Annotated in this window: 886 protein-coding genes, 13 tRNA genes, 1 other RNA gene and 11 pseudogenes (2 of these 911 running past the window's edge); 444 read left to right on the top strand and 467 right to left on the bottom strand. The window is 72.5% G+C overall.

Annotated elements, in window-relative coordinates; translation table 11 throughout:
• From L3X23_RS27090 to L3X23_RS27075, 3 genes are all read right to left on the bottom strand, one after another.
• A protein-coding gene (locus tag L3X23_RS27090) for a cytochrome P450 (protein ID WP_237198133.1) crosses the window boundary here: on the bottom strand, positions 1-872 show its 5' portion. Its footprint begins 310 nt before the window's first position; only the first 872 of its 1,182 coding nucleotides appear in the window; the start codon lies at positions 870-872; the stop codon falls past the left edge of the window.
• Between the two features lie 241 nt (positions 873-1,113).
• Complete coding sequence (locus L3X23_RS36340) at positions 1,114-2,625, bottom strand: 5-oxoprolinase/urea amidolyase family protein (RefSeq protein WP_308116945.1); 1,512 nt, start codon at positions 2,623-2,625, stop codon at positions 1,114-1,116.
• A complete protein-coding gene (locus tag L3X23_RS27075; protein ID WP_237195589.1) occupies positions 2,622-3,377 on the bottom strand; it encodes a LamB/YcsF family protein in 756 nt (251 codons plus the stop codon). The genes L3X23_RS36340 and L3X23_RS27075 overlap by 4 nt, the downstream gene beginning before the upstream one ends.
• Positions 3,378-3,530: 153 nt before the next feature.
• On the opposite strand from L3X23_RS27075, the gene L3X23_RS27070 reads away from it, so the two are divergent.
• Entirely contained in the window at positions 3,531-4,295 is a 765-nt protein-coding gene (locus L3X23_RS27070) for a sulfite exporter TauE/SafE family protein (protein WP_237195588.1), read from the top strand.
• 47 nt (positions 4,296-4,342) lie between these two features.
• Positions 4,343-5,122 carry an SDR family NAD(P)-dependent oxidoreductase gene (locus tag L3X23_RS27065; protein ID WP_237195587.1) on the top strand — a complete coding sequence of 260 codons (780 nt, stop codon included), beginning with the start codon at positions 4,343-4,345 and terminating at the stop codon, positions 5,120-5,122.
• A 14-nt stretch (positions 5,123-5,136) separates the two neighbouring features.
• Here the strand turns inward: L3X23_RS27065 and L3X23_RS27060 are convergent, their stop codons facing one another.
• Positions 5,137-7,050 (bottom strand): AarF/ABC1/UbiB kinase family protein, encoded by a 1,914-nt coding sequence (locus L3X23_RS27060; protein WP_237195586.1) that lies wholly within the window; start codon positions 7,048-7,050, stop codon positions 5,137-5,139.
• 101 nt (positions 7,051-7,151) lie between these two features.
• Positions 7,152-7,697: a TetR/AcrR family transcriptional regulator gene (locus L3X23_RS27055; protein WP_237195585.1), complete on the bottom strand. Its 546-nt coding sequence runs from the start codon at positions 7,695-7,697 to the stop codon at positions 7,152-7,154.
• Between the two features lie 128 nt (positions 7,698-7,825).
• Between L3X23_RS27055 and L3X23_RS27050 the strand changes: the two genes are divergently transcribed.
• Together L3X23_RS27050 and L3X23_RS27045 are read left to right on the top strand one after the other, a co-directional pair.
• The gene (locus tag L3X23_RS27050; protein ID WP_237195584.1) at positions 7,826-8,695 is read left to right on the top strand and encodes an LLM class flavin-dependent oxidoreductase; all 870 of its coding nucleotides are present in this window, start codon (positions 7,826-7,828) and stop codon (positions 8,693-8,695) included.
• A 153-nt stretch (positions 8,696-8,848) separates the two neighbouring features.
• Positions 8,849-9,382, top strand: coding sequence for a hypothetical protein (locus L3X23_RS27045; RefSeq protein WP_237195583.1), 534 nt, complete (start codon positions 8,849-8,851; stop codon positions 9,380-9,382).
• On the opposite strand, the gene L3X23_RS27040 is transcribed toward L3X23_RS27045, so the two are convergent.
• Positions 9,369-9,869: a MarR family winged helix-turn-helix transcriptional regulator gene (locus L3X23_RS27040; protein ID WP_237195582.1), complete on the bottom strand. Its 501-nt coding sequence runs from the start codon at positions 9,867-9,869 to the stop codon at positions 9,369-9,371. The genes L3X23_RS27045 and L3X23_RS27040 overlap by 14 nt on opposite strands.
• An 88-nt stretch (positions 9,870-9,957) precedes the next feature.
• Here L3X23_RS27040 and L3X23_RS27035 point away from each other — a divergent pair, with 88 nt between their 5' ends.
• Positions 9,958-10,605, top strand: a complete 648-nt coding sequence (locus L3X23_RS27035; protein WP_237195581.1) for an FMN-dependent NADH-azoreductase — start codon at positions 9,958-9,960, stop codon at positions 10,603-10,605.
• A gap of 19 nt (positions 10,606-10,624) precedes the next feature.
• Here L3X23_RS27035 and L3X23_RS27030 read toward each other — a convergent pair whose 3' ends face one another.
• Positions 10,625-11,680, bottom strand: a complete 1,056-nt coding sequence (locus L3X23_RS27030) for a PIN domain-containing protein (RefSeq protein ID WP_237195580.1) — start codon at positions 11,678-11,680, stop codon at positions 10,625-10,627.
• 148 nt (positions 11,681-11,828) lie between these two features.
• Here L3X23_RS27030 and L3X23_RS27025 point away from each other — a divergent pair, with 148 nt between their 5' ends.
• Positions 11,829-12,839 carry a phosphotransferase gene (locus L3X23_RS27025; RefSeq protein ID WP_237195579.1) on the top strand — a complete coding sequence of 337 codons (1,011 nt, stop codon included), beginning with the start codon at positions 11,829-11,831 and terminating at the stop codon, positions 12,837-12,839.
• Between the two features lie 26 nt (positions 12,840-12,865).
• Positions 12,866-13,594 (top strand): HAD family hydrolase, encoded by a 729-nt coding sequence (locus L3X23_RS27020; RefSeq protein ID WP_093083377.1) that lies wholly within the window; start codon positions 12,866-12,868, stop codon positions 13,592-13,594.
• Here the strand turns inward: L3X23_RS27020 and L3X23_RS27015 are convergent.
• The 3 genes from L3X23_RS27015 to L3X23_RS27005 all read right to left on the bottom strand — a co-directional run bounded on the left by L3X23_RS27015 (position 13,578) and on the right by L3X23_RS27005 (position 14,774).
• Positions 13,578-13,832 carry a hypothetical protein gene (locus L3X23_RS27015; protein ID WP_237195578.1) on the bottom strand — a complete coding sequence of 85 codons (255 nt, stop codon included), beginning with the start codon at positions 13,830-13,832 and terminating at the stop codon, positions 13,578-13,580. The two genes, L3X23_RS27020 and L3X23_RS27015, sit on opposite strands and share 17 nt — an antisense overlap.
• Positions 13,833-13,955: 123 nt before the next feature.
• Complete coding sequence (locus L3X23_RS27010; protein WP_374204927.1) at positions 13,956-14,363, bottom strand: very short patch repair endonuclease; 408 nt, start codon at positions 14,361-14,363, stop codon at positions 13,956-13,958.
• A gap of 21 nt (positions 14,364-14,384) precedes the next feature.
• Positions 14,385-14,774, bottom strand: coding sequence for a hypothetical protein (locus tag L3X23_RS27005; RefSeq protein WP_237195577.1), 390 nt, complete (start codon positions 14,772-14,774; stop codon positions 14,385-14,387).
• Positions 14,775-14,839: 65 nt separating this feature from the next.
• Here L3X23_RS27005 and L3X23_RS27000 point away from each other — a divergent pair, with 65 nt between their 5' ends.
• Positions 14,840-16,054 (top strand): cation:proton antiporter, encoded by a 1,215-nt coding sequence (locus L3X23_RS27000; protein ID WP_237195576.1) that lies wholly within the window; start codon positions 14,840-14,842, stop codon positions 16,052-16,054.
• Here the strand turns inward: L3X23_RS27000 and L3X23_RS26995 are convergent.
• Both L3X23_RS26995 and L3X23_RS26990 read right to left on the bottom strand, forming a co-directional pair.
• A complete protein-coding gene (locus L3X23_RS26995; RefSeq protein ID WP_237195575.1) occupies positions 16,020-16,448 on the bottom strand; it encodes a GNAT family N-acetyltransferase in 429 nt (142 codons plus the stop codon). The two genes, L3X23_RS27000 and L3X23_RS26995, sit on opposite strands and share 35 nt — an antisense overlap.
• Positions 16,441-17,463 carry an epoxide hydrolase family protein gene (locus L3X23_RS26990; RefSeq protein WP_237195574.1) on the bottom strand — a complete coding sequence of 341 codons (1,023 nt, stop codon included), beginning with the start codon at positions 17,461-17,463 and terminating at the stop codon, positions 16,441-16,443. Before L3X23_RS26990 ends, L3X23_RS26995 begins: the two co-directional genes overlap by 8 nt.
• 80 nt (positions 17,464-17,543) lie before the next feature.
• On the opposite strand from L3X23_RS26990, the gene ppk2 reads away from it, so the two are divergent.
• Positions 17,544-18,353 carry a polyphosphate kinase 2 gene (gene ppk2, locus L3X23_RS26985; protein ID WP_237195573.1) on the top strand — a complete coding sequence of 270 codons (810 nt, stop codon included), beginning with the start codon at positions 17,544-17,546 and terminating at the stop codon, positions 18,351-18,353.
• Between the two features lie 12 nt (positions 18,354-18,365).
• The gene (locus L3X23_RS26980) at positions 18,366-19,253 is read left to right on the top strand and encodes an LLM class flavin-dependent oxidoreductase (protein ID WP_237195572.1); all 888 of its coding nucleotides are present in this window, start codon (positions 18,366-18,368) and stop codon (positions 19,251-19,253) included.
• Here the strand turns inward: L3X23_RS26980 and L3X23_RS26975 are convergent.
• From L3X23_RS26975 to L3X23_RS26955, 5 genes are read right to left on the bottom strand one after another with little or no spacing between them, the layout of a single operon-like run.
• On the bottom strand, positions 19,234-19,770 hold the full coding sequence (locus L3X23_RS26975) for a hypothetical protein (RefSeq protein ID WP_237195571.1): 537 nt from the start codon (positions 19,768-19,770) through the stop codon (positions 19,234-19,236). The two genes, L3X23_RS26980 and L3X23_RS26975, sit on opposite strands and share 20 nt — an antisense overlap.
• Positions 19,767-20,036: a hypothetical protein gene (locus L3X23_RS26970; RefSeq protein WP_093083409.1), complete on the bottom strand. Its 270-nt coding sequence runs from the start codon at positions 20,034-20,036 to the stop codon at positions 19,767-19,769. Before L3X23_RS26970 ends, L3X23_RS26975 begins: the two co-directional genes overlap by 4 nt.
• Positions 20,037-20,066: 30 nt before the next feature.
• Positions 20,067-22,775 carry a LuxR family transcriptional regulator gene (locus L3X23_RS26965; protein ID WP_237195570.1) on the bottom strand — a complete coding sequence of 903 codons (2,709 nt, stop codon included), beginning with the start codon at positions 22,773-22,775 and terminating at the stop codon, positions 20,067-20,069.
• Positions 22,776-22,827: 52 nt separating this feature from the next.
• Positions 22,828-23,709, bottom strand: a complete 882-nt coding sequence (locus L3X23_RS26960; RefSeq protein WP_237195569.1) for an RNA polymerase sigma-70 factor — start codon at positions 23,707-23,709, stop codon at positions 22,828-22,830.
• The gene (locus tag L3X23_RS26955) at positions 23,706-24,788 is read right to left on the bottom strand and encodes an NAD(P)/FAD-dependent oxidoreductase (RefSeq protein ID WP_237195568.1); all 1,083 of its coding nucleotides are present in this window, start codon (positions 24,786-24,788) and stop codon (positions 23,706-23,708) included. Before L3X23_RS26955 ends, L3X23_RS26960 begins: the two co-directional genes overlap by 4 nt.
• Before the next feature lie 143 nt (positions 24,789-24,931).
• Here L3X23_RS26955 and L3X23_RS26950 point away from each other — a divergent pair, with 143 nt between their 5' ends.
• From L3X23_RS26950 to L3X23_RS26935, 4 genes are read left to right on the top strand one after another with little or no spacing between them, the layout of a single operon-like run.
• Positions 24,932-26,692 carry a TIGR03767 family metallophosphoesterase gene (locus L3X23_RS26950; RefSeq protein ID WP_237195567.1) on the top strand — a complete coding sequence of 587 codons (1,761 nt, stop codon included), beginning with the start codon at positions 24,932-24,934 and terminating at the stop codon, positions 26,690-26,692.
• A complete protein-coding gene (locus L3X23_RS26945) occupies positions 26,689-27,078 on the top strand; it encodes a hypothetical protein (protein ID WP_237195566.1) in 390 nt (129 codons plus the stop codon). Before L3X23_RS26950 ends, L3X23_RS26945 begins: the two co-directional genes overlap by 4 nt.
• On the top strand, positions 27,075-27,686 hold the full coding sequence (locus L3X23_RS26940) for a hypothetical protein (protein WP_237195565.1): 612 nt from the start codon (positions 27,075-27,077) through the stop codon (positions 27,684-27,686). The genes L3X23_RS26945 and L3X23_RS26940 overlap by 4 nt, the downstream gene beginning before the upstream one ends.
• Positions 27,687-27,702: 16 nt before the next feature.
• Entirely contained in the window at positions 27,703-28,281 is a 579-nt protein-coding gene (locus L3X23_RS26935; protein ID WP_093083430.1) for a dihydrofolate reductase family protein, read from the top strand.
• Here L3X23_RS26935 and L3X23_RS26930 read toward each other — a convergent pair.
• The 6 genes from L3X23_RS26930 to L3X23_RS26905 form a co-directional block, all read right to left on the bottom strand.
• Positions 28,278-29,045: a class I SAM-dependent methyltransferase gene (locus tag L3X23_RS26930; RefSeq protein WP_237195564.1), complete on the bottom strand. Its 768-nt coding sequence runs from the start codon at positions 29,043-29,045 to the stop codon at positions 28,278-28,280. The genes L3X23_RS26935 and L3X23_RS26930 overlap by 4 nt on opposite strands.
• A gap of 116 nt (positions 29,046-29,161) precedes the next feature.
• Positions 29,162-29,815: an LLM class flavin-dependent oxidoreductase gene (locus tag L3X23_RS26925; protein ID WP_237195563.1), complete on the bottom strand. Its 654-nt coding sequence runs from the start codon at positions 29,813-29,815 to the stop codon at positions 29,162-29,164.
• On the bottom strand, positions 29,812-31,734 hold the full coding sequence (locus L3X23_RS26920) for an acetoacetate--CoA ligase (protein ID WP_237195562.1): 1,923 nt from the start codon (positions 31,732-31,734) through the stop codon (positions 29,812-29,814). Before L3X23_RS26920 ends, L3X23_RS26925 begins: the two co-directional genes overlap by 4 nt.
• A 77-nt stretch (positions 31,735-31,811) precedes the next feature.
• The gene (locus L3X23_RS26915) at positions 31,812-32,567 is read right to left on the bottom strand and encodes an SDR family NAD(P)-dependent oxidoreductase (RefSeq protein WP_093083450.1); all 756 of its coding nucleotides are present in this window, start codon (positions 32,565-32,567) and stop codon (positions 31,812-31,814) included.
• Between the two features lies 1 nt (position 32,568).
• Positions 32,569-33,558, bottom strand: a complete 990-nt coding sequence (locus L3X23_RS26910) for an LLM class flavin-dependent oxidoreductase (protein WP_237195561.1) — start codon at positions 33,556-33,558, stop codon at positions 32,569-32,571.
• Complete coding sequence (locus L3X23_RS26905) at positions 33,555-35,078, bottom strand: long-chain fatty acid--CoA ligase (protein WP_237195560.1); 1,524 nt, start codon at positions 35,076-35,078, stop codon at positions 33,555-33,557. The genes L3X23_RS26910 and L3X23_RS26905 overlap by 4 nt, the downstream gene beginning before the upstream one ends.
• Positions 35,079-35,192: 114 nt before the next feature.
• Between L3X23_RS26905 and L3X23_RS26900 the strand changes: the two genes are divergently transcribed.
• Together L3X23_RS26900 and L3X23_RS26895 are read left to right on the top strand one after the other, a co-directional pair.
• Positions 35,193-35,810, top strand: a complete 618-nt coding sequence (locus L3X23_RS26900; RefSeq protein WP_237195559.1) for a TetR/AcrR family transcriptional regulator — start codon at positions 35,193-35,195, stop codon at positions 35,808-35,810.
• A gap of 40 nt (positions 35,811-35,850) precedes the next feature.
• Complete coding sequence (locus L3X23_RS26895; protein ID WP_237195558.1) at positions 35,851-36,291, top strand: hypothetical protein; 441 nt, start codon at positions 35,851-35,853, stop codon at positions 36,289-36,291.
• Here the strand turns inward: L3X23_RS26895 and L3X23_RS26890 are convergent.
• Positions 36,288-37,166: an SDR family NAD(P)-dependent oxidoreductase gene (locus L3X23_RS26890; protein ID WP_237195557.1), complete on the bottom strand. Its 879-nt coding sequence runs from the start codon at positions 37,164-37,166 to the stop codon at positions 36,288-36,290. The two genes, L3X23_RS26895 and L3X23_RS26890, sit on opposite strands and share 4 nt — an antisense overlap.
• 101 nt (positions 37,167-37,267) lie before the next feature.
• On the opposite strand from L3X23_RS26890, the gene L3X23_RS26885 reads away from it, so the two are divergent.
• Positions 37,268-38,113, top strand: coding sequence for a helix-turn-helix transcriptional regulator (locus tag L3X23_RS26885; RefSeq protein WP_237195556.1), 846 nt, complete (start codon positions 37,268-37,270; stop codon positions 38,111-38,113).
• Positions 38,114-38,121: 8 nt separating this feature from the next.
• On the opposite strand, the gene L3X23_RS26880 is transcribed toward L3X23_RS26885, so the two are convergent.
• A complete protein-coding gene (locus L3X23_RS26880) occupies positions 38,122-39,306 on the bottom strand; it encodes an FAD-dependent monooxygenase (protein WP_237195555.1) in 1,185 nt (394 codons plus the stop codon).
• A 162-nt stretch (positions 39,307-39,468) separates the two neighbouring features.
• Here L3X23_RS26880 and L3X23_RS26875 point away from each other — a divergent pair, with 162 nt between their 5' ends.
• The 3 genes from L3X23_RS26875 to L3X23_RS26865 all read left to right on the top strand — a co-directional run bounded on the left by L3X23_RS26875 (position 39,469) and on the right by L3X23_RS26865 (position 43,438).
• Entirely contained in the window at positions 39,469-39,630 is a 162-nt protein-coding gene (locus L3X23_RS26875; protein ID WP_237195554.1) for a hypothetical protein, read from the top strand.
• A gap of 13 nt (positions 39,631-39,643) precedes the next feature.
• Positions 39,644-42,769, top strand: coding sequence for a BTAD domain-containing putative transcriptional regulator (locus L3X23_RS26870; RefSeq protein ID WP_237195553.1), 3,126 nt, complete (start codon positions 39,644-39,646; stop codon positions 42,767-42,769).
• A 75-nt stretch (positions 42,770-42,844) separates the two neighbouring features.
• On the top strand, positions 42,845-43,438 hold the full coding sequence (locus L3X23_RS26865; RefSeq protein ID WP_237195552.1) for a DinB family protein: 594 nt from the start codon (positions 42,845-42,847) through the stop codon (positions 43,436-43,438).
• A gap of 13 nt (positions 43,439-43,451) precedes the next feature.
• Here L3X23_RS26865 and L3X23_RS26860 read toward each other — a convergent pair whose 3' ends face one another.
• Complete coding sequence (locus tag L3X23_RS26860; protein ID WP_237195551.1) at positions 43,452-43,667, bottom strand: RGCVC family protein; 216 nt, start codon at positions 43,665-43,667, stop codon at positions 43,452-43,454.
• The gene (locus tag L3X23_RS26855) at positions 43,664-43,822 is read right to left on the bottom strand and encodes a DUF6307 family protein (protein ID WP_176921309.1); all 159 of its coding nucleotides are present in this window, start codon (positions 43,820-43,822) and stop codon (positions 43,664-43,666) included. Before L3X23_RS26855 ends, L3X23_RS26860 begins: the two co-directional genes overlap by 4 nt.
• A 185-nt stretch (positions 43,823-44,007) precedes the next feature.
• Between L3X23_RS26855 and L3X23_RS26850 the strand changes: the two genes are divergently transcribed.
• The 8 genes from L3X23_RS26850 to L3X23_RS26815 all read left to right on the top strand — a co-directional run bounded on the left by L3X23_RS26850 (position 44,008) and on the right by L3X23_RS26815 (position 49,907).
• Positions 44,008-44,883 carry a CHASE3 domain-containing protein gene (locus tag L3X23_RS26850; RefSeq protein WP_237195550.1) on the top strand — a complete coding sequence of 292 codons (876 nt, stop codon included), beginning with the start codon at positions 44,008-44,010 and terminating at the stop codon, positions 44,881-44,883.
• Between the two features lie 285 nt (positions 44,884-45,168).
• On the top strand, positions 45,169-45,801 hold the full coding sequence (locus tag L3X23_RS26845) for an RNA polymerase sigma factor (RefSeq protein ID WP_237195549.1): 633 nt from the start codon (positions 45,169-45,171) through the stop codon (positions 45,799-45,801).
• On the top strand, positions 45,798-46,409 hold the full coding sequence (locus L3X23_RS26840; RefSeq protein WP_237195548.1) for an Asp23/Gls24 family envelope stress response protein: 612 nt from the start codon (positions 45,798-45,800) through the stop codon (positions 46,407-46,409). The genes L3X23_RS26845 and L3X23_RS26840 overlap by 4 nt, the downstream gene beginning before the upstream one ends.
• A 28-nt stretch (positions 46,410-46,437) precedes the next feature.
• On the top strand, positions 46,438-46,797 hold the full coding sequence (locus L3X23_RS26835; RefSeq protein ID WP_237195547.1) for a hypothetical protein: 360 nt from the start codon (positions 46,438-46,440) through the stop codon (positions 46,795-46,797).
• A gap of 83 nt (positions 46,798-46,880) precedes the next feature.
• Positions 46,881-47,087: a CsbD family protein gene (locus L3X23_RS26830; protein ID WP_093083485.1), complete on the top strand. Its 207-nt coding sequence runs from the start codon at positions 46,881-46,883 to the stop codon at positions 47,085-47,087.
• 254 nt (positions 47,088-47,341) lie between these two features.
• Positions 47,342-47,635: a WhiB family transcriptional regulator gene (locus L3X23_RS26825; protein ID WP_308116944.1), complete on the top strand. Its 294-nt coding sequence runs from the start codon at positions 47,342-47,344 to the stop codon at positions 47,633-47,635.
• Between the two features lie 222 nt (positions 47,636-47,857).
• Positions 47,858-48,631, top strand: coding sequence for a GAF and ANTAR domain-containing protein (locus L3X23_RS26820; protein WP_237195546.1), 774 nt, complete (start codon positions 47,858-47,860; stop codon positions 48,629-48,631).
• A gap of 88 nt (positions 48,632-48,719) precedes the next feature.
• Entirely contained in the window at positions 48,720-49,907 is a 1,188-nt protein-coding gene (locus L3X23_RS26815) for a PP2C family protein-serine/threonine phosphatase (RefSeq protein WP_237195545.1), read from the top strand.
• 19 nt (positions 49,908-49,926) lie between these two features.
• On the opposite strand, the gene L3X23_RS26810 is transcribed toward L3X23_RS26815, so the two are convergent.
• The 5 genes from L3X23_RS26810 to L3X23_RS26790 form a co-directional block, all read right to left on the bottom strand.
• Positions 49,927-50,343, bottom strand: a complete 417-nt coding sequence (locus L3X23_RS26810; RefSeq protein WP_237195544.1) for a BLUF domain-containing protein — start codon at positions 50,341-50,343, stop codon at positions 49,927-49,929.
• A gap of 155 nt (positions 50,344-50,498) precedes the next feature.
• Positions 50,499-51,383, bottom strand: a complete 885-nt coding sequence (locus L3X23_RS36335) for a helix-turn-helix domain-containing protein (RefSeq protein WP_237195543.1) — start codon at positions 51,381-51,383, stop codon at positions 50,499-50,501.
• Entirely contained in the window at positions 51,380-52,519 is a 1,140-nt protein-coding gene (locus L3X23_RS26800; RefSeq protein ID WP_237195542.1) for a hypothetical protein, read from the bottom strand. The genes L3X23_RS36335 and L3X23_RS26800 overlap by 4 nt, the downstream gene beginning before the upstream one ends.
• A 70-nt stretch (positions 52,520-52,589) precedes the next feature.
• A complete protein-coding gene (locus L3X23_RS26795) occupies positions 52,590-53,159 on the bottom strand; it encodes a type 1 glutamine amidotransferase domain-containing protein (protein ID WP_237195540.1) in 570 nt (189 codons plus the stop codon).
• Position 53,160: 1 nt separating this feature from the next.
• On the bottom strand, positions 53,161-54,309 hold the full coding sequence (locus tag L3X23_RS26790; RefSeq protein WP_237195538.1) for a glutathione-independent formaldehyde dehydrogenase: 1,149 nt from the start codon (positions 54,307-54,309) through the stop codon (positions 53,161-53,163).
• Positions 54,310-54,578: 269 nt separating this feature from the next.
• Here L3X23_RS26790 and L3X23_RS26785 point away from each other — a divergent pair, with 269 nt between their 5' ends.
• A complete protein-coding gene (locus tag L3X23_RS26785) occupies positions 54,579-55,490 on the top strand; it encodes a LuxR C-terminal-related transcriptional regulator (RefSeq protein WP_237195536.1) in 912 nt (303 codons plus the stop codon).
• Positions 55,491-55,609: 119 nt separating this feature from the next.
• Here L3X23_RS26785 and L3X23_RS26780 read toward each other — a convergent pair whose 3' ends face one another.
• The 10 genes from L3X23_RS26780 to L3X23_RS26735 all read right to left on the bottom strand — a co-directional run bounded on the left by L3X23_RS26780 (position 55,610) and on the right by L3X23_RS26735 (position 64,798).
• Positions 55,610-55,951 (bottom strand): cupin domain-containing protein, encoded by a 342-nt coding sequence (locus tag L3X23_RS26780; protein WP_237195534.1) that lies wholly within the window; start codon positions 55,949-55,951, stop codon positions 55,610-55,612.
• An 8-nt stretch (positions 55,952-55,959) separates the two neighbouring features.
• Positions 55,960-57,030, bottom strand: coding sequence for a phosphotriesterase (locus L3X23_RS26775; RefSeq protein WP_237195533.1), 1,071 nt, complete (start codon positions 57,028-57,030; stop codon positions 55,960-55,962).
• A 68-nt stretch (positions 57,031-57,098) separates the two neighbouring features.
• Complete coding sequence (locus tag L3X23_RS26770) at positions 57,099-58,553, bottom strand: nicotinate phosphoribosyltransferase (protein ID WP_237191049.1); 1,455 nt, start codon at positions 58,551-58,553, stop codon at positions 57,099-57,101.
• 206 nt (positions 58,554-58,759) lie between these two features.
• A complete protein-coding gene (locus L3X23_RS26765; RefSeq protein WP_237195532.1) occupies positions 58,760-59,083 on the bottom strand; it encodes an NIPSNAP family protein in 324 nt (107 codons plus the stop codon).
• A complete protein-coding gene (locus L3X23_RS26760) occupies positions 59,080-60,186 on the bottom strand; it encodes an LLM class flavin-dependent oxidoreductase (protein ID WP_237195531.1) in 1,107 nt (368 codons plus the stop codon). The genes L3X23_RS26765 and L3X23_RS26760 overlap by 4 nt, the downstream gene beginning before the upstream one ends.
• A 100-nt stretch (positions 60,187-60,286) precedes the next feature.
• The gene (locus tag L3X23_RS26755) at positions 60,287-61,303 is read right to left on the bottom strand and encodes a ribose-phosphate pyrophosphokinase (protein ID WP_237195530.1); all 1,017 of its coding nucleotides are present in this window, start codon (positions 61,301-61,303) and stop codon (positions 60,287-60,289) included.
• Positions 61,300-62,259, bottom strand: a complete 960-nt coding sequence (locus L3X23_RS26750) for a PfkB family carbohydrate kinase (RefSeq protein ID WP_237195529.1) — start codon at positions 62,257-62,259, stop codon at positions 61,300-61,302. The genes L3X23_RS26755 and L3X23_RS26750 overlap by 4 nt, the downstream gene beginning before the upstream one ends.
• The gene (locus tag L3X23_RS26745) at positions 62,256-63,290 is read right to left on the bottom strand and encodes a LacI family DNA-binding transcriptional regulator (protein ID WP_237195528.1); all 1,035 of its coding nucleotides are present in this window, start codon (positions 63,288-63,290) and stop codon (positions 62,256-62,258) included. Before L3X23_RS26745 ends, L3X23_RS26750 begins: the two co-directional genes overlap by 4 nt.
• Positions 63,291-63,310: 20 nt before the next feature.
• A complete protein-coding gene (locus L3X23_RS26740; RefSeq protein WP_237195527.1) occupies positions 63,311-64,102 on the bottom strand; it encodes a glutamine amidotransferase in 792 nt (263 codons plus the stop codon).
• A gap of 24 nt (positions 64,103-64,126) precedes the next feature.
• Positions 64,127-64,798 (bottom strand): HAD family phosphatase, encoded by a 672-nt coding sequence (locus tag L3X23_RS26735; RefSeq protein ID WP_237195526.1) that lies wholly within the window; start codon positions 64,796-64,798, stop codon positions 64,127-64,129.
• A gap of 294 nt (positions 64,799-65,092) precedes the next feature.
• On the opposite strand from L3X23_RS26735, the gene L3X23_RS26730 reads away from it, so the two are divergent.
• Positions 65,093-66,613, top strand: coding sequence for an alpha/beta fold hydrolase (locus L3X23_RS26730; RefSeq protein WP_237195525.1), 1,521 nt, complete (start codon positions 65,093-65,095; stop codon positions 66,611-66,613).
• Positions 66,614-66,701: 88 nt separating this feature from the next.
• The gene (locus tag L3X23_RS26725; protein ID WP_237198129.1) at positions 66,702-68,867 is read left to right on the top strand and encodes a glycogen debranching N-terminal domain-containing protein; all 2,166 of its coding nucleotides are present in this window, start codon (positions 66,702-66,704) and stop codon (positions 68,865-68,867) included.
• 12 nt (positions 68,868-68,879) lie between these two features.
• Here L3X23_RS26725 and L3X23_RS26720 read toward each other — a convergent pair whose 3' ends face one another.
• Positions 68,880-69,206, bottom strand: coding sequence for an ANTAR domain-containing protein (locus L3X23_RS26720; RefSeq protein WP_237195524.1), 327 nt, complete (start codon positions 69,204-69,206; stop codon positions 68,880-68,882).
• Between the two features lie 207 nt (positions 69,207-69,413).
• On the opposite strand from L3X23_RS26720, the gene L3X23_RS26715 reads away from it, so the two are divergent.
• The 10 genes from L3X23_RS26715 (at position 69,414) to L3X23_RS26670 (ending at position 79,599) form a co-directional block, all read left to right on the top strand.
• A complete protein-coding gene (locus L3X23_RS26715) occupies positions 69,414-70,052 on the top strand; it encodes a DUF1345 domain-containing protein (protein WP_237195523.1) in 639 nt (212 codons plus the stop codon).
• Between the two features lie 141 nt (positions 70,053-70,193).
• Positions 70,194-70,724 (top strand): general stress protein, encoded by a 531-nt coding sequence (locus L3X23_RS26710; RefSeq protein WP_237195522.1) that lies wholly within the window; start codon positions 70,194-70,196, stop codon positions 70,722-70,724.
• Between the two features lies 1 nt (position 70,725).
• Positions 70,726-72,612: a molecular chaperone DnaK gene (gene dnaK, locus L3X23_RS26705; RefSeq protein WP_237195521.1), complete on the top strand. Its 1,887-nt coding sequence runs from the start codon at positions 70,726-70,728 to the stop codon at positions 72,610-72,612.
• 9 nt (positions 72,613-72,621) lie between these two features.
• A complete protein-coding gene (locus tag L3X23_RS26700; protein ID WP_237195520.1) occupies positions 72,622-73,188 on the top strand; it encodes a nucleotide exchange factor GrpE in 567 nt (188 codons plus the stop codon).
• 3 nt (positions 73,189-73,191) lie between these two features.
• The gene (locus L3X23_RS26695; RefSeq protein ID WP_237195519.1) at positions 73,192-74,181 is read left to right on the top strand and encodes a DnaJ C-terminal domain-containing protein; all 990 of its coding nucleotides are present in this window, start codon (positions 73,192-73,194) and stop codon (positions 74,179-74,181) included.
• Positions 74,178-74,558: a chaperone modulator CbpM gene (locus L3X23_RS26690; protein ID WP_237195517.1), complete on the top strand. Its 381-nt coding sequence runs from the start codon at positions 74,178-74,180 to the stop codon at positions 74,556-74,558. Before L3X23_RS26695 ends, L3X23_RS26690 begins: the two co-directional genes overlap by 4 nt.
• A 4-nt stretch (positions 74,559-74,562) precedes the next feature.
• A complete protein-coding gene (gene clpB / locus L3X23_RS26685) occupies positions 74,563-77,190 on the top strand; it encodes an ATP-dependent chaperone ClpB (RefSeq protein ID WP_237195515.1) in 2,628 nt (875 codons plus the stop codon).
• The gene (gene trxA, locus L3X23_RS26680; RefSeq protein WP_237195513.1) at positions 77,187-77,651 is read left to right on the top strand and encodes a thioredoxin; all 465 of its coding nucleotides are present in this window, start codon (positions 77,187-77,189) and stop codon (positions 77,649-77,651) included. The genes clpB (L3X23_RS26685) and trxA (L3X23_RS26680) overlap by 4 nt, the downstream gene beginning before the upstream one ends.
• Positions 77,648-77,920, top strand: coding sequence for a UBP-type zinc finger domain-containing protein (locus L3X23_RS26675; RefSeq protein ID WP_237195511.1), 273 nt, complete (start codon positions 77,648-77,650; stop codon positions 77,918-77,920). The genes trxA (L3X23_RS26680) and L3X23_RS26675 overlap by 4 nt, the downstream gene beginning before the upstream one ends.
• Positions 77,917-79,599 carry an FAD-dependent oxidoreductase gene (locus L3X23_RS26670; protein ID WP_237195509.1) on the top strand — a complete coding sequence of 561 codons (1,683 nt, stop codon included), beginning with the start codon at positions 77,917-77,919 and terminating at the stop codon, positions 79,597-79,599. The genes L3X23_RS26675 and L3X23_RS26670 overlap by 4 nt, the downstream gene beginning before the upstream one ends.
• A gap of 10 nt (positions 79,600-79,609) precedes the next feature.
• Here the strand turns inward: L3X23_RS26670 and L3X23_RS26665 are convergent, their stop codons facing one another.
• From L3X23_RS26665 to L3X23_RS26615, 11 genes are all read right to left on the bottom strand, one after another.
• Complete coding sequence (locus L3X23_RS26665) at positions 79,610-80,677, bottom strand: glycosyltransferase family 4 protein (protein ID WP_237195507.1); 1,068 nt, start codon at positions 80,675-80,677, stop codon at positions 79,610-79,612.
• A gap of 133 nt (positions 80,678-80,810) precedes the next feature.
• Entirely contained in the window at positions 80,811-82,331 is a 1,521-nt protein-coding gene (locus L3X23_RS26660; RefSeq protein WP_237195505.1) for an FAD-dependent oxidoreductase, read from the bottom strand.
• Positions 82,328-83,278 (bottom strand): alcohol dehydrogenase catalytic domain-containing protein, encoded by a 951-nt coding sequence (locus L3X23_RS26655; RefSeq protein WP_093085124.1) that lies wholly within the window; start codon positions 83,276-83,278, stop codon positions 82,328-82,330. Before L3X23_RS26655 ends, L3X23_RS26660 begins: the two co-directional genes overlap by 4 nt.
• Positions 83,275-83,556 (bottom strand): YciI family protein, encoded by a 282-nt coding sequence (locus L3X23_RS26650; protein ID WP_093085638.1) that lies wholly within the window; start codon positions 83,554-83,556, stop codon positions 83,275-83,277. Before L3X23_RS26650 ends, L3X23_RS26655 begins: the two co-directional genes overlap by 4 nt.
• A gap of 46 nt (positions 83,557-83,602) precedes the next feature.
• Entirely contained in the window at positions 83,603-84,508 is a 906-nt protein-coding gene (locus tag L3X23_RS26645; RefSeq protein WP_237195503.1) for a LysR family transcriptional regulator, read from the bottom strand.
• A complete protein-coding gene (locus L3X23_RS26640) occupies positions 84,508-86,214 on the bottom strand; it encodes an FAD-binding protein (protein ID WP_237195502.1) in 1,707 nt (568 codons plus the stop codon). The genes L3X23_RS26645 and L3X23_RS26640 overlap by 1 nt, the downstream gene beginning before the upstream one ends.
• Positions 86,207-87,031: a shikimate dehydrogenase gene (locus L3X23_RS26635; protein WP_237195501.1), complete on the bottom strand. Its 825-nt coding sequence runs from the start codon at positions 87,029-87,031 to the stop codon at positions 86,207-86,209. The genes L3X23_RS26640 and L3X23_RS26635 overlap by 8 nt, the downstream gene beginning before the upstream one ends.
• On the bottom strand, positions 87,028-87,849 hold the full coding sequence (locus L3X23_RS26630; protein ID WP_237195500.1) for a sugar phosphate isomerase/epimerase: 822 nt from the start codon (positions 87,847-87,849) through the stop codon (positions 87,028-87,030). The genes L3X23_RS26635 and L3X23_RS26630 overlap by 4 nt, the downstream gene beginning before the upstream one ends.
• Positions 87,846-88,916 carry a Gfo/Idh/MocA family protein gene (locus L3X23_RS26625; RefSeq protein ID WP_237195499.1) on the bottom strand — a complete coding sequence of 357 codons (1,071 nt, stop codon included), beginning with the start codon at positions 88,914-88,916 and terminating at the stop codon, positions 87,846-87,848. Before L3X23_RS26625 ends, L3X23_RS26630 begins: the two co-directional genes overlap by 4 nt.
• The gene (locus tag L3X23_RS26620; protein ID WP_237195498.1) at positions 88,916-90,253 is read right to left on the bottom strand and encodes an MFS transporter; all 1,338 of its coding nucleotides are present in this window, start codon (positions 90,251-90,253) and stop codon (positions 88,916-88,918) included. The genes L3X23_RS26625 and L3X23_RS26620 overlap by 1 nt, the downstream gene beginning before the upstream one ends.
• Positions 90,254-90,389: 136 nt before the next feature.
• Positions 90,390-91,286, bottom strand: a complete 897-nt coding sequence (locus L3X23_RS26615; protein ID WP_237195497.1) for a LysR family transcriptional regulator — start codon at positions 91,284-91,286, stop codon at positions 90,390-90,392.
• Positions 91,287-91,409: 123 nt separating this feature from the next.
• On the opposite strand from L3X23_RS26615, the gene L3X23_RS26610 reads away from it, so the two are divergent.
• Genes L3X23_RS26610 through L3X23_RS26600 form a run of 3 tightly spaced genes read left to right on the top strand, consistent with a single transcriptional unit; the run spans position 91,410 to position 94,189 of the window.
• The gene (locus L3X23_RS26610; RefSeq protein ID WP_237195496.1) at positions 91,410-93,071 is read left to right on the top strand and encodes an FAD-dependent oxidoreductase; all 1,662 of its coding nucleotides are present in this window, start codon (positions 91,410-91,412) and stop codon (positions 93,069-93,071) included.
• A gap of 60 nt (positions 93,072-93,131) precedes the next feature.
• Positions 93,132-93,503 (top strand): VOC family protein, encoded by a 372-nt coding sequence (locus tag L3X23_RS26605; RefSeq protein WP_237195494.1) that lies wholly within the window; start codon positions 93,132-93,134, stop codon positions 93,501-93,503.
• Positions 93,500-94,189, top strand: coding sequence for an SDR family NAD(P)-dependent oxidoreductase (locus L3X23_RS26600; RefSeq protein ID WP_237195493.1), 690 nt, complete (start codon positions 93,500-93,502; stop codon positions 94,187-94,189). The genes L3X23_RS26605 and L3X23_RS26600 overlap by 4 nt, the downstream gene beginning before the upstream one ends.
• A gap of 51 nt (positions 94,190-94,240) precedes the next feature.
• Here the strand turns inward: L3X23_RS26600 and L3X23_RS26595 are convergent, their stop codons facing one another.
• Together L3X23_RS26595 and L3X23_RS26590 are read right to left on the bottom strand one after the other, a co-directional pair.
• The gene (locus L3X23_RS26595) at positions 94,241-95,578 is read right to left on the bottom strand and encodes an MFS transporter (RefSeq protein ID WP_093085157.1); all 1,338 of its coding nucleotides are present in this window, start codon (positions 95,576-95,578) and stop codon (positions 94,241-94,243) included.
• A 155-nt stretch (positions 95,579-95,733) separates the two neighbouring features.
• The gene (locus L3X23_RS26590; protein ID WP_093085160.1) at positions 95,734-96,516 is read right to left on the bottom strand and encodes an IclR family transcriptional regulator; all 783 of its coding nucleotides are present in this window, start codon (positions 96,514-96,516) and stop codon (positions 95,734-95,736) included.
• A gap of 168 nt (positions 96,517-96,684) precedes the next feature.
• On the opposite strand from L3X23_RS26590, the gene L3X23_RS26585 reads away from it, so the two are divergent.
• The 3 genes from L3X23_RS26585 to L3X23_RS26575 are packed head-to-tail and all read left to right on the top strand — an operon-like array spanning position 96,685 to position 99,221.
• A complete protein-coding gene (locus L3X23_RS26585; RefSeq protein WP_237195491.1) occupies positions 96,685-97,590 on the top strand; it encodes a hypothetical protein in 906 nt (301 codons plus the stop codon).
• Entirely contained in the window at positions 97,587-98,318 is a 732-nt protein-coding gene (locus L3X23_RS26580; protein WP_237195489.1) for an HpcH/HpaI aldolase/citrate lyase family protein, read from the top strand. Before L3X23_RS26585 ends, L3X23_RS26580 begins: the two co-directional genes overlap by 4 nt.
• A 12-nt stretch (positions 98,319-98,330) precedes the next feature.
• Positions 98,331-99,221, top strand: coding sequence for a DUF6282 family protein (locus L3X23_RS26575; RefSeq protein ID WP_237195488.1), 891 nt, complete (start codon positions 98,331-98,333; stop codon positions 99,219-99,221).
• 28 nt (positions 99,222-99,249) lie between these two features.
• Here the strand turns inward: L3X23_RS26575 and L3X23_RS26570 are convergent, their stop codons facing one another.
• From L3X23_RS26570 to L3X23_RS26545, 6 genes are read right to left on the bottom strand one after another with little or no spacing between them, the layout of a single operon-like run.
• Positions 99,250-100,407 (bottom strand): acyl-CoA dehydrogenase family protein, encoded by a 1,158-nt coding sequence (locus L3X23_RS26570; RefSeq protein WP_237195486.1) that lies wholly within the window; start codon positions 100,405-100,407, stop codon positions 99,250-99,252.
• The gene (locus L3X23_RS26565) at positions 100,404-101,198 is read right to left on the bottom strand and encodes an NAD(P)H-dependent oxidoreductase (RefSeq protein WP_237195484.1); all 795 of its coding nucleotides are present in this window, start codon (positions 101,196-101,198) and stop codon (positions 100,404-100,406) included. The genes L3X23_RS26570 and L3X23_RS26565 overlap by 4 nt, the downstream gene beginning before the upstream one ends.
• A complete protein-coding gene (locus L3X23_RS26560; RefSeq protein WP_237195481.1) occupies positions 101,195-102,415 on the bottom strand; it encodes an acetyl-CoA C-acetyltransferase in 1,221 nt (406 codons plus the stop codon). Before L3X23_RS26560 ends, L3X23_RS26565 begins: the two co-directional genes overlap by 4 nt.
• The gene (locus L3X23_RS26555; RefSeq protein WP_237195479.1) at positions 102,412-104,055 is read right to left on the bottom strand and encodes an AMP-binding protein; all 1,644 of its coding nucleotides are present in this window, start codon (positions 104,053-104,055) and stop codon (positions 102,412-102,414) included. The genes L3X23_RS26560 and L3X23_RS26555 overlap by 4 nt, the downstream gene beginning before the upstream one ends.
• On the bottom strand, positions 104,052-104,873 hold the full coding sequence (locus L3X23_RS26550) for an alpha/beta fold hydrolase (RefSeq protein WP_093085186.1): 822 nt from the start codon (positions 104,871-104,873) through the stop codon (positions 104,052-104,054). Before L3X23_RS26550 ends, L3X23_RS26555 begins: the two co-directional genes overlap by 4 nt.
• Positions 104,870-105,763: a MaoC/PaaZ C-terminal domain-containing protein gene (locus L3X23_RS26545; protein ID WP_237195478.1), complete on the bottom strand. Its 894-nt coding sequence runs from the start codon at positions 105,761-105,763 to the stop codon at positions 104,870-104,872. Before L3X23_RS26545 ends, L3X23_RS26550 begins: the two co-directional genes overlap by 4 nt.
• Before the next feature lie 135 nt (positions 105,764-105,898).
• On the opposite strand from L3X23_RS26545, the gene L3X23_RS26540 reads away from it, so the two are divergent.
• Positions 105,899-106,516, top strand: a complete 618-nt coding sequence (locus L3X23_RS26540) for a TetR/AcrR family transcriptional regulator (protein ID WP_237195477.1) — start codon at positions 105,899-105,901, stop codon at positions 106,514-106,516.
• Between the two features lie 162 nt (positions 106,517-106,678).
• Entirely contained in the window at positions 106,679-108,031 is a 1,353-nt protein-coding gene (locus L3X23_RS26535) for an MFS transporter (RefSeq protein WP_237195476.1), read from the top strand.
• 3 nt (positions 108,032-108,034) lie between these two features.
• On the opposite strand, the gene L3X23_RS26530 is transcribed toward L3X23_RS26535, so the two are convergent.
• Positions 108,035-108,889 carry a LysR family transcriptional regulator gene (locus tag L3X23_RS26530; protein ID WP_237195475.1) on the bottom strand — a complete coding sequence of 285 codons (855 nt, stop codon included), beginning with the start codon at positions 108,887-108,889 and terminating at the stop codon, positions 108,035-108,037.
• A 152-nt stretch (positions 108,890-109,041) separates the two neighbouring features.
• Here L3X23_RS26530 and L3X23_RS26525 point away from each other — a divergent pair, with 152 nt between their 5' ends.
• From L3X23_RS26525 to L3X23_RS26515, 3 genes are read left to right on the top strand one after another with little or no spacing between them, the layout of a single operon-like run.
• Positions 109,042-109,776, top strand: coding sequence for an alpha/beta fold hydrolase (locus tag L3X23_RS26525; protein ID WP_237195474.1), 735 nt, complete (start codon positions 109,042-109,044; stop codon positions 109,774-109,776).
• 25 nt (positions 109,777-109,801) lie between these two features.
• Positions 109,802-110,830: a hypothetical protein gene (locus L3X23_RS26520; protein WP_237195473.1), complete on the top strand. Its 1,029-nt coding sequence runs from the start codon at positions 109,802-109,804 to the stop codon at positions 110,828-110,830.
• Positions 110,827-112,191, top strand: coding sequence for a mycothione reductase (locus L3X23_RS26515; protein ID WP_237195472.1), 1,365 nt, complete (start codon positions 110,827-110,829; stop codon positions 112,189-112,191). The genes L3X23_RS26520 and L3X23_RS26515 overlap by 4 nt, the downstream gene beginning before the upstream one ends.
• 80 nt (positions 112,192-112,271) lie before the next feature.
• On the opposite strand, the gene L3X23_RS26510 is transcribed toward L3X23_RS26515, so the two are convergent.
• Both L3X23_RS26510 and L3X23_RS26505 read right to left on the bottom strand, forming a co-directional pair.
• Entirely contained in the window at positions 112,272-113,948 is a 1,677-nt protein-coding gene (locus L3X23_RS26510) for a CdaR family transcriptional regulator (protein WP_237195470.1), read from the bottom strand.
• Positions 113,949-114,481: 533 nt separating this feature from the next.
• A complete protein-coding gene (locus L3X23_RS26505; protein WP_237195468.1) occupies positions 114,482-115,315 on the bottom strand; it encodes a class II glutamine amidotransferase in 834 nt (277 codons plus the stop codon).
• A 134-nt stretch (positions 115,316-115,449) separates the two neighbouring features.
• Here L3X23_RS26505 and L3X23_RS26500 point away from each other — a divergent pair, with 134 nt between their 5' ends.
• Complete coding sequence (locus tag L3X23_RS26500) at positions 115,450-116,280, top strand: LLM class F420-dependent oxidoreductase (RefSeq protein ID WP_237195467.1); 831 nt, start codon at positions 115,450-115,452, stop codon at positions 116,278-116,280.
• Here the strand turns inward: L3X23_RS26500 and L3X23_RS26495 are convergent, their stop codons facing one another.
• Positions 116,281-117,234 carry a ketopantoate reductase family protein gene (locus L3X23_RS26495; RefSeq protein ID WP_237195466.1) on the bottom strand — a complete coding sequence of 318 codons (954 nt, stop codon included), beginning with the start codon at positions 117,232-117,234 and terminating at the stop codon, positions 116,281-116,283.
• 86 nt (positions 117,235-117,320) lie between these two features.
• Between L3X23_RS26495 and L3X23_RS26490 the strand changes: the two genes are divergently transcribed.
• The gene (locus tag L3X23_RS26490) at positions 117,321-117,890 is read left to right on the top strand and encodes a TetR/AcrR family transcriptional regulator (protein WP_237195465.1); all 570 of its coding nucleotides are present in this window, start codon (positions 117,321-117,323) and stop codon (positions 117,888-117,890) included.
• 27 nt (positions 117,891-117,917) lie between these two features.
• Here the strand turns inward: L3X23_RS26490 and L3X23_RS26485 are convergent, their stop codons facing one another.
• Both L3X23_RS26485 and L3X23_RS26480 read right to left on the bottom strand, forming a co-directional pair.
• Complete coding sequence (locus L3X23_RS26485; RefSeq protein WP_237195464.1) at positions 117,918-119,618, bottom strand: AMP-binding protein; 1,701 nt, start codon at positions 119,616-119,618, stop codon at positions 117,918-117,920.
• Between the two features lie 27 nt (positions 119,619-119,645).
• On the bottom strand, positions 119,646-120,983 hold the full coding sequence (locus L3X23_RS26480) for an MFS transporter (RefSeq protein WP_237195463.1): 1,338 nt from the start codon (positions 120,981-120,983) through the stop codon (positions 119,646-119,648).
• Between the two features lie 203 nt (positions 120,984-121,186).
• On the opposite strand from L3X23_RS26480, the gene L3X23_RS36330 reads away from it, so the two are divergent.
• Complete coding sequence (locus L3X23_RS36330) at positions 121,187-122,041, top strand: LuxR C-terminal-related transcriptional regulator (protein WP_237195462.1); 855 nt, start codon at positions 121,187-121,189, stop codon at positions 122,039-122,041.
• Between the two features lie 220 nt (positions 122,042-122,261).
• Here the strand turns inward: L3X23_RS36330 and L3X23_RS26470 are convergent, their stop codons facing one another.
• Positions 122,262-123,170 carry an AraC family transcriptional regulator gene (locus L3X23_RS26470; RefSeq protein ID WP_237195461.1) on the bottom strand — a complete coding sequence of 303 codons (909 nt, stop codon included), beginning with the start codon at positions 123,168-123,170 and terminating at the stop codon, positions 122,262-122,264.
• A gap of 152 nt (positions 123,171-123,322) precedes the next feature.
• On the opposite strand from L3X23_RS26470, the gene L3X23_RS26465 reads away from it, so the two are divergent.
• A complete protein-coding gene (locus L3X23_RS26465) occupies positions 123,323-124,405 on the top strand; it encodes an aldo/keto reductase (RefSeq protein ID WP_237195459.1) in 1,083 nt (360 codons plus the stop codon).
• Here the strand turns inward: L3X23_RS26465 and L3X23_RS26460 are convergent.
• Positions 124,402-125,037, bottom strand: coding sequence for a response regulator transcription factor (locus L3X23_RS26460; RefSeq protein WP_237195457.1), 636 nt, complete (start codon positions 125,035-125,037; stop codon positions 124,402-124,404). The genes L3X23_RS26465 and L3X23_RS26460 overlap by 4 nt on opposite strands.
• Positions 125,025-126,683 carry an ATP-binding protein gene (locus tag L3X23_RS26455; RefSeq protein WP_237195455.1) on the bottom strand — a complete coding sequence of 553 codons (1,659 nt, stop codon included), beginning with the start codon at positions 126,681-126,683 and terminating at the stop codon, positions 125,025-125,027. Before L3X23_RS26455 ends, L3X23_RS26460 begins: the two co-directional genes overlap by 13 nt.
• 168 nt (positions 126,684-126,851) lie before the next feature.
• On the opposite strand from L3X23_RS26455, the gene L3X23_RS26450 reads away from it, so the two are divergent.
• Positions 126,852-128,324, top strand: coding sequence for an alpha/beta fold hydrolase (locus tag L3X23_RS26450; RefSeq protein WP_237195453.1), 1,473 nt, complete (start codon positions 126,852-126,854; stop codon positions 128,322-128,324).
• Here the strand turns inward: L3X23_RS26450 and L3X23_RS26445 are convergent.
• The 7 genes from L3X23_RS26445 to L3X23_RS26415 all read right to left on the bottom strand — a co-directional run bounded on the left by L3X23_RS26445 (position 128,321) and on the right by L3X23_RS26415 (position 134,506).
• Positions 128,321-129,253: an AraC family transcriptional regulator gene (locus L3X23_RS26445; protein WP_237195452.1), complete on the bottom strand. Its 933-nt coding sequence runs from the start codon at positions 129,251-129,253 to the stop codon at positions 128,321-128,323. The two genes, L3X23_RS26450 and L3X23_RS26445, sit on opposite strands and share 4 nt — an antisense overlap.
• A gap of 86 nt (positions 129,254-129,339) precedes the next feature.
• Positions 129,340-130,254 carry an alpha/beta hydrolase gene (locus L3X23_RS26440; protein ID WP_237195450.1) on the bottom strand — a complete coding sequence of 305 codons (915 nt, stop codon included), beginning with the start codon at positions 130,252-130,254 and terminating at the stop codon, positions 129,340-129,342.
• Between the two features lie 197 nt (positions 130,255-130,451).
• Positions 130,452-131,468, bottom strand: coding sequence for an amidohydrolase family protein (locus L3X23_RS26435; RefSeq protein WP_237195448.1), 1,017 nt, complete (start codon positions 131,466-131,468; stop codon positions 130,452-130,454).
• Positions 131,469-131,510: 42 nt separating this feature from the next.
• Positions 131,511-132,449: an MBL fold metallo-hydrolase gene (locus L3X23_RS26430; protein ID WP_237195446.1), complete on the bottom strand. Its 939-nt coding sequence runs from the start codon at positions 132,447-132,449 to the stop codon at positions 131,511-131,513.
• A 108-nt stretch (positions 132,450-132,557) separates the two neighbouring features.
• Positions 132,558-133,313: an SDR family NAD(P)-dependent oxidoreductase gene (locus tag L3X23_RS26425; protein ID WP_237195445.1), complete on the bottom strand. Its 756-nt coding sequence runs from the start codon at positions 133,311-133,313 to the stop codon at positions 132,558-132,560.
• A 38-nt stretch (positions 133,314-133,351) separates the two neighbouring features.
• On the bottom strand, positions 133,352-133,792 hold the full coding sequence (locus L3X23_RS26420; protein WP_237195444.1) for an HIT family protein: 441 nt from the start codon (positions 133,790-133,792) through the stop codon (positions 133,352-133,354).
• Positions 133,793-133,855: 63 nt separating this feature from the next.
• Positions 133,856-134,506 (bottom strand): TetR/AcrR family transcriptional regulator, encoded by a 651-nt coding sequence (locus L3X23_RS26415; protein WP_237195443.1) that lies wholly within the window; start codon positions 134,504-134,506, stop codon positions 133,856-133,858.
• Between the two features lie 103 nt (positions 134,507-134,609).
• On the opposite strand from L3X23_RS26415, the gene L3X23_RS26410 reads away from it, so the two are divergent.
• Together L3X23_RS26410 and L3X23_RS26405 are read left to right on the top strand one after the other, a co-directional pair.
• Positions 134,610-135,428: an MBL fold metallo-hydrolase gene (locus L3X23_RS26410; RefSeq protein WP_237195442.1), complete on the top strand. Its 819-nt coding sequence runs from the start codon at positions 134,610-134,612 to the stop codon at positions 135,426-135,428.
• A 27-nt stretch (positions 135,429-135,455) separates the two neighbouring features.
• Positions 135,456-136,568 carry an NAD(P)-dependent alcohol dehydrogenase gene (locus L3X23_RS26405; protein ID WP_237195441.1) on the top strand — a complete coding sequence of 371 codons (1,113 nt, stop codon included), beginning with the start codon at positions 135,456-135,458 and terminating at the stop codon, positions 136,566-136,568.
• Positions 136,569-136,603: 35 nt separating this feature from the next.
• Here the strand turns inward: L3X23_RS26405 and L3X23_RS26400 are convergent, their stop codons facing one another.
• Positions 136,604-138,007, bottom strand: a complete 1,404-nt coding sequence (locus L3X23_RS26400; protein ID WP_237190097.1) for an IS30 family transposase — start codon at positions 138,005-138,007, stop codon at positions 136,604-136,606.
• Between the two features lie 175 nt (positions 138,008-138,182).
• Here L3X23_RS26400 and L3X23_RS26395 point away from each other — a divergent pair, with 175 nt between their 5' ends.
• From L3X23_RS26395 to L3X23_RS26380, 4 genes are read left to right on the top strand one after another with little or no spacing between them, the layout of a single operon-like run.
• On the top strand, positions 138,183-139,352 hold the full coding sequence (locus L3X23_RS26395; protein ID WP_237195440.1) for an oxygenase MpaB family protein: 1,170 nt from the start codon (positions 138,183-138,185) through the stop codon (positions 139,350-139,352).
• 33 nt (positions 139,353-139,385) lie between these two features.
• Positions 139,386-139,952, top strand: coding sequence for a VOC family protein (locus L3X23_RS26390; RefSeq protein ID WP_237195439.1), 567 nt, complete (start codon positions 139,386-139,388; stop codon positions 139,950-139,952).
• The gene (locus tag L3X23_RS26385; RefSeq protein ID WP_237195438.1) at positions 139,949-141,598 is read left to right on the top strand and encodes an FAD-dependent monooxygenase; all 1,650 of its coding nucleotides are present in this window, start codon (positions 139,949-139,951) and stop codon (positions 141,596-141,598) included. The genes L3X23_RS26390 and L3X23_RS26385 overlap by 4 nt, the downstream gene beginning before the upstream one ends.
• A 26-nt stretch (positions 141,599-141,624) precedes the next feature.
• On the top strand, positions 141,625-142,455 hold the full coding sequence (locus L3X23_RS26380) for a fumarylacetoacetate hydrolase family protein (protein WP_237195437.1): 831 nt from the start codon (positions 141,625-141,627) through the stop codon (positions 142,453-142,455).
• A 33-nt stretch (positions 142,456-142,488) separates the two neighbouring features.
• Here the strand turns inward: L3X23_RS26380 and L3X23_RS26375 are convergent, their stop codons facing one another.
• A complete protein-coding gene (locus tag L3X23_RS26375; RefSeq protein WP_237195436.1) occupies positions 142,489-143,445 on the bottom strand; it encodes a D-glycerate dehydrogenase in 957 nt (318 codons plus the stop codon).
• Entirely contained in the window at positions 143,442-144,104 is a 663-nt protein-coding gene (locus L3X23_RS26370) for a GntR family transcriptional regulator (protein ID WP_237195435.1), read from the bottom strand. The genes L3X23_RS26375 and L3X23_RS26370 overlap by 4 nt, the downstream gene beginning before the upstream one ends.
• A gap of 50 nt (positions 144,105-144,154) precedes the next feature.
• Here L3X23_RS26370 and L3X23_RS26365 point away from each other — a divergent pair, with 50 nt between their 5' ends.
• The 3 genes from L3X23_RS26365 to L3X23_RS26355 all read left to right on the top strand — a co-directional run bounded on the left by L3X23_RS26365 (position 144,155) and on the right by L3X23_RS26355 (position 147,061).
• Positions 144,155-145,300 carry a glycerate kinase gene (locus L3X23_RS26365; RefSeq protein ID WP_237195434.1) on the top strand — a complete coding sequence of 382 codons (1,146 nt, stop codon included), beginning with the start codon at positions 144,155-144,157 and terminating at the stop codon, positions 145,298-145,300.
• 477 nt (positions 145,301-145,777) lie between these two features.
• Positions 145,778-146,782, top strand: a complete 1,005-nt coding sequence (locus L3X23_RS26360; protein WP_237195433.1) for an RNA polymerase subunit sigma-70 — start codon at positions 145,778-145,780, stop codon at positions 146,780-146,782.
• Positions 146,783-146,851: 69 nt separating this feature from the next.
• The gene (locus tag L3X23_RS26355; protein WP_237195432.1) at positions 146,852-147,061 is read left to right on the top strand and encodes a response regulator transcription factor; all 210 of its coding nucleotides are present in this window, start codon (positions 146,852-146,854) and stop codon (positions 147,059-147,061) included.
• Between the two features lie 63 nt (positions 147,062-147,124).
• On the opposite strand, the gene L3X23_RS26350 is transcribed toward L3X23_RS26355, so the two are convergent.
• The 8 genes from L3X23_RS26350 to L3X23_RS26315 form a co-directional block, all read right to left on the bottom strand.
• Positions 147,125-147,931 carry an SDR family NAD(P)-dependent oxidoreductase gene (locus L3X23_RS26350; protein WP_237195431.1) on the bottom strand — a complete coding sequence of 269 codons (807 nt, stop codon included), beginning with the start codon at positions 147,929-147,931 and terminating at the stop codon, positions 147,125-147,127.
• Between the two features lie 4 nt (positions 147,932-147,935).
• Entirely contained in the window at positions 147,936-149,492 is a 1,557-nt protein-coding gene (locus L3X23_RS26345) for an AMP-binding protein (RefSeq protein WP_237195429.1), read from the bottom strand.
• 2 nt (positions 149,493-149,494) lie between these two features.
• Positions 149,495-150,727, bottom strand: a complete 1,233-nt coding sequence (locus L3X23_RS26340) for a thiolase family protein (RefSeq protein WP_237195428.1) — start codon at positions 150,725-150,727, stop codon at positions 149,495-149,497.
• Positions 150,728-150,744: 17 nt separating this feature from the next.
• Entirely contained in the window at positions 150,745-152,028 is a 1,284-nt protein-coding gene (locus L3X23_RS26335; protein WP_237195426.1) for an MFS transporter, read from the bottom strand.
• Positions 152,029-152,173: 145 nt separating this feature from the next.
• Positions 152,174-153,295 carry a CdaR family transcriptional regulator gene (locus L3X23_RS26330; RefSeq protein ID WP_237195424.1) on the bottom strand — a complete coding sequence of 374 codons (1,122 nt, stop codon included), beginning with the start codon at positions 153,293-153,295 and terminating at the stop codon, positions 152,174-152,176.
• 625 nt (positions 153,296-153,920) lie between these two features.
• Positions 153,921-154,847 carry a nucleotidyl transferase AbiEii/AbiGii toxin family protein gene (locus L3X23_RS26325; protein WP_237195422.1) on the bottom strand — a complete coding sequence of 309 codons (927 nt, stop codon included), beginning with the start codon at positions 154,845-154,847 and terminating at the stop codon, positions 153,921-153,923.
• Complete coding sequence (locus L3X23_RS26320) at positions 154,847-156,004, bottom strand: type IV toxin-antitoxin system AbiEi family antitoxin domain-containing protein (protein WP_237195421.1); 1,158 nt, start codon at positions 156,002-156,004, stop codon at positions 154,847-154,849. The genes L3X23_RS26325 and L3X23_RS26320 overlap by 1 nt, the downstream gene beginning before the upstream one ends.
• A 200-nt stretch (positions 156,005-156,204) precedes the next feature.
• Entirely contained in the window at positions 156,205-156,477 is a 273-nt protein-coding gene (locus L3X23_RS26315) for a hypothetical protein (protein WP_237195420.1), read from the bottom strand.
• A 283-nt stretch (positions 156,478-156,760) separates the two neighbouring features.
• On the opposite strand from L3X23_RS26315, the gene L3X23_RS26310 reads away from it, so the two are divergent.
• Positions 156,761-158,395: an ABC-F family ATP-binding cassette domain-containing protein gene (locus L3X23_RS26310; protein WP_237195419.1), complete on the top strand. Its 1,635-nt coding sequence runs from the start codon at positions 156,761-156,763 to the stop codon at positions 158,393-158,395.
• Positions 158,392-159,636, top strand: a complete 1,245-nt coding sequence (locus L3X23_RS26305; protein ID WP_237195418.1) for an MFS transporter — start codon at positions 158,392-158,394, stop codon at positions 159,634-159,636. The genes L3X23_RS26310 and L3X23_RS26305 overlap by 4 nt, the downstream gene beginning before the upstream one ends.
• Before the next feature lie 301 nt (positions 159,637-159,937).
• Here L3X23_RS26305 and L3X23_RS26300 read toward each other — a convergent pair whose 3' ends face one another.
• Complete coding sequence (locus tag L3X23_RS26300; protein WP_237195417.1) at positions 159,938-160,543, bottom strand: Fic family protein; 606 nt, start codon at positions 160,541-160,543, stop codon at positions 159,938-159,940.
• Positions 160,540-160,863, bottom strand: coding sequence for an antitoxin VbhA family protein (locus tag L3X23_RS36325; RefSeq protein WP_237195416.1), 324 nt, complete (start codon positions 160,861-160,863; stop codon positions 160,540-160,542). Before L3X23_RS36325 ends, L3X23_RS26300 begins: the two co-directional genes overlap by 4 nt.
• Positions 160,864-161,361: 498 nt before the next feature.
• On the opposite strand from L3X23_RS36325, the gene L3X23_RS26290 reads away from it, so the two are divergent.
• The 4 genes from L3X23_RS26290 (at position 161,362) to L3X23_RS26275 (ending at position 169,390) form a co-directional block, all read left to right on the top strand.
• On the top strand, positions 161,362-163,086 hold the full coding sequence (locus L3X23_RS26290; RefSeq protein WP_237195415.1) for a hypothetical protein: 1,725 nt from the start codon (positions 161,362-161,364) through the stop codon (positions 163,084-163,086).
• 459 nt (positions 163,087-163,545) lie between these two features.
• On the top strand, positions 163,546-165,165 hold the full coding sequence (locus tag L3X23_RS26285; RefSeq protein ID WP_237195413.1) for an ATP-dependent endonuclease: 1,620 nt from the start codon (positions 163,546-163,548) through the stop codon (positions 165,163-165,165).
• Positions 165,095-166,702, top strand: a complete 1,608-nt coding sequence (locus tag L3X23_RS26280; protein WP_308116943.1) for a UvrD-helicase domain-containing protein — start codon at positions 165,095-165,097, stop codon at positions 166,700-166,702. Before L3X23_RS26285 ends, L3X23_RS26280 begins: the two co-directional genes overlap by 71 nt.
• Before the next feature lie 258 nt (positions 166,703-166,960).
• A complete protein-coding gene (locus tag L3X23_RS26275; RefSeq protein ID WP_237195408.1) occupies positions 166,961-169,390 on the top strand; it encodes a hypothetical protein in 2,430 nt (809 codons plus the stop codon).
• Positions 169,391-169,592: 202 nt separating this feature from the next.
• On the opposite strand, the gene L3X23_RS26270 is transcribed toward L3X23_RS26275, so the two are convergent.
• Complete coding sequence (locus tag L3X23_RS26270) at positions 169,593-170,000, bottom strand: NUDIX hydrolase (RefSeq protein ID WP_237195407.1); 408 nt, start codon at positions 169,998-170,000, stop codon at positions 169,593-169,595.
• 154 nt (positions 170,001-170,154) lie between these two features.
• Between L3X23_RS26270 and L3X23_RS26265 the strand changes: the two genes are divergently transcribed.
• The 9 genes from L3X23_RS26265 to L3X23_RS26225 all read left to right on the top strand — a co-directional run bounded on the left by L3X23_RS26265 (position 170,155) and on the right by L3X23_RS26225 (position 175,149).
• On the top strand, positions 170,155-170,931 hold the full coding sequence (locus L3X23_RS26265) for a GntR family transcriptional regulator (protein WP_237195406.1): 777 nt from the start codon (positions 170,155-170,157) through the stop codon (positions 170,929-170,931).
• Between the two features lie 127 nt (positions 170,932-171,058).
• Positions 171,059-171,457: a hypothetical protein gene (locus tag L3X23_RS26260; protein ID WP_237195405.1), complete on the top strand. Its 399-nt coding sequence runs from the start codon at positions 171,059-171,061 to the stop codon at positions 171,455-171,457.
• A 1-nt stretch (position 171,458) separates the two neighbouring features.
• Positions 171,459-171,863 (top strand): hypothetical protein, encoded by a 405-nt coding sequence (locus L3X23_RS26255; protein ID WP_237195404.1) that lies wholly within the window; start codon positions 171,459-171,461, stop codon positions 171,861-171,863.
• Complete coding sequence (locus L3X23_RS26250) at positions 171,856-172,023, top strand: hypothetical protein (protein ID WP_237195403.1); 168 nt, start codon at positions 171,856-171,858, stop codon at positions 172,021-172,023. Before L3X23_RS26255 ends, L3X23_RS26250 begins: the two co-directional genes overlap by 8 nt.
• On the top strand, positions 172,020-173,279 hold the full coding sequence (locus L3X23_RS26245) for an FtsK/SpoIIIE domain-containing protein (RefSeq protein ID WP_237195402.1): 1,260 nt from the start codon (positions 172,020-172,022) through the stop codon (positions 173,277-173,279). Before L3X23_RS26250 ends, L3X23_RS26245 begins: the two co-directional genes overlap by 4 nt.
• Positions 173,276-173,440 (top strand): hypothetical protein, encoded by a 165-nt coding sequence (locus L3X23_RS26240; RefSeq protein ID WP_237195401.1) that lies wholly within the window; start codon positions 173,276-173,278, stop codon positions 173,438-173,440. The genes L3X23_RS26245 and L3X23_RS26240 overlap by 4 nt, the downstream gene beginning before the upstream one ends.
• On the top strand, positions 173,437-173,625 hold the full coding sequence (locus L3X23_RS26235) for a helix-turn-helix domain-containing protein (protein WP_237195399.1): 189 nt from the start codon (positions 173,437-173,439) through the stop codon (positions 173,623-173,625). Before L3X23_RS26240 ends, L3X23_RS26235 begins: the two co-directional genes overlap by 4 nt.
• Positions 173,622-174,884 (top strand): tyrosine-type recombinase/integrase, encoded by a 1,263-nt coding sequence (locus L3X23_RS26230; protein ID WP_237195398.1) that lies wholly within the window; start codon positions 173,622-173,624, stop codon positions 174,882-174,884. Before L3X23_RS26235 ends, L3X23_RS26230 begins: the two co-directional genes overlap by 4 nt.
• Complete coding sequence (locus tag L3X23_RS26225; RefSeq protein ID WP_237195396.1) at positions 174,877-175,149, top strand: hypothetical protein; 273 nt, start codon at positions 174,877-174,879, stop codon at positions 175,147-175,149. Before L3X23_RS26230 ends, L3X23_RS26225 begins: the two co-directional genes overlap by 8 nt.
• A gap of 69 nt (positions 175,150-175,218) precedes the next feature.
• Here the strand turns inward: L3X23_RS26225 and L3X23_RS26220 are convergent.
• Positions 175,219-175,356, bottom strand: a pseudogene (locus L3X23_RS26220).
• 454 nt (positions 175,357-175,810) lie between these two features.
• Here L3X23_RS26220 and L3X23_RS26215 point away from each other — a divergent pair.
• From L3X23_RS26215 to mobF (L3X23_RS26200), 4 genes are all read left to right on the top strand, one after another.
• A complete protein-coding gene (locus L3X23_RS26215; RefSeq protein WP_237195393.1) occupies positions 175,811-176,506 on the top strand; it encodes a DUF2637 domain-containing protein in 696 nt (231 codons plus the stop codon).
• Positions 176,506-178,374 carry a type IV secretory system conjugative DNA transfer family protein gene (locus tag L3X23_RS26210; RefSeq protein WP_237195391.1) on the top strand — a complete coding sequence of 623 codons (1,869 nt, stop codon included), beginning with the start codon at positions 176,506-176,508 and terminating at the stop codon, positions 178,372-178,374. The genes L3X23_RS26215 and L3X23_RS26210 overlap by 1 nt, the downstream gene beginning before the upstream one ends.
• On the top strand, positions 178,364-179,023 hold the full coding sequence (locus L3X23_RS26205) for a hypothetical protein (protein ID WP_237195388.1): 660 nt from the start codon (positions 178,364-178,366) through the stop codon (positions 179,021-179,023). Before L3X23_RS26210 ends, L3X23_RS26205 begins: the two co-directional genes overlap by 11 nt.
• 124 nt (positions 179,024-179,147) lie before the next feature.
• Positions 179,148-183,341, top strand: a complete 4,194-nt coding sequence (mobF, locus tag L3X23_RS26200) for a MobF family relaxase (RefSeq protein ID WP_237195386.1) — start codon at positions 179,148-179,150, stop codon at positions 183,339-183,341.
• A gap of 1,222 nt (positions 183,342-184,563) precedes the next feature.
• Here the strand turns inward: mobF (L3X23_RS26200) and L3X23_RS26195 are convergent.
• The 3 genes from L3X23_RS26195 to L3X23_RS26185 form a co-directional block, all read right to left on the bottom strand.
• Positions 184,564-184,785 carry a hypothetical protein gene (locus tag L3X23_RS26195; RefSeq protein WP_237195383.1) on the bottom strand — a complete coding sequence of 74 codons (222 nt, stop codon included), beginning with the start codon at positions 184,783-184,785 and terminating at the stop codon, positions 184,564-184,566.
• A 215-nt stretch (positions 184,786-185,000) separates the two neighbouring features.
• A complete protein-coding gene (locus L3X23_RS26190) occupies positions 185,001-185,255 on the bottom strand; it encodes an IclR family transcriptional regulator C-terminal domain-containing protein (RefSeq protein WP_237198128.1) in 255 nt (84 codons plus the stop codon).
• Complete coding sequence (locus L3X23_RS26185) at positions 185,227-185,511, bottom strand: hypothetical protein (protein ID WP_237195382.1); 285 nt, start codon at positions 185,509-185,511, stop codon at positions 185,227-185,229. Before L3X23_RS26185 ends, L3X23_RS26190 begins: the two co-directional genes overlap by 29 nt.
• A 493-nt stretch (positions 185,512-186,004) precedes the next feature.
• Here L3X23_RS26185 and L3X23_RS26180 point away from each other — a divergent pair, with 493 nt between their 5' ends.
• From L3X23_RS26180 to L3X23_RS26170, 3 genes are all read left to right on the top strand, one after another.
• Positions 186,005-187,357 carry a Rieske 2Fe-2S domain-containing protein gene (locus L3X23_RS26180; RefSeq protein ID WP_237195380.1) on the top strand — a complete coding sequence of 451 codons (1,353 nt, stop codon included), beginning with the start codon at positions 186,005-186,007 and terminating at the stop codon, positions 187,355-187,357.
• A 2-nt stretch (positions 187,358-187,359) separates the two neighbouring features.
• Positions 187,360-187,851: an aromatic-ring-hydroxylating dioxygenase subunit beta gene (locus L3X23_RS26175; RefSeq protein ID WP_237195378.1), complete on the top strand. Its 492-nt coding sequence runs from the start codon at positions 187,360-187,362 to the stop codon at positions 187,849-187,851.
• A 78-nt stretch (positions 187,852-187,929) separates the two neighbouring features.
• The gene (locus L3X23_RS26170; protein ID WP_237195377.1) at positions 187,930-189,003 is read left to right on the top strand and encodes an SDR family NAD(P)-dependent oxidoreductase; all 1,074 of its coding nucleotides are present in this window, start codon (positions 187,930-187,932) and stop codon (positions 189,001-189,003) included.
• Between the two features lie 103 nt (positions 189,004-189,106).
• Here L3X23_RS26170 and L3X23_RS26165 read toward each other — a convergent pair whose 3' ends face one another.
• Complete coding sequence (locus L3X23_RS26165) at positions 189,107-190,375, bottom strand: transposase (protein WP_237190731.1); 1,269 nt, start codon at positions 190,373-190,375, stop codon at positions 189,107-189,109.
• A 199-nt stretch (positions 190,376-190,574) separates the two neighbouring features.
• On the opposite strand from L3X23_RS26165, the gene L3X23_RS26160 reads away from it, so the two are divergent.
• The 6 genes from L3X23_RS26160 (at position 190,575) to L3X23_RS26135 (ending at position 194,684) form a co-directional block, all read left to right on the top strand.
• A complete protein-coding gene (locus L3X23_RS26160) occupies positions 190,575-191,243 on the top strand; it encodes a 3-phenylpropionate/cinnamic acid dioxygenase subunit beta (protein ID WP_237195376.1) in 669 nt (222 codons plus the stop codon).
• Positions 191,243-191,554 carry a hypothetical protein gene (locus L3X23_RS26155; protein WP_237195373.1) on the top strand — a complete coding sequence of 104 codons (312 nt, stop codon included), beginning with the start codon at positions 191,243-191,245 and terminating at the stop codon, positions 191,552-191,554. Before L3X23_RS26160 ends, L3X23_RS26155 begins: the two co-directional genes overlap by 1 nt.
• Entirely contained in the window at positions 191,551-192,336 is a 786-nt protein-coding gene (gene hcaB / locus L3X23_RS26150) for a 3-(cis-5,6-dihydroxycyclohexa-1,3-dien-1-yl)propanoate dehydrogenase (RefSeq protein WP_237195371.1), read from the top strand. Before L3X23_RS26155 ends, hcaB begins: the two co-directional genes overlap by 4 nt.
• 26 nt (positions 192,337-192,362) lie before the next feature.
• Positions 192,363-192,560 (top strand): ferredoxin, encoded by a 198-nt coding sequence (locus L3X23_RS26145; protein ID WP_237195369.1) that lies wholly within the window; start codon positions 192,363-192,365, stop codon positions 192,558-192,560.
• Positions 192,560-193,771 (top strand): NAD(P)/FAD-dependent oxidoreductase, encoded by a 1,212-nt coding sequence (locus L3X23_RS26140; protein WP_237195368.1) that lies wholly within the window; start codon positions 192,560-192,562, stop codon positions 193,769-193,771. The genes L3X23_RS26145 and L3X23_RS26140 overlap by 1 nt, the downstream gene beginning before the upstream one ends.
• Positions 193,772-193,943: 172 nt before the next feature.
• Complete coding sequence (locus tag L3X23_RS26135; RefSeq protein WP_374205008.1) at positions 193,944-194,684, top strand: class II aldolase/adducin family protein; 741 nt, start codon at positions 193,944-193,946, stop codon at positions 194,682-194,684.
• Here the strand turns inward: L3X23_RS26135 and L3X23_RS26130 are convergent.
• Together L3X23_RS26130 and L3X23_RS26125 are read right to left on the bottom strand one after the other, a co-directional pair.
• On the bottom strand, positions 194,628-194,843 hold the full coding sequence (locus L3X23_RS26130; protein WP_237195366.1) for a hypothetical protein: 216 nt from the start codon (positions 194,841-194,843) through the stop codon (positions 194,628-194,630). The two genes, L3X23_RS26135 and L3X23_RS26130, sit on opposite strands and share 57 nt — an antisense overlap.
• Before the next feature lie 7 nt (positions 194,844-194,850).
• Positions 194,851-196,254, bottom strand: coding sequence for an IS30 family transposase (locus L3X23_RS26125; protein WP_237190097.1), 1,404 nt, complete (start codon positions 196,252-196,254; stop codon positions 194,851-194,853).
• A gap of 183 nt (positions 196,255-196,437) precedes the next feature.
• Between L3X23_RS26125 and L3X23_RS26120 the strand changes: the two genes are divergently transcribed.
• The gene (locus L3X23_RS26120) at positions 196,438-197,031 is read left to right on the top strand and encodes a plasmid pRiA4b ORF-3 family protein (protein WP_237190201.1); all 594 of its coding nucleotides are present in this window, start codon (positions 196,438-196,440) and stop codon (positions 197,029-197,031) included.
• A 31-nt stretch (positions 197,032-197,062) separates the two neighbouring features.
• On the opposite strand, the gene L3X23_RS26115 is transcribed toward L3X23_RS26120, so the two are convergent.
• Positions 197,063-197,911, bottom strand: a complete 849-nt coding sequence (locus L3X23_RS26115; RefSeq protein WP_237190202.1) for an IS5 family transposase — start codon at positions 197,909-197,911, stop codon at positions 197,063-197,065.
• 287 nt (positions 197,912-198,198) lie between these two features.
• Here L3X23_RS26115 and L3X23_RS26110 point away from each other — a divergent pair, with 287 nt between their 5' ends.
• The 3 genes from L3X23_RS26110 (at position 198,199) to L3X23_RS26095 (ending at position 200,836) form a co-directional block, all read left to right on the top strand.
• The gene (locus L3X23_RS26110) at positions 198,199-198,489 is read left to right on the top strand and encodes a transposase (RefSeq protein WP_237190473.1); all 291 of its coding nucleotides are present in this window, start codon (positions 198,199-198,201) and stop codon (positions 198,487-198,489) included.
• The gene (locus L3X23_RS26105; protein WP_237190472.1) at positions 198,486-199,394 is read left to right on the top strand and encodes an IS3 family transposase; all 909 of its coding nucleotides are present in this window, start codon (positions 198,486-198,488) and stop codon (positions 199,392-199,394) included. The genes L3X23_RS26110 and L3X23_RS26105 overlap by 4 nt, the downstream gene beginning before the upstream one ends.
• Before the next feature lie 197 nt (positions 199,395-199,591).
• Positions 199,592-200,836, top strand: coding sequence for an IS701 family transposase (locus tag L3X23_RS26095; protein ID WP_374205007.1), 1,245 nt, complete (start codon positions 199,592-199,594; stop codon positions 200,834-200,836).
• Positions 200,837-201,233: 397 nt separating this feature from the next.
• Here L3X23_RS26095 and L3X23_RS26090 read toward each other — a convergent pair whose 3' ends face one another.
• From L3X23_RS26090 to L3X23_RS26080, 4 genes are all read right to left on the bottom strand, one after another.
• Positions 201,234-202,514 carry an IS256 family transposase gene (locus L3X23_RS26090; RefSeq protein WP_308116851.1) on the bottom strand — a complete coding sequence of 427 codons (1,281 nt, stop codon included), beginning with the start codon at positions 202,512-202,514 and terminating at the stop codon, positions 201,234-201,236.
• Positions 202,495-202,824, bottom strand: coding sequence for a recombinase family protein (locus L3X23_RS36705; protein WP_305080982.1), 330 nt, complete (start codon positions 202,822-202,824; stop codon positions 202,495-202,497). Before L3X23_RS36705 ends, L3X23_RS26090 begins: the two co-directional genes overlap by 20 nt.
• Before the next feature lie 46 nt (positions 202,825-202,870).
• Positions 202,871-204,418 carry an AAA family ATPase gene (locus L3X23_RS26085; RefSeq protein WP_237195364.1) on the bottom strand — a complete coding sequence of 516 codons (1,548 nt, stop codon included), beginning with the start codon at positions 204,416-204,418 and terminating at the stop codon, positions 202,871-202,873.
• A 63-nt stretch (positions 204,419-204,481) separates the two neighbouring features.
• Positions 204,482-204,679 carry an AlpA family transcriptional regulator gene (locus L3X23_RS26080; RefSeq protein ID WP_237195362.1) on the bottom strand — a complete coding sequence of 66 codons (198 nt, stop codon included), beginning with the start codon at positions 204,677-204,679 and terminating at the stop codon, positions 204,482-204,484.
• A 92-nt stretch (positions 204,680-204,771) separates the two neighbouring features.
• Here L3X23_RS26080 and L3X23_RS26075 point away from each other — a divergent pair, with 92 nt between their 5' ends.
• Together L3X23_RS26075 and L3X23_RS26070 are read left to right on the top strand one after the other, a co-directional pair.
• Positions 204,772-205,338: a helix-turn-helix transcriptional regulator gene (locus L3X23_RS26075; protein WP_237195360.1), complete on the top strand. Its 567-nt coding sequence runs from the start codon at positions 204,772-204,774 to the stop codon at positions 205,336-205,338.
• Positions 205,292-206,449, top strand: coding sequence for a site-specific integrase (locus tag L3X23_RS26070; protein ID WP_237195359.1), 1,158 nt, complete (start codon positions 205,292-205,294; stop codon positions 206,447-206,449). The genes L3X23_RS26075 and L3X23_RS26070 overlap by 47 nt, the downstream gene beginning before the upstream one ends.
• Before the next feature lie 14 nt (positions 206,450-206,463).
• On the opposite strand, the gene L3X23_RS26065 is transcribed toward L3X23_RS26070, so the two are convergent.
• Positions 206,464-206,567: transfer RNA gene (locus L3X23_RS26065), tRNA-OTHER, on the bottom strand.
• Between the two features lie 462 nt (positions 206,568-207,029).
• Here L3X23_RS26065 and L3X23_RS26060 point away from each other — a divergent pair.
• Positions 207,030-207,245, top strand: coding sequence for a hypothetical protein (locus L3X23_RS26060; RefSeq protein ID WP_237195356.1), 216 nt, complete (start codon positions 207,030-207,032; stop codon positions 207,243-207,245).
• Between the two features lie 11 nt (positions 207,246-207,256).
• Complete coding sequence (locus L3X23_RS26055; RefSeq protein ID WP_237195353.1) at positions 207,257-207,604, top strand: hypothetical protein; 348 nt, start codon at positions 207,257-207,259, stop codon at positions 207,602-207,604.
• A gap of 92 nt (positions 207,605-207,696) precedes the next feature.
• Here L3X23_RS26055 and L3X23_RS26050 read toward each other — a convergent pair whose 3' ends face one another.
• The 14 genes from L3X23_RS26050 to L3X23_RS25985 form a co-directional block, all read right to left on the bottom strand.
• Complete coding sequence (locus tag L3X23_RS26050) at positions 207,697-208,413, bottom strand: DUF4145 domain-containing protein (protein ID WP_237195351.1); 717 nt, start codon at positions 208,411-208,413, stop codon at positions 207,697-207,699.
• 40 nt (positions 208,414-208,453) lie between these two features.
• Positions 208,454-208,618: a hypothetical protein gene (locus L3X23_RS26045; RefSeq protein ID WP_237195349.1), complete on the bottom strand. Its 165-nt coding sequence runs from the start codon at positions 208,616-208,618 to the stop codon at positions 208,454-208,456.
• A gap of 37 nt (positions 208,619-208,655) precedes the next feature.
• Positions 208,656-209,228, bottom strand: coding sequence for a hypothetical protein (locus tag L3X23_RS26040; protein ID WP_237195347.1), 573 nt, complete (start codon positions 209,226-209,228; stop codon positions 208,656-208,658).
• Complete coding sequence (locus L3X23_RS36315) at positions 209,221-210,054, bottom strand: HNH endonuclease (protein WP_237195345.1); 834 nt, start codon at positions 210,052-210,054, stop codon at positions 209,221-209,223. The genes L3X23_RS26040 and L3X23_RS36315 overlap by 8 nt, the downstream gene beginning before the upstream one ends.
• Positions 210,055-210,254: 200 nt before the next feature.
• Entirely contained in the window at positions 210,255-210,596 is a 342-nt protein-coding gene (locus L3X23_RS26030; RefSeq protein ID WP_237195344.1) for a hypothetical protein, read from the bottom strand.
• Complete coding sequence (locus L3X23_RS26025; protein WP_237195343.1) at positions 210,593-210,778, bottom strand: hypothetical protein; 186 nt, start codon at positions 210,776-210,778, stop codon at positions 210,593-210,595. Before L3X23_RS26025 ends, L3X23_RS26030 begins: the two co-directional genes overlap by 4 nt.
• The gene (locus L3X23_RS26020; protein ID WP_237195339.1) at positions 210,778-210,993 is read right to left on the bottom strand and encodes a hypothetical protein; all 216 of its coding nucleotides are present in this window, start codon (positions 210,991-210,993) and stop codon (positions 210,778-210,780) included. Before L3X23_RS26020 ends, L3X23_RS26025 begins: the two co-directional genes overlap by 1 nt.
• Complete coding sequence (locus L3X23_RS26015; protein WP_237195335.1) at positions 210,993-211,226, bottom strand: hypothetical protein; 234 nt, start codon at positions 211,224-211,226, stop codon at positions 210,993-210,995. Before L3X23_RS26015 ends, L3X23_RS26020 begins: the two co-directional genes overlap by 1 nt.
• A 478-nt stretch (positions 211,227-211,704) precedes the next feature.
• The gene (locus L3X23_RS26010) at positions 211,705-211,974 is read right to left on the bottom strand and encodes a hypothetical protein (protein ID WP_237195333.1); all 270 of its coding nucleotides are present in this window, start codon (positions 211,972-211,974) and stop codon (positions 211,705-211,707) included.
• Between the two features lie 69 nt (positions 211,975-212,043).
• Positions 212,044-212,433, bottom strand: coding sequence for a hypothetical protein (locus L3X23_RS26005; RefSeq protein ID WP_237195331.1), 390 nt, complete (start codon positions 212,431-212,433; stop codon positions 212,044-212,046).
• The gene (locus L3X23_RS26000; RefSeq protein ID WP_237195329.1) at positions 212,433-212,684 is read right to left on the bottom strand and encodes a hypothetical protein; all 252 of its coding nucleotides are present in this window, start codon (positions 212,682-212,684) and stop codon (positions 212,433-212,435) included. The genes L3X23_RS26005 and L3X23_RS26000 overlap by 1 nt, the downstream gene beginning before the upstream one ends.
• Before the next feature lie 153 nt (positions 212,685-212,837).
• The gene (locus tag L3X23_RS25995; RefSeq protein ID WP_237195328.1) at positions 212,838-213,122 is read right to left on the bottom strand and encodes a hypothetical protein; all 285 of its coding nucleotides are present in this window, start codon (positions 213,120-213,122) and stop codon (positions 212,838-212,840) included.
• A 410-nt stretch (positions 213,123-213,532) separates the two neighbouring features.
• Complete coding sequence (locus tag L3X23_RS25990) at positions 213,533-215,794, bottom strand: hypothetical protein (protein ID WP_237195327.1); 2,262 nt, start codon at positions 215,792-215,794, stop codon at positions 213,533-213,535.
• Positions 215,791-216,147: a hypothetical protein gene (locus L3X23_RS25985; RefSeq protein WP_237195325.1), complete on the bottom strand. Its 357-nt coding sequence runs from the start codon at positions 216,145-216,147 to the stop codon at positions 215,791-215,793. The genes L3X23_RS25990 and L3X23_RS25985 overlap by 4 nt, the downstream gene beginning before the upstream one ends.
• Before the next feature lie 131 nt (positions 216,148-216,278).
• On the opposite strand from L3X23_RS25985, the gene L3X23_RS25980 reads away from it, so the two are divergent.
• A complete protein-coding gene (locus L3X23_RS25980; protein ID WP_237195323.1) occupies positions 216,279-216,851 on the top strand; it encodes a helix-turn-helix domain-containing protein in 573 nt (190 codons plus the stop codon).
• Positions 216,848-218,194 carry a tyrosine-type recombinase/integrase gene (locus L3X23_RS25975; RefSeq protein WP_237195322.1) on the top strand — a complete coding sequence of 449 codons (1,347 nt, stop codon included), beginning with the start codon at positions 216,848-216,850 and terminating at the stop codon, positions 218,192-218,194. The genes L3X23_RS25980 and L3X23_RS25975 overlap by 4 nt, the downstream gene beginning before the upstream one ends.
• 91 nt (positions 218,195-218,285) lie before the next feature.
• Here L3X23_RS25975 and L3X23_RS25970 read toward each other — a convergent pair whose 3' ends face one another.
• Together L3X23_RS25970 and L3X23_RS25965 are read right to left on the bottom strand one after the other, a co-directional pair.
• On the bottom strand, positions 218,286-218,471 hold the full coding sequence (locus L3X23_RS25970) for a hypothetical protein (RefSeq protein ID WP_237195321.1): 186 nt from the start codon (positions 218,469-218,471) through the stop codon (positions 218,286-218,288).
• Positions 218,472-218,549: 78 nt separating this feature from the next.
• Positions 218,550-218,957: a hypothetical protein gene (locus L3X23_RS25965; protein WP_237195320.1), complete on the bottom strand. Its 408-nt coding sequence runs from the start codon at positions 218,955-218,957 to the stop codon at positions 218,550-218,552.
• Positions 218,958-219,536: 579 nt separating this feature from the next.
• Here L3X23_RS25965 and L3X23_RS25960 point away from each other — a divergent pair.
• The 3 genes from L3X23_RS25960 to L3X23_RS25950 all read left to right on the top strand — a co-directional run bounded on the left by L3X23_RS25960 (position 219,537) and on the right by L3X23_RS25950 (position 223,553).
• Positions 219,537-219,740, top strand: coding sequence for a hypothetical protein (locus L3X23_RS25960; RefSeq protein ID WP_237195319.1), 204 nt, complete (start codon positions 219,537-219,539; stop codon positions 219,738-219,740).
• A gap of 86 nt (positions 219,741-219,826) precedes the next feature.
• On the top strand, positions 219,827-221,809 hold the full coding sequence (locus L3X23_RS25955) for a triacylglycerol lipase (RefSeq protein WP_237195318.1): 1,983 nt from the start codon (positions 219,827-219,829) through the stop codon (positions 221,807-221,809).
• Between the two features lie 715 nt (positions 221,810-222,524).
• A complete protein-coding gene (locus L3X23_RS25950; protein ID WP_237195317.1) occupies positions 222,525-223,553 on the top strand; it encodes a DUF4916 domain-containing protein in 1,029 nt (342 codons plus the stop codon).
• A 104-nt stretch (positions 223,554-223,657) separates the two neighbouring features.
• Here L3X23_RS25950 and L3X23_RS25945 read toward each other — a convergent pair whose 3' ends face one another.
• Positions 223,658-224,140, bottom strand: coding sequence for a DUF3883 domain-containing protein (locus L3X23_RS25945; protein ID WP_237195309.1), 483 nt, complete (start codon positions 224,138-224,140; stop codon positions 223,658-223,660).
• Between the two features lie 333 nt (positions 224,141-224,473).
• Between L3X23_RS25945 and L3X23_RS25940 the strand changes: the two genes are divergently transcribed.
• Complete coding sequence (locus L3X23_RS25940; RefSeq protein ID WP_237195305.1) at positions 224,474-225,253, top strand: hypothetical protein; 780 nt, start codon at positions 224,474-224,476, stop codon at positions 225,251-225,253.
• Between the two features lie 279 nt (positions 225,254-225,532).
• Here the strand turns inward: L3X23_RS25940 and istB are convergent, their stop codons facing one another.
• Both istB and istA read right to left on the bottom strand, forming a co-directional pair.
• A complete protein-coding gene (istB, locus tag L3X23_RS25935) occupies positions 225,533-226,336 on the bottom strand; it encodes an IS21-like element helper ATPase IstB (protein ID WP_237190164.1) in 804 nt (267 codons plus the stop codon).
• Positions 226,333-227,913: an IS21 family transposase gene (gene istA / locus L3X23_RS25930; protein WP_237197903.1), complete on the bottom strand. Its 1,581-nt coding sequence runs from the start codon at positions 227,911-227,913 to the stop codon at positions 226,333-226,335. Before istA ends, istB begins: the two co-directional genes overlap by 4 nt.
• A gap of 387 nt (positions 227,914-228,300) precedes the next feature.
• Between istA and L3X23_RS25925 the strand changes: the two genes are divergently transcribed.
• From L3X23_RS25925 to L3X23_RS25915, 3 genes are all read left to right on the top strand, one after another.
• Entirely contained in the window at positions 228,301-228,873 is a 573-nt protein-coding gene (locus L3X23_RS25925) for an HNH endonuclease signature motif containing protein (RefSeq protein ID WP_237195303.1), read from the top strand.
• Between the two features lie 191 nt (positions 228,874-229,064).
• Positions 229,065-229,430 (top strand): hypothetical protein, encoded by a 366-nt coding sequence (locus L3X23_RS25920; RefSeq protein ID WP_237195301.1) that lies wholly within the window; start codon positions 229,065-229,067, stop codon positions 229,428-229,430.
• A 38-nt stretch (positions 229,431-229,468) separates the two neighbouring features.
• Positions 229,469-230,095 carry a hypothetical protein gene (locus L3X23_RS25915; RefSeq protein WP_237195300.1) on the top strand — a complete coding sequence of 209 codons (627 nt, stop codon included), beginning with the start codon at positions 229,469-229,471 and terminating at the stop codon, positions 230,093-230,095.
• A gap of 95 nt (positions 230,096-230,190) precedes the next feature.
• Here L3X23_RS25915 and L3X23_RS36310 read toward each other — a convergent pair whose 3' ends face one another.
• Together L3X23_RS36310 and L3X23_RS25905 are read right to left on the bottom strand one after the other, a co-directional pair.
• Positions 230,191-231,387 carry a DUF3883 domain-containing protein gene (locus L3X23_RS36310; RefSeq protein WP_237195298.1) on the bottom strand — a complete coding sequence of 399 codons (1,197 nt, stop codon included), beginning with the start codon at positions 231,385-231,387 and terminating at the stop codon, positions 230,191-230,193.
• Positions 231,388-231,470: 83 nt separating this feature from the next.
• Positions 231,471-232,268: a serine protease gene (locus L3X23_RS25905; protein WP_237195296.1), complete on the bottom strand. Its 798-nt coding sequence runs from the start codon at positions 232,266-232,268 to the stop codon at positions 231,471-231,473.
• A 398-nt stretch (positions 232,269-232,666) separates the two neighbouring features.
• Here L3X23_RS25905 and L3X23_RS25900 point away from each other — a divergent pair, with 398 nt between their 5' ends.
• Positions 232,667-233,299: a hypothetical protein gene (locus tag L3X23_RS25900; RefSeq protein ID WP_237195295.1), complete on the top strand. Its 633-nt coding sequence runs from the start codon at positions 232,667-232,669 to the stop codon at positions 233,297-233,299.
• A gap of 19 nt (positions 233,300-233,318) precedes the next feature.
• Here L3X23_RS25900 and L3X23_RS25895 read toward each other — a convergent pair whose 3' ends face one another.
• Together L3X23_RS25895 and L3X23_RS25890 are read right to left on the bottom strand one after the other, a co-directional pair.
• On the bottom strand, positions 233,319-233,576 hold the full coding sequence (locus L3X23_RS25895) for a hypothetical protein (RefSeq protein WP_237195293.1): 258 nt from the start codon (positions 233,574-233,576) through the stop codon (positions 233,319-233,321).
• 66 nt (positions 233,577-233,642) lie between these two features.
• A complete protein-coding gene (locus L3X23_RS25890; RefSeq protein WP_237195291.1) occupies positions 233,643-234,188 on the bottom strand; it encodes a hypothetical protein in 546 nt (181 codons plus the stop codon).
• 429 nt (positions 234,189-234,617) lie between these two features.
• On the opposite strand from L3X23_RS25890, the gene L3X23_RS25885 reads away from it, so the two are divergent.
• Both L3X23_RS25885 and L3X23_RS25880 read left to right on the top strand, forming a co-directional pair.
• Positions 234,618-234,947, top strand: coding sequence for a hypothetical protein (locus tag L3X23_RS25885; protein ID WP_237195289.1), 330 nt, complete (start codon positions 234,618-234,620; stop codon positions 234,945-234,947).
• Between the two features lie 90 nt (positions 234,948-235,037).
• The gene (locus tag L3X23_RS25880; protein WP_237195287.1) at positions 235,038-235,589 is read left to right on the top strand and encodes a hypothetical protein; all 552 of its coding nucleotides are present in this window, start codon (positions 235,038-235,040) and stop codon (positions 235,587-235,589) included.
• Positions 235,590-235,734: 145 nt separating this feature from the next.
• On the opposite strand, the gene L3X23_RS25875 is transcribed toward L3X23_RS25880, so the two are convergent.
• The 5 genes from L3X23_RS25875 to L3X23_RS25855 form a co-directional block, all read right to left on the bottom strand.
• Positions 235,735-238,200: a hypothetical protein gene (locus L3X23_RS25875; protein WP_237195285.1), complete on the bottom strand. Its 2,466-nt coding sequence runs from the start codon at positions 238,198-238,200 to the stop codon at positions 235,735-235,737.
• Between the two features lie 183 nt (positions 238,201-238,383).
• A complete protein-coding gene (locus tag L3X23_RS25870; protein ID WP_237195282.1) occupies positions 238,384-240,450 on the bottom strand; it encodes an AIPR family protein in 2,067 nt (688 codons plus the stop codon).
• The gene (locus L3X23_RS25865) at positions 240,447-241,466 is read right to left on the bottom strand and encodes a PD-(D/E)XK motif protein (RefSeq protein WP_237195281.1); all 1,020 of its coding nucleotides are present in this window, start codon (positions 241,464-241,466) and stop codon (positions 240,447-240,449) included. The genes L3X23_RS25870 and L3X23_RS25865 overlap by 4 nt, the downstream gene beginning before the upstream one ends.
• The gene (locus tag L3X23_RS36305; protein ID WP_237195280.1) at positions 241,456-244,278 is read right to left on the bottom strand and encodes a Z1 domain-containing protein; all 2,823 of its coding nucleotides are present in this window, start codon (positions 244,276-244,278) and stop codon (positions 241,456-241,458) included. Before L3X23_RS36305 ends, L3X23_RS25865 begins: the two co-directional genes overlap by 11 nt.
• Positions 244,279-244,312: 34 nt before the next feature.
• Positions 244,313-245,863, bottom strand: a complete 1,551-nt coding sequence (locus L3X23_RS25855) for an ATP-binding protein (RefSeq protein WP_237195279.1) — start codon at positions 245,861-245,863, stop codon at positions 244,313-244,315.
• A 409-nt stretch (positions 245,864-246,272) separates the two neighbouring features.
• Here L3X23_RS25855 and dcm point away from each other — a divergent pair, with 409 nt between their 5' ends.
• On the top strand, positions 246,273-248,264 hold the full coding sequence (dcm, locus tag L3X23_RS25850; RefSeq protein ID WP_237195278.1) for a DNA cytosine methyltransferase: 1,992 nt from the start codon (positions 246,273-246,275) through the stop codon (positions 248,262-248,264).
• Between the two features lie 4 nt (positions 248,265-248,268).
• Here dcm and L3X23_RS25845 read toward each other — a convergent pair whose 3' ends face one another.
• Both L3X23_RS25845 and L3X23_RS25840 read right to left on the bottom strand, forming a co-directional pair.
• Positions 248,269-249,624, bottom strand: a complete 1,356-nt coding sequence (locus L3X23_RS25845; protein WP_237195277.1) for an ATP-binding protein — start codon at positions 249,622-249,624, stop codon at positions 248,269-248,271.
• A 45-nt stretch (positions 249,625-249,669) separates the two neighbouring features.
• A complete protein-coding gene (locus tag L3X23_RS25840) occupies positions 249,670-250,071 on the bottom strand; it encodes a very short patch repair endonuclease (protein ID WP_255735518.1) in 402 nt (133 codons plus the stop codon).
• Positions 250,072-250,953: 882 nt separating this feature from the next.
• Here L3X23_RS25840 and L3X23_RS25835 point away from each other — a divergent pair.
• Positions 250,954-251,224, top strand: a pseudogene (locus L3X23_RS25835) (transposase); the annotation flags it as partial.
• A 199-nt stretch (positions 251,225-251,423) separates the two neighbouring features.
• On the opposite strand, the gene L3X23_RS25830 reads toward L3X23_RS25835, so the two are convergent.
• The 5 genes from L3X23_RS25830 to L3X23_RS25810 form a co-directional block, all read right to left on the bottom strand.
• Positions 251,424-252,548 carry a glycosyltransferase gene (locus tag L3X23_RS25830; RefSeq protein ID WP_237195272.1) on the bottom strand — a complete coding sequence of 375 codons (1,125 nt, stop codon included), beginning with the start codon at positions 252,546-252,548 and terminating at the stop codon, positions 251,424-251,426.
• Positions 252,545-253,345, bottom strand: a complete 801-nt coding sequence (locus tag L3X23_RS25825) for a hypothetical protein (RefSeq protein ID WP_237195271.1) — start codon at positions 253,343-253,345, stop codon at positions 252,545-252,547. Before L3X23_RS25825 ends, L3X23_RS25830 begins: the two co-directional genes overlap by 4 nt.
• 43 nt (positions 253,346-253,388) lie before the next feature.
• Complete coding sequence (locus L3X23_RS25820; protein ID WP_237195269.1) at positions 253,389-254,798, bottom strand: IS1380 family transposase; 1,410 nt, start codon at positions 254,796-254,798, stop codon at positions 253,389-253,391.
• Between the two features lie 338 nt (positions 254,799-255,136).
• On the bottom strand, positions 255,137-256,726 hold the full coding sequence (locus L3X23_RS25815) for a YfjI family protein (RefSeq protein ID WP_237195265.1): 1,590 nt from the start codon (positions 256,724-256,726) through the stop codon (positions 255,137-255,139).
• Positions 256,723-257,595, bottom strand: coding sequence for a bifunctional DNA primase/polymerase (locus L3X23_RS25810; protein ID WP_237195264.1), 873 nt, complete (start codon positions 257,593-257,595; stop codon positions 256,723-256,725). The genes L3X23_RS25815 and L3X23_RS25810 overlap by 4 nt, the downstream gene beginning before the upstream one ends.
• A 70-nt stretch (positions 257,596-257,665) precedes the next feature.
• Here L3X23_RS25810 and L3X23_RS25805 point away from each other — a divergent pair, with 70 nt between their 5' ends.
• Entirely contained in the window at positions 257,666-258,091 is a 426-nt protein-coding gene (locus tag L3X23_RS25805) for a hypothetical protein (protein ID WP_237195263.1), read from the top strand.
• 2 nt (positions 258,092-258,093) lie between these two features.
• Here the strand turns inward: L3X23_RS25805 and mobF (L3X23_RS25800) are convergent, their stop codons facing one another.
• The 9 genes and pseudogenes from mobF (L3X23_RS25800) to L3X23_RS25760 all read right to left on the bottom strand — a co-directional run bounded on the left by mobF (L3X23_RS25800) (position 258,094) and on the right by L3X23_RS25760 (position 267,849).
• Positions 258,094-262,404 carry a MobF family relaxase gene (gene mobF / locus L3X23_RS25800; RefSeq protein ID WP_237195262.1) on the bottom strand — a complete coding sequence of 1,437 codons (4,311 nt, stop codon included), beginning with the start codon at positions 262,402-262,404 and terminating at the stop codon, positions 258,094-258,096.
• 202 nt (positions 262,405-262,606) lie between these two features.
• Positions 262,607-263,485 carry a hypothetical protein gene (locus L3X23_RS25795; protein ID WP_237195260.1) on the bottom strand — a complete coding sequence of 293 codons (879 nt, stop codon included), beginning with the start codon at positions 263,483-263,485 and terminating at the stop codon, positions 262,607-262,609.
• A complete protein-coding gene (locus L3X23_RS25790) occupies positions 263,482-264,135 on the bottom strand; it encodes a hypothetical protein (protein WP_237195259.1) in 654 nt (217 codons plus the stop codon). Before L3X23_RS25790 ends, L3X23_RS25795 begins: the two co-directional genes overlap by 4 nt.
• The gene (locus tag L3X23_RS25785; RefSeq protein WP_237195257.1) at positions 264,132-264,548 is read right to left on the bottom strand and encodes a hypothetical protein; all 417 of its coding nucleotides are present in this window, start codon (positions 264,546-264,548) and stop codon (positions 264,132-264,134) included. Before L3X23_RS25785 ends, L3X23_RS25790 begins: the two co-directional genes overlap by 4 nt.
• A 2-nt stretch (positions 264,549-264,550) precedes the next feature.
• Positions 264,551-266,242, bottom strand: a complete 1,692-nt coding sequence (locus L3X23_RS25780; protein WP_237195256.1) for a type IV secretory system conjugative DNA transfer family protein — start codon at positions 266,240-266,242, stop codon at positions 264,551-264,553.
• 147 nt (positions 266,243-266,389) lie between these two features.
• A complete protein-coding gene (locus L3X23_RS25775; protein ID WP_237195253.1) occupies positions 266,390-266,908 on the bottom strand; it encodes a hypothetical protein in 519 nt (172 codons plus the stop codon).
• Positions 266,909-267,153: 245 nt separating this feature from the next.
• Positions 267,154-267,375, bottom strand: a pseudogene (locus L3X23_RS25770) (WhiB family transcriptional regulator); the annotation flags it as partial.
• Complete coding sequence (locus L3X23_RS25765; protein ID WP_176921368.1) at positions 267,372-267,596, bottom strand: hypothetical protein; 225 nt, start codon at positions 267,594-267,596, stop codon at positions 267,372-267,374. The gene L3X23_RS25765 and the pseudogene L3X23_RS25770, both read right to left, overlap by 4 nt.
• On the bottom strand, positions 267,589-267,849 hold the full coding sequence (locus L3X23_RS25760; RefSeq protein WP_237195252.1) for an excisionase family DNA-binding protein: 261 nt from the start codon (positions 267,847-267,849) through the stop codon (positions 267,589-267,591). The genes L3X23_RS25765 and L3X23_RS25760 overlap by 8 nt, the downstream gene beginning before the upstream one ends.
• Positions 267,850-268,105: 256 nt before the next feature.
• Here L3X23_RS25760 and L3X23_RS25755 point away from each other — a divergent pair, with 256 nt between their 5' ends.
• Positions 268,106-269,116 carry a helix-turn-helix domain-containing protein gene (locus L3X23_RS25755; RefSeq protein ID WP_237195251.1) on the top strand — a complete coding sequence of 337 codons (1,011 nt, stop codon included), beginning with the start codon at positions 268,106-268,108 and terminating at the stop codon, positions 269,114-269,116.
• Positions 269,117-269,136: 20 nt separating this feature from the next.
• Here L3X23_RS25755 and L3X23_RS25750 read toward each other — a convergent pair whose 3' ends face one another.
• The 3 genes from L3X23_RS25750 to L3X23_RS25740 all read right to left on the bottom strand — a co-directional run bounded on the left by L3X23_RS25750 (position 269,137) and on the right by L3X23_RS25740 (position 271,708).
• A complete protein-coding gene (locus L3X23_RS25750; RefSeq protein ID WP_237195250.1) occupies positions 269,137-270,036 on the bottom strand; it encodes a 1-aminocyclopropane-1-carboxylate deaminase/D-cysteine desulfhydrase in 900 nt (299 codons plus the stop codon).
• Positions 270,033-271,523, bottom strand: coding sequence for a tyrosine-type recombinase/integrase (locus L3X23_RS25745; RefSeq protein WP_237195249.1), 1,491 nt, complete (start codon positions 271,521-271,523; stop codon positions 270,033-270,035). The genes L3X23_RS25750 and L3X23_RS25745 overlap by 4 nt, the downstream gene beginning before the upstream one ends.
• A 108-nt stretch (positions 271,524-271,631) precedes the next feature.
• Positions 271,632-271,708 (bottom strand) — tRNA-Thr (locus L3X23_RS25740).
• A 123-nt stretch (positions 271,709-271,831) separates the two neighbouring features.
• Here L3X23_RS25740 and L3X23_RS25735 point away from each other — a divergent pair.
• Both L3X23_RS25735 and L3X23_RS25730 read left to right on the top strand, forming a co-directional pair.
• Positions 271,832-273,697: a glycosyltransferase family 2 protein gene (locus L3X23_RS25735; protein WP_237195247.1), complete on the top strand. Its 1,866-nt coding sequence runs from the start codon at positions 271,832-271,834 to the stop codon at positions 273,695-273,697.
• 52 nt (positions 273,698-273,749) lie between these two features.
• Positions 273,750-274,679: a hypothetical protein gene (locus L3X23_RS25730; protein ID WP_237195244.1), complete on the top strand. Its 930-nt coding sequence runs from the start codon at positions 273,750-273,752 to the stop codon at positions 274,677-274,679.
• A gap of 9 nt (positions 274,680-274,688) precedes the next feature.
• On the opposite strand, the gene L3X23_RS25725 is transcribed toward L3X23_RS25730, so the two are convergent.
• The 4 genes from L3X23_RS25725 to L3X23_RS25710 form a co-directional block, all read right to left on the bottom strand.
• Positions 274,689-275,834: a DNA polymerase III subunit delta' gene (locus L3X23_RS25725; RefSeq protein ID WP_237195242.1), complete on the bottom strand. Its 1,146-nt coding sequence runs from the start codon at positions 275,832-275,834 to the stop codon at positions 274,689-274,691.
• Positions 275,831-277,858, bottom strand: coding sequence for an MFS transporter (locus tag L3X23_RS25720; protein ID WP_237195240.1), 2,028 nt, complete (start codon positions 277,856-277,858; stop codon positions 275,831-275,833). Before L3X23_RS25720 ends, L3X23_RS25725 begins: the two co-directional genes overlap by 4 nt.
• A gap of 107 nt (positions 277,859-277,965) precedes the next feature.
• Entirely contained in the window at positions 277,966-278,430 is a 465-nt protein-coding gene (locus tag L3X23_RS25715) for a hypothetical protein (protein ID WP_237195238.1), read from the bottom strand.
• Between the two features lie 87 nt (positions 278,431-278,517).
• Entirely contained in the window at positions 278,518-280,890 is a 2,373-nt protein-coding gene (locus L3X23_RS25710) for a transglycosylase domain-containing protein (protein WP_237195235.1), read from the bottom strand.
• 163 nt (positions 280,891-281,053) lie between these two features.
• Here L3X23_RS25710 and L3X23_RS25705 point away from each other — a divergent pair, with 163 nt between their 5' ends.
• Positions 281,054-281,362, top strand: coding sequence for a WhiB family transcriptional regulator (locus L3X23_RS25705; RefSeq protein WP_281245842.1), 309 nt, complete (start codon positions 281,054-281,056; stop codon positions 281,360-281,362).
• Between the two features lie 295 nt (positions 281,363-281,657).
• Here L3X23_RS25705 and L3X23_RS25700 read toward each other — a convergent pair whose 3' ends face one another.
• Together L3X23_RS25700 and L3X23_RS25695 are read right to left on the bottom strand one after the other, a co-directional pair.
• Entirely contained in the window at positions 281,658-282,767 is a 1,110-nt protein-coding gene (locus tag L3X23_RS25700) for an ArsA family ATPase (RefSeq protein WP_237198125.1), read from the bottom strand.
• 4 nt (positions 282,768-282,771) lie between these two features.
• The gene (locus tag L3X23_RS25695) at positions 282,772-283,752 is read right to left on the bottom strand and encodes an ArsA-related P-loop ATPase (protein WP_237195233.1); all 981 of its coding nucleotides are present in this window, start codon (positions 283,750-283,752) and stop codon (positions 282,772-282,774) included.
• Positions 283,753-283,871: 119 nt separating this feature from the next.
• Between L3X23_RS25695 and L3X23_RS25690 the strand changes: the two genes are divergently transcribed.
• The 4 genes from L3X23_RS25690 to L3X23_RS25675 are packed head-to-tail and all read left to right on the top strand — an operon-like array spanning position 283,872 to position 288,015.
• Complete coding sequence (locus L3X23_RS25690; protein ID WP_218129868.1) at positions 283,872-284,030, top strand: DUF4177 domain-containing protein; 159 nt, start codon at positions 283,872-283,874, stop codon at positions 284,028-284,030.
• Complete coding sequence (locus L3X23_RS25685; protein ID WP_237195225.1) at positions 284,027-284,488, top strand: RidA family protein; 462 nt, start codon at positions 284,027-284,029, stop codon at positions 284,486-284,488. The genes L3X23_RS25690 and L3X23_RS25685 overlap by 4 nt, the downstream gene beginning before the upstream one ends.
• A complete protein-coding gene (locus L3X23_RS25680) occupies positions 284,488-285,045 on the top strand; it encodes a hypothetical protein (RefSeq protein WP_237195223.1) in 558 nt (185 codons plus the stop codon). Before L3X23_RS25685 ends, L3X23_RS25680 begins: the two co-directional genes overlap by 1 nt.
• 12 nt (positions 285,046-285,057) lie before the next feature.
• Entirely contained in the window at positions 285,058-288,015 is a 2,958-nt protein-coding gene (locus L3X23_RS25675; RefSeq protein WP_237195221.1) for a hypothetical protein, read from the top strand.
• Positions 288,016-288,031: 16 nt separating this feature from the next.
• On the opposite strand, the gene L3X23_RS25670 is transcribed toward L3X23_RS25675, so the two are convergent.
• A complete protein-coding gene (locus tag L3X23_RS25670; RefSeq protein WP_237195218.1) occupies positions 288,032-288,580 on the bottom strand; it encodes a TetR/AcrR family transcriptional regulator in 549 nt (182 codons plus the stop codon).
• A gap of 70 nt (positions 288,581-288,650) precedes the next feature.
• Between L3X23_RS25670 and L3X23_RS25665 the strand changes: the two genes are divergently transcribed.
• On the top strand, positions 288,651-289,040 hold the full coding sequence (locus L3X23_RS25665) for a hypothetical protein (RefSeq protein WP_237195216.1): 390 nt from the start codon (positions 288,651-288,653) through the stop codon (positions 289,038-289,040).
• A 22-nt stretch (positions 289,041-289,062) separates the two neighbouring features.
• On the opposite strand, the gene L3X23_RS25660 is transcribed toward L3X23_RS25665, so the two are convergent.
• Positions 289,063-289,965 (bottom strand): Gfo/Idh/MocA family protein, encoded by a 903-nt coding sequence (locus tag L3X23_RS25660; RefSeq protein ID WP_237195215.1) that lies wholly within the window; start codon positions 289,963-289,965, stop codon positions 289,063-289,065.
• A gap of 66 nt (positions 289,966-290,031) precedes the next feature.
• Between L3X23_RS25660 and L3X23_RS25655 the strand changes: the two genes are divergently transcribed.
• Entirely contained in the window at positions 290,032-290,847 is an 816-nt protein-coding gene (locus L3X23_RS25655; RefSeq protein ID WP_237195214.1) for an NUDIX domain-containing protein, read from the top strand.
• The gene (locus L3X23_RS25650) at positions 290,847-291,623 is read left to right on the top strand and encodes an MBL fold metallo-hydrolase (protein ID WP_237195212.1); all 777 of its coding nucleotides are present in this window, start codon (positions 290,847-290,849) and stop codon (positions 291,621-291,623) included. Before L3X23_RS25655 ends, L3X23_RS25650 begins: the two co-directional genes overlap by 1 nt.
• Here L3X23_RS25650 and L3X23_RS25645 read toward each other — a convergent pair.
• The 3 genes from L3X23_RS25645 to L3X23_RS25635 all read right to left on the bottom strand — a co-directional run bounded on the left by L3X23_RS25645 (position 291,588) and on the right by L3X23_RS25635 (position 293,998).
• Entirely contained in the window at positions 291,588-292,811 is a 1,224-nt protein-coding gene (locus L3X23_RS25645) for an MFS transporter (RefSeq protein WP_237195210.1), read from the bottom strand. The two genes, L3X23_RS25650 and L3X23_RS25645, sit on opposite strands and share 36 nt — an antisense overlap.
• An 80-nt stretch (positions 292,812-292,891) precedes the next feature.
• Complete coding sequence (locus L3X23_RS25640; protein WP_093085529.1) at positions 292,892-293,566, bottom strand: Crp/Fnr family transcriptional regulator; 675 nt, start codon at positions 293,564-293,566, stop codon at positions 292,892-292,894.
• Between the two features lie 183 nt (positions 293,567-293,749).
• A complete protein-coding gene (locus L3X23_RS25635) occupies positions 293,750-293,998 on the bottom strand; it encodes a hypothetical protein (protein WP_093085532.1) in 249 nt (82 codons plus the stop codon).
• 147 nt (positions 293,999-294,145) lie between these two features.
• Here L3X23_RS25635 and nth point away from each other — a divergent pair, with 147 nt between their 5' ends.
• The 5 genes from nth (at position 294,146) to L3X23_RS25610 (ending at position 298,051) form a co-directional block, all read left to right on the top strand.
• Complete coding sequence (gene nth, locus L3X23_RS25630) at positions 294,146-294,940, top strand: endonuclease III (RefSeq protein WP_176921372.1); 795 nt, start codon at positions 294,146-294,148, stop codon at positions 294,938-294,940.
• Entirely contained in the window at positions 294,937-295,557 is a 621-nt protein-coding gene (locus L3X23_RS25625; protein WP_237195209.1) for a TlpA disulfide reductase family protein, read from the top strand. Before nth ends, L3X23_RS25625 begins: the two co-directional genes overlap by 4 nt.
• 109 nt (positions 295,558-295,666) lie before the next feature.
• Positions 295,667-296,365, top strand: coding sequence for a CoA pyrophosphatase (locus tag L3X23_RS25620; protein ID WP_237195208.1), 699 nt, complete (start codon positions 295,667-295,669; stop codon positions 296,363-296,365).
• Positions 296,366-296,375: 10 nt separating this feature from the next.
• On the top strand, positions 296,376-297,569 hold the full coding sequence (locus tag L3X23_RS25615) for a MarP family serine protease (RefSeq protein WP_237195202.1): 1,194 nt from the start codon (positions 296,376-296,378) through the stop codon (positions 297,567-297,569).
• 74 nt (positions 297,570-297,643) lie between these two features.
• Entirely contained in the window at positions 297,644-298,051 is a 408-nt protein-coding gene (locus tag L3X23_RS25610; protein WP_237195190.1) for a PaaI family thioesterase, read from the top strand.
• Between the two features lie 66 nt (positions 298,052-298,117).
• On the opposite strand, the gene L3X23_RS25605 is transcribed toward L3X23_RS25610, so the two are convergent.
• Positions 298,118-299,398, bottom strand: a complete 1,281-nt coding sequence (locus L3X23_RS25605; protein WP_237195188.1) for an adenylosuccinate synthase — start codon at positions 299,396-299,398, stop codon at positions 298,118-298,120.
• 44 nt (positions 299,399-299,442) lie between these two features.
• On the opposite strand from L3X23_RS25605, the gene L3X23_RS25600 reads away from it, so the two are divergent.
• The 9 genes from L3X23_RS25600 (at position 299,443) to alc (ending at position 307,449) form a co-directional block, all read left to right on the top strand.
• Positions 299,443-300,120, top strand: coding sequence for a hypothetical protein (locus L3X23_RS25600; RefSeq protein ID WP_237195186.1), 678 nt, complete (start codon positions 299,443-299,445; stop codon positions 300,118-300,120).
• A 51-nt stretch (positions 300,121-300,171) separates the two neighbouring features.
• Positions 300,172-300,474, top strand: coding sequence for an urease subunit gamma (locus tag L3X23_RS25595; RefSeq protein ID WP_093085547.1), 303 nt, complete (start codon positions 300,172-300,174; stop codon positions 300,472-300,474).
• A gap of 76 nt (positions 300,475-300,550) precedes the next feature.
• Entirely contained in the window at positions 300,551-300,895 is a 345-nt protein-coding gene (locus L3X23_RS25590; RefSeq protein ID WP_237195184.1) for an urease subunit beta, read from the top strand.
• On the top strand, positions 300,892-302,592 hold the full coding sequence (locus tag L3X23_RS25585; protein ID WP_237195175.1) for an urease subunit alpha: 1,701 nt from the start codon (positions 300,892-300,894) through the stop codon (positions 302,590-302,592). Before L3X23_RS25590 ends, L3X23_RS25585 begins: the two co-directional genes overlap by 4 nt.
• Complete coding sequence (locus tag L3X23_RS25580) at positions 302,592-303,359, top strand: urease accessory protein UreF (RefSeq protein WP_237195174.1); 768 nt, start codon at positions 302,592-302,594, stop codon at positions 303,357-303,359. Before L3X23_RS25585 ends, L3X23_RS25580 begins: the two co-directional genes overlap by 1 nt.
• Before the next feature lie 11 nt (positions 303,360-303,370).
• Entirely contained in the window at positions 303,371-304,078 is a 708-nt protein-coding gene (ureG, locus tag L3X23_RS25575) for an urease accessory protein UreG (protein WP_093085558.1), read from the top strand.
• Positions 304,057-304,869 (top strand): urease accessory protein UreD, encoded by an 813-nt coding sequence (locus tag L3X23_RS25570; RefSeq protein ID WP_237195171.1) that lies wholly within the window; start codon positions 304,057-304,059, stop codon positions 304,867-304,869. The genes ureG and L3X23_RS25570 overlap by 22 nt, the downstream gene beginning before the upstream one ends.
• Positions 304,870-304,882: 13 nt before the next feature.
• Positions 304,883-306,223, top strand: a complete 1,341-nt coding sequence (gene allB, locus L3X23_RS25565) for an allantoinase AllB (RefSeq protein WP_237195170.1) — start codon at positions 304,883-304,885, stop codon at positions 306,221-306,223.
• A complete protein-coding gene (alc, locus tag L3X23_RS25560; protein WP_237195168.1) occupies positions 306,220-307,449 on the top strand; it encodes an allantoicase in 1,230 nt (409 codons plus the stop codon). The genes allB and alc overlap by 4 nt, the downstream gene beginning before the upstream one ends.
• Before the next feature lie 45 nt (positions 307,450-307,494).
• Here alc and L3X23_RS25555 read toward each other — a convergent pair whose 3' ends face one another.
• Together L3X23_RS25555 and L3X23_RS25550 are read right to left on the bottom strand one after the other, a co-directional pair.
• On the bottom strand, positions 307,495-310,173 hold the full coding sequence (locus tag L3X23_RS25555) for a molybdopterin-dependent oxidoreductase (protein WP_237195166.1): 2,679 nt from the start codon (positions 310,171-310,173) through the stop codon (positions 307,495-307,497).
• Entirely contained in the window at positions 310,170-310,964 is a 795-nt protein-coding gene (locus L3X23_RS25550) for a xanthine dehydrogenase family protein subunit M (RefSeq protein WP_237195163.1), read from the bottom strand. The genes L3X23_RS25555 and L3X23_RS25550 overlap by 4 nt, the downstream gene beginning before the upstream one ends.
• 141 nt (positions 310,965-311,105) lie before the next feature.
• Between L3X23_RS25550 and L3X23_RS25545 the strand changes: the two genes are divergently transcribed.
• Entirely contained in the window at positions 311,106-311,960 is an 855-nt protein-coding gene (locus L3X23_RS25545; protein ID WP_237195161.1) for a phytanoyl-CoA dioxygenase family protein, read from the top strand.
• An 81-nt stretch (positions 311,961-312,041) separates the two neighbouring features.
• On the opposite strand, the gene uraH is transcribed toward L3X23_RS25545, so the two are convergent.
• On the bottom strand, positions 312,042-312,341 hold the full coding sequence (gene uraH / locus L3X23_RS25540; RefSeq protein WP_237195159.1) for a hydroxyisourate hydrolase: 300 nt from the start codon (positions 312,339-312,341) through the stop codon (positions 312,042-312,044).
• A 64-nt stretch (positions 312,342-312,405) separates the two neighbouring features.
• Here uraH and L3X23_RS25535 point away from each other — a divergent pair, with 64 nt between their 5' ends.
• The 4 genes from L3X23_RS25535 to L3X23_RS25520 all read left to right on the top strand — a co-directional run bounded on the left by L3X23_RS25535 (position 312,406) and on the right by L3X23_RS25520 (position 317,128).
• Positions 312,406-313,146, top strand: a complete 741-nt coding sequence (locus L3X23_RS25535) for an aspartate/glutamate racemase family protein (protein ID WP_237195157.1) — start codon at positions 312,406-312,408, stop codon at positions 313,144-313,146.
• Between the two features lie 125 nt (positions 313,147-313,271).
• Positions 313,272-314,750: an NCS1 family nucleobase:cation symporter-1 gene (locus L3X23_RS25530; protein WP_237195155.1), complete on the top strand. Its 1,479-nt coding sequence runs from the start codon at positions 313,272-313,274 to the stop codon at positions 314,748-314,750.
• Positions 314,751-314,870: 120 nt separating this feature from the next.
• Positions 314,871-315,764 carry a factor-independent urate hydroxylase gene (pucL, locus tag L3X23_RS25525; protein ID WP_237195154.1) on the top strand — a complete coding sequence of 298 codons (894 nt, stop codon included), beginning with the start codon at positions 314,871-314,873 and terminating at the stop codon, positions 315,762-315,764.
• Entirely contained in the window at positions 315,764-317,128 is a 1,365-nt protein-coding gene (locus tag L3X23_RS25520) for a nucleobase:cation symporter-2 family protein (RefSeq protein ID WP_237195146.1), read from the top strand. The genes pucL and L3X23_RS25520 overlap by 1 nt, the downstream gene beginning before the upstream one ends.
• A 13-nt stretch (positions 317,129-317,141) precedes the next feature.
• Here the strand turns inward: L3X23_RS25520 and L3X23_RS25515 are convergent, their stop codons facing one another.
• Together L3X23_RS25515 and L3X23_RS25510 are read right to left on the bottom strand one after the other, a co-directional pair.
• Positions 317,142-318,389, bottom strand: a complete 1,248-nt coding sequence (locus L3X23_RS25515) for an aldolase/citrate lyase family protein (protein ID WP_237195144.1) — start codon at positions 318,387-318,389, stop codon at positions 317,142-317,144.
• A gap of 7 nt (positions 318,390-318,396) precedes the next feature.
• Entirely contained in the window at positions 318,397-319,071 is a 675-nt protein-coding gene (locus L3X23_RS25510; RefSeq protein WP_237198123.1) for a 1-acyl-sn-glycerol-3-phosphate acyltransferase, read from the bottom strand.
• Between the two features lie 399 nt (positions 319,072-319,470).
• Here L3X23_RS25510 and L3X23_RS25505 point away from each other — a divergent pair, with 399 nt between their 5' ends.
• Together L3X23_RS25505 and L3X23_RS25500 are read left to right on the top strand one after the other, a co-directional pair.
• On the top strand, positions 319,471-321,057 hold the full coding sequence (locus tag L3X23_RS25505) for an ABC-F family ATP-binding cassette domain-containing protein (protein ID WP_237195139.1): 1,587 nt from the start codon (positions 319,471-319,473) through the stop codon (positions 321,055-321,057).
• A 398-nt stretch (positions 321,058-321,455) separates the two neighbouring features.
• Positions 321,456-322,658, top strand: coding sequence for a reverse transcriptase family protein (locus L3X23_RS25500; RefSeq protein WP_237195138.1), 1,203 nt, complete (start codon positions 321,456-321,458; stop codon positions 322,656-322,658).
• Between the two features lie 69 nt (positions 322,659-322,727).
• Here the strand turns inward: L3X23_RS25500 and L3X23_RS25495 are convergent, their stop codons facing one another.
• Genes L3X23_RS25495 through fbaA form a run of 3 tightly spaced genes read right to left on the bottom strand, consistent with a single transcriptional unit; the run spans position 322,728 to position 325,296 of the window.
• On the bottom strand, positions 322,728-323,813 hold the full coding sequence (locus L3X23_RS25495; protein ID WP_237195137.1) for an aromatic acid exporter family protein: 1,086 nt from the start codon (positions 323,811-323,813) through the stop codon (positions 322,728-322,730).
• 1 nt (position 323,814) lies between these two features.
• Complete coding sequence (locus L3X23_RS25490) at positions 323,815-324,228, bottom strand: DUF3151 domain-containing protein (protein ID WP_093085725.1); 414 nt, start codon at positions 324,226-324,228, stop codon at positions 323,815-323,817.
• Between the two features lie 33 nt (positions 324,229-324,261).
• Positions 324,262-325,296, bottom strand: a complete 1,035-nt coding sequence (gene fbaA / locus L3X23_RS25485) for a class II fructose-bisphosphate aldolase (RefSeq protein WP_237195135.1) — start codon at positions 325,294-325,296, stop codon at positions 324,262-324,264.
• Positions 325,297-325,396: 100 nt separating this feature from the next.
• On the opposite strand from fbaA, the gene L3X23_RS25480 reads away from it, so the two are divergent.
• Genes L3X23_RS25480 through L3X23_RS25470 form a run of 3 tightly spaced genes read left to right on the top strand, consistent with a single transcriptional unit; the run spans position 325,397 to position 326,990 of the window.
• The gene (locus tag L3X23_RS25480; RefSeq protein WP_093085599.1) at positions 325,397-326,020 is read left to right on the top strand and encodes an RNA polymerase sigma factor; all 624 of its coding nucleotides are present in this window, start codon (positions 325,397-325,399) and stop codon (positions 326,018-326,020) included.
• Positions 326,021-326,033: 13 nt separating this feature from the next.
• Complete coding sequence (locus L3X23_RS25475; protein ID WP_176921377.1) at positions 326,034-326,252, top strand: hypothetical protein; 219 nt, start codon at positions 326,034-326,036, stop codon at positions 326,250-326,252.
• Positions 326,253-326,288: 36 nt separating this feature from the next.
• Positions 326,289-326,990: a DedA family protein gene (locus L3X23_RS25470; RefSeq protein ID WP_237195129.1), complete on the top strand. Its 702-nt coding sequence runs from the start codon at positions 326,289-326,291 to the stop codon at positions 326,988-326,990.
• On the opposite strand, the gene L3X23_RS25465 is transcribed toward L3X23_RS25470, so the two are convergent.
• On the bottom strand, positions 326,962-328,008 hold the full coding sequence (locus L3X23_RS25465; RefSeq protein WP_237195127.1) for a glycoside hydrolase family 76 protein: 1,047 nt from the start codon (positions 328,006-328,008) through the stop codon (positions 326,962-326,964). The two genes, L3X23_RS25470 and L3X23_RS25465, sit on opposite strands and share 29 nt — an antisense overlap.
• A 55-nt stretch (positions 328,009-328,063) precedes the next feature.
• Between L3X23_RS25465 and L3X23_RS25460 the strand changes: the two genes are divergently transcribed.
• The 3 genes from L3X23_RS25460 to L3X23_RS25450 all read left to right on the top strand — a co-directional run bounded on the left by L3X23_RS25460 (position 328,064) and on the right by L3X23_RS25450 (position 330,472).
• Positions 328,064-328,510 carry a DUF4262 domain-containing protein gene (locus L3X23_RS25460; protein ID WP_237195126.1) on the top strand — a complete coding sequence of 149 codons (447 nt, stop codon included), beginning with the start codon at positions 328,064-328,066 and terminating at the stop codon, positions 328,508-328,510.
• Positions 328,511-328,580: 70 nt separating this feature from the next.
• Positions 328,581-329,789, top strand: coding sequence for a thiolase family protein (locus tag L3X23_RS25455; protein ID WP_237195125.1), 1,209 nt, complete (start codon positions 328,581-328,583; stop codon positions 329,787-329,789).
• A complete protein-coding gene (locus tag L3X23_RS25450) occupies positions 329,789-330,472 on the top strand; it encodes an SDR family oxidoreductase (RefSeq protein WP_237195124.1) in 684 nt (227 codons plus the stop codon). The genes L3X23_RS25455 and L3X23_RS25450 overlap by 1 nt, the downstream gene beginning before the upstream one ends.
• A 115-nt stretch (positions 330,473-330,587) precedes the next feature.
• On the opposite strand, the gene L3X23_RS25445 is transcribed toward L3X23_RS25450, so the two are convergent.
• Complete coding sequence (locus tag L3X23_RS25445) at positions 330,588-331,241, bottom strand: TrmH family RNA methyltransferase (RefSeq protein ID WP_237195123.1); 654 nt, start codon at positions 331,239-331,241, stop codon at positions 330,588-330,590.
• 130 nt (positions 331,242-331,371) lie between these two features.
• On the bottom strand, positions 331,372-332,796 hold the full coding sequence (locus tag L3X23_RS25440) for a helix-turn-helix domain-containing protein (protein ID WP_237195122.1): 1,425 nt from the start codon (positions 332,794-332,796) through the stop codon (positions 331,372-331,374).
• A 153-nt stretch (positions 332,797-332,949) separates the two neighbouring features.
• Between L3X23_RS25440 and L3X23_RS25435 the strand changes: the two genes are divergently transcribed.
• From L3X23_RS25435 to L3X23_RS25425, 3 genes are read left to right on the top strand one after another with little or no spacing between them, the layout of a single operon-like run.
• Positions 332,950-333,963 (top strand): amidohydrolase family protein, encoded by a 1,014-nt coding sequence (locus L3X23_RS25435; protein WP_237195121.1) that lies wholly within the window; start codon positions 332,950-332,952, stop codon positions 333,961-333,963.
• Complete coding sequence (locus L3X23_RS25430; RefSeq protein WP_237195119.1) at positions 333,963-334,655, top strand: iron-sulfur cluster assembly protein; 693 nt, start codon at positions 333,963-333,965, stop codon at positions 334,653-334,655. The genes L3X23_RS25435 and L3X23_RS25430 overlap by 1 nt, the downstream gene beginning before the upstream one ends.
• Complete coding sequence (locus tag L3X23_RS25425; protein WP_237195117.1) at positions 334,652-335,668, top strand: NAD(P)-dependent alcohol dehydrogenase; 1,017 nt, start codon at positions 334,652-334,654, stop codon at positions 335,666-335,668. Before L3X23_RS25430 ends, L3X23_RS25425 begins: the two co-directional genes overlap by 4 nt.
• A gap of 75 nt (positions 335,669-335,743) precedes the next feature.
• Here L3X23_RS25425 and L3X23_RS25420 read toward each other — a convergent pair whose 3' ends face one another.
• Positions 335,744-338,134: an AAA family ATPase gene (locus tag L3X23_RS25420; RefSeq protein ID WP_237195114.1), complete on the bottom strand. Its 2,391-nt coding sequence runs from the start codon at positions 338,132-338,134 to the stop codon at positions 335,744-335,746.
• Positions 338,131-338,802: a hypothetical protein gene (locus tag L3X23_RS25415; protein WP_237195113.1), complete on the bottom strand. Its 672-nt coding sequence runs from the start codon at positions 338,800-338,802 to the stop codon at positions 338,131-338,133. The genes L3X23_RS25420 and L3X23_RS25415 overlap by 4 nt, the downstream gene beginning before the upstream one ends.
• Positions 338,803-339,194: 392 nt before the next feature.
• On the opposite strand from L3X23_RS25415, the gene L3X23_RS25410 reads away from it, so the two are divergent.
• From L3X23_RS25410 to L3X23_RS25400, 3 genes are all read left to right on the top strand, one after another.
• A complete protein-coding gene (locus L3X23_RS25410; protein WP_237195112.1) occupies positions 339,195-340,514 on the top strand; it encodes a ferric reductase-like transmembrane domain-containing protein in 1,320 nt (439 codons plus the stop codon).
• 162 nt (positions 340,515-340,676) lie between these two features.
• Positions 340,677-341,948, top strand: coding sequence for a DUF4142 domain-containing protein (locus L3X23_RS25405; protein ID WP_237195111.1), 1,272 nt, complete (start codon positions 340,677-340,679; stop codon positions 341,946-341,948).
• Positions 341,948-342,889: a hypothetical protein gene (locus tag L3X23_RS25400; protein ID WP_237195109.1), complete on the top strand. Its 942-nt coding sequence runs from the start codon at positions 341,948-341,950 to the stop codon at positions 342,887-342,889. Before L3X23_RS25405 ends, L3X23_RS25400 begins: the two co-directional genes overlap by 1 nt.
• A gap of 87 nt (positions 342,890-342,976) precedes the next feature.
• On the opposite strand, the gene pyrE is transcribed toward L3X23_RS25400, so the two are convergent.
• From pyrE to L3X23_RS25385, 3 genes are read right to left on the bottom strand one after another with little or no spacing between them, the layout of a single operon-like run.
• Positions 342,977-343,549, bottom strand: a complete 573-nt coding sequence (gene pyrE / locus L3X23_RS25395; protein ID WP_093080130.1) for an orotate phosphoribosyltransferase — start codon at positions 343,547-343,549, stop codon at positions 342,977-342,979.
• A 5-nt stretch (positions 343,550-343,554) separates the two neighbouring features.
• The gene (locus L3X23_RS25390) at positions 343,555-344,325 is read right to left on the bottom strand and encodes an SDR family oxidoreductase (protein WP_237195106.1); all 771 of its coding nucleotides are present in this window, start codon (positions 344,323-344,325) and stop codon (positions 343,555-343,557) included.
• A gap of 37 nt (positions 344,326-344,362) precedes the next feature.
• On the bottom strand, positions 344,363-344,857 hold the full coding sequence (locus L3X23_RS25385; protein WP_237195105.1) for a glyoxalase/bleomycin resistance/extradiol dioxygenase family protein: 495 nt from the start codon (positions 344,855-344,857) through the stop codon (positions 344,363-344,365).
• Between the two features lie 60 nt (positions 344,858-344,917).
• Between L3X23_RS25385 and L3X23_RS36300 the strand changes: the two genes are divergently transcribed.
• On the top strand, positions 344,918-345,682 hold the full coding sequence (locus L3X23_RS36300) for a helix-turn-helix domain-containing protein (protein WP_237195103.1): 765 nt from the start codon (positions 344,918-344,920) through the stop codon (positions 345,680-345,682).
• On the opposite strand, the gene L3X23_RS25375 is transcribed toward L3X23_RS36300, so the two are convergent.
• The 5 genes from L3X23_RS25375 to clpB (L3X23_RS25355) form a co-directional block, all read right to left on the bottom strand.
• Positions 345,679-346,347, bottom strand: a complete 669-nt coding sequence (locus tag L3X23_RS25375; RefSeq protein ID WP_237195100.1) for a hypothetical protein — start codon at positions 346,345-346,347, stop codon at positions 345,679-345,681. The genes L3X23_RS36300 and L3X23_RS25375 overlap by 4 nt on opposite strands.
• 48 nt (positions 346,348-346,395) lie before the next feature.
• Complete coding sequence (locus tag L3X23_RS25370; RefSeq protein WP_237195098.1) at positions 346,396-347,154, bottom strand: hypothetical protein; 759 nt, start codon at positions 347,152-347,154, stop codon at positions 346,396-346,398.
• Positions 347,155-347,156: 2 nt separating this feature from the next.
• On the bottom strand, positions 347,157-347,471 hold the full coding sequence (locus L3X23_RS25365) for a type VII secretion target (protein ID WP_237195096.1): 315 nt from the start codon (positions 347,469-347,471) through the stop codon (positions 347,157-347,159).
• A complete protein-coding gene (locus L3X23_RS25360; protein ID WP_237195095.1) occupies positions 347,468-347,770 on the bottom strand; it encodes a YbaB/EbfC family nucleoid-associated protein in 303 nt (100 codons plus the stop codon). Before L3X23_RS25360 ends, L3X23_RS25365 begins: the two co-directional genes overlap by 4 nt.
• Positions 347,771-347,902: 132 nt before the next feature.
• A complete protein-coding gene (gene clpB / locus L3X23_RS25355; RefSeq protein WP_237195094.1) occupies positions 347,903-350,515 on the bottom strand; it encodes an ATP-dependent chaperone ClpB in 2,613 nt (870 codons plus the stop codon).
• 128 nt (positions 350,516-350,643) lie between these two features.
• On the opposite strand from clpB (L3X23_RS25355), the gene L3X23_RS25350 reads away from it, so the two are divergent.
• On the top strand, positions 350,644-351,906 hold the full coding sequence (locus L3X23_RS25350; RefSeq protein WP_237195092.1) for a 26S protease regulatory subunit: 1,263 nt from the start codon (positions 350,644-350,646) through the stop codon (positions 351,904-351,906).
• Positions 351,903-352,922, top strand: a complete 1,020-nt coding sequence (locus tag L3X23_RS25345) for a tetratricopeptide repeat protein (protein WP_237195091.1) — start codon at positions 351,903-351,905, stop codon at positions 352,920-352,922. Before L3X23_RS25350 ends, L3X23_RS25345 begins: the two co-directional genes overlap by 4 nt.
• Positions 352,923-353,004: 82 nt before the next feature.
• Here the strand turns inward: L3X23_RS25345 and L3X23_RS25340 are convergent, their stop codons facing one another.
• From L3X23_RS25340 to L3X23_RS25310, 7 genes are read right to left on the bottom strand one after another with little or no spacing between them, the layout of a single operon-like run.
• A complete protein-coding gene (locus tag L3X23_RS25340) occupies positions 353,005-353,559 on the bottom strand; it encodes a DsbA family protein (protein ID WP_237195090.1) in 555 nt (184 codons plus the stop codon).
• Positions 353,540-354,742 (bottom strand): hypothetical protein, encoded by a 1,203-nt coding sequence (locus L3X23_RS25335; protein WP_237195089.1) that lies wholly within the window; start codon positions 354,740-354,742, stop codon positions 353,540-353,542. The genes L3X23_RS25340 and L3X23_RS25335 overlap by 20 nt, the downstream gene beginning before the upstream one ends.
• Before the next feature lie 58 nt (positions 354,743-354,800).
• Entirely contained in the window at positions 354,801-356,471 is a 1,671-nt protein-coding gene (locus L3X23_RS25330; RefSeq protein ID WP_237195088.1) for a sodium:proton antiporter, read from the bottom strand.
• Positions 356,472-356,531: 60 nt separating this feature from the next.
• Complete coding sequence (locus tag L3X23_RS25325; RefSeq protein ID WP_237195087.1) at positions 356,532-357,362, bottom strand: TauD/TfdA family dioxygenase; 831 nt, start codon at positions 357,360-357,362, stop codon at positions 356,532-356,534.
• Positions 357,363-357,404: 42 nt separating this feature from the next.
• Positions 357,405-358,190: an ABC transporter permease gene (locus L3X23_RS25320; protein WP_237195086.1), complete on the bottom strand. Its 786-nt coding sequence runs from the start codon at positions 358,188-358,190 to the stop codon at positions 357,405-357,407.
• Complete coding sequence (locus L3X23_RS25315; protein ID WP_237195085.1) at positions 358,187-359,131, bottom strand: ABC transporter permease; 945 nt, start codon at positions 359,129-359,131, stop codon at positions 358,187-358,189. The genes L3X23_RS25320 and L3X23_RS25315 overlap by 4 nt, the downstream gene beginning before the upstream one ends.
• Positions 359,128-360,612 carry an ABC transporter substrate-binding protein gene (locus L3X23_RS25310; protein ID WP_237195084.1) on the bottom strand — a complete coding sequence of 495 codons (1,485 nt, stop codon included), beginning with the start codon at positions 360,610-360,612 and terminating at the stop codon, positions 359,128-359,130. Before L3X23_RS25310 ends, L3X23_RS25315 begins: the two co-directional genes overlap by 4 nt.
• Before the next feature lie 175 nt (positions 360,613-360,787).
• Here L3X23_RS25310 and L3X23_RS25305 point away from each other — a divergent pair, with 175 nt between their 5' ends.
• On the top strand, positions 360,788-362,035 hold the full coding sequence (locus tag L3X23_RS25305; RefSeq protein ID WP_237195083.1) for an MFS transporter: 1,248 nt from the start codon (positions 360,788-360,790) through the stop codon (positions 362,033-362,035).
• Positions 362,036-362,044: 9 nt separating this feature from the next.
• Positions 362,045-362,509 (top strand): hypothetical protein, encoded by a 465-nt coding sequence (locus L3X23_RS25300; RefSeq protein ID WP_237195081.1) that lies wholly within the window; start codon positions 362,045-362,047, stop codon positions 362,507-362,509.
• A gap of 45 nt (positions 362,510-362,554) precedes the next feature.
• Here the strand turns inward: L3X23_RS25300 and L3X23_RS25295 are convergent, their stop codons facing one another.
• From L3X23_RS25295 to L3X23_RS25245, 11 genes are all read right to left on the bottom strand, one after another.
• Entirely contained in the window at positions 362,555-362,968 is a 414-nt protein-coding gene (locus L3X23_RS25295) for a heat shock protein transcriptional repressor HspR (protein WP_237195079.1), read from the bottom strand.
• Positions 362,969-362,978: 10 nt separating this feature from the next.
• Complete coding sequence (gene dnaJ, locus L3X23_RS25290) at positions 362,979-364,172, bottom strand: molecular chaperone DnaJ (protein WP_237195077.1); 1,194 nt, start codon at positions 364,170-364,172, stop codon at positions 362,979-362,981.
• A gap of 11 nt (positions 364,173-364,183) precedes the next feature.
• Entirely contained in the window at positions 364,184-364,873 is a 690-nt protein-coding gene (gene grpE / locus L3X23_RS25285; protein ID WP_237195076.1) for a nucleotide exchange factor GrpE, read from the bottom strand.
• On the bottom strand, positions 364,870-366,732 hold the full coding sequence (gene dnaK / locus L3X23_RS25280; RefSeq protein WP_237195074.1) for a molecular chaperone DnaK: 1,863 nt from the start codon (positions 366,730-366,732) through the stop codon (positions 364,870-364,872). Before dnaK (L3X23_RS25280) ends, grpE begins: the two co-directional genes overlap by 4 nt.
• 212 nt (positions 366,733-366,944) lie before the next feature.
• Complete coding sequence (locus L3X23_RS25275; protein ID WP_093080225.1) at positions 366,945-367,403, bottom strand: hypothetical protein; 459 nt, start codon at positions 367,401-367,403, stop codon at positions 366,945-366,947.
• A gap of 11 nt (positions 367,404-367,414) precedes the next feature.
• Positions 367,415-368,428, bottom strand: a complete 1,014-nt coding sequence (locus L3X23_RS25270) for a C40 family peptidase (RefSeq protein WP_093080230.1) — start codon at positions 368,426-368,428, stop codon at positions 367,415-367,417.
• Positions 368,429-368,431: 3 nt separating this feature from the next.
• Positions 368,432-369,007 carry a hypothetical protein gene (locus tag L3X23_RS25265; protein WP_237195073.1) on the bottom strand — a complete coding sequence of 192 codons (576 nt, stop codon included), beginning with the start codon at positions 369,005-369,007 and terminating at the stop codon, positions 368,432-368,434.
• Complete coding sequence (locus tag L3X23_RS25260; protein ID WP_237195072.1) at positions 368,997-370,919, bottom strand: hypothetical protein; 1,923 nt, start codon at positions 370,917-370,919, stop codon at positions 368,997-368,999. Before L3X23_RS25260 ends, L3X23_RS25265 begins: the two co-directional genes overlap by 11 nt.
• A complete protein-coding gene (locus L3X23_RS25255; RefSeq protein WP_237195070.1) occupies positions 370,916-373,888 on the bottom strand; it encodes an ATP-binding protein in 2,973 nt (990 codons plus the stop codon). The genes L3X23_RS25260 and L3X23_RS25255 overlap by 4 nt, the downstream gene beginning before the upstream one ends.
• Positions 373,878-374,444: a hypothetical protein gene (locus L3X23_RS25250; protein ID WP_237195067.1), complete on the bottom strand. Its 567-nt coding sequence runs from the start codon at positions 374,442-374,444 to the stop codon at positions 373,878-373,880. The genes L3X23_RS25255 and L3X23_RS25250 overlap by 11 nt, the downstream gene beginning before the upstream one ends.
• Positions 374,445-374,450: 6 nt before the next feature.
• Entirely contained in the window at positions 374,451-374,696 is a 246-nt protein-coding gene (locus tag L3X23_RS25245) for a hypothetical protein (RefSeq protein WP_093080239.1), read from the bottom strand.
• 399 nt (positions 374,697-375,095) lie between these two features.
• Here L3X23_RS25245 and L3X23_RS25240 point away from each other — a divergent pair, with 399 nt between their 5' ends.
• Positions 375,096-377,639 (top strand): (Fe-S)-binding protein, encoded by a 2,544-nt coding sequence (locus L3X23_RS25240; RefSeq protein WP_237195065.1) that lies wholly within the window; start codon positions 375,096-375,098, stop codon positions 377,637-377,639.
• A 108-nt stretch (positions 377,640-377,747) separates the two neighbouring features.
• Here L3X23_RS25240 and L3X23_RS25235 read toward each other — a convergent pair whose 3' ends face one another.
• The 3 genes from L3X23_RS25235 to L3X23_RS25225 form a co-directional block, all read right to left on the bottom strand.
• Entirely contained in the window at positions 377,748-378,719 is a 972-nt protein-coding gene (locus tag L3X23_RS25235) for a hypothetical protein (RefSeq protein WP_237195063.1), read from the bottom strand.
• Positions 378,720-378,806: 87 nt separating this feature from the next.
• Complete coding sequence (locus L3X23_RS25230; protein WP_093080251.1) at positions 378,807-379,421, bottom strand: response regulator; 615 nt, start codon at positions 379,419-379,421, stop codon at positions 378,807-378,809.
• The gene (locus tag L3X23_RS25225) at positions 379,418-380,569 is read right to left on the bottom strand and encodes a sensor histidine kinase (RefSeq protein ID WP_237195061.1); all 1,152 of its coding nucleotides are present in this window, start codon (positions 380,567-380,569) and stop codon (positions 379,418-379,420) included. Before L3X23_RS25225 ends, L3X23_RS25230 begins: the two co-directional genes overlap by 4 nt.
• Positions 380,570-380,682: 113 nt before the next feature.
• Between L3X23_RS25225 and L3X23_RS25220 the strand changes: the two genes are divergently transcribed.
• Both L3X23_RS25220 and L3X23_RS25215 read left to right on the top strand, forming a co-directional pair.
• Positions 380,683-381,576 (top strand): ABC transporter ATP-binding protein, encoded by an 894-nt coding sequence (locus L3X23_RS25220; protein ID WP_237195059.1) that lies wholly within the window; start codon positions 380,683-380,685, stop codon positions 381,574-381,576.
• Position 381,577: 1 nt separating this feature from the next.
• On the top strand, positions 381,578-382,291 hold the full coding sequence (locus L3X23_RS25215) for an ABC transporter permease (RefSeq protein WP_093080266.1): 714 nt from the start codon (positions 381,578-381,580) through the stop codon (positions 382,289-382,291).
• 88 nt (positions 382,292-382,379) lie between these two features.
• Here the strand turns inward: L3X23_RS25215 and dcd are convergent, their stop codons facing one another.
• The gene (gene dcd / locus L3X23_RS25210; RefSeq protein ID WP_093080271.1) at positions 382,380-382,949 is read right to left on the bottom strand and encodes a dCTP deaminase; all 570 of its coding nucleotides are present in this window, start codon (positions 382,947-382,949) and stop codon (positions 382,380-382,382) included.
• An 81-nt stretch (positions 382,950-383,030) separates the two neighbouring features.
• Between dcd and L3X23_RS25205 the strand changes: the two genes are divergently transcribed.
• The 3 genes from L3X23_RS25205 to L3X23_RS25195 all read left to right on the top strand — a co-directional run bounded on the left by L3X23_RS25205 (position 383,031) and on the right by L3X23_RS25195 (position 384,216).
• Positions 383,031-383,101 (top strand) — tRNA-Gly (locus L3X23_RS25205).
• Positions 383,102-383,253: 152 nt separating this feature from the next.
• Complete coding sequence (locus tag L3X23_RS25200; RefSeq protein ID WP_237195057.1) at positions 383,254-383,544, top strand: hypothetical protein; 291 nt, start codon at positions 383,254-383,256, stop codon at positions 383,542-383,544.
• A gap of 81 nt (positions 383,545-383,625) precedes the next feature.
• The gene (locus tag L3X23_RS25195; RefSeq protein WP_237195056.1) at positions 383,626-384,216 is read left to right on the top strand and encodes a hypothetical protein; all 591 of its coding nucleotides are present in this window, start codon (positions 383,626-383,628) and stop codon (positions 384,214-384,216) included.
• Here the strand turns inward: L3X23_RS25195 and L3X23_RS25190 are convergent.
• A complete protein-coding gene (locus tag L3X23_RS25190) occupies positions 384,203-384,751 on the bottom strand; it encodes a hypothetical protein (RefSeq protein ID WP_237195055.1) in 549 nt (182 codons plus the stop codon). The genes L3X23_RS25195 and L3X23_RS25190 overlap by 14 nt on opposite strands.
• Positions 384,752-385,025: 274 nt before the next feature.
• Between L3X23_RS25190 and L3X23_RS25185 the strand changes: the two genes are divergently transcribed.
• A complete protein-coding gene (locus tag L3X23_RS25185) occupies positions 385,026-385,415 on the top strand; it encodes a hypothetical protein (protein WP_237195054.1) in 390 nt (129 codons plus the stop codon).
• A gap of 10 nt (positions 385,416-385,425) precedes the next feature.
• The gene (locus tag L3X23_RS25180; protein WP_237195053.1) at positions 385,426-386,037 is read left to right on the top strand and encodes a TetR/AcrR family transcriptional regulator; all 612 of its coding nucleotides are present in this window, start codon (positions 385,426-385,428) and stop codon (positions 386,035-386,037) included.
• Positions 386,038-386,065: 28 nt separating this feature from the next.
• On the opposite strand, the gene L3X23_RS25175 is transcribed toward L3X23_RS25180, so the two are convergent.
• Together L3X23_RS25175 and L3X23_RS25170 are read right to left on the bottom strand one after the other, a co-directional pair.
• Positions 386,066-386,953, bottom strand: a complete 888-nt coding sequence (locus L3X23_RS25175; protein WP_237195052.1) for an N-acetyltransferase — start codon at positions 386,951-386,953, stop codon at positions 386,066-386,068.
• A gap of 252 nt (positions 386,954-387,205) precedes the next feature.
• Positions 387,206-388,479 (bottom strand): annotated as a pseudogene (locus tag L3X23_RS25170) (integrase core domain-containing protein).
• Between the two features lie 216 nt (positions 388,480-388,695).
• Between L3X23_RS25170 and L3X23_RS36700 the strand changes: the two are divergent.
• A pseudogene (locus L3X23_RS36700) lies at positions 388,696-389,373 on the top strand (DUF222 domain-containing protein); the annotation flags it as partial.
• A 505-nt stretch (positions 389,374-389,878) separates the two neighbouring features.
• Here L3X23_RS36700 and L3X23_RS25160 read toward each other — a convergent pair.
• The 3 genes from L3X23_RS25160 to L3X23_RS25150 are packed head-to-tail and all read right to left on the bottom strand — an operon-like array spanning position 389,879 to position 391,873.
• Positions 389,879-390,370: a putative immunity protein gene (locus L3X23_RS25160; protein ID WP_237195050.1), complete on the bottom strand. Its 492-nt coding sequence runs from the start codon at positions 390,368-390,370 to the stop codon at positions 389,879-389,881.
• A complete protein-coding gene (locus L3X23_RS25155; protein WP_237195049.1) occupies positions 390,363-391,016 on the bottom strand; it encodes a methyltransferase domain-containing protein in 654 nt (217 codons plus the stop codon). Before L3X23_RS25155 ends, L3X23_RS25160 begins: the two co-directional genes overlap by 8 nt.
• Complete coding sequence (locus tag L3X23_RS25150; protein ID WP_237195043.1) at positions 391,013-391,873, bottom strand: alpha/beta fold hydrolase; 861 nt, start codon at positions 391,871-391,873, stop codon at positions 391,013-391,015. Before L3X23_RS25150 ends, L3X23_RS25155 begins: the two co-directional genes overlap by 4 nt.
• 44 nt (positions 391,874-391,917) lie before the next feature.
• Between L3X23_RS25150 and L3X23_RS25145 the strand changes: the two genes are divergently transcribed.
• The gene (locus tag L3X23_RS25145; protein ID WP_237195042.1) at positions 391,918-392,529 is read left to right on the top strand and encodes a TetR/AcrR family transcriptional regulator; all 612 of its coding nucleotides are present in this window, start codon (positions 391,918-391,920) and stop codon (positions 392,527-392,529) included.
• Here the strand turns inward: L3X23_RS25145 and L3X23_RS25140 are convergent.
• The 4 genes from L3X23_RS25140 to L3X23_RS25125 are packed head-to-tail and all read right to left on the bottom strand — an operon-like array spanning position 392,523 to position 398,296.
• Positions 392,523-396,482: a bifunctional nitrate reductase/sulfite reductase flavoprotein subunit alpha gene (locus L3X23_RS25140; protein WP_237195041.1), complete on the bottom strand. Its 3,960-nt coding sequence runs from the start codon at positions 396,480-396,482 to the stop codon at positions 392,523-392,525. The two genes, L3X23_RS25145 and L3X23_RS25140, sit on opposite strands and share 7 nt — an antisense overlap.
• A gap of 46 nt (positions 396,483-396,528) precedes the next feature.
• Positions 396,529-397,326, bottom strand: coding sequence for an SRPBCC family protein (locus tag L3X23_RS25135; protein ID WP_237195040.1), 798 nt, complete (start codon positions 397,324-397,326; stop codon positions 396,529-396,531).
• Positions 397,323-397,634, bottom strand: a complete 312-nt coding sequence (locus tag L3X23_RS25130; RefSeq protein ID WP_093080319.1) for a helix-turn-helix transcriptional regulator — start codon at positions 397,632-397,634, stop codon at positions 397,323-397,325. Before L3X23_RS25130 ends, L3X23_RS25135 begins: the two co-directional genes overlap by 4 nt.
• A 41-nt stretch (positions 397,635-397,675) precedes the next feature.
• Positions 397,676-398,296 carry a TetR/AcrR family transcriptional regulator C-terminal domain-containing protein gene (locus tag L3X23_RS25125; RefSeq protein WP_237195039.1) on the bottom strand — a complete coding sequence of 207 codons (621 nt, stop codon included), beginning with the start codon at positions 398,294-398,296 and terminating at the stop codon, positions 397,676-397,678.
• 36 nt (positions 398,297-398,332) lie between these two features.
• Between L3X23_RS25125 and L3X23_RS25120 the strand changes: the two genes are divergently transcribed.
• The gene (locus L3X23_RS25120; RefSeq protein ID WP_308116942.1) at positions 398,333-399,295 is read left to right on the top strand and encodes an NAD(P)-dependent alcohol dehydrogenase; all 963 of its coding nucleotides are present in this window, start codon (positions 398,333-398,335) and stop codon (positions 399,293-399,295) included.
• 15 nt (positions 399,296-399,310) lie between these two features.
• Here the strand turns inward: L3X23_RS25120 and L3X23_RS25115 are convergent, their stop codons facing one another.
• From L3X23_RS25115 to L3X23_RS25100, 4 genes are all read right to left on the bottom strand, one after another.
• Positions 399,311-399,604 carry a hypothetical protein gene (locus L3X23_RS25115; protein WP_093080332.1) on the bottom strand — a complete coding sequence of 98 codons (294 nt, stop codon included), beginning with the start codon at positions 399,602-399,604 and terminating at the stop codon, positions 399,311-399,313.
• 90 nt (positions 399,605-399,694) lie between these two features.
• A complete protein-coding gene (locus tag L3X23_RS25110; RefSeq protein ID WP_237195038.1) occupies positions 399,695-400,531 on the bottom strand; it encodes a hypothetical protein in 837 nt (278 codons plus the stop codon).
• Positions 400,532-400,578: 47 nt separating this feature from the next.
• The gene (locus L3X23_RS25105; protein WP_237195037.1) at positions 400,579-400,857 is read right to left on the bottom strand and encodes a hypothetical protein; all 279 of its coding nucleotides are present in this window, start codon (positions 400,855-400,857) and stop codon (positions 400,579-400,581) included.
• Positions 400,858-400,989: 132 nt separating this feature from the next.
• Entirely contained in the window at positions 400,990-402,843 is a 1,854-nt protein-coding gene (locus L3X23_RS25100) for an Hsp70 family protein (RefSeq protein ID WP_237195036.1), read from the bottom strand.
• 275 nt (positions 402,844-403,118) lie between these two features.
• Between L3X23_RS25100 and L3X23_RS25095 the strand changes: the two genes are divergently transcribed.
• From L3X23_RS25095 to L3X23_RS25080, 4 genes are all read left to right on the top strand, one after another.
• A complete protein-coding gene (locus L3X23_RS25095) occupies positions 403,119-403,931 on the top strand; it encodes a hypothetical protein (RefSeq protein WP_237195031.1) in 813 nt (270 codons plus the stop codon).
• Between the two features lie 37 nt (positions 403,932-403,968).
• Positions 403,969-404,757, top strand: coding sequence for an IniB N-terminal domain-containing protein (locus tag L3X23_RS25090; RefSeq protein WP_237195029.1), 789 nt, complete (start codon positions 403,969-403,971; stop codon positions 404,755-404,757).
• A gap of 115 nt (positions 404,758-404,872) precedes the next feature.
• Positions 404,873-406,630 carry a dynamin family protein gene (locus L3X23_RS25085; protein ID WP_237195027.1) on the top strand — a complete coding sequence of 586 codons (1,758 nt, stop codon included), beginning with the start codon at positions 404,873-404,875 and terminating at the stop codon, positions 406,628-406,630.
• 52 nt (positions 406,631-406,682) lie between these two features.
• A complete protein-coding gene (locus tag L3X23_RS25080) occupies positions 406,683-408,140 on the top strand; it encodes a dynamin family protein (protein WP_237195025.1) in 1,458 nt (485 codons plus the stop codon).
• A 39-nt stretch (positions 408,141-408,179) separates the two neighbouring features.
• Here L3X23_RS25080 and L3X23_RS25075 read toward each other — a convergent pair whose 3' ends face one another.
• Complete coding sequence (locus tag L3X23_RS25075; RefSeq protein WP_237195023.1) at positions 408,180-410,720, bottom strand: helix-turn-helix transcriptional regulator; 2,541 nt, start codon at positions 410,718-410,720, stop codon at positions 408,180-408,182.
• A gap of 118 nt (positions 410,721-410,838) precedes the next feature.
• A complete protein-coding gene (locus L3X23_RS25070) occupies positions 410,839-411,966 on the bottom strand; it encodes an N-acetylmuramoyl-L-alanine amidase (RefSeq protein ID WP_237195019.1) in 1,128 nt (375 codons plus the stop codon).
• Positions 411,967-412,147: 181 nt separating this feature from the next.
• Here L3X23_RS25070 and L3X23_RS25065 point away from each other — a divergent pair, with 181 nt between their 5' ends.
• Complete coding sequence (locus L3X23_RS25065) at positions 412,148-413,959, top strand: acyl-CoA dehydrogenase (protein WP_237195017.1); 1,812 nt, start codon at positions 412,148-412,150, stop codon at positions 413,957-413,959.
• Positions 413,960-414,109: 150 nt separating this feature from the next.
• Positions 414,110-415,534, top strand: coding sequence for an MFS transporter (locus L3X23_RS25060; RefSeq protein WP_237195011.1), 1,425 nt, complete (start codon positions 414,110-414,112; stop codon positions 415,532-415,534).
• Between the two features lie 34 nt (positions 415,535-415,568).
• Here the strand turns inward: L3X23_RS25060 and L3X23_RS25055 are convergent, their stop codons facing one another.
• Complete coding sequence (locus L3X23_RS25055) at positions 415,569-415,994, bottom strand: CBS domain-containing protein (protein ID WP_093080372.1); 426 nt, start codon at positions 415,992-415,994, stop codon at positions 415,569-415,571.
• 75 nt (positions 415,995-416,069) lie between these two features.
• A complete protein-coding gene (locus L3X23_RS25050; protein ID WP_237195009.1) occupies positions 416,070-417,983 on the bottom strand; it encodes a VanW family protein in 1,914 nt (637 codons plus the stop codon).
• On the opposite strand from L3X23_RS25050, the gene L3X23_RS25045 reads away from it, so the two are divergent.
• Positions 417,958-418,794, top strand: a complete 837-nt coding sequence (locus L3X23_RS25045) for a hypothetical protein (RefSeq protein ID WP_237195007.1) — start codon at positions 417,958-417,960, stop codon at positions 418,792-418,794. The two genes, L3X23_RS25050 and L3X23_RS25045, sit on opposite strands and share 26 nt — an antisense overlap.
• A 106-nt stretch (positions 418,795-418,900) precedes the next feature.
• Here the strand turns inward: L3X23_RS25045 and L3X23_RS25040 are convergent, their stop codons facing one another.
• Both L3X23_RS25040 and L3X23_RS25035 read right to left on the bottom strand, forming a co-directional pair.
• Complete coding sequence (locus tag L3X23_RS25040; RefSeq protein ID WP_093080381.1) at positions 418,901-419,221, bottom strand: co-chaperone GroES; 321 nt, start codon at positions 419,219-419,221, stop codon at positions 418,901-418,903.
• A gap of 265 nt (positions 419,222-419,486) precedes the next feature.
• Positions 419,487-420,677: an ATP-binding protein gene (locus L3X23_RS25035; RefSeq protein ID WP_093080385.1), complete on the bottom strand. Its 1,191-nt coding sequence runs from the start codon at positions 420,675-420,677 to the stop codon at positions 419,487-419,489.
• A 208-nt stretch (positions 420,678-420,885) separates the two neighbouring features.
• Between L3X23_RS25035 and L3X23_RS25030 the strand changes: the two genes are divergently transcribed.
• Complete coding sequence (locus L3X23_RS25030; RefSeq protein ID WP_237195005.1) at positions 420,886-421,500, top strand: SIMPL domain-containing protein; 615 nt, start codon at positions 420,886-420,888, stop codon at positions 421,498-421,500.
• A gap of 114 nt (positions 421,501-421,614) precedes the next feature.
• Positions 421,615-421,827 carry a hypothetical protein gene (locus tag L3X23_RS25025; RefSeq protein WP_143029992.1) on the top strand — a complete coding sequence of 71 codons (213 nt, stop codon included), beginning with the start codon at positions 421,615-421,617 and terminating at the stop codon, positions 421,825-421,827.
• Positions 421,828-421,869: 42 nt separating this feature from the next.
• On the opposite strand, the gene L3X23_RS25020 is transcribed toward L3X23_RS25025, so the two are convergent.
• From L3X23_RS25020 to L3X23_RS25000, 5 genes are all read right to left on the bottom strand, one after another.
• Positions 421,870-422,358, bottom strand: a complete 489-nt coding sequence (locus L3X23_RS25020; RefSeq protein WP_237195003.1) for an FxsA family protein — start codon at positions 422,356-422,358, stop codon at positions 421,870-421,872.
• A gap of 38 nt (positions 422,359-422,396) precedes the next feature.
• Complete coding sequence (locus tag L3X23_RS25015; protein WP_237195001.1) at positions 422,397-423,872, bottom strand: dihydrolipoamide acetyltransferase family protein; 1,476 nt, start codon at positions 423,870-423,872, stop codon at positions 422,397-422,399.
• On the bottom strand, positions 423,872-424,843 hold the full coding sequence (locus tag L3X23_RS25010) for an alpha-ketoacid dehydrogenase subunit beta (RefSeq protein WP_237194999.1): 972 nt from the start codon (positions 424,841-424,843) through the stop codon (positions 423,872-423,874). Before L3X23_RS25010 ends, L3X23_RS25015 begins: the two co-directional genes overlap by 1 nt.
• Positions 424,840-426,027: a thiamine pyrophosphate-dependent dehydrogenase E1 component subunit alpha gene (locus tag L3X23_RS25005; RefSeq protein WP_237194997.1), complete on the bottom strand. Its 1,188-nt coding sequence runs from the start codon at positions 426,025-426,027 to the stop codon at positions 424,840-424,842. The genes L3X23_RS25010 and L3X23_RS25005 overlap by 4 nt, the downstream gene beginning before the upstream one ends.
• Positions 426,028-426,263: 236 nt before the next feature.
• The gene (locus L3X23_RS25000; RefSeq protein ID WP_308116941.1) at positions 426,264-426,503 is read right to left on the bottom strand and encodes an antitoxin; all 240 of its coding nucleotides are present in this window, start codon (positions 426,501-426,503) and stop codon (positions 426,264-426,266) included.
• A gap of 154 nt (positions 426,504-426,657) precedes the next feature.
• Here L3X23_RS25000 and L3X23_RS24995 point away from each other — a divergent pair, with 154 nt between their 5' ends.
• The 5 genes from L3X23_RS24995 to L3X23_RS24975 all read left to right on the top strand — a co-directional run bounded on the left by L3X23_RS24995 (position 426,658) and on the right by L3X23_RS24975 (position 430,512).
• Positions 426,658-427,455 (top strand): basic amino acid ABC transporter substrate-binding protein, encoded by a 798-nt coding sequence (locus L3X23_RS24995; RefSeq protein ID WP_237194995.1) that lies wholly within the window; start codon positions 426,658-426,660, stop codon positions 427,453-427,455.
• Positions 427,456-427,457: 2 nt separating this feature from the next.
• A complete protein-coding gene (locus L3X23_RS24990; protein WP_093080410.1) occupies positions 427,458-428,258 on the top strand; it encodes an amino acid ABC transporter permease in 801 nt (266 codons plus the stop codon).
• Positions 428,255-429,040 carry an amino acid ABC transporter ATP-binding protein gene (locus tag L3X23_RS24985; RefSeq protein ID WP_237194992.1) on the top strand — a complete coding sequence of 262 codons (786 nt, stop codon included), beginning with the start codon at positions 428,255-428,257 and terminating at the stop codon, positions 429,038-429,040. The genes L3X23_RS24990 and L3X23_RS24985 overlap by 4 nt, the downstream gene beginning before the upstream one ends.
• Positions 429,041-429,053: 13 nt before the next feature.
• Positions 429,054-429,881: a transporter substrate-binding domain-containing protein gene (locus tag L3X23_RS24980; protein ID WP_237194990.1), complete on the top strand. Its 828-nt coding sequence runs from the start codon at positions 429,054-429,056 to the stop codon at positions 429,879-429,881.
• 85 nt (positions 429,882-429,966) lie between these two features.
• Entirely contained in the window at positions 429,967-430,512 is a 546-nt protein-coding gene (locus tag L3X23_RS24975) for a hypothetical protein (RefSeq protein WP_237194987.1), read from the top strand.
• A 43-nt stretch (positions 430,513-430,555) separates the two neighbouring features.
• Here L3X23_RS24975 and L3X23_RS24970 read toward each other — a convergent pair whose 3' ends face one another.
• The gene (locus L3X23_RS24970) at positions 430,556-431,137 is read right to left on the bottom strand and encodes a peroxidase-related enzyme (protein ID WP_237194985.1); all 582 of its coding nucleotides are present in this window, start codon (positions 431,135-431,137) and stop codon (positions 430,556-430,558) included.
• A 68-nt stretch (positions 431,138-431,205) separates the two neighbouring features.
• Between L3X23_RS24970 and L3X23_RS24965 the strand changes: the two genes are divergently transcribed.
• A complete protein-coding gene (locus L3X23_RS24965; RefSeq protein WP_093080424.1) occupies positions 431,206-431,529 on the top strand; it encodes a hypothetical protein in 324 nt (107 codons plus the stop codon).
• 18 nt (positions 431,530-431,547) lie between these two features.
• Here the strand turns inward: L3X23_RS24965 and L3X23_RS24960 are convergent, their stop codons facing one another.
• From L3X23_RS24960 to L3X23_RS24935, 6 genes are all read right to left on the bottom strand, one after another.
• Positions 431,548-433,389: a hypothetical protein gene (locus L3X23_RS24960; RefSeq protein ID WP_237194983.1), complete on the bottom strand. Its 1,842-nt coding sequence runs from the start codon at positions 433,387-433,389 to the stop codon at positions 431,548-431,550.
• A 219-nt stretch (positions 433,390-433,608) separates the two neighbouring features.
• On the bottom strand, positions 433,609-435,270 hold the full coding sequence (mctP, locus tag L3X23_RS24955) for a monocarboxylate uptake permease MctP (RefSeq protein ID WP_237194981.1): 1,662 nt from the start codon (positions 435,268-435,270) through the stop codon (positions 433,609-433,611).
• Positions 435,267-435,527, bottom strand: coding sequence for a DUF3311 domain-containing protein (locus L3X23_RS24950; RefSeq protein WP_237194976.1), 261 nt, complete (start codon positions 435,525-435,527; stop codon positions 435,267-435,269). The genes mctP and L3X23_RS24950 overlap by 4 nt, the downstream gene beginning before the upstream one ends.
• Positions 435,528-435,638: 111 nt before the next feature.
• Entirely contained in the window at positions 435,639-437,456 is a 1,818-nt protein-coding gene (locus L3X23_RS24945) for a phosphoenolpyruvate carboxykinase (GTP) (RefSeq protein ID WP_237194974.1), read from the bottom strand.
• Between the two features lie 377 nt (positions 437,457-437,833).
• Positions 437,834-438,148, bottom strand: coding sequence for a hypothetical protein (locus L3X23_RS24940; RefSeq protein ID WP_093080440.1), 315 nt, complete (start codon positions 438,146-438,148; stop codon positions 437,834-437,836).
• Positions 438,149-438,449: 301 nt separating this feature from the next.
• Positions 438,450-439,988: an MFS transporter gene (locus tag L3X23_RS24935; RefSeq protein WP_237194971.1), complete on the bottom strand. Its 1,539-nt coding sequence runs from the start codon at positions 439,986-439,988 to the stop codon at positions 438,450-438,452.
• Positions 439,989-440,177: 189 nt separating this feature from the next.
• Between L3X23_RS24935 and L3X23_RS24930 the strand changes: the two genes are divergently transcribed.
• Both L3X23_RS24930 and L3X23_RS24925 read left to right on the top strand, forming a co-directional pair.
• The gene (locus L3X23_RS24930; RefSeq protein ID WP_237194968.1) at positions 440,178-440,711 is read left to right on the top strand and encodes a TetR/AcrR family transcriptional regulator; all 534 of its coding nucleotides are present in this window, start codon (positions 440,178-440,180) and stop codon (positions 440,709-440,711) included.
• Positions 440,712-440,810: 99 nt separating this feature from the next.
• On the top strand, positions 440,811-441,620 hold the full coding sequence (locus L3X23_RS24925; protein ID WP_237194964.1) for an alpha/beta fold hydrolase: 810 nt from the start codon (positions 440,811-440,813) through the stop codon (positions 441,618-441,620).
• Positions 441,621-441,639: 19 nt separating this feature from the next.
• Here L3X23_RS24925 and L3X23_RS24920 read toward each other — a convergent pair whose 3' ends face one another.
• The 4 genes from L3X23_RS24920 to L3X23_RS24905 form a co-directional block, all read right to left on the bottom strand.
• A complete protein-coding gene (locus L3X23_RS24920) occupies positions 441,640-443,022 on the bottom strand; it encodes a metallopeptidase TldD-related protein (protein ID WP_237194961.1) in 1,383 nt (460 codons plus the stop codon).
• Complete coding sequence (locus tag L3X23_RS24915; RefSeq protein WP_237194959.1) at positions 443,019-444,524, bottom strand: TldD/PmbA family protein; 1,506 nt, start codon at positions 444,522-444,524, stop codon at positions 443,019-443,021. The genes L3X23_RS24920 and L3X23_RS24915 overlap by 4 nt, the downstream gene beginning before the upstream one ends.
• Before the next feature lie 82 nt (positions 444,525-444,606).
• Positions 444,607-444,828 (bottom strand): hypothetical protein, encoded by a 222-nt coding sequence (locus L3X23_RS24910; protein ID WP_237194957.1) that lies wholly within the window; start codon positions 444,826-444,828, stop codon positions 444,607-444,609.
• On the bottom strand, positions 444,821-445,627 hold the full coding sequence (locus tag L3X23_RS24905) for a hypothetical protein (RefSeq protein ID WP_237194955.1): 807 nt from the start codon (positions 445,625-445,627) through the stop codon (positions 444,821-444,823). The genes L3X23_RS24910 and L3X23_RS24905 overlap by 8 nt, the downstream gene beginning before the upstream one ends.
• Positions 445,628-445,786: 159 nt before the next feature.
• Here L3X23_RS24905 and L3X23_RS24900 point away from each other — a divergent pair, with 159 nt between their 5' ends.
• Positions 445,787-447,373 carry a PH domain-containing protein gene (locus L3X23_RS24900; RefSeq protein ID WP_374204916.1) on the top strand — a complete coding sequence of 529 codons (1,587 nt, stop codon included), beginning with the start codon at positions 445,787-445,789 and terminating at the stop codon, positions 447,371-447,373.
• A 135-nt stretch (positions 447,374-447,508) separates the two neighbouring features.
• On the opposite strand, the pseudogene L3X23_RS24895 reads toward L3X23_RS24900, so the two are convergent.
• Positions 447,509-449,080, bottom strand: a pseudogene (locus tag L3X23_RS24895) (DUF2339 domain-containing protein); the annotation flags it as partial.
• A gap of 350 nt (positions 449,081-449,430) precedes the next feature.
• On the opposite strand from L3X23_RS24895, the gene L3X23_RS24885 reads away from it, so the two are divergent.
• The 3 genes from L3X23_RS24885 to trmB are packed head-to-tail and all read left to right on the top strand — an operon-like array spanning position 449,431 to position 452,002.
• Positions 449,431-450,258, top strand: coding sequence for a glycosyltransferase family 2 protein (locus L3X23_RS24885; RefSeq protein ID WP_218129773.1), 828 nt, complete (start codon positions 449,431-449,433; stop codon positions 450,256-450,258).
• Positions 450,259-450,285: 27 nt separating this feature from the next.
• Complete coding sequence (locus L3X23_RS24880) at positions 450,286-451,359, top strand: glycosyltransferase family 2 protein (protein ID WP_218129768.1); 1,074 nt, start codon at positions 450,286-450,288, stop codon at positions 451,357-451,359.
• A complete protein-coding gene (gene trmB / locus L3X23_RS24875) occupies positions 451,349-452,002 on the top strand; it encodes a tRNA (guanosine(46)-N7)-methyltransferase TrmB (protein ID WP_237194948.1) in 654 nt (217 codons plus the stop codon). Before L3X23_RS24880 ends, trmB begins: the two co-directional genes overlap by 11 nt.
• Here the strand turns inward: trmB and paaI are convergent.
• Positions 451,993-452,418, bottom strand: coding sequence for a hydroxyphenylacetyl-CoA thioesterase PaaI (gene paaI, locus L3X23_RS24870; RefSeq protein WP_237194946.1), 426 nt, complete (start codon positions 452,416-452,418; stop codon positions 451,993-451,995). The genes trmB and paaI overlap by 10 nt on opposite strands.
• Positions 452,419-452,447: 29 nt before the next feature.
• Between paaI and L3X23_RS24865 the strand changes: the two genes are divergently transcribed.
• The 3 genes from L3X23_RS24865 to L3X23_RS24855 all read left to right on the top strand — a co-directional run bounded on the left by L3X23_RS24865 (position 452,448) and on the right by L3X23_RS24855 (position 455,707).
• On the top strand, positions 452,448-453,065 hold the full coding sequence (locus L3X23_RS24865; protein WP_093080487.1) for an NYN domain-containing protein: 618 nt from the start codon (positions 452,448-452,450) through the stop codon (positions 453,063-453,065).
• Positions 453,062-454,369: an amidohydrolase family protein gene (locus L3X23_RS24860; protein WP_237194943.1), complete on the top strand. Its 1,308-nt coding sequence runs from the start codon at positions 453,062-453,064 to the stop codon at positions 454,367-454,369. Before L3X23_RS24865 ends, L3X23_RS24860 begins: the two co-directional genes overlap by 4 nt.
• 81 nt (positions 454,370-454,450) lie before the next feature.
• Complete coding sequence (locus tag L3X23_RS24855) at positions 454,451-455,707, top strand: D-arabinono-1,4-lactone oxidase (protein ID WP_237194923.1); 1,257 nt, start codon at positions 454,451-454,453, stop codon at positions 455,705-455,707.
• A 288-nt stretch (positions 455,708-455,995) separates the two neighbouring features.
• On the opposite strand, the gene L3X23_RS24850 is transcribed toward L3X23_RS24855, so the two are convergent.
• Positions 455,996-456,547: a hypothetical protein gene (locus L3X23_RS24850; protein WP_237194916.1), complete on the bottom strand. Its 552-nt coding sequence runs from the start codon at positions 456,545-456,547 to the stop codon at positions 455,996-455,998.
• A 749-nt stretch (positions 456,548-457,296) separates the two neighbouring features.
• Here L3X23_RS24850 and L3X23_RS24845 point away from each other — a divergent pair.
• Both L3X23_RS24845 and L3X23_RS24840 read left to right on the top strand, forming a co-directional pair.
• Complete coding sequence (locus L3X23_RS24845) at positions 457,297-458,583, top strand: AI-2E family transporter (RefSeq protein ID WP_237194914.1); 1,287 nt, start codon at positions 457,297-457,299, stop codon at positions 458,581-458,583.
• A gap of 16 nt (positions 458,584-458,599) precedes the next feature.
• On the top strand, positions 458,600-460,084 hold the full coding sequence (locus L3X23_RS24840) for an SDR family oxidoreductase (RefSeq protein WP_237194910.1): 1,485 nt from the start codon (positions 458,600-458,602) through the stop codon (positions 460,082-460,084).
• Here L3X23_RS24840 and L3X23_RS24835 read toward each other — a convergent pair.
• Complete coding sequence (locus L3X23_RS24835) at positions 460,050-460,955, bottom strand: aldo/keto reductase (protein ID WP_237194908.1); 906 nt, start codon at positions 460,953-460,955, stop codon at positions 460,050-460,052. The genes L3X23_RS24840 and L3X23_RS24835 overlap by 35 nt on opposite strands.
• A 91-nt stretch (positions 460,956-461,046) precedes the next feature.
• Between L3X23_RS24835 and L3X23_RS24830 the strand changes: the two genes are divergently transcribed.
• Genes L3X23_RS24830 through pcaD form a run of 5 tightly spaced genes read left to right on the top strand, consistent with a single transcriptional unit; the run spans position 461,047 to position 464,059 of the window.
• Positions 461,047-461,391 (top strand): MmcQ/YjbR family DNA-binding protein, encoded by a 345-nt coding sequence (locus L3X23_RS24830; protein WP_093080518.1) that lies wholly within the window; start codon positions 461,047-461,049, stop codon positions 461,389-461,391.
• A gap of 60 nt (positions 461,392-461,451) precedes the next feature.
• Positions 461,452-461,994 (top strand): DUF1707 domain-containing protein, encoded by a 543-nt coding sequence (locus L3X23_RS24825; RefSeq protein ID WP_237194906.1) that lies wholly within the window; start codon positions 461,452-461,454, stop codon positions 461,992-461,994.
• Positions 461,995-462,027: 33 nt separating this feature from the next.
• The gene (locus tag L3X23_RS24820; RefSeq protein ID WP_237194904.1) at positions 462,028-462,660 is read left to right on the top strand and encodes a CoA-transferase; all 633 of its coding nucleotides are present in this window, start codon (positions 462,028-462,030) and stop codon (positions 462,658-462,660) included.
• A complete protein-coding gene (locus tag L3X23_RS24815) occupies positions 462,657-463,292 on the top strand; it encodes a CoA-transferase (protein WP_237194901.1) in 636 nt (211 codons plus the stop codon). The genes L3X23_RS24820 and L3X23_RS24815 overlap by 4 nt, the downstream gene beginning before the upstream one ends.
• Positions 463,289-464,059, top strand: coding sequence for a 3-oxoadipate enol-lactonase (gene pcaD, locus L3X23_RS24810; protein ID WP_237194896.1), 771 nt, complete (start codon positions 463,289-463,291; stop codon positions 464,057-464,059). Before L3X23_RS24815 ends, pcaD begins: the two co-directional genes overlap by 4 nt.
• Before the next feature lie 62 nt (positions 464,060-464,121).
• Here the strand turns inward: pcaD and L3X23_RS24805 are convergent, their stop codons facing one another.
• Positions 464,122-464,430, bottom strand: a complete 309-nt coding sequence (locus tag L3X23_RS24805) for a DUF3040 domain-containing protein (RefSeq protein ID WP_093080535.1) — start codon at positions 464,428-464,430, stop codon at positions 464,122-464,124.
• A gap of 176 nt (positions 464,431-464,606) precedes the next feature.
• On the opposite strand from L3X23_RS24805, the gene L3X23_RS24800 reads away from it, so the two are divergent.
• A complete protein-coding gene (locus L3X23_RS24800) occupies positions 464,607-465,518 on the top strand; it encodes a cation diffusion facilitator family transporter (RefSeq protein WP_237194895.1) in 912 nt (303 codons plus the stop codon).
• Positions 465,519-465,733: 215 nt separating this feature from the next.
• Here L3X23_RS24800 and L3X23_RS24795 read toward each other — a convergent pair whose 3' ends face one another.
• The 6 genes from L3X23_RS24795 to rpsF form a co-directional block, all read right to left on the bottom strand.
• On the bottom strand, positions 465,734-466,249 hold the full coding sequence (locus L3X23_RS24795) for a DUF1097 domain-containing protein (protein ID WP_237194894.1): 516 nt from the start codon (positions 466,247-466,249) through the stop codon (positions 465,734-465,736).
• 225 nt (positions 466,250-466,474) lie between these two features.
• On the bottom strand, positions 466,475-467,911 hold the full coding sequence (gene dnaB / locus L3X23_RS24790; protein ID WP_237198120.1) for a replicative DNA helicase: 1,437 nt from the start codon (positions 467,909-467,911) through the stop codon (positions 466,475-466,477).
• A 649-nt stretch (positions 467,912-468,560) separates the two neighbouring features.
• Positions 468,561-469,010: a 50S ribosomal protein L9 gene (gene rplI / locus L3X23_RS24785; protein ID WP_093080552.1), complete on the bottom strand. Its 450-nt coding sequence runs from the start codon at positions 469,008-469,010 to the stop codon at positions 468,561-468,563.
• Positions 469,011-469,024: 14 nt separating this feature from the next.
• Entirely contained in the window at positions 469,025-469,261 is a 237-nt protein-coding gene (gene rpsR, locus L3X23_RS24780) for a 30S ribosomal protein S18 (protein ID WP_093080558.1), read from the bottom strand.
• Positions 469,262-469,312: 51 nt separating this feature from the next.
• The gene (locus L3X23_RS24775; protein ID WP_237194893.1) at positions 469,313-469,846 is read right to left on the bottom strand and encodes a single-stranded DNA-binding protein; all 534 of its coding nucleotides are present in this window, start codon (positions 469,844-469,846) and stop codon (positions 469,313-469,315) included.
• Positions 469,847-469,884: 38 nt separating this feature from the next.
• Positions 469,885-470,202 (bottom strand): 30S ribosomal protein S6, encoded by a 318-nt coding sequence (gene rpsF, locus L3X23_RS24770; protein ID WP_093080564.1) that lies wholly within the window; start codon positions 470,200-470,202, stop codon positions 469,885-469,887.
• Positions 470,203-470,452: 250 nt separating this feature from the next.
• On the opposite strand from rpsF, the gene L3X23_RS24765 reads away from it, so the two are divergent.
• Together L3X23_RS24765 and L3X23_RS24760 are read left to right on the top strand one after the other, a co-directional pair.
• On the top strand, positions 470,453-471,217 hold the full coding sequence (locus L3X23_RS24765) for a deoxyribonuclease IV (RefSeq protein WP_093080569.1): 765 nt from the start codon (positions 470,453-470,455) through the stop codon (positions 471,215-471,217).
• Positions 471,214-472,200: pseudogene (locus tag L3X23_RS24760) on the top strand (glycosyltransferase 87 family protein); the annotation flags it as partial. The gene L3X23_RS24765 and the pseudogene L3X23_RS24760, both read left to right, overlap by 4 nt.
• Before the next feature lie 271 nt (positions 472,201-472,471).
• On the opposite strand, the gene L3X23_RS24755 reads toward L3X23_RS24760, so the two are convergent.
• The 4 genes from L3X23_RS24755 to L3X23_RS24740 form a co-directional block, all read right to left on the bottom strand.
• Positions 472,472-473,092 (bottom strand): CoA pyrophosphatase, encoded by a 621-nt coding sequence (locus L3X23_RS24755; RefSeq protein WP_237194892.1) that lies wholly within the window; start codon positions 473,090-473,092, stop codon positions 472,472-472,474.
• The gene (locus tag L3X23_RS24750; RefSeq protein ID WP_237194891.1) at positions 473,079-474,641 is read right to left on the bottom strand and encodes a glycosyltransferase family 87 protein; all 1,563 of its coding nucleotides are present in this window, start codon (positions 474,639-474,641) and stop codon (positions 473,079-473,081) included. The genes L3X23_RS24755 and L3X23_RS24750 overlap by 14 nt, the downstream gene beginning before the upstream one ends.
• Positions 474,631-477,189, bottom strand: a complete 2,559-nt coding sequence (locus tag L3X23_RS24745; RefSeq protein ID WP_237194890.1) for a transglycosylase domain-containing protein — start codon at positions 477,187-477,189, stop codon at positions 474,631-474,633. Before L3X23_RS24745 ends, L3X23_RS24750 begins: the two co-directional genes overlap by 11 nt.
• A gap of 104 nt (positions 477,190-477,293) precedes the next feature.
• Positions 477,294-477,698, bottom strand: a complete 405-nt coding sequence (locus L3X23_RS24740) for a DUF5318 family protein (protein ID WP_093081281.1) — start codon at positions 477,696-477,698, stop codon at positions 477,294-477,296.
• 156 nt (positions 477,699-477,854) lie between these two features.
• Between L3X23_RS24740 and L3X23_RS24735 the strand changes: the two genes are divergently transcribed.
• The 6 genes from L3X23_RS24735 (at position 477,855) to L3X23_RS24710 (ending at position 483,009) form a co-directional block, all read left to right on the top strand.
• Positions 477,855-478,415: a PadR family transcriptional regulator gene (locus tag L3X23_RS24735; protein ID WP_093080589.1), complete on the top strand. Its 561-nt coding sequence runs from the start codon at positions 477,855-477,857 to the stop codon at positions 478,413-478,415.
• Complete coding sequence (locus tag L3X23_RS24730) at positions 478,412-479,485, top strand: inositol-3-phosphate synthase (protein WP_237194889.1); 1,074 nt, start codon at positions 478,412-478,414, stop codon at positions 479,483-479,485. The genes L3X23_RS24735 and L3X23_RS24730 overlap by 4 nt, the downstream gene beginning before the upstream one ends.
• A gap of 503 nt (positions 479,486-479,988) precedes the next feature.
• Entirely contained in the window at positions 479,989-480,546 is a 558-nt protein-coding gene (locus L3X23_RS36695) for a C40 family peptidase (protein WP_374204914.1), read from the top strand.
• A 147-nt stretch (positions 480,547-480,693) separates the two neighbouring features.
• Positions 480,694-481,377 carry an SDR family oxidoreductase gene (locus L3X23_RS24720; protein WP_237194888.1) on the top strand — a complete coding sequence of 228 codons (684 nt, stop codon included), beginning with the start codon at positions 480,694-480,696 and terminating at the stop codon, positions 481,375-481,377.
• A gap of 44 nt (positions 481,378-481,421) precedes the next feature.
• Positions 481,422-482,186, top strand: a complete 765-nt coding sequence (locus L3X23_RS24715) for a UPF0158 family protein (RefSeq protein WP_237194887.1) — start codon at positions 481,422-481,424, stop codon at positions 482,184-482,186.
• A gap of 358 nt (positions 482,187-482,544) precedes the next feature.
• A complete protein-coding gene (locus L3X23_RS24710) occupies positions 482,545-483,009 on the top strand; it encodes a hypothetical protein (RefSeq protein ID WP_237194886.1) in 465 nt (154 codons plus the stop codon).
• A gap of 94 nt (positions 483,010-483,103) precedes the next feature.
• Here L3X23_RS24710 and leuS read toward each other — a convergent pair whose 3' ends face one another.
• On the bottom strand, positions 483,104-485,953 hold the full coding sequence (leuS, locus tag L3X23_RS24705) for a leucine--tRNA ligase (RefSeq protein ID WP_237194885.1): 2,850 nt from the start codon (positions 485,951-485,953) through the stop codon (positions 483,104-483,106).
• Positions 485,954-486,140: 187 nt separating this feature from the next.
• On the opposite strand from leuS, the gene L3X23_RS24700 reads away from it, so the two are divergent.
• Positions 486,141-486,581: an SdpI family protein gene (locus L3X23_RS24700; RefSeq protein ID WP_237194884.1), complete on the top strand. Its 441-nt coding sequence runs from the start codon at positions 486,141-486,143 to the stop codon at positions 486,579-486,581.
• Positions 486,582-486,609: 28 nt separating this feature from the next.
• Here the strand turns inward: L3X23_RS24700 and L3X23_RS24695 are convergent, their stop codons facing one another.
• Together L3X23_RS24695 and L3X23_RS24690 are read right to left on the bottom strand one after the other, a co-directional pair.
• A complete protein-coding gene (locus L3X23_RS24695) occupies positions 486,610-486,927 on the bottom strand; it encodes a DUF4333 domain-containing protein (RefSeq protein WP_237194882.1) in 318 nt (105 codons plus the stop codon).
• Between the two features lie 61 nt (positions 486,928-486,988).
• Entirely contained in the window at positions 486,989-487,582 is a 594-nt protein-coding gene (locus tag L3X23_RS24690) for a YqgE/AlgH family protein (protein ID WP_093080628.1), read from the bottom strand.
• A 44-nt stretch (positions 487,583-487,626) separates the two neighbouring features.
• On the opposite strand from L3X23_RS24690, the gene L3X23_RS24685 reads away from it, so the two are divergent.
• Positions 487,627-488,940 (top strand): MFS transporter, encoded by a 1,314-nt coding sequence (locus L3X23_RS24685; protein ID WP_093080632.1) that lies wholly within the window; start codon positions 487,627-487,629, stop codon positions 488,938-488,940.
• A gap of 43 nt (positions 488,941-488,983) precedes the next feature.
• Here the strand turns inward: L3X23_RS24685 and L3X23_RS24680 are convergent, their stop codons facing one another.
• The gene (locus L3X23_RS24680; protein ID WP_237194880.1) at positions 488,984-490,447 is read right to left on the bottom strand and encodes a CCA tRNA nucleotidyltransferase; all 1,464 of its coding nucleotides are present in this window, start codon (positions 490,445-490,447) and stop codon (positions 488,984-488,986) included.
• Positions 490,448-490,528: 81 nt separating this feature from the next.
• On the opposite strand from L3X23_RS24680, the gene L3X23_RS24675 reads away from it, so the two are divergent.
• The 8 genes from L3X23_RS24675 to L3X23_RS24640 all read left to right on the top strand — a co-directional run bounded on the left by L3X23_RS24675 (position 490,529) and on the right by L3X23_RS24640 (position 499,159).
• Positions 490,529-491,023, top strand: coding sequence for an NUDIX hydrolase (locus tag L3X23_RS24675; protein ID WP_093080636.1), 495 nt, complete (start codon positions 490,529-490,531; stop codon positions 491,021-491,023).
• Complete coding sequence (locus L3X23_RS24670) at positions 491,020-493,386, top strand: DUF6049 family protein (RefSeq protein ID WP_237194878.1); 2,367 nt, start codon at positions 491,020-491,022, stop codon at positions 493,384-493,386. Before L3X23_RS24675 ends, L3X23_RS24670 begins: the two co-directional genes overlap by 4 nt.
• Before the next feature lie 59 nt (positions 493,387-493,445).
• Positions 493,446-495,065, top strand: coding sequence for a protein kinase family protein (locus tag L3X23_RS24665; RefSeq protein ID WP_237194875.1), 1,620 nt, complete (start codon positions 493,446-493,448; stop codon positions 495,063-495,065).
• An 84-nt stretch (positions 495,066-495,149) separates the two neighbouring features.
• A complete protein-coding gene (gene sigM / locus L3X23_RS24660) occupies positions 495,150-495,701 on the top strand; it encodes an RNA polymerase sigma factor SigM (RefSeq protein ID WP_237194873.1) in 552 nt (183 codons plus the stop codon).
• A complete protein-coding gene (locus L3X23_RS24655; RefSeq protein ID WP_237194870.1) occupies positions 495,698-496,330 on the top strand; it encodes a hypothetical protein in 633 nt (210 codons plus the stop codon). Before sigM ends, L3X23_RS24655 begins: the two co-directional genes overlap by 4 nt.
• Positions 496,331-496,432: 102 nt before the next feature.
• Positions 496,433-497,434, top strand: coding sequence for a thioredoxin-disulfide reductase (gene trxB, locus L3X23_RS24650; protein WP_237194868.1), 1,002 nt, complete (start codon positions 496,433-496,435; stop codon positions 497,432-497,434).
• A 29-nt stretch (positions 497,435-497,463) separates the two neighbouring features.
• Positions 497,464-497,790 (top strand): thioredoxin, encoded by a 327-nt coding sequence (gene trxA / locus L3X23_RS24645; RefSeq protein ID WP_093080659.1) that lies wholly within the window; start codon positions 497,464-497,466, stop codon positions 497,788-497,790.
• A gap of 214 nt (positions 497,791-498,004) precedes the next feature.
• Positions 498,005-499,159, top strand: a complete 1,155-nt coding sequence (locus tag L3X23_RS24640; RefSeq protein ID WP_093080664.1) for an N-acetylmuramoyl-L-alanine amidase — start codon at positions 498,005-498,007, stop codon at positions 499,157-499,159.
• 94 nt (positions 499,160-499,253) lie between these two features.
• Here the strand turns inward: L3X23_RS24640 and L3X23_RS24635 are convergent, their stop codons facing one another.
• Positions 499,254-499,910, bottom strand: a complete 657-nt coding sequence (locus L3X23_RS24635) for a GNAT family N-acetyltransferase (RefSeq protein ID WP_237194862.1) — start codon at positions 499,908-499,910, stop codon at positions 499,254-499,256.
• A gap of 226 nt (positions 499,911-500,136) precedes the next feature.
• Here L3X23_RS24635 and L3X23_RS24630 point away from each other — a divergent pair, with 226 nt between their 5' ends.
• A complete protein-coding gene (locus L3X23_RS24630; protein WP_237194861.1) occupies positions 500,137-501,474 on the top strand; it encodes a PLP-dependent aminotransferase family protein in 1,338 nt (445 codons plus the stop codon).
• Positions 501,475-502,111: 637 nt separating this feature from the next.
• Positions 502,112-503,059 carry a D-alanine--D-alanine ligase gene (locus L3X23_RS24625; RefSeq protein WP_237194860.1) on the top strand — a complete coding sequence of 316 codons (948 nt, stop codon included), beginning with the start codon at positions 502,112-502,114 and terminating at the stop codon, positions 503,057-503,059.
• A 142-nt stretch (positions 503,060-503,201) separates the two neighbouring features.
• Here L3X23_RS24625 and L3X23_RS24620 read toward each other — a convergent pair whose 3' ends face one another.
• The 8 genes from L3X23_RS24620 to rpmH form a co-directional block, all read right to left on the bottom strand.
• On the bottom strand, positions 503,202-504,152 hold the full coding sequence (locus tag L3X23_RS24620) for a ParB/RepB/Spo0J family partition protein (RefSeq protein ID WP_237194859.1): 951 nt from the start codon (positions 504,150-504,152) through the stop codon (positions 503,202-503,204).
• Positions 504,153-505,046 carry a ParA family protein gene (locus L3X23_RS24615; RefSeq protein ID WP_093080679.1) on the bottom strand — a complete coding sequence of 298 codons (894 nt, stop codon included), beginning with the start codon at positions 505,044-505,046 and terminating at the stop codon, positions 504,153-504,155.
• A gap of 25 nt (positions 505,047-505,071) precedes the next feature.
• Positions 505,072-505,740, bottom strand: coding sequence for a 16S rRNA (guanine(527)-N(7))-methyltransferase RsmG (gene rsmG / locus L3X23_RS24610; RefSeq protein WP_237194858.1), 669 nt, complete (start codon positions 505,738-505,740; stop codon positions 505,072-505,074).
• A gap of 74 nt (positions 505,741-505,814) precedes the next feature.
• On the bottom strand, positions 505,815-506,306 hold the full coding sequence (locus L3X23_RS24605) for a R3H domain-containing nucleic acid-binding protein (protein ID WP_093080690.1): 492 nt from the start codon (positions 506,304-506,306) through the stop codon (positions 505,815-505,817).
• An 82-nt stretch (positions 506,307-506,388) separates the two neighbouring features.
• Complete coding sequence (gene yidC, locus L3X23_RS24600) at positions 506,389-507,453, bottom strand: membrane protein insertase YidC (protein WP_093080694.1); 1,065 nt, start codon at positions 507,451-507,453, stop codon at positions 506,389-506,391.
• Positions 507,447-507,704, bottom strand: coding sequence for a membrane protein insertion efficiency factor YidD (gene yidD / locus L3X23_RS24595; RefSeq protein WP_237194857.1), 258 nt, complete (start codon positions 507,702-507,704; stop codon positions 507,447-507,449). Before yidD ends, yidC begins: the two co-directional genes overlap by 7 nt.
• Positions 507,701-508,039, bottom strand: a complete 339-nt coding sequence (gene rnpA / locus L3X23_RS24590; RefSeq protein WP_093080703.1) for a ribonuclease P protein component — start codon at positions 508,037-508,039, stop codon at positions 507,701-507,703. Before rnpA ends, yidD begins: the two co-directional genes overlap by 4 nt.
• A gap of 16 nt (positions 508,040-508,055) precedes the next feature.
• Complete coding sequence (gene rpmH, locus L3X23_RS24585; protein ID WP_093080708.1) at positions 508,056-508,193, bottom strand: 50S ribosomal protein L34; 138 nt, start codon at positions 508,191-508,193, stop codon at positions 508,056-508,058.
• Positions 508,194-508,705: 512 nt separating this feature from the next.
• On the opposite strand from rpmH, the gene dnaA reads away from it, so the two are divergent.
• The 10 genes from dnaA (at position 508,706) to L3X23_RS24535 (ending at position 521,524) form a co-directional block, all read left to right on the top strand.
• Positions 508,706-510,277 (top strand): chromosomal replication initiator protein DnaA, encoded by a 1,572-nt coding sequence (dnaA, locus tag L3X23_RS24580; protein ID WP_374205006.1) that lies wholly within the window; start codon positions 508,706-508,708, stop codon positions 510,275-510,277.
• A 1,119-nt stretch (positions 510,278-511,396) separates the two neighbouring features.
• Positions 511,397-512,539, top strand: coding sequence for a DNA polymerase III subunit beta (gene dnaN / locus L3X23_RS24575; RefSeq protein ID WP_093080718.1), 1,143 nt, complete (start codon positions 511,397-511,399; stop codon positions 512,537-512,539).
• Between the two features lie 63 nt (positions 512,540-512,602).
• A complete protein-coding gene (gene gnd / locus L3X23_RS24570; RefSeq protein WP_308116940.1) occupies positions 512,603-513,547 on the top strand; it encodes a phosphogluconate dehydrogenase (NAD(+)-dependent, decarboxylating) in 945 nt (314 codons plus the stop codon).
• Positions 513,547-514,686, top strand: a complete 1,140-nt coding sequence (recF, locus tag L3X23_RS24565; RefSeq protein ID WP_237194854.1) for a DNA replication/repair protein RecF — start codon at positions 513,547-513,549, stop codon at positions 514,684-514,686. Before gnd ends, recF begins: the two co-directional genes overlap by 1 nt.
• 42 nt (positions 514,687-514,728) lie before the next feature.
• On the top strand, positions 514,729-515,376 hold the full coding sequence (locus tag L3X23_RS24560; RefSeq protein ID WP_374204912.1) for a DUF721 domain-containing protein: 648 nt from the start codon (positions 514,729-514,731) through the stop codon (positions 515,374-515,376).
• A 266-nt stretch (positions 515,377-515,642) separates the two neighbouring features.
• Positions 515,643-517,622, top strand: coding sequence for a DNA topoisomerase (ATP-hydrolyzing) subunit B (gene gyrB, locus L3X23_RS24555; RefSeq protein ID WP_093080733.1), 1,980 nt, complete (start codon positions 515,643-515,645; stop codon positions 517,620-517,622).
• 19 nt (positions 517,623-517,641) lie between these two features.
• Positions 517,642-520,143, top strand: a complete 2,502-nt coding sequence (gene gyrA / locus L3X23_RS24550) for a DNA gyrase subunit A (protein WP_176921253.1) — start codon at positions 517,642-517,644, stop codon at positions 520,141-520,143.
• A gap of 48 nt (positions 520,144-520,191) precedes the next feature.
• The gene (locus L3X23_RS36690; RefSeq protein WP_374204910.1) at positions 520,192-521,175 is read left to right on the top strand and encodes a DUF3566 domain-containing protein; all 984 of its coding nucleotides are present in this window, start codon (positions 520,192-520,194) and stop codon (positions 521,173-521,175) included.
• 50 nt (positions 521,176-521,225) lie between these two features.
• Positions 521,226-521,299: transfer RNA gene (locus L3X23_RS24540), tRNA-Ile, on the top strand.
• Positions 521,300-521,448: 149 nt separating this feature from the next.
• A tRNA-Ala gene (locus L3X23_RS24535) sits at positions 521,449-521,524 on the top strand.
• Positions 521,525-521,561: 37 nt separating this feature from the next.
• On the opposite strand, the gene L3X23_RS24530 is transcribed toward L3X23_RS24535, so the two are convergent.
• Complete coding sequence (locus tag L3X23_RS24530; RefSeq protein ID WP_237194853.1) at positions 521,562-522,506, bottom strand: NADP-dependent oxidoreductase; 945 nt, start codon at positions 522,504-522,506, stop codon at positions 521,562-521,564.
• A gap of 118 nt (positions 522,507-522,624) precedes the next feature.
• Here L3X23_RS24530 and L3X23_RS24525 point away from each other — a divergent pair, with 118 nt between their 5' ends.
• The 5 genes from L3X23_RS24525 to L3X23_RS24505 all read left to right on the top strand — a co-directional run bounded on the left by L3X23_RS24525 (position 522,625) and on the right by L3X23_RS24505 (position 527,056).
• Entirely contained in the window at positions 522,625-523,122 is a 498-nt protein-coding gene (locus L3X23_RS24525; RefSeq protein ID WP_237194852.1) for a MarR family winged helix-turn-helix transcriptional regulator, read from the top strand.
• 33 nt (positions 523,123-523,155) lie between these two features.
• Complete coding sequence (locus L3X23_RS36295) at positions 523,156-523,947, top strand: methylenetetrahydrofolate reductase (protein ID WP_237194849.1); 792 nt, start codon at positions 523,156-523,158, stop codon at positions 523,945-523,947.
• 150 nt (positions 523,948-524,097) lie between these two features.
• Positions 524,098-524,679 carry a HEAT repeat domain-containing protein gene (locus tag L3X23_RS24515; RefSeq protein ID WP_237194847.1) on the top strand — a complete coding sequence of 194 codons (582 nt, stop codon included), beginning with the start codon at positions 524,098-524,100 and terminating at the stop codon, positions 524,677-524,679.
• On the top strand, positions 524,666-525,640 hold the full coding sequence (locus L3X23_RS24510) for a MerR family transcriptional regulator (RefSeq protein WP_237194846.1): 975 nt from the start codon (positions 524,666-524,668) through the stop codon (positions 525,638-525,640). The genes L3X23_RS24515 and L3X23_RS24510 overlap by 14 nt, the downstream gene beginning before the upstream one ends.
• 63 nt (positions 525,641-525,703) lie before the next feature.
• On the top strand, positions 525,704-527,056 hold the full coding sequence (locus L3X23_RS24505; RefSeq protein WP_237194844.1) for an APC family permease: 1,353 nt from the start codon (positions 525,704-525,706) through the stop codon (positions 527,054-527,056).
• On the opposite strand, the gene L3X23_RS24500 is transcribed toward L3X23_RS24505, so the two are convergent.
• Entirely contained in the window at positions 527,024-527,827 is an 804-nt protein-coding gene (locus L3X23_RS24500) for a class I SAM-dependent methyltransferase (protein WP_237194842.1), read from the bottom strand. The two genes, L3X23_RS24505 and L3X23_RS24500, sit on opposite strands and share 33 nt — an antisense overlap.
• A 23-nt stretch (positions 527,828-527,850) precedes the next feature.
• Between L3X23_RS24500 and L3X23_RS24495 the strand changes: the two genes are divergently transcribed.
• The 5 genes from L3X23_RS24495 (at position 527,851) to L3X23_RS24475 (ending at position 530,858) form a co-directional block, all read left to right on the top strand.
• Positions 527,851-528,081 carry a hypothetical protein gene (locus L3X23_RS24495; RefSeq protein WP_237194840.1) on the top strand — a complete coding sequence of 77 codons (231 nt, stop codon included), beginning with the start codon at positions 527,851-527,853 and terminating at the stop codon, positions 528,079-528,081.
• Positions 528,082-528,140: 59 nt separating this feature from the next.
• The gene (locus L3X23_RS24490; RefSeq protein WP_237194838.1) at positions 528,141-528,887 is read left to right on the top strand and encodes a maleylpyruvate isomerase family mycothiol-dependent enzyme; all 747 of its coding nucleotides are present in this window, start codon (positions 528,141-528,143) and stop codon (positions 528,885-528,887) included.
• Positions 528,888-529,044: 157 nt separating this feature from the next.
• Positions 529,045-529,617, top strand: a complete 573-nt coding sequence (locus L3X23_RS24485; protein WP_237194837.1) for a L,D-transpeptidase — start codon at positions 529,045-529,047, stop codon at positions 529,615-529,617.
• A gap of 71 nt (positions 529,618-529,688) precedes the next feature.
• Positions 529,689-530,162 (top strand): DUF4188 domain-containing protein, encoded by a 474-nt coding sequence (locus L3X23_RS24480; protein ID WP_237194835.1) that lies wholly within the window; start codon positions 529,689-529,691, stop codon positions 530,160-530,162.
• Positions 530,163-530,201: 39 nt separating this feature from the next.
• On the top strand, positions 530,202-530,858 hold the full coding sequence (locus L3X23_RS24475; RefSeq protein WP_374204909.1) for a metal-dependent transcriptional regulator: 657 nt from the start codon (positions 530,202-530,204) through the stop codon (positions 530,856-530,858).
• 117 nt (positions 530,859-530,975) lie between these two features.
• Here L3X23_RS24475 and L3X23_RS24470 read toward each other — a convergent pair whose 3' ends face one another.
• Positions 530,976-531,776 (bottom strand): hypothetical protein, encoded by an 801-nt coding sequence (locus tag L3X23_RS24470; RefSeq protein WP_237194832.1) that lies wholly within the window; start codon positions 531,774-531,776, stop codon positions 530,976-530,978.
• 276 nt (positions 531,777-532,052) lie between these two features.
• Between L3X23_RS24470 and L3X23_RS24465 the strand changes: the two genes are divergently transcribed.
• Positions 532,053-533,180 carry an alpha/beta hydrolase gene (locus L3X23_RS24465; protein ID WP_237194831.1) on the top strand — a complete coding sequence of 376 codons (1,128 nt, stop codon included), beginning with the start codon at positions 532,053-532,055 and terminating at the stop codon, positions 533,178-533,180.
• A 4-nt stretch (positions 533,181-533,184) separates the two neighbouring features.
• On the opposite strand, the gene L3X23_RS24460 is transcribed toward L3X23_RS24465, so the two are convergent.
• On the bottom strand, positions 533,185-533,634 hold the full coding sequence (locus L3X23_RS24460) for a hypothetical protein (protein ID WP_237194830.1): 450 nt from the start codon (positions 533,632-533,634) through the stop codon (positions 533,185-533,187).
• A gap of 53 nt (positions 533,635-533,687) precedes the next feature.
• On the opposite strand from L3X23_RS24460, the gene L3X23_RS24455 reads away from it, so the two are divergent.
• Both L3X23_RS24455 and L3X23_RS24450 read left to right on the top strand, forming a co-directional pair.
• Entirely contained in the window at positions 533,688-534,227 is a 540-nt protein-coding gene (locus L3X23_RS24455) for a peptidylprolyl isomerase (RefSeq protein ID WP_093081325.1), read from the top strand.
• A gap of 4 nt (positions 534,228-534,231) precedes the next feature.
• Positions 534,232-535,074 (top strand): rhomboid family intramembrane serine protease, encoded by an 843-nt coding sequence (locus L3X23_RS24450; protein ID WP_093080794.1) that lies wholly within the window; start codon positions 534,232-534,234, stop codon positions 535,072-535,074.
• Positions 535,075-535,298: 224 nt separating this feature from the next.
• Here the strand turns inward: L3X23_RS24450 and L3X23_RS24445 are convergent, their stop codons facing one another.
• From L3X23_RS24445 to L3X23_RS24400, 10 genes are all read right to left on the bottom strand, one after another.
• Positions 535,299-535,736 carry a PH domain-containing protein gene (locus L3X23_RS24445; protein ID WP_237194829.1) on the bottom strand — a complete coding sequence of 146 codons (438 nt, stop codon included), beginning with the start codon at positions 535,734-535,736 and terminating at the stop codon, positions 535,299-535,301.
• Between the two features lie 113 nt (positions 535,737-535,849).
• Positions 535,850-536,110: a cell division protein CrgA gene (gene crgA, locus L3X23_RS24440; RefSeq protein ID WP_093080809.1), complete on the bottom strand. Its 261-nt coding sequence runs from the start codon at positions 536,108-536,110 to the stop codon at positions 535,850-535,852.
• Between the two features lie 129 nt (positions 536,111-536,239).
• Entirely contained in the window at positions 536,240-536,881 is a 642-nt protein-coding gene (locus L3X23_RS24435; protein WP_093080814.1) for an aminodeoxychorismate/anthranilate synthase component II, read from the bottom strand.
• The gene (gene pknB, locus L3X23_RS24430; RefSeq protein ID WP_237194828.1) at positions 536,881-538,800 is read right to left on the bottom strand and encodes a Stk1 family PASTA domain-containing Ser/Thr kinase; all 1,920 of its coding nucleotides are present in this window, start codon (positions 538,798-538,800) and stop codon (positions 536,881-536,883) included. The genes L3X23_RS24435 and pknB overlap by 1 nt, the downstream gene beginning before the upstream one ends.
• Positions 538,801-538,909: 109 nt before the next feature.
• Positions 538,910-540,652, bottom strand: a complete 1,743-nt coding sequence (locus L3X23_RS36685; RefSeq protein WP_374204908.1) for a serine/threonine-protein kinase — start codon at positions 540,650-540,652, stop codon at positions 538,910-538,912.
• Positions 540,649-542,118 (bottom strand): penicillin-binding protein 2, encoded by a 1,470-nt coding sequence (locus tag L3X23_RS24420; RefSeq protein WP_237194827.1) that lies wholly within the window; start codon positions 542,116-542,118, stop codon positions 540,649-540,651. The genes L3X23_RS36685 and L3X23_RS24420 overlap by 4 nt, the downstream gene beginning before the upstream one ends.
• On the bottom strand, positions 542,115-543,578 hold the full coding sequence (locus tag L3X23_RS24415; protein WP_237194826.1) for an FtsW/RodA/SpoVE family cell cycle protein: 1,464 nt from the start codon (positions 543,576-543,578) through the stop codon (positions 542,115-542,117). Before L3X23_RS24415 ends, L3X23_RS24420 begins: the two co-directional genes overlap by 4 nt.
• Entirely contained in the window at positions 543,578-544,921 is a 1,344-nt protein-coding gene (locus L3X23_RS24410; protein WP_237194825.1) for a PP2C family serine/threonine-protein phosphatase, read from the bottom strand. The genes L3X23_RS24415 and L3X23_RS24410 overlap by 1 nt, the downstream gene beginning before the upstream one ends.
• Positions 544,918-545,376 (bottom strand): FHA domain-containing protein, encoded by a 459-nt coding sequence (locus L3X23_RS24405; protein ID WP_093080839.1) that lies wholly within the window; start codon positions 545,374-545,376, stop codon positions 544,918-544,920. Before L3X23_RS24405 ends, L3X23_RS24410 begins: the two co-directional genes overlap by 4 nt.
• An 83-nt stretch (positions 545,377-545,459) precedes the next feature.
• Positions 545,460-546,740, bottom strand: a complete 1,281-nt coding sequence (locus L3X23_RS24400; protein ID WP_308116939.1) for a DUF3662 and FHA domain-containing protein — start codon at positions 546,738-546,740, stop codon at positions 545,460-545,462.
• A 198-nt stretch (positions 546,741-546,938) separates the two neighbouring features.
• Here L3X23_RS24400 and L3X23_RS24395 point away from each other — a divergent pair.
• Positions 546,939-547,024 (top strand) — tRNA-Leu (locus L3X23_RS24395).
• 108 nt (positions 547,025-547,132) lie between these two features.
• Here L3X23_RS24395 and L3X23_RS24390 read toward each other — a convergent pair.
• Both L3X23_RS24390 and L3X23_RS24385 read right to left on the bottom strand, forming a co-directional pair.
• Positions 547,133-547,732 carry a uridine kinase gene (locus L3X23_RS24390; protein ID WP_237194824.1) on the bottom strand — a complete coding sequence of 200 codons (600 nt, stop codon included), beginning with the start codon at positions 547,730-547,732 and terminating at the stop codon, positions 547,133-547,135.
• 16 nt (positions 547,733-547,748) lie between these two features.
• Positions 547,749-547,991 carry a DUF2630 family protein gene (locus L3X23_RS24385; protein ID WP_237194823.1) on the bottom strand — a complete coding sequence of 81 codons (243 nt, stop codon included), beginning with the start codon at positions 547,989-547,991 and terminating at the stop codon, positions 547,749-547,751.
• Between the two features lie 58 nt (positions 547,992-548,049).
• Here L3X23_RS24385 and L3X23_RS24380 point away from each other — a divergent pair, with 58 nt between their 5' ends.
• From L3X23_RS24380 to L3X23_RS24365, 4 genes are read left to right on the top strand one after another with little or no spacing between them, the layout of a single operon-like run.
• The gene (locus L3X23_RS24380; protein ID WP_093080853.1) at positions 548,050-548,796 is read left to right on the top strand and encodes an IclR family transcriptional regulator; all 747 of its coding nucleotides are present in this window, start codon (positions 548,050-548,052) and stop codon (positions 548,794-548,796) included.
• Between the two features lie 34 nt (positions 548,797-548,830).
• Positions 548,831-549,919 carry a 5-methyltetrahydropteroyltriglutamate--homocysteine S-methyltransferase gene (locus tag L3X23_RS24375; RefSeq protein WP_237194821.1) on the top strand — a complete coding sequence of 363 codons (1,089 nt, stop codon included), beginning with the start codon at positions 548,831-548,833 and terminating at the stop codon, positions 549,917-549,919.
• Positions 549,909-550,235 (top strand): TfoX/Sxy family protein, encoded by a 327-nt coding sequence (locus tag L3X23_RS24370; RefSeq protein ID WP_093080863.1) that lies wholly within the window; start codon positions 549,909-549,911, stop codon positions 550,233-550,235. The genes L3X23_RS24375 and L3X23_RS24370 overlap by 11 nt, the downstream gene beginning before the upstream one ends.
• Positions 550,232-550,951 carry a bifunctional 2-polyprenyl-6-hydroxyphenol methylase/3-demethylubiquinol 3-O-methyltransferase UbiG gene (locus tag L3X23_RS24365; RefSeq protein WP_093080868.1) on the top strand — a complete coding sequence of 240 codons (720 nt, stop codon included), beginning with the start codon at positions 550,232-550,234 and terminating at the stop codon, positions 550,949-550,951. Before L3X23_RS24370 ends, L3X23_RS24365 begins: the two co-directional genes overlap by 4 nt.
• Before the next feature lie 152 nt (positions 550,952-551,103).
• Here L3X23_RS24365 and L3X23_RS24360 read toward each other — a convergent pair whose 3' ends face one another.
• Genes L3X23_RS24360 through L3X23_RS24350 form a run of 3 tightly spaced genes read right to left on the bottom strand, consistent with a single transcriptional unit; the run spans position 551,104 to position 553,916 of the window.
• Positions 551,104-551,802: an iron-sulfur cluster assembly protein gene (locus L3X23_RS24360; RefSeq protein WP_093080873.1), complete on the bottom strand. Its 699-nt coding sequence runs from the start codon at positions 551,800-551,802 to the stop codon at positions 551,104-551,106.
• Positions 551,799-552,863 carry an amidohydrolase family protein gene (locus L3X23_RS24355; protein ID WP_237194819.1) on the bottom strand — a complete coding sequence of 355 codons (1,065 nt, stop codon included), beginning with the start codon at positions 552,861-552,863 and terminating at the stop codon, positions 551,799-551,801. Before L3X23_RS24355 ends, L3X23_RS24360 begins: the two co-directional genes overlap by 4 nt.
• Before the next feature lie 24 nt (positions 552,864-552,887).
• Complete coding sequence (locus tag L3X23_RS24350) at positions 552,888-553,916, bottom strand: NAD(P)-dependent alcohol dehydrogenase (protein ID WP_093080882.1); 1,029 nt, start codon at positions 553,914-553,916, stop codon at positions 552,888-552,890.
• A 310-nt stretch (positions 553,917-554,226) separates the two neighbouring features.
• On the opposite strand from L3X23_RS24350, the gene L3X23_RS24345 reads away from it, so the two are divergent.
• From L3X23_RS24345 to L3X23_RS24335, 3 genes are all read left to right on the top strand, one after another.
• Complete coding sequence (locus L3X23_RS24345) at positions 554,227-554,889, top strand: NAD(P)H-binding protein (RefSeq protein WP_237194817.1); 663 nt, start codon at positions 554,227-554,229, stop codon at positions 554,887-554,889.
• Positions 554,890-555,029: 140 nt separating this feature from the next.
• Complete coding sequence (locus L3X23_RS24340; RefSeq protein WP_237198114.1) at positions 555,030-556,352, top strand: NAD(P)/FAD-dependent oxidoreductase; 1,323 nt, start codon at positions 555,030-555,032, stop codon at positions 556,350-556,352.
• Between the two features lie 16 nt (positions 556,353-556,368).
• The gene (locus tag L3X23_RS24335; RefSeq protein ID WP_237194815.1) at positions 556,369-557,199 is read left to right on the top strand and encodes a pentapeptide repeat-containing protein; all 831 of its coding nucleotides are present in this window, start codon (positions 556,369-556,371) and stop codon (positions 557,197-557,199) included.
• On the opposite strand, the gene L3X23_RS24330 is transcribed toward L3X23_RS24335, so the two are convergent.
• The 5 genes from L3X23_RS24330 to L3X23_RS24310 form a co-directional block, all read right to left on the bottom strand.
• A complete protein-coding gene (locus L3X23_RS24330) occupies positions 557,141-558,103 on the bottom strand; it encodes a copper resistance D family protein (protein WP_237194813.1) in 963 nt (320 codons plus the stop codon). The two genes, L3X23_RS24335 and L3X23_RS24330, sit on opposite strands and share 59 nt — an antisense overlap.
• A 16-nt stretch (positions 558,104-558,119) precedes the next feature.
• Positions 558,120-558,683, bottom strand: a complete 564-nt coding sequence (locus L3X23_RS24325) for a copper resistance CopC family protein (RefSeq protein WP_237194811.1) — start codon at positions 558,681-558,683, stop codon at positions 558,120-558,122.
• Complete coding sequence (locus L3X23_RS24320) at positions 558,680-559,417, bottom strand: YcnI family protein (protein ID WP_237194809.1); 738 nt, start codon at positions 559,415-559,417, stop codon at positions 558,680-558,682. Before L3X23_RS24320 ends, L3X23_RS24325 begins: the two co-directional genes overlap by 4 nt.
• 32 nt (positions 559,418-559,449) lie before the next feature.
• Positions 559,450-560,010, bottom strand: a complete 561-nt coding sequence (locus L3X23_RS24315; protein ID WP_237194807.1) for a hypothetical protein — start codon at positions 560,008-560,010, stop codon at positions 559,450-559,452.
• Positions 560,011-560,089: 79 nt separating this feature from the next.
• Positions 560,090-560,776 carry a DUF6474 family protein gene (locus tag L3X23_RS24310; protein ID WP_237194805.1) on the bottom strand — a complete coding sequence of 229 codons (687 nt, stop codon included), beginning with the start codon at positions 560,774-560,776 and terminating at the stop codon, positions 560,090-560,092.
• Between the two features lie 218 nt (positions 560,777-560,994).
• Between L3X23_RS24310 and L3X23_RS24305 the strand changes: the two genes are divergently transcribed.
• Both L3X23_RS24305 and L3X23_RS24300 read left to right on the top strand, forming a co-directional pair.
• Positions 560,995-562,680, top strand: coding sequence for a TM0106 family RecB-like putative nuclease (locus L3X23_RS24305; RefSeq protein WP_237198113.1), 1,686 nt, complete (start codon positions 560,995-560,997; stop codon positions 562,678-562,680).
• Positions 562,677-563,201 carry a methylated-DNA--[protein]-cysteine S-methyltransferase gene (locus L3X23_RS24300; protein ID WP_237194804.1) on the top strand — a complete coding sequence of 175 codons (525 nt, stop codon included), beginning with the start codon at positions 562,677-562,679 and terminating at the stop codon, positions 563,199-563,201. The genes L3X23_RS24305 and L3X23_RS24300 overlap by 4 nt, the downstream gene beginning before the upstream one ends.
• Before the next feature lie 72 nt (positions 563,202-563,273).
• On the opposite strand, the gene L3X23_RS24295 is transcribed toward L3X23_RS24300, so the two are convergent.
• Both L3X23_RS24295 and L3X23_RS24290 read right to left on the bottom strand, forming a co-directional pair.
• Positions 563,274-564,071 carry a YceI family protein gene (locus L3X23_RS24295; RefSeq protein ID WP_237194802.1) on the bottom strand — a complete coding sequence of 266 codons (798 nt, stop codon included), beginning with the start codon at positions 564,069-564,071 and terminating at the stop codon, positions 563,274-563,276.
• A 34-nt stretch (positions 564,072-564,105) separates the two neighbouring features.
• Positions 564,106-566,790: an MFS transporter gene (locus L3X23_RS24290; RefSeq protein WP_237194801.1), complete on the bottom strand. Its 2,685-nt coding sequence runs from the start codon at positions 566,788-566,790 to the stop codon at positions 564,106-564,108.
• A 159-nt stretch (positions 566,791-566,949) separates the two neighbouring features.
• On the opposite strand from L3X23_RS24290, the gene L3X23_RS24285 reads away from it, so the two are divergent.
• The 13 genes from L3X23_RS24285 to L3X23_RS24225 all read left to right on the top strand — a co-directional run bounded on the left by L3X23_RS24285 (position 566,950) and on the right by L3X23_RS24225 (position 581,020).
• Complete coding sequence (locus L3X23_RS24285; RefSeq protein ID WP_237194800.1) at positions 566,950-567,408, top strand: hypothetical protein; 459 nt, start codon at positions 566,950-566,952, stop codon at positions 567,406-567,408.
• A gap of 10 nt (positions 567,409-567,418) precedes the next feature.
• Positions 567,419-568,300, top strand: coding sequence for an Fpg/Nei family DNA glycosylase (locus tag L3X23_RS24280; protein WP_237194799.1), 882 nt, complete (start codon positions 567,419-567,421; stop codon positions 568,298-568,300).
• A gap of 6 nt (positions 568,301-568,306) precedes the next feature.
• Complete coding sequence (locus L3X23_RS24275; protein ID WP_093080927.1) at positions 568,307-569,512, top strand: histidine kinase; 1,206 nt, start codon at positions 568,307-568,309, stop codon at positions 569,510-569,512.
• 101 nt (positions 569,513-569,613) lie between these two features.
• On the top strand, positions 569,614-570,507 hold the full coding sequence (locus L3X23_RS24270; RefSeq protein ID WP_237198112.1) for a S49 family peptidase: 894 nt from the start codon (positions 569,614-569,616) through the stop codon (positions 570,505-570,507).
• Positions 570,508-570,699: 192 nt separating this feature from the next.
• On the top strand, positions 570,700-571,590 hold the full coding sequence (locus L3X23_RS24265; protein ID WP_218129770.1) for a LytTR family DNA-binding domain-containing protein: 891 nt from the start codon (positions 570,700-570,702) through the stop codon (positions 571,588-571,590).
• A 19-nt stretch (positions 571,591-571,609) separates the two neighbouring features.
• The gene (locus L3X23_RS24260; protein WP_237194798.1) at positions 571,610-573,214 is read left to right on the top strand and encodes a hypothetical protein; all 1,605 of its coding nucleotides are present in this window, start codon (positions 571,610-571,612) and stop codon (positions 573,212-573,214) included.
• Positions 573,215-573,226: 12 nt separating this feature from the next.
• Positions 573,227-574,960 (top strand): cation acetate symporter, encoded by a 1,734-nt coding sequence (locus L3X23_RS24255; protein WP_237194797.1) that lies wholly within the window; start codon positions 573,227-573,229, stop codon positions 574,958-574,960.
• Positions 574,957-576,738, top strand: coding sequence for a cation acetate symporter (locus L3X23_RS24250; RefSeq protein WP_237194796.1), 1,782 nt, complete (start codon positions 574,957-574,959; stop codon positions 576,736-576,738). Before L3X23_RS24255 ends, L3X23_RS24250 begins: the two co-directional genes overlap by 4 nt.
• Positions 576,739-576,835: 97 nt before the next feature.
• Positions 576,836-577,159, top strand: coding sequence for a DUF485 domain-containing protein (locus L3X23_RS24245; protein WP_237194795.1), 324 nt, complete (start codon positions 576,836-576,838; stop codon positions 577,157-577,159).
• Positions 577,156-578,742, top strand: coding sequence for a cation acetate symporter (locus L3X23_RS24240; protein WP_237194794.1), 1,587 nt, complete (start codon positions 577,156-577,158; stop codon positions 578,740-578,742). Before L3X23_RS24245 ends, L3X23_RS24240 begins: the two co-directional genes overlap by 4 nt.
• Positions 578,743-578,860: 118 nt before the next feature.
• The gene (locus L3X23_RS24235) at positions 578,861-579,181 is read left to right on the top strand and encodes a rhodanese-like domain-containing protein (protein ID WP_093080954.1); all 321 of its coding nucleotides are present in this window, start codon (positions 578,861-578,863) and stop codon (positions 579,179-579,181) included.
• Between the two features lie 7 nt (positions 579,182-579,188).
• Complete coding sequence (locus tag L3X23_RS24230) at positions 579,189-580,088, top strand: DUF4328 domain-containing protein (RefSeq protein ID WP_093080959.1); 900 nt, start codon at positions 579,189-579,191, stop codon at positions 580,086-580,088.
• Positions 580,088-581,020 (top strand): DUF5926 family protein, encoded by a 933-nt coding sequence (locus L3X23_RS24225; RefSeq protein WP_237194792.1) that lies wholly within the window; start codon positions 580,088-580,090, stop codon positions 581,018-581,020. Before L3X23_RS24230 ends, L3X23_RS24225 begins: the two co-directional genes overlap by 1 nt.
• A gap of 74 nt (positions 581,021-581,094) precedes the next feature.
• On the opposite strand, the gene L3X23_RS24220 is transcribed toward L3X23_RS24225, so the two are convergent.
• Together L3X23_RS24220 and L3X23_RS24215 are read right to left on the bottom strand one after the other, a co-directional pair.
• On the bottom strand, positions 581,095-581,628 hold the full coding sequence (locus tag L3X23_RS24220) for a ferritin (protein ID WP_374204904.1): 534 nt from the start codon (positions 581,626-581,628) through the stop codon (positions 581,095-581,097).
• Positions 581,629-581,638: 10 nt separating this feature from the next.
• Positions 581,639-582,436: a CPBP family intramembrane glutamic endopeptidase gene (locus L3X23_RS24215; RefSeq protein WP_176921255.1), complete on the bottom strand. Its 798-nt coding sequence runs from the start codon at positions 582,434-582,436 to the stop codon at positions 581,639-581,641.
• Positions 582,437-582,461: 25 nt separating this feature from the next.
• Here L3X23_RS24215 and L3X23_RS24210 point away from each other — a divergent pair, with 25 nt between their 5' ends.
• Entirely contained in the window at positions 582,462-582,881 is a 420-nt protein-coding gene (locus L3X23_RS24210) for a hypothetical protein (protein WP_237194788.1), read from the top strand.
• A 10-nt stretch (positions 582,882-582,891) separates the two neighbouring features.
• Entirely contained in the window at positions 582,892-583,251 is a 360-nt protein-coding gene (locus L3X23_RS24205) for a DUF3817 domain-containing protein (RefSeq protein WP_093080978.1), read from the top strand.
• On the opposite strand, the gene L3X23_RS24200 is transcribed toward L3X23_RS24205, so the two are convergent.
• Positions 583,230-584,015, bottom strand: coding sequence for a DUF2470 domain-containing protein (locus L3X23_RS24200; protein WP_237194786.1), 786 nt, complete (start codon positions 584,013-584,015; stop codon positions 583,230-583,232). The genes L3X23_RS24205 and L3X23_RS24200 overlap by 22 nt on opposite strands.
• Positions 584,016-584,117: 102 nt before the next feature.
• On the opposite strand from L3X23_RS24200, the gene L3X23_RS24195 reads away from it, so the two are divergent.
• The 3 genes from L3X23_RS24195 to L3X23_RS24185 are packed head-to-tail and all read left to right on the top strand — an operon-like array spanning position 584,118 to position 586,641.
• Complete coding sequence (locus L3X23_RS24195; protein WP_093080988.1) at positions 584,118-585,014, top strand: hypothetical protein; 897 nt, start codon at positions 584,118-584,120, stop codon at positions 585,012-585,014.
• Positions 585,011-585,958 (top strand): prephenate dehydratase, encoded by a 948-nt coding sequence (pheA, locus tag L3X23_RS24190; protein ID WP_237194784.1) that lies wholly within the window; start codon positions 585,011-585,013, stop codon positions 585,956-585,958. Before L3X23_RS24195 ends, pheA begins: the two co-directional genes overlap by 4 nt.
• On the top strand, positions 585,955-586,641 hold the full coding sequence (locus tag L3X23_RS24185; protein WP_237194782.1) for a histidine phosphatase family protein: 687 nt from the start codon (positions 585,955-585,957) through the stop codon (positions 586,639-586,641). Before pheA ends, L3X23_RS24185 begins: the two co-directional genes overlap by 4 nt.
• A 195-nt stretch (positions 586,642-586,836) precedes the next feature.
• Here the strand turns inward: L3X23_RS24185 and L3X23_RS24180 are convergent, their stop codons facing one another.
• Together L3X23_RS24180 and L3X23_RS24175 are read right to left on the bottom strand one after the other, a co-directional pair.
• Entirely contained in the window at positions 586,837-587,175 is a 339-nt protein-coding gene (locus tag L3X23_RS24180; protein WP_237198111.1) for a metallopeptidase family protein, read from the bottom strand.
• On the bottom strand, positions 587,175-588,254 hold the full coding sequence (locus L3X23_RS24175; RefSeq protein WP_176921256.1) for a septum formation family protein: 1,080 nt from the start codon (positions 588,252-588,254) through the stop codon (positions 587,175-587,177). The genes L3X23_RS24180 and L3X23_RS24175 overlap by 1 nt, the downstream gene beginning before the upstream one ends.
• Positions 588,255-588,539: 285 nt before the next feature.
• Here L3X23_RS24175 and L3X23_RS24170 point away from each other — a divergent pair, with 285 nt between their 5' ends.
• From L3X23_RS24170 to L3X23_RS24160, 3 genes are read left to right on the top strand one after another with little or no spacing between them, the layout of a single operon-like run.
• Positions 588,540-589,205, top strand: coding sequence for a hypothetical protein (locus L3X23_RS24170; RefSeq protein WP_237194781.1), 666 nt, complete (start codon positions 588,540-588,542; stop codon positions 589,203-589,205).
• A 3-nt stretch (positions 589,206-589,208) separates the two neighbouring features.
• The gene (locus tag L3X23_RS24165) at positions 589,209-590,372 is read left to right on the top strand and encodes a glutathionylspermidine synthase family protein (RefSeq protein ID WP_237194779.1); all 1,164 of its coding nucleotides are present in this window, start codon (positions 589,209-589,211) and stop codon (positions 590,370-590,372) included.
• Positions 590,373-590,395: 23 nt separating this feature from the next.
• Positions 590,396-590,842: a DUF350 domain-containing protein gene (locus L3X23_RS24160; RefSeq protein WP_093081015.1), complete on the top strand. Its 447-nt coding sequence runs from the start codon at positions 590,396-590,398 to the stop codon at positions 590,840-590,842.
• Positions 590,843-590,896: 54 nt separating this feature from the next.
• Here L3X23_RS24160 and L3X23_RS24155 read toward each other — a convergent pair whose 3' ends face one another.
• Positions 590,897-591,892, bottom strand: a complete 996-nt coding sequence (locus tag L3X23_RS24155; RefSeq protein WP_237194776.1) for an FUSC family protein — start codon at positions 591,890-591,892, stop codon at positions 590,897-590,899.
• A gap of 56 nt (positions 591,893-591,948) precedes the next feature.
• Here L3X23_RS24155 and L3X23_RS24150 point away from each other — a divergent pair, with 56 nt between their 5' ends.
• Both L3X23_RS24150 and L3X23_RS24145 read left to right on the top strand, forming a co-directional pair.
• Entirely contained in the window at positions 591,949-592,431 is a 483-nt protein-coding gene (locus tag L3X23_RS24150; RefSeq protein ID WP_237194774.1) for a MarR family winged helix-turn-helix transcriptional regulator, read from the top strand.
• 28 nt (positions 592,432-592,459) lie between these two features.
• On the top strand, positions 592,460-593,293 hold the full coding sequence (locus L3X23_RS24145) for an alpha/beta fold hydrolase (protein WP_237194771.1): 834 nt from the start codon (positions 592,460-592,462) through the stop codon (positions 593,291-593,293).
• 1 nt (position 593,294) lies between these two features.
• Here the strand turns inward: L3X23_RS24145 and L3X23_RS24140 are convergent, their stop codons facing one another.
• Positions 593,295-594,407 (bottom strand): glycosyltransferase, encoded by a 1,113-nt coding sequence (locus L3X23_RS24140; protein ID WP_237194769.1) that lies wholly within the window; start codon positions 594,405-594,407, stop codon positions 593,295-593,297.
• 18 nt (positions 594,408-594,425) lie between these two features.
• Here L3X23_RS24140 and L3X23_RS24135 point away from each other — a divergent pair, with 18 nt between their 5' ends.
• From L3X23_RS24135 to L3X23_RS24125, 3 genes are read left to right on the top strand one after another with little or no spacing between them, the layout of a single operon-like run.
• Positions 594,426-595,229, top strand: a complete 804-nt coding sequence (locus L3X23_RS24135) for an HAD family hydrolase (RefSeq protein WP_237194767.1) — start codon at positions 594,426-594,428, stop codon at positions 595,227-595,229.
• Positions 595,230-595,289: 60 nt separating this feature from the next.
• Complete coding sequence (locus L3X23_RS24130) at positions 595,290-595,931, top strand: phosphatase PAP2 family protein (RefSeq protein WP_237194764.1); 642 nt, start codon at positions 595,290-595,292, stop codon at positions 595,929-595,931.
• Positions 595,931-596,854, top strand: a complete 924-nt coding sequence (locus L3X23_RS24125) for a decaprenyl-phosphate phosphoribosyltransferase (protein ID WP_237194763.1) — start codon at positions 595,931-595,933, stop codon at positions 596,852-596,854. Before L3X23_RS24130 ends, L3X23_RS24125 begins: the two co-directional genes overlap by 1 nt.
• A gap of 4 nt (positions 596,855-596,858) precedes the next feature.
• On the opposite strand, the gene L3X23_RS24120 is transcribed toward L3X23_RS24125, so the two are convergent.
• The gene (locus L3X23_RS24120; RefSeq protein ID WP_237194761.1) at positions 596,859-598,145 is read right to left on the bottom strand and encodes a hypothetical protein; all 1,287 of its coding nucleotides are present in this window, start codon (positions 598,143-598,145) and stop codon (positions 596,859-596,861) included.
• Between the two features lie 55 nt (positions 598,146-598,200).
• Between L3X23_RS24120 and L3X23_RS24115 the strand changes: the two genes are divergently transcribed.
• Both L3X23_RS24115 and L3X23_RS24110 read left to right on the top strand, forming a co-directional pair.
• Positions 598,201-599,130: a glycosyltransferase gene (locus L3X23_RS24115; protein WP_237194758.1), complete on the top strand. Its 930-nt coding sequence runs from the start codon at positions 598,201-598,203 to the stop codon at positions 599,128-599,130.
• A complete protein-coding gene (locus L3X23_RS24110; RefSeq protein ID WP_093081053.1) occupies positions 599,127-600,329 on the top strand; it encodes a glycosyltransferase family 2 protein in 1,203 nt (400 codons plus the stop codon). Before L3X23_RS24115 ends, L3X23_RS24110 begins: the two co-directional genes overlap by 4 nt.
• Positions 600,330-600,398: 69 nt before the next feature.
• Here L3X23_RS24110 and L3X23_RS24105 read toward each other — a convergent pair whose 3' ends face one another.
• Positions 600,399-601,013: a trans-aconitate 2-methyltransferase gene (locus L3X23_RS24105; protein WP_237194756.1), complete on the bottom strand. Its 615-nt coding sequence runs from the start codon at positions 601,011-601,013 to the stop codon at positions 600,399-600,401.
• A 23-nt stretch (positions 601,014-601,036) separates the two neighbouring features.
• On the bottom strand, positions 601,037-601,636 hold the full coding sequence (locus tag L3X23_RS24100; protein ID WP_237194755.1) for a bifunctional 2-polyprenyl-6-hydroxyphenol methylase/3-demethylubiquinol 3-O-methyltransferase UbiG: 600 nt from the start codon (positions 601,634-601,636) through the stop codon (positions 601,037-601,039).
• Between the two features lie 70 nt (positions 601,637-601,706).
• Here L3X23_RS24100 and L3X23_RS24095 point away from each other — a divergent pair, with 70 nt between their 5' ends.
• Positions 601,707-603,752: a DUF6541 family protein gene (locus tag L3X23_RS24095; protein ID WP_237194754.1), complete on the top strand. Its 2,046-nt coding sequence runs from the start codon at positions 601,707-601,709 to the stop codon at positions 603,750-603,752.
• A gap of 25 nt (positions 603,753-603,777) precedes the next feature.
• Positions 603,778-604,968 carry a UDP-galactopyranose mutase gene (glf, locus tag L3X23_RS24090; protein WP_237194753.1) on the top strand — a complete coding sequence of 397 codons (1,191 nt, stop codon included), beginning with the start codon at positions 603,778-603,780 and terminating at the stop codon, positions 604,966-604,968.
• Here the strand turns inward: glf and L3X23_RS24085 are convergent.
• On the bottom strand, positions 604,925-606,565 hold the full coding sequence (locus L3X23_RS24085; RefSeq protein WP_237194752.1) for a hypothetical protein: 1,641 nt from the start codon (positions 606,563-606,565) through the stop codon (positions 604,925-604,927). The two genes, glf and L3X23_RS24085, sit on opposite strands and share 44 nt — an antisense overlap.
• Before the next feature lie 177 nt (positions 606,566-606,742).
• Here L3X23_RS24085 and L3X23_RS24080 point away from each other — a divergent pair, with 177 nt between their 5' ends.
• The gene (locus L3X23_RS24080) at positions 606,743-608,716 is read left to right on the top strand and encodes a glycosyltransferase (RefSeq protein ID WP_237194751.1); all 1,974 of its coding nucleotides are present in this window, start codon (positions 606,743-606,745) and stop codon (positions 608,714-608,716) included.
• Between the two features lie 75 nt (positions 608,717-608,791).
• Here the strand turns inward: L3X23_RS24080 and L3X23_RS24075 are convergent, their stop codons facing one another.
• Entirely contained in the window at positions 608,792-610,708 is a 1,917-nt protein-coding gene (locus L3X23_RS24075) for a glycosyltransferase (RefSeq protein ID WP_237194743.1), read from the bottom strand.
• A gap of 88 nt (positions 610,709-610,796) precedes the next feature.
• A complete protein-coding gene (locus L3X23_RS24070) occupies positions 610,797-613,799 on the bottom strand; it encodes an arabinosyltransferase domain-containing protein (RefSeq protein ID WP_237194737.1) in 3,003 nt (1,000 codons plus the stop codon).
• 174 nt (positions 613,800-613,973) lie between these two features.
• On the opposite strand from L3X23_RS24070, the gene L3X23_RS24065 reads away from it, so the two are divergent.
• On the top strand, positions 613,974-615,653 hold the full coding sequence (locus L3X23_RS24065) for a hypothetical protein (protein WP_237194735.1): 1,680 nt from the start codon (positions 613,974-613,976) through the stop codon (positions 615,651-615,653).
• 67 nt (positions 615,654-615,720) lie between these two features.
• Here L3X23_RS24065 and L3X23_RS24060 read toward each other — a convergent pair whose 3' ends face one another.
• Positions 615,721-618,888, bottom strand: a complete 3,168-nt coding sequence (locus tag L3X23_RS24060; protein WP_237194732.1) for an arabinosyltransferase domain-containing protein — start codon at positions 618,886-618,888, stop codon at positions 615,721-615,723.
• A gap of 194 nt (positions 618,889-619,082) precedes the next feature.
• Between L3X23_RS24060 and L3X23_RS24055 the strand changes: the two genes are divergently transcribed.
• Together L3X23_RS24055 and L3X23_RS24050 are read left to right on the top strand one after the other, a co-directional pair.
• Entirely contained in the window at positions 619,083-621,020 is a 1,938-nt protein-coding gene (locus L3X23_RS24055) for an acyltransferase family protein (protein ID WP_237194730.1), read from the top strand.
• A 63-nt stretch (positions 621,021-621,083) separates the two neighbouring features.
• Positions 621,084-621,722 (top strand): hypothetical protein, encoded by a 639-nt coding sequence (locus L3X23_RS24050; RefSeq protein WP_237194728.1) that lies wholly within the window; start codon positions 621,084-621,086, stop codon positions 621,720-621,722.
• 49 nt (positions 621,723-621,771) lie between these two features.
• On the opposite strand, the gene L3X23_RS24045 is transcribed toward L3X23_RS24050, so the two are convergent.
• The 3 genes from L3X23_RS24045 to L3X23_RS24035 are packed head-to-tail and all read right to left on the bottom strand — an operon-like array spanning position 621,772 to position 624,589.
• Positions 621,772-622,413: a nitroreductase family protein gene (locus L3X23_RS24045; protein ID WP_237194726.1), complete on the bottom strand. Its 642-nt coding sequence runs from the start codon at positions 622,411-622,413 to the stop codon at positions 621,772-621,774.
• Between the two features lie 24 nt (positions 622,414-622,437).
• Positions 622,438-623,193 (bottom strand): decaprenylphospho-beta-D-erythro-pentofuranosid-2-ulose 2-reductase, encoded by a 756-nt coding sequence (locus L3X23_RS24040; protein WP_237194724.1) that lies wholly within the window; start codon positions 623,191-623,193, stop codon positions 622,438-622,440.
• A gap of 1 nt (position 623,194) precedes the next feature.
• A complete protein-coding gene (locus L3X23_RS24035) occupies positions 623,195-624,589 on the bottom strand; it encodes an FAD-binding oxidoreductase (RefSeq protein WP_305080939.1) in 1,395 nt (464 codons plus the stop codon).
• Between the two features lie 59 nt (positions 624,590-624,648).
• Between L3X23_RS24035 and L3X23_RS24030 the strand changes: the two genes are divergently transcribed.
• The 3 genes from L3X23_RS24030 (at position 624,649) to L3X23_RS24020 (ending at position 627,821) form a co-directional block, all read left to right on the top strand.
• Complete coding sequence (locus L3X23_RS24030; RefSeq protein WP_237194723.1) at positions 624,649-625,512, top strand: alpha/beta fold hydrolase; 864 nt, start codon at positions 624,649-624,651, stop codon at positions 625,510-625,512.
• Between the two features lie 84 nt (positions 625,513-625,596).
• Positions 625,597-627,234 (top strand): hypothetical protein, encoded by a 1,638-nt coding sequence (locus tag L3X23_RS24025; RefSeq protein WP_237194722.1) that lies wholly within the window; start codon positions 625,597-625,599, stop codon positions 627,232-627,234.
• Entirely contained in the window at positions 627,231-627,821 is a 591-nt protein-coding gene (locus L3X23_RS24020) for a DUF1707 domain-containing protein (protein ID WP_237194716.1), read from the top strand. Before L3X23_RS24025 ends, L3X23_RS24020 begins: the two co-directional genes overlap by 4 nt.
• A gap of 60 nt (positions 627,822-627,881) precedes the next feature.
• Here L3X23_RS24020 and L3X23_RS24015 read toward each other — a convergent pair whose 3' ends face one another.
• The 10 genes from L3X23_RS24015 to L3X23_RS23970 all read right to left on the bottom strand — a co-directional run bounded on the left by L3X23_RS24015 (position 627,882) and on the right by L3X23_RS23970 (position 634,985).
• Entirely contained in the window at positions 627,882-628,625 is a 744-nt protein-coding gene (locus L3X23_RS24015; RefSeq protein WP_237194715.1) for an ABC transporter permease, read from the bottom strand.
• Positions 628,622-629,476 (bottom strand): ABC transporter ATP-binding protein, encoded by an 855-nt coding sequence (locus L3X23_RS24010; protein ID WP_237194710.1) that lies wholly within the window; start codon positions 629,474-629,476, stop codon positions 628,622-628,624. Before L3X23_RS24010 ends, L3X23_RS24015 begins: the two co-directional genes overlap by 4 nt.
• Positions 629,473-629,778 (bottom strand): transcriptional regulator, encoded by a 306-nt coding sequence (locus L3X23_RS24005; protein ID WP_093081148.1) that lies wholly within the window; start codon positions 629,776-629,778, stop codon positions 629,473-629,475. The genes L3X23_RS24010 and L3X23_RS24005 overlap by 4 nt, the downstream gene beginning before the upstream one ends.
• Positions 629,775-630,353, bottom strand: a complete 579-nt coding sequence (locus tag L3X23_RS24000; protein WP_237194709.1) for a hypothetical protein — start codon at positions 630,351-630,353, stop codon at positions 629,775-629,777. Before L3X23_RS24000 ends, L3X23_RS24005 begins: the two co-directional genes overlap by 4 nt.
• An 84-nt stretch (positions 630,354-630,437) precedes the next feature.
• Positions 630,438-630,854 carry a GtrA family protein gene (locus L3X23_RS23995; protein WP_237194708.1) on the bottom strand — a complete coding sequence of 139 codons (417 nt, stop codon included), beginning with the start codon at positions 630,852-630,854 and terminating at the stop codon, positions 630,438-630,440.
• Between the two features lie 4 nt (positions 630,855-630,858).
• The gene (locus tag L3X23_RS23990; RefSeq protein ID WP_093081387.1) at positions 630,859-631,770 is read right to left on the bottom strand and encodes a glycosyltransferase; all 912 of its coding nucleotides are present in this window, start codon (positions 631,768-631,770) and stop codon (positions 630,859-630,861) included.
• 2 nt (positions 631,771-631,772) lie between these two features.
• The gene (locus L3X23_RS23985; RefSeq protein WP_093081392.1) at positions 631,773-632,531 is read right to left on the bottom strand and encodes an ABC transporter ATP-binding protein; all 759 of its coding nucleotides are present in this window, start codon (positions 632,529-632,531) and stop codon (positions 631,773-631,775) included.
• Positions 632,532-632,536: 5 nt separating this feature from the next.
• Positions 632,537-633,403: an ABC transporter permease gene (locus tag L3X23_RS23980; protein WP_237198109.1), complete on the bottom strand. Its 867-nt coding sequence runs from the start codon at positions 633,401-633,403 to the stop codon at positions 632,537-632,539.
• 30 nt (positions 633,404-633,433) lie between these two features.
• Positions 633,434-633,994, bottom strand: coding sequence for a bacterial proteasome activator family protein (locus L3X23_RS23975; RefSeq protein WP_093081164.1), 561 nt, complete (start codon positions 633,992-633,994; stop codon positions 633,434-633,436).
• 7 nt (positions 633,995-634,001) lie between these two features.
• Entirely contained in the window at positions 634,002-634,985 is a 984-nt protein-coding gene (locus tag L3X23_RS23970) for an NAD(P)H-quinone oxidoreductase (RefSeq protein ID WP_237194707.1), read from the bottom strand.
• A 43-nt stretch (positions 634,986-635,028) separates the two neighbouring features.
• Here L3X23_RS23970 and L3X23_RS23965 point away from each other — a divergent pair, with 43 nt between their 5' ends.
• Together L3X23_RS23965 and L3X23_RS23960 are read left to right on the top strand one after the other, a co-directional pair.
• Complete coding sequence (locus tag L3X23_RS23965; protein WP_093081402.1) at positions 635,029-635,664, top strand: GNAT family N-acetyltransferase; 636 nt, start codon at positions 635,029-635,031, stop codon at positions 635,662-635,664.
• Between the two features lie 201 nt (positions 635,665-635,865).
• Entirely contained in the window at positions 635,866-636,129 is a 264-nt protein-coding gene (locus L3X23_RS23960; RefSeq protein WP_237194706.1) for a DUF2695 domain-containing protein, read from the top strand.
• Here the strand turns inward: L3X23_RS23960 and L3X23_RS23955 are convergent.
• A complete protein-coding gene (locus tag L3X23_RS23955) occupies positions 636,107-637,051 on the bottom strand; it encodes a neutral zinc metallopeptidase (RefSeq protein ID WP_237194705.1) in 945 nt (314 codons plus the stop codon). The genes L3X23_RS23960 and L3X23_RS23955 overlap by 23 nt on opposite strands.
• Before the next feature lie 104 nt (positions 637,052-637,155).
• On the opposite strand from L3X23_RS23955, the gene L3X23_RS23950 reads away from it, so the two are divergent.
• Positions 637,156-637,632 carry a MarR family winged helix-turn-helix transcriptional regulator gene (locus tag L3X23_RS23950; protein ID WP_237194704.1) on the top strand — a complete coding sequence of 159 codons (477 nt, stop codon included), beginning with the start codon at positions 637,156-637,158 and terminating at the stop codon, positions 637,630-637,632.
• A gap of 17 nt (positions 637,633-637,649) precedes the next feature.
• A tRNA-Ser gene (locus tag L3X23_RS23945) sits at positions 637,650-637,737 on the top strand.
• Positions 637,738-637,951: 214 nt separating this feature from the next.
• On the opposite strand, the gene L3X23_RS23940 is transcribed toward L3X23_RS23945, so the two are convergent.
• From L3X23_RS23940 to L3X23_RS23900, 9 genes are all read right to left on the bottom strand, one after another.
• The gene (locus tag L3X23_RS23940; protein WP_237194703.1) at positions 637,952-639,001 is read right to left on the bottom strand and encodes a hypothetical protein; all 1,050 of its coding nucleotides are present in this window, start codon (positions 638,999-639,001) and stop codon (positions 637,952-637,954) included.
• A gap of 1,478 nt (positions 639,002-640,479) precedes the next feature.
• Positions 640,480-641,703 (bottom strand): site-specific integrase, encoded by a 1,224-nt coding sequence (locus tag L3X23_RS23935; RefSeq protein ID WP_237194702.1) that lies wholly within the window; start codon positions 641,701-641,703, stop codon positions 640,480-640,482.
• Positions 641,703-641,915 (bottom strand): excisionase family DNA-binding protein, encoded by a 213-nt coding sequence (locus L3X23_RS23930; RefSeq protein WP_220186841.1) that lies wholly within the window; start codon positions 641,913-641,915, stop codon positions 641,703-641,705. Before L3X23_RS23930 ends, L3X23_RS23935 begins: the two co-directional genes overlap by 1 nt.
• Complete coding sequence (locus L3X23_RS23925) at positions 641,912-643,240, bottom strand: replication initiator (protein ID WP_237194700.1); 1,329 nt, start codon at positions 643,238-643,240, stop codon at positions 641,912-641,914. Before L3X23_RS23925 ends, L3X23_RS23930 begins: the two co-directional genes overlap by 4 nt.
• Positions 643,237-643,806 (bottom strand): hypothetical protein, encoded by a 570-nt coding sequence (locus L3X23_RS23920; protein ID WP_237194698.1) that lies wholly within the window; start codon positions 643,804-643,806, stop codon positions 643,237-643,239. The genes L3X23_RS23925 and L3X23_RS23920 overlap by 4 nt, the downstream gene beginning before the upstream one ends.
• Positions 643,803-644,018, bottom strand: a complete 216-nt coding sequence (locus tag L3X23_RS23915) for a hypothetical protein (protein ID WP_237194696.1) — start codon at positions 644,016-644,018, stop codon at positions 643,803-643,805. Before L3X23_RS23915 ends, L3X23_RS23920 begins: the two co-directional genes overlap by 4 nt.
• Complete coding sequence (locus L3X23_RS23910; RefSeq protein WP_237194694.1) at positions 644,019-645,437, bottom strand: FtsK/SpoIIIE domain-containing protein; 1,419 nt, start codon at positions 645,435-645,437, stop codon at positions 644,019-644,021.
• Between the two features lie 2 nt (positions 645,438-645,439).
• Positions 645,440-645,643 carry a hypothetical protein gene (locus L3X23_RS23905; protein WP_237194687.1) on the bottom strand — a complete coding sequence of 68 codons (204 nt, stop codon included), beginning with the start codon at positions 645,641-645,643 and terminating at the stop codon, positions 645,440-645,442.
• A gap of 350 nt (positions 645,644-645,993) precedes the next feature.
• On the bottom strand, positions 645,994-646,374 hold the full coding sequence (locus L3X23_RS23900) for a hypothetical protein (RefSeq protein ID WP_237194686.1): 381 nt from the start codon (positions 646,372-646,374) through the stop codon (positions 645,994-645,996).
• A gap of 188 nt (positions 646,375-646,562) precedes the next feature.
• On the opposite strand from L3X23_RS23900, the gene L3X23_RS23895 reads away from it, so the two are divergent.
• From L3X23_RS23895 to L3X23_RS23870, 7 genes are all read left to right on the top strand, one after another.
• Entirely contained in the window at positions 646,563-647,327 is a 765-nt protein-coding gene (locus tag L3X23_RS23895; protein ID WP_237194683.1) for a GntR family transcriptional regulator, read from the top strand.
• A gap of 3 nt (positions 647,328-647,330) precedes the next feature.
• Positions 647,331-647,999, top strand: coding sequence for a YdcF family protein (locus L3X23_RS23890; RefSeq protein WP_237194681.1), 669 nt, complete (start codon positions 647,331-647,333; stop codon positions 647,997-647,999).
• Between the two features lie 160 nt (positions 648,000-648,159).
• Positions 648,160-649,818: a DUF262 domain-containing protein gene (locus L3X23_RS23885; RefSeq protein ID WP_237194679.1), complete on the top strand. Its 1,659-nt coding sequence runs from the start codon at positions 648,160-648,162 to the stop codon at positions 649,816-649,818.
• A gap of 450 nt (positions 649,819-650,268) precedes the next feature.
• Positions 650,269-651,159: a nucleotidyltransferase gene (locus L3X23_RS23880; protein WP_237194677.1), complete on the top strand. Its 891-nt coding sequence runs from the start codon at positions 650,269-650,271 to the stop codon at positions 651,157-651,159.
• Between the two features lie 36 nt (positions 651,160-651,195).
• Positions 651,196-651,753 (top strand): hypothetical protein, encoded by a 558-nt coding sequence (locus tag L3X23_RS36680; protein WP_374205005.1) that lies wholly within the window; start codon positions 651,196-651,198, stop codon positions 651,751-651,753.
• A 591-nt stretch (positions 651,754-652,344) separates the two neighbouring features.
• Complete coding sequence (locus L3X23_RS36290; RefSeq protein ID WP_237194675.1) at positions 652,345-653,070, top strand: DUF433 domain-containing protein; 726 nt, start codon at positions 652,345-652,347, stop codon at positions 653,068-653,070.
• The gene (locus tag L3X23_RS23870) at positions 653,045-653,368 is read left to right on the top strand and encodes a hypothetical protein (RefSeq protein ID WP_237194673.1); all 324 of its coding nucleotides are present in this window, start codon (positions 653,045-653,047) and stop codon (positions 653,366-653,368) included. The genes L3X23_RS36290 and L3X23_RS23870 overlap by 26 nt, the downstream gene beginning before the upstream one ends.
• Before the next feature lie 65 nt (positions 653,369-653,433).
• Here the strand turns inward: L3X23_RS23870 and L3X23_RS23865 are convergent, their stop codons facing one another.
• From L3X23_RS23865 to L3X23_RS23855, 3 genes are all read right to left on the bottom strand, one after another.
• Entirely contained in the window at positions 653,434-653,658 is a 225-nt protein-coding gene (locus L3X23_RS23865; protein WP_237194671.1) for a helix-turn-helix transcriptional regulator, read from the bottom strand.
• Positions 653,658-654,122 (bottom strand): DUF2975 domain-containing protein, encoded by a 465-nt coding sequence (locus L3X23_RS23860; protein ID WP_237194668.1) that lies wholly within the window; start codon positions 654,120-654,122, stop codon positions 653,658-653,660. The genes L3X23_RS23865 and L3X23_RS23860 overlap by 1 nt, the downstream gene beginning before the upstream one ends.
• A gap of 89 nt (positions 654,123-654,211) precedes the next feature.
• A complete protein-coding gene (locus L3X23_RS23855; RefSeq protein WP_093081206.1) occupies positions 654,212-654,817 on the bottom strand; it encodes a F0F1 ATP synthase subunit B in 606 nt (201 codons plus the stop codon).
• Between the two features lie 77 nt (positions 654,818-654,894).
• Between L3X23_RS23855 and L3X23_RS23850 the strand changes: the two genes are divergently transcribed.
• Positions 654,895-656,004 carry a pyridoxal-phosphate dependent enzyme gene (locus tag L3X23_RS23850; protein WP_237194666.1) on the top strand — a complete coding sequence of 370 codons (1,110 nt, stop codon included), beginning with the start codon at positions 654,895-654,897 and terminating at the stop codon, positions 656,002-656,004.
• Between the two features lie 136 nt (positions 656,005-656,140).
• On the opposite strand, the gene L3X23_RS23845 is transcribed toward L3X23_RS23850, so the two are convergent.
• From L3X23_RS23845 to L3X23_RS23830, 4 genes are all read right to left on the bottom strand, one after another.
• Complete coding sequence (locus L3X23_RS23845) at positions 656,141-656,584, bottom strand: YdeI/OmpD-associated family protein (RefSeq protein WP_237194663.1); 444 nt, start codon at positions 656,582-656,584, stop codon at positions 656,141-656,143.
• Positions 656,581-657,996 carry an amidase gene (locus L3X23_RS23840; protein ID WP_237194662.1) on the bottom strand — a complete coding sequence of 472 codons (1,416 nt, stop codon included), beginning with the start codon at positions 657,994-657,996 and terminating at the stop codon, positions 656,581-656,583. Before L3X23_RS23840 ends, L3X23_RS23845 begins: the two co-directional genes overlap by 4 nt.
• A 40-nt stretch (positions 657,997-658,036) precedes the next feature.
• The gene (locus L3X23_RS23835; protein ID WP_237194661.1) at positions 658,037-659,281 is read right to left on the bottom strand and encodes a M18 family aminopeptidase; all 1,245 of its coding nucleotides are present in this window, start codon (positions 659,279-659,281) and stop codon (positions 658,037-658,039) included.
• 195 nt (positions 659,282-659,476) lie between these two features.
• Positions 659,477-660,970, bottom strand: a complete 1,494-nt coding sequence (locus L3X23_RS23830; protein ID WP_237194660.1) for a class I adenylate-forming enzyme family protein — start codon at positions 660,968-660,970, stop codon at positions 659,477-659,479.
• Positions 660,971-661,216: 246 nt separating this feature from the next.
• Here L3X23_RS23830 and L3X23_RS23825 point away from each other — a divergent pair, with 246 nt between their 5' ends.
• Complete coding sequence (locus L3X23_RS23825; protein ID WP_237194659.1) at positions 661,217-662,068, top strand: aldo/keto reductase; 852 nt, start codon at positions 661,217-661,219, stop codon at positions 662,066-662,068.
• Positions 662,069-662,101: 33 nt separating this feature from the next.
• Positions 662,102-663,523, top strand: coding sequence for a mycofactocin system GMC family oxidoreductase MftG (mftG, locus tag L3X23_RS23820; RefSeq protein ID WP_237194658.1), 1,422 nt, complete (start codon positions 662,102-662,104; stop codon positions 663,521-663,523).
• Positions 663,524-663,565: 42 nt separating this feature from the next.
• Here mftG and L3X23_RS23815 read toward each other — a convergent pair whose 3' ends face one another.
• Together L3X23_RS23815 and L3X23_RS23810 are read right to left on the bottom strand one after the other, a co-directional pair.
• The gene (locus L3X23_RS23815) at positions 663,566-666,736 is read right to left on the bottom strand and encodes a carboxyl transferase domain-containing protein (protein ID WP_237194657.1); all 3,171 of its coding nucleotides are present in this window, start codon (positions 666,734-666,736) and stop codon (positions 663,566-663,568) included.
• Between the two features lie 129 nt (positions 666,737-666,865).
• Positions 666,866-668,911, bottom strand: coding sequence for a serine/threonine-protein kinase (locus L3X23_RS23810; RefSeq protein ID WP_237194656.1), 2,046 nt, complete (start codon positions 668,909-668,911; stop codon positions 666,866-666,868).
• A gap of 77 nt (positions 668,912-668,988) precedes the next feature.
• Between L3X23_RS23810 and L3X23_RS23805 the strand changes: the two genes are divergently transcribed.
• Complete coding sequence (locus L3X23_RS23805; RefSeq protein ID WP_237194654.1) at positions 668,989-670,977, top strand: M3 family metallopeptidase; 1,989 nt, start codon at positions 668,989-668,991, stop codon at positions 670,975-670,977.
• A 54-nt stretch (positions 670,978-671,031) separates the two neighbouring features.
• Here L3X23_RS23805 and L3X23_RS23800 read toward each other — a convergent pair whose 3' ends face one another.
• From L3X23_RS23800 to L3X23_RS23790, 3 genes are read right to left on the bottom strand one after another with little or no spacing between them, the layout of a single operon-like run.
• Positions 671,032-671,805: an LLM class flavin-dependent oxidoreductase gene (locus L3X23_RS23800; RefSeq protein WP_237194652.1), complete on the bottom strand. Its 774-nt coding sequence runs from the start codon at positions 671,803-671,805 to the stop codon at positions 671,032-671,034.
• Positions 671,806-671,842: 37 nt separating this feature from the next.
• Positions 671,843-672,619, bottom strand: coding sequence for an LLM class F420-dependent oxidoreductase (locus L3X23_RS23795; protein WP_237194650.1), 777 nt, complete (start codon positions 672,617-672,619; stop codon positions 671,843-671,845).
• A 2-nt stretch (positions 672,620-672,621) separates the two neighbouring features.
• Positions 672,622-673,161 (bottom strand): TetR/AcrR family transcriptional regulator, encoded by a 540-nt coding sequence (locus L3X23_RS23790; protein ID WP_176921612.1) that lies wholly within the window; start codon positions 673,159-673,161, stop codon positions 672,622-672,624.
• A 64-nt stretch (positions 673,162-673,225) separates the two neighbouring features.
• Here L3X23_RS23790 and L3X23_RS23785 point away from each other — a divergent pair, with 64 nt between their 5' ends.
• Together L3X23_RS23785 and L3X23_RS23780 are read left to right on the top strand one after the other, a co-directional pair.
• Positions 673,226-673,969, top strand: a complete 744-nt coding sequence (locus L3X23_RS23785; RefSeq protein WP_237194648.1) for an alpha/beta hydrolase — start codon at positions 673,226-673,228, stop codon at positions 673,967-673,969.
• Between the two features lie 39 nt (positions 673,970-674,008).
• A complete protein-coding gene (locus tag L3X23_RS23780; RefSeq protein ID WP_237194646.1) occupies positions 674,009-674,917 on the top strand; it encodes an MsnO8 family LLM class oxidoreductase in 909 nt (302 codons plus the stop codon).
• A 21-nt stretch (positions 674,918-674,938) separates the two neighbouring features.
• Here the strand turns inward: L3X23_RS23780 and L3X23_RS23775 are convergent, their stop codons facing one another.
• A complete protein-coding gene (locus L3X23_RS23775) occupies positions 674,939-676,096 on the bottom strand; it encodes a benzoate/H(+) symporter BenE family transporter (RefSeq protein WP_237194645.1) in 1,158 nt (385 codons plus the stop codon).
• A gap of 60 nt (positions 676,097-676,156) precedes the next feature.
• On the opposite strand from L3X23_RS23775, the gene L3X23_RS23770 reads away from it, so the two are divergent.
• Positions 676,157-676,678 carry an XRE family transcriptional regulator gene (locus L3X23_RS23770; RefSeq protein ID WP_237194644.1) on the top strand — a complete coding sequence of 174 codons (522 nt, stop codon included), beginning with the start codon at positions 676,157-676,159 and terminating at the stop codon, positions 676,676-676,678.
• A gap of 134 nt (positions 676,679-676,812) precedes the next feature.
• Positions 676,813-677,136 (top strand): hypothetical protein, encoded by a 324-nt coding sequence (locus L3X23_RS23765; RefSeq protein WP_237194643.1) that lies wholly within the window; start codon positions 676,813-676,815, stop codon positions 677,134-677,136.
• A gap of 42 nt (positions 677,137-677,178) precedes the next feature.
• On the opposite strand, the gene L3X23_RS23760 is transcribed toward L3X23_RS23765, so the two are convergent.
• Complete coding sequence (locus tag L3X23_RS23760) at positions 677,179-678,603, bottom strand: glycoside hydrolase family 16 protein (RefSeq protein ID WP_237194642.1); 1,425 nt, start codon at positions 678,601-678,603, stop codon at positions 677,179-677,181.
• Between the two features lie 331 nt (positions 678,604-678,934).
• Between L3X23_RS23760 and L3X23_RS23755 the strand changes: the two genes are divergently transcribed.
• Complete coding sequence (locus tag L3X23_RS23755) at positions 678,935-679,573, top strand: response regulator transcription factor (protein ID WP_237194641.1); 639 nt, start codon at positions 678,935-678,937, stop codon at positions 679,571-679,573.
• 51 nt (positions 679,574-679,624) lie between these two features.
• Here L3X23_RS23755 and L3X23_RS23750 read toward each other — a convergent pair whose 3' ends face one another.
• A complete protein-coding gene (locus L3X23_RS23750) occupies positions 679,625-679,897 on the bottom strand; it encodes a GlsB/YeaQ/YmgE family stress response membrane protein (RefSeq protein WP_093089713.1) in 273 nt (90 codons plus the stop codon).
• Positions 679,898-680,201: 304 nt separating this feature from the next.
• Between L3X23_RS23750 and L3X23_RS23745 the strand changes: the two genes are divergently transcribed.
• Positions 680,202-680,483, top strand: a complete 282-nt coding sequence (locus L3X23_RS23745) for a GlsB/YeaQ/YmgE family stress response membrane protein (RefSeq protein ID WP_237194639.1) — start codon at positions 680,202-680,204, stop codon at positions 680,481-680,483.
• A gap of 69 nt (positions 680,484-680,552) precedes the next feature.
• Here L3X23_RS23745 and L3X23_RS23740 read toward each other — a convergent pair whose 3' ends face one another.
• Together L3X23_RS23740 and hisC are read right to left on the bottom strand one after the other, a co-directional pair.
• The gene (locus L3X23_RS23740) at positions 680,553-680,930 is read right to left on the bottom strand and encodes a DUF4870 domain-containing protein (protein WP_237194633.1); all 378 of its coding nucleotides are present in this window, start codon (positions 680,928-680,930) and stop codon (positions 680,553-680,555) included.
• Positions 680,931-680,970: 40 nt separating this feature from the next.
• Complete coding sequence (gene hisC / locus L3X23_RS23735; protein WP_237194631.1) at positions 680,971-682,026, bottom strand: histidinol-phosphate transaminase; 1,056 nt, start codon at positions 682,024-682,026, stop codon at positions 680,971-680,973.
• Positions 682,027-682,082: 56 nt separating this feature from the next.
• Here hisC and L3X23_RS23730 point away from each other — a divergent pair, with 56 nt between their 5' ends.
• The 6 genes from L3X23_RS23730 to L3X23_RS23705 all read left to right on the top strand — a co-directional run bounded on the left by L3X23_RS23730 (position 682,083) and on the right by L3X23_RS23705 (position 687,918).
• Entirely contained in the window at positions 682,083-682,754 is a 672-nt protein-coding gene (locus L3X23_RS23730) for a dienelactone hydrolase family protein (protein WP_237194629.1), read from the top strand.
• Positions 682,755-682,806: 52 nt separating this feature from the next.
• Entirely contained in the window at positions 682,807-684,765 is a 1,959-nt protein-coding gene (locus tag L3X23_RS23725) for an acetoacetate--CoA ligase (protein ID WP_237194627.1), read from the top strand.
• 53 nt (positions 684,766-684,818) lie between these two features.
• Positions 684,819-684,908, top strand: a tRNA-Ser gene (locus tag L3X23_RS23720).
• Positions 684,909-684,964: 56 nt separating this feature from the next.
• A tRNA-Arg gene (locus tag L3X23_RS23715) sits at positions 684,965-685,037 on the top strand.
• 221 nt (positions 685,038-685,258) lie between these two features.
• On the top strand, positions 685,259-686,230 hold the full coding sequence (locus L3X23_RS23710) for a hypothetical protein (protein WP_237194626.1): 972 nt from the start codon (positions 685,259-685,261) through the stop codon (positions 686,228-686,230).
• A gap of 113 nt (positions 686,231-686,343) precedes the next feature.
• Complete coding sequence (locus L3X23_RS23705; RefSeq protein WP_237194624.1) at positions 686,344-687,918, top strand: Na+/H+ antiporter; 1,575 nt, start codon at positions 686,344-686,346, stop codon at positions 687,916-687,918.
• Between the two features lie 27 nt (positions 687,919-687,945).
• Here L3X23_RS23705 and L3X23_RS23700 read toward each other — a convergent pair whose 3' ends face one another.
• The 4 genes and pseudogenes from L3X23_RS23700 to L3X23_RS23675 form a co-directional block, all read right to left on the bottom strand.
• Positions 687,946-688,089, bottom strand: a complete 144-nt coding sequence (locus L3X23_RS23700; protein WP_237194623.1) for a DUF899 domain-containing protein — start codon at positions 688,087-688,089, stop codon at positions 687,946-687,948.
• 80 nt (positions 688,090-688,169) lie between these two features.
• Positions 688,170-688,877, bottom strand: a complete 708-nt coding sequence (locus L3X23_RS36675; RefSeq protein ID WP_374205004.1) for a cold-shock protein — start codon at positions 688,875-688,877, stop codon at positions 688,170-688,172.
• Positions 688,878-688,907: 30 nt separating this feature from the next.
• Positions 688,908-689,105, bottom strand: a pseudogene (locus L3X23_RS23680) (cold-shock protein); the annotation flags it as partial.
• A 96-nt stretch (positions 689,106-689,201) separates the two neighbouring features.
• On the bottom strand, positions 689,202-689,813 hold the full coding sequence (locus L3X23_RS23675) for a stage II sporulation protein M (protein WP_237194622.1): 612 nt from the start codon (positions 689,811-689,813) through the stop codon (positions 689,202-689,204).
• 138 nt (positions 689,814-689,951) lie between these two features.
• On the opposite strand from L3X23_RS23675, the gene L3X23_RS23670 reads away from it, so the two are divergent.
• Both L3X23_RS23670 and L3X23_RS23665 read left to right on the top strand, forming a co-directional pair.
• Positions 689,952-691,124, top strand: coding sequence for a sensor histidine kinase (locus L3X23_RS23670; RefSeq protein WP_237194621.1), 1,173 nt, complete (start codon positions 689,952-689,954; stop codon positions 691,122-691,124).
• The gene (locus L3X23_RS23665) at positions 691,111-691,728 is read left to right on the top strand and encodes a response regulator transcription factor (protein ID WP_237194620.1); all 618 of its coding nucleotides are present in this window, start codon (positions 691,111-691,113) and stop codon (positions 691,726-691,728) included. Before L3X23_RS23670 ends, L3X23_RS23665 begins: the two co-directional genes overlap by 14 nt.
• 6 nt (positions 691,729-691,734) lie before the next feature.
• Here the strand turns inward: L3X23_RS23665 and L3X23_RS23660 are convergent, their stop codons facing one another.
• Entirely contained in the window at positions 691,735-692,391 is a 657-nt protein-coding gene (locus L3X23_RS23660; RefSeq protein WP_237194619.1) for a TetR/AcrR family transcriptional regulator, read from the bottom strand.
• 56 nt (positions 692,392-692,447) lie between these two features.
• Between L3X23_RS23660 and L3X23_RS23655 the strand changes: the two genes are divergently transcribed.
• Positions 692,448-693,596, top strand: coding sequence for an SDR family NAD(P)-dependent oxidoreductase (locus L3X23_RS23655; RefSeq protein WP_237194618.1), 1,149 nt, complete (start codon positions 692,448-692,450; stop codon positions 693,594-693,596).
• 6 nt (positions 693,597-693,602) lie between these two features.
• Here the strand turns inward: L3X23_RS23655 and L3X23_RS23650 are convergent, their stop codons facing one another.
• From L3X23_RS23650 to L3X23_RS23610, 9 genes are all read right to left on the bottom strand, one after another.
• Complete coding sequence (locus tag L3X23_RS23650) at positions 693,603-694,820, bottom strand: ATP-grasp domain-containing protein (RefSeq protein WP_237194617.1); 1,218 nt, start codon at positions 694,818-694,820, stop codon at positions 693,603-693,605.
• A gap of 14 nt (positions 694,821-694,834) precedes the next feature.
• Complete coding sequence (locus L3X23_RS23645) at positions 694,835-696,061, bottom strand: ATP-grasp domain-containing protein (RefSeq protein ID WP_237194615.1); 1,227 nt, start codon at positions 696,059-696,061, stop codon at positions 694,835-694,837.
• Positions 696,055-696,843 carry a proline dehydrogenase gene (locus tag L3X23_RS23640; RefSeq protein WP_237194613.1) on the bottom strand — a complete coding sequence of 263 codons (789 nt, stop codon included), beginning with the start codon at positions 696,841-696,843 and terminating at the stop codon, positions 696,055-696,057. The genes L3X23_RS23645 and L3X23_RS23640 overlap by 7 nt, the downstream gene beginning before the upstream one ends.
• Positions 696,844-696,848: 5 nt before the next feature.
• Positions 696,849-698,351, bottom strand: coding sequence for a radical SAM protein (locus L3X23_RS23635; RefSeq protein ID WP_237194610.1), 1,503 nt, complete (start codon positions 698,349-698,351; stop codon positions 696,849-696,851).
• A gap of 20 nt (positions 698,352-698,371) precedes the next feature.
• Positions 698,372-698,764 carry an adenosylmethionine decarboxylase gene (gene speD, locus L3X23_RS23630; RefSeq protein ID WP_237194608.1) on the bottom strand — a complete coding sequence of 131 codons (393 nt, stop codon included), beginning with the start codon at positions 698,762-698,764 and terminating at the stop codon, positions 698,372-698,374.
• A complete protein-coding gene (locus L3X23_RS23625) occupies positions 698,761-699,975 on the bottom strand; it encodes an acetyl-CoA carboxylase biotin carboxylase subunit family protein (protein WP_237194606.1) in 1,215 nt (404 codons plus the stop codon). The genes speD and L3X23_RS23625 overlap by 4 nt, the downstream gene beginning before the upstream one ends.
• Positions 699,972-701,177, bottom strand: a complete 1,206-nt coding sequence (locus tag L3X23_RS23620; RefSeq protein ID WP_237194604.1) for an MFS transporter — start codon at positions 701,175-701,177, stop codon at positions 699,972-699,974. Before L3X23_RS23620 ends, L3X23_RS23625 begins: the two co-directional genes overlap by 4 nt.
• Before the next feature lie 56 nt (positions 701,178-701,233).
• A complete protein-coding gene (locus tag L3X23_RS23615; RefSeq protein ID WP_237194602.1) occupies positions 701,234-701,416 on the bottom strand; it encodes a hypothetical protein in 183 nt (60 codons plus the stop codon).
• Between the two features lie 132 nt (positions 701,417-701,548).
• Positions 701,549-702,574 (bottom strand): LuxR C-terminal-related transcriptional regulator, encoded by a 1,026-nt coding sequence (locus L3X23_RS23610; protein WP_237194599.1) that lies wholly within the window; start codon positions 702,572-702,574, stop codon positions 701,549-701,551.
• Positions 702,575-702,669: 95 nt separating this feature from the next.
• Here L3X23_RS23610 and L3X23_RS23605 point away from each other — a divergent pair, with 95 nt between their 5' ends.
• A complete protein-coding gene (locus tag L3X23_RS23605; protein ID WP_237194597.1) occupies positions 702,670-703,020 on the top strand; it encodes a hypothetical protein in 351 nt (116 codons plus the stop codon).
• A 38-nt stretch (positions 703,021-703,058) separates the two neighbouring features.
• On the opposite strand, the gene L3X23_RS23600 is transcribed toward L3X23_RS23605, so the two are convergent.
• The gene (locus L3X23_RS23600) at positions 703,059-703,982 is read right to left on the bottom strand and encodes a zinc-binding alcohol dehydrogenase family protein (protein ID WP_237194596.1); all 924 of its coding nucleotides are present in this window, start codon (positions 703,980-703,982) and stop codon (positions 703,059-703,061) included.
• Between the two features lie 72 nt (positions 703,983-704,054).
• Between L3X23_RS23600 and L3X23_RS23595 the strand changes: the two genes are divergently transcribed.
• Complete coding sequence (locus tag L3X23_RS23595) at positions 704,055-704,471, top strand: MarR family winged helix-turn-helix transcriptional regulator (RefSeq protein ID WP_237194595.1); 417 nt, start codon at positions 704,055-704,057, stop codon at positions 704,469-704,471.
• Positions 704,472-704,475: 4 nt separating this feature from the next.
• Here L3X23_RS23595 and L3X23_RS23590 read toward each other — a convergent pair whose 3' ends face one another.
• From L3X23_RS23590 to glnT, 5 genes are read right to left on the bottom strand one after another with little or no spacing between them, the layout of a single operon-like run.
• A complete protein-coding gene (locus L3X23_RS23590; RefSeq protein WP_237194594.1) occupies positions 704,476-705,642 on the bottom strand; it encodes an FAD-binding oxidoreductase in 1,167 nt (388 codons plus the stop codon).
• Positions 705,635-706,996 (bottom strand): FMN-binding glutamate synthase family protein, encoded by a 1,362-nt coding sequence (locus L3X23_RS23585; protein WP_237194593.1) that lies wholly within the window; start codon positions 706,994-706,996, stop codon positions 705,635-705,637. The genes L3X23_RS23590 and L3X23_RS23585 overlap by 8 nt, the downstream gene beginning before the upstream one ends.
• On the bottom strand, positions 706,996-707,670 hold the full coding sequence (locus tag L3X23_RS23580; protein WP_237194592.1) for a glutamate synthase: 675 nt from the start codon (positions 707,668-707,670) through the stop codon (positions 706,996-706,998). Before L3X23_RS23580 ends, L3X23_RS23585 begins: the two co-directional genes overlap by 1 nt.
• Entirely contained in the window at positions 707,667-708,554 is an 888-nt protein-coding gene (locus L3X23_RS23575) for a glutamine amidotransferase (RefSeq protein WP_237194591.1), read from the bottom strand. The genes L3X23_RS23580 and L3X23_RS23575 overlap by 4 nt, the downstream gene beginning before the upstream one ends.
• A gap of 14 nt (positions 708,555-708,568) precedes the next feature.
• On the bottom strand, positions 708,569-709,927 hold the full coding sequence (gene glnT, locus L3X23_RS23570; protein ID WP_237194590.1) for a type III glutamate--ammonia ligase: 1,359 nt from the start codon (positions 709,925-709,927) through the stop codon (positions 708,569-708,571).
• A gap of 155 nt (positions 709,928-710,082) precedes the next feature.
• Between glnT and L3X23_RS23565 the strand changes: the two genes are divergently transcribed.
• Positions 710,083-710,730 (top strand): XRE family transcriptional regulator, encoded by a 648-nt coding sequence (locus L3X23_RS23565; protein ID WP_237194588.1) that lies wholly within the window; start codon positions 710,083-710,085, stop codon positions 710,728-710,730.
• 47 nt (positions 710,731-710,777) lie between these two features.
• Positions 710,778-711,875, top strand: a complete 1,098-nt coding sequence (locus L3X23_RS23560) for a winged helix DNA-binding domain-containing protein (protein ID WP_237194586.1) — start codon at positions 710,778-710,780, stop codon at positions 711,873-711,875.
• Between the two features lie 16 nt (positions 711,876-711,891).
• Here the strand turns inward: L3X23_RS23560 and L3X23_RS23555 are convergent, their stop codons facing one another.
• Positions 711,892-712,311, bottom strand: a complete 420-nt coding sequence (locus L3X23_RS23555) for a VOC family protein (RefSeq protein WP_237194584.1) — start codon at positions 712,309-712,311, stop codon at positions 711,892-711,894.
• A 95-nt stretch (positions 712,312-712,406) separates the two neighbouring features.
• On the opposite strand from L3X23_RS23555, the gene L3X23_RS23550 reads away from it, so the two are divergent.
• Positions 712,407-712,844: an ATP-binding protein gene (locus tag L3X23_RS23550; protein WP_237194582.1), complete on the top strand. Its 438-nt coding sequence runs from the start codon at positions 712,407-712,409 to the stop codon at positions 712,842-712,844.
• Between the two features lie 3 nt (positions 712,845-712,847).
• Here L3X23_RS23550 and L3X23_RS23545 read toward each other — a convergent pair whose 3' ends face one another.
• Positions 712,848-714,398 (bottom strand): glycosyltransferase family 39 protein, encoded by a 1,551-nt coding sequence (locus L3X23_RS23545; RefSeq protein ID WP_237194581.1) that lies wholly within the window; start codon positions 714,396-714,398, stop codon positions 712,848-712,850.
• A gap of 167 nt (positions 714,399-714,565) precedes the next feature.
• Here L3X23_RS23545 and L3X23_RS23540 point away from each other — a divergent pair, with 167 nt between their 5' ends.
• Both L3X23_RS23540 and L3X23_RS23535 read left to right on the top strand, forming a co-directional pair.
• The gene (locus L3X23_RS23540; RefSeq protein WP_237194580.1) at positions 714,566-715,597 is read left to right on the top strand and encodes a leucyl aminopeptidase; all 1,032 of its coding nucleotides are present in this window, start codon (positions 714,566-714,568) and stop codon (positions 715,595-715,597) included.
• A complete protein-coding gene (locus L3X23_RS23535) occupies positions 715,594-716,340 on the top strand; it encodes an aspartate/glutamate racemase family protein (RefSeq protein WP_255733992.1) in 747 nt (248 codons plus the stop codon). Before L3X23_RS23540 ends, L3X23_RS23535 begins: the two co-directional genes overlap by 4 nt.
• Here the strand turns inward: L3X23_RS23535 and L3X23_RS23530 are convergent.
• Positions 716,296-717,240, bottom strand: a complete 945-nt coding sequence (locus L3X23_RS23530; protein ID WP_237194579.1) for a LysR family transcriptional regulator — start codon at positions 717,238-717,240, stop codon at positions 716,296-716,298. The genes L3X23_RS23535 and L3X23_RS23530 overlap by 45 nt on opposite strands.
• Before the next feature lie 128 nt (positions 717,241-717,368).
• Here L3X23_RS23530 and L3X23_RS23525 point away from each other — a divergent pair, with 128 nt between their 5' ends.
• Both L3X23_RS23525 and L3X23_RS23520 read left to right on the top strand, forming a co-directional pair.
• Positions 717,369-717,959 carry a hypothetical protein gene (locus L3X23_RS23525; RefSeq protein WP_237194578.1) on the top strand — a complete coding sequence of 197 codons (591 nt, stop codon included), beginning with the start codon at positions 717,369-717,371 and terminating at the stop codon, positions 717,957-717,959.
• Positions 717,956-718,726, top strand: coding sequence for an SDR family NAD(P)-dependent oxidoreductase (locus L3X23_RS23520; protein ID WP_237194577.1), 771 nt, complete (start codon positions 717,956-717,958; stop codon positions 718,724-718,726). Before L3X23_RS23525 ends, L3X23_RS23520 begins: the two co-directional genes overlap by 4 nt.
• Here L3X23_RS23520 and L3X23_RS23515 read toward each other — a convergent pair whose 3' ends face one another.
• Complete coding sequence (locus L3X23_RS23515; RefSeq protein ID WP_237194576.1) at positions 718,727-719,878, bottom strand: cytochrome P450; 1,152 nt, start codon at positions 719,876-719,878, stop codon at positions 718,727-718,729. It lies immediately after the preceding gene.
• Positions 719,879-719,934: 56 nt separating this feature from the next.
• On the bottom strand, positions 719,935-721,107 hold the full coding sequence (locus tag L3X23_RS23510) for a DUF222 domain-containing protein (protein WP_237194563.1): 1,173 nt from the start codon (positions 721,105-721,107) through the stop codon (positions 719,935-719,937).
• Between the two features lie 353 nt (positions 721,108-721,460).
• Between L3X23_RS23510 and L3X23_RS23505 the strand changes: the two genes are divergently transcribed.
• The 5 genes from L3X23_RS23505 to L3X23_RS23485 are packed head-to-tail and all read left to right on the top strand — an operon-like array spanning position 721,461 to position 726,051.
• The gene (locus L3X23_RS23505; RefSeq protein WP_237194560.1) at positions 721,461-722,153 is read left to right on the top strand and encodes a GntR family transcriptional regulator; all 693 of its coding nucleotides are present in this window, start codon (positions 721,461-721,463) and stop codon (positions 722,151-722,153) included.
• The gene (locus L3X23_RS23500) at positions 722,150-723,115 is read left to right on the top strand and encodes an ADP-ribosylglycohydrolase family protein (protein WP_237194558.1); all 966 of its coding nucleotides are present in this window, start codon (positions 722,150-722,152) and stop codon (positions 723,113-723,115) included. The genes L3X23_RS23505 and L3X23_RS23500 overlap by 4 nt, the downstream gene beginning before the upstream one ends.
• 13 nt (positions 723,116-723,128) lie before the next feature.
• Positions 723,129-724,637, top strand: coding sequence for a cytosine permease (locus L3X23_RS23495; protein ID WP_237194556.1), 1,509 nt, complete (start codon positions 723,129-723,131; stop codon positions 724,635-724,637).
• A complete protein-coding gene (locus L3X23_RS23490; RefSeq protein WP_237194554.1) occupies positions 724,634-725,527 on the top strand; it encodes a PfkB family carbohydrate kinase in 894 nt (297 codons plus the stop codon). The genes L3X23_RS23495 and L3X23_RS23490 overlap by 4 nt, the downstream gene beginning before the upstream one ends.
• Positions 725,528-725,553: 26 nt before the next feature.
• Positions 725,554-726,051 carry a 2'-5' RNA ligase family protein gene (locus L3X23_RS23485; RefSeq protein ID WP_237194552.1) on the top strand — a complete coding sequence of 166 codons (498 nt, stop codon included), beginning with the start codon at positions 725,554-725,556 and terminating at the stop codon, positions 726,049-726,051.
• On the opposite strand, the gene L3X23_RS23480 is transcribed toward L3X23_RS23485, so the two are convergent.
• The 11 genes from L3X23_RS23480 to L3X23_RS23430 all read right to left on the bottom strand — a co-directional run bounded on the left by L3X23_RS23480 (position 726,052) and on the right by L3X23_RS23430 (position 736,491).
• Positions 726,052-726,390 carry a hypothetical protein gene (locus tag L3X23_RS23480; protein ID WP_237194550.1) on the bottom strand — a complete coding sequence of 113 codons (339 nt, stop codon included), beginning with the start codon at positions 726,388-726,390 and terminating at the stop codon, positions 726,052-726,054.
• Between the two features lie 93 nt (positions 726,391-726,483).
• Positions 726,484-727,308, bottom strand: coding sequence for an alpha/beta fold hydrolase (locus L3X23_RS23475; RefSeq protein WP_237194548.1), 825 nt, complete (start codon positions 727,306-727,308; stop codon positions 726,484-726,486).
• Entirely contained in the window at positions 727,305-727,937 is a 633-nt protein-coding gene (locus tag L3X23_RS23470; protein ID WP_237194546.1) for an isochorismatase family protein, read from the bottom strand. The genes L3X23_RS23475 and L3X23_RS23470 overlap by 4 nt, the downstream gene beginning before the upstream one ends.
• Positions 727,934-728,437, bottom strand: a complete 504-nt coding sequence (locus L3X23_RS23465; RefSeq protein WP_237194544.1) for a (2Fe-2S)-binding protein — start codon at positions 728,435-728,437, stop codon at positions 727,934-727,936. The genes L3X23_RS23470 and L3X23_RS23465 overlap by 4 nt, the downstream gene beginning before the upstream one ends.
• The gene (locus L3X23_RS23460; protein WP_237194542.1) at positions 728,434-730,752 is read right to left on the bottom strand and encodes a xanthine dehydrogenase family protein molybdopterin-binding subunit; all 2,319 of its coding nucleotides are present in this window, start codon (positions 730,750-730,752) and stop codon (positions 728,434-728,436) included. The genes L3X23_RS23465 and L3X23_RS23460 overlap by 4 nt, the downstream gene beginning before the upstream one ends.
• Positions 730,745-731,539 (bottom strand): xanthine dehydrogenase family protein subunit M, encoded by a 795-nt coding sequence (locus L3X23_RS23455; protein WP_237194540.1) that lies wholly within the window; start codon positions 731,537-731,539, stop codon positions 730,745-730,747. The genes L3X23_RS23460 and L3X23_RS23455 overlap by 8 nt, the downstream gene beginning before the upstream one ends.
• Positions 731,536-732,927 carry an MFS transporter gene (locus L3X23_RS23450; protein WP_093086774.1) on the bottom strand — a complete coding sequence of 464 codons (1,392 nt, stop codon included), beginning with the start codon at positions 732,925-732,927 and terminating at the stop codon, positions 731,536-731,538. The genes L3X23_RS23455 and L3X23_RS23450 overlap by 4 nt, the downstream gene beginning before the upstream one ends.
• A 10-nt stretch (positions 732,928-732,937) precedes the next feature.
• Positions 732,938-734,200: an FAD-dependent monooxygenase gene (locus L3X23_RS23445; RefSeq protein WP_237194538.1), complete on the bottom strand. Its 1,263-nt coding sequence runs from the start codon at positions 734,198-734,200 to the stop codon at positions 732,938-732,940.
• 107 nt (positions 734,201-734,307) lie between these two features.
• Positions 734,308-734,769, bottom strand: a complete 462-nt coding sequence (locus tag L3X23_RS23440) for a MarR family winged helix-turn-helix transcriptional regulator (protein WP_237194537.1) — start codon at positions 734,767-734,769, stop codon at positions 734,308-734,310.
• A 34-nt stretch (positions 734,770-734,803) separates the two neighbouring features.
• Positions 734,804-735,142 (bottom strand): P-II family nitrogen regulator, encoded by a 339-nt coding sequence (locus L3X23_RS23435; protein WP_093086766.1) that lies wholly within the window; start codon positions 735,140-735,142, stop codon positions 734,804-734,806.
• Positions 735,139-736,491, bottom strand: coding sequence for an ammonium transporter (locus L3X23_RS23430; protein ID WP_176921420.1), 1,353 nt, complete (start codon positions 736,489-736,491; stop codon positions 735,139-735,141). The genes L3X23_RS23435 and L3X23_RS23430 overlap by 4 nt, the downstream gene beginning before the upstream one ends.
• Positions 736,492-736,771: 280 nt before the next feature.
• Between L3X23_RS23430 and boxC the strand changes: the two genes are divergently transcribed.
• The 3 genes from boxC to L3X23_RS23415 are packed head-to-tail and all read left to right on the top strand — an operon-like array spanning position 736,772 to position 740,609.
• The gene (boxC, locus tag L3X23_RS23425) at positions 736,772-738,415 is read left to right on the top strand and encodes a 2,3-epoxybenzoyl-CoA dihydrolase (protein WP_237194535.1); all 1,644 of its coding nucleotides are present in this window, start codon (positions 736,772-736,774) and stop codon (positions 738,413-738,415) included.
• Position 738,416: 1 nt separating this feature from the next.
• The gene (gene boxB / locus L3X23_RS23420) at positions 738,417-739,829 is read left to right on the top strand and encodes a benzoyl-CoA 2,3-epoxidase subunit BoxB (protein WP_093086760.1); all 1,413 of its coding nucleotides are present in this window, start codon (positions 738,417-738,419) and stop codon (positions 739,827-739,829) included.
• A 15-nt stretch (positions 739,830-739,844) separates the two neighbouring features.
• Positions 739,845-740,609: an LLM class F420-dependent oxidoreductase gene (locus L3X23_RS23415; RefSeq protein WP_237194534.1), complete on the top strand. Its 765-nt coding sequence runs from the start codon at positions 739,845-739,847 to the stop codon at positions 740,607-740,609.
• Between the two features lie 76 nt (positions 740,610-740,685).
• On the opposite strand, the gene L3X23_RS23410 is transcribed toward L3X23_RS23415, so the two are convergent.
• A complete protein-coding gene (locus L3X23_RS23410; protein WP_237194533.1) occupies positions 740,686-741,492 on the bottom strand; it encodes a crotonase/enoyl-CoA hydratase family protein in 807 nt (268 codons plus the stop codon).
• 10 nt (positions 741,493-741,502) lie between these two features.
• A complete protein-coding gene (locus L3X23_RS23405) occupies positions 741,503-742,123 on the bottom strand; it encodes a TetR/AcrR family transcriptional regulator (protein ID WP_237194532.1) in 621 nt (206 codons plus the stop codon).
• A 60-nt stretch (positions 742,124-742,183) separates the two neighbouring features.
• Between L3X23_RS23405 and L3X23_RS23400 the strand changes: the two genes are divergently transcribed.
• The gene (locus L3X23_RS23400) at positions 742,184-745,351 is read left to right on the top strand and encodes an AfsR/SARP family transcriptional regulator (protein ID WP_237194531.1); all 3,168 of its coding nucleotides are present in this window, start codon (positions 742,184-742,186) and stop codon (positions 745,349-745,351) included.
• Here L3X23_RS23400 and L3X23_RS23395 read toward each other — a convergent pair.
• From L3X23_RS23395 to L3X23_RS23385, 3 genes are all read right to left on the bottom strand, one after another.
• The gene (locus L3X23_RS23395; RefSeq protein WP_093086751.1) at positions 745,317-745,973 is read right to left on the bottom strand and encodes a hemerythrin domain-containing protein; all 657 of its coding nucleotides are present in this window, start codon (positions 745,971-745,973) and stop codon (positions 745,317-745,319) included. The genes L3X23_RS23400 and L3X23_RS23395 overlap by 35 nt on opposite strands.
• A 109-nt stretch (positions 745,974-746,082) precedes the next feature.
• The gene (locus L3X23_RS23390; protein ID WP_093086748.1) at positions 746,083-746,268 is read right to left on the bottom strand and encodes a hypothetical protein; all 186 of its coding nucleotides are present in this window, start codon (positions 746,266-746,268) and stop codon (positions 746,083-746,085) included.
• Between the two features lie 83 nt (positions 746,269-746,351).
• The gene (locus L3X23_RS23385; RefSeq protein ID WP_237194530.1) at positions 746,352-748,385 is read right to left on the bottom strand and encodes an NAD(+) synthase; all 2,034 of its coding nucleotides are present in this window, start codon (positions 748,383-748,385) and stop codon (positions 746,352-746,354) included.
• A 97-nt stretch (positions 748,386-748,482) separates the two neighbouring features.
• Between L3X23_RS23385 and L3X23_RS23380 the strand changes: the two genes are divergently transcribed.
• On the top strand, positions 748,483-749,274 hold the full coding sequence (locus L3X23_RS23380) for an alpha/beta hydrolase (protein ID WP_237194529.1): 792 nt from the start codon (positions 748,483-748,485) through the stop codon (positions 749,272-749,274).
• A 23-nt stretch (positions 749,275-749,297) separates the two neighbouring features.
• Here L3X23_RS23380 and L3X23_RS23375 read toward each other — a convergent pair whose 3' ends face one another.
• The gene (locus L3X23_RS23375; protein WP_237194528.1) at positions 749,298-750,263 is read right to left on the bottom strand and encodes an SDR family NAD(P)-dependent oxidoreductase; all 966 of its coding nucleotides are present in this window, start codon (positions 750,261-750,263) and stop codon (positions 749,298-749,300) included.
• 133 nt (positions 750,264-750,396) lie between these two features.
• Here L3X23_RS23375 and L3X23_RS23370 point away from each other — a divergent pair, with 133 nt between their 5' ends.
• The gene (locus L3X23_RS23370) at positions 750,397-750,954 is read left to right on the top strand and encodes a TetR/AcrR family transcriptional regulator (protein WP_237194527.1); all 558 of its coding nucleotides are present in this window, start codon (positions 750,397-750,399) and stop codon (positions 750,952-750,954) included.
• Here the strand turns inward: L3X23_RS23370 and L3X23_RS23365 are convergent.
• Positions 750,932-751,885, bottom strand: coding sequence for an LLM class F420-dependent oxidoreductase (locus L3X23_RS23365; protein ID WP_237194526.1), 954 nt, complete (start codon positions 751,883-751,885; stop codon positions 750,932-750,934). The two genes, L3X23_RS23370 and L3X23_RS23365, sit on opposite strands and share 23 nt — an antisense overlap.
• 4 nt (positions 751,886-751,889) lie before the next feature.
• Entirely contained in the window at positions 751,890-752,285 is a 396-nt protein-coding gene (locus tag L3X23_RS23360; protein ID WP_237194525.1) for a DUF1992 domain-containing protein, read from the bottom strand.
• 53 nt (positions 752,286-752,338) lie between these two features.
• On the opposite strand from L3X23_RS23360, the gene L3X23_RS23355 reads away from it, so the two are divergent.
• On the top strand, positions 752,339-752,965 hold the full coding sequence (locus L3X23_RS23355; RefSeq protein ID WP_093086734.1) for a DUF937 domain-containing protein: 627 nt from the start codon (positions 752,339-752,341) through the stop codon (positions 752,963-752,965).
• Positions 752,966-752,983: 18 nt separating this feature from the next.
• Here the strand turns inward: L3X23_RS23355 and L3X23_RS23350 are convergent, their stop codons facing one another.
• A complete protein-coding gene (locus L3X23_RS23350) occupies positions 752,984-753,727 on the bottom strand; it encodes a nucleoside phosphorylase (protein ID WP_237194524.1) in 744 nt (247 codons plus the stop codon).
• A 135-nt stretch (positions 753,728-753,862) separates the two neighbouring features.
• Between L3X23_RS23350 and L3X23_RS23345 the strand changes: the two genes are divergently transcribed.
• The gene (locus tag L3X23_RS23345) at positions 753,863-754,381 is read left to right on the top strand and encodes a VOC family protein (protein WP_237194523.1); all 519 of its coding nucleotides are present in this window, start codon (positions 753,863-753,865) and stop codon (positions 754,379-754,381) included.
• A gap of 140 nt (positions 754,382-754,521) precedes the next feature.
• Positions 754,522-755,691, top strand: coding sequence for an LCP family protein (locus L3X23_RS23340; protein WP_237194522.1), 1,170 nt, complete (start codon positions 754,522-754,524; stop codon positions 755,689-755,691).
• Between the two features lie 40 nt (positions 755,692-755,731).
• On the opposite strand, the gene L3X23_RS23335 is transcribed toward L3X23_RS23340, so the two are convergent.
• Positions 755,732-756,649 carry a Ku protein gene (locus tag L3X23_RS23335; protein ID WP_237194521.1) on the bottom strand — a complete coding sequence of 306 codons (918 nt, stop codon included), beginning with the start codon at positions 756,647-756,649 and terminating at the stop codon, positions 755,732-755,734.
• A gap of 26 nt (positions 756,650-756,675) precedes the next feature.
• On the opposite strand from L3X23_RS23335, the gene L3X23_RS23330 reads away from it, so the two are divergent.
• The 3 genes from L3X23_RS23330 to L3X23_RS23320 all read left to right on the top strand — a co-directional run bounded on the left by L3X23_RS23330 (position 756,676) and on the right by L3X23_RS23320 (position 758,458).
• On the top strand, positions 756,676-757,542 hold the full coding sequence (locus tag L3X23_RS23330; protein ID WP_237194520.1) for a DNA ligase: 867 nt from the start codon (positions 756,676-756,678) through the stop codon (positions 757,540-757,542).
• A 65-nt stretch (positions 757,543-757,607) separates the two neighbouring features.
• Positions 757,608-757,790, top strand: coding sequence for an Rv0909 family putative TA system antitoxin (locus L3X23_RS23325; RefSeq protein ID WP_237194518.1), 183 nt, complete (start codon positions 757,608-757,610; stop codon positions 757,788-757,790).
• Between the two features lie 59 nt (positions 757,791-757,849).
• On the top strand, positions 757,850-758,458 hold the full coding sequence (locus L3X23_RS23320) for a putative glycolipid-binding domain-containing protein (protein WP_237194517.1): 609 nt from the start codon (positions 757,850-757,852) through the stop codon (positions 758,456-758,458).
• An 18-nt stretch (positions 758,459-758,476) separates the two neighbouring features.
• On the opposite strand, the gene L3X23_RS23315 is transcribed toward L3X23_RS23320, so the two are convergent.
• Entirely contained in the window at positions 758,477-759,043 is a 567-nt protein-coding gene (locus tag L3X23_RS23315; RefSeq protein ID WP_237194516.1) for a TetR/AcrR family transcriptional regulator, read from the bottom strand.
• A gap of 63 nt (positions 759,044-759,106) precedes the next feature.
• Between L3X23_RS23315 and L3X23_RS23310 the strand changes: the two genes are divergently transcribed.
• Positions 759,107-759,901: an SDR family oxidoreductase gene (locus L3X23_RS23310; RefSeq protein ID WP_237194515.1), complete on the top strand. Its 795-nt coding sequence runs from the start codon at positions 759,107-759,109 to the stop codon at positions 759,899-759,901.
• Here the strand turns inward: L3X23_RS23310 and L3X23_RS23305 are convergent.
• The 4 genes from L3X23_RS23305 to L3X23_RS23290 all read right to left on the bottom strand — a co-directional run bounded on the left by L3X23_RS23305 (position 759,885) and on the right by L3X23_RS23290 (position 765,403).
• Positions 759,885-760,826, bottom strand: coding sequence for a prephenate dehydrogenase (locus tag L3X23_RS23305; protein WP_093086712.1), 942 nt, complete (start codon positions 760,824-760,826; stop codon positions 759,885-759,887). The two genes, L3X23_RS23310 and L3X23_RS23305, sit on opposite strands and share 17 nt — an antisense overlap.
• 121 nt (positions 760,827-760,947) lie before the next feature.
• On the bottom strand, positions 760,948-762,777 hold the full coding sequence (gene asnB / locus L3X23_RS23300; RefSeq protein ID WP_237194514.1) for an asparagine synthase (glutamine-hydrolyzing): 1,830 nt from the start codon (positions 762,775-762,777) through the stop codon (positions 760,948-760,950).
• A 111-nt stretch (positions 762,778-762,888) separates the two neighbouring features.
• Positions 762,889-764,175: an amidase gene (locus L3X23_RS23295; protein WP_237194513.1), complete on the bottom strand. Its 1,287-nt coding sequence runs from the start codon at positions 764,173-764,175 to the stop codon at positions 762,889-762,891.
• 10 nt (positions 764,176-764,185) lie between these two features.
• Positions 764,186-765,403, bottom strand: coding sequence for a M20 family metallopeptidase (locus L3X23_RS23290; RefSeq protein WP_237194512.1), 1,218 nt, complete (start codon positions 765,401-765,403; stop codon positions 764,186-764,188).
• Positions 765,404-765,481: 78 nt separating this feature from the next.
• On the opposite strand from L3X23_RS23290, the gene L3X23_RS23285 reads away from it, so the two are divergent.
• The 3 genes from L3X23_RS23285 (at position 765,482) to L3X23_RS23275 (ending at position 766,671) form a co-directional block, all read left to right on the top strand.
• Positions 765,482-766,000, top strand: coding sequence for a tRNA adenosine deaminase-associated protein (locus L3X23_RS23285; RefSeq protein WP_093086702.1), 519 nt, complete (start codon positions 765,482-765,484; stop codon positions 765,998-766,000).
• A gap of 89 nt (positions 766,001-766,089) precedes the next feature.
• Positions 766,090-766,557 (top strand): nucleoside deaminase, encoded by a 468-nt coding sequence (locus L3X23_RS23280; RefSeq protein WP_237194510.1) that lies wholly within the window; start codon positions 766,090-766,092, stop codon positions 766,555-766,557.
• Between the two features lie 26 nt (positions 766,558-766,583).
• Positions 766,584-766,671 (top strand) — tRNA-Ser (locus L3X23_RS23275).
• 112 nt (positions 766,672-766,783) lie between these two features.
• Here L3X23_RS23275 and L3X23_RS23270 read toward each other — a convergent pair.
• A complete protein-coding gene (locus tag L3X23_RS23270) occupies positions 766,784-767,182 on the bottom strand; it encodes a muconolactone Delta-isomerase (RefSeq protein WP_237194508.1) in 399 nt (132 codons plus the stop codon).
• Positions 767,183-767,201: 19 nt separating this feature from the next.
• Here L3X23_RS23270 and L3X23_RS23265 point away from each other — a divergent pair, with 19 nt between their 5' ends.
• Positions 767,202-767,771, top strand: a complete 570-nt coding sequence (locus tag L3X23_RS23265) for a TetR family transcriptional regulator (RefSeq protein ID WP_237194507.1) — start codon at positions 767,202-767,204, stop codon at positions 767,769-767,771.
• A 34-nt stretch (positions 767,772-767,805) separates the two neighbouring features.
• Entirely contained in the window at positions 767,806-768,564 is a 759-nt protein-coding gene (locus L3X23_RS23260; protein WP_237194506.1) for a DedA family protein, read from the top strand.
• Between the two features lie 42 nt (positions 768,565-768,606).
• Here L3X23_RS23260 and L3X23_RS23255 read toward each other — a convergent pair whose 3' ends face one another.
• Genes L3X23_RS23255 through L3X23_RS23245 form a run of 3 tightly spaced genes read right to left on the bottom strand, consistent with a single transcriptional unit; the run spans position 768,607 to position 771,232 of the window.
• Positions 768,607-769,602 (bottom strand): pyridoxal-phosphate dependent enzyme, encoded by a 996-nt coding sequence (locus L3X23_RS23255; RefSeq protein ID WP_237194505.1) that lies wholly within the window; start codon positions 769,600-769,602, stop codon positions 768,607-768,609.
• Positions 769,599-770,441, bottom strand: a complete 843-nt coding sequence (locus L3X23_RS23250; RefSeq protein ID WP_237194504.1) for a GHMP kinase — start codon at positions 770,439-770,441, stop codon at positions 769,599-769,601. Before L3X23_RS23250 ends, L3X23_RS23255 begins: the two co-directional genes overlap by 4 nt.
• The gene (locus tag L3X23_RS23245) at positions 770,438-771,232 is read right to left on the bottom strand and encodes a Rossmann-like domain-containing protein (RefSeq protein WP_237194503.1); all 795 of its coding nucleotides are present in this window, start codon (positions 771,230-771,232) and stop codon (positions 770,438-770,440) included. The genes L3X23_RS23250 and L3X23_RS23245 overlap by 4 nt, the downstream gene beginning before the upstream one ends.
• 87 nt (positions 771,233-771,319) lie before the next feature.
• On the opposite strand from L3X23_RS23245, the gene L3X23_RS23240 reads away from it, so the two are divergent.
• The 5 genes from L3X23_RS23240 to L3X23_RS23220 are packed head-to-tail and all read left to right on the top strand — an operon-like array spanning position 771,320 to position 775,698.
• Positions 771,320-772,342: an iron ABC transporter permease gene (locus tag L3X23_RS23240; protein ID WP_237194502.1), complete on the top strand. Its 1,023-nt coding sequence runs from the start codon at positions 771,320-771,322 to the stop codon at positions 772,340-772,342.
• Entirely contained in the window at positions 772,339-773,079 is a 741-nt protein-coding gene (locus tag L3X23_RS23235) for an ABC transporter ATP-binding protein (protein WP_237194501.1), read from the top strand. Before L3X23_RS23240 ends, L3X23_RS23235 begins: the two co-directional genes overlap by 4 nt.
• Positions 773,080-773,088: 9 nt before the next feature.
• Positions 773,089-774,048, top strand: coding sequence for an ABC transporter substrate-binding protein (locus L3X23_RS23230; RefSeq protein ID WP_237194500.1), 960 nt, complete (start codon positions 773,089-773,091; stop codon positions 774,046-774,048).
• Entirely contained in the window at positions 774,045-775,265 is a 1,221-nt protein-coding gene (locus tag L3X23_RS23225; RefSeq protein WP_237194499.1) for an MFS transporter, read from the top strand. The genes L3X23_RS23230 and L3X23_RS23225 overlap by 4 nt, the downstream gene beginning before the upstream one ends.
• A 58-nt stretch (positions 775,266-775,323) precedes the next feature.
• Positions 775,324-775,698: an antibiotic biosynthesis monooxygenase gene (locus L3X23_RS23220; RefSeq protein ID WP_237194497.1), complete on the top strand. Its 375-nt coding sequence runs from the start codon at positions 775,324-775,326 to the stop codon at positions 775,696-775,698.
• A gap of 115 nt (positions 775,699-775,813) precedes the next feature.
• Here the strand turns inward: L3X23_RS23220 and L3X23_RS23215 are convergent.
• A tRNA-Ser gene (locus L3X23_RS23215) sits at positions 775,814-775,898 on the bottom strand.
• 73 nt (positions 775,899-775,971) lie between these two features.
• Between L3X23_RS23215 and ffs the strand changes: the two genes are divergently transcribed.
• Positions 775,972-776,066, top strand: an RNA gene (gene ffs, locus L3X23_RS23210) — signal recognition particle sRNA small type.
• A 47-nt stretch (positions 776,067-776,113) separates the two neighbouring features.
• Positions 776,114-777,718, top strand: a pseudogene (locus tag L3X23_RS23205) (DNA polymerase III subunit gamma and tau); the annotation flags it as partial.
• 1,059 nt (positions 777,719-778,777) lie between these two features.
• On the opposite strand, the gene L3X23_RS23200 reads toward L3X23_RS23205, so the two are convergent.
• Entirely contained in the window at positions 778,778-779,584 is an 807-nt protein-coding gene (locus L3X23_RS23200) for an N-acetylmuramoyl-L-alanine amidase (RefSeq protein WP_237194495.1), read from the bottom strand.
• Positions 779,585-779,669: 85 nt separating this feature from the next.
• Here L3X23_RS23200 and L3X23_RS23195 point away from each other — a divergent pair, with 85 nt between their 5' ends.
• Both L3X23_RS23195 and recR read left to right on the top strand, forming a co-directional pair.
• Positions 779,670-779,990: a YbaB/EbfC family nucleoid-associated protein gene (locus L3X23_RS23195; protein WP_237194493.1), complete on the top strand. Its 321-nt coding sequence runs from the start codon at positions 779,670-779,672 to the stop codon at positions 779,988-779,990.
• Between the two features lies 1 nt (position 779,991).
• A complete protein-coding gene (gene recR, locus L3X23_RS23190) occupies positions 779,992-780,612 on the top strand; it encodes a recombination mediator RecR (protein ID WP_237194491.1) in 621 nt (206 codons plus the stop codon).
• A gap of 34 nt (positions 780,613-780,646) precedes the next feature.
• Here recR and L3X23_RS23185 read toward each other — a convergent pair whose 3' ends face one another.
• The 3 genes from L3X23_RS23185 to L3X23_RS23175 form a co-directional block, all read right to left on the bottom strand.
• Entirely contained in the window at positions 780,647-780,880 is a 234-nt protein-coding gene (locus L3X23_RS23185) for a hypothetical protein (RefSeq protein WP_093086674.1), read from the bottom strand.
• Between the two features lie 59 nt (positions 780,881-780,939).
• On the bottom strand, positions 780,940-781,128 hold the full coding sequence (locus tag L3X23_RS23180) for a hypothetical protein (RefSeq protein WP_143030122.1): 189 nt from the start codon (positions 781,126-781,128) through the stop codon (positions 780,940-780,942).
• A 337-nt stretch (positions 781,129-781,465) separates the two neighbouring features.
• Positions 781,466-781,690, bottom strand: coding sequence for a hypothetical protein (locus L3X23_RS23175; RefSeq protein WP_237194489.1), 225 nt, complete (start codon positions 781,688-781,690; stop codon positions 781,466-781,468).
• A gap of 226 nt (positions 781,691-781,916) precedes the next feature.
• Between L3X23_RS23175 and L3X23_RS23170 the strand changes: the two genes are divergently transcribed.
• The 8 genes from L3X23_RS23170 to L3X23_RS23135 all read left to right on the top strand — a co-directional run bounded on the left by L3X23_RS23170 (position 781,917) and on the right by L3X23_RS23135 (position 789,432).
• Positions 781,917-782,804 carry a helix-turn-helix transcriptional regulator gene (locus tag L3X23_RS23170; protein WP_308116986.1) on the top strand — a complete coding sequence of 296 codons (888 nt, stop codon included), beginning with the start codon at positions 781,917-781,919 and terminating at the stop codon, positions 782,802-782,804.
• Positions 782,805-783,006: 202 nt separating this feature from the next.
• Complete coding sequence (locus L3X23_RS23165; RefSeq protein ID WP_308116937.1) at positions 783,007-783,219, top strand: DUF397 domain-containing protein; 213 nt, start codon at positions 783,007-783,009, stop codon at positions 783,217-783,219.
• A 73-nt stretch (positions 783,220-783,292) separates the two neighbouring features.
• Positions 783,293-783,508: a DUF397 domain-containing protein gene (locus L3X23_RS23160; RefSeq protein ID WP_308116936.1), complete on the top strand. Its 216-nt coding sequence runs from the start codon at positions 783,293-783,295 to the stop codon at positions 783,506-783,508.
• Between the two features lie 153 nt (positions 783,509-783,661).
• The gene (locus L3X23_RS23155; protein ID WP_237194478.1) at positions 783,662-785,314 is read left to right on the top strand and encodes an ABC transporter substrate-binding protein; all 1,653 of its coding nucleotides are present in this window, start codon (positions 783,662-783,664) and stop codon (positions 785,312-785,314) included.
• Positions 785,315-785,375: 61 nt separating this feature from the next.
• On the top strand, positions 785,376-786,380 hold the full coding sequence (locus L3X23_RS23150) for an ABC transporter permease (RefSeq protein WP_093086653.1): 1,005 nt from the start codon (positions 785,376-785,378) through the stop codon (positions 786,378-786,380).
• Positions 786,377-787,294: an ABC transporter permease gene (locus L3X23_RS23145; protein WP_093086650.1), complete on the top strand. Its 918-nt coding sequence runs from the start codon at positions 786,377-786,379 to the stop codon at positions 787,292-787,294. Before L3X23_RS23150 ends, L3X23_RS23145 begins: the two co-directional genes overlap by 4 nt.
• A gap of 1 nt (position 787,295) precedes the next feature.
• A complete protein-coding gene (locus L3X23_RS23140) occupies positions 787,296-788,267 on the top strand; it encodes an ABC transporter ATP-binding protein (RefSeq protein WP_237194476.1) in 972 nt (323 codons plus the stop codon).
• Between the two features lie 70 nt (positions 788,268-788,337).
• Positions 788,338-789,432 (top strand): ABC transporter ATP-binding protein, encoded by a 1,095-nt coding sequence (locus L3X23_RS23135; RefSeq protein ID WP_237194475.1) that lies wholly within the window; start codon positions 788,338-788,340, stop codon positions 789,430-789,432.
• Positions 789,433-789,523: 91 nt separating this feature from the next.
• Here L3X23_RS23135 and L3X23_RS23130 read toward each other — a convergent pair whose 3' ends face one another.
• Positions 789,524-790,120 (bottom strand): DedA family protein, encoded by a 597-nt coding sequence (locus L3X23_RS23130; protein ID WP_237194472.1) that lies wholly within the window; start codon positions 790,118-790,120, stop codon positions 789,524-789,526.
• A 192-nt stretch (positions 790,121-790,312) separates the two neighbouring features.
• Here L3X23_RS23130 and L3X23_RS23125 point away from each other — a divergent pair, with 192 nt between their 5' ends.
• Entirely contained in the window at positions 790,313-790,864 is a 552-nt protein-coding gene (locus tag L3X23_RS23125; protein ID WP_237194471.1) for an RNA polymerase sigma factor, read from the top strand.
• Positions 790,857-791,303: a hypothetical protein gene (locus L3X23_RS23120; RefSeq protein WP_237194469.1), complete on the top strand. Its 447-nt coding sequence runs from the start codon at positions 790,857-790,859 to the stop codon at positions 791,301-791,303. Before L3X23_RS23125 ends, L3X23_RS23120 begins: the two co-directional genes overlap by 8 nt.
• Before the next feature lie 10 nt (positions 791,304-791,313).
• Here the strand turns inward: L3X23_RS23120 and L3X23_RS23115 are convergent, their stop codons facing one another.
• Positions 791,314-792,615: a S8/S53 family peptidase gene (locus L3X23_RS23115; RefSeq protein ID WP_237194467.1), complete on the bottom strand. Its 1,302-nt coding sequence runs from the start codon at positions 792,613-792,615 to the stop codon at positions 791,314-791,316.
• A 100-nt stretch (positions 792,616-792,715) separates the two neighbouring features.
• Here L3X23_RS23115 and L3X23_RS23110 point away from each other — a divergent pair, with 100 nt between their 5' ends.
• Together L3X23_RS23110 and L3X23_RS23105 are read left to right on the top strand one after the other, a co-directional pair.
• A complete protein-coding gene (locus tag L3X23_RS23110) occupies positions 792,716-795,277 on the top strand; it encodes a CHAT domain-containing protein (RefSeq protein ID WP_237194465.1) in 2,562 nt (853 codons plus the stop codon).
• Complete coding sequence (locus L3X23_RS23105) at positions 795,274-795,870, top strand: hypothetical protein (protein ID WP_237194463.1); 597 nt, start codon at positions 795,274-795,276, stop codon at positions 795,868-795,870. The genes L3X23_RS23110 and L3X23_RS23105 overlap by 4 nt, the downstream gene beginning before the upstream one ends.
• A gap of 36 nt (positions 795,871-795,906) precedes the next feature.
• Here L3X23_RS23105 and leuA read toward each other — a convergent pair whose 3' ends face one another.
• On the bottom strand, positions 795,907-797,703 hold the full coding sequence (gene leuA / locus L3X23_RS23100; RefSeq protein ID WP_093086627.1) for a 2-isopropylmalate synthase: 1,797 nt from the start codon (positions 797,701-797,703) through the stop codon (positions 795,907-795,909).
• Positions 797,704-797,941: 238 nt separating this feature from the next.
• On the opposite strand from leuA, the gene L3X23_RS23095 reads away from it, so the two are divergent.
• Complete coding sequence (locus L3X23_RS23095; RefSeq protein ID WP_093086879.1) at positions 797,942-798,244, top strand: hypothetical protein; 303 nt, start codon at positions 797,942-797,944, stop codon at positions 798,242-798,244.
• 17 nt (positions 798,245-798,261) lie between these two features.
• Here the strand turns inward: L3X23_RS23095 and L3X23_RS36285 are convergent, their stop codons facing one another.
• Positions 798,262-799,281, bottom strand: a complete 1,020-nt coding sequence (locus L3X23_RS36285; RefSeq protein WP_237194461.1) for a helix-turn-helix domain-containing protein — start codon at positions 799,279-799,281, stop codon at positions 798,262-798,264.
• 206 nt (positions 799,282-799,487) lie between these two features.
• On the bottom strand, positions 799,488-800,924 hold the full coding sequence (locus tag L3X23_RS23085) for an NtaA/DmoA family FMN-dependent monooxygenase (protein WP_237194459.1): 1,437 nt from the start codon (positions 800,922-800,924) through the stop codon (positions 799,488-799,490).
• A gap of 305 nt (positions 800,925-801,229) precedes the next feature.
• Between L3X23_RS23085 and L3X23_RS23080 the strand changes: the two genes are divergently transcribed.
• The 3 genes from L3X23_RS23080 (at position 801,230) to L3X23_RS23070 (ending at position 804,221) form a co-directional block, all read left to right on the top strand.
• On the top strand, positions 801,230-802,498 hold the full coding sequence (locus L3X23_RS23080) for an aspartate kinase (protein ID WP_237194456.1): 1,269 nt from the start codon (positions 801,230-801,232) through the stop codon (positions 802,496-802,498).
• Positions 802,499-802,501: 3 nt separating this feature from the next.
• Entirely contained in the window at positions 802,502-803,554 is a 1,053-nt protein-coding gene (locus L3X23_RS23075; protein WP_237194455.1) for an aspartate-semialdehyde dehydrogenase, read from the top strand.
• Positions 803,555-803,729: 175 nt separating this feature from the next.
• Positions 803,730-804,221 (top strand): carbonic anhydrase, encoded by a 492-nt coding sequence (locus L3X23_RS23070; RefSeq protein ID WP_245707581.1) that lies wholly within the window; start codon positions 803,730-803,732, stop codon positions 804,219-804,221.
• A 52-nt stretch (positions 804,222-804,273) separates the two neighbouring features.
• Here the strand turns inward: L3X23_RS23070 and L3X23_RS23065 are convergent, their stop codons facing one another.
• On the bottom strand, positions 804,274-805,308 hold the full coding sequence (locus tag L3X23_RS23065) for an endonuclease/exonuclease/phosphatase family protein (protein WP_237194452.1): 1,035 nt from the start codon (positions 805,306-805,308) through the stop codon (positions 804,274-804,276).
• Between the two features lie 56 nt (positions 805,309-805,364).
• Entirely contained in the window at positions 805,365-805,769 is a 405-nt protein-coding gene (locus tag L3X23_RS23060) for a thiol-disulfide oxidoreductase DCC family protein (RefSeq protein ID WP_237194450.1), read from the bottom strand.
• A 111-nt stretch (positions 805,770-805,880) separates the two neighbouring features.
• Between L3X23_RS23060 and L3X23_RS23055 the strand changes: the two genes are divergently transcribed.
• Both L3X23_RS23055 and arsC read left to right on the top strand, forming a co-directional pair.
• Positions 805,881-806,288 (top strand): pyridoxamine 5'-phosphate oxidase family protein, encoded by a 408-nt coding sequence (locus L3X23_RS23055; RefSeq protein ID WP_237194449.1) that lies wholly within the window; start codon positions 805,881-805,883, stop codon positions 806,286-806,288.
• Positions 806,289-806,298: 10 nt separating this feature from the next.
• Complete coding sequence (gene arsC / locus L3X23_RS23050; protein WP_237194448.1) at positions 806,299-806,649, top strand: arsenate reductase (glutaredoxin); 351 nt, start codon at positions 806,299-806,301, stop codon at positions 806,647-806,649.
• A 7-nt stretch (positions 806,650-806,656) separates the two neighbouring features.
• Here the strand turns inward: arsC and L3X23_RS23045 are convergent, their stop codons facing one another.
• Genes L3X23_RS23045 through uraD form a run of 3 tightly spaced genes read right to left on the bottom strand, consistent with a single transcriptional unit; the run spans position 806,657 to position 810,018 of the window.
• Entirely contained in the window at positions 806,657-807,700 is a 1,044-nt protein-coding gene (locus tag L3X23_RS23045; RefSeq protein WP_237194447.1) for a GNAT family N-acetyltransferase, read from the bottom strand.
• Positions 807,701-807,743: 43 nt separating this feature from the next.
• Positions 807,744-809,546, bottom strand: coding sequence for a prolyl oligopeptidase family serine peptidase (locus tag L3X23_RS23040; protein ID WP_237194446.1), 1,803 nt, complete (start codon positions 809,544-809,546; stop codon positions 807,744-807,746).
• Position 809,547: 1 nt separating this feature from the next.
• On the bottom strand, positions 809,548-810,018 hold the full coding sequence (uraD, locus tag L3X23_RS23035; RefSeq protein WP_237194444.1) for a 2-oxo-4-hydroxy-4-carboxy-5-ureidoimidazoline decarboxylase: 471 nt from the start codon (positions 810,016-810,018) through the stop codon (positions 809,548-809,550).
• On the opposite strand from uraD, the gene L3X23_RS23030 reads away from it, so the two are divergent.
• Positions 810,017-810,511, top strand: a complete 495-nt coding sequence (locus L3X23_RS23030; RefSeq protein ID WP_237194442.1) for a DUF1707 domain-containing protein — start codon at positions 810,017-810,019, stop codon at positions 810,509-810,511. The genes uraD and L3X23_RS23030 overlap by 2 nt on opposite strands.
• Here the strand turns inward: L3X23_RS23030 and L3X23_RS23025 are convergent, their stop codons facing one another.
• Together L3X23_RS23025 and L3X23_RS23020 are read right to left on the bottom strand one after the other, a co-directional pair.
• Positions 810,512-811,096 carry a TetR/AcrR family transcriptional regulator gene (locus L3X23_RS23025; RefSeq protein ID WP_093086591.1) on the bottom strand — a complete coding sequence of 195 codons (585 nt, stop codon included), beginning with the start codon at positions 811,094-811,096 and terminating at the stop codon, positions 810,512-810,514. It lies immediately after the preceding gene.
• 27 nt (positions 811,097-811,123) lie between these two features.
• Entirely contained in the window at positions 811,124-811,603 is a 480-nt protein-coding gene (locus tag L3X23_RS23020; protein ID WP_237194440.1) for an Lrp/AsnC family transcriptional regulator, read from the bottom strand.
• A gap of 70 nt (positions 811,604-811,673) precedes the next feature.
• Here L3X23_RS23020 and L3X23_RS23015 point away from each other — a divergent pair, with 70 nt between their 5' ends.
• Positions 811,674-812,135, top strand: a complete 462-nt coding sequence (locus L3X23_RS23015) for a DUF2000 domain-containing protein (protein ID WP_237194431.1) — start codon at positions 811,674-811,676, stop codon at positions 812,133-812,135.
• 13 nt (positions 812,136-812,148) lie between these two features.
• On the opposite strand, the gene L3X23_RS23010 is transcribed toward L3X23_RS23015, so the two are convergent.
• A complete protein-coding gene (locus L3X23_RS23010) occupies positions 812,149-812,571 on the bottom strand; it encodes a MarR family winged helix-turn-helix transcriptional regulator (RefSeq protein WP_237194430.1) in 423 nt (140 codons plus the stop codon).
• Between the two features lie 65 nt (positions 812,572-812,636).
• On the opposite strand from L3X23_RS23010, the gene L3X23_RS23005 reads away from it, so the two are divergent.
• On the top strand, positions 812,637-813,215 hold the full coding sequence (locus L3X23_RS23005; protein WP_237194428.1) for a maleylpyruvate isomerase family mycothiol-dependent enzyme: 579 nt from the start codon (positions 812,637-812,639) through the stop codon (positions 813,213-813,215).
• Between the two features lie 72 nt (positions 813,216-813,287).
• Positions 813,288-814,148, top strand: a complete 861-nt coding sequence (locus tag L3X23_RS23000) for an excalibur calcium-binding domain-containing protein (protein ID WP_237194426.1) — start codon at positions 813,288-813,290, stop codon at positions 814,146-814,148.
• Positions 814,149-815,316: 1,168 nt separating this feature from the next.
• Here L3X23_RS23000 and L3X23_RS22995 read toward each other — a convergent pair.
• Both L3X23_RS22995 and L3X23_RS22990 read right to left on the bottom strand, forming a co-directional pair.
• Positions 815,317-815,393 (bottom strand) — tRNA-Pro (locus L3X23_RS22995).
• Between the two features lie 17 nt (positions 815,394-815,410).
• Entirely contained in the window at positions 815,411-816,346 is a 936-nt protein-coding gene (locus L3X23_RS22990; protein ID WP_237194424.1) for a metallophosphoesterase, read from the bottom strand.
• A 25-nt stretch (positions 816,347-816,371) separates the two neighbouring features.
• Between L3X23_RS22990 and L3X23_RS22985 the strand changes: the two genes are divergently transcribed.
• Positions 816,372-816,836 (top strand): GatB/YqeY domain-containing protein, encoded by a 465-nt coding sequence (locus L3X23_RS22985; RefSeq protein ID WP_237194422.1) that lies wholly within the window; start codon positions 816,372-816,374, stop codon positions 816,834-816,836.
• A 47-nt stretch (positions 816,837-816,883) separates the two neighbouring features.
• On the opposite strand, the gene topA is transcribed toward L3X23_RS22985, so the two are convergent.
• The 5 genes from topA to L3X23_RS22960 all read right to left on the bottom strand — a co-directional run bounded on the left by topA (position 816,884) and on the right by L3X23_RS22960 (position 824,532).
• On the bottom strand, positions 816,884-819,607 hold the full coding sequence (topA, locus tag L3X23_RS22980; protein ID WP_374205003.1) for a type I DNA topoisomerase: 2,724 nt from the start codon (positions 819,605-819,607) through the stop codon (positions 816,884-816,886).
• Between the two features lie 372 nt (positions 819,608-819,979).
• The gene (locus L3X23_RS22975; protein WP_237194420.1) at positions 819,980-820,834 is read right to left on the bottom strand and encodes a hypothetical protein; all 855 of its coding nucleotides are present in this window, start codon (positions 820,832-820,834) and stop codon (positions 819,980-819,982) included.
• Between the two features lie 57 nt (positions 820,835-820,891).
• The gene (locus L3X23_RS22970; RefSeq protein WP_237194419.1) at positions 820,892-821,482 is read right to left on the bottom strand and encodes a hypothetical protein; all 591 of its coding nucleotides are present in this window, start codon (positions 821,480-821,482) and stop codon (positions 820,892-820,894) included.
• Positions 821,483-821,554: 72 nt separating this feature from the next.
• The gene (locus L3X23_RS22965; RefSeq protein WP_237198204.1) at positions 821,555-822,094 is read right to left on the bottom strand and encodes a hypothetical protein; all 540 of its coding nucleotides are present in this window, start codon (positions 822,092-822,094) and stop codon (positions 821,555-821,557) included.
• Positions 822,095-822,225: 131 nt separating this feature from the next.
• Positions 822,226-824,532 (bottom strand): sodium-translocating pyrophosphatase, encoded by a 2,307-nt coding sequence (locus L3X23_RS22960; protein ID WP_093086858.1) that lies wholly within the window; start codon positions 824,530-824,532, stop codon positions 822,226-822,228.
• Between the two features lie 288 nt (positions 824,533-824,820).
• On the opposite strand from L3X23_RS22960, the gene L3X23_RS22955 reads away from it, so the two are divergent.
• On the top strand, positions 824,821-825,777 hold the full coding sequence (locus L3X23_RS22955; protein WP_237194414.1) for a serine hydrolase: 957 nt from the start codon (positions 824,821-824,823) through the stop codon (positions 825,775-825,777).
• Between the two features lie 45 nt (positions 825,778-825,822).
• The gene (locus tag L3X23_RS22950) at positions 825,823-828,264 is read left to right on the top strand and encodes a DEAD/DEAH box helicase (protein WP_374204900.1); all 2,442 of its coding nucleotides are present in this window, start codon (positions 825,823-825,825) and stop codon (positions 828,262-828,264) included.
• 360 nt (positions 828,265-828,624) lie between these two features.
• Here L3X23_RS22950 and L3X23_RS22940 read toward each other — a convergent pair.
• From L3X23_RS22940 to ssd, 7 genes and pseudogenes are all read right to left on the bottom strand, one after another.
• Positions 828,625-828,957: pseudogene (locus tag L3X23_RS22940) on the bottom strand (Rv3654c family TadE-like protein); the annotation flags it as partial.
• Positions 828,954-829,394, bottom strand: coding sequence for a TadE family type IV pilus minor pilin (locus L3X23_RS22935; RefSeq protein ID WP_308116935.1), 441 nt, complete (start codon positions 829,392-829,394; stop codon positions 828,954-828,956). The gene L3X23_RS22935 and the pseudogene L3X23_RS22940, both read right to left, overlap by 4 nt.
• Positions 829,394-829,834: a DUF4244 domain-containing protein gene (locus tag L3X23_RS36280; RefSeq protein ID WP_308116934.1), complete on the bottom strand. Its 441-nt coding sequence runs from the start codon at positions 829,832-829,834 to the stop codon at positions 829,394-829,396. The genes L3X23_RS22935 and L3X23_RS36280 overlap by 1 nt, the downstream gene beginning before the upstream one ends.
• A 73-nt stretch (positions 829,835-829,907) precedes the next feature.
• A complete protein-coding gene (locus L3X23_RS22925) occupies positions 829,908-830,678 on the bottom strand; it encodes a type II secretion system F family protein (protein ID WP_237194413.1) in 771 nt (256 codons plus the stop codon).
• 52 nt (positions 830,679-830,730) lie between these two features.
• Complete coding sequence (locus L3X23_RS22920; RefSeq protein WP_237194412.1) at positions 830,731-831,546, bottom strand: type II secretion system F family protein; 816 nt, start codon at positions 831,544-831,546, stop codon at positions 830,731-830,733.
• A complete protein-coding gene (locus L3X23_RS22915) occupies positions 831,543-832,880 on the bottom strand; it encodes a TadA family conjugal transfer-associated ATPase (RefSeq protein ID WP_237194411.1) in 1,338 nt (445 codons plus the stop codon). Before L3X23_RS22915 ends, L3X23_RS22920 begins: the two co-directional genes overlap by 4 nt.
• Positions 832,877-833,959 (bottom strand): septum site-determining protein Ssd, encoded by a 1,083-nt coding sequence (gene ssd / locus L3X23_RS22910; RefSeq protein WP_237194409.1) that lies wholly within the window; start codon positions 833,957-833,959, stop codon positions 832,877-832,879. The genes L3X23_RS22915 and ssd overlap by 4 nt, the downstream gene beginning before the upstream one ends.
• 621 nt (positions 833,960-834,580) lie before the next feature.
• On the opposite strand from ssd, the gene L3X23_RS22905 reads away from it, so the two are divergent.
• Positions 834,581-835,408, top strand: a complete 828-nt coding sequence (locus L3X23_RS22905; RefSeq protein WP_308116933.1) for an HAD-IB family hydrolase — start codon at positions 834,581-834,583, stop codon at positions 835,406-835,408.
• A gap of 381 nt (positions 835,409-835,789) precedes the next feature.
• On the opposite strand, the gene L3X23_RS22900 is transcribed toward L3X23_RS22905, so the two are convergent.
• Entirely contained in the window at positions 835,790-836,515 is a 726-nt protein-coding gene (locus L3X23_RS22900; protein WP_237194406.1) for an oxidoreductase, read from the bottom strand.
• 113 nt (positions 836,516-836,628) lie between these two features.
• On the opposite strand from L3X23_RS22900, the gene acs reads away from it, so the two are divergent.
• From acs to L3X23_RS22880, 4 genes are all read left to right on the top strand, one after another.
• On the top strand, positions 836,629-838,599 hold the full coding sequence (acs, locus tag L3X23_RS22895; RefSeq protein WP_093086562.1) for an acetate--CoA ligase: 1,971 nt from the start codon (positions 836,629-836,631) through the stop codon (positions 838,597-838,599).
• Positions 838,600-838,603: 4 nt separating this feature from the next.
• Complete coding sequence (gene arfB / locus L3X23_RS22890) at positions 838,604-839,044, top strand: alternative ribosome rescue aminoacyl-tRNA hydrolase ArfB (RefSeq protein ID WP_237194404.1); 441 nt, start codon at positions 838,604-838,606, stop codon at positions 839,042-839,044.
• A gap of 79 nt (positions 839,045-839,123) precedes the next feature.
• Positions 839,124-839,627 (top strand): phage holin family protein, encoded by a 504-nt coding sequence (locus L3X23_RS22885; RefSeq protein ID WP_237194403.1) that lies wholly within the window; start codon positions 839,124-839,126, stop codon positions 839,625-839,627.
• Positions 839,628-839,677: 50 nt separating this feature from the next.
• The gene (locus L3X23_RS22880) at positions 839,678-840,550 is read left to right on the top strand and encodes an alpha/beta fold hydrolase (protein ID WP_237194401.1); all 873 of its coding nucleotides are present in this window, start codon (positions 839,678-839,680) and stop codon (positions 840,548-840,550) included.
• 40 nt (positions 840,551-840,590) lie between these two features.
• Here L3X23_RS22880 and L3X23_RS22875 read toward each other — a convergent pair whose 3' ends face one another.
• Complete coding sequence (locus L3X23_RS22875) at positions 840,591-841,550, bottom strand: glycerophosphodiester phosphodiesterase (protein WP_237194399.1); 960 nt, start codon at positions 841,548-841,550, stop codon at positions 840,591-840,593.
• A 134-nt stretch (positions 841,551-841,684) separates the two neighbouring features.
• Between L3X23_RS22875 and purD the strand changes: the two genes are divergently transcribed.
• The 4 genes from purD to L3X23_RS22855 all read left to right on the top strand — a co-directional run bounded on the left by purD (position 841,685) and on the right by L3X23_RS22855 (position 845,628).
• Complete coding sequence (gene purD / locus L3X23_RS22870; RefSeq protein ID WP_237194397.1) at positions 841,685-842,947, top strand: phosphoribosylamine--glycine ligase; 1,263 nt, start codon at positions 841,685-841,687, stop codon at positions 842,945-842,947.
• Between the two features lie 303 nt (positions 842,948-843,250).
• On the top strand, positions 843,251-843,511 hold the full coding sequence (locus tag L3X23_RS22865) for a hypothetical protein (protein WP_093086547.1): 261 nt from the start codon (positions 843,251-843,253) through the stop codon (positions 843,509-843,511).
• Positions 843,512-843,755: 244 nt separating this feature from the next.
• Positions 843,756-844,850: a pyridoxal phosphate-dependent aminotransferase gene (locus L3X23_RS22860; protein ID WP_237198100.1), complete on the top strand. Its 1,095-nt coding sequence runs from the start codon at positions 843,756-843,758 to the stop codon at positions 844,848-844,850.
• 7 nt (positions 844,851-844,857) lie between these two features.
• Positions 844,858-845,628, top strand: a complete 771-nt coding sequence (locus L3X23_RS22855) for a potassium channel family protein (protein ID WP_237194394.1) — start codon at positions 844,858-844,860, stop codon at positions 845,626-845,628.
• On the opposite strand, the gene L3X23_RS22850 is transcribed toward L3X23_RS22855, so the two are convergent.
• A complete protein-coding gene (locus L3X23_RS22850) occupies positions 845,552-846,655 on the bottom strand; it encodes a GntG family PLP-dependent aldolase (protein ID WP_237194393.1) in 1,104 nt (367 codons plus the stop codon). The two genes, L3X23_RS22855 and L3X23_RS22850, sit on opposite strands and share 77 nt — an antisense overlap.
• Before the next feature lie 152 nt (positions 846,656-846,807).
• Between L3X23_RS22850 and L3X23_RS22845 the strand changes: the two genes are divergently transcribed.
• From L3X23_RS22845 to L3X23_RS22820, 6 genes are all read left to right on the top strand, one after another.
• Positions 846,808-847,314 carry a SigE family RNA polymerase sigma factor gene (locus tag L3X23_RS22845; protein ID WP_093086539.1) on the top strand — a complete coding sequence of 169 codons (507 nt, stop codon included), beginning with the start codon at positions 846,808-846,810 and terminating at the stop codon, positions 847,312-847,314.
• A complete protein-coding gene (locus L3X23_RS22840) occupies positions 847,311-848,009 on the top strand; it encodes a hypothetical protein (RefSeq protein ID WP_237194391.1) in 699 nt (232 codons plus the stop codon). Before L3X23_RS22845 ends, L3X23_RS22840 begins: the two co-directional genes overlap by 4 nt.
• 70 nt (positions 848,010-848,079) lie before the next feature.
• The gene (locus L3X23_RS22835; protein ID WP_093086534.1) at positions 848,080-848,631 is read left to right on the top strand and encodes a TetR/AcrR family transcriptional regulator; all 552 of its coding nucleotides are present in this window, start codon (positions 848,080-848,082) and stop codon (positions 848,629-848,631) included.
• A 64-nt stretch (positions 848,632-848,695) separates the two neighbouring features.
• Entirely contained in the window at positions 848,696-850,114 is a 1,419-nt protein-coding gene (purB, locus tag L3X23_RS22830; RefSeq protein ID WP_237194389.1) for an adenylosuccinate lyase, read from the top strand.
• A complete protein-coding gene (locus L3X23_RS22825) occupies positions 850,111-850,944 on the top strand; it encodes a phosphoribosylaminoimidazolesuccinocarboxamide synthase (RefSeq protein ID WP_237194387.1) in 834 nt (277 codons plus the stop codon). The genes purB and L3X23_RS22825 overlap by 4 nt, the downstream gene beginning before the upstream one ends.
• A 71-nt stretch (positions 850,945-851,015) precedes the next feature.
• Positions 851,016-851,756 carry a DUF2334 domain-containing protein gene (locus L3X23_RS22820; protein ID WP_237194386.1) on the top strand — a complete coding sequence of 247 codons (741 nt, stop codon included), beginning with the start codon at positions 851,016-851,018 and terminating at the stop codon, positions 851,754-851,756.
• 24 nt (positions 851,757-851,780) lie between these two features.
• Here L3X23_RS22820 and L3X23_RS22815 read toward each other — a convergent pair whose 3' ends face one another.
• Positions 851,781-852,719 carry a zinc-binding dehydrogenase gene (locus L3X23_RS22815; protein ID WP_237194385.1) on the bottom strand — a complete coding sequence of 313 codons (939 nt, stop codon included), beginning with the start codon at positions 852,717-852,719 and terminating at the stop codon, positions 851,781-851,783.
• A 17-nt stretch (positions 852,720-852,736) separates the two neighbouring features.
• Complete coding sequence (locus L3X23_RS22810) at positions 852,737-853,369, bottom strand: MBL fold metallo-hydrolase (RefSeq protein WP_237194384.1); 633 nt, start codon at positions 853,367-853,369, stop codon at positions 852,737-852,739.
• Between the two features lie 23 nt (positions 853,370-853,392).
• Between L3X23_RS22810 and purS the strand changes: the two genes are divergently transcribed.
• The 5 genes from purS (at position 853,393) to L3X23_RS22785 (ending at position 857,578) form a co-directional block, all read left to right on the top strand.
• Positions 853,393-853,623 carry a phosphoribosylformylglycinamidine synthase subunit PurS gene (gene purS / locus L3X23_RS22805; protein WP_093086491.1) on the top strand — a complete coding sequence of 77 codons (231 nt, stop codon included), beginning with the start codon at positions 853,393-853,395 and terminating at the stop codon, positions 853,621-853,623.
• On the top strand, positions 853,620-854,282 hold the full coding sequence (gene purQ, locus L3X23_RS22800) for a phosphoribosylformylglycinamidine synthase subunit PurQ (protein ID WP_237194383.1): 663 nt from the start codon (positions 853,620-853,622) through the stop codon (positions 854,280-854,282). The genes purS and purQ overlap by 4 nt, the downstream gene beginning before the upstream one ends.
• Before the next feature lie 94 nt (positions 854,283-854,376).
• Entirely contained in the window at positions 854,377-855,528 is a 1,152-nt protein-coding gene (locus L3X23_RS22795) for a PP2C family protein-serine/threonine phosphatase (protein ID WP_237194381.1), read from the top strand.
• Complete coding sequence (locus L3X23_RS22790) at positions 855,525-857,132, top strand: ATP-binding protein (RefSeq protein WP_237194379.1); 1,608 nt, start codon at positions 855,525-855,527, stop codon at positions 857,130-857,132. Before L3X23_RS22795 ends, L3X23_RS22790 begins: the two co-directional genes overlap by 4 nt.
• Positions 857,129-857,578, top strand: a complete 450-nt coding sequence (locus tag L3X23_RS22785; protein ID WP_237194377.1) for a response regulator — start codon at positions 857,129-857,131, stop codon at positions 857,576-857,578. Before L3X23_RS22790 ends, L3X23_RS22785 begins: the two co-directional genes overlap by 4 nt.
• An 88-nt stretch (positions 857,579-857,666) precedes the next feature.
• Here the strand turns inward: L3X23_RS22785 and L3X23_RS22780 are convergent.
• A pseudogene (locus L3X23_RS22780) lies at positions 857,667-858,940 on the bottom strand (integrase core domain-containing protein).
• Positions 858,941-859,155: 215 nt separating this feature from the next.
• On the opposite strand from L3X23_RS22780, the gene L3X23_RS22775 reads away from it, so the two are divergent.
• Positions 859,156-860,328, top strand: a complete 1,173-nt coding sequence (locus tag L3X23_RS22775; RefSeq protein WP_237194375.1) for a DUF222 domain-containing protein — start codon at positions 859,156-859,158, stop codon at positions 860,326-860,328.
• Positions 860,329-860,348: 20 nt separating this feature from the next.
• On the opposite strand, the gene L3X23_RS22770 is transcribed toward L3X23_RS22775, so the two are convergent.
• The 4 genes from L3X23_RS22770 to L3X23_RS22755 all read right to left on the bottom strand — a co-directional run bounded on the left by L3X23_RS22770 (position 860,349) and on the right by L3X23_RS22755 (position 862,429).
• Positions 860,349-860,723: a hypothetical protein gene (locus tag L3X23_RS22770; RefSeq protein ID WP_237194373.1), complete on the bottom strand. Its 375-nt coding sequence runs from the start codon at positions 860,721-860,723 to the stop codon at positions 860,349-860,351.
• A 66-nt stretch (positions 860,724-860,789) separates the two neighbouring features.
• Positions 860,790-861,134, bottom strand: a complete 345-nt coding sequence (locus tag L3X23_RS22765) for a hypothetical protein (RefSeq protein WP_237194371.1) — start codon at positions 861,132-861,134, stop codon at positions 860,790-860,792.
• Position 861,135: 1 nt separating this feature from the next.
• Positions 861,136-861,831 carry a thermonuclease family protein gene (locus L3X23_RS22760; protein WP_237194369.1) on the bottom strand — a complete coding sequence of 232 codons (696 nt, stop codon included), beginning with the start codon at positions 861,829-861,831 and terminating at the stop codon, positions 861,136-861,138.
• A gap of 58 nt (positions 861,832-861,889) precedes the next feature.
• On the bottom strand, positions 861,890-862,429 hold the full coding sequence (locus L3X23_RS22755; protein ID WP_237194367.1) for a dihydrofolate reductase family protein: 540 nt from the start codon (positions 862,427-862,429) through the stop codon (positions 861,890-861,892).
• A gap of 91 nt (positions 862,430-862,520) precedes the next feature.
• On the opposite strand from L3X23_RS22755, the gene purL reads away from it, so the two are divergent.
• The 5 genes from purL to purM all read left to right on the top strand — a co-directional run bounded on the left by purL (position 862,521) and on the right by purM (position 870,165).
• Positions 862,521-864,788, top strand: a complete 2,268-nt coding sequence (gene purL / locus L3X23_RS22750; RefSeq protein ID WP_237194366.1) for a phosphoribosylformylglycinamidine synthase subunit PurL — start codon at positions 862,521-862,523, stop codon at positions 864,786-864,788.
• Positions 864,789-864,795: 7 nt separating this feature from the next.
• A complete protein-coding gene (locus L3X23_RS22745; RefSeq protein ID WP_237194365.1) occupies positions 864,796-865,128 on the top strand; it encodes a sterol carrier family protein in 333 nt (110 codons plus the stop codon).
• Positions 865,129-865,250: 122 nt separating this feature from the next.
• Positions 865,251-867,410: a bifunctional diguanylate cyclase/phosphodiesterase gene (locus tag L3X23_RS22740; RefSeq protein WP_237194360.1), complete on the top strand. Its 2,160-nt coding sequence runs from the start codon at positions 865,251-865,253 to the stop codon at positions 867,408-867,410.
• Between the two features lie 35 nt (positions 867,411-867,445).
• Positions 867,446-868,999, top strand: coding sequence for an amidophosphoribosyltransferase (gene purF, locus L3X23_RS22735; protein WP_237194358.1), 1,554 nt, complete (start codon positions 867,446-867,448; stop codon positions 868,997-868,999).
• Positions 869,000-869,070: 71 nt separating this feature from the next.
• Positions 869,071-870,165 (top strand): phosphoribosylformylglycinamidine cyclo-ligase, encoded by a 1,095-nt coding sequence (purM, locus tag L3X23_RS22730; protein ID WP_237194356.1) that lies wholly within the window; start codon positions 869,071-869,073, stop codon positions 870,163-870,165.
• A gap of 19 nt (positions 870,166-870,184) precedes the next feature.
• On the opposite strand, the gene L3X23_RS22725 is transcribed toward purM, so the two are convergent.
• Both L3X23_RS22725 and L3X23_RS22720 read right to left on the bottom strand, forming a co-directional pair.
• Entirely contained in the window at positions 870,185-870,898 is a 714-nt protein-coding gene (locus L3X23_RS22725) for an NUDIX domain-containing protein (RefSeq protein WP_237194355.1), read from the bottom strand.
• A gap of 491 nt (positions 870,899-871,389) precedes the next feature.
• A complete protein-coding gene (locus tag L3X23_RS22720; RefSeq protein WP_093086451.1) occupies positions 871,390-871,587 on the bottom strand; it encodes a DUF3073 domain-containing protein in 198 nt (65 codons plus the stop codon).
• Positions 871,588-871,821: 234 nt separating this feature from the next.
• Between L3X23_RS22720 and L3X23_RS22715 the strand changes: the two genes are divergently transcribed.
• Complete coding sequence (locus tag L3X23_RS22715) at positions 871,822-872,655, top strand: hypothetical protein (protein WP_237194354.1); 834 nt, start codon at positions 871,822-871,824, stop codon at positions 872,653-872,655.
• Between the two features lie 6 nt (positions 872,656-872,661).
• Here L3X23_RS22715 and L3X23_RS22710 read toward each other — a convergent pair whose 3' ends face one another.
• Together L3X23_RS22710 and L3X23_RS22705 are read right to left on the bottom strand one after the other, a co-directional pair.
• The gene (locus tag L3X23_RS22710; RefSeq protein WP_237194353.1) at positions 872,662-873,738 is read right to left on the bottom strand and encodes a folate-binding protein YgfZ; all 1,077 of its coding nucleotides are present in this window, start codon (positions 873,736-873,738) and stop codon (positions 872,662-872,664) included.
• The gene (locus L3X23_RS22705) at positions 873,735-874,115 is read right to left on the bottom strand and encodes a transcriptional repressor (RefSeq protein ID WP_237198099.1); all 381 of its coding nucleotides are present in this window, start codon (positions 874,113-874,115) and stop codon (positions 873,735-873,737) included. Before L3X23_RS22705 ends, L3X23_RS22710 begins: the two co-directional genes overlap by 4 nt.
• Before the next feature lie 243 nt (positions 874,116-874,358).
• Here L3X23_RS22705 and L3X23_RS22700 point away from each other — a divergent pair, with 243 nt between their 5' ends.
• Both L3X23_RS22700 and L3X23_RS22695 read left to right on the top strand, forming a co-directional pair.
• On the top strand, positions 874,359-875,477 hold the full coding sequence (locus L3X23_RS22700) for a hypothetical protein (RefSeq protein ID WP_237194352.1): 1,119 nt from the start codon (positions 874,359-874,361) through the stop codon (positions 875,475-875,477).
• A 45-nt stretch (positions 875,478-875,522) separates the two neighbouring features.
• Positions 875,523-877,031: a hypothetical protein gene (locus L3X23_RS22695; protein WP_237194351.1), complete on the top strand. Its 1,509-nt coding sequence runs from the start codon at positions 875,523-875,525 to the stop codon at positions 877,029-877,031.
• A gap of 4 nt (positions 877,032-877,035) precedes the next feature.
• Here the strand turns inward: L3X23_RS22695 and L3X23_RS22690 are convergent, their stop codons facing one another.
• From L3X23_RS22690 to L3X23_RS22660, 8 genes are all read right to left on the bottom strand, one after another.
• Entirely contained in the window at positions 877,036-877,656 is a 621-nt protein-coding gene (locus L3X23_RS22690) for an FABP family protein (RefSeq protein ID WP_093086437.1), read from the bottom strand.
• A complete protein-coding gene (locus tag L3X23_RS22685; protein WP_176921404.1) occupies positions 877,653-877,811 on the bottom strand; it encodes a hypothetical protein in 159 nt (52 codons plus the stop codon). Before L3X23_RS22685 ends, L3X23_RS22690 begins: the two co-directional genes overlap by 4 nt.
• A gap of 62 nt (positions 877,812-877,873) precedes the next feature.
• Positions 877,874-878,173 (bottom strand): DUF1416 domain-containing protein, encoded by a 300-nt coding sequence (locus L3X23_RS22680; RefSeq protein ID WP_093086435.1) that lies wholly within the window; start codon positions 878,171-878,173, stop codon positions 877,874-877,876.
• Positions 878,173-879,009 (bottom strand): sulfurtransferase, encoded by an 837-nt coding sequence (locus tag L3X23_RS22675; RefSeq protein ID WP_237194350.1) that lies wholly within the window; start codon positions 879,007-879,009, stop codon positions 878,173-878,175. Before L3X23_RS22675 ends, L3X23_RS22680 begins: the two co-directional genes overlap by 1 nt.
• Positions 879,010-879,060: 51 nt before the next feature.
• Positions 879,061-879,483 (bottom strand): DUF4395 domain-containing protein, encoded by a 423-nt coding sequence (locus tag L3X23_RS22670; protein ID WP_237194349.1) that lies wholly within the window; start codon positions 879,481-879,483, stop codon positions 879,061-879,063.
• Between the two features lie 37 nt (positions 879,484-879,520).
• A complete protein-coding gene (locus L3X23_RS36670) occupies positions 879,521-879,592 on the bottom strand; it encodes an Ms5788A family Cys-rich leader peptide (protein WP_374205002.1) in 72 nt (23 codons plus the stop codon).
• Between the two features lie 63 nt (positions 879,593-879,655).
• Complete coding sequence (locus L3X23_RS22665; protein ID WP_237194348.1) at positions 879,656-880,063, bottom strand: thioredoxin family protein; 408 nt, start codon at positions 880,061-880,063, stop codon at positions 879,656-879,658.
• Positions 880,064-880,067: 4 nt separating this feature from the next.
• Positions 880,068-880,859, bottom strand: coding sequence for a DUF2993 domain-containing protein (locus tag L3X23_RS22660; protein ID WP_176921403.1), 792 nt, complete (start codon positions 880,857-880,859; stop codon positions 880,068-880,070).
• Between the two features lie 345 nt (positions 880,860-881,204).
• Here L3X23_RS22660 and L3X23_RS22655 point away from each other — a divergent pair, with 345 nt between their 5' ends.
• The 6 genes from L3X23_RS22655 (at position 881,205) to pstB (ending at position 887,208) form a co-directional block, all read left to right on the top strand.
• The gene (locus L3X23_RS22655; protein ID WP_093086424.1) at positions 881,205-881,993 is read left to right on the top strand and encodes a response regulator transcription factor; all 789 of its coding nucleotides are present in this window, start codon (positions 881,205-881,207) and stop codon (positions 881,991-881,993) included.
• 61 nt (positions 881,994-882,054) lie between these two features.
• Entirely contained in the window at positions 882,055-882,927 is an 873-nt protein-coding gene (gene mshD / locus L3X23_RS22650) for a mycothiol synthase (protein WP_237194346.1), read from the top strand.
• A 234-nt stretch (positions 882,928-883,161) separates the two neighbouring features.
• Positions 883,162-884,265, top strand: coding sequence for a phosphate ABC transporter substrate-binding protein PstS (gene pstS, locus L3X23_RS22645; RefSeq protein WP_237194344.1), 1,104 nt, complete (start codon positions 883,162-883,164; stop codon positions 884,263-884,265).
• A gap of 99 nt (positions 884,266-884,364) precedes the next feature.
• The gene (pstC, locus tag L3X23_RS22640; protein ID WP_237194342.1) at positions 884,365-885,315 is read left to right on the top strand and encodes a phosphate ABC transporter permease subunit PstC; all 951 of its coding nucleotides are present in this window, start codon (positions 884,365-884,367) and stop codon (positions 885,313-885,315) included.
• 1 nt (position 885,316) lies between these two features.
• Positions 885,317-886,417 carry a phosphate ABC transporter permease PstA gene (gene pstA, locus L3X23_RS22635; RefSeq protein ID WP_237194340.1) on the top strand — a complete coding sequence of 367 codons (1,101 nt, stop codon included), beginning with the start codon at positions 885,317-885,319 and terminating at the stop codon, positions 886,415-886,417.
• Between the two features lie 11 nt (positions 886,418-886,428).
• On the top strand, positions 886,429-887,208 hold the full coding sequence (gene pstB / locus L3X23_RS22630) for a phosphate ABC transporter ATP-binding protein PstB (RefSeq protein ID WP_093086413.1): 780 nt from the start codon (positions 886,429-886,431) through the stop codon (positions 887,206-887,208).
• Between the two features lie 54 nt (positions 887,209-887,262).
• On the opposite strand, the gene phoU (L3X23_RS22625) is transcribed toward pstB, so the two are convergent.
• The 6 genes from phoU (L3X23_RS22625) to dusB all read right to left on the bottom strand — a co-directional run bounded on the left by phoU (L3X23_RS22625) (position 887,263) and on the right by dusB (position 893,479).
• Entirely contained in the window at positions 887,263-887,922 is a 660-nt protein-coding gene (phoU, locus tag L3X23_RS22625) for a phosphate signaling complex protein PhoU (protein WP_237194338.1), read from the bottom strand.
• Positions 887,923-887,996: 74 nt separating this feature from the next.
• Complete coding sequence (locus tag L3X23_RS22620) at positions 887,997-888,206, bottom strand: dodecin (RefSeq protein WP_093086407.1); 210 nt, start codon at positions 888,204-888,206, stop codon at positions 887,997-887,999.
• Positions 888,207-888,235: 29 nt separating this feature from the next.
• A complete protein-coding gene (gene phoU, locus L3X23_RS22615) occupies positions 888,236-888,892 on the bottom strand; it encodes a phosphate signaling complex protein PhoU (protein ID WP_093086404.1) in 657 nt (218 codons plus the stop codon).
• Between the two features lie 80 nt (positions 888,893-888,972).
• On the bottom strand, positions 888,973-890,331 hold the full coding sequence (locus L3X23_RS22610) for an LCP family protein (RefSeq protein WP_237194336.1): 1,359 nt from the start codon (positions 890,329-890,331) through the stop codon (positions 888,973-888,975).
• A 1,061-nt stretch (positions 890,332-891,392) separates the two neighbouring features.
• Entirely contained in the window at positions 891,393-892,205 is an 813-nt protein-coding gene (locus tag L3X23_RS22605; protein WP_237194334.1) for a GGDEF domain-containing protein, read from the bottom strand.
• Between the two features lie 116 nt (positions 892,206-892,321).
• A complete protein-coding gene (gene dusB, locus L3X23_RS22600) occupies positions 892,322-893,479 on the bottom strand; it encodes a tRNA dihydrouridine synthase DusB (RefSeq protein WP_237194332.1) in 1,158 nt (385 codons plus the stop codon).
• Between the two features lie 162 nt (positions 893,480-893,641).
• Between dusB and L3X23_RS22595 the strand changes: the two genes are divergently transcribed.
• The 7 genes from L3X23_RS22595 (at position 893,642) to L3X23_RS22565 (ending at position 899,898) form a co-directional block, all read left to right on the top strand.
• Positions 893,642-893,714 (top strand) — tRNA-Lys (locus L3X23_RS22595).
• Between the two features lie 158 nt (positions 893,715-893,872).
• A complete protein-coding gene (locus L3X23_RS36275) occupies positions 893,873-894,865 on the top strand; it encodes an AraC family transcriptional regulator (RefSeq protein ID WP_237194331.1) in 993 nt (330 codons plus the stop codon).
• A gap of 128 nt (positions 894,866-894,993) precedes the next feature.
• The gene (locus L3X23_RS22585; protein WP_237194330.1) at positions 894,994-895,965 is read left to right on the top strand and encodes a PDR/VanB family oxidoreductase; all 972 of its coding nucleotides are present in this window, start codon (positions 894,994-894,996) and stop codon (positions 895,963-895,965) included.
• A gap of 108 nt (positions 895,966-896,073) precedes the next feature.
• Positions 896,074-897,390: a cytochrome P450 gene (locus L3X23_RS22580; protein ID WP_237194329.1), complete on the top strand. Its 1,317-nt coding sequence runs from the start codon at positions 896,074-896,076 to the stop codon at positions 897,388-897,390.
• Between the two features lie 30 nt (positions 897,391-897,420).
• Entirely contained in the window at positions 897,421-897,717 is a 297-nt protein-coding gene (locus tag L3X23_RS22575) for an EthD family reductase (protein WP_237194328.1), read from the top strand.
• 29 nt (positions 897,718-897,746) lie between these two features.
• Entirely contained in the window at positions 897,747-898,310 is a 564-nt protein-coding gene (locus L3X23_RS22570; protein WP_237194327.1) for a flavin reductase family protein, read from the top strand.
• Between the two features lie 22 nt (positions 898,311-898,332).
• The gene (locus L3X23_RS22565; protein ID WP_237194326.1) at positions 898,333-899,898 is read left to right on the top strand and encodes a 4-hydroxyphenylacetate 3-hydroxylase family protein; all 1,566 of its coding nucleotides are present in this window, start codon (positions 898,333-898,335) and stop codon (positions 899,896-899,898) included.
• 15 nt (positions 899,899-899,913) lie between these two features.
• On the opposite strand, the gene L3X23_RS36270 is transcribed toward L3X23_RS22565, so the two are convergent.
• Positions 899,914-901,416 (bottom strand): CdaR family transcriptional regulator, encoded by a 1,503-nt coding sequence (locus tag L3X23_RS36270; protein ID WP_237194325.1) that lies wholly within the window; start codon positions 901,414-901,416, stop codon positions 899,914-899,916.
• 150 nt (positions 901,417-901,566) lie between these two features.
• Here L3X23_RS36270 and L3X23_RS22555 point away from each other — a divergent pair, with 150 nt between their 5' ends.
• The 7 genes in view from L3X23_RS22555 to L3X23_RS22525 are tightly spaced (at most 38 nt apart) and all read left to right on the top strand, a layout consistent with a single transcriptional unit that may run on beyond the window.
• Positions 901,567-902,658 carry a DUF917 domain-containing protein gene (locus tag L3X23_RS22555; RefSeq protein WP_237194324.1) on the top strand — a complete coding sequence of 364 codons (1,092 nt, stop codon included), beginning with the start codon at positions 901,567-901,569 and terminating at the stop codon, positions 902,656-902,658.
• Entirely contained in the window at positions 902,642-904,207 is a 1,566-nt protein-coding gene (locus L3X23_RS22550) for a hydantoinase/oxoprolinase family protein (RefSeq protein WP_237194322.1), read from the top strand. The genes L3X23_RS22555 and L3X23_RS22550 overlap by 17 nt, the downstream gene beginning before the upstream one ends.
• 38 nt (positions 904,208-904,245) lie before the next feature.
• On the top strand, positions 904,246-905,445 hold the full coding sequence (locus L3X23_RS22545) for an ABC transporter substrate-binding protein (RefSeq protein WP_237194320.1): 1,200 nt from the start codon (positions 904,246-904,248) through the stop codon (positions 905,443-905,445).
• Positions 905,445-906,164 (top strand): ABC transporter ATP-binding protein, encoded by a 720-nt coding sequence (locus L3X23_RS22540; RefSeq protein ID WP_237194319.1) that lies wholly within the window; start codon positions 905,445-905,447, stop codon positions 906,162-906,164. Before L3X23_RS22545 ends, L3X23_RS22540 begins: the two co-directional genes overlap by 1 nt.
• The gene (locus L3X23_RS22535) at positions 906,157-906,873 is read left to right on the top strand and encodes an ABC transporter ATP-binding protein (RefSeq protein WP_237194318.1); all 717 of its coding nucleotides are present in this window, start codon (positions 906,157-906,159) and stop codon (positions 906,871-906,873) included. Before L3X23_RS22540 ends, L3X23_RS22535 begins: the two co-directional genes overlap by 8 nt.
• Positions 906,870-907,751, top strand: coding sequence for a branched-chain amino acid ABC transporter permease (locus L3X23_RS22530; protein ID WP_237194317.1), 882 nt, complete (start codon positions 906,870-906,872; stop codon positions 907,749-907,751). Before L3X23_RS22535 ends, L3X23_RS22530 begins: the two co-directional genes overlap by 4 nt.
• Positions 907,748-908,121, top strand: the start of a protein-coding gene (locus L3X23_RS22525; protein ID WP_237194316.1) for a branched-chain amino acid ABC transporter permease. 712 nt of this gene lie beyond the right edge of the window; only the first 374 of its 1,086 coding nucleotides appear in the window; the start codon lies at positions 907,748-907,750; the stop codon falls past the right edge of the window. Before L3X23_RS22530 ends, L3X23_RS22525 begins: the two co-directional genes overlap by 4 nt.

The raw sequence follows: 908,121 nt of genomic DNA, 5'->3' as shown, positions 1-908,121 counted from the left end.
GTCGCGAACCGGGGGAAGGCCACCTGCACCACCGTCAGGTAGCGCAGCAGCTCCTCGACGACCGGGCCCGCGTCCTCCTCCCGGACGATCCGGGCCGCCTCGGGGTCCTCCATCAGCGCGATCGCCCCGAGCGCCAGCATCGACGCGGTGGTCTCGAACCCGCCGGTCAGGACGCCGTCGGCGAGGCCGGCGAGCTCCTCGTCGTCCACCCGGTCGCCGTGGTCACGGATGATCATGCCGAGCAGGCCGTCGGTCGGGTGGTCGCGCTGTCTGCGGACCTGCTCGCGCAGGAAGACCAGCGAGTCCGAGATCGCCCCGAGTGAGGCGCTGGCGCCGCCGAGCAGGTCGAACCGCGCGGTCGCGACCTCCTGGAAGGCCTCGCGCTCCGAGTACGGCACCCCCAGCAGCTCGCAGATGACCAGCGAGGGGATCGGCAGCGCGAAGTGCTCGACCAGGTCGACGGGTCCGTCCGCGGCGTCCATCGTGTCGAGGCACTCCGCGACGATCTCCTCGATCCGCGGGGTGAGGCGGGCGAGGCGGCGCATCGTGAACTCGGGGGTGAGCACCTTGCGCAGCCGGCTGTGGACGGGCGGATCGGAGAAGCCCAGGCCACCGGGGTTCTCGGTCTCCGCCATGCCGAGGGTGCGGGCGAGATGGTTGAAGTCCGACGAGTAGTCCTCCACCGAGGACAGGACCGACCGGACCTCGTCGCGGCCGGTGACCAGCCAGACGTCCAGTTTCAGGGGCAGGTCGAGCTTCGAGACCGGGGCCGCCGCGGCGAGCTCCGGCACCGGGTCGAGGCCCTCACGGCGCAGTGGCATGAGGGCGGAGTCGGGGAGCAGGGAGCCGAGGTCGAGGCCCTTGGCGTTCATGCGGGCCAGTTGGCGGCGGACGAACCAGGACGCGATGCGCGCGCGCAACGTGGGCACGGCCCGAGCCTACCGACGCCCACCGACACGGTTCCGGGAGCGGCCCCGGCACGGGTGCCGGGGCCGCACGACCGTGCGATGGCGTCGTACCGACCCCCCGGCGGATGCGCCCACCGGTACGGCGCCTCACCAGCACGGCTGGTGCCCAACCTACCCGCCCTTGTTTGTGGGTCAAACCCATACATCAGGGGATCAAGCGCACGCTCTGCCCGGGCCGGATCTGGGCGGCGCGATCGACGTCGGCGTCGGCCACGACGGCGACCACCGGGTAGCCGCCGGTCACGGGATGGTCGGCCAGGAAGATCACCGGCTCGCCGCCGGGCGGCAGCTGCACCGCGCCGCGGGTGAGGCCCTGGCTCGGCAGCGAGCCGACGCCGTCGGCCATCTCCAGCGTGCCGCCGACCAGCCGCATCCCCACCCGGTCGGTCTCCCCCGACGCCTCCCACCACGTGTCCGCCAGGTCGCCGCGCGCCAGGTCGGCGTGCGGACCGGGCCGGATCCGCAGGGTGACCGGACCGGCGGGCGGGACCGGGACCGGGGCGACGTCGACCAGCGGGAAGGCCCGCGGCTCGGGTCCGACGGGCAGCGATGCGCCCGGCTCGAGCGGCGCCGGGCCGATCCCCGACAGGGTGTCGGTCGACCGCGAGCCCAGCACCGGCTCGGCGGCGATCCCGCCGCGGACGCACACGTAGGTCCGCAGGCCCGACGGCGGCGGACCGAGCCGGAGCTCCTGCCCCGCCCGGACGCCGACCAGCGCGTGGTGGCCCACCGGACGTCCGTCGACGGTCGCGGGGGCCGGGGCGCCGGTGAGCGCGACCGTCAGGTCCCGCCGGGCGAGGATCGCGAGCCCGCCGAGCAGCACCTCGATCGCTGCGGCGCCCTCGTCGTCGTTGGCCACGAGCCGGTTGCCGAGCCGCAGGGCGGCGCGGTCCGCGGCCCCCGACCGCCCGACGCCCAGGGCGGCGTACCCGGGGCGGCCGAGGTCCTGGACCAGCGCCAGCGGGCCGGTCTCGCGGATGTCCAGGGCCGGGTCCCGGGTGTCCGGGCGCGCCCGGGGGCGGAGCTCGCCGACGCGGTCGGCCCGGCCGGCCACGAACCGCACCTCCGCTCCGGGATGCAACAGGGCGGGCGGGTCCCGGTCGAGGTCCCACAGCACGGCGTCCGTGCGGCCGATCAGCTGCCAGCCGCCGGGGGAGGACCGCGGGTACACCCCGCTGTACTCCCCCGCCAGCCCCACCGACCCGGCGGGCACCGTGGTCCGGGACTTCTCGCGGCGCGGCACGGTCAGCCGCGCGTCCCCGCCGGTCAGGTACGCGAAGCCGGGGGCGAACCCGCCGAACGCGACCCGCCACGGCGTGCCGGTGTGCGCCGCGACCACCTCGTCGGCGGTCAGCCCGGTGGCCTCGGCGACGTCGGCGAGGTCCGGCCCGTCGTAGACGACGGGGATCTCCACGGCGTCGACGTCGAGCGCGTCGACCGGCTGCGGGTCCAGCGCGGAGACCGCCGCCCGCAGGCCGCCGAGGTCGGTTCCGGGTTCGGTGACGAGCAGGACCGTCCGGGCGGCGGGCACGACGTCCCGCACGCCGGGCAGCTCGGCCGCCCGGCACGCCTGCGCCAGGGCGATCACCCGGTCCCCGTCCTCGTCCGCGTCGACCTCGACCAGGAGCGCCGCGTCGCCGTACGGCGTCGCCCTCACACGAACCCCCGCAGGTCGACGCCCGCCCGCTCCAGCCCGGCGCGCACGGCGGTCGCCATCGCCACCGCGCCCGGGGAGTCCCCGTGCACGCAGGCCGACTCGGCCCGCACGGTCACGTCGGAGCCGTCGACCGCCCGGACCACCCCGTCGGCGACCATCCGCAGGAGCCGCTCGGTCGCCTCGTCGGGGTCGTGGAGCAGGGCGCCGGCCTCGGCGCGCGGGACGAGCGCGCCCTCGGGGGTGTACCCGCGGTCGACGAAGAACTCCGGCACCGCCCGCAGCCCCCGCGCCTCGGCGACGCGCAGCAGCGCGGAGCCCGGGAGCCCGAGGACGGGGAGCGCGGCGTCGTACTCGGCGACCGCGTCGACCACCGCCGCGGCCTGCTCCTCGTGGTGCACGGTCGCGTTGTAGAGCGCGCCGTGCGGCTTGACGTACCGCACCGCAGTGCCGGACACCCGACACATCGCCTCGAGCCCGCCGAGCTGGAACAGCACGTCCGCGGTGAGGTCCGCGCGCGGCACGTCGATGAACCGGCGCCCGAACCCGGCGAGGTCGCGGTAGGCGACCTGGGCCCCGACGACGACGCCGTTCCCGGCGGCCGCCGCCACGGTGCGGCGCAGGGTCGACGGATCCCCGGCGTGGAACCCGCACGCGACGTTCGCGCTGGTCACCAGGCCGAGCATCGCGTCGTCGTCGCCGAGGGTCCAGCGGCCGAAGGACTCCCCGAGATCGGAGTTCAGGTCGAGCCTCATGCGCACAGGGTCCCCACCGCGGAGACCGGGGACCACTCGGGGCACCCGCCGCGACGGATCTCACGCCTGCCTCGCGGCCGGCGTGCGCGAGGCTGGAGGCATGCCTCGTGCACTCCTCCCGGGCCCGGACCGGCCGTCCGATCCCCCGCTCCCGTGACCGGCTGGCAGCTGGCGTTCCTGTTCGTCGCCGGGATCGGCGGCGGCTTGACGGGCTCGATCGCGGGGCTCGCGTCCCTGGTGTCCTATCCGGCGCTGCTCGCCGTCGGGCTGCCGCCCGTCGTGGCGAACGTGACGAACACCGTCGCGATGATCGGGACCACGGCCGGGTCGGTGGCCGGCTCGCGCCCCGAGCTGCGCGGTCAGGGCCCGGTGCTGCTGCGGCTGTGCGCCCTGACGGCCGTCGGCGGGGCGGCGGGCGGGGCGTTGCTGCTGGTCACCCCGTCGGACGCGTTCGAGGCGATCGTCCCGTGGCTCATCGCGCTGGCCTCGGTGCTGCTCGTGGTCGCGCCGCGGCTGCGGGCGTGGGCCACCCGGCACGCGGCCGAGACCGCACCCGCGACGAGGCTCGGCCCGCTCACCCTGGTGGCGGCGTTCGGCGTCGCCCTCTACGGCGGCTACTTCGGCGCGGCGGCGGGGGTGATGATGCTGGCGCTGTTGTCGGTGTCCTGGTCGCAGAGCCTGGCCCGGTCGAACGCGGCGAAGAACGTGGCGTCCGGCGCGGCGAACATCGTGGCCGCCGTCGTGTTCGCGATCGTGGCGCCGGTGCACTGGGCGGCGGTGGGCGCGCTCGCCGCAGGCCTGCTGATCGGCTCCCGGATCGGCCCCGCCCTCGTCCGCCGGGTCCCCGCGACGCCGCTGCGCCTCGCGATCGGGCTGGCCGGACTGGGCCTGGCGGCGAGCCTGTGGTTCGGCCGCTGAGGGCTCGCCCCTCGGAAACCGAGCGATCGTTTGGTAAGTACACGGGTATGACCCGTCTCACGAAGCTCAGCCGCTCGCTCGTCGACCGCGTCGTCCTCGTCACCGGGGCCGCGAGCGGGATGGGCCGGGCGACGGCGCACCTGCTCGCCGACGAGGGCGCGAAGGTGGGGATCGTCGACAGGTCGGGGGACGCGCTCAAGGCCGTCGCCGAGGAGATCCGCGGGGTCGGGGGGACCGTGCACGCGGTCGTCGCGGACATCACCGACCCCGAGGCGCCCGCCGCCGCGGTCGCCGAGGTCCGGGCGGCGCTCGGCCCGCTCGACGGCCTGGTCAACAACGCGGGCGTCAGCATCCACGTCCCGCTCGAGGACCCCGGGTTCGCCGAGGCGTGGGCGACGACGCTCGCCGTCAACCTCACCGCGCAGGCCCTGTTCGCCCGGGCCGCCATCCCCGACCTGGTGCGCCACGGCGACGGCCGGATGGTCAACATCGCCTCGACCGAGGGCCTGGGTGCGACGGCCGGGATCGCCCCGTACACCAGCTCCAAGCACGGCGTCATCGGTCTGACCAGGTCGCTCGCCGTCGAGTACGGCAGGACGGGGCTCACGGTCAACGCCGTCTGCCCCGGCCCGATCCGCACCGCCATGACGGCCGGCATCCCGGACGACGCCAAGGAGGTCTTCGCCCGCCGCCGCACCGCCCTGCGCCGCTACGCCGAGCCGGAGGAGGTCGCCCAGATCACCGTCTCGCTCCTGCTGCCCGCGGCCTCCTACATCACCGGCGCCGTGATCCCGGTCGACGGCGGTCTCACCATCCGCAACGCCTGACCCGGTCGGTCCGGTCAGTCGGGGTCGGCCTCGCGGCGCAGGATCTGCGCGACCACGCGCAGGAGCATCACCGACGAGACGACCAGGCCGATGTAGCCGACCGCGGTCAGGGTGTTCGCGGGGGCGCCCGCCGGGGCCAGGGCCGCGCCCACCAGCATCACCGCCGAGGCGACGAGGCCGACCGCGCCGACGAGGGCGAACGTGGCGCGGTCGAGCCAGCGGCTCACGACCCGGCTGCCGGGGTTGGAGAAGGCGTCCACCTGCAGCCGCGCGCTGCCGGCCCGCAGCTGCAGCGCGACGTCCTCGACCAGGCCCGGCAGCGCCCGCAAGGTCGGCAGGTTGCGCACCAGCTCCCGTTGCACCACGTCCTGGGTGCCCTCCGGGGACAGGTCGACGGTCGAGCCGAGCCGCCCGGCGGCGGCCGCGGCCAGGTCGACGTGCGGGTCGATCGCCCGCAACGTGCCCTCCAGGGTGACGAGTGCGCGGCCGAGCAGGGTGAGCGTGGGCGGGACCGGGATCCGGTGGTGCTGCATGATCGCGATGACGTCCTGCATGCTGCGCGGGTCGAACCCGCCCGCGTGCAGCTGGGCGCTCAGCACCCGGCTGATCTCGGCCTCGAGCGCCTGGGTGGGCGGGGCGTCCGGCGCGAACGCCCGCATCGCCCGGCTGATCAGCGCGGGCTGCCGGGTCGCGAGGCCTGCGGCCATCAGCTGCAGCACGTCCATGGTGACCGGGTCGATGATCCCGACGGCACCGAAGTCGATCAGCCAGAGGACGCCCTCGGGGTCGATCAGGACGTTGCCGGGGTGCGGGTCGGCGTGGAACACCCCGGCCGCCATGACCTGGGCGAGGAAGGCGCCGAGCAGCCGCTCCGCCAGCGCGGCGCGGGGGACCCCGGTGGCCTCGACGGCGCCGGCGTCGGAGACCGGACGCCCGTCGACCCGTTCCAGGACCAGGACGCCGTCGGTGCTGAGCTCGGTGTGCACGGCCGGGATGCGGATGCCCGGCTCGGTGGTCGCCTCCGCCAGCGCGCGGGCGCTCGCCGCCTCGGCGAGGTAGCTGAGCTCGCCGTCGATGGAGCGGATGAGCTCGTCGGCGAGCGGGACGAGCCCGAGCTGGCGTGCCGCGGCGGACCGCCGGGCCGCGGCGCGGGCGGCCCAGCGCAGGACCGCGGAGTCGCGGGCGACCGACACCTCGATGCCCGGGCGCCGGATCTTGACCACGACGGGCTCGCCGGAGGGCAGCACGGCCAGGTGGGTCTGGCCGATCGACGCGGCGGCGAGGGGCTCCGCGGAGAACTCGGCGAACACCTCGTCCGGCCCGAGCTCCTCGACGAGCCGCTCCCGGATCTGCGCGGGCGGCACCCGGCGGACGTCCGCCTGCAGGTCCCCGAGCGCGGCGATGACCGGCGCGGGCACCAGGTCGGAGCGGGTGGACGCGATCTGGCCGAACTTCACGAACATGCCGCCGCAGTCCTCGAGGAAGCGGCGGATCCGCTGCGCCCCCTCCGGACTGGACAGCGCGGCCCGGGAGGCCAGCCGCGGCCCGGCGAGCCCGTGTCGACGGGCGGTCCGGGCGACCTCCCACAGCCGCCCGCCGACCGTCAGGAAGGTCCGCACCCGGGTCCGCAGCGAGCCCCGCCGCGGGCCGCGCGGGCGCAGGACCGCCTCCAGCGAGACGCTGAGGATCATGGCGGCCAGCAGGGCGAACCCGAACGCGGTGGGCAGCACCTCCGACGCCGTCGGGGCAGGCGGGAGCAGCGCCGCGGCCACGGCGAGCCCCACCAGGGTGCCGAGCAGACCGGTGACGGCCGCCCGCAGGAGCCCGCGGCGCACCCCGAGGATCCGCCCCGCCCCGAGACTGACCACGATCACGAAGACCGCCAGCAGCAGCGTGTCCCAGAACGACAGGTCGAGGACCAGCGTCATCGCGTCAGCACCCACTCGGACGGATCACGGGCCGCACGGCCGCCGGGTGGGCCCGCCTCCCCGCCCGGTCCCCCATGGACTCGTCCCGGGCCCGGCCGGTGTCACGCCCGCAGGCCGGCGACCAGCGTCGAGACCAGCGTCCGGGCGTCGTAGTCCGGTACGCCCGCACCGGCGCACAGGTTGCCCACCCCGAACATCAGGGCGAAGGGGCCGATCTCGGTGCGGACCTCGCCGGACTCCCGCGCGGCCGCCAGGAGCCGCGTGCACACCGGGAGCAGGCGTTCGAGGAACAGGCTGTGCAGGCTCTCGAACTGCGGGTCGTCCCCCCGCAGGGCGGCCGCCAGCCCGTGCTTGGTGACGAGGAAGTCGACGAACAGGTCGATCCAGCGGGCGAGCGCCGCGAACGGCGTCGGCCCCTCGGTGAGCAGCCGCTCCCCCGCCTCCGCGCACGCCTCGATCTGGTGCAGGTACACGGCGACGACGAGGTCGGCCCGGGTCGGGAAGTGCCGGTAGACGGTCCCCACCCCGACGCCCGCCCGTGCCGCGATGTCGCGGACCGGGGCCTCGACCCCGGCGGCGACGAACGCGGCCGCGGCCGCCTCGAGCACCGCGTCGGAGTTCCGGCGCGCGTCGGCTCGCTTGGCCATGCCCCTCCCTCGACAAATGGAACCATGTTCCGTATCGTAAGCGGAACAACGTTCCACCATATTACGGGAGACACCGTGCACGACCGCACACCCGATCCTGACCGACCCGACACCGCGGAGGCGCCGGCATGACGAGCTTCGGGATCGCGACCGCACCCCAACAGGTCGAGTACGCGGACGTCCTGCGGGTCTGGCGCGAGGCGGACGAGGTGCCGGAGATCGAGCACGCCTGGCTCTTCGACCACCTGCTGCCGATCTTCGGCGTCCAGGACGGGCCGATCTTCGAGGGCTGGACGCTGCTGTCCGCCCTCGCCGCGCAGACCCGGCGGCTGCGGCTCGGCATCCTGGTGACCAGCAACCGGTTCCGCCCGCCCGCGATGCTCGCCAAGATCGCCACCACCGTGGACGCCGTCTCCGGCGGGCGGCTGGACTTCGGGATCGGCGTCGGGTCGCGGCCGAGCCATCCGCTGGCCCGCCGCGAGTACGCGGCCCACGGCCTGCCGTTCCACGACACCGGTCGCGCCACCGACAGCCTCGACGAGGCGCTGACCGTCATCGAGCGACTCTGGACCGAGGACGCACCGTTCGACTTCCACGGCGAGTACGTGCACCTCGACGGGGCCTACGGCAACCCCAAGCCCGCGCGCAGGCCGCCGATCATGATCGGCGGCCGGGCCCGGGCGACGCTGCGGGTGGTCGCGAAGCACGCGGACCTGTGGAACATCCCCGGCGGGGACCTCGCCGACTGCGTGGCGCGCAGCCGGATGCTCGACGACTACTGCGCCGAGATCGGCCGGGACCCCGCCGCGATCACCCGCTCCCTCCACCTGGGCGTCTCCTACGACACCCCGGAGGCCACGCGGGAGGCGATCGACGAGGCCGTCGCGGCAGGCTTCTCCCACATCGTCCTCGGACTGCCCGCCCCGTGGCCCGTCGGCGTGGCCCGGTGGGTCGCGGACGAGCTGGTGGACCGCTCACCCGCCCACCGCGGAACCTGAGAACCGACCTGAGAACGAGCGGCGGTCCGGACTGCTCCGACCGGAGCAACCAGGGGCCGCTCGCCTCCCGCCCGGCGCGGATCGGCGGCACCCGGGCAACCTCCCCTCAGACTCGGACGTCTCGATCTCGACGGGGTTCTACCGTCCTGCCCCGTGAGCCGACTGAAGATGCTGGTCCTCGCCGGCCTGGCCGCCCTCGCCCTGTCCGCCTGCGGGTCCGGCGCGCCGGCGCAGCCGCAGGCCGCCCCAGCCGCCGACCAGGGCATGCAGGGGATGGACCACTCGTCGATGGGCGGCATGCACCACGGCTCGGACGGGGTGCAGCTGTGGGCGGTGCAGAGCGGCCCGCTCGGTGTCGTCGTCACCAACGCGGACGGGCACGTCCTGCACCGTTTCGACGGCGACTCGGCCACCCCGTCCGCCACCGCCTGCACCGACGCGTGCGCCACGCAGTGGCCGCCGCTGCTGGTCGAGGCGGGCGAGCAGCCCGAGCTCCTCGGCGTCGACGCGGACAAGGTCGGTGTGCTGCAGCGCCCGGACGGCACCCGGCAGATCACCCTGGCGGGCTGGCCGCTCTACATGTACGCCCAGGACGACGGCAGCCTCACGACCACGGCGGGCCAGGGCACCGACGGCAAGTGGTTCGCCGTGGCCCCGGACGGCTCGAAGGCCGTCACCCCCGCGTGATCTCCGTGATCCCCATGCGCGCCTTGATGTCCTCGGCCACCTGACACGGGTTGCCCTCCGCAGGCACGGCGGTGGCGAGCCGGGCGAGCAGCGCGCGCAGCTGGTCCTGCTCCGCGGGCGCCAGCGGGGCGAGCAGGTGTTCCTCGACCTCGGCCAGCCGCCGCGCGTACTCGCAGAGCTGCCCCCAGCCCGCCGGGGTGAGGTGGATCTGGCGGGCCCGGCGGTCGGCCGGGTCCGGCCTGCGCTCGACCAGCCCGGCCGCGACGAGCTCGTCGAGCAGGTAGGTCATCACGGTCCGGTCGACGCCGAGCTTGCGCGCGAGCGCGAGCTGGGTCGGCGTGCCCTCGCGCGCGGCCGTCAGCACCAGATAGCCGCGCGGGCCTCCTGGGAGCCCCGCGAGGACGTGCTCGGAGTGCTTGATGTGCGTGCGGGTGACCTGGCCCAGCGCCCAGCCCAGGTCGGACTCGACGCGCTCCGGAGTGGTCACCGTCTCAGAGTACGCGGTTGCGACAACCGTCTGCGGTGGAGATAGTCTGCCTCACAGAACATATTTCCCGCAGCACAAGGAGCCCCTCATGAGCCTGTTCCGCCTCGACACCAGCATCCGCACCGAGGGCTCGGTGAGCCGCGAGGTCACCGACACCCTCGAGAAGGCCTACCTCGAGCAGCATCCGGGCGGCACCGTGATCCGCCGCGACCTGGGCACCCAGCCGCTGCCCGCCGACCTGTGGGCGACCGCCACGTTCGCCGGCTACACCCCGGAGGACCAGCGTTCGGAGGCGCAGAAGACCGCCGTCGCCACGGCGAAGGAGCTCGTCGACGAGCTGCTCCGGGCCGACTCGATCGTGGTCGGCGCCCCGCTCTACAACTTCGGCGTCTCCCAGCACCTCAAGACCTGGATCGACGTCGTGATCACCGACCCGCGCTTCGCCGCGGGCGTGGAGAACCCGCTGGCCGGTCGCCCGGTCGCGATCGTCGTCGCGCGTGGTGGCGGCTACGGGGCGGGCACCCCGCGCGAGGGCTGGGACCACGGCATCGGGTGGCTCTCCCGCATCTTCGCGGACGTCTGGGGCGGCGCCGTCACGGTCGTCGAGGCGGAGCTGACCCTGGCCGACACCGTCGAGGCCATGGCCGCGCTGCGCCCGCTCGCCGCCGAGGTGCGCGAGAAGGCCCACCAGCAGGCCGCGGCCACCGGCAAGGAGTTCGCCCAGAGCGCGGCCTGAACGCCACCCGACCCCCGCATCAGGGGAGGGAGAGGACCCAGTCGCCCAGGTCCTCGGAGAACTCCATCTGCACCAGGCCGCGGGCGCTCGCGGCGCGGACGAAGGCGGAGAAGCTGCCGAACCCGTAGCGCTTCTCGCTGAAGTCCGGGCTCCGCTTGCGCAACCGGTCCTTCAGCCCGGACAGCTGCGGCCGCCCCATCTCCCGCACGACGTCGGTGAGCAGCGCGAACGCCTCGGCGTCCGGCCCGTGCTCGGGGAAGTCGACGGCGGGATCACCTGCCGCCGACCCCTGGGTCAGCACCACCACGCCCTGCTGTTCGAGGGTGCGCAGCAGCTCACCGAACCCGCGTGAGCCGTAGTCGCCCTCGTCGAACGTCGGGTCCTTGCGCAGGATCGCCCGCTTGAGCCGGGAGCCCAGGATCGGCCCGTCGGCGTGGCGCTGCAGCCCGGCGAGGGTGCTCGCCACCAGCTTGGCGACGTCGACCTCCCGGGTCTCCTCCGTCTCCTCGGGCTCCTGCGCGGGCTCGGGCTCCGGTTCGGGCTGCGGGGCGGGCTTGGTCTGCGGCTTCGCGCGGCCCCGGCGCGGTCTGGGCTCGGCGTCGACCCCCGGCAGGCGGTCGTAGAACAGGAACTCGTCGCAGGCGGGAGGGAGCAGCGCGGACGTCGAGGACTGCACCCCGATCCCGATCACCCGCTTGTCCATCTCGCGCAGCTTGTGCACCAGCGGGGTGAAGTCCGAGTCCCCGGTGCCGATCGCGAACGTGGTGATGAAGCCCCGCTCGTAGGCCAGCTCGATCGCGTCGACGGCCATCTTGATGTCCGCGGCGTTCTTGCGGCCCACGCCCATCCGCTGCGGCAGCTCGATGAGCTCCACCTGCTGGCGGACGAGCAGCCTGCGGTCCTCGTCGAAGAACGACCAGTCCGCGTAGGCGCGCCGGGTGACGACCCGCCCGCGCTCGGCCAGCGCGTCCGCCACCGGGCCGAGGTCGAAGGGCGAGACCCCGAGTCCGTCCCGCGCCCCGATCGCCAGGTTCTCGTAGTCGAGGAACAGGGCGATGCGTTCGTCGTCACTCACCGGGCGGAGCGTAGTGGTTCCGGCGCGGGGGCCTGCGCCACCTCGCCCGCCGACCGCGTCACCCTCGCTCGTTAAATCTCCGTTCCGCTGATGGACCATCCCACGACACCGGTGATTCACTGGAATCTCTCCCCTCGGAGGATCTTCAGTGGACGGACGGTTCGTCGGCTTCGTGTCCGCGCAGGACCCGCTGCACGGGTTCCTGGACCGGGTCCTGCGAGAGCGGCTGGGCGTGCGCACGCCGTACCCGGTCTTCCGCGTGCACCGGCTCAGCGGCTCCAACGAGGTCTACGCCTACGAGGAGACCGCCACCGGCACCCGGCTGGTCTGCAAGTTCTTCGGTCCGCGCTTCGGCTGGGACCGGGACAAGGCGGCGTGGACGGCCGGGTGCGAGTACGAGGGCTATCGCACGCTGCGCGGGTACTCGCTGGTCGGCTCGCCGCACCACGTCGTCCGGCCGCTGGCCTGGGAGCGGGACATCAACTGCGTCCTGGCGCTGGAGTACTACCGGGGTGACCTGCTGATCCGGGCGATCGACCGGGCGGTGGGCGGAGACGGCAGGCTGCTGCGACGGCGGCTGACCGCGCTGGCCTGGTACCTCGCCACCCAGCACAACCGCACGGCGGGCGGGGCCGTGGACTTCGCCGCGGACGTGTCCTATCTGGACGACCAGCTGCGGGTGCTCAGCGACCGCGGCCGGATCGGCGGCTGGGAGACCGACGAGCTGCGCTGGCTCGGCGGGCTGTGGGCCGAGCGCGGGCACATGTGGGCGGACCAGGCGGTCTGGCTGCACGGCGACGCGACCCCGGCCAACTTCCTGTTCGGCGGCGGGCAGAACGTCGGCGTGATCGACCTGGAGCGGATGAAGCGCGGGGACCGGATGTTCGACGTCGGCCGGTTGGCGGGCGAGCTGCAGCACGCCTTCCTGCGCGGCACCGGCGACCCGTACCGCGCCGAGCCGTTCATCGGGCACTTCCTGTGGGAGTACAGCTGCCACTTCCCGGACCGCCACGCGGCGTTCTCCTCGATCACCCGGCGGCTGCCCTTCTACATGGCACAGAACATGCTTCGGATCGCGCGCAACGACTACCTCCCGCACTCCTACGCGGGGAGGCTGGTGGGGCGGGCCCGCGAGCTCCTCCAGGCGGTGTCGTGCTGATGGTCGACCCCGTAGGCTCCGTCCCCGTGAACGTCCAGGCGGTCGCCTTCGACGTCAACGGCACCCTCGTCGACATCCTCACCGACGAGCACGACGAGCAGATCTACCGCGCGCTCGGCCACACCCTGACCTACGCCGGGGTGGACCTGCGCCGCGGCGAGGTCCGCGACCTGTACTTCCGCTACCTGGACGAGCAGCGCTCGGCCAGCGCCGAGGAGTACCCGGAGTTCGACGTCGTCGCGATCTTCGAGCGCATGCTCGTCGAGCACGGCACCGCCTTCACCGCCGCCCTGCCCGCGACCCGGCGGGCGGAGCTGCCGCTCTTCCTCGCCGAGCAGTACCGCGGGATCTCGCGGCGCCGCCTGCAGCTCTACCCGTGCGTCGACGAGGTGCTCGAGGCGCTCTCGGCCCGGTTCCCGCTCGCCATCGTCACGGACGGACAGCACGCGTGGGCCCGCGCCGAGCTGCACCAGGTGGGTCTGCTGGAGCGGTTCTCACCCGTCGTCGTCTCGGGGGACCACGGGTACCGCAAGCCCGATCCGCGGCTGTTCACGCTGGTGTGCGCCGAGCTGGGGCTGGCCCCCGAGCACGTCCTCTACGTGGGCAACGACATGCACCGAGACGTCTTCGGCGCCCGTCGGGCGGGCATGCCGACGGTCATGTTCGTGTCCGGCCAGGGCGAACAGACCTACCACGACACGGTGCCGGACCACATGATCTCCGACCACCGCGAGCTGCTCAGGATTCTGACCTAGCGACGACCCAGACCGCGGCGACCACACCGACGCCCACCGCCGCCACCCCGCCCGCGACCTTCGCGGCGTGCGTGGCCTTCGCAACCAGCCTGGCCCGCAGCGCCTGCAGGCCCCGGTCCAGGTTCGCCAGGCTCTCGGCCAGCTCGGAGCGGGCCTCGTCGACCTGCTCCTCCCGCCCGTCCTGCAGGGCCTTGACCTGGGCTCGGAGCTCGTCGGAGGAGAGCACGGTGCCGTCCACGACCGGACGCTGTGCCACGACACGCAACGGATGGACCTCGCCCACGGTGACCTCCTGACCCGGCTCCTCCCACCATTCTGCGTGCGGGATCGCGCTTCGGCCACGGTCGAACGGCCAGGTCCGTTAGCGCACCGCGGCCCGGACCCGCTCGGCGGCCACCACGGGGTCCTCGTGCTCCCAGACCCGCACGCTGCGCCAGCCCGCCGCGGCCAGCTTCGCGTCGGTGTCGCGGTCCCGGCGCCGGTTCTCGGAGACCTTCCGCGCCCAGAACTCACCGTTCGTCTTGGCGACGGTGTGGTGCTCGGGGCAGCCGTGCCAGAAGCACCCGTCCAGGAACACCGCGACCCGAGCGCGGGAGAACACCAGGTCGGCGGTGCGGCGGACCCCCTTCAACGGCCGCGCGTTGACCCGGTACCGCAGGCCGAGCGCGTGCACCGCGGAGCGCAGGGCGAGCTCGGGCCCGGTATCGCGCCCCTTGTTCGACCGCATGCTCCGCCGCACCCCCGGCGAGCTGGCCCACGACTGCGCCACCCACCGAACCCTAGTGCGGTGCTAAGCCCTTCCAGGCCGCAGCACCGTCGCGGTGGTGACCAGCAGGATCACCACGCCGACGGACTCCACGACCAGGGTCTCCAGGGCGAGGTCGTACCCCAGCGACGACCGGATCCCGAACAGGCCCACGGTGAGTGCCAGGACCAGCGCCAACAGGGTGCCGGCGAGGAACAGCAGGCCGAGCACGGTGGCGACCTGCAGCAGCCTGCCCCGGGTCAGGAGCACCGCGAGGGCGAGGACCAGCCCGCCGATCGCGTTGAGCACGAACAGGATCCCGAGGATGCCGCCGGTGCCGTGGAACACCAGCCACAGGTGCAGGCCCCCCATCGCGAGCAGCGCCACCGCGCTCAGCACCTGCCAGACCATCGTGGACCGCCGTGTGTGGACCATGGCTCCACCCTCCCGATGACGCGCCGCCTGGTAACGACACGGACGGGGCGCCCGAGCGGTTCAGCGTGCTCGCCCTCGTCGTCATCATGGTGATCCTGCTGGCCTGGGCGCTGGTGGCGGGCAGGCTCGCCCGGTTCAGCGTCACCATGCCGCTGGCCATGCTGGTGGCGGGGGTGCTGCTCACCGCGGGCCCGGCCCCGGTGTTCGTCTTCGATCTCGGGTTCGGCGCGCCGGACGGCGTGGTCGGCCAGGCCGAGCACATCGTCGAGGTCGTCCTGGCGATCCTGCTCTTCCTCGACGCCACCGAGGTCCCCGGCGGGGTGTTGGGCCGCGAGCCGCGGCTCACCCTGCGGCTGCTGCTGATCGCGCTGCCGCTGTCCCTCGCGCTCGCCTGGGTCGCGGGGGTGCTGCTGTTCGACGGCACCGGGCTCTGGCTCCTGCTCGTCCTCGCGACGGTCGTGATGCCCGTCGACCTCGCCCCCGCGGCCGCCTTCGTCCGGGACCGGCGGGTCCCGGAACGGCTGCGCGCGCTGGTCAACACCGAGAGCGGGCTCAACGACGGCCTGGTCGCCCCCGTCTTCCTCATCGCCCTCGCCGTGGCCACGTCCGCCGAGGCGGAGGACGTGACCCACGCGGTGCGCGACGCGGTCCCGTCCCTGGTCATCGCCGTCGCCGTCGGCGCGGTGATCGGGTGGGTGGCGGCGCGCCTGTTGCGCCGGGTGCTGGACGCGGGCTGGACGTCGCCGTCCGCCCTGCGGATCGGGGTGCTCGCCCTGCCGCTGCTCGCCTACGGCACCGCGGTGGTGCTGGGCGGCAACGGCTTCGTGGCCGCGTTCGTCGCCGGGGTGCTGTTCGAGCCCGCGGCGCGCACCCTGCCCGCGGGGACCCTGCACCTGACCGAGGACGTCGGGGAGCTGCTGTCGCTGGCCCTGTGGTTCGTGTTCGGCGCCATCGTGAACCGGACCCTCGCGATCGGCTCGATCACCTGGCAGGTCGTGGTGTTCGCGCTGGTGGCGCTCACGGTCGCCCGGATCGCCCCGGTGGTGCTCTCGCTGGCGGGCACCACGATCGCGCCCCGGGACCGGCTGGTCCTGGGCTGGCTGGGCCCGCGCGGCATCGCGACGCTGGTCTTCGGGCTGCTCGCCGTCGTGGACCTGCAGGGCCCCGAGACCGAGCTGGTCCTCGCCGTGACCGTGGTGACGGTCGTGGCGAGCATCGTCCTGCACGGCCTGTCGACCGGGCTGGTCATCCGCTCGTACGCGCGGCGCGCTCCATCCTGATGTGCGGGATGCCGTCCTCGTCGAACTCCGCGCCGACCGCCGCGAAGCCGAACCGCTCGTAGAAGCCGCGGGCGTAGGTCTGGGCGTCGAGGACGGAGGGGGCGTCGCCGATCTCGACCAGCGCGGCGCGCATGAGCTCGGCGGCCAGGCCGCTCCCACGGGCCTTCTCGGCCGTGCACACCCGGCCGATCCGCCGGGTGCCGTCCGGTTCGGTGAGCACGCGCAGGCAGGCGTCGACGTCCCCGGTCCACACGTGCCACGTCGTCCGCAGGGTGTCCCGCCCGTCGACCTCCTGGTACGGACAGTCCTGCTCGACGACGAACACCGCCACCCGCAACGCCAGGATCGCCTCCAGCTGCCGGGCCGTCAGCTCGTCACCGCGCGCGCTACGCACCGACGCTCCCGAAGAACTCGCGCAGCTCCTGGGCGTAGAGCTCGGGCTGCTCGACGGGTGCGAAGTGGCCCCCGCGCGGCGGGTGGGTCAGGCGGACCAGGTTCGTGGTGCGCTCCAGCCAGGAGCGGGGCGGCGGCAGGACGTCCCCGCCGAACAGCGAGAACCCGGACGGCACCTCGACGCGCCGGGCAAGCTGCGCGTGCGGGATCGCGCCGTTGGCCGCGTACATCCGCATCGAGGAGCCGATCGTGCCGGTCTCCCAGTAGATCGTGAGATCGGCGAGCATGTCGTCCCGGCTCATGGCCCCGTCGCCCCAGGACACCAGCTTCTCGACGATCCACGCCGCCAGCCCGGCGGGTGAGTCGGTGAGCCCGACGGCGGCCGTCTGGGGCTTGGTCCGGTGCATCAGCCCGTACCCGCCCTCGACGGCGCTCCAGGCCGCGACCTCCCGCTGCCACGCCTGCTCCGCCTCCGTCAGCGGGGCCGGGTCGGCGGTCGCGGACGAGAGCCCGGCGTCCATCCGGTGGACCGCGACCACCCGGTCCGGGAAGTCGAGCGCGAGGAAGCGGGCCACGGCGCTGCCGACGTCACCGCCCGCCACGGCGAACCGCTCGTAGCCCAGCGTGGTCATCAGCTCCGCCCACAGCGCGGCGACGTCGACCGAGCTCAGCGGGGTCGCGGGGATGTCCGAGTAGCCGAACCCCGGCATGTCGGGCACGACGACGTCGAACTCCTCGGCGAGCAGCGGCACGACCTTCGCGTACCGCCAGAACGAGTCCGGCCAGCCGTGCGCGAGCAGCAGCGGGAAGCGGCCGCTGCGCGCGTGCACGAGGTGGATGCCCAGGCCCCCGACCTCGACGCGGGTACGCGGCAGGTCCTCGAGCGCGGGCACCGGCCACACGAACCCGTCCGCCCAGTAGCCGCACAGCTCACGCAGCAGGCCGACGTCCACGCCGGGCCCGTCGCCCTCCGGCCAACGCGTGGCCCGCAGCCGCGCCCGCAGATCCTCGAACACCCACCCACCCTAGGACCCGTGAGCGGCGATCGTCTCTATGGCGACTATTGCCGCTCACGGGGTGGGTGGGAGAGTGCGCCATGGCCAAGAAGACGCCCAAGCGGTTCCCCAAGGAGATCTACGAGGCGGAGCTGCTGCGCCTGCAGGGCGAGCTGGTGCAGCTGCAGGAATGGGTGAAGGCCACCGGGACCCGGGTCGTCGTGATCTTCGAGGGGCGGGACGCCGCGGGCAAGGGCGGGGCGATCAAGCGGGTCACGGAGAACCTCAACCCCCGCGTCGCGCGCATCGTGGCGCTGCCCGCGCCGACGGAGCGGCAGAAGACCCAGTGGTACTTCCAGCGCTACGTGGAGCACCTGCCGGCTGCCGGGGAGATCGTGCTGATGGACCGGTCCTGGTACAACCGCGCGGGTGTCGAGCGGGTGATGGGGTTCTGCACCCCCGAGGAGTACAAGCGGTTCCTGCGCCAGTGCCCGGTGTTCGAGGAGATGCTGGTCGAGGACGGGATCCTGCTGCGCAAGTACTGGTTCTCGGTGAGCCCGCAGGAGCAGGAGAAGCGCTTCCGCGAGCGGCTGACCAACCCGCTCAAGCAGTGGAAGCTCTCCCCGATGGACCTGGAGTCGATCTCCCGCTGGGACGACTACTCCCAGGCGAAGGACGACATGCTGGTGCACACGGACACCGAGGTCTCCCCCTGGACGATCGTGGAGTCCGAGGACAAGCGCCGCTCCCGGCTGAACATGATCGCCCACCTGCTGGACAGCATCCCGTGGCAGCCGGTGCCCCAGCAGGTGCTCACCATCCCCGAGCGGCCGAAGGGCCGCGGCTACGTCCGGCCGCCGCGCGAGCTCGCCCGTGAGGTTCCCGACCACGCGTCGACGCTCCTGGCGTGATCTGCTGAGGGCATGACTCTCGCTGTCAGTGCCTGGTTGGGGACCACCTGGTCGGCGTCGGACGTCGTGGCTGTCGGCCGCGAGGCCGAGGCCCTCGGCTACGACGGGCTGTGGGTGGCCGACCACTTCATGGCGAACACGGGGACCGAGGAGCGGTCGGACCGTGCGATGCGGGAGTGCTTCTCGCTGCTCGCCGGGCTGGCCACGGCCGTCCCCCGGGTGCGGCTGGGCAGCATGGTCGCCGGGATCACCTATCGGCACCCGGCCGTGCTGGCGAACATCGCGGCGACGACGTCGGACCTGTCGGGTGGGCGCCTCGTCCTCGGCGTCGGTGCGGGCTGGCAGCTCAACGAACACGCCGCCTACGGCATCGAGCTCGGCCCGATCCGCACCCGGATCGACCGCTTCGAGGAGAGCCTCGCCGTGCTCGACGGCCTCCTCCGCACCGACCGCACCACGCTGGACGGCACCCACTACACGATCTCCGACGCCCCGCGCGTGCCCGCGGAGCACCGGATCCCCGTGATGATCGGCGCCTCCGGCGAGCAGCGGATGCTCGGCGTGGTGGCCCGTTGGGCGGACGAGTGGAACTGCTGGTCCACCCCCGAGGTCTTCGCCCACAAGTCCGCCGTGCTCGACGAGCACTGCGCGCGGATCGGCCGGAACCCGAAGGAGATCCGCCGCTCCACCCAGGCCGTCTTCGTGATCGACGGCAAGGCCGAGGACGTCCAGGGACCCGTCGTGGTGGCCGGGTCCGTCGCGGAGATCGTCGACACCATCGGACGGTGGCAGGAGGCCGGGATGGACGAGCTGCTCGTCCCGGCCATCCGCGGCAGCGCGGCGGAGGCCCGGGAGCTGTTCGGCCGGTTCCAGACCGAGATCAGGCCGCAGCTGGGGTAGGCGCGCGGGTGAGCGCCGCGACCCCGCAGGCCACCCACAGCACCTCCCACACGAGCAGCCCGACGACGGCGGCGGGCGCAGGCGGCCCACCGGACACGATGATCAGCGGGGTCAGCACCCCGAACACCGCGATCCCCAGCGCCAGCGGCACGACACGGGCCCACCCCGTCCACCGCCGTTCGAGCACGACCGCGACGCCGAGCAGGATCATTCCCAGCCCCACGAGGTTCGGGGAGATCATGAACAACAGGTCCGCGGTCGCGGGCGCGGCCAGGGTGGTCGCCTCGCCGACCGCCAGCCCCACCAGCCCGAGGCCCGCGAGCGCGGCCCCGGCGCGACCGAGCCCCCTCCGTCCGGCCGCGCCGGAGCCGACGATCGCGAGCAGCACAGCCAGCTCCCCGAGGTGGACCAGGACACGGGCCAGGTAGGCCCAGTCCGGGTCGGGCATACCCACCAGCAACGCGACCGTGTAGAGCGTCGCCAGCCCGGTGACCGCGACGCCGATCCGCGCGGTCACCGCGCCACCGCCTCGAACGCGGTGACGTCCGTGGCCGCCTGCGGCAGGACCCCGGCCCGTTCGAAGGCGGGGAAGAGTCGCTCGGCCGCGAACCGGTCCGCGTGGGCGCGCGACTCCCACTCGTCGACGATCACCAGGACGCCGTCGACGACGCCGACCCGGTGGCTCAGGTTCCCCGCCCCGTTCTCGGGGCCGAGTTCGCGCCGGACCCGCTCGTAGCCGTCCAGGCCCATCCCGGGCGTCCGCGCGATGTGGATGTAGGTCATGGTGTCCCCCTCGTTCGACCAGGGAGGACGCTAGGGAGACGCGGGCCGCCGGGCGTCGGGCGAACTACTCATCCCGCTACTCATCCAGGCCGCGATCCGGCCCCGGTTCGACACCCCGAGCTTGGTCAGGATGTGCTGGACGTGGTTGCCGACGGTCCGCTCGGAGAGCACCAGCGCAGCGGCGATCTCCCGGTTCGACCAGCCCTGCGCGACCAGCTCGGCGACCTCGCGCTCGCGCGCGGTGAGCGGGCCGCCGTCCCGGCCGAGCAGCTCGTCGATCCGCGCCGTCCACGGCGCCATCCCCAGCTCGACGGCGGTGGGGCGCGCCCGGGTGAGCAGCAGGCGACCCGCCGGGTCCCCACGCCGCAGGTGGACGGCGCCGAGCTCGCAGGCCGCCTCGACGGCGAACCCGGGCGCGCCGATGCGCTCGCTCGTGGCCAGCGCGGCCGTCAGGTGCCGGACCGCGCCGTCGAGATCGCCCAGGGCGGCGGCGCAGCTGCCCAGGATCAGGGCGACCGGACCGAGGTAGTTCGCGGCCCCCGCCCCGCCGACCACGTGCCCGTCCGCATACGGCGCGAGCGCCTCGACGAACCAGGCGACGTCCGCCGGGAGGCCCAGGCCCACCGCGATCTGTGCCCCCACGGCGAGGGCCTGCACGCGGAAGTACGGCGGGATCTCCCACTCCCGCGGCGGGCCGGTCAGCCGGTACAGCCGCGCCGCCTCCGCGGTCCGTCCACTCTCGACGAGCGCGACCGCGGGCCCCAGCCGCGCGAACAGCTGGGCCCGCACCTCGCCGACGTCGTCGAGCACCGGCGCAGCGAGGTCCGGGGAGTGCCCGGCGTGGCGGCCCAGCCCGCCCAGCAGGCTGAGGAACGCACCGGTCGCGGCCGGGTGCCCCAGCGCGTCGAGCAGGGCGAACGCCTCCTCGCCGAGCTCGCGCGCGGTCGCGAGGTCACCCCGGGCCTGGGCGAGGGCCGCGGTCGCGACGAGCAGGTGCCAGCGCGGGAGCGGCCCGGGGCGCCGCTCCACACACGAGCGCAGCCGGGTCAGCTCGACCTCGATGCCGCCGAGGTCGCCCCGCTCGAACAGCACGTCGACCGTCCACAGCCTGCCCCACAGCTCGACGTCCGGGCGCCCGCAGTCCTCGCCCAACGCGGTCATCTGTGCGGCGAGCCCGGCCCGTTCGCCCGAGAACTCGGGCCCGCTGCAGGTGAGCTGCCGAGCCCGCAGGGCCGCGACGCGCGCCTCCACCGACTGCCGCGAGTCCTCCGCGGCCGCGGCCACTGCCTCGGCGGCGGGGGCACGGGCGCCCTCGACGTCGCCGCCGTAGTACCGCGCCTCCGCGAGGCGGGCGAGGAGGCGGACCCGCACCGCGCCCGTGGCGGTCGCGAGCGCCCGCACGCACCACGTCTCCACCGTGCGGTCGCGGTCCCGCTCGCCGATGGCCTCGAGGAGCAGGGCGGCGCGGGCGACGAGCTCCGGCGCGAGATCGACGGCCTCCCGGCAGGCGGCGAGCGTCTCCGGATGCCGTCCGGCCGCGGCCTCGGCGGCGGCCAGCCCGAGGAGCGACTCCGCCCGCTCGGCCGGGGGGAGAGCGGGTCCACCGCAGTCCAGGGCGGAGCGGTAGAGGCGCGCCGCCTCCTCGTGGGCCAGCGCCCGGGTGGCGTCCTCGGCGGCGCGGCGGGCCCACGCGACGGCAGGCGCCCGGTCCCCCACGACCGCGACGGCGGCCCGGTGCCGCGCGATGTCCGCGGACACCGCGGACAGCCCGTGCCGGTGCAGGTCCTCGAGGGCCTCGGCCGCGCGCAGGTGCAGGACCACGGCCTCCTGCAGCGGGGTCTGCGCGGCGAGCACCGTGCGGACCAGTCCGTGGGCGAAGCGGAACCGGCCGCCGCCGGAGTCGACCAGCAGCCCGGCCGCCAACGCCGCGCTCACCGCGGGCAGGCAGGCCACGGTGGGCTCGTCGAGCAGCCGCGCCACCACCGTGAGCTCGACGTCCTCGGCCAGCAACGACGCCGCCCGCAGCAGCCGCTGCACCGACGCGTCGAGCCTGCGGACCCGCGCGGTGATCACGTCCCCGACCCCGCCCATGCTGCGCCCGACCGCCGCGGGGGACGACCGCGCCAGCTCACGCAGGAACAACGGGTTGCCCCCGCCGACCCGCACGGCCCACGCCACGTCGGTCGTGTCCGCGGCGGGCTCCGCCACCGACCCCGCGCCCGCGTCGCCGGTCGCCGCGACCGCGCGGACCAGGTCGGCCGCGGCCTCGTCCGGGAGCCCACCCACCGCGAGCCGTGCGACGTCGGGGCCGCTGAGCAGGTCGGGGCCCACCCGATCCCACCCGGCCCCCGACTCGCCGGTCCGCCGGGTGGCGCACACGACGACCGGGGCGCCGGCCCGCAGCAGCCGGTGCAGCACGAGGAGCGAGGGCTCGTCGGCCCACTGGACGTCGTCCACGACCAGCAGGCCCCCACCGGCCAACGCCGCCCGCAGCTCGCCGACCAGGGCGAACCGGTCACCCGCCGCGTCCGGCCGGACGTCGGGCACGAGCTGGCGCCACAGCCACAGCGGGGGCGCGCCCTCGTCCACGCCGTACGCCCACCGAGCGGCGCCGAGCTCGCGGACCAGGCTGGTCTTGCCGATCCCCGCCTCGCCCTCGACCAGGACCAGCCGTGGCCCGGGTGCCGCGACCATCCGGCGCAGCGCGGCCAGCTCGGACGCGCGGCCGACCAGCTGCATGGAGCGCACCGTAGCCGCTCGGCCCACCCGCGGGAACGCGTCGCCGATCGGGTCAGCGGCTCAGCCGGCGCGGCGACCCGAAGTCGGCGAGCTTGTCCGGGTTGCGGACGGCGTAGACGTGCGTGATCAGGCCGTCGGCGACCTCGAAGAGGAACACCCCCTCCAGCCGCGCGGCGGAGTGCACCACGACCGCGGGCGCACCGTTGCTCCGCACCGACTCGAACCGCAGGCCCGCCACGCTCTCGCTCATCCGGAGCATGCCGCCCAGCAGCGCCAGCACCCGCTGCGCGCCGACGACCGGGCGGCGCGCGGCGCTGAGCTTGCCGCCGCCGTCCGCCGTCCAGACGACGTCGGGCGCCAGCAACGCCATCAGCGACTCGACGTCCCCGCCGGCCGCCGCCGCCAGGAACCGCTCGGTGACCCGCGCGGCCTCCACCGGCTCGTACCGCTTGCGCCGCGCGTGCACGTGCTCGCGGGCGCGGTGGGCGATCTGGCGGACGGTCGCCACCGGCCTGCCCACGGCCTCGGCGATCTCGGCGTGGTCGAACCCGAACACCTCGCGCAGCACGAACACCGCGCGTTCGTCCGGGCCGAGGGTCTCCAAGACCACGAGCATGGCCATCGAGACCGACTCGGCCAGCACGACGTCGGTGTCCGCACCCTCGACCCCGACCGTCTGGACGGGTTCCGGCAGCCACGGCCCCACGTACTCCTCGCGCCGCCGCGCCGAGGTCCGCAGCGCGTTCAACGCCTGCCGGGTGACGACCCGCGCGAGGTAGGACTTGTCGTCCCGGACCACCTCCAGGTCGACGTCCGCCCAGCGCAGGTAGCTCTCCTGCAGGACGTCGTCCGCCTCGGCGGCCGAGCCGAGGATCTCGTAGGCGATGGTGAACAGCAGGGGCCGCAGCGCGGTGAAGCGCTCCGCGTGGGTCACGGGACGAGCGTCTTCCGGTACCCGCCCTTCAGCGTCGGGCTCGCCCCTCTGCGCACCGCCCACACCGTGCTGCGACACACCGCCTCCTTGATCCACGCGGCCGGCCGCCCGCCGATCACGGTGTCGGTCGGGGTGTCGTCCCGGCGTGCCACCTGGATCGCGCCCGCGTGCCTGCCGAGGCTGACACACTGCCCCACGAACGCCGGGTCGATCACGCCGGGTTCGGTGCCGGCGATCCGGGCCAGCACGGTGTCGGCGGCGTGCTGGGCCAGCGGCAGCGCGGCCTGGCAGCTCATCCGCAGCGGCTGTCCCGACGGCGCGGCCGAGTCCCCGGCGGCGACGATCCGGTCGTCGTCGAGGCTGGTCAGGGTCTCGTCGGTGAGCAGCCGGCCCTGCTCGTCGGTGCGCAGGCCGCTGCGGGCGGCGAGCTGGGGCACTCCGAACCCGGCCGTCCAGATCGTGACCGCGCTCGGCCGCGGCGCCCCGTCCACCACGACCTCCCCGGGCCGCACGTCGTCCACGTGTCCGGCGAGCAGCGTCACGCCGAGGTCCCGGAGCTTGGCCGCGACCCGCACCCTGCCGTTCTCCGACAGGCTGGGGGCGAGCGCGCCGACCAGGGTGACCGGGTGCCCCTGTTCGGCCAGCTCGGCGGCCGTCTCGACGCCGGTCAGCCCACCCCCGACGACCGTCACCGGCCCGGCCCCGAGCGCGGCGCGCAGCTTCTGCGCGTCCTCCAGCTCGGCGACCGAGTAGGCGTGCTCGGGCACCGTGACCCCGCTGCCCACCGCGTAGACGAGGTGGTCGTAGTCGAGCGTCTGCCCGCCGAGCTCGACCCGGCGGGCGGCGGCGTCGATCCGCACCGCCTCGTCGACCACGAGCCGGACGCCGTCGGCCAGCATCCGCCCCAGGTCGACCGTCGCGTCGTGGGTGCCGGCGACCAGCTGGTGCAGTCGGATCCGCTGCACGAACTCGGGCCGCGGGTTCACGACCGTGACGGCGGCGTGGGGGGCCAGGCGGTTGGCGGCGAGGGTGCCCGCGTAGCCCCCGCCGAGGACGATGACCTGCTGCTGTGCGCTCATACCCCCGAGACACCGGCGCCCCCCGGGACCGTGACGCGATGTGCTGCCCGTCACACCAGCGAGGGCGGCGCTCGCCGAGGTAACGAGACGGGCCCGACCGCGAGTCCTTCCCCGAACGATCACGTCCACAAGGGAGCGCGCCGGTGGCAGGACTCTCACGCCGGGGCTTCCTCGCCTCCGTCGCCGCGCTCTCCGCGGCCTGGCAGCTCGACCCCCTCGAGCTCGGGCAGGCCCTCGCCCAGCAGGCCACCCCGTCCACCGCACTGTCCACACTGCACCAGACGATCCTGCAGGGCCCGGTGGCGCAGGGGCGGTACCGCACCCTCGTCGCGGGGCCCGGCGAGCCCTACCTCCCCCGGCTCGACGTCCTGCGCCGGGCGCCGGACGCGGACCGGGCCCGGGCCCGCCGGTCGCTGCTCTACCTCGGCCACCTCTCCGACATGCACGTCATCGACGCCCAGTCGCCCGGCCGGATCGAACCGATGATCGTGCAGGACCACTCGGCCTGGGCCTCGGCCTTCCATCCCCAGGACCCGCTGACGGTGCACGTGCTGGCCGCGATGACCCAGGCCCTGACCGACCTGCGGTTCAGCCCGCTGACCGGCGCGCCGATGGGGGCCGCGATGGTCACCGGGGACAGCGCGGACATGCACTCCCACCACGAGCTGCGCTGGTACATCGACGTGCTCGACGGTCGCCCGGTCACCCCGGACAGCGGCAGGCCCGGGGTGTACGAGGGCCTGCAGGCCTGGTCGGACGCGGTGTGGGCGTACCGCCCCGAGGACCCGGCGGGCGGCGGGTTCGGCGACTACGGCTTCCCGCGGATGCCCGGCCTGCTCGACCGCGCGATCGCGGGCCCGGTCCAGCCCGTCGGGCTGCCCGCGCCCTGGTACGCGGTCTACGGCAACCACGACACCCTGCTGCTGGGCACGTTCGGGATCAGTCCGCAGTTCCGCACGATGGCGACCGGGGACCGCAAGGCGCTGGCGTGGGAGGCGCTCGCGGCGGACGTCCTCGGCGGGTACGCGGCCACCGCGAGCCCGCTCCAACGCCTGGTCGGCGCCCTCGACCAGCGGTTCGGTCTCACCCCGGGCTTCCGCACGGTCACGGCCGATTCCCGACGGCGGATCTTCGAGCAGCAGGAGTTCATGGCGGCCCACTTCGACACGGCATCGAACCCCGGCCCGGTCGGGCACGGGTTCACCCGCGCCAACCTGGACTCGGGCGAGACGTGGTGGAGCGCGGACGTCACCCCGCAGGTCCGGGTGTTCGGGCTGGACACCTGCAACCAGGTCGCCGGGCCGGACGGCGCGGTCCCGGACACCCAGTTCCGCTGGCTGCGCGCGCAGCTGGAGCAGACGACGGACCGGCTGGTCCTCGTCCTCAGCCACCACAACTCGCTGACCCTGGAGAACCGGGCGCTGCGGCCGGGTGCGACCGAGGTGCTGCACGGCGCCGAGGAGTTCGTGGACCTGCTGCTCGACTTCCCGAACGTCGTCGCCTGGCTGAACGGGCACACCCACCTCAACCAGATCCTCGCCCACACCCGTGGCGACCGGGGCTTCTGGGAGATCACCACGGCGTCCTGCATCGACTTCCCGCAGCAACAGCAGGTCGTGGAGCTGGTGGACAACCGGGACGGCACGATGTCGATCTTCACGACGGTCGTCGACCACGCCTCCCCGCTGGCCGCGGGCCCCGGTGGCAGCCTCGCCGACCTCGCGGGCACCAGCCGCGAACTCGCCGCCAACGACTGGATCGAGGACCCGTTCATGCGCCGCGGCTCCCCACTCGACCGCAACACCGAGCTCCTCCTGCCCGCCCCCTTCGACCTCGCCACCATCACCGACGCGGCGCTGGAGGCCCAGGCCAACACCGACCTCGCCCGGATGGTGGCCCGGTGACCCCGAGCAGCGGCCTGCGGCCGCCCGTGCGTGGAAAGTGGTGCCAGAGCACCACTTTCCACGCACGACCCCTGGTGGTCCTGGTCGCGCTGGTCACGGCCGGGTGCTCGCAGGTGGCCGCGGTCGCGCCCGTCGGCGGGACGCGGGAGGCACTGGTCCGGTTCGCGGGCAACGACGTGCTGGTCGCGCAGGGCGTGAGCATCCTTGCGGCGCCGGTCTGCACGGCCGACGCCGGCGCCGTGACCTGCGCCGGGACGGCCACGGACGGCACCGCGATCACCGTGTCCGCTCCGGCGGACGGTCCGATGACGGTGCGCGTCGGAGACCGCGTCCTCTACGACGGGCCGGTGCAGACGGTGATCGACGAGGCGGGGCGGCCGTCGTGAGGGTGCTGTTGGTGATCGTGGTGCACGCCGCGGTGCAGGCGCTGTTGGTCCTGGACGACCCCACGCCCGGCCAGACGACGGACTTCCTGCTCGCCGCCGTGGTGTCGGGGGCGGTGCTGGTCGCGGCGGTGTGGCTCGTCGCGGTGCTCGTGAGCGGGCCGGTGCCGCAGCGCAACGGCGGCGCGCCCGGCCGGATCGTGCTCGCCCCCGAGCGTCCCGGCGACGCGCCCGTGGTGGTGCAGCCGGAGCCCGGCGCGGTCCGGCCCTGGCGTCCGGTCGTCCTGCTGCGGGTGATCGTGCTCGGCGTGCTGGCGGTGGCCGCGAGCCTGCTGAGCCCGGTCCTCGTGCCGGTCGTCCTGGTGCTGGGTGCGCCGCTGCTCGTCGCGCGTCCGTCGGTGTACCGGCGTCCGATCGCGCTCCTGTGGACGGCGTTCGGTCTGGTCCTGGCCGCCGTGAGCTGGGTGGGAGCGCTGCTGCTCGGCTTCTTCGTCACCGGTCCGGTCGCGGCCTTCGCGACGTGGCTGTGGTTCGGGGCGGCGGCCGCGTTCCTGTTGTGGCGATGGGCGATGAGTTCTCGCGCTCCCCTCGGTCAGTATGGGCAACACTGACCCGAGAGGATCTCCCATGACCCGCATGCTGATCTCCACCGCATTCGTCTCGCTCGACGGCGTCGTCGAGGCCCCCGGCGGGGAGCCCGGCTACCGCAACTCCGGCTGGACCGCCGACGGCATCGAGTTCGATCCGGCCGCCTACGAGCTCAAGGGCACCGAGCAGGCCGAGGCGTCCGCGATGCTGATCGGCCGCCTCAGCTACGAGGCCTTCGCCCCGGTGTGGCCGGGCATGACCGAGGTGTTCCCGCAGTACAACGCCATGCCGAAGTACGTCGTGTCGACCACGCTCAAGGAGGAGGACCTCGTCGACAACTGGGGCGAGATCACCATCCTGCGCTCCCTCGACGAGGTGGCCGCGCTGAAGGAGACCGACGGCGGCCCGATCAGCATGCACGGCAGCGCCACCCTCAACCGCGCCCTCTCCGACGCGGGCCTGATCGACCGCTACCACCTGCTCGTCTTCCCGGTCCTGCTCGGCGCGGGCAAGCGCCTGTTCAGCCAGACCGACAAGGACAAGCAGCCGCTGCGGCTGGTGGAGAGCCAGGCCTACGGCAACGGCATCCAGAAGCAGGTGTTCGACGTCGTCCGCTAGCGGGCGTCCACGACGTAGGCGGCCATCGCGCCGCTGACCTCGCCCTCGCCGAGCTCGGCGGTCATCACCCCGGCGACGACGTCCACGGCCTCCTCCAGCTCCCCGCGCTCGAGGATCTGTCGGCGCAGCGGGGTCCCGAGGCAGAAGCCGCGGGCGACGGTCGCGGCGGACGGGGCGGTGCCGGTGAGCACCACCCGTTCCACCGCGACGTCCGCGAAGCCCGCCTCGGCCAGGTCCTTGCGGACCTGGTCGGGGTCGGTGTAGCCGTGCGGGACGGCGCTCACGAACCGCGGCGGGTCGGCCGGGAAGGCTGCGTCCAGCCCGTGGACCAGCGCGGCGGCGAAGGCGTGGCTGTCGACGGCGTCCCAGGTGGTGAACAGGAATCGGCCGCCCGCCCGGCGGGCCGCGGCGTAGGCCGCCGGACGCCGGGGGAAGAACATCACCCCGAAACTGCAGACGACCAGGTCGAACTCCTCGTCGGGCAGCGCCGTGGCGTCCGCCTGCGCCCAGCGCGCCCGCGGCTCGCGCTGCGCCCCGAGCGCGACCATGGCGGGGTTGAGGTCGGTCGCGACCACCTCGCACCCGGCGTCGAGCAGCGCGCGGGTGACCACCCCGGTGCCCGCCGCCACCTCCAGCACGCGCCGCGCCCCACCCGTCCGGCCGGCGAGCTCCGCGGCGAACGGGGCGAAGACCGCCGCCTCCAGACCGGCGGCGTAGGCCGCGGGCATGGTGTCCGCCCAGCGGCGGTCGCGCTCGTCCGGCATGGCGGCGGAAGGTACTCCGCCGGGCGACATGATCGCCATGGGTTCGATCCCCCCGCAGGAGGGCCGATGCGAGGGCGTGTCTCCCGATCCGCCACCACCGGATCGGGAGACACATGCTAGTCCGGCCGCACCGGAACCCGCCCCGGCTCGAACACCATGATCGCGTCGTCGAAGCCCGCGTCGGCGTAGACCTCGAGATCGGCGGCATCGGACACGGCGGTCACGACGGCGCGCCCGCCGCCCGCGGCGCGGAAGCGGGCCAGGGCTTCGACGATCTGGGCCGGGGAGGTGCGGTGGGCGGAGGCGATCCAGCCGTCGTAGCGCCGCGCGGCCTTCTCCACGTTCCTGCCCCACGAGCCGAGCAGCAGCGGCACGCCGAGCGCCCGCAGGTCGTCCACCTGCGCGTCGAGGGTGCGGAACCGCGCGGCGAAGTCCTTGCCCAGCAAGGCGTGGTCGGCCTCCGTCGAACCCGGGCTGACCCCCAGGGTCAGCCGCTCCCCCGCCACCGCCTGCAACGAGCGGATCTTGTGGGCGAGCTCGGCGGGATGGTGCAGGGGGACCTGGAGGGTCGCCGTACCGACCTCGACCCCCGGCACCGCGACCGCTGCGGCGGCCAGGGCGACGAAGGGGTCGGGCACGAAGCCGGCCCGCCCGATGATCTGCGGGATCCACAGGCTCTCGAAGCCGGCGTCGACCAGCAGGCGTGCCCGGTCGACCACGGGGAAGGGCGCGCCGGGGCCCAGGTGGGCCAGGTAGGCGCCGACCCTCATCGGCGGGACGCGGCGAAGTCCGCGTACCAGCGCAACGCGTCCGGATCGTCGACCGAGGCGATGTTGGCGGCCTTCTCCAGCGCCCGCCCGGCGAGCAGCTTCTTGACGGGGACCTCCATCTTCTTGCCGCTCAACGTGTGCGGCACGGCCGGGGCCTCGACGATCTCGTCCGGGACGTGGCGCGCGGTGAGCCGGGCGCGCAGCGTCGAGACGATCGTGTCCTTCAGCGCGGAGTCCAGGGTCACCCCCGGGGCCGGGACGACGAACAGACCCAGCCAGTAGCCGTCGTCCGGCTGGTCGACGCCGACCACCAGCGACTCGCTGATCTCGGGCAGCGTCTCGAGGACGTCGTAGAAGTCCGCGGTGCCCAGCCGCACGCCCTGCCGGTTCAGCGTGGAGTCCGACCGGCCGTGGATGGTCAGGCTGCCGTCCGCGTGCAGCGTGACGAAGTCACCGTGGCGCCACACTCCGGGCCAGGTGTCGAAGTACGTCTCGGTGTACCGCGCGAAGTCCGGGTCGTTCCACAGCGAGACCGGCATCGACGGCATCGGCTGGGTGACGACGAGGTCCCCCACCTCGTCCACGACGGGCTCGCCCTCCTCGGACCAGGCCGCGCAGTCCACACCGGCCAGTCGGCCGCCGATCCGGCCCACCTGCACCGGCGCGTACTCGTTCGCTCCGACGAACGAGCCGGAGACGTCCGTGCCGCCGCTGGTGGAGTCGATCCGCACGTCCGCGCCGATGTTGTCCCTGATCCAGTGGTAGCCCGCCGCGGGCAGGGCCGAGCCGCTGACCATCACGTGGCGCAACCGGCCGAAGTCCAGGCCGGGCTCGGTGGTGGAGGCCGTCACCACCGCCGCGCCCAGCAGCATCACGTCCGTGCCGGTGCGGGCGGCCGTCTCCCAGACGGCGCTGCCCCGCGGGCTGCCCTCGTACAGCACGATGCTCGCGCCGTGCAGCAGCGCGCCGAGCTGCATGTTCCACAGCGCCCAGCCGGTCGAGGTGAACGCGAACATCCGCTCACCCTCGCGGAGCCCCGCGTAGAGACCCGCCCACAGGTGACCTTGGAGCGCGATCCCGCCGTGGCCGTGCACGAGGCCCTTGGGGAGGCCGGTGGTGCCGGAGGTGAAGAGCACCCAGAGCGGGTGCGAGAACTCGACCTGGGCGAACTCCGGCGCCGCGTCCCCGGAGACGACATCCGCCCACGCCACGGAGTCGGGCGGGGCAGGGCGCACGAACGCGTACGGGACGTGCACGAACGCCCGCACCGTCGGCAGCCGGTCCCGCAGCGTCGCGACGACGTCCGCCCGGTCGACCACGCGGCCGTTCCAGTGGTAGCCGTCCGCCGCGATGAGCACGGTCGGCTCCAGCTGCGCGAGCCGGCCGATGGTGCCCTCGGCGCCGAAGTCCGGGGGGCAGCAGGACCACACCGCCCCGACGGCCGCGGTCGCGAGCAGGCCGATCACCGCGTGTTCGGTGTTCGGCAGGTAGGCGCAGACCCGGTCCCCCGGCCGCACCCCCACTGCGCGCAGCCAGGCCGCGAGGGCCGCGACCGACCGCCGCAGCGCGGCCCAGGTGACGTCTCGCGGCGGCGCGCCGCCCTCCCGCACGCACAGCAGCGCGACGTCGGTGTCCGCACCCCGGCGCAGGGCCTGCTCGGCCCAGTTCAGCCGCGCCCCGGTGAACCACCGGGTGCGCGGCATCGGGTCCGGGGTGCGGACCTCCGACCAGGGAGCGGAGAACCCGACGCCGTAGTAGTCCACGATGGACGTCCAGAAGCGGTCGAGGTCGGCGACCGACCAGGCCCACAGCGCGTCGTGGTCTGCGAACGGCCGCCCTTCGCGCTCCGCGAGCCAGTCCAGGTACTCGCGCAGTGCGGACCCCTCGATCCGGGCCGCCGTCGGGCGCCAGAGCGTCATCCCACTCCTGTTCGTGGTCGTGAGTGGTAAGTGGTGCCAGAGCACCACTTACCACGCACGGGCGGCGGAGCCGCAGGTCAGACGAGCGAGGCCGTGAGCCCGCCGTCGAGCACGTAGGCGCTGCCCGTGACCCAGGAGGCGCGGTCGGAGGCCAGGAACGCCGCCACCTCGGCGATGTCCTGCGGCGTGCCCAGCCTGCCCTGCTTCTGCGCGACCAGGTCGCCGAAGGGCACCTGGGTGGCCGCCTCGAAGTCCGGGACGAGCCGCTCGACCATCGCCGTGTCCGCGAAGCCGGGGCACACGGCGTTGAACCGCACGCCCGTCGGCCGCATCTCGACGGCCGCGACCCGGGTCATCTGGATCAGCGCGGCCTTCGAGGCGCAGTACGAGCCCAGCAGCGGGCTGCCGCCGATACCCGCGATCGACGCGATGTTGACGACGTTGCCCTTCGACTCGATCAGGTGACCGATCGCGGCCTTCATCGCGACGAACGGCCCGCGCACGTTGACGGCGTGGATCCGCTCGAAGCTCTCCGTGGACTGCTGCAGCAGCGGCGAGGAGATCTCGATGCCCGCGTTGTTGACGAGCACGTCCAGCCCGCCGAGCAGCCCCACCGCCTCGGCCACCGCGTTCTGAACCTGCGCCTCGTCCGTCACGTCGCAGTTCGCGACGCCCACGGCGCCGATCTCGTCCGCCGTCGCCTTGGCCGTGTCCGCGTTGATGTCGCTGACCACGACGCGCGCACCGCGCTCGGTGAACAGCGTCGCGATGGCCTTGCCGATCCCCGCCCCGGAACCGGTGACGAAGACCCTCTTACCGTCGAGCTCTGCCATGTCAGGAGGCCTCCACCTTCGGCATGATGTCGTTCTTGATCCGCTTGAGGTCGTCCAGCGTCTTGGAGACGGGGACGTCGGCGAACGGCGGCCAGAACATGGGCATCGTCGTGCCGGCCTCCTTGTACGCCTTGAGCTTGTCGGTGATCTGGCGCTCGCTGCCCGCCAGCAGGTTGGTGACCTTGCCCGCGGGCGAGTCGTCCAGGTCGACGTCCGTGATGACCGTCCAGATCATGCTGCTGATCTCGAGGTCGCCGATCTTGCGCTGGCTGCCGATCGCCTCGAGCTCACGCTCGATCCCGCCGCGCCAGGTGGCGATGTCCTCCGGGGAGTCCTGGATCCCGATCCAGCCCTTGAGGTCGTACTTGCTGACCCGCTTGGCGGCCCGGGCCGGGTCCTTGAGCCCCGAGAAGAAGATCGGCAGCGGGTCCTGCAGCGGCTTGATGCCGAAGCCGCAGCTCTCGAAGTCCGCGAACTCCCCGTGGTAGGAGAAGACCTCGTTGTTCCAGATGCCCTGCATCACCTCGATCGTCTCGCGCACGTGCTTGTGCCGCTTCGGGAAGATGTGCGCGGCGCTCGCGGCGGCGAACTCCTCGGGCATCCAGCCGGACCCGACGCCGACGTTCAGCCGCCCCTGCGAGAGGTGGTCGATCGTGGCGAGCTCGGTGGCCAGCACGCCCGGCGCGCGGTAGGGCGTGTCGATGATGCTCATGCCGATCCGCACCTTGCTGGTCTTCGCGGCGAGCCACGGGATCAGCGGGTAGCCCTGGAACCACTCGCCGCGCGAGGACACGGGGAGCGCCTTGGGCAGCCCCTCCATCATCCCGAAGGAGTACTCCATCTCCATCCGGTCCGACGACTCCGGGACGACGATCCGGTCGAGCGTCCAGACGGAGTCGAACTCGAGCTCCTCGGCGAGGGCGGTGAGCTCCTCGAGCTCTTGCAACGTCACCTTGTCGCGGAAGTTCGGCAGGTAGAGGGCGAGTTTCATGCGGTGGCCTCCTTGGCCAGCTCGGAGCGGATCTCTGTCTTGAGGACCTTGCCGATGGTGGAACGGGGGAGATCGGCCCAGATCTCGATCTGTTTGGGCGCCTTGACGCTTCCGATGCGGTCCTTGACGAACGCGGTCAGCTCCGCCACGTCGATGTCGGTGCCCGGCTGGGGCTGGACCACCGCGACGACCCGTTCGCCCCACTTCTCGTCGGGCAGGCCGATCACCGCGCAGTCCCGGACACCCGGGTGCGCCATCAGGGCCTGCTCGACCTCGGCGGAGTACACGTTGAACCCGCCGGTGATCACCATGTCCTTGGCCCGGTCCACGATGTAGAGGAACCCGTCGGCGTCCAGGAACCCGATGTCGCCGGTGTGGTGCCAGCCGTGTGCCGACGCCTCCGCGGTGGCCTCCGGGTTGCGGTAGTAGCCCGCCATGACCAGCGAGCCGCGCACGCAGATCTCCCCCCGCTCCCCCCGCGGCACCGGCCGGCCCTCGGGGTCGAGGATCGCGACCGTGACCAGCGGTGACGGCCGACCGGCCGACGAGAGCCGCGCCTGCGCGATCGACCCGTCGGCCAGGCGGTGCTCGGCGGGCGACATCGTGGAGATCATCATGGGCGCCTCGGACTGCCCGAAGAGCTGCGCCATGGGCCCGATGCGCTCGAGCGCCTCGGCCAGCCGGGCCGCCGACATCGGCGCCGCGCCGTACCAGAAGCACTGCAGGGACGTCAGGTCCGTGCCGTCCAACGCGGGGTGGCCGAGGATCATGTAGATCAGCGTGGGCGGCAGGAAGGTGTGGGTGACCCGGTGCCGCTCGATCAGCTCCAGGAACCGCCCGACGTCCGGCTTCGCCATGATCACGACCGCGCCGCCGCGCGCCATGATCGGGAAGCAGAGCACCCCGGCGGCGTGCGTCAACGGGGCCTGGGCGAGGTAGACCGGGCGCCCCTCGAAGGGGTAGCTCATCAGCGTGATCGCCGACATCGCCTCGAGGTTGCGGTCGGTGAGCATGACGCCCTTCGGCCGACCGGTGGTCCCCCCGGTGCCGACCAGGGCCACGACGCCGTCCGGCTGGTCCGCCTCCGCCGCCGGGTCGTCCGCGGCCGCGGCCAGCCACGCGTCGAACTCCGCACCGAGGCGGACCCGGGTCGTGAGCTTCGGGAGCGTCGGGGCGATCTCGTCGACCAGCCCGTCGAACGCCGGTTGGTGGATCAGGGCGACACAGTCGAACAGGTCCAGCAGCTCGGCGTTCTCCGCCGCCGCGTTGCGCGGGTTGATCGGGCACCACACCGCGCCCGACCGGGCGATGCCGAACACGCACGAGAACGCCGTCGGATCGTTCGCGGACAGGATCCCGACCTTGTCGCCCGGGCGTACGCCCGACCGCCGCAAAGCGCGCGCCACGGCGTGGGACAGCGCGACGACCTCGCCGTAGGACAGCGAGTCCCCGTCGAGGGTCAGACACGGCGCGCCGGGATCCAGCGAGGCGCCCTTGTCCAGATAGAAGGTCAGCGACATCGTCGTCTCTCGATCTTCGCCAGCGTGGTGATGACGGTCACGACCGTGGCCCGTTCTTGGACGATTGTCAAGATTCTCTTGGACGAATGGTCAGAAAGTGCCTATCGTCGGGGCATGCCAAGCTCCGCCGCCGCGCGGTTGCGGTCTCGTGCCGACAAGTTCGAGGACCGCCGCCGAGAGCTCGCCGACGCCGCGCTGCTGACCCTGGCCGACCTCGGCTACGCCCGCACCAGCCTGCGCACGATCGCGGACAACACCGCGTTCTCGCACGGCTTGCTGCACTACTACTTCGCCGACAAGAACGAGCTGATCACCTACTGCGTCCGGCAGTACAAGGCGGACTGCGTGCAGCGCTACGACGGGCTCGTGTCGGCGGCGGCGACGGTCGAGGAGCTGGCGGAGGCCTGCGGCCGCGGGCTCGCCGCGACCCTCGCCGAGGCACCGCTGATGCACCGGCTCTGGTACGACCTGCGCACCCAGTCGATGTTCGAGGAGTCCTTCCGGGCGGACGTCGAGGACATCGACGGCGGCCTGCAGGAGATGATCTGGCGGCTGGTCGTCGCCTACGCCGAGCTCGGCGGCCGCCGTCCCACCTGCACCCCCTCCGCCGCCTACGCGCTGTTCGACGGGCTGTTCCAGCAGGCCCTGCTCCGCCACCTCGCGGGCTCGGCCACCGCGCTCGACGAGCTGCGCGTCGGCTGCCAGGAGCTGCTCCCGAAACTCGTCGACTGAGGCTCGTCCGCCGGACCGTGGGCCGGCATGCTCGGCGACCATGCAGACCTCGGCGACCATGAAGACCTCGTCGACCGGCCCGGGCCTGGCAGTGGCCGGCAGCACCGGGGTGACCGACAGCGTGGCCGTGGCAGGCAGCGTGGGCGTCGGCGGGAGCGTCGCGGTGGCGGGCAGCGTGGCCACCGCGGGCAGCGCCGCGGTCTCCGGCAGCGTCGCGACGGCAGGCAGCGCCGGGGTCGCGGGCAGCGTCGCGACGGCGGGCGGCGTCCTCGTCCTGGCCAGCGTGCTGACCGTGCTCAGCGTGGGTCTGCTGAACTGCGTCGCCTGCGTCGGCAGCGTGTTCTGCAGGCGCTGCGTGGCGTGCGTCGGGTGCGTGGGCTGCGTCGACTGTGTGGGCTGCGTCGGTTGTGTGGGCTGCGTCGGTTGTGTGGGCTGCGTCGGCCTGCGCGGGGCGGTCGGCGTGGTCCGGGAAGCGGCCTAACCGGCGATCAGCTCGGCCGTCGCCTCCCACAGCCTGCGCTCGCGGGCGCGGTCGTGGGCGAACGGCTGCACCGGCCGCACCTCGTCCCGCAGCACGAAGGCACCGTCGCGCAGACCGGCCCACCGGTCGTCGAGAGCCACGTCGGCGAGCAGGGGCCCCGAGCGCTCCGGCGTGGAGACCCCGGGGATCCGCGCGATCGCCCGCATGACCGTGCGGAGGCCTGCGGGTGCGTCCCGGCCGAGCGCGGTGCCGGGCATCCAGCCCGGTTCGAACACCGCCACCCCGATCCCGTCGGGAAGGTGTCGCTGCAGCTCGTGGGCGTAGTAGAGGATCGCCAGCTTGGCGTTCGAGTAGGCGACCCCGGAGCTGGTCAGACCCGGGCGGGCGAGCTCGACCGGGTCCGCCCACTCGGCGGCGGGCACGTGGAGCAGCCGCCGCCAGCCGTTCTCGTAGTAGGTGTTCGAGCCGAGCAGCACGATCCGGGCGGGGGTGGCGAAGACGTCGGTCAGCCCGCCGATCAGCTGCGCGTGCGCGAGGAAGTTGACGGCGAAGGTGAGCTCGTAGCCCTCGGCGGAGGCCCGACGGGTGTCGGCCGACATCACGCCCGCGTTCCCGACGAGCGCGCGCAGCGGCCCGACCGCCCCGGACCCGATCAGGTCGCGGACGGTCGCGGCCGCCGCCCGGACGTCCGACAGGCGAGCGAGGTCGCAGCCGATCTCGTGGACGCGCGCGCCGAGCGCCCGGACCTCGCGGGCGACGGCGGTGAGGTCGGCGCCCGCGCGGCCGACCAGCAGCAGGTCGGTTCCGCGGCGGGCCAGCGCGAGCGCGGCGTGGCGGCCGAGGTTGCGGGTGGGGCCGGTCAGCAGGACGGTCATGACCCCACCCTGCGCGGATCGTCGGAGGTCAGGCAGTCGTCCGGTCGTCGTAGGACCGACAGGACCAGGACGGGCCGGACGGGCGGGCGCACACTGGACCCGTGACGACGTGGGAGTTCGGGAGCGCGGTGCGCCGTTGGCGCGACCGGGTGTCGCCCGAGGCCGTCGGGCTGCCCGCCGGCGTGCGGCGGCGGGCCACCGGGCTGCGTCGCGAGGAGCTGGCCGGGCTCGCCGGGATCTCGACCGACTACCTGACCCGGCTCGAGCAGGGCCGGGCGACGGCTCCGTCGGCGCAGGTCGTGGAGGCGCTGGCCCGCGCGCTGCGCCTCGCCGACGCCGAACGCGGCCTGCTCTACCGGCTGGCCGGGCACGCCGCGCCCGGCCCGGACGTCGTGCCGACGCGGCTGGCCCCCAGCGTCCACCGCCTCGTCGACCGGCTGTCCCACACCCCGGTCGTGGTGTACGACGCGAGCTGGACCCTGGTGCTCGCCAACGCCCCCTACGACGCGCTCATGGGTGACACCACGACCTGGCGGGGCCTGGAACGCAACGCCGTGTGGCGCAACGTGACCCGCCGACCGACGCGCGTGCGCCACGAACCCCGGGAACAGGCGGAGCACGAGGTGCGGCTGGTCGCCGACCTGCGCCTGACCGCCTCGCGCTACCCCGCGGACCGGGCCCTGCGCGCGCTCGTCGCCGAGCTCGTCGCGGGCAGCCCGCGCTTCGCCGAGCTCTGGGCGGCCGACACGCCACCGGCCGTACCCGAGCCCACGCGCCGCAAGACGATCGACCATCCCTCCGTGGGGCCGCTCACGCTGGACTGCGACACCCTGCTCGTCGCGGGCGACGACCTACGGATCTCCGTCTACACCGCGGAACCCGGGACGGCGGACGCCGACCGGTTGGCCCTCGCGCTCGTCCTCGGCACCCAGTCCCTCGCGCCCTGAGGGCGCGCTCAGGCGGGGCGCGGCCCGCGGTCCGGTACCCCGCCGTAGTCGGGCAGGTCGATGCCGTTGATCGCGCGGTCGGCCAGGGCCATGAGCGCCTCCATGTCGGGCTCCTCCTCCGGCGCCGCGCCCAGGATCTGCTGGACGTGCAGCCGACCGATCTCCTGGTTGGCCTCGACGAACGCGCGCATCCGGGCCTCGAAGGCCGCGAACCCCTTCTCCGGGTCCCACTCGGCCGCGGCCAGCTCCCCGGCCAGCAGGTACGCGCCGACCAGGGCCAGGCCGGTGCCCTGCCCGGACATCGGCGAGGAGCAGAACGCCGCGTCGCCCACGAGGCCCACCCGGCCGCTCGACCAGCGGTCCATCACCACCTGGGCGACCTGGTCGAGGTAGAAGTCGGGGGCCGCGTCCAGGTGGGACAGGATGCGCGGGGTCTCCCAGCCGAAGCCCGCCATGCGGTCGCGCAGCAACCGCTTCTGGGCCTCGACGTCCCGATGGTCCACCGTGAAGTCCGCCGCCGGGAAGGAGAGCATCGCGATGGCCCTCGCGGTGTCGCCGACGGGCCGCAGCCCCGCCGAGCGGCCCGCGTCCTGGTAGTCGATCAGCCACCGGTCCAGGCCGAACTCGTTCGGCACGGTGTAGAAGGCGAGCACCATCCCCAGGTGGCGGACGAACCGCTCGCGCGGCCCGAACACCGCCGCGCGCAGCCCCGAGTGCAGGCCGTCCGCGCCGATCACGAGGTCGACGCGCCGCCGGTCCCCGCCCTCGAACAGGACGTCCACGCCGTCCGCGTCCTGGGTGAGCTCGGCGATCCGGTCCCCGAAGACGTACTCGACGGTGTCCCGGGTGTCCTCGTAGAGCACCCGCGACAGGTCCCCGCGCAGGATCTCGATCTCGGAGACGTACCCGTCGCCCCCGTCGTCGTCCGCGCGGAAGGTCTCGAGCACGGTGCCGTCCGCGTCCACCGTGTACGCACCCGCGGTGTCGGTGCAGGCCGCCCGCACCTGCGCGTCCAACCCCATCCGGCGGATGACCTCCTTGGCCACCCCGCGCGCGTCGACCGCCTGCCCGCCGGGCCGCAGCCGCGGCGCCCGCTCGACCACCGTCACCTCGGCTCCCCGCCGGGACAGCCAGTGCGCGAGCGCGGGCCCCGCGATGCTCGCCCCCGCCACCACGATCTCGATCCCGCTCACTGGCCCTCCTCATCGGCTCGACGAGAGTAGGACCCCGTTGCGCCCCGCAACTCATCGGTGGGCCGCGCAAGCGCCCGACAAGCCGGGCACAAGGGGGTCCGGACAGCCTGGTCGACAGTGGGCGCGGTGCAGTGCCGCCCCCGAGCCCTCGAGGAGCGACCGGTGGACGACCCGCGGACCGAGCCGACGGCGCCGACCGGGCCTGCGGCACTGACCGCCGCCCAGCGCATCGCCATCGCGCTGGGCACGGCGGACCCGGATAACGTCCCGGACGCCGAACCCGACGCAGAGCAGGAGGCGGACCCGCCGGGGTCCCCCGGATGAGCAGGGAGCGCGCGTGAGGTTCGCGGTCCTCGGCCCGCTGCAGGCGAGCCGCGACGGCCGGGCGGTCGAGCTCGGCCCGGCCCGGCGGCGGGTGGTCCTGGCCGCCCTGCTCGTCGACGTCGGTCGGATCGTCTCCGTGGACACCCTCGTGGACCGGGTCTGGGACGGCCGCGCCCCCGGCAACCCGCTCCCGACGGTGCACGCCTACCTGTCCCGCCTGCGGGCCGCCCTGCGCCCCGACGACGTCCTGGCGACGGCCGCGCCGGGCTACCGGCTCGACGTCGACCCGGGTTCGGTCGACGCCGTGGCCTTCGAGCGCGCCGTCATCGCCGCCGACCAGGCGTTCCTCGCCGGCGACCTGGCGGCCGCCCAGCGGTCGGCGCAGGCGGCGACGCAGCTGTGGAAGGGCGAGCCGTACGCCGACGTGGTCTCCGAGTTCGCCCGGGTCGAGGCGACCCGCCTGCACGGGCTCCGGTCGCGCGTCGAGGAGGTGGGGATCCAGGTCGACCTCGCCCAGGGCAGGCACGCGCTGCTGGTCGAGCGGCTGCGCGCGAGGGTCGCGGCCGAGCCGCTGCGCGAGTCCCTGCAGGGCGCGCTGATGCTCGCGCTGTACCGGTCGGACCGCCACGCCGACGCCCTGGCCGTGTACCGCAGGCTCCGTGCCGCGCTGGCCGAGGAGCTCGGCACCGATCCCTCCCGCGCCCTGCAGACGCTGCACGAACAGATGCTGCGCCAGGATCCGGCGCTCGACCACACCGCGGCACCCGTCGCGGCGCCCGCGCAGGCTCCGGCGCCGATCCGCGCCGCGGGCCCCTCGGCCCCGCGCATGGTCGGCCGCGCGGCCGAGCTCGGCCGCGTCCGGGAGGTGGTCGAGCGGGCCTGGAGCTCCCCGCAGACGACCGTCGCCGCGCTGGTGGGCGAGCCGGGGATCGGCAAGACCCGGCTGCTCGACGAGCTCGCGAGCACCGCGGAACCGGACGTCGTCGTGGCGTGGGGGCGCAGCTGGGAGCACGAGGGATCGCCGCCGCTCTGGCCGTGGGTGCAGGTCCTGCGAGACGTCGTGGCCGCGGTGGGGGCGGAGACCGCGGCCGCGGCGGCGCGGGGCCGGGGCGCGGCGGTGCTGGCCCTCGATCCCGACCTGGTCGCCGGACCCGAGCCGCCCCGCGTCCCCCAGGGCTCGCTCGAGGTGCACCTGTTCGACGGGATCCTCGCGTTCCTCGCCGAGCTCGCGGGAACGCACCGCCTGCTGGTGCTGCTGGAGGACCTGCACTGGGCGGACGCCGCGAGCAGGCGGTTCGTGGAGTACCTGGTCACGCACGGCGCGCAGCCGGGGCTCGCCGTGGTGCTGACGCTGCGCTCGGTCGCGGACGACGGCGGCCCGAAGGGGTCCGAGCTGCTCGCGGCCCTCGCCCGCGGCGGCCGGACCACCCGCGTCGACCTGCCCGGCCTGGGACCGGAAGCGGTGCGGGACTACGTCGCGGACCGCACCGGCACCACGCTCGACGACGCCACCGCCGACGCGCTCGTCGAACGCACCGGCGGGAACCCCTTCTTCGTCGGGGAGATCGTGAGCCTGCTGGACACCGACGGCGAGCCGAGCACGGACGTCCCGGAGAGCGTCCGCGGGGTGATCCTGCGGCGGGTGCAGCGGCTGTCCACCGACGACCAGACGGTGCTGCGCACGGCCGCCGTCGTCGGCCGCACGTTCGACCTGGACCTGCTGCGGGAGGCGAGCGGGCTCGACGAGGCGGTCGTCGACGAGGCGGTGGACCGCGCCACCGCGACCGGGATGCTCGCCTCCGAGCCGGGGGCACCCGGCAGGCACCGGTTCTTCCACGCGCTGATGCAGCAGACCCTGCTCGAGGACATCGGGCCCGCCCGGCGGCGCAGGCTGCACGGGCGCATCGCGGCGGCACTGTCGGCCCGGTCGGGCACCGACGCCGACCATCTCGTGCACCATCTCGCGTCCGCGGGCGGCGAGGAGGACATCGTCCGCGCCGGGGAGGTCTGCGTCGCGGCCTCGGACGCCGCCCACCGGCGCGGCAGCTACTCGGCCTCGGAGGCGCTGCTCCTGAAGGCGATCGAGCTCGCGTCCCGGCTCCCGCCCGAGCGGGGCGACCGGGTCGAGATGGTGGCCCGCACCCGGCTGGCCGCGTTGTACACGCTGTCCTACCACGCGAACTTCCCCGGCTACTCCGCGATGCGGCAGCGGATGACCGAGCTGGTGCGCAGGCTCGGGTCCAACCTGGACCTGCTCGCGGGCCTGCAGGGCGAGTACTCGGCGGGCCTGTTCAACTGCGACTTCGTGAGCGCGGCGGCCGCGGGCGAGGAGATGGTGGCGCGGGGCGCGGCCGACGACGACCCGCTCATGTCGCTGGGCGGCCACTACGCGCGCGGCATGATCGCGCTGTTCACCGGCCGCCCGGACGACGCCGTCGACTCCCTCGGGGTCGCCGACGGGTTCGTCGAGCACGTCGGGTCCATGCCGGTGAACCTGCTGACCGTGCCGGTGGAGGGCATCCGCCCCTGGCGGCTGGTGGCGTTCGCGCTGGCAGGCCGGTGGGACGAGGCGGGCGAGCTGCGCGCCGCCGTGGCGCCGCTGCGCGCGTCGAGCGACCCGGCCGTGCTGGCCAACGTGGAGGGCGAGCTGGCCACGGCCTACAGCGTGCTCGACGACGTCGAGGCGGCCGTCCTGCACGGCGAGGCGGCGGTCGCGGTGGCCGAGGACGCCGGGCTCGGCCCCGTGCTGATGTACCTGCGCATCACCCTGGCCTGGGCCCACGCCCGCCGCGGCACGGGGCCCATCGACGCGGTGCGCGAGGCGATCGCGGCCCTGCCCGACCAGCCGACGATGCTGATGCGCCCCTACCACCTCGGGCTCCTGGCCGACGTGCTGCTCCACGCACACGCGCCCGAGGCCGCCACCGAGGCCGAGGAGCTGCTCACCCGCGCCCTGTCCGAGTCCGCGGCCTCCGGCGACGTCTTCTGGGACTCCGCGCTGCACCGCCTGCGGGCCGCGGCCCGGGAGCGGCTCGGGCGCCCGGCGTCCGAGGTGGCCGCCGAGCGCGCCCGAGCGGTGGAGGTCGCCCGCGCGCAGAACGCCCGCGCGCTGCTCCAGCGCGCGCTGCGGCCCGCGTGAGGAAAGCGGACAGGAACTGACCGCTGGGTCCGGCAGGGTCGTCTCCGTCAGCACGGCACAGCCCAGGAGGCACCCATGTACGCACCCGCCCGGCACGACGAGGTCACCGGTCTCGTGAACTACGTCGACGAGCAGCTCACGGCCCTGCGGGCCGCCGCGTTCGGTCTCACCGAGGAGCAGGCGCGCGCGACGCCCTGCCGCAGCACGCTGTCCGTCGGGGGGCTCGTCAAGCACGCGGCCTGGTGCATCCGGGGCGCGTTGACCCGGCTGGAGACCGAGGTCACCGAGCAGCCCTTCGACGCCGCGGCGTTCGCCGAGTTCAACGACAGCTTCGTCGTCCGCGACGACGAGACGGTCGCGGACACGCTCGAAGAGTTCGACCGGCTCCGGGCCGAGCTGCTGGCCGCGATCGCGAAGAGCGACCCGTCGGCGGTGACGGTCGCCCCGCCCGCCCCGTGGCACGGGATCTTCGACGCCCGCCCCATCCACACCCGCTACTACCTGGTGCACCTCGTGGAGGAGTGGGCGCGCCACGCCGGTCACGCGGACATCCTCCGCGAGCAGATCGACGGGGTCTCGGTCCCGACGCTGGCCCTCACCCTGGCCGGGATGCCCGCGAGCGACTTCTTCACCCCCTACGAGCCCACCCCCGGCACGCTGCTGGCGTGAGGACTCGCGCCGCTCAGGCGCGCCGCGCGACCGGGCGACAGATGCAGCCGCGGTCGTGCGAGTGGGCGAACGTGGCGTCGCAGAAGCGGGCGTCCAGCGCGCCGTGCTCGGCCCACGGGTGCGGGCACGCGCGACACCGTCCCTCGTCCGCCTGGCCGGTCGGCTCGGCGGACGTCGACGGCACCGGGTCCACCGCGGCGGGGGCCGCGGAGCCGTTCACCCCGCTCATCGGATGATCTCGGGAATGTGGTCGAGCGCGGCGAGCACGCGGACGGCCAGGACGCGCGCGGCGTCCTCGGACAGGTCCGAGCCCGCCCGGATCGCGCTGACGACCATGGCGAGCCTGCGGTCGTAGCCGGTGATGACGAGCGGGGCCGACGTCATGTCGGTACATCCGTCCCCCGAGCGCGGCGGCTCGGACTGGGCGATCTCCGGAGACGACGCGGGCCGAACGCCCACATGCTGCAATGCTCCCGGTGTCGCGGACCCTACTCGCCGCACCGGGCACCCGCGCACTTCGGCGACGCGTTGCGGGTGCCGCCGCGACCCGACCTCCGTACGCTGCCGACGTGCCCGGGACCTTTCGCAGTGCAACGACCCGTGCGGTGCAGGCGGGCCTCGGGCTCTGGAACCGGATCCCGGTGCGCACCCAGGGTCGGATCACCGTCGGGTTGCCCCTGGTCGCGGTCGTCGTCTCGGCGTGCCTGGCGCTCACCGGCAACCTCCAGCGCGTCGACATCGAGACCGACATCCAGCGCAAGTTCGAGATGACCGCGGCGCTCAGCGAGCTGACCACCGTGATGGTGGACGCCGAGACCGGGGTGCGCGGCTACCAGCTCACCCGCCAGGTCGAGTTCCTGCAGCCGTTCGACCAGGCGACCGCGGAGCTGCCGGGTGTGCTGACCCGGCTGACCGAGCTCGCCTCGGCGGAGCCGGGCGAGAAGCCCCGCGTGGACAAGCTCCGCAGGCTCGACGGGCTGCGGGAGCTGGCCGAGCGGCAGCTGGCCGATCTCGACCGGCAACGGTCCGTCGTCGCCGCGGGCGGGGACACCGACGCCGAGATCCGCCCGGACCTCACCCACGGCAAGGGTCTGATGGACGACATCCGGGCCGCCGTCGGCGGGATGCAGGACGACGAGCGCCGCCTGCTCGACGACCGGATCGCCGAGATCAACGCCATCCGCGTCCGCGACTACGTGTCGGTCGCCGTCGCCCTCGTCGCCGCGCTGCTGATGCGCTTCCTGGCCTGGTACCTGCACCGCAACGGGATCCTGCGGCGGGTGGACCGACTGACCGACACCGTGCGCGTGCTGCGTGCGGGCGGTCCGGTCCCCGCGCCGCCGCCCGCGAAGCGGGACACGCTGGGCGAGCTCGAACGGGAGATCCACCTCCTCGACGTCGGCGAGCCCGCCTCGGGCGAGGATCGTCGACGGAATGTGTCATGAGTCACATCGCTGTGAGGAACGTCGTCCCGCCCCGTCCCTCGGGGTGTGTGCGAAGGGCCGAGGTCCTCGGGGGTGAACCATGATCGACGAGCGGGAATCCGACGGTCGCGTCAGAGTGTCGACGGCCCGGCCACCGATGTGGACGGTCGGGTGGGACAGCGCCGCGGGCGGCGCGGGAGGCGGTGACCGTGCGAACTCGTCGAGGCAGGTTCCGGGACGTGACGCAGAGACCCACACCCGACCGGGCCAGGGCCCGTTGGGCACGTGCTCGCTAGGTCCGCGGCGATGCCGAACGGCGAGGCCGAGGTCGTGCTGGCGACGCCGCCCACGGACCGGGTGGTCGAGCCCTCCGCAGGACGGACCCCCCGGCCGTCCCGGGACGGGCTGGACGCGCAGGCGGACGCCTGGCTCATCGCCAAGGTCACGAGCGGAGACGTCGACGCCTACGAGGTGCTGGTCCGCCGACACCGGGACCGGATCTACCGCATCGCCCTGCGGATGCTCGGCGATCCGCACGACGCCGAGGACGTCGCGCAGGACGTGGTCATCCAGCTGTGGACGGCGCTGGCCGGGTTCGCCGGCACCAGCGCCTTCACGACGTGGCTGTACCGGGTCGTCGTCAACCGCTGCATCACCGTGGCCCGGGCCCGCAAGCCGGTGCGGCCGGTCCTCGACGACGACCCGCCACCGAGCCACGGCGCCGACGACGTGGCGGTCGCCCGACAGCGGGCGCGGGCCGCGATGAACGCCGTCGCCGCGCTGCCGCCGGACCTGCGGACGGTGTTCGTGCTCCACCAGATCGAGGAGCTCGGCTACCAGGAGGTGGTGTCCATCCTGGAGGTCCCCGAACCCACCGTCCGCGGACGGTTGCACCGCGCCCGCCGCACCCTGCTCCGCGAGTTACGGAGCTGGGAATGACCGAGGACGATCTGGAGCCCGACGAGCGACTGCCCTGCGGGCGCAGCGTGGACGCGCTGCTCGACCAGGTCGCGGACGGCGCGGCGCAGGACGCCCACCAGCAACGGTGTCCGCACTGTCGGGCGGCCCTGGCCGAGTACGAGCGGCTCTGGGCTCCGGTCCAGGCGCTCACCGAGGAGCGGCCCACCGCGCCCGCGACGCTGGTGGAGCAGGCCCTGCGCCGGTTGCGGCGGGCCCTCGCCCACACCGACTACGGGATGCTGATCTCGGCGGAGGGCACCACGCTGGTCTCCGCGCGAGTGGTCGTCGTCGCGGCGCGCGAGGCGGCGGAGCACGTCCCCGGAGTCCGGGTGGCGCTCTCCCGGCCGGACCCCGCCGACGCTCCGGGCGAGGCGGACCCGGCCGCGCCGCCGTGGGCCCCCGCCAAGATCGAGGCCGGTGTCGTGGGTCGGACCGCGGCGCTGACCATCACCCTGGCGGCGGACTTCGGCACCGACCTCGTCGCGCTCGGCGACCGGGTGCGCCGCGCCGTGATCGAGGACGTCCGCGAGCTGACCGGGCTGACTCCCGCCCAGGTCACCGTCGTGATCGACGACGTCCTGACCTGATCCCCCACACCTCGTGAACGACACCGACGTGAACGACACCGACATGAACGACACCGACATCCCCGGCCCGCCCGAGGGCGGTTCCTGCGCCGACACGACCCACCGGACCGCCGCGGCGGTCGCCGACGCCGTGCGCGCCTGTCCGCTCGTGGCCGGGCTGCACCCCGGCGACCGTGACCACACCCGCACCGACCACCCGGACCGGGACCCGGTCCTCGGCGTCCGTCTCGACGCCGGGACCGTCGTGGTCGGCGTGGTCGGCTACCACCGCACCCGGGTCGACGACCTCGCCCGCGCGGTCCGGCGCGCCGTCCACGGCCTGCACCCGGACGCCGACGTGACCGTGTGCGTCGAGGACATGCTCCCGGCCGGACCCGAGCCCCAGTGAGTCACCTCACAGAATCACGGCGTGAGGACCGCCCGGATCGGCGCGTCAGACAGAAGACCGCACGATCGAGGAAGGAGCTCATCATGGGACTCGGGGACAAGATCCAGAACAAGGGCCAGGAGCTGGCGGGCAAGGCCAAGGAGAAGGTCGGCGAGGCCACCGGCAACGAGGACCTCGTGGCCGAGGGCAAGGCCGACCAGGCCAAGGCCGGCGTGAAGCAGGCGGGCGAGAAGGTCAAGGACGCGGGCGCCGAGGTCCGTGACACGGTGCGCGACACCCTTGGCAAGTAGCTCCTCCGAGCGGCGCGCGGACCACCGCACCGTCCACACCGGACGGGGCGCCGCGCGCCGCCGGTCGGGCCCACCTGCGCCCCTGATGTAGCAACAGGCGAACCGCTCCCGGTACGCCGCTCGAACGTGTCCTCAGACCCGCACGGCGGCTACTGTCGGAAGCGCCCCGCTACCGGCTTCCCAGGCTGGTGGAGACATGACACATCTGAATCGACGATCGACCACCGCGACGCTCGACAGGGTCGGGGGTCGACGTGGCTGACACCCGAAGGCTGCCCCCCGCGCTGCTCGAGCAGTGGGAGTGGCAGAAACACGCCGCCTGCCGCGGCATGGACAGCACGCTGTTCTTCCATCCCGAGGCCGAGCGCGGGCCCTCGCGCACGGCCCGCGAGCAGCGGGCGAAGCAGATCTGTGCGGCCTGTCCGGTGCTGGAGACCTGCCGCAGGCACGCCCTCTCGGCCGAGGAGCCGTACGGGGTGTGGGGCGGGCTGTCCGAGCACGAGCGCCTGTCCCTGACCCGTCCCCACCGGCGGGTCGGCCGGACCTGACGCGCCCGGGGAGGGTTCGGCTGCAGCGGCTGGTGGTCCAACCGCTGCAGCCTTGGCCCGTACCCCGCCCGGGTCGGGGGTCGGGCCCACCGCCAAGTCAACCGGACGGGCCGTGAGGTCCGCGACTCGGCTCGTGCGGGGTAGGCTTGGAACCGGTTGTTCTGCCTCGTCGCTTCGGCATCCGTGATCTGGCCCCAGCCCGCGTCCGACAGTGCGGCGCCCATGACGCGTTCTCGCAACGCGGTGACCGGTGTCGGGCGTGGAGGACGTGCGGTGGTCGAGGGCAGGCTCGGTCCTGGAGCCCGCGACGTGGCGGACCAGCTGCAGCGGCTGCTGATCGGAGCGGACGGCGTCGAGGCCTTCCTCACCCAGGTGGCGCGACAGGCGTCGGGAACAGTGGAGAACGCCCTGTCCTGCGGGCTGACGGTGAGCGCCACCCGGTCGTCGGAGCTGATCGGCGCGACCAGCGACGAACTCGCGACCGCTCTCGACGCGATCCAGTACGACATCGACGACGGCCCCTGCCTGACGTCCATGCGCACCGGGACGGCCGTCGCGGTGGATGACATCGCCCACGACACGCGGTGGCCCGCCTACTCCCGTCGTGGACGACAGGCAGGCGCCGGATCCTCGTTGTCCATCCCTCTGACCATCGAGGACACGTCGGTCGGCGCGCTCAACCTCTACAGCCGTTCTCCGAACGCCCTCACCCCGGACGATCGACGACGCGCCACGAAGTTCGCCGACCAGGCCACCGGCGCGATCGCCCTGGCGCGCCGACTGGCCGAGCGCGAAGCCCGGGCCCGCCACCTCGAGATCGCCCTGAGCTCGCGTTCGATGATCGATCAGGCGATCGGGATCATCATGGGCCAGACCGGCCGCGATTCCGGCGGGGCCTTCGAACTGTTGCGCACCCAGTCGCAGCACACGAACCGGAAGCTCCGGGACGTCGCCGCCGAGATCGTGGCGCACACCTCCCGTCGCACCGGGCCGTGAGGCCCTCCTGAATCGGCCCCGGGTTCCACGGCCGGAACAGGCACGTCCCCGCCGGGTGTCGCGACCCGGTCCGCACTAGTCTCGCCCCATGCCGTCGCCTCGGGTCCCGCCGCTGGACCTGCGGGAACTCCTCGACCGGGCGGAGGCCGCCTCACCGGTCGAGGCGGTGGACGTCGTGGCCGACGCGATGGCCGCGATGCTCTCCGCCACGGACGTCTGGTTCTGGATCACCGACCTCAGCGGGCGCGCGGTGGCCCGGTTCGGCGGCACGGGGGCCAACGCTGCCCGGGTCCAGCAGCGCGGTGTCGAGGACGTGCCCGTCGTGCCGCTGGCGGGCACCGTGTACGAGACGGTCCTGCGGTCCCAGCGGCCCGATCTGCGGTCCGACCGGGACGGCAGCACGCTCGTGGTGCCGGTGACCGACCGCGGGGACACGATGGGGGTCGTCGAGGTGCGCACGGCGAACCCGCCCGACGCGACCGTCGTCGCGAGCGTCGCGGCCGCTGCCCGGGCGCTCGCCTACGTCGTCGTCGGCGCCCGCAGGCACACCGACCTGTTCGAGTGGGCCCAGCGCAGCGCCCCGTTCTCCCTCGCCGCGGAGATCCAGCGCCGGTTGCTGCCCAGCGCGTACACCTGCGAGGCGGGGCAGTTCACCGTCTCGGGGTGGTTGGAGCCCGCCAACGCGGTCGGCGGCGACACCTTCGACTACGCCCTCGACCGGGACAGCCTGCACCTGTCGATCACCGACGCCGTCGGGCACGACGTCACCGCCGCCCTGCTCGCCACGGTGCTGGTCGGGAGCCTGCGCAACGGCAGGCGCCACCAGCTCGACCTGCGCGCGCAGGCCGCCTCGGCGAACGACGCCCTCGTCGCCTCCTCGGGGCCGGGCGAGTTCGTGACCGGGCAGCTCGTCCGCGTGGACCGGGTCCACGCCCGCCTCGCCATCGTCAACGCCGGGCACCCGCTGCCCTACCGGGTCCGCGGCGGCGCCGTCACCACCGTCGACCTGGCGGTCGACCTCCCCTTCGGCCTCTACCCCCACCACGAGTTCGCCGCCCAGCCCGTCGACCTGCGCCCGGGGGACCGGATCGTCCTGGTCACGGACGGGATCCTGGAGCGCAACGCCGAACGCCTGGACGTCCGGGCGCTGCTGGCGCGCACGGCCGACCGGCACCCCCGCGAGGTCGTCTACACCCTCGGCGAGGAGGTGCTCGCCGCGACCGGCGGGGACCTGCGGGACGACGCCACCGTCGTCTGCCTCGACTGGCACGGCTAGGGCCCGCCCGCCCGCGACCTCACTCCGACCCCAGGGCGGCGAGGACGCGCTCCATCGCCGCACCGTCCCGGAGCAGCCGGAACGGGTCCGCGTCGCCCTGGCCGGACGCGTCGAGCAGGTCGTCGCCCGGCAGCGCGGCGAACCGCATCGACCAGCCCGCGAAGCGGCGCTGCGCCACCGGGCCGCGGCTGAGCACGGTCAGGTCCGTGTGCAGCTCGTCGCCCGCGATCCGGGCGTAGGTCTGCTCGACGGACGCCTCCGACCCCTCCAACACCTGCAGGAACGCGCACCGCTCCTCGTCGACCCGGATGTAGACCAGCATCCCGGTGACGCCGTTCTCGGCGTTGCGGCGACGGCTGTCGGCCAGCAGCGCCGCGACCTCGCGGTCGTCCAACGCGAACGCGGCGGCGCTGGAGTACATCAAGCTGTGCGTCATACCGGGCTCCATCCGCGTCACGCCGTCCCTGTCCGGCCGGGACCACTCTGCCGCAGGCCACCGGTGCACTCGGCTGCCCGGGTCCGTGACACGCTCGCCGCCTGCACCAACCCTCCGAACGGCCCGGGCCCGGTCGGCCTGCTCAGCAGACCTCTTCAGCGGGGCCGCAGGTCGGAGGGCGCGCAGCCGCGGTGGGCGCGGAAGGCCCGGTTCAGGTGGGAGAGGTCGAAGAACCCCCACCTCGCCGCCAGGGTGGTCAGCGACTCCCGGCACTGCGGGTCGGCGAGGTCGCGGGCGCAGGCGTCCACCCGCAGCCTCATCACCGTGCGGGCGTAGGTGTGCTCGGAGTCCCGGAAGGCGTTGTGCAAGGTCCGGACCGACACCCCGAAGTGCGCCGCGACCCGGGTCGCGGCGAGGTCCCCACCCTGCAGGTTGTCCGCCAGGTGGGTGCACACCGCCGTGTAGAGGGAGGCGGCCAGGGAGCGGCCGCCGGTCTCGCGCGCCTCGTCCCCGGCACCGCAGGCCGTGGCGAGCAGGGTCAGGAAGCCGGCGCTGACGGCGCGGGCCTCGTGGTCGCCCAGCTCCTCGACGACCCCCCAGATCGACCGCATCGTCCCCGCCACCACGGCACCCAGCGCGCGGGTGCCGTCGTGGGTCCGGGCCGTGACGTCGTCCGGCCTGCGGACCAGACCCATCAGCCGCTCGCGCGGGACCCGGAAGGACAGCGACCGCCAGTCCTCGGCGTAGTCGAGACGGAACGGGCGCGTGGCGTCGAACAGGGCGAACGAGCCCGCGGGCACGTGGCAGGTCCGCCCGCCCTGGCTGCCCACGCACGAACCGCTCAGCTGCAGGTTGACGAAGACCGTCTCCTCGGACGTGCGGCCGACCTCCCGCGGCCCGTGGATGTTCAGCTGCCCGACCGTCCCGATCTCGGCGCAGTCGACGTCGAAGACCCGCCGGGAGCGGACCCACCCCGCGACCCCCTCCCGGGACCAGTCCGCCGCGCGTCGCCCCGGGGGCCACGGTGAGGCTCTGGTCACGACGAGTTCTCCTCGCGGCCGCGCCGCCGCCGCTCGATCTCCCGTCGGCCGTAGGTCGCGTTCCGGACGGCCTCCTCGCTCTCCAGGCTGGACCCGAGCGCTCCGGCGACGATGCCGACGGAGCTTGCCAGCCACACCAGCTTCAGGTAAGCGCCGAACGTCGCGGGTCGCTGCAGCTGCGAGGAGAAGTAGCCGGGATCGATCAACGCGAGCGCCGCGAGCAGGCCGGCGAGGTAGAGGAGCAGGTACATGCAGGTCACCCCGATGACCAGGGTGATCACGGTGGCCGCGTTGTAGAGGACCGCCTTCGCCCGCCCGTCCTCGTCCGGTGGCCGGTCCCACAGGTGGTTGTAGGTGATCAGCCAGGTCGCCATGGCCGCGATCGCCACCACGGAGATGAGCAGCAGCCGCAGCGGGGACAACGAGCTCGCCATCATCCAGAAGCTGGTGGTGATGATGGCGTAGGCGCCGGTCGCGGCGGCCGCCGCGGTGGCGCTGGACAGGTGGGGGACCAGCCGCCAGGGGCGGTTGTCCCGCACCATCCCGGCGAGCAGCCGCAACCTGCCGCGCAGCCCGACCAGGGCGAGGTGGGCGTCGGTGTGCTCGTCCGCGCCGACATGGCGCAGTGGGCTCAACCGGGGCACGTCCGACGGGCGTCCCCCGTCGGCATGGTGGTCGTGCCCGGTGAGGGCCCGCACGAGGTGCACGACGGCCTGGCGCCCACGCCGGCGCACCGCCAGCGCCCCCAGCCCGGGCAGCGAGACCAGGCCGGTGCCGGCGCGCTCGTTGAGGACAGTCGCGACGGGCCGCGTCCCGATCCGGCGGGGCAGGTCGGTGACCACGACGACGACGTCCCAGTCCCGGCGCTCGCGGTGCTCCCGGGCGAGCGACTCCAGCGGGACCAGGCCATGCTCGTCCAGCGGTACCTCGCGGGTCTCGGTGTCCACGACCCACGCGGTCGTGTCGTCGATCTCGACGGCGAGCACCTCGGACAGCTCCGGCACCAGCGCGGCGGCGAGATCGCTGGGCGCGCCGGGATCGGCCAACAGCCCGACCCGGACCCGGTTGTCACGGTGCCGCCCCGGCCGGATGGAGTCCACCCGGCCGGACGGACCGTCCTGCGTTCGGTCGTCCATGTGCCCCCTTGCACGTCGTCGCCGTGCGGCGCCTCCTCGAGGACCTACTCGGTCCGCACCTCGTCCCGGCTCATGTGCCGCCACCCGCCCGGGCCGCCTGCCCGGCGAACTCGGCCACGATGCGCGCGCAGAAGGCGGGCAGGTCGTCGGGCGAGCGGCTCGTGGTGACGTTGCCGTCGGTGACGACCTGCTCGTCGACCACGTCCGCGCCCGCGTTGCGCAGGTCCGTGCGGATGCTCGGGAAGGAGGTCAGGCGCCTGCCCCTGGCGACGTCCGCCTCGACGAAGTTCCACGGGCCGTGGCAGATCGAGGCCACGGGCTTGCCGGACTGCACGAAGTCCCGGACGAACGCGACCGCGGTCGGCTCCATCCGCAGCTTGTCCGGGTTCACGGTGCCGCCGGGCAGCAGCAGCGCGTCGTAGTCCCCGACCGAGACGTCCCCGACCAGCCGGTCCACGCCGAAGGTCCCGGCGTCCTCCAGATCGTTGTTGCGGGCCGCGATCTCGCCGCTCTTGATCGAGACGACCTCGGTGCGGGCACCCGCGTCGTCCAGCGCCCGACGCGGCTGCTCGAGCTCCACCCGCTCGACGCCGTCGGCGGCCAGGATGGCCACCCGGCGTCCGTCCAGTTCCCCTGCCATGTCAGCTCCCCGCCGGGCGCAGGACGACCTTCGTCCAGCCGTCGTCCCGCTTGTCGAAGTGGTCGTAGGCCTCCGGTGCCCGGTCGAGGGGCAGCTCGTGGCTCACGATGAAGGAGGGCTCGGCCTTGCCCGCGGCGATCAGGTCCCGCAGCTGCCGGTTGTACCGCTTGACCGGCGCCTGGCCGCTGCCGACCTGCTGGCCCTTGAACCAGAACGTGCCGAAGTCGAAGGCGATCCTGCCCTGCTTGGCCAGGTCGTCCGAGGCACCCGGGTCCTGTGGGATGAAGACGCCGACGGTGCCGATCCGCCCGGTGAAGCGCACCGAGGCGACCAGGCGGTTCATCGTCAGGTTGGGCTGTTCCTTCCCGGAGGGGTCGTGCGCCTGATAGCCGACGCACTCACACCCGTTGTCCGCGCCGAGCCCCCTCGTCTGGTCGAGGACGGCCTGTACCGGATCCACCTTCGAGTCGTCGATGGGGATCGCGCCGATCGACTCCGCGAGCCGCAGCCGGTCGGGGTGCCGGTCCACCACCATCACCCTGCTCGCACCCCGGATGGTCGCCGAGAGCGCGGCCATCAGGCCCACCGGGCCGGCGCCGTAGATCACGGTCTGGTCGCCGGGCGTCACGCCCGCCATCTCGGTGGCGTGATAGCCCGTCGGGAAGATGTCGGAGAGCATCACGTAGTCGGCCTGGCGCTCCTGGGCGTCCTCCCCCAGCCGCAGGCAGTTGAAGTCGCCCCAGGGCACCCGCAGCAGCTCGGCCTGTCCGCCCGCCCACGGGCCCATGTCGGCGAAGCCGTAGGCGGCGCCCGCCCAGCCGGGCTCGGGCTGCGCGGTCAGGCAGTAGTTCGTGAGCCCCCGCTCGCAGTTCTTGCAGTGTCCGCAGGCGATGTTGAACGGCAGGACGACGTACTCCCCCACCTGGACCTTGTCGACACCGCTGCCGACCTCGATCACCTGACCCATGTTCTCGTGCCCGAACCAGCGGCCGGGCTCGAAGTCGGTGCGGCCCTCGTACATGTGGAGGTCGGAGCCGCAGATGTTCGTCGTCGTGACCCGGACCAGGACGTCGGTGGGACGCTCGATCCGCGCGTCCGGCACCTCCTTGACGCTGACCTGTCGCGGGCCGTCGTAGACCACTGCTCGCACGCTGTCACTCCTCGTCGTCGATGAACCCGACTCGTCCGGCCGGCGCGGCTCCATTGCAACGGCGGGGCGTGGGACCCGGTAGTGGCAGACCTGCCGATACCGCCACACACGGCGCAGAACGTGTGGGCCGTCACCGGTTTCCGCCTCCGCCGCCCGGGTAGTGAGGGTCGCTTCAGCGGGACGACCGGGGAGCTGACCAGTGCCCCGCCGATCCAGCGAGCAGCCCTTCGGTGCGCGGCCACGGTCACGGCGCGAACTGTGGAGGGCACATGCGCTCGCACCAGTCCGGAGAGCTGCTCCTGGCCGAGACCGCCGCCTCGCCGGGGACCGGCTCCGAGCGCGCGCGGGCCCTCCTCGAGGTCCTGCGCGGGCTCGTCCCGTTCGACGCCGCCTGGCTGGCGCTCGCCGATCCCGTGGGACCCGGCTACCGCTCGCTGGCGAGCCTCGACCTCGATCGACCGGAGCTGTCCACGTGGGCCGACTGCCTGATTCCGTTCGGGATCCACGAGGCGATGGCGCTCAACCTGTTCACCCCGACGGGGCGACACGTCGGCTTCCTCGCGTTGCTCTCCGGTGACCGGCGCCCACCGTCGCCGCTCGTCCGCCGCAGGCTCGGCAGGCTCGCACCCGTGCTCGCGCACGGCATCGACCCGATGCGCTCGCTGCTGACCGCCGCCCACCTGGTGCGGGGGGCCACGGCCGCCGCGGTGCTGTGCGAGGACGGGGGCTGCCGACCACTGCCGGGCCTACCGGACAGCGCGCTGCTGGTCCCGGACTCGCCGGTGCTGGCCGCCGCCCGCGAGCGCGTCGACGAGGGGCACGTCTACTGCTCGTTCCTCTGGCCGATGGGCGGTCGACACGCCCCGAGTGGCCACCTGCGGGTGACCGCCATCGCGGCACCCGAGGACGCTCCACCCGCGGTCACCGGCCTCGTCCTGCTGGCGCCGGGCACCGACCTCCGGAGCCTGACGCCGCGGGAGCTCGAGGTGCTGGGCCTGCTGGTCGAGGGGTGCTCGAACCAGGAGATCGCGCACGCACTCGTGGTGGCCCCGCGCACCGTGGCCGCCCACCTGGAGCACATCCTCCACAAGCTCGAGGCCCCGACGCGCACCCTCGCCGCGGTCCGCGCCGAGCGAGACGGCCTCTACGTCCCGACGCTCCCGCGCGCCTGGACCCTGTGAGGACATCGGCAGCCCGACCGCGCCGTCGCACACCACTGCGACGGTCGTCCCGGGCCCGAACCGGGCGGCCCGGGCGGCGAACCACCCGGTGCCCAGGACGTCCGACGCGGCATCGGCGATCAGGATCCCGTCGCGACGGGCGGCACGTAGAACGACACCTTGCGGAGGGTCTCGATGGTCCGCCAGGTGCAGGTGTCCCGGGCGAAGAGCCGGACGACGTCCCCCGGTCCGATCGCGATGGTCTCGCCGGTGCGGTGGAAGGTGACCTCGGCCTTGCCCTCGAGGACCACGAAGATCTCGTCGGCGGTGACCCCGTCGTACTCGCCGACCTCAGCGCCCCAGACGTCCACCGCGGTGTCCGCGGTGATCCCGTCCAGGTAGCGGGCACCCGTGCGGAACTCGGGGGTCTTCGGTGCCCAGTCGAGCTCCGCCGCGAAGGCGTTCCCCAGAAGCTGGCTCACAACACTCCTCATCGATGGCCCGCCGCGGTGAACAGGCGGCGGGGATTGGCGGTCAACAGGCCCGCGGCCACCTCGCCCGGCACGCCGAGGCGCTGCAGCCGGGGCAGGAAGAACCGGGGGACGTAGCCGTAGCCGTTGCCGCCGTTGCGGGTCCACATGGCCTTGGTGGCCATGTCGTGGCTGAGCAGCAGCTGGTCGGTGTGGCCCGCGGCGACCAGCGCGGCGACCGCGGCCGCGGTCTGGTGCGGGGCCGGGCACTGGCCCTCGCCCGCGTAGAGGAACGGCATGCCGATCATGTCGAACTCCAGCCAGACGCCGCGTGCGGCGACGGCCCGCTGGTAGTCCGGGTCCTCCCCGGAGGGGTCCATGTGACACAGCACGACCGCCTCGGGCCGGACCCCCTCCTCGTCGAGCACGATGTCGAGCACCTCGTGGGCGCGCCGCTGCCAGCCCGGCAGGTGCACGAACAGCGGCACCCCGAGCTCGCGCTGCGCCTGCGCCGCGGCGCGCAGGTGGGTCCGTTCGGCGTCGGTGAACTGCGGGGAGACCCCGATCTCCCCGATGATCCCGGGCCGGATCCCGGTGTCCCCGACGCCGTCCGCGAACTCGGCGACGATCTCCGCCACCAGGTCCTCGACGGTGGTCCGGGCCCGGCGGGCGGCGTGGAACAGGTGCACGTACCAGCCCGAACCCATGATCACGTTGAGCCCGGTCCGCTCCGCGACGGCCCGCAGCGCGAGCGGGTCGCGGCCGATGTCGCCGTTGGTGCAGTCCACGACGGTCCGCCCACCCGCCGCGACGAAGTTCTCCAGCTCCGCGACCGTGGCGTCCGGGTCGTCCTGCCTGGCGTTGTCCCGACAGCAGCGCGGGTCCTCGCGGAGCACCCACTGCAGCTCCGGGCTCACCTGCGCGTGGAACAACGCGCGCTCGGCCGGGTCCTCGGGCTCGGGCCGCGGCCTGGCCGACCAGTCGCAGAGCAGGTGCTCGTGGGTGAGGGTCATCCCGAGGGAGGCGGCGGGAACCGGGCCGCGCACGGTACTCACCTGCACCGTCGTGACCTGCACGGTCGAGTCGTCCATCGGTGGTGCCTCTCAGGTCGTGCGGGCCGGCCGGCGCCCCGTGGGGGGGACGGGGCGCCGGGCCGGGGTCAGGCGGAGACGGCCATCTCCGAGGAGACGGTGCGCAGCGGCCCGACATGGTCGATGTAGTAGGACTCCGGCACCTCCTTCTCGCTGTTCGCGATCAGCTCGGTGAAGTCCCACTTGCGCAGCAGCTTGCCGTCCCGGAACACCGGCTGCAGCACGTTCTCCGACTCCGGGATCGACCCCTTCGGCACCGTGGTGTACACGCCGTCCTCGTGCTTGAGCGCCAACCTGCCCCGCTTCGACGCCTTGAACGCCGCACCCGTCGGCGACTTGGCGATCTCACGCCACTGCCCGTCCACACACACCGCCGACGCCTTCTGACCGAAGTTCATGGTGTCCCGGTTCCAGTGCTGCAACAGACCACCACCCATACCGAACACCGCGTTCTCCGCGGAGAACCCACGCCGCTCCAACTCCATGTACACCTGCGGCAGCGAGTGGAAGTTCACCCCGTCGCCCTGCACCACCCGGATGAACGGAGGCAACACCTTGAACCCCTTCGAGTTCACCGTGTACCCGAAGATGTCCATCAACCAGCCGGTGGTGTCCGCGGTGACCTGCACGATGTCCCCCGAGTCGGGGCGCACACCGACCAGACCCGGGAAGTTCTGCACCATCTCCTTGAGCTCGCCACCGATGATGTTCTTGACACAGTTCTCGTGGTCGTAGGTGTCGGTGAGCACGAGCGCGCAGCCCTCGGGGGCGTAGGTCTCGAGCATGTTCCGGATCGCACCCACCTCGTCGTCCCGCCCCCACGCACAGAAACCCGCGTGCTCGGCGTTCGGCCCGGAGTTCGACACCTTCCCCGCGTTGTAGTACCGCTTCGCGGCGAGGATGCCCGGCACGGTGTCGGACTGGTCGAAGTTCACCAGGTGCGCGAGGCCGCCGAGCGCCGCGGACTGCTGCGAGCTCACCCCACGGGCGCCGTAGTCGTGCAACATGAACCGCAACCCCGCCGACGAGTCCGCGGTACGGTCCAACGCCTCCTTGATCACCATCTTCGACAGCCAGCTGACCGTGCCGATCGTGCTCGGATACCACACCGCCCGCAGCAGCGCGGTCTCGAAGAAGCTGGTCGCCCAGAAGTACTTCGGGTCGGTGTTGATCACCTGCACCAACACGTTGCGGGCAGGCAACACCGTCCCCTCCGGCACCGCCTCGATCTCCACCGGCAGATACCCGCCGTGATCGTTCAAGATCCCCAACCAGTTCTCCCGGTTGAAGTGCATACCCTGCTCACGGACCACGAACTCGGCCTCGTCGATGTCCTCCAGCGTGATCGGCTTCATCAGCTTCTCCCGCAGATACACCTGCAGCCCCACGAACATGGTGACCGGGAACAGACCACCACGAGACTCGATGTAGCTCGACACGTACTCCGTACCCTTCGGGTACAGCGGATAGTGACAGTGCTTGTAGTTGTCCGTGTCGATGATCAGGTTGTCGAGATACCCCATCGGTCCACCTTCACTTGAGTCGTTTCTAGTCTGCATGCACTGCGAGCGATCGTGCGAGCTCGACCCTCCGGGTCCGCTCGAGCGAGACCGGTTCTCCGTCGCTGTTCACCCTGGACCGATGCGGAGCATCAGACCAGGCCCCACGGCAGGCTTACACACGGTTTTAACGTTTCTACATCGTCGAGAAACGCAGGCAGGCACCGTCGTCAGGCCGTGACCGGCGCGGCGTCGAGGACCCGTCGCCGCATGGTCTGGAAGAGCGGGCCGTCCGCCTCGGCGGCGGCGAGCGCCGCGCCCCACTCGGGATCGGCCAGCAGCGCGCCCCACCTGCGTTCGAGGTCGGCCAGGTCGGCGAAGCGCAAGGTGTAGACGAGCTCGCCCCAGGAGTGTTCGCCGATCAGCGTGCGCCCCGCGCTGACCAGCTCCATGCCGTGCTTGGCCAGCAGCGGCACGGTGGCCGAGGTGAACAGCTCCACGACCGCGCCGAGCCGCCCGGGGACGGCCACGTACTCCCGGACCTCGAAGATCACGCCCGACCCCCCTCGGTGAAGGCGGGCAGCACCTGCTCGGCCATCAGCTCCATCTGCGCGACGACGGCCTCGACGGGCTGGCCCCAGGCGATCAGGCAGGCGAGATGGTCCACGCCCATCGCCTCCATGGCGGTGAAGCGCTCGATCATCTTGTCCGCGGTGCTGAGGACCGGGTCGGAGTACTTCTCCCACAGGTTGTCCGACGAGGGCGACTCGGTCGCGGCCACGACCCGGCCCGCCTCCACGAACTCGACCTGCTCACCCACGTCCCGCGCCTTGAGCCGGGCCTCCCGGGTGCCCGCACCGGGCCCGGTCTGGGTGAGGGCGAGGTAGTGGTTGTACTCGTTCACCATGTCGTCGAAGTACTCCAACGCGTCCGCCTCGGTGCGCCCCAGCCAGGTGTGCCGGTAGACCATGACCTCACCGCGCGGCGCGCCGCTCTCGGCCGCCGCGGTGTTGAAGGCCTCGAGGAGCGCCTCGAGGTCCCCGTGCGGCTCGAAGTTGCCCCAGTTCGGCGCGGTGAGCAGGTTGAGGCCCTGCGCCGCCACCTTCCGCACACCGTCGACGCTCTGCGAGCCGACCCACAGGTCGGGGCCGGGCTGCGAGGCCGGTTTCGGCACGATCGTGGTCCGCGGGAACGAGAAGTAGCGCCCGTCGTAGGTCACGTCGTCCTCGACCCACACCCGACGGATGATCTCCAGGGCCTCCTCGTAGACCTCCCGCGCCGCGGCCGGGTCCACCCCGATCCGGTCCAGCTGGTACCGGCCCCCGCCGCGGGCCACCCCGATGCCCACCCGGCCCGGCGCCAGATGGTCCAGCATCGCCATCTCCGACGCGATCAACAGCGGGTTGTAGCTCGGCAGCACCACCACGCCGGGCAGGATCCGCAGCCGCTCCGTCCGGGCCGCCGCGAGCGCGGCGAAGGCCAACGCACTGGGGTTCGCCACGTAGTTCTGGAACACGTTCTCGTTGATCGCGACGCCCTCGAAGCCCAGCCGCTCGGCCGTGTCGACGATCGTCAGCATGTCCTGGAGGAGCTCACCCCAGGGCCGCTCCATGTCCGGATGGAAGAAGGGCGTGGTCACCCAGAACTTCAGCGCCATGTCGTCTCTCCTCGCCGGCAGGGTGCATATAAACGTTTCTAGAGACACTAGCGATCCGAGCCCGGAGCGCCAAGGGGCTCCGTGTTTCCATCAGGTGACCTCAGAAGAGGTGGTTCTGGCCACCGAAGACCTCGCTGACCGAGTCGTCGGTGAAGATCCGCCGGATGGAGTCGGCGAGCAACGGCGCACAGGACACGACGTCGATCATGTCCGGGGCACCCGGCCGCAGCGGGATCGTGTCGGTCACCACGATCCGCTCGAAGGGCGACGCGGCCAGGTTCTCGTACGCCCGGCCGCTGAACACCGGATGGGTGGCGGCGGCGAACACCCGTCGCGCACCCGCCCGGGCCACCGCCTCGCCCGCCGCACGCAGCGTGCCCGCCGTGTCGATGATGTCGTCGACGATGATCGCCGTCCTCCCGCGCACATCCCCGATCACCTGGTTGATCTCCGCGACCTGCTGGGCCGGACGCTCCTTGTCCAGGATCGCGAGCCCCGCACCCATCCGGGTGGCGAACTGCTTGTTCAGCTTCACCCGCCCCGCGTCCGGAGCGACGACCACCAGATCGTCGTCCAGACTCGCGAAATGGTCGGCGAGCATCATCAACGCGGTCATGTGATCCACCGGGATGCCGAAGAACCCCTGCAACTGACCCGCGTGCAGGTCCATGGTCAACACCCGGTCCACCCCGACCGCCTCCAGCGTCCGGGCGACCATCCGCGCCGAGATCGGCTCACGCGGAGCGGACTTCTTGTCCTGCCGCGAATAGCCGTACCAGGGCGTCACCGCGATCACCCGGTGAGCACTCGCCCCCACGGCGGCATCGACCATCACCAGCAGCTCGAGCAGAGCGTCGTTGGCGTTGACCCCGGCAGCGGGGTTGGCACACATCGGCTGGACGAGGAACACGTCCGCGCCGCGGATCGACTCCTCGAACCGGCAGTACATCTCGTCGTTCGAGAAGGTCTTGAGGGTGATCGGGCCGAGATCCACCCCCAGCTGCCGCGCGATGGCGGCCGCCAGCTCGGGGTTCGCCCGGCCCGAGAACAACATCAGCCGCTTGTCGTAGCCCCGCCGCAACGACACCGCCATCGGTACGCCCTTCGTAGAGGTCATGAGGTGGAGCGAGCGGCACCGACAGCGCCACCGACGGCACCGACAGCTCTGTCGATGGCGGCGCCGCTCGGCATGCCCGAGCGCGCCCCCACCGTGCCGACGGACAGCGAGGCGGCCGCGACACCGCGGGCGGCGGCCTCGCCCACCGGGGCGCCCGCCGCCAGGGCGACCGCGAGCACCCCGTTGAACGTGTCGCCTGCGCCGGTGGTGTCCCGGACCTCCGCGGACGGGGCGGGTAGCGCCGTCGGCCCCCGCTCGGGATCGACGACGAGCACTCCGTCCCCGCCGAGCGTCACCACGACCGGCGCGCCGGTCCGCGCGGCCACCGCGGCCGCCATCTCGGCCGTCTCCCCGGCGCCCTCCCCGACCAACGCGTAGAGGTCCCGCAGCTCGGACCGGTTCGGCGTGGCGACCGGGCCGAGACCGAGCAGGTCCACCAGCCCGGCGGCGACCGGCGCCGGATTGAGCACACACGACAGCCCGTGCGCGGCCGCGGTCTCCACCGCGGCGGCGACCGCCTCCGGCGGGATCTCGGTGCTGACCAGCACGCAGCCCGCCCAGTCCGCCGAGCGGGCCACCGCGGCACGCACCGCCGCCGGGTCGACGGCCGCGTTCGCCCCGGCACCCACCGCGATCTGGTTCTCGCCCCCACCGTCCACGACGATCAGGGCCACCCCGGTGGCCACGTCGGAGAGCACCGCCACGTCCTCGACGTCGATCCCCTCGGCACGCAGCTCGGCCAGCGCACCGGACCCGGTGTCGTCCGCACCGACCGCGCCGCAGTAGCGCACCTCCGCACCCGCCCGGGCCGCCGCGACGGCCGCGTTGGCGCCCTTGCCGCCGCCGTACCGCTCCACCCCGGGCCCGACCACGGTCTCCCCCGGACCCGGCAGCCGATCGGCACGCACCACCAGGTCGACGTTCACCGCGCCGACGACCACCACCCTCGGCGTCACGCGTCCGCCCTCGGCGGGCACACGGAGTCCCGCACCTGGACCACGGCGGGGAGCTCGCCGATGGCGCCGGACTCGTCGTTCTCCAGCAGGTCGAACAGGGCCGACGCGGCCCGGAAGCCCATGTCGTGGGCGGGCTGGCGGACCGTGGTCAGCCGCGGCGTGAGCAGCGCGGAGACGGGGAGGTCGTCGAACCCGACGATGCTGACGTCCTCCGGGATCCGCAGCCCCGCCGCGCGGCAGTACTCCATCGCCCCGATGGCCATCAGGTCGTTCATGCAGACCAGCGCGGTGGGCCGCGGATCCGCGGCGAGGGCTCGCGCCGCGAGCTCGCGCCCGGACGCCTGCCGGTAGTCCCCCGCGAACACCGGTACGGAGTCCGGGTCCAGCCCCGCCCACGCGAACGCCTCGCGGTACCCGGCCAGCCGCTGCTGGGCGGTCCAGAGGCTGGGCGGGCCCCCGATGACGGCGACGCGGCGGTGTCCGTGCTGCATCACGTGGGCCGCGACCTCCCGGGCGCCCTTGCGGGCCTCGCACACCACCGCGGGGAGGTCCAGGCCGGGGATCTGCTCGTCGACCAGGACGACCGGCCCCACGCGGGCCAGCTCGTAGATCGACGCCGGCATGGACCCGGTGCCGGACAGGTAGATCACGCCGTCGATGCGCTGGCTGCGCAGCAGCTTGGCCTGCTTCTCCTCCGGCTGCTCGGTCGCGTCCGGCACGACCAGCACCACGAGCACGTCTCGGGCGGAGGCGGCCCGCTGCACGCCCTCGGTCACCATCGCGAAGAACTGGTTGGTCAGCTCCGGGACGATCATGCCGATGGTGGCGGCGCCGCGGCGCTTGAGGTTGCGGGCGGACTCATTGGGCGAGTACTCCAGCACGCGGACGGCGTCGAGCACCCGGTCCCGCCGTTCGGGCGCGACCGGCCCGGAGTCGTTGAGCACGTAGCTCACCGTGCTCAACGAGACCCGGGCGTGCTCGGCCACGTCCTTCATCGTCGGCCGCCTGCGCCTGCGGTCGGACTGCGTCACGTCAGGTCACCTTCGCGGTGTCAGGGGCTCTCGCCTGCGTCGGGACCGCCTGCGGCCCAGGACAGTATCGACGTCCACAGCCCCGCGTAGTGCTCCCACTCCACGAATTCCGGCGGCGCCCAGTGCGGCGCGAGGTCGGAGGTGAAGGCCACGGAGCGGCCACGGCCGTAGCCACCCACCACGAGCAGCGGGTCGTCACCGGTGCGCGCGACCACCGTGGAGCCCTCCTTGGGGAAGGTCCGGTTGTAGCCCAGCAGCATCGGCCACTCGGCGGGAGTGTCCCCCAGCACGGGGTGCGTCGGCTCGCAGACGTCGACCTTCAGCCCGTCGGACATCTCCACCCGGTCGTCGGTGGGCATCAGGTCCACCGGCAGGACGCCCGCGAGCGGGCTCATCCCGTAGCGGGCCTTGCCGTCGATGCCGGTGAACGACAGGTACCCGCCGATCATCACGAGCCCGCCGCCGCGACCCACGTAGTCCGCGACCAGGGAGAGCTTGTTGGGGGACTTCTGCGACCGCAGGAACGTCTCGTCCGGCAGCAGGAAGGAGTTGGAGCCGATGTCGGAGATGACGACGACGTCGAACGCCGCCAGCTCCTCCGCCGTCTTCGGGAAGCACGCCGAGATCTCGTGTCCCCGCACGTAGGTCAGCTCGTGGCCCGCCGCCCGCAGGCAGTCCAGGAAGACTCCGGCCCCCTCCTCGTACTCGGTGGAGTGGAACTGGTCGAAGCCCTTCATGTGGATCGTGTGCTTGATCCAGGACTCACCTGCGACCAGGACGCGCAGGGATGGGGAGCTCAGGTTGTCGGGCACGTGCCCTCCTCTCGTCTGCGCCGACTATAAACGATTCTTGTTACCGCCCGATGACGTCTGCGGCCGGTCACCCGCCAGCAGCTCGCGACCGAGCGCGTACGCCTCGCGGATGTCCGTGCCCTCGTAGGTGGCCGCCGCCAGCTCGACGACGGCCGGGGTCGCGTTCACCGCGACGGTGTGGCGCAGCCGGGCGAACAGCGCGAGGTCCGACCGGGAGTCGCCGTAGGCGACGCAGTCGGCCTCGGCGATCCCGTGCCGGGCCCGCACGGCGTCGGTGATCTCGACCTTGGCCGCGGCCGACAGCGTGACACCGGGTCGCAGCGGCCGACCGAGCTCCAGGTCCGTGCCGTAGGTCTCGTGCGCGCCCCAGTCCTCGAGCCTGCGCACGAAGAAGTGGGGGGACTGCGACACCACGATCGCGATCTCGCCCCGGGCGCGGATGTCGGCGAAGGTCTCCGGGACGCCGGTCATCCACGCCGCCCCCCGGAAGGCGGCGTCCACCTCCTCGGCGGGGGCGTCTCCGCAGACGTCCAGCAGGGTCTGCCAGAACTCGTCGTCGCTGATGTCGCCCGCGATCCAGCGGGCCTCGATCGCGTGCCCGGTCTCGGGGTCGCCGAAGTGGCGGGTCAGCTCGAGCGCGGCGGCGCCGCGGAGCAGCGTGCCGTCCATGTCGAAGACGTGTAGGCGGGGCGCCACAGAGCGTCCTTTCGGCAGTAATCGTTTCTAGTCTGAACTCTGACGACCGGCGGCGCTGCGCGAGCATGCCACCGCTGTGCTCGACACTAGCCACGGACGGGAGCGCAGAACAACATCACGAACGTTTCCATCTGGTTAGCCGGCCCGATCGAGTCCGCGCTCCGGCCCGCCGGGTGGGCGACCCCGGACGGCGCAGGACCCAGGTCCGCACCCGGACCCGACGCAGGTCGATTGTCGTGCGCCCCCCGGCTGGAGACGATCACCCCGACCCACGGCGACCGGGAGGCGACCGCGATGAGTGCCCGACGACGGGGAGCGGCGGCGGTGATCGGCGTGCTCGCGCTCGCCGGGTGCGCAGGCAGTCCCCCGCCCGCCGCCCCCGCGACCACGTCCGCGACCGCCGCACCCGCCGCCTTCAGCCCCGCGGCCTGCCCCAACCCGATCTACCCGGGGGTGACCCAGCTCGACCTCGGGCCCGGCGTCGAGTGCGGTTACCTGACGGTCCCGCAGGATCGCACGCGGCCGGACGGCCGGACCCTCCGCCTCGCCGTCGCCCGCGCCGCGGCCACCGCCCCGAACCCGAAGGCCGACCCGCTCGTCTACCTCGCGGGCGGGCCGGGCGGCAGCGGGCTGATCAGCGCGGCGCCCCGGATCGCCGCGGGCTGGAACCGCGACCGGGACGTCATCTTCCTCGACCAGCGGGGAACCTGGAAGTCCGATCCGCTGCTCTCCTGCCCGGAGATCGACGCCTTCCAGGCCGAGCTCGTCGGCCTGGTCACCACCGATCCCGCGACGGCCGCGCGCAGCGCCGCGGCGACCGCGGCCTGCCGGGAGCGCCTGACGACCGCCGGCTGGGACCTCGCCGCCTACGACACGGCCGAGAACGCCGCGGACCTCGCCGACCTGCGGACCGCGCTCGGCATCGACGAGTGGGACCTCTACGGCGTCTCCTACGGCACCGACCTGGCCCTGCAGACCGTGCGCGACCATCCCGACGGGATCCGCGCCGTCGTCCTCGACTCGGTCGTGCCGCCGCAGCTCAACACCCCGGAGAGCTTCTGGCCGTCCGCTCGCAGCGGGCTCGACGCCCTGTTCGCCGCCTGCGCCGCCCAACCGGCGTGCCGGACGGCGTACCCGACCCTGCGCGAGGACTTCTTCCGGCTGGCCACCGACCTGACCACCACCCCGCGCACGGTGACCGTGGAGGGAACCACCGTCGTCGTCGACGGGTACAAGCTGGTCAACCTCGCAGTCACCGCCTCCCTCGTCCCCGGCACGATCAGCGGGATACCCGCGCTGGTCGAGAACCTGGCCCGCGGCGACGGTCGACTCGCCGCGACCGCCCTGCTCGCCGGGCTGCCGCCCTCCGGCGTCACCGCCTACGGCCTGGCGCTCGGGGTGTTCTGCGCCGAGTCCCCGACCACCCCGGACGCCCTGCTGGCGAGCGGCCGGGCGGCGCTGCCCGAACTGCCGGACGCCCTGCTCACGCACCCTCCGCAGATCCCCTTCCTGACCGGCGACTGTGCCGCGTGGGACGTGCCCGCGGCACCCGGCGCCCTCCGCGAACCGGTGCGGAGCGACCGGCCGGTCCTCGTCCTCGACGGCGCGCTCGACGCGATCACCGCTCCGGCCAACGGCGACGTGGTCGCCGCGACCCTCCCGCACAGCACCCGGGCCCGGTTCGCCGACGCGGCCCACGACGTCCTGCTCTGGTCGCCGGAGTGCTCGCTGCGGATCATGCAGGACTTCCTCGACGATCCGGCCGCGGTGGACACGAGCTGTGCCGCCGCCACCGCGCCCGCCCCGTTCACCTGAGCCCCATCGGCAGAACGACCGATTGCCGCCGCCCGCCCGCCGGAAGGACCGTGGACCCTCGGCGTAGGGACGACGGAGAGCGGTGACGATGGGCGCCTCGCTGCCCGAGAAGTGGAACCCGGAGAACGAACCGGCACGCGTCGGGGCGAACGCGGTGACCCTCGTGGAGGGGGCGTCGTTCTGCATCTGCACGTCCGGCGGGGACATCGGCGGCAGCGGGCCGTGCGGCGTCTTCTTCCGGGACACCCGCATCCTGTCCCGCTGGGAGCTGCGGGTGGACGGCGAGGTCCCCGACCCGCTGGCGGCGCTGAACCCCGATCCCTACCGCGCCACCTTCCTCGGCAGGCTGTCCCGCCGGTTCGGGCGGACCGACACCAACGTCCTGGTGCAGCGGGAGCGGCGGATCGGCAACGGGCTCCGGGAGGACCTGGTGCTGCGCAACCCGGGGGCCGAACCGACGACGTGCAGCGTGACGCTCTCCGTCGAGGCGGACTTCGCGGACCTCTTCGAGGTCAAGGAGGGGCGCGTGCACCCGCGCGGCGAGCCGGGCGCGCAGGCCCAGGACGACCGCCTCTACCTGGGCCTGCACTGGCGGGGGACCCACCGCGGCACGGTGGTGGAGGCGCCCGCGGGCACGGTCGCCGTGTCCTCGGGCGGCGCGGGGGCGGCGACCATCTCCTACGACGCCTATGTCCCCGCGGGCGGTCGGTGGTCGATCTCGCTGCTGGTGCGTCCCGTGCTGGACGGTGAGGCCGTCGAGGCGGCCTTCCCCCTGAACCAGCCGGAACGGGAGTCCCTGCCCGCCCGGCGCCTGCAGCACTGGCGGGAGACCACCCCGCTCGCCACGACCGGGCACGACAGCCTGCAGCGGACGTTGCGCCGCAGCCAGGAGGACGTCGGGGCGTTGCGCATCTTCGACCCGGAGGACCCCACGCTCGCCGCGGTCGCCGCGGGCGCCCCCTGGTTCATGGCGCTGTTCGGCCGGGACTCGCTGCTCACCGCCTACATGGCGCTGCCGGTCGACCGGAGCCTGGCGCTGGGCACGATGCGGACCCTCGCCCGCCACCAGGGTCGCGCGACCGACCCGGTGACCGAGGAGGAGCCCGGCCGGATCCTGCACGAGGTGCGGCTGGGGGTGCACTCGGGCCTGTCCCTGGGCGGCGGGCGCATCTACTACGGCACGGTGGACGCCACGCCGCTGTTCGTGGTGCTGCTCGCGGAGTTCGCCCGCTGGGGCGGCGAGCGGAGGTCCGTGGAGGAGCTGCTGCCGCACGCGGACCGGGCGCTGGCGTGGATGGCCGACCACGGCGACCGCGACGGGGACGGCTTCCTCGAGTACCGCCGGGCGACCGACCGCGGGCTGCAGAACCAGGGCTGGAAGGACTCCTGGGACGGGATCACCTTCGCCGACGGCCGCCCGGCCGAGGCACCGATCGCGTTGTGCGAGGTCCAGGGCTACGCCTACGACGCCTTCCGCGCCCGCGCCGAGCTCGCCCGCCAGCTCGACGACGACGCGGGTGCCCGACACTGGTCCACGCGGGCGGCGGCCCTCAAGGCGGCCTTCAACGAACGGTTCTGGCTCCCCGAGCGGGGCTGGTACGCCCTGGCCCTGGACCGGGACAAGAACGCGGTCGACGCCTGCGCGTCGAACATGGGCCACTGCCTGTGGAGCGGCATCGTGGACGACGACAAGGCACCCCTGGTCGCCGAGCACCTGCTCTCCCCCGAGATGTTCACGGGCTGGGGGGTGCGCACGCTCAGCAGCACCATGGGTGCCTACGACCCGGTCAGCTACCACAACGGCTCGGTCTGGCCCCACGACAACGCCCTCGTCGTCGCCGGGCTGATGCGCTACGGCTTCGTGGCGCAGGCGCAGCGGGTCGCGGAGGGGATCCTCGACGCGGCGGAGCACTTCGGGGGCAGGCTCCCGGAGCTGTTCTGCGGCTTCGACCGCGACGAGTTCCCCGAGCCGGTGCCCTACCCCACCTCCTGCTCACCGCAGGCCTGGGCGTCGGCCACCCCGGTCCAGCTCATCCGGACGCTGCTGCGCTTCGACCCGGAGCTCCCCCGGGAGCGGCTGTGGGTCGCCCCCGTGCTGCCCGGGGCCTTCGCCCCGCTGCGGGTCGAGGGGGTCGGCGTCGGAGAGGGCCGGCTCAGTGTGGAGGTGACCGACGGCCAGACGCGGGTGGAGGGCGTGCCCTCGGGCGTCGAGCTGCGCTGCGCGCCCCGCCCGGTGGAGGACCCATCCGACTGACGGGCGTCGCGCTCAGCGTCGCCCGCGCGGCCCGGGGTTCGGCGGGTCGTCGAGCGTTCCCGTGAGGATCAGCGTCTCGGCCAGCTCCCGCACCTTCACGTTGCGCCGCTGGCTCTCGGCGACGAGCGCGGCGATGGCCTGCTCGTCGGTGAGCCGGCGGCTGCACATCAGGATGCCGATCGCGACACCGATCCGTCGGCTGCTGAGCAGCGCGCGCTCCAGGTTGGCCACCCGCTCCTCCGCCGCCCGGAGCCGGGCCTGCAGCTCGTCGAGCTCGGGGTGGGCGTCGGAGCGCGGTGCCGGGACGACGGACGCCTGCGCGGACGAGCTGGTGATCATCGAAGTCCTGGTCCTCCCCCGCACGCCGCCGCGTGCGCACCGTGTGGCGCCGACCTCCAGCGTGGCGGCCCGTTCCGGCGCCCGAAATCGGCAGTGCGACCGATCCGCGGCACGACGCCGGCCGGGATGGGCAACTCTGCCGATACTGCTGCGCCGGCGGGCGGAGTCGGATGGAGCGGCGGGACGGGGTGCGGACGAGGAGGCGGCGTGGACGCTGGCGACCAGGACGCCCGGATCATCTCCTGGCGTCGCGTGGCGGTGTCGTTCGCCGCGGGCATCGCCGCCGCGGTCGCCGTGGTCCTGCTCGGCGCGGCCGAGCTGATGGTGCTCGTCGGCTGGGCCGTCGCGGTGACGATCCTGCTGGCGTGGGTCTGGCGCATCAGCTGGCCGCAGGACGAGCGGGGCACCAAACGCCTGGCGGAGGAGGAGGGTCGGTCTCACGTCATGGACACGGTGGTGCTCGTCGCGGCCGTGGCCAGCCTGGCCGCGGTGCTCGCGGGCGTGGTCACCGCAGGCCGGCAGGACGCGGCGGCGGTCGCCGGCGTCGTCCTCGCCATCGTCGACGCGATCCTGTCCTGGGCCCTGGTGAACACGGTCTTCGCCCTCAAGTACGCGCGGCTCTACTTCGAGGGGAACGACGGCGGCATCGAGTTCCCCGGGAACGACCACCCGGTGTACGCGGACTTCGCCTACCTCGCGTTCACGGTCGGCATGTCCTTCGCCGTGTCCGACACCGGTCTGGAGACCACCCGGATCCGCACGGTGGGACTGGGGCACGCGCTGCTGTCCTACCTGTTCGGGAGCGTCCTGATCGCCGTGGCCGTCAGCCTGCTGACCACCGTCTGAGAGCAACCCGGGCACCGACATCGGCAGGACGACCGATTGCCGACGCCGGCCCCCACGGGCCAGCGTGGACGGCGTGAACGGCCGCAGTCCGACGTGGTCGCCGCAGCAGCTCTCTCGTCGACCCGTCAGGAGGAACACTCCATGTCCCTGAAGGACCCGACCGGCGCGCGCGGAGGCGCCGCCGTGGATCCGTGGTCGCCCGGCAGCCCCGGTGCCTCGACCCGTTCGGCCAGGCGGACCGTCGCCTCGTACGCCGACTACGCCGACGCCGAACGTGCGGTCGACCGGCTCGCCGACCGCGACTTCCCGGTCGAGCGGGTCGCCATCGTCGGCCAGGACCTGCAGGCCGTCGAGCAGGTGACCGGGAGGATGAACTACCCCACCGCGGCCTGGCGGGGCGCGGTGAGCGGGGCCGTCCCGGGCGCGCTGCTCGGCTGGCTCTTCGGGATCTTCGGTTGGGCCGATCCGTTGGTCGCGGCGATCCTGCTCGCCGTCTACGGACTGCTCCTCGGCGCGGTGATCGGCGCGGTCATCGGGATGATCGTCTACGCGTTCCAGCGGGGTCGCCGGGACTTCGCGTCCGTGGCCTACACCCGCCCCCAGCGGTTCGAGCTGGTCGTCGACGACGAGGTGGCCGACCGGGCCGCCCGGCTGCTCGCAGAGGAGGACTGAGATGGCACGCGCGGTGGGTATCGACCTCGGGACGACGAACTCGGTCATCGCCGCCTGGGAGGGCGGCGAGGCCTCGGTCGTCCCCAACGCCGAGGGGGCTCGGACGACGCCGTCGGTGGTGGCGTTCACCGAGGGCGGCGAACGCCTGGTCGGCCAGCTGGCCCGCAGGCAGGCGATCCTCAACTCCACGGGGACGATCTACTCGGTCAAGCGGTTCATCGGCCGCCGGTTCGAGGAGGTCGAGGAGGAGGCCGGTCAGGTCACCTACGACGTCGTCCCGGACGAGAACGGGAACGCCCGGGTCAAGGTGCGGGACAAGCTGTACGCGCCGGAGGAGATCTCCGCGCAGATCCTGCGCAAGCTCGCCGACGACGCCGGGCGGCACCTCGGCGAGCGGGTCACCGAGGCGGTGATCACCGTCCCCGCCTACTTCAACGACGCGCAGCGCACCGCCACCCGGGACGCGGGGCGGATCGCGGGCCTCGAGGTCCTGCGGATCATCAACGAGCCGACCGCCGCGGCGCTCGCCTACGGGATGGACAAGGGCGGGCACGAGACGGTGCTGGTGTTCGACCTCGGCGGCGGGACGTTCGACGTCAGCGTCCTCGACGTCGGCGACGGTGTGGTCGAGGTGCGGGCCACCGCCGGTGACACCCACCTCGGCGGTGACGACTTCGACCGCCGGATCGTCGACCACCTCGCCGACGGCTTCCAGCAGGAGAACGGCATCGACCTGCGGAAGGACCCGCAGGCGCTGCAGCGGCTCTACGAGGCCGCCGAGAAGGCGAAGGTCGAGCTCAGCTCGGTCAGCCAGACCCAGGTCAGCCTGCCGTTCGTCACCGCGGACGCCACCGGGCCGAAGCACCTGACCACGACGCTGATGCGCTCGACGTTCGAGCAGCTCACGGAGGACCTCGTCGAGCGCACGATGGGGCCGGTGCGCCAGGCCATGGCGGACGCCAAGGTCGGGGCGGACGACGTCGACGAGGTCATCCTGGTCGGCGGGTCGACCCGGATCCCGGCGGTGCAGGCGCTGGTGCGCAGGCTGACCGGCGGCAAGGACCCGAACATGACCGTGAACCCCGACGAGGTCGTGGCGGTCGGCGCCGCGATCCAGGCCGGGGTGCTCAAGGGCGAGGTGTCCGACGTCCTGCTGCTCGACGTCACCCCGCTGTCCCTGGGGGTGGAGACCCAGGGCGGGCTGATGACCACGATCGTCGAGCGGAACTCGACGATCCCGGTCCGGCGCAGCGAGGTGTTCTCGACCGCGGTGGACGATCAGCCCGCGGTGGACGTCGTGGTGCTCCAGGGCGAGCGGGAGCGCGCGGCGGACAACCGGGTGCTGGGCCGGTTCCAGCTCACCGGCATCCGGCCCGCGCCGCGCGGGGAGCCGCAGGTCGAGGTCGTCTTCGACATCGACGCCAACGGCATCCTCAACGTGACGGCGCGCGACAAGGACACCGGCGCCGAGCAGGGCATCACGATCTCCGAGAGCGCCAACCTCGACACCGCCGAGGTGGAGCGGATGGTCACCGAGGCCGAGCGGAACCGGGCGTCGGACCAGCAGCTGCGGCAGGAGGTGGACGCGCGCAACCAGCTCGACAGCGCCGCCTACCAGGTGCAGCGCCGGCTGGACGAGCTGGGCGACGCGGCCCCGCCGCACGAGCGCGCCCGGGCCGAGCTGCTGGTCACCGACGCCCGGCAGGCCGTCGCCGACCAGGTGCCGCTCGACCGCGCCCGCGAGCTGGCCGGCGAGCTGCAGCAGGTGCTGGCCGGGCTCCAGGCGGCCTCGGGCGGCTCGAACGGCTCGGTCGGGGGCGGGGCGACCGGTGACGGGGCGACCGTGGACGACGACGACGTCGTCGACGCCGAGTTCGACCGGAGGTGACCTGCGGCGATGCGTGAGCCCGGACCGAACCCGCCGTCCGCCCCGCCGGAGGACGCACCGGACGCGGAGGCCACCGAGACCCGATCGCCGCCGGAGGGACGTGCGGAGGGAGCGCCGCAGCCGGACGGAGCCACCCGGCGGGCGCTCGAGGCCGCCGAGGACCGCTGGCGGCGGGCCGCGGCGGACCTGGACAACCTGCGCAAGCGCTACGCTCGAGAGGTCGCCCGCGAGCGCGAGAACGAGCGCGGCCTGGTCACCTCGGCCTTCCTCCCGGTGCTCGACACCCTCGACCGGGCGCTCGAGCATGCCTCGGCGAACCCCGACGCCCTGGTCGAAGGCATCCGCACCCTGCGTGAGCAGGCCCTCGCCGTCGTCGCGGGGCTCGGGTACGGACGGGAGGACGAGCCCGGGGTGCCGTTCGACCCGGCGCGGCACGAGGTGGTCGGGGTGGTCGACGCCGACGGGTCCGGGGCCCCGCCCGGTGCGGTGGCCGCCGTGGTCCGCCCCGGCTACGGCGCCCCCGGGCGCCAGCTCCGACCGGCCGCCGTCACCGTGGCGCAGCGGTCGGAGGGCTGAGCGGTGGCCCGCGACTTCTACGACGTCCTGGGGGTGTCCCGGGACGCCGGTGCCGACGAGCTGCAGCAGGCGTTCCGGCGGCTGGCCCGGCAGAACCACCCGGACGTCAACAAGGACCCGGGGGCGGAGGAGCGGTTCAAGGAGATCAACGAGGCGTACTCCGCGCTGTCGGACCCGGAGCTGCGCAAGCGCTACGACCGGTTCGGGGAGGACTTCCGGCGGGTCCCCGACGACTGGGAGGAGCGCGTCGGCGCCGGGGTGGGCGGCCGGGCCGGGGGCGGGCGCCGGGCGACCTGGACCTCGGGGGGTACCGACGGCGACGGGGGGTTCGGCGGGGGTTTCGAGGGCTTCGAGGGCTTCGACGGGATCGACCTGGAGGACCTCCTCGGCGGCATGTTCGGCGGCCGAGGTCGCGGGACGCGCGCGGGCCGCACCGCGGGCGCGGACCAGGAGGCCCAGCTCCCACTGACCGTGGAGGAGGCCTACCGCGGCGGGCGCAAGGAGATCACCCTCAACGGACCGGAGGGACCGCGCACCTACACGGTCACCATCCCGCCCGGCGTCACCGACGGCAGGCGGATCAGGCTGGCCGGGGAGGGCGGGCAGGGACTCGGCGAGGGCCCGGCGGGGGACCTCTACCTGGTGGTGCGGCTGCGACCGCACCCGCGCTTCCGCGTGGAGGGCCGCACCATCCGCGTCGAGCTGCGGCTCGCGCCGTGGGAGGCGGCCCTCGGCGCGACCGTCCCGGTCGCCACCCCCTGGGGCGAGACCACGGTGACCGTGCCGCCCGGCTCGTCGTCGGGCCGCCGGCTGCGCCTGCGCGGACAGGGCATGCCGAACCCGCGCGGGCAGCCGGGCGACCTGTTCGCCGAGATCAGGATCATGGTGCCGACCCGGCTCGACGACCGCGAACGCGAGCTGTACGCCCAGCTCGCGGCCTCGTCGTCGTTCGATCCGCGCCGCACGACCGACGACGCGAAGGGCCGCCGATGAACCCGCAGAGTCGCTACGTGCTGGTCCGTGCCCGGGGATCGGCGCAGGGGCCGGCCCTGCTCGACGAGGCGGAGCTCGCCCGGCGGTGCGGCCTGCATCCCGAGTTGGTGCGCCGGTTCTGGGCGTTGGGGCTGATCCCGGCCGCGCGGCACGTCGACGGCTCCCCGTGGTTCAGCCCGACCCAGGTGCCGGCCGTCGCCCGGTTGCAGCGGCTGCGGGCAGCCCTGCCGCTGAACTACGCCGCCCTCGGACTCGTGTGCGACCTCCTCGACCGGATCGCCGACCTCGAGACCGCGCTGCGCGTCCGCGGGCGCACCGAACCGGTGCGCCGACCCCCCACCCCCCAGCCGACGGACGACCGATCGGAGCGGAACTGAAGCGATGGACCCGAACCGACTGACCCAGAAGTCCCAGCAGGCCCTGTCCGAGGCACAGGACCTGGCCACCCGCGCAGGCCACACCGAGGTCGACGGCGAGCACCTGCTGGCCGCGCTGGTCGACCAGCCGGACGGGTTGGTGCCCCGGCTGCTCGGCGAGATGGACGTCGACGTGGCGGCGGTGCGCGCCGACCTGGAGACCGAGCTCGGCCGCAAGCCCCGCACGACCGGGCCGGGTGCCCAGCCGGGCCAGGTCGCGGTCACCCGCCGGCTGGCGGCGCTGCTCGACGCCGCCGACCGGGAGGCGCGGCGGATGAAGGACGAGTACGTGTCGGTCGAGCACCTGCTCGTGGCGCTCGCGGACGAGGGGTCCGCAGGCGGTGCGGGCCGGGTGCTGGCCCGCCACGGCGTCACCCGCGAGGCCTTCCTCGCCGCACTGACCCGGGTGCGGGGCAACCAGCGCGTCACCTCCGCCACCCCGGAGGGGGCGTACGAGGCGCTGACGAAGTACGGGTCGGACCTGGTGGAGGCGGCCCGCGCCGGTCGGCTCGACCCGGTGATCGGCCGCGACGCCGAGATCCGCCGGGTCGTGCAGATCCTGTCCCGCAAGTCGAAGAACAACCCGGTGCTGCTCGGCGAGCCCGGGGTCGGCAAGACCGCCATCGTCGAGGGCCTGGCCCAGCGCATCGTGGACGGGGACGTCCCCGAGGGCCTGCGCGACCGCACGATCTTCGCCCTGGACATGGGGCTGCTCGTGGCCGGGGCGAAGTACCGCGGCGAGTTCGAGGAACGGCTGCAGGCGGTGTTGTCCGAGGTCAAGGCCGCGGAGGGGCGCATCCTGCTGTTCGTCGACGAGCTGCACACCGTCGTCGGTGCGGGGGCGTCCGAGGGCTCGATGGACGCGGGCAACATGCTCAAGCCGATGCTCGCCCGCGGTGAGCTGCACATGATCGGCGCGACGACGCTGGCCGAGTACCGGCAGAACGTCGAGAAGGACGCCGCGCTGGAGCGGCGGTTCCAGCCCGTCTTCGTCGACGAGCCCACCGTCGAGGACTCGGTGTCCATCCTGCGTGGGCTGCGCGAGCGGTTCGAGGTCTTCCACGGCGTCCGGATCCTCGACGGGTCACTGATCGCCGCGGCGACGTTGAGCCACCGCTACCTCACCGGCCGGTTCCTGCCCGACAAGGCCATCGACCTGGTCGACGAGGCCTGCGCCCGGCTGCGCACGGAGATCGACTCCATGCCCGCCGAGCTGGACGAGATCACCCGCAAGGTGATGCGGCTGGAGATCGAGGAGGCGGCGCTCGCCCAGGAGGAGGAGGACCCGCCGTCCCGGGTGCGGCTCGACCAGCTCCGCCGCGAGCTGGCCGACCTGCGCGGCGAGGCCGACGCGATGCGTGCCCAGTGGAACGCCGAACGGCAGGCGATCAAGCGGGTCCAGGACCTCCGGGCGGAGCTGGAGCAGGTCCGCCACGACATCGCCGAGGCCGAGCGCTCCTACGACCTCAACCGCGCGGCGGAGCTGCGCTTCACGCGCCAGGCCGACCTCGAGCGCAGGCTCGAGGCCGAGCAGCACCGGCTCACCGAGAAGCAGGGCGAGCACCGCCTGCTGCGCGAGGTGGTGACGGCGGAGGAGATCGCCGAGATCGTCTCGGTGTGGACCGGGATCCCGGTCTCCCGGCTGACCGAGGGCGAGCGGGAGAAGCTGCTGCGCCTGGACGAGGTGCTGCACCGGCGCGTGGTGGGCCAGGACGAGGCGGTGCAGGCGGTCGCGGACGCGATCATCCGGGCCCGGTCCGGGGTGAAGGACCCGCGCAGGCCCACGGGCTCGTTCCTCTTCCTCGGCCCGACCGGGGTCGGGAAGACCGAGCTGGCGAAGGCGCTGGCCCAGGCGTTGTTCGACTCCGAGGACAACATCGTCCGGCTCGACATGAGCGAGTACCAGGAGCGGCACACCGTGTCCCGGCTGGTCGGCGCCCCGCCCGGCTACGTCGGCTACGAGGAGGGCGGCCAGCTCACCGAGGCGGTCCGGCGGCGTCCGTACGCCGTCGTGCTGTTCGACGAGACGGAGAAGGCGCACCCGGACGTCTTCAACACCCTGCTGCAGGTCCTCGACGACGGCAGGCTCACCGACGCGCAGGGTCGCACCGTCGACTTCCGCAACACGGTCATCATCATGACGTCCAACATCGGGTCGCAGTACCTGCTCGACGGGGTCACCGAGGACGGCAGGCTGGAGCCGAAGGCCCGTGACCTCGTGCTGGCCGAGCTGCGGGCCCACTTCCGGCCCGAGTTCCTCAACCGGGTGGACGACACCGTGCTGTTCACGCCGCTGAACGAGGGCGAGATCGAGAACATCGTGGAGCTCATGCTGTCCGACCTGCGGGTGCGGCTCGCCGAGCGCGACATCACCGTGGAGATCGACGACGCCGCCCGCCGCTTCATCGCCCGCGAGGGCTACGACCCGGTGTACGGGGCCCGTCCGCTGCGCCGGTTCATCGCCCGGGAGGTCGAGACCCAGGTCGCCCGCGCGCTGCTGCGCGACGGGGCCATCGAGGGCTCCACCGTCCGGATCGACGTGGGCGACGACCGGCTCGTCGTCACCCACCAGCCCGTCGGGGCGCCGGCATGAGCGCCGCGGCGGCGGAGAGCACGCGCACGATCACCTGCCCGCACTGCGGGACGCGGAACCGGGTGCCCGCCGCCGCGGCGTCGGTGCCGAAGTGCGGCCACTGCCACGAGCCCCTGCCCTGGATCGCCGACGCGGGGGACGACGACTTCGCGGTCGTCGCGGAGCAGGCCCCGGTCCCGGTGCTCGTGGACCTGTGGGCGACCTGGTGCGCCCCCTGCCGGATGGTGAGCCCGGTCCTCGAACGGCTGGCCACCGACCGCGCGGGCGCGCTCAAGCTGGTCAAGGTCGACATCGACCGGGCGCCGCGACTCGCGCAGCGGTTCGAGGTGCAGGCCGTCCCCACCCTGATGGTCCTGCGGGACGGCCGGGTGCTGGCCCGCCGGCCCGGAGCCGCGCCCGAGCCCGCGCTGCGGAGCTGGCTGGACGAGGCGCTGCAGTCGAGAGGAACCGAGAACCCGTGACCCTTCCGCTGGGCATCGACCCCCACCTGGCCTACGTCCGCGAGGACGTCGAGCCCCGCACGCCGCAGGGCTGCGAGGAGTGCCTACGCACCGGATCCCCCTGGGTCCACCTGCGGCTGTGCCTGACCTGCGGGCACGTCGGCTGCTGCGACCAGTCCCCGGGCCGACACGCCCGCAGGCACGCGGGCCTGGTCGGCCACCCGATCATCCGGTCGTTCGAGCCGGGTGAGGACTGGCGCTGGTGCTTCGTCGACGGGGTACCGGTGTGATCACCCGGGAGCCCGCCGACGTGCCGTCCGGGGAGACGCCGGACGTCTCCGGGGCCTTCCCCCGCCTCGAGGAGACGCGCCTGCGCGAGCTCGAGGAGTGGGGGGAGCGTCGGCCCACGACGCGCGGGGAGGTGCTCATCACCGAGGGCGACCCCGAGGACACGTTCTTCGTGCTGCTCTCCGGCCGGGTCGCCGTCGTCGAGGCGCTGGGGACGCCCGACGAGCGGGTGGTGCGGGTGCACGGGCCCGGCCGCTTCCTCGGCGAGCTCGGGGTCCTCACCGGGCAGCCCGCCTTCCTGAGCGACGTCGTCGTCGACCCGGGTGAGGTCCTGGCGCTGCCCGCCGCCAGGCTGCGCAGCCTGGCGGCCCGCGACTCCGCCTTCGGCGACCTCGTGCTGCGGGCCTACCTCGTCCGCCGCTGGCTGACCCTCGGCGAGGGCGTCGGGTTCCGGATCATCGGCTCCCGCTACTCGGCCGCCACCCGGAAGCTGCGCGAGTTCGCCGCCCGCAACCGGCTGCCCCACCGGTTCCTGGACCTGGAGACCGACCCCACCGCCGAGCGGCTGCTGCGGTCGCTGGGGCTCGGTCCCGCCGACACCCCGATCGTGCTCTACCGGGGCACGTTGCTGCGCAACCCGTCGACCGCCGAGCTCGCGCCGACGTTCGGGCTGCGTGACCTCGGCCATGGCGCAGAGATCTGTGATCTCGTGGTGGTGGGCGCCGGTCCGGCCGGGCTCGCGGCGGCCGTCTACGGCGCCTCGGAGGGCCTGGACACCACCCTGCTCGACGGCGTCGCGGCGGGCGGGCAGGCGGCGCGGACGTCCTGCATCGAGAACTACCTCGGCTTCCCCTCCGGGATCTCCGGGGGCGAGCTGGCCGAACGCGCCCTGCTGCAGGCGGAGAAGTTCGGGGTGCGGCGTTCCGTGCCGTCGGAGGTGGTGGGGTTGGCGGAGCGCGACGGGCACCACGTCCTGCGCTTCGCCGACGGCGACGAGCTGGTCACCCGCACGGTGATCGTCGCGTCCGGCGTGCGCGTCCGCAGGCTGCCGGTCCCCGGCCTGGACCGGTTCGAGGACACCTGCGTCTACTACGCGGCCACCCCGCTGGAGGCCCAGCAGTGCGTCGGGGATCCCGTGGTGGTCGTCGGTGGGGGCAACTCGGCCGGTCAGGCCGCGATCTTCCTGTCCGGCCACGCCGCCGAGGTGCACCTGGTGGTCCTCGAACACACGCTCGACGAGAACATGTCGCGCTACCTCGCCGACCGCATCGCCCAGGACCCGCGGGTCGAGGTGCACCTGCACACCGCCGTGGAGGAGCTGGCGGGTGCGGACGGCCGCCTCGAGGCCGTCGGGGTGCGGGACACGGTGACGGGGGCGCAGCAGCGGCTGCCCGCGCGCGACCTGATGGTGTTCATCGGGGGCGAGCCCAGCACGTCCTGGCTGCCGGACTCGGTGGCGCTGGACTCCGGCGGCTACGTGCTGACCGGGCCCGGTGCGCGGCGGCCCGGGCGAACGGGAGCACCCGGGGACGCCGAGCCGCTGCTGCTCGAGACCAGCCTGCCCGGCGTCTTCGCGGCGGGCGACGTGCGCAGCGGCTCGGTGAAGCGGGTCGCGTCCGCCGCGGGCGAGGGCGCGATGGCGGTCCGGATGGTGCACGAGCACCTCGCCGCCCTCCGCTGAGCCCGGGGGATCAGGGCGCGGGGACCGGCGGCGCGCCGGCCCTGCGGGGGTCCGGGGTCGGACCGGGCAGGAGGTCCTCGTAGAGCCGGACGTGCTGGGCGACCATCCGCTCGGTGCTGAACCGGTGGGCGGCGGCCGCCCGGCAGGCGGTGCGGTCGAGCAGCGCGGCGTCCAGGAGCGCCGCGGCCAGCGGGAGGGCGCCCGAGCGCAGGAACCCGGTGACCCCGTCGTCCACGATCTCGGGGGCGGACCCGGCCGGGGTGGCGACGACGGGGGTGCCGGTGGCCAGCGCCTCGATCATCACCAGACCGAACGGCTCCGCCCACTGCATGGGGTTGACGAGGGCGAACGAGTCCCCGACGAGCTCGAGCTTCTCGCTGTGGCCGAGCTCGCCGACGTACTCGACGTCCGCGCACAGCAGCGGCTTGACCTGCGCGTCGAAGTACTCGCGCTCCTCCGGTTCCCGCAGCTTGGCGGCCATGCGCAGCGGGACCCCCGCGGCCCGGGCCGCCAGCGCGGCCTCGCGCGGCCCCTTCTCCGGGGACATCCGTCCCAGGAAGCTCGCGTAACCGCCCTGCCCATCGCCCACCGGGACCGACTCGACGTCCAGGCCGTGGTGGATCACCCCGGCGAGCGGCACCCCGTCGGCGGTGTCCGCCTGGTGCTGCGAGATCGCCACCACCGCGACCCCGCGCATCGCGCGGTAGAGCGGGCCCAGGGTCGCGTCGAACGGGCCGTGCGCGGTGGTCACGACGGGTTGGCCCATCGGGGGACGCCGGTAGAGCGGACCGGCCATCGTGTGGTCGTGCACGAGGTCCACGTCGGTCATGGCGGCGTAGCTCGTGATGGCGTGGCGCAGCTCGGTCACCATGTCGGCACGCACCGGCCCCGCCCTGCCGACCGTCGCGGTCCCGCCCACCCGGGGCACCGGGCACTCGCTCTCGGCCGCGGCGGCGAGCAGCACCTCGTGACCGGCCCGGACCAGTCCGCGGGCCAGGCGGTCGATGACCGACTCGGTGCCGCCGTAGGCGAGCGGGGGAACGGGGACCCCCGGAGGGGCGATGAGACCGACGCGCATGGATGTGGTCCTCGGGAGCGGGCGCGAGTCCTGGCTCGCGACGGGACGGATGCCTGGTCCATGACACCGCCCGGCCGACCTCGTCGACCATCGGCAGAGCGACCCATTCCCGAGACGCCGCCCGCTCGGGCGCTCACCGTCCTCCCTCCGCCCCCGAGACCCCGCGCGCGAGGTGTCGGACCACCCGATAGGCGCGGACGACCGCGGAGGCCAGGGTCGCACCACCGCCCGGATAGCCGTCCCGGAACAGGGTGGCCGCGCAGTTCCCCGCCGCGTACAGCCCGGGGATCGGGTCGCCTGCCGGATCGACGACGCGGCCGTCGAGGTCCGTCGCGAGCCCACCCGCCGTGCCGAGCGCGCCGGCGTGGACCGGGACGGCGAAGAACGGCCCCTGTGCGACGGGGGCGAGGCAGGGGTTGGGCGTGATCGCCGGGTCACCGAGGTGGCGGTCCTGCGGGTTCGCGCCCCGCCCGAAGTCCGGGTCCGCGCCGCGGCGGGCGGCGGCGTTGAACCGGCCCAGGGTCGCGACCAGGCCCGCCGGGTCGATCCCCACCCGCCGCGCCAGCTCGGCCGGGGTGTCCGCGGTGACCATCCAGGGCTCGACGGCGCCGGGTGGCGACCCGGCCACCGGGTACCGCTCGCGGTAGGCCCGGTCGAACACCAGGAACGCGGTGCGACCGGCGAAGGCCCGGTTGAGGTCGTGGTAGTTCAGGGCCTCGTTCACGAACCGCCTGCCGCTGGTGTCGACGGTGACCGAGCCCGGCAGGGTCATCTCGACGTTGCCCATCCGGCCGCTCGGCATGCCGTCGTAGCGGTCGCCGGGCGGCGTGATCACGGGGACGCCCCACACCGCGGTCATCTCGTCGAGGGCCGCCCCGCGGGCGAGGCCGAGCGCGTCGCCGGTGTTCGAGGGTGCGCTGATCGGCGTGATCTCGGCCGCGAGGTGGCGTCGCCGCAGGTCGGCGTTCCACTCGAAGCCGCCCGACGCGAGCAGGACCGCGCCCGCCGCGACCGTCTCCTCCCCGAGCCGGACGGTCCCGTGGCCGAGCGCGGTCACGGGCGTCCCGGCGAGGATCTCGACGCCCCGGTCCAGCGCGGCGACCAACAGCCGCCCGACGAGCGCGCCACCCATGGTGCGGACGCCGTCGGCCTCGCGCTGTTTGACCACCTCCGGGCCGGCCGAGCGGTCGTCCCGTTCGGACATGGTGAGCAGCGGGAAGTAGGTCGGCGGGCGGATCCGCTCGGCCAGCCCCGGCCACGGGCGCGGGTCGAACGGCTCCTGGTCGAGGCCCCGTCCGTGCGCCGCGCCGGGCCGGTCGGGGTGGTAGTCGGGCCGGGGCAGTGGCCGCATCCGGACGCCGACCCGGGTCAGCATCGCGATCGCGCGCGGCACGTCCTCGACGAACGCCGCGATCTCGGACGCCGACATCCGGCCGGTGCCGAGGTACGCCCGCGCCGCCCCGGGGCTGTCCGGCGTGGACATCAGCGCGTTGTTCGGGGCCCAGATCACACCCCCGCCCACGGCGGTGGTGCCGCCCAGCTGCGCCGCCTTCTCCACCACGAGCACCGACAGCCCGGCCTCCGCGGCCCCGACGGCGGCGGTCAGCCCGGCCGCCCCCGATCCGACCACCACGAGGTCGTGGCCGCCGTTCACAGGAGCACCGCGATCTTGCCGAGCTCGGTGCGCAGGAGCCCGAAGGCGTCGCCGACCTCGGCGAACGGCACCCGGCGGGTGACCAGCGCGGCGGCGGGTTCGGGATGGGCGGCCAGCAGCTCGAGCGCCTCCCCGATCCGCCGCAGGCTGTTGCGGCTGCCGAGCAGGTCGAGGTCCTTGACCGGCAGCGTGCGCATCGAGAGCGTGACGGGCCGGTCGGAGATGCCGACGAGCACGACCCGGCCCGCGGTGGCCACGCTCTCGACCGCGGTGGTGAACGCGCTCGGCGCGCCGGTCGCCTCGAGGACGAGCGACGGCTGCCGCCCGTCCGGCTCGATCGCCCCGAACCCGCGCGCGAAGGCGGCACGGTCGGGGTTCACGTCCGTGGCGACCACCTCCACGCCCAGCGCGGTGAGGTGCAGGGTGGCCAGCAGCCCGATCGGCCCGCAGCCCAGGACGAGGGCCCGCTCGTCCTTCTCCGGCCGCCCGCGCAGCACCGCCTGCATGGCGATGCTGGTGGGTTCGGCGAGCGCCGCGACCTCCGTGGGCATCCCGTCCGGCACGCGGAACAGGTCGGTCACCGGCACGGCGACCAGCTCGGCGAGGCCGCCGTCGGTGTAGCAGCCGAGCACCGACGAGCGGGCGCAGGCGTTGATCCGCCCGATCCCGCACGCGTGGCACTCCCCGCACCAGCGGATCGGCGAGACCGCCACCCGGTCGCCGGGGAGGAAGCCGGATCCGGCGGGCGCGGTCTCCACGGTCCCGGCCAGCTCGTGACCCTGGACGATCGGCAGCTCGGTGGCGTAGTCGTCCTCCCAGATGTGCAGGTCGGTGCCGCACAGGGTGACGGCGCGGATCCGGACGAGCGCCTCCCCCGGTCCGGGCACGGGCGCGGGCACCTCGTCGATCACGACGTGCTCGCGGGAGAGGGTCCGCGCGACCCTCACCGCAGACCGCCGAAGACGATGGACCAGCCGCGCACGGTGCGCTCGCCGATCAGCCCCTCCTGCCGGAACGGATCGCCGTCCAGGAGGTGCTCGACCTGCGCGTCGGACTCCGCTTCGAGGAGCAGCAGCGCGCCGGTGCCGTCGGCCAGCGGGCCGGAGGCGCGCAGGGTGCCCGCCTCGTGGAGATCGGCCAGGAAGTCCTTGTGGCGGGGCCGGTGCGCGTCGCGGGCGACGTCGGTGTCCGGGCCGTAGGTGTAGGTGACCGCGTAGATGCCCATGTCCTTCACGGTGCGCCCCGCGGACTGCGCCGGTCCAACACTCGATTCAGGACGGTTCATGTGCGGATCGCACAGGATCGGGCAGCACGCGGGCGGCGACCGCGAGCAGGGCCCGGACCGCCTCCGTCATCCGACCCTCGTCCCACAGCAGCGCGCTGTGCAGCTCCGGGGCGGGGGCCGCGAGGGGGATCCAGACCGCGCCCGACGGCATGATCGGCCGCACGCACGTCGGCGCCAGCGAGACCCCGAGACCGGCCGCGACCAGCGACAACACCACGTACGGATCCTTCACCTGCTGGGCGATCCGCGGCCGGAAGCCCGCCGCCTGGCAGGCCGTGAGCAGGACCGCCCGCAGCGCGGACTGGCCCGGCATCAGCACCCAGTCCTCGCCCGCGAGCTCGGGCAGGGCGATCTCGCCGCGGTCGGCGAACCGGTGATCCGGCGGCACGACGGCGCCGAGCCGCTCGATGCTGATCGTGCGGGTGGACGGGGTGCCGGGCACCGGGAGCCCGACGAAGGACACGTCCAGCGCGCCGCGCTCGACCATCCCCAGCGCGTCCTCGGTGGTGACCCGGTCCACCAGCTCCAGCTCGACGTGCGGGTGCCGGGTCCGCAGCGCGCGGGTCAGCGGCGGGAGCGTGAGGCGGTTGAGCGCCCCGGACAGGCCGAGCCGGACCCGGCCGTAGACCTCCCCGGGGCCGGCGCGCGTGGCGCGGAGCGCGAGATCCAGGTCCTCGACGATCCGTCGGGCGTGCGGCACCAGCGCGTGCCCCGCCGAGGTCAGCGTGACGGCCCGGGTGGTGCGGTCGAACAGCGGCGCGCCCACCTGGCGTTCGAGCTTCTTGATGGTCTGGCTCAGCGGGGACTGGGCCATGTGGAGGCGCTCCGCCGCGCGCCCGAAGTGCAGCTCCTCGGCCACGGCGAGGAACGCCTCCACCCAGCGGACGTCCATCAGCTCTGCGCGGCGTGCCTTGCCGCGAGGTAGCCGAAGGTCAGGCCCGCGCCGACCTGGCAGCCCGCACCGGGATACTCCGACGCCATGATCGAGTTCGCGTCGTTGCCCACGGCGTAGAGGCCCGGGACCGGTCGGTCGCGGTCGTCGAGCACCCGGGCGTCGACGTCCGTGCGCAGACCCAGCGCGCTGGCCAGCGGCGTCGGGACCACGGCGATCGCGTAGAACGGCGCCGTCTCGACGGGCCCGAGGTTGGGGTTCGGACCGTGGGCCGGATCGCCCGCCGCCAGGCCGAACGGGCTCTGCCCCTTGCCGAACTCCTCGTCGATCCCGGTGCGCGCGAAGCGGTTGGCGTCCGCGACGGTGCGCTCCAGGCCGTCCGGGTCCACGCCGATCTCGGCCGCCAGCGCGCGCACGGTGGCGCCGGTGCGCAGGTAGCCGCTCCTCAGGAAGGGCCGCAGGCGCAGCGCGGGCAGGTGCGGGTGCACCATTCCGAGCCCGTAGCGCGCCAGTGTCCGGGAGTCGACGACGAGCCAGGCCGGGACCGTCGGGACGTCCTTGTGCGAGTCGTACATCGCCCGGGTGAAGCGGTGGTAGGACACCGACTCGTCGACGAACCGACGCCCGGCGGAGTTGACCGCGAGGATGCCCGGCTTCGCCCGGTCCCAGATGTGCGGGAACACCGCCGTCGACCCGTCCCGGCGGCGCCCGATCGAGCTGGGGAACCACAGGGCGTTGTCGTCCCGGGGCTCGCCGAGGGCACCGCCCACCGCCTCCGCGAGCGCGATCGAGTCACCGGTCGCGCCCTCGCCGACCCGGGTGAACTGCGGCGTCGGGCTCGGCATGTGGCGCTCGCGCAGCTCCGGGCTGGCCGCGAACCCGCCCGCCGCGAGGACCACGCCCTTGCGCGCCCGGACCCGGACCGTCTCGCCGCGCCGGGACACCACCGCTCCCACGACCCGGCCGTCCTCGCACACCAGCTCGAGGCTCCGGGCGGTGAACCAGACCTCGCCGCCGCGCCGCTCCAGCTGGTGGTACAGGTTCGCGACCAGCGCGTTCCCCATCGCCAGCCGGGTGCCGCGCGGGTAGCCGCGGAGCAGGTCGAGCACCCAGCGCACGCCGAGCCGCAACGCGGTGGCCAGGCCCCGCGGCGACCCGCTGAAGAGCGTGAGCAGCTCGTTGACCTCGGGCCGCCGGACCATCAGCGTGCCGCGGAACAGCGCGAACTCCGGCACCGGGCGGCGGACCCGGCCGAAGCGGCCCCGGCCGAGCACCCGGCCGTCGAAGGTCTTCGGTTCCAGCGCCCGCCCGAGCCCGTAACCGCTCACCTCGGGGTGGTAGTCCACGACGGCCTTGCTGTGCCAGAAGTCGACCCCGAGCTCCCGCAGCCGGGCGAGCATGGCGGGGCCGTGGTCGAGGTAGGCCTCGCGCAGCGCGCGCGGCGCCCGGTCACCGACCAGGGTGTCCAGGTAGCGGCTCGCCTCGGCGCGGTCGTGCGCCGGATCCGCCTGCATCGGGTGGCCGGGCACCCAGCAGGTGCCCGCGGAGTACGCGGTGGTGCCGCCGAGCCACTCGGTCTTCTCGAGCACCAGCGTGCGCAGCCCCTCCCCCGCCCCGACGACGGCGGCGCCGAGCCCGCCGGCGCCGGACCCGAGGACCAGCAGGTCGACGTCGTGGTCCCAGTGGTCGGACACGTGCTCAGACATCGGTGAGTTCTCCCAGGTGGCGGCGCATCCGAGCGAGGTCGGGGGTGGCGCCGGTGAGCAGGGCGAGGGTGTCCGCGGCCTGCGCGACGAGCATCGCGCCGCCGTCGAGGACGCGGTGGCCACGGGCGCGGGCCACCGCGAGCAGCTCCGTCTCCAGCGGACGGTAGACGCACTCGGCGACCCACTGCCCCGGCCGGAGCAGCGTGGGATCGAACGGGAGGCCGGGATGGCCGGTCATCCCGATCGGGGTGGCGTTCACGATCCCGTCGAGGTCGCCCTCCCAGCCGACGCCGATCTCGGCGCCCGGGAACGCGGCCCGCAGCCGGCCCGCGAGCGCGCTGGCGCGCGCCGGATCGGCGTCGACGATCCGCACCGCCGCGCCGACCCCGACCAGCGCGTACGCCACCGCCGATCCGGCTCCCCCGGCGCCGATCACGGCGACCCGGCCGAGTGCCGCGTCCGGCAGCCCGTGCCGCAACCCCGCCAGGAACCCGCTGTGGTCGGTGTTGTGCCCGGTCAGGACTCCGTCCCGCACGACGACGGTGTTGACCGCGCCGAGGGCGGCGGCCGCGGGCGACAGCGCGTCGAGCTGGGCCAGCACGCCCTGTTTCACGGGGTGGGTCACGTTGAACCCCGTGATCCCGTCCGCCACGGCGGCGCGCAGGGTGAGGTCGGGCTCGACGTCCAGGTCGCGCACCGAGTACGTGTAGTCCAGGCCCAGGGCGGCGGCCTCGCGCTCGTGCAGCGCGGGCGAGAGCGAACCGCCGATCCCGGCGCCGACCAGCGCGACCCGGTGCGCCGTCAGGAAGGTGGTCACGCGACCAGCTCCCGGACGGCGTCGAGGTTGCGCCGGGCGAGATCGAGGTCGGCCAGGCCCAGGTGCGGCACCTCGACGCTCAGCGGGGTCCCCGCGGGCGCCGCGGCCACCAGCTCGGCCAGCGGGAGCTCCCCGGAACCGATGATCCCGCGCTGCACCCGCGCCTCGACCTGCAGCACCGATCCGTCCGCCTTCATGCCGAGCGGCAGCTCGGCGGGCAGGTCGAGGTGGGTCGGCGCCTCCAGGGGGCCGTCGCAGAGCTGCAGGCAGGGGACGAGCGCGGGGTCCAAGACGCGGACGTCCTCCAGCGAGCTGCCGCCACGTCGGAGGTGGAGGGCGTCGAGCAGGACCGCGGCGCCCGCCGCCGCGGCCAGCTCCCCTGCCTCCCGGACGGTGCTCACCGGCTGGTAGCTGATGGGCTCGAGGGTGGGCAGGATGCCGACCGCCCGGGCGTCCGCGGTCAGGGCGGCGAGGGTGTCCGTCAGCCGCGAGCGGTCCGGGTCCACCCCGACGACGCTGAGCGTGCGGGCGCCGAGCGCGGCGCCCGCGTCCAGCGCGGGCTTCCAGTCCGCGGGCCCGGTCTCCGGGCCGAGGGTCAGGAACTCGACGTCTCGCACCTCGAGACCGGTGTCGGCGAGTCGCCGCAGCGTCTCCTTCGACATCGGCGAGCCCGGTTCCATGGGGTACTGGTGCTCGCCCGCGGTCACGGCCTTCACCCGGACGCCGACGAAGTCGTAGCCCGCCGCGGCGGCGGTCGCGACGAGCTCGGGCGGGCTGAGCCGCAGGAGCGTGAGGTGCGCGATCCCGATCGGGGTCATGCGGGGATCTCCTCCCTGGTGGTGGGGACCGGTTCGGGGTGGCCGGACGCGGCCGAGCGGTAGAGCGCGGTGAGGATCGCCAGCGACTTCGCCGCCTCGCGGCCGGTCACGGCGGGCGCACGCCCCTCCCGGACGGCGGCGACGAAATCGGCGATCTGCAGGGCGTGGAACGGGGCGAGCGACCCGTTGATCGCGGCCAGGTCGAGGTCCGGGACGAGCCCGCCGCCGAACGGGGACGAGACGGCGGCGGCGCCGGGCACGGCCCACACGTCGAGCCGCGCCTCGCTCCCCTCCGGGTACTCCGCGAGCCCGACCGTGGCCCCGGTCGAGCCGCTGACCTGCACCCGCGTCCCGAGACCCGGGGTCATCGCCGTCGACGCGGCGAGCGTGGCCAGGCCGCCGCCCGCGAACCGGATCGTCGCGACGGCGGTGTCCTCGACCTCGACGGGGTGCGTCACGGTGGTGTGCGCGGCCGAGACCTCGACGGCCTCGCCCGCGCCGTTCATGAACCACTGCAGCAGGTCGATGTTGTGCACGGCCTGGGTCATCAGGACCCCGCCGCCGTCGGTCGCCCAGGTGCCGCGCCAGGCCGCGGCCGTGTAGTACTCCGGCTCGCGGTGCAGCAGCACCGAGGCGTGCCCGAGGACCGGGCGGCCGAGCGTCCCGTCGTCGAGCGCGGCCCGGATGCGGCGCGCGGCGGGCCAGAACCGGCGTTGGAACAGCACGCCCAGCTGCACGCCCGCCGCCTCCGCGGCGGCGATCATGCGGCCCGCCGCGCCGAGGTCGACGGCGATCGGCTTCTCGCACAGCACGTGCACCCCGTGTGCCGCGGCCCGGACGACGACGGCCTCGTGGGTGGGGTGCGGCGTGCACACGCTCACCAGGTCGAGACCCAGCCCGAACAGCTCCTGCGGGTCGACGGCCCGGGTACCGAACCGCGCGGCGAGGGCGGCGGCACGAGCCGGGTCGACGTCCGCGACGGCGACCAGCTCGACGTCCGTGAGCGCGCGGTAGGCGGCGGCGTGGTTGCCGGCCACGTTGCCGCAGCCGATCACTGCGACCCGCATCAGGAGGCGACGCGTGCCGGGACGGGTGCGCTGGACCGCGACCGGCCGAGCTCGGCGGTGGGGACCCTGAAGGTCTCCGGCCCGGTCAGCGCCGCGATCGCCGAGGCGGCCACGAAGCCCGCGCACAACCAGGCCACCGGGAGCCAGTTCGCCTGGTCGCCCGCCGTCAGCGCGGTGGCCCAGAGCGGGGTGAACCCGGCCGCCAGCAGCCCGACCATCAGGCCGATCGCCATGCCGGAGTAGCGGACCCGGGCCGGGAACTGCTCCGGGAAGTAGGCCGGGTAGATGCCGTTCGGCGCGGCGTAGCAGAAGCCGATCAGCAGCACGGCGCTCAGGTAGATCCACGGGACGTTCTGGGTGCCGATGGCGTGGAAGAACACGAAGACCATCGCCCCCACGCCGACCAGCCCGGTCACGAACACGGGCTTGCGGCCGACGCGGTCGGCGAGCATGCCGTAGAGCGGCTGGGTCAGCACGGCGACCGCGTTGGCCACCGATATCACCGCGAGCATCGTCGGCCGCGAGATCCCCTCGACCTGGGTGGCGTAGGCGAGGGCGAAGACGTTGACGATGGTGTTGACCATGGCGAAGCTGGCGCAGACGGCGATCCGGAGCACGGTGAGCCAGTGGTCGCGGAACAGCTCGACGATCGGGGCCTTGGCCGTCTCCGCGGTCTCCTGCAGCTCGTGGAAGACCTCGGGCTCCTGCAGCGAGCGGCGCAGGAAGTAGGCGACCCCGGTCACCGCGATGGACAGCCAGAACGGGATCCGCCAGCCCCACGACAGCAGCTGGTCCTCGGGCAGGGCCGCGACCGGGATGAACACGAGGCTCGACACCACGATGCCGAACATGATGCCGCTCATGGTGAAGCTGGCGAAGAACGCGCGCCTGCGGTCGGGGGCGTGCTCCATGGACAGCGAGCTGGCGCCGGGCGACTCACCTCCCGCCGACAGGCCCTGGAGCAGGCGCAACAGCACGAGGATGATCGGCGCGGCCACGCCGATCGACTGGTAGGAGGGCAGGCAGCCGATCAGGAAGGTCGACAGGCCCATCAGCAGCAGGGTGGCCATCAGCGCGTTGCGCCTGCCGAACCGGTCGCCGAAGTGGCCGAACAGGATCGCGCCGAGGGGACGGGCGACGTAGGCCACGCCGAGGGTGGCGATGGACAGCAGCGCCCCGGTGGCGCCCGCGTCGGGGAAGAAGACCTTCCCGAACACGAGCGCCGCGGCGGAGCCGTAGATGAAGAAGTCGTAGTACTCGAGGGTGCTGCCCAGGAAGCCGGAGACCGCGGCCTTCCTCGGGTTGTTGCGGGTCGGGGCCGATGCCGTACTGGACATGGCGTTCCTTTCGAACCGGCGACGTCGACGGGGGCGCCTGACGAGGAGCCCTGCGGAGATGACGACGAGGGTTGCACCGGAAACCAAGTCCGTCCAACACTCAGTTTCACTGACTCCATGCTTCCAGCGCACACAATCAGTCCGTGGGCGTCGGGAGTACCTCCTCCGCGATCTCCAGGACCGCCTTCAGCACCGGGGAAGGGTTGTCCGGCAGCCAGGCCAGCGCGTGCCGCATGTAGGTGGGCTCGCCACGGAGCGGGACGAACACCGACGACGCGGGCATGATGTGCTGCACCCCCTCCGCCATCAGCGCCACGCCGACGCCCGCCGACACCAGCGTCAGGATCATGTACGGGTCGGTGATCTCCTGGACGATCCGCGGCCGGAAGCCGGCGTTCGCGCAGGCCTGAGCCGTGAGCTGGGCCAGCGAAGACCCGACGTCCAGGGGCAGGGTGATGAACCCGTCCTCGGCGAGGTCGCCGAGGTCCACCTCGGCCTCGCCCGCGAGCGGATGGTCGATCGGCAGCGCCACGCCGAGCCGCTCCTTCCCGATCAACCGCGTGCACACCGGCGAGGGCTCGAGGGGCAGACCCACGAACACGATGTCCAGGGCGCCGCGTTCGACCTGCTCCACGCCGTCTCGGGTCATGACGCGCCCGGTCAGCGAGAGCGTGACGTCCGGGTAGCGCTGGCGGACCGCCCTGGTCAGCGGCGGGAGCGTGAGGTGGTTGAGCGCGCCGGAGAAGCCGATCGAGACGGTGCCGTAGACGACCCCGTCGGTCGCTCGGCTGGCCTGCCTGCCCAGCTCCAGCTCCTCGAACACGCGCCGGGCGTGGGGCAGCAGCGCGTGCCCGGCGGGAGTGAGCGACACGCTGCGGGTGCTCCGGTCGAACAGGCTGGTCCCGAGCTCGCGCTCCAGCCTGCGGATGGTCTGGCTGAGCGGGGACTGCGCGAGGTTCAACCGCGCCGCCGCACGCCCGAAGTGCAGCTCCTCGGCGACCGCGATGAACGCCTCCAGCCAACGGATCTCCACGACGACTCCTCCCTTGCGCAGGACGGAATCCCACATATAGTCGGCTGCCGACACAGTAAGTGTGAGATTCAGCATCGAATGCTACACAGTCTCAGACCGTTTCACACAGAGGGGACCAACGCCGTGACCCGGTACGACGTCGTCGTGGTCGGCTCGGGAGCCGGTGGGCTCGCCGCGGCCGTCGCCGCGGCCCATGGGGGACGACGCGTCCTCGTCCTGGAGCGGGACACCGTCTGCGGCGGTGCGACCGCGTGGTCCGGCGGCTGGATGTGGGCGCCGGGCAACCCGCTCGCCCGCGCCGACGGCGTCGACGAGGACCCCGCCGAGTTCCGCAGCTACCTGCACGCCGCGCTCGGCAAGGACTACGACGCCGAACGCGTCGACGCGTTCCTGGACGCCGCACCCGAGATGGTCCGGTTCTTCCACACCGAGACCGCCCTGCGGTTCGTGCCGGGCGCGCGGATCTGCGACGTCTACGGCGACCTGCCCGGCGCGGGCACCGGCCATCGGTCCGTCGCACCGCAGCCCGTGGACCTGCGAGAGCTCGGTCCGGAGGTCGCGCGGCTGCTGCGCCGCCAGCTCTACGAGACCTCGTTCCTCGGCATGGGGATCATGGCGGGCGACGACCTCGGGCTCTTCCTGTCCGCCTCCCGGGGCGACCCGCGCGGGCTGCTGCACGCGACCCGCCGGGTCGGGCGGCACCTGCTCGACCTGGTGCGGTTCCGGCGCGGGATGCAGCTGGTCAACGGCACCGCGCTCGTCGGACGGCTGCTGCGCGCCGCGCTCGACGCCGGCGTCGAGATCCAGACGTCCTCCCCCGTACTGGAGCTCGTTCGCGAGGGCGACCGGGTCACCGGTGTGGTCGCGTCCACACCGGACGGACCCCGGACGATCGCCGCGGGCCGCGCCGTGGTGCTCGCCACCGGCGGGTTCCCGCAGGACGTGCGGCGGCGCCGGGCGGTCTTCCCCCGCGGGGAGGAGCACCACACGCTCGCGCCCCCCACCGCGGACGGCGCGGGGATCACGCTCGGCGAGTCCGTGGGCGGCCGGTTGCGCACCGACCTGGCCTCGCCCGCCGCCTGGTGCCCCGTCTCGCTGGTGCCGTTCCGGGTCGGCCGCCGCACGGGCGTGTTCCCGCACATCATGGACCGGGCGAAACCGGGCAGCATCGGGGTGCTGCGCACCGGGCGCCGGTTCGTCAACGAGGCGAACGGTTACCACGACTACGTCACCGCGATGCTCGCCGCGACGCCTGCGGACGAGCCGGTGCAGTCCTGGCAGATCGCCGACGCGCGGTTCGTGCGCCGGTACCCGCTCGGCATGGCCAAGCCGCTGCCCGTGCCGCTGACCCCGTACCTGCGCAGCGGGTACCTCACCCGCGGCCGCACGCTGGAGGAGCTGGCGCGAAGGTGCGGCATCGACGAGGCCGGGCTGGTGTCGACGGTCGCCGAGTTCAACCGCGCCGCCCGCCGCGGCGAGGATCCCGAGTTCGGTCGCGGCTCGACCCCGTTCAACCGCTACGGCGGCGCGCTCGCCCCCCTGGAGAAGGGGCCCTTCTACGCGGTCCGGGTGGTGCCGGGCAGCTTCGGGACGTTCGCCGGGCTCGCCACCGACGCCCGCGCCCGCGTCCTCGACGCCGCGGACGCCCCGATCCCCGGCCTCTACGCCGTGGGGTGCGACCAGGCCAGCGTGATGGGCGGGCACTACCCCGCCGGGGGGATCAACATCGGGCCCGCGATGACCTTCGGGTTCGTCGCCGCCCACGACATCGGAGGTCGGTCGTGAGAATGGACCAGGTCGGCGTGGTCGTGCGGAGCCTCGACGCGGCCGCCGACGGGATGCGCGGTGTTCGGGCTCGAGCCGCACACGCGCGTGGAGAACACCTACCGCCGCACCGAGTACCGCGGTACCGAGATCGACGCGACGGTCGGCGTGCTGCTCTACGACCTCGGCGGCGTCGAGCTCGAGTTCCTCGCCCCGCGCACCGAGGGGAACATCTGGGCGGACCACCTGGCGGAGAAGGGCGAGGGCATGCACCACCTCCGATTCGCCGTGGACTCGCACGCCGCGACCGCCGCGGACCTGCGCGAACGCGGTGTGGAGACCTACCAGCAGGGCGAGTCGATGCGCGGCGGAGGCGTCCGCTACGCCTACTACGACACCGTGTCGCAGCTCGGTTTCCTGATCGAGACGCTCAACCCCGGAGGCACGCCGTGAGGTATCCCGAGGGCGTGCTCGCGCTGGTCACCGGTGGGGCGAGCGGCATCGGCGCCGCCACCGCGGCGCGACTGCGGGAGGCGGGGGTCCGGGTCGTCACCGCGGACCTCGCCCCCGGCGCGGACGAGAAGCTCGACGTGACCGACCCCGATGCCGTCGCCGCGATGGTCGCCGGCATCGGGCCGGTCGGGATCCTGGTCAACAGTGCCGGGATCGTCGGCCCGTCCGGGCCGCTGGTCGATCTCGACCTGGACGCGTGGCGGACCACGTTCCGGGTCAACGTCGAGGGCACGTTCCTGCTCTGCCGCGCCGTCGCTCCGCAGATGGTGGCGGCGGGCTGGGGCCGGATCGTGACGCTGGCCAGCGTCGCCGCCAAGGACGGCAACCCCGGCCAGAGCGCCTACTCGGCGTCGAAGGCCGCGGTGATCGGGCTGACCAAGTCCCTCGGCAAGGAGCTGGCGCGGACCGGCGTGCTGGTCAACGCGGTCGCCCCCGCCGCCGTCTCGACGCCGATGAACGCCCACACCGACCCGGCCGTCCTCGCCCGCTCCCAGTCCCTGACCCCCATGGGTCGGTTCGGCACGGCCGCGGAGATCGCCGAGCTGATCGCCTGGTTGTGCTCCGCGCAGGTCAGCTTCTCGACCGGCGCCGTCTACGACGCCAGCGGCGGCCGGGCGACGTACTGAGTCGGCGTTGAGTCGGCGCCGCGGTTCCGCGGCGGGGCACCGGGGCGGCGCTCACGCCATGTCGACGTCGCGGGTCTCGGGGCCGAGCCAGGCGCCGACGCTGACGAGGAGGCCGCCGATCGCCATCAGGATCGCCGAGGCGTAGGTGGTGCCGAACAGCGCGCCGAGACCGACGAGGTAGTAGGCGTAGAAGGCCGGGACGACGAGGGCGAGGCTGTACCCGATGCCGTAGCCGGTGGAGCGCAGCGCGGCCGGGAAGCGCTCGGTCATGTAGGCGGCGATCGGGCCGAAGGTCAGGATGCCGACGACGAACGCGACGGTCAGCAGCAGGGTCGCGAGCCCGAAGCCGGGATCGGTCGCCCCGGCCAGCAGCGCGGTGGCCCCGCCACCCACCACGGCGACCAGCAGACCGACGCCGATGTAGAAGGGCCGCCGTCCGATGCGCTGGCTCAGCACCCCGGCGATCGGGTAGGTCACGGCGCTCACGGCGGAGGCGATGATCAGGGCGACGGTGAGCTGGGTCGGGGTGAGCCCGGCGACCTTCGAGGTGAGGCCCGGCAGGACCGATGCCGAGATGTTCAGCGCGATCCAGACCCCCGTCATCAGCACGAACACCTGGCCGAGGCTGCGGCGGTTGGCGCCGGTGAAGAGCTGGCGCAAGGGCGAGACCCGCTTGGCGGCGGGCTCGGCGTTCGCCCAGGCCTCGGACTCGGGGACTCGCCGGACGAAGTACACCAGGAACCCGGCCGCCAGCAGGGCGCCGATCACGAACGGGATCCGCCAGCCCCACACGGCGTAGGCCGAGTCCGGGGACCCGGCGGGGAAGATCTGCAGCAGGAGCAGGGTCATCGCCGAGATCAGGCACAGCGCGCCGGGCGAGGTCATGGTGATCAGGCCGCTGGCCAGGCCCCGACGCCGCTTCGGCGTCCACTCCATCGCGAGCGGGATCGCCGCGGTGTACTCCCCGCCGAGGAACACGCCGTCGACCAGGCGCAGCAGGATCACCAGCGCGATCCCCCACAGCCCCACCGACGCGTACCCCGGCAGCAGCCCGATGAGCAGCGTCGTGACCGCGATGCCGGCGATCGCGATGATGGTCGCCTTGCGCCTGCCGGTCCGGTCCGCGATGACGCCGAAGATCGCCGCACCCACCGGGCGGCCGAGGAGTGTGGCGGTGAAGACGAACGCGGCGATGATCGCGGTCGTGCCCGCGTCGAGGCCCGGGGGCACGAAGTACCCCATCGCCGGCGCGAGCACGATCACCGGCAGGTAGATGTCGAACTGGTCGACGAAGTAGCCGACGATCCCGCCGGTCAGGGCGCGTCTGCGATTGGCCCGGTCGAGGGCGACGGGCTGGTCCTGGTCGGGACTGTGGGCGGTCTCGGTCATGGTCTCTCCGATAGGGACCGAGCGTTCCCGCGGGGCGGCAACGCTGCGCGCGAAAGGGGTGGGGTGGTACCGAGCAGACGGAACAGGGCAGACGGAACAGGGCGGTCGGCGCCGAGCGGTCGGCGCCGGTGGGTCAGAGCAGAGTCAGAGCAGAGTCAGAGCAGGGCGGTGAAGTCCTGCGGGAAGTGGTGCTCGCCGCCGAGCTCCTTGCTGAGCTCGTAGGCGGCGCCCGCGAGATCCCGCCACGCCGCACCGGTGGTGTCGACGGGCAGGGTCCGTGCGGTGCCGATGACGGCCATGGAGGCGCAGATCCCCGACTCGTCGAAGACGGGGGCGCCGACCGCGGTGATGTCGGAGTCGAGCAGGTGGGTGCTGGCGAGCCCGGTGTCGCGGGCTCGGGCGACCCCCTCGGCGAGCCGGCGGCGCTCGGCCCCGGCGACGGAGGACACGAGCCGCTCGGCCCGCAGCTGATCCGCCATGAACGCGAGGAACACCTGGCACTGCGCGGAGTCGACCGGGAGCTGGTGGCCGATCCGCACCGTCACGACGACGGGGTTGCTGTTGTCCTCCTCCACCCGCGTGACGACGGGCCCGCTCGCGCCCCACAGGCTGAGCGCCGCCGACAGGCGGGTGCGGCGGGCCAGCGCCACGAGGTGCGGCGGGGCGAGATCGACGACCGCCCGGCGCCCGAGCGAGAAGGCGCCGAGCTGGACGAGCAGCCCGCCGGGGACGAAGGCCGAACCGTCCCGGCTACGCTCGAGCAGGCCCGCCGAGACCAGTGACCCGAAGTAGCGGTGGGTCGTGCTGCGGTTGAGACCCAGCTCGGTCGCGGCGTCCGCCACCGTGAGCAGGGGGCGGTCCGGTCGGAACAGCCCGAGGATCTGGCTGGCGCGGGTCACCGCCTGGATGTCGCCCTGCGAGGCGCCTGGCTCGGTCATCGTGGAACTTCACCATCCGAACGTCGTGTTCGCAATACGGTAACCATGTGCCCCGAGTTCGACAAGAGCCGCCCTTGTGCGCGGGCGCACCGCCATGTCAGGCTCAGTTGTGTTCGCAATGTGAATCTGACACGCACGATGCGAACACGATCCCGCAAAGGAGCTCTCATGGCCTACGGACCCGACGACCCGCGCAGCGGGCTCGCCACCGCCCCGGCGCGCTCGGCGGAGCCGAACGCCCCCGCGCAGTACGTGGACTTCTCCGCCGAGGAGCCGGACGAGGTCAGCGCGCACGGCAGCCGCACCTGGTGGGTGCGCGGACAGAACTTCGCCCTCGCCTACACCCACGCCCGGGCGGGCGAGATCCTCGACCGAGCAGACCAGCCGGACGAGTACGTCGTGCTGTTCCCGCAGGACACGGCCGCCGCCAAGCTCACCGCCGGCACGCAGGAGACCGCGGTCGAGGGCGCGGCGATGGTCGTCGTCCCGGCGGGCGGGAGCCGGGTGGAGATCGGCGCGGACACCGCCGTCGTGCGGTTGTTCTCGGCGGCCTCGCCGGACCTGCTCGCCCGCTGCCGCAACCACGCCGCCTACGCCGAGCCGCATGCGAACGTCGCCCCCTTCGCCCCCTGGCCGGAGCCGGTGGACGGGCAGGCGCTGCGCGTGTACCCGGTGGCCGAGCATCCGTACGCACCGGGCCGCTTCGGGCGGCTGTTCCGCTGCAGCACCTTCATGGTCAACCTGTTCGACCCCGACCTCGGTCCCCGCGACCCCGCCAAGCTCTCCCCCCACCACCACGACGACTTCGAGCAGTGTTCGCTCGCGGTCGACGGGCGCTACGTCCACCACATCCGCAACCCCTGGACCCCGGACATGGCGGACTGGCGGGAGGACGAGCACGTCCACGTCGGCAGCCCGTCCGTGGCGATCATCCCGCCGCCGTCCGTGCACACCAGCCAGTCGGTGAGCCAGGTCCGCAACCAGCTGATCGACATCTTCTGTCCGCCACGCCACGACTTCTCGGCGAAGGACGGCTGGGTGATCAACGCCGCCGAGTACCCGGTGCCGTCGTGACCGCCTTCCGCACCCCCGGCCGCACCGCGATCGGGACCTGGGTCAAGCTCCCGACGAGCGACTCCGTCGAGCTGCTCGCCCGAGCCGGATTCGACTTCCTCGTCGTCGACATGGAGCACGCCCCGCTCGACGTGCTCACCGTCCACCAGCTGCTCGGCACCGCCCGCGGCTGCGGTGTCCCCGCCCTGGTCCGGGTCCCCGACCGCTCCCCGTCGACGATCTCCCGGGTCCTCGACTCCGGAGCGAGCGGGGTGCTCGTCCCGCACGTCGACACCGTGGCGGACGCCCGGTCCGTCGTCTCCGCAGGCCGATTCCCGCCGCACGGTTCCCGCGGCTACGGCCCGACCGTGCGCGCGGGCGCCTGGGGCGCGGACGTCCCGGGCTACCGCGCGGCCGGCGAGCAGGTCGCGGTGGTGCCCCAGCTCGAGAGCCGCGAGGCGGTGGCCGCGGCGCGCGAGATCGGCGCGGTCGAGGGGGTCGGTGCCCTGTTCGTCGGGCCCGCCGACCTCGCCGTCGCCACCGGGCTCGACGCCTCGTCGGCCGAGTTCGCCGCCCTGCTCGACGACGTGGCGAGCGCGGCGAAGGAGCTCGAGCTGCCCCTCGGGACGGCGGTCGGCACGGCCGCCGCCGCCCGCGCCCTGCCCCGCCATCACGACTTCGTCCTCATCGGCAACGACGCGTCGCTGCTCGGCTCGGCCGCCCGCGCGGTCGTGGCCGACGCACGCTGACAGGAGATCACCATGAGCACCACCACCGCGATCGACCAGGTCCTCGACGGGCTCGTCGACATGCACTGCCACTCCGGACCCTCCCCCATGCCGCGCGAGTTCGACCACGCGGGCGGCGCCCGGGACGGCTGGGACCGGCTGCACATGCGCGCCCTGGTGGCTAAGTGCCATCACCACAACACGCAGATGGACGTGCTGTCGCAGAAGGCACTGCTGGCGGACATCCCGACCGAGGTGATCGGCGCGGTCGCCCTGAACTCGACCGTCGGCGGGCTCAACCTCGCCCAGGTGCAGCTCTGCCTCGGGCTCGGTGGCCGGGTCGTCTACCTGCCCACCGTGTCGTCGGGCAGGCACATCGACTGCCACGCCGAGAACCTCGGCTTCCCCACCCCGACCGTGAAGCTGACCGCCGAGCGCATCGAGGTCGTCCGGGACGGCGAGGTCGTGCCCGAGCTGCTGCCGATCTTCGACCTGATCGCGGAGCACGACGCCGTCCTCAACGGCGGGCACCTGCACCCCGAGGACATCACCGCCTGCTTCGCCGCGGCCCGCGAGCGCGGGGTCCGCCGGTTCGTGGTGTCCCACCCGGACTTCGTGATCGGCGCGGACCCGAAGCAGTGCCTGAGCTACATCGAGCAGGGCGCGCTGATCGAGCACGAGCTGCACATGTACGACCCCGCCGCGACCATGCGCTGGCCGATCGAACAGCTGCTGGAGTGGATCTCCGTGCTGGGGCCGGAGAACACGCTGATCGGCTCGGACCTGGGCCAGGCCGGGTTCCCGCGCCCCGTCGACGCGTTCCGCAGGGTCGGCGCGGCCCTGCTCGACCTGGGTCTGGCCGAGAAGGACCTGCGCCGGATCGTGCACGACAACCCCCGCGAGCTGCTGTCGCTCACCGACTGAGCGCCACCGCGGCACGGGCCGGCCGGCCTCAGGCGCGGTCGGCCCGGCCCAGCAGGGCGTCGGAGATGATGCGCAGCTGGATCTCGGAGGTCCCTTCGAAGATCTTGGTGAGCCGGGCGTCCCGCCAGTAGCGTTCGGCCGGGAAGTCGGTGGTGTAGCCGGCGCCGCCGTGGATCTGCAGGCCCTCGCTGGTCACCCGCTCGGCCATCTCGGAGGCCACGAGCTTGACCATCGAGGCCTGCGTCGGGCTGGGCTGCCCGGCGTCGACCGCGGTGCACACCTGGTACATCAGGGCCCGCGCGGCCTCGACCTGCGCCGCCATGTCCGCGATCTTGAACCGCAGCCCCTGGTTGACGCCGATCGGACGGCCGAACTGGACCCGCTCGCCGACGTAGGCGATCGAGTCCTCCAGCGCCCCGCGGGCCAGCCCGATCGCGCGGGCCGCGGTGTGGATGCGGGCGGTGTCCAGGTCGCCCATGGCGATCCGGAAGCCCTTGCCCGGCTCGCCGACGATCTCGCTCGCGTAGGCGCCGTCGAAGGCGAGCTCCCAGGTCTTCCAGCCGTGGTAGCCGATCTTGCGGACCGGGGTGCCGGTGACGCCCTCGGGCAGGGTGCCCCGCTGCTTCGGCATCAGGAAACAGGTCACCCCGCGGGAGCGGTGGGCCGGGTCCGCGGGCTCGGTCCGCGCGAAGACCTGCAGGTAGTCCGAGCCGTCGGCGAAGGTGCACCACATCTTCTGGCCGGTGATCCGCCAGCCCTCGCCGTCCGGGACGGCGCGACAGCTCAGGTTCGCGACGTCCGACCCCGCCTCGGCCTCGGACAGCGCGAACGCGCTGAGGAACTCGCCGCGCGCCATCGCGGGCAGGTAGCGGGCGCGCTGGTCGGCGTCGAAGCCGGCGGTGAACTGCTGCCCGCGGGCGATCAGGCTGGCCACACTCATCCAGGCGCGGGCCAGCTCCTCGACGATGATCGCGTACTCGGACAGGCCCAGGCCGAGCCCGCCGTACTCCTCCGGGATGAGGATGCCGAAGAAGCCCAGCTCGGCCATCTTCTCCCGCAGGGCCATCGGGATCTCGCCATGCCGGGGGTCGAGCTCGTTGGCGACGGGCAGGACCTCCTTCATCGCGAAGTCGCGGGCCATCGCCTGGATCGCCAGGCGGTCCTCGGTGAGGAACGGTTCGGTCATCTCTCCGTCTCCGTGGGTCGATCGCGCAGGTGGATGCCGAGCCCGGCCCGGCCGGGGGCGAGGTGGTCGCGCAGGACGAGGTCGTCGTCGTAGTCCCCGCCGTTCTGCCTGCGGAACGGGAGCGGGGCCGTGTGCGGGATGGCGAGCACCCGCTCGCAGACCTCCTTCGCGGCCGTGGCGAACTCCTCGTCGGACACCCGGTTCGCGCCCGTGACGACGACGGGCGGCAGGACCTCGTAGCCCACGTAGAACAGGGTGCCGTGCTGGAGGGGGAAGAGCAGCTCGTCGAGGTGTCCGTGGACGCCGCGGGGTCCGAGGTCCGGTCCGCGCCCGCCGACGGTGGTCAGGACGAGGGCCCGCTTGCCGGCGAGCGGGCCCTCGCCGTAGCGCAGCGTGCGGCCGGGATGGTCGGGATCGGTGACGCCGTAGGCGAAGCCCTTGAGGAACACGCGGTCGAACCAGCCCTTGAGGATCGCGGGCATGCCGTACCACCACAGCGGGAACTGGACGACGAGCGTGTCGGCGGCCGCGACCTTGTCCTGCTCGACGCGCACGTCCGCGCTCAGCGCCCCGGCGGCGTAGGCCTGCGCCGACACCGGCCCGACCCGGAACCGCTCGTCCGGGTCGTGGCCGTAGTCCGCCGCCGTGACCACCGGGTTCCAGGCCATGGCGTGCAGGTCGGAGACGACGACCTCGTGCCCGGCCTGCTCGAGCGCGGCGACGCCCGCGTCCTTCAGCGCACCGTTCAGCGAGCGGGGCTCGGGATGGGCGAGGACCCAGAGGACCCTCACGCGACGAGCTCGACGATCGCGGCGAGGCCCTGGCCGCCGCCCATGCACATCGTCTCCAGGCCGTAGCGGCTCCCGCGGCGGCGCATCTCGTACGCCAGGGTGGTGAGGATCCGGCAGCCGGTGGCGCCCGCGGGGTGACCGAGGGAGATCCCCGAGCCGTTCACGTTGAGCCGCGGCTCGTCCGAGGGCAGGCCCCATTCCCGCAGGCAGGCGATGACCTGGGCCGCGAACGCCTCGTTGACCTCGATCAGGTCGATGTCCGCCCATCCCAGCTCGGCGCGCTGGAGCGCCTTGGCGACCGCGGGGACCGGGCCGATCCCCATCGTCCGCGGCGGCACCCCGGCCAGCGCGGAGGTCACGATGCGGAGGAACGGGGTGAGGCCCAGCTCGGCCGCCCGCGCGGCGGTGGTCACCACACAGACCGACGCGCCGTCGCTCTGCCCGCAGGCGTTGCCCGCGGTCACCGTGGCGTCCGGGTCCTCGTGGCGGCGGACCGGCCGCAGCCGCGCCAGGTCGTCCAGGGTGAGACCGGCGCGCGGGTGCTCGTCGAGGGTCACCACGGTCTCCGGCGTGCGGCGGGTCCCGGGCACCGTGACCGGCACGATCTCCTCGGCGAACCGGCCCTCCTTCGTCGCCGCGACGGCCTTCTCCTGCGACCGGAGCGCGAACTCGTCCTGCTCGGTGCGGCTGATCGCGTACTCGGCGCGCAGGTTCTCGGCGGTCTCGAGCATGCCGCCGGGGACCGGGAAGTTCACCCCGCCCGCGGTGGTGCGGCCCCGGGTGATCCGGTTGACCATCCGCAGCTCGTCGCCGCGGACGCCCTTCTGCAGGCCCAGCGCGTAGTACTCGGCCTGGCTCATCGCCTCGACGCCGCCTGCGACGACCAGGTCCGCCCAGCCCTGCCCGACGGTGAGCGCCGCCTGCAGGACGGCCTGCAGCCCGGAGCCGCAGCGGCGGTCGAGCTGCATGCCGGCCACGCCGACGCCGAGCCCCGCGTTCAGCGCGGCGACCCGGCCGATGGCGGGCGCCTCGCTCGTCGGGTAGCAGTAGCCGAGCACGACGTCGTCGACGTCGCCCTCCCCCAGCCCGGTCCGGGCGATCAGCCCCTGCAGGGCCTGGGTGGCCAGGTCCGCGGCGGTCAGGGTGGCGAACACCCCGCCGTCGACGCCGACCGGCGTGCGCACCGGGTCGCAGACGACCACGTCGGACGGGCTCACTTCGGGACCTCCGTGCTGTACAGGCGCGCCGCGAGCTCGCGCAGCGCGGCGGCCTTGATCTTGGAACCGTTGGTGCCGACGGTGGTCGGCATCTGCTCGACGAGGTGCACGGAATCGGGCACCTTGAACTTCGCGAGGGCCTCGGCACACCAGGCCCGCAGCGCGGCCGGGTCCGGGGTGGTGCCGGGCACGGCCTCGACGAACGCGACGGCCTTGGTGTCCCCGTCCACCGTGACGCCGACGACCTTGCTCCGGGCCACGTCCGGGTGCTCGGCCAGGCGGATCTCGATCTCGGCGGGCTCCACGAGGAAGCCGCGCAGCCGGAACGAGTCGCCCATCCGGCCCGCGTAGTCGAACGCGCCGTCCGGGTGGACCGTGCCCAGGTCGCCGGAGCGGAACCAGCCGTCCTCGGTGAACGAGCGCGCGCGGATCGCACCGTCGGTGTCACCGAGGTAGCCGTCGACCACGGCGTAGCCGCGGAACTGCAGCTCACCGGGCTCGCCCTCGGGCGGCGGCCCGCCCGTGACGGGGTCGACGGCGCGCACCTCGATGTCCGGGGACACGGGTCGACCACCCGCCCGCCAGCGCGCGGGCGCCGGGTCGTGCTCCTGCCAGAACGACAGCAGCGAGAACAGCTCGCTGGAGCCGAAGATCCCCATGGTCGGGGTGTCGGTCTCCTTCTCGGCCCACTCCGCGACCTGGAGGGACTTGCCGTAGAAGTCCCCGATGAGCAGGCGGCGCCACGCGGACAGGTCGCCGCCGTGGGCGCGGTGGCTCTCCATCAGCCGCCCGGCCACGTCGTCCGCGCTGGCCAGGTGCGTCACCCCGAACTCGCCCATGTGGGCCACGACCAGGTCGTCGTCGAACGTCGGCTCCAGCAGCGCCGCGCCGCCGGCGGCGATCGCCGCGAGCGCCGGGACGTAGCCGAAGACCCCGGACAGCGGCAGCACGACCAGGCTGACCGACTCCGCGTCCCAGCCGCCCGCGGCGGCGACGTTCCGGGCGTGGGTGGCCACGCCGCTGCCGAGGTGGGCGGCGAGCTTCGGCATCCCGGTCGAGCCGGAGGTCGTGAACGCCACAGCGAGGGCGTCCCGGGTGCCGCGCAGCGCCTGCGGGTCGGCCGCGCCCGACGGCGGGCTCGGCACCCAGGCCCCGGCGCCGACGTCGTAGGTCGCGGCGGCGGCCTCGTCCGCGGGTGGACGGCCGGGTCCGGTCACGACGGCGATGCCGGGCGCGGGCACGTCCGCCTCGGCGACCGCCTCGCGCAGCCGCGCGCGCAGGTCCAGGCCGAGGAAGTCGTGGGCGATCAGCACCACCCGCGGCCGGGCCCGGTCCAGGACGTGCGCGACGTCCGCCACGCCGTAGCGGGTGTTGATGCCGATGACGTGGGCGCCGAGCGCGGCCGCGGCGAACTGCGCCGCCAGCGACTCGGACCAGTTCGGCAGCCACACGCCCACGCAGTCGCCCTCGCCCACGCCGTGGGCCCGCAGGTCCTCGCGCAACGTGAGGACGCGCGCGACCAGCTCCGCCCGGGTGACGCGGCGCGGCGCGGGCCCGCCGTCGATGACCACGGTGCTCTCCGGGGCGGCCGCGGCGGTGTCGGCCAGCAGGTCGGCCAGGGTGGTCGTGCGGCCGGTCATGCGGCACCCCGGCTCTCGCGGGCGCCCAGCTCACCGAGCCAGCCGTGCAGGACGTCCGCGAAGCCCTCGACCTCCTCCATCGGGTAGTGCCCGATGCCCTCCAGCAGGGTGTAGCGGGAGTCCGGGATGAGATCGGCGGCGCGGCGGACGTCCGCGGGGTCGAGCCACAGGTCGTCGTCCCCGACGACGAGGTGGGTCGGGCAGGCCACGCCGTCGAGCGTCGCCAGCACGTCGTGGGTGGCCCAGCCGATGAGGTCGCTGGTGGAGATCTCGGGGTCCTCGCGGCGGTGCATGCGCGCGATCAGCTCCGCCCGCTCGGCCGCCACCCGCCGCCCGACGACGGCGAGCGTGCCGAAGTAGGTCCGGTCCGAGCGGCTGGGCGCGGCCGAGTCGACCAGCTCCCGCTCCAGCCCGCGCACGCTCAGCATGGCGGAGTCGGTGCCGCCGTGCGCCGCCATCGCGACGGCGCCTGCCAGGCGCGCACCGCGGCGCACCGCCAGCTGCAGGGTGATCGCCCCGCCGATGGAGCAGCCGACCACGAAGGGCCGGTCCATCCCGAGCCGGTCCATCAGCTCCTCGCACCACTGCGCGTAGACGCCCAGGTCCCGCACCGGGCCGCCGGCGGCGGGCTCCGAGCGACCGTGCCCGGGCAGGTCCGGGACCACCACGCGGTAGCCCAGCTCGGCGAGCCGCGGCTGGACCTCCCGCCACTGCACACCGTTCTGGCCCGCGGTGTGCAGGCACAGCACCGGCTGGCCCTCGCCCTCCTCGAGCACGAAAGCGCGGGTCCCGCCCACCTCGACGTAGTCGGCCCTCATCGTGTCCCCTCCGTCCGGGCGAACGCCCGGGCCTCGTCGACCAGCGCGACGATCGCCGCGGTCAGCCGCAGGTACTCGTAGGCACTGCCCTCGACCTCGAACTCGTCCCGCAGGGTCCGCCGGGTGAAGTCGTTCCGCGGGCCGGTCAGCAGTCCGGCCCACACCACGTCCGGCGCGGAGAGCACGAACGTCGGCCCGTCCGGGGTCCGGGTCCCCGCCTCCAGCACCCGTCCACGGTAGACGCGCAGCAGCACCGGGTCACCGCCGAAGCGCAGGCCGATCGTGCCGTCCCAGGTGCTCGTCGCCCGGGTGAACGCGGCCGAGTCGCCGAGCCGGGTCGCCAGCGCCCGCACCCACTCCACCGACGGGAAGGCCCGGCCGAGCCGGGCGGCCCGGTCGTCCACGGCGTCCCGCGCCGTCACCAGCGCGGCGGTGCGGCCCACCTGCACGGTCTCGCCGTGCTGGTTGCGGACCACCACGTGCCTGCCGACGACGCCGTTGCGCAGCGCCGACGTGCGACGGGTGCGGGTCACCGTCATCTCGTAGGTGACGGAGTCGCCCACGTGGACCGGGGCCACGAAGTCCCAGTGCGTGTCGAACGCGGCCTCGACGTGCGCCGACAGGCCGCGGTCGTGGTGCCAGCCGAAGAAGCCGGCCAGGCCCAGCGGGCCGTGCACCACCGGGCGGCCGTCCCCGGACGGGCCGCCATCGGTGTGCAACGCGGCCTGGTCCCCGCTGACCTCGGCGAACGCGGCCACCACGGCGGCGGAGAAGGTCCGCGCGGGACCGGTGTACACCCACCCCACCTCGAAGTCCTCGAAATAGGGCGCCTCCGGCCGTGGTGCGGAGCTCGACGCCTCCCGGGGGGCCTCGGTGGTGCTGCTGACCATTGACCGTCCTCTCCGACGGGCTCGCCGGTGGCACCGGCCACACGAACGAACGTTCTTACACGCCTCACGGAATCATCCGCCCACCCGTCTGTCAAGGTCGGCTCATTCGAGAGACGGTGCGCTACCCTGCCCGACATGAACAACCGTTCTGGCGCTCTCGTCACCGACACGGGGCGGCGGAACGAAGCCGCGATCCTCAACGCCGCGATCCAGGCGTTCGGCTCGCAGGGCTTCAACGGCGCCTCGATGCGAGACGTCGCACGGGGCGCCGACACCAGCCTGTCGAACCTCTACAACTACTTCCCGTCGAAGTCGAAGCTCCTGGCCGAGGCCCTGCGCCACGCCAACGCCGAGCTGCGCGGTCGCGTCCTGGCCGCCGTCGAGCTCGCCGGGGACGACGCCCCGTCCCGGCTGCGCGAGGCGGTCCGCGCGCACGTCGGGTTCGTCGTCGACCACCGGACGGCGACCCTGCTGGCGACCAACGAACTCCGCTACCTGGACCCGCAGGACCGGGCCGCCCTGGTGGCGGACCGGGACGCCACCCAGGAGGCGTTCGAGCGCATCGTCGCCCAGGGCGTGGCCGACGGCGCGTTCCGCACGCCGTACGCCACCGACGCGGCCCGCGCGATCCTCGGCGCCGTCGCGGCGATCGCGCACTGGCACCGCCCGGACGGGCCGCTGAGCCGCGGACAGCTCGCCGAGCAATACGCGCGCTACGCCCTCGCCCTGCTCGAGACGCCGCTCGCGCGATGAGTGCGCGCCCCGACGGGTCGCCGCCGGGAAGTGTGCGGAACCCCCTTGCCCTCCGTGAGCCAGGGAGCTAACTTTTGCGAACGATCGTTCGTACCCAGTGTCGGGCACCTCCCCGTCCGACACCAGCGCGGCCGCACCGCTGCGGCCTGGAGGTGGACTCCGATGGACCAGCACGCACCCCCCGAGAACATGGGCAGGCTCGCCGCCGCGGCGGTCTTCGCCACCGCGCTCGAGTGGTTCGACTTCCTCATCTACGCCACGGCCGCGGCCCTGGTGTTCGGACACCAGTTCTTCCCGTCGGTCAGCCCGGTGGCAGGCACCCTGGCCTCGTTCGCCACGTTCGCCGTCGGCTTCGTCGCGCGGCCGCTCGGCGGCATCATCGCCGGACACGTCGGCGACCGCTTCGGGCGCAAGCCGCCGCTGGTCGCCGCCATGCTGCTGATGGGCGTCGCCACCTTCGCCATCGGCATCCTGCCCGGGTACGGGACCATCGGCGTCTGGGCCCCGATCCTGCTGGTCGTCGCCCGCCTGGTCCAGGGTCTGGGCGTCGGCGCCCAGTGGGGCGGGGCCGCACTCCTGCTCACCGAGCACGCTCCGATCGAGCGGCGCGGGTTCTACGGCTCGCTCGTGCAGACCGGGGCCATCGCGGGGGCGGTCGCGGGCAACCTCTTCTTCCTGCTGCTGACCACCACGCTGTCCGAGGAGCAGTTCGCCTCCTGGGGATGGCGCGTCCCCTTCCTCTCCGGACTGGTCCTGGTCCTGATCGGCACCTACGTGCAGCTGAAGATCGAGGACACCCCGGTCTTCCGCGAGCTGCAGCAGCGCTCGGCGGAGTCCAAGCGCGAGGCCGGGCTGCGCAAGGCCCCGCTGGTCCAGGCCGTCCGGCACTACTGGCGCCAGATCCTGCAGGCCGCGGGCGCGTTCTTCGTCGTCAACGCGACCTTCTACATCCTGATCAGCGGCATGCTCAACTACGCCACCACCCAGGTCGGGATGTCCCGCTCCGCGATCCTGTGGTGCGTCATGGGCGCCGGCCTGACCCAGGTCGTCTCGATGCCCTTCTTCGGCGCGCTGACCGACCGCATGGGGAGCCGCAAGAAGCTCTACCTCACCGGGACCGTGCTGATGGCGGTGTGGGCCTTCCCGATGTTCTGGCTGGTCGACACCGGTTCGGTGGTGCTGGTGTTCCTCGCCCTGCTGATCGGGTTCACGATCCACGCGACGATGTACGGCCCGCAGGCCACCCTGTACGCCGAGATGTTCCCGGCGGACGTCCGCTACTCCGGCGCCTCACTGGGCTACCAGTTCGCCTCGGTCTTCGCGGGCGGCCTGGCCCCGTTCATCATGACCGCGCTGCTCGCGGGCACCGGCGCGTCCTGGTCGGTCGCGCTGTACATCGTCGCCACGGCCGTCGTCACCTTCGTCGCGGTGGTGACGATCAAGGAGCGCTTCCGCCGCGACCTCTACGAGACCTCCGACGCCGACGTCGCGCGGCCCGTGGCCGCCGCGGAGTAGTCGTCAGGACCCCGCACCGAGGTGCTGGCGGGCCAGGCGGGCGAAGGAGTCGATCGCGGGCATGGTGCGGTGGGACGAGTACCCGAGCGCGACGGTGACGGGCGGGACGTCGGTGAGCACGACGACCGCGATGTCGGTCCGGTGGTGGTAGCGGGCGATCCCCTCGGGAAGGACGCAGAAGCCTGCGCCCGCGGCGACCGCCTCGACACGCTCCTCCACGTGGAGGAGCGGCCTGCGGCGGAGGACCCGCTCCCCTCGCCAGCCCGGCAGTGAGGTGGGCTCGTCGAGGAGGGCGAGCGGCCGCAGCTCCTCGAGGCGGAGCGCCGGGGCGACCACCTGGTGCAGCCCGGCAGGCACCAGCGCCACCCTCGGCTCCGGGAAGAGCGGGATCGCCTCGAGCCCCGCGGAACGCAGGGGGAGCCGGACGAAGCTGACGTCCACGCGGCCGTCGAGCAGGTAGGGCTCCTGGTCGTCCATCGGCACGTACACGACGTCGATCGACAGCTCGGGCTCCTCGGCGACGAACTTCGCGACGATCTCGGTGGAGGGAACCCCGGGCATGAAACCGATCGTGAACATGGTCGGGGACTTCGCCGCGGCCCGCACCCGCCGCTCCAGCGCCGCCCCGGCGGACAGGAGCGCCTGGGCGTCCTCCAGGAGCTGGCGTCCGGGACCGGTGAGGGCGGCGATGCCGCGCCGGTCGCGGACGAGCAAAGGGGTGCCGAGCTCCCGCTCGAGCGCCTGGATCTGACGGCTGAGCGCGGGCTGGGTGATGTGGAGCTCGGCCGCGGCGCGGGCGAAGCTCAGCTGTTCGGCGACCGCGACGAAGTACCTGATCCTCTTGAGGTCGAGGTCCACCAGCGGACCCTACGCCTCGACGCGCGGGACGGTGATGCCGTTTCGGCATCAGACTGTCGGAGATCGGCATTGGCGGCCGGGCCGTCGCACCGGCGAGGGTGAGGGCACCGGGATACGAGCTGCTCGTGCCCCCCGACGACAGGAGCCATCACATGGGTGCGTCCGACGAGTCCGCGGCCGGCCTGCCCGGCCCGACGGTGGTGCTGGTCCACGGTGCCTTCGCCGACTCGACGAGCTGGGCCGCGGTCGGCAGCGCGCTGACCGCGCGGGGCCTGTCCGTGCTCGCGGTGGCGAACCCGCTGCGCGACCTCGAGGCGGACGGGACGTACGTGGCGAGTGTGCTGGCCACGATCGAGGGCCCGGTCGTGCTGGTCGGGCACTCCTACGCGGGGTCGGTCATCACCCGGGCGGCGGCGGAGAGCGACGGCGTCGCAGCGCTGGTGTACGTGGCCGCGTTCATCCCGACGGTGGGTGAGAGCTCGGGTGAGCTGAACGGGAAGTTCCCCGGATCCCAGCTCACACCGGACAACCTCGTCGCCCGGCCGACCGCGGACGGGCACACCGACCTCTACCTCCGGGCGGACCGGTTCGGCGAGGTCTACGCGGGCGGGCTCGACGCCGAGGCGGTCGCCGTAGCGGCCCTGGCGCAGCGCCCGATCACGAACGAGGCACTCGGGGGGATCCTGACGAAGGCCCCGCGGCGCGCCCTCCCGGCGTGGCAGGTCGTCGCGACGGCCGACAACGCGGTGCCGACCGAGTTGCAGCGCTTCCTCGCGGAGCGGGCGGGTGCGCACGTCGTCGAGGCCGACTCCGGTCACGACGTGCCCGCCGCGCGCCCGGGGGCCGTCGTCGAGGCCGTGCTCGCCGCGGTGTCGGCGATCGCCTGAGCCGGACGCGATCGCGGGAGTGGGGATGGTCGGGCACCGTGTCCTCGTCTACTACGCCTGGAACCGCCCGGCCGAGGCCGGAGCCCCGCACGCGGTGATCGAAGACCGGTTCCCGGCCCTGTTCGAGAGCAGGCGGATGCTGTTTCCGCAGTGGCAGGAGCTCGCCGACCCCGAGCGGGTCGACCAGGGCATCGGTGGCTTCCTCGACCACGTGCTCACGCCGAACTTCGCGGCGTTCGTCGCGGAGGCGGCGCAGTCGACCGGCGTCCCGGTGCCCGAGGTCGAGCGCGTCGACGGCGGCGGCGTCTCGACCGCGCTCGACCAGGACCTGCTGGGGGCGGCCGACACGGTCGTCGTCGTCAGCTTCGACTCGCTGCGCACCCGGCAGTCGGCCACGCGCGCCGAGCTGCTCGCGGTCCGGTCGTTCCTGGCGACTCCCGGGAACCTGCTCGTGGTGTCGCCGCACCACGACATCGGCGACGGTGGGGACAGCGCGCCCGTCGACGGGGCGGGCGACCCGCTGCGCCGGGACCGGGAGGCCGAGTTCCGCCACCACGGCGACGCGACGATCCCGCCGCGGCAGGGGTTCGGCGGGTTCGCGCGCTCCCTGCTCGCCGGGCTCGGGGTGCCGGTGCGGAACCGCTTCGGGCTCCGCCCGGCCGCGGCGCCCGACGGCACGCCCGCGCCGATCCTGCCGGTGCCGGAGGTCGACCGGGCCGGTCTGCTGCGCGGTGTGTCGACGTTCAACCTGCACCGGCACCTGCCGCACCTGGAGCGGTCCGGGGAGGCGGTCGCCAGACTCGACGTGCTGGCCCGCCAGCGCATCGACGCCTCGGCGGCCCCGCACGAGTTCTGCCGTGGCGGACGCACGACCTTCGACGCGATGCTGCAGTCACGACCCGGGGTCTTCGCGGGCGACCTGCTCGTCACCGACGCGACCCTGTGGAGCTCGACGGCGGGGGGCGTCGACAGTCTGCGGCGGCTGTGGCGCAACGTCCTCGACCGTCAGCTCCGGCACCCACTCGGTGCCGACAGTGGAGAGGGAGCACCGTGAAGCACTACGACCTCGTCGTGATCGGCGCGGGAAGCGGCAACGTCCTGGTGGGCCCGGAGTTCGCCGAGTGGCGGACGGCGGTCGTCGAGCAGGACCGGTTCGGTGGCACCTGCCTCAATCGCGGCTGCATCCCGTCGAAGATGTTCGTCGTCGCGGCGGACGCGGCGACGGGCGTCGGGGCGGCGGCGCGGCTGGGCGTCCACGCCCGGCTCGACCACGTCGACTGGCCCGCGATCCGGGACCGGGTGTTCGGCCGGATCGACCCCCTCCACGAGAGCGCCGTGCGCTATCGACGCGACACGGGGACCGACGTCTACACCGAACCGGCGAGGTTCGTCGCGCCACGGGTCCTCGAGGTCGGCGGTGAGACGATCACCGCCGACACGATGGTGGTGGCCACGGGCAGCCGTCCGGTCGTCCCGCCGATCCCGGGGCTCTCCGACGTCGCCTTCCACACCTCCGACACGATCATGCGCATCGACGGGGTGCCCGAGTCCCTCGTCGTCATCGGCGGCGGATTCATCGCGGCGGAACTCGGCCACGTGTTCGGCGCGTTCGGGTCCCGTGTGACGATCGTCCAGCAGGGTCCGCGCCTGCTGATGGCGGAGGACGAGCAGGTCTCCCAGCGGTTCACCGAGATCGTCGCGCAGCGGCACCGGCTCCTGCTCGGCCACCGGGCGCAGGCGGTCGAGGCCCGGCCGGGCGGCGTCGCCGTGCAGGTGGCCGCCGACGGCGGGACCGGGCCGACCGAGACCGTCGAGGCCGCCGCGCTGCTCGTGGCCACGGGACGCCGCTCGAACGCCGACCTGCTCGACGCCACTGCGGGCGGCCTCGACCTCGACGAGCACGGCCACATCGCCGCCGACGCCTCGTTCCGCACCTCGGTCCCCGGGGTGTGGACCCTCGGCGACGCGACCAACCACTTCCAGCTCAAGCACCGCGCCAACGCGGAGGTCCGCGTCGTGCGGCACAACATCCTCCACCCCGACGACCTGATCACCGCCTCCGCGGCGCCCGTTCCGCACGCGGTCTTCGCCGATCCCCAGATCGCGAGTGTCGGGCTCACCGAGCAGGAGGCCCGCGCACGCGGGATCCGCCACGTCGTCAGCGTTCGCGACTACGCCGACACCGCCTACGGATGGGCCCTGGAGGACACGACGAGCTTCGTGAAGCTGCTCGCGGACCCCCGGGAGCGGCTGCTGCTCGGGGCGCACGTCATCGGACCGATGGCCGCGACCCTGATCCAGCCCCTCCTCCAGGCTCTCGCCTGCGGACAGACCGTCGACCGGATCGCCCGGGACGTCGTCTACATCCACCCGGCGCTCACGGAGGTCGTCGAACAGGCGCTGCTCGCGCTCTGAGCCGGACGTGCCGCACCGGCCCACCCGGACTACCTCGGTCTGCGCAGGACCTGACCCACCACGTGCCCGGTTCGGGCAGGTCAGGACGGGGGCCGCAGGATCTGCCAGGCCCGCGCGGCGACGTGCAGGTTCAGCCTGCTCTCGACGTCCCGCAGGTCGTGGCCGCTCAGCTCGCGGATCCGCTGCAGGCGGTAGCGCAGGGTGCTGCGGTGGATCGTCAGGGCGCGCGCGGTCGCGTCGTAGTTGCCGCCGCACTCGTAGTACTGCCAGAGCGTGGTGACGAGTGCGGAGCGGTTCGCGGCGTCGTAGTCGATGAGCGGGCCGAGCCACTCCCGGACGAAGCCGCCCACCTCGTCCCCCGCGCCCGCCGCGAGGAGCCGGTAGATGCCCAGCTCCTCGAACGTGGTGACGCCACCGGTCGTCGCCGACGCCAACCGGACCTCCAGCGCACGCTCGCCCTCGACGAGGGACTGCGGCAGCTCCGAGGGCAGCGCGCGCGGCCTGCCCACCCCGATCGACCCGTTCGGCGACCGCAGCAGGGACGCGGCGGCGCGGTGCAGCTCGCCCCAGGGCATCCGTGCGGCCGGGTCCGGCTGGGGGACGACCAGCACCACGGCACCCCCGCGCCGGGCCGTGAGCGGCTCCGCCCCCAGGACCCGCGTCGCCGCCGTGCCCAGGGCCGCGACGATCTCCTCGTCCTGCGCCACGTCCGCCCACCGGGCGACGAGCACCTGATGGGGCGGGTGCAGGTCGTGCCCGAGCGCCAGGGACCGCGCCCGCGCGCTGACGTCGTCGGTCCCGGTGATGAGGTCCTCGCCGAGATCTCGGCGCAGGCGCAGTTCGGTCTCGGCGAGCCCGCGCTGGTGGGCCAGCTCGGTCGCGAGCACGAGGGCCCCGTGCTCCAGGGCGAACAGCTCGCGGTCGCCCGCACGGCGGCCCGGGTCCACGAGGCTGAGCACGCCGAGCACCTCGTCACGGGGTTGGGCGACGGCCAGCACCCGGTCGCGGCTGCGCACGGCCCGCCCGCTCCGCCGGATCGCGGACAACAGCTCCGCCCGCGCACCCCGGCGCGGGCGGGGGTAGGGGTGCGGGCGGTCCGGTCCGGCCCAGGCCACGAGGTTGCCGAACGGGTCCTCCACCGCGACCGCCATGCCGGTCAGCTGGTGGACCCCGGCGGCGATCCCCGCCGGACCGGTCCCGGAGGCCGCGACCCGCATGAGCGACTGGTGGATCCGGTCGCGCCACTCCAGGTCGGTCACCGCCGCGGTGAGCTGCTCGTTGGTGCCTTCGAGGCGGGTGTTGAGTGCGCTCAGCGCGGTGGACGCGTCCCGCTCCCGGCGGTGCAGACCCGCGCTGACCAGCGCCGCACCCGTCAGCTGGGCCAACGTGGACAGCAGGGACCGCTTGTCGGCGGGCGGTTCGGCACCCGCCGACACCACGAGGTACCCGGCGTGGCTGCCGACCGCCCGCATCGGGAAGGCCCACGACCACGGCCGGTCGTCCACGGCCACGGACCCGCCCGCGCCGGCGAGCGTCCGCAGTCGGGCGCTCAGCTCGTCGTCGCCGTCGGGGGTCTCGCGACGCGCGAGGTGGGCGCCCTCCGCCCGGAACGGGCCCAGCGTGGCCACCGAGCTGAGCGCCAGCCGCAGGATCTCCGCCTCGTCGGCGCTGTCGAACATGATCATCACGAGGGCGAACATGTCGGAGATGCTCGACAGCTGAGCCCGCAGCGCGCCCAGCTCCTGCCGATCGCCCATTGCGGAGCCCCCCGCCCGTCCCTCGGATGGAGGCTACTGCGTTCCCGGCGCGCCGCAGCCGGGAAGACCGCGGCGCCCACCCGGCCCGGCAGGCCCAATCCCGCCCTCGAGATCCGACCCGGCAGGCGGAGGCGACGACCGCCCGTGCCCCCGACGCTGACGGGCACAGAGATCGCGAACCACAGGTCGGACGAACCCGAGGAGAGAACCATGTCGGTCGCAAAGGGACTGTGGGTGACGCTGGAGGCGCAGCCGGGCAAGGAGGCGGCCGTCGAGGAGTTCCTCAACGTCGGTCGCTCGCTGGTCGACGAGGAGCCGGCCACCATGCCCTGGTTCGCCGTCAAGCTCGGACCGACGACGTACGCGATCGTCGACTTCTTCCCCGACGACGCGGGCCGCACCGCCCACCTGCAGGGCAGGGTCGGCCAGGCGCTCGGGGAGCGGGCCGACGAGCTGTTCGCGAAGGCCCCGGACATCGTGCAGCTGGACGTCCTGGCGGCGAAGCTGCCGTGCCCCGCACCCCGCCGCCCGGGTCAGTCGGGCGGCAGGGGGACGAACGGGGCGTGGGTGACCCGGCCCTTCTCGACGGTCAACGCCGATCCCGCAGGCACCTCGTGCCACAGCCCGGGCAACGCGACGAGCGGCTCGGAGACGACGGCTCGCGCCTCCGGGCCGAAGTGGGCGAACCGCTCCTCCACGGGGTACAGCTGCCGCAGCGACTCCATGTCCGCGCTGTAGTAGAGCGAGTTGACCACCGGGCCGGTGGCGTAGCGCGCGGCGTACAGGCGCTTTCCGTCGGTGACCCCCACCGTCATCTGCAGCGGCTCGGCCACACCCGCCGCGGCACCCAGCGCCTCCACGAACCCCGCCATCCGTGCGAGCCCGCCGAGCGGGTCCTCCTCCAACCCGAACGTGAGAGCCAGGTGGAACATCAGCTCCGAGTCCGTGGTGCCGCGGATCTCCGGGAACAGGTCCGGCCGGACCGCCAGCATCATGTCCCGGCGCAGCCGGTCGTACTCCGCGACGTAGCCGTTGTGCACGAACAGCCAGCGCCCGTGGGCGAAGGGATGACAGTTGGTCTCCTGCACCGGCGTCCCGGTCGCCGCGCGGACGTGGGCGAGGAACAGCGGCGACGAGATCTCCGACGCCAGTGTGTGCAGATTGCGGTCCCCCCAGGCCGGCGTGGCGCTGTGGAACACCGCCGGGACCTCACGACGGCCGTACCAGCCCAACCCGAACCCGTCCCCGTTCGGGACCGACATCGCCGGCGCGTGCCGCCTGCTCTGCTCGATCAGCGAGCGCTCCGGGTCGTAGAGCAGCTCACGCGGTTCGATCGGGCTTCCGACGTACCCCAACCAGCGACACATACCCGCTCCTCACCGCAGAGTCCCCACCCGGATCGAGCATGGTCATCGGGCCGGGACGGCGATAGGACCAGGGGCACCAACATTCACCCGGGCCTCGGGTCTCGCCGTCGGGGCGCAGGAGGTAAGACGGAGGGATGAAGTTCGGGATCGCCACATTCATCACCGACGAGGGCATCAGGCCGGACACGCTGGGGCGCGCGCTCGAGGAGCGCGGGTTCAGCTCGCTGTTCATCGCCGAGCACTCGCACATCCCGGCCGGTCGCGAGTCCCCCTACCCCGGCGGTGGGGAGCTCCCGCGGAAGTACTACCGCACCCTGGACCCCTTCGTCGCCCTGACCGCGGCCGCCGCGGTGACCTCGCGCCTGGTCCTCGGCACCGGCATCGCCCTGCTCCCCCAGCGGGACGTCATCCACACGGCCAAGCAGGTCGCCAGCCTCGATCTCGTGTCCCGGGGCCGGACGGCCTTCGGGGTGGGCGTCGGCTGGAACCGCGAGGAGATGCGCAACCACGGCACGGACCCCTCCACGCGAGGCGCGCTGATGGACGAGCAGCTCCGGGCGCTCAAGGAGATCTGGACGACCGAGCGGGCCGAGTTCCACGGCGAGCACGTCGACTTCGACCCGCTCTACTCGTGGCCCAAGCCCGTGCAGCAGCCGCACCCGCCGATCTACCTCGGCGGGGAGAGCCCGGCCGCGCTGCGCCGGCTCGCCGCCCTCGGGGACGCCTGGCTGCCCCGCTCCCACACCTCACCCGAACGCATCGTGGAGGTGCGGGAGTGGCTGAAGGAGCAGGGCCGCCACGACGTGCCCTTCACGGTGTTCGCCGCCGGGACCAAGCCTGACTCGCTGCGCGGTTACGCCGAGGCGGGGGTCGACGAGGTCACCCTCATGCTCGAGACCCTCCCCGAGGACGAGACCCTCCGGGTCCTCGACGACCTCGCCGCGGTGGCCGCCGCACATCACTGATCATCCGGTGCCGGCGTAGAGCGGTTCGGAGGCCTCCAGGCGAGGCACCGGGATCCCCCGCCGACGTGCGTCGGCCAGGACGTCGCGGCAGATCTCGCGCGGCTCCCGGGCATCGGGATCGGAATGGGCCGCGAAGCTGGCGCGCGCGAGCGGGACGTGCGCGATCAGCAGGGACAGCACCCGGGCCACGAGCCGGCTGGGCGCGCGGAACGGGAGGAGGCCTGCGCGGTGTCGACGCAGGTCGACACCGCGCGCCTCGAGCAGCGGCAGGAGCTCGCGGACCGTCAGCAGTGCCTCGCGCAGGTCGGCGGAGGACCCGACCATGTCGGCCAGGGATCCCCGCCGGAGGCCCTGGGAGAGCAGGCCGGCGTCCGACACGAAGTGGACCAGCAGCCACCCGCGGAGGTCGGGCTGCTCGCGGACCCCGAACCCGGCCTCGCGGAACAGGCGGCGGACCGCCTGCTCCCGTTCGGTCGGCGGCGTCCCGAAGGTGCCGAGGACGACCGACGGCAGCAGTGCGCCGTGCAGCACTCCGTCCTCCCCGAAGCCGCCGCCCGCCTGCGGGAAGCCCCACGCCAGCTGCTCGGGCGGGAGGGCGCCGAGCGCCTCCGCCGGCTCCACCCAGACGTTGCCGAACACCAGCACCGTCGCGTTCCCGATCCGCGGGGCCAGGAAGGACACCGCCTCCTCGAGCCGATGGTGCGGAACGCTCAGCACGATCAGGTCGAACCCGTGGTCGGCCGACAGCTCCTCCCGGAGGCGCACCGGCCACTGCTCGACGACGCGCCGCCCCCAGGGCCGCCGTCGCGCGTCGAGCAGGTCGAGGCCCGTCGTGGCGCCGTACTCCGCCGCGCGACCGGGCCGGACGTAGAACTCGACGTCATGGCCCGCGCGTTCCAGGGCCCAGCCGTAGAGGGTGGCGATCACGCCTCGCCCGACCATCAGAACCTTCACGCAGCACCTCGGAACCGGGCATGATCTGGAGACCATCTCCGATTCGAGAATATGGAGACGATCTCCACTTGTCAAAGGAGTGCCCCGTGGCCGCCAAACCGCTCCGCGCCGACGCCCGGCGCAACCGCGACGCCCTGGTCGCCACCGCGCGGGAGGTCTTCGACACCGGACGCTTCTTCGACCTGCGCTTCGACGACTTCGCCGCCCTCGCGGGCGTGGGCACCGGCACCCTCTACCGGCACTTCCCCACCCGAGAGGCACTCGCCGAGGCCGTGTACCGGGAGGAGGTCGCCGCGTTGTGCGACCGCGCCCGTCGGCTCGGGGACACCCTTCCCCCCGCGGACGCGCTGGCGACCTTCCTCCGCGGCATGGTCGACTACCTGGACTCCCACCAGGGCCTGGCCCGCACGCTCGCCACCCTGATGACGAACGCCGCGGGGGCGCAGGCCGAGGGCGGCCGCGCGCTGGAGCAGGCCGTGACCGACCTGGTCGCCGCCGCGGTGCAGGCCGGCGAGGTCCGCGACGACGTGGGCGCGGGGGCGATCATGATGGCCTTGCACGGCATCGGAGCCGCCCACGACCGCCCCCACTGGCGGACCGAGGCGGACGACGTCGTCACCCTGCTGCTCGCCGGGCTGCGACCCCGCGGGCACTAGGGCGTCCGCTGTTCCGGGCGGGGTCGCTCACGGCGCCGCTCGCCGGGTGAGCTCGGGGAACTGGTCGTCCCGCCACTCGGTCCCGGTGGTCTCGCCTGCCTCCTCGCGGGCCCGCAGCTCGACCCGGCGGATCTTGCCCGAGACCGTCTTGGGCAGGTCGAAGAACTCCAGCCTGCGCACCCGCAGGTACGGGGCCAGGTTCTCGCGGGCGTGCCGGAGGATCTCCAACGCCGTCTCCCGGGTCGGCTCCCAGCCCGGCGCCAGCGCGACGTAGGCCTTCGGCACGGCCAGCCGCACCGGGTCCGGGGCCGGGACCACCGCGGCCTCGGTCACCGCCGGGTGCTCGATGAGCACGCTCTCCAGCTCGAACGGGGAGACCTTGTAGTCCGACGCCTTGAACACGTCGTCGGTGCGCCCGACGTAGAACAGGTACCCGTCGCCGTCCCGGGTCGCGACGTCACCGGTGTGGTAGTAGCCGCCCTCGGTCGCCTCGGCCTGCTTCTCCGGATCGCCGAGGTACCCGGTCATCAGGGAGAGCGGGGCCCGGGCGAGGTCGAGGCAGATCTCGCCTTCGAGGTCGCTCGGCCGCCCGGTCACCGGGTCGACGAGCACCACCGGCACGCCCGGCAGCGGCCTGCCCATCGAGCCCGGCTTCACCACCGAGCCCGGGGTGTTCCCGACCGACGCCGTGGTCTCGGTCTGCCCGAACCCGTCGCGCAGGGTGAGCCCCCACGCCCGCCGCACCTGCGCGATCACCTCCGGGTTGAGCGGCTCGCCCGCCGCGATCACCTCGCGCAGCGCGCCCGGACCGCCGGACAGGTCGGCCTTGATCAGCATCCGCCACACGGTGGGCGGGGCGCAGAAGGTCGTGACGCCGTGCTCGCGGATGCTCCGCAGCAGGGTCGCCGCGTCGAAGCGCGCGTAGTTGTGCACGAAGATCGACGCCTCGGCGATCCACGGCGCGAAGAAGCAGCTCCACGCGTGCTTGGCCCACCCCGGCGAGCTGATGTTCAGGTGCGTGTCGCCCGGCCGGATCCCGAGCCAGTACAGCGTGGACAGGTGCCCCACCGGGTAGGACTGCTGGGTGTGCTCCACCAGCTTCGGCCTGCTCGTGGTGCCGGAGGTGAAGTAGAGCAGCAGCCGGTCCTCGGCCGCCGTCCCCGGGTGCGGGAGGGGGGCGTCGGACCGGGCCGCCGCGTCGGCGTAGGGCGACCAGCCCGGCGCCTCCCCGCCGACGACGATCCCGGTCAGGCCGTCGATCCCGGCGAACTTCGGCGCGTCCGCGGCGCCGGCGATCACGTAGCGGGCCCCGCCGCGCGTGACCCGGTCCGGCAGGTCCGCGGCCCCGAGGGCGGTGGTCGTCGGCATGATCACCGCGCCCAGCTTCATCACCGCCAGCATCGACTCCCAGAGCTCGACCTGGTTGCCGAGCATCAGCAGCACGCTGTCCCCGGTCCGCACACCCTGGTCGGCGAGCAGGCGCGCCACCTGGTTCGAACGCCTGCGCAGCGTGTCGAAGCCGTAGGAGGCGACCGTGCCGTCCTCCTCCGCGATGGTCAGGGCGGTCCGGTCGACGCCGTCCGCGACGACGTCGAACCAGTCGTGCGCCCAGTTGAACGGAGCGTCGAACGTCGGCCACGCGAACTCGGCGACGGCCTTGTCGTGGTCGTCTCGCAGGGTCAGCAGGTGATCGCGGGCCGCCCGGTAGCGGTCGTGGCTGCTCGTCATCTCTCTCCTCGGGGACTCGGGGGCGGATCAGGTGGTGGCGGGCGCGGCGCTCTCGGCGAGCGTCCCCCGCGGCGCTTCACGGAGCGCGAGCGTGCACACGAGGGCGATCACCCCGGTCACGCTGAGCATGACGCCGATCGCGATGCTGCCGAACGACGCGGCGAGCCCGGGTGCGAGCAGCGGCGGGATCGCGCCGCCGAGCACCCCGGCGAGGTTGTAGCCCAGGCCGGCGCCGGTGTAGCGGTGCCGGGTCTCGAACAGCTCCGGCAGCAGGGCGCCCGCCGGCCCGTACGCCACCGCGAAGATCACGAGCGTCACGGTGAGGCCGATGGCGAAGGCGAGCGGGGAGCCGGTGTCCAGCAGCGGGAAGAGCACCAGGGCCCACACGATGCCCGCCGCCGACGAGCCGATGATCAGCCGTCGGCGACCGATCCGGTCGGACAGCGCTCCGGAGACCACGATGGCCGCGCCGAACACGACCGCCGCCACGATGCCCAGCGCGAGGACCACCGGCCGGTCGAGCCCCGGCCCGTTCGCCGAGGTGCCGTAGCTGGTCAGGTACGCGGTGCCCAGGTAGAAGAACGCGAACACCATCGTCAGCGAGCCGCCCGCGAGCAGGACCTCGCGCGGCTGGGCGCGGAGCACCTCGACCAGCGGCAGGCGGCGCGGTCGGTCGAGGACACCGGCGTTCTGGGCGGCCCGGAAGGCCGGGGTCTCGTCGATGGACAGGCGCACGTAGAGCCCCACCGCGACGAGGAGGAAGCTCGCCAGGAACGGGATCCGCCAGCCGTAGTCGAGGAAGGCCTGGTCGGTGTCGCCGAGGACCAGCCCGGTCACCAGGAAGGTGCCGCTGGACAGCGCGAAGGCGATCGCGGGGCCCAGCTGGGGGAACGTCGCGTACAGCCCGCGCCGTGCGGGCGGGGCGTACTCCGCCGTGAGCAGTGTCGCGCCCGCCCACTCGCCACCGACCGCGAAGCCCTGGGCGAACCGCAGCACCACCAGGATGACGGGGGCCGCCACGCCGATGGTCTCGGCGCCGGGGAGCAGACCGATCAGCACCGTCGCGACGCCCATCAGCAGCAGCGTGGAGACCAGGGTCCGCTTGCGGCCGATCCGGTCCCCGTAGTGCCCGAACAGGATGGCGCCGACGGGCCGGGCGATGAAGGCGACGGCGAACGTCGCGAAGGACGCGACGGTGCCCGCGGTCGCCCCGAGCGCCGGGAAGAAGACGGTGGGGAACACGAGCGCGGCCGCGGTCCCGTAGATGAAGAAGTCGTAGAACTCGATCGTCGTACCTGCGCAGCTGGCGATCGCGACGCGCCGCAGCGACGCCTTCGGCGCGGCGGACTGGTCGTCGGTGGACATCGACGTCCTCCTGGTCTCGGGCCTGCACGGCAAGGGGTCGCGGAAGCCTGGCCCAGGCGGGGCGGGCCCCACTACGCACGGACGGGGGTAGACCGGTCGACTGCCCCCGAACGGGGGTGTCCCGCGCCTCGGCCTGGCCGGATGGACCGGAGATCGTTGTCAGGACGACGGCGGGTCGGTCACCATGAAAGTCCGAGAGCGGAGTGGACGAGGAGGTCGCCGTGGTCGACGACCCGCAGACGCAGGTCATCCAACGGGTGCTCGCGCAGCGGCTGCGGCAGATGCAGCACGTCACCGGGCTGCCCGTGGTGTTCGGCGGGGCGGTGCAGCGGCGCGCCGACCGCACCGAGCTGCTCATCACGGAGCTGCGCGGCACGATGAGCGACACGCTCAGCGGCCTGCAGGTGCGCTCCGGGCGCGGTCTCGGCGGCACGGCGCTGCTGAGGGGCACGGCGTGCCGGGTCAACGACTACGCCACGACCACCGCGATCACCCACGACTTCGACCGCCACGTCGTGCACCACGAGAAGATCAAGTCCGTCGTCGCGCTGCCGATCCGCGTGCACGGGCACATCGGCGGGATCGTCTACGGGGCGGTGCGGGCGGACCGGCCGATCGGCGACGTCGCGGTGCAGCGGGCGAGTGCCTTCGCGGGCACCATGGAGCGCGAGATCCAGTCGTTGACGGCCCGCCCGCGGCCGCTCCCGCCGGGCGCCGCGCGGATCGACGCGGCCGTGGACGAGCTCGCCGAGATCGCGCGCACCACCGCGGACCCCGTGGTCCGGGCCCGCCTGCGGCGGATCGCCGCCGAGCTGGCCGGGACGGCGGGCGCCCCGGCGGCGGACCCGGGAACGGCCGGCACCGCGGTCCACCTCGCTCCGCGGGAGATCGAGCTGCTGCGCCTCATCGCCGTCGGCAAGAGCAACCGGGAGGCCGCCGAGGCCCTGAACCTGAGCCCGGAGACCGTCAAGGCGTACCTGCGCAGCGCGATGCGCAGGCTCGAGGTCGGCAACCGCACGGCCGCGGTCCACGCCGCGCGGGCGCAGGGCCTGCTCTGAGGCGACAGGATTGACCGCCCCCGGCCTCGGGTAGTGGTGTCCCGCCGGGTCGGTCGAGCACACAGCCGCCGGGGTCGAACAGTGGCCCCTCCGGTGCACGGGCGCCGCACGACCGGGCGCGAGTGGTCCGTCCGGCCGAGGCGGCCTCGGGCGGGCGGGCCGCGCCGTGGCGTCCCTCCCCGGCCCGAGCCTGCTCCGGCCGGGGTCAGGGCAGCGGCCGCTAGGTCGCGCGCGGGGTCGTCGCTCGCAGCCGCGCGGCGTCCTGGCCCGGGGGCATCCCGAACAGGCGGCGGTACTCCCGGCTGAACTGGGAGGGGCTGTCGTAGCCGACGAGGTGTCCGACCCCGGCGACGTCGTCCGGCCGCGCCACCAGCAGGGACCGGGCCTCCTGCAGCCGGATGCGCTTCTGGAACTGGATCGGGCTCAGCGCGGTGATCGCGCGGAAGTGTCGGTGGAAGGTCGACGGGCTCATCCCGGCCCGGGCGGCGAGGTCCTCGATCCGCACGGGCTCGGCGTAGTTCTCCCGCAGCCAGGCGATCGCGCGGCCGACGTACCAGAGGCTGCTGCGGGTCTGCCCGATCTCGCGGAGCACCCCGCCGTGCGGGCCGGTCAGCACCCGCCAGAGGATCTCCCGTTCGATCAGCGGGGCGAGCACCGGCGCGTCGGCGGGGTGGTCGAGCAGGCGCAGCATCCGGACCGCGGCGTCGAGCAGGTCGGTGTCGACGGGCCCGGTCGAGACGGCGGGGCTCGGGACGTCCCGCCGAGCCCGGGGCGGAGCGGGTGCCTCCAGCGACAGGGACGCGATCAGCGACGGGCGCAGCACGAGTGCGAGGGCCAGCGCCGGTGCCTCGGGTGTGGCGTCGAAGAAGTGGCCCGTCACGGGCAGGGTGGCGGTGACCAGCAACAGCTCGCCCGCCCGGTACTCGTGCACGCGATCGCCGAGCAGCAGGCGCTTGCCGCCCCGCGCCATGATCACCAGCAGCGGCGCGGTGAGGCTGTGCTCCGGCTCCACGCCGCTGCTCGTCCGGCCGAGCAGCAGGCCGTCGACGGCGGTCGCGACACCCGCCCCGGCATGCGCGTCGATGAGCGCGCACATCTCGGTGAGGAGCTCGGACGCCGTGTTCTGCACAGGTGCAACGCAAGCACCCCGGGGCAGGCGGTGACAACCCGATCCTGCGGAGGATGAGCGGATCGTGCACGAGGTGGGCGGGATCGGTCTACTCCGCGAGGGCCCGCGGGGGCTTTGCTGGACACCTCGTCCCGACGACCTGCGGAGGCCCCGTGCCACTCGACCACTACGTCACCCTCGGCCGCTCCGGGCTGCGGGTCAGCCCGTTCGCACTCGGCGCCATGACCTTCGGCGAGGACGCGGGCGGCGCGGGCTGCAGCGTCGAGGAGTCGGAGAAGATCCTCGATCTCTACCTCGCCCACGGGGGGAACTTCGTGGACACCGCGAACTTCTACACGAACGGTCACTCCGAGAAGATCCTCGGCGACTGGCTGGCCGCGGCCCCGGGGCGGCGGGACCGCGTCGTCGTCGCCTCCAAGTTCTTCGCCAACCTCTTCCCCGGCAACCCCAACGGCGGCGGCGCGGGCCGGTCCGCGATCCTCGCCCAGCTCGACGAGTCCCTGCGGCGGCTGCGCACCGACCATCTCGACCTGTACTGGCTGCACAACTGGGACCGGCACACCCCGATCGAGGAGACGATGCGGACCCTCGAGGACGTCGTGCGGGCCGGGAAGGTCCGCTACCTCGGCTTCTCCAACGTGCCGGCCTGGGTCACCGCCCAGGCCCAGACGCGGGCGCTGCTCGCGGGCTGGACGCCGCTGATCGCGCTGCAGGTCGAGTACTCGCTGCTGGCGCGGACCGTCGAGGGCGAGCTCGCACCGCTCGCACAGGACCAGGGCCTGGGGCTGGTGCCGTGGAGCCCGCTGCGCAATGGCTTCCTGTCCGGCAAGTACCGCCGGGGGGCCGCGGTCGGGGACTCCGCGCGCACCGCCTTCGTCGGGCAGCCGGACGAGCGGGAGTACGCGGTGATCGAGGCGGTCGCGGCCGTCGCCGAGGAGCTCCACACCACCTCCGCCGCCGTCGCCCTCGCCTGGCTGCGCACCCGGCCGGGCACCGTCGTGCCGATCCTCGGGGCCCGCCGGATCGGGCACCTCGAGCAGAACCTCGAGGGACTCGACGTCGAGCTCACGGGCGCGCAGCGCACCCTGCTCGACGACCTGTCGGCACCGACCCTGGACTACCCCGCGCCGATGCACGGGTCGGTGCGGGCGATGCTGCAGTTCGCAGGCACCACGGTCGACGGCGAGGCGTCCGAGGTCTACCCACCGCTCCTGCAGAGCGACGTGCGGTACTAACGCCCGAGGAAGCGCACCACGGCGAGGACGCGGCGATGGTCGTCGAGGCTCGGGGGGAGGTCGAGGGCGTCGTAGATCTGGGCCGCGTGCCGGGCGACGGCCTTCTCGGTGATCCCGAGCCGCTGCGCGATGGCCAGGTTGCTGCGGCCCTCGGCGATCAGGCCGAGCACCTGCAGCTGCCGCGGGGTCAGGCGGTCGACGCGGCCGTCCTCGCGGGCGGAACGCCCGACCATCACCGACACCACCTCCGGGTCGAGGACGACCCCGCCGCGGGCCACCCGGGCCAGGTCGTCGCAGAAGCCCGCGACTTCGGTGACGCGGTGCTTGAGCAGGTACCCGACGCCGGCGGACCGGTCGCTCAGCAGGGCCGTGACGTAGCGCCGCGAGACGTGCTGGGAGAGCACCAGCACGGGAGTGGAGCGGATGCCCAGGGCCGCGCGCAGGCCGTCGTCGGTGTTGCCCGGCGGCATCCGGATGTCGGTGACGACCACGTCCGGCTGCTCGACGGCCACCGCGGCGCGCACCGCGTCGGCGTCCCCCACCGCGGCGACGACCTCGAACCCGTTGCGGGACAGGACGAGCGCGAGACCCTCGCGCAGCAGCGGCTCGTCCTCGCCGATCACGACCCGCACGGCAACCCGACCTGCAGCCGGGTGCCGCCGCCCGGGAGGTCGGCGACGTGGAACCGCCCGCCCAGCGCCTCGACCCTGTCCCGTGCCCCGCGCAGCCCGCCGTGTCCGCCGACGTGGGCGCCGCCGCGGCCGTCGTCCCGCACCTCGAGGTGCAGGTCGGAGCCGTCGCGGTGGATCCGCACCCCGATCCGGGACGCGTCCGCGTGCTTGACCGCGTTGCTCAGGGCCTCGGCGACGACGAAGTAGGCCGTGGTCTGGACGGCAGGCGAGAGGTCGTCGTCCGGGGGCACCTCGACGGCGGTGGGGACCGGCAGCCGGTCGGCGAGGTCCTCGACGGCGGCGCCCAGCCCGTTCTCGACGAGCATCGCGGGCATCACGCCGTGCACGAGCTGCCGCAGCTCGTCGATGGCCCGGTCGAGGCCCGCGACCACCGCGCCCGGGTCCGCGTCGACGCTGCCCGCGGCCTGCAGGCGCAGCAGCACGAGCCGCGCCTGGATGCCGTCGTGCAGGTCGCGGGCGATGCGGCGGCGCTCGGCGTCCGCCGCCTCGGTGACCCGGGCCCGCGAGGCCAGCAGCTCGGCGACCAGCCGCTGCCGGTCCAGCGCGATCGCGACGACACCGCCGACCGCCTCGACGTGCGCGGCGTCCGCCACCGCGGCGTGGACGATCGCGGCGACCGGCCCCCCGTCGAGCCGGACCGGGGTGACGGCGCGGCCGCGGCCGGGCGCAACCGGGCCGCCCGCCGCGTCGACGTAGCCGTCGTCGACCGGGAAGACGACCTGGGCGGACGGGTCGCCGAGGGTGTCGGCCACCGCCGCCCGCACCGCCGCGGGGTCGCGGTCGCCGCGGGCGAGCCAGGACCCCAGGTCCTCCAGCGCGGCGGCCCTGGCGAAGCCGCCGCGCAGCACGCCGGCGGCGAAGGCGAACGGGATCAGCCCGATCGCGAGGACCTGGGTGGCCGACACCGTCGCCAGGTCCACGCCGAACAGCGGCGGGAGCAGGTTCGCGGCGACGACGATGTAGACGATCGTGAGCACGCCGAACACGTAGAGCGGCGCGAGGGTGCGCCGCTGGGCCGGGGCGGCGCGCCGGAACCGGTGCCCGAGCAGCACCGCGGTGGCGAGGAGGACGGCGATCGCCCCGTAGGTCTTCGTCGTCGCGGCCGCGGCCAGGGCGCCGGGGGGCAGCCCCCAGAAGACGGGGTCGCCCCCCACCAGCAGGACGTACCCCGCCGTGGCGAGCAGCCGGGCCGGGCGCGTGGTGAGCCGCCCGGTGGGGAAGGCGAGCACCAGGTGCAGGATCGCCGCGATCGGCAGGAGCGAGCAGAAGAACCCGACCTCCCGCAGCCCGGGGACCCCGGTGAGCTCGAACCCGGCGACGTGCCCGACCAGCCCCGCGGCGACGAGCAGCGGACCGGTGCGGTTGGCCGGGCGCCGGTACCAGGCCAGCAGCCCGGACCCGACGTAGGCGGTGCCCACCATCGGGAACAGCAGGCCGAACCACGCGGGCTCCACCGGTCCGCCGAGCGCGGCGGCCCCCACCGCGACGGCGAGCGCCAGGGACAGCGCGGCCAGAAGGACCAGGGCAGGCCGGACGGCCGAGCCGGCGGGCCGGCGTCGGATCGATGGTGCGGTCGCCCCCTCCACTGGGCGGGAGTCTAGGACCGAACGCCACGAACCGGACCACCCGCGACAGGGGGCCCAGGCCCCCTGTCGACGGGGTGCCAGGGCCATCGACCGGCCCCGGCTCCTCGGAGATCGTGAAGGACGTCCGGTTCGGCGACGAGCGCCGCTCCGGTGGGAGGGGGACCGGAGATGTCTCGATGCCGACTGTCCGCGGTCGCGTCGCTGCTCGTCGCCGCGCTGACCGTCGCGGCCTGCTCGTCGGGCGCCGCTGTGGAGGCGCCGCCCGCCGCGCAGGCCGCGACACCCACGCTCAGCTGGACCGACTGCGGGGACGGCTTCCAGTGCACGACGATCGAGGTGCCCCGGGACTGGGACGACCCGGACGGCCCCACGATCAGCCTCGGCATGACGAAGCTGCCGGCGCCGGGAGCCCGGGCGGGCGCGGTGTTCGTCAACTGGGGCGGGCCCGGCGACCCCGGGACCAGCTCGATCCGCACCCGCGCCCAGACGATCGTCGACGCCACCGGCGGCACGATGGACATCGTCAGCTGGGACCCGCGCGGTCTCGCGACCAGCACGCCGATCCGCTGCCCCGAGGGCAACATGCGGTACTTCGAGGCGGACCCGGGCACCACCGAGGGACTGCGCTCGGCCGTGGGGGCGGTGCAGGAACGGGCCGCGGCCTGCACGGCCCGCTACGGCGACTACCTCGACCTGCTCGGCACGGTGCAGGGGGTGAAGGACCTGGAGGCCATGCGGATCGCCACCGGCGAGCCGGTGCTGAACTTCCTCGGGCTGTCCTACGGCACCCGCGTGGGGGCCACCTACGCGGCGCTGTTCCCCGGCACCGTCGGCAACATGGTGCTCGACGGCTCGATGTCGCAGAAGGGCACCGTGCGCGACACCGCCTTCGGCATGGCGCGGGCGGGCCAGGACTCCCTCGACCGGTGGTTCGCGCGGTGCGCGGCGAAGCCGGACTGCGCCTTCGGCCCCGACCCCGGAGCCGGGTACGACGAGATGTTCGCCAAGGTCCGGGCGGAGCAGCCCGTGGTTCCGGGCACGGACGGGGCGCACCTCACCGCGGGGCTGCTCTACCAGGTCGTCCTGGCCGGGCTGGTCGACTACGGCGGCAGCCAGGAGGTGGCCGAGCAGGCGATCGCGCAGTACCGCACGACGGGCGACCCGTCGACGCTCTACGCCGTGGGGGTCGGGATCGCGGGGCAGCGGCCGGACGGGACGTTCTCCAACGGGCCGGAGATCTTCCAGTACGTGGGGTGCGCGGACTGGCCCACCCGCCTCACGTTCGACGAGCTGACCGCCGACGCGGCGCAGGCCGCGCTGATCTCCCCGCGGATCGGCGCGTTCGCCGCCACGTTCGCGCTGATCCCCGCCACCGCGTGCCCGCAGGCCAAGGAGGGCCCGCTCCCCCTGCCCACCGCGCCGGTGGCGGGCACCGTCTTGATCATGGGCAACATCTCCGACGCCGAGACGCCGCTGGAGAACGGCGAGGAGCTGCGCTCGCTGATCCCCGGCTCCCGACTGATGGTGCTGGAGACCATGGGGCACACCGGCTTCTACCGCTCGCCGTGCCTCGCCGCCGCAGGCGGCGCGGCCCTGACCCGCGGTGAGCTGCCACCGGACGGCACCCGCTGCGCGGCCTAACCGACGGCCGTGCGCTTCACCTCGCTGGGGGTGCGCCCGTACTGGCGGCGGAACGCCTTGGCGAACGTCGACTGGTCGGCGAACCCCCAGCGCCGCGCGGTCGTGGCGACCGAGTCGTCCCGGCGGGGGTCGAGCAGCTCCTCGCGGGCCCGGGCGAGGCGGCGCTGCCGGATGTAGCCGCGCACCGTGGTCCCGTTGTCGGCGAAGGCCTGGTAGACGGTGCGGACCGACACCGACAGGTCCGCCGCCAGTTCCTCGGCGGTCGGCGCGGCCGGGAGCCGGTCCTCGACGGCGCGGGTCAGCGCGTGCCAGGAGCGCCCCCCGCCCCGGGCCGGTTCGGGCACCAGGCCGCTGACGGTGAGGAAGGCCGTCTCCTTCACCGCCGAGGCCAGCACGCCGGCGCTCTGGAGCTCCAGCGTGCCCGCCGGCGTCTCGGCCACGCCCCGGAGGAGTCCCCGCAGCGCCGTGGTCGACGCCGCGGGGACCGGGCCCCGGTTGACGAGCCGCTCCAGGTCCGGGACCCAGGACCGGACCACGGCGCGCGGCAGGAAGACCGTACTCTTGTCCACGAACTCGTCCACCGCGAACCGACCGCTGGTCCGCGTGTCCCACAGGACGGCCTCGCCCGCGGACAGCAGCACCTCGCGTCCGCCGCACTCGACCGTCTCGCGTCCGGAGTGCAGGACGAGCATGCCGACGTCCCCGCTGCCCCGGTCGGTGCCGTCGCGGTCGGCGACCCGGACACCGGCACAGCGCCCGGCGCGGCAGTCGACGACGGTGACCTCGCCCAGCAGGTAGGAACCGAGGTAGGCCGACGGCCACGTGCCCGCGGGCTCGACCCGCCAGCCGTCGTGCCACCGGCTCACGGTGGCGGCCCACTCCTCGGCGGACGAGTCGGACGTGGGGACTTCCTCGATCCGCTGGGTCATCGCGCTCCGTCCGGGCGTCCGGGGCAGGCCGCGCCGCCCGCCCGAAACCTGTAACCTATGTCACTCCCGGGAGGAGGACGAGGGGCTCAGACGGGCCGGGCCGCCATCAGGTGGTCGGTGAACCACTGCCGCTGCGCCGCGCCGCTGATCTCGAACGCCTCGTCGACGTAGGCGTCGAAGTGACCGCCGTCGAGGAGGAGCAGCCGCTTGGGCTCGAGCGCCTGCTCGTAGGCGCTGACGGCGAGGTCGCAGGGGGTCAGCACGTCGCCGGTCGCCACGACCATGAGCAGCGGCGTCGGGCTGATCCGCGCGAGGTAGGCGTGCGGCTCGTACTCGGTGAACAGCTCCACCGAGCGCAGGGTGACCTCGTTGCGCCAGGTCTTCGCGCGGTCCCGGATGGGGCCGAAGAAGAAGTCGTGCGTGTCCTGGGTGGGCAGCGCGGCGGGTTCGTCGGGAGCGTGCTCGAAGGCGACCGGGATCATCGCGGGCGCCTCCCCGGCCAGGCGGGCGCGCCGGTCGGCGTCGAAACCCGCGCGCAGGCCCTCCCAGAAGTCGGACCGGACGAGGCGGCGGGCGTTCTGCAGGCCGGTGACCAGCGGGACCTGGGAGACCACGCACCGCACCCGGCGGTCGATCGCGGCGACGACGAGGACGTGGGCGCCGGAGTAGCTGGAGCCCCAGATGCCGATGCGCCCGGCGTCGACGCCCTCCTGCCCGGAGAACCAGGTGATCGCGTCGCGGTAGTCGCGCACCTGCTGCCACGGGTCGATCTCGCCGGGGACCGGGCCGTCGGACTCGCCGAGGTTGCGGTTGTCGTAGACCAGGACGTCGAACCCGGCCTCGTGGAACAGCTCGGCGAAGTCGTCCAGATACATCTCCTTGGTCGCGGAGAACCCGTGGGCCATGACGATCCCCGGCCGGGGTCCCGGCCCTTCGCCCGCGTACCACCAGCCCCGCAGCACGGTTCCGTCCTCGGTGCGGAACTCCACGTTCTGTCGCACGATCGCTCCCTGTTCGCCGGTGAAGGGGCAGCCGGGCCCGGGAGGGCCAGGCGATCGACCCCACCCTCTCGACGGGCGGGGCCGCCGGCTACGGCGTCGAGTGCAGGGATGTGGTCCGTGGGTGCAGGGGCCTAGTGCCAGGCGTCCTCACGGCCGCCGAACGGCAGCGGGTTCGTGCTGCCACGGGTCGACGGAGATCAGGACTCCCCGCTCCCGTAGCCGCCCGGCGACGCGGCCACCCCCGGCGACTGGGCCAAGCGTGGGAACAGCGCCGTGGCGGTGGTCGCCATCGCCGACAGCTCGCGGTCGTCGAGGATGTCCGTCGAGCTCAGGAGCCGCATGTTGGTCTCGATGACGCTGTCGCCCGCGGGCGGGTAATCGGTTCCGAACACGATGTGCGACGCGGTCGTCGTCTCCAGTAGCGGCAGTAGTGAGTTGGGGTGCGCCGACAACGCCGTGTCGTAGTACAGGGCGGCCAGTTGAGCCCTGACCTCGTCGGAGGTGACGGTGTTCGGATTCGGCACCCACCCGAGCATCCCGGTGGTCGCGACGCGAGTGGCCAGCACCGGCAGCACACCACCGGCGTGGGCGATGATGACCTTGATTCGCGGGTAGCGCAGGAAGACCTTCGCGTAGATCGCGTCGACCACGGTCCGTGCGGTGTCCATGGGAAACTCGATGACCGGCCCCGGCCGTCCACAGGACAGGTGCGAGAAGCCTGCAGGCTCGACCGGATGGAGGAACACCGTCGCGGCGCGCTCGTTCAACGCCGCGAAGACGTCGTCGAAGGCCGGATCGCCGAGATAGCGCCCGTCGTAGTTCGTGACCAGGACGAAGCCGTCCGCGTTCAGGTCCTCAGCGGCTCTGTCGATCTCCGACAACGCCGCCACGGGTTCCTGAAGGGGAAGGTTCGCCAGGAGTCCGAACCTGTCGGGGTCGCTCGCCACGACCTCGGCGCCGAAGTCGTTGTAGCGGCGCGCCGCTGTGACGGTCAGCCGATTGGGATTGGACAGCACCTGGGCGCGGATCCCGTGAGCCTCCATGAACTCTACGGCGAGCGCCGGGGTCCATTTCTCCGCAGGCGGCGACAGGAAATTGCCTCTCCGGTACTCGGCGAGGATCGCGGGACGCTTGTCATCCGGGATCGGTGGCGCGTAGTGCGCGTGGACGTCGATGAGGTCGCCGCCGGTCCGGTCCCTCAGATTCGTGGTCATGCTCGGCCTCGTCCTCTCCGGGTCTTCGGGGTCGTCTTCGGGTTACTGGCGTGTGTCTGACGATGGCGGGCGAGGTGGCGCTGCGAGGACGTCGGTGGCGACCGGCTGCCAGCGGACCTCTCCCGAGCTGTCCCGGATCACGCGGCCGAAGGGCTGATCTCCGAAATGTATGGCGAAGGCCCACGTCTCGGGTCGGCACAGCTCGTCGAGAAGGCGAGCGCGCGCCGCGGGGACCAACTCGGGTGCGACATCCGGCGCGGATCCCCATTCCGGATGGTTCAGCTGCGCCGGCACGTGGAAGGCGTCTCCGAACGCGATCAAGCGCTGACCGGTCGACGACGTCATGATGTAGGACGTGTGGCCCGCGCTGTGGCCGGGAGTGACGAGCGCTGTGACGCCGGGCGAGATCTGCTCGCCGTCCGCGATGCGCTGCAGTGTCGGCAGCCCTTCCATCGGTTCGACGACCGAATCATGGTCGCACGCTCCGAGCGGACGTTCGCCCCGGCGGAAAGGCCGGAGTTCCGACTCGGCGACCACGTATCGCGCAGCGGGGAACGCCGGGACCCGCCTGCCGTCGTCGCCGTCCAGGAAGGCCCACCCCGCATGATCGACGTGCAGGTGGGTGAGGGCGAAGACGTCGATGTCGCCTCGCTGCACGCCCAGAGCGGCCAGCGTGGTGAGGAACTCCCCCGAGTCGTTCCTCCCGACCGCGCTCTCATCTCGCACGTCACCCAGTCCGGCGTCGATGAGGAGCGTCTCATCCGGGGTCTCGACCAGGAGGCCTCCGGCGGACATCGCCACGAAGCCGTCGGCGCCGATCTGCTCTGGATGCTCCTCCCAGTACGCAGTCGGGATGGAGTGCAGGAACAGCCGGGCGGCCAACCACATGGAGCCGTCCACCACATAGGTGAAGGTGAACTCGCCCATCCGCGACCGGCGGACCGAGGCCTGATCTGCCAGTTCTCCGACGTCAGTCGCCACGGTGCACCTTCGGTTGCCGGGGAGGGACGCGACACACGTCGCGAAGAGGAGCAGAAGCTGCATCCACGCTAGCCATCACCTTGCTTGCTGGCAAGTCTACCCTTCTTCCTACATCTGGGCCCCGCCGCTGACCAGCAGATGCTGGCCACTCACCCACCCCGCCAGGTCACTCGCGAAGTACTCCGCGGCGTCCGCGACGTCGCTCGGACGTCCCATTCGTCCGCCGATCGGCCGCATCGCGGCGTTCATCGCGTGATAGCGATCGTCCGCCGCGATGTCCGTGAACACCCCGGCCCCCTCGATGACCGTCGGCAGGATGGTGTTCACCGTGACCCCGCGCTTGCCGAGTTCCAGAGCGAGAACGCCCACGAGGTACCGGGGCGCCATCTTGCTGGATCCGTACAAGCCCACGCCTGCGAAGGGGCTACACGTGGTGCTCGAACCGATGTAGAGGAGCCGACCCCCGTCGACCACCTGGCGCGCAGCCTTCTGGAGCGTGAAGAAGGCACCTTTGGTGTTGAGCGCGAACAAGCGATCGAACTGCTCCTCGGTGACTTCGAGGACCGGCTGGTCGATGATCTCGACACCGGCGTTGGCGACGACGATGTGCAGGTCGCCGAAGGCGGCGCGCGTGTCCTCGAAAAGGCGGTCCAGGTCGGCCGTCTTGGATACGTCGGCCCGGACGGCAACGGCCCTGCCACCGACGGCTTCGGCGTCCTTCACCGTCTGCGCAGCGTTCGCGTCGTCGTCCCGATGATTGATGACGACGGACGCGCCACACGAGGCGTACCGCAGCGCGATGGCGCGGCCGATGCCGCGCGTCGACCCGGTGATCAACGCGACCTTGCCGCTCAGATCGGTCATCCGTCCTACTCCTTCGATTGCCTTCCCCGACCCGGGGGCTACAGGTTCCCGACGCCTCGGGCGATCGCCGCGCACACGTCATCGCGGCGTTGCGGTTGCTCCAGGGTCGAGTCGCGAGCGAGGATGCGCGTCAGCAACCGGGAGCCCCGGTCGGTCGAGTCCGTCTGCGACAGCGGCACTCCCAGGAGTGCGTGGAAGTGGCGCACACCCTCGCCGAGTGCGTACATGTAGGTGCGGTCCGCACCCGTCGCCGCTTCGAGCACTGTGGACATCTCGCGCAGGAGGGGTCCGAGCGAGGCGACCTCGCCGTCGTTCAGCTCAGCCAGTGTCGCCACGTGCCGAGTCGTCTGCACCGCGAGCCATCCCGGCACGGCGATGCCGGGGTGAGCGGAGACCGCCCAGATGTCGTCGCGATGGATCCACCCACCTGGAGGCGGCGTCGGCGACGACAGGCGATCACACAGCGGGCACTCGCTCACGTCCCGGACCGTACGGCGCAGCTTGCTGGCGCGCAAGTAGCTTGGCAGGCGAGCCCGGATCCGCTATCCGCTGCGCCGGGCGTGAGACCTCGTGACACCCGACAGGGCGACGAGGGTGGCGTGGTCCGCGATCTCGTCGACGGAACCACTCGAGCGGGCCGACTCGAACCACTGGGTGGTGCCGTTGCACATTCCCACCAGGAGTAGAGCCAGGGTCATCGGACGCTCGGTGACGAACACGCCGGCCCGCTGGCCGGCCTCGATCACCTCGGCGATGCGGCGGACGTAGTCGGACATGCCCTTCCGGAGGACGTCCGCGCGGTCGCCGCTGAGCTTGTTCAGCTCGCCGAACTGCACGCGGAAGGTGTCGGGCTGCGCCAGCACGACCCTGACGTGGTTGCGCACGATCTCGGCCAGCATCTCGGCCGGCTCGAGGTCGGAGTCGAAGATGGGTTGGGACGACGAGATCATCGCCTCCCCCGCCTGGGCGATCAGCTCGTAGAGGATCTCGTCCTTCGCGGGGAAGTAGTGGTAGACCGCCTGCCGGCGGAACCCCAGCTCCACGGCGATCTGATTGAGGTTCGTCTCGCGATACCCCTGTTCGGCGAACAGCGTCGTGGCCGCACGCAGGATGGCCTGCCGACGCCCGTCGTCCTTGTGCTCCACGGGGCGGGATCCACCGGACGCCTGCTCGGCCCGCACTCGTTCGACCACGCATGTCCTTTCGTCGAGAGGTCAGGCTACTGCTCCGCCGACGCGGCGGGTCAAGCGCGGGACACGACGTTGACATTTGCTTGCGCGCAAGTAGCATCGCGGTATGCAACGTCGCGAACCCGCCACGGCGGAGGGGCCCTTCCCGATGGTCGTCGGGGACGTCCGCGTGCACCCGCTGCTCGACGGCGTGATGCCGATGCCGCTGTCGGTGCTCTACCCGGACGTTCCCGAGGCCCTGTGGCGGTCGGTCTCCCCGGATCTGACCGCCGACGGACGACTCGACGTGCCCTTCGGGGGATTCCTCGCCGTCGACTCGTCGGGCGCCACCGTGGTGATCGACACCGGCGGCGGTCCGACACCGTCACCACTGCCGGATGGTTCGTCGCCGACGCGGTTCGGCGAGCTGCCCGGTGCCTTGAGTTCGCTCGGGGTGGGCGCCGACCGAGTCGATCTCGTGGTCCTCACGCACTTCCATCCCGACCACATCGGTTGGGCGACGGTCGACGGGGCGCCCTTCTTCCCGAACGCCTCGTACTACGTGCACGAGCTGGAATGGGCGAGCCTCGACGGCGACCACGAGGCGCGCGAGGCACTGCAGCCGATCGCACCGCAGGTGCGAACGTGGTCTGGTGCGCAGGCCGCGCCGCTCCCGTGGCTCTCCCTGCATCACGCGCCGGGACACTCTCCGGGCAACACCGTCGTGATGGTGTCGGACGTCGAGGGCGGTGGCGAGCTGGCGGTCGTCGGCGACCTCTTCCATCACCCGGCGGGCATGGCACACCCGAACTGGCGGTGCGGCTTCGACGCGGACGCCGACGCCGCCGCGCAACGACGGACCCAGTGGGTGGACCGCCTGCGAGCCGCCGGAACGCCTGCCGTCAGCGCGCACTTCCCGGGCATGACGCCACTGGCCACGTTCTGAGTCGACGACGGTGAGGGGTACGGAAGAATGATCTCGACCACCGCTGCGGTCAGCCGAGGCGGATCCTCCGGGTTCGGAGTCGAACGGCTGCACCTGGAACGTCCGCGTGCGGACGAGGTGATCGTCCGCTTCGACGCGGCCGGCCTGTGTCGGACCGATCTCGAGGTCGCCGCGGGCCGCCTCCCGACGCCGCTGCCGGTGGTCGCGGGCCACGAGGGTGCCGGCGTGGTCGACTACGTCGGCCCCCAGGTCGAGGGACTCGCGGTGGGCGACACCGTGATCGCCGGCTTCGACTTCTGTGGACGGTGCCCGAACTGTCGGGGCGGCATGCCGGCGTACTGCCCCGATCACTTCGCGTTGAACTTCGGCGCACGACGTGCCGACGGCACCGTCGGTCTCAGCGACCACGAGGGACGCCCCGTCCACGACCACTTCTTCGGTCAGTCCTCGTTCGCCGGGCTGAGCCTCTGTCGTCCCACCGGCTTGGTCAAGGTGCGCGGCGACGTCCCCGCGTCGGTGCTCGCACCCTTGGGATGTGGGGTCAGCACCGGCGCCGGCGCGGTGTGGAACGTCCTCCGGGTCGAACCGGGTGCCTCACTGCTGATCATCGGCGCGGGCGCGGTCGGACTGAGCGCGGTCATGGCGGCGGTCGTCGCGGGTGCGAGCCGCATCATTGTCGCCGACAGACACGCCGCCCGGCTGCACCTCGCCGCGGAGCTCGGCGCGACCGACGTGGTCGACGTCAGCGCGATCCCGGTGGTCGACGCGGCCATGGAGCTCACCGGAGGCACGGGAGTCGGCCTGGCGCTCGAGTCCACCGGCTCACCCGAGTCGATGACGGCCGCGGTACGCGCGCTGGCTCCGCTGGGCAGGGCGGCGATTCTCGGCATAGCGCCGCCGCACGCAGAGTTCCGCACCGACGCGTTCGAGCTGTTGTCGGGACGCAGCGTCATGGGCTCGGTGATCGGCCACCAGGCGCCCGCCGTGTTGATACCGCGGATCCTCGGCCTGCATCGTCAGGGCCGCTTTCCGATCGAACGACTCACCACGGTGTACCCGCTGGAGTCCATCAACGACGCCGTCGCCGACGTCGAAGCCGGGGTGACCGTCAAGGCGATTCTCGACCATCATCACGATTGAGGAGGAAGTGCTCCAGTGAGCGAGACAGGGCGGGTTCAACCGGTCGATGCAACACCGGGCTGCGGGAGCGAGCGTAGTTGCTCTTCGAAGACCTCGGCAGGGGTCTTCCATCCGAGGACCTTGCGGGGTCGGTTGTTCAGTGCGTGAGCGACGGCCTCGAGTTCCTCGGCGGACCAGCGCGATAGGTCGGTTCCTTTGGGGAAGTATTGGCGCAGTAGGCCGTTGGTGTTCTCGTTCGTCGGGCGTTGCCATGGTGAGTGGGGGTCGGCGAAGAAGACCCGCGTCCCGGTCTCGACTGCGAACAGCGCGTGCCCCGAGAGCTCCTTGCCGCGATCCCAGGTCAGCGTCTTGCGTAGCTGTTCGGGCAGCTTCGTCATCGACGCGGTCAGCGCGGCGTTCATCGCGACGGCCCCGTAGCCGCCCAGCGACGGCCCGTTCTTGACATACGGCTTCTCGCCCCAGCCTTGCTCCCGCGGCAGGTGCACCAACAGCGTCGAGCGGCTACTGCGCTCGACGAGCGTGCCGATCGCCGACCTCCCGGTGCCGATGATCAGGTCGCCCTCCCAGTGCCCGGGAACGGCGCGATCCTCGGCTTCAGCGGGACGCTCGCGCAGGACGACATCGGCGGTCACGTGACCCTGCGCCTTGTTCCGGGATCGCGCCCGCGGCTCCCGCAGCGCACGCCCTGTCCGCAGGCACGCGACCAGCTCACGCTTGAGCGCACCGCGGCCCTCGATGAACAGCGATTGGTAGATCGCCTCGTGGCTGATGCGCATGGACTCATCATCGGGGAAGTCCACCTTCAGGCGCTGCGCGATCTGTTCGGGGCTCCACGCCAGCGACCATCTACGGTCTGCCCGGTGCGGCTTGTTGAGCCCCTTCCAGACCGGCGGTGTCGGACCCGCGACGATCGTGCCGTCAGGTCTACGGACGTTGCCCGCGAGCCGGTCTTGGACGTACTCGCGCAGCCGCGGGTTCTCGACCAGCTTCGCGGTCTTCGGGCGTTTCGCAGCCTGCTGGGCCTTCCACTGCGCCACCCCGGCGCGGTACTCCACCTTCCCGCTACGGGTGGCGGCGTTGCGGCGTAGTTCGCGTGAGACCGTCCCGGGGTCCCGCCCGATCGCCCTGCCGATCTCACGGACTCCCTTGCCCTTGGCGCGCAAGATCGCGATCTCCTCGCGTTCGTCGAAACTCAGGCAGCGACCCGACGGCTCGGTCAGCAAGATCGGCGGCATGCCGCCAGCGTGGCGAAACCAGCGGGCACCGACCGGCCACGACACGCCGACAGCCAACGACGCCTCCACCGTCGTGACACCCGTGGCGATCAGCCGCCAGAACTGTCGCTGCACCACCCGCGACGGCTCTGGCCGCCCAGGGGAACGCATCGGCGGCCGCAGCGCCCGATCAGCACGCCACTGCCGGCGAAGCCCCTCGGGCATATCGCCGGTCCTCCTGCTCCAGTCCTTCGTCGCCATCCCTGGACTCCTCCGTGATCAGGGTGTTGCGACGACCGTTTGAATCCGCCCAGCGATCGACCCCGTCAACCGGGAGAATCCCGAGCTCCCCAGTGCGTTCGTGTTCTTCGAGAGCGAGGAGGGACCCGGCGGTATCGGCTTGACCACGCGACTCGAGAAGGTCGCCAAGGCCGATCTCCGGTTACCCGCGGACGTGGTCACCAGCATGGGACGGGCGCTCGACCAGGGCGACCGCCTGGGCGACGCCTGGTACGCCGACGCGAGGGCCCGCGGATCGGTTCGGCAGGCGCGGGAGGAGTTCCACGCCGCCGTGCACGGTGGCATCGAGGCCGTGGACGATCCCTCGCCCGCCCTCGTCGAGCTCTTCACGCAGATACACACGGAGCCGGACTGGCTCGACTGGGACCTGTTCGATCGAGGCGCGACGGTGTTCCGGCGCTACGGGAAGGAGCTCTACCCGTACTTCGGCATGGCGACCTTCGCCGGTTATCGCACGCCGTCGGTCACCAAGCCGCTGATCCTCACCGGCGCCTACACCGGGAACTCGGCGCTCAACCGCTTCTGGGAGACCTGCAAACACTGGACCGACATCAGCGAGCCGGGCGGAATGCGCGCGGGCAATCCCGGCTGGGAGACCTCACTGCACGTGCGGTTGTTGCACTGCATGATTCGCGCCCGCATCATCAACCACAAGGAATGGGACCGCCCGCGGCTCGGCGTTCCCATCAGCCAGTTCAACATGTTCACCACGTTGATGGCGGGTTCGATCATCTCCGGGGCGCAGCTGCGGACGATCGGCTACCGGACCACCGACGACGACATCGTCGCCATGCTCCACATGTGGCGCTACATCGGCTACGTGATGGGCGTGGACACCCCGTGGTACCCAGAGACGATCGAGGACGCCTACCGGGCCATGCGGCTGGTCGCGCTGGCGCAGCGGTCCGAGGACAACGACGACAGCCGCAGACTGTGTCACTCCTTCATGGACGCCTACAAGCCCGATCCCGAGACCGGCGGATGGACGCGGGCCAGAGCCGAGCTGAACTACCGCTTCCAGTTGGGCCACGCCTACTTCTACACACCGGAGTCCTACGTGAAGGCCGACCTCCCGGACGTCGGCCCCTGGCGCTTCGCCCCGCTGCTGCGCTTCGCCCCGAACTTCCTGAGGGACACCGCCTGCCAGAAGGTCCCGGTCGTCGCGCGGCTCGTCGACCGGCGACACCGTGCATGGCGACGCAAGGAACTCGATCGCACCCTCGGCGCCGGCAAGGGCAGCTACAGCCCGGTCGAGACGCTGTCCCGCTGACGCGGACCGCGATCCTCGAGGAGTGGAGAGAGCATGAGTGAGTCGTTTCGCATCGGCCTGTCCGAGGTCGTCCTGCGCACCCCCCGCTACGAGCGGCTCTGCCGCTTCTACACCGAGATCCTGCGGCAGCCTCCGACGCTGGACATGACCCCCGCGAGCGGGGTGGGCACGACCGACCCGGACACACCCACCCGGATCGCGTTCTTCCAGCTGCCCGGCGGGTTTCCCTACACCCAACGCATCGCGGTGTTCGAGTGTGCCGACGTCGGTGGGGCGGGACGACGTTCTGTCGGACTGCATCACCTGCAGGTCCGGTACCCCGACCTGGAACGCCTGCACGGTCAGTACCTGCACCTCAAGGCGCTGGGCGTGCAGCCGGTCGAAGCGGCCGACCACGGTGTGGCGAGCAGCCTCTACTACCGCGATCCCGACGGCAACACGGTGGAGCTGTCGGGGATGAACTTCGCGACGGAGGAGGAGATGCGGGCGTTCATGCGGTCCCAGGAGTTCCAGCGGAACCCCGACGGGCACGAGATCGATCCCGAGGAGTACTTCGCCCCGGGGGGTCGGGCCGAGGGATACAGCGGAGTCCGTCGATGACCGGAGCCGTCGCCGGTCGGCCCGTCAGGGGGATCGACGCCGACGAGTACGACGTCGTCGTGGTCGGAGCGGGACCTGTCGGGCTCGCCGCGGCGATCGGGCTCGGCACGCGGGGCGCACGTGTTCTCGTGGTCGACCGCAGAGACGGGTCGATCACCTACCCGACGGCGGAGTCCGTCGATGTCCGCACGATGGAATGGCTTCGCCAGCACCGACTCTCGGGTGAGGTGGACAGGAGTGGCTTCCCGGCCGGCTATCCCCGGGACATCGCCTTCGTGACGCGCTTGGCGGCCCACGAGGTCGCTCGCTTCCCTCGACCGTCCAATGCGGATCGCCGCTCGACGGCATCGAGCGCGAGCCCCGAGGGTGGCGTGTGGTGGCCGAAGTTCTGGTTCGACACCGCCCTGCGCAACCGGGCGGACTCGCTTCCCACCGTCGCCGTTCGCTACGGATGGCGATGCTCGCAGACCGCCGAGGAGGGCGACCGGGTCATCGCGTTCCTCGAGCAGCCGCACGGCCCCGGCAAGCGGGTGACGGCCTCCTACATCGTCGCGTGCGACGGAGCCGACTCCACCATTCGTCGCCGGCTCGGTGTGTCGTTGGAGGGCCGGGCGGACGAGGCGACGTGGCAGGGCGTCTTCGTCGACATCCCCGACCTTCTCGAGGTCACCCACTCGCCGCCCGCCGTGCAGTACTACGCCCTTCGGCCGCGACGCGCGATCTTCGGTTCGCTCAACGGCGACAATCTGTGGCGCGTCACGTATCCGCTGCGGCCCGGCGAGCGACACGCTGCCGACGAGGTGGTGGCGACGATTCGGGACTGTATCGGGAGCGCCGACATCGAGGTGAACGTCATCGACTCCAGAACGTGGTCCGGGCGGACCGTCGTCGCGTCGACCTATCGCGTCGGGCGTGTCCTGCTGGCCGGTGACGCCGCTCATCAGATGTGGCCGTCCGGAGGTCATGGCATGAACACGGGGATGGGCGACGTACACAACCTCTGTTGGAAGCTGGACATGGTCCTTCGCGGACAGGCGGGGCCCGAGTTGCTCGACAGTTACGACCTCGAACGCAGGCCCGTGGCGGTGCGCAACACGCGACGCGCCCGGGCGAACTACCTGGCGGACAGCGCCTTGCCGACGGGGGCGGACCTCGATGACGAAGGCGCGGAGGGCGAGGCGGCCCGCGCCCGCGCCGCCGATGCCGTGGTCCGCACGCGCGCTGTGGAGTGGTCCTCGCTCGGCACGCAACTCGGCTACCGGTACCTGAACTCCCCCATCGTGATCGGTGCCGACGCGCCGGACACGCCGGACGACCACAGCACCTACGTTCCCGCAGGCCTTCCAGGCTGCCGCGCCCCCCACGTCGAACTCAGGGACGGCAGTTCCGTCCTGGACCTGTTCGGCCGCTCGTTCGTACTGCTCGTGTCACCGGGCGGGGGCGACGCGGATGACTGGATGTCGGCGTTCGCCGACTCGGGAGCACCGTTGGACGTCGTCCGGTTGTCGGGCACCGACGTATCCGCCTCCTACCCCATGCCCTTGACGTTGGTCAGACCCGACGGGGTCGTCGCCTGGGCCGGCTCCCGCTCCGAAGACGCCGAGGCCCCCACCGCGGCCGTGCTGTGCAGAGCGGCGACGCGATGACACGCGTCGCGCAGACCGCCCGAGGCGTGGCCCGAATCGAGGGCGAGGAGGTCCACCTCCTGGATCTGGCGCCGTCGCTCGACGAGCTCCTCCGCGCAGGCCTTCTGGACCGGGCGTCGACCGCGCCGGTTCGAGAAGTCGCCGCGCTCGGGACCGTGCCGTTGCTCGCACCCGTTCGCAGGCCGGGCAAGATCTGCGTCGTCGGGCTCAACTACGCCGCTCACGCACGTGAGATCGGGGCGGACGTGCCCTCGCACCCACGTTTCCATTTTGCGGCGGGTTCGGCGGTCGGCAATCCCGGGGACGCCATCGTGCTGCCGGAGATCGCGGCCGAGGAGGTGGACTACGAAGGGGAGGTGGCCCTCGTCATCGGCGCGACCGCCCGTCGTGTGGACGTCGATCGAGCATGGCGCCACGTGGCAGGACTGACCGCAGCCAACGACGTCTCCGCGCGCGACGTCCAACTCGGACGTCGCGCCCACGTCGGACGTCCGAACGTCCCCGTCGCCAAGTCGTTCGACAGCTTCAAGCCGCTGGGGCCCTGCATGCTGAGCGCCGACGACGTCGACGCCGGACAGCCCTTCGTGGTGCGGACCTACGTCGACGAGGAGGTGCGGCAACAGGCGTCCACCGCCGACATGATCTTCGGATTCGCCGAGCTGGTGGCGGAGATCAGCCAGTACGTCACGCTCGAGCCGGGGGACGTGATCCTGACGGGCACCCCCGCGGGCGTCGCCGAGAACACCGGACGGTTCCTGCGGGCCGGTCAGACCGTCCGCGTGGAGGTCGACGGCGTCGGCACGCTCTCGAACCCCGTGTGCCACACGGCATCGGAGGACTCTGCACGGTCCGGGTGACGCAGGTCGTGCCGGCGGGCCGGCCCGGGCCGGTCAGACCGGGATCGGGGTTCGCGGATCGTGGCCGCTGAGCACGGCCACGACGTTCTCCACCGCGAGCTCGGCCATCCGGGTCCGGGTCTCGGTGGTGGCCGAGCCGAGGTGCGGGGCGAGGACGACGCGATCGAGGTCGAGCAGCCCGGGGTGCACCCGCGGCTCGTCCTCGTAGACGTCGAGCGCCGCGCCGGCGATCTCGCCGGACCGCAGCGCCTCGACCAGCGCGGCCTCGTCGACGACGGGCCCCCGTGCGGTGTTGACCAGGAACGCGCCGGGCTTCATCGCCCGCAGCGCCGCGGCGTCGATCAGGTGGCGCGTCTGCGGGGTGAGCGGGCAGTGCAGGCTCACCACGTCGGAGGTGGCCAGCAGCTCGTCGAGTTCCAGGCGGGTGCTCGGGCCGACCACCGCGGGACCGCGCCGGGAGTGGTGCACGACCTCCATCCCGAACGCGACGGCGCGCGCGGCCACGGCCTGCCCGATCGCCCCCATCCCGACCACGCCGAGCCGCCTGCCCTGCAGCCCGGCGCCGAGCATGAACCCGATGTCCCACGCCCAGGACGTGCCGGAGCGGATCAGCCGGTCCCCCTCGGACACCCGGCGGGTGACGTCGAGCAGCAGCGCCATCGCGAGGTCCGCGGTGGCGTCCACGAGGACACCGGGGGTGTTGGTCGCGACGGCGCCGTGTGCGGCGATGGCCGGGACGTCCAGGTTGTCGTAGCCCGTCGCGGTGTTCGCGACGATCCGCAGGCCGGGGCCCGCCGCGGCGAGCGCGGCCTCGTCGATCCGGTCGTTGAGCGTCGCGATCACCGCGTCCGCCCCGGCGAGGGCGGCGTGCAGTTCGTCCGGCGTCATCGGCCGGTCGTGCGGGGACACGGTCACCTCGCCGAGGCCCGTGAGCGGGTCGAGGACCCGCCCGGGCAGCGCGCGGGTCACCAGGATGTGCGCCTTCGTCATGGGGTCGCCTTCTCGGTCGGGAACATCGAGGCCAGCAGTTCGTCGCGGGCCCGCAGCAGGTGGCGCTCGGTGGCCGCCGCGGCACCGTCGGGGTCCCCCGCGGCGAGGCGGTCGAGGATCGCCTCGTGCTCGTCGGCGATCGCGCCCGCCCCGATCAGCTGCTTCGCCTGCACGCGCGCCATGCAGACGTGCGCCTCGGCGAGCAGCCCGCTGTGCATCCGGCGCAGCCGCGGGCTGCCGTCGACCGCCACGAGCACCCGGTGGAACTCGACGTCCGCGGCGACGACCCGCAGTGCGTCCCCGACCTCGGAGGCCTGCCGCAGTGCGGTGTTGGCCAGCGTGGCGTCGAGCGGAACCGTGGCGGCGCGCGCCAACCGCACGTGGGCGTGCCGCTCGAGCAACAACCGGGCGTCGTACAGGTCGGTGATGTCCTCGGGGCCGACCACCGGGACCACCGAGCCGCGGCGTCCGTCCCGGACCAGCAGCCCGTCGCCGACGAGCCGGTCGACGGCGGCCTTCGCCGTCGGGCGGCCCACCGCGAAGCGCGCCGCGACCCCGACCTCGGTCACCGTGGCGCCCGCGGGCTCCGCACCGGTCAGGATGCGATGGCGCAGGGCCTCCTCGACGGCGTCGACGACCGACCGGGTGCGCAGGTCCACTCCGCTAATGTAATACATGAACTCACTACACACACGAGCGGAGCAGACGCATGACCGTGACCGGGTCGACCCCTCGGGTGCTCGTGGCGCCGGACAAGTTCAAGGGCACGCTCACCGCCGTCGAGGCGGCAGCGGCGATCGCCGACGGCGTCCGGGACGCGCTGCCCGACGCCCGGGTGCGGGAGCTGCCGATCGCCGACGGCGGCGAGGGCACCGTCGACGCCGTCGTCGCCGCGGGCGGCACCCGGCACACCACCCTCCTGGCCGGCCCGCAGGGTGACCCGATGCCGACCCGGTGGGCCTCGCTGGGCGACCAGGCCGTGATCGAACTCGCCGCCGCGGACGGGCTGCAGCTGCTGACCCCGAGCCGCACCTCGGCCCTGACGGCCGGGTCCGGGCGGACCGGCGAGCTGGTCCGCGCGGCGCTCGACGCGGGGTTCCGCCGGATCGTCGTCGGGCTCGGGGGCTCGGCGGGCACCGACGGCGGCAGCGGGCTGCTGGCTGCGCTCGGCGCGCGCTTCCTCACCGCGGACGACCGGCCCGTCGGGCCGGGCGGTGGGGGGCTTTCCCACCTCGCACGGGTGGACCTCACCGGCCTGGACCCCCGGCTGGCCGACTGCGAGCTCGTCCTGTGCTGCGACGTCGCCTCACCCCTGCTGGGCCCCACGGGCGCGGCCGCGGTGTTCGGCCCGCAGAAGGGCGCGGGCCCGGACGAGGTGGTCGCGTTGGAGGCCGGGCTCGCCCGGCTCGCCGCCGCGCTCCGCACCGCGACCGGCCGGGACGCGACCGCGATCGACTGGGGCGGCGCCGCGGGTGGCGTCTCGGGTGGGCTGTACGCCGCACTGGACGCCCGCTTCGCCCCCGGCGTCGACTACGTCTGCGACCTCCTCGGGCTCGACGCGCACCTGGCCGACAGCGATCTCGTCGTGGTCGGCGAGGGCCGCATGGACTCCTCGTCGCTGGCGGGCAAGGCTCCCGTCGGCGTCGCCCGGCGCGCGGCGGCCCTCGGCGTACCCGCCGTGGCGGTGGTCGGCGCGCTGCGGCTCACCGAGGGTGCCGCGGCGGACGCCGGGATCCGCGCCGTACACAGCGCCGTGGCGGAGGCGGGCTCGGCCGACCGGGCACTGGCCGAACCGCCCCGGTGGCTGCGGGCCGCCGCCCGCCGGGCGGTCTCCGCCGCCTTCACCGGATCCTGAACGCCCGAGCCGACTCCCGGGGCGGAGGCACGGCCGGTCACCCGGCCACCATCCCGAAGGGAGGCCCGAGGCCCCTCCGCCCGCGTTTCGTCAAGCGCGACGGCGTGCTCACCGGCGTCGACCTGCCCGGGCTCGCAGCCGAGGCGGACACCGCCGCCGAGGGGATCCTGGGCCGGGTCCGCACCGCAGGCCACACCCTCCCCGGCACCACCGCTGGCGCCTTCGAGGCGATCGAGCCCCTCGCCCGAGGGTGGCATGCCGAGGCCGTCCGCGCCGTCGAGGACCGCGCCTCCTCCTGGGCTCCACCCCTGTGGTCGGCGCTTGCGCCACACCTCACCCCGCGGCCGCCTCCCGCGTTGCCGCGCACGGCATCGGTCGGGCGGCGCCCACCGCTCCTCGGGGCCGTCACCGATCAGAAACCCTCCGCCGGGTCGTCAGTCCTCGTGACCCCTCGACCCGGTGGAAGGATCGACGACCATGACCGACGCCAGGCTGCACGGCGCCGACGAGGCCGCGTTCATCGCGGCCGCCCGCGCGGACGACACCGCGCGGTTCGCGCTCCAGACCGAGCCGCACCGGCGTGCGTTGCAGGTGCACTGCTACCGGATGCTGGCGAACTACGAGGACGCCCAGGACCTCACCCAGGAGACATTCCTGCGCGCCTGGAACAAGCGGGAGACCTTCGACGGCCGCGCCACCCTGCGGACCTGGCTGTACCGGATCGCGACGAACGCCTGCCTGGACTTCCTCGACAAGCGCACCCATCGCACCCCGCTCCCGGTGGATCTCCCGGGCGCCGGCTCGGAGGTGCGGTACCTGCAGCCCTACCCGGACCGACTGCTGCCCGACGATCCCCACGAGACGGCGGTGGCACGCGAGACGATCGAGCTGGCGTTCGTCGTCGCCGTGCAGCACCTGCCGCCGCGCCAACGGGCGGCGCTGATCCTGCGTGACGTCCTCGGCTGGCCCGCGGCGGCGACCGCCGACGCGCTCGGACTCAGCGTCGCCTCCGTGACCAGTGCCCTGCAGCGGGCGCGGGAGACCATGCGCGCGCAGCTGCCCGATCGCCGACTCGACTGGCGCACCGCCGCCACGCGCGGACTGTCCGCCGACGAACGGGCCACGGTGAAGGCGTGGGTGGACGCCCACGAACGCAACGACCTCGACGGGCTGCTGTCCCTCATGCGCGAGGACCTGCGCTTCACGATGCCGCCGGACCCCGGCGTCCTGGTCACCGCACGCTCCGCCCTGGACTCCTGGGTGACGGGCGGGTTCGGCGGCCCCGGATACGACGACTGGCGCTGCGTGGTCACGACGGTCAACCGGATGCCCGCGGTCGTGGAGTACCTGCGCACGCCCGAGGACCCCGTGTACCGGCTCTTCGCCATCGACGTCCTGCACATCGTCGACGGGAGGATCGCCGAGCTCACCGGCTTCCCCGCCGCCGACAAGCCGTGGCTGGGGCTGCCCGCGACACTGTGAGGCCGACACACCCCGGAACGCCGGTCGCCGTGGCTGGACGACCGGATGTGCGCTCTGCTCCCGAAACGAGTGACGGACGACGGGGCGGTGCAGCCGGCCCCGCGGGAGACGGAGGTCCTCCGCCTCGTCGCCGTCGGCATGAGCAACCGCGACGTGGCTCAGGCGACCGGTCTGGCAACCGAGACCGTCAAGGCCTACCTGCGCAACGCCATGCGCCGGCTCGGGGTCTCGAACAGAACGGCCGCGGTCCACGCGGCGCGAGAGCAGGGCCACCTCTGAGCGGGCGGATCGGCATGCCACCGGGCGGGCTCGACGGCCCGGCGGACGTGGGACTCGTGTGGGTCACTGGGCGAAGCCGAGGGTGATCCCCCCGTCGACCACGAGTTCCACGCCGGTGACGTACGCGGCCCGGTCGCTGGCCAGGTAGAGGGCCGCGTTCGCAACGTCCCACGCGGTCCCCATGTGCCCCATGGGGACCTGGGCGTCGCGCTTGGCGAACATCGACTCGACGTCCGCGGTGGAGTAGGCGTCCGCCAGACCGGCGGCGTTCGCGACCATCGGGGTCTTGATCAGTCCGGGCAGCACGGCGTTGACCCGCACCCCGCGCCCGGCGAACTCGACGGCCGTGGTGCGGGTGAGGTGGTTCAGCGCCGCCTTGCTCGCGTAGTAGGTCGCGTAGGGGACCCCGCTCCAGCGGATGCCGGCGATCGAGGAGATGTTGACGATCGACCCGCCCCCCTGCGCCACCATGTGCGGGATGGTGTGTTTCATCGCGAGGTAGGCGCCCTTGAGGTTCACCGCGAAGACGCGGTCCCAGTCCTCCTCGTCGAGGTCGGTCACGCCGCCGACCTGGGCGATGCCCACGTTGTTGTCGAGGACGTCGAGGCGCCCGTGCTCCGCGACGACGGCTCCGACGAGTCGTGCCACCGCGGGCTCGTCGGTGACGTCGACGCGGGCGTGGCCTGCCCGGCCGCCCTCCCCACGGATCATCTCCGCGGTCTCGGCCGCGGCCGCCTCGTCGCGGTCCGCGCAGACGACGAGCGCGCCCTCCCGCGCGAAGGTGATCGCGGTGGCGCGGCCGTTGCCCATTCCGGAGCCGGTGCACCCGGCGCCCATCACCACGGCGATCTTGTCCTGCAGCTCGTTCATCGCGTCAGATCCTGCTCTCGCGGCCGGCCCAGAAGCCCGCGCGGACGTCCTTCTTCAGCACCTTGCCGTTGGCGCTGCGCGGCAGTCGGTCGACGAAGAACACCTGCTTCGGCGTCCGGACCGGTCCGAGCCGCGTGCGGCAGAGCGCGACGAGCTCGGCCTCGTCGACCTCGGCGCCGTCGTTCAGCTCGACCACCGCGGTGACCGCCTCGCCCCAGTCCTCGTGCGGCGCACCGACCACGGCGCAGTCCCGGACCGCGGGGTGGCTCCACAGCACCTGTTCCACCTCGCCCGGGTACACGTTGAACCCGCCCGAGATGATCAGGTCGCGGCTGCGGTCGGTCAGGTGGAGGTAGCCGTGCTCGTCCATGGTCCCCAGGTCGCCGGTGTGCAGCCAACCGTCCACGATGGTCTCGGCGGTCCGCACCGGGTCCTTGTAGTAGCCCTTCATCAGCAGGTCGCCCCGGACGCAGATCTCGCCGGTCACCCCGGGGGCGACCTCGGCCCCGGTCGCGGGATCCAGGATCGCGGCGGTGATCAGTGGGTAGGGCCGTCCGCAGGAGGACAGCCGGGCGGCGGGGGCGATCTCACCGCCGACGAGGTGCTCGTCGGGGCGCAGGAAGCTGATGGCCGCAGGCGCTTCCATCTGGCCGTAGCACTCGACGAACACCGGACCGAGACGCTCGATGCCTCGGCGGAGCTTCTCCACCGACATCGGGGCCGCCGCGTACATCAGGTAGCGGAGCGAGGAGGTGTCGGTCGGCCGGGTGTCGAGGCGTTCCAGAAGCCGGTAGACGACGGTCGGCGGAAGGAACAGCTCGGTGACCCCGTGTTCCTCGATCGCGCCGAGGACGTTGTCCGCGGTCGCCCCCGGCACGATCACGACGGTGCCGCCGCGGGCACTGGCCTGGAGGCTGAACAGCCCGGCGGTGTGGGTCATGGGCGCGGCCGCGAGGTTCACCACCGGTGCCTCCGCCGGGTAGGTCAGGGCGAGCATCTGGTGGGCGACCATGACCGAGAAGCTGCGGTTGGTGTTCATGACCCCCTTCGGCATCCCCGTCGTCCCGCCGGTCGGCGCGATGGCGACGACGTCGTCCGGATCGTGGACGACGGCGGGGGCGGTGTCCGGGTGACCGGTGAGCCACTCGGAGAGCCGGGGGTCGTCGGTCCCCGGGCCCAGCGCCACCCACATCCGGACCCCCGGCAGCCGGGACCGCATCTGCTCGACCTGGTCGGCCAGGGAGGGCGCGTAGAAGAGGATCTCGACGTCGAAGCGCTCGATGAACACGACGTTGTCGTCGAGGGGATGGCTGGGGTTGAGCGGCACCCAGGTGCTTCCCGATCGCCAGATCCCCAGGACGCAGATCCAGGCCAGGGCCTCGTTGGGGGCCAGGACGGCGGCCTTGGTCCCGGTGCGCGCACCTGCGGCGAGCAGGGCGTGGGCGATCCGGCACGAGTACCGGCCCGCCTCGTCGAACGTCCAGGTCGACGTCGCGTCCCGGTAGGCGACACCCTGCGGGTTGAGCCGCCTGCCCCGGTCGAAGAAGTCGATGAGAGCCATGCTCAGCTCGTTCCCTTCCGAAGAATGACCACCGAGGTCACCGCTTCCTCGCCGCGGTGGAACCCACCGCCGTTCTCCGCGAGGGCGACCCGGGCGCCCTCGACCTGGCGGCCGGTCGCCGTGCCGCGCAGCTGCTCGGTGAGCTCGAAGAGCTGGCCGAGCCCGCTGGCCCCGATCGGATGCCCCTTGGACTCCAGGCCCCCCGAGGGGTTCACCGGAATGCGCCCGCCGAGAGCGGTCTCGCCGCGCTCGGCGGCCGGGCCGCCCTCCCCCGGTTCGACCAGCCCGAGCATTTCGGTCTGCAGCACCTCCGCGAAGGCGGTGGCGTCGTGCACCTCGGCCACGTCGACCTCGCTCGGCTCGATCCCGGCCTGTGCGTAGGCCCGGGCACTGACCCGGGTGCTGAGGTGACCGTCGAACGTGGAGATGTCCCGGTCGGTGCCGGTGCCGAGGACGGCGGCCAGCACCTCGACCGCGCCGGCGGCCCTCAGCCGCCGCAGCCCGTCGTCGTTGCACACGAGAACGGCGGCGGCGCCGTCGGTCACCGGCGCACACATCGGGACGGTGAGCGGGAACGACAGCGTGCGCGCGGCCAGCACCTCCTCGACGGTCATGGCCTTGCGGTAGTGCGCCCGCGGGTTGTCGACGGCGTGGGCGTGGTTCTTGGCGGCGACGGCGGCGATCTGCTCCCGGGTGGTGCCGAACTGGCGGATGTGGCTGCGCGCCATCGCGGCGTAGATGTCCATGAAGATCGACCTCCTGCCGAGGTCGGGCTCGTCGAGCACCCCGCCGAGCTCCTCCAGGGTCTTGCCGAGGGCCCGGGGATCGGAGACGTCGTAGCCGGTGTCGAAGACCGCCATCGACCGTGCCGGATCGTCCACGTGCATCTTCTCGACGCCCACGGCGAGGACGACGTCGCCCGCTCCGGCCTTGACGTGGTTGACCGCGAGCCCGAAGGCGCTCACCCCGGTCGCGCAGGCGTTCTCCACGTTGTAGACCGGGATGGACTGCACGCCCATCTCCCGCAGGGCGATCTGTCCACCGATCATGACCTGGCCCTGGAGGAGACCCTGAGTGGCCGAGCCGAAGAAGGCCGCGTCGATCTGCTCGGTGGCTGCACCCGCATCCGCCAACGCATCGCCGACGGCCCACTGGGTGAGCTGGTTGACGGTCTTGTCCCGATGGATTCCGAAGGGCGTCATGCCGACGCCCACGATCCACACTCTCACACTCACGAGATCGTTCCTCTCCGTCAGCGCAGCGGCCCGTGCGCGGTCTCCGGGAGCCGCAGGTACACGAGGAAGCTGAGCAACGCCAACACCGCGATGTACCAGCCGAACGCACCGGGGGCGCCCATGCTCACCAACCAGGTCGCCACGTAGGGGCCGGTACCCCCGAACAACGCGACCGACAGCGCGTAGGGGAATCCGATGCCCGCGCTGCGCAGGCTCGCGGGGAACAGCTCCGCCGACACCGCAGCCGACACCGAGGACCAGCAGGCGAGGAAGGTCAACCCGACCAGCTGCACCACCAGCATCCTGGTGAAGGTGTCGTCGAGGAGGCTCAGCATCGGGACGGCACCGACCGCGAAGGCCCCGCCGAAGACCAGCAGCAGGGGCTTGCGACCGATCCGGTCGGAGAGCAGCCCGAACACCGGCTGCAGCAGCAGGAACCAGGAGAGCGCGATGACGCCGGACAGCAGGCCCGTCTTCGGGTCGAAGCCGACCGTGATGCCGGCGAAGGTCGGCAGGTATGACGTCCAGACGTAGAAGGCCAACGCCGGGGCCGCGGTGATGCCGAAGACCATGAACGCCTCCCGGGGATGCTCCCGCAGGAAGGTGAAGAAGCCGGGCCGCCGGGCAGTGGCCTTCTCAGCGGGGACGGTCTCGAGCGTCTCCTCCGCGTGCCGCCGGATCCACAGCCCGACGAGCGCCCCGACGGCTCCGAGGAGGAACGGAACACGCCAGCCCCACGAGTTCATGTCCTCCGCACTCAGCAGGTTGGCCAGCAGCGCGCTCAACCCGATGGCGAGCAGGTTGGCAGCGGTCGCACTCGCGTAGAAGAAGCTCGAGAACAGCCCGCGCCTGCCCTCGGGAGCGGCTTCCACCAGAAAGGCCGAACCGGCCGCGTACTCACCGCCCGCGGAGGCGCCCTGCACCAGTCGGGCCACGAGCAGCAGCGCCGGCGCGAGGACGCCGACCTGTTCGTAGGTCGGGGCGGCCCCGATCAGCAGGCTGCCCACACCCATCCCGCCGACGGTCGCACTGAGCGCCGCTTTGCGACCGAAGCGGTCGGCGAGCGCCCCGATGACGAGCCCGCCCAGGGGTCGGGCGAAGAACCCGACCGCGAACACCGCGAGCGTGGACAACAGCGGGACGAGGGAGTTCTCGGCGTCCTTGGGGAAGAACTGCGTCGCGAAATAGACCGCGAGCATCGAGTAGACGTACCAGTCGAACCATTCCACCGCGTTGCCCACCGACGCGGCGGTGAGCTGACGGAGGCGTGAGGTGGACCGACCTGAGGTGAGCTCTGTCAAAGCGGACTCCTGAGGCGACTGCGCTGTCGAGGACCGGCCCGGCGGTGTGACGGGATGCCGCTGCCGTGGGTCTCGAATGTAGGAATCCACGGCCCCCGAGGCCACGGTCCGCGCTCCAAACCTCGGCGGTCCGTTTCGTCTCCAGCTACGAAACGCTCGGCGCGGCCAGCAGCGCCCACGACAGCTCGACGATCGTGTCGGTGTCCTCGAGCGAGCGACCGGTCAGCTCCTCGAAACGAGCCAGGCGGTACCGCAAGGTGTTCACATGGGTCGGAACACTCGCGGCGGCGCGCGGAATGCTGCGCTGGTGCGCGAGCCAGGCCTGGAGCGCCTCGATGACGAGCCCCCCGAACGCGCCCTGCTCCCGCAGCGGCGAGATGTAGCGGGCGACGAGAACCTCCCCGACCTCCGGGGTGAGGGGCACCCCGAGCCGCCAGGTCTCCGACCCGACGGTGTGGGTCCCGTCGTCGGCGTGCAGGCGGGCCGCGGCGAGTACGCGCTGCGCCACGGTGAACGAGCTCGGCAACTCGCCCACCTGGTCCACCGGGCCGACGGCGACGACGACGCCGGCGTGCCTCGGCGGATGGGTCGCCACACCGACGAGCCGCCCCTCGGAAGGCACCAGCACGGCGTGTCCGCCCGGCTCCCGGGTCACCGATTCGGTCAGCCGAGTCCGCAGCCGCCCCAGCTCGTGATCGGCGATCTCCGCAGTGCAGACGGCCAGGTAGAGCCGGCGGCGGTCCACGCCGTAGCGCGCCCACCCCTCGTTCAGCACCGCGTCGTCCGTCGTCCCCGTCAGCAGGGCGACCACCCACTCCGCCCGCCGCTGCTCGTCCGCCAGGGCACCCGTGATCCCCTCTTGCCGAAAGGTCATCGCGGCCCGCGCCGAGACCGCATCGCCCAGCCGCCACAACAGCTGGGAGAGCAGCAACGTCTCCCGCACGTCCAGGCCGTGCGCCGGAGCCTGGTCGACGACCCACCTCTGGATGGTGGCGATCACGACCCGGAAACCACCCAGGATGTCCTGGATCTCCACACCCTGATGCAGCCGCTCGGCGGTCATCGAGTCCGCCTCCCAGATCTCGGGGCTCGGCGGCACCACCCCCTCGGACAGCACGCGCGCGGCGAGCGAGCGGTTGCGCTTCATACTCGCCACGAGCGATTCCGTCGGCACCCCGGAGTACGCGGGCACATTCGCACGGACGTCCCGGATCGTCTGTTCCACCAGGCTCGACTCCGTGCGCAGGCTCTCCACGAGGGCAGCCAACCGCCCATCGCTCCTCGCCGTCATCACGGCATCCTCCCCTCCCTCACCCCGATCGCGGGCGAGCCCCGGCGACGGTCCGTGGCCTCCCTGCAGCGTTCTCCACGTGCCCTTCCCGAGCAGGCCGGACGATCTGCGAGCGATACCCCGCGCCGCCGGAGATCCTCGGCCACCCCGCCGGGGGGCCGAGCGGGAGGGCTCCGCGGGTGCATCACCTTCTCCGCCGAAGGTCACCTCTGCCGAGTTCGCCAGCACCGCCACGCGGTGGGAGATCACCACAGACGGAGAACGAACAGTTCGCCTCTCACGACGGCCGGTACAACACCGCACGCATCCAGGCCCGCCTCGGCCGACACGCACCCAACGAGTACAACGCCATCTGGCGCACCCAAGAGCGTCCCGGACGATCGACATGCCACGGACCGATCAGATGTGGATCTTCTACCGAGAGAAACGGACCCCAGACCTACGCATTACGAGAATTGCCGTCCGCGGGCTCGCGACAGGCACCGGGGGCAACAACGCAGCTCAGCGGCCCGGGAGGACGCGCGACCGGAATCGCGGGCAGCAGTTGGAGGCCACGAAGGAGGCCACGACACGGGCCGCCCGTTCGAGATCGACTCCGACGCTAGGCCTCCCAGCGCAGGTTCGAGGGACTCCACGTGGCGTCGTTGTCGACTTCGTTCGTCAGGATCGGATCAAGGAACGCGCTCGCCAGCGCCGAGGCGGTGCGGAAGGAGCGATGGTCACGGCACTCCACAACGTCGTGAGCGACCTTGGCATAGTTGGTTGTCCACCCATCTGGACAGTCCCACTGCACGATCTCAGGCAGCCCGCGGTGCACGCGCTCGGCGTCGATGGCGACGCGAAGTGCGCCTGCGTCAACATGTTGGGTTCGAGCGATGACCACCAGGTCCACGAGATCACGAACGCGGCTGGATGGCAGCCGCGCGGGCCCGTAGAGCTCGAATGTCGCGCAGAGCTTGTCGGCGACATGGTCAGCGACCGGATAGATCAAGTAGGCGGGGCTCTCGATTCCGGCGAGCTCGATCGTCGGCTCGGGCTGCCGTGACTCGGGATCACCCGTGATCACTGCGTTGAGCACGATGTCCACGACGAACTCACTCACCAGCCTGACACCCGCATACGCGTCGATCTTCACCTTTGCCAGCTCGGTCCCCGGCTCGCCAGGGCGCTCTTCGGTACGGCTGGAAGCGCCCAGCACGAAGCGTAGGTGATCTCGAAGATCGACGGCCGCGGCTCGTTCCAGCTCGTCGAGAGCGGAGTCGAGCGTTCCCTGCTCCCTGAGCAGGTCGATGTCGCGGCTGTGCCGGGCCGTGCGGACCCGCGCGAGCAGAGCGGTCCCTCCCTTGAGAACCCATTCTCCGCCGCCCGCGTAGGTGAACACGCGCGCGAGGAAGCGGTCGTAGACGAACTGGCGGGCGAGGTTCTGAGCTGTAGATCCGGTCTTTCTCGCCGCGTTCTTGCTTCGAGCTACGACGGCGCCCCACATCGCGTCGGGAGTGGCGTATCCGGTCGGGTGGTCGCCACTCATCACTCGTCGCCCTCGTGGTCGTCGTCCTGCCGATCGTCATCCTGGGTCTCGATACCTGGTGACTGACGGATCCCGGCGAGTGCTCGGCGGACGGCAGAACTGATCCCTGCGGTACGAGAGGCCAGCGCCTGCTCCACGATCGCGCTTATGCCGCTCACCTCCGAAGCGCTGAGCTTGGCACCCGTCGCGGCCAGGGCGCCCTGCGCAACAGCGGATATGCCGACCGCCTTCTGCAGTTCAGGACTTGACAGTGCCGCCGCCAGTGATTCGTATGCAGCGGGGCCGAGGAGAGTCGTCAGGTCGATCTTGGGGACGGCGGCCGCGGCAGACTTCTCGATCGCCGATGAGACCCCCGCGGCCTCCAGGAGGTTCGCGGTTGCCTGGAAGTCGATCGCCTGCTGCGCAAGTCGAGCGTGGCCGGCTCGCGTCTCGCTCAGGGCATCAAGTATCGCGGAAACGGGCAGTCGAGCAGCTCGGGCGATCTCGGCGACCTTGTCGGCGTCAACCTGCTCACTGACACCCCCCAGCTCCTCGAGGTGTCGCATCAGAGCGCTTCCGTCACCCCGAGGTAGTCCGAACCGGGTGGCGAAGTGCCCGATCCGGTCGGCCAGTTCGTCAGGGTTGAGCATTCGCAGCCTGAGCGCGTCGGCAACCACGCCGGCGACATGTCCACCGTCGTGGCCGTCGGCGAGGAGATCCACAACGGTTCTGAGCGGTGTCGTGACCGGAAGCCCCCGGTACACAGTGACCTCGTCCCCCGCGAGAACTCCCCGGTGCAGTCTCAGGTCATCACGTCGAGTCTGCTTTCGCGACGGCGCGGTGAACTCGTGGCGATCCGCGTCGAGGTCACCCAGACCTCGGAGCGCTGCAGCCGAGGCGTGGGACACGACGGGGCCGTGGGGACCATCGCCGAGACGGTCGGCAGCAAGCCGGCGCGGGTCGAGCGCCAGCCAGGCAGCTCGCAGTTCGATGTTCTCGGTGCCCATCGCGCCCCGGAGCGCGTACACGCCATGGAGAAGCCGGATGAGCGCCCCGGCCTTGCAGAGCCGCGACAGCTGCACCCTGCTCAGACCAACCGCAACGGCCTGCGGAGTGGTCACCAGCCCCCACTGACCGGCGGCGATGTCCGCGAGCGCTAGCTCTAGGTCGCCAGGCATGCTTCGATAGTATCACCCAGTAAGTAGCTATCGCAGTGCTCGACTTCCATCACCGAGGGATGGCTACTGAGATAACTCCCGCTAGATTGCAACTATCGCAGCAGTAGCGAGCCGCCGCATGCCCTGTCGATCGCTGACGCAGGCCGACAGAAGGCAAGATGAAGATGGTTCAGGGTGCAGCCCCCGCCCACCGCAGACCCTTAGCCAGAAACGGGCCCACCGGCGGAACGACGCTCGGCCCGGTCGTCATCAAGCGCCTGCGACCACGCCTCGACCACTTCATCCGGGACCAGGCCGGCGAGCTTGCCCGCCGAACGGCCGCCCTGACGGCCCGCAACCCGAGGCTTGACCAGCCGTAGGCGGGTCCCAGGACGCACGCCATGGCGTGCCAGCTCTGCGGCCGGGACCGTCAGGCTCCCGTCACCGCTGACGACGACCTCGAAGGAGTCGGCGATCTCGGGTGTGGTGCCCATGATCGCCTCATCCTACTGCCGAACCGTCGCCTATCAGGCCCGCTCGTCCCGAGGGCGATCGGACTCGGCCGCCGACGCGGTTGTCCGTTTCCTCATCTTCTGCGATCTCCGTGATGTTCGACTGCTACCATCCGTCTCGTGCATCTGTACTTCCTCTGAGCGTTGAGCTCGGTCCGTCCCTTCCTTGCGTCGTCGATCCTCATCCGGCGCCGGGCCGACCGCTCACCCTCACCTGCACATCCGCGGGCCCTCCGGCGCGCGCTGTGCCGTCGCGAAGGACAGCATGCCCACCCTTGCTCATCGCGCGCGCCATCGTGCGCAGCTCATCGCCTCGAACATCTCGCTGGCGCGTGGGACGACCCCCGTCCTCCAGAACGTCGATCTCACCGTCACGCCGGCCTCCCGCATCGCGGTGGTGGGCGAGAACGGCCGCGGCAAGTCGACGCTGCTGCACGTGCTTGCCGGCACCCTGCTCCCGGACAGCGGAACGGTGCAGCGCCTCGGCACGACCGGCGTCGCCGAACAGGAGATGGCCTCGGCCGACGGCCGGACCGTCGGCCAGACCGTGGCCGAGGCGATCGCCGAGCCGCTCGCCGCCCTGGCCGCCCTCGACGCCGCTGGGCGCGTGCTCGCCGACGGCGGACCGGACGAGCCGTACGCCGCAGCCCTAGCGGCCGCCGAGACCCTCGACGCCTGGGACGCCGAACGCCGCGTCCGGATCGCCCTGGAGTCGCTCGACGCCGAGACCGACATGACGCGCCCGCTCGCCGACCTCTCCGTCGGACAGCGCTGCCGCGTGCGCCTGGCCTGCCTGCTCGGCGCCGACGACGACTTCCTGCTCCTCGACGAACCCACCAACCACCTCGACCGCAGTGGCCTCGACTTCCTGACCGCGCGGCTACGCGGGCGTGACGGCGGCGTGGTCGTCGTCAGCCACGACCGCGCCCTGCTCGCCGACGTCGCGGAGACCGTCGTCGATCTCGACCCGACGGCGGACGGTCGGCCCCGCGTCTACGGCGGCGGCTACGCCGGCTACCGGGCGGGCCGGGTGGCGGAGCGGGAACGCTGGGAGGAGGAGTACGCCCAGCAGCAGGCTGAACACGCCCGCCTGCAGGACAGCCTCAGCGCGGCGCAGAACCGGCTCGTCTCCGCCTGGCGCCCCGAGAAGGGGCACAACAAACACGGCCGAGCCACCCGCGCCGGCGGGCTGGTTCAGAGCGTGCACCGCCGACAGGAGGCGCTCGACGCCCACGCGGTCACCGTCGCCGAACCGCCGCTGCTCTTCCGGTTCCCCGATCTCCCCACGCGCACCGGCACGCTCCTGCTCGGGGTCGACGGCGTCGCCGTCTCCAGACGGTTGGCAGGGCCAGTGTCGTTCACGCTCTCCCACGGCGACCGACTCGTCGTCACCGGCCCGAACGGAGCGGGAAAGTCGACGCTGCTGCAGGTGGCCCACGGCGACCTGGCACCGGACACGGGGTCGCTCCGGAGCTCTCGTGGTACGCGGCTGGGCTTCCTCCGGCAGGAGACTGATCTGCCCCTCGACCGACGGGCGAGCGAGGTGTTCTCGACGCGTCTCGGTGCGCTCGTGTCGAAGGGCGGGCTGTCGTCGGCGGAGGCGATCGGGCTGTCGCAGCTCGGGCTGCTGCGGCCTCGGGAGTCGGCCAAGCGTGTCGGGGAGCTGTCGATGGGGCAGCAGCGTCGACTCGACCTGGCCCTGGTGCTGGCGGCCCGTCCGCACGTCGTACTCCTGGACGAACCCACCAACCACCTCGCCATCACCCTGGTCGACGAGCTGACCGAGGCGTTGGGGGCGACCCGGGCGGCCGTCGTCCTGTCCACACACGACAGACAACTGCTCCGGGACGTCGGCGACTGGCCGCAGCTGCACCTCACGGCGGAGCGGGTGGCGGCATGAGCAAGAAGCTGCGCGCGTTGCGCCCCTTGGCATCGCGGGACTACCGGCTGCTCTTCTTCGCCGTCGGCATCGAGGTCTTCGGCACCGGCATGTGGACGATCGTCATGGTCTTCCAGGTGCTGGCGCTCGACGACAGCCCGCTCGCCCTCTCCGCGGTCGCGACGGGGATGAGCCTCGGCCTGTTCGCCTTCTCCATCGTGGGCGGTGTCGTGGCCGACCGGTTCTCGAAGCGCCTCATCCTCGTCGCCGTGCAGGGCACGACCGCCGCGGTGATGACCGTGGTGGCGACCCTCGCGTCGACGGGAGCGATCGCGTTGTGGCACGTCGCCGCGGCGTCGTTCGTGCTGGGCGCGGGCAGTGCGTTCTTCTACCCGGCCTACAGCGCCTACCTGCCGCAGGTGCTCCCGGCCGAGCAGCTCCTCGCGGCCAACGGGCTCGAAGGCGCGCTGCGACCCGCGCTGGGTGCCGGGCTCGGGCCCGCCCTCGGTGGCCTCGTCGTGGGAATGTGGTCACCGGCCGTCGGAGCCGCGGTGGTCGCGGCGTCCTACCTGGCCGCGTTCGTCGCCGTCCTGTTCCTCAGCCGCCGCGACGAGCCCGCCCGCACCGGGGAGCCGACGAGTGCGTGGAGTGACCTGCGCGCCGGCGTGCGCTACGTCGTAGGCACCCGATGGCTACTGTGGACACTGATCTTCGGCTCGTCGCTGGCCCTGATCATCCAGGGGCCCATCGAGGTGCTGCTGCCGTTCCTCACCCGCGAGCGGTTCGCCGACGGCGAGGCGGCCTTCGGCTTCCTCCTGGCCGCCTACGGGATCGGCGGAGCGATCGGATCGCTGGTCGTGTCCTCGCTGCGGCTGCCGCGGCGGTACCTGACCTTCATGATCCTCTGCTGGGGTGGCGGTACCCTTCCGCTCGCCGTCCTCGGCCTCGTCCCCGACCTCGTCGCGATGCTCGCGGCCCTGTTCGTGGTCGGCGCCGCCACCGGGGCGTGCGTCGTGATCTGGGGGACGCTGCTCCAACGCCTGGTCCCGCCGGAGATGATCGGACGCGTCGCGAGCCTCGACTTCTTCGTCTCCATCGCGTTCATGCCCGTCTCGATCGCCGTGGCCGGACCTCTCTCGCTGATCGTCCCGATTGAGGTGATCTTCGTGGCCGCCGGGGTCCTACCGCCTGCGCTCGCCGTCCTGGCACTGCTCGCAGGCCGGATGAGCACCCTCGAACGACGGCGCCCCTTGGACGCCTGACAGCGGTGGGGCCGACGCTTGCCCGGCCCCACCGCTCATGCCGGAGATGCACCCGCTGAGCTACGCACACAAGAGGCCACGAAACTTCTCGAGAAGCGCGCAGCGCAGGCCTCTGACCTGCAATGATGGAGCCGCCTTGGGGAGTCGAACCCCAGACCTACGCATTACGAGGGAATCGACGTGCGTCGCTCAGGGCCCCACCAGCACCGATCGCGCGGCTCACGGCGCACATGATGCTGAGGTTGCAGGCAGAACTCGGACCTCATGCCCCGAGCCATGCCCAGCCCGGCAGGCCGACTCTTCAGGACGACCGCGGTCGAGGAACGTCACCTTCAGCGTCAACCAGGCCATCGAGCATCGCCCGGAGGGGCGCGACATCGCCACGGTGGGCGAGCTGTGACACCCGTACGTTCTCCCCCGGGTTCATCGGCTCCCACCGCATCCGCCACCCCGCGTCTGCGGCGAGTTGCGCGAGGAAGGCCCGCTGCGTGCGTCCGTTGCCCTCCCGGAACGGATGCAGCGCGTTGACGTCAGCGAACAACTCCGTCAGACCGTCGACGAACGGTGCCCGACCCAACCCACACAGGAACCCGTCGCGCGCCAACCGTCCGAAGACGTCGTCGGCGAAGGGCTCAATGAACTGCGGCAGGCAGAACACCTCGCCCTTGCCGATCACCACCGACCGGAGCTCTCCCGCCCAGTCGTAGACATCGCCGAAGATGAACCGGTGGAACGCCTGCAGGTGCGCGAGGTCGTAGCCACCCGGAATCGGCTGCTCCTGCAACTCCACCAGACGCAAGGCGGTGAGCTCGGCCTCTACCTGCTCCAACTCGCCGCGGTCCACGATCCCCAGACGGTTCCGCAGGACGCCGTGCGCGGCGTCGAAGTACGGATCAGCGGGACTCACCGGCGATAGCGCGCCAGCACCTGCTCACGAGCCTCCGCAGGCGACAACCGCCCCTCGGCCACCGACTCCAGCCGGGCCAGTCCCTCCGCGCTCGGCTCCAGTCCCTCAGCGCGAACAGACGCAAGGGCCTCGCCCACCGCCTCGCGGCGACCCGCCGCCGCAATCAGCTGCTCGTAGCGCTCGACCGACATCACCACCGCCTCGGCGCGACGATGGGCACCCACGAACACCGGCTGCGCACCCGGTTCCTGCACCCGTCGAAGAGCCGCCGCCAAGCCCGCACGGAACTCCCGGAACGACATAACCTCAGGAAGCTGCACGACCACCAGTGTACGCAGATGCGTACGCACTCTCACGAACTCAGGGCGCACCCTCAGTCTGTCCAAGCAACGCACTCGCCGGGGCATGAGTCCGCCATGCCCTGGACATGCTGCCCCAAGATCCCTGGCAGCAGACCCCTGAACAGGGCGGATAGCACGAACGATCCCATGCCAAGAAGGAGTCGGCTGGTGCGCCGGTCTAACGATCCAAGCGCCCTGACAGAACAGCCATAGGGATCTGACCTGCGAAAACTGTGGAGCCGCCTTGGGGAGTCGAACCCCAGACCTACGCATTACGAGCCGGCGCTCCACCTCTAGCCCGCTGTCCGGGCCCGTCTCCGCGGGTCCGGACACGCAGGTCCGCACCGTGGCGACATCCGTGCAGACCGGCTAAGACGGCCGGCAACTGCAACCACGTCTGCAACCACGCTGGTCATGATCTGAGCGCGTCCGGACGAGGCGCGTTCCTCGGTCGAGCCTTCTCCAGGAAGGCTCCCCATGACCGACCGTACCCCCGCGCGCCGTGCCGACGACGACGCCGCGAGCGCCCTCGATCCTGCTCGGTTCACGGCCACACCGGTCCCCTCGACGGTGCAGTCGACGTATTCCAGCGACAGATCGCACGGGACCGTTCTGCCGGGCCGCCTCGCCGGACTGGCGCCGGCCACCCCTGGCGGCGCCAGCCGCACGGTGCGCGCCGGAGGCTGGCGCACCGGGCAGGCTGAGCGACGGCATCGGGGTGGCCATGCCCAGGCCGAGCCCGGCGGCCCGGCTGGGCTTGTCCTATGTGCCATATCTGTCCGCGAGGAAGAACGACTGGACCGCACAGCCGAGCCGGAGCCACCGTGGAAGCCGTCGTTCCCGAGCCCGGAGCTCGTGCAGCACGCGGCCGACCTCATCCCGCACATCAAGCCCGAGACGGGAGACCTCGGCGAGGGCCCTCGCTGGGAGATCGTCGTCAGCCCCGGTGCCTTCAAGGTCCGCACCCGGAACTACTCCCGGGCGGAACGGACGCACGAGCGAGCCGTTGAGCGCCATCGGAAGCAGATCGACGTGGCCGCGTCCTGGGACGGCGAGATCCCGGAACCGCTGCCGACCCGAGGCACGATCACGGGCTGGACCCGACGCTCCCGCGCCCGGCTCGTCGAGCGACTCTCCGACCTCGATTACACGAAGCTCTACGGCCGGTTCAACATCTGCTCCGACTGCCGCGAGGAGTTCGACGCCGACCTCGACCGCTGCCCGCGCTGCCGCTCAGATCACTTCAAGGTCGAGGACCGCACCGGTCGGCTTCCCGCGATGCTGACACTGACCTACCCTGGGGACTGGCTCGCGGTCGCCCCTTCCGCCGACGTGGCAATGGGCCACTTCCATTCTCTTTGCAAGCGCTACGCCCGTGCGTGGGGCGAGCCGCTCCGCGGGCCGTGGAAGAAGGAGTTCCAGCGCCGCGGCGCCGTCCACTTCCACATCTCAACCACGCCGCCGATGTGCATGATTACAGTTCCAGACCCCGAGACCGGCCAGCCGACCCACGTCGACTTCAAGCGCTGGCTCTCGATCGTCTGGGCCGAGATCGTCGCCCATCCGGACCTCGAAGAGCGCCGGAAGCACCTGCTCGCCGGAACGGGAGTCGACTATGCGCAGGGTCTGAAGCTCACCGACCCGCGGCGGATGGCGATCTACTTCGCCAAGTACGGTGCCGCCGCTACTGGCAAGGAGTATCAGCACCACGTGCCACCGGAGTGGATGGACGTCCACCTGGCATGCAGGAACTGCGGCAATGAGTACGGGAAGAGCATCGAAAGATGTCCCGCTTGCAGGTGCCCGGATGCCGAAGCGCTTCAACGAAAAAGCGCAGGCAGGTTCTGGGGCTACCGAAATCTGCAACGCGAGCTGGCCGTTCGAGAGGTAACTCCCGCAGTCGCCATCGCGGCGGGTCGGGTTGCTAGGCGCTGGTATCGAGCCAAGGGGCTGACGAAGACCAACCACCGACTGCGGGTCGACCGACACACGGGTCGCGCACTCTATCGCCCGAGCCGAGCGCGAAAGATCCTCTTTGGAACAGGACGCGGGTTTGTTTGCGTCAACAACGGAGCAGACTTCGCCTCACAGCTTGCGTCCTACCTGCGACTCACCCATGACCAATCACATGCGCGGCACCGCCCACAAGCCTCCGGCAGCAGCGAAGTGGACGTTCACCGGGCCAGCGAGCGGCACCCTTAGGCCAAATGGCCCAACTTGCGCAAACGGTCGAGTCGCTCCGCAGTGGCGGCGCTCCGCAATCGTACGATGATCACGCGCACCAAGCGTCACGCCCGATCGCTGACCTCGCCGTACGGAGGCCCCCGCACTGTGTATTTGAGCAAGCTTCTAGTTCGTGGTCTCCGAGCAAGCTCCGATAGCGAGATATCGGTACAATTGCCAGGTCGATTTAGCGTTGTTGTTGGCACAAATGGTATAGGCAAGACGACAGTATCCGATGCCGCCTACCTCGTACACACCCGAACATTTCCACGCCTACCCCGTTTTTCAGCTGCCGGACTGGGAGACGGCGAGCGACTAATTGAAGTTGAGTACAGGTACGAACTCCCGGGAGTACCTGAAGGACCGCTAGGCATACAGATCCAAACCCAGACGGGCCGGAACGCGCCAGGAACCATAGCCGCCAACTGGAGCAAGACTTTGAGCCGCGACCTCGGCTCAATACGGTCAGAGCTTCAGGTTCGGAATGACTACTCCGACGCAATCCGCTTCGTCTACCTCCCTGCATGGCGCAACCCTTTAGACGAGCTTGCTCGCCGAGAGGCTCGAATCCTTATCGAGCTACTTCGGGCACAGCAGCAGGACACGACCGGAAGCCGCAATCTCACCAATATTCGATCACGCGCATCTCGCCTTTTGGAGGACCTAGCGCAGCACGGCTCTCTTGCATCCGTCGAGGAGCGGATCAGACAACATCTTTCCTCTCTGACGGCGGGTGTCAGCAAGAACTGGCCGTATATCCGGGGACAGGTAGTTGACGACGCCTACCTTGCTCGTGTTCTGGAGCTGATGCTTGCAGCCCTTGAAGGTCGGCAGCACGCCCGCCCCCTTGAAGTCTCCGGCTTGGGATACGTAAACCTCCTGCACATTGCGGTCACCCTCGCCGCTATTCCAGACTCGGCAAATCCGCTTCCGGCAGGCAGCTCGTCTCCGTCTGAACCGGAGCGCTCGCCCGACGACGTCAGTCCCTCTGGAGATGATGCCGCGGACGCTGCCCTTCGGCTCGCGCAGGCCCAAGCCGAGCGTGACTCGCAAGAGGATTCGTTCTATCCGACGGCTCCGTTCCATGCGACGGTACTCATCGAAGAACCCGAGGCGCATTTACACCCCCAGCTGCAACATTCACTTGTACGATACTTGCGGCGAGTTGTCGACCAGCGCCCCGAGATTCAAGTGATTCTCTCTAGTCACGCAACTGACATCATCACTTCCTGCCCTCCCGAGAACCTAGTTGTACTGCGCAAAAAAGAGGATGGCCGTAGAACGGCGCTAGCAATTCAAGATTTACCAATGCCGGACCGAGCGAACGTCCTCCGAAAGACTCGCCTTCATCTGGACGCAAGTCGATCGGCCGCACTCTTCGCAGAACGACTAGTTCTTGTAGAAGGGGTAACGGAGGTCGCAATGTTGCGAGAGTTCGGATGGTCCTGGGCAGGACAGGACCTTGACAAACAGTCCTTCATCGATGCGCTCAGCATCGTTCCGATTGGCACGAAGGTTGGCCAATGGTCAGTACACCTCCTGGCGACCCGAGGCCACGAGCTGTGCAGCCGGCTCGCCATCCTGCGTGATAGCGATCTGCCATTCGAGGGAACGCCTACGAAACCCAAATGGCTTCAGGATCACGACCCGTCGATTGTCGACATGTTCCTAAGTCATCCCACCCTTGAACCCGCCATCACTAAGGGGAACGAGGACGTAGTCTCAGGCGCGCTGAAGCTTCTGGACCTTGAATTGCCTGCGGGCGACATCACTCCGGAGTCTGTCCATGCGATTTTCCGGAGCGCGAAGAAGGCCACTGAATCCACGCCGGCTATCCCCGCTGGGGTAGGTGCAGCACGGAAAGCCGAGTTCGCTCTCGCCGTTGCCGAAGTTTTAGCAGATTCACTCAAGCGCGGAGTAGAGATCACCCTTCCGGACCACATCAAGGAAATGTTCGATTTCATCTACCGAGGCTTTGCGCCTCTGGATGTCCCCACGACAACCATGTCTGATGTGCCAACGGCGATACCCCCAGCCGGTGCCGCAGATGGCATCTGAGGCACCAACAACACAAACTACGGATTCCGTGGCAGATTCCACTCACAGCAGTAAGTATCGAAGCCTGACCGAATCTCAGACGCGGGCCGCTGGAAGCACTACGGCGAAGCTATTCATTGAGGCAGGCCCAGGCTCTGGCAAGACGACAGTCGCCGCCCATCGATTCGGTGCACTCCGATACGCTCCTGCATCAGCTTACGAACATCGCGCAGTTGCAGCAGTGAGTTTCACGCGCGCTGCAACGTATGAGTTGCGGCGACGGGTGCGGAGTCTTTGGGGGCCCACTGCGCTTCAATGGCCGCATCGAATCGTGACACTCGACACGGTCATCTATGAACTCGTTCACTTCCTCCTGCAGGAGCGAATTCTTCACTGGCCGAACGGGCACGTCGCCTTGAAGGTCGAAGACAGCTGGAAAGTGCTGACGTCGACTTTCTACCAGCGCGGGATCTACGGCATGGAAATCAGCGGGGGATCAGTTCTAGTAAAGACTGGCTTCGCCAGAAAAGCCGCGCAGCGAGTTGAGCCGAGGTTCGTGAAAAGGATGATTGAGGCGGGCACCTGCACGCATGAAGATGTGCGAGACGTCCTCGAACTAGCCCTATCCTCGCCAGCAGTACGTGAAGCAGTAAGAGCGCGTTTTAATAGCTCCATGCGCGGGCTGATTGTGGACGAGATCTTCGATGCCAACAATCTAGATATCGATGTGATTGAGCTAGCGATTGAGGCCGGAGTATCAGTCAGCGTGGTAGGGGATCCTTGGCAGGCACTATATGTCTTCCGCGGTGCTCGGCCAGAAGACATTCCCGCGTTGGCGGCCAGGACTAGCATGTCGCGAGTCGTGCTAGAGGATTCATTTCGTTGGCTAAGCGCCAGTCAGCGGGACCTAGCAGACGGCCTACGCTCTGGGCGCGGGGTAAGCCTTGAGCGATCTGATGACGGTGGCATATCCGCTAAGATTGACGTTGCGCTCGGCGTACTCTGGAAGGATATCTGGGATGTTGGCGCCCACGTCCTTCCGCTGGCCTTTCATGCACCTAAAGGCAGTAGTGAAGAAGCCGCAGCGACGATACTTCTGAACCACGTCGTACGTGGCGTTATGGGGGAGGATGCCACCTACCTCGGAGATGCGCTGACCACGCTGGCGATCTCTGATCCGGACATCCCTCGTCAGCTGGAGCCTAGCCTCCAGGAGATTCTCGACACATTACGACAGCCTGGCGCAAAGTCGGCAAATCACGCTTACAACCAGTTGAAAGCGACTATCCAGGCGGTCTCGCCGCGCGAGATGCGGCCTGTTCATGGGGCATACACTAAACGTTTGAAACAGATCCGGTCGCGGATACTGCACGAGCAAAGGCCAGTGCTAGGCTTAACGATCCACCAAGCAAAGGGCCGTGAATGGGGTGTTGTTGGGCTTCGGATATCTCAGGCAGCGCGCGATGCGCTCCGAAGCGGCTTGGATGTGCACGAGGATCTCCACCGAAAGCTGTATGTGGCGTGTACGCGGGCGCGGGAGCGGACCGTCGAAGTGTGAGAAGAAAGCCCGTCTCAACTTCCACGCTTAGATCTCCCCAACGGGGCCTCTGGTAGCTCCTGGGTATGTCGTGAGGTGGCGCACCTCCTGAGGAGTGCTGCGCCCGCAGTGGCGCCCGGTTCGCCGGACGCTACGCGGGTGGTAGCGAAACCATCACGCCGATGCCGCGAACCAAGTTCTTCTAAACCCACTTAGACCTCGACCTCGCCACCTGTTTCCTGCAACACCCGGCTCACGGAACGGGGATACACTCCGCTCATGGGCATCCTCGACGACTCGCCGCTCGAAGGCACCTACGGGATCGAGCGAGTTCTCTATCCTGCCCCGTTGGGCCACATAGTGGACGAGACGGACTACTCCGCTGCGATCAAGCAGGTCCAGGAAAACTGCCACACTTGGGGCGGAGCATTCAATGTGATGGCTCCCGCGGCGCGGGGTGGATCTGAGCCTGATCCGTGCTGGACAGAACTTCTGAGGTCCTCGCGCCTCCACGCTGTAGCCGGAAATGGTGTGATCCAGCCCCCAGGGGAGCCAACAGCCCTCTCGCGCGACGTGTTCGGCACGATGTTCTTAGATGATGTTCGTAACGATCCAACTCTGCTGACAGTCTTAGCCTGGTCGAATAAGTCGACACGTGACGAACGTCGACCTGTACTAGACGCGAGCAGGGTCGCCGTAGATAATCCCTGGCATCTCGCGTATCTCGGTATATGGGGCTCACTTCCAACGACGTTCGACACGTTCGAGCTCGAGGTTGGCAGGCTCGCACCCGACGCAACGTACGAGTCTGTCCTACGTTTCTCAGACGACCCTTTCGAACCCGACGCTGACCATCTTCTGAAAAGCCTCCGCTCCGCGGAGATGCCTGCCGCTAGGTATAGCAGCTGCTTTCTATCCTATACAAGTGGATCACTCGGCAGTCAGTTCAACAGCACTCCGACACTTCCAATCCGGGGGTACACGGCTGCCGATTTCGGGCCTAACGTTATCGTAGTTTACGAGCCAGGGAACGTTTCCGATCTCTGCCTTCTTTGGCAACTGCGCGCGGTCTCCGGCCTCGCCAGCGGCTTTCCGTTGGCCATCCCGGCGAGTGAAGATGTGTCGTCCATCGCACTGAGGTGGGTTCGGGATTACGCACCACATCTGTGGGGAATGCGTGACCTCAAGTGCGCTTTCGTCAGCACATCTGTCCCACTTCAGGAGCTTGAGCAACTTGCCGAAGCAACGCCACACTTTCATGCCATCAATTGGTGGGAGGTCGTTCGACCTGCACCTGGCTGTGGCATCTGGTCGTCGGCTGTTGCGAACTTTTCAAACGGGGTCGCAAAGCTTCCTTCCATCACAGAGGTCGACGAATCGACCCTAACTCGTAGTGTACTTGAGCAGATAGGGTTTCGCCTAAGCCTACGAGTTTCAGTGCACGGTAAACGTCTACCTCGAAGCAATACAATGAATACCGAGAGTTACTTCGGTCCTCGGTACAATGATGGAGCAATAGTTCAGGCCTCCACTAGGCGCGACTTCGTTGACGTACGCTACCCAACCGGCATCGACGTAATGCATGCCGTAGTAATGGACCGCGGTCTCACTTGTCGCCTCAGCACCCCCGGACGCATCGCAAGCCAGCTAGTTGCACAGATCGGCTCCGTCGACGAACTAACGTGGCTATGCTCACCGTTAGTTACAAAACTGATTGATGAGCTCACAACCCGGCGCGGCCAATCCTACATCAAGCGGCGACTCGCTGCCTTTCTCCAGGAGCCTGACAACGGCTCAATCGAATCGAGCGCGCGAGCCGAGCTTGTTCTCGACAGAATCAATAGGGCGCTGGGCGGGCCAGAGGACGACGAAGACCGTTCCGACGTTGCGTACAGCGTAATACAACGTCACCTCGGTTCTCGCGATGCGGCTCTCGCATGGCTTGATTGGGCCGAGCGCCGACGGTTGCTATTACGAGGCACCCTCATTGAGTGCCCTGAGTGCAGCTATAAGGGCTGGCGGCCAATGTCTGACATTGCCCCACCGGTCATCTGCAGAGGTTGCACTAAAGAGATTGAGAAGCCTTACAAGAACGAGAGTTTGAACTATCGGTATCGAGCAGGTGAGGTTCTAGTCCGCGCCCATAGCGCTGACGTCCTCTCCCACCTATTTGCCCAGCGGTATTTCGACCACCTATACAGTTCCGGCGATGGAGACTCCTTCATATATGGCTCATACCCAGGCGTTGAGTTTCTAGACGATGCAGGCTCCGTTATTGGTGAAGCTGATGTCCTTCTCGTCACCATGGATGGAGGCTTAGTCGTTGGTGAGTGCAAAACGCGCGCGGGAGGACTTACCGAAGATGAGCTAGCCAAGCTGTGGAGGGTCTGCGATGCCCTCGATGCTTCTGCCAGTTTTGTGGCCACATTGGACTCTTCTGCAAAGTGCAATGAAATCTGGCGGACGAGGAGCGTGACGGGACGGCCACATTTCGCTCTGACAGCGGAGCATCTCTACGAGTTCACCCCCGTCAACGCAGTCGGCGATAAACCACTCGAATGGCGTGAGCATTACCGCCCGTATGGCGCTAAGAGCCGTGAGGCTAACGAGGCTGAGATCGTAGAAGAGTTCGCTAAGCACCTTGGGAACATGTCGAGTTGGCAAGATACATTCAGGCTGCCTGGATGGCGTCTCCCCAAGCGGGATTAGCACCTCCCTCGCGGCGCAGGTACAACCCGACCAGGAGCGCTGGCGGGGGCCTCGGTGGAGCGCCCGGCGGACGAACGACCGAGGCCCCCGCCGGCGCTTCTGGTAGCCCTTGGGTGCGTCGTGAGAGAGGCCGACCTCCTGAGCGGTGCCGGGTCCAGGGCGGCGCCCTGGTCGCCGAAGGCTTCGCCGGAGGCGGCCAGGCTCAGGTGCGGACGAGGTTGGTGCCGTCGTGGGCGCGAGTGACGACACCGTCAGGGAGAAGGGCATCGGTGACGCGGATCGCGTAGGCGGGGTTCATCTGCTCGGTTATCTCATCGACGGTCAGCCAGTCGACGGCGCGGGCCTCGTCGGTGCTCGGGACGGCCGCGCTCTGCGGGTGGCAGCGGAAGACCATTGCCACGATGCCGCGGGGAAGGTTCTTGTAGATCCCGGTGAGACGCTCGACCTCGACCTCGACGCCGGTCTCCTCCAGGACCTCGCGGCGGACGCCGGCCTCGAAAGTCTCGTCCAGTTCCAGCACGCCGCCGGGGGGCTCCCAGTGGTGATTGTCCCGGCGCTGGATCACGAGGATGCGGCCGTCGTCGCGGACGACGATCCCGGCAACGCTCACCGAGTGCTTCGGTGTCCCCACGGCCCCGCTCCAGTCACCGCTCGTCACCGCAGACTGTCGCAGTTGGCCGCGATCGGCCGCGGTTGCTGTCGTTCACTCACGTCCTACCCGTAGGCTACTGCTACCTACAGTTGCCTACTCGTCTGGAGAAGCTGTGTCGCTCGGGTCCCTCGACCGCAGCGACGATCGCGCGCCCTACAAGCAGATCGCCGACCAGCTGCGGGGCGCGATCGAGCGGGGTGAGCTGAAGCCGGGCGACCGCTTGCCCTCTGAGGCAGACCTGATGCGGCACTACGACATCGCGCGTATGACGGCACGTCAGGCGATCCAGGAGCTGCGCACCGAGGGGCGAGTCGTGGCCGAGCAGGGGCGCGGAGTCTTCGTGCGGTTGCCCGCTCCTGTGCGGCGGCTCGCCTCCGACCGATTCGCACGTCGACACCGTGACGCCGGCAAGGCGGCCTTCATCGCTGAGGCCGAGAAGGCGGTCGTGGCGCCGAGCGTCGACGACATCCAGGTGAGTCGGGGGCCGGCTCCGCAGCCCGTCCGCGAGCGGCTGGGGCTCGACGAGCCCGGTGAGGTCGTCATCCGCTCGCGGCGGTACCTGGCCGAGGGGCTGCCCGTCGAGACCGCAGTCTCGTACATCCCCGCGGATCTGGCAGACGGGACGGCGATCGCCGAGCAGGACACCGGGCCGGGCGGCATCTACGCCCGCCTGGAAGAGGCGGGGCACGAGTTGGCGCACTTCACCGAGGAGGTGTCCGCACGGATGCCGACGGTCGAGGAGCGGCGCCGGCTCCAGATCCCGTCAGGCACGCCGGTCCTCCTCGTTGTGCGGACCGCATACGACACGGCGGGGCGGGCGGTCGAGGTCTGCGACACCGTCAAGGCCGCTCCCGCCTACGTCCTGGAGTACGACTTTCCCGCTCGCTGACCTGCCGATCCGGCTACGGCAGTATCTCGTCGTCTTAACTCCTCTAGTTGTCTGTGTGATTCGTGCTACCGTCAAACGGCGAGGTCCTCTAGAGGACCTTCCCGCACACATCGACTCGGGAGACCCGGTGATCCAGAACTTCACGGTGGACCAGAGCAAGACCTTCAACTCACTGCTGCTGCTCGCGGTCGAACCGAAGACCGCCTTCGGCGACCAGTACCGCCAGGAGGTGACCAAGGAGGGCACGCCGAAGTGGACCGCACAGATCGCGGCCGAGTTCACGGCGTTCGGGCGGTCGCAGCGCGAGCTGATCAACGTCGGGCTGGTGAGCGACAAGAACCCGGGCGAGAACCTCGCGCCCGGCACGCAGGTGGAGATGAGCGACTTCGAGATCGGGGTGATGGAGAAGCGGAACCGCGAAGGGCAGGTCACCGGCGTGCAGGTCTGGTACCGGGCCGGCGGCCTCCGTCCGATCACCAACGGACACGGCAGCAAGCCGCGGCCCGCGGCCGAGGTAGGGGCCTGACATGGACCAGCGGACCGAACGACATGCGGCGGCGATGGCTAAGGCCGGGGTGGGGCTCCTCGCGCTCCCCCTCGCCGAGCTGCCGCCAATCACGCACGTCGGCGTGCTGAACGACCGCGGCGGGGTGCTCGTGGAGCTTCAGCTCGCGCATCCCGTCGAGGCGGCGGGTGCCCTGTGCGCCTGGGCGGACGTGCTCCCGGATGCCATCGCTAGCGCGAGAGTGCACGAGACCTATACGCGCCTTGAAGTGGCCGGGGTGGTCGATGGCGTCCCCGTCGTCGTGTGGGGGCACCTGCGCGATGACCATCGCATCGACGCGGGACCCGTCGTCGACCTCGACGGGACGCTGACGGTGGCTGCATTGCGTCGCCTCGCCGAACGCTGGGCGGTGACGGTCAATGCCTAACACCACCACGGCGGTCCTGGTGTGCACCGCCTGCCCATACGTCTGGGAGCCGGCGGCGGTCAGGTCGGACGAGTTCGCGATCCTCGTCCGCCGTGGATGCCCCGACTGCGGCAACTGGATCTGGCTCGGTGAGCTGGTCGAGGCGGGTGAGCAGCGATGAACGCAGAGACCGTGCGTGCGCTCCTCGTCCGGCTCGGTGCCTGGATCACCCGCCGCTCGGTCGACGGTTGGCGGACCCTACGGACGCTGCTCGCGCTCGTCCGGCTCGGGCTGCTGTGGCGCTCGTTCTGCGGCAACACCGGGCTGGCGCTCCAGCGCATCCACACCACCGAGCATGGCCGGCTGCGCGTCGAGGTCTACGCCGTGCCGCGTCTCGACCGCTACACGATCAGCCCGCACGGCTGGTCGATGCGCGTCCGGCTGCGACCCGGCCAGCACCTCGACGACTACGCGACCGTCTGCACCCCGCTCCGCCACACCGCGCGGGTCCAGTCGGTCAAGGCGCTCGAACTCCGGGACCAGCCCGGATTCCTCGAGCTGCGCATCCTGCGCCGCGACCCACTCACCCGTGTGACCGAACGGCCCCGCGAGCAGGCGCCGGGGAGGCTCGTCTGCGGGAGCACCGACAACGGCGATCCGCTCATCCTGGACTTCGCCGAGCACCCGCACTACCTGATCTCGGGCGCCACCGGATCGGGGAAGTCGATGCTCCTCAGCGGACTTCAGGCGGCAATCGCCCCGACCGACGCCGCGATGGTCTGTTGGGACCTGAAGTTCGGGATCGAGGCCGAGGCCTGGCGAGCGCGCTACACCGAGGTCTGCACGCGCCAGGACGACGTGCTGGCCTCCTGCGGGCGAGTCCTGGCCCTCGCCGAGGAGCGCGCGGCGATCCTGCGCGATCTCGGGGTGCGGAACGTGGCCGAGGCCGATGCGCTCGGCGTGCATCTGCGGCGGGTCTACGTGCTCGTCGACGAGGTCGCGGAGATCGCGCTCGACCACGACGGAGAGCGCACCGCTGATCGCGTCCTGCGTGAGCTGCTCCGGATCGTGCAACTCGTCCGGGCGATGGGCATCCACGTGATCCTCTGCGGCCAACGCTTCGGCTCGGATCTCGGCAAGAGCGTGACCAGCATCCGCGCCCAGGTCTCGGGGCGGATCTGCTTGCAGGTCAACGACGTCCAGACCGCGGAGATGGTGCTGGGCGGCCTCGATCCCGAGGTCCAGAAGCGGGCGCTGAGCCTGCACCGACCCGGGATGGGCATCGTCCACGCCGGACAGGACTGGCACTACGCGCGCTGCTCCTACCTGACCACCTCCGAGGTGCGTGCGCTCGCGACCGCGCACGCCGACCGCCGCGTGAGCTGGGACGAGCTGACCACCGCCGACACCGCGGCCGTGAAGGAGCCCGCGCGATGAGCACCCTGTCGATCATCGCCGTCACGGTCCTGATCAGCTCGCTCGGCCTGATCTACGTCATGGCTCGGGCTCGGACGTTCGGTCCTCTGGTCCTCGTCGGCGTCGTGCTCGGCGCCTCGGCCGGGATCACCGCCACCGCGCTCGTCGGAGGGATGACATGAGCGAGCCCGTGAAGATTCTGCTCCGCGTCGAGGAGGTGGCCCGGATGCTCGACATCGGCCGCTGCCGCGTCTTCGACCTGATCAACTCCGGTGACCTGGTCTCGGTGAAGATCGGGGCCAGTCGGCGCATCCCCGAACAGGCCGTCCGTGACTACGTGTCCCGGCTCGTGGAGGGCGCCGCGTGACCGAGGGGAAGCGCACCCGGCGACCCAACGGCCGGTCATCGATCTACCCCGGCAAGGACGGTTGGTGGCACGGCTACGTCACCGTCGGGATCAAGGCGGACGGCAAGCCGGACCGCCGGCACGTCCGCGGCCGCGAAGAGCACGAGGTCACCAAGAAGGTCCGGACCCTGGAGAAGGAGCGGGACTCCGGACTCGTCCGCAAGGCGGGCCGCGCACCGACCGTGGCGCAGTGGATGGAGACGTACCTCGACACCATCGCGGCGCGGCGGCTCGCGCCGAAGACGCTCTACGACTACCGCTCCAAGACGGAGAACTGGATTGTCCCGCACATCGGCCGCCATCGGCTCGATCGGCTGCTCCCCGAGCACCTGGACGGCCTCTACGCGGCGATGTTGAAGGCGGGCAAGGCGCCGTCGACCGTGCTGAAGGTGCACCGGGTGATCTCACGGGCCCTGAAGATCGCGGTGCGGCGTGGCAAGGTCGCCCGGAACGTCGCGACGCTCGTCGACCCGCCGTCCCTCGGCTACACCGAGCAGGCCCAGTTCTCGCGCGAGGAGGCGCGGAAGGTCCTCGCAGCCGCGCAGGGCCGGCGCAACGCCGCCCGATGGTCGGTCGCCCTCGCCTGCGGGCTCCGGCAGGGCGAGGCGCTCGGACTCCGCTGGGAGTACGTCGACCTGGAGACCGGCGATGTGAAGGTCTGGTGGCAGCTCCAACGCAACGTCTGGCAGCACGGGTGCGACGACCCGCACGCCTGCGGCGAACGACTCCACCGCGCCACCTGCCCACCGAGGTGCACGCGCCACGCGAGCCGATGCCCGCAGCGGTTCGGCGGCGGACTCGTGTTCCGGCGGCCGAAGGGCAAGAGCCGCCGCCAGATCACGATGCCCGCGAGCCTCGTCGAGGCGCTGCGCGAGCAGCGGAAGACCCAGCTGGTGGAGCGCCATCTCGCCGGCGACGCCTGGCGGGACCTCGATCTCGTCTTCGCCGAGTCCGACGGGTCTCCGATCGACCAGAAGTCCGACTGGAAGGAGTGGGCCGCTTTGCTCGCCGACGCGGGCGTCCGGCAGATCCGCATCCACGACATGCGGCACACCGCCGGAACGCTGCTGGTGGCGCAGGGCGTCCACATCCGGGCGGTGCAAGAGATCCTCGGGCACTCGGACGTCAGGACCACCGAGGGCTATACGCACGTCGCGAGCGAGATCGCCCGCGACGCCGCGGCCCGGATGGACTCGGCGCTGTGGGGCGGCGATGACTGACCGCGCCGACTTGGTCCACAGCGCTCCGTGGGCGCTGACCCCGCCGTACAACACCTACGACCCACGACTCCACCGGCAGAGCGGGGAGCCGGCCGATCATGCCCGGCATCGCATCCTCGCGCTGAAGGTGGCGACGCTGCCCGAACCGCTCGACGGACTCGAGCTGACCGACTACGAGCGCCAGGTCCTCAGCTGGATCGGCTGCTGGGAGACGCACACCGTGGCCGTCCTGGCCGCACTGCTTCGACGCGCCCGCCGGGCGTAACTGCAACCAGAAACGCAACCAGCTCGACCGAGAATGATCATGTAGTCCAGCGTTGTCGCTGGTAGGTGATGGAGCCGCCTTGGGGAGTCGAACCCCAGACCTACGCATTACGAGTAGTTTCCAGTCCTTGGTGGACGCTGGTAGAGATCGGCGGAAACCGACTCTCACCAGCAGCTTTACTAGTTGAGACCGACTGCTCTTGGCGGCAGTTGGCGGACCTGGTGCGGACTAGACGCGGACCGCCCACATCGGACTTAACCTCGACCCCGATGTAGGCGCCCCCGGGACGCGGTGCGGCAACACCGGCCCGGGGACTTGATCAGCCCAGGAGCTGACCCGTGCACATCTTGTCCGACGCCAGCGCACACGCCGAGCGCAACCTTGACCCTGATCGCCAATCGTGTAGGCCGTATCCGGCCGACGCCTACGAAACTGCCTTTCGCCCCCGAGTGGCCCGATGTGAGAGCTGCGGCCGAAGGGGCGGGCTCTCCGTCGACACCATTCAAACACCTGGTGGCGTCAGCTGCGTGACGCTTTGCACGATGTGTGGGCTGCGGGCAGCCTTCGCTACCGATAAGCGAACTATCGAGCACGCGCAGCATGTCGCTCCCCCAATCGACCGAGAACAGCGAGGCCAGGCCGGCGTCGGCGGTGATCGGCGATGAGCAGGCCCACCCCGCGCTGGGTCCGCGTGGTCACCGTCGCCTCGGTCTCGGTCGTGGCCGCAGTCGCTGCAGTCGCCTCCTACGTCCACATGCACGAGCTCGCGACCGAAGCGGGAGAAGGTTGGCGCGCGCACCTGATTCCTCTCTCGGTCGACGGGCTACTTGTGGCTGCCTCGATGGTGATGCTCGTGCGCCGGCGTGCGGGGCTGCACGCCGGCCTGCTGCCGTGGACCGGGCTCGTCCTGGGCCTGGCCGCGTCGCTGGGTGCCAACGTCGCCGCCGCAGCCCCGACACCGTTGTCGTGGATCGTGTCGGGGTGGCCGCCTTTGGCGCTGGCCCTGTCCTTCGAGCTGCTGATCCTGGTAACCCGCCAAAGCGAGGGGACGGATGCGTCCGCCGGGGTCGAGTCGCAACTCAACGCAGCTTTCGAGCCCGAGACGGACGCGACTCAACCGCTGCACGTCGTCGACCCCAGCGGCTGGTGGGGCACCGCACCCGATGCCGGTGCCGACGGGTCCGCCGCCCTGGAGCAGTCCGGGCGCGACACCGAGACCGAGCGACGGGCGATCGAGCTGATCGCCAGCGGCGCTGGCCGGGTGCGGCTGGAGCGCGAGCTGGGAGTCACCGAGCACGTGGCCAAACAGCTCATCCGCGCTCACCGCGGATCGGCCGCCCACGAGCGGAGGACCTAATGAGCGTCCTTCTGTGCCTCGCCGGGGCGACTCTGTCCGCCCTGGTCGGGGTGGGCGCTTGGCGGCGACGCCGTCGGATGGTCGCATCGGTGCTGGCGGTGCTGTCGGGCCTTCTCGTGCTCGAGGCACTGGCCACGCTGCCAGAGAGCGGCCTCGCTGCGCTCGCGGTGATCGTCGGGGTAGCGGTGCTCAGGGCCGCGGTGCTGCTGCAGCGTCGGGCCCGGTCGGCCTCGACGGTGAGCCGCTGGGGAGAGCGGGCACGCCGGAAGGCCGGCGTCGCCTCGACCCTCGACGTCCTCCACACCGCCAGCGCACCGGCCGTCCGCCGTCGAGGCACGGTGGTGCGCCCGTCCCTGCAGGTCCGCTCCAGGCTCGAGCAGGCCAGCACTCCCACGACCGAAGTCGCGTTGCCGCTGTGTCGGGTCGGGCTGCTTCGGGTGTGGTCGCTGCTCGAGGACGTCGTGTGCGTGTTCGGCGGCCCGCGCACGGGCAAGACCGGCTGGCTGGCCGGTCGCGTTCTCGACGCTCCCGGGGCCGCGGTGGTGACCTCGACCCGCACCGACCTCTACGAGCTCACCCGCGGACTTCGCGCCCGGCGGGGTCCGGTACACGTGTTCAACGCCGTCGGGCTGGGCGGCATCGCCTCCACCGTCTGCTTCGACCCCCTGCAGGGCTGCGAGGACCCGGTCACCGCCGCGGAGCGGGCCACCGACCTGCTCGCCGCCGGCTCAGTCGCGCGGGCCGGGGATCGGGAGTACTGGGAGGCCCAGGCTCGCCGGGTCCTGGCCGCGTTCTTGCACGCCGCGGCGCTCGGCGGGCGGGGCATGCAGGCGGTGCTGGCGTGGGTGGCCGATCCGGATGAACACGAGCACGAGGTGACCTCGCTGCTCCGGATGTCGCCGGTGCCGTCGTTCGTGCAGGGCGCCACGCAGTTCCTCACGACCAATGAGCGCACCCGTTCCTCGATCACGTCCACCGTCATGCCCGCTCTCGGGTGGCTCACCTCCCCCGCCGCATCCGCCGCCGCGTCCGGCCGGGGCGGGCGGCCCGCCCTCGACGTTGCGGAACTGCTGCGCACCCGAGCGACGATCTATCTGCTCGGGGCCGAGGAGACCCAGGCCGCTCCGCTGGTGTGCGCCTTGACCGGGCACATCGCCCGCGAGGCGCGCCGCCTTGCCGCCCGCAAGCCCGGAGGCCGGTTGGATCCGCCGCTGCTGCTCGCGCTCGACGAGGCGGCGCTGATCTCCCCGGTGCCGCTGGAGTCGTGGACTGCAGACATGGGTGGGCGCGGGGTGGCGATCGTCGCGGCGTTCCAGTCCCGGGCCCAGCTCATCTCCCGATGGGGCGAGACCGGCGCGGCGATCATCCTGAACAACACCGCCTCGGTCATGGTCTTCGGCGGAACCCGCGACCGCGACGATCTGGACTACTGGTCGGCGCTAGCCGGCGAACGCGACGAGCCGGTCGCTACCACCGACGAGCACGGCGCAGTGCTGTCCCGGACGGTGCGGCGGGTCCCGGTGATCGCCCCCGCACAGTTGGCGAACCTCCCGTTCGGGCGGGTGCTACTCATCCGCCGCGGGATGCCACCGGTCATCGGGCGGGTGCGCATGGCCTGGAAGCGCCGCGACGTCCGCACCCACACCCGCGCCAGCCGAGCAGCGGCGTGGGATGGATGGGAGGCCCAGACTGAGCCGTCTCCCGCCCGGCGGGAGGTCTCCCACCCGGTTCTCCCGTCGCCCACGCCGCCTCCCATCGGCCCTCCCAGGCCGGCACATGCAGCCGCCGAGGAGCCAGCGGCTCGATCTGCCGAGGCCGCGAACCGGGTGCGCAACGGGCGGGTGTGGGAGGTGCGTGGTGTCGGCTGATGCCGAGGGGCGGGTGGTGGCCCTCTCCCGGGAACTGGAGCGCACCTCCCGCCGCCTCGGCGAACTCGACGCCCTGGTGCGCGAGCTGGCGGGCACCCTCGCCGAGCTCGCCGCGGCCCCCGCCGGTGCCCAGCCGCAGCAGCCAGCCAGCCCGGTCCGGCCCTGGCTCGGAACGCCCGATGTCGACACTGCGGTGGCGGATCTGGAGGACCTCGCCGACTGGCTCGCCGCGGTGTACCTGCGCTACGCGGACGCGCTCCTGCCGTCCTGCTGGGCCTGGCACGCCGACATCGTCGAGGAGCTGCACTGGCTGCGCGGGGCCTACCACGACGCCTACGGCCTCAACCCGCCCGGCGCCGGCGCAGCGGCGCGTCAAACGCCCTCGTGGCAGAAGGTCGGGGACTGGCACGACCGCCTCCGCCCCGGCGTGGTGCGACGGATCAAGACCACCGCGGGCTCCTGCGAGCTGTCCCGCCACGCCCCCGGCCAGTACCTGCCGCAGCGCCAAAACGCTGCCCCGCTGGCCTCTCAGCTGCGTGCCATCGCCGCTTCCTGGGCCAGCACAGGCGCGCCCCCGACCGTCACCGACGACCTGCTCGCCCAAGCCCGCCACGAACAACAGCTCCACCTCCGGAACCACCAGCCATGACCCTCCAGCCGCCTCCACAACCCCTCTTCCAACATCAACTACTCAAGATCACAAACCGACGCACACCGATGCATCACGATCCCGAGGTGTCCGCGGCCTGTGGCCGCGGCGAAGGAGCGCCGCTGTGCTGAGCATCGCCACCGGGCACGACCCCGGCTACCTGACCAAGGCCGTCGCCGGTGGCCGGGAGGGCTACTACACCGGCGCCGAAGCCACCGGCGAACCTCCCGGGCTCTGGTACGGCGCCGGCGCCGAGCTCCTCGGCCTGCACGGCCAGGTGGACGCCGAGTTGATGGAAGCCGCCTACAGCCATCTACTCGATCCCCGAGACGCCGCAGCACACGCTCGTGCCACGTGGGGCGAGGCCACGGCGCTGGCGGCGGGGCATCGCAAATACCGCACCGCGGAGCAGATCTACGCGGACCTGCTTGCCGTGCATCCTGAGGCCGGGCCGGAGGAGCAGGCGCAACTGAAGGCTAGCGCGGAGCGGTCGGCGCGGCAGGCGGTCGCGTTCTACGACGTCACGTTCTCCGCCCCGAAGTCCGTGACCGTGTTGGGGGTGGCGTTCGAGCGCGCCGAGAACGACGCCCGCAAGAGCGGCGACCATGAAGTCGCGGCAGCCTGGGCGGCACACAAAGAGGCGGTGGAGGATGCGGTGCTGGCCGGGGCGCGGGCGAGCATCGACTATCTCGCCGACGTCGCCGGCTACGCGCGGGTTGGGCATCACGGTGGGGGTGCCGGGAGGTGGACCGATGCCCACGAGTGGGTGGTCGCCCAGTTCCTGCAGCACGACTCCCGCGATCGCGACCCGCAGCTGCACGTGCACCAGGCCGTGCTCAACCGGGTGCCGTGTGCGGACGGGAGCTGGCGGGCGATCGACGGGAGAGCCATCCACGACCACCGCGGCGCCGCGGGCGCCATCGGCGAGCGAGTCATGGAGGCCCACCTGACCCGTGCCCTCGGGGTCCGGTTCGCCACCCGCCCGGACGGGAGGGCCCGGGAGATCGTGGGAGTCCGCCGGGAGGTCCTCGAGCTGTTCTCCACCCGCCGCCGCGCCGTCACCGCGAAAACGAGCGAGCTGGTTCGCGCGTTCACCGACCGGTTCGATCGCGAGCCGTCGAACCTCGAGCGCACCCGCCTCGCCCAGCAGGCCACACTGATCACCCGGGCCGGCAAGTCGCACAACGGCGAGACCTTCGAGCAGCGCCTCGACCGGTGGGAGGCCGAGACCCGCACCCTGGTCACCGGAGGGCTCGCCCAGGTGGCCCACGACGTCCTGGACCTCGGCCAGCAGGCCAGCCCGGCAGAGCACTGGTCGGTCGACGACGTGGTGGAGCGGGCCCTGGCCGCCGTGGCCGAGCGGCGCCAGTCCTGGTCCCGCTCAGACCTGACCCGAGCGATTTCCGACGCCCTCCCCGGGCACCTCCACCTCGATCCCGCCCGAGTGCTGGGGTTTCTCGACGGGCTCACCGACATCGCCATCGAGCGTGCGGTCCGACTCAACGTCGAGGAGGAGACCGCCGGGCTGCCGACCGAGCTGGTCCGAGCCGACGGCCGCTCCGTCTACGCCAAGCCCGGCGCCGCCCGCTACACCACCCACGGTCAGATCGCCGCCGAACGCGAACTCCGCAAGGCCGCGGTCGTCCGCGGCGCCCCCGCCCTCGCCGTCGATCAGGCACGAGCGGTGGTGGCGCGCTTCGCCGAATCCGGGCGCGAACTCGGCGCCGACCAGGCCGCGGCCGTGGTCGGGGTGCTGTCCTCCGGGGCCCGGGTCGAGGTGCTCTCCGCCGCGGCCGGCACCGGGAAGAGCTTCACCGTCGCCGCCCTCGCCGACGCCTGGACCGCCACCGGCCACCGCGTGATCGGCCTCGCGCCCTCGCAGATCGCCGCGCAGGTTCTGGCCGAGGAAGGCCTGCCCGCCCACAACATCGCCCGCTGGCTCACCTCGACACCTATCGTCAAGAAAGGTGACCTGGTGGTCGTCGACGAGGCCGGCATGGCCACCACCGCCGATCTCGCCCGGATCCACCAGCACGTCGCCGCTGCCGGCGGCAAACTCCTGCTGGTCGGGGACCCGCGCCAGCTCGCCGCCGTCGGGCCCGGCGGCGCACTGGCCGACCTCGGCGAACGCGGCCTGCGCTACGAGCTGGCCGAGGTCCGCCGCTTCACCCACCCCTGGGAAGCCACCGCCTCACTGCACCTGCGCGACGGCCACCCCGCCACCCTGGACGCCTACCAGCGACACGGGCGCATCCGCGACGGCGGCGCCACCGAGCAGACCGAGACCGCTGCCCGGCGGGCCTGGCTCGCCGACACCCTCGCCGGCCGCGAATCCCTGCTGCTCGTCGGCTCCAACGAAGCCGCCGCCCGCCTCTCCGCCGAGCTACGCACCGAACTCGTCGCCCTCGGCAAGGTCGCCGAGCACGGGGTCGAGCTCACCGCCCAAGGCACCGTCGCCGGCGTCGGGGACCTCGTGCAGGCCCGCCGCAACGCCTGGCATCTCCTCGGACACGACGGCAACACCCGCGCCCCGATCAACCGCCAGACCTACCGGGTCACCGCCACCCTCGACGACGGCGGCCTGCAGGTCACCGACCCCACCGGCATCACCCTGTCCCTGCCCCGCGGCTACGTGGCCGAGCACCTGACCCTCGCCTACGCCGCCACCGTGCACGCCGCCCAAGGCCGCACCGTCGACACCGCCCACGCCGTCCTCGGCCCCGGCGCCGACCCCGCCGCGCTCTACGTCGCGCTGACCCGCGGCCGCCACCACAACACCGCCCACGTCATCACCCGCCCCACCCCCGAGGACTCCCCCGCCGGACAGACCACCACCGTCGCACCCCGCACCGGACGCGCCGTGCTCGCCGACATCCTCGACCGCGACCACACCGACCGCACCGCCCTCGCCGAACACGAACACGCGCATCACGAGTCAAGGTCGACGGCGCGGCACGTCGACCGGCTCGCCGCCGAGATCGCCGACGCCACCGCCGGCCGCATCCATACCCTGCTCGACCGGCTCACCGACGACGGGCACCTCACCCCCACCCAGCGCCTCGACCTGGCCGCCGACCCCGCCCTGTCCGGCCTCGACCGGCTGCTGCGCAGCTGCGAGCTCGCCGGCCACAGCCCGGACGCACTCCTGGGCGCCGCGGTCACCGCGCGCAGCCTCGACGGCGCCGACCATCCGGCCCAGGTGCTCCATGCCCGCATCACCAAGACCTTGGACGGTATGCCGTCGCCCCAGATCGGCAGCTACGCCGAGCTCATCCCCACCGACCTCGCCGAGCGCCGACACGAACGGCTCCAGCTGCTCGCCGACGCCGCCGACGATCGGCGCCGCGAACTCGGTGCCCAGACCGCCGAGCAGGCTCCGCAGTGGGCCGTCGAAGCGCTTGGCCCCGTCCCCGACGACCCCGTGGCCCGCGCCGAGTGGGAGCACCGCGCAGGCTGGGGTGCCGCGTACCGCGAGCTCGCCGACCACACCGACAACCAGGACCCCCTCGGCCCGCCACCCCCGGCCGGCGTCGCCGAACACCACGCCGCCTGGCACGCCGCCCACACCGCCCTCGACCTGCCCGACCGCGGCGCCGACGAACAACAAATGACCGACGGCCAACTCCGCATCCGCGTCGCCGCCTACGACCGCGAGAAAACCTGGGCCCCCGACTGGGTCGCCGACGACCTCGCGACCGCCCATGAACAAGCCCAACGCCACCACACCGACGCCGAACTGTGGACCGCACGGGCAGCAACTCTCGGCGATCCGATCGAACGCGCGCAGCTACTGGCCGCAGCCGCCGAAGCCCGTGACGAGGCCGGACGCGCCGCCGCTCGCGCCGCCGAGCTGGAGATCATCGACGACGCTCGCGCCACCTGGTACGCCCACACCGCCGTCACCCGAGTCAACGCCGACCGAGCCCGCAACGAGCTCGCCGCACGCGGCGTCGACCTCGACAGCCCGGCCGACCAGGTCACCGCGCAAGAGTGGCTCGACGCCCACCGCGCCGACCAGCTCGTCGAGGAGCACTACCGACAGATCACCGACCTCGACGTCGCGGAGGACGAACGGCAGCTCGCGCCGCACACTCGGACCGAGCGGGCCGCGCACCGCACGACCGACGACAGCACCGTCGATGCGATCCGTCGCGCGCAGAACGCCCTCGCCGAGATCCATGCGCGGGAAGATCTCGACCGCGCTCACGGCACAGAGGAGTCCGCCGAGCAGGCCCGCGCCCAACAGCTCGCGCTCTGGGCGGAGCAGGACCGGGTCCAGGAGATTGCGCTGGATCAGGCAGCCGCTTACGAGCGCTGACCAGATGCGAGCGAGGCCTTTGTTCGTGCAATGAGGTCCACGAGTTGCCGGCAGCGCCGGGCCTCGCTTTCGACCCTGCGACGCAGCTCCAGCCGCCGCTCGGGCTCCTCGAACGCCCACGGTTGGGCGGCGATCTCCCGCTCCGTCAGCTGCTCCGGCGACGGCAACGATCCGTCAGCAAGTCGCTCCGGAATCGGCAACGGCGGCCGGTCCTGCCGCCCGAGCAGCCACCGCAAGCACACCTCGCCGCCCTCAGCCCAGCCCACCCCCGCAGGCAACACAGGCCAGTTCCGCACCCCGAGCTCGGCGCAGATCTCCTCCAACGGCGGCGGAGGAACTCCGGGAGTCGCGGCCGCCGCGCACGCCCACATCTCCGCCGTAGCCAGCTCACGCGTCACCGGCGACTCATCCCGCTCCGTGACAGGAGCAACCCGCCCGTCACGAACCCAACCCAGGCAGCCGCCACACCCGCCGCGAAGGCAGACTGCTCCTCCCGGTCCACGGCGTAGGCGATCCAATGCAGGTCATCGAACTCACGTCGCCCGCGAACAGACCACTCTGGATGCACGGGCTGCCACGCCATGAGATCCAGTATCGCGCCGCGCGGCGCATTCGCGCCGGCCTGTCTGATATCGCGGTCCGCGGAGGCACCGTCCGAATGTCCGTGGCACCGAAACCGCGTTTGATTCCGGCGGGGACGGGAGGCTGGCCGTCGTGGCGAACTGAACTGTCATACGAGGCGTACTCGGCTCGCCATTCCTCGACGCCTCGTAAAGTCGAGCCTCAGACCTACGCAGTATGAAAATTTTCGGCCTCCCGGGCCACCCCCGGCGTCAGTTGCATCAGCAGATCACGATGGGCACGCGCCCAGAGCACACGACGTGCTGCCCGCCGCCTTGGCGGCGGTCCGGAACAGCGCCGCGCAGCTCCTCCTGGTCTGTCGGATCGACGATGGCAACCGGGAGCTGCCCGGCGGCCGGATCGAGGTTGGCGAATCCGTCATCGAGACCTCGCCCGAGCCCGCATCAGCGCGGTCCTCGACACCGGTCCGACCGCCGACTCCGGCAATGAGGAGGTGACCTCCACCGACACCATCCCAGCGCTCAGCGCCTGACAGAACCAAGAGATCACGCGGCAGCCGTCACACCACGCCAACGGGCTTGACCGCTGTTGAGCAGGACGCGCGCTTGCCCGGCCTCGTCGCGGACGGAGATGAAGGGGCCTAATCGATCCCGCGGACATGGTAGTCGCCAGGGTTCGGGATCTCCGTCTGGTGTCTGATATAGACACAGCAACGACCGAGGACCTGCCGGAGCTTGATTTGGTGGATCGACGGATCGTTGAACACCTCGGCGGGCACCAGGCCGTTCTCGATGTCCGCCCGCATGTGCTCGAGCAGCTCGTCCGCCCGCGACCTGCGGGCCACGGAGAACCTCGCGTCCATCGACAACTGTTCCCTCCTCGAGGCAGACGACCTGCCGATCTGGAGGCCGAAGAATGTCTTTCTTCGGCCGGCAAGGTCCCGGGGCCACGGCTGGACGCGGCGTGCCCGCTACGGCATCAGGTCCCGGCTGACCTCCTCGATGGTCAGCTTGGCTCGAGAGGCCAGCTCGTCGAGGAACCTGTGGCCGGACAGTCGGGACACCGGTGCGGCGACGCTCACTGCGGCCACGACGTCGCCGTGCCGGTTCTGATCGCCACCCCGATGGACCCGGCGCCGACCTCGCTCTCCTCGGAGTTGTGCGCGAATCCGTGCCGGCGAACGCTCTCCAGCTCTGCGAACAGGGCGGATCGGGTACCGATCGACTGCGACGTCAGGGTCGACAGCTCCGTGTCGGGGTAGAGCGCGAGGAGCGCGTCGTCGTTCAACTCGGCGAGCAGCGCCTTACCGGCCGACGTGCAGTGAGCCCACATGGAGGCACCGGTACGAGACACGACCCGGACCACCTTCTGCTCTCGACCCGTCCAGGAAGAGCACCTGCTGCCCTTCGCGGACGACGAGATGCACCGTCTCGTCGGCGTCGCGGCTGAGCTGCTCGAGGAACGGCCGTACCTGTTTACGCAGGTCCATGCCCTGCAGGCTCGCGACACCGATCCGGATCAGCACTGGGCCGGGGACGTAGGCCTTGGACTCCGGGTTCTGCCGGACGAACCCGTAGTACTGCAGCAATCGCGAGCAGCCGGTGCGCGGTGGAGACCGCGACGCCGAGGGCCGCGCTGACCTCAGACACCCTGGACGCCTGCGAGCCGCCATCTCGATCACCTTCCTCCCGTCCGGGTCACCCGGCGGGACTCGACGGTCCTGCGGACTCACCGAGACCGCTCTCCCCGAGCGGCCCCGTCCGTGGTTGTCACCGGATGGATGCGGACGACTGCTCGCGGCCAGCAACGAGGAGGGGTGCGCTTCGGAGAGGTGCTCGAACCTTTTGACATTGCTGATCGTTATAGACACGCTTTCTGGCACGCAGATACGTGCTGTTTCGTGATGAGGAAGGGCCGCGGCGCCGTCGACGCCTGGCCCGAACCTCATATCTCTGCGGATCCCGGTGGCGAGAGGCGTCTGATGTGGAACGTCGGCAGGTCCAACCACACCCGGCGGCAGAGGTCCCACAACTGAATTCGGGGAGGGGCACACCCGCATCCGCAACAGGAGGGCAAGCGTCATGACGAGCGTAAGCGAGCTCAGGAAGATCGTTGACTGGCAGAACGGCCTCGTCGCGCCCGCAGTTCACTTCGATGAGGACCTGTACCGCATCGAAGCAGACCGCGTCTTCAACCACTCCTGGCTCGTCGTGGGTCACGAGGACATGGTCCGCAAGCCTGGGGACTACGTCACGAACTACATGGGCGAGGTGCCTGTCATCGTCGTCCGCGACGCTGGCGGACAGATCCGTGTCTTGGTCAACCGCTGTGCGCACCGCGGCAACCAGGTCTGCCTCTTCGACCGCGGCAACGTGAAGGGCTTCACGTGCTCGTACCACGGGTGGAGCTACGGCCTGGACGGGACGCTGACCGGCGCGCCGATGGAGCAGATGCTCTACCGGGGAGAGCTGGACAAGGCGGCGTGGGGACTGGAGGAGGTCGCGAACGTCGCGAACTTCAAGGGTCTCCTCCTCGCCTCGTTGGACCCGGCGGCTCCCGCGCTGGAGGAGTGGCTCGGCGAGGACGTGCGCTGGTGGCTGGAGAACTTCGTCCTCGCCGGGCCCCTCGGTGGCCTGGAGACATTGCCCGGATGGCACCGGTACCGGTCGCCGGGGAACTGGAAGCTCGTCTCGGAGAACTTCATCGGCGACGACTACCACGTCTACTCCGCGACGCACGTGTCGTGGCTGGGGATCCAGCAGGAGCTCATGGCGGAGGGGGTGACGATCCCGATCATCACCTACCCCGGTTACGCGGAACCGCCGATGTACGAGGGCAGCGGCGGCTACGGCCAGGGCTGCCCGTTCGGCATGGGCATGGTCCTCGCCGACAACGATTCGATGTACAACCGCGACCTCGCCGAGGCCAAGGAACTCGGCCCGGAGGCGGTCGAGTGGGTGGAGCACCGGCAGCGGAAGCTGCTCGAGCTGGTCAAGGACCGGGACGTCAAGCCCTACAGCTTCATGAACGGGCTGCTCTTCCCCAATCTCGGGCTCATGGGGTTCTTCTCGCCGATGCTGGGCCGTCACTTCCAGCTGTTCCACCCGCGCGGGGCCCTGGAGCACGAGTGCTGGCAGTGGACCATGGTGGAGCGGGACGCCCCTCAGGTGATCAAGGACCTGGCGGTCCAGCGGGTGTACCAGGGCCAGCACATGGCGGGCCTCATCGCCCCGGACGACGTCGAGAACTTCGAACGAATGGTCGAGGCCGGCCGGCCCGAGCGGAACTGGGAGCGCCCGTTCCACTACGGCCTGCAGTTCGGCCACGAGCACGAAGGCCCGCAGGGGCTGCCGGGGAACCTCGGCCCCAACCCGAGCGAGGCCAACCAGCGCCAGTTCTACCGGTTCTGGCTCGAGCTGATGGAGCGGAGCTGACGATGGCGATCGACTGGGAGCGCAAGCGCGAGCTCGAGGACTTCCTGTACCGCGAGGCGCACATCCTCGACGAACACCGCCTGGACGACTGGCTGGACCTCTTCACCGACGACGTCGAGTACCTGGTCCCTCTGCGGGAGTACACACAGGGCGAGGTGGAGCCCGCCGGACATCCTGTCATCAGGGACGACAAAGCGATGCTGACGGCGCGGGTCCGCAAGGACGCCACCGGCTTCTCGCACGTCGAGACCCCGGTGTCGATGACCTGCCACCTCATCAGCAACGTCGTGGTGGAGGAGACACCCACCCCCGACGAGGTCGACGTGCTGAGCGCGTTCACCGTGCGCCAGGCCAGGAAACTGCGCGACGAGGCCTGGTGGGCGGGCCGCCGGCGCGATCGGATGCGCCGCGTGGACGGCGGCTGGAAGATCGCGCGGCGCGAGGTGCACCTCGACGCGACGGTGCTGCCGCGGGGCATCGCCATCTTCTTCTGACCTTCGGCCGCGCGCGGTCGCGGCCACCCTCCGGGCGGCCGCGGGTTCGCGTGGTCTCTCCTCGAGAAGGGAACACGCATGACCCAGCAGGTGTCGGGAGACGAGGCCAAGACCCGGCAGGACGAGCTGATCCGCCGCGCCGTCGAGCAGTGGCGCGACCAGGTCGCCGACCGGGTGGTCGTGGTCACCGGCGGTGCTCGGGGCATCGGCCGGGCGATGATCGAGGGCCTGGCGAGCGCGGGCGCGAAGGTGGTCGCCGCGGACAAGACCTGGAACGGCGCGGAGCAGTTCCGCGAGCAGCTGGAGTCCTCGGGCCGGGGGATGGCGGTCGAGATGGACGTGGCCGACGACGCTCAGATCGACGCGGCCTGCTCGGCGGTCGTCGACCGGTTCGGCACCGTCGACGTCCTCGTCAACAACGCCGCGCTCGTCTCCGAGACGCTGTTCCGCCCGTTCGGCCGGGTCCCGACGCTGGAGACCAAGGACAGCGACTGGGAGGCGATGTTCAGGGTCAACGTCTTCGGCGTGGTCAAGACGATCCGGCGGTTCATCCGTCCGATGATCGACCAGGGGCGCGGCAGCATCGTCAACGTCGTCAGCAGCGGGGTGGTGACCAGCACCACCGGGGGCGCGTACTTCGGGCTCCGGCCGTGGACGGTCGAGATGCCCTACCAGGCCACCAAGGCGGCGGTGACGGCCCTGACGTTCTACTTGGCCGAGGAGGTCAGGACGCAGGGCGTCGCGGTGAACGCGTTCATGCCCGGCCACACGCGGGCGTCGTGGTTCGACGACACCGCGCGCGCCGTGTCCGAGCAGGGGGGCGTCTACTTCATGCGCCCGGCCGTGCCGGACCACGTCCTGCCGATCTCGCTGTTCCTCTCCGCGCAGGACGGGCGCGGAGCCACCGGCCGGCTGTACTACATCCCGGACTGGAACTACGACCACGGCTTCGGCGACTACGCGACGTGGCTGGACCACGCGCTGCCGGCCGACATGGAGGAGACGTACCGCAAGCTCGAGGCGGCGTCGCCGCCGTACGAGCGCTCCGGTGTGCCGCACCTGCCGTTCGACGCGCAGGGAGCCCTCTTCATGGCCGCGATGACCAACATGGCGGCCGGCCAGGGCGACGGCGGCCCGGAGCAGAGCACGTGAGCGAGCGCAGCGAGCGAACCATCAGACACAGCAGCAGCAGCGCGAAGGCCGCCGACGAGCGCAGCGAGGAGTCGGCATGAGACACCCTCTGTCAACCTTCGGGTCAGGCGGCTCGGCCGAGGGCTCGGTTGCGGTTGGCGACGTGGACGGCCTCGTCGTAGAGGACACCTCGGGTCAGGCAGTGCCAGAGGATCTCCAGCCAGCGGTTCCCCAGGGCCCGCAGCGCGTTGTGGTGACTCTTTCCGGCAGCGATCTTCCCGTCGTAGAACTCCCGCGCCCAGCCGCTTCGAGTAAGGCTGCAGAACGCCCATTGGTGCACGGCGTCACCGAGGTATCTGTTGTGCGCCAGGCGTCTCGCGACGACGAAGTCGCTTTTTCCCGAGCGTCGGGTGACCGGGGCTCGACCGGCATAGCACTGCAGACCGTTCGGAGAGTCGAACTGCCCGAGGTGCTCACCGATCTCACCGGCGACCCGAGCTGCGAGTCTGTCTCCCAGGCCGGGGAAGCTCAGGTAGATGTCCCCGCCCGGGAAGGCCTTCCCCGGGTCGGGCTCCTCCACGGTGTGATCACGCCGGGTTCGCCGCCCTCCCAGGAGCAGCTCACCCATGCGCTGTTCCCAGCCGCGGCGGGCCTCGTGCAGGGCGAGGAGCTGGACCGCGGCCAGCCGGATCCCGGCGGCCTTGGCGCGCACGAGGTAGTCCCGCGTGGGCAGCGACGGCACGGTCAGAGCGGCGGTGACCCGGTCGGCGAAGCGGCCGGGCCAACCGTGCCGGCCGGCGCGGGCGAACGCCTCGAGCTCGTCGCGGGTCGCAGCGGCGAGCTCGTCCTGGGTCGGCCAGCGCTCCAGCAGTCGCAGCACCGTCGGAGCACCGAGGTCCTTCCCGGCAATGATCAGCGCGGCGGGGTAGGTGGTCTGCAGGTCGGCTCGGAGCCGGTTGAGCAGGCGGCGTTGGTCACGGGCGGCGCGTTCGTCGTCGCGGCCGATTGCGCGCAGCTCGCCTGCGATCGGCCCGTGCGGGACCAGCGTCTTGAGCACGGCGTGGCGGTCGAGCGCCAGCAGACAGCAGATCCTCGCGTCCTCGGCGTCGTCCTTCTTCCGCGCCGGGCCGCGGCGGCGGGCCACCAGGTCCGGGTTGACCGGCAACACGGTGAACCCGGCGTCGAGCAGGGCTTCGACGAGCAGCCCGTGGCGGGTCTCGATGACCACCCGGACCTCGGCCGGGTCGGGCTCCAGGCGCAACGCACGCTCGACCAGAGCAGCGACACCGTCCGGTCCGTGCGCGATCCGGAACTGCTCGACCACGCCTTTCTCCACCGTGCCGAGGGCGACGTCATGAAACTCCTCAGCCCAGTCGATGCCGATTCCCAGCACCCGCTTCTCTCCTTCCGCCGATCACATTCTGCTCGCTGTGCTCGGCGGACCGGGAAGGCGCTGCGTCGTGCTGATGAACCAGTCCTCGCGGGACCACACCCTCCTGGACATCAGACCTTCGCCGGGGCCCGGCAGGGGCGCCGTCTCATGCCAGTCCTCAAGGGACAAGCGCCGAAAGCGCTCCCTGCCGGGAACCACCGTGCGAAAGGAAGGTAGAGCCATCAGCCTCGACACCGCACCCGCCGGCCCGAAGGCCGCCGAGGAGAAGGTCGGCGCCAAGCCCACCGGCAACGGCGGTCGGTACTCGGCGCAATCCCGCCTCGGGGGGCACGCGCCGCGCACCGAGCGAACCGGCAGGGCCCTGCCGTTCGACGACCCGCGCCACCTGCAGGCACACCAGTGGATGGTGGAGGAGGCCTACATCCTCGACGCGCAGAACTACGAGGACTGGCTGGACATCCTCACCGAGGACATCCACTACATCATGCCGGTACGGGTCACCACGGCTCTGACCGCGGGCTTCGACTCGGCACCGCACATGGCGCACTTCGACGAGAACAAGTACTCGCTGTCCCGGCGCGTCGCCCGGTTCCTCACCGAGCACGCGTGGACCGAGGACCCGCCCTCGCGGCTTCGCCACCACGTCACCAACGTCCGTACCTTCGCCACCCCGAATCCGGACGAGCTGATCGTGGACACCGCGATCCTGCTCTACCGCAGCCGCGGTGACGTGCGCGAGGCGTCGGTGATCTCCGCAGGGCGCGAGGACCTGCTCCGCAAGGTCGGGGACGGCTGGCAGCTCGCCCGTCGCACCATCCTGGTCGACGACTCGGTGCTGCGGACGCAGAACCTGGCGGTTTTCCTGTGATGCGCCCCGGCCTGCAGTGGGAGGGCGAGGCCGAGGATGCCGCCGCCGCGGCCGCTGCTGCGGCCGAGCTCCGCGAGCTGAAGGCCCACCAGACCGGGGAAGCCATCACCGTCGGCAATGAGTTCTCCGAGATCCGGGTGTCGCGGGTGGAGACGCGCAACGGCGCCCGCCTGCTGGTCGAGTCCCCGAAGTCCGGCCAGTGGGTGGCCCTGTGTCCGCTCGAGGTGGAGTCCCTGACCTGGCAGACCGCGGACACCTTCTCGGCCATGATCGGCCACCCGTTCGGCCCGTTGTTCGAGGAGGAGACATGAGCGGTTGGCTTGAGGGCAAGCGCGCTCTGGTCGTCGGAGCCGGCTCCGGGATCGGCCGCGCCGTGGTCGACGCGTTCCGCGCCGAGGGCGCTCAGGTTGCGGTCCTGGAGCGGGACGAGGCCAAGTGCGAGAAGCTCGCCGCCGAGATCCCCGGTCTGCCGGTGGTCGTCGGCGACGCGACCACGCGGGGGGCGAACGAGGAGGCCGTCGCGGCGGCCGTAGAGGCCTTCGGTGGTCTCGACGTCCTGGTCAACTGCGTCGGTGTGTTCGACTTCTACCGCGGCGTCGGCGAGCTCGACGCGGATCGGATCGACGACGCGTTCGACGAGATCTTCCGGGTCAACGTCAAGAGTCACCTGCACTCGGTGAAGGCGGCACTGCCGGCGCTTCGCGAGAGCCGTGGCTCGATCCTGCTCACCGAGTCGACCTCGGCGTACTACCCGGGCCGGGGCGGAGTCCTCTACGTGTCCACCAAGTTCGCGGTGCGCGGGCTGGTCACAGCGATGGCGCACGAGCTGGCGCCGGAGATCCGGGTCAACGGCGTGGCGCCCGGCGGCACATTGAACACCGACCTGCGCGGCATCGGCAGCCTCGGGTTGGACGAGCGCAGGCTGAACGACACCCCCGGCCGCGCGGAGGAACTCGCCGGGCGTGTGCCGCTGCAGGTGGCCCTGTCCGGTGAGGACCACGCGTGGAGCTACGTGTTCCTGGCATCGGACCGCGCACGAGGCGTCACCGGCGGAGTTGTGCACCCCGACGGTGGCATCGGCGCCAAGGCCTGAATTTCTCTCGGAGAGGAAGAGACGACATGGCGGTCGTGAAGGCCGATCTCGAGGCGTGCCAGGGGTACGCCAACTGCATGGTCGGCGCGGAGGACGTGTTCGACATCGACGACGACGGGGTCGTGGTCCTGCTCAAGACGACGATCGCGGACGCGGACCGGATGAGGGTCGAGGAGGCGGCGCGCAGCTGCCCGGTGTCGGCGCTGGTCGTCGAGGACGAGTGATGACTCGCACCGTGATCGTCGGGGCGTCCGTCGGCGGGGTGCGGACGGCTCAAGCACTGCGGGCCGCCGGATACGATGGCGGGATCGTCCTGGTCGGGGACGAGGCGGAGCCGCCCTACGACAAGCCGCCCCTGTCCAAGGGGCTGCTCGCGGGCAAGGCCACCGTGGCCAGCGTCGGCCTCCTGACCCGCGAGGCGGCGGCCGAGGCGAACATCGAGCTGGTGCTCGGCAGCCCCGCGGCCGGTGTCGCGGACGGGCAGGTCGTCCTCGCCGACGGCACGAAGCTCCCGTACGACGAGCTGGTGATCGCCACCGGCGCGCGAGCACGGCCGTCGCTGTGGGGCAGCCCGCCCGGCGTGCACGTCGTGCGCACGCTGGAGGATGCCCAGCGGCTCGGTGCCGCACTGCGCGAGGGCGGTCGCCTGGTCGTGATCGGGGCCGGGTTCATCGGCGCCGAGGTCGCCGCAACCGCGCTCGGCATGGGGCTCACGGAGGTCACGGTCGTCGACCCGGCGCCGGTGCCGTTGTCCCGTGTGCTCAGCCAGGAGGTCGCCGCCGGGTTCGGCAAGCTGCACGCTGGCCGCGGGGTCACGACCCGGTTCGGTGTCGGCGTGGCCGACATCCGCAAGACAGGCGACGGTCTGGAGGTCGTGCTCGACGACGGCACCGCCCTTCCCGCCTCCACCGTGGTGGTGGGCATCGGGGCGGTCCCTAACGACGACTGGCTGGCCGGCAGCGGCATCCCCACCGACGACGGCGTGCTCTGCGACAGCCACTGCCGGTCCATCGGGGCTCCGCACGTCTGGGCGGTTGGTGACGTGGCCCGCTGGTGGCACCCTGGCTACGAGCGGACCGTCCGGCTCGAGCACTGGACCAACGCCGTTGAGCAGGCGGTGTGCGTGGCCCACAACATCGTGCACCCGGACGATCTGCGCAGTCACGCGCCCGTCGAGTACGTGTGGAGCGACCAGTACGACTGGAAGATCCAGCTCGTCGGGCGGACCGGTGGGGACACCCACGTGCGCGTAGAGGGCGCCGACCCGGAGAGGTTCGCGGTGCTCTATGCCGAGGGCGACGACTTCGTCGGTGCGCTGACGGTGAACTGGCCCAAGGCGCTGATCGCCTGCCGCCGGGCCCTGGCCGGCGGCGGAGCACCCTTCGCCGAGGTGCAGGCGAAGGTGCAGAACGCCCGTCCGGTGGCGGCGCCATGAGCGAGCTCAAGCACCAGCGGGAGCTCATCGCCGAGGCCTGCCGGGTCTTCGCCGGCCACGGCCTCGCCGACGGCATCCTGGGGCACATCAGCCTGCGGATTGACGAGAACCGCCTCCTGGTGCGCTGGGGCGGTCCGCATGAGCGCGGGTTCGGCTACACGGTGCCCGGGATATCCGGCTCGTTCACCTCGACGGCAACGAGGGCGTCTCCGGCGAGCTCGACGGGTACTCCCCGCCTAATGAGATGCCCCTGCACACCGAGGTCCTGCGCCGTCGGCCCGACGTCGACGCGGTTCTGCACGCCCACCCACCCGAGCTTGTGGCGGCAGACCTGGCAGGGATTCACATTCGGCCGATCGTTGGGGCGTTCGACATCCCCGGCACCCGGCTCGCGGCCGGGGGGTCCCGGTGCACCCGCGCGGGTGCTGGTGCGCACCCGCGCGCTCGCCGAGGAGATGGTCGACTCCATGGCCGGACGGCCGGTGGTCGTCCTCCGGGGACACGGGCTGACCAACGCGGCGGCAACCGTCGAGCAGGCGGTGCCGCAGTCGGTCTCGGTCGGTGGGCTGGCCCGGCTCTCGCTGAAGGTTCTCACCGCCGGCGGCACCCTCGCCGACCTTCCCGACGAGGACATGGCCGAGTTCCCGGAGCTTGGCGCGGCCTTCAACACCACCACCGCCCGGCGGCACGAGCTCGCCCGACTGCGCGGGGTCGTCGATCCCGAACCCTTCTGACACCTCTTCCACCACCAGAGGAACGATCAATATCGATCCGCCGAAGAGTCTCCCACCGATCACGGATCGGCGCGGTTGCGGCGCTCGCCCCCATCCTGGGGGCTGGCGTCCGGCGGCGCGCTTCAGCCCGGCGCACGGCCTGCTCCGGGTGTCGCCGTCGCGGCCCCGGTGGCGGGTGATCGGGGCCAACGCGGGTGGGTCATCGAGCCGTGGGAGAGCCGGCGATCGTCGTCGCCGGTGAGCAGCAGCGCCCGCAGCGGGAGAGTGAAGTTGTGTCCCAGGGCGTGGTGTAGGTCCTCGGCCCGGACGGCGTGGGTGACCTCGAGGGAGGAAGCCATGGCGGGTTCAACCGGTCGATGCAACACCGGGCTGCGGGAGCGAGCGTAGTTGCTCTTCGAAGACCTCGGCAGGGGTCTTCCATCCGAGGACCTTGCGGGGTCGGTTGTTCAGTGCGTGAGCGACGGCCTCGAGTTCCTCGGCGGACCAGCGCGATAGGTCGGTTCCTTTGGGGAAGTATTGGCGCAGTAGGCCGTTGGTGTTCTCGTTCGTCGGGCGTTGCCATGGTGAGTGGGGGTCGGCGAAGAAGACCCGCGTCCCGGTCTCGACTGCGAACAGCGCGTGCCCCGAGAGCTCCTTGCCGCGATCCCAGGTCAGCGTCTTGCGTAGCTGTTCGGGCAGCTTCGTCATCGACGCGGTCAGCGCGGCGTTCATCGCGACGGCCCCGTAGCCGCCCAGCGACGGCCCGTTCTTGACATACGGCTTCTCGCCCCAGCCTTGCTCCCGCGGCAGGTGCACCAACAGCGTCGAGCGGCTACTGCGCTCGACGAGCGTGCCGATCGCCGACCTCCCGGTGCCGATGATCAGGTCGCCCTCCCAGTGCCCGGGAACGGCGCGATCCTCGGCTTCAGCGGGACGCTCGCGCAGGACGACATCGGCGGTCACGTGACCCTGCGCCTTGTTCCGGGATCGCGCCCGCGGCTCCCGCAGCGCACGCCCTGTCCGCAGGCACGCGACCAGCTCACGCTTGAGCGCACCGCGGCCCTCGATGAACAGCGATTGGTAGATCGCCTCGTGGCTGATGCGCATGGACTCATCATCGGGGAAGTCCACCTTCAGGCGCTGCGCGATCTGTTCGGGGCTCCACGCCAGCGACCATCTACGGTCTGCCCGGTGCGGCTTGTTGAGCCCCTTCCAGACCGGCGGTGTCGGACCCGCGACGATCGTGCCGTCAGGTCTACGGACGTTGCCCGCGAGCCGGTCTTGGACGTACTCGCGCAGCCGCGGGTTCTCGACCAGCTTCGCGGTCTTCGGGCGTTTCGCAGCCTGCTGGGCCTTCCACTGCGCCACCCCGGCGCGGTACTCCACCTTCCCGCTACGGGTGGCGGCGTTGCGGCGTAGTTCGCGTGAGACCGTCCCGGGGTCCCGCCCGATCGCCCTGCCGATCTCACGGACTCCCTTGCCCTTGGCGCGCAAGATCGCGATCTCCTCGCGTTCGTCGAAACTCAGGCAGCGACCCGACGGCTCGGTCAGCAAGATCGGCGGCATGCCGCCAGCGTGGCGAAACCAGCGGGCACCGACCGGCCACGACACGCCGACAGCCAACGACGCCTCCACCGTCGTGACACCCGTGGCGATCAGCCGCCAGAACTGTCGCTGCACCACCCGCGACGGCTCTGGCCGCCCAGGGGAACGCATCGGCGGCCGCAGCGCCCGATCAGCACGCCACTGCCGGCGAAGCCCCTCGGGCATATCGCCGGTCCTCCTGCTCCAGTCCTTCGTCGCCATCCCTGGACTCCTCCGTGATCAGGGTGTTGCGACGACCGTTTGAATCCGCCCATCGTGCGACGGTCATTGAGACCCGCTCTAAGACGTCGTTTCAGAAGTGGTGGGCCCGATCCTGTCCGTGTCGGCGACGGCTGAGAGCATCGGCTGATGGCCGTGCCTCGTGTGTCTGGGAAGACGAAGATCCTCGAGTTGGAGATCGTCCTGGCCGGGGTGACGCCGCTGGTCCGGCGTCGGGTGCAGGTGCCCGGCGAGATCGATCTGGCGGTGTTGCACGAGGTGGTGCAGTCGGTGATGGGGTGGACGAACTCGCATCTGCACGAGTTCGAGGTCGCCGGGCGCCGCTACGGGATCCCGGACCCCGACTGGCCCTCCCAGGATGTCGCCGACGAGACCAAGGCCAGGCTGTTTCGGCTGGTCAAGGCCGGTGACCGGTTCGGCTACATCTACGACTTCGGCGACAACTGGACCCACGAGATCGCCGTGGAGAACGTCCTCGCCGCGCAGCCGGGGGTGCGCTACCCGCGCTGCATCGCAGGCCAAGGGGCGTGTCCACCGGAGGACGTCGGCGGGAGCTGGGGGTACGAGGACTTCCAGACCGTGATCGCCGACCCTGCCCATCCCGACCACGCCGAGCGCCTGGAGTGGGCGGGAGGGCCGTTCGACGCGCACCGCTTCGACCCCGACGAGGCCGACCGGGCCCTGGAGTGGCTGGCCTGGCGACCACTGGCCCCGACCTCGTAGACAACAGCGCAGCGAGCACCGGGGCCGACCGTCATACCGGCTTCGGCCGCGCCCTGGTGAGGTGGCGGTGGCAGATCAGGGCACAGGCCAGCGACAACAGGGCGGTGATCGTGGACTCGGCGCGGTCGTAGCGCAGCGCGAGACGGCGGAAGTCCAGCAGCCAGGACATGGTGCGCTCGACGACCCAGCGGACCCGCCCGAGCCGGGTGGAGTCCTCGATCCCGCGCCGCGCGATCCGCACCCCGATCCCACGGCGGGTCAGGTAGCGGCGACAGCGCGGATAGTCGTAGCCCTTGTCGGCGTGGAGCTTGTCCGGGCGCCGACGCGGCCGCCCCGGCCGTCTGGCGTGCTCGCGAACGCCGGGGTTGGTGTCCAACAGCGGGGCGAGCATGCGGCTGTCGTGGGTGTTCGCCCCGGTCACCAGGGCGTGCAGCGGCAGCCCGCTACGGTCGCAGAGCACGTGGTATTTGCTGCCCGCCTTGCCGCGGTCGGTCGGCGAGGGCCCCGTTAGCTCGCCGCGGCGTTTGGCCCGCACGCTCACGCTGTCCACCGCCGCGCGCGACCAGTCCAGCAGGTCCTGCTGGGCGAGGCGGTCGAGCATCACCCGGTGCAGCTCCGCCCAGACCCCGGCCTCCTGCCACTCGCGTAGCCGCCGCCAGCAGGTCACCCCGGACCCGCAGCCGAGCTCGGCGGGCAGAGCGTTCCAGCTGATCCCGGTCTTGAGCACGAACACGATCCCGGCCAGGGCAGCCCGGTCCGGCACCCGCGGCCGCCCCGTCCGTCCCCGCTTGGGCTTGCGCTGTTGCTTGGGCAGCAGTGGCTCCACCAGTGCCCACAGCTCGTCGCCGACCAATCGCTCGACACAAGATCGTCTCACCATTGCCGGACATGATCAGCTACCCGCGGCGATCCACACAGGACCGACACTCCGACTTCTGAAACGAGGTCTAAGACGTCGTTTCAGAAGTGGTGGGCCCGATCCTGTCCGTGTCGGCGACGGCTGAGAGCATCGGCTGATGGCCGTGCCTCGTGTGTCTGGGAAGACGAAGATCCTCGAGTTGGAGATCGTCCTGGCCGGGGTGACGCCGCTGGTCCGGCGTCGGGTGCAGGTGCCCGGCGAGTGCGGTTCCCCCATGATCGGGGAGGCATCAGCTATAAGGGGTAGCGATGCCAGAGGTACGGAAGCGATACGACCGGGAGTTCCGTGACGGGGCGGTCCGGATCGTCGAGGAGACGGGCAAGCCGATCGCCCAGGTCGCCCGCGACCTGGGGGTCAACGAGGGCACATTGGGCAACTGGGTGGCCCGCGCCCGCGAGGCCCGCGAGGACACCGAGGGCCTGTCCCGCGGCGACATCGAGGAGCTCAAGCGGCTGCGCGCGGAGAACGCCGAGCTGCGGATGGAGCGTGATGTCCTCAAGCGATCCGTGGTCCTGTGGGTCAAGGAGGCGACGAAGTGAGCGTGGCACGTTTCATCGCCGACCAGAGGACCTCCTACCGGGTGCCGCACACGGTCTGTTGCGCTCTGCTCGGGGTGTCGATCTCCTGGCTGTACAAGTGGCTCGGCCGGGCCAACGGCTCGAACGGTGGCACGACCGCGACCGAGCGGCGCCGGACCCAACTGGACGCCGCTGTCGCGGCGGCGTTCGACGATGCCCAGCGGTTGCACGGCTCGCCCCGGTTGCACGCCGATCTGCGCGAGGCCGGGTGGCGGGTGTCGGAGAAGACCGTGGCGGACTCGATGCGCCGCCAGGGCCTGGTCGCCCGCCGCATCCGTCGCCGTAACGGGCTGACCCGCCAGGACAAGGCGGCGCCGAAGTTCCCCGACCTGCTGCGCCGGGACTTCACCGCGGCCGAGCCGAACCGCAGATGGGTCGGGGACATGACCGAGATCCCCACCGCGGCCGGGAAGTTGTATCTGGCCACCGTGATCGACCTGTACTCGCGGCGGCTGCTCGGCGCGGCCACCGGACTGCACCCGAACGCCGAGCTGGCCTGTGAGGCGATCCGGATGGCGGTGGCGGCCCGGGGCGGCGCGGAGCAGATCCGAGGGGTGATCTTTCACACCGACCGCGGGTCGACCTACACCGCGGCCGCGTTCACGACGCTGTGCCGGCGGCTGGAGATCCGCCAGTCCATGGGCCGGGTCGGGTCGTGCTTCGACAACGCCGCAGCGGAGGCGTTCTTCTCCAGTCTGGAGTGGGAAGTACTGTCCCGCAACATCTTCGACACCACCAGCAGGGCGCGTGCAGTGGTCATCGACTGGTGCTACGGCTTCTACAACCACCGGCGACGACACAGCGCCGCAGCCGGGCTCTCACCGATCAACTACGAGAACACCGCCATCACCCGAGACGCGGCATAGGGAACCCTCCACGATTTCGGGGGAACCACAAGCGCGGGTTCGCAACGGTCAAGCAATGGCGCGGTCTGGCCACCCGCTACGACAAGCTCGCGCTCACCTTCCGCGGGGGCGCCGTCCTCAAGGCCATCGTCACCTGGCTACAGGCTTTGGGAGACATGCCCTAGTACTCCAGCCGCAGTTCGTTATGTGATCTTCCGATAGGCTTCGATCTTGTGGAGTCGTCGGAGGATCTCGAGGCGTGGGCCGGTGGCCTGGACGGGTTGTTCGGGCTGGTCGCGGGCCGGTTCTTCCGCGCCGAGCCACGGCGGCGGGCGCGGGCATATGTGCGTGGGTTGCTGGCCCCGCTGGCCGGGAAGAACGGGTGGACGCTGGCCGAGGTCGCCGGGGATACGACGCCGGACGGGATGCAGCGGCTGCTCAACGCCGCCACGTGGGATGCCGATGGAGTCCGTGACGACGTGCGGGACTACGTCGTGGAGCATCTCGGCGAGCCGGGTGGGGTGCTGATCGTCGATGAGACCGGGTTTTTGAAGAAGGGCAGCAAGTCCGCCGGTGTGCAGCGCCAGTACTCCGGCACCGCGGGGCGGGTGGAGAACTGCCAGCTCGGGGTGTTTTTGGCCTACGCCACCGGGAAGGGCCGCACCCTGATCGACCGGGAGCTCTACCTACCGAAGTCGTGGACCTCGGATCGGGAACGCTGCCGGGAGGCGGCGGTCCCGGACGAGGTCGAGTTCGCCACGAAGACGACCCTGGCCAAACAGATGCTCGGGCGTGCTCTCGATGCCGGGGTGCCCGCAGCGTTCGTGGCCGCCGATGAGGCCTACGGGCAGGACTACAAGTTCCGCTCCTGGTGCGAGCAGCGCCGGATCGGCTACGTCGTCGCCGTGCCTCGCAGCCAGACCATCCCGCTGTCGATCGACGGCGACCTCGCACAGATGGCCGGCGCACGCCGCGCCGACGATCTCGTCGCCCGCGCCCCGGAGCAGGCGTGGAAGCGGCGCTCCGCCGGCCCGGGCGTGAAGGGGGAGCGGTTCTACGACTGGGCCGTGGCCTCGCTGTACCCGCCCGAGAACGCCCCTGCCGGGTGGGGCCGCTGGTTGTTGGTCCGCCGCCAGATCCTCGACCCCGACCAGCTCCAGGCCGGGGTCGAACCCGAGCTGGCCTACTACCTGTGCGCCGGACCTCCCGGCACCACCGACGAGGACCTCATCCGGGTCGCCGGCACCCGCTGGGCGATCGAGGAATGCTTCCAGACCGCGAAGAACGAGGTCGGACTCGACCAGTACCAAGTCCGCCGCTACGACGCCTGGTACCGGCACATCACCCTCGCCCTCCTCGCCCACGCCTACCTCTCGGTCACCGCCGCCATCGCCCCAAAAGACCTGGCAGCGGCCTCATCCCGCTCACCCTCGCCGAGATCCGACGTCTCCTGGCACCTCTGATCCACATCCCCACCCACACCCTGCAATGGGCCTGGTCCACCTGGCGACGACGACACCAACACCGAGCCCGCGAAGCCCACTACCGCCGCCGCGAACGACATACTTAACGAACTGCGGCTGGAGTACTAGGTCGCTCCGCTGCAGTCACGCCTCCCAGTGTGTCCTAGAGCCCGCCGCGCAGCCATGTTGAGGTGATCACGGCACCCGCTCGCTGCTACGATGTCGCCCAACTGGGCCAGTCCGTTACGCGAGCTTGGAGCTGAGAGCCCGATACAGCGTCGAGCGCGCGCACCCGAGCGTGGCCCGGATGTCAGCCATGCTCGCGCAGCCGGCGCGCTTGCCGCACCTGGTCAGCGGTCAGGGGTCTGTCTCGTGATCGGTGTTTCCGGCGTCGTGTTCAGTAGGTCTCGGCTCCCGGCCAGCGGTCACCGAACGTGATGGCGAAGGCGTTGATCACAGGCTTCCAGCGCATCGTCCATCGGGCACGGCCTGTCCCGGTCGGGTCCAGGCTGCGGGTCACAAGATACAGGCACTTCATCGCGGCCTGCTCTGTCGGAAAGTGGCCTCGTGCTCGGACGGCCCGCCGGTAGCGGGCGTTGAGCGATTCGATCGCGTTCGTCGAGCAGATCACCTTCCGGATCTCGACGTCGTAGTCCAGGAACGGAATGAACTCCTCCCAGGCGTTGCGCCAGAGCCGGATCATCGCCCCGTACTTCCGACCCCATTTCTTCTCGAGTTCATCCAGGGCGACGAGCGCGGCGTTCGGGCCGGGTGCCGCATAGATCAGTTTGATGTCCCGTTTGACCGCATCCCAGTCCTGGCGGCCGACCAGACGGAAAGTGTTCCGGACCAGGTGCACGACACATGTCTGGACGATGGTCTGCGGCCACACGTTCGCCACGACCTCCGGGAGGCCTTTGAGGCCGTCGCAGACCAGGAACAGCACGTCGCGCACACCGCGGTTCTTCAGGTCCACGAGCACACTCATCCAGAACTTCGCGCCCTCGCCGCCCACGCCCATCCACAGACCCAGCACGTCTTTGCAGCCGTCCACGGTGACCCCGATGGCGGCGTAGACCGGCCGGTTGGCGACCTGCCCGTCCCGGACCTTCACGTGGATGGCGTCGATGAACACTGCCGCGTACACCGCGTCGAGCGGGCGGCCGGCCCAGTCGTTCATCTCGGCGACGACTTTGTCGGTGATCCGTGAGATCGTCTCTTTCGACACCGACGCCCCGTAGATGTCGGCGAAATGCGCGGAGATCTCCCCGGTGGTCATCCCCTTCGCGTACAGCGAGAGCACGATCTCATCCACATCAGTGAGGCGCCGTTGGCGCTTCTTCACGATCTGGGGCTCGAAGGTGCTCTCCCGATCCCGCGGCACGTCGATCTCGACTTCGCCGGCCGCGTCCGAGAGCACCGTCTTCGACCGTGACCCGTTCCGCACGTTCGTGGAATCCCGTTCCGGGACCGCTTGATTCTTGGCGTGCCCGAGGTGCTCGGTCATCTCCTCGTTCAACGCGGTTTCCAGCACATTCTTCGTGAACAGCTTCAGCAAGCCATCCGGGCCGGTCAACGCCAGCCCGCGGGCCTTCGCCTCGGCCACCATCGCCGCCGCAGCGGCCTGCTCCGGGGAGAGCTCCCTCGGCGGCTTGGACTCAACCTTGCGTGGACTCACAAGATCCGATGTCATCACTCACAGTGCCCATCCCGCCGGAACCCAGCCCGGCGTGTCGGGCCGAAAACACCGATCTTGAAACAGTCCCGCGGTCAGCGCCTCCGGCCGGCCGGCCCGTCTGCTTACCCCGAGCTCGGGCCGCCTCGCGCTCAGCCTCGGCCCGCTCTGCGATCCGCGTGCGCTCGTACTGAGCGAGCGAGGCGAGGATGCCGGCCAGGATCTGCCCTGTCGGGGGCGAGTAGTAGACAGGCCCCTCAGCATTGGGCGGGGTGCTGGCCAGCGCATGGCGATAGAGGCGACAACACGACATGACGACGTGCGCGCACGAGCTCATGTCGACTTGACGTCTTCCCTGCTTACGTTCGCGTCGGGTTGTCGCCTTGTCGCCTCGGCGGGTCGAGCGTCCAGGTCCACCCGGTCGCGGTTCTGTGGGTGGAGACCTGCGCGCGCTTGCGGGCGCGCTGCAGCAGCCGCTCATTGAACCCGTCTGCCTTTGCTGCACGGAGGATCTCCCCGGCGCCGGCTGAGCCGGCGCGCTTCTCGTCAGCGAGGTAGCCGAGCAGCCACGTCACCGCCTCGGCGATGAGGGACCGGTCCTCTCCCTCGGGGCTGACCGCGAGCAGTTCCTCGGCTCGCTGCGTGGTCTCGCCGTGCCACTCGACACGCGCAACCTGCGTGATCCCGTCCGGAGTCTCCACCGCCGCGGGAACGAGGCCGACCGCCAGCGACGGCGCGTCACCCGGCGCGAGGTTCGCCTTCGTCGAGGAAATAACGAGCTGGTGAGTGTCCTCATCCCGGGCCACCGCCAAGACCGAGCGCGCCACCTGCGACCAGGCGATCGAGCCCAGGATCAACTTGCCGGTATCGGCCGACTCGCGCTTTCCGAAGTGCACGATGCCCACGACCGCAACGCCGGTGTCCGCCGCGAGCTTCGAGATCGGCTCGAGGCCCCGCCGCATCTGGCGGTCACGGTCCCCGTCCAGTGCGCTGTCGATGACCGACGTCGCCGCGTCGAGCACCACCAGCGCAACACCCAGCTCCTCGATCTCCTCCGCCAGGAGCCGGGTGTCGTGCGGCAGGACCAGCGGCGACTCGTCGTCCGTCGGGGAGATGGCGTCGAGAAAGACGACCCGGTCGAGGTCTGCACCGGCCGCGACGAGCCGCGGGACAATCGTGCTATCGCGGGCGTCCTCCGAATTGACATAGATGACGTGCCGCGGCTCACCCAGGAACTCGCCGGCCAGCTCGCCACGGGTCACCTGGGCGGCCAGGTCGACCGCCACCGTCGACTTCCCGAGCCCTTCCCGCCCGGCGAGGAGCGTCAGCCCGCCCAGCACGATCCGGTTCGACCACAGCCACCGCAGGCGCCGCATCGTCACCGCTGAGGCAGGGGTGCGACGAAGGCGGCGCTGCCGACTGGATCGCCCACCACCGGCGACCCCGTCGAGAATCTCGCGCGCCCGTTCCGCCAGGTCGTCGTCCGAGTCCCCGGGCAGGGCGTACGCCAGCTGTGAAATACGGACCGTCGCCTCGATCAGACGGCGACGGGCTGCCTTGTCCGCGACGATCTCGGCGTAGTAGGCAACGTTGGCCGGTGTGGGCACGCTGCTCATGCAGTCGATGAGGTACGAGGCTCCACCAAGCCTGTGCAGCCGTTCTCCGAGCCGGTTCGCGAGGGCGATGGCGTCGACCGGCCGTCCCTGGTCCCGCATCGCGAGCATCTCGTCGAAGAGTTCGGCGTGCGCCGGCTTGTAGAAGTCCTGAGCACTGACGACCGTCACGGCCTGCTCGAGGACGGCTGGGTGATGCAGGACCGACCCGATCACAGCACGTTCTGCCCGGAGATCCGCAGGCGGCAGGCGCTCGGGTGCTGCGCCGCCACTCACTGCCGCTTCAGCGGCCACCTCCACCTCCAATGACCGCGATCAGACGAGCGCGAGTCGAACGTCGGGAACGTCCGCTGCTGGTCATGCCGCGCCCGGCGGAAGGCTCTCCCGCCGCTGCTGCTCAACCCACGTGAGCAGCTCGTCCTCGAAGTAGACGACCCGTCGGCCGATCTTGAACGAGGGCGGACCCTCGTTGCGCTTCCGCCACCACCGAAGGGTGTCCGGGGACCGGCTCAATAAGCTTGCGGCCTCCGGGATGCCGAGGATCTTGCGCGCCATGGCCAACCTCCCACGTCATCAACAACCAACCTCCACGAGAATTACCTGGTTGTAGCTCGCTGTCAAGCTGCTATGGTCTGTAGAGTCAGTGCGTGACGGGTTACGACGCCAACTTGGTTGCGATAGCGGATGCCCGCTTCGGGGGGCGTCTCCGAGGCCTCCGGGAGTGGCAGGGGATGTCGCAGCAAACGCTCGTGGAGAAGCTTGCTGAGCTCGGCATCACCACCTGGCACCAGACCACCGTCGGGAAGGTCGAAGCAGGAAAGCGACCAGTGAGACTGGCCGAGGCCATCGCCGTGGCGACGATCTTCGGCACGAGCATCGACGTCCTCCTCATGCACAACGACGACGACGAGTACCGGGCGCAACGTGTGCAGGTCTTGGAGTCGCGACGTCAGGAGGTCGTGCTCATGCAAACCCTCCTCGAACAGCGCGAGGAAGAACTTGGGCAATGGATCGAGCTCGTCGAATCGGGTCGAGAGCTGCCAGGCGACATGCCCGCGGAGTGGCCCTCATACCTGATGGACGAGGACGGCCGGGTCATCGCGGAGTTCGGCGCGGCCGTGGTGGAGACACCAAGAGAGGGGGGCGAGGCTGGTGACCAGGACGCAGATGCTGATCCTGACGCTCCTCCTCGGGAGCATCGCGAGGAGACCTGACGGCACCTGGCGCGCCCGCTATCGCGGCCCCGACAGGCGCGAGCGCTCCAGGCACTTCACCCGGAAGAGCGACGCGGAGCGCTGGCTGGCCGGTGTCGAGGTGTCGAAGTCCCGCGGCGAGTGGATCGACCCCAACCTCTCCCGAATCACAGTTGGCGAGTGGGCCCGACTCTGGCTGGCCGCCCAGTCCCAGCTGAAGCCAACCACGATCACGCGGTACGGCGGCATCATCGACAAGCACATCGCCGCAGCGTGGGGGCAGGTCGCCATCGCGGACGTCACGCCCGCCGACGTGGCGGCATGGCTCCAACGCCTCGTCTCCTCAGGTCTGGCAGCCGGCTCAGTGCGGTACATCCACCGCATCCTGTCCCTCGCCTTGGCCTATGCGGTTCTCGACGGACGTCTCACTCGCAACCCGGCCGCCGGGGTGCCGCTGCCTCGGGCGAAGGCCAAGCCGAAGCGCTTCCTCTCCCACGGCGAGCTCGCCCGACTCGCCGACGAGTGCGGCGAATACAGCCCTTTGATCAATTCGCTCGGCTACACAGGCCTGCGTTGGGGTGAGGCGGTCGCGCTCCGGGTCGAGGACCTCGACCTCCTCCGCCGACGGATCCGAGTCACGCGCGCCATGGCTGAGGTCCGCGGCAAAGCAGTGATCGGCACCCCAAAGGATCACGAGCGTCGCGACGTTCCGATTCCCGCGTTCCTCGTCGACGAACTGGCCGAGCTGGTGGCCGGGCGCTCCCCAGGAGATCTCGTCTTTCCGTCGCCGAAAGGCAGCATCCTCCGCAACGGAAACTTCCGGCGCAACGTCTTCGACGCCGCTGCGGAAAGAGCCGGGCTCGAAGGAATCACCCCACACGGTCTGCGACACACGGCGGCGTCACTGGCGATCCAGGCCGGCGCAACCGTCGTCGTGGTCTCGCGGATGCTCGGACACAGCTCGGCGAAGGTCACCCTCGACGTCTACGCCCACCTGTTCGCCGACGACCTCGACACCGTCGCGGACCGCCTCCACGAGGCCCGCGCTCAAGCAAGTGCGGACCAAATGCGGACTAGCCGGCCGATGATCTTCGTCGCAGATCGCTTCGATGGAGGTCAACATGCCGTCTGACCTGCGGACTTACGTGGAGCCGCCTTGGGGAGTCGAACCCCAGACCTACGCATTACGAGTCAATTATCGTGCGTTCTTCACCATGATTCCCCGTGATTACCGCTGACGCCAAGAAGGCTGTTTCTCCAGGTGAGACGGCAACTCAGTCGTCGGGCGTATCAGCGTGTGTCGGAACGTTCAGCATCACATCGGTGACACACACTGAACACACGCTCAGGCTCCACACCAACGGACCAGGACGACAGCCTTAGATCGAGGGCGCCCGCGTCCTACGTTCACCTCATGACGACGAACACCGCACACGCCGCTTGCAGCCACCCGACGACGAAGTCCGCCCGCGCGAAGTGCCGGCGCACGAACGGCAAGGCCTACGCCGCGTCCATTGTTGCCCGCGCCATCGCGTCGAAGCCCTCGGCCATCATCGAGCCCTGCTCGTGCCGGGGCCCCGTCGAGGACAACATGTGCGTCCTGTGCGATCGACCGACTCCCGCGCTAATCGCGGCTTGATGGTCGAACTCTACACAATCGTACTAGGCGGGAATGGTAGGGACTGGCAGCTCAGGTTTCCTACGTTCGACTTATGACTCTGATTGAACGCCTCGTCTCCATCGGCGACACGTACGGGCTTTCCGCGCTTTCGCTCGTGCACGCGGTCAACGACGAAGTCCCCGCCCCGTCCGACGCAATCACCCGCGCACGTGAAGCAATCATCGCCGACCGCGGATACGTATCCGAGTCCGTGCTCGACGAGCTGATCGACGACATGCACGACACCGCAGATAACGCGAACGACTGAAGGAGAACACCATGAGCGCCAACACCGAGTCCGTCTCGACCAAGGCCGCAGCCGAGGCGTGTGGCACCACACCCCGCTTGCTGCGTCAGTTCCTGCGGGCCTCCAAGGACTACGTCGCCGTCGGTTCCGGTGGCCGCTACGCGTTCGAGGCTGACGACCTGCCCGAGATGAAGACCCGCTTCCGCACGTGGCTGGCCGACCGTGAAGCCGCAGCCAAGGCCCGCGCGGAGAAGGCCGCCCAGGACGCTAAGGCCGACGCCACACCCCAGCCCGAGAACGACGGCGCAGACGAGGACATCGTCGAGGTGAAGGACGAGCCCGCGAAGCCCGTGCGCGGCCGCAAGGCTGCAGCCGCCTGACACGCGACACACGATCGCCCCTCGAATCGTCGGGGGGCGTTCGTATGGACGTCTCAGTTCGTCCCTGAGCGACTTTCAGACGTGCAGGGCTGTCACGACCAGGGCGACGACGACTGGACGAATCCGGACGATCTGGGCCTGCCCGTTCGACCAACGACTTCGGAACCTGCTCGCGCGCCGGGTGTGGGCTGGTCGGCGCCACCCTCCGACAGCTTCGCCTTGCGCTCCCGAGCCTTCTTGACACGGGCCGGACCCTGATACACCTCGGCAAGGACCTCGTCCATCAGCTCAAGCGCGAGCTGAACCTCTCGGTAGCCGACTTCCTGCACGAAGTCGCCGTGCGCCATGTCATTTCCGAACACTCGAACCTCGTCCGCACCCTCGCGAACGTACGGACGGATCAGGTCTTCCTTTTCCATTCGCTCGATCTTCGAGGCGATGTTGCCGCCCGTGATGCCCTTGTCCTTAGCTGTGGACTCGATGACCGCACGAGCCAGGATGACCGCCCCGCGATAGCACTCGGCGTCCATCGACTTATGGGCCTCGGACGCGGCCTCGGCAATGTGCTTCGGTACGTCCTCGAAGCGCTTACCGCGCAGGGTGCGGTTGTTCTCGATGACGTGGAACGCGCCGTCCTGAGTTGCGCGCCCCGTCAGAAGTAGACGGCACACGACGCACTCGGCGGCGATGTACCAGGCGATGTCTCCATAGCCGCCCGACTGGTCAGCGCCGTCGTATACCCGAACGAACTGGGTTCGTCCTTCGCACTGGAAGCAGCGCGCCATGTAGAACTGGGGATCGTCGCTCACCCGACTGAGGGTAGCGGTGACCACCGACAGAAACGGTGGACTACCTGGCACGCCACTCGGCTTCGGCGAACTCGTGTCCGCACGTGGTGCAGACCTTGTCGCCAGTCTGCGAGCCGAGGTAGTACTCCTTGGTGAGCTGGGGGTGCTCGCACGGGGGCGAGCCCTTCGCGGCCCAGTCCTCGCGCAACCGCTTAGCGTCTTCCATCAGCACAAGCAGAGAGTCGTTGATCGACCCCGTGCCGTTACGACTCGATGCGTCGGGGCATGTGGTCGGGCTGGTCGTCGCCCTCGGAGGGGTCCGCGACCACCTCGCCCTCGATGATCTGGTGGCTGGGCTCGCCGTCGGGATTGACGAGGATGCCGCTCAGCAGCTCGCCGAGCTGACTGCCTGCGTGTACGTCGACCGTCGCAGTGGCCTTGCCCATGAACTGGTCCACGAGGTACTTGCCCGCGTCCACACGCACCGACGCCGGTACACGGGGCTTGCCCTCGTCGTCGCGGCTGTCGTCCATCATCACGGAGTGGATCGTGCGCAGGGCGTCCGCAGCGAACGTGCCGAGATCATCGGCCATGAGTTGGCGAAGACGTCGCTGACGCTCAGCCTGAAGTGCAGGGGTAAGCCAGGCGGGGCGACGACCGAGGAACCTGCCGCTCCTGTCGCGCGGACGGCCACGGACAAGTTCCTCGTCGTCCCAATCCTCGATGGGCTTGCCGTACAAGACCTCGATCTCATCGGAGATATCGGCCCTGGCTGCCTTGGTCTTGGCACGGCGTCGCGCGTTGTGCCGGTCCATCTCCTCGCGACTCTTAGACATGCGAGTTCCTTACTGATTGCGAATGCGTTGGACGACTCATTCCTGCAGGTGAGTCAAGGTGTGTGGCGGTTGTGTGGATTAGCCCCAACATCTCATTGGTGCAGGCGAACTCTCCGAACAGTTCGAGGGCCTGCTCGTCGTACCAACGGGCGGCTTCGTCGGCCGTGTCGAAGGTCCGACTGCGCCGCACCTGAGGCTCCCGACTTCTAATTCTCGAGGTGTAGAGCCACGTGACGGGATCCCAGTAGACGCCTTTGTAGGGGGTCCACGAGGCCGAGTCGACGAGCATCTTGCCGCTGTTCGCCTTGTTCTGAGAGCGAGTGGCCCAACGCAGATTGGACCGCCGATTGTTCAGCTTGTCACGGTCCTTGTGGTCGATGACCAGGCCCTCACGCGGGGGATCACCCATGATGAGCTGGTGCAGGAACTTGCGGGGCCATCCCAAGGCACGGATCGTGTATACGGTTCCGTAGGTCCGTTCAAGGGCTGTAATGGTCCACCTGCGGGAACGGATCAGGTCGGCATCCTCGTCGTCTACTACGAATACCTGCCGAGTTCCATCGTTCGCAGTCATTCCGAATCTGGTTGCCATGAAGTTCTCGTAGTATGTAGCAGTTTGACCTGGCAGCACCTCCGGTTCACAAGCGAGGCCTCCGGTGTCTTGGACAAAAGTCGAGAAGCCGCCCACACCCCGCCACCGCGCGGGGATCGGGTCGTCGTGCAGCTTGAGCCACAAGAGGTAAGCCGGGCCGTACGCATTGGTCCGCACCACGGGGCGACGCTGGGGCTTCCATCGCTTGCGTGTGGACATCTTGCGTGCGGCCACGGCTTACCCCTTGGGCCCGGCAGAGCTGGCGAAGGGTGAACTCGGACCCTGCCGGGAGCGCAGGCGACAGTTGGCGAGTCCGTCGCAAGTAGTTCGTGTGGCTGCTGGCTCGCCCCTGAGCGTCTGTGCGCGAGCGAGGGGGTCATCACCACACCAGGCCATGTCGAGCGCGTCAGGGACGAAGCCAGAAGCCATCTCGGTCAGCCCTGCCCGTCGCTGGTGCGAGCGAGGGCCGTGCGCATTGCGGGGAAACGGCCCAGCGTGGCGTCTCGCCGGTCGTCGGGGCTCATGGCCTCTATCTCTTCGAGACGGGCCTCGGATGCCTCGATCCCGCGGTGGCTGTCGAGCAGCCGGAGCCGCGCGGCTTCGATGTCCCGCAGCTGAGCCCGAGCCTCGGCCGGGGTGACACGACCGTCTCGCAGCGAGGCGGTCAGCTCGGCGACCTTGGCCGTGTGGGCCTCGGCATCGCGGACGATGTCGGCGTGCAGCTCGTCGCGGGTCTCGATGGCGCGGCCGTAGGCAGGGTTGGCGCTCGTGCTCACCTGCGCCCCCTCATCGCCGGGAACCGCGTGGCCAGGTCCCGCTTGCTGGCCGGCTCGACCCCGGCGTTGCGCTTGGCCCGGTCGTCGGCCTCGGTGAGCTGGCCCTCGAGCACGACGATGTCCGTGTTGAGCTTGTCGAGGGCGGACAGCCGGGCCTTGCCGTCGCTTCGCTTGTGCGCCATCAACTGCCCCTGATCTTCTGGATCGGGTAGCCGATCACGGCCGGTCCGTCGTACCCCGGGCCTGCCCCGGGACGGCGCCCCTCGCTGACGTCGTCGGCGACCTGGTCGGCCTTCTCCTGTCGAGCGGTCTCCTCCTCGACTGTGCGGTCACGATCGGCGAGGTACTTCGCGTCCTCGGGAGACAGCGGCTCGGTGGTGTCGATCTCGCGGCTCATCAGATCTGCCCCGGGTTGATGCCCTGCCGGGCGGTCCGCTCGCGGTAGGCCATGTCCTCGGGCGTCATGGTCCGCTGGTAGGTCTCGACCTGCTCCGCGATGCGCTGGGCCTTCAGTTCGACCAGGTGCTGGCGGTCGGCCTCCTGCTCAGGGGTGCGGCCACGGCTGGCGAGGTACGCACGGTCCTTCTCGGACAGGTTCTCGGGGTCGGTGACGTCGATCTTGCGGCTCATCTGGGCGATCCATCCTTGTCGAGCTTCCGTTGCCGTAGCGCCTCGTCAACGAGGATGCGGACGACGTGGGGAACCGAGGTCGACCACATCGCGGCCAGGATCCGAAGCTCAGCCTCAGCGTCGCCGTAGAACCGGACCTGGAATCGTTCGCCGAGCTGTTTCACCGGCCCTCGTGTTCCCATTGCATCTCACCTCCTTTGCCGAAACTGCTACGTGGCAATAATCGCAAGGGCGCCCTCAAGAGAGCAAGGTTTCGATTACCGCCCCATGTGAAACCGGCAAACGGCTATCGCGACCACACCCCGCCGATCGGGCGCACAGCATCGACACAGCCCGCAGCCAGTACCCGGGCGATTATCACCGGCTGTCATTTCGCCTGAGCGAGCCGCGAACAGGGCAGGGGTGGCGACGCCTGCGCGAGCGTCATTGGACGCGTCAGCGTTGATCTGAGGCAGGGCAACATCGACCGTGGGCGCGCTCATCGGGCGTCGCCCGTCGGATGCTGGCGGTCGATGGCACGAGCTCGGCGCCTGGCCTCTGCCTCCTCTTCCTCGCGGATCTCACGGTAAAAGGTCCGCAACGGGTGCTCGCCCATGTCGATCGGCAGGCCGTACTCGCTCGGGCGGTTGTCCCTGGGGTGTGGCCGGTGCTCACGGGGCATGGGCGTCAGCTGCGCCCACTTGCCCTTGCCGGGCTGCTGGCTGCCGGAGTCGCCGGGGCTGGATTCAGGAGTGGTGGAGTCATTCACGATAAGAGTTCCTTACTGATTCGATGTGCGTAGGGCGACTCTCCGCCCCTGGCAGTTAGCTGTGTGAGTTCAATGTGTGGCGTGCGTATTCGCCGGCAACGGGCCCGAGCAGGCGACGCATAGCCTCACGCGGACGAGCGCCGGTCCGATTGGGCATACCGTCAGCGAAGCCAAACCCGCAGGCACCACGATTCCGCATCCGTCGCACGCCTTGCGATTCCGTGCAGCCGCGAGCCAGCACGTCTTGCACATGAGATGCCCCGGAAGGTCGGGCAGGCCGTAGCAGACCTGGGGCATGGGTAGGTCGTCGCAGGCGGTCCAGCCCTCGACCGATGCAGGCATCCAGCGGGTCAGGATCGAGTGGATCACCGCGTTCCAGGGCGCCACACGGGCTGTCGTAGCGATCCGCTCGGCCTCATCCATCGCAGCGAGGGCCTGGTCGTGCATGGCGGTACTCATCAGTCTTCGACCTCGGCCCCGTGGATGAAGTCGCCACCCGACACGAGCTTGCCAGGCTCCGGAGCCTCACCACGTTCGCGTTCCCACCGCTGCCGGACACCACCCTCGTAGGCGTTGCTCATCCACGTGGCGTCGTCGTAGAAGGTCCACTCCATCATGTCGTCGATCCGGACGAGGCCCTGGTGGTCCGAGGTGCCGAACCAGTCGAAGAACTCGCACAGGTAGATCCCCGGCGACGGCTCCGCGACCACTGCGCCATGGTGTCCGCGCCACTTGTCGCCTTGACCGAAGAAGTACGACCCCACGAGCGAGGCAGGGTCGGCCCGACGCCTCCTCTCGATGGCGAGTCGGTTACGGCTCTCAAGTTCGTATCCCATCAGTTCTCCTGCTGTAAGAAGTCGCAGTTAGACACGACTCAGCTGCGTGCGGTCCACACCGGGCCGCTCGTGGTCGATCTGCGGGCATGCGGCTTCGTGATACTCGGTCCGCTGAACCCACTTCTTGTAGCTGGCCTCTCGATAGACCTTGCCCTCCCAGACGATGTCTTCGAGCGGAGCATTCTTGTCGAACTCCCATTCGACGGTCACGTCAGTCGACCCACAGTCCGCACAAAACCAGCGCTGAGCATCGAGCACGAGGTACTGCGCAACTGCCGTGTTCATCGCCTTCTCATAAGCAGATCTCTTCATGACGTCGCCTCCGTAATCGGGCCTGTCGTAAACGCTACGTCTTGCCGCCAGTGCGTCCCTAATGCGAGGGCCTGCCACAGCTCGAATTCGAGTGAAGTCGCGACCCTGATCGAGGTCTTTCGCCAGCAGACGTCGCCTGGTGTGACGAGTGTGACGAGCAGCGTGACGCTCATTCCTGCACGTCAAGCGCGCTGTGACGGGTGTGACGCTGTGACGACGCGTCGCGCGTCGCGTCGCATACGTAATACACACGAAAAGCATTTTCTTGATAATCATTTTCATTAACGTTGAATCGACTGGTCCGCTGTGGGGTCGATTGTGCGAATGCGCGTCACACTCGTCACACCGTCACACCGCCCCTGACCAGGCAGAATGAGCGTCACAGCGCCGCGTCACATCGTCACACTGCCCTACTCAGCAAGACGGCAACGAGCGATCTTCTTGTCGCTCGTCGGATGCTTCGTCGTCCGGACCCGGACCGTGCCGCTGTGGACCAGCTCGTCGAGCGCGGCCTCGGCCACCGGCCTCAGCGAGGCTGTCATGCCGCGCGACACGACATGGCTGCGAGTGCGCTCGACGCCGTCAGCCAGCAGTTGCAAGATCCGGGCCTTGGCCTTCTTGACGAGCACGGCCTCCTTGGCGCCCTCGGTCAGCGCTGCCCGACGCCCCGCCCGTGTGGCCGATTCGTCGGCCTTCTTAGCCAGCTCGGCCAGGCGGTACTGCTGCGCTCGGTCTCGGGTCGCGTCGGACAGGGCCATGATCTGCCCCGACAGGTGCCAGTCCTCGGCGTTGATCCCCTCGCTGCGGCTGTCCATCCACATCAGCACGGCAGCGATCTTGAGACGGCTCAGCATGCGGTGCGAGTCGATCCGATCGCCGAGGCCCTGTCCGCGACTGATGTAGTCGGCCCACACGACGTCCTCGACGAATTCGGGCAAGGTCAGCACGCGGAAGTTGTCGCGCTCTTTGGAGAAGTCGGGGCCGAGGTCGTGCAGGCTGACATCCGGCGGGGTCCACTTCCACACTCCCGTCGTCCGCTCGCGCGGGCGCTGCGTATCCGCGGGCAACTCGGCCTCGAACCACACGAACCGCTGCGGAAAGCCGCTCACCTCGTAATCGAGAAGGGCGTCGGCCAGGCCCGGCTGGACACCGACGTGCAGCCCAAGACGGTACGTATGGCTCGGCAAGATCGCCGTGTTCATCACGTCCGCATTGGCCGCACCAAGGGTCGATCCCGCCCACGCGGTGTTGAGCTCGCCGAGAAGAATCGAGTCCGGCCTACTCAACGTCGCGCGCAGTTTGGCCACCTCGTCAACGCCGAAGATCACGCTGTCGGTGTGGTAGATCGGCTCCTCGCGACTCGGGGACATGTACCGCCGCGTCATCCCCTGGCCGGTGCCCAGCGGCGCCTGGGTCGGCTCCTCGTACGGAATGTGGATCACCCGACGGCTCGCTGCACCAGAGGTCGTCTTGCCCCCACCGGGCGGGCCGACCAATGCCACGTACAGATTGAGGCTGCCGTAGGCGCCGATCACGTCCGGCAGCACGAAGCAGGGCGGAATCGTGGCCGAGAACCTCAGCAGCGTGTGGCCCAGCAGAGCCCAACGCGGCAACGCGCGCTCAAGCGCGAAGTCCCGAATGTGCGCGAGCATCGGGCGGCTGTCCCAGAACTCGTCGGACGGGATCTGCGGTATGCCCTCGCTCTCGGCTCCCCGGTAGATGCGCTCGACGTCCGCGGTCACCCAGGTCTCGTCGCCCTTGCACCACGGCTGGTCGAGAATCAACGCGACGGCCGCTTCCTGCGGGGCGTTCGCCTTGTAGCACTCGCGAGCCACTGCGTTGTGCGCTTCGTTGCGCTTGCCCTGCTGGGTGCCGCCCCACAGCACCAACGCGCGTTGCACGCCGGGGAGGCCGCGTAGCTGGTCCTCAGTCATCGCCTGCGCGCTCTGCGTGCGCGTGCCCTGACGTCGCCTGGGCACGGGCGCGGCTGTCGCGAGGGACGCAACGAGCGCTTCAAGTTCGTCGAGCGACCAGCGCTTGCCCTGGGCCTTGACCACACGCACCCGCCGAGGCCCTGCGTCATCGTCCCGACGACGGGCGGGCAGGTCCGGCGCCCAGTACGACTTCCAGTTCCAGGTGTCGGGCACGCGCAGCAGGGCGTTCGCCTCAAACTTGAGAGCCACCCCGGAACCGGGCCGCCAGTCGGCAACGGCCTTGGCGAGGGCCTCGGTCAGGCGATCAGCAGTCGCGCTGTCAACAGGCTCTGCGAGCAGAACGTGAACGTGGGTGTGGTCTTCGGTGCCACTCAGCACGATCACCGCGTCGAGCTTGTCCAGCAGCTCTTGGTTGGCCGCGGGCTCGTCCAGCTCGAACGACAGCGTCCAGATGTCGGCTGCGTTGTGGCGGCTTCGCTTCGGCTCCGCTCGCAGCGCGGTGCACAGGTACACGTCCCATCGCTGGCGCTGCATCTTGTCGATCGCCGTGCGGGCCTGCTCGCGCTCATCGGGCCACGAGTACGACCGTGCATCCCACAGCTTGCGCTTCGGGCCGCGACCGAACTCGACTGAGAGGTAGCCGGGGCCAGGCCCGAGCACCGCGTCGAGAAAGTCGTCGAGCGGGTCGCGCACGTTGGAGAAGTCGAGGATGTGCTTGCCGGGCAGCAGTTCGCTCACGCCTCGGCCCGCCTGCGCAGCAGCTCGGCCCCGGTGACGATCTCGCCCGACGGCTTGAGTCGGTACCGCTTGTTCGGGTCGATCTGCCTACGCATTGCTGATGTGTTGGACGACCGTCCTTCCGAGGTAGACGGCTGTGTGTTCCCGTTGTGTGGCTCCACGCCCAGGTACTTGAGCAGCGCAGCCGTGGGAATCTTGAACCGCTTGCCAAGCTTCAAGATCGGGATGTCCTCGAACGGCCACTCGCCGTTCTTCGCCATCTGATAGGCCCGGCCACGGGAGACCCCGAGAGCCTGCCCTGCTGTCGGGATGTCGATGGCCGGCGGAAGCGCCAGCAGCTCGTCCATCGTCATGGGTCGTTCCTTCGGCATGTCTGCCCCTCATGTGTGTTGTTGCGACACTCATGTGTATCAGGGCGTCATTGAGCGTGGCAACCCGTGGTGTGTGGTACGGAAACACGCATGAGAGTGATACGGTCACACACATGACCGAGGTGAAATCCGTAGGACAGCTGGTCGGCGAGGTGCTAGCCCGTCGCCGCATCGAGAGGGGCCACACGCAGGGCGATGCTGCTCAACACGCGCGCTGGGCCGGACTGACGTGGTCGAGGGACCATGTCGCCTCGCTGGAGACAGGTCGTCGAGAGTCTCTGTCCGTCGAGGAACTGCTTCTCTTGTCGTCCGCGTACGACATGAAGTTGGCCGACTGGTTCGAGGGCGACGGGCAGGTGGCGCTCACGCCTGAGATTGCCGTCAGCCGCGCAGATCTTCGCGCGACGCTCGGCCGCGGGCGCTCGCTCAAGATCGACGGGATCATCGTAGACATGAGCAACGTGCCCGATGTCGACCGCACGGAGCAGCTCGTCGCGCATCGTCTCGACGCCGAGGCCCCGGTCGTTCAGCAAGCTGCACAACAACTTTGGGGCCGCTCCTTCGCTGAGGAACGGGACCGGCGCCTCGGTGATGTCGGGGACCCGCAACGTGCCCGCACACTCCGCGCAGGCATGACCAAGCGCATGACGCGCGAGATCGAGCCGACCGTGCGGGAGCTGTCGTGAGCAGCCGGGGGTCGACCTACAAGCGATGCGGCTGCACGGTCGTAGTCGACGGCAAGCGCAAGCAACTCGGGCGCAGCTGCCCGAAGCTCAAGCGGCCCGGTGGTGGCTGGAACCCGAAGCACGGCACTTGGACGTTCAAGATCTACGTCGAGGGCGAGCTCGGAAAGAAGGAGCGAGTCGTCCAAGGCGGCTTCGAGACACAGGGCGACGCTCAGGCTGCGATGGACGACCTCAAGAGCAAGGCCGCCCGGGGTGTGGTCGTCACTCGTCGCCTCACGGTCGGGCAGTTCCTCGCTGAGTGGATCGATGCCAAGACCGACGTCAAGGAGGGCACGGCTCACTCGTACCGACGGCACATCGAGCTGTACTTCGACCCGCTGATCGGCCACATCCTGCTGGCGGATCTGCGGGTGCAGCACGTCGCCACGATGCTTGCCCAGGTTGGCAAGGTTCCGGGCTCACGAGGGGGCGGGCCTGCCACACGCCAACGCGTACGAGCGTCGCTGAGAACGGCCCTGGGCGACGCTGTGCGACAGGGGCTCATCACGGTCAACCCTGCTGCGCTGGTCAAGCTCGAAAGCGGTAAGCGACCGAAGGCGCTCATCTGGACCGAACAGCGGGTCGAGCGGTGGCAGGCCGAGGTCGACAAGCTCATGAGGAACGGCAAGATCACGAAGCGGGCCCGTCAGCAGGTCCCCACTCCGAGCCCGGTCATGGTGTGGACGGCCGATCAGCTCGGGCAGTTCCTCGACCATGCGGCGTCCGATCGCCTCTACGCCCTCTGGCACCTGATCGCCTTTCGCGGATTGCGACGGGGCGAAGCCTGCGGGTTGGAATGGCCCGAGGTCGATCTCAAGCGCGGGACCATCGCCGTCGTTCGAGAGCGCATCGTCGTCGGCGGTCGAGTTGTCGAGGACACGCCGAAGTCTGACGCTGGTGACCGCTCGATTGCCCTGGACGAGGGCACGGTGGAGGCCCTGCGCAGCCATCGGAAGAAGCAGCTCGTCGACCGCATGATGTGGGGCGAAGCCTGGGTCGAGTCCGGCAAGGTCTTCACTCGCGAGGACGGTTCGCCCCTGCACCCGAACGACGTCACAGACCAGTTCCAGGACGAACTCATCATCGGTGCAGGCCTGCCCCCGATCAGGCTGCACGACCTCCGTCATGGCGCTGCATCACTGATGATGGCCGCAGGGGTCGACCTTAAGATCATTCAAGAGACCCTGGGCCATTCGACCATCGCGCTCACGGCGAACACGTACACCAGCGTCTACCCGCAACTCTCGGCTGCTGCGGCCGAGAAGACGGCAGCAATGGTGCCCCGCGCTCGACGCGACGCGTAGCCACACCCCCGCACGTCGGCCCAGAGCAGCCCAGGGATCGACTGCACATATCGACGAGGGTGACGACATGGGCGCGAACGCGTAGACGCCCTCAGGACGAGCCACCGGGGAGGTCCCGCCGAAGCCGAGAAAGACCGGGCCGCAGAACCTTGATGATGGTCAGCGCGGCTTCTCTACGCTGCTTGTTGTTGGTCTTGAGCGCGACGCCCACGACGACCGCAAGGAGCAGGAACCGAAGGACAGCGAGAACGACCAGAACGTCGACCGCAAGAGACACGTCTCCCCCAGAGGGATCACATGTCGACTGCCTCAAGTCCGACGTTGGCGAGCGGTCCCGCCTCAGGCGATCAGTTAACTAGACATTAGCAGGCTCGTCGGGCATGCGACCCACGACGAGACGGACCTTGCGTCCCTTCGCCCGGTACCGCTCGACCGAGGCCCGGCACTCGCCAACCGTGATCCAGAGACCGCCGTGGCCGCGCCAGCAGTTCAGCACCGAGGCCTCATCGTCGCCGAGCTCGGGATCGCTGATGAGCGAGTACAGCGTCCAGCCGAGCCGCTTGCTTGTGACGTTCGAGGGCGACTGCCCCTCAGCGGGCACCCACACGGCCAGGCCGACACCGCCCGGCTCATCGTGCATTCGGCCGAGGACGTTGTTGCAGTCCGGACAGACGACCTCGACGATGCAGCGCCGCGTCGTGTCTCCCACCCCGCCCTGCCGAGGATCCCCGTCGTAGTGCGGACCCAGCTGTGCGCGCCACATGGTCATGATGATGGCCGACCGGTGTAGTGGTGTGTGTGAGACCGCCCTTACGCGCACGCACGAGGCGCACTGCTGGGATCACAACGGACACACACTGCTGTGGTTGCACTTCTCCGGTGACATGAAAGATCCCCCGGCAAGCGTTCTACCAGGGGATTTGTGGAGCCGCCTTGGGGAGTCGAACCCCAGACCTACGCATTACGAGGCAACCGATGTGCGTCGCTCAGCGCTCTACCAGCACCGATCGCACGGCTCGCAGTGCTCAAGACTCTGACCGACCACGGCGAACCTGGCACTCATGCCACGCGTCATGCCACGACTCCCGAGCCTGGATGTCGTAACGAGGACCCCCGCAAGTTCGACTGACGTGTCATGTCTCGGCGGGTGTGGATCATCGGACTCGCTGCCGTCGGTGTGCTGGTCGCCGCGGGCGCCGTCCTGTTCCTTGTGCTTGGGTCGGGGCCGAACGACGTGGCCCCCGCTGCCTCCCAGAACCCAGCTTTCACCGCCCAGCAGGCCGCAGCGTTGCAGGACGCCTTGGGCTCCGGTGATCCCCAGCGCGCAGCTCAGGTGATAGCGATGGCCGAGGGAGACGAGTTGGACCCGGGCTTCGCTCGAGACGTGGCCGCCCTCGCCCTGACCATCGACCCGAACTCCGTGTCCGATGACAACGGCACCGATGCCCTCGTCCGCGCGACAGCGGGCGGGAAGCCGTGGCTCGTCCACATCCGGCGAGGTGGCGAGCTCGGATGGCAGATCGTGTCCACGGCGCCCGCATCGTGAGGGCACTCGCGACGGCGGTCGCGGTGCTCGTACTCCTAGCATTCGGGCCCACCGTGACACCCGCACACGCCGCCGACAATTGCACCGTGCCGACCGACGTCGTCGGCACGCCGGTAGTCCTGGTTCACGGTTGGACCTCGGACGCGGGCGGCATGCTCGGGACCGCCCAAGGGCTCGACCAACGCCTGCCTCGGGGGCAGTACACCTATCTCCGGTTCGACTGGGGCCCCGGGGCCACCACCTGGCCTGGCCTCGGGACGAAGACGCCGCAGTGTCTGGCCGACTACATCGTGTCCGCGTGGGAGAAGGGCGGGAGACGGCAGAAGGTCGTCGTCGTCGCCCATTCCATGGGCGGGATCGCCTCGAGATTCGCGTCCACCCTGAAGTCGACGGTCAACGGGACCCCCGTCTCCGATGCCATGTCAGGGCTGGTGACGCTGTCGACGCCGCACCTCGGAAGCCCTTGGGGGAACACCGGTTTCGCCACGTTCGTCGAGCGCTGGGTGAACCGCGCCGTTCCTGTCCAACCAGAAGGGATGCCCGCCCGCGAGTGCCTGGCCGCGCCCGGCTTCCAGCCGAAGGGTTGTGAGGTGCCGCCGTACATGCCGTCGGGCATCACCATCGACGAGATCGGCACCCAGATCACGATCAAGCGGACCCTGTTCGGGCTGGGGCCCATCAAGCTCGGCCCGTCCGCCGAGATCTCCGCCTGGGGCGACGGCATCGTCCCCGCCGACTCCGCGAGCGGCTACCTCGCCTCCGTCCCCGGCACGAAGCCACCACGAGTGAAGGCCACGCTGAACACGGTGCAGTGCAACTATGACACCGACTACCTCATGGCAGCGGCGGTCGGCGCACGGACGCCGCTCGGTGTCGCCGCCGCGACCTTCGGCAACGAGTTCCTCGACAACGCCGCGCTCGACGACCTGGCCGCGGGCAGGCCGAGCGCCGCGACTCTGCAGATCGCCGCGTACACCGCGTTCACGCCCTGCTTCCACACCGAGATCAACCCGTCGACGTCGGGGATGCCAGTCGAGCCCCGCGTCCTCGATCTCACCGCCGACGCCGTGCGCAACGCGCGCGCCACCAGCGCGGGGGTCCCGACGAACCGGGTCAACCTTCAGCCGGTCGACAGCACCGGCCACGCTGCCTCGGGCTGGAAGGTCACCGACGCTGCGCTGACCGTCGACTGCGGCTATCCCTCCCCGGCCGCTGTGAACAACGCGATCCACGTGTGCGCCCCCTCCGCAGCCGGCGCGGACGCCTGCTGGGCCGAGCCCGGCGAGAGGTCCGTGCTCTGCCTACCCTCCCCGTGGGAGAAGACCCTTACCCGCTACCCAGCGACCAAAGCGAACTTCGAGGTCGAGGCCGGGCCGAACCCGTCACCGCTCGGGCTCGAGCTCGTCGACGGATCGCGCTGCCGACTACGGAACGGCGGATCATGGTCCGGACGGTCGGACGACCCGAACGCCTACGGCGCCTACTCCTGCGACAACGGCGCCGGGTTCGTCGTCCTGTGGGGGACGAGGGGCCGGCCTGACATCGACATGTCGAGCACCACGTGGACGGTGCGCAAGGGCACCGCCGACGGGCCGCTCAGCACGGTCGCGGTGCGAACCGCCTACTACGTCGCCACCTCGCCGGCAGCCGCAGCGAGCAGGCCGCCCGCCCAGGCCGGCGGCACTTTCCCGTCGGGCCAATGGTCCGGTCGGAGCAGGACACTTCAGCTGGCCGCTGACGGCACGGGTACAGCGATGTACCTGATCCACGGGCCCGCGGGCGGTTGCACCACTGGGTCGGGCAGCGCCCAGCCCTGCTACTACAACGTAAAGTTCACGCTGAAAAGCGGTACTGATCCGAACTTCACCGGAACGATCACCAGCACATGGTTCTCCGAAGGCAGCACCAGGGCGCCGTCGAGCGACTACGGCACCAACCTCCCGTCCGCGGGTACCGCCATGTCGATCCGCCTCGACCACCCCACCGATATGGCCTACTACCAGGACAGCCACGGAACCGTCGACCTCTGCGGGCCGAACCCGACCGCACCCCGACAGAGCTGTTCGTAGCCGCCGTGCCGAGCGGCGTCCCGGCTGTGACGGGCCGGGCGGTGCCGGTCCGGAAGGCGGGCAGCGCTCGGCCTGGAGAATGTTGCGAACAAGGCGGATGAAACTTCCTACGTCTCGCCGGGCCGAACCCCTGCGTTCCAGGAAGCCGACATCCGGGCGTACCGGCCGTCCGCGGCCACGAGGTCCGCGTGCGTGCCGTCCTCCACGATCAGACCCCGCTCGAGCGGTTATGCAGGAATGCTCGCGGACTTCGACGCGGTGCGCCGCCGACTTCAGACGGAAGCCGCCGCCGTGACTGATGACCGGAGATCGTCGCCGCGGCGACGTGCCCCGGCTGTTCAGCCGGACTGGCATGCAGAGCCCGAAGCGGCACACGAAGGACAAGAACCAGGTTGGTCGCCATAGACCCACGCCTCACCGCCGGCACCACCCGAATCCAGTACCTCGCGTGACGGATCTCAGCAGCGCAGCGTTTCGTAGGCGGTGTGTCCGCGGCGCGGATCCTTCGTGTGTCGCCCAGACTCTACTGACAGAAACTTTGCGGCACGCGCTCGGAACACGGGCTCGCCAACGGAAGGCCAGTCGAGCGCCGAGACCGCGTCCCACGACCCGTGGCATCCACTCAGCACTACGCTTGAACGCGTTCCGGTGGAGCCGCCGACACCTGCCTCACCTTGAGGAGGCAAGGCCCGCACCGTAAAGTTGTCACACATCGATGGCTAAGGATTCTGAGTTGGAACCTGCGGACCCCAGAAGGGCAGGGGCCGATCCCTCCACACCAGCGCTCGCCGACGGCTGGATTGAGACGGCGGAGTGGGAACTAATTCAGGAGCGCATGCCGATAGCCTGCGTCGACTTCGTTCCGGTACGACGGGATTTAACGGGTACAGTCGAGCTCATCGGCCTAATTCGGAGAAGCAATCCATTCGGCGACCAGGCTCTTTGGTGTCACCTCGGCGGCCGGATCAACAGGGGCGAATCGGTCAGCGCTGCGCTATCTCGACATGCAGCGGCCACCCTTCCGGGCGCGAGGATCAGCTTCCTCGAGGCTGATCCACTGATTACAATGCAATGGTTTCCAGAGGAGATAAATCCAGATCGACAGCAACCGAATCCCTGGGCCCACTTCGGAGAGGACCCCAGAAAGCACGCCATCAGCCTCTGCTTCGTTGGCGAATTCGAGGAATCCGACTACAAGGTAGCGGGTGAGGCGGCTCGGTTCGAATGGTTCCCCGTAGGGGACGTCGGGGAACTTGAGCTGTGGCCTGGCTCTCACAGGTTAATCACTAGGGTGGTCGCGGCTGACGGAGCCAGGAATTCTGAGAGCGCTGCGAACCTTCGTGTAGCGTACTCGGCGCTCGCTGCGCGCGCCCTCAATCACAATACACTAGTATGGCAAACTCCTACGCTTGCCCTGGCCGCCCAGGCTTTCCTGATGACCATCGCCCTGAGCCCGGCAGCAGCGACGTCTGCGCGGCTTATTGCGGCGGGGCTCAATTTAGTCTTATCAATTCTCTGCCTTCAATTAATGACGAAACACCGTCAGATGCTGGTTATCGATCGAGAAGAGCTCGCGGAGATCGAGCAGCGTCTTCGACTTAAGACCTATCATCAACGCCTACGCGCGGACCGACTATCCCTATTCGGCAGGCAACGCAGCGGGAACTGGTGGCGCGCTGCATTTGTAGTCCTCGCGTTGGTTTCAGTCGCAATCATAATTTTGACAGCTGGAGGCTGGGGGTAGAGGCTTACCTCTCCGATGGGTCTTGTGATGTCCGAGGGCCTCTGGGAGGCGCCATCAAGCCAATGGGAGGTTGTGACTGGCCCGGACGCATACAGCCCCGGCGATCAGCGGTTGATATTGATCCTATGGACGTAGGCTTCTGCCCATGTAAGCACCTCGGATGGCTGGTAGATCGAGACCGTCGGTCGCGTCGCTGCTCGGGTCACCACCGCCATGACCCATCCTGCGTCCTCTCTCGCCAGCCGGTACTCGTTGCGGGTCACCAGCACGGTCGGCTTTGCCCCGGCGGTGCCCTTGACCTCGACGCGGTCGACCTCGCCGTCGGGAGCCGTGCAGGTCAGGTCCCAGCCGCAGTTCTCGTGCTCGACGCTGCCCACCTCGTATCCACGAGACCCGTAGTACTCCCTCGTGGCCTCTACCGCGGCGATCTCCACGAGTCGTCGGGTGACGGGATCACCGAAACCGGCGCCGTCCACGGGGTCGAGAGTGATGACCTGCTCTACCGACACGCCGACTTCCGGCCGGGGCGGTAGCAGGGGCTCAAGGCGAGCCAGGTCGTTGGCGCTGATCCAGCTCGGGTTGGACATCTGTCGCGCTGGCATGACCTCGAGGGCCGCCAGTCGCGACTGGACAACTTGGACCTCGACTAGCCAGTAACAAGGTGCCTACCAGTTGCGACCATACGCCTACGAACGAGGCCGGCGACTCGGAGTCAACATCGGTGGTAGTGATGATGGGCCTCCTCTAGCACCTGGACCGAGCATCTGGGGGCAATACGACGCCACCGGAATTCGTTGGCAATAGGCAGCAACGGACCGACACCACTATTTAGATCAAATGAAACGGTGCGATTGCGTCTCTCAGAACGCCCACCCCAGCCTCCTCAAACGCCGTCGCCTGAGATGCGGAGGATGTGAATGATGTCAGAGTCGTCGACAAGCACCACCAAGCGCATCTCGCGGGTCGCCAACCCGCTTGCAACAGTAGCGATCTTTCTTACTCTGTGCGAGGTCACGGCAGGCGTCGCTGCCACCCAGACCGAGAACGCCCCGCGGCTGATCTTCACAGTCTTCTCGGTCACTTTCCCTCTCGTAGTAGCTATCGGCCTATTCTTCCTCTTGCTTAAGAGGCCCGAAGTGCTGTACGCGCCAGGCGACTACTCGAAAGGCACGACTATTGACGAATTCGTCAACGCCACGAAAGGAGCTAGAACCTCCAAGACTGCCGAAGATCAGAACAAGGACCTTCTGCAGCTCATGACGAACGCAATCGAGCAAGGGCTTAGAGAGTACCTGCCGCGTGGCGCAGCGACACCTGCCGAGCTGGAAGCGGTTGCGAGCAGAGTCGCCGAAACTCAGATCCAGCAGAACAGTGTCAGAGTACTGTTACCGGAGGATGACGGAGAAAACGGCGGGATACTGACCATCCCAGTGGGTGAACACACGACAGTAGGCATACTTCTTGACCGAATCTTCTTCGCATTGAACGACACTGTTCCTGCTCACACTTACGGCGAGTGGTGGGTACTAGTCTCGAACGACGGGACATTCTTGAGACCAGCTGGTCGCGCCTACGCTACAACCGTCGGCGCAGCCAAGGATGACCGATCCATTGCCGATCTCGGGATATCTCCCGGAGAAACCCTACAAGTCAAGCTACTCGTCGACATGCGCGACGCGATTACGAGAGCCAATCGTTGATGTAGGCAGGACGGGAGGCGGAGCCACCACTCGACACACCCCGCGTGAACCGGCACGAGCGTGAGTGATGAACGAAGCGGGGCAGCACCTGATCCGTAGTTGGGGAGCAGTCGACTCCATCACCGGCAAGCAGCGATTTCTCTGGGACAGCGAGCGCCCGAGCGCATGTCAACGGCCAGCTCGTTCTCCCCGTTGGCGGCCAGTAGTTCTCCCCACTGGTGGCCAGTTGGTTCTCCCCGACGGCGGCCAGATATTTCCCCGCCTGGGGTCGTGCCCGGGTCAGGTCAACGGGCTCACCCCCTTGCCAGAGGTGGCCTGGGCGAGGCGGTAGCTGTCGCCCTGGGTGACGACGATGTGGGCGTGGTGGAGCAGCCGGTCGACCGTGGCGGTGGCGAGGGTCTTCGGCATGATCTCGTCGAACCCTGAGGGGTGCAGGTTGCTGGAGACGGCCAGCGAGCGCCGCTCGTAGGCGGCGTCGACGAGCCGATAGAAGCCCTCCGCGGCATCCGGTGAGACGGGCAGCAGCCCGATGTCGTCGACGATTATCAGGTCGGTGCGGATCAGCCGGGCCAGCGCGCGGGTGATCGAGTCGTCGGCGCGGTGGCGGCGGACGAACGCGCCGAGGTCTTCGATGGTGAACCAGGCGACGGTCATCCCGGCCTCGACCGCGGCCTGCCCGAGCGCTTCGCAGAAGTGGCTCTTCCCCGTCCCGGACGGGCCGCAGACGCAGAGGTTCTCCCGGCGGCCGACCCATTCCAGGCTGGTGAGCGCGTCCTGGGTCGGGCGCGGGATCGTCGAGGCCGAGGCGTCCCAGTCCTGCAGGGTCTTCCCGGCGGGGAACCCGGCGCGGGCGCGGCGGGTCCGCAGGTTCGTCGCGTCCCGGCCGGCGGCCTCCTCGGCGAGCAGCACTCGGACCAGCTCGGCGTGGTCCCAGCGCTGGGCTCGCGCGGTCGGGATGAGCTCGAGCAGGTGGCGGCGGATGTGCGGGAGCTTGAGCCGGCGGGTGAGCTCGACCGCCTCGGCCAGCGGATCACCGGCCGAGCCGGCAACGCCCGCCGAGCTCGGTGTCGTGGTAGCGCTCATGCGGGCTCTCCAGTCGGTTGCGGCCCAGCGGACCCAGTGCCGGACTCAGTGCCGGGGTCAGGATCTGGTTCGGGGCCAGGAGTTAGGCCGAAGCCGGACCAGGCGGCGGTGCCCGGCTGGAGGCTGTGGGTCTCACTCGCCTGCGTGGCGGGCTTGGCGACGGTCTCCCCGGCTTGGTGGGCGAGGATGCGCAACAGGTCGTTCTCGGCGAACCGTCCCGCGATCGCCGCGGTGCCCAGGGCCTGGTCGACCTGCCCGGGCGGGTGCAGCTTGGCCAGCGCGACGGCCTCGGTCATCTTCCGCCGGACCCCGCGGGCCCCGGCCGCGGCCGCCTCGACCAGCCAGGCCGCAGCGCCCGGCCCGAGCGCGAGGAACGCCGCCTCCGCAGCGCTGGTGGCCCGCGGTGTCCGCTCGCCGTGCGCGTTCGCCGCGGCGGTGCGCGGCGGGTAGTGCGCGTCGTCGATGACCGGGCTGCCCGGGGTCGACCGTCCGTGCCGTGCGACCTGGACCGGCCCGTCCTGCCCGACGGCAGTGACGATGAGGTCGTCGCCGTGGAAGCGGACCCAGACCCGCGTGTCGACCAGCTCGTGGGGCACCGAGTAGCGCACGCCCTCGACCGAGACGGTGGCGTCCCAGTTCACCCGACGGGTGGTGCCGAACGCGACCGTGAACGGAGTGGAAGGCAAGGGGTGCAGGCGCAGGCGTTCCTCGGCGAGCATCTCCACCGGCGGCCGCCTCGTCTCGCGGTGCGGGCGGGTGTTGACCTTCTCGCACCATCCTCGGCAGGCGGCTTCGAGCTGGCCGAACACGCGGTACTCGTCGGCGAGGTTGACCTCGGTGGGGACGAGGTCGGCCTTGGAGATCCGCACCGTCGCCTCGCTGCCGCCCTTGGTCTGCGGGTCGGCCGGCACGCAGGTGCGGATGGTCATCCCGTAGTGGCGGGCGACATGAACGATCTCCGGATTGCGCACCGGCACTCCGGCGACGTGGTCGACCGAGACGGTGCGCTCGTTGTCGGTCAGCGCGTAGGTCGGCACCCCACCCAAACGACGCAGGGTGGTGTCCAGGCAGGCCACGATCGTGGGCAGGGTGCGGTCCCAGACCGCGAGCACGACCCGGAACCTCGACCAGGCCAGCCACGCGCACCACAGGTTCGTCCGGCGCCCGCCGATCCGTGGGCCCTCCGCCCAGTCCCACTGCAACCACAGACCCGGCTCGGGCACCCACGGCCGCAGCACCCGCCGCTGCCCGGCGCGCAGCCGCGCCTTCGTCTCGGCCACCGCGCGACGGGTGGTGCGCTCCCCTCCGGTGAAGCCCATCGCGACGATGCGCTCATGCACGATGTCGGCGCGCACCCGCCCGTTGGAGCGGGCCACCAGCTCCTCGATCTTGGCCAGGTAGGCGTCGATCGGTCGGGCCCGGTGCTCGCGGGCCACCACCGGCTCCCCGGTCGCGCGCAGCGCCACGTATCGGGCCACGGTGTGGTGGTCACACCCCGCCAGCTCGGCCGCCGCACGGTAACTGCCCGTGAGGTCGTAGGCCTCGAGAATCTCCACGATCTCCTCGCTCCGCTTCACCGGCAGACCCTCGCCGCCGGTCATCTGCTGTGGATCACCGGGGAGATATCTGGCCGTCAGCGGGGAGAACGCCGGCCATCACCGGGGCGGTAAATGGCCGCCTATGGGGAGCTTGGACTGGCCGCTGTCAGCGCACGCCAGAGGTACGAGTGCGCAGCAGTTCGTGGATCAGTCGGTGGATCAAGATCGTGTTCATGCAGAGCACGCTCTGCCAGTCCAGGCGGTGAGCTGGTGAGCACCCCGCGTCCCCGGACGGCCCGGGGCCTTCCCTAACGCTGATGCCAGGGGCCCAGGCTGGGGTACGTGCGCTGAGTACTTCAGCAACGGATTTCTGTCGGTCCCGCCCGCCATGCTGTCGTCGACCAGCACGCCGGCGATCGGGGCACCATGACGGACACGACCTTCACCGAGCCCGCCGCCGCTTCGACGGGACGGGCCGAGTCGTTGCGTCGACGCTGGAAGCAGACGGCCTGGGGTCGCCTCTACCGGGCACGGATGCGCGCCGGACTCGAACCCTGTCGATGGTGCGGCGCCCGTGACCACCCGTCCAACCCCTTGACCCTCGACCACATCATCCCGATCTCCGCCGACGGAGACTCGTCGCTGGACAACCTCACGATCCTCTGCGAAGGCTGCAACACATTCAAGGGCGGCCGTACCTGGGCCCTCGAGTCGCTGGCCCAGGAAGAGGAATCGGCACCTCCGCAGCGACGCTGGGCCGAACGAGTTTCACGCGAGGTCTACCAGCGCCGATACCCCTGCCCATCGTGCACCCGTCCCGTGCGGGCCGACCAGTCCAGCCGGCTCGTTCCCCACCCCACTCCCGACGACACCAACCGGTGTCCAGGTACCCGACGGCGGGTCACCGATGACTCCGTCACTGCGCTCCTCCTCGAAGCCCTCGAGACGGAGCGGATCCCGGGAGCGACCACCTCGGCCGGGCTGCGGGCGATCACATAAATCCCGACAGTCACGCCATTGCTGGCCAGTACGTCGCCAGCGACCTGCTGCGCTGGCGAAGCGCGGAGCCTCGCCGAGCAACCAGAGCGCCATAGATAGGTAGTCAGGTGCTCTTGACTATCTGGGTACGTCCTGCGACGCTTCTCCTGTCCGACGGATAGTCGGGTCTTCTACTCGATGGAGGCTAGCAGATGCCGCTCCACGTCACCCTCGCTCGGCCTGTCCAGCTACCCGCCCCTGATGCACTGGGACGTACCTACTTCGGGTTCGACCCGCAGAAGTCCGACGAGGAGAACTGGCTCGCGAACCGTGCAGACTGGGTGCTCGGGAAACCAGCGGAGCGCGAGAGCTACGTGCTGTTCACCGAGCATGCCACGCGCACGATCGTGCTTGCCGCCGAGATCACGGACATCGTCCCCTCCCCGAATCACCCGTCGAAGAAGGCCATCGAGGGCGTCCTACTCGGCCCCGGTCACCCGGTCTTCGACGAGTACGTCGGCCAGGACCAGCCGGATTCCGCTCGCGTGCGCAACCCGATCACGTACCTGCGCGACTGAGTCCATCCCCACGCATCCGACCCGTAGAGGCCCCTGCCATGGCAATCCACATCACCCTCGCCCGTCCCGTCCAGCTCGCACAGGCTGATGCGCTCGGGCGCACCTACTTCGGCTACGACCCGGAGCGGACACCCACCGAGAACTGGCTGGCGAACCGCGCCGACTGGGTCCTCGGCGAACGAGCCCAACGCGAGCGATACGCACTGTTCTCCGAGCACGCGACCCGCACGATCGTCCTGGCCGCTGAGATCACCGCCATCGTCCCCTCCCCGAACAACCCCGCGAAGAAGGCCATCGAGGGCATCGTGCTCACGGAGGGACACCCGGTGTTCGAGGCCTTCGTCGGCAACGACCAGCCCGAGTCCACCCGGGTCCGCAATCCCGTCACCTACCTCGACACCGCCATCGGCGGTTGGCCGTGCGCGTGCGGCTGCGGCACCGAGATCCACGCGGGAGAGTTCGTCCGAGGCCACGAGCAGACCGCCCTACACCAGCGCGTCAGCCAGATTGGGACGATCCCCGAGTTCATCCGGTGGTTCGACAAGATCCGCGCAGGCGACACTACGCAGGCCGGCCACACGCTGACACTGAATTCTGAAGGCCACATCGAACTCACGACGCGCCCGGACGGGGCGATCTCTATCATCCTCACGCCCACCTCGTGACAGCCGCGGCAGACTGCCCCCTGCTGCGACCGAGCAGGCGAAGTCACCCCGGATAGGCTGGACGACACCGGCAGGGCTGGCAACCAGGCCAGACTTCATTCCTCAAAGCTGATCTTGTAGACATAGGGTTCCGCCTCTGTGAGCACCTCGCGCGGCTGGTGGATCGAGACGGTCGGTCGCGTCGCTGCCCTTGTGACGACCGCCAGGACCCAGCCTGCGTCCTCGGTCGCCGATCGGTACTCGTTGCGGGTCAGTAGCACGATCGGCCTCGCTCCGGCGGTGCCCTTGACCTCGACGCGGGCGATGTCGCCGTTGGGAGCCGTGCAGGTCAGATCCCAGCCGCAGTTCTCATGCTCGACGCTGCGCACCTCGTACCCACGAGACTCGTAGTACTCCCTCGTAGCGCCAACCGCAGCGATCTCGACGAGCCGTCGGGTGACGGGGTCGCCGAACCCGGCTCCGTCCGCGGGGTCGAGGGTGATGACCTGCTCGACCGGCGCACCGAGTTCCGCCCAGGGCGGTAGTAGGGGCTCAAGGCGGGCAAGGTCGTCGGCGCTGATCCAGCTCGGGTTGGACATCTGTCGCGCTCGCATGACCTCGAGGCTGTCCGGGCCGAGCACGTCGACGACTTGGGTCTCCCGGATCGGGGTGTCCCAGACCTGCAGCTCGAGCGGGGCGGCGATCCGCATGCGGTCGCGAGCGTCCAGGTCGAGCCAGTAATCCACGACATCGCCGTCGACAGCGTCGTCACCGTCTCCGGTGGCGGCGAGGTGTTGCACGGTGCCGGTGGTCCAGCCCGAACCCCAGAAGCCGCGCGGCAGGGGCCCGTCGATGCTGCCGGTCACCCACAGCAGCACCCGCTGCCCGTGCTCGATCATGTCTGATCGGTAGCCCTCCTGCACCGTCCAGTCGTCGATCATCCGCTCGTCCCCGGCGAGGAATCCGGCGAAGTTCCAGACCTGTGGATTGCACTTGAGCACCCATGCACCCAAGCTGCCGGCGGTCGGCCCACCGTTCGCCGCGGCGGAGCTCTGCCGGACCGCGACGGCGAACCCGAGCCCCTCAAGGAGCTTCTGCACGGTGGCCTCGCCCCCGCTGAAGTCCGCGGCTGTGAGACGGACACCGTGGCGGCGGGTGTGCGCGGCACCGACGACGGCCTTCGAGTCGTACTCCTTCCCGCGGTACACGAGGAAGTAGCTGCGCGACTCACCGAACCCGTACTTGGACAGGAACTCCCGCCTGCCAAGTGCATCAAATTCGTCGAGCGCTCCGACGACGTCGTCGGCAGTCACATCAGGCAACGGCACCACCCGACCCTATCCACACGCACGCATCCCCTACTGGTCGTCCGTCCGTCGCGGTGTGCCGCGCAGACTCACGGCGGCGGCGCGATGTCGTCGATCTGCTGCAACAGGATCCGGGCCGGGTCTCGCAACGGGGTACCGGTCAGGAACGTCGAGTCGTTGTTGATTCCGGCCGAGACACCGATGACGAGCCCGAGACCGGTAGCGGCGTCGAAATCGGCCAGCCACGGTCCGCCGGAGGCACCGCGGGTCATCTGGCAGTCGATCGCGAGCTGGTCAGGCCCGGCGAGCGCGAAATAGGGGGTGTCCGGGATGCGGTCCGTGGCGCTGCTGCTGCACAACCGCTGGGTGCGCCCGTCGAAGCGCCCCTCCGCGGGGTAGCCGATCACCGTCACCTCCGAGCGGGCTTGCTCGTGGTTGAAGTAGATCCCCTCGGCCCCGACCAGATCCTGAACCGGAACACCGTCGCGGGGCGCGATCAGCAGGAACGCGAAGTCCAAGGTCATCTCACCGCCAGCCATCCATCCCTGGTCGACGATGGCCCGCTCGACGTCCCACGCCTCGAACGGTGCGGTGTCGCCGACCCGGCCGGGCCAGAACTCCAGCCCCTCGGTGCGCCACCCCACCGGCATGTCCGGATGGAAGCTGCGCCACGGCGCGGCCTCGGGGACGTACACGCAGTGCGCGGCGGTGACCGCGATCCGCCTCGACCGTGACGGGATCACCGTTGCGGTGCAGCCGCTGCTGAGCTGCCCGACCGCGGTCTGAACAACCCCGCCGCCGGCGCGGATCCCCCGTGTCTCCCCCGGCCCCGACTCCGGGTCCCAGTCCAGCGGCGTCAACGGCCCGACCGGCTGCGCACCGCTCAACGCCGCCGGAACCACCACACCCGTCCAGGCACTTTCCGAGACTCGTGACCGCGGCCCCGGGTCGGCGGCGACCACGGTCAGCGTCACCAACACGGCCGCAGCCGCGGCAGCGACTCGCCTCGATCCCATGCTCGGCATCTCTGTCAGCTCTCCACTCGTCGGTGTGAGCCGGCAGCGTCGCCTACCCATGCCATGCGGATCGTCCTTTTCGGATGATCTGTTCGCTACTGTGAACGCACCGACCAGGCCGGTGGCTTGACCCCGGCCCCTGCCGGCCCCTGCCGATCTCCGGGTGTGACGCCTCCACCCAGTACGAGCGGCTGGGCCCGTTCGCGATCGCGAACGAATCCACTTGAACTGCGTCCTTGTAGGGGCTGGGCCTCTTAGCCTCGTCGCTCATGACCGATCAAAGCGCCGACCAGACCAGCCGAGGCGGCGGCAGCCAGGCTGAGGCGGATGCCCACTTGGCGTGGTCGCTCGCGGCGAACTGCCTGCTCTACGAGTCCGATCCCGGGCCGGCCGTGCTGAACGTGGCCTCGGCGGCCGAGCCGGTGTGGATGGACCGCTCGACGGCGTGGCAGGACAGCTTCGCCCGCTACCTCCTCGAACACCTCGACGCCGACCCCGACCGGCTCCACAGGGCACACACCACCGCTTCCGCGGACCTCGCCAAGGCCCGCACACCGCGGTTCGCCCTCGACGCCTACCGATCACGCCGCCGCAGCGGCTCGTCGCGGCGATCCGCCGCCCGGATCCTGCGGCCGGGCACACGCCGCGAGCTCGTCGGCGTCTACCGCCGGGCCATCGACCTGTGCCGGCTGGCACTCGACATCGCCACTTCCGCGGGCGCCGACCACGATCCACTCGCCCGACGGCGGCTGCTCGCCGCGACCCGACACCAGAACACCGTCACCGCGCTCGGCGTGATCCCCGGTGTCGCCGAGGCCAGCAGCACCCAGCTCGCCGAGGACCTCGACGAGCTCGACACGCTCGACCCCCGCAAGCCGGGCGACACGAGCGGGACCATCTGAGCCCCTGCACGCCGGTCGGTCACAGCTCCGCGGGCAGGACGCCCCCGGTCAGGTTGTCGAGATCGAGCCGCCCAACCACGTCCACCCCCGGCCACACGTACACCGGGACCGAACCGACCTGCATCCGGTACTCCATACCCGCCCCCTCCACCGCCACCAGCTGACGCAGCTCGTCGCACGCCCTCCGTTGCGTGCGGGTCCAGGTCGCCTCGACACCGCTGGCGGTCCAGTCGACGTTCTCGCAGCCCGGCCGCAGCACTCCCACCTTCCATCGCATGCCCGCCACCGTGAACGCGGACGGCCCGGCCGCGCCAGCGGCCGGGCCGAACCACCCACAACCCGCTCACAAACGGTCGAGCGCATCCACAGTCGCCAGCAACGCCGCGGCCTTGCGCCACGCGGCGAGCATCGTGGTGTAGGCGGCGGCATCGCACAGCTCCCACGTGATCGGCCCGACGCGCAGCCGCAGGATCGCCGGCAGCTCCGACCCCGGCTTACCGGGCAGCAACCCGCCGGTGATCGTGGCCTCCCCACCCAGGCGCACCATCGCCGACACCGACCACGGCCCCGCCGTCAACACCGACCGGCGTGAAGTCAGGTGCGGCACCAGCGAGGTCGCCACCGGCGCCGCGGCCGCCCAGGACTGCGCGATCCGCGCCGCGGTGTAGTGGCTACCCAGATACACCAGCACCGGCCCGGCCGAAAACCCCAGCTGGGCCTCCGGGGTCCCGGCGTGCTGCACATCCAGCCGGGTCGGCACCCGACCGGCCAACCTCACCGAGAACCCGATCACCTGCCCCGTACCGTCCGCACGCTCGCCGATCCCGCCCGCCGCGCCCTCGGGCGTCGGGTCGGTGGTGGTGTTCCGGGTGCGCTGCTTGCCGGTCATGGTGGCCTCCCGCAGTCTGCGGGGTCCGGGTCTGTCGGCCCGTCCCCTTAGGGTGGCGGGGTGCTGTCCCCCGCCGCGGTAAGGCGCACCGGCACGGCCTCGGAGGCTCGCAGTCAACGGCGGCCGCAGGCCGTCGCCGAAGGCGATCGCGGAGCTTGCGCAGCGACCGTTTACGGCGAGTGAGGCCGTGCTAAGCCAAGGGCCGACAGGCCCCGCCCGAAGGGCGACCACCAGCACTTCCCCGGCCCGCGCGGCCCTGAGCGCCCCTACCAACCGCAGCGCATGCACCGGATCCGCCCCGGAGCCAGCGGTCCTGGCCACAGGCCGGACTCCTACTCGTTCCCGGCGCGCAGGCCTCCCTGTCCGCCAGCCCTGTCCGCCAGCACAGGCAACCATCAAGTCGAACTATTGTTCGATACACTCCAGGCCGTGGAACGTCAGGCCGGGCAGCAGCTGCCAGACGTCCTCGCCGTCGACCACCCAGCCGTACGCCGAGTCGTACCCGCCGTGGCGGTGTGGGTCGACCTGTCCGCACTCACCGGACGCGCCCGTGGCGACTGGCGCCACGCGGGCATGAACATCACCACCACGGCGGGACTACTCACCGGCTGGATCCGCACGCTGGGCAACGGCTGGCTCGCCGTCGTCGACACCGTGCTACCCATCGAGAGCCGACCCGCGTGCACGTCCCGGGTGATCGTGCCTGCCGCCGCGATCACCCGGGACTCCTTTCAGGTCCGCAAGCGCTTAGGGAAGTAGCCACAGCTCCGGGGCTCGTCATGCGCGTGCCATCTGCCGGGCGAAAATCGCCCCAACGGCCTGGACCCGGAGATCGATACGCTCCGCAGCGTGGAGAGCGACTACCCAGCCTGGAGCTACTTCCCGAGGAACACCCGCCCACCCTCATGGGCCCTCGACCTCGCCGCAGCGACCGCCGCAGCACAGGACCAGATCTCTACAGCACCCGATGACCGTCGCGGCATCAAGAGCGACGACGTCCTGCGCGCTCTCGCACCATCACTCGCGGAGCTCGGCTACGCCGTCGAAGCCAGCAAGAGATCAGCCGACAAGATCAAACGGCCGGTCTTGTTCGGCGACAACGGACGCCCGTCACTGTCCTACGAGATCGACGCCTTCCACGACGAGCACGGCATCGTCGTCGAGGTCGAAGCGGGCCGCGGAGCCCAGAGCAACGCAGTCCACCGTGACATTATCCGCACCTCGCTGATCCTCGACGCCCGCTTCCTCGCCCTGCTCGTCCCCCAGAAGTACCGTTTCACCAGCGGAGTCCGAGTCGAGACCAAACTCGCCTACGCCGCTACAAAAGATCAACTCGATGCCATCTACGCCTCGGACCGGCTCCAGCTGCCGTTCGAGGGCGTCGCCGTGATCGGGTACTAGTGCACGGCGGTGGCTGCTCGCCGGTGAGCCATCCATCGACCGTCAACCCGGGATAACCCCGGCTTAACCCGTCGGACGAGGTTGCAGCTGCGGCTCGATGAGCTTTACATCCTTGCGAGAGCGGTGGCAACGAGGCGAGGTTTGATCACGACCAGTCCTCTGGGGACTCTCTGAGCTCGATGCCACCGAGATCCGCTACTGCGTAGCCGTCCTCTTTATAGAGAACGACTCGGATGAAGTCGCCGACGGCCGGGCGATTCTTTCGGATCAGCCTGCTAAGGCCGTAGAGGAAGAGGCCCGATCGTCGGAGGGTGCCGACCTGTTGACCGTCTGTACCGTCCACTATCGCGAGATTAATCTCCTCGTTGAGGTTGGCGCTCCAGCTAGAGCTGAACACTCCCGAGAAGAGCATTCCGGGAGTGAGTCGTTGGGTGAACCAGGGCCTCCCACCTTCAGTTACGCCTTCATGCCGTTCTCGGTTCATTACTCTGTTGCGCGCTCGAGCACTGCGCTGCAGGTCTTCGATCACATCGGTCGGGATGCTTGACCCGCGGAGCCCCCAGACATTATGCCCAAAGTTCTCGATGCACTCTGCATAGGTCAGGAAGACCGAGACCGTTGTCGTATTCATTCCTTCGGCGCAGCAGGCCTCGATCAGGTCGTTGCGAGTCATCGCTGACCATCGTTGGGAGCGGAGGACTCCGACCAGAGTCAACTTCTCCGGTCCGAGGCTCTCCAGATCTATAGGATCGACCGACCTGATGCGACCGTCTGCGTCTACAGTAAACGATGGGTGGCAGGAATAGAACTCCCGGACAATTTCGTCCGGAGGCACCTCGAGTTCTGTCGAGCGTGAGGACCCTCCGGTGGAGTTCCGCCATGTGTAATTTCGACTTACCCCCTCGATCATGGACGTAAGAAGTTGGGGTTCTTGTACGACCAGAATACGTCGACTAGTATTGACCAGACGGTTTCGCGTCGGCCCGTGTCGGGTCCAGAACCAGTCGCTTGCCAGCCAGCTGACGTCGGAGCGCCCCGCTAGGAGATCCCGCACCAGCGCTTCATTGACTCCGTCGATCCCAGTTGTCTCCGCCAGAACCTGATCGATCGAGGCCGCACCGTTGCGATCACTGATCCGCCGGGCGACAGTGACAATCTCCTTCGCCACCTTGACCTCGGCGGAGCTCACAACGAACCCGTCGAGATTCTCTAGGTCAAGCTTTCTGCCGGTCAGTTCAGCGGCTGCTGCGAGTGCCGCCACTGTCCAAGGCTGCTCAGTCAAGCCAGCGCCGGTGAGAGCCTCGTTCAGGTCGGTCAGCGCACATGGCACGACACTCTCGATGGTCTGGACCATCTGATTCATAAGCGGCGCCCAAACCTTCTCGGCGGGCAGGCGGGCAGTCATTTGCTGGGAGAGCTGCCCAACGCGCGCTCGGCTGACACCGAGCACTTGGGCAATCTCCGCCATCGTGGACGGGTTACCGCCGTCGAGACCGAAACGGGCGGCCATCGCGACCACCCGTGGATTATCGGAGTTCAGGCCTAAGGCCGCGGCCACGAGCGCACGCCCTTCAACCTCGACGGTTGGGGCCTTCAACACATCTTTGCGCCTACAAATCCGCTCTAGAAGCTCCCGACCTGCTCGCGGTGAAAGCTTAGGCAGTGTTGCTGCCAGGTTTAGACCAGATCCGAGCAGATCCTGGAAACGGGGGTCATCCCCTCTGATGAGCTCCGCCCAGTCTGGAACCGGCAGAGGGTCTAGGGGAGGGTAGTCGACTGAAGTCGCCCTCGGAGGTTCCTCGGACGGAACCTTCGACTGCTTTGTTGCCGCTTGGGCGGCAAGAGCCTTGACGAAATCGTTTAGCTGAGCCCTCGCTCGCACACCAAATTGGGGCACGGTCGAGAGGTCAGATCTGTCAGCCGTGGCAAGGAAGTGCCGAAGACCGTCTTCTCCACCAAAGGTTCGCAACAGCAGATTCTGTACCCTTCGCGGCTGTTCGGCCAGCAACTCAGACAATTCTTCCGCACTAGTAGCGGCCAAAGCGAGCTGCTCCTCCTCGCTCAGGAGCGGATCGGGGATGAAGTCTGCAGCGCGGCTCAGCCCTGTCGTTCGAGCTTTAGAACGCTTCGCCCACTGCGGATTCCACGAGCCGGTCTCCGCCATCCGATCAGGCGGGTCGGGCATCAGGTCATCTGAAGAGGGGTTCAGATCCACTCTTCGATCGGCCTGACCATTCGGAAGTACGGGAAGGGCCGAAGTGACCCGCCCGAACTGTCCGCCATCGGCATCACTACCCGAGCCGTTGAATGCACTATCAATGGCCGCAGCGGCGACGAGGAAGGACTCGGGATCAAGTCGTGCAGCACGCAGTAGGTCACCTAAAGTGAGCCGCTCCAGCGCGGCGACGAGTTCCACATCAGAGACTGGGCCGATCAGTCGAGCAAGCACCGGAGAGGCGCGAACGATCTCTGCCAGCCGCCTGGATAGACCGATGACGTCCTCAATTGTAACGGCAAAGACCCTCCGTGCGTTGACTGCGGGGATCAGCGGGACACCAAGGAGGTCATTTGACCATATGAAGTCGACGACCCTACGCGCAACAACGGGCAATTCGATTTCTCCCGCAGGGAATTGCACCTCGCGGATGGGTGCCGAATCCCGGATAGAAGGAATCAATGCGCATAGGGCCGACGGGATAGGACGGTCATCAATTCTCGAGCGCAGAACGCCCGGCAGGAGGAATGATCCGGGCTGCCCCCAGGCAGTCCTCTGGCACGGGTCCTCCATCCTCGATCAGGACTCGAACAGGTCAGACGGAAGTGGAGACTGCGGCTGGAACCCGGCCAGCACGGCCTCTTGAAGCAACGCCAGTCCCTGCTTGGCCTGACGATCAGTGGGTGCGAGCCCGCGTTCGGCTCGCCGCCCGAGGTTGAGGGCGAGCCCACGCTGGAAGGGTTCAAGCTGGTCGTTCTCCTTCGCCCAAGCTGCCGCCTCCAACCAGATGGGCGCGGCCACGCTGGCTGCGCGGTCGATGAGCGGCTGCGCTCGAGCAGCGTCCTGCAGCAGAGCCTGCTGCCGATCGCGGGACCGGACAGCGTGTCGGCCGAGCAGCTCGGATTCCAGCGCTGCAGGCACCGTCCAAGGGATTGCCTCTACCCGCATCCAGGCTTTGACGTTTTTGCACCACTCGCTGATGTTGGCCCCGTTCGGTGGCGTCACCAGCGAGGCCTGCACTGGCCGGCTCAGTTCTGCGATTGCATCGCGTAGTGCGGGGCTGAGCCCTTGAGTGAGCCAGATCGCATGCAGATCCAGGCGCTCGTCGGTCGCTCGGACCAGTCGGGCGATCGTGTAGCTGACCACCTGAGCGCGGTACCCGCCGTACTGCTGCGCGCTGACGATTCCTTCCGTCTGGCGGAACAGAATCGCCTTCGCTACGAGATTGCGGAAGCTTGTCTCGTCGACGACGGGCGGTGGCGTCGCATCGCTGATAGTGGCCATGAACTCACGGAAGTTCTTCTCCGCTCCCCTACTGACCAGGTGCGGCTTCTGGGCCCACGCGTTCTCAAATTTGGCCAGATCAGTTTTGGTGAACTTCTGCCGCGAGGGGTTGGCGAGCTTCCAGGCGCGTTGCTGCGCTGGTGTTCGTCGGGCGAGCTCATCGGCGTACTGCCCGCGCGCGCGTTCGTAGAACCAGTGGGTCTCCTGCCCGTCGCCGGTCGGTGAGGGTGCCCAGACCGAGCGCGACAGCTTCTCGACATCGACGTGGAATCCGTCATTCGAGGAGAAGTCCGCAGTGGTGACTTTGTTCTGTGTGTTGGAGTATCGACTGATTGAGGGGACGATTTCCAGCAGCCGCTCGGGCGAGACGACGGTCACCTTGGCCTGCACGAAAACCTTGCCAAGATCGATCTTTCCACGACGGGCTGTGGTGTGGATCGACGCTGTGGTCTGGCCGCCGTTCACGATCTGCAGGTCGTGGAGCCTGACGATACCCAGTCCGCCGTCGGGCGTCGTGGTGGTCTCCACTCTGCTGGCGGTGGCCGAGATTCCATTGTTGTAGGCCAGGAAGCGTTCCGGGTTGTTTATCAGAGTGTCTCTGATGCCGCGATTTACGGCGCCTTTGGCCTGCAGGAAGCTGCGTACATTGAGTTCGAGTAGGCGTGAGCCGAACTCGGCGTACAGGTTGTCGAGGACGCCGCCGGGAATGATGGTCATGAGTACGGCGTAGTCGCGGTCGGTTTCCGGTGTGCTGAGGCAGGCGAGAGGTGCGCCGAAACGCTCGACGAAGTCGACCACGATCGGCTCGTGCAGAGTCCCGCTCCGCAGCAGGCGGTGCAGGCGTTCGAGGTCCCAGACCTTGACCTCGGCCGCCATATCGGGACCGACGTCGGCCTCGAGCGTGCGGAGTTTGCTGAGCCCGTTGGTCAGTACGAAAAGCCGTACCTTCCGAGCGGTCTTGAGCGCTCCTTCGAGGTCCTGGACCATGTCGAACGCGGGGGAGGCGTCCTCGATCTGCTGGCTGTAGCCCTCGCGGCAGCGGCGGACGAAACCTGCGAGTCTGCGGACCGCGGTCTCGAGCTCGGTCTTGGTCAGGTTGTAGCGCGGGACGTCCTGACGGAACTGGCTGAGGAAGACGTCTACGGTGTCGCTGTCCGCATTGACACCGTAGCCGCTCACCTCTATGCCGCGGGCCCGGTGGTAGCAGGCCAGTGCATCGTCCGTCTCGCCGGCGTCGGTGAGGTGTTCGAGCATCCGCTGGGTGTAGGCCTCGACCACGGTGCTGTCGTTGGCTTCGGCGGTGAGGAGCGCGTCTTGGACGGTGTCGCGGGCGAAGTCGTCGAGTTCTGCCGGCGCCGTCATTCAGTCGTCTCCGTTCCCCCGCCTGCCAGGTCCGCCTGCAGCTCGGCGTCCTCGGCCCGCCAGGGCTCGCAGGCCGTGATCGCTATTTTGTACCGGACTGAACCGACTCCAGGCGAGAGCTGCCGTTCGATGATCCTCGGAAACTGATCTTCCACGCGGTAGAGCCCGGTCTCCCGGATGCTGTAGCGCGGTTCGTCGTAGAGGTAGCGCTGATGCAAGTGGTAGCCGTAGAGCGCAAGCCTGGCTCGGAGCAGGGTGAGCGCCGATGTGTCGGCCGCGACCGCGGCTTCGACGGCGGCCACGGAGTCGTTGAGCGACTCACCGTCGCCGCCTTGGCGCTCGTCGACCGAGACATGGAGGAGGTAGAGGGTGCCGGTGCCGGTCCCGTCGAGTTCCCGTTCGCTCGCGACCGTGATCGACTGTGGCTGAGGGCCGACGGTCGATTTGACCTCGACTGCGCAGCTCGGATATTGGAAGTCCTGGTGGGACCGGAGCGGCCCGGTCCAACCTTCGACCGCTTCCCTCGCTGGGAGGACCTCGAGGACTAGACCGCCGAGCAGATGAAGTTCTGCGAAGAGTCCGCGGCGGAACTCTGGGGACAGGCCGTCCTCGCGGATGGCCTGCAGGAGGACCCGCCATCGCTCGAGCTGCTCGAACAGCGCGGCTGTGGCCTGATGGTCATCTTCGGCCGCCGCTGCTGCGGCCGCCACATCACTTGCGAGGACGCTGAAGACGTCTGTGAAGGCAGGGTCGGCGAGGCTGATCAGCACGCTCATGCGCGTGCCCTGACGGCTGCGTTGTGCCTCAATTCGGACTGCCCGGGACTGGACCAGGGACGGGAGGCTGTCGGTGGGTCGCCAGACCCGCTCGAACTTCAACGTTCGTGTCATGGTCGTGCGGTCCAGCACGGCGTAGAGGTCACGTCGGGACTCGGGGTGGAGGCGTTGGTAGACGGTTGCGGCCCCGCTTGTCGCCGTGAGGGCGTCCCAGACCCGCCCCAGTGGCTCAGTCGTCATCGTCCGGGTCCTCATCGTCGAGATCGGGGAGCTGCAGCTTCTGCCACACCTCATTGACGGCGTACTCGGCGGTGACGTTGTGGACGGAATGGGGGAAGCTGATTGCGAAGCCGACCATGGGCTGAGGTACGGCGTCCCTGTATTTGCTGTTGTCCAGCAGGTAGAGGATCAGGAGCGGCTGGTCGTTACGACGCTGTCGACGGAGCTGGGTGCCAGCGGGCACCGAAGGCTCCTTCTGTCTGCCTCGCGGGTCCTTGTTGTAGTCGTCAACAGTAGCCTGCAGTGCCGCTTGCCGCTGTTCAGCCTCCAGATTCTGCCACTCGTCGGCGGGGCTGAGGACGCGGCGGATGACGTAGCGACGTTCTTCCCGGATCTGGTCCAGCCGCTTATCGAGCTCCTCTTCCCCGTGCTTGGTGAGCAGATCACGCAGCGTTAGTCCGATTTTAAGATGTGCCACCGAGTCCGTGCCGTTCCTCCGGCTACGGTTGTCGACGAGCATGACATCCCAGGTGCGGAGCTCGTCTTGCTTTTGGCACTCGCGGACATAGCCGGCGATTAGGTCTGGGCGAGAACGAACAGCCTGTGCGTCCCCCCTGTACTTCTCCAGGAAACGGAGGATCTCATCTACCGCCACCTGCCTCCAGAGATGGTTCTTGTTTTCAGTGAGCTCGGGCTCGCCGAGCCCGGAGCAGAGAGTCTCAAGGGCAGCCCGGTTCGCATCCAGGGCAGAAGGTTGGGTGTCAAAAACGATCGTCTCTGGGATGCCTCCGCTGAAGGAGAGCCGGACACGCTGCGCACGCCGCATCTTGTTGGCTGCGGTGATGCTGAGGCCGGCGGCGGACGTTCGGACTCGGAGCCCGAAGTCGGCCGGGGTCGCGCGCTGCGCGGCCATGTCCTCCAGCATTCCTCGCAGCTCATCGGACGCCTGGGTGATCTCCCTGTACCAGGAGTACAGGTCGGTGGTGGTGTAGAGCCTGCAGAGGTCCTCGTAGCGGGGGCGGTAGCCGAACCACCGACCCATCTGAAGCAGGGTGTCGTACATCAGGCTGGCACGCAGGTAGTAGCTGACGCTGAGCCCTTCGAGGGTGAGGCCGCGGGAGAGCTTGTTCCCGCCGACAGCCACCACGGACAGGCCCTCCCGGCGTCTCTCGTAATACTCGAGGGCGTCCTTGGCCTGGCCGTTCATCACTCGGAGCTCGATCTTCGAGATGGCAGGGAGTAGCTGGGCTTTGACTTCCTCCCAGGAGACCGTCACAAAGTCCCCCTCGGGGAACTTCGCGGTGGTTACCACGAAGTCGTCGAACCACAACTGCTCGAGTTCCTCGATGAGCTTCGTGGGCCGGTCGCCGTCGCCGTAGCGCAGCCGGTCCTTCAGTACTGAAAGCTCGTCCCCCACCTGTTGCGCAACTCGTGCCTGCACGTCCTGGAAGCGGCTGACGTGGACCAGCATCGAGTTGTGCTTGTTGACATCGCCCCGAGCACGCCTTGCTGCGCAGGTCAGCACGAAGGCGCGCAGTGCCGTCTTTAGGGACTCGGGCAACGATGAGGGCGGGTTCCAGGTCTTGTCGTGCTTGTCCGGCATCCAGGTGGTCTGGTCGTTGACGACACGATGGATCGGCAGGGGAGGCTCCCCGCCACTATCTCCCTCATCCAGCCCGAACACCCGTTCCGGCCCGAAGTAGTTTGTCGGGGGACGGAGGACGTCGATAAAGCTGCGCGGGAAGACGTCTCCCCCATATTTGGAGTGCTCGCCTTCGGCCTCGACGTAGAGGTTTGCGTATGGTGTGGCGGTGTAGCCGACGTACGCGCTCTTGGCGAAGGCGTGGAGGATCTTCCGCAAGCTGCGGTTGACCGCGGGCGGGTCGGTCTCCACGCGGGTCAGCTTTCCGGTGTTGATGGAGGCGTTATCCGCCTCGTCGTCGATGACCAGCAGCGGAACATCCCGCACGATCATCCGGCCGTCGGCGTCGGGGGTGCCGTGGATTGTGGTCACCCAGTCGTGGATGTTCGTCAGGATCCCGGCGTGCTTCTTGACGACCAGGACCACCGGGTAGTCGCCGATCGGCAGGGCGAGCTGCCTCGCTGTGGCTGCGCGGAAGTCGCCTGCCTCGGCGCTGGTCGTCAGGGAGGCCGCGTTCAGTCTCTCGAATCCGACCATGGCGCCCACACCGATGCGATGCTGGTTGTTGTCCTGGTCGATCCGCTGCAGGTACTGCGTGTCGATGCCGAGGAAGCCCTCGTCGAGGCGGAGTTGTGTCTGGCTGCGCAGCGAGTTGTGGATGCCTGCGAGGACGAGGATGAGCTTGTAGCCTGCGTCGGCGGCCTTGCAGATGAGTCCCGTGTAGTTGCTGGTCTTTCCCGACTGGACCTGGCCGACGACTAGGCCCCGCCGGTCCCATTCTCCCTCTCTGGCCGGCGACTCCAGCTTCCCGAGTGTTCCGTCGGTGAGGTCGTCGAGTCGGCGGATCACTTCACGCGGGAGGAGCTCGACATCCTCGAGGTAGCGGCGGTAGCGCCCCCAGAACTTCCACTGGATGGAGTCCTTCGCCTCCGCCAGCCACGGTTCGTGCCCTCGTGAGTCGACCAGGCTGCTGGCCGCGGGTTGCGAGACGACTACTCGGGCCTCGACTTGGCGGATCACGTCCGCTGCATCCGGCAGCGGCCGGTCGGGGTGTGAGAGCGCGAGCACTCCCAGAATGGGCCCGACCCTGGCCTCGATGACCTCTCGCGTCCACACCTCGCCCTGCACAGCGGTGTTGAGGACCAGCCGGATGGCGTTGTCGAGCATCTCGCTGTCGACGGTGGTGGTCACGCACGGCCTCTCTTCGTGGTGTGGGCGGGAGCGGTCAGTCCGACTGCTGGTCCAACTGGACCGCCAGGCCGGGGAACTGATCGAATGGGGGCATCGCGAGGAGCCGTTGCAGTGCCTGCTCTCCTGAGCTGCCCTGGCTCACGAGTGCCTCCAGCACCTCGCCAGCCATGTCGAGCACGGCGGCGGGAGCCGAGCCGCGGTCGTCTGGCGTCACGGGGCCAGGCTCCGGCGCCATCCTGATCTGAGCCACCGGCAGCGTCTGCTCGATCATCGCAATTAGTGCGTTGACCGCTGGACGCACGTCGGGGTGGCGTGTGAGCAGGTCGACGATGAGCGGGTGTGCGCGGTTGATCTGGTAGCCGGCCACGCCGAACCGGCTGGTCTGACGCCAGGTCACGTCAGGGGTACCGGTCTGCCGTCGTACGACGGGGCGGCCACGATGTGACATCACCGCCGCAGCGCGCTCCCGGGTCGCACGGGCGATCCTTCGCAGGTGCGGCGCGAGGGACGGGGGCGCGGTCGCTGAACTCTTCCGCACATCGATCGACCAGTCCACGTCGTGGGCAGCGTCGACGTCGACGGCAATTCGCGCCAGCTTGTGGCGCTCATCGCGACGGAATCCCAGCTGCAGCCAGCCTCCGGCGACGATGAGACGGTCCCGCCGGTAGATGTAGAAACCCTGCTGGTCGAGCCAACCCCTCGGTCCGCCAGCCAGCTCGTACTGGCTATCGCTGAGGCGGCTCCTGTGCGGCAGGACGTAGCCGCTGATCACAACGCCGGGGACTGGATGTTCGCGTGGCAGCCGGTCGACCCAGTTGTTTGTGTCGAGGAAGGGGTCCCACGGCTCTACGATGTTGCCGTTGACGGCGAGTCGCAGGGGATTGCGACGGCGAGTCAGATAGCGGGCGAAGACCATCCCGAGGTGGGCTTCGATGCGCCCAAGGTGAGTGTGGAACTCCTTCTGCGCCCAGGCGTCCTCTGCGACTGATCCGGGCGCGACGAGCTGGGTCAGGTTGCGCCACAGCACAACCGTCCCGGGTCCGGGACGCCCACCGGTCAGCTCCGCTAGGCGCGGTGCCGCGTCCGGAGGCGGCTGGCGCAGGAGCTGCCAGTCGCCCGCAGCGAGGACGTGGTCGATGTCCCAGGTCCTGTTGATCCACTCGCCCCCGTCGTCACGACGCGTCGCGACAACCAGTTGGCGGCATTGTGAGAAGGACGCGGATTTGAGGCCCATGCCGAATCGGCCCAAGTCGCGCGCCGAGCGGTCCGTGTCGAGTCCGCGGCCCCCAACTGTCATGCCGTGAAGGAGGGCTGTCTCATCCATCCCCTCGCCGTCGTCGCTGACGCTGACGCTCGAGTTCTCCACCCCGCCCCAGTGGAAGTCGATGTCGATGTTCTGCGCGCCGGCGGCGATACTGTTGTCCACGAGGTCGGCCACCGCCGCTTCCGGCGTGTAGCCCAAGGCCATCAGCGACCGGATGGTCCCGCCCGGGTCCGGCCGCAGCAGGTCGAATCCCCATTGCGGGGTGTCCGGCGTGCCACCGCCTGTGTCGCGCTGAGCCTCGAACGAGGTCAAATGCAGCACCTGCCGGACGCGGCCGCGCCCAGCGGCTGCACGGACTGGAGTGGCAGCGTGACCGGAGCGCAGGGTGGCACAGGGAGTGAGGTTATCGACACACTCGGCTTTTGTCCCACCCCGGCCCGTTGTGGCCCTCTACATACCCGCCACCACAGAGGGGCACCTGAGCATGTATTCACGGAGCGCCCGTTGCAGTGACTCCGGAACAGGACGGGCGATAGTGGCCCATCGCGTAGGCCTAGCAGGCCCTGGGGTCAGCGGTTCCAAGTAGGACGACAGGACGACGTTGTCGATCTTCCTGGGCGTGACACCTCCGTGAAGGGCGTAACAACCTGCGGTGCACCTAGGCACTCCGATCGACTGCGAGTTCCTGTCGGACAGGACCTGTAGGCTCGCAGGCCGGAGAGGGGGACTGGTGACGGTCTCGGAACGACGGCAGGCCTACGGGGTGCGGCTGGTCCGCGGACCGTTCGTCAAGCTCGATGCCCACAAGGATCACTGCAGCACGGCAGACGAGCTGGCTGAGCTCGTCACGCGGCTACGGACCACGGAGCCTGCACGTCCGCTGGCCGCAGATCTCTTCAGCGGGGCCGGGGGCCTCAGCCTCGGGCTGGAGGCCGCGGGATTCAAGGTCGTCCTCTCCGTGGACCACTTCGCGGAGGCCGTCGAGACGCACGCCCACCACTTCGGCGGTCTCAGTGTCGACTGGGACATGTCTTCGCCCGAACGGGTCGAGGAGGTCGCGCGGCTGATCCGGGACAACGGAATCGAGCTCTTGGCAGGTGGGCCGCCCTGCCAGCCGTTCTCGAAGGCCGGCCGGTACATGATCCGTCACCGCGTCCATCACGGACTGAGGGATCCGCACGACGAGCGCCGCGACCTGTGGCGCTCGTTCCTAGAGGTCGTGCAGCTCGCCCGCCCCAGGGCGGTCCTCATGGAGAACGTGCCGGACATGGCCTTGGACAAGGAGATGTTCATCCTCCGCGCCATGGTCGAGGAACTCGAGCAGCTCGGGTACAGCGTCGAGGAACGGGTCGTCGACACCTGGCGATACGGGGTACCGCAGTTCCGGCAGCGTCTCATTCTCGTCGCGGTGGAGAACGGCCGACGGTTCACCTGGCCTGCCGAGGCCGCCGAGCGCGTGAGTGTCTGGAACGCCATCGGCGAGATGCCGGAGGTCGAGGGCGGGTGGCGACCGGCAGGCGGTGCGGAGGGCTGGACTGAGTACACAGAGCCCGTTACGGCCTTCCAACGCCGCATGCGCGACGGCGTCCCCGAGGCAGATCGCAATAAGCTGTTCGACCACATCACCCGGCCGGTGCGCGAGGACGACGCACTGGCGTTCGAGCTCATGGACGCCAAAACCAAGTACTCGGAACTGCCCGAGGAGTTCAAGCGCTACCGCGACGACATCTTCGACGACAAGTACAAGCGCCTCGACGAGAACGACCTGTCGCGCACCATCACCGCGCACATCGCGAAGGACGGCTACTGGTACATCCACCCACGTCAGAACCGGACGCTGACCGTCCGGGAGGCGGCGCGACTGCAGACCTTCCCCGACTGGTACCGCTTCGCCGGACCGCCTTCCGCAGCATTCCGCCAGATCGGTAACGCCGTGCCCCCCGCCTTGGCGCAGCACCTCGGCGGGTCGATCCGCGAGGCGCTCAAGGCCGACGTTGAGCAGGGCCGCTCCACGCAGTGGATCGCGTCCACGCTGTCGTCCTGGTACGCGGGGCGTTCGAAGGACAAGCGCCGACTGGCAGTGCCGTGGCTCGTGTCAGGCAACAGGTGGCATGCGCTTTGCGGTGACATCCTCTTAGACCGTGCCGAGCCAGGTCCCGCGAAGTCCGTGTGGTGGGTGATCCAGACCTGGGACTCGCCGGCAACGACCCTCGCCAAGCCGGAGGACGTGCGAAGTGCATGCGCGCACGTCAAGCGGGAGCACCGCGTCTCGCAGATCCTGAAGCTCGCAGCATGGTTCCGCGACCGGCCAGGCGCATTGGCACAGGCGGATGTGGAAGCCAGCGGCGTGCCTGGCTTGGCGGAGTCGGTAGCCGACCTCGTCACGCTAGTGGTGGACTCCGTCCTCACCCCGGACGGAGAGACCGTGGCTTCCTCCGAGCCCGTCCTGGTCACGAAGGGCGTGCTGCGAGTCGCGAGCCGTTTCACCGGCGACCCGGTTGATCGCCGGAACAAGCTCACCGACGGCAGGCTGGCAGTCGCGAGAATGGTGGGAGGCGGCCCGAACGCACGTCAGGCCCACCTTGCGCTGATCGAGCTGGCCGCGTCAGTGTGCCGTCCGATCGACCCACGCTGCAGCGACTGTCCCCTCGCGTCCGCCTGCACAAGTTCCAACGCAGAGGAGCAGCACGCGGGGCACCTCTTCAGGCTGCCACCGGAGTAATGCGTTAGAGGTCTGCCAGGCCCAGTGTCTCGATGATGTCGGGCGCCTCGTCGGCAATCACCTTCACGATCCGTCTCAGTGCCTCGTAGTCGCCGCTCTGCACTGCCGCCGTGCGCAGAGCGAGCCCGACCATCCTTGACGCTCTATCGCCGGCCGTGGCGGCTGCTCCCCTGTCGGAACGATCTGCAGCGGGGGAACCTGTGACTTGAGAGTCCGCCGCAGGCGCGGGATCGCGGTGTACCGGAAGATTGCCACGCGACTGGGCGCCCGACCGGTATGCCGCCTCGGCGGCCATGCAGGCCTCGTGCACTGGCCGTTCGAGCATCTGACGCAGTTCCGCGGGCAACGAGACCCTCATCTTTGCGACATTGATGTTGAAAGCGGGATCCAGATCAGCGTCGAAGCTCAAGGCGACCCGGGCCAGCTTCGTGTGCTCGTCGATCGCCCGAAGCCCGGCCCAGCCCCCCCACTGCACGAGCCGGTCCGCCCGGTAGATGTAGAAGCCCTGCTGGCGGTTCCACTTCAACGGCCCCGCCAGGCGTTCCCACTCCTCCTGGTCCATCCGGTTGCGCGCTGGCAGCACATGACGAGACAGCTGGACGGTCCCCACGCGGTCCCCCACCGGGATCTCGAAGGACAGACCTGGCATCTCCTGTGAAGGCGCGGCGGGGGATCCAAAGGGGTTCCACGGCTCGACGGATTTGCCGTTCACGACGAGTGTGAACCGTCGCTCTCCAGCCCCTTCTTCGAGGAACCGGTGGAACACCATCGCTAGATGGCGGGCGGTCTTTGCAGCTGCCGCCTCGATCCTTCGCTTCGCCCAGCCACCGTCTGGCCGGTCGTTCGGCAGCACACGGTCAAGGTTCTCCCACACGACGACGGTGCTGAACCCCTGCAGGAGCATTTCGCGTGCCGCCCGCACGCCCGCCGTGGCTCCCGGATCACAGATGACCCAGTCGTCCCACTCCTCGATGAGGTCGAGGTCGAGCTGTCGGACGAAGGTGCGGGAGCCCTCCGGTCGTCGACTCACGACGGTCAGGCTGCGGCACTGCGACAGCGAGGCGGTCTTCAGACCAAGCCCGTAGCGGCCCAGATCCCTGGAGCCGTATGTCTGCCGACTGCCGAACCGCAGCGCCTCGGCCAGCTGACCGGGCCCCATCCCGCATCCGTCGTCGGCGATGAGGACCCTGGAATCGGCTCCGGCGAACTCGACCCGCACCTCGATCCGGCCCGCACCCGCCGCCACGCTGTTGTCGACGAGATCGGCCACCGCGGACGGGAAGTCATAGCCGATGTCACGCAGGGAGTTGGTAAGACGTGCCGCTGACGGCGCAACTGTGAGATGCCGCAGCACACTCATCGACCCACTCCCCTACCACCGACCACGACGACCGCCGCCAGGGTCTCACACCTCCTCGCCGAGAGATCGTCCGACCCGCCCTCGGCCGGTGGACTCCCTCCAGAGCGCTTCGATCCGGTCGGCAGCGACGGCTACCGGCTCGTGCTCCCAGACATGCAGAACATTCCAGCCCAGCGCAGAGAGCTCCCCGTCCTTCCGACGGTCGCGCAGGACGTTCCCGTCCAGCTTCTCCAGCCACCATTCGCGATTGTTCTTGGGGATCGTGCCGTGCTCGGGGCATCGATGCCAGAAACATCCGTCCACGAAGACCGCAAGCTTAGCCCGCGTCAGGACGATATCGGGACGCCCCGGCAGCTTCGGATGCAGCCGGAATCTCATCCCCCGAGCATGAAGTTCGCGACGTATCAGCAGTTCCGGCTTAGAGTCCCTGCGCGGCATTCGGCTCATCTGAGCAGTCACCGCCGCACTCTTGGGCAGAGGATTCCGACCGGCGGACATTGATTCTCCGAACTCGCCCAAAACTCTCGTGCACCGCGGACTCATCGCTGCCGCGTGCCGCCTGACTCGATGGTACCCCCACCCCCGATTAACAGGACATCGTCCGTCATCCACGGGTCCAAGCTCGAACCCAGCGGAGCACCTAGCCGAGGGCCCCAATAACCCGCAAGCCGGTCACGAGGTCGAGGTAGTGATCTACCTGCTGCCGATCAGACGCTTCGAGCATCTCGAGATTGAGACCCCTCGCATGAGACAGACGAGCGCCTCGAGCCAATCTCACCCTATCATTCCTGTAATAGAGTGCCGATCGTTCGACCCTTCGTGGGCGCATTCGCGCTGCATGTCGACAGTGGACGCAAAGCTGAGTGGTGCGACACATCTTGCCCATGCATGGCCAAGATGCCCGCTAAAGAAGCTGCGATCACGATGGTCCCGCCTAACGATTCCCGCGGCCGAGCCCGGGCAACCCTCCACTCACCGTGCGAACCGAACCACCAGCGGTCCCCCGCGGTTGCACGTTCTTTACGGTGACGATCTCCTTTCCACACTCGCATGTTCCAATCGCGGTGCGAGTGTAGAGGTAGCGACTCAGACGGACATAGGTCGCGCGCATGCTAACGCGTTTGTCACAGCCTCCTCGACAGTGGGTTTTACATACGATGGTAAACGTCGGCGGAAGCCGCTTCTTCTCAGTCAGACGCTTGGCCATCTGGGCACGGTACGCGGGTCGCAAGCGCCGTGTCAGGTGTCGACACAAAGCTGTCGTTATCCGCCGTTTGACTCGCCCTAGGTTCGGTGGAGGCTCCTGACCTTGGAAACGAGGATGGAGCCATGCTGAGGGGGCAGTCGCCGGGCAAGCCGACCACGCGTCGCTACTCCGAGGAGGAGAAGGCCGCCGCGGTGCGGATGGTCCGCACCCTGCGAGCGGAGCTGGGCCACGATCACGGGACCGTGAAGCGGGTGGCCGAGCAGCTAGGCTACGGGGTCGAGTCGGTGCGCTTGTGGGGTCAACCAGGCCGACGTCGATGGCGGTCACGCCCCCGGAGTCACCACCGGCGAGGCCGCTCGGGTTCGCGAGCTTGAGCAGGAGATCCGCGAGCTGTGCCACCACCCGGGCCCGGTTGCCGCACCCCGCCGAGCACCACTCACCCCAGCCCGCTCGCCCTGGCGCACCGGGTACCCGCCAACGCCGCGAGCTCCTCGCCAAACAGAACCGCTCCGATCCCGGTGGCGTCCGGGCAGGATCGTCGACGACGAGATCTGCCCACCGTCGAGCGCAGCGAAGATGTGCGCAGGTACGGCTAGTCCGAACTAGGGGACGCGAGCCCCCAAACCACCGCCCCCGCACATTCGCGGCTATGAATTGGCGGTCGCTGCGGCGCCGGTAACGCGGCCGCCGCGCCGAGAATGACTCCATCAGCAGAGCGGTCGTAAGCAGCCCGTTCGCAGGCGTCCAGTCTGACAGCTAAGCCGTTCTTAACGGCCCAATCGATGTTTCCCACTTCCTGCATTCCCCGCTCAGCGGTAAGCCCAAGCGGCCGCCCGAGAGATGCAGCTTCCATGATCGTCGCCGGGCCCGCCTTTGAAATAATGAAACTTGCGCGACGCATGTACCCCGAGAGGTCCTCGACCTTCGGCAGTACGGTGACCGAGTCACCCTCAAATAGCCTATGCAGCCTCATCCGAAGCCTGCTGTTGTCACCCGAAGCCACCACCACTTCAGCTCGCGGATAGCGGTCGACGAGCCAACGCACGGTTTCTTCGATAGGACCCGCTCCAGCTCCGCCCCCAAGAACCAGATACGAGATCGACGGAGCTTCAAGGCGATTACCCGAGTTCGGCAATGTAAAAGGATCCGCTCGAAACAGTGAACGGACCGGATAGGTAACAAGATGGAGCCTTGCTTCAGGGGCTCCAAGCTGTGCCAACCTCAGCTTCGCCTCAGGTGTCGCAGCGATGTAGGCATCGAGAGAATTCGCAAACCAGGATGCGTGTATCGACACAAGGTCCGTAACAACCACAGCTAGACGAAAGTTGACTCGGCCACGTCGCCTGATCAAGGCAAGGATCTGAGCGGCGAACGGCGCTACGACAACCAGCACATCTCCGTGCTGGAATCGAAATTTCTGACAGATGGCACGTCCCGCGATTAGAGATAGAAGAGAGGAGATCACGCCGGACGTCAGCCTAGTATTCGTCAGCCGGTAGGCCAAATTATACGGCAGTACGAACCTGGCCGACAGCCAACGATACAAAGCTGGCAGAGATCCCAGCAGCCTGTTGAGTGACACGTCAAATAGATCTACCTTCTCAACCAGCGGCCGATTAGTTGCCTCGTTAGCCGCCAGCTCGTCAGCAATCGCATCGGCAACAGCTGCGTGACCGCCGCCCGCCCTTGAGTAGACCAGAATGATTCGAGACATCATCCGCGATTCGCGTCGACGCTCAGTCCGATGTATAGGCTGCTTACACGTGCAGCGACGGCGAGCACGACGATCATGATCACGACAGGAGACCAGTACAACACTCTGGTCAGCACCGAAAGGTCCCACGATTGCACAGAAACGACCGCCAGGTAGGTCACGAAAGCTAGATTTGGAACTATTGTCATCCCGTACTTCGAGGCAGCGATGGGTGCGGTCCAAGCGAGATTTCCTGAACTGCCCTGCTGCTGAATGGAGCGATAAGCACCCCAGCCGAGGGCATCACTACGGACCCCTTCTGTACTGTGAACGACTCTGGAGATTTCGGGACGCAGGCGTCCGTCTATGTAGGCGTAGATATTCGCAATGTTCATCTCGTGATCGAGAGTCATTAGTGCGAACGCCGAAAGTACGATTGAAGCAAGTGGAAAGTAGGGCCTCAGTGCGACGAAGAGGTCATCCTTCCCGTAGAGACCCGCCCCGGCGACGGCTGCGGCTGCGATGAAAGCCACGGCAAAGTTGGTGATTTCCTGTTGCTTCTCGATCCGAGACTTGACCTCGTCACGGAGCGCACGGTACTCGGTAACAAGTACGTCGTACTCTAACGAACGAGAGGCTTCCGAAACGCCTTCGACCCCCTGAAGCGTGAGCGGGACACGAAGGTCACTTCTACTAGCCCAGATCTTTCGTCCCGTGGCCTTGGCTTGATCAACACCGGTGCTGGTCGGTGTGATGTGGTGGATTCTGCCCTCGGGGTATGACAGTTCGGCCGAGGTCGCTCGGGTGGGCGCCGGTTCCACTGGTCCGGTCGGGTTCTCGGTCGTAGTGTCGGTGAGGGAGTGCTCAGCCGGGGACGGCGAGCGTGTGCAGCGCGGTGAGGCCGTCGCGGAGCAGCCCGGCCCAGGGTGCGTGCGCGGGCAGGTGGAGCACGGTCCGGCGGGCGTGGCGGGCTCGCTGGGCGGGGATGGAGAACAGCCGTAGGCGCAGGCGTTTCGGTTCCCAGCGCCGCGCGGGGTGGTCGGTGTAGGCGAGCATCTGCGCCCAGGCGGTGATCTCGCAGGCGAGCGCGACCACGGCTTGCCAGATGCGGTTCTGGTCCAACTCGTGCAGCGGCAGGTTGGTCAGCCCGGTGTCCTTCGCCGCGCGGATGCGGTCCTCGACGCGGGCGCGGCGACGGTGCCGTAGTTCGAGGTCGGCGAGCTGGCGACCCGGGCCGCCGGGTCGGGTGTTGGTGGCGAAAGCGGTGTAGCGCAACCCGTCCTGGTCGGTGATCCGCAGCTGGGCGCCCGGGTGCGGCCGCTCCCGGCGGACGATCACCCGCATGCCGTCGGGCCAGGACGCCAGGTTCATCAGCCCGGTGGCCTCGATGACCCAGGCGCCGGGGCGGGGCTCGCGGTCGGCGTCCAGCGCGGTCTGCCAGTCGTCGGCGGGGAGCGCGGCGAGCTGGTCGACCAGGGCCTGGGTCAGTCCGAACCCGACCGAGTAGGACAACCGCTGCCCGTGCAGCCAGTCCAGCAGCTCGTGCGAGGCGCCGGCACCGTCCACGCGGATGAGGACCTTGCGACCGGGCCGGTTGCCGGGCCTGTGATCGGGGAGCTGGCGCAGCGCGGACCGGATCACGGTGATGTGGTCGGCGGCGGTGTTCGATCCGGCGTTGCCCGGGCGCAGCAGCGCGGCCAGCGGCTCACCGGTGCCCGCGGCGCCATGATCGGCGAAGGCCCACAACGGGTGGTGACCGAAGCCCTTCTTGAACGTCGGCGCGGCGCCCTGCTTGTCGGAGTGGGCGGTCACCAGGGTGGCGTCCACGTCGATGACCAGCGGATTCGCCATGTCGGTGTCGTGATCGGGAGCCGCGTCCCCGGCCAGTGCCCAGGCCTGGGCCCGTGCTGCAGCGCGAGCGGTGTCGATCGCCGCCGACACCGCGGCAGCGTCGGCGGCGAGGCGGTCGATGGTGCGTGACACCGTCGGATCCGAGGCCACCGACCCGAACAGGGCGGGCTCGGCGCGCAGCAACGCGATGTCGGACAGGCAGTCCCCGCCCACGGCCAGCGTCAGCGCGAGGTCGAGCAGGACCTTCGCCGGGTCGTGGACCGCCAACCGCGGCCGCCACGGCCCCAACGCCCCCGACAGTCCTCGGTCGAGTCCGACCTTGGCGATGGTCTCGGTGAGCAGCCTCGTCCCGGCATGAGACACCACCGTCGTCGCGGCCGTGTCGAGGTCCGGGCACGGGTAGAACCCGATAGTCTTCTTCACCTGGAGGGTGCTCCTGCTCTTGGGCCGATGGAGACTTCAGCAATCCCCATTCTCCCTGCTCAGAGGCACCCTCCAGCCTTCTGACACGCCACATCCGGCGAACCACGATGAAAGCCCCGGGCTAGTTCGCCATCTCCAGAGGGCGGTCAAGGCGTCTCCTAGCTCTGCTGCCTCGCCGGCCAGCTTTCGCTTCGGGCAAGTTGGGCGGATCGTACGACCTCCGTTTCCCTGGCCACCACGACCAGGACAGCCGGCTCTGGCAGGAGAAGCAGGAGGACTCCTGGCGGCGTCCAGCCCGAAGTTCGTGCCGCAGAAGCCGCAGAAGCCGCAAAAGGTGGTCACAGCTGGACTTCTGCGGCTTCTGCGGCTTTCGCGGCACGGGGATGGACCTCCCACACCGGCGAGGACGGACGACCGCCGGTCGGTGCGGCGGGAGCGGCGCGGCGGAGGTAGCCGTGGGCTTCGAGGAGGGTGAGCGGGGCTTCGAGGTCGGTGACCTTGCGAAAGCGGGCGCGCGAGAGCCCGGTGAAGGCGTCGCGGCGGGTGAACCGCTCGGAGCCGGTTCGGCTGATCCAGTCCAGGACGGCGTGGGCGTCGTCGATGGTGAGGTCGGCGCCCATCTGGTCGAACACGGCCAGGGCGTGCCCGAGGTAGTAGTGCCCCAACCGTGCGGCGCCGTCGAGGTGCCGGGCCGGGATCGGCTGACCCCAGCCGGTGGGCAGCACGTCGGCGACGTACAACAGCCCGGCCAGCCGTGCGATCGCCCCGTTGAGCTTCGACGCCCAGTCCGCCATGTGCGCGAGGTCGGAGTGCGGAGCCAGGCGGGGCTCGAGGCGCCGTTCGAGGTCGAGCATCTGACGGTCTGCTTCCCCGCCCAGCCTGAGACGCAGAGGGTCGGTGTGGTCGGCGAGGAGCAGGACGAGCCTGCTCAGGCGGCTGGCGTAGGTCTTGTCGACCGGGGCCGGGACCGCGGGCGCGCCGACCTGGCGGCGCCCGACGGTGTTCTCCGGGAGTGAGTAGAGGATGCGAGCCAGCAGGCCGCGGCCGCTGAAACCTGGGATGCGGGCGATATCGGCCAGCACCTCGGGCTGTACTGCGAGGCCGAGGGTGAGTGCAGGGGCGGCGACGTGCTCGGCCGGGCGCCCCTTGCGGTCCACGCGCAGCAGGTCCCCGGCGTGCCCCTTGAGAAACACCTCCAGCGACGGGATCCCGCTGGAGTAGCGGCCGGCCAGGGTGCTGAAGATCCCACCCTCGGCCGACAACACCGCCAACCGCCCCTGCTGTTCGGCGAGCAGCGACGCCGCCGCCTCGGTCGTGATGTCGTCGGCGATCAGCCGCGGCACCGCCGACACCGGCCGCTCGGCCTGGAGTGTGGCGTCGGTGGCTGCGGCCAGAGCTTCGGCGCGGGCGGCCGGGTCGCGCAGGTTCGCCGCGTCGAGCGCGCGGCGCTCGGCCTCCTTGGCCGCCATCTTGCGCGCCAGCTCGGCCTCGACGATCCGCGGCCGAGCCGCCTCGATCAGCTGCTGCTCGGCCTCCAGCAACGGTGCGGTCATGGCGGCGAACACCGCACTCTTGCGCGAGCCCGGCGCCATCGCGACCACCGTGTACAGGTTCAGTGGCTCCCGCCACCCTGGCCGGATCTCGATCTCTGCCCGCCCACCCGCGGCGGTGGACAGCGCGGCGAGGGCGAGGCAGCCGGGCAGATCGAGCGGGGTCTGGGTGAACTCCGCGACCGCCAACACCATGTCGCCCACCCACGGCGGGAGCGCGTCGACCGGGAACGGCGGCACCAGCCGCCGCGGGGTCAACGGTGTCGGATCCGAATCCCACCCCTGCACCTGCGGTGTGTTCTCACCATGGAGGACGGCGAGCCGGTGGTCGGCGTCGAGGCCGGCGAGGATGTCGCGGGCGCTGCGGCGCTGGGTCACGGTCGCTCACTCCCCACCGGGGTCGCACGCGGCTGGCGGGCGCCGGCGGTCAGGCCGGAGCGGATCGTCCGATCGGCCTCCCCGGCCGGGAGACCGACCGCCGCGGAGGCTTCGGCCAGCGCGGAGCGGGCCAGCCCATCCGGGAGAAGCCCGGTGGCGACGAGCTGTCCGAGCGCGAATGCCGCCTTGTTTAAGGTGGCGTTGCGACTCCCGCAGCTTGAGCTCAGGACTCGGTCGAGCTCGCCGCGTAGCGCCGCGGCGGCGTACTGCGAGCGCCGCCCGACGATGTCCAGGACCGGCCCCAGCTCCGGCCGCGGTGCGGTCTTGTCCTGCAGGAGCGCGGAGATCCAGGTGGGCAGTTCGGCGACCTGGTCGTGGTCGTTGCTGCGGTACCGGCGGCCCCGCACCACCGACCCGGCCGCCACCACGTAGCCGCCGGAGGCGCGGACGTCGAGCAGCCAGCCAAGCCGTCCGACACTGTTCTTGATCCGACAACCCTCAGGCGCGGTGAAGTACCAGTGCTCGCCGCCGGAGGGAGTCTGCGTGGACAGCGTCTCCCACGGCAGCGGCTCGTCATGGTCGGCAGCAAGCGCGGCCAACACGTCGACGCCGTCACGGATACCGGGCCTGTCCCACTCCGGTGGACGGACCGAGCCGTGGTCGGAGGTGTCCAGATCGAGAACCACCAAACCCGAAGGACCACAAGCGATCGCCACGTTCAGACGAGGCTGCTGTGACCACGCCTTCCGGATCCGTGCGGGATCGGTGGTCGCCCGGGCCTCCCAGTCGCGGATAGCGGGTCGCTTGTCCCCGGGTCGCAGGGGGAAGACGTGCCAGCCGCGGGCGGCATGCTCCAGGGCGGCACGCATCAGCTGATCAGCCACGATCATCTCCAGTCAGCGGTGTCGAGGTGCCTGCGTGTCGTGGGACTCTGGGTGGGTGCGCGTGACCGAGCGCGATCTGCAGCGGATCCCGCCGGGAAACCTCCGGGTGCCCCGCGGGGAGTTCGGCGCGCTCTGGACTGCCGCTGAGGAGCTCAACGCCGCCAACGGTGAGCGCGGGGGCTTGGACTGGGCTCCGGCTGGGGTGGCGCTGACGTGCCGTTGGCTGGCCCGCGCGGTCAGTCAGACGTCGAACGGGCGGCGCATTCCCACCCCGGCTCCGGTCACCGATCGTGCCGTCCTCGCGTTCGAGGAGGCCATCGAGGCCGAGTACCTGGCGGCGGAGAAGCTGCTCGCCCGCCCTGTGACGCCGGCGATGGTCATCACGCAGCCGGGCTACGTCGAGGCTGTGGCGGCGACGCTGCGGTGGGCGTGGCGGGTACAGGGCGCGGCCCCGGTTCTGGTGCCGGTCGCTGCTGGCTGAGGTCACGTCCGCTCCCAGGCGCTGTCGTCGAGAGCCCCCTGCTCGTCGGTGGTGTCGTGGCTCGGCGAGCGCCACGCTTCGGCGGCGAGTTCCTCGGCCTCCCGGCTGCCGTCGTAGATGTCGCGGGCGTGGATCTCGGCCAGGGCGCGGTGGGCCCGGTCGATCGCGGCCGAGGTCTCGTCTGCCGTCGGGACCCGCACGGAGTCCTCGTGGCGAAGCCGGTCCTCGCCCGCGGCGGTCTCGCGGATGTCCACCACCGGATCCACGCTGCTTGCGTCGGAATCGCCTCGGGTGTCGTCGAATTCGTAGTCGGCGACGAAGTCGCGGTGCCGCTCGTCCTCGATCTGAGCGTCGCGGTGCGCAGCCAGCCACTCCTCAGCAGTGACCCGCGGGTCCTGGTCGGTGTCGTCGGCATGGCGCAGGGACAGTTCGACCTGGGCGCGTTCCCCGGCCGCGCGGGTTCCCGCGGTATGCGCGAGCCACCGGGCGCGCGCGTCGTCGAGCTGCTGAAGCTCGGCGGCGCGCTTGTCGAGGAGCTCGGCGAGCGCGGTCGCGGCCCGGCTCTGGCCGGTGAGCTGTTCACTGTCGGCACCGTCGAGGTCGGCCTCGGCAGCGAGCATGGCGGCTCGATGTCGTTGAGTCTCGGCGGCCTGGTGGGTACCTGCGAGCTCGTTGGCGACGTAGCGGGGCCCCCATGCGGCTTCCCGTTCGGCCGCTCTGATCCGCATGCGGAGCTGACCGTCGGACATCTCGACCTCGTCGCGGTCGATCTCCGGGCGCCCGAGCGCCCGCCAGGCGTCCCGATACGCGGCGAACGCCTCGACCTGACCCGGCGCCGGGGCAGGCCCGAGCGCGTCGGCGTCGTCGGTGTGGCCGCGCAGCTCCCGGTACGCCTCGACTCGACCCACGTCGGAGCGCCACCGGCGTAGATCGACCAGATCTGCGGGGGGCTCGCCGAACTCGCGCACCGCCCAGCCCGGCGGGTCCGCGACCGCGGCGTCCGCGAGCCGAGCAGTCCGGTCATCGGCAGCCTCGGCAAGACGGTCGAGGTAGGCCTGCCACTCCGCATCGTCCACGCGCGGGGTGCGCTCAGCCCAGCTGCTGGTAGCGGGGTCGAAGCGGTACCGGTCAGTGATGCGCGAGTAGATGACGTTGGTGGCGTTGCGGACCCCGTCCAGGGACCTGTCGGCGATGGCGTCGGTGAGGACCTGACGGGGGTCGTGACCGGCGAGCTCGGCCGAGCGCAGGACGCGAGTGAGGGACGCGGCGCCGTCCTCGGCCGCGATCCGGGCCCGGTCCCGAATGGACAGGGTGCCGTCAGCGGCGAGGTCGTCCAGCCACGTCGCGGTCCGGTGGGTCCCAGCGAGTTGAGCGGCGTCAGCAAGCAGCTCCGCCGGGGTGCACACCGACTGCGTCTCGTCGGTCGAGCGGGTCGCGGTTGTGAGCGCGGAGCGCTGCTCGGTGTGCCCGTCCGGGTCTAGGACTGCGGCGAGTGCGGCGACTGGGTCCCGGCGGACGGTCTGGTCCGGGCGGCCGTCGGCTGGGTCCTCGACGACGGTCTCGGTGGCGATGTGGGCGGTGTTGTTGTCCCGGCCGCGGGACATGCCGACGTAGAGGGCCGAGGGGGCGGTGCGCGGGGTGACCACGGTGTGGCTGGTGTCGACCGTCGCACCCTGCGCGGAGTGGACGGTGGAGGCATAGGCGAGTGCGACGTTGTCGGTGACGTAGCCGGCGGGCAGGACGATGGGTTGGCCGTCGCGGGTGGTGACTTCGAGTGTGCCGTCGTCGCGGACAGCGGTGACCTGGTAGGTCTCGCGGTTGATCGGGCCGCGGTGGTTGCCTTCGACCCCGGCCAGGTGCCAGCCGTTCGCTCGCGCCTCGACCAGATCCCCGACACCGGCGTAGGTGCCCTGCAGGCCCAACGGGACCCCGTGCTCGGCGACTCGGCCGAGTCGGACGAGCTCGGCGCGCAGCTGGGCGGACAGGCGGGCGGCTTGTTCGTTGGTGTCGACCAGCAGTAGCGACCGCCGCCCGGCGAGGGTGTCGGCCAGCCAGGCGCGGGAGGCGGAGGCTTCGGCTTGGTCGGGGGTTCCGGAGTCGAGTAGTCGGCCGTGGCGGTGGTAGTCGCCCAGCACCCGCTCATCTCCCGCCCGCAGCCGCAGGGACGCGGCGCGTTCCCACTCGGCCGAGAATCGGCGGGCGTCGGCGAGCTCGTAGCGCGCCCCCGCTCCGGCGAGCATCTCCATGCTGCCGCCGGCGCCGACGGCGGCGAGCTGTTTGTGGTCCCCGACCAGCAGCAGCTTCGCCCCGGCGTTGTCCACATGGGTGTGGATGGCGGCCAGTGCGGTGGTGTCGGTCATCGCGGATTCGTCGACCACGACCAGGTCCCCGGCCCGCAGCCGCCACGCCGAGTCCTCGTGGTGGGCTTGGGCCTCCGCTGTCGGCGCGGAGAACCGGTCCTGGGTGGCCAGCCAGCGGGCGACATTGCGCGCGGTCAAGCCCTCCCCGGCGAGGACATCGGTCGCCACCTGCGAGGTCGCCAAACCGAACACCCGCCGCTCCCCCGCATCCCCGTGCAGCGTGGGGTCGGTCCAGGCTTTGGCGAGGGTGCCGACGACGAACGACTTCCCCGTCCCCGCCGGGCCCACGAGGGATTCCAGCCGCGCTCCGGAGGTGAGGACTCCGCGGACGGCGGCGGCCTGGTCGGCCCCGAGCTCGATCCCCGACTCCCGCAGCCCCTCGAGGAACCGTGCCGCCTGGTGCGGCGCGAGGGCGGGGCCGTCGCGGTCGGCGGTGGCGGCGACGAGGATGCGTTCGGTGCGCAGCTGGTCCGGTGTCGCGAACAGTCGCCCGCCGGGGGCTTGGTAGGCGGAGTCGCCGTTGGCCAGCTGCAGCTCCGCCGGGAGCGCCGAGGCGCCGGGGCGTTCGGCGTCGAGTGCGACGGCGTAGCGCAGGCCCTCGTCGGCCAGGTCGTCGAGCAGCCTGGAGACGTCGGCGCCGTCGGTGAGGCCAAGATGATCCGGGAGGGCGGCGTTGATCGCCCGGGTGAGGTCTGATCGGGTCCAGCCGGACTTGCGGGACTGGACGTCGGCGAGTGCGGTCTCGATGACCGCCTGTGGCGACCACGCCTGCGCCGAGGAACCCGATCCTCGTGCGTCGAGGGCGGAGCGGGCGACACCGGCGAGCCCATCAGCCACTTCGCTGCGGAGGGTGGTGTCGATGCGGTCGAGGAGCTGCGTGCGGGTCTCGCCGTCGTGGGTCTTCAGCCGCCGGGTCGCAAAGGTGGCCTGCCTGGACAGCCGGTCCCGCTCGAGCCCGTTCGGGGCCCGCCCGAACCGCTCCTCGAACGCGCTGATGAGTTCGGTGGCCTTGGCGGTGACATCGCGGCGGCGTGATGAGATCAGTGCCATGGCCTCCGGCGCCACCCCGACGACCTCGCGGGAGCGGCCGTCGGGGCGGGTGGCGAACCGCACCCCAAGCGCGTGGCTGAGGCGTTCCTCGGTGGTGCGTTCGGCGACCGCGCCAGCGGCGCCGCGCCACCGAAAGATCGAGCGCCCGTCGAGGGTGCGCCAAGCCCCGTCCGGGCCCTGGACGCGGTTGAGGATCGGGTTGTGGATGTGCAGCTGCGGATCGTGGTCGCGCGAGTCGTGCTGGAAGAACGACGTCCCGATCCAATCGTGCGCATCGACATACCGCCCGGCGGCGCCGCCGTGATGGCCGATCCGGGAGTAGCCGGCCTTGTCCGACAGGTACTCCAGCGCGGCGTTGTTCCCCGCCCAGATCGCATCCTCCACCGCGCCGCGGAACCGGCCCCACGCTTCGGCGGTGTCGAGGTCTCCGGCTGTACGGGCTCCCTGCTCTTCGGCGTTGAATGCGGTGTGCAGCAGGGTCACCGACTTCTGAACGCTGAACGTCACGTCCAGGAAGGCGACGTTCTGCCGGACCTTCTTGCCCGCCTCCACACGGAGCTCGGTTCGGCGTTCAGGGCTGGCGTTCGGCTCGTGTTCAAGGGCCAGGCTGTACAGCTCGTCCTCGGTCTTGAACCTGCGCCCGGTGTGCCCCAGCGTGGCGACCTCGTCCCAGCGGGCCGGATCGCGAAAGCCCTCGGCGCGGGGGTCGAGGAACCTCTCGAACACCGCCCGCATGTCCTGCGCGTCGACCAGCCCGGTGAGACCGAGCTGCTCGGCGCCGCGGCCCCACCAGCGTCCGGGTGGCTCGCCCTCGGTGACCGCGCCGGTGTAGTAGTTCTCGCGCCCGGTGGCGACCTCCTTGAGGAGGTAGTCGGGGCTGTAGCCAGGCCCGACGGTCAACATCCCGACCACCCCGAAACGATCATGGAAACCTGGGTACGAAGATCAACGAAACCTGGCGCGCCCACCGTCGCTCGCCCCGGACGACCGGAGGTCGGACGGCCCCTTCGGATCGTGATGCATAGGTGTGAGTCGTTTGATCTTGGTCGTTGAGTAGTTCGTTTGGAGTAGTTGTCGTTGCTGTTGAGGTCGTTGGTCGTGGTCGTCATCGGTTGCTCTTCTTCTGAGAGTCGGAGGAGCTGGAGTCGGGGTCGTGGAGGTGCTGGTCGGTCGTGGTGCTGATCAGGTGCAGGGCGATCGGCGTGGTTTCCGGGCCGCTGGTGTCGTCGCGCAGCGCCTTGAGCGCTGCAGAGGCGGTGCCGCGCGAGACCCCAGCGGTGTCCTGGAGCTCGGAGACCGTGGGCCACTCCCGATGCGCGGCCCGGTGGGCCAGCGCGACCTCCTGAGCGCGGTCCCGCGCCGGGCTCGGAGCCGTTGCTGCTCGCTCGGCCGAGTCGCGGGCCTCCACGTGTTCACAACCGCCGTTGATCGCAGCGGGAGCCCCTGAACGGTCCGCCTCGCCCACCGGCTCGACGCCGGACCCGGCAGCTTCGTGGAGCCCGCTGTTCAGCCCGGACGGGGCCGCCTGAACACCTGGCGCTGAACGCTGAACGCTCGGCACCGCTGAACGCCCGCCCGCGGTGTCCGGGCGCTGTACGTGTTCAGGGGCGGCGAGCAGGTAGAGCAGGTGCGCGACGACCGCCGCGGCGATTGCGGGCCACGCCCCGATGGCGAACCGCAGCCACGGCGGCGCCGCCAACGCCCCCGCCTCCCCGGCCAGGAACACAGCCTGCGCGAGCCCGGACATCCCCGCGGCGACCACGACGACGGTCCACGCGTACCGCGCCGCAGAACCCTGCAGACGCGCGGTCGCGGTGTAGGCCACGAGCGCGAGCCCGTCGGTGATCAACGGATAGAGCCACGCGATCGGGCCGGGAACCCGCGAGGCCAACGCCACCTCGTAGAGACCGTGCGCGGTCGCGACCGCGGCCCCGACGGCTACGGCGAGGCCGGGCAGCCACACGACCGACCGCTTCCAGCTCATCGCGTACCTCCGCGCAGCGCCGGGCCGATGCGGGACTCCGGGGAAGGCGGCGGCTCGGGAGCGGGTTCCTCGCGGCCCTCGGCCCACCACCGCCCAATCCGGTCCAGGTCGTCCTCGGACGGGACCGTGGGGGCGCGGGTGACCTGGTCGGGCCAGCCGGGGCGGGTCTGGTGGTTCTCCCGCGAGCACACCCCCGCCGTCGCCTTGATCCGCCGCACCACACCGGGGCGCTGGCGGTCGTGCCAGTCCCCCGCCAGCGCCACTGACGCTGCCGGGCCTTGGTAGGCGGCAGCCCAGGCGTGCATCAGCCAGAGCAACTCCTCGACGACATGCGGGTGCCAGCACCAACAGTCCGGGAACGACTCGACCGCATCCGGGTACCGCAGATAGACGGCAGCGAGCCAGCCAGCGAGCTCGTCGAGCAGCCGCCCGGTCACCTCGACGTCGGTCGGGGCCATCAGCCAGGACGGCACCGGGGTCGGCGGCTTCCGCGCGGCCAGCGCCGCGACGGTCTCCCCCAGCTCGGCGACCAGCTGCGAGACCGTGTCCACCCGCGCCGGAAGCGGAGCGACCAGGCGGCGCAGGCCGTCGACCTCGCGCGCCAGCCCCGCAGTTGCGGCGTTGGGGTCAGCGGGGTTGGGCGGGATCATGTCGACCACCCGTCCTCGGCTCGCTCCGCCCACTCCACGGCCTTCCGGTCCGCACGCGAGGCGTAGCCCGGGCTGTGGTCGCGATGGACCTCGGCGGCGACCTGCGCCCATCCGGCGGCGTTCACCGCAGCCCGGGTGCGGGCGTCGGCGGGGGTCTCGCCGGCCTCGTAGTCGATCCACTCGTAGTCACGGCGGATTTCCGCGACATCCGCGGAGTCAAGGCCCCACCGGTGCACCGAGTAGCCCAGGCGGGCGCTGGTCTCGTCGAGGTAGTCCCGCACCATCGTCTCGGCGACCTCGCGGGAACGGCCGGCCTGCTTGGCCAGCAGCTCCACGGCCTCACCGCGGGTCAGCGGCCCCAGGTCCTGGTCGGGCTCGGGCCAGTCATCCATGGCGAAGGCGTTGTCGGACATGGCTACTCCTCCCTCGCGGGGGTCGCGACGATCTCGCCGTCGATCACCAGCACGTCACCCGGCAGCGCGGGCGAGGCGGGTCGGGTGAACTGCGGGCCCGGCCACCCGGGCACCCAGCGCCGCAACACCCAGCAAGCCGCCGGGACCTTGTCGACGCCGCGGACAACCCGACCAGCCAGCCGCGGGCGGCGGCGGGCCAGACGGGTCCAGCGGACGTCGCGGCGCCGCCAGGCCATCTGGGCCCACCCGATGACCGGGGGCATGCCGCGGCGGATCACCAGCACCTTCCCGGCGGGCAGGTTCGCGATCTGCGCCGGGGACAGGACCGAGGTCTTGCGGGTTCCGCGGGCGACGGTGTTGCCGCGCGGGTCGAGGGTGTCGGCGGGCTCGTCCCGCTCCCCGGTGAGGGTGGACCAGAACTGCAGGTCGTCGCGGTCGCGGGTGCCGCCGAACACCATCACCGCGCCCGCGTTGTTCAGGATCGTCGCCGCACCGTGCTCGCCGTAGCGGGCGAGCAGCTGCGCGCGGGACTGGACGACGACGAGGATCGACACCCCGCGCCCGCCCATGTCCGCCGTCCACGACTCAAGCGGGACGGGGCAGATCAGGGCGGCCTCGTCGAGCGCGAGCCGCAACCCCGGGTCCAGACGGCCGCCCGGCTTGGTCGCGGCGATCCGGCGGGCCTCACGGGCGATGAACCCGGTCAACGCGCACACCAGCGGCGCCGTCGGAGACTCCTCCCCACCGAGAAGGAACACCGTCCCCCGCACCGCGAGGAGATCACCGACGTCGAGCGGGCGCGCCCCCTCGGAGCCGAGCCCCGCAGCGGCTCTGGCTGGTACGGAGGTGAGCCAACCGAGCGCGGGCATGATCGTCGAGGTGATCGAGGTCCGGGTGCGGTCGTTGGTGGTCACGAACTGCTCGAACGACACCCCGAACCCCGGCTCCGGCGACCGGCGCAGCAACGCAGTCACCTCCTTGCGCGCGGTCTCGGGGTCGGCGCTCCAGTCCATGACCTCCCGCATCGACCGGTGCCCCAACGCCGCGGCGTGCAGCAGCGCCTCCAGCACCCGACGGCCCTGCAGCTCCCAGTACTCACGGTCCCCACCACCCGACGACGAGACGGCCGAGAGCAGGTCCGCCGCCCGTTCAGCGGCGGAGACGGGGTCCTGGCAGCCGGTCAGCGGGTCGAAGGTGACCGACGAGGCAACCTCGCCCAGCCCGGCCGGGTTGAACACCAGGACCGGCCCCTTGCGCTCGCGATACGGGGTGCACAGTTCGAGAAGGTCCAGGCGGGTGCTGGTGGCCAGGACGGCGCCGGGGGCATCGATGATCTGCCCGGCCAGCCAACCGGACTTCCCCGACCGCGGCCCACCCACCGAGACGACGACGTCCTCGTTGGACGACCACACCCACTGCCCACCCGACCGGCACAACCGCACCGCCACCTCGGGTACCGGCAGGGTCATCCGCTCCCACCGCGACAGCACCTCCAAGGACGGGCGCACCGTGGAGGCGCGGCGCAGCATCGCCGCGGAACCGCCGAAGCGGGCGATGTCCACCGACGAGGCGACTCCGGACTTGCGACGGGACCTGGCGCCCCAGCGGGACACGACCGACGCCGACCGCGTCCACCGGTACCTCAGGAAGACCAGCAGCCCGAGGGCGGGCACGAGCAGCAGCGGCCACGGCAAGGCTCGGACGATCGTGAAAGCGGGCAGCAATGTGAACAGGCCTATCGCGAGGGCGATACCTCGAGCTCGCCGTGCCCAAGCCAGTAGGGCGGCCGCGGCCAAACCAAGCAGCAGCACCGCGGTCGGGCTCCACAACACGTCCATCAGTCAGTCCCATCCTGTGTCTGCGCGCCATCTCGCGAGCGCCGCCCGATGCCGGGTGCAGGTCGCCGCGTGTCCGGATTCCTGGTCATCTGGGTGCGAGCTACCGATTGGCCCGTAGTCGGTCACAAGCTCGCCGCAGGATCTGCATCGCCAGTAGGTCGATGGGGTCCGAGACGAGTGCCAAGTGGGCTCGACTCGCCGACCCTCGACGACTTCGGCGAACGCCGCCTCGGCGCGCGGCTCGTCCGTCGGGCTGCCCGCAAACCCCAGCGCCTCGCCGATCTCCTCCCACGACCGGCCGGCAGCGCGGGCGTCCCGGACCTGCTCGACGAGTAGGCCGCGAGCGGCGCTCACCAACGCGCGCGTAGCACGCACGCCAGGCAGCGGATCCACCAGACGTTGACGGGTCAACATCTGGTAGCCGGGGATCAGCTCGACCACGATCTCGCCATCGAACTCTCTGGCTGCGATCTCGAAAGCAAGAGACATCAGCCGATGGCCAACACCGGTCGGCGCCATCACCGCCCACTCCCCTGGAACCTCGCACGCTCGTGGCTCTCTGTCTCCTGCCGCTGATCAGACCGGGCGCGAACCTGTGCAGCCCATCGGGTCGCAGTCCGCTGGGTGACAGCGAACTGCGCGGCGACCTCCGCGGGACGCGCGCCGCGCTGGATGGCTTGGCGGCCTGCGGCGGCGATCTCACGCCGATCGCCCACGATCGGCGGCCCGAGCCGCCCACTCGGCTTCAGCACCTCCGCCGGAGGCGGCAACTCTCGTCGCTCATCGGCGGTGAGACCGCCAGCGATGCCATATGGGAGCGAGCGGCGCGCCCAAGTCCTGCACTCCGTGATCACGGGGCACCGAGCACAGACCTCCTTGGCCGCAGCGATCTCCGCGACCGCCTGCGCTCCCCGCTCGATCACGGGAAAGAAGAGCTCAGGATCTTCGTCGGCACACACGGCACTGTCGCGCCAGTCGACTGCGCTCACGGCTGCTCACCTCCGGGCTGGTTGAGCACCGGAGTCGAGGCGCCGTCGAGCGTTGAGAAGAACGTGGCCGCGGCGTCGGGAATGCCCTGTCCGAGCGGCGTTGCGACGAGGACGAGGAAGGCGATGAGCGAGAAGGCGATCGCGGCTCCCGCCAGCCTCGCCTTGGCGCACAGGAAGGCTCCGAGGACCGCAAGGAAGATGAGCACCCCGGGGCTAGGCATGACGCTCCTCGCGCATCGCGGTGGCCTCGGCCGCCCACGCGGCGGCGTACTCCTCGACGACAACGGTTCTGCCAGCCAGCGCGTCGGCGATCAGCCGCTCAACGAAGGCCCGCGGCACCAATGCCTTCGAGCCGATCTTCACTGCGGGGAAGGCCCGCGCCTCGACCTTCCTGCGGATCGTCATGTCCGAGCAGCCGAGGGCGAGCGCGGCGGCATGGATCGTCATCAACGGGTGGGCAGTCGGTTCTGTCACGAGGTCGCCTCCTGGGTTCTGGGAGGACCGTCGGGGCGGCGAGAGTCCGGTGCCCGTGAAGTCCTGGGAGTGACATCAGGAAACGACGGAACCTGAGTGCGAAACACCCTGCGCGAGCGCCAGCTTGATCAGCAGAATTTCCCCGCCAGACAGGGAAGGATCGTCTAGACTGGCCTCAAACGCTGAGAGACGGGCGGGCGAGATGGCAGCACGGCCCCGAAGCCAGCGACAGCTTCAGATCCAGCGGTCGCGCGAGATGCGCAACGACGGCCGCACGTGGACCGAGGTTGCCGCTGAGTTCCGCGAGACCTACCGGGTCAACGCGCGCGTGGCGCTGCGCATCGCGCACGGATGGAGCCAAGGGGACGTCGCGGACCGCTGGAACGAGCTGTGGCCGGACGATCCCAAGACCTTCAAGAACATCTCATACTGGGAGCGGTGGCCCGCGGAGTCTGGCTACGAGCCGTCGCTCGAAGTGCTCGCGAGGCTCGCCGAGATCTACGCCTGCCACCTCACCGACCTGCTCGTCGACGCCAGCGACCATCGCGCGGCCGACCCCGTGCAGCGGGCCCGAACCGAGCTGGCACGCTTGCCGTCAGTGGTGACCACAGGTGAGCAGGAGCTATCACAGGACACCAGCGACGACGTTGGTGCGGGCCGCGCTGCGCTCCGCGAACTTGCCGAGCGGCTCGAGCGCACCCCGGCACAGGACGTCGCCGAACAACTCGCGATATGGGTGGGCCAGCTCGATCCAGCCTTCGACCGGCGGTCTCTGCTGGTGAAGCTGGGCTTCGCCTTCACCCTCGCCGCGGCTACGCCCGCTGTCGATGCCCCGCAACCCGCCGCAGCGGCCGTAACCGGAACGCTCGACCTCTCCGGAGTCTGGAAGAGCGAGTACAGCTTCTACAGCGACGGGCGGGGTCAGGAACTCGCGTCGGCTCACTACGTCGTCATCAGGCAACAAGGCAACGCGTTGAGCGTCGAGAGCCTGCCTCACAGCACGGGATCAGAGCTGCGCATGGAGCTCGCCCTCGACGGCATCAGCGCAACCGGCACGTGGCAGGAGAAGACCTCCCCCACGGGCTACTACAGGGGCGCGGTCTACCGCGGGGCAATGCAGCTTCTGGTGGAGTCCGGTGGGCAGATGACCGGCCGCTGGCTCGGCTTCGGCAAGAGGTTCCAGATCAACAACGGCGCCTGGGAGCTCCGCCTCGAGTCCAAGTCTCTCAACTCGGACAGCCTCGCCGAGTTCGCGTTGCGCGCCTGACAAGGGCGACCTCTCCCGCGTCAGGCGTCCGATGGACCAGTGACGACTGCGACGACGACCGATCCAGACGGGAACTGGCGCGTCGAGGCCATGTCGACGATGCCCGCCAACATCTTGGCAACATACGTTAGCTCAAGGCTTACGCCGTGCCTGACCTCAAAGTCCTGTGCGAACTCCCGCAATGCGGCCGGGCGTCGAGCGAAGCCGCCGAAGTGGAAGTCCAGCTGCAGGTCCCAGTTGTCGGTGACTTGCCCAGCGGCGAGCTGGAGGTTCTGCACGTCCTCAGCGAGGAAGGCGCCGCCCTTGAGCGCTGAGAATCCAAGCACCCGCACTCCGCGTGGAACGCCGGTCGCCAAGCCAGCCAACGTCCCTCCTGTGCCAATGGGGGCGCAGAGGACATCGTAGGGAAAATCAATCTCGGCCGGCAGCTCGGCCACGCCACGAACCGCCGCCGCGTTGCTGCCGCCCTCGGGGACGAGGAAGAAGTCCCCGTATCGCTCCCTCAGCGGGCCGAGGACGTCGTTCGACGTCTTCTGTCGGTAGTGCTCCCTGTCGATGTACTCGAGCGTCATCTCACGGGCGGTCGCATACGCGAGCGTCGGGTTAAGGGGTAGGTGCTCCTCGCCACGGATGAGGCCCACGGTCTCGAAGCCGAAGTAGTAGCCTGCGGCCGCGACGGCACGGATGTGGTTGGAATAGGCACCGCCAAAGGTCAGGATCCTGGTGTGTCCGGCCGCCTTGGCCTCTTCGAGGTTGTACTTGAGCTTGCGCCACTTGTTGCCGGGGATCTCGGGGTGGATGAGGTCGTCCCGCTTGAGGATCAGGCGGATGCCGTGGCGTGCGAGGCGCTCGTCGTCGATCTCCTGGACGGGAGAGGGCACGACGAGCTTCAGCTCGTCGAGGTGGCTCTCGACCGTCATGACGCCTCCGGACGTACTCCCTTCGCGACGACCCAGCGGTTGCCGCTGCGTTCGATGATGCCCTTTTGGCCGAGTGAGGTGACGGCGCGCTGGGCTGTGGAGCGGGCGAGGCCGAAGTAGGCGGCGATGTCGGGGACCGTTGGGAGGAGATCGCCCGGCGCGAGCTCGTTGGCGCGAACGGCCATCCGGAAGGCCGAGGCGACCTCCAGATACGTCGTCGCGCCGGGTCGGAGGTAGTCCGCGGGGGGACGGCTTGTACTGGCGAGGCGGCGGCCCGCCCTGAGGCGCGCGACAGGTTCCGCGGCCGCTGCTTTCGCTCGCAGCGTCGTAAGGTCACCCGCCAAGAGCTCCGCGGCCCTCTGGTCGGCGGGCTTGGTCCAGCTCGCATAGACGCGCAGCGTCGTGGCGCCACCGTCGCTGTGGCCGAGCCGGCCCGCGGTGGTCCTCAGGTCCACACCTGCTGCGAGGAGCTGCGTTGCGTTGAAGTGCCGCAGGTTCTTCAGAGGCTCGGTGATGCCGAGTCCGTTCGCGACGTCCCGATAGGCGTGAGTGAAGTGGTCCGGGTGCCACGGGTTGGCACCCGCGGGATCCGGCGAGAACAGGAAGGCGTCCGCGGCGAGTGTCAGCCCGACCGGTGCCAGGCCAGCCTCGCGCGTGACCCTGAACTGGGTCAGCAGCTCGACTGAGACCGAGTCGAGAGACAGCAGCCGCTCCTCGCCGGTCTTGGTGCCCTTGAGCCGGCGCACCCCGGAACGGACGACATAGCTCGAGCCGACACGCAGCAGCCCGCGCTCCAGCTCGAAGTCCGACCAACGCAGCGCAACGAGCTCGCCACGGCGGGCCCCCGTCGTGACTGCGAGCCACAGGAACACTCCGAGCTCCTCGTCAGCAGCACCGGCCGCGTTCAGGAGCTCGGCGACCTGTTCCGGGCGCGGCGGGAGGGCCTGACGACGGGCGAGCTTGGGTGGGTGGGCGTAGTCGGCCGGGTTCCGTTCGATCCATCCCCAGGAGACGCCGTAATTCAGGGACGCGGAGAGGATCGCGTGAACGCGTCGAACCGCTCCCGCGGACATCGGCTTGCACGTGTGGCCGGGCGCCGGGCCTGTACAGAGCTCGTTGCACCTGCGCAGGTGCGCGTAGAGCTTGTCGAGGATGTCCACCCGGTGCTGAAGCTTTCGGATCGGCATGTCGCCGAGCGCGGGCTTGATCGTGCGACGGATGTAGCCAGCCGAGGTCTCTGCAGTGCTCAGCTCGTGCTCGACCGTCTCCATCCAGCGGTCGAGCAGCGTGCCGACAGTCCGCTTTAGCTCGACCTTCTCGCCGGTGTCGGCGAGCGCGAGCAGCCGCTCCTTGTCCGCCTCAGCATCCGCGCGGCTCCGACGGACCTCGCCGCGGAGGTACGTCTGCTTGTGCGTGATGGGGTCCTTGCCCGCGTACACGCGGGCCCGGAATCCCGACCTCAGAGTCTCGATCGAGCCGCTGGCCATGGGCAGAAGCTAGGACGAAATCCCACGGACATGCCAAGACTCATGCCACGAGTCGATCAGGTGTAGATCTTGCTGGAAGCAAAACAGGCCGCTGACCTGCTTCTTCTATGGAGCCGCCTTGGGGAGTCGAACCCCAGACCTACGCATTACGAGTGCGTCGCTCTAACCGACTGAGCTAAGGCGGCGTGGTGCGTAGCAAGTCTAGCTACCGGGGTCCGGGCGGTTGCACGGCCCCCGCCTCGTCACCCGTGTGGGTCGTTCTGGCAGGTCAGGATGCCGACGGGCGGCTGCGCCGCGACGATTGGCGCATGACGGTGGCCACGGACCCGCGGATCGGGGAGCGGCTGGTCGCGGCCGGGCTGATCACGGCGGAGCAGCGGGACTGGGCCGTGGGGGTGGCGGCGCGGAACGGGGCTCGGGTGGGGGCGGTCCTGGTCGCCGCGGGGCTGGTGCGGCGGACCGACCTGTACCGGCTGCTCGCGCGGACGTGGGCGCACCCCTACATCGACCTGGCGGACACCCGGACCGACCGCAGCCTGCTCGACGGGCTCGACCCGCAGACGTTGCGCGCGCAGGGCTGGTTCCCGGTGCGCCGGGAGGGCGGGGGCGTCCTCGTCGCGACGTCGGAGCGGCCGACCGACGAGGTGCGGGGGCGCATCGGGGCCGTGCTGGGCGCGGGGGTCACGCTCGCGGTCACCACCGACTGGGACATCCTGCAGGCCCTGCACGCCGGGTTCCGGGAGACGGTCGTCGAGCAGGCGACGCTCGGACTGTGGTCCCGGGACAAGGCGCAGTCCGCGCGCACCGTACTGTTCCCGGCGCAGCGGATCGTCCTCTGGGCGGGGCTCGCCGCGCTGGTGGCCGGGCTCGTCCTGAGCCCGACGGACACCCTGACCGTGCTGCTCGCGCTGGTCTCGCTCGCCTTCCTCGTGGCCGTGACCTTCAAGTTCGCGGTGTGCATGGTCGGGGTGCGGCAGGAGAACCGGGTCTCGGTCACCGACGACGACGTCCGGGCGATCCGGGACCAGGACCTGCCCGTCTACACCGTCCTCGTCCCGGTGTTCCGCGAGGCCAACATCGTGGCGCAGCTGATCGACAACCTCGGCGGGCTCGACTACCCCGCCGAGAAGCTGGAGATCCTGCTGCTGCTCGAGGAGTCCGACACCGAGACGATCGAGGCGGCGAAGGCGGCGAACCCGCCCCGCAACGTCACGTTCCTGATCATCCCGCCGGGGCACCCGCAGACGAAGCCGAAGGCGTGCAACGTCGGGCTGTTCCTCGCCCGCGGCGACTACCTCGTGATCTACGACGCCGAGGACAAGCCGGACGCCGACCAGCTCAAGAAGGCGGTGGTCGCCTTCGAGCGCGGCGGGGACGACCTGGTGTGCGTGCAGGCCGCGCTGAACTACTGGAACGCCTCGGACAACTGGCTGACCAGGATGTTCACCACCGAGTACTCGTTCTGGTTCGACTACATGCTGCCCGGCCTGGACCGGCTCGGACTGCCGATCCCGCTCGGCGGCACGTCGAACCACTTCCGCACCGCCGCGCTGCGGGCGCTCGGCGGGTGGGACCCGTTCAACGTCACCGAGGACGCCGACCTCGGCATCCGGGCGGCCGCGCTGGGCCACACCGTCGGCGTCATCGACTCGACGACGTTCGAGGAGGCCAACCGCGCCCCCGGCAACTGGGTCCGGCAGCGGTCCCGGTGGATCAAGGGCTACCTGCAGACCCTCCTGGTCCACCTGCGACACCCGGTCCGTCTCGTCCGGACGGCCGGGCTGCGCCAGTCACTGGCGTTCGCGCTGCTGATCGGCGGCACCCCGGTCACGTTCCTGTGCACCCCGCCGCTCTACCTGCTCTTCCTCGCGAGCTGGTTCGTCAGCCTCGACGGCCTGTTCCCCGGCTGGGTGCTCTACGTCAGCCTGTTCAACCTGCTCATCGGCAACGGGATGATGATCTACGTCTCGATGATGGGCGCCTTCAAGCGGCGCCGGTACGGACTCGTCGGGTGGGCCCTGCTGAACCCGCTCTACTGGCTGCTGCACTCGATCGCCTCCTACAAGGCGCTGTGGCAGCTGGTCACCAAGCCGCACTACTGGGAGAAGACGCTCCATGGTCTCAGCCGTCCTTCCTCAGCAGGCCCCCAGCAGGCGGAGGCGGTGGCCGGCTGACCCGCGCGCCCGCTGGGGGCTGCGCTCGGCCCTCGCGGCGCCACTGGTCGCGATGGCGTGGTGGGCGACCGACCGGGGTTTCGTGGCGCCCGGGAACGCCGAGTTCCTGCGCCTCGCCGACCGGGGCGGGCTCGCCTACCCGCCGGTGCCGGTGCTGCTCGCGCACGTCCTGCCCGCGTTCGGGCTCTGCGTGGTGGCGGCGGTGTTCGCCGCGATCACCCTGCACCGGACCGCGGAGCAGGTCGTCCGGCGGGGGTTCGACGGCGTGGTCGTCGCCGGGTTGGTGCTGCCGGTGTTCGCCGTCCCGGCCGTGGCGTACGCGGCGAGCCAGTCCCTGTCCGGCATCGCGTCGCTGACGCTGCTGGCCGTCGCGCTGCAGGGCTTCGTCTGGTTCGTGGTCGACGGCGACACCGACGGCGGCTTCACCTGCGGGCTCGCGCTCGCCGCGGCGTTCTTCTTCGACCCGGTCTCGGTCCTCTACGCACCCGCCCTCGGCCTCGCGACCTGGTTCTTCGCCCCCGATCGCCGGGCGGCCCCGGCGAGTGTGCTGGTCATGGTCTTCCCGACGGCGTTCGCGCTGCTCTCGTGGGTGTTCCTGGAGTGGCGCTTCGGCGAGGTCGTGCTCCCGCAGCTCGGCGGCGATCCGCTCGCCGCGCTCGGGACCGTCGGCATGTCGCTCTGGCACGTGCCGCTGTTCCTCGCCGTCGCCGTGCTCTACGCGGTCCGCTTCCCGGCCGCGCTGGTCGGCTACCTGGTGTCGGTGCTCGCGTCGGTCGTGGCGATCTGGCTCGGGCTGAGGTTCACCCCGGTGTCCGCCTACGTGCTGTTCACGCTGGTCGCGCTGATGTCGATCCCGCGCGACACCGGCCGCCGGACGGCGTGGGCCTTGGCCGGCGTGGGCGCGGTGCAGGTGGTCCTGGCCTGGGTCTGGCCGCCGACCAGCCCGGGGTTCGAGGACTGGCTCGCGGCGCTGACCGGCTGACGCGCGCGGTTACCCCTGCTGGAGCCTGGTCATCATCGCCTCGACCGCGATCCGCGGTTTCACGTTCAGCTCCAGGGCCTCGCGGCAGGCCAGGACCGACTCGAGCCTGCGCAGCGCCGACTCCGGGGTCCAGTCGCGGGCGGCCTGCCGCACGTCCGACTCGCGGTCCGGGTTGGTCAGGGCGACCTCGGAGCCGGCGACGAGGACGTCACGGTAGAAGCTCGCCAGATCGACCAGCGCCCGGTCGAGCGCGTCCCGTTGGGTGCGGGTGTTGCGGGACTTCTGCTTCTTCTCGAGTTCCTTCTCGGCGGCCTTCGCGCTGCGCGCCGCCTGCGCGACGCCCTTGCCGACCCCGCCCGCACCCATCGCGACGGCGAGCTCCTCGCGCTCGGCGGCGTCCCGGGACTCGCTGACGTCCGACGCCTCCGCCTCGGCCTCGCGCACCAGGTTGTCCGCGAAGGCGAACGCGTCTCCCAGGTGCCGCAGCCGCAGCGGGACGCCGAGGACGCGTTCGCGGCGCTGCCGGGCGTGCTCGTCTCGGGCCAGGTGCCGGGCGCGCCCGACGTGCCCGCCGGACACCGACGCGGCCCACCGCGCCATCTCCGGCTCGATCCCGTCCCGCTCGACGAGCACCTCCGCGACGGCCTCGGGGCTGGGCGTGCGCAGGTACACGGTGCGGCAGCGGGAGCGGATGGTGACCGAGACGTCCTCGGGGTGGTCCGACGGCGCGCACAGCAGGAACACGGTCTGGTCCGCGGGCTCCTCCACCGCCTTGAGCAGCGCGTTCGCCGCGCCCTCGGTGAGCCGGTCCGCATCGGTGATCACGACGATCTGCCAGCGGCCCGTGGAGGGGCGCCGGGCGGCGAGCTGCACGAGGTTGCGCATCTCCTTGACCGAGATGGACAGCCCCTCGGGGACGATCTCCCGGACGTCCGCGTGGGTGCCGGCGAGCACCGTGCGGCAGGACTGGCACTCCCCGCAGCCGCCGGTCGGGCACTGCAGGGCGGCCGCGAAGGCGCGGGCGGCGGTGGAGCGCCCGGACCCGGGCGGGCCGGTGAACAGCCACGCGTGCGTCATCGCGGTGGGGTCCGTGGCGGCGGTGCTCAGCTCCTCGACGGCGGCGGGCTGGCCCACCACGTCACGCCAGACACTCATCGGTGGGCTTCGGCGGGTTGTTCGGGGGTGGGCGGCAGGGAGGGTGTGACGCCGGTGAGCACCCGTGCCGCGACGTCCTCCGGGTCACCGTCCGCCGCCACGACGACGTACTGCTGCGGCTCGGCGGCCACCAGCCCCGCCAGCAGCCGCTGGACCCGCCCGTGCTCCTCGCCCGCGAGGCCCCCGGGCGTGCCCTCGGCCTCACGGTCCAGCAGCACGGAGATCTGCGGCCGCAGCCCGCCGGTGGACCAGGCGGCGAGCCGTTCGAGCTCACCGCGCTCCAGCTCGGCGTCCATCCGGTCCACGGCCACGCCGAACTGCGCGATCGGGCTGGCCATGAAGCGGTCGACGACGACCACGGCCCCCTCGTCCAGCGCGGGCCGGATGATCCGCTCCACGATGTCCGCCCGGATGGCCGCCGCGGCGAGCACCTTGGCCCGGGCGCTGGACAGATGGGCCTCGCGGGTGGCCGCGGCCCAGCGGGACGCGTCCCGCTCGCTGTCCTCCGGCTCGACGACGACGTGGCCCCGCTCCCGCAGCGCGGCCGCCAGCCGGGCGGTCTGCTCCGCGGTCTCCGCCGGGGTGGCGCCCTCGACCGCGATCAGCGTGCCCGAGCCCCGCCGCGTCTCCCCCGACCGCAGGGCCGACAGCAGGTCACCGAGCAGCGGCTCGAGCCGGCGCTCGTCCATCTGCCGGTACGCGAAGGTGCCGATCACGGCGGCGAGGATGCCGCCGCCCGCCAGCACGAACCGGGTGCCGTCGACGGTGAAGGTGTGCGCGAACAGGGTGATCGAGCGGGTGCTGACCAGGCCGACGACGACCGGGACCAGCGACATCGAGCCCAGTAGGACCAGGCGGACCAGGGACTGGACGAACGCGACGATGCGGCCGCGGATGTCGTCCGCCACCTGCGACCCGATGATCGTGAGGCCGGTGAGGAACGCGATGCCGGCGAACCCGCCGACGAGCGCCACGGCCAGGATCGCCATGAAGAGGTAGCCGGACACCGCGACGATCACCAGCGCCGCCCCGGCCCCGACGATCGCGGTGCCGAACAGCCGGTTGTGCGGCAGCCGGTGCGCGAGCCGGGGCGCGACGCCCATGCCGCCCGCGAGTCCGACGAACACCGCGGTGAACAGCACGGAGTACGCGGCGTCCCCACCGCCGAGGCTGGCCGCGTAGAGCTTGGCGGACGCGATCACCGCGCCCCCCGCCGCGAAGGCGCCGATGATGCCGAGCACCAGGCCGCGGATCAGCGGGGTGGTGGCGACGAACGTGAAGCCCTCGCGCAGCAGCGTGAGCAGCTTCGGCGGGGCCTCCTTGTCCGGCCCGCCCCCGCGCCCGGAGATCTCCGGGATCCGGAACCAGACGATGATCGCGCAGAGCAGGAACGCACACCCGTCGAGCACCAGGGCGACGTAGACGGTGGTGAGGCTGGACTCCCCGCTCGCGGCCGGGAGCAGGTGCCCGATGCTGGACACGACCGTGAACAGGCCCGACGCGACCAGCACGGACACCCCGTAGGTGACGACCAGGGCGAGCTGGTTCGCCGTCTCCACCTGGTCCTTGCGGCGCAGCAGGTTGGGGACCGACGCGTCCTTCGCCGGGATCCAGAACATCGCGCACATCTCGATCAGGAAGGTGGCGGCGAACAGCCACCACAGCGACCCGACGAGCGGGATCGAGACGAAGAGGCAGAACCGCAGCACGTCGCAGGTCACCATGACCTTGCGCCGGTCGAAGCGGTCCGCCAGGGCGCCCGCGAGCGGGCCGAGCAGCAGCGCGGGCAACAGCTTGGTGGCGACGACGCCGCCGAGTGCGAAGCTCTGCGCGGCGTAGCCGGTGGTCAGCTGGGTGGCCAGCGAGGTGAGCGCGAGCAGGCTCAGCCACTCACCCGTCGCGGTGACCGCGGTGACGGCCCAGAGCCGCCGGAACGCCGGGATGGCGAGGACGCTGCGGACACGGTGGGCGGTGGGCGCGGGACTGCTCGCGCCGCCGGGGATCTCGGCTGCGATCGCGGACACCTCCACTGGTCTGGCGCGGGCCGGAGCTGCGGGGAGTCGTCCACCGACCGTGGAACCAGGGTAGACGGGGGCACCGACGGGTCTCGCCCGGCACCGACGAGGCCCTCTCAGGGGTTCATCAGCGAGTACCCCAGCTGCAGCAGGATCACCAGGTAGACGGCGACGAAGAACAGCGTCATCGTGCGCGAGCCCGCGCGGGCGCGCAGCAACCGGGACAGCCCGAGCTCGGCCTCGGTGTCGATCGGCGGCCGGTGCTCGACGCCGTTGACGATCGCCCCCCGCGGTTCGGGGCGCGACCTGCGGGTGGGGCGGCGCAGCAGCGGTTCCGGGGTGACGCGGGCCAGGTCCGGTGCGCGCGGGGCGGGGACGGGCGGGGCGGGCGTCGGAGGAGGCGTGAGGTCGGCGAGATCAGCGAGGTCGGCGAGGTCGTCGGGGTTCGGGGGTTCGGGCTCGCGGGGTTCGGGCTCGCGGGTCGGGTCGTGGCGGCCGGTGGTCCACGGGGCGGGGCGCGCCGGGCGCCGGGTGAACGGCATCCAGCGCACGAGCACGCCCGCGCGGTCCAGACCCGTCATGACCTCGGATCGTAGGACGGTCGGCGCCGGAGCACAGGTCATGCGCCCGGCGCGTCCGCACTCGGATCCCCGCCCGCGGGGCGGGGATCAGCCCTCGTCCCCGCCCTCACCCGGCGGCGGGGCGCCCTCGCCGCCCTCCGGCGGGGCGCCTTCACCGGGTGGCGCGGGCGCGGGCGGGACGGTGCCGCTGCTGACCTGCAGCACGATCTGCTCACCGGGCAGGGCGGTGCCGCGCGGGCTCTGCCCCACGACCGTGCCCGCGGGGGCGTTGTTGTCCACGGTGCGGCTGCCCACCTGCCAGCCGGCCCGCTGCAGGACGGCGCGGGCGTCGTTCTCGCCGCGGCCCACGACGTCCGGCACCCGGGTCTCGGCGCCGCCGGTCAGGTACCGGTCCTCGGCGGGCGGCAGCGGCAGCACAGGCGTGCCCTCGACCATCGGGGTGACGGCGCCGTACCAGGTCTCGGCGGGGGTCTTGCCGCCGAAGATGTTGCCGCTGCGGCAGGCGAAGGGGGCGCCCGCGCCGTCGCACAGCTCGCGCGGCGAGTTCGAGTTGTCGAAGGTGATCACGGCGCCGGACAGGTTCGGCAGGAACCCGACGAAGGCCGCCGACTTGTGCTGCTGGGTCGTCCCCGTCTTGCCGCCCATCGGCCGGTTCCACCCGACCTGGCGGGCCGCGCTCGCCGAGGTTCCCGAGATGTCGTCCTTGGACAGCCCGTGGAACAGGGTGTTCGCCAGGCCCGGCTCCACGACCTGCTCGCAGGGGGCGTCGGTGATCGCGACCGGCTGCCCGGCGGCGTCGGTGATCGACTCGATGGGGCTCGGCGGGCACCACACGCCGGAGCTGGCGATGGTCGCCCCGACGTTCGCCAGCTCGAGCACGGACGTCGGCGAGACGCCCAGGGTGAACGACGCCTGCCGCTGCTCCTTGGTGACCTGCGCGATCGACTTGTCCGTGCGCCGCCCGGTGCCCGGGTCGACGAACGGGGTCGTGGCCAGGGACTTCATCCCGAGGCGGACGGCCATGTCCACGACGTCCGGCACGCCGGTGAACTCCTCGAGCTTGATGAAGGCGGTGTTCGGGGAGGTGGCGAGCGCGTCCTGCAGGCTCATCCGCTCCGCGTAGGTGCCCGCGTTCTGGACGGGGATCGGGCGGCCGCCGCCGTCGAGGTAGATCGGCGACGCGTAGCCCGACGGCGGCACGGACATCTGGTAGTTGATGCCCAGCCCCTTCTCCATGGCCGTCGCCGCCGTGAAGATCTTGTACGTGGAGCCGGCGCCGAGGTTGACCGGCTCGTAGGGCAGTCCGTAGCTCGTCTCGAGGGCCTCCGCGTTCAGCCCGTAGGTGCGGCTCGACGCCATGGCGAGCACGCGGTGCTTCTCCCGACCGGGCTCGACCAGCGACATCACGTTGGCGACGTTCGGCTGGGTCGGGGGGACCTCGCCGTCGAGCGAGGCCTTCATCAACGTCAGCTTCTGGCGGTCCAGGGTCGTCTTGATGGTGTAGCCGCCGCGCGCCACCTGCTCCTGGCTGAAGCCGTGCTCGGCCAGGTAGGTGGACACGTACTTGCAGAAGAACCCGGCGTCCCCCGCCCCGATGCAGCCGTTCGGCCGGGTGTTGAGCGGCGACGCGACGCCCAGCGGCTCCGCGATCGCGGCCCGGGCCTGCTGCTCGTTGATCATGCGCTGCTCGAACATCTGGCTGATGACGAGGTTGCGCCGGTCGAGCGCGGCCTGCGGGTTGGTGACCGGGTCGGTCGCGGAGATGTTCCGGACCATGCCCGCGAGCAGCGCGGACTGCGCGACGGTGAGGTCCTTGGCCTGCACCCCGAAGTAGGTGCGGGCCGCGCTCTCGATGCCGTACGCGCCGTTGCCCCAGAAGACGATGTTGAGGTAGCGCGCGAGGATCTCGTCCTTCGGCAGCTGACGCTCGAGCTGCAGCGCGACGCGGGCCTCGCGCAGCTTGCGGGCCGGGGTCTGCTCGGTGGCCTTGAGCCGCTCCGCGTCGGTCTTGGCCTCGACGTAGAGGGTGTAGTTCTTGACGTACTGCTGGGTCAGCGTCGACGCGCCCTGCACGACGTCACCGGACGCCGAGTTCGCGATGACCGCACGGATCGTGCCCTGCCAGTCCACGCCCTGGTGCTCGTAGAAGCGACGGTCCTCGATGGCGACCATCGCGCCCTTCATCGCCTCCGAGATCTGCCCGGCGCCCACCTGCTGCCGGTTCTGGTCGAAGATCCAGGCGATCGGCAGGCCCTGGTTGTCGGTGAGCGTGGTGGTCAGCGGCAGGCCGCCCTCGACGAGGCTGCTCGACGTGGAGTTCACGCTGTCGCCCGCGTCGTTGCTGATCAGCCCGACCCCGGCCGCGAAGGGGAACGCCATTCCCGCCGTGACCACTCCGGCGAGCACGCACAGGCCGAGGAGTAGGGCGATCGGCCGAGCGAGACGACGCGGAGGAGCCACAGAGGGGAGGGTACCGACCCGAACGTGAAGCTCGGGTGGTTCGTCGGCGGTGTCGCAAGTTGAGTAGTTCTGCGTGCTGTCGGCGGGAACCGGACGCTCGCAGAATCCGTCTCAGATGCCGAACGCGGGCCGCCCCCGGCCCGCCGTGCCGAGGAGACGACCGGTGACCACCGCCCTGACCAGCTGGAACTGGCGTGTCGCGGCCCGCTGCCGCACGACCGACGCCGAGGGGTTGTTCGTGCGTGGCGCACAGCAGCGGGACGCGCGGGGTTTCTGCCGCGCCTGCCCCGTCCGCACCGAGTGCCTGGCCCACGCGCTCGACGAGGGCGTCGAGTTCGGGATCTGGGGCGGCACCACCGAGCGGGAGCGCCGGGCGCTGCTGCGCTCCCGCCCGGACGTCGAGAGCTGGGCGGACCTGCTGGGCGCGGCCCGGCAGGCCTTCTACGAGAACGAGGGGCGCGCGGCCGGGTGAGTAGATCGCCCGCGAGAGATGAGTGGGCGTCACCCATGTGCCCGGGGCCGCCCGGCGGGACCCTTCTCCTGGCACCGATGAATCAGGGACCGACTCCCGGTCTCCCCATCAGTGACCCAGACCACACAGGAGGCCCGCGATGTTCACCCCGATCTGCTGCCCCGGATGCACCGCCATCGTCATCGTCCCCGACTTCAGCGCCGACTTCGCGGCCCTGGGCCGGCGCTGCCCGTGCTGCGGCATCGACGTCAACGAGGCCCGCCACGCCGAGCTCGTCCCGGTCCCGGCGAGACCCTCAGCGGAGGGAGCGGACGGATCCCGCCGATGACGCGGGCGGGTCCTGGACCGCCAACCGCTCGCCGACGGTGCGCAGGCCGTCCAGGTCGGCGATGTCGCCCGCCACCGCGGGCACCCGCACCACCGGGACGGACGGGTGGGCGCCCGTGAACCGGGCGAGCAGCCGCTCCTCCCGGTCGGCGAGGTCGACCCGGTCCGCGTGCAGCCGCAACACGGCGCTCGCGAGCCGCGAGGACCCCGCGTTCTCCGCCGCCGTCCGGGCGCGCGCCGCCGACAGCGGCGCGAGGACCGGGTGGGTGCGGTTGAGCACCAGCCCGGCCAGCGGCATCCCCTCGCTGCCGAGCCGGTCCACGAAGTAGGCGGCCTCGCGCAGGGCATCCGGTTCGGGGGCCGCGACCACGAGGAACGCCGTCCCGTCCGACTGCAACAGCTCGTAGGTCTTCGTCGCCCGCTCGCGGAAGCCGCCGAACATGGTGTCGAAGGCCGCGACGAACGCCGACGCGTCCGTGAGCAGCTGGCCGCCGACGATCGTCGAGACCGCCTTGGTGAACAGGCCGAAGCCGGCGCCGACGACCTTGCGCAGCCCCTTGCCGCCCGCCCGCGCGGGCGCGGACAGCAGCCGGATCATGCGTCCGTCGAGGAAGCGGGACATCCGCTGGGGGGCGTCGAGGAAGTCCAGCGCGGAGCGGGACGGCGGGGTGTCGACGACGATCAGGTCCCACTCGCCGCGCGCGTGCAGCTGCCCCAGCTTCTCCATCGCCATGTACTCCTGCGTTCCGGAGAACGAGCTGGAGACGGTCTGGTAGAAGGGGTTCGCGATGATCTTCGCGGCCCGTTCGGGGGTGCTGTGCGCCTGCACCATCTCGTCGAAGGTGCGGCGCATGTCCAGCATCATCGCGTCGAGCGAGCCCGCGGCCGAGGCGGGTTCGTTGGACAGCTCGTCGAGCCCCAGCGCCTGGGCCAGCCGACGGGCGGGGTCGATGGTCAGCACGACCACCCGGCGTCCGCGCTCGGCGGCCCGCAGCGCCAGCGCCGCCGAGGTGGTGGTCTTGCCCACCCCGCCCGACCCGCAGCAGACGACGATGCGGATCGCCGGGTCGTCGAGCATCTCGTCAATCACGCGTGATCAGCTCCGCCAGCTCGTAGAGCCCGCCCAGGTCCACCCCGGCGAGGAGCTGGGGCAGCTCCACCCGCGGGACGTCCGCCTGCGCGGCGAGCCGCTCGCCCGCCGCCGTCTCCGCGGCCACCCGCACGGCGTGCTCGACGGTCTCGGCCACCAGCCCGTCGAGCACCTCGTCGGTGAGGTCCAGCCCGGCGGCGACCAGCCCGGTCCGGATCCGGCCCGCGTCCACCCGGCCGCTGGCCGCCGAGGCCACGGACCGGTCCGGCAGCCACTGCTCCCGCACCCGGTTCACGATCACCGAGCCGACCGGCAGGTTCGCGGCGCGCAGCTCGCGGATGGCGTCGAGCGTCTCGGTGACGGGCAGGTCCTCCAGCAGCGTCACCAGGTGGACGGCGGTGCGCGGCGAGTGCAGCAGCGCGACCACCCCCTCGGCCTGGCTGTGGATCGGGCCGGTGCGCGCGAGCTCGGCCATCGCCTTGGTGACGTCCAGGAACGTGACCAGCCTGCCGGTGGGTGGCGCGTCGAGCACCACGGCGTCGTACACCGGCCTGCCGTTCTCCGTGCGCGCCACGCACTCCTTCACCTTGCCGGTGAGCAGCACGTCCCGCAGGCCGGGCGCGAGCGTGGTGGCGAACTCGACCGCACCCATCCGCTTCAGCGTCCGGCCCGCCATGCCGAGCTTGTAGAACATCTCGAAGTACTCCAGCAGCGCGGCCTCGGCGTCCACGGCCAACGCGCGGACCTCGCCGCCCCCGGGCGCGACGGCGATCCGGCGCTCCTCGTAGGGCAGGGGCGCGGTGTCGAACACCTGGGCGATGCCCTGGCGGCCCTCCACCTCGACGAGCAGGGTGCGCCTGCCGTTCGAGGCGAGCGCCAGGGCGAGCGCGGCGGCGACCGTCGTCTTGCCGGTGCCGCCCTTGCCGGAGACCACGTGCAGACGAGCCGCCCACGGATCAGCGGGAGCACTCACGAGACGAAGCGTAGGCGCCGCCCCGGCCGACCGCGCGCAGGCGGCCACTCGCCGCACATCCCGCCCACCGACCCCGTACCGGGTGACGGGCCCCGGTTACTGTGCGACGCATGAGCGACCTGGTCAGGTGGGAGTACCTGAACGCCCCCCTGCTGATCCACAACACCAAGGCGATCCTGGACAACTTCGGCCGCGACGGCTGGGAGCTGGTCTCGGTCGTCCCCGGCGCCACGCCCGAGAACCTGATCGCCTTCTTCAAGCGGCCGGTGCAGTCGTGACCACCCCCTCGCAGCGCCTGGCCGAGCTGGGCCTCACCCTGCCCGCCGTCGCGGCGCCCGCCGGGTCCTACATCCCGGCGAAGGCCACCGGGTCGCTGGTGTTCACGGCGGGCCAGGTGCCGTTCGTCGACGGGAAGCTCCCGCAGACCGGCAAGGTCGGCGCGGACGTGACCGCCGAGGAGGCCGCGGAGCTCGCCCGGATCTGCGCGCTCAACGCGCTGGCGGCGATCGATGCGCTGGTGGGGATCGACAACGTCAAGGGCGTCGTCAAGGTCGTCGGGTTCGTGGCCTCCGCGCCCGGGTTCGGCGGTCAGCCCGGCGTGGTCAACGGTGCGTCGAACCTGTTGGCCGAGGTCTTCGGGGACGCGGGCCGGCACGCCCGCTCCGCGGTGGGCGTGGCGGAGCTGCCGATCGACGCCCCCGTCGAGGTCGAGCTGATCGTCGAGGTCGGGTCCTAGTGGACACCGCGGCGGCACACGAACTGCTCCTCCGGCTGGCCGGTCGGCTGCCGGACGACGTGTCGTGGCGGCTCCGGGACTGGCTGGCGGCGGGTGCCGCGGGGCCGGTCGGGTCGCTGCTGCCGCGGGCCCTGCTGCGCAACCGGATCGGCGTGACCGACCACGAGCGCGAGCTGCTGGGCGCGACCAGCTCGTCGCGGCTGGTGGACGCCGTGCTCCCGGGGGTCGAGCCGCCCGCCCCCTCGTTCACCGCGGGCCCCGAGATCCCCGATCTCGCCGTGCTGACGGCGATGGCGGTCGTCGCCGGGCGCGCCGAGGAGCTGCGGGACGCGCGACGCGGTACCCAGCGGGTCCTGGTCGTGACCGGCGCGGACCGCGCCTGGGAGCTGACCGGCACCCTGCAGCGGCTGCTGCGCGTGCACGGCGACCGCACCCCCTGCGTCGAGGTGCTCCCCACGGACCTCGAGCCGCCCGCCTACCACCAGGCCGCCATCGTCGGGTCCCGTCCGGTGTGGACGGCCCCGGCGCGATCCGGCGTGCCGGTCCCCACGAACTGAGGAGGGCCCGCGATGGCCCACACCCACTCACTGCTGCTGTCCCTCGCAGGCCGGGTCGACGACGACCTGCTCGCCACCGCGCGCGAGCTCGTCGCCGTGGGCGAGGAGCCGCAGGCGCTGGAGATCCTGGTCGCGACGCTGATCGCCGACCGCACCCCGCTGCCCGCAGACGTGCGGGCGCAGGTGGTGGAGCTCGCCGCGGGCCTCGACGTGGACGCCACGGAACTCGCCCCGGAGGGCGAGGGCCGGGTCCACGTCTTCGGACCCGGGCCGCAGACGCGGCTGCCGGAGCTGGTCGCCGCCGCCGCACCCGCAGGCTCGACGGCCCTGGTGACCTGGCGGAACACGCCGGCGGGGGGCGCGCCCGGGCCGGTGCCGCACCCCGTGGTGCTGGTGGAGCTGGGCGAGGGGTCCTACGCGCCCGAGGTCGTGTCCTACCGGTTGGGGGCGCACCTGGCGCGGGCCGGGTTCCCGGCGTCGGTGGAGGCGTACACGCCGGCCGACGAGCTGCCCGCCTACCAGCGCGCGGCGCTGGCCGCGACGGGCGTGCAGCGGCCGAGCCCGGTGCCGCGCGACAGCGGGCCGGCGCCCGTGGAGCAGCCGCCCACCGCGCCGCCCACCGCACCGACGATCGCACCGACGTCCACGCCGCCGACCGCGCCTGCGGAGGCGCTGGTGGATGCGCCCCCGACCGGCCCGGTCGTCGCGGCGGCCCCGGCCCAGTCCGTCGCGGCCCAGTCCGTCGTGACCCCGGGTGCGCCCGCGCCCGGCGAGGCGCCCGGAGCCCACCGCGGGCGGCCCCACGAGCCCGACTCCCCGTCTTTCGGCGGCCTGCTGACGCACCCGCCCACCTTCAGCACGACACCCGCCGGGCCGCCGGCCGCGGGTGGCGAGAACGGACTCGTGCCGCTGGTCGGCGTGCCCGGCAACGCGGGTGGGCCCGAGTTCGGCGGCCCGGACGCGGCCGGCCCGGGCGGTGCGGCGCTGCCGCCCAGGCCCGGGTTCCCGCAGCCCGACGGCCTCGCCGGGTCGGGTGTGGACCGGCGCGGTGTGAATCAGCACGGTGTGAATCAGCACGGGGTCGACCAGCACGGGCTGGATCAGCACGGCGTGGACCAGCACGGCGTGGACCAGCAGGGTGTGGACCAGCACGCCGCTGCTCCGGATCACCGGGCCCCCGCGCCCGGCGGTCACCTCGGCGGGTCCCCGGCCCCGGGCGGCCCCGTCGCCGGACCTCCGGCCCCGGGCGCGCACGCCGCCGGGCCCCAGGCCTCCGGCGCCGAGGCCCAGGCGCCGGTCCCACTCGTCGACGGCGAGCGCGGCCCCCGCCCGCCGGTCGCTCCGGGCGAGTCCGTCGAGTCCCGTCCCCTCCGTCCGGTGCCGCGGCCCTCGCCGGTCGCCCGCACCGAGTCGCGGCTGCCCGAGACCGGGGCCGCGTCGCCGGGCCCGGCGGAGCCGCCCACGGCGCCGTACGGCACGGAGCGGTCCCGCCGGTCGGGTCCGTCGCTGAGCGTGGTCCCGCCGGTGCCGGGTCAGGAGGTGTCGCGCGGGCCGCGGCCTGCACCCGTCACCCGGCCGACCCCGGTCGTCCCCTCCGACGCCGAGCCCACCCCGATGCGCCCCTGGCCGGTCACGGCCTCGCCCGAGGATCGGGACCCGCCGCTGCTGGCGTCCATGCACGATCCGTTGAGCGGCCCGCTGCGCGAGCCCCTGCTCGACGCCCAGCTCGACCGGGCCGACACCGGCCCCCTCGAGACGCCGCAGCCGGGTCCCGACCTCGGCGCGCCCTCGGACCTGTCGCGCTTCGCGGCCCCGTCCCCGCCCGCGGAACCGGGCCCCGCCTCGGTGGACGTCGACCCCGCGGCGGCCGAGACGCCCGGCGAGCAGCCGACGGTCCGCGACCCGGAACGGTCGTGGACGCAGGACTGGGCGTCGGGTGCCTGGGCGATGCCGACCCGCCGGGCGACCCCGGAGGACGGTGCGGCGAGCCCCGCCGGATCCCGGGAGGTCACCGGCCCGGTCCGGCCGGACAGCGAGCCGGCGCCCGCCGACGACGAGATCTCCGACCACGAGATCTCCGGCTACGAGACCGACGAGCCTGCGCGCGACGAACCCCCGGCGGACGTCTCGCCCGGCGCCGACCACTCCACCGAGGCCCCCGAGCCCGGTGGCCTCCAGCCGGCGCGCCGCGAGCCCGCGGACGCCCACCACACGGCCGACCTCGATCTCGAGGACCGCGACCCCGCGGAGACCGAGGCGGGCGGCGAGGGCACCGCCCTCGTCGCCACCGATCCGACAGCCGGACCGGACGAACGGCCCGCGGACGCCGAGCGGGACCCGGCCGACACCGAGGTCGCCGAGAACAGCGGGACCCCCGAGACCGCCGAGCACCCCGAGCACGCGGCCGACACCGGGACCGCGGACACCGACGACGACCCCAGCGTCGCTGCCGACGACGCGCCCACCGGTCGTCGGGCAGCCGTCGACGGGCGTCCGACCATCCAGGCGCTGCCGGGCGGACGTCGCCGGGCGCGGCACCGCCCCGAGGACGCCGACCCGTGGGGTTTCGCGGGCGAGGTCGCCGTCGGTGACGACGGGCTCCCCCCACCCCGCCCGGTCCCGCGGACGATCCCGCGGGTGCGCCGCGCGGCGGGGTCGGACGGCCCCGGCGGCCTCTTCGGCCCCGGTGAGGTGCCGCCCGCACGGGCGGACGGACCCTTCGGCACCGGCCCCCGGCCGGGCAACCCGGACGAGGGTCGGCCGGACCGCTCCGGGAACGGGCACGCCCCGACACCCGAGAACGGGGCGGACGGCGGGGAGACGGGCATGTCCCGCGCGTTCGACTCGCCCAGCCCCGACTCCCTGGCCTCGCTGTCGAGCCGGGAGCAGGAGCTGCTACGCAGGCTGCACCAGGAGCTCGCGGTGCGCGAGGAGCAGCCCGAGCGCCGCCGCAACGGCTCGGAGAACTAGGTCCGCACCAGGTCCCCTAGGACCACAGCAGGTCGGCGGCCCGGGCCAGCACCTCGTCCCGGGTCCGCCCCGGGTGGTCGGCGGCGAGGAAGTGGGCGCCGATCGCGGCGCAGAAGGCGAGCAGGCTGCGGGCCTCGACCTCGTCGGGGTCGGTGCAGACGGTGTGGAGGGTCTCGCGGAGGAGCCCCATCCGCCGGTTGTCCACCCGTCGCAGCCGGGCGGCCACCTGCGGGTCGCGCCGCGCCCAGTCCCGCACCGCCAGGTCGATCGGCAGCAGGCGCTCGCCGGAGAACGTGAGCATCCCGGCGCGGTGGGCCGTCGTCCGCGGGTCGCCGCCCTCGGCCTCGACCCGGGCGAGGACGCTGTCGACCGCCTCGCGCTCCCACGCGTCGAGCATCGCGGTGAGCAGGGCCTCCCGGTCCGCGAAGTAGCCGTAGAACCCGCCCTTGGTCACGCCGAGCGCCTTGGCCAGCGCCTCGACGCGCACGGCCTCCGGCCCGCCGTCCGCCAACGCGCGCAGCCCGGCCTCGACCCAGCTCTCCCGCGGTGTCCGCGCGACGCCCATCGCCGTCCTTCCCTCCTGTTGTACGCCACCGTATAGTGCCGATCTATACGGCACCGTATAGGAGGCGGCCATGCTCACCCGGACCGACTACCAGGACCACTTCCGCCATCGCGTCGCCACGTCCGCCCCGGCCGACCGGTGGGCGCGCGCCCTGTTCGGTGCCCGCCCGTCGCCGGGCGAGCGGTTCCTCTGGCAGGTCCTGCTCGGCCTGCGCCTGCACGCGGGACCCGACACGATCGCGGGCTGGCCGGTCGTCGAGCGGTCCCCCGAGTCCGTCCTGCTCCTCACGAACAGCAGGTGGATGACGGTGACCCTGCAGGTCACCGCCGACGACCACGAGATCGCCCTGACCACCCGCGTCCAGTACGACCGGCCCGTCGCGCGGGTGCTCTGGGGTGCCGTGCTGTCCCGCGGCCACCGCGCGTTGGTTCCCGGCGTGCTGCGCGCCGCACGCGTCTAGGAGACCCGCTGCGCGCCGCTCGCTACGGCCGCGGTTCCTCCGCCGCCTCCGAGACCAGCGCCTCGACCTGCGCGAGCACCTTCTGCAGGTGCAGGCTGCGCGCGGCCGACTGCGGGCCGTCGGTGCGTCCGGCGGAGACGTCCGCGAGGAACTCGTCGAGCAGCACGCCGTAGGCCACGGCGGCGTCCGCGGGGCGGTCGGTCACCCGGTGCCGCCCGGCGGAGCCGTAGGCCGTCACCTCCATCTCGGTGGGGTCCACCGGCATCGCAAGCGACAGGACGTACGTGCTGGTGGCGCCGCCCGCGTGGCGCAGCCCGAACCGCCAGAGGTCCGGCTCGCCGCGGTGCGCGAAGTCCACGCCGACCACCTCGCCCAGCGCCGCGTCGAGCAGGTCGACCAGGTGCGGCCCGATGTCGAGCAGCGCGCCGCGCTCGGCCCGCCAGGCCGACCCGGCGTAGGGCCCGCCCAGCAGTGCCCCCGACAGCCAGCGGGCGCTCCCGCTCGTCGAGACGTCCGCGGGGCCGGTGAACCCGGCCAGGAACTCGCGGACCGGCGGGTGGAAGCGGAGGGTGAACATGGTCGTCGAGACGACGCCTGCCGCCGCGATCGCCGCCGCGGCCCGTTCCGCCGCAGGCACGGAGTCCGCCAGCGGCTTGTCGAGGATCAGGTGCCGCCCGGCCTCCGCGGCCCGGACCGCGAGGGAACCCTGCACCGCGGGCGGCACGGCGAACGCCACGGCGTCCACGCCCGCGAGCAGCGCGGCGAGGTCCGGCTCGAACGCGGTGCCGTGCTCGGCCGCCAGCTCGGCCCCCGGCTCGGGACGCCGGGTCCAGACCCCGGCGAAGTCCACGTCCGGGTGGGCGGCCAGGGCCGGGGCGTGCACGCTGCGGGCCCAGGGACCCGCACCGATCAGTCCGATGCGCATGCGGCCATCCTGCCGTGGCGTTCTTCACTGTCACGACCACGGGCGCGAGGCCGTAGTGTCCGACGGGTGAGCGTCGATGGGGACACGCCGATCAAGGCGGCCGCGACCGTGCTGCTGCTCCGGGACGAGCCGGACCCGCCCGCCGGGGTGCCGCCGCTGCAGGTCTTCCTCCAGCGGCGGGTGAAGCAGATGGCCTTCGCGGGGGGCATGACCGTGTTCCCCGGCGGCGGCGTCGACCCGACGGACGTCCCGGACCCCGAGCGCTGGGCCGGGCCGGACGCGCAGGCGTGGGCCGACCTGTTCGGCATCGACCCGGACGTCGCGGGCCAGGCCGTGTCCGCGGCGGTCCGCGAGGTGTTCGAGGAGTGCGGCGTGCTGCTGGCGGGCCCGCCCGGCGGCCCGCCCGGTTCGCTGACCTCGCAGGCCCCGTTGTGGCGCAAGCACCTGACCCAGCACACCACGACCCTGAGCGAGATCCTCGTCGACTCCGGGTACGTGCTGCGGGCGGATCTGCTGCACCCGTGGGCACACTGGATCACCCCGCCCGAGGAGAGCCGCCGCTACGACACGCACTTCTTCGTCGCCGCGCTGCCCGCGGGCCAGGAGGCGGACGCGCACACGACCGAGGCGGTCGACGCCGGCTGGTGGCACCCCGGCGCCGCGCTCGCCGCCTGCGAGGCGGGCGAGCTGATGCTGATGCCGCCCACGCTGCTCTCGCTGCGGGACCTGAGCGCGTTCTCGACCACGGCCGAGGCCTTGGCGGCCTGTGCCGACCGCGACCTGACCCCGGTGCACCCCCGGTTCCGCCGGGACGGATCCGGCAGCGTGGTCATCCTCCCGGACGGGTCGGAGCACCCGTTCACGCCTCCCGTGGCGTCCTGATGGAGTACGGCCGCCTCCGCGAGGTCTCCCCCGTCGTCTCGGTGCTCCTGGAGCACAATCCCGGGCCGATGACCCTGGAGGGCACCAACACCTGGGTCCTGCGGGCGCCGGGCGAGCGCGAGTGCGTGATCGTCGACCCGGGCGAGGAGCAGGACGAGGAGCACCTGCAGCGGGTCGCCGCGCAGGGCCCCGTCGCGCGGATCCTGATCACCCACCGCCACCACGACCACTGCGGGTCGGCCCGCAAGCTCGCCACCCTCACCGGCGCACCGGTGCACGCGCTCGACCCGAGCGTCGGGTCGGAGACCCTGCGAGACGGCGAGGTGGTCGCCGCGGCCGGGTTGGAGTTCCACGTCGTCGCCACGCCCGGCCACACCACGGACTCGACGTCGTTCCTGGTCCACGGCCCCGGCGAGGGCCCGCCGCCGCTGCTGGCGGGCGACATGATCCTCGGCCACGGCACCACCGTGATCGCGCATCCGGACGGCGCGCTCGCCCCGTACCTGTCGAGCCTGGACTGGTACGCCGACCTGCCGCCGGGGACGCTGTGCCTCACCGGCCACGGCCCCGAGCTACCGGACGCCGCGGAGATCGCGAAGCACTACCGCACCCACCGCGGGCAGCGGCTGGAGCAGGTCCGCGCCGCGCTGCAGACCCTGCCCGCGGACGCGACGCCGCGCCAGGTCGTCGAGACGGTGTACGCGGACGTCGACCAGGCGCTGTGGGACGCCGCGGAGCTGTCAGTGAAGGCTCAGCTGGACTACATCCGCGGGTGACTCGATCGTGCGGCGGCGCAGCCACAACACCACGCCGACCAGCACACCGGCGACCCCGCCGACGGCGAACGCACCGGAGGCGCCCCACGCCTCCACCACGGTGCCCGCGACGGACTGGCCCACGGCCGCGCCGACCGTGATCGCGGTGACGACCCAGCCGAAGGCCTCCGTCTGGGTGCCCGGCGGGGCGACGACGTCGACCACCAGGGACTGTCCGGTCGTCTGCGGGGTGATCAGGCCGCCCGCCAGCAGCATCGCGACGACCAGCAGCGGCAGCGAGCTCGCGGTGGCCCACATGAGCAGCACGAGCACGCCGAAGCCCGCGACCAGGACCGGCATGCGCAGGTGCAGGGCACGCGGCCACGGCCGCATGCCGTAGAGGACCCCGACGATCACGGACGTGACCGACCAGGCCGACAGCAGGGCGCCGCCGAGCCACGGCTCGCCGTGGCCGCCCGCCACCGCGGGCACGCCCAGCTCCACGGCGCCGACGACGAGGCCGAAGCCGAGCCCGCTGAGGGCGGCGGTGCGCATCCCGGGAGACCCGATCGCGCCGAGCAGGCTCGGGCGGACGGCGGGCCGCATGGCGGGCGTGGCCCGCACGGGGCCCGTCAGGGCGAACCCGACGGCGCCGATCACCGTCGCGACCACCGCGACCGCGGTGCCCGTCCCCGGCCACGGGGTGGACGCCAGGAGGGCGGCGAGCCCGGGCCCGAGGATGAAGAACACCTCGAGGCTGATCGCCTCGTAGCTCAACGCGGCCTCGCGCCGTCGCCCCGAGACCAGGCGCTCCCAGAGGGCTCGGGTGGCCGCGGGCATCGCCGGCATGACCAGCCCGCTGGCGAACGCCAGCCCGACCACGACCGGCACCGGCGCGCCCCACTCGACCCCGGCGACCAGCGCCGCCGCGGCGAGGGCGAACAGGGTGGACACCACGAGCAGCACGCCGGACGGGCCGCGCCGGTCCATCAACCGGCCCTGCGCCACCGTGCCGATCGCGACGCCGACCAGGGATCCCGCGGACACCAGTCCGGCCGTGGCGAACGAGCCCTCGGCACGCTGCACGTAGAGCAGCGTGCCGAAGCTGTACATCGCGATCGGCAGCCTGCCGATCGCGGAGAAGACCACGGGCAGCGTGGCGCCGGGCACGGACAGTGCGGAGCGGTAGTCGGCGAGCGAAACGGACACGCTGACGAGGATCGCACAGTCTGGTACGCACGTACCAGTTTTTTTCCTGGAGACCTCGGTTACCCGAGGTCGGACCGGACCTACCGGGCGCGGCGCGCCAGGCGCTCGGGCTCCAGGATCAGCACGCTCTTGCCCTCGAGCCGGAGCCAGCCGCGGTGCGCGAAGTCCGCCAACGCCTTGTTCACGGTCTCGCGGGAGGCGCCGACGAGCTGCGCGATCTCCTCCTGGGTGAGGTCGTGGGTGACCCGCAGCAGGCCGGACTCCTGGGAGCCGAACTGGCGCGCGAGCTGCAGCAGCGACTTCGCCACGCGGCCGGGCACGTCGGTGAAGATCAGGTCGGCCAGCATGTTGTTAGTCCGGCGCAGCCTGCGCGCCAACACGCGCAGTAACTGCTCGGCGATCTCGGGACGCTTGCCGATCCACTCGCGCAGCGCGGCGCGATCCATCGAGAAGGCGCGGACCTCGGTCACCGTCGTGGCCGACGAGGTGCGCGGGCCCGGGTCGAAGATGGACAGCTCGCCGAACATGTCCGACGGCCCGGCCACCATGAGCAGGTTCTCGCGACCGTCCGGCGACTTCCGGCCGATCTTCACCTTGCCGCTCGCGATGATGTAGAGACGGTCACCCGGCTCGCCCTCACTGAAGATGACGTGCCCACGCGGGAACTCCACGGGCTCCAGAGCCTGGGCCAGCACTTCGGCTGCGTGCGGCTCCACACCCTGGAAGATCCCAGCCCGGATCAGAACATCGTCCACAACACCTGCTCCTCGTTCACATCCCTCGCGGCGTCAGCGGGGATCATCGGCGCGCCAGTCTAGGGGGTCAATCCGCCGGATGTGACGAGCACTGCAGCAACACCGTGCCCGATCGGGGTAATCGGACCGGAACATCGACCCTTGGAGCCCCCCACCCGGACGACCTGTGTGAGACCGAACGGGCTACGAGGACACCTTACTCCGTCGCGGCCCGCGCTTCCCGCCCCGGTTCCGGAGCCTGAACAGCTCCAACGCGCGGACGGTGCCCTGGCGGAACAGCGCCCGGACCTCGTCGGGCCGGGGACGCTCGAGCAGCTCGTCGAGCTCGTCCTGGCGCAGGGTGGACTCCCGCAGCCGGGACTCCACGCGCTCCATGCCCAGCGCGAAGAACATCACCAGAAGCGGTACGAGGACGGCCAGCCACGCAGTCATATCGGGGACGATGATGGCCTACCCGGCTCGCTCCGACGGCACCGGGGTCCCGGCGTGTCGCGATCGTGACGGGTGACCTGCAGTGATCCCCCGTGACTCTGCGTACCGACGACGGGAGTGTCGGTGGTCGGACGTAGTCTCGCGGGCGTGACCACCACACTCCGGCGCCCCACGAGCCGCGAGGTCGCGAAGCTGTCCGCGCGGATCTCCGCCGGGGAGAGCAGCATCGGCCGCGCGCGCCGGGTCGGGCGCATCCTGCGGGCCCTCGCCGTCGCCTATCCGGACGCGCACTGCGAACTGGACTTCACGACCCCGCTCGAGCTGGCCGTCGCCACGATCCTGTCGGCACAGTCGACCGACAAGAAGGTCAACGAGATCACCCCGCCCTTGTTCGCCCGCTACCGCACCGCGGCGGACTACGCGGGGGCGGACCGCACCGAGCTGGAGGAGTACGTCCGGCAGACGGGCTTCTACCGCAACAAGGCGAACTCGCTGATGGGCCTCGGCGCGGCGCTGGTCGAGCGGTACGGCGGCGAGGTCCCCGCGAACCTCGACGATCTCGTCACGCTGCCGGGAATCGGCCGCAAGACCGCGAACGTGATCCTGGGCAACGCGTTCGGCGTCCCCGGCATCACCGTCGACACCCACTTCGGGCGGCTCGTGCGGCGCTGGGGGCTCACCCGGGAGGAGGACCCGGTCAAGGTCGAGCACGAGGTCGGCGCCCTGATCCCGAAGAAGGACTGGACCATGGCGTCGCACTACGTGATCTTCCACGGGCGCCGGGTCTGCCACGCCAAGAAGCCGGCGTGCGGGGCGTGCACGCTGGCGATGGACTGCCCCTCGTTCGGGCTCGGCCCCGAGGACCCGGTGGCCGCGGCGAAGCTGGTCAAGGGCCCGGAGGCGCCGCACCTGCTCGCGTTGGCGGGGTTGGGCGAGGCGTGAGCGGGCCGCGGGCGGCCCTGCGCGGTCACGGCCGGGAACTGGTCAGCACGCTGGTGGTGCTGGCCCTGGTCGTCGTCGGTGTGGCGCTGCTGTGGCCGCGTGACCCCGCGCCGAGCACCCCCGCCGCGCCCGCGCCGACCGCGGCGGCGGACCTCACCGGGCTGCGCGCCCGCGCCGCCCTGCCGAGCTGCCCGTCCGACTCCCCGCCCGCCGGACCCCTGGCCGGGCTGAGCGTGCCCTGCCTGGGGAACGGCGCGCCTGCCGGCCTGGGATCCGGGCAGGCGCTGATCAACGTCTGGGCCTCCTGGTGCGCCCCCTGCCGGGAGGAGCTGCCCGCACTGGCCGAGTACGCCGCCCGCCCCGGGGCCGTCCCGGTGGTGCTGGTGGACATCCAGGACACCGATGCGGCGGCACTGCGCCTGCTCACCGAGCTCGGCGTGCGGCTGCCGTCGGTCACCGACCCGGACGGCGCGGTCCGCGCCGCGCTGCAGGTGCCGCCCGCGATCCCCGCGAGCTACGTCCTGCGCGCGGACGGCTCGGTGGCCCGCGTCGACCCGCCCGTCCCGTTCACGAGCGCGGACGAGGTCGCCGCGGCAGTGGAGACTCTGACCCGATGAGCACCCACCCCCTCCCCGGCGAACGGCGCGTTGGCTCACCGGATATGAGCGAACGCGCCGCTCGCTCACCAGGTATGAACGAACGCGCCGTTCGTCGTGCGGATGTGCGATGAGCGAGATCCTGCGTCCCGAGGCGGTGCCCGCGTTCCTGGAGCCGCTGCTGCGGGGGGTCGCGGGCGCGGGTGCGCGTGAGCTCAGCCCCCACCGCCGGCTCCCCCCGCCGCAGGCGACCCGGCGCGCGGCCGTGCTCATGGCGTTCGCCCGGGGACCGGAGGTGCTGCTCGTCGAGCGGGCCTCGACGCTGCGCAACCACGCCGGTCAGGTGGCCTTCCCCGGCGGGCGGCTCGACCCGGGCGACAGCGGGCCGATCGGTGCCGCGCTGCGCGAGGCCGAGGAGGAGACCGGGCTGGACCCGGCGGGCGTCGTGCCGCTGGCGTTGCTGCCGGAGATGTTCATCCCGCCGTCGGGCTTCGTGGTCACCCCCGTGCTCGCGCACTGGGCCCGGCCGACGCCGGTCCGGGCCGTCGACGAGGCGGAGACCGCGCAGGTCCTGCGGATCCCGGTCGCGGCGCTGACCGACCCCGCGAACCGGATCACCACGCTGCACCCCAGCGGGCACACCGGCCCGGCGTTCCTGGTGGCGGGGGTCCTCGTGTGGGGCTTCACCGGGGGCCTATTGTCCGCCCTGTTGGATCGTGCGGGATGGGCTCGTCCGTGGGACGAGTCGCGCGTTCTGGAGCTGGGCGCGGCCTGGTCGGCCGCCCGGTCACAGTCACAGCACACCGGGCAGGAGGCCGCGGGTACGTGAGGGGCGGGACATGAGCTGGGTCGACGTCGTGGTGGTCGTCCTGGCCCTGATCGCCGCCGTGTCCGGCTGGCGACACGGCCTCGCGGTCGCACTGCTGTCGTTCGTCGGCGTGCTCGGCGGGGCCGTCCTGGGCGTGCGGCTCGCGCCGCTGCTGGTGGACGGCATCGACGCGCCGACCACACGGATCATCGTGAGCATCGTCGTCGTGGTGTTGCTGGTCGCGCTGGGCGAGACGATCGGGGTGTACTTCGGCCGCAAGATCCGGGACCGGATCCGCGGCGAGAACGTCCTCACGGTCGACTCGACGCTCGGCGCGGTCGTGCAGGCGGTCACGGTCGTCCTCGCGGCCTGGCTGGTGGCGCTGCCGCTGGCGTCGGCGAGCTTCCCGGGGCTCGCGGCGAGCGTCCGCGGCTCCGAGGTGCTCAAGGGCGTCGACTCGATCATGCCGGACCAGGCCCGCAGCCTGCCCGCCGAGCTGCGCACGCTGCTGGACCGCTCGGGCTTCCCGGACGTGTTGAGCCCGTTCCAGGCCACCCCGATCCAGCAGGTCGGCCCGCCGGACCCGGCGCTGCTCACCCTGCCCGTGGTCTCCGAGGTGCGGGACCGGGTGCTGAAGATCCACGGTCGCGCGCCGTCGTGTCAGCGGCAGCTGGAGGGGACCGGGTTCGTGGTCGCCCCGCAGCGGGTCATGACGAACGCGCACGTCGTCGCGGGGACGAACGACACGACCGTCGAGATCGAGACCTCCCGCGGCGTGCGCCAGCTCGACGCGCGAGTGGTCAGCTACGACCCCGAGGTCGACATCGCGGTCCTCGCCGTGCCGGACCTGGACGTCGAGCCGCTGGTGTTCGCCCAGACCCCGGCCCGGGCGGGGGACGACGCGATCATCCTCGGCTACCCGCTCGACGGCCCGTACACGATCTCCGCGGGCAAGGTGCGCGACCGCATCCAGCTCCGCGGCCCGGACATCTACGACGCGAACACCGTCACCCGGGACGTCTACACCGTGCGCGCCAAGGTCCAGTCCGGCAACTCCGGCGGTCCGATGATCGCCCCCGACGGCCAGGTCCTCGGTGTCGTCTTCGGCGCGGCGCTGGACGACTCCGAGACCGGCTTCGTCCTCACCGCCCCCCAGGTCGCGCAGGCCCTCGCCCAGGCCCCCGCGGCCACCCGCGCGGTCGGCACCGGCACCTGCGCCGCCTGACCGGCCCGGGCCCCCGCGAGTCGGACATCCGGCGGCTCTCGATCATGGCGCTCCCGTGACGTAGCGTCGGCATCGTGGCCGACGACGTCCCACCGGGGTTCGCGCTGATCGAGACCTCGGCGTTCATCCAGCACCTCGGCGGGCTCTACCGCCATCCCGAGACCGGCGTCTTCGGCATGCGCACGCTGCCGGAACACGCGAACGCCCACCTCAACGTCCACGGCGGTTTCCTCGCCACCCTGGTCGACGTGGCGGTCTCCCGCGGAACCCGGCTCACCCTCGGCGACGGCTCGATGGTCAGCACCGTCACGATGACGCTGAACTACCTGGAGCCGGTGCCGATGGGGTCCTGGGTGGAGGCCCGCCCGAGGCTGGACCGGGCGGGCAGCCGGACCGTCTTCACCTCCTGCGAGGTGTCCGTCGGCGAGCTGCTGGTCGCCCGGGCCACGGCCGTCCTCGCGCGGCACCGCCCGAAGTCCTGACGTCCACCGCGAGGCCGGAGGTCGACGACCCGCGGCCCCTGATGCGGGACTCGCGTGAGGACGCGGTCAGACCTCGCGGGTGATGGTCTGGTCCCGGCCCGGGCCGACACCGATCGCGCTGACGGGGGCGCCCGTCAGCTCCTCGATGCGGTGGACGTAGGCCTGGGCGTTCGCCGGCAGGTCCTCGAACGTCCGGACGTGCGAGATGTCCTCGAACCAGCCCGGGAGCTCCTCGTAGACCGGGACGGCGTGGTGGACGTCCGTCTGGGTCATCGGCATGTCGTCCACCCGCTTGCCGTCGACCTCGTACGCCACGCACACCGGCACGCGCTCCAGCGAGGACAGCACGTCCAGCTTGGTGAGGAAGAAGTCCGTGATGCCGTTGACGCGCTGGGCGTACCGGCCGATGACGGCGTCGAACCAGCCGCAGCGCCGCGGGCGGCCGGTGGTGACGCCCACCTCGCCGCCCGTCTTGCGCAGGTACTCGCCGGACGCGTCGAACAGCTCGGTCGGGAACGGGCCCGAGCCGACGCGGGTCGTGTACGCCTTCAGGATGCCGATGACCCGGTCGATCTTGTTCGGCCCGATGCCGGAGCCCACCGCGGCGCCGCCGGCGGTCGGGTTCGAGCTGGTCACGAAGGGGTAGGTGCCGTGGTCGACGTCCAGCAGGGTGCCCTGGGAGCCCTCGAGCAGGATCGTGTCGCCCGCCTCGAGGGCCTGGTTCAGCAGCAGCCGGGTGTCCGCGATGCGGTGCTTGAAGCCCTCGGCCTGCGCGAGCACGCCGTCGACGACCTCGGCCGGGTCCATCGCCCGCCGGTTGAAGACCTTGACCAGCACCTGGTTCTTGAAGTCCAGGGCCGCCTCCACCTTCTGGTGCAGGATCTTCTCGTCGAGCACGTCCGCCACCCGGACGCCGACGCGCGCGACCTTGTCCTGGTAGGCCGGGCCGATGCCGCGACCGGTGGTGCCGATCTTGGACTTGCCCAGGAAGCGCTCGGTGACCTTGTCGATGGCCACGTGGTAGGGCATGATCAAGTGTGCATCCGCGCTGATCAGCAGGCCCGTGGTGTCCACGTCCCGCTTCTCGAGGCCCTCGAGCTCGGTCAGCAGCACGCCGGGGTCGACCACCACGCCGTTGCCGATGACGTTCTTGGCCCCCGGGGTGAGGATGCCGCTCGGGATGAGGTGCAGGGCGAAGTCCTGGCCGTCGGGCAGCACCACCGTGTGGCCGGCGTTGTTGCCGCCCTGGTAGCGCACGACCCACTGCACGGACCCGCCGAGCAGGTCCGTCGCCTTGCCCTTGCCCTCGTCGCCCCACTGGGCACCGATCAGCACGATCGCCGGCATGTGAGACTCCAGTCCTGGCTTGCGGCGGGAGGGTAACCGATCAGGTGGCTACGATCGATCAGGAACTGGTGCTGCTGACCTGTGCCGACAGGCCCGCGCGCCGTTTCCCGTTCCAGGGTAATCGGCTACCGGCCGCGCTCGTGCACGTCCCCGCCGTGTCGCTGCCCGCACGGCCCGGGAAGGGGGACGTCGACCCGGTACTGAAGGAGCGCGAACCCCGGCGGGTCATCGTGCACGGCAGCGACGCGGACCTGGCCGCCGTGCTGGTCAGGTTGTTGCGGCGGGACCGGCTCGACGTCGAGGTCGCCTTCGTCCCCGCCACCCGGCGCTCGGCGGTGGCGATGGCCTGGAACCTCCCGCGGGACGCCGCGGGCCTCGCCCTCGACGCACCCGCGCAGCCCACCCCGCTCATCCGGGACGACGCCGGCGGCGTGCTCGTCGGCCGCGGCGTGGTCCGCGACCTGGAGGGCGAGGCGTACTGCGACGACACGCTGGTCCTGCGCGGGCGGACCCGGCGGTTGGTCGCCGTCCCGGGGCCCGACGGCGTGTCCGCCCTGCCCGGCAGGCGGGTGCGCGCGGCGACCGGGCGAGCCCTGCAGATCGGCTGCGTGGAGGCGTTCGTCGAGGTGGAGGGCGTGCCGCACCCCCGTCCGGTGCCGCGCTGGACCTGGTACCGGCACACGGCGGACTGGCTGTTCGTGCGGCCCGGGAGCCCGCGTTGATATACGCGCCCCGAAACGGGGGCGAAACATGAGCGCCGTAGAACTGTCGCCATGCACCTGAGCCCTCAGGAGCGGGACAAGCTGCTCATCCACGTCGCCGCGGACGTGGCCCGCGCCCGCCAGTCCCGCGGCCTGCGCCTGAACTACCCCGAGGCCGTGGCGTTGATCACCGATCACGTCGTGGAGGGTGCGCGGGACGGGCGCTCCGTCGTCGAGCTGATGCAGTCCGGCCGGACGGTCCTCACCCGCGAGCAGGTGCTCGACGGCATCCCCGAGATGATCGACTCGGTGCAGGTCGAGGCCACGTTCCCGGACGGCACGAAGCTCGTCACCGTGCACTCCCCGATCGCGTGAGCGAGCGCATGCGAGCGAACCGACAGACACGGCGCGGTCGCGACTGCGGGCGACGAGCGCCGGCGAGGAGGCGGCGATGAGCGGGCGGCGGAGCTCCGGCTGGGCGCCGGGACAGATCATCCCGGGCACCGAGCCCGTCGAGCTGAACCCCGGGCGCGAGCGCACCACCCTCGTCGTCACGAACACCGGCGACCGGCCCGTGCAGGTCGGTTCGCACTTCCACTTCGCCGCGGTCAACCCCGGCCTGGCGTTCGACCGCGAGGCCGCCCGGGGCACCCACCTCGACATCCCGGCGGGGACGTCGGTGCGGTTCGAACCGGGCGTCGAGAAGGAGATCGTGCTCGTGCCGCTGGCCGGCGCACGGCGCGTCCCGGGCCTGCGCCCGGAGTGGGCGGGCGACCTGGATCGGAGCAGCGAGTGACCAGCATCGAGCGCGGCCGCTACGCGGACCTCTTCGGCCCGACGACCGGTGACCGGATCCGGCTGGCCGACACGGACCTGCTCATCGAGGTCACCGACGACCTGTCCCGCGGGCCCGCCTCCGGAGACGAGGTGATGTTCGGCGGCGGCAAGGTCATCCGCGAGTCCATGGGCCAGTCCCTGGTCACCTCGGCGGAGGGCGCCCCGGACCTGGTGATCACCGGCGCGGTGATCCTCGACCACTGGGGGATCGTCAAGGCGGACGTCGCGGTCACGGACGGGCGCATCACCGGCATCGGCAAGGCGGGCAACCCCGACACGATGGACGGGGTGGACTTCCCGATCGGGCCGTCGACGGAGATCATCTCCGGCAACGGCAAGATCCTCACCGCGGGCGGCATCGACGTCCACGTCCACTTCATCACCCCCGGGCTGGTCGACACGGCCCTCGCCGCGGGCCTGACCACGCTCGGCGGCGGCGGCACGGGACCGGCCGAGGGCACCAAGGCCACGACCGTCACCCCCGGCCCCCGCAACCTCGCGCGGATGTTCCAGGCGCTGGACCACCTGCCGATCAACGTCCTGCTCATGGGCAAGGGCAACACCGTGTCCGCGGACGCCCTGTGGGAGCAGCTGCGCGCGGGCGCGGGCGGCTTCAAGCTGCACGAGGACTGGGGCACCACCCCCGCCGCGATCGACGCCTGCCTGCGGGTCTGCGAGGAGTCCGGCGTCCAGGCCGCGATCCACACGGACACGCTGAACGAGGCGGGCTTCCTGCAGTCCACGCTCGAGGCGATCGCGGGGCGCTCCATCAACGCGTTCCACACCGAGGGCGCAGGGGGCGGGCACGCGCCGGACATCATCGAGGTCGTCTCGCAGGCCAACGTGCTGCCGTCGTCGACCAACCCGACGCGCCCGCACACCGTCAACACCCTCGACGAGCACCTCGACATGCTGATGGTCTGCCACCATCTCAACGCGTCGGTGCCCGAGGACCTGGCCTTCGCGGAGAGCCGCATCCGGCCGACGACGATCGCCGCCGAGGACGTCCTCCACGACCTCGGCGCCATCTCGATGATGAGCTCGGACAGCCAGGCCATGGGCCGGATCGGCGAGGTGATCATCCGGACCTGGCAGACCGCGCACGTCATGAAGGCGGCGCGCGGCGCGCTGGACGGTCCGGCGGACAACCTGCGCGCGCAGCGGTACGTCGCGAAGTACACGATCAACCCGGCGCTGGCGCACGGCATGGCCTCGCAGATCGGGTCGGTCGAGGTGGGCAAGCTCGCGGACCTGGTGCTCTGGGAGCCCAAGTTCTTCGGCGTGCGGCCGGACGTGGTGCTCAAGGGCGGGTTCATCGCCTGGTCCCAGATGGGGGACGCGAACGCCTCCATCCCCACCCCGCAGCCGGTGTTCGCCCGCCCCCAGTTCGGCGCGGCGCCGCTGGTGGCGAGCGCGACGTCGCTGAACTTCGTGGCGCCGATCGCACTGGAGTCCGGGTTCGGCGAGGGTCTGGCGAAGGGGGCGGTGGCCTGCGACGACACCCGCTCGATCACCAAGTCGTCGATGCTGCTCAACGACGCGACGCCCGAGGTGAAGGTCGACCCGGACAGCTTCGAGGTGCGGATCGACGGCTCGGTGGTCGAGCCCGCCCCGGTGTCCGAGCTGCCCATGGCCCAGCGCTACTTCCTGTTCTGATGGGCCTGACCTCGCTCGTCCTCGCCGACGCCCGCTTCCCGGGCGGCGGCCACGTCCACTCCGGTGGGGTGGAGGAGGCGGTGGCGCGGGGCCTGGTGCAGGACGTGGAGACGCTGCGGGGCTTCCTGCTCGGCCGCCTCCGCACCGCGGGCCTGGTCGCCGCCGCCTTCGCGGCCGCGGCCGCACGCCTCGCCGCTCGCGGCGTGAACGCTCGGGGCACCGACACTGACGCTCGGGACGCCCAAGCGTCGCCGGCCGGTGCTTGGGCGGCCCAAGCGTCAGTGGCCGGTGCTTGGGCGGCCCAAGCGTCACGAGCCTGGGCCGCACTCGACGCGGAGTTCGACGCACGCACGCCCTCGCAGGCGCAGCGCGAGGCCTCCCGGGCCCAGGGCCGCGGGACCCTGCGGGCCGTGCGCGCCGCCTGGCCCTCCCCCGTGTACGACGAGCTGGGCCCCCGCCCCCACCACGCGCTGCTGGTCGGGGCGGTGTGCGGGATCGCGAGCGAGCCGCCCGAGGAGGCGGCCCGCTGCGTCGCCTACCTGGCGGTCTCCGGCCCGGCGTCGGCGGCGGTGCGGCTGCTCGGCCTCGATCCCTTCGCCGTCAACGCCGTCCTGATCCACCTGGACCCCGCGCTCGCCGCCGTCGTCGAGACCGCCGTCCACACCGCCGTCACCGAGGACCTCCCCGCACCCGGCGCCCCGGTGCTCGACCTGCTGGCCCAGGCCCACGTCGCGCACCGCGGCAGGCTGCGGCTGTTCGCCTCCTGAAAGGACCGACCATGAGCGACGACCACGGGCACGGCCACGGCCACCTGATCTCCTTCGACCCCACCGAGACCGACCACGACCACCACGAGGCCACGCCGGCGAGTGGGCGCGCGGTCCGGATCGGCATCGGCGGGCCCGTCGGCTCCGGGAAGACGGCCCTGGTCGCGGCCCTGGCCCGCAGCCTCGGCGAGCGCGTCCGGCTGGCCGTGGTGACGAACGACATCTACACCACCGAGGACGCGGACTTCCTGCGCCGCAACGCCGTCCTGCCCCCGGAGCGGGTCGAGGCCGTGCAGACCGGCTGCTGCCCGCACACCGCGATCCGGGACGACATCACCGCGAACCTGGACGCGATCGAGACCCTGGAGGAGCGCTTCGGGGACCTGGAGCTGGTGCTCGTCGAGTCCGGTGGCGACAACCTCACCGCGGTGTTCTCCCGCGGCCTCGTGGACGCGCAGATCTTCGTGGTGGACGTCGCGGGCGGGGACAAGGTGCCCCGCAAGGGCGGCCCCGGGGTCACCACGGCCGACCTGCTGGTGATCAACAAGACCGACCTCGCGCCGCTCGTCGGCGCGAACATGGACGTCATGACCGGCGACGCGACGCGCATCCGCGGCGCGCTGCCGGTGATCACCCAGTCCCTCGTGGAGGACCCGGCCGCGACCGAGGTCGGCGCCTGGGTGTTGGAGCAGCTGGCGTGCGTGCCCGCGCGCTCCTGACCGTCGAGCGGGTGGGGGACCGCAGCGTCGTGCGCGAACTGCGGTCGCAGTCCCCGCTCTCGCTCGTCCCCCGGCGCGGGACCGCCGCCACGCTCGATCCCGCCGCGACCGTGCACCTGGTGGGCTCGGCGGCCACCCCCCTGGGTGGGGACGACGTCGAGCTGGCCGTCCACGTCGGACCGGCGGCCGAGCTGGTGCTCACCGGGGTGGCCGCGGCCGTCGCGCTCGCCGGGACCAGCAGCCTGACCGTGCGCGTCACCCTCGACGAGGGCGCGACCCTGCAGTACCTCCCCGAGCCCACCGTGGTCACCGCCCGCGCGGACCACCACACCCTGCTCCACACCGAGCTCCACGAGACCGCGCGGGTCCGCCTGCGCGAGATCCTGGTCGGTGGCCGGGCGGGCGAGCAGCCCGGCCGGTACCGGGGCACCACCCGCGTCGCGACCGGCCTCGGCTCGTGTCCCGTCCTGCACCAGACGCAGGAGTTCGGCGATCCCGCGCTCCAGGCGTCGAGCGCCGTGCTCGCCGGGAACCGGGTGCTCGGGACCGAGGTCCTGCTCTGGGGCGCCGACGGCGAGGCCGCGACCGGGGAGTCCTGGGCCTTGACCCCGCTGGCCCGCCGCGGGAGTCTCGCCACCGCCGTCGGGCCGGACGCGGTGAGCACGCAGCGCGCCCTCGCCCAGGCCGTCGCCGCCCATCCGGGCTGGGCGGAGTCGTCGAGCGAACGGACCCTTCGCTCACTGGGTATGAGCGAGAACGCCGTTCGCTCCACGACGGAGGAGGCACCGTGACGGAGGAGACACCGTGACCGAACTCGACCTCGTCATCCGCGCCCGCCGGGTGATCACCGCGTTCGGCGAGGTGAGCCGCGCCGTCGGGGTCCGGGACGGTGCCATCGTGGCGATCGAGCCCCTGGAGTTCGACCTGACCGCGGACACCGTGGTCGAGCTGGCGGACGACGAGGTGCTGCTGCCCGGCCTCGTCGACACCCACGTGCACGTGAACGAGCCGGGGCGCACCGAGTGGGAGGGCTTCGCGTCCGCCACGGCGGCGGCGGCCCTGGGCGGGGTCACCACGATCATCGACATGCCGCTGAACTCGATCCCGCCGACGATCGACGTCGCGGCCCTGGAGGTCAAGCGCAAGGCGGCCGAGACGCAGTCCCATGTGGACGTCGGTTTCTGGGGCGGGGCGGTGCCCGGCAACGCCGACGAGCTCCGCGGCCTGCACGACGCCGGCGTGTTCGGCTTCAAGTGCTTCCTGCTGCACTCCGGTGTGGACGAGTTCCAGCCGCTCCCGCCGGAGGACCTGGAGGGCGTGCTCGAGCGCATCGCCGCCATGGGCTCGCAGCTGATCGTGCACGCCGAGGACTCGGCCGCGATCGACCGCGCCCAGACCCCGCACGGCGAGCTGTACCAGAACTTCCTGGACTCCCGCCCGCGCGGCGCCGAGAACCTGGCCATCGCCTGGCTGTTGGAACGCGCCCGCTGGACCGGCGCGCGGGTGCACGTGCTGCACCTGTCCAGCTCCGACGCCCTGCCCATGCTGGCGAGTGCGCGCCGGGACGGGGTGCGGGTCACCGTCGAGACCTGCCCGCACTACCTCACCTTCAACGCCGAGGAGGTCCCGGACGGCGCCACGCAGTTCAAGTGCTGCCCGCCGATCCGCGAGGCCGAGAACCGCGAGCTGCTCTGGGACGGGTTGGGCGACAAGACGATCGACATCGTCGTCTCCGACCACTCGCCCTGCACCGCCGAGCTCAAGCACCTCGACACCGGGGACTTCGGCACCGCCTGGGGCGGCATCGCGTCGCTGCAGGTGGGGCTGTCCGCCGTGTGGTCCGGGGCGCGCACCCGGGGCCACGACCTGAGCGACGTCGTGGAGTGGATGGCGACCGGTCCCGCCCGGCTGGCGGGCGTGGCGCACAAGGGCTCCATCGCGCTGGGCAACGACGCGGACTTCTGCGTCTTCGCCCCGGACGCCGCGTTCGTGGTCGACGCCCAGCGGCTCGCCCACCGCAACCCCGTCACCCCCTACGACGGCCGCGCGCTCTCGGGGGTGGTCCGACAGACCTGGCTGCGGGGGGCCAGGATTGACGTCGCCGGCCCACCGGCCGGCACGCTGCTGCGACGAGGAGACCGATGACCCGGCCCACCACCCGCCCCACCCGCTCTCGGACGGGAGACGCGGCCCGGCTCGACGGCCCGGACATGGACGCCGACTTCGTCCGGCTGCCGGACCTCGCGGCCCGCCGCCTCGGCGGCGCCGTGGTCGCCGCCAACGACGACTTCTTCGCCGACCGCGCCGCTCTGGTCATGCCCGGGCCGGTGCAGCCCCGGACCGAGTTCGGCTACCGCGGCAAGGTCTACGACGGCTGGGAGACCCGCCGGCGCCGCGAGCCCGGCAGCGACCACGCGATCGTCCGCCTGGGGATCCCGGGGATCGTGCACGGCGTCGTCGTCGACACCTCGTACTTCCGCGGGAACTACCCGCCGGAGATCTCGGTCGAGGCCACCGCGCTGGAGGACTACCCCGGCGAGGCCGAGCTGGCCGCGGCCGAGTGGGAGACGATCGTCCCCCGCTCGCCCGCCAAGGGCGACCGCGCCAACGTCTACGACGTCCAGTCCTCCCACCGCTGGACCCACGTCCGGCTCACCATCTACCCCGACGGCGGCGTCGCGCGGTTCCGGGTCCACGGCGAGGCGGTGGTGGACCCGCGGCTGCTGCACGGCACCGTCGACCTGGCGGCGCAGGACCGCGGCGGGCTCGTGATGAGCTGCTCGGACATGTTCTTCTCCTCGCCCGCGAACCTGCTGCTCCCCGGCCCGGCGCGGAACATGGGCGAGGGCTGGGAGACCGCGCGGCGCCGCGACTCCGGCAACGACTGGGTGATCGTGAAGCTCGCCGGTGCGAGCAGGCTGCGCGACATCGAGTTCGACACCAGCCACTTCGTCGGCAACGCGCCCGGCCAGGTGCAGATCTCCGGTGCCCGCATCGAGGGGGACGTCCCGGCCGAGGCCCTGGCCGCCCGCCTGTGGACCCCGCTCGTCCATCGCCGGGTCGTCCGCCCGGACACCCCGCACCGCTTCCAGATCGGGCAGGGCGCGGGCGTCGTCACCCACCTGAAGATCGACATCTTCCCGGACGGCGGGTTCGCCCGGCTGCGGGCGAACGGCGAGCTGCTGGAGTCCGAGGTGGAGCGCAAGGCGGCCGCCTGGCTGGACGCGCTGCCGCCCATGCACCTGCGGGACGCGCTGACCGGTGCGAACCTGGACCCGGCCCTGATCCGCGGCGCCCTGGCCGCCGCGGGCAACCCGACGAGCCGGTGGGCCCAGGAGCTCCTCGACGCGTTCGCCCCCCGCCGCCTCTGACGCATCATGGAACCATAACGGCCGTTTCGGGGCCCGAAAACGACGTTATGGTTCCATAATGCGGGGTTGGGTCAGGCGCCACACGCGGTCGCGGCTGAAGGGTTGTTCGTAGGGGCGTGCTCCCAGCGCCCTGCGGATGGCGTTGCCGATCGCCGGGGCGACCGGGTTGTACGGGGACTCGCTCATGCTCTTGGCGCCGTAGGGGCCGAGCGCGTCGCTGGTCGTCGCGAAGTAGACCTCGGTGTCGGGGATGTCCGCCATCTGCGGCACGCGGTAGGTGCGGAACACCGGGTTCAGCACCTCGCCGTGCTCCCCGATCAGCACCTCCTCGTACAGCGCCGACCCGATCCCCTGTGCCACCCCGCCTTCGACCTGGCCGCGGCACTGCTCGGGGTTCATCACGGTCCCCGCGTCCGCGGCGTGCACGGACTGCAGGATCCGCACCTCGCCGGTCTCCGGGCGCACCGCGACCCGGACGGCGTGCACGTTCGACGACAGCGACCGCTGCTCCCCGAACTCGGCCCCGGTCCCGGTGAGGGGCCCGATCTCGGCGAACGGGACGAGCCCGGCCGCGGTGCGCACACCGTCCCGCTCCAGGACTCCGTCCACCCGCGACAGGATCTGGGCGCGGAGATCCAGGGCCGCGCCGTGCAGCGCCTTGCCCGCCACGGCGGTCCCGGCCGAGGCGAAGGCCCCCGTGTCGTACGCGACAGCGTCGGTGTCCGCGACGCGGAGCACGATCCGGTCCACGGTGGTGTGCAGCGTGGACGCGACGATCTGGGTGAAGACGGTCTGCGAGCCGTTGCCGAACTCGACGGTGCCGACGTCGACGCGGTAGGTGCCGTCCGGCTCCAGGTGGATCGCGGCGTGCGCGACGTGCCCGAAGGGCGGCACCGTGGTGATCAGCGCGAGCGCCATGCCCTCACCGACCCGCCACCCGGGCGGCGGCTCCACCCCGTTGCCCCTGGCCAGAGCCTCCTCCGCCAGGTCGAGGCACTGGTCGAGGCCGTAGCTGCCCCACACCAGGTCCGGCTCCGGTTCGGCGTGCTGGGCGACGAGCAGCGGGTCGCCGTCCCGCACGACGTTCCGCCTGCGCAGCTCGAAGGGGTCCAGCCCCAGCTCGATCGCGAGCTCGTCCATGGCGGACTCCACGCCCAGGATCACCTGGCCCAGGCCGTAGCCGCGGAAGGCGCCCGACGGCACCGTGTTCGTGTAGACGACCTCGGCGTCGACGTGCTTGACCGGGCAGCGGTACACGCTCACCGACTCCGCGATCGCATGGAACAGCACCCCGCGGGAGTGGTTGCCGTAGGCGCCGGTGTCGGACAGGACGTCGACCTTCATCGCGGTCAGCACACCGTCCGCCGTGGACCCGAGCGTGACGCCGACGCGCATCGGGTGCCGCACCGAGGTGCGCTGGAACTCGTCGGTGCGCGACAGCTCGTAGGACACGGGGCGCCCGGTCCGCAACACCGCCCACCCCACCAGGTCCTCGGCGAAGATCTCCTGCTTGCCGCCGAAGCCGCCGCCGACCCGGGCGGTGTGGACCCGCACCCGGTCCTCGGGGAGCCCGAACAGCCGGGCGAGCTCGAGCCTGGTGAGGAAGGGGACCTGCGTGCTCGCGCGCAGGACGAGCCTGCCGTCGTCCTCCAGCCACCCGATCGCGCCGTGCGTCTCCAGCTGCGCGTGCGAGACCCGGGAGGTGCGCCACGTCCCGGACACCGTGTGCGCCGAGGCCGCCAGCGCCGCGTCGACGTCTCCGCCGTGTCCACCGTGGACCGCCAGCACCACGTTGCGCCCGGCCTCGTCGACCCGGTCCGCGGGCGTCCGGTCCGGGTGGAGCAGCGGCGCGCCGGGGCGCCGGGCCTCCTCGGGATCGACCACGGCGGGCAGCACCTCGTAGTCGACGACGAGCGCGCGACACCCCGCCTCGGCCGCCGCCACCGACTCGGCGACGACGGCGGCGACCCGCTGTCCCACGTGGCGGACGACGTCGTCCAGCATGCGGGTGTCGTCGGGATCGTCCTCGCGGTGCTCGTGCCGGCCGGTGGAGTAGCGCTCCTGCGGCGTGTTCTCGTGCGTCAGCACCAGGACGACGCCCGGCACCGCCTCGGCGGCGGACGTGTCGATCGACCGGATGCGGGCGTGCGCGTGTGGCGCGGCGAGCACGCGCAGGTGCAGGGAGCCCGGGACGGCGAGGTCGAACGTGTAGGGCTCGGTCCCGGTCACCACGCGTCGCGCGGCGGGCGGGTTCGGCGAGTCGCCGACGCCGCACCCGGGCGCAGGCCGCGGCGGGTCCCCGCGCACCCCCGCCTCGATCGCCTGCCGGACGGACCGGTAGCCCGTGCAGCGACAGAGGTTGCCCTTCATCCGGCGCGGGAGGTCGTCCGTGGAGTCCAGCGTGGACGCGGCGACGATCATGCCGGCCGTGCAGAATCCACACTGGAACCCGAAGTGGTCCACGAAGGCCTGTTGCATCGGGTGCAGGTCCTCGGGCGTCCCGAGCCCGGAGACCGTGGTGATCTCGGCGCCGTCCGCGCGGACCGCGGGGTAGAGGCAGGAGCGGACCAGCGCCCCGTCGACCAGCACGGAGCAGGCGCCGCAGTCGCCCGCGTCGCAGCCCTTCTTCACCTCGAAGTGCTCCTGGTCGCGCAGGAAGGTGCGCAGGCACTGGCCGGGCTGCGGCTCGCCGGACCCGGCGACACCGTTGATCGAGAACTTCACGCCAGCTCCTGCCGGATCTCCTCGAGCAGCACCCCGCTGACCTGGCGGCGCCAGTCCGCGGAGCCGAGCGGGTCGGTGTAGTAGCCGACGGCCGCGTCGACGTCCGCCCGCAGCGCGGCCGCGCCGGGCAGCGCCGGGTACCGCAGCACGGTCGGGGAGGCGGTGGCCGCGGTGATCACGAAGACCGCCTCGCCGCCCGGGTCGACCCGGCCGGTGAGCACGGCACCGGAGCGGCCGAGCTCGGCGAGCGCGATCTTGCGGAACGCGGTGCGGGCCGCGAGCGCCCGGGCCGGGATCTCCAGGGCGCGCAGCACCTCGCCGGGCGCGAGCGAGGTGGTGCCGTTGCCGGTCGCGAGCTCCGCCACCGGGATGCGGTAGTCGTGAGGTCCGCCGCCCGAGGGCGCCCACACCAGCGCGACGCCGTCGAGCGCCGCGCACAGCGCCACCATCCCGGCGGCGGCGAAGGCCCGGCAGACGTTCCCGCCCACGGTGGCGACGGTCCAGATCGCGCTGCTCGCGAGCAGCGCGTTCGCACACTCCACGGCGAGTGGCGGCCGGTCCGGGTGGGCCAGGAGCTCGGCGATCGTGCAGGTCGCGGCGATGGACAGGCCCTCGTCGGTGCGGGTGAGCGGCGCCCAGCCCATCGTCGTCAGGTCCACGAGCCCGGTCGTGTCGAGCTGCGGCTCGGAGTAGAGCCAGGTCCCCCCGCCGAGGATCCGCTCACCCGGCCCCAGGGCCAGGTCGGCCCGGGTGCGGGCGCGGCGGTAACCGTTGACCGTGTTCAGATCCATGCACCTCTCCTCGGGGGGACGGTCCTGAGCAGATCGTGCCGCCGCACCCCCCGGCAATGCCCGTCATGTGAACGTAACGACGGATTCCCACAGGGCCCCGCTATGCTGAGTGAACCACTTGGTTCAACTCTGGAGGCCCCCGTGGAGACCCTCGACCTCGCCGCGTTCACCGACCTGGGCGTGCACACCCCGGACGACCTGCCTGCGGCGGCCGAGTTCTACCGCCGCTGGGGCTTCGTGGTGCTGCGCGACCTGATCCCGACCGACCTGCTGGAGACCATCGAGGCCGAGTGCGTCCTCGCCCAGCGCGGCGTGCTCTCCGGGGCGCTCGCCGGGCGGCACGGCTCGACCAAGTACCTCGACTCCGAGGACAAGGCCGAGCGGTTCGTGAACTACGTCGAGCACGTGGAGGAGCTGGCCCCCTCGATCGGGACCGCGCTGGCCCTGCCCGCGCTGCGCGCCCTGCTCGGCGACCTGCTCGGCCCGGACTTCTGGCCGAGCGTGAACGGCGTGGTCTACCAGGACGCACGCCCCGGCCGGGAGTCCGGCTACAGCCGGATCGGCTGGCACGCGGACTGGCAGGCCGTGCCGCACCTGGACATCTGGCCCGGCACCGCGTTCACGATCCACGTCGACGGCACCAGCCCAGCCAACGGGTTCCTGCGCGTGGTCCCCGGCAGCCACCTGTGGGCCACGCCGAGCCCGTACGAGAACGTGAACGGCGCGGTCGTCCCCGAGGGCGCGCCCGCCGCCCGCGGCTACACCGACACCCCGCCGCCCTTCCCGATGCCGTTGGGCTTCGAGAAGGTCCGCGGCGAGCTCCCGGTCTACGCCGAGCGCGGCGACGTGATCCTGCACGACGCCTTCCTCTGGCACTCCGCCGCCCGCGCGACGGACGACGCCACCATCCGGCGCCACGTCCGCGGCGGCTGGCAGGGCGGCGACCCGTCGTTCCGGCAGACCGAGACCGGGTTCGTCAAGAACGCAGCCCGGTGACCCGACCCGCGCCTTCGGCGCCTGTGAGTGGTAAGTGGTGCCAGAGCACCACTTACCACTCACGAGCGACGGAGTCGCAGGTCAGGAGCCGCGGTAGGTCGTGTAGCCGTACGGGCTCAGGAGCAGCGGCACGTGGTAGTGCCCACGCTCCGGGTCCGCGGTGAAGGCGACCGTGATCTCCGGGTAGAACTCGCCCGCGACCGCGAAGACCAGCGTGTACGTGCCCGGGCGCAGGGCGCCGGTGTAGAGGTCGCCGACCCGGCCGTCCGCGTCCGTGACCCCGGTGAAGGTCTCGCCGTCGGGGTCGGTGAGGAGGACCGCGATGCCTTCCGCCGGGCGCCCCAACGCCGCGTCCAGGACGTGGGTACTGATGCCTGCCATGCGCGGGAGCATCGCACGGATCCCCGGTTCACCGGCCCGTAACGTCGCTTGACGAGGAACTAGCGTGGACGACGTGCTCCTCACGGTGATCAACCCCAACACGACCGAGTCGATGACCGCGACCATCGGCAAGGCCGCGGCCGCCGTCGCGAGCCCTGGCACCACCGTGCGCGCGGTGACCCCGGCGATGGGGCCCGCCTCGATCGAGAGCCACTACGACGAGGCGCTGTCGGTGCCCGGGATGCTCGCCGAGATCGCGGCGGGCGAGCGCGCGGGGTCCGACGGCTACGTGATCGCCTGCTTCGGCGACCCCGGGCTCGACGCCGCCCGCGAGCTCGCCCGCGGACCCGTCGTCGGGATCGCGGAGGCGGCCATGCGCACCGCCTCCTACCTGGGCAGAGGGTTCTCCGTAGTGACCACGCTGGGCCGCACGATCGGCCGGGCCCAGGACCTCGCCGAGCACTACGGCGCCGCCCGCTCCTGCCGTGGGATCCGGGCCTGCGAGATCCCCGTCCTCGAGCTCGAGACCGACCCGGCGGCCCGGGACCGGATCACCGAGGAGTGCAGGCGGGCGGTCGCCGAGGACGGGTCGGACGCCGTCGTCCTCGGCTGCGCGGGCATGGCGGACCTCTGCGCGCACATCTCGGCCGCGGTCGGGGTCCCCGTGGTGGACGGCGTGGCCGCGGCGGTCCGCACGGTCGAGTCGCTCGTCGCGCTCGGCCTGCGCACCGGCGACCGCGGCGAGTTCGCGCCGCCGCCCACCAAGGCCTACACCGGAATGCTCTCGGAGTTCCAGATCCGGTGAGTGCATATATGTTGAGTTCCGCTTAACGCCGGGGACGAACTCGTGAATACTGCCGATCACCCGGACGACCCCTCTCACCAGGACTTACCGTCATCGCACGGTCGGGTGAGACGACGGAGGGTGTAATGGCGGAATCGGTGGAGGCGACCCCGGTCGCGACGAGTGGGACACCGGGTGAGATCAAGCCCGGATACGACGAGCGCCTCACCAACGAGGACCTCGCCCCGCTCAAGAAGCAGAGCTGGACCTCGTACAACTTCTTCGCCTTCTGGATGTCCGACGTCCACAGCGTCGGCGGGTACGTCACCGCCGGGTCGCTGTTCGCGCTCGGCCTCGCGGCGTGGCAGGTCCTCGTCGCGCTGCTGATCGGCATCACGATCGTCTACTACCTCTGCAACCTCGTCGCGCGGCCCTCGCAGGCCACGGGCACCCCGTACCCGGTCATCTCGCGGGTCTCCTTCGGCGTGCTGGGCGCCAACATCCCGGCGATCATCCGCGGCCTGATCGCGGTCGCCTGGTACGGCATCCAGACCTACCTGGCGTCGCACTCGCTGGTCATCGTGGCGCTGAAGCTGTGGCCCGGGCTGGCACCGATGGCCGAGCATGACAGCGGGTTCGCCGGGCTGTCCGCGCTGGGCTGGATCTGCTTCCTCGCGATGTGGGTGCTGCAGGCCGCGGTCTTCTGGCGCGGTATGGAGGCCATCCGCCGGTTCATCGACTTCTGCGGACCCGCCGTCTACGTCGTGATGTTCCTGCTCGCGGGCTACCTCGTGATCGAGGCGGGCTGGAGCAACATCGACCTGAACCTCTCCGAGGTCAACCTCTCCGGCTGGCAGTCCGTCGGCGTGATGATCACGGCGATCGCGCTCATCGTGTCCTACTTCTCCGGCCCGATGCTGAACTACGGCGACTTCGCCCGCTACGGGCGCACGTTCAAGGACGTGAAGAAGGGCAACTTCCTCGGCCTGCCGATCAACTTCATCGTGTTCGCGCTGCTCGTGGTCATCACCGCCGCCGCCACCCTGCCGGTGTTCGGCCGGCTGATCACCGACCCGGTCGAGACGGTCGCGGAGCTGGACAGCACGTTCGCCGTCGTCCTCGGCGCGCTGACCTTCATGATCGCCACGATCGGCATCAACATCGTCGCGAACTTCGTCTCGCCCGCCTTCGACTTCTCCAACGTCAACCCGCAGAAGATCAGCTGGCGGATGGGCGGCATGATCGCCGCCGTCGGGTCCGTGCTGATCACGCCGTGGAACCTGTACTCGAGCCCCGAGGTCATCCACTACACCCTGGACACCCTCGGCGCCTTCATCGGCCCGCTCTACGGCGTGCTCATCGCGGACTACTACCTGATCAAGAAGGGCAAGGTCGTCGTCGACGACCTGTACACCCTCAAGGCGGACGGGACCTACCACTACAGCAAGGGCTACAACCCCGTCGCGATCATCGCGACGGCGGTGGGCGCGATCCTGGCCATGGCCGTGGTGCTGTTCGGCTCGTCCACCGCGGCGGCGTTCAGCTGGTTCATCGGCGCGATCATCGCCTTCGTGCTGCACTGGGTGGTCTCGCGCAGCCGCCGCACCACCACCGCGGCCGCCTGACCGGCGCATCCGGCGGCCCCCGTGTCCGGTTCACCGAACCGGACACGGGGGCTGACCCGCGCGTAACACTGCGTGGGGACCCTGGTCGTCCCCACCTTCGTTCGAGCTCTCGGAGAACACATGGGCATCGCGCTCGGCTACAACCAGTACGGCAAAGCGGAGTGCCACATGGTGCACGTGGACCGCTCCACGCCGGTGCACCAGATCACCGACGTCACGGTGACGAGCCAACTCATCGGCGACTTCGCCGAGACGTTCCACACCGGGGCGAACGACAAGGTCATCGCCACCGACACGCAGAAGAACACCGTCTACGCGCTGGCCAAGCAGCACGGCGTCGGCACGCCCGAGACGTTCGGCCTGCTCATGGCCCGGTACTTCGTCGACGGCTTCGACTACGTCACGGGGGCGCGGCAGGAGGTCAACCTCGACCACTGGGAACGGATCACCACCTCCGAGGGCCCGCACGACCACGCGTTCTCCCGCACCGGCACGGAGGTGCGCACCTGCGTGGTGACCAAACACGGGGAGTCCGAGACGGTGATCTCCGGGCTGTCCGGGCTCGTCGTGCTCAAGAGCACGGGCTCGGAGTTCCACGGCTTCCCGGACGTGCCGTACACCTCTCTCGTCGAGACCGACGACCGCATCCTCGCGACGGCGGTCAGCGCCCGGTGGCGCTACATCGGCACCGACGTGGACTGGGACAAGTCCTTCACGTCCATCCGGCAGATCCTGCTGGACAAGTTCGCGCTCACCCACTCGCTGTCGCTGCAGCAGACGCTCTACGCGATGGGCGAGGCCGCCCTGGAGGCCCATCCCGAGGTGGCGGAGATCCGCTTCTCGATGCCCAACAAGCACCACTTCCTCGTCGACCTCTCGAAGTGGGGACTCGAGAACCCGAACGAGGTCTGGTACGCCGCCGACCGCCCGTACGGACTGATCGAGGCGTCCGTCGTCCGGGAGGAGGCGCCGCCCGCCGAAGGGGTGTGGGAAGGCGTGAAGGGCTTCATCTGATGACGGACACCGACGAGACGACGACGGTCCGGCCCGAGGACGAGAAGGTCCCCGTCGGCAAGGCCTTCTTCTTCGGACTGCAGCACATCCTCGCGATGTACGCCGGCGTCGTGTCGCCGCCGATCATCATCGCGTCGGCGGCCGGGCTCTCGCCCGCGGACCAGGCGCTGCTGGTCACCGCCGCCCTGTTCGTGTCCGGGCTCGGCACCCTGCTGCAGTCCCTCGGGCTGCCCTACGTCGGGTCGCAGCTGCCGCTGGTGCAGGGCGTGTCGTTCGCCGCGGTCGGCACCATGACCGCGGTCGCGACGAACGAGGGCATCGGGGACCCGGCCGCGCGGATGGCCACGATCTTCGGGGCCGTGTTGGTGGCGGGGCTCATCGGGTTCGTGATCGCCCCGGTCTTCGCGAGCCTGGTGCGGTTCTTCCCGCCCGTGGTCACCGGCTGCGTCATCACGATCATCGGGCTGTCGCTGTTCCCGGTCGCGTTGCGCTGGATCCGCGGGAACCAGATGATCGGCGGGCAGCCGAACCCGAACTACGCCTCCGGCACGTCGTTGCTGCTCGGCTTCCTCACCCTGGTGGTCACGCTCGCCATCGCGCGGTTCGGGCGCGGGCTGGTGTCGCGGCTCGCCGTGATGCTCGGCCTGGTGGTCGGCACGCTCGTCGCCACGCTCATGGGCCGGGTGAACTGGGGCGCCGTGGCGAACGGGCCGATCTTCGCGCTGCCCCAGCCCTTCCACTTCGGGTGGCCGCTGTTCTCCATCGGCGTGATCGTGTCCATGACCATCGTGATCCTGGTGATCATGGCCGAGACGACGGCGGACCTGCTGGCCGTCGGGGAGATCCTCGACACCGACGTCGACAAGAAGCGGATCGCGGCGGGCCTGCGCGCGGACATGGCCGCCACCACGGTGTCGCCGGTGTTCAACGGCATGCCGATCTCCGCCTTCGCGCAGAACGTCGGCATGGTGGCGATCACCGGCATCAAGTCGCGGTTCGTGGTCGCCGCGGGGGGCGCGATCCTGGTGGTGCTCGGCCTGCTGCCGGTGCTCGGCCGGGTGATGAACGCGATCCCGCAGCCGGTGCTCGGCGGGGCCGGGATCGTGCTGTTCGGCTCCGTCGCGGCGGCGGGCATCCGGACCCTGTCCAAGGTGGAGTTCACGAACTCGAACATCCTGATCGTGGCCACGGCCATCGGCGTGGGCCTGATCCCGATCACGGTGCCCGAGGTCTACACCCACCTGCCCACGTGGCTGCACCAGATCGTGGAGTCCGGCATCAGCGCCACGGCCATCGTCGCGGTCCTGCTGAACCTCGCGTTCAACCACTTCACCAAGACCGAGGAGCCGACACCCGACCGCTGACCCCGTGAGTGGCTCAGCGATGGGGGCCGAGGGCGGGGCGACGGGCGAGCCGGGCCAGTTCGTGGGCGTCCGCGCCGGTCGCCTTCTGCACCCACTCGTCGTCCAGCGCGCCGCAATCGACGCCGCGGAGCAGGAAACCCGACAGCGCGGTCGCTGTGGCGGGCTCGTCCATGAAGCCGCTCTCGGAGCGCTCGCGGTAGGCGCGCAGCCGGGCGGCGGCAGACTCGGCGGAGCCCTGGAAGAACGCGAAGTTCGCCACGAACCGGCTCGGCAGCTGCGCCGGGTGCAGGTCCCAACCCTGGTAGAAGCCGCGTTCGAGGGAGCGGCGCACCAGACGGCCGTGCAGCGCCCAGGCGGCCCGCACCTGCTCCGGGTCCCCGACCGGCAGCACGTTGGTGGACCCGTCGGACAGCCGGACGCCGGTGCCCGCGGCGGCCACCTGCATCACCGCCTTGGCGTGGTCGGCGACCGGGTGCTCCATGCTCTGGTACTCCGCGGCGATCCCGAGCGAGGCAGAGTAGTCGTAGGTGCCGTAGTGCAGGCCGGTGCAGCGACCCGCACCCTCGGCGATCATGCGCGGCAACGGGGAGGCGCCGTCGGGGCCGATGACGGACTGCGGCGTCTCCACCTGGATCTCGAACCGGAGCGTGCCCGCGGGCAACCCGAACTCCGCCTCCAGCGACTCGCACGTCGCGACCAGCGCCGTGACCTGCGCGAGCGCGGTGACCTTCGGCAGGGTCACGACGAACCCGGCGGGCACGCCGCCCCGCGCGCAGAGCTCCCCGACGAACCCGACGAGCGTCCGGACCCCGCGCCGCCGGGTCGCCGCCTCGAAGCTCCGGAACCGGATGCCGGTGAAGGGCGGCGCCGCGCCCGCCGCCACCGCGGCCGTCAGCTCCTCCGCGGCCCGGACGATCTCGGCGCCCTCCTCGGCGTCGGAGCGGGTGCCGTAGCCGTCCTCGAAGTCGATGCGCAGATCCTCGATGGGCTCCGTCGCGAGCTTGTCCCGCACCCGTCCCCGCAGGTCCGCCGGGGCGTCCCAGATCGCGGGGAGGTCCCCGGCGGCCGCGTCGAACACCTCGAGCGCCCGGGTGCCCCAGTCCGTGACGATCCCGCGCGAGAACCGGTCCGCGGGCACGTAGACGGTGTGCACGGGCTGGCGGGTCCCCGGGTCGCCGGGATGCAGCGCCGCGACCTCAGCGTCCGCCGCGGCCAGCTCGACGTCGAGAGCATCGGCCAGGGAGTCCGCGAGATCGGTCATGGCCGCATTATGCGGCTTGCGTCCCCGGCCGCTGGTGGTAGCGGTCCACGTAGACCTGCCCGGACAGCTCGGCGATGGCGTCCATCACCTCGTCGGTGACGGCGCGGCGGATGGCGGCCGAGCCCTCCAGCCCGTCGTAGCGGGAGAAGTCCAACGGCTCGCCGAACCGGACCTCGACGGGTGCGACGCGCGGGATCCGGCGGCCGACCGGCTGGACCTTCTCCGTGCCCAGCAGGGCCACCGGCACCACGACGGCCCCGGTCGAGAGCGCCAGCGACGCGACCCCGGTGTGCCCGCGGTGCAGCCGCCCGTCGAGCGAGCGCGTGCCCTCGGGGTAGATGCCGAAGGCACCGCCCGCGCGCAGGACCGTGCGGCCCGCGTCGAGTGCCGCGAGCCCCGCCTTCGCGTTCCCCCGGTCGACCGGGACGTAGCCGAGCGCGGTGAGGAAGCGCGCCACCAGGCGCCCCTTGAGGGTGCGCGAGGTGAAGTACTCGGCCTTGCCGAGGAACGCCACCGGCCGTGGGGTGACCAGGGGGATCACCGCGGTGTCCACCGCGGCCCGGTGGTTGGCCGCGAAGATCACCGGGCCGGTGGTCGGGACGCGCGCCGCCCCCACCACGCGCGGCCGCCAGATGAACCGGACGAGCGGCGCCAGGACCCACCTGATCAGGAACTGCATGATGCGTTCATTCCTCCCCGAGGCGTGAGCACACAGTGTCGCCCACCGCGTGTGACGCCCAGATCACCGCTGGCAAACGTACTCGGGTCGGGCCGGCTGTGGATCCGCTAGTGCGGTGACCACGAACGTTCGCCGGGTGTTCGCGGGATCCGGGCGGTTCCTCGCCAGGCGCCCCCGCGCCGCCTGTACCGGGTGTACCGGGGTGCGGGGGCAACGCCGCGAGGGGCCGTCCGGGCCCGCGAGGACCGGCGAACGTTCGCGATCACCGCACTGGGTGCGGTGAGCCCGTAATCCGGTTGCGCCCCGTGGCAGGGTGGATCTCGACATGAGGCACTGACACCGTCCCCGCCCGGCCGCGGATCACCCGTCGGGCGTCGCCGTGGACCCTCCCGGTGGTGTCGCATGCCTGCTCCCCTGATCGCCCACGACCTCGTCCGCACGCTCGGCGACCGCCGCGTGCTCGACGGGGTCTCCCTCACCGCCGCCCCCGGCCGCCGGATCGGACTGATCGGCGAGAACGGCGTGGGCAAGTCGACCCTGCTGCGGCTGCTCGCGGGGACCGACCGGCCCGACGGCGGAACCGTGACGCGGCCGTCCGACCTGGGGTTCCTGCAGCAGGAGCTGCCGTTCGCGCCGACGGTCACGGTGGCGGGGGTGGTCGACGACGCGCTGCGTGAGGCCCGCGCCGCGCTCGCGGACCTGGACCGGCTCGCGCAGGCGATGGCGGAGGACCCCGCGCTCGCGCAGCCCTACGGCGAGCGGCTCGAGTGGGCCGAGGAGCACGCGGCGTGGGACGCGGACCGGCGGGCGGGCCTGGTCCTCGACGGCCTGGGCCTGGGCTCCGTGGCGCCCTCGCGGCCGGTCGGCTCGCTGTCGGGAGGCCAACGTGGACGGTTGGCGCTCGCCGCCCTGCTGATCCGCAGGCCCACCGCCCTGCTGCTCGACGAGCCCACCAACCACCTCGACGACTCCGCCGCCGCCTTCCTCGAGACCGAGCTGCGCGGCCTGACCGGGGTGCTGGTGGTGGCGAGCCACGACCGCGCCTTCCTCGACGCGGTCTGCACCGACCTCGTCGACCTCGACCCGGCCCTGGACGGCCCGACCCGCTACGGCGGCGGGTACTCCGCCTACCAGGAGGCCAGGCGGCGGGAGCGGGCGCGCTGGGAGGAGCGGTTCGAGGCCGAGCAGGAGGAGCTGCGCGCGCTGCGGCACTCGGTCCGGGTCACCGCGCACCGGGTCGCGCCGCACGACCGGCCCATGCCGGATCGCGACAAGATGGGGTACGGCCGCCGCGGCCAGCGGATCGAGAAGCAGGTGTCGAGCCGGGTCCGCAACGCCGCCCGCAGGCTCGAGGACCTGGAGCGCGACCAGGTGCGCAGACCCCCTGCACCACTCCGGTTCCGCGCCCCGGCCCTGGCCAGGGCCGCACCGGAGGGACCGCTCGTGTCGCTGCGTGCGGTGCGGGTGCCCGGGCGGCTGGCGGTCGACCGGCTCGACGTCGGTGCCACCGACCGGATCCTCGTGACCGGACCCAACGGCGTCGGGAAGTCGACGCTGCTCGCGGTGCTGGCCGGTGCTCAGGCCGCCGAGGGGGACGTGCGGCGCCGGCGCGCACCGGCGGTGGGGCTGCTCGCCCAGGACACGGTGTTCGACCGTCCTGATCGGACGGTGGCGCAGACCTGGGCGGCCGCGCTGGGGCCCGACGCGGTGGCCCTCGCCTCGCTCGGCCTGGTCGCCCCGCGCGACCTCGGGACGCGGGTGGGGGACCTGTCCGTCGGGCAGCGGCGGCGCCTCGCGCTGGCCCTGCTGATCGCCGACCCGCCCGAGCTCCTGCTGCTCGACGAGCCCACCAACCACCTCTCCCCGAGCCTGTCCGACGAGCTCGAGGAGGCCCTGGGCACCGGCCCCGGCGCCGTGGTGGTGGCCAGCCACGACCGGTGGTTGCGCCGCCGGTGGGCGGGGCGGGAGGTGCGGTTGAGCCCGCCGTGACCGCACGTTTCGTGCGCTCAGCGCCGCATGATCGACGGTTGTGTGCGGTGAGCGCGGTCCGCACCGCACCACGCGCACGAAACGTGCACCGCGGGACTGTCGGGGGTGCTCGGTACCGTATGGGCGATGTCGCGGTGTTCGGACGAGTCGGCGAACCGTCGGGCCCTCGGGCCCGGCCTTCGCAGCTCCGGGGCAACCCCGGAGTGCACCATCCCTGCACCGCACGGCGTCCCGCGCGCGGCGGCCCGCACCACGGGGACGTGGGCGCGCGGCGGACGAGAGCCCAGGTCGTACGGGCACCGCGACATCACCCGCATGATCCGCCGTCGGGGAGCGGGCCGGTCGGAGATCGACCGGGTCCCTCCTCACCTGTGGATCACGGCCGTCGGGTCCGCGCGGTGACCGATCCGGAGGCGGTGCTGCGGGCGCTGCTCGGGGTGCCGTGGCGCCTCGGGGCCCTGACCCACACGCTGGGCGACGTCCTCGGGGAACGGGCGGCCGAAGTCGCCGCCCGGCTGGTCGAGCAGTGGCCCGAGGCGCCGCGGGCCGCCCACGCCGAGCTGCTGGCGGGGATCCGGGGCGCGCTCGGGCGCCGCATCGTCGTCGAGGAGCCGGCACCGGTGTGGCGGTGGCCGGTCGCGCGCTGGGCGAGTGTGGACGAGCTGGCCGCCGGGCTGGACCTGCGCGCGGGCGAACCGGAGTGGTTCGCCGACCCCGGCGGCTGGCTGCGCCGGGCCCCGGAGGGGCCGCTGCACCACTACCGGGCGGTGTGGCGCGGCGACCGGCTGATCGAGACGCCCGGGCCGCGGCTGGCCGAGCTGCAGCGCCGGATCGGGCGCCGCGTGCTCGGGCGCATCCCGGTGCACCCCGCCGCCCACGGCTACGTGCGGGGGCGCTCCCCGTTCACCCTGGCCGCCGAGCACGCGGGCCGCGCCATGGTCGTACGGCTGGACGTCGAGGGCTTCTTCACCCGCATCGGGCCCGCCCGCATCGCGGGCCTGCTGCGCGCGGCGGGCTACCCCGCCGCCGTCGCGCGGGTGCTGGCCGGGATGCTCGTGACCGGTACGCCCCGGGCGGTGCTGCGGCGCGGCCCGTCGTCGCGGCGGCACCGGCTCGCGCTGCCGCACCTCCCGCAGGGCGCACCGAGCTCGCCCGCCGTGGCGAACCTGCTGGCCCACGGGCTGGACCGGCGGTTGAGCGGGCTCGCCGCGGCCGTCAGCGCGCGGTACGGGCGCTACGCGGACGACCTGGTGTTCTCCGGCGACGAGCTGCCGGTGCACGGGCTGGTCGGGCGGGTGTCGGCGATCGCGGCGGCGGAGGGCTTCACCCTGCGGCCGGACAAGACCCGGATCATGCCCGCGCACCACCGCCAGCGGGTCACCGGCCTCGTCGTCAACGCCACCCCCGCCGCCTCCCGCCGGGACTACGACGACCTGCGCGCGCTGCTCCACAACTGCGTCCACCACGGACCGGACGGCCAGAACCGCGAGGCGCACCCCGCCTTCCGCGAGCACCTGCTCGGCCGGATCGCGTGGGTCGGGGCCGGTCGCCCGGCCCGCCGGGCCCGGCTCCGGGAGCTGTTCGACCGCATCGCCTTCTGAGCCACCCGAGGTCGTGCGTGGGAAGTGGTGCTCTGGCACCACTTCCCACGCACGGGCGGCGGAGCCGCGCTACAACTCGGCCCGCAGCGCGGCGACGGCCTCGCGCCGGGTCAGGCCCGTGGCCTGCAGGAGATCGATCGCGATGGACCGCAGCTGGGCGACCATGACCTGCTCGGACATCCCCAGGTCACCCGCTTCGGCGAGGATCGGGGCCTCGTGCACCAGCTCGAGGATCGCGTCCCGGGCCTGCTCCCGGTGCCCGCCGCGCACCTCGTCCGCGAGCCTGCGGACGGCGGTGGCCAGCTGGGTGACGGCGTCCGGCAGGGCGTCGACGGCGGGTTCGTCGTCCTGGAGGGCGGCGAGGGCCCGCCGGGCGAGGACCCGGGTGTTGCGGAAGGCGTAGTCCACCCGTTCGGCGAGCTCGGAGAACCGGGTGAGCTCGGCGCGGTGCGGGCGCCTGCCGGGGGCGACGGTCGTGACCTCGCGCCCGGAGCGGACGGCGGCGCGCAGGTCGTCGACGATCGGCTGGGAGGCGCGGGCCCGGGACAACGCGGCGCTCGCGGCCTGCTCGTCCCGGGCCCGCAGCGCGTCCGCGATCCCGAACAGGACCGCGGACAGCTCGTCGAGCGCGTGTCGTGCCTGCCTGCGCACCGGCCCGAGCGGGTGGGACGGCAACACCGCCACCACCAGCACGCCGACGGTCCCGCCGATCAACGCGTCGACGCACCGGTCGATCCCGCCGGTGTCCCCCGGGGGGAGCAGGGTCGCGACCAACACCGCGGACGCACCGGCCTGGGCGACGATCAGCGTGCCGCCGTCGGTGAACACGGCCGCCGCGACGGCGAGCATCACCACCAGGGCGATCTGCCAGACCCCGGTGCCGATCCAGGAGATGAGCAGGTCGCCGACGAGCACGCCGAGGCTCACCCCGACGACCAGCTCGCCCGCCCGCCGCAGCCGCGAACCCAGGGACACCCCCAGGCTGATCACGGCCGCGATCGGGGCGAAGAAGGGCCGGGCGTGCCCGACCAGGTCCGCGGCGACGAACCAGGCGAGCCCGGCGGCGAGCCCGCACTGCACGATCGGCAACGCGGACGCGCGCAGGCGGCGACCGCCCAGCGCCAACCGGGCCCGGGCCCGGCCCGCGACCGTCACCTCAGGAGACGCCCAGGGCGGCCGCGGCCTCCGGGTCGGACTCGGTGATGAACGTCCGCAGCCGCTCCACCTCGTCGGTCTCCCCGATGGCCTCCGCCGCCCGGTACAGGGCACCGAGCGCACGCAGCACGCCCCGGTTGGGCTCGTGCGCCCACGGCACCGGGCCGAAGCCCTTCCAGCCGTTGCGGCGCAGCAGGTCCAGCCCGCGGTGGTAGCCGGTGCGGGCGTAGGCGTAGGCCGCGACGGTGTGCTTCTCGGCCAGCGCGTTCTCCGCCAGGGTGGCCCAGGCGAGCGAGGACGCGGGGTTCGCCGCGGCGACGTCCGCCGGGTCCTCGCCCGCGGCGAGGGCCGCCGCGGCGGGGTCGACGGGCAGGCGGGTCGGCTCAGGCCCCAGCAGGTTGCCGTGCACACTCATGCCGCCCATCCTGCCTCGTCGGCCCGGACGCGGTCAGCCGGCCAGGGACTTGCCCGCCGACTTCAGCGACTCGCACGCCTCGACGACCCGCTCCGACATCGAGATCTCGGCCTTCTTGCCGTAGGTGCGCGGGTCGTAGGTCTTCTTGTCGCCGACCTCGCCGTCGACCTTCAGCACGCCGTCGTAGTTCGTGAACATGTGCGCCGCGATCGGGCGCGTGTAGGCGTACTGGGTGTCGGTGTCCACGTTCATCTTCACGACGCCGTAGGACAGCGCCTCGTGGATCTCCTCCAGCAGCGAGCCGGAGCCGCCGTGGAAGACCAGGTCGAAGGGCTTGGAGCCCTCCGGGAGACCCAGCTTCGCCGAGGCGACCTGCTGGCCCTCCTTGAGGATCTCCGGGCGCAGCTTCACGTTGCCCGGCTTGTACACGCCGTGGACGTTGCCGAACGTGGCGGCCAGCAGGTAGCGACCCTTGTCGCCGCCGCCGAGCGCCTCGACGGTCCGCTCGTAGTCGCCGGGGGCGGTGTAGAGCTTCTCGTTGATGTCGTTCGCGACGCCGTCCTCCTCGCCGCCCACGACCCCGATCTCGATCTCCAGGATGATCTTCGCCTTGACGGCCTCGTCGAGCAGCTCGGCGGCGATCTTCAGGTTCTCCTCGAGCTCGGTGGCCGAGCCGTCCCACATGTGGGACTGGAAGAGCGGGTTGCGGCCGGCGTCCACCCGCTCGCGGCTGATCGCGATCAGCGGCCGCACGTAGGTGTCCAGCTTGTCCTTCGGGCAGTGGTCCGTGTGCAGGGCCACGTTCACCGGGTAGGAGTCCGCGACGACGTGGGCGAACTCGGCCAGCGCCACGGCGCCGGTGACCATGTTCTTGACCCGGGTCCCCGACAGGAACTCCGCGCCGCCGGTGGAGACCTGGACGATGCCGTCGCTGCCCGCCTCCGCGAAGCCACGCAACGCCGCGTGCAGGGTCTGCGAGCTGGTGACGTTGATCGCCGGGTAGGCGTACTCACCGCTCTTGGCCTTGTCCAGCATCTCGTTGTAGATCTCGGGGGTGGCGATCGGCATCTGCGCGCTCTCCTCGGGGTCCGCCGGGTGTCGCCCGTCAGTATCGCCCACCAGGCGCGACTCACACGGGGACGTCAGTCACGCTCGTTAAGGTAGGCCCGTGGGGGTTGGAGCGGGAACGGGTGGGTTCGAGAGCCCGGTCGAGCAGACGGTGGACCGGACGCTGAGCCGGTTGCGGCGCATCGACTCGCGTCCGGACCCCGAGGTGGAGGCTCCGCAGGCGGGCGGCCCGCTCACCCTCGCGGACCTCTACCGGGACCACCGGATGCGCCTGGTCCGGCTCGCCGTCCTGCTCGTGGACGAGCCCGCCACGGCCGAGGACGTCGTGCAGGAGGCCTTCGCGGGCCTGCACCGGCACTGGAGCGGTCTGCGGGACGAGGCGGCCGCCGTCGGGTACCTGCGCACGGCGGTGGTGAACGGGTCGCGGTCGGTGCTGCGCCGGCGTCGCACGGCCCGGGAGTACGTCGCGCCCCACCAGGTCAACGCCCGCTCCGCGGAGTCGCTGGCCATGCTCTCCGCCGAGCACCAGGCCGTGGTCGACGCGCTGGGCACGCTGCCGCCCCGCCAGCGCGAGGTCCTGGTGCTGCGCTACTACGGGGGACTGTCCGAGGCGGAGATCGCCGAGGCCGCCGGGATCACCCGCGGCACGGTGAAGTCGACGGCGAGCCGCGCGCTCGACACGGTGGCCCGGGTCATGGCCGAACGGTCCGGCGGACCGGGGTGAGAGACTGGCCGCCGTGACCCACCCCGAGGACAGAGTGGCCGAGGCGCTCCGGGCCCAGGCCCGGGTCTCCGCGACCGGCCTGCCGCCGCGCCCGCACGGTGACCCGCGAGCCGCCCTGCGCCGCCAGATCACGCTCGCCCTCGCCGTCGCGCTGCTGGCCGGGGTGCTGTTGGGGGTCGGGATCGCGCTGGTGTCGCTGCTCGCCCCCGGGGTGCTTCCCACGGTCGGCTGACGGGGCCCACAGGGTGGCCCGGTACCGTTTCGCCCTGTGACCACCACCCTGGCGCTCGGTCCCGAGTGGCTGAAGCCCGACGTCATCATCTCGTGGCTCGGCCCGTGGGCGCTGCTCGGCCTGGCGCTCATCATCTTCGCGGAGTGCGGCCTGCTGCTCGGCTTCTTCCTGCCGGGCGACTCGCTGCTGTTCACCGCGGGCCTGTTCGTCGCGACGGGGGCGATCGGCACACCGCTGTGGGTGGTGTGCGTGCTCCTGGTGGCCGCGGCGTTCGTCGGCAACGTCGCGGGGTACTGGATCGGCCGCAAGGCGGGTCCGGCCATCTTCGACAAGCCCAAGAGCAGGCTGTTCAAACCCGAGCACGTCGAGAAGACCCAGGGCTTCTTCGACAAGTACGGCAACCGGGCCATCGTGATGGCGCGGTTCGTGCCGATCGTGCGGACGTTCATCACGGTCATGGCGGGCGTCGGGCGGATGGAGCCCAAGCGGTACTTCACCTACTCGCTGATCGGCGGGGTCGCGTGGGCCGCGGGCGTCACGGTGCTGGGCTACTTCCTGGGCCAGTTCCAGGTCGTCCGGGACAACATCGAGCTCATGCTCGTCCTGATCGTGCTGATCTCCGTGCTGCCGATCATCGTCGAGGTGATCCGGGCGCGGAAGCAGAAGCCCGCCGCGGGGCTCGACCCCGACGCCACGGTGCAGCTCCCGGTCATCCGGCCGGACGACCGGCGGCGCTGACCCGCGCCGCCGCCTCCAGCAGCATCCAGGCGCTGAGCTGCACGGACAGGTCCCCCTCCGGAGCTCCGGGCGCCGGCACGCGGGCGGCCTTGCGCCAGTCGTGGGCGAACGCGGGGCCGTGCGGGGTGTCGGCGCGGTGCTCCCAGACGGACTCGGCGCTGGCCAGGACCAGGTCCCGGGCGTGCGGGAGATCCGGTAGCCGGACCGCGGCCTCGGCCAGGTAGCGGGCGAGGATGCCGTTGAACAGGCCGCCGTCGCCGCCGTCGTCGTAGCCGCCGACCACACCGTTCGGCTCGGCGAGCCGGGCCGCCGTGGCCTCGAGGACCCCGCGGGCCCGCTCCCGCCACCGGGCGTCACCCCGCCGCCGTGCCAGCTCCACGCAGGCCCCCAGGTAGACGCCCTGGCAGTAGGTGTAGGTGGTCGTCTCCCGCTTCCCGCCCACCCGGATCCCGTCGATCACCAGACCGCTGTCGGGGTCGACGAGGTTGTCCGCCATCCAGTCCGTGAGCGCCGCCGCCCGCTCGACGTCCCCGGTGCGGGCCAGCAGGATCGCCGCCGGGCCGTTCGCGGGGGCGTTCTTGAAGTCGTCCCCGCGGCGCCACCAGATGCCTCCGCCGAGGTCGTCGGTGTACCCGGCGCGCAGGCGCGCGGTGATCGCCGCGACGGCCCGCGCACCCGAGCGGGCCCGGGGCCCCGCACGGTGGACGGCCAGGCCGAACCAGGCGATGTCGTCGTAGTAGTCGTTCGTCCAGCGGCCGAGGTTGCGCAGCCGCACGCCACGGACCAGGCCGGCGATCTGCGCGGACCGGCGGGGCGTCGGACTGCGCTGCTGGGCGTCGACCAGGCAGTCGAGGAGATGCGCCTGCCACCAGTAGTGCCAGGGTCCGAAGCGGCGGGCGCGCGGGCTCTGCACCCGGCCGATCCGGGTGGCGGGAACGGACCCGCCGACGCGATGGAGGTACCGGGCCACGACGGCGCGTTCGGCGGCGGCCCCGCGCTCTGTCCACAGGGTGGTCATCACCCCTGATCCTGGCAGAGGGAACTTGTCGGGGGTCGGCCCTACCGTCCCGGGCATGAACCACGACACCCCCGCCTCCGTCCACCGCGCCGACCAGTACGAGGCCTGGCAGCGCGAGACCATCCGCCGCCACGGCTGGGCCCTGCAGGCCGTTCTCGGAGACGTCGAGGGGCCGCCCTTCGTCTACACCGTCGGGCTGTCCGGCTTCGGGCATTCCGAGCTCATCGTGTTCGCGGTGGGCCGGGCCACCGCCGCCCGGCTGCTCAACCGGCTGGGCGAGTACGTCCGGATCGGCGGCCGGCTCGGCCCGGGGGACACCGTGGGATTGCCGGACGGGCTGGTCAGCGTGGTGGAGTTCCCCGACCCGGTGCCCTGGCTGGCCGCGGCGCAGCGGCTCTACCGCACGCCGGGCGGTCCTCCCGTGGAGGCGTTGCTGATCATCCCGGAGGAGGGGTACGCCGAGCTGCCCGGCTCGGACGGGCCGTGCGTGCTCTGCGAGTGACGCGGCAGTCCTTGCTGAGTCTCGCAGCGCAATGCAGACTGGGTTGCATTGAGAGACCCAGGAGGTCGTGATGCGTGACGCAGTGATCGTCGAGGCCGTCCGGACACCGGTCGGCAAGGGCAGGCCGGGCGGGGCGTACGCCGAGGTCCATCCGGTGGAGCTGCACGCCCACGCGTTGCGCAGCCTCGTCGAGCGGGTGCCCGGGTTGCGCCCGCACGAGATCGACGACGTGATCGGCGGCGTCGTCGGGCAGGTGGGTGAGCAGAGCGGCAACACCACCCGGTTCGCCGCGATCGCGGCCGGACTGCCGGAGTCGGTGCCCGGCGTGACCGTGGACCGGCAGTGCGGGAGCAGCCAGCAGGCGCTGTCCTTCGCGGCGAACGGGGTGATCGCGGGCGAGTACGACATCGCGATCGCCTCGGGCGCGGAGTCGATGAGCCACGTGCCGATCGGCAGCTCCGCGCTGGTCGACGGGGTGCGTCAGGACGTCGCGGGCCCGTCGATCAGCCGGATCTATCCCGGCGGGCTGATCCCGCAGGGCGTCAGCGCCGAGCTGATCACGCGGAAGTGGGGGCTCTCCCGCACCCGGCTGGACGAGTTCTCCGCGGAGAGCCACCGTCGCGCCGCGGCCGCCTGGGAGCAGGGATTCTTCGCCTCCCAGGTGGCGCCGGTGAAGGTCACCCACGCGGACGGCTCCGTCACCCAGCTCGAGCGGGACGAGACGATCCGCCCCGGGACGACCGTCGAGACGCTGGCCGGGCTGCGCCCCGCGTTCGCGGACCCGCGGTGGACCGACCGCTTCGGCGAGCTCGACTGGTCGATCACGGCGGGCAACTCCTCGCCGATCAACGACGGCTCCGCGGCCCTGCTCGTCACCACCTCGGAGATCGCGGCGGCGCGCGGCTGGCGGCCGCGGGCGCGCGTCCACACCACCACCGTGGCGGGCGACGACCCGATCTACATGCTCACCGGCATCATCCCGGCCACGGCGAAGGTGCTGGCCAGGGCTGGGCTGACCATCGCGGACATCGACGCGTTCGAGGTCAACGAGGCGTTCGCGCCCGTCGTCCTGGCCTGGCTGGCCGAGACCGGCGCGGACCCGGCGAAGGTGAACGTCGACGGGGGCGCGATCGCCATCGGCCACCCGCTCGGCGCGAGCGGGGCCCGGCTGGCCACGACCCTGCTCGGTGTCCTCGAGCGGACCGGCGGCCGCTACGGCCTGCAGACCATGTGCGAGGCGGGCGGCACCGCCAACGCCACGATCCTGGAGCGGCTCTGATGCAGATCACCGGAAGCACCGTGCTGGTCACGGGCGCGAACCGTGGGCTCGGCGCCCACCTGGCCCGGCATCTCGTCGAGCGCGGGGCGAAGACGGTCTACGCGGGCGCGCGGAACCCGAACACGGTGACCGACCCCCACCTCGTCCCCGTGGCGCTGGACGTCACCGACGCCGCGGCGGTCGCCGAGACCGCCGCGGACCTGCCGGACGTCGACATCGTGATCAACAACGCCGGGCGGGCCGGCGCGGGCTCGCTGCTCACGGGGGACCTCGACGCGGCCCGCGCGGAGTTCGAGACGAACCTGTTCGGTCCGGTCACCGTGGCGCGGGCCTTCGCGCCGGTCCTGGCGCGCAACGGCGGCGGGGCGGTCGTGAACGTCCTGTCGGTGCTCTCGTGGCTCGCGCTCCCGCCCTCGGGTGCGTACTCGGCGTCCAAGGCCGCGGCCTGGTCGTTCACGAACTCGCTGCGGGCGGAGCTGCCGGACACGCAGGTCCTGGCCGTGCACGTGGGGTACATGGACACCGACATGACCGCCCGGCTGGAGGTTCCGAAGATCTCCGCGGCGGGCGTCGCGACCCAGATCCTGGACGCGCTGGAGGCCGGCGCGACCGAGCTCCTGGCGGACGACGTCAGCCGCCAGGTGAAGGCGGGCCTGTCCACCCCGCTCGCGGCGCGAGCGTGACCTGAGCGCTCCGGAAGGCATGCTCCGGTGACACTCGGCGCACCCCGACTGCGCGGGCGTCACCGGAGCGCGGGGTCGAGAACGTTGCCGTCACGTTCGTGGGTCGGCGGTGCGCTCACCAGGCGGTGTCGAGGTCCGCGTGCTGCCGGACCCAGGTGTGCATCACGATCCCGCCTGCCACGCCGGCGTTGATCGAGCGGGTGGAACCGAACTGCGCGATCGACACGAGCAGGTCGGCACCGGCCCGGGCCTCGGGGGTGAGGCCCGGGCCCTCCTGCCCGAACAGCAGCACGCAGTCGCGCGGGAGCTCCGCGGTCTCCAGCCGCACCGAGCCCTCGGTGTTGTCCACCGCCACGACCGCGAGCCCGTGCGCGCGGGCGAACGCGACCAGACCGGAGACGCTCTCGTGGTGGTGCAGCGTCTGGTAGCGGTCGGTGACCATCGCGCCCCGCCGGTTCCACCGCCGTCGTCCGACGATGTGCACGGCGGCCGCGGCGAAGGCGTTGGCCGTGCGCACCACGGTCCCGATGTTGTGGTCGTGGCCGAAGTTCTCGATGGCGACGTGGAAGGGGTGCGCCCGCGCGGCGAGGTCCGCCACCACCGCGTCCCGGCGCCAGTAGCGGTAGGCGTCCACGACGTTGCGCCGGTCACCGCCCGCCAGCAGCTCGGGGTCGTAGCGGGGGTCGTCGGGCGGCGCGCCCTCCCACGGGCCGACCCCCACCTGCCCGGGCACCGCCCACTCCGTCGCCCCGGGCTCGTCGTCGCTCACGGGCGGCCATTGTGCCCGGCCGCCCGGAGCGGCACGTCTCGTGCTCTCCGTGCTGTCCGCACCGCCGTGAGCGCACGCAAATCGTGATCATGCAGCACTGGGAGCACGAAACGTGCGATCGTGGTCGGCGCTACTCCGGGCGGATGCCGTACTGGGTGATCTTGCGGTAGATCGTGGCGCGGCTCATGCCCAGGTTCTTCGCGGCCTGGGTGACCGTGATGCCGGGCTCGGCGAGGGCCCGGGCGATCTCGTCCCGCTCCAGGGTCTCGATGCGGGTCAGGGTGCGGCTGGAGCCGCACAGGACTTCGGGGGCCAGGTGGTGGACGTCGATCACGTCGCCCCTGGTCACGGCCTCGCGGACCACGCGTCGGAGCTGTTCGGCGTTGCCGGGCCAGGCGAAGGTGCGCAGGGCGCGGGCCGCGGCGGGGGTGAAGCGCACCGCGCGGCCCCGGACGACCTCGCCGAAGTACTCGGCCAGCGGGAGGACGTCGTCGGGCCGTTGCCGCAGCGGCGGGAGCGAGACCACCGTGTCGAGCAGGCGGGAGAGCGGGCGCGGGATCCCCGCGGCCTCCGACGCCGTCACCGCGAGCGAGGCGCCCCGCGCGTCACCGACGATCGTGGCCAGCTCCGAGGCCGCCCACAGCGGCAGCGCGTCCACCCCGCCCGCGATCACGCTGGTGCGGTCCTTGGCGAGCTCGGGGGTCCACAGGGCGAGCCAGGAGTCGGCGTCCCGCGGGTCCGGCGGGCGGGCGTTGAGGATCCGGTGGTCGCGGTGCACCCGGCGCAGCGCCGCGGCGAGCAGCGCGGTCTTGCCGACGCCGGCCTCCCCGATCACGCCCACCGTCCGGCCGGTCCGCAGCGCCGCGACGGTCTCGGCCAGCGCGGACTCCCAGGCCTCGCCGAGGGCGGGCGGCGTCGCCGTGTCGCGCTGGGCGGTGAACACGCGGAAGACCTCACCCTTGGGGGTGGGCCGGGCCTGTGCCCCGCGGCCGCGGGCGAGCATCAGGGTGGAGGTGTGGCCCGCCGCCGTCTGGGCGAGCGCGAGCAGCAGGCCCGCGGACTTCTCCGACCAGGTGGTGAGGTTGACGCTGCCGAGCAGCCGTCCGAACACGGGGTCCATGACCGGCGCGGCCGCGCACGTGTAACCCCACAGCCCGGTGCAGTAGTGCTCCTCGCCGCGCACCAGCGACGGCGCGCGGTCGGCCAGCGCGAGGCCCAGCCCGTTGGTCCCCGCCTCGCGTTCGGAGAAGGCGAACCCGGGGGCCAGGTAGGTCTTGTCGAGGGCGCTGACCAGGGCCGACTCGTCGCACACCCGGCTGAGGACGAGGCCGTCGGCGTCGGTCAACATCATGCTGACGGGCTCGCCGGACAGGGTGTCCCGCAGCCCGCCCAGGATCTCCTGGCCGCACTCGTAGAACAGCGATCCGTCGACCGCGCTGTCGACGCCGCCGCTGAACGCCGGGTTCACGGCGTCGAGCGGGATGCCGTAGTCCTCGCTGCGCCGCCAGGACGCGGACAACCGCGGGGTCGCGGTGACGCTCCGCTGGACCTCCATCTGCGCACCTCCTCGGACGCTGCTCCCGACCCCAATGTGACACACACCCGTGGTCCGGCGGTGCCGAAGACGTCTCACGTTGAGACTCGTCACGGCCCTGCGGACCCGCTCGCGCCGCCTACCGTCGCCGACACCGACGGACAGGAGACAACGGTGTACTCGAAGGACGGGCAGGACTACTTCATCGTCGACGCCCACGTCGCGCTGTGGGACGCGCGAGTGGAGAACCAGCGCAACATCCACGGCAAGCAGTTCATCGACTGCTTCTACGACTACCACCGCAACCTCAGCCCGGAGTCCGAGGTCTGGCCCTATGAGGACTACCTCTACCAGGGCGGTGACCGGCTGATGCACGATCTGTTCGGGGTCGGCCACGTGGACCACGCGATCTTCCAGCCCGCAGCGCTGGGCGAGTTCTACGTGAACGGGTTCGGGCAGACCGAGGAGGCGTCGGCGCTGGCGAAGGCGCACCCGGACAAGCTCACCTACAACCACTGCTGGGACCCGCGCTTCGGCGAGCAGGGGCTGCGGCAGCTGCGCGAGGACGCGAAGCGGTTCGGGCTCAAGGGCTGCAAGCTCTACACCGCGGAGTGGCACGGTGACTCCCGCGGCTGGAAGCTCGACGACCCGTGGTCCTACCGCTACCTCGAGGCGGCCCAGGAGCTGGGCATCCGCAACATCCACATCCACAAGGGCCCGACCATCCGGCCGCTGGACCGCGACGCGTTCGACGTGGCGGACGTCGACAAGGTCGCGACCGACTTCCCGGACATGAACTTCGTGGTCGAGCACTGCGGTCTGCCGCGGCTCGAGGACTTCTGCTGGATCGCCACGCAGGAGCCGAACGTGCACGCCGGGCTCGCGGTCGCGATCCCGTTCATGCACACCCGCCCGAAGTACTTCGCGCAGATCATCGGCGAGCTGCTGTACTGGCTCGACGAGGACCGGATCCAGTTCTCCAGCGACTACGCGCTGTGGACCCCGCGGTGGCTGGTCGAGATGTTCGTGGACTTCCAGATCCCGGAGGACCTGACCGAGTACGCACCGCTGACGACCGCGCAGAAGAAGAAGATCCTCGGGCTCAACGCCGCCGCGATGTACGACATCCCGGTACCGGAGCACCTACAGCTCCCCCGCGAGGAGCCGCAGGCCGTGGCGGTGGCCTGATGGACGGCCTGATCCGGACCGACGAGGCGTGGCGGGCCCTGGACACCGTCGTCGACCCCGAGCTCGACGAGCCGATCACCGACCTGGGATTCGTCCGGTCGCTCGACGTGGTCGATGCCGACGTGGTCGTGCACCTGCGGCTGCCGACGAGCTTCTGCGCGCCGAACTTCTCCTACCTGATGGCGAGCGACGCCAAGGACGCGCTGACCGCGCTGCCGTGGACCCGCCGGGTCACCGTGGAGCTCGACGACCACCACGACTCCGACCTCATCAACCGCGGGCTCGCCGCCGACGCGGGATACCGCGGCACGTTCGGGCACGAGGCCGACCAGGACCTCGAGCAGCTGCGGACGACCTTCCAGCGCAAGGCCCACACCGCCGCGATGGAACGGGTGCTGACCCGTCTGACCCGCGCCGGGACCCCGATCGCCGAGCTGGGTCGGGTCCGGATCGGCGACCTCCCCGACGACGACGCCACCCGGGCGCTGCTCCGCAGGCGCGCCGTCATCGGGCTCCGGACCGGGGACGAGCTGCCGGTGTTCGTGGACCACACCGGTGCGCCGTACCCCGAGATGGAGCTGCCGCTGCAGCTGCGCCTGGCCCGGTCGACCCGGATCTCGATCGAGGGCAACGCCCACTTCTGTCGTGGCCTGCTGGCCACCCGCTACGACCTCACGGAGAGCGCCTCATGAGAGCAGTCCAGGTGGTGGGCTACCACCGCGGCCTCGAGCTGACCGACGTCCCGCAACCGACCGTGCAGGGCCCGTTCGACGTCGTCGTGAAGATCGGCGGCGCCGGGGTGTGCCGCACCGACCTGCACATCCTCGAAGGCCAGTGGGCGCAGAAGTCCCAGGTCACGCTGCCGTACACGATCGGGCACGAGAACGCGGGCTGGGTCGCGGCCGTCGGGTCCGCGGTCACCAACGTCGGTGAGGGCGACAAGGTCATCGTGCACCCGCTGATCACCTGCGGGCTGTGCCGGGCCTGCCGCTCCGGGGACGACGTGCACTGCACCCGGTCGCAGTTCCCGGGCATCGACACGAACGGCGGCTACGCGGAGTACCTGCGAACCTCCGCCCGCTCCGTCGTGAAACTCGACGACGGCCTCGAACCCGCCGACGTCGCCGCCCTCGCCGACGCCGGCCTCACCGCCTACCACGCGGCCGCCAAGGCCGCCCGCAGGCTCGGCCCGCGAGACACCTGCGTGGTGATCGGCGCCGGGGGCCTGGGGCACATCGGGATCCAGGTGCTCAAGGCGCTGAGCCCGGCCCGGCTGGTCGTGCTGGACCGCAACCCCGACGCGGTGAAGCTGGCCGAGTCCATCGGCGCGGACCTCGGCATCGTGGCCGACGGCGGGCACGTCGACCAGGTGCTCGCGCTCGGCGGGGCCGAGGTGGTGGTCGACTTCGTCGGCGAGGGCGGCAGCACCGCCGAGGGACTGGCCATGACCAAGCCCGCCGGCGACTACCACGTCGTCGGATACGGGGAGAACCTCAACGTGCCGACGATCGACCTGATCTCCGCGGAGAAGAACATCGTCGGCAACCTGGTCGGCAGCTACAACGACCTCTGCGACCTCATGGAGCTCGCCGCGCGCGGCCTGGTCACCCTCCACACCCAGCGCTACGCCCTCGACGACTTCCAACAGGCCATCACCGACCTCGACGAGGGCCGAGTCCGAGGACGCGCCATCCTCGTTCCCTGACCCTGGAGACACGAACGGCGCTTTCGCTCACGAGGTGTGAGCGAAAGCGCCGTTCGCCGCGTTCGGGAGCCGCGGCTACTGCGCGGTGGCCGCGGCCGAGTGGCCCTCCTCGCGCTCGCGGATCGCGGGCAGCGCCAGCCGGACCGGGGCGTGGGCGCGGTGCGCGCCCGCCGCGGCGGCGTGGTACTCCTCCAGCTGGGACAGGAAGTCCGGGTCGGCGTAGATCCGGCCGTCGACGTTCACGCCCTCACGGCCGGTCAGGACCGCCTCGACGTCCTCGCCCGTGAGGGTCTTGTGCGTCTCCAGCGCGTGCGCGATGGCGAGCACGGACGCCCGGTTCTCCCGCAGGATCTCCTCGGCCTTGTCCAGCAGCCCGCCGAGGTGGTCCTCGATCCGGTCCGCGAGCGCGCGCCGGATGACCTCCTCGGTGGAGCCGTCCTTGCCGGGGGCGCCCTTGCCGCCGCCGGGCGAGCCGACCTCCAGGCGGCGGGCCGAGGAGTACGACGAGACCGTCGACCCCATGCCCCACATGCCCTCCATGAACGACGCCACGGTCGTCGCCGACTCGAGGTCGCCCGAGACGCCGGACGAGCTGTCGCCGTCGAAGAACATCCGCTCGCCCGCGAGCGAGGCCAGCGACACCAGGATGTCCGCCTCGTACTCCGAGCGCCACCGGGTGAACTGGTCCTCCGGCGGGATGCTCGCGACCATGCCGAGGTAGTCGGAGCCCTTCTCGATGGTCGCCAGGTCGATCTCCATGTGCTCGCGCACCCGGAAGGCGACGACGGCGTGGCAGCCCTCGTGCACGGCGACGGCGTGCCGCTCGCGCTCGATGTACTCCACGTCCTCGGGCGGGCCGAGCTCCTTGAGCTGCTTGGCCCGCATCAGGTCGCGGTAGGTGATGACCTCGCGGCCGTCCCGGATCGCGGTGATCAGGGCCTCGTTCACCAGGTCCTTGATCGTGGCGCCCGTGGCGTAGGGGGTGATCGTGGCGAGCTTGTCCAGGTGCTCGTCGGTGATCTCGTGGGGCACCTTGTCCAGGTAGCCCCTGTAGGTCATGATCCGGCCCGCCTTGGACGGGTAGCCGACCCGGTAGATCCGGTCGATGCGGCCCGGCCGCAGGAGCGCCTCGTCGAGGGACTCCGGCATGTTCGTGGCCATCATGACCAGGATCCGGTACTTGGGCGGCGGCTTGGGCCGCATGCCCAGCGCGCGCCTGCCCCACCGGTTCAGCAGGCCGCGCGGCTTCTTCAGCCCGGACAGCTCGGTGAGCAGCGCCTGGAGCGTGCCGCCACCCCCGCCGCCGCCCTGCATCCCGCCCATCATGAAGCGGCTGGACGTCTCCTGCGGCGGCGGCACCGAGGACATCGAGTTGCGGAACAACATCGACTGCGTGTCCCGGGACAGGTATGAGAAGCCGTGGCAGCCCGAGCCGTGGAAGGGCGGCGGCGTGAACCCGCGCGGTGCCCCGCCGGGGGCGGTGCCCGCGAGGGTGCCGCGGTTGCCGAGCGCGTCCGCCTCGTCGAAGAAGACGATCACGCCGCCGTAGCGCAGCGAGAGCTTGCGCAGCTTGCGGAACAGCGACTTGACCTTGAGGATCCCGACGCCCATGAACATGTTGATGAAGGCGCCCGGGTCGACGAAGACGTAGGGCTTGCCGGTCTCGCCCGCCACGGCCTCGGCCATCAGCGTCTTGCCGGTGCCGGGCGGCCCCCAGAGCAGCAGGCCGCCGGGCACGTACCCGCCCTTGGCCTCGATCTCCTCCGGCTTCTCGAGGAACATGATGTTCTCGCGGATGCGCTGGACCACGTGGTCCTGGCCCCAGACGTCCGTGAAGCGGGTCTTGATGTCGTCCGGGTAGTAGGTGTCCACACCGCCCCGGGAGAGCAGCCAGAACAGCCCGATGAACTGGAACGCGATGAAGAAGAACGCGAAGGCCAGCTGGAAGATGAACGGCAGCGCCTGGAAGAGCAGCGCGGGTGCCTGGAAGATCGCCAGGAACGGGGACGTGCCCAGCGCCGCGCCGGCGACCAGCGCCACCAGGACGATGAACGCGACCCACTTCAGCGCCCGGGCGACCCGGAAGCGGGTCCAGTCCGACCAGCGCCGCTTGAGCATCCGGTCGGTGCCGCCGAAGACCTTCTGGGTCCAGAAGACGTGGTAGGCCGACCACCGCTCCGAGAGGAAGTAGTGCAGCTGGCGCAGCACCTCGACCCCGGCCAGCCAGAGCAGCCACTGCGAGTCGACGAGCTCGATGCGCAGCGCGTCCGCGAACGTCATCAGCGGGTTGTCCGCCACCTGCGACCAGACGATCACGAAGAACGCGATGACCAGCAGCAGCAGGATCTTGGACCGGTCCCACAGGGACATCTTCTTGCGCTTCGCCTCGTACTTCGGCGGAGGCGGCTCGTGGTGCGCCGAGCCCTCGGGCTGCGGCGCGCCGACGGTGTCGTCAACGATGGTCATGGGCCCTCCCGGACCGTGAACGAGGAGACGACGCCGTCGATCTCGGACTGTCTCTTCTCGAAACAGTCAACCGAACAGCGTGCCAAGGCGAGATAAAGTTTGCTCGCGTCGTCGTTGAGATAGCCGGTCTGGTCGAAGATCTGGGGCTCACCGCCGTTCACCCGGTAGGAGAACACCGAGTGCACGCCGCGGATCCCGTCGCCGGGGGTGAGCACCTCGTCGCCGAGCAGCGTGAAGCCGGTCAGGCCGCTCGTGGCCCCGCCGAGCTGCATCTGCTGGCGCGCCGACTGCGACACCGGGTAGATGAAGTCCCGCACGGTGTCCAGCGAGATCTGCCCGCGGGACTCCTCCGGGATGGGCTGGACGGTCACCAGGATCGCGGGCGACTGGGCCGTCTCGCCGATGATGTGGTTGAGCGACGGCTGCGCGTCCGAGTCGTAGGCCTCGATCCACACCCCCTGGGACGAGTCGTCCGCCGACTCGACCCCGAGCTGGCTGGCGACCTGGGCCGGGTCCACCTGTTTCCAGGAGGTCGGCACCTTCAGGTAGGTGCGGTCCGCGGAGTTCGTGACGTAGGTCCAGGACGGAGCCCCGCACCCGACGAGCAGGGTCAACGCCGCCACGACCGCCGCCCCGAGGAGTACGGGCCGCCCCGTACGTCCTGCCATGGATGTCCTCCCCCGCCGTGACTGTTCCGTGACCTTCGAGTATGCGGCACGAAACACCCGCGACACTGCACCGTTCAGGTTGCGACCAGGTTTCGCCCCCGGCCGGAGTGTGACCATCCCACCGCGCCGCGCCCAGGACGACTCGGGGGCCGCCTTCGGCGTGGCGTGCGCCGTGCGGTCGGGGACGTCGGCGAGCGGGTGCGCGGTGCGACCGTTCGGCCCCGGTGCGTGGCGAACCTGAAGAGGTTGCTCGGCGAATGGAGCAATATTCGGGGCGTTCAGCCTCATTTCGGGCACGTGACCGACCGCCCGTCCCGCCTCGGACGCCGCCGCCCGGCGCCACCCTTAAGTTTCCGTACCCGACGCACGGCCCCTCCTTACCGTCGCTCGCCGTGGACAGGACGACTGAGCGGGAGAGCCGCGACGGGGCGCGCGGGGCGTGGGCGGCGGTGCTGCTCGTGGTCCTCGCGGGGCCCGCGGTGGCCTACCTGCTGACCTCGCCCACCACCGGACTCTGGAAGCAGCTGTCCTCGGTCACCGGCCTCGTCGCGCTGTCCGCGCTGGTGTGCACCGCCTGCCTCCCCTCGCGGCTGCGCGGCCTGACCCGGACGTTCGGCATCGAGACCGTCGTCGGGCTGCACCGCCAGCTCGGCATCCTGTGCGCGGTCCTGATCGCGCTGCACCTCGCCGCCGTCGTGGCGGCGAACCCGGCGCAGGTCGCCCTGCTGCTGGTGCCGTCGGCCCCGGCGCGGGCGCAGGCGGCGGTCGGCGCGACCGTCGCCCTGGCGCTGCTGGTGGTGCTCGCACTGGAGCGCCGCCGGATCCGGGCGCGCTACGAGGTCTGGCGCTGGATGCACCTGTTCCTCGCGGTGCTGGTGCTCGGCGGCTCCGCCCTGCACGTGCTGTGGCTCAAGCAGATGGTGACCGACGCCGTGATGGCGCCGATCCTCGCCGGGCTCGGCCTGCTCGTCGTCGCCGTGTTCGTGATGCGGTGGTGGGGCCGGTCGGTGCTCGAGCGCGGCGGCGAGTTCGTCGTGGCGCAGGTGCGGGCCGAGAACCCGACGGTCACCACCGTCGTGCTGTCCCCGCAGCTCCGGTTCTCCCCCGGACAGTTCGCCTGGATGCGGCTGCAGCGCTCCGCGGTGGAGGAGCACCCCTTCACCATCGCGAGCAGCGCGCACGACCCGCAGCACACCGAGTTCACGATCCGCGGCAACGGCGACTTCGCCGCCTCGGTGCGCGAGCTGCGGCCGGGGGACTCCGTGTGGGTCGACGGCCCGTACGGCTCCTTCACCTCCGACGCCGTGCCCACCCAGGGCCTCGTCCTCATCGCGGCGGGTGTGGGCATCACCCCGATGATTTCCATGCTGCGCACCGCCGCCGACCGGGGCGACCAGCGCCCGCACCGCCTGGTGTACGTGGCCCGCGACGCGGCCGACCTCCTGTTCCGTCAGGAGCTCGCGCAGCTGCGCCACTACCTCGACCTGGAGGTCACCGAGGTCCTGCGCAGGCCGTCGGCGACCTGGACCGGGGCGACGGGCGAGATCGACGTCGCGCTGCTGAACACCGTCCTGGCGACCGTCGACGCCACCCCGCGACTGGACTACTTCCTCTGCGGGCCGCCGTCGATGGTCGACGACGTGCTCGCCGCCCTCACCTCGATGGGCGTGCCCGACGACCGGATCCACACCGAACAGTTCGACATGGCCTGACCCCGCACCACCACCCCCGCACCACCCCGCAGTACCCGGCTCGCTCCCCCTCGCGCCGGGCAGGCTCCCCGCTCCCGTTCCGACGGGCGGGTCCGCAAGCTCCCCCTTGTGGGCCGCTCCCCCCGAAAGGTCCCCCCGATGTTGCACCGCATCCCACGCTCCGTGCGTTGGGTCCTGCTCGTCGCCGTCCTCGGCGCCATCACGGCCTCCGTGGTGCAGTCCTGGACGGCGGGCGCCCCCGGCGTCGGCGGCTGGCAGCAGACCCAGTGGGGTCCGCTCAGCCCCGCCGACCGCGACCTGTTGATCAAGGTCCGGCAGGCCGGTCTGTGGGAGGCCCCCACCGGCCAGCAGATGGCCCAGCAGGCGACCAACCCCCAGGTCAAGGAGACCGGACAGCACCTGGCCGAGCAGCACGCCGTGCTCGACCAGATCGTCCGCGGGGTGGCCGACAAGCTCGACGTCCAGCTCCCGAGCAGCCCCACGGCCCAGCAGGTCTCGTGGATGAACCAGATCAGCGGCGCGACGGGCGACAACTACGACCGGACCGCGGTGCAGATCGTCCGGATGGCGCACGGGATCGTCCTGCCGGTGATCGCCGAGGTGCGGGTCAGCACCCGCAACTCCGAGGTCAGGGCCTTCGCGGACACCGCCTTCCAGTACGTCACCACGCACATCGCGATGCTGGAGGCCACCGGTCTGGTGGACTACTCGGCGCTGCCCGCCCCGCCGTCCCCGGGCCTGTTCAGCGGGTCCGTCACACCCGCCGACCTGATCGTCCCCGCGGTGGTGTTCCTGGCCTGCATCGGCGCCGCGACCGGGCTGATCGTGACGCTGCGCCGGGGCCGGAAGAGGAAGGGACCCGCCCCGGCGGCGCCCGCGACCGGCAGCCAGCTCGCCTCCCTGCACGCCCAGCCGATGGTGACCTTCCCCGAACCGCGCGGACGCGGCCGGGCGTCCCTGCCGGTCGGTGGCTCGCCCGCGGTGTCGCAGACCGGTGGGCACCGGCGTCGGCGGTCGCGCTCCGGCGCCGACAGCTCGGCCACCGGCGGTTTCCGCCGGGACGACTCCGGCGCCTTCCGCTGGGACGACGCACTGCGCACCGACCGCCCCGCCGACCTCGACTCCGGCGCCATCCCCACCCAGGCCACGGACTCGGGCGCCTTCCGGGCGACGCGGCGGTCCGCGGGCGGGACCGGCCGGTTCCGGGCCACAGGATCGGCGGGATCGGCGGACACCGGCGGACACCGGGTCGGCGGCACCGCGACCGCGGTGAGCGACTCCGGCGGGTTCGGCGCCGTGTCGGACACCGGCGCCCGCCGCCGCGCCCGCTCCGCCACCTCCGGCAACTTCCGCTTCGACGACCTGCTCGGCGACGGCCACCCCGACCGCGCCGACCGCTCCCCCCACACCCCGACCCGAGGAATGACCCGCTGATGGCTCCCCTGACCGATCCCCAGACCCGCCGGATCAGGCGCGTGTTGGCCACCGCGGCGGCCGCGGCCGTCGTCGTGCTGGTCCCCACCGCCTGCGACTACGCGATCGCCTCCGACCGGATCCCGCAGAACTCGAACGGCGCCTCCGGCCAGCACTCCGGGCACGGCACGGTGGAGAACGCGTCCAGCTCGTCGTCCGGGTCCTCGTCCGGCTCGTCGTCCGGCTCGTCGTCCGGCTCGGACGCCACCCGGTCCGCCGAGCCGACCACGTCGGAGGAGCCGCAGGAGCAGCAGGAGACCGCTGCGCCGACCAGCTCGAGTGCCGCCCCCACCTCCGCGGCCGAGCAGGGCGGGGAGGGGAAGAAGGACGACGGGAAGCCGGCCGCGCCCGCGAACAACGGGCTCGACGTCCTCGCCCGGGACTGCTCGAAGTCCCAGCTCCCGCCGCACGACGGGTTCCAGAAGGGCGACCGCTGCGTCGACACCGCCTTCGGCGAGGTCGGTTCCGCCGCGCAGAACCCGACCCTGCTCATCACCGACTCCCCGGACACCGTCAAGGCGGGCGAGGCCTTCGCTCTCACCGTGAGCACCCAGAACCTGATCCGCGACCGCTTCCTCGGCGCGGCGGCGGGCGGCTACTACCTGGAGAGCTCGGTCCTCGAGGGCGGCATCCAGCGCGGCCACTTCCACACCGCCTGCCGGGAGATCGGCAACGGCTCGGCGGCGCCCGACCCCGCACCCGCACCCGCCTTCTTCCTCGCCACCCAGGACAACAAGGGCGGCGAGGGCGTGAGCGACGTGAAGGTCGAGATCCCGAAGCTCGACAAGCCCGGGAAGTACCAGTGCGCCGTGTGGGCGGGCGACGGCTCGCACCGCATCCCGATGATGGAGCGCGCGAACCAGATCCCGGCGTTCGACTCCGTGCGGATCACCGTCGAGTAGGCGTGTCCCGCCCCTGATCCCGACCGAGGCCTGGCGGCCCGACCCGGCGTCGACGGCCGGGATGGGGCGGGTCCGCCGGACACCCCCTCAGAGGCCGAGGTCGGCGAGGCCGAGGAGCGCGCGGTACGGCGCGCCCTCGGCCTCGATCGCCTCCTTGGCGCCGGTGTCCCGGTCGACGACGGTCACGACCCCCACGACCGTCGCCCCCGCCTCGCGGACGGCACGGACGGCCTGCAGCACCGAGCCGCCGGTCGTCGAGGTGTCCTCGACGACCAGGACCGCCCGGCCCGCGATGTCCGGGCCCTCGATCAGCCGCTGCATCCCGTGCTCCTTGGTGGCCTTGCGGACCACGAAGGCGTCGACCGGCAGCACGGCCGGGTCGTCGGCGCGCTCGGCCGCGGCGGCGTGCAGGATCGCGTCCGCCACCGGGTCCGCGCCCAGCGTCAGCCCGCCGACGGACGAGTAGGTCCAGTCCGCCGTCAGCGCCCGGAGCAGGCGCCCGATCAGCGGCGCCGCCTCGTGCTGCAGGGTGACTCGGCGCAGGTCGACGTAGTAGTCCGCCTCCTTGCCCGACGACAGGGTGACCCTGCCGTGCACGACGCCCAGCTCGCGGACGAGCTCGGCCAGCCGGAGCCGGTCGGTGTCGGTGTAGGTGCTCATAACCTCTATCGCTCCCGGTCGAAGGTGGCGACCAGCCTGCGGACCACGCGGCGGGGCAGCACGCCCACGACCGACGAGATGGCCTTGTACTGCAGGCTGGGGACGGACACGACCCGGCCACCCGCCAGGTCGGCCAGACAGTCGTCCACGACCCGCGCGGCGTCGAGCCAGAGCGGGCCGGTGCGCGCGCCCGCGTCGATGCCCGCGCGCTCGTGGAACTCGGTGCGGACGAACCCGGGGCACAGCGCGAGCGCCCGCACCCCGGTGCCCACCAGGGAGTTGGCGACCCCCTCGGTGAACGCGGTGACCCACGCCTTGTCGGCGGTGTAGGTCGAGCCGCTGCCCGGCAGGAACCCGGCGACGCTCGACACGTTCACCACGGCGCCGCGGCCGCGGTCCACCATGCCGGGGACGACGGCGCGGGTCAGCCGCAGCACGCTCGTCACGTTCAGGTCGTGCTGGCGCTGCAGGTCCTCGACGGAGAGGGTGAGGAAGGACCCCGCCTGGCCCATGCCCGCGTTGTTGACCAGCAGGTCCACCGGGGCGACGTCCGGGTCCGCGAGCCTGCGCGCGACCCGGGCGAGCTGGTCGGGCTCGGTCAGGTCCGCGGCCAGCACCTCCACCGAGACCCCCGTCTCCCGGTGTCGGGCGGCGACCTCCTCCAGCCGCTCGACGGTGCGGGCGACGAGGACGAGGTCCCGGCCCTCGGCCGCGAGCCGATCGGCGAAGGCGGCACCGATGCCGGAGGTGGCTCCGGTGATCAAGGCGGTGGGCACGTCGTCGAGCCTATGCGGTCACGGGCCCGTCCGGGGACTAGCCCTGGGTGGCCGCCCACTCGGCGACCCGCCGGGCGCTCTCCTCCTCGGACAGGTCCTCGACCCGGCTCATCACCGACCAGCGCACGCCGAAGGGGTCCCGGATCGAGGCGTACCGGTCGCCGGAGACGAACGTGGTCAGCGGCTCCCGGATCACCGCACCCGCCTTCTCGGCCGCCGCGACGACCGCGTCGGCGTCCGAGGTGTAGAGGCCGATCGAGTAGCAGTCGGCGTCCCCCGCGGGGGCCGCGACGAGGCCGTAGTCCGGGGAGGGCTCGCCGAGCTGCAGCCTGCCGGTGCCGAAGTCCAGGTCCGCGTGCGCCACGACGCCGCCGATCTCGGTCACGTCGACCACCCGGGCCCCGAACACGTCCCGGTAGAACTCGATGGCCTGCGCCGCCCCCGCGATCGCGAGGAAGGGGGTGAGGGTCGTGGACCCGTGGGGGAGGCCGTCGGTGGTGTACTTGCCGGTGACGCCGCTGTGCTCGCTCATGTCGTCCAGTGTTCGGCAGGGTGCGCGGTGCCGGCTTGAACGGACGCGACAGGAGGGCACGTGGGCGACCCGCGCGACGGCCGCGGCATCCTCTACCCGGCCCGGCTCCCCACCTTCCAGCGCGTGCCCGCGGCACCGGAGCTCGCCGGCCTGGTGCGCTGGTTCTGGATCCCGCAATGGGACCTCGCCCCGGGCCGGACGTCCCGGCAGCAGGTCCTGCCGTTCCCGGCCTCGAACCTCGTGGTGCAGCCCGAGGGGGTGACCCTCGCCGGCCCGACGACCGGGATCTCCGCGCGCGACCTGCGGGGGACCGGTTGGGCGGTCGGGGCTCTGCTGCGCCCGGCCGCGCTGGCCGCCATGCACGCCGAGCCGCAGGAGGTCCGGGATCGCGAGATCCCGGTCGACGCGCCCGACCTGCACGCCGCCGTCGTCGGGGCCATGCCGGACGTGGGGGCCGCGGTGCACGCGTTCACCGACTGGGTGTCGGCGCGCCTGCCCGCCCCCGACGCGGCGGCCGAGACGGCCAACGCCTTCGAGGACCTGATCGCGGACGATCCCGAGATCCTGCGGGTGGAGCAGGTGGCCGCACGGCTGGGGGTGTCGGTGCGCGGGGTGCAGCGGCTCGCCCGCCGCTACGTCGGGCTCCCGCCGCTGGCGGTGATCCGCCGCTACCGGCTCCAGGCCGCCGCCGAACGGCTGCGCACCGACCCGGACACCACGATCGCGCAGGTGGCCGCGGACCTCGGCTACGCCGACCACGCCCACCTGACCGGTGACTTCCGCACCGTGCTGGGGCTGACGCCGAACTCGTACCGGCGCGGTTAGGCGGGGTGGCGGGCCTCGTCGAGGGCGTGCTCGAGGGCGGTCGCGACCTGCGCCACGTCCGCCAGCAGGTCCTGCGCCCGCTCCGGGCTGGTGTCGACGGGAGCGGCGGCGAGCACCCAGGCGTCCTCGGCCCAGACCAGCTCGATGTCGTCCCCCACCGCGTCGGACGCGTCCGCGACGCGCTGGGTGAGCAGCGGGCGGATCGCGTCGGCGTCCGAGACGAACGAGTAGCGCTCGCCGACCGGCTCCAGCAGGTCCAGGCCCGCGCCGCCGTGCGAGTCCGGCAGGGGCGCCGACGGCAGCCGCAGCTCGACGGCGGCGGGCAGCGGCTCGCGCAGCTCCACCGCCACCACCACCGCGTTGACCTTGCTCTGCTGCTCGTGGTCGAAGACGTAGCCCGCACGGCCGCCCTCGGGCGTGGGGACGGTGCCCGCGGCGACCGCCCTGGCGATGCCGGGCCCGCCGTTCTGCACCGTGCCGTAGCGCCACTTGTTGGTCAGCAGGGAGTCCGAGTCGTGGTACTCCCAGTCGTGCACCGACGCCCAGCGCCTGCGGTCGCGGGCGCCCGGCTCCGCGGCGCCCCCGGCGCGCCGGTCGGCGAGGAGCAGGGCGACGCCCGCCAGCAACGCCACCACCGCGATCAGGAACCACACCCAGGTAGGCACGCCCGCGACCCTAGCGCTGCGACGCCCCGGAGTCCGGGAACGCCACGATCACCCGTCCGGGGACGTCGTCGGACCTGCGCCGAACGGCGCCGTGCTCGCCTGCTTGGTCCACTCCACCGCGGCGTCTCGCAGCGGGAGGTGGGAGACGAGCTCGCGCACCACGCCGGCGTCCCGCAGCAGCCCGGCGGACTCGAGCGCGAGTGTGGCCAGCAGCTCCTCCAGCCGCAGCGCCGCGCGCCCCGCGAGGACGAGGGCCTCCTGCACCACGGAGACGATCAGCGCGGGCAGCCCGACGCCCGAGGTCGCGAGGGTGGCGACCAGCCACCGCACCGCGGCGGCGAGGAAGTCCGCGATCGCGTCCCTGACCAGCGCCCGGACCGTGCCGACGGCGACGCCGGCGAGCACGATGCGCTCCGCGACCGCGTCGGCCCGGGCGGCCGCCTCCGCCAACCGGTCGCCGAGGGCGCGCTCCGCCTCGGCGTAGCGCTGCGCGGCCCGCCCCTCCCAGGCCGGGGCGGCGCCGCGCCCGGCGGACTCGCGCCGCAGCACGTCCGCGGTCTCGGCCCAGCCCGCGGCCGCGGCGGTGATCGCCCCCGGGTCCCCGGCCAGCGCGTCGAGCGGTGCGCGCAGCCACGAGACGTGCTCGATGAGCCAGCCGAACCCCGCGGACGTGAACTCCCCGAGGGGATCGCTCACGAAGTCGACCGCGTCCAGGGCGAGCCCGACGCCCGCGGCGCCGAGCCCGACCGCGCCGTCCGCCCCGAGGACGTCCGCGACGCTGGACACGATCCCCGCACCCTCCAGCACGCTCAGCTCCCGGACCGTGGATCCGACGGCGCCGCGGCGAGCCCGGCCGCCGCGGCACCGTCCGCGGCCCGGTAGGCCGCCGCCGCGGCCGCGAGCTCGTCGGCGACGAGGCGGAACTGGGCCACCGTCTCCCCGACGGCGTGCGCGCCCGCCTCGGCCGCGGCGCGCACCCCGAGCGCGAAGACCTCCCCGATCACCCCGAAGGAGCCCTCCGGGGCGGCGGCGGGCAGGGGATGGGCGGCCACCCGGTCCGCCGCGAGGTCCCGCTCGACGGCGTGTCCGGCGAGGAGGTCGGGGTCGACCCGGAACCCGCTCACCGGTCGAGGAGGGGGTCGAGGGCGCGCGCGGCGCGGCGGGCGACCTCGGCGGCGGCATCCGCCGTGGCCTGCACGACGAGCATGCCGAGGCGCTCTCGGGAGACGGACTCGGCGGCCGGGCCGAAGGACAGCCCGCTGAGCGCGCCGGTGTGGTCGACGGTGGCGCTGACCGCCCCGTCCCGGCTGGTCACGGTGGCGGTGAGGGTGGTGATCTCGAGCTGGACCCGGGCCGCGCGCTCGCGCAGCTCGTCGAGCCGGTTGCGGTAGTCGGCGAGCCAGGCCCGCCCGTCGGTGGTCATGGCGGCGGACCGTAGACACCGCGCCCGCGGCCCGGGCCGTTTTCGCCGGAGCCGTTCGCGATCGAGAACACTCCCGACGGCGAACGGCGCGTTCGCTCACCAGGTGTGAGCGAACGCACCGTTCGCCGGGGGTTACAGGGCGGCGGGGATGCCCTTGCCGACGATCAGCCCGCCGGTGCCGCCCTCGGCGGTAGGGTCGAGGTCGACGCGGACCGTGTCGCCCTCGCGCACCGTGCCGCCGAGCAGCTCCTTCGCCAGCTGGTCGCCGATGCTCGACTGCACGAGCCTGCGCAGCGGGCGGGCGCCGAAGACCGGATCGAACCCGTTCATCGCCAGCCACTCGCGGGCCCCCTCGGACACCTGCAGGACCAGCCGGCGCTTGGCCAGCCGGGTCCGCAGCACGTCCAGCTGGATGTCCACGATGTGCGTGAGCTCCGCGGTGGACAGCGCGTGGAAGACCACCACGTCGTCCAGCCGGTTGAGGAACTCGGGCTTGAAGTGCCCGCGCACCACGGACATGACCGCGTCCTTGCGCTCCCGGTCGTCCAGCCCCGGGTTCGCGATCGCCTGGCTGCCCAGGTTGGAGGTCAGCACCAGGATCGTGTTGCGGAAGTCCACGGTGCGGCCCTGGCCGTCGGTCAGGCGGCCGTCGTCGAGCACCTGCAGCAGCGTGTCGAAGACGTCCGGGTGGGCCTTCTCGACCTCGTCGAGCAGCACCACCGTGTACGGGCGGCGCCGCACGGCCTCGGTGAGCTGCCCGCCCTGGTCGTAGCCGACGTAGCCGGGGGGCGCACCGACGAGCCGGGCCACGGAGTGCTTCTCCGAGTACTCGCTCATGTCGATGCGGACCATGGCCCGCTCGTCGTCGAACAGGAACTCGGCGAGCGCCTTGGCCAGCTCGGTCTTGCCGACGCCGGTGGGGCCGAGGAACAGGAACGAGCCGGTGGGCCGGTTCTCGTCCGCGATGCCCGCCCGGGCGCGGCGCACCGCGTCCGACACGGCACGCACGGCCTCGGCCTGGCCCACGACGCGGCGGCCGAGCTCGTCCTCCATGCGCAGCAGCTTGGCGGTCTCGCCCTCGAGCATGCGGCCCGCGGGGATGCCGGTCCACGCGCTGACGACGTCCGCGACGTCGTCCGGCCCGACCTCCTCCTTGAGCATGACGTCCTCGTGCCGCTCGATGACCTCGGTCTTCTCGGCGAGCTCCTTCTCCAGCGCGGGGATCCGGCCGTAGCGCAGCTCGGCGGCCTTGCCCAGGTCACCGTCCCGCTCGGCGCGGTCCGCCTCGCCCCGGAGCTGCTCCAGCTGCTCCTTGAGCTCGCGGGTCGCCTCGATCGCACCCTTCTCGTTCTGCCAGCGCGCGGTGAGCGCGGAGAGCTCCTCGCGCTTCTCCGCGAGCTCGGCGCGCAGCGCGGTCAGGCGCTCGGCGGAGGCGGCGTCGGACTCCTTCTCCAGCGCCATCTCCTCGATCTCGAGCCTGCGCACGGCACGCTCGACGGTGTCGATCTCGACGGGCCGGGAGTCGATCTCCATGCGGAGCCGGGACGCGGCCTCGTCGACCAGGTCGATCGCCTTGTCCGGCAGGAACCGCGCGGTGATGTAGCGGTCCGACAGGGTGGCGGCGGCGACGAGCGCGGTGTCGGTGATCCGGACGCCGTGGTGCACCTCGTAGCGCTCCTTGAGCCCACGCAGGATGCCGACGGTGTCCTCCACGGACGGCTCGCCCACCAGGACCTGCTGGAACCGCCGCTCCAGGGCGGGGTCCTTCTCGATGTGCTGGCGGTACTCGTCCAGCGTGGTGGCGCCGACCATGCGCAGCTCGCCGCGGGCGAGCATGGGCTTGATCATGTTGCCCGCGTCCATCGCGCCCTCGCCGGACGCGCCCGCGCCGACGATGGTGTGCAGCTCGTCGATGAAGGTGATGACCTCACCGGCCGAGTCGGTGATCTCCTTGAGGACGGCCTTGAGCCGCTCCTCGAACTCACCGCGGTACTTGGCGCCCGCGACCATCGAGCCCAGGTCCAGGGCCACGACGCGCTTGCCGCGCAGGGACTCCGGCACGTCGCCCGCCACGATCCGCTGGGCCAGGCCCTCGACGATCGCGGTCTTGCCGACGCCCGGCTCGCCGATCAGCACGGGGTTGTTCTTGGTACGCCGGGACAGCACCTGGACGACGCGGCGGATCTCGGTGTCCCGCCCGATGACGGGGTCGAGGCCGCCTTCGCGCGCCCGCGCGGTGAGGTCCTGGCCGTACTTCTCCAGCGCCTGGTAGGTGCTCTCGGGGTCGGCGTTGGTGACCCGGGACGAGCCGCGGACCTTGGTGAAGGCCTCCTTCAGCGCGTCCGGGGTGGCGCCGTGCCTGCTCAGCAGCGCAGCGACCGGGCCGCCCTTCTCGGCGAGCCCGACGAGCAGGTGCTCGGTCGAGACGTACTCGTCCCCCATCTCGGTGGCGAGCTGCTGGGCGGCGGTGATCGCCGCGAGGCCCTCGCGGTTGAGCTGGGGCGCGCTGACGCTGGAGCCGGACGCGCTCGGGAGCCGGTTGCCGAGCTGCGTGAGCTCGGACCGGACGCGGGCGGGGTCGGCCCCGACGGCGGACAGCAGCGGAGCGGCGATCCCGTCACCCTGGGCCAGCAAGGCACCGAGCAGGTGGGTGGGACCGACGTCCGGGTTCCCGGCGAGGGCCGCGGCCTGGGCGGCAGCGGAGATCGCCTGCTGGGTCTTGGTGGTGGGGTTGAAGGAATCCACCGATGTTCTCCTCGGATCGTGCGTGTCTCGGGGTCATCGTAACCCCGTCGATGGCTTCAACGGCAGGAAACTTGAGTCTGTTCCACTCAAGGCCAACTATTTTCCACGACCGGGGATACTGGTCCGCGATGACCGATCCGCTCCTCACCAGCCTGCTGGCCGCGGTCGAAGCCGCCCCCGCGGACGTCCCGCTCCGGCTGCACGTCGCGGAGCTGTTGCTCGCCCGCGACCGGGCGGCGGAGGCGCTGCAGCACACCACGACCGCGCTCGCGAACGCGCCCGGCGACCCGGCCGCGCTCGCCCTGCTGCAGCGCGTCACGCGGGCGCTGTCGGACCCGCCGAACCCGCCCACCAACCCGCTCCCGACGGTGCACCCGCCGACGCAGCCGTTCCCGGTGCGGGCGCTGCCCGAGCCCACCGAGAACGACCCCGCGTCGTTCGACTGGGGGCAGGCCGAGGAGCAGGTCAAGGAGTTCGCCCCGGCGCCCGCGTTCGTGGAGGAGGCGGGCGACCCGGTGGTCGCCGAGGCCGAGCGGCCCGCCGTGCGGCTCGCGGACGTCGGTGGGATGGAGCAGGTCAAGGAGCGCCTCGAGCTCTCCTTCCTCGGCCCGATGCGCAACCCGGAGATGGCGAAGGCCTTCGGCAAGAGCGCGAGCGGCGGCCTGCTGCTCTACGGCCCGCCCGGGTGCGGCAAGACCTTCCTCGCCCGTGCGGTGGCGGGCGAGCTGGGCGCGTCGTTCACCGAGATCGGGATCGCGGACGTCCTCGACATGTGGGTCGGCGCCTCCGAGCGCAACCTCAAGGCGGTGTTCGACGACGCCCGGCGCCGGGCCCCGCACGTCCTGTTCTTCGACGAGGTGGACGCGCTGGGCCAGAAGCGCTCCCACCTCACGCACAGCTCGTCGCTGCGCAACACCGTGAACACGCTGCTGGCCGAGATGTCCGGGGACAACGACGGCGTGTACGTCCTCGGGGCCACCAACCACCCGTGGGACATCGACTCGGCCCTGCGTCGGCCGGGCCGCTTCGACCGCATGGTGCTCGTCCTGCCGCCGGACGAGGGCGCCCGGGCCGCCATCCTGCGCCGCCACCTGGAGAAGCGGCCGGTCGAGGGCATCGACCTGGGGAAGCTGGTCAAGGCCACCGAGCACTTCTCCGGCGCCGATCTCGCCCACCTCGTCGAGACGGCGGCCGAGCGGGCGCTGGCGGACTCCATGCGCAGCGGACAGGTCCGGCCGCTGACCATGAAGGACCTCCAGGCCGCGCTCAAGGAGGTCCAGCCGAGCACCGGCCCGTGGTTCGCCACGGCCCGCAACGTGGCCCTGTTCGCCAACCACGACGGGTCGTACGACGACCTGGCGGCCTACCTCAAGAAGAACCGACGTCTGTGAGCGGCCCGTTCGACCTGGCGCTGCGGGCCGAGCAGCTCGGCCAGGTCGGCCGCCTCGCCGAGGCCGAGCAGGCGGCGCGCGAGGCCGTGGCGCTGGAGCCGCAGGACCCGCGGCTGCTGGGCACGCTGTCCTCGACGCTGCTGCTGGCGAAGCGGTACGCGGAAGGGCTCGCCGTCGCCGAGGCCGCGTGCGCCGCGGGCCCCGAGCTGGAGCGCTCGCACCGGCTGCGCGCCCTGCACCTGTCGCTGCTCGGCAGGCACGCCGAGGCGCTCCAGGCCGGGTACGTCTCCGTCTCCCTGTCGCCGGACGAGCCCGCCGCCGCCCACGGCTACGCGAAGGTCCTGCAGCGCGCGGGGCGCCCCGCGGACGCGGTGCAGGTGGCGCGGCGGGTGGTGGAGCTGGATCCCGACTCGGCGGCGGCGCACCTGCTGCTCGCGGACTGCGCCAGCGACCTGCGGGACAAGGCGCACCGGGACCTGGCCCGCCGGGAGTACGAGGCCACGCTGCGGATCGACCCGGAGAACGCGGCGGCGAAGCACGATCTCGCCCTGCTCGACGCCCGCGGCCGCCGCCCCGCCAAGGCCCTCGCCGGGCTGATCGCGGCCGGCCGGCTGGACCCCACCATGCCGGAGGTCGCGCGGACCGTCGTCGTGGTGCTGTGGCAGTTGTCCTGGCGCCTGCGGATGTGGCTGTTCGCGGTCACGATCGTCACCCTCGGCGCCTCACTGGGCTCGACGACCGGGGCGCGCGTCTCCGCGGCGGTCGTGCTCGTGCTCACCGCGGCGCTGACCTGGTGGACCACCCGCGACCTGCCGCGCCGCACCTGGCCGGTGGTGCGCAAGGCCGTCGGCACGGACCGCGCGCTGACGGTCACCTACGTGGCGCTCGCGCTGTGTCTCCTGCTCTACGTCGGCGCCCTGGCCAGCGGGTTCGGCCTCATGGTCGCCGGGGTGTGGATCATCCTGATCGCGCTGGGGTGGCTCGCCCTGGGCGTCCGGGCCTTCCGCAGGTCCTGACTGTGAGGCTGGCGGCCGGGGGTCGGCAGCCGCCGGAGGCGGCGGGGTGGGCGAGCGGAGTCGCCGGGGCGACCATCGCCGCTCACGGGTCGAGGGGGCGGCGGGTGCGCTTGAGCTCGGAGAAGTGCGGGTTGCGGGCCAGGAGGATCGCGCCGTCGAACACGTCGAGGGCGTCCTGGCCGCGGGGGACCGCGCTCAGGACGGGGCCGAAGAACGCGGTCCCCTCGACGTGGAAGGTCGGGGTGCCGACGTCCAGGCCGACGGGGGCGATGCCGGCCTCGTGGCTGGCCCGGACCGCCTCGTCGAGGGTGGGATCGTCCGCGGCCGCGTAGAGCGCGGGGGCCGCCCGCCGGAGCGCCTCGTCGCGCGGGCGCACCTTCTCCACGTGGTAGAGCCTGCCGAACGACTCGTAGAACTCCCGCAGCCGCTCACCGGCCGCGATCCCGACCCGCACGGGCCGCCAGGCGCTGTCGCGGCCCCTCTCGGACTCGACCTCGTCGTTCAGCACGGCGAGGCTCATGATCCGCAGCCGGACCTCGATCTCCCGCTGCCGCTCCACCTCGCGGATCCACTCGTAGGCGATCCAGGCGAAGGGGCACACCGGGTCCACGAAGATCTCAACCTGCACTCGTCCCATGGTGCAGCACGTGCTCGAGGGAGGCGTTCGTGGAGGCCGAGGGCTCCCAGGTGGGCCAGATGGGGAAGACCTGCAGCACCGCGGAGGCGAGCAGGCCCGCGACGAGCAGGCGGCGCCAGGGCCGCTCGTCCGCGTGCCGGGCCGCGGGGACGCGCGGAACGTCCCGCGCGAGGAGGACCAGGCCCGCCGCCGTCGCGACGAAGGCGAGCCCCCACCAGCGCCGATAGTCGGTCCCGACGGCGCTGAGCACCAGGGCGACCAGGGCGTTCACCGCCACCACGGCCAGGACGAGGCGCGGGCGGACCCGACCCGTGACGACCCACAGCAGGTACGCGCTCAGGGCGTAACAGCCGCCGAGGACCGCGGCGCAGAGCAGGATCGACAAGGGGCTGACCGAGGCGGTGAACGCGAGGGCGTCCGACAGGTTCTGTCCGAGCGCGGAGATCGAGCTCTCCTGCGCGGCCGTGATCGGGAGGCCCGCCGCCGCAGCCCGCTCCGAGGCCGCGACCAGCGCGGATCCCGCCGGGGGCGCGATCAGCGACGCCGCGGTGACGGCGAGCCCCGGAAGCAGCGCCAGGGCGCCGAGTCCGATCCGCTCGGCGAGCGGCCCGAGGAACCCGAACGCGATCTCCATGCTCGCCGCGCCCACGGCGACCAGGGCGGAGATCCCTGCGGCCCGCAACCAGGGCAGGGACCGCGACGACGCGAGCCACGCGGCGAGGACGAGGCAGACCACGACGATCAGGTCGTAGCGGCCGCGGTTCTGCACCACGAGCGCGAAGGTGAAGGGCGAGGCGATCACGAGCGCCGCCCCGACGAGCCGGTGCGCGGGGGCGGGGACCGCGCGCACCGTCATCCGGACGAGCAGGGCGAGCGCCGCGAGGGCGAGCACGATCAACGCGGCCCCGAACACCGACGCCGCGAGCAGGCCGGGCGGGCCGCCGACCACCGTCTCCAGCACCGCGCCGGGCAGCCCGCGCTTCACGAAGCCGTCCCGGTAGGACACCCAGTAGGCACTGGCGTTGTACCCACCGACGACGGTGTCCGTCGCGAGCAGGGCGCTGCCGAGGAATCCGACGCACACCAGCGCCGTCCACGCCAGGACGGCGACCGACGTGCCCGCGACCGGCCCACGCCGGTCGCGACGCGCACGCAGGCCCCGAACCTGCAGTCCCTCCACCACGACGGGACCGTCGCCGGCGTCGGAACGGACGTTACGCCCGAGCCGCCCGCCGGCGGATTCAGCCGCCGCGCAGCTCGATGCTGATCTGTTCGGCGTCGAGGTTCTCCAGTGCCGTGGTCAGCGCCCCGGCGTCGAAGGTGCCCTCGGCGCGGGCGGCGACCAGGGCCGCGCGCTGCGCCTCGATCATCTCCAGGCGCAGCGCGCGCAGGTCGCCGGGGTCGGGCCGCTGGGCCTCGTCGGCGGATCGCTCCAGGAACTCCGCGACCTGCGGGTTGGCCGCGTGCTGCTCCAGCACCGTCCAGCTCGCCGCGCGCATCCGGTCGATGAGCTCGCCGCGTTCGGCCGCGACCTCGTCGGGATCGGGGGCCGCGGGCTTGACCAGCCGGACGAACCAGGCCAGCGTGCCGCCCTGGACCAGCAGCGACGCGGCCGCGACCAGGAACGCGACGAACACCAGCAGCGAGCGCAGCGGCGTGTCCTCGGGCAGGGTCTGCGCGGCGGCGAGGGTGACCGCGCCGCGCATCCCGGCCCAGACGAGCACGGCGCCCTCCCGGGGGCCGAGCGGCACGGCGAGCAGGTAGTCGATGTCGGCGATCTTGCGGCGCAGCCGGGTGCGGAAGCGCTCGGCGCGTTCGGGGTCGTCGATCTCGCGGGAGCGGCCGCGGAACTCGATCGTGTTCCCCACCTGCAGCTTCTCGTCCACCCCCGCCAGCCGCGGGCGCAGGGACGCGCCCCGGCGGGCGAACCGGTTCTGGACGGCGATCAGCGGGGCGAGGAACACCGCGCGGACCGCGAGGGTGAGCACCAGGGCGAGGGCCGCCAGCCCGACGCCGGCCCAGACCGAGCCGGCGTCCGCCCGCAGGTCGCCCAGCACCGTCGTCAGCTCCAGGCCCATCAGCAGGAAGATCCCGCCCTCCAGGACGGTCTCGACGGTGCGCCAGTTCTGCCTGTCGGACAGCCGGTGCTGCGGCGACAGGAACCGGATGGCGCCCTGCCCCGTCACCAGCCCCGCGACGACGGCCGCGACCAGTCCGGACCCGTGGAGCTCCTCCGCGGGGATCGACGCCGCGAACGGCAGCGCGTAGGACACCACGGTGCTCACCGGCGCCTGCCGGATGCGGGAGCGGACGACGAGCCCGAGCCTGCCCACCACCAGCCCGACGACGACGGCCACGACGACGGCGACCACGAAGTCCGCCAGCACCCCGCCGACCGACACCGACGCCGCGGTGGCGGCGATCGCCGCGCGGAGCACGACGAGGGCGGTGGCGTCGTTGAGCAGGCTCTCGCCGTCGAGGAGCGTCGTGATCCGGGGTGCGACGCCGACCTTCTTCACGATGGACGTGGCGACGGCGTCGGTGGGGCTCAAGATCGCCCCGAGCGCGAAGCTCGCGGCCAGGCCCAGGTCGGGGACCAGCGCGTTCACGACGAGGCCGAGCACCGCCGTCGACAGCACCACGAGCAGCACGGACAGCCCGCTGATCGCGCCCAGCTCGCGCCGGAAGTCCATGGCGGGCATCGACACCGCGGAGGAGAACAGCAGCGGCGGCAGGACGCCCGCGAGGATCCATTCGGGGTCGACGGCGAACTCCGGCACGCCCGGCACGATGCTCACCAGCAGCCCGACCACGACGAGCACCAGCGGCGCCGCCACCCCGACCCGTTCCGAGAGCACGGCGCACGCCGCGATCGCGAGCAGCCCGCAGACGCCGATGATCAGCAATTCCACAGCGCAACGCTAGCGGGCGCCCCCCGCGGTCGTGCGTGGTAAGTGGTGCTCTGGCACCACTTACCACGCACGGGCGCCGAAGGCGCCGACCGAGCGGACCGTCAGCACGTGGAGGGTGCGCTCGCCGCGGTAGGCGTCTCGGCCGTGGAGGAAGCGGTAGTTGTCCAGCACGAACAGGTCGCCCGCGTCGAGGCGGAAGCGCGGGGCGACCTCCATCGCGGTGGCGAGGACGTCCGCGTACCGCTCGATCAGCGCGAGCTCGGTGTCCCAGTACGGCGAGCGCGGGACGGGGGCGGCGTAGTCGCTGGCCCGGACCGCCCGACGGCCGGCGCGCGTGTACTCCACCATCCGGCGGACGAGCGGGGTCGCCGGTACCCCGCGGGCCGGCTGGACCCAGCTGCCGAAGAAGTCGACGTCCGTGCCAACGAGGAACTCGTGCACCTCGCGCAGCTCCGGCTCCGCGGCGGTGCGCAGGGCCTCGACCAGCGCATACCCGTCGACCAGGACCGAGTCCCCGCCGGAGTCCGCGGCACGCCCGCAGAGCATGAGCAGCCAGTCCTCGTCCGGGTCCCGCAGCCGCACCGGGTGCCCGTGCACGTCGACGACGACGTTCGCGCCGTCGGAGTGCAGGCCCAGGATCGGGGCGTCGGTGCCGCCCTGGGCCCGGATCCCGAACAGCTCGCGCAGTCCGCCGCCGAGTGCGGTGGCGGCGGCGTCGACGAGCCGTTCCGGGTCGGTCGCGTAACCCGGAACGATCGCCGCGCCCGCCTCGGCCAGCCCGGCCCGCAGGTCCGTGACGACGGGGGGCACCACGCCGACGGCCCCGAGGGTCTCCTTCCACTCGGGGCGGACCTCGCCGCTCCGTCGACCGCTCGCGCTCGTGACCGCCATCCCGGCACCGACCCTCTCTCGCCACTCACTGGCAAGAGCACCCTATCTGCCGGACCACCGCGCATCCAGCCGTCGCCCGAGCAGCGTGACGACGAGCGCCGCGACCACCACCGCCGCGCCGGGCAGCACGACGAGCTGCGGCGCGGCGAACAGGAACTGCCTGCCCTCGGCGAGCATCGCGCCCCACTCGGGGGTGGGCGGCTGGGCGCCCAACCCCAGGAAGGACAGGCCCGCCAGCGACAACAGCACGTTGGCGAACCGCAGGCAGGCGTGCGCGGTCAGCGGTCGGATCGCGTTCGGCAGGATGTGGACGAGCACGATCCGGCCCGCGCCCGCGCCCAGCGCCACCGCCCCCTCGACGTACTCGCGGGCCCGTTCCCGCACCGTGAGCTGGTAGGCGAGCCGGGCGAACGGGGTCCAGCCGGTGAGCAGGACAGCGATCGCCAGGGTGCCGAGCCCGGGCTCGCGGACCGCCGCCACGACCAGGCCGACGATGATCGTCGGGATGGCCACGAGGACGTCGAGGACGCGCTGCAGCAGCTGCCCCACCGCCCCGCCCGCGTAGCCCGCCAGCAGGCCCACCAGGGTGCCGATCACCGCACAGGCGACCACCGCGAGCAGGGTGAACCAGACCGAGAGCCTGGTGCCCACCACCAGCCGGGCCAGCACGTCCCGCCCCAGGTTGTCCGTGCCGAGCGGGTGCGCGGGTGAGGGCCCCGCGAACCGCTCGGCCAGGTTCGTCGAGACGGCGTCGAGCGGCAGGAAGGCGGCCACGAGCAGCACCGCGACCACGACGGCGCAGGTCACGAGGACCGGATCGCGCCTCATCCCTCGGCCTCGCTGCGGGCGACGGGATCCAGGGCGAGCGCCAGCGCCTCGGCGCCGATGCCCGCGACGACCGCCACCGCGACGACGGCGAGCAGCCCGGCCTGCAGCATCGGCAGGTCCTGACCGATCACCGCGTCGTAGAGCAGCCGCCCCAGCCCCGGGATGCCGAAGGCCACCTCGACGACCACCGCGCCGCCCAGCAGCCCCGCGAAGAACATCCCCGACAGGGCGGTGACCCCGGTCAGGGCCAGCCGCGCCCCGTGCCGCCAGACGAGCCGGGACGGCCCCAGCCCCTTGGCCAGGGCCACGGTGACGTGCGGGCGGGCCAGCGCGTCCAGGGTCTCGGCCCGGGTGAGCTGCGCGGCCAGGGCGACCGGGAAGCAGGCGAGGGTGAGCACCGGCAGCACCGCCTGCGCGGGGGTGCCCCAGCCGGTCGCGGGCAGCAGCGGCACCGCGATCGCGAGCAGCAGGACGAGCACCGGGGCCAGCACGAACTCCGGCACCGCCACCCCCACCACGGAGATCGCGGTGACCACCCGGTCGGCGAGCCCGCCGCGGCGCCGCGCCGCACGCACCCCGAGCGGGATGCCGACCACCGCGGCGACCAGCAGGGCCAGCGCGGAGAGCACGGCGGAGACCTCCAGCGCCGCCCCCAGCTGCGGGGCGATCGGCGTGCGCGTGGCGAAGGAGGTGCCGAGGTCACCGCGCAGGGCGTGGCCGAGCCAGCGCAGGAACTGCTCGACCCAGGAGCGGTCCAGCCCCAGCTCGGCGGTGACGCGGGCGGCGACCGCCGGGTCCGGCTCGGCCTCCGCGGTTCGGCTGCGCAGCACCGCCCGCACCGTGTCCACCCCGGCCAGCCGCGGCAGCAGGAAGATCAGCAGGGCGGCGCCGAGGAGGACGAACGGCACGGTGAGCAGCCGACGTCCGACGAGTCCGGTCACTCGGTCCGGGTCACCTCGGGCGTGAGGAGCTGCTTGGCCAGCGGGTCGATCGTGTAGCCGGCGACATCCCTGCCGACCGCGTTCTCCTGCGAGTGCACCAGCGGCAGCCCGACGGCGTCGGCGTCCAGCTTCGCCGCCGCGGCGGTGAAGATCCGCTGCCGCTCCGCGGGGTCGGAGGTGGTGCCCAGCGGGGCGAGCAGCGCGTCGAACTCCGGCGAGCAGTAGCGGTTGATGTTGTACGACCCGGCGCAGGAGTAGTCGCTGACCAGCGTGGACCCGGCGTCCGGGACGTCGGTCAGGTAGTTGCGGGAGAGCAGGAACATGTCGTAGTCCCCCGCGAGCAGCCCCGGCTCCTGCGGGCCGTACTCGCCGATCTGGATCCGGGCGTCGACGCCGATCTCGCGCAGCATGCCCTGCACCGCGGTGGCCAGGGTCGGCAGCTCGGGCCGGTTGGGGTAGGTCGCCAGCGTGACGCTGATCTGCGGGTTGCCCGCCGCGGCCAGCAGGTCCTTCGCGCCCTGGACGTCCGGGGCGGGCGGCGGGTCCTGGCTGCCCCACGCGACCGCGGGGCCGAACAGCTCCGACGCGGGCAGGGCCGACCCGGCGAGCGCCTGCTCGGCCAGCGCGGTGCGGTCGATCGCCTTCGCGACGGCCTGCCGGACCCGTATGTCGTCGAACGGGGCGCGGGACTCGTTGAGCATCAGCGACACCGTGCGCGGGGCCGCGACGCTCTGGTTCGTGTAGCCGTTGCCCTCGGTGAACTCGAGCAGGGACGACTCGGGCAGGCCCTGCGCGATCTGGACGTCCCCGGCGCGCAGCGCGAGCGCCCGCGCGGCCGGGTCCGTCACGAACTGCACCGTGGCCCTGGCCAGCTGCGGGCGCGGGCCCCAGTAGGCGTCGTTCCGCTCGACGACGGCCTCCTGGGTGCCCTGCGCGGACACGATCCGCATCGGACCGGTGCCGGTCCCCACGACGTTCGGCGGCCCGCCGGTGTACGCGCTCGGCGCCAGGATCGCGGTGTTCACCGAGCTCAGCCGCAGCGGCAGGATCGGGTCCGGCTTCGTCGTGGTGACCGTGACGGCGTCCGGCCCGCTCTCGGCGGCCGTCAGGCCGATGCCCCTGATCGCCCGCGGCGGGGCCGACACCCCGGCGACCCAGGTCAGCGAGTTGACCACGGCTGCCGGGGTGAGCGGGGTGCCGTCCTGGAAGGTCACCCCCGGCCGCAGCGTGAAGGTCCACCGGGCGCCGTCCTGCGTCCACGAGGTGGCCAGCGACGGCTGCGCGGTCCCGTCCGATCCCGCCTTCACCAGGGTCTCGGACGAGCCGATGTTCGCCACGACGAACGCGTCGTCGGTGTCCATCGCGTAGCCGGAGCGGGGGGCGAACTGGGCGGCGATCCGCAGCTCGCCGTCCGGCACGGGGGTGCCGGTCGACGCGGCGTTCCCGCCGCAGCCCGCGACGAGCCCGAGCAGGGCTCCCACGGCGAGTAGCCGACGAACGGTGGAGGGCATCGAGGGCCTTTCAGGCGATCGGGTGAGGGCCGCAGAGATCGTGCGGATACCTGAACGCTCTGTCAATCATGTGCGTCGACCTGCATGTTTGACGGAAGAGGTCACAGTGTCGCGAACCACCTGCTGATGCTACTAATAGGCGATTATGCCCGGACCCGCCTCCCGCACCGGCCTGCGCCGGTTCGCGGCCCTGGCCGACTTCGGCCGGCTGCCGCTGGTGATGAAGCTCCTGGTGACCACCCAGGGCGCCTTCAACGTGGGCTTCTACATGGTGCTGCCGTACCTGGCGGCGCACCTGTCCGAGGACCTGGCGCTGGCGGGCGGGGTCGTCGGGCTGGTGCTCGGGCTGCGGACGTTCAGCCAGCAGGGGCTGTTCATGGTCGGCGGGGTCCTGGCCGACCGGTGGGGTGCGAAACCCGTCATCCTCGCGGGCTGCGCCCTGCGGGTCGGCGGGTTCGTCCTCCTGGGGGTCTCCGGCACGCTCGCGGGCGTGGTCGGGGGCGCCCTGCTCACCGGCTTCGCGGCCGCGCTGTTCTCCCCGGCGGTCGAGTCGTCGCTGGCCAGGGAGGCGGGTCTGCTGGAGCGGGCGGGAGAACGGGACGGGCTCACCCGGGCGGACGTCTTCGCGATGTTCGCGGTGAGCGGGCAGCTGGGGACCGTGGTCGGGCCGCTGGTGGGGACCGCGCTGCTGCTCGTGGACTTCCGGCTGGCCTGCCTGGTCGCCGCGGGCGCGTTCGTGCTGATCCTGGTGGCCCACGCCGTCTGGCTGCCGCGCCGCCCGGCCCCGCACGCCGACGAGCCGATGCTCGCGGGCTGGGCGGAGGTGCTCGCCAACCGCCGGTTCCTCGCCTTCGCGGCGGGCTACTCGGCCTACCTGCTCTGCTACAACCAGCTGTACCTGGCGCTGCCCGCCGAGCTGAGCCGCACCGGGTCGGAGTCGGCGCTGGGGTGGCTGTTCGTGGTCGCGTCGGTGATGGTGATCGCGGGCCAGGTGCCCGTCACGCGGTGGGCCCGCACGAACGGCACCCGCGCGCTGGTGGCGGGGTTCGCACTCATGGCGCTGGCCTTCGTCGTCGTCGCCGTGGCCCTGCCGCTGCGGGCGCTGTGGCCGGCGGTGGTGTTCGTGGTGGTGCTCACGGCCGGGCAGATGCTGGCCGTGCCGATCGCGCAGGACCTGGTGCCGCAGCTCGCGCGGGAACGCAGGCTGGGCGCGTACTTCGGGGTGCTGTCGTCCGCGGGCGGGGTCGCCGTGCTCATCGGGAGCACCGCGGTGGGCGCGCTGCTCGACGGGCCGCCGGTCGTCCCGTGGCTGGTGCTGGCGGTGGTGCCGCTCGTCGCCGCCGTCGTGCTGGGCGGGCTACTCGGCCGCGCACCCGTCGCCCGGGTTGGATAGCGTGCGGTCGTGGCCGAGAACGTGCTGGTGGTAACGGGTTCGGATCCTGCCGAGGCGCTGAGCGCACTGCGGGCGTCCGATGCGATCGAGCTGCGCGCTGCGGCCATCGTCCATCGGGCGGCGGACGGGAAGCTCACCCTCGACGAACAGACCGGGGACGCGCTGACCTTCGCCGACACGCACCCGCGGCTCGGCGCGCTGGTCACGCTGTTGCTGGGCCCGGTCGACACGCTGCTGTTCGGCAACCAGCTCGTGGCGCTCTACGGCGCCGCCGAGCAGTCCGAGGAGGGGCTGGCGCTGCGGCACATCGCCCAGGCCGTGCCCGCGGGCGGCAGCGCGGTGATCGCGGACGTGGTCGAGGACGACGAGTCCATCCTCGACACCGCCGTCCCGGGCACGATCGCGAGAAAGCCCCTGGCCCAGGTCGAACGCGAGATCGACGCGGGCGTGGTCGAACGCATTATGGAACCATAACGTCGTTTTTTGGGCCCAGAACCGACATTATGGTTCCATAATGCGTCAGGTCTTGCGGCGGGACGGGCGGGGTTGCCACACCACCACGGCGCTGCGGTCGACCGGGACCAGGTCGGTGCGGTAGGACGCGGGGATGTCGCGCTGGCGGAGCTCCTCCGTCAGCGCCGCCACCTGCTCCTTCAGCTGGTCCACCAGCTGCTCGAGCTCGATGATCCGCTTGATCCCGGCCAGGTTGACGCCCTCCTCCTGGGAGAGCCGCTGCACCTCGCGGAGCAGCGCGATGTCCCGCGCCGAGTAGCGCCGACCGCCGCCCGGCGACCGGCCGGGGCTCACCAGCCCCAGCCGGTCGTAGCTGCGCAGCGTCTGGGCGTGCAGCCCGGACAGCTCCGCGGCGATGGAGATGACGAAGACCGGCGTGTCCGCACTCGCGCCAGGCGGGAGCCCGGTGTCGTCAGCCATCGGTCACCTCCTATCGCGCGAGCAGGTCGGCTCGCGGGTCGAAGGACTTCGTGGCGTCCGCGTAGGCCTCCAGTGCCGCCGCCGCCTCGTCGTCCAGCCGCTGCGGGACGGCCACCTCAACGGTGACGAGGAGGTCGCCCGCACCCTTCTTCGCCTGCACCCCGCGCCCGCGGACCCGGAAGGTCCGGCCGCTCGCGGTCCCCGCGGGGATCTTGAGCGACACGGTCGAGTCGAGGGTGGGCACGGTCAGGGTCGCACCCCGGACGAGTTCGGGGAAGGTCACCGGCACCTTGAGCGTGAGATCGCGCGAATCCTTCGCGGACCGGCCGAACAGCCGGTGCGGGGTCACGGAGAGCTTCACGTACAGGTCGCCGGACGGGCCGCCGAAGCGCCCCGGACCGCCCTTGCCCGCCAGCCGGATGCGCTGGCCGTCCTCCACGCCCGCCGGGATGCGGACGGTCAGCGGCCGCGCCTTGGTGCTGACGCCGTCCCCGTGGCACTCGGGGCACGGGTCGTCGATCACGGACCCGGTGCCGCGGCACTCGCGGCAGGGCTCCGACATCGCGAACGCACCCTCGGAGCGGTTCACGAACCCGGACCCTCCGCACACCGGGCAGGTGTGCGGCGAGGTGCCGGGCCGCGCGCCGCTGCCGTGGCAGGTGTCGCAGGTGCCGGGGGACGTGACCGTCAGCGTCATGGTGGCGCCGCGGACCGCGTCCTCGAACGAGATCTGCAGCGCGCTCTCCACGTCGGAGCCCTGCTGGGCCCGCTGCGACGTGGGACCCGCGGCGGGGCCGCGGTTGCCGAACAGACCCCCGAAGAGGTCCCCCAGCCCACCGCCGCCACCGCCGCCGCGGCCTGCCTGCCCGAACAGGTCGTTCAGGTCGAAGCCCTGGGCCCCGCCCTGCGAGCCGAACCCGCCGGGGAAACCCTGGCCGCCCCCGAAACCGCCGGGCATGCCGCCGCCCGCGAACATGCTGCGGGTCTCGTCGTACTCCTTGCGCTTGGCCGGGTCGCCGAGCACCCCGTACGCCTCGGAGACGGCCTTGAACCGGGCCTCCGCCTTGGAGTCGCCCGGATTGGCGTCCGGGTGCAGCTCGCGAGCGAGCTTCCGGTACGCCTTCTTGATCTCCGAGTCCGACGCCGTGGACGAGACGCCCAGCTCACGGTAGAAGTCCTTCTCGATCCAGTCGCGCTGGGTCATCCCGCCTCCTCTCAGCTTTCCGAAGTGTGCTCAGTGGTCTCCGCCCGGGTGTCCGGCGCAGTGTCCGGCCGGTCCGCGACGGTGACCATCGCGGGCCGCAGCACCCGATCGGCGATCTTGTAGCCCTGCCGCAGCACGGCGGTCAGGACGGTGACCGTGGGCCCGGGGGCCTCGGCCGGCTCGTGCTGGACGGCCTCGTGCAACGACGGGTCGAACAGCTCCCCGTCCTTGCCGAAGGACTCCAGCCCCAGCCCGGCCACGACACCGGCGACCTTGTCCGCCACCGACTTGAACGGCCCGGTGAGGTCCCCGTGCTGCTCGGCCCGCGCGATGTCGTCCAGCACGGTGAGCAGGTCGCTGACGAAGGAGACCTTCGCGCTGACCAGGGTGGCCTCCCGGTCCCGGTCCACCCGGCGCCGGTAGTTCGCGTACTCGGCCTGCACGCGCTGCAGGTCGTTGGTGCGCTCCTCGAGCTGCTTCTCGAGGTCCGCGATGCGCGGGTCGTCCAGCTCGATCTCGGGCTCGGGCTGCGGGCGGGGAGTCGCCCCCGGGGCGGGGGCACCCTGCTGGGTGCCCCCCTCCTCCGGGGTCCGGACCTCGCCCGTCAGGGGGTCGATCCGGCGCCGGTCCGTGAAGCGGATCGGCTGCTCCTGCTCCCCCTCCGGGCCCGGCCTGCGGTCGGATCCGTAGGGAGTGCTCACTTGTCCTTCTTCTCCTCGTCGTCGACGATCTCGGCGTCCACCACGTCGTCGTCCGCGGCCTTGGCGCCGCCCGCGTCCGCACCCGGGGTGTCACCCGCGGGGGCACCCTCGGCACCGGGCTGCTGGTAGAGCGCCTGGCCGAGCTTCTGCGACTCGGTGGCCAGCTTCTCCATCGAGGACTTGATGGCCTCGGCGTCGGTGCCCTTCAGGGCCTCCCGCACCTCGTTCAGCCCGGACTCCACCGACTCCTTGACGTCCGCGGGGACCTTCTCCTCGTTGTCCTTCAGGAACTTCTCCGTCTGGTACACGAGGGTCTCGGCCTGGTTGCGGACCTCGGCCTCCTCACGACGCTTGGCGTCCTCCGCGGCGTGCGCCTCGGCCTCGGCCATCATGCGGTCGATCTCGTCCTTGCTCAGGGCCGAGCCGCCGGTGATCGTCATGTCCTGGCTCTTGCCGGTGCCCTTGTCGATCGCGGTGACCTTCACGATGCCGTTGGCGTCGATGTCGAAGGACACCTCGATCTGCGGGACGCCCCGGGGGGCGGGCGGCAGGCCGGTCAGCTCGAACATGCCGAGCTTCTTGTTGTAGGCCGCGATCTCGCGCTCACCCTGGAAGACCTGGATCTGCACGGACGGCTGGTTGTCGTCCGCCGTCGTGAAGATCTCGCTCTTCTTGGTGGGGATGGTGGTGTTGCGCTCGATGAGCTTGGTCATCACGCCGCCCTTGGTCTCGATGCCCAGGGACAGCGGGGTGACGTCCAGCAGCAGGACGTCCTTGACCTCACCGCGGAGCACACCGGCCTGCAGGGCGGCACCGACGGCGACGACCTCGTCCGGGTTCACGCCCTTGTTGGGCTCCTTGCCGCCGGTCAGCTCCTTCACCAGGTCGGTGACGGCGGGCATGCGGGTGGAGCCACCCACGAGCACCACGTGGTCGATGTCGCCGACGGAGATGCCGGCGTCCTTCACCACCTGGTTGAACGGGGCGCGGGTGCGGTCGAGCAGGTCCTGGGTGATGCGCTGGAACTCGGCGCGGGAGAGCGTCTCGTCCAGGAACAGCGGGTTCTTGTCACCGTCGACCGTGATGTACGGCAGGTTGATGGTGGCGTTGTTCGAGCTGGACAGCTCGATCTTCGCCTTCTCCGCGGCCTCGCGGAGCCGCTGCATGGCCATCTTGTCCTTGGTCAGGTCGATGCCCTGCGCGCTCTTGAACCTGTCGACGAGCCAGGTGACGATCCGCTCGTCCCAGTCGTCTCCGCCGAGGTGGTTGTCGCCGTTGGTGGCCTTGACCTCGACGACACCGTCCCCGATCTCGAGCAGGGACACGTCGAACGTGCCGCCGCCGAGGTCGAACACGAGGATCGTCTGCTCGGTCTCGCCCTTGTCCAGGCCGTACGCCAGCGCGGCCGCGGTGGGCTCGTTGACGATGCGCAGGACGTTGAGGCCCGCGATCTGACCGGCCTCCTTGGTGGCCTGGCGCTGCGCGTCCTCGAAGTACGCGGGGACGGTGATCACCGCGTCGGTGATCGGCTCACCGAGGTAGGACTCGGCGTCCCGCTTGAGCTTCTGCAGCACGCGCGCGGAGATCTCCTGCGTGCTGTAGGTCTTGCCGTCGATGTCCGGGGTCTTCCAGTCACCGCCGATGTGGCGCTTCACCGACCGGAACGTGCGGTCCGAGTTGGTGACGGCCTGGTTCTTGGCGGACTGGCCCACGAGGACCTCGCCGTTGCGTGCGAACGCCACCACCGACGGCGTGGTCCGAGCGCCCTCGGAGTTGGCGATGACCGTCGGCTCCCCGCCCTCGAGGACGGCGACGACGGAGTTGGTGGTCCCGAGGTCGATGCCGACCGCACGAGCCATGGTTGATGCCTCCGAAATGTTGGTGACCGCTCCGTTGAGCGGATCGGGCTCAAGTCTTGCGTTCCGGGCGCGGCCCGTCAACTCGGGCTTGAGCCTGGTTCGCTCAACTCTCTGACCGGTCCAACGGGCGGCCTCCGGAGGTTGTTCCCACCCGGCTCAACTTTCTCCGTATCCCGCTTTCTCGGGTTCGGACTAGAGAGCCGAAGACGCCCCTACAGCGGCGGAGCGGGCCGGGGCGGGGGCACCTCGTCGCCCCGGTGCGGCAGCGTCTCCTCGACCGGCGCGAGCGCACGCTGGGAGTCCGGCGCGGGCCGCCCGGCGGCGTCCCGGTACTCCAGGGTGCCGTCCGCGGTCAGGTCGGCGACGTAGCCCGCCGCGGCGAGCTGCTCCTCGTCCAGGTCCGCCAGCAGCTCCCACCGCGAGGGGACGACGCGGTAGTCCGGCCAGTCGAGGTGGCCGTAGGCGTCGTGCAGGTCCGCGAGCAGGCCCGCGAAGACCTGCTGCCAGCGCAGCGGCATCGCCTCCGCCAGCGACCGCGGCACGACCAGGTAGTCCGGCCCCGCGCCGGGAACCGGGCGGTCGAGGTAGTCCGCGAGCGGCGTCGTCGAGCGCGGCCGCGGCGGGGTGGACCAGGACGAGGGTGCGGACTGGGGGCGGTCCGGGCGGCTCACGGGGCTCCTGTTCAGGCGGTGTTGGCAGGCGTGCCGGGCCGGGTGGCGAGGGGCACCAGCTCGTCGTACTCCCAATTTACCGGCTGGACCCGCACGTTCTGCCCGCTGTAGGGCGCCTCGACCATCTGGTCGTTGCCCAGGTAGAGGAACACGTGGTGGATGGTGCGCGGGTCGTTGCGGTCGTAGGCGTAGAACATCAGGTCGCCGGGTTGGGCGTCGCGCACGGGCAGGTGCCCGCCCGCCCGGTACTGGTCCCGGGACACCCGCGGGAGCTGCACGCCCGCCGCCTCGAAGGCCCGCAGCATCAGCCCGGAGCAGTCGTAGGTGTTCGGCCCGGTCGCGCCCCACACGTACGGCTTGCCCACCTCGCCGAGGGCGAACTCGATCGCGGCCCGGGCCACGCCCGCGGGCAGCGACGCGGCCGAGGGCCCGCACCCGGCCGGGTCGGCGACCCCGCCGAACTGCCCGACCAGACCCGCGGCGAGGGTCTCCCACTTCGCGTAGGCGTCCGGGAAGGCCGAGCGCTGCACGGTCTGCGCGGCCACCGTGACCGGCATCTGCTCCCAGCGCGGGACCTGCAGCAGCCGCTCGTAGAAGGTCCGCGAGCTGTAGAGCGGGTCGGTGACCTGCGCGGGCGAGCCCCACCCCTGGGACGGGCGCTGCTGGAACAGCCCCAACGAGTCCCGGTCCCCGTAGTCGATGTTCCGCAGGGTCGACTCCTGCATCGCCGTGGCCAGCGCGACCAGCCAGGCCCGCGGGGGCGTGTTCATCTCCTTGCCGACGCCGATGATCGTGTTCGCGTTCTGCTTCTGCTCGTCGCTCAGCGTCTCCAGCGTCGCGCCCGCCTGCTGCCCCGCGGTGGAGCGCCCGACCGCACCGATGCCCGCGTCGCAGGCGCCCATGGTGGGTCCGGGCTGCGCCTGGTTCGGGGCGAACGCGAGGAACCCGAGCGCCAGGAACACCACCAGCGCCACCCCGATGGCGACGAACGGCAGCAGCAGCCGCAGCGGCCGGAACAGGCGCATCGCTCAGGCCTGGTCGTAGCCGGCGACCCGCCAGCCCGCCTCGGTCTCGACGACGGTGATCGCGAGGGTCACCGCGTCCGTCGGGACGTCCACGTCCACGCTGCGCGGGGAGACCTCGGTGGCCCGCGCCGGGCCCGTCACCCGGCTCGCCGGGATGTTGGCCGGATCCACGCCGGAGAGGGTGCCGACGTACTCCGACGTCGTGAAGGGGGCCAGGCCGTTGACCCACACCTCGTTCGTCACGCCGTCGGGGTGGTTCACCCAGGCCGCCGCCCAGTTCGCCGCCACCTGCAGCGCGGCGGGCGGGGCCGCGCTCAACGGCAGCGTGGTCGGCGTGAGCGGCGCGACCGGGGGCAACGCCGTCGGGCCCGCCGAGGACGGGGCCCGGACGGCCGTCGTCGTGGTCGGCGAGGCGATCCCGCGCTGCGCGGACTCGCGCCCGCCGAGCGCGAACCCGGCCACCACGAGGAGCCCCACGACGACGACGGCGGTGGCCACCAGCCGCAGCGGGCTGCCCAGCGGCCAGGACCAGAGGGCCCGGTACGCGGCGGCCCGTCCGCGCGGGGACCTAATCGGCACGGCCGGACCTCGCGGGGCGGTAGATGCGGTAGACCGTGGTGCCGTCCACGACCTCGGGCTCGGCCGCACGCACCTCGGGGGCGCGGCGCCGGTAGATCACCCGCTCGTCGATCTCGCCGGGGTCCGTGCGGGCGGGCGGGCGGGCGGCGATCGCCTGGGCGCCGCCACCCACCGCGGGCAGGGCGCCGCGCTGGGCGGGCGCCACGGGCTGCGGGTGCCTGCGCGGCGTGCGTGCCCCGGGTCCGGCCTGGGTGACGGTCCCCTGCACCGGGGGCGCGTGGTACTCGGCCTCGGGTCGGACGGCGTCGGGGTCGCCGCCCGCGGAGCCCACCCGCCGCTCGTCCCACCAGCGGCCCTGCCGCGACTCCGGCTCGGGGCCGCGCATCCGCTGCCAGACCCGGGACATCGGGCCGCCACCGGCGCCGGGCACGATCCCGCCGAACTGGTCCCGGGTCAGCGACACCATGGACACCAGCCTGCGGAAGGGCCGCGCCACCGCCCACAGCACCACCGTCACCACGCCGGTGACCAGCAGCGCGAGCCACAGGTCGATGCCCGAGCCGGGCCGGAACAGCGAGACCACCAGCAGCGCGTGCAGGCCCGCGAGCGCCCCGACGATCACCGTGTTCACGATCGCCGCGCCCGCCACCCGCAGCAGCGCGGGCAGCACGTCCGGCTTGAGCACCGCGACGACCGCGATCACCGGCGCCGTCATCACCATGAGCCGCAGCAGCAGCATCGAGACCAGCACCAGCACCTTGGACAGCAGCTGGAACAGCGCGATGCACACCGCCTGGATCACCGCGAGCACCCCGACGCCGACGCGGCTGCCGGACTCGCCCTGGAAGTAGGAGTAGCGGTCGCCCATCTGCCCGGCGAGCGCCTCGAAGTCCGCCTTCTTCTGCTCGGCGAGCTCGGGGGTGTCCGCCCCGGTGGCGACCTCGTCGATGGTGAACGTGGAGGCGCGCAGTAGGGGTCGGCCCAGATCCTGGGCCTGGGGGACGTCCGGCGACCCGAAGTTCCCGCGCTGCCAGTTCTGGTAGACGACCTGGTCGACCAGCACCGTCGGCAGCGTGTCCCGGTCGCCGAGGCCCACCTGCGCGAGGAAGCCCTCCTGCATCTGCGTGACGCCGTCGAGGAGCAGGGTGTCCGCGGCCCGCGCCCAGTTGACCGGGGCCAGGTAGGCGGCCGCGGCCAGGATCAGCGCGCCGATGCCCAGCGCCGCCCGCTGCGTCTGCCGGGCCAGGTCGCCGCGCATGGCGAGGACGAGCAGGACGATCGCGAGGATCACCAGCGCCACGCCGATCCACGGCAGGAACACCGACTCGTACATCGCCCGGGTGGCGGAGGTGATGACGCCGTCGAGCGGGTCGAGCAGCGCGCCGCCGTCCGCGATCAGGTAGTGCGCCCAGTTGACGCCGCCGACGGCGAACTTCGCCACGTTGAAGGTCTGGTTGCCCAGCCAGGTGTCCGTGGTCGTCGCGGGGTTGAGGACGCCGCCGCCACAGCCGAGGTCGTAGTTGTGCCAGGTCATCCCGGCGTACCCGACCTCGCGGTACACCGAACCCGGCTCGCCGCCGTCGATCCGCGGCGGGTCGAGCGAGCCGACGAGCCCCGTCCCCGGCCGGTCCGGCTCGGGCGCGCTCTTGCAGTCGAAGGGCTGGGCGGACGCGGGCGCCCCGATCAGGCCGGTCCCCACCACGAGGCCGATGACGACGAGCAAGGCGGCAGGCCGCGCCGAGAGGAACCTCAGGGCGGTTCGAGAGGGCCGGGAATCGCCCTGATGTCCATCTCGGGGGAGGAAGGCGGGGTCGGGGCGGCGGCGCAGGCCACGGACCAGGGCGGCGACGAGCACGAGCAGCACCGCGAGCAGCCCGAGCAGTCCGCCGCCCGTGAGACCCGCGGGGGTCACCGCCCGCCCTCGCCGGCCCGGTGGTCCTGCAGCTCTGTGGGTTCGGCTAGCCCGTCCCGCTCGTCCGCCCAGCCCTCCTCCAGGTCGTCGAGGAGCTCGAGCTGCGTGTCGTCCGCGGTGTCCCGTTCGGGGTCGATGACCTGCAGGCCCCACGACTCGTCGCCCGGGCCGACCCGGGTGGCGGCGCCGGAGCGCACCTCGGCCGCGCTGAGGTCGGGGAGGTCAGCCGGGTCGGTGTCGTCGTCCAGATCGATTCCGCCCGCGGGCACGACGACCTGGCGGGCGCCGACGGCCCGCGGCTCGTCGGGCGCCCGGGTGCCCTCAGTCGGCACGCCGCGCACCGCGACCCGGTTCGCGTCCGGGTTGGTGTCCAGGGCCTCGCGCACGTGGTCCAGGTGCGGCGCCTCGAGGTCGATCCGGATCTTCTCGACGCCGCCGTGCCCGTCGGCGAAGACGAACTGGCGCGGGGTGTCGTCCGGCCGGTCATCGTGCCGGGGGCGCGGGGACAGCGTGCCGAGCATCTGCTCGTAGCCGACGCCGGTGGGCACCCGCAGCAGCCGCAGCGCCTCGGTCTGGGCCTCCTCGTCGTCCGTCCGGCCGACGAACACCGCGTTGACCAGCGACGCGAAGCCGGAGACCCGGAGCAGGTCGCCCGCCAGCTGCGAGGCGAACAGCGCCCGGACGTTGAACTTGCGGGAGTCCCGCGCGAGCCGGTCGATCAGCACCTTGCCGGTGGGGACCTGCGAGAGGAAGTGCGTCTCGTCGAGCGCGACGCCCTTGCGGATGTTGCGGTCCGCGTCGTAGATCGTGCGCTGGGTCAGCCAGGACGCCAGGTTGAGCAGCTCGACGGCGAGCGCCTCGTTGTCCGTCCACTCCTCGCGCGGGCTGCCGGGGCGCGGCAGGGTCATGCCCTGCATGGTCAGCACCGTGAGCCGGTAGTCCCGGTCCGCGGCCCACGGGTCGTCCCGGCTGGTGTCCGGGAAGAGCAGGGCCGCCTGCGGGAGCTCGCGCCGCTCCTCGAGGAAGTCCGCGACCACGCCGGAGTGGTCCTCGCCCTCGCGCTGGTGGCGGCGCAGCGCGTCGATCACCAGGCCGGGGTGTCGGTCCGCGGCGCCGCCGACCTCGCGGACCGCGCGGAGCAGCACGATCCGGGTGTGCGGCATCCGCGCGACGTCGTAGGGCAGCAGGCCGGACAGCACGTCGAGGACCAGGCGGCGGCGGGTCGCGGCGGCCAGCAGCCGCTCGCGGCGCCAGGAGCGCTCGGGGTCCTCGTCGTCGAGGAAGTGCTCGGGGCGCGGCTCGGCCACAACCCGGTACGGGTTGAGGATGCCGGGATCGGCGCGCAGCAGGTTGATGTGCCGGGAGAAGGACGCCAGCTCGGGCAGCCGGGTCAGCTCGGCGAGCGGCCCGGACGGGTCCAGCACCGTCCAGCGGGCGCCCGCGCGCAGCGTCTTATAGACGATCAGGCCGGTGAGGAAGGACTTGCCGGAGCCCAGGCCGCCGACGACCGCCGTCAGGCCGGACGCCCGGCGGACCTCCTGCGCGAGCCACGGGTCCCACGCCACCGGGCGGCGGGTCGCGGTGCAGGTCTCGCCGAGCATGATCCCGCGCCGGTCACCGACGGACGCCGTGGCCGCGGGCACGCCCGCCGCCGCCCAGGTCACCGACCCGCGGCGGCGGTAGGCGGTGGACGCCAGCTGCTCGCCCGGGATGAACTCCCGCGCGTAGCGGTACTGCGCCTCGGGGTGCTCGATCTGCACCTTGGGGGAGTAGAGGTCCAGCACCTGCTGGGCGCGCTGGATGGCCTCGGACTCGTCCCGGCCGGAGACGGCGATCCGCCACCAGCCGTAGAGCCGGGTGTTCAGCTGGGTGAGCCCGCTGGTCAGCTCGTCCTCGACCTCGAGCACCCGGTCGGCCTGGCGGGCCAGCGACATCGGCGGCTCGAGGTCGTGGTCGTGGGTGTAGTGCCGGATCTGGCTGCGCACCTTGCCCATCTGGCGCTGCAGCTCGCCCGTGACCTCCTCCGGCTTGCGGATGTACATCCGCGCGGACCACTCCACGGGGAAGGGCAGCCGGTCCGAGTGCTGCATCCAGGGGTCGTCCACCTCGGGGATGCGCAGGCCCTCCATCAGCCCCACGGAGAGCACGGCGACGTCCCGGGTGACGGACTGCCCGCGCACCCGCCCGGTGACCTTCACGGTGGGGGCGTAGGGGTCCTGGTACAGCTCGACGCCGTCGGTGAAGGTCGCGAGGTCCTCGGACTCCCAGCGCCCGACCCCGACCGGCACGTCGGACAGGCTGCGCGGCGCGGGCAGCCCGAGCGCGACGGAACGGTGCATCAGCCACGACATGTCCGACGCGCCCGCGGGCACGGCGTCCAGCCCGGCGCCGGCGACCAGGGCGTCGAGGTGGTTGAGCTCGGACTCCAGCGCGCTCAGCTCCGCCCGCACCGCGGCGGGCACGACCCGGCCGAGCATCGGCGCGGCCCGCTCCACCCAGCGGTCGATCATGCTGCGCCCGGAGACCTCGACGCCGAGGAAGACCTCCTTGTCGCTCATGGACAGGCCCATGAGGTGGCGCTGCTCGCCCTCGAGGAAGGCCTCCCAGCCCAGTGCGCCGGGAACGTCCGGCATGCGGCCGAGGGCGTTCTGGTCGAACGACTCCGCCCACATGTGCACCGGGTAGGGCCGGGTGGTGACGCGCAGGTGCAGCCAGCGCCCCTGCAGCTCGCCGAGCTGGGCCGCGATCTGGCGGATCAGGATCTCGCGCTGGCCGTCGCTGCGGAAGCTCCAGGCCTGCGGGGAGAGCCGGTACCAGGCCATGACCTGGGTGCCGGTCCTGGTCACATGGCCGTCGATGCTGCGCAGCGCGATCGTGGGGCGCAGCGTCGGGAGCTTCGCCTCGCCCTGCAGCGCGCGCCCGGCCGGGCGGCGGCCGTCCCGGAACGGGTCCCGTTTCTCACGCGCCACGGTGGCCCCTCCGCTGCGCGGCGGTGGCCCACGGGGCGGGCTCCTGGGCGCGGGCCGCGGGGCGGACCCGGCGCGGGGCGGCGCGCACGGGCGTGATGTCGCGCAGTCCGGGCTGGGGGGATGCGGTGACCTCGGGCCGCCGGGGCGCCTCGACCGCGGGCGCGGCCTCCGGGCGGCGGGTGGCCCCGCGCTGGGCGGGCAGGACCCGCTGCGTCCGGACGTGCGCGAAGCGAACGGGTCCGCCCGCGCCCGCCCGTCGCCGTCGGGGGCCGGTGACCTCGTGTCGGAACAGCTCCGCGACCTGGCCCAGCGGCCGCTCGTAGTCGATCCGCTTGCCCAGGAACCGGGTGATGAGCACGGTGATGATCAGCGACCAGGCGATGGAGAAGAAGTCCAGCCCGATGCCGACGCGCCGCTGCACGAACATCACCGCGATCATGACGAGCAGGCCCACCCCGTAGGACACGTACCGCGCCCGCCACGGGAACGTGGCGCGCGGCGGGCCGAGCCATACCGAGTCGACCCGGTAGACCTCGTCATCCGTGCGGACCAACACGCCCGGTCAGCCCACGATCAGGTTGGCCAGGAACTGGCCGACGGCAGGTCCCTGCCCGCTCACCGCGATGCCCAGCGCCACCAGCCCGATCAGCAGGCCGATGCTGCGCCGCGCGACGCCGGCGTTGTCGCCCCGGCCGCCGATCCAGAGCAGGATGATGGCGATCCCGAGCAGGATCAGCGGCACGATGTTCTGCTGGATCCAGCCCTGCAACCCCCCTGTGGTGAGGGCCGCCTGGGCGAACTCGGTCATCGCTCTCGTCTCCCGCCTGATCGTGCCCGCGAGATGGTCCAGGGAGCGCGGGCCGCCCAGCGGACCAGGCTAACGAGTCCGTGCGAGCACCGCGTGAAGGCGCTCCGCTACCACCCGTTCGCCGGATCCCTCACTCCGCGTGAACAACGTCTGTGTTCGCATAGCGCACACTTTTCGGTGATTCCGATCTCAGTAGGTCACCCTCACATATCGCCCCGACCGGGGAGAATGTGCCGCCACAGCCCCCGTGCCGCCCCGGTCACAGCGCAGAACGGACGTTCGCTGCCTTAGTCTCCGGTCCACGCGAGGAGTCGCGGACCGCAGAGAGGCCGTACCAGCCAGTTACCGGCGAGTAACCTAGCCTTCCTGCCGGGGATCGACAGGGAGGTCAGACAGCCGATGACGTGGGTGCAGTGGGTGCTCGGCATCCTCACCGTGGCGGTGGCCGTGGTGGCCGTGGTCATGGTGTGGCGGACCACCGCGGGCATGATCGCCACGATCCGGTTGGGGCAGCCGGACCCGTCGCGCACGGGCCCGTTCGGTCCGCGGTTCGCGACGATGCTCAAGGAGGTCCTCCTCCACACGCGGATGATGAAGTGGTCGCACGTCGGGGTGTTCCACTGGCTGGTGATGGTCGGCTTCGGCGGGCTGATCCTGGCGCTGGTGGAGGCGTTCGTCGAGGTGTGGAACCCGAGGTTCCACCTGCCGATCATCGGGGAGTGGGGTCCGTACTCGCTGTGGGTGGAGATCCTCGGGGTGGGCACGATCGTCGGGATCGTCCCGCTGATCGTCTACCGCCAGGTGAAGAACCCGAAGCGGTTGGGGCGGGCGTCGCGGTTCTACGGCTCGAACATGGGCCGGGCCTACTTCGTCGAGATCGTGGTGTTCCTCGAGGGCCTGGGCATCCTGGTCGTGCGGGGGGCGAAGGAGGCGCTCGGCGTCTTCGACGTGCCCACCTGGTCCGCGCCGGTGTCGAAGGCTCTCGGCGCGATCCTGCCCGCCTCCCCGGCCCTGATCAGCGTGTTCGCCGCGATCAAGGTGCTCTCGGCGATGGTGTGGCTGATCGTCATCGCCGCCAAGCCCACCATGGGTGTGGCCTGGCACCGGTTCACCGCGTTCTTCAACATCTACTTCAAGCGTGAGGACGACGGCCGCAAGGCGCTGGGCAACGTCAAGCCGATGACCTCCGGCGGGAAGGTCCTCGACCTGGAGGAGGCCGACCCCGATACGGACGTGTTCGGGGTCGGCCGGGTGGAGGACTTCTCCTGGAAGGGTCTGCTGGACTTCACGACCTGCACCGAGTGCGGGCGTTGCCAGTCGCAGTGCCCGGCGTGGAACACCGAGAAGCCGCTGTCGCCGAAGCTGCTGGTCAACGCCCTGCGTGACCACGCCTACGCCAAGGCCCCGTATCTGCTCGCCGGTGGCTCCACCGACATGGCAGGCGACGAGGTCGGCATCACCGGCGAAGGCGCCGAGGCGCGGCTGGCGGCGATCCCGGAGTCCGCCCGCAAGGAGGCCGAGCGCCCCCTGATCGGCGGCGAGGACGTCCTCGGGGTCATCGACCCGGACATCCTGTGGTCCTGCACGACGTGTGGGGCGTGCGTGGAGCAGTGCCCCGTCGACATCGAGCACGTCGACCACATCGTCGACATGCGCCGCTACCAGGTCATGATCGAGACCGAGTTCCCGTCGGAGCTGTCGGGGCTGTTCAAGAACCTGGAGAACAAGGGCAACCCGTGGGGGTCGAACCAGAAGGACCGCCTCGCCTGGGCCGCGGAGCTGCCCTTCGAGGTGCCGGTGTTCGACGGTGAGCTGTCCCCCGACACCGAGTACGTCTACTGGGTCGGGTGCGCGGGCGCGTTCGACGACAACGCCAAGAAGACCACCAAGGCCACCGCGGAGCTGCTGCACCGCGCCGGGGTCGACTACGTGGTCCTGGGCACCGAGGAGACCTGCACCGGTGACCCGGCCCGGCGCGCCGGGAACGAGTTCCTGTTCCAGATGATGGCCCAGCAGACCGCCGAGATGCTCAACGCGGTGTTCGAGGGCCGCGAGCCCGGCACCCGCAAGATCGTCACGACCTGCCCGCACTGCCTCAACTCGCTGTCGCGGGAGTACCCACAGCTCGACGGGCACTACGAGGTCATCCACCACACCCAGCTGCTGAACAAGCTGGTCCGCACCGGCAAACTCGTCCCGGTCGCCGACCCGGACTCCGCCACCCGGGTCACCTACCACGACCCCTGCTACCTCGGCCGGCACAACGAGGTCTACGAGGAGCCGCGCGAGCTGGTCTCGGCCGTCGGCACGCTCACCGAGATGCCCCGCCACGCCGACCGCTCCATGTGCTGTGGCGCCGGTGGCGCACGCATGTGGATGGAGGAGCGGATCGGGCAGCGGATCAACATCACCCGCACCGAGGAGGCCGTCGACACCCTCTCCTCCGCCTCGGCGGACGGCGCGGGCACCATCGCCGTCGGCTGCCCGTTCTGCCGCACCATGATCGGCGACGGCCTCACCGCCAAACAGGCCACCGGGGTCGGGGAGAACGTCCAGGTCCAGGACGTGGCACAGATGCTGCTCGCCTCCGTCCAACGCGGCGACGCACAAACCCCGTCGGAGACGACCGAGGGTGACGTCGAGCAGACGACCGAGACCCCCCTGACCGAGAGCACCACCACCGAGCCGGACACCGCGTCGGCCACCACGGAGCCCGCCGCGGAGCGCTCCGAGGTCACCACGGAGAAGAACGACGAGGCACTCGCCGCCTCGGCGAAGGACGCCCCGGCCGAGACCGAGGACGGCCCGGCCAAGGACGCCCTCCTCACGGACTCGCCCACCCCGGGCACCGAGGCGAAGCCGGAACAGGACCCGATCACCGGCAAGCCGGAGACCAACGGCCACGTCGGCTCGGAGTCCCAGGCGAAGCCCGACTCGAAGTAGTCGCCACACCGGCACCGGCCCCGCGGCCTCAGGTCGCGGGGCCGACCCGTGTCCCGGCCGCCCTCGCTGCGGCGGCGTCGGCTGCTGCGGGTCGGGCCCGTGGGCCTCTCAGGCCGTCGCGGCGCAGGGACGGAAGGCGGTGACCCGCCAGGTCTCGCGGGGTGCGTCGGTGCGGATCGCGTCGACCGTCCCGAGGGCCGGGACGGTGCGGCCCCAGAGCGAGCCGCAGCCGTCGAGCGCCACGATGGTCCCGGGTGGCTGCACCTCCGCGCCCGAGGCTCGCGGCGCGCTCGGCTCGGGCGTCCCGGCGGGGACCTTGTCGTGCAGCCCGGCGACGGCGGCCTCGCAGGTCGGGGCGCCGGTCGCCTGCAGGAGCTGCGTGGTCGGCTGCGGGTCGAGGAGGCGGCACACGGCCTGGGCGTCCGGGGTCCGGATGCCCTTCTCCAGCCCGACGAGCACGAGGGCCGGCCGGGACACCCCCAACGCCGATCGCATCTCGGTGCCGGCCTGCTGTGCGACTTGCGCCTCCTGCTCCCGCACCTCGGACGCCCGCAGCTGGTAGCCGATCGCGGACACCGCGACGAGCACCCCCCCGACCGCCACCAGCCGCCACCGCGGGAGCCGCAGCAGCCCGGCCACCAGGATGCCGATGCTCGCGGCGAAGGCCCACGCCCACGGGTTCCCACTGGTCTCGACCACGAGCCCGGCCAGCAACGCCAGCCCCGCGACGTGCCAGGTCCAGCCCTTGAGCAAGCGGTCGAGCCGCAGCAGGGCCAACAACACCAGCACGACGAACCCCGCGGCGAGCGGCACCCAGAAGCGGGCCCGGTCGTCGAAGGCCAGGAAGACGAACAGCAGCACCGCGGCAGCGACGATCCCGAGCCCGGTCGCACCCTTGAGGCTGCGCGGGCGGAAGCGTCGCAGGACGGCGATCGGGTCCTTGACCCCCTCGTCCGACGACGGCGGGTCGTCCCGCGCCGACGCGTCGGACGGGTGGGCCGGGGTGTGGCGCCCACTGCGCCACGTCTCGACCTCCCCGCCGGGCTCGGCGGGGGTGCGCGGGCGCTCGGGCGAGTCCATCGCCGACCAGCCTAGCGAGCGCCGGGGACGCGACGTCCGACTCGCGGGGCCTGTTGTGCGGTGTCGGGAGGGACTGGGCGCGCCCGGTCAGATCCAGCCGTGGTCTCTCGCCTGCTCCACCGCCTCCGCGCGCGTCGCGGTGCCGAGCTTCTGCATGGCGGCGGAGAGGTAGTTGCGGACGGTGCCCGCGGAGAGGTGCACCTTCGCCGCGATGTCGGCCGCGGTGCCGGCGGGACCGGCCGCGTCCACCGCGCGGAGCACCTCCAGCTCGCGGTCGGTCAGCGGGCAGTCCTCGGTGGTCAAAGCCGTCATCGCGAGGTCGTTGTCGACGTACCGGCCGCCGCCGTGCACCCGTCGGATCACGTCGGCGAGCTGTGTCGCCGGTGCGCTCTTGGTGACGAACCCGGCCGCCCCCGCCGCCAGCGCCCGGCGCAGCACGCCGGGCCGGGCGTGTCGGGTGAGGATGATGCAGCGCACCTCGGGTGCGTTGGCCTTGACCCACTGAGCGACCTCGGCGCCGTCCCGACCCGGCATCTCGACGTCCAGAACCGCGACGTCCGGCCGATGCTCGGCGATCGCCGCGACGGCCTCGTCCCCGTCGCCCGCCTCCGCGACGACGGTCAGGTCGGACTCCAGCCCGAGCAGCGCACCGACCGCCCCACGGGTGAGCGACTCGTCGTCCGCCAGGACCAGCCGGATCATCCGAGCACCGCCTCGAGTCGGAACGTCCCGCCGTCGCGGCCCGCCTGCAGCCGTCCCGAGTGCTCCTCGAGGTACCGGGTCAGCCCGACGAGCCCGGTGCCGGTCCCGTCGCTGTCCCAGCCGTCCCCGCCGACCCCGTCGTTGCACAGCACGAGGCTGTTCGGGGTGATCTCGATGCTGCAGTGGCTGGGTTGGGCGTGGCGCAGCACGTTCGTCATCCCCTCGCGCAGCACGCGGCCGAGCACGTTGCGGCCCTCCTCCGGCACGAGTGACGGGTCACCGGTGACCTGCAGGACGATCCCCGCCGACCCGAGCACGGCGCGCGCACCCGCCAGCTCCGCGGCGAGATCGGTGTCCCGCCCGCTCCGGACCAGGGCCCTGACCTCGGTCAACGACTCGCGTGCCACCCGTTGGACCTCCTCCATCTCCGCCCGGGCGCGCACCGGGTCGACCTCCTGCAGCCGCGCCGCGAGCTCGCTCTTGAACGCGACGACCTCGAGCGCGTGGCCGAGGATGTCGTGCAGGTCGTCCGCCAGGCGCAGGCGCTCGCGGGTCGTCGCCAGCTGGGCGGCGGTGCGGCGCGAGTCGTCGAGGTCGGTGACGGCCTTGAGCCACCAGAGCCGCTCGACGTCGAGGATCCAGAAGGAGCCCACGTACACCGCGGTCAGGATCGCGGCCGTGACCTGCTGGGCGATGACCAGCGGCGAGTCGACGTAGCTCGCGGCCTGGAACGCGAGCGCCGCGGACACCACCACCGCCACCGCCACCCAGAGCAGCGCGAACCGTGCCCGGAGCCCGGCGACGATGTCCCCGAGCAGGATCCCGCCGATGATCGCCCACATCCAGCCCGTCGGGCTCGACGCGGCACCGACCCAGACCAGCGCGAGCCCGACGAACGACGTCACGACCGCATACCAGGCGGGCGCGACCGTGCCGAGCACCCGGATGTGCTGGCGGATCCGCCACACGTGCAGCACCAGCGCGGCCACGAACAGCACGGCCAACACGGCGACCGCGCCCGGCGGGTCCCAACCGGGCAGCAGCGCGAAGGCCGGCGCGAAGAGGAACGACAGGGTCGTCCAGATCAGCCCGATCCGGCCGAACCGGCGCGCCGCGCGCAGGCGCTTCTCCTCCGGCGTCAGGACCACGCGGACCAACGTAGCCGCATGACAGCTGTCATCCCGGCACCGTGTCGGTGTCAGCCGGACCCGTGACTCGACGTCCTACCGGGCGGCCCACCCGGAACGGCACCGTGGTGAGCATGACGGAGACGGCAGTGCGAACCGACCTCGCGATCGGCGTGCGTGACCTCCGGGTCCGGTACGGCGACTTCGAGGCCGTGCGAGGGGTGGACCTGGAGGTGCGGCGCGGCGAGGTGTTCGCGCTGCTCGGCACGAACGGTGCGGGCAAGACGACGACCCTCGAGGTGCTGGAGGGCTTCCGCGCCCGCAGCAGCGGGGACGTCTCGGTGCTGGGGCTCGACCCCGGCCGCGAGCGGCACGCCCTGCGGGAGCGGATGGGGATCCAGCTCCAGGAGGGCGGGTTCGTCGAGGAGCTGACGGTCGGGGAGACCCTGGAGCTGTGGGGACAGCTCTCGCCGCGCACGGACCGGGTGGCCCGGCTGCTGGAGCGCTTCGACCTGGCGCACCGCACCGACGTCCGCGTCTCCGCCCTGTCCGGCGGCGAGAAGCGGCGCCTCGACCTGGCGACCGCGGTCTGGGGCTCCCCCGAGCTCGTCGTGCTCGACGAGCCGACGACCGGGCTGGACCCGGCTGCTCGCCGCCGGACGTGGGACGCGATCCAGGAGCTCCAGGACGGCGGGCGGACCGTCATCCTGACCACGCACTACCTGGAGGAGGCCGAGGCGCTGGCCGACCGCGTGGCGATCATGCACGAGGGCCGGGTCGTGGTCGCGGGCTCCCTGTCGGAGATCCTCGCCAGCAGACCCGCCTCCTTCTCGGCGACCCTGCCCGCCGGCGTCACGCCCCCGCCCGGGATCGACGGCCCGGACGTGCTGGTCCACACCGACGACCTGCAGCGCGACCTGACGGCGTTCCTCGGCTGGGCCGCGGACCACGGGGTCACGCTGAGCGACCTGCGGGCCGCGCCTGCGTCGCTCGCCGACATCTACCTGTCGATCCGGACGGAGAGCTGACATGGACCGCGTCCTCGCGCTCACCCGCAGCGAGCTGCGGACGATCTTCCGCAACAAGACCGTGCTGATCTCGACGCTGGCGATCCCGCTCGGCATGGGCGTCTTCTTCGCCCTGACCGGCTTCGGCGAGGGGTCCGGCGCGAACGTGATCGCCATGCAGCTCGTGATGGTGCTCGGGCTGGGCATCTACGTCACGGCGACGCAGACGCTGGTCGCCCGCCGCCAGAGCCTCGTCCTGAAGCGGCTGCGGACCAGCGGAATCTCCGACGGCGGCCTGCTGGTCGCGACCATCGCGCCGGCCGCGGTGCTCGCGCTGGTCCAGATGGTGCTGTTCGTCGGCGTGGACATGGCGTTCGGGCTGCCGGTGCCGACGTCCCCGCTCGCGATCGTCCTCGCCGTCGTCGGCGGGGTGGCGCTGGTGGTCACGGCCGCGCTCGCCACGTCGATCGTCACGCCGACCGCCGAGCGCGCCCAGATCACCACGCTGCCACTGTTCTTCGTGATGGTCGGCGCGGCCGTGGTCCTGTCTTTCCTGCCGCTCGACGGCATGGCGATCATGGTCAACCTCGTCCCGGGGGCGGCGCTGGGCAGCCTGTCGAACGTGGCGTTCGGCGGCAGCGCGTTCTCGCTGGTGCAGGTCGCGGCGCTGGTGCTGTGGCCCGCGGTGTTCGCGACGTACGCCCGGCGGAACTTCCGCTGGGAAGCCCGGACCTGATCGACGTATCAGGGAGCGGCGCGGACCGCTCCACCTGATCGGACTTCGCGGCGCGAGGGTTTCTGGGGAGCAGCCCTCGCGCCGCCTGCTACTTCCGCTGGAAGTTCAGGTACGCCTTGCTCGGCGTGGGGCCGCGCTGGCCCTGGTACTTCGACCCGACGCCGTCACTGCCGTAGGGCCGCTCGGCCGGGCTGGAGAGCCGGAAGAGACACAGCTGCCCGATCTTCATCCCCGGCCACAGGGTGATCGGCAGGTTGGCCACGTTGGACAGCTCCAAGGTGATGTGGCCGGTGAACCCGGGGTCGATGAACCCGGCGGTGGAGTGGGTGAGCAGGCCGAGCCTGCCGAGGCTGGACTTGCCCTCCAGCCGCCCGGCCAGGTCGTCCGGCAGGGAGACCTGCTCGAAGGTGCTGCCCAGCACGAACTCGCCGGGGTGCAACACGAAGTTGTCACCCTCGCCGACCTCGACCGGGCTGGTCAGCTCGTCCTGCTGCAGCGCCGGGTCGATGTGGGTGTACTTGGAGTTCTGGAAGACCCGGAAGAAGCGGTCCAGCCGCACGTCGATGCTCGACGGCTGGAGCATCGCCTCGTCCCACGGCTCCAGCCCGAGACGCCCGGAGTCGATCTCCTTGCGCAGGTCGCGGTCCGAGAGCAGCACGCGTGTGACCCTAGGACATGCCCCGGTCGGGGAGGTCGGGGGAGGCCTGCAGCGGGGATGCTAGAGTCGATCCCACGCACTGCGGATGTAGTTCAATGGTAGAACATCAGCTTCCCAAGCTGAATACGCGGGTTCGATTCCCGTCATCCGCTCTGGTATGAAGGCCCAGCTCAGACGGTGTCCACACCGGAGCTGGGCCTTCGTCGTATCTCACCGTGCGCTTCTCCCCCGGTGAACTCGGCGAGAGGAACGACAAGGCCGAGGGGCAGCAGATCCCCATAAGGCGGGTGGCAGGCTCAGCGCCGTGAGCCCCGAGGAACGCGCCGAGCACGTCCAGCACGCACGCCGACGACTCGCAGTCCTGCGAAGTGTCGCTCTCGGGCTCGACAACGCACGAGCCGTCTCCGACGCGCTCATGGCCTCCGACAACCGGGCCGCCGCACTCGTCGCACTCCAAGAGCTGCTCGGCGTCGATGACACGGGCGCCCGCGCCATCGCCGAGCTGCAGTGGGCACGACTCACCAAGGACAGCCGCCCATTCGTGGCGCGGGAGATCGAGGAACTCGAAGCCCAGATCCGGGAGCTCGACGACTGACGCGGGCTCCGCCCACACCCGACACCGCTCGGTGACCAGGAGAGTGCTGGTCACCTCGACGTCCCTCGATCCACTCGGGCCGTGGGCCATCACGGCATACTGGCTCACAACGACAGGCGCGGATCGGGGGACGCCTTGCGACCGTGGATCATCGTCGGGGTCGGCGCCGCCATCTATGGACTCGTCTCGTTCTGGGCGGCGGGTCGGTTGCCGGACGACGACGTCCCGACACACCTCACAGCCGATGGAACCGCCGACAGGTTCGGCACGGCCGGCCAGGTCGTCGGGATCTGGGTCGCGCTCGGGGTGGGCGTCGTCGCGCTCGCCGTGGTGGTCGTCCTCCTGGCACAACGCGGGCCGCTGGGAGCCCTGAACATCCCGAACCGCGACTACTGGACGGCGCCCCAGCGGGTGCCGACCATGCGCCGGATGCTGGCCGACGACATGGCGGCGGTGATGGGCGTGACCCTGACGTTCCTCTCCCTCGTTCCGCTGTGGATGACGCAGGCGGCCGGCAATCCCGACGGCTCACTGGCGCCGGCGGCCATCTGGCTGCCCCTCGGCCTGTACGTGGTCGGTCTGCTCGCGTGGACCCGCCTGCTCGGACGGACCCGATATCGCGTGCAGGAGGAGCGGCAGCCAGGCCGGCGACGGTCTCCTAGGGGGCCCTGACCCGGCCGGACGCCAGATCGAGCGTCGCCAGCTCAACCCCGTCCGCCGCGAGCGCGAGCACCAGGGGAGGCCGTTCCGTCCACACCGTCAGCAGACGTCCGTGTCGCGGAACGGCCCTGCGACGACCGTCGACGTCGACCGCGGACACCTCGTCGGCGACGAGCAGCTCCGCGTAACTGACGAAGCGGGTAGGCAGGGAGAGCAGCGACCGCTGCCCGAGACTCGTGCTGCCGCTTCCGTGCGACACGAGCAGGCCTCCGAGCTCCGCAGCGCGCGGTCGATCAGCGAGACCGTCGTCGTCGGCGTCGTGCCCGCCACCTCCCAGGTAGTTCCACACACCACCGCGCCGGGACAGCGTGTGGATCTCGTGCCAGAAGGTGTTGTGACCCCGTCGGACGAACCACGCCGCAGCCACGTCACCCAGCACGTCGTAGGCCACGGCGGCAAACCGGCGGCGACGACTCAACCGGACGGGATCGCTCGTCACACCCGATTCGAGAAGCCGGACGCTCTCCGCCTGCCGGTCGTAGGACACGAACCGGACGCTAGCCATGCTCCCCCCGACCCGCTTCGGTGTTTCGGGGTCGCAGTCAGCCGCGCGGCTCGAGCACGCAGAACTCGTTGCCCTCCGGGTCGCACAGCACGACCCACGGCACCACCGGGCGAGGGCGCACGGATCCACCGCCTCGACGACGACCGCCTCCCACCTCAGGCTCACGGTTCCGACGATAGGGCGCGCGGCCGGTCCGGAGCGCCGGGCTCACGTGCCGCGGTTGAGCGGTGAGCGGGCGATCGCTACTATTGACTGCATGGTCAATAGTAGCGCCGGCGTGTCGCGCCGGGAGATCGGGCTGGTCACGTGGCTCATCGCGGTCTACGTCGTGGCCGCCGTGGCGACCGTCGGTGTGCTGGTGGCGTTGACGGTCCTCGCGCCGGCTCAGGCGACGAACGAGGCCTGGGGGCACGCCGTCGTCGTCGCGGTGTTCGCGGCCCTGCTGCACGTGCGATGGCGTGCCGCGAAGCGGGGGAACGCCCGAGCCCGCACGGCCACGGGAGTCATCGCGGCCGTCCTGGTGGTGGTGAACATCGTCGAGGCGGCCGTGCCGGGGTTCTTCCCGCCGTGGATGCGGGTGGAGATGCTCGCGATGGCGGCCCTCATGGTGGCGGTCGCGCTGCTCATCCTGGGCAGGCGGCGGTGAGTGCGAGGTGGTGACCCGCCGAGTTCGACTGACCTCGGCGGAGCGGCGCGAGCAGCTGATGGCGGCCACGGTCCAGACACTCGCGGTCCGCGGCTTCCACGCGACGACGGCCGACGAGATCGTCCGGCTGGCCGGGACGTCCAAGGGTCTGCTCTGGCACTACTTCGCCGACCTCGACGAGCTGTTCGAGGAGACCGCGCGTCGCACCCTCGGGCTGCTCACCGAGGCCGTGGCGAGCAGCATCGATCTCCGGGCGCCCGCGCCGGCGGTGATCAGGTCTGCGGTCCGCGCCGCCGCAGCCCTGCGCCTGACGCACGGGCCCGAGCGCCGTGCGATGCGCGAGATCGTCCAGAACCTCAGGCGGGCTGACGGGGAGCTCCGCTTCACCCAGCGAGACCTCGACGACCTCTACACCGCGCAGGAGGCCATCGTCCGGCGCGGCCAGTCCGACGGTGACTTCCGGGAGGACGTCGACCCCCGGCTGTTCGCCGTCACCTACCAGGGCGCGGTCGACAGCATGCTGGACCATCTCGACGCCAACCCGGACCTCGATCCCGAACGCAGCGCGCGAATCGTCGCCGACATCCTGATCAGCGGCGTCGCCACCGGCCGGGGCGGCTGACGGGCCGTCGAACCCACTCGTCCCCGGTTCACAGCTCGATCGACCACTCGCGGGCCGTCTCCGTCAGCCGGACGAAGCCGGTGCCCTCCAGCAACCCGAGCATCGCGACGTCCTCCGGAGCGGCGTAGGCCAGGAGACGGTCGACGCGCGCGAGATGCAGCCACTCCGCGGCCTCGGCGATCAGCCGGCGCCCGACGCCCGTCCGTCGGTGCTCCGGCGCCACCACCAGGTTGCCGATGTCGGCCCATGTCCCGGAGACCCGCCCGACTCCCGCGATGGCGGTGTCGACCTCGACGTACCCGACGCTCATGTCCCCGAGTCGGAGCGTGAGCCGGGTGCCATCGACCCCGAGCGTCCGGTCCGCGCGGTACCGCGCGCGATCCGCAGTGCGGCGCAGATCCTCGACCGCGCCGAGCAGCACGATCTCGTGTCTCTCACCGCGCACGAACCCGAGGTCCTCGACCAGGCCCCGCACGTGCGGCCACTGCTCCGGAAGGCCGTAGACACCGGGACCCGGCAGCGTGCCGTCGACTCGCACGCGGCGAACGCCCCACCGCCGCATGGTCGCCAGAGCCGCTTCCGCCACCACCCGCCCGGTCGCGGCGGAGTCCGGCCGGAAGAGCAACCATCGGATCTCGCCGACGCCGCGCAAGGCCTGGCCCACGTGCTCGCCCGGCCCGTAGCGCACGAGGTACGCAGCGGCGGTGATCCGGCCGCGGCGCTCGACGACGAGCGTCACCCGGTCCTCGACCCACGGTTCCACGAGGAACTCGCCCGGCTCGTTCTCCAGCTGACTCAGCACGGCGTTCACCGAGATGGCCAGGCCCGGCACGACGGCCTGGGCGTGGGCGTTGACGAGATGGGTGAGCTGATCGCGGTCGCTCCGACGACACAACCGCACACCATCGGTGGCCATACGCACTCCCGCACTCGACGCGTCCCAGGAACCCGCCACCGGTGCGGTACCGCGCCAACCTAGCGCGGCCGGGCCCGTGCAGTCGAGATCGTGGGCTCCGCTCGGCCGGGGCGATGCGCTGCTCGGGCCCGCGTCGAGACGTGGGCGCAGTAGCCGCTCCCTCAGTGCATGCTCCGCCGCGCGGCTCCAGCACGCAGAACTCGTGCACTCACGGTGGGTGTGATGTCTCAGGACATGGGTGACAGTTCTGCATCAGGACATCGGTGACAGTTGGTGTGTCAGGACTTCGGTGACACTGCCGGGTTCTTGGGTCGTCGTCCGCGTGGGCGGCCGTTCCCGACGTAGCTGATGCCGGGGGCGGGTCTGGTGCGTTCGGCGAGGATCTCGCCGTCGAGGTCGGTGATGATGATTGTGTCGCCGGGCTGGTCACCGTCGCTGACGGCGAGGACTTGCTCGAACGCACGCTCGCCGCCGATCTTGTAGAACACCTTGTCGAGGTGGATGACTCCGGCGGAACTCACCGTTCTCAGCCGTGTGCCGGCGGGTAGAGCTGCGGGCGGAGTAGGCCGGGGCGTCGCCGAGGGCAGCGGCGGCCGATAGACGGGACGGTCGGGTTTCGGGCGGGGTGGATCGGCTTTCGGGGTGGCCTCCCACGCGGCCGCCGGTGTGGTTCGCCCGGGCAGTCCCTGGTGAGGGCGTTCGGTGTTGTAGATGTGGTCGAATGCGTCGATCTGGGCCTGGAGCTGGGTGAGCGTGTCGGCCAGGGGTTGCTTGTCGAGGTAGCGGAACAGGGTCTGGTGGAAGCGTTCGTTCTTGCCCTGGGTGGTCGGCTTGTACGGCTTGCCGGTGATCGCCTCGGTACCCAGCGCGGTGACATGTGAGACGAGTTGCCCGACCAGGCCGCGTCGCGTCGGGTTGAGCGCGAGCCCGTTGTCCGACAGCAGCCGTTGCGGGACGCCGTGTGCGGCCACGGCCTTGTCGAAGACCGCGATCGCGTCGCGGGCGGTCTCGCCGGGCGCGGCGTGAGAGGCGACCGCGTAGCGGGAGTGGTCGTCGATGAGCTGGAAGATCACACACCTTCGTCCGCCCGTGAGGACGTACTCGGTGGCGTCGAGCTGCCAGCAAGCGTTCGGTGCCGGGTAGACGAACCGCCGCCACGCCGAGCGGGGCTTCTTGCGTGGCTCGCGGCGGGCGACACCGGTCTCGCGGAAGATCCGCGCCAACGACGCCGTCGAGGGCACCGAGGCCAGGCCCATCGCGGCCATCTTGTCGTGCACGCTGATCGGGCCGTGGTCGAGCCCGGACGCCTCGAGCGCGGCCCGCACCGCGACCGCCTGGGCTTTGACCTGCTCGGTCAGCGTCGACGGACTCGACCGCGGCCGCCGCGACCGGGGCTCCAGCACGGCCGCTGGCCCCTCGGCTCGGACACGCTTGCGCAGCGCGTAGAACGACTTGCGGGAGATGCCGTGCTCGAGGCAGAACGTCGAGACCGCCCCGCGCGGCGCGTCGTCGGGCCACTGCGAGATCGCAAGTCGGACACGGGGATCGATGGGTTCCTGGGCGGGCACCGCCGCAGCCTCGCGGCCGAAGTGTCACCACCAAGAACACCCACAGTGTCACCGATGTCCTGATGCAGACTCGTCACCTATGTCCTGAGACATGGCATGCACTCACGGTGGGTCCGATCTGTGTGGATCGAACATTTGTTCGAGTGATGGGCGTTGAGCTGCTACTATGACTGCATGACCACGACCCTCGCGGACCCTCCGACGGCGACACGTGTCGTGCCGTCGCGCGAGGAGCGGGCCGCGGGGTTCGCCCGGATCGAGCGGCTGGTCGCGCTGCGGAACCGCATCGACGCCGAGATCGCCGAAGAGGTCCGGGCCGCCGCACAGCGGGAGGTCGAGGCCCGTCTTCAGGAGGCACTGGTCGATCCCGAACGGGTCGAGGCGAGCATCGTCGGACAGCTCGGGCTCGCCCTGCGGATCTCCCCGACCCGGGCACGCACCCAGCTGCGACTCGCCCGGGACCTGCACGCCGGGTTGGACAAGGTCCGGGAGGCGTTCGCGGCCGGGGAGCTCGACGAGCGTCGGGTCGCCGCGATCGTCGCCGCCGGCAGACACCTCGACCCCACCCGACGCGCCGAGCTGGACCGTCGGCTCGCCGCCCACGACCTGCCGATGCTCGGGTTGCGCAAGGTTGCCGACCTCGCCCGGACGGTCGCGGCGGCGGTGGCACCGGAGACGTTCGCCGAACGAGCCCGTGCCGCCCGCCGGGACCGGCACGTGTCGATCAGCCCGGCCGAAGACGGGATGGCGGTGCTGCGCGCGCTACTGCCGATGGAACAGGGCATCACCTGCTACGCCGCGCTGCGCAAGGCGGTCACCGAACACTGGGTGTCCCCGGAGCCGGTCACCCGGACCCGCGGGCAGATCATGGCGGACACCCTCGTCGAACGGCTGAGCGGACAGACCGCCGCGACCCCGGCGCAGGTGGAGATCCAAGTCCTCGTGCCGGTGGAGTCGCTCCTGGACCCCGACTCCCCGCTGCCCGCGGAGATCCCCGGGTTCGGGCCCACCGACCTCCTCGACCAGGCCACCTGTGTGGGCTGGCGGCGACTGGTCACCCGGGACGGCATCGTGATCGGCGGCGACTCTCGCCGCCGCGGCTTCGGCGGGGTGCTGGCGGACTGGATCCGCGCCCGGGACCGGGGCCGGTGCACCGAACCGGGCTGCGACGCCCCGATCGAACACCTCGACCATCGCAGGCGCTGGTCCGAAGGCGGGCCGACGAGTCTGGAGAACGGCCGCGGCACCTGCGAGTTCCACAACCTGCTCCGTGAGCAGGCCGGCTGGCACCACGACCACCGCGGAACCACCACCCCGACCGGGCGCCGGTATGCGTTGCGGTTGTCGCAGCCCACGGTCAGCGGGCCGTCCGCAGCTCGGCGTCCAGCGCGCTCATCAACCGCGCGATCCGGGACGACCCGGTGGGGGCGGGCGGATAGCGGCGCAGGACGTCGACCAGGACCGGGTCCGCGCGGGCGACGGACCGGGCGAGGCGGGCCTCCGGGTCGTCGGACAGGGAGGCGACGGTCGCGGAGGCACGCAGGATGTGGCCGACCTGGGTGGCCTGGAACAGCGGGTGGAGGTAGGCGGCGGCCGCGGCGTCGCCGGCGCAGCGCGCGGCGAGGCGGGCCGGCTCGGACGTCGCCTCGGCAGCGGCCCGGTGCGCGTCCAGCGACGTCACCCGCTGCAGGCGGGTCCGCGGAGCGCCCTGCACGAACTCCCACGCCGCCGCGAGCGCGGCGCGCGGACGCGGGTCGTCGTCGGTCAGGGGCAGGACCTCCTGCGCGTCCTCGGCGACGAACCGGGCCACGACCCGCAGCTCGTCCAGGGTCAGGTCGAAGTCAGCCATGCCGCCGCGCGATCAGACAGGCCTGCGGGACGGCCGCGGCCCGGCTGCCCGGCTCCGGCGCGCGGACGGTGCGGGAGACGAGCGCGAAGCCCGTCGCCTCGAGCAGTGCGGTCACCTCGTCGGGGTCCATGCGGTGGAAGTCCAGGCCTACCTCCTTGCCGAAGGCCTCCGCCACGTGGTGGACCTCCGTGCCGACCTGGAAGCCGAGCAGCAGGTAGCCGCCCGGGCGCAGGGCGCGGGCGAACCCGGCGACGACGGCGGCGCGCTCCTCGGGCGCGATGTGGATCAGCGAGTACCAGGAGACGAGACCCGCCAGGTCGGTCGCCGCCAGCGCACGCATGTCCCCGACCTCGTAGGCGCGGTCGGGGTAGGTGCGCCGCGCCTGCGCGACCATGGCGGGCGAGAGCTCGATCCCGGTGACGTCCAGGCCGTGGCCCGCGAGCAGGTCGGTGATCGCTCCCGGCCCGCTGCCGACCTCGACGGTCCGCCCGTCCGGGTACTCGGCCCCCACGATCTCGGCGAACGCACCCAGCAGGGCGCGGTCGAGCGGGGAGCGCCGCAGCTCGCTGAGGAAGAGGTCGGCGCACTCCTCGGCGATGGCGTCGTAGCCGGATCGCGTGCGGGTCAGGTAGGCGGGCTCGCTCACCCCCGGGAGGTTACGGACACGATCTCGGCGACGACGTCGTCGTACAGCTCGGCGGGGATCGCGTGGCCCATCCCGGGGTGGCAGACGAAGCGGGCGCCGGGGATGGCGCGGGCCGTGTCGCGCCCGGCCTGCCACCGGATGAGCGGGTCGTCGCGACCGGAGAGGACGAGCGTCGGCGCGGTGATCGTGGCGAGCGGCGCGAAACGGTGGGCGCGGCCCGCGGCGAGCTGGCGCTGCGTGGTGCCCTGGTCGCGGGGGTGGCGCTCGTGGCTGATCCGCGCGGCCTCGCGCGCCCACTCCTCCGGGAACGGGTAGCCGGGCGAGGCGACCGCCCGGTAGATCTCGAGCAACTGCTCCTCGGGATCGGACCCCAGCCGCGCGAACGTGCGGAACACGCCCGGCCGCAGGTAACGCAGGGTGCGGAGCACGCCGATGCCGGCGGGCGCACCCATCGCGCTGATCAGGGAGCGCACCCGCTCGGGATTCTCCGCGGCCAGTCCCTGCGCGAGCGCGGCGCCCATCGACCCACCCATCACGTGCGCACTGGACCAACCCTGGGCGTCCATGACGGCGAGGGCGTCGTCGAGCATGTCGCGCGCGGTGTAGACGGGCGGGACCCGGCCGAGCAGCGCGCGAAAGGGCTTCGGCACCTCGACCGGGGCGAAGGAGGTCGACAGGCCGGTGTCGCGGTTGTCGAACCGGACGACCGCGAAACCCGCCTCGACGAGCTTCTGGACGAACCCGTCCGGCCACCACACCATCTGGAAGTCCAGGCCCATGATCAACAGGAGCGGCTCGCCGTCGCCGAAGCGCTCGTAGGCGAGCCGGACGTCGCCGTTCTCGGCGTACCGGATCATGTGGACCTCCATCTGCGAACAGCGTTAACAGATAGGGTAGCGGCATGCCACCCGGACCCGCACGCTCGTTGACCGTGGACGGCATCGCGGCGGCGGCCGTCGAGTTGGCCGACGCGGGCGGGCTCGACGCCGTGACCATGCGGTCGGTCGCCCGCGCGGTGGGCAGCAGCGCGCCGGGGCTCTACCGCTACGTCGCCTCGCGCGAGGAGCTGGTCGGGCACATGGTCGACCGGGTCAGTGCGGACCTCGACCACCCGACGCCGAGCGCGGCCTGGCTCGAGGACCTGCTCGTGGTGACCGAGCGGCAGGTGGCACTGCACCGCGCGCACCCGTGGCTCGCCGCGGCGTCCGCGGTGCCGGCGCCGCTCGGTCCGCATGCGCTGGACCATCTGGAATGGGGGCTCCGCGTCCTGGCGCCGGTCGAGGTTCCGGCCCGGGCGAAGATGGAGGCGATCGCGATGACCAACGGGATCGCCGCACTCTTCGCCGCGAGCGGACCGGTGAGCCCGTCGCTCTTCCGGTACCTCGCCGCGGACCGCCACCCCGAGCTCGCGGCCCTTGCGGCGAAGGCGGACCCGGGGGAGGGGAGCGACGATCTACTGCGCCGCGTCCTCACGGGCGTGGTGAGGGCGGTGCTGAACCCAAACGATCAGTAGACGTCCCGGGAGTAGCGGCCCTCGGCCGTCATCCGCTTGACGAAGGCCGCCGCATCCGTGCCACCGTGCGCGGTGATCACCTCCCGCAGCGCGGTGTCGACGTCCTTGGCCATGCGGGAGGCGTCGCCGCAGACGTAGAAGTGGGCGCCGCGATCGAGCCATCGCCACAGCTCGGCGCCGTGCTCGCGCATCCGGTCCTGGACGTAGACCTTGTGCCGCTGGTCGCGGGAGAAGGCGACGTCCAGCCTGCTCAGGGCGCCGTCGGCCTGCATCCGGGTCAGCTCGTCGCGGTAGTAGAAGTCCGTGGCGCAGCGTTGCTCGCCGAAGAACAGCCAGTTCGGGCCGCGGTGGCCGCGGGCCTGCCGGTCCGCGAGGAAGCCGAGGAACGGCGCGACGCCCGTCCCCGGGCCCACCATGATCATGGGGGTGTCCGCGTCGGCCGGCGGGCGGAACCGCGGCGCCGGGGTGACGAGCACGCTGGTCGGCTCGGTCGCGGCGTCGGCCATGAACGTGGAGCACACGCCGCGCCGGGCGCGGCCGTGCAGGCTGGTGAACCGGACGACCGAGACCGTCAGCGAGATCGCGTCCGGGCTGGTCAGCGGGCTGGACGAGATCGAGTACCGACGCGGGGCCAAGGCACCGAGCACGTCCACCCAGTCCTGGGCACCTGCCCGCACCGCGAACTCGGCGAGGACGTCCGGCGCCTGGCGATCCCAGCTCCAGCGGGCGAGATCGGTGTCGTGGCCCGCCCGGAGGAGCTCCCGCAGGGTGCGGTCCCCGGTGCGTTCCGCGACGAACTGCAGCAGGGCGGGCGTGATGCGCGTGATGTCGAGGCCGGTGCGCAGCGCCTCCACGAAGGGGACCTCGACCCCGCGGACCGTCACCGGGTCGTCGGCCGCGGCGCCGGTGAGCTCCAGCCACTCCGCCACCAGCTCGGGGTGGTTGACCGGGCGGACGCTCAGCGTGTCGCCCGCCTGGTAGGCGAAGCCCTCACCGGCGAAGGTGAAGCGGCGGACCTCCTTCGTCGAGCCGGGCAGGCTGAGCAGGGTGCTCTCGCTCAGGTGCGCCTCGACGGCGGCGGGTCGCGCCGGTTCCGCGGGCGCCCGCTGCACTAGGGAGCCACGACTGTCGTTCTCGGGCTCGGAAACGACGGTTGTGGCTCCATGATGCGGACCGAAGGCGGCGGACACGTCCTCGAGCCAGGCCTCGGCCGGGGCCTCGAAGTCGGTGTCGCAGTCGACGCGGTCGAGCACCCGCTCGGCGCCGAGCTCGTCGAGGCGGGCGTCGAGGCGGCGGCCGTGGCCGCAGAACTCGGTGTAGCTGGGGTCGCCGAGGGCCAGCACCGCGAACCGGACGTCCTCCAGGCCCGCGTGTCCGGCCAGCCCCTCCCAGAACCCGACGCCGACGTCCGGCGCGTCGCCGTCGCCGAACGTGCTGGTCACGACCACGAGATCGGAGCCGGGCGGGAGGTCGGACGGGCTCGTGTCGGCCATGCTGAGCAGCCGGGGCCGCCGCGCGGCGAGCCGGTCGGCCACGCGCTCGGCGATGCCCTCGGCGTTGCCGGTCTGCGAGGCCCACAGGACGAGCAGCGGCCGACCCGGCTCGGCGGGCTCGCCGGGGGCCGCCCGCGAGAACGCCCCCGCCAACATCCCGTTGATCCAGGCCGCGGACTCGGCGTCGACCGGCGCGTCGGCGGGCAGGACGGGCACCCCCGGCTCCCCCTGCCCGACGCCGGCGAGGAACCCCGCGAGGTACGTGCGAGCCGCGCCGGTCGGCACCGGCGGCCGCACGTCTCCCAGCCCGAGCGCGGCGGCGAGCGCCGTGACCGACTCGCGTGTCGGAAGCGGGGGACTCGCGGGTTCGGAGGGGAGGACTGGCGTGTCGGGAGCGGGGGACACGCGGGTGACCGCGACGGCGCAGGCCTTGAGCTCGGGTTGGTAGGAGGCCGGGTCGACCGCGTCGTTGGTGACGGCGTTGACCGCGAGCTCCGCGCCGAAGAGGTCCGCCCAGTGGAAGGGGGCCCAGCACAGGCCCGGACGCACCCGGTCGGTGATCCTGGCGGGGAGGACGGCGCGGCCGCGGCGGGAGGTGATCACGACCCGGTCGCCGTCTCGGATGTCGCCCGCGTCCGCCGGGTTGAGCTCGACGAACGGGCCGGGATCGAGCTTGTTCAGCGTGGCGACCTTGCCGGTCTTGGTCAGCGTGTGCCACTGGTGCTGGACCCGGCCCGTGGTCAGGACCAGCGGGAACTCGTCGTCGGGGAGCTCGGCCGCGGGCAGGTGCGGGCGGGGGAGGAACTGCGCCTTGCCGCTGGGGGTGGCGAACCGCTCCCGGTACCGGACGGGGTTGCGGTCCGGGCCGCCCGGGGCGACGGGCCACTGGACGGGGCCCTCCCGCAGGCGAGCGTAGGTGGCGCCGCGGACGTCGTAGCCGGTCGCGGGGTTGAACGCGCCCTTGAGCTCCTCGAACACCTCCTCGGCGGAGTGGTAGGTGAAGTGCTCGGCGTAGCCCATCTCGCAGGCGACCCGGGCGATGATCTGCCAGTCCGGCAGGGCCTCGCCGGGCGGGGCGACGGCGGGCTGCAGGAGCGTCAGGTTCCGCTCCGAGTTGATCATCACGCCCTCGAGCTCGGCCCACATCGACGCCGGCAGCACGACGTCCGCGTAGGGGTTGGTCTCGGTCTCGGCGAAGACGTCCTGGGTCACGACGAAGGCGCGCTCCAGCGCCTCGACGACCCGCCCGCGGTTGGGCATGCTCGCCACGGGGTTGGTGCAGATGATCCAGCAGGCCTTGATCTCGCCGTTCGCCATCCGGTCGAACATGTCGACGGCGCCGGTGTCCACGTCCGGCCGGATGGTGCCCTCGGGGATCCCCCAGAGCTCCTCGACGAACCGGCGGTCCGCCTCGCTGAGCACCGCCCGCTGGCCGGGCAGGCCGGGTCCCATGTAGCCCATCTCGCGGCCGCCCATGGCGTTCGGCTGGCCGGTCAGGGAGAACGGGCCGGAGCCCGGCCGACAGATCGCGCCGGTGGCGAGGTGCAGGTTGACCAGGGCGTTCGTGTTCCAGGTGCCGTGCGTGGACTGGTTGAGCCCCATGGTCCAGCAGCTCATCCAGTTCTCGGCGCCGCCGATCAGGTCGGCGGCGCGGCGCAGGTCGGCCTCGGGCACCCCGGTCACCGACGACACGTACGCGGGCGTGTACTCCGCCAGGAACTCCGGCATCGCCTCCCAGCCCTCGGTGCGGGCGGCGATGAAGTCGTGGTCCGGCTCGAGGAGGTGCAGCAGCCCGTTCAGCAGCGCGAGGTCCGTGCCCGGCGCGACCTGCAGGAACAGGTCCGCCTTGGCGGCGGTGGCCGTGCGCCGGGGATCGACGACGATGAGCCGGGCACCCTGCTTGACCCGGTCCATCATCCGCAGGAAGAGGATCGGGTGACAGTCGGCCATGTTGGACCCGACGACCAGGAAGACGTCCGCGTGGTCGAAGTCCTCGTACGAGCCGGGGGGACCGTCGGCGCCCAGGGACTGCTTGTAGCCGGTGCCCGCGCTCGCCATGCACAGCCGCGAGTTCGACTCGATCCACGTGGTGCGCCAGAAGCCCTTGGCCAGCTTGGTCGCGAGGTACTGCGCCTCGAGGGTCATCTGGCCGGAGACGTAGAGCGACAACGCGTCCGGGCCGTGCTCGTCGAGGATCTCCCGCAGCCGCCGAGCGGTCAGCGAGATCGCCTCGTCGACGGGGGTGCGGGCACCCCCGACCAGCGCGGTGTCGAGGCGGCCCGCGGCCGTCAGCATCGGCGCGGAGTGGGCCCCCTTCGTGCACAGTCGGCCGAAGTTGGCCGGGTGCTCGGCGTCTCCGCGGACCTTGACTACCGTGCCGCCGGGACCGTCGTGGGAGACGTCCAGGACCATCCCGCAGCCGACGCCGCAGTACGAACAGACGGTGCGCACGCTACCCACGCCGGTGACGGTAGGAAGCCCACGTTGCCCCCGTCGGTCCGCGACGTCACAGAGCGCTCACATCCGCCTTCTCGCGGTTGTGCGCCCACACCGCCGCCTCCCGCGCGACGCGTTCGACCGCGCCCTGCCACTGCGCGACGGCCGCCTCCCGCTCGGCCGGGTCCGCGCCCGAGACGGTCAGGACCAGCCGCGCACCGTGCCCGGACCCCGGCACCAGCGCGACGCGGACGTGGTCGCCGGGCTCGCCGGGTCCCGGGTCGAACTCCGGGGCCGGGGCGCCGTCGAGGACCAGCTCCCACGCGACGTCCGCGGGGCAGGTGAGCTGCCGGTCGAACCGGGCCGACCAGCCGTCTGGTCCCTCGGTGAGCACCGGCCGGTCCAGGCCGAACAGCCGGACGAGCTCCTCGTGCTCGTCGATCATCCGGCCCGCGGGCGGCACCGGTTCCCCGGCGACGACGGCCCGCAGCGCGGCCAGGCAGGCGCCCCAGCCCGCGGCGAGGCTGGCGCCGAGGGGGCGGTCGTCGAACGTGTGGGTGAGCGCGACGACCGTCTCGCCCGCCTCCGGGGTCAGCTCGATCCGGATCTCCTCGGTGTCCCAGAGGAAGACGAACAGGTGCGGGGGTTCCACGGCCACCACCCTGCCGGACCCGCCCTCGCCCTCCTCGAACGCGGCGAACCGCATGGCTCCGCCGGGGCGCAGGTCCAGCTCGACGGGGCTCGGGAACCAGGCGCCGAGGTGCTCGGGCTCGGTCACCGCCCGCCACACCTTCTCGATCGCGTGCGGGTAGCGGCGCTCGACGCGGACACGCGCGCGGCCGTCGGCGGTGGACATGCGGTCGGTCACGAGTCCTCCATGCGGTCCAGGTGCTCGCCCAAGCGGTCGAGGCCGCGATCCCAGAGCCACCGGTAGGGCTCGAGCCAGTCCGCGACGGCGGCGAGCGGCTCCGGGCGCAGCGCGTACCAGCGCTTCTGCGCCTCGGCGCGCACGGAGACGAACCCGCTGTCGCGCAGGATGCGCAGCTGCTTGGACACGATCGGTTGCGCCACCCCGAGCTCCTCGGCCAGGTCGCCGACGAGGCGGGGCCCGGCCCGCAGGCCGTCCAGGATCTCCCGGCGCAGCGGCAGGGCGAGGACCTCGAACGGGGTGGGCACCCCCTATGAATACCTATTCGGATATATACCTGTCAAGGAACCTAAGTGAGCTGCGTCCCGAGGCCGTCGAGGACGAGGTCCAGGCCCCAGTCGAACTCGGCCGCGAAGGAGTAGCCCGGCTGCAGCACGTGCTCGCGGGCGAGCTCGACCAGGTGCGGGAACGCACCCTCGTCGACGCCGGCGACGGTCTCCCGGGCGACGTCCGGGACGGGGACCTGACGCAGGCCCGCCTCCTGCACCGCGAAGCCGTACACGAAGGCGTCCAGCGCCGCGATCGCGTGGCCTGCCAGCGGGATCGTGAAGCCCGCGGTGCGCAGGACGCCGAGCACGGCGTCGTGTCGAGCCAGGGTGGCGAGGCCCGGGGAGGCGCGCGAGTCCAGCAGCGGGATGGCCCAGGAATGCGCGGCGAGCACCGCGCGCAGCGAGGCGTAGTGCCGGCGCAGCGCAGCCTTCCAGTACGCCCCCGCGGGGGGCGCGACCTCGGCGAACACGGCGTCCACCATGCCGTCGAGCAGAGCGGACTTGTTCGCGACGTGGTGGTAGAGCGACATCGCCTCGATGCCCAGCTCCGCGCCGAGCCGCCGCATGGTCACCGCGGCGAGCCCTTCCGCGTCCGCCACCGCCAGCGCGGTCGCCAGCACGCGTTCCCGACTCAACGGCATGGACGGAACTTACACCGTAAGGCTATGCTGCGCCGCATGGACTTACAGCGTAAGGCTGAGGTGATGCGGGCGGTCGTGCAGGACCGCTACGGGGGTCCGGAGGTGCTGCGCTCGGCCGAGATCCCCGTTCCCCAGCCCGGTGCGGGACGCGTGCGGGTCCGCGTCGAGGCGGCGGGCCTCGACCGCGGGGCCTGGCACCTGATGGCGGGGATGCCGCAGGTGGTCCGGCTCGCGACCGGCGTGCGCCGACCGCGGACGCCGGTGCGCGGGCGCGAGTTCGCCGGCACCGTCGAGGCGCTCGGCGAGCGGGTCACGGGCGTCTCGGTGGGCGACCCGGTCTTCGGGATCGGAGAGGGCTGCTTCGCCGAGTTCGCCGTCGCCCGGGCGGACCGGATCGCCCCACGCCCGCCCGAGCTCGACGCCACGGCTGCCGCCGCGCTGCCCCTGTCCGGGCTGACGGCGCTGCAGGCGGTCCGCGACAAGGCCCGGGTCGCCGCTCGCGAGCGGGTACTGGTGCTCGGCGCGTCCGGCGGCGTGGGCAGCCTCGCCGTGCAGGTCGCGGGCGCGTTCGGCGCGGCGGTGACGGGTAGCGCGAGCCCCGCCAAGCACGACCTCGTCCGCGCGCTCGGGGCGGACCCGGTCCCGCACGACGAGCCGGGCGGCCCCTACGACGTGATCATCGACTGCGGCGGGCACCGTCCGCTGCGGCTGCTGCGGAGCCTGTTGACCCCGCGCGGGCGGCTCGTGATCGTCGGCTCGGAGACCGGCGGACGGTGGCTGGGCGGCACGGACCGCAGCCTGCGGGCCGCGCTGCTGTCACCACTGGTCCGACAGCGGCTGGTCGGTCTCGTCTCGACGGAGAACGCCGCCGACCTGCGCGAGCTCACCCGCTACGCACGCCCCGTCGTCGACTCGGTGCTCCCGCTCGCCGAGCTGCCGGCCGCGGTGCGCCGGATGCTCGCGGGCGACGTGCGGGGGAAGCTCGTGCTCACCCCCTGAGCGCTCCTCGGGCTCCTAGGCCGCGAGGACGCGGCGCAGGGCCCGCAGGTCCGCGGTCTCAGCGCGCACGACGATCTCGTCGAGCAGGTCGGCCTGCTCGGCGGGCACGGTGATCTGGGCGAGGAGCTGGCCGTCCTCCAGCCCGACCTCGATCTCCTGCCGCGCCGTCTCGGCGAGCACGCACACGGCGGCGGCCGCCGCGGGATCGAAGGTGAGCAGGAGGGTGTTGGGCGCCGTCCGCTCGGTGTCACGCAACCACCGAGCCAGGACGAGGTCGAAGTCGGCCTGGTCGACGAGGAGAGTGTTCATATCCGGTGAACGCCACGGCCCCACCCGTTCGTTCCCCGGCCCTCTCAGCGAAGCCCCAGCAGACCGGCGGCGGAACCGGGTCAGCGCGGATCAGCGCACGTGGCGGCGGCGCCTGCGTCTGCCGGGCGCCGGGACCGGTGCCCCCGCCAGCACCACGACGCCCACGATCGCCACGACCAGGCCGACGCCGAAGGGAAGCAGCCAGCCCTCGCGGATCCGGTCGCCGAGGAGCACGATCCCGATCAGCCCCGGGGCGAGCACCTCGGTCGTCGCGAACACGGCGGTGACGCTCGGCAGGCTGCCGACGACCAGCGCCCGCGAGTACGTCGTGATCCCGATGACCCAGAACAGCACGATCAGGTACGTCGCGGGCTGCGCGGCCAGCGACACCACGTCCGCCTCCACCCCCGGCGGCAGCTGCAGCGCGCGCACGGCCAGGGACGTCCCGCCGAAGCCCAGCCCGGCGATCAGCGACAGCGGCCAGGCGGCGGCCAGCCGCCACACGGCGATGGCCGCGACCGCGAGCACCGCGACCGCCGAGTAGAGCACCAGGACGGTGACCCCGGTCAGCGGCTGCGGCGGCTCGTCCTGGGCGCTGGCGGCGATCGTCGCCAGGCCCAGGACGCAGGCCGTGACCGCGAGCCGGTCCCGGATCCGCAGGTGGACGCCGTAGATCGCCCAGCTGGCCAGGGCCGTGAGCGCGATCGCCCCGCCGAGGATCGCCTGCACCGCGAACACCGGCAGGTGCCGCAGCGCGACGACCGTGCACGCCCACGCCAGCCCGTCGACCAGCAGCCCGACCAGGTAGAGCGGGCGCAGGGCCAGCGGGCGACGCGAGGTGGTCTCGTCCGCGGCGGCGGACTGCAGGAGTCCGGCCCCCGCATTGCCGATCATGGAGGCGATCGCGAACGCCAGCCCGATCAGCACGGCGTCGGCCCGATCAGCACCGCCCTACCGTGGCAGAGCCCGCCCGATCATGCTCGGGCGCGGTGCGATTCTTCACTCCGCTGGACGGGGACCTCGTAGAAGCCGCTCATCAACCCGCCCGACAGCGGAGGCTCCGCGTAGCGGGCCGCACGGGCCGCGGCGAGGCGCTTGCGGGGCTGCTCGGACAGCCGTACGGCGAGCAGGACCAGCGCGGTGCCGACGAGCGCCGGGACCCCGACGAGGAGCACCGGCCACCCGAAGCCGAGATACGCGACGAGCACCGCCACGACCTCGAGACCGATCACCCATGCTGCCGACCGTGCCACCGCCGGATCCTCCGTTCCGCTCGCGACGGCGCCCCGCGCGCCGCCCCGGAACCACTATCGGCGCCCCGCCGCGGGGCGTCACGCGCAGTGGTCGAGCCGAGACGCAACCGAGACCCGGATCGGGTGACCGGGTCAGCCGGCAGGCGGGACCGCCGCGGTGCTGGGGCTCCCGTCCACGACGGGCGGGGACGCGCTGGCGCCGCCCGTGCCCGTACCGCCGGTGCCGGGATCCGTCGCCGGACCGGGGTCCGGGTTCGGCGCCGGGTCCTGCGGGACCGGGTTCTGGGGCGCCGGGTTCTGGGGCGCCGGGTCCTGCGGGACGGGGTTCTGGGGGGCCGGGTTCTGCGGCGCCGGGTTCTGCGGCGCCGGCGCGGGCGCCTGCGGGGCGGGGACGACGGGCCGCGGCGTGACCGGCCGGGTCGTGGGCCGGGTGGTGCGCGGGGTCGCGGCGGCACCGCCGGAGCGCGTCCCGCCGCCCGTCGACGCCGCGGTCGGGTCGGGGGCCGCCGTCTCCTCGGTGGTGGGGGGCGGGACCGCCTCGGCGGAGGTCACCGCGGCGGGCGGCGCCACGTTCAGCCCGCCGACCCCGCCGGTCACGGCCGGTTCCGCGGTGGGCCACAGCAGGACCGCGCCGACCACGGCGAGGACCGCCGCGGCGGCGCCCGCGCCGACCATCAGGCCGGCCCGGCGCTTGGCCGGGGGCTCCTCGTCGTACTCCCAGTCCGGGGCGGGCGCACCGACCTGCGGGCGTGGCGGGGCCCCGCGGGCCCAACCGTCGAACGGGCCCGCCTCGTTCACCGGCGCGGACATCGCGAACGTGGCGGTCGCTCCGGACGCCGCGGCCGTGCCCACCAGCACGGGCATCCCGACGGCGGGGGAGACGGGCGTGACCGGTGCGTCCGGCGCGGCGGACACCGGGCAGACGGCCAGCGCCGCGCCCTTGGCGATCGCGTGGGTGGGGTCGGTGTCGACCGTGACCGGGCGACCGAGCTCCTCGGAGACCAGCTGCCCCACCAGCGGCACCCGGGAGGAGCCGCCGACCAGCAGCACGGCGTCGAGCGCCGAGGGAGCGAGCCCGGCCGACCCGACGGCGCGGCGCAGCGCCTCCACGGTCTCCCCCACCTGCTCGCGGATCGCGTCCGAGAACTCGGCGCGGTGCATCCGGACGGTGCCGCGGAACGCGGGCAGCAGGACCGGGACGCTGACCTCGGTGTCCGAGGACAGCGCCTCCTTGGCCTCGGTGCACTCCCGGCGCAGGCGCGCGACGGCGGCGAGGACGGCGGGATCGGTGTCGTCGAGGCCCGCGAACGCCTCCGGCAGCCCCTCGACGACGTGGTCGAACACCACCTGGTCGAAGTCCACCCCGCCGAGCCGGTCGAGCCCCTCGGGGCGCCCCTGCAGGGAGAACCGGCCGTGCTGGTCCTTGCGCACGACGGCGGCGTCGAACGTGCCGCCGCCGAGGTCGTAGACGGCGATGGTGGACCCGGCGGCGAGCCGCTCCCCGGCCGCGTAGTGCAGCGCGGCCGCCTGCGGCTCGGCGAGGAAGGTGACGGTCAGGCCGTGCGCCTCGAGCGCCTCGGCCAGCAGCTCCATCTTGTGGTCGCCCCAGGAGGCCGGGTGGGTGAGCGCGATCCGCTCGGCGGGCCCACCCTCCTGCGCGGCGACGGCGTCGACGATCCAGCGGACCAGCCGCGCGCACAGCTCCTCGGGGCGGTGCGGCCTGCCCCCGACGACCACCGGCGTGGGATCGCCCAGGCGCCGCTTGAACTCGCGGACCACGCGGTCCGGGTCGGTGACGGCCCGCCGCTCGGCGGCCTGCCCGACCAGGATCTCGCCGTCGTCCCCCACGAAGAGGACGGACGGCAGGTCGGTGCGGCGATCGGACAGGGCGACCATCTCGGGGGCCGCCCAGCCCGTGCCGACGGACCGGCTGACCGCCGCCGCGCTGAACGTCGTACCCAGGTCTATTCCGAGCTGGTAGGCCATCGTTCCCCCCGGACTGTCCGGCCGCGCCGCCGGTGTGCGGCGACATGACGCACGCTTCGGCCATCGCCGCAGGCACGCGCCGCGTTATCCTCCTCTAGGCGTAGTCGACACTAATGGGTGACTAGTCCGTTCAGGCCCCTAGTCGATCCCCTAATCACCCCATGGGGGATGTCGTCGGATCCCCGATGGCCCGGGGGCGGCCCGGCCCTAACTTCGGTGCCATCGCCGAGCGGGTCGCTCGGCAGCCCACACCGACTCACTCGGGGATGATCACCATGACGCTGCTCGACTTCCTCCTGGCCCTGCTCGGCGACTCGCCCGAGGACCTCGCGCTCCAGCAGGACTTCGCCGACAACCCGGTCGCCACGCTGCAGGCGCTCGACCTGGGCGACCTGACCGCCGAGGACGTCCACGACGCGCTGGTCCTCGTGCAGGACAACCAGACCGTCGAGTTCGGCGACACGGACTACAACACCGGCGGCAACACCATCGTCGGCGGGCCGGTCCCGGCCTTCGCCCACCACGAGGCCGCGCCCGAGGGCCACAGCGCCATCGAGTACATCCAGACCTACGTGACCCACACCGAGGTCCAGGACGGCGACACCGTCCTCGGCTCGCCCGTTCAGCAGGTCATCGACGCGGGCGACGACGTGAACCAGGTCATCACCACGACCACCACCGCCGCCAGCGGCGCCGGCGCGGTCGCCGCGCAGGGCGACATCGAGGACTCGCAGGTCGTGACCGGCAGCGGCAACGTGTTCGGCAGCGGCAACGTGATCGGCGACGACAACACCACCGCCTTCGGCGACGGCGACGCCACCTCCGCGGACGTCCACGGGGTCAGCGTCTCCGGCGGCGGCGCGTTCTCCGTGACCGGCCCCGCCACCGGCGACTACGACGTGACGGACTCCGGCAACACCACCACCGTCACCGACACCACCACCACGGAGATCTCCGACTCGGGCAACACGGACGTCGACTCCTCGTACTCCTACACGCAGGACGACCACTCGGAGACCAACACCAACGTGGGCAACGAGGTCCACGACGGCAGCCACAACACGTCCGACCTCGAGATCAACGTCTGAGCTCCCCCGCTCCCCACCTGAACCGGAGATCCTTGCGATGGACACCCCCACCACCCTCATCCAGCTGCTGCTGAACCTGCTGTCGGACCCGAAGGCCGCCGCCGAGTTCCAGGCCGACCCCCAGGGCTACCTGGCCACCTGCGGGCTCACCGCCGTGAGCCCCGAGCAGGTCCACGACGCCGCCGCCCTGGTCGCCGACCAGCACCGGCCCGCCGCGCCGCAGCACCACGAGCACCACCACCACACCCCGCCGCCGCCGCCCGTGCCGGACCACCACGACCACGAGTCCGCGGTGAAGTACCTGCAGACCATCGTCACCAACAACTGGATCGACGACCGCGACACCATCGTCGACAACTCGGTCCGCCAGGTCATCCACGCCGGCGGGGACGTCAACCAGACGATCGACAACCACACCGTGGTCGCCTCGGGCGACGGCTCGGTGGCCGCGGGCGGCGACATCAGCGACTCGCAGGTCGTCACCGGGGACGACAACGTCTTCGGCGACGGCAACGTCAAGGGTGACGGCAACACCACCGCCTTCGGCGACGGCGACGCCACCCACGCGTCGGTCTCGGACGTGTCGGTCGACGAGGGCGGCGCGTTCTCCGTGACCGGGGCGGCCGCGGGCGCCTCGACGACGGACGGCTCGTTCAACGACACGACCGTCTCGAGCACGGACAGCACGTCGATCGACGGGTCCTACAACGACTCGACGAGCACCCACACCTCCTACGACCTCGACGACCACAGCACGACGACGTCGGATTCGAACAACCACGCCGACGTCGACAGCCACAACGACGTCACCTCGGTCGTGGGCTGATCCCCCCTCGGCCCACCGACGGCCCCGCCGCCCCCCTCACGGGGGGTGGTGGGGCCGTCGCGGCGCGCGCAGGCCAGGATGGGGCCGAGGGGGCAGGCGGGGGAACGGGGAACACATGGCGTCACCGGCGACGACGGAGCTGGTCGACCTCGCGCTGACCGCGACCGCGGCCTACGGGCGCCCGGACCTGGGGGCCAGGCTGGAGGCCGCGAAGGCCCGGCTCGCCGATCCGGGCGTGCGGGTGCTGGTCGTCGGCGAGTTCAAGCAGGGCAAGTCCAAGCTGGTCAACGCCCTGGTCAATGCGTCGGTGTGCCCGGTGGACGACGACATCGCCACCGCCGTGCCCACCGAGGTGCGGTTCGGGGAGGCGCCGAGCGCGGTGCTGGTGGGCGAGCACGAGCGCACGCCGATCGCGGTCGAGCAGCTGGGCGAGCACGTCGTCGAGGGGCTCGAGAACCCGCTGCGCGCCGAGGTCACCCTTCCGCGCAAGCTGCTGGCGGGCGGCCTCGTGCTCGTCGACACCCCCGGCGTCGGCGGCCTCGGTTCCGCCCACGGCGCCGCGACCATGGCGGCCCTGCCCCTGGCCGACGCCGTGCTGCTCGTGTCCGACGCCGCGCAGGAGTACACCGCCCCCGAGCTGGACTTCCTGCGCGCCGCGATGGAGCTGTGCCCGACCGTCGGCGCGGTGGTGACCAAGACCGACCTCTACCCGCACTGGCGGCGGATCGCCGACCTCGACCGCGAGCACCTGCGGCGGGCGGGCGTCGAGGCGGAGCTGTTCCCCGTGTCGTCGGACCTGCGGCTCGCCGGCGCCGCCCAGAACGACGCGGAGCTGCTCGCCGAGTCCGGGTTCGCCCCGCTCGTCGGGTTCCTGCTGCGCAAGGTCGTGGCCCGGGCCGAGGACCTGGACCGGCGCTCGACCAGCCAGGACGTCCGGGCCGTGGCCGAGCAGCTCGCCGCGGGGTTCACCGCGGAGCTGGCCGCGCTGCGGGACCCCGCGGGCGCCGAGGCGCTGGTCGCCGAGCTGACCTCGGCGAAGGAGCGGGCGGACGAGCTGCGGCAGCGCTCGGCGCGCTGGCAGATCACGCTCAACGACGGCGTCGCCGACCTCATCTCCGACATCGAGTACGACCTGCGGGACCGGCTGCGCGCGGTCACCCGCGAGGCCGAACAGCTGCTCGACGACGCCGCGGACCCCAACACGATCTGGGACCAGTTCGCGGAGTGGCTGCACCAGCAGGTCAGCCAGGCGACCTCGGCGAACTACGTGTGGACCGCGCAGCGCGCCCGGTGGCTGGCCGAACAGGTGGCCGAGCACTTCAGCGAGGCCGCCGACGCGGCCGTCCCCGACATCACCATCGACGGCAGCAGGCTCGCCGGGTCCGTCGACCCGCTGGAGAAGCCCGAGGGCGAGCGGTTCGGGGTGGGCCAGCGGCTGTTCATCGGCATGCGCGGCGGGTACGGCGGCGTGCTGATGATCGGCCTGGCGACGACCTTCGTCGGGATGGCGCTGCTCAACCCGGTGTCGCTCGCGGCGGGTCTGCTGTTCGGCGGCAAGACCGTCCGGGACGAGTACCGCCGGGTCCGCGACCGCCGCCGCGCCGAGGCCAAGACCGCCGTGCGTCGGCACATCGACGAGGTGGTGTTCCAGGTCGGCAAGGACTCCCGGGACACCCTGCGCCGCGCCCAGCGCCAGCTCCGCGACCACTTCACGGTGCTCGCGGAGGAGCTGTCCCGCTCGCTCGCCACGTCGGTGGCCGCGGCGCAGAGCGCGGTCGCGACCGAGTCCTCGCAGCGGACCAAGCGGATCGCGGACCTGGAGGCCGAGCTGAGTCGGGTGCAGTCGCTCGCGAAGAAGGCGGAGGCGCTGTGAGCGAGCGGGTGAGCGGACCGATGGCGCCGAGCTCGCGCAGCGAGGGCGGGCGATGAGCACGCTGGGGGTCGCGGTCCGGGAGCTGCTGCGGCGCGCCTGCACCGTCTACGGCGACGACCCGCAGGCCGTCGCCCTGCTGCAGGACCACCTCGCCCGGTTCGACGAGCCGCTGCGCGTCGCGTTCGCCGGGAAGGTCAAGGCGGGCAAGTCCACGCTGCTCAACGCGCTGGTCGGCGAGGAGATCGCGCCGACGGACGCGGGCGAGTGCACCCGGGTCGTCACCTGGTACCAGGACGCGCCCGCGCCGCGGGTGCGGCTGTTCTCCCGCGCGGGCGCCGTGCGGCCGCTGACCCTGGCCCGCAAGCAGGGGGCGCTGCAGCTGGACCTCGGGATGCCCGCCGCGGACGTCGACCGCCTGGTGGTGGACTGGCCCTCCGGGTACCTGCGCGGCACCACATTGATCGACACGCCGGGCATCGCCTCGCTGACGGCGGACACCGCGGCCCGCGCCGGGGCCTTCCTGACCCCGTCGGACGCCCCGTCGCCCGCCGACGCCGTCGTGTACCTGATGCGCCACCTGCACGGCTCCGACGTGCGGTTCCTGGAGTCCTTCCGGGACACCGACGTCGCGCGGGCCACGCCGGTCACCACGATCGCGGTGCTGTCGCGGGCGGACGAGATCGGCGTCGGGCGGCTCGACGCGTTGTCCTCGGCGGGGCGGATCGCGCGCCGCTACCGCGCGGACCCCACCCTGCGCGGGCTGTGCCAGACCGTGGTGCCGGTGGCGGGTCTGCTCGCCCAGTCCGGGCGGACGATGCGCCAGGACGAGTTCACCGCGCTCGTCGCGCTGGCCGGGCTGCCGCAGGCGGACCTGGACCGGCTGCTGCTCTCCGCGGACCGGTTCTCCACCCGTGCCGTGGACGGGGCCCCGGAGCCCGCGGTGCGCGCGGGGCTGGTGGACCGGTTCGGGCTGTTCGGGGTGCGGTTGGGCACCGAGCTGATCCGCCGGGGCACGTCCGACCCGTCGGCCCTGTCCCGGGAGCTGGTGCGCCACAGCGGGCTCGACGAGCTCCGCACCGTCCTCACCACGCAGTTCGCCGAGCGCCGCGAGCTGCTCAAGTCCCGTTCGGCGCTGTTGGCGCTCGACCGGGTGTTGGCGGCGCCGCGGCCCGGGTCGGCGCCGCTGGTCGCCGAACGCGAACGGATCCTGTCCGGCGCGCACGAGTTCACCGAGCTGCGGATGCTCTCCGCGCTGCGCGCGGGCACGGTCGTCTTCCCCCCGGACGCGCTCGCGGACGCGGAGCGCCTGCTCGGCGGGGAGGGCAGCGGCGCCGCGGTGCGCCTGGACCTGGACCCGGACAGCCCGGCCGCCGAGCTCCGCGCCGCCGCGCTGGCCGCCGTCGTCCGCTGGCAGCGGCGCGCGGAGAGCCCGCTGGCGAGCCGCGCCACGGCGGACGCCGCCCGGGTCGTCGTCCGCTCCGCCGAGGGCCTGGTGGCGCGCCTCTCCTAACCCGTGAGTGGTAATGGTCGCTAGAGCGACTATCGCCACTCACGGGGTGAGGTGGCGGCGGAGATGGGTGAAGAGCTCGGTGCGGCTGCTCGCGCCCAGGCGTTGGCGCATCCGCGCCACGTGGTGCTCGACGGTCTTGGCGCTGATGAAGAGCCGCTCGCCGATCTGCTTGTAGGTCAGGCCCTCCAGGACCAGCGCGGCCACCTCCCGCTCCCGCTCGGAGAGGTCGCCGGTCTCCTCCGGCTCGGGTTCCGCGGTGGGTGTCGGGGTGGGTTTCGGGGTGCCGCCGTGCAGCTGACGGGCGCAGGTCAACAGGGCCTGCATGGCACGGCGGTCGCCGGTGCGGATGGCGGCCTGCCCGGCCAGCTTGCTGCCGTCCCAGGAGAGCCCGACGGTGTGCAGCCCCCGCGCCGCCTCCTCCACGCCCTCCGGGTCGACCCGCCCGTCCGTCAGCGCCACCCAGTGCGGGGCCGCGGTCGCCATGGCCTCGGCGAAGCGGCTGCCGTGCGCGGCGCCGCGCAGGGCGTCGGCGTGGGTCACGGCGGCGTCGCGGTCCTCGGCCAGGATCGCGGCGTGCAGCAGCGCCCAGTGCAGGGGCGCCGACCACAGCGCGGGTGACCCGAGCCGGGCCAGCAGGTCCGCGGCCTCGTCGAGGTGGGGGCGGACCCAGGCGGGCTCGCGCAGCCGGGTGGCCGCGATGGCGAGCTCACCGAGCGGCTGCAGCACGTACAGGTCCACCGGGTGCCGGACGATCGCCTCCCGTGCCCTGGCCCAGGCGGGCACCAGCGCGGCGAGGTCGCCCTCGCGGCGGGCCAACGCGACGTCGAGCGCCGCGGCGAGCAGCTCGTCGCGCGGCTCCAGCGCGGGCCCCTGGGCGGTCTCGGCCAGGTGCGCGCGGGCCGTGCCGAACGCACCGCGGTGCAGGGCGATCCAGCCGAGCAGCAGCCGGTGGCGGGTCGTCGCGGCGGGCCCGCCGAGCTCGACCGCCACAGCCCGTTCCAGGACCGACCGCGCTACCCCGACCTCACCGGTCTGCACCGCGACGAGCGCCGCGAGCGCCGCCGGGGTGTCCGGCAGCAGCGCGGCGCGCGGAGCGGACTCCAGCAGCGCGGCGGCCCGGGTCAGCCGGGACACCGCGCGGGTCGGGTTGCCCGACACCGAGTCGAGGACACCCTCCGCGACCAGCTCCTCGGCCCCGGCGAGCAGCGTCGGCGGGCGGGCGGCGAGGGTCCGCACGACCGCGTCGGCGACGGCGCGCGGGGAGTCCCGGGGCGGCTCCGGCTCGGGTGCCACGCGGTCCTGGCGGCGCGCCTCGGCGATCGCCCCCGTGCCGACCAGCGCCGGGACCGCCACCGGGCCCCCGGACCCGAGATCGGCGAGCCAGCGGTACAGGTCCGCGCTGCGGGCGAGCAGGCCGCGGTGCGCCAGCACGGCGGCGGCGACGGACCCGGCCCGGACGGCGTCGTCGAGCTCCACGCGGTCGGCGGCGGTGAGCACCTCGTCGGCGTGGTGCAGGGCGGCGTCGAGTGCGCCGGTGCGCAGCGAGGCCTCGGCGCGGCGAGCCGCGAGGGTGAGCGGCGGGGCACCGGCGGCGACGGCGGCGGCGAGGAACGGGCCCGCGTCCGCGCCCGCCCGCGCCTCCTCGTCCGCGGCCGCGGCGAAGACCTCGGCGACCCGCCCCCCGGTGGCGCCGGTGTCGAGCAGCCCGCGCGCGACGGTCAGCACCGACCCGCCGCGGTCCAGCTCGATCTCGGCCAGCGCGCGGCGGATCTCCAGCCTGCGGGCCTCGGGGACGTGCCGCAGCACCGCGGCGGTGACCAGCGGCGGCGGCCCGCCCGCGGGCGTCAGGACGCTCGCCGACCGGGCCTGCGCGACCAGCTCGTCGACCTCGTCGACGCCCGCGCCCCCGGCGTCGAACAGGCCCAGCAGGGGGACCAGCACCTCGGCGTCGAGCGGGGCGCCGAGCGCGGCGGCCACCACGAGCTCGGCCACGCGGGCGTCGAGCGCCCACAGGTGGTGGGCGATCTGGTCGAGCAGGCCGACGGGGGCGGGCACCCGCGGCGCGGTGGGCCCGGTCAGCGCGGGCCCGACCTTCGCCGCCAGCTCACGGGTCATCCGGTCCACAAGCGACGGGACGCCCGCGGTGCGGGTGTGCACGTGCTCGGCCAGCGCGGGCGCGGGGCGCGCGCCGAGCAGCGCGGTCAGCCGGGCGGTGACGGCGGCCGGGTCGAGCGGGCCGAGCAGCACCGGCGCGCGCGTGGCGGTCAGGGCGGCACCGAGTGCGGCCCGGGCGGCGTCTCGCGGCCACGGGCGGCGCGCCACCACCATCCGGGCGCCCGGTTCGGCCGCGCGCTCGCGCAGACGGTCGACGGCGGCGTCGGGCAGCAGGTGGGCGTCGTCGACGAGGAGGGGGAAGGGGCCGTCCGGGTCCGCGCCCGCGTCCGTCCACAGTGTCGCGATCGCCCGCAGGGTGACGGTCTTCCCGGTCCCCGCGGGGCCCACGACGTCCGCGACGAGCGGCGCCGACGGATCCGCGGCGAGCCCGACGAGCAGCGGCTGCGCAGCAGGCAGGCCGTCCATGATGGATCCCCCCTCCGCGGCCCCCCGACCGCGCCGGACGAGGCTACTGAGCGTCCGCCCTCGGACACCCGCCGCGCACACCCGCACAACGCCTTTCGCACCGAAAGGGTGACGGCGGCTACCGAGCCGGGCCCACCGGATCCACGGACGTGTTCGCCGCGGGCCCGCCGGTGCCCAGCAGCCGCTGCCAGGCCGCCGCGTCCACCGTGTCCGGCACGGCCTCCGTGCCCCGACCCGCCGCGAGCGTCTCGACGGCGCGGGCGGCCGGGGAGCCGTCGCCGCGCTGCACGGTGCGGGCGAGGACCGGCCAGGACTCGCCGCCCAGGATCCCGTTGGGGTCCTCGGCGCCGGTGGCCCGCTGGAACTCGGTGAGTGCGGCGGCGGTGGCGGTGCTGAACCGGCCGGTGGGGGAGACGCGGTAGCCGGCGTCCTCGAGCAGGTACTGGGCGGCGAGCACGTGCTCGCCGCTGTCGCCCTGGCGCAGCAGCGGCCAGCTCGCCTTCGTCGGGCCGCCCTCGATCCGCTGCCGCAGCACCCCCGCGACCTCGTCGCGCAGCCGCGGGAGCATGCCGTAGAGCCGGTCGCCGGGGCAGATCGTGTTCTTGAAGTCCCGGTGGCCGTAGAGCTCGGTGGGCGCGATCCCGTACTGCGCGCAGATGTAGGCGCAGGTCGCGCGCAGGGAGTCCCAGAGCGCGCCGGGCGGGTCCTGGTCGATGTAGGTGCCCTCGTTCTCGATCCCGACGGCCACGACGTTCTGCCCGGTGCAGTGCGCGCCCTCGACCTGCTGCCGCCCGCCGCGCAGCACCTCCAGGGACCGGTGCCTGCCCTCGAGCACGAACCCGCCGCGGCTGATGGTGAAGTGTTGGCCGGAGTCCAGCCAGCCGCGGGCGTCCATGTGGAAGTTCTGGATGCCGCGCGCCATCGCGTCGGCGGCGCCGCGGCTCGTGTCGGCACCGTTGGGCCCGGCGGTGTGGTGCACGAGGATCTTGACGGGCTTCTGGTTCCAGACCGGCACGACGGCGCTGTTGGGCCGGGCCCCCCACCCCGCGCAGTCCACGATGTCCGGACTGCCCTCGACGGACGTCGGGGAGGACGCCGCGGCGGCCGGGCGGCCCGCGCGGGTGGCGGCCTCCCGGCCCGCGTCCGCCCCCGGCACGGCGAGGGCTGCTCCCGGCGCCGCGAGGAGGGCGCCCGTGGCGAGTCCGCCCACGACGAACCCCCGCCGCGTCACGCCGAGTCGTCCCATGGTGGCCCCCACCTCGTCCGGATCACCCGTGCGGATTCACACGAGTCACTTCCGACCCCCACAACCCTCCCGCCACACACGCTCCGTGCACAACACTTCGACCCGAAGGTGTGAGGCGGTTGCCGAAGTTACCGACGAGTAATAAGCTGGTCGTACCGGCGAGTAGGGATGGAGAACCGCCATGGGCCACTACAAGAGCAACGTCCGCGACCTCGAGTTCAACCTGTTCGAGCTGTTCTCCGTCCAGGACGCCACCGGCGTGGACCGAGACACCGCCAAGGACATCCTGACCGAGCTGAACGCGCTGGCCACCGGCCCGCTGGCGGAGTCCTTCGCCGACGCGGACCGCAACCCGCCCGTCTACGACCCGAAGACCTTCTCGGCCACCCTGCCGCAGTCCTTCAAGGACTCCTACAAGGCACTGTGGGACGGCGAGTGGTACCGCCTGTCGCTGCCCGAGGCGCTCGGCGGCTTCGGCGTGCCCCCGTCGGTGCAGTGGGCCGCGTCCGAGCTGATCCTCGGCGCCAACCCCGCGCTGTACATGTACATGGCGGGCCCCAACTTCGCCTCGATCGTGCACGCCAACGGCACGGACGAGCAGAAGCGCTGGGCCGAGATCATGATCGACAAGGGCTGGGGCGCCACCATGGTGCTCACCGAGCCCGACGCGGGGTCGGACGTGGGCGCGGGCCGCACGAAGGCCGTGCTCCAGGAGGACGGCTCCTGGCACCTCGACGGCGTGAAGCGCTTCATCACCTCCGGCGACCAGGACATGACCGAGAACATCATGCACCTGGTCCTGGCCCGCCCCGAGGCTCCCGGCGTCGACCCCAGGCCCGGCACCAAGGGCCTCTCGCTCTTCCTCGTGCCGAAGTTCCACTTCGACTCCGAGACCGGCGCGCTCGGCGAGCGCAACGGCGCCTTCGTGACCAACGTCGAGCACAAGATGGGCCTCAAGGTCTCCACGACCACCGAGCTCACCTTCGGTGCGCACGGCGTGCCCGCCAAGGGCTGGCTGCTCGGCGACGTGCACGACGGCATCGCCCAGATGTTCCAGGTCATCGAGTACGCCCGGATGATGGTCGGCACCAAGGCCATCGCCACGCTGTCCACCGGCTACCTCAACGCGCTGGAGTACGCCAAGGAGCGCGTGCAGGGTGCGGACCTGACCCGGCAGACGGACAAGACCGCGCCGCGCGTCACCATCACCCACCACCCGGACGTCCGACGTTCGCTGATGCTGCAGAAGGCCTACGCCGAGGGCCTGCGCTCGCTGTACCTCTACACCGGCACCGTGCAGGACCGGATCCGGGAGAGCGCGGATCCGAAGGACGAGGCGATCAACGACCTGCTGCTCCCGATCGTCAAGGGTGTCGGGTCGGAGCGGGCCTCGGAGCAGCTCATCCAGTCGCTGCAGACGCTCGGCGGCTCGGGCTTCCTGCAGGACTACCCGATCGAGCAGTACATCCGGGACGCGAAGATCGACTCGCTGTACGAGGGCACCACGGCGATCCAGTCGCTGGACTTCCTCTTCCGCAAGATCGTGCGGAACAACGGCGCCGCGCTGATGGCCGTCGCCGGCGAGATCGGTCGGTTCCTCGAGAACGAGACCGGCAACGGCAGGCTCAAGGAGGAGCGCGCGCACCTCGCGACCGCGCTCGCGGACGTCCAGGCCATGCTCGGCACGCTGACCGGCTACCTGTTCGCCTCCCAGCAGGAGGTGACCGAGCTGTACAAGGTCGGCCAGCACAGCGTCCGGTTCCTCATGGCGGTCGGCGACCTGCTCGTCGGGTGGCTGCTGCTGCGTGGGGCGGACGTGGCGCAGACCGCGCTGGCAGGCGAGGTGAGCTCCAAGGACAAGGCCTTCTACGAGGGCAAGGTGGGCGTGGCCCGCTTCTTCGCCCGCGAGGTCCTGCCCCGGCTCTCCGCCGACAAGGCGATCGTCGCCGCCGCCGACAACGCCCTCATGGAGCTCGACGAGGCCGCCTTCTAGCGCGCGGACCGCACCACACGACGGGCGCCCCCGGACTCCGGGGGTGCCCGTTCGTGCGTTCCGAGGCTGGTTCGTCACACCCGGGTGGCTCGTCCGGAACGACCCTTTATAGTTGCCATCAACAATTGTTGTATGCAGCAAGGAGGATCCGTGTCGCTCACCGCCCCGCTCCCCGTGGCGACGGCGACACCTCCGGACCTCGCCGGGCGCGGGCGGCCCCGCGCCCTGGTCGCCGTGCTGTCGCTGGCCGGGATCATGGCCTCGATGCAGCAGACCATGGTGGTCCCGCTGATCCCGCAGCTCCCGACGTTGCTCGGGGTGAGCGCCGCGGACGCCTCCTGGGCCGTCACCGCGACCCTGCTGAGCGCCGCGGTCGCCACCCCGACGGTCGGCAGGCTCGCCGACATGTACGGCAAGCGCCGGATGATGCTGATCTGCCTGGCGTTCGTGATCGTGGGATCGGGCGTCGCCGCGCTGACCACGGACCTCCCGGGACTGCTCGTCGGCCGGGCCTTCCAGGGGATGGGCATCGGGATCATCCCGCTCGGGATCAGCGCGATGCGCGACCACCTGCCCGTGCGGGCGCTGCCCCGGGCCACCGCCAAGATGAGTGCCTCGCTCGGCGTGGGCGGGGCGTTCGGGCTCCCGCTCGGGGCGCTGCTCGTCGGGCACGCGTCCTGGCACGCGATGTTCGTCGTCTCCGCGGTGACCGCGGCGCTCGTGATCGTGCTGGTCCTGCGGTTCGTGCCGGAGTCGCCGGCCCCGGGCGGCCGGTTCGACCTGGTCGGTGCCGTCGGGTTGTCGCTGAGCCTGCTCGCGTTGCTCCTCGCGCTGTCCAAGGGCAGCACCTGGGGCAGGCCGGTGACGCTCGGTCTGTTCGGCGGCGCGGCGGCGTTGCTGGTGGCCTGGGCCGTCTGGGAGCTCCGCGTCCCGCAGCCGCTGGTGGACCTGCGGGTCTCCCGACGCCGCCAGGTCCTGCTGACCAACCTGACGTCCCCGTTGTTCGGGTTCGGCATCCTCACCAGCTCGCTGGTCTTCCCCCAGCTCCTGCAGCTCTCGGCCGAGACCGGCTACGGCTTCGGGCAGTCGGTGCTGGTCGCGGGGCTGCTGCAGGCGCCCGGCGGGATCGCGATGATGCTCATGTCCTCGGTCTCCGCGCGGATCACCGAGCGGGCCGGGCCGCGGACCTCGCTGATGACGGGGGCGCTCGTCACCGCGGTCGGCTACGCGTTCGCGGTGTTCTGGCACGGCGAGCTGTGGCAGGTGGTCGTCGCGGTCTCGGTCGCCGCGGCGGGCGTCGGCATCGCCTACGGCGCCATGCCCGCGCTGATCATGGGGGCGGTCCCGCTCGGGCAGACCGCCGCCGCGAACAGCGTCAACAACCTCACCAAGGCCGTCGGGACGTCCCTCGCCAGCGCCACGGCGGGCATGGTCCTCGCCGGCATGACGACGACGGTGGCGGGGCACACCCACCCGAGCCACGCCGCGTTCGTCCTGGTCCTGGTGATCGCCGCCGTGGCCTCCCTGGTGGCCGTGGCGGTCGCGTTCTTCCTGCCCCGCGGTCGTGCGCGGTGAGTGGTGCTCTGGCACCACTCACCGCGCACGGGGCCTACTGGGCGATGTAGCTCTCCAGCTGCTGCCGCTCGGACTCCAGGGTGTCGATGCGGGCCTTGACCAGGTCACCGATGCTGACGATCCCGGCGAGCTCGCCGTTCACCAGGACCGGCAGGTGGCGGACCCGGCGGGTCGTCATGACCTTCGCCAGGTCCGCGGCGCTGTCCTCGGGCGAGCACGTGGCCAGGCTCGTGGTCATGATCTCCGCGACCGGCGCCTCGAGCAGCTCGGCGCCCCGCTCGTGCAGCCTCCGCACCACGTCCCGTTCGGAGACCATGCCGATCAGCGCCCCGCCGCGCACCACCGGCAGCGCGCCGTAGTTGCCCTCGGCCAGCCTGGCCAGCAGGACGGCCACGGTGACCTCCGGCTCGACCGTCGCCACCGCATGCCCCTTGCCCCGAAGCACGTCCGCGATCCGCATCAACCGTCTCCCCGTCGTCGACTCCATTGTCTCCGACGAGAGTAGGCACCGTGACCGGGATCACGCTACGGCTGGCTACTGGCAGACCACCGTCGGTACCGGGTTGTACTTCACGGTGCGGGTCTTGCTGGTGACCTCGCCGGTCTCCAGGTTCCGCATCGTGCGGGTGTCCGTGGTGGTGAAGCCCTGCGAGCCGCGGCCGGGCACGCAACCGGGCCCGGCGGGCAGGGTGAGCGTCTGCGGCTCGGTCGGGTTGGTGCGCGGCCCGGTCGCCGAGGTGACCTCGTAGCGCTTGGTGCCGAACATCTTCACGGTGAGGTTCTGCGGCGTCCAGATCGTCTGGATGAACACGCCCGTCGGGCCGTCGTTGCGGAACTTGAGGTCGATGATGTCGTCGAACACGGTCGCCTCGCGGGCCGCCGGGTAGCGGCTGATGTAGAAGCTGTGCTCCTTGTGCTCCACGTCGACCATGCCCGCGAAGTACGCGGCGTTGTACAGCGTGGTCGCGACCTGCGAGACGCCGCCGCCGATGCCGCGCGCCGAGTGCCCGTTCTCGATGATCCCGGCCTCGACGTAGCCGTTGGCCGCGTTGCGCGGGTTGGTCAGCTTGTTGAGGCTGAACGTCTCCCCCGGCTGCACGATGGTGCCGTTGATCTGCTCGGCGGCCCGGCGGATGTTGCGCCCGGAGTCCGCGGCGAACCCGCCCGTGGTGAACGAGCTGATCTCGCCGGTGATGCCGAGCGCGCCCAGCTGCTCGGTGGTCAGCTTGGCGGGCTGGTCGGCGTAGACGGCCGTGAGCGTGCGCGGCCCCTGCGTCGTCAGCGCACCGACGAGGCCCTCGAAGGTCTTGTCGTAGTCGACGCCGCGCCCGTCCTGCGACGGCACGACGACGGGGGCACCGGTGGAGAAGTCCAGCGCGGCGTCCCGGCCCGGGGTCTCGGAGGAGGCCAGCTGCGGGGTCGCGACCTCCTTGAGCGCCTCGTTGTTGATCTCCGGGACGAGCTTCGGGTCCGCCGCGGCGTCCGCGCGGAAGCTCAGCGCCGAGGCGATGTCCGCGGGCCGCAGGGTCGCGGTCGCGCCCTCGCCCTGGATCGTGACCGGCGCGGACACCGCGGGCGTGGCGACCGACTGCAGCGCCTGCTGCACGTCCTCGTCGGTGGTGATCGTCGCCTGCGGGATCAGCGGCAGCGCGACCGGCGCGCCGGACGCCCACTCGCTCTCCAGCACCCCGACGGCCGCCTGCAGGTCCAGCTCCTGGCCGGGCACCGGCGCGACGGCGATCGGCGTGGTGCCCTCGAAGCGCACCGTGCCCTCGACGGGGGCCTTGTCGACCACCGGCTTGACCTGCTCCAACGCGGTCAGCACGGAGCGCTCGTCCGCCTTGTTGACCACGCCGACCTCGCGCTGGGTGAAGAACGAGGTGATCCGGGTGATCGGGTTCAGCGGCTGCTCGCCCGCCTGCTCGATGGTGGCCTGGTAGTCGACCTGGAGGCCCGCGGCCACGGGGTCGATGCGGCTCTCCACCTCGCCGGCGGTGACCTGCACGGGCTGGGTGGCCCGGGGCTCGATCGCGGTGCGCAGCCGCTCGCTCGCCTCGGCCTTGGACAGGCCGCCGAGCTGCATCCCGGCCACGGTGACGCCGCGCGGGACGTTGCCGGTGGACAGCACGAGGTCCGCCACGTAGAGGACCGCGAGCAGCGCGACGACGCCCGCCACGATCAGCAGCGGCTTCTTCCGCCCGCCGCCGGGGGCGCCCCCCTCGCCGGTCGGGGCGGGGCGCTGCTGCGGGGGCACCGGCGGGACGCCGCCACGGGTCACGGGGATCTGCTCCGTCGGGGGGTCGGCGGGGCCGGTCGGCCGGGTGGGCTGCTCGGCGGCGGCGCCGGAGGCGCGCGGGATGATCTGGGTGTCCTCGCCGGAGGTACCGGGGGAGGTGGCCGGGGCGACCGCCGCGTGGACCGCGGTGGGCCGGTCCTCCTCGTCGAACACCGGGGTGCCCTGGGCGGGGGTGCCGGTCGGGCCGGTCGGCGCGGCCGGGGTCGCTCCCGTGTCGGTGGGGGCGTCCGTCGCGGCGTCACCGGACGCGCCCGGGGTCGACTCGGCGGCGGCCGCCGTGGACGCCGCTGCCGTGGACGCCGCTGCGGCGGCGGGCGCGGAGGTCCCCGCGGGGGGAGTGGCGGGCGCAGGGGTGCCGTTCGCGGGCGTGCCGTGCGCCGGTGTGCCGTTCGTGGAGGTCCCGTTCGCGGGCGTCCCGTTCGTCGGGGCGACGGACCGGGTGGCGACGGTCGCCGCGGCGGACCCGGCCGCGTCGCCGGCACCGTCGGCACCGGACGTCCCGCCGGACTGCGCCGGCGCGGCGGTCGCCGCGGCGCCGTCGGTGGCGCCGTCGGGCGCTCCCGGAGCGTCGGTCGGGGCGGTGTGGCCCGCGGTCGCCGACGAGACGCCCTGGGGCGGGGTCGCGGCACTCTGTGCAGGCCCGCCCGCCGCCGGCGCGGCGCCCGCCTTCGCGACCCCCGCGCCGAGTGACTCGGTGGCAGTGCTGTCCGCGGTGTCGGTGCTGTCGGTGCTGTCGGCCCCGTCCGTGCGGGGCGCGGGGGAGGGCTTCTTCGGCGCGCCGGAGGCGGGGACGGCCGTGGTGGCCCGCCCCTCGGCCCGGGTGGGCGCGGTGACCTGCTCGGGCGGTGCGGACCGCGCGGGTGAGAAGAGCGCGTCTCCCCGTGGGCTGTCCGTGCGCCGGGACGAGACCTCGCCGGCGTCGGTCGCCGTGGTGGCCTCCGAACCCGCGTCGGTTCCCGCGTGATCCGCGTCCACCTCGCCGGGCGAGTGCTGCCGCTCGGGCATGAAGCCGTGTTCCTTCCCCACCGGTGTCCGCCGTCCCCCCAGAGACGCCGACAGAACTGAGACGACTACAGGTACAGGCCGGTCCCGTGCTCGGTCCCCGCCGTGGCGACCGCGTGCAGGTCCCGCTCGCGCATCACGAGGTACGCCGTGCCCTGCACCTCGATCTCGTACTGGTCGTCCGGGGCGAACAGCACCCGGTCACCGACCTTCACGCTGCGCACGTGCTGGCCGGTGCCGAAGACGTCCCCCCACACCAGCCGCTTGGCGACCTGGGCCGTGGCCGGGATGACGATCCCCGCCGAGCTGCGCCGCTCGCCGCCGTCCTCGGAGATCTTGATCATGACGCGGTCGTGCAGCATCTGGATCTCGAACTTCGGGTCCGGCACCCGGACGATGCTACGGGCAGTGGGATCGGGGACACCCGGCGGTGTCAGGTGCGGTGACCACGAACGTCCACCGGTCCTCGCGCGCCCGCGATCATGCGGCGAACGCTCGTGGTCACCGCACAGGGGACGAGAAGACCCCGCGGAGCTGCCAGGTCGGGGGTCCGACAGCGCCGCGGGGCTACTGCAGAATTCGCCTGGACCCCACCCCGCGTTACGCACCGTTCGCCGTTTCCCGCGGTTCACTCGTTCGGCCCAGTCGCACCCCTCAGGTGGACGCGAGCAGGTACCTCCCGAAGTGCGGAACCGTGAACGCGATCTGCCCTCGCTGTGCGGAGTAGACCAGGCCCTTCTTCAGCAGGCTGTCCCGCGCCGGGGACAGCGAGGACGGCTTGCGGCCCAGGTGCTGGGCCAGCGCGGAGGTCACGACGGGATCGTCCGCGCCCTCGGCGACCTCCGCCATCGCGCGCAGGTACTCGCGCTCGGCGGGCGTGGCCCGTTCGTAGCGCGAGCCGAAGAACCCCACCGCGAGCTCCGCCTCGGCCTCGGGCGCCGCCAGCGCGACGTCCTCGGCGCGGATCGGGTTCGTCGGCGCCGCGTCCCACGCGGCCTTCCCGTAGGCCTGGACGAAGTACGGGTAGCCGCCGGAGCGCTCGTAGAGGGATTCCAGGGCGTCCTCGGCGAAGCCCGCGTCCTCCCGCTCGGCGGGCGCGATCAGCGCGAAGTCCGCGTCCTTGCGGTCCAGCTTGTCGATCCGCGAGTACTTGAACAGCCGCTCCGAGTAGGACTTGGACGCCGAGAGCACCGCCGGCAGGTGCGGCAGCCCGGCGCCCACCACGACCAGCGGCATCCGGGACTGCGACAGCTCGTGGCAGGCGGCGCAGAGGGCGGAGACGTCGTCCGGGCGCAGGTCCTGCATCTCGTCGATGAGGATCGCGATGCCCGTCGCGACCTCGCTCGCCAGCTCGGCGACCTCGGTGAACAGCTCGACGAGGTCGATCTCGATGTCTCCGGAGTCGGCCCGCCCGTTCCGGACGGGCACGTCGATGCCGGGTTGCCAGCGCTCCCGCAGCCGCGCCCCGTCCGGCGCCGCCCGCAGCGCGAAGGCCTTGAGCACGCCGAGCACCTCGTCCACGCGCTCCTGGCGGGGATGCTGGACGGCGAGGTCCCGGATCGCGCGGTGCAGTGCGGCGGAGAGGGGGCGGCGGAGGTCGGCGTCGGGGCGGGCCTCGATCTTCCCGGAGCCCCAGCCCGCACGGACCGCCATCGACCGCAGCTCGCCGAGCATCACGGTCTTGCCCACCCCGCGCAGACCGGTCAGCACGAGGCTGCGCTCCGGCCTGCCGCGGGCGACCCGCTCGAGCACGATCTCGAACGCGTCGATCTCGCGGTCCCGGCCCGCCAGCTCGGGTGGCCGCTGACCTGCGCCGGGAGCGAACGGATTGCGCACCGGGTCCATGCATCAGACGGTATCGGCGAGTCTCGTGCTCGCCGTAGATTTCGCTATCCGGCGCTACGGCGTGTCGTCGCATCGCGGCGTATGCGGGCGTCTAGTCCGTGGCCGAGACGAGGTGAGAAACCGTGAGACGTCACGATCGGGCCGCCTACTGCTCTCTACTGGGTCACCGATACACCGCGATACGACGATTTCTGGAAAGCTCGACGCCGTGAGTGAGATCGTCACCGAAGGCAACGGCTGGGTCGAGCAGACGGCCGACCGCGCGGACCTGGACGTCACGTTCGAGGCGCGCGGGCGCAAGCGTGCCGCCGCCGTGGAGGCGCTCGGCGCGCGGGTCGCCGCGGCCGAGAAGGCCCTGGGCCTCGACGGGGTCACCACCCTGTCGCGGCGGGTCTGGGTGCACACCGAGTACCGCTCCGGGAAGCCGGCGGGGTGTCGGGCGACGGAGTCGATCCAGGTGCGGGTGACGGACCTCGCCGCGCTGGAGGAGACGATGTCGCTGCTGCTCGGCAGCGAGCCCGCCTCGTTCTCCGGGCCGAGCTGGTCGCTCGCCGAGCCCGAGAAGGTGCAGGCCCAGGCCCAGCAGAAGGCCGTCGAGGACGCCCGGCGCCGCGCGGAGGGCTACGCCGCCGCGGTGGGCGGACGGCTGGGCGCCCTGGTGCGGCTGAGCGAGGCGGCCGAGCACGGCGGCGGGGCCCCGATGATGGCGATGCGCGCCCGCATGGCGGAGGGCGCACCGGACGTCAGCGACCTCGGCCTGGACCCCGAGCCCGTGCGCGTCAGTGCCCGGTGCACCACGACGTGGACGCTGATCTCGGACTGATCTCGCTGCATTCCGAGTTCTAAAGGGTGAATTGCTGCGTCCGAGTGGCGCATTCGCACGATGTCCCCCGACACTCGTTCGGAGTAGTCCTTGACGGACGAAAAGGAGGACACCGTGAGTTCTCGTGGGGGACGACACCGCCTGACCCGACGCACCCGCCAGGAGCTGCGGATGCGACCGGAACCCCGGCGCCGCGCCGGGTTCCGGGCGACCGCCCGGGCCCTGCTCTCCGTGGCCACCGGCCTGCTGCTGACCGGCGGCACGGCCGCGATCCTGCAACACCAGGACGGCGAGTTCCTGCCGGTCGCCTTCAGCGCCGAAGACTGAGCCGACCACCGGACCGACTCGGCGCTCGTGTCAGCGCCCGTGTCAGCGCTCGTCGACGACCGTGCCCTCGATGACCATCGGGGCGCCGCCGCCGCGCCGCGGGCCCGCCGCGGCGGTGTCCGGCTCGACCACCTCGGCGTCCACGACCACGCCCTCGCTGCGGATCCGCGCGGTCCGCAGGCCCGGGTTCGCCTCCTCGGCCGAGCGCACCAGCCGCCTGCGCACCAGCGCCCGGGTGGGCGGCAGCAGCAACAGCAGCCCCAGCACGTCCGTGACCAGGCCCGGGACGAAGAGCAGCAGCCCGCCCACGGCGACCAGCATGCCGTCGGTCGCCTCGTTCGTGGCGACCCGGCGGGTGCGGGCGGCCTCCGCCATGGCCTGCGCGGCCCGCACCCCCTCGCGGCGCGCCAGCAGCAGCCCGAGGAAGGAACCCGCGAGCAGCACCAGGACCGTCGGCCAGAACCCGATCAACGAGCCCAGCGCGACCACGGCGACGATCTCGACCACGAGGTACAGCAGGACGAACGGCATACCCCTCCAACGGACGGGACGCCCCTTTTGCTCCCGGATCACCACAGCATCGCGGTGGCGGGGTCCTCCAGCAGCGCGCCGACGTCGGCGAGGAAGCGGGAGCCCTGCTCGCCGTCGACCAGCCGGTGGTCGAAGGACAACGCGAGCCGGCACACCGTGCGGACGGCCAGCTCGCCGTCGACCACCCAGGGCGCCGGCTTGATCGACCCGACGGCGAGGATCGCGGCCTCGCCGGGGTTGAGGATCGGCGTGCCGGAGTCCACGCCGAACACTCCGACGTTGGTGATCGTGATCGTGCCGCCGGTCAGGTCCGCGGGTGTGGTCCGCCCCGCCCGCGCGGTCTCGGTGAGCGTGCTCAGCGCGACGGCGAGTCCGTGCAGGTCCAGTCGGTCCGCGTCTCGGATCTTGGGCACCATCAGCCCGCGCGGGGTCGCCGCGGCGATCCCGAGCTGCACCCGGTCGTAGTAGACGATCTCGCCCGCGGCCTCGTCCCAGCTCGCGTTGACCGCCGGGGTGCGGCGCGCGGCCAGGCACACCGCCTTGGCGACGAAGGCCAGCGGCGTGAGCTTGACGTCCGCGAACGCCCGGCTGCCGCGCAGCCGCTCGCGCAGCGCCATCGTCTCGGTGACGTCGACGGTCAGGAACTCCGTGACGTGCGGGGCGGTGAACGCCGACTGCACCATCGCCGCCGCGGTCGCCTTGCGGACGCCCCGGATCGGCTCGCGCCGCTCGCCGCTCGCGGACCCGGCGTGCGGATCCGCGGGCAGAGCGGTGGGCGCGGCGGAGCCGAGGTGCGGATCCGCGGGCAGAGCGGTGGGCACGGTGGAGGGTTCGGCGGAGGGTTCGGCGACGCTCGGTGCGGCCGCGGCCTGCACGTCCTCGCGGGTGATCACCCCGCCCGGCCCGGAGCCGGTCAGCTCCCGCAGGTCCACGCCGAGGTCCTTGGCCAGCTTGCGGACGGGCGGCTTGGCCAACGGCACCAGGGACGACTCGCGCGCCGGATCGGGCGGACTCGCGGGCGCGGAGCGGGGGACTCGCGGGTCCGGCGGGTCGAGGGTCGGGGCGGTGGCCGCGGCGGCGGACAGCCCCACCTGCGCGGACGCCTCCTCCGCGGCGGCCACGGGGGCGCCGCGGCGGCCGGGGCGGGGCCGCCGGGTCGCCGAGCCCGGCCGCGGGCCGTAGCCGACGAGCGTCGCGATGCGCCCGTCCGCGCCCGCCTCGCCGATCTTCGCCCCGCCGGTCGCGGGGGCGGCGGGGGCGGGCGGCGCGGACCCCGAGCCGGTCTCGATCGCGATGATCGGCTCGCCGACGTTCACCGTGTCCCCGGGGGAGGCGAGCAGCTCGTGCACCGTCCCCGCGTAGGGCGACGGCAGCTCCACCACGGCCTTCGCGGTCTCGATCTCCAGCAGGATCTGGTTCACCGTCACCGTGTCGCCGGGCGCGACCTGCCACGCGACGATCTCGGCCTCGGTGAGGCCCTCACCGACGTCGGGCATGCGGAACACGTCCACCATCAGAACTCCAGGGAGCGGTCGACGACGTCGAGCACGCGGTCGAGGTCCGGCAGGTAGTCCTCCTCCAGCCGGGACGGGGGATAGGGCGTGTCGAACCCGGTGACCCGCAGGACCGGGGCCTCGAGGGAGTGGAAGCACTCCTCCTGCACCCGCGCGGCGACCTCGGAGGTCACCGAGGACTCCGACGGCGCCTCGGACGCCACGACCAGCCGCCCGGTCCGTCGCACGGACGCGACGACCGGGTCGAGGTCCAGCGGCGACAGCGACCGCAGGTCGATCACCTCGAGCGAGCGGCCCTCGGACTCCGCCGCCGACGCCGCCTCCAGGCAGGTCTTCACCAGCGGTCCGTAGCAGGCCACGGTCACGTCCGTGCCCGCCCGCACCACCCGGGACGAGTACAGCCCGGCGGGCGCCGACTCGGACACCTCGCCCTTCTCCCAGTACCGCCGCTTCGGCTCGAAGAAGATCACCGGATCGTCGGAGGCGATGGCCTGGCGGATCATCCAGTGGGCGTCGTCCGGGTTGGAGCAGGCCACCACCTTCAGGCCTGCGACGTGCGCGAACAGCGACTCCGGGGACTCGCTGTGGTGCTCCACCGCCCCGATCCCGCCGCCGAACGGGATCCGCACGACCACCGGCACCGGGACCTTGCCCTGCGACCGGAACCGCAGCTTGGCCAGCTGGGAGACGATCTGGTCGTACCCGGGGAAGACGAAGCCGTCGAACTGGATCTCACAGACCGGCCGGAACCCGCGGATCGCCAGGCCCACGGCGGTGCCGATGATCCCGCTCTCGGACAGCGGGGTGTCCAGGACGCGCTGCTCGCCGAAGTCCTTGGCCAGCCCGTCGGTCACCCGGAAGACCCCGCCGAGCTTGCCGACGTCCTCACCCATGACCAGCACCCGCGGGTCCTGCTCCATCGCCGCGCGCAGCCCCGAGTTCAGCGCCTTGGCCAGCGTCATCGTCGTCATCGCTCGCCGCCGAAGGAGGCGTGGTAGGCGAGGTAGTCGGCCTGCTGGGCCTCCAGCCGCGCCGAGCGGTCCGCGTAGACCTCGGAGAACATCCGCTCCGGGCCCGGGTCCGGCATGGCCAGGCAGAAGGCGCGGAACCGGGCCGCCAGGGCGTCGGACTCCTCCTGCACCGAGTCGAAGAACTCACTCCCGACGCCGAGCTCGCGGACCAGGTGCACCCGGACCCGTTCGATCGGGTCCTTCAGCTTCCACAGCTCGAGCTCGTCGGCGAGGCGGTAGCGGGAGGGATCGTCGGAGGTCGTGTGGGCGTCCATGCGGTAGGTGAACGCCTCGACCAGCACCGGCCCGTTGCCCGTGCGGCACTCCTCGAGAGCCCAGCGGGAGACGGCGAGGCAGGCCAGGACGTCGTTGCCGTCGACGCGGACGCCGGGGAAGCCGTAGCCGCGGGCGCGCTGGAACAGCGGGACCCGGGTCTGCTTCTCCAGCGGCACGGAGATCGCCCACTGGTTGTTCTGGCAGTAGAAGACGACGGGAGCGTCGAAGGCCGCGGCCCAGACGAAACCCTCGTGCACGTCCCCCTGGGAGGTGGCGCCGTCGCCGAAGAAGCACATCGTGGCCTCGTCGGTCTCGGAGTCGCCGCCGACCCGGCCCTCGAACTTCTGCCCCATGGCGTAGCCGGTGGCGTTGAGGCACTGGTTGCCGATGACGATCGTGTACAGGTGGAACCGCGCCTCCAGCGGGTCCCACGAGCCGTGGTCGGTGCCGCGGAAGATGCCGAGCAGCGCGGTGGGATCGATGCCGCGACACCAGGCCACGCCGTGTTCGCGGTAGCTCGGGAACACCATGTCCCGGCTGGTCAGGGCCCGGCCCGCGCCGATCTGGGCGGCCTCCTGGCCGAGCAGCGGCACCCAGATGCCGAGCTCGCCCTGGCGCTGCAGCGCGTTCCCCTCGCGGTCGAAGCGGCGGACCAGGACCATGTCCCGGTAGTAGCCCTTCAGCTCCTCGACGCCCACGTCGGCGACCCGGCCGCCGAACCGCTCGTCGTCCACGCGCAGACCCTCGGGGGTCAGCAGCTGCACCAGCTCGGGGCCGCCCTCGTCCAGACCGTGCAGCCCGGACAGGACGTGTTCGCGGGTGGGGGCCGACCTGGGGTCGGTCGGCACCCAGCTCTGCGGATCGGACACGCGTACCTCCTCGTGCTCACGCCGGCACAGGGGTGGCGTGCCGGACGACGCCGGCGGCGGTCCACGGGGTCTGCGGCCCGCCCTTCGCCGGACGTCCTCGCTGCCGCCGATAGTGGCACGCGACACGCCCCGACGGGCACCGCGCGGGACCACACGAACCCGTCGAGGGCCGTGTGTCCCGCGCGCATGATCGTTCGGCGTCCGATCCTCGGAGTTGGTACCGCCTCAGTACCGCGTCAGTAGCGCGCGGTCGGCGGCTCGCCGGGCCCGGGGTTGCGCTTGATGCCCGCCGCGCCCTTCGCCTTGTCCGCCACGCCCGCGATCTGGCCGTGGTACTTGCCCTTCGTCTGCTTGTCGACGAACTCGACGGCCTGGTCGAGGTACCTGCTCGCCTTGTCCGGGTTCTTCTGCGCGTACCGGCGCGCCGCCTCCGCGGCCCCCGCCAACACGGCCAGCTTTCTGAACATGCCTGCCATGGCGTGTCCCCTTCCCTGTCTCTGCTCACCCAACGTGGGTGCGGTATGTCCGGGTTCCCACTTGTGACCGCTGAGTAACGGCTTGGCCCCACGGGCTGCCCCGAGGGCCGAAGGGTGCCAGCATCCCTGCAACATCGCTCCTGGAGGTTCCCCCGTGCGTGCCCGCTCGTTCCTGTTGCCCCTCACCGCCGCGGCGATGGCCGCCGTGCTCGCCGGCTGCGGCGGGGGCGGAGCGGCGGAGGCGCCGGGCGGTGTGCAGCTGGTCCAGCAGGGCTCGCTGACGATGTGCACCCAGCTGCCGTACGACCCGTTCGAGTTCCGGCAGGGCAACGACATCGTCGGGTTCGACGTCGACATGGTGAACCTGGTGTCCGCCAAGCTGGGCGTGACCACGCAGATCATCGACACGCCGTTCGACACCATCCAGTCGGGGGCGGACCTCGACACCGGCAAGTGCGACATCGGCGCCGCCGCGATGACGATCACCGACGCCCGCAAGCAGAACATCGACTTCTCCGACCCCTACTTCGACGCCACGCAGGCGCTGCTGGTGAAGGCGGACGCGGGGATCACCGACCTCGGCCAGCTCGCGGGCAAGCGGCTCGGCGTGCAGAACAGCACGACCGGCGCGGACTACGCCACCGCGAACGCCGCGGGCGCCGAGATCGTCACGTTCGAGGACCTGGGGCTGCTGCTGACCGCCGTCCAGACCGGCAACGTCGACGCGGCCATCAACGACAACGGCCCGCTGCTCGACTTCGCCAAGAAGAACCCCGGGCTGACGGTGACGAAGGAGTTCGACACCGGCGAGCAGTACGGCTTCGGCATCCGCAAGGGCAACACCGCGCTCACCCAGGCGGTGAACGAGGCCCTCGCCGCGGCGAAGTCGGACGGCACCTACAACCGGATCTACACGACGTGGTTCGGCCAGGCCCCCGCCACCGGTAGCTGACCGTGGCCCTGACCCCCCGGCAGCGCGCCCGCGTGAGCCGCGGGATCCAGTACGCGATCGCGCTGGTCGTGGTGGCCGTGGTCGCCTTCACGGCCGACTGGGGCGCCATCGGCCGGGCGTTCTTCGACGTCGAGGTCGCGGCCTCGCTGTTCCCGGACGTCATCGTGGTGGCGCTCAAGAACACGGTCGTGTTCACCGCGCTCGGCTTCCTGCTGGCGCTCGGGATCGGGCTGCTCGTGGCGCTGATGCGGCTGTCGTCGGTGCGGGTGTACCGGGCGGTGGCGTTCCTCTACGTCGAGGTGTTCCGCGGGCTCCCCGCACTGCTCGTGGTGCTGTCCATCGGCGTCGGGATCCCGCTGGCCTTCGGCACGCTGCTCGACCACACCCTGTCCATCACGCTGGCGCTGGGGATCGTCGGCGGCGCGTACATCGCCGAGACCATCCGCGCCGGCATCCAGGCGGTGCCGCCGGGGCAGGTCGAGGCCGCCCGCTCGCTCGGCATGTCCCCGACCCGCACGATGGTCTTCATCGTGTTGCCGCAGGCCTTCCGCACGGTGCTGCCGCCGCTGACCAACGAGCTGATCCTGCTGACCAAGGACTCGTCGCTGGCGTTCCTGCTGGGCACCACCCTCGCCCAGCAGGAGCTGTCCCAGTTCGGCCGGGCCGCGTTGAACCAGGTGCGCAGCCTGACCCCGCTGCTCGTCGTCGGGCTGTGCTACCTGGTGATCACCATCCCGCTGTCCTACCTGGCCCGACGGCTGGAGCGGAAGTACGGGAGCGCGGACAAGAAGGTGGACGCGTGAGCGAGCGCGCGAGTGTCGCCGTCCGGATCGAGGGCCTGCACAAGTCCTTCGGGTCCACCGAGGTGCTCAAGGGGATCGACCTCGAGGTGCAGCGGGGCGAGGTGCTCTGCATCATCGGCGCCTCCGGCTCCGGGAAGTCCACCCTGCTGCGCTGCGTCAACCTGCTCGAGACGCCGTCCGCGGGCACGGTCGTGGTCGACGGGCACGAGATGACCGACCCGGACTGCGACCTCGACCGCGCCCGGCGCTCCATCGGCATGGTCTTCCAGGGCTTCAACCTCTTCTCCCACCTCACCGTGCTGGAGAACCTGACCATCGCCCAGCGCCGGGTGCTCGGCCGGGACCGCGCCGCGGCCGAGGAGATCGCGCGGGAGAACCTGGCGAAGGTCGGGCTCGCCGGGCGGGAGGACGCCCATCCCGCGCAGCTCTCCGGCGGGCAGCAACAGCGCGTGGCCATCGCCCGGTCGCTGTCCATGCAGCCGGACGTCATGCTGTTCGACGAGCCCACCTCGGCGCTGGACCCCGAGCTCGTCGGGGACGTCCTCGACGTCATGCGGACGCTGGCGGCCGAGGGGATGACCATGCTCGTGGTCACCCACGAGATCCAGTTCGCCCGCGAGGTGGCGGACCGGGTGCTGTTCATCGACGCGGGCGTCATCCACGAGATGGGGCCGCCGGAGCAGGTGATCGGCGACCCGCGGCAGGAGCGCACCCGCGCCTTCCTGTCCCGGGTCCTGCACGCCGCGAAACCACCCGAATCGGACACCGCCCCGGCGGGATGACACGATCGTGCCCGTGATCCGGCGCGTGCTCGTCCCCCTGTTGCTGGCGGGCGGTGTGCTCGCCGGGTGCGCCACCGAGCAGGCGCCGCCGCTCGGGGTGGTGCAGCCGCCGGTGCCCGCGGTCGCCGCCGACCCGGCCATCGCGGCGCTCGCGCCACCGACCCTGATCGGCAGCAGTGTGCTGCGTGTGTCCGTGCCCGCCGAGTCCGGCGCCGAACGCGAGCTCGCCGAGGCGCTCGCCGCCAAGCTGGGCCTGCGCGCGGTGGCGGACGGCGTGTCCGCGACCGCGCTGCCCCGGGCCCTGTTCGAGAACCGGCACGACCTCAACATCAACCCCAACGTCGGGCCCGAGCCCGCCCGCGGACAGACCCACGTCCCGTGGATCGCCGCCCGCACGGCGATCGTCACCCCGCCCGGCAACCCGGACCGGGTCGAGGCCACGACGTTGTGCGGGCACCGGATCGGCGTCGTCGCGGGCTCGGCGCAGCACGCCGACGTGCGCCAACGGGACGCCCACTGCCAGGACAACCGCAGGCCGCCGATCACGATCGTGCCGCTCGCCGGGGCCGTGGACGCCGCCCGCCGGATCCTCGCCGACCAGCTCGACGCCTTCGTCGCCGACACCCCGGCCGCCGGGAACGCCGTCGTCACGGGGCGGGGGTGGCTGGAGAAGACCAACAGCCCCACCTGGGGCGAGGGCACGGGCGCCGTCCTGGCCCCGGCGGCGGTGGCCCCCGCCATCGACGCGGCGCTGGGTGCGTTGCGGGCGGACGGGACCTACGACGTGATCCTCTCCCGCTGGCTGCTCGACGCGGACTCCCTGCCGTCCCCCACCCCGTGAGCGGCGATAGTCGCCATGGCGACTATCGCCGCTCACGACCTCGGGGATCCGCAGAACTGATGATCCTCGGGCGTGGTCGTTGCGAATGCGCACGATCCGCCGACAAGGGGACGTGTTCTCCGTACGGACCGGCGCCGCCGCCGGGTTCCTCCTGCTCACCGTCCTGCTCGCCGGGTGCGGCCGCGCCGCCGACACCGAGTCGGTCTCGATCGCCTCGGCGAGCGGCCCGGCCACGACCACCACGCCGGCCCCGCTGACGACGCCCCCGCTGACGACGGCCCCGACCACGACGCCCACCACGCGGGCGCCCGCCCCAACCACCACGCGCGCGGCCGCGCCGACCACGACCCGCAAGCCGACCCCGACCACGACCCGGGCCGCCGCGGCACCGCGCACCCAGGCCGTCGCGCCCGCCCCCCAGACCCGGGCGCCCCAGCCCGCGGCCGCGCAGGCACCGGCCCGTTCGACCGGGTGCGACCCGAACTACTCCGGCTGCGTCCCCATCGACTCCGACGTCGACTGCGAGGGCGGCAAGGGCAACGGCCCCTCCTACGTCCGCGGCCCGGTCCGGGTGATCGGCAAGGACATCTACGGTCTCGACGCCGACAAGGACGGCATCGGCTGCGAGTGACCACCCCGTGAGCGGCGATCGTCGCCATGGCGACGATCGCCGCTCACGAGCGGGGGGACCGGCCCATCAGGAAGAACTCCGGGTTGGGCGTGAGGGCCGTGAGGTGGGCGACCCGGTTGGAGAGGGCGAACAACGCGGTGATCGCGCCGACGTCCCAGATCTCGTCGTCGGACAGGCCGGCCTCGCGGGCGGCGTCCAGGTCCGACTCGGTCAGCGAGGCCGAGTCCTGCGCGACGATCAGGGCGAGGTCCACGATGGCCCGCTCGCGGGGGCCGAGTTCCACGGCGTAGGGGTTCGTGGCGACCCGGTCCGCGATCTCCGGGTCCTTGGTCCGCACCCTCAGGATGGCCCCGTGGGCCACCACGCAGTAGGTGCAGTGGTTGGCCCCGGACGTCGCGACCACGATCAGCTCGCGCTCGGCCTTGCTCAGCCCGTCGTCGGAGTCCATGAGCGCGTCGTGGTAGTCGAGGAAGGCCCGCAACTCGCGGGGGCGCTTCGCCAGCGCCCGGAAGACGTTCGGCACGAAGCCGGACCTCTCGGCGATCGCGCCGATCCGTTCCCGCAGGTCCTCCGGCATGTCCGCCAGCTCCACGTGCCCGAACCTGCTGATCGCCCCATCGCTCATGGCCCGGACGTTACAGCTCGGCGGCACCCCTTTCGCCCGGGGCGAGGTGCCCGTCATCATCCCCGGGTATGGCCGTGCCCGAGGAGATCCGTGCCCGAGTGACCGAGTGGTGCGCCGCCTGCCTGCCCGCCGACGCGCGGAACCGGCGGCGGATCGCGTTCACCTCCGTCGGCGACACCCTGACCGTCCTCGACCGCAGACCGCCCGCCGTCCCGGAGCTCGGCACGGTGTGGTCCAGCACCCCGCTGGCACGGCTCCGTCGCGAACAGGACACCTGGGCCCTCTACCTCCCGACGAGCGGGGGCGATCGCTGGGTGCGCCAGGAACCGGGGGCGACGGACCCCCTCACCCTCCTGGCGACCCTGACGGACGCGGTCCGCGCCACCGACTGACCACCGCATTGCGGAGGGTCAGGCGGTTGCTCGGCGGGCTGTCGGGAGGTGGACCACGCGGGCTTCCGGGTCCGGCGTGCTCGTGCCTCTGACCGTGGGGGCGTGGGCCCGTTCCAGGGCGCCCAGCAGGGTGGGGCCCGCGGTGGGGGCGCGGTCCGCCACCGCGAGCAGCCGGGGCGCCGCGGCGGCGACCAGCAGGCGTTCGACGGTGAGCTCGGCGGCATCGAGCACCAGCACGGCGTCGAGCTGGTCGGCGGCGGGCAGCCGCATCAGCAGGGTGTCCAGCGGGACCCCCCACACGAACCCGCGCGCACCCTCCGCCCACGCCCTGGCCAGGCCGGCGTCCGTCTCCCGCAGGCGGGCGAGCAGCGCGTCACAGCGGGCCTGGTCCACGGCCTCGCGGCGGGCAGGCACCAGGGCCTCGATCGCGGCGGCGTAGGCCTCGGGGTCCCGGTTGCGCAGCGCCTCGACCGCGGCCCGGTGCTCCACGACCAGCTCGCCCGTGCCGCTCAACGCCGCGGCGATCCCGTCGAGCCGGTGCGCCGCCTCCGGGGCGGACCCGTGCTCGGCGACGTCGAGGATCCCCGCGGCCACCCGCTCCGCGGACTCCAGGTCCGGGACCTGGACCGGCGAGCTGGGGTGCAGGAACAGCACGTCGTGCCGGAGGCGGCCGACCGCGCGGACGGCGAACTCGACCCCTTCCAACCCGTCGACCAGGGCCCGCAGGTCCCCGACGGCGCGCGGGGGCGGGATGTCCAGTGCCCGGCACCCCTCGTCCACCCCGACGAGTGCCTGCGCCAGCTCCAGGTGCAGGACCACGGCACGCACGCGCTCCGGGTCGGCAGGCACCTCGCCGCCCACCCGGATCAGCGCCAGCAGCGGCTGCACCTCGCGGGCGATGCCGGTGGCGAAGTGCCTGCGCACCCGACCGCCCGCCACGAGGAACTCGCGGTACTCGGTCAGCAGGGCGACGGCGTCCGGCGGGAGGGGACCGCCGAGGGTCACCCGTGGCAGGTCCCGGGAGGCGTCCGCGACCGAGAGGCTGTGCGCGGCGGCACCGCGCAGCGCCTCGAACGCCGGACGGTGCAGGCCGTGCACGAGGTCCCCGACCAGCGGCCACGCCCAGCTGTCCCGGTGGCCCAGCTCGTCGAGCGCGGTGCGGGTCTCCCGCGCCACGGCCACGACGGCGGCCAGCCCCGCCTCGTCGAGCGTGTTCAGCACGTCCCGCAGCACGTCCGGAGCACCGGCGCCCCGGTGACCGCCCACGCCGGCGTGCCCGCAGAGCGACCGCACCTCCTCGGCGGAGGGCCACACGGGCGGCGGCGGGATCTCGCGGCCGGAGCGGGCCAGCCGCTCGGGGGTGGCGGTGGCCAGCAGCAGCCGCAGCTCCCGCTGCTCGGCCGCGGTGAGCGTCGGCAGCCCCGCGACGGCGCCGGGCACCGCGTCGACCACGGCGCCGAGCCGGGCGGTGTCGACGGCGGTGACCGCGACCCGCAGCCCGGCGGCGGCGAGCGCGGCCGCCGCCTCGGCGGGATCGTGGCCCTCCAGGATCAGCAGGGACTCGGTGCGCGCGGCCCCGACCACGTCGGTGAAGACCTGCTCCTCGTCACGCGGCTGCGGGATCTCCGAGTCGGCCAGCGCCTCGGCGAGCACCCGCAGGCCCGCGGGTGCGGACCCGGCGTCGATCCGGGCGCGGACCTGCTCGGCGGCGGCCGCGGTGGCGGGGTCGAGCGCCGACGGCCCGGCCGCGGGTTCGGCGGGTTCCGCCTGGTCCGCGAGCCGCTCCACGAACTCGCCGAGGTCTGTCACCTCGGCGTCGTGGGCGAGCTCGGTCTCGGGCTGCTCCGCGTTCGCCTGCACCGACACTCACCTCCCCCTGGCCCGCCGTTCCCGATCGGCGGTCACCGGGTGTATCGGTCGTGCTCACGAGATGTTCCACCTCGAACGAGGGGATCTGCAACCGAAAGCGGCGAAAACACCACGCTCCGCGCCCGCCGGGCGCCACGGACGTGTGACGCCGGTGTCCCTGTGAGTGCCCGGCCCGGCCGCTCCGAGCGGCCGGGCCAGGCATGATGACGCTCAGTGCACGGGGGTGTCCGCGACCGGCTTGAGCCGCGACGAGCCCTCGTCCGCGTGGTAGTCCGTGCCCGCCGTCGCGTCCGAGCCCGGGGCGACCTTCGCCGCGTGCAGGATCGCCGACACCACCACGGCGACGACGAGGTTGACCACCAGCGCCACGAACCCGACGTAGATCTGGACCGTGGAGCCCGCGAACGGGTGCCAGCCGAGGACCGTCAGCTTGTCCAGGGTGAGGGCGGAGCCACCGAAGTGCGCCTTGCCCGCGGCCGGGTTCGGGATGAGGTAGAGGAGGTAGAGCCCGTACCCCATGCCGACGACCCAGCCCGCCACCAGCGCCCACCGGTGCAGCCAGCGCGTGTACAGCGCGATGGCCACGGCGGGCAGCGTCTGCAGGATGATCACGCCGCCGATGAGCTGCAGGTCGATGGAGAACTGCGGGTCCACGAACAGCACGAACGCCACCGCGCCGAACTTGACGACGAGGCTCGCCAGCTTGGCCTGCCGCGCCTCCTGCTGCGGGCTCGCGGCCTTGTGCAGGTACTCCTTGTAGATGTTGCGCGTCCACAGGTTCGCCGCCGCGATGGACATGATCGCGGCGGGCACCAGGGCGCCGATGCCGATCGCCGCGTAGGCGACGCCTGCGAACCAGTCCGGGAACTGGCCGTCGAACAGCACCGGGATGATCGTGTTGGTGTCCGGGCGGCCGGTGGCGTTGTTGGTGATCGGCTTGCTTCCGGCCGCGATCGCCACGAAGCCGAGCAGCGCCAGCAGCCCCAGGAGCAGCGAGTACGCGGGCAGCGCGACCATGTTCTTCTTCAGCACGTCCCGGCCGCGGCTCGCCAGCACCCCGGTCAACGAGTGCGGGTAGAGGAACAGCGCGAGCGCCGAGCCGAGCGCGAGGGTGATGTACTGCAGCTGGTTGTTGCCGGTCAGGAGGATGGAGCCGGTCGGCTGCCCGGTCGTCGGGTTGGGCTGGGCGAACTTCTGCTCGGCCGCACCGAAGATCGCCGACCAGCCGCCGAGCCGGGCGGGCAGGTAGATCACGGCGACGAGGATGACCAGGTAGATCAGGATGTCCTTGACGAACGCGATCAGCGCGGGCGCCCGCAGGCCGGACTGGTAGGTGTAGACCGCCAGGATCACGAACGCGATCAGCAGCGGCAGGTGGCCCGCGAACCCGGTCCCGTTGAGCCCCATGGTGCGCAGCACCGCCTCGAGCCCGACGAGCTGCAGCGCGATGTAGGGCATCGTCGCCACGATGCCGGTGAGCGCGACGATGAACGCGAGCAGCGAGCTGCCGTAGCGCCCGCGCACGAAGTCCGCGGGCGTGACGTAGCCGTGCACCCGGGAGACCGACCACAGCCGCAGCACCGGCAGGAAGACGATCGGGTACAGCACCACGGTGTAGGGCAGGGCGTAGAAGCCCAGCGCACCGGCGCCGAACATCAGCGCCGGGACCGCGACGAAGGTGTACGCGGTGTAGAGGTCACCGCCGACGAGGAACCAGGTGATCCAGGCGCCGAACTTGCGCCCGCCCAGGCCCCACTCGTCGAGGTGGTCCATGCTGCTGCCGCTGCTCTGCCAGCGGGATGCGACGAAGCCCAGGACCGTGACCAGTAGGAACAGCAGTCCGAAGACGACGAGCTCGACCCACTGGATCATCGCCGGGCCCCCTCGTCGAGGTCGTCGACGTCAGGGTCGGCGTCGGGGACGGGCACGCCGTCGTCCTTGGTGCGCAGGTACACCGTGAGCACGCAGATCACGCCCACCGGCACCCAGAGGAACTGGGACCAGTAGAAGAACGGCATGCCGAACACGACCGGTTCCCTGGTGTTGAACCAGGGTGTGACGAGCATCAGCAGCGGAACCAGCAGCAACAGGTTCCAGGGACTCCAACGGAGCCCCGATCGGTCGGCCATGACCACCCTCCCCCGACGAGACGGAATGCCCGGGAAGGGTAAGCGTTCTGCGCCGAAACGCACGGCGACCCGCCCCGGAACGGTCCGGGACGGGTCGCCGCGCGAGACGCCTTACAGGCCGAGGCGCTGCTTCAGGGCCTCGAGCTCGTCCCGCATCGAGGTGGGCAGCTTGTCGCCGACCTTGTCGAACCACTCCTCGATCAGCGGGATCTCCGCCTTCCACTCCTCGACGTCCACCGTGAGCGCGGCGGCGACGTCCTCGGCGGTGGCGTCCACGCCCTCGAGGTCCATCTGGTCGGGGGTGGGGACGTAGCCGATGGGGGTCTCGACGGCCGCGGCCTTGCCCTCGATCCGCTCGATGATCCACTTGAGCACGCGGCTGTTCTCGCCGAACCCGGGCCACAGGAAGCGGCCGTCCTCACCGCGGCGGAACCAGTTCACGTAGAAGATCGCGGGCAGCTTGTCCGCGTTCGCGCCCTTGCCGACGTTCACCCAGTGCTGGAAGTAGTCGCCGACGTTGTAGCCGAGGAACGGCAGCATGGCCATCGGGTCGCGGCGGACCTGGCCGAGGCCACCGGCCGCGGCGGCGGTCTTCTCCGACGACATCGTGGCGCCGAGGAAGGTGCCGTGCTGCCAGTCCCGCGCCTCGCTGACCAGCGGGACGGTGGTCTTGCGGCGGCCGCCGAACAGGATCGCGGAGATCGGGACGCCGTTCGGGTCCTGCCACTCGGGCGCGACGACCGGGCACTGCGCGATCGGCACGGTGTAGCGCGAGTTCGGGTGCGCCGCGTCGGTGCCGGACTCGGGCGTCCAGTCGTTGCCCTTCCAGTCGACGAGGTGCTGCGGGTCGCCCTCGAGGCCCTCCCACCAGACGTCCCCGTCGTCCGTCAGCGCGACGTTGGTGAAGATCGCGTTGCCCGCCTCGATGGTGCGCATCGCGTTCGGGTTGGACTTCCAGTTGGTGCCCGGCGCGACGCCGAAGAAGCCGAACTCCGGGTTGACGGCGTAGAGCCTGCCGTCCGCGCCGAACCGCATCCAGGCGATGTCGTCGCCGACGGTCTCCGCGCGCCAGCCGGGGATGGTCGGCTGCAGCATCGCGAGGTTGGTCTTGCCGCAGGCGGACGGGAAGGCCGCGGCGACGTAGTACGCCTTGTCCTCCGGGCTGATCAGCTTGAGGATCAGCATGTGCTCGGCGAGCCAGCCCTCGTCGTGCGCGATGGCCGAGGCGATCCGCAGCGCGTAGCACTTCTTGCCCAGCAGCGCGTTGCCGCCGTAGCCGGAGCCGTAGCTCCAGATCTCCCGGGTCTCCGGGTAGTGGACGATGTACTTCGTGGCGTTGCAGGGCCACGGGACGTCCGCCTGGCCCTCGGCGAGCGGCGCACCGACCGAGTGCACCGCAGGCACGAACTTGTCCCCGGCCGCGTCCAGCAGCGGCAGCACGGAGGACCCCATCCGGGTCATGATCTTCATCGAGACCACGACGTACTCGGAGTCGGTGATCTCGACGCCGAGCATCGGCTCGTCCGCGTCGAGCGGGCCCATGCAGAAGGGCACGACGTACATCGTGCGGCCGCGCATGGAGCCGGCGAACAGCGGCTGGAGCGTGGCCCGCATCTCGGCCGGGTCGGCCCAGTTGTTGGTCGGGCCCGCGCCGTCCTCGGTGGCGGAGCAGATGAAGGTGCGCTCCTCGACCCGGGCCACGTCGTCCGGGTCGGAGGCGGCGTAGAAGCTGTTCGGCTTCTTCTCGAGGCGCTTGAAGGTGCCCGCGTCGACCAACGTGGTCGTCAGGCGGTCCCACTCGGCATCCGAGCCGTCCGCCCAGACCACCGCGTCCGGCTGGGTCAGCTCGGCGATCTCACGCACCCACGACAGCAGGCGCGCATTGGTCGTAGGCGCATCGTCGATCCCGGGAACGGTCGCTGCGGTCATGCGTGTCTCCTGCCCGGCCGGCCCCCGTCAACCGGCCCGCGGAAATGCTGGAACAACCTCGCCTGGTCGGGACGAGGCTGTAACGGGGAAAGATGACTACGGAGGTTACCGGCCGAAGCGTGTTCCCCACATGGGCATGAACTGTCGAACGGCTCACAACACCGATCATGGAATCGATACAGATTGTGAGGACAAAGCCGTCCACCACCGTCTTCGCAGCTCGCGGGGCTCGCGGTGGCGTAGCACTCACACGTTCTGCACAGCCGCCGGTGGTTCCGGGGTGCGACGCCCCCATGACGACCGTGTGAAATCGGGCAGGGCACTTACGAATTCGAAATACGCAACCATGCCCGGTGAAGGAACAATTCCCGCCCTCTTCAGGCGCTGCGGAGCACCCCGGGACGAGTGCGCGCGGGGGTGTGCGCGATGGCGGGCAGCAGGATCGGCAGCCGGTGCGCCTGCACCTGCCAGAAGCGGTCCCCGGGCTCGGCCGCGCGCCAGGCGTCCGCCAACCGGGCCGCGGCGTCCGGGTCGGTGATCCGACGCGGGCGGGGACGCATCCCGCACCGCTCGCGGATCTCCGCGTCCAGGGCCCGCCAGGCCTCCTCGGCCGAGCTGAAGACCTGCACGTCGGCGGGGCCCTCCTCATCGCCGATGACCAGGGTGTACGCGCTCACGGCGTCCAGCGACACGGATCCGACCTCCTCGCATTCGGCTCCGCGACGACGACGGCGCGGGGTCACTCTCGAACTTCGTCCGACCCGAGGTTCAACGCCCATGGTGCGGGCCCGGGTGCGGCGACCCGTGCAGGACGCGCCGGGCGGGCAGGTGAACACGACGGATGGATGCGCCGAACGGCGTTTGCGCCTGCGACGGCCGGGGTAACTCCACCGGTTCCGCGAGCCGGCACGTTTCGTGCACTCAGTGCTGCATGATCACGCGTTGCGTGCGCTCAGCGCGGCGCGAACCGCACTGAGCGCACGCAACCGCTGATCATGAGCGGGTGCGGAGGCCGCGGATCACGGTGAGCGCCACCAGCAGCAGCGCCGCCGTGCCGACCGCGGCCGTGACGTCGACGCCGAGGGCGAACGCCTCGCGGGCCGAGCCGAGCAGCGCGCTCGCGGCGTCCGCGGGCAGACCCGCGGCCACGTCCGTCGCACCCCCGAGGGTCTGGGTCGCGATCTCGCGCTCGGGCCCCTCGAGGTCCGTGACGACCGTGCCGCGGTAGACCGCGCTGAGCACGCTGCCCAGCACTGCCGTGCCCAGCACGGCGCCGACCTCGTAGGCGGTCTCCGACGCCGCGGAGGCGGCGCCGGCCCGGTCGGCGGGCGCCGCGGCGAGGATCGCGTCGTTCGTGATCGTCTCGCAGAGCCCGATGCCCGCGCCGATCAGGATCGTCGCCACCAGCAGCAGGGTCTCCGCCGAGTCCGCGCCGAGCTGCGTGCACAGCAGGTACCCGGTCGCGGCGACACCGAGACCCGCGGGCACCAGGACCCGCAGCGGGAAGCGGCGGGCCAGCGCGGCCGCGCCGAGCCCGGCGAGGATCGTCGCGACCATGCCCGGCACGAGGACCAGCCCGGCCTGCATCGGCGAGCGCCCGAGTACCAGCTGCAGGTACTGCGCCGAGAAGAACAGCAGACCCGTGTAGGCGAACATCGTGGTGGCGTTGGCCAGCACCGACACCCGCACCACCGGGGTGTGGAACAGCGACAGGTCGATGAGCGGCTGCCGCCCGGCCGCCGCGAGGGCGCGGCACCGTCGGACGAACAGGAGGCCCGCGACCACGGCCACCGCCGCGGCGGCGACCGCGCCGGGCGTGATCCCGTACTCACCGACCAGCTTGATCGCGAGGACGCCGGGCACCGCGGCGAGCAGGGACAGCGCCACGCCGATCAGGTCCGGTCGCCCCGGCGACGCCATCCGGGACTCGGGCAGCAGCGGCCGGACGGCGAGCAGCACCAGCACGACGACCGGCACGTTGACCAGGAACACCGCGCCCCACCAGAAGTGCTGGAGCAGCAACCCGCCGACGATCGGGCCGAGCGCGGCGCCCGCCGCGAACGCGGTGGCCCACACGGCCAGCGCGAACCGCCGCTGGGTGCGGTCGACGAACAGCGTGCGCAGGATCGCCAGCACGCTCGGCATCAGCATGGCACCGAAGAAGCCCAGCGCCGCACGGGCGGCGACGAGGTGGGCCCCGTCCGTCGCGAAGGCGGCGAGCGCCGAGACCGCGCCGAACCCGATCAGCCCGACCGTCAGCAGCCGACGTCGCCCGATCCGGTCGCCCAACGTGCCCATGGTGACCAGCAGCCCGGCCAGGACGAGCGGGTAGGCGTCGACGATCCACAGCAGGGTGGTCGCGTCCGGCCGAAGAGCCCTGGAGATCGCGGGCAGCGCGAAGCTCAGGACCGTGTTGTCGATCGCGACGAGCAGGGTCGGCAGGAAGAGCACGGCGAGCGCGAGCCAGGCGCGGACGCCGGCGCGCTCCGGCGCCGGGGAGGCGGAGCGGGTCGTGGGGAGGGTGGCGGTCATGGCGAAGTACGTCCTTGCACGCGGGGCGTGGTCGAATCTGGCACAGGAATGAACCGTCCAGACGGTGTAGTGAACCGTCCAGACGGTACAGTCAAGAACGCGTCAACGGCAAGGCGGCATTCCCGCAGTGAGGGGGCCCACCACACTGCGCGTCCCCGGCGCGGGCGGGCACGCCGATAGGGTGCGGCGATGCCGAGCGCCCGAGATCGCGTCCTGGACGCGTACGAGACGCTGTTGATCGAGGCGGGCCCGGCGAGCGCGACCCTCGAGGCCGTCGCCGCGGCCGCCGAGGTGTCCAAGGGCGGCCTGCTCTACCACTTCGGCTCGAAGGAGGCCCTGACCGAGGGCCTGCTGGAGCGGCTGCGCGCGCGCAGTAGGGCGGACGTCGCCCTGATGCGCGAGGACCCCGGCGGCGCGGTGGCGTACTACCTCAAGACCTCCGTGCCCGGCGCCGAGTCACCCGCGGGCCTCACCCGCACCTACCTCGCGACGCTGCGGATCGCGGACGGCAGCACGGCCGGCGAGTCGGCGCGCCGTGCCCTCGCCGAGGTGGACGCGGACGGCCTCGCCGCTCTCGGGACCGAGATCGAGGACCCGGTGCTCGCCTGGCTGGTCCAGCTCGTCGGCGACGGCCTCTACCTGCGCACACTCACGGGCGCCCCGCTCACCGGCGGCCTGCGCGTCGATGACCTGCTGGCCCGGATCCGCGACCTCCTCGGCTGAGTCCCCGGCCGGACCCGCCGGAGGGACCCACGTCACGCCCCGTCGGAAACCGTTAACGCTCCGTCGATCGGCGCCGAGCCACCCGCTCGGGGGTTCGACATGGTGGTGGTACGACGGGGCATCGTCGAGGTCGACATGGACCGGGTGGGGGCGGGCCCGCCGGTGGTGCTGATCGGCGGCATCGCGCGGCAGCGGCTGTGGTCGGGGCTGGCGGAGGCGCTGGCCGACCGCTACCGCGTGCTCATGCTCGACGTCCACGGCCAGGGCGCGACCCCGGCCTGGACGGGCGAGCACCGGATGACGTTGGCCGGTCAGGCCCGGCTGGTGCACGCGGTGACCGCGGGGAGCACCGAGCGGCTCGCGCTGGTGGGGCACTCGCTCGGCGCGGCGGTGGCGTTGCGGGCCGCCGTGGAGCTCGACGAGCGGGTCGCGGCGGTCGTCGCGTTCGAGCCGACGGCGTTCGCGCTGCTGGCCACGCCCGGGCGCGAGGAGTCCTGGGCGGCGGTGCGCGCCGAACGCGACCGGCTGCGCGCCCGGCTCGCCGCGGGTGAGCGCGAGGAGGCGGTGCGCGGCTCCTCCGACTTCTGGCTGGGCCCCGGCTCGTGGGACCGGTTCACCCCCGAGGAGCGCGCGCCGATCGAGGACGGCATCGAGCACCGGCTCGCCGAGTGGGACGCGGTCACCGACCCCGGCCTGACCCTGGCCGACCTGGCGACGGGTCCCGCGCCGACGATGCTGGTCAGCGACCCGGAGACGCTGCGCCCGCTCCGAGAGGTCACCGAGGTCCTCGCCGAGGCGCGCCCGGACTGGACCCGCGTCGACCTGCCCGGTGCCGGGCACTGGGCGCCGCTGACCCGCCCGGACCTCGTGCACCCGCTGGTCCGCGGGTACCTGGAGGAGCACCTCTGACCCCGTGTGGGCTCGTGGCTCATCTGCCCAGCGACACCGAGCTCATCCGGAAGTCCGGGACGCGCATGCCCGGGAACCGGCAGCGGGTGAAGTAGTCCTTCCACTCCCGGGGCAGGGCGGGCGCGGTGGCCCCGACCTCGGTGGCGCGGCGCAGCATGTCCAGCGGCGAGTAGTTGAACCGGAAGTTGTGGTCCACCTCGGCGGTGACCTCTCCGTCCTCCACCAGGTACACCCCGTCCCGGGTCAGCCCGGTGAGCAGCAGCGTGGCCGGGTCGACCTCGCGGATGTACCAGAGGCAGGTCAGCAGCAGGCCGCGCCGGGTGTTCGCCACCAGCTCCTCGATCGACGCCGAGGAGCCGCCGGTCAGGATCATGTTGTCGCCCGCGGGGGTGAAGGCCGTGCCGAACTCGGCGGCCTCGGCGCGGGTGTACTGCAGCTCGTGGACCTCGCCCTCGCGGATCCACTCGACCCGACGGGTCGGGGCCCCGTTGTCGAACACCGCGGGGCCGCCGCCCGCGATCACGACCGGCTCGTACTCCAGCCCGGGCTCGGCGGGGTCCGAGTACAGCGTGAGCGGCAGGTCGGTGAGCCGCTCGCCCACCGCGGCCCGGCCGGTGAACGCGCTGTGACCCTCCTGCGCGGCCCGGCCCTCCATCGACCAACCCAGGTAGACCAGCATGTCCGACACCGCGGAGGGCGGCATCAGGGTCTCGTAGCGGCCCGGCTCGAGGGACACCTTGCGGCTGCTCCAGGCGAGCCGCCGCTCGGCCTCGGCGGCCAGGGCCCGGACGTCGACGTCCGTGTAGTCCCGGGTCGCCGCGCCCACCCACGCGGACGAGTCGGCGCTCTTCGCGTTCAGCTCCACCGACCCCGTCGGCTGCACCCAGCGCCGCCGCACGCCCGTGGACGTGCCCAACCAGCTCGTGGTCAGCGAGTGGTCGGCGAACCCGAACTGGCGCGCAGGCCCCGCCAGCACCTCGGCCAGCCCCTCCGCGAGGTCGGCGTACACGGCGATCGAGGTCCGCGCGCCGGGCTCGCCCCAGCCCGGGTCCTCCGCCGACGGCTCGGGCAGCGGTGCGGCGTCCTTGGCGGGTCCCGCCTCGCGGGCGCTGCGTTCGGCCGCGGCCACGAGGTCGACGAGCCGCGCCGGGTCCGTGACGACCTCGCCCAGGCTCACCGTGCCCGCGGCGGGTCCGCCCGGCAGGTCCACCAGCGCCGCGACCGTGACCCGCGACGAGAGCGTGGACCCGTTGGTGGTCATGGTGGAGTTGGCCCAGCGCAGCACCGCCTCGCTGGTCTCGCTGACGATCACCACGCAACCGAGCAGGTGCCGCCCCGCCGCGAGGGTGCGCTCGACGATCTCCTGCGGGGTCAAGGTGGTCGTGGTGGACGTGGTGCTCACTGCCCCTCCTCCGCCGTGTTCAGCACCCGGATCCCGCGGAACAGCGCGCTCGGGCAGCCGTGGCTGACCGGCGCGATCTGGCCGGGCTGGGCCTTGCCGCAGTTCATCGAACCTCCCAGCCGCCAGGTGGAGGGGCCGCCGATCCCGGCCAGCGCCCCCCAGAACTCCGTGGTGGTGGCCTGGTACGCCACGTCCCGCAGCTGGCCCGCGAGCCTGCCGTGCTCGATGCGGAAGAACCGCTGCCCGGTGAACTGGAAGTTGTAGCGCTGCATGTCGATGGACCAGGAGCGGTCCCCGACGACGAGGATCCCGCGGTCCACCTGCGCGATCAGCTCCTCGGTCGTGGTGTCCCGCACCGGGTCCGGGGCCAGCGACACGTTCGCCATCCGCTGGAGCGGGACGTGGTGCGGGGAGTCCGCATAGGCGCAGCCGTTCGACCGGTCGAGGCCCAGCCGCGGGGCGAACGTGCGGTCCACCTGGTACCCGACGAGCGTGCCGCCGCGCACGAGGTCCCACTCGCCGGTGGCCACCCCGTCGTCGTCGAACCCGATGGTGGCCAGGCCGTGCGGGACCGTCCGGTCGCCGGTGACGTGCATGAGCTCCGAGCCGTACCGGAGGGTGCCGAGGAGGTCCGGCGTGGCGAAGGAGCCGCCCGCGTAGGCCGCCTCGTAGCCGATCGCCCGGTCGTACTCCGTGGCGTGCCCGACGGACTCGTGGATGGTCAGCCACAGGTTCGTCGGGTCGATCACCAGGTCGTACACGCCCGCCTCGACCGACGGCGCCTTCGTCTTCTCCGCCAGCAGCTCCGGAAGCTCGGCCAGCTCCGCCTCCCAGTCCCAGGCGGTGCCGGTGAGGTACTCCCAGCCGCGGCCCGCGGGCGGCGCGAGCGTGCTCATGCTCTCGAACGTGCCGGCACCGGGGTCGACGGTGGTGACCGTGAGCCCGGGCTCGATCCGGACCCGCTGCTGCAGCGTGCGGGTGCCCGCGAGGTCCGCGTAGAACTTGCCCTCGCGCACCTGGGTGACCCCGGCCTGCACGTGGTCGATCCCGTCGCTCGCCAGCAGCCGCCGGGAACGCTCGGTGAGCAGCGCGACCTTCTCGGCGGTGGGCACGGTGAACGGGTCGATCGCGTAGTCCGACACCCACTCCGCGACGTGCACGGGTTCCGCGGCCCGCTCCACCCGCTCCCGCGCGACGGGCGCCAGGGTCCGCGCCACCTCGACGGCCCGCTCCGCGGTCTCCGCCGCGCGCCGCGGCGTGGGCTCGACGTGCGAGGCGAACCCCCACACCCCGTCGACCAGGACCCGGACCGCGAGCCCGGTGCTCACCCCGTCCGCGACACCGGTGACCTCCCCGTCCCGCAACGAGATCCGCTGCGACACCAGCCGCTCGATCCGCAGGTCGGCGTGCTGCGCCCCGAGCGCGCGGGCGCGGGCGAGCGCCGCCTCGGCGCACGCCTCGAGCGGGAGCGCCCGGAACTCCGGATCCATTTCGGCTGACACGGGACCCACCGTAGCGACGCTCCCCGACCCGACCCCGCCGAACCGGGCTCGGGCGCCGGAGTTGTCCACAGGTTGGGCGAACTCACTCGAACCAGGTCCACGGCGCCCACCAGTGCACCTCGCGCGGCCCGAAGGTGTCCGGCCCGATCCGGACCGTCCGGTCGGCGAGCCCGTCCCCGTCGAGGTCGGTGTGCAGCACCAGGTCCGGCCCCTCGACGACGGCCGCGGTGTCCGCGTGCCCGTCCGCGTCGGTGTCGAGGTCCGCAGGTCCGATGCCGACCCGGATCGGCTCGATCTCAGCCATCCTCCGCCCCTCCCAGGGTGCGCAGTTCGTGGACGATCGCGGCCCGCCGGTCGGCGGCGAGCCGGTCGAGCACCGGCCCGGCCCGCTGTTCGAGGGTGAGGAGCGCGGTGTCGAGCTCGGCGCGGACGCCTGCGCTCGCGGCCCCGAGCGCCGCGTCGACCCAGCGGGCCCACCGCTCCCGCGCGACGGCCCGCCTGCGGTGCACCGCCAGCAGCGCGACCGCCGCCACCGCGAGACCGACGGTGAGCGGCAGGAGGACCCGCCCGCCCGCGACCGTCAGGCCCAGCGCGGGGGCGCCCGCGGCGAGGACCAGCGCCACCCGCACGGCGCCCCCGCCGCCGGAGCGGACCAGCGCCTCGACCCAGCCGACGCGCGGGGGGAGGGCGGGCAGGACCGGCCCCGCGCCCGGCGACCGGAGACCCGGGTGCGGCCCGGCCACCGCCGACCCGAGCAGCGCGGCGGGGATCGGGTCGAGCCCGGAGAGGCTCCCCGCCACCCGCCGGACCGCCGCCTCGCCCTCGGCGCGCACCGAGCCGACGGCGGCCGACCGGAGCGCGGCGAGCGCGGGTTCCAGCAGGGCGGGCAGCCGGGCGGGTGCCACGCGCAGCCACGGCGCGGACGACTCCCGCAGGACACGAAGGGCCACAGGCAGTTCCGCCCGGGACGCCACGGTGACCAACGCCAGCTCGGCGCGCAGCGCGGCCCGGGGCGCGGCCGCCGCCCGACGCTGTGCCTGCAGCTCGGATCGCCTGGCGGACAACGCGTCCGCGTACCGGTGCGGGTGGACGAGCGACTCCATGGCGGCAGCATGCCGCCCGCGCCCGGCCCCCGGCCCCGAACGCGGCGAAAGCGTTCACGGGTGCGAACGAAGATCGCCCGACCCCGCGACTCGCCACGGCGCCGGGCGTGCGTCAGAGTGGTCGGTCGGGTCGGCGGCGAGACGGGACGGGGGTGCGGCGTGGAGGACGATCCGGGGGAGTGGGCCTCCCTCGACTCCCGCACCGTGCCCGCCTCGGGCGTGGTCGCGACGGTGACGGCCGCGGTGGTCGGCGCGGCCGCCGTCGTGGCCGTCGCGACCCGCGCACCGGAGGCGGCCGGCGTCGCCGCGCTGTGGACCCTCGCCGCGGCGGTCGTCCTCGTGCTCGGCACGGTGTGCTGGGCCTGGGCGCGGTGGCGCGGCGCGGCCTACCGGGTCACCCCCGAGCGGGTGGAGCTGCACACCGGGACGCTGGTGCGGCGCAGGCGGTCCCTGCCGCTGCACCGGGTGCGCACGGTGGACGTCACGGCCGGGCCGGTGCTGCGGGCGTTCGGCCTGGTGGTGCTGCGGATCGGCACCGGGCAGCAACGCGGCCGCGGCGAGGCGACGCTGGCGCTGCGATCCGTCGACCGGATGGACGCGGAGCGGCTGCGCTCCCTGCTGCTGGACCGGATGCGCTCGGCGGGCGGGCCCCCGGCGGGACCCGCGGACGGCCGGATCGCCGAGCTCGACCCCCGCTGGCTGCGCTACGGAGTGCTGACCGCGGCCACCCCGCTGCTCGGCGTGGCGGTGACGCTCCTGCTCGTCGTCGGGCTGGACCCGGTGCCGGTGTGGCTCCCCCTGGTCCTCGTGCTGCCGGTCGGCGCGGCCGCCGCGCTGGTGCTCTACGCCGAGACCTGGAGCGGCTTCCGGCTGGACCGCGAGCCCGGGGACACCCTGCGGGTCCGGCGGGGCGTGGTGACCACCCGCTCGATCTCGCTGGAGGAGCGCAGGCTGGCGGGCGTGGAGCTCGTGGAGCCACTGGGCGCCCGGCTGGCGGGCGCCGCGCGGGTGGACGCCGTGGCCACCGGGCTGCTCGTCGGCGGCACCGAGAGCACCGAGCACCGGACCCTGCTGCCGACCTCGCCGCGCAGGCTCGCCGAGCGGGTCGTGGCCGTGATCCTGGGCGAGTCCCGCGCCCCGACGGCGGCGGCGCTGGCCCCACACCCGGCCGCCGCCCGGCAGCGCAGGCTGCGCCGGGCCGCGGTGGCGGTGGCGGTGCCGGTGATCGCGCTGGCGCTCACCGGGATCCCCGCGCTGATGATCACGGCGGCCGTGCTGCTCGTCGTGGGCGGGCCGCTCGCGGCCGCCCTCGCCGTCGACCTGGCCCGGGGGCTGGGGCACGCGGTCAGCGGTGACTACCTGGTGGTGCGCGCGGGGTCGCTGCGGCGCAGCACGGTCGCGCTGCGCCGCACCGGCGTGGTCGGGTGGACCGTGCGGCAGACGGTGCTGCAGCGCAGGCGGGGGCTGGTCACCGTGGTCGCGACCACGGCCGCGGGCCGCGGCGCGTTCCACGCCCACGACGTCGACGCCCGCGCGGGCGTCCGGCTGGCCGCGGCCGCGACGCCGCGGCTAGTCGTCCCGTTCGTGGCGGGCGACCAGGCGCGCGTAGCGGCTGCCCGCGGCGAGCAGGACCAGGCCCGCGCCGAGGAACGCCGCGACCCGGGCGAGCCCGTCGAGCGCGACGAGGTCGAACAGCACCAGCTTGCCGACGGCCGCCGCCACCAGCACCAGGCCCGCCACCCGTAGCGCGGGCCGGGTCACCCCGCGGGCGAGCAGGACCAGTGCGGCCACCGTCCACGACACGGTGACGACGGCGTGTCCGGCGAGGAAGCCGATCCCGCTGCCACCGGACACGAGCAGGGCCGCGGCGACCACGGCGCCGGTCGCCCCGTAGAGCGCGACGAGCGCCGTCGGTGCCCAGAGCACGGCGGTTCCCGCGTCCGCCCGGACCAGCCCGACCCGCCCGGCGGCCACCAGCGCCGCTACGGCGGCGGCGAGCAGCAGCAGCCCGGCGACCACGGCCGCGGGCAGGCCCCGGAAGGGCACCGACCCGACGACGGCGTCGACCCGCAGCTCCGCGCCGAGCACCGACACCAGCCCGACCAGCCCGAACGCGCCGCCGACGGCGAGCAGGGCCCGGCTGCGCAGCCCGGCCGCCGCCACGAGCAGCACCGCCGCCTCACCGACCAGCACGAGGTGCTGGGGCGTGCCGCGCAGCGCGGTGACCGTGGCGATCAGCACGGCGAGCCCGGCGACGGCGGTGGCGGTGGCCCGGACGCCCGCGGACGGCGTGCGCCACACCGCGAACGCCGCCAGGACGAGGGCCGCGAGCAGCGCGGGCCAGGCCTCGGCCGGACCGTCCCCGCGCCCGACGACGGCGAGCACCGGCACGGCCGCGGCCGCCAGCACCGCCGCCGCGGCGGCGGGCTGACGGGACCCCGCTCGTCCGGCCGGGCCCAGGACCACGGCGACCGCGGCCGCCACGCCGACGACCAACGCCACCAGCGCCAGCGCCGCGAGCCGGGTCCACCCGGCGTCCGACGCCGCGGCGGCGACACCGCAGTACAGCGCCGACCACACGGCCGTGACCACCGCAGGCGCGGCCCAGCCGCGGCGCAGCACCACCGGCGCGCACACGATCTGCAGGACGAGCGCGAGGGCGCCGGTGAGGACCGTCGGGCCGTCGGCGACGAACGGGGTCAGCACCCCCGCGCCGACGACCACCCCGACGGCGAGCGGGCGCGAGCCCCAGCGGTCCGCGAGCGCCAGCCCGCCCGCCGCGACGACCATCGCGAGCCCGCCCGCGACCAGGTCGGGGACCAGGTCGTAGAGCGCCGCGGCCGCGGCGAGGGACAGGAAGAGCGCCGCGACCCCGGTGCCGGCCAGGGCCTGGGCCCCCACGGTCGCCCGGGTCCGGCCCCGGTGCAGCCACATCCCCAGCCCGATCAGCACGATCCCCAGCGCCGCCCCGGCCGCCACGCGTGCGGTGGGCCCGAACCACCCGCGCGAGGCGGCGAGCACGAGCAGCAGCACCACGCCGAGGAGCGTGACCGCACCGCCGATCGTCGCCAGCAGGGCGGCGCTCGACACGGTCCGCAGCCGGTCCACCCACGTCGGACGGCGCGGCCCGGCGGGCACCGCGTACTGGAAGGCCGGGCCCGGGGTCCACGGCACACCCGCGGGCGGCGCCCACCCGGCGGGACCCGACACGCGCGGCGGGCCGAACGGCCCGGGGGCGTCGGCGGGCGGTCCCGGAGGGGGCTCGGCGTGCGGGCCCGCGGGCCGGACGGCCACCCCGGCGGGAGCGGTGGGCTGCGGGGCCCGCAGCTCTCCCACCAGCAGGTTCAGCGTGTCGCCGAGGGTGGCAACCCGATGGGCCAACTGGCCCAGCTCGACCGCGACGGCATGGACCCGTTCGTCGACGGCGGGCGGACGACCGGTCGGTGTGGTCATACCGGTGAGCGTGCCCCTCCGGCACCCGTGCAGGATGCGTGGGACTACGAGCATCGGATCACGAAACGGTCACGCTCCCCGCGCGCCGCGTCCCGAACGGGTGACATCTGGATCATCCGCAACCCGGGAGGCGGCGGATCGTTGGTCCGGTGGAGCGGACCTGTCTCTCTGGAGGTTGTGTGAGCGCCGTTACGCCCGCCCGGTCGGGACCGCCCCACGGGGCACCCGGGGCGCCGCCGTACCGCGGACCCCGGCCTGCAGGCCCGTTCCCCCCGAACGCGCCGCAGGGCCCCGGACCAGCGCCGTACGGCCCGCCGCCCGTCGGCTACCGACCGGCCCCCGCCCCCGGCATGCCCCCGCACGGCGGCCGTCCGGCGGCGCCCCCGGCACCGCTGGACGTCGACCGCCGCCCGCGGCCCCGCCAGGCGCCGCGGCGCTCCGGCAACCCGGCCGTGACGGTGGTGGTGCCGACCCGCAACGAGGCGCGCAACCTCGAGGTCGTGCTGCCCGCGATCGCGGCCGTGCGGCCCGCGGTGCACGAGATCATCGTCGTGGACGGCAACTCCACGGACGGCACGATCGAGACCGCGCGCCGGACGCTGCCCTGGGTGCGGTGCATCACCCAGACCCGCAAGGGCAAGGGCAACGCCATGGCGTGCGGGTTCGCCGCCGCCACCGGCGACGTGATCGTCATGTTCGACGCGGACGGCTCGGCCGATCCCGCCGAGATCCCGTCGTTCGTCCGCGCCCTCATCGCGGGCGCCGACTTCGCCAAGGGCTCCCGGTTCGCGAAGGGCGGCGGCAGCGAGGACATCACGCTGCTGCGCAAGTCCGGCAACGCCGGGCTGAACGCCGTGGCCAACGCGCTGTTCGGCACGTCCTACACCGACCTGTGCTACGGCTACAACGCCTTCTGGGCCGACCTGGTCCCCATGCTCGAGCTGCCGGACACCGACATCCCGCAGCCCGAGGACGGGACGATGATCTGGGGCGACGGGTTCGAGATCGAGACCGTGCTCAACTGCCGGATCGCCGCGGCGGGCCTCAAGATCACCGAGGTGCCGTCGATCGAGAAGGAACGCATGTTCGGCGAGACGAACCTGAGGACCTTCGCGGACGGCACCAGGGTGTTGCGTACCCTGCTGTCGGAGCACCGGCGCGCCGACAAGAGGAAATAAGGCGCATCCAGGAGGGACCCCCGCCCCGTGAACCTGTTCGAGCCGGCCGGGCAGCCCCCGGTCACCGCGACCGTGGTGGTCTGCGTCTACACGGACAAGCGCTGGGCGGACATCGTCGCCGCGGTGAACTCCGTGGCGGCCCAGGACGTCCGGCCGGTCGAGACGATCGTCGTCGTCGACCACAATCCGGCGCTGCTGGAGCGGTGCCGCGCGGAGCTGACGGGCGTGACCGTGCTGCCCAACGCGCACAAGCAGGGTCTCTCCGGCGCCCGGAACACGGCGATCGAGGCCGCGACCGGCGAGGTCGTCGTGTTCCTGGACGACGACGCGTCCGCCCGCGAGGGCTGGCTGCGCGCCCTCCTGGCGCCCTACGCCGACAAGGACGTGATCGGGGTCGGCGGGATCGCCCACCCCCGGTGGCCGGTCTCCCGCACCGCGGTCCACGACTCCGGCCGTCCCTCCACGCTGCCCGGCGGCACCAACCGGGACGCCACCGGCGAGCTGGACTGGATCGTCGGCTGCACCTACACCGGCCAGCCCACCGAGCAGGCCGAGATCCGCAACCTCATGGGCTGCAACATGTCCCTGCGCGCCGAGGTGTTCGAGCGGGTGGGCGGGTTCGCCGAGGACATCGGCCGGATCGGCAAGAACCCGCTGGGCTGCGAGGAGACCGAGCTCTGCATCCGGGCGCGGCAGGCCTACACGGCGGACGGCCGGGACGTGAAGATCCTCTTCGAGCCCGCCGCCGCCGTGGACCACCGGGTGTCCGACGACCGGGTCGACTGGTCCTACCTGCGTCGCCGCAGCTGGGCGGAGGGTCTGTCGAAGGCCGCCGTCTCCAAGCTGGTGGGGCAGGGGGACGCGCTGTCCACCGAGTCGAAGTACGTGGCCACGGTGCTGCCCAAGGCGCTGTTCCGCGAGGTGCGCCACAAGCGCCCGGCCTCGGCCGCCGCGATCGTGACCACGCTGGGCTTCACCGCCGCCGGATACCTGCGGGGCAAGCTGCCCGGGGCCACCGCGCACGTCCAGCTGCCCGCCTCCGACTCCGTCGCGGCTCCGCAGGCGCCCAAGGTCGACTCCCTCTCCGCTGATGGGGCCTGACACCCGCATCCCGTCGTTCGTCCACCACCGCACGCGGCTCACCGAGGGCCAGCAGCACGCCTGGGACACCCTGTGGCCGGTGTACGGCGGGGACGTTACGGACGTCGATCGGCTCGAGGGCCCGGTCGTTCTCGAGATCGGGTCGGGGAACGGCGAGGCGACGGCGCTGATGGCGGCCGCCGAGCCCGACCGGCGGCACGTGGCCGTCGAGGTCTACGAGCCCGGCCTGGCGCACCTGCTGATCCGGCTGCGCGAGCTCGGGCTGGAGAACCTGCGGCTGCTCCGCGGGGACGCGGTGGACCTGCTGGAACGCGCGGTGCCCGAGCGTTCCCTGGAAGGCATCCGGATCTTCTTCCCGGACCCGTGGCCCAAGCGTCGCCACCACAAGCGGCGCCTGGTGCAGCCGGACTTCGTGGCGCTGGCCGCCTCCCGGCTGCGCCCGGGCGGGTGGCTGCACCTGGCCACGGACTGGCAGCACTACGCAGACCAGATGCTGGCGGTCTGCTCGGCGTGCCCGGCCCTGCGGCCGGATCCCGCCATGGACCCCTGGCTGCCCCGCCCGGACTCCCGCCCGCTCACCAAGTTCGAGCAGCGGGCCGTCCGCGAGGGGCGCACGATCCGGGACCTCCGGTACTACGCGTAGGGCGGCGGCAGGTGCGGCACGGCGCGCGAGCGGCCCCGGAACTCGGCGACCACCGCGTCCCCCGCGGTGATCGTCACGTCGTAGATCCCGGACTTCCCGGCGAGCGCGGTCTCGCGGGCCTCGGCCACCAGCTCGTCGCCCAGCCGTCCGGCGCGCAGGAACGAGACGTCCCCGCCCGCGGCCACAGTGGACACCCCGCGGCTGTTGCAGGCGAAGGAGAACGCCGCGTCGGCCAGGAAGAAGAGGTAGCCGCCGTGGGCGACCCCGTGGCCGTTGAGGTGCGACTCGCTCACGGTCATCGTCGCCCGGGCCCGCCCGGGGCCGATGTCCAGCAACCGGATCCCGGCCGCCCGGATCGCCGCGTCCTGCGCCGTCATCGCCGCGGCCACCCGTTCGGCGGTCTCCTGCTCGTCCATCCGAGCATCATGCGGGATAGGGTCGCGCGGTGACGTCGACCGGCCCGCTCCCGCGCGTCCTGCTCGTGTGGGATGCGCCCAACATGGACATGAGCCTCGGCTCGCTGCTGGGGGCGCGACCCACGTCGGCGTACCGACCGCGGTTCGACGCGGTGGGTCGCTGGCTGCTCGACCTCGCCGGGCCGGAGGCCGTCGCCGAGGCGTGTGTGTTCACCAACGTCGCCCCCACCTCGACGGACGTGATCCGGCCCTGGGTCGAGGCCCTGCGGAACGTGGGTTTCGCGGTCTTCGCCAAGCCGAAGATCACCGAGGACAGCGACATCGACGACGACATGCTCGCGCACATCGACATGCGCCTGCAGGAGGGCCACCTGCGCCACGTCGTCGTCGCGTCAGGGGACGGGCGGGCCTTCCGCGAGCCGCTCGAGAAGCTGATCGAGCAGCACGTCGACGTCACGGTGATCGGGTTCCGGGAGTACGCGAACTTCGCGCTCGCCTCGGAGACCATCTCGTTCCTCGACCTCGAGGACATGGACGGGGTGTTCCGCGAGCCGCTGCCGCGGATGACCCTGGAGACGCTGCCGGACGAGGGCGCCTGGCTGCCGCCGTTCCGCTCGCTGCGGTCCCTGCTCGATCCCCGCCGGTGATCCGGTACTCCGCACCCGTCGTCCTGACCTGCGGCGACGGCTTCCCGATCGTGCGGGACGGCGTGGTCGACGTGCTGCCCTCCGGCCGGCTGGGGTACGTCGGGGCCGCCGCCACCGCACCCCGGCACGAGGGGCCGGTGCAGATCCTGTCGGGCCTCCTGATGCCCGGGATGGTCAACACGCACTGCCACACGCCGATGGCGCCGCTGCGCGGGCTGGGCGGTGACCTGCCGCTGCTGTCCTGGCTGCAGGACGTCATGTGGCCCGCCGAGGCGCAGCTGACCGCCGAGGACGTGCGCGCCGCGATGACCGCGGGTGCGGTCGAGCTCCTGCGCACCGGCTGCACCACCAGCGTCGAGATGTACTTCTTCACCGACGCCGTGCTGTCCGCCGTGGACGCCGTCGGATCCCGGGTGGTCCTCACGCCCGGGATCCTCGCCGCCCCCGGGTGGGACCGGCTCGGCTCGTGGGAGGAGCTGCGGGACGACGTGTCCGCCCGGATCGACGCCGACGGGCGCGTCTTCGGCGAGCACGACCGTTTCGAGCTCGGCTACGGACCCCACTCGGCGTACACCCTCTCGCCCGCGGCGCTGGAGTCGATCGCCGCCGAGGCGCAGGCGCGGGGGGCGCTGATGCACGTCCACGTGGCGGAGTCGGCACAGGAGGACACGGCCGTCCGGGCGAGCCACGGCTCCGTGCCCGCGCTGCTCGACTCGCTCGGGGCGCTGTCCGGGCGGGTGCTCGCGGCGCACTCCGTCCAGCTCTCGGCGGAGGATCTGGCGCTGTACGCCGCCCGCGGCGTCGCCGTGGCCCACTGCCCGGGCTCGAACGCCAAGCTCGCCGCGGGGGTCGCGCCGGTCCGGTCGCTCCGCGCGGCCGGGGTGCGGGTGGGGCTGGGCACCGACGGCCCCGCCTCCGGGGACGACCTCGACCTCTGGCACCAGGCCCGGCTCGCCGCGCTCTTCGCCCGGATCCGCGAGGACGACGCGGCCGCCCTGACGGCCGCCGACGTGCTGCTCATGGCCACCCGAGACGGTGCCGCCGCCATCGACCGCCCCGACCTCGGCGTCCTCGAGGAGGGCCGGTGGGCGGACATGGTGCACGTGGACCTCGAGGACCAGGCCTTCGTCGACCCGAGCGACGACGCCCAGCTGATCTCCAACCTCGTCTGGGCGGGCGGCTCCCGCCTGGTCCAGGACGTGTGGGTCGCGGGCCGCCTGGTGGTCGAGGACGGCGAGCCCGTCCTGGTGGACGCCGCCCGCACCCGCGCCGACCTCCGCGACATCGCCGCCCGGCTGCACTGACGGGGTCCGGGGGAGTGCACGTGTCGTGCGCTCAGTGCTGCATGATCACGGTCGGTGCCGCCGGCACGTAGGGTCGACGGGATGTGGACGAACTGGTCGGGCGGGCAGAGCTGTCGGCCCCAGCGCACCGACCGACCGCTCGACGAGGCGGGAGTGGTCGCGGCCGTCCGGCGGGCCGCCGAGCGCGGGCTGGCCGTGCGGCCCGTCGGGTCCGGGTACTCCGAGAGCACCCTGTCGCTGACCGGAGACGTCCACCTCGACTGCTCGGCGCTGACCGGGGTCGTCGACCTGGCCGACGACGTCGTCCGCGTGCGGGCCGGCGCGCGGCTGACCGAGGTGCACGCCGCCCTCGCCGAGCACGGCCGCGCACTGGCGACCGTCCCGCACGGCCCGGGCGCCACCGTCGGCGGGGCGATCGGGACCGGGACCCACGGCGGGTCGCGCCAGGTGGGGTCGCTGTCGGCACAGGTCGTCGGGGCCCGGTTCGTGGACGGCACCGGCACGCTGCGCCGGGCGGAGGACGCCGATCTCGACGCCCTGCGCTGCCACCTCGGCGCGCTCGGCGTGCTCACCGAGGTCAGCCTGCGGACCGTGGCCGCGACCCTCGTCGACGGGCACGAGGAGGTCGTCGACCCGGCGGAGGCCTCCGCGCCGGGCGGGCCGCTGGACACCCGGCCGTGGGCGGCGCTGCAGGTGCACCTGCCCAGCGGCGAGGCGCTGCTGCGGTGGGCGGGTCCCGCCGAACAGCGGGACCCGGTGCCGGAGGCGACGGGACCGGTGGACGCGATCGGACGCGTCGTCACGCGGCTGGGGCATTCGGCGTCCGCCCAGTTGTCGGCGCAGTGGTCGGCGCAGCGGTCGCGACCCGCGCCGCGCTGGGAGGGGGTGCCGACCGCGGCGCCGTACGTGCTGCTGCCGACCCCGGACCCCGCCCGCGAGACCTCCACGGAGTGGGCGGTCCCCCGCGAGGCGCTGACCACGGCGCTGCGCGAGCTCCATTCCGCGACGACGACGCGGGAGCTCGAGATCCGACGGCCGGTCGAGGTCCGCGTCGGGCCCGCCGAGACGGGCTGGCTGCACCCGGCGTTCGGGCGGGCGACCGGGTGGATCGCGGTGCGCAGCCCGCGCGGGGCCGACGACGGGCCGCTGTTCCGGCTGGTGGGGTCGGTGCTGGAGGGGATGGGCGGGCGCCCGCACTGGGCCGGGCGCCACGACTGGACGGCGGCCGACCTCGCCGTCGCCTACCCCCGGCTGCCGGACTTCCGCGCGGTGCGGGACCGCCTCGATCCGGACCGTCGCTTCGCGGGTGCGCACATGCAGGCGCTGCTCGGCCCCTGAGGCGCGGACCGCCGTCCGGACCGAGGCGCCCGAGTCGCGGCCCGGGTCGTCCGACTCGCGTGTCCGGAACGCGGGACTCGCGTGTCCGAAGTGGGGACTCGCGGAACGGGACGGGGCCGGGGGCCGCGGTCCGGTCACTCCCCCGGACCCCGGGCCACCGGCCCCTGGTCGACGTCGGTCCGCTCCCCAGCGAATCGACGCCTCCGCGGTCCCGAAGCGACCGCGGATGTCCTCCTTGCTTCTCTCATTTCCCCGCGACTCCCCAGCCGCGGGAAACCCTGGAACCCGTCAGAACGACAGGTGGTGGTGCCCCGAGCCGGAACCGACGGCCTTGCGGTGGTGGCGTCCGCCGTGGGCGGACAGGTCGCCGAACGCCTGCGGCCCGGTGTCGGTCAGCGAGGTGTACGCCGGGGCCACGGGGGCGTAGGCGGGCACGTGGGCCGCGTAGAGCGGTGCGTAGGACGGGCCGGCCGAGACGGGCGGGGCGACCGGCGGCGCCGCGGGCGCGGGGGTGCTCAGCGACGCGAGGGCCTGCACCGGGATCGGCGCGGTCAGCGGGTCGCGGCGGAACTCGTCGAGCGCCTCGGCGGAGCGCCGCGCGGGGCGCGTCCGGTCGCGCTGGGCCTCACGCTGGGCCTCGCGACGGGCCGTCGGCTCGTGCTGGCGCCCGCGCCAGCCGCCGACGGTGAGCGCATGGAAGATCGGGGTCTCCGCTGCGATCTCGGTGCGGCTCGCGTGCCGCCCGGGGAAGGGTCCGGTGTCCTCGACACCCCGCACGCGCACCGTGCTCCGTCGTGCTGATCCCTGAGCCCCGCTCTGGGTCCGCTCCCTGTCGGTCACGCCCCGCACCTCCGTCTCTCGTCCGTCGTGTGCGGCGAGATGGTGCCATCGGCCCTGTCCCCACAGGGCCGTTCGGCCGCACACACCACCCACAACGGGGTCACCTGCTCGGGGAAACGGGTCGGGCACTGTCGTTACCCACTTTGCGGTGGGTTCCATTCGTTCGGGTGGTGTAGATCCACTTCCGAGGCGCCCGTATCGCTCTCCGCAGCCGGCGACGGCGCCTGCGACCCGGCCGGAGCTCGTGTCGGCCGCCGTGTCCGGGCTCGGCGACGGCTCCGACGTGCATCGTCTCCGCGCCCTCACTCGATCGGGACGCGGGCCTCGGACGCCCCCGCGTCGACCCGCCGAACCCACTCCGGAGCCGATCTTGACAGCGGCCGCCGGAAGTCGTTCTCGCCCAGGTCACGGCGGTGTCACAACCCTCGGACGGCCACACTTTCGGGGTCGATCGGAGGCGCCCGGCGTGTTCCTCCGGCGCCCCCGCGAGCCCGCCGCCTACTGTCGCTCGCAACAACCGAAGATCACGCAGTTTCACCGAGGGTCAGCGGGTTCTCACTCCGGTGCACCACATGGCCCACAGGTGGAGGTCAACTACACGGGTGTAATTCGACTCTGCGTGACATCACTGCTCCACCTCGGTGGCGTCCGCGCGGCCCGCTCACCGCAACGGAGCAGTGCAGCCCGGCCCGCCGACGTCACGAGCGCACCGGCGGGCCGGACGGGCCCACGGGGGCTACCGTGCGCGGGTGAGCGACGATCCCGGTCCGCTGCCGCCCGACCGCACGCCCCCGGCGGTGCCCGCGCGGGGCCCCCACCACGCGTCCCCGGGGGCCGAGCCCGCCCCGCGCGCGGAGGACCGGGAGGAGCGCGCGGCCGCGGCGATCCCCACCCCGCTGCGGGTGATCTCCGAGATCTGCGCCCGCTCGCTGGTGATCGCCGCCGCCTTCGGCCTGCTGATCTTCCTGGTCATCCAGCTGCGCATCGTCGTGGTGCCCGTGGCGATCGCGGTGCTGCTGTCGGCGTTGCTGGCCCCGCTCGTCCAGCTGCTGACCCGCAACCGCGTGCCCCGCGGGGTCGCGGTGGCGCTCACCATGCTCGGCGGGCTGGCGGTGATCGGCGGCCTGCTGTCGTTCGTCGTCAACACGTTCATCGGCGGCTTCCCCGACCTGCAACGCCAGCTCACGGCCAGCCTGCAGGCCGTCCAGGAGTTCCTGGCGGGCGCGCCGTTCAACCTCAGCTCCGAGCAGCTGCGCAACCTGCCCGGCCAGATCGGGCAGGCGATCACCAGCGGCCAGGAGACGCTGACCACCGGCGTGCTCACCACCGCGGCGACCATCACCGAGCTGGGCGCGGGCATCGCGTTGGCGATCTTCACGCTGATCTTCGTGTTGTACGACGGCGCGCGGATCTGGGGTTTCCTGCTCAAGGCCACCCCGCGGCACCGGCGGGACAAGATCGACGTGGCCGGGCGGCGGGCCTTCGCCACGCTCGTCGGCTACACCCGCGCCACGATCCTGGTGGCCTTCGTCGACGCGATCGGCATCGGCATCGGGCTGTGGGCCGTCGGGGTGCCGCTCGTGGTGCCGCTGGCCGCGCTGGTGTTCCTGGGCGCCTTCATCCCGACCGTCGGCGCGGTGGTGTCGGGGGTCGTCGCGGTGCTGATCGCGCTGGTGGCCAACGGGCTGATCCCCGCGGTGATCATCCTGGCCGTGGTGATCGGGGTGCAGCAGCTGGAGGGACACGTGCTGCAGCCGCTGCTGCTCGGCCGCGCGGTCAAGCTGCACCCGCTGGCCGTGGTGCTGGCCGTCGCGGCGGGCGTGGTGATCGCCGGCATCCCCGGCGCCCTGCTGGCCGTGCCCCTGCTCGCCGTCGTCAGCGCGGCCGTGCGGTCCTGGGTGCGCACCGACGAGCCACCCGCCTACGCCGTCAATCCGGTGGACCCGCACGAGGGCAATCCCGACGTGGCCCAGCGCATCCGGGTCCCGAGCTGGTGGACCCGGCTCTTCCGTCGACTGGCAGCCGACCGCCGCTGAGACGACGATCGGTGCCGTGCGATACCTCGTGACCGGCGCCACCGGCTACATCGGCGGCAGGCTGGCGCCCCGCCTCCTCGCCCAGGGCGGCGCGGACACCTCCGTGCGCTGCCTGGTCCGCGACCCGGGAAAGCTGCGGGACGTCCCGTGGGCCGCGAACGCCGAGATCGTCCAGGGCGACCTGCTCGACCCGGACGCCGTGCGGGCCGCGTGCGAGGGCGTGGACGTCGTCTACTTCCTCGTGCACTCGCTGTCCGAGCACGGGTTCGCGGCGACCGACCGCAAGGTGGCCCTGATCCTCGGTCAGGCGGCCCGCGAGGCGGGTGTGCGGCGGATCGTCTACCTCGGGGGCCTGCACCCGGACGGGCCGCTGTCCGAGCACCTGCAGTCCCGGGCCGAGGTGGGGGAGATCCTGCTCCGCTCCGGCGTCCCGACGGCGGCGCTGCAGGCCGCCGTCATCCTCGGTTCGGGGTCGGCCAGCTTCGAGATGCTGCGCTACCTGACCGAGCGGTTGCCGGTGATGCTCACCCCGAGCTGGGTGCACAACCGCATCCAGCCCATCGCGGTGCGGGACGTGCTGCGCTACCTGATCGCCGCGGCCGACCTGCCGCCCGAGGTGAACCGGACCTTCGACATCGGCGGCCCGGACGTCCTCACCTACCTCGACATGATGCAGCGCTACGCCGCCGTGGCCGGCCTGCCCCGGCGCCGGATCCTCAGCGCGCCGGTGCTCACCCCCCGGCTCTCCGCGCACTGGGTCAACATCGTCACGCCCGTGCCGAAGGGCATCGCGGCGCCGCTGATCGAGTCGCTGGTGCACGAGGTCGTGTGCCGGGAGTCGGACATCGACCGGTACGTGCCCGCCGAGGGCCGCCTCGGCTACGAGGAGGCCGTGCGGCTCGCCCTCGCGCGGATCGGCGAGGGCGAGGTGGAGACGCACTGGTCGAACGCGGCCGTGTCGGGGGCACCGTCCGATCCGCTGCCGAGCGATCCGGCCTGGGCGGGAGGGACCGTCTACACCGACGACCGCGAGGAGGTGTCCGCGGCGTCGCCCGAGGCCCTGTGGCGGGTCGTCACCGGCATCGGCGGCGAGCGCGGCTGGTACTCGTTCCCGCTGGCCTGGTCGGTGCGCGGCTGGCTGGACCGGCTCGCGGGCGGGGTCGGGCTCACCCGCGGGCGCCGCGACCCGGACCGCCTGCACGTCGGGGACGCGCTGGACTGGTGGCGGGTCGAGGAGATCGAACCCGGCACCCTGCTGCGGCTGCGGGCCGAGATGAAGGTGCCGGGGCTCGCCTGGCTGGAGATGGGGGTGGCGCCGGACCCGCGGGGCTCGCGCTACACCCAGCGCGCCGTGTTCGTGCCGCGCGGGCTGACCGGCCACCTCTACTGGTGGTCGGTCGCGCCCTTCCACGGCATCGTGTTCGGCGGGATGGTCCGCAACATCACCGGGGCCGCCGAGGCCACCCCTACAGCGCCGACACGCCTTCGTCGAGCCGGTTGACCTCGTCGAGCGAGAGCTGCAGCTCGGCGGCGGCGCAGTTGTCCTCGAGGTGCCCGAGGTCGGACGTGCCGGGGATCGGCAGCATCACCGAGGAGCGCTGCAGCAGCCACGCGAGCGCGACCTGCGGCGCCGTGACCCCGTGCGCCCAGGCGATCTCGGCGACGGCGCCGCCGGGCTCGGCCAGCCCACCCGCCGCGACCGGGTGCCAGGGCATGAACCCGAGACCGTTCTCGGTGCAGTAGCGCAGCACGTCGTCCGAGCTGCGGTCGACGAGGTTGTAGCGGTTCTGCACCGTGGCGACCGGCACCGTGCGCCGGGCCTGCTCGATCACCTCGACGGAGACCTCGGACAGCCCGACCTCACCGATCTTGCCCTCGGACTGCAGCTCGGCCAGCACGCCGAACTGCTCGTCCGCGGGCACCAGCGGGTCGACGCGGTGCAGCTGGAACAGGTCGATCCGCTCCACGCCGAGGCGGCGCAGGGACAGCTCGCACTGCTGGCGCAGGTAGTCCGGACGCCCGCAGGGCACCCAGCGGCCGGGGCCGGGCCGGAGCTGCCCCGCCTTGGTCGCGATCGTCAGCCCCTCGTACGGGTGCAGGGCCTCGCGGATCAGGTCCTCGGAGGTCTCCGGGCCGTAGGAGTCCGCCGTGTCGATCAGGTTCACCCCGAGGTCGACGGCCCGACGCAGGACGTCGATCGCCGCCTTGGGGTCGGCGGGCGGACCCCACACGCCGGGGCCGGTGATCCGCATGGCGCCGAACCCGAGCCGACGGACCTGCGGTCCCTCGCCGATCCGGAAGGTGCCCGCCGACGCGATGGGGCGCGCGTCGGCGTCAGCGGCGGGCCCGGAGTGCGTGATGGCGCTGGTCATCGGCCCAGGGTGACACCGTCGGTGCCGGGACGGCCGCCGATCGTGACCAGTGCCTCCCTGTTCCGGGCCGACGGCGTCCTAGGCTGACGGTGTGGCGGACGCCGAAGACGTCCGGCGCCTCGCCCTGTCCCTGGCGGGCGTCGTGGAGATCGACAGCGACGGGTTCGACTTCCGGGTCGACGGCAAGGGCTTCGTCTGGTCGTACCCGGACCGCGTCGGCGGGAAGCGGGTGATCCGCACGGACGTCGCGGTGCTCTACGTCGGCGACGAGGCGGAGAAGCAGGCGCTGCTGCTCGGCGAGCCGGACCTGTTCTTCACCACACCCACCTACGACGGGCTGCCCTTCGTGATGGTGCGGCTGGAGCGGGTGAGCCCGGCGCGGCTCGCGGAGCTCGTGGAGGACGCGTGGCGGATGCGGGGCGAGCAGCGACCCTGAGGTCCTCCCGGGGTTTCTCCCGGATCCCGCGGGGCCCGGCCCGGACTAGCGTCACCGGCCATGGGGGACGAACTCCGAGCACAGGACCTGCGGGTGTCACACGCCGAGCGCGAGCACGTCGCCCGGCTGCTCAGCGAACACTTCGCCGAGGGCCGGTTGACCGTCGACGAGTACGGGGAGCGCAGCGCCGCCGCCACCGAGGCCGTCACGCGGGCCGACCTGAACCGGCTGCTGATGGACCTCCCAGGCGCGGAGGTCGCGCGCAGGCGCGAGCTGCTGGAGCTGGTCACCACCGGCGGGGACCTCACCCGCAAGGGCGAGTGGCTCGTGCCCGCGCGGATCGTGGTGCGCTCCCGGTTCGGCAACGCCTCGCTGGACTTCCGGGCGGCCCGCTTCTCCGTCCCGGTCGTCGCGCTCGAGTTCGACCTGACCTTCGGCAACCTCGAGCTGCGGGTGCCGAAGGGCACCACGGTCGACCTGGAGGACGCGCGCACCGGGTTCGGGGAGGTCAAGGACAAGATCGGCCCGAGCCTGGAGCGCGGCAACCCACACCTGGTCGTCGTCGGCCGGACGCGAGTGGGGAACGTCCGCGTGCGCCACTAGGCCTGCCCGCCGCCGAACGGTTAGCGTGGGCGCGTGGCACTGGCCGAGGCGGTCGACGCGCTGGTTCCGGACGGTTCGACCGTCGCGTGGGAGGGGGTTCCCGTCGCGGTCGCGCGGGCCCTGCTTCGCCGCCGCGGGCTGACCCTGGTGTCCACCGCGCCCGGGGTGTCGGGGGACCTCCTCGTCGGCGCCGGATGCGTGGACCGGCTGGTCACCAGCGCGGTCGCGGGGCCGCGCATCCAGGCGGCACTGCGCTCGGGGCTGGCGCTCGAGGAGCACACCGCCACGGGCATGGCCGCCGCGTACGACGCCGGGGCCGCGGGCCTGCCCTGCGGTCTGCTGCGCGGGTACACGGGGACGGACCTGGCCGCGGTCACCCGCGTCGCCACGGTGCGCTGCCCCTTCACCGGAGAGCAGCTCGCGGCGGTGCCCGCGCTCACCCCGGACGTCGCGATCGTGCACGCGCCGCGGGCGGACCGGATCTCGCCGGATCGGCTCCCGCCGCTGTACGCAGCCCGCCGCGCGCTCGTCGTGGTGGACGAGGACGGCGGGGAGGCGCCCTGGTTCGCCGAGGTGGTGCGCGCCGAACCGGACGAGGACGGCTGGGCCGAGCTCCTCGCCGACCGGACGCGGTTCACCGCGTGGCTGGCGCAGGCGCGGGCATGAGCGCGCTCGGATCCGCGGGGCTGGTGGCCGCCGCCCGGCTGCTTCAGGCCGGGCAGGTGTGCGTGGCCGAGCCCGGCGACCCGACCGCCGCGGCCCGTCTCGCCGCCGCGACCCACGCCCCGGGCCTGGTTGTGCTCGACGGGTCGCTGCCCCGCTACAGCCTGCGCCGCGCCCAGGTCGGCCTGGTCACGGCCGCGCAGATCGACGCGTTCGGCAACCTCAACACCACCGTGCTCGGGGACTACGACGAGCCCACCGCGCGGTTCGCCGGGCCGGGCCTGCTGCCGGACGTCACCGCCGCGCTGCCGACGATCGTGCTGCTGGCGCACCGGCTGGCGGCCTTCGTGGAGCGGGTCGACTTCGTGACCGCGCCGGGTGGGCTGTCCGGGCCGCTGGACCGCGCCCTCGTGGGACTGCCCGGGACGGGGCCGATCGCCGTCGTCACGGACCTGGGGGTGCTGCGGCCCGACCCGGCCACGGCCGAGCTCGTCCTGACCGACGTGCACCCGGGGGTCACCGTCGAGCAGGTGCGCGCCGAGACCGGGTGGCCGCTCGAGGTCTCCGCGGACCTCGTCGAGACGGCCCCGCCGAGCGAGGCCGAGCAGGCGGCTTTGACATCATCGGCCGCATGACCGCTCTGCTGCACCACCGCATCGACGGACCCGAGAGCGACGCGGCCGCGCCGACCCTCGTCCTGCTGGGGTCGCTGGGGAGCACCCTGGAGATGTGGGAGCCGAACGTCCCGGCCCTGGCCGAGCACTTCCGCGTCATCCGGCTGGACAACCTCGGGCACGGCGGGTCGCCGGTCCCGGACGGCCCCTACTCGATCGCCGGGCTCGCCGAGTCCGCCCTCGCCACCCTCGACGACCTGGGTGTGGACCGCTTCGCCTGGTGCGGGCTCTCGCTCGGGGCGATGATCGGGATGTACCTGGGCTCCGAGCACGGCGACCGCGTGTCGCGCCTGGCGCTGTGCTGCACCACCTCGTACTTCGAGGACAAGGGGCCGTGGCGGCAGCGCATCGAGACGGTCGGTCAGAAGGGCACCGGCGCGATCGCGGAGGCGGTGGCCGAGCGCTGGTTCACCCCGGACTGGGCCGCCGAGCACCCCGCGGTCCTGACCCGGGCGGCGGGGTGGATCGCCGGGACGTCGGACGCCGGGTACGCCGCCAGCTGTGCGGCGATCGTCGACTGGGACCACCGCGACCGGCTGCAGGCCGTGACCCCGCCGACGCTGGTCATCGGGGGTGCGGACGATCTCGCGACGCCGATCGTGCCGCACTCGCGCACGCTGGCCGAGTCCATCCCGGGCGCCCGGTTCGAGGTGATCCCCGGCGGACACGTCGCCACCTGGCAGAGCGCGGCGGAGGCCAACCGCCTCCTCCTGGACCACCTCACCTGAGGTCGTGCGTGGGAAGTGGTGCTCCAGCACCACTTCCCACGCACGGGCGGCGCAGCCGCAGCTCAGGACGGGCGGGCGCGCCGCTGCGGGCTGGTGAGCGCCAGGCCGAGGGCGGCCATGGCCATGAGGATTCCCGCGACGACGATCGGCACCGCCGCGCTCGCGCCACCGAGGACCAGGAGCAGCAGCCCGCCCACGAGCAGGAGCGTGGGGATCATCCCGGCGGCCTGCATGGTGCGCGCGCCGCGCACGGGGGCGATCCGGCGGACCTTGCGGCCCAGGGCGCTGCAGCGGGCCACGAACAGCGGGTCGCCCGCGACGAGGCCTTGCTCGATCAAGGCGAACTGACTGCGCTCGCGGTCGCTCAGCATGTGTGGAGGCACCCTTCGGGATCGGAGGAGGGCCACCCGCTCGCCGTCGACCCGGGAAACCTTCCGGGCAGAATACGTGACCGGATCGTGACCTCGGTCGTGATGTGACCACCCGCTCTCAGAGTGAGGTCCCCCTATCCTTTACATGCACGACTCTGCATAGGTACCGTTCGCGCATGGGTTCGGGGCACGGACACGGGCACGGCCACTCGGTGGCGAGCGACCGCAGGCGACTGGTGATCGCGCTGGTCGTCACGGTCGCGTGCGCGGTGCTCGGCGCCGCCGGGGCCCTCCTCACGGGATCGCTCGCCCTGCTCGCCGACCTCGGCCACCTGCTGACGGACGCCGGCGCGCTGGTCGGCGCCGTGATCGCGGCGGCCCTGTCCACCCGCCCGGCCACGGACCGGCGCACCTTCGGGCTCGGCCGGGTCGAGGTGCTCGTCGCCGGGATCAACGCGGCGCTGCTGGTCGCCGTCGTGGCGTGGGTGGCCTACGAGGGCGTCAACCGGCTGTTCGAACCCGCCGAGATCCCGGGGCTGCCGCTGCTCGTGATCGGCGCGCTGGGGCTGGTGGGGAACGTGGTGTCGCTGGTCGTGCTGGCAGGCGGTGACCGCGCGAACATGAACATGCGCGGCGCCATGCTGCACGTCCTGGGGGACGCGCTGGGTTCGGTCGGCGTGATGCTCGCGGCGGTGGTGCTGCTCACCACCGGCTGGCCCTACGCGGACACCCTCGCCTCGATGCTGATCGCGGCGCTGATCCTGCCCCGGGCGATCGCCCTGCTGCGCGAGGTGTGGCACGTGCTGCTCGAGGGCGCCCCCGCCGGCATCGAGGTGGACGAGGTGCGCACGGCGCTGCTCGCGGTGCCCGGGGTGGAGGCGGTCCACGACCTGCACGTGTGGGCCATCAACGACCGCACCCCCTCGCTCTCGGCCCATCTCGTGGTGGCGGACGAGGCGGAGTCCGGCTGCGGCGCGGGCGTACTGGACCGGGCGACCGAGGCCCTGAAGGAGCGGTTCGGCCTCACCCACAGCACCCTGCAGCTCGAGCCGCACGCCCACGTGGGTCACGAGCACACCTGCGACTGACCCGAGGCGTGCGGGTCCGCGCGATCCGCATCGGGCGGGTCGGATTGACAGGGGTCGACCGCGGCGACCAACCTGGGTTCGGCTGATCGCCGCGGTCCGGTGCGTCGCCGGCTCCGGCCGGCAAGCAGGGATGCCGACGACGCGATGACGGTCGAGGTGGTGGCCCGGTGGCGCCGTCCGGTCCGACGGGTCGGATGGCCCACCGTCACCTCAGCTCACGCGGCGGGGACGGCCTCGGGCTTGGCGACCAGCTTGCCCGCCAGCACGCTGCTGACGTAGCCGAAGGCCGCACCGACCAGGAACGACACCAGCATCACCGTGAACGGGCCGGTGGGCAGCGTGAAGTCGGTGCCGGAGGCGCCGGTCAGCAGACCGAACATCACGGTGGTCGCGTACCCGAACACCGATCCGGGCACGAACCCGAGCGCGGGCACGAGTGCACCCAGGATGAACACGGCGGTCAACCCGCCCACGATCAGCCCGATCACGATCGGGCTCGTGGCCAGACCGATCAGGACGAGGGTCACCGTGCCGCAGACGATCCCCCAGACGTTGGCCGGGACCGACTTGGCCAGGGCGGCCCGGTCCCCACCTGCGGCGAAGTAGCTCGCCGCTCCCACGAACGTCGCCGGGACCATGAGTCCCAGCCCTCCCAGCGGTCCCACGTACAGGTACGTGATGACCGCACCGATCACACCGATCACCAACGCGAGGGCGACGGGCAGCTTCATCTCTCGATCTCCTCGTACAGCTCGACGAGCACGACGACACACCACCGGCAGGTGGCTGACGGTCCGATCGGACGAGTGAAGAGTGATCCTGAAGGCCCGGTACGGCAATGCGTTCAGCGGACGCGTGACCCCATGTTTTCCGCTGGAAACCATTCGGCAATCGAAAACCCCGTTCGGGGCGTACCCGCCGCACCAAGCCGTAGCCCAGATTTCACACGCCGGTCATCACCCGTGGGCGAGGTCGGCGAAGCGGCTGTAGTGGAGCTGGTGCGCCACGACGATGTTGGCCGTGGGCCCGTTGCGGTTCTTGGCCAGGATCAGGTCGGCCTCGCCCGCGCGCGGGTCGTCCCGCTCGAACGCGTCCGGCCGGTGCAGCAGGATCACCATGTCCGCGTCCTGCTCGATGGAGCCGGACTCACGCAGGTCGGAGATCATCGGCCGCTTGTCCGTGCGCTGCTCGGGGCCACGGTTGAGCTGCGAGATGGCCACGACCGGCACCTCGAGCTCCTTGGCCAGCAGCTTGATCTGCCGGGAGAACTCCGAGACCTCCTGCTGACGCGACTCGACCTTGCGGCCCGAGGTCATCAGCTGCAGGTAGTCCAGGATGATCAGGTTGAGGCTGTTGCGCTGCTTGAGCCGCCGCGCCTTGGCCCGGATCTCCATCAGCGTGAGGTTCGGCGAGTCGTCGATGAACAGCGGCGCCTCGGAGATCTCCGACATCCGCCGCGCCATCCGCGTCCAGTCGTCGTCCCGCATCCGGCCCGCGCGCATGTCCGCGAGCTTGATCTGCGCCTCCGCCGACAGCAGCCGCATGACGATCTCGGTCTTGCTCATCTCCAGCGAGAACACCGCGCTGGTCATGCCGTGCTTGATCGAGCACGACCGCGCGAAGTCCAACCCGAGCGTGGACTTGCCCAGACCCGGACGGGCCGCGACCACCACCATCTGACCGGGGTGCAGCCCGTTGGTGGCCGCGTCGAGGTCCACGAAACCCGTGGGCACCCCGTGCGACACCCCGCCCCGGGACTGGATCGCGTCGATCTCGTCCATCGTGGGCTGCAGCAGCTCCTCGAGGGGGATGTAGTCCTCGCTGGTGGAGCGCTCGGTGACCTCGTAGATCGCGGCCTGGGCCCGGTCGACGACCTCCTCGACCTCGGCCCCCTCCGCGCCGTGGTAGCCCAGCTGCACGATCCGGGTGCCCGCCTCGACCAACCGGCGCAACGTGGCCTTCTCCGCCACGATCTCGGCGTAGTACGCCGCGTTCGCCGCCGTGGGCACCGTGGCGATCAGCGTGTGCAGGTACGGCGCCCCACCGAGGCGGATCAGCTCACCGCGGCGCTGCAGCTCCGCGGACACCGTGACCGCGTCCGCGGGCTCACCGCGCCCGTACAGGTCCAGGATGCAGTCGTAGACCGTCTGGTGGGCGGGCCGGTAGAAGTCGTCCGGCCGCAGCACCTCCACCACGTCCGCGATCGCGTCCTTGCTCAGCAGCATGCCGCCCAGCACCGACTGCTCCGCCGTGAGGTCCTGCGGGGGCTGGCGGTCGAACGGGCTCGGCGCCGCGTCACCGCCGCCGTAGGAACCCGAGTACTGGTCGCCGCCCCGGCCGTCCCCCTCGCGGACCGCACGCGGCCGATTGGGACGGTCGTCCGTCACCGCCATACCCGACGTCACCCCCAGTCACCGTCCGCGCCCATGATATCGAACATCGGTTCGATCCGCACCCGACCTCTCGTCGGGCGCAGTGGGCACGTCCCCTTCCCGTCCGCCACCCGTCCGGGGCGCCTCCGAGAGGCTGCGACGAACGGTCGGCCGGGCTGCGCGCACTCGCCCGCGCGACCCGGGGGCCGACGCTACGGGGGCGGGCCCGCAGACCCAAACCGCGCTGTGGACAGACCTGGGGACCCCGTGGGGACGGATTCGGGCCCGGCCAGGCGGCCCTCCGCACAGTCCTGTGGACAGTATGGGGACAACCCCTGGTCATAGGGCCTTTCACCACGTCAGATGCCCTGATGGCGGTGTGGACAACTTTTGTGGGTAGATGCCCGGCGCGTCCTCGGTCCGGCGTGTCGCGGCCTGTCACCCACCGTCCTCCGGGCGCTCCGGAGAGGTCACTGACCGACGCCGGCGTAACCTCCGCGTGTCGTTCCCACGCGATCAACGGTCGGTGTGCATCCGCTCGCCGACGGTGTGCGGGAGCGCCGCTCGGCATGATCGCCACCGACGGTGCCGAGGGGCCCGGAACGCCACGAGGGCGGGTTCTCGGCCTCTCGACCGGGAACCCGCCCTCGTGACGCAACGTGACTGCGCGTCAGCTCGCGACGACCGCGACCTGAACCTGCGCGGTGACCTCCGGGTGCAGGCGCACCGACACCGGGTGGGTGCCGACGCTCTTGATCTGCTCCGGGATCTCGATGGCGTGGCGGTCCAGAGCCGGGCCGCCCGCCTTCTTCACGGCCTCGACGACCTGCGCCGGGGTGACCGACCCGAACAGGCGGCCGGAGTCGCCCGCGGCCTTGGCGGTCACGGTGACGGACAGCTGCCCGATCTGGTTCGCGACCTCCTTGGCGTGCCCGAGGTCGCGGATCTGGCGGGCCTTCTGGGCCCGACGGATCTGCTCGACCTGCTTCTCGGCGCCACGGGTGGCGACGATCGCGTAGTTGCGGGGCAGCAGGTAGTTGCGGCCGTAGCCGTCCTTGACCTCGACGATGTCCCCGGGCGCACCCAGGTTCTGCACGTCCGTGGTGAGGATGAGCTTCATGTCGATCCCCTTCCTCAGCGCGCGGTCGAGGTGTACGGCAGCAGGGCGACCTCGCGGCTGTTCTTCACGGCCACCGCGACGTCACGCTGGTGCTGCCGGCAGTTGCCGGTGACCCGACGCGCGCGGATCTTGCCGCGGTCGGAGATGAACTTGCGGAGGAGGCCCGTGTCCTTGTAGTCGATGTCCTGGGCCTTGTCCTTGCAGAATGCGCAGACCTTCTTCTTGGGCTTGCGCAGAACTTGCTTGGGCATTGCTGATGCTCCTGGATGTGCACCGCGCTCACGCGCGGAGGGTGGAAAAGATCAGAACGGGGGCTCGTCGTCCGCCGCCGGGCCGCTGCCCGCGGGCGGGGCCGAGCCCCAGGGGTCGTCGTAGCCGCCGCCGCGCTGGCCGCCGCCGTTGCCGCCGCCACCGGAGTTCCCGCCGCCACCACCACCGAAGCCGCCGCCACCGAAGTCCGAACCGCCGGAGCGGCTGACCTTGTTGACCTTGGCCGTGGCGTACCGCAGGGAGGGGCCGACCTCGTCGACCTCCATCTCGATGACGGTGCGCTTCTCGCCCTCGCGGGTCTCGAAGCTCCGCTGCCGCAGCCTGCCCTGCACGATCACGCGCGCGCCGCGGGTGAGCGTCTCGGCGACGTTCTCCGCGGCCTGGCGCCAGATGTTGCAGCGCAGGAACAACGCCTCGCCGTCCTTCCACTCGCCGGACTGGCGGTCGAAGGTGCGGGGCGTGGACGCCACCGTGAAGTTGGCGACGGCCGCCCCGGACGGGGTGAACCGAAGCTCCGGATCGGCGGTGAGGTTGCCGATCACGGTGATCACAGTCTCGCCGGCCATGCGGCCTCCTCAGGTGTGGCTGCGTGCGGGACGGGGTGTCAGCTCGCCGCTGCGGGGGCGGGCGTGCGCTTGGGGTCCCGGCGCAGCACCTTCGTGCGCAGGACCGACTCGTTCAGACCCAGCTGACGGTCGAGCTCCGCGACGGTGGCGGGCTCGGCCGTGACCTCGAGCACCGCGTAGATGCCCTCGGCGTTCTTGTTGATCTCGAAGGCCAGCCGACGCTTGCCCCAGACCTCGATCTTCTCCACCGAACCGCCGTCGGACTTCACGACGGTCAGGAACTGCTCGAGCGACGGCTGCACCGTGCGCTCGTCCAGGCTCGGGTCGAGAATCACCATGATCTCGTAATGACGCATGAGAACCACTCACCTCCTGTGGACTGGAACGGCCGCGGCGCTTCCGCGGCAGGAGGTTCTCACCCCGCCCCGACAGAATCGGGCCCTCGGGCTCGTCGCACGGCGCCCGGGTGGGCACCGGCCGGAGCGGTTGCAGGCGAGATTACCAGCGCGTTTCCCCCGGTCCGCCGCCGCCCCGGTGCCCTGTGGACAACTCGGCGGGACGGCGCCGGACACGAGACCTGTCGGGGGTCCCCTCTACGCTCGGGCCATGCTCATCGGTGCCCACGTCCGGGACGACGATCCGCTGGCCGCGGCGGCCGAGCGCGGCGCGGAGGTCGTCCAGTTCTTCCTCGCCGACCCCCAGGGGTGGAAGAAGCCGCAGCCGCACCCGAAGGCCGCCGAGCTCGCGGCGTCGGACGTGGTGACGGTCGTCCACTCGCCGTACGTCGTGAACGTCGCGAGCCCGAACAACCGGATCCGGATCCCCAGCCGCAAGCTGGTCACCCAGCACGCCGAGGGGGCCAAGGAGGTCGGGGCGATCGGGCTGGTGGTCCACGGCGGGCACGTCACGAAGGACGAGGACCCGGCCGTCGGTGTCGACAACTGGCGCAAGTTCGTGGAGCGCCAGCACGCCGAGGGCGGCTTCGCGGTGCCGGTGTTCATCGAGAACACCGCGGGCGGGGACAACGCGATGGCCCGGAAGTTCGATGCGCTGGCCCGTCTGTGGGACGCGGTGGGCGAGTTCGGCGTGGGCTTCTGCCTCGACACCTGCCACGCGTTCGCCGCGGGCGAGGAGCTGGTGGGCGTCGTGGAGCGGGCCAAGGCGATCACCGGCCGCATCGACCTGGTGCACCTGAACAACTCGCGGGACGAGTTCGACTCCGCGCGGGACCGCCACGCGAACGTCGCGGACGGCACGATCGAGCCCGAGGTGCTCGCCGCCGTCGTCGCCGCGGCACAGGCCCCGGTCGTGGTGGAGACCCCGGCGGAGGGGCAGGCGGCGGACATCGCCTACCTGCGCGCGAAGGCGTGAGACCGGCCCGGTTCGGCACGGCCGGGCTGGTCCTGGTCGTGCTGCTCACCGGGCTGACCCTGCTGCTCGGCTACGCGAACAAGGCCCGCTGCGCGGGTCCGGAGTTCGACGCGTCGGGCCGCACGCTGGACTTCGGCACCCGCCAGAACCGGGACGTCTGCTACTCCGACATCCAGTACCTGTGGATCGGGCGGTCCATCGACACCCACGTGTTCCCCTACGTCGAGGGCGGGATCACCGAGGACGGGCGGCTCACCGGGGGAGCGGTCGAGTACCCGGTGCTCAGCGGCGTGCTGATCTGGCTCGGAGCGCTCGGCGCCCACACCGACGCCGGTTTCCTGCTCGGGTCCGCGCTGTTGCTCGCCCCGTTCGGCCTGCTCACGGGCTGGATGCTGGGCAGGCTCGCGCGGTGGCGGGCGCTGCTCTGGGCCCTCGGCCCGCCGCTGGTGCTCTACGCCTTCCACAACTGGGACCTGCCCGCGGTCGCCGCCGCCGTGGCGGCGGTGCTGGTGATGCACACGCGCCGCGACTCCACGCTCGCCGCGCTCCTGCTGGGCCTGGGCTGCGCGTTGAAGCTCTACCCCGGCGCGTTCCTCCTCCCGCTCGCGCTCTACGTCCTGTCCCGCGGGCCGGACGGCGCCGTGCGGGGCAGGGGCCTGGACTGGCTCAGCGCGCTGCGGGTGCTCGGGGTGGGCCTGGGCACCGTGGTGCTGGTCAACCTCCCGTTCGCGCTCGCGGGCTATGCGGGCTGGCGGGCCAGCTTCACGTTCCAGGAGAACCGCGCGGTCGACGTCAGCACCAACTCGATCTGGTTCTGGGGCCTGCGCCCGCTGCTGGACGGGGCGGACTTCGGCCCTCTCGTCGACGTGCTCTCCCCGGTGCTGGTCCTGGTGAGCTTCGCGGTGGCCGCCGCCGTCGGGTGGCGGATCCACCGCCGCGGCGCCGAGTACCCCTGGATCGGCGTCAGCGCGGCGATGCTCTGCGGTTTCCTGCTGCTGCACAAGGTGCACTCCCCGCAGTACACGCTCTGGCTGCTGCCGTTCTTCGTGCTGCTGCGCGTCCGCTGTGGGTGGATCGCGGGGTACCTCGCGGCCGACCTCCTGATGGGGATCGGGATCTTCCGCTGGTTCTACGTGCTCAACGCGGGGCTGGACGGCGGCATCGCGGGCGGGCTCGCGGCGCAGGCGGTGGTGCTCGGCGTGTGGGGCCGCGCGGTGTTGCTGGCGATCCTCTTCGGCCTGTTCCTGCGGGCGCCTACCGCCATGCGAACACCGGCTGCTCCAGATGGTCCACCCGCGTCCCGCGACCGTGCAGCAGCACCTCCCGCAGCTGGTACATCACCGCTCCCGTCGGGGCGTGCACGAAGCGGTCGAACAGCGGGACCTGGATGACCGGCGCGTCGGACTCGGGGATGGAGATGAACCGGGGCTCGACGTCGATGTCCGCCAGCCGAATCCGGTACACGTGCGCCACCTCGTCGGGGTTCGGGGTGAGCTCGCCGACCTCGCCCGCCCACAGCACCACCGGGGTGATCACGTACCCGGAGCGGGTGGGATAGTCGTCGAGCAGGCCGAGGACCGCGTCCTCGCCGAGCTCGAGCCCGACCTCCTCGGCCAGCTCCCGGCGGCCCGTCTCGGTGATCGTCTCCCCGGCGTCCGTCCGGCCACCCGGCAGCGCCCACTGACCCGCGTGCCTGCGCAGGGTCGCGGCGCGGCGGGTCAGCAGGAAGGCCAGGCCGTCCGCGAGACCCGGCGCGCCCGTGGTGACCAGGGTCAGCGTGACGGCGGAGCGCTTCAGGTCCGGTCGGTCCACGCCGCGGCGCTCGAACGCCGCCAGCCGAGCCTCGACGATCCCCCGCAGGTCACCGGCGTCCATTCTGCGGACTCTGCCCCACCGGAACCGGACGCGCGGCCCGGTGTGACGGGCGTCGCAGCGGCCAGTCGGGGTCGGCGTCGAGCACCGCGGCCGCCGCCTCGCCGTCCGCCTCCGGGTCGGGGGCGCGGAGCGGGTCGGTCTGCGGCCTGAGCACGGAGCGGACGACCAGCACGGCGACCAGCACCACCATCGCGTCCCGCAGCAGGACGGCCCCGAGGAACCAGTCCGGCGGGAGTCCCTTCTGGCCGGGGCCGACGTAGTAGAACATCCGCGGCACCCAGACCAGGGCGTCGATCGCCATCCAGGCCAGCAGCAGCCGCCAGCGCGGCAACGCCAGCACCGCCAGCGGCACCAACCACAGCGAGTACTGCGGGCTCCACACCTTGTTGACCAGCAGGAACGCCGCGACGATCAGGAACGCCAGCGAGGCCACCCGGGGTGGGCGCGGTGCCTTGGCGGCCAGCACCACCAGCCCGGCACAGGCCGCCACCAGCAGGGAGGCGCTCACCGCGTTCAGCGTGTTCGGCGCCTGGTCGGGGCCCAGCGGCCCGTCGAAGCCACTCCAGCCGGTGAAGTAGGACAGCGCGTAGTACAGCGAGTCCGGGTCGGCGGGCCGGGTGCGGTTGAGCCGGATGAACTCCCACCACCCCGGGGCCCAGGCCAGCAGGACCGGGACGTTCACGGCCAGCCAGGCCACGGCCGCGGCCGCGACGGTCCGCACCGCGACGCCCACGTCCCGCCGCCGGACCGCCACCAGCACGATCGGCAGGAGCAGCAACAGCGGGTACAGCTTCGCCGCCCCGCCCAGGCCGAGCAGGATCCCGGCGAGGACCGGTCGTCTCCGGGTCAGGGCGAGCATCCCCGCGCAGGCCAGGGCGACGGCCAGCGCGTCGAAGTTGGTGAAGGCGTGCACCGCGACGAGTGGGGAGATCGCCACGAGCGCGGCGTCCCACGGCCTGCTCCGCCCGGCGGCGGTGAACGCGTCCCCCGCGGACCGCATCCGCACGACCGTCCACACCACGACCAGCCAACAGGCCGCCAGTGCGGACGCGACGATGTCGAAGTACACGACCACCGACAGCGCCGACGGCAGCGGGAGGCTCTGCCAGACGTCCGTCAGCCGGGCGGCGCCCCACTGGAAGAACCCGGTGAGCACCGGGTACTCCATGTAGCGCACGGCGCCGTCGCCGTCCTGCCAGGAGTCCCGGTAGGGGATCGCGGTGGGGTCGTCCAGCCGTTCGATGGAGTAGAGCGGGACGGTGTCGGAGTAGCACATCGCCACGTACTGGCGGTTGTTCTGCCAGTCGAGCGCCAGCGTCCCGTCCTCGGCGCGGTACTGCTGCAGGCACGGCGCCTTCGCGAACCAGCCCAGAGCGAGGGTGACGACCGCGAGCAGCAGCACGACGCGCAGGGGCGTCCAGAACGCGGCGCGCCCGACGAGGGCGTGGCGGCCCAGCGGGCCGCCGACCAGCCTACTGGCCGAGGCGACGAGCGGCTCGGTCCAGCTGGGGACGACCCGCCGCGGGGGACCGGGCAGCCTAGTTCCCATCCCGGCCGCGGTCGAAGAACTGGTCGGTGAAGCCCGCGGGGTTGCCGTTGCCCCCGCCGCCGTTCCCGCCGTTGCCGTTCCCGCCGCCGCCGTTGCCGCCGTCCCCGTTGCCGCCGCCGCCGTTGCCGCCGCCGTTGTTCCGGTTGCCGTTGTCGCCGTTGTCGCCGTTGTTCCCGTTGCCGCCGTTGCCCCGCTCGTGCGGGTCGACCTGGCCGTTGCCGTCCGCGTCCTGGCCGCCGTTGCCGTTGCCGTTGCCGTCCTGCTGGTCCTGGCCGGCGTTGTCCGACACCGGCGCCTGGCCGAGCGGGGTGAACTTCGAGAACTGCTCGGTGGGCGTGCCGCGCAGTGCCGTGGTCATGAACTCCTGCCAGATCGAGCCGGGCAGCATGCGGCCGTAGATCGGCCTGCCCGCCGAGTTCTTGATCGGCGAGTTGTCGTCCGTGCCGACCCAGACGGCGGTGGAGATCGACGGGGTGTAGCCGACGGTCCACGCGTCGTTGTTCTGGCCCTCGACGCTGCTCTGCACGGTGCCGGTCTTCGCGGCGACCGGGCGGCCGCCCAGCCCGATCCGCGACGCGCTCGCCACGTCGGTCATGGACTCCGTGACGTTCCGCGCGACCTGCTGGCTGAAGGCCTGCGTGCCGCTCGCCGCGCCCGCGGTGTGGTCGAAGATGACCCGGCCGTCGCTGGTGGTGACCTTGCGGACCATGAACGGGTCGTGCCGCACGCCGTCCGCCGCGAAGGTCGCGTACGCCGCGGCCATGTTCTCGGTCGTCAGGTTCTTGTCACCGAGCGCGATACCGCCGGTGGGGTTCTTGAGGTCCTCGGCGGGGATGCCCGCCGCCGCGGCCGCGTCGGCGACCTTCTGCGGGCCGACATCCAGCGCCATCCGGTAGAAGACGGTGTTGATCGACTGCGTCATCGCCGTCTTCACCGAGCACTGGTTGCAGCTCACGCCCTCGGAGTTGCTGACCTTGACCCCGGCGAGCGTCTGCGGGGACGAACCGTCGTACTGGGTGCCCAGGCCGATCGGGTCCGGCTGCTGCAGCCCGGCGGCGAACACGAACGGCTTGAAGGACGAGCCGGGCTGCTTCGAGGCCTGCGCGTAGTCCAGCCCGACGCCGTCGTTGCCGCCGAAGTAGGCCAGCACGGCCCCCGTCTTCGGGTCGATGGAGACCAGCGCCGTGCGCAGGTTGTCCGGCTGGCCCTTCATGACGTCGTTCGCCGCGTCGACGGCCGCCTTCTGCGCGGCGGGGTCGATCGTCGTCTCGACGGTCAGGCCCTCGGTGTTGATCTCCGACTCGGAGATCCCGTTCTCCTCGAGCTCGGCGCGCACCTGGTTGTAGATGTGGCCGTTGGCGTCCCCGGGGATGCCGCCACCCGAGGCCGAGGCCTCCTGCCACTGCGGGAAGACCTGCTGGGCCCGGTCACTCGGGCTCATCCAGCCCTGCTGCACCATGCCGTCGAGCACGAAGGCCCACCGCTGCTGGCTGCGGTCCAGGTTCTTCGCCGGGTCCCAGCGCGAGGGCGACTGGATCAGCCCGGCGATCATCGCGCCCTCCGACGGCGTCAGGTCGCCGACGTCCTTGCCGAAGTAGGCCTGGCTGGCCGCCTGGATGCCGTACGCGCCGCGGCCCAGGTAGATGGCGTTGAGGTAGTTCTCGAGGATCTGTTCCTTGGTCTGCTCCTTGGAGATCTTCGCGGCGAGCACGATCTCCTTGTACTTGCGGAGCAGCGAGACCTGGTCCTGCCCGGTCGTCACCTTGATGTACTGCTGGGTGATCGTGGAGCCGCCGCCGATGCCGCCGGTGAGCTGGTTCCACACGGCGCGGCCGATGCCGGACACGTCGAAGCCGGGGTTGGTGAAGAAGGAGCGGTCTTCCGCGGAGAGCACGGCCTCCTGGACGTGCTTCGGGACCTGGTCCAGGGTCACGTTCGTCCGGTTGATGTTGTTCGGCCGGACCGTGGCCAGCGGGCTCCCGTCCGCGAACGTGAACGTGGCGACCTGGGTGTTCGCGGCGTCCTGCGCCGTCGGCACCGGGAAGATCATCCAGCCGACGGCGAACGCGACGAACGGCGCGAGGATCAGCACCCCGAGGGTCCAGAAGGCGATCCGGCGCACCCGCTTCCCCTTCGGTCGCCTGCCCTCCCCGTCGCCGCCACCGCCGCGACCTCGGGGAGGCCCGGCCGAGGGCGGGCCCGGGGGCTCGGCCACGGCCAGGGACGTGGGCCGGTCGTCCGGACCCGAGACGCCGGCGTCGTGCGTGAGCAGGGGCGCCTCCCGCCCGGGCCCCGGCGGGCCCATCGGCCCGGGCCGGTGCGGCGGCGGGCCGAAGCGCTGCGGGGCGGGCCGCCCGGGGGGCGGGCCGTAGCCGGGTCGAGCCCCCGGCGGCGGGCCCGCAGGCTGCGGAGGGGGCGGGCCGCCGTTGCGGCCGTTCCAGGGCGGCGGTCCGCTCTGCGGACGCGCGGGGGCGACGTTCCAGACGTCCGGCACGGGGGCGCGCGGGGGCACGCCGGATCGGCTCGGGTCGCTGCGCTGATCGGTCACCGCGGGCTCCGTGCTTCTCCGCCTGCCGGTGGGGAGCAACGGCGGGCCGGGACGGGGAACGTGGGTTTCACAAGTCTTCTCGGGGGTCGGGGATCACGCTGGGGTCATTCGGCGGCGGTCCTGCGCCTGCGCGGTCGGTCGGGACGGGCGCCGGTGCCCAGCACCGACGATTGGACCAGATGGTTCCAGCCGCACGTTCGGCAGACCTCCACGAGGTACACCGAGAACTCGCCGTGCCTGCCCGCGAGCTCCTCCAGCTCCTCGGGACGCCGGGCCGATCCGGAGGCCTGCCGCAGCTCCTCGCCGAAGACCCACCAGACGTGGGTCAGCCGGTCCCGCCGACAGACGGGGCACTGCTGGTCGGTCTGCGTGCCGTGGAAGCGCGCCGCACGCTGCAGGTACGGGCTCGCGTCGCACACCTCGGCCTCGCCCACCCTCGTGGCGTAGACGTCCGCGAGCAGCGCACGGCGCTGCAACGCGTAGTCGACGACCTGCCGGTGGGTGAGCACGGCGACCAGGGTACTCACCCGACCCGACGATTCGGTGACACGACGGTGACGCGGGTCTCGATAGCCCGTCGAGATGTATCGCGCCGATATAGTGAGATCCATCGATCCGTCGGGGACAGCGGGGTCCCCGGCGCCGGACACGGAGGGGAGGCGGCAGTGCTCGAGTTCGCGATCCTGGGCCTGCTGCTGGAGACTCCGATGCACGGGTATCAGCTGCGCAAACAGCTGGGTCTGCGGCTCGGCGGGTTCCGGGTCTTCTCCTACGGCTCGCTGTACCCGGCCCTGCGCAGGCTGCAGCGCGCCGGGCTCATCGCCGAGGAGGAGGCCGAGACCGGCTGGTCCAAGCGGTCTCGCCGGACCTACCGGATCTCGGCGGAGGGCAAGGAGCGGTTCGCCGAGCTCTTGGCCGAGTCGGGCCCGCAGTCGTGGGACGACGAGGGGTTCGGGGTACACCTCGCCTTCTTCTCCCGCACCCCGGCCGAGACCCGCATGCGGATCCTCGAGGGGCGCAGGCGCGCCGTCGAGGAACGTCGCGAGGGCATCCGCGCGGCACTCGCGCGGGCGGGCGAGCAGATCGATCGCTACACCCGCGAGCTGCACGAGCTCGGGCTCGACACCACCGAACGCGAGGTCCGGTGGCTGAACGAGCTCATCGAGCGGGAACGACATCCCGGCGACGAGGCCGGACCCACCGGACACAAGGGAGAACCTGCATGAGTGAGGTGCGAGTCGCCGTAGTCGGCGTCGGCAACTGCGCCGCGTCGCTGGTCCAGGGCGTGGAGTACTACAGGGACGCCGACCCGGCCGCCCGGGTCCCGGGCCTGATGCACGTCGACTTCGGCGGCTACCACGTCGGCGACGTCACCTTCGTCGCCGCGTTCGACGTCGACGCCAAGAAGGTCGGCACCGACCTGTCGGAGGCCATCTTCGCCAGCGAGAACAACACGGTGAAGATCGCGGACGTGCCGCCGCTCGGGGTGACCGTGCAGCGCGGCCACACCCTCGACGGGCTGGGCCGCTTCTACCGCGAGACGATCACCGAGTCCGACGACGAGCCGGTGGACGTCGCCCAGGTGCTGCGCGAGACGCGCGCGGACGTCCTGGTGTCCTACCTGCCCGTGGGCAGCGAGGCGGCGGACCGGTTCTACGCGCAGGCGGCGATCGACGCGAAGGTCGCCTTCGTGAACGCGCTGCCCGTGTTCATCGCCTCCGACCCGGTGTGGGCGAAGAAGTTCGCCGACGCCGGCGTCCCCATCGTGGGCGACGACATCAAGTCCCAGGTCGGCGCGACCATCACCCACCGGGTGCTGGCCAGGCTGTTCGAGGACCGCGGCGTGCAGCTCGACCGCACGATGCAGCTCAACGTGGGCGGGAACATGGACTTCCTGAACATGAAGGAGCTCGAGCGGCTCGAGAGCAAGAAGGTGTCCAAGACCCAGTCGGTGACCAGCCAGGTCGACCGCGACATGGGCAAGGACAACGTGCACATCGGCCCGTCGGACTACGTGGCGTGGCTCGACGACCGCAAGTGGGCCTACGTCCGGCTCGAGGGCCGCGCGTTCGGCGACGTCCCGCTGAACCTCGAGTACAAGCTCGAGGTCTGGGACTCCCCGAACTCGGCGGGCATCATCATCGACGCCGTGCGGGCCGCGAAGATCGCGCTGGACCGCGGGATCGGCGGCCCCATCCTGTCCGCGTCGAGCTACTTCATGAAGTCGCCGCCGGAGCAGTACAGCGACTCCGAGGCCCGCGAGGCCGTGGAGGCGTTCATCCGCGGCGACGCGTAGCCGTCGTCACTCTCGGGCCCCGACCGGTCACTCCGGTCGGGGCCCGATTTATTTGTGGACCGGAAATGTTCGCGCTCCTTCCAAACCGGAAGGTGTTTCACTCGTCCGGCCCAATAACGGTTCCATCACGAGGCCGCGCAGGGCCCGTACCACCTGCCCTGCTGTGGACAGACCGCCGATCACGCGAACATCACGGTTGCAGTTCGGCCAAATGAGTGGCCACCGTGGTGAGCGGCCTCACCCCAATTGACACCGCCGAATGCGATATGCGTCATAGCGACGCGGTTAATCCGTTCGTAATTTGGCCGACGGCCTCGCTACACCGCACACCACCCGGGTGTTCGGGATCGAGGTCACCGCCCGGAAGACGGGCGGGTGCCGTTCCCCGCCCGGGCTCCCCGGCGTCGGCGGGGACATCCCCACCGCACCCGCCACGTGGACCGGCGCTCTCCCCCGAGCGCTCGTCCGCGGTCGTCCGGCGGTGCGACCAGAGGATTCACCGAGTGCCTTCGCACACCCCCGCGCTCCTGCGCACCACCGTCGTCGCCGTCACCACCGCGGCAGCGGCGTTCTTCTCGCTCGCCCCGGCCGCCACCCCGGCCGCTCCCGCCGCGCCGACCGTCGCGGCCGCCCCCGTGGAGGTGGCCCAGCGGACCGTCGCCCTGGCGGCCCCCTCCAACGCCGTCGCCGCGGCCGCGCTGAACGCCTCCCCGGCCGCCAAGCGCGCCGCCGCGCTGGAGACCGCGCTGGCCCAGCTCGGCAAGCCGTACCGCTACGGGGCCACCGGCCCGTCGTCCTTCGACTGCTCGGGTCTGACCTCGTTCGCGTTCAAGAACGCGGGCGTCTCGATCCCGCGCACCAGCCGCGCCCAGTCGACCGTCGGCACGCCGGTCTCCAAGAGCGACCTGCAGCCCGGCGACCTGGTCTTCTTCTACAAGCCGGTCAGCCACGTCGCGATCTACATCGGCAACGGCCAGGTCGTGCACGCGAGCACGAGCGGCCAGCCCGTGAAGATCAGCAACGTCGACAACATGCCCTTCAGCGGGGCCCGTCGCGTCTGAGCACACCGGGCACCCGCGAGCATGCTCTCGACGGGGCACGCGGGTCCCGGTGCCCTTCCTCTCGCTCGATCATCGGGCGGTGAGGGTTGTCGGTGGCCGTCCTGAGTGATCATCAGGCGCTGACGGCTGTCTCCTAGGGTGCACGGCATGAGCTCCAGGCCCCTCGCCCTCGTCACCGGCGCCTCGCGCGGGATCGGTGCCGCCACCGCGCGTGCCCTCGCCCCCACCCACGACCTGCTGCTGGGCGGGCGGGACGCGGTCGCGCTGGAGAAGCTCGCCGTCGACCTGCCCGGCGCGACCCCGTGGCCGGTCGACCTGACCGACGACGGCTCGGTCACCGCCGCGGTCACCGCGTTGGACCTGCCGCGGCTCGACGTCCTGGTGCACTCCGCGGGCGTCGCGCTGCTGGGGCGGGTCGAGGACACCTCGCCGGAGACCTGGCGGCGGCAGTTCGAGATCAACGTCGTGGCGGTCGCCGGACTCACCCGGCTGCTGCTGCCGGCGCTGCGAGCCGCGCGCGGGACGGTGGTCCTCGTCAACTCCGGTGCCGGGCACACCGCCCGTCCCGGCTGGGCGTCCTACGCCGCGAGCAAGTTCGCGTTGCGCGCGTTCGCCGATGCCCTGCGCGGCGAGGAGCCGGACCTGCGGGTCGCCTCCGTCCACCCCGGACGGGTCGACACCGAGATGCAGCGGTCGGTCGTCGAGCAGGAGGGTGGGCGCTACGAGGCGGACCGCTACCTGCGGGCCGACTCGGTGGCGGCCGCGATCGTGTCCGCGGCGACGGCGTCGGCGGAGGCGCACGTCTCCGAGATCGTCATCCGGCCGCGGTAGCTCGATCCGGGACACCGGAGCCCCCCGCCGGATACGCTGCGGGGATGCTGGACCCGGCCCGAGTCGACCTCGCCGAGCTGGTCACGGCGCTCGACGACCGGACGCCCGAGGTCGAGTGGTTCATCGACCCCGCCACCGGGCGGATCGTCCCGGTGATCCCGGAGGCCGTGTGCGGGGAGCCGGAGCCGGACGTCGAGGGCTGGGTCGCGATCGCCCCCACCAGCGCGCGGGACGGGTACCAGGACATGGCGGACTTCACCGCGGGCGTTCAGCACCGCCGGGCCGCCGAGCTGCTCGACCGGGCCCTGAACGGGCGCGGGGCCTTCCGCCGGTTCAAGAACACGCTGTTCGACTTCCCCGAGGTCCGCGACCAGTGGTTCCGCTTCCGGGACGCACGGGCCCGCCGCCGCGCCCTGGACTGGCTGGTCGGCGCCGGGCTGGTCACCGGGGAGGACGCCGCGCTCGCCGCGACCGCCTACCCGGACCCCGAACCCGAGAACGAGGACCTGCCCGCGGTCGTCGCGGTGGAGCTCGCCGCCGCCTACGGCGACCGCTTGAGCCAGGTGCTGCTGGTCGGGCCGTGGGCCAGCGGCGAAGGCTCGGTGGAGTCGCCGCTCGAGCTGCTCGTGGTGCTGGGGGAGCTGGACTCGCCGTGGACCGAGCTGCGTCGGATCGACGAGGTGCTGTGGCGGCACACCGAACGCTCCGGCATCACGGTGTGCGCGTACCCGGTGTCCCAGGCGGCGCTCTCCCGGCCGGTCGAGCCCTGGCTCGTGCGCGCCCGCGCCGAGGCGGTGCGGCTGCGGTGAGGCCCTCCCGACCGACGCGGCGGGAGCCCGGGCCCGCGGCGGGGCGGCGCCCTTCAGCGGGCGCCGGTACCGATCCCGGTCCCGCGGCGAATCTGCCCGGAGTGGAACGCGGCGGTTCCCGGTGGGACGCCGCCACCTGTCCCCATGCCACGGCGGCGTCTGCCGCGGCGGTCCGCGCCGGTTCCGAGTGGGACGCTGCCGCCGCCCCCGATCCCAGGGCCGGCTTCCCCGCGGTGCAACACGACGACTCCCGGTCAGCTGCCGCCGGTCTCGCGGCCGGGCGTCGCCGTCCACTGGTGACGGACGCACCCGGCGGTCATCGCCCCGCGGCGCGGCCCGGCGGCCGGACGGGTGGGCGATGAGCGCCGCCGAGAGTGTGCCGCGCCCCGCGTCCAGCCGGGCCCGGCAGGATCTCGCCGCCGCGGAACTCCTTGCCGCACACGGCTTCTCGGCCCAGGCGGTGGAGGCGGCTGCCCGTTCGGCGCTGGGGGCCGCACAGCTCGCGTTGGCGGCGTTGGACGAGTCGCGCGACCACCCGTCGGACGTCGTGTCGGCCTACGTCCGCCGGGTCGTGCGCGAGCGGGCCATGGACCCGGACACGGGGCGGCGGCTGCGGTCGCTGCTCAACCGCGCCGAGCTCGCCGCCCGCACTCGGGCCGAGACGCCGGCCGCGGAGAGCACCGACGCGCTCGCCGACGCCCGCGCCGTCCTCGACGCGGTGGAGCAGTGGCTCGCCGACCCGGCCCGCAGTGCCCCCGGCACGGTCGAGTCCACCCGACACCGGGTCCGCCCGCTCCCGCGCCGCCGGGCGTCGGAGACGTAGCGGCCCCCGCCCGGCACCCCGGCGATGATCCACCGTCGGGGAGCCGGGCGGTCGATCTCCGACCGCCCCACTCCCGACGAGTGGATCACACCCCTCAGCGGACGATGTTGACCAACCGGCCGGGCACGACGATGACCTTCTTGGGCGCGACCCCGGCCAGGGCGGCGACGATCTTCTCGTCGGCCAGGGCGGCGGCCTCGACGGCGGCCCGGTCGGCGTCGGCGGGGACGGTGATCCGGGAGCGGACCTTGCCGTTGACCTGGATCGGGTACTCGGCGGTGTCCTGCACCAGGTACTGCTCGTCCGCGACCGGGAAGTCCGCGTAGGCCAGCGTCTCGGGGTGGCCGAGGATCGACCACAGCTCCTCGCTGATGTGCGGCGCCAGCGGGGCCAACATCAGGACCAGCGGCTCCGCGACGGACCGCGGCGCCCCACCCGGGTACTGCTTGGTCAGGTGGTTCGTCAGCTCCATCAGCTTCGCGGCCGCGGTGTTGTAGTGCAGGGCCGGGTAGTCCTCGCGCACGCCCGCGATCGCCTTGTGCAGCGCGCGCAGGGTGTCCGCGTCCGGCTCCTCGTCGGTGACCCGCGACTCGCCGGTGTTCTCGTCGACCAGGTTCCGCCAGGTCCGCTGCAGGAAGCGCTGCGGACCCACGACGTCCCGGGTCGACCAGGGACGGGACGCCTCCATGGGCCCGGTGTACATCTCGTAGAGGCGGAAGGTGTCCGCGCCGTACCGGTCGCACATCTCGTCCGGCGTGACGACGTTCTTCAGGGACTTGCCCATCTTCCCGTACTCACGGTTCACCGGCTGGCCGTTCCACGTGAAACGCCCCTCCGACTCCTCGACCACCTCTTCGGCCGGGACGTAGGTGCCGCGCGCGTCGGTGTAGGCGTAGGCCTGGATGTAGCCCTGGTTGAACAGCTTGCGGAAGGGCTCCTCGCTGGTCACGTGGCCCAGGTCGAACAGCACCTTGTGCCAGAAGCGCGAGTACAGCAGGTGCAGCACCGCGTGCTCGACGCCGCCGACGTACAGGTCCACGCCACCCGGGTCGACCGGCGAGATCGAGAGGTCCTTGCCGACCCAGTACTTCTCCGCCTCGACGCCGGTGAAGCGCTCGGTGTTCTCCGGGTCCAGGTAGCGCAGGTAGTACCAGCAGGAGCCCGCCCACTGCGGCATCGTGTTGGTCTCGCGGCGGTACTGCTTGGGCCCGTCGCCCAGGTCCAGCTCGACGTTCACCCAGTCCTGCGCGCGCGACAGCGGCGGCTCGGGCTCGGTGTTCGCGTCGTCCGGGTCGTAGGTCTTGGGGGAGTAGTCGTCGACGTCCGGCAGGACGACGGGCAGCTGATCGTCCGGCAGGCCGATCGGGCCGTGCTCGTCCCACACGATGGGGAAGGGCTCGCCCCAGTACCGCTGCCGCGAGAACAGCCAGTCCCGCAGCTTGTACTGCACGACGCCCTCGCCGAACCCCTTGTCCGCCAACCACTCCGTGATGGCGCGCTTGGCCTCGGCGACGCCCAGCCCGTTCAGGCTGATCTCGTCGTTGGCGGAGTTGATCGCGGGGCCGTCACCGGTGAACGCCTCGCCGTCCCAGTCGCCCGGGTCGACGGTCCGGACGATCGGCAGGCCGAACGCCGTCGCGAAGTCCCAGTCCCGCTGGTCCTGCGCCGGCACGGCCATGATCGCGCCGGTGCCGTAGCCCATCAGCACGTAGTCCGCGACGAACACGGGGACGGACTCGCCGTTCACCGGGTTGACGGCGAACGCGCCGGTGAAGACGCCGGTCTTCTCCTTGTTCTCCTGCCGGTCCAGCTCCGACTTGCGGGCGGCGGCGGCGCGGTACTCCGCGACGGCCTCGGCGGGCGTGGCGGCGCCGCCGGTCCACCGGGGATCGACCTCCGCAGGCCACGACGCGGGGACGAGCTCGTCCACCAGGGGGTGCTCGGGGGCCAGGACCATGTAGGTCGCGCCGAACAGCGTGTCCGGACGGGTGGTGAACACCTCGATGTCGCCCGCAGGGGCGGAGAACCGGACGCGCGCACCCTCGGAGCGCCCGATCCAGTTGCGCTGCATGGCCTTCACCGACTCGGGCCAGTCGACCCGGTCCAGGTCCGACGCCAACCGGTCCGCGTACGCGGTGATCCGCATCTTCCACTGCTTCAGGCTGCGCCGGAACACGGGGAAGTTGCCGCGCTCGGAGCGCCCGTCCGCGGTGACCTCCTCGTTCGCCAGGACCGTGCCCAGGCCGGGGCACCAGTTCACCGGCGCCTCGGAGATGTAGGCCAGCCGGTACGAGTCGATCAGCGCGCGGCGCTCGCCCTCGGCCAGCTCGCCGTACGGACGTCCGTCCGGGGTCGGCCGCGCGCCGGACTCGAACTCCGCCTTCAGCTCGGCGATGGGGCGGGCCCGGTCCGCCTCGGTGTCGTACCAGGACTCGAAGATCTGCAGGAAGATCCACTGGGTCCAGCGGTAGTACGTGACGTCCGTGGTGGCGATCGACCGGCGCGGGTCGTGGGCCAGCCCGAGCTGCCGCAGCTGCTGCTTGTACCGGGCGATGTTCGCCTCGGTGGTGGTGCGCGGGTGCGTGCCCGTCTGCACGGCGTACTGCTCGGCGGGCAGACCGAACGAGTCGAAGCCCATGGGGTGCAGGACGTTGCGGCCGTTCATGCGCAGGAACCGACCCAGCACGTCCGTCCCGATGAAGCCCAGCGGGTGCCCGACGTGCAGCCCCGCGCCCGAGGGGTACGGGAACATGTCCATCACGTAGGCCTTCGGCCGCTCCGAGCCCGGCTCGCCGGGGTTGGGGGCGTGGAAGGTGCCCTCGGCGGCCCAGCGGTCCTGCCAGCGGCGCTCGATCGCGTTGGCGAGCGTGGCGTCGTACCGGAAGGGCGGGGCTCCGGCCGACCCGCCTTCGCTGGGTGCGATCGTCGTGCTCTCCGTGCTCATCGTCCCGCTCACCTCGAGGAATGGCCGTGTCCGGCCTGCTGATCCGTGTGCCGCCCGGCGGCCCGGGCCGCATCGGTCGCGGCAGCGTGCGAGGGGCCGCGGAGCGCTTCCTCCCAGGGTAACGCCGCTGCTCGACGGGCGGTGACGGGGTTCCGAGGACACGGGACGCGGTGTCTACCCTGGTCCTGTGCCGACGACCCTCCGCCTCGTGCTCGCCGTGCTGTTCCTGCTCGTCGGGATCGCCCTGGTCGCGATCGCCGTGCTCGGCGCGCGGTCCGCGCTGCGGCGCAACCGCTGGGTCGGGGTGCGCACGGCCGCCACGCTGGAGTCCGCTCCGGCCTGGGTCTCCGCCAACCGGGTCGCCGCCCCGCCGCTCGGCGCGGCGGGCGGGATCGCGCTGCTCGCGGGGATCACGCTGGTCGCGGGTCCGCCGACCGCCTTGGCCTGGGTGGTCACGGCGGTGGGTCTGGTCGGCGCGTTCGTGCTGGCCGGGATCGGCGGCGCGCTCGGGGACCGGGCCGCGCAGCTCGAGACCGCCTCCCGCGCCGCCGAGCCGCAGGCTGCGGCGTGTGCGGGCACCTGCGCGGGCTGCGACCTCATCGCCGGGTGCCGACCCGCGCAGGCGTGATCGTCTAGACGTTCGTCTGGGACGGACGTCAGAACGGCTTGTCGATCCGGTAGTCGCCGCGTCGGTCCAGGACGGTGACCGGCACGGACCAGACCCTGCCGACCCCGGTGATCTGGCAGAACAGGACGACGTCCGGGTCGATCGCCGCCGCCGGTGGGCACTGCACCCGCCCGGCCGCCAAGGGGGCGAGCGACGGATCGGAGCGCAGGTAGTCCTGCACGTCCTGCTCCAGGCGGGCGCCGTCGATCGTCGTGGGCGCCTCCGGTGGTGCCGGGGCGGTGACCGGGGCGGAGCAGGCTCCGACCACGAGCAGTGCGGCGACCGCGAACAACGGTCGAGCCCTCATGCGTCCTCCCTCGACCGGCGAGCGGTATTCATACGATCGTCTAAGACGTTCGTATGTACGGTCAGTTCAGGCCCATCTCCACCGGGAAGGTCGCCAGCAGGGCCAGCGGCGGGCCCTGCCTACGCAGCACCCGGCCCCACAGGTCGGCGTGCCGAGCGGTGGTCACATCGTCCGGCAGACCCGGGACGACGTACCAGTCGCCGCGGGAGATCTCGCCGTCGAGCTGGCCCGCGTCCCACCCCGAGTAGCCCGCGAAGATCCGTAGACCGCGCACCTTCCCGGTCAGTGCCGCCGGGTCGCTGTCCAGGTCGACCAGCGCGACCGGGCCGTTCACCGCCACGACGCCGGTCAACCCGTCCGGCCGCTCACCCGGCCGCAGGATCGCCAGGCAGAGCGCGGTCGTGCCGTCGACCGGCCCGCCGACGAACACACCGCCCGGCTCCGCCGCGAAGGACGCCCACTTCGGCAGCACCTCCCGCACCGACGCCTCGGACGGCCGGTTCAGCACCACACCCAGGCTCCCCTGCCCGCGGTGCTCCACGATGTAGACCACCGTGCGGGAGAAGTTGGGATCGGTGAGGCCCGTCGCGGCCACCAGAAGGGTTCCGGGTCCGACCGGGGTGGCGGCCTGCCGGCCGGGGCGCTCGTCCCTCACTCACCCATGTTCGCACCCCGGTCGGGGGACGTACCCTCCAACCCGTGCCGCTCGCCGAACCGGTCTCCGAGACCCGCAAGGTCGGCGTTCGCGCCCTCCTGCGCGGTCGCGGGTTCCGCCGGTTGCTGGCCTCGCGCGTCCCGGCGCAGTGGGGGGACGGCTTCTTCCAGGCCGCGCTCGGCGGCGCGGTGCTGTTCAACCCCGAGCGGCAGGCCGAGCCGTTGGCCGTCGCGGCGGGCCTGGCGGTCATGCTGCTCCCGTACTCGGTGATCGGGCCGTTCGCCGGAGCGTTGTTGGACCGCTGGGACCGCAGGCGGGTCCTGCTCGTCGCGAACCTGCTGCGCGGGGTGTTGATCCTGCTCACCGCGGCGGCGGTCGCGTCCGGTGTCGACGGTCCGCTGCTCTACCTGGGCGCACTGGCGGTGGTGGGGGTGAGCCGGTTCGTCGGCGCGGGGTTGTCGGCGGCGCTGCCGCACGTGGTGGAGCCCCGCAACCTCGTCGAGGCCAACGTCGTCGCCTCCACGGCCGGGGCGGCCTCCGCCGCGCTCGGCGGGGCGATGGCGATCGGGGCGCGCGCCCTGCTCGGGTCCGGCGATCTCGGTTCCGGGGGCACGGCGGCGCTGTCCGTCGTCGGCTCGCTGGTGGCCGCGGCGGTCGCGGCCGGGTTCGCGGCGGGTGCCCTCGGCCCGGACAGGGCGCGCCTCCCGACGTCCCGGGCGGGCGTCGCGAGCTCGGTCTCGGCCGTCGCCCACGGCTGGGCCGACGGCGCGCGGGCCGTCGTGCGGGTCCCCGCCGTCAGTGCCGCCTTCCTCGCCGTCGGCGCGCACCGGCTGGCCTTCGGGACGAGCACCCTGCTGTCGCTGCTGCTGTTCCGCTACGCCTTCGAGGACATGGGGCCGCTGAAGGCGGGGTTCGCGGGCGTCGGGCAGGTGGTCGTCGCCGCGGCGGCCGGGATCGGCGTCGCGGCGCTCGTCACGCCGTGGCTGACCCACCGGTTCGGGCGCTCGCACACGATCCGGCTGGGGCTGGTCATCGCGGGCCTCACGCAGGTGGTGGTCGCCTGCTACATCACGCTGCCCACCGTGCTGGCCTGCGCGTTCGTGCTCAGCACGGGCGGCCAGATCGTGAAGCTGTGCGCCGACGCGGCGATCCAGGAGCAGACCGCGGACGCGACCCGCGGCCGCGTCTTCGCGCTCTACGACGCCCTGTTCAACACCTGCTACGTGCTCGCGGTCGCCGCCGCGGCCCTCCTGAGCCCGCCGGACGGGTACTCGCACTGGCTCCTGGGCGGCGCCGCGGTGCTCTACCTGCTGGGTCTTGTCGGCCACGACCTGGAGCTGCGCCGCTCGGGGTCGTGAGTGGTAAGTGGTGCTCTGGCACCACTTACCACTCACGGGCGCGTCAGCGCAGGTTCTCCGCCGCCCAGCTGCGCAGGGCCTCCTCGGCCTGGTCGCGGGTGAGCGGGCCCTGCTCCATGCGCAGCGCCAGCAGGTGCTTGTAGGCCTTGCCCACCTGCGGGCCCGGGGGGATGCCGAGGATCTCCATGATCGCGTTGCCGTCGAGGTCGGGGCGGATGGAGTCGAGCTCCTCCTGCTTGCGCAGCTCCGCGATCCGGTTCTCCAGCGAGTCGTACGAGCGCTGCAGGGCCGCGGCGCGCCGCCGGTTGCGGGTCGTGCAGTCCGACCGGACGAGCTTGTGGAGCCGCTCCAGCAGCGGGCCCGCGTCCGTGACGTAGCGGCGCACGGCCGAGTCGGTCCACTCGCCCTTGCCGTAGCCGTGGAAGCGCAGGTGCAGGTAGACGAGCTGGGCCACGTCGTCGATCACGGCCTTGGGGTAGCGCAGCTCGCGCAGCCGCTTGCGCACCATCTTCGCCCCGACCACCTCGTGGTGGTGGAAGCTGACCCGGCCGTCCGGTTCCTTGCGGCGGGTGGCGGGCTTGCCGACGTCGTGCAGCAGGGCGGCGAGCCGGAGCACGAGGTCCGGGGACTCCTCCTGCTCGATCGCCTGCTCCATGACGACCAGGGAGTGGGTGTAGACGTCCTTGTGCTGCATGTGCTCGTCGATCGCGAGGCGCATCGCGGGCACCTCGGGCACCACGTACTCGGCCAGCCCGGTGTCGACGAGTAGCTCGATCCCCCGGCGCGGGTGGGCCCCCAGCAGCAGCTTGGAGAACTCGGCCTGCACCCGCTCGCGGGTGATCCGGGTCAGCTCGCCCGCCATCGCCTGCATCGCCTCGACGACGCGGTCGGCCGGGGTGAAGCCGAGCTGGGACACGAACCGGGCCGCGCGCAGCATGCGCAGCGGGTCGTCGGCGAAGGACTCCTCGGGCGCGGCGGGGGTGTCCAGCACGCCCGCGTGCAGGGCGGCCAGCCCGCCGTAGGGGTCCACGAAGCGCCGGTCCCCGCGCGGGGCGTGCACCTCGACCGCCATGGCGTTCACGGTGAAGTCGCGGCGGACCAGGTCCGCCTCGAGCGTGTCGCCGAACCGCACGACGGGGTTGCGGGACCGGCGGTCGTAGGCGTCCGCCCGGAACGTGGTGATCTCGAGGGTCTCGTCCCCGCGCCGGACGCCGACGGTGCCGAAATCGATCCCGGTGTCCCAGGTGGCGTCCGCCCACCCCGCGACGATCTCCAGGACCGCCTCGGGCCGGGCGTCGGTCGTGAAGTCCAGATCGGACTGGCCGCGGCGCAGCAGCGCGTCCCGCACGCTGCCACCCACCAGGTAGAGCTCGTGCCCGGCCGCGCGGAAGCGCTCGCCGAGCTCGTCGGCGACAGCGGGGATGTCGAGCAGCTCCACGAGGGCATTCTCCTGGGCACGCCGGAGAGCGGCGGGGTCGACATCGGTGATCACGGGCGGGGCAGACACGGCGGGCCAGTGTACGTGGGCGTGACGCACCCGGGTCGCCGGGAACCCACCTGCACGCCGCGGGCTCGTTACCATCGCCACATGTCCTCCTCCCGCGGCCGCTCCGGAGGGCGCCGCGCAGGACGACCGCCCGAGCGGCGCCGCCGTCTGCGGACCGTCGACGAGACGTCCGCGGGCGGGCTCGTGGTGGACCACGTGCTGGGCCGCGCGGCGGTGATCGGCAGGCTGGACCGGCGCGGGCGGCTGCTGTGGTCCCTGCCCAAGGGCCACATCGAAGCTGGTGAGACGGCCGAGCAGGCGGCGGTGCGCGAGGTCGAGGAGGAGACCGGCATCATCGGGCGCGTGGTCGCACCCCTGGGCACCATCGACTTCTGGTTCGTCGCCGAAGACCGCCGCGTGCACAAGACCGTGCACCACTTCCTCATGCGCGCGCTCGGCGGCGACCTCTGCGACGACGACGTCGAGGTCGCCGAGGTCGCCTGGGTGCCGCTGGGGGAGCTCGAGTCCCGGCTCGCCTACGCCGACGAGCGCAGGCTGATCCGGCGGGCCACCGAGCTCCTGGAGGAGACCGCGTGAGAGCGCTGCTCGCGCTCGTCGCGGTCGTCGCGGTCCTCCTGCTCGGCGCCGCGCCCGCGTGGGCGGAGCCGGGCGCCCCCCTCCCGGAGCGGGACAGCGGACTGCAGCTCGATCTGGCGGGCATCGGGCCGCGGGTCGTCACCTCGGACTCGAGCAGCCTCGTGGTGTCGGGCCGGTTGACCAACACCGGGACGTCCCCCGTGACCGGCATCGGGGTGCGGGTGCAGCGCAGCGACCCCCTGCGCACCGAGGCCGCCGTGCGCGAGGCCCTCGCGGGAGACGACGCCGCGGACGCCGTGACCCCCGCCTTCACCGACCTGCCCGACCTCGCGCCCGGCGCGTCGACCCCGGTCAACCTGAGCATTCCGCTGACCGGCCCGCCCACGACGAGCCTCGCGCTGAACCGGACCGGGGTGCACGCCCTGCTGGTCAACGTCAACGCGACGCGGGACGGCGTCCGGGCCCGGATGGCCGCGACCCGGATGCTGCTGCCGGTGCTGGCCGTCCCGGGGCAGCCCGCGCCCCCCGGGACCCCCGGGCCCGCCCAGCCCGCCACCCTGCTGTTCCCCATCGTCGACCCGCCCCACCGCCTCCCGACCGTCCCCGGCGAGCCCCTCACCCTCACCGACGACGACCTCGCCGCCTCCTTCGGCCGCGGCGGCAGGCTCGACGGGCTGGTCGACGCCCTGGCCACCCGCGCGCCCGTCGGGTCGCCGCTGCGGGCCGGGGTGTGCGTCGCGGTCGACCCGGACCTGGTCGAGACCGCCGCGCAGATGGCGAACGGCTACCAGGTCCGCGCCGCGGACGGCACCCTCACCGCGGGGGCGGGCGCGGACGCCGCCCGCGCCTGGCTGGCCAAGCTCGCGGGCACGGTCCGCGGCGGCTGCGTGCTCGCCCTCGCCCAGTCGGACGCCGACCTGGTCGCCCTGGCCCGCTCCGGCGCGTCCGACCTCGCCGCCCGGGCCGTCGCGGACGGGCGGCGGATCGCGGCCGAGCTGCTCGACACCCCGGTGCTGGCCGACACGGTCTGGCCGATCGACGGGGCCCTGGACGAGGCCACCCTCGCCGACGTGGGCGAGGCCCAGGACGGCTCGTCGGCCGTGGTGTTGTCCGTGGACTCGGTGGAGCGCAGCCGCGGCGGGGTCGTGTCGCTGGCGAACGGGAACACCTCGACGACCGCGGTGCTCACCGACCCGCTGCTCACCCTCGCCGCCACCGGGCTCGGCGACACACCCGCCAGCGGCAGCCCCGCGGGCGGCCCGGGGGCGCTCGGCACGCAGGACGCGCTCGGCGCGCTCGCCTTCCGCGCCCTGACCGGCGACCCGGCCGCCGGGCCGGTCGCGCTCGCGCCGCCGCACCAGTGGCGGGTCGACGGGCCCGGCGCGATCGCGTTGCTCGACGGGATGAACCGGCTGCTCACCGCGGGTGTGATCGAGCCGCGGGCGCTGGGGTCGTCCATCGCGGCGGGCCCCGCGCCGGGCGCCGACCAGGGTCGACTGGTGTACCCGGTGCGCGCCGGGGCCGAGGAGATCCCGCCCGCGGTCGTGTCGAGCCTGGTGGCCGCGCGGGACGACGTCGAGCGGCTGCGCGCCGCCGCGGACTACGAGACCGGTGTCGGCGCGCCGCCCGAGCAGGTCTTCGACCCCCTGCTGCGCGGGCTGCTCCGCGCGGCCTCGGGCGCCTGGCGCGGCGACCCCGCCGCGGCCCGGGCCCAGGCCGACCTGGTCGACGGGCGGATCGGCGAGCTCGTCGGCTCGGTGAAGGTGTTGGAGCCGCCGGGGCCGTTCTCGCTGGGGACCCGGGACGCCCCCGTCCCGCTGACCGTCGCGAACGGGCTGCCGATCACGATGACGGTTCGCGTCGAACTGACGAGTACTGCCGGCCTGCGGGTGGCACCCATCCCCGTCCAGCGCGTGCCGCCGCTCGGCCGGGTTCAGGTCCGGGTCAGCACCGAGGTGCTGCGGGCGGGGCAGTTCACCGTCGAGGCGGCCGTCCGCACCCCGGACGGCGGCGCCCTCGGCGAGCCGACCCGGCTGCAGGTCCGCTCGACGGTCTACGGCACGGTCACGGTCTGGCTCACCGCCGTCGCGGGCGGGTTGCTGGTGCTCCTGGCTGCCCGCCGGATCTGGCGCCGGATCCGCGGCGACAGGAAGGGGTCAGGTCCGGACGGGGGAACCGGCGGCACTCCGCCCGCGCCGCCGCCCGTCCCGCCGGTGCAGGCGGACCCGCCGAACGGTGCATCCGCACAGGTCCGGCCGGTGGTCGGGGCCGCCGGAACGTCGGGTCGGGGCGGGAAGTTCCCGATGGCTCGGCCCGCGTCGTCACGGCGCGGGGTGTCGTCTGCGGGCGGAGATCTGCCGTAGGCTGACGACCTGGGGGAGTCGTACGGGGTGGAGGCGCGGGGCGTGAGCGGAGTGTCGCCGTGAGCCGGTCCGAGGAGATCGCGGACACCGCCGCCGAGCCTGCGCCCGCACCGATCCCCAGCCCCGCCGAACCGCCGGACGACCGGCCCAGGGTGGTGCGCTCGATGGTGGGCACCGGGCCGGGGACCGTCCTGGCAGGCCGCTACCGGCTGGTCGCGCGCGTCGGCTCCGACCTCAGCGCGGGGGCCGAGTTCTGGCGGGCCGAGGACACCGTGCTGCAGCGGGACGTCGGGATGACGGTGCTGCGCCGCCGTCCCGCGGACGAGTCGGACTCCGATCCCGAGGGCACCGCGCGGGCCGCCGAGATGATCGTGCGGGCCCTGCGGGCGGGCGGCTTCGAGCACGCGGGCTGCGCCCGGCTGCTGGACGTCCTGGCCGCCGGCTCGCCCGGCGTGCCGGAGGACGTGCTGGGCGCGGCCGTGACCGAGTGGGTCGCGGACCTGAGCCTCACCGAGGCCGTCGCCGACGGGCTGCTCAAGCCGCCGCGCGCCGCCCGGATGGTGCAGTCGCTCGCCGCCGCGGCGGAGGAGGCCCACGGCCGTGGGCTGGTGCTGGGCACCGATCACCCCCAGCGGATCCGGGTGGCCGAGGACGGCCGCGCGCAGGTCGCCTTCGTCCTGCCCCGGCCGGGCACCCGGCCGGAGGACGACGTGCGCGGCCTCGGCGCCGTCCTCTACACCCTGCTGACCTCTCGCTGGCCGCTCTCCGGCTCGGACGCGGCCCGCGCGGGCCTGCCCTCCCCGCAGCGGGACGGCGACGGGGCCCCGGTGCCGCCGTCGAGCCTGCGGCCGGGTGTCCCCGTGGAGCTCGACGCGGTCTGCACGGCGGCGCTGAGCCCCGGGGCCGATCGCGTGCACACCGCGGCGGCGGTGCACCGGATGATCGCGGACGTCGTCGCCGAGGAGGACCGCGCCGCCCTGTTCCCCCCGCAGCACGACGGGGTGACCGCCGCGCCGGACGACGTCTGGCAGGCCAAGACCCGCAGGCCCCCGCCCCGGGACCCGCGCAGCAGGCGCAAGCTCGCGATCGGCGTGGGGGTGCTCGCCGCGCTCGTCCTGGGCGTGCTGGGGTACCTCGGCGTGCAGGTCGGGGCGATGTTCCGCGAGCCCACCGCGCCCGCGATCGTGGTCGGCGGGTCGAACGCCGCGAGCGCGGTGCCCGGCGGCCCTGCGGGCAACGTCGCCATCGGCGGGGTGTCGGTGGAGGTCTACGACAAGACCGGGGACCGGGACAACGCGGACGAGGTGGACCGCGCCGTCGACGGCGACCCGGCCACCACCTGGTCGACCTACACCTACAAGCAGCAGCTGCCCGCGCTGAAGCCGGGTGTGGGGCTCATGGCGTCCTTCGTGGGGGCCGAGCAGCTCTCGCAGCTCGCGATCAGCTCGCCCAGCGCCGGGACCGTCGTGGAGATCCGCTCCGCGCCCAGCGCCGACGCCGATCTCGACGACACCACCCTCCTGACCCGGGAGACCCTGCGCTCCGGCACCACCACGATCTCGCTGGCCGACAGCCAGCCCGTGCAGCACCTGCTCATCTGGATCACCACGCTGAGCGGGAGCGGGGACGCCCACGTCAGCCAGATCGACGAGGTCGTCTTCTACCGCGCGGGCGACTGACCGGGAGCCCATCCCGTTCACGATCGCAAAGGACTCCACCGCATTCGGCGATGAGGGACGCGGCACGCTCCTACCGTCCGCCCCGTGCCCCTGCTCGACGCCCGGTCCGACCGGCAGCTGCTGGCCGCCCACCGGGCGGGCGAGCGCGGCGCGTTCGACGAGCTGGTGCGCCGCCACGGCGACCGGCTCTGGTCGGTCGCGCTGCGGGTGGTCCGGGACCCGGACGACGCGGCGGACGTCGTGCAGGAGGCGTTGGTGGCGGCCTACCGCCGGGCGTCGAGCTATCGCGGCCAGGCCGAGGTGGGCACCTGGCTGCACCAGATCGTGGTGCACAAGTGCGTCGACCGGATCCGGCACGACCGGGCGCGGCCGGGGCTCGTCGGGCGGCGCCACCACGTGCTCCCCGCGCCGGACGATCCGGCCGACCGGGCCATGACCCGGCTCGCCGTGGTCGACGCGCTGGCCGAGCTGCCCGTCGAGCAGCGACTGGCCGTGGTTCTCGTCGATGTGGAGGGATATCCGGTGGCGGAGGCGGCGAGGATCCTGGAGGTGCCGGTCGGCACGGTGAAGAGCCGCTGCGCGCGGGGCAGGCTCCGGCTCGCCGGGCTCCTCGGGCACCTGCGGGAGGGCGGATGACGAGCGGGGGCTGGCTCACGCGGCTCGCCGAGGCCCACGCAGGCCTCCCCGACGAGGCGACCGCGGCACGCGTCCTCGCCGCGGGCGGCGCCGGCACCGATCACGTCCTGCGCGCGCTGGACGCCACCCGTGCCGACCTGGGCACGCTCGGGCGGGAACGGATGCCCGTGGCGCTCGCGGGGTCCCTGGCGGCCGCGCTCGACGCCGCGGACGCCGAGACGGAGCGGACCGAGCGCGGCGGACCCCCACCCGGTCCGCCCGTGGGCGGACGGCGGCGTCGGCGGCGTCGGGGGCCGCTGCTCACCGCCGCGGCGGCGGTCCTGGTCGGGGTCGTCCTCACCGGCCCGGGCCCCGGGCCCACCGACCTCGCCGGGGCGAGCGGTCGGGTGCTCGCGGAGCGGACCCGGGCGGTCGGGCGGCTCGCGGACCCGGCCGCGCTGGCGTCGTGCCTGCTCCAGGCCGGGGTGGCCTCGCCCACGGGCGCCCTGCTGGCGGGGCGGCCGCTGCGCCTGAACGGGCTCGACGGCCTCCTTCTCGTCCTCTCGACGGGAAAGAAGGGCGTGGTGCGGGCGGTCGTGGTCACCCCGGACTGCGGACGACTGCTCGCCGACCAGACCGTCGGAGGGTGACGCACCCCACACGTCGAACGGATGCCCGGGCGAGCAGGGGAATGCCCGCTCCTAGGATCGTGTTGAGCAGGCCGGACACGTCGGACGAGGAGTGAGGCATCGGTGAGCACCGAGCAGAAGATCCATGAGCTGATCATCGTCGGCTCCGGACCGGCCGGGTACACCGCCGCGGTCTACGCCGCGCGCGCCCAGCTCGCCCCGCTGGTGTTCGAGGGCAGCCAGTTCGGTGGCGCGCTCATGACCACCACCGAGGTGGAGAACTTCCCCGGTTTCACCGACGGGATCATGGGCCCGGTCCTGATGGAGCAGATGCGGGGCCAGGCCAAGCGCTTCGGCGCGGACCTGCGCTCGGAGGACGTCGATTCCGTCAGTCTGACGGGAGAGGTCAAGGAGGTCGTCGCCAACGGCGTGACCTACCGGTCCCGGGCGGTCATCCTCGCGATGGGCGCCGCGGCGCGGTACCTGGGCATCCCCGGCGAGCAGGAGCTGCTCGGCCGCGGCGTGTCGGCCTGTGCCACGTGTGACGGGTTCTTCTTCCGGGACAAGGACATCGCCGTGATCGGCGGCGGCGACTCCGCCATGGAGGAGGCCACGTTCCTCACCCGCTTCGGGCGGACCGTGACGATCGTGCACCGCCGGGACGAGTTCCGCTCCTCGCGGATCATGCTCGAGCGCGCGCAGAACGACCCGAAGATCCACTGGCAGCTGAACAAGGCCGTCGAGGAGGTCGTCGGGGAGAACGGCGTCTCCGCGCTCCGGCTCAAGGACACCGTGACCGGCGAGGAGAGCACCCTCGAGGTCAGCGGCATGTTCGTCGCGATCGGGCACGACCCGCGCAGCGAGCTCGTCCGCGGCCAGGTGGACCTGGACGACGCGGGCTACGTGAAGACGCAGGCCCCGACCACGTACACGAACATCCCCGGCGTCTTCGCCGCCGGTGACCTGGTGGACCACACCTACCGGCAGGCGATCACGGCGGCGGGCTCCGGCTGCTCCGCGGCGATCGACGCCGAGCGCTGGCTCGCCGAGACCCCGATCGACGCCGAGCTCGCGGGCGGCGGCTACGGGACGGACTCGGCGGACGTCGCCGCAGCCGTGCACTGAGTTCGACAGCTGAGAAGGAGATACCCCGGATGGGCAACAACACCGTGGACGTCACCGACGCCACGTTCGAGAACGACGTCCTGAAGAGCGACAAGACCGTCCTGGTCGACTTCTGGGCGACCTGGTGCGGGCCGTGCAAGATGGTCGCCCCCGTGCTGGACGAGATCGCGGGCGAGCACAAGGACGACCTGACGGTCGCCAAGCTGGACATCGACGCGAACGGCAAGACCGCCCAGGAGTACCAGGTCATGTCGATCCCGACGATGATCCTGTTCAAAGACGGCAAGCCGGTGAAGACGATCGTCGGCGCCAAGCCGAAGGCCGCGCTGCTGAACGACCTGTCCGACTACCTCTGATCCTCGGATCCTCGGGGAGCCTCGAGGATACGGCCGGTCACCGATCCGTCGGTGCGTCCGGCGATGATCACCGAGCGGCGTCGAGCCGCTCGCCGCGTGTCCCCGCCGTTCGCGGCGGGGACACGCCCGTGTCGGGGGCGCTGTGCCTCGAATGGGACCCCGCGGTGCAGAATGGTCGGCGGCCTGAAGGACGTCGAGATCGAGCGAGGGGTGCATGCAGCTGCTCCGCCGCGGGGACCGTGGAAGTGCGGTCGTCGAGATCAGGGACACGCTGCGTCGGTTCGGCCTGCTGGCCACCGCCGCCCCGGGCGCCACTCCCGACCAGTTCGACGTCGAGCTCGAACGTGCCGTGCAGGCCTTCCAGCAGCGTCGTGGGCTCATCACCGACGGGATCGTCGGGCCGGACACCTACCGCGCGTTGCGCGAGGCCGGATGGAGCCTGGGCGACCGGATGCTGGCGCTGCTGGTGTCCGCGCCGATGAGCGGTGACGACGTCGGGCAGCTCCAGACCCGGCTCCTCGAGCTGGGCTACGACCCCGGCCGCCCCTCCGGTGTGTTCGACGAGCAGACCGAGGCCGCCCTGCGCCGGTTCCAGCGCGAGTACGGCATGGCTGCGGACGGCGTCTGCGGGCCCGCTACCCTGCGCGCGCTGCGCCAGCTCGGTCGCAAGGTCACCGGCGGCAGCCCGGGCCTGCTGCGCGAGCAGGAGCTGCTCCGCCGCGCCGGGCCCCGGATGCGCGGCAAGCGGATCGTCATCGACCCGGGCCACGGCGGGCTGGACCGGGGTGTCCAGGCTTCCGGTGTGTGCGAGGCCGACCTGATGTGGGACCTGGCCCGGCGGCTCGTCGGGCGCATGTCGGCCACCGGCATGGAGGCGCTGGTGACCCGGCGCGAGGACACCTGCCCGTCGGACGCCGAACGCGCCGCCTTCGCCAACGAGGCGAACGCGGACCTCGTCCTTTCTCTTCACTCCGACGCGAACCGCAGCATCCACGCGCAGGGGCTCGCGACCTTCCACTTCGGCAACGGGACCGGCGCCACCTCCACCGTGGGGGAGGCCCTCGCCGGGCTGATCCAGCGCGAGCTGCTCACCCGCACCGCGATGCTGGACTGCGGCATCCAGGGCCGGACGTGGGAGCTGCTGCGGCTGACCCGGATGCCCACGGTCCGGGTGGAGCTCGGCTACCTCACGCACATGGGCGACCGGCGCAAGCTGATCGACTCCGGCTTCCGGGACGTCGTGGCCGAGGGGATCCTCGTCGCCGTCAAGCGGCTGTACCTGCTGGGTCAGAACGACCAGCCGACGGGCACGTTCACCTTCTCGGACGTGCTCGCCCACGAGATCCGGAACCAGGCGCAGGCGATCTGAGCCCGTGCGGGCCGAGGAACTGCGTGCCCGCCGTCCCGCGCCCCTGACTCACACCTGTGTGATTCGGGGCGTCTGGAGCCCGTACAGCGGGCCCTCAGATCGCGTGTACGCGCGCGGGGGTGCGAGGCGCGGGTGGTGCGGCGGCCTGCATCGGGATCGTGATCGTGCCCAGGAGTTGCTCGAGCGCGTGCTCGACGTCCTCCTTCCACTCCAGCCCCGAGCGCAGCTCCATCCGCAGCCGCGGCCACCGGGGGTGGGGACGGACCGTCTTGAATCCGACGCTGCGCAGGAAGTCCGCCGGGATGATGCAGCCGGGCTCGGTGCCGGGCTTGGCCTCGCCGAAGGCCTCGATCGCCCGCACGCCGCGGCGGGTCAGGTCCTTCACGACGGCCTGGGCGAGCATCCGCCCGAGACCCTCGCCCGCGAACTCCGGCATTACCTGCAGGGTGGTCAGCAGCACCGCGTCCGCACTCACCGGGCCGGTGGGCATCTCCGTGGCGCGCGGCACCGCGTCCGGCGGCGCGTACAGGACGTAGCCCGCGGGCGCACCGCGCATGTAGACGATCTTCCCGCACGAGCCCCACTCGAGGAGGATCTCCGAGACCCACGCCTCCTTCTCGAGCTCGGTGGTGCCGAAGTCCTCGGCCTGCTTCGCGAGGTGCGGTGCCAGCTCCCAGAACACGCAGGAGCGACAACGCTTCGGGAGATCTCCGAGGTTGTCGAGGTTGACCGCCGTGACGTGCCAGGACAACGTGCTACCTCCGGCGGGGACCCTGGGGTTCCGCGAGTCGTGAACCCCCGCGTGATCACGAGGGCTGCTCGATGGTAGGTCGGCAGACAGGTCGCGCGACACCCCGACGACGACGACCGGTCACCCGGCCTCGCCGAAGGGCAGGCCGTACACCCGTCCCGGTTACACTCAACTGCCGTTTCCCAGCGCCCGAGTGGCGCTGCCGTGTCGATCTGGAGGATCCGTCGTGACGATCCCGCCCTCCCCGCACCGCCCCGACGTCGTCGAGCGGACCGCGGCGGCAGCGGCGGCCCCGACGGAACGCTTCGCCGTTCGCACCCAGGGCATGGTCGCCTCCGAGATCCGCGCGCTGTTCGCGGTCGCCAGCCGGCCCGAGGTCGTCTCGCTCGCGGGCGGGATGCCGAACCTCGCCGCCCTCCCGCTGGACACGCTCTCCGCCGAGATCGGGGACCTCGTCGCCCGCGAGGGGCAGGTCGCGCTGCAGTACGGGTCCGCCCAGGGCGTCCCGGCGCTGCGCGAGCAGATCTGCGACGTCATGCGGGAGGAGGGGATCGAGGCCGACCCGAACGACGTCGTGGTGACCGTGGGGTCGCAGATGGCGCTCGATCTCGTCACCCGGCTGTTCTGCGACCCCGGAGACGTCGTGCTCGCCGAGGGGCCCTCGTACGTCGGCGCGCTGGGCAGCTTCGCCGCCTACCAGGCCCGCGTGGTGCACGTCGCGATGGACGCGGAGGGACTCGTCCCCGAGCTGCTGGAGGAGGCCCTGCGCACCCTCGCCGGGCGTGGGATCACCCCCAAGTTCCTGTACACGATCCCGAACTTCCACAACCCGGCCGGCGTCACGCTGGCGGTGTCGCGGCGCAGGCGGATCCTCGAGCTCTGCGCCGAGTACGGCGTCGGGGTCGTCGAGGACAACCCCTACGGCCTCCTCGGCTTCAGCGGCACGACGTACCCGGCGCTCCGGTCCATGGACCGCTCCGTGATCTACCTCGGGTCGTTCTCCAAGACGTTCGCCTCCGGGCTGCGGGTCGGCTGGGCGCTCGTCCCGCCCGCGGTCCGGGACCGGCTCGTCCTCGCCGCCGAGTCCGCGACCCTCTGCCCGCCGAGCTTCACGCAGATGATCGTGTCGCGGTACCTCGAGAAGCACGACTGGCGCGCCCAGGTGAAGACGTTCACCGAGCAGTACCGCGAGCGCCGGGACGCGATGCTGGCCGCGCTCGAGACCCACCTCCCGGACGGCTGCACCTGGACCGTCCCGGACGGCGGCTTCTACGTGTGGGTCACCCTGCCCGAGGGCGTCGACGCCAAGGCGATGCTGCCCCGCGCCGTGACCGCCCGGGTCGCGTACGCCTCGGGCACCGGCTTCTACGCCGACGGTCTCGGCAGCCGCCAGCTCCGCCTCTCGTACTGCTACCCGACGCCGGAGCGCATCACCGAAGGCGTGCGCCGGCTGGCCGCGGTGATCGAGGCCGAGATGGACGTGCGCCGCACCTTCGGCCTCCCCGCCGCGCCCGCGCCCGAGGTGCGCAGGGGCGCGCACACCCCCTCACCCGACACGGCGTGAGCCACTGACGCCTTACCCACTGACGCCCCGCGGCCCGATGGCCGCGGGGCGTCGATGTTTCACGTGGAACGGCGGCTCGGCTCGGCTCGGCTCGGCTCGGCTCGGCTCGGCTCGGCTCGGCTCGGCTCGGCTCGGCTCGGCTCGGCTCGGCTCGGCTCGGCTCGGCTCGGCTCGGCTCGGCTCGGCTCGGCTCGGCTCGGCTCGGCTCGGCTCGGCTCGGCTCGGCTCGGCTCGGCTCGGCTCGGCTCGGCTCGGCTCGGCTCGGCTCGGACGATGATCCACCATCGGGGCGCCCAGAGGTCGATTCCCGACCGGCTCGCTCCCCAATGGTGGATCGTGGCCCGCGTCCTGCGCTCCGCCTGACCCCGATCGCACACCACCGCACCTCAGCACTGCCCGCGTACACGCACCACCAGCCGACCACCCACCGTCGGAGCGACCAGAGTTCGGCTCCGACCAGCCATCTTCCAGACGGTGGATCACGGCCCACGTCCTTCGCCCCACCTCACCCCGATTGCACGCCGCCACATCTCAGCTCTGCCCGCGTATACGCATCACCGGCCGATCACCCCCACGCCCGTTCCACGTGAAACATCCCCGCCGACGCGCCCGCCTCGGCGTGGCGGAGAATGCGCGGGTGAGCGATCGAAGCGTGGCGGTACTGGCGGGCGGACTCTCCCACGAGCGCGAGGTCTCGCTACGGTCCGGCAAGCGGCTCGCCGGCGCGCTGCGTTCGGTGGGCGTGGATGTTCGCGAGTGGGACGCCGACGCGTCCCTGATCGAGCGTCTGCGCACCGACCGCCCGTCGGCCGCGATCGTGGCGCTGCACGGGGGAGAGGGCGAGAACGGCGCGATCCACGCCGTCCTGGAGCTCCTGGGGGTGCCTTACGTGGGCACCGCCTCGGCCGCCTGCCGCCGCGCGTGGGACAAGCCGACCGCGAAGGCCGAGTTCGCCCGCGCAGGCCTCGACACTCCCGACTGGATCGCGCTCCCGCACACGACCTTCCGTGAGCTCGGAGCACAGGCCGTGCTCGACGCGATGGTCGAGCGTCTCGGTCTGCCGCTGATGCTCAAGCCCGACCAGGGCGGCTCGGCACTCGGCGCCCAGGTCGTCCGGGCGGCCGCGGATCTGCCGGCCGCAATGGTCAGCTGCCTCGCCTACGCCGACACGGTGCTCGCCGAGCGTTTCGTGACGGGCACGGAGGTCGCCGTCTCCGTCGTGCACGACGGCGCCCTTCCGCGAGCCCTGCCCCCGGTCGAGGTGGAGGCTCCCGGTGGCGTCTACGACTACACCGCCCGCTACACGCCGGGCGCGACGTCCTTCCACTGCCCGGCGCGGCTTCCCGCCGACACGATCGCCCTTCTCGAACGCACGGCGCTCGAGGCGCACGCGCTTCTCGGCCTCCGGGATCTCTCGCGCATGGACGCCGTCGTGGACGGGGAGGGGCGGGTGCAGATCCTGGAGGTGAACGTCTCGCCCGGCCTCACCGACACCTCGCTGCTGCCGACCGCGGTCGCCGCGGACGGGGGAGATCTCGGCACCGTCTTCGCCGCCCTCGTGGAGAAGGCGATCGAGCGGGGCTGACACCCGCGAACGATGCTGTTATGACACGTCGGCGAGTGCGCCCACATCCCGCCGTACCGGATCCACCCGAGATCAGCCAGCGGCGCACAGGGGGCCCGTGAGCGGCATGTCTGGCTCAGGGCCTCGACGGAGGAGTCGGGGCTCAGCCGCCCTGTTCGATGATCCGCGCGATGCGCTCGAAGTCCTCCGCGGAGCCGAACTCGACCACGAGCCGGCCCTTCCGGGAGCCCATCTCGACCTTGACCGTCGTGTCGAAGCGGTCGGACAGGCGGTCGGCGAAGGCGCTCATGCCTTCGCTCACCGCGGGGCGCCCACGGGGCTTGCGCGTCTTCGCGGCGGGGGCCTCGTTGCGGGCGAGGACGACTGCCTCCTCCGTCGCCCGCACCGACAGTCCCTCCGCGACGATGCGGGCGGCGAGCTCCTCCTGGGCGGCGGCGTCGTCGAGCCCGAGCAGGGCTCGAGCGTGACCGGCCGAGAGCACTCCCGCCGCGACCCGCCGCTGCACTGCCACGGGCAGGCGCAGGAGCCGGATCATGTTCGTGACGACGGGTCGGCTGCGGCCGATCCGGTCGGCGAGCTCGGTCTGGGTGACGCCGAACTCCTCGAGCAGCTGCTCGTAGGCGGCGGCCTCTTCGAGCGGGTTCAGCTGAACGCGGTGGATGTTCTCCAGCAACGCGTCCCGCAGCATCTGGTCGTTGGTCGTGCCGCGCACGATGGCGGGCAGCTCGGTCAGCCCGGCCCGCTGGGAGGCGCGCCACCGACGTTCGCCCATGACGAGCTCGTACTGGCCGGCGACGAGCTCACGCACGACGATCGGTTGCAGCAGCCCGAACTCGCGGATGGAGTGCTCGAGCTCGGCGAGCTGCTCGTCGTCGAACTGGGTGCGGGGCTGCTTCGGGTTGGGCCGGATCGCCCCGACGGGGATCTCCCGGTACTCCGCGCCGACGCTCGTCATCGGCTCCGGCGCACGCATCCGTGAGGGCAGCATGTCCGTCGGCGTCAACGCCATCGGCCCGGTCCGGATCCCGGTCTCCGGCCCCGTGGGAATCAGCGCGGCCAGGCCGCGGCCCAGTCCGCCCTTGCGCTCCGCCATCTATGCCCCGTCCGTCTGCTCATCCATGTGCGAGCCGTACTCCGCGATCTCCCGCGCCGCGTCGACGTAGCTCATCGCCCCGCGGGAGCCGGGGTCGTACGCGAGGACGGTCTGGCTGTAGCCCGGCGCCTCGGAGACCTTCACGCTACGCGGGATGACCGTCCGAAGGACCGTATTGCCGAAATGCTGTCGCACTTCCGAGGTGACCTGGTCGGCGAGCTTCGTCCGGCCGTCGTACATGGTCAGCAGGATGGTCGACACGTGCAACGCGGTGTTGAGGTGCGAGCGGACCAGGTCGATGTTGCTCAGGAGCTGCCCCAGGCCCTCCAGCGCGTAGTACTCGCACTGGATCGGGATCAGCACCTCCTGGGCGGCCACGAGGGCGTTGACGGTGAGCAGGCCGAGCGAGGGCGGGCAGTCGATCAGGACGTAGTCGACGTTCAGCTCGTCGAGCGCGTCGTCGTTGAGCGCCTGACGCAGCCGCGACTCGCGGGCGACCATGCTGACGAGCTCGATCTCGGCACCCGCCAGGTCGATGGTGGCGGGCACGCACAGCAGGTTGTCCGACGCCGTGCTGACGGCGGCCGCCTCGACGAGGCCGATCTCGCCGATCAGCGCCTCGTAGACCGACGGGGTGCCCGTCCGGTGCTCGACGCCGAGGGCCGTGCTGGCGTTGCCCTGAGGGTCGAGGTCGATGACCAGGACACGCAGTCCGTGCAGGGCGAGCGCCGCGGCCACGTTGACCGTGCTCGTCGTCTTGCCGACGCCGCCCTTCTGGTTGGCGATCGTGAGGATGCGGCGGTGGGCCGGCTTCGGCATGCCGTGGCGGTCGGGGTGCCGCAGACGGGCGGCGCGCTCCGCCTCTTCGGCTATCGGGGTCCAGCCGAGGCTCATCGCTGGGGACCTTCCTGGGGATGTTTCACGTGGAACGCTTCTTCCGGGGTCGACCGGCGAGCCGGGCCTGACGTTCGACGGACACCACTGTGCTCGGCGGGTCGACGACGCCGGTGCCGCACAGCTCGATGACGGGAATGCCGCCGCCCAGCCTGCGGACCTCGGCGGCGTCCCGCTCGATCTCCTGCGGTGCGGACGCGCCCTTCACCGCGAGCATCCGGCCCCCCGTGCGGAGGAGCGGGAGCGACCAGCCGGCGAGCCGGGCGAGCGGAGCGACGGCGCGTGCAGTGACCACGTCAGCACCCTCCCATCGCCGTCGGATCGCATTCTCCTCTGCTCGCCCGCGCTCGACCGTCAGCGACAAGCCGAGATCCGCGATGATCTCCTCCAACCACTCCACCCGGCGGGCGAGCGGTTCGACGAGCACGATCCGGAGATCCGGACGGGCGAGGCACAACGGTATCCCGGGAAGGCCCGCACCCGAGCCCACATCCACCACTTTCGCGCTGTCCGGCACGAGTTCCGCGACGACGGCGCAGTTGAGGACGTGGCGGTCCCACAGCCGGTCCGCCTCGCGCGGCCCGATCAGACCACGTTCGACGCCCGAGGTCGCGAGGTGGTCGACGTAGCGGGCGGCGAGCTCGAGCCGGTCGCCGAAGACCTTCTGCGCGGCCGGGGGAGGGGGATGTTCCACGTGAAACCGTCCTGGGGAGGAGACGACGGCGCCCTCCGGTCCGAACTGGACACGGAGGGCGCCACCGCGGGGATCTACTTGTCGCGGAAGACGACGACCTGCCGGCGGGGCTCCTCGCCCTCGCTCTCGCTCGAGACGCCCTTGACCGCCGCGACGGCGTCGTGGACGACCTTGCGCTCGAACGGCGTCATCGGCCGCAGCCGGGCGGGCGTGCCGGTCTCCTTGACCTCCTCGGCGGTACGGGTGCCGAGCTCGGTCAGCTCGTCCCGCCGACCCTGCCGCCACCCGGCGATGTCCAGCATCAGCCGGCTGCGGTTGCCGGAGGCCTGCTGCACCGCCAGGCGGGTCAGCTCCTGCAGCGACTCGAGGGCGGCACCCTTCTCGCCGACGAGTCGGGCGAGGTCCTCGCCGCCGTCGATGCTGACGATCGCCCGGCCGGCTTCGACGTCCAGGTCGATGTCACCGTCGTAGTCGAGGATGTCGAGCAACCGCTCGAGGTAGTCCCCGGCGATGTCGCCCTCTTTGATCAGCTGGTCCTCGGACCCGCCCTCCGCCGTCTTCGGCACGCGTACTCCTCTCCACGTTGCGCTCGTCCGGTCGCCAGGCGACCGGACGAGGTGAGCGGGCCGCGACCCGCTCGAAGGTCTGCTACCGACGCTTCTTGCCCTTGCGGGCCTGCGTCCGGTTACCGCCGCCCGGGCGCCCGCCCGACCCACCGGATCGGTTGACGGGCTTCGCGCCGGGCTTGGGCTTCGTCACCGGCTTGGCCCCGGGCTTTTTCTCCGGAGCGGACTCGGTGGTCTCGGTCTCGGGCTCCTCGACGGCCTCGGGCTCGGCCGGGGTCGAGCCGTTCCGGTTCGGCTTCTGGCCGGGCTTGGGCGCCAGGGCGTTGCGGTTCTGCGCCGCCTTGTCCTTCTTCTCGGCCTCTTCCGCGTCGATCCGCTTGTAGACGACGTACTGCTGGCCGAGCGTCCAGAGGTTGTTGGAGACCCAGTAGAAGAGGATCGCCAGGGGCAGGAACGGGCCACCGACCACGACGCCGATCGGGAACACGTACAGCATCAGCTTGTTCATGATCGCGGTCTGCGAGTTCGCCATGGCGGCCGGGTTGGCGGCCTGCCGGGCGACCGAGTGCCGCGCCGTGATGTGGGTGAAGATGCCCGCGAGGATCATCAGCGGGATCATCACGATCAGCTGGCTGGTGAGGTTCCCGCCGAGCTCCTGGAGCGTGACGGTGGAGTACTGGGTGTTGACGACGGTCGCACCCAGCTTGGCGCCGAAGAACGACGAGTCGACGAACGAACGCACCTCGTCCGCGCCGAAGAAGTAGTTCTCGGTCTTGCCGGGCTTGAACTCCCGCAGCACGTGGAACAGGCCGATGAACACCGGCACCTGCACCAGGACCGGCAGACAGCCGCCGAGCGGGTTCGCCCCGTTCTCCGCCTGGAGCTTCTGCATCTCCTGCGTGAGCTTCTGCCGGTCGTTGGCGTACTTCTTTCGGAGCCGCTGCATCTCCGGCGCCATCTCCTGCATCTTGCGCATGGAGCGGACCTGGCCGACGAACGGCTTGTAGAGGATCGCGCGGAGGGTGAAGACCAGGAAGATGACCGACAGGACCCAGGAGATGCCGGCGTCCGCGCCGAAGATGAAGCCGAACGCCTTGTGCCAGACCCACATGATGAACGACACGGGGTAGTAGATGAAGTTCAGCACGGGGCTTGCTCCTCGCACTTCTCAGTGCTGTGGTCGGATCGGGGTGGGACCGGGTCTACTCCGCCAGGGTGCCACGGGTGGCAGCGCAGGAGTCGCCGCAGCGCGAGCCAACACCCGCGCAGCGCGCCGTGGACCTGGATCGCCTCGACGGCGTAGGCGCTGCAGCTGGGGTAGAAGCGACAGCTCGGGGGCAGGTTCGGGGAGATCCAGCGCTGGTAGAAGCGCAGGAGCGCGAGGAGGACGGTGCTCATCGCGTGGCCTTCCGCAGGCCCGAGTCGAGGTCGGCGGCCAGCTCGCTCGACGTGGCGGTGGCCGCGGGCGGCAGGGCCCGGACGACGAGCAGGGCGCCCGCGGGCAACGTCGCCAATCGGTCCGCCACGAGATGACGGAGCCGCCGGGCCACGCGGTGGCGGACCACCGCGTTCCCGACGGCCTTGCTCACGACGAATCCGGCCCTCGGACCGAGGACCGGATTCGGGGTCGTGTCCAGATGCACGACGAGACGGGCGCGCCCGGCGCGGCGACCTCGGCGGATCGTCGAGGCGAACTCGTCCCGACGGGTCAGCCGGGCGCCGGCGGGCAGCACTCCGACGTCGCGGCGATCAGGCCGAGAGCGCGGCGCGGCCCTTGCGGCGGCGCGACGACAGGATGGCGCGGCCCGCGCGGGTCCGCATGCGCAGGCGGAAGCCGTGCGTCTTGGCGCGGCGGCGGTTGTTCGGCTGAAAGGTCCGCTTGCTCACGGTCGTCTTCTCCCGATCGACGACACGCTCGGGCCGTCGGTAGCTTCTGGTTGGTCTGCGCACCACAGGGCGCGCCTCCGGATAAGGGTACGCAGCGGCGCGAAGGGCCTGCACACCACCCCCCGCCACCGCGAGGTCGAGTGACAGCGAGGTCGCTCACCGTCATCCTCGCAGGCAGGCGCACGTGGGCCGGACCGGCCTCCACCTGCGCGTCTTGTGGTCGCCCGGCGGTCGTTGTTAGCGTGCGGGCTTCACGTTCCATCCGGGGGGATCGGAACATCCGCACGCGCCGTCGGCTCCGTCGAAGGCTCTGCGGGTCGCGGTGGCCGAGGGGCCGGGCGCGATCCGCCGAACTCCCCTGCGTACGGTCATACACATGTGTGGATAAGTCTGGGGATGTCTTCAGACCCGCACGAACCAGAACGACGAAACTCCGACGGCGCGCGCCCGCCCCCAGCCGGTCGCGCGGAGAGAGGGACCCAGCGGTGGCGGAAAACGGTGACCTCGCCCAGGTGTGGGATCTGGTCATCGCCGACCTCGCCGCCCCGCCCGAGAACGGCGCGCCGACCCTGTCGGCGCAGCAACGGGCCTTCCTCCGGCTGACCCGCCCACTCGGGCTGCTCGACGGCACCGCGCTCCTCGCCGCGCCGAGCGAGTTCGCGAAGGACGCCATCGAGCGGATCCTGCGCCGCCCGATCAGCGAGGCGATCGGCCGGCACCTCGGGGTGCAGGTGAACCTCGCCGTCGTGGTCGACCAGAGCGCGTCCGCGGGCGGGACCGCCGTGCCGGACCCGCCGTCGCGCAGGCCGGTGGGCGCGCCGTCGCTGGGCGCGATCGCGGAGTCGAACGCGCCGAGCCCGCTGCCGCTCGGCACGGACGGCGCCACCGCCGACGTGCCGACGCCCCCGTCCGGCTCTCCGCTCGTGGACCCGTCGGCCGCGGCCGCGCTCCCCGAGCCCGCGGGCGTCGAGGGCGCCCCGCCGCCCGCGCCGGAGCCGTGGCCCACCTACTCCGCCCCGCAGCCGGGTGACCCGGTGGCGCCGCGCTCGCAGACCCGACTGAACGAGAAGTACATCTTCGACACGTTCGTCATCGGGGCGTCGAACCGCTTCTCCCACGCCGCGGCCGTCGCGGTGGCCGAGGCGCCCGCCCGCGCCTACAACCCGTTGTTCATCTGGGGCGAGTCCGGGCTGGGCAAGACCCACCTGCTCCACGCGGTCGGGCACTACGCGCAGCGGCTGTTCCCCGGCATGCGCGTGCGGTACGTCAGTACCGAGGAGTTCACCAACGACTTCATCAACTCCCTGCGTGACGACCGCAAGGTCGCCTTCCAGCGCCGCTACCGGGACGTCGACGTGCTGCTCGTCGACGACATCCAGTTCCTGGAGGGCAAGGAGGGCACGCAGGAGGAGTTCTTCCACACCTTCAACACCCTGCACAACGCCAACAAGCAGATCGTCGTCTCCTCCGACCGGCCGCCGAAGCGCCTGGAGACCCTCGAGGACCGGATGCGCACGCGGTTCGAGTGGGGGCTGATCACCGACATCCAGCCGCCCGAGCTCGAGACCCGCATCGCGATCCTCCGCAAGAAGGCGGCGCAGGACCGGCTCGCCGTCCCCGGTGACGTCCTGGAGTTCATCGCCGAGCGCATCGAGCGGAACATCCGCGAGCTCGAGGGCGCGCTGATCCGGGTGACGGCCTTCGCCTCGCTCAACCGCCAGCCCGTCGACACCCAGCTCGCCGAGATCGTGCTGCGCGACCTCATCCCGGACTCCGCCGCCTCGGAGATCACCGCGCCGACGATCATGGCGGTCACCGCCGAGTTCTTCGACGTGACGATCGAGGAGCTGTGCGGGCCCGGGAAGACCAAGGCGCTCGCCCAGGCCCGCCAGATCTCCATGTATCTGTGCCGCGAGCTCACCGATCTCTCCCTGCCGCGCATCGGCCAGACCTTCGGCGGCCGCGACCACACCACGGTCATGCACGCGGACAAGAAGATCCGCAACGAGATCTCACTGCGCCGCAAGACGTTCGAGCAGGTTCAGGAGCTCACGGCGCGCATCAAGCAGCGCGCCCGGCACTGACCGCGCATCCGCACGGGCGACGCACCACGATCGCTCTCTCGGTGCCCCGGCTGCCGTGCGCACCGCACTGAGCGCACGCAATTGGTGATCATGCAGCACTGAGCGCACGACACGTGCGAACCCGCCCGCCGCCGGCCCGTTGTCCCCAGCCCGCCCCCACCCTTCCTCACCGGAAGGACGCAAGTCGCTCCGTGACCACGTGCACACCCACATGGAGCAGCCGAGTCTCGACGCCGTCGGACACGGCGAGGGCGAGAACAATCATGTGGACACGAGCGACCATGATCGAGACGCCTCGAACGAAGATCAACGAGCCGTCATCGCGTCGTGACCGAAGAGAGATCCACTCCGAGCGCGTGTCGCTCCCGGCCCGACCGCTCGTCGTCTGCTAAAGGACGCTCGCCGCATCGACGGGCGCGGGCGCCACGCGAACAGTGACCCGGACGGTCACCGTCCGTTGCAGCTCGTGTGCAAGGCGGGACTCCTGAGGGTCTCGACCGCCGCCACCGGGTCCTGGCAACGGCGCCGACCGGTCGCACAGCGTGGACGCACGGCCACGCTTCACCCACATCTGGGGACAACTCTGTGGATTGCCGGCCCGTGGGCGGTGGACGGATCACCCCCAGCCGGTGGACAACTCACCTCGAACCCGGGGACAGCGGCCGGACAACTCCGCCCGGACGCCGGCTGTCCACCGTCCTGCGCAACCCTCCCGAGTCCGTCCGCAGGCCCGGTCCCCAGATCGCCGCACCGTCCCACCTGCGACGACGCACTCCATCCACGTTGTCCACAGGACCTATCTCTACGTCTGGAGTCCTCTCTTGGAAGAACTACAAGAGAAAGAGGGCCGTGGATGGGGACACGGACGGGGACCTCGTCGGTGCGTTCGGACCGCTCGTCGGGCGACGGACCCGCGACGTGACACCCGGGCTCGGGAGGCTCTACGGTGAGTCGGTCGAACCCGGATTGCCGGGACGTCGGCGCAGCGCCCTCGGAGAACGCCGGTCGGACCTCGGGGCCCGCGCCGCCCGTCCTCCTCCGGGGCCCAGTCACGAGTCACTTCGAATCACTCCGAGCGCGGTCACATCCAGTGACCACCGGTGAAAGGTCCTCTCCGCGATGAAGTTCCGGGTCGAACGCGACGTGCTCGCCGATGCCGCTGCCTGGGTCGCCCGCAGCCTCCCTGCGCGACCGCCGGTGCCGGTCCTCGGTGGCGTGCTGATCGACGCCGGAGCCGAGGGGGACCGCCTCACCGTCTCCGGGTTCGACTACGAGACCTCGGCCCGCGTGGAGCTCGACGCGACGATCGGTGACCCGGGCAGGCTGCTCGTCTCCGGCCGGTTGCTCGCCGACATCACCCGCGCCCTGCCGAACAAGCCCGTGGACCTCGTCGTCGACGGCTCCCGCGCCACGATCAACTGCGGCAGCAGCCGGTTCTCGCTGCCGACCATGCCGGTCGAGGACTACCCGCAGCTGCCGGGCATGCCCCAGCGGGCGGGCGCGGTCGACGCCGCGGAGCTGGCCGGGGCCGTCGCCCAGGTCGCCGTCGCCGCGGGCCGGGACGACACGCTCCCCATGCTCACCGGCATCCGGCTCGAGATCGAGGGCACCCGGCTCACGCTCGCCGCGACCGACCGCTTCCGGCTCGCCGTGCGCGAGCTGGACTGGCAGCCGGAGGACGCGAGCGGGTCCACCGCCGTGCTCATCCCGGCGAAGACCCTCTCGGACGTCGCGAAGACCCTCGCCGGCGCCGGTTCCGTCGAGATCGCCCTGTCCGCAGGGGACGGCATGCTCGGGCTCACCGGCGGCGGCCGCCGGGCCACCACCCGCCTGCTCGACGCGGAGTTCCCGCGGTTTCGCCAGCTCATCCCGGCCGAGCACACCACCGCCGCGGAGCTCCAGGTCAGCCACCTCGTCGAGGCGATCAAGCGGGTCTCGCTCGTCGCGGACCGGGTCGCGCAGATCCGGATGGAGTTCGGCGAGGACGGGCTGCGGCTCGCGGCCGGTGGCGAGGACGTCGGCAGCGCCGAGGAGGAGCTGCCCTGCACGCTGGACGGCACCCCGCTGACCATCGCGTTCAACCCGGGCTACCTGCTGGACGCGCTCGGTGCGCTGCACACCGAGAAGGCCCAGCTCACGTTCACCACCCCGAACCGGCCCGCGCTGGTCCGCCCGGTCCTGCCGCCCGCCGAGGGGGAGGACACGACCCCGCCCGCCTCGGGTTACCTCCACCTGCTGATGCCGGTGCGCCTCCCGGGGTGATCGATTCACCCGCGGCCGGCACGATGAGCGCCGACACGTGAGGGCCAGGAGTGGGGAGCGGTTGTGCAACTCGGACTGATCGGCCTGGGCCGCATGGGCGGCAACATGCGGGACCGGGTGCGGGCGGCGGGACACGAGGTCGTCGGGTTCGACCCGCGGCCGGAGGTCACCGACGTGGCGTCGCTGGCGGACCTCGCGGCGGCGCTCGAGGCGCCGCGGGTGGTCTGGGTGATGGTCCCCAGCGGTGAGCCGACACGCTCCACCGTCGCCGCCCTGGCCGACATCCTGGAGCCGGGCGACCTGGTGATCGACGGCGGGAACTCCCGCTACACCGACGACGGCCCGAACGCAGAGCTGTTGTCCGCCAAGGGGATCGGCTACGTCGACTGCGGCGTGTCCGGTGGCATCTGGGGCAAGGACAACGGCTACGGCCTGATGGCGGGCGGGGCGAAGGAGCACATCGAGCTCGCCATGCCGATCTTCGACGCGCTGCGCCCCGAGGGTCCGCGCGAGGAGGGCTTCGCGCACGCGGGCGGCGTCGGGGCCGGGCACTTCTCGAAGATGGTGCACAACGGCATCGAGTACGGCCTGATGCAGGCCTACGCCGAGGGCTTCGAGCTGATGGAGGCCACCCCGCTGATCGAGGACGTCCCGGCGGTGATCCAGGCCTGGTCGCGCGGCACCGTGGTGCGGTCGTGGCTGCTGGACCTGCTGGTCAACGCGCTCAAGGAGGACCCGCACCTGGCGGACCTCGAGGGCTACGTGGATGACTCCGGCGAGGGCCGGTGGACCATCGAGTCCGCGATCACGCACGCCGTGCCGCTGCCGGTGATCTCCGCGGCGCTGTTCGCGCGGTTCGCCTCCCGGCAGGACGAGTCCCCGGCGATGAAGGCCGTCGCGGCGCTGCGCAACCAGTTCGGCGGGCACGCGGTGAAGAAGGCCGCCGGCCCGGCGGGCGCACCGGGCGACCACGCCGGACCCAGCTCGGGCGCCGGCAGCACCCACTAGTGCACCTGCGGCGACTGGCCGTCGAGGACTTCCGTTCCTGGGAACGCGCCGAGCTGGATCTCGAACCGGGCGTCACGGTGCTGGTCGGGTCGAACGGCGTCGGCAAGACCAACCTGGCGGAGGCGATCGGCTACGTCGCCACCCTGGGCTCGCACCGCGTCGCGAACGACGCGCCGCTGATCCGCCGCGGCGCCGAGCGCGCGATCGTGCGGGCCCAGGTCGTGCACCAGGGCCGCGAGCTGTTCGTCGAGCTGGAGATCACGGCCGGGCGGGCCAACCGGGCGCGGGTCAACCGCGCGCCGGTGCCGCGCCCGCGGGAGATCCTCGGGATCCTGCGCAGCGTGCTCTTCGCTCCGGAGGACCTCGCGCTCGTCCGCGGCGACCCGGGCGAGCGGCGGCGGTTCCTCGACGACCTGCTCGTCGCCCGCTACCCGCGCTACGCCGGCGTCCGCAGCGACTACGACCGGGTGCTGCGGCAGCGCTCGGCGCTGCTCAAGACCGCCCGCAACCGGCAGGCCGACCTGTCCACGCTCGAGGTGTGGGACGGGCACCTGGCCCGGCACGGCGCGGCCCTGCTCGCGGGCAGGCTCGAGCTCGTCGACGGGATCGCACCGCACGCGGAGAAGGCCTTCTCCGAGGTGGCGCCGACGTCGGATCCGCTGTCACTGCAGTACAAGTGCTCGATCCCCGGCGAGCTCGACCGGGCGGCGTTGGAACCCATGCTGCTCGACGAGCTGGCCCAGGTCCGCCGCCAGGAGATCGAGCGGGGGGTCTGTCTCGTCGGCCCGCACCGGGACGATCTCGTGCTCGGCCTCGGGGAGGGCCCGGCCAAGGGGTACGCCAGCCACGGCGAGTCGTGGGCGATCGCGTTGTCGCTGCGGCTGGCGTCCTACCGTCTGCTCAAGGCGGACGACGTCGAGCCGGTGCTGATCCTCGACGACGTCTTCGCCGAGCTCGACGCGCAGCGGCGCCGCGCGTTGTGCGCGGTCGCCGCAGAGGCGGAGCAGGTCATCGTGACCGCGGCCGTCGCCGAGGACGTCCCGGCGCAGCTGACGGGCGCCCGGTTCGCGGTGGGCGGCGGGACCGTCGTCCGGACGACGACCGGTGACGACCCGTCTGACGTGCAGGAGAACGGATGATGACGAGCCGCCCCCGAGCTGGGCGTTCCTGGGGACAAGGTTGTGGATACTGTGGATAACCCCCGCTCCTCCGGTGACTCCAGTCACAAGGCGCCGCCCGCCGCGACGGATCGACCGTCGGACCCGCCCGCGGTCCCCAAGGATGTCCACACCCCTGGGGACACCGCTCATCGCGCCGAGCGGCGCGGTGCCGATCTGGCCCGGGACGCGCTCGCCGCGGCCCGCGAGGCGACGGCGGCGAAGCGGAAGGAGCAGTCCGCGGAGCAGCGGGGCGCGCGGCCGAAGGGCTTCGGGCGGGGACGACGACGTCGCTGGTCCGGCCCGGGCCCGGACAACCGGGACCCGCAGCCGTTCGGCCGTGCGGTGTCGCGGGTCTCGATGGACCGGGGCTGGTCCTCCCGGCTCACGGACGCCACGGTGCTGGGCCGCTGGCCCACGCTGGTCGGGCCGGACATCGCCGACCACTGCACCCCCGTCTCCCTGCGGGACGGCGAGCTGGTCCTGAAGGCGGAGTCCACGGCGTGGGCCACGCAGCTGCGCACCCTGCAGCGACAGATCCTGCAGCGCCTGGCCGCCGCGGTGGGCCCGGACGTCGTCAAGCGGATCCGGGTCACGGGGCCGCAGGGCCCGAGCTGGCGCCACGGTCCGCGGCACGTCCGCGGCCGAGGCCCCCGGGACACCTACGGGTGAGCCTCCCGCGCCTCCCACTCTCGGGTGACCGTTCGCACCCGCCAGAGGCCCGCTGAGCGCGACGTGACGGGGCGTGAGCGCCGTTCGACCCCGTTTTCGGGCGGCCGGACCCTGTTCGCCGCGCGATCGCGCCGCTGTGACGCTTTCAGACGTGTCCTAGCCACAGTTCTGTCCGACCGGACCGGTAGAATCATCAGTGAGTGCCGCACGTGTGCGGCAGCACTGCCGGCATCCGCCGGCTCTCGTGGCGAGGAGAACATCAGCCCGTGGCGGAGAAGAAGAGCGGCTACAGCGCGTCGTCGATCACGGTCCTCGAGGGCCTGGAAGCCGTCCGCAAGCGCCCCGGCATGTACATCGGCTCCACCGGCGAGCGCGGTCTGCACCACCTCATCTGGGAGGTCGTGGACAACGCGGTCGACGAGGCGATGGCGGGGTACGCGACGAAGGTGGAGGTCACCCTGACCGCGGACGGCGGCGTCCGCGTCGTCGACGACGGTCGTGGCATCCCGGTCGACATGCACCCGGTGGAGAAGAAGCCCGCCGTCGAGGTCGTGCTCACCGTGCTGCACGCGGGCGGCAAGTTCGACGGCAAGTCCTACGCGGTCTCGGGTGGCCTGCACGGCGTCGGCGTCTCCGTCGTGAACGCGCTGTCCAGCGCGCTCGACGTCGAGATCCACGTCGACGGTTTCACGTGGAACCAGCACTACGACCACTCGGTCCCCGGCACGCTGCACAAGGGGGCGCCGTCGAAGCGGACCGGCACCTCGATCACGTTCTGGGCCGACCCCACCATCTTCGAGACCACCACGTACAGCCTGGAGACGATCCAGCGCAGGCTGCAGGAGATGGCGTTCCTCAACAAGGGCCTCACGATCGTCCTGCGGGACGAGCGGGTCTCCGACACCGAGGTCGACGACGAGCCGGACGCGGAGGGCTTCGTCGCCAAGGTCAAGGAGCAGACCTTCCACTACCCGGGCGGTCTCGAGGACTTCGTCGCGTTCATCAACCGCAGCAAGGACGCGATCCACAAGAAGATCATCAGCTACACCGGCGAGGGCCCCGGGCACCAGGTCGAGGTCGCGATGCAGTGGAACTCGGGCTACTCCGAGTCGGTGTACACGTTCGCGAACACAATCAACACGCACGAGGGCGGCACCCACGAGGAGGGCTTCCGTTCCGCGCTGACCACCACGGTCAACCGCTACGCGCGGGACAAGAAGCTGCTCAAGGACAAGGACCCGGCGCTGTCCGGCGAGGACATCCGCGAGGGGCTCGCCGCGATCGTGTCGGTCAAGGTCGCCGAGCCGCAGTTCGAGGGCCAGACGAAGACCAAGCTCGGCAACACCGAGGTCAAGTCGTTCGTGCAGAAGATGAGCAACGAGTGGCTGTCGGACTGGTTCGAGCGCAACCCCGCGGACGCGAAGACCATCGTCACCAAGGCGGTGTCCAGCGCGCAGGCCCGGCTCGCCGCCCGCAAGGCGCGGGAGCTGGTGCGCCGCAAGAGCGCCGGTGACATCGGCGGTCTGCCGGGCAAGCTGGCGGACTGCCGCTCCACGGACCCGAGCAAGTCCGAGGTCTACATCGTGGAGGGCGACTCGGCAGGCGGCTCGGCCAAGTCCGGCCGGGACTCGATGTACCAGGCGATCCTGCCCATCCGCGGCAAGATCATCAACGTCGAGAAGGCCCGGATCGACCGCGTCCTCAAGAACACCGAGGTCCAGTCGATCATCACGGCCCTCGGCACGGGCATCCACGACGAGTTCGACCTGTCGAAGCTGCGCTACCACAAAATCGTGCTGATGGCGGACGCGGACGTCGACGGCCAGCACATCCGCACCCTGCTGCTCACCCTGCTGTTCCGCTTCATGCGGCCGCTGGTCGAGGCCGGGCACGTGTTCCTGGCGAACCCGCCGCTCTACAAGATCAAGTGGGGCGGCCGCGGGTCCGAGCCGGAGTTCGCGTACTCGGACGCGGAGCGGGACGGGCTGATCGCGGCGGGCCGCGAGGCCGGCAAGAAGCTCCCCAAGGACGAGGGCGTGCAGCGGTACAAGGGTCTCGGCGAGATGAACGCCAAGGAGCTGTGGGAGACCACGATGGACCCCGAGGTCCGGATGCTCTCCCGGGTCACCCTGGACGACGCGGCGACCGCGGACGAGCTCTTCTCCGTGCTGATGGGTGAGGACGTCGAGTCCCGCCGCTCCTTCATCACGCGGAACGCCAAGGACGTCAGGTTCCTGGACGTCTGAGAGATAGAGGACCTGAACAGTGACTGACACCTTGGACCCGGCCCTCCCCGGCGCGGGCGGCGGCGACCGGATCGAGCCGGTCGACATCCAGCAGGAGATGCAGCGCTCCTACATCGACTACGCGATGTCCGTCATCGTGGGTCGGGCGCTGCCGCTCGTGGAGGACGGCCTCAAGCCGGTACACCGGCGCGTCCTGTACTCCATGGGCGAGAACGGCTTCCGGCCGGACCGCTCGTACGTCAAGTGCGCCCGCGTCGTCGGCGAGGTGATGGGCAACTACCACCCGCACGGCGACTCGGCGATCTACGACGCGCTCGTCCGGCTCGCCCAGCCCTGGTCGATGCGCTACCCGCTGATCGACGGGCAGGGCAACTTCGGCTCGCGGGGCAACGACCCCGCAGCGGCCATGCGGTACACCGAGTGCCGGCTCACGCCGCTGGCCATGGCGATGCTGCAGGACATCGAAGAAGAGACCGTCGACTTCGCGGACAACTACGACGGCAAGACCCAGGAGCCCCTGGTCCTGCCGTCGCGGGTGCCGAACCTGCTGATCAACGGCTCGGTCGGCATCGCCGTCGGCATGGCCACGAACATCCCGCCGCACAACCTGCGCGAGGTGGGCGAGGGCGTCGTCTGGGCGCTGGACAACCACGAGGCGAGCGACGAGGAGCTCCTGGACGCGCTCATGGCGCGGATCAAGGGCCCGGACTTCCCGACGGCGGGTCTGATCGTCGGCCGGGACGGGATCGAGTCCGCCTACCGCACCGGCCGCGGCTCGGTGCGCATGCGCTCGGTCGTCGAGGTCGAGGAGGACGCCAAGGGCCGCACCATCCTCGTCGTCACCGAGCTGCCGTACCAGGTCAACCCGGACAACCTCGTCGAGTCCATCGCGAGCATGATCCGCGACGGCAAGATGACGGGCATCTCGGAGATCAACGACGAGAGCTCGGACCGCGTCGGCATGCGCATCGTGTTCACGCTCAAGCGGGACGCGGTGGCCAAGGTCGTGCTGAACAACCTCTACAAGCACAGCCAGCTGCAGACCGGCTTCGGCGTGAACATGCTGGCGATCGTCGACGGCGTGCCCCGCACGCTGCGGCTGGACCAGGTCATCCGGAACTACATCCGGCACCAGATCGAGGTCATCGTCCGGCGCACGCGCTACCGGCTGCGCAAGGCCGAGGAGCGCGCCCACATCCTGCGTGGTCTGGTCAAGGCGCTCGACGCGCTGGACGAGGTCATCGCCCTCATCCGGGCGTCGCAGACGGTGGACGTCGCGCGCCAGGGCCTCATCGAGCTCCTCGAGGTCGACGAGATCCAGGCCCAGGCCATCCTCGACATGCAGCTGCGCAGGCTGGCGGCCCTGGAGCGGCAGAAGATCGTCGACGAGCTGGCCGAGATCGAGCTCGAGATCGCGGACTACGAGGACATCCTCGCCCGCCCCGAGCGGCAGCGGCAGATCGTCAAGGACGAGCTCATCGAGATCGTCGAGAAGCACGGCGACGAGCGGCGCACGCGGCTCATCGCGGACGACGGTGACGTCACCAACGAGGACCTCATCGCCGTCGAGGACGTCGTCGTCACGATCACCCAGACCGGCTACGCCAAGCGCACCAAGACCGACCTGTACCGGGCGCAGAAGCGCGGCGGCAAGGGCGTGCAGGGCGCCACGCTGAAGCAGGACGACATCGTCGCCCACTTCTTCGTGTGCTCCACGCACGACTGGATGCTGTTCTTCACGAACAAGGGCCGGGTCTACCGGCTCAAGGCCTACGAGCTGCCCGAGGCGAACCGGAACGCGCGCGGCCAGCACGTCGCGAACCTGCTCGCGTTCCAGCCGGACGAGCACATCGCCCAGGTCATGCAGATCAAGGACTACCAGGCCGCGCCGTACCTCGTGCTCGCCACGAAGAACGGGCTGGTCAAGAAGTCCCGCCTGGAGGACTTCGACTCCAACCGCTCCGGCGGCCTGATCGGCATCAACCTGCGAGACGAGGACGAGCTCGTCGGCGCCGTGCTCTGCAGCGCCGAGGACGACCTGCTCCTGGTGTCCGCCGAGGGCCAGTCGATCCGGTTCTCCGCGACGGACGAGACCCTGCGCCCCATGGGCCGCGCCACCTCCGGCGTCCTGGGCATGCGGTTCAACTCCGGCGACCAGCTGCTGTCGCTCGCCGTGGTGCAGAACGACAAGTTCGTGCTGGTCGCGACCGCGGGCGGCTACGCCAAGCGGACGCCGATCGAGGACTACCCGGTACAGGGTCGCGGCGGTAAGGGAGTGTTGACGCTCCAGTACGACCGCAGGCGTGGCACCCTGGTCGGCGCGCTCATCGTCGGGATCGACGACGAGCTGTACGCGATCACGTCGACCGGCGGCGTCATCCGGACCTCGGCACGCGAGGTGCGGAAGGCGGGCCGGCAGACCAAGGGGGTCCGCCTCATGAACCTCGGCGAGAACGCCACACTGCTGGCGGTCGCGCGCAACGCCGAGGACGATGACGAGGCCCCCGAGGAGACCGGCTGATCCCGGCCACCTGACCTGCACGCCGAACGCCGAGGAGTGCTCCACCTCGTGAGCGAGAACGAAGAGAAGCCGGCGACGGGGCCGGTGGCCACGGACAGCTCTGCGGCCGCACCGCCGCTCCCCACGGACGGTGCGGCCGAGGCCCCGGCGGACCCCGCCGAGGCCGCGGAGGACCGGACCACGCCCGCGAACGGATCGACCACCAACGGTGCGGGGGTGAGTGCCGGGCCGAGCGCCGCGTCGAAGGACGACGGCGCGGCCGCCCCGGCCGCCCCGGCCGCGCCGGCCACCGAGGCCCCCGACCACGCGTCGGCCCCGAAGAACGGCACGAGCCCGGCGGCCGACCAGACCGCGGTGTTCGCCACCCCGACGCCGGTGCCGCGGCCCCGGCCGGACGCCCCCTCGCCCGGGGCGGCGGACCAGCCGACGGGGACCCCGCTGCCCGGCTCGGTGCCCACGCCGCCGCCGTGGCGGCGGGCGTCGGGCTCGGACGCGACCGAGACCGCCGTCCCAACCTCGCGGCCCGCCCCGCGGCAGGCCCCGGTGGACTCGCTGCTCAGCGAGGCGCCCACGGCGTACATCGACCCGGGCGCGGCACCGCGCACGGCGTCGGTGGGCCCCGCGCGGGGCGAAGTCCACGCCGGCGTCCCGTCGGTGGGGGAGCGGGCCCCGCGCCAGGCGTTGCTGCAGCTCAAGCGGTTCGACCCGTGGTCGGTGCTGAAGCTCGCGCTGGTGCTCGCCGTCGTCCTGTTCTTCATCTGGCTCGTGGCGGTCGGCGTGCTCTACGGCGTGCTCGACGGCATGGGCGTGTGGGACCGGCTCAACGGCACCTACGCGGACCTCGTCTCCGGCGGCGGCCAGGGTGGCGGCGGATCGCTGATCAGCGCGGGCAGCGTCTTCGGCTTCGCCGCGGTCATCGGAGCGATCAACAGCCTGCTCTTCGCCGTGGCGATGACCGTGGGTGCGTTCGTCTACAACGTCTCCGCCGACCTGGTCGGCGGCGTGGAGGTCACGCTGTCCGAGCGGGACTGACCCCCCGCGAAGGCGGCGTGCGGGGTCCTGTAGAGTTCTGCACGCCGCAGGGGCCTATAGCTCAGTTGGTTAGAGCGCATCACTGATAATGATGAGGTCGCTGGTTCAACTCCAGCTAGGCCCACTCCATCGGCTTCGAAGGTGATCGACGTGAAGAAGCTCCTCGCTCTCGTCGCCGCTGTCGGCGCCGTGATCCTGGTGCTCGTCGGCCTCAAGTCCCGCAGCACATCCGATCCCTGGCACGAGGCGACTACCCGGTAGTCTGTCGCCCACGGGGACGTAGCTCAATTGGCAGAGCACCGCCTTTGCAAGGCGGGGGTTAGGGGTTCGATTCCCCTCGTCTCCACCATTTCCGACCGGCGACGGCATGCGCTGCGCCCGTCGTGTCAGGTTGTGGGCGTGAGGACGACGATCTTGCCCGCCAGCGTCCCCGCGGCCGCCCGGGCATGGACCTGGGGCAGGTCGACCAGTGGGACGCGCTCGGCGACGTCGACGGTGAGCTCTCCGCGGTCGACGCGCGCCACGAGCTCCGACAGCTGGGCGACGTCGCTGCGGACACACATGTCGATCGCGCGCACGCCGCGTTCCTCGTCGGCCGGGGCGGGCATCCACACGGTGGCGCTGACCACGACGCCACCGTCTCGAACGAGGGCGGCCAGCGCCGTGAACTCGTCCGGGTCGAGGGGGGCGAGGTTGAGCAGGACGTCGTCCGGCGCGGTGACCGCGGCGGCCACCGCGGTGGTGGTGTGGTCGATGATCTCGTCGGCACCGGCGGCCGCCAGGTTGCGGCTGCTGCGCGGGCTGCCGGTGGCGATCACGTAGGCGCCCGCGGCCTTGGCCAGCTGCACCGCGTACCCGCCCACCGCTCCGCCTGCCCCGCTGATCAGCAGGCGCTGCCCCGGCTTCAGCTCGGCGTGGTCGAAGAGGGCCTGCCAGGCGGTGAGGCCGACCAGCGGCAGTGCGGCGGCGTCGGCGAGCGGGACGGCGGTCGGAGCCGGGGCCAGGATCTCGGCGGGGGCGACGACGTACTCGGCGGAGGCCCCGTCGACGACGAAGGGGAGGAAGCCGATCACCTGATCGCCGACGGCGAGATCGCGCACACCCTCGCCGAGCGCGTCGATCGTTCCCGCGACGTCCAGCCCGGGCACGTGCGGCAGGGTCAGGGGCATCGGGCCCTGCATGAGCCCCGCCCGGATGGTGCCGTCGACGCTGTTGAACGTCGTGGCCGCGACCCGCACCCGCACCTGTCCGGGACCGGCGACGGGCTCGTCCACCTCCTCGTGACGCAGGACTGTCGGGTCGCCGTACTCGTGGAATCGAATGGCCTTCATCGCCGAGCCTCCGCTCTCGCGTGGATGTGCTTCGAACTCGAAGCATGGCGGAGACGCTAGCAGTGCTTCGGAGTCGAAGCAAGTGCTCAGAATGTGAAGCAACTGTTAGGGTCTGCGCGTGACCGACCCGGACCCGTCCCTCGATCCCGCCCAGCTGGGCGCTTACCTGACGCTCATGGAGGTGGCAGGCCTGCTCCGCCACGCGGTTGAGCAGCAGCTCCGGGAGGCCGGCGACCTCAGCTACGTGCAGTTCCAGATCTTGGCGCGGCTGGGTCTCGACCCGCGGACGGGCAGCGCACGCATGACCGACCTGGCCGACGGCGTCGTCTACAGCCGCAGCGGTCTGACCTATCAGGCCAGGCTCCTCGAGGAGGCAGGCCTGGTCACGCGCAGCCCGTCGGAGACCGACGAGCGGGGCGTGACCGTCACGATCACCGAGGCCGGGCGGGCGCTGCTGGCCACGGTGCTCCCCGGCCACACCGAGGTGGTCAGCCGGCAGCTCTTCCAGCCGTTGACCCGCGAGGACACTCGAACCCTGGCCGACCTGTTGACGCCGGTGCGCGACCACATGCGCTCGCTGCCGCCCCGGTCCGCGGTCCCTCGCCGCCGGCGCTGACCGCCGGCGCTCGGGCGTGGCAGTCTCTGCCTCGTGAGCCGCACCTTCTCCGTCGTCTGCGAGATCGAGCCGCCGACCAGGCCGGACCTGACGCGGGCGCGGCACCAGATCGGCATGCTCGCCCCCGTCGTCGACGACTTCCTGATCCCGGACAACCACATCGGCCGGGCCACGGTGTCGAGCATCGCGGTGGCGAACGAGGTGCACGCGATGGGGCGGCGGAGCATCGCCTGTCTGAACTCGCGGGACCGCAACCTGCTCGGCCTCCAGCGCGACCTGCTCACGGCGGCGGCGTACGGGGTCGACCGGTTCCTGTTCGTCGCCGGGGACAAGCCGACGGCGGGCGACCGGGCGGGTGGGCTCACCGTGCGGACCATGATCGAGGAGGCGCGGGCGATCACCGGTCGGCGCGAGTTCGCCGGGGTGGAGCCGTTCGGGATCGGGGTGACCTCCGGCAGTCGTCGTCGGCTCGCGCCGTGGAAGCGGGCGGCGGACTTCGTCTTCCTGCAGGTCGGGTTCTCGGTCGAGGAGGTCGTGCGCTGGCGGGAGGAGAACCCGACCGACCAGCCCGTCTACGCCGGCGTCATGGTGCTGGCCAGCGCCGGGATGGCCGACCGGCTGCGGGCGAGCGTGCCGGACATCGAGATCCCGGCCGCGCTGGTCGAGCGGGTCCGCGCCGACCCGGATGCCGGGGTGGCCGCGGCGTGCGAGCAGGTCGTGGCGCTGCGGGACAGCGGCGCCTGCGACGGCGTGCATTTCGTTCCGGTCAGCAGGTACCGGCAGGTGGCGATCGAGCTGGAGCGGCTGCATCCTCGGCCCCGGTGATCCACTCGTCGGGAGCGGAGCGGTCGGATACCGACCGCCGCGCTCCCCGAGAGTGGATCATCCGCATTGTGGAGCCACACTGCGGTGCTCGAGTCGGGCTCGAACTCGCGGGCTTGACCTTCACACTGTGACAAGGTCTTTCCTGGGCTCATGAGGTTCGACCACCCCGACACATCGGCCCGGCTGCAGGCGGCGCTCGCGGCGGGCACCCGTCCCGACCCCGCGCAGCTCGACGCGCTGGTCGAGCGCTGCGCCGTGGAGCCGGACTTCTTCGTCCGGGACATGCTGACCTGGGCGCTGACCCGCCAGCCCGCCGCGCTGCCCCGGGTGCTCCGGGAGCTGCACAGCGAGATCCCGCAGGCGCGCAGCCAGGCCCTGCATACTCTCTCGAAGATCGGTGACCCGGGCGCGTGGCCCGCGATCACGAGGGAGCTGCTGCATGACCCGGACGACGAGGTGGCCCGGGCCGCCTGGCGGACCGCGGTCGGGCTGGTGCCCGAGGGCGAGGAGCAGGCGTTGGCCGCCGAGCTGATGCACGAGCTCGGGCGCGGCGGTCGGGACGTGCAGCGCAGCCTCACCCGGGCGCTCCTCGCGCTGGGCGACGCGGCGCGCCCGGCGCTGGAGCACGCGCAGGTCACGCTCCAGGTCCTGAACGACCCGGAGCTCAGCGTCGACGACGCGCTGCACCACGCGAAGCGTCGGGTCGCGTTGGGGCCCGATGCGGATCGGTGAGCTGTCGCGGCTGGCGGGCATCAGCACCCGCATGCTGCGCCACTACGACGCCATCGGGCTGGTCTCGCCGCGGCAGCGCACGGCGAACGGCTACCGCGACTACACCTCCGCGGACGTCCGCAGGCTCTTTCAGGTGGAGAGCCTGCGGACGCTCGGGCTGTCGCTGCAGGCGATCCGGGAGAGCCTGGCGGACGCCGACGTGCCGCCGACCGCGCTGGTCGACGAGCTGATCGCGGCCACCGGTGAGCGCATCGCGCGCGAGCAGGCGCTGCTCGCGCGGCTGCGGAGCGTCCGGGAGAGCGGCGTGACGTCCTGGCGTGACGTCCTGGGGCTGGTCGCGCTGATGCAGGAGCTGGACTCCCCGGACCCGTCTCGGCGTCAGCGCGCCGCCCTCGCCGAGGGCCCGCCCGCGCCGCTGCTCGACGCGCTGTTCGGCGAGCAGGACCCGAACGTCGCCGGGGCCCTGCGGTGGGCGGTGGTCCGCGCGGGCGACGAGGTCCTCCCGCAGCTGGTCGCGGCCCTCGACGGGCCGGACGAGCAGGCCCGCCACCAGGCCGTCGCGGCGCTCGTCCGGATCCCGGGAGCGGAGTCCGCGCTGCGCCGGGCGCTGCGGCACCGCGACCCGTACGTCCGGGAGCGGGCGGCGCTCGCGCTGGGCGACCGGGACGCCGTCCCCGAGCTGGTCGCGATGATCGTCCGGGGTGCGGACGACGTGTCCGCCGCCGAGGCGCTCGGCCGCCTGGCCCGCAGCGACGACCCGGCCGGCGACTGGGCCGACGACCTGGCGGGTCGCCTCGTCGCCCGGCTCGACGACGACGTCCGCGCGCGGGGCCGGATCACCCAGGCCCTCGCCGAGATCCCCGGCCCCGCGGCCCACCGCGCCCTCACCGCACTCGTCGCGGACCCCGACCCGGCCGTCGCCGCGACCGCGCGCTCCCTGCTCGCCCGCCGCGCTGTTTGACGGTTGTGTTTCGAATGTCCGTCTCGTGCGGTGATCAGTGGTGAACGGTGTCAGCATCCCGGAATGGCCGAATCGACCGCGACGAGCGGGTCCACCGCACCGAGCACGAAGCTGAAGCGCACCGTCGGCGTCACCCTGCTGTTCTTCTTCATCGTCGGGGACACCCTCGGGGCCGGGATCTACACCCTGGTCGGGACCATGGCCGAGGACGTCGGCGGGATGCTGTGGCTGCCGCTGACGATCGCGCTGGTCGTCGCCCTGCTGACGGCGGGCACCTACGCCGAGATGATCACCAAGTACCCCATGGCGGGCGGGGCCTCGCGGTACGTGCAGAAGGCCTTCGACAAGCCGTACCTCACGTTCGTGATCGGCTTCCTGATGCTCTCCTCGGGCATCACCACGGCGGCGCTGCTCGCCAACGCGTTCGCCGGTGACTACCTCAGCACGCTCATCGACGTCCCGGCCGCGCCGGTCACGATCGTCTTCCTGCTGCTGCTCGTCGCGATCAACCTCCGCGGTGTGCGGGAGTCGCTGTCGGCCAACGTGGTGATGACGTGCATCGAGGTCAGCGGCCTGGTGATGGTGATCGTGGTCGCGGCGATCGTGTTCGGCAGCGGGGCGGGCGACCCGGCGCGCATCCTCACGCCGTCGCCGGACCAGCCGCTGCTGGTGGGCGCGTTCTCGGCGTCGGTCGTGGCGTTCTTCTCGTTCCTCGGGTTCGAGGCCGCGGCCAACATGGCCGAGGAGGTCAAGGAGCCGTCGAAGGCCTACCCGCGGGCCCTGTTCGGCGCGATCTGCACCGCGGGTGTGGTCTACCTGTTGATCGCGCTCGGCGCGGCGATCGTCGTGGATCCCGCGACCATGGCGAACTCCAGCGGGCCGCTGCTCGAGGTGATCACCGCCTCCGGCCTGCCGATCCCGGAGTGGCTGTTCTCGCTGATCGCGCTGGTGGCGATCGCCAACGGCGCGCTGCTGTTCATGGTCATGGCGAGCCGCGCGACCTACGGGCTGGCCGAGCAGAACCTGCTGCCCTCCTTCTTCGGCCAGGTGGCGCCCACCCGTCGGACGCCGTGGGTGGCGATCGTCGCCGTCGGTGCCGCGACGATCGGGATGAGCTTCGTCGGCAACATCGGCCAGCTCGCGGACACCACGGTCCTGCTGCTGCTCTTCGTGTTCATCGCGACGAACGTGTCCTGCATCGTGCTGAAGAAGGACGACGTGGGCCACGAGCACTTCTCGGTCCCGATCGTCGTGCCGATCATCGCCATCCTGGCGAGCATCGTCCTGCTCACCCAGCAGACCGCGGACATCTGGCTGCTGGGCGGTGGCTACCTGGTCGTCGGCACGATCCTGTTCCTCATCGCCCGCTACAGCAGGCGGAGGCTAGACGCGGGCGCGGACCAGCCAGCAGGCTGATCCGTACGCGACGCCGCCGGGCCCGGCGTGGGCGGTGAGGTCGGTGCGCAGCGCGCGGAGGGCGGAGGCCCGGTCGGCGGGCGGGAGCGGCGCGATCAGGTCGCGCTGCATCCCGGCCACGTAGGCCACGGCCGCGTCGACGTCCGGGCCGACGACCATCGGCTCGCGGCGGGACTCGAGGTGGACCTCGGTGAATCCGGCCCCGCGCAGCACCGTTCGCACGTGGTCGGGATCGCCGAGGGAGAAGGGGCCGCCGGGCATCGGGTCCCCGCCGAGGAGCCGGCGGAAGGTCGGCATCCACTCCTGCTCGGCGTAGCCCTGCCAGAACAGCAGCACCATCCGCCCGCCCGGTCGCAGCGCGCGGGCGAGGTTGGCGAACGCGGCGGGTGGGTCGCCGAAGAACATCACGCCGTTGCGGCTGACCACGAGGTCGACGGGGCGGAAGGGCTCCACCTGCGCGTCCGCCTGAGCGAACCGGGCCCGCGGGACCCCGGCGGCCGCCGCCCGCTGCCGGGCGAGCGTCAGCATCCGGCTGGACAGGTCGACGCCGAGGGCGCAGTGGGCCGTGCGGGCGAGCTCGCGGGTCAGCAGACCGGTACCGCAGCCGACGTCCAGCACCCGGTCGCCGGGTCCCGGTGCCGCCGCGGCGACGAGCGCGGGCTGGTAGGCCGCGATGCCGGCGTCGAACCGGTCGGCGTTGTCCGCCCAGAATGCGCCGCCCGGACCGTCCCACCCGGCCAGTTGGTCGCGGTTCGACTCCGCTGTCCACATGGCGGTGACCCTATTCTGGTGTCGTGACGCACGACGAGCTCGTCGTCCAGTTCGCCCTGACCCGACTGGACAATCCCGGGCTGGAGCTCGAGGAGGTCGCCGCGCTGCTGGTGCGGCGGGTCGGGCCCGAGCGCATGCTGCAGTTCGCGGCCGCGAACCTGGCGGACCGCGGTGAGCTGCGGGGCGCGTTGTTCGACTCCGCCGTCGAGCACGTGATGCGCGTGGTGCTGAGCCTCCGGGAGGACACGGCCTGACAGCGGGCTCGATGTCGGGCCTGATGTCGAGGACGTGCGCGCGGCTCCGACCCGTGGGTATGAGCGACACGACCTTCACCCGACACTGTGCCGAGATCGTCGGACAGACCGCCCAGCTGGTGCGCGAGGTGTCCGGCGCGGATCCGGACGCCCGCGTCCCCGGCTGCCCGGACTGGACGCTCGGGATGCTGGTGCGCCACCTCGCGGCGGGGCACCGGTGGGCGACCGAGATCGTTCGTACCCGGGCCTCCGAGTTCCTCGACGACACCGAGCTCCGCGTCCTGCGGCCCGGTCCCGTCGCCTGGGACGAGCTGGTCCCGGGGGCCCGGGCGCTGGCGGACACCCTGCGAGCCGCAGGCCCCGACGCCGAGGTCTGGACGCCGTTCATCGCCGACGGCACCCGGTTCTGGGCCCGCCGCTTCGCCTTCGAGACGCTGGTGCACCGGCTCGACGCCACCCAGGCCGCGGGGCTGCCGGTGACCGTCTCGCCGGACACGGCGTCCGCCGCGCTCGACGAATGGTGCGAGCTCGACGCCCATCCCTTCCACCTCGAGGTCCACCCACGCCGCAGGGAGCTCTCGGCCCCGGGCCGCACGCTGGCCCTCGAGGCGCCGGGGCGGCGGTGGTTCGCCGACCTCACCGGGGCGGCGGTCGTGTGGCGGCACTCGGCCGAGCCCGCGGCGGTGACCGTCCGGGGCTCGGTGCCCGATCTGCTGCTCTTCGTGTACGGACGTCCGAACACGGTGTCGGTGAGCGGCGACCGTTCGCTGCTCGGGTTGTGGCGCGAGCACGTCGCATTCGCCTGATCGGACCGTTTCGTGGGGCCGTTCGGCGCCCGCTGTCGACCGGTGACGGTCGAGACGGTGTCGACCCACCCGTGTGGGCGTTGGACGGGTGCGTGGTCACGCACGGTGTTTCACGTAGAGTGATCGAGCAACTACGGAACGACGCGAGGAGTGGGCTGTGGGCACACGGCGGTTCGGGACCGCGAACGGCACGCGCAGGACGGTCGTCGCACTGATCGTGGCCGCCGTCGGCGTGGGTGGCGCGGTCGTCGCCGGGCCCGCCTTCGCGGAGTCCCCCGCGGCCGCCGCCGCGCACACCGAGCCGCTGGTGCCGGGCACCCCCTGCTCGGTCTCGGCCAAGTCGTGCGTGGACCTGGAGTCCCAGCAGGCCTGGCTGATCCAGGACGGCAAGGTCATCCGGGGCCCGGTGCGGATCGCCTCCGGCGGCAACGGCCAGGAGACCCCGGTCGGCCACTCGCTGCGGGTGTACCGCAAGGACCAGAACCACCTCAGCCAGGAGTCGCGGCTGCCCAACGGGAACCCGGCGCCCATGCCGTGGTCGGTGTTCTTCGAGGACGGCGGGATCGCCTTCCACTCCGGCAGCCCCGACCGCTCGTCCGGCGGCTGCATCCACCTCGAGCCCGCCGACGCCGAGGCCTGGTTCAACTACCTGCAGATCGGCGACATGGTGCAGGTGGTGAAGGCGTCGGAGGAGATGGCGGCGCGCGGGATGGCGCCGCCGCCCGCCTGAGAGGCTCCCTTGACATGGATAGCCAGACTCTCCACTATTGGAGAGTCTGACTATCCAAGGGAGTGGGCGCGATGAACCGCACGACGCACCGGCACGAGGGCGAGCTCGTGGTCTTCCTCATCGGCATGACGATCAACCGGTGGTGGCGGATCGACCAGTGGCTCCCGACGGCGCTGGCCATGCCGCGGATGCTGCGGGAGCTGGCCGCGGACCCGGAGTCGGGGATGCTCGGCTTCCGGCTCACCCTGGAGGGCGCGAAGCCCACGGTCATCCAGTACTGGGACTCGGTCGAGAAGCTGTACGCCTACGCCTCGGACCGCGAGGCCCTGCACCGACCGGCCTGGTCCGCCTTCAACCGGCGGGCGCTCAAGGCGCCCGGCGTGGTGGGGGTGTGGCACGAGACGTTCCACGTGGAACGCGCGGAGAGCGTGTACGTCGACACCCCCGAGATGGGACTGGCCGCGGCGACGGAGAGCGTCCCGGTGGCGCGCCGCGGCGACGGCGCGCGGGAGCGCCTGGCGGTCGGGCGGACCGCCGCGTCCTGACCTCGGTCGTGGCGGTGAGGTGGGACTAACATCGACGCCGTGGGGACCATGACTCCCGCTGTCGAGGACTACCTCAAGACGATCTTCCTGCTGGTCACGCGCGGGGAGACCGTCACCACCGGGCTGCTCGCGAAAGAGCTGCAGGTGTCCTCGCCGTCGGTGTCGGCCATGGTCAAGCGGCTGGCGGACGGCGAGCTGGTGCACCGCGGCCGTGCGCTCACCCTGACCGACGCCGGGGAACGGGCCGCGCTGCGGGTGGTGCGCAGGCACCGGCTGCTGGAGACGTTCCTGGTCAAGGTCCTGGACATGCCGTGGGACGAGGTGCACGAGGAGGCCGAGGCGCTCGAGCACGCGCTCAGCGACCGGCTGGAGGCCCGGATCGACGCCGCCCTGGGCCATCCCACGCGGGACCCGCACGGGGATCCGATCCCGACGCCGTCGGGCAGTCACGACGAGAGCTGGGGGCAGCCACTGACCTCCGCGCCCGAGGCCTGCCGGTTCCGGATCGAGCGGGTCTCGGACCGCCACTCGGACGCGCTGCGCTACCTCGGCGATCGCGGGTTGCGGCCCGGAGTGGTGATCGACGTGGAGACCCAGGAGCCCTACGGCGGGCCGCGGTGGGTGCGGGTCGAGGGGGAGCGGATCGCGCTGGCGCCGCTACTCACGGGGCTGGTGCACGGTCGCGTGGTGCGCTGACGTGCGCTGAGGTGCGCTGATCGGTGCACACGCCGAAGCGCCGGCGGCCTCGTGGGCCTGCCGGCGCTTCGGGTGGACGCGCCCGTGGGGGCGCGGGGGAGCGGATGAGGTCCGTGATCAGCCTGCGAGGGCCACGATCTGCGAGACGATGTCGCCGGTCGACGGGACGGTCGTCGCGCCGGTGGTGTCGACGTCCTGGCCGGTCGTCGACGGCAGCTCGGGGGCACCGGTGGGCAGCTCGGGCGCGGCGAAGGGCAGCTTCGGCGCGGCGGGCAGCTCGGGAGCCGCGAAGGGCAGCTCGGGGGTGGCGAACGGGAGCTCGGGCGCGGCCGGGGCGGCCTCGTGCGACGCGGTCGGGACCTCGGTGGGGACCTCGGTCGGCAGCGCGGTGGGCAGCTCCGGGGTGGCGGGCAGCGCGGTCGGCAGCTCCGGCGCGGCGGGCAGCTCCGGGAGCGTGCCGAGCGGGAAGGTGCCCAGCGGGGTCGCCAGCTCGCCGTTGAACTCCGGCGCACCCGGCAGCTCGGGCAGGCCCGGGGCCTCGGCGGCCTCGTGCGAGGCGGTGGGGACGGCGAACGCGTCGGAACCCGCGTCCTGCGCCACGTGGCTGTCGACCGGGGCGATCTCCGGGGCCGGCGGCGCCTCGTCGGTGTTCTCGACGGTCACGTCGGGCTTCTCGAAGTTGAGGATGCCGGGGATGTTGACGGAGTCCGGGACCTCGGGCACGGCGGGCAGCTCGGGGACGGCCAGCTCGGGCGCGGCGGCGTCGGGCAGCGCGGGCGCGCCGACGGGCAGCTCGGGGGCGGCGGGCAGCTCCGGCAGGTCGGCGGCGAACGCCTGTCCGGCGAAGCCCGCGCCGAGGGCGGCGATGCCGGCGACGGTCGCCGTCGTGCTCAGCGTGCGCCTGGCGAGACTGCTCATGGCTGGGGTGGTCCTTCCGATCGGGGGAGATCGCATCTGTGCGGACGCTCGCGCTGCACGAGGCGGCCCGAGCGATCTGCCGGGCCAACGAAGCCGTCGTGACCTGGTTGTGCTCCACAGTTCGCGTTCACCCGAACTGATGGCGGCAAAGATGCAGGTCACACACGGTTCACCGGGACGGGCGACCCGCCGGTGCTTGACGCCGCGACGATCACGGTTCCGTCACGAAGCCCGTCGACTCGACGGTGACGCCGCCCGCCGGGGATGATCCGTGCCGTGGGGGAGAACGCTCGGCGGGAACGCGCACTGATGGCCGCCGGGGTCGGCGCGGCGGCCGGTCTCGGGGTGCTGGGCGCCGGCGCTCTGGGCATCGGCCACCACTACGCCACGGTGCTGCTGGATCCCGCGCGGGTCGTCGCGTTCCCGGAGCGGGTGCTGCGCGCGGACGCGGACTCGGTCACCCTGGCCACGAGCAGGCTCGTCCGGCAGCCGGGGGTGTGGGGGCTGCGGTGGCCGGAGGGGCTGGCCGTCATCGGCCCGATCCTGTCCGACGACCGTCACGGCGTCCGGCGCGCGCTGCTGGGGGGACCCGTCCCGCGCGAGGGGGCAGCGGTGATCGACGCCGGGCCGTTCGATCCCGACCCGGCGGCGCGCGGGCTGCCCTTCACCGAGGTCGCCATTCCGACGCCGCTCGGTCCGGCGCCCGCATGGCACGTGCCGGGCGGGTCGGACACCTGGGTGATCGCGGTGCACGGGCGCGGGGGGCGCAGGCGGGAGGCGCTGCGGATCCTGCCCGCGCTGCACCGGCTCGGGCTCCCGACCCTCGTCATCAGCTACCGCAACGACGACGACGCCCCGCCGAGCCCCGACGGCCACTTCCACCTCGGGGACTCCGAGTGGGAGGACCTGGAGGCCGCCGTCCGGTGGGCGTGCGCGCAGGGGGCCCGCCGGATCGTCGTCGTCGCCTGGTCGATGGGGGCGGCCATCACCGGAGCCTTCCTCGACCGGTCCGCGGCGGCGGACCTGGTCGTGGCGCAGGTGTGGGACGCCCCCCTGGTCGACTGGCGCGCCACCCTGCGCAGGCAGGCCCGCAACCGGCTGCTGCCGCCGCAGCTCGTCGGGATCGCGACGCTGTCGGCGCGGCGGCGCATCGGCATCGACTTCGACCGGTTCGACCTGCTCCGCACGCCGCCGCGGCGCCGCCCGCCGACGCTGATCGTGCACAGCACCCCGGACACGGCGGTGCCGATCGGCCCGAGCCGCGCCCTCGCCGCGGCGGGCCCGGGCCTCGGCTGGCCGATCGAGCTGGTCGAGGTCGCCGGCGTGGAGCACACGGCGGCGTGGAACGCCGACCCGGACCGCTACGAGCAGCTCGTGACGGACTTCCTCGACGACCGGCTCTAGCGGGTCAGCTGTGGCCGTTGCGGGCGGCGTGGGCCGGGGTCTCGGGCGCGAGGTCGACCGTGCCGGGCGGGGCGGTGCTGGGTGCCTCCTCGTGCGGCAGCTCCTGCGGCCGGCGGGAGAGCACGAGCCAGCCGACGACGGAGGCGACGGTCAGCGCGATGCCGGCGCCGATCCACCACCAGCGCTTCGGGGCGCGGGGGTCCGGGTCGAGGCGCGCGGCGAGCTCCTTGCGGGCCGCGATGACGCGATCCGAGCTCGCCAGGTCGCTGACCCGCCCTTCGGCGCGGTGCGCCAACTCGCCGACGGCCTCGCCCGCCTTCTCCGCCAGGATCGGGAGCTCGCGGTCGAGCAGGTCCTTCGCCTCGTGGGCCAGCTCCTCGGCGGCCTCGCCGAGGGAGCTCAACGCCGCTCCGGCGTGGTCGCGGGCACGGGTGAGAGCGCTGGTGGTGCTCATGTCGCCTCCATAGAGGTGTGGGCCGGGTGGCGTCCAACCTCGACCCTGGCACGATGGGGTACGTGACTGCACCAGGCAACTCGAAGCAGACCGCGATCCTTCACACGTCCGAGGGCGACATCCGGATCAACCTCTTCGGCGACCACGCCCCGAAGACGGTCGAGAACTTCACCGGTCTCGCCACGGGCGACAAGGCTTACTCGCAGCCGAACGCGTCGGGTGGGGACAGCGGTCCCTTCTACGACGGCTCGGTCTTCCACCGCGTGATCAGCGGCTTCATGATCCAGGGTGGGGACCCGACCGGCACCGGCCGTGGCGGCCCGGGCTACCAGTTCGGCGACGAGTTCCACCCGGAGCTCAAGTTCGACCGCCCCTACCTGCTCGCGATGGCGAACGCCGGGCCCGGCACCAACGGCTCGCAGTTCTTCATCACGGTGGGCCCGACGCCGCACCTCAACCGCCGCCACACCATCTTCGGTGAGGTCGCGGACGGCGAGTCCCGCGCCGTGGTCGACGCCATCGCCGGCACCTCGACCGACCGCACCGACCGGCCGCTGACGGACGTCGTGATCCAGAGCGTGGAGATCGTCTGACGCCATGACGGCACCGCAGCTCCCCGGGTGCGTCCGGCACCCGGACCGGCCCACCGGCCTGAGCTGCACCCGCTGCGGCCGCCCGGCGTGCCCGGAGTGCCTCCGGGACGCGCCGGTGGGCCGGCAGTGCGTCGACTGCGTGCACGAGGGGCAGCGCACGGTCCGGCGGGGTCGGACGGTGGCCGGTGCCTCCCGCGGTGGCCGCCGCCCGGTGGTCGTGCCGGTCCTCACGGCGCTCAACGTCGCCCTGTTCGTGCTCACCGCCGCGCAGGCGGGCAGCATCGGCTCCAACAACCGCTCCGCGCTGTTCCAGGAGTGGGTGCTGGTGCCGGGCCTCGTGGCGGGCGGTGACTGGTGGCGTCCCCTGACCTCGGGCTTCCTGCACTACGGGCCGCTGCACCTGGTCTTCAACATGCTGGCCCTGTGGTGGCTCGGCCGTGAGCTCGAGCCGGTCCTCGGCCGGGCCCGGTTCCTCGCCGTCTACCTCGTGTCGCTGCTCGGCGGCTCCGCGGCGGTGATGCTGTTCTCGCCCGCGAACTCGCTGGTCGCCGGTGCGTCCGGGGCGGTGTTCGGGCTGATGGGCGCCATGTTCGTGATCATCCGACGGCTGCAGCTCCCGGCCGGGCAGATCGTGGGCCTGGTCGTGGTGAACCTCGTGATCAGCGTGGTGGTGCCCGGGATCTCGCTGATGGGCCACGTGGGCGGGCTGCTGCTCGGCGCCGCCGCCACCGCCCTGCTGGTCTCCCTGCGTGACCGCCGGACCCTGCAGCTGTCCGGGCTGGCCGTGCTCACCCTGGTGGTGCTCACCGTGATCGCCACCCGGGCCGCGGCCGTGTCCTTCGTCTGACGGCCCACGGCGGGTGGCCCGGGGAACGACGGCGGTCCCCGGCCCCCGAGGGTCACTCCGGCTTGCTGCACCCGCAACCGGTCGAGCAGCCGTCGGTGCCGCGCATCGGACTCCTGGCGATCATGATGATCTCCTCTCGGGTCGGTCCTCCGAGCGTAGGAAGCCGGGTGGGCGCGGGGCGATACCCCGCCCAGGGCACCGGCGACCGCAGGCGGTGAGGCCGGCTAGGCCGAACGGGTCGGCACGTACGGGAGCAGGACCTCCGCGACGTCCTCGGGGTCCGCGTCGAGGTCCAGTCGCCCGAACACCGCGAGCCGCTCGTCGCCGCCGACGAGCATGTCGATCTCGAGCTGGCTCGTCTCGCGGCCGAACCGGCGGGTGCGGTAGACCCGCACCCGCTGCACCGCCGTCCAGTCGACCGCGCGGGTGCCGGTGAGCCCGCGGATCTCCAGGCCGTGCCCGTGGACGGCGAGCCGCGGCCGCACGATCGTGCCGTGCAGCGCCATGAAGCCGAGCGCCGCCGCCGCGACCCCGGCCAGCAGGCGCCCGGCCGGATCCCCGCCGCCCACGAGCAGCGTGACGAACCAGGCCGCAGCCCCGGCGAAGAGCACCCAGGCGAGCCCGACGAGCCCGCGGCGCGGCGCCCACGATCGGTCACCCATGGTAGCTGAGAGAGTTATCCACAGAGTCTGTCCACAGTGGGGATGAACTACACCGTTGTCATTAGAGCTGGTCAGCGAGCTGTGGCTCGACAAAAGCCCAGGATCACCCTCAGTTACCGCCAGCGCATCGACATGAGCAGCGCGATCACGATGAGGCCGAAGCCGATGAGGAAGTTGAAGCCGCCGAGGGCGCCCATGAACGGGATCGAGTCCCGGCCGAGGTAGTCCGTGATGAGCCAGGCCAGCCCGAGCAGCCCGACCCCCAGCATGATCCCCACGTACGCGGGATGGGTGGGGCCCTTGACCTTCACCGGGCGCCGGTCCTGCGTCGGCGGGGTGTAGGCGGCCTTCTTACGAACCTTGGACTTGGGCATCAGGACCTCGCGAACGGAGACGGGACCCGCCCACGATATCGCGCGCCACCGACTCTCTCGGCATTGTGGAGCCACCACTGTCGTCCGAGAGGCTCAGAACGACAGTGGTGGCTCCACGATGCGGGCGGGCTAGACGCGTGCGGTGAGGGCTGCCACCTCGGCGGAGAGCGCCTCGACCGTGGCCTCCGGGACCTCGTGGCCTGCCGTGGCCAGCCAGTTCGCCAGCATGCGGTGGCCGCCCTGGGTCAGCACGGACTCGGGGTGGAACTGCACGCCCTCGATGGGCAGGTCCTTGTGCCGGACCGCCATGATCAGACCGGAGTCGGTGCGCCCGGTGACCTCGAGCTCCACCGGCAGCGTGTCCGGCCGGATCGACAGCGAGTGGTAGCGGGTGGCGGTGAAGGGCGAGGGCAGCCCGCGCAGCACGCCGACGCCCTCGTGGCTGACCTGCGACGTCTTGCCGTGCAGCAGCTCGGGGGCCCGCTCCACGACCCCGCCCCACGCCACCCCGATGGCCTGGTGGCCGAGGCACACCCCGAGCAGCGGGAGGTTCCGCTCGCCCGCCGCGCGGATCACGTCGATGCTGCGGCCCGCCTCCTCCGGCGTGCCCGGACCGGGGCTGACCAGCACCGCGCCCACCTCGTCGAGCTCCGTGAGCTCCGGCGACAACGCGTCGTTGCGGAGCACGACGGGCTCCACCCCGAGCTGCGCCAGGTACTGGACGAGGTTGTAGACGAAGCTGTCGTAGTTGTCGACGACGAGGACGCGCATCAGTTGTTGTTCCCGAATCCGTTGCCGCGGAACTGGCCGACGACGACCGTGACCTCGTCGTCCGGGTCCATCGAGGAGCCTGCGGACGGGCTGGTCGAGATCACGACGTTGTTCTGGGACTGGTCCTGCACCTGCTGACCGGTCAGGTTGTAGTTCCGGAGCCCCGCGGCGTTCAGCTCCTGGACGGCCTCGGAGGCGGACTTGCCCACCACGTTCGGCACCTGGACCTGGTTGCCGCGCGAGAGCGACAGCGTGATCGTGGTGCCCGGCGCGACCCGGGTGCCCGCGGACGGGTTGGTCTGCACGACCGTGCCCTGCTGCCCACCGCCGTCGACCTGCTGGGTCTGGACCTGCGTGAACCCGGACTGGGCGAGCGTCTGCTTGGCCTGGTCCTCGGACTGGCCGGTCACGTCCGGCACCTGGACCGTGGTCTGCTTCGTCCCGACGACGACGGCGACCGGGCTGCCACCCGGCGCGTCCACCCCGGCGGCGGGCGTCGACTGGATGATCTTGCCGATCTGGCTGGAGTCCGAGGTCTCCTGGGTGCTCTGCTCGCCGAGCTTGAGGCCGCGCTGCTCCAGGAGCGTCTGCGCCTCCTGCACGGTCTTGCCGGTCAGCGCGGGGACGGTGGCCGACGCGGGCCCGGTGCCGACGTAGATGGTGACCCGGGTGCGCTCGGCGACCTGGACGCCCGACCCCGGGTCGGTGCGGGTGACCTTGCCGGTCTGCGCCACCTCCGAGGGTTCCTGTCGCAGGTCGGCCAGCAGCCCGGCGTTCGTGATCGCCGCCCGCGCGGCGTCGGGGTCCTGCCCCGCGACCTGGGGCACCGCGACCTGGGCGGGCTGGGCGTTCGGCCCGAACAGCGCGTAGGCGCCGAACCCGAGCAGCCCCAGCACCGCGAGCACGGCCACGACGATCCCGATCGTGCGCCCGGTCCGCTTCGGCGGGTCCTCGTCCTCCCAGGACTGGACCGCGGCGGGCGCGTGCCGGCCGCCGCCGGAGATCCGCCGCGTGGCGGCGGTCTGCTCGGCGAGCAGCGCGGTGCGCTCGTCCTCGCTCATCACCATCGGCGCGAGCGGCTGCTGCCCGTTCCGCACCCGGATCAGGTCGGCCCGCATCTCGGCGGCCGACTGGTACCGGTTGACCGGGTTCTTCGACAGCGCCTTGAGGATCACCGCGTCGAGCGCCGGGGGGATCTGCGGGTTGACGTCCGACGGGCGCCGGGGGTCCTCCCGCACGTGCTGGTAGGCCACCGCGACCGGGGTGTCACCGGTGAACGGCGGCTCCCCGGTGAGCAGCTCGAACAGCACACAGCCCGCCGCGTAGACGTCCGACCGGGCGTCCACCTGCTCGCCGCGCGCCTGCTCCGGGGAGAGGTACTGCGCGGTGCCGATCACGGCCGCGGTCTGCGTGACGTTCTGCCCCTCGCCCAGCGCGCGGGCGATGCCGAAGTCCATCACCTTCACCGCGCCGTTGCGGGTGATCATGATGTTGGCGGGCTTCACGTCCCGGTGGATGATGTTGTGCCGGTGGCTGAAGTCCAGCGCCGCGCACACGTCCGCCATGACCTCGATGACCCGCTGCTGCGACAGCGGACCGGTGCTCTTGACGATCTCGCGCAGGGTCTGCCCGTCGACGAACTCCATCACGATGTACGGCAGCGGCCCGAACTCGCTCTGGGTCTCGCCGGTGTCGTAGACCGCGACGATCGCCGGGTGGTTCAGGGCGGCGGCGTTCTGGGCCTCACGGCGGAAGCGCAGCTGGAACTGCGGGTCGCGGGCGAGGTCGGCGCGCAGCACCTTGATCGCCACGTCGCGACCCAGACGCGTGTCCATCCCGCGGTGGACCTCGGACATGCCGCCGTAGCCGAGCGTGTCGCCCAGCTGGTAGCGCTCGGAGAGCAGCTTGGGGGTGGTCATCGAGTCCGGTTCCTGAGGGGGCGGGGGGTGTGGCTCATCATGCCGGTATCCGATGTGGTGGCGCTGCCCACCCACCCCCGCGCTGCGCCGGATCGGCCGCTCCGAGGGCTCACCGGACCTCCTCCGTGTCGTGGGACGTGTTGTCGAACGCGATCGTGCGACCGTCCGGCCCGACGGTGTCCGCCGAACGGGCGAGAACGACCCCCCGGCGCGTCACGCTACCCGCCGCGTCCTCCGGGCGTGCCCCCGATCCGAGGGACTGCGCGGCGGGCGTCGCAGGCACCTCCGTGCCACCCTCCGCCCGGTCGCCGAACAGGGCCGGGATCGTGAGCACCGCCACGACGATGGCGGCGACGATGAGGACCACGAACGCGACGAGCAGCGCCGTGCCCCCCGCCCCGCGCGTCGGTTTGGCGACCAGCCGCAGCGGTTCGGTCGGCGGGGCGGGCGGGACGTTGTGGTAGGTCGGGCGCATCGGCCGGGGCGGCAGGGGCGGGCCGGGCGTGGGCCGGGGGCGCGGAGCCTCGGCCGGGCGCTCCGGGCGCTCGGCCGCCGTGGTCCGGACCGTCTCCTCGACGCCGGAGACGTCCGGGACACCGGAGACCCCGGGGACCTCGGAGGCGCCCGAGACGTCCGGCGGGTCGGTGGTCCGCTCCGGTCCGGGAGTGGGGGGCCCGGTCGGCGGCGCGACGCGGGCGGGCCCGGAGTCGGGCGTCTCGGTGCGGGGCCGGCCGACCAGCGGGGACACCGGTGGCGGTGCGGGGCGGCTCGGGGTGCCCGTGGCCCGCTGCTCGCCCGAGACGGTGCCCGGCGCCTCGACGGCACCCGCCCGGGTCGAGCGCGCCGGGCCGGACCGGGTCGGGGTCGACTGGCCGCGCCCGTCGGAGCGCCCGCGGCGCTTGCGCTTGCGCGGCGGGGTCTGCTCCCGTTCCGGCGCGGGCGGCGCGGCGTCCGGCAGCTGGAGGCCCTGGGCGACCATCCGCGCGGGGGTGGGGAGGTCCTCGTCCCGCCGGATCGCGGCGACGGCGGCGGCCAGCTCGGCACCGTCGGCGTAGCGCTTCTCCGGGTCCTTGACCAGGATCGTCTCGATTAGCCTGCGGACCTTCCACGGCACGCTGTCCGGCAGCGGCGGCGGTGCGTCCCGGACCTGCATCATCGCGACGGCGACCGCGTTCTCCGCGCGGAAGGGCCGGTGCCCGGCCAGACACTCGTACCCGACGATGCCCAGCGAGTAGACGTCCCCCTCGGGGCCGGCCTCCCCGCCGCTGGCCTGCTCGGGGGCGATGTAGTGCGCCGTGCCCATCACCATTCCCGTCCGGGTGACGGGAACGGCGTTGGCGGCCTTGGCGATGCCGAAGTCGGTGAGCTTCACCGTGCCGTCGACCCGGATGAGGATGTTCCCGGGCTTGACGTCCCGGTGGACGAACCCGCGCTCGTGCGCCGCGTAGAGCGAGTGCGCGGCCTGCTCCATCACCCGCAGCGTCTCGGCGGGCTCCATCGGCCCGCGGGCGATGACGGCCGAGAGGGGCTCGCCGCGGACGAGCTCCATCACCAGGTAGGCGGTGCGGCGGCCGTCCGCGGTGACCTCGTCCTCGCCGTAGTCGTGGATCGCGGCGATGCCGGAGTGGTTCAGCGAGGCCACCGTGCGTGCCTCGATGCGAAAGCGGTGGAGGAACTCGTCGTCGTCGGAGAGCTCGGCCCGCAGCACCTTGACGGCGACGGTGCGGCCGAGCCGCTCGTCCACGGCCTCCCAGACCTCGCCCATGCCGCCGACGGCGATGCGCCGCTCGAGCTCGTAGCGCCCGGCGATCCGCCCACCGGCGGTCAGGCCTCCCGTGTTCGCGGCGGTCACTGGCCCCCCCGCAGCGCCTCCGCGATGACCGCCCGGCCGATCGGGGCGGCCACGGACCCACCGGTCGCCTCGAGCGCCCGGTCGCCGCCGTTCTCGACCAGCACGGCCACCGCCACCTGCGGGTTCTCGGCCGGGGCGAAGGCCACGTACCAGGCGTGCGGCGGGGTGTTCTTCGGGTCGGTGCCGTGCTCGGCGGTGCCCGTCTTCGAGGCGATCTGGACGCCGGTGATCTTGCCGCCGCCGGACGTCCGGTTCTCGGAGCCGATCATCAGGTCGGTGAGCGTGGCGGCCACGCTCGCGGGCATGGACGTGCCGATCCGGTCCGGCTCCGTGGTGTCGATGACGTCGAGGTCCGGGCCCTGCACCTCCTTGACCAGGTGCGGGGCCATGGTCTGGCCGCCGTTGGCGATGGAGGCGACGATCATCGCGTTCTGCAGCGGGGTGAGCCGCACGTCCCGCTGGCCGATGCTCGACTGCTGCACCGCCGCGGTGTCCGGCAGGTCGCCCACGCCCGAGGCCGTGACCGGCATGGGGATGGACAGGTCCGACCGCCCGATGCCGAAGGCGTCCGCCTGGGCGCGCAGCTTGTCCGCGCCGAGCTCGCCGCCGAGCTGCGCGAACGCGGTGTTGCAGGAGCGCGCGAGGGCCTCGCGCAGCGATGCGGTCTGGCCGGTGCCGCACTGGGTGCCCGCGTAGTTCTCCAGGGTGGTGTTCGTGCCGGTCAGCGTGATGTTCGGGGCCGCGGTGAGCTGGCTGTCCGGGGTGTAGCCGTTCTGCAGCGCCGCCGCGGTGTCCACCAGCTTGAACGTGGAGCCCGGGGGGTAGGTCTGGTCGATCGCGCGGTTGGTCAGGGTGGCGGGGTCGGCGGCGTTGTCCGCCTTCCAGGCCTCCTGCTGGGTCGCGGTGTTGTGGCTGGCGAGGGGGTTCGGGTCGAACGACGGCGTGGACGCCATGGCCAGGATCTCCCCGGTCTTCGGCGCGATGGCCACGACCGACCCGGTGTAGCCGCGGCGGCTCAGCTCGTCGTAGGCGCGCTCCTGCACCGCGGGCTTCGTGGTGAGCACGACGTTCCCGCCCGCCGGGTCCCGCCCGGTGATCAGGTCCGAGAGCCTGCGGGCGAAGAGCCGGTCGTCGCTGCCGTTGAGCACGGGGTCCGCGTAGCGCTCCAGGCCGCTGGAGCTGTAGATCACCGAGTAGTACCCGGTGATCGGCGACCAGACGGGGCCCGCCGGGTACTGGCGCTGGTACTGCAGCCGGTCGTCGGTCTCGACGCTCTGCGCCACGACCTGCCCGTCCGCGGAGATCTGGCCGCGCTTGCGGGCGTACTCGGCGAGCAGCACGCGCTGGTTGCGCGGGTCGTCCCGGTAGTCCCCGGCCTTGACGACCTGCACATAGGTCAGGTTGCCCAGCAGCAGCAGGATCAGCGCCATGACGGCGACGGCGATGCGCCGGATCGGGGTGTTCACGCGCCGGGCCCCTGGGTCGGACGGGGGACGAGCTCCGTGCCCGCGTCCGCGATCGGGACCGCGGGCGCGGCCGGGCGCCGGGTCAGGGGCGCGCGGGCGGCGTTGGAGATCCGCAGCAGCAGCGCCACGAGCGCGTAGTTGGCGAGCAGCGAGGACCCGCCGTAGGACAGGAACGGCAGCGTCAGCCCGGTCAGCGGGATCAGCTTGGTGACCCCGCCGATGACGACGAAGCACTGCAGCGCCACCGAGAACGCCAGGCCGGTGGCCAGCAGCTTGCCGAAGTTGTCCCGCACGGCGAGCGCACTGCGCAGGCCACGGGTGATCAGCACCAGGTAGACGATCAGGATCGAGGCCAGGCCGATCAGCCCGAGCTCCTCGCCGAGGGAGGAGAAGATGAAGTCGCTCTCCGCGAACGGCACCAGGTCGGGGCGGCCCGCGCCCAGCCCCGTGCCGCCGACGCCCCCGGTGCCGAGCCCGAACAGGGCCTGCGCGATCTGATAGCCGCGGTTGTCGTAGTCGCTGAACGGGTCCAGCCACACCTCGACGCGCACCTGGACGTGCCCGAACAGCTGGTAGGCGATGAACGCGCCCACCGCGAAGATGCTCAGGCCGATGACCAGCCACGACACCCGCTCGGTGGCCGCGTAGAGCAGCACCAGGACCATGCCGAAGATCAGCAGCGAGGAGCCCAGGTCCCGCTCGAAGACGAGGATGACGACCGAGAGGCCCCAGGCGACCAGCAGCGGCGCGAGGTCGCGCGCCCGCGGCAGCTCCATGCCGAGGAACCGGCGCCCGGCGCCCGCGAACAGGTCCCGCTTCTGCACCAGGTACGCGGAGAAGAAGATGATCAGCAGGATCTTCGCGAACTCACCGGGCTGGATGCCGGCGCCGCCGATCCGGATCCACAGCTTGGCGCCGTTGACCTCGGAGATCGACGACGGCAGCACACCCGGCAGGGCCAGCAGGACCAGGCCCGCGAGCCCGCAGGTGAAGCCGTAGCGGGCGAGCGTGCGGTGGTCCTTGACCCGCCACAGCACCGCGATGAACAGCGCCAACCCGAGCGCCGTCCACAGGATCTGGCGGAAGACCAGGGAGTCCGGGGGGTCCTGGCCGAGCAGCGCGGCCCGGTCCGCGTCGGCCAGGTCCAACCGGTGGATCATGACCAGGCCGAGGCCGTTGAGCAGGCCGACCGACGGCAGGATCAGCGGGTCCGCGTACGGCGCGAACCGCCGCACCGCGAGGTGCGCGAGCCCCAGGACGACCAGGTACGCCAGCCCCACGTAGAGCAGCGTGGGGGTGAGCTCCTGCTCCTGGTTCGCCTCGACCAGCACCAGTGCCGCGGTGACGATCACGACCGAGAACACGAGCAGCAGCAGCTCGATCGTGCGCCCGGTCGGGAGAGCGGGCGGGTCCGCGCGGTTGCCGGCGCCTGCGGCTCGGCTGATCTCGGGGGCCGCCATCAGCTCGCCGGCCGGCAGGTGATCCCCGGTTCGGGGGTCACGGTCGGGAGCGGCGTGCTGTCGACGGGGGGAGCGTTCGGGTCGACCGGCGCCTGCTCGGTCGTGGGCTGCGTGGGCTGGGTGGGCTGCGTGGGCTGGCAGACGGGGAGCATGCGGGCCTCGAGCCTGCGGACGGTGGCGTGCGCGCCGTCGAGCCCGTCGCTGGCGGGGATGCCGGTGCGGACCTGGTTGCGGGTGTCCTCCGGCAGGTCGGAGAGGGTGATCGGGGCGCGTTCGGCCACGGTCTGCAGCGGGATGCCCAGCACGCTGCCGCGCACCCCCTGGTAGACGACGACCTGGTCGTCCTCGGTACCGACGTAGTACTGCTGCAGCACCCAGCTGCGGGCCAGGAACCCGCCGACCACCAGCAGCGCGACGATCCCGGCGACGACCAGCCCGACGCGCAGGCCGGTGCGGCGGCGCGGCCCGTCCGGCTCGGCCGGGGCGGTGGCCTGCACCCGCTGGGGGAGCGCGCGCGGAAGCGTGGTCGCGGACGCGCGGCCCGCGGAGGTGTCCTGGCTGACCAGCCCGTCGTCGCTGCCGTCGCCCGCGGCGCCGCCGATGATCGGGTCGTAGTCGCCGTAGTCCACGTCCAGGACGTCCGCGACGATGCAGGTGATGTTGTCCGGCCCGCCGCCGCGCAGGGCCAGCTCGATCAGCCGGTCCGCGCACTCGCGCGGGTCGGCGTAGGAGCGCAGCGTCTCGGCCAGGGTCTCGTCGCTGACCGGGCCGGACAGCCCGTCCGAGCAGAGCAGGTAGCGATCGCCCGCGCGGGACTCGCGGATGGTGAGCGACGGCTCGACCTCGGCACCGGTGATCGCGCGCAGCAGCAGGGAGCGCTGCGGGTGGGAGTGCGCCTCGTCCTCGGTGATCCGGCCCTCGTCGATCAGCGACTGGACGAACGTGTCGTCCTTCGTGATCTGGGAGAACACCCCGTCCCGCAGCTGGTAACAGCGCGAGTCCCCGACGTGGACCAGACCGAGCCGGGTGCCCGCGAACAGCATCGCGGTGAGCGTGGTGCCCATCCCCTCGAGATCGGGGGACTCGGCGACGTGCCGGGTGATGGCGGCGTTGCCCGCGAACGTGGCGTCCCGCAGCTCGGCCAGCAGGTCGTCGCTCGGCTGGTCCTCGTCCAACGGGGCCAGCGCGGAGATCACCAGCGACGAGGCGACCTCGCCCGCGGCGTGTCCGCCCATCCCGTCGGCGAGCGCGAGCAGCCGCGGACCGGCGTAGACCGCGTCCTGGTTGTTCTGCCGGACGAGCCCGCGATCGCTGCGGGCGGAGTAGCGCAGGACCAGCGTCATGAGCGCAGCTCGATCACCGTCTTGCCGATACGGACAGGGGCGCCCAGGGGCACCCGGGTGGGTCCGGTGACCTTAGCCCGGTCCAGGTAGGTCCCGTTCGTCGACCCGAGGTCCTCCACGTACCACTCCTCGCCCTGCCTGCTGATGCGCGCGTGCCGGGTCGAGGCGTAGTCGTCGTCCAGCTTCAGGGTGGAATCGTCCGCCCGGCCGATGAGGATCGGCCGCGCGTCCAGCGTGATCCGGGTACCCGCGAGGGGGCCCTGCGTGACGATGAGCTGGCGGGGTGTGCGGCTGCGCCCGGACCGGGCGGTCACCCGCCCGCCGCCCGGCAGCACCGCCCGCAGCCCGGAGGCCGCGTAGAGGTCCGACCGCACCACCCGGAGGGCGACCAGCACGAACAGCCACAGCAGGGCGAGGAATCCCGCTCTGGTCAGCTGTAGCACCAACTCGGGCACGCGCCGGTGACTCCTTCTTCAGGCATGGGGACGGCAGGGTCGGTGCAGAGTACCGACCCCGTGCACGTCCCCCGGTCGGGCGGTCAGCCCTGGGTGCGGAAGACCAGGCTCGAGTGGCCCACGCGGATGACGTCCCCGTCCGTGAGCTGCCACTGCTGTACCGGGTTGCCGTTCACCGTGGTGCCGTTGGTGGAGCCGAGGTCGGACAGGGTGGCGCCGCGCCCGTCGAACGAGACCTCCAGGTGCCGCCGGGACACACCGGTGTCCGGGAGGCGGAAGTTGGAGTCCTGCCCGCGGCCGATGACGTGGGTGCCCTCGGTCAGCTGGTAGCTGCGGCCCGAGCCGTCGTCCAGGGTCAGCGAGGCCTGCAGCTGCGGCTGGCCGTAGCCGGGCTGGCCGCCCCAACCCTGCTGCTGGCCGTAGCCGCCCTGGTCGTAACCGCCGTCGTAGCCCTGGTCGTACTGCTGGCCGCCGTAGCCCTGCTGGGCGCCGCCGTAGCCGCCGCCCTGCTGGTAGCCCTGGTCGTAGCCCTGGGGCTGGCCGTAGCCGGGCTGGCCGTAGCCGCCCTGCTGGTAGCCCTGGTCGTAGCCGCCCTGCTGACCGCCGTAGTTCGGCTGGCCGCCGTAGCCCTGCTGGTCGTACCCGCCCTGCTGCGGCTGGCCGTAGCCCTGCTGGCCGTAGCCGCCCTGGTCGTAGCCGCCCTGCGGGGCGCCGTAGCCCTGCTGGTCGTAGCCGCCCTGCTGGGGCTGGCCGCCGTACTGCTGGCCGTAGCCCTGCTGGTCGTAGCCCTGCTGCCCCGGCTGCCCGTAGCCGCCCTGCGGGGGCTGCTGGCCGTAGCCCTGCTCGCCCTGCTGGGGCGCGTAGGTCTGCTGGCCGTAGGGGGCGTTGCCACGGTCGTAGCCGTACTGCCCGTTCTCCTCGGGGTGGCCCGGTTGCTGGCTCATGGGTGCATCCTCTGCGTTGCGTTCTGGTACGGCGATCCGACGGGAGGCGTCGGGGTCGACGGCCGAGCGGGTGCGGAACTGTCCCGTGTGCAGCGCCTCGGAGCGCTCCAGGAAGACTACGACCTCGCCGTAGGTGTCCCATCCCTGGTCGGCGAGTTGTGCGGCGACGTGCGCGGAGAGCGAGTCGACGACCCCCGCGGTGTCCCCCGCCATGCGATCGAGATCGGCGGGGCTGAGCTGGACGGTGTAGCGGTTGGGGGCCAGGATCCGGCCGCCGGCCAACTGCCGACGGTTGTCCTCGGCCTCCTGCAACAGCGCCTGCGCCACCTCCTGGGGGACGACACTGCCACCGAAGACCCGTGCGAAGGCATCGCCCACCATCCCTTGCAGACGGCGCTCGAAGCGATCGACAGGACCCACTCGATCTCCCTTTCCTCACCGCGCGGCGTGTTACCGGCTGCCCCGATCGTATCCGTGGTAGGTCGCGGGCCGGTGACACCCGACCCGGTGGTGCGGTGACCGTCCGCCCGCGCGCGGTGGACGATCACGCCGTCGGGGCCGGGGGGACCCCCCTGCTCGGGGTGATCCGGTGGTCGTGCTAGCTTTCCCCCGTCGCTCGGGCGAGTGGCGGAATGGCAGACGCGCACGGTTCAGGTCCGTGTGTCCGAAAGGACGTGAGGGTTCAACTCCCTCCTCGCCCACCAGATCCCCCGGATCAGCTCTGAAGGCCCGCCGCGTGCGGGCCTTCGGTCGTTCAGGGGCCCCCTCGCTGCGCCGAATGGTAGGTGCCGCGTCGCGGCACCACCCGCGCACTACCCGCGCATGGCGGGCCGGTCGGGATGGTCGGCCATGACCAGCACGTCCGCCTCGCCGGAGGGGTCCCGCTCCCGCTCGTAGCGCTCGAAGACGGGCAGGGTCCAGCGTTCCGCGGGCGGGGTCCGTCGCCCGAGCGCGGCCCGGCCCATGTGCAGGTGCGCGACCAGCTCGACCGGCAGGCCGCGGCCCAGCAGCAGGGACCCGCTGAGCACCACGACACCCTCGTCTCCCAGATCCGCGTACTCCGCGCGGTAGGCGCGGTCCCGCTCGGCGTCCCAGAGCCGCGGCAGCACCGGGCCGTCCCCGAGGACCTCGCGCAGCAGGGCGCCGACGTCCAGCCAGCCGTCGAGGAACATGTCCTCGTCGTGGTGGCCGTACTCCAGCCGCAGCGAGGCGGGGCGCAGGAAGTCCCGGGCGCGCACCGCGACCGCGGCGCGCCCGCGCAGCCGCAGCTCCTCCGCGACCGCCGCGCCGAGCCCGTCCGGGTCCGCGGGCGGCGGCCCGTCGACGATCACCCGGACCCGCCCGGAGAGCTTCTCGGCGCGGGCCGCCAGCTCGTCGGCGAGGGACTCCCGCGTGGTGGGGCGGAAGCTCACTCGGGGCTCCTCAGGCTCACTGCCGGTAGTTCTCCACCACCGACGCGTCCCGGGTGTGCGCCTCGTCCGGGTCCTGGCCCGCGGCCCGGCGGGCGTCCCGCTGCCGGAGCAGGTCCCAGCACCGGTCGAGGTCCACGTTGATCTGGTCGAGGCGGGCCTTCTCCTCGTCGGACAGCGGGGTGCCCACGTGCGCCCGCTCCAGCCGGTGCTCCTCGTCGACCAGTTCGGTGATCCGGTGTCGAAGCCCTTCGTCTGCCATGTGGGCCACACTAGCCCGGTGACCCCAGGCGCAAACCGTCGTTCACCGGGCTGACCGCATGGAGCAGGGTGGCTCGCTGGTGCGGGCGCTGCGGGTGCTCGAGGCCGTGTCGGCGCTCGGCGACGGGGTCACGGCCAAGGCCGTCGCGCGGCGGCTCGGCTGCCCCCTGCCCACGGCCTACCGGACCCTCGGCACCCTGGTCGAGGAGGGGTACCTGGTGCGGCTGCACGAGGTGCGCGGCTACGGGCTCGGCTACAAGGTCGCCGAGCTGCACCGCGGGCTGGTCGGGCAGGTGCGCCCCGCGCCGGAGGTCCGCGCGGCGGTGCACGCCGTCCACGAGGAGGCCGGGGCCGCGGCCTACCTCGCCGTCCTGCGGGACGACGCGGTCGTCGTCGCCCACGTCGACCTGTGCACCGACCATCCCGGCAGGCTCGGGCTGCGGGTCGGCGAGCCCGCGCCGCCGCACGCCACGGCCCTGGGTCGGGCCCTGCTCGCGGACATGACCGCCGCCACGGTCACCGCGATCGTCGGCAGCGGCGGGCTGCCCGCCTTCACCCCGCGGACCGTGGCCCACCGCTCCGGGCTCGACCGCGAGCTGCACCGCGTGCGCAGCGCGGGGGCGGCCATCGCGGTGGAGGAGTTCCACCGCGAGGTCGCGGAGATCGCCGTCGCGCGCGGCACGGCGGCGGTGGGGGTCGCGGTGTCGCGGTCGGACTTCACGGCGCGCCGGGCGCGGCTGGAGGAGATCGTGCGCGCCGGGGCCGACCGGGTCGGCGAGGCCCTGCGCGCGCGTCCCGTTCCCTGAGCGCGGCCCGGCCCTCCGGCGCTACGGTCTGCCCATGGCGCCCCGTACCGAGCCCCCGTTCCGCGCCGACCACGTCGGCTCCCTGCTCCGACCGAAGGAGCTCCTCGACGCCAGGGCGGCGGGATCGCCCGACCTGCGGGCGATCGAGGACGCCGCCATCCGGGACGTCGTGCGCATGCAGGAGGACCTCGGCCTGCGCGCCGCCACGGACGGCGAGTTCCGCCGCACGTCGTGGCACATGGACTTCATCTACGGCCTCGGCGGCGTCACGCAGACGGACGAGCAGATCCGGGTCCGCATGGTCAACGCCGAGGGCGAGAACTCGTTCACCAGCGCCGGGCTGGCGATCACCTCGCCGATCGAGCTCCGCGAGCCGATCTTCGCGGACGCCTTCACGTTCCTCCGCGACACCGTCACCACCGCCACGCCGAAGCTGACGATCCCGAGCCCGAGCATGGTCCACTACCGCGGCGGCACGGCCGCGATCGACCCGACCGTCTACCCGGACGTCGAGCAGTTCTGGGCCGACCTGTCCGCCGCCTACGCGGACGAGGTGCGCGCGCTGGGCGAGCTCGGCTGCCGCTACCTGCAGCTCGACGACACCAGCCTCGCCTACCTCAACGACCCCGCCCAGCGCGCCGCCCACTCCGACGCCGACCACCTGCGCTACATCCGCCAGATCAACGCGGCGATCGCCGACCGGCCCGCGGACATGCGGGTCACCACGCACATGTGCCGCGGCAACTACCGCTCGTCGTGGGCGGCGGAGGGCGGGTACGACTACGTGGCGGAGGCCCTCTTCGGCGAGCTCGCCGTGGACGGCTTCTTCCTCGAGTTCGACGACGAGCGCTCCGGCGGCTTCGCCCCGCTGCGGTTCGTGCCGCCGGGCAAGCAGGTGGTGCTGGGGCTGGTCACCACGAAGAACGGGCGGCTGGAGTCGGCGGACGCGCTCAAGCGCCGGATCGACGAGGCGGCCCGCTACGTCCCGCTCGACCAGCTGTGCCTGTCCCCGCAGTGCGGCTTCTCGTCGACCGTGGAGGGCAACGCGTTGACGATCGAGGAGGAGCAGGCCAAGCTGCGGCTGATCGTGCAGGTCGCCGAGGAGGTCTGGGGTGCCCTATGACGAGGGTCTGGCCGAGCGGCTTCGAGACCTCGTCCCCGACGCGGTGGAGAAGCGGATGTTCGGCGGGCTCGCGTTCCTGGTGAACGGGCACATGGCCGTCTGCGCCTCCGGCCGCGGCGGGCTGATGGTGCGGGTGGACCCGAAGGAGGCCCCCGCGCTGCTGGAGCGGCCGAACGCGTCGCGCATGGTCATGGGCGGCCGGGAGATGGACGGCTGGCTGCGCGTGGTCGGCTCGCCCGAGGCGGACGAGGTCCCGGATCTCGCGTTCTGGGTGGACGAGGGCGTGGCCTACGTGCACACCCTGCCGCCGAAATGAGCTCCCCGGAGGGCTGGGGCGCCCCGTTGTACGAGGTGGTCCTGCGCGGGATCCCGGAGGGCTCCACCGTGCTGGACGTCGGGTGCGGGCCCGGCGTGTTCGCCGCGTTCGCCGAGTCCTGCGGCATGCGGGTGACCGGTCTGGACTCCAGCCGGGCGGCGTTGGCGCAGGCCGAGAAGACCGCGCCCACGGCACGGTTCGTGCTCGGCGACGCCCACCAGCTCGAGGGTGCGTACGACCTGGTCGCGCTGGTCCAGGTGCTCGCGCACGTCACCAACCCGGTCAAGGTGCTGCAGGAGGCGGCCCGGGTCGGGGGCCGGGTGCGGGCGACGGTCTGGGGCCGCGAGGAGGAGTCGGACATCCGCCTGTTCGGCGAGGCGCTCGAGCCGTTCCTCCCGCCCCGTTCGCAGCGCCGCACGCCCGCGGGCCCGCCGCCGTTGACCGAGCCGGACCGGTTCCGCAAGGTGGCGGGCCTGGCCGGGCTCGAGGTCCTCGCCCTCGACGAGGTGCGCAGCCCGTTCGCCTACCCGGACGAGGACGCCCTGGTCGGACCGCTGCTGCAGTCCGATCTCGGCCGGTTCGCGGCGAACCGGGCGGGGCCCGCCGCCGTCCGGGAGGCCGTCCTGGCGACCTTCGCGCCGCGGCGGGTGGGGGCGGGCTACCGGCTGGAGAACCTGTTCCGGGTCATGGACGCCGTCCCGGCCCGTGCGCGGTAAGTGGTGCTCTGGCACCACTTACCACTCACGAGCCCGGTACGGCGGCGGCCTGCTGCGCGCCGCCGTACCGGTCGCCGTCGTCCGGGCCCCTCGCGACCGGCGAGTGGTGGACCCGGGGTCGTGCGTGGCGAGTGGTGCCAGAGCACCACTCGTCACGCACGGGCGGCGGAGCCGCTCCGCTCGGGGTACCGGACCTTCAGCAGGCTCTTGCAGTACTCGCCGTTGGTCTCGATGCCGACCCGCTGCAGCCGGGCCCGCCGCAGGTGCAGCGGGACCTGGGCGGCGGTGACGCGGGAGCCGTCGCCGTGGATCAGCAGCGGCGCCTCGTCGCCGTAGGGCAGGCCGATCGCGGCCCGGCGGTCGCGGAGCCTGCGCAGCTCCATCGAGTCCGGCACCTCGGACAGGGTGAGCCCGGCCAGCTCGTCCGGCCCCATGCCCTCGTCGACGAACGGCCTGGCCAGCCGGTCCTGCCCGGCCAACGCGGCCTTCGACAGGAAGGTGTGCCGCAGCTCGTCGAGCTCGGCGGAGGCCTCCCCCTCGAAGGACCCGACGAACCCGGAGTGCGCCGCCACGCCCCCGTTGATCTCGTCGGCGTGGGCGTGGTCGGCGAGCGTCACCGCCGCGTGCGTGACGCCGGGGACCGCGGACACCGCGTCGTAGGCGTCCGCGACCATCAGGAAGGAGAAGTTGGGGGCGCAGAAGAAGGTCGGCAGGCGCAGACCCACGGAGACGTCCCCCGAGGGGGAGACGGTGCACGACTCCACGAACTCGAGATCCGTGATCGGTTCGTCGAGCTCGGGGTCGAGCACCGTCCCCAGCGCCCGCCAGACCTCAGCGGGCAGATCGGTCATGCCTGGGCACCCGCCCGGTCCTCGACGAGGTCCTCGCCCGGCGCCTCGGCGTCACCCGCGGTGGTCGGGAGCTGCAACTCCGCGGGCACCGGGATGTCGTAGAGCTTCGCCGCGTTGAGCCCGAGGATCTTCTTCTTGGACGCGGTGGTGAGCCGCGGGTAGTCGGCGAACTGGTCGTCGTCCGGCATCTGCCAGTCGACCAGGCCCTCGACCTGCCACTTCGGTACCCAGATGTTGTAGTCGCCGCCGAAGAGCATCTTGTCCTCGCCGACCCAGAACAGCAGCTCGCCCATGACCTTCGCGAAGAACTTCGGGCGGGCGTGCATGAGGCCGCCGACCACGACGGAGAGTCCGGCGTAGACGTTCGGCTCCTGGACCGCCATGAAGCAGAAGTCCTCGATGCGCGGCAGACCCACGTGCTCGACGATGAAGTTGAGCCCCTGGAAGTCCGTGGCGGCGTGGTCGACGTCCGCGACGTCGAACGCGTCCTTGTCCAGCGGCCAGATCGTGGGGCCCTTGTGGACGTGGACGTTCTTGATCCCCAGGTCCTGCGCGGCCTGCAGGAAGCGGTACGCCTCGGGGTCGGTCAGCTTGTAGCCGCGGGAGTCGCCGTTCCACTCCGCGGTGTAGAGCTTCACGCCCTTGTGCTTGTACTTCGCGACGTCCGCCTCGAGCTGCTTGAGCCCGGCGTCACCGTCTCGCGGGTCGAAGCGCCCGTTGACGATCAGTCGGTCGCCCCACTTCTCCAGCAGCGCGGCGTTCTGGTCGACGGTGTTGAACCCGTCCTTGTACCACTCCTTCAGATAGGTCGACTGGAAGATCGCGTAGTCGACGTGGCCCTCGACGAACATGTCCCGCTCGAAGTCCTCGGGCGACACCTTGAGGTAGTGCTCCCAGTCCCAGTGGGTCTCGGGCGGGCCGAGCTGGTGGTAGCCGTAGAAGCAGTCGATCCATCCCTTGGCGAACTGCTCCTTGCCCTCGACCCAGTTCTCCTTGGACGCGTCCCAGAAGTGACTGTGGGAGTCGACGACGAAGTACTTCTCTCCGTCTTTCTCGTACATGTGGTGGTGTCCTTCCGTCAGCGCTTACGGAACCAAGATCGCCCGGCCCCGGACCCGGCCGGCGTCGAGATCGTGGAGGGCGTCGAGGGCCGCATCCAGCGGGTACTGCTTCGTGTGGAGCGTGACCTTCCCGGCCTGGGCCAGGACCATCAGCTCGGTCAGGTCGGCGTAGGTGCCGACGATGTTGCCGATCACGTTCTTCTCGCCGCCGACGAAGTCCAGCGTCGGGGCCTTGAACTCACCGCCGTAGCCGAGCACGTACTGCGACCCGGCCGGGGCGGTCATCTGCCAGGCGTCGAGCTCGGCGCCCTGCTCGGCGACGAAGTCGAACACCACGTCCCCGCCGCGACCGTTCGTGAGGTCCTTGACGGCGTCGATGTGGGTGCCGTCCGCGAGCACGGTCTCGTCGGCGCCGATCTGCTTGGCCAGCGCCAGCGCATCGGGGTTGCGGTCCACCACGACGATCCGCGTGCCGGTGATCGCCGCCAGCGCCTGGACCGCGATGTGGCCCAGACCGCCGACGCCCTGGACCACCGCGGTGGTGCCGGGGAACAGGTCGGGGACCGCCTTGCGCACCGCGTGGTAGGCGGTGATGCCCGCGTCCGCCAACGCCGCGACGTCCGCGGGGTTGGTGCTCGGGTCGAGCTTGATGCAGGCCCGGGCGGTGGTCCGCAGGTACTCGGCCATCCCCCCGTCGTTGTTCGACAGGCCGGGGAAGAACGCGGCCTCGCACTGCATGTCCCGGCCCCGGCGGCAGGCGAGACAGAGCCCGCACGACGGCTGCGGGTGCAGGATCACCGTGTCGCCGACGGCGACGTTGGTGACCCCCTCCCCGACCGCCTCGATCCAGCCCGCGTTCTCGTGGCCGATCACGTACGGCAGCTCGGGGTTCTGCGCCTCCGCCCAGTCCCCGTTGATGATGTGCAGGTCGGTTCGGCAGACCCCGGCTCCACCGATCTTGACGATGACGTCCAGTGGGCCCTGGAGCGTGGGCTCCGGAATGTCGTCGATCGTGGGATCGGAGTGATAAGCGTGCACCCGGACGGCCTTCACGCCGCACCTCCTCGCGAGTCGATGTGGTCGCGATCACCGTCTATCCGGGTGTGCGGAGTCACAAGACGAGGGATTCCAGTGGGCGAGAAAAAGGACTAATCGGACTCCGGCCGTCGCGACGGTTCGGAACGGAATGATCTTGCAGGACGTCCTGAGACGGCTCTGACCTGGGCCGGAAGCGGGTCTGCGCGACCGGCCTGATCGACTCGTCGACCTGTCTCATCCTGCGACAACCCACCCGTCGGGAGGGGGAGTCGCGCGCGAGTCGGGCGACGGGCGCGGGTCCGCGAGTGTCAGTAGCGTCGGTCCCATGCGGACTGTCATCGCCGGGGGACACGGCAAGATCGCGCTCCGGCTCGCCACGCTGCTGGCGAACCAGGGCCACGAGGTGGTCGGGGTGGTGCGCAACCCGGACCACCGGGCGGACGTCGAGCAGACCGGGGCGTCGGCCGTCGTGCTGGACCTCGAGTCCGCCTCCGCGGCCGATCTCGCGCCCGTGCTGAAGGGGGCGGACGCGGTGGTGTTCGCGGCCGGCGCGGGTCCGGGGAGCACGGCGGCGCGCAAGGACACCGTCGACCGTGCCGCGGCCGTGCTGCTGGCGGACGCGGCCGCGCAGGCGGGGGTGCGCCGGTACGTGCTGGTCTCGGCGACGGGGGTGGACCAACCGGTCGACCCGGCGCGCGGGGAGGTGTGGGCGGCCTACGTCGCGGCGAAGAAGGCCGCGGAGGACGCCCTGCGGGGCCGCTCGGACCTGGACCTCACGATCGTGCGCCCGGGCACCCTGACCGACGACCCGGGCGTCGGCAAGGTGGCGCTGTCCACCGGGCCGCTCGATCGGGTGGACGTGACCCGGGACGACGTGGCCGCCGTCCTGGCCGCCGTGCTGGAGGCGCCGGGCACGGCGGGCCTGACCCTGGAGCTGATGGGCGGCACGGACGACATCGTCGGTGCGGTGGCGGCGGTGCAGAAGTGAGCGCGGCACGTTTCGTGCGCTGAGTGCTGTTCGCGGAGCACCCGGTGCACGGAATTCGCGATCATGCAGCAGGGTGAGCACGAAACGTGCGCCGAGCGCACTCGAACGAGCTGGAGCGAGGCAGCGTGAGCGAGTACGACGTGATCGTGATCGGCGCGGGTCCGGTGGGGGAGAACGCCGCCGACTACGCGCACCAGGGCGGGCTGTCGGTCGCGTTGGTGGAGGCGGAGCGCGTCGGTGGGGAGTGCTCCTACTGGGCGTGCATCCCGTCGAAGGCGCTGCTGCGCACCCCGATGGCGGTAGCGGCGGCGCGCAAGCTGCCCGGCGTCACCGCCGAGTTCGACCCGAAGGCGGTGTTCGCCCGGCGGGACTACTTCACCTCCCGCGGTGACGACTCCGGCCAGGCCGAGTGGGTCGCCTCCGCCGGGATCACGCTGGTCAGGGGCCATGGGCGGCTCGTGGGGGAGAAGCGGGTCCAGGTCGGGGACCAGACGCTGACCGCCCGCCGCGCCGTCGTCCTCGCCACCGGCAGCTCCCCGGTCCGCCCGCCGATCCCCGGGATCGACTCCGTGCGCACGTGGGGCTCGCGCGAGGCGACCTCCGCGGACGCGGTGCCGCCCCGGCTCGGCGTGCTCGGCGGCGGGGTCGTGGGGTGCGAGATGGCGCAGGCCTACGCCCGGCTGGGCGCGCAGGTCACGATGCTCGTCCGCGGCCGGCTGCTGCCCGCGTTCGAGGAGGTCGTGGCCGAGAAGGTCGAGGCGGGCCTGCGCGCCGACGGGGTGGACGTCCGGTACGTGGGGCTCGACGCCGTCGCCCCCGGGATCCTCCTGACGGTGGGTGCGGAGACGATCGAGGTCGACGAGCTGCTGCTGGCCACGGGCCGCCGGGCGAACACCGCGGACCTGGGGCTGGAGTCCGTGGGGCTCGACGGGATCGAGGCGGACGACTCCGGGCTCGTGCTCGGCGACTGGCTGTACGCGGTCGGGGACGTCGCGGGCAAGGCGCCGCTGACCCACCAGGGCAAGTACGAGGCGCGCATCGCGGGCGCGGCGATCGTCGCGCGCGCCGCCGGGCGGTCGGTCGACCCGGCGCCGTGGAGCGAGTACGCCGCCACCGCGGACCACGTCGCCGTGCCGCAGGTGGTGTTCACCGATCCCGAGGTCGCGCACGTCGGACGGACGGCGGGCCCCGGCGACCGCGAGATCGTGATCGACATCGCGGTGGCCGGGTCCTCCCTGGAGGCGGACGGCTACGACGGCAAGGCGATCATGGTCGTCGACCCCGCCCGCGAGGTGATCGTGGGCGCGACGTTCGTGGGCCAGGACGTGGCCGAGATGCTGCACGCGGCCACGATCGCGATCGTGGGCGAGGTGCCGCTCGGGCGGCTGTGGCACGCCGTGCCGGCCTTCCCCACGATCAGCGAGGTGTGGCTGCGGCTGCTGGAGGCCTACCGGGCGGGCTGAGCGTAGCGTCGGGCCGGTGATCGAGCTCGAGGACCTGCGGGCGGACTGCACGCGGTGCACCGGGCTGTGCTGCGTGGTGCCCGCGTTCGAGCGCTCCTCGGACTTCGCGTTCACCAAGCCCGCAGGCACCCCCTGCGCCCACCTGACCACCGACGCCCGCTGCGACCAGCACGCCGTGCTGCGGGAGCGGGGGATGGTCGGCTGCACGGTGTTCGACTGCTTCGGCGCGGGTCAGGCGCTGACCGCGCGGGTCGAGCGGCGCGAGGACGCGTTCGCCGCCTTCCCGCGGCTGCGTGACCTGCACGAACTGCTCCGCTACGTCGTCGAGGCCGAGGGCCTGATGGACGGGGTGGCCGGGGAGGAGGACCTGCTCCGGCGGCTGCGGGCGGCCCGCCGGGACCTGGAGGGCGTGGTCGCGCAGGGTCCGGCGGAGCTGGCCGGGGAGGACGTCGACGCCCGCCGGGGCGCGGTCAACCCGCTGCTCACCGAGGCGAGCGCCCGGGTGCGGGGAGGCGGTCCGGACCACCGGGGCGCGCAGCTGGTCGGGGCCTCGTTGGGGGGCGCGGACCTGCGCCGGGCGTCCCTGCGCGGTGCGCTGCTGCTCGGCGCCGACCTGCGGGGCGCGGACCTGCGCGGCGCGGACGTCACGGGTGCCGACCTGCGCGGCGCGCGACTGGAGGGCGCCGACCTCCGGGACGTGCTCTTCCTGACCCCGCCGCAGCTCACCGCCGCCCGTGGTGACGCCACCACCCGGCTGCCGCGCGGGTTCGCCGCGCCCGCGCACTGGCTCAGGGCGCGGTCTGGCTCAGCGCCGCGGCGACGCCGATCGTCACGGCCATCACGGTGACCTCGATCCCCGCCCAGCGGAGCACGGGCAGGGTGCCGCGCTGCAGCCGTCCTCGGGCGAGTGCACCGAGCAGGGCGAGCAGGACGATCAGGCCGGTCTTGGTCAGCAGCAGCGCGCCGTAGCCGCTGGTCACGAGCGCGCCGAGGGTGGGGAGGCGGAGCACCGCGTTGGCGATGCCGGTGAGCCCGGTCCCGACCACGCAGACCGTCGCGATCCGGGAGAACCGCGGGATCGCCTTCTCGCGCAGTCGCCGGTGCGGCGCGATCAGCACCAACAGGACGGCCAGCCCGCCGACCCACAGCGCCGCCGCCCCCACGTGCAGCGCCACCGTGACGACCGCGAACTGGTGGTCCGGCGAGGTCCCGGTGTGCCCGGTGACCCCGGGGGTGAGCGCGCCGAGCAGCGCCGCGACCAGCACGACCCGCCCGGGCACCGACTCGGGCGCGCGCAGCCGGGCGATCGCGCAGCCCAGCACCACGAGCGCGCAGAGCGCGGTGAGCAGGATGCCGCGGCCCGCGGCGACCCGGGTGCCGAACGCGACCACCTGCCCCCCGGTGAGGGCGGCGGGGGAGACCCCGAAGGCCTCGGCGCTGCGCAGCACCGCCGACACCAGCACGGCGACCAGCCACAGGCCCGCCGCGGGCACGGTCCACCGGTCGCCGCGGCGGATCACGGCGAGCCCCGCGGCGTCCCGGGCGCTCGTCGGGACCAGCACGGTGACCAGCCCCAACCCGACGCAGGCGACGGCGACCGCGTCCGTCAGCCCGCGGGCCCCGGTGGCGGCGAGGGTGACCCCGCCCGCCGCCACCAGGGCTCCCGCGGCGAGGGCGACGCCGACCGCGATCAACGCCCACACCAGCGGCAGGAACCGCTCCGTGGAGCGGGCCGCGGTCGGCGCCCCCATCAGCGGGCGGTCCCGGTCACGAGGACCTCCCGAGCCGCATCGCGACCACCACACCGGCGGCGACCAGCACGATCGCGCCGACGATCCACGGCCAGACGGGCATGCCGCCGGACTCCTGGTCCTCCTGCGCCGCCTGGGCGACGGGTGCCTGCGAGGTGGGCGCCGCGGCCGTCGGGGCGGCGGCCTGCGTGCCGGCCCCGGGCCCCGGCTGGGTCAGGGTGAACCCGATCTGCCCCGTGATGGGGTGGCCGTCGTCGGACAGCACGCGGTAGCCGATCTGGTAGACCCCGGCCGGGCCGAGCGGGTTCACCCCGATGCTGACGGTGGTGTCCTGTGCCTTCGGGTCGCCCGCGGCCTGGTACTGCGCGCCGTCCGGGCCGGTCACCGTGATCGTGTTGAAGCCCTGCTGCATGGTGTCGCTGAAGGTCAGCGTCACCGTCTGCGGCCCGGTGGCGAGGCTGGCCCCGTCCGCGGGGTCGCTGCCCTCGAACTGGGCGTGGGCGAAGGCGGGCGCGGCACCCACCAGCATCGCGAGCGTGGCGAGCACGGCGAGCGCACCCGCCGCGACGAGCCTCCTCATGCGTCCACCTTCTCCTTCGGCTCGGCGCCCGACCGCCTGCTGCGCAGCAGCGCGCCGCCGCCGAGCCCGAGGCCCAGCGCGCCGAGCAGCAGCCCGACGCCGCCGAGCCAGCGCGCGGTCGTGTCGGTGGTGCCCGCGGCGGCGGCGGTGTCACCGCCCCCGTGCGCGCCGTGTCCACCGCCGGTGGCCGGCGTCAGCGTGACGGTCGGCGCCGGGTGCTCCGGCTCCTCCGCCCCGGCGACGGTCGGCTGGTCCCACGAGACGACGCGGCCGTCGTCGTAGGTCTGGACGGCGGGCAGCACGATCTCGTCGACCCCGGTCGGCAGCGGCCCCACCGACAGCGGGAAGTCGACGTACTGGCCGGGCCCGATGCGGGTGCCCGGCTGCGCGGTCCAGGTGACGGCGGTGACGGCCTCGGTCACCTGGGTGCCGTTCACGTCCACGGGCGTGGGCAGCGTGCCCTTGGTGACCTCGGCCGTCCAGCCGGGCTGCGGCGTGGTCCGCGCGGAGGTGATGGGGTGGTCGACGGGCAGGTTGACCTGCAGCTTCGTGGTGCCCGCTGTGCTCGACTCGTTGGGCACGCGGAAGGTGATCACGGTGTAGCCGCCCTGCTCGGCGGTGCCGGGCTGGGCGGTGACGTGCGCGAACGCGGGCACGGTGCCGGCGAGCAGCAGCCCGCCTGCGACGGCGGCCACGGCGCTCGCGCGCAGGGCGGTACGACGAACGGTGAACATGGGTGTCCTCTGTGAGGTGGGTCCGGATCCGGTCAGGGAGCGGACGCCACCGGAGGACCGCGCAGGCCGAGCGCCCCGACCGCGGCCCGCCGGACGTGCCCCGAGGACGCCTGGGGCGTGACCCACGTCCGCACCCGCGGCGCGACGACCGGGGTGCCGGGACGGCGGGGGACCACCCGCCGCAGCGCGTGGCCGACCGCGGCCAGCAGGGCGTCGACGTGCACGAGCAGCAGCCCGGACAGCACGGTGGCCACGGCGTGCATGGCGAGCATCCGGGGAGCGTCGACCGGGCCCGCGTGGTCGTGGCCGAACAGCACGAGGAGCTCGTGCAGGACGAGCTGGCCCGCACCGAGCGTGCCGAGCACGGCGAGCCGGCCCCGGATCCGCTCGGCGAGCGAGGTGACGACCAGCGCCAGCAGGGGGAGCAGCACGAGCAGCAGCCCCAGATCGGGCAGGGTGCCGCCACCCGCCAGGTGGCCGAGCGCGCTGAGCAGCGCCGTCAGCGAGACCAGGGCGAGGCCGCGCGGGACCGGGCGGGCGTGCGGACCGCCCCCGGACGGGGGACGGGTCCGTGCTCGATCGGCCGACGACACAGCCACAGACCGTAGCCCGTGGCCGAGACGATCAGTGGCGCAGGTGGCCGCCGACTCAGCCGCCCACTCAGCCGCCCACTCAGCCGCGCAGCCCGAGCTGGTCCAGCAGCCGGTCCTCGATCCGGTCCAGCTCGCTCCCGACCGCGCGGAACGCCGTGCGCCGCCGCGGGGTCGGCATCTGCTCCGCCGCGCGCACCGCGAGCGCCAGGTCCGCCAGCCGCGGCCGGGTCTCCTGGGCGAACGCGCGGCCCGCCGCGTCGCCGGTCGCCTCGACCTCGGTCAGCGCCTCGCCCGCCCGGGACAACCGGGCGTGCAGCGCGCCGCCGCGGCCGGTGAAGCGACCAAGCTGGTCGGCGGGGACGCCGAGGCGCCGGGACCGATAGGTGTCCCAGGACGCGCGGGCGACCCCGGCCGCGGCGATGCCGTAGGGCAGCAACAGCGGGGCCACCGCCTTGCCGACCGCGAGCACCCGCTTGGTCTGCGCGCTGGTCAGGTCCTTGGGTGCCGCGGTGCCCGCCTCCTTGGCCAGCGCCTTCTGCGCCTTGGTCGCCGTCCGGCGCGCCTTCTTGTTCGCCTTGCGGCCGACCTTGTCGCTGGTCGCGGCCTCGACGGCGGCGAGCGCGGTGCCTGCCGCCCGGCTGACCCGGTCCCCGGCCTGCTCGGCGGTCTTGCGTGCCTTGGCCGCGCTCTTCGCCGCGGCCTTCTCGGTGCGGGCGGCCGCCTTCGCCGCCTTCCGCCTCGCTCGGTCCGACGAGCTCCGCGCCATGGTGTCCCGTGCCTCCCGCTCCGTGACCGTTTCCGGTGATCGGGGCGAGACTAGTGCCCCGTCGCAGAAGGGTCGTGCCGGAACCGGCGGATCCAGCCGCTCGTGGCCGAGCCGCCGCCGAGTGCGGTGCCACCCTCCCGCGACGAGGCACCGCGGCCTGGCTCGTCGTGGCCTGCGCGGAGTTGTCGGTGTCGGTCTCTACCCTCCAAGGCGTGACGGTGTCGATCAGGGGGACGATCAGCGGGTCGGGCCCGGGCGCCCCGGTGGGGGTCCCGGTGCTCGATGCCGCGGCGACCACCCGCTGCCGCCGCCGGGTCCACCTCGACCACGACCCCGCGGCGGGCGACTCGCCGCGCGCGCTCCCGGACCCGGCGATCGAGCAGCGCCGGGCGGATGCGCGTGAGCACCGCGCCCGCATCGCCACCGCGCTGGCCGCGGATCAGCCGCAGGCCTGGCACTCCGTGCCGGAGGAGGGCACCTCCCGCGAGCGCGCGCGCCGCACCGAGGAGCTCGTCGCGGCCGGTGCGGGCCTGATCGGCGGGGCCGTGCTGCCGCTGGACCGGGCGGGGCGGCGCGGCTCGGCGGAGCTGCTGGTCCGGGTGCCCGGCGGGTACCTGCCGGTCATCGTCGTGCGGCACCGGATCACCGATCCCGGCACCGGCGCGCTCACCGCGCCGCTGGCCACGCCCTTCCCCGCGGCCGCACGGCCGGACACCGAGCGCAAGGTCCGGTCCCAGCCTCGCGACCTGCTGCGGCTGGCACACCTGCTGCGCATGCTGCAGTCCGCGGGCTGGGCCCCGGAGGGCGCAGGCCTGGGCGGCGTGATCGGCCTGGATGCGGACGTCGTGGTGTGGCACGACCTGCGGGCCGGGCACTGGCCGGGGGAGCGCAGCACCCTCGGCGAGTACGACGAGCGGTTCGCCGACCGCGCGGCCGTCGCGCTGGCCGCGGCCACCGGCGCCGCGCCGCTGGCCGAGCCCTCCCGGATCCTGGAGTGCCGGCGTTGCCCGTGGTGGCCGACCTGCGAGGCCGTGCTCGAGGAGCGGCGGGACGTGAGCCTCGTCGTGCGCGGGGACACCGCCACGGCGCTCAAGGAGATCGGTGTCGGCACGGTCGACGAGCTGGCCGCGCTGGACCCGGCCCACGAGCCGGTGCCCATGCCCGGCATGCCCTTCGCGGACGCGGTGGCGCTGGCCCGCGCCCGGCTGCGCGGGCTCGCCGTGGTGCGCCGGGTGCCGCAGGTGCCGGTCCTGCGGGCGGACGTCGAGGTGGACGTCGACATGGAGAGCTTCGGCGAGTCCGGCGCCTACATGTGGGGGGTGCAGCTGTCCTACCCGGGCGGGATGCGCCCCGGGGACACGCCGGAGGGCTACCGGGCCTTCGCCACCTGGGACCCGGTCCCCACCCCGGACGAGGGGCGCTCGTTCGGCGAGTTCTGGACCTGGCTGTCCGGGGTCCGGGCGGCCGCCGCCGCGAGCGGTCGCACCTTCGCCGCCTACTGCTACAACGAGCAGGCGGAGAACCGCTGGCTGCTGTCCTCGGCGCAGCGGTTCGCGGGCATGCCGGGGGTGCCGCCGGTCGCGCAGGTGCAGGAGTTCATCGCGGCGGACACCTGGGTGGACCTGTTCGCCGTGGTCAACGAGTGGTTCCTGTGCGCCCAGGGCAAGGGGCTCAAGAAGATCGCCCCCGTCGCGGGGTTCACCTGGCGGGACCCGGAGGCGGGTGGGGAGAACTCCATGCGCTGGTACCGGGACGCGGTGGGCATGGACGGGGCCGAGCCGGACGCGGCGCAGCGCGAGCGGCTCATCGGCTACAACACCGACGACGTGCTGGCCACCAAGGCCCTGCGGGAGTGGATGACCGGCGCGGCCCTGACCGAGGTGCCCCTGGCGAGCGAGCTGTGACGCGGCTGAGCTGGTCCGTGGTCCCCGCCCCGAGCCCGCTCGGGGCGCTGACGGTCGGCAGCTCACCGACCGGGCTGTGTCTCGTCACGTGGGGCGCCGATCCCGAGCGGGTGGGCGTCGCGGCCGCACGGCTGGAGCTGGAGCCGGTCGAGGGCCCCAGCGCCGCCGCGGAGCAGGTCGCGGAGTACCTCGCCGGGGAGCGCAGGCGGTTCGACGTGCCGCTGGACTGGCGGCTCACCCACGGCACCCAGCGCACGGTGCTGCAGACCCTGTTCCGGGCCGTCCCGTTCGGCAGCACCACGACCTACGCCGAGCTCGCGGACGCGAGCGGGGCGTACGAGGGCCACGGCTACACGGCGGCCCGGGGGGTCGGCTCGATCATGGGCTCCAACCCGATCCCGGTCGTCGTGCCCTGCCACCGGGTCATGGCGGCGGGCGGTCTCGGCGGGTTCGGCGGCGGCCTGCCCACCAAGGAGTGGCTGCTGGCCCACGAGGGCGTGCTGGCTCCCACCCTCTTCTAGCCGAGATGAACCTCAGGGCGATTCCGGGCGCCCTCGGATCGCCCTGAGGTTCATCTCGGCCGGACGGGGTCGCTACCCGCGGACCGCCTGGATGTCGATGTCGATCCGCAGCGTGCGGCCGATCGCCAGGACGCCGGCGAGGACGCTCTGGTTCCACGCCATGGTGAAGTCGTCCCGGGAGATCTCGGTGGTCGCCTCGAAGGCCGCCCTGGTGCCGCCCCAGAGGTCCGGGCCGGTGCCGCGGTAGCGCACGTCGAGCGCGACCGGCGCGCTCACCCCCTTGAGGGTGAGCACCCCGTCGACCCGCCAGTGTCGGGTGTCGAGCCTGGTCAGGCCGTCGGACTTGAAGGTGATCTCCGGGTAGGCCGCCACGTCGAGGAAGTCCGGGGAGCGCAGGTGCGTGTCCCGGTCGGCGTCGTCGGAGTCGACGGCGCTGGGGTCGATGACGACCTCGACCGAGCTGTTCTCCAGCGGGTCCGCCACCTGGATGTGCCCGGAGAAGGACCGCAGCCTGCCGTGGATGCGGCTCATCCCCAGGTGCAGCGCGGTGGCGCGGATGGACGAGTGGTGCGGGTCGATGGCCCAGGTGCCGGGCGCGGGCAGCACGTCCCCGCCCACCCGGGCGAGCTCCAGCACCCCGAGGGTCGCGCGGCCGCCGGAGGCCGCGACGGTGCGGGCCGCGGGCTCGTGGCCCGCCGCCGCGGCGATCACCGTGTACGGGCCGTCCGCCAGCCCCGCGAGGACGAACCCGCCGTCCTCGCGGCTCGTGGTCCGCCCCTGCTGCACGCCGGTCGCGTCGACCGCGGTCAGGGTGCCGCCGGTGACGGGCCATCCGTCGGGGGTCATGAGCCTGCCGGTCACGTCGGTCATGAGGCCGCCTCCGCAGGAGGGAATGCGTGGGCGGTCATTTCTGCACGACCTCCTGCGCGGGTGCCGGGAACTGGACGTCGGTCTCGGTCACCCCGCCCGCACCGATCTGCACGACGGTCGCCACCGGCGCGTACCCGCTGGCCGTGAGCGTGTAGGTGCCGCCGGGCAGGTCCTCGAAGGTGAACGTGCCGTCCGGCGCCGTGACGGTCGAGGCCACGACCGCGCCGTCCGCGTCGATGAGGGTGGCGAGGGCCTCGGGGACGCCGCGGCCGTCGCTGGCCGCGACGACCGTCCCGGTCAGCCGGGCCCGCTGCGGCAGCGCGATGTCGTGGTCGGTGGTCGCCCCCGTCCGCAGCTCCACCGACGAGGCGACGGGTGCGAACCCGGGCCCGGTCGCGGTCAGCGTGTACCGGCCCTCCGGCACCCCTTCGAGGCGGTAGCGGCCCGCCTCGTCCGGACGTCCGGTGGCCGCGACGTCTCCGCGGGCGTCGATCAGGGCGAGGGTCGCCTCGGAGACCGGGGCGCCGTCACCCGCCCGCACCGTGCCGCGCACGGCGCAGGCGCCTGCGAGCGGGACGTCGTGGCGGACGGGACGGTCCGCCACCGCCACCATGGACGCGTAGGGCGGGAACGCGCCGCTGGTCGCGACGATCAGGTAGGTCCCGCCGTGCTCCAGGGGGATCCGGTAGGCGCCGTCGGGCCCGGTGACCGTGCGGCCCTCCTGGTGGCCCGCCGGGTCGGTGAGGGTCACCACGGCGTCCGCGAGGCCGGTGCCGTCCGCGCGGTGGACGATGCCCGTCACCTCGGGGCCGTCCCCGGTCACGGCGCCGGGGCCGGGCTGCGCGGCAGGCAGCCCGCCGCCGAGCGCGTGGCGCCCGCGGATCGTCGCGGAACCGTTGCTGGTGCCGTTGGTGGCGGCCCCGACGGGTGCGGCGAAGGGGTCCGGCGCCGACCGCGGGGTGGGCGAGGGCGGCATCGGTGCGGCGGGCTCCTGGGGGTCGAACGGCGAGGCCGCGGCCGCCGCCTCCGCGCTCTCGACGGCGGGCATCGCCGCGGCCTCCTCGGCCAGCCGGGCCTGGGCGCCGGACATGGTGCGCAACGGCAACTCCTTGATGAACAGCACGAACACGAACGCCAGGAACATCACCATCGCCGCCACGAGGAAGGCGAGGGTCATCGAGTCGGTGAAGCCGACCAGGAACGGCCGGGCCAGCCCGGGGTCGATCTGCTGCAGGAACGCGGAGTCGCTGAGCACGCCGGACGCGGCCGACAGGTCACCGGACTGCGCGCCCTGCAGGACCTGGGCGTTGGCGGGGTTCGCGAGCACCGCGGGATCGGCGGCCGCGGCCCGGAAGACCTGGCCCGCGTCGCCCTGGAACGCGGCGGTGATCTTGTCGCCCACCGTGGAGAACAGGATGGACAGGAAGATGGCCGTGCCGAGCGTGCCACCCATCTGCCGGAAGAACGTCGACGACGCCGTGGCCACGCCCATGTCGCGCGCGGGCACCGCGTTCTGCACGGCCAGCACCAGGGTCTGCATGCAGCAGCCCAGCCCGAGGCCGAACATCGCCATCAGCAGGTCGAGCTCCCACAGCGGGATGTCCCAGGTGACGAGGAAGTGCAGCAGCAGCATCGCGCCGACCATCAGGGCGGTGCCGATGATCGGGAAGATCTTGTAGCGCCCGGTCCGGGAGGTGACCTGGCCGGACACGATCGACGCCACCATGATCCCGGCGACGAGCGGCAGCATGAGGAAGCCGGACTCGGTGGGGCTCGCGCCGCGCACGATCTGCAGGAACTGGGGCAGCAGCGCGATGCCGCCGAACATCCCCATGCCGAGGATGATCCCGGCCGCGCTGGTCAGGCTGAACACGCCGTTGCGGAACAGCCGCAGCGGGATCAGCGCGTCGTCGCCGATGCCCCGCTCGCAGAAGTAGAACAGGATCAGCCCGATGGCGCCGATGATGTAGCAGCCGATGGCCCGGTCGGAGTCCCAGCCCCACTCGCGGCCCTGCTCGGCCACGATCAGCAGCGGGACGAGGCCGATGGCCAGCGTCAGGGCGCCCGGCCAGTCGATCTTGTGGGGCCGCTTGACGTGCGGGACGTTCAGCACCCGGGCCACGACGAACAGGGCCACGAGCCCGATCGGCACGTTGACCAGGAAGATCCAGCGCCAGCCGTCGATGCCCGCGATCTCGGCCTGGCCGGAGAACAGCCCGCCGATGACCGGGCCGAGCACGCTCGACGTGCCGAACACGGCGAGGATGTAGCCCTGGTAGCGGGCCCGCTCGCGCGGCGGCACGATGTCGCCCAGGATCGTCAGGGCCAGCGAGAACAGGCCGCCCGCGCCGAGGCCCTGTACGGCCCGGAAGCCCGCGAGCATGTACATCGAGGTGGCGAACGTGCAGAGCACGGAGCCCACGATGAAGATCGTGATCGCGGTGAGGAACAGCGGCTTGCGGCCGTAGATGTCGGAGAGCTTGCCGTAGAGCGGCGTGGTGATCGTGCCGGTGATGAGGAACGCGGTGGTGGCCCAGGCCTGCTGGGACAGCCCGCCGAGATCGTCGGCGATGGTGCGGATCGCCGTCGCCACGACCGTCTGGTCGAGGGCGGCGAGGAACATCCCGAGCGCGAGTCCGACCAGGATCGTCACGATCTGTCGATGGGTCAGCTCACCGCCTCGGTCCGGGGCGACGGTGGCTGTACTCGGTGCAGTCAACGCAGGGTCCTTTACCTTCTCTTTGCATGTAGCACGCAATGAGTATCGGTGGCCAGGATGCGCCTTTGCGGGGACGGTGCGCAAACGGGTTCCGGGTGATCCGGACGACCCCGCGTCTGTGGGAGAGTGGGAACCCGCCGAGCGAGGAGGGGCCGAGGCATGGTGCGCAAGACCGTCACCGCGGGCGACGGGCGGACCTGGGAGGTCTCGCGGCACATCGAGTGGTCCGTGCCCGCGGTCGGCGACGAGTTCGAGCACGACGTCGACGGTGGCCGCGGAGCCGTCGTCATGGTCGTCTGCGCGCTGATCGTGTTCGGCGTGGTGATCGTCGCCTGGCCGCTGCTCACCCAGTCCCGGCTGCACGTGCCGCTGTTCTACTGGCTGTTCGCCCTGGTCATCCTGGGTTTCTTCCCCGTCCGCTGGTACCTGCGCAGGCCGTGGACGATCGTCGCGAAGACGGACGGGCACTACAACACCGACGCCAAGCAGGAACACTGGGTCGGCAAGGTCCGCGGGATCGGCAAGGCCCAGGAGGAGATGCGCGTGGTGCTCCTGTCGCTGCGCCAGCGCGGCACTCCGGGCCACGCCGACACCCCCCTGCAGCCGGACACCAACTAGGGGGACCGACATGCCCGAGCTCCCCGAGGTCGAGGCCCTCGCCCAGCACCTGCGCGACCACGCGCTCTACCGGCCGGTCGCACGGGTCGACGTGGCGAGCATGAGCGTGCTCAAGACCTTCGACCCGCCGGTGTCCGCGCTGGTCGGGCGGGTGGTCACCGGGGCGTCGCGGTTCGGGAAGTTCCTCTCGGTGGACTTCGAGGACCGGCCGGACGCGGGCCCCCTGCACCTGGTCACCCACCTCTCGCGGGCGGGATGGCTGCGCTGGCACGAGCAGGCGTCGAGCACACCGCCGAAGCCCAGCGGGCGCGGCCCGCTCGCGCTGCGGGTGCACCTCGACGCCGTCGGCGGGCCCGGGTTCGACCTCACCGAGGCGGGCACGCAGAAGCGGCTCGCCGTCTACCTGGTCCCGGACGTCTCGCAGGTCCCGGGCATCGCCCGCCTGGGGCCGGACGCGCTGGACCTGTCGCGGGAGGCGTTCGGGGAGCTGCTCGCCGGGCGCTCCGAGCGGATCAAGAACCTGATCGTGGACCAGAAGGTGCTCGCCGGCATCGGCAACGCCTACTCGGACGAGATCCTGCACACCGCCAAGCTCTCGCCCTACGCCGTCTCCGGGCGGCTCACGGCGGAGAAGGTCGACGCCCTCTACGCGGCGATGCGCGGGGTGCTGACGGACGCCGTCGAGCGCTCCGTGGGGCAGGGCGCGGCCTCGCTGAAGGGCGAGAAACGCTCGGGGCTGCGCGTGCACGCCCGCACCGGCCTGCCCTGCCCCGTGTGCGGGGACACCGTGCGGGAGGTGTCCTTCGCCGATCGGTCGTTCCAGTACTGTCCGACCTGCCAGACCGGCGGCAAACCCCTCGCCGACCGGAGGCTCTCCAGACTGGTGAGGTGACGCGCGGTGGCCGAGGTCCTCTCCTCGCCGTTGGTGCTCATCCTCGCGGCCGTGATCCTCGCGCTCCTCGTGGTGATCGTCGTGCTGCTGGTCCGGCGGTCGCGGCGGCACACGTTCGCCAGCCCGCTGGAACGCGCCACGTTCTCCACGCTGCACACGGTCGCGCTCGCCGCGCCCGCGCTGCGGGACGGGCTGAACCCCAACTCGGCCAACTACGCACTGCCCTACCTGCGCACCCTGCTGGACACCAGCGCCCTGACCATGACCGACGCCCGCGGCGAGGTCCTGGCCTGGGACGGCGAGGCGGACCAGCACAAGCCGGACGTCGTCGGGCTGGCCGACCAGGTCATCACGACCGGGCGCCAGCAGGTGCTCTCGCACGGCTCGATCGCCTGCCACTACCCGAACTGCGACATCCGCGGCATCGTCGCCGTGCCGCTGGAGAGCGACGGCACGATCATCGGCACGCTCGCCGCGCTGACCAACGCCACGGCGGGCCCGGTCCTGCTGCGGGCGACCGCGGAGGTCGCGCGGTACGTGTCCTCGCAGCTGGAGCTCGCCGAGCTGGACGAGTCGCGGGCCCGGCTCAACCGCGCCGAGGTGCGGGCGCTGCGCGCGCAGATCTCCCCGCACTTCGTCTACAACGCCCTGACCACCATCGCCTCGTTCATCCGCACCGACCCGGTCCGGGCCCGTGACCTGTTGATCGAGTTCGCGGACTTCACCCGGTACTCCTTCCGCTCCGCGGGTGAGTACACGACGTTGTCCGACGAGCTGACCAACATCGAGCGCTACATCGCGCTGGAGAAGGCCCGCTTCGGCAACCGGCTCAACATCAAGCTGCAGATCGCGCCCGAGGTGCTGAACGTGGTGCTGCCCTTCCTGGCGCTGCAGCCGCTGGTGGAGAACGCGGTGCGGCACGGCCTGGCCAGCAAGCCCAACGGCGGCACGATCACCATCACCGCGGAGAACGCCGGCGCCGAGTGCGTGATCATCGTCGAGGACGACGGGGTGGGCATGGACCCCGCCCGGCTCACCGAGGACCTCGACGACGCCCATCTCTCCGGCGCGCACGTCGGCCTCGGCAACGTCGACGACCGCATGCGCAGCGCCTTCGGAGACGACTTCGGCCTGGTGGTGGACACCGCCGTCGGCGCGGGCATGAAGATCACCCTGCGCGTCCCCAAGTTCCGGGCAGGCATCCGAGCCTGACCCGTGAGCGGCGATAGTCGTGATAGCGACTATCGCCGCTCACGGGTGGTGGTCGGGCGGCCTGGTCAGGCGTTCTTGCGTAGGGTGGCGGCATGGAAGCCCTGCGTATTCCTGATCGGCTGTCGTCCCGCCTGCCCGGGCGGTTGGGGGGCGAGAAGGCCGAACAGGACGTCGTGCCGTTGGTGCGCCTGACCGGGGTGATCGCGCCGCAGATGGGTGGACCCGTGCCCCGCGCGGTGATCAACTCGGTGTCCACCGACAAGGTCCTCGAGCGGGCGTTCGCCACCGAGCACGCCGTGGCCGTCGCCGTGGTGATCAACTCTCCTGGCGGGTCCGGCACCCAGTCCGCCCTGGTCGCGGACCGCATCCGGGGGCTTGCCGAGGAGCACGATCTGCCGGTCCTGGCCTTCTGTGAGGACGTCGCCGCCTCCGGCGGCTACTGGTTGGCCTGCGCCGCGGACGAGATCTACGCCCACCCGACGTCGACGGTGGGCTCCATCGGCGTCGTCAGCTCCGGCTTCGGGCTCGAGGGGCTCATCCAGCGCTTCGGCATCGAGCGCAGGCTGCACACCGCGGGCACCTCCAAGGCGCGGTTGGACCCCTTCCTCCCGGAGAAGGAGGAGGACGTGGCGTGGCTGCGCAGCTTCCAGGACGAGTTGCACGGGCAGTTCGTGGACTGGGTGAAGGCGCGCCGCGGGGACAAGCTGGCCTCCGACACCGACCTGTTCACCGGCGAGGTCTGGTCCGGGGCGCGGGCGCTGGGCCTCGGCCTGGTCGACGGGTTGGGTACCCCCCGCTCGATTCTCACCGAGCGCTTCCCCGAGGCGAAGCTCGTCACGGTCGAGGGACGCAAGCCGCTGCTGGCGAGGCTGGGCATCGGGGCCCCCGCGGCGGCGGCCGGGCTCGGATGGTCGCAGGTCACCGCGGCCGACGTCGTCCTCGGGCTCACCCAGGCGGCTGACATCAGAGCGAGCTGGGCGCGCTACGGTCTGTAGCGTCGCCGGCGGTGGTCGAAAGGCCGGACGCGGGAACGCGTCACCCGTTCGAGGTGTAGCCGATCGGTCGCAGATTGATGAGATGCCCTGGCATCCGGCCCCGATCACCGTCACCATGGACTCCGGGCTCCGGTGACGTCGTGAGGTGACGTGATCGGAGGTCGTGCCCCGGGAACGCAGGATGAGGAGATCGTGGACAGCACCGACAGCTCCGGAGGTCTGGTCGTCCTGGCTGTGGACGACGAACAGCCGGCCCTCGAAGAACTGGCGTTCCTGCTGAACGAGGACCCCCGCGTCGCGGAGGTCCTGATGGCCGGGGACTCCACCGAGGCGCTCCGACAGCTCAGCGCCCGCAGCACGCGCGAGCACACGCACGCGTCCATGTCCGCGACCCGCGCGGCCGGGGGCCAGTTCCCCCCGCCGCCGCAGTCGCCCGCCCGGCTGGCGGACCGCACGGACATCGACGTGGTGTTCCTGGACATCCGCATGCCCGGCCTGGACGGGCTGGAGCTGGCGCGGGTGTTCTCCACGATGCTGCAGCCGCCGGAGGTCGTCTTCGTCACCGCGCACGACGACCGCGCGGTCGACGCGTACGAGGTCGGCGCCAAGGACTACCTGCTCAAGCCGCTGCGCACCGAGCGCCTGGCCGCCGCGCTGGACCGGATCATCGCGAACCGCGCCACGGCCGCCCCCGTCGAGGCGGCGGCGCCGGAGCGGGACGAGGACGAGGTCATCCCCGTCGAGCTGGCGGGAACCACCAAGCTGGTGCCCCGGTCCGCGGTCCGGTACGTGGAGGCCCAGGGCGACTACGCCCGCCTGCACACCACGGACGGCAGCCACCTCGTCCGCATCCCCCTGTCGGTGCTCGAGGACCGCTGGCGAGACGCCGGGTTCGTGCGCATCCACCGCTCGTTCCTGGTGGCGTTGCCGCTGGTCACCGAGCTGCGGCTGGCCGGGTCGGGCTACGTCGTGCGGGTCGGGTCCGGCCCGGACACCGCCGAGCTGCCGGTCTCCCGGCGCCACACCCGGGAGCTGAAGGACCGCCTGGTCCGCGCGACGAAGCAGGCGTGGAGCCAGCGATGACTCCTCGAGCGACCCGCGGGTGAGCACCTCGCTCGACGGTTCGCCACCACCCGCCGACCCGGGGGACGGTCGGGTGGGCGACGACGCGGACGCGGACCGCCCCGCACCGGGCGGCCCGCGCCGGCGGCGTGCGCGGGAGGGCGGGGACCCGCGAGCCGGGTCGGGCACCGGCCCGGAGGACTCCGGACCGCTGTGGCTCCAGGAGGAGCTGCGGCGGCGCATGGAGGCCCGCGCCGCGCACCCCGCGCGCGGGCGACACGCACGAGACGACGCGGACACCGAGAAGTTCGGCGTCGACGCCCTCGCCGCCCGGCTGCGCACCGGGTCCCGGGGACCGCAGACGCCGCCCGCCCCGGGTCCCCGCGGTCAGGCCCAGTGGCAGAACGGCGCCGGTCAGGGGCAGGGCAGCGCCGGTCAGGGGCAGGGTCAGGGCGGCGCGCCGCCCCCCAGCTACCAGGCCTACGCGGGCCCGGCACCGAGCGCACCCGAGTCCTACGCCCCGCCCGCCCCGCCCGCCCCGCCCGCACCCCGGCCCGCCGGACCGCCGTACGCGGTGCCGAACGGTGCTGTGCCGAACGGCGCCGTGCCCACCGGAGCGGCGCCCAACGGTCCCGTGCCCACCGGTGTCCAGCCCGGCGACGGTGCCGCGGCCCGGCCGACGTCCGGCCCGCTCCCCGGCTCGTCGCACGCGCCCGCCGACCCCGCGGCGTCGACCCGGCCCGATCCCGGGCCGCAGCCGGACTACCTCGCCTACGCGGACTACGACGACGAGGACGACCTCGAGCTCGACGACGGCGAGGACGACCAGGCCCCCTTCGAACGCGTCCTCGGCCCCGCCAGCGTCCCGCTGCGGCTCCCCCCGCCCGAGGGGTACGCGGACCCGCGAGAGGTCACCCCGCCGCCCGGACCCGGCGGGATGCGCCAGGCGGGCAACCCGATGGACCGTGCGGGCAGGCGCGCCCCCGCCCCGGCCACCCTCGCCGGCCCGCTCGTCGCCCGCGAGCCCGCCGGGCCGAACTCGGCGTCCGCCTCGGTGTCGACCACGCCGACCGGCGTCCCCGGCCCGCACTCCTGGCCCGGGGCGACCCCGCTGGACCGCGCGGACCTCGAGGCGACGGACGTCGGCGGGATGGCGCCGTACGCCGACCCGTCGCGGGACGAGGCGCCACCGGCCGCCGCGGCGACCGCCGTGCCGGAGGTCCTGCCGCCGAGCAGACCGGTCGGCGCGCGCTTCGACGCCCGGGTGGCCGCCGACGACGACCCGGACGTCCCCAAGCGCGTGCGCGTGGTCCTCTCCGAACGCAAGGGCGTCGCCCGCACCGTGCGCACGGTGGTCGACGTGCAGGAGGGCACGCCCGTCGGCGAGCTGCTGCGCGCCAACCTGATCCGCGGGCAGCTGGGCGTGGCGCTGCGGGTCGGCCTGGTCGCGCTGCTCGTGCTCGGCGCGCTCCCGATCCTGTTCGCCTACTACCCGGAGCTGGGCCGCCTGGAGGTGCTGGGCCTGCGCCTGCCGTGGCTGCTGCTCGGCGTGCTCGTGTACCCATTCCTGCTCGGCCTGGGCTGGTGGCACACCCGGGCCGCCGAACGCGTCGAACAGAACTTCGCCGACCACGTCCAGGACTAGTCGGGCCCAGGCATGGACACGCCCTCCCTGATCGCGCTGGTCGCGATCGGCCTCGTCGGCATCGCCTCGGTCGTCATCGGGACCCTCGGGGTGCGGGTCGCGCGCAGCACCTCGGACTTCCTCGTCGCCTCCCGCACGGTCGGCGCCGTCCCCAACGCCGCCGCGATCTCCGGTGAGTACCTGTCCGCCGCGACGTTCCTCGGGGTCGCCGGCATCGTGCTGCGCGAGGGCGTGGACGGGCTCTGGTACCCGATCGCCTTCTGCGCCGGCTACCTCGCGCTGTTGTTGCTGGTCGCGGCGCCGCTGCGGCGCTCGGGCGCCTACACGATCCCGGACTTCGCGGAGGCCCGCCTGCACGCCCGCGGCCTGCGCAGGCTCTGCACCGGGCTCGTCCTGCTGATCGGGTGGCTCTACCTGCTCCCGCAGCTGCAGGGCGCGGGCCTGGCCCTCACCACCTTGACGACGCTGCCCGGCTGGGTCGGTGTCGTCGGCGCGGGGGTGCTCGTGATCCTGTCCGTCGTCGGCGGCGGCATGCGGTCCATCACGTTCGTCCAGGCCTTCCAGTACTGGCTCAAGCTCACCGCGCTCACCGTCCCCGCACTGATCGCGCTGGCCCTGTTCCTGGGCTCGGACCGCGAGCTCGACCGCCCGACCGCGCCGGTCTTCGCGGAGGAGACCACCGTCTCCGTCGAGACCCCCGTGCGCCTGGAGGTCGCCGCCGACACGGCACTGCAGGCCCGCGGCACGGTCGACGGCGCCGCGGTCGACGGCCCGCTCGTCTGGGCCCCCGGCGTGCACGACGTCCAGGCGGGCACCGAGCTGCGCTTCGCCGCGGGCTCGGGCGTGCCCGTCCCGGCGGGCACCCCGCCGACCGACCGCGAGTGGCTCGAACCACACCCCGGTGGTGCCACGCTGCTGGAGATCTACTCGATCATGATCGCCGGCATCGCGGGCACCATGGGGCTGCCGCACGTGCTCGTCCGCTTCTACACCAACCCCGACGGGCGCGCGGCCCGCCGCACCACCGTCGTCGTGCTGGCGATGATCGGCGCGGTGTTCGCGCTGGTCTCGCTGCTGGGGCTGCTGTCGCGGGCGTTCACCCCCGAGCTGCTGGTCGACGGGCGCACGGACGGCGCGGTGCTGCTCGTCCCGACCGCGGTCCTCGGCGACGGCTGGGCGGGCTGGCTGCTCGGCGGACTGGTGTCCGCCGGGGCCGCGGCGGCGTTCCTCTCCACGTCGTCGGGCCTCGTGGTGAGCCTCGCCGGCGTACTGTTCACCGACGTGCTCTCCGGACGGCTCCGCGACTTCCGCATCGCCGCCGTGCTGTCGGCGATCGTGCCCGTGGCGCCCGCCCTGCTGGTCGGCCGGATGGACTTCGCCCTGACCGTGCCGCTGGTGTTCGCGGTGGCGGCCGCGACGTTCTGCCCGCTGCTCGTGCTGGGCGTGTGGTGGCGCGGGTTGACCCCGACGGGCGCGGTGGCCGGGCTGCTGGTGGGCGCGCTGCTGTCCTGCGTCGGCGTGGCGTCCACGCTGGTCGGGAGCGTGCCCGAGGGCGCGTTCGGCGTGCTGCTGCTGCGGCCCGCCGCCGTGGCGGTGCCCGCCGCGTTCCTGACGATGATCGTCGTCAGCAGGCTGACCAAGGCCACCGTCCCGGCGGACGTCGACCGCACCCTGCTGCAGCTCCACGCCCCCGAGCGCCTCGGGCTCTCCCGCGAACGGCTGGACTCGAGCGGGCGAGAGCGATGAGCGCCACGGCCGTCGCGGCGCTGACCGCGATCCTGCTGGTGGCCGTCGCGTCCACCGTCATCGGGACCATGGGCCACCGGGCCCGCCGCACGTCGGACTTCCTGGTCGCCTCCCGCAACGTCGGCCCGCTGGCGAACGCGGGCGCGATCTCCGGCGAGTACCTGTCGGCCGCCTCGTTCCTCGGGGTCGCCGGGCTGGTGCTGCGCGAGGGCGTGGACGGGCTGTGGTTCCCGGTCGGCTACACCGCGGGCTACCTCGCGCTGCTGCTGTTCGTGGCCGCCCCGCTGCGGCGTTCCGGCGCGTTCACCGTGCCGGACTTCGCCGAGCTGCGGCTGCGCTCGCGCGGCCTGCGCACGCTGTGCAGCGTGTTCGTGCTGGTCATCGGCTGGTTGTACCTGCTGCCGCAGCTGCAGGCCGCCGGGCTGACCGTGCACATCGTGACCGGGCTGCCGATCTGGATCGGGGCGCTGGCGGCCGGGCTGATCGTCGTGTTGACCGTGATGTTCGGCGGGATGCGGTCCGTCACCTTCGTGCAGGCCTTCCAGTACTGGCTCAAGCTCACCGCGCTCGCGATCCCCGCGATCGTCGCGGTGATCTTCTTCTTCGGCAGCGGGCACACCTTCGACCGGCCCGCGCCGCCGCAGTTCGCCGAGCTGACGACGGTCCAGATCACCGCGGGCGTCGAGCTCGAGGTCCCGTCGGACACGGTCGTCACGGTGGGACCCGACGGTGCGACGGTCGACGGCGCGGCGGCCGACCCCGGCAGCGTCCTGCGCTGGCCCGCGGGCACCACGCACCGGGTCGAGCCGGGCGGTGACCTGGTGTTCGAGGCGGGCACGGACGTCCCCGTCCCGGTCGGGAAGCCCGCGACGGACGACCGCTGGCTCAGCCCGCTCGCGGGCTCCGGCGACCACCAGCTCGTCGCGATCTACTCGCTGATCCTCGCCACCTTCCTCGGCACCATGGGGCTGCCCCACGTGCTGGGCCGCTTCTACTCCAACCCCGACGGCCGGGCCGCCCGGCGCAGCGCGGTGATCGTGCTCGCCATGCTCGGCGCGTTCTTCCTGCTCGTGACGCTGCTCGGCGCGCTGTCGCGCTTCTACACCCCGCAGCTGCTCGTATCCGGCCAGACGGACGCCGCCGTGCTGCTCCTGCCGACCGCCGTGCTCGGCAGCGGGGCGGCCGGGGCGGTGCTGGGCGGGGTGGTCGCGGCGGGGGCCTGGGCCGCGTTCCTCGCGACGGCGTCGGGGCTGCTGCTCAGCCTGGCCAGCGTCCTAGCCTCGGACGTCCTGCCCGGGCGGGCCGTCGCCGACCTGCGGATCGCGGCCCTGCGGCTGGCCACGCCGCTGGCGGGGGCGGTCCCGATCGTGCTCGCCCTGTTCGTGACACAGCTGGACTTCGCCGAGTCGGTGGCCCTGGCGTTCGCGGTGGCCGCGTCCACCTTCTGCCCGCTGCTGGTGCTGGGGATCTGGTGGCGCGGGCTCACCGCGCGCGGCGCGATCGCCGGGATCCTGGTGGGCGGCGTGCTCGCGGCGGGGGCCGTGGCGGTCGGTCTCGCGGGCGTCGCCGGGGAGGGGCTGCCGGGCGTCCTGCTGCACCGGCCCGCCATCGTCAGCGTGCCCGCCGCGTTCCTCACGATGATCGTCGTCAGCCTGGCCACCCGGAAGAGCCGCCCGGCCAACACCGACGCGCTGCTCCTGCGCCTGCACGCCCCGGAGCGCCTGGGCCTGTTCCGGGACCGCGTCGAGCGCAACGACGATCCCGTCGACGCCTCCTGATCCTTCCCCGACGAAACCGTTGCGCCGCGTGCTCGTTCGTCTCTGAGGGAGTCCTCGGCGTCGGAGGGGCGTCGGGGAGCCCACGGAGAGGAGCCCCATGTCTGTCGGCGACCGCTACGGACCCACCGTGTACGAACGCGTGCAGGCGACCCCGGAGTTCGGCGACCTGCGTCGCCGCCGCCGCCGGTTCGTCTTCCCGATGAGCGCGTTGTTCCTGGTCTGGTACCTGGCCTACGTCCTGCTCGCCTCCTACGCGCCGGAGTTCATGGCGATCCGGGTCGCGGGCAACGTGACCCTCGGCCTGGTCATCGGCCTGCTGCAGTTCGTGACGACCTTCGTGATCACCACGGCGTACGTGCGGTTCGCCGCCCGGAAGCTCGACCCCGCCGCGGCGGCCATCCGCCAGGAGATCGAGTCGTGAACGTCGGCAACGTCGGTCTCAACGTCGGGATCTTCGCCGCGTTCGTGCTGGCCACCCTGGTCGTCGTCTACCGGGTGAGCCGCACCAACCGCACGGCGTCGGACTACTACGCCGCGGGCCGCTCGTTCACGGGCGCGCAGAACGGGATCGCGATCTCGGGGGACTACCTGTCCGCCGCGTCGTTCCTCGGCATCGCGGGCGCCATCGCGGTCAACGGCTACGACGGCTTCCTGTACTCGATCGGCTTCCTGGTGGCGTGGCTGGTGGCGTTGCTGCTGGTCGCCGAGCTGCTGCGGAACACCGGCCGGTTCACCATGGGAGACGTCCTGAGCTTCCGGATGCGGCAGCGCCCCGTACGGGCCGCGGCGGCCACGTCCACGCTGGTGGTCTCGTTCTTCTACCTGATCGCGCAGATGGCGGGCGCGGGCGGGCTGATCGCGCTGCTGCTGCAGATCCCGAACTCCGACCGCCTCGGGCAGTCGATCGTGATCGGCGTCGTCGGCATCGTCATGGTGATCTACGTGCTGGTCGGCGGCATGAAGGGCACGACGTACGTGCAGATCATCAAGGCCGCGCTGCTGATCGCGGGCGCGTTCGTGATGACCTTCTGGGTGCTCGGGGAGTACGGCCTGAACTTCTCCGCTCTGCTGGGCGCCGCGGTGGACGCCTCGCCGAAGGGGGAGGCCCTGCTCGCGCCCGGGCTGCAGTACACGAACAAGGCGGACTTCCTGTCGCTCGGCCTGGCGCTGGTGCTCGGCACCGCGGGCCTGCCGCACATCCTGATGCGCTTCTACACCGTCCCGACGGCGAAGGAGGCCCGCAAGTCCGTCGTCTGGGCCATCTGGCTGATCGGGATCTTCTACCTGTTCACGCTGGTCCTGGGCTACGGCGCGGCCGCGCTCGTCGGGCCGGAGGCGATCGCCGCGGCGCCCGGCGGGGTCAACTCGGCGGCGCCGCTGCTGGCGTTCGAGCTGGGCGGGGAGATCCTGCTCGGGATCATCTCCGCGATCGCCTTCGCCACCATCCTGGCCGTCGTCGCGGGGCTGACGATCACGGCGTCGGCCTCGTTCGCGCACGACGTCTACGCCAACGTGATCCGCCGCGGGCGGCCGGACCCGGTCCGTGAGGTCCGGGTGGCGCGCACGACGGCGCTGGTCATCGGCGTCGTCGCGATCGGCGGCGGGATCCTGGCCAACGGGCAGAACGTGGCCTTCCTCGTCGCGCTGGCCTTCGCCGTCGCGGCCAGCGCCAACCTCCCGACGATCCTGTACTCGCTGTTCTGGCGGCGGTTCAACACCACCGGCGCGCTGTGGAGCATCTACGGCGGCCTCGCGGTGTGCCTGCTGCTGATCGTGTTCTCCCCCGCGGTGTCCGGGGCGAAGAACGCGATGATCCCGGGCGCGGACTTCGCGTTCTTCCCGCTGTCCAACCCGGGCATCGTCTCGATCCCGGTGTCCTTCCTGCTGGGCGCGATCGGCACCTACGTGGGGCGTCGCGAGCCGTTCGACAGCGAGAAGTACGCCGAGATGGAGGTCCGGTCCCTCACCGGGGCGGGCGCGGAGAAGGCCACGGTGCGCCACTGACCCTGTGAGCGGCGGCCGGGGTCGGCAGGAGCGGAGCGACGGGGCGGGTGAACGGAGTCGCTATGGCGACCATCGCCGCTCACAGGTAGGTCACGGGGGCGGTGGCAGGATGACCGTCATGAGTGTTCCGTCCGTGCCCGTCGCCGACCTCCCCGCCTCCGCCCCGATGCTCGACGTGCGCGAGGACGACGAGTGGGCCGCCGGTCGGGCCCCGAGCTCGCTGCACATCCCGATGTCGCAGCTCACCGAGCGCATCTCGGAGGTCCCGGACTCCGACCCGCTCTACGTCGTGTGCCGCTCGGGCGGGCGCTCCGCCCGCGTCGTGGCCTACCTGGCGCAGCAGGGCTACCCGGCGGTGAACGTCGACGGCGGCATGCAGGCCTGGGCCGGTTCGGGTCGCGAGATCGTCGGCGACTCGGACACCCCCGAGATCATCTAGGCCGACCGTGCAGTGCTCGCGGTGCGGACGGACCCCGCCTCCGGGCGCGGGTCCGTTCTGCCCGTACTGCGGGCGCTACCTGGCCGCGCTCACCTGGGTGGCGGAGCCGCCGCCGGATCCGCGGCCGCCGCTGCCCGTCCGGCCGCGCTTTCGCTACACCGGCCCGCCGCGGTACCGCGAGATGCCGCGGTGGGGGTTCCCCGCGCTGCCCTGGCAGGAGCCCGACCAGGACGGACCGGCGCCCGCGGTCGAGCGGGCCCGCGGCTGGGCGCTGGTGCTGGTCCCGCTGCTGTGGACGCTCGCGGCGGTCGCCTTCGTCGGGTTCGCCGCCGAGGTGCTGCGCTACGTCCTGCTCGTGCTCAGCCGGGACGACGCGCTGCCCGGCGGGCTGGTCGCGTTCTCCGACGCCGCCGTGGCGTTCGGCGGCTGGGCCTCGGTGGCCGGGTCGGTGGGCTGCGGGATCCTGGTCGTCCTGTGGTGTCTGCGCATCCGGGAGGCGGCCGCCGAGCGGTCCGGCACGGTGCCCGCGCGGTCGACGCTCGCCGTCGTCGTGGGGTGGGTGGTGCCGGGCCTGAACCTGGCGGTGCCCGGCGGGGTGCTCGCGGAGGTCGAGCACCTGGGGCTGGACCGCCCGCCCGGGGCGCGCCCGCGGCCGAGCAGGCTGCTGCTGCGCTGGTGGGCCGCGTGGGGCGTGTCGGTCGTCCTCGGGGTGGTCGTGTTCCTGTGGTCCTTCCGCAGCGGGGTGCAGGCGCTGGCGGACGGTGTGCTGCTGCACGCGGCGCTCGACCTGTCCTGCGCCGTCACCGCCGTGCTCACCGTCGGGGTGGTGCGCCACCTCGCCGCGCTGGTGGAGCCGACCCGGGCGGTGCGCCGGGAGATTCTGGTTTCGCTACCGTCATCCTCCTGATGGCCAAGAAGACGCGCGAGAAGAGCACCGTCGCCGGGGAGAACCCGCGGCGGCCCTGTCCCTGTGGGTCCGGCAAGCGGTTCAAGGCCTGCCACGGCGCGGGGGACGACGTGATCGTCACCCGGCCGTTCGCCGGCCTGGCCGTGGAGCCGGACCTGGTCGCCATGCGGGAGTTCCTGCCGTCCGCGTTCGCGCCGCTGCCGCTGCGCGAGCCGGGAGACGTGCCGGTCCGGATCGCCACCGTGCTGCCGGGCGCCTCCGCCGCGATGGTCCGCCAGGACGGCGAGATCCTGCTGGGCATGCAGGTCCAGACGCGGTCCGGTGACCTGTCCGCGGACCTCGCGAAGGCGCTGCGGTGGGCGCAGTCGGCGGAGCCGGGGTCGGCGCTGCCGGTCGTCGGGCCGGGGTTGGGCGGCTCGGACGGCGCTGTCGTCCGGCTGCAGGACCTGGTGGCGGCGGACGCCGAGCTGGACCTGGAGCTGCACCAGGACTTCGGCTGGTGGATCCCGGAGGACGGGGCGGACTCACCGGAGATCGCCGCGACCCTGGAGCGGGCCAACTCGGTGATCATGCCGACGGAGGCCGTCGAGGGCGTGCGCGCCGCGTACTGGGTGGACACCGGCACGAAGGCCCACCTGCGCTGGGTCCGCCCGGAGGCCGAGGACGTGCTGATGGCCGCCCTCGCCCGCCTGCACGCCGCGGGCGAGCTCGAGCTCGGCGAGGGCACCCGCTACGCGGGGGCCTTCCGTGCGCACGGCCTGCTCGTCCCGGTCTGGGACCTGGACCGGGAGATGCACAGCAAGGAGTGGGCCGAGCCCGCGCAGGCCTTCGCGACCCGCCTCGACCGGGCCCTCGCCGCGGGCGGGGAGCTGACCACGGCCGAACGCGTCGCGAGAGACGCCCTGGCCGGCAAGCAGGTCACCCTCCGCTAGCGCAGTATGGAACCGTGATGCGGTTTTGAAGCGCTTACCTGCGCATTAAGGTTCCATAGTGCGTCCGGGGCGGCTCAGACGCGGCCGCCCGCCACCGGCGGGGCGCTCGGGTCGGCGGTCCCGCCCTTGGCCAGCTCGCGGTTGACGAAGTCCTCGATGTGGAACAGGTTGTCCCCGGCCCGCTGGACGACCGTGAGCAGGGTGGACATGCTCGCGACCTCCTCGACCTGCTCCTTGAGGAACCACTGCATGAACTGCTCGCCGAGGTAGTCGCCCTCGTCCCGGGCGGTGCGGGCGAGGGTGGTGATCTGCTCGGTGACCTGCTTCTCCTGCTTCAGCGCGAGCGCGACCACCTCCTCGACGGAGCCGAACTCGTTCTGCACGGCGTCGACGCCCGGGATGATCGGCCGGACGTCGGTGTCCAACAGATACTGGACCATGCTCATGGCGTGGTTGCGCTCCTCCAGGGCCTGCGCGTAGAAGTGCGCGGCGAGCTGGGGGAGGTCCTCGTCGTCCAGCCACACGGCGACGGCCGCGTACTGCTGGGAGGCCGTGAACTCGTTCCGGATCTGGTCGCGGAGCAGGGCGAGGAACTTGGAGTCGGACACGACCCGCAGTTTACGGTCGCCATCCCGCCGGGAGCAGGGCATACCCGACGAACGCCACGACGTCGATGAGCGCGTGCGCGAGCACCAGCGGCCACAGCCTGCCGGTGCGCTGCCAGTACCGGCCGTAGACCAGGCCCATCACGATGTTGCCGACGAACCCGCCTATCCCCTGGTAGAGGTGGTAGGCCCCGCGGACGACGGAGGTCGCCACCAGCGCCCGCTCGGCCGACCAGCCCAGCTGCCGCAGGCGGGTCAGCAGGTACGCGACCCAGATCACCTCCTCCGCCCAGGCGTTCGCCAGGGCGGACAGGACGAGGACGGGGGTGCGCCACCAGACGTCGTCGAGCGTGGTGGGGGTGACGTCGAGCGCCACGCCGAGGGCGCGGGCGACCAGGTAGAGCCCCAGCCCGGGGATGCCGATCAGCGCGGCGAGGCCCAGGCCGTCCCGGACGTCCCGCAGGCGGCGGGTGCCGTCGAGCCCGAGGCGCCGCAGCGCGAACCCGGCCCGCAGCAGCAGGTAGGCCCCCAGCGCGCCCCACCCGAACAGCTGCAGGGCCCGGACCAGCTGCAACGCCAGGTCCACCAGGTCCGCCTGCGCGGCCGGGGCGTTGAGTGCGACCTGCTGGTCCGCGAGCGGGACGGGGGCGAGCAGCGAGTCCAGCAGGGACAGGGCGCTGCGCAGCGCGGAGAGCCCGACGGTGACCGTCAGCACGACCGCGATCTCGAGGCCGATCAGCCTGCGGGCGGCCGGGTCGCGGACCTCGGGGACGGTCGACGGGGGAGCCGACAGCCAGGCGGGGAGGCGCACGGCGGCAGAACGTACCCTGGACCGCGTGTGGCGCGTGGTCCTGTCCCCGAAGTGGATCCTCTGGCACCTGCTGGCGATCCTCGCGGTGGCGACGTGCGTGGTCGCGGCCGTCTGGCAGTGGGACCGGGCCGGGTCCGCGCTGGGGTCCGCGCTGAACGTCGGGTACGGCGTGCAGTGGCCGATCTTCGCGGTGTTCTTCGCCTACATGTGGTGGCGGTTCCTGCGGATGGACCTGCAGGAACACCGGGCGGCCGCGGTGGCCGTGGAGCCCGAGCCGGAGACGGTGACCACCGTGGCCCCGCCCTCGCAGGCCCCCGAGGGGCCCGCGCCGTGGGAGACCCGGCGCACCGTGGCCCCGATCGACGAGTCCGACTCCCCGGCGCTGACCGAGTACAACCGGATGTTGGCCGCCCTCGCCGCCGACGACGTCTCCGACAAGCGGTAGAATTTCCGCCGTGAGCAGCCCCATCAGGTCCTCGGCCGCCCCGCGTCCCGCCGGGTTCCGGCTGCCGCTCTACCGGGTGTGCGCCTGGGTGACCGGCATCGGGCTGATCACGCTGGTGTTCGTGGCGATGCCACTGAAGTACATCTGGGACATCCCGGGCCCGGTCGCGGTCGTGGGCATGCTGCACGGCTTCCTCTACATGGCCTACATCGTGGCCACGCTGATCCTCGCCGAGCGTGCGCGGTTCACGCCGGTCTTCGCGGTGCTCGTGCTGCTGGCGGGCACCATCCCCGTCGCGAGCTTCGTCGCGGAGCGGAAGGTCACCAGGCTCGTCGAGGAGCGCGAGCGTCAGCTCGGGTCCGCCACCTGACGGAACGGGCAGCCGACCAGCAGCCCCAGCTGCACACGCAGCTCCTCGGCGGTCGTCGCCTCCTGCTGCCAGGCCAGCCGCACGTCGTGGTCGCCCTCGGTGGTCTCCACGCGCAGCCGCAGCCCGCAGCGGTCCACACCCAGCGGCCGCACGCGCGCGCCCAGGGTGTGTCGCAGCGGCGCCGGGAGGTGGCGGGCCAGGGCGTCGAACACCTCGGGATGGGCGTCCTCGAGGTGGGAGAGCCAGTGGTCCTCGATGCGGCAGAACGGGTCCGGGCGCGCGGCGGCCAGGTCGACGGGGGCGAGCGCGGCGGTGCCCTCGGCGTCCGCCAGCACGGCGGAGCTCGGGCAGAGCTTGACCAGCGTGGCGCCGTGGCCCAGGTCCAGCAGCGCGGGGTGCGGCGCCGCGTCGGCGACCTGCAGGGCCGCGCGCTTCGCCGTGCCCGCGTCCGGGATCCGCAGCCAGCCGCTGACCCAGAGCAGGGCGCGGATCGGCTCGCGCAGCGGCACGGGCGCGTGGTCGGACACCTCGAGCATCACCGGCAGCTCGCCGCGCTCGGACCCGCGGATCGCGGTGAGCACCGGGGAGTCGTCCGGCAGCAGCAGCACGGCCGAACCGTCCGCGTGCAGGTGGTGCACCAGCGGGACGACGGGTTCCGGGGCGCCCGTCCCGACGAGGGCGGCCTCCCCGCCGCGGGTCGCCACGCTGCGCGCGCGCTCCGCGTCCGTCGGGGCCGGCGGCCGCCGGAGCCGGGTCTGTCCCACTGGGCACCTCCTACTTAGGTGAGGCTAAGTTAGCTCGTGGGGAGGCGACCTGTCCAGAGGCCGGTGGCGGGGCCGTGTGAACGGCGGGTTAGCGTCTCCGTCGTGACGACCGTGCCCTCGGGATCCTCCGCAGACCCGTGGCCGATCCGTCCCCTGCTGGCCGGCCTGGTGGACGACGCGAGCCTCGTCCAGCCGCGGTTGACCGCACCCAGCATCGACGCGGTGGTGGCCCGCTACCTGTCGGCGCGCGACGGCGGCTACGGCGGGATGATCGGCCACCTGGTGTGTCCCGTCTCCCGGCTCCCGCAGCTGGTCACCGAGCTGGCGCGGTCCGCGCCCGCGCGCCCGGTCGAGCTCGCGCTGGTCGTCGACACCGGGCTCGGCGCGGTGCCGAAGGCGCTGTCGACTGTGTTCTCCCGGTCCAGCCTGCTCACCCCGCGCACGGTCGAGACCGCCGCGCCGCCGGACGTCGACGCCGTGTGGCTGGAGCGCGTCTCGGAGTTCGTGCCGGACGACGTGACCGCGGTCGTCGAGCCGCGCCGCCCGCACGACGGGACGGACGTCGAGGCCTGGCTGGAGGCCGTCCAGAAGGTCGCCGAGCACGGCTGCACGCCGAAGCTGCGGGCGGGCGGGCAGCGCGCCTCGGACGTGCCGACGGTGGACGAGGTCGAACGCTTCCTCGAGGTCACCGTGGGCGCGGGGCGCGGGTTCACCGCGATCGGGCTGCGCGAGGCCGTCCGGCCCGCTCCCGAGACCGCGGGCGACCGCGGCAGGCACGGCGTGCTCAACCTGCTGCTCGCCGTCGCCCGGATGCTGGGCACCGGCGGCGAGGGCACGGTCGCGGAGGCCCTGCACGAGACCGATCCCCGCAAGCTCGCCGCGGACGCCGAGGCGCTCTCGGACCGCACGGTCGACGAGGTGCGCGGCCGCTTCAGCTGCTGCGGTCTCGACCCGGACCCGATGTCGGTGAGCGAGTTCGCCCGATTGGGCCTGCTGTGACGCGGATCGGCTTCCTCGGCCCGCACGCGACGTTCACCGAACAGGCCCTGCTGTCCCTGCCCGAGTCCGAGGGTGCGGAGCTGGTGCCGCTGCCGGGCAACCCGGCCGTCCTCGCCGCCGTGCGGGAGGGCACCGTGGACGCGGGCTGCGTGCCGATCGAGAACAGCGTCGAGGGCGCCGTGCCCCCGGTGCTCGACGGGCTGGTGCTCGACCCCCCGTTGGTGATCACCCGCGAGGCCCTGGTCGGGGTGCGGTTCGTGCTGGTGGGGCGGCCGGGCACGGCGTTGGCCGCGGTGCGGACCGTGGCCTCGCACGGGCACGGGATCGCCCAGACCCGCGGCTGGATCGCGGCGCACCTGCCGCAGGCCGAGGTGCTGGTCTCCACGTCGACGTCCGAGGCCGCCGCCCAGGTCGCCCGCGGCGAGATGGACGCCGCCGCCTGCTCGCCGCTCGCCGCGGAGCAGCACGGGCTCGAGATCCTGGCCGACGACATCGCGGACAACCCCGGCGCCGTCACCCGGTTCGTGCTGGTCGCGGCCCCGGGCCGGGTGCCCGCGCCGACCGGGCACGACCGCACCACCCTGGCGCTCACCACGGAGAACCGGCCCGGGTCGCTGCTGGGTCTGCTGACCGAGCTGGCCGTACGCGGGATCGACCTCACCCGGATCGAGTCCCGGCCGATCAAGGACCGGCACAACGACTACTGGTTCCACCTGGACTGCAGCGGACACGTCGCGGACCCGGCGATGGGCGAGGCGTTGGCCGCCCTGCACCGCCGCGCCGACCGGGTCCGCTTCCTCGGGTCCTTCCCGCGCGCGGCCGGAGCCGCCGGGCCCGCCACCGGCGCGGGCGACGGCACGGTCCCGTTGAGCGGGGCGTCGTCCGCGGCCTACCGCGCCGCGGAGCACTGGTTGGCCGACGTGCGGAACGGAGTGCAGGTATGACCCCGGAGGAGCCCGAGCTGGACGAGCTGCGGCTGGTCCTGCTGCGCCACGGGCAGACGGACGCCAACGTCGCGAAGGCGCTCGACACCGTCCCGCCCGGGGCGCCGCTGAACGAGACCGGCCGCAGCCAGGCCTCGGTCGTGGCCGAGCTGCTCGCGGACTGGCCGGTCCGCGCCGTGCACGCCTCCCGCGCGATCCGGGCACGGCAGACCGCCGAGCCGGTCGCGCAGGCGCACGGGCTGGCCGTGACCGTCGTCGACGGGGTGCACGAGATCTTCGCGGGCGAGCTGGAGGGCCGCTCCGACAAACCCGCCCGCCGGGACTTCGACGAGACCTACGACGCCTGGTGGGGCGGTGACCTGTCCCGCTCCCTCCCGGGCGGTGAGTCGGCGCTGGACCTGCGCGCCCGGTTCCTGCCCGCCGTCGAGCGGATCGTGGACCAGACCGAGCGCGCCCACGGCCCCGGCGGCGCGGTCGTGCTGGTCAGCCACGGCGCCGCGATCCGGCTGGCCGCCGCCGCGCTGATCGGCGACACCGCCGAGACCCGCTACGTGCCCAACACCGGCCGGGTGGTGCTGCGGCGGGACAAGGGCGCGGACACCGGGTGGGCGCTGGAGCTGTGGGACAGCGGCCCGAGCCTGGAAGGCGACGTGACGGCGGGCGCGGCCCCCGAGGCGCACTGAGCCCGTTCGGCCCACTGCGCGCGCTGAGCCCGTTGACGCTTGGGACGCCCAAGCGCCACTGAGCGGTGCTTGGGCGTCCCAAGCGTCACGGGGCGTGGTGCTTGGGCGTCCCAAGCGTCGCTGAGCGGTGCTTGGGCGTCCCAAGCGTCACGAGGTGGGGTCGGCCCCGCCGCGCAGGTCGGGCGGCGGCGCGGCTCAGCCCCAGCCGAGCTCGTGCAGTGTCTCCTCGTCGATGCCGAAGTGGTGCGCGATCTCGTGCACCACGGTGATCGCCACCTCCTCGACGACCTGCTCCTCGGTGTCGCAGATGTCGAGGATCGCCTCGCGGTAGATGGTGATGCGGTCCGGGAGGACGCCGCCGTAGTCGCTGTGCCGCTCGGTCAGCGCGATGCCCTCGTACAGGCCCAGCAGCGCGCCGTCCTCGGGGTTGCGGTCCTCGACCAGCACCACGACGTTGTCCATCGCCCGGGTCAGCGCGGGCGGGATCTCGTCCAGCGCGTCCGAGACGAGCTCCTCGAACCGCGCCCGCCCGATCACGGGGCGACGGGCGGCGCCGGAATCTCCGGGATCGCGGGCGGGGCGGGGGCCTCCGACGGCGCCGGGCCCGACGTGGGCGCCGGGCTCGGCGTCTCGCTCGGCGCCGGGGTGGCGCTCGGGTCGGCGGTGGGCGCGGGGGTCGACGTCGGCGGCGCGGGCACCCCGGCCTGCGGCGTCGAGGTGGCGGGCGGGGCGGCCTGGTCGCTCACCGCGACATCGCCCTTCGCGGTCCCGGTGACCGGCGCGAACCCGCTGCGGTCCGGCAGCAGCGCGGCCAGGTTGCAGTTGACCCGTCGGGTGCCGGCGTTCCAGGAGTCCTCGGTGACGTTGTCCCAGTACACGGTGAGCTTCTTGTCCGCGATGGCCTGGGCGCCGCCCGCGTAGTCCGCCGCGATCCGGCTGCACTCGGGCTGGAGGAACCCGTCCTGGTCGCCGACCGCCGGGAAGCCCTCGGGGAACTTCTGGGACAGGTCCACGATGCCGACGGCCTCGACCGCGTGCGGTCCCGCGCAGTCGATCGGGTCGCCGACGCGGCGCTCGTCGATCGCGAGGCAGGTCCCGGGCTCGAACACCCCGGACTGGTCCTGGTCGACCGCCTTGCCGGTGAGCGGGTAGAGCGCCCCCGACCGGGACGCGGACTGGACGCCGCAGCGGAGCTCGCGATCGCCCGCGTCCCACTTCTTCTGCGACGGCTTGAGCGCGCCGACCCGGAACCGACCGTTCGGGTCGAACTTGCCGCCCAGGTACTGCAGCACGACCGGCGAGCACCGCTCGTTGACGAGCCTGCGCATGGTCGCGTCGTCCGGCAGGGCCTGCTGGTCGGCCAGCTGCGCGGTGCCCGCCTGCTCGAACAGGTGCGGCTGCGCGCAGTCGACGACGGTGGTGTCCGCCGCGTCCGGCCGGGACCAGTTCAGGCAGGTGCCCGGTGTGGTCGGCGGCGGCGGGATGTCCTCGATGTCCGCGGACGTGCCGTGCGGCGACGGCAGCGCGGCGATCGTGCCGAGGACCGGGACGGTGGCACCGGCGACCGTGTCCAGGGTCGCCACCCCGAGCATGACCGCGGCGCCCACCAGCACGGCCCCCACGATGCGTCGCGCCTGGCGGCGTCCGGGCAGTCGGGGACCTTCCGGAGGCCGTGGCGCTTCTTCCGTCTCGGCGACGCGATGGGGGGAGCGGTCGCGGGACGGGGTGAAGAGCTCGTCCATGTCGGCGCTCATCTTGCCTGCCCCGATCGAGCGATCTTGGGAGGGTGGGGGTGTGGCGCGGTCGCCGGTCGTGCCGGCGCGGCGAGCGTTCGTTGTCGACCCGTTATCGTGGGCCGACACGCCGGGAGGATACGGTGCCCGCGTGGGGGGAGAGCGATGAGTGTGAACGGCGGGGACGACGGGGACACCGGTCCCCTCGAGTCGGTCGGCTCGGCCCCGCAACGCGGCCGGATGTCCCAGCAGGACGGCACGACCGCGCCCCGTGAACCCACTCTCGCCGAGAAGCGCGCCCGCGAGCAGGGCGCGCGCCGCCGGGCGGAGGAGGCCCGCCTCGCCGAGGAGGAGGCCGCGCGCAAGAAGAAGCGCAAGCGGATCCTGATCGGCTCCGGCGTGGTGGTCGGGGTGGTCGCGCTGATCGCCGTCGGCTACGCGGTGTCGTCGGACGACGAGGACATCGAGGCGCGCTGCGTCGACGAGAACAACGTCGTGGTGGACGACTCGAACTGTGTCACCCCCGTCTCGAGCAGCGGGAACACCTACTACGGCGGCGGCGGCTTCTACCCGATCTTCATCGGGAGCGGCGGCGGCCAGTACCACTACAACTACGGCGGCTCCGGCAACGTCGGGCAGGTCGCCTCCGGCGGCACGACGACGGTGCCCAGCACCGGAAACGTCCGCACCCCCTCGGGTAAGTCGATCTCGCGCGGCGGGCTCGGCGTGTCGAGCGGGTCCTCCTCCAGCGGGTCGAGCGGCACGTCGGCCGGGTCGGGTTCGTCGTCGTCGGGGTCGTCGGGTTCCTCCAAGGGAAGCAGCGGGAGCTGAACGGTGCGCCGTGAACGCGGGGCCGCGCGCCCCGGCTGGCAGCAGACCGTCCGCGAGCAGGGGCTCGTCTTCGACGCCCCCGGTCGCTACGGGGACGGCGGGGCGCGCCCGTACTGGGACGAGTCGGTCCACTACGTCTTCGAGATGGACGAGATCCTCTCCCTCGAGGCGGACGTCGAGCTGCTGCACTCCATGTGCCTGGAGGCGGTCGACCACGTCGTCACCACCGAGCGGTTCCGCGACTTCGCGCTGCCCGAGTGGTGCTGGGAGCAGGTCGCGGCCTCCTGGCGGCGGCACGATCCGCACGTCTACGGCCGCTTCGACCTGCGCTACTCCGGGGACGGCCCGGCCAAGCTGCTCGAGTACAACGCCGACACCCCGACCACGCTGCTCGAGGCGTCGATCCTGCAGTGGTACTGGCTCAAGGACACCCACCCGGACGACGACCAGTGGAACTCCCTGCACGAGCGGCTCGTGGAGCGGTGGGGCGAGATCAAGTCGTCGCTGCCGAGCACCGAGGTGCACTTCACCTGGTCGGGCGGTGACTCCACCGGCGAGGACCACATCACCGTGGGCTACCTGCAGGAGACCGCGGCGGAGGCCGGCCTGGACACCGTCGGGCTGCGGATCGAGGACCTGGGCTGGGACGTCGACCTGGACCGCTTCGTCGATCTCGCCGAGTCCTCCATCCAGTCGGTGTTCAAGCTGTACCCCTGGGAGTGGATCCTCACCGAGGACTTCGGCAAGCACGTGGTCCGGAGCATCCCGGACACGCTGTGGATCGAGCCGCTGTGGAAGTCGATCCTGTCGAACAAGGCGATCCTGGCGATCCTCTGGGAGATGTACCCCGGGCACCCGAACCTGCTGCCCGCCTACCTGAACGATCCCGGGCTGCTCACCGAGTACGTGCGCAAGCCGCTGCTGGGCCGTGAGGGCGCGAACGTCGACATCGTGGCGCCGGGCTCGCAGGTCTCCACCGGCGGCGTGTACGGCGACGAGGGGTACGTCTACCAGCTGTTCGACCCGCTCCCCGAGTTCGACGGCTTCCGCCCCGCCCTCGGCGCCTGGCTGGTCGGAGACGGCTCGGCGGGTCTGGGCATCCGCGAGACGGCGGGCCTGGTCACCGACGACGGCGCCGCATTCGTCCCCCACCGCATCCCCGACTAGCTCCCCGGACCCGTGAGGAACTCATGACGCTCGCCCTGGACGCCACCTACTTCGGCCTGCTCGGTCGCGGGGTCGGCGCGATCCTGCTGTACGCCCTGCTGGGTGCGTTGCTGATGCTGCTCGGGTTCTGGGCCATCGACATCACCACGCCGGGCGCGCTCAACCGCCTGGTCCGCGACGGCAAGCCGGGCGCCGTGGTCGTGACCTCGGCCGGGATGATCTCGATGGCGTTCATCGTGGTCACCGCGATCTGGACCTCGTCCGGGCTGCTCGCCGAGGGCCTGCTGTCCTCGCTGGTCTACGGCCTGGTCGGGATCATCGCGCAGGTCGGTGGCGTGCGGCTGCTGGAGTGGGTGACCGGCATCCGGATCGGCGAGGTGCTGGCGGCGGACGAGCTCAAGCCCGAGGCCTGGGTCGTCGCCGCCACGCACGTCGCGCTCGGCCTGATCGTCGCGGTCGCCGTCATCTGATCCGCGGCTGCGCCGCCCGTGCGCGGTAAGTGGTGCCAGAGCACCACTTACCACTCACGACGGAGAGCGGCGGCGGGCTACGACCACGACCAGGGCCGCCGCCACGCCGACCACGGTGGCGAGGATCCGGTCGGCCAGCAGGTCGCCCGTCGGGGCGGGGTGCATGATCGCCCCCACGACCAGGGCCAGCGGCGTGACGCAGACGAGCGCCAGCCCGTAGTTGCGCAGGATCAGCAGCTCCGCGGCGGTCTGCAGGAGCACCGCGGCGAGCACGACCGCCCAGGGGGGCAGGTCGGCGGCGAGCAGCGGCCAGGCGACGAGGAGCCCGACCGCCGTCCCGGCGACCCGGTGGACGCCGCGGGCCAGCCGGTGGGTCGTGTGAGCGGCGGCGAGCGGGACGACCGCGCCGATGAGCACCCAGTACAGGTGCTCGACCCCGACCAGGACGGCCACCGGCGCGGCGAGCGCGCAGGCCAGGAGCACGTCGAGGAGGTCCTCCCGGGTGGCCCGGGCGGCCCGGACGACGAGTGGCCTGCGGGCCCGGACGTGGGTCGGGAAGACCGCACCCGCGCTCCCGACCAGCACCGAGAACGCGGCGGTGCCCGCGGTCGTCGCGAGGATCGCGGCGGCGGCCCCCGCGGACTGCGCCGGTGCCCCGGCGAAGGCGCCCGCCGCGAACACGAAGAACAGCGGCCCGCCCGGCTTCCAGTCGACCATCCCGCCGATGACGGTCGCGGCGCAGGCGAGGGCGACGAGCACGGCGAGCTCGAGCCACGGGGCGCCCGGCAGGTGCGCGGCCACCAGCCCGATCCCCACGCTCGCGGTGAGCAGGGTCCCCGTGAGCGCCTGCACGGCCGAGCGCGCCGGGACCGTCAGGTCGCGGCCGTAGATCGCGGTGAACGCGCCGAACGCCGCGGCCCCCAGCAGGTCGACCCGGCCCAGACCGAGCAGCACGAGCATCGGCACCCCGACCGACACCGCGCAGCGCAGGGCGGGCCGGTGGGCCCCGGCGTGCGGGGCGACCCGGACCAGCTCACGGACGAGCGTCACGCCATACTCCTTTCACCGGTGTATCAAAGTAGTACACCGGTGAAAGAAGGTGGAGGATGGGTGACGCAGTCGACGTCATCCGGGTGGCGTGGGCGCGGCGGCGACCCGACCTGGACACCGAGCCGATCGCCGTCGTCGGACGGATCATGCGGGCCGCCCGGTACCTGGAGGCCGCCGCGGACGAGCGGCTGGCCGCGGTCGGGATCACGCGCACCGAGTTCGACGTACTGTCCCAGCTGCGCCGCAGCCCGGTGCCGCTGCGACCGGGCGACCTGACCGCCGGGGTGGTGGGCTCGCCCGCCGCGACCACCAAGCGGCTGCACAAGCTGGTCGGGGTCGGCCTGGTGACCCGCTCGACCGACCCCGAGGACGCCCGTGCCGCCCGGGTCGGCCTCACTCCGGCGGGGGAGGCGCTCGTCGACGCCGTGCTCCCGGAGCAGTTGGCGGCCGAGGCCGAACTCTTGTCGATCTTCACGCCCGAGCAGCGCGGGGCACTGGCGGACCTGCTGCGGACCGCGTTGGCCGCCTGGGAGTCGTGACCGGATCGGCTAATCTGGTCACGTGGTCATGCCGGCGGGAAGCACCGAGGAGTTCGTCGACGGCGTCCGGCTGCTGCGGTCCGCCGCGGCCGCGGAGGGCACGCCCCTGCTGCTGATCCACGGCGGCGGGACGGACGACGCGGCGATCTCCTGGTTCCACGCGTTCGCCGAGTTCGGGGGCGAGCGCCCGGTCGTCGCGCCGGACCTGCCCGGGTTCGGCCGCACGGCCCTGCCGCCGGTCGGGGGCCCCGCCGCGCTGGCGGACGTCGTGGCCGGGATGGGCCTGGGGCGGGCGGTGGTGGTGGGCGTGTCGATGGGTGGCGACGTGGCGCTGAACCTCGCGCTGCGGCACCCGGAGTCGGTGGCGGCGCTGGTGCTCGTCGCCCCGGGCGGGCTGGTGCCGATGCTGCGCAACCCGGCCGTCCAGCTCGCGGCGTGGCTCGCCGCCCGGCTGCCCGACGCCGTGCTGGTCCCGCTGGCGCGGCTGGCGGGCCGGTTCGCGCGGCAGGCGGTGCGGGGCATGGTCGCCGATCCGTCCACCCTGCCGCCCGAGGTGGTGGACGAGTTCGTCCGCCGGGCCCGGCGCCCGGGCCTGGGCTACGCCCGCTACAACCAGGCCACCCTCGGGCCGCGGGGGATGCGCAACGACCTGTCCGCGCAGGTCTCGGCGATCACCGCGCCCACCGTGATCCTGCACGGCACCGCGGACCCGATGGTGGACATCGACGGCTCGCGCCGGGCCGCGGCCGCGATGCCGCACGCCCGGCTCGTGGAGGTCGAGGGCTGCGGGCACTGGGTCCAGCTCGAACGCCCGGAGGTGTTCGCGCGCGAGGTCCGGGCCCTCCTCGCCGAGCTCGCCTGACTCAGTCCAGCGCCGCGATCGCCGGGACGTAGGCCTCCGGCGGGGGCATGCGCTCCAGCTCCGCGCGCACCTCGCGGGCGTTGGCGGCGAGCTCGCCGTCGACCACCAGCCGGTGCAGCGCCTCGGCGGTGACCCGCCCGGCCAGCCCGGCGCCGCGGCGCGCGATCAGCTCCGCGTTGTGCCTGCGGTCGCCTGCGCCGGGCACCGCGAGCTGGGGGACGCCCGCGCTCAGCGCGCCGACCGACGTCCCGGCGCCGCCGTGGTGCACGATCGCCGCGCACAGCGGCATGACGTCCGTGAGCGGCACCCAGCCGACGGTCCGGACGTGCGGTGATCCCTCGGCGCGGCGCGCGGTCCGGGGATCGGGGCGGACCAGCACGATCTCGGCGTCGACCTCCGCGGCGGCCGCCACGGCGGCGGGCATCGGGTCCCCGCCCGGCCCGGCCACGGTGGAGCGGGACACGAGGATCCGGGGCGGTCCCGAAGGCACCTTCAGCCATTCCGGGATGTCCCCGCCGCCGCGCTGCACCGGTCGCATCGGCTGCCCGGCCCGTTCCCCGACCACGCTCGGCGGCCCGGTCGTGAGCAGGACCTGCGGCGCGGGCAGCCCGCGGTCCTCGAGCCCGTGCCTGCGCAGCGCCCGCTGCATGATCTTCGACCCCGCCGTGACGCGGACCAGCGCGGGCCCGTCGAACAGCGAGTTCTCCAGCAGCACGGTCGGCAGGTCGTGCCGGGCCGCGGCCAGGGCGCCCGCCACGGCGAGGGGCTCGTGCACCACGACGTCCGGCCGCCACTGGTCCACCACGGTCACCAGGGAGTCCGCGAGCTCCTCGTTCACCGCACCGAACAGCCGCGCGACCATGCGGGTGCCCGCGCGGCCTGCGAGCTCGGCGCGGGCGTCGAGCGGGTGGGCGGCCATGACGCGGGCGGCGATCCGCGGCAGCGACACGTCCCGGGCCACGTCGATCACCGGGAGCTCACCGGTGTCCGCCCCCATCGCGTCCCCACCGGTGGCGACGAGCACGTCGTGACCGGCCTCCCACAGCGCCTCCGCCAGCGGCAACATCGGGAGCAGGTGCCCGGTGAGGGGCGCCGACACCACGAGCACGCGCATGCTCCGTAACCTACCCGTGTGGAGGCGCCGCGACTGGTCGCCAGCGACGTCGACGGCACGTTGCTGGGTCCCGACCACACCGTCAGTGCCCGCACCGTGCGCGTCGTCGGTCGCGTGGTCGCGGCCGGAGTGCCGTTCGTGCTGGTCACCGGCAGGCCGCCGCGGTGGATCCCGCCCGTGGCGGCGCAGCTCGGCGTGGTCCGCTACGCGGTCTGCGGTAACGGCGCCGTGCTGTACGACGTCGAGGCGGACCGGATCGTCTCCGCCCGCACCCTGGGGGTCGACGACCTGGAGCGGGTCGCGGCCGCGGTCGCCGAGGCGCTGCCGGGGGCGACCATCGGCGTGGAGCGGGTCGGGTCGGTGGCCGAGGACGACCACTTCGTCGCCGAGCCGACCTACGAGCACGCCTGGCCCGGGGCGGGCCCACCGACCGAGGAGCGGCACCTGCTGCTCGGGCGGCCCGCCGTGAAGATGCTGGTCCGGCACCGGGAGATCGGCAGCGACGCCATGCTCGCCGCACTCGAGCCGCTGGTCGGCGACTCGGTGGACCTGACGTTCTCGCACCCGGGCGGGCTGATCGAGGTGGCCGCCGCGGGCGTCACCAAGGCGACCGGCCTGGCGGAGGTGGCGGCGCTGTACGGCGTCGCGCAGGCCGAGACCGTGGCGTTCGGCGACATGCCCAACGACCTGGCCATGCTGCGCTGGGCGGGCCACGGCGTCGCGATGGGCAACGCCCATCCGGAGGTCGCGGCGGCGGCCGACGAAGTCACCGCGACCCACGGCGACAACGGGGTGGCGTTGGTGCTGGAGCGGTGGTTCTGACCTGGGTCGAGAGCCCGGGACGGGGCGTCGCGGCAGGTGCGCGGGTCGACCCCGCGTAGCATGACGCGCCGTAACAGCCCGCAGACCGGCGCCCGCGACGCCGAGCCGTCGCCGCGCGAGGAGGCCCGTGTGACCGAGCGGACGCTCGACGAGCCCGCCGTGGTCCCTGGTTCCGCCCCTGGTTCCGCCGCACCCGTCGAGGTGCGGATCCTGGCGGGCGTGCAGGAGGCCGTGGGACGGCCCGAGGCGGTGTCCGTCGCCCGCGGCATGTCCCATTTCGGCGAGCACGCGCTCGGTTGGTTGGCGATCGGTGCCGTGGGCGCCGCCGTGAACTACCGAGACCGCCGCCGACGACGCGAATGGGTGCTGTCCGCGGCGGCCGTCGCGTTCGCGCACGGCGCCTCCATCGGGGTCAAGCGCGTGGTGCGCAGGCCCCGCCCCGACCACCCGTCGGTCCGTGTCCTGGTGGGCACGCCGAGCCGGCTCTCGTTCCCCTCGTCGCACGCCACCTCCACCACCGCGGCCGCCGTGCTCTACAGCGGCCTGCTGAGGTCGAAGGCCCCGCTCGCCGTCGTCCCCGCGATGGCGTTGTCCCGGCTGGTCCTGGGCGTGCACTACCCCACAGACGTCGCGACCGGCACGGCGCTCGGCGCCACCGTCGCCCTCGCCGCCCGGCGGCTGATCCACAGGAGCAAGCACTGATGACGAGCACCGACGTGCCCCCGACCGTCGAGCAGGTTCCGGAGCGCTCGCCGCTCGGCCTCGCCCGCGGGGTGCTCAAGACCATGCGCCCGCGCCAGTGGGTGAAGAACGTCCTGGTCCTGGCCGCGCCGTTCGCCTCCGGAGACCTGTTCCAGGGCGCCGTGGCGATCAAGCTCGTGATCGCGTTCGCCGCGTTCTCGCTGGCCGCCTCCGGGGTCTACCTGGTCAACGACGCCAAGGACGTCGAGGCCGACCGCGCCCACCCGACGAAGCGGAACCGGCCCATCGCGGCCGGGATCGTGCCGGTCCCGGTCGCCTACGCCGTGGCCGTGGTGTCGTTCGTGGCCGCGATCGCACTCGCGCTGCTGGCCTCGCCGCAACTGCTGATCGTGCTCGGCGTGTACGTGGCGGTGCAGCTGGCCTACTGCTTCTGGCTCAAGCACCAGCCGGTCCTCGACATCTGCATCGTCGCCTCCGGCTTCCTGATGCGGGCGATCGCCGGTGGGGTCGCCGCGGGCATCCCGCTGTCGCAGTGGTTCCTGCTGGCCGCCGGGTTCGGCTCGCTGTTCATGGTCTCCGGCAAGCGCTACGCCGAGATGCTGCTCGCCGAGCGCACCGGCGCGAAGATCCGCAAGTCCCTGGAGGCGTACTCGCCCTCCTACCTGCGCTTCGTCTGGGGCCTCTCGGCCACCGTCCTGATCATGACCTACGGGCTGTGGGCCTTCGAGATCCGCGAGGCCCACCACAACTCGATCTGGTCGATCATCTCCATCGTCCCCTTCGTCGTGGCCGTCCTGCGCTACGCCGTGGACGTCGACAACGGCGACGGCGGGGAGCCCGAGGACATCGCCCTCGGCGACCGGGTCCTGCAGGTGCTGGCGCTGGCCTGGGTGGCGATGCTGACCCTGGCCGTCTACCTGTAGCGGCTCAACCCGCGAGGAGCGCGGGTGCGGTGAGCTTGCGTGCTCCCGACCGCACGCCCACGAGCATCAGCGCCACCACCACGGCCGGGGCGACGACCTGGGCGATCGTGGCGGCCAGGACCGGGGGCAGCGGGAGGAACAGGATCGGGACGTAGAGCGCGGTGCCGACCGCCCACGCGAGCGTGGCGGTCCGGCTCGCGCGCAGGGCGACCAGGACGGCCTGCAGGATCTGGGCGGCCATCATGCCCAGGGTCCCCGCGCAGAGGGCGGCGGCGTACCCGCCCGCGATGGGGACGGGGGCGTCGAAGAAGGTCTGTGCGGCCCAGGACCCGCCGATCCACGCGGCGAGGATCCCGAGCCCGCCGACGACGCCGACCAGCCCCAGCGCGATCCCGGTCTGCCGGCGCAGCGAGCCGCGGTCACCCGCGGCGGCCGCGGCGGAGAGCCCGGGGATGAGGAGTGCCTGCACCGGGCCGAAGAGGAACAGCGGGGTGCGGGCCAGCACGAAGAGCGAGGCGAACGCGGCCGCGGTCGCGGCGTCCGTGACCAGCCGGGACGTCACGACGACCGGGGCGAGGTTCGCTACCAGCAGCGTCAGGCCCGAGGCGGTGGCCAGCAGCCCGACCTCGCGGCCCAGCCCGCGCCGGTCGACGGGCGGCGACGGCAGGTCCGCCCCGGTGTGCCCGCGCATGCCCGCGACCGTGACCAGCGCCGCGAACCCGGCCCCGACCACGAACGCGAACCCGAAGAGCACGGGCTCCGCGGCCCCCGCGAGCACGAGCGCGGCGCACGGGAGCAGCCTGCCCAGACCCTCGGCGCCCAGGGTCGCGCTGTACCAACCGAACCGACGGGCGCCCGCGTAGAGCCCCCGCAGGGTGTAGACGGCGGCCGCGCCGACCACCGAGACCACGACCGCGACGAGCAGCGCCCACGACCCGGCGAACACCCGGTCGACCAGCACCGGGGACAGCAGAAGCAGGGCGGCGGCCACCACGACGGCCAGCCCCGCCGCCACCTGGGACGCGGACCGCACCACCGGGCCGATCCCGTGCCCGGCGGCCTGCCGGGCGCTCACCTCGCGGTTCGCCGCCTGCTCGACGGCCACGAACAGCCCCGGCCCGACGATCGCGACCACGAAGTACACCGACGACACCGCGGTGAAGCCCTGCGGATCGAGCGCGTGACCGGCGAGGGCGAGGAAGACGTAGGCGGCCGCCCCGAGCAGCAGCATGCCGACCCCGACGACCGCGGCACCCGAGAGCCGCGTACGCATCCGGGCCAGCCGATCCATGCGCCGCAGCGTACGGGGCTGCGGGCCGTCCTCGGGCAGCGGCTACTCTCCCCCGGTGACCACGGACCTCGACGTCGTCATCCCGGCCTACGGGGACGACGCCCTGCTCCGCGAGGCCGTCGAGAGCGTCCGCGCGCAGGACGACCCGCGCTGGCGGCTCACCGTCATCGACGACGGCGCCGACCGTTCCCCGGAGCTCGGCTCCTGGCTGGGGGAGGATCCGCGGGTCCGGTATCTGCCCAACCCGGTCCGCCTGGGCATCAACCGCAACTTCCAGCGCTGCCTCGACGAGGCGACCGGCGACTGGGTCATGCTGCTCGGCGCGGACGACCGGCTGCGTCCCGACCTCGTCGGCCGTGTCCACGCGATCACCGCCGAGCACCCGACGGCGGCGTGGCTGCACACCGACGCCCTCGTGATCGACGGCGCCGGGGAGCCCGTCACGCCGCTGGCCGACCGGGTGAAGGCCCGCACCAAGCTCACGGTCACCGGCGAGACCCGGGTGACCGGCGGCGAGGAGCTGGCCACCTCCCTGCTCCACGGCAACTGGATGTACTTCCCGAGCTGCGTGTTCCGCCGGGGGTTCGTCGGCGCCCACGGCTTCCGCGAGGGCTACGACATCGTCCTCGACCTGGACCTCTACCTGCGCATGCTGCTGGCGGGCGGGGAGTGCGTGCTGCTGCGCGAGCCGGGCATCGAGTACCGCAGGCACGCCGCGAGCCTGTCGAGCTCCGGTGCGGTGGACGGGACCCGGTTCGCCGAGGAGACCGCGTACTTCGCCGAGGTGGCGGCCGAGCTGGCCGCGCGCGGCTGGAACCGTGCCGCGCGGGCGGCGCGCTGGCACTGGACCTCCCGGGCACACGGCGTGGCGACACTGCCCGGGTTGCTCCGTGCGGGAGAGTTCGACACGGCCCGGCGCATCCTGGGCCTGGCCGTGAGCACCCCACGAGTCGCCGCCGAGGCACGGAGGAGCACGCTGACATGACGACCTCGTCGACCGTCGAGGCCGAGCCGGAGGCCGCACCGCAGGCCGTCGAGCTGTCGGTCGTGCTCCCGTGTCTCAACGAGGCCGAGACCCTCGAGACCTGCATCCGCAAGGCGCAGCAGTCGATCGCCGAGCTGGGCGTGGCGGGCGAGGTCGTCGTCGCGGACAACGGGTCCACGGACGGCAGCCAGGAGATCGCCCGCGGCCTCGGCGCCCGGGTGGTGGACGTGCCGCGGCGCGGGTACGGCGCGGCGCTCATGGCCGGGATCGAGGCCTCGCGCGGCGAGTACGTGCTGATGGCGGACGCGGACGACAGCTACGCGCTGGAGAACCTCGGCGGCTTCCTCGAAGGCCTGCGCGGCGGCTCCGACCTGGTGATGGGCAACCGGTTCAAGGGTGGGATCGAGCCCGGCGCCATGCCGTTCCTGCACAAGTACCTGGGCAACCCGGTGCTGTCGATGCTCGGCAGGCTCTTCTTCCGGATCCCGGTCGGGGACTTCCACTGCGGGATGCGGGCCTTCCGCCGGGATCGGCTGCTCGAGCTGGGCCTGCGCACGTCCGGCATGGAGTTCGCCTCGGAGATGGTGGTGCGCGCCTCGCTCGCGCACTTCCGCATCACCGAGGTCCCCACCACCCTGCGGCCGGACGGCCGCACCCGGGCCCCCCACCTGCGCACCTGGCGGGACGGCTGGCGGCACCTGCGCTTCCTGCTGGCCTTCTCCCCGCGCTGGCTCGTCTACTACCCGTCGCTGGCCCTGCAGATCATCGGGCTGATCGGGATGGTGTGGCTGGCCGTCGGGCCGGTGACCCGGATGGTCGGGGACGTCGGGTTCGGCATCCACTCCATGCTCGCCTTCGCCACCATGTTCGTGGTCGGCACGCAGGGGGTGGGGCTCGCCGTGATCGCCCGCTCGTACGCCGCGCACCTGAAACTGCTGCCCCCGCCGTCGGAGAAGTTCGAGCGCATCTTCACCCGGCTCTCCCTGGAGAAGGGCCTGGTCATCGGCGGTCTGCTGATGCTGCTGGGCATCGCGGCCTTCATCGCGGCCGTGACCTCATGGGGTGCGAGCGGTTTCGGCGCCCTGGACGTGGTGCAGTCCATGCGCATCCCGATCGTGGGCATGGTCCTGTGCGTGACCGGCTTCCAGCTGGTCATCGTCAGCTTCACCCTGAGCCTGACCCGCATCGGCGAGGACTGAGCCCGGGTCCGCCGGTTCCGCAGCGGACGGCGCCCCCCCGACGGGCGGGCGACCCGGCGCTCGTCGAGCTCAGGTGCGGCGGTATCCGAGCAGGTAGTTGTTCCGGTGCGGCGGGATCCGGGCCTCGAGGACGAGCTCGTCGGCGAGCCGGGCCTTCATCGCCGCCGGCGTGACGTGCGAGATCCGGTCCCCGGTGATGTAGCGGTCCGCGAGATGGCAGGCCAGGTGCACCGGCCCGCGGGTCGGCTCCCACTCCTTGATCGCGTAGTGCCCGCCCGGTGCGGTGAGCGCACGGACGTCGGCGAGCACCGCGTCGCGATGCTCCGGCGGCACGTGATGGATCACGTCCACGACCACGACCAGGTCGAACGGCTCGGGCTCGGTGGCGAGGAAGCTCGTGGAGTCGATGCCGGCGAACCGAGCCCGCGCGGCATCACCGCGGAACAGCCGACCGGGCTCGGCGGAGACGTCGATGCCGGTGTACTCGGCGTCCGGGTAGCGCTCCAGCAGCCGCTGCGCGGCGCTGCCGTCCCCGCAGCCGACCTCGAGGATCCGCTTCGCGGGGAAGGCGCTGGCCAGCACGGCCGCGCAGTCGTCCAGGTTGAGGAACAGCGACCGGTAGGCGTCGGCGGCCGGGATCTCGAGGCGACCGAGGCGGGTGCGGACGGCAGGACCCAGGGGCACGGTCCCGGACAGTAGTCACACCATCAGGTGACGCGCGCCACCGACACGAACTCGTTGTAGGTGAACACCTTGCCCGCGGCGCGCGGGAACGGGAACGACTGCTCCGCCTCGACGGTCAGCCCGAGCTCCTCGGCGAGTGCCCGCAGCCGCGCGTGGTCGAAGAACACCGTGTGCGTGGCGTCGGAGGCGTACCCGCGCTCCTGCGGACAGATCAGCACCACCCGGGCGCCGGGGGACAGGAACCGCAGGTAGGGCCGCAGGATCGGCGCGGCACCCGCGGGCGGGAGGTGTTCGACGAGGTGGGCGGCCAGCATCCCGTCGAAGGTCGGGGCGTCCTCGAGGGCCAGGAACTCGTCCACGGTGTAGGCGGTCAGCCCGAGCGCGCGGCAGTGGTCGACGGAGTGCTGGTTGTGGTCCACCCCGACGCTGCCCGCCGGGAGGTTGGCCAGGTTGCGCCCGATCCCGCACCCGACGTCGAGCACCCGGCGGTCGCCCAGCAGCCGACGCAGGTTCCACCGGTAGGGGGCCTGGACGTCGAGCACCTGCTTCCACCGGGCGGTCTGCAACCGGCTGAGCCGATCGGTGTAGGAGCCTGCGGTCGTGTCCGGTCCCGGTTCCGCCATGTCCGAATCGTAGCGGCGGCCGCGGGCGGGTCACCGTGGGTGTCGGTTGCCGCGCCGCTAGCCTCAGTCCGTGTCCGACGTGGTCCTCCTCCTCGTGGCCGCGCTCGTCGCCTACGTGCCCGGTCTCGCGGTGCTGGCCGCGCTGCGGGTGGGGTCGCCGGTCGTGGCGGTCGCCGTGGCGCCGCCGCTGACCGTGGCGACGTGTGGGCTGACGGCCGTCGTGGCCGCGGTGGGCGGGTTCGGGTACGGGCCGGTGCCGGTCCTGGTGGTGGTCGTCCTGCTGCTGGTCGTGGCCTGCCTGCGCGGGTACCGCGCGCGGCGCAGGCGGCTCGCCTCGCTGAGCTGGAAGTACACCCCGCCGCCCGCGGAGCGCCGACGGGACCGGACGGAGGCGGTGCCGGTCGCGGTGGGGCTGGCGATGACCGTCGTCGCGCTCGGGTACGGGCTGTGGGGCTGGCTGCGCGGGCTCGCCGGCCTGGCGACCGTGCCGCAGGAACACGACATGATCATCCACGCGATGCAGACCGCCTACATCGCGCGGTCCGGGCGGGCGGCGCCGTGGGAGCTCGTCCCGGCCGACGTCCTCACCGGCGGCCCGGTCTCCTTCTACCCGAGCGGCTTCCACCTGCTCGCGGGGCTCACCGCCCAGCTCGACGGCCTGGAGGTCGTCCGCGCGCTGAACGCGATGACGGTCGTCGTCCTGGTCGGCACGATGATCAGCGGGACGGCCGCGCTCGCCGTCGTGGCCGCCCGCCGGGTGGGCCTGGGCCGCGGCGCGGCGATGCTCGCCGCCGGTGTCGCGGCGTTGGTCATCGCGGGCATGTACCGGCCCGTCTACCAGCTCACGCACGACGGCGGCATCCTCGGCCAGGCCGCGGCGTTCGCGATGGTCCCGGGGGCCGTCGCCGCACTGGTCGCGCTGCCCGGGCGGCGGATGGCGTACGGCGTGGCGGCCGGGATCGCCACGGCGGGCGCGGTGTGGGTGCACCCGTCCGTGGCCGTGTCGATCAGCCTGACCACGTTCTTCTGGGGTGTGGGCGAGCTGCTCACCCGGTACGGGAGACAGCGGCTGCGCGGGCTGCTGAAGCCGCTGGCGGTGGCGGTCGGGACGGCCGCGGTGCTGCTCGTCCCGGCGGTCGGGCCGGGCCTGGGCGCCACCGGCCGCACCGGGGCGTTCCCGCCCGACAGCGGCCCCGTCGACTTCGGCACGGCGCTCGAACGGGTCCTCGCCCTGCCGTACACCGGCTGGCTCGATCCCGACAACCTCGCCTACCAGCGCTCGGCCGCGATCCTGGCGGGCATCGGGGTGGTCGCGCTGCTCGTGCGGTGGCGCGGGCTCGGGCCGGTCGTGGCCTGGCTCTTCTGGGTCGTGATCCTGATCGGGGCCTGGCTGAGCCCGGGGACCGGCTACGAGGCGATCGTCACCGGCTTCTTCTACAACGCCATGCTCCGCACCTGGTCGCACACGTCGATGCTGGTTCCGGTGCTCGCCGGACTCGGGGTGGTGCTGGTGGGGGCGTTGCTCGCGAGGATCGCGAGCCGGCTGCCGGGGTGGGCGGTGGTGACCGCGGTGGCGGCGGGCGTCTTCACCCTCTACGCCGTGGAGCCCGCCCGGAACTACGCGACCATGAACGAGGAGGCCGTCGCCACCCGGTACTCCACCCCGGACTTCGTGCGCGTCGGCCCGGACGACCAGGCCGCGATCGCCTGGCTCGCCGACCGCGTCCGGCCGGGGGAGCGGGTCTTCAACTCCCCCAACGACGGCTCCACCTACCTCTACGTCGAGCGCGGCGTCCCGGTGGTGAACGTCTACACCCTCGGGCTGCCCGGCGTGCCGTACAGCTACGAGCTGCTCGAACACTTCAACACCTACCCGACCGACCCGGCGGTGCGCCGCCAGCTCGAGGACCTGGACGTGGCCTGGGTGTACGTCGACGAGTCCGCCCCGGGCATCGGCTCCAACGGCTCGCCGGACGGCTGGGCGGGCAGCGCGGGCTTCTCCCTCGCCCCCGGCCTCGCCGACCTCGACGGGCTGCCCGGTCTGGACCTGCGCTTCCGCAGCGGCACGGTCAGCGTCTACTCGCTGGACCTCGGCCGGGTGGTCCCGACCGCCTGAGCGCAGCCCGCTACCCTCGGTGCCCGTGACTGACGCACAGTTCGATCTGGTCGTGGTCGGCTCCGGCTTCTTCGGGCTGACGATCGCGGAGCGTGCCGCCGCCGAGCTGGGCAAGAAGGTGCTCGTCGTCGAGCGTCGGTCACACATCGGGGGCAACGCCTACTCCGAGCCCGAGCCCGAGACGGGCATCGAGATCCACAAGTACGGCGCGCATCTCTTCCACACCAGCAACACGCGGGTGTGGGAGTACTGCAACCGGTTCACCGAGTTCACCGGCTACCAGCACCGGGTGTTCGCGCGCGTCGGCGAGCAGGTCTACGCGTTCCCGATGAACCTGGCGCTGATCAACCAGTTCTTCGGCAAGGCCCACACCCCGGACGAGGCGCGTGCCCTGATCGCGGAGCAGTCCTCGGAGGTGGAGACCGCGAAGGCGGAGAACCTCGAGGAGAAGGCGATCTCGCTGATCGGCCGCCCGCTCTACGAGGCGTTCGTGAAGGGCTACACCGCGAAGCAGTGGCAGACCGACCCCACGCAGCTGGGCGCGTCGATCATCACCCGGCTCCCGGTGCGCTACACCTACGACAACCGCTACTTCAACGACACCTACGAGGGCCTGCCCGTCGACGGGTACACCGCGTGGCTCGAGAAGATGGCCGACCACCCGAACATCACCGTCCGCCTCGACACGGACTACTTCGCGATCCGCGACGAGCTGCCGGACGTCCCCGTCGTCTACACCGGGCCGCTGGACCGCTACTTCGACTACAGCGAGGGTGAGCTGTCCTGGCGCACCCTGGACTTCGAGATGGAGGTCCGCACGGACACCGGCGACTTCCAGGGCACCCCGGTCATGAACTACAACGACCAGGACGTCCCCTTCACCCGGATCCACGAGTTCCGGCACTTCCACCCCGAGCGGGACTACCCGAAGGACAAGACGGTCATCGTCCGGGAGTACTCGCGCTTCGCCGAGTCCGGGGACGAGCCGTACTACCCCGTCGGCACGCCGGAGGACCGGGCCAAGCTCGAGCGCTACCGCGAGCTCGCCCGCAAGGAGACCGCGAACCGGAACGTCCTGTTCGGCGGCCGCCTGGGCACCTACAAGTACCTCGACATGCACATGGCGATCGGGTCCGCGCTGACCATGTTCGACAACCGGATCACCCCGCACTTCACCGAGGGCACCCCGCTGTCGGGCACCACCGCCGAGGACTGACCGCCTCGCGCTCGAACCGGATCACCTGGGACAGGTTCAGCGTGGTCCGGTCGGTCTCGCGCAGGCCCGCCGAGACGGCCGCCGCGTACTCCGGGGTGTCGGCGGCGCGGCCCGCGCCCATGGTGAACACCTCGCCGGTCGGTCGCTCCACCAGGCTCGTGGTGTCCCGGTCGGCGTCGGTGACCAGCCAGGCGGTGGCGCACCCGTCGAGCCGCAGGGCGTCGACGGGGAGGGGTTCGGCCCAGAACGTGCCGGCGTCCGCGGCGCTGCGGGCCAGCCCGACGTCGACGAGCCCGGCCACGGCGTCCGGTCGGGCGGCGCCGACGATCCGCAGGGTCGTCGGGTTCCACGAGGCGGCGCCGTACAGCACGCAGTCACCGGGCCGGGCCCGCGCGGCGAGGACGTCCGCGGCGGCGCTGTAGTCCATCCCCACCGGCTTGGCGTACGCGGTGCGCTGGCCCAGGTAGGCGGGCAGGAACGCCACGGCGAGCACCCCGACCAGCACCGCGGCGCGCCGCGGCCGGCGGGCGAGGGCGAGCACGGCCGCCGCGAGCAGCATCGCCGCGAACGGGGTGCTGAACGCGACGTAGCGGTCCAGGTACGACGGCGTCGTCCCCAGCGACCAGGCGATGAGCAGTGCCGTCGGGAGGACCGCGCCGCAGGCGGCCACCACCGTCGAGGCCGCCGGGGCATGCGGCCGCGCGCCGTGCCAGAGCCGCCGTACGGCCGCCCCGAGCGCCGCGAGCACGACCAGCCAGGCGACCGCGGCCCCCACGGTCGAGTCGACGAACCACTGGTCCCGCAGGACGTTGCCGACGGCCCGGCCGTCGAGCGGCGGGATCCACTGGACCTGGGCCCGCTCGGCGACCGTCAGCAGCGCGAACGGGGTCGTGGCGGCGAGCCCGGCGGCGGCCGCGAGGGCGGCGGGCCCCAGCCGGCGTCGGGCGATCAGGGCGACCGCGAGGAGGTGGGCCGCCACCAGCGTGGCCGAGTAGAGGAACAGCACGACCGAGCAGGCGACCCCGAGCGCGTAGCAGGCCCACCGCGCCGGTGACGGCCTGCGCAGGGTCGTGACCAGCAGGACCGTGAGCCAGACCGCGACCGCCATGGTCCAGGCGGACGAGCGCGCCTCGGTCGCCGCCCAGGTCGTGCGCGGGAGGATCGCGAACACCACCCCCGCGGTGACCGCGAGCCGACGGTCGCCGAGCAGGTACCCCAGCACGACCAACCCGCTCGCGGCCACCCCGACGCCCACCACGCTCGGCAGCCGGGCCGTCCACTCGCCGATGCCCACCACGCCGAACCAGACGTGCAGCAGCAGGTAGTAGAGGCCGTGGACGGCGTCGACCGTGCCGAGCAGGCGCAGCAGGTCCGGGATCGGGCGGTCGGCGGAGGCCACGGACGCGGCCTCGTCGTACCAGAACGAGGGGACGCCGCTGCCGAGCGCGGCGAGGAGGGTCGCGCCCAGCCCGACCACGACGACGTCGACCCGGCGGATCCAGAGCCGGTGCGACCGCCGCGCGCGGACCTCGGCGAACGACGTGGGCCCGGCCGCCGAGGCCCCGGACCGGGGCGCCCGGTGCGCGAGTGTGACCACGGTGTTCCCCCAGGACGGTCGGTCGAACACCGAACGTAGTCAGGGCGCGCGTGTCGGACGGGCGACACGCCGACGGCCGGGCGCCCGCGGGTGACCGGCCCACCTCCGGGCGGGCCGGGGGACGCCGATACGCTCGGGTGCCGCCCCCACCGTCGACAGATCGAGGCCGCAGCCACGATGACCACGACCACCGGTCCCGATGCCGCACCCGCCACCGCGATCGACACGCTGCTGCAGCGGATCATCCTGCCGCGGCAGGCGGATCCGCTGTCCGTGCGCGCCCTCTACGTCGACGAGCGCACCGGCACCGCCCTGGCCCCGACCACGCCCCAGCCGGGGACGCGGGAGAAGCCGATGACCCTCACGGTCTCGGCCTCCAGCGGGCGGGCCCTGCGGGTCACCTCGCGGACCAGCGCGGTGTTGCCCCCGCAGAGCGAGGTGAGCTTCGGCGCCTACTTCAACGGGTTCGCCGCCGGCTACTGGCGGCACTGGTCGGCGCTCACCGAGCTGCGGCTGAAGCTGTCGCTGGAGGGCGAGGGCCGGGTGGACGTCTACCGGTCCAAGGCGGACGGCTCGCACATCTACGTCACCGGCGAGGTCGTCTCCGGCGAGCAGGACCTCGATCTCGCACTCGACCTGCGCCCGTTCGAGGACGGCGGCTGGTACTGGTTCGACCTGACCAGCGCGGACGCCGAGCTCACCCTCCACGGCGGCGGCTGGCACGCGCCGACGGCCGCCCCCGGGCGCGCGGCGGTGACCATCGGCATGCCGACCTTCAACCGGCCCGCGGACTGCGTGGCCACGCTGACGGCGATCGCGTCGGACCCCGAGGTGCTCGCGACCGTCACCGCGGTGATCCTGCCGGACCAGGGGACCCAGAAGGTCCGCGACGCCGCCGGGTTCGCGGCCGCCGCGGACGCGCTCGGCGACAAGCTGCGCATCATCGACCAGCCCAACCTCGGCGGCTCCGGCGGCTACGCGCGGGTCATGTACGAGGCGCTCGGCAGCACCGACTGCGAGCAGATCCTCTACATGGACGACGACATCCTGCTCGAGCCGGACTCCATCCTGCGGGCGGTCGCGTTCTCCCGCTTCGCCCGCGAGCCGATGCTGGTCGGCGGGCAGATGCTGTCGCTGCAGGCCCGCTCGCAGCTCTCGACCATGGGCGAGGTCGTCGACCGCAACCAGTTCATGTGGCGCGTCGCGCCCGAGACCGAGCCGCACCACGACCTGGCCGCGCAGACCCTGCGCCAGACGCCGTGGCTGCACCGCCGCGTGGACGTCGACTACAACGCCTGGTGGATGTGCCTGATCCCGCGCGTCGTCGCCGAGGACCTGGGCCTGCCGCTGCCGCTGTTCATCAAGTGGGACGACGCCGAGTACGGCCTGCGCGCCCGGGGCCGCGGCTACCGCACCGCCACCGTCCCCGGCATCGCCATCTGGCACATGTCCTTCATCGAGAAGGACGACAGCTCGGACTGGCAGGCCTACTTCCACTACCGCAACCGGTTCATCGCCGCGGCGCTGCACGGGCCCGAGTCGCCGAAGGCGATGCTGCAGGAGTCCTTCAAGCGCACCCTGCGGCACCTCATGCTGATGGAGTACTCGGCGGTCGCGCTGCAGATCAAGGGCCTCACGGACTTCCTGGCGGGCCCGGAGTCCCTGTTCGCCACGCTGCCGGGCGTGCTCGGCGAGGTCCGGGCCGAGCGGGCGCGCTACGACGACGGCCGCCCCCTCCAGTCCGCCACCGAGGTCCCGCTCTCGACCCTCGACGCCCTGGGCGCCCAGCTGTTCCCGGAGCCGCCCGTCGGTCGGCTCAAGGCCGGTCTGGGTCTCGCGCGCGGGATCGTCCGGAACCTGAAGGCGCCGGACCCGGCCGCGGCCACCGTCCCGCAGCGGAACGTGCCGTGGACGAAGGCGCAGTGGTTCGTGCTGTCGAACCTCGACTCGGCCACCGTGTCCACGCCGGACGGCCGCGGCGTGACCTTCCGCCGCCGTGACCCCGAGGTGTTCAAGCAGCTGGTGAAGCGCTCCGCCGAGCTGCACCGCCAGGTCCAGAAGCGCTGGCCGGAGCTGCGGGCGAGCTACCGCGAGGCCCAGCCGTGGCTCACCAGCCGCGAGGCCTGGCGGGACGAGATCTTCGAGCACTGAGCGATCTGAGCGATCCCAAGCCCAGCGAACGGCGCGTTCGCTCACACCTCGTGAGCGAACGCGCCGTTCGCCGAATCAGTCCTGGAGGCCGTAGAGGCGCGCCCAGTTCTCCCGGCTCGTGAGCTCGGGCACGGCGGCGCGGTACTGGTCCCGCACCGCGGGGCCCTCGGCCTTCAGCCGCCGCATGGCCTCCAGGCCGCGCCGGCCCAGGGCGAGGGCGAGGTCCTTGTCGCGCTTGCGCACCCGGACGCCGGTCTCGCCCATGTCCGTGACGACGGCGCGGTCGAACAGGGCGACGTGCCACCAGTGCGCGTCACCGGCGGGGATGAAGCCGGTGCGGTGCACCGCCTTGCCCAGGAGGTGGTAGGCCGCGCGCTTGGCCAGCGTGAGCCCCTCGAGCGACGGGTCGGGGCCCGAGCGGACCACCGTGAGGTCGGTGAACTCGTCCGGCAGGTCGGACATCGGCACGACCTTGGTCTCCGGGAAGTCCGAGCGGATCCGCCGGATCTTCGTGGCGGCCTCCGCGGACCCGTCGGCCAGGATCTCGGGGCCGTCCAGGAAGTCCTCGACGGCCTGCAGCAGGGTCGCGGCGAGCCCGTAGTGCATGCCGACCAGGTAGATCGACAGCAGGTGCGCGATCCGCTTGTTGATGGTGCGGGTGGAGAACGGGGTGCGCAGCGCCGCGGTGATCAACCCGTTGCGCAGGTTGAAGTACCGGTGCCACTCGTCCCAGTCCTTCCACCCGAAGTCGCCGTGCCACACGCCGGCGCCGGGCAGCGAGACCGTGGGGAACCCGGCGTGGCGCGCGCGGTAGCCGAACTCGATGTCGTCCCACTGGAAGAACAGCGGCAGCGGGTAGCCGATCGCCCGCACGATCGCGGCCGGGATCAGGCAGGACCACCAGCCGTTGTACTCGGTGTCCGCGCGGCGCTCCTGGTTGATCGGCAGGTCGCGCTCGTCCTTCCCGAGCAGGTAGGCCTCCTGCAGCGCACCCTCGACGGGGATGCCGACCTTCAGGTTCTCGGGATCCGCGTACTCGGCGGAGATGTGCAGGTGGCCGGGGTGCAGCAGGTTGAGCATCTGCCCGCCGACGATCGTCGGCTGCGCGGTGCACGCGCCGAACGTGGTGAGCCGGAACAGCAGCTCCGGCTCGAGCATCACGTCGTCGTCCATGAACAGGACGTCACGCTGCTCCTCGACCGGGCCCGCGGTGGCCTCGAACAGCCCCCGGGTGAACCCGCCCGCGCCGCCCAGGTTCGGCTGGCGCAGGTAGACCAGCTTGTCGCCCAGCTCCTTCGACACGGCCTCGAACCGCTCGCGGGACTCCAGGGGGTCGCTGCCCTGGTCCACCACCCGCACCAGCCCGACGACGGCGAGCGCCTCCGGGTCGTCGATCATGGCCTGGAGCGTGTCGAGACACTCCTCGACGCGGTTGTACGTGCAGATCACGACGTCCGTGGTGGGCACCGCCCGCGGCGCGAGCACGGTCCACCGCACGTCCGAGACGCTCAGCTGGCCGAGCTCGGTGGTGATCTCCAACCACATGCCGCCGCCGTCGAGGAAGCGGTCGATCGGCCCGACGAGGCGGATCTCGCGGGTCTCCGGCCCGGCCGAGGTCCCGACGTCCACCGAGTCGACGATCCGGGAGACCTTGTTCGTGTCCGAGGCCAGCAGCCGCACGCGACCCTCGCCGGACGCGACCGCGGTGACCTCGACCTGCTCGACGGCGGTCCAGCGCTGCCAGTACGTGGCGTAGAACCGGCCGAAGTAGGTGTTGGTGCCGACCCTCGACCCCGGCGCGAGCGTGACGCGCCCGCGCTCGCGGCGGGCCACGCCCCGCTCGACGACCGAGTACAGGTCCTCGGGTGCCCGCCCCGTCGGGCCGAAGAACAGCCCGCGCTGCGCCGTCAGCCGGACCGGGCCACCGGGCGACCGGTCCGACCTCCCCCGGGCGGCCGCGGGGGAGTCCGAGGTCTCGGCGGTGCGCAGCATGACGGCGGATCGTCCTCCGGGGTCAACGGGGTGTCGGTCGGTCTCATTGTGCTGTATGACGCCGATCGCTCCCGATCAGCCCACGCCGTCAGCCGACGGGATCCAGGCCGGGCACACTCGCGCGGCCCGTGCGCGTCCAACCACTCTGCGTCACCTCGGTGACCTGGGGCGACGCCGTGGCGTACGGCCGGATCGGCACCCAGCGGTAGAGCTGGGCCGGGTCACGCAGCGGATCGCCGTCCAGGTAGCCGGGCATCCGCTGCTCGGTCACGAGCAGCCGGGATGCGGCGAACGGTCCGCCGAAGCCGGGGGCGTAGGTGATGCCCGCGGCGCCGTCGGCCTGCGGCGGGGCCACCCGCCAGCGCGGCAGCACGGTGGTGCCGAGCGGCAGCGGGGCCGGGGTCAGGCACGGGAAGACGAACGCCACCGGCCAGTCCAGGATCGCCTCCGTGCCCGGCGGGACGACCTCGTCGAGCGGGGTGAGGCGGGGGATCCGGGGCAGGGTCGCGGTCGCGGGTGAGTCCGCGGCCTGCGGTGCGTCGACGACGAGGCGCACCCGGGTGGCCCCCGAAGGCGCGATCATCCGCTGGTCGCGGGGGGTGTCCCCGCTCGCGCCGAGGGCGACGGCGCCCAGCACCTCGTCGGTCGGGCCCGCGAACTCGGCCCGGAGCGAGTCACCGGGGCGGAGGTCACCGGCCGTGGTCACGACGACCGGGAGATCGTTCCGCTCGACGGCGAACCAGTCCGTGGCCCCTTCGCCCGCGACGCGGATGCCCGGCAGGGTGGTGCCGCCCGCGTCGGTGGGCAGGATCGGGAGTGCGGATCCGCTGTCAGTGCCGGCGCTGCCTGCGGATGCGCTCCCAGTGCGGCCGGCCGCGGATCCGCCGTCAGTGCCGGCGCTGCCTGCGGATGCGCTCCCGGTGCCGCCGGCTGCGGATGCGCTGTCAGTGCCGGCGCTGCCTGCGGATGCGCCACTCCCCGCCCCCGCCACCACGGGGAGCAGCCCCGCTGCCATGTCCGTCTCCACCGACATCCGCTCCTGCAGCCCGCAGGGCGCGCCCCGCAGCGTGGAGACGGCGTCGGAGGCGAGGGTGTAGTCGTCCCGGTGCTGCCAGCTCGTGCGGGCGAAGGTGAGCACCTGCAGCCCGACGACCGCGGCGACCAGCACCGTCGCCACCACCGCCGGGCTCGGCACCCGGGGTGCGACCGAGCGGCCGCCCGAGCGCCGCCACGCGTGCAGCAGCAGCGCCCCGCCGACCACGACCACGCCGGCGACGAGCCAGAGCAGCGCGACGTCCACCCCCGCGACGAGCGGCGGCACCGTGCTCCAGGTCAGCCCCCACCAGTCGGACACGAACGGCCAGACGTTCTGCCCCGCCCAGATCAGCGACCCCGCCACGGTCAGCGCGGCCAGCGCCACGACCCGCGCCCAGGCGGGCGCCCGCCGCCCGACCACCACGATCCCGACCACCAGGACCCCCGCGCCGACGCCCGCGAGGTCGCCGAAGTGCTGGGTCCACTTGGTCGGGTTCGTGGTCATCGACGCGAGCCCGACCAGGAACGTCAGCGCCAGCCGCACCGACGGCGAGGTGCGCCGCGCCCACAGCACCGCGACGGCGGCCAGGATCGTCAGCAGCACCGGCGCCCGCTTGGCCAGCGAGCCCTGCAGGTCGGTGGAGAGCAGCAGCGCGTAGCGGTGGTACTCGTCGTACCAGGGCTCGCCGCCGCCGATGAGCGCGCGGACCCGGGTGGCCTCGAGCAGCCCGCCGAGGCTCTGGTCGGACACCATCAGGAACACCGCCGCGGCGGGCGCCGCGAGCAGCACCGGGAGGATCGCCACCCCGCTGCGCCGCACGATCCGCAGCAGCGGCACCGCGGCCGGGACCAGCGGCGCGAAGGCCATCAGGCCGCCCGGGGTGACCGCGGTCGTCACACCGGCGACGAGCAGGGCCACCACGAGCGGCCGCACCGCACCCAGCGCCACCGCCCGCTCGACGAGCAGCCAGGTGACCAGCATCCCGAGCGCCACCCAGGGCTCCGGGCGCAGGCCCAGCGTCAGCGGGAGCCACCAGAGCAGGAAGCACGGCGCCGCGAGCCAGGCGTTGGCGCGCGGCAGCAGCCGGGGCAGGGTCAGCCGGGCGAGGAGGAACCACGTGACCAGCCCGAACAGCACCGACGGCAGCCGCATCCAGGCCGTCGAGGTGGAGACCTGCGCCCACACCCAGTACAGGTCGTAGAACCAGCTGAAGGGTGCCTCGGGGGCGTTGAGCCAGCGGTAGACGTTGCCGATGAACCCGCTCGACTCCCGGTCGCGGACGATGCCGGCGATGTAGCCGTCGTCCACCGTGATCGGGCCGATCACCCACCAGACGGCCAGCGTCGCCGCCACCCCGAGGTCGGGCAGGCGGGGGCGCCACCAGCCGCGCGGGAGCAGCCGGACCCGCCTCGACGGCCGCACCGCCACGAGCATGCCGAGCAGCGCCAACACCCCGACGACGGCGATCGCGGCCTTGAGCGGGCTGATCGTCGTCTGGAAGCGGGTGTCGGCCACGAGGTGCACGGACACCAGGTCCGGGCGGTCGGACTCCAGGGCGGCGACGGCGGGTCGCAGGTCGCCGGTGCGCGAGGCGACGGGGGCGCCGTCGAGCAGCACGGTCGTCTCGGTCGGCGTGCTGCGCACCTCGACCGCGCAGTCCCCGGCGGGCAGGGTCGCGATCTCGACGCCGGCGCTGGTCACCCGCAGCTGGTCGGAGACGGCGATGGTGAGCCCCTGCAGGCGGGCGGCCGTGGGGTCCGGGTCGGCGGGGACGGTGCGCAGCAGGGTGATCCCGGCGGCGGGCGCCTGCGCGCAGCGTGCCGTCGCGGTGAGCTCGACGGGCTGGTAGGGCATCAGGGGGATCGCGGTCGGCACCGCGCCGGGCCCGCCCCAGGTGTACTCCGCCCGCGGCTGGATCACCGGGGCCAGCGGGAACGCGACCGCGCACACCAGCACGAGCAGTCCGAGCAGGCCCGCGAGCAGCCCGCCGCGCCGCCGGGGCGCGGGCGGATCCGCGGGCAGCACGTCGGGGGCCGGGCGGACGGGGGAGACCACGGGGACAGGCTGCCGTACCGCCCCGGACCGGCCGCGCTCCGGGGTGTCGACCGCGCCCGCGGGGGACACGGGTCACGATCCGGTGTCGACCGGCGACTACACCGGGTAAGCCTCCCCCCGTGGCCCCGGTTCGTGCTGGATCATCGGGCCGTCCCCACCTCGTTGGAGTGCATCGTGTCCACAGCGGCGCCGCCCCGCGTCCGGCCCGCCCCGCCTGCCGCGCCCGACCGCCGAGGGTGGAACGCCGCGGTCCTGGTCGTCCTGGCCCTCGCGTTCGCCGCGTTGATCTGGAACCGGCGCTGGGTCAGCGACGACGGGCTGATCGTGCTGCGGACCGTGCGCAACCTGCTCGCGGGCGACGGCCCGGTGTTCAACGCGGGCGAGCGGGTGGAGGCGAACACCTCGACGCTCTGGACCTACCTGCTCGCACTGCCGAGCCTGGTCATGTCGGCGAACTGGGCCGCGGTGCTGCTCGGGCTGGTCCTGTCGGTGGCGGGGCTGGTGCTCGCCGCGGACGCCGCGCGCAGGCTGTGGGGTGCCCGCGCCATCGCGCCCGCCGGGGCGCTCGTCGTGCTCGCCCTGCCGCCGTTCTGGGACTTCGGGACGTCCGGCCTCGAGACCGGCCTGATCAGCGGCTGGCTGGGGCTCACGTTCTGGCTGCTGGTCCGCCTGCACCGCGGCGGCGGGTCGCCGTACCCGCTCGCGGTCGTCGCGGGGCTCGCGCCGCTGGTCCGCCCGGACCTGGCGCTGCTGTGGCTGCCCGTCGGGGTCGCGCTGCTGGTGCTGGCCTGGGGTGGTGTGCGGCGGATCCTGGGTCTGGCGGCCGCGGCGTTCGCCGCGCCGGTGGCCTACGAGGTCTTCCGGATGGGGTACTACGGCCTGCTCGTCCCGGAGACCGCGTTGGCCAAGGAGGCGTCGGTCACCCGCTGGGAGCAGGGCGGCTACTACCTGCAGGACCTGCTGGACACCTACGAGCTGTGGTGGGCCGGCGCGGGGCTGCTGCTGACGGTGGTCGTCCTGGCGTTCCGGCGCCCCCCGTTCCGGGCCCGGACCGCCCTCGTCGCCGCGGTACCGATCGTCTCGGGCCTCATGCTGGCCGTGTACGTCACCCGGGTCGGCGGCGACTTCATGCACGGCCGGATGCTGCTGCCCGCCCTGTTCTGCCTGCTCACCCCGGTCATGGTCGTACCGCTGACGCGCTGGACCCTGGTCCCGCTCCTGGCGACCGCCGTCTGGGCCACGGCCAGCCTCACCTCGTTCCGCCCGGCGTACGGCGAGTCCCTCGGCCCGCACCAGATCGCCAACGAGCGGCTCTACTACGTCCTGCTGCTCGACAACCCGCACCCGGTGACCGCCGAGGACTACCGCTCGCACCCGATGGTCGCCGAGGGCGTCGAGCGGCTGGCCCGCTCCAGCGAGCCGTCGCTCGCGATCGTCGGCGGCGCGAGCTGGTACGTCTACCCGTCGACCATGGACCGGGACACGCTGGTCTGGCTCAACCTCGGCGTCGCGGGCGAGCTCGCGCCGCTGGACACCCGGGTGCTCGACGGCGTGGGCCTGGTCAACCCGATCGCCGGGCACGCCACCGGGCTGCCGGACGGCCGCATCGGCCACGACAAGGACCTGCTGCCGGAATGGTTCCTCGCGGACGCCGGGGTCACGGGGGACACCGGGTTCGTCGGCCCGCAGTACGTCGAGGCCGCCCGCCGGGCCCTGGCCTGCCCCGCGACCGTCGAGATGATCGAGTCCTACCGCGCCCCGCTCACCGCGGAGCGGTTCTGGCAGAACCTCACCGGCGCCGTGGAGCGCACGAGCTACCGCTACCCCCGCGAACCCGCCCCCTGCGCCCCCTGAGCACGCACCCCCGACGAGCGAGCGGCGCGCTCGCTCTCACACCTGGTGAGCCAACGCGCCGTTCGCCCTACGGGCGGTCCAGGGGTGGGTCGGCGGGAGCCTCGCCGATCGTGCCCTCCTGCTGCCAGCCCCACATCGTGCGCGTCCCGGGCTCGACGTCCGGGGCGCCCGCGGGGGCGTACGGGTCCAGCATCCGCAGCTGGCCCCAGTCGAAGTCCCAGGCGCCCTGCAGGTACGTCGGCACCACGCGCTCGACCGCGATCTGGTCGATCCACCCCTGCGGCCCGCCCGTCGACGGCGCACCCCAGTTGTCGCCGACCTCGCGTTGCTGGGTGTCGGCGAGGATCCGGTAGGCGGGCTGCTCGGCCACGCCGCGATGGATCCCGTAGGGCCGCAGGCACGGGCTGGGGAAGGGCGTCGGCCAGTCGAGGTAGCCCGCCTTGCCGGCCACGACGTCGGTGAGCGGGGTCAGCCGCGGCACCCGCGGCTCGGCGACGGCGATCCAGCCGTTCTCCCCGAGCGCCTGGTCGGACACGACGACCCGGACGGCGTCCGCGGTGGCCGCGGGCCTCCCGACGAGGTCGAGCCGCACGTCCCGCCAGGCCGCACTCGCCGCGGCCGTGCCCTGCGGGTCCGCCACCGCGGTGACGGCGCCCGACGACCCGTCCGGTGAGACGGTGTCGACCACGGCGTCGCCGCGGCGGAACTCCAGCGTGAGCGACGTCCCGGACCCGACCTGCCCCGCGATGCCCAGCACCAGCGGGGCGGAGCCGTCCCGGGCGGCCTCGGGCAGCCCGTACCAGGGCGAACGGAACTCCCCGGTCGCCTGGGGGTCGGGGCTCCAGCTGCCCATGACCTGCCCGCCGTGCGGGCCGGTGCCGGTCACGCCGGGATCGTGGTTGCCCTGGCCGTCGGAGTCCCGCAGCGACCCGGGGCCCGTCGGCGGCAGCCCGAACGGCAGGAAGCCCGAGCCCTCCCCGGCGCCCGAGACCGGACGCAGGGTCCCCGCCTCCGGATCGGTCTCGACGAGGATGCGCCCGGCGAGCCCGCAGCGCGAGCCGGTCGGGTCGGCCACGACGTCCGCCGCGAGGGAGTAGCTGCCCCACTGCTTCTGCACGCCCTTGGCCAGCGACGCGATCTGGAACACCACGACCAGCGCGCAGAACACGGCGATCGGGGCGCTGTTCAACCGGCGGCCCCGGCGGTCCAGCGGACGCGGGATCGCCGGCCCGCGCAGGTGCTCGACGGCGGCGTAGACCAGCGTCGCCGCCGCGGCGAGCAGCAGCAGCGAGGTCAGCGAGACCGACTCGACCGACACCGGCTTGTCGAACCACGGCACGCCCCAGTTGGACACGTACCACCAGCTGTTCGGACCGGCGAAGGCCAACGCCGTGACCGTCAGCAGCGCGGCCACGAGCAGCGCCTGGTTGCGCCGGGAGCGCAGCACGCTCGTCGCGGTCGCCAGCGCGGCCACCGCCGCCATGCCGGCGCCGAGAGCGGCGAAGGCGCCGAAGTGGTGGGTCCACTTCGTGGGGGTCAGCGCCAGCACGACGAAGGCGAGCAGGCTCGATCCGATCAGCCTGCGGGAGACCCCGAGCGCCGCCCCCGGGATGCGGCCGCGGCGCAGCAGCACCGCGATGCTCACCCCGAGGCACAGCATCAGGACCAGCACCGGGAACCGGCGCATCAGCGAGCCGTCCCGGGTGTTGGAGAACAGCAGCTGGTAGCGGTAGAGCTCCTGGTACCAGGGCTGGTTGGGGCCGATCTCGGTGCGGACCCGGGTGGCTTCGGCGATCGTCTGCCAGGTCTGGTCGCCGAACACCGCGACGAGCACGACGACGCCCGCCGCCACCAGCGGCGCGAGCACCGGGACCCAGCCGGCCTGCCGGGCCCGCCGCGCGAGCAGCCGCAGCAGCGGCCGGGCCGCGGCCAGCAGCGGCGCGAACGCGATCAGCCCGGTCGGGGTCGCCGCCACGGCGAACGCGCCCGAGACCAGCGCCAGGGCCACGGGCAGCAGCCGCTGCATCGCGAGCGCGCGCTCCAGCAGCACGAGCGACACCAGCGCGGCGATCACCACGACGGGCTCGGGGCGCAGGCCGTTGTTGAACGGGATCCAGAAACAGAGGAACACCCCCGCGGCGGCCCAGCCCGCGGACCGGCTGCGGCGCACCGTGGTGCCGATCCGGGGGAGCAGCGCGCGGCTGATCAACAACCAGCTCGCCAGACCCATCGCGAGCGCGGGCAGGCGCAGCCACAGCACCGAGTCGCTCACCTGGATCCAGAGCGAGTAGAGCTCGTAGAACCAGCCGAACGGTGCCTCCGGGACGTCGAACCACCGGTAGTAGTTCCCGACGTACCCCGAGGTCAGATCGCCGCGGGCGATCGCGAGGATGTACCCGTCGTCGGGGGTCATGCTGCCGAAGACGGTGCCGCCGAGCAGCAGCGCGGCCACGCACCCGTCCCGCCACCAGTCCTGTCCGCGCAGCCGGGAGGCGAGCCTGCCGGTGGGGACGAGGCGGCGGCCGTCCCGGTCGTCGAGCCTGCGCAGGACGACCAGGCAGCCGAGCAGCGCGATCACGGCGAGTGCGCCCGCGCCGATCTTCAGCGCGGTCGGCGAGCTGTCGAATCGGTTGTCGCTCGCGAACCGGACCTCCGTGCCCGCGATCGGGTCCCGGGTCCCGTCGAGGTCCGACCAGACGCCGGTGACCTGGGGGCGGGCGTCGCCGTCGAGCGCGGCGAGCTGCGCGCCACCGAACGTGACGGTCGTGGTCGTGGAGGTCGAGTCGATCCGCAGCGTGCAGTCGCCCGCGGGGAGCAGCGGGTCGGCCAGGCGTTGCCCGCGGTCGTCGACGACGAGCCGCCCGCCGTCCACGCTCACCCGCATCCCGACGGCGGCCCCGTCGGGCGCGCCGGGCGCGGTGGTGGTGAGTACGGTCGCCTCGGCGGGGGAGCGGGCGTCGAGGCTGCGGATCGAGGCGCAGGAGACGGTCGCGTCGAACCGCTCCGGACGCAGCGCGACCAGCGGCGCCACGACGGGCGCGGTGCCGTTCGCCGCGGTCGGCCAGCTGAGCTCGGCGGTGTTCTGCGTGACGGGGAGGAACGGGATCGACAGCGACAGGACGGCGGAGAGCAGGCCGAGGGCCGCGGCGAGCGCCCGGGTTCTGCTGGGGGGAGCGGAGCCACCACGGCTGTCGGGGGCCGGGGGAGCCTCGTCCACCGTGTCGGTGGTCAGCACGCTGAGCCACGGTAGCTGTACGCCGATCGGCCCGCTGAGCCCGGCCCCAAGGGGTGATCCGGCTCGCGTCACCCGGGTGAGGGATCAAGAACTACAATCATGTGATTCGTGCACTCAGCGTAGGTCGCTAGGCCATACGGGCGCACTGTAGGTGACACCCGTGACGGCTACACGGCGGATGCGTTGTGGTCCATGTGACGACCACCGCTGAGCTTGCGCCGATCCGCACGACGGATTCGGCTCCCGCTTCGCCCACTGGCGAGCTGCGTGCCCTGACCGGTCTGCGCATCGTCGCCGCGGCCTGGGTGGTGGTGTTCCATTTCCATTTCACCGCGCTGCCGGGCGTCGCGCTCGTCGTCGCCGCGCTCGGGCCGGTGGTCACGGCGGGTGCGCTCGGCGTCGACCTGTTCTTCGTCCTCTCCGGGTTCGTGATCGCCTACACCTACCTGGAGAAGCTCGGCCCGAAGCTCACGGCCGAGGCGACCGGTCGGTTCGTCTGGGCGCGCGCCTGCCGGATCTGGCCCGCCTACGCGCTGGTCTTCCACATGTTCGGGATCTGGCTGCTGGCCCGCGCGGTCTACGGCGTGGACTCCGACATCGCGTTCCAGAGCGTGCAGCCGGTGCTGAGCCCCGGGGAGTGGGTGGAGCAGCTGTTCATGGTGCAGCTGTGGGACCAGCCCTACTTCGACGGTGCCTCGTGGGTCGGCTCGACCTGGTCGATCAGCGCCGAATGGCTGGCCTACCTGCTGTTCCCGCTGGTCGCCACCGTGTTCTACCGGATGCGGAACCTTCCGTTCACGGTCCTCGCGGGCGGTGCGGTCGCCCTGATGACCCCGATCGCGCTGGCGTACCTGGAGACCGGCAGCCCCTACTACCCGTGGAGCTGGCTCGTCCGGATCCTGTGCGGCTTCGGCGGCGGCGTCCTGGCCTACCTCGCGGTGCGGAAGCTGAAGTCCCAGGGCACCGACGTCCGACGCCAGGCGTCCCTCGTCGCGTCGGTCACCCCGGTGCTGATCGTGGTGGGGCTGGTCGCCGGGGAGCTGGTCGGGCCCGGTCGCGGCGGCGCGGTGATCCTGCTCTTCCCGATCCTGGTCGGCGCGCTCGCCCTGGCCGACCGCGGCGTCGCCCGCGTCCTCTCCCGGCCCGCGATGGTCCACGGCGGCCGCATCTCCTACGCGCTGTACCTCATCCACATCCCGATGTTCGAGGTGTACTGGCTGGCGATGGCGTACGTGCCGGAGCTGACGGGGTCGACCGTGGTCGCCCACCTCGCCGGGCTCGCGGTGCTGGTCGCGACCGTCCCCGCCGCCCAGCTGCTCTACCGCTGGGTGGAGGAGCCCGCGCGGCGAGCGATGAAGAAGGTGCCCGCCCAGCTGCACGGCATGGACACCCCGCGCCCGGTCGTGCCGCTCCCGACCTTCTGCCGCGGTCCGCTGACCAGCCCGCTCCCCGTCGTCCCGCTCGACGACCGGCTCCCGCTCGGCATCCCGCTCGACACCGACGTCGCGCGCCGCGACCCGTGCACCACCGAGCTCCCGGCGCTCGCGACCCCGCTCGTGGCGGAGAAGGCGATCGGGCTGCGGGGGGCCGCGTGGCCGACCCGCGTGGCGGTCCAGCGCGAGCCGATCCCGAACGAGGTGGCGCGCCGCGACCCCGAGACCCACGCGCTGCCGCTGGTCGCGAACCTGCCGCAGGCGCCGGAGGTCCTCGACCTGCCGGACTTCGACGACCCCTGGTTCGCCCGCCCGCGACCCGCGCAGCAGGACCGGCGCTCGGGAGCACCCGGGGACGCCCGACCCCTTCCGGACCGGCTGCTCCCGGGCAGCGGGGCCCCGGGTCCGGCGCCGAGCAGGCCCGCCCGCCCCGCCCCGGTCCCCGCACCGCCCGCGGACGCGGCCGCCGAGGTCGTGCCCGCCGGGGCGCCGATGCTCCCCGTGATCTCGCCGCTGCCCGTCCCGCGGCCCGTGGACCGCGTCCAGGCCGCCCGCGGCGCGGAGGTCCGCTCGCCGCACCCCGAGCTCGCCGAGAAGCTCGTCGCGGCGGGCCTGAACCGGGGCAGGCACCGCGCCCGCAACGCCCGGCCCCACGCGGCCCCGCACATCGCGGGCCAGCGCGGACCCGAGCACCGCTGACGGGCCGGATCCCGGCGCGCCACCCCGTGCGCCGGGCTCCGGACGGGGTGCGACGATCGCACCGTGCACGCCGCCCCCGACGCGACGGCCGACACGGCCCCGCTGAGCTGGTACTCGCGCCTGGTCCTGCACTACGTCGGCCGCGGCCCGTTCCTGGTGGCCGAGCACGGTGAGCTGTTGCGCAGACTGGTGGACCACGGACCCGCGTCCGGGGTCGCGGAGAGCGAGCGCGCGGCCGCGCGGATGCGTGCGCAGGCCCCGGGCTGTCCGGTGTTCCTCGGCCCCGGTGCGGTCCCCAGCGGCGCCTTCGGCGGGATCGCGGCGTTCGACGTCCTCGCCCGCGGCGGGGACGACGAGAAGACCGTCGTCGAGTGGGTCCGGATCCTGGCCCCGGGCGGGCGGGCGATCGTGCTGGTCCCGGACCCGGCGGGGCGCGGGCGCGCGCTGACCGACGGCGAGTGGGCCGGTGAGCGGCCCGGCAACCGCAGCCACGACGACTGGCGACAGGTCTTCACGGCCGCCGGCCTGCGCGTCCACCGCGAAGGCTCGGACGGGCTGATCCGCGGCCCCTACGGCAGGATCCCGCCGCTCCTGGACCCGCGCACCGCCCCCGCCCGCACCCAGCAGGCGATCGGCACCCTGTTCCTCAACCCGGGCGAGGGCGAGAACGCGGTGTTCGTGCTGGAGAAGCCCGCCGGCTGACGCTTGGGCGTCCCAAGCGTCAGCCAGCGACGCTTGGGCGTCCCAAGCGTCACCAGCCGTCGATGTGGAGCACCTCGTCCAGGGGCTGGCGCGGGGCGGGCTTGAACGTCTCGCCCGTGTAGTAGGCGACCGGGAACAGCACGCCCTGGCGGATGTTCGGCGGGATGCCGAGCAGCTCCGCGACCTCCTTCTCGTACGGCAGGTGCAGCGTGGTCCACGCGCTGCCGAGGCCTCGCGCGCGCAGGGCGAGCTGCAGCGACCAGGCGGCCGGGAGCAGCGAGCCCCATAAACCGGCCTGGTTCCCGGCGGGCAGCTCCCCGCCCGGCGCATGGATCGCACCGATGACCAGCACCGGGACCTCGGCCAGGTGGTCGGCGAGGTAGTCCGCGCTGGACTGGACACGACTCTGGGTGGCGTTCCGGTCCGGGTCGTCGTACTCCTTGCGACCGGCCGCCCGGTAGGCGCTGAAGGACTTCGCGTAGTAGTCCGCGACGGCCTTCTTCTTCTCCGGGTCGGTCAGCACGATCCAGTGCCACCCCTGGGAGTTGCTCCCGGTGGGCGCCTGCAGCGCCACCTCCAGGGCCTCCCGGATCACCTCGAGGGGCACCGGCTTGTCGAGATCGAGGCGCTTGCGCACCGAACGCGTGGTCGTCAGCAGCTGGTCGGGGTCCAGCGGAAGCAGCTCTGCCATGACCCCGACACTAGTGCAGTCGCCTTAAACGGGGAGCCGCCGAAAGATCGGTCGCGGGACGTGGCGGAGCGCGCTCATCACGAAGCGCAGCGGCGCGGGCGCCCACACCAGCTCGGTCCTGGTCCGCACCGCGTGCACGATCACCTCGGCGACCGCCTCGGGGGTCGTCGAGAGCGGGGCGGGGGTGAGGCCCTCGGTCATCTTCGTGTGGACGAAGCCGGGGCGGACCACGGTCACGGTCACCCCGGCAGGCCGCAGCGCCTCGGTGAGCCCGGTGTAGAAGGCGTCGAGCCCGGCCTTGGTCGAGCCGTAGACGAAGTTCGACCGCCGCGCCCGCTCGCCTGCGACGGAGGACAACGCCACGAGGGAGCCGTGGCCCTGCGCCGTGAGGCGCGTGCCGAGCAGGACCCCGACCGACACGGCCGCGGTGTAGTTGACCTGGGCCAGCTCGACGGCCTTGGCTGCGTCCGTCCAGGCCTCCTCGTTGTCCCCGAGCAGGCCGAACGCCACGATCGCGACGTCGACGTCCCCGCCGGCGAACGCCTTGTCGACGACCGCGGCGTGGGTGTCGAAGGCCTGCGCGTCGAAGTCGACGAGCTCGACCGCGCAGCCCTTGCCCTCCAGCCGGGTCTTCGCGTCGTCCAGACGAGAAGAGGCCCGCCCGGCCAGGACCACGCGCAGCGGCCGGTCCCCGGCGAACGCCTCGACGGTGGCCAGCCCGATCTCGGACGTGCCGCCCAACAGCAGGATGCTCTGCGGGTTGCCCACGGCGTCGATCACGTCAGATCAGCTCCAGTCGTCGTGCCATGTCGGACGCGAACACGCCCTGGGGGTCCACCGCGGCGCGGACCTTGCGCCACTCGTCGAGCCGCGGGTAGCCGCGCCGGATCGCCTCCGGCGTGGTCCGGGACTCCTTGGCCAGGTAGTGGCGCCCACCCGCGTCGAGGACCACCCGGTCCAGCTCGTCGCACAGCTCGCCCAGGCCCGGGCCGATGGGGATGTCGAGGCAGAGCGTCCAGCCCGGCTTCGGGAAGGACAGCGGCGCCCGGTTGCCCTCGCCGAACTGCTTCAGCACGTTCAGCGCCGAGACCTGCCCGGCCTCGGTGACCAGCGACAACACGGTGCGGATCACGTCGCCGCGGTCCTTCGGCACCACGAACTGGTACTGCAGGAACCCGTGCGGGCCGTAGCCCCGGTTCCACTCGCCCGCGATGTCCAGCGGGTGCAGGAACTGGGTGATGTTCTGGATCGCGCCCAGCCTGGTGGGCGACTTGCGGTACCAGAGCTCGGAGAACAGCCTCCCGGTCCAGCGGTTGAGCATGCCGGGCGGGAAGACGTCCGGCACCGTGAGCAGCTGCGGCGCGTCGAACTTCAGCGGGTCCGTGCGCTGCTTCGGGGACAGGTCCTCGAGCGTGGCGTGGTTCGCCCTGGTCAGCAGGCCGCGGCCGAAGTGCTCGCCGGTGGTGACGGCGTCGAACCAGGAGACCGACTCGGCGTAGCGGTCGTCGTCCTCGGTCTGTCGGCGCATCAGGTCGTCGAGGTTGTCGATCTGCTCGGTGTCGACCTTGAAGTAGGCCGTCTCCACCGGGTGCAGCTTCAGCCGGGCCCGCACCACCACGCCGGTCAGACCCATGCCGCCGACGGTCGCCCAGAACAGCTCGGACTCCGGCCCGTCCGGCGTCAGCTCGTGGATCGACCCGTCCGCCAGCACGATCGTCATCGAGACGACGTGGTTGCCGAACGACCCGACGACGTGGTGCGCCTTGCCGTGGATGTCCGCGCCGATCGCACCGCCGATGGTGACCTGGCGGGTGCCGGGCAGCACCGGGATCCAGAGGCCGAAGGGCAGTGCGCGGCGCATGAGGGTGTCCAGGGACACGCCCGCGTCGACGTCCACGATCCCGGAGTCGACGTCGATCGAGTGCACGGTGCCCAGCCCGGTCATGTCGAGGACCGTGCCCCCCGCGTTCTGCGCCGGGTCCCCGTAGGAGCGGCCGAGCCCGCGGGCGATGATCCCCCGGGGGCCTGCGGCGGCGATCGCCGCGGCGACCTCCTCCGGGGCCCGCGGCGTGACCACCGTGGCGATCGTGGGCGCCGTGCGCCCCCACCCGTGCAGGGCCCGTTGCTCGCCTGTACCCATGGTCGACTCCGCAGGCTCGGTCTCCGTGCTCGTCATCGCCGACGAGGCTACCGAGGGGCCGATGAGTTTCCGCGGGCGGTGCGGTCTACAGGGGCATGGAGACCCACACCCTCGCGCTGCCCGCCGTCGACCTCGTCTACGACGTCCGCGGCCCCCTGCCGACGGCGGACGGCCGCCCCGCCCTGCTCCTGATCGGTCAGCCGATGGACGCGAGCGGGTTCGCCGCCCTCGCCGGGCTGCTGCCCGACCGCACGGTGATCACCTACGACCCCCGCGGCCTGGGGCGCAGCGTCCGCAAGGACGGCCGGACGGACTTCACGCCGGAGGACCACGCCGCCGACCTGCACGCTCTGGTCACGGAGCTGGGGATCGCGCCGGTCGAGGTGTTCGGCAGCAGCGGCGGGGCGGTCACCGGGTTGGCCTGGGTGGCGGCGTACCCGCAGGACGTCCGCACCCTGGTGGCGCACGAGCCGCCGCTGAACCCGGTCCTGCCGGACGCCGCGGCCGCCGACCGGGCCCGCCTGGGCTTCGCGGAGGCGTACGAGGCCAAGGGGAGGGGCGCCGGGATGGCCCAGTTCATCGCGATGACGAGCTGGGTCGGCGAGTACACCGACGAGTACTTCGCCCAGCCGCCCGCCGATCCGGCGGCGTTCGGGCTGCCCACCGAGGACGACGGCGACCGCTCCGACCCCCTGCTCTCCCGCCGCTCCTGGGCGGTCAGCGACCACGACCCGGACATCGCCGCCCTCCGGGCCGCCCCGACCCGCGTGGTGGTCGCGGTGGGTGAGGAGACCGGGAACACCTACACCGGCCGCACCGCCGTCGCCCTCGCCGCGAAGCTGGGCCAGGAGGCCGCCGTGTTCCCCAGCCACCACGGCGGCTTCCTCGACGGCACGTTCGGCTACCCGGGCAAGCCCGCCGAGTTCGCCGCGCGGCTCGAGGAGATCCTCGCTCCCTGACCCACCCCCGCGAGTCCCCCACTCCAGCCCCGCGATTCGGCCTCCGAGCGTCGGGTCGATCCTCCGTGTGACACCCTCCGCCCCGTGCCCGCCCGCCTGCTCACGGTCGCGAGCTACCTCGCGGTCTCGCTGTTCCTGCAGCGGCGGGTGCTGGGTGATCTCACCGGCACGGCGGTCGGTCGCGTCTCGGGGGACGCGACGGGCTTCACCTGGTGGCTCGCGCACACCGCCCACGAGTTCTCGCTGGTCACCGACCTGCAGAACTACCCGACGGGCGTCAACGCGCTCTGGAACACCTCGGTCCCGCTGCTCGGCCTCCTCCTCGCCCCCGTCACCCTGACCGCGGGTGCCACGGCGGCGTTCAACGTCGGGATGATCCTCGGTCCCGTGGTCTCCGGCGCGGCGACGGCGTGGGCGCTCGGCGGGATCGTCCGGTCCCGGATCGCGCGGGCGGTGGCGGGCGGTCTCTACGCCTTCTCCCCGTTCGTGCTCGCCCACTGGCAGGCCGCGCACCTCAACCTGGTCTGGGCCGTCCTGCCGCCGGTGCTGCTCGGTCTGGCCCGTCGACTCCTCGTCCGCGAGCCCACCCGTCCCTGGCTGCTCGGGGCGCTGGCCGGGCTCGCGCTCGGGCTGCAGGCCTGGCTCTACACCCAGACGCTGGCCGTCGGCGTGCTCGGGCTCGTGGTCCTGGCCGCGGTGCTCGCCGCCCGCTTCCCCCGTCGGGCGCGGCGGCGGCTGCCCGCCCTGGTCCGCGCCGGGCTCGCGTGCGTCGGGACGTTCCTGCTGGTCGCGGGCTATCCGCTGGACCTGGTCCTGGCCGGCCCGGCCCGACCGCAGACGCCGATCCGCTCACCGGACTACGGCAGCGCCGACCTCGCCAACACCCTCACACCCACCTGGGTCACCGCGCTGCACGGCGCCACCCCGACGATGCAGGGCAACCTGGGCGAGCAGGGCGGCTACCTGGGTCTGGCGGTCCTGGTGCTGGCCGCGGTCGCCCTGGTCCGCGGCGGGACGGCGGCCCGGATCACCGTGGCCACCGGCGCGATCCTGTGGGTCCTCGCCCTCGGTCCGCGCCTGTACCTGCACGGCCGGGCGCTCGGCGTCGACCTCCCGTGGCAGGTGCTGCTGCACGTCCCGCTGGTCGCCGAGGTCGAGCCCGCCCGGCTGCAGGTCCTGGTCACGCTCGCGGTCGCGGTGCTGGTGGGTCTCGCCCTCGACCGGGTGCGCGCAGGGGCCGGTGTGGTGGGGCTCGTGGTGGTCGCGCTCGTGGTCACCTGGCTCCCCGCGGACGCCCAGCGCACCACCCCGGCGCCCGCCCGCGCGGTCCCGGAGGCGGCGGGGCAGGTCGTCGAGACCTGGCCGCGGATCACCGGCGACTGGTACGGCGGCGCGGACCCGCTGCGCGCCCAGATCGCCTCGGGTTTCGCGTACCGCCTGGTCGGGGGCTACTTCATCGGCTCGGACCCGGAGCACCCCCTGCTGATCGAGTCCGCCTGGAACCCCTACCAGCAGGGGGCGGCGGCGATGGAACTGTGGGGCTCCACGGCCACCGACCCGGGCGCCGCGGCGGCCGACCTGCGCGCCCGCGGCGTGACCATGGTCCTCGTGACGTCCGACGACGCCGCCGTCCTCGACTGGACCCGCCGCGTCACGGGGAGCTCCGGCACCCGGCTGGACGGTGGGTGGGCCTTCGCTCTGCCCGCTACCCTGCAGCGATGACCGTCCCACCGCGGCCGGAGATCAGGATCTCCGACGCCGACCGTGAGCGCGCGGCCGCCAAGCTGCGCGTCGCGCTCGGCGAGGGTCGGATCACGATGGTCGAGCTGGAGGAGCGCCTCGCCGTCGTCTACGCGGCGCGGTTCGCGAGCGACCTGCTGCCGCCCTTCGACGACCTGCCGGGCGATCCGCGGGACGTGCTCACGGACGTGCCGCTGACGACGCCGGTCGGCCCACCGCTGGTGCTCCGCGCGGGCCGGGGGACGCTGCGCCGGGTGGGGCAGTGGCAGGTTCCGGCGCGGCTGCGCGTGCAGAGCACGATGGGCGCGGTGCTGCTGGACTTCACCCAGGCCGAGCTGACCCACCCCGTCGTCGAGATCGAGCTGGAGCTGGGGGCCGGACCCGCCCGGCTGCTGCTGCCGGACGACGCGACCGCGGACGTCGAAGGCCTGCACGCGGGGGTGGGCCTGGTCCGCAGCCGGGTCGAGTGCCGCCCGGGCCCGGGTCCACACTTCCGCATCTACGGCCGCGCCGGAGTCGGCTCGGTCGTGGTCCGCCGTCGCTACCGCGTGGCGGGCCTGCGCCTCTGACCTGCGCCTTTGGCGCTCGTGAGTGGTCAGTGGTGCTCTGGCACCACTGACCACTCACGGTCAGCGGAATCGGCGGCCCTCGTCCCTGCGGTAGGCCCAGACGGCGAGGGCGGCCGTCAGTACCGTCCAGCCTGCGAGGACGACCAGGGCCAGGGTGTCCGGGGCGGTGTCCTGCACCGCCCACACCACCAGCTCGCGCGCACCGCGGGCGGGCGTGACCAGCGAGATCGCCTCCAGCCACCCGGGGAACAGCTGCGGCGGCAGGAGCAGCCCGCCCGCGAACGCGACCGGGAAGAAGATCAGCTGCGTGACGGGCAGGGCGGCCTTGACCGGCAGCGAGTAGCCGATCGCGAGCCCGCCCAGCAGGAACGGCAGCCCGGCGACGACCAGTGCCACGATCCCCAGCACCAACCGCGGGACCGTGGCCGTCGCCTGGGTGAACAGTGCGCCGACCACGATCACCGGGATGATCGCGACGAGGGCGAACGTGGCTCCGGACAGGATCCGGCCCGCGATCCGCGGCCAGGCCGCCACCGGCAGGGTGCGCAGGTACGGGTCCCAGGACCGCTCCCGGTCGTCCGCCACCCCGACCCCGAAGGTGAACAGGAAGCTCGACATCACCGCGAACACGGACAACCCGACGACGGCCGCGGTCTCGTCCGCGGCGCCGTAGTCGAACGGGACCACGAAGAACAGCAGCGACAGCGCCGGGAACGCCGCCGCGGACACCAGCCCGATCGGTACGCGGACCTGTTCGAGCAGGAGGTAGCGCCAGTGCAGGACGGTCATGGACGGGGCGCTCACGGCGCGGTCATCGACACGAAGGCCTCCTCCAGGGACGCGGGCCGGACCTGCAGGTCGGTGAACGGGACGTCCGCGTGGACCAGGGCCCGGACCAGGGCGTCGGCGTCGGGGGTGTGCAGCTCCCAGCGGTCGCCGTCGCGCGTGCTGTGCACGGTCCCGTCCAGCGGCGGCGCGATCGCCGACCGCAGCGAGACCCGGCTCACGGCGACCTTGTCGCGGACATCGGCGAGGGGTCCGTCGGCGAGCACCCGCCCGCGGTCGACGACCACGACCCGCCCGGCGAGCGCCTCGATCTCCTCGAGGTAGTGGCTGGTCCGCAGGACCGTGCCGCCCTCGGCGTGGAAGCTGCGGACGCCCTCCCACAGGGTCCGGCGTGCCTCGACGTCCAGTCCGGTGGTCGGCTCGTCGAGCACGACCAGCCGGGGCCGGCCGACGAACGCGAGCGCCACCGCCAACCGGCGCTTCTGCCCGCCGGAGAGGCCACCGGTCTGCCGGCGTTCCAGTCCGGTCAGTCCGAAGCGCTCCAGCACGTCCGGCGCGGGATCGGGGTAGTGCGCGGACACGAAGTCCAGCACCTCGCCGACGCGCAGGGTCTGCGGGAGACCGGTCTCCTGCGGGGTCGTCCCGAGCGCGCGCCGGTTCGCCGCGACCCGTGGGTCGCCGCCGAAGAGCGTGACCTTCCCGGAGTCCGGCCTGCGGAGTCCGACGAGCAGGCTGATCAGCGTGGACTTGCCCGCGCCGTTCGGCCCGAGCAGCCCGACGAGCTCCCCGGGGGCCACGTGCAGGTCCACCCCGTCGAGCGCCGTGGTGGTCCCGAAGCTCTTGCGCACACCGGACGCCGTCGCGATCACGGCGTGCCCCCCAGCAGTGCGCGCAGCGACTCGGTGTACTCCTCGAACGCCCGCCTGCCGCGCCGGGTCAGCTCCACGTAGGTGACCGGCGTGCGGCGTTCGTGGGTCTTGGTGATCAGCACGTACTCGGCCTCCTCGAGCTTGCGCAGATGGGTCGAGAGGTTGCCCGCGGTCATGTCGAGCAGCTCCTGCAGCCGCGGGAAGGTGATCCGGTCCCCCTCGGGCAGGGTCGCGAGGGTGGCGGTCACCCGGAGCCGGGCCTGTGCGTGGATGACCGGGTCGAGCTGCGGGACGCCGGTCACCTCCGCAGCTCCCACACGCCGACGACGAGCAGCGCGCCACCCACGCCGACGCCCAGGACCAGCGCGTTCCCCGGCACGCCCACGAACGCGGACGCGACCCCCACCGCCAGGATCCAGACGCCGGTGACGAGGTTCGCCACGTAGTTCCACACCGCGCCGCTGACCGCGTAGAGCGCTCCGACGGTGAAGGCGAACAGCGCCGGGGCCAGCGCCCCGACCGCCTCGGCGGGCAGGTCGAGCGGCCCGGCCATCGCGCCGACCAGGGCGCCCGCCCCGAGCATCGCGACGGGGAAGGTCAGGCCGTAGAGCCTGCCCTGGCGCGCCGAGCCGCCCGCGATCCCCCGCCCGCTCCGGATGCCGACGGCCGCGCTGAGGGCGCCGCCGACCGCGACGGCGCCGATCGTCCCCCACGTCGCGACAGCGCCGGGGGCGAAGAAGTACAACAGCCCGCTGACCAGCCAGGCCGCGCCCCAGATCAGGAAGAAGTAGGCGACCTTCGGTTCGATCCGGGTCGCGGTGTCGGCCTGTTGACTGCGGATGATCTCGAGCGCGTCCGCGGCGGACATCTCGTTCACGGTTCCCCCAACAACTCTGCGGTGATAGCTACTTTGTAGCGCAAAGTCATTGGCAGTGGAAGAGGGAGGCCGGAGCCCGGAGGCTCACCGAGCCCGGAAGACCACCCAGCGCAACATCACGAAGTTGATGGCGGTGGCGGTGCCCTGCGAGATCACCCAGGCGATCGACGCCTTGAACGCGATGTCCGGCAGCAGGTACAGCGCCAGCGCGTTCGCCCCGACGGCGATGCCGAACGTCGTGCCGTAGAGCAGCACGAACCCGGCGAGCCTGCCCCGCCCGCCCGCGGCCTCGCCGAAGGTGAACCGCTTGTTGAGGAAGTACGCCGTGGTGGTGCCGCAGATGAACGAGATCGCGCGGGCGAGCCAGGTGGGCGCCTCGAGCGCGAGGATCAGGTGGTAGACCGCGAAGTCGACCACCGCCGAGACCCCGCCGACCGCGACGAACCGCAGCAGCTGGGCGACGAGCCCGCGCTGCGCCGGGGCGTTCTCGGTGGCCGTCACGGTGTCAGAGGGTATCGGCCCGGTGGAACCGCTCCGCGCGCCCCCGGTTGAGCAGCCGGAGCCACCCCAGGAACTCGCGCGGCGAACGCTTGGTCACCAGGAAGTACCAAGCGAACCGCGGCACCTCCAACAGGCCGATCCGCCGCATGCCCGGCTGGCTCATCAGATACCCCCGGTTGCGGTAGGTGTAGTACCGCTTCGTGGCGTCCTCGGGGTCCTGGGCGTGGAGCCGCCCGCCCAGCATGGGCTTGAACTCCTCACCGCCCTGCGGGTGCAGGTAGGTGGGCTCCAGCGCGGTGCCGAACGGCAGACCGGACCGCACCAGCCTGCGGTGGAACTCCACCTCGTCCCCGCGGACGAACAGCCGCAGGTCCGGCACGCCGATCACGTCGAACGTGGACGCCCGCAGCAGCGCCCCGTTGAAGAAGGACGCGATGCCGGGGAGGAGCTCGGGGTCGCCGTCCCCCGCCATGAGGGCGCTGCGCGTGCGGTGCCAGGTCAGCCCGCGGCGCAGCGGGAAGGCCAGCCGCTCCGGGTCCGCCTTGTCCGCGACCACCGGGGACACGGCGGCCAGGTCGCGCCGGATCGCCACGTCGAGGAGCGACTCCAGCGCGGTCGACGAACCGGCGTGCCCGTCGTCGTCACCCAGCCAGACCCAGTCCGCGCCCAGGGCGAGCGCGTGCAGGATGCCGAGCGCGAACCCGCCCGCGCCGCCGAGGTTGTGCCAGGACGGCAGCCAGGTGGCGGGCACCCCGCAGGACTCGACGACCTCGCGGGCGGGCTGGTCCGGCCCGTTGTCGACGACGATGAGGTGCGCGACCGGGTGGGTCTGCTTCGCGATCGCGGCGAGCGAGTCGACCAGCAGCTCCGTGCGGTGCCGCGTGACGACGACCGCCACCACCGAACCCTGGGGCAGAGTCACGCCAGGACGTCCCGGCCCTTGTAGTGGTGCAGCACCTCGCGCAGCGGGCCGAACTCCTTGATCGTGCCGTGCTCCATCCAGATCGCCGTGTCGCACAGGTCGGCGAGGAACTCGTCGGAGTGCGAGGCGAACACCAGGATCCCGGAGCGCTCGACCAGCTCGTTCAGCCGGCCCCTGGCCTTGGCGAGGAACTCCGCGTCGACGGCGCCGATGCCCTCGTCGAGCAGCAGGATCTCCGGGTCGATGCTGGTCACGACGCCGAGCGCGAGCCGCACCCGCATGCCGGTGGAGTAGGTGCGCAGCGGCATCGACAGGTAGTCGCCGAGCTCGGTGAACTCCGCGATGTCGTCGACCCGGGCCTCCATCTCCTTGCGGGTCATGCCCAGGAACAGCCCGCGGATGATGATGTTGTCCAGGCCGGAGATCTCCGGGTCCATGCCCACGGCGAGGTCGAAGATCGGCGCGACCTTGCCCTGCACGCGGGCGCGGCCGCGGGTGGGCTCGTAGATGCCGGCCATCAGCCGCAGGATGGTGGTCTTGCCCGCGCCGTTGTGCCCGACGAGCGCCACCCGGTCGCCCTTGCGCAGGCCGATCGAGATGTCGCGGAGCGCCTCGATGATGGGCACCTTGGACTCGGTGCCGATCCGCCCGCCCGCCCGGCCCAACACGGACTTCTTCAGTGACCGGGTCTTCGCGTCGAAGATCGGGAAGTCGACGCAGGCGCCGTCGAGGTCGATGCTCGGTTCTGTGCTCAGGAGACTCACACCCAGTACGCCACGCGGGCCCGGTAGTTGCGCATGCAGAGCAGGCCGACACCCCAGCCGACCACGGTGATCACGCCGACGACGATCCAGGACCGCCACACGATCTCCTGGCCGAGCAGCGGCGCCCGCACGATCTCCAGGAAGTGGTAGAGCGGGTTGATCTCCACCAGTCGGGCGCGCTCGCGCACCGCCGCGTTGCCGGACAGGATGTCGACGGACCAGACGATCGGCGTCATGTAGAAGGCCAGCTGGACGACGCTCGCGATGATCGGCGGGATGTCCCGGAAGCGGGTGGCCAGGATGCCGGAGAGGATCGAGATCCAGCCGCCGTTGATCGCCAGCAGGGCGAACCCGGGGATCGCCAACAGCAGCGACCAGCCCAGCGGGTGCGGGAAGACGATCATCAGGATCGCCCAGATCACGAGGTTGTGCAGGAAGAACAGGGTCTGCCGCCACACCAGGCGGTAGACGTGCAGCGACAGCGGCGCCGGCAGGAACTTGATCAGTCCCTCGTTGGCGATGAAGACCTCGCTGCCCTCGAGGATGCAGCCCGAGATGAAGTTCCAGATCAACAGCCCGACCGCGACGTGCGGCAGGAACGTCTTGATGTCGGTCTGGAACAGCAGCGAGTAGAGGATCCCGAGCCCGAGGGCGATGACGCCCATCGAGATGGAGATCCAGAGCGGCCCGAGCACCGAGCGGCGGTAGCGCTGCTTGATGTCCTGCCAGCCGAGGTGACCCCACAGCTGCCGCTGCCGCCACCCCGCCGACAGATCGCCGAACGCCCGCGCCCAGCTGCGGGAACCGGGTGCGTCACCCCACGCCGAGCGCTCACGCCCGGCGGTGCTGTCGTCCACGGTCACGGCCACCCGACGAGGGTACCGACGGGTGCGTTACAGGTACTGACCGGTGCCCCTGCCGCCACCCTCCGGCATCCCGCCGGGCACCTGCGCGCCGCCGATGCCCGGAGGCAGGCCGCGGCGCATCTGCTCGAGCTGCGCGCGGGCGGCCATCTGCTGGGCGAACAGCGCCGTCTGGATGCCGTGGAACAGCCCCTCCAGCCACCCGACGAGCTGGGCCTGCGCGATCCGCAGCTCGCCCTCGCTGGGGGTGGAGTCCTCGGTGAACGGCAGCGACAGCCGGTGCAGCTCCTCGCGCAGCTCGGGCGCCAGGCCCTCCTCGAGCTCCTTGATCGAGTTCTCGTGGATCTCGCGGAGCCGGGCGCGGGAGGCCTCGTCCAGCGGCGCCGCGCGCACCTCCTCGAGCAGCTGCTTGATCATGGTGCCGATCCGCATGACCTTGGCGGGCTGCTCGACCATGCCGCCGATGCCCTGGTCCTCGGACTCCTCGGACTCCGAGCCCTGGGGCACCGCGGCCATGCCGACCGGGCGCCCGTCCGGCCCGATGACCATGACCTGGTGCTGTCCCTCGTTCTCGTCCTGTGGTGCCGTCATGTCCCCATCATGGCGCGAGCAGCAACAACTTGCCGATGACGCCCCCCGCGGCGAGCGTGCGGTGCGCCTCCGCGGCGTCGGACATCGGGAAGCGGGCGTGCACGACCGGGCGCACGCTGCCCTCGCCGAACAGCGGCCAGACGACGTCTCGGGTGCCGCTGACCACGGCCCCCTTGCCCTGGGGTCCGTCGACGGGCCGCCCGCGCAGCCCCATCGCGGTGACGCTCGCCCGCTTGACCAGCAGCGCGCCGATGTTCAGGTCGGCCTTCACTCCACCCTGCATCCCGATGATCATCAGCCGCCCGTCGACGGCCAGCGCGGAGACGTTCGCCGCGAGCCCCTTGGCGCCCATGTTGTCGAGGATGACGTCCGCACCGTGGCCGTCGGTCGCGTCCTTCAGCCCGGCCGGGACGTCGCCGTCGTAGTCGAGGACGATGTCCGCCCCGAGCTCCCGGCAGACGTCGAACCGTGTCGGGCTCGCCGTGGCCGCGACCCGCGCGCCGAGCGCCTTGGCGACCTGGATGGCGTGGGTGCCGATGCCGCTGCTGCCGCCGTGCACCAGGAAGGTCTCGCCCGCGGCGAGCCCCGCCTTCATCAGGACGTTCGAGTAGACGGTGCACGCGACCTCGGGGATCGAGCCCGCCGTCGTCAGGTCCACGCCGGGGGGCACGGGGAGGAGCTGCGCGGCGGGCACCGCGACCTTCGTGGCGTACCCGCCGCCCGCGAGCAGGGCGCAGACCTCGTCGCCCACGCTCCAGCCCTCGACCCCCGGTCCGAGCTCGGCGACGCGGCCCGAACACTCCAGGCCGATGATCTCCGACGCGCCGGGCGGCGGCGGGTAGTTCCCCTCCCGTTGCAGCAGGTCGGCGCGGTTGACGGCCGAGGCGACGACGTCCAGCACCACCTCGCCCGGACCCGCCTTGGGGTCCTCGACCTCGGTCCACCGCATGTTCTCCGGGCCGCCCGGCTCCGCCACCGTGATCGCGTACATGGTGCGGACGCTATTCGCTCGCGCGGTGGTGTGCACTGGGACGATGCATTGGCCCCAGTCGGCACTGGTCCTGCGCACCCCACGGCTCGAGCTCCGCCCGGACGACGACGCGGGCCTCGCCGAGCTCGTCGACGTCGCCTACCGGGGTGTCCACCCACCGGACCGGATGCCGTTCCTGCAGCCCTGGACCGACGCCGACCCGCGCTACCTGGGGCGCGGCGCGCTGCAGTACTTCTGGGGCGAGCGTGCCCGGTTCGCGCCGAGCTCGTGGGCACTGCACTTCCTGGTGCGGGTCGACGGCGCGGTCGTCGGCGTGCAGACCCTGCGGGCGGACGAGTTCGGCGTGTGCCGCGAGGTGGCCTCCGGCTCGTGGCTCGGCCTCGCCGCCCAGGGGCGGGGGATCGGCACCGAGATGCGGGCGGCCGTGCTGAGGTACGCGTTCGACCTGCTGGGCGCGCGGCACGCGCGCTCGGAGGCGTTCTCGGACAACGCCGCGTCGCTGCGCGTGTCGGAGAAGCTCGGGTACGTCCCGGACGGCTTCGAGATCCACTCCCCGCGCGGCGAACCGGCCCGCAACCTGCGGCTGCGGCTCACCCCGGCCACGTTCCGCCGCCCGGACTGGCCGCTGGAGGTCGAGGGTCACACCGCGGAGTTGGCGGGCCTGCTCGGGGCGGGGTGAGGGGCCACGACGGCACGTTTCGTGCGCTCAGCGTCGCGTGATCGCGGTTTGTGTGCCGTGAGCGTGGTGCGGACAGCACTGCGCACACGAAACGTGCCGGCTCGGGCTCACCGAGCACCCGCGGCGACCCTGTGGACAGCTCGGCCGCCCCAGCGCCCGTGACCACCGGAACCGTCGGTGCTCCACCGGACCGTCGCCCCCATGACCACCGACTCGGACCCCGACCGCCCCGCGAGCTGGCCGCACCTGCTGTCCGTCGCCCTCGGCGCGCACGCCGCGGACCTGCACCGCCACCTCGCGGGCGCGCTGCGCAGCCGGGCGTGCACCGGAACCCTGCGGGAGAGCGCGCGGTGGGCCCGCGGGCGCCGGGTGCCCTGGGACCCGCTGGCCGCAGGGCTGCGGGCCCTGGGCGCGCGCTGCGACTGCGAGGCGCTGGAGCTGCTCAGCCGAGATTGTTCGTGCTGAAGGTGTCGCAGCGCGCGGGGTCGCCGGTCTGGAAACCGGTGGTGTACCACTTCTCGCGCTGCGCGGAGCTGCCGTGGGTGAACTGGCTCTGGTCCACGCGGCCGCCGCCGAGGTTGGACTGGATGAAGTCGTCCCCGATCCGCTCGGCGGTGTCGAGGGCGGCGTTCACGTCGGCCTGGTTCACGTCGACGATCAGGGGCCGTCCCGAGGCCGTCGGCGTGCTCGTGGCGTGGTTGCCCCACACCCCCGCGTAGCAGTCGGCCTGCAGCTCCAGCCGCACGGAGCCGGACGTCGGGCCCGAGTCCCCCGCCCGGACCTGCCGGTTGGTGCCCAGCAGGTTCTGGATGTGGTGGCCGTACTCGTGCGCGATGACGTACGCGCGGGCGAAGGGGCCGCCCTGCGCCCCGAACCGGGACTCGAGCTCCTGGAAGAAGGAGAGGTCGATGTACACCTCGGAGTCGGCGGGGCAGTAGAAGGGGCCCACGTCCGAGGTGGCGCTGCCGCAGCCGCCGGTGTTCACCGAGCCGGAGAAGAAGTTGGTGCGGGGCGGCTGGTAGGTCTGGCCCGCCCGGGCGAACGCGTCGGACCAGTAGCCGTCGAGCGAGTTGACCACCGCCGTCACCTCGCAGTCGATGCTGCGGTTGGCGTCCGCGCCGGTCCGGCAGGACTGCGCGATCTCGGTGGTGTCCGCCGTCTGCCCCTGGGAGAGCCCGGACAGGCCGTCCGGCAGCGCGAACCCGCCGCCGTTGGTGCTGCCGCCACCACCGAGCGCGGAGACGAGGAAGAAGAGGATCAGCCCGACGATGCCGAGGCCGCCACCGCCCATCGCGACGCGGCCACCGATGCCTCCGCCTCCGCCCCCGCCGCGGCGGAGGTCGTCGATGTTCGACGTGTCCAGCTCGGCGTTCTCGTCGAACCGCATCGTGCTCCTCCTCGCAGTACCCGGCCGGATCACCGGCGGGCGGACGACGAGATCCCACCACACCGGGGCGATCAGGTCGACACGACACGATTACGCTACGGAGCGTGTCGGAAGGAGCAGCGGCGTCCCCCCAGTGGCTCGACGAGGGCGAGATGCGTTTCTGGCGCGCCTGGGTCGTCGCCTCCACGATGCTCGACCATCGGCTCAACCGGGACCTACAGGTCCGCCACGGCATCTCGCACATGGACTACGGAGTGCTCGTCGTGCTCTCCGAGCAGGAGGACAGCCGCCTGCGGATGAGCACGCTGGCCGACACCCTCGCCCTGTCCAAGTCCCGGCTCTCCCACCAGGTCTCCCGCATGGAGAAGAACGGCCTGGTCCGCCGCGACGGGGACGTCTCCGACGGCCGCGGCATCTTCGCCTGCCTCACCCCCGAGGGCCGCACCCGCCTGGAGCAGGCCGCCCCGACCCACGTCGAAGGCGTGCGCCGCTACATGGTCGACCTGCTGGACGAACGCGAACGCGCCCAGGCCGCCGACTTCCTGACCCGCGTGGTCGACGGTCTCCGCACGATCACCTGAGCGGTAGGCTCCGCCCCGGAAGCGTGGCAGAGCGGCCGAATGCACTCGCCTTGAAAGCGAGCGTCACGAAAGTGACCGGGGGTTCGAATCCCCCCGCTTCCGCCAGGTCAGAGGCATGATTACTGATCTTCAGACCTCTTATAACGCAGCGTTGACAGCAACCGTTGACAGCAACCCCATCTTCAGCCCCGCGTACACGCCGCGGGTCATGGCTTGGCTGCTGAGCAGGCATGTGATCAGGCTAGCGGCGGCCATACGGCTGGGGATTATTTACCTCGCACTTATCGCCGGCTGAGAGTACGTCCGGCCGACTCAGCGGTCAGGCTGCTGTCGTCTGTCGCCTTAGGCGGCGCTCAGTTCGTGCCCGATGTGCGGTGAGAACCGCCCGCCTCATGCGCGGAAGCAACTCGATGTACGCTCGTTTTCCAAGCAAGAATCTGAGCGTAGTTCCCGTAAAAATCAGGCCTACATATCGCGCCGCTGCTATGCCGTTACCGACCTTCACAGGAAAGTCGCGTAGGTCTGCATAGGTTGCAGCAGTGAAGTAAGTAAAGATTATGACCGGCGCTGCAGCGAGGATTGACGCAGAAAGCCAGATCCAGTCGGCCGGGAACAAGAACATATTGATCACAAATACCGCGACGACTGCGGCAGCGGCTGCTATCCAGCGCTTCTTTCCGTCATGCGTGAAGATGTTTAGGGAAAGAAAAAGCAGAGTGGGTGCTACCGTGGCGACCGCCGCTGCCGAGGCGCTTTCATGTAGTAGAGTCGAGAAGGTGGCGGCTGCAATCGCGACAACCGTTGCCACCGTCCATGGCGTCAGAACTTTTCGGCTGTGCAACAGAAATCGGATCTTGTCGGCTTGGATATCAGAAAATTTACCTAATGGTGGTTCTGCGACCCCGATCCTGGCACCAGCCAAGGTGGGCAGGAAGTAGAGGTGAGCTTTCGAGGTCAGCGCCCGACTTGGGTGGCTCGGAAACTTAAGCGTTGCGACGAAGTATGCGTTCCCAGCCTGCCATGTATGGCCGATCGCTTCTAACGTCCAGCAGATTGTGACGAACTGTATGCCCAGGGCCCATGTCGCAATAACCAGTAGGATTGCAGTAGGCGATAGAAGGCTGAGGCCGGCCAGGCTCAGGCCCAGGCCAACGCGAATGGCATAGCCAGCCCCTGACAGCAGCCAGACTATGCTGCTACGCAGCTTGAGCTGGGGTCCTGGAAGGCCATCCGAGCTAGGGGCAAAGCGCCTTAGTCTTTTCGGGGTGGTTCGGGCGGCCTCATACAACAGGCCCACCGCCCATGCCGCGCCACCGCAAATTGCTAATGGCGCACCGACGCTGCTCGGAGCCAAAACGCAGAAGATCACGAATCCACCGACTCGTGCAAGAATGACAAGTATGCTCGCCCTCAATGCCCGGCCCGTGCCGTAAGTATCCGCCGGCAATCGCCCGCGGACTCTGCTATTGGGGTGGTTGAGGTCCGCCTCTAGGCCACGAATATCGTTAACTTGATACCGAGCTTGGTAACATAGATACTCGAATGCGAGCCATGCCAAGAAGATCCACCACCCTGATACTGACAGAGGGTTGGTGGTCACATCGGGGTTTAGTCGAAGCAAAAGCCCTAGGCTGAACGCAAAGGGCACGAATAGGAACTTGATAATTTCCTGAGTTCGTGGCAGTGCGAGATAGCTCGCGAGTGATCTCCCCGGTCGTTGCACTCTCGTGCGGATGGTCTGGCGAGGGTCAAATCGGGGATACCCGTTGGTTGTCGCAGCGAGTACACCGCGGTCGAAGAGGCGACGACCGCCGGTATTCGCTATGCGTGTCTCACGCGCAAGTAGAATGAGCGCTAATGCGTATACGGGCGCAGTCGAGAAAAGCCAGGGAAGGCTAACATTAGCAAGCAGTACAATTGTTAGGCCAGCATATGTCAGAATGCAGCCGCCGATCGAAAGAATCAAGAGCGCCCTGTATCCGCTGCGGCCGCGGGACGGGCTAATCACACCCTGCGTAATCTCGATTGCCGAGGGGACCAGGATTGTGGGAGTGCTAGTCAAAGGCGTAGATGCGAGGAGCCGGATTTCCCCTTCCAGGCTGCGCATATAGAAGCTGCGGGTCGTTGAAATTATGCTAAGCATGAGAACGAACGCGATCACAATAAGTGGCAGGATCGGGAGGAATGCCAGGATCGGATCTGCCAGAGTGAAGCACTGGAGCTTATCCCCACGGAACCTACAGTCGCCAGCGACCACAGCGGCCAACCCGGCAAGAAGCGCTACAGCCAGACTCCCGAGCGCGACGACTGATCCGTAAGATGTTCGGTCGTCCTCGCGGGCAATCTGGTAGTCGGTGAGGAGCAGTGCCAGCCTGTCTGCTTCGCTGACGGGCCCGCCGCGGTCGTCGCCATGTGGCCCGCCTAATCCAGCGCTGCCTGCCTGTTCGACCGCCACTACCGAGGGAAGGCTCGGGGGTCTCGCCGTGTGCGAACTCGTCTGTGGCCTGTCCACCTGGCTCCTCGGCTGCCGCGATTCGAGTCTGAGAGGCGAACGCTAGCAGCCAACTCCCGATCCTCCGCCTCAGAGCTTCGGAGATGTCGGTGGAGCAGTTCAAGCCAGAGTGGATCCGGACCAGCCGCGGGTGCTGGACAACCGTCCAGGCGATCAACGCATGATCATCCTGTACCGCCCGTCTAGAGCGCGTTGACGGCAACCCTGGTCCCATGCGTGTCGCAACGTCGGGTGAGTAGACGTGCGGGAACCCGCGTCGTCTGTGGTCGACACCCGTAACGTTGACTGCCCGACAATAAGGCAGAATTTGTATAATTCCTCATATTAAGGTGAAGTCAAATATCAAGGTCGCTTGTTCCAGGAAGCACTGTAGTCGCGATGCCACTAGTACTATCTTTAAAGAGCCTGTCTAGCCGTGACAGCGCGTCAGCCCTTTCCGCAAGTTGACCATGTGCGTAGACGGTCATCGTCACCTTGATGTCGCTGTGTCCTGCAATTTCCCGGACGATATGAGGAGGCGTGCCGAGCGCGAGGAGAAGGGACACAGCGGTGTGGCGGAGGTCATGGAAGCGGAGCGTTCCCAGGCCCGCGGCGTCCCGCAGGTCCCGCCAGTACTTCCCGAGCGTGTAGGGCGACATGGCGGCGCCGCGGCGGGTGGTGAAGACGAACCCGGTGTCCTCCCAGGCGTCACCAGCGGTGACCTTCTCCTCCTCCTGCTTCTTCGCGTGATCGCGCAGCGCAGTCACGACCACCTCCGGCAGTGGGATCACCCGGCGCGAGGCGCGAGTCTTCGGCGGCAGCAGGACGGCGCGGCCGCGCACCCAACTCAGCGACTGCCTAACCACGAGCCGGTGCCCGTCGAGGTCGACCGCATCCCAGGTCAGCCCAAGCAGCTCCCCCCGCCGCATCCCGAGCACGGTCGCGCAGAGGTAGAGCGCGAACAGGCGGTCGTCGGCGATGTGCTTGAGCAGCGCGCGGGCGGCGATCGGGTCGAGGCCGGCGCCGACGTCGTACTCGGGGTTCGACATCTTGACCAGCTTCGCGGCGTTGCGGCCGACCAGCTCCTCGCGGACGGCGTTGGAAAGCGCGTTACGCAGGACTGCGTGGGCGAACTGGACCATGCGCGGCGAGAGCTTCCGGGGTCCGCCCCCGCGCCCCGTGGTCTCCTTGTCGCGCAGCACGGCCAACAGCTTCCGGACCTCCGCCGGTCCCACCTCGTCGAGTTTCTTCGTGCCGAGCACGGGCTTGATGTGGACCCGGACCATCGTCTCGTAGCCCGCATAAGTGGTGGGCCGCCGCTCGGGTTTCACGACCTCTTCGAGCCAGTAGTCGAGGTACTCGCCGAGCGTCTGCCGCTTGAGCGGACGTCGGACGCCTGCTTTCGCGTCGCGGAGCAGGTCGTCGAGCGCTTCTCGGGCGTCTGCGCGGGTATCGCGGTAGACGTAGCGGCGGCGGCGACCACCACCCGAGACCGGCACGACTGCCGACCCGACGAAGCGGCCATCGGCGCGCTTGTAGATCGAGCCTTCGCCGTTCGCGCGCTTCTTCCCAGCGGACATCAGCTCGCCTCTCGTTCGAGCTGGACGAGGCGCATGGCGTACTCGTGCACGGCGTCGACCGGGATGCGGCGCAGGTTGCCGATCTTCACTGAGGTGATCTCCCGGGCGGCGAGCAGCGTGAACACACGGGTCCGGCCGATCTGCAGGGCCTCCGCGACCTCCTCGACGGTGAGGAAGACGCGCGCGATAGCCGGGCTGCTCTGCTGACTCATGACGTCCCCCTCGTGGTCCTGCGCTGCTCTCGGATGCGTTCGGCGTGTGCGATGGCGAGTTCGCGGTCGGTGTCGGTGTGGTGGCCGATCCCGACCAGCGCCCAGGTGTTGACGACGATCACCGGTTCGTCGGCGGGGTGGCCCAGCTCGGCGAGCTGCTCGGTGAGCCGCCAAGCCCGACGCTCGCCGCGGATCACGCGGAACGTCGTGGAGTACGCGCGGGACTTGGTGAGGAAGTGGCCGCGGAATCCGAGCATGTGGGCCCACTTGCGCAGGTTGAGTTCCCGGTAGGCGTCGAGGCCGCCGAGGTGCCAGGCGGTCTCGATGAGCCGTCGGTGGTGCTCGGCGAGGCTCAGTTGCTCGAGGTGGGCCAGCGACCGGATGGGGCGGTCGGGGTGGCCGTCGGTCTTGCCGGTGCCCTTGGTGGCGTACTTGGCGATGTAGCCGGCGAGGCGGGAGTCGGTGATCTCGCCGTGTTCGTCGGTGACGGCGTCGTGGGCGGTGGGGGTGATCTCGCGCAGGTCGAGCTGGGCGCCCCAGCGCAGTGCCAGGGCGGTCCCGTCGGGCCGGACGACGTCCAGGACGGTCGCGGCCGCTGCCTCGCGCACGGCGTCGTGCAGGGCCTCGGCGGTCAGCCCGGCCGGTGGCGGATCAGCGGGTCCGTCGGGGCCGTCGATGCGGATCGCGGCGTGGAAGTGCACGAGCCCGCGCCGCTGGTACTCCGCGACCTTGGCGTAGGACAGCCGGGCGATCTTGCCGAACTCCCGGCCGGAGACGCCCAGCCGTGCGGCGAGGGCCCGGCGCAGAGCGATGGCGAAGCGGGCCCAGAGCTTGCCCGCGTGGGCCTGCCAGAGCACCGCGCCGACGTAGTCGTAGGAGTCGTGGTCGATCGCGCCCCCGAGCCGCGGGTCCGGTTCGCGGTGGTACTCCCCGCAGGCGCAGGGGATGACCTTGCCGCGGGTGGTGAGCCGTCGAGTGTGGACCGGCCCGAACGACGGGGCGGTGAGGGTGAGGAACGCCCGGGGCCGGTCGGTCACGGTGGCGGGGATGCCGCGTTCCTTGCCGGAGAGTCCTGCGCGGATGAGGTGGAAGGCGTCGGCGGCGTAGCGGTCTGAGCAGGCCGGGCAGACGGTCTCGCGTCGGTTCCCGCACGGCGCCCACACCTCCCCGGAGCGCTGGGTCAGGACCGTGCCGTCGGTGGTGGTGATGGTGGAGGAGCCGCGGAGCCGGACGGGGTGGGCGCAGCCGCCGGTGGCTTCCATCCGGGCGCGCCAGGCCGGGTAGTCGAACCCGCGCAGCCGGGTGGTGAGGTCGAGGTCGCTCATCGTGCGTAGTCCTTGTGTTCGTGGTCGATCTCGACCGAGTCCGCCCGCAGCCCGTGGTGGCGGGCGAGGCGTTCGGCGCCGGCGCGGAAGGAACGGGCCCGGCCGATGACGTGCCCGGTGTCGGTCTCGACGAGGTACGCGCTGCCGTCGCGGACGATGGCGCCGGTGAAGGCGTCGGCGGTGACCAGGCCGTGTCCGGGGCGGACGACGTCGACGAACACCCGCACCGGCCCCTCAGCGGCCTCCCCGGTGGCGGTGGAGGCGACGTCGACGGTGACGGCGGGTTCGGGTTCGGCCCGGCCGTCGAGGGTGACCGAGATCCGCGACCCGTGGACGAGGCGTCCGGCGGCGATGAGCTGGTGGACGGTCGTGGCGACGTCGGGGCGGACGGGGATGGCGTGCTCGGCGGCCCGGGTGCCGACGTGGCGGGTGTGCACCGACTCCGACACTCCGACCAGGACGTAGCCGGGGTCGTGGGCGTCGCGCAGAACGCGGTCGGTGGTGTCGTCGTCGAACAGCAGGGCTTGGCCGTCGACCTCGCGCCGCTGCTTGGGGAGGCGGGTCATCGGGTCCACCACCAGGTGTAGCGGGCCTCAGCGCCCCACTCAGCGGCCAGGGCTCTCGTCGCCCGGTACTCGACCAGGACCGCCCCGCCGACAGCGATCCAGAACCATCCGGAGCCAGTGCCGAGCACGAGCCACAGCACTCCGAGCAGGGCGGCGAGGGCGAGGTTGACGCGCAGCCAGGTCGCGGCGGCCCATCCGGTGACGGCCCACATTCAGGCCACCTCCCCATCCACCGCGCGCAGGGTCGGCGGGGCGGGCGGAGCGCATCGCTGGACGAGCTGGTCGATGTCGTCGTCGGTGACTAGGCAGGCGCGGAACCGGATCGGGAGCCGGGAGGCTTGGTCGATCACGTAGCCGATTCCGGCGTGGTCGGGGTCGCCGGGGATCTGGTCGGCCAGTGCTCCGCGTTCGCGGGCGCCGTCGCCGAGGAGCATGTCGACGTGGGAGGAGGCGGTGACGCCGAGGCAGATGCGGGTGGTGAACAGCTCGCGGACGTCGACGACGTCCTTGGTGGGTTCCTGGACGTAGCCCATGACGCTGGTGAGGCAGGCGCGGCCTTGGGTGAGGATCTCGGCGAGCAGTCGCAGGGCGTCGCGGACGTCGGTGCGTTCGCCGTAGGCGGTGAGCATCGCCATTTCGTCGATCATCACCACGTCGAGCGGGAACTCGGCGCTGACGTCGAGGCGGCGCAGGCCGTGCTCGGCCATGTGGGCCTGGCGGGCCTTCATCTCGTCGCGGACGTCGGTGAGCAGGGCGATGGCGTCGGCCGGGGTGGTGGCGTGGCGGTGGAACAGCGGGGCTCCGCGTTGGGTCTCGGCTCCGCCTTTGAGGTCGATGACGTGCACCCGCACGAGACCGTCGCGGATCGCGGGGCCCATCGAGCACAGGGGTGACCAGATGAATCCGCTCTTGCCCGAGCCGGTGCCGCCGCCGACGATGACGTGCCGGCCGGGCAGGCGCAGGGTGAACCCGTGCCCGTATTCGTCCTGGCCGACGAGCAGCGCGCCCAGGTCGACGGACTCGACAGAGTCGGGAATGGGTGGGGCGGGGATCGGGAACCGGAACGGCATCTCCCGCTCCACCACGACGGTGAGGACGCCGGGCTTGTGTCGGGCCACCGCGACCCGATGCGCACGCAGGGCGTCAGCCAGGGGCTCTGTGCGTCCCGCCCAGAGCGTCAGGTCCTGCCCTCGGGTGATCCGTACCCGCAGGGTGTCGATGGACGGGGTGGCGGAGCGGACCCGCAGGATGCGGGGTGCGTTGATGTGGCCGGTGTGGTGGTTGGTCTGGGCGAGACCGCAGTCGGCGAGCAGCGTGGCCCAACGCCGGCCCCGGTAGGCGGTCCAGCGCCGCCAGAACGCCCGCAACGTCGGTGCCGCCCACCGGTCGAAGGAGGGCGGGTGCAGCCGCCCCCACACCACCACGACGAACGCGAGGAGCCCGAGCGCGGCCGCCGTGGGCATCGCCCCGATCATCACCGACACGGCGATGAGGGCGGTCGGGACGAGCGCGAATAGCGGATGCCGGACCAGCCAGGCCAGGCCCCGGAACTCGCCGCCCACGGGCCGGGACGAGTGGCGGACGACCTCGCGATGATGGCGCAGGGACGGGCGGTTGCTGGGACGGTGCATGGTCAGACTCCCTTCCGGATGGCGAGCTGCGCGAGTCGCAGCCCTTCGGCGACCCCGGCCCGCCACGCCTGCTCGGTGGGGACCTCCGGGGCGGTGGCGTGCAGGAAACGGCGGCGCTCGCGGTCGAGGCGGCGCACGAGTCGCCCGACGCCGTGAGTGGGGCGGCGGCCGTGCTGAGCGCGAGGGCCAGTGCTGGTCAGTGGCATGACGTCTCCATGGGAGTGGTTGCGGTGCAGGGGGTCCCGGTGCCGTGGCAGCCCGGGCAGACGCCGTCACCGGGGCAGGTCGGGCACGTGTGGCCATCGCCTGCGCCGGGGTGGGTGTCGGGGGTGGTGCCGTAGCCGTCGCAGGTATCGCAGGCCCCGGACCCGGTGCAGTCCGGGCAGAAGTTCGTGGCGTTCATGCGGGTCTCCTGGTGGTGGGCGGGCTGTTTCGGGCAGGGGGCAGCCACTGCGGAATTGCTGCTGGTTTCGCCGAGAGAAAGGGTCGGCTGCCCCGTGCCCGAGACCGGCCGGTCAGGCCGCCGGGATGCCGGGCCGTGAGGCCCGGGGTGGTGCTACTTGTCGCCCTGCGGGCGCGGTGCCGGGGCGGGGGCGTGCTTGAGGCCCATGGCCCGCCAGGCCAGCCCGGCGTTGACCCGCCCGGCGGTCTCCATCTGGTACGGGGTCACGCGGGCGTCGATCAGCTCCACCCGGGCGTCCTCCCCGAAGTCGGGGCCGGGGTCGGTCCCGAGGGTCACCTTGATCTCCTCGCCCTTCGGGGCCTTCTCACCGGGCTTGACCCGCAGCTTCGCGAACAGTGACACCGTGAACTGCGTGGCCCCATCGCGATCGGTCACCGGCACCTGGGCGCCGTTGGCGTCCTCACGCATCTTCGGGGCAGGGGGCTCGACCACGGTCAGCTTGTAGCCGCCAAGGTTCACCGGGATGTCTCGCATGATCTGGCCTCCGAGTCAGTTTCAGATAGCTCTATCTGAGCTGACGCCATGAGAGCACGGCAGTGCAGTGGCTGTCAAATAGAGATAGAGGTAAGACTCGACGGCGTTAGGGCTAGCCTTGACATCTGCCAGCGGTCAAAGTGACCGCTGCGAGATGACAGCGCAGGTCAGCGCTGGATGGAGGTGTGGTGGCGAGCGGCTACCGGGACGTCGCCGACGCGCTGCGGGCGGCGATCGAGGCGGGGGAATACCTGCCGGGCTCGACCCTGCCCAAGCAGGACGAGATCGCCGCACGCCACGACGTCAACATCCACACCGTGCGCAAGGCCGTGGCACTCCTGGAGTCCGAGGGCCTGGTGACCCCGATCCGCCGTCGCGGCACCGTGGTGCGGGCGCGGCCGCCGATGCGCCGGCTCGGGACCGAGCGGTACGCCAAGAGCCGTTGGAAGGCCGGGATCATCGGCTTCTCGGCCGACCGTGAGGCGTCCGGTGTGCCGTGGAAGCCCGGCGACCAGACTCAGACCGTCGCCAAGGTCCCGGCCGACGATGCCATCGCCAAAGCCCTTGACGTCGAGCCCGGCGCCGAGGTCTACGAACGCGCCCGCCTGGTCAAAGACGACGGGCAGCCCACCCACACCCTCGCCAGCTACTACCGGCCCGAGGACGTCGAGGGCACCCCGATCGTCGACCCCACGCCCGGGCCCATCCCTGGTGGCGGGGGATTCGGCGTTCTCACCTCGAAGGGCATGGAGCCCGAGCGGATGACCGAGACCATCCACTCACGCATGCCCACCCCCGACGAGATCGAGACCCTCGAACTGCCCGCGGGGGAGCCGGTGATGATCCTGGAACGCCTAACCTTCACCGCCGACGGCCGCTGCGTCGAGTTCGCCCGCGGAGTCCACGCCGCCAGCCGGTTCGCCTGGACCTACACCTTCCAGATCCCCAACTGAGCCATGCCCCGCACCAGCTCCGCCCTCGACGATCCCGAGATCGCCCACGCCGTCGAGGTCCTGTGGAACTACCACCGCCTCGACACCGGCACCGACACCCGGACCGACGTCGGCATCGGACTCGGCAGCCACGACCTCTCCGTCGCCACCACCACCGCCGAGCTCTACCACCGCGGCCTGTTCCCGCTGATCGTGTTCACCGGTGCCAACGCCCCGACAACGGTCGACCGGTTCCCCCGCGGCGAGGCCGTGCACTACCGCGAACACGCCATCGAGCTGGGCGTCCCCGCCGATGCCATCCTCGTCGAGGACCAGGCCACCAACACCGGCGAGAACATCACCTTCACCCGCGACCTCCTCGCCGCCACCGGCCGCCAGGTGCACACGGTGACCCTCATCAGCCGGCCCTACCAGCAGCGCCGGGCCCGAGCCACCTGCCGCAAACTCTGGCCCGAGGTCGAGCCCGTCACCGCCGGCGCCCAGATGAGCCTGCGCGACTACATCGCCAGCATCGGCGACGAGCACCGCGTGATCTCCATGCTCGTCGGCGACACCCAACGCATCGAGGTCTACGCCGCCCGGGGCCACGCAGCACCCGAACCCATGCCCGCCGAAATCCGCGACGCCATGACCCTGCTCGCCGCCCGCGGCTTCACGGACCGCCTTCTCTAACTGCCGGTCACGCACGCCGTCAGGCCGCGGGGTTCAGACTTTCTCTACTTGTTCAAGCGCGCCTGCGGCGCTGTCCCCGCGGGGCTGCGGCCTCCGGCCGGTCCCCGCGGGCAACCAGTCGCTCGCCCAGAGTGACCGTCCTACCGCTAGCCTCACTCGCATGGCTGATCCAACCCAGTTCAACCACGACCGGCTTGGGCACCTGCTCTCAGATCGACTGCTGAAGATCCCTCGCTTCCAGCGCAGGTACTCCTGGCAGGACGAGCATGTAGCTGAGTTCTGGGCTGATATCCAGCGCGCTCGCACATCCGGTCACTCATACTTCATGGGTACCGTCGTTCTGACTCGCGATAGCGATGATCCCAAGCGGGCACTAATCATTGATGGACAGCAGCGAATCACGACTACTGCAATTCTCTTTATTGCGATCCGTGATCGACTCGCCGAGCTCGGCAAGGAGAAGCTGTCTCAAGGCGTCGAGTCTGACTATCTCTCGAACTATGTATTGACCGAGGAGGAGACAATCGCCAAGCTCATCCTCAGCCCTGATGATCATGTTGTGTTTGCTGCTCTTCTTGAGTCTCGCAGTCCCGAAAACGTCAAGAGTCTCGTCTACCAGACATATCTGAAGTTCAAAGCCAATGTCGCGGGCTTGGCGCCTGCTGAAGACGATTACAAGAAGCTGATCGATCTAGTCAAGTATCTTGAGGAGGACGTACAGGTTCTGTTGGCCGTGGCCGTCAACATCGCAGAGGCATACGTCATCTTTGAGACGCTTAATGACCGCGGTGCGGACCTCACTACTGCTGACCTCCTGAAGAATTACCTCTTTAGCGAAGCGGGAGATAGTGGGATCGCCCACGCAGAATCTGTATGGACCCGCATTACTGGCCACTTCGATAAAGCCGACGACATTGTAAAGTTCTTGCGCTATGAATACATGTCGCGGCGCGGGCGCGTGACGAACCGGGGCCTGTACAAGGCTCTGCAGTCAGACATCGGTCGGGGTTCGGCGGCTGTCCGTCGCTACATGGAGGGGCTCGAACGGTCTCTGAGTCGGTACGTTGCGCTGCGAGAGCCGGATGACGCTAGCTGGTCCTCGCAGGCTGTGGAGGTGAAGGACTCGCTGCTTGCGTTCCGTCGATTTGGTTTCGAGTCGAGCATGCCTCTGCTCTTGGCGGCTTTTGATAACTGGACCCATACAGAGGCCACACGATTCGTCGATGTAGTAGCCGGCTGGTCCGTTCGTGCATGGATTGCTGGGAAGATTGGCGGAGGCGAATCGGAGGGTGCATTTTGTGCTGCGGCGACAGCTGTAGCTTCGGGGAGCGCAAAGACGGCACAGGACGTGCGCGGTTACATGACCGATCTTGTGCCAAACGACGAGCAATTTAGACAACAGTTTATCGAGTACGGTGCGATAACGACGACTCGTGCGAAGTACTTGTTAGCTCGATTGGAGCGCCAGCGAATCTTACGCGACGAGGATCAAGCCGACGCCATGCCAGACTGGAGTAGTAAGAGCGTCACGGTCGAGCACATATTCCCGAAGTCGATGAAGCGGGCAAAGTTTGCGAGCGACCAGGACTATGGAGATTTCCTTGGCATGAAAGAAAAGCTACAGAACCTTACTCTGCTTGAGCGTACCCTCAACAATGGGCTTGACGACAAGCCCTATGACGAAAAGCGTGCGACTTACACCAAATCTGCCTTTATGCTCACGCGCGAGGTGGGGGATCTTGGCGAATGGACCTTTGCGTCGGCTTCGACTAGAGCCAGGGAGCTAGCAGATCTGGCAGTGAAGGCGTGGCCCTTGTAGGTCGTAGTGTCGATGCCGCAGATGACCTGACTCTCGGTCTCTCAGATCTTGGCGGAGGTCGCGCCATTACGCACTAGCCGTTCGGACGATCATGCCCGTATAGAAGAAAGGGTCATTCGGTTAGAGTGCAGGGGTCTTGCTGACGACCTTGACCGGGCCGCTGTCGTTGCTGAGATCGACGATCGTGAGCCTGATGCCGTCGAAGCCGACCTCGAAGTGGTCGCGTCCCTGGACAGGCAGCTAGGCCGCCGTTAGTTTGAACTTGTCAGGGCCAAATAGCCTATCCGCTCGTCCGCAGGTGGGCTCGAACAGTCCGTTTAACCCCAGCTGCCCGCTGCCGGGCGACCGGCTCGAAGTTGAGGTTACTGGATGCAACTTTCCTGACTATCGTCTGATTGTCGGGCCAGTGTTGTCTCCGACTCGGGGGTTCCGATTGGTCCGGGGGTTGAAGTGGCGACGACGGCTGAAGTCAGAAGTTGGACGACGCCTGGGGCTCAGGCTGCCGCACAGGCGACTTACCAGTCTGTCCGCACCGCCCTTGAGCGCGGCGGGATTTTTCGCTCGTATGATGTTGATGTCTTCCTGCAAGGTTCGTACGCGAACCACACAAATACGCGCGGCGACTCGGATGTCGACGTTGTCGTTATGATGCGGGACTCGTACATGCCGGATTCGTCTAGACTGTCCGTGCAAGAGCGCGACCGATATGAGTCATCAAGTATTCCGGCTACAGTGTTTGTTGATGATTTGAGGCGTGATGTCGAAAGAGCATTGCGCGACTACTATGGGTTCGGACGAGTCCATGCTCGCAATAAGTGTCTGAAAGTGGATAAACGTGACGGCTATGTTGATGCCGACGTGGTTCCCTGTCAGCAACATAGGCTATTCACTAACTTCGGCCAGTATGGATACGGCGACTACATCGAGGGCATCTCCATTAAACCCCTGAGTGGACCGCGTATCACCAATTACCCAAAGGAGCACATCAAGAATGGCGCTCGAAAGAACGAGCGCTGCGGGGAGTTCTACAAGCCGACTGTTCGCCAGATGAAACGGTTGCGTAGGCAGCTGGTTGACGCTCGCCTGATTGGGAAGAAGGATGCACCCGGATACCTTCTTGAGTGTATGACTTTCAATGTCCCCGACGAGATGTTCGTTGCAGACGACCTCTCACGGCTTAGAACGGTTCTCTATTGGATGAACCAGCGGGATGCCCCGGAACTTGCGGCAAGCTTTATGTCGTGCGATATGGTTCATCACCTCTTTAAGGATGATCCCGGTCAGCATAACGAGTACACAGCCAAGCGTGTGATCGAAGCACTGTGGAACGGTGTGCCGTAATTGCATGCGTATGCTGACGGTGGCAACCGGCTTAAAGTGTTGGGGATACTGGGCTTCCTCGCGGTGCTTGTTGCCATAGGGACCAACGCGATCTTCGATGCGGTCGGTCTGGGTCCAGCCTGGCTCATCAGTTCGCCAGCCGTCGCAGCAGCTTTTGGGATCCTATATGGCCTGCTGGATCGTTTCGCTTGGAGATGGGCAATCCTGCGAAGGTTAGGCCTTATCGAGACTCCCGATGCTTCGGGTTGCTATGAGGGTTCCCTGTGTTCAAGCTATAACGGCACGACGCTTCCGGTCGAACTCGTAATTGAGCAAACGTGGACTCGGATAGTGGTTCGGTTTCGAGTAGTGTCTCCGGCGACATCGGAGTCTATCTCGTTTTCGGCGAGCATAGTCAATGTAGGGCATGATGTTGCTCGAATTACGTACGCTTATCGAAACGCTGTAAGGGCGGGATTCGCCGATGCCGACATGAATGATCATGACGGCACGGCGGAGTTGACGATTGATAGGTCGAGTGAGATTGTATCGGGGCGATACTACAACTATAGAGGTCGGCAAGGATCGCTCGATCTTCGCCGAGTTGAGTGCTGACACTTAATCATGCATGTGGATATGGAGTCAGCGGTGACTATCGCCGCTGAGGGAAGGTTCTGGGCTTGAGATCAACGCCCTCGCCGGGCGGGCAGATCAACAGGATGGCGGCCCGCGCCGTCCCGACGACCTCCCCGAGGGCTACCACCCGTCCGCTCGTGGGCGGAGCTGCCGTAGGTCGGCCGGCGGCGGGGTCGAGGGCCGCCCACGAGCGGACGGGCGGTCGGGCTGCGCCAGGTCGACGGGACGGCGCTCGGAGGGCAGTGTGAGGGCGTGGCGGGGCCACGCCAGCAGACAGCAACTGACAGCAACCCGTGCCGCAACCCGGTCCGCTCAGGCGGTCCGAGCCCGTACCCCGATGAACGGCTGAGCAGCCGAAACCCAGCGTGACCAGCGGCTCAGCACACCTTGAAAGCGAGAGCCCTTAACAGGGTCGGGGGTTCGAATCCCTCCGCTTCCGCCAGGCCGGGCGGACGGGTGAGGCGTCGGAGCCGGGTGGCCTCAGCGCCACGACAGCAACGACTGCAGCAGCGCGCCTGCAGCTGATCCAATCCGGGGGTCGGCGGGGCCTCGTCGTGCCAGACTGCCGGCGTGACCGCAGCCGTCGAAGCAGATCGTCGCTTCGCAGTCCCGCTGTACTCCGTGACCGATGCGGCGCGACACATCAACGTCTCGAGGAGCACCTTCACCACATGGGCTCGTGGGTACGAGCACCGGCCCGTCGGGCGGGCACCCGTGACCGGTGCGCCTGTCATCACGTCGATCCCGCGCGACGACAGCGGGCCGACGATCCCGTTCATCGGACTCGCGGAAGGCTACGTCCTCTCCGCGTTCCGCAAGGCCGGCGTCCCCCTCCAACGCATTCGCCCCGCCCTCGAGCGGCTCCAGGAGCAGCTCGGGATGGACCACGTCCTCGCGTCGCGATCGCTGTACACCGACGGTGCGGAGGTGCTCTACGACTACGCGGAGAGCGAGGGGGACACGCCCGAGGCCCGGTCGGCCCGGAGCCTGGTCGTGGCGCGCAACGACCAACTCGTGTTCCGCGAGGTCGTCGACTCCTACCTCCGCAGGATCGATTTCGCCGACGACAGGTACGCCCGCGTGATCCATCTGCCTCAGTACGGCTCCGCCGACGTGGTCGTCGATCCAGAGCGGTCCTACGGGATCCCCATCTTCGCCAAGGGCGCCGTACGCGTGGAGATCGTCCTCCGCAGGTTCAAGGCGGGTGAGTCGTTGGCAGACCTCAGCGCAGACTTCGGAGTGCCGGAAGACCAACTCGTCGACGCCCTCCGTGTCCACACCGCAACCGCCGCCTGAGGGCTTTCCGCGGTTCTTCCTCGACCGCAGCGTCGGCAGGAAGATCGTGCCCGCCGGTTTGCGTCGGGCAGGCATCGAACTCGTGACGGTCGCCGAGCGATACGGGATAGCCGAGGACGAGCAGGTGATCGACGTCCAGTGGAGGCGGGACGCCGCGGCGCATGGTGAAGCCGAGGTGGTCGCGCGCTTCGTCTCGAACCTGCCTGCGATCGAACGGGCCTGCCGGCGGGACGGCCCCTTCGTCTACCGCATACACCCGGACCGAATCGAACGCCGGGCTCTGCGTTCGGGCTCCTAGTGGTCAACCCGGCGCCCGCGCCGGCGACTCTCGTGCCTGAGCGTGCACATCGCCGGCAGCGAGGCTCACACGTGGACCTCCGCCTCGTCCGGGACCCAGCGCAGCACCTCGCCGGGTTGGCAGTCCAGGACGCGGCAGACGGCGTCGAGGGTGGAGAAGCGCACTGCCTTGGCGCGGCCGTTCTTGAGCACCGCGACGTTGGCCGGGGTGATCCCGACGGCGTCGGCGAACTCGGCGACGGACATGCGGCGCCGGGCGAGCAGGACGTCGATGTCGACGACGATCGCCACTAGACCACCGCCTCGAGCTCGCGGCGCAGCCCGGTCGCGGTGCGGAGCAGCCCCAGCATCACGGTCATGAGCAGCGCGAACGCCACACCCAGCAGGCCGATCCCGCCGCCGACGAGGATCAGGCCGGGCGCGTCGTCCAGCTCGCCGACGAGCGCGGCCATCCCGGCCACGAGCAGGGCGGCGAGCAGACCCGAGGCCGCGATCACCCACACCCACCGGTCCGCGGACTCGTCGAAGATGACCTCCCACTCCACCCGGGTCAGGAGCACCCACAGCGCGACGAGCCCCAGCTCCAGGCAGAGCAGGGCGAGCACGGGAGCCACCATGAAGACCACGTCGAGCCCGTCGACCGGCCGGGTGAGCTGGGTCAGCGGCACGACGACGAGAAGCACCTGGGCGGCCAGCGCGGCGAGGCCCAGGGCGACGAGCACCACGCGCAACGCGCGGATCACGACGGGAGTCATGTATCGACTGTCGAGCGATACCTATCGAAAGTCAATAGACAGCGGGCACGAAAAAGCCCGCACCGTGCGGTGCGGGCTGGTTCGCGGGCTCAGTTGCGGCGGGCGCCGTCGAGCTCGGCCAGGTAGCCCTGGACCGACGAGCCGGAGGTGGCGGAGAGCGAGCTGCCCAGGACCTTCTCGGCCAGCTGGGTGGAGAGGGTCCCGACGTCCCCGCGCAGGCTTTGCTCGGCGGCGGCACGCTGCGCGGCGATCTGCTCGGCGGCGGCGGCACGGATGCTCGCGGCGTCCTGCTCGGCGGCCGCACGGAGCTCGGCACGCACCTCGGCGCCCTCGGCGCGGGCCGCGTCCCGGATCGAGGCGGCCTCGGCGCGGGCCTCGGCGACCTGGGACTGGTACTGCTCGGTGAGCCGCGCGGCCTCGGCCCGGGCCTCCTCGGCGCGGGCGAGCCCACCCTCGATCCGGTCGGCGCGCTCGGCGTAGATCTGCTCGAACTTCGGCAGGATCATGCGGGAGAGCAGGACGAACACGGCCGCGAAAGCGACGAGTCCGACGATGATCTCGGTCAGGTCGGCGCCCAGCGGCGCCTCGATCCCGGTGAAGACGTAGAGCAGGTAGGCGAGCAGGACAGCCCCGATCACCACTGCGACGAGGGCTGCACCCTTCGCGTTCTTGCCACCGGACCCGTGCTCGGCCATCGAACCCTCCTTCTCTCCGCTGTAGAAGATATGTGGTCGGGTGTCCGTTGCGCCACCGACCCCGGCACGATGGTCTCGTGCTGACCGACCGGACGGGCCATCGCTACCCGCTGGACACCCCGCGGTGGCGTGGCGAGGACGGTTCGCCGCTGGCCGTGGAGCCGGGGCCCGGCCTCACCCGCGAGCAGGTCGACACGAGCGTCCGGTCCCAGTGGCGCTACGCCGCGGCGCTGCCGCTCGCGGTCCCCCCGGTGTCCCTGGGTGAGGGCTGCACACCGCTGCTGACCAGGGAGTTCGACGGCCTGCCGGTCCACCTCAAACCGGAGTGGTTCAACCCCACGGGCAGCTTCAAGGACCGCGGCAGCACGATCATGGTCTCGGTGCTCAAGGCCCAGGGCGTCGACGCGATCCTGGAGGACTCCAGCGGCAACGGCGGCTCGTCGGTGGCCGCCTACGCCGCCGCGGCGGGGATCACAGCGACGATCCTCGCCCCGGCGTCGACCTCCCCGGCCAAGATCCAGCAGAGCCGCGCGCACGGCGCGACCGTCGAGCTGGTGCCGGGCGACCGGCAGGCCACCGCGGACGAGGCCGTCCGGCGCGCCGCGACGACCCGCTACGCCAGCCACAACTGGCACCCCTTCTTCCTCCAGGGCACCAAGCTGCTGGCCTACGAGATCTGGGAGGACCTCGGGTTCACCGCGCCGGACGCCGTGCTCCTCCCGTGCGGCGCGGGCAGCCTGGTCCTCGGCTGCCGCACGGGTTTCGACGAGCTGGTCGCCGCCGGGGCGATCCCGCGCGCGCCGCGGCTGCTCGTCGCCCAGCCCGAACACTGCGCCCCGCTCGTCCGGGAGTTCCACGCGCAGCCGCACCGCGACCCGCTGCCCACGATCGCCGAGGGCACGGCGATCGCCCGCCCCGTCCGGGCGGCCGAGGTGCTCGACGCCGTGCGCGCGACGGGCGGGGACATGGTCGCCGTGCCGGAGGGGGCGATCGGCCCCGCCACCCTCGAGCTCGCCCGCACCGGCCTCTACGCCGAGCCGACCAGCGCACAGGTGCTCCCCGCGCTCCGGGCCTTCCGGCGTCGCGGCTCGCTGCGGGAGGACGACCGGGTGGTCGCGGTCCTGACCGGCTCGGCCCTCAAGGCGGCCGACGCGGTCGCGGCGCTGATGGTGCAGGACGTCCCGTAGGTGCGGTCGTCTCCACAATCCTGAGTACGCAGTTCTGCCACCTGGTGCCGGCTCCAGGTGGGGGTCATGCTGGTGCGGCTCAAGGACCTACGCGTCGGGGGGAGCCGACGCGTGCCCTCGGTCCCCGGCGCCCTCCTCAGGGCGCCGGGGGTCGAATCGCGTCGAGCACCCTGCCGATCCGGCGCTGGCGGGTCGTCTCCGTCTTGGCGTCCACGACCGCCCGGACGTGCTCCTTGCGGTGGCTGAAGGCCAGGGCGTCGAACCGTTCGCGCAGACCCTCGGCCGCCAGCACGGCCGCGAGGTCGCTCGGGACCTCGACGGTCCGCGGCGCGGTGTCCAGGGCGATGTCGACCTCCACCTCGTCCCCGGCGGCCACCCCCGCCGCCGCGCGGTGCTCGGCGCTGAGCGGCACCAGTGCGCGGCCGCCCATGACGCCGACCGTGGTCCGGTAGGTGTGGTCGCCGATCGTCACGGTCACCGCGGGGCGCTTCGCGGACCCGAGCTCCGCCAGCACGGCGGCCGGGATCTCGAGGCCGGTGGCGGTCTTGCCCCCGAGCTCGACGGTCGTCCGGAATCTCATGGCGCGAGTATGGGCCTGCGCTCCCCGAATCGGGTCGCCTGCTCGAAGCCGTAGGCCGCCTGGAGCAGCGCGAGCTCGCCGCGGTGTCGTCCGACGAGCTGCAGGCCGATCGGCAGCCCGTCCGGGGTGAACCCCGCGGGCACCGACAGCGCCGGGTGCCCGAACGCCGAGATCAGGTACGCCGAGCGCATCCAGTCGATGTAGGACCCCTGCGCGACGCCGGCGATCTCCGTCGGGTACTCCATCTCGACGGGGAACGGGGGGACCTGCGACACCGGCAGCGCGAGCAGGTCGTAGGTCTCGAAGAACACGCGCATGCGCTGGTAGAGAGCGGAGTGCAGGATCTCGGCGCGGGCCACGTCACCCCCGGACAGCCGCCGTCCCTCCTCGATGTTGCCGACCAGCGTGGCCTTCATCCGGTCCCGGTGCCGGGTGAGCAGCGAGCCCATCGACAGGGCGAAGTACCAGGCGCGCAGGGTACGGAAGACCTCGTCGGCACCCCGCAGATCGGGGTCCGCCCGCTCGACGACGGCGCCCAGCTCGGTGAACGTGTGGACCTGTCGTTCGAGGACGGCGGTGACCGCGGCGTCGACGGGGATCGTGCCGCCGAGGTCGGGGGACCAGGCCACCCGCAGGCCGCGCAGGTCGCGCTCCAGGGGGACGTCGAACAGCGTGCCCGGGGCGTCGATCGCGATGGGGCTGCGCGGGTCCGGCCCCGCCATGACCGACAGCAGCAACGCGACGTCGGAGACGGTGCGCGCCATGGGACCGCGCACGCTCATCGTGGAGTAGGCGGCCTCGTCCGGCCAGTTCGGTACCCGCCCCGGGGCGGGCCGCAGGCCCACGACGTTGCAGAACGACGCGGGGTTGCGCAGCGACCCGCCCATGTCGCTGCCGTCGGCCAGCGGGTGCATGCCGGTCGCCAGCGCTGCGGCGGCGCCCCCCGAGCTGCCCCCGGCGCTGCGGTCGGGCGCGTAGGGGTTGCGGGTCACGCCGAAGACGGGGTTGAACGTGTGCGACCCGGCAGCGAACTCGGGCACGTTCGTCTTCCCCAGCGTGATCGCCCCGGCGCGCTTGAGCCGCTCGATCACCAGCTCGTCGGTGTCCGGGACGTGGTCGGCCAGGATCGGCGAGCCCTTCGTGGTCCGGATGCCCGCCGTGGCGTGGGTGTCCTTGTGCGCGATGGGGATCCCGTGCAGCGGCGGGAGGTCCTCGCCCGCGGCGAACCGGGCGTCGGCGGCCGCCGCCTCGGCCAGCGCCCGCTCGGCGGTCAGCGTGACGACGGCGTTGACCCGCGGATTGGCCGCCTCGATCCGGTCGAGGTGGGCCCGGGTCAGCTCGCGCGCCGAGATCTCCCCCGCGCGCAGGGCGGCGGCCATCTCGCGGGCGGTCGCGAAGCAGACGTCGTCCATGGATTGGACCGTATCGCCCATGCGGGCCCGATCGTCGCCGTCAGGTCGGGTCGGCGAGGAACGCCCTCCCCGCCGCGGCGAGGTGCGCCGGGTCGTCCACCCCGCACAGCTCGCGGGCGGAGTGCATCGACAACACGGGGATCCCGACGTCCACGGTGCGGATCCCCAGCCGGGTGGCCGTGATCGGGCCGACCGTGGTGCCGCAGGGGACGGTGTTCTTCCCCACGAACACCTGCGTGGGGACGCCGGCGGCGCGGCAGGCGCGCTGCCAGGCGGCGGCACCGGGGGCGTCGGTGGCGTAGCGCTGGTTGGCGTTGACCTTGAGGGTGGGCCCGCCGTTGGGGACGCTGCGGTGGTCCGGGTCGTGGCGCTCCAGGTAGTTGGGGTGCGCCGCGTGCGTGACGTCCACGGACAGGCACCGCGACCCCGCGAAGATCCGGTCACGGACGTCGAAACCGCCTGCGAGATGGGTCAGCAGCGTCTCCAGCAGCGGGCCGGCGGCGCCGGTCGCGGAACCGGAGCCGATCTCCTCGTGGTCGAAGCCGACGAACACCGGGGTCGTCCCGTCGGCGTCCGCGCCGGTCAGCGCGTCGAGGCCGGCGTGCACGGAGGCCAGGTTGTCCAGGCGGGGGCAGGCGAGCAGCTCCTGGTCCCGACCCAGCCGGGCGGGCGGGGTGAGGTCGAAGACGACGAGATCGTGGGCGGCCACCTCGCCCGGGTCGACGCCGACCTCGGCCGCGAGGAACTCGACCAGGTCGCCCTCGCGGGCGGCGCCGAGGCCCCAGATCGGGAGCATGTGGCGCTGGGCGTCGAGCTCGAGACCCTGGTTGACCTGGCGGTCCAGGTGGATCGCGAGCTGGGGGACCCGCAGCAGCGGGCGGTCGACGAGGACCGGGACGAGGCTGCCGTCGTAGAGCGCGAGCCTGCCCGCCAGCCCGAGGTCGCGGTCCAGCCAGGAGTTCCACAGCGCGCCGCCGTAGATCTCCACGCCGACCTGGCGCCAGCCGCCCGCCCCGGTGTCCGGGCGCGGCTTGACCTTCAGCGTGGGCGAGTCGGTGTGCGCGGCGAAGATCCGCAGGGGGCTCGGGGCGGCGCCCTGGCGCCAGGCGAGCAGCGTCCCGTCCCGGACCAGGTAGCGCCCGCCCGGGGTGGGGTCGAACTCCGCCGACTCGACCTGCTCGGTGAAGCCCGCGGCCCGCAACCGGCGGACCCCCTCCGCGACCGCGTGGTAGGGCGTCGGCGACGCGGTGACGAAGGCGGCGAGGTCCTGCGCACGGTCGGTCACGTCCGCATCCTCGCATCCGGCGAGGCGCGGCTCGCACGGTGACGCTCGGGACGCCCAAGCACCGCTGAGCGACGCTTGGGACGCCCAAGCAGCATTCGCCCGGCCGGTGACGCTTGGGACGCCCAAGCACCGCTGAGCGACGCTTGGGACGCCCAAGCAGCACCCGGCCCGACGCGTGACACCCGCCCTCCCGGGTCAGGGGAACAGCGTGCGCAGTTCGGGGCGGTTGAGCTTGCCGCTCCCGGTGCGGGGGAGGGCGTCCACGATCTCGATGCGCTTCGGGTTGTGCATGCCCCGCAGGTCGGGGTTGGCGGCGCACCAGGTGGCGATCTGTTCCACGGTGACGCCGTCCTTGTTGGGCACCACCACGGCCGTCACCTGTTCCACCCAGCGCTCGTGGGCCGTCCCGATCACCGCGACCTCGGCGAGGTCGGGGTGGTTCGCGAGGTGCTCCTCCACCATCTGCGGGAACACGTTCTCCCCACCGGAGACGATCATGTCGTCGATCCGGTCGACGTAGTAGAGGTAGCCGTCGGCGTCCTGGGACATGAGGTCGCCGGTGCGGAACCAGCCGTCCTCGGACCACTTCTCGGGCACGTCGATGTTCCAGTAGCCGGGTGTCACGGCGTCTCCCTGCACCCACAGTTCGCCGACGCCGTCGTCCCCCGGTCGCAGGTCCGGGCCCCCGTCGACCGGCACGAGCCGGGTCCGGACGATCTGCTCCAGCGGGGTGCCCATCGAGTCCGGTCGCCGCTGCTGTCCGGGGCCGTAGGTCACGACGAGGCCGTTCTGCTCGGTCTGGCCGTAGATCTCCACGCCCTTGATCCCGGTCCCCGCCTCGAGCCGGTCGATCGCGGCGGTGGGCGTGCGGGAGCCGCCGAACATGCAGATCCGGAAGGAGTCCAGGACCACCGGGGCCTGCACCGTCCGGTTGCCGACGTCGATCATCATCGTGGAGATCAGGCCGCCGAAGGTCGGGCGCAGCCGCTGGGCGAGTTCGAGCCAGCGTGTGACGTCCCAGCGCGGCATGAAGGTGATCTGCCCTCCGAGCAGCAGCAGTGGCAGGCTCGCCAGCTGCAGCCCGCCGACGTGGAACAGCGGCATGCAGTTCAGCACGTGGTCGGCGCCGGTCAGTTCGTAGCGACCGATCGCGCCCTCCGCCTCGGCGACGAGGTTGCGGTGGGTCTGGCGCACCCCCTTCGGGACCCCGGTGGAGCCCGAGGTGTACATGATGCAGGCGTCCTCGCGGTCCAGGCGGGGCACGACCTGCGCGGCGGGCTCGCGGGCCGCCAGGGCGTCGGCGAGCTCGGCGGTCGTGAGCAGGTCGGGGCCCTCGTCCCCCAGCACCGCCGCGACCCGGTCGCGGTCGGTGGGGAGCACCACGAGCACCCGCACCCCCGAGTCCAGCACGGCGTGGCGCAGCGGTGCGTCGGGGAACATGTGGTTGAGCGGGACGCCGACCGCGCCCGCCTGCCAGGTCCCGAGCAGGCCGATCAGGTACTCGAGGCAGTTGGGCAGGAAGAACCCCACCCGCTCGCCCGGCGTCACCCCGGCGTCCCGCAGGTAGGTCGCGAAGCGGGCCCCGCGGTCGGCGTACCCGGCGTAGTCGATCTCGACGTCGTCCAGCCGGAGTGCGACCTCGGCCCGGTGGGCCGCCGCGCTGCGGCGCAGGAGCGTGGCGATGTTCATGGCGGTCCTCCTCAGCCGGACCGCGCGCCACGTGCTCACGCCGTCGTGAGGTGATCAGGGATTCACTACGGGAACCTACCGGGCCGGACCGGGGGCGTCACGCATCGCTTCGGGCGACCCCGGCGCGGGCAGTGCCCCGGCCCCGCGGGGCGAAGCCGCGGCGGCGTGTGGGGCCCGGGAGGTGGAGGCGGGTGTCCGGGGCCCGCGCCATGATGGGTGGGACCGCGTCGACGACCGGAGGTGGAGATGACCACGAGCACGGGCGCCCGCACGGTGGCGCTGCCGTCGGGCGAGCGCATCGCCGCGCTGGGCCAGGGCACCTGGTACCTCGGGGAGGACCCGGCGCGGCGGGCCGCGGAGATCGCCGCGCTGCGCACCGGGCTCGACCTGGGCCTGACCGTCGTCGACACCGCCGAGATGTACGGGCGGGGCGCGTCGGAGGTCCTGGTCGGCGAGGCGATCGCGGGCCGGCGGGACGAGGTGTTCCTCGTGGACAAGGTGCTGCCCGGCCACGCCACCGCGGCGGGCACGGTCCGAGCGTGCCGGGAGAGCCTCGCCCGGCTCGGCACGGACCGGATCGACCTCTACCTGCTGCACTGGCGGGGGTCGGTCCCGCTCGCGGACACCCTGGCGGGGTTCTCCGAGCTGCTCGAGGCGGGGGCGATCCGCTACTGGGGGGTGAGCAACTTCGACGTCGACGACATGACCGAGCTGAGGGACGTGCCGGGCGGGGCCGCCGTGTGTACGGACCAGGTCCTCTACAACCTCACTCGGCGCGGTCCGGAGTACGACCTGGCCCCCTGGCTGCGGCGCCACCGCGTCCCGCTGATGGCCTACTCGCCGGTGGAGCAGGGCCGGCTGCTCCACGAGCCCACCCTCGCCGCGATCGCCCGCCGACACGGCGCGACACCCGCGCAGGTCGCCCTCGCCTGGGTCCTGCGCACGGACGGTGTCATGGCGATCCCGCGCTCGGGCGATCCCGAGCACGTGCGGGAGAACGCCGCCGCCCTGGACCTCCGGCTGACGACCGAGGACCTCGCCGCCCTCGACAGCGCGTTCCCGCCGGCCCGGCGTCCGACCCCACTGGAGATGCTCTGACCCAGGCGGGTCGGGCCGGCATGCTCGACCGCGATGGTCGACGTCGTGGTGGTGGGGGCCGGGTCCGCCGGATGTGCGCTGGCCGGGCGGCTGGCGGCGCGCGGGGATCGCTCGGTGTGCCTGCTCGAGGCGGGGCCCGCGTCCACCCTGCCGGACGTGACCTCGGTGGCGTCCCTGGCCGCGACGGCGCCGGGGCACCCGCTGAACTGGGCGTACTCGGCGGAGCTGGTGCGCGATCGGGTCGTCGCGGTGCCGCGCGGGCGGGTCGTCGGCGGCTCCGGGGCGATCAACGGCGCGTACTTCGTGCGGGCCGTGCCCCAGGACTTCGCGGACTGGGCGGTGCCGGGCTGGGCCGCGGCGGACGTCGCGCCGTTCTACACCGCGCGAGACCTGGACTTCGGCTACGGCGAGGGTCCGTTGCGCCTGCGCAGGCCCGCGGGTGACCTGCTCGCTCCGGTCACCCCGGAGTTCCTGCGGGCGTGCGGAGCGCTCGGCTATCCGGCGGAGCCCGACAAGAACGCGGGCGGCCCCCCGGGCGCGGGCCTGATCCCGAGCAACGCCGCCGACGGCGTCCGGATCAGCACCGCGACGGCCTACCTCCCGCCGCCGTGGGGGGCCGCCCCACGGGCCGGGCTGGACGTGCGGACGGACGTGCGGGCCCTGCGCGTGGTCGTCGAGCGGGGGCGGGCGGTCGGCGTCGAGACGACCGCGGGGATCGTCGCCGCGGGCGAGGTGGTGCTGTGTGCGGGGGCGGTCGGCTCGCCGCACCTGTTGCTGCACAGCGGGATCGGGCCCTCCGAGGTGCTGCGGGCGGCGGGCGTGCCGCAGCGGGCGGAGCTGCCGGTGGGGCAGGGGTGGTCCGATCATCCGAGCGTCTATCTACCCTTCCGGTGGCCGGGCGCGCCACCGCACCCCGACGCCGTCGCCGGACAGGCGGCGCTGCACCTCGACTCCGGCTCGGACCCCGCGGGCGACCTGGAGATCCTGCTGTTCGCCCGGCCCTTCACCACCGACGGTCCCGTCCACCTCATGTGCGCGCTGCAGCGCCCGGAGAGCCGCGGGTCCCTGACGATCACCTCCGCCGATCCGCTCGCGCCGCCGCGGCTGGACTACCGCTACCTGCGCACCGAGGCCGACCGCCGACGGCTGCGCGCCGCCGTCCGGATCGCCGCGGACCTGCTGCGGGTGGCGGGCCTGCACCGCGAGGGGCCGGACGGCGCGACCCTGGGCGTCGACCGCCGCCTCGACGGCTGGATCAAGGAGGTCCTGACGACGTCGGTGCACCTCTGCGGCAGCGCCGCCCTCGGCCGGGTGGTGGACCCCGAGCTGCGCGTCCTGGGCGTCGAGGGCCTGCGGGTCGCGGACACGAGCGTGCTGCCCGTCGTCCCCCGCCGCGGCCCCGCCGCCACCGCGGTCATGGTCGGCGAACGCGCCGCCGCCCTGCTCTCCTCGTGAGCGGCGATGGTCGCCAGGGCGACCATCGCTGCTCACGGGGGCTCAGGGGCGGGTGCCGAAGGCCGGGCGGCCGAGCTGCTCGGGCAGCAGGCGGTAGGCGTCCCGGACCCACTCGCACAGCACGGCCCGGCTCTCCCGCGGGTCGATCAGGTCCTGCACGCCGAACCGCTCGACGGTCCGGAACGGGGACGCCAGCGTCTCCAGCTCCCGCTCGATCCTGGCGATCTCCGCGGCCCGGTCCGCCACGCCCGCCAGCTGCGCCCGGAACGCGGCCTCGACACCGCCCTTCGCCGGCAGCGAGCCCCAGGTCGCCGAGGGCCAGGCCCACGTCCGGTTCGCCCGGTGCCGGTTGACGATCCCGGCGCCGCCGACGCCGAACACCCGCCGCACGATGATCTCGGCCTGCGGGATCCGCGCCTGGTAGACGGCCGCGATGGCCCGCACGCCGAAGCGGATGGTGGCCTTGCGCTCGGCGCCGGAGCCGATCGACGCGCCGCCCTGGTCGGTGAGGCTGACCAGCGGCAGATGGAAGGTCTCGCAGAGATCGACCAGCCGGGTGATCGCCTGCGCGCCCTCCGCGGAGATCGTCACGCCGCGGGTCGGGTCGGTGGCCACCACGCCGACGGGGTGACCGTCGAGCCTGGCCAGCGCGGTGACCGTCGCCCCGCCGTACTCGGCGTAGCGGAAGACCGAGCCCCGGTCGAAGACCGCCTCCAGCAGCGCGTCCACCGCGTAGGGCTCGCGCGGGTTGCGGGGCACCGCGTGCAGCAGGCCCTCGTCCGCGCGGTCCGCCGGGTCCTCGGTCGGCACCACGGGCGGCACCTCGAACACGCTCGACGGCAGGTAGGACAGGAAGCCGCGGATCACCCCGAACGCCTCGGACTCGGTGCGGACGAACCGCTCCACCAGGCCGTTGTCCCGGTGCACCGCCGCGCCGCCGAGCTGTTCCTTCGTCAGGTCTTCGCCCGAGCTGCCCTGCACCACCGGCGGCCCCGCGGTGAACACCTGCCCGATGCCCTCGACCATCAGTGCCAGGTGCGACATGGCAAGGCGGGCGGCGCCGAGCCCCACCGTCGGGCCGAGGCAGGCGGACACGACCGGGACCAGCGACATGTTCTCGACGACCGCGTCCCACCCGGGATTGACCGGCAGGTAGTGGTAGCCGTTGCGCTGCGCGGTGACCACGCTGCCGCCGCCGCTCGCGCCGTCGAGCAGCCGGACCACGGGCAGCCGCATGGCCCCCGCGTACTCCTCGGTGAAGACCTGCTTCTGCCAGATCGCGGCGTCCCCGGAGCTGCCGCGGATGGTGAAGTCGTCCGCGCCGACGACCGCGCGGCGTCCGTCGATCCGCGCCGTGCCGGACACGAAGTTGACCGGGAGCAGCGCGGTGAGCTCGTTGTCCTCGGAGTAGGTCGCGAAGCCGGTGAGCGGGGCGATCTCGGAGAAGGACCCCTTGTCCACCAACGCGTCGATCCGCTCGCGGACGGTCAGCCTGCCCGTCTCGTGCTGGCGGGCGACCTTGGCCGGGCCGCCCATCTCGCGGGCCAGGGCGCGGCGGGTGTGGACCTCCTCGGCCTCCCGGGCCCAGCCCTCGTCCGCGGCGATCTCGGGGGCCGAAGCGACCTCGTCCGCCTCGGCGGGCTCCAGCACCAGCAGCGGCGCCCCCTCCTCGACGACGGCCCCGACCTCGGCGAGCAGGGTGCCCACCGTTCCGGCGGTCTCGGCGCGGACGGTGAACTCCATCTTCATCGCCTCGATGACCAGCAGCCGCTCGCCGCGCCGGATCCGCGCGCCGGGCTCCACGGCGTACTCGAGGAGCACCCCGTCCATCGGCGCGGTGACCCCGTCGGGCGGCGCGGTCGCGACCTCCGGTGCCGGAGAGGTCGCGGGGAACCGTCCGGGGAGCGTGGTGCTCCGCAGCTCGGCGAGGTGTGCCGCCACGAACCCCGTGTCCGCCGGGCCGCCGGTGAAGTCCGGGTGGGTCAGGACCGCGCGCAGGAACGGGATGGTGGTGGCCGGGCCCTCGATCCGGAACTCGGCCAATGCGGCGTCGACCCGCCGGGCCGCCTCCGGGAAGGTGGCGCCGCGCGCGATCACCTTGGCGAGCAGGGAGTCGAAGCGCGGGCTGGTGCGCAGGCCCGCGTAGCCGTAGGTGTCCACGCGGACGTGCGGGCCCGCGGGCGGGTCGAACGCGGTGAGCAGGCCCGCGCGGGGTCGGGGGGTGCCGTCCGCGTCGAGCTCCTCGGTGTTGACCCTGGCCTGGATCGCGAACCCCCGCGGCGCGGGGTCGACCGCAGGCAGCGGACCGCCCTGTGCGAGCCGGATCTGCGTGTCGACGAGGTCGACCCCCGTGACCTCCTCGGTCACGGTGTGCTCGACCTGCAGGCGGGGATTGAGCTCGAGGAACCAGACGTCGTCGCCCTCGACGAGGAACTCGACGGTGCCGAGGCTCTCGTAGCCGACGTGCTCGCCGATCCGGACCGCGTGCTCGTGGAGCCGCCGTCGCACGGCGGGATCGAGGAACGGCGCGGGCGCGATCTCGATCAGCTTCTGGTGGCGGCGCTGGATCGAGCAGTCCCGTTCGCCGAGGTGGTGCACCCGCGTGCCGTCTCCGACGATCTGCACCTCGACGTGCCGGGCCGCCCCGAGCAGTCGCTCGACGTACACCTCGCCGATGTCGGCCTCGGACCGGCAGCGGGCGTACGCCTCCGCCAGGTCGGCGGGGTCGGTGACCTCACGCATGCCGCGTCCGCCGCCGCCGGACAGCCCCTTGACCATCATGGCGCCGTGCTCGGCCAGGAACGCCGCGGCCTCCGCCAGGGAGGTGGGGCCGAGTGTGCCGGGGAGCACCGGGACGCCGGCGTCGGACGCCGCGGCGCGGGCGCGGACCTTGTCCCCGAACAGGTCCAGCAGCTCGGGGCGGGGGCCGACGAAGGTCAGACCCTCCGCCGCGCAGCGCCGCGCGAACGCGGCGTTCTCGCTGAGGAAGCCGTAGCCCGGATGGATGAGGTCGGCGCCCGCGCGCCGCGCCACCTCGACCAGCGCGTCCTGGTCCAGGTACCCGGGGATCTCGTGCGCCTCGTCGGCCAGCGTGACGTGTGGTGTCGCCGCGTCCTCCGCGGCGTACACGGCGACGGTCCGCAGTCCCCGCTCCCGGGCGGCCCGGACGAGCCGGACGGCGATCTCGCCCCGGTTGGCGACGAGCAGGGTCACGAGGCCTCCAGGACGTGCGGCGGGCCTCGGTTGTACCCACGCCCACGAGAACCGGTCAAGCGTTCGTCCAGCACCCCCACCACCCCGTGAGCGGCACTAGTCGCTGGAGCGACTAGTGCCGCTCACGAGTCAGCCGAGGGTCAGGAGTGCGTCCCCGGCGGTGTCGAGGACGTGGATCCGGTCACCTGCGGCGGCGATCTCGGTGGGGGCGCCGCCGACGTTCACCGCGCCGATGACCTGCATGGACGCCGCATCGAGGACGTGCACGACGCCGTGGTCGGTGTCGGCGACGTAGAGGCGGGTGCCGTCGGGGGAGACCGCGAGGCCTGCCAGTCCGGTCTGCAGGGCCGTCGGCCGCGCCTCGGTCGTCGCCGCGTCGAGGTCCACCGCCGTGACCGAGCCGGAGAGGCCGGAACTGACGTAGAGGCGGCTCCCGTCGGGGGAGAAGGCGGTGTGGGTCGAGCCCTCGCCCGCGGTGATCGCGCCGGTGGCCCGGCCGGAGCGGGCGTCCAGCAGCGAGACCACGGAGGCGCCGTCGGCGAAGGCGAGGGTGTCCCCGTCCGGGGACAGCGACAGGGTGGCGTTGCCCCGACCGAGCGGGTACGGGCCGCCGATCACCGCGTCCCTGGTGGTGTCCACGGTGACGACCGAGCTCAGGCCGCCCGGCCCCAGCTGGACGACGTGGGCGAGGCCGGTCCTCCGTTCGAGGACCATGTTCGTGGGCACGCGGTCGATCGGGGCGCCCGCGATCACCTTGCCCTCGCGTTCGATGAGGTCCAGGCCGCACACGCCGCCGCCGGGGGCGCAGCGGGGCACCCACATCTGCCCGAGGTCGTCCACACCGACGCCCCCGCCCGCTTCGGAGACCGTGTACGGCGGGCTCGCCGTCCCGCTGGGCAGGTCGACGATCACGAGCTGGTCGGTGTAGCGCTGCGGCACGGTGACCACGTACGCCTCGGTGCCGTCGACGACGAGCGAGCGCGGGTCGCCGCCGAGCGCCACGCGCGACAGCAGCCGCGGCAGGGTTGGCTCCGGGGCGGCGGTGGGCGGCCCGATCGTGGGGACGGCGATCGGCTCCGCACCGCCTGTCGAGGCCCAGGGCCGGGCCACGAGCAGGGTCGTGGCCAGGCCCGCGACCAGGAGGAGGGCGAGTCCGGCGAACCAGGGGAGCCGAGAGTGCCGCGGCCGGGTGGCGACCGGCGGGTTCGAGCCGCCGTGGGGGACGACGCCGGGGAAACCGGGGGGCCCCGCCCCGCCGCCCCACGGCGGTCCGGGCGGGCGCACTCCGGCGAGCGGGACGACCGTGTCCGGTCCGCCGCGCAGAGTCCGGTCCGGTCGCCGCAGCCCCACCTCGGTGTGCGGGACGTGCCCCCGCAGCGCCTGCGCCGCGAGCCGGGCGAACGCCCCGGCCGACGGCGGGCGGTCCGCCGGGTCCTTCGCCATCCCGGCCGCGACCACGGCGTCGAACGGGCGCAGCCGCGGGTTCGCCGCGCTCGGCCGCGGGACGGGGGCGTGGACGTGGGCGGCGAGGACCGCCGCCGCCGTGGTGGCGGTGTAGGGCCGCTCGCCGGTGAGGCACTCGTGCAGCACGCAGGCGAGGGAGTAGACGTCCGAGCGGTGATCCTCACCGGCGCCGAGGATGCGTTCCGGGGCGAGATACCCCACCGTGCCCACCACGCCGTTCGCCGTGGTCAAGACGGTGTCCGAGGCCAGTGACCGGACGATGCCGAAGTCCACGAGGTACACGAAGTCACCCTCGGTGAGCAGCGCGTTCGAGGGCTTGACGTCCCGGTGCACGAGCCCGGCGGCGTGCGCCGCGTCGAGGGCGGCGGCGAGCTGCTCCACGACCCGGACGGCGGCCGCGGGCGCCAGGGGGCCGTGGCGCAGCCGGGCCGCGAGGTCCTCGCCCTGCACGAACCGCATGTCCAGGAACAGCCGGCCGTCGATCTCGCCGTAGTCGTGGATGGGGATCACGGTGGGGGCGTGGAGCCGCGCGGCGAGCTCGCACTCGCGGCGGAAGCGGGCCTCGAACTCGGCGTTGCCGGACTGCTCGGGGCCGAGCCGCTTCAGCGCGACGACGCGCTTGCGGCGGGTGTCGTAGGCGCGCCAGACCTCGCCCATGCCCCCGCGTCCGACCAGCTCGTCCAGCCGGTACGGCCCGAAGTCTTCCGTCACCCGATGTCCCTTTCGTGCCGTTCGGCGACGCTAGCGGATCACGGCGGACCCGGGATCGGTAGAGCTACGGTGAAGCCGTGACGAACCCGTTCCTCGTGCCGAGCGTGCTCCCGTACGGCCTCCCCGACTTCGCCGCGATCCGCGACGAGCACTACCTGCCGGCGTTCGAGGCGGGAATGGCCGAGCAGCGCGCCGAGATCGAGGCGATCGTCGCGGCGGGTGAGCCCACCTTCGCGAACACGATCGAGGCGCTCGAGCGCTCCGGGCGGATCCTCGACCGGGTGTCGCGGGTGTTCTTCACCCGCGCGGGCGCGGACACCACGCCGCGGATCGAGGAGGTGCGGTCGGTCGTCGCGCCGCTGCTGGCCGCGCACGCGGACGACATCGCGCTGGACCCGCGGCTGTTCGCGCGGATCCGTGCGGTGCAGGACGAGGCGCTCGACCCCGAGTCGGCGCGGCTGGCGCAGCGCTACCTCACCGACGCCGTCCGAGCGGGCGCCGAGCTCGGCGACGCGGAGAAGGAGCGGCTCAAGGCGCTGAACGCCCAGCTGTCCCGCCTCTCGACCACGTTCTCGGCCCGGCTGCTCGCGGGCGCGAACGCGGCGGCGGTGCACGTCCACGACGTGGCGAAGCTCGACGGGATGTCGCCCGGCGCGATCTCCGCCGCCGCGGCGGCGGCGACCTCCCGCGGGCACGAGGGCGGGTTCCTGCTGACCCTGGTGCTCCCGACCGGGCAGCCCGTCCTGGAGTCGCTCACCGACCGCGAGCTGCGACGACAGGTGTTCGAGGCCTCGATCCACCGCGGCCTGGGTGGGGAGCACGACACGCGAGACGTCGTCCTCGAGATCACCGCCCTGCGCGCCGAGCGGGCCCGGCTGCTCGGCTACCCGACCCACGCCGACTACGTCATCGAGGACGCGACGGCGGGCACGGTGGACGCCGTCGCCTCGATGCTCGCCGACCTCGCCCCGCCCGCGATGCGCAACGCCGACTCCGAGGCGAACGAGATCGGCGCGCTCGAGCCGTGGGACTGGACGTTCGCCGCGGAGCAGGTCCGCCGCGAGCGCTTCGAGGTCGACGCCGCCCTGCTGCGGCCCTACCTGGAGCTGGAGTCGGTGCTGCAGCACGGGGTGTTCCACGCGGCCGAGCAGCTCTACGGCATCCAGCTGCACCCGCGCCACGATCTCGTCGGCTACCACCCGGACGTCCGCTTCTGGGAGGTGTTCGACGTCGACGGCACGCCGCTGGGCCTGTTCGGCGGCGACTACTACGCGCGGGAGTCCAAGCGCGGCGGGGCGTGGATGAACGCGCTGGTGGGGCAGTCGTTCCTGCTCGACGAGAAGCCCGTCGTGATGAACACGCTCAACATCACCAAGCCCGCCGAGGGCGAGCCCACGCTGCTCACGATCGACGAGGTCCGCACCCTGTTCCACGAGTTCGGGCACGCGCTGCACGGGCTGTTCTCCGCCGTCCGCTACCCGACGTTCTCGGGCACGTCCGTGCCGCGGGACTTCGTCGAGTTCCCGTCGCAGGTCAACGAGATGTGGCTGGCGCGCCCGGAGATCCTGGCCCGGTACGCGCGCCACCATCTCACCGGGGAGCCCCTCCCGGCCGAGCTGCTGGAGAAGCTGCTGGCCAGCCGCACGTTCGGCGAGGGCTACCGGACCACCGAGTACCTGGCCGCGGCGCTGCTGGACCAGGCGTGGCACACGATCACGGTCGACGACACGGTGACGGACGTCGAGGCCTTCGAGGCCGAGGCCCTGCGCAAGGCCGGGATCGCCCACCCGCTGATCCCGCCGCGCTACCGCAGCACCTACTTCAACCACGTCTTCGCGGGCGGCTACTCGGCGGGCTACTACTCCTACATCTGGTCCGAGGTGCTGGACGCCGACACCGTGGCCTGGTTCGCCGAGAACGGCGGCCTGCGCCGCGAGAACGGCGACCACTTCCGCCGCACCCTGCTCTCCCGCGGCGGTGCGGTCGACGCCATGGACGCCTACCGCGCCTTCCGGGGCCGCGACCCGCAGATCCGCAACCTCCTCGAACGCCGCAACCTCACCTGATCCGCGCCTCCGGCGCCTGTGAGTGGTAAGTGGTGCCAGAGCACCACTTACCACTCACGAGCGCCGGAGGCGCAGGGCGTCGAGGAGGGGCTCCGGATCGGGGGTGTGCTCCGGGGCCTGCAGGACGACCGTGTCGGCGCCCGCCTCGGCGTAGCGCTCGACGGCCGCGCGGGCATCGGCCGGGGTGGTCTCCACGAACACGACCACCCGGGTCGCGCCCTCCAGACCCGCCGCCGCACGGGCCGCGTCCGCCGTGTTCCGGGCCGCGCGCACGGCGTCCGGGGTGGCGACGGCGTCGAGCAGCACGCCGTCCGCGATCTCGCCCGCGAGCGCGACCGTCCGGGGGCCGCGGGCGCCGATCAGCAGCGGCGGGACCTCGGGGACCGGGTCGTCGAGCGCGACGTCGGTGAGCCGCACGTACCGGCCCTCGACGGTCAGGCGCTCGCCGTCGAGGAGGCCGCGGACGGCGTCGGTGTACTCGCGCAGCAGCGTCATCGGCGACTCGACCCGCGCCCCGACCTGCCCCATCCACTCCAGCACGCCGTGCCCCAGAGCGGGCACGACGCGGCCGGGGAACAGCCGGGCGAGCGTGGCGATCTCCATGGTCGCGGCCGCGGCGTTGCGCAGCGGCACGGGCAGCAGCCCCACCCCGACGGTCAGCCGCTCGGTCCAGGCCAGGGCGGCGGTGGCGGCCGGGACCGCGCTGTCGAGGAAGCAGTCCTCCCACAGCCACAGCTCGTCGATCCCCGCCTGGTCGGCGGCCTCCGCCACCGCCCGCAGCCGCCCGATCGGCGACTGCGGGCGGAACACCACACCGGTCCTCGTCACGGGACCCACCTCACCGGATCAGGCCGCCGGGCGCACCTCAGATCCGGCCTGCGAAGGCGCGCAGGGTCTCCACGACGTCGTCGAGCGGCTGGATCGCGACCCGGTTCGCCCCGGCCGCGAGGTGCTCGCGCAGCTGGGCGGCGACCGTGTCGACGTCCCCGCGCAGCACGAGGGCGTCGACGACCCGGTCGCTGCCGGGCAGCGCGAGCTCCTCGTCGGTGAAGCCGAGTCGGCGCAGGTTGGCGACGTAGTTGGACAGCCGCAGGTACCGCTGGACCATCGTCCGCGCGGACTCCGCGGAGTTGGCGACCTTGTGCTCGGCCACCAGCAGCGCGTCCGGGCCGAGGATCTCCCGGGCGGTCCGGGTGTGTTCGGGGGTGGTCAGGTAGGGCAGTGCGCCCGCGGAGCGGTCGCGGGCGAGCTCCAGCACGCGGGGTCCGAGCGCGGCGAGCGCGCGGCGCTCCTTCGGCACCCCGGCGTCGTCCAGCGCGTCGAGGTAGTCGACGAGGGCCTGGTAGGGCTTGCGGTAGTCCGCCGTGGCCTCCTTGTGGCCCGCCCCGATACCCAGGATGAACCGCCCCGGGAACGCGCTCTCCAGGCGGTGGAACGACTCCGCGGTCTGCTTCGGGTCGGCCGTCCAGATGTTGACGATGCTGGTGCCGACCGTCAGCCGCTCCGTGGCGGCCAGCAGCGGGTCCACGGCGAGCTCCGCGGCGGGTGACCCGCCGAGCCAGACCGCGTCGTACCCGAGTTTCTCGATCTCCTCCGCGAGGTCGGGGGTGACCGCGGGCTGTCCGAGCCAAACGTCCGTCATGGTCAGGTCAGCGACTCCTCGCCGCGGGCTATTCCGGTGAGGAGCCACCCGAGGCTCGTCGCGAACACGGCGCGGGGCTCGTCGAAGGACGCGAACCCGATGGCGTGGACGATCAGCGTGATCCGCGCGCCGGGGATCGCGGCCGGATCGACCCCCGCCCGCGCCAGCAGGGCGTCCATGTGCGCGCCGAGCGCCTGGGCGTTCGGCCCGCGCGCACCGCGTCGGGCCAGGTAGAGGGGCACGAGGTCGGGCGCGGCGAGGAGTACGTCGTAGGTCGACGTCATCATCCGCGCGACGGCGGCGAGCGGGTCCGCGGCGTCGACCGGCGGGTTCTCGACGGCGCCGAGATGCTCGTCGAGCAGCGCGTCGACCAGCTCGTCCTTGCCGGGGACGTGGCTGTAGAGCGCATTGGGTGCGACGTCCAGGCTGCGGGCCAGCGCGCGCATCGTCAGGCCCCGCAGCCCCGCCTCCGCGAGCAGCTCGCGCGCCGCGCCGAGCACCGCCTCGCGGGTGAGCCCGGCCCGTTCCCCTGGTCCTCGCACTTGTCGAACTGTACACCGTCCAGTTATATTGGACGCCGTACAGTTCAGCTCTCGGAGGTTCACCATGCACACCGCCGCCGGCATCGACTACCTCGCCGTCCCACCCGCGGGGGACCCGGCCACCGCGCCGGTCGTGATCGCGTGGCACCTGCTCAGCCCGCCGTCCACGCCGCGGTCCTTCGCCGACGCCGTCCCGCTCGCGGGGTTCGACGCGTGGCGCATCTATCCCGCGCTGCCGCTGCCGGAGGGCGACGTGAGGCAGCTGGGCTACGCGGACGCGGTGCGGAACCTCCAGTACCCCATCCCGCGCACCGCGGCGCTCGCGTTCCCGGCGATGCTCGACGAGCTGCGCGCCCGGCTGGGCTTCGGGGACGTCCCGGTCGGGCTGGTCGGAGGGTCCGCGGGGGCGGCTGCGATGTTGTCGGCGCTGGTCGGCGGCGCGGACGTCGCGGCCGCGGTCGCCATCAGCCCGGTGGTGCAGCTCAAGGCGGCCACGGACGCGACCGGGCGGGTGTTCGGCGTCGAGTACCCGTGGGACGCGGAGACCCTCGCGATGGCCGCCGAGCTGGACTTCGTGGCGCGGGCCGCGGAGATCACCGCGCCGCTGCGGCTCATCGTCGGCGACCAGGACGACGCCGAGGGGTTCCGGCGGCCCGCCGAGGCCCTGCACGCGGCGCTGCCCGGCTCCGACCTGGTGATCGTCGAGGGGATGGGACACGCGCTCGCGGACGCGCAGCTCGTCCCGGTGCCGCAGGCCCCGCAGGTGGACGCGCTCGCGGTCGACTGGCTGCGTGCCCACCTGACGTGAGCCGGAATCCCGCGGCCGGTCCCACCGGTTGAACCCGACGTGCGGCTGTCGCTGCTGGATCGGACGCGGACCCGGGTCGGCGAGCCCGACTCGGCGGCGGTGCGCGGCACCGTCGAACGGGCCCGACGCGCCGAGGAGCTGGGCTTCCACCGCTTCTGGGTCGCCGAGCACCACGCCGTGCCGGGGATCGGGTCGGGCGCGCCGACGGTCCTGATGGCCGCGGTCGCCGCCGCGACGAGCCGCATCCGCGTCGGCTCCGGCGGCGTGATGCTGCCGAACCATCGACCGCTCGTGGTGGCGGAGCAGGTGGGCGTGCTCGCGGCGTTGCATCCCGGGCGGATCGACCTCGGCGTCGGGCGGTCGCTGGGGTTCGCCCCGCCCGTGCGGCGTGCCCTCCAGGCCCGGGACTCCTTCAGCGAGGACCTCGAGGAGCTGCGCGCCTACCTCGACGGCACCGCGCCGATCACCGCCCGCCCCCAGCTCGACGAGCCCGTCCCCCTGTTCGTGCTGGCCACCGGCAAGGGGCTCGCGGTCGCCGGTGAGCTCGGGCTGCCGGTCGTGGTGGGTGGTCCGGTGCTCGACGACGCCGGCGCCCTGGCCGACTACCGCGCCCGCGGCGGACCGTCGGTGATCGTCTCGGTGGACGTGCTGGTCGGCGATCCCGTCCTGGCGCTCCCGGAGGCCTGGGCGCTGGCCGCCGCCCGCACCACCGGCGAGTTCCCGCCGCTCGAACCCCCGGACCCGGACCGCCCGCTGACCGACCGACAACGCACGACCGTCGAGAACGCCCTGGCCAGGACCATCGTGGGCGAGGCCGACTCGGTGCGGGCCCAGCTGGCCGACCTGGTCGCCCGGACCGGCGCCGACGAGCTCCTCCTGACCTCGTCGACCTGGGACCGCGCGGCCCTGGCCCGCTCCGACGCCGCCCTGTCCACGCTCCTGCGCTGAGGCCGTCGCGAGTCGGACGGCTCAGGGGGTGCGTGTGCGTCGGCGGTGCAGGAGGAGCATCGCGCCGCCCGCGAGGAGGCCCCAGAAGGCCGAGCCGATCCCCAGGAACGACACGCCCGCCGCGGTGACCACGAACGTCACGATCGCCGCCTCCCGGCCCTCGGGCTCGGCGACGGCCGAGGTGACCGCGCCCGCCAGCGCGCCGAGCAGCGCGAGCCCGGCCACCGCCTCGACGAGGATCGGCGGGGAGAGCAGCAACAGCGCCGTCGCGAGGCCTGCGCCGAGGCCCAGTACCGCGAGGCCGATCCCGGCCGTGACGGAGGCGATCCACCGGCGGTCGGGGTCCGGGTCGGCGTCGGGGCCCGCGGCGAGGGCGGCGCTGATGGCGGCGAGGTTCACCGCGTGCCCGCCGAACGGGGCGACGGCGAGCGTGGCCGCACCGGTGGCGACCAGGATGCCGCGCAGCCTCGGCCGGAACCCGTACTGCGCCATCACGGCCATGCCCGGGACGTTCTGCGAGGCCATCGTGACCAGGAACAACGGGAGGCCGATCCCGATCAGCGCCGCGGGCTCGAAGGTCGGCGTGGTCCAGACGAAGGCGGGTGCCAGGTCGACCCCGCCCAGCCCCGGCCCGGTCACCGCGATGGCGACGATCGCCACGACCAGCGCCGCGGGCACCGCCCACTGCCGCGCGAACCGCGCCGTCACCGCCCAGACGACGATCACCGGCGCGGCCAGCAGCGGCACCTCGTGCAGCGCCTGGACCGGTGCCAGGCACAGCTGCAGCAGCACCCCGGCGAGCATGGCGCCCGCGATGGGCCCGGGGATGGCCGCGATCAGCCGCCCGAGCGGCCGCACGAGCCCCGCGATCACGATCAGCACCCCGCAGAGCAGGAACGCCCCCTCCGCGGCGGCGAACCCGCCGTCGGGCACGCCGGAGGAGATCAGCAGGGCCGCGCCGGGCGTGGACCAGGCGATGCTGATCGGCATCCGGGTCCGCAGACCGAGCACCACGGCGACGATCCCGGAGCCCACGGCCACCGCCAGCAGGCCCGACGCCGCCTGGCCCTCGTCGGCCCCCGCGGCGCGCAGCCCCGTCAGCACCACCGTGAACGACCCGCCGAACCCGACGATCGCCGTGACGACCCCCGCCAGTACCGGCCGAGCGATCCCGCGCACACGTCCTCCCGCACCCACCGGCCATCGTTCCGTTTACGGAACGATGGCAGGATAGCCCACGTGGAGGCCCTTCCGGACGGTGCGGCGCACGTCGGCCCGCGGGTACGGGCGCTGCGCACCGAGCGGGGCCTGTCGCTCTCGGAGCTGGCGCGGCGCGCGGGCGTCGGCAAGGCCACGCTCTCGGGCCTCGAGACCGGCACGCGCAACCCCACGCTGGACACCCTGCACTCGGTCGCGGCCGCCCTCGGCGTGGCGCTGACCGCGCTGGTCGAGGGCCCACGGATCCACGGCGCGGCCGTGCGGATGGACCTGCTCCGGGTGTTCGAGGAGGGGCCCGCCACCTACGAGCTCTACCGGATGCGGATCCCGGCGGGCGCGGCGCAGACCTCGCCGCCACACCACCCCGGCGTCACCGAGCACGCGACGGTGTTCGCGGGGGAGCTCCGCGCCGGTCCGCTCCACGATCCCGCGACGGCCGGCCCGGGCGGGTATCTGGAGTGGGCGGCGGACGCTCCCCACGGGTACGCGGCGGTCGGGGAGCGGGACGTGCACGCGTCGTTGCTCATCCGATACCCGCGGTGACCGTGTCGACGCGTTGGGCCACGGATCGATCACCCTGCGGTGAAAGTGCGCCGTTCGGCGTAGCAGATTGCTAACGCCGCAGGTCAAGTGATCGACAATCCGGGTGACAGCGCACCCCGCCGATCGGACCGCCGATGACACTTCAACAGAGCTGGACCCTCGACGCCGAGACGGACCCGTTCGCCCGTGTCCGTGAGCGGCGTGCCCTCACCAACGCGCCCCGCCGCACCTGGCCGTCCGGGCCCACCACCTGGGCGGAGTCGGCCGCCCGCACGCGGCGCAGGCACCGCCGCGCGCGACTGAGCCGGTGGCTGACGGTCCTGGTGCTCCTCGCGGCCCTCGCCGCCGCGGGCGTGATCTGGCAGCTCGCGGACGGCACCCCGCTGGTCCTGCTCCGCGAGGCCCGCGACCAGGTCGAGCCCGCGATCGAGTCCCTCCGCAGGCTGATCCGGTCGTGAGGGCGATGGTCGCCGGAGCGACCATCGCCACGCACGGGGTGCTCAGGTCGCGTAGATGCGCATCCAGTCGACCTGCATCTCGGCGTTGCCCGCGGGACCGTCGCCGGGGAAGTAGTCCAGCTGGATGGTCGGGGCCATCTTGCCCGGCGGGAGGGTGTTGCCGTCGGTGCTGCGGAACCACTCGACGCCGTCGATGTAGCCGACGATCCCGTTGTTCGTCCACTCCACCGCGTAGTTGTGCCACTGCGTGATGTCGAGGTTGCGGGTCTCGGACACCTGGTTGTTCGCGGCGCCGTAGTGCAGGAAGAACGACACGTCGTCCGCGGCGCTGTTGGTCTCCGCGAAGTCGACCTCGCCGCCCCGCGGCCACTCGACGTCCGTGGGCCACAGGATCAGCACCGGGTGGTAGGCCGAGGTGCCCTTCGGGAACTTGGCGCGCATCTCGTAGCGGCCGAAGCGCTGCGAGTCGTTGTACATCATGCCGCCGGAGTTGCCGTTCGCGTCCCCGCGGATGGTGAGCACACCACCGTTGGTCGACACCGCGTCCGGGGTGCGCCGGCCGTTGCCGCCGTGACCCGCTCCGTCGTAGACGCCCCACTTGCCCAGGCCGCCGTCGAACTCGTCGCCGCCGACCTGGCGCCAGCCCATCCGCCCGGCGGCGGTGCTGCCGTCGCCCGCCGGTACGGCGACTGCGGCGCGCCCGGCGTTGCGCCCCGGCTGGGGTGCGACGACGGCGGCGGGCGGGTTCGTGGTCGTCGTCGCCCGGTCCTTCGCCGAGCCGACGACCTCGGCGAGCCCGCCGGGCGCCGGGATCGGCGCGACCCCGGTCGACGACGTCTCCGGCGCACCCTGCGCGGTGTCCGAGGACACCAGCGACGCGGAGAGGTCCGGGCCGTCGTCGGAGACCGGCTGCAGCAGCACGACGACCATGGTCGCGACCAGTACGGCCGCGGCACCGACGGTCAGCGGGGCGAGCCGCCGCAGCGTCGACCGCGGGGCCCGGCGGCGACCGCGCCGCGGGGGCTCGGGGGCCTCCCGCTCGATCACCGTGTCGGGTGTGTCCGTGTCGGGTGCGCCCGGGGCGTCGGCGGCGGCCGAGTGGCCCGCCACCAGGTCCGCGACCGCGATGACCGGCATGCCGGTCATCGGGCTCAGCGGGGGCGGGCCGTCCCCGTCGGGGTCCAGCTCGGGCAGCCCGTGCGGGCTGGTGTCACTGCCGAACTCCGCCAGCGGATCGGGGTCCGACAGCAGGGTGGAGTGGGTCAGCAGCGCGGGCTCACGCGGGGAGTCGTGGTCCGGCTGCAGGGTGGCGAGTGAGGAGGGGAGGGTCGACGTCGATTCCGCACGATCTTCGGCACGACGACGACGGCCCGTCCGCACAGTGGGGAGGCTGTGCTCTGCGGTGTAGCGTTCGACCAGCTCTCGGGGGTCGAGCCGATCCTCCGCAGCGGAGGGTTTCCGTCGCATGATGGTGAACCCTAAGTAGTCACGGGTGTGGTCACGGCCGAACCTGAGAGGTCGGGTTGCGCCAGCGCGCCGACAGGTCGTCGAACGGCGCCCGAGCGGCCCGACGTCCTCGCTTCACGAGCGCAGGCTACTCCATTCGGGCTATCGAGGCTCTCAGGCAACGCCGTTCGTCGCCTCCATCGGTGCCGCTCGAACCGTTGGCAGATTGTGATCGTGGGGGTTTCGGGCCACGCTGTCGGAGATGCTCCCCGCCGCTCCCCCGGGGGTCACCGTGTTCGTGCCGTCTCAGGCGACGGCCCGATCGTCCGTGCCCCCCTACGCCCCTGTCCTCGTGGCGCTGCCACCGACGGCCGCCTCGGCGTCCGTCGTGCGCTCCCTGCGTGCCGAAGGCATGCGGGCCGACCCCGCGGGCGACGGGATCGCCGTCCTCGACGCGATCCGCGCCGCGCCGCCCGCCCTCCTGGTGCTCGACGTCGACCTCCCCGGTCCCGAGCACGCCGCCGTCCTGGCCGCGGTGCACGCCGAGGCACCCAGTGTCCCCGTCGTGGTGCTCACCCCCCGAGAGCGCCGCAACGCCGTGCTGGCCCAGCTCCGCAGCGATCGGGACGACTACGTGGTCCGGCCCTTCGCCGTCGACGAGCTGAGCGCGCGGATCCGGCTGCGGCTGCGGCTCACCGGTTCCGTCGGACACGCGCTGATCCGCCGCGGCGAGCTGGTGGTGGACACCGAGCTCGGCGAGGTGAGTGTGGACGGCGTGCCGGTCTCGCTGTCCCCGACCGAGTTCGCGCTGCTCACGGCGCTGCTCGCCGAGCCGGGGGCGACCGTGTCGCACGAGGAGCTGGCCACCCAGGTCTGGTCCGAGCCCGCCTCGGCGAACCTGGTCCAGGTCTACATCTCCTACCTGCGCCGCAAGATCGGCGCGGAGCGCATCCGCACCGTCCGCGGCGCGGGCTACGTGCTGGAGGGATAGACGCGACGAGGGCCGCCCCCATCGGGAGCGGCCCTCGTGTGGTGTCGGTGACTACGCGTGCGAACGCGAGCGCCGGCCGACGATCAGGCGGTAGATGCCGAGCAGGATCAGCGCGCCGACCAGGGCGATCAGCCACGTGCGCAGGTCGAAGAACCCGCCCGTGCTCACGCCGAAGATCATCGAGCTGAGCCACCCGCCGAGCAGGCCGCCCACCACGCCGATGATGCAGGTCACGATGATGCCGCCCGGGTCCTTACCCGGCATGATCAGCTTCGCCAGCGCGCCGACGATCAGGCCGACGACGATCCATCCGATGACACCCATTGCTGCCTCCTACATGGTCGCACCGGGTTGTCCGGGCAGGCCGTTTCTGGTTCTGCCGAGGAATCCCCGGTCGACGCGTCGGCCAAACGGTCCGTGACCGAACTGCGATCTGACGGCCCAACAGCGTCGATCATGTGGCCGTGTCCGGTTCGCTCGGACGGGTGCATCGGCTGACCTGCGGGGGAATCGTCGGTAACACTTCGGCGGCAGACGCGTCGGCGGTGGTACGCGCAGCGCCGATCTCTGCTAGTCAGGTGCCCCGCGAACAGCCGTGGGGAGCTGTTCGCCGTTCCCAAGGAGCATCGTGACCCTCTCGTTCTGGGGCATCATCTGGACTCTGCTGATCGGCCTGGTGCTCGGCGTCCTCGGACGCCTGATCCTGCCCGGGAAGCAGAACATCCCGATGTGGCTCACCATCCTGGCCGGCGTCGTGGCGTCGATCGTCGGTTTCCTGATCGCGAACGCCCTCGGCGTGGCGACCACCAACGGCGTCGACTGGATCGAGCTGATCATCAAGATCGTGCTCGCCGTGGTGGCCGTGTGGGGCGCGACCAGGCTGTACGGCAACCGGGGTGCCCGGGCCTGACCCCGACCACACCGACTGCCCCGGACCACGCAGGTCCGGGGCAGTCGTCGTCAGGGGGCCGTCAGCGGGTCAGCTGATGAGGCGCAGGGTCAGGGGGTAGCGGTAGTCGACCCCCTGCGACGCCCGCACGGTCCCCGTGATCACGCAGACCACGTAGAAGACGCCGTAGAGCGGCAGCAGGACCAGCCCGATCCCCAGGAAGATCAGCAGCCCGAAGACGACGGTGTAGACCAGCGCGTTGATCTGGAAGTTCAGCGACTCGACCGCGTGCCTGCGCACGAACGGCGAGCTGCCGCCCTTGACCAGCATGACGATCAGCGGCGCGAACAGGCCCAGCGCGAACCACGCGGACACGAAGCTGAGGACATGGGAGGCCATGGCCCAGTTGCGCTCGTCGTCGCGCGGAACGAGCGGGGCCTGACCGGTGGGGAAAGGCTCGTAGCTCATACGTCCAGTATCCCGATCCCGCGGCCCGCCGCCTCAGGGTTCACCCCGAGAAACTGCGAGCGGCCGCGAGGAACCGGTCGTCCTCCTCCGCCGTGGTGACCGTGACCCGCACGCCGTCCGGGTGGAAGGGCCGCACGATCACGTTCCGGTCGGCGAGGCAGTGCGCCGCGAAGTCCGCGGTGCGCTCGCCGAGGGACACCCAGACGAAGTTCGCCTGCGTCTGCGGCACGGTGTACCCGGCCTCGAGCAGCGCCTCGCGCACGCGGACCCGCTCCGCGACGGCCTCCTTGCAGGCCGCGAGCAGCTCCCCGGCGGCGTCGAGCGCCGCCATCGCGGCGGCCTGGGCCAGCGAGCTGACGCTGAACGGCGCGCACACCTTGCGCAGTGCCGTCGCGATCTCGGGCGCGGTGATCGCGTACCCGACGCGCAGGCCCGCCAGCCGGTAGGCCTTCGAGAAGGTCCGCAGCACCACCAGGTTCGGGTGGCGCTGCAGCAGCGGGAGGCCGTCCACGGCCTCCGGGTCGGTGACGTACTCGTGGTAGGCCTCGTCGAGCACCACCAGGACGTCCGGCCCCACCGCGTCCAGGAACCGCTCGAACTCCGCGCGGTGCACCACCGTGCCGGTCGGGTTGTTCGGGCTGCAGACGAAGACCAGCCGCGTGTGCGGCGTGACGGCTGCGGCCATCGCGTCGAGGTCGTGGCGGAAGTCCCCGTCGAGCGGCACGGTGACCGACCGGGCGTTCCCGATCTGCGTGACGATGGGGTAGGCCTCGAAGGAACGCCAGGCGTACACGACCTCGTCGGTGGTCTCGCGGCAGCTGATCTGCACGAGCTGCTGGCACAGGCTCACCGACCCGCACCCGACGGCGATGTTCTCGGGCGCCACGTGCAGCTCGGTCGCGAGCCGCTCCGTCAGCGCCACCACGCCCAGGTCCGGGTACCGGTTGCCCCCGGCCGCGGCCTCCGCGATCGCCGCCAACACCGACGCCGGCGGCGCCAGCGCGACCTCGTTGCTGGCCAGCTTGAGCGCGCCGGGGAGGGCGCGCCCGGGCACGTACGCCGGCAGGGAGTCGAGGTCGGGGCGGATGAGGGTCATGGGCGTCACGGTAACCCGGACCACATCGGCGCCCCACACATGGAAGGCTCATGGTCATGAGCGAGATCCGCACCGAGGCGGTCCCCCTGGTCGACGGCAGTGATCTGCGGCTCACGGTGGCGGAACCGGACGGACCCGCCCGGGGCGGGATCGTCGTGCTGCACGAGGCCCGCGGGGTGACCCAGATGGTGCAGCGCCTGGTGGAGGGGATCGCCGGGGACGGCTGGCTCGTCGTCGCGCCGCACCTCTACCACCGGGACGGCACCGAGGACCTCGACACCGCCGAGCACGTGGCGCGCCTCGAGGGTGACCAGGTCATGGCGGACACCGACACCGCGTTCGGCTGGTTGGCCGAGCACGACATCGAGCCCGACCGGATGGGTGTGATCGGGTTCGACCTCGGCGGGAGCGTGGCGCTGCTGGTGGCGGCGCGGCGGACCCTCGGTGCCGCCGTCACCGTCGCGGGCGGCGGGATCTCCGAGCCGCTCGGTCCGCTCCCCGCGCTGATCTCGGCGGCCCCGGGGCTGACCTGCCCCTGGCTGGGCATCTACGGCGACCGGGACGACGTCGAGGAGCTCGACGGGCTGCTGGCCGCCGCCCGCGAGTCCGAGGTCGCCACCGACCTGGTCACCTATCCCGGGCGCGGCCACCGCTTCGACGACGACCCGGCCACCGCCGAGGACGCCTGGCAGCGGATGCTCAACTGGTTCGACTCGCACCTGCGCTGACGGGTGCCCGGGATCACTTCCCGGCGGGGGTGTCCTCCGACACGATGACCCCATGACGCTCGACGCCACCGACCCCGAGGTGCTCTGGACCCCTCCGGCGGGGCGGGACACCGCCATTGCGGAGTTCGCCCGGCGCAACGGGATCGACCCGAGCGACTACGCGGCCCTGCACGCCTGGTCGGTGACGGACCTGCCGGGTTTCTGGGCCGCGGTCGCCGAGTTCTGCGGGGTGATCTGGCGGACCGAGCCGACGGCCGTGCTCGGCTCGCGGGAGATGCCGGGAGCGCGGTGGTTCCCCGGCGGCACCCTGAACTACGCCGAGCACGCGCTCACCCCCGGCCCCGGGCGGGCGGACGCGGACGTCGCCGTGCGGACCGTGCGGGAGGACGGGCTCGAGCGCATCGTCACGCACGCCGAGCTGCGGGACCTGGTGGCGCGGGCGCGCACGGGGCTGGTCGCGGCGGGCGTCGGGATCGGTGACCGGGTGGTGGCCCTGGCGCCGAACTGCCTCGAGACGCTGGTGATGTTCCTCGCCGCCGCCTCGCTCGGCGCCGTCTGGTCCAGCTGTTCGCCGGACTTCGGGGCGCGCGCGGTGCACGACCGCTTCGCCCAGACCGAACCGTCGGTCCTGCTCGCCGTCGACGGGTACCGCTACGGCGGCAAGGGCTACGACGTCCGGCCCACGGTCGCGGCGTTGCAGCAGCAGCTGCCCACGCTGCGCCAGACCGTCCTCGTGTCCTACCTGGACCCGGCGGCGACGCTCGCCGACACCACGCCGTGGGCCGAGTTCACCGCGGCCACGGGCCCGCTGGAGTTCGAGCCGGTGCCGTTCGACCACCCGCTGTGGATCCTGTACTCCTCCGGGACCACCGGGCTGCCGAAGGGCATCGTGCACGGCCACGGCGGCATCGTCGTCGAGCACATGAAGGCGCTGCGGCTGCACAACGACCTGGGCCCGGGCGAGCGGTTCTTCTGGTTCACCACCACCGGCTGGATGATGTGGAACCTGATCATCGGCGGCCTGCTGGTGGGCTGCGAGATCGTGCTCTACGACGGCAACCCGGGCTTCCCCGACCTCGGCGCGCTGTGGGCCATGGCGGAGCGGCACGGCATCACCGTGTTCGGCGTCTCGGCGCCCTACCTGCAGTCCTGCCTCAAGGCGGGTCTGCGCCCGCGGGACTCCCACGACCTGTCGTCGGTGCGGGCGCTCGGTTCCACCGGCTCACCGCTGTCCCCGGAGGGCTTCCGCTGGGTCGCCGACGCCGTCGGCGAGCACATCCAGATCTGCTCGACCTCGGGCGGCACGGACGTCTGCGCGGCGTTCCTCGGGTCGGCCCCCACCGTGCCCGTCTGGCTCGGGGAGCTGTCGGCCGCGGCCCTCGGTGCGGACGTTCACTCGTTCGACGAGCAGGGCGCCGACCTGCAGGACGAGGTCGGCGAGCTCGTGATCACCCAGCCGATGCCGTCGATGCCGGTGATGTTCTGGAACGACCCGGACGGCGCGCGGTTGCGCGAGGCCTACTTCGAGGACTACCCGGGGCTGTGGCGCCACGGCGACTGGGTGCGGGCCACCCCGCGCGGGTCGTACGTCGTCTACGGCCGGTCGGACTCGACGCTCAACCGCGGTGGGGTCCGCATGGGCACCGCGGACTTCTACGCCGTGGTCGAAGGCTTCGACGAGGTCGCCGACTCGCTGGTGATCGACACCACAGCGCTGGGGGCGAAGGAGGAGGGCGCGCTGCTGTGCTTCCTCGTCCTGGCGCCGGGGGCGTCGCTGGAGGCGGTCGAACCGGTGCTGCGCAAGGCCCTGCGCTCGGAGCTGTCCCCGCGGCACGTCCCGGACCGGTTCGTCCTGGTCGAGGCGATCCCGCGGACGTTGAACGGCAAGAAGTGCGAGGTGCCGGTCAAGAAGATCCTGGCGGGGGTGGACCCGGAGAAGGCGGTGTCGCGCGATGCCCTGGCCAACCCGGACGCCCTCGCCCCCTTCCTCGCGATGGCGGGGGTCGGGTGATCCGGCTCCGCGGCCGTGTGTACTCTTGTCCGTGCTGAGGCCGAGAGGCCCCGGGAGGCTTCGCCTAGTCTGGTCTATGGCGCCGCACTGCTAATGCGGTTTGGGGTAACCCCCCATCCCGGGTTCAAATCCCGGAGCCTCCGCACCGGTCAGGTCGACTCCCGGGTCGATCGGGCCAGTTGATATAACTGAAGAGCACGCGCCCGTAGCTCAACGGATAGAGCATCTGACTACGGATCAGAAGGTTAGGGGTTCGAATCCCTTCGGGCGCACAGCACAGAATCAGGCCCTGACCAGCAAGTATGGTCAGGGCCTGACTCGTAGCTCGATCTCCGTGCTCCCCGTTCGGCGGCGCGGTGGTGGCAGGCGATGATCGTCCGCCACCGTGCCCGACCGGTCGTTGCTCCCGATCATCGGCTCGCGGCCACAGGCAGGCCGAACGGGGAGGTCGCGCGCCGGGAGGGGGCCGGTGAGGCCCTCGTAGGCTCGGGCCGTGAGCCCCCGCCGGTGGACGTCCGACCATCTCGTCGCGACGGTCGAGGCGCTCTGTGCGGTCGTCGTGATCGGGTACTGCGTCTCGATCGCCCTCACCCCGGGGACGAGCCCGGTGTTCCCGCTGCTCCTGGCCGCCGTGGTCGGCGGCGGCCTGCTGACGATGGCGGTCATCAGCCGGCGCAAGGGCTCCCGGACGCCCCCACCTCCGCCGACCCCGGTCCCGCCCCCGATGTCCGGGCCGACGCCCGGGCCGGGTCCGTCCGCAGCGTCAGGTCCGGATCCGATGCCGAGCGGCAGCGGGACGCGGGTGCAGGCGGGGGAGTCGGCCGAGGTGCGGCGGATCGTCGACGCGCTCGTGAGGGCTGGGGTGCTGACCGTGGCCCTCGAGCTGCCCGATGCGGAGCTGCCCGGCCACGACATCACCCCTGCCGACGTGCTGTCGGCGTTCGACGAGCAGCTGGGTCTGCGTGAGCCGCCCGGCTCGCTCCCCCTGACGGAGTTCGGGCCCCTGGCCTTCCACGACTCGCACACGGAGCAACTCGGCGCCACGCTGCGCGAGCAGGTCGCCGACCTGATCCGGCTCGGTGGGCTGACCGACGTCGCCGTCGAGGTGGAGCTGGAGTTCGACTCGTCCACCCCGGCCGTGCCCACCACTCTGGTCATCACCGACGGCAGGAGCACCGACGGCCCGCGGACGGTGGCCTACGTCGGTGCCACGAAGTACCTCAGCACCGTCGTGCACTCGGAGCTGGCCCGGCTGCTGCGCCGCCGGGCGACCGGCACCCGGCTGGCGTGGACGTGGAACGACCAGGGCGTCTGGATCACGGCGCTGACCGGGGTCGGGGTCGACGAGCTGAACGCGGATCTCGGGTCTGCTGCGGGCGCCCGGTTCACCTGGGTGGACGAGGAGGAACCGATCGCGGCGGGCGAGAGGGACGGCCGGCGCCGCGTGCACGACGAGCCGTCCTGACAGGTGACGCGGGTCGCGGAGACCCGGGCGGCACGCCGCAGCGGGGTCCGGGCAGCGGCTGCTGCCAGACCTGGCTCGGGCGTCGATCGGGCGTGAACGGGTAGCGGGGAGGTGTGCCGACCCAGGTCCTGTTGATCGTCGTCGTGCTCGCCGCGGGTGTCGTGGTGGGCAGACTCGTGAGCGCGAGCACGGGGCTGCCTGACGCCGCGGTGTACGTCCTACTGGGGGTCGCTGCGGCGTTCGTCCCGGGCGTCGACCAGGTGCGCTTGTCCCCGGACCTGGTGCTGTTGTTGTTCCTCCCGCCGCTGATCTACTTCGCGGGCTTCTTCACCGATCCCCGGGAGGGGCTGCGGCACCTGGTGCCGATCGTGGGGCAGTCGGTCGGTCTGGTGGTGGCGACCGCGGCCTGTGTCGCGGCGGCGTTGCTGTGGGTGGTGCCGGACCTCGGGTGGGCGGCCGCGATCGCCTTCGGGGCGGCGGTGGCCCCGCCGGACCCGGTCGCGGCCGGTGCGGTGCTGGAGCGGGTCGGGGCGCCACGTCGGCTGGTCACGGTGTTGGAGTCCGAGGGGCTGGTCAACGACGGCGTCGCGTTGACCCTGTTCGCGGTGGCCGTGGCCGCGGTCGGGGCGAGCACCTCCGCGGGAGAGATCGGGCTGACGCTGCTGCTGGAGGTCGGCGGCGGGATCGGGTTCGGGTTGGTGGTGGGCGTGCTCGCCGGTCTGCTGCGGCGGCGGGTGCGGGACACCGCGAGCCACGTCCTGCTGTCGCTGCTCACCCCGTACCTGGCGTTCGTGCCCGCGCAGGAGGTGCACGCCTCGGGTGTGCTGGCCACGGTGACGGCGGCGGTGTGGCTCGGCGTGCGCGGGCGCGGGTTGGTGGAGCCGACGGTGCGGCTGCACTCCGAGACGTTCTGGCGGGTGCTGAACACGCTTCTGGTGGCCGTGCTCTTCGTGCTGCTCGGAGTGCAGGTGCCAGAGCTGGTCCGTGCGGTCGGTGACTACTCCGTGTGGCTGCTGGTGGCGGCGGCCGTGGCGGTCGTCCTGGTCGCCGTGGTGGTGCGGCTGGGGTGGGTGATGGGCGCGACGCCGCTGAGCGGGCTCGTCACGGGCGGCCGCGATCCCGCGGCGGACATGCCATGGCGTGAAAGGCTGCTCGTGGGCTGGTGCGGCCCGCGTGGTGCCGTGTCGCTGGCGGTGATCCTGTCCCTGCCCGCGGTCGGTGCGGACGGCCTGGAGTTCCCCCACCGGGACCTGCTGCAGTTCCTGACCGTCGTGGTGGTGCTCGCGACCCTGGTCGGTCAGACCGTGCCGCTGCCCTGGCTGGTCCGGCGCCTTCGGCTGGGCCCGAGCCCCACCGAGCGCACCGAGGCCATGCGGGCACGGCGGGTGGCGGTCGAGGCTGCGCTGCGCGAGCTCGACGGCATCGAGCAGCGGGAGGAGCCGACCGCCGGGGTCGACGAGCTGCGGCAGGTCCTGCAGCTGCGCCGCGACGACCTCCACGGCCGGGCCGACTCCGCGGGGGAGAGCCGCACGGACGTCGCGGACCTGCGGCTGCGGCTCGTCGAGGTCGAGCGGGCCGCCCTGCGAGAGCTCCACGAGCGTGGCGAGATCTCCCGCCGCACCGTGGTCGCGCTCAGCCAGGACCTCGATCTCGACGAGACCCAGGTCCGACGACGCCGGCAGGTGTGATCGACCCGTGACGATCGGGTCGACGGTTCAGGGGCGGGCCGAGGGTGCGGGTTCGTCGTACTCGTCGTGGCGGCGCATCCAGAAGGAGAAGGGTGCCTGGGGCCAGCCGTCGGGGACGGCCTCGCCCACGATCTGCCCGCCGTAGGGGGTGAGGTCGAGGAGGCTGGACACGCTCGGCGTAGGCGGCGAGCGCGCGTGCCGCAGGTCAGCCCGGCCTCTCGAGGTCGATCAGCGAGCGGTGGGGCCGCCTTTCAGAGGCGTTCGACGCGGTCGGCCTGCGGGCCGCGGTCGCTCTGGCGCACCGCGTACCGGACCCGGTCACCCTTCTGCAGCGGCTCCGACCCCACGACGACGGACACGTGGGCGAAGAGGTCGTCCCCGCCTGCGTCCGGGGTGATGAAGCCGAAGCCGCGGTCGCCGTCGTAGCGCGCGACGACACCCTCACCGCCGCGCACGGGCGCGTTCCGCGCCGCCGGGGCGGGTGCCGACCGCCGCGGGGCCGTGGGGGGCTCGGGGTCCCGGACGAGGTGTACGTCGCGGGCCTGCGGGCCCTTGTCCCCGCTGACCACCTCGTAGGCGACGCGGTCGCCCTCCGCGAGCCACGTCAGCCCCTCGACCAGGGCCCGGGCGTGGACGAAGACGTCCCCGTCGCCGGAGTCGGGGGTGATGAAGCCGAAGCCCTTGTCCTCGTCGTACCAGGCCACCGTGCCGTCGGCGCCGTCCGCGGTGCCGGCCGCGGCGGGGGCGCCTGCCTCCGCACCCAGCGGGATCACGTGCCCGGCCTGCGGGCCGCGCTCGCCTTCGACGATCAGGAAGGCCACCCGCTGGCCCTCGGTGACCACGCCACCGGTCACGATGGCGGAGCTGTGCACGAAGACGTCGGCGCCGCCGCCGTCCGGGGAGGCGAAGCCGTAGCCCTTCGCCGGCTCGTACCAGGTGACGGTGCCGAGCAGTCCCACGGCGCTGCCGCTGGCGGCCTCGGCGGTGACGCGGACGCGCAGCGCCTGGGGCCCGCGGTCGTTCTCGCCGACATCGAACACGACGGCCTGACCCTCGCGGAGCACCGTGGCGCCGCCGCCCCCGACGATCTCGGAGGCGTGCACGAACACGTCCGGCGAGCCGTCCTCGGGCGCGAGGAAGCCGAATCCCCGTTCGGCGTCGAACCAACGGACGGTTCCCTGCGGCATCGAAGGCTCCAGGTCGAGAGGGCGGGCACTGGCCCCCAGTCTCTCTGACGGCCCTCACGGTCCGTTCGGGCGGGCCGGTGGCCGGCGTTCCGCGGGTCAGGCCGTCAGCAGCTGCGGTAGCAGGTAGACGACCGAGAAGGCCTCGTAGTAGGCGCCGATGACGAGGATCGCGACCGTCGGCAGGGCGAGCGCGGCGAGGCGCCGCAGGCCGATGAGGTAGGCGTGGCGGCGGGTGGACGCGCCGAGATAGGCGGGTCGGAGCCAGCCGCGGCCGAGTTGGTAGGCCCCGAACATGGCGAGGGCGTATCCCGTGAGTTCGATGATCAGCGTCAGGGAGTGCGGGATGAGCACGATCGCGGCCGTCCGGTCGGACGGAGCGATCGAGACGCCGACGTTGAACATGTAGACGGCGATGACCGGGATCCCCAGGAAGGGCACGACCAGCGACGGCAGGACGATGCCGGCGAGGGCGGCGACGAACAGGTTGATCAGGAGGATCACCGTTCCGAAGAGCCAGGGATTGGTGACCATCGTGGTCACGAGCTCGTCGGACACCCCGCCCGCGACGAGGGTGGGCAGCTCGAGACCGGGGAACAGCAGACCGGTCCCCATGCCCAGCAGGAGCGCCCCGAAGATCAGCACGAGAAGGAGCACCAGTGCGCGCGGGTCGGAGCGCAGGATGTCGAGGGGTCGACGGAACAGGGTCATGGCGTCCTCTCGGAGGGTCGGCTGTCGCAGCGCAGCACACCAGCGACCCGCACCGCCGGTGTAGTGGCGTGGTGTCACCGGAGGAGGTGACACCACGTCACTACCGTCGAGGAGCGATGTGGCCGATCGTTGACCGACATGGGGGTCGTGGAGGGCGTCGAGGAGAGCCTGGAGGTCACGCGCGCGCGTCGGGCCGCGCTGGTCACCGCGGTCGCCGCGATCGCTCCACTGTGTCTGGTCGGGGTGGCGCTGACCGTCGACAGCTGGTGGGAGGGGCTCGTCATCGCCGCCGGCCTGCTCCTGGCCCACGGCGTGCTCCAGGAGTGGAGCCTGGACGGCTATCGGCCGCGTGCGGTGTTCGCGCTGGTGTTCACCGGGGCGAGCTGGGTGGTCGCCGCCCTGACCGCGAGCAACCCGCTCAACTTCGTGCCCTTCGCGCTCCTCGGATCCCTGTTCCTGGTCCGCCGCCCCCGGCATCGGGTGCGCTGGCTCGGCGCACTCGCGGTCGCCGTCGCGGCGGTGGGGGCCGCGGCGCTGCTGTTCCGGCCACCGACGCCGGCCCTCGCCGCGGTCTACGTGCTGCTCCCGCTCGTCGGCACGGTGTTCGTCGCCGCGGTGATCGTCGTCAGCGAGTACGCGTGGGTCGTGGTGCGGCGTCTGGAACGGGCACGGGAGACCGAGCACGAGTTGGTGATCGCCCGCGAGCGGACACGCTTCGCAGGCGACCTCCACGACATCCAGGGGCACTCGCTGCACGTCATCAAGCTCAAGGCCGCCTACGCCCAGACGCTGATCCGCGGCGGCGACACCGCCACGGCCGACGCCGAGCTCGGCGAGATCCGCGGGCTCGTCGACGACGCCCTGACCAGGACCCGCGAGCTCGCCCACGCCCGGCACCGGCTCAACCTGGCCACGGAGCTGGAGAACACCCGCCGCCTCGGTGAGGCCGCGGGGATCGCGGTCGAGATCCGGCACGACACCACCGACGACACGCCCGCCCACCCGCTGTTGGCGCAGGTGTTGCGCGAGGCCACGACCAACCTGCTCCGCCACGCCCGGCCGGGCACGGTGCGCATCACCGCGTCGGCGACCGGCGTCGACATCACCAACGACGGTCTCCCCGCCGATGCGCCACCCGAACCGCGCCTGCGCGGGCTCGCCCGGCTGCGGGACCGGATCGAGGCGGCGGGCGGCACGATGCGGGTGGTCAGGACGGCCGAGACCTTCGGCGTCCTCGCCCACCTGTCCACCCCACGACCCGTACCCGCGGGTCCCGAGGCTCCGGAGGGCCGGACCGATGTCCGACGGTGAGGTCGCCCGCATCGTCCTGGCGGACGACGAGCGACTGCTGCGTTCGGCGATGGCGGCCCTGCTGCCGCTGGACGGCACGGTCGACGTCGTCGCCCAGGCCGAGGACGGGGCCCAGGCGGTGCGGCAGACCCTCCTGCACCGCCCCGACGTGCTCGTCATCGATCTCGAGATGCCCGGCACCCACGGCCTCGACGCCGTCGCGCAGGTTCGGGAGCACCATCCCGAGCAGGCGATCCTCATGCTCACCCGGCACGCCCGGCCGGGGGTGCTCCGCCGGGCGCTCACGCTCGGCGTGCAGGGTTTCATGAGCAAGAGCGCCGATCCCGAGGACATCGTCCGGGTGATCCACGAGGTGCGGGCGGGCCGACGCTGGATCGCCCACGAGGTCCTCGAGGCGTCCGTGAGGGATGACTGCCCGCTCACCGATCGCGAGCTCGACGTGCTGGCCGAGACCCGGGAGGGCTACTCGGTCGAACGCATCGCCCGCCGGCTCCACCTCGCCCAGGGCACCGTGCGCAACTACCTGTCCAGCGCGCTGCAGAAGACCGGCACGCGTACCCGTCACGACGCGGCACGCCATGCGCGAGAACGCGGCTGGCTGTAGGCCCGATCAGCGAGCCAGCCGATCGAGCAGCTCGGTCAGCAGGGCGTGCTCGCCCCGGGTGAGGTCGCCCGTGTCGTCGTCGAGCATCGCGCGCAACCGGAGCGCGGCACTGGCGCGGGTCGTGGGGGCCTCGGCCGCCGTCAGGTCCAGTGTGCCCGCCAGCGCGGCCTCGCGGACGCGGTCGGACAGGGCGAGGTCGGGCTCGGGCTGGGTGATCAACGTGAGCGTCACACCCACGTTCGCGGCGAGGACCTGTTCGGCGGCGTCCTCCGCGGGCACCTTGAGCAGGCCCTTCACGGCCGCCTCGCTGAACCTCTCGCGCAGTGCGGCGTGGGCGGGCGCGGTGACCGCACAGGGCCTTCCCGGCTCGGCGCGGCCGTAGAGCAGGGCGTAGAACGCCGGGTGCTCCAGCCCGAACCGCACGTGCCGGTCCCAGCCCTCGCGCAGGTCGTCGAGCGGGTCACCGGAGCTCTCCATGGCCGTGTACTGGGTGAAGCCGTGGTTCGCCACGGCGTCGATCAGGCCCTGCTTGCTGCCGAAGTGGTGATACAGCGTCGGGGCCTGGACGCCCGCGCGCTCGCACACGGCCCTCGTGGACACCGTGCCCCCGCTCTCCAGCAGTTCTGCTGCGGCGAGCAGGAGACGGTCGCGTGCGTTCTGCATACCGCTATGGTAGACCATGTAGCGCTACATAACCTCCTATAGCGATCGGAGAGATCATGAGGACCTGGTTCATCACGGGTGGCACGCCCGGCGGATTCGGGCTGACCTACGCCGAGGCCGCGCTGCGGGAGGGCGACCGCGTGGCGGTGACCGCGCGTCGTCCCTCCGAACTGCGGGACTGGGCCGAGCGGTACGGCGACCGGGTGCTGGTCCTCGAGGTCGACGTGACCGACGCGGACCAGGTGCGCGCGGCGGTCGCGGCGGCGGAGGAGCGGTTCGGCGGGATCGACGTGCTCGTCAACAACGCGGGCCGCGGATGGTTCGGCTCCGTCGAGGGCGCTCGGGACGAGCTGGTCCGCCGCACCTTCGAGCTGAACCTGTTCGCGGTGGTCGAGGTGGTCCGCGCGGTGTTGCCGGGCATGCGGGCGCGCGGGGACGGCTGGATCGTGAACATGTCGTCGGTGGCGGGCTTCGCGGGCGCGGCGGGGTTCGGCTACTACTCGGCGGCGAAGTTCGCCCTCGAAGGCTTGTCGGAGACCCTGCGGGAGGAGGTCGCGCCGTTCGGGGTGCGGGTGCTCGTCGTCGAGCCCGGAGCGTTCCGTACCAGGGCCTACGCGAGCTTCGAGGGCGAGCCCGTCGACGAGACCGTCGACGCCTACGTACCGCTGATCGAGGGGGTCAAGGCGGCGTTCGTGGAGCAGGACGGCAAGCAGGCGGGTGATCCCGTGCGCGGTGTGCAGGCCGTGCTGAGCGCGATGAACGCGCCCGTTCCGCCGCACCGGATCGTCCTGGGCGACTCCGGGTACGAGGTCGCGATCGCCGTGCACGAGAACGCCCTCGCGGAGCTCCGCCGGAACGAGGAGCTCTCGCGCAGCGCGGACCTGCCGTCGATCGACCTGCCCGCGGCCGTGCAGACCTTCGTGGCGGCCACGAACACGCACGACGCGGAGGCCCTGCTCGCCGTGTTCGCCCCCGGAGCGACCGTCGCGGACGACGGCGCGACCCACAGCACCGCCGCCGCCATCCGCGGCTGGATCCAGAGCCACCTGATCGACCCCCGGATCGTGATCACCCCGATCTCGTTCGGCGGCGACCGGATGGTGGCCTCCGGCGACGGGGACTTCCCGGGCGGTCCGCTGACGTTCGTGTTCGACTTCGCGACCGACGGCGAGCTCGTCACGAGCCTGTCCATCGCCCCGGTCTGACCCCCCTCACGCCGCACTGGCCGCCCGCTCCACCACCTCCACGTGCACTGCGGCGCGCACACGGGCGATCAGCGCGGCGAGCCGGGTGTCGTCGGGTGCGGCGAGCCGGACCTTGGCGATCTCGGCGCCCAGGGCCGTGGTGGTCCCGACGGGGCCGCCCGGCGGCGCCGCGGTGACCCCCTCGACACCCGTCCAGGTCCGCACGGCGTCCAGGCCGTGGACGGCGTGCAGGATCCCGGCGGGGCCGTCGTGGCGGATGAAGCACATCCCGAGCCGGGCGTCGAAACCCGGCTCGAGGGTGCTCGGGGGTTCGCCGAGGTGGACGGCGAGGGTGTCGGCGTAGGGCCGCAGGGCGCTGTGTCGTTCCCACTGGGACGGGATGCCGGCCCCGGGCAGCCGGGCGCCGAGCTCGATCAGCACGGGGTCGCCGTCCGCGGGCAGCTTGATCTCGATGTGGGCCGGCCCGAGCGCGATCTCGAAGGCGTCGAGGACCTGCTGCGCGAACCGGGCGACGGTGGCGTGACCCGGCACGTCCGCCCCGATCTGCACGAAGTCCCAGTAGGGGTTGTCGTAGTCGCCGGGGCCCGGTTGCCGGTACTCCCAGACGTCGAGGACGGTGTGCCCGCCGTCCACGGTGAAGGTGTTCACCGCGAACTCGCGGCCGCGGACGTACTCCTCGACCAGCCACTCGTCGATGGCCCCGCCGAAGAGGTCGTGGCGGTCGGCCCTCGCCACGCGCTCCAGGTCGGCGGGCTCGCGCACCAGGAACACGTTGTGCGCGCCCGCGCCACCGGTCGGCTTGACGATCGCGGGCAGGCCGGTGTGCCGCAGGGCATCGCCCAGGCCGTCGGCGGCGGTGGTGAAGCGCGGCACCCGGACGCCGCGGGCGCGGGCGTGGCGGCGCATGAGGCGCTTGTCCCGCAGCGCGGGCGCGAGGGCGGGCGGCTGCCCCGGGAGGCCGTGCCGCCCGGCGAGGCGCGCGGCGGTCAGCACCCCGGGTTCGGTCGCGGGCACGACGGCGGCGGGCCTGCCGCCGACCGCGGGATCCCGCCCGTAGACGCTGCGGGCGTCCCCCGCCGCGTGGGTCGGGTCCATGGCGGTCACCACGGCGCGGTCGATGGTGTAGACGCCGAGGACGTCGAGCCCGCGGTCCGCGCAGGCCGCCTTGAACGGGGCGCCGTTGAGGACGGGGTCGACGAGGACGACGGAGTCGCGTGTGGACACGGGGGTCTCCCCTCTCACAGCAGTCGGGTGGGGCGGACCGGGGCGAGGTCGACGAGGGCGCGGACCGACTCCGCGCGCCGCCGCGCGACCTCGAGCGCGTCCGCCCCGCCTGCCAGGGCGTACGCGAGCCGGGAGTCGGAGTTGAGCGGCTCGGCGATCGGGTCCCCGGGGTCGAGCAGCGGCACGGCGTCGCCCGCCGACAGCGCACGCAGGGTGCCTCCCGCGGGCGGCAGCGCGAACCAGACCGCCGCCCGCGGTCCGGGCCTGCGGGCGGCCCGGATCTCCGGCAGCACGGTGTGGCCGACGGCGTGACGGGCCGTCGCCTCGGCCAGGTCGACGCCGGTCGCGATCCGGACGAGCTCGGGGATCTCGTCCCCGGCGAGGCGCACGTGGGTCTCGACGACCCGCGGCCCGTCGACCGTGAGCACCAGCTCGGTGTGGGTGGGGCCGTCCCGCACGCCGAGCGCGTCGAGGACCCCGCGCACGAACGGGGGGACCTCGGGACCCACCGGCTCCGGCGGCGGCGTCACGTGGCCGAGCTCGACCGCGGTGGCCGGGTCGGAGAACTTGCGGACGACGGCGACGATCTCGTGCTCACCCGCCGCGGAGAAGGACTCCACGCTGTACTGCGGCCCCGTGTGGAACCGCTCGACCAGCACGCCGGCGGGCGGGATCCCGTCGAACGGGGTGGTGGCCAGCGCGTAGGCCGCCTCGGCGCGCTCCGGTCCGTCGACGACCGCGACCCCGGCACTGCCCGCGCCCTGCACGGGCTTGACCACGCACGGCCCGCCGTGGCGGGCGAGGAACGCGACGATCCCGTCGGGTCCGTCCACCAGCTCCGACGGCGTCGGGTCCACCCCGGCGGACCGCAGCCGCGCCCGCATCGCGGCCTTGTCGTGGACGAGGGCGACCGTCTCGGGGGCGGTGGCGGGCACGTCGAGGGCCCGCCCGATCGCGGCGGCGTGATCCTGGTCGAGCTCGCCGAAGGCGGCGACCCGGGTGACCGGGTGCGCCGCGTGCACGGCCTTGGCGAGCCGCATCCAGTCCTCGCCCGCCGACCCCGGTGTCACCTCGACGATCTCGGCGACGAGGTCGGGGTTCTGCACCCGAGCGGCGCCACCGGCCCGGCACAGGACGCTGATCCGCGCGTCCGGCGCGGCGGTGCGGATCCGGGCCGGGAAGTCCTGGCCGGTCCCCACGACGAGCACGTGCGGGGCGGTGGTCGGCACGGTGGTCAGCATCGGTGGGCCTCCTCGGCGCGGGTCCGGGCCGCGACGTACTCCTCGCCGCCGACGCCGAACGGCACGTAGGTGCGCACGGGCCCGCGCCCGGCCAGGGCCGTGGCGCGCTCGGGGAGGACGCCGTAGAGCGTCTCGATCGGCGGGGTCGGGTCCAACCCCGCACACCAGTCCTGCAGCTGCGGGTCGTGGGTGGCGACCGTGAACTCCGCCCCGCGGACGTGCAGGACGTAGGTGAGCGACCGGATGCGCCGGTCGACCGCGTCCGGGTCGACCAGCGCGTCCGTCGCCGACTCCCGGAACCCGCCCTTGACCAGCCGGATCGGCACGCCGTCGGCCACGAGCACGTCCACGTCGAGCGGGCTGCGCCGCAGGTTCGCCTGGACGGTGGCGCGCACCGGAGCGCCCCGTCCGCGCGCGGCCAGGACCGCGCCCAACACGGCGTCCGTGCGCCACGCCTCCTCCGCGCCGCACTGCACCGCCGAGCCGGGCGGCAGCGCCGCGGCGATGTCGCACAGCAGGTCCGCGGCGAGGTCCGGGTCCCCGTCCACCCCGAGGTGGGGGAGGTCGACCTCCAGGCGGGTGCCTGCGGGGAGCCCGCCGAGCCTGCGCGCGCAGGCGGTGTAGGCGGCGGCCGTGGCCCGGGCGGTGGCCCCGTCCGCGGCGACCGGGGCGAACCGGCCGACCACGGCGGCGATCCCGGTGTCGTGCAGCCCCCGCACCGCCGTCTCGACGTCGGCGAACCGTTCGCCCGCGACGTAGCGGGTCCCCAGCGCGAGCGTCATCCCGCTCACCCGGCCTTCGCCAGCGACCCGCAGCCGGTGCCGCAGCCCGCCCCCTGGTCGACCAGCGGGAGCAGCGGCCTGCGCTCGCGCGGACCCGCCGGCCGGACCGGGGTCATGGTGCGCACCCCGTCGTTCAGCCCGGGGTTGGTGTCCCGCGCGGCCACGAACTCGTCCAGGATCCGCTGGTCGGCGGCCGGGCTGAGGTAGTACATCATGTTCACGTACCAGGTCCAGCCCAGCTCCGTGAGGGCGTACTCGTGACCCCGGTCCACGACCATGCCCTCCCGCACCAGCTCGTCGAGCCTGCCGAGGATCTCCGGGGAGATGCGCTCGAACGGGATCCGGTCCTTGGCGATGGAGCCGTGGTAGGGCAGCCCGAGGACCAGGCCGCGCTCGTAGGGCACGCCGTCCGCCTCGGTGACCTTGACCTTGACCGTGCGGTCCCGCTCGATCGAGCGGACGTAGCTCGCGCGGGCCTCGTCGTTCATCACGGTCCACCGGCCGGTCTGGGTGACCGCGCTGGACCCGAACCCGACCAGGTCGTCGTCCCAGTGGGCCCAGCAGTACTCGTGGTAGGCGTTGGTGTACCGCTTGGAGACGAAGGTCGGCTCGGTCCCGGGGTCCGGCAGCCGGACGTAGCCGTGGCCGTTGTAGAGCTGGAAGCCGGACGAGCGCATGTAGTGGTTGAGGAAGACCGTCAACCCCATCTTGTCGGTGTAGGACAACGGTTCCCGGCCCGCGTCCCGGTAGTTGGTGTGCAGCGTGTTGGTGGTGACGAGGTGGTTGACCGGGTAGAACTCGCAGGTCTCGGTGCCGAGGTCGATCGCCTGCTGGATGTCGCTCGCGAACTCGCTCACGGTCTGCCCGTGCATCCCGTAGAGGATGTCGAAGCTGCGGTGGTCGAAGTACTCGCCCAGCATCTCGGCCGCGGCGTGGGTCTGGTCCAGCGTGGCGGTGATGTTGAACAGCCTGCGGTACTCGGGGTCGAAGGTCTGCAGGCCGAACCGCGCCTTGGTCACCCCGATGTCGCGGAACGCCTCCGCCTTCTCCCGCGTGGTGCTCTTGACCTCGAACTCGACGGTCCACTCCTCGACCTGGGAGAGGTCGAAGTGCTCGTGCATCGCGGCGCCGATACGGCGGATCTGGTCGGCGGTGAGGATGGACGGGGACCCGCCGCCGAACCACACCACGCGCGGCGGGACCGCGGCGACGGCCGGGATGCGGGACTTGATCGCGAACTCCGCGCACAGCGCGTCGACGTAGCGGTCGATCGCCTCGTCGCCCTCGCTGCCGAGCCCGCGGTTGAGCGAACAGAAGGTGCAGATGGTCTCGCAGAACGGGATGTGGATGTAGAAGGCCCGCGAGCGGATCGCGGACACGTCGAACAGGTCGTGGGCCTCGTGCAGGCTGAACCGGTCGCTGTCCTGGCCCTTGAGCGGGTAGAGCCAGTTGTAGACCGGGAGCTGGCGGTCGAACTTCATCATCGTGCGGCCGGGGTTGAGCTTCATGCGGGGGTCTCCTCGGAAGGTCAGGCGGACAGCAGCCGGGGGGCGCTGATCCGGGCGGCGTGGTCGCCGCGGCCGACGACCTCCGTGCGGTGGGTGCAGTCGCCGAGGTCCGCGAGCAGCTCGTGCAGGATCCTCTGGGGCGTGCAGTGGTCGCCGCAGGTGAAGGCGTCGAAGAACAGCGAGCGCTGCTCGGGGTAGGTGTGGATCGAGACGTGGGACTCCGCGAGCAGGAAGAGCGCGGTCAGGCCGGTGGGCTCGAACCGCTTGGTCTGCATGCCGCACAGGGTGGCGCCGGAGCGGGCGATGCCGCGGAGCAGCCCGTCGAGCAGGAGCTGCTCGTCGCTCAGCGTGGCGAGGTCGATCTCCGACACGTCGGCGATCACGTGGGTGCCCGCGAAGGCGAACCCGCTCACGCCGCCCACCTCGTGAGGTGCTCGGTCAGGTCCAGGCAGGCTTGCAGGTTCTTCTCGACGTCCATGCTGTCGGTCCCTTCGACGACGTATCCGATGATCGAGTCGGTGCTGCCGTGCGCGCCGTCGAAGTCCCGGGGGACCGGGGTCTTGACGACGAAGTCGGTGAGGAAGTCCGGTCGGTCGGCGCCGGGGTGGCGCAGGTCGAGGAGGCGGCCCCGGCGCGGCGGGACGAGCAGCCAGCCGTGCCTGCGTTCTCCCGCGGCGATCGGGGTGCCGGGCCCGTCGGCGAGCCCGAGCTGGTCGCGGATCCACAGCCGGGCGGGGTTGACCCCGGTGGTGCGGGTGAAGGACTCCATGATGTGCGCGCCGCCGAGCCGGCAGGCGATCTCGCAGAACACGAGCTCGCCGTCGGGGCGGCGGAACACCTCGAGGTGGTACGGGCAGAAGTCCAGCGGCGGCAGGGCGGCGACCACCGCGCGGGTCAGCGCGGCCAGGCGGGGGACGAGCTCGTCGCCCGCGTCCAGCTGGACGCTGCCGAGCGGTTCGCCGTCCTGGAACGCCAGGCAGCCGTTGAGGTAGCGCGAGGGCAGGACGTGGAGGGTCTCACCGGCGCGGGCGAACCCGTCGACGTGGTGGACCTCGCCGGGGACGAACTCCTCGACCAGCACGTCCGCGGGGTCGCGGCGGGCGACCTCGGCGGCGAGGGCCGCGGCGTCCCGCACGACGGCCACGCCGTGCGAGGAGAACCCGAAGCGGGGTTTGACCACCAGCGGGAAGCCGTGGGCCGCGGCGAACGCCGCGAGGTCCGCGTCCGGCCCGGCGAAGGCGGGGGTGGGTAGGCCCGCGGCGGCGACCCGCTCCTTCATGCGGAGCTTGTCCCGCCAGGGCAGCACGTCCGCGTGCCGGGGGCCGGGCAGGTCGTACCGGTCGCGGGCAGCGGCCGCGCGGAGCACGTCGTCCTCGGTAACGTGGACCAGCGTGGACACCTCCCCGCCGCGGCAGGCCGCGTCGATCGCCTGCGGGACGCCGGGGCCCTCGGCGTAGTCCGGCACCCCGACGACGCGGGGGAACCGGCCTGCGTAGCCGGGCTCGGACTCGACGGAGGTGATGAGGGTGACCCGGTCGGCGACCTCGGCGAGCCAGTCGTCGAGCGGGGTGACGGAGTGGGGGATGCGGTGCAGGACGACGAGATCGGGTGCGAGATCGGTCATGATGCCTTCCCGGCCCGGATGTGCCTGCTCGCCGCGGCGAGCGGCGGCCAGGCGGCGAGCACGACGACGGCGAGCACGCCGAACCACGCGACGCTGCTGTGCGACAGCAGCGCCCCGCCGACGACCGGGCCGAGGAAGAACCCGACGTAGCGCAGCTCCGCCAGCCCGAAGGAGGCGCCGGCGCGGGCGGGTGGCACGTGCTCGTGGATGAGGACGTCCGGGAGCGGGAGCAGGACGGCCTCCCCGACCGTCCACGCCACCACCCCGGCGAACAGGAACAGCGGCGACACGGTGAGCAGCCCGAACAACGGCAGCGCCACCGCGAACCCGCACACCCCGATCGCGGCCATGGTGCGCGGCGACCAGCGCCGGGACAGCCGTTCGACGGGGAACTGGAAGAGGATGCCGAGTGCCGCGTTCGCCGCGAGGAGCACGGAGAACCAGCCGACGGCCGCCGCCCCGCGCTGCTCCTTGACGAACAGCGGCAGGATCGACTCGAACTGCGAGAACACGAAGAACACGACGAACCCGCCCGCGACGACGAGCAGCAGGGTGCGGTCCCGCAGGGCCGCGGACCAGCCGCCGGGGCCGTCGGCGGCGTCGGTCGGAGCGTCCAGCCTGCGCAGCCGCGGGGCGTGCACCGAGAAGAAGACCAGGTAGCCGGTGAACACCAGCGCGGGCAGCACGAACAGGGCTTCTCGGGCGACGGTGTAGAGCCCGGCGCCGATCAGCGGCCCGATGATCGCCCCGAGACACAGCGTGACGTACCGGATGCGGAACACGGCGCTGCCGGTGCCCGCGGCGGCGAGCGAGAGCAGCTTCTTCATCGACGGTTCGACGAGGAGCCTGCCCACCCCGAGCAGCAGGATCAGCGGGATCACCAGCGTGACGCGGTCGGTCACCGTCAGCAGGACGTAGAGCACGATGTAGAGGGCCAGGCCCGCGCGGATGAGGTGCACCGCGCCGAACCGGTCCGTGAGGACCCCGCCCAGCAGCCCGCCGACCGCCGCGATGAGGGCGACCGCCCCCACCACGGCCCCGATGGCGGCGGGCGAGAGCGTCGAGATGTCCGACAGGTACAGGGTGAGGAACGGCAGCGTCGCGAAGAACGCGATGCTGTTGAGGAGGGCGCCGGCCACCAGCAGGCGCAGCACCGGGTCCCGCAGCCAGGAGCCCGCGGCCGGGCTCGCGGTGGTCGTCATCTCGGTCTCCTCGTCCGTCATGGGTCGTTCCCGGGGCGGTCAGGCGCCGACGGTGGTCACCAGGCCCAGCTGCTCGGCTGCTCGACGGGGTCGGGCTCGGCGAGGACGGACGTGGTCGGCGCGGTGGACGTGGTCGCTGTGGTCGCTGCGATCGCCGTGGTCGCGGGGGCGACCAGCGCGGCGACGGCGGTGACCGCGGCGAGGACGGTCAGGACGGTGTGGTGGACGCGGCGAGGCATCGGGACTCCCGGAGTAGGCGGTGTCACGGCTCGGACCTCACCGAGAGTGCCGATCCGCCCGGCTCCGGGGAAGCGCCTGGCCGTGTCCGGATGGTGCCTGGCAACAAGTGGCCGGCGGCGCCGACGGCCCGGTCAGGGGCGGTCCGGGCCGGGCAGCTCGTCGACGGTCCAGCCGCGCGCCCCCAGCTTGAGCCCGAGCTCGAACCGGCTGCTCGCGCCCAGCTGGCCCATCAGCCCGGAGATCGCCCGCCGCACCGTGCGCACCGACAGGCCGAGCTGGCGGCTCACGGACTCGTCCGTGGCCCCGGTGGCGAGGATGCGCAGGATCGCGGTGCCCACGTCGTCCAGCTCGACGGGCTCGGGCGGGCGCGGGACGTCGATCGGCTTGGCGCCGCGCCAGATCGTCTCGAACAGCGCGACCAGCGCGGTGAGCAGGCCTGCCGCGCGGACGACGAGGGCGCCGTCCCGCGGGGACTCGGCGTCGATCGGCAGGATCGCCATCACCCGGTCCGAGACGACCAGGCGCAGCGGCAGCGCGGCCACCGTGCGGATCTCGGCTCCCTGCTCGGAGAGCCAGCGCAGGTACCCGGCGGTGGCGGGGCGGCGCATCGCGCTCTCCACCACCACGGTCCGCACGGCGACCCCGCGGCCGAGGGTCTCGGCGTCGAGCGCCCGGCTGGACTCGATGGACTCCGGGGTCAGGACGTGGGCGGGCAGCAGCGAGAGCGTCTCGCGCAGGGTGCCCGCGGCCATCTGCTCCAGCCGCCCGCGCAGCACGTCGATCCCGCTGATGTGCTCCATCACCCGGGCGGCCTGGGAGTCCCGGGCCTCCGACCAGCGGTCCTGCAGGCCCGCGAGCATCGCGTCGGCGTGTTCGAGCCGCTGCTGGTTCTCGACGAGCTCGGTGCGGCACATGACGAGCCGGGCCCGCAGGGCGAGCGCGGGCGGGACGACCCGGATGCCGCCCGCCTCGCCCTCGGCCTCGCGCAGCACGTCCGCGGCCAGCAGGCCCGCGACGCTCGCGGCTGCTTGGTCGGCGGTCAACGAGGTGGAGCGGGCGACGGCGTCGACCAGCTCGGCGCGTGGCCACACGACGCGGCCGACCGCCACCCCGTAGGCCTCGACGAGCTCCGGACCCAGGCCCAGAACGTCCAGCACAGGCACCTCCGAACCGGCGCCCACACCCGCGGCAGCATCCTGCCAGGACACAAGCGGCCGGCCGCTAGGACTGACACGACCGGGACGAGAAGGCGATGCTCGACCGCGTGCCCGAAGTTTATCCGCAGCCCGGCCCGTCGGCCGGCTTCGTGATCCGCGTCCGACTGTCGGCCCCCGGCTTCGCCGCCGCGGCCGATCTCGACGACGTCGTGGATCTGCTGCTGGGCGCCGGTGCGCCGATGGTGCGGGTCGCCGCGGCCCGGATGTGCCCGGGGGAGGCCGGGATCGAGCTGGACTTCGACACCGCCTGGTCCGAGCCGGACCGGGCGCGCGACCGCGTGGTCAACGCGGTGCGGGAGCGCACGAGCATGGACGCCCGGTTCGCCCGATGGGTCATCCAGGCGACGGTCGTCCCGGCCGTGGGGGGCCGGTCGAAGGGACGCTGAGGCGACACTGAGGCGACATTGAGGCCGGGAGACCCCGGCTACGGGGTGAGGACGATCCGCCGGTCGGCGGGCTCGGTCCACACCCGCTCGATCTCGCTGAGCGGGCGCGGGTCGGCGTCCACCTGCAGGTCTCCCGCGCTGAGGGCGGCCGCGATCGCCGGCAGCTCCCCGACGATGTCCGCGGTGGGGACGGAGCCCTGGCCGCTGCCGACGATCCGCAGGCCGGACGCCCGCAACGCCGCCGACGGCACCTCCGCCGACGCACCGGCGACGGAGCCGATCTGCACCCAGTCCAGCGGGCGGCCCCGGTCGCTGCGCGCGGTGACCAGGCCGACCATCGCCCGGCTCGCAGGCGCACCCCAGACGTAGTCCAGCACGACGTCGACGTCCCCCGCCTCGGCCCAGGCGGAGCCGTCCGCGGCGGCGAGGTCGACCACGGCGTCGAGCCGCAGGTCCGCGAGACGCTCGGGTCGGCGGGCGGCGCCCGTCACGCGGCCGGCGCCGAGGAGCCGCGCCACCTGCACCGCGAGTCGCCCCGCGCTGCCGGCGGCACCCAGGACCAGCACCGAGGCGCCGGGCTCGAACCGGATGCGCCTGCGCAGCGCCAACCAGGACGACATCGCCGGGTTCATCCCCGCGGCCAGCGCCGCGACGTCCGCGTCGTCCGGGAGCGCGACGCTCCGCCGCGGGTCGATCATCGTGGACTCGGCCATCGACCCCTGCGGCGTGTCCGGCAGGACGAAGTAACGCAGCACGCCCTCGCCGTCTCGCCCCACCCCGTCGAGGCCCGGGACGAGCGGCAGCTCGCCGCGGTCGGCGTAGTGGGTGCCCGCGGCCTGCGAGCGCACCCGCGGGTGCAGGCCCGCAGCCAGGACGGTGACCGCGACTCCGGGCCCCGTCGGCGCGGGGACCTCGGCGTAGCGGGGTGGGCGGGTGAAGTCGGTGACCAGTGCGGCCTTCATGTCGGCTCCCGAAACTAGTTGGTATTCCACATCAGATTAGGTGGTGATCCCAACTATGTCTAGGATGGCGGCGTGGATGGGGAGACCGAGCTGCTCGACGGGCTCGTGCAGGTGTCGTTCACCATGACGGCGATGCTCAGCAGGATCGCGTCCGCGCACGACCTGTCGCTGACCCAGCTCCGGCTGCTCGCGATCCTGCGCGACCGCGAGCCCCGGATGGCCGACCTCGCCGAGCACCTCGGGCTCGACCGCTCGTCGGTGAGCGGGCTCGTCGACCGCGCCGCGCGCGCCGGGCTCGTCCGTCGCTCGGCGAGCAAGGAGGACGGACGCTCGGTGCGGGTCGCGCTCACCGCGGAGGGGATGCGGCTGGCCACGGCCCTGCACGCCGAGGTGACCTCGTCGGTCGATCCGCTCACGGCGGGGCTGTCGGCCGCCGAGAAGAACCGACTCGCCGCCCTGCTGGGGCGGATCGTCGACCGGCGGGGCTGAGGGGTCAGCGCATCTCGCCCGCGCCGACGTAGGGGTGGGGGCTGCGGAGCAGGGCGCCCTCGGCGAAGCGGGACAGGCGGAAGTCGGACTCCGGGATGTCGGGGTGGCTGCTCCTGCCCTCGATCACCAGGTCGGCGACGAGCCGGCCGACCGAGGGGGAGATCTTGAACCCGTGGCCGGAGAACCCGGCGGCGACGATGAGACCGTCGACGCCGGTCGCGGAGACGGCCGGGTTGAAGTCCGGGGTCACGTCGTAGCAGCCGGCGTAGGAGGACGCGATGGACGCGTTCTGCAGCCCGGGGAACCGGGTGCCCACCTTCTCGACGGTCAGCTCGAGGAACGCCTCGGTGGCCTGGTCGGAGTAGTGGTCCGGGTCGGCGACCTCGAGCTCGGCGAGGTCGGAGTTGCCGAAGAGGATCTCCCCGCCGGTCTCCGGGCGCACGTACTGCAGCGACACGAGGTCGGAGAACACCGGCACGGGGCCGAGATCCAGGCCGGGGTCGATCAGCACGATCTGCTCGCGGTGCACGGTGATCGGCAGGTCGACGCCCTGTGCGGCGAGCAGGGGCACCGACCACGGCCCGGCGGCGACGACGACGGCGTCCGCGCCGATCTCCGTGCCGTCGGTCAGCCGCACGCCCGCGGCCCGGCCGCGCTCGACGAGGATCTCCGCGACGGTCGCACCCTGGCGCAGGGTCGCCCCGGCCCCGCGGGCGACGCCCGCGAAGAACTGGGCGGTCCGGTAGGCGTCTCCGTAGCCGCCGCGGTCCTCCCAGGCGAAGGCGCCGAAGGGCGCCAGGTCGGCGAGGGGCCAGAGCTGGTGCACCTCGTCGGCGGAGAGGTCCTCGGTGCGGACCCCGACGGCGCGCTGGTCGGCCATCGAGGCGTGCAGGGCGGCCACGTTCTCGGGCCCGACGCCCACGACGTAGCCGGTCTGGCGGAACCCGACCTCGGTGGCGTGGGCCTCGAAGAACTCCAGGGCCTGGGTGGCCATCGCGGCGAGCGAGGAGACCCCGTAGTGGCAGCGCACGATGCCGGAGGACTTGCCGGTCCCGCCGGAGCCGACGGTGTGCCGCTCCACGATCACGACGTCGGTGATCCCGCGCCGGGTCAGCGCCCAGGCGGTGGCGCAGCCTTCGAGGCCGCCGCCGACGACGACGACCTCAGGCACCGGGGATCCAGGAGGTGCCGGCGAGCGGGACCCGGGCCATCGCGGCGGCCTCGATGGTCAGGGCGACGAGGTCCTCGGGCTCGAGGTGCTGCAGGTGCGCCTTGCCGCAGGCACGGGCGATGGTCTGGGCCTCCAGGGTGAGCACCCGCAGGTAGTTCGCGAGCCGCCTGCCGCCCTCGACCGGGTCGAGCCGCGCGGCCAGCTCGGGGTCCTGGGTGGTGATGCCCGCGGGGTCGCGCCCGTCCTGGAAGTCGTCGTAGAACCCGGCGTCGGAACCGAGCTCCCGGTACTCCTCGGCGTACCGGGGGTCGTTGTCGCCCAGGGCGATCAGGGCGGCGGTGCCGATCGCGACGGCGTCCGCGCCCAGGGCCATGGCCTTGGCGACGTCCGCGCCGGTGCGGATCCCGCCGGAGACGATCAGCTGGACCTTGCGGTGCAGGCCCAGCTCCTGCAGGGCCTGCACGGCCTGGGGGATCGCGGCGAGGGTGGGGATGCCGACGTGTTCGATGAACACGTCCTGGGTGGCGGCGGTGCCGCCCTGCATCCCGTCGACGACGACGACGTCCGCGCCGGAGGCCACGGCCAGCTTCACGTCGTAGTAGGTGCGGGAGGCGCCGATCTTGACGTAGACCGGCTTCTCCCAGTCGGTGATCTCGCGCAGCTCGAGGATCTTGATGGCGAGGTCGTCCGGGCCGGTCCAGTCCGGGTGCCTGCAGGCCGAGCGCTGGTCGATGCCCGCGGGCAGCGTGCGCATGCCCGCGACGCGCTCGGAGATCTTCTGGCCCAGGAGCATCCCGCCGCCGCCGGGCTTGGCGCCCTGGCCGAGCACGATCTCGATGGCGTCCGCCTTGCGCAGGTCGGTGGGGTTCATGCCGTACCGGCTGGGCAGGTACTGGTAGACGAGGTGCGTGGACTGGCCGCGCTCCTCGGGGGTCATGCCCCCGTCGCCGGTGGTGGTCGAGGTGCCCACCTCCGACGCTCCCCGGCCGAGGGCCTCCTTGGCCTGGGCGGACAGGGCCCCGAAGGACATGCCCGCGATGGTCACGGGGGTGGCGAGGTGCAGGGGGAACCGCGCGTTGCGGTCCCCGAGGACGACATCGGTGTCGCAGCGCTCCCGGTAGCCCTCCAGCGGGTACCGGGACATCGACGCCCCGAGGAAGAGCAGGTCGTCGAAGTGGGGGACCGGACGCTTGGCGCCCCAGCCGCGGATGTCGTAGACGCCGGTCGCCGCGGCGCGCTGGATCCCGGCGATCGTGGCGCGGTCGAAGGTCGCGGACTCCCGCAGCCCCCGTGAGTGGCGATAGTCGCTCCAGCGACTATCGCCACTCACGGGGTGGGTGGGTTCGGTGCTCATCAGTACGTGTTCCCCGAGGTGAAGTGGTAGAGGCGGCGGGCGGAGCCGTAGCGGCGGAACTGCGCGGGATCGTGGTCCAGGCCCGCCTCGGCGAGCAGGTCGCGCAGCTCGGTCAGATGCTCGGGCCGCATCTGCTTCTCGACGCAGTCCGCGCCGAGCGAGCCGACCGTCCCGCGGACGTAGATCCGGGCCTCGTAGATCGAGTCGCCGAGGTCGTCCCCGGCGTTCCCGCAGACGACGAGCCTGCCCGCCTGGGCCATGAACGCCGACATCGGCCCGATGTCCCCGCCGACGACGATGTCCGCGCCCTTCATCGAGATGCCGCACCGCATCGACGCCGAGCCCTCGATCACGAGCAGCCCGCCGTGGGCGGTGGCGCCCGCGGACTGCGAGGCGTCGCCGGTGACCCGCACGGTGCCGGACATCATGTTCTCCGCGACCCCGGTGCCGGCGTTGCCGTGCACGGTGATCCGCCCGCCGTCGTTCATGCCGGCGGCGTAGTAGCCGACGTGCCCGCGCACGTCGACGGTGATCTCGGTGTCCACCCCGGCGGCGATCGCGTGCGCGCCCTGCGGGGAGCGGACCTCGTAGGACTTGGCGCCGGGTGCGTGCAGCTCGGCGTTCAGCGCGCGCACCGAGCTCGTGGCGAGATCGACGACGACCGGCTCGTTCACAGGGCCATCCCCTCCCGGGTCCAGTGGTAGACGCGCTCGGGATCGGGCTCGTAGAGCCGGGCCTCGGCGATGCCGGGCAGCCCGGCCAGCGCGCGGAACTCACTCGCCATGGCCACGTACGCGTCGGTCTCGGCGATGATCGCCGGCTTGCAGGCGATGGCGTCCCGGACCACGGCGAACCCGTCGCCGCTGGTCACGAGCAGGGTGTAGAAGCCGTCGAAGCGCTCGCACAGCAGCCGAAGCGCCTTGTCGAGGTCCTCGCCCTGGGCGAGGCGGTCGGCGACGAAGCGCGCGGCGACCTCGGAGTCGTTCTCCGAGTCGAACACGTGCCCGGCCGCGGCCAGCTCGCGGCGGATCGTGGCGTGGTTGGCGAAGGACCCGTTGTGCACCAGGCACTGGTCCGGCCCGACGGAGAAGGGGTGGCAGCCCTGCGGGGTGACCGCGGACTCCGTCGCCATCCGGGTGTGCGCCAGGCCCTGCCAGCCCTGCGCGTGCACCAGGTCGTAGGTCTCGGCCAGCGTGCGCGGATGGCCGATCCCCTTGTAGACGGCCAGGTCGTGCCCCGCCCCGATCACGGTGGCCGCCGGGTCCGCCGCCCGCACCGCGGCGACGAGCTCGGCCGGCTCGACCGGGGCCGCGACCACGACCGTGTCCCCCGCCTCCGTCACCACGGCGCCGGGGATCGCCCGCAGCGCCTCGCGCTCGCGGCTGAGCACCGACACCGCCGCGTGGCCCTCGGGGACCCGGCGGCGGTCGCCGTACACGGCCACCCCGGCCGAGTCGGGCCCCCGCTCGACGACCTGGCACAACATGGTCTCCAACAGGCGGCCGAGCTGCGGGTACAGCTGCGGGTCACGCAGGTGGAGTCCGACGATCCCGCACACGGGCCGTCTCCTCTCTAGAACGCGGTCAGGTAGCGGTCGTGCTCCCACGGCCCGACGCTGCCGTGCCAGTCGAAGAACTCCTCGCGCTTCTGGGCGGCGAAGTACTCCGCGACGCCGGGGCCCGCGGCGTCGAGCCCACCGGTGACGACGGGGTCCGCGGCCAGGGCCTCGACGGCGTGCAGCAGGGTCGGCGGCAGCTCGGGGCGCCGGACCCCGTCCGCGCCCGGTGCGCCCGGGTCGACCTCCCGCGCGATGCCGTCCAGCCCGGCCGCGAGCACGGCGGCCAGGGCGAGGTAGGGGTTGGCCGAGCCGTCCCCGCCGCGCAGCTCGATTCGGTGGTGGTCGGGGATGCGGACGAAGTGGGTGCGGTCGTTGCCGCCGTAGGTGGGCCGCCGCGGGGACCAGGTCGCGCCGGAGCGGGTGGAGGTGGCGCCGGTGCGCTTGTAGGAGTTGACCGTCGGCGCCAGCACCGCCTGCAGGCCCGGGGCGTGGTCGAGGATCCCGGCCAGGAAGCGGTAGGCGAGCGGCGAGAGCCCGAACCCGCGGGCGTCGGCCGCGTCCGGGAACTGCGCCGCGCCGTCCCGCCACAACGACAGGTGCAGGTGCATGCCGGAGCCGGTCCGGTCCGCGAACGGCTTGGGCATGAACGTGGCGGTCATCCCGCGCTGCTCGGCGAGCACCGAGATCAGGTAGCGGGCGGTGATCACCCGGTCCGCCGTGGTGAGGGCGTCCGCGTAGGCGAAGTTCTGCTCGAACTGCCCGTTCGCGTCCTCGTGGTCGTTCGCGTAGTTGCCCCAGCCCAGCGCGTTCATCGCGGTGGAGACGCCGGTCAGGTGGTCGTACATCCGGGTCAGGCCGCGGGCGTCGTAACAGGGGCGGGCCTCGGTGTCCTTGCCGTCCGCGGGGGCCAGGGTGCCGTCCGCGGCGCGCTGGACCAGGAAGTACTCGACCTCGGCCCCGGCAAACAGCTCCAGGTCCCGCGCCGCCGCCTCGGCCAGGACCTTCTTGAGGATGACCCGCGGGGCGTAGTGCCACGGCACACCCTCGACGTGCGGGTCGCAGTGCACCAGGGCCAGCCCCTCGCGCACCCACGGCAGCGGGGTGTAGCTGTCCACGTCCGGGATCGCGATGAGGTCCGGGTCGCACGGCTGCTGCCCGATCGCGCCGACCGCGTACCCCGCGAACCCGACGCCCTCGTGCTGCAGCTCGTCGGCCGCCTCGACCGGGACGAGCTTCGCGCAGGGCTTGCCGTTCAGGTCGACGAACATGGCCAGCAGGAACCGGACCCCGTCCGCGTGGGCGCGCGCCTTCAGGTCCGAGGAGGGCGCCGCCGGCTGCTCCACCGTCGTGGCGGGCGACATGTCGAGGGTCATTCCTGTGCTCCTACCGGGATGAGCGACGACCGGTGTCTCATTGGGAAACAGGATATCGCCAGAGGATACCTGCTGGCGGCGTCCGTGTGAACGGTGGTTTCCTCGGTGTTACGACGGCAGGGATCGCGTCGAGTCGGCCCTCTACTGTGGGCGCCGTGCATCCCGTCGGCGACGCGACCCCCGACCACGGCCCCGCCAGCCGAGAGGTCTCCGAGCCGGCGCCGACCGCGGGGCGCCTGGAGCAGGCGATCGCCCGCCAGGTGCGCCGACTGCGCCAGGCCGCCGGCCTCACCCTCGCCGACCTCGCCGCCCGCACCGGTGTCTCCAAGCCGATGCTCTCCAAGATCGAGAACGCCCAGACCTCCTGCAGCCTGACCACCCTCGCCCGCCTCGCCGACACCCTCGACGTCCCGGTGACCGCGCTCTTCCGCGACGCCGACGGTCCCCGTGAGGCCGTCTTCACCCGGGCGGGCTCCGGTGCCCGCATCGTCGCCCGCGGCACCCGGGTGGGCCACGACTACACCCTGCTCGGCGCGCTGCGCGGACCGCACAAGCGGATGGAGGCCCATCTCGTCACGCTCACCGAGCGCAGCGAGGAGTTCCCGCTCTTCCAGCATCCGGGCACGGAGCTGCTCTACATGCTGGAGGGCGAGATGGTCTACGGCCACGGCGAGAGCAGCTACGAGCTGCGACCCGGAGACGCGCTGCAGCTCGACGGTGAGGGCCTGCACGGTCCGCGGGAGCTGCGGGCGCTGCCCGTCCGGTTCCTGTCCGTGGTCGCCTACGGGGACCTGCGGGACTGACGCCATAGCGGTCAGAACCTGTCCGCTGGTCGCGCCATGGTGTGCCCATGACCCGGTTGTCCGCCCGCGCCCTCAATCGTGCCGCGCTCGCCCGGCAGTTCCTGCTGGCGCGGGCGGACGTGTCGGTGGCCGCGGCCGTGGCGCACCTCGGGGGAGTGCAGGCGCAGGAGCCGCAGGAGCCGTTCGTCGGGCTCTGGTCGCGGCTGCGCGGTTTCGACCCCGCCGACCTGGACCGGCTCCTGGTGGCGAAGGAGCTGGTCCGGACCGTCCTGATGCGGCGGACGGTGCACCTCGTGACCGCGGCGGACGCGCTGGCCTGGCGTGCGCGCCATCAGGCGCTGCTGCGCCAGCGCGTCTACGGCGCCTACCGGGCGGAGCTGGCCGGGGTGGATCCCGAGCAGGTCACGGCCGCCGTCGAGGAGCTCTTCGCGGACGGCGTCGCGCGCACGATGCCGGAGATCGGGCGGATCCTCGCCGAGCGCTGGCCCGACGCCGGGTTCCGGCCGCTCGGCGAACTGGCGGTCGCCGCGGCCGTCCCGATGGTGCAGATCCCGCCGCGCGGGCTGTGGAAGCAGGCGGGCGGTGCACTCACCCTGCCGATGGCCACCTGGCTCGGCGCGCGACCCACCCCGCTCGCGGCGGACGGGGACCCGGTCGGCGAGGCGCTGGTCCGGCGCTACCTCGCCGCGTACGGGCCCGCCGCCCCGGCGGACCTGCGGTCCTGGTGCGGGCTCGCCGGGCTGCCCGCCGCGGTCGCGGCCGTGCGCCCCGAGCTGGTCTCGTTCACCGACGAGCGCGGCCGCGAGCTGCTCGACCTCCCCGACGCGCCCCGTCCCGACGAGGACACCCCGGCCCCCGTCCGCTTCCTGCCCGCCTTCGACAACGCGATCCTGGGCTACGACGACCGCAGCCGGATCGTCGACGACGCCCACAAGGGCCTCTCCGTCGCAGGCGACCGCGCCGTGCTGCTCGACGGCCGGGTCGCGGCCCTGTGGACGGTGCGGCCCGTGCGGTCCCTGACGCTCGAGGTCACCCCGCTCCGCCGCTTCACCAGGGCCGACCGTGCCGAGGTGGGTGAGGAGGCACGCACCGTCGCGGACTTCCTGGGGGCCACGGGGGTGCGGATCCTGCGCTCCCCCGCCTGACTCGGGCGAGCCCGGGTCACCCCCGCGACGAGATCTGCTGCACCGCCCACTCGTTGCCGTCCGGGTCGGCGAAGAACACGAACCCGACGTTGTCCAGGGCCTTCCCGCCCTCGGCGACCTTCGCGGCGTCGCCGTCCACCGACGTCACGTCGCTCACCGGGACGCCGCGCGCCACCAGCTCGGCGTGTGCGGCCACGATGTCGGTGACCACGAGCTGCAGGCCCTTCAGCGAGCCCGGCGGCATGTCCGGCACCGCCCCCCCCCGGCCGATCACCACCGAGCACCCGGAGCCCGGCGGGGTCAGCTGCACGATCCGCACTCCCGGCGCGGGCGCGACGTCGTGGTCCAGGGTGAAGCCCAGCTGCTCGTGGTAGAAGGCCTTGGCCCGGTCGATGTCCGCCACCGGGACGACCACGACCTCCAGCGTCCAGTTCATGATCTGTTCCTCTCGTCGGGGGAGTGACCCGGGCGGACCGCGGAACCCGTCGGCCAGCGGTCGCGAAGGTCGTCGGAATCCACGAACCTAGGGGCATGGCGGACGACGCGGGCTACTACAGCATCCGGTTCGGCGCGGATCCGGTGCAGCTCGCCTTCTTCCGCGCCGGGCTGGACCGCTGGTTGCAGGGTCTGTCCTGGCCGGAGGAGGCGCGGGTGGACGCCATCCTCGCGGTGAGCGAGGCCTGCACCAACGCCGTCAAGCACGCGTACGTGGGCGGCGTCCCCGGAGACGTCGAGGTCGTGGGGCGGCTGGTGGCGGGCCCGTCGAGCAGGCAGATCGTGGTGACCGTGCGGGACGAGGGCGTCTGGCGGCCGGACCAGGGCGCCACCGGCTACGGCATGAGCGTGATGAAGGGCTGCATGGACCGGGTCTCCATCCGCCGCGACGACGCCGGCACCACCGTCACCCTGCGCAGCGTCCCCGTTCCCCTGCCGCACTCCTCACCGGAGGGCATGGCCGCGGTCGAGTGACGCTCACCGGTCGAGCCGCCAGATGTCGCAGCCGTTCGCGGCGGCCGTCCTGACCTGGGTGGCGTGCTCCTGCAGCCACGGCTCGAGCGGGGCGATCTGGGACGGGACCGGGTTGACGAACCAGCGCGCGCCCTGGGAGGCGTCGGCGGCGAGGGCGTGTCCGGTGTACTGGTCGGCAGCGAGCACCCAGCCGTAGCGGTCGGCCCGGTAGAGCACGACCGGCTCCTGGAAGTTGTTCGCGACGCCGTTCATCGTGGTGGTGCTGTCCGTGCCCACGACGACCAGGTCCTCGGGCGTCGAGACCGCGGCCAGCTGCGTGGCGCAGGTGCCGAGCACGCCGGCGTCGGGGTTCAGGGACTGGCGGAAGACGTTGAGCGACTGCAGGCTCAACGCGAGCACCGTGACCACGCCGAGCGCCGCGAGCGTCCGGGTGCCGAGGCGCTTCGGCAGCAGCCTGCGCGCCCCGACCACCCCGATCCCGACGGCGATCGCGGCGTAGGGCAGCGAGTAGACGTGGTACTGGATCCCCATGTCGGAACCGCTGTAGCGGCCCAGCATCAGGTAGTAGACGCCGAGGCCCAGCGCGCCTGCGAGCAGGAAGGGAGCCGCGAGCGCCCCACGCCGGTGCTTCCACAGCCAGGCGGCGCCGAGCAGGGCCAGCGGCACCCCGAACACCCCGTAGATGAACAGCACCTCGGAGCGCAGGTTGCCCAGGTACATGTCCGGGCCGAGCAGCATCTGCCAGGTCGAGAACTTGCTGTCCCCGCCCGAGAGCACCCCGAAGGTGTTGCCGTAGGTCTCGTGGATCCACGCCGCGTGCCGCAGCCACAGCACCGGCGCGACGAGCCCGGCGAGGCCCGCCAGGTAGAGCGTCGGCCTGCGCAGCCGGTCGCGCGCGGCGAACACGAGCCACAGCGCCATGACCAGGCCGACGTGCAGCGCCGTCGGCTTGGCGAGGCCGGCGAACGAGATCGCGACGGCGGTCGCGGCGAGCCAGCGGCCGCGGTCCTCCTGCAGCCAGCGGCAGAAGAACAGCAGCGCCAGCATCGTGAACGCCAGCACCGTGGCCTCGGGCATGAACGCGGTGCCCCAGCGCAGGAAGGCGGGCGACACCGCCCAGGCGATCAGGGCCCAGCGGGCCGCGGTCGGCGGCAGGATCCGCTTCGCCAGGCCCCAGAACGCCCACGTCGCGAGCAGCATGAACGCCAGCGAGACGAGCCTGCCGAGGAACTCGTGCTCGCCGAAGACCGTGTACAGCGCCCCGGTGATCCAGGGCATGATCGGCAGTTCCATCTCGACGTACCCGGGCCCGCTGCCGCCCCAGTTGATCTGCGGCAGGAACAGGTTCAGGCCGTGCTCGGCGTAGTTGCGCGCGATCGAGGCGGTGTCCGACTGCCGCCAGATGTCCCCCGGGTAGGTCAGCGGTCCGAAGGCCCGCACCACCGACAGCGCCGTCATCACGCCGAGGACGACCAGGGCGGCCCGGCCGAGTCGGTCCGGGCGGATCCGGACGGGCGGCGGGGTCACCGTCCCGCGGTCGATCACCGAGTGCATGGGACCGATACTCCGCATCCTCACTGTGGCCCCACTGAGGAACTGTGGCCCCGCTGAGAAGCGGTGTGCGGCCGCAGTGTCACGGGCTCGCAACACGCCACGTCTTGACGGACGGTCCCCGATGACGAATCGTCAGTGTTCGGACTATCTCGGGAGGAGAGAGCGCCATGGACCAGAACCTGTTCAACGAGATCTGCCTGCAGCAGCTGACCCTGTCGGCGGTGCACGAGGGTGAGACCGTGGCCGTGCTGACCCGCGGGGACGAGCGGGCGGAGTACGCGGACGCCTTCCTGTGGGCGATCGGGAAGTTGGGGGCGCAGGGCTTCCACCTGCGGCTGCCCGCGCCGACGAGCGCCTCCGGCGCCTGGGCGGTGGGCGACTCCGGGCTGGCGCAGAACCGGCTCGCGGTCGAGGCGCTCAAGAGCGTGGACATGGTGGTGGACTGCACGTTCCTGTTGTTCAGCCCGGAGCAGTTCGAGATCCAGGGGGCGGGGACGCGGATCCTGACCGCGGTGGAGCCGGCGCCGTTGTTGGCCCGGTTGATGCCCACTCGTGAGCTGCGGGAGCGGGTGGAGATCGGCGCGGAGCTGTTGGCGAAGGCGCAGACGATGCGGATCACCAGCCCGCACGGCACGGACGTGACCTACCGGCTGGGCGTGTACCCGACGTTGAGCGAGTACGGCTACACCGACCAGCCGGGTCGGTGGGATCACTGGCCCGCGGCGTTCGTGTTCACCGGTGGGGCGGACGACGGGGTGGACGGCAAGATCGTGTTGGCGCCCGGGGACGTGTTGTTGCCGTTCAACACCTATGTGCAGGCGCCGGTGGAGCTGACGATCGAGCAGGGGTTCATCCGCGACATCCGGGGTGGGCTGGACGCGGATCTGCTCAGCTCCTACATCCGTTCGTTCGACGACCCGCGTGGTTACGGCATGTCGCATGTGGGGTGGGGTCTGGACGAGCGTGCGCACTGGCACGGGTTGACCCAGTTCGGGGGTGGGATGGGGATGGAGCTGCGTAGTTTCTACGGCAATGTGATGTTCTCGATCGGCCCGAACAACGAGCTGGGTGGGCCGAACGACACGGCGTGTCACTTCGACATCCCGATGCGGGGCAACAGCCTCTACCTCGACGACGAGCTGATCGTCGACGCCGGCGAGCTCACCGTGGCCGACATGCGACCGGTGGAGAAGCGATGACCGACCATCACATCGGGATGATCGTCCCGAGCTCCAACCTGACCATGGAGACCGAGCTCCCGCGGATGCTGCGCGCCCGCGAGGACGCCCACCCGGAGGACCGGTTCGTCTTCCACGCCGCCCGGGCCCGGATGCAGCACGTCACCCCCGAACAGCTGCGCGCCATGAACGCGCAGGCCGAGCGGGCGGCGGCCGAGCTCGCCGACGCCCGCCCGGACGTCGTCGCCACCGCCTGCCTGGTCGCGATCATGGCCCAGGGCCCCGGCTACCACTGCACCGCCGAGGACTCGATCTCGACGGCGCTGCGGGCTGAGGGCGCGAAGGCCCCGGTGATCTCCAGCGCGGGCGCGCTGATCGCCGGGATCGAGGCGCTCGGCGCCCGGCGGGTCGCGATCGTGACGCCGTACCTGAAGCCGCTCACGCAGGCGGTCGTGGACTACCTGACGGACGCCGGGATCGAGGTCGTGGACGCCCTGTCACTGGAGGTCTCGGACAACCTCGCGGTGGCCCGGCTCGACCCCGCCGACCTGCGCGACCACTACACGCGACTGGACCTGAGCGGGGCCGAGGCACTCGTCCTGTCCGCCTGCGTGCAGATGCCGTCCCTGCCCTCGATCCAGCCCGTGGAGGACGAGCTCGGCCTGCCCGTGCTCTCCGCGGCGACCGCGACGACCTACCGCATCCTCCAGGAGCTGGGGCTACCCCCGGTCGTCCCGAACGCCGGGCGGCTCCTGGCCGGCTGACTCCAGCACCGCGCGGCGCAGCGCGACCACGGGCGGCGCCCGGTCGCCTGCGCGCGTGCACAGCGAGATCGGGCAGGGGGCCACGTCCTGCACCGGGACGAACGCGACGCCGGGGTGTCGGTGACCGTCCGGCACCGACCCTCCGGTGATCGCGACGGCCTGGTCCGCGGCCACGACCTCGAGCAGCTCGTCCATGGTGTGCACGACGGGCCCGTAGCGCACCGGCACACCGCTCGGCCGCGGGTCGCACGCCCACCATCGCACCCAACGCTGGTCCACCTCGTCGTCCGCGACGTGGGGCAGCCCGTCGAGCTCGGCGAGGCACACCGAGGCCCGCGCCGCGAGCCGGTGCCCGACGGGCAGCGCGACGACACGCGGCTCCAGCCGGAGCACGTCCAGCCGGAGTCCCGAGGTGTCGGCGAAGGGCGGCCGCACCACCGCCGCGTCGACCCGGCCCGCGCGGACCGCCTCGACCTGCTCGGACCACCCCAGCTGGACGAGGCGGACGGTGCACTCGGTGGCGCGCCGGACCTGGTCGAGCACCTGTTGCACGGCCTGTCCGGCCGAGGCCGTCATGAACCCGAGCCGGAGCGTGCCCGCCCGTTCCTGCCGGTGTCGGCGCACCGCGGCGATCGCGCGGTCCGCCGCGGCGAGGGCATCGCGTGCCTCGGCGAGGAAGAGCTCGCCCGCGGCGGTGGGGCGGACCGGGTGCGCGGTGCGGTCGACGAGCTCCGCGCCGAGTGCACGCTCCAGCGCCCGCACCTGCTTGCTCAACGCGGGCGGGCTCACGAACAGCCGCTCGGCCGCGCGCCCGAAGTGCCCCTCGTCGACCACCGCGACGAGGTAGCGCGCCTGGTGCAGGTTGAGGTCCATCGCGACCAGCATAGTGGCCCGCGTCACGTCGGGGCGACCTTGTGACCTGCGGCGTTAGCCGATCGGTTCACGCCGCGGCCGGTTCGTGTCATGGACCGCGGCGGCGGGGACGGGCGACCGTGGTCGGCGTCCCGAACGCTCGACGAGGAGCCCGCATGAGTCGCTACGACCACGAGTTCACCACCATGTTCGCCGGTCTGGAGAAGCAGCTCGAGAACACCGAGAACCCGCGCCACCGCGCGATCTTGAAGAACTACCGGATGCACGGCCTGCTCGAGGTCGCGGGCCGCTACCACGAGCTGCTCGCCCCGACCATGACCGTCGAGGAGCCCGTGTACCGCCTGCACGAGGGCGGCCAGTCGCTGGTGATCGACGGCATGGCCGAGGTGACCGCCTTCTACGAGTCCCTCGTCGCGGCGGACGCACTGGTCATGTGGGTCGTCGAGCAGGACATCGCGGTCAACGACCGCGGGTTCTCCGGCGAGGTCGTGTTCCGCCAGTTCGTGCCCAGCGCCATGCTCGGTGAGAGCGTCTTCGGCTCGGTGCGGTCCGGCGGGGACGTGGTGCTGCTGCAGCGGACCCTCGCGTTCGTCTGGCCCTACGACGAGCACGGCAGGCTGGTCGGGGAGCACGTGTACGAGGACGGGGCCTCCCGCCAGGTCACCGAGGTCGACTCCGCAGACGTGATCACCGCCGCCCGCGCCGCCGAGCTGCTGGCCCCGGAGATCGCGCGGGAGATCCCGTGACCGTCCTCGTCACCGGGGCCGCGGGCGGGCTCGGGTCCGCCGTGGCCGCCCGCCTCGCCACCGAGCAGCCGGTCCTCCTGACCGACCTCGACGGCGACCGGCTCGCCGAGATCGCCGGGAAGCTCGCCGCGGAGGGTGCCACGGTCGCCCACGCCGTCTGCGACGTCCGCGACCGGGCCTCGGTCCGCGCGGCCTTCGACCAGGCCGACCGGCTGCCCGGCGAGGTCACCGCGGTGGCCACGGTGGCGGGCGTCGGGCTCTTCGTGCCGTTCGCCGAGCTGTCCGACGAGCAGTGGGACCGCACGTTCGCCGTGAACACCCGCGGCACGTTCGTGACCTGCCAGGAGTTCGTCCGGCGGCGGGCGGGCAGGCCCGGCGCCATCGCCACGGTCGCGTCGATCGGGGCGCGGCTCGGGATGGAGATGCTCGCCGACTACGGGCCGTCGAAGGCGGCGGTGATCGAGCTGACCCACGTCCTCGCCCGCGTCGGCGCGCCGACCGGGATCCGGGCGAACTGCGTGATGCCCGGTCTGGTCTGGACGGACATGTGGCGCACGACGAGCGAGTGGCTGCGCGCGAACGACCCCGCCTACGCGGACGCGACGCCGCAGCAGATCTTCGACGGGTTCGTGGGCGCGATGGTGCCCATGGGCAGGCCGCAGACTCCCGGGGACGTCGCGGAGGCCGTCGCCTTCCTGCTCTCCGACCGCGCCGCGAACGTCACCGGCCAGACCCTCTCGGTCGACGGCGGCGTGGTGATGACCTGATCACCAGGTGACGGGGAGGGCGTCCAGGCCGCCGGTGAGGAGGTCCGCGCGCAGGCGGAGCTCGCCCGGGACCACCTGGAGGGTGGGGAAGCGGGCGGGCAGGGCCGTGAACACGGCCTGCAGCTCCACCCGGGCGAGGCTCGCGCCGATGCAGAAGCGCGGGCCGTAGCCGAAGGACAGGTGCGCGGTGTCCCGGCCGGGATCGAACGCCTCCGGCGCGGCGAAGGTGCTCGGGTCCCGGTTCGCCGCGGCGGGGGCGAGGACCACGCAGTCCCCCTGGCGGATCGTCACGCCCGCGATCTCGACGTCGGCGTGCGCGTAGCGGGGCAGCCCGCTGCCGCCGGGGGCGGCCAGGCGCAGGATCTCCTCGACGACCTCCGAGCCCGCGGGCTCCCACCGCTGCTGTCGCAGGAGCAGGAGGGTCCCGACGTCGATGCGGGTCACCGTGGTCTCGTGTCCCGCGAACAGGAGGGCGGCGGCCAGCCCGGCGCTGCGGCCGTCGTGTTCGGGGCCCGCGGCGGCGAGGTCGGTCAGGACGTCCTCGCCCGGCTCGGCGCGCTTGCGCTCGATCAGCCCCTGCACGTACTGGACCAGTGCGTACAGCGACTTCTGGGCGAACGCGGGGTCGTCGAGCCGCCCGGCGCCCTCCGACCAGGCGCGGAACCGGTTCCGGTCGGCGTAGGGCACGCCGAGCAGCTCGCAGATGACCAGGATCGGGATCGGCAGCGAGACGAGCTCGTGCAGGTCGGCGGGGGAGCCGTGGGCCTGCAGGTCGTCGAGCGCCGCGGCGACGAGTGCGTCCACGTGCCCGCGCAGCCGCTGCATCCGCCGCGCCGAGAAGGCGGGCGCGAGGAGCTTGCGCATGATCTGGTGCTGGGCGTGCTCGGTCTCGGGGTCGCCCATCATGGGGCCGCCGAGGATCGCGGAGCCGGACACCCGGGAGGCGTTCGCGGGGTCCGGGTGGCTCCGGCCGAGCCGCGGGTCGGCGAACAGCGCGCGACACTCCGCATAGCCGGTGACCAGCCAGGCCGGGTCCCCGGTCGCGGTGCGCACCGCGGTGACCGGGGCGCGTTCGCGCAGCTCGGCGTAGAGCGGGGCGATGTCCAGCACCCCCGGACGATCGAACGGCAGTTGCGGGAGGGTGGTGGTCACGGCTCGATGGTGCGCCTCTCGACGCGCCGACGCACCCCGCGACCTGTCCGCGGGCTCTAGGGCCGCAGGGTGTAGCGGCGGCCGGTGGGGGTCGTGGTGGTGTGGTCGGTGAGGTGCCAGCCTGGTTGTTCGCGGAGCTGGTTGTGGAAGGCGCAGGTGCCGCGGCCGTTGCCCAGGCTCGTCGGGCCGCCTTCGGACCACCGTCTGCGGTGGTCGAGGTGTTCGATCGGGGCGTCGCAACCGGGTTCGGTGCAGCGGCCGCGGTCTCGGGCGCGGATCCAGTCGGCGAGGACTCCGCCGAAGGCGCGGCGGCGGGAGTCGCCGCCGATCACGATGCCGTCCCGGGTGACCAGTCGCCGCCACCCCACGCAGGTGGCCTCGTCCAGCAGAGCGGTGGGTCCGAACCCGGGGATCTCCGCGGGCAGCGGGGAGTCGGGGTCGAGGAGGGACTCGACCGGTACGAGGACGTGGATCTCCACCTGCGCCGGTGTGGCTGCAGACTCTCCGGTGAGGCGGGCAACAAGTGTGTCGGCCATGATCTGTCCGCGGGTGCGGGTCACCGGCTCCGGGGACACCCAGTGTTCGGTGACCGCCTTGCGCAATGCCGCGTAGCAGGTGATGGCCTGCTCCATCGGCAGCAGCGCCCGCAACACCGCCATCCCGTCCTCGGCGGGGGAGATCGTGACGTGCCGGTCCCGGCGGGCGGCGCGGGCTCGTTCGGCGAAGGTCTCCGGTGCCACCGCCGCCGCGATCGTCCGGGCGAGGTCGGCGATCCGCCGCACCCCGAGCAGGGGCAGGTCGTGGGCGGTGAGTCGACGGTCCAGCTCGGTCCGTTCGTCAGAGCTCAGGTGTCTGGCCGCGGCGACGATCGCGGCGACCCGCCGCTCGTCGAGCTCCCCCGCGGAGAACGCCTCCCGGATCGTGTCCAACCCGGCGTGCAGGTCCCGGGCGAGTCGCAGCTGGGTGCGTGCCCGTGTCGGCGAGATGCGCAGGGCGAGCCCGAGCTGTCCGACGATGCTCGCCTCGACCCGTTCGGGATCGACCAGTGCCTCCTGAAGACGGGCCTCGACCTCCCGCTGTGCGGCGGCCCGGACCTCTTCGGCGATCTCGGCGTCGATGCGGTTCCGCAGCGCGACCAGCCGCTCGATCCGGGCGAACCCCGCCGCCCGCTCCTCCCGCGACGGCACGGTGCCTGTCGCTGTGGGAGGGTCTTCGAGGGTCGTGGCCATACGGACATCATAGCAGCTCATAGCCCTCAAAGCGAACAGATGTTCGATCTGTGGGATTGGTCGCCGCCTGTCGCGTTGTGATGTCCCAGGGCATGGGTGGCGAGTCCGCGCCGCACATGTCACGCGCCGCCTCATGCGGGGCGGTCCCGACGTCCTGTCCCGAGCGCGACGGCCGTTGACCGACTACCGGCGCGCGCTCCACCCCTCGCCTCGCGACCTGGCCGACCGGCTCGTCTCCTGCGTCTCTGCTGGGCGCCGACGTGCTCATCGGCAGACCGGACAGGGGGGCACTCCGTCCGAGGCGTACCAATCCGTCTGTCGGCTACCGATCCCTCCACCGACAGTAGACAGGTATGAACAGGTTCATGTACAACGGAGCCGTGCCCGAACAGGTCCGCCACTCCAAGCGCTCGCGGCTGGTCTCCGACCTCGCCGCGCACATCCGCTCGGGGCGGCTCTCCCGCGGCGACCGCCTCCCGGGGGAGAACCAGCTCGCCGCGCGGTACAGCGTGTCCCGCGGGACCGTGCGCAGCGCACTCGCCGAGCTGCAGAAACAGGACCTGATCACCACCGAGACCGGGGTCGGCTCGTTCGTCACGTTCGACGGCGCGCCCCTCGACCAGGAGATCGGCTGGGCGCGGGCACTGGCCGACAGCGGCGCGGACGCCACCGTGGAGCTGTTGGGCATCGACCCCGCCGAGGCGGACGGTCTCGTGGTGGTCCGCCGCCGCCGCAGCGCGGCCGGGCGGCCCGTCTCGCTGGAGACCGCGCTGATCCCCGCCTCGGCGGTGTCCGCGACCGGGCTCGTCGACGACTCGATCACGGCGACGCTGGCGGCCGCGGGCCTGCGCGGGGTCGAGGGCGAGCAGACGATCTCCGTGGTGCCGCTCGACGCCGCGGACGCCGCCCTGCTCGACCGCGCCCCCGGCACGCCGTTCCTGCAGGCCGTCCGGGTCACGCGGGCGGCGGACGGCGCCCTCGTCGAGCGGGTCACCAGCCTGCTGGACCCCGAACGGTTCCGCTTCCACCTGCGGTTCTCGTCATGAGGGACCGTGCGCTCGGAGCGCTGTGGGGACTCGCGATCGGGGACGCGCTGGGGATGCCCACCCAGTCGTTGTCCCGCAGTGAGATCACGGCCCGGTACGGCGTGGTCGACCGCCTGCTCGACGGCGCCCCCGACCAGCCGATCGCCCCGAACATGCCCGCCGGGTCGATCACCGACGACACCGAGCAGGCACTGCTGCTGGCGCGGCTGCTGATCGAGGGCGAGGGGACCGTCGAGCCCCACGCCTTCGCCGCCGCGCTCGAGGAGTGGGAGGCGGACATGATCCGCCGCGGCTCGCTCGACCTCCTCGGCCCCTCCACGCGCCGCGCGCTGACCCGGCTGCGTGAGGGCGAGGCCGTCGAGAAGACGGGGCGGGACGGCACCACCAACGGCGCGGCCATGCGGGTGGCGCCGGTGGGGATCGCCTTCGCGGAGCCGCACCTGCTGGACGCGGTCGTCTCGTCCAGCGTGGTCACCCACCACACGACCCTCGGCATCGCCGCGGCGGCGGCGGTGGCCGCCGCGGTGTCCGCAGGCGTGTCCGGCGCGGGGCTCCCTGACGCGCTGGACGCCGCCGAGCGGGCTGCCGCGGCCGGAGCCGCGCGTGGTCACTGGGTGGCGGGCGGCACGATCGCCGCCCGCCTCCGGTGGGTGCGCGCGACCCGCCCGCCCGTCGACGACATCGCCGGCGTGGTGGGGACCTCGGTGGCCGCCAACGAGTCCGTGATCGCCGCGTTCGCGCTGATCGAGGCCTACGGCGACGACCCCCGCACCGCGCTCACCACGGCCGCCTCGCTCGGCGGCGACACCGACACCGTCGCCGCGATCTGCGGCGCGATCCTCGGCGCACACCACGGCGCGTCCGGGCTGCCCGCGGACCTGCTCGCCCAGGTCCGGGACGCCAACGATCTCGACCTCGAGCCCGTCGTCGACGGCTTGCTCGCCCTGCGCACCCGACCGTAGAGGGAGAACGACGATGACGACTCCGCCCACCCACCCCGGCGGCTCCGCCGCCGACCGTCCCCCGGTCTCCACCCGGTCGCCCCAGAACCCGGCGGCATCCGACTCCACACTGGAGACCCGCGGTATCGAACCCGTGCCCGCCGGGGAGCGGGAGGGGCGGCCGGGCCAGCTGTTCTGGGTCTGGTTCGCGGCCAACATCTCGATCCTCGGCCTGCCGCTGGGGGCCACGCTCGTCGCGATGGGGATGACCGTCTGGCAGGCGGTGATCGCCGCGGTCGTCGGTGCGGTCGGGTCCTTCGCGATCGTCGGGGCCGTCTCGATCACCGGCAGGCGTGGTGGCGCGCCGGGACTCACCCTGTCCCGGGCGGTCTTCGGCGCCCGCGGCAACATCGGACCGACCGTCGTCTCGCTGCTCTCGCGGCTCGGCTGGGAGACCGTCAACACCACGACGGCGGCGTTCGCCCTGCTCTCGCTGGCCACGATCCTGTTCGGGACCAGCCCCGAGGCCAAGGACCACCCGGTGCTGACGATCGTCTGCATCCTGGTGTTCGTGCTGCTCACGGTGGTGGTCGCGGGCCTCGGGCACGCGTTCCTGGTGTCCGTGCAGCGCTGGGCCACCTGGGTGTTCGGCGCGCTGAACATCGTCGTCGGCGGGTTCCTCGTGGCGACGATCGACTGGTCCGCGGTGGGCGCGGCCGTGCCCGCCCCGATCGGCGTCGTCATCGCGGGGATCGGTGTGATCGCCGCCGGGACCGGCATCGGGTGGGCCAACGCGTCCGCCGACATGTCCCGCTACCAGGCACCGGCGGTGCGCGCCGGGCAGCTGGTGCTGAGCGCGGCCGCGGGCGCGGGCATCCCGCTGGTCCTGCTGATCTCGCTGGGCAGCATGCTCGCCGCGGGCGACCCGAGCCTGGCGGACGCGGGCGACCCGGTCGCCGCGATCCGCGCCATGCTCCCCACGTGGATGGCCGTGCCGTACCTGATCGCCGCGTTCGGCGGGCTGCTGCTGAGCAACCACCTCTCGGTCTACTCGGCGGGCCTGACCACGTTGACCCTCGGGATCCGGGTCCGGCGCGTCTACGCGGTGGTGGTGGACGTCGTCGTCACGTTCGTCGGCGCGATCTACTTCATCCTGATCGCGGACGGCTTCTACGGGCCCTTCATCGCGTTCATCAGCGCGCTGGCGGTGCCGATCACCGCATGGGTGGGCGTGATCGCCGTCGACATGCTGCGCCGGCACCACTATGACCCCGTGGCGTTGATGGACACCTCCCGCAGCAGCGGTTACTGGTATCGCGCGGGCGTCGAGCCGCGGGCCTTCCTGGCCTGGCTCCTCGCGATCGTCGGCGGGTACCTGTTCGCCACGCTGGGCCCGTCGTCCGCGCCCTGGTTCACCGGCCCGCTCGCGGGCACCTGGTTCGGCGAGAACGGCCTGGCCTGGGTGATCACCTTCGTCGTCGCCGCCGGGGTCTACGCGGCCCTGGGCGGTGCGCGGCGCACCGAGTCCATCCCGCTCGCGTGATCGGCAGGCTCGTCCACACCGGACAGGTCGTGATCGACCTGGTGCTGCGCGTCCCCGCGCTCCCGCCCGCGGGCGGGGACGTCATGGCCTCGTCGACCACGCTCGCCGCGGGCGGCGGGTTCAACGTCATGGCCGCCGCCGCGCGGGACGGCGCGGCGGTCGTCTACACCGGCGGGCACGGCACGGGCCCGCACGGCGACCTGGCCCGGGCGGCCCTGGCCGCCGAGGGCGTGACGACGTCCGCGCCGATCTCGGCGGTCGACACCGGGATCTGCGTGGTCCTGGTGGACGACTCCGGCGAGCGCACCTTCGTCACCGGCAGCGGCGCGGAGACCGCGGTGTCCGGCTCGTTGCCGCAGGTCAGCGCCGCGGACCTGCTGTACGTCTCGGGGTACAGCCTGCTCGTCCCGGAGAAGGCCGAGCAGATCCTCGCCGTCTCCGGCGGCGCGGTGCTGCTGGACCCGGGCCCGCTGGTCGCCGACATCGACCCGGACCTGTGGTCGCGCGCCCTGGCCCGCACCTGCGTGCTGAGCACGAACGCCCGCGAGGCCCGGCTGCTCACCGGCCGCTCCGACCTGTCCGCGGCGGCGCTGGAGCTGGGCACGCGGCTGCACGAGGGCGCGATCGTGCTGGTCCGAGACGGCGCCGCGGGGTGCCTGGTCGCCCGGAGCGGCGCCGTCGAGGTCGTCCCCGGGTTCGCGGTCGAGGCCGTGGACACCAACGGCGCGGGAGACGCCCACTGCGGCGTCCTAGCAGCCGCCCTCCTCCGCGGCGAGGACGTGCTCGAGGCGGCGCGCCGCGCCAACGCGGCCGCCGCCCTGGCCGTCACGAAGGCGGGCCCGGCCACCGGCCCGACCGCGGCGGAGATCGACCGCTTCCTCGTGCGGTGACGCGGCGGAGCGGGGAAGCTCGGGCGGTGCGTCCGCTCGTGGTGTCCGCGGTGTTGGCCGAGCCGGTGCAGTCCGAGCTGAACGCCCTGCGCGCCCGGCACTTCCCGCCGGAGCGCAACCACCTCGACGCGCACGTCACCGTCTTCCACGCGCTGCCGGGCGAGCTCGGAGCCGAGGTCGCGGCGGAGCTCGCCGCGGCCGTGCGCCGCGATCCGCCGCACGCGTCCGTCGGACCCCCGCGGCTGCTCGGGCGCGGGGTCGCCCTCCGGGTCGACGCACCGGACGTGCTCGGCTGGCGGGCCGCCGCCGTCGAGCGGTGGGCGGCCCACCTGACCGCCCAGGACCGCGGCAAGCGGGAGCTGCACGTCACGGTGCAGAACAAGGTCACGCCCGAGGCGGCGCGGGCGCTGCACGCCGCGCTCGCCCCCCGACCCGAGGTGGAGACACGGGTCGTGGCGCTGGCCCTGTGGCACTACGACGGCGGCCCCTGGAGCCCGGCCGGGCAGTTCACCTACGGCGCGTGATCAGGGTGCGGTGGTCGTGGTCGCGGAGGTGGGGGCGACGACGGGCGGAGGCGAGGACAGCGCGGACACCAGGCCCGTCACCGCGGTGAGCCCGATCAGCGCCGCGGCGACACACGCGCCGATGACGAGCACCGGCCGTCGGGAACCCTTGCGGGGCTGCGGCCCCCGCTGGCCGGGCACGACGAGCTTGGTGGGGCGACCGACCGGCGGGGGCGCGGAACGCTGGCGCGGCACGACGACGAACGGGACGGTGGCGGGCTCGGCAGGGGGACGGGGACGACCTCGAGAGGCCCCGATGGTCCGGTTCGGGGCGCGGTCCGACGGCGGGCGCGACGACATGACATCTCCGATGCGTGGGGAGCGCGAGACATCAGGTACGTCGGCCCTGACCACGCAGCGTTACGGCCATCACCCATTCGGCCGGACCGACGCTCAGAGCAGGGGGACCAGGGCCGTGCGGAGCAGGTCGAGTGCGGCCTGCGGGGCGTCCCAGAACACCATGTGGCCGGCGTCGGGGATCTCCACCAGGGCCGCGGCCGTGTTCGCCTCCGCCGCCTCCTTCGCCCCCGCGGCGGTGACGACGGGGGAGTCGGCACCGTAGAGGAGGGTCGTGGGGGCGGGGACCTGCGGCCAGGTCGCGAAGAAGTCCTCGGTCTCGAAGCCCCGGTGGGTCTCGGCGACGGCCTCGCGGTCGCAGCTGGAGAGCCACCGCGCGCGCAGCTCCTGCTCCCGGCGGGGCCAGCGCGGCCAGGACAGCGCGACCTCGTCCGCCGTCGTGCCGGCCACGGCCTGGTCGAGCTGGCCCAGGAACGCCGTGAGGGTCGTGGGGTACGGGCCGCGGTCGGGCCCGCTCATCGGCGGGTCGACGAGGACCGTGCCGCGCAGGGGCCTGCGCGCGGCGGTGACCGCGGCGATCCGGGCGCCCATCGAGTGCCCCAGCAGCAGCGGGTCCTCGAACAGGTCGAGGACGGCGAGGGCGTCTCCCGCGTAGTCCGCGAGCGTGTACCCGGGGCCGGAGTCCGACAGGCCGCGCCCGCGGACGTCGACCACCACGGGGCGGACGAGGTCGGTGAGCGCGCGGGCCACGAAGTCCATGCAGATCGCCGGGCTGGTGATCCCGGGGAGGATCACCAGCGGCACGCCGTCCCCGCCGTAGTCCAGCAGGTGCAGGCGGACCGCACCGTTGCGGGCCCAGCGCGAGGTCGCCGGGACGTCCGCGAGGTCGGCCAGGGCGTCCTGCCGCACGACCCGGGTCACTTGAGCCCTCCCACGTAGGCGAGCGCGTCGTCGAGGGAGATCACGTCGCCGTACTTCGCCTGGATGTCGAACAGGTTCGCCTGCGCGGGCCCGTCCGCCCGGTCCCCGACGCACTCCCGCGGGACCAGCACCGGGTAGCCGGACTGCATGGCGTCGACCGCCGTGGCCCGCACACAGCCGCTGGTCGTGGCGCCGCAGACGATCACGGTGTCCACCCGGAGCGCCGCGAGCAGCGCCGCCAGCCCCGTCCCGAAGAACGCCGACGCGCCCTTCTTGACGATCAGGTGGTCGGCGTCCGTCACCGGCAGCCGGGAGTCGATCTCCACCGCCTCGGAGCCGACCTCGAGCGCCCGCATCCCCGGCGCCTTGTGCAGCCACGCGACCGTGTCCAGCTCGGCGGGCGTGTACGCGATCGTGGTGTAGACGACCGGGACGTCCGGTGCGGTGGTGACCAGCCGGGTCGTCGCCTCCACGACGTCCGTCAGGTCCGCGCCCGTCGGGAAGGCCGGGTCGGTGAAGCCCGTCGTCAGGTCCACGACCACGATCGCGGGCCGCTCCCCGCGCCGCACCGGCGCACCGAAGCCCGCCTGGTCGTAGGTCGCGTCCGTCGACGATCCGTGCACGCTCACGACGCACTCCTGTCCAGCCGGTCCTGCAGCGCCGCCCGACGGCGGGAGGCGCAGTCGTCGATCGCCTCGACGATGGTCTGGTACCCCGTGCAGCGGCACAGGTTGGACGCCACCACCTCGCGGATCTCCTCCTTGGTGGCGTCCGGCTCGTCGGCGAGATAGCCCTCGGCGAGCATCAGCATCCCCGGTGTGCAGAAGCCGCACTGCAGGCCGTGGTGCTCGGAGAAGCACTGCTGCAGGTCGTTCAGCGCGCCGCCCTCCGACAGCGACTCGACGGTGCGGATGTCCGCGCCCTCGACCTGCGCGGCGAACAGCAGGCAGGCCCGCGCCGGCTGCCCGTCGACGAGCACGGTGCACGCGCCGCAGATGCCGTGCTCGCAGCCGACGTGCGTGCCGGTGAGCCGCAGGTCGTGGCGCAGCACGTCGACCAGCGTGCGCCGCGGCTCGATCGCGAGGTCGTGGCGCACGCCGTTCACGGACAGTTCCACCAGCTGGATCATGAGGCCTCCAGGGCTCGGAAGATCGCCTCGCGCGGGATCGGGGTGTCGTCCAGCTCGACCCCGGTGCGGCGCAGGGCGTCGTTGATCGCGTTGAGCACGGCGGCGGGGGCGCCGATCGTGCCGCCCTCCCCGGCGCCCTTGGCCCCGTTCTCGGTGAAGGCGCAGGGGGTCTCGAGGTGCTCGATGCGCACGTCCGGGATCTCGGCGGCGGTGGGCACCTTGTACTCCATGAAGGACGGGGCGAGGGGCTGGCCCGCGTCGTCGTAGCGGACCTCCTCGAACAGCGCGCCCGCGATGCCCTGCGCGATCCCGCCGCGCGCCTGCCCCTCCACGACCTGCGGATGGATCGCCACGCCGCAGTCCTCGACGCAGACGTAGCGCAGGATCTCCACGCCACCGGTCCCCGGGTCCAGCTCGACGACCACGCCGTGCGTCGCGTTCGAGAAGGTCCCGTCCCCGGCGACGTCGAAGCTCGCGGTGGCCGCGAGCCCCGGCCCGACGCCCTTCGGCAGCAGGTGGGATCTCAGGTAGGCCACGTCCGCGATCTCGGGGAACGAGAGCCGCTCGTCCCCGAGCCGCACCCCGCCGTCCTCGAGCACCGCGGCCGCCGGGTCGCCGCCGAGCAGGTGCGCGGCGATCTCGCGCAGCTGGTCCCCGAGCTTCACCGACGCCGCCGCCACGGCGCTGCCGCCGATGGTGATGGAGCGGGAGGCGAAGGAGCCCCAGCCGTAGGTGATGCGGTCCGTGTCGCCCTGCACGATCTTGACGCGGTCGTAGGGGATGCCGAGCCGGTCCGCGACGATCTGGGCCATCGTCGTCTCGTGGCTCTGGCCGTGCGACAGGGTGCCGGTGGTGACGGAGACCGTCCCGTCCAGGTCCATCCGGATCTCGGAGAGGTCGAAGCCCGGCACGACCTGCATCCGGCGCTGGGCGAAGGCGCCCGAGCCGTAGCCGGTGCGCTCGGAGAAGCAGGCGAACCCGATGCCGATCACCCCGTCGGAGCGGCGGTCGAACCAGCCCTCGTCCCGCAGCGTCTGCTCGCACAGGTCCAGCGACTCCCGGTAGGAGCCCGGGTCGTAGGTGATGGCGTTGACCCCGGTGTAGGGGAAGACCGTGATCAGGTTGCGCCTGCGCACCTCGAGCGGGTCGAGGCCCAGCGCGCGGGCGGCCTTCTCCATCACCCGCTCCATCACCATCACGTACTGCGGCCTGCTGACCCCGCGGTAGGGCGCGGTCGGCGCCTTGTTGGTGGTGACGGCGCGGCCGCGCACCCGGTAGGCGGGTACCGTGTAGACCGACGGCATCTCGGCGGACGCCATCAGCGGCTCGATCCCGGCCGTGAAGGGGTAGCAGGAGTAGGCGCCCATGTCGCACACGACGTCCGCGTCCAGCGCCAGGATCTCGCCGGTCTCGGAGAAGGCGGCCCGCACCGCGTACCGCTGCTCGCGGGCGAGGAAGGCCGCGGTGAGCGCGTCCCGCCGGTCCTCGATCCACTTGACGGGCCTGCGCAGGCGCAGCGCGGCGGCCGCGGCGACGATCTCCTCGCGCCCCACCACGCACTTCTGCCCGAACCCGCCGCCCATGTCGGGCACGGTGACCCGCACCTGCTTCTCGGCGAGCCCGACGCAGGCGGCGAGCACCGTGCGGACCTGGTGGGGGACCTGGGTGCAGGTCTGCACGCGCAGCTGCTCGTCCCGGTCGTCCCAGTCCGCGACCACGCCGCGGGTCTCCAGCGGCAGCGCGTTCTGCCGTCCCGTCTTGGTGCGCACCTCGACGACGGTGTGTGCCGCCTCGAACACCGCGTCGATCCCCTCGGTGGCGAACAGCGACACGTCGACGAGGGTGTTGCGGGGCGCCTCGGGGTGCACGAGCGGGGCGCCCTCCGCCAGCGCGCCCAGGTCGCTGACCACCGGCTCCCGCGGCGCGTACTCGACGACCGCCGCCTCGACGCCGTCCTCCGCCGCGTACGGGTCCTTGGCGACGACGATCGCGATCGGCTCGCCGACGTAGCGCACCGTGTCCCGGGCGAGGACCGGCATGGCGGTCGGCACGAACTCGTGCGCGGGCCGGTCCAGCAGCGCGGTGATGTCGCGCAGGTCCAGGTCCGCGGCGGCGTAGGCCGCCACCACCCCGGGCACCGCGCGCACCTCGGAGAGATCGACGGACACGATCTCCGCGAAGGCCTCCGAGCTGCGCACGAACTGTGCGTGCAGCATCCCCGGCAACGCGATGTCGTCGACGAACCGCCCGCGCCCGGCCAGCAGCCGCGGGTCCTCCCGCCGCGGCACCGAGGCCCCCAACACCCGCTCAGCCATTCGCGGCCTCCTCGTACGCGCGCTCGACCAGCGTCCGGACCAGCCCGCGCCGGTAGTGCGCGCTGATCCCCGGCTCGTCCCGCAGCTCCAGCGACCCCGCGGCTGCCGCCGCCCGTGCGCGGTAAGTGGTGCCAGAGCACCACTTACCACTCACGAGCGCCGGGACGGCGCCGACGCCGCCGAGGACGACCCGGTCCGCGTCGAGGTCGACGGCGGCCGCGACCAGCGCGAAGTCGCCGCGGCGGTCCGCGTACTCGGTGAGTGCGGCCCGGGGCAGCGGAGCCGGGAAGACCAGGGCGGTGATCAGCTCGTCGGGTCCCAGGGCCGTGGTGAACGGGCCCAGGAAGAACTCCGACGCCCGGATCTCGCGAACCCCCGACGGGCCCTCCACGACGATCCGGGCGTCGAAGAGGACGGCGAGCAGACACCACTCGGCGGTGGCGTCGGCGTGCGCGATGCTCCCGCCGACCGTGCCGCGGGTGCGGATGGGCAGGTGCCCCACCCAGCGCATGGCCGCGGAGAGCACCCCGAGCCCGGCCTTCTCGACCTCGCGGTGGGTGGTGAGCGCGCCGATGCGGATCTCGCCCTCCGACACCGCGATCCCGCGCAGCGAGTCCACGTGGGTGATGTCGACGAGGTGCTCCGGCCGGGCGAGCCGGAAGTTCATCATGGCGACGAGGCTCTGGCCGCCTGCGATGATCTTCGCGTCGTCCCCGAGCTCGGTGAGGAGCCCCACCGCGCCCGCGGGCGTGCGGGCGCGGTGGTACTCGAAGGCGGCGGGCTTCACACGACCTGCTTGTCGGCGGCGGCGGGGACCTCCGCACCGGCGATCCGGTCGAGCTCCCGGCCCTTCGTCTCCGGCGCGCCGAAGGCCATGTAGGCGACGGCGGCGAACACGACGACCGCCATCAGCGCGAACGTCAGCGGCAGGCCGAGCACCGGCCAGAGCAGCGTGCCGAACACCAGCGGCACGAAGCCGGTCACCGCGCGGCTCATCGACGAGGCCCAGCCGAAGCCGGAGGCCCGCAGCTCGGTCGGGTACAGCTCGGAGACGTAGGCGTACATGACCGGGATGACGACGAGGGCGAAGAAGCCGAACACCGCGATCATCACGATCGCTGCCGTCGACGAGCCCAGGACCAGCGAGAACACGACGAGCGAGACGGCGGCCAGCGGCGCGGCCACCCCGATCACCCACTTGCGCCCGACGACCTCGACCAGTAGCACCGAGGTGAGCACGCCGAGGATGCCGACGGCGTTCATGACGGTCGTGGAGCCGAACGCCGCCACGTCGCCCATGCCCTGGGCGCGCAGGATCGACGGCATCCAGGACAGGGCCGCGTAGTAGACGACCATGACCGAGACGAACAGCGCCCAGGCCACCCCGGTGATCCGCGGGTTGAACGCCCACACCAGCTTGAGCTGCTCGAACGCGGCGGCGATCCCCCGCGACCGCTGCTTCTCGACGGCGACCGGCGCGGGGATCTCGTAGGGCTCCGGCGTGGCCCCGGTCCGCATCACCATGTCGTCGATGACGGCCCGGGCCTCGGCCTCGCGGCCGGTGCGGGCCAGGTAGAGCGGGGACTCCGGCACGCCGCGACGGATCCAGAACAGCAGGATCGCGGGCAGCACCATCAGCGCCAGCATCCAGCGCCAGTTGCCGGTGACGGGCACCAGGAACGTGGCGCTGACGCCCGCCAGCGTGGTGCCGATCGGCCACCAGCCGTCCATCGCGGCCAGCACCCGGCCGCGCTGCTTGCGTGGCGAGAACTCGGACACGATCGCGTAGTCCACCGGGATGCACCCCCCGAGGCCGACGCCCGCGAGGAACCGCAGCACGAGGAAGACCTCCCAGCTCGGCGACAGCGCACCGAGCACGGAGAACAACGCGAAGATCATCAGCGTGATCGAGAAGGCCTTCTTGCGGCCCATCCGGTCCGCGATGGTGCCCCAGGCGATGGCGCCGACGGCCATGCCGATGAGGTTGGCCGTCGCGACGAGGCCGCGCTGGCCGGTGGAGAGGCCGAACTCGGTGCCCAGCAGCGGGGTGAGGAACCCGTTGAGGGAGACGTCCCAGGCGTCGAACATGTAGCCGAGGCCGCCGATGACGAAGATCCTGCCCTGGACCCCCCACTTCCACGGGAGGTCCTGGACGACCTGGTCGCCAGTACGCATGGGGTGCTCCTTAACGAGCGAAGGGGTAGGTGAGGGACTCGGTGTCGGGGTCGTGGAGCGGCGAGCCGCCCCACAGCCAGTCGTAGGACAGGTCGGACTCGCCCCGGAAGTCCCGGAGGAGCTCGTCGCGTTCCCGCTGCTCGGGGCCGTCGGGCAGGTGGTAGAAGCGCATGTTCTCGAGCGACGCATCCTGGACCATCCCGGCGTGCGTCGCCCGGCGGGAGACGTACCGGACCAGTGCGCCGTCGATCCCGTCCCGGGTCACGGCGCCCAGCTCCTCGGCCAGCACCGCCGCGTCCTCCATGGCCTGGGACGCGCCCTGGGCCTGGTAGGGGAGCATGGCGTGGCAGGCGTCTCCGAGCAGGGCGACCCGCCCGTCCACCCACACCGGGTCCCGACGGCGGCGGAACAGCGCCCACTTCGACGCGTCGTCCGCCTTGGCCAGCACGGCGGCGACGCGGTCGTCCCAGCCCGGGAAGGCGTCGACCAGTTCCGCGGCGGTGGCGGGCAGGGTCCAGGCGTCCGTGGTGTCGAGGGTGTTCGGCACCACGGCGACGACGTTGAGGTACTCCCCGCCGCGGACGAAGTAGTGCACGAGGTGGCGGTCCGGGCCGTACCAGATCGTCGAGTGGAACCGGTCGGCCAGGAAACGCGTGGTGGGATCGGCCCGGATCTTGTCCCCGGGGATCAGCGCGCGGAAGCACATCTCGCCGGAGAAGACGAGCGTGTCGTCGAAGTCGCACGCGTCGCGGACCCGCGACCGGATGCCGTCCGCCCCGATCAGGACGTCACCCGCGAACCGGCGCCCGTCCGCCGTGACCGCGACCGGGCGGTCGGGCGCGGACCGGTCCACGTCGACCACCCCGGAGTCCGTGTGCACCTCGGTGACCGGGCCGGGGCCGTCGGGGTCGGTGCACGCCGCGAGCAGGATGCGGTGCAGGTCGGCGCGGTGGTAGTGCCAGTACGGGGCGCCGTACTCGCGCTTCACCCGGTCCGCGAGGGGGAGCGAGGCGATGATCGAGCCGTCCGCCCACCGGCGCCGGACCTGGTCCGTGGGCTCGGTGTGGATCGCGGCCATCTGCCTGCGCAGGCCGAGGCCGAACAGGATGCGGCTGGCGTTCGGCGCGGTCTGGATGCCCGCCCCGACCTCGCCGAGCTGCGGCGCCTGCTCGAGCACGACGGTCCGCAGACCCTTCCGCCGCAGGGCGAGCGCGGTGGTGAGACCTCCGAGCCCACCGCCCGCGATGGTGACGGTGAACGACTGGCTTGCCACGTGAACCTCCCGCGTCCGGATGACGACGGAGATAATCCGAACACTGACTATCTCCGAGCGCAAGGGGTGCACGCAGCTTTAACGCTCCGGAAACGCGGCGACCGCCGCTAGTCCTCGACGAGCGACTCCCAGTGCTCCGCGATGCCGTTCAGCCTGGTCAGCAGGGTCGTCTCATCGGCCTTGGCCATGTCGCGCATGAGGAGTCGGTCCAGCTCGCGGGTCTTCTCGTAGGCGGCCCGCAGGACCTCCGCGCCCTCGTCGGTGAGGTGCAGGAGGCGCTTGCGGCCGTCCTCGGGCGGCGTCACGCGGCGGATCAGCCCGCGGTCCTCGAGGCGCTTGACGATGCTCGCCATCGTCGACCGGTCCAGGGCGACGGCGCGGGCGAGCGAGCCCTGCTCGACCCCGGGATAGGCGTCCACGGCGGTCAGCACGGCGAACTGTGGGCCGGTCAGGACGGGGTCGACGTAGCGCTGCCACGCGGCGGTGTACGCGTGGTGCAGCCGCCGCGCGACGTACCCGGGCGCGGTGAGGAGGGCCTCGGGTGCAGGAAGCTGTTCCGGTTCGGCCACGGTCGCTATTCGACCACGGCGAGCGGGTGTGCGATCACACCGCGTCGGCCCCGCGCTCCCCGGTGCGGACCCGAACCACGTGCTCGACGGCGGTGACCCAGACCTTCCCGTCGCCGATCCGGCCGGTGCGCGCCGCCGCGGCGACGGCGTCGAGCACCTTGTCCGCGAGCTCGTCCGGGACCACGACCTCGATCTTGATCTTCGGGATGAGGTCGACGTCGTACTCGGAGCCGCGGTAGATCTCGGTGTGCCCCTTCTGGCGGCCGTAGCCCTTGGCCTCGGTGATGGTCATGCCGAGCACGGCCAGGTGTTCCAGGGCCTCTCGGACGTGGTGGAGCGTGAACGGCTGGACGACGGCGGTCACCAGCTTCACGGGGCGTCCACCCGGGTCGGGGCGTTCGCGTGGGCGATACCGCTGCCGCCGCCGAGCGAGCTGTAGTCGTAGCCGGTCTCGGCGTGCTCGGTCTCGTCGACGCCGGTGACCTCGTCCTCCTCGGCGACCCGGAAGCCGATGGTGGACTTGATGATCAGGCCCAGCACGGTCGCGATGACGAACGAGTAGAGCAGGACGGCGCCCGCGGCGAGGGCCTGTCGGCCGAGCTGGATCGCCCCGCCGCCGTAGAACAGGCCGTTGTCGCCCAGTGCCGCGGAGTTCACGCTGTTGTCGCCGAAGAAGCCGATGAGCAGGGTGCCGATGATGCCGCCGACGAGGTGGACGCCCACGACGTCGAGCGAGTCGTCGAAGCCGAAGCGGTACTTGAGGCCCACGGCGAGCGCGCAGACGGCGCCTGCGATGACTCCGATCGCCAAGGCGCCCATGGGGTCCACGTAGCCGCAGGCCGGGGTGATGGCCACCAGCCCGGCCACGGCGCCGGACGCCGCGCCGAGCGTGGTCGGTCGGCCGTCTCGGATCTGCTCGACCACCAGCCACCCGAGCACGGCGGTGCAGGTGGCGAGCGTGGTGTTGGTGAAGGCCACCGCCGCGAGGTCGCTCGAGCCGAGTGCGGACCCGGCGTTGAACCCGTACCAGCCGAACCACAGCAGGCTGGCGCCGAGCAGCACGAACGGCAGGCTGTGCGGGCGCATCCGCTCGCGCGGCCAGCCCTTCCGCTTCCCGAGCACGATCGCGAGGGCCAGGCCCGCGGCACCGGCGTTGATGTGGACCGCGGTGCCGCCCGCGAAGTCCTCGGCCTTGAGCGTGTTGGCGATCCAGCCGCCGACGTTGTCCGCGCCGGTGAAGCCGTCGAAGGCGAACACCCAGTGCGCGACCGGGAAGTAGCACAGCGTCACCCAACCGGCGACGAACAGCGTCCAGGCCCAGAACTTCGTGCGGTCCGCGATGGCTCCGGAGATCAGTGCGGGGGTGATGATCGCGAACATCAGCTGGAACATCACGAAGGAGAGTGCGGGGAGCGCGTCACCTCCGGGCCAGGGTGCGGAATCGGATCCGACGCCGACGAAATGTCCGATCGTGTTCGCGAGTCCGGCGAACTCCCCATTTCCGACGAGACCGCCGAACGCGTCGTCGCCGAAGGCCCAGCTGTAGCCGAACAGCGCCCACAGCACGCCGACGACGCCCAGGCAGATGAAGTTCATCATGAGCATGTTCAGCACGCTCTTGCTGCGCACCATGCCGCCGTAGAAGAAGGCCAGGCCCGGCGTCATCAACATGACGAGCGCCGCGCTCGCCAACACCCAGGCGGTGTCCCCGGTGTTCACCACGATGTGCCTCCCGCTCGGTCGCGTCGTGGCGGGAATGCTCGGGCCGATCTGTTTCACCCAGGAGTGCGACGCCGTTTCCGCGCGGTGAACGGGCCTCACAAATAGCAATTACGCCCTGAAACGGTCGGGACGAAACGGCGATTCCGGAACCGACGATAGCCGATCTTCGGCGGGCGGGCCGGGCGGCCTAACGTTCTACGCAAAGTTGACGCTGGTGGTTGATGTTGTAGACTGTCGGCTACTCCCGCCACCTCTGTGACAGCGACGACAGGAGCGACCGATGGAGGTCTCGTTCGGCACCTCGCCGGAGACGTACCGGCACTGGCGACTCGACGTCGACGGGCCCGTCGCCACCCTGACCCTGGACATCGACGAGGCGGGCGGGATCGTCCCCGGCTACGAGCTGAAGATGAACAGCTACGACCTGGGTGTGGACATCGAGCTGTACGACGCGTCCCAGCGGCTGCGCTTCGAGCATCCCGGCGTCCGGGCCGTGGTCGTGACCAGCGGCAAGGACAAGAACTTCTGTGCGGGCGCGAACATCCGGATGCTGGCCCAGAGCTCGCACCCGTGGAAGGTGAACTTCTGCAAGTTCACCAACGAGACCCGCAACGGCATCGAGGACGCGACCGAGAACTCGGGCCAGACGTGGATCGCGGCGGTGAACGGCACCGCGGCGGGCGGCGGGTACGAGCTGGCGCTGGCCTGCGAGCAGATCCTGCTGATCGACGACAACTCCTCGGCCGTCTCGTTGCCCGAGGTGCCGCTGCTGGGCGTGCTGCCCGGGACCGGTGGGCTGACCCGGGTGATCGACAAGCGGCGGGTGCGCAAGGACCGGGCGGACGTGTTCGCCACCCGGTCGGAGGGGATCCGCGGCAGGCAGGCCGTCGAGTGGAAGCTCGTCGACGAGGTCGTCCCGAAGCGGGTGTGGTCGGAGACCGTGGCCGAGCGGGCCGCCCAGGCGGCCGCCGGGTCGACCCGGTCCGGGGAGCGGGGGATCACCCTGCGGCCGCTGGCCCCCGAGGGCTACCACTACCGGCACGTCAAGGCCGAGCTCGACCGGCAGAACGGTCTGGTCGAGATCACCGTCCTGGGTCCGGAGGGCGGAGTCCCGGAGTCGCTGGAGCGGGTGCACGAGCTGGGTGACGAGTTCTGGCCGCTGGCCATGACCCGCGAGCTCGACGACCTGATCCTGCGGCTGCGCGCCAACGAGCTCGAGCTGGGCACGTGGATCATCCGGACGAAGGGCGACGTCGAGGACGCCCTGGCGTTCGAGCGCGTCATCGAGCAGCACAGCAGGGACGACTGGCTGGTCAACGAGATCCGGCACTACTTCAAGCGGGTCCTCAAGCGGCTCGACGTGACCTCGCGCAGCCTGATCGCGCTCATCGAGCCCGGGTCCTGCTTCGCGGGTGCCCTGCTGGAGCTGGCGCTGGCGTGCGACCGCCAGTACATGCTCGACGGCACCATCGAGGGTGACGAGCAGGGCGACGAGGCCCAGATCATGTTGTCCGCCAGTAACTTCGGCACGTTCCCGATGGCGAACGGGCTGTCCCGGCTGGGGAGCCGGTTCTACGGCGACGACGACCACGTCGCCAAGCTGCGCCAGGAGACCGACCGGCGGATCACGGCGTCGGAAGCCCTGGAGATGGGGCTGGTGACCGACGCCCCGGACGACATCGACTGGGAGGACGAGATCCGGATCATGCTCGAGGAGCGGGCCTCGCTCTCCCCGGACGCGTTGACCGGGATGGAGGCCAACCACCGGTTCGTCGGGCCGGAGACGATGGAGTCGCGGATCTTCTCCCGGCTCACCGCCTGGCAGAACTGGATCTTCGTGCGGCCCAACGCCTCCGGTGAGGCGGGCGCGCTGCGCAGGTACGGCACGGGACGCAAGGCCGAGTTCGACCGGAAGAGGGTCTGACATGTCGATCGACTACAGCGAGAAGATCCCCAACAACGTCGACCTGGCGAGCGACCGCAGGCTGCAGCGCGCGCTGGAGTCCTGGCAGCCCAACTTCCTGAGCTGGTGGAAGACCATGGGCCCGGCCGTCCCGACGCAGGACGTGTACCTGCGTACGGCCGTGGACGTGGGCAAGGAGGGCTGGGCGCAGTTCGGGCACGTCGCGATGGAGGAGTACCGCTGGGGCGTGTTCCTGGCCGAGCGGGGGGACGACCGGCGGATCGCGTTCGGGGAGCAGAAGGGCGAGCCGGTCTGGCAGCAGGTGCCCGGGGAGTACCGGGCGGACCTGCAGCGGCTGATCGTGATCCAGGGCGACACCGAGCCGGCGTCGGTGGAGCAGCAGCGGCGGCTGGGGGAGACCGCGCCCTCGCTCTACGACCTGCGCAACCTCTTCCAGGTCAACGTGGAGGAGGGTCGGCACCTGTGGGCGATGGTGTACCTGCTGCACGCCTACTTCGGCCGCAACGGCCGCGAGGAGGCCGAGGCGCTGCTGCACCGCAACTCCGGTGACCTGGACAGCCCGCGGATCCTCGGGGCGTTCAACGAGGAGACCCCGGACTGGCTGTCGTTCTTCATGTTCACCTACTTCACCGACCGGGACGGCAAGTACCAGCTCGGCACGCTGAAGGAGTCCGCTTTCGACCCGCTGAGCCGCACCTGCGAGTTCATGTTGAAGGAGGAGGCGCACCACATGTTCGTGGGCACCACCGGCATCGACCGGGTGGTCACGCGGACCTGTGAGCTGATGCGCGAGCACGACACCGCGGACATCGCCCCGCACGGCGGAGTGCCGCTGGACGTGATCCAGAAGTACGTGAACTTCCACTACACGGTGTCCCTGGACCTGTTCGGCTCCGAGCAGTCCACGAACGCGGCCAACTACTTCACCGCCGGGCTCAAGGGCCGCTGGCAGGAGGAACGGCGCAAGGACGACCACCGCCTCACCGAGGACGCGTTCACCATCGACACGGTCAAGGACGGCCGGGTGGTCACCGACGAGGTGTCCGCGTTGCTCGCGCTGAACCTCGACCTGCGCAACGAGTACGTGAAGGACTGCCAGTCCGGGCTCAAGCGGTGGAACCGGATCCTGGAGAAGCAGGGCTTCGACGACCGGCTCTACCTGCCACACGTCGGGTTCAACCGGCAGGTGGGGTTGTTCGCCGAGCACCACGTCACCCCCTCGGGGGAACTCGTGGGTGCGGACGCGTGGGAGGCGCGCAAGGACTCCTGGCTGCCGTCGGAGGCGGACAAGGTCCACGTCCAGAGCCTGATGCGTCCGGTCTACGAGCCGGGCAAGATCGCCGGCTGGATCGCCCCGCCCACCAACGGGATCAACGGCAAGCCCTTCGAGTACGAGTACGTCCACCTCGCGTAGGAGGATGCTGGAGGTGTGAGCATCCGCATCGGGCTGCAACTGCAGCCGCAGCACGCCGAGTACTCCCAGATCCGCGACGCCCTCCGGGCCGCCGAGGACGCGGGCGTGGACGTGGTCTTCAACTGGGACCACTTCTTCCCGCTCTACGGCGACCCGGACGGCAAGCACTTCGAGTGCTGGACGATGCTCGGCGCCTGGGCCGAGTCCACCAGCCGCGTCGAGATCGGCGCCCTCGTCACCTGCAACTCCTACCGCAACCCCGAGCTGCTGGCCGACATGGCCCGCACGGTCGACCACATCTCGAACGGCAGGCTCATCCTCGGCATCGGGTCGGGCTGGTTCGAGAAGGACTACGACGAGTACGGCTACGACTTCAAGACCGCGGGCAAGCGGCTCGACGACCTCGGCGCCGCCCTCCCGCGCATCCGGGACCGCTGGACCAAGCTCAACCCGGCGCCGACCCGCGACATCCCGATCCTGATCGGCGGCGGCGGGGAGAAGAAGACCCTGCGCCACACCGCCGAGCACGCCTCGATCTGGCACGGCTTCGGCGAGGCGGAGACCATCGCGCACAAGTGCTCGGTGCTCGACGCGCACTGCGCCGACCTGGGCCGGGACCCGAAGGAGATCACCCGCTCGGCGGGCGTGAGCGGCAAGCCCTCCGAGCAGGCCCAGGGCTTGCTCGACGCCGGCGTGGAGCTGTTCACCGTCGGCGTCGGCGGCCCGGACTACGACCTGTCGCTGCTCAAGGAGTGGATCGCCTGGCGCGACTCCCGCTGAACCCCCGACCGCAGTGTGGAGCCACCACTGTCGTGTGGAGGGCCTGACCCGACAGCGGTGGCTCCACACTGCAGCGTCAGTCGCGGTAGACCGGGGGGCGGCGTTCCTTCAGTGCCGTGAGCGTCTCGGTGAGCTCGTGCGAGGCGAGCATGCCCGCGTTCCAGGTGGCGACCTGCTCGAGGCTGTCCGCCGTCGTGTGGTCGCGGGCGTAGGTGATCGCGTACTTGGTGCCGCGCAGCGTGAGCGGGGGCTTCGCGGCGAGCGCGGCGGCCAGCTCGGCGACGCCCGCCTCGAGCGCGTCGGTCGAGTCGAACACGCCGTTGACCAGCCGCAACGCGTGCGCCTCGGTGCCGGACACGGTGCGGCCGGTGTAGGCCAGCTCCCGCGTGACGCCCTCGCCGACGATCCGTGGCAACCGCTGCAGCACCCCGACGTCCGCGACCACGGCCATGTCGATCTCCTTGATCGTGAACCGGGCGTCCGCGGTGGCGTAGCGCAGGTCGCACGCCGCGGCGAGGTCCAGCCCCGCCCCGACGCAGGCGCCGTGCACCGCGGCGATCACCGGCACGCGGCACCGCTCGACGCTCGTGATCACGTCCTGCAGGTCCAGGATGGTGCGGCGCAGGTCCTCGGTCGCCCGCGCACGGTCCTCCGGGCCCTGCAGCAGGCTGCCGAGCATCGACAGGTCGATCCCCGCACAGAAGTGCGCCCCGGTCCCGCCAAGCACGACCACCCGTACGGTCGGGTCGGCGTCCAGCGCGTCCACGGCCTCGCGGAGCTCGCGCCATGCCGTGGCGTCGAGCGCGTTCGCCTGCTGAGGTCGGTTCAGGCGCAGCCGGGCGACCCCGTCCTTCGTCTCGACGGTGAGCGTCTCGAAGTCCATGCCGGCGAGATTACTCAGGAGTAGCCAGGAGTCGGCGCGCCGTGCGCTTCCACAGCGCGAGATGGGGGTCGGTCCGCGGGTCCCGCGGGTCGAGCGCGTAGGTGAGCGCGACGCCGCGCATGCCGGTGAACAACAGCTCCCGGACGTCGTCGAACGCGGGGTGGGCGGCGTGCTCGGCGCCGAAGAGGGTGACCACGACCCGCTGGATGGCCGCGCCGAGCCCGCGCTCCTGGGGCAGCAGCTCCGCCCGCAGCGCCTCGTCGTTGCGCGCCGCGATCCACAGCTCCATGGCCGCCCAGAAATAGGTGGTGCAGAAGGTCGACCACAGCTGCTCGACGGCCCGGTCGATCCGTTCCGGCCCCGTCGTGTCCGCGTGTGGCCAGGTCTCCACGTCGATCAGCCGCTCGACGGCGAGGTGCTGGGCCGCGGCGACCAGCAGGGCCGAACGGGAGGGGAAGTGGTGCAGCAGCCGTCCGCGGGACACCCCGGCCCGGGCCTGGATCGTGACCGTGGTGGCACCGGCGTACCCGTCCTCGACCAGGCTCTCCACGGCGGCGTCGAGGATGAGCTGGTGGCTGCTCGCGCGGCGTTCGCCCTGGGTGCGCCGGGTGGGCGGGATCGGGGCGGCCATCGGCCCAGCCTACTTCCCGACAGGCCAGACTGTTTTCGGCGGGCACGGCATACTTCCGGGGTGCAGTCGGTCCGGGTCGCGGTCCTCGGCCCCGTGCGGGCGGAGGTCGCGGGTGCCCCCGTCGACCTGGGGGGTCGCGGCCGGCGTGCGGTACTGGCCCGGCTCGCCGTCGCGGACGGGGAGGTCGTCTCCACCGACACCCTGATCGACGACCTGTGGCGCGGCGAGCCGCCGCCGCGGGCACTCGGGGCGTTGCAGGTCCACATCTCGCACCTGCGCCGGATCCTGGAACCGGACCGGGTGCCGCGGACACCCGCGTCGGTCCTGGTCAGCGAGCCGCCCGGGTACGCGTTGCGGCTGCCGCGGGACGCGGTGGACAGCAGGCGGGTGGCCGCGGTGCTCGCCGGGGCGGACCAGACCGAGGAGGCGCTCGTCGAGGTCCTCGCCGCCTGGACCGGGCCGACACTCGCCGAGTTCGCGGACGAGCGGTGGGCCGCCCCCGAGGTCGCGCGGCTCGACGAGCTCCGGCTCGTCGCCACCGAACGCCTCGCCGAGGCGCGGCTCGCGCGCGGCCGCCCGGCCGACGCCGTGCCCGGCCTGGAGGTGCTGCTGCGCGACCATCCGCTACGGGAGGGCGCCGTGCGGCTGCTGGCCCTCGCGCTCTACCGGAGCGGGCGGCAGGCGGACGCGTTGGCCGTGCTCGCCCGGGCTCGCAAGCGACTCGCCGCGGAGCTGGGTGTGGACCCCGGCCCCGCGTTGCGTGCGCTCGAACAGGACGTGCTGCGCCACGCCGAGCACGTCCTGGGCAGACCCGATCCCCCACCCGTCGCCGCGGTGGCGCCGACCTCGGCACCGACGATCGTGGGCCGGGAGCGCGAGCTGGCGCGGCTGCGGGCCGCCGCCGCGCGCGGGCACGGGCTGGTGCTGGTCGAGGCGGAGGCGGGCGGCGGCAAGACGGCCCTGGTGGAGGCGTTCCGCGCGGAGCTGACGGGGTGGACCACGGTCGTCGGTCGCTGCCCGGAGGTCGACGGCGCGCCGCCCGCGTGGGCGTGGTCGGAGATCGTCGAGGGGCTGCCGGACCCCGGCCCGGACCTGGCGGGCAGGCTCGCCCCGCTGCGCGGCGAGCGGCGCGCGGTGGGGGAGACGTTCTGGCTGTCCCGCGCGGTCGTCGAGCTGGTGGCGGCGCACGCCCCCGTCCTCCTCGTGCTCGACGACCTGCACCGGGCGGACGAGGAGACGTTGCAGCTGCTCCGCGCCGTGGTCGGCACCCGCTTCGAGGCCGGGTCGGTGCTGGTCGTCGCCACCGTGCGGCCCGCGGAGATCGGCCCCGACCTCGCGGCCACGCTCGCCGCGCTGGCGGGCCCGATCGCCGACCGGATCCCGTTGCCGGGCCTGACCGGGCCGGACGTCCGCGCCCTGCTGCGGCGACACGGCGTCGCGGAGCCGGACGCCGCGACGGTCGCGCTCGTCGCCGACCGCACCGACGGCAACCCCCTGTTCGTCCGCGAGACCGCCCGGCTCATCGCCGTCGAGGGCCCGGCCGCGGCGACGGACGCCGTGCCCGCGGGCGTGCGGGACGTGCTGCGCCGCCGGGTCGCCCGGCTCCCCGCGCCCGCGCGCACCGTGCTCGGCCAGGCGGCGGTGCTGGGGCGGGAGTTCACCGTCGACACGGTGGTGCGCCTGGCCACCGCGGACGAGGACACCGTGCTCGACGCCCTCGAGCTGGGGGTGCTGTCCGGCCTGCTGACCGAACCGGCCCCCGGGCGCGTCCGGTTCACGCACGCCCTGGTCCGCGACACCCTCGACGCCGACCTCCCCCGGCTGCGCCGCACGAGGCTGCACGCCGCCGCGTTGACGGCGGTCGGCCCGGCCGACCCGGCGGTCCTGGCCCGCCACGCCCTGGAGGCCGGTCCCGCGGTGGCGCCCGAGGTGGCGTGGGGGCACGTGGAGCGGGCCGCGCGGGAGGCCGTGGCCACGGGCGGGTACCGCGAGGCCGCCCGGCTCTGGCGGGCCGGGCTGGACCTCGCGGGGCCCGAGCGGGAGGTCGAGCTGCGGTGCGCGCTGGTGTCCGCGCTGGCCCACTCCGGACAGATCGGCGCCGCGGTCGACGAGCGCAGGCGGGCGGTCGCCGCCGCCCGCGGCACCGATGCGCTGGTCGCCGCCCTGACCAGCTACGACGCCCCGATCTCGTGGACGATCCGGCAGGACGTCGCGGTCGACGCCGAGCTCGTCGCCGTGCTGGAGGGGGCCCTCGCCGTGACCCACGACCCGGTCGCGCGGTGTCGGCTGCTGGTCGCGTTGTGCTTCGAGGTCGAGTCCGCGGACGACGACCGCGCCGCCGAGGTCACCGCCGAGGCCATGGCGCTCTCGGCCGAGGTGGGGGACCCGCTGCTGCGGTGCGTCGCGCTCAACGCCCGGTCCTTCACGGCGCTGGGCCCGGACCGGCGCGGCGAGCTGGCGGGCATCGGCCGCGAGCTGATCGACACGGCCGCGCGGACCGGGCTGACCGGGTACGAGTCCGAGGGCCATCACCTGCTGTTCATGGTCGAGGCCGAGCGGCTGGACCTCGACGCCGCGCAGCGCCACGTCGACTCGGCGATCGCGCTGGCCTCGAACGGGCAGCTCGGTCAGTCCCTGGGCTGGGCGGCGATCTTCGCGTCGCTGCGCAGGCTGGTCGCCGGGGACATCGCGGGCGCGGAGGCGGGGTACGCCGCCGTGCAGGCGGCGCTGACGGCGGCGGGCGCGGTCAATGCCGAGGTCATGGGCACGTTCACCCGCTTCGGGGTGCGCCACGTCGCGGGCGCGCTGGCGGACATCGCCGAGGAGTACCTCGCCGTCGAGGTCGTACCGGACGGGATGGCCGATCCCACCGCGCGGGCGCTGCTCGCCCTCGGCCGGGTCGACGAGGCCCGCGCGGTGTGGCAGCGCGACCGACAGCCGCCGCGCAGCTACTACTGGCAGATCTTCATGGCGCTGCGGGCCGAGGTGGCCATCGCCCTCGACGACCGGGAGATCGCCGAAGAGACCTACCGCGAACTCCTCCCGTTCGCCGACGAGATGGCGGGGCTCGGCAGCGGCACGCTCACCCTCGGTCCGGTCGCCCACTTCCTCGGCGAGCTGGCGCAGTTCCTGGGCGGGCCCGCCGCGGAGCATCGCGCGCGGGCCGCGGCGGTCGCGGCCCGCGTCGGCTGGGTCAGCCCCCGAACACCAGGCGCTCCTTCCGCTTGAACCCCGGTCGCAGCAGGGCGAGCAGGGCGAACATGACCCGACCCGCCGCGGCCCGGACCTGCGCGCGCTCCTCGGGCCGCATGACGGCCTCGAAACGCGGCAGGACGAACCCGATCGGCGGCCCACCCTTGCGGATCGCCTTCTCCAGCTCCGCCCAGTCCTGCGCCGACACGTACCGCTCGACCACCGGGAACACCGAGGCCTCCTCGGACTCGATGTGCTCGTCGAGCTCGTCCCGGATGGTCGTCAGGATCGCGAGCAGGGGCCCCGCCGCGGCCCGACGATCGGGCCCGGCCGCGAACGCGCTGGTCGCGGCGTGCAGCTGGTCGAGCAGCGGGTCGAGGGCGCGGTGGTCCTCGCTGAGCACCTCGAGGTCGATCTCGGCGCCCGCGCTGCGCTCGATGAGCGGCCAGCACAGCTCGTCCTCGACGGTGTGGTGGTGGTGGATCTCCTGGCGCAGCGTGCGCAGCCAGGCGACGATCGCCGCGGCCCGGCGGTCGTCGCACGGCTCGCCCGCGGCGAGGCGGCGGGCGAGATCGGTGAAGCGGTGCAGGTCGAAGCGCATCATCCGGTGGGCGTAGCGCATGCCGAGCAGGTCGGGCGTGGTCTCCGTGGTGGTCATGGCAGCACTGTGCGCGGCGCCGCTTAAGCGCGACTTGCGCCTCCGGCACTCGTGCGCGGTAAGTGGTGCTCAAGCACCACTTACCGCGCACGGGCGGCGGAGCCGCAGATCAGAGCAGCGCGAGGGCGCCGTACAGGTACGCGGCGCCGCCGATCAGCACGAAGAGCACGGCCAGGGCGACCAGGGTCGCGGTGCCGCCCGGGGCGCGCTCCGCGGCGGTCGGCTCACCGGTGTACTGCGGCGGGGCCCACGGCTCGCGGGCGTTGTAGCCGAACGGTGCGTAACGGTCGGACACGGCGTGCTCCCTCGAACGGGTTACTCGCCCGAGATGTCGTCACGCAGCGCCAATCGTTACGCCGTCCGGCCCAGCCGTCGTCATTATTGTTGAGGAACCTCGCGGCGGATCTCCTCCAGCCAGATCCGCGCCGACATGTCGCTGGGCGCGCGCCAGTCCCCGCGCGGGGACAGCGACCCGCCCGCGGACACCTTCGGGCCGTTCGGCAACGCACTGCGCTTGAACTGCGCGAAGGAGAAGAAGCGCTGCGCGAACACCTCGGACCACTTCCGGATCTCCGCCATCGTGAACACCCCGCGCTTCTCCGGCGGGAAGCCGACTGGCCAGTCGCCGCGGTCGACGTCCCCCCACGCGTGGTGGGCGAGGAAGGCGATCTTCGCGGGCCGGAACCCCCACCGCAGGTAGTGGAACAACGTGAAGTCCTGCAACGGGTACGGCCCGACCTTGGCCTCCGACGACTGCACCTCGCCCGCGTCCGAGGGCACCAGCTCGGGGGTGATCTCGGTGTCCAGCACGGACTGCAGGACCTCGCCCACCTCGTCGTCGAACTGCCGGGAGCTGATCACCCAGCGGATGAGGTGCTGGATGAGCGTCTTCGGCACGCCGCCGTTGACGTTGTAGTGCGACATCTGGTCGCCGACGCCGTAGGTCGACCAGCCCAGCGCCAGCTCGGAGAGGTCCCCGGTGCCCAGCACGATCCCGCCGCGCTGGTTGGCCGCGCGGAACAGGTAGTCGGTGCGCAGCCCGGCCTGGACGTTCTCGAAGGTGACGTCGTAGACCGGCTCGCCCGCGGAGAACGGGTGCTTGAGGTTGGCCAGCATCAGCCGGGCCGTCTCGGTGATGTCGATCTCCTCGAACGTGACTCCGAGGGCCTTCCCGAGCCGGTAGGCGTTGCCCTTGGTGTGGTCGCCGGTGGCGAAGCCGGGCAGCGTGAACGCGAGGATGTCGCTGCGCGGCCTGCCCTGCCGGTCCATCGCCCGCGCGGCCACGATCAGGGCGTGCGTGGAGTCCAGGCCGCCGGACACCCCGATCACGATCTTGGGCTGCCCGATCGCGCGAAGCCGCTGCTCCAGGCCGCTGACCTGGATGTTGTAGGCCTCGTAGCAGTCCAGCTCGAGCCTGCTCTCGTCCGCGGGGACGAAGGGGAAGCGTTCGATCTCGCGCTTGAGCCCGATGTCCGACGACGGCGGGGACAGCGTGAACGAGACGCACCGGAACTCGGGGGCGTGGTGGCGGCGGTTGTCGTCGAACGTGCCCATCCGCAGCCGCTCGTTGGCCAGCAGGTCCAGGTCGACGTCCGCCACCGAGGCGCGGGGCCCGTTCGGGAACCGCTCGGTCTCGGCGAGCAGCACCCCGTTCTCGTAGATCATCGTCTGGCCGTCCCAGGCGAGGTCGGTCGAGGACTCGCCCTCACCCGCCGCGGCGTAGACGTAGGCGGCGAGGCAGCGGGAGGAGGCGCTGCGCGCCAACAGCTTCCGGTCCTCGGCCCGGCCGACGGTGATCGGGCTGCCGGAGAGGTTGGCCAGCACCGTCGCGCCCGCCAGCGCCGCCTCGGCGGACGGCGGGATCGGCACCCACATGTCCTCGCAGATCTCGACGTGCAGCACGAACCCGGGCACGTCGGAGGCGGTGAACAGCAGGTCGGGGCCGAACGGGACGTCCTGGCCGCCGATCCGCAGGGTGCCGGTCACGTCGTCCCCGGGGGCGATCTGGCGGCGCTCGTAGAACTCGCGGTAGGTCGGCAGGTACGACTTGGGTGCGACGCCGAGGACCCGTCCCCTGTGGATGATCGCCGCACAGTTGTGGATGCGGTGCCGGTGCCGGATCGGCAGGCCCACCACCAGGACGGGGAGCAGGTCGGCCGAGCCCGTGACGACGTCCTCGAGCCCGGCGAGGGCGGCGTCCAGCAGGGTGTCCTGCATGACGACGTCCTCCAGCGAGTACCCGGTCAGGGTCAGCTCGGGGAACACCGCCACGCCGACCCCGTCTGCCGCGAGCTCGCGCGCCGACTCCAGGACGGCGGCGGCGTTCGCGGCGGGATCGGCGAGCGTGGTGCGGATGGTCGCCGCCGCCACGCGCAGGAAGCCGTGTCGGTAGGCCGAGTAGAACTGGTCCACGGCCGCATTCTGCACGGGGCCGGCCGCGCGTGCTGCGGCGTTCGGGTGATCGACACGCCGGCTACGCTCGACTCGGCGGAACCCTGTGGAGGTCAGCGTGCCCGGAACGCCCGTCGTCTTCGTCCACGGCCTGTGGTTGCACGCCTCGAGTTGGACCCCGTGGGTCGAGCTGTTCGCGGAGAAGGGCTACGCGCCCGTCGCGCCGGGATGGCCGGGGGAGCCCGGCACCGCCGAGGCGGCCAGGGCCGATCCGGACGCCGTGGCCGGGCAGGGCATCTCCGCCGTGACCGACCACTACGCGGCCCTGATCGAGGAGCTGCCGGAGAAGCCGATCGTGATCGGACACTCCTTCGGCGGGCTGATCGCGGAGAAGCTGATCGGACAGGGCTGCGCCCGGGCGTGCGTCGCGATCTCGCCCGCGCAGTTCAAGGGCAACCTCGCGCTGCCGCCCGTCCAGCTCAAGACGGCCTTCCCGGTCCTGAGCCGACCCGGGCTGCGGACGAAGAGCTGGATCCACACGAAGGACTCGTGGGCCGCCGGCTTCGCCAACGCGGTGCCGCGCGCGGAGGCGGACGCGCTGTACGACTCCTACGCGGTCCCGTCCCCCATGCGTCCGCTGTTCCAGGCCGCGCTGGCGAACTTCGCGCTGCACAGCGAGGCCACGGTGGACGTGCACCGCGCGCGGGGTCCGGTGCTGGTGATCGGCGCGGGCCGGGACCGCACGGTGCCCGAGGCCACCAGCAGGGCCGCCTACACGATCCTGGCGAAGAGCCCGGGGGTGACCGAGTGGGCCGCCTTCCCGGACCGCGGCCACTCCTACGCCGTCGACAGCAGCTGGCGGGAGGTCGCCGACCGGGCCCTGGACTTCCTGTCCCGCCACGGGCTCTGAGCCGTCCGGAGGTCGGGCCGCACTCAGGCGCGCAGGGTCGCCACGGAGAGGTCCCAGAGCCGCTCGGCGGCCTCGGGGTTGAGGGCGTAGGGGGCCACGCCGCGGCCGTACACACCGGTCGCGGGCAGGGCCTCGGCGCAGTCCTCGAAGTACCGCCCGCCGATGCCTTCGACCAGCGGTGACGCCGCGAGCAGCACGCTCGTGGCCGCGCCCTGCTCGGCGGTCTTCCAGAGGTCGCCGGCCCGGGCGTCCATCGCGGCGAGCTCGCGCGCGTCCAGGTGGCGCTGCAGGCCGGTGCGGATCCCGCCTGGCATCACCGCGTTGACGTGGATGCCGTCGCCGGACCAGCGCCGGTTGGCCTCGACCGCGAACAGCACGTTCGCCGTCTTGGACTGGGCATAGGCGAGCCACGGGTCGTAGGGGCGGCCGTGGAAGTGGACGTCGTCGAAGTCCACCGGGGCGCGCAGGTGGGCGCCGGAGGACACGGACACCACGCGGGCGTCGCCCGCGGCGAGCAGCGCCGGGAACAGGCCGGTGGTCAGCGCGAAGTGGCCCAGGTGGTTGGTGGCGAACTGCAGCTCCCAGCGCTCCGCGGTGCGGGTCAGCGGGGTGGCCATGACACCGGCGTTGTTCACCAGCATGTGCAGCGGGCCGTCCCAGGTGGAGACGAAGGCCCGGATCGAGGTGCGGTCGGTGAGGTCGAGCGGCGCGACGGACACGAGCTCGTTGCCGGTCGCGGCGGTGAGCGCGGTCGCGGCGGCGGCACCGGCGTCGACGTCGCGCACGGCGAGCGTCACGCACGCTCCGGCGGCGGCCAGTGCGCGGGCGGTCTCGAGCCCGATCCCGGAGGCGGCGCCGGTGACGACGGCCCGCCGTCCGCCCAGGTCCAGGCCGTGGACGACCTCGGCGGCGGTGGTGCGGCGGTCGAACGGGCCGACGAAGCGGCTGGTGTTGGGGTGGACGATCGGCGGGGTGAGGAAGGTGGTCATGGCGCTTCTCCTCAGGGCTGAGATCGCTCGGCGCGTAGACTCGCATCCGGAGCTGCCTCCGATCCCAACCCCGGGTAAACGGAGGCGATTCCGTTTGAGGTGGTGAAGTGGCGTGGGTCACACTGACGAGGCCGTGACCAAGCCCCTCCGCGCCGACGCACGCCGAAACCGTGAGCGGCTGGTGGAGGTGGCGGTCGAGGCCTTCTCGACGCCGGGGCGAGACGTCTCCCTCGAGGCGATCGCGAAGGCCGCAGGCGTCGGCATCGGCACCCTCTACCGGCACTTCCCCACGCGGGAGGCGCTGGTCGAGGCGGCCTACCGCAGCGAGGTCGCGCGGCTCTGCGACGCCGTCCCCGGCCTGCTGGAGAACGCGCCGCCCGAGGTCGCGATGCGGGCCTGGATGGACCGGTTCGTCGAGTACATGACCGCCAAGCGCGGCATGCTGGACACGCTGCGCGCGATCATCGCCTCCGGCGGGGACCCCTTCACCGAGACCAAGGGTCGGCTGCGCACGGCCGTCGGGGAGCTCGTGGGCGCGGGCGCCGCGGCGGGCACGCTCCGGGCGGACGTCGACCCCGCGGACGTGCTGGCCGCCGTCTCCGGGGTCACGCTCACCACGGCCGACCGCGAGCAGGCGGGCCGCCTGCTCGACCTGATCATGGACGGGCTCAGGGCGCCAGGGACTCGATGACCCGGGCCGCGCTGCCGCCGAGCGGAGCGAGGACCGGCGTGGTCACGCCCGCCTCCACATAGGCCCGTACCTGCTCGCGCACGGACTCCGCGGGGCCGTGCAGCACCAGGGCGTCGACGACCGAGTCGGGGATCGCGGCGAGCGCCCCGGCCCGGTCCCCGGACGCCCAGGCCCGCCACATCGGCGTCAGCTCGGTGCGGCCGAGCCATTCGTGGAAGGCCCGGTAGACCGGCACGTTCAGGTAGGCCGCGATCGCCCGCCGCGCGATCGCGCGGGCCTCGTCGGTGGGTACGTCCGGCAGCACGAAGATCCGGGCGACGATCTCGGCCCCCGGCTTGCCGTAGTCCCGGACGTGTGGGGCCACGGCCTTGACGTCCGCGCTGGTCAGCCAGTTGACGATCGCCCCGTCGCCGTGCCGGCCCGCCAGCGTGAGCATGCCCGGCCGCAGCGCCGCGACCAGCACCGGCGGCGCGGGCTCGGGGGCCTCGGCGAGCCGGAAGCCTTGCACGGAGAAGGAGTCCCACTCGCCGGTGACCTTCTCGCCGGTGAAGGCCCGGCGCAGGAAGTCCAGCAGGTCCCTGACCCGCTTGTAGGGCTCCACGAACGGGATCCCGTTCCAGCGCTCCACGATCACGTCCGAGGACGTGCCGATCCCGAGCGCGAACCGGCCCGGTGCCAGGCTCGCGAGGGTGGCCGCGGACTGTGCGAGCAGCGCCGGGCCGCGGGTGAAGGCGGGCACGATCGCGGTGCCGAGGCGCAGCGTCGGGGCCCACTCCGCCGCCAGGGTGAGCGGGGTGAACGCGTCGGCCCCGTCCGCCTCGGCACTCCAGACGTCCGTGTACCCCAGATCGGGCAGCGCCCGGATCAGCTCGCGCTGCTCCCGCAGCGGGACACCGGACAGCGGAACCGTGATACCCCAACGCTGTGGCACCCGGTCACCGTAGATCAGGACCGCCCGACCTGGCGGCCCGCCACCGCGCGACCACGTCCTCGGGGTCCGCCCGCCGCAGGGGCAGGACCGGCCCCCGCGGGGTTCGGACGTAGTCCACGACCCGGCCGTTCAGCTCGGCCACCACCTCGCGCACCGCGCGCTCGCTGGGCAGGTCCCGCACGGTCTCCGGGAGCCGTTCGAGCTCCTTGCGCAGCTGGAGGCCGACCGGCAGCAGCGCGTCCGACGGGACGCCCTCGCGGCGGACGTACCGCCGCACCCACCAGTCCTCGGAGGTGTCCGAGAGGCCGGTGAGCGGACGGCCCTTGCCCGGCAGATCGTCGAACTCGCCCCGCTCGACGGCCTCGCGGATCGCCTTCTCGACCGCGGACTCGTACGCCATGCCGCCGACGATACGACTTCTCGCCCCATAGTCGACACGCTAATGTCCTGCTCATGAGCCCTGTGGACGAGATCCTCAGCCAGGTGTCGCTCGGCGATCTCGCCGCCCGACTGGGCGTCGACGAGGCGACCGCGGAGTCCGCCGCACGTTCGGCCCTGCCCGCCCTCCTGGGCGGCATCCAGGCCAACGCGGGCGACCCCGCCCGGGCCGCCTCGTTCGCCGCCGCGGTCCAGCAGCACGACGACACGCTGATCGACGGCGGGGTCGACCTCGCCGACGTCGACACCGCGGACGGCGAGAAGATCGTCGGCCACGTGTTCGGCGACCAGCGCTCGCAGGTCGTCAACCAGCTGGGTGGCCTGGGGCCGCTCGGCGGTGCGGCGGGTGCCGCGCCCGCCCAGGCGCAGGGCGCGCTCGGCGGCGAGGGCGGCTCCGGGCTGATCGCCAAGCTCCTCCCGATCCTGGCCCCGATCGTCATGTCGTACCTGGCCAAGAAGCTGGCGGGCGGCGCGCAGGGCGGCGGCGGCCTGCCCGGCGCCGGGGGCGGCGCGGGCGGCGGCCTGGGCGACCTGCTCGGCGGGATCCTGGGTGGTGCGGGCGGCGGCCAGCAGGGCGGCGGTGTGCTGGGCGGCGGCCTGGGCGATCTCCTCGGCGGCCTGCTCGGAGGCGGCCGCAAGTAACCGCTCCATGACGTCTCGTCAGAGGGTGATCGCCGCGTCGCAGGCGATGCCGTAGAGGGCTGCGCGGATGTCCGCGGCGCGGGTCCAGCCCCGGTGCTCCCACTCCTCGCCCGCGAGCGAGTCGCCCGCGAAGAGCAGGTGCGCGAGGCGGACGCCGCGGTGGCGGGCCACGGCGATCAGGGCGGACGCCTCCATGTCGACGACCACGCAGTCCTCCGCGACCCGCCGCTCGACGCGGCTGCGGGTCTCGCGGAAGACGGCGTCCGTGGTCCAGGTGCGGGCCACGACGTGCGGGACGTCCCCGAGCGCCGCGACGAGTGCCGCGATCCCGGCGGGGTCGGCCTCGACGACCCGGCCCGCGGGCAGGTAGTGGAAGGACGTGCCCTCGTCCCGCAGCGCGGAGCCCACGACGACCGCGTGCCCGACCGTGAGCTCCGGGACGAGCGATCCCGCGCCGCCGACCGCCACCGCGGCGCGCACCCCCAGCGCGACCAGCTCCTCGAAGAAGATCACCGACAGTGGGGCGCCGACGCCGGGCTGCACGACCGCGATCTCCGTGCCGTCGACCTCCACGACGTGGACCGGCCACGGGCCGAGCTCGGAGGACAGGTGGACCGTCCGGACCGGGTCCACGGCCGCGACGACCTCGGGGAAGAAGCAGAGCACCGCCCGTTCGGGCAGGGTCACCCCGCGCGGGACGACGCGGTGCGGGTCGAGCAGGGCGGGGCGGCCCAGGTCGTCCTCGAGCAGGGGGAGGTCCACGCGGAGATCGTCGCATCCGGCGGGCTCGGGTGACGGTCTCGTGCGCGAGCCGGCACGGTGGGTCGTCGACGTCGGGCGGAATGTTGCGCGTGCAACTACCGTTGACGACGACACCACGACCGAAAGGGGAGTCCGATGCCGCAGCCCGAGGGAGCCGAGCTCGAGGCGGTCCGCGCCCGGCGCAAGGACCTGCGCGACAAGTACCTCCAGGCGCCCGCCGACCGCGCGCCGACGACGGTGCAGGGTGTCCACCACATCGCGCTGATCTGCAAGGACGTCGAGGAGACGATCCGGTTCTACCAGGAGGTGCTGGGCTTCCCGCTCGTCGAGCTGGTGGAGAACCGGGACTACGCGGGGTCGAGCCACTTCTTCTTCGACATCGGGGCGGGCAACCTGCTCGGGTTCTTCGACTTCCCCGGCCACGACCACCCGGCGTTCAGCGAGACGATCGGGGCCGTGCAGCACCTCGCGCTGTCCACCTCGCCCGAGGAGTTCGAGAAGGCCAAGGCCCGGCTCGACGCGGCGGGGATCGAGTACCTCGGCCCGGACCGTGGCGTGGACAACAGTCTCTACATCCGGGATCCCAACGGGGTGGGCCTGGAGTTCTACCGGGAGGAGCTCGGTCGCTTCGAGGGCGAGCCGCTGCTCGGCTGAGCAGCGGGACCGGCGGGCGCTGATTCCGACACACCGGGCAACCGGCGGGTGGTTCAAGCGTCCTAGGGGTGAGGGACGGGTACGGCCGTCTCGCTACCGTGGGCTCGCACCGGGACCACCAGACGTCGGGAGAGGGCGCCATGACCGGACCTCGCGGACCCCAAGGCCCGCCGCCGCGCCGTGGCGGGGGTCCGGGGTGGACGAACCAGCCGCCCCGCCGCCCCGGCCCGCCGCCCGGGTACCAGGGCGAGGGCCCGACGCGGCGGATCCCGTCGAACCAGCTGCCGCCCCACACCCGGGTGATGCCCTCCGGCCCGCCGCCGCGCCAGGAGTACCGGCCGCCGGTGCAGACGAGGGCGCCGAAGGTGCGCAAGCCCCGCCGCTGGGGGCGGCGGATCAAGTGGATCGCGCTGGCGCTGCTGGTCGCGCTCGTGGGCTGGGGCGTGTACCTCGACCAGAACATGAACCGGGTCGAGGCGCTGCCCGCGGGGTCGACGGCGGAGTCGTCCGGCACGAACTGGCTGATCGTGGGCTCCGACAGCCGCGCGGACCTCTCCGCCGAGGACGAGGAGCGGCTCGGCACGGGAGACGCCGCGGGCCAGCGCACCGACACGATCATGCTGCTGCACTCCGGCAGCTCGGGATCGGTGCTGGTCAGCCTGCCGCGGGACTCGTACGTGCCGATCGACGGGCACGGGACGAACAAGCTGAACGCGGCGTACGCCTTCGGCGGCCCGCAGCTGCTGATCTCGACGGTGGAGGCCGCCACCGGCCTGCACATCGACCACTACGCCGAGATCGGGTTCGGCGGGTTCGTCGACGCCGTGGACGCCATCGGCGGGGTGGACCTCTGCGTGCCGCGGGCGATCAAGGACCCGAAGGCGGCCCTGGACATCCAGGCGGGCTGCCAGGAGCTCGACGGGCAGACCGCGCTCGGCTACGTCCGCACCCGCGCGACGGCCGGCTCGGACTTCGACCGGGTGCAGCGCCAGCGGGAGTTCCTGTCGGCGCTGATCGCGAAGGCCACGAGCCCCACCACGCTGGTCAACCCGTTCCGCGTCGTGCCGCTGGCGGACGCCATGACGGGCCTGATCACGGTCGACTCCAGCGACCACATCTGGAACATCGCGCAGCTCGGCCTGGCCATGCGCGGGGTGACGAACGGCGGCGTCGCGACCACGGTCCCGGTCGGCGGCACCCCGACGATCGGCGGCCAGTCGGTGGTCAGGTGGGACCGGGACCGGGCGAGCCAGCTCTTCGACAGCCTGCAGAAGGACCAGACCCCGCCGGAGTCCGCCCACGGCCCGTGAGTGGCGATAGTCGCTCTAGCGACTATCGCCACTCACAGGGTCAGGCGGTGCGGCGTTTGCGGGTCGTCGCGGGCTTGTCCTCCTCGGAGGACTCCTTCTTCCGGCGCGCCGCGGGCTTGCGCGCGGGCTTCTTCTCGGGTTCGGGTTCGGGCTCCGGGTCGGCCTTCGCCCCCGCCTTGCCCTTGGCGGCCTCGACGCTGGCCTGGAGGGCGGAGAGCAGGTCGGTCATGGAGTCGCCCTCGTCCTCCTTCTTCGCCTCGACGGGGGCGGGGCGGGCGTCGCCGTGCTCCTTCTTCGACTCGATCAGCTCCAGCACCGCGTCCCGGTACTCGTCGTGGAAATCGGCCGGGTCGAAGTCCGCGCCCATGCTCTCGACCAGCGAGGACGCCATCTTGAGCTCCTGCGGCTTGAGGTCGACGTCCTGGTCGAGGATGTCGAACGCGGGCTCGCGGACCTCGTCCGGCCACAGCATGGTCTGCAGCACGATCACCTTGTCCCGCACCCGCAGCAGGGCGAGCGACTCCCGCTGCCGCAGCGCGAACCGGACGACCGCCATCCGGTCGGTCTCGGCGAGCGCCTCGCGCAGCAGCGCGTAGGGCTTGGCGGCCTTCGTCTCGGGCTCGAGGTAGTAGGCCTTGTCGAACAGCATCGGGTCGATCTGGTCCGCGGGCACGAACTCGATGACGTCGATCTCGTGGCCGGAGGCGACCGGCAGCGAGTCGAGGTCCGACTCGTCCAGCGTGATGAGCTCGCCGTCCTCGGTCTCGTACCCCTTCACGATGTCCGCGTACTCCACGACCTCGCCGCACACGGTGCACGTGCGCTTGTAGCGGATCCGGCCGCCGTCCGTGCCGTGGACCTGGTGGAACCGGACGTCGTGGTTCGTCGTGGCCGAGTACAGCTTGATGGGCACGGAGACCAGCCCGAAAGACACGGCACCGCTCCACATCGCACGCATGGTGACAGCATGACGGGGTGCAGCCCATGCTCGCCACTCCCGGCACCCTCCCGACGGGGCCGGAGTGGGTCTACGAGGTCAAGTGGGACGGCATGCGGCTGCTCGCGGACGTGGCCGACGGTGTTTTGCACCTGTTCACCCGGGGCGGGCGGGACGTCACCGCGAGCTTCCCGGAGCTGGCGGCGCTGACCACGATCGCCCCGGACGTGCTGCTCGACGGCGAGGTCGTCCTCCTGCAGGACGGCGTGCCGAGCTTCGCCGCCCTGGCCGACCGGCTGCACCGGCCGGTCCCGCGGCCGCGCACGCCGGTCACCTTCATGGTGTTCGACGTGCTGCGGCTCTACGGGGTCCCGATCGGCGAGCGTCCGCTGCACGAACGCCGGGCGACCCTCGAGCGGCTCGACACCTCGGGCGTCCCCACCCTGGCGTTGTCGCCGACCTATACCGACGGACGGGCGTTGTGGGAGGCGACCGCGCGGCGCGGCATGGAGGGCGTCGTGGCGAAGCGGCGCGACGCGCCCTACGGCGGCCCCGGCTGGGTGAAGGTGACCCACCGCCACACCCAGACCTGCCTGGTCGGCGGGTGGCGGCCGGGGCGGGGCGTGCTGCTCCTGGGCGTGCCCGACGGCGACGCGCTCGCCTACGTCGGCCGGGTCGACGCCCGGACCGCGGAGCAGACCCTGTCCGACCTGCTCAGCGGCAGTGAGCGGGCGTCCGCGCCCTTCGTCGAGCGTCCGCCGCGGGCCGACGCGGCGGGGGTGCACTGGTGCGAGCCGGTCGTCGCCGTCGAGGTCGCGCACCTGGGCTGGACGGCCGAGGGCAGGCTGCGCGAGCCCGCCTTCCGGGGGGTGCGGGCGGACGTCGAGCCGGAGGAGGTCCGCCGGGAGGGCTAGTGCCTCGGGGGCGCCGGGGTGTTTGATGGCGCACGATCACGAATGCTCGAGAAGGGGGCACCACCGTGGTGGATTTCGACGCGCTCAAGGGTCAGGCCGAGAAGCTGGTGAACGAGCACGGCGAGGCGATCGAGCAGGGCGCCGAGAAGGTGGGCGAGATCGTCAAGGAGAAGTTCGGGCACGCCGAGCAGGTCGACGCGGTCGTCGACAAGATCAAGGACTTCGTCCCCGACCAGCCCGCGTCCTAGCCACACTCGGCCGATCCCGGGCGGTGCGCCCGGGCCTCCCGCTCCCTACGGTGGTGTCGATGACGACCATGCTCACCTGGCAGGCCGAGGGCAGGCCGGGCCTCGAGGGGGTCCGGGTGCACTTCGGTCCCGGCCCGCTCGGGTTCCGGGCGCTCGGCCGGATCGTGCGCCCGGATCCCTCCGGCGACCTCACGGCCTCCTACAACCTCGTCGTGCGCGAGGACGGCACGCTCCTGCGGCTGTCCGTCACCGCGGCCACGATGGCCGCCGAGAAGCACCTCACGATCCAGCGCACCGACGACGGCTTCTGGCTGCTCGACGACGGGTCCGGCTCGACCCGCGCGGACTTCGACGGCGCCGTGGACCTGGACCTGGAGTTCAGCCCGCTGTTCAACTCGCTGCCGATCCGCAGGCTGGGCCTGCACCGGGAGGCGGGTGCGGTCGAGGTGCCGATGGTGTTCGTGTCCTTGCCGGACCTCACGGTCACCACGGCCGTGCAGGAGTACCGGACGGTGCGGGTGGGGGCGGGTGACGTCCCGGCGCAGGTCGGGTTCACCTGGGAGGACTTCTCGGCGGACCTGGCGGTGGACGTCGACGGCTTCGTGATCTCCTACCCCGGCCTGGCCGCGCTCCTGTCCAGCGAGCGGGTGGACGCGGCCACGGCGTAGCCCGCGCGGCCGCCCGGGTCAGCTCCGCACCGCCGCCACGGCCTGCGCGAAGTGGGCGGCGAGGACCCCGCCCTCGGCGACCCACCGGTCGGTCGCGACGTCCAGGCAGGCCAGCGCCGCGGCGGCGATGGCACCCGCCGCCGACTCGCCCACCGGCGCGCTCTCCGGGCGGGCCGCCAGCTCCGGGATGAACAGGTCCACCCAGCCCTGGTGCTTCTCGGCGCGCCGGGCCCGCAGCGCCGGGGTCTCCACGCACATCCGGCCGATGGCCCGCTCCCGCGCGGGGTCCCACTCCGGCGCCGACTCCAGTTCGTCCGCCACGGCGAGCACGGCCGCCCACGGCCCTTCGGTGCGCGGGCGGGCGCGCAGCGCCGCGGCGATGCTCTCGCCCGTGCCCGCGACGGAGCGCAGCACGAGGTCCTCCTTCGTGCCGAAGTACCGGAACAGCGACCGCCGCGAGATGCCAGCGCGTGTCGCGATCTCGTCCATCGTCACCGCGTCGAACCCGTGCTCGACGAACAGGTCCATGGCGGCCGCCGCGATGTCGTCCTGCACGGTCCGCCGGGTCTGCTCCCACAAGCTCACGACCCCAGCGTAACTCACGATGCCAACCTGGCACTCAGTGTCAGGTGGGCATACAGTGCATACATGGATCACCGCAGCCAGACCGTCCTCATCACCGGCGCCAGCTCGGGCATCGGCGCGGCCTTCGCGCGCGAGGTCGCCCGTCGCGGGTCGGACCTCGTGCTCGTCGCGCGTCGGGCCGCGCGCCTCGAGGCCCTCGCCGCCGAGCTGCCCGACGTCACGGTGCACGTCATCCCCCTCGACCTCGGCCGACCCGAGGCGCCCGCGGAGCTGCTCGCCGAGGTCGACCGGCGCGGCATCGAGGTCACCGCGCTGGTCAACAACGCCGGGTTCGGCGACCACGGGCAGGTCCACGCGCAGGACCCGGACCGGCTGCAGCAGATGGTGCAGCTGAACGTCGGGACCCTGGTGGGCCTGAGCCGGGCGTTCCTGCCGCGGCTGCGGGCGGGCACGGGCTACCTGGTCAACGTCGCGAGCGTGGCCGCGTACCAGCCGATCCCGAACATGGCGGTGTACGCCGCGTCGAAGGCCTTCGTGCTGAGCTTCACCGAGGCGCTCTGGTACGAGACCAGGGGAACCGATCTGCGGGTGCTGTGCCTGTCCCCGGGGCTGACCAGCACCGAGTTCCTCGACGTCGCGGGGGACGCCGCGGCGGGCCGGGCGACGGCGATGCAGACCCCGGAGCAGGTCGTGGCCACCGCCCTGCACGCCCTGGACGGCCGCTCGACCCCGAGTGTGGTGTCGGGTCGGGTCAACCGGGTGACCTCGAACCTGCACCGGCTGTTCCCGCGGCGGCTCGGCGTCGAGCTGACCGCCCGGGTGACGGCGAGCGGGGAGCCCGCTACTTCCAGCCGCTGACCACGTCTCCCCGGCGGCCGAGCTCGCGGAGCTCGGCCAGGGCGTTCGGGCCCTCGAGCGACACGGCGAGCCCGAGCGGCTCGCGGGTGGACTTCCAGCGCTGCCGCGCGAGGTAGCCCGCCTCGACGGTCGCCTTGAGCCCGCCCGTGGAGGCCAGCGCCCCGCGCATGACGCCGAGGCGGCCCAGCGCCTCGTCGACCGCGGCGAGCAGGGCGGGCCGGTTGCCCTCGCACATCGCCAGGGTCAGCTCCGGCCGCGTGCCCGCCACCCGGGTGCCGTCGGCGAACGAGCTCGCGGACAGGGCGAGCGCCAGGTCGTCGTCCGGGTCCCCGGCGCCGACGCTCGCCAGGACCGCCGCGAGCAGGTGCGGCAGGTGCGAGATCCGCGCGACGGCGAGATCGTGCTCGTCGGACGCCGCGGGCACGACCCGGGACCCGCAGGCCCAGGCCAGCTCGGCGACGTCTCGCCACACCTCGAGGTCCACCCCGTCGTCGGCGATGACGACCCATGCGGCGTCCCGGAACAGCGCGCCGTCCCCCGCGGCCCAACCGGACTCCGAGGTCCCGGCCATCGGGTGCCCGCCGACGTACCGGGCCCGCGGGGCGTAGGTGGTGACCAGGTCCTGCACCGCGACCTTCACGCTCACGGCGTCGGTGAGCCGGACCGTCGGGGCGACGGCGTCGACCCGGGTCAGGATCTGCTCGACGGCCGGGAGCGGCACGGCGACGACGACCAGGGCGTCGGCGTCCGCGGCCTTGCGCAGCGCCGCGTCCAGGTCGGTGTCGACGTCGAACCCGTCCGCCTGCGCGGCGGCCGCCGTGCCGGTCGACCAGGCGACGCCCCACACCTCCCGACCCGCCGCGGCCGCGGCCCGCATCAACGATCCGCCGATCAGCCCGGTCCCGACGACACACAGCGCCCGCATGGCGGAGCAGCGTAGCGCCCACCCGTCATCGAGCCGTGAGCGGCGATGGTCGCTAGAGCGACTCCGCTCGCCCACCCCGCCGCCTCCGGCGGCTGCCGACCCCCGGCCGCCGCTCACGGGTTCAGGTGAGGTCGAGCTGCACGTCGTAGTCCCGGAGCCAGGCGTCCAGGTCGAGGACGCGTTCGAGCTGGGTGCGGGCGCCCATGTCGTGGGTGCCCGTCATCGGGCCGTCGATGCGGGCGGCGACCCGGGCCCGGTCGATCAGCGGCTCGACGGGGGACCCGCGGCGGAGCAGGTCGGCGGCGCGTTCGCGCAGCGCCTTCTCGTAGGTCTCGTCCTGGGTGGACGGGTAGGGGCTCTTCACCCGCTGCACCACCGACTCCGGCAGCAGGTCCTTCGTGGCGTGCCGGAGCAGGCTCTTCTCGCGGCCGTCGAAGGTCTTGTGCGACCAGGGCGTGCCGAACACGTACTCGACGAGCCGGTGGTCGCAGAACGGCACGCGCACCTCCAGGCCCACAGCCATGCTCATCCGGTCCTTGCGGTCGAGCAGGGTGGGCAGGAAGCGGGTCAGGTAGAGGTAGCAGATCTCGCGCATCCGGCGTTCGTGCGGATCGTTCGCCGCGGGACCGGTCAGCTCGGGGACCTCGGACAGCGCGCGGCGGTACTGCGCGTCGACGTAGTCGTCGAGGTCCAGATCCACCGCCAGCAGGCTCGGGCCCTGCTTCATCATCCGGCCCGCGATCCACGGGAAGGTGTCCGCGGCGACGGTGTCCGCGTCGTGGAAGTCCCGGTAGCCGCCGAAGACCTCGTCGGCGGACTCTCCGGACAGCGCCACCGTCGACTGCGCGCGGACCGCCTTGAACAGCAGGTAGAGCGAGGAGTCCATGTCCCCGATGCCGGCCGGGATGTCGCGGGCGTGCAGCGTCGCGGACCGGACGGCCGGGTCCATCAGCTGGTCGGTGGTCAGGCGGATGTCGGTGTGGTCGGTCCCGACGTACTCGGCGACCTCGCGGACGTACGGGGCGTCCGGCGTGCCCCGGACGTCGTCGGGGGTGAAGTCCTCCTCGTAGCCGGTGAAGTCCACCGCGAACGACCGCACGGCGCCGTCGGTGTACTGCTGGGCGAGCGCGGTCAGGGCGCTGGAGTCGAGGCCGCCGGAGAGCAGCGTGCCCAGCGGGACGTCCGCGATCAGCTGGCGCTTCGCGGTGTCGTCGAGCAGCTCGCGCACCCGCCGGACCGTGGTCGGGACGTCGTCGGTGTGGCCGGTGTCCTGCAGCTGCCAGTACCGCTCCTCCCGGACGCCGGCGCGGGACACCCGCACGACGTGACCGGGCGGGACCTCGCGCAGTCCGGCGAACACGGCGTTCGACGGGTCGTGGACCCAGCTCAGCAACCGGCGCAGACCGTCGCGGGTCACCCGCCGCTCCACCGCCGGGTCGGCCAGGATCGCCTTGGGCTCGGAGCCGAACCGGACGCCGTCGGCGGTGGGCAGGTAGTACAGCGGCTTGACGCCGAGTCGGTCCCTGACCAGCAGCAGCTCCTCCGCCTCCGGGTCCCAGACGGCGTAGGCGAACATCCCGTTCAGGCGGCGGACCGCGTCGGCACCCCATTCGCGGTGCGCGCGGAGCACGACCTCGGTGTCGCTGTCGGTCCGCCACGGGCCGCCGAGCTCCGCGCGCAGCTCGCGGAAGTTGTAGGTCTCTCCGGAGTAGACGATCGCGAGCTCGGGCTCACCGTCCCGGCGCGCGTCGAGCCGCATCGGCTGCGCGCCGCCGGGGAGGTCGATCACGGCGAGCCTGCGGTGCCCGAGGGCGGCGTGCCGGTCCACCCAGGTGCCTTCGGCGTCCGGGCCCCGGCAGGACATCGTCGCCGTCATCGCGTCGAGTACCGCGCGCCGCTCCGGCGCGCGCTGGTCCGCTCGGAAGTCGATCCACCCGCAGATGCCGCACATGTCTGCCGCCTTTCGTCGCAATCTGTTACGCCTGTGTTACTCGATTGCAAGACGAAACGTTGCTCGACGCAACAGCAGCAACGGTGTTACGCGGTGAGGTCGATCACTCGCTCAGCGTTCGAGCACGCCGGCGACGCGCAGGATCCCGCGCTCCTCCAGGCGGCGGCCGACGATCTGGACACCGGCGGGCAGGCCCTCGTCGGGGGCCGGGACGGAGATCGCCGGCCAGCCGGTCAGGTTGAAGGGGCAGGTCAGGTCCAGCAGGTCCGTGCGGACCGGGTGGCCCTGCGGGGTCCGCCGCTCGCCGATCGGGGTCGCGCGCAGCCGCGTCGTCGGGGCGATCAGCACGTCCATGTCGGCGGTGGCCGCCGCGAACTCGGCCGTCAGCCGACGACGGGTGCGCTGGGCCGCCACGTACCGCCAGGCGGGTGCGTCCGCGACCGCACCGAGCCGCTCCGCCGTCTCGGGCTGGTAGGGGGCGCCGTCGGCGAGCCACCGGCGGTGCGTGGCGTAGGCCTCGGCGCTGACGATGTCCGCATAGACCCCGGCGAGCTCCGCGACGAAGGGCGTCCGGATCTCGACGATCTCCGCACCCGCCTTCTCGAGCAGCCGGATCGAGGCGTCCAGCGAGACGTCGTGCGCGTGCCAGTACTCGTCGACCAGCACGCCGACGTGCGCGCCGGAGATCCCGGGCGGCTGGATGCCGCCGCCGGTCCCGTCCGGGCGGGACAGCACGTCCCACGCGACCGCGGCCGAGTGCGTGTCGGCGGCCAGGACCCCGACGGTGTCCAGGGTCTCGGCCAGCGGGAACACCCCCTCGGTCGACAGCACGCCGAACTCGGGCTTGAGTCCGACCACCCCGCAGAGCGCGGCGGGGGTGCGCACGCTGGCGCCGGTGTCGGTGCCGAGCGCGAGCGGCACGTACCCGGCCGCGACGGCCGCCGCGGACCCGGAGGACGAGCCGCCGGTGATCCGGGTGGGGTCGTGCGGGTTGCGCGTCGGGCCCGCGGCCGAGACGTCCCCGGTGGTGCCGTAGGCGAACTCGTGCGTCGCGAGCTTGCCGACGATCACCGCGCCCGCCTCGCGCAGCCGGGTGATCACGGGGCCCTCGCCTGCGGCGGGGGTGTCCGCGGTGACGGCCGAGCCCGCCCGCGTGGGCAGCCCGACGACGTCGAACAGGTCCTTCACCCCCACCGCGACCCCGTGCAGCGGGCCGCGCCACTCGTGGCGGGCCAGCTCGGCGGCCCGCTCCTCGGCCACCCGCTCCGCGTCCGGCGCGATCGCGACCACGGCGTTCAGCGGGTCGTCGCGGAGCCTGGCCAGCGTCTCGCGCACGTGCTCGACGGGGGAGAGCTCCCCGGAACGCAGGGCCAGGGACAGATCGCGGACGCTCAGCACGCCCCCGATCTCACCCCATGGCGAGGGCGGCGTAGAGGGCGACCCCGGCGGGCATGGCCGACTCGTCGAAGCGGACGCGGGCGGAGTGGTTGGGCGCGGCCTCGTGCGGCGCGGTCCCGGGCGGGCAGGCGCCCAGGAACGCCAGCGCGCCGGGCACCTTCTGCAGGACGTACGCGAAGTCCTCCGCGCCCATGATCGGGGTCGGCATGGTGTGCACCCGGGTGTCGCCGAGCAGCCGCCTGCCGGTGTCCGCGAGCCGCGCGGTGGCCGCCGGGTCGTTGACCGTGACGGGGTAGCCGGGCTCGATCGCGACCTGCGCCGTGCAGTCGTGGGCGAGCGCGGTGTGGGTGCAGACCCGCTCGATCTCCCGGCACACTGCCCGTCGGACGGGCTCGGACATCGTCCGCAGCGTGCCCTCCAGCTCGGCGGTCTCCGGGATGACGTTGTCCGTGGTCCCGGCCGTGATCCGGCTGACGGTGAGCACGGTGGGATCGTGCGCGTCCACCTTCCGGGTGATCATCGTCTGGAGCGCGCCGACCATCGCGGCGGCCGCCGGGACCGGGTCGACGGCGTGGTGCGGGGCCGAGGCGTGCCCGCCGCGGCCGGTGACCGTGACCCGCAGGACGTCCGCGGCCGCCATGATCGGGCCGGGCCGCAGGTGCAGCTCGCCGGTCGGCATGGTCGCGCTGACGTGCAGCGCGAACGCCGCGTCCGGACGTCCGCCGGGACCGTGCCGCGCCAGCAGCCCCTCGTCGATCATGTGGCGGGCGCCGTGGAAGCCCTCCTCGCCGGGCTGGAACATCAACACGACCCGGCCGGAGATCTCCTCCCGCCGCTCGCAGAGCAGCCGCGCCGCGCCCGCCAGCATCGCGACGTGCAGGTCGTGGCCGCACGCGTGCATCCGGCCCGGGACCTCCGACGCGAACGCGACGCCCGCGCCCTCCTGTACCGGCAGCGCGTCCATGTCCGCGCGCAGCAACGTCGTCCGGCCCCGGCGCGCGCCGTCGAGGACGGCGACCACGGAGGTGAGGTCGCGGCCCCGGTGCAGGGTCAACGGCAGGTCCGCCAGCTCCGCGATCAGCAGGTCGCGGGTGTGCGGCAGCCGGAGCCCGAGCTCGGGGTGTCGGTGCAGCGCCCTGCGGAACGCGACCGTGCGCGGCTGCAACGCCCGGGCGGCGCCGAGGAGAGCGGCCGGTGAACTCGGCAGCGCGCGCTGGAGGTCGGGCATCCCTCGATCCTGTCACCGCGGTGACGTCCACCCGAATTGTGGTTTGTACCACACCGGAAAGCGGCCTACCGTGGGGACATGCCCGTGCAGAGCGTCGAGGCGCCGACCCAGGTGAAGGGTTCGTCGCTGCCCGGATACGCGGTCGCCGCGATCCGCGAGGAGGGGCGCTGGCGCTGTGTCCGCCTGGAACCGGACGCGCTCGTCGACCTCGACGCGGCGATCACCGAGCTGCGCGGGCTGCGTTCCACCGGCGCGGTCGTCGGCCTGCTGGACGTGGACGACGAGTTCTTCGTGCTGCTGCGCCCGGTCCCCGGCGGCGTCACCCTGATGGTGTCCGACGCCGCGGCCGCCCTGGACTACGACGTGGCCGCGGACGTGCTCGACCTGCTGCGGATCGACCTCCCCCCGGACGAGGACGCCCTCGACGACGACCCCTGGCCCGAGGGCGACCTGGCGATCCTCGCCGACTTCGGCCTGCCCGCCGAGGAGCTGCACATCCTCGCGGGCGAGCTCGAGCTCTACCCGGACGAGCAGCTGGCCGTGATCGGCCGCCGCTGCGGGTTCGGCGACCAGCTCGCCGCCCTCGTCGGGCGCTGACCGCGACTCCCGCCCGCGCGAGTCCGCCTCTCGGACACGCGAGTCGGACATCGGGGCGGTGCGAGTCGGACGCGCGGCATCATGGGCGCGTGCACCCCATCCCGACCGACGTGGCGCTGCTCGGCCGCGCCCTCGACGTCGCGCGGGGGGCCCTCGCCAGTGGTGACGTGCCGATCGGGGCCGTGGTGGTGGACGCCGACGGCCGCGAGCTCGCGGCCGCGGCCAACGCCCGGGAGGCCCTCGGCGATCCCACCGCCCACGCGGAGGTGCTGGCCCTGCGCGCGGCGGCGGCGGTGCGGGGGGAGTGGCGGCTGTCGGGTTGCACCCTCGCGGTGACCGTCGAGCCCTGCACGATGTGCGCGGGTGCGCTCGTCCTCGCCCGGGTCGAGCGGGTGGTGTTCGGCGCCTGGGAGCCGAAGACGGGCGCGGCGGGCTCGCTGTGGGACGTCCTGCGCGACCGGCGGCTCACCCACCGACCCGAGGTCGTGGGCGGGGTCCGGGCCGAGGAGGCCGCCGACCTGCTGCGCGGGTTCTTCGCGGGGGGCCTGCGGGACTGAGCGACCGGGCTTGTAACCTTGTCGGCGGTAGCGTGTCCGAGCGGCCGAAGGAGCGCGCCTCGAAAGCGCGTGAGGTGCAAGCCTCCGTGGGTTCAAATCCCACCGCTACCGCCAGCCCTGCCAGGGCGAACGCCGGGCCTCCCCTGAGGGAGGGCCCGGCGTTCTGGTCTGCGGTCTCGGTCCGCGCCCAGGAGGCGCGCCGAAGGGGGGCCTGTGTCTCGGCGCGTCATGCAGCTCCCGCAGTGGCGCGCACCGGGGTCGGGAACGCCGGGTGGGCGGTCAGTGCGGTGATCTCGATCGAGTGGTAGCGGAAGATCGGCAGTGTCCGGAGTGACGCATCGAGCGCCTCGGGGCTCTCGGCGTTCCAGATCCCCACGCTGGTGCCGCTGTCGGGGAGCCGCCACAGCCAGGCGATCGTGCCCGCGCCGATGAGGGCCGTCGCGACCGCGCGCTCCCGCGCCATCAGCTCGTCGCGTTCCTCGGCGGACAGCGTGGACAGCTCTCCGGTCGGCGTCGCCTTCACGAGGTAGTTCACGGTGACCCCCAGAATCGTCGAGCGACAAGGCACGCAGGATGTGATGTCGTGCTGTGACATCAGCGTAGCGCTGATGTCGCGGTGTGTCATCACCCTGTATCGTCGACGCGTGCCACGGTGGGAGCAGGGCAGCGAGGAGCGACTGAGGGCGGCCGCCCTGCAGCTGTTCCGCGAGCAGGGGTTCGAGAACACCACCGTCGTCGAGATCGCGCGGCAGGCCCGGGTCACCAACCGCACGTTCTTCCGCTACTTCTCCGACAAGCGCGAGGTCCTGTTCGCCGACGCGGACGGCCTGCGCGCGGCCCTCGTGGAGCGGCTCCTCCAGGTGCCCGATGTCGCGGATCCGCTCCGGGTGGTGGTCCGGGTGCTGGCCCGGCACGACTGGGAGGGCCTCGCTCCGCGCCGTTCCCTACGGGAGCGGCAGGCCGTCATCGCGGCGAACCCGGAGCTCCTCGAACGCGACCTGGTCAAGCAGCACGCCATGGCACTCGGGTTCGCCGAGGCCCTCGCGCGGCGGGGGGTCGACGAGCGCGCGGCGCGGATCGCGGCCCGGGTCGGGGTCCAGGTGTTCCTGACGGCCTACGAACAGTGGCTCGAGGCGCCCGAGGGCGGCGCGGACCTGGCGCAGATCAGCGAGGACCTCCTGTCGACGCTGGGTTCACGGACGGCCGCTCGTTGACCGTGCCGGTGCGGCATGGTGTGAACTGGTCCGCATGACGGGGAGAAGGCGGCGCAAGGACTACTCGCCCGAGGAGATCGAGGAGGCCAAGCGGGCGTGGCGAGAGGCCATGCCCTGGGAGCACCCGATGTCGCGCGGCGACAAGGTCCTGGTGTTCTCGACGCTCGCCGTCCTGGTGCTGATGCTCGGCTCGATGCCGTTCCGCCCCTTCCTGATCGCGGAGCACCCCATCGCGCTCAGCGCGGTCACCGGCAGCCTCTCCGCGGTCGGCGCGGGCGCGGCGTTCGCCCGGATCGGCGAGGGCGATTTGTGGCTGGTGGTCGCGGCGGGCGTGTTCGGGATGGTCAAGTTCGACTGGCTGTTCTGGTTGGCGGGGCGGCGCTGGGGCGAGAAGATCGTCACGCTGTGGGCGCCGGGCGCGTTCGCGCAGCGGTTCGTCGCGCGGGTGCGGTCCTGGCCGCGCTGGGCGATGCCGCTGGCCGTCGCGGCTTCGGCCCTGCCGGGCATCCCCGCACCCGCCGTGTTCGCCGTGGCAGGGCTCTCCGGCATGCGGGTGATCCCGTTCCTGCTGGCGGACGCGCTCGGGGCCCTGGCGATGACCGGCCTGGTCGCCGGGCTCGGATACGGGATCGGGCAGCACGCGGTGGACGTCGTGCTGCTCGTGGACCGGTACGCGCTGTGGATCACCCTCGGCCTGATCGTGCTGGTCACGGTGCGGGCGACGATGAAGGGCGTCAAGCAGGACAAGGCCCGCAAGGCCGCGCAGGCCGAACAGGCCGACGCGGAGAAGTAGGCCACCCGAGGTCGTGCGTGGTAAGTGGTGCTCTGGCACCACTTACCACGCACGGGCGCCGTCAGGCGCGGGTGCGCCCGCCCACTCCCGACGGGACCAGGGCAGGGCGAGGCGGTCCTCGTGCGGGGCGAGGTGGTCCAGCGGGACCGCCTCGGCGTGCCGCGCGAACACCGCCTCGACGTACCGGTGGCCGGTGTCGGGGGAGACGAACACGGTGGTGCGCGCGGCCGAGCGTTCCCACCGGGCCGCCAGGTAGGCCGCCCCGGACGACAGCCCCGCGAACACCGCATGCTCCCGCAGCAGGGCCACCACGCCGGACAGTGCGGCGCCGAAGCCCGTCCAGTGGATCACGTCGTACGCGCGGTGCCGGACGTTCCCGAACGGGATCGAGCTGCCGATGCCCGCGATCAGGATGTCCGGGTCGGCCACGCTCTCGCTGCCGAACGTCACGCTCCCGAAGGGCTGCACGCCCACGAGCCGGACCGGCCCGGTCTCGCGCAGGTAGCAGGCCAACCCGCCGGTCGAGGCGCCCGACCCGACCCCGCCGACCAGCGTCAGCGGGGTCGGGCCCAGCGCCGCGCGGACGCGCTCGGCGACCGCGCGGTAGCCCAGGTAGTGGATCTCGTCGTGGTACTGGCGCATCCAGTGCAGCCGCGGGTCTGCGGCCAGGAGCTCGCGGATCCGGGCCACCCGCCGGGACTGGTCGAGCTTGAGGTCCGTCGAGCGCGGCATCCGCTCCAGGGTCGCGCCCAGCAGGCCGAGCTGGAGCTCCGTCGGCCGGTCCACCGTGGTCGACCCGACGATGTGACAGCGCAGCCCGTGGCGGTGGCAGGCCAACGCGAGGGCCACCGCGTAGATGCCCGACGAGCTGTCCACCACCGCGTCCCCGGGCGCGACCGCGCCGGTGTCCAGCAGGTGCCGCACGGCGGCGTCCGCACTGAGCACCTTCATCGTCTCGAAGCGCAGGCAGAACAGGTCGGGGGCGAGGCGGATCAGGTCGGGGCGGCCGAGGGCGTCGGCCGCGTGGTCGTCGATCATGCGGGCACCAGGTCGCCGACCAGGAACGCTCCGGTGACGGGCAGGCCCTCGGCCCGCAGCGCGGCCGCGGCGGCTCCCGGGTCGTCGGCCGGGTCGAGGAGCAGCCCGGCGACGTTCCCGCTGTGCGCGACCTGCACGCCCAGCGCCCCCGCCCGCTCCGCGGCCCGCAGCAGCGGACCGAGGTCGGAGCGGTTCAGCCGGGCGCTCGCCGTGGCCACCCGCGCGACGCCCGCCGCGTCCCCGCGGTCCAGCGCGGCCCGCAGCCGGGCCAGCAGGATCGCGTAGGCGCGCTCGTGCCGCAGCGGCGGCGCGGTCGCGGGGGTGTCCACCGGCCCGCCCAGCACCGACCCGACGACCCGCAGCGGCGGCAGCGCGTCGGCCAGGGTCTCCAGCACGTGGCCGTCGCGGGGGGCGAACAGCCGGACCCGGACGTCGTCGAACATCAGGGGGTCGCTCGCGGCCTCCGCCGCCACGGCGATCCGGGCGATCTCGGCGGCGGCGAGCTGGACGCCGTGGCCGCAGGCCACCGCCCGGATGGTCGCCACGACGTCCGCGGTCGAGGAACCCATCCCCAGCCCGGGGGCCACGCCGCCGGACAGCACGACCCGCCCCCCGACGCCGTCGGCGAGGCGGGCGCGGGTCAGCGCCGCGGCGCGCGCCGCCTTGGGACGGTGCCCGGGGCCGACCGTGATGCTGGGGCCCGGCCCCGGCTCGAAGCGGGCGTGCACCCGGCGGCCCGGGTACGGGAGCGTGACCAGGCCGGGGCGGAGCACGCCGTCGGTACCGCGGAAGGCGCCCTGCAGGAGCTCGCCGTGGTGACACGGACAGGACCCGCTCACGGCTGGGCCCGGTAGCGGTAGAGCACGGTCGGGTCGGCGCTGAACTGGGAGAACGGGAACGGCTCCGCCGAGAGCGCGGTGACGCCCCGGCCGAGGAACGCCCGCGCGACGGCCGCGCCGGTCTGGGCGTAGATCGTCAGCGGTATCCCGCGCGCCCGACACTGCGCGACGATCCCGTCGAAGGTGCCGTTGGCCAGCGTCATCCCGGTGGCGACGACGGCGTCCGCCCGGTCGATGACCTCCTCGGCCGAGTCCGAGACGACGTCTCCCCACTGCGTGGTCCGCAGGTCGAGATCGCACGGCAGGCACTCGGCGCCGCGGTCGCGGATCGCCGCGACCAGCGGGTTCACCACGCCGATCAGCGCGACCCTGGCCCCTTCGGGCACGTCGAGCAGGCCCGCGACGGCGGCGTCCCGCGCCACGGCCCGCTCCTCGGGCGTCCCGTCCGGCAGCGTGACGCGTTCGGGCACCGGGTCGTCGCGGAAGGGCAGCTCGGCGGCGAGCAGCGCGTCCAGTGCGGCGATCCGCACGGGATGGGGCGCGGTCTCGAGCAACGTGGTGATCGGGCTGCCGGAGAGGTCCTGGCAGGCCACGGGATCGAGCTCGCCGGCGCGGACCGAGGCGGCGCCGAACGCCCGGCCGCAGCGGACCAGCACGTAGTGGTTGCGGTAGGTCACCGCGCCGCCCGCGAGCCGGGTGCCGTGGCCGATCCAGAACACGCTGGTGGCGACCCGGTCGGTCGACTGCGCGAACAGGTCGGCGACGGAGGGGACGGTCAGGGGGGAGGGCATGGCTTAAATGGGTATCATTTTCATTAAGCGGACGACAGGGTGCCGACGGTCACGCTGGCTTTCGTGAGGTTCGTCCGGTAAACGTTCATGACAATCATGTTCACCAAGTGCGCCTTCGGGCTGAGCCTCGCGTTGCTGCTCTCGATCGTCGTGGCGATCGGGCTCGGCCCCGCCGCCGTCCCGCCGCAGGACACGCTGCGCTACCTCGGCGCCGCGCTGACCGGCGGCACGATCGCCCTCGACGAGGTGCCCGTCTACGAGATCATCTGGCAGCTGCGCACCCCGCGCGTGCTGCTCGCGGCCGTCGTCGGGGCCGGACTCGCCGCCGTCGGGGTGGGGGTGCAGGCCCTGGTGCGCAACGCCCTCGCCGACCCGTTCGTCCTCGGGATCTCCTCGGGTGCGTCGGTCGGCGCGGTGACGGTGCTGGTCACGGGTGTGGTCGTCGGGGTGTACGCGGTGTCGCTGGGGGCCTTCCTCGGCGCGCTGACCGCCGCGGCGCTGGTCCATCTCGTGGCCCGCACCGCGAGCCCGCTGCGCCTGGTCCTCACCGGGATCGCCCTCGCCTACGCGTTCCAGGCCGCCATGGCCCTGCTCGTCTACCTCGTCCCGCAGGGCGAGTCGACCGCGACCGTCCTCTACTGGACCCTCGGCGGGTTCGGCGCCGCCACCTGGGGCGCCCTGCCGGTCGTCGCCGTGCTGGTGGTCGCGGGCCTGGTCCTGCTGCGGCGGTGGGCGGGCGATCTCGACCTGCTCGCCCTGGGCGACGAGACCGCCGTCAGCTCCGGGCTCGACGTCCGCGCCCTGCGCACCCGCCTGTTCCTGCTCACCTCCCTGATGACCGGCGCGATGGTGGCGGTCAGCGGGGCGATCGGGTTCGTGGGATTGATCGTGCCGCACCTGGTCCGCATGGTCACCGGCGCCGTGCACGGCCGGGTGCTGGTGCTCGCCCCGCTGGTCGGCGCGGTGCTGGCGGTGTGGGTGGACCTGCTGGCGCGCACCGTCGTCGCGCCGCGGGAGCTGCCGCTCGGCGTGGTCACCGCGCTGGTCGGGGTGCCGGTCTTCCTGGTCCTGCTCCGGCGCCGGGCGTACGTGTTCGGGAGCGCCCGATGACGCTGTCCCTGCACGGGATCTCGGTCGCGCTCGGCGGCCGGGAGATCGTCCGCGAGCTGTCCCTGGACGTCGCCACCGGCACCGTCGTCGGGCTCGTCGGGCCCAACGGCAGCGGCAAGTCGACGGCCCTGCGCTGCGTCTACCGGGCCTTGCGGCCGGTCCGCGGCACCGTCCGGCTCGACGACGCCGACCTGAGCACGCTCCCGTTGCGGCACAGCGCCCGTCGGATCGCGGCCATGACCCAGGACAACGGTTCGGACCTCGACTTCACCGTCGCCGAGCTCGTCGCGTTGGGTCGGGCGCCGCACGGCGACCGGGACCCCGCGATCGTGCGCGAGGCCATGAAGCGGGTGGGCGTGGACCACCTGGCCGACCGCGGCGTGCTGACCCTGTCCGGCGGCGAGCGCCAACGCGCGCTGGCCGCCCGCGCGCTGGCCCAGACGCCCGAGGTCCTCGTTCTCGACGAACCCACCAACCATCTCGACATCGCCCACCAGATCGGCCTGCTGGCGGCCCTGCGCGACACCGCGCTCACCGTCCTGGTCGTGCTCCACGACCTCAACCTCGCCGCAGCCGTCTGCGACCGGATCGGCGTGCTGGCGCACGGCCGCCTCGTCGCCGTCGGGCCGCCCCGCGAGGTCCTCACCCCGACCGTCCTGCGGGAGGTGTTCGGGGTCGAGGCGGAGATCGTCGCGCACCCGACCACCGGCCGCCCCCAGCTGCTGTACACCTTCTGAGGAGATCCGTTGCGCCGCTTCGTTCCCGTGTTGTTGATCCCGCTGCTGGCGGGCTGTGGCGCGCAGGTCGCCGCCCCCGTGGGCGACACCGTCACGGTGGCCCGGTGCGGGGAGCAGGTCGAGTACCGGATGCCCGAGCGGGCCGTCGCCTACGAGGGCGGCAGCGCCGACAAGCTGTTCGCGCTCGGGCTGACCGACCACGTCCTCGGCTACGTCATGCCGCCCGCGAACCCGCCGGTCACGGAGTCCCCCTACGCGGCGGAGTACGGACGAGTCGAGATGCTCAGCGACGACCTGCTCAACCGCGAGCTGGTCGTCGACGCCCGCGCCGACCTCGTCGTCGCCGGATGGCGCTCCGGGTTCTCCGACGAACGCGGCATCACCCCCGCCCTGCTCGACGGCCTCGGCATCCAGTCGGCCATGCACACCGAGAGCTGCTGGAACTATCCCGGCTTCCCCGAGCGCGTGCCGCCGATCGAGGGACTCTACGAGGACCTGCGCAGGCTGGGCGCGATCTTCCGGGTGCCCGAACGGGCGGACGCGCTGATCACGGACATGCGGGCGCGGATCGCGGCGGTCGAGGCGGCCGCACCGGACGGGCAGATCCCGGTCTTCCTCTACGACTCGGGCACCGAACGCCCGGCCACGGCGGCGAACCAGGTGCCGCCCACGGACATCATGCGGGTCGCGGGCGGGCGGAACATCCTCGCCGACGTCGACGGCCGCTGGACCGACGTCGGGTGGGAGACCGTCGTGGAACGCCGACCGGAGGTCATCATGATCATGGACTACGGCACGCAGAGCGCCGAGGACAAGATCGCCTTCCTGAAGTCGCTGCCCGCGCTGCGCAGCGTGCCCGCCGTGCAGAACGACCGCTTCTTCGTGCTCGACTACAACGAGGCGATCAGCGGACCGCGCGTCATCGACGGGGCCGAGCGCTTCGGCGCGTACCTGCGGGGGCTCGCGTGAGGTTCGCTCGACTGTGGATCGGGACGACGGCGTCCGGGCTCGCGACCTGGGCGTTGCCGTTCGTGCTCGGGCTGGGCGTGGTCGACGGGTCGCTGTCCGCGGTGGAGCTCGGGCTCGCGCTGGGGGTGCGTACGGCCGGGTTCCTGGTGGCGGTGCCGATCAGCGGCGTGCTGGCGGACCGGTACTCCCGCCGCGCGACGGTCGGATGGTCCGGCGCGGCCGCGGCGCTCGGGACGGTGCTGGTCGCCGCCGGTCTGGGACAGCTCGCGGTGCTGCTGGTCGGCGCGGCGCTGGCCGGGGCCGGGCAGGGGGCGTGCAGGCCCGCGTTCCAGGCGCTCGTCGCGGAGGTGGTGCCGCAGGAGAAGCGGCAGTCCGCCAACGCGGCGATCACGGTGGCCGTCCGCGCCACCACACTGATCGCCCCGGCCCTGACCGCGCTGCTCGCCACCCTCGTCGACGTCCGCTGGCTCGCCCTCGGCATCGCCGTGCTCTGGGTGGTCGCAGCGGCGGTCCCGCCCCGCGGCGTCGTGCGGAGTCGGGACCCGGAACGTCTCGAGGGTGCCGCTCGGGACTCGGCCGGAAGGGCCACCGCGCGGTTCGTCGCGGACTTCCGGGAGGGACTCGTCGAGGCGCGCAGGCACCCCTGGTTCCTCGCCGGGCTGGGCGCCCTCACCGCGGTGATCGCGACCGGGTACTCGGCGACCGGCGTGGCGTTGCCGCTGGTCAGCGCCGAGGTCTACGGCGGCGCGACCGTCCTGGCCGCCGCGCTGACCGGGTACACCGTCGGAGCGCTGCTGGGCGGGCTGCTCATCGCGCGGATCCGTCCCCGCGCCCCCGGCTGGGCGGCGCTCGCCGGGCTGGCGGTCTACGCCGTGGCTCCACTGGCGCTGCTGTCCGAGCTGCCCGTGTGGGTCGTGGTCGGCGCGTACGTGGTGTGCGGCATCGGGATCGAGCTGTTCAACGTCCCGTGGTTCACCGCCGTCCAGCGCGAGGTGGCGCCGGACAAGCTGGCCCGGGTGTCGTCGCTGGACTTCCTGTTCTCCTACGGCTTGGCGCCACTGGGCCTGGCCCTGATCGCCCCGGCCATCGCGACCTTCGGCGTCTCGCCGGTGCTGGTCGCCTGCGCGGTGGTGTGCGTGGTCGCCCCCGCCCTCGCGATGCTCGCCCCGGGCGCGCGCGGCTTCGCGACCGCGGAGGTGGTGGGGCGGCGGTCGTGACCGCGCGGGTCCTGCTATTCCGTTGAGTGGGCGCCCCGAAGGGTGCGAGCCTGTCGTCGTGCCCGACGCATCTCGACTGGTGGTGACGCCCGAACCCCCGTACGTGGCGGTGATCTTCTCCTCCGTGCGGACCGAGGGGGACGACGGCTACGAGAACATGGCGCGATCGATGGTCGAGCTGGCCTCGACCCAGCCCGGTTTCCTGGGCGTGGAGAGCGCCAGGGAGGGGGTCGGTCTCACCGTCTCGTACTGGCGGGACGAGGATTCCGCCCGGTCGTGGAAGGACGTGGCGGCGCATCTCGCTGCGCAACGTCGCGGCCGGTCGACCTGGTACTCCGACTACCGGGTGCGAGTGGCGAAGGTCGTCCGGGAGTACGGCCTCGCCGACTCCGCGTTGAGCGAGGAGGGCGAGGTCCGCAGCGGATCGTCCTGACCACGGCGGTCCGTCGGTCTCCGGGACGCCCGACACACCGCCGAACCGAGGCCGAACGCGGCAACGCCGGGTCGACCCTCGACGGGCCGCCCGGCGTTGCTGCTGCTCAGAAGCGCGGAGGATAGGGGATTCGAACCCCTGAGGGCTTGCGCCCAACACGCTTTCCAAGCGTGCGCCCTAGGCCACTAGGCGAATCCTCCGGCGAGAACCTTACGGGACCGGGTTCGGGACCCCCGAGGCGGGACCCGGGTCGCCGACGTGACTACACTCGTCCCCGGATCCCGCGCGGCGTCCATCCTGTGAACTCCCCCAGGGCCGGAAGGCAGCAAGGGTCAGCGGGCTCTGGCGGGTGCGCGGGGTCCCCTTTCTTCTCCCCCTCCCGGTCCTGTCGGGGGCGGTGGGTAGCCTCGGATCCGTGGCGCTGGCTCTGTATCGCAAGTACCGCCCGGCGAAGTTCGCCGAGGTGGTCGGGCAGGAGCACGTCACCGAACCGCTGGGCACGGCGCTCGCGGCGGGGCGGATCAACCACGCCTACCTCTTCTCCGGTCCCCGGGGCTGCGGGAAGACGTCGTCGGCGCGGATCCTGGCCCGCTCGCTGAACTGCGTCGAGGGGCCCACGCCCGATCCGTGCGGGGTCTGCAACTCCTGTGTCGCACTGGCCCCGGAGGGGCCGGGGAACATCGATGTCGTCGAGCTCGACGCGGCGTCCCACGGTGGTGTGGACGATGCGCGCGAGCTGCGGGACCGGGCCTTCTACGCGCCGGCCGAGTCGCGCTACCGGGTGTTCATCGTCGACGAGGCGCACATGGTCACCACGCAGGGCTTCAACGCCCTGCTCAAGATCGTGGAGGAGCCGCCGGAGCACCTCGTCTTCGTGTTCGCGACCACCGAACCGGACAAGGTCCTGCCCACGATCCGTTCGCGGACCCACCACTACCCGTTCCGGCTCATCCCGCCCGGCACGCTGCGCTCGCTGCTCGAGCGGATCTGCGCGGACGAGGGGGTGCAGGTCCAGTCCGCCGTCTATCCGCTGGTCATCCGGGCGGGCGGTGGTTCGGCGCGCGACACCCTGTCGGTCATGGACCAGCTCCTCGCGGGCGCCGGGCCGGAGGGGGTCACCTACGAGCGCGCCATGGCGCTGCTCGGGGTCACCGACGTCGCCCTGATCGACGACGTGGTGGACGCCCTGGCCGCGGGCGACGGCGCGGCCGTCTACCAGGCCGTCGACCGGTTGGTCGAGGCGGGCCACGACCCGCGCCGGTTCGCGCAGGACCTGCTGCAGCGGCTGCGGGACCTGATGTTGGTCCAGGCGGTGCCGGAGGCGGGCAGCCAGGGGCTGGTCGAGGCGGCGTCGGACGAGCTGGAGCGCATGGTCGAGCAGGCGGCGCGGCTCGGGCCCGCCACGCTCGCCCGCTACGGCGAGATCGTGCACGCGGGCCTCACCGAGATGCGGGGCGCCACCGCGCCGCGGCTGCTGTTGGAGCTGCTGTGCGCGCGCATGCTGCTGCCCGCGGCCACCACGTCGGACGCCGGGTTGCTCGAGCGGCTGGAGCGGGTCGAGCGGCGGAACGCGATCTCCGCGGAGCCGCTCGCCGCGGGGGCGTCGGGGGCGGCGGGGGTGTCCGAACCGGCGAAGCCGCAGTTCGTGCGGCCGTCGCAGCGACAGGACGAGCCTGCGCCGTCGGCCCGCGCTGCGGAGCCCGCGGCAGCGCCGTCGGGCCGGGTCGCCGAACACGTCGGGGCGCCCGCGGGCGGGGTGGCTGAGCCTGCGGCTGCGCCGTCGGGCCGGGTCGCCGAACCCGCCGGAGCGCCGTCGGGTCGGGTGACGGAGCCTGCGCCGCCGGGTCGGGTCGCCGAGCCGGCGGGACAGCCTGCCGGACCGGCAGCCGAGCCCGCGGAACAGCCTGCGGGACAGGCGACCGAGCCTGCCGCAGGGCCGTCGCGCCCTGCCACCGATCGTGCCGCTCCGCCCGCGGACGCGCCGCAGCGCCCTGGCACGGAGCCCGCCACCGAGCGTCGTGCGGCCGAGTCGCAGGCTGCAGGCGTCGCGACCCCGTCGGACACCGTGGACCCGGCGCAGCCCAGGTCCACCACCGACGGGTCGGAGTCGGCCGCCGGCCGCGCGGCACAGGCCGACGCCTCGGGTGCCGCGGGCGCGCCGGGGTCTGCCGAGCAGCCGCCGGCCGCCGAGGAGTCCGGGCAGACCGCTCGTGGGCAGCGGCCGGATCCCGTGCGGGAGCCCGAGCGTGCGGCCGAACGCCCGTCGCGGGAGCCGCAGCGGGCCTTCGCGGCCGAGCCCGAGAGCCCCGCGGTGGACGCTGCGCCCGAGCCCGCCGCCGCGCCGGAGCAGCCCGCGGCGGAGGAGCAGGAGCCCGTCGCCGCCGGGCTCGACGCGAGCGCGGTGCGCCGGGTCTGGTCGGAGATCCTCGCCGCGGCCCGCGAACGCAGCCGCAGCACCGAGGCGTTGATGGTCAACGCCACGGTCCGGGCGGTCGAGGGGGACACGCTGGTCCTCGCCATCGGGTCGCCGCCGCTCGCCCGCCGGTTGCAGGACACCCGGAACACGGACGTCATCAGCGCCGCACTGCACGCCGTGCTGGGGGTGCAGTGGCGGGTCCGCGTGGAGACCGGCGAGGGCGGGGGAGCGGGTCCGGCTCGCCAGGCCGCCCCCCGGCAGGCACCGCAGCGCCCGGCGCCGCAGCGGCCCTCCCGTCGTGAGGATCCGGCCCCGGCGGAGCGGCCCGAGCCCGATGCGCCGCGGCAGGCCCCGCAGCGGGGCGAGTACCAACGACCCCAGCGGGCCGAGCAGCCGCGCCCGCCCGCGGACGATCGCGGTCCGGGCCGGCCCGAGTCCGGCGGGTTCCGCCGTCCCTCGGGTGGTCGCGGCCGCGGCGACGAGGGCGTTCCGCTGCCCCCCGAGCCGCCGGACGAGGAGCCGCCGCCGGACGACGAGGAGGCCATGATCGCCGAGGCGGACGCCTCCCGGGCGGAGCGCTCGGTGCGCCGCGATCCCGAGGAGGTCGCGATCGAGCTGTTGTCCTCCCAGCTCGGCGCGAAGGCGCTCGACCAGCGCTGACCCTCAGCTGAGGAAGCGCTCGATGCCCTGGGCGATCGCGGCGGCGTACCGGTCCCGGCCTTCCGGGCTGGACAGGACCGCGGCCTCGTCGGCGTTGCGCATGTTCCCGCACTCCACCAGCGCCGCCGGGACGGTGGCGAGGTTGAGGCCCGCCAGGTCGGGGCGGGGCGAGAGACCGGCGCGGCCGATGTAGTCGCTGACCGGGAAGCCGCCCGCGACCAGCCCGTCGCGCAGGTCGGTCGCCAGCGTCACAGCCGGGCCCGCCTGGGCCGGGTTGAGCGGCGGCGAGCTGTACGCCACGTGGAAGCCGTGGTTCGGTGCGGCCGAGCCGTCGGCGTGCAGCGACACCATCAGGTTGGCGCCCGCCTCCTGCCCGGCCCGGCCGCGGACGTCGACGCAGGGTCCCACGCCGTCGTCGGAGGGGCGGGTCAGGACGACCCGCGCGCCCGCGGCCTCCAACCGGGTCTGGACCCGTCGGGCGAGGTCCCAGGCGAAGGCGTGTTCGGGGTAGCCGGCGTTCGTGCTGGTCCCGGTGGTGTTGCAGGCCTTGGTGCCGCCGCGCCCGTCGGGCACCTGCCTGGTGACCTCGGCGCGGGCCGCGGCGGAGCCGTTGCGGCCGTTGTGCCCGGGATCGAGGACGACGGTCCGTCCGGTCAGCGCGGGTGCGGGCGGTGCGGGTGCGGGCGGTGCGGACGTCGTCGCGACGGGGACCGGGGCGGACGACGCCGGCGCGGCCACGCCCCCCGCCGAGCAGGCCACGAGGACGAGCCCCGCCGCGAGGGTGACGAGGACGCGGCGCGGGGCGGACACGGCGCCCACCCTGACACGGCTACGCTGGGTTCGAGTGGGCGACACGGCGAGGAGTCTTGTGGTGCAACCGGGTGGTCAGCCTGACATGGCGATGATCCTGCAGCAGGCGCAGCAGATGCAGGAGCAGCTGATGCGGGCCCAGCAGGAGCTCGCCGAGGCCGAGGTGACGGGGCAGGCGGGCAACGGCCTCGTCACGGTCACGCAGACCGCGGCGGGTGAGGTGCGCGCCGTCACGATCGATCCGAAGGTCGTGGACCCGGAGGACGTCGAGACGCTGCAGGACCTCATCGTCGGCGCGATCCAGGACGCGGCCCGCGCGGCGCAGCAGCTGCAGGCGGACAAGATGGGGCCGCTCACGGGCGGGTTCGGGGACCTCGGCGGCAGCCTGGGCCTGCCGGGCGCCTGAGTTGTTCGAAGGACCCGTTCAGGACCTCATCGACGAGCTCGGGCGGCTGCCCGGGGTCGGGCCGAAGAGTGCCCAGCGCATCGCCTTCCACCTGCTCGCGGCCGACGCGGCGGACGTCACCCGGCTGCAGGAGGTCCTGCAGAAGGTGAAGGAGGGCGTGCAGTTCTGCGAGGTCTGCGGCAACGTCTCCGAACGCGAACGCTGCCGCTACTGCGCGGACGCCCGCCGCGATCCCACGATCGTCTGCGTGGTCGAGGAGCCCAAGGACGTCCTCGCCGTGGAGCGCACCCGCGAGTTCAAGGGCCGCTACCACGTGCTCGGCGGCGCGCTCGATCCGCTGGGCGGCATCGGTCCGGACGCGTTGCGCATCCGCGAGCTGCTGGCGCGGCTCGGGGGCACCGGCCCCGCGAGTGACGAGGGCGACATCGGCGAGGTCATCATCGCCACCGATCCGAACACCGAGGGCGAGGCCACCGCGACCTATCTGGTCCGGCTGCTCAAGGACTTCCCCGGCCTCTCGGTGACGCGCCTGGCTTCCGGGCTGCCGATGGGCGGCGACCTGGAGTTCGCCGACGAGATGACGTTGGGACGCGCGTTGGCGGGGCGCCGCGCCCTGAGCTGACCGGTACCTCCGGGTCTCCCCGGAGGTACCGCTCTCAGGCGGGCGGAGCGGACTGGAGTTCCGCGCGGGCACGCAGCAGCGCACAGCACGGGCACCCGGTCATCTCGGCCACCCCGATGATCTCGTGCTCGCGGAGCCACACGGTCCACTCGCGCTCGACGAGCTTCTTCCGGTCGGCCTCGACGCGCTCCGCAGCGATGCTGAAGCCCATCGAGACCGACAGCCCGATCAGCCCGACGAGGCCGATCGCGACGATCACGGCGTACATGGTCCCTCCCCTTCGTGGTCGGGCCGGGGACGGCGCAGAAACCCCCCGGCACTGCGCGGTCAGTCGCTGTCGTCGTCGCCCCAGGAGTCGTAGTACCCGCCGCCGTGGCGGACCTCCCAGCTGCGACGCCGCTCTGCGGCGACCCGCCGCCACGCGCGGGCCTGTGCGGCGTCCATGACGCCCACGACGACCCCGATGACGGCCAACAGACCCAGCCCGACGACCAGGGCGACAACCAGGACACTCACGGAGACCACCTCCCCGATCGACGACGGGCGACCTTGCTGGACACGGATCCGGCAGGCCGAACAGCTCGAATCGAGCTCATCTGGAGACACCTTCCTGTGTGTTCCTCGACGGCGGTTCGCCGTGAGCTGAGTGGACCCGAAGAATTCGGGTGGGGGTGCGGACGCGGGCGGGGGCGGCTGCCGTTCCTGCTGGTCACGGGCGCCCTCCTCTCCCTGGACCCCGGGTGGAGGTGAGGCGAACCACTCGGGGTCTCGCTGAACTCAGTGTGGGGTATGGATTCCCGTGGTGCAATTGCAGCAACTCAAATCTTGCTCAAACTTCGGAGCGTGACCGGGGTCAGTGCGTGCGACGGACGTGCTCGTCGAGCACCACGGTGGGGGTGCGACAGGTGCGGCACTCCTCGGGGCGGGCCCGCGGCGGTCGCTCCCGGCGGGGCGCGGGGGACTCGCCGAGAATCGACCGCCACGCCTGCCGCTGTGCATGCGCCTGCAGGACGCCGACCCCGACCCCGAGCAGCACCAGTGCCGCGAGTCCGAGCGTGATGATCCAACCGGTAGCCATGCCGGGCCCCCTCCGGCGGTTCGCGAGGTCGCCGCGACACGCCATGCCGAAGGGACTTGCACCGTGCAATGTCAGGGGCTACGTTCGGGCGCTGTCGATCTGTGACAGCCTCCGTGCCGGTTCCCGACGTCCAGACGTGGACGCCCAGTTCCTGCCGTGCTCCGTGACACTGCTGTCGCGCAGCGCAATTCGATGATGCAACGCCGTGGTGCAATTGCACAAGGGGATGAGTGGGATGAGCCAAGGCCCCGCGACCTCCCGCCGCCGTCTCGGCGCGGAGCTGAAGCGGTACCGGGACGAGGCGGGGATGACCTTGGAGCAGGCGGCGGAGGCCCTGGAATGCTCAACCTCCAAGATCTCAAGGCTGGAGAACGGCAAGGGGCTCCCGAAGCAGCGTGACGTGCGAGATCTGGTTCGGCTCTACGGCAAGCGCGCCGAGTCTCGACTGGAGCATCTGCTGAGGCTTGTACGCGACGGGTCCCGGGCTGGTTGGTGGCAGGATTACACGAAGTTGATCGCCCCCGATCCCTTCGTGCTAGATAGCCCGGACCGCTATGTGGCGCTGGAGTCCGACGCCTCTCGGATCAAGAGCCTTGAGCTTGCGGTCTTCCACGGATTGCTGCAGTCTCCCGCGTACGCGAGAGCGGTGGTACAGAGCGCTCTTCCCTTCCACGATCCTGTCGAGATCGAGCAACTCGTGGAGTTTCGTGTGCGTCGTCAGCGCGCACTCCGCCGGCTCGAATCTCCATTGCAGTTGCACCATATTGTGGACGAGGCAGTTGTTCGGCGGACAGTCGCTAGCAATGGCGAGATTGCGCGTCAACAATTCTTGCATCTCTTGCAATGCGTCGACGAGTTCGGGGTCGTTCTACAGGTCCTTCCGTTTAGCTCAGGTTTCTCACGTGCGCTTGGGGGGCCGTTCGCCGTCATAGAGTTCGAGGACTCACAAGACCAGGACGTCGTCTTTGTCGAGGCGCAGTCAGGAGGCTCATTCCTCGACGGTGACTTCGGCGTCGAGACCTTCAAGCGGGTCTTCAGCGACACTGCTTCGGCAGCGTTGGGTCCTGAGGAGACCCGTGCAGTGATCGAGGAGGAGCTTCATCGAATGGGTTAACCCGCGCTTTGCGACGAGCGGTGCTCTTCATGCGGTGAATGGCCCTGAGAGGCCTTCTGGCCGAGCGGATATGCCGCTTGTCTCGCTGTGGGGCCGGAAGTCGCACCTCCTGTCCGGTGATCGCTCCGCTTGGCGCCTCTGATGGGACTGCTTCGAGATGTGACACTTTGGACGGGACGCGACCGGTCGATACCGTCCGCTCGTGGATGAGTCGACCCGTCTCGGGCAGATCAATTTTGTGCGAAGCTCGAAGTGCAGCATCGGCAATTGTGTCGAAGTCGCCAAGGATCTCGACGGGTCCATACTCGTTCGCGACTCCAAGTCGCTTCCTGGGGGACCGGTCCTCTCCTTCACGAGGGCGGAGTGGGCTGCGTTCCTGAGTGGTGTACATGACGGAGAGTTCGACCTGCAGTGATCATGATGCCCTAGCTGCGGCTCATCTCCGGCCTTCCGCCCTTCGTCTCCGTCATGCACCATGGAGTCGGAGGGTGATTCTTTTGCCGCGAGAGACCGAGTTGACTTTCCACCGCAGTAGCTTCTGCTCGGTGGGTACATGTGTGGAGGTCGCCCGCGACGTCGATGGTTCAACCGTCGTTCGGGACTCCAAGCTGAGTAAGGGAGTCCTGCTCCGCTTCACTGCGGACGAGTGGGCGGACTTCGTGGCGGGGGTGAAGGCGGGGGAGTTCGACTTCCCCACCCCGTGACACAGCGTGAGCATGTTACGTGCGGTTCACGCATTTGAGGTCCACTTGAGCTAGCTGTGCCCCAAACGTGACGTCTAGGGCTACCCGTGGGTAGGTGGGATGCGTAGCGTGTCCCACCATCTGAAACCCCGACGACCTCGAGGTGTCACAGGAATGCCCACCACACGACGTCTGCTCGCCGTCATCGCCGCCGGCGCGCTCTCCGTCTCGCTCGCGGCGTGCGCGACCTCGGAAAGAGGCGGCGACGCGCAGGCCGGAGCGACCGGCGGAACGATGGTCTTCGGTGCCGCAGGCGCACCGAAGAACTTCGACCCGATCTTCAACGACGACGGCGAGAGTTTCCGCCCGATCCGGCAGATGTACGACACGCTGATCACGTACAAGCCGGGGACCACCGAGCTGACCCCCGGTCTCGCGACCGCCTGGGAGTCCACGCCGGACGGCAAGCAATGGACCTTCACGATCCGTGAGGGGGTCACGTTCACCGACGGCACCCCGCTCGACGCCGCCGCGGTCTGCGCGAACTTCGATCGCTGGGCGAACATGCAGGGCGATGCCGCGCAGTCGAACATGATCTATTACGCGGACGTCTTCGAGGGCTTCAAGGGCAACGGCGGGATCTACGACAACTGCCAGGCGGCCTCGCCGACCAGCGCCGTCATGACGCTGACCAAGAACAAGGGCGCGTTCCCGGCCGCCTTCGGCCTCACCGCGTTCTCGATCTCGAGCCCGACGGCGCTGAAGCAGTACGACGCGGACAACGTCACGCAGTCCGGGGACTCCTTCTCGTACCCGGCCTACGCCACCGATCACCCGACGGGCACCGGTGCGTTCAAGTTCGAGTCCTACGACCGGACGGCCAACACCATCACGCTGGTCCGCAACGACCAGTACTGGGGTGAGAAGGCCAAGCTCGACAAGCTGGTCTTCCGGGTGATCCCGGACGAGAACGCCCGCAAGCAGGAGCTGACCGCGGGCACGATCGACGGCTACGACCTGCCGAGCCCGGCGGACTACGCGTCGTTGAAGTCGTCCGGCCAGCAGGTGCTGATCCGCGACCCGTTCAACGTGCTCTACATGGGTATCAACACCAAGAACAACCCGGCGCTGCGGGATCTGCGGGTGCGCCAGGCGTTGGCCTACGCCATCGACCGCCAGGCGCTGGTGCAGACCAAGCTGCCCGAGGGGGCCGAGGTCGCCACCCAGTTCATGCCGCAGACGGTCGCGGGCTACGCCGCCGACGTGCAGCAGTACCCGTACGACCCGCAGAAGGCGAAGGACCTGCTGGCGCAGGCCGGCGCGTCGAACCTGACGCTGAACTTCTACTACCCCACCGAAGTCTCCCGGCCGTACATGCCGAACCCGACCGACATCTTCCAGCTGATCGCGGAGAACCTGCGTCAGGTGGGGATCACGGTCAACCCGGTGCCGCGGCCGTGGAACGGCGGCTTCAAGGACGACGTGCAGACCGCGGGCAAGCAGGACCTGCACCTGCTCGGCTGGACGGGCGACTACAACGACGCCGGCAACTTCATCGGGACCTTCTTCGGTCGCGAGAAGCCGGAGTTCGGCGCGGAGGACCCGGCCATGTACGCGGAGATCAACGCCGCGGACGCCAACCCGGACCAGGCGCAGAAGCAGGCACAGTACGAGCAGGCCAACCGGGACATCATGGCCAAGTACCTGCCGGCCGTGCCGATCAGCAGCAGCCCGCCCGCGATCGTCGTGGGGCCGAGCATCCAGGGTCTGGTGCCGAGCCCGCTGACCGACGAGCGCTTCAACACCGTCAGCAAGACCCAGAGCTGACACCGGCCACGGGCCGACGGCGCACCCCGCCGTCGGCCCGTGGTGTGGAAGGACCCCCACCATGCTGCGCTTCATCGTGCGGCGGTTGATCCAGGTCGTCCCCACCCTCCTGCTGTTGTCCGTGCTGTTGTTCGCCTGGCTGCGTTCGCTGCCGGGCGGGCCCGCGGCGGCGCTGCTGGGGGACAAGGCGACCCCGGAGAAGATCGCCGAGCTCAACACCGTCCTGGGGCTCGACCAGCCCATCCCGGTGCAGTACGTGAAGTTCCTGGGCCGGGCGATCACCGGCGACTTCGGGAACTCGCTGATCACCGGTGAGCCCGTCACCACCGAGATCGCCCGCGCGCTGCCCGCGACCATCGAGCTGTCGGTCGCGGCCCTGCTGATCGCCGTCGTGCTCGGCATCCCGCTGGGCTACCTCGCCGCCCGCTACCGCGGTCGTCCGCTGGACACCACCACCATCATCGGGACACTCGTCGGCGTCGCGGTGCCGGTGTTCTTCCTCGGTTACCTGCTCAAGCAGTGGTTCGCCGTGGACCTCGGCTGGTTCCCGCCGTCCGGCAGGCAGGCCGTCGACATCGAGGCCACCCACGTCACCGGGTTCGCCGTCCTCGACGGGCTGCTGACCAGGGAGTTCGACGCCAGCTGGGATGCGTTGACCCATCTCGTGCTGCCGGCGATCGCCCTCGCCACGATCCCCCTCGCCGTGATCGTCCGGATCACCCGGGCATCGGTGCTCGACGTCATGGGCTCCGACTTCGTCCGGACGGCCAACTCCAAGGGCCTCGCCCCCGGCACCGTCCGGCAGCGGCACGTGCTGCGCAACGCGCTGCTCCCCGTCTCCACCACCATCGGCCTGCAGACCGGTCTGCTCCTGGCGGGCGCCGTGCTCACCGAGAAGGTGTTCGTGTGGGGAGGGCTCGGGACCCTGCTCGCGCAGGCGATCGAGCGCCGCGACTATCCCCGGCTGCAGGCCGTCGTGCTGCTCGGTGCCCTGGTGTACGTCCTGGTCAACCTGCTCGTCGACCTCTCCTACGCGATCATCGACCCGAGGGTGAGGGTGCGATGACGAGCCTGCTGACCCGCCGTCGGGACAAGATCGACGACCTCGGCGGGCGCTCCCTGACCGCCGACGCGCTGATCCGGCTGCGCCGCAACCCGGTGGCGATCGTCGGGGCGGTGATCGTCGGGCTGTTCGTGCTGGTCTCGATCTTCGCGCCGCTCCTCGCCCCGCACGGCCCGGCCGAGGTGTTCCCGGAGCTGCAGCGCAACCTGCGGCCCGACTCCATCCCCGGCGCCCTGCCGGGCTTCCCGCTCGGCTCGGACCAGAACGGCCGGGACTTCTTCTCCCGGCTGCTCCTCGCCTCGCGCCAGACCCTGTTCGTCGGCGTCTTCGCCACGCTCATCGGGCTGGTGTTCGGCGTGCTGATCGGGGCGATCGCCGGGGCCTTCGGCGGGTGGGTGGACACGGTGCTCATGCGCGTCACCGACGTGCTGTTGTCCATCCCGTCGCTGCTGCTCGCGATCTCCATCGCGGCGCTGGCCGCGCGGCCCAGCCAGACCACGGTGATCATCGCCGTGGCGCTGGTGAACGTGCCGATCTTCGCCCGGCTGCTGCGCGGGGCGATGCTCGCCCAGCGGGAGTCCGACCACGTCCTCGCCGCGACCTCGCTGGGGGTGCGGCGGGGTGCGATCGTGGTGCGGCACATGCTGCCGAACGCGATGGGGCCGGTGATCGTGCAGGCCACGCTGACTCTCGCGACGTCCATCCTCGACGCCGCCGCGCTGTCCTTCCTCGGGCTCGGGGACGGCGACCCCGCCCGCGCCGAATGGGGGCTCATGCTCGCCAACGCCCAGTCCTACCTCGACGTCCGGCCCGCGCTGGCGTTCTACCCGGCCATCGCGATCATCCTGGTCGCGCTCGGGTTCACGCTGCTCGGCGAGGCACTGCGCGAGGCGCTCGATCCGAAGGGGAGGCGCTGACATGAGTGCGCTGCTGGAGGTCGAGGACCTCAAGGTCGCCTTCACCCGGCGCGGCGAGCCCGACTCGGTGGCCGTGGACGGGGTGAGCTTCGACGTGCAGCCCGGCGAGATCGTCGGGCTGGTGGGGGAGTCCGGCTGCGGCAAGTCGGTCACCTCGCTGGCGATCATGCGGCTGCTGCCGGAGCGTGGGAACCGCGTGACGGGCTCGATCCGCATGGACGGCGACGAGCTGACCGCCCTGTCCGACAGCCAGCTCCGGGAACGCCGGGGCCGGGACCTGTCGATGATCTTCCAGGACCCGCTGAGCTCGCTGAACCCGGTGATCACGGTGGGCCTGCAGATCACCGAGGTGCTGACCCGGCACCGGGGGATGGACAAGAAGGCGGCGCGCGCCGAGGCCGTCGAGCTGCTGGACCGGGTGGGGATCCCCGACCCGCGGCGGCGGCTCGACGCCTACCCCCACCAGCTCTCGGGCGGGATGCGCCAGCGGGCGCTGATCGCGATCGCGCTGGCCTGCTCGCCCCGGCTGCTGATCGCCGACGAGCCGACCACCGCCCTGGACGTCACCATCCAGGCGCAGATCCTGGACCTGCTCAAACAGCTCGTCGCGGAGACCGGGACGGCGCTGGTGATGATCACGCACGACCTCGGCGTCGTCGCCGGGCTGTGCGACCGGGTCAACGTGCTCTACGGCGGCCGGATCGTGGAGCGCGCGGAGCGGCACGAGCTCTTCCGTGCCCCGCGCCACCCGTACACCCACGGGCTCCTCGGCTCGATCCCGCGACTGGACGGCCCGCCGGGCGAGGACCTCGCCGCCATCAAGGGTTCGGTCAACGACAACCTGCCGTGGACGTCCGCGTGCGCCTTCGCGCCGCGGTGTCCGAACGCACTGGAGGTGTGCACGTCCGTGACGCCCGCGCCGGTCGAGGACGGCCGCTTCCTCCGCTGCCACAACCCGGTGGGGGCGTCGTGAGCGAGCTTGCGAGCGAACCATCGACACAGCGCCCAAGCGAAGCGCCGAGCTCGCGCAGCGAGGGAGAGCGATGAGTCTCCTGGAGGTCGAGGATCTGGCGGTCCACTTCCCGATCACGCAGGGAACGCTCGTCAGCCGGACGGTCGGGCACGTCTACGCCGTCGACGGGGTCTCGCTGACGATCGAGAAGGGCGAGACGTACGGGCTGGTCGGGGAGTCGGGCTGCGGCAAGTCGACGCTCGGCCGGGCGATCCTCAAGCTCACCGAGCCGACGCGGGGATCCGTGCGGTTCGACGGGCGGGACGTCGCCGCGCTGAAGGGCGAGGAGCTGCGCAAGGCGCGGCGCCGCTTCCAGATGGTCTTCCAGGACCCCCTGTCCTCGCTCGACCCGCGGCAGTCCGTGGAGTCGTTGCTCCAGGAGGGCATGAAGGCCCACGGGCTGACCGGCGGGCACGCCCGGCTGCAGGAGCTGGTCGACGCCGTCGGCCTACCGAAGGGGTCGCTGCGCCGCTACCCGCACGAGTTCTCCGGCGGGCAGCGGCAGCGGATCGGGATCGCACGGGCGTTGTGCGTGGAGCCGGACCTGATCGTGGCCGACGAGCCGGTCTCCGCGCTCGACGTCTCGGTCCAGGCCCAGGTGCTCAACCTGCTGTCGCGGCTGCAGGCCGAGCTGGGCCTGACATACCTGGTCATCGCGCACGACCTGGCCGTGGTCCGGCACGTCAGCGACCGGGTCGGGGTCATGTACCTCGGCGGGATCGTGGAGGAGGCGCCCGCCGGGGACCTCTACGCGGACCCGCAGCACCCGTACACGAAGGCGCTGCTCTCGGCCGTCCCGACGCCGGATCCCGAGGCCGAGGACCGACGCGAGCGGATCCTGCTGGCCGGTGACCTGCCGTCTCCCGCCGCCCCGCCGAGCGGCTGCCGCTTCCACACGCGGTGCCCGTGGAGGCAGGCGGACCGCTGTGCCACCGAACGCCCGGAGCTGCGGCAGCTCGAGGGCGCACCCGCCGGGCACCGGGTGGCCTGCCACCACGCCGAGGCGATCAAGGCGGGCACGATCCGCCCGCACGAGGTGGACGCGACCCTGGTGGACGAGGCCGCGGGGTTCCCGGTGGACGGGCCCGATCACGCGTCGAGCGTGCAGGAGATCTTGGGCAGGTGATCGCACGTTTCGTGCTCTCAGCGCGGTCCCCACGACACTGAGCGCACACGATCAGTGATCATGCAGCACTGAGAGCACGAAACGTGCAGGTTCAGGCGGCCTGCGGGCACGGGGCCGCGTGCCGGTCGGGGGCGCAGGTGCACTCCCGGGCGACGCGGCGCTTGGCCAGCAGGCCGATGACCAGGGCGGCCGGGGCGGCGATCGCCAGGCCGAACCACGGGTTGCCGGTCACCGCGGTGCCCACGAAGCCGAGGCCGAGGAACACCGTCGCCCAGACCAGCGCCCCGACCGCGGAGGCCAGGACCACGCTGCGCCACGGCAGCCGGAGGGCGCCGGACAGCAGCGTGGCCGTCACGACCCCGAACGGGACGAAGTAGGACGGCGCGATCACCCACGCCCCCGACGCGAGCATGCGCGACTCGATCCACCGCACCGCCCGCGCCCCTGCCGGGTAGCGGGAGAGCCTGCGCAGCAGGGCCGGACCGGCGCTGCGCCCCAGCGCGTACTTGACCAGGTCGCTGACCAGCGACCCGAGTGCCGCCGCGCCGATCGCGACCGGCAGCAGCAGGCCACCCGCCCCGGCGACCGCGCCACCCGCGAGGAGCACGGGCTCCGCCGGTGCGAACGGGATCGCCGACCAGCACAGCAGGAACAGGTAGGCGGCGAGGGGAGCCACGGGCAACACCACGGCTCGACCGTACGCGACCCCGCAGTCCGGTCACTGCGGGTGACCCGCCGTCGCCCGGTCGGAGTCGTATCGCCCCGGGCCCGGATCGCCTCCTCACGGCAGAGGCGCGTCGGGGAAGGTCTGGGATGGTCGGCAGTGGGTCGGATAGGTTCCTCCTCACCACATGGGGTGACCGAGGAGGAACGGGCGAGCGTGGACCGAGAGGACGTCGCGGACGTCGTCCGTCGCGCCGCGGACGGGGACGAGGCGGCCTGGCACCGCCTGGTCGAGGACTTCTCCTCGCTGGTCTGGTCGGTGGCCCTGCGGCAGGGTCTGGGCAGGCCGGACGCGGGCGAGGCCGTGCAGATGACGTTCCTGCGGCTGGTCGAGAACCTGGGCACGCTGCGCGAACCCGAGGCGATCGGCGGCTGGCTGGCCACCACCGCCCGCCGGGAGGCGTGGCGGCTGGCCCGGCGGGCCGGTCGGGAGTCGCCGACGGAGACGGAGCTCGACGCCCCGGCGACCGAGCCGGGGCCGGAGGAGCGCGCGCTCGACGGGGAGCGGGCCCGCCTGGTCCGGGCCGCCTTCGAGGCGCTCGACGAGCGCTGCGCCCGGCTGTTGGAGCTGGTCGTGGTGCTCGCGCTGCCGTACGCGCAGGTCTCGTCGGTGCTGGACATGCCGATCGGCAGCATCGGGCCGACCCGGGCGCGGTGCCTGGACCGGTTGCGCGCGCTGCTGCCGGAGGGGGTGGGCAGCGATGACTGACGACGAGCTGGCCGCCGAGCTGGCCGCGGCCCTCGCCGACCGCCGGGCCCCCCGCGAGGTGGTGGAGGCCGCCAAGGGCCTGTTCGCGTGGCGGACCGTCGACGCCGAGCTCGCCGCACTCACCTACGACTCCCTGGTCGACGGGCTCGAGGGTGTGGTGCGCGGAGCCGCCGGACCGCGGGCGCTGGCCTTCGAGGCGGGCGACGTGGAGATCGAGATCGAGGTCGTGCCGGGGCTGGGCGGCAGGCGGCTCGTCGGGCAGCTCGCGCCCGGCGGCGGGGCCGCGGTGGAGCTGGTCCTGGGGGGCGAGTCGCTCTCCCTGACCGCGGACGAGCTGGGCCGCTTCGCCGCCGACCTGCCCGCGGAGACGGTGGCGTTGTCGCTCACGATCACCCTGCCGGGCGGCCGGGTGATCGTGAGCGGACGGATCGCGGTCTAGTCCCGGGCCACTAGGTACCGGGCAGGATCTGCAGCGCACGGCCGTAGTCGGGCAGCCGCACCGCGTGGCGCGTGATCTCGGCCAGCGCCGCGTGCGGGCTGCCGCCGCACTGCGGGGTGAGCCGGCTGATCAGCCCGGCGAGCTGGGGCGCCGCGAAGGACGTCCCGCTCCAGACGGCCCAGGCGTCCGGGCCGAAGGTGTCCGGCTCCGGGTCGATGAACGCCGACTCCGTCCCCACCGGGTAGGGCGCGACGACGCCCTCGCCCACCACCGAGAAGTCCACCCAGAAGCCGCGGGTGGACCAGGGCGCGCCGTGGCCGGTCGAGGTCAGGGCCGCGACGGACACGACGCGGCTGAAAGCGGCGGGCCAGACCGGGCGTTCGTCCCCGTAGTTGCCCGCCGCGGCGACCACGACCACCTCGGCGGGCAGCGACTCCAGGGCGACGTCGATCGCCACGGGGGGCTGGTCGTCGAGCGTGCGGGTGCCGAGGGAGAGGGAGATCACCGTCGCGCCGTCCGCGGCGGCCCGGACGATGGCCTCGGCCACCTCCACCTCGGTGCCGATCCCGTCGGAGTTGAGCGCCTTGTAGGCCCGCACCCGCGCCCCCCGGTCCACCTGCAGCAGGGCGCCGACGCCGAACGTGCCGTGCCCGGCGGCGAACCCGAGCGTGCGGTCCTTGCCGAACTCGGTCAGCAGGTCCTTCTCGGCGAGCTCCAGGCGGGACAGCCAGCCGTCGGTGCGCTCGTCGGTGTTCACCCCGGTGTCGATCACCGCCACCAGCGGGCGGTCGTCGACGGGCACCGGCGGCGGCTGCACCCGACCCGTGGTGTTCTCGGGTCCGCCCTGCCCCTTCGCCCAGGGGCCGAGCGGGGTCAGGTGGTTCAGCGAGGCCGGGACGCCGCGGCTCTGCAGGACCAGCAGCACCTCGTCGAGCCGCTCGACCGGCAGGTTCGACACGAGCGAGCGCAGCCGGGTCACCCGGCCGTCGAGCGCGGTGTCGCCCGCCTCGAAGTCCAGCTCGGTGAGCAGCGCGCGGACGTTGGCGTCCAGTTGGGTGGTGCGGACCAGCAGCTCGTCCGGCGCGGCCAGCACCGAGCGGTCCCCCCGGCGGACGGTGCAGGTGCACGGCCCGCGCTCGCCCGCGCGCTCGTCGATCTCCCGCAGCAGCGCGTTCTGGTAGGCCTCCGCGCCGGGACTCGCGAAGTAGGCCGCCTGGGCGGTGACACCCTGCCGGTCGATCAACCGCTGCTCCGCCGTCCGGACGTATCCGGTGTCGGTGTCCGCGATCGCGAACTCTTTTCCCCAAGCCATGGGTGCCTCCTGCGTGCGCGCCGTCGTAACCTGCCTCCACCCCGGGGCGGCAGGCGGTGTCATGAATCAGGACGTGTCCACTGATCTCGTGATACGTGCTGTGGCGTTGCACGCGGAGGTCGTGGCGGACCCGCGGAGCGCGGGTCCGGCCGTGCCCGCGCTCGTCGCGGAGGCCCGCCGGGCCGCGGTGGCGCGGGAGGCGCTCGTCGTCGCGCTGCGGGCGCAGGCCGCCTACGAGCGGTCCCGGACCGCGCACGACTCCGCGAAACGGCTGCTCGACGAGGCGGTCCGGTTGGCCAGGGCGGCCGGGCTGGCCGAGCGGTTGCACGAGGTCCTGGTGTCCCGCGCCGTCGTCCAGCTGGAGCGGGGCCGGTTCGCGCCCGCCGCGCGCGATCTCGACGCCGCCGCGCAGGCGGCGCCGGGCGGGGACACGGAGCTGGAGCTGCAGCGGGCGTCCGTGCTCTACAACGTCGGCAGGCTGCCCGACGCCGCCCGCATCTGCCGCCGCGTCCTCGCCGACCCCCGGACCACCCGTGAGACCGAGGCGAAGGTGGCCAACAACCTGGCCATGATCGAGGCGCAGCTGGGGCGCCCGGAGGTCGCGCTGGGCCTGCTCGACCGCGCCGACGCCCTCGCCGGGCCGGCACTCGGGGCGCTCGTGGCCTGCTCCCGCGGGTGGGTCCTCGCGCGGGCGGGCCGCCTGGCGGACAGCCTGCGCGCCTTCGACGCCGCCGAGCAGCGCTACCGCGCGGTCGGGCTGGCCGAGGGCGAGCTCCACCTCGAACAGCTCGACACGTTCCTCGACCTGCGGCTGACCGCCGAGGCGCGCACCTCCGCCCGGCGCGCCCAGGAGACCTTCGCGGCGGGCGGGGCCGGCCTGATGGGGGCCGAGGCCCTGCTCCGGCTCGCGCAGGTGGAGGCCCGCGGGCGCGACCCGGAGGCCGCGCTCGCCCCGGCCGCCGCGGCGACCGCCGCGTTCCGGGCCCAACGGCGCCCGGCCTGGGTGGCCCGGGCGGAGATCGTCCGGGTGACGGCGCTGCTCGCGGTCGGCCGGGTCGAGCCGATCGACCTGGCAGCGGCCCGCCGCGCCGTCCGCACCCTCGCCGCGAACGGGCAGCGTGCCGCGCTCGTCGACGGCCACCTGGCCGCAGGCCGCGCCGCACTGGCCCTGGGCAGACGGCCCGTCGCCCGCGCCCACCTCGCCGCCGCGCTGACCGAGGGGAGACGCGGATCGGTGCTGGTCAGGGCGCAGGCCCGGCTCGCCGGGGCGCTGGCCGCCCACGCCGAGGGGGACGACGCCGGCGTCGTCCGCCACGCCCGCGGCGGCCTGCTGGACCTCAACCGGCACCGCGACACCCTCGGCTCGACGGAGCTGCGCGCCCTCGCCTCCGGGCACGGCGTGGAGCTCGGCAGGCTCGGCCTGCGGGCCCTGCTGCGGTCGGCGCCGCCCGCGGACGTGCTGCGGTGGCTCGACCGGATCCGGGCGGCGGCCCTGCTGACCTCGGCGCCGCCGCTGGAGGAGGAGGTCCGCGCGCCGCGCGCCGCGTTGGCGGCGGTGCAGGCCGAGCTCGCCCAGCTGCGGCGAGACGGTGCGGCCGAACCCGCGACGCTGCTCGCCGAGCAGGCCACCCTGGAGGTCCGGGTGCGCAAGGCGGCCTGGCGCAGCCGTGCGGGCGAGCCGGGGCGGGGTGGCACCGCCTCCCTCTCCGAGGTCCGACGGCTGCTGGCCGGGCGCCCGCTCGTCGCCTACGGCACCGACGGGGGCCGGGTCTTCGCGGTCGTGGTCCGGCCCCGCCGCACCGAGCTGGTGGGCCTCGGCGCCCGGGCGGACGTGGCGGTCGAGGCGGAGGCGCTCGGTGCCGCGCTGCGCAGGCTCGGGCGCCCCGGCAGGCCCTCGCGGTCCGCCCCCGCCGCGGTCCGGCACGCGGTGGGCCGGTTGCGGGAGCTGCTCGTCGCGCCGTTGGGGCTGGATCCGCAGGCCCCCGTCGTCGTGGTGCCGGACCCGACCACCCGGGAGGTGCCGTGGTCGGCCCTGCACCCGGGGCCGGTCTCCGCCGCGCCGTCGATGTCGCTGTGGGCGCGGACGGCGGGCACCCCGGCCGCGGGCGGCCGGACCGTCCTGGTGGCGGGGCCGGGGCTGCCCGGCGCGGTCGAGGAGGTGACCCGGTTGCGCGAACTCCACCCGGACGCCGACGTGCTGGTGCCGCCCGCGGCGAGCGTCGCCGCCGTCACGGCGACCTTGGCGGGGGCGGAGCTCGCCCACCTCGCCTGCCACGGGCTCGTCCGGGCCGACAACCCGATCTTCTCCGCGGTCCGCCTGGCGGACGGGGACATGACGGTGCACCGCCTCGACCTGCTCGGCGCCGCCCCGCGCCGCACGGTGCTCGCGGTCTGCGAGTCCGCGGCCGGGGTGCCCGTCGAGGGTGACGAGGTGTTGGGCCTGGTCGGTGCCCTGATGGCCCGCGGGACGGCCGCGGTGGCGGCCAGCATCGCGCCGATCGGGGACGCGGTGACCGTCGGGTTCTCCCTCGACCTGCACCGGGCGCTGGCCCGCGGCGAGACGATGGCGGACGCCGTGCACGCGGCCCGCGCGGCCGTGGACGTCGAGGACCCGCACGGCCTGGTCCTGCACACCGCGTTCACCGCGTTCGGTGCCGCATGAGCGGGACCAGGCACGCGTTGCACGGGGTGGCCGAGCTGCTGCTCGCGGGCCCGCAGTTCCGGGCGGCCGGGACCATCCGGCTGCGCGTGGTGCCGAGTGGGTTCGGTCAGGTCAGCGGGTCACTGCGGGTCTCGGGGACCGAGCTGGTGTGGGAGGGCGGGCGGGCGCCGCTGCGCGGCACCTACCGCGACCTGGCGGCGCGGGCGGGAGTGGAGCCCGGGGTGCCGGAGGGGGTGTACTCCGACCACTCGGGCGCCGCACTCGACGACGAGATCGTCGTCGACGAGGCGGCCACCCACCTGCTCCTCGGCTGGTTCGGCACCGGGGAGCGGGCGTTGCGCGCGTTCGCGCCGGAGAGCGAGCCCGTGCTGTGGCCCGAGCACTTCGATCTCGCGATCGCGAGGGACGAGGTGAACTACGGCGTGTCACCGGGGGACGCCGGGCACCCGGAGCCGTACGCCTACGTGGGGCCCTGGACGCCGCGGTCCGGCCCGTTCTGGAACGCGGACTTCGGCGCCGTGCACGAACTCACGGACGAGGCGACCCTGCGGACGTTCTTCGAGGCGGGCAGCTCCGCCGCTCGTGCGTGGTAAGTGGTGCTCTGGCACCACTTACCACGCACGGGTGCGTCAGCGCAGGGCCCGGTTGATGGCCGAGACCAGGGCCTTGAAGCTGGCGGAGACGATGGAGGAGTCGATGCCGACGCCCCAGAGCACCTTGTCCTCGACGGTGCACTCGACGTAGGCCGCGGCCCGGGCGTCGTCGCCCCCGCCCATGGCGTGCTCGTGGTAGTCGAGGACCCGGACGTCGAAGCCGATGCCGGCCAGCGCGTCCACGAACGCGGCCAGCGGGCCGTTGCCGCTGCCGGTGATCTCGTGCAGGTCGTTCTCCACGCGGACGGTCGCGACGATCTCGTCCCGGCCCTCGCCGTCGCTGGTCAGCCGGTGCCGGATCAGCTTGAGCGGGGTCTCGCGGCTGAGGTACTCGGTCTCGAAGACGTCCCGGATCTCCTTGGGGGAGACCTCGCCGCCCTCGGTGTCGGTCACCTCCTGGATGACCTTGGAGAACTCCATCTGCAGCCGACGCGGCAGGTCCAGGCCGTGCTCGGTCTTCATGATGTAGGCGACGCCGCCCTTGCCGGACTGGCTGTTCACCCGGATCACGGCCTCGTACGTGCGGCCGATGTCCTTCGGGTCCACCGGCAGGTACGGCACCTCCCACGGGTGCTCGTCCACCTCGTGGCCCGCCGCCTCGGCGTCCGCCCGCATGGCGTCGAAGCCCTTGTTGATCGCGTCCTGGTGCGAGCCGGAGAAGGCCGTGTAGACCAGGTCGCCGCCCCACGGGTGCCGCTCGGCCACGGGCAGCTGGTTGCAGTACTCGACGGTGCGGCGGACCTCGTCGATGTCCGAGAAGTCGATCTGCGGGTCGATGCCCTGGGTGAACAGGTTCATGCCCAGGGTGACCAGGTCGACGTTGCCGGTGCGCTCGCCGTTGCCGAACAGGCAGCCCTCGATGCGGTCCGCGCCCGCCTGGTAGCCCAGCTCGGCGGCGGCGACGCCGGTGCCGCGGTCGTTGTGCGGGTGCAGCGACAGGATGATCCCGTCGCGGCGGGCCAGGTTGCGGTGCATCCACTCGATGCTGTCCGCGTAGACGTTCGGCGTGGCCATCTCGACGGTGGCGGGCAGGTTGACGATCATCGGCCGCTCCGGCGTGGGCTGCCAGATCGCGGAGACGGCGTTGACGACCTCGACCGCGTACTCCAGCTCGGTCCCGGTGTAGGACTCGGGCGAGTACTCGAAGCGCCAGTCGGTGTCCGGGTACTTCTCGCTGACCTGCTGCACGAACTCGGCGCCGTCCGTGGCGATCTTGGTGATGCCCGCCCGGTCCTGGCGGAAGACCACCCGACGCTGCAGCGCGGACGTCGAGTTGTAGAGGTGGACGATCGCGCTGTGCGCGCCCTCGCACGCCTCGAAGGTGCGCTCGATCAGCTCCGGACGGGCCTGGGTCAGCACCTGGATCCGGACGTCCGAGGGGATGGCGTCCTGCTCGATGATCTCGCGGACGAAGTCGAAGTCCGTCTGCGAGGCGGCCGGGAAGCCGACCTCGATCTCCTTGTAGCCCATGCGGACCAGCAGGTCGAACATGCGGCGCTTGCGCTGCGGGCTCATCGGGTCGATCAGCGCCTGGTTGCCGTCCCGCAGGTCGACGGCGCACCACAGCGGCGCCGTGGTGATCCGCTTGTCCGGCCACGTGCGGTCCGGCAGCGACACCGGCTCGACCAGCTCGTGGAAGGGCTTGTACCGGCCGAAGGGCATATGGCTGCCCTGCTGGCGGTTCCACGGCGCCTGGCCCGCGGGCGCGGGTACCGAGGGCGTACGGATCTTCGACGACGACGAGGCGGTGTAGGCGTCGGGAGAGAGGGACATCGCGGTGCTCCTAGCGTGGTCTTCAGGGTGAGACCGGCGCACGCCAGAAACCCGCGACGAGGGGCCGGTCGGTCAGACCCCGCCGCGGCGGCGAAGGAGCAGGCGCGCCATGCCCCGACTCTAACCCCCCGACCCCGGTCCCCCGCAACCGCCACTCGTTCGGGCGCGGCGCGGGACCCGGTGGGCCGGGCCGGTCGATGCCATACTCCTCGGTAACTGCGGGGTCGTGGAGGACAACATGGCGGTGGGGACGAACGTGCGACGGGGTGCGGGTCTGCTGGCCCGGGTGCTGAACCTGGTCGGCATGCTGATCGTGGCGGTCCTGGTCGTCCACATCGTGCTGACCCTGCTCGACGCGAACCCGGCCAACTTCCTCACGGAGTTCGTCCGCGACCTCGCGACCTACTTCAACCTGGGGCTGGACAACCTGTTCCTGCCCGCGGAGCCCAAGCTCGCGGTGACCCTGAACTACGGCACCGCTGCGATCATCTGGCTGATCATCACGGCCGTGGTCGTGCGGCTGGTGCGCCGCATCGGCTGACCCCGGGCGCGGCCCCGTCAGGGGGAGAGGGCCCGCCGCCCCTCGGCGCGTCCCGCGCGACCCGCCCGGTACTCGGACGGCAGGCAGCCGCGGTGGGCGCGGAACACCCGGTTCATGTGGGAGAGGTCGCTGAAGCCCCACCGGGCCGCGAGGTCGCTCAACGAGTTCCGGTCGCCCGCGGCGAGATCCCGCGCGCAGCCGGTCACCCGCATCGCGAGCACCGTCTGCGCGTAGGTCAGGTCGGCGCCCTGGTAGATCGCGTGCAGCTTGCGGGTCGACATCCGGAACCGCCGGGCGACCGCCGAGGACGACAGGTCCGCGCCGCTCTGCAGGTTCGCGGCGACGTACCGGTTCACCGAGGCGCGCAGGGACGACTCGAGCGACTCGCGGCCGGTGTCCCGGAGGGCCTCGCTCGCGCCCGCGGCCGCGGCGAGCACGACGTTCAGCGCGGACTCGGCGGCGTCGGCCTCCGCCGGACCGAGCCGCCCGACGTTGCCCCAGGTGGAGAGCACGGTGGACGCGGCGACGCTCGCGATGCCCCCGGCGGTCCCGTCGTGCGCGACGGCGGTGAACCGCTGCGGGGCGGCCAGGAGTGGCACGAGGTGCCCGCGCGGGATGCGGAAGGAGACCGCGCGCCACTCGCCGTGCGCCTCGTCCTCGAGGTAGGTCTGGGTGTAGGTCTCCGTGGTGTCGACGAACGAGAAGCCGCCCGCCTTCACGTGCGCGGTCCGCCCGCCCTGGTTGACGATGCAGGACCCGCGCGTCACCAGGTTCATGAAGACGTCCTCGGACTCGGTCCGCCGCAGCTCGGCGTCCCCGTGCGAGATCGTCTGGGTCTTCGACGACACCTCCGCGCAGTTGGTCGAGGTCAGCAGGCTCGACCGGACCCAGCTCGCGAGCCCGGGCTCCGCGGCGCTCGGGCGGCCGGACGCGGTTCCCCGGTCGGTCGCCAGCGGGGTGAAGGCCTGGCAGATGACCTCGCGCCAGTAGCTGAACTGCTCGCCGACCGGGCGGCTGGTGGTCGTCCAGTACTGCACCGTGTGCTCCTCCCGGTCCGCAGGTCCCCATGCTGCCGATCGGGCTGGGCGGTGGGGTTGCCGACGTGGAGCCGGTTCATCACGCGCGCCTCACCGGGCGGATGCCGGGGCTGTGAGGTCGGGCTGCGAGGTCGGACCGTGGGCCCCGGACCGCGGGCGGAAGGGGACGGGCCGAGCTCGCCGGGCGTGGCGGCTCGGCCCGTCGGTCACGATCCGGCGACCGGGGTCGGCGCCGGGTCCCAGCCCGCCGCCGTGCCGTTCGCGCTGCGGGCCGCGGCGTGGGTGAAGCTGCCCCGGTACCGGGCGGCGGGGTGTCGGGCGGGGAGTCTGCCGCCGCTGCCGGGGAACAGCTTCTCCCGCAGCGATCCCGGGGCGTACTCGCGCTGGGCGAGCCCCCGCTCCTGCAGGACGGGCATCACGTGGTCGACGAAGTCCTCGTAGGACTGGGGGAAGAACTGGCAGATCATGTTGACGCCGTCGATGCCGGCGTCCTGCCACTGTTCGAGCTGGTCGGCGATGGTCTCCGGGGTGCCGACCATCCGGCTGGCGTAGGACAGCGCCTTCACGATGTCCGCGACGCGCGCCTTCTGCCCGGGGTGCGAGGCCTCGAACATCCGGGCGTAGCCCTGGACCCCGGAGATGTCGGTCTGCTCGATCGGCATGTCCGGGTCGTAGTCGGCGAGGTCGATGCCCATGTCCCGGCTGACGTGCGAGGCGAGGCCGCGGTAGCTGACCCACTCGTCGATCTCCGCCGACTTGCGCCAGGCCTCCTCCTCGGTGCTGCCGACGACGAAGGAGAAGCCCTGCATGATCTTGATGTCGGTGGGCTCGCGGCCGGCCGCGACCACCAGCTCGCGCATCGAGGGGATGTCCGCGCGGGCGCCCTCGATCGTCGGGTAGATCGCGATGGTCTCCTCGGCGTGGCGGGCAGCGAACTCGCGCCCGACCTTCGACGCGCCCGCCTGGTAGAGCAGCGGGGTCCGCTGTGGCGACGGCGCCACGATGTGCGGCCCGAGCACCTTGTACCAGTCGCCCTGGTGGTAGATCCGGTGGATCTTGCTCTTGTCGGCGTACACGCCGTTCTCGCGGTCGATGAGGATCGCGTCGTCGTCCCAGGAGCCCTCCAGGAGCTTGTAGACGACCTGCATGTACTCCTCGGCCCACTGGTAGCGCTTGTCGTGCTCGACGAGCTGGTCGTAGCCGAAGTTCTGGGCGGCGTTGTGGGTGGCGCCGGTGACGATGTTCCACCCGATGCGCCCGTTGCTGAGGTGGTCCCAGGTCGCCATCTTGCGGGCGAAGGAGAACGGGTGCTCGCTCACGATCGAGCTCGTGAACGTGAGGCCCAGGTTCTCCGTCACCCCGATCAGCGCGCCGCACAGCGCCGCCGCGTCGTGGCAGGGGAAGTGCATCCCCTCCTCGATGTAGGCGTCCCACTCCCCGCCGTAGGCCGGGTCGATCCCGAGGATGTCGGCGAAGAAGATGCCGTCGAACTTGCCGCGCTCGAGGGTCGTGCACAGGTCGACCCAGGTCTGGAGCTCGTTGAAGTGCGCCTGCGTGGTGTCCGGCCTGCGCCACAGACCGTGGTAGATGTGCGACGGGACGTTCATCGTGAAGGCGTTGAAGATCAGCCGTGGTCGGTCCACGTGGGTCCTCCTGACGGGGTGCGTGGCTGGTGGGTGGCTCAAGCCTGGCCACGTCCGCGCCGTCTCACTTGAACGATCGCGCACGGAAAACCGGGAATCCTGCGCACCGACCCCCGCAGATCCGCGCTCCGGCAACAGCGGCGTCATCCCCCCGTGACACCAGACCGCGACGGGCCGGTCCCCTTCCCCGAACGGCTCGATCCCTAAACACCCCTGTGGTGTCGGTCAAACGGGTTAACTCGGCAGCTCAGTCCGGGTAGCCTCGACTTCCGACCACAGAGAGCCGAAGGCAGTAGGAGGTCGGAGTGGCCCTCGTCGTGCAGAAGTACGGCGGATCGTCGGTCGAGAGCGCGGAGCGGATCAAGAAGGTCGCGGAGCGCATCGTCCGAACCCGCAAGGAGGGTCACGACGTCGTCGTGGTCGTGTCCGCGATGGGTGACACCACGGACGAGCTGACGGACCTGGCGGAGCAGGTCTCCACGGGGGCGCCGCCGCCGCGGGAGATGGACATGCTGCTCACCGCGGGCGAGCGCATCTCGAACGCGCTCGTCGCGATGGCGATCCACTCGCTGGGTGCGGAGGCGCGCTCGTTCACCGGTTCGCAGGCGGGCATGCTCACCACGAGCAAGCACGGGGACGCCCGCATCGTCGAGGTGAACCCGTACCGGCTCAAGAACGCGCTGGCCGAGGGGCAGATCGTCCTCGTCGCGGGCTTCCAGGGGATGTCCGAGGACTCGAAGGACATCACCACGCTGGGCCGCGGCGGGTCGGACACCACCGCCGTCGCGCTGGCCGCCGCGCTGAACGCGGACGTCTGCGAGATCTACACCGACGTGGACGGCATCTACTCCGCGGACCCGCGCATCGCGCCGAAGGCACGGCACCTGGACACCGTGACCTACGAGGAGATGCTCGAGATGGCCGCGTGCGGCGCCAAGGTGCTGCACCTGCGGGCCGTCGAGTACGCCCGCCGCTACAACGTCCCCCTGCGCGTCCGCAGCAGCTACAACGACAAGCCCGGCACGCTCGTGGCCGGCTCGATCGAGGAGATTCCGTTGGAGAACCCCATCATCACGGGGGTGGCGCACGACCGGTCCGAGGGCAAGATCACCGTGACGGGCGTGCCGGACACCCCCGGCATGGCCGCCCGGATCTTCCGCGTCGTGGCCGACGCCGAGATCAACATCGACATGGTGCTGCAGAACATCTCCAACGCCGCGGACAAGAAGACCGACATCACGTTCACGCTGCCCCGCGCGGACGGCCCCGCCGCCGTCGCCGCGCTGGAGCGCTCGAAGGCCGAGATCGGCTACACCGAGCTCATCTACGACAACGAGGTCGGCAAGGTCTCGCTGGTCGGCGCGGGCATGCGCAACCACCCGGGCGTCACGGCCAAGTTCTGCGAGGCCCTCTCGGACGCCGGGATCAACATCGAGACCATGAACACCTCCGAGATCCGGATCTCCGTGATCTGCAGGTCCGACCAGCTGGACGACGCGGTGCGTGCGCTGCACGAGGCCTTCGAGCTGGACTCCGAGGAAGAGGCCGTGGTCGCGGCCGGGACGGGACGGTAGGCGATGGCTCCGGTTCTGGCGATCGTCGGCGCCACGGGCGCCGTCGGCACCACGATGATCGACATCATCAACGCCCGCGAGACGGTGCCGTGGGCGGAGATCCGGCCCATCGCGTCCGCGCGCTCGGCGGGCAAGGTCCTGCAGATCCGCGGCGCGGACGTCGAGGTCCAGGTCCTCTCGCCCGAGGCGTTCGACGGCGTGGACATCGCCCTGTTCGACGTCCCGGACGAGGTCTCCGCCGAGTGGGCCCCGATCGCGGCGGCGCGCGGCGCGGTCGCCGTGGACAACTCCGGCGCCTTCCGGATGGACCCGGACGTGCCGCTGGTGGTCCCCGAGGTGAACGCGGACAAGGCCGCCGACCGTCCGAAGGGGATCATCGCGAACCCCAACTGCACCACGCTGTCGATGATGGCGGCCATGGGTGCCCTGCACCGCGAGTTCGGGCTCGAGGCGCTGGTCGTGGCCTCGTACCAGGCCGCGTCCGGGGCGGGGCAGGCCGGCGTCGACCGGCTGCAGGCCGAGCTGTCCGCGGTGGCGGGCAAGGACCTGGGGGCCGTGTCCGGGGACGTGGCCGCCGCGGTCGCGCCGCTGGGCGACGACTCACCGTTCCCCGCGCCGCTGGCCCTGAACGTGGTGCCGTGGGCCGGCTCGCTCAAGGACGACGGCTGGTCGTCCGAGGAGCTCAAGGTGCGCAACGAGTCCCGCAAGATCCTGGGCCTGCCGGACCTCAAGGTGTCCGCGACCTGCGTCCGCGTCCCGGTGGTCACCACCCACTCGCTCGCGGTGCACGCCACCTTCGCCCAGGAGGTGTCGGTCGAGGCGGCCCAGAAGGTGATCGCCGCGCAGCCGACCATCGAGCTGGACGACGACCCGGCCGCCGGGGTCTGGCCGACCCCCGCCGCGGTGGTGGGCAAGGACGCCACGCACGTCGGGCGCATCCGGCAGGCGCTGGACTTCCCGAACACGCTCGACCTGTTCCTCTGCGGCGACAACCTGCGCAAGGGCGCCGCGCTGAACACCTACGAGATCGCCGAGACCATCGCGGGCGAGTTCTGACCCCGTGAGTGGCGGCCGGGGGTCGGCAGTCGCCGGAGGCGGCGGGGCGGGTGAGCGGAGTCGCTGGAGCGACTATCGCCACTCACGGGTGGTTCGTGCCGGTCTGGGCGTGACGTGGGACCCATGCGCGCGTCTGCACCTGCGGGTGTCCGATTCGTCCGGGATCATGGGGGCCGTGACCGACGAACTCCTCATTCGCCATCAGGACGGGGGCGCCGCCTCGGCCGCCGAGGCCGCCAAGGGTCTTCCGGCGCCGCCCTCGTTGCACACCCTGATCGTCACCTGCATGGACGCCCGGATCGACCCCGTCGCGCTGTTCGGGATCAAGCCCGGCGAGTCCCACGTACTGCGGAACGCGGGCGGCATCGTGACCGACGACGTGGTGCGATCGGTGACGATCAGCCAGCGCGAGCTGGGCACCCGCACGGTCTACGTCGTGCAGCACAAGGGCTGCGGCATGGCGACCTTCACCGACCCCGAGCTCGTCGCCAAGCTGGAGTCGGAGTGCGGCGCCACCCCGGAGTGGGCCCCCGGCTCCTTCGCGGACCCCGCCGACAGCGTGCGCGCGGGCGTGGCGCGGCTGCGGGAGAGCCCGTTCACGGTGCCGGACATGGAGGTCAAGGGCTTCGTCCTCGACCTGGACACCTTCGCCCTCGACCCTGTCTGACCCTGCCGACGGACGGCGCGTCCGCTCACCCCTGGGTGAGCGAACGCGCCGTTCAGGCGAGCCGCAGGGTGGTCAGGACCGCGCGGTGGTCGCTGCCGGGCAGGTCCAGGACCTCGAAGGACTCGGCGGTTCCGGTGGTGGAGAAGACGTGGTCGATCTCCGACCCGAGCCAGCGCGGCAGCGAGGTGGGCCACGTCGCCGTCAGCGCCGATCCGCGTTGCGAGGCCGCGTCCCCGCAGGACGCCATCGCCTCCCGGAGCACGGAGTGGTCGAGGCTCGCGTTGAAGTCGCCCGCGACCACGGTCGGGGTGTCGCCGCGGCACCACTCGCCCGCCCCGGCGAGGTCGGTCCGCCACTGCGCCACCGAACCCGCCGTCGGCGCCACCGAGTGGAAGGCCACGAAGCGCAGGTCGCCGAGCTCGCCGCCGGTCACCACGACGTAGGGGAACGGGGAGTTCTCGTCGACCCGTCCCACGGTGAAGTCGACGTCGCCGAAGCGGGGTGAGACCAGCGCGACCACGCCGTTGACGTCCTGGGAGCGCTCGCCGACCGACGCCCGGCTCGTATAGCCGAGATCCTCGATCAGCGGCATCAGCCGCTCCCGGTACCGCTCGCCCGCCTCCGGCAGCGACACCACGTCGGGGCGCTCGCGGCGGATCGTGTCGGCGAGCGCGTTCACGTCCGCGTCCCCGGTGTAGACGTTGAACGACAGGACCTTCAGGGCCTCGCCGCCCGTCGGGAGCGGGTCGGCCAGCATCCGCGGCACCAGCATCGACACGCCGATCCCGAGCACCACGAGCATCGCCACCGGGAACGGCCAGGCCCGTCGCATGCCCAGGGTGACCAGCCCCAGCACGACGACGACCACCGCCACCCCGACCACCAGGACCGGCCGGAAGGCGATCAGCTGGGTGAACGGGCTCCAGCGGTCCAACCCGAACCACAGGTCCGGGAGGAGGAACACCGACACCATCAGGGCGAACGCCACCGCGCCGACGATCCGCCCGGCCAGGCCGCGGCGCGGACGCCGCGGGGCCGGAGGCGGGGGGACGACCGGGAGGCGCTCGGTGGGGGGCTCGATGCTCATCGAGGACGAGTCTGCCCGAGCGCGGGGTGCACCCGGCCGCGTCACTCAGCGTGGCTTCAGCTCCGGGGGTCGGCCGTCGGGGCGCAGGCCGCCGGGTAGCGCTCGCACCAGGGGGTCATGCCCGGGAGCAGGCCGCGGTGACGCGCCACCCACTCGTAGACCCGCTCCTGGGTGCGCGCCGTCCGCGCGTAGAGCCACTCCGGGAACCCCCGCTGCAGGGCCACCGCCAGCGCCCCGTTGACGGCGGCGGCGCCGGTCCGCACCCGGCCGTCCGCCGCGAAGTGCAGCGCCTCCTTGCAGGCCGCCGGTGTGGCCCCCACCCGGGCCGGCACGCCGGGGCCCTGCAGCGGGAGCGTGACGAGCCGGGCCTCGCGGTCGAGCAGCCGCAGCCAGCCGAGCGCGCGGGTGCAGAAGCCGCATTCGCCGTCGAACACGAGGACACCGGAGGTCGGGACGGTCACGGGCCTAGTGTCGTCCCGTGCCCCACGTCCCGCAGGAGGAACGCCGACCGCAGCTCGTCGCTGCGGGCGATCCGGCCGATCACAGTCAAGTGACCAAGTCGAGGAGGAGTCATGCTGACCGACGAGGACCGGGACCTGCTGAGCCGCCCGCTGCACGGCTACCTGACCGTGGCGCCCCGCCCGGGCGCGCGCCCGGTGACCCGGCCGGTCTGGTTCGGGCTCACCGACGCGGGCGTGGAGGTGTTCAGCCTCGCCCGCTCGCCGAAGGTGCGCCGGGTGCAGGAGGACCCGTGGGCGTCGCTCGTGGTGGCGGCGCCCGAGGGCGAGGCCGAGCGCTGGGTCGCGGTCTCGGGGGTCGTCACGGTGCAGACCGAGGGGGCCGCCGACCTGGCCCGCGACCTCGCCGCGACGTACTGGGACCTCGCCGAGCCCGACAAGGCGGCGGCGCTGGCGGCGATGGTCGCGGAGCCGCTGGTCCGGCTGGTGATCGCGCCCGACGACGTCCGGCGCGGGGCTTAGGCTGCTGCGCATGAGCGACGTCACGATCTGGCACAACCCGCGCTGCACCAAGTCCCGGCAGGCCCTCGCGCTGCTGGAGGCCGAGGGCGTGGACGCGGAGGTCGTGCGCTACCTGGACGCCGCGCCGGACCGGGCGACCCTGGAGGCGGTGCTGGTGAAGCTCGGCACCGACGACCCGCGGGCGATCGTGCGGAAGGGCGAGAAGCTCTACACGGAGCTCGGCCTGGCGACCGCGGACCGCGGCGCCCTGCTCGACGCGATGGCGACCCACCCGATCCTGATCGAGCGCCCCATCGTGATCCGGGGTGACCGCGCGGCAGTGGGCCGCCCGACGGAGGCGGTCCTCGACCTACTCGACTAGCGCAGTGTCAGAGGGTGGCGTGCGTCGCGGTCAGGGGGGCGCGGACGTGGAGCATGCCGCCGCTGATCTCGGCGGTCGGGCGCAGGCCCGCCCGGCGGAGCAGCCGGGTGACCTTCATGTTCTGGGTGTGGGTGACCGCCGTCAGCTCGGAGGCGCCCTGATCGGCCGCCAGGTCGGCGACGCGCCGGACCAGGGCGGTACCCAGGCCGCGCCCCTGCCAGGCGTCCTCGACCATCACCGCGAACGCGGACCGACGCGACAGGTTGACCATCCCCACGGCGCTGCCGCCGTCGATCGTCAGGGCCAGCACCGAGTGCGGGCCGGTGAGCTCGTCGAGCTCCTCGGGCTCCAGCCTGCGGGCTGCGGTGAGGAACCGCGCGCTGCGGCTCTCGGGGGAGGAGCGGGCGTGCATCGCCGCGATCAGCGGGACGTCCGCCGGGGTGGCCGTGCGCAGCCGGACCTCGGACCCGTCCCGCAGCAGGAGGATCGGGTCCAGCCGGGACGCCGCCGGCGACGGGGCCCCGGCCAGCGACAGCTGCGCCGCCAGCTCGAGCAGCGCCGCGGCCCGCGAGAGCTCGGTCGCCGTGAACGGCCAGGTGCGCGTGAGGTGCACCTGTGCCGTGCCGACCCGCAGCGTGTGCACGCCGGGGGTGCCCGGCTCGACGATCCGGGCCCGCAGCAGGGTCGCGACGGCCTGCGGCGCGCTGCCCGGGTCCGCGGCCACCATGCGCGCCAACGCCAACGCCGTGGTGGCGGTGTCCGCGAGCTCCGTCGCGTCCGCCCGCACCAGCAGCGAGCACGGGATCCCGGCCTGCTCGACCGCGGCGACCATGCCCGCGGGCTCGATCCCCTCCGGCACCTTCACCAGCAGCTCGTCGGTGACCGACCCGTCGTCCGCCGGTTCCCCCACCACGTGCAGCGAGAGGATGTTGCACCCGGAGCGGCCGACCGCGGTGGCCAGCTCGCCGAGCCGGCCGGGCCGATCCTCCAGCTCCACGTGCACGCGCCAGAGCGCCACGATGACCGCCTCCTTGCCCAAGTCCTCACCCACACTGGCCCCGCCGCGTTACGGGATCGCTACGCGGAGGTGACGCCTAGGTGCTGGGAACTGTGATCCGCGCCAGGCTCCGCCGCACGAAGTCGATCTCCGTGGCCATGTGGCGCAGGGTCTCCGCGACGACCAGGCTGCCGTGGCCCGCGTCGAAGCGGGCGACCTCGTACGGCAGGTCCGCCCGGTCGGCCAGGGCGTCCAGATAGGTGTCGACCTGCCGGATCGGGCAGCGCGGGTCGTTCTCGCCCGCGAGGATCAGCACGGGTGCCCGCACCCGGTCGACGTAGGTGAGCGGCGAGGCGACCCGGTAGGTCTCCGGCACCTCCTCGGGCGACCCGCCGAACAGGGCGCGGTCGAAGGCGCGCAACTGCTCCATCTCGTCCTCGTAGGCGGCCACGTAGTCCGCGACCGGCACCCCGCCGATCGCCGCGGCCCACCGGTCGGGCTGGGTGCCCGCCGCGAGCAGCGCGAGATAGCCGCCCCAGGACCACCCCTCGACGACGCACCGCGCGGGATCGGCGAGCCCCGACGCCACGACGGCGGAGTGCACGGCCGCCACGTCCTCGAGCTCGGTGAGCCCCGGCCTGCCCTCGATCGCGTCCCGCCAGGCGGAGCCGTAGCCCGTCGAGCCGCGGTAGTTGACCTCGACCACGGCGAAACCGGCGTCCACCCAGGCCGCGCGCACGGGCGAGAAGCGGTCCTCGTCCGCGGCGTGCGGGCCGCCGTGGAGCGTGAAGATCGTGGGGAGGGGGCCGGTCTGCGCGGGCGCGGCGACGAGCGCGTGCACGTCACCGACCCAGAGGTCCCGCACCGGGACCGAGTCCGGCGCGGGCTCGCCGAGGCTGACCAGCACGCGGTCGCCGTCCGGGCCGAGCGCGCGGACCGAGGACGGGTGCGCGGCGGAGGTCACCGTGTACTCGAGGACGCCGTCCGGTCGGACGTCCGCCGACCCGATGCAGCCCGGCGCCGTCGGCAGCTCGGCGAGCTCGCCCGTCGTGAGGTCGTAGCGGTGGAGCCGGGTGCGGGCGGCGTGGGTGTGCCAGACCAGCAGGGCCGAGGCGTCGGGGTAGAAGTCCGCCTCGAGCTCGCCGGGCAGGTCGAGGTCGAGCTCGGTCTCGGTGTCCGTCGCGACGTCCCAGAGCAGCAGCTCCTCGCGGCCGCGGCGCTCGTGCCCGACCAGCAGCCGCTGGTCGCCGCGGACCGGGGAGAAGGCGATGGCGCCCAGGCCCTTCCCCGGACCGTCCCACTTCTCGGCGACGGTCTCGCCGTCCCGGGTGAGCACCCGCAGCGCCGGGTGGCGGGAGTCGCCGTGCTCGGAGTGGCTGATCGCGACCAGCGTCTCGTCCTCGCTGAGCCCGCCGACGCCCGCGTCCTCCGGGTGGCGGTAGAGGACCCGCTCGTCCAGCCAGATCGTGGTGCCCTCGTCCGTGGACGTGCCGACCACGACGTGCTCGCGACCGATGTCCAGACCGGCCGAGTAGCCGTCCTCGACGGCGGGCAGCGGCGTGCCGACCGGGCCACCGGTGAACGGCTGGGTCACCCAGTGGCCGAACTCGTCGCCGTCGGTGTCGGCGAACCACCACACGTCCTCGCCGTCCGGGGACAGGGTGGCGAGGAAGGTGCCCGCGGGGCGGTCGGTGAGCTGTCGGTGCTCGTCGGAGGCCCGGTCCCACAGGTGGATCTGCGTGGTGCCGCTGGCGTTGGAGGTGTAGACGCAGCGGTCCGGGGCGTCGAGCGCCCAGTGCGGCCGAGACATGCGCACCGCGGTGAACCGGGCCCGCCAGCGCTGCTCGCGCTCGTCGTCGAACAGGGTCTCCGGGACTGCCGCGGCGGGGTGCGTGCTCACCTCACCGATCCTGCACGATGAGCCCGGTCAGCCGCAGACGGTTGATCGCGGTCAGCTCGCGACGGGTGCGCGCGGCCTCCTCCTCGGCCGAGTTCTGCAGGCGTTCCCGCAGGACGGCGAGCAGGTCGTCGGCGCTGCGGCCGGAGGCGCAGACCAGGTAGACGTGACCGAACCGACGCTCGTACTCGGCGTTGCCCTCCGCCATCGCGGCCCGCACCGCGTCCGACGCGGTGGCCATGCCCGCCTGCTCCTTCGCCGACGACCCGCCGTGCACCCGGTCGCCGATGCGCGGGTGCCCGGCCAGCGCGTCGGCCAGGTCGACGGGGGCGGCGTCGGCGGCGGCCAGCAGCGCGTCGAGGTCGGCGTAGGGCCTGCCCGCGGCGACGGCCTCCGCCCAGGTGGTCGAGGCGCAGACCGGCAGGAGGACGGCGACCGCGTCGGGCAGGGCGTTGAACTCGGCCAGGGTGGGCATGCAGGCACTATCGGGGATGACCCGGATCCGCCGCACCGTGGCGGCCGGCACGATGGGCGTCGTGACCGAGCCGATCCGCCCCGAGGACATGCGGGTCTCCGACGCCGACCGGGCGGTCACCGCCCGGCACCTGCAGTGGGCGCAGGGCGAGGGCCTGCTGGACCTCGGCGAGTTCGACACCCGCTCCGGCGCGCTCTACGCCGCCACGACCCGGGGAGAGCTGGACCGGCTGGTCCGGGACCTCCCCGCGGTCCCCGCGGCCGTCGCGGCGCGCAGGCCGGGCGTCTTCGCCGACACCGGCGGCGGCACCGCCATGCGGGTGCTGACGATCGTCTTCACCTCGATCGCCGTGGTGAACCTGGTGGTCTGGGGCCTGGTCACGATCACGAACGGCGAGGCCGTCTACCCCTGGTTCCTGTGGACGGGCGTGCCGCCCCTGGCCGTCCTGGGCACCCTGTACGCCTTCGGCATCGGGCGCCCGAAGCGGGACTGATCAGGCCAGCTCGGCGGAGCCGACGAGCATGCGGAGGGCCTCGGCGACGTCGTCACCGGTCGGTGCGGTGTCCGGGTCCACCACCCACTGGACCATCAGGCCGGTGAGCAGGGCCTGGTAGAAGCCGCCGAGGACGCGGCTGCGGTGGTCGGCCTCGCGCGGGTCGTCCGGCAGCGCGTGGAACATCGAGGCGAGCTCCTCGCGGGTGTCCCGCTGGGCGCCGACCAGTGCGTCGTGCAGGCGGGGCGAGCGGGCGGCCTCGGCCAGCGACTCGACGTAGCTGATCCACAGCTTGTGCTCGCTGTGGAAGAGGTCGACCACGGACCTCCAGGTCTGTTGGACCCGCTCGTCCGGCGTGGCGGTGGGGTCCACCCGGCCCAGGGCGGCGTCGAGCACCCCCGCCCACTCGCCCGCGCTGCGCACGGCGGCCTCGGTCAGCAGTGCGTCCTTCGACCCGAAGTGGTAGCCGATCGACGCGAGGTTGGTGCCGGACACGGCGACGACGTCCCGGGCGGTCGTCCGGCCGAAACCCTTGGTGTACAGGCAGTCGGCGGCGCCGTCCAGCAGGTCCTCGCGATGTCCCATGGGCGGCGACCCTAACCCATCGCAAGATCAAGACGAGCGTCTGGGACGGGCGTCCGGAATGACGTCGGACACCAGGTGCTCGTAGACCACCGCGGTGCGCACGTCGGCGATCTCCGGGCGCTGGGTCAGCTTGTCGATCACCAGGGAGTAGAGGGCGTCGTTGTCCGGGACGGCGACGTGGAGCAGGAAGTCCTCCGTGCCCGTCGTCACGAAGACGCCGAGGGTCTCCGGCAGCCGTACGGCCCAGTTGCGGAACGTCTCGATCACCTGCCGGTTCGGCGGCCGGACGCGCACGGCGATGAGCGCCTGCACCGGGCGTCCGACGGCGGCGAGATCGAGGTCGAGCCGCGCGCCGCGGATCACCCCGCGGCGCCGCAGGGCCCGGGTGCGGTCCAACGCGGTCGTCGGCGAGACCCCGACCGCCGCCGCGACGTCCCGGTTCGTCCGCCGTGCATCGCGCTGCAGCTCCCGCAGGATCGCCGTATCAAGTTCGTCGAGATCCTCCATTGCGGCAGCTTATCCGTACTTCGTACGGCGATCGTTGCCGAAGTTCGTGACTCCACTTAGCTTTCGCCTCATGAGTCGTACGACAGTGGGCTATCGGCCCGAGGAGATCGAGACCGGGGTGCCGACGCGGTCGGCCCGGCTCAAATGGGTCGTCGTGCTCGACGAGTCGCTCCCGGCGGGGCGCGCGGCCAACGCGGCCGTGTGCGTCGCGGCGGCCACCGCGCGCGAGGTCGAGGGTCTGCTCGGGCCGGAGGTGAAGGACTCGACCGGCGCGGTGCATCCCGGTCTCCCCTGGAGCGGGTGCACCGTGCTGACGGCGTCCGCGGCCGATCTCGCCGTCCTGCGCGGTCGGGCGGGTGCGGCCGAGGACGTGTTCGTCGCCGACATGCCCGGGGCGGGGCAGCGGCTGCGCGTCTACGACGAGTACGTCGACGAGATCGGCCGGACCGAGGAGCCCGACTACCTCGCGGTGAGCGTCGTCGGGCCGCGCAACCGCGTGGCGAAGTGGGTCAAGGGCTTCCCGCTGGCCTGAGGTCTCTCGGAGCTCAGGTCGCGTACGGATCGGTGATCTCGCGCAGACGGGTCAGCGCTCGGCGCAGCGCGGGCATGTCGTCGCCGAGGTGGTCGGCCCAGCGCGCCTCGATCTCGGCGACCGTGTCGTTCGCCACCGCGCAGGCCCGCCATCCCAGGTCGGTGAAGGTGACCAGGCGGGCGCGGCCGTCGGAGGGGTCCGGGACGCGCTGGACGTAACCCGCGCGCTGGAGCTGGTCGACGAGCACGCCCGCGGTCTGCTTCGTGACCTGCGCCTGGTCGGCGAGATCGGTCAGCCTGCTGCCGCCGGGCGCGATCCGCTGGAACACCCGGGCCTGGGCCAGGGTGAGCACACCGTGGCCCGCCTCGGCGAGCGCGTCCATCACCTCGGTCTCCATCGCCCGGTAGGGGATGAACAGCAGGGTTCCGACGTTCACGGGTTGAGTGTAGTCAGTTTTCCTGACTACTATTGGTCAGGGAAGCTGACTAACTGGGGGTCGTGATGGATGCCTGGATCGACACCGCCCGCGCGGAGCTGGCCGATCTGCTCGCGGGACTCACCCCCGCGCAGTGGGAGCAGCCGTCGCTGTGCGCGGGCTGGCGGGTGCGGGAGGTGGCGGCGCACGTCGCGCTCACCGCAGAGTCGCCGTTCACACAGGTCGCCGCCATGGTGCGCAGCGGGTTCCGGTTCGACCGCATGGTCGACGCGACCGCCAGGGCGCACGCCGCGGTGCCGACGTCTCAGCTCGTCGACGAGGTGCGGGGCCTGGTCGGGGTCCGCCGCCGCCCGCCCGGCACCGTGCCCGCCGACCCGCTGAACGACGTGCTGGTCCACACCCAGGACATCGCCCGCCCCCTCGGCCTCGACATCGCGATCCCGGCCGAGCCCGCCACCGTCGCCGCCGACCTGGTGTGGCGCCGCGCCTTCCCCTTCCGTGCCCGGGACCGCGTGCGCGGCCGCGAGCTGGTCGCCACGGACGTCGAATGGCGACGGGGTGCGGGCGAGCCCCTCGAGGCCCCGATCGGCGACCTCCTGCTGATCCTCACCGGCCGGATCCCGGTGCCCGCTCGTCAGAACTGACGATGCCGGGTAATGCCGCCGGCGTCCCTCCGATAGGCCGTTCAGCTCACTGAACCGCCACGAGGGGAACCGATGACCGCCACGCAGCACTGGACCTCCACCGTCCCGCCCACCCCGCCCACGGGCAACCGGCCGGCGACGACCGGGTTCGTGCTGGGCGTGCTGGGCCTGGTCGTGGGCTGGATCCCGGTGGTCGGGCTGATCGTGACGGTGCCCGCGCTGCTGATCTCCCGCGCCGGACGCCGCCGCTTCCGCAGCGGAGCCGCGGACACGGCCGGACGCAGCACGGCGGGGATGGTGCTCGGCCTCGTCGGCACGGCGATCTGCGTGGTGATGACCGTTGTCGCGATCGCGGGCGGTGCCTCGGCGGAGCCGCGGCCGGTCGCTGTGCCCGCCCCGGTCGCCGCTGTTCCGCCCGCGCCGGTCCTGCTGGTCGTCCCCAACGTCGTCGGGATGAGCGACGCGCAGGCTCGGGAGACCCTTCGGGCCGCGGGCTTCTCGACCGTGGTGGTGGGCCCGTCCACCGGACCGCAGCCCGGGGTCGCGGCCGGGACCGTGACCGCACAGCTCCCCGGAACCGGTGCGCGGGCCTCGGCCACCGACCCGATCACGCTGGGCGAGGCGGCCGAGCCGCCGGTCGTCGCGCCCGCTGCCGTCGCGCCCGCCCCCGCGGTACCCGCCGCGGCACCCGCACCCGCCGCCGTGGCCCCGGCCACCCGGGCACCCGCGGCCCAGGCACCCGCCGCCCGCGCCCCGCAGCCCCTGGTCGCCCCCGCCCCACGGGCCGCGGACCCCGCCCCGGCCTCGTCGGGCGGCGCGTCCTACAAGAACTGCACCGAGGCACGGAACGCAGGCGCCGCCCCGCTCCGCCGAGGCGAGCCGGGCTACAGCACCAAGCTGGACCGAGACGGCGACGGCATCGCCTGCGAGTAGGCCGGACGACGGGCCCGCCCGGCATGCCCTGAGGCGCAGCACCCAGGTTCCTGATGGTCGGGTGCCCGGGCGATCCGGCGCCGGTCGGGCGTGGCGGGCGGGCCGGCGTGCGTGGCTCAGGTTTCTGATGGTCGGGTGGCCGGGCCATCCGGAGGCCCTCGGACCTGGCTGGTGGGTCGCCCGGCGTGGCTCAGGTTCCTGACCGTTTGGCGCCCCGGTCATCCGATGGCCGGGAGACCCCGCGGGGACTTCGCCGTACCTTGCGTAGGTTCCTGACGATCCGGTGGCCGGGCCATCCGGCGCCCCCTGGACCTGACGGGCGGGCCGGCGTGCGTGGCTCAGGTTTCTGATGGTCGGGTGGCCGGGTGATCCGGCGCCGGTCGGGCGTGGCGGGCGGGCCGCTGTGTGGCTCAGGTTCCTGATGGTCGGGTGGCCGAGCGATCCGGCGCCGGTCGGGCGTGGCGGGCGGGTCGGCGTGCGTAATTCAGGTTCCTGATGATCCGACGGCCGGGCCATCCGGCGGCCCTCGGGGTCTGGGGGGTCTGTCGCCTCGAGAGACTCAGGTTCCTGATGATCAGGTGCTCCAAGGATGCGTCTCCGGAACATCCGGGCCCCAGATGGTCCGAGCCCCGGATCATCCGGAACCCGAGCCACGCCGGGTGGATCCCCTGTCGCGTCTGGCGCCGCTCGGATCGTCGGGGACGTGGATGGTCAGGAAGCTGATCCACCCGCGGTGGAGCCTCCTGCGAGTCCGGCGCCTTTCGGATGGCCCGGCCGCCCGATCATCAGGAACCTGAGCTGAGCGGGGCGGAGCCCCCGTCGGGTCCTGCGTCTCTCGGATGGTCCGCAATCTGGACGGTCTGGAACCTGAGCTACGCGGACTGGAGCCCCCGTCGGGTCCAACGCCCTTCGGACGGTCGGAGATCCGGACGATCCGAAACCTGAGCCACGCGCGATGGAGCCCCCGTCGGGCTCAAGGCCTCTCGGATGGTCGGGCGCCCGGACGATCAGGGACCTGAGTCGCACGCATCGTGCAGGCATGGGCCGCCAAGCCGACAATGCCGACCCGCACTGCCGGTCCCACGCGCCCGGCGCGGCGTCTCCGACCCGGTGCGCCGGGCCCGGACGGCAAGAAGGCCCAGGTCGGAGCGACCTGGGCCTTCTGTGATGGTCGGGGTGACAGGATTTGAACCTGCGACCTCTTCGTCCCGAACGAAGCGCGCTACCAAGCTGCGCCACACCCCGATGAACCGTGGAGAACTCTACCCGACCGTTTCCGACGCCTGCGCGGGGGTGGCCTTCGACCGCGCGGGGGCCACCGGGCGGGGCAGCAGGGTCAGCAGGCTGACCTCCGGCGGGCAGGCGAACCGGACCGGCGTGTACGGCGAGGTGCCCATCCCGGCGGACACGTGCAGCCAGGTGTGTGTGCCCCAGCGCGACGCCCCGCGGGCCCGGGACCGGTCGATCCCGCAGTTGGTGACGATCGCGCCGTATCCGGGCAGCCGGAGCTGACCGCCGTGCGTGTGACCGGCCAGGACGAGGTCGACGCCGTCCGCCGCCATGCCGTCGAGCACCCGCGGCTCCGGCGAGTGGGTCAGCCCGAGCCGCAGGTCCGCCGTCATGGGGCCCGAGACGCTCGAGTAGCGGTCGAGCGAGAGGTGCGGGTCGTCCACGCCGACGACGCCGATCCGGCGCCCGTCGACGTCGAGGAAGAGGCGCTGGTGCGTCGCGTCCTGCCAGCCGTGCTCGACGAACCCGGCGCGCAGGTCCCGCCACGGCAGGGGTGCCCCGTGGATCCGGCGCTGCGAGGGGCGCAGGTAGCGGGCCGGGTTCTTGGGGGTGGGGCCGAAGTAGTCGTTGCTGCCGAAGACGAACAGCCCGGGCCGGTTCAGCAGGGGGCCGAGCGCGGTGAGCGCCGCGGGCACGGCCTTGGGGTGCGCGAGGTTGTCGCCGGTGTTCACGACGAGATCCGGCTCGAGCGCGGCGAGTTCGGCGACCCACCGCTTCTTGCTCTCCTGCCCCGGTGTGAGGTGCAGGTCGGAGACGTGCAGGATCCGCAGCGGCCTGCTGCCCTCCGGCAGCACCGGCAGCGCGACCTCGCGCAGGGTCCACCGACGCGACTCGTACCCGGCGGCGTAGGCGACGCCCGCCAGGCCCGTGGTGGCGGTGCCCAGGGCGAAACGCGCGAGAGGATGCACGGCGGCCAGGGTACGTTGCTGCCTTGTGAGCACCTTGAAGGAGCGGCTGCGCAGCGACCTGACCGCGGCCATGAAGGCCCGGGACGAGCTGGTCAAGGCAACCCTGCGGCTGACCCTGACCGCGATCGGCAACGCCGAGGTGGCCGGGACCGAGCACCGCGACCTGTCCGACGAGGAGGTCCTCAAGGTCATCGCGAAGGAGCAGAAGAAGCGCGAGGAGTCCGCCGAGGCCTTCGCGGCCGCGGGGCGCACCGAGCAGGCCGCGCAGGAGCGCGCCGAGGGCGAGGTGCTGGCCGGCTATCTGCCCACGCAGCTCACGGATGCGGAGCTGAGCGAGATCGCCGCCGCCGCCGTCGCCGAGGTGACGGCGGAGACCGGCGAGGCCCCCGGCCCCCGTCAGATGGGCCTGGTCATGAAGAAGGCCACCGCCGCCGCAGCCGGTCGCGCGGACGGCAAGCGCCTGAGCACCGCGGTGCGGTCCCTGCTCTGAGCTCGTGAGCGGCGATAGTCGCCAGGGCGACTATCGCCGCGCACGGGTTACTTGGCCGGGGCCTTCTTCGCCGCGGGCTTCTTCGCGGGGGCCTTGCGCTTGGCCGGGGCCTTCTTCACCGGGGCCTTGGCGCGGCGTTCGGCGAGGAGTTCGCTGGCGCGCTCGTCGGTGATCTCCTCGACGCTGTCGCCCTTGCGGAGCGAGGCGTTGGTCTCGCCGTCGGTGACGTAGGGGCCGAAGCGGCCGTCCTTGATCACCATCGGCTTGTCCGTGGCGGAGTCCTTGCCCAGCTCGCGCAGCGGCGGGGTGGCCGCGGCGGTGCGGCGGCCGCGCTGCTTGGGCTGCTTGTAGATCTCCAGCGCCTCGTCGAGGGTCACTGTGAACAGCTGCTCCTCGCTGGTCAGCGAGCGCGAGTCCGTGCCCTTCTTCAGGTACGGGCCGTAGCGGCCGTTCTGCGCGGTGATCTCCTCACCGGACTCCGGGTCGGTCCCGACGATCCGGGGCAGGCTGAGCAGCTTGAGCGCGTCGTCGAGGGTGACGGTCTCCACCGACATGTCCTTGAACAGCGACCCGGTGCGCGGCTTGGTCTTCGCCTTCTTCGCCGCGGCCGCCTCCTCCTCGGACAGCAGCTCGGTGACGAACGGGCCGTAGCGGCCCTCCTTGGCGACGATCTCGTGCCCGGTCACCGGGTCCGTGCCCAGCGTGCGGCCCTCCTGCGGCACCGAGAACAGCTTCTCGGCGATCTCCTCGGTGAGCTCGTCCGGCGGGAGGTCCTCGGGCAGGTTGGCGCGCTGGGTCTTCGGCTTGCCCTCGGCGTCGACCTCGCCGGTGGGGCGCTCCATGTACGGCCCGTACCGCCCGACGCGCACGACCGCCTCGCGGCCCTGGCTGTCGGTGAACAGCGGGATCGAGTTGATCGTGCGGGCGTCGATCTCCTCGAGGTTGACGCCGACGAGCTTCTTCAGCCCGCCCTCGCGCGCCACCGACCCCTCGGCGGATGTGCCGTCGCCGAAGTAGAAGCCGGTGAGCCACGCGTTGCGGGTGAGGTTGCCCGAGGAGATGGCGTCGAGCTCGTCCTCCATCGCAGCGGTGAAGTCGTAGTCGACGAGCCTGCCGAAGTGGTGCTCCAGCAGCCCGACCACCGAGAACGCGACCCAGCTCGGGACGAGCGCGGAACCCTTCTTCCACACGTACCCGCGGTCCTGGATGGTCTTGATGATCGACGCGTACGTCGAGGGCCGCCCGATCCCCAGCTCCTCGAGCTGCTTGACCAGGCTCGGCTCGCTGTAGCGGGCGGGCGGGTTGGTCGAGTGCCCCTCCGGGCTCAGCTCGGCCGCGGTGAGCGCCTGGCCCTCGGTGAGGTTCGGCAGCCGGGACTCGGCGTCGTCCGCCTGCTCGTTCGAGCTCTCCTCGACGGTCTCGACGTAGGCCTTGAGGAACCCGGGGAACGTGATCGTGCGGCCGGAGCTGGCGAACACGACCTCCTCGCCGGTGGCCGCCGTGCCGTTGATCCGGATGGAGACGGTGGTGCCGCGCGCGTCCGCCATCTGCGAGGCGACCGTGCGCTGCCAGATCAGCTCGTAGAGCCGGAAGTCGTCCCCGTCGACCTCGCGGGCGATCTCGCCCGGGGTGCGGAAGGTGTCGCCCGCGGGGCGGATCGCCTCGTGGGCCTCCTGCGCGTTCTTGACCTTGCGCGTGTACTGCCGGGGGGCCGACGGCACGTAGGAGTCGCCGTAGAGCTCCCGGGCCTGCGCGCGGGCGGCCTGGATCGCGGACTCCGACAGCGTGGTCGAGTCCGTACGCATGTAGGTGATGTAGCCGTTCTCGTACAGCCGCTGCGCGCTGCGCATGGTGCGCTCGGAGGAGAACCGCAGCTTGCGGCCCGCCTCCTGCTGCAGCGTCGACGTCATGAACGGGGCGTACGGCTTGCGGGTGTACGGCTTCGAGTCGACCGACGCGACCGTCAGGTCGCGGCCCTCGAGGCTCTCCGCCAGCCGGCGGGCGCTCGCCTCGTCGAGGACGGTGACGTCACGCCCCTTGAGCTTGCCGTCGGCCCCGAAGTCTCGGCCGGTCGCGACGCGGCTGCCGTCCACGCTGACCAGCCGCGAGCCGAACTGGCGCGGCGTGGCCTCGGCGCCCGCGTCCATGGTCGCGGCGATGTCCCAGTAGCCCGCGGAGACGAACGCCATCCGCTCGCGCTCGCGCTGCACGATCAGCCGGGTCGCCACCGACTGCACGCGCCCGGCCGAGAGCCGCGGCATGACCTTCTTCCACAGCACGGGGGAGACCTCGTAGCCGTAGAGGCGGTCCAGGATGCGCCGGGTCTCCTGCGCGTCGACCAGGTCCTGGTCCAGCTCGCGGGTGTTCTCCGCGGCCGCGCGGATCGCGGGCTCGGTGATCTCGTGGAAGACCATCCGGCGGACCGGGATCTTCGGGCGCAGGGTGTCCAGCAGGTGCCAGGCGATCGCCTCGCCCTCGCGGTCGGGGTCCGTGGCGAGGAGCAGCTCGTCGGCGTCCTTGAGCAGGTCCTTGAGCTCGGAGACCTTCGACTTCTTCTCCGGCGTGACGATGTAGAGCGGGTGGAACTCGTTGTCCACGTCCACGCCGAGGCGGGCCCACGGCTCGCCCTTGTACTTGGCGGGCACGTCCGCTGCGCCGCGAGGCAGGTCGCGGATGTGCCCGACGCTCGACTCCACCACGTAGTCGTTGCCGAGGTAGGGCTGGATCTTCTTCGCCTTGGTCGGCGACTCGACGATCACCAGGCGGCGCACCCGGCCGCCCGCGGCCGTGGTCGATCCCGTCCCGTTGCGACGACCACCCCCGGCCGCGGCGCTCTTGCGACGCGTCGAGGTGCCGGCGGCCTTCTTCTCGGTCGGCTCGTCGGTCTCGGTGCTCGTCGTTCCGGTTGCCACGTTGGTCCTACTCCATCCCTCCGGCAGCGCCGCCGGTCTCGTACCGGCCGCCACCGTCCTCCGGGTCTGTCATGTCCGGAGCGTCACCTACGGTAACTCCCGGTTCGACCCTGGGCCGACAGTATTGCTCTCCGTCGGCCCCGCGCCGCCACGGTCGCACATCGACGACCGCTGTCGCATCCCTCACACCCTCCCGCGGTGTCGGGGAGCGAGCGGAGCGTAGCCCGATGGTCAAGTGCGGCTTCGACCCCAGTACCGCGGCCATTCGGCCGCATCGACCCCCTCCGGCGGGGGGCCGACCAGCTCCACCAGGCGGTGCATCCTCCGGGCTCCTGTGATGCGCAACGCCGGTCCGGCCGCGCGGCATTCCCCCGTCCGGTGGTGGGTGCGGCAGGTCGTGACGGGCTCCGGGCCGGGGAGCTCGGGGAGATCGTGCAGGTCGTGGAGGTCGACGACGGGGAGGTCGTCGGGATCCAGGAGGGTGTCCGGGTCCGCCGGATCCCGACGCTCCCGGCGCACGGGAGCCGGGGGCGGGACCCGCTCGACCGGTTCCTCGGGTGGCTCCGTCTCCGTGTCCGCGCGCGCCGTGCAGGCCGGGCACCGGGGCAGCTGGACGCGAGCGGGCGGCAGCCCGAGCCGCGTGGTCCCGGCGATCAGCCGGTCGTGGGTGCCGGGCGCCCCGCCGTCGAGCGGGAGGAGGTAGCCGCCGCGCCCGTCGGGGCGACCCGCGGCGAGCACCCACAGTCGCAGCGCCGTGCCGTCGAGCTGGAAGTCCGCGGGCACCCGCTTGTGGTCCGGTCCCGTCGGGTCCGTCCAGGCGCCGGCCAGTCCGGCGAGGTCGCGCCGGTAGGCGGTCCGCAGCTCGCGGCCCACGCAGCTGTGCCCGCCCGCCTCGAACGTCAGCCCGAACGGCGCCGCCGCGGCGCGCAGCGCCCGCTCCCGACCGGGGTCGGCGGCGTCCAGGCTGATCCGGGCGGTGACCCCGCCGCCGAACCGCAGCACCCGCGCCGGCCCGCAGAGCAGCCCGCCGAGGTCGGCGAGCGACGTCGGCCGGGCCTCCGCCGAGAACAGCGACAGCTGCGACACGTCGCGCAGACTAGAACATCTGTTCGATCCGTGTCGCGGGACTCGCTCGAACGAGCGCTACCGGGGGGTGCTGGCCGCCTGCAGCTGCCCACAGGCCGGGGCCTGGTCGACGGCCTTGGCCAGCCGCGGGGAGGTGCGCAGGTCACCGAGCACGTCCGGCGCCGTGACCTGCGCGAGGCTGGTCTGGGTCTCGCCGAGCGCGGCCTGGAAGGCGGGCACGTTGTTCGGGTCCGACGCGTCGACCTTCGCCTTCGCGGCGCTGATGTCGCTCTGCAGCTTCTCCAGGCCCGCCGTGGCCCGGGCGACGATGTCGTCGCCGCCGCCGACCGGCGCCGACCCGACCTGCCCGAGCTGGTCGCGGCTCTGCTGCAGGCCGGTCTCGGCGCCCGCGAGGTAGTCCGACAGCCGCTGCTTGATGCCCGGCAGGTCGGCCCCGTCGAAGTTCGGCTGGGCGAGCACCGGTCCGGTGAACGTGAGGACCGCGCCGCACACCTTGTCCACCCAGGCCACGGGGTCGGCCCCGCGGCCCGCGGTCGGCTGGGGTGCCGGATCGGCCTGCGGCACACCGGCGACGGCGCTGGCGCACCCGCCGACGGACAGCAGCCCGCCGAGCAGGACTGCGGCGACGAGCCGGGACGGGCGCTGCACGAGAACCTCCGGTGACGAGTGGGCCGCCCGACACTAGGGCACGGCGGGCGGCCTTCGCGAGCGCCCGTCGGCTCAGCCGCCGCTGAGCCGGGAGAGGTCCTGGCAGGCGGGAGCCTTGGCCGCGGCGTTCGTGACCGCCGAGTCCAGGCCGGCGAGGGGGTCCTGGTCGGTGTCCTGCAACGCCAGGACGGGCGCGACCGCGCCCTCCATGTCCCGCGGCAGCGTCCGCGAGTCCAGGTCCAGTCCCTGGACCTGGGTGTGCGCCTGGCGGAACGCGTCCCGGTAGCGGGTGAGCTGGTCGCGGAACTTCGTGACCGCCTGGTCCCCGCCCTCGACGGGGGAGGCGCCGAGGCCGTCGAGGTCCGCGAGCGAGGTGTCCAGCGCCGAGGCCGTGTCGCCGAGGTAGGTCGCGAGGCTGCGGGCCTGGCCCTCCGGATCGGTCGCCGGGGCGGGCCCGACGAGCGCGGCCTCCCGGAACGTCGCGTACGAGCCGCACAGGCCGTTCGTCCAGTCGATCGTCGCCTGCTCGTCCGCGCCGCCGCAGCCCGCGACGAGCAGACCACAGGCGACCACCGCCGCCGTCGCGGTCCTACGGGCCCACCGTGTCGTCATCCGTCCTCCGAGTCCGCCCCCCGCTGTTCGGCACCCGGACGGTAGCGGGGGCGACCCGGACGAACGAGGCCGCCCGCCCCGAAGCGGGACGAGCGGCCTCATCGGTCGCCGAACGGGCAGGTGTGATCCGCCTAGGCGACGGGGCTGTCCGCCGGGGTCTCCTGGATGGAGGAGGTGCGGCGCTTGGACACCGTGATCGCCGCGACGATCACCGCGACGGCCACGAGCGCGATGATGATCCGCACCGGTGCCGAGGCGCTGTCGCCGACGCTGAACAGCACGACGGCGGGCGCGATGAGCACCGAGACCAGGTTCATCACCTTGATCAGCGGGTTGATGGCCGGGCCCGCGGTGTCCTTGAACGGGTCGCCGACGGTGTCGCCGATGACCGTGGCCTCGTGGGCCGGGGAGCCCTTGCCGCCGTGGTTGCCGTCCTCGACGAGCTTCTTCGCGTTGTCCCAGGCACCACCGGAGTTGGCGAGGAAGATCGCCATCAGGGTGCCGCAGGCGATCGCCCCGGCCAGGTAGCCCGCGAGCGGGCCGACGCCCAGGCCGAAGCCGACCGCGATCGGCGCGAAGATCGCCAGCAGGCCGGGGGTGGCCAGCTCGCGCAGCGAGTCCCGGGTGCAGATGTCCACGACGCGCCCGTACTCGGGGCGGACCGTGCCCTCCATGATCCCGGGGTTCTCCCTGAACTGGCGGCGCACCTCGAACACGATGGCGCCCGCCGCGCGGGTGACGGCGTTGACCGCCAGCCCGGAGAACATGAAGACGACCGACGCGCCGATGATCACGCCGACCAGCGTGTTCGGCGAGAACACCTCGTTGGCGAACGCGGTGCCCGCGTCCTCCAGGGCCACGCCCGCCTTGCTCAACGCCTGGCTGATCGCGTCCCGGTAGGACCCGAACAGGGCGGTCGCCGCGAGCACCGCCGTGGCGATCGCGATGCCCTTGGTGATCGCCTTCGTGGTGTTCCCGACGGCGTCGAGCTCGGTGAGGATGTCGACACCCTCGCCCTCGACGTCCCCGGACATCTCCGCGATGCCCTGCGCGTTGTCGGCGACGGGGCCGAAGGTGTCCATCGCGACGATCACGCCGACGGTGGTGAGCAGGCCCGTGCCCGCGAGGGCGACGGCGAACAGCGCCACCGTGATCGACCCCGTGGCGAGCGTGAACGCCCCGAAGACGGCCGCGCTGATGACGAGGGCGGTGTAGACCGCGGACTCGAAGCCGATCGAGATGCCGGACAGGATGACGGTCGCGGCGCCGGTCAGCGAGGACTTGCCGACGTCCTGGACGGGCTTGTCCTCGGTTCCGGTGAAGTACCCGGTCAGCTTGAGGATGGCCGCGGCCAGCACGATGCCGATGATCACGGCGATGGTCGCGATGATCCGCGGGTCGGCCCCGCCCATGTCCGCGACGACCGAGGAGTCGGTCGGGTTGCTCAGCCCCGCCCAGGTGCCCGGCAGGTAGACGAACGCGGCGATCGCGCACAGCACCGCGGACACGCCCGCCGAGATGTAGAAGCTGCGGTTGATCGTCGTCAGGCTGCCCTCGCCGACGCGGGTCCGGGTGATGTACACGCCGAGCACCGCCGTCAGCACCCCGATCGCCGGGATGATCAACGGGAACAGCAGCCCCTGCAGGCCGAACGCCGCGGTGCCGAGGATCAGCGCCGCGACCAGCATGACCGCGTAGGACTCGAAGAGGTCCGCCGCCATGCCCGCACAGTCGCCGACGTTGTCACCCACGTTGTCCGCGATGGTCGCGGCGTTGCGCGGGTCGTCCTCCGGGATGCCCTGCTCGACCTTGCCGACCAGGTCGGCACCGACGTCCGCGGCCTTGGTGAAGATGCCGCCGCCGACTCGCATGAACATGGCGAGCAGCGCCGCGCCGAAGCCGAAGCCCTCCAGCACCTTCGGCGCCTGGCCCGCGTAGACGAGCACGACGAGCGCCGCGCCGAACAGGCCGAGGCCGACGGTGAACATGCCGACGACGCCGCCGGTGCGGAACGCGATCCGGGTCGCCTTCTCGCGGCCGCCCGCCTCGCGCGAGGCGGAGGCGACGCGGATGTTGGCGCGCGTGGCCAGCCACATGCCGAGGTAGCCGATGGCGGCCGAGAACCCCGCACCGATCACGAAGAAGATCGACCGGCCTATGCGTTCGCCGATGTCGTCGGCGGGGAGCGCGAAGAGCAGCAGGAAGACGATCACGACGAAGATGCCGAGCGTCTTGAACTGCCGTCTGAGATAGGCCTGGGCGCCCTCCTGGACCGCCTCGCCGATCCTCTGCATCTCGGGGGTGCCGGGGTCGGCGCTGAGTACTTCTCGGAGCAGCTTGTAGCCGATGGCCAGGGCCGCGAGGGCGACGACGGCGACCACGCCGACGACGATCCGATCCCCCGATCCCAGCTCGAGCCCCAAAGCGGGCACGGTCATCCGACCTCCTGTTGCGTCGCAGTGCGTCAGTGAGACCTGTCGAGCCGTGGAGATCGCGCGACGGCAGCCCTGACGTCGTCGGCACCCGACCGCCGCGACGGTGCGGCCGCCGGATGCACACGCAGAGTGTGGCCGATGTCGCAATTGAGATCCACACCACTCCCCCCGCCGACAGGGTGAGGTGATCGACAACACAGTCGTGCGGTTGCCGGGTGTCGGTGCCTGCCTGATGCTTGAGAGATCTACCACCGAGGCCGCACCGTCAGCGGGACTCGCCGGATCGGCCTCGTGGCCGTCGGGGTCGTTCTGGCGATGGGCCCGCTGTTGCTGAGCGCGCCGGCGACCTCCGCGCCGGCGCCCCTCGGGGCGCCACCCGGCGATCCGGATGTCGCGGAGCTCTCCGTCGTGCTGGCCGCGGTGCCCGAAGCCGAGCTCGCGGGGCTGCTCGCGCTCGTCCCCCGGGAGCCGGAACCCGAGCCGGAGCGGGAGCGGGGGATCGCCGCGGCCGCCGTCCTCGCAGCCACCACGGCCGCCGCGGTCGTGCAGGGCCTGGACCTGCGGATCGCGGTGCTGGACCGGGAGCTGGGGGAGTGGGCCTCCGCGGGTGCCGCGGCCGAGCCCACCTACGCCGCCTCGCTGTCGAAGCTGGTGGTGGCCGTCGACGTGCTCGACCGCCGCACCGAGGGCCTGGAGGTCGGCGACACCGACCTCGACCTGCTCCGCCGGGCACTCGGACCCAGCGACGACGCGGCGATGAACGCGTTGTGGTCGCGCTTCGACGGCGCGCACGCCGCCTCCCGGCTGGCCGGGCGGCTCGGGCTCGCGGCCACCCGCGATCCCGCCGACCCCTCGCAGTGGGGCGAGATGCTCGTGTCCGCGGAGGATCACCTGCGGCTCTACGACCACGTGCTGGCCATGCCGGCGCCGGACCGCGACTTGATCATGGACGCACTGGGGTCCGCGCCCGCGGTGGCGCGCGACGGGTTCGCCCAGGACTTCGGGCTGCTCGCGCCGGGACTGGCGGACGGCGCCGGGCCGGTGGCGGCGAAGCAGGGCTGGATGTGCTGCTTCGCCCAGCGGTACTACCTGCACAGCGCGGGGGTGGTCGGCGTCGGGTCGCGGTTCGTCGTGTCGCTGCTCAGCACCCGGCCCCGCGCCGCGGGGTGGGTGGACGCCCGCGCAGGCCTGGACGGGGTCGCCCGCGCGCTCGCCGCGACGCTGGCGGGCGCGATCCCGGTGGGGTGAGCCCGTGTGCACAGCCTGTCGGGGGTGTGTGCGAGCCTCGACGACGTGCATGACCAGCGGATCGTCGAGCCCGCCGCGCCGGCGGTCCGCTCCGCCCGCGGCCTGGAGCTGCTCGGGCGGGTGCTCGCGGGATCCGGGGTGGACCCGGCCGCGCCGGTCCTGGAGCTGGGGCCCTCGGGCGAGCTGCCGCCCCTGGACGGACTCGACCCCGCGGGCGACCCCGCCGACCCGCTGAACCCGCTGCGCCACGCCGTACGGCTGCCGCCCCGCCCGGGCCGAACCGTGGACTGGCCGGGGTGGGCGCCGCCCGAGGTCGTCGAGGCGTTCGGGCGGATCGGCGTCGCGCGGCCGTGGAGCCACCAGGTCGAAGGGGCGGAGCTGGCGCACGCCGGGCGGGACGTGGTGGTGGCGACCGGCACGGCGTCCGGCAAGTCGATGGTCTACCAGCTGCCGGTGCTCACCCGGCTGGTGACCGACCCGCGGGCCACGGCCCTCTACCTCGCACCCACGAAGGCCTTGGCCGCCGACCAGCTCCGCACCCTGCGCGAGCTCGACCTCCCCGCGGTGCGCCCGGCGACGCTCGACGGGGACACCCCGATGGACGAGCGGGACTGGATCCGCCACCACGGCCGCTGGATCCTCAGCAACCCGGACATGCTGCACCGCTCGGTGCTGCCCCGCCACGGTCGGTGGGCGCAGTTCCTGCGCAGGCTCAGCGTGATCGTGGTCGACGAGTGCCACACCTACCGCGGGGTGTTCGGCTCGCACGTCGCGCTGCTGGTGCGCAGGCTGCTCCGGGTGGCCCGCCGCTACGGCGCCGAACCCGTGATCGTGCTGGCCTCCGCGACCGTGGCCCGGCCCGCCGAGCACGCCTGTGCGCTCACCGGCCGCTCCGTGACGGCGGTGACCGAGGACGGCTCGCCCAGCGCCGGTCGGACCGTCGCCCTCTGGGAACCCCCGCTGCTCCCCGAGCTGACCGGCGAGAACGGGGCACCGGTGCGCAGGCCCGCGTCGACCGAGTCCTCCCGGATGCTGGCCGACCTGGTCCTGGAGGGCGCCCGCAGCCTGGCCTTCGTCCGCTCGCGCCGCGGCGCGGAGACGACCGCGCTGGGGGCGCAGCGGCTCGTCGCGGACGTCGACCGCGACCTCGTGGAGCGGATCTCCGCCTACCGCGGCGGGTACCTGCCCGAAGAGCGGCGCGAGCTGGAGGCCGCGCTGATGAGCGGCGAGCTGCTCGGGGTGGCCACCACCAACGCCCTCGAGCTCGGCGTGGACATCGCCGGGCTGGACGCGGTGATCGTCGCCGGGTTCCCCGGCACCCGCGCCTCCTTCTGGCAACAGGCGGGCCGGGCGGGCCGGGCGTCGGACGAGGCGTTGGTCGTGCTGGTGGCCCGCGACGACCCCATGGACACCTACCTCGTGCACCACCCGCGGGCCCTGATCGGCGCCCCCGTCGAGAGCTGCGTGCTGGACCCGACCAACCCGTACGTGCTGGCCCCGCAGCTCGTGTGCGCCGCGGCCGAGCTGCCGATCACCGAGGCGGACGTGGCCGCCGTGTTCGGCGGCCGACCTGCGGCGCAACTGCTCGACGAGCTGGTGGAGGACGGCGTGCTGCGCCGCCGCCCGACGGGGTGGTTCTGGCCCTCGACGCGGGAACAGCCCGCCGCGTCGGTCGACATCCGGGGCTCCGGGCTGGGTCAGGTCGCGCTGGTCGAGGCGGGCACGGGCCGGATGCTCGGCACGGTCGACGGTGCCTCCGCCCCCGGGACCGTGCACCCCGGCGCCGTGTACCTGCACCGCGGTGAGAGCTACGTGGTCGACGATCTCGACCTCGACGCCGGGGTGGCGCTCCTGCACCAGGAGGAGCCGGACTGGCGCACCGACGCCCGGTCGACCGCGGACGTCGACGTCGTCGCGGTCCGGTCCCGCAGCGACCACGGGCCGGTGTCGGTGTACTTCGGGGACGTGCGGGTGACCGGGCAGGTCGTGGCCTACCAGCGCCGGGCCGCAGACGGTGCCGTGCTGGAGACCGTGCCGTTGGACATGCCCGCGCAGGAGCTGGAGACGCGGGCGGTCTGGTACACGGTCGACGACGCCGCGCTCGCGGACGCGGGTCTGGACCCGGCCCGCATCCCCGGCGCCCTGCACGCGGCGGAGCACGCGGCGATCGGGCTGCTGCCGCTGTTCGCGATCTGCGACCGCTGGGACATCGGCGGGCTGTCCACGGCGCTGCACCCCGACACCGGGCTGCCCACCGTGTTCGTCCACGACGGACACCCGGGGGGCGCCGGGCTCGCCGAGCGGGGGCACGCGGTCCTGGAGCGCTGGCTGCGGGCGACCCGGGCGGCCATCCAGGACTGCGGCTGCCGCACGGGCTGCCCGTCCTGTGTGCAGTCGCCCAAGTGCGGCAACGGCAACAACCCGCTGGACAAGGCGGGCGCGGTGCGGGTGCTGGACATCGTGCTCCGGGCGCTGGCGACCCACTGACCCGCCGCGAGGGCGGTCCGGTGGGCTGCCGTCGCACGCCGAGCCCGTCCGCCCCGCACCGCCCGGGACGCCCGCGCCGCCCGGGACGCCCGGGACGCGGTCCATGATCCGTTCGTGGGGAGGAGGGCGGTCGATTTCCGACCGCGCGGCTCCCGGAATGTGGATCAACCCTCGGTTCGGGGCGGCGGAGGTGGGCCGGGCCCGGCGGGCCCGGCGCAGTGCGGGCCCGGCCGGGAACGCCGCGGCCGGGGCCCCGCCGCTCTCCGGCTCGGGTCCTGGTTCCGGCTCGGTGGGCGCACCGGGGGTCGGCGGCGGCGCCGGAGCCGGCGGCGCCGACGGGTCGTCGACCGGTCCGGCGTGCGCCCTCGCAGTCGCGGCGGAGCGGGTGAGCAGCGACCAGGAACGTTCGACGCGGACCTCGACGAGGGCGTTCCAGCCGTCGAGGGCGCAGGCGGCGAGTCGCCCGTCCATGCCGCTCGCCACCCGCTCCGCCGCCGCGCACGCGACGCGGTCACCCTCGACGGGGTCACCTGCGGCCGCGAGGGCGGCGAGGTCCGCTGCGGCCTGGGCGCGGTGGCGGGCCACCACCGCGGAGCCGACGTCCAGCAGCAGCGCGGTGACCGCGAGCAGGAGCGCCGTGGCCGTCGCCGCCCACACCGTCGCCGCGCCGCGGTCGGCCGCTCGCGGGGTCACCGGAACCCGGCCGGGTCGAGGGTCCCGGGATCGGATGCACTGGGATCCGGGGGTCCGGGGTCGAGCGGGTCGGGATCGAGGGCTCCGGGCCCGGAGATCCCCGCGTCGAGGACGCCGGGCTCGCGGATCGCGAGGGCCGAGCCGCTGATCCGCACGGGGAGCACATCGACCGGGGCGGCGGTGACCCGCGCGCGGATCTCGTCGCCGATAGTGCTCACCTCCAGCGTCGCGCCCGTCGGGGCGATCGCCGCGGCGGCCTGGTGGGCCCTGCCGTCACCGCGGGCGGTGAGCCGGGCGAGCTCGCGCGCCGCGTCCTGACAGCGCACCGCCGCCGCGACCGCGCTGAGCGAGCCGAGCGCGGCGAGGAGCACCAGGGTCAGCGCGGCGAGGGCGATCGCCGCCTCGACGGTGACCGCGCCGCGCTCGGCCGGGCGCATCAGAACGTGACCTGCAGTGCGCGCTCGACCAGCCCGGTCAGCGCCGTCACCACCGACTCGCCGCTGACCACCGTGTAGAGCACCGCCGCGAACGCCGCCGCGGCGAGCGTGCCGATCGCGTACTCCACCGTGGACATGCCGCGGTCGTCCCGCCGGGCGCGGTCCGCCAGCGCCCGCGCCCACGCGGCCAGCGGGCCGAGGAGCGCGGCCAGCGGGCCGAGGAGCGCGGCGAACAGGCGGGTCGGGGTGGCTCGCCGGCCCGGCGGGCTGTCGGGTGCCGCGCGCGGCCCGGGGTCGGGCGGGCCGGTCTCGGCACCGCGCGGGGCGGGTCCGGTGCGCTGGTCGGTCCGGGCGGGCGGGTTCGGGCAGGTGCGCAGGGCTCGGCTGCGCGGGCCGCGCGAACGCTCGGGGCCGGGGTCGACGAGAACGGTGGCGGTCATGGGGTTCCTCCTGGGGACTGGGGTTCGGATTCGGGGAGCGGGCGCTCCCCGGGGGGTGATCGGGCGGGTGGGGTCACCATCGGCTCAAGGCCTCACCGGCCAGACCGAGGACGACCGGGGCGATCCCGAGCGCCAGGAACGCGGGCAGGAAACAGAGCCCGAGCGGCGCGGCGACCAGCACTGCAGCGCGTTCCGCCCGGGCCTCGGCCGCGTCCGCCAGCCCGTCCCGCAACCGGGCGGCCTCGCCCCGGGCGACCCGGGCGAGCCCGGTTCCGGTGTCCGCCGAGCGGCGCGCGGCCCGACCGAAGGCGACCAGTTGCGGGAGCTCCGCGGCGGCGGCCCAGGCCTGTTCGCCCGGCGAGCCCAGCTCCAGGAGCCCGGCCACCCGCCGCAGGGCGACCGCCGTGGGCCCGTCGATCCGCTCCGCCGCCACCTGGACGGCGGTCGGGACCGGGAGTCCGGCGTCGAGACAGGTCGCGAGCAGCTCCCAGCCCGCGGCCAGCCCGCCGGCGTCGACGCGACCCGCCGCCCGGGTCCCGAGTCGGCGGAACGCGGTGGAGACCCCCAGCGGCAGCAGACCTCCGAGGAGCACGCCCGCGAGGACCGCGGTCGGCCCACCCGCGGGCCCACCCGCCAGGACCCAGACGATCCCGGCGACCCCGACACCGGCGACGACCAGCAGCCGCGACCGCCCGCCGACACCCGATCCCGGGTTCGCGGACTCGGCCGGCGGGCGCAGGCCGCGTAGCCGTGACCGGGCGGCACCGTCGCCCGAGACGGCCGCCGCCAGCGCCACCAGGGCACACGCCGCGACGAGACCGGGGCCCGCGCTCTCCGGGCTCATCGCGCGCACCGCCGCACCGACCCGGACCACCGGCAGCGAGCCGTCCGGGCGGTCACGGCGCCGCCGCCGTGGTGAGCCGGTCGCTCCAGCTCAGACCCGCCCACACCAGGCCGGTACCGACCAGGAGCAGCGCCTGGCCGAGGATCCCGGACCGCAGCACGCCCAGCGGGTCGGCTCCCAGCAGATGGCCGAGCCCCAGACCGAGCACGGGCAGCGCGGTGAGCACGGCCGCGGTCGCCCGCGGACCCGCGGAGCGGGCGTGGGTGCGCGCGGCGAAGGCGAGCCGCCACCGCAGGTCGGTGAGCACCCCGTCGAGCAGGTCGGCCAGCGGCGCGCCGTGCCGGTCGCTCAACGACCAGGCCGCCGCGATCCGCTGCAGCTCGGCCCGGACCGCCGCCGGACCGCGGGCGGCGGTGCGGGCCAGCGCGGCGGGCACGTCGTCTCCCAGGCGGGCGGCCGCCGCGGCGGGGCCGAGCGTGCGGTCGGCGAGGGCGCCGTCGGAGCGCACGCCCTGCAGGGCCGCGGCGGGGTGCGCGCCCGTACGGAGCTCCTCGACGATCCGGGCCAGGGACTCGGCGAGCTCGGTGGCCTCGGCCCCGGCCCGGGACCGGTCTCGTGACCGGGCCCGCCGCCTGCGGACCGTCGTCGCCACCAGGCCGCCCGCCAGGCTCCCCGCCACCCCGCAGGCCAGCCCGCCGAGCACGGCTCCGAGCAGCGCCACGGCGAGGGGAGCGGGTGGCACCGGCCACCGGCGCGCCACCTCGGGCCGGACGGTCCCGAGCCGCTGCCGGGCCGGCGGGCCGGGTGCGATCAGCAGGCCCGCCGCCACCGCGGCGCACACCGCCCAGCCCGGTCCGGCGGCGCTCACGACCCGCTCCGCGCGGAGGTGGGGAGCCGCAGGTGGAACGCGACCGGTCGGACACCGGCCGGGCCAGCCCCGCCCCGTCCGTGAGCACCCTCGACGCGGTGCCCGACCCGCTCGACGACCCCGCCCGACCGAGCGACCCGCGCGCCGGCCGCCACGGCCCGCTCCGCCCACGGTGGCTGCACACCCCGTTCGCGGAGCAGCGCGTCGAGGCGCGGCCGGTCGGCGGTCCAGCCGGTCCGGTGCTCCCAGACCGGGGCCACCCGCACCTCGCCGGACGGCGCCCGCTCCAGGACCCCGACGGCCGCGAGCACCCGGCCCGCGGGCCCACGGTGCATGTGCAGGACCACCTGGACCGCCGCCGCCAGCTGGCTGTGCAGCGCGGCCCGGTCCATGCCACCCACCGCGGCGAGCGCCTCCATGCGGGCCGGGACCTCGCGGGCGGAGTTGGCGTGGACGGTCCCGGCGCCGCCGTCGTGTCCCGTGTTCAGGGCGGACAGCAGATCGCAGACCTCGCCGCCGCGGACCTCACCGACCACGAGCCGGTCCGGGCGCATCCGCAGCGCCTGGCGCACCAGGTCCCGCAGGGACACCCCGCCCGCCCCCTCGATGTTCGGTGGCCGCGCCACCAGCCGGACCACCTGGGGGTGTCGGGGTTGCAGCTCCTGGGCGTCCTCGACGGTGAGGATGCGCTCGGCGGGGTCGACCTCGCCCAGCAGCGCGGCGAGCAGGGTGGTCTTGCCGGACCCGGTGCCGCCGGACACCAGCACCGCGAGGCGGGCCGCCACGATCGCCTGCACCACGTCCCCGGTGGGGCCCGCCAGGGTGCCCGACCGGCGCAGGGCGGCGAGATCGTGCGCCGCGGGGCGCAGCACGCGCAGGGACAGACAGGTGCCGTCCGGGGCGACGGGTGCGAGGACGGCGTGCACCCGGATCCCACGGGACCCGTCGAGCGCGCCGGCGAGGAACCCGTCGACCGAGGGGCTCGCGTCGTCCAGCCTGCGCCCGGCGGCCTGGGCGAGGCGCTGCGCGAGCCTGCGCACCGCGGCCTCGCCGTCCAGACGGACCGGGGAGCGCTCCAGACCGGCTCCGCGGTCGACCATCACGGTGCCGCCGCCGAACACGAGGACGTCGGTGGTGTCCGGGTCGCGCAGCAGCGGTTCGAGCGGGCCGGCGCCCACCAGCTCCTCGCGCAGGGAACGCAGGGCGACCAGGACGTCCTGGTCCGACGCGACCCCGCCCGACTCCGCCCGGAAGGCCGCCGCGACCGCCGCCGGGGTCGGTTCCCGACCCTCCTCGGCGAGCCGGGACCGGATCCGCTCGGCGAGCTCGCTCACGACACGCTCCGCAGCGCCGGGCCCGGCTCGAGGATCGCGCGGGCCGCGCTCGCCAGCGGCCCCCGGCGCCGTCCGGGCGGGACGCCCTGCTCGAGGGCCCGCGCGATCCCCCTGTCCGGGGCCATCTCGGCCACCAGGGGCAGGTCGAGCGCCTCCGCGACGTCCGCCGGGGTGAGCCCGCCTGGGGAGGGCCCGCGCACGACGAGGCCGACCTCGCGGGTCTGCTCCGCGAGGACGGCCGCCACCCGCCCCGCGGCCGCACACGACCGGACGTCCGCCGGCACGACCAACAGCACCCGGTCGGCCAGCTCCAGGGCGGCCAGCGCGGGATCGGTCGGGTAGCGCGGCAGGTCGCAGACCACGGTCTCGCCCGCCTGGCGACCCGCCTCGACCACGGCGGTGACCGCGGCCGCCGACGGACCCGACGGCTCGCGCCCGCAGGAGAGCACCCCGAGCTCGCCGGAGCGGCCGACCGCGGGCGCGGGCAGCGCGGCGTGCAGGGCCGAGGCGGCGACCCGGCCGTCCGCGATCCGCAGGTCCGGCCATCGCAGACCGGTGACCTCCTCGGCCCCCAGAACCAGGTCCAACCCCCCACCGAGCGGATCGCAGTCCACGAGCAGGGTGCGCTCCCCGGACCGGGCCGCGACCACCGCGAGCGCCGCCGCGAGGACCGAGGCACCCGCCCCGCCCCGCCCGCCCACGACCGCCAGCACCCGCCCCGCCCGGCCCGGGGAGCCGCCGCGTTCGACGGCGGCGGCCAGCCGTGAGAGCAGATGTTCCTCGGCGGCGGGCAGTTCGAGCGCCTGTTCCGCGCCGAGCGCCACGGCGCTGTGGAGGGCCTCCATCGACGCCGACCCGAACCCGACGAGCACCAGGTCGGCGCGCCGGGGCAACCCGGCCCGCAGACACCGCGCCGCCGACCCCTCGTCCAGCACGACGAACGGCGCCCGCGACCAGTACGGGCGCGCCTCGGCCGGGTCCGGGCTCCGATGCACCTCGCACCCCGCGGCCGCCGCGATCCGCAGCACCGCGTCGAGCAGGTCGGGGTCCTCCACCATCAGCAGGGTCCGCTCGCTCATCCGGGCCTCCTCCACTCGGCGTCCGCGACCCGCCCGGCCGCGAACCGACTCGGCCGCGGGACCCCGTGCGGCCCCACGCCCACCCGCCACGACCCCGGTCGGTGCCGTGACGACGTCGAGCCTGCGGCCTCCGCGGCGCTTCCGGACGGCGAACCGCGAACCTGTGGATGGCCGACCCCGCCTGTGGATGGATGCCCCGTCGCGACGCCGTCCGCGCCGCCGGCGTCGGTCCGACCGGGCAGAATGAAGATCGGGGGTCCCCGAATCGCGCGCGGGCACGAGGGCGGGCGACGGCCCTACCGCCGCCTCCGCGCCGTGCCGATCCGGTCGCGGTGCGTGATCACCGCCGCGGGTGTACGGGCTGTACGAGGGCGTGGTCGGCGCCGTCCGCCGGCCGCCGCACACCGCAGCGACCGCCCGGCGAACACCTGACGTGGAGACGTGGTGGTGTGGCGGACTTGCGGTTACAGTTGAGTCGGCTCGGGTGTGCGTTTTCGCCTGCCCCGGCCCGGGTTCAGTCCGACCCCCCGGGGCTGAACCGCCTGACGGCCCTCGCCAATCCCCCCTGGCGAGGGCCGTCCCTTCTCTCGGCGCCGGGTGCCGGTCTGGCAGGCTCGTCCCGTGCCCGGACCGTCCGCCTCGCCCGACCGTCTCCCCGGCGACGGAGCGGTTCCCGGGTCGCCGCGCGCCGCCGCGTTCTTCGACCTCGACAAGACGATCATCGCGGGGTCGAGCGCGCTCGCGTTCTCCCGCCCGTTCCGCCGCGAGGGCCTGATCACCCGCCGGGCGGTGCTGCGCAGCGGTTACGCGCAGTTGCTCCTGCTGCTCGCCGGCGCCGACGCGGACACCATGGACCTGCTCCGCAGGCGGATCACCGCGCTGGCGGCGGGGTGGGACGTGGCGCAGGTGCGGTCGATCGTGGCGGAGACGCTGCACGAGATCGTCGAGCCGATGATCTACGCCGAGGCGGCGGCGCTGATCGCGGAGCACCGGGCGCGGGGCGACGAGATCGTCGTGCTGAGCGCGTCGGGGCTCGAGGTGGTGGAGCCGATCGCGGCGATGGTGGGCGCGGACCGCTGCGTCGCGACCCGGATGGAGGCCCGCGGCGGCCGCTACACCGGGGAGATCGAGTTCTACTGCTACGGCGAGGAGAAGGCGGTGGTGGCGCGGCGCATCGCCGCCGACCGCGGCTACTCCCTCGCGGACTGCTCCGCCTACTCGGACTCGATCACCGACGAGCCGTTGCTCGCCGCCGTGGGGCACCCGACGGCGGTCAACCCGGACAAGGCCCTGCGCGCGGTGGCCCACGCCCGCGGGTGGCCCGTGCGGACGTTCACCGCGCCGGTCTCGCTGCGCACCCGGTTGACCGGGCGCTCGCCGCTCGTCGCGGGGGCGCTGGTGGGGGTCGCCGTGGCCTGCACCGCAGCGTGGCTACGTTTCCGCAGGTGAGATCACTGCGCGACCGCCGGACGGGTCCATTCCGGCCCGGTGATCGACACCCTCCGCAGCTGAACCGGTGCACCCGACCGACCCCCTTGCTGTGGCCCCGGTCACGGAGTACGAATGGTGTCACGGACCTCCGGAAGGCCAGGGTCGGTGCGGTGGAGAAGCACCCGGCTCCCCCTCCCAGAGCTCCGTGCGCGATCGCCGGGCACTCCACGCACAGCACGCCGCGGGAGGCATGTCGTCGTGGGCCTGCGGACCGGGACGCCGGACGCCGAGGCCGGATCACGACACGTAGTGCACGCCTGGACCCCGGAGGGTCGCGCGAGACGGGCGGTGCCCCCACTGCAGACGGGGCACCGCCCGTTTCTCGCGTCCGGCCGGCGTTCAGGCCTGGGCCTCGGCGATCCCCATCCCCTCGCGGGCCCCGGTCTCCCACGCCGCGCACACGTGCACGATCCATTCGCGCAGCCCGTCCGGCGCGCCCGTCGCGAAGGCGACCGCGGCGGCCCGGTACTCCGCGGCCCGGCGCAGGTGGCCGACCTCGGGGACGGCCAGCGACTTCGGGTCCAGGCCGGTCGCGACGGCGGTGAGCCGGGCCGCCGCGCGGGCCACCACGCCGTCGGCGGTGCCGAAGGGGCGCAGGGCGAGCAGCTCGCCGTGCACCACCGCGACCAACACCGGCGCGGGCACCGCCGTGCCGCCGGTGACCATGTCGGCGAGCAGGCCGAGCCGGGCCGAGGCACCCTCCCGGGGGCGGCCGAGCACGGACGAGTCCTCGACGAGGTCGGTGGCGGCCAGGACGTGCAGCCGGGCCAGCGCCTGCAGCGGCGCCCCCTTCCAGGTGGCCAGCAGCTTCCCGGCCTCGTCCGCCACCCGCACCGCCCCCGCGAGCACGGGGTGCGTGACGTGCTCCTCCCGCGCGGGGGTGAGCGGCGCGCCCTCCAGCGCGGCCGACGCGCGGGCGGCCCGCAGCGCGGCCTCCGCGGCGGTCGCGGGCCAGCCCCGGCGGTTGACCGTGTGGTTGTGCACCGGGACGAGGGCGTCTCGGGCGGCGGCGACCGCGTCGGCGACGCCGGGGAGGTCCAGGAGCGGGGCGAGGGGATCCGGCACCCCGCCATGCTGCCGCACGGGGGTCGTCCTCTCCGTACTGACGGTGCATACGCGGTGGCGGAGCACTAGGTTCAGAGACCAGTAGCACCGGTGCCTGAGGAGGACACGAGGACATGGCCGAGTCGGGAGCGACGCTCAGCAACCTGTCCACCGAGAGCCGCAGCTTCCCGCCGAGCGAGGAGTTCGCGGCGCAGGCCAACGCGACGGCGGACTGGTACGAGCGGGGGGACACCGATCGCGAGGCCTTCTGGGCCGAGCAGGCGGAGCGGCTGTCGTGGGGCGAGCGGTGGACCGAGGTCCTCGACTGGCAGCCGCCGTTCGCGAAGTGGTTCGTCGGCGGGAAGCTCAACGTCGCCTACAACTGTGTGGACCGCCACGTCGAGGCGGGCAACGGGGACCGGGTGGCCTTCCACTGGGAGGGCGAGCCGGGTGACACCCGCACCATCACCTACGCCGACCTGCAGCGCGAGGTCTCGAAGACGGCGAACGCGCTGACCGAGCTGGGTGTGCGGGCCGGGGACCGGGTGGCGATCCAGCTGCCGATGATCCCCGAGGCCGTGTTCTCCATGCTCGCCTGCGCGCGGCTGGGCGCGATGCACAGCGTGGTGTTCGGCGGGTTCTCCCCGGGGGCGTTGAAGGCCCGCATCGAGGACGCCGAGGCCAAGCTGCTGATCACCAGCGACGGCCAGTTCCGCCGGGGCAAGCCCGCCCCGATGAAGGAGAACACCGACGAGGCCGTCGAGGGCACGACCATCGAGCACGTGCTGGTGGTCAAGCGCACCGAGTCCGACGTCGCGTGGACCGAGGGCCGGGACGTCTGGTGGCACGACGTGGTCGACGCCGCCTCCGACCAGCACACCCCCGAGCTGTTCGACGCCGAGAACCCGCTGTTCATCCTCTACACCTCGGGCACCACCGGGAAGCCGAAGGGCATCCTGCACACCTCGGGCGGCTACCTGACCCAGGCGGCGTACACCCACCACGTGGTGTTCGACCACAAGCCGGGCGAGAGCGTCTACTGGTGCACCGCGGACATCGGCTGGGTGACCGGGCACTCGTACATCGTGTACGGCCCGCTGGCCAACGGCGCCACCTCGGTGATGTACGAGGGCACGCCGAACACCCCGCACGAGGGCCGGCACTGGGAGATCGTGCAGAAGTACGGCGTCACGATCTACTACACCGCCCCCACGCTCATCCGCACGTTCATGAAGTGGGGCCGGGAGATCCCGGAGAAGTACGATCTCTCCTCGCTGAAGGTGCTCGGCTCGGTGGGCGAGCCCATCAACCCCGAGGCCTGGATGTGGTACCGCGAGGTCATCGGCGCCGAGCGCTGCCCCATCGTGGACACCTGGTGGCAGACCGAGACCGGGGCGATCATGATCTCGCCGCTGCCGGGGGTCACCGCCACCAAGCCCGGTTCGGCGATGCGCAGGCTGCCGGGGATCGGCGCCGCCGTGGTCGACGAGGGCGGCACCCCGGTCGGCAACGGCGAGGGCGGGTACCTGGTGCTCGACAAGCCCTGGCCGTCGATGCTGCGCGGCATCTGGGGCGACGAGGAGCGCTACAAGGACACCTACTGGTCCCGCTTCGCCGAGCAGGGCTACTACTTCGCCGGTGACGGCGCCAAGTACGACGACGACGGCGCCATCTGGCTGCTCGGCCGCGTGGACGACGTGATGAACGTCTCCGGGCACCGGATCTCCACCACCGAGGTGGAGTCCGCGCTGGTCAGCCACCCGACGGTGGCCGAGGCCGCGGTCGTCGGCGCCTCCGACCCGACGACGGGTCAGGGGATCGTCGCGTTCGTGATCCTGCGCGGGAACGTGGCCCAGGACGAGGCGAAGGGCGCCGACGCGATCGCCGCGCTCCGCAACCACGTGAGCAAGGAGATCGGGCCGATCGCGAAGCCGCGCCAGATCATGGTCGTGGACGAGCTGCCCAAGACCCGCTCCGGCAAGATCATGCGGCGGCTGCTGCGGGACGTCGCGGAGAACCGCGAGGTCGGGGACGTCTCCACGCTGGCCGACTCCAGCGTCATGGACCTGATCAAGACGGGTCTGGGCGAGGGTAAGGAAGACTAGGGGCATGACGGACGACCCCGACGGCGTGCTCGTGCGCCGCGGGGTCGTCATCCCCGCCCGGGAGCTGCACTGGCGGTTCTCCCGCTCGTCCGGGCCGGGCGGGCAGGGCGTGAACACCACGGACTCGCGGGTGGAGCTGAGTTTCGACGTCGCGAACTCGCCCAGCCTGCCCGACGACGTCCGGGACCGCGCCCTGCGCAACCTCAGGCTGGTCGACGGGGTCCTGACCATCACCGCGGGCGACTCGCGCAGCCAGCTGCGCAACCGCGAGTCCGCCCGCGAACGGCTGGCCCAGGCGCTGCGCGAGGCCACGAAGGCACCCCCGCCCACCCGTCGTCCGACCAAGCCCACGAAGGGCTCCCAGCGCCGCAGGCTGGACCAGAAGACCCGCCGCGGGAGCGTCAAGCGGCTGCGCGGACGGGGTGGGTGGGACACTCCCGAGTGATCAAGGGTTGACCGGCCCGGTGCGGGGAAGCCCGTCGTGGAAGGATGCCCGAGACCTAGACCCTGCAGGAGGGACCCCGGTGGCCACCCCGACCAGCTCCGGCGGCACGGACGTTCCGCCCGTACTGCCCTCGATCCCGCTGTCGAAGGAGCCGGCGCCCGGTTCCTCGGAGCAGTCGATCGGCGATCTCGTCCGCGACGTGACCTCGCACGTCTCCACGCTCGTCCGCTCCGAGGTGGAGCTGGCCAAGGCGGAGGTGACCTCCGAGGTCAAGAAGGGTGTGCAGGGCAGCGTCTTCTTCATCGTCGCGCTCGTCATCGCCCTGTTCAGCCTGTTCTTCCTGTTCCTGGCGATCGGCGAGGTGCTCGACATCTGGCTGCCCCGCTCGGCGGCGTTCGGGATCGTCTTCGGCACCATGATCCTGGGCGCGGCGTTGTCCGCGCTCGTCGGCTACCTGCGGGTCAAGAAGATCCGCAAGCCGGAGCGGACCATCTCCTCGCTGAAGGACACCGCGCAGGTGCTGCAGAACCGCGGCCGGTCCGAGGAGCCCACGGCGCCCCAGCTCAACGGGCACGCCCGCTGAGACCAGAACCGTCCTCGGTCCGGGTTCCGGGCCCGTGGACGCACCGTTCGGTGTCCGCCAACGGGATCCGGCTGCACGTCGTCGAGGCGGGCGAGGGCCCGCTCGTCGTGCTGCTGCACGGGTTTCCCGAGTTCTGGTGGTCCTGGCGCCATCAGCTGCGGGCGCTCGCCGAGGCCGGGTTCCGGGCCGTGGCGGTCGACCTGCGCGGCTACGGGGACTCCGACAAGCCGCCCCGCGGCTACGACCTCTGGACGCTGGCGGGGGACGTCGACGGTCTGATCCGCGCGTTGGGCGAGCAGCGGGCCCACGTGGTCGGGCACGACTGGGGCGGCGCCGTCGCGTGGACCCTGGCCGCGCTGCACCCGCGGCGGCTGCACACGCTGACCGCGATCGGCATCGCCCACCCGCTCGCCTTCCGCAGTGCCCTGCTCCGGCACCCGCTCGGCCAGGGCCGGGCCTCCCGGTACATGGCCGGGTTCCAGCTCCCGCGCAGGCCCGAGGCCACGCTGCGGCGGGACGACGGCGCCCGGGTCGAGCGCATCATGCGCGCCTGGTCGGGGCCGGGGTGGACCGACACGGCGGATTTCGCCGAGGCCGTCGGCCGCAACCGCGAGGCGATCCGGATCTCGACCGTCGCGCACTGCGCCCTGGAGTACTACCGCTGGATGGCGCGCTCGCAGGTCCGCGCCGAGGGCCGCCGCTTCGCCACCGCGGTCGCCCGGCGGGCGGAGATGCCGGTGCTGCAGGTCCACGGGACGGGCGATCCCTGCGTGCTGGAGAGCACGGCCCGCGGGTCGGCCCGCTGGGTGGCGGGGGAGTTCCGCCACGAGACCCTCGACGCGGGCCACTTCGTCCACGAGGAGCGCCCCGCCGAGACGACCGCCCTCCTGTTGTCCCACCTCAAGCCCCGTGAGCGGCGATAGTCGCCAGAGCGACCATCGCCGCTCACGGGTCTCGCGGGGCTCACAGGGGGAGGAGGCTCAGGGCGGTGACCGCGGTGTCGGGGTGGTCGGTGAACAGGCCGTCCACACCGGCCTCGACGAACGTGCGGTACTCGGCGAGGGCGTCCCCGTACTCGTCCGCGCGGGTCCCCCGGCGCCACGGTGCGGCCAGGAAGGCGTTCTCGTTGCGCAGGGTCCAGACGTGGACGAGCAGCCCCGCCGCGTGCGCGTCCGCCACGAGGGGCGACGGCGGCGCCGCGAGGGACTTCTCCGGGCCGATCCCCGCCGCGTACTCCGCGATCGCGGCGAGCCCGTCCGGGGTGCACAGCGCGGCGTAGGACGGGCCGCCGTCGGCCGGCCCGCCCTCGGCGTCGAGGAGCTGGATCAGCCGCACCGGCGTGGCGGCGTGCAGCGCCCGCAGGTTCCCCACCTCGAAGGACTGGACGAACACCGGGGCGTCGGCGCGGTCCAGGCCGTGGGCGCGCAGGGCCGCGACCAGGGCGTCCTCGCAGGCCAGGCCGCGGGACGCGTGGTAGCTCGGATGCTTGGTCTCCGGGTAGACGCCGATCTCGCGGCCGAGCTCGGCGGACAGCCGGGCCCGCAGCTCGAGGATCTCGCCGAACGTCGGGACCGGGAACAGCCCGTCGTAGACCGTGTTGCCCTGGCGCAGGCCGGGGAGCCGCTCGACGGCGCGCAGGGTGCGCAGCTCGGCGAGGGTGAAGTCGTCCGCGAACCAGTCCTCGACCTGCGCGCCGTCGAGCGTGCGGACCGTGCGGCGCGCGGCGAACTCGGGGTGCGCGGCCACGTCTGTGGTCGCGCCGATCATGGGCTCGTGGCGGGCGACGAGCACCCCGTCGGCCGTGCTGACCAGGTCGGGCTCGAGGAAGTCCGCCCCCATCCGCGCGGCGAGCTCGTAGCTCGCGAGGGTGTGTTCGGGGCGATAGCCGCTCGCGCCCCGATGGGCGATGACGAGGGGGGTCACGGGTGTCCAGTGTCCCGGGCGGGGGAGTCGGACGGCCGGCGGGGGCCCGTCCACCGGGTGAACGCCCGACGACCGGTGCGGTGGGGTGCGGTGCGCGGAGCTGCTGTTAGCCCAGGTAGGTAGGGTGGCGCACCGTGCGCGTACTGGTCGTCGGGAGCGGTGCCCGAGAACATGCCCTCGTCCTCGCCCTGGCGCAGGACCCCCAGGTGACGGCGCTGGCCTGCGCCCCCGGCAACGCCGGGACCGCGGCCGTGGCCGAGCAGCGGGGGGTGGACGCCCGCGACGGTGCCGCCGTCGTCGCGCTGGCGCGTGACTGGCAGGCCGACCTGGTGGTGATCGGCCCGGAGATCCCGCTCGTCGCGGGCGTGGCGGACGCCGTCCGCGCCGCCGGGTTCGCCTGCTTCGGCCCCGGCGCCGACGCGGCCCGGATCGAGGGCTCCAAGGCCTTCGCCAAGGACGTGATGGCGGCGGCGGGCGTGCCCACCGCCGCGTCGGTGATCGTGGACAACCCCGCCAAGCTCGACGAGGAGCTCGCCCGGTTCACGCCCCCGTACGTCGTCAAGGACGACGGGTTGGCCGCGGGCAAGGGCGTGGTGGTCAGCGCGGACCTCGAGCTCGCCCGCGCCCACGCCATGCACCTGCTCGACGAGGGCCACCCCGTCCTGCTCGAGTCCTACCTCGACGGGCCGGAGGCCAGCCTGTTCTGTCTGGTCGACGGCGACACCGTGGTGCCGCTGGTGCCCGCTCAGGACTTCAAGCGGGTCGGGGACGGTGACGCGGGCCCGAACACCGGCGGGATGGGTGCCTACGCGCCGCTGCCGTGGGCGGGCGAGGGCCTGGTCGAGGAGCTGGTCGCGACCGTCGTGCAGCCGGTGGCCGACGAGATGGTCCGCCGTGGCACCCCCTTCACCGGGCTGCTCTACGCGGGCTTGGCGCTCACGTCGAACGGGCCGTCGGTCATCGAGTTCAACTGCCGCTTCGGCGACCCCGAGACCCAGGTGGTGCTGGCGCTGCTCCGCACGCCCCTCGCGGGCCTGCTGAACGCGGTCGCCACCGGCACGCTGGCCGCCCACCCGCCGCTGGAGTGGTCCGACGGCGCCGCGGTGACCGTGGTGGTGGCCGCCGAGGGCTACCCGGCCACCCCGCGGCTCGGCGACGTCATCACCGGGGCCGAGGGCGAGGGCGTGCTGCACGCGGGCACCCGCCGTCGGGACGACGGCGCCGTGGTCTCCGCGGGCGGTCGGGTGCTGTCGGTGGTGGGGACCGGCCCGGACCTCGCGGCGGCCCGCGAGGAGGCCTACCGGCGGGTGGCAGGTGTCCACCTGGCGGGTTCGCACCACCGCACGGACATCGGGCTGAAGGCGGAGAAGGGCGACGTGACGGTCCCGCGACGGTGATCTCGGGCTCACGCGATCGTGTCCCGTGTTACGCAGATGTTTCGTGCACGTTGACGATCGTGTTTCGCCTTGTCGCGAATGCGGCAATGGTGCGTGTCGCTCGATGACCAGGCATGACCCGTTCAGAGCAGCGTGGTTAGGCCAAGTGGGCTACATGATCTTCGTGCAAACAGCGTGTAAACCGGTTCGTCGTCGGTTGAAGCCGGGGTTACCCGCGGGTCAGGGTGTGCATCACCCGCGGCCCACCGACGTGCGGCGGGGATGACAGGACTTCCCCTCTCGACCTTCGAAAGTGAGATCCCCATGGGTTCGCACGCTCCCCGCAAGGCCACCCTGCTCGCCGCCGGTCTGGCCTCCCTGGTCGCCCCCGCGGCCATGATCGCCGTCGCCGGGCAGGCCTCGGCCGCCGAGCTCGCCCCGGTCGGCGCCTACCTCGACGAGAACGTCACCTACGGCACCCCGCCGCTGGAGCCGGTCGGCGCGTACGTCGACGACGCGGTGGCCGCCACCGACAAGCAGATCTTCGACGTCGTCGGCGTGCTGACGGGCCAGTTCGAGAGCTGATCCACCCCCCGGGCGGCGGGACTCTCCTGCCCGCCGCCCGGGTCGGTCGACGCCGGTGGCGGTCCGGGCTCCCCGAAAGCCTCCCCCGCCCCCGGTGACCGGACCCCCGCATCCGCGCGCAGAGGGGGCCTCGGGCGGATGCGGTGCTTCGGAGCGGGGTCGTCCCGGACGGCCCCGCTTCGCCGTTTCGTACGCTCGCGAGGTGAGAGTCTCCGACCGGTCCGGCATCGCACCCTTCCACGTGATGGACGTGTGGTCCGCGGCCGCCGAGCGTCAGCGCACCAGGGGCGACCTGATCAACCTGTCGGCGGGGCAGCCGTCCACCCCCGCCCCGGCGCCCGTGCGGGCCGCCGCGGCCGCCGCGCTGGAGACCGAGGTGCTCGGCTACACGGTGGCGCTGGGGATCCCCGAGCTGCGCGAGGGCATCGCCGCCCACCACCGCCGGATGTACGGGATCGAGATCACCCCCGACGACGTCGTCGTCACCACCGCCGGGTCCGGCGGGTTCCTGCTCGCCTTCCTCGCCGCCTTCGACGCGGGCGACCGCGTGGCGATGGCCCGCCCCGGCTACCCGTGCTACCGCAACATCCTCACCGCGCTCGGCTGCGAGGTCGTCGAGCTGCCGTGCTGGCAGCCCGCCGTCGAGATGATCGAGGACCTGGACGTCCAGGGCCTGATCGTGGCCTCCCCGGCCAACCCGACCGGCACCGTGGTGTCCCCGGACGAGCTGGCCGCGCTCACCGCACACTGCGCCGAGCGGGGCATCCGGCTGGTCAGCGACGAGATCTACCACGGCATCGGCTACGGCCGGGCGGTCTCGTGCGCGTGGGAGACCTCCCGCGAGGCGATCGTCGTCAACTCGTTCTCCAAGTACTTCTCGATGACGGGCTGGCGGCTCGGGTGGCTGCTGGTGCCCGAGGACCTGCGCCGCGCCGTCGACCGGCTGGCGGGCAACTTCACCGTCTGCCCGCCCGCACTGCCCCAGCACGCGGCCGTCGCGGCGTTCACCCCCGAGTCCTACGCCGAGGTCGACGCCCACGTGGAGCACTACGCGCGCAACCGCGCCCTGCTGCTCGAGGGACTGCCGACGCTCGGCATCGAGCGGCTCGCCCCCGCCGACGGCGCGTTCTACGTCTACGCGGACGTCGGGCACCTCACCGACGACTCGATGCGCCTGGTCTACGAGCTGCTCGGCGAGACCGGCGTCGCGGTCGCCCCCGGCGGGGACTTCGACCCCGTCGACGGGCACCGGTTCGTGCGGCTGTCGTTCGCGGGCGCCACCGCGCCCATCGAGGAGGCGCTGGAGCGGATGCGACCGTTCGTGGAGCGCCGGGCATAGTGCGCCCATGCCGGACACGAGCACGGACGAGCCGCGGATCGCCGCCTGGGACCGTCGGCTGGACTGGCCGCTGACCGGCCTGGCCGCCCTGTTCCTCGCGCTCTACGCCTGGGACGTGCTCGACCGCGCCTCGCCGGACTGGATCGACGGCGGCCTCACGGTCATCTGGCTGCTGTTCGCCGCGGACTACCTGGTGCGCCTGGCGCTGGCCCGCCGCAGGCTGCGCTTCGTCGGCACCCACGTCCTGGATCTGGTGATCCTGCTGCTGCCGATGTTCCGGCAGCTCCGCGTGCTGCGGGTGGTCACGGTGATCAGCGTGCTGAACCGGCAGCTGCGAGACGACTTCCGCGGCCGGATCGCCGTCTACGTCACCGGGACCGTCGGGCTGGTGGCGTTCGTGGCGGCCCTGTCGGTGCTGCAGGCCGAGCGGGACGCCCCCGACGCCACCATCACGACCTTCGGCGAGGCCCTGTGGTGGACGATCACGACGATCTCCACCGTCGGCTACGGCGACCGCTACCCGGTCACCGTGGAGGGGCGGATCGTGGCGGCGACGCTGATGGTCGCCGGGATCGCGCTGCTCGGCGTGGTGACGGCGTCGATCGCGAGCTGGTTCGTGCAGAACCTGCGCGCCTCGTCCGAGCGGACCGAGACCGAGCTGGCCGAGGCGGAGCAGAAGATCGACGTGCTGGTGGCCGAGGTCAGGAGGCTCCACGCACGGCTGGACGCCCTGCCCGCCCCTGCTCCAGGGGGCCGATCCGATCCAGCGCCGCGGTGATCTCGGCATCCCCGACGTCCGCGTGGGTCATCAGCCGGACCTTGCCGGACATGGCGCTGGCCAGGACGCCGGACTCGCGGAACCGGGCGAGCGTGCCCGGCAGGTCCGCCACCGCGACGAGCACGATGTTCGTCTCCGGCTCCGGCGCGCGCCAGCCGCGCTCGCGCAGGCCCGCGGCCAGCGTCGCGGCGCGGGCGTGGTCCTCGGCGAGCCGGTCGACGCGGTCGAGCGCCACGAGCCCCGCCGCCGCGAGCACCCCGCCCTGCCGGACCCCGCCGCCGAGCATCTTCCGCAGCCTGCGGGCCTGCTGCACGAACTCGACCGATCCCGCCACCACCGACCCGACGGGCGCGCCGAGCCCCTTCGACAGGCACACCTGGACGGTGTCGGAGCCGACCGTCAGCGCGCCCAGCGGCACGCCCAGCTTCACCGCCGCGTGCCACAGGCGGGCGCCGTCGAGGTGCACGGCCAGCCCCGCGGCCTTCGCCGCCGAGGCGACCCGGGCGTGGTCCTCGGGCCGGGTGACGGTGCCGCCCGCCGCGTTGTGCGTGTTCTCCAGGCACAGCAGCCGGGTGGTCAGCGCGTAGTAGGGCGCGTCCGCACCCGCGGCCCGGCGCACCGCCGCCGCGGACACCCGGCCGGGGCCCGCGTCGTGCTCCAGGGGGCGGGGCATGCCGCCCGCCAGCCACGCCGCCGTGCCCAGCTCGGCGTCGAGCACGTGGGAACCCGCGGGGGCGAGGAAGGAGTCGCCGCGCTGCAGGTGCGACATCAGCGCGATGAGGTTGCCCATCGAACCGCTGGGCGTCCAGAGGGCGGCGGAGGCGCCGAGCAGCCCGGCGACCCGCTCCTCCAGCTCGGCCATGGTGGGGTCGTGGTCGAGGACGTCGTCCCCCACCTCGGCGTCCGCCATCGCCTTGCGCATCTCGGGCGTGGGCCGGGTGACGGTGTCCGAGCGCAGGTCGATCGGGGCCGTGTCGGCCTTCGCCGTGCTCAGTCGCCGCGCCGGTCGTCGGGTTCGAGTCCGCATCGAGTGCGCATTGTGTCAGGCGCGGGCCTCCGTGGAACGCTGGGGTCACGGAATGGTCACGACATTGGGCCGGTCGGGTGATGCCGGCCGCGGCGTGCAACCGTGTCCCGCGCCCGTTGCGTCCGATGTGCGACAGGGTCGGAGGGGGACGAATGGACGACGCCGAGGAGGCCGCGTTCGCGGAGTACTTCCGCGCGCGCCGCGACACCGTGCGCCGCACCGCCTACCTCCTCTGCGGGGACTGGCACCGGGCGGACGACCACGCGCAGTCCGCGTTCGTCGCGCTGCACCGGCACTGGCGGCGCATCCGCGACCACCAGGCCCTCGACGCCTGGGTGCGCCGGACCCTCGTCCGCGCGGTGGTCGACGAGTCGCGCCGGCCGTGGCGGCGGGAGCGCTCGACCGACCGCACGCCGGAGACGAGCACGTCGGAACCGGACGTCGCGACCCGGACCACGCTGGTGGCCGCGCTGCGTTCGGTGCCCCCGCGGCAGCGCGCGGTGCTGGTCCTGCGGTACCTGGAGGGGCTCGACGTGGCGGGCACCGCCGCCGCGCTCGGCTGCTCCGAGGGCACGGTGAAGAGCCAGACCGCGCACGGGCTGGCGGCGTTGCGCGCGGTCCTGGGGGACTCGCTGGGTGATCTGAGGGAGGCGGGATGAACGGCGGACCGAACGCGGACGAGCGACTGGCGGCGGCCTTCCGCGCCGCCGCGGACACCCCGCCCGAGGCGGGGTTCTCGGCCGACGACGTCCGGCGCGAGTCGCACCGGATCGGCAGGCGGAACCGGAACCTGCTGGTCGGCGGGGTCGCGGCGGCGGCGATCGTGCTGGCGGGCGGGGTGTCCACGGGCGTGCTGCTCGCCCGTTCGGGCGGGGAGACCTCCGCGGCGGCCCCGGCCTCCGATGCGGGCGCGCGCTCGCTGGGGGCACCGGAGATGGCCCGCGAGGCGCCCGCGGTGCCCCCGGCCCCGGTCGGTGTCCCGCTCGGGCCCGCGGCCGGGGACTGCGTGAACCCCCAGGACCCCGAGCTGCGCGCGGTCGTGGACGAGGTGCTGCCCGAGGTCGCCACCGCGTCCCCGGCCCCGACCACGATGATCTGCCGCCCCGGCGGCGGCCGCGAGGTCAACCTGCAGGTGGCCGACGGGGAGCTGACCGGCCTGTTCTCGGTCGTCTACACCGCGCCGGGCGAGGAACCGAGCCAGACCGCCTCGGCGGTGGGCTGGGCGACGGCGGAGGTGCCCACCGCCTCCGGCGGCCTGGTCACCGTGACCAGCCGCGCCGAGTCGGACAGCGGCGGCGTGCCCTTCGGCGACCGCGTCCCCGAGATCGCCTCCGCCCTGGCCCCCCACCTGTGAGCGGCGATCGTCGCCATGGCGACGATCACCGCTCACGACCGCGGGGCCGGCCTGATGGGAGACTGCGCCGGTGGCGACGCAGAAGGGGGAGCGGCGGCGGCAGGCGCTCACCGAGGCGGCCGGTGAGCTGCTGCGCGAGGGCGGGTTCGACGCGCTGCGCCACCGCGCGGTGGCCGAGCGGGCCGGGCTGCCGCTGGCGTCCACGACGTACTACTTCGACTCCCTCGACGACCTGATCACCGCCGCCGTCGAGCACACGAGCCGCCAGGACCTCGCCGCCGGGCGGGCGGCGCTGGAGTCCGCGGCCGAACCGCTCGACGTCGTGCTCGACCAGCTGCTGGGCAGCGCCTCGCGCGACGGGGGACTGGACGCGGTCCTGCTGCGCTACGAGCAGCTCGTCGGCGCGGGCCGCAGGCCCTACCTGGCTCCCCTGATGCGCAGGCTCCGCGGCGAGCTCGACGGGCTGCTCGCCGAGGCCTTCGCCCGCGCGGGGCACCCGCTCGATGCCGACGGGCTGCGCCGGGTCGTCGAGACGGTGGACGGCGCCGTCATCTCCGCGCTGATCGAGGCCGCACCCGATCCGCGCGCCGTGGCCCGGGCCGCGCTGCTCCGCAGCCTGTGAGCGGTAAGTGGTGCCAGAGCACCACTTACCGCTCACGACCGCGCAGCGCATACCATCTGTGCACGTGATCCCCAACGTCCTCGCCGCCCGCTACGCCAGCCCGGAGCTCGTCGAACTCTGGTCGCCCGAGCACAAGATCGTGCTGGAGCGCAGGCTCTGGATCGCGGTGCTCAAGGCGCAGGCCGACCTCGGGGTGGACGTCCCGGCGGAGGCCGTCGCGGACTACGAGCGGGTCGTCGAGCAGGTGGACCTGGCGTCGATCGCCGAGCGCGAGCGCGTCACCCGCCACGACGTGAAGGCCCGGATCGAGGAGTTCAACGCCCTCGCCGGCCACGAGCACGTGCACAAGGGCCTCACCAGCCGGGACCTGACCGAGAACGTCGAGCAGCTGCAGATGCGGCTGTCCCTGGAGCTGGTCCGCGACCGGACCGTGGCGATCCTCGCCCGGCTCGCCCGCCGCGCCGCGGAGTACTCGGACCTGGTGATGGCGGGCCGCTCGCACAACGTCGCCGCCCAGGCCACCACCCTCGGCAAGCGTTTCGCCTCCGCGGCGGACGAGCTGCTCGTCGCCTACCACCGCCTCGAGGAGCTGCGGGCCCGCTACCCGCTGCGCGGGATCAAGGGGCCGGTCGGGACCGCGCAGGACATGCTGGACCTGCTCGACGGGGACGCGGGCAAGCTCGCGCAGCTGGAGACCCGGGTCGCCGAGCACCTGGGCTTCGCCGGGGTGTTCACCAGCGTCGGTCAGGTGTACCCGCGCTCGCTGGACCACGAGGTCACGAGCCTGCTGGTGCAGCTCGGCGCCGCGCCCTCGTCGCTGGCCACCACGATCCGGCTGATGGCGGGCCAGGAGCTCGCCACCGAGGGCTTCAAGCCCGGCCAGGTCGGATCGAGCGCCATGCCGCACAAGATGAACACCCGCTCCGCGGAGCGGATCAACGGGCTGCAGGTCGTGCTGCGCGGCACCGCGAACATGGCCGCGGAGCTGGCGGGCGCGCAGTGGAACGAGGGGGACGTGTTCTGCTCCGTCGTCCGCCGGGTCGCCCTGCCGGACGCGTTCTTCGCCCTCGACGGCCTCTACGAGACCACTCTGACCGTGCTCGACGAGTTCGGCGCCTACCCCGCCGTCATCGCCCGCGAGCTGGACCGCTTCCTGCCGTTCCTGGCCACCACCAAGGTGCTGATGGCCGCGGTCCGGGCGGGCGTCGGCCGCGAGACCGCCCACGAGGTGATCAAGGAGCACGCGGTCGGCGTCGCGTTGGCGATGCGCGAGCAGGGCCTGCTGGAGAACGACCTGCTGGAGCGCCTGCAGCACGACGCGCGCCTGGGGCTGCCCGAGGGCCTGCTCGACGGGCTGCTCAAGGACCCGCTCTCCTTCACCGGCGCGGCGACGGCGCAGGTCGCCGCCGTGGTGGCGCAGGTCGCCGAGATCACCGACGCCCACCCCGAGGCCGCCGCCTACACGCCCGGAGCGATCCTGTGAAGCTGCTGCACTCGGGCAAGGTCCGAGACGTCTACGAGGACCGGGGCGACATCATCCTGGTCGCCTCGGACCGGCTCTCGGTCTACGACGTCATCCTCCCGACGCCGGTCCCGGACAAGGGTGCCGTCCTCACCGCGCTGTCGCTGTGGTGGTTCGAGCGCGTGGCGTCGCTGGTGCCGAACCACGTCCTCTCCGCGACCGACGTCCCGGAGGAGTTCGCAGGCCGCGCGGTGCGGTGCCGACGGCTGGAGATGCTGCCGGTCGAGTGCGTGGCCCGCGGCTACCTGACCGGCGGCGGGCTGACCGAGTACCGCGCGACGGGGTCGGTGTCCGGGGTGCCCCTTCCCCCCGGCCTGCAGGACGGCTCCCGGCTGCCCGAGCCGATCTTCACGCCGTCGAGCAAGGCGCCGATGGGGCAGCACGACGAGGCCATCACGTTCGCGCAGGTCGAGGACCTGGTGGGGGCGGAGACCGCCGCCCGCCTGCGCGACCTGACCCTCGAGGTCTACCGGCTGGGCGCGGAGATCACCGAGAAGAACGGGATCCTGCTCGCGGACACCAAGCTGGAGTTCGGGCGGGACGCGGCGGGGGAGATCGTCCTCGGCGACGAGGTCCTCACCCCGGACTCCTCCCGGTTCTGGCCCGCCGACGACTGGGAGCCCGGCCGCCCCCAGCACAGTTTCGACAAGCAGTACGCCCGCGAATGGGCGGTCTCGACGGGGTGGGACAAGACCGAGCCCGGCCCCGAGGTGCCGCCGGAGGTCGTGGCCGCCGTCCGGGCCCGCTACATCGAGGTCTACGAGCGCATCACCTCCCGTGAGTGGCGATAGTCGTCAGAGCGACGATTGCCACTCACGGGGGTTTTGCGGCTCGTTCATCTCCGCAGCGTTCGCTGACGACCATGCCCGCTCGACTGGTGGTCTCCCTGTCCGGGCTCACCGACGCCCGCTCCGACGCTCTCGTCACCGCCCGCACCCTCGCCGCCGACCTGGACGCGCGGGGCGTCCCGTTGACGCAGCTGGTCCAGCCGGCCTCGCCCGCGGGTCCGCCGTCCGACGCGCTGCTGGACTGGGTCGGCGAGCGGGGCGACACGATCGCGCTGCACGGCTACGACCACACCCCGGACCCGGCACGCCGCGGCGGCGTCGGGCGGAAGGGCGAGTTCTCCGCACTGCCGCGCCATGAAGCCGGCCTGCGCCTGGTCGCGGCCCGCCGCGCGCTGAGTGCGCTCGGGCTGACCACCGAGATCTTCGCGGCGCCGCGCTGGCTCGCCTCGCCCGGCACCGTCGACGCGGCCCGGGAGCAGGGCTTCCGGATGTGCCTCGACGACACCGGCGTCCACCTGTTCGACGACGGCGTGGTGCTCCGCGCCCGCGCCCTCGGCTTCCGCCTCGACCAGGCCGTGTCCGATGCGGCCCGCAGGCGCGCCGAGTCCTGGCGCGCGCGGATCCTGCACACCGAGGCCGTGCGGATCGCCCGCCGGGCGGGCGTGGTGCGGATCGGTGTGCGCGCGAAGGACCTGCGCCGCCCGGCCCGGGTCGCCGCGGTGCTGGAGACCGTCGACGCCGTCCTCGCCGCGGGGGCCTGGCCCACCACGTACGCGAGCCTGTCCGCGGTCGCTCCGGGCACCCGCATCGCCTGAGCCGAGCCCGACTCGCGGACCCGGTCAGGGCAGGAGCAGGGCCTTACCCGCGATCTCGCGGTTCTCCAGCGCGGCGTGGGCGTCCGCGGCCTTCTCGAGGGGGAACTCCCTGCCGACCACGGGGTGCAGGCGCCCGGCCGCGGCCTCGGCGAGGACGCGTTCCTGGCGGGCGCGGCGGCCGTCGGCGAAGTCGGCGAGCTGCGCCACGCCGCGGACCTCCACGTCCGGGGTGGAGCGGGTGACGGGCGCTCCGCCCGCGGTGCCGTAGCCGGAGTACCGGCCACCCTCGGCGACCAGCCCGAACGCCTCGGCGCCCAGGGTTCCGCCGACGCCGTCGAACACCACGTCGACCTGGCCGACGCGGCGCCGGACCGCGTCCGCCCAGCCGGGCTCGCCGTAGTCGACCGCCAGATCCGCCCCGAGCGAGCGGACCAGGCCGAGCTTGGGTCCGCGGGCCGCGCCGACCACCCGGGCCCCCGACCGGCGCGCGAGCTGCACGAGCACCGAACCGGCCCCACCCGCCGCGGGCAGGACCAGCACGGTCTCGCCCGGGCGCACCCCGACCGCGCCGACGAGCGCGAGCGCCGTGCCGCCGTCGTGCAGCAGGGCCATCGCGTCGGCGAGGTCGAGCCCGTCGGGCACCGGGACCAGCGACGGGACCGGCGCCGCCACCTCTGCGGCGTAGGTGCCGGGCCCGTCGACCAGCACCCGCCGCCCGACCCACGACGGCTCCACGTCCGGCCCGACCGCCAGGACCCCGCCCGCGGCGCCGCGGCCGGGCACGTAGGGCGGGGTGATGCCGAACGCCGGCGCCCCACCCCGCCGGATCAGGGTGTCCAGGAACAACACCCCGGCCACCTCGACCCCCACCAGCACCTCGCCCGGCCCCGGCACCGGCGTCGGCAGCTCCACGGGCCGCAGCACCGACGGTCCCCCGAACTCGTCCACCCTGATCGCACGCATGCGAACAGGGTCCGACCTCAAGTCGACTTCAGGTCAAGGGCCTCGCCGCGGGGCGCCACCGTCACGGCTGTCCCGGCCGGGGCCAGCGCCTCGAACATGCCGTAGTGCAGGGCGGGGTTCGCCAGCACGGCCTCGTGGATCGGCACGGCCTGGCGCGGTGCCACGGCACGCAGGTAGTCGACGGCCTCGGAGACCTTGAGCCACGGCGCCCCGGTGGGCAGGAGCAGCGTGTCCACCGGCCGGTCGACCGGGGTGTAGGAGTCGCCGGGGTGCAGGAGCGAACCGTCGATCAGGTAGGCGTTGTTGCGGACCACCGGGATGTCGGGGTGGATCACGGCGTGGTCGCCGCCGAGCACCTCGACCGTGGCGCCCGCCACGGTGAGCGTCTCGCCCGGGGTGACGGTCTCGGCGTCGACCGAGAGCTGCTCGGCCGTCTGGGAGTCCACGATCAGGCGGGCGGCGGGGTTGCCGCGGCGCAGGTCGTCCAGCCGCTCCGGGACGACGTGGTCGAAGTGCTGGTGGGTGACCAGGATCGCGTCGAGCCCGGTGAGGCCCTCGAAGTCGGACGAGAAGGCGCCGGGATCGAGGAGGATGCGGGCCGCGCCGGTGTCGACCAGCACACACGCGTGCCCGTAGTGGGTGAGCTGCATGGACGACACCGTAGGCTGGAAACGTGGCGAGAGTGGTCGTGGACGTGATGCCCAAGCCGGAGATCCTGGACGTGCAGGGCCAGGCGGTCTCCCGTGCGCTCACCCGAATCGGCGTGTCCGGCATCGAGGTGCGGCAGGGCAAGCACTTCGAGCTCGAGGTGGACGACTCGGTGGACGACGAGACGCTGCACCGCATCGCCGGTGACCTGCTCGCCAACCCCGTGATCGAGGACTGGAAGGTGACCCGGCTGTGAGGATCGGGGTCATCACCTTCCCCGGCACGCTCGACGACGTCGACGCCGCCCGCGCCGTCCGTTACGCGGGCGCCGAGGCCGTGTCCCTGTGGCACGGCGACCACGACCTGCAGGGCGTGGACGCGGTCGTCGTCCCCGGCGGGTTCTCCTACGGCGACTACCTGCGCGCCGGGGCCATCGCGAGCCTCGCGCCGATCATGCGCGAGGTCGTCGACGGCGCCGCGAAGGGCCTGCCGGTCCTCGGCATCTGCAACGGCTTCCAGATCCTCTGCGAGGCGGGCCTGCTCCCCGGCGCCCTGACCCGCAACGAGAAGCTGCACTTCGTGTGCCGCGACCAGGCGCTGCGGGTGGAGAACGCCGACACCGCCTGGACCTCCGGGTACGGCGCGGGCGAGGAGATCGTCGTCCCGGTGAAGAACGCCGAGGGCCGCTTCGTCGCCGCCCCCGAGACGCTCGCCGAGATCGAGGGCGAGGGGCGGGTCGCGTTCCGCTACGTCGGCGGCAACCCGAACGGCTCCACGAACGACATCGCGGGCGTCACCTCGGCGAACGGTCGGGTCGTCGGGCTGATGCCGCACCCCGAGCACGCGATCGACCTGCTCACCGGCCCGTCGGTCCAGGGGCTGGGCCTGTTCACCTCGGTCCTCGCGGCGGTCTGAAGGGGCCTGCCGGCGCAGCGGGATCACCCGGCCCGGCGCTGCCGCGTGCGCGGACACGTCCTAGGCTGACTCTCTCCCCGACGAGAGGTCGTCCGTGTCCCGAGACCTACCCGAAACGGCCGGTCAGCGGGTCCTGCTGGTCGAGGACGACCCGGGGGACGTCTTCCTCGTCCAGGAGCTGCTCGCCGAGGTCGACCCGTCGGTGCGGGTGTCGGTGGCGCAGTCGGTGCCGGCGGCGATCGAGCTGCTGCCGGGCGTCGACTGTGTGCTGCTCGACCTGAACCTCCCCGGCAGCAGCGGCCTCGACGGCCTGCGCGAGCTGCTGCTCGCCGATCCCTCCGCCGCGGTCTGCGTCCTCACCGGGCTGGACGACGAGTACCTCGGCATCGCCGCCGTCGGCGCCGGCGCCCAGGACTATCTGGTCAAGAACAAGGCGGACGGGGCGGTGTTGATCCGGGCGATCCGCTACGCCGTCGAACGCCGCCGGTCGGAGGCCAGCATGGTCCGGCTGCGCGAGGAGCAGCTGGTCGCGGCCGAGTCGGTGCGCCTCGAACGCGGCCTGCTGCCGAACCTGCTGCTCGAGGGCAGCGCCGTGCACGGCAGGCAGTTCTACCGCTCCGGACGCACCCGCGCGGTGATCGGCGGGGACTTCTTCGACGCCGTCCGCGGCCCGTCGGGCACCGTGCACGCGATCATCGGAGACGTCTCCGGCCACGGACCCGACGAGGCCGCCCTCGGCGCGTTGCTGCGGGTCTCCTGGCGGGCGCTGGTGCTGGCCGGGGTCGACGAGCCGCAGGTCCTGCCGAAGCTGCAGGAGGTGCTGGTCAGCGAGCGCCACGAGAGCATGCTGTTCACCACGGTCTGCACCGTCGTGATCGAGGGGTCGCGGGTGCTCGTCCGGTCCGCGGGGCACCCGCCGCCGATCTCGCTGAAGCCGGGGCCGGTGCCGCTCAGGCCGCGCATCGGCGTCCCGCTGGGGGTGCTCACCGACACGAAGTGGGAGCCGCAGACCATGGAGCTCGGGCCCGGCTGGAGCCTGCTGCTGTACACCGACGGGCTGATCGAGGGCCGCGGGCCGCGCCCGAACGAGCTGCTCTGGCAGGAGGGTCTGGTGGAGCTCCTCGCCGAGGAGCGGGACGTCCCACCCGCCGAGCTGCCCGCCCGGCTCGTCGAGCGGGCCGAGGAGACCAACGGCGGCCCGCTCGCGGACGACGTCGCCATCCTGCTCCTGGCGGACCTGGCATGAGCGAGGTCCGCCGCTTCCCGCTGCGACTGCACCCCGCCGCGCTCGGGGACGCCGAGAACCGCTGGACGCTGCGGCGCTGGTTCACCGTCGGGGCCACGGTCGTCGGGGTGCTCTCGCTGATCGCCGTCGGGCTCGGGACGTGGGCCGTGGTGCGCATCGGCGAGGCCCGTGACCTGCTGTTCGACCAGGTCTCGCCGGTGGTGACCGCCGCGCAGACCGTCAACGCCGCGCTCGTCGACCAGGAGACGGGCCTGCGCGGGTTCACCCTCTCACCCGAGCCCGTGTTCCTGGAGCCCTACACCACGGGGGTCCGGGCCGAGCGGGATGCCGCCGCCGCGCTGCGGGCCGTCGACGGGCTGCCCGCGCAGCAGGAGTACCTGGACGCGCTGGACCGGACCGAGCAGCTCGCGCAGCGGTGGCGGGCCGAGTTCGCGGAGCCCGCGATCGCGGCCGCCCTCACCGGGCAGCCGGGGCCGGACCAGGCCGCGGGTCGGGTGCTGTTCGACCAGGTCCGGGACGCGGGCGCCGACCTGAGCGCAGCGGTCGACGAGAGCCGCCGGACCGCCCGCGGCCAGCTGGACGGGGCCATCGCGTTCGTGGCGATCGTCGGGATCGCGATCACCGTGATGGCCGCGCTGTTCGTGCTGCTGGCCTCGCTGGGGCTGCGCAACGTCATCCTCCGGCCGCTGCGCAGGCTGGCCGCCTCCACGCGGGAGGTCGTCGACGGAGACGTCGGGACCGAGGTCCGGGGCAGCGGGCCGCGCGAGATCGTGGCGCTCGGGGCGGACGTCGAGGCCATGCGCGCGCACATCCAGCGCGAGGTCGACCAGCTCCACGACGCCAACGCCCGGCTCGACGAGCAGACCCGCGACCTGGCGCGCTCCAACCGCGACCTGGAGCAGTTCGCCTACGTGGCGAGCCACGACCTGCAGGAACCGCTGCGCAAGGTGTCCAGCTTCTGTCAGCTGCTGCAGCGCCGCTACGGCGGGCAGCTCGACGACCGCGCGGACCAGTACATCGCCTTCGCCGTCGACGGGGCCCAGCGCATGCAGACCCTGATCAACGACCTGCTGGCGTTCTCCCGCGTCGGGCGGACCACGTCCGGCTTCGAGCCGGTCGACCTGGGTGCGGTCGCGCGCACGGCCGCGGGCCAGCTCGCCGCCGCCCTCGAGGACACCGAGGGGGAGATCGTCGTCCCCGAGGACCTGCCGACGGTGCCGGGCGATCCCGGGCTGCTGCAGGCGCTGTTGTTCAACCTGTTCGGCAACGGGCTCAAGTTCCACCGCGCGGACGTCGCCCCGGTGGTGCGGCTGTCCGCCACCCGGGTGGACGACGAGTGGGAGCTCGCCGTGTCGGACAACGGGATCGGCATCGAGCCCGAGTTCACCGACAAGATCTTCGTCATCTTCCAGCGGCTGCACGGCCGGGACGTATACGGCGGCACCGGCATCGGGTTGGCGCTGGCGAAGAAGATCGTCGAGTTCCACGGCGGGCGGATCTGGGTCGACCACGGCACGATCGACGAGCCCGGCACCACCTTCCGGCTGACCCTCCCCACGGTCCAGCCGGCCGCATCGACCCCGCTCGTGAAGGAGCCCGTGTGACCTCCGCAGCCCTCACCGATCCGGCCCGGATCGTCAACGTGCTCCTCGTCGAGGACGACCCCGGCGACGTCCTCATGACGCGTGAGGCGTTCGAGGAGCACCTGCACAACCGGCTCGACGTGGTGACCGACGGCGACGCCGCGCTCGCCTACCTGCGCTACGAGGAGCCCTACACCGACCACCCGCGGCCGGACCTCATCCTGCTCGACCTCAACCTGCCGCGCCGGGACGGGCGCGAGGTGCTGGCCGAGATCAAGAACGACGAGCAGCTCCGCTCGATCCCGGTCATCGTGCTCACCACCTCCCAGGCCGAGGAGGACGTGCTGCGCAGCTACCAGCTGCACGCCAACGCCTACGTGACCAAGCCCGTCGACTTCGACGGCTTCATCGAGGCCATCAAGCAGATCGACCACTTCTTCGTCAGCGTGGTCAAGCTGCCCAACTGACCGTGAGCGGCGATCGTCGCCGGGGCGACGATCGCCACGCACGTGGCAGTCGTCTGTGATGTCTCAGGACATGGGTGACAGTTCTGCATCAGGACATCGGTGACAGTTGGTGTGTCAGGACTTCGGTGACACTGCCGGGTTCTTGGGTCGTCGTCCGCGTGGGCGGCCGTTCCCGACGTAGCTGATGCCGGGGGCGGGTCTGGTGCGTTCGGCGAGGATCTCGCCGTCGAGGTCGGTGATGATGATTGTGTCGCCGGGCTGGTCACCGTCGCTGACGGCGAGGACTTGCTCGAACGCACGCTCGCCGCCGATCTTGTAGAACACCTTGTCGAGGTGGATGACTCCGGCGGAACTCACCGTTCTCAGCCGTGTGCCGGCGGGTAGAGCTGCGGGCGGAGTAGGCCGGGGCGTCGCCGAGGGCAGCGGCGGCCGATAGACGGGACGGTCGGGTTTCGGGCGGGGTGGATCGGCTTTCGGGGTGGCCTCCCACGCGGCCGCCGGTGTGGTTCGCCCGGGCAGTCCCTGGTGAGGGCGTTCGGTGTTGTAGATGTGGTCGAATGCGTCGATCTGGGCCTGGAGCTGGGTGAGCGTGTCGGCCAGGGGTTGCTTGTCGAGGTAGCGGAACAGGGTCTGGTGGAAGCGTTCGTTCTTGCCCTGGGTGGTCGGCTTGTACGGCTTGCCGGTGATCGCCTCGGTACCCAGCGCGGTGACATGTGAGACGAGTTGCCCGACCAGGCCGCGTCGCGTCGGGTTGAGCGCGAGCCCGTTGTCCGACAGCAGCCGTTGCGGGACGCCGTGTGCGGCCACGGCCTTGTCGAAGACCGCGATCGCGTCGCGGGCGGTCTCGCCGGGCGCGGCGTGAGAGGCGACCGCGTAGCGGGAGTGGTCGTCGATGAGCTGGAAGATCACACACCTTCGTCCGCCCGTGAGGACGTACTCGGTGGCGTCGAGCTGCCAGCAAGCGTTCGGTGCCGGGTAGACGAACCGCCGCCACGCCGAGCGGGGCTTCTTGCGTGGCTCGCGGCGGGCGACACCGGTCTCGCGGAAGATCCGCGCCAACGACGCCGTCGAGGGCACCGAGGCCAGGCCCATCGCGGCCATCTTGTCGTGCACGCTGATCGGGCCGTGGTCGAGCCCGGACGCCTCGAGCGCGGCCCGCACCGCGACCGCCTGGGCTTTGACCTGCTCGGTCAGCGTCGACGGACTCGACCGCGGCCGCCGCGACCGGGGCTCCAGCACGGCCGCTGGCCCCTCGGCTCGGACACGCTTGCGCAGCGCGTAGAACGACTTGCGGGAGATGCCGTGCTCGAGGCAGAACGTCGAGACCGCCCCGCGCGGCGCGTCGTCGGGCCACTGCGAGATCGCAAGTCGGACACGGGGATCGATGGGTTCCTGGGCGGGCACCGCCGCAGCCTCGCGGCCGAAGTGTCACCACCAAGAACACCCACAGTGTCACCGATGTCCTGATGCAGACTCGTCACCTATGTCCTGAGACATGGCACACGTGGCAGTCGTCCCTTCTCGGCTGGATCGAACATGTGTTCGATTTAAGGCTGTTGAGCTGCTATGATATCCGCATGACCACCACCCTCGCGGACCTTCCGACGGCGACACGTGTCGTGCCGTCGCGGGAGGAGCGGGCCGCGGGGTTCGGGCGGATCGAGCGGCTGGTCGCGTTGCGGAACCGGATCGACGCCGAGATCGCCGAGGAGGTGCGGGCGGCGGCGCAGCGGGAAGTCGAGGCCCGTCTGGAGGAGGCGCTGGCCGATCCCGAACGGGTCGAGGCGAGCATCGTCGGGCAGCTCGGGCTCGCGTTGCGGGTCTCGCCAACCCGGGCCCGCACCCAGCTGCGACTCGCCCGGGACCTGCACGCCGGGTTGGACACGATCCGGGAGGCGTTCTCCGCGGGGGAGCTCGACGAGCGGCGGGTCGCCGCGATCGTCGCCGCGGCCAGACACCTGAGCTCTGACGAACGGACCGAGCTGGACCGTCGACTCACCGCCCACGACCTGCCCCTGCTCGGGGTGCGGCGGATCGCCGACCTCGCCCGGACGGTCGCGGCGGCGGTGGCACCGGAGACCTTCGCCGAACGAGCCCGCGCCGCCCGCCGGGACCGGCACGTCACGATCTCCCCCGCCGAGGACGGGATGGCGGTGTTGCGGGCGCTGCTGCCGATGGAGCAGGCCATCACCTGCTACGCGGCATTGCGCAAGGCGGTCACCGAACACTGGGTGTCCCCGGAGCCGGTGACCCGCACCCGCGGACAGATCATGGCCGACACACTTGTTGCCCGCCTCACCGGAGAGTCTGCAGCCACACCGGCGCAGGTGGAGATCCACGTCCTCGTACCGGTCGAGTCCCTGCTGGACCCCGACTCGCCGCTGCCCGCGGAGATCCCCGGGTTCGGACCCACCGCTCTGCTGGACGAGGCCACCTGCGTGGGGTGGCGGCGGCTGGTCACCCGGGACGGCATCGTGATCGGCGGTGACTCCCGCCGCCGCGCCTTCGGCGGAGTCCTCGCCGACTGGATCCGCGCCCGAGACCGCGGCCGCTGCACCGAACCCGGTTGCGACGCCCCGATCGAACACCTCGACCATCGCAGACGCTGGTCCGAAGGCGGCCCGACGAGCCTGGGCAACGGCCGCGGCACCTGCGCCTTCCACAACCAGCTCCGTGAACAACCCGGCTGGCACCTCACCGACCACACCACCACGACCCCCACCGGCCGCCGCTACACCCTGCGCACCTAGATCGGGCGGCCGAGTGAGTCTCAGAGCATCGCGTCGATCTCGGCGCGGTGGTAGCGCAGCGGGGTGGTGGGGAAGCCGTACTCGTCCTTGTGCAGCTCGGCCTGGCCGCACCAGCCGCAACGGCCCGAGGCGTCCATGACGGCCCGGGACTCCAGCTCGGAGCGGCGGTCGCCCGCGCCCTTGGTCAGGGCCTTGGCCTGCGGCGCGGCGACCACCGGGGGTGCCTGCTTCTTGCCGCTCACCTGCTTGTAGATCCAGTAGCCGCCCACCGGGATCGCGACGATCACCGCGAGCCCGATCACCCACTGCAGGAGCCCGACGACCACCGAGACGGCGATCCCCGCGAGCACCAACACCCCGACGATCTGCGCCACGCGCAGCAGGACCTTCGACATCTGCAGACCTCCCGGCTCGCCCTCGACGCTACCGAAAACCGGAGGTCGGGGACGGGGCCGTTCGGCTCACCGCCGGACCGCGTCCTCGATCTCGGCGCGGTGGAAGTCGGCAGGGCCCACGAGCATCCCCAGCCGGTCGCGATGGGCGAGCCGGGAGCCACACCATCCGCAGCCACCCGCGGCATCGACGACGGCGAGCGACTCGATCTCGCGGCGGCGGTCCGCCGCGCCCTGCACGGCATCCTGCTCGGCGGCACGCTTCTTCGCCGCGGAGACGCGGTCGTAGACGAACCAGATGCCGAACGGGACCGCCAGGATCGCGATGGTGATCAGCGCCCACTTCACGATCATCAGTACGAGCCCGATCAGGAGCAGGATCCCGACGAGCTGCCCCAGCCCACCCTTGCGCATGTCAGCACCACCACTTCTTCGCGCAGTATCCGCCGGTGAGCAGGCCGTCCGGCAGTCCCTGGTCGCCGGGACGGGGCAGCGGGAGGTCCACGTCGGTATCGATGTCGACGTCCGTGTCCCCCGATGCGGAGGACGTCACGGGATACGGATCGGCGCAGCTCTGTGGGCCGTCGTCGGCACTCCGCAGCGCAGCGAGGCGTGCCGCGGAGGCGCCGTGCTTCTCGTACACCGTGGTGTCGGGGTAGATCACGGCGTACTCGCCGAGGTCCCCGGTCGGGGTGGCGACGTAGGCGAGCTCGTTGCCGTGTCGGTCCGTGGTCACGCCCGGCTCCGTGGTGAGCGTGACCTGGGCGCCCGACAGCAGACCGCGTGCACGCGAGGTGGCCTCATCACCGCCGTAGGTACCGGGCTCGCAGGCATCGATGCCGAGGACCTGGATCGTGCGGCCGCCCGTCGTCTCGAAGGTGTCTCCGTCGACGACCCGGGCGACCGTGACCACGTCCCCGGTCGGCTGTCGGGCGACCGGGGCGGCGGCGCGCCCCGTGGTGGTCTGAGGAACCGTCGTCGCCGTCGAGGACGACGCCGTCGTCCGGGAGCTCGAGGAGGAGGACGTCGTCGCCGACGACAGGTCCGAGATCGCCACGATCACGAAGACGCCGGCGGCGATCCCCGTCCACACCTTGTAGGCCGTTCGCACGCCGACTCATCGCGGCTGTGGCGCCGAACGTGACCGCCGCTCCCCAGTTCTGATGACCTCAGCGGGTCTCGGGGGCGTAGACGAGGTGCAGCGTGCCGTTGCGCAACGTGGTGGCGGACTTCAGGGGGAGGGGGAAGGAGCCCGAGCCCTCGGGGAAGAGGCGGTCGCCCTTGCCGACGACGACGGGGTGGACGAGGAGGTGGAGCTCGTCGAGCAGGCCTTCGCCGATCAGGCCGCGGATCAGCGCGACGCTGCCGCTCATGCCGAGGTCCGCGCCGTCGCCCGCCTTGATCTCCCGCAGGCGCTCCACCCAGTCCGTGCCCAGGACGGTCGCGTTGCCCCACTCGGCGGACTCCAGCGTCGAGGACACCACGAACTTCGGCGGGGCCGCCATCTGGTCGGCGAACTCCTGGCCCGCGAGCGGGGCGAAGTGCTCCGCGAAGCCCGCGTAGGTGACCCGGCCGAGCAGCATCCGCGGCTGCATGAGCGAGCCGACGACGGCGCCGACCTCGTCGTCGAAGTAGGGGAAGTGCCAGTCCTGCGGGTCGGAGATGACGCCGTCGACCGACGTGAACAGGCCCGCGATGATCTTCGCCATGATGTGCTCCGGGGTTCGTGAGTGGATCGTCGAGGTGTGAGACCGGGCGGCCGGGCCGAACTCATCGGTGGGGCCGTTTACGCTGGTACCCGTGACCGAGCTCGACTCCCGCCCCGCCGTCGACACCGTCTCCCAGGCCGCCGCGACCCCGGACACGGTGCAGCCGTGGAAGGAGCTCGGCCTCAAGGAGGACGAGTACGCGCGCATCCGCGAGATCCTCGGGCGCCGTCCCACGGACGCCGAGCTCGCGATGTACTCGGTGATGTGGAGCGAGCACTGCTCCTACAAGTCGTCCAAGGTGCACCTCGCCTACTTCGGCGAGACCACCACGGACGCGATGCGCGAAAAGATGCTCGCGGGCATCGGGGAGAACGCGGGCGTCGTCGACATCGGGGACGGCTGGGCGGTCACCTTCAAGGTCGAGTCGCACAACCACCCGTCGTACGTCGAGCCCTACCAGGGCGCCGCGACCGGGGTGGGCGGCATCGTCCGGGACATCATGGCGATGGGCGCGCGCCCGATCGCGGTCGGCGACCCGCTGCGCTTCGGCCCGGCGGACGCGCCGGACACCGCCCGGGTGCTGCCGGGCGTGGTCGCGGGCGTCGGCGGGTACGGCAACTCCCTCGGCCTGCCGAACGTCGGCGGCGAGGTGGTCTTCGACGCCTCCTATGCGGGCAACCCGCTGGTCAACGCCCTGTGCGTCGGTGCGATGCGCACCGAGGACCTCCACCTGGCCTTCGCCTCCGGCGCCGGGAACAAGATCATCCTGTTCGGCGCGCGCACCGGGCTCGACGGCATCGGCGGGGTCTCCGTGCTCGCCAGCGAGACGTTCGGGGAGAGCACCGGCCGCAAGAAGCTGCCGTCGGTGCAGGTCGGGGACCCCTTCACGGAGAAGGTCCTGATCGAGTGCTGCCTGGAGCTGTTCCACGCCGGGTTGGTCGTGGGCATCCAGGACCTCGGCGGCGCGGGCCTGTCCTGCGCCACCTCCGAGCTGGCCGCGGCGGGGGACGGCGGCATGCACATCGACCTGGACCGGGTCCCGCTGCGCGCCGCGGGCATGACCCCCGCCGAGATCCTCTCCAGCGAGTCGCAGGAGCGGATGTGCGCGGTCGTCACGCCGGAGAACGTCGACGCGTTCCTGGCCGTGTGCGCGAAGTGGGACACCATCGCCACGGTGATCGGCGAGGTCACCGAGGGCGAGCGGCTGGTCATCGACTTCCACGGCGAGACCGTGGTCGACGTGCCGCCACGCACGGTCGCCCACCACGGGCCGGTCTACCGGCGTCCGCTCGAGCGCGGCGCCCACCAGGACGAGCTCGCGCGGAACACCCCCGACACGCTCCCGCGCCCGGAGGCCCCCTCCGAGCTGCGCGCCGAGATCCTGCGCATGGCGGCCAGCCCCAACCTGTGTTCGCGGGCCTGGGTCACCGACCAGTACGACCGCTACGTCCGCGGCAACACCGCCGCCGCCCAGCCCGCCGACGCGGGCGTGGTCCGGGTGGACGAGGAGACCGGCCGGGGGATCGCCGTCGCCACCGACTGCAACGCCCGCTTCGCCGCGCTGGACCCGTACGCCGGCGCGCAGCTCGCGCTGGCCGAGGCCTACCGCAACGTCGCGACCAGCGGTGCCGTGCCGCTCGCCGTGACCAACTGCCTGAACTTCGGCTCGCCCGAGGACCCGCACGTCATGTGGCAGTTCGCCCAGGCCGTGCGCGGTCTGGCGGACGGCTGCGCGCAGCTGGGCATCCCCGTCACCGGCGGGAACGTGTCCTTCTACAACCAGACCGGCACCACGGCGATCCTGCCGACCCCGGTCGTCGGCGTGCTCGGCGTGATCGACGACGTCGCGGCGCGGATCCCGTCCGGGTTCCGGAACGCGGGAGACGTCGTCGTCCTGCTCGGGCGCACGCACGAGGAGCTGGGCGGCGGCGAGTGGGCGCACGTCGTCCACGGCCACCTCGGCGGCACGCCCCCGACGGTCGACCTGGAGGCCGAGCGCAGGCTCGCCGAGCTCCTCGCCGCGCAGACCCCGACCGGCACCCACGACCTGTCCGACGGCGGGCTGGCCCAGGCCCTCGTCGAGGCGTCGCTGGTCGGTGGCCAGGGGGCGCGGGTGACCCTGCCGGGGCACGATCCGTTCGTCGCGCTGTTCTCGGAGTCGACGGCCCGCGTGCTGGTCACGGTCGCGCCGGAGGCCGCGGACGGCTTCCTCGCGGCGGCCGCGGCGGCCGGGGTCCCGGCCGAGCGCCTGGGCGAGGTCGGCGGCTCCGTCCTGGAGATCGCGAACGTCGGTGAGCTCCCGCTGGACGAGCTGCGCACCGCCTGGGAGGGCACCCTCCCCGCCCTCTTCGACGCCTGACGCGGCGATGACCGACCTGCTCGACGCCTGGCTGGACGGGGGCGCCGCCCCACCACGCTCGGTGATCAAGGAGGCGGTCAAGGAGTCCCTCGCGGCACTGGCCGAGACGGCCCCCGGACACAGCGTCGAGGTGCGGGTGGTGCCGTACGCGGCCATCCAGTGCATCGAGGGGCCGCGACACACCCGCGGCACCCCGCCGAACACCGTCGAGTGCGACGCCCGCACCTGGCTCGGGTTGGCCACCGGCCGTCTGAACTGGACGGACTCGGTCCGATCGGGCACGGTGAACGCTTCGGGATCGCGAGCCGCCGAGGTTGCCGACCACCTGCCGTTGCGCTGACGGGACACCCCGAAAGGGGGATCGTGGTGCACTCCCGGTGGAAAATCGCCTTCCCGAGGCAGAGGATTGACCACGATCGGGACAGTCGGACGGTCTCCGCGGGCGACGGGAGGTGCTGCGTGGTGGCAGCGAGTGACCTCCCGGGGCGCCCGGTGCGGCTCGTCGGGCTCGGCGAGCGCGCCGGGCCGGAGGTGCGGTCCCTGGCCCAACGCTGGATCGAGCTCCTCCCGAACGCCACCGTGACCGACGCGGGGGTACTCGCCGGGCTGCTGCTGCGCCTGCGCTCGGCCCTGCGCACCGAGCCCTTCTGGCCGCTCGCCGCCCGCGGGATCGGGGCGGACCTGGCCGCGTCCGGCTTCTGCGGGGACCGGGCCGGGATCGTCGGGTCGGCGCCGGAGGACGTGCTGCCCGGCTCGATCCGGCTGCTGCGGGAGGCCGCACCCGGTGCCCTGGACCTGACCGTGCAGGAGCACCACCGGCTCGTCCCCGCGCTCGACGAGTTCGCCGCCGGCTTCGCGGGCGGCCTGCGGTTCCGCGCCCACCAGGCCCAGGAGGACCTGCTGCGCTCCACGCTGCGGGCCCGCCGGGAGGTGGAGCGCGAGCTCGCCGAGAGCGAGGCCCACTACCGCACGATCTACACCCAGGGGCCGGTCGGCATCGCCGTCGCGACGCTGGACGGGGAGCTGGTCGACCTCAACCCGGCCGGGGTGCGGATGCTCGGGATGGTGGAGCGCCCCGCTCTGCCCGCGCCGGTGTCGGACTTCGTGCACCCGGACGACCTGGAGTCCTTCCTCGCCGCCTACGGGCGGCTGGCGTCCGGTACCGCGGAGACGGTCAGCCTGGACATCCGGTTCGCCGGGCCGACCCGGATGTGGGTCTGGGGGCACGTCACCGGGTCGCTGGTCCGGGACGACTCCGGACGCCCCAGCCACCTGATCGGCGTGATCGAGGACGTCTCGGAGCGGTACCGGCTGCGGTCCTCGCTGGTGGAGGCCTCGTCCCGGGACCGGCTCACCGGGCTGCCGAACCGCCACCTGACCGAGGTGGCCGTGCGGCAGGCCTTCGGCGGGTCCGCGGTGCGGGTCGGGCTCTGCGCGCTGGACATCGACGAGTTCCGCCGGGTCAACGAGATGCACGGGCACGCGGTGGGCGACGAGCTGCTCGCCGCGCTGGCCGACCGGCTGCGCACCGCGGCGGGCCCGCACCTGCTCACCCGCACCGGTGGGGACGAGTTCGCCGTGGTGCTCACCGACCCCGAAGGCGTGGGGGAGGTGCTGGCGGTGGCGGACCGGCTGCTCGCGGTCCTGGCCGCGCCCTTCCACCTCGGCGGGGCCTGGATCGCGGTGACCGCCAGCGTCGGGGTGGCCGAGGCACTCACCTCGACCGAGTGCACCGCGGAGCTCCTGCGGGCCGCCGGTGTCGCGCTGACCTGGGCGAAGGGGCAGGGCGGCGGCACCCGGGCGGTCTTCGACCCGGAGCGGGACGCGGGCGAGGCCGCCCGCTTCGCGCTACTGGCCAACCTGCGCGGCGCGGTGGACCGGGAGCAGTTCCGGCTGGTCTACCAGCCGCTCGTCCGGCTGTCGGACACGACGCTGCGCGGCATGGAAGCCCTGGTCCGCTGGGAGCATCCCGAGCACGGGCTGCTCGGCCCGGGTCGGTTCATCGAGCTCGCGGAGCGCTCGGGCGCGATCGTGCAGCTCGGCCGCTGGGTGCTCACCGAGGCCTGTCGGGAGGCCGCGCGCTGGCAGGCCGAGCTGGGTCGGGACGCGCCGTACGTGAGCGTGAACGTCTCGCCCGTGCAGCTGCCCGAGCAGGGCTTCGTCGACGAGGTCGTGGCGCTGCTGGACGGGACCGGCCTGGACCCGGACAAGCTGCAGCTGGAGATCACCGAGCAGGCCGTGCTGGCCGACGAGGCCGCCTCGATGGACGCCCTGTCGGCGCTGCGGTCCCTCGGCGTCCGCCTGGCGTTGGACGACTTCGGCACCGGCTACTCCAGCCTCGCCTGGCTGCGCAGGCTCCCGGTCCATGCGCTCAAGATCGACGGCTCGTTCATCGACGGCCTGCGGCACGAGCACCCCGACCCCGTCGACGAGAGCATCGTCGGTTCGTTGGTCGCGATGGCTCACGCCCTGGGGCTGGAGGTGACGGCCGAATGGGTGGAGACGCGCGTCCAGGCGGACCGGCTGGAAGCGCTCGGCTGCGACCTCGGGCAGGGGCGATGGTTCGGTGACGCCCGTCCCGCGGGATGGGTTCCCGCGGATTCGCCGCGTACCATCGGGTAAGCCCGCGCGCTGTCGACACCCCTGGAGCGAGTGCGTTGAGTTCCGACCGGAACCCCTCCGCAGCTGAGACCGACGACTCGCCCAAGGAGGAGTGCGGCGTCTTCGGCGTCTGGGCTCCCGGTGAGGACGTCGCCAAGCTCACCTACTACGGCCTCTACGCCCTGCAGCACCGCGGGCAGGAGGCGGCGGGCATCGCCGTGTCGGACGGCCGCCGCATCATCGTGTTCAAAGAGCTCGGGCTGGTCAGCCACGTCTTCGACGAGCAGACGCTCAGCTCGTTGAAGGGCCACCTCGCCGTCGGGCACTGCCGCTACTCCACGACCGGGTCCACGACCTGGGAGAACGCGCAGCCCGTCTTCCGCACCACCGCGTCGGGCAGCGGGGTCGCGCTCGGGCACAACGGCAACCTCGTCAACACCGCGGAGCTGCGGGACGAGGTCGCGGCGCTGGGCGGCAAGGCCTCCCGGATCCTGTCCACCACCGACTCCGACCTGATCTGCGAGCTGCTGGCCGCCACCGCCGCGGACACCGGGCTCGAGGAGGCCGCGATGCGGCTGCTGCCGCGCGTGCGCGGCGCGTTCTCACTGGCCTTCGCCGACGAGAACACCCTCTACGCGGCCCGCGACCCGCACGGCGTCCGGCCGCTGGTGCTGGGCCGCCTCGAGCGCGGTTGGGTGGTCGCGTCGGAGACGGCGGCGCTGGACATCGTCGGTGCCTCGATGGTCCGCGAGGTCGAGCCGGGCGAGCTCCTCGCGATCGACGCGGACGGTATCCGCAGCTCCCGCTTCGCCAGCCCCGAACCCAAGGGCTGCGTCTTCGAGTACGTCTACCTGGCCCGCCCGGACACCACGATCTCCGGCCGCTCGGTGCACGCCACCCGCGTCGAGATCGGACGGCGGCTGGCCCTGGAGTCCCCGGTCGAGGCCGACCTGGTCATCCCGGTCCCCGAGTCCGGCACGCCCGCCGCGATCGGCTACGCGCAGGGCTCCGGCATCCCCTACGGCCAGGGCCTGGTCAAGAACGCCTACGTCGGCCGGACGTTCATCCAGCCGTCGCAGACCATCCGCCAGCTCGGCATCCGGCTCAAGCTCAACCCGCTGCGGGACGTGATCCGCGGCAAGCGGCTGGTCGTGGTGGACGACTCCATCGTGCGCGGCAACACCCAGCGCGCGCTCGTCCGCATGCTGCGCGAGGCCGGGGCGCTCGAGGTGCACGTCCGGATCGCGTCGCCGCCCGTGCGGTGGCCCTGCTTCTACGGCATCGACTTCGCCTCGCGCGCCGAGCTGGTCGCCTCGGGGCTCGACGTCGAGGGTGTGCGCCGCTCGATCGGCTCGGACACCCTCGCCTACGTCTCCGTCGACAACATGGTCGCGGCGAGCGAGCAGCCCAGGTCGCGCCTGTGCTGTGCCTGCTTCGACGGGGAGTACCCGATCCCGCTGCCCGAGGAGGCGCGGCTGGGCAAGCACCTGCTCGAGACCCCCGCCCTCGACGCGAGCGGCGCGGCCTCCGGCGACCCCGGCCCCGTCCGGGAGGCCCCCGCGCCGCTGTCGGTGGGATACGGTGCTTCGGACGCCCTGAGCAGGCCGTAGGACCTCGGGCGCTTCTCCACACCGGGCGGGGACCACCGCCGCGAACGAGCAGGAACGAGAGCGATACACCCATGTCGAGCCCCAGCGACCAGGACCCGCGCGCCAGCTACGCCGCCGCAGGCGTGGACATCGAGGCGGGTGAGGCCGCCGTCGAGCAGCTCCGACCGTATGCGGAGAAGGCGACCCGGTCCGAGGTGCTGGGCGGCATCGGCGGGTTCGCCGGGCTGTTCGCCCCGAAGCTCGGCAAGTTCACCGAGCCGGTGCTCGCCGCCTCGACCGACGGCGTCGGCACCAAGGTCGCCATCGCCCAGGCCATGGACAAGCACGACACGATCGGGCTCGACCTGGTCGCCATGGTCGTGGACGACCTGGTGGTCTGCGGGGCCGAGCCGCTGTTCCTGCAGGACTACATCGCCGTCGGCAAGCTGGTGCCCGCGCAGATCGCCTCGATCGTGAAGGGCATCGCGGAGGGCTGCCAGCAGGCCGGGTGCGCGCTGCTCGGCGGCGAGACCGCGGAGCACCCCGGGCTGATGGAGGCGGGCGGGTACGACCTGTCCGCCACCGGCGTCGGGATCGTCGAGGCCGAGTCGATGCTGCGGCCCGAGCGGGTCCGCCCGGGAGACGTGCTGGTCGCGATGGGCTCGTCGGGGCTGCACTCGAACGGCTACTCGCTCGCCCGGCACGTGCTGCTGGAGATCGCCCGCATGCCGCTCGACGGGCACGTGGAGGAGTTCGGCCACACCCTCGGTGAGGAGCTGCTCATCCCCACCCGCATCTACGCGCGGGACTGCCTCGCGCTGGCCGCGGAGACCGGGGTGCGCACGTTCTCCCACATCACCGGCGGCGGACTCGCGCGCAACCTGGAGCGGGTGCTGCCCCAGGGCGTGGTCGCGGACGCGGACCGCGGGTCCTGGACCCCCGACCAGGTGTTCGCGCTCATCGCGGCCCGGGGGCGGGTGGAGCGCGCCGAGATGGAGAAGACGTTCAACATGGGCGTCGGGATGGTCGCCGTGCTCCCGCCGGACGACGTCGACCGCGCCCTCGCCGTCCTCACCGCCCGCCACGTTCCCGCCTGGGTCCTCGGCGAGGTCAAGCGGGCCACCGGCGACGAGCCCGAGCACATCGGCGGCCGCGTCACCCTCCGCGGCACCCACCCCCGCTTCTGACGACCCCTAGACACCGCCCCTAGTGAGCGAGCGCGCCGTTCGCCGGTTCCCGGGTGGGCTCTCTGAGCATGGGTGGGTGCAGGGTGGTGGCCTCGCCCCTGCGGAAGAGCTGCGGGGGGCGGCCCCGTCCGCCGGTGACCCGGGTCGCCGTGGGGATCAGGAAGCCCGGGGTGCTGGTGACCTTGCGTTGGAAGTTGCGCGGGTCGATCTCGGTCCGCCACACCGCCTCGTACACCCGGCGGAGGTCGGACACGGTGAACTCGGCGGGACAGAAGGCCGCCGCGAGCGTGGTGTACTCGAGCTTCGCGCGGGCCCGCTCGACCCCGTCGGCCAGGATCCGGTCGTGGTCGAAGGCCAGCCCGTAGACGTCCTCGACCGGCAGGAACGCCGCCGAGCCGGACGCGGGACCCTCCGGGTCCGGCAGGTCGGGCAGCAGCGCCAGGTAGCCGACGCTCAGCACCCGGCCGCGCGGGTCGCGGTCCGGCGCGGCGTACCCCGCGAGCTGCTCCAGGTGGCCCTGCACCGCACCCTGGGTGGCGGCACCGGTCTGCGCGGCCAGCTCGCGCGCCGCGGTGTCCCCGAGGTCCTCGTCCGCCTGGACGAACCCGCCGGGCAGGGACCAGTGGCTCTCGTACGGTCGTTCGCCGCGCTTGACCAGCAACACGCAGAGCTGGTCCCGGCGCACCGTGAGGACCACCAGGTCCACGGCCACCGCGAACAGGTTCCCGCGCATGCCGCACTCCTTCTCGTCGGCGTGAGGCTATCGGGTGAAGATCGCGGGCGCGCTACAGGGCGGTGCGCGGCAGCTCGAGAGGCTTCGTCGCGCAGCGTGCGGCCACCGGACGGCACGGGTGCGGACGCTCACGCCGAGCGATACGGTCGGGCGGTAGTCGATCACCCGCGGTGACCCCCGGCGATCCCGCGCAAGCCGCCGCGACCTGGTCGCCGAGTCGCAGGGCGAGACGCGAGCAGGCGCGGTTCAGCGAGGCCTCGCGCGAGGCCGACTCGTACCCGAGCAGCAGGCCGCGTGTCACGGTGTCGTCGGCCTGCCCGGTGAGGGAACAGTGTGACGCCACGAACTCGGGTCGGTCGGCGGGCCCTGACCGCCCGCCCCTCGTCACGGAGGAACCAGGACGAGCGGTCAGGTACGCGTCGGTTCCGAGTGAACCCGCCGGAGAAGACGAACGCCCGACCAGTCAGACGGCCGGGCACGGAGGACGACCCCTACTTGCGGTCGTCGTCCTCGTCGTCCGCGTAGGACCCGTAGCGCGCGGAGTACTCGTCGTACTCCTCGTCCTTGTCGTCCACAGCCGTCCCGCTACCGATCTCGCGCTGGAGCGCGTCGAGATCCATCGTGTGGGTGCTGTACTTGAGCTCTCGGGCCACCTTCGTCTGCTTGGCCTTGGCTCGTCCGCGCCCCATGGCTGGTCCCCCTTACACAAGGGAAGGGGCGGCCGATAGTCACGGCGGCCCCTTTCAACGTCATCACTGTCCTGGCGACAACAATACCGTGTGATCCCACGAGCGTGCGACGTGGCATCGATGGTGTGACGAGTCCCCCGTCGGGCAGTCGTCCGCGCGGGCTGCCCGGCCGTGTCCCAGGCCGCTCCGGAGGTTGTGTCGCGGAGCGGGTGCGGTGCGAGAGGATCACTCATCATGCCGTCGCCGTTCGTGTCGTACCTGCGGGTCTACGAACCCCTCCGGGCCTTCGAGGGCCCGGCGGGTGCCGCGGTGCGCGCCGGGTTGGCCCGCGGCGCGGTGCGACCGGACCGGATGGGGCGCCGCGAGCGCGAGCTGTGCCTGCGGGCCACCGTCCGCGGCCGGCTGCTCCCCGGGGACCTCGGCGCCGCCGACGCCCCCGTCGACGTCCTGGTGCTCGGCGGGGAGGGCGGCGAGCCCTACGTCTGCCCGCTGGACACCCGCCCCCGCGCCGCGGCGGCGGTCCTCGGCTTCCTCGCGGAGGAGGACCCGCTGCTGCGCGCGGCGGCGCTGGTCGTGCCGGAGGCGTCGGCACGGCGCCGGGCCGAGCGCGCGGTCGCCGAGCTGGGGGAGGCCGCGGCCCACGTCGTGACGGCGGGCTGGACCGTGCCGCTGCCGTGGTTCGCGCTGGTCGACCCGGAGGAACGGCAGGTCAAGCTCGGGGCCCAGCGGCGGATCTGGTGGCGGCTGCCGATCGAGAAGGCGCTGAGCCGGGCCGCCCACGCCGAACGCGTGGTGCGGGGCGCACTGGGGGACGGCGGCGCGGCCGAGGTGCTCGCCGAGACGCGCGGCTGGCTCGGGCGCTTCGACCGGAACTCGATCGTCGAGCTGGACTACGGCGGCCTCGTCGAGCTGCTCGACGACGCGACGATCGAGGCGGACGACTCCGCCTCCCGGGTGCAGCGCGCGCTGCGCCTGCTGCGGGCGGGCGACACCGACGGCGCCGCCGAGAACTACGCCGCGCTGCGCGAGTTCTGGGGCGCGGTGGCCGCCCGCAGGCAGGAGGGCTAGCGCGGGTCAGCGGATCCGCAGCTGGGCGGCCCGCCCGGGCGGGGGCGCCTCCTCGTCCGGCACGTAGGAGTCCGAGTCGACCACGGCGGGGGAGATCCGGTCCTCCGCGCCCGCGGTCAGCGGCGCGTCCACCGGGACCGACCGCTTGAGCAGCGCCAGCGCCACCGGCCCGAGCTCGTGGTGCTGTGTGACACTTCCCACACGGCCGACCGGACGCCCGTCCCGCAGCACGGGATCCCCGGGCAGGGGCAGCTCCTCGTCCCCCGCATCGAGCAGCAGCCGGACGAGCCTGCGCGGCGGGCGCCCCATGTTGGCGACCCGCGCGACGGTCTCCTGTCCGCGGTAGCACCCCTTGGTGAGGTGGACGGCGCTCGGGATCCAGTCGACCTCGTGCGGGATGGTGCGCTCGTCGGTGTCCAGGTGGACCCGGGGCCTGCGGGACTCCACCCGCAGCGCCTCGAAGGCCATCGTTCCCGCCGGGCGGGCGCCCGCCGCGGTGAGCCGCTCCCACCAGGTCGCCTGCTCGGCCCGCGGGACCAGCAGGTCCGCCGCATCCGGCCCCGGCCACGGCATCCGCCGGACGACACCGCCCCCGGGCAACGCGGCGCTCGCATGGGCGCCCTCCGGCACGGGGACGCCCGCCTTCGCCAGCACCGACGCCGTCTCCGGGCCGACGATCGAGAGCACCGCCAGCTCACCCGTGGCGTCCCGCGGTTCGACCTTCGACCAGAAGACCATCTTCTGCAGGTAGGCGAGCAGCTCGGGCAGATCGGCCTGGTCGGTGTCCAGCCACACGGTGTCCCCGACGTGCGACACCACCATGTGGTGCAGCACGCGCCCCTGCGCGTCCAGGATCAGCGCCTCGGTCCCCGAGCCCTCCGGCAGCGCGCTGACGTGCTGGCTGAGCAGCAGGTGGAGCCAGCTCAGCCGCTCCTCGCCGGGCACCGCGATCACGCCGCGGTGCGAGCGGTCCACCACCGCGGCGGTCCGTGCCATCGCACGCTGCTCGGCGGGCGGGTCCCCGCGGTGGGCGGGCACCGCCTCGTCCGGGTCGGGCACGACGACGATCTCGGCCTCGGTCATTCCGCCTCCTCGGCGGTGGCGCACTCGGCGCACCGCCCCGACAGCGCCACGTGCGTGACGTCCAGTACGAAGCCCTGCTTGGCCCGGAGCTGGGCCGCGAGCTCCTCCATCACCTCGGTGGGCGCCTCGACGACCGACCCGCAGGAGTGGCACACGAGGTGGACGTGTTCGTGCTCGCGCTCCGAGTACTTCGGTGCGCCGTGCCCGAGGTGGGTGTGCCGCACCAGCCGGAGCTCCTCGAGCAGGTCCAGCGTGCGGTAGACGGTGGTGATGTTCACCGCGGGCGCGGCGCTCTGCACGCGGGCGCAGATCTGCTCCGGTGTGGCGTGACCCAGCTCCCGCACCGCCTCGAGCACCAGCTGGCGCTGGGGCGTCATCCGCAGGCCCTTGCGGTGCAGGGTCGACTTCAGCGTGGTGTCCACGGCTCGATGGTAGGCCTGCGGGCAGACCCGGGGTCCCTGGTCGGGACGCAGGAGGAGGAGTTGTCCACAGTTCGCGCTCAGCCGGGGAGTGGCCCCGCACGAACATGCTCCGTTAGGGTGAACGCTCCTCATGGAGAGTACGGATCTCCCTACCCTCGGCGAGATGAACGGGTGGGGCGGCGACGGAAGGTGCAGGTCATGACCACCGCAGATGGGGGAGAGCGCGCGCTCGGAGCCCCGCGGTTCGACGTCGTCCTCCGCGGCTACGACCGGAGGCAGGTGGACGAGCACGTCGCGCGGTTGCAGCGCGTCCTCGCCCGCATGCGCGCCGATCTCGATGCCGCCCGCAGCCAGCCGTTCCCCGTGGTCGGCCCGCCGCCGGGCATGGGGCCCGGGCCGATGCCGCCCGGTGGTCCGCAGCCCGGGGGGCGTCCGCGCCCCACGCCGCGCCCGCGCCCCGGCGCCCCGGCGGAGTCGCCGGACATGATCGGCTCCTTCACCGACCGCATGCAGAGCATCCTGCAGGCCGCCGAGGAGGAGGCCGCGGAGATCCGCGCGGCCGCCCGGCGGGACGCGTCCGCGATGCACGACTCGTCGCGCCAGGAGAGCGAGAGCCTGCGCACCGAGCTGAGCGAGCTGCACCGCCAGCGGGATGCCGTGGTGGCCGAGCTGACCCGCCTGCGTGGACAGCTCGAGGGCATGCTCGCCGCGCCGACCGCCCGGTTCGCCGTGACCCCGCCCGCCTCGGGGGGCGGTGCCGCCGGTACGCCGCGTCCGCGCCCGGCGGAGCGGCAGGCGGAGGCGCGCGAGGGCGAGCGCGCCCCGCGGGACGAGCAGCCCCGTCCGCGCCCGCGTCCGAAGCCCGTGTCGGAGGCGTCCGGCAGCAGCGACGAGACCACCGCCGTGCGCCGTCCGGACGCCGGTGACCTGTTCCGGCCCGCGGACGACGAGGCGCCCACCGCCCGCTCGGTCGAGCCGGACCGCACCATGGCGGTGTCCACCGTGCAGCGATCCGGGGACACCGAATCGGATGAAAAGTCCGGCCCCGCCGGGAAGAACACGCCGCGCGACACGCCGGACACGAAGAGTGACAGCGCGGCCGCTCGACCGGCCGACGGCGCGTCGGAGACCGTCCGGGTGAGCGCCGTGCGTCCCACCCCGGCGCCGTCCGAGGGCGGCTCCACGCCACGAAACGGCAGGTCAGGGCAGTCGGACGAAGGTCGCGGCGGTGCCCCGTCCGGCGATCGTTCCGGATCGGCGTCCGCCGAGGCGGGCGCGCGCACCGACCGGTCGTCCTCGGGGTCACGCTCCGGATAAGACTAGTTGCGCACTGTGACATAGGTCGGCGTAGCGTTCCCGGCCATGCAGCAGGCGTTCTCGGCCGACGTCCTCGTACCGCTGGGTGTCGGGGCCGCGGCACTGGTCATCGCGATCCTGATCGTCGTGGTGCGCGCGGCGCGTGCTCGGAAGCGGCCGGCGGCGGCGACCGAGCCCACCCACGCGGACTGGACCGGGGAGTCCGTCGACGGCCCCGAGCCCGCGCTCATCGGCGCGCCCGCCCCCGCCGCGTCCGCGGTGCCGCTCGCGCAGAGCGGGAGCCGCCCGGTGACGGTCGCGGACATGGTCGCGGTGCGTGAGGCGGACACCGCGCCGCTCCCGGTGCAGTCCGACGTCCTGCTCGCCCGGGCCCGCGCCCACCGCGCGGCCGCCGAGGAGGCGGCCCGGCAGGCCGCGCTCGCCGCCGACCCGCCGCCCGCCGAGAAGGGGAGCGCGACTCCCGACGCCGAGCCGGTGCGGGCGGCTGAGAGCGCCCCTGCGGTCCCGCAGGCCGCGTCTCCCGCTCCCCACCCCAGCCCGACACCGCGGGCCGCGCAGGGGGGCTCTGGGGCTCCTGTGGGTGACACTCCGCCGAGCACTCCCCACGCCGCGGCTGCGGAACCCGTCGCCGACCGCTCGCCCGACGCCGCGCCCGACGTCTCGACCGATGTCCCGACCGAGGGCACGGCCCCGGCCGACGAGCGCCCCTCCGCGGCGCAGCTCGCGGCCCTGGGGGCCGCGGGCGCGGCCGGTGCCGCCGGTCTCGCCGCCGCGGCGGGCCCGTCGGTCGCCGCCGCGCAGAGCCGGCAGGCCGAGCCCGCCGACGACACCGCGTCCACGGAACCGAGCGAGCCGAGCGAGCCCGCGGGGTCCACCAGGTCCGCCGAGAACACGGGGTCCGCCGGGCCCACCGAGAACACCGGCTCCGCCGAGCACGGTGAGCCCACGGTGTCCGCCGAGTCCGCCGAGTCCGTCGAGTCCGCAGCGCCGAGCGAGTCCGCCGGGTCCAGCGAGAAGAGCGAGTCCACCGGACTCACCGGGTCCGCCGAGCCCACCACCCCCGCCGCGGACCAGGCCCCCGCCGACCGCGACCGGCCCGCGGCGAGCACACCCGACCCGGACCGCACTCCCGACGCCGCCGGGGACGCCTCGGCGGCGACCCCGGCCCGGGCCTGGCCGGTCGTCCCGCCCCGCGCCGAGGAGGACCGCACCGGCTCCAGCCCCGCCGTCGCGAACGCCGTGCAGCAGGCCCTCGCGGCCCGCGCCCGCGCCGCGCAGGCCGGTCAGGCGGTCGACCCGCGCCGCGGCGACGCCCGCGACCGGCTGCTCGCCGTCCTGCTGGACGACCCGGTGCGCGCGGTCGGCGCCGCCGTGGACCTGCAGTCGCAGCAGGAGGAGCTGGCCAGGATCGCCGAGGCCATGCGGGTGCAGCGCGCGGAGCTCGGCGCCGTCGTCCGCAGGCTGGCGGACGCGGGCCTGTCGTGCGACCAGGTCGCCCGGCTGGCGGGCCTGGAGCCCGGCGAGGTCACCGAGCTGCTCGGAGACCCGCGGTAGGGCCCTAACCCACCACCCGGTGCAGCAGCGCGGACATGTGCGGCTGCATCGGCTGGCCCTGCATGGCCCGCTCGTCCACGTAGGCGAGGTCGCCCTGGTTGACGAGCCCGTAGAGCCGCTTCGCCGCGGTGACGTCCTTGGCCGACGGGGTCCGGACGACCGCGTCGGTGGCGATCTCCCAGGACCGCAGGTCGCCCTTGTCCCCGTACCAGGCCTCGATGATGCCGGTGTGGTGGGCGATCAGGACCTCGAGCGACCCGTCCTCCTGCGGCCGCCAGAACCCGGTCTCGCGGGCGGCCTGGCGGATCACGCCGCCGTCCTCGTCGAGTAGCCAGGCCCGGGCCTCGTAGGACACGAAGGGTCGCCCGTCGTGGGCGAAGACCAACTGCTGCCCGAAGTGGAACGGGCCGTCGATCGTGGGGTAGACGACCTCGCCGGTGCCGCGCCACACGCCGATCAGCGGCAGCAGCGGCAGGCACTGGTCGTGCAGGCTCGGGCCCAGCCGCAGGTTGGCGGTGTCGTCCTCGACCGGCAGGTCCGTCCACTGCGGGCGGTTGCGCTGCGGGGAGTCCGGTGCGGCGTTGGCGGGGCCGGTGATGGTGGTGGGCACGTCGGGTTCGGTCATGCGGAGGGCTCCTCCGGGGGATCCTCGGTGGGGTGGGCCGCGAGCGCGGCGGCGGCGTCGGGCGCGGTGGTGAAGAGCCGACGCAGGAGGGCGCCGGTGAACGCCACGGTGCCGAGACTCGCCGCGATCAGCAGCACGGTGTAGAACCAGTGCACGGCGGGCGAGCATAGTGAAACGCCCCGGCGGGAGCCCGCCGGGGCGTGTCACGAGGGTGGTGTCAGGCGACCGCGATCTCGGTCTGGTGCAGGCCGGGGGCCTCCGGGGTCAGCACCGACTCGCCGTTGCCCCGCCGCGACAGCGCGCGGACGGTCCAGGTGCCCGGCGCGGCGAAGAACCGGAAGTCACCGGACGCCGAGGACACGACCTCGGCGGTGAACTCGCCGGTCCCGTCGAGCAGCCGCACGAACGCGCCGCCCACCGGGCTGCCGTCCGCCACGACCCGCCCCGCGAGGACGGTCTCCTTGGTCAGGTCCGTGCCCGCGGGCAGCGCCACGGCCTGGTCGGGAGCGCCGCACATCAGCGCGCACCCAGCTCGATCGGGACGCCGATCAGCGAGCCGTACTCGGTCCAGCTGCCGTCGTAGTTCTTGACGTCGCTGTGGCCGAGCAGCTCGCGGAGCACGAACCACGTGTGCGAGGAGCGCTCGCCGATGCGGCAGTACGCGATGGTCGACTTGCCCGCGTCGAAGCCGGCCTCGCCGTAGAGCGCGGTGAGGTCCTCGTCCGACTTGAACGTGCCGTCCTCGTTGGCCGCCTTCGACCACGGGATGTTGATCGCCGACGGGATGTGCCCCGGCCGCTGCGACTGCTCCTGCGGCAGGTGGGCGGGCGCCAGGATCTTGCCGGAGAACTCGTCGGGCGAGCGGACGTCGACCAGGTTCTTGTTCCCGATGGCGTCCACGACCTCGTCCCGCTTGGCGCGGATCGAGTCGTCGGCGGGCTTGGCGCTGTAGGTGGTGGCCTCGCGGGAGGGGACCTCGGTGGTCAGGGTGCGACCGTCGAGCTCCCACTTCTTGCGGCCGCCGTCGAGCAGCTTGACGTTCTCGTGCCCGTAGAGCTTGAACTCCCAGTACGCGTAGGCCGCGAACCAGTTGTTGTTGCCGCCGTACAGGATCACCAGGTCGTCGTTCTTGACGCCCTTGGCGGACAGCAGCGCGGAGAACTGCTCCTGCGTCGGGATGTCGCGGCGGACCTCGTCCTGCAGCTCGGTGGTCCAGTTGATCTTGACGGCACCCGGGAGGTGGCCGCCGTCGTAGGCGGTGGTGTCCTCGTCGACCTCGAGGAACACGATGCCCTCGGTGCCCAGGTTCTTCTCCGCCCAGTCGGCGGTGACCAGGACGTCCTCGCGGCTCATGGAAATGTCACTCCTGTGTGTCGATGTGTGGTGCGAACGAAGTGGGGGTGATCAGGCGCGGGCGCGGGCCAGCAGCCCGTACATCTCGCAGCCGAGGCAGTACCCGAACGCCGCGTTCAGGAACGCGGCCGCCAGCGCGAACGCGATGGCGACGATCCCCAGGACGGGCAGCCCGGCGAGGTAGCCGACCGTGCCGACCGCGGCGAACACGAACCCGACCAGTTGGCTGAACCGGACCGGGGCCGCGGGCTCCCGCTCGGCGGGCGGGCCCAGGCGCGGGGCCACGACGAGCCGGTAGAGCACGCCGTAGGGGGCGAAGCGCATTCCGGCGAACGCGCCGAGCGCGAACACCAGCGTCTGCGCCAGGGCCAACCAACCACTGCCGCTGAGCAGGACGAGCGCGAGCACGACCGTGGTCACGATCGCGGCGAAGCGCACTCCACGTGGGTCCAGCGGCCCGTCGGGTGCGGACATGGGGAACTCCTGAAGAAGGTGAGGGGTACCGGGTTCTTCAGGAACGACACAGGCAGCCGGCCACGCGGCACAGGTCCACTGCGCGGCGTTTGGTCAGCGGCCAGTTCACGGGGGCGAGGGTAGCCGAAATGTGCGCGTCACATCCCACCGATCCCACAAGGTGGGCGGGAGATCACCTTTCCAGGGCCGTGACCAGCTCTCCGCGGCGGGGCACCCCGGAGATCCGCAGCACCTCGCGGCCGGTCCGGTCGAACCCGATCGTGGTGGGGGTGCGCATCACGGACAGCTCGCGGGCGACGTCCGGCCGGTCGGCGACGTCGATCTCGACGTGCCGCACACCGGGGTCCTCCGCGGCCACCCCGGAGAGCAGGACGGCGGTCTGCCGGCACGGCGTGCAGATGGGCGAGGACAGCTGCAGCAGGAGGAACCGCGCGTCGCCCGCGGGCGTGCCCGCCAGGTCCCACCCGTTCGGCGCGGCGGGGCGTGTGGTGGTGCGCACCCGACCCGCGCGCGACCGCAGCACCAGGCCCACCGCGGTCGCCGCGGCGAGGACCCCGACCAGGACGAGGAGACCGACCACGGGATCAGCCTACGACGGTCCCCGGCGCCGCGCCGATGACGACGTCCGACGCCTCGCCCGCGATCTCCAGCGTGCCGTCCCGGACCTGCAGGGTCGTGGGCACCACCCCGAACGGCAGCCCGCCCGGGTCGACCCGCAGCGCGAAGGTCTGCCGCACGATCGACGCCACGGGCTCGGGCAGCTCGTCGCCCGAGGAGTCCCGCACGACCCGCGGGACGACGCGCATCGCGCCGTCGGCGACCTGCAGCTCCGCGAACACGACGACGGACTCGGTCCGGCCGCCGCCGACCGGTACGTCCCCGGAGATCCGGGCGACCGACTCGGGGTCCAGGGCGCGCAGGGAGGGGTCCGCGCCGTCGGTGATCAGGTCCGCGATCGCGTTGGCGTCGACGTTGCCCAGCGAGAGCCGGTCGATCCCGGGCAGCATCCGGTTGATGTCGTCGGCGCCCACGCGGGCCGCGCCCTCGGCGGTCCCGACGCGCAGCCCGGGGGTACCCGAGCCGAGCAGGCCGGACAGCGGCGCCTGCACGTCGTGCAGGTTGGCGCGCAGCTGCACGTTCTGCAGGTCGCCGACCTTGAGCCGGTCCGCGGTGAGCTCGATCGAGCCGTACTCGCCCGCGACCGCCTGGGTCAGGAACGGGAAGCCGTTGATGCGGACGTTCGGGTCGTCCGCCAGGTCGAGCCGCTCCCGCAGCTGGCGGGAGACGACCGACTCGGCCGCCGCCGCGGCGGCGTAGTCGGCGGCCACCAGGACCCCGGCGAGCACCAGGACCGTGATGATCAGGCGTTTCAGCACGTGGGACCTCCGGTCGGAACAACCGGTGAATCTAGAGTCCGCGCTGTCGGGGCCCGTCACCGGGACCGGGGGACACCGGTCGCGCCGCAGGTCAGGACGCTCGCGAACGGGTGACGGGGGTGCTGACGCTCCGGCGTTCCCGCAGCGCACGAGCCTGCCGTTCGGCGTGAGACGAGTCGCTTGTCTCGTGCTCGGCGCGTCCTGTTGTCTATCCTGACCCGATCCGCGTGACGGACCCGCCGGGTCGCGCGGAGCGAGCGGACGGTCACCGTCGCCCACCCGCGCACAGTTTCGACGGACGCCGGGCGTGGCGTCCGCGACACTTCCGGTGGAGAGGAGGCGGCGGTGGAACTGCTCCTGCTGACTGCGGATACGGACCCCGGCACTGTCCTGCCCGCGCTCGCCCTGCTCCCGCACGGCGTCCGGACGGCCGCGCCCGAGGTCGCCGCCCTGCTCGACGCGGGCCCGCACGACGCGGTCCTGGTCGACGCGCGGACCGACCTGGTGGCCGCCCGCAGCCTGTGCCGCCTGCTCGGCAGCACCGGCACCGACGTTCCCGTCATCGCCGTGCTCAACGAGGGCGGCCTCGTCGCCGTCTCCGGCGAGTGGGTGGTCGACGAGATCCTGCTCCCATCCGCCGGGCCCGCGGAGGTCGACGCGCGGCTGCGGCTGCTCAAGTCCCGTCCCGGCGCGGACGCCGCCAGCTCCGGCGGCGCCCTCGTGCTCGGCGAGCTCGTGATCGACGAGGCGACCTACGCCGCCCGGCTCAAGGGCCGCCTGCTCGAGCTGACCTACAAGGAGTTCGAGCTGCTCAAGTACCTCGCGCAGCACGCGGGCCGGGTGTTCACCCGCGCCCAGCTGCTGCAGGAGGTCTGGGGCTACGACTTCTTCGGTGGCACCCGCACCGTGGACGTGCACGTGCGGCGGCTGCGGGCCAAGCTCGGCCCCGAGCACGAGCAGATGATCGGCACGGTCCGGAACGTGGGCTACAAGTTCGTCCGCCCCGGCCGCGCCGGGCTGGGTGTGCCCGCGGGCGGCGTCGCCGAGGACTCGGACGACGGGGACGACGACCGAGCGGGTGACCGCGCGGTGGAGCGGGCCGGTCTGCGCCGCTCACCGGTGCAGTTCCACTGATCCGTTGCTGATCCACTCCTGATCCCCCTCTCACCCCGGCGGGCCGCGTAAGGTCGCCGGGGTGAGTGCTGTCCGGCGGGTGGCCGAGGTGGATCCGACGAGTGCGGCCGCGGTTCGTGCCCTGGCCGAGGCGGCCACGGCCGCCGACGGGCGGGAGCCGCTCTCCGAGCAGTTCGTGATCAATCTGAACGGCCGCGCCCGGCCCCGGGTGGCGCACCTGCTCGCCGAGGAGGACGGCACGGTCGTCGGGTACGCGCAGCGGGACCGGGATGCCGCCGAGCTCGCGGTCCACCCCGACCATCGCGGCCGGGGCGTCGGCGCCGCCCTGCTCGAGGGGCTGCTGGGCATCGGCCCCACCCTCGACGTCTGGGCCCACGGCGACCTCCCCGCCGCGGCCGCGCTCGCCGCGTCCCACGGCCTGACCCGCAACCGGGTCCTGCTCCAGATGCGCCGCACCGGCGGGGCGCTGCCCGAGCTGGTCGTCCCCGAGGGGATCACGATCCGGCCGTTCGTCGTGGGGCAGGACGAGGACGAGTTCCTCCGGGTGAACAACGCCGCGTTCGACTGGCACCCCGAGCAGGGCGGCTGGACCACCGCGCAGGTGACCGAGCGCGAGGGCGAGAGCTGGTTCGACCCGGCCGGGTTCCTGCTCGCCGAGGACGAGCAGGGCACCCTGCTCGGCTACCACTGGACCAAGGTCCACCACGAGACCGATCCCGTCATGGGTGAGGTGTACGTCCTCGGGGTCGATCCCGCCGCGCACGGCCGCGGGCTCGGTCGTGTGCTCACGCTGGCCGGCCTGCACCATCTCGCGGAGCGCGGGCTGGACACCGTGCTGCTCTACGTCGAGTCGGACAACGCACCCGCCGTGCGGGTGTACGAGAAGCTCGGGTTCGTCGTCCACACCTCCGATGTGATGTACCACCGCGGCTGAGCGCGATCGCCCGGGCACGGGGCGTGTCCGCCGTGGTCGCGGCGATGTCACGCTCCGGAGACGGGAGAGTGGCCATCACCCGACCGGGGAACCTGTTCATTCCCCGTTCATCTTCCGTGGGGGGTCCGTCCACCGGGTCCGCTTAGCGTCTCCCGCCGAGAGGCCGCAGACGCGGCCGTTCGCTGCGGCGCCGACGACCCCGGGCGCCGCACCCGAACCTCGGAGGAACCAGTAGTGAAGACCATCAGCCGCTCGCGCGTCGCCGCCGTCGGCGCCCTCGCCACCGGCGCCCTCTTCCTCGCCGGCTGCGGCGCGGCGAACGAGGGCGGCTCGTCCTCCGGTGGGGCCGCGGAGTCCAGCGTCTCCGGCACCATCTCCGGCGCGGGCGCCAGCTCGCAGCAGGCCGCGATGCAGGCCTGGATCGCCGGGTTCACCGGCGCCAACTCCGGCGCCACGGTCAACTACGACCCGGTGGGCTCCGGCGGTGGCCGCACCCAGTTCGTCCAGGGCGGTGTCGCCTTCGCGGGCTCCGACGCCTACCTGAAGGACCAGCAGCTGGCCGACGCCAAGACCCGCTGTGGTGGCAATGTCATCGAGGTCCCGAACTACGTCTCGCCGATCGCCGTCGTCTACAACCTCCAGGGCGTCTCGAACCTGAACCTCTCGCCCGCCGCGGTCGCGGGGATCTTCGCCGGCACGATCACCACCTGGAACGACCCGGCCATCGCCGCGGACAACCCGGGCGTGGCCCTCCCGGCCACCGCGATCACGCCCGTGCACCGCTCCGACGAGTCGGGCACCACCCAGAACTTCACCGAGTACCTCAAGGCCGCCGCGCCGGACGCCTGGTCGTACGACGCCAAGGGCGAGTGGCCGATCCAGGGCGGCGAGGCCGCGCAGGGCACCTCCGGTGTCATCGGCGCCGTCCAGGGTGGTCAGGGGACGATCGGCTACGCCGACGCCAGCCAGGCCGGTCAGCTCGGCAAGGCCAACATCAAGGTCGGCGCCGACTACGTGGGCCCGACGCCCGAGGCCGCCGCGAAGATCCTGGAGGAGTCGGAGCGGGTCGCCGGTCAGGGCGACACCTCGTTCGCCTACAAGCTCAACCGCACCACGGACTCCGCGGGCACGTACCCCGTGGTCCTGGTCTCCTACCTGCTCGCGTGCCCGCAGTACCCGGACGCCGCGCAGGCCGACCTGACCAAGGCGTTCCTGTCCTACGTGATCAGCCCGGAGGGCCAGCAGGCCGCCGCGCAGGCCGCGGGCTCCGCGCCGCTGTCGGACACGCTCCGTTCGCAGATCACCCCGGTGGTCGACGGCATCAAGGCCGCCGGCTGAGCCGACGCTCCGGAGCCCCGGTCGTCGTCACGCGCCCGTGACGACGACCGGGGCTCGAGCCCGTAGTCGCCCCCGTCCGCCCAGCCCCGAGGGAACGTCGTGACCACAACCGAAGTGACGCCCACGCCGCGCACCGCCAGACCGGTCACGCAGCTGGGTGACCGCGTCTTCGCCGGATCGGCGAAGGGTGCGGGGATCCTGATCCTCGTCGTCCTCGCGGGCGTCGCCGCCTTCCTGCTCACCGAGGCGTTCCCGGCGCTCGTCGCGCCCGCGTCCGCGCTGCCCGGTGAGCACAACCTGGCCGTCTACATCTGGCCGCTGCTGTTCGGGACGCTGCTCAGCGCCCTGATCGCGCTGGTCATCGCCACCCCGCTGGCGATCTGCGTCGCCCTGTTCATCAGCCACTACGCGCCGCGCCGGATCGCCCAGGGGCTCGGCTATATCGTCGACCTGCTCGCCGCGGTGCCCTCGATCGTCTACGGCCTGTGGGGGGTCGGCGTGCTCGCCCCGGCCTCCGTCGGCCTGATGACCTGGCTGAACGACTACCTCGGCTGGATCCCGCTGTTCGCGGGCCCGGTCTCGGCGACCGGCCGCACGATGCTCGTCGCGGGCCTCGTGCTGGCCGTCATGATCCTGCCGATCATCACCGCGGTCGCCCGCGAGGTGTTCCTGCAGGCGCCCCGGCTGCACGAGGAGGCCGCCCTGGCCCTCGGCGCCACCCGCTGGGAGATGATCAAGATGGCGGTGCTGCCCTTCGGCCGGTCCGGGCTGATCTCGGGGGCCATGCTCGGTCTGGGGCGCGCGCTCGGCGAGACGATGGCCGTCGCGATCGTGCTGTCGGTGTCCGGCGTGGTCACGTTCAACCTGGTCAGCTCGGGCAACCCGTCCTCGATCGCCGCGAACATCGCGCTGCAGTTCCCGGAGGCCTCGGGCCTCGGGGTGAACGTGCTGATCGCCTCCGGCCTGGTGCTCTTCCTGGTCACGCTGGCGGTCAACATGCTCGCCCGCTACATCGTCAACCGCCGCAGCGAGTTCTCCGGAGCGAACTGACATGTCCACCGGAACCGAACGCACCGACACCGTGACGCAGGGCCCCGAGCTCGACCTTCCCGCTTCGCCCGATCTCCTCCCGAGGGCCAAGGGCACCCTGCCGAAGGGAACCGCCTGGGGCGTCTTCGTCGCCTCCGCCCTGGTCGTCGGCGGCATCCTGGCCGCGACCGGCTTCAGCATCGGGCTGTGGGTCGTCCTCACCGTCGTGCTGTTCGCGGTGGCGACCTACGTGCTCTCCCGGGTGGTGGAGGGGGCGCGCAAGGCGACGGACCGGCTGGTCACGGTCGTGGTCAGCGCGGCCTTCGGCGTGGCGATGATCCCCCTGGTCTCCGTGCTGTGGACGGTCGTGTCGAACGGCATTGCCCGGTTCGACGCCCAGTTCTTCACCTACTCCATGCGCGGGGTCGTCGGCGAGGGCGGCGGTGCCTACCACGCCATCCTCGGCACGCTGATCATCACCGGCCTCGCGGCGGTGATGTCGATCCCGATCGGCATGCTGACGGCCGTCTACCTCGTCGAGTACGGCAAGGGCAGGCTGGCGAAGGCGATCACGTTCTTCGTGGACGTCATGACGGGCATCCCGTCCATCGTCGCGGGCCTGTTCGCCTACGCCCTGTTCGCGCTGATCGTCGGTCCCGGCGTCCGGATGGGCTTTGCGGGCGCCGTCGCGCTGACGGTGCTGATGATCCCGATCGTGGTGCGCTCCACCGAGGAGATGCTCAAGATCGTCCCGAACGAGCTGCGCGAGGCGTCCTACGCGCTGGGCGTGCCGAAGTGGAAGACGATCCTCAAGATCGTCATCCCGACGACGGCGGGCGGCATCGCCACCGGCATCACGCTGGCCATCGCCCGGGTCATCGGCGAGACGGCGCCGCTGCTGATCGCCGTCGGCATCACGACGGGTGTGAACCTCAACCCGTTCGACGACCGCATGGCGACGCTGCCGGTCTTCGCCTACTACAGCTACGTCGCGCCGGGCATCCCGCGCGAGCCGTTCCTCGACCGCGCGTGGACGGCGGCGCTGGTCCTCATGGTCATCGTCATGCTGCTGAACATCATCGCCCGGATCATCTCGCGCGCGTTCGCGCCGAAGACTCGCTGAGGACTGGACACATGAGCAAGAACATCGAGGCCAAGGACCTCAACATCTACTACGGGTCCTTCCGCGCCGTCGAGGGCGTCAACATGTCGATCAAGAAGAAGACGGTCACGGCCCTGATCGGCCCGTCCGGCTGCGGCAAGTCGACGTTCCTGCGCTCCATCAACCGCATGCACGAGGTCATCGCCGGGGCCTACGTCGAGGGCAAGCTCGAGCTCGACGGCCAGGACCTCTACGGCGCGGGCATGGACCCGGTGATCGTGCGCCGCCAGATCGGCATGGTGTTCCAGCGCCCCAACCCGTTCCCCACGATGTCGATCTACGACAACGTGATCGCGGGCATGAAGCTGAACAACAAGCGGGCGAGCAGGAAGGAGTTCGACGAGACCGTCGAGCGCTCCCTGCGCGGCGCCAACCTGTGGAACGAGGTCAAGGACCGGCTGGACAAGCCGGGCTCGGGGCTCTCCGGCGGCCAGCAGCAGCGGCTCTGCATCGCCCGGGCCATCGCGGTGCAGCCGGACGTCCTGCTCATGGACGAGCCCTGCTCGGCGCTGGACCCCATCTCCACGCTCGCGATCGAGGACCTGATCAACGAGCTGAAGAACGACTACACGATCGTCATCGTCACCCACAACATGCAGCAGGCCGCGCGGGTCAGCGACTACACCGGCTTCTTCAACATCGAGGGCACGGGCAAGCCGGGCAAGCTGGTCGAGATGGACGAGACCAAGACGATCTTCAGCCAGCCCACGCAGAAGGCGACCGAGGACTACGTGAGCGGCCGCTTCGGCTGACCCCCGACCCGTGAGCGGCGATAGTCGCCATGGCGACTATCGCCGCTCACGGGTTCAGAGCTGCAGGGATTCGGGATGGCGCCCGGTCACCTCGTAGACCGTGCGCTCCGACAGGGCGACGGCGTGGTCGGCGATCCGCTCGTAGAACCTCGCCAGCAGGGTGACGTCCACCGCGGCGGGGATGCCGCAGGTCCACTGCTCGCCGAACATCAGGGCGAACAGCTCCCGGTGCAGGGCGTCCACCCGATCGTCGTCCTGTTCGAGCTCGAGCGCGAGGATGACGTTGCGCGTGCGCAGGACCTGCGCGGACTTGGCGACCATGGCGATGGCCTGCGCGCTGAAGTCCCGGAAGAGGTCGTGGGCCACCGACGGGACGGCCGGCTCCGGCGCCCGGCGTTGCGCGATCTCGGCGACGTGCTGGGCGAGATCGCCCATCCGCTCCAGCTCGTGGGCCGACTGGATGGCGGACACCAGGATCCGCATGTCCGGCCCGACGGGCGCGAAGATCGTGATGGTCTCCGTGGCCAGCGCCTCGATGCGGGCCCGGAGATCGTCCAGCTCCGGGTCGCCCGCGATCACGCGATCGGCCACGCGGGGCCGTCCGTCGAGCAGTGCGGTGGTGGCCCCGCGGAAGGCGACGACCACCGAGTCCGCGAGCTCACCGAGCATCGCCTGCAGGGCGGCGATGTTCTCCGCCATGGTCTCCCGCCGCACGGGCCCAGCGTACGGAGCGCCCGGCCAACGGGCGGGCGAGACCGGATGAACGGTCGGTGAACGCCGGGAGGTGCCTACTCCTCCAGGCGGAAGCCGACCTTGAGCCCGACCTGGAAGTACTCGACCGCGCCCTCCTGGAGGTGTCCGCGTATCTCGGTCACCTCGAACCAGTCCATCTCCCGCAACGTCTGCGACGCCCGCTGCACCCCGTTGCGGATGGCGTCGTCGACGCTGTCGGGGGAGGTGCCCACGATCTCGGTGACCCGGTACACGTGACTCGACATGCGACCGGAGTGCCCCCGGCGCGATCCGCTCAAACCGCGAGCGGACCCGGCATCTGTCCGGTGATCACGTAGACGATCCGCCGCGCGACGGCGACGGCGTGGTCGGCGTAGCGCTCGTAGAACCGGGCCAGCAGGGTGACGTCCACGGCCGCCTCGACGCCGTGGTCCCAGTTGCGGTCCATCAGCACCGTGAACATGTGCTTGTGCAGGTCGTCCATCGCGTCGTCGTCCGACTCGAGCTCGGCGGCGGCGGCGAGGTCGCGGGTCTCGATCACCGAGACGGCCTTGCGCGCCAGCTCCACACCGATCCGCCCCATCTCGGCGAAGTACGGGGCGATCTCCGCGGGCAGGACGGGCTGCGGGTGTCGGCGCCGCGCGGCCTGTGCCACGTGCAGCGCCAGATCGCCCATGCGCTCGATGTCCCCCGCGCCGTGGATCGCGGACACGACGATCCGCAGGTCGGTGGCGACCGGGGCCTGCAGGACCAGCAGGGCGAAGGCCTTCTCCTCGGCGGCGTGCCGGATCTCGTCGATCTTCAGGTCCTCGTCGATGACCTGCTCGGCCAGCTTGAGATCCGCCTCGAGCAGCGCGCGGGTGGCCTTCTCCATCGCGGTCGCGACGTCCTCGCACATGCCGGCGAGGGCCCCCGCCAGCTCGTCGAGTTGATCCGTGTACGCGTCGCGCATAGGCCGAGGGTAGAGGGGTGGGCCGGGACGCACAGCGCCAGGACGTGAACCGCGGATGAACGGTCGGTGCGCCGTACGCCTCAGGCGCAGCTCACGGGATCGGCGGCGGGCCCGGCGGCGGTGTCGTCCGCGGCGGGCGCGCGCACGGTGCCGTCGAACGAGGTCCCGAGGACCAGCTGCAGCGTGCTCGTCCCGGCGGGGTCCTGCAGGAGACGCGCGGCGGGCACGACCCGGCCGAGCAGGCCCGCGGCGTCCGCCCGGTCGGGTGAGAACCGCAGCACCGTGTCGGTGGAGGGCTCCGCGGCGTTCCCGACCTCGCCGACCCCGAACCCCAGCGCGCGCAGGCTGTCGCCGACCTGGCCCGCGAGGCCGGTCCGGTCGGCCGCGTTCAGCACGTTGACGGTGACGTCCGCGGGCTCGGGCCCCGAGGCCGTCGCGACCGGGGTGGTGACCTCCGGCAGCGGCGCGTGCTCGCGCAGCGCCTTGAACAGCCGGTTGGCCTCGGCGTCCTGCAGGTCGAGGTTGCCGCGGGTGTTGGGCACGGAGCCGACCGGCAGGGGGACCACGGTCCGCTCCGCCTCCCCGGTCAGCAGGCGCAGGGCGTCCTGGACCCCGGCCCCGTCCGCCAGCATGCTGCGGCCCAGGGCGGCCGCGAAGTCCCGGGTGGCGGTGGGGGAGAGCAGCGTCGACGCCGACAGCGCCTCCCCGAACGTCGCCGCGAGCAGCCGCTGCCTGCGCTCGACGAGCACGGTGTCCGGCTCCGGCGGGCTCCCCGCCGCCTGGGCGACGAGGGCGGCCTGGGCGCCGTCCAGTCGGGACGTCCCGGCGGGCACCGTGCCGATCGGCCGTTCCACGCACATCTCCACGCCGCCGAGCGCGTCCACCATCCCGGCGATCCCCGGCACGTCCAACGCGATGAACTTGGTGATCGGGATGCCCGACATCTGCTGCACCGTCCGGACCAGGCAGCCGGGACCGCCGACCCGGTACGCGCTCGCGAGCGACGTCCGGGTCTCGGCCGGGACGGTCTCGTCGAGGTAGGTCGCGGCCGCGGCGTCCCAGCGCGGACACGGCGGACGGTTGATCTCCAACGCCGTCGGGAACGAGACGGCCACGGCCCGGCTCCCGTCCGCGGGCACGTGCGTCAGCACCACGGTGTCGGTCCCGTTGCGGGCCCCGGGCGTGCCGGACGTCCCGGAGGTGGTGCCGAGCATCAGCAGGTTCTCGTCACCCGCCTGGGCGGCGGCGTCGACCACGCCGGTCGAGGGCTCCAGCGCGGAGACGGTACGGACGGTCGAGTCCATCCAGCGCTGCGCGCCCCACCCGCCGGCGACCAGCAGGAACACCAGCGCCGCGACCGCCGCGACCGCGACCCGGCCGACGGTCCGCACCCGCGAGGGCCGAGGCGGGGCGTCGGCCCGTCGGCCCACCCGCCGCACGGGCGGCTCCTCGTCCGCACTCGCGTGCGCCGCGGTGAGTCGGGTGAGGCTCGCGTCGATCGCCCGGGTGCGCTCGGCCCGCTCTCCCTGCTCAGATCCCGCCGGCTGCTCGGACGATCCAGCCCGCTCGGACGGCTCGGACGGCTCGGCCTGCCCCGACGGCGCCCGTCGCTCGGCTCGCTCTGCCCGCGCGGGCGGGGCAGCCTGCTCCGCCCGCGCGGACGGGGCGGACGGCTCAGCCCGCGCGGATCGCGCCGATCGCTCGGCCTGCTCGAACCGCCCCGGCTGCTCTGCCCGTTCCCCCCGCCCCGTTTGCACTGCCCGCGTATCCGCACCCGGCGGCCGCGGTTCCCCCATCGGCCTCCGCACATCCGGACCGGCGGTCTGCGCCTCGGTTCCCGGCGGCCGGGCGTCCGCACCCGGTGGCCGGGCATCCGGACCGGGCTGCCGCGAGTCCGCTGTCGGCGTCCGCGCCTCCGCAGCCGGCGCCCGCAGATCGCCCGGTGCCCGCAGATCGCCCGGTGCCCGCAGATCGGCTGGCGTCCCTGGATCGCCCGGCGCCCGCAGATCGCCCGGCCCGCTCCTCGGCGCGGCCCCGCGCTGACCGCGGTTCCGCACCTCCAACGGCACGCCGTGACTCGGCGGGGGAGCCGGGACGCGTGGACCGACCGGCGGGGACGCCGGAGCGCGCCCACCCGGCGTCCGCGGCCGGGCGCCGGGCGGCGGAGCCACAGCCGGCCCCGCAGCCGTGGGCCCAACCGGGTGCGGCGGGACCGGCGGATGGCCCTGCACCTCGGTGATCGGGTCGTCGTCCCGGTCCAGCCAGGGCGCGGGGGACTCCTCGGTGGGCGCGCGGATGCCGAGGCGGGCGAGGACGTCGTCGGACGGCGCCTCCCCGCGGGCGCGCCGTGCCGCGCGGGAACGCCGACCCTGTTCCCGGTCCCCGTCGTCCGCCACGCCACCTCCACCCGTCGACAGCGGAGGGCGGCATGACCGTCACCAGCCGTGTCCGCCCCCGGCCGCGGAGTTTACGGAGCCGCAATACTCCACCCGGCGGAGGGTCAGCCGGTCGTGCGGACCGGCTGGGGGATGGAGCGGCGCGCCCCGGCGGCGCCGGCGAGTCGCACGCGGCCACCCCGGGCCGCGCGGTAGGCCACGGCGTTCCGTCCGGCGGCCTTGGCCGTGTAGAGGAGCAGGTCGGCCTCGCCGATGAGCCGCTCGACGTCCGCGATCCGCCCCGCCGCGTGCGCCACCCCGATGCTCACGGTGACCCGCAGGTCGGTGTGCAGCTCCGACCAGTCGAAGCGGGCGATCCGCTCCCGGGCCTGCTCGGAGATCTCGACGGCCTGCGCCAGGTCCCGCCCGGGCAGCACCAGTGCGAACTCCTCGCCGCCGTACCGCGCGCAGAAGGCGGCCTCGGGCAGCGCGGCGTCCAGCTCGGACACCATCGCCTGCAGCACCCGGTCACCGAACAGGTGCCCGTGGGTGTCGTTGACCAGCTTGAAGTGGTCGATGTCGACCAACGCGAGGCACAGCCCGGACCGCAGCTCCACCTCCGAGAGCAGGGCGGCGAGCCGCTCGTCGAGGTAGCGGCGGTTGTAGCTGGCGGTCAGGCTGTCGCGGCGGCTCTGCTCGCGGGCCTCGGCGTGCTCGCGGCGCAGCCGGTCCAGCTCGTCGTGCGCGGAGACGCCCTGCAGCAGGCGGACGGCGGCGTGCAGATGGTCGTACGCCTGCTCCCACACGCCTTCCGCCGCGAGCCGCTCGGCCGCGGCGGTGTGCAGCGCGGCGCGGGCGTGCGGCGACGTGGGCGGCGCCTCGATCTCTCCGGACGCGGGCGCCTCGTGCACCAACGTCCGGACCGTCCCGGTCTCCATCGCGTCCACCTCCCCCGACGCTCTTATTGTCGTCGTGACGGATGGGGTTCTTGAGACGCCAGGGGCGTTCCTACCCGTTCGCGTGCCCGCCCACCCGACCGGGCGAGCGGGTGTGATCACCCGCCGGAGTGGTCGAGCTCCGCGCCGAAGGGCACGGACGGGTCGTCGGCGTCCTCGAGCCAGTGCTCGGGGAGGACCACCTTGCCGGGCGAGCCCTGCCTGCCGCGCGGACCCTCGGCGTCGGCGGGGAACTCCTGGTCCAGGTCGAGCTGGGCCAACAGCTCGTCGAGCTGGTCGATGCTCTCGACCATCCCCAGCGCGCGGCGCAGGTCCCCGCCCACCGCGAAGCCCTTGAGGTACCAGGCGATGTGTTTGCGGACGTCCCGGATGCCCTTGTGGTCACCCATGTGCTCGCACAGCAGCACGGCGTGCCTGCGCAGCGTGGCGGCCACCTGCCCCAGGTTCGGCGGCGTCGGCAGCGGGCGACCGGCGAACGCGGCCTCCAGGTCCCCGAACAGCCAGGGCCGCCCGAGGCACCCCCGCCCGACGACCACCCCGTCGCACGCGGTCTCCCGCACCATCCGCAGGGCGTCCGCGGCGGAGAAGATGTCCCCGTTGCCCAGGACCGGGATGCTCGACGGCAGGTGGTCCCGCAGCCGCGCGATGGCCGTCCAGTCCGCCTGGCCGGAGTAGCGCTGCGCAGCGGTGCGGGCGTGCAGCGCCACGGCCGCCACCCCCGAGTCCACGGCGATCCGGCCGGCCTCGAGGAAGGTCTCGTGCTCGTCGTCGATGCCGATCCGCATCTTCACCGTGACGGGCAGGTCGCCCGCGTTGTCCACGGCCGCGCGGACCAGGCGCTCGAAGAGCCTGCGCTTGAACGGCAGCGCCGCCCCGCCGCCCCGGCGGGTCACCTTGGGCACGGGACAGCCGAAGTTCATGTCGATGTGGTCGGCCAGGTCCTGCTCGCGGATCATCGCGACGGCCCGCCCCATGGCGGCCGGGTCCACGCCGTAGAGCTGCATACTGCGCGGCTGCTCGTCCGGGTCGAACGCGATCATCCGGAAGGTCAGCGGGTTCTTCTCCACCAGCCCGCGGCTGGTGATCATCTCGCAGACGTAGAACCCCGCGCCCTGCTCCCGGCACAGCCGCCGGAACCCCGGGTTGGTGATCCCCGCCATCGGCGCGAGCACGACGGGGGTGCTCACCTCGTGCCGGCCGATGCGCAACGGCGGCAGCACCGGTCGAGTGGTGGGGGCGGAGTCCAGCAGTGTCACGGCTCCCCATTGTCCACGCCCGGGTCGCCACAGGCTCGACCCGCCCCATGATCACGGCGACTGGAGCGGAACCCGCGCTCAGCGCGGATCCTGCTCCAGTCCCCGCGATCTCCGCCCGTCCGACCAGTAGGCTCGACCCCACGCGCCGGCCCGCCGGCGACGGGGCCTCTAGCTCAATCGGCAGAGCAGCGGACTTTTAATCCGCGGGTTCAGGGTTCGATCCCCTGGGGGCCCACAACCGGGACTACGGAACGCCGCCCCTCGGGAGAGTGATGGCGGGCAGGGATCTCCCCTCCCGCTGCGGCTGAACATCGCATCCCGCCGTCGTGGGTCGTATGCTCTTCGCCAGCTCGGACGTGGGAACGGGCGGGCGGCCAACGGAGGTGATGCCCGGTGACGTACGGCCGAGACCGGGTCTCGTCCGCCGACTCCATCCGAGTGGCCAGCTCCGACGTCGAGGAGGCGACGGAGCAGGTGGGGAGGGTCTTCCACCCCCACCGGCTGACCAGGGTCGGCGCGGTGGACCACTTCCACGCGGACCTCGACGCCGTCGCCGTGGGTCCCATGGTGAGCGGGCGGTTGCGCTACAACAGCAGCAGCGACCTGTACTGCCCCGTCATCGACGGCTACCACGTGAACGTCCCGCTGACCGGCAGGCTCCTGTCGATCTCCGACGGCCGACCGACGACCGTGCTCCCCAGCTGTGCCGCGCTGTACGGGGCGGGCGCCGATGCGCGGATCCTCAGCCCGGAGCACAGCAAGCTCAACATCTTCGCGGTCAAGATCGAACGGCACGCCCTGCACGCGACGCTGCAGAGCATGCTGGGTCGGCAGGTGGGCGAGCCGATCCGGTTCGTCGGCGGGCTGGACCTGTCCGGACCCGATGGCCGGGCGTGGTGGACGCTGCTCGCCAACACCCACCGCAGCCAGTTCCTGGGATCGATGATGCGGGACCCCAGGATGGCGGGCCCGCTGGCGTCGTCGCTGATGACGGGGCTGCTCGCGCTCGCCGACCACCAGTTCTCCGACGAGTTGCGGGCCCCGGTCACGGCGGCCGCGCCCGCCGTCGTGGCGCGCGCGAACGAGTACATCGAGGCGCACCTCGCCGAGCCGCTCACGATCGCCGACATCGCCGCCGCGGTCGGGCTCAGCACACGCGCCCTGCAGCGCACCTTCCAGCGCCACACGGACACCTCTCCGATGCAGGTGTTGCGCACCATGCGGCTGCGCCGGGCCCACGAGGACCTCTGTGCCGGCGACCCGGGTACGACGTCCGTCACGACGATCGCGACGCGCTGGGGCTTCACCAACCACGGTCGCTTCGCCCAGGACTACCGCAAGACGTACGGCACCAGCCCCTCGGAGACGCTGCGTACGTGCCGGTGAGGGCCGTCCGGCCCGGACCGCTGTCGCACACCGGCCGGATCGTGTCGCGGAACGGGTGTCGGCGCCCTGGTCGGGCTCCCTAACGTCGTCGACGTCACAACGTGCCCGCCACTCCCGGGAGGCCATTGGTGTCCGCCGACGAGACCGCACAGCCGTCTCCGACCTTCGAACTCATCGTGGACGAGCTGCGCACCGAGGCCGACGAGGTCGTGGTCCTGGCCCTCGTGGACGAGTCGGGGGGCGAGCTGCCCCCCTGGGCGGCCGGGGCGCACATCGACCTGCACCTGCCGATCGGCCTGATCCGCCAGTACTCGCTCTGCGGTGACCCGGGCGATCGGCACCGCTACGAGGTCGCCGTGCTGCGGGACCCGGAGAGCCGGGGCGGCTCGGCCTGGATCCACGACGAGCTCGCGAAGGGCGCCAGGATCTCGGTGTCGTTCCCCCGCAACAACTTCGAGCTGGTCGACGCCGAGGAGTACCTGTTCGTGGCGGGTGGCATCGGCGTCACGCCGTTCCTCCCGATGATCGCCGCCGCCCGGGCCGACCACCGGCCCTACACCCTGGTCTACGCCGGTCGCACGCGATCCGGGATGGCGTTCGTCGAAGCCCTCGCGGACGACGGCGCGGTCCGACTCCACGTGTCGGACGAGGGCACCCGTGCCGACCTCGGCGCGCTGCTCGACGGCGTGTCCGAAGGGGCCGCGATCTACGGCTGCGGACCGACGCGGCTGCTCGACGCCCTGACCGGACTCTGCGCGGACCGCGGCCTCTCCCGTCGGCTGCACGTCGAACACTTCAGCGGCACGGTCGTCGAGCTCGACCCGGACCGCGAGCACCCGTTCGAGGTGGAGCTGGCGAAGACCGGCATGGTCCTCACGGTTCCCGCCGACCGGACCGTTCTCGAGGCCCTGCTCGACCACGGGGTCAAGACCACGAGCAGCTGCGCGGAGGGGGTGTGCGGATCGTGCGAGACGGTCGTCCTCGAAGGCGAGATCGACCACCGGGACCAGATCCTGGACGACGACGAGCGGGCGGAGAACGAGGTCATGATGATCTGTTGCTCCCGCGCCCGGTCCGCCCGTGTCGTCCTCGACCTCTGAGGACCCGCGCGATCCCGACACACCCCTCCCGAACCCCACCGCCCACTCGCCTCTCCGGCGAGTAGTCCCCTCCCGCCCGACCCGACGACAGTCCCAGAGGAGTCGATGATGACCCAGACGGATGACCGTGCGGACTCTCCCGCATCGCGCTGCCCGATCACCCAGTTCGCCGCGGACTTCAACCCGTTCGACGAGGACTACCTGCAGGACCCGTACGCCGTGTTCACCCGCGCCCGCGCGGAGGAGCCGGTCTTCTACAGCCCGGAGATCGACTACTGGGTCGTGAGCCGCTACGAGGACGTCCTGGCGGTCTTCAAGGACACCGCGTCGTTCAGCGCCACCGCGGCGGGCGAGCTGATCAAGCCTCCGTGCCCGGCCGCCATGGAGAAGCTCGCGGCGGTGGACTTCGTCCCCTCGACCATGCTGGTCGACGAGGACGCCCCGCTGCACACCAAGCGCCGCCGCGTGCTCCGCAAGGGCGTCACCGACGCCAAGGTCGCCGAGATCGAGCCCCTGACCCGGCGGTTCGTCTCCGAGTGCCTCGACGCCATCGTCCGCGAGGGTCGTGCGGACATGGTCGCCGACATGACCTTCGAGGTGCCGGCGCTGACGGCGTTCGTCCTGATGGGCGTCCCCGAGGCCGAGGTCGCCAGGGTCCGCGGCTACGCCTCCCGGTTCGCGCTGTGGATCTGGGGCCGGCCCAGCGACGAGCAGCAGGAGGCGCTGGCCGAGGAGTTCGCCGCCTACCTGGTCTATGCGCGCGAGCACATCGAGCGGCTCATCGAGAACCCCGGCGACGACTACATGTCCAACGCGATCCGGGCCTGGCAGAGCAACGGTGGGGACAACGAGGTGTGGGACCGCACCTACCTCGCCTCCATCATGCAGAGCCACCTCTACGCCTCGCACGAGACGACGACGAACGCCGCGGCCAGCGGGTTCAAGGTCCTGCTCGAGCACCCCGAGCAGTGGGCGGAGCTGTGCGCGGACCCGTCGCTGATCCCGGGGGCGGTCGAGGAGATCCTGCGCTACGCCTCGTCCGTCCCGACCTGGCGCCGCGTCGCGACCCGGGACGTCACGGTCGGCGGGAACGACATCCGCAAGGGCGAGCGCCTGCTGTTGCTCACCGGTTCGGCGAACCACGACGAGGAGGTGTTCCGGGACGGCGACACCTTCGACATCCACCGCGAGAACGCCGACGAGCACCTCGCGTTCGGCTGGGGGATCCACCACTGCCTCGGGCAGGCCCTGGCGCGCATGGAGATGCGCGTGATGCTGGAGGAGACGGCCAGGCGGCTGCCGCACCTGCGGCTCGTCCCGGACCAGCAGTGGTCGTACTCGCCCAATACGTCGTTCCGGGGACCGGACGCGGTGCTGGTCGAGTGGGACCCGGCGGCCAACCCGGTCGACGCCGACCGACCCTGACGACCCCCCCCCACCGGCCAGGAGCACACCGTGTACGTCCTCACCGTCGCCTACGCACATCCGACCGACCCCGCCGCCTTCGACGCCCACTACGCGTCGACGCACAGCCCGCTCGCGCGCAGCATCTCCGGTGTCCGCGAGTTCACCGCGCGGCGGTGCGCGTCGCTGGACGAGACCGCGCCGCCGTACTACCTGATCGCCCAGCTCGGCTTCGACTCGCTGGAGGACCTCCAGGCCGGGCTGGCCTCGCCGGAGGGGCAGGCGGCCGCCGCCGACCTGGCGAACTTCGCCGACGGCGGCGCCTCGCTCTTCGTCCAGCACGACTGACCACAGATCATCAGGTGAGGAGGGGGCAGATGGCCGTCCCATCCCGTGAGCTCCGCACCGCGTTCGGCCGGTTCGCCACCGGGGTGACGGTGGTGACCTGCCGCAACGACGAGGGCCTGCCGCACGGCGCGACCGTCAACGCGTTCACCGCCGTCTCGCTCGAACCGGCGCTCTGTCAGGTGACCCTGACCCGCAGGTCCAAGGCGTGCGGCTACCTCGACGACGCCCCGTTCGCGGTGAACGTGATGGGAGCGGGCCAGGTCGACACGGCCTGGCACTTCGCAGGTCGCCCGGCCGACCCCGGCCCGGAGTGGGTGGAGGGTCCGACGGCTCCGGTCCTGGCCGGGTCGGCCGCCGTGTACTCGTGCCGCCCGTGGCGCACCTACGACGGCGGGGACCACCTGATCGTCGTCGGGGAGGTCGTACACATCGACGTCACCGACGCGGAGCCGTTGCTGTTCTACGCGGGCGCGTTCCGCGAGATCGGCGCGATCGAGACCGGGGCGCATTGGACCGGCTCGCTCGACTGCCCCGACGCGGGCTGGTTCGACGCCACCACCACCTTCACCCGGCTACCCCCGCACGCTGCCTGAGTCACCGAAGAAGGGTTCGAGAATGACGATCCAGCAGGACCGCCCGGCTGATGTTCCCACCGCGACGGCGCCGATGACCGGTGACGAGTACATCGCATCGATCCAGGACGGGCGGGAGGTGTGGGTGTACGGGGAGCGGGTGCAGGACGTGACCACCCACCCGGCCTTCCGTAACCCGGTCCGGATGACCGCGCGGCTGTATGACGCGCTGCACGACCCGGCCACCAAGGACAAGCTGACCGTGCCGACGGACACCGGCAACGGCGGGGTCACCCACCCGTTCTTCCGGTCCCCGCACTCGGTCGAGGACATCCTCCAGGACCGCGAGGCCATCGAGACCTGGGCGCGGATGTCGTACGGCTGGATGGGCCGCTCACCCGACTACAAGGCCAGCTTCCTGGGGACGTTGGGGGCGAACTCGGAGTTCTACGCACCGTTCGAGGACAACGCGCGCCGCTGGTACCGCGAGTCGCAGGAGAAGGTCCTCTACTGGAACCACGCCATCATCAACCCGCCCGTGGACCGCAACCTGCCCCCGGACGAGGTGGGCGATGTGTTCATGAAGGTGGAGAAGGAGACCGACGCCGGACTCGTCGTCTCCGGCGCCAAGGTCGTCGCCACCGGCTCGGCGATCACGAACTACAACTTCATCGCCCACTACGGACTCCCGATCAAGAAGAAGGAGTTCGCGCTGATCTGCACGGTGCCCATGGACGCACCGGGGGTCAAGCTGATCTGCCGCACCAGCTACACCCAGCAGGCCGCCGTGATGGGCAGCCCGTTCGACTACCCGCTGTCCTCGCGGATGGACGAGAACGACACCATCTTCGTGTTCGACAAGGTCCTCGTGCCGTGGGAGAACGTGTTCCTCTACGGCGACATCGACAAGATCAACGGGTTCTTCCCCGTGTCGGGGTTCATCCCGCGGTTCACCTTCCACGGCTGCATCCGCCTCGCCACCAAGATCGACTTCATTGCGGGGTTGCTGCTCAAGGCCCTGGAGATCACCGGCAGCAAGGACTTCCGCGGCGTGCAGACCCGGGTCGGGGAGGTCGTGGGCTGGCGCAACACCTTCCACGCCCTCGCCGACGCCATGGCCCGCAACCCCGACGAGTGGACCAACGGCGCCCTGTTGCCCAAGCTCGACTTCGGGCTCACCTACCGGATGCTGATGATCCAGGCCTACCCGCGGATCAAGGAGATCATCGAGTCCGACGTCGCCTCCGGGCTGATCTACCTCAACTCCCACTCCATCGACTTCAAAACCCCCGAGGTCCGCCCCTACCTGGACAAGTACGTCCGCGGCTCCAACGGCTACGAGGCCGTGGACCGGGTCAAGGTCATGAAAGCCCTCTGGGACGCCGTCGGATCCGAGTTCGGCGGCCGTCACGAACTGTATGAACGCAACTACTCGGGCAACCACGAGAACGTCAAGGCCGAACTGCTCTTCGCCGCCGAAGCCCAAGGCCACACCGCGGCCATGAAAGGCCTGGCCGAGCAGTGCCTGGCCGAGTACGACCTCGACGGCTGGACCGTGCCCGACCTCATCGGCAACGACGACGTCTCCTTCCTCAAGAACAGGCGCTGACCGTGCCGGGCGTCGTCAGTCGGGCTCGTCGATGAGTCGCTGGGCTCGGCAGCTGAGGTGGAGGAAGAGTCGCTGGTCGACGTCGTCCTCGTCGATCCCGAGGATCTCGAAGGCGCGCTGCACCCGATACCGGATGGCATTGCGGTGCAGGTGGAGGGCCTCCGCGGTGCGGGCGGCGGATCCGTGCAGGTCCAGGTAGGTGCCGACGGTGTCGATCATCGCTTGGCGCTTGGCCGGGGGGAGGTCGGCGATGGGAGCGAACAGTCGATCGATGGACTGCTGCACCGTGGGCGAGCCGTACCACTCCAGGAGGGTCGCCCGCATCCCGACGGCGTCGAAGTGCACCGGTACGTTGCTGCGCCTGCGGAACCGGGCCGAGGACACCGCGAGCCGCGCCTCGGTGGCGCTGCTGGCGAGCCCGGCGATCCCGGGTCGTGCGGTCCCCGCCCCGCAGAAGATCCGTAACCCGGTCGCCCGCCCGGAGAGCGCCTTGGTCACGAAGTCCAGCTGCCTGCGCAGCCGGGCGTGTTCCTCCGGGCCCGGCGCGGTCTCCGCGGTCCACAGCAGCAGGAGTACCGCCGGGTCGTGCCCCACGTGCCACGTGCCCGGGAGGCTGCGGGCGGTCCGCAGGGCCAGCGCGGCGAGCTCGTCCCGCAGCTCGAACGCGGCGAGGTCGCCGCCGGTCACCTCCAGCAGGTTGTCCGGCTCGATCCGAGCGACCACGTGCCAGCCGTCCACCGGGATGCCCAGCCTGCGTGCGGACGGGGCGATCGCGGCCCGCTGGGAGCGGTCCGCCTCGACGAGCTGGACCAGCACCTCGCCCGTCGACCGGCGGCTGACCTCCTCGGCTCGGGTCCGCTCGGCGGCCAGCCGGGTCGTCTCGGCGGCGACTCGCCACAGCATCATCTCCAACAGGGCGTCCGCGTCCGGGTCACCGGGGCGGTCGGTCCACAGCTGGTCGGAGCGCTCCGGTCCGGCGGGCACCGCCAGCGCGTCGCCCGCCGGTACCCCGAGCTCGACGGTCCGTCCGAGCAGCAGCCCGACCCGTTCCAGCAGCTCGCCGACGGTACCGAAGGAGCGGCCGTCGATGGCGTCGCAGACCGCACGGGCTCGGTCCACGGTCACGCTGAGGCGGTCCGCCGCCTGGCGGACCAGCGTGCCGACCGCGTCGGTCAGGTCGACGTCCGGGGACAGCCGGACGAGCGCGATGTCCGCCCGCCGGGCCAGGGCCATGGCGGTCAGTGAGATCTTGGCCGCGGCGGGCAGCAGGACCACCAGCGCCGTGACCTCCCGGGCCGCGGCACGTCGCACGACCACGTCGAATCGGTAGTCGCCCGCCAGCTCGGCCAGGCCGCGGTCGAGGACCAGCAGGGCGTCGGCCGGTGCGCTGTCGACCTGACGGGTGTCCTCCACCAGCCGCACGTCGGCCACGGGGCGTTGGGTGGGCCCGGTGAGGACCTCGACCTGGCCGGGGTGTCGGAGTGCGAGCTGATCGACGACGGATTCGAGCGTGCTCACTCGCGCAGTATGACGCGCCCAGCTGGTGAAGGTGCACAAGAAACACTCTTGACGCCGATCCGACACACTTCGTCGTTCTGCACAGTCTGCGGGCCGACTTCAGCGAATCGCCCATGGAACCCGGCCGGGGGCGCGGCCTACGTTTCCGGTATGACGAACGACCCCCCGACGCTCGACGAACAGGATCTGCTGGACCTGTCCGTCGGCTGCACGGTGCTGGCGGGCGGCGGCGGTGGCGACCCGCGGATCGGGTTGCTCATGGCACTCAACGCCGTGCGGCGCACCGGGCCCGTACCGTTGATCGACCTGGAGTCGCTGGACCCCGACGACATGCTCGTCTCCGCGGGCATGATCGGCGCCCCGACCGTGATGGTCGAGAAGATTCCCAACGGCAACGAGGGGGACGTCATCCGTGCCGCGCTCGAGGCCCGGCTCGGTCGCCCGCTCGTCGCGCTGATGCCGATGGAGATGGGTGGGCTCAACGGCATGCTCCCCGTGGCCTGGGCCGCGAACGCCGGGCTCCCCCTGGTCGACGGCGACTTCATGGGCCGCGCGTTCCCCGAGCTGCAGATGTGTACCCCGCACCTGTACGACATCCCGTCCTGGCCCGCCGTGGTCGTCGACGAGCGCTCGCAGGTGCTGACCTTCGAACCCCGGGACAACGTGTGGCTCGAGCGGCTGGCCCGCAACGCCGTCTCCACGTTGGGCGGGTGCGCCTGCGCGGGTCTGTATCCGATGGACGCCCGCACCGCCGCGACCCCGCTGCTGCGCGGCACCGTGTCCAAGGCGGTCGCGATCGGCCGCACCATCCGGACGGCGACCGAGGACCCCTTCCGGGCCCTCGACGCCCAGGTGGGGCTCTACCCGCTGCTCACCGGCAAGGTGATCGACGTCGACCGGCGCACGGCAGGGGGGTTCGTGCGCGGGTCCGCGGTCCTCGAAGGCATCGAGGGCGACGCGGGTCGCCTCGTCCGAATCGAGTTCCAGAACGAGAACCTGGTCGCCATGGAGGACGGGGAGGCGCTGGCCACCGTGCCGGACATCATCACGCTGCTGGACCGGCACTCCGCGCACGGGATCGTCACCGAGCACATCCGCTACGGCCAGCGGGTCGTGGTCGGGGTCTTCCGGGCTCCCGACCAGTGGCGGAGCGAGCGCGGCCTGGCCACCGTCGGACCGCGCGCCTTCGGCTACGAGCTCGACTACGTGCCCGTGGAGGACCGCCATGCCCGCGTCGGTTGACCTGCGGATCGGGATCGACGTCGGCGGCACCAACACCGACGCCGTGGTCCTCGACTCCGAGAACCGTCTGCTCGCCAAGCACAAGACGCCCACGACACCGGACCTGACCAGCGGCATCACCACGGCGCTGCAGGCCGTGCTGGGGCAGATCGACCAGCCGGTCGAGCGCATCACGCACGTGATGCTGGGTACCACGCACGCCACCAACGCGATCCTGGAGCGCCGGGATCTGCTGAAGGTGGCGGTGATCAGGATCGGTGCCCCCGCGACGGTGTCGATCCCGCCGTTCTCCGACTGGCCGGACGACCTGCGCCAGGTCGTGTCGGCGGGCGAGGCCGTGGTCTCCGGCGGATCGGAGGTGACGGGCCGAGCGTTGGTCCCCTTCCAGCCGGACGAGGTCGCGGCCTTCCTGGAGAAGGTCGCGGGCACCGCGGAGGCGGTCGCGATCTCGGCGGTGTTCTCGCCGGTCTCGGGCGAGCACGAGCGGCTGGCCGAGGACGTCGTGCGGCGGGTCCTCGGGCCCGAGATCCCGGTCAGCCTCTCCCAGGGCATCGGTGCGCTCGGGCTGCTGGAGCGGGAGAACGCCTGCATCCTCAACGCCGCCCTGGTGGGCGTGGCCCACAAGGTCGTCCACGGGCTCACCGCCGCGCTGGTGCAGAACGGCATCGACGCGGTCGCGTTCCTGACCCAGAACGACGGCACGCTGATGGGTCTGGACTACGTCCTGCGCTTCCCGGTGCTCACCATCGGCAGCGGCCCGGCCAACAGCATGCGCGGTGCCTGCTACCTGGCGGACGTCTCGGACGCAGTGGTGGTGGACGTCGGCGGGACCTCGAGCGACGTGGGCATGCTGCTCAACGGGTTCCCCCGCGAGTCCTCCACCCCCACCGACATCGGCGGGGTCCGGACGAACTTCCGGATGCCGGACCTCGTCGCGATCGCCGTCGGAGGAGGGACCCGGGTGAGTGGGTCCCCGCAGGCGGTCGACGTCGGGCCGGAGAGCGTCGGGTACCGGCTCCGGGACGAGGCCCTCGTCTTCGGGGGAGCCACCGCGACCCTGTCCGACGCCGCCGTCGCGAGCGGGCGCGCCGCGTTCGGCGACCCGGCGGCGGTGGCGGGCCACGAGGACCTGCTGGCCGCGGCGCTGGCCAAGGCGGACGATCTCGTGACGGTGGCCACCGATCAGATCAAGACCGCGCGCGGCCCGGTTCCCCTGGTCGCCGTCGGCGGCGGGAGCGTGATCCTCCCGGCCACCATCCCGGGTGTCGAGCGGATCATCCGGCCTGAGGACTACGACGTGGCCAACGCCATCGGGGCGGCCATCGCCTCGGTGTCCGGGCAGGTCGACAAGGTGTTCAAGCTCGCGGGCCGGGAGCGCCAGGAGGTCCTGGACCTCGCCTGCGCCGCGGCCCGGGACGAGGCGATCAGCGCGGGGGCCGACCCCGCCGCAGTCGAGATCGTCGAGGTCGAGGAGGTCCCGATGGCCTACCTGACCGAGCCGGTGGTCCGGATCCGGGTGAAGGCCGCGGGTCCGCTCGGCCGGATGTGACGGGCACGACCCCATCCCCACCCCGATACGGAGACCCCATGCGTCCCACCCGTGCCTGGCGCGTCCTCGCGCCCCTGACCGCGGCCGTCGCGCTCGTCGCCGGCTGCTCGTCGGGCACCGAGTCCGACGGCTCGGACGGTACCGAGCCCATCGTGATCGGCCAGACCGCAGGCCTCACCGGTTTCATGAGCGTGTTCGACATCCCGGTCCAACAGGGCATGCAGCTCGCCGTGGACGACATCAACGCCCAGGGCGGGGTGCTCGGTCGCCCGCTGAAGATGATCACCACGAACAACGAGACCGACACCTCGAAGATCCAGACCGCCGCACAGGACGTCCTGGACCAGGGCGCCGACTTCGTCGTCACCTCGTGCGACTTCGACATCGGCGGCCCCGCCGCGCGGGTCGCCAACGACGCGGACACGATCGCGATGGGGTGTGCCGGTGGCCCGCTCTACGGCGTGGACGGCATCGGCCCGCTGACCTACAACCTCTACCCCGGCTCGCCGACCGAGGGCGCGATGCTCGCGGAGTACGCCAAGGAGAAGGGCTACACGCGGCCGTTCGTGATCACCGATCAGACCCTCGAGTACACCCAGGTCGTCGGGGACTTCTTCGAGAAGCGCTGGGCCGACCTGGGCGGCACGACGGTGGGCGAGGAGACCTACCAGAACGGCGACGAGTCGGCGGCCGCCCAGATCGCGGCGGTGCAGCGCGCGAACCCGGACGTGATCCTGGTGGCCAGCTACCCGCCCGGCGGTGCGACCCTGCTCCGCCAGCTCCGCGCGGCGGGCCTGACCCAGCCGTTGCTCGGCGCCCAGGCCTTCGACGGGACCTACTGGACCGAGGCCGTCCCCGGCCTGTCGGACTTCACCATCCCGGCCGCGGGCGCGTTGACCGGCGACGACCCGGTCGCCGCGAAGAACGACTTCTTCACCCGCCTCGAGGCGGCGACCGGGCAGCCCGCGGCGAGCGCGAACTACCCGCTGCAGGGCTACTCCATGGTGCAGGCGATCGCCCGGGCCGTGGAGCGGGCCGGCTCGACCGACACCGCCGCCGTCCAGGCCCAGCTCGACCGGTTCACCGACGAGGACCTGCTGATCGGCCCGACCACGTTCACCGCGGACTGCCACATCCCGTCGGGTCGCCCGCTGCTGCTCAAGACCTACACCGACGGTGTTCCCGCCGTCGTCGGGGAGCGCGCGGTGCAGTCGCTCATGGGTCAGGCGCCCTGCTGATGGACATCCTCACGGCGTCCGGGGTGACGGTGGCGTTCGCGGGCCTGACGGCGCTCGAGGACGTCGAGCTGAGCGTCCGTCCGGGCGAGATCCTGGGCCTGATCGGGCCGAACGGTGCCGGGAAGACGACGCTGACCAACGTGCTCACCGGGTTCCAGCGCCACTCGGGCGCCGTGAGCGTCGACGGACGGGACGTGACCGGCTGGTCCCCGCAACGGCTCAGCCGGGTCGGGGTGCGGCGCACCTTCCAGAACGTCCGGCTCTTCGGCGGGATGACCGTCGCCGAGAACCTGCACGCCGCGGCGCTGGGCGCGGGTCTGCGTCGCCGGGCGGCCCGCCGTGCCACGACGGAGCTCCTCGACCGCGCCGACCTCGGTTCGCTCGCGGAGGTCGAGGCGACCTCCCTGCCCTACGGGCTCGAGCGTCGGCTCGGCGTCGCACGGGCTCTGGTCGGCGACCCGCGCTACGTGGTGCTCGACGAGCCGGCGGCGGGGCTGAACGAGGAGGAGAGCGACGAGCTGCTCCGGTGGCTGAGGGCCGTGCCCGAGCAGTACGGCTGCGGGCTCGTGGTGATCGAGCACGACATGCGGCTGATCATGCGGCTCTGCGATCGGCTGCACGTCATCGACCACGGCCGCACCCTCGCGGTCGGCACCCCCGCGCAGGTGCGGGCCGATCCGCTCGTGATCGAGGCCTACCTGGGGGCGGGACATGCCTGAGCCGCTGCTGTCCGTGCGCGGCCTGACCGTCCGGTACGGGTCCGTGACCGCCGTGCACGGCATCGACCTGGACGTGGCCGAAGGGGAGCTGGTCGCCCTGGTGGGGCCCAACGGCGCGGGCAAGTCCTCGACGTTGGCCGCGATCACCGGCGCGGTGCGCCCCGCGCGCGGCACCGTGGCGCTCGGCGGTGAGGTGCTCTCCGGGCTCGCGCCCGAGAAGGTCGTCCGCCGCGGGGTCGCGCTCGTCCCGGAGGGCCGCCACGTCTTCACCGGGCTGAGCGTGGCGGAGAACCTCGCGCTCGGCGCCACGATCCGGCGCTCGGGGGTCGCCGAGGACCTCGAACGCGAGCTGGAGCGCTTCCCGATCCTGCGCGAGCGCTACCGGCAGCAGGCCGGGCTGTTGTCCGGCGGCGAGCAGCAGCAGCTGGCCATCGCCCGGGCGCTGATGTCCCGGCCGCGGCTGCTCCTGCTCGACGAACCGTCGCTCGGGCTGGCGCCCAAGATCGTCGACCTGGTGTTCGAGACCGTGGCGCGGCTGCGCCGGGAGGGACTGACGATCGTGCTGGTCGAGCAGAACGCGACGCGCGCCGTCGAGCTGGCCGACCGCACCTCGGTGCTGCGCACGGGGCGGATCGTGCGGTCCGGCACGGCCGCGGAGCTGGGCGGTGCGGCGGCGATGGCTGCCGAGTATCTGGGGGAGGCGGTGTGAACCAGGTCGTGCAGGCGCTGGTGAACGCGCTGAACCTCGGTGGGCTCTACGCCCTCTACGCGCTCGGCGTCGCGCTCGTCTTCGGCATCCTGCGGCTGGTCAACTTCGCCCACTCCAGCCTGATCATGGCGGGCGGCTACACCCTGGTGTTCACGGCCGGGCTGCCCCTCGTCCTGCGGCTGCTGCTCACCGTGGCGGTGTGCGTGGGGCTCGCGGTGGTGTTGGAGCTGGTGGCCTTCCGCGGAGTCCGCGGCGCCGCACCCGAGACGATGCTGGTGACCTCGTTCGCGGTCAGCGTGCTGCTGGCCAGCCTCGCCGAGACCGTGTTCGGGGCGCTGCCGCGGGCCACCGACCTCGGGCCGGTGTTCCGGGAGAGCTGGACCTTCGGGGCGATCTACCTACCCAAGATCAACGTCGTGACCGTCGTCGTGGTGGCGGCGCTGATCGGCGGGCTCGGGCTCTTCCTCACCCACACCCCGGCCGGGCTGCGGATGCGCGCGGCCGCCGAGGACTTCGGCACGGCCCGGCTGCTCGGCGTCGCCGCGAACAGGGTCATCAGCCTCGCGTTCGCCCTCAGCGGGGTGCTCGCCGCGGCGGCCGCCGTGCTCCTGCTGGGGGCCAACGGGTCCGTGACACCGTCCTTCGGGTTCAACGCAGTGTTGTTCGGCCTGATCGCCGCCGTGGTCGGAGGACTGTCGAGCCTGCGCGGCGCCGTGCTCGGTGGCTTCGTGCTCGGCGCGACCGGCCAACTGCTGCAGGAGGTACTGCCGGTCGGTCTCGCCCCGTTCCGGGACGCGATCGTCTTCGCCGGGGTGTTCCTCCTCCTGGTCGTCCGGCCGCAGGGTCTCGTCCGGAGTGGTCAGGGGGTGCGGGTGTGAGCCGGCTCCGGAGCCTCGGTGTGCCCGCGGCGCTGTTCGCCGCCGTCGTGGCGGTGGCGCTGCTCGCCACCCTGGGCCCGAGCGCGGTCGAGCGGCTCGCCGTCACCGGGCTGGTCAACCTGATCCTGGTGATCGGCCTGTACGTGTTCGTCGGCAACTCGGGCGTCTGGTCGTTCGGGCACATGAGCTTCGCGCTGGTCGGCGGGTACGTGGCCGGGCTGCTCGCGCTGCCGACCCGGCTGAAGGGCCAGCTGCTGCCGGACGCGCCGGCCCTGGTCCGCGAGCTCACCGCGCCCCCGTTCGTGGCGGTGCTGGTCGGCGGGTCGGTCGCGGCGGTGGTGGCGGTCGCCGTGGCGGTGCCGCTGGCGCG

The organism is Pseudonocardia sp. WMMC193 (assembly GCF_021728735.1).
Classification (GTDB): Bacteria; Actinomycetota; Actinomycetes; order Mycobacteriales; family Pseudonocardiaceae; genus Pseudonocardia; species Pseudonocardia oroxyli.
The sequence above is the reverse complement of the archived record's forward strand: the minus strand, read 5'-3'. Positions and strand labels throughout refer to the sequence as shown.

Bases quoted from the DNA above. Each gene is read 5' to 3' on its own strand.
- L3X23_RS27075 (WP_237195589.1), bottom strand. From the start codon at position 3,377: ATGAGGCTCGACCTGAACTCCGATCTCGGGGAGTCCTTCGGCCGCTGG.
- L3X23_RS27065 (WP_237195587.1), top strand. From the start codon at position 4,343: ATGACCCGTCTCACGAAGCTCAGCCGCTCGCTCGTCGACCGCGTCGTC.
- L3X23_RS27060 (WP_237195586.1), bottom strand. From the start codon at position 7,050: ATGACGCTGGTCCTCGACCTGTCGTTCTGGGACACGCTGCTGCTGGCG.
- L3X23_RS27055 (WP_237195585.1), bottom strand. From the start codon at position 7,697: ATGGCCAAGCGAGCCGACGCGCGCCGGAACTCCGACGCGGTGCTCGAG.
- L3X23_RS27050 (WP_237195584.1), top strand. From the start codon at position 7,826: ATGACGAGCTTCGGGATCGCGACCGCACCCCAACAGGTCGAGTACGCG.
- L3X23_RS27035 (WP_237195581.1), top strand. From the start codon at position 9,958: ATGAGCCTGTTCCGCCTCGACACCAGCATCCGCACCGAGGGCTCGGTG.
- L3X23_RS27005 (WP_237195577.1), bottom strand. From the start codon at position 14,774: ATGGTCCACACACGGCGGTCCACGATGGTCTGGCAGGTGCTGAGCGCG.
- ppk2 (WP_237195573.1), top strand. From the start codon at position 17,544: ATGGCCAAGAAGACGCCCAAGCGGTTCCCCAAGGAGATCTACGAGGCG.
- L3X23_RS26980 (WP_237195572.1), top strand. From the start codon at position 18,366: ATGACTCTCGCTGTCAGTGCCTGGTTGGGGACCACCTGGTCGGCGTCG.
- L3X23_RS26970 (WP_093083409.1), bottom strand. From the start codon at position 20,036: ATGACCTACATCCACATCGCGCGGACGCCCGGGATGGGCCTGGACGGC.
- L3X23_RS26965 (WP_237195570.1), bottom strand. From the start codon at position 22,775: ATGCAGCTGGTCGGCCGCGCGTCCGAGCTGGCCGCGCTGCGCCGGATG.
- L3X23_RS26955 (WP_237195568.1), bottom strand. From the start codon at position 24,788: ATGAGCGCACAGCAGCAGGTCATCGTCCTCGGCGGGGGCTACGCGGGC.
- L3X23_RS26935 (WP_093083430.1), top strand. From the start codon at position 27,703: ATGACCCGCATGCTGATCTCCACCGCATTCGTCTCGCTCGACGGCGTC.
- L3X23_RS26930 (WP_237195564.1), bottom strand. From the start codon at position 29,045: ATGCCGGACGAGCGCGACCGCCGCTGGGCGGACACCATGCCCGCGGCC.
- L3X23_RS26925 (WP_237195563.1), bottom strand. From the start codon at position 29,815: ATGAGGGTCGGCGCCTACCTGGCCCACCTGGGCCCCGGCGCGCCCTTC.
- L3X23_RS26920 (WP_237195562.1), bottom strand. From the start codon at position 31,734: ATGACGCTCTGGCGCCCGACGGCGGCCCGGATCGAGGGGTCCGCACTG.
- L3X23_RS26915 (WP_093083450.1), bottom strand. From the start codon at position 32,567: ATGGCAGAGCTCGACGGTAAGAGGGTCTTCGTCACCGGTTCCGGGGCG.
- L3X23_RS26910 (WP_237195561.1), bottom strand. From the start codon at position 33,558: ATGAAACTCGCCCTCTACCTGCCGAACTTCCGCGACAAGGTGACGTTG.
- L3X23_RS26905 (WP_237195560.1), bottom strand. From the start codon at position 35,078: ATGTCGCTGACCTTCTATCTGGACAAGGGCGCCTCGCTGGATCCCGGC.
- L3X23_RS26900 (WP_237195559.1), top strand. From the start codon at position 35,193: ATGCCAAGCTCCGCCGCCGCGCGGTTGCGGTCTCGTGCCGACAAGTTC.
- L3X23_RS26895 (WP_237195558.1), top strand. From the start codon at position 35,851: ATGCAGACCTCGGCGACCATGAAGACCTCGTCGACCGGCCCGGGCCTG.
- L3X23_RS26890 (WP_237195557.1), bottom strand. From the start codon at position 37,166: ATGACCGTCCTGCTGACCGGCCCCACCCGCAACCTCGGCCGCCACGCC.
- L3X23_RS26865 (WP_237195552.1), top strand. From the start codon at position 42,845: ATGTACGCACCCGCCCGGCACGACGAGGTCACCGGTCTCGTGAACTAC.
- L3X23_RS26860 (WP_237195551.1), bottom strand. From the start codon at position 43,667: ATGAGCGGGGTGAACGGCTCCGCGGCCCCCGCCGCGGTGGACCCGGTG.
- L3X23_RS26855 (WP_176921309.1), bottom strand. From the start codon at position 43,822: ATGACGTCGGCCCCGCTCGTCATCACCGGCTACGACCGCAGGCTCGCC.
- L3X23_RS26845 (WP_237195549.1), top strand. From the start codon at position 45,169: ATGCCGAACGGCGAGGCCGAGGTCGTGCTGGCGACGCCGCCCACGGAC.
- L3X23_RS26840 (WP_237195548.1), top strand. From the start codon at position 45,798: ATGACCGAGGACGATCTGGAGCCCGACGAGCGACTGCCCTGCGGGCGC.
- L3X23_RS26830 (WP_093083485.1), top strand. From the start codon at position 46,881: ATGGGACTCGGGGACAAGATCCAGAACAAGGGCCAGGAGCTGGCGGGC.
- L3X23_RS26820 (WP_237195546.1), top strand. From the start codon at position 47,858: ATGACGCGTTCTCGCAACGCGGTGACCGGTGTCGGGCGTGGAGGACGT.
- L3X23_RS26815 (WP_237195545.1), top strand. From the start codon at position 48,720: ATGCCGTCGCCTCGGGTCCCGCCGCTGGACCTGCGGGAACTCCTCGAC.
- L3X23_RS26810 (WP_237195544.1), bottom strand. From the start codon at position 50,343: ATGACGCACAGCTTGATGTACTCCAGCGCCGCCGCGTTCGCGTTGGAC.
- L3X23_RS26800 (WP_237195542.1), bottom strand. From the start codon at position 52,519: ATGGACGACCGAACGCAGGACGGTCCGTCCGGCCGGGTGGACTCCATC.
- L3X23_RS26795 (WP_237195540.1), bottom strand. From the start codon at position 53,159: ATGGCAGGGGAACTGGACGGACGCCGGGTGGCCATCCTGGCCGCCGAC.
- L3X23_RS26785 (WP_237195536.1), top strand. From the start codon at position 54,579: ATGCGCTCGCACCAGTCCGGAGAGCTGCTCCTGGCCGAGACCGCCGCC.
- L3X23_RS26775 (WP_237195533.1), bottom strand. From the start codon at position 57,030: ATGGACGACTCGACCGTGCAGGTCACGACGGTGCAGGTGAGTACCGTG.
- L3X23_RS26770 (WP_237191049.1), bottom strand. From the start codon at position 58,553: ATGGGGTATCTCGACAACCTGATCATCGACACGGACAACTACAAGCAC.
- L3X23_RS26760 (WP_237195531.1), bottom strand. From the start codon at position 60,186: ATGGCGCTGAAGTTCTGGGTGACCACGCCCTTCTTCCATCCGGACATG.
- L3X23_RS26755 (WP_237195530.1), bottom strand. From the start codon at position 61,303: ATGACCTCTACGAAGGGCGTACCGATGGCGGTGTCGTTGCGGCGGGGC.
- L3X23_RS26730 (WP_237195525.1), top strand. From the start codon at position 65,093: ATGAGTGCCCGACGACGGGGAGCGGCGGCGGTGATCGGCGTGCTCGCG.
- L3X23_RS26725 (WP_237198129.1), top strand. From the start codon at position 66,702: ATGGGCGCCTCGCTGCCCGAGAAGTGGAACCCGGAGAACGAACCGGCA.
- L3X23_RS26720 (WP_237195524.1), bottom strand. From the start codon at position 69,206: ATGATCACCAGCTCGTCCGCGCAGGCGTCCGTCGTCCCGGCACCGCGC.
- L3X23_RS26710 (WP_237195522.1), top strand. From the start codon at position 70,194: ATGTCCCTGAAGGACCCGACCGGCGCGCGCGGAGGCGCCGCCGTGGAT.
- dnaK (WP_237195521.1), top strand. From the start codon at position 70,726: ATGGCACGCGCGGTGGGTATCGACCTCGGGACGACGAACTCGGTCATC.
- L3X23_RS26700 (WP_237195520.1), top strand. From the start codon at position 72,622: ATGCGTGAGCCCGGACCGAACCCGCCGTCCGCCCCGCCGGAGGACGCA.
- L3X23_RS26690 (WP_237195517.1), top strand. From the start codon at position 74,178: ATGAACCCGCAGAGTCGCTACGTGCTGGTCCGTGCCCGGGGATCGGCG.
- clpB (WP_237195515.1), top strand. From the start codon at position 74,563: ATGGACCCGAACCGACTGACCCAGAAGTCCCAGCAGGCCCTGTCCGAG.
- trxA (WP_237195513.1), top strand. From the start codon at position 77,187: ATGAGCGCCGCGGCGGCGGAGAGCACGCGCACGATCACCTGCCCGCAC.
- L3X23_RS26665 (WP_237195507.1), bottom strand. From the start codon at position 80,677: ATGCGCGTCGGTCTCATCGCCCCTCCGGGGGTCCCCGTTCCCCCGCTC.
- L3X23_RS26650 (WP_093085638.1), bottom strand. From the start codon at position 83,556: ATGGGCATCTACGCGGTCACCTACACCTACGGCCCGGACACCGACGTC.
- L3X23_RS26645 (WP_237195503.1), bottom strand. From the start codon at position 84,508: ATGGACGTCCGCTGGGTGGAGGCGTTCCTCGCCGTGGCCGAGGAGCTG.
- L3X23_RS26640 (WP_237195502.1), bottom strand. From the start codon at position 86,214: ATGTCTGAGCACGTGTCCGACCACTGGGACCACGACGTCGACCTGCTG.
- L3X23_RS26630 (WP_237195500.1), bottom strand. From the start codon at position 87,849: ATGACCCCGATCGGGATCGCGCACCTCACGCTCCTGCGGCTCAGCCCG.
- L3X23_RS26625 (WP_237195499.1), bottom strand. From the start codon at position 88,916: ATGCGGGTCGCAGTGATCGGCTGCGGCAACGTGGCCGGCAACCACGCC.
- L3X23_RS26620 (WP_237195498.1), bottom strand. From the start codon at position 90,253: ATGTCCAGTACGGCATCGGCCCCGACCCGCAACAACCCGAGGAAGGCC.
- L3X23_RS26595 (WP_093085157.1), bottom strand. From the start codon at position 95,578: ATGACCGAGACCGCCCACAGTCCCGACCAGGACCAGCCCGTCGCCCTC.
- L3X23_RS26590 (WP_093085160.1), bottom strand. From the start codon at position 96,516: ATGACCGAGCCAGGCGCCTCGCAGGGCGACATCCAGGCGGTGACCCGC.
- L3X23_RS26585 (WP_237195491.1), top strand. From the start codon at position 96,685: ATGGCCTACGGACCCGACGACCCGCGCAGCGGGCTCGCCACCGCCCCG.
- L3X23_RS26575 (WP_237195488.1), top strand. From the start codon at position 98,331: ATGAGCACCACCACCGCGATCGACCAGGTCCTCGACGGGCTCGTCGAC.
- L3X23_RS26570 (WP_237195486.1), bottom strand. From the start codon at position 100,407: ATGACCGAACCGTTCCTCACCGAGGACCGCCTGGCGATCCAGGCGATG.
- L3X23_RS26555 (WP_237195479.1), bottom strand. From the start codon at position 104,055: ATGACCGGCCGCACGACCACCCTGGCCGACCTGCTGGCCGACACCGCC.
- L3X23_RS26550 (WP_093085186.1), bottom strand. From the start codon at position 104,873: ATGAGGGCCGACTACGTCGAGGTGGGCGGGACCCGCGCTTTCGTGCTC.
- L3X23_RS26545 (WP_237195478.1), bottom strand. From the start codon at position 105,763: ATGGTCAGCAGCACCACCGAGGCCCCCCGGGAGGCGTCGAGCTCCGCA.
- L3X23_RS26540 (WP_237195477.1), top strand. From the start codon at position 105,899: ATGAACAACCGTTCTGGCGCTCTCGTCACCGACACGGGGCGGCGGAAC.
- L3X23_RS26535 (WP_237195476.1), top strand. From the start codon at position 106,679: ATGGACCAGCACGCACCCCCCGAGAACATGGGCAGGCTCGCCGCCGCG.
- L3X23_RS26525 (WP_237195474.1), top strand. From the start codon at position 109,042: ATGGGTGCGTCCGACGAGTCCGCGGCCGGCCTGCCCGGCCCGACGGTG.
- L3X23_RS26520 (WP_237195473.1), top strand. From the start codon at position 109,802: ATGGTCGGGCACCGTGTCCTCGTCTACTACGCCTGGAACCGCCCGGCC.
- L3X23_RS26510 (WP_237195470.1), bottom strand. From the start codon at position 113,948: ATGGGCGATCGGCAGGAGCTGGGCGCGCTGCGGGCTCAGCTGTCGAGC.
- L3X23_RS26505 (WP_237195468.1), bottom strand. From the start codon at position 115,315: ATGTGTCGCTGGTTGGGGTACGTCGGAAGCCCGATCGAACCGCGTGAG.
- L3X23_RS26500 (WP_237195467.1), top strand. From the start codon at position 115,450: ATGAAGTTCGGGATCGCCACATTCATCACCGACGAGGGCATCAGGCCG.
- L3X23_RS26485 (WP_237195464.1), bottom strand. From the start codon at position 119,618: ATGACGAGCAGCCACGACCGCTACCGGGCGGCCCGCGATCACCTGCTG.
- L3X23_RS26480 (WP_237195463.1), bottom strand. From the start codon at position 120,983: ATGTCCACCGACGACCAGTCCGCCGCGCCGAAGGCGTCGCTGCGGCGC.
- L3X23_RS26450 (WP_237195453.1), top strand. From the start codon at position 126,852: ATGTCTCGATGCCGACTGTCCGCGGTCGCGTCGCTGCTCGTCGCCGCG.
- L3X23_RS26445 (WP_237195452.1), bottom strand. From the start codon at position 129,253: ATGACCCAGCGGATCGAGGAAGTCCCCACGTCCGACTCGTCCGCCGAG.
- L3X23_RS26435 (WP_237195448.1), bottom strand. From the start codon at position 131,468: ATGACCACGAATCTGAGGGACCGGACCGGCGGCGACCTCATCGACGTC.
- L3X23_RS26425 (WP_237195445.1), bottom strand. From the start codon at position 133,313: ATGACCGATCTGAGCGGCAAGGTCGCGTTGATCACCGGGTCGACGCGC.
- L3X23_RS26410 (WP_237195442.1), top strand. From the start codon at position 134,610: ATGCAACGTCGCGAACCCGCCACGGCGGAGGGGCCCTTCCCGATGGTC.
- L3X23_RS26405 (WP_237195441.1), top strand. From the start codon at position 135,456: ATGATCTCGACCACCGCTGCGGTCAGCCGAGGCGGATCCTCCGGGTTC.
- L3X23_RS26400 (WP_237190097.1), bottom strand. From the start codon at position 138,007: ATGCCCGAGGGGCTTCGCCGGCAGTGGCGTGCTGATCGGGCGCTGCGG.
- L3X23_RS26390 (WP_237195439.1), top strand. From the start codon at position 139,386: ATGAGTGAGTCGTTTCGCATCGGCCTGTCCGAGGTCGTCCTGCGCACC.
- L3X23_RS26385 (WP_237195438.1), top strand. From the start codon at position 139,949: ATGACCGGAGCCGTCGCCGGTCGGCCCGTCAGGGGGATCGACGCCGAC.
- L3X23_RS26375 (WP_237195436.1), bottom strand. From the start codon at position 143,445: ATGACGAAGGCGCACATCCTGGTGACCCGCGCGCTGCCCGGGCGGGTC.
- L3X23_RS26365 (WP_237195434.1), top strand. From the start codon at position 144,155: ATGACCGTGACCGGGTCGACCCCTCGGGTGCTCGTGGCGCCGGACAAG.
- L3X23_RS26360 (WP_237195433.1), top strand. From the start codon at position 145,778: ATGACCGACGCCAGGCTGCACGGCGCCGACGAGGCCGCGTTCATCGCG.
- L3X23_RS26350 (WP_237195431.1), bottom strand. From the start codon at position 147,931: ATGAACGAGCTGCAGGACAAGATCGCCGTGGTGATGGGCGCCGGGTGC.
- L3X23_RS26345 (WP_237195429.1), bottom strand. From the start codon at position 149,492: ATGGCTCTCATCGACTTCTTCGACCGGGGCAGGCGGCTCAACCCGCAG.
- L3X23_RS26325 (WP_237195422.1), bottom strand. From the start codon at position 154,847: ATGAGTGGCGACCACCCGACCGGATACGCCACTCCCGACGCGATGTGG.
- L3X23_RS26320 (WP_237195421.1), bottom strand. From the start codon at position 156,004: ATGCCTGGCGACCTAGAGCTAGCGCTCGCGGACATCGCCGCCGGTCAG.
- L3X23_RS26315 (WP_237195420.1), bottom strand. From the start codon at position 156,477: ATGGGCACCACACCCGAGATCGCCGACTCCTTCGAGGTCGTCGTCAGC.
- L3X23_RS26310 (WP_237195419.1), top strand. From the start codon at position 156,761: ATGCCCACCCTTGCTCATCGCGCGCGCCATCGTGCGCAGCTCATCGCC.
- L3X23_RS26305 (WP_237195418.1), top strand. From the start codon at position 158,392: ATGAGCAAGAAGCTGCGCGCGTTGCGCCCCTTGGCATCGCGGGACTAC.
- L3X23_RS26290 (WP_237195415.1), top strand. From the start codon at position 161,362: ATGACCGACCGTACCCCCGCGCGCCGTGCCGACGACGACGCCGCGAGC.
- L3X23_RS26280 (WP_308116943.1), top strand. From the start codon at position 165,095: ATGTCCCCACGACAACCATGTCTGATGTGCCAACGGCGATACCCCCAG.
- L3X23_RS26275 (WP_237195408.1), top strand. From the start codon at position 166,961: ATGGGCATCCTCGACGACTCGCCGCTCGAAGGCACCTACGGGATCGAG.
- L3X23_RS26255 (WP_237195404.1), top strand. From the start codon at position 171,459: ATGGACCAGCGGACCGAACGACATGCGGCGGCGATGGCTAAGGCCGGG.
- L3X23_RS26250 (WP_237195403.1), top strand. From the start codon at position 171,856: ATGCCTAACACCACCACGGCGGTCCTGGTGTGCACCGCCTGCCCATAC.
- L3X23_RS26245 (WP_237195402.1), top strand. From the start codon at position 172,020: ATGAACGCAGAGACCGTGCGTGCGCTCCTCGTCCGGCTCGGTGCCTGG.
- L3X23_RS26240 (WP_237195401.1), top strand. From the start codon at position 173,276: ATGAGCACCCTGTCGATCATCGCCGTCACGGTCCTGATCAGCTCGCTC.
- L3X23_RS26235 (WP_237195399.1), top strand. From the start codon at position 173,437: ATGAGCGAGCCCGTGAAGATTCTGCTCCGCGTCGAGGAGGTGGCCCGG.
- L3X23_RS26225 (WP_237195396.1), top strand. From the start codon at position 174,877: ATGACTGACCGCGCCGACTTGGTCCACAGCGCTCCGTGGGCGCTGACC.
- L3X23_RS26215 (WP_237195393.1), top strand. From the start codon at position 175,811: ATGAGCAGGCCCACCCCGCGCTGGGTCCGCGTGGTCACCGTCGCCTCG.
- L3X23_RS26210 (WP_237195391.1), top strand. From the start codon at position 176,506: ATGAGCGTCCTTCTGTGCCTCGCCGGGGCGACTCTGTCCGCCCTGGTC.
- L3X23_RS26195 (WP_237195383.1), bottom strand. From the start codon at position 184,785: ATGGACGCGAGGTTCTCCGTGGCCCGCAGGTCGCGGGCGGACGAGCTG.
- L3X23_RS26190 (WP_237198128.1), bottom strand. From the start codon at position 185,255: ATGTGGGCTCACTGCACGTCGGCCGGTAAGGCGCTGCTCGCCGAGTTG.
- L3X23_RS26180 (WP_237195380.1), top strand. From the start codon at position 186,005: ATGACGAGCGTAAGCGAGCTCAGGAAGATCGTTGACTGGCAGAACGGC.
- L3X23_RS26175 (WP_237195378.1), top strand. From the start codon at position 187,360: ATGGCGATCGACTGGGAGCGCAAGCGCGAGCTCGAGGACTTCCTGTAC.
- L3X23_RS26170 (WP_237195377.1), top strand. From the start codon at position 187,930: ATGACCCAGCAGGTGTCGGGAGACGAGGCCAAGACCCGGCAGGACGAG.
- L3X23_RS26155 (WP_237195373.1), top strand. From the start codon at position 191,243: ATGCGCCCCGGCCTGCAGTGGGAGGGCGAGGCCGAGGATGCCGCCGCC.
- hcaB (WP_237195371.1), top strand. From the start codon at position 191,551: ATGAGCGGTTGGCTTGAGGGCAAGCGCGCTCTGGTCGTCGGAGCCGGC.
- L3X23_RS26145 (WP_237195369.1), top strand. From the start codon at position 192,363: ATGGCGGTCGTGAAGGCCGATCTCGAGGCGTGCCAGGGGTACGCCAAC.
- L3X23_RS26140 (WP_237195368.1), top strand. From the start codon at position 192,560: ATGACTCGCACCGTGATCGTCGGGGCGTCCGTCGGCGGGGTGCGGACG.
- L3X23_RS26130 (WP_237195366.1), bottom strand. From the start codon at position 194,843: ATGGCTTCCTCCCTCGAGGTCACCCACGCCGTCCGGGCCGAGGACCTA.
- L3X23_RS26125 (WP_237190097.1), bottom strand. From the start codon at position 196,254: ATGCCCGAGGGGCTTCGCCGGCAGTGGCGTGCTGATCGGGCGCTGCGG.
- L3X23_RS26120 (WP_237190201.1), top strand. From the start codon at position 196,438: ATGGCCGTGCCTCGTGTGTCTGGGAAGACGAAGATCCTCGAGTTGGAG.
- L3X23_RS26115 (WP_237190202.1), bottom strand. From the start codon at position 197,911: ATGGTGAGACGATCTTGTGTCGAGCGATTGGTCGGCGACGAGCTGTGG.
- L3X23_RS26110 (WP_237190473.1), top strand. From the start codon at position 198,199: ATGCCAGAGGTACGGAAGCGATACGACCGGGAGTTCCGTGACGGGGCG.
- L3X23_RS36705 (WP_305080982.1), bottom strand. From the start codon at position 202,824: ATGTCGTGTTGTCGCCTCTATCGCCATGCGCTGGCCAGCACCCCGCCC.
- L3X23_RS26080 (WP_237195362.1), bottom strand. From the start codon at position 204,679: ATGGCGCGCAAGATCCTCGGCATCCCGGAGGCCGCAAGCTTATTGAGC.
- L3X23_RS26070 (WP_237195359.1), top strand. From the start codon at position 205,292: ATGCTGATCCTGACGCTCCTCCTCGGGAGCATCGCGAGGAGACCTGAC.
- L3X23_RS26060 (WP_237195356.1), top strand. From the start codon at position 207,030: ATGACTCTGATTGAACGCCTCGTCTCCATCGGCGACACGTACGGGCTT.
- L3X23_RS26055 (WP_237195353.1), top strand. From the start codon at position 207,257: ATGAGCGCCAACACCGAGTCCGTCTCGACCAAGGCCGCAGCCGAGGCG.
- L3X23_RS26045 (WP_237195349.1), bottom strand. From the start codon at position 208,618: ATGGAAGACGCTAAGCGGTTGCGCGAGGACTGGGCCGCGAAGGGCTCG.
- L3X23_RS26040 (WP_237195347.1), bottom strand. From the start codon at position 209,228: ATGTCTAAGAGTCGCGAGGAGATGGACCGGCACAACGCGCGACGCCGT.
- L3X23_RS26025 (WP_237195343.1), bottom strand. From the start codon at position 210,778: ATGGCGCACAAGCGAAGCGACGGCAAGGCCCGGCTGTCCGCCCTCGAC.
- L3X23_RS26020 (WP_237195339.1), bottom strand. From the start codon at position 210,993: ATGAGCCGCGAGATCGACACCACCGAGCCGCTGTCTCCCGAGGACGCG.
- L3X23_RS26015 (WP_237195335.1), bottom strand. From the start codon at position 211,226: ATGAGCCGCAAGATCGACGTCACCGACCCCGAGAACCTGTCCGAGAAG.
- L3X23_RS26005 (WP_237195331.1), bottom strand. From the start codon at position 212,433: ATGAGTACCGCCATGCACGACCAGGCCCTCGCTGCGATGGATGAGGCC.
- L3X23_RS25995 (WP_237195328.1), bottom strand. From the start codon at position 213,122: ATGAAGAGATCTGCTTATGAGAAGGCGATGAACACGGCAGTTGCGCAG.
- L3X23_RS25985 (WP_237195325.1), bottom strand. From the start codon at position 216,147: ATGACGATGGACGAGCTGCTGGCGCTTCCGCCGGCCATCGACATCCCG.
- L3X23_RS25980 (WP_237195323.1), top strand. From the start codon at position 216,279: ATGACCGAGGTGAAATCCGTAGGACAGCTGGTCGGCGAGGTGCTAGCC.
- L3X23_RS25965 (WP_237195320.1), bottom strand. From the start codon at position 218,957: ATGTGGCGCGCACAGCTGGGTCCGCACTACGACGGGGATCCTCGGCAG.
- L3X23_RS25960 (WP_237195319.1), top strand. From the start codon at position 219,537: ATGGCCGAGGGAGACGAGTTGGACCCGGGCTTCGCTCGAGACGTGGCC.
- L3X23_RS25950 (WP_237195317.1), top strand. From the start codon at position 222,525: ATGGCTAAGGATTCTGAGTTGGAACCTGCGGACCCCAGAAGGGCAGGG.
- L3X23_RS25945 (WP_237195309.1), bottom strand. From the start codon at position 224,140: ATGTCCAACCCGAGCTGGATCAGCGCCAACGACCTGGCTCGCCTTGAG.
- L3X23_RS25940 (WP_237195305.1), top strand. From the start codon at position 224,474: ATGTCAGAGTCGTCGACAAGCACCACCAAGCGCATCTCGCGGGTCGCC.
- istB (WP_237190164.1), bottom strand. From the start codon at position 226,336: ATGAGCGCTACCACGACACCGAGCTCGGCGGGCGTTGCCGGCTCGGCC.
- L3X23_RS25925 (WP_237195303.1), top strand. From the start codon at position 228,301: ATGACGGACACGACCTTCACCGAGCCCGCCGCCGCTTCGACGGGACGG.
- L3X23_RS25920 (WP_237195301.1), top strand. From the start codon at position 229,065: ATGCCGCTCCACGTCACCCTCGCTCGGCCTGTCCAGCTACCCGCCCCT.
- L3X23_RS25915 (WP_237195300.1), top strand. From the start codon at position 229,469: ATGGCAATCCACATCACCCTCGCCCGTCCCGTCCAGCTCGCACAGGCT.
- L3X23_RS25900 (WP_237195295.1), top strand. From the start codon at position 232,667: ATGACCGATCAAAGCGCCGACCAGACCAGCCGAGGCGGCGGCAGCCAG.
- L3X23_RS25895 (WP_237195293.1), bottom strand. From the start codon at position 233,576: ATGCGATGGAAGGTGGGAGTGCTGCGGCCGGGCTGCGAGAACGTCGAC.
- L3X23_RS25890 (WP_237195291.1), bottom strand. From the start codon at position 234,188: ATGACCGGCAAGCAGCGCACCCGGAACACCACCACCGACCCGACGCCC.
- L3X23_RS25870 (WP_237195282.1), bottom strand. From the start codon at position 240,450: ATGACGGCGCCGGCAGAACTCGACGACTTCGCCCGCGACACCGTCCAA.
- L3X23_RS25865 (WP_237195281.1), bottom strand. From the start codon at position 241,466: ATGACGACTGAGCCACTGGGGCGGGTCTGGGACGCCCTCACGGCGACA.
- L3X23_RS25845 (WP_237195277.1), bottom strand. From the start codon at position 249,624: ATGAGTGTGCTGCGGCATCTCACAGTTGCGCCGTCAGCGGCACGTCTT.
- L3X23_RS25840 (WP_255735518.1), bottom strand. From the start codon at position 250,071: ATGAGCCGAATGCCGCGCAGGGACTCTAAGCCGGAACTGCTGATACGT.
- L3X23_RS25830 (WP_237195272.1), bottom strand. From the start codon at position 252,548: ATGATGTCTCGAATCATTCTGGTCTACTCAAGGGCGGGCGGCGGTCAC.
- L3X23_RS25810 (WP_237195264.1), bottom strand. From the start codon at position 257,595: ATGCGTGCCGCCCTGGAGCATGCCGCCCGCGGCTGGCACGTCTTCCCC.
- mobF (WP_237195262.1), bottom strand. From the start codon at position 262,404: ATGTTGACCGTCGGGCCTGGCTACAGCCCCGACTACCTCCTCAAGGAG.
- L3X23_RS25795 (WP_237195260.1), bottom strand. From the start codon at position 263,485: ATGAGCTGGAAGCGGTCGGTCGTGTGGCTGCCCGGCCTCGCCGTAGCC.
- L3X23_RS25790 (WP_237195259.1), bottom strand. From the start codon at position 264,135: ATGATCCCGCCCAACCCCGCTGACCCCAACGCCGCAACTGCGGGGCTG.
- L3X23_RS25785 (WP_237195257.1), bottom strand. From the start codon at position 264,548: ATGTCCGACAACGCCTTCGCCATGGATGACTGGCCCGAGCCCGACCAG.
- L3X23_RS25765 (WP_176921368.1), bottom strand. From the start codon at position 267,596: ATGCCTAGCCCCGGGGTGCTCATCTTCCTTGCGGTCCTCGGAGCCTTC.
- L3X23_RS25755 (WP_237195251.1), top strand. From the start codon at position 268,106: ATGCGCAACGACGGCCGCACGTGGACCGAGGTTGCCGCTGAGTTCCGC.
- L3X23_RS25750 (WP_237195250.1), bottom strand. From the start codon at position 270,036: ATGACGGTCGAGAGCCACCTCGACGAGCTGAAGCTCGTCGTGCCCTCT.
- L3X23_RS25745 (WP_237195249.1), bottom strand. From the start codon at position 271,523: ATGGCCAGCGGCTCGATCGAGACTCTGAGGTCGGGATTCCGGGCCCGC.
- L3X23_RS25735 (WP_237195247.1), top strand. From the start codon at position 271,832: ATGACGGTGGCCACGGACCCGCGGATCGGGGAGCGGCTGGTCGCGGCC.
- L3X23_RS25730 (WP_237195244.1), top strand. From the start codon at position 273,750: ATGGCGTGGTGGGCGACCGACCGGGGTTTCGTGGCGCCCGGGAACGCC.
- L3X23_RS25725 (WP_237195242.1), bottom strand. From the start codon at position 275,834: ATGAGTGTCTGGCGTGACGTGGTGGGCCAGCCCGCCGCCGTCGAGGAG.
- L3X23_RS25715 (WP_237195238.1), bottom strand. From the start codon at position 278,430: ATGACGGGTCTGGACCGCGCGGGCGTGCTCGTGCGCTGGATGCCGTTC.
- L3X23_RS25700 (WP_237198125.1), bottom strand. From the start codon at position 282,767: ATGCTCGACGACCCGGCGATCCGCATCGTCGTCTGCTGCGGGTCGGGC.
- L3X23_RS25675 (WP_237195221.1), top strand. From the start codon at position 285,058: ATGGCCCACACCCACTCACTGCTGCTGTCCCTCGCAGGCCGGGTCGAC.
- L3X23_RS25670 (WP_237195218.1), bottom strand. From the start codon at position 288,580: ATGGGCGTCGCGCGGACACCGCGGGAGAGCTGGGTCGAGGCCGGGCTG.
- L3X23_RS25665 (WP_237195216.1), top strand. From the start codon at position 288,651: ATGCTCACCCGGACCGACTACCAGGACCACTTCCGCCATCGCGTCGCC.
- L3X23_RS25660 (WP_237195215.1), bottom strand. From the start codon at position 289,965: ATGCGCATCGGACTGATCGGTGCGGGTCCCTGGGCCCGCAGCGTGCAC.
- L3X23_RS25650 (WP_237195212.1), top strand. From the start codon at position 290,847: ATGGAGTACGGCCGCCTCCGCGAGGTCTCCCCCGTCGTCTCGGTGCTC.
- L3X23_RS25635 (WP_093085532.1), bottom strand. From the start codon at position 293,998: ATGACTGCGTGGCTGGCCGTCCTCGTACCGCTTCTGGTGATGTTCTTC.
- L3X23_RS25620 (WP_237195208.1), top strand. From the start codon at position 295,667: ATGAGCGAGATCCTGCGTCCCGAGGCGGTGCCCGCGTTCCTGGAGCCG.
- L3X23_RS25615 (WP_237195202.1), top strand. From the start codon at position 296,376: ATGAGCTGGGTCGACGTCGTGGTGGTCGTCCTGGCCCTGATCGCCGCC.
- L3X23_RS25605 (WP_237195188.1), bottom strand. From the start codon at position 299,398: ATGCCGGCGATCGTGCTGATCGGTGCCCAGTGGGGCGACGAGGGCAAG.
- L3X23_RS25595 (WP_093085547.1), top strand. From the start codon at position 300,172: ATGCACCTGAGCCCTCAGGAGCGGGACAAGCTGCTCATCCACGTCGCC.
- L3X23_RS25590 (WP_237195184.1), top strand. From the start codon at position 300,551: ATGAGCGGGCGGCGGAGCTCCGGCTGGGCGCCGGGACAGATCATCCCG.
- L3X23_RS25580 (WP_237195174.1), top strand. From the start codon at position 302,592: ATGGGCCTGACCTCGCTCGTCCTCGCCGACGCCCGCTTCCCGGGCGGC.
- ureG (WP_093085558.1), top strand. From the start codon at position 303,371: ATGAGCGACGACCACGGGCACGGCCACGGCCACCTGATCTCCTTCGAC.
- alc (WP_237195168.1), top strand. From the start codon at position 306,220: ATGACCCGGCCCACCACCCGCCCCACCCGCTCTCGGACGGGAGACGCG.
- L3X23_RS25550 (WP_237195163.1), bottom strand. From the start codon at position 310,964: ATGGATCTGAACACGGTCAACGGTTACCGCCGCGCCCGCACCCGGGCC.
- uraH (WP_237195159.1), bottom strand. From the start codon at position 312,341: ATGGCAGGCATCAGTACCCACGTCCTGGACGCGGCGTTGGGGCGCCCG.
- L3X23_RS25530 (WP_237195155.1), top strand. From the start codon at position 313,272: ATGGCGGAATCGGTGGAGGCGACCCCGGTCGCGACGAGTGGGACACCG.
- pucL (WP_237195154.1), top strand. From the start codon at position 314,871: ATGGGCATCGCGCTCGGCTACAACCAGTACGGCAAAGCGGAGTGCCAC.
- L3X23_RS25520 (WP_237195146.1), top strand. From the start codon at position 315,764: ATGACGGACACCGACGAGACGACGACGGTCCGGCCCGAGGACGAGAAG.
- L3X23_RS25515 (WP_237195144.1), bottom strand. From the start codon at position 318,389: ATGACCGATCTCGCGGACTCCCTGGCCGATGCTCTCGACGTCGAGCTG.
- L3X23_RS25505 (WP_237195139.1), top strand. From the start codon at position 319,471: ATGCCTGCTCCCCTGATCGCCCACGACCTCGTCCGCACGCTCGGCGAC.
- L3X23_RS25490 (WP_093085725.1), bottom strand. From the start codon at position 324,228: ATGAGTGTGCACGGCAACCTGCTGGGGCCTGAGCCGACCCGCCTGCCC.
- fbaA (WP_237195135.1), bottom strand. From the start codon at position 325,296: ATGCCGATCGCCACCCCCGAGATCTACAACGAGATGCTGGACAAGGCC.
- L3X23_RS25465 (WP_237195127.1), bottom strand. From the start codon at position 328,008: ATGACCACCCTGTGGACAGAGCGCGGGGCCGCCGCCGAACGCGCCGTC.
- L3X23_RS25460 (WP_237195126.1), top strand. From the start codon at position 328,064: ATGAACCACGACACCCCCGCCTCCGTCCACCGCGCCGACCAGTACGAG.
- L3X23_RS25455 (WP_237195125.1), top strand. From the start codon at position 328,581: ATGCGTGACGCAGTGATCGTCGAGGCCGTCCGGACACCGGTCGGCAAG.
- L3X23_RS25450 (WP_237195124.1), top strand. From the start codon at position 329,789: ATGCAGATCACCGGAAGCACCGTGCTGGTCACGGGCGCGAACCGTGGG.
- L3X23_RS25440 (WP_237195122.1), bottom strand. From the start codon at position 332,796: ATGGAGGTCCAGCGGAGCGTCACCGCGACCCCGCGGTTGTCCGCGTCC.
- L3X23_RS25430 (WP_237195119.1), top strand. From the start codon at position 333,963: ATGGACGGCCTGATCCGGACCGACGAGGCGTGGCGGGCCCTGGACACC.
- L3X23_RS25425 (WP_237195117.1), top strand. From the start codon at position 334,652: ATGAGAGCAGTCCAGGTGGTGGGCTACCACCGCGGCCTCGAGCTGACC.
- L3X23_RS25420 (WP_237195114.1), bottom strand. From the start codon at position 338,134: ATGACCATCGTTGACGACACCGTCGGCGCGCCGCAGCCCGAGGGCTCG.
- L3X23_RS25415 (WP_237195113.1), bottom strand. From the start codon at position 338,802: ATGGCAGGACGTACGGGGCGGCCCGTACTCCTCGGGGCGGCGGTCGTG.
- L3X23_RS25400 (WP_237195109.1), top strand. From the start codon at position 341,948: ATGGCTCCCCTGACCGATCCCCAGACCCGCCGGATCAGGCGCGTGTTG.
- pyrE (WP_093080130.1), bottom strand. From the start codon at position 343,549: ATGAGCACCTACACCGACACCGACCGGCTCCGGCTGGCCGAGCTCGTC.
- L3X23_RS25385 (WP_237195105.1), bottom strand. From the start codon at position 344,857: ATGAGCGAGCACAGCGGCGTCACCGGCAAGTACACCACCGACGGCCTC.
- L3X23_RS25360 (WP_237195095.1), bottom strand. From the start codon at position 347,770: ATGACCACCGACGGGCGGGCCTGGCTCGCCGACTACCGCAACCGGCTC.
- L3X23_RS25350 (WP_237195092.1), top strand. From the start codon at position 350,644: ATGACCGATCCGCTCCTCACCAGCCTGCTGGCCGCGGTCGAAGCCGCC.
- L3X23_RS25340 (WP_237195090.1), bottom strand. From the start codon at position 353,559: ATGGGACGAGTGCAGGTTGAGATCTTCGTGGACCCGGTGTGCCCCTTC.
- L3X23_RS25325 (WP_237195087.1), bottom strand. From the start codon at position 357,362: ATGGCGGTCACGAGCGCGAGCGGTCGACGGAGCGGCGAGGTCCGCCCC.
- L3X23_RS25320 (WP_237195086.1), bottom strand. From the start codon at position 358,190: ATGAGGCGCGATCCGGTCCTCGTGACCTGCGCCGTCGTGGTCGCGGTG.
- L3X23_RS25305 (WP_237195083.1), top strand. From the start codon at position 360,788: ATGCCCGGACCCGCCTCCCGCACCGGCCTGCGCCGGTTCGCGGCCCTG.
- L3X23_RS25295 (WP_237195079.1), bottom strand. From the start codon at position 362,968: ATGGCTGACGACACCGGGCTCCCGCCTGGCGCGAGTGCGGACACGCCG.
- dnaJ (WP_237195077.1), bottom strand. From the start codon at position 364,172: ATGACCCAGCGCGACTGGATCGAGAAGGACTTCTACCGTGAGCTGGGC.
- dnaK (WP_237195074.1), bottom strand. From the start codon at position 366,732: ATGGCTCGTGCGGTCGGCATCGACCTCGGGACCACCAACTCCGTCGTC.
- L3X23_RS25270 (WP_093080230.1), bottom strand. From the start codon at position 368,428: ATGCGCCTGTTCCGGCCGCTGCGGCTGCTGCTGCCGTTCGTCGCCATC.
- L3X23_RS25245 (WP_093080239.1), bottom strand. From the start codon at position 374,696: ATGACCGAGTTCGCCCAGGCGGCCCTCACCACAGGGGGGTTGCAGGGC.
- L3X23_RS25240 (WP_237195065.1), top strand. From the start codon at position 375,096: ATGACGTGGGTGCAGTGGGTGCTCGGCATCCTCACCGTGGCGGTGGCC.
- L3X23_RS25235 (WP_237195063.1), bottom strand. From the start codon at position 378,719: ATGGACTCGCCCGAGCGCCCGCGCACCCCCGCCGAGCCCGGCGGGGAG.
- L3X23_RS25230 (WP_093080251.1), bottom strand. From the start codon at position 379,421: ATGATCCGGCTGGTCCTGGCGGACGACGAGTCGCTCACCCGTGGGGCG.
- L3X23_RS25220 (WP_237195059.1), top strand. From the start codon at position 380,683: ATGACGGAGACGGCAGTGCGAACCGACCTCGCGATCGGCGTGCGTGAC.
- L3X23_RS25215 (WP_093080266.1), top strand. From the start codon at position 381,578: ATGGACCGCGTCCTCGCGCTCACCCGCAGCGAGCTGCGGACGATCTTC.
- L3X23_RS25185 (WP_237195054.1), top strand. From the start codon at position 385,026: ATGGTCAATAGTAGCGCCGGCGTGTCGCGCCGGGAGATCGGGCTGGTC.
- L3X23_RS25175 (WP_237195052.1), bottom strand. From the start codon at position 386,953: ATGGCCACCGATGGTGTGCGGTTGTGTCGTCGGAGCGACCGCGATCAG.
- L3X23_RS25160 (WP_237195050.1), bottom strand. From the start codon at position 390,370: ATGGCTGACTTCGACCTGACCCTGGACGAGCTGCGGGTCGTGGCCCGG.
- L3X23_RS25150 (WP_237195043.1), bottom strand. From the start codon at position 391,873: ATGATCCGGTACGCCGAGAACGGCGACGTCCGGCTCGCCTACGAGCGC.
- L3X23_RS25145 (WP_237195042.1), top strand. From the start codon at position 391,918: ATGCCACCCGGACCCGCACGCTCGTTGACCGTGGACGGCATCGCGGCG.
- L3X23_RS25125 (WP_237195039.1), bottom strand. From the start codon at position 398,296: ATGCCGTTGAGTCGGGAACGCGTGCTGGCGACCGCGCTGGCGGTGGCG.
- L3X23_RS25120 (WP_308116942.1), top strand. From the start codon at position 398,333: ATGGACTTACAGCGTAAGGCTGAGGTGATGCGGGCGGTCGTGCAGGAC.
- L3X23_RS25115 (WP_093080332.1), bottom strand. From the start codon at position 399,604: ATGAACACTCTCCTCGTCGACCAGGCCGACTTCGACCTCGTCCTGGCT.
- L3X23_RS25100 (WP_237195036.1), bottom strand. From the start codon at position 402,843: ATGGCCTACCAGCTCGGAATAGACCTGGGTACGACGTTCAGCGCGGCG.
- L3X23_RS25095 (WP_237195031.1), top strand. From the start codon at position 403,119: ATGACGCTGCTCGACTTCCTCCTGGCCCTGCTCGGCGACTCGCCCGAG.
- L3X23_RS25090 (WP_237195029.1), top strand. From the start codon at position 403,969: ATGGACACCCCCACCACCCTCATCCAGCTGCTGCTGAACCTGCTGTCG.
- L3X23_RS25085 (WP_237195027.1), top strand. From the start codon at position 404,873: ATGGCGTCACCGGCGACGACGGAGCTGGTCGACCTCGCGCTGACCGCG.
- L3X23_RS25080 (WP_237195025.1), top strand. From the start codon at position 406,683: ATGAGCACGCTGGGGGTCGCGGTCCGGGAGCTGCTGCGGCGCGCCTGC.
- L3X23_RS25075 (WP_237195023.1), bottom strand. From the start codon at position 410,720: ATGGACGGCCTGCCTGCTGCGCAGCCGCTGCTCGTCGGGCTCGCCGCG.
- L3X23_RS25070 (WP_237195019.1), bottom strand. From the start codon at position 411,966: ATGGGACGACTCGGCGTGACGCGGCGGGGGTTCGTCGTGGGCGGACTC.
- L3X23_RS25065 (WP_237195017.1), top strand. From the start codon at position 412,148: ATGGGCCACTACAAGAGCAACGTCCGCGACCTCGAGTTCAACCTGTTC.
- L3X23_RS25055 (WP_093080372.1), bottom strand. From the start codon at position 415,994: ATGCGGATCGCGGACGTGCTTCGGGGCAAGGGGCATGCGGTGGCGACG.
- L3X23_RS25035 (WP_093080385.1), bottom strand. From the start codon at position 420,677: ATGGACCCGGTGCGCAATCCGTTCGCTCCCGGCGCAGGTCAGCGGCCA.
- L3X23_RS25020 (WP_237195003.1), bottom strand. From the start codon at position 422,358: ATGCCGTTCGTCCTGCTGTACCTCGTGGTCGAGATCGTCGCCGTGGTC.
- L3X23_RS25015 (WP_237195001.1), bottom strand. From the start codon at position 423,872: ATGGTGGACGTGTTCCGCATGCCCGACGTCGGTGAGGGCCTCACCGAG.
- L3X23_RS25010 (WP_237194999.1), bottom strand. From the start codon at position 424,843: ATGACGACGATGACGCTGGCCAAGGCGCTGAACTCGGGGCTGCGCGCG.
- L3X23_RS25000 (WP_308116941.1), bottom strand. From the start codon at position 426,503: ATGGCAGGCATGTTCAGAAAGCTGGCCGTGTTGGCGGGGGCCGCGGAG.
- L3X23_RS24975 (WP_237194987.1), top strand. From the start codon at position 429,967: ATGCGCACGATCCGCCGACAAGGGGACGTGTTCTCCGTACGGACCGGC.
- L3X23_RS24970 (WP_237194985.1), bottom strand. From the start codon at position 431,137: ATGAGCGATGGGGCGATCAGCAGGTTCGGGCACGTGGAGCTGGCGGAC.
- L3X23_RS24965 (WP_093080424.1), top strand. From the start codon at position 431,206: ATGGCCGTGCCCGAGGAGATCCGTGCCCGAGTGACCGAGTGGTGCGCC.
- mctP (WP_237194981.1), bottom strand. From the start codon at position 435,270: ATGATCCAGTGGGTCGAGCTCGTCGTCTTCGGACTGCTGTTCCTACTG.
- L3X23_RS24950 (WP_237194976.1), bottom strand. From the start codon at position 435,527: ATGGCCGACCGATCGGGGCTCCGTTGGAGTCCCTGGAACCTGTTGCTG.
- L3X23_RS24945 (WP_237194974.1), bottom strand. From the start codon at position 437,456: ATGACCGCAGCGACCGTTCCCGGGATCGACGATGCGCCTACGACCAAT.
- L3X23_RS24935 (WP_237194971.1), bottom strand. From the start codon at position 439,988: ATGACCGCCACCCTCCCCACGACCCGCTCCGCCTCCCCGGCGCCGGAG.
- L3X23_RS24930 (WP_237194968.1), top strand. From the start codon at position 440,178: ATGCCGAGCGCCCGAGATCGCGTCCTGGACGCGTACGAGACGCTGTTG.
- L3X23_RS24925 (WP_237194964.1), top strand. From the start codon at position 440,811: ATGGTGGTGGTACGACGGGGCATCGTCGAGGTCGACATGGACCGGGTG.
- L3X23_RS24910 (WP_237194957.1), bottom strand. From the start codon at position 444,828: ATGGCTGAGATCGAGCCGATCCGGGTCGGCATCGGACCTGCGGACCTC.
- L3X23_RS24905 (WP_237194955.1), bottom strand. From the start codon at position 445,627: ATGGAGTCGCTCGTCCACCCGCACCGGTACGCGGACGCGTTGTCCGCC.
- L3X23_RS24885 (WP_218129773.1), top strand. From the start codon at position 449,431: ATGCCCCCGCACGGCGGCCGTCCGGCGGCGCCCCCGGCACCGCTGGAC.
- trmB (WP_237194948.1), top strand. From the start codon at position 451,349: ATGGGGCCTGACACCCGCATCCCGTCGTTCGTCCACCACCGCACGCGG.
- paaI (WP_237194946.1), bottom strand. From the start codon at position 452,418: ATGGACGAGCAGGAGACCGCCGAACGGGTGGCCGCGGCGATGACGGCG.
- L3X23_RS24855 (WP_237194923.1), top strand. From the start codon at position 454,451: ATGTGGACGAACTGGTCGGGCGGGCAGAGCTGTCGGCCCCAGCGCACC.
- L3X23_RS24835 (WP_237194908.1), bottom strand. From the start codon at position 460,955: ATGACCAGCGCCATCACGCACTCCGGGCCCGCCGCTGACGCCGACGCG.
- L3X23_RS24825 (WP_237194906.1), top strand. From the start codon at position 461,452: ATGGGGGACGAACTCCGAGCACAGGACCTGCGGGTGTCACACGCCGAG.
- L3X23_RS24815 (WP_237194901.1), top strand. From the start codon at position 462,657: ATGAGCGCGCTCGGATCCGCGGGGCTGGTGGCCGCCGCCCGGCTGCTT.
- pcaD (WP_237194896.1), top strand. From the start codon at position 463,289: ATGACCGCTCTGCTGCACCACCGCATCGACGGACCCGAGAGCGACGCG.
- L3X23_RS24805 (WP_093080535.1), bottom strand. From the start codon at position 464,430: ATGCTGAGCGACCGCGAGCGCAGTCAGTTCGCCTTGATCGAGCAAGGC.
- L3X23_RS24800 (WP_237194895.1), top strand. From the start codon at position 464,607: ATGGGTTCGGGGCACGGACACGGGCACGGCCACTCGGTGGCGAGCGAC.
- L3X23_RS24795 (WP_237194894.1), bottom strand. From the start codon at position 466,249: ATGAAGCTGCCCGTCGCCCTCGCGTTGGTGATCGGTGTGATCGGTGCG.
- dnaB (WP_237198120.1), bottom strand. From the start codon at position 467,911: ATGGCGGTGACGGACGACCGTCCCAATCGGCCGCGTGCGGTCCGCGAG.
- rplI (WP_093080552.1), bottom strand. From the start codon at position 469,010: ATGAAGCTCATCCTCACCACGGACGTGCAGAACCTGGGTGCGCCCGGG.
- rpsR (WP_093080558.1), bottom strand. From the start codon at position 469,261: ATGCCCAAGCAAGTTCTGCGCAAGCCCAAGAAGAAGGTCTGCGCATTC.
- L3X23_RS24775 (WP_237194893.1), bottom strand. From the start codon at position 469,846: ATGGCCGGCGAGACTGTGATCACCGTGATCGGCAACCTCACCGCCGAT.
- rpsF (WP_093080564.1), bottom strand. From the start codon at position 470,202: ATGCGTCATTACGAGATCATGGTGATTCTCGACCCGAGCCTGGACGAG.
- L3X23_RS24765 (WP_093080569.1), top strand. From the start codon at position 470,453: ATGCTCATCGGTGCCCACGTCCGGGACGACGATCCGCTGGCCGCGGCG.
- L3X23_RS24755 (WP_237194892.1), bottom strand. From the start codon at position 473,092: ATGGACGCCGGTGACCTGCGGGGGATCGTCGAGGCTCGGCTGGCGGCG.
- L3X23_RS24750 (WP_237194891.1), bottom strand. From the start codon at position 474,641: ATGGGAACTAGGCTGCCCGGTCCCCCGCGGCGGGTCGTCCCCAGCTGG.
- L3X23_RS24730 (WP_237194889.1), top strand. From the start codon at position 478,412: ATGAGTGAGGTGCGAGTCGCCGTAGTCGGCGTCGGCAACTGCGCCGCG.
- L3X23_RS24720 (WP_237194888.1), top strand. From the start codon at position 480,694: ATGAGCTCCAGGCCCCTCGCCCTCGTCACCGGCGCCTCGCGCGGGATC.
- L3X23_RS24715 (WP_237194887.1), top strand. From the start codon at position 481,422: ATGCTGGACCCGGCCCGAGTCGACCTCGCCGAGCTGGTCACGGCGCTC.
- L3X23_RS24710 (WP_237194886.1), top strand. From the start codon at position 482,545: ATGAGCGCCGCCGAGAGTGTGCCGCGCCCCGCGTCCAGCCGGGCCCGG.
- leuS (WP_237194885.1), bottom strand. From the start codon at position 485,953: ATGAGCACGGAGAGCACGACGATCGCACCCAGCGAAGGCGGGTCGGCC.
- L3X23_RS24695 (WP_237194882.1), bottom strand. From the start codon at position 486,927: ATGAGGGCTCGACCGTTGTTCGCGGTCGCCGCACTGCTCGTGGTCGGA.
- L3X23_RS24675 (WP_093080636.1), top strand. From the start codon at position 490,529: ATGTCCTCCTCCCGCGGCCGCTCCGGAGGGCGCCGCGCAGGACGACCG.
- L3X23_RS24655 (WP_237194870.1), top strand. From the start codon at position 495,698: ATGACGAGCGGGGGCTGGCTCACGCGGCTCGCCGAGGCCCACGCAGGC.
- trxA (WP_093080659.1), top strand. From the start codon at position 497,464: ATGGGCAACAACACCGTGGACGTCACCGACGCCACGTTCGAGAACGAC.
- L3X23_RS24640 (WP_093080664.1), top strand. From the start codon at position 498,005: ATGCAGCTGCTCCGCCGCGGGGACCGTGGAAGTGCGGTCGTCGAGATC.
- L3X23_RS24620 (WP_237194859.1), bottom strand. From the start codon at position 504,152: ATGGCGGAGCGCAAGGGCGGACTGGGCCGCGGCCTGGCCGCGCTGATT.
- L3X23_RS24615 (WP_093080679.1), bottom strand. From the start codon at position 505,046: ATGAGCCTCGGCTGGACCCCGATAGCCGAAGAGGCGGAGCGCGCCGCC.
- yidD (WP_237194857.1), bottom strand. From the start codon at position 507,704: ATGAGCACCGTCCTCCTCGCGCTCCTGCGCTTCTACCAGCGCTGGATC.
- dnaN (WP_093080718.1), top strand. From the start codon at position 511,397: ATGAAGTTCCGGGTCGAACGCGACGTGCTCGCCGATGCCGCTGCCTGG.
- L3X23_RS24530 (WP_237194853.1), bottom strand. From the start codon at position 522,506: ATGAAGGCCATTCGATTCCACGAGTACGGCGACCCGACAGTCCTGCGT.
- L3X23_RS24515 (WP_237194847.1), top strand. From the start codon at position 524,098: ATGAGGTTCGACCACCCCGACACATCGGCCCGGCTGCAGGCGGCGCTC.
- L3X23_RS24510 (WP_237194846.1), top strand. From the start codon at position 524,666: ATGCGGATCGGTGAGCTGTCGCGGCTGGCGGGCATCAGCACCCGCATG.
- L3X23_RS24505 (WP_237194844.1), top strand. From the start codon at position 525,704: ATGGCCGAATCGACCGCGACGAGCGGGTCCACCGCACCGAGCACGAAG.
- L3X23_RS24500 (WP_237194842.1), bottom strand. From the start codon at position 527,827: ATGTGGACAGCGGAGTCGAACCGCGACCAACTGGCCGGGTGGGACGGT.
- L3X23_RS24490 (WP_237194838.1), top strand. From the start codon at position 528,141: ATGAGCGACACGACCTTCACCCGACACTGTGCCGAGATCGTCGGACAG.
- L3X23_RS24480 (WP_237194835.1), top strand. From the start codon at position 529,689: ATGAACCGCACGACGCACCGGCACGAGGGCGAGCTCGTGGTCTTCCTC.
- L3X23_RS24470 (WP_237194832.1), bottom strand. From the start codon at position 531,776: ATGAGCAGTCTCGCCAGGCGCACGCTGAGCACGACGGCGACCGTCGCC.
- L3X23_RS24460 (WP_237194830.1), bottom strand. From the start codon at position 533,634: ATGAGCACCACCAGCGCTCTCACCCGTGCCCGCGACCACGCCGGAGCG.
- L3X23_RS24455 (WP_093081325.1), top strand. From the start codon at position 533,688: ATGGGGTACGTGACTGCACCAGGCAACTCGAAGCAGACCGCGATCCTT.
- L3X23_RS24450 (WP_093080794.1), top strand. From the start codon at position 534,232: ATGACGGCACCGCAGCTCCCCGGGTGCGTCCGGCACCCGGACCGGCCC.
- L3X23_RS24445 (WP_237194829.1), bottom strand. From the start codon at position 535,736: ATGGGTGACCGATCGTGGGCGCCGCGCCGCGGGCTCGTCGGGCTCGCC.
- crgA (WP_093080809.1), bottom strand. From the start codon at position 536,110: ATGCCCAAGTCCAAGGTTCGTAAGAAGGCCGCCTACACCCCGCCGACG.
- L3X23_RS24435 (WP_093080814.1), bottom strand. From the start codon at position 536,881: ATGCGCGTCCTCGTCGTCGACAACTACGACAGCTTCGTCTACAACCTC.
- pknB (WP_237194828.1), bottom strand. From the start codon at position 538,800: ATGACCACCCCCAAGCTGCTCTCCGAGCGCTACCAGCTGGGCGACACG.
- L3X23_RS24415 (WP_237194826.1), bottom strand. From the start codon at position 543,578: ATGGCGGCCCCCGAGATCAGCCGAGCCGCAGGCGCCGGCAACCGCGCG.
- L3X23_RS24410 (WP_237194825.1), bottom strand. From the start codon at position 544,921: ATGACGCTGGTCCTGCGCTACTCCGCCCGCAGCGATCGCGGGCTCGTC.
- L3X23_RS24385 (WP_237194823.1), bottom strand. From the start codon at position 547,991: ATGGCAGACGAAGGGCTTCGACACCGGATCACCGAACTGGTCGACGAG.
- L3X23_RS24380 (WP_093080853.1), top strand. From the start codon at position 548,050: ATGGAGCAGGGTGGCTCGCTGGTGCGGGCGCTGCGGGTGCTCGAGGCC.
- L3X23_RS24375 (WP_237194821.1), top strand. From the start codon at position 548,831: ATGGCGCCCCGTACCGAGCCCCCGTTCCGCGCCGACCACGTCGGCTCC.
- L3X23_RS24365 (WP_093080868.1), top strand. From the start codon at position 550,232: ATGAGCTCCCCGGAGGGCTGGGGCGCCCCGTTGTACGAGGTGGTCCTG.
- L3X23_RS24360 (WP_093080873.1), bottom strand. From the start codon at position 551,802: ATGACCGATCTGCCCGCTGAGGTCTGGCGGGCGCTGGGGACGGTGCTC.
- L3X23_RS24355 (WP_237194819.1), bottom strand. From the start codon at position 552,863: ATGTACGAGAAAGACGGAGAGAAGTACTTCGTCGTCGACTCCCACAGT.
- L3X23_RS24345 (WP_237194817.1), top strand. From the start codon at position 554,227: ATGCGGACTGTCATCGCCGGGGGACACGGCAAGATCGCGCTCCGGCTC.
- L3X23_RS24330 (WP_237194813.1), bottom strand. From the start codon at position 558,103: ATGGGGGCGCCGACCGCGGCCCGCTCCACGGAGCGGTTCCTGCCGCTG.
- L3X23_RS24325 (WP_237194811.1), bottom strand. From the start codon at position 558,683: ATGAGGAGGCTCGTCGCGGCGGGTGCGCTCGCCGTGCTCGCCACGCTC.
- L3X23_RS24320 (WP_237194809.1), bottom strand. From the start codon at position 559,417: ATGTTCACCGTTCGTCGTACCGCCCTGCGCGCGAGCGCCGTGGCCGCC.
- L3X23_RS24310 (WP_237194805.1), bottom strand. From the start codon at position 560,776: ATGGCGCGGAGCTCGTCGGACCGAGCGAGGCGGAAGGCGGCGAAGGCG.
- L3X23_RS24295 (WP_237194802.1), bottom strand. From the start codon at position 564,071: ATGACCGACGTGACCGGCAGGCTCATGACCCCCGACGGATGGCCCGTC.
- L3X23_RS24285 (WP_237194800.1), top strand. From the start codon at position 566,950: ATGGTGCGCAAGACCGTCACCGCGGGCGACGGGCGGACCTGGGAGGTC.
- L3X23_RS24280 (WP_237194799.1), top strand. From the start codon at position 567,419: ATGCCCGAGCTCCCCGAGGTCGAGGCCCTCGCCCAGCACCTGCGCGAC.
- L3X23_RS24255 (WP_237194797.1), top strand. From the start codon at position 573,227: ATGGACACGCCCTCCCTGATCGCGCTGGTCGCGATCGGCCTCGTCGGC.
- L3X23_RS24250 (WP_237194796.1), top strand. From the start codon at position 574,957: ATGAGCGCCACGGCCGTCGCGGCGCTGACCGCGATCCTGCTGGTGGCC.
- L3X23_RS24245 (WP_237194795.1), top strand. From the start codon at position 576,836: ATGTCTGTCGGCGACCGCTACGGACCCACCGTGTACGAACGCGTGCAG.
- L3X23_RS24235 (WP_093080954.1), top strand. From the start codon at position 578,861: ATGAGTGTTCCGTCCGTGCCCGTCGCCGACCTCCCCGCCTCCGCCCCG.
- L3X23_RS24225 (WP_237194792.1), top strand. From the start codon at position 580,088: ATGGCCAAGAAGACGCGCGAGAAGAGCACCGTCGCCGGGGAGAACCCG.
- L3X23_RS24185 (WP_237194782.1), top strand. From the start codon at position 585,955: ATGACCCCGGAGGAGCCCGAGCTGGACGAGCTGCGGCTGGTCCTGCTG.
- L3X23_RS24170 (WP_237194781.1), top strand. From the start codon at position 588,540: ATGAGTGTGAACGGCGGGGACGACGGGGACACCGGTCCCCTCGAGTCG.
- L3X23_RS24160 (WP_093081015.1), top strand. From the start codon at position 590,396: ATGACGCTCGCCCTGGACGCCACCTACTTCGGCCTGCTCGGTCGCGGG.
- L3X23_RS24150 (WP_237194774.1), top strand. From the start codon at position 591,949: ATGGGTGACGCAGTCGACGTCATCCGGGTGGCGTGGGCGCGGCGGCGA.
- L3X23_RS24145 (WP_237194771.1), top strand. From the start codon at position 592,460: ATGCCGGCGGGAAGCACCGAGGAGTTCGTCGACGGCGTCCGGCTGCTG.
- L3X23_RS24140 (WP_237194769.1), bottom strand. From the start codon at position 594,407: ATGCGCGTGCTCGTGGTGTCGGCGCCCCTCACCGGGCACCTGCTCCCG.
- L3X23_RS24130 (WP_237194764.1), top strand. From the start codon at position 595,290: ATGACGCGCCGTAACAGCCCGCAGACCGGCGCCCGCGACGCCGAGCCG.
- L3X23_RS24125 (WP_237194763.1), top strand. From the start codon at position 595,931: ATGACGAGCACCGACGTGCCCCCGACCGTCGAGCAGGTTCCGGAGCGC.
- L3X23_RS24120 (WP_237194761.1), bottom strand. From the start codon at position 598,145: ATGGATCGGCTGGCCCGGATGCGTACGCGGCTCTCGGGTGCCGCGGTC.
- L3X23_RS24110 (WP_093081053.1), top strand. From the start codon at position 599,127: ATGACGACCTCGTCGACCGTCGAGGCCGAGCCGGAGGCCGCACCGCAG.
- L3X23_RS24100 (WP_237194755.1), bottom strand. From the start codon at position 601,636: ATGGCGGAACCGGGACCGGACACGACCGCAGGCTCCTACACCGATCGG.
- L3X23_RS24080 (WP_237194751.1), top strand. From the start codon at position 606,743: ATGACCACGACCACCGGTCCCGATGCCGCACCCGCCACCGCGATCGAC.
- L3X23_RS24075 (WP_237194743.1), bottom strand. From the start codon at position 610,708: ATGCTGCGCACCGCCGAGACCTCGGACTCCCCCGCGGCCGCCCGGGGG.
- L3X23_RS24045 (WP_237194726.1), bottom strand. From the start codon at position 622,413: ATGGCAGAGCTGCTTCCGCTGGACCCCGACCAGCTGCTGACGACCACG.
- L3X23_RS24035 (WP_305080939.1), bottom strand. From the start codon at position 624,589: ATGACGAGCACGGAGACCGAGCCTGCGGAGTCGACCATGGGTACAGGC.
- L3X23_RS24030 (WP_237194723.1), top strand. From the start codon at position 624,649: ATGGAGACCCACACCCTCGCGCTGCCCGCCGTCGACCTCGTCTACGAC.
- L3X23_RS24020 (WP_237194716.1), top strand. From the start codon at position 627,231: ATGACCGTCCCACCGCGGCCGGAGATCAGGATCTCCGACGCCGACCGT.
- L3X23_RS23975 (WP_093081164.1), bottom strand. From the start codon at position 633,994: ATGACGGCACCACAGGACGAGAACGAGGGACAGCACCAGGTCATGGTC.
- L3X23_RS23970 (WP_237194707.1), bottom strand. From the start codon at position 634,985: ATGTACGCGATCACGGTGGCGGAGCCGGGCGGCCCGGAGAACATGCGG.
- L3X23_RS23965 (WP_093081402.1), top strand. From the start codon at position 635,029: ATGCATTGGCCCCAGTCGGCACTGGTCCTGCGCACCCCACGGCTCGAG.
- L3X23_RS23960 (WP_237194706.1), top strand. From the start codon at position 635,866: ATGACCACCGACTCGGACCCCGACCGCCCCGCGAGCTGGCCGCACCTG.
- L3X23_RS23955 (WP_237194705.1), bottom strand. From the start codon at position 637,051: ATGCGGTTCGACGAGAACGCCGAGCTGGACACGTCGAACATCGACGAC.
- L3X23_RS23935 (WP_237194702.1), bottom strand. From the start codon at position 641,703: ATGTCCGCTGGGAAGAAGCGCGCGAACGGCGAAGGCTCGATCTACAAG.
- L3X23_RS23930 (WP_220186841.1), bottom strand. From the start codon at position 641,915: ATGAGTCAGCAGAGCAGCCCGGCTATCGCGCGCGTCTTCCTCACCGTC.
- L3X23_RS23925 (WP_237194700.1), bottom strand. From the start codon at position 643,240: ATGAGCGACCTCGACCTCACCACCCGGCTGCGCGGGTTCGACTACCCG.
- L3X23_RS23920 (WP_237194698.1), bottom strand. From the start codon at position 643,806: ATGACCCGCCTCCCCAAGCAGCGGCGCGAGGTCGACGGCCAAGCCCTG.
- L3X23_RS23915 (WP_237194696.1), bottom strand. From the start codon at position 644,018: ATGTGGGCCGTCACCGGATGGGCCGCCGCGACCTGGCTGCGCGTCAAC.
- L3X23_RS23910 (WP_237194694.1), bottom strand. From the start codon at position 645,437: ATGCACCGTCCCAGCAACCGCCCGTCCCTGCGCCATCATCGCGAGGTC.
- L3X23_RS23905 (WP_237194687.1), bottom strand. From the start codon at position 645,643: ATGCCACTGACCAGCACTGGCCCTCGCGCTCAGCACGGCCGCCGCCCC.
- L3X23_RS23900 (WP_237194686.1), bottom strand. From the start codon at position 646,374: ATGCGAGACATCCCGGTGAACCTTGGCGGCTACAAGCTGACCGTGGTC.
- L3X23_RS23890 (WP_237194681.1), top strand. From the start codon at position 647,331: ATGCCCCGCACCAGCTCCGCCCTCGACGATCCCGAGATCGCCCACGCC.
- L3X23_RS23885 (WP_237194679.1), top strand. From the start codon at position 648,160: ATGGCTGATCCAACCCAGTTCAACCACGACCGGCTTGGGCACCTGCTC.
- L3X23_RS23860 (WP_237194668.1), bottom strand. From the start codon at position 654,122: ATGACTCCCGTCGTGATCCGCGCGTTGCGCGTGGTGCTCGTCGCCCTG.
- L3X23_RS23855 (WP_093081206.1), bottom strand. From the start codon at position 654,817: ATGGCCGAGCACGGGTCCGGTGGCAAGAACGCGAAGGGTGCAGCCCTC.
- L3X23_RS23845 (WP_237194663.1), bottom strand. From the start codon at position 656,584: ATGAGATTCCGGACGACCGTCGAGCTCGGGGGCAAGACCGCCACCGGC.
- L3X23_RS23840 (WP_237194662.1), bottom strand. From the start codon at position 657,996: ATGGACGACGTCTGCTTCGCGACCGCCCGCGAGATGGCCGCCGCCCTG.
- L3X23_RS23830 (WP_237194660.1), bottom strand. From the start codon at position 660,970: ATGAACATCGCCACGCTCCTGCGCCGCAGCGCGGCGGCCCACCGGGCC.
- L3X23_RS23825 (WP_237194659.1), top strand. From the start codon at position 661,217: ATGACCACGAGCACGGGCGCCCGCACGGTGGCGCTGCCGTCGGGCGAG.
- mftG (WP_237194658.1), top strand. From the start codon at position 662,102: ATGGTCGACGTCGTGGTGGTGGGGGCCGGGTCCGCCGGATGTGCGCTG.
- L3X23_RS23795 (WP_237194650.1), bottom strand. From the start codon at position 672,619: ATGACGGACGTTTGGCTCGGACAGCCCGCGGTCACCCCCGACCTCGCG.
- L3X23_RS23785 (WP_237194648.1), top strand. From the start codon at position 673,226: ATGCACACCGCCGCCGGCATCGACTACCTCGCCGTCCCACCCGCGGGG.
- L3X23_RS23765 (WP_237194643.1), top strand. From the start codon at position 676,813: ATGACACTTCAACAGAGCTGGACCCTCGACGCCGAGACGGACCCGTTC.
- L3X23_RS23760 (WP_237194642.1), bottom strand. From the start codon at position 678,603: ATGCGACGGAAACCCTCCGCTGCGGAGGATCGGCTCGACCCCCGAGAG.
- L3X23_RS23750 (WP_093089713.1), bottom strand. From the start codon at position 679,897: ATGGGTGTCATCGGATGGATCGTCGTCGGCCTGATCGTCGGCGCGCTG.
- L3X23_RS23740 (WP_237194633.1), bottom strand. From the start codon at position 680,930: ATGAGCTACGAGCCTTTCCCCACCGGTCAGGCCCCGCTCGTTCCGCGC.
- hisC (WP_237194631.1), bottom strand. From the start codon at position 682,026: ATGACCCTCATCCGCCCCGACCTCGACTCCCTGCCGGCGTACGTGCCC.
- L3X23_RS23730 (WP_237194629.1), top strand. From the start codon at position 682,083: ATGAGCGAGATCCGCACCGAGGCGGTCCCCCTGGTCGACGGCAGTGAT.
- L3X23_RS23725 (WP_237194627.1), top strand. From the start codon at position 682,807: ATGACGCTCGACGCCACCGACCCCGAGGTGCTCTGGACCCCTCCGGCG.
- L3X23_RS23675 (WP_237194622.1), bottom strand. From the start codon at position 689,813: ATGACCCTGTTCCGTCGACCCCTCGACATCCTGCGCTCCGACCCGCGC.
- L3X23_RS23670 (WP_237194621.1), top strand. From the start codon at position 689,952: ATGGGGGTCGTGGAGGGCGTCGAGGAGAGCCTGGAGGTCACGCGCGCG.
- L3X23_RS23665 (WP_237194620.1), top strand. From the start codon at position 691,111: ATGTCCGACGGTGAGGTCGCCCGCATCGTCCTGGCGGACGACGAGCGA.
- L3X23_RS23660 (WP_237194619.1), bottom strand. From the start codon at position 692,391: ATGCAGAACGCACGCGACCGTCTCCTGCTCGCCGCAGCAGAACTGCTG.
- L3X23_RS23655 (WP_237194618.1), top strand. From the start codon at position 692,448: ATGAGGACCTGGTTCATCACGGGTGGCACGCCCGGCGGATTCGGGCTG.
- L3X23_RS23645 (WP_237194615.1), bottom strand. From the start codon at position 696,061: ATGCTGACCACCGTGCCGACCACCGCCCCGCACGTGCTCGTCGTGGGG.
- L3X23_RS23640 (WP_237194613.1), bottom strand. From the start codon at position 696,843: ATGACGCTCGCGCTGGGGACCCGCTACGTCGCGGGCGAACGGTTCGCC.
- L3X23_RS23635 (WP_237194610.1), bottom strand. From the start codon at position 698,351: ATGAAGCTCAACCCCGGCCGCACGATGATGAAGTTCGACCGCCAGCTC.
- L3X23_RS23625 (WP_237194606.1), bottom strand. From the start codon at position 699,975: ATGACCGATCTCGCACCCGATCTCGTCGTCCTGCACCGCATCCCCCAC.
- L3X23_RS23620 (WP_237194604.1), bottom strand. From the start codon at position 701,177: ATGACGACCACCGCGAGCCCGGCCGCGGGCTCCTGGCTGCGGGACCCG.
- L3X23_RS23615 (WP_237194602.1), bottom strand. From the start codon at position 701,416: ATGCCTCGCCGCGTCCACCACACCGTCCTGACCGTCCTCGCCGCGGTC.
- L3X23_RS23605 (WP_237194597.1), top strand. From the start codon at position 702,670: ATGCTCGACCGCGTGCCCGAAGTTTATCCGCAGCCCGGCCCGTCGGCC.
- L3X23_RS23600 (WP_237194596.1), bottom strand. From the start codon at position 703,982: ATGAAGGCCGCACTGGTCACCGACTTCACCCGCCCACCCCGCTACGCC.
- L3X23_RS23585 (WP_237194593.1), bottom strand. From the start codon at position 706,996: ATGAGCACCGAACCCACCCACCCCGTGAGTGGCGATAGTCGCTGGAGC.
- glnT (WP_237194590.1), bottom strand. From the start codon at position 709,927: ATGACCCTCGACATGTCGCCCGCCACGACGGTGGAGCAGCCGGCGGCG.
- L3X23_RS23560 (WP_237194586.1), top strand. From the start codon at position 710,778: ATGACCCGGTTGTCCGCCCGCGCCCTCAATCGTGCCGCGCTCGCCCGG.
- L3X23_RS23555 (WP_237194584.1), bottom strand. From the start codon at position 712,311: ATGAACTGGACGCTGGAGGTCGTGGTCGTCCCGGTGGCGGACATCGAC.
- L3X23_RS23550 (WP_237194582.1), top strand. From the start codon at position 712,407: ATGGCGGACGACGCGGGCTACTACAGCATCCGGTTCGGCGCGGATCCG.
- L3X23_RS23545 (WP_237194581.1), bottom strand. From the start codon at position 714,398: ATGCACTCGGTGATCGACCGCGGGACGGTGACCCCGCCGCCCGTCCGG.
- L3X23_RS23540 (WP_237194580.1), top strand. From the start codon at position 714,566: ATGGACCAGAACCTGTTCAACGAGATCTGCCTGCAGCAGCTGACCCTG.
- L3X23_RS23535 (WP_255733992.1), top strand. From the start codon at position 715,594: ATGACCGACCATCACATCGGGATGATCGTCCCGAGCTCCAACCTGACC.
- L3X23_RS23525 (WP_237194578.1), top strand. From the start codon at position 717,369: ATGAGTCGCTACGACCACGAGTTCACCACCATGTTCGCCGGTCTGGAG.
- L3X23_RS23510 (WP_237194563.1), bottom strand. From the start codon at position 721,107: ATGGCCACGACCCTCGAAGACCCTCCCACAGCGACAGGCACCGTGCCG.
- L3X23_RS23505 (WP_237194560.1), top strand. From the start codon at position 721,461: ATGAACAGGTTCATGTACAACGGAGCCGTGCCCGAACAGGTCCGCCAC.
- L3X23_RS23500 (WP_237194558.1), top strand. From the start codon at position 722,150: ATGAGGGACCGTGCGCTCGGAGCGCTGTGGGGACTCGCGATCGGGGAC.
- L3X23_RS23495 (WP_237194556.1), top strand. From the start codon at position 723,129: ATGACGACTCCGCCCACCCACCCCGGCGGCTCCGCCGCCGACCGTCCC.
- L3X23_RS23480 (WP_237194550.1), bottom strand. From the start codon at position 726,390: ATGTCGTCGCGCCCGCCGTCGGACCGCGCCCCGAACCGGACCATCGGG.
- L3X23_RS23465 (WP_237194544.1), bottom strand. From the start codon at position 728,437: ATGATCCAGCTGGTGGAACTGTCCGTGAACGGCGTGCGCCACGACCTC.
- L3X23_RS23460 (WP_237194542.1), bottom strand. From the start codon at position 730,752: ATGGCTGAGCGGGTGTTGGGGGCCTCGGTGCCGCGGCGGGAGGACCCG.
- L3X23_RS23450 (WP_093086774.1), bottom strand. From the start codon at position 732,927: ATGCGTACTGGCGACCAGGTCGTCCAGGACCTCCCGTGGAAGTGGGGG.
- boxC (WP_237194535.1), top strand. From the start codon at position 736,772: ATGGAGGTCTCGTTCGGCACCTCGCCGGAGACGTACCGGCACTGGCGA.
- boxB (WP_093086760.1), top strand. From the start codon at position 738,417: ATGTCGATCGACTACAGCGAGAAGATCCCCAACAACGTCGACCTGGCG.
- L3X23_RS23410 (WP_237194533.1), bottom strand. From the start codon at position 741,492: ATGGACTTCGAGACGCTCACCGTCGAGACGAAGGACGGGGTCGCCCGG.
- L3X23_RS23405 (WP_237194532.1), bottom strand. From the start codon at position 742,123: ATGGCCGCCCCGATCCCGCCCACCCGGCGCACCCAGGGCGAACGCCGC.
- L3X23_RS23395 (WP_093086751.1), bottom strand. From the start codon at position 745,973: ATGACCACCACGGAGACCACGCCCGACCTGCTCGGCATGCGCTACGCC.
- L3X23_RS23375 (WP_237194528.1), bottom strand. From the start codon at position 750,263: ATGACCACCTTCCTCACCCCGCCGATCGTCCACCCCAACACCAGCCGC.
- L3X23_RS23360 (WP_237194525.1), bottom strand. From the start codon at position 752,285: ATGGCGTACGAGTCCGCGGTCGAGAAGGCGATCCGCGAGGCCGTCGAG.
- L3X23_RS23355 (WP_093086734.1), top strand. From the start codon at position 752,339: ATGAGCCCTGTGGACGAGATCCTCAGCCAGGTGTCGCTCGGCGATCTC.
- L3X23_RS23345 (WP_237194523.1), top strand. From the start codon at position 753,863: ATGCCGCAGCCCGAGGGAGCCGAGCTCGAGGCGGTCCGCGCCCGGCGC.
- L3X23_RS23340 (WP_237194522.1), top strand. From the start codon at position 754,522: ATGACCGGACCTCGCGGACCCCAAGGCCCGCCGCCGCGCCGTGGCGGG.
- L3X23_RS23335 (WP_237194521.1), bottom strand. From the start codon at position 756,649: ATGCGTGCGATGTGGAGCGGTGCCGTGTCTTTCGGGCTGGTCTCCGTG.
- L3X23_RS23330 (WP_237194520.1), top strand. From the start codon at position 756,676: ATGCTCGCCACTCCCGGCACCCTCCCGACGGGGCCGGAGTGGGTCTAC.
- L3X23_RS23320 (WP_237194517.1), top strand. From the start codon at position 757,850: ATGACGACCATGCTCACCTGGCAGGCCGAGGGCAGGCCGGGCCTCGAG.
- L3X23_RS23310 (WP_237194515.1), top strand. From the start codon at position 759,107: ATGGATCACCGCAGCCAGACCGTCCTCATCACCGGCGCCAGCTCGGGC.
- L3X23_RS23305 (WP_093086712.1), bottom strand. From the start codon at position 760,826: ATGCGGGCGCTGTGTGTCGTCGGGACCGGGCTGATCGGCGGATCGTTG.
- asnB (WP_237194514.1), bottom strand. From the start codon at position 762,777: ATGTGCGGCATCTGCGGGTGGATCGACTTCCGAGCGGACCAGCGCGCG.
- L3X23_RS23290 (WP_237194512.1), bottom strand. From the start codon at position 765,403: ATGCCCGACCTCCAGCGCGCGCTGCCGAGTTCACCGGCCGCTCTCCTC.
- L3X23_RS23285 (WP_093086702.1), top strand. From the start codon at position 765,482: ATGCCCGTGCAGAGCGTCGAGGCGCCGACCCAGGTGAAGGGTTCGTCG.
- L3X23_RS23270 (WP_237194508.1), bottom strand. From the start codon at position 767,182: ATGACACACCGCGACATCAGCGCTACGCTGATGTCACAGCACGACATC.
- L3X23_RS23260 (WP_237194506.1), top strand. From the start codon at position 767,806: ATGACGGGGAGAAGGCGGCGCAAGGACTACTCGCCCGAGGAGATCGAG.
- L3X23_RS23255 (WP_237194505.1), bottom strand. From the start codon at position 769,602: ATGATCGACGACCACGCGGCCGACGCCCTCGGCCGCCCCGACCTGATC.
- L3X23_RS23245 (WP_237194503.1), bottom strand. From the start codon at position 771,232: ATGCCCTCCCCCCTGACCGTCCCCTCCGTCGCCGACCTGTTCGCGCAG.
- L3X23_RS23240 (WP_237194502.1), top strand. From the start codon at position 771,320: ATGACAATCATGTTCACCAAGTGCGCCTTCGGGCTGAGCCTCGCGTTG.
- L3X23_RS23235 (WP_237194501.1), top strand. From the start codon at position 772,339: ATGACGCTGTCCCTGCACGGGATCTCGGTCGCGCTCGGCGGCCGGGAG.
- L3X23_RS23195 (WP_237194493.1), top strand. From the start codon at position 779,670: ATGGCGATGATCCTGCAGCAGGCGCAGCAGATGCAGGAGCAGCTGATG.
- L3X23_RS23185 (WP_093086674.1), bottom strand. From the start codon at position 780,880: ATGTACGCCGTGATCGTCGCGATCGGCCTCGTCGGGCTGATCGGGCTG.
- L3X23_RS23175 (WP_237194489.1), bottom strand. From the start codon at position 781,690: ATGGCTACCGGTTGGATCATCACGCTCGGACTCGCGGCACTGGTGCTG.
- L3X23_RS23170 (WP_308116986.1), top strand. From the start codon at position 781,917: ATGAGTGGGATGAGCCAAGGCCCCGCGACCTCCCGCCGCCGTCTCGGC.
- L3X23_RS23155 (WP_237194478.1), top strand. From the start codon at position 783,662: ATGCCCACCACACGACGTCTGCTCGCCGTCATCGCCGCCGGCGCGCTC.
- L3X23_RS23150 (WP_093086653.1), top strand. From the start codon at position 785,376: ATGCTGCGCTTCATCGTGCGGCGGTTGATCCAGGTCGTCCCCACCCTC.
- L3X23_RS23145 (WP_093086650.1), top strand. From the start codon at position 786,377: ATGACGAGCCTGCTGACCCGCCGTCGGGACAAGATCGACGACCTCGGC.
- L3X23_RS23140 (WP_237194476.1), top strand. From the start codon at position 787,296: ATGAGTGCGCTGCTGGAGGTCGAGGACCTCAAGGTCGCCTTCACCCGG.
- L3X23_RS23135 (WP_237194475.1), top strand. From the start codon at position 788,338: ATGAGTCTCCTGGAGGTCGAGGATCTGGCGGTCCACTTCCCGATCACG.
- L3X23_RS23120 (WP_237194469.1), top strand. From the start codon at position 790,857: ATGACTGACGACGAGCTGGCCGCCGAGCTGGCCGCGGCCCTCGCCGAC.
- L3X23_RS23115 (WP_237194467.1), bottom strand. From the start codon at position 792,615: ATGGCTTGGGGAAAAGAGTTCGCGATCGCGGACACCGACACCGGATAC.
- L3X23_RS23105 (WP_237194463.1), top strand. From the start codon at position 795,274: ATGAGCGGGACCAGGCACGCGTTGCACGGGGTGGCCGAGCTGCTGCTC.
- leuA (WP_093086627.1), bottom strand. From the start codon at position 797,703: ATGTCCCTCTCTCCCGACGCCTACACCGCCTCGTCGTCGTCGAAGATC.
- L3X23_RS23095 (WP_093086879.1), top strand. From the start codon at position 797,942: ATGGCGGTGGGGACGAACGTGCGACGGGGTGCGGGTCTGCTGGCCCGG.
- L3X23_RS23075 (WP_237194455.1), top strand. From the start codon at position 802,502: ATGGCTCCGGTTCTGGCGATCGTCGGCGCCACGGGCGCCGTCGGCACC.
- L3X23_RS23065 (WP_237194452.1), bottom strand. From the start codon at position 805,308: ATGAGCATCGAGCCCCCCACCGAGCGCCTCCCGGTCGTCCCCCCGCCT.
- L3X23_RS23055 (WP_237194449.1), top strand. From the start codon at position 805,881: ATGCTGACCGACGAGGACCGGGACCTGCTGAGCCGCCCGCTGCACGGC.
- arsC (WP_237194448.1), top strand. From the start codon at position 806,299: ATGAGCGACGTCACGATCTGGCACAACCCGCGCTGCACCAAGTCCCGG.
- L3X23_RS23030 (WP_237194442.1), top strand. From the start codon at position 810,017: ATGCAGGCACTATCGGGGATGACCCGGATCCGCCGCACCGTGGCGGCC.
- uraD (WP_237194444.1), bottom strand. From the start codon at position 810,018: ATGCCCACCCTGGCCGAGTTCAACGCCCTGCCCGACGCGGTCGCCGTC.
- L3X23_RS23025 (WP_093086591.1), bottom strand. From the start codon at position 811,096: ATGGGACATCGCGAGGACCTGCTGGACGGCGCCGCCGACTGCCTGTAC.
- L3X23_RS23020 (WP_237194440.1), bottom strand. From the start codon at position 811,603: ATGGAGGATCTCGACGAACTTGATACGGCGATCCTGCGGGAGCTGCAG.
- L3X23_RS23015 (WP_237194431.1), top strand. From the start codon at position 811,674: ATGAGTCGTACGACAGTGGGCTATCGGCCCGAGGAGATCGAGACCGGG.
- L3X23_RS23005 (WP_237194428.1), top strand. From the start codon at position 812,637: ATGGATGCCTGGATCGACACCGCCCGCGCGGAGCTGGCCGATCTGCTC.
- L3X23_RS23000 (WP_237194426.1), top strand. From the start codon at position 813,288: ATGACCGCCACGCAGCACTGGACCTCCACCGTCCCGCCCACCCCGCCC.
- L3X23_RS22965 (WP_237198204.1), bottom strand. From the start codon at position 822,094: ATGACGACACGGTGGGCCCGTAGGACCGCGACGGCGGCGGTGGTCGCC.
- L3X23_RS22960 (WP_093086858.1), bottom strand. From the start codon at position 824,532: ATGACCGTGCCCGCTTTGGGGCTCGAGCTGGGATCGGGGGATCGGATC.
- L3X23_RS22935 (WP_308116935.1), bottom strand. From the start codon at position 829,394: ATGCGCCCGGCCGAGCGCGGCGCGGTCACCGTCGAGGCGGCGATCGCC.
- L3X23_RS36280 (WP_308116934.1), bottom strand. From the start codon at position 829,834: ATGACCGCCACCGTTCTCGTCGACCCCGGCCCCGAGCGTTCGCGCGGC.
- L3X23_RS22925 (WP_237194413.1), bottom strand. From the start codon at position 830,678: ATGAGCCCGGAGAGCGCGGGCCCCGGTCTCGTCGCGGCGTGTGCCCTG.
- ssd (WP_237194409.1), bottom strand. From the start codon at position 833,959: ATGAGCGAGCGGACCCTGCTGATGGTGGAGGACCCCGACCTGCTCGAC.
- acs (WP_093086562.1), top strand. From the start codon at position 836,629: ATGGCCGAGTCGGGAGCGACGCTCAGCAACCTGTCCACCGAGAGCCGC.
- arfB (WP_237194404.1), top strand. From the start codon at position 838,604: ATGACGGACGACCCCGACGGCGTGCTCGTGCGCCGCGGGGTCGTCATC.
- L3X23_RS22865 (WP_093086547.1), top strand. From the start codon at position 843,251: ATGGGTTCGCACGCTCCCCGCAAGGCCACCCTGCTCGCCGCCGGTCTG.
- L3X23_RS22860 (WP_237198100.1), top strand. From the start codon at position 843,756: ATGGACGTGTGGTCCGCGGCCGCCGAGCGTCAGCGCACCAGGGGCGAC.
- L3X23_RS22855 (WP_237194394.1), top strand. From the start codon at position 844,858: ATGCCGGACACGAGCACGGACGAGCCGCGGATCGCCGCCTGGGACCGT.
- L3X23_RS22850 (WP_237194393.1), bottom strand. From the start codon at position 846,655: ATGCGGACTCGAACCCGACGACCGGCGCGGCGACTGAGCACGGCGAAG.
- L3X23_RS22845 (WP_093086539.1), top strand. From the start codon at position 846,808: ATGGACGACGCCGAGGAGGCCGCGTTCGCGGAGTACTTCCGCGCGCGC.
- L3X23_RS22840 (WP_237194391.1), top strand. From the start codon at position 847,311: ATGAACGGCGGACCGAACGCGGACGAGCGACTGGCGGCGGCCTTCCGC.
- L3X23_RS22820 (WP_237194386.1), top strand. From the start codon at position 851,016: ATGCCCGCTCGACTGGTGGTCTCCCTGTCCGGGCTCACCGACGCCCGC.
- L3X23_RS22815 (WP_237194385.1), bottom strand. From the start codon at position 852,719: ATGCGTGCGATCAGGGTGGACGAGTTCGGGGGACCGTCGGTGCTGCGG.
- L3X23_RS22810 (WP_237194384.1), bottom strand. From the start codon at position 853,369: ATGCAGCTCACCCACTACGGGCACGCGTGTGTGCTGGTCGACACCGGC.
- L3X23_RS22790 (WP_237194379.1), top strand. From the start codon at position 855,525: ATGAGCGAGGTCCGCCGCTTCCCGCTGCGACTGCACCCCGCCGCGCTC.
- L3X23_RS22775 (WP_237194375.1), top strand. From the start codon at position 859,156: ATGACCACCACCCTCGCGGACCTTCCGACGGCGACACGTGTCGTGCCG.
- L3X23_RS22770 (WP_237194373.1), bottom strand. From the start codon at position 860,723: ATGTCGAAGGTCCTGCTGCGCGTGGCGCAGATCGTCGGGGTGTTGGTG.
- L3X23_RS22765 (WP_237194371.1), bottom strand. From the start codon at position 861,134: ATGCGCAAGGGTGGGCTGGGGCAGCTCGTCGGGATCCTGCTCCTGATC.
- L3X23_RS22755 (WP_237194367.1), bottom strand. From the start codon at position 862,429: ATGGCGAAGATCATCGCGGGCCTGTTCACGTCGGTCGACGGCGTCATC.
- L3X23_RS22745 (WP_237194365.1), top strand. From the start codon at position 864,796: ATGACCGACCTGCTCGACGCCTGGCTGGACGGGGGCGCCGCCCCACCA.
- purM (WP_237194356.1), top strand. From the start codon at position 869,071: ATGTCGAGCCCCAGCGACCAGGACCCGCGCGCCAGCTACGCCGCCGCA.
- L3X23_RS22725 (WP_237194355.1), bottom strand. From the start codon at position 870,898: ATGCGCGGGAACCTGTTCGCGGTGGCCGTGGACCTGGTGGTCCTCACG.
- L3X23_RS22720 (WP_093086451.1), bottom strand. From the start codon at position 871,587: ATGGGGCGCGGACGAGCCAAGGCCAAGCAGACGAAGGTGGCCCGAGAG.
- L3X23_RS22715 (WP_237194354.1), top strand. From the start codon at position 871,822: ATGCCGTCGCCGTTCGTGTCGTACCTGCGGGTCTACGAACCCCTCCGG.
- L3X23_RS22710 (WP_237194353.1), bottom strand. From the start codon at position 873,738: ATGACCGAGGCCGAGATCGTCGTCGTGCCCGACCCGGACGAGGCGGTG.
- L3X23_RS22705 (WP_237198099.1), bottom strand. From the start codon at position 874,115: ATGACGCCCCAGCGCCAGCTGGTGCTCGAGGCGGTGCGGGAGCTGGGT.
- L3X23_RS22700 (WP_237194352.1), top strand. From the start codon at position 874,359: ATGACCACCGCAGATGGGGGAGAGCGCGCGCTCGGAGCCCCGCGGTTC.
- L3X23_RS22695 (WP_237194351.1), top strand. From the start codon at position 875,523: ATGCAGCAGGCGTTCTCGGCCGACGTCCTCGTACCGCTGGGTGTCGGG.
- L3X23_RS22690 (WP_093086437.1), bottom strand. From the start codon at position 877,656: ATGACCGAACCCGACGTGCCCACCACCATCACCGGCCCCGCCAACGCC.
- L3X23_RS22680 (WP_093086435.1), bottom strand. From the start codon at position 878,173: ATGTGCGGCGCTCCCGACCAGGCCGTGGCGCTGCCCGCGGGCACGGAC.
- L3X23_RS22675 (WP_237194350.1), bottom strand. From the start codon at position 879,009: ATGAGCCGCGAGGACGTCCTGGTCACCGCCGACTGGGCGGAGAAGAAC.
- L3X23_RS22670 (WP_237194349.1), bottom strand. From the start codon at position 879,483: ATGTCCGCACCCGACGGGCCGCTGGACCCACGTGGAGTGCGCTTCGCC.
- pstA (WP_237194340.1), top strand. From the start codon at position 885,317: ATGTCCACCGGAACCGAACGCACCGACACCGTGACGCAGGGCCCCGAG.
- pstB (WP_093086413.1), top strand. From the start codon at position 886,429: ATGAGCAAGAACATCGAGGCCAAGGACCTCAACATCTACTACGGGTCC.
- L3X23_RS22620 (WP_093086407.1), bottom strand. From the start codon at position 888,206: ATGTCGAGTCACGTGTACCGGGTCACCGAGATCGTGGGCACCTCCCCC.
- phoU (WP_093086404.1), bottom strand. From the start codon at position 888,892: ATGCGCGACGCGTACACGGATCAACTCGACGAGCTGGCGGGGGCCCTC.
- L3X23_RS22605 (WP_237194334.1), bottom strand. From the start codon at position 892,205: ATGGAGACCGGGACGGTCCGGACGTTGGTGCACGAGGCGCCCGCGTCC.
- L3X23_RS22580 (WP_237194329.1), top strand. From the start codon at position 896,074: ATGACCCAGACGGATGACCGTGCGGACTCTCCCGCATCGCGCTGCCCG.
- L3X23_RS22570 (WP_237194327.1), top strand. From the start codon at position 897,747: ATGGCCGTCCCATCCCGTGAGCTCCGCACCGCGTTCGGCCGGTTCGCC.
- L3X23_RS22565 (WP_237194326.1), top strand. From the start codon at position 898,333: ATGACGATCCAGCAGGACCGCCCGGCTGATGTTCCCACCGCGACGGCG.
- L3X23_RS22555 (WP_237194324.1), top strand. From the start codon at position 901,567: ATGACGAACGACCCCCCGACGCTCGACGAACAGGATCTGCTGGACCTG.
- L3X23_RS22550 (WP_237194322.1), top strand. From the start codon at position 902,642: ATGCCCGCGTCGGTTGACCTGCGGATCGGGATCGACGTCGGCGGCACC.
- L3X23_RS22545 (WP_237194320.1), top strand. From the start codon at position 904,246: ATGCGTCCCACCCGTGCCTGGCGCGTCCTCGCGCCCCTGACCGCGGCC.
- L3X23_RS22540 (WP_237194319.1), top strand. From the start codon at position 905,445: ATGGACATCCTCACGGCGTCCGGGGTGACGGTGGCGTTCGCGGGCCTG.
- L3X23_RS22535 (WP_237194318.1), top strand. From the start codon at position 906,157: ATGCCTGAGCCGCTGCTGTCCGTGCGCGGCCTGACCGTCCGGTACGGG.